This window comes from Spartinivicinus marinus, assembly GCF_026309355.1.
Taxonomy (GTDB): Bacteria; Pseudomonadota; Gammaproteobacteria; order Pseudomonadales; family Zooshikellaceae; genus Spartinivicinus; species Spartinivicinus marinus.
This window is the reverse complement of record NZ_JAPJZK010000001.1, coordinates 5,279,121-6,201,866: the sequence shown is the minus strand read 5'-3', so window position 1 is coordinate 6,201,866 and position 922,746 is coordinate 5,279,121. Positions and strand designations below refer to the sequence as shown.

Below are 922,746 nucleotides of genomic sequence, written 5' to 3'. Positions count from 1 at the left end.
ATATGATAGTACTTGATATAATTACAAGGGCTTTTTAACTGAGTGACTTCTGTCCACCGGGGGTAAGGATTTTCTTCATACTGAGCTTTAACGGCAGAGGAGACAGGATTGTCAATGGCTGTTAGTTGAGGGATGGTCTTTGCCAAAGCGGCTTCCTGATATTGTTGATACAGTATTTTTTCGATGCAAGGCTGCATCTCCTGTGGCCAGTCGACTAATGAGTAATGTAATAGTTGCTCGAAATAGGGTTGTTGAGATATTGGTTCATACAATGATACCAATAAAACCAAGCCGGCAATTTGCTCTATGCTGGTATTAGACTCTTTCAGTAAGTTATGGGTAATTTGTTGAATAGAGTCAATGGTTGAGGCTTCATCATTACTAATAAAACTGACGTATTCATTCATGTAACCTTGCAAGGCAAGAGCGCATAGTAGCTTAGTGAAATGCTGAGGAATTTCGCTCAGTTGGACAATAGTATTGAGCAAGTTGTTGCGTACGGCCAGTAAAAACAACTCAATATCAGGGTCTATAATGATAATTCTTTGTAATGCTTCAATCAGAAATTCATCTTGTGTTATATCGTTTAAGTCAAGTGATATAGTGTCAGTTTGCTTTTCAGTCAGCTGATACTTGAATTGAATGAGTGAAGTAATGAGAGTCGCTATTTCTTTACTATCGAAACGGTCATCTTTTAAATAGTCTATGGCACCTTGAACTAATGGTTCACTGTATTTCGTTGCTTCAATATGCTGCAAACATTGTCTTGCTTTAATAATGAGCTGTTTATTGAAAGTAAAGTTATTGGCTGCTTTAGAAAAATTGTAAAAGGCTTCGGTGAACTTACATTGAATATACTGCGCCTCTGCTACCAAAACAGCAAGCAGTGGATTAGGGGGAGACATTTTATCAAGTATTATCACTGTATTGATTATGTCATCAGTTTTTCGATTACATAAATACATGCAGGCATCACGTAAATTGATAAGATAACTGGATTTAATGTGAGTACTTTTTGCTAATATTTGACTAAGCCCCTTAACGTTACCTTTTAGCAAATGGAAGGTGATATTTGCTAAAAAGATAGCAGGGTCATTACAATTTTTTGATTTTATAATAAGGGATAACAGAGATTTTTCACTTAGTTGAGCGGTCTGGTTAATCGTCGTTGTTATTAACTGTTCTGTACTTTCTATGTGTGGTTTTGAATTAACCAGATTATTCATTTTGGCTTTACTCTGAATTTAGTTAATCATTACCCCAATTTGAATAAGGCTATTGAGCAGTGTGGCTAAGATAGTGTTTGCTACTTCATTGTTATTTTTGGCTGTTTTTTGTAATTGTTGGGTGAGAGAAAAGTCTAACTTGCCTTCTTGAAGCAGTTTATCGACAACGTTTGCTAGTTCATGTTGAGTATAGGTTCCGTTAAGATAGGGAATAAACTGCTTTAGGTTATCATCGAGTGATAGAGATTCATGATGCTGGGTCGTAAAGACTTCTTGATTATCGCGAAGCTGCTGGCTTATTAATGGACTAACCAGTGGCTTATCACTTATTTGATTGATACATAATGGTGGATTCACTCTGAATAACCTGAGTGAACCTGCCTGAAAGGCTGTGGTAATATCATCGCACAACTGTTGAATATCTTTTTCTAATAAATCAGGCTGTTGTTTATCAATAGATAGACCTAACTTTTGATAACTCTGTTGGAATAGTTCATTAAAACTTAAACTGCATGGCCAGCTTTCTTCTAAGCTTCTTAATGCTGCTTTGGTAATGGGAATGGAGGCGGTGAGTTCGGGAGACACTTTACTGCTTGAAATAAACGGTACATCAGACTTATCGGTTAAGTTAAACTGCTTATCTTTTACTTTAAGGTCGCTCACTAAGCTTAGTAATCTTATTCGTTGCGTTTCTACAATAGGGTTGATCAGGTGTTGATCATGAACCAATAGACTAGAGCGAAAGGTTCGGGCTACCGTAAAGTCATAATACTGCTCTACCATGACACGGTCTTCAGAATAATCCAGAATTTTCTGTTGATGCTCTTCAGGTAGGTTGCTAATAAAATTATCACTAAAGCAGGCGTCACATAAGTAAGTTAATTGATGTTGTTTTGCCAGCGTCATAAAGTCATAAAAGTAGTAGGGGATATTAAAGTCAGCTAAATGCTCATGCAAAATGTAATGATCAGGCACGCTATTTAAATGTTCCAATTGTTGCTCGAGAATGCTTTTAAAAGGATAACTGGCATTATCTACCGCATATTTTGCATACAACTCTACAATGGCTTTGGCATCTTTAACTTTGTTTTCTAAAGGTGACTTTTGTGTTCTGAGGCGCATCAGGTCTTTTACAATGTTTTTGATATGCCAACCTGGATGTACGTTATAGCTAATGTAAGCGATACCAAATTCACTTAAATGTTTTTTGCAGACTTCAAGAATTTTCTGTTGAACCTGCGCGGGTACCCACGAAAAGACCCCATGACAGATAATAAAATCAAACTGACCAAAGTGTTCATCGACTTGCTCTATGCTTAAACTGAGCAGTTTTATATTATTCAGTCTGAGGTTGGCTGCTTGATTGGTGGCAATATCAATCTGATTCTTTGAAATATCAATACCTATAAATTCACTGTCAGGGTAATTCATTGCCATCGGAATAAGGTTGCCGCCCATTGCACAACCGATTTCCAATACCCGACATTGCAGTGGGTTAACCGGTGTAAAACCAAATAATACCCCTAAACTGGCCAAATGTTCTGGATGGGTTTTTACGAAGGGATCACTGCGATACAAGGTTTCATTGTACGCTTGGGCAATGGTTTGAGAGGCATGATCCCCTTCAACTAAGTTACTCATGGTTGAAATTCCATTACATTACAGAAGCAGTCTAGCTTTGTTATTGTTTATTGTTATAAAGCATAGCGCTTTTAGCCACAATGGGTAGTCAAATTTTGCGCCAGTAGAAAAATAAAAAAAACTAGTCGTATATTTTTTGTAAAAGTGAAATATAGGCGTTATTTATTGGCTATTAGGCAGTAAAAAAATCTGACTGACATTGCTTAATAAAGGCAATGTCAGTCAGGGGTCGAGTGTGATACGCTAGCCTTGTAATAATTGTAATACTTGCTGTGGCTGCGCATTGGCTTGGGCAAGTATCGAAATACCCGCCTGTTGTAGTACTTGAGTTCGTGATAGCTCTGCAGTCTCAGCTGCAAAATCAGCATCTTTTATTCTTGAATTGGCTGCTGATAAGTTTTCAGCAGCAATGGCTTGATTCGAAACGGTTGACTCAAAGCGATTTTGAATCGCACCTAAGTTAGCCCGCTGGATATTAATAGACTGCAAGGCATTATCCACCGAATCTAGCGCTTTTAATGCACCTTCTACTGAGGATACATCGATATCCTTAATAAACTGCCCTGACGATGCCCCACCAAAAGTGCCTGCCTGTAAGCCATGGTTGGTTAAGCCATTGGCATTATTGGTGGTTAATACAATAGGGCTGGCGGACGATAAGCGTAATGAAGACTCATAAGTTGCCTGGGGTTCGGCACCACCAGGGTCGGTATCGACGAGTCCGGTGACAGCGGGCGTTAGTGTAGTATAACTAATGGTAATATTTCGTCCATCTTCCGCCAGTAGTTGTACACCGCCTGTATTACTGCCGGTATCAATTGCCATTACGCCAGTTTGTCCTGCAATAGCATTAATAGCATTGACGACAGTAATCCGGCTTTCTTCGGCATCGGTTGTCGTGGTAATACCAGTAGTAATTACCCCATTAATAGTTATAGTGCCAGTTTTGGCTGCCGGTGTCATAGCAGAACCATTAACTAAATTAGGATTAGGGGTAGCAGTAACCCCGGTACGCTCACTGACTTTATTAATTGCTGCTGCTTTGGTGATAGCACTGCCAGCTTTATTCATATTAGACGCTGTGTCATCCAGGGTATTACCGGCAGGCACAGGAACATCGTTTATTACAATATCGCCATTCATCAAGGCTGGCGCATCATCTTTTGCCGTTGTTGCAGTGTTACCATCAATCGCAGCAAGTGATGATAAAAAGGCCCCTGTACCAGCATAAGTGCCTTCTGCTAATCCTACATTTTGGTTAAGTTGTCCGTCTGGCCCTTGCTCAATTTTGATGGGTGAACCATCTCGGGAAATTAAAGTAAAGCCACCTGCTGCAGTACCATTAAGTTCTTCAGTGGCTGTTGGTGGTGAGCCTGCTGCAATGATACCGCCCCCAATGGCAGGTAAACCGGTTGCAGCTGGAGTTACCCCTGCATTGCCATAAACAAGGGTGATATTACGTCCATCTTCAGCTTCTAAAATAATACCGGATTGATCAGCTCCTGTATTGACTGCCACCACACCTGTTTCTGCAGAGCGCGCGTTAATTGCAGTTATCACGGCATCACGATTAGCGTTACTTGATAAACTGGTGTTAGTTGCTAACGCAATAGTGACGCCATTTAAGAAAATATCCCCTGCTAGAGTTGCGACAACCTGACTAGTGCCTTCAACGGTATTGGTTAATACTTCTGCAGTAACCCCTGTTTCGTCAGATTTAGAGTTGATAGTAGCGATTTTGGCAATGGCACTGGCACTCTTGTTTGCAATCGATGCAGTATCTGCTGTGGTTTTAGAACTGGGGATAGAAATACCATTAATTAATAAATCCCCTTGGGCAATGCTGGAATTAGTGCCTCGGGCACTGACACCAACAGACTGAGAAGCACCTAATTCATCAACCCGTGCACCATCTATACTAAAGGTGACGTTTTCACCTTCATTGGCACCAATTTGAAAGGTGACTTCAGTGAAAGTGCCGTCTAATAACAAGGTACCGTTAAAAGCAGTTTGTTCTGATACCCGTTGAATTTCTTTTTTCAACTGTTGAACTTCGGCATTGAGTGCTTCACGGTCTTGGCCACTGTTAGTGGCATTTGCAGATTGCAGGGAAAGGTCACGAATGCGAAGTAAATTCTCTTTCATGGCTCCCAAGGCACCTTCAGCGGTCTGGGAAAGAGAAACTCCATCGTTGGCATTGCGGATAGCCACATTCAAGCCGCGAATTTGAGCATCAAATCGAGTGGATATAGCAAGCCCTGCTGCATCGTCTTTAGCACTATTAATGCGTAAACCTGATGACAAGCGCTGCAAGGCAACAGCGCTTTCTGCTTGTGAGGTATTTAAATTACGCTGTGCATTTAATGACGGAATGTTGGTATTAATGACTTGAGGCATAACCTCCCTCCTACTAACTGCTTACCCGTGGTGATTACGCCATTTGTTTAACGTAAGCTGTATCTTTGAACGGGTAATTTACTACCGGAGTACCAAGCGTACTTTGGCTGAGGAATTGGGATTCAAAGGCTATGCCAATATAATTGCCAATAAGTTATTGAAATAAATCTTTTATTAAAATCAAATAATTAGATTATTGCTAGGATATTAATAGCTAATCATAACAGGGATGTCAGCATCACTGTCAGTCAAAAGAGGCAGTTTTTTGCCACTTAAGCAAAAAACTGGAGTGATTATTAAATGGCTAAACTGAAAAAAGATAGTTGCTGCTGGCTTTAATCACATAAACTGGTACAAATGTTGTTAGAGGTGCCCTTAATAACGATTTTTAAATAACCCATCAAAGGTACGTCACATTATGTCTGTCGTCAATGATCCACAGGACTTGGAACAATTTGAAACTGCTGTACATTTAATGCAACAAAATCAATTAAATGAAGCCAAAAGACTATTAGTCCAGTTATTGGAAAAAAATCCAGCGAATGCCGCTGTACAACATAAACTGGCAGAAATTTACTTGGCGATAGAACAATATGATACCGCATTGCCCTATCTTTTAGAGGCTGTTCAGTATGATCCAAATAATGCCTATTATTTATATCGACTTGGTTATCTGATGTTAAAAATGGGGCATATTGATCAATCGATAAAATCGCTAACCCTGGCAACTAAAATAGATCCAACCTTGGCAGAGCCTTACCCACTATTGGGTACGCTTTATCAGAACCAGGGTAAAGACCAGGAGGCGTTGAAATGTTATCTAGCCAAAGCTGAGGAAGTGAAAATTCCTGAGATATTTGAAGCAATCGGTCAACTTTATCAAAAGCAAGAGCAATTTAGTCAAGCCCAAACCTATTACACTAAAGCACTTGAGTTGCGTCCAGATATGGCAACTGCTCAAGCAAGTCTGGCCAGTGCGCTAGTTGATCAGTTGCTTCAAGAATGCCGCTATGATCCAGCAACAGCAGCAACAGTTCGTTCGCTTTGTCAGCAACAGGCAAATACGCCTTTGGTTAAACGAACTTTGGCCAACCTTGAAGGGCTAGAAGGAAATTCAGCCAGTGCAATTAAGTATTATCGGGAGGCACTTGAGCTAAAACCAGATGATAAAGCGGTGCGGGCTAACCTGGCAATTACATTATTGCGTAGTGGCCATTATCAAGAAGGCTGGCCATATTTACGTTGGCGGCAAGATTTATCCTCTCATGATCATGGATTTATTAGTAAAACCATTGCAGGGGTTTTAGCACCTCAATGGCAAGGCGAACAAAAACCAGGCATGACATTGTTAGTGACTTCTGAGCAGGGAGTGGGTGATCAAGTACTGCATGTACAACACTTGGTACCTTTACTGAAAGCCGGTATTAATATAGTACTGACTTGCAATGTAAAGCTGGTGAGTTTGTTTCGACGTTCTTTTCCTGAAATAACCGTGTTACCTGATAACGAGCCAGTGCCCACTGATTTACAAAGCCGCATTGATGCCCAAGTTTTTTTATTGGATGTGCCTTATTTGGTTAAGTTGGATCTGCCTAATTATCAAGCGCCTAAGCACTATATAAAAGCACACCCAAAACTAACCCAACAGTTTCGTCAGGATATGATTAAAAATAATAGCCAAGCGCAATATCATATAGGTGTTGCCTGGCAAAGTAGCAGTGGTTCTTCAGGGGCTGGCAAGTCAATTGCACTGCAAAAGCTCATGTCACTATTAACCGTACCAAACTGTCATTTTGTCAGTATTCAGTATGGTGAAGCGGTACAAGAAGCGTTGGATTTAGAAACTAGCTTGATATCTGTGGATACGTCATTTAATCCGTTTGATGACCTAGAAAAGGCTGCGGCTCAAATTGCAGCACTGGATAGAGTGATTTCTGTATCAAATGCAGCAGTGCACTTGGCAGGAGCTTTAGGTATTCCTACTTGGGTAATGACTCAGCATGTGCCGTTATGGCACTGGTTTGAAAAGCGTGAGGATAGCCCTTGGTACTCCTGCGTGCGGTTGTTTCGACAGCCTAGCCATGGTGACTGGGAAAGTGTCATTCAGCAGGTTTGCTATGAGTTGCAACAGTTAACTACAGATTAGCGCTGACTGGCCGATACCAAAATAAATAGCATTAACTAATGGGGAGGCGGTGATATGATCCGGGTATTTATTGGTTATGATCGTGCCGAAGCGGCTGCATTTAATGTTCTTGCTCATAGTATTCATGCTCATGCTTCACAGCCTGTGTCAATTACGCCATTAATGTTGAGTCAGTTGCATAATATCTTTACCCGTGAACGAGATCCTTTGCAATCCACGGACTTTTCTTTTTCCCGCTTTTTAGTGCCTTATTTATGTAACTACCAGGGATGGGCCATTTTTGTTGATTGCGATATGATAGTGAAGGAAGATATTAATGCGTTGTGGTCACTTCGTGACAGTCGCTTTGCTGTACAAGTAGTGAAACATAACCATGAACCAGCAAGCCAGCGAAAATTTTTAAATCATGTGCAGACTCGCTATCAAAAGAAAAACTGGTCCAGTGTCATGCTGTTTAATTGTGAGCGCTGCAAAGCATTGACTCCAGACTATGTTAATCAAGCCTCAGGGCTAGAGCTGCACCAGTTTAAGTGGTTAGGAACTGACGATTTAATTGGTGAATTACCTCGTCGCTGGAATCATTTAGTTGGCTATGATGCCCCTAAGGACGATATTGCGCTGTTGCATTATACGGAAGGTGGCCCCTATTTTGATGAGTATCAGCAATGTGAGTATGCCGAGGACTGGTTTGCTGCCCGTGATCGTATGCTATTTGTGGCCCAGGGGGTTCGAGCAGCAAAATTAAAAAAACATAAAACAGATAAGCATCATGGGGTACATGCAACGACAGCAGCTTACACCCAAAAAGGATAATAAAACGTAGAGGATGTCGAAAAAAATTCTGTTATTAGCCAGCAAACCACTAGGATTGCTGGCATGTAAACAGTTATATCAGTGCAGAACATCCGACCAATTGGTCGTTATCACTTTTACTGATCAACATGATCCCCGCTCATGTTTTGCCAATTTTCAACAATTTACCAAAGACCATGGAATTGAGTTAATCGTTGTTGCCAATCAGCAGGAAACCAATGAGCGGATTACAGCATTGCAGCCTGATTTATGCTTTGTTGTGGGATGGTACTGGTTGATACCTGAGTCGGTATTAAACTTGGTACCCATGGGGTTTATAGGTTTACATAATTCACTACTGCCCAAATACCGTGGCGGCTCGCCCTTGGTATGGACACTGATTAATGGTGACGCTTATGCGGGTTTTTCGTTTTTTGCTTTAACGGCTGGAGTTGATGATGGGCCGATTTGGGCGCAAGCTAAAGTAGCAATTGGTGAAAGTGATACCATTGCAGATTGTTTAGATAAATTAGCTGAAAAATCAATTAACCTACTCGCAGACATATATCCGCAAATAATCTCAGGGCAGTTGCAACCACAACCACAAAACCATGAGCAAGCCAGTTATTGTGCGTTGCGCCGAGCGGAAGATGGACTTATAAACTGGCACTGGCCTGCTACCCGTATGATTAATTTTATTAAAGCCCAAAGTCAGCCTTATCCGGGGGCATTTACTGAAATAGATGGCAAGCAGGTTATTATTTGGCAGGCACAACCATTTCCTTACCCATATTACTCGGTACCAGGGCAAGTACTATTGATTGAAGGTGATCGAGTGACGATTGGTTGCGGTGATGATACTGCAATTGTTGTTGATCAAGTAGAGACTAATGGTCAGTTGTTGCCTGCAAGTGATATTTTTAAGTCAATTAAACAGCGGCTTTAATGTACTCATAGGTTGTTTCTTATGAAAAACTTATTGGAACAAGTCGTTTATTGCTTCTGTTAATCGTTGATCTTTGAACACTTGCTCGAACGACTTGTCGTAATCATCAACGATTTTTTTTATGCCTGGCATTTTTTTCGACCAACATACATAGATATAACCATTTTTGAAATCAGGGCCTGCACTTGAAAGTGCGTATTTTAGTTTAGGGAACTTTTGTCTGTATTGATATTTCAGTACTAATGGGTTTTCAAGGATAAGATCTACTCTTTTATACTCAATTAATTCAAAAAGTTGTTCTATTGAATCGACCTCAACTAAAAAGGTCTTTTTTTCTTTAATAGAATTTATCAGTGTATCACTTAAAGCGAAATTGCGAATTACTCCTACTTTAAGGTTTTCTAAGTCTGATGGAGTTCTTACAAGCAGCTTTTCGGATTGTTTTTTTATAAAGTGGGGACCTGCGTCCAACATTTTCTTGGTAAAATAATAATAGTCTTCTCGTGCTTTAGTATGCCAACAGCCTAATAAAGCATGGTATTTACCCACTTTGGTAAGCGCTAAAGCCCTAGCCCATGGTAAAAAGTCTACGGTGAGTGAATGCCCTAGCGGCTTAAGTGTTTCCTTGACTATATAAGTGAGTATTCCATCATTTTCAACTGTAGGAGAGTAAAAGGGAGGCCAGTCTGAAGTGGCTACTCTAATTTTTTCAGCACATATGCTATAAGATAGCAGCAAACAAATTAATAGTGTTATAACAGGCTTCATACTCTTTCTCCTTATATACTCTTCGCGAATGATTTTTAGGCTTTGTTACCGTCGCTTTTCCCCCCAGTCATTTAGGTTATCTAAACTCCTGGGGCTTCATCGTTCAGTGGTATCGCCTAAATAATCCTTCGCTGTGAGTCTATACCGCTTTCTCTTTACACCAAAAAATGACTCGCAAGTGGTATATTTTAAACTTAAGTAGAAAAAGTAAATATTTGAAAGGCTAAAGTGCGATTTGATTAGGCTAATGCAGTTAGAGGTACTCTTTAATTGCATCCACTACTTGATCAACCGGTACGTCTTTAAAGCAGGGGAGAGTAATGGTTTGTGTTTGTAATCGCCTAGCATTAGGCTGGATACTTTGGTATTTCTGCTGATAATAAGGAGTTGCGCTTAAACAATAGGTACCTAACGTCGTTTCTATCTGCTTTTCCCTTAATGTAAGCACTAATTGATCACGGTTGATGGTTGTAGGCACTTTAAATACGACAGATTGACAGTTAAAGGTGACATTATCAGCGATTGCCTGGGGAATAAAACCAAGTGAAGCGAGTTCATGGATATACTGCTGTCTTACTTTATTACGCTGGATAATAATGTCATTCAGTTTGGGCAGTTGAGCTAAAATCATCGCGGCTTGTAATTCAGACAGCCGATAATTATAACCGGCCACAATAAAATCCAAGGCTATGTTATTTTGACTACCACTAGCACCATGGTTAAGTAGAACTTTTAGCTGTTTAGCCAAATGTTCATTATTGGTTGTAATGGCGCCTCCCTCGCCAGCGGTAATTAGTTTACGGGGGTGGAAGCTAAAACAGCTAAGATCAGCAATCGACCCACAAGGCTGATTATTTTCATCGCTGCCAATGGCGCAGGCGGCATCTTCTATTAACCATAAGCGTTGTTGTTGACACCACTGTTTAATAGAGCATAACCCAGTGGGGTTTCCAAAGCAGCTAACAAAAATCACGGCCTTGGTTCTGGCAGTATATTTATTTTCCAGGTCGCTGAGTTGCAAATTATATGTGTGTAAATCAACATCGGCAAAAACCGGGGTGGCACCACAGTTTTCTACTACATTCGCTGTCGCCGGAAAAGAAAAATCAGCAATAATGACTTCATCACCATGACCTACCCCTAATACAGCCAGTGCAGTACTGAGTGCGGTGGTAGCAGAAGAGGTAGTAAATGCATATTGACAGTTAAGCCGGTGAGTCAGCGTTGCTTCCAGTTGGGCAATATAGTGACCTTTACTGAACTGGCCTGATTGAAAAATCTCAGCAAACGACGTTTCTACATCAGAGAAAGTAACATAAGGTTTAATTAGTCTGATCATTGTGTCTTGTAATCATTTGAGATGGGTATACCATTCGATGGTTCTTGCCAGCCCTTCTTTAAACGGCGTCACCGATGGAGTAATTAAACAATGGAGTTTTTTATTACTGGCCTGATGGGTCATCACATCAGCAGGCCTGGCCGATTTTTTGATAATGTCACCGGTATAATCCATTTGGGTACATAACTCGGTAATGAGCGTTTTGATTGACAGTTGATTGTGACTGGCAATATTCACACTGTCACCGGCAGGTAACACCGAATAGAGTTTAATAATTGCATCGACAGTATCTTGTACATAAATAAAATCCCTGGTTTGTTCACCACTGCCATGTATTTCAGGCGCTTGACCAGCTAAAATACGGTTAATGGTTAAGGGAATAATACTGGCTAACTGTCCTTGGTGGTTTTGTCTCGGACCATAATTATTAAATGGCCTAACAATAAAAGCATCCAAATCAAACATGCGAACATAAGCCTCTACCGCCAGATCTGCAGCGGCTTTACCTGCTGCATAGGTAGTGGTAGGGTTACGAGGGTGTTTCTCATCCATTGGGGTATATACTGCAGTACCATATACTTCTGAGGTTGAAAAATGACAAAGGGTTTTAAACTGTTTCTGGCGTAACAGCTCTAATAAGTTAATAATGCCATGGGTATTGGTGCTAAATGCATCGGCTGGATTAATAAAAGAATAATTTAATGCTTTAGTCGCACAGTTAAACACGGTATCTATTGTATATTCATTAAAGAGAAAGGATAGGGTGGCAGGTATTTCAATATCACCTTGTAAAAATAGTCCGCCTTGATTAATGGCTTTATTCAGATTGGCTGTATTACCTAAAAATAGATTATCAATGGCAATCACTTGTTTTGCACCGGCAGTTAACAATTGGTCAACTAAGTGGCTACCAATAAACCCTGCACCACCGGTGACTAAGATGGTTTGATTAACTAGAGCGTTTCGCATATTTACTTAGCTTTTAGTGATTGTTGTGGAAATAATGGTTGAATGGATTTGCTCACATATTATTGCTGCTGTGAGAGCTTGCTCAACGCCAGGAAATGGGACATAGCTACCCTGACAATTAGCAATAAATGTTTTTAATTCTTTTAATAGTGCTTCTTGTGGTGGTACGGCAACAGACTCCACTGTCGCTGAAATAGTATAAGGTTGGTGTTCATTTTGAAATACTTGAGATTGGCGATTAATGACAATTTCTTTCCTTAATAAATCACAATCAATAAAACGGTCGATACAAGTTGCTTGAATCAGTCTATTTTTTTTCTCAGTTAAACGACTGGCTAGAACTCTTGAAAAAGCGCCATTCTTATGAATAAAGGTAGCGGAAGCGAAACCAACTTTGCCACAGGGCTCAATCAAACCGTTAGCACGAATTTCTGCTACTGGTCCGTTCAGTAACAGTGCGAGATCAATATCATGAACCATTAAGTCAGAAATGACATCAACATCACTGATTCGTGAACTTAATTTATTGGTACGAAAAAAATCGATATTGATTACTTGGCCACTGTTTTGAAGAATATTGTTTAACTCAACAATGGCAGGACTAAATCGCTCAATAAAACCCACTTGAATGGTTAGCTGGTTTTTTTTAGCTAGGTAAGCAATGGATTGGATAGACTTAATACTATCTGTTAAGGGTTTTTCTACAAATAACTGATTCACATACTGACTGCATAACTCAATGTAATAGGCATGGGTCGAGGTGGGGGTGGCAATGACTACTGCATCGACCAGTGGGAGCAGTGCATGGAGGTCAGTTCCACAACGAGTTTGGTATTGGTGGGCTAGTGTCTCCATTCGCTGCTGATGGGTATCAAACACAAATATCAAGTCTACTGCACGCAGCATAGCTAAAATGCGCAAATGATTTTGGCCCATTTTGCCCAGGCCAAGCAGCCCAATACGAATAGGGGGCATTGACTGATTCAACACGTTACTACCTTTTATCATTACTACAGGGTTGACAGTTAACTCGATGGCCAGCTTTATTGACATAACCTATATGACGAGCAGGATTACCTATTACCAGTGAAAAAGGAGCAACATCATGTGTAACCACTGAACCTGCAGCAATCATGGCATATTCACCAATGGTGATCCCACAAATAATAGTGGTATTGGCACCAATACTGGCACCGGTTAATACAACTGTTGGGCTTATTTGCCACTCCTGGTTGAATGCGCGAGGCACTTTGTCATTGGTAAAACATACATGGGGGCCAATAAATACTTCATCATGAATAGTGACGCCATAAAAGATTGAAGCGCTATTTTGAATTTTGCAGCCGTTGCCAATCGTAACATCGTGATCAATATAGACATCTTTACCAATCGTACAATGGTTACCAATTCGGGCATTTTCACGCACTTGGGTATTGATCCAAATGTTGCAGTTTTTACCAATAATTGCGTTTTCATCAATGGTTGCGGTTTTATCAATCATTTGATTATCGGTTATGTTGTTACTATGCACGCGTTTATCTGCAAAATCCTCGGCAATAGTTGGGCCAAAAACAGTCAAGGATTGGGTTGGTTCAGTCTCTTTCAAATTACTCGCGGCTAATAATCTCTATCGGCCAGTGGAACTAATCACTTTAACGATTTGATTAATGGTTGTTTTATCTAAATAAGGATGCATAGGCAGGCTGAACAGGGTTTGAGCTAGCCTTTCAGCCACCGGCATATCCCCTGGTTGATAACCTAAATATTGCAGGGCAGGCTGTAAGTGCAGGGGAATAGGGTAGTAAAGTTGATAAGGTATTTCATGGCTCTTCAGGGCTGCACAAATAGTTGATCGTTGATCCAGGCTGTTGGTTTTTACCGTAAATTGTGCCCAAGCACTTTGTTTTTGATCTGTAGTAAAAGAGTCATTGATACATTGAGTGGCTAAGCCCATTTCTTTAAAAGCCGTGTGATAGTGATCGGCAACGGCTTGCCGCTGTTGCAGTTCATCGGGAAAAATAGCCAGTTTCTCAATTAAGATAGCTGCTTGTAGTGTATCCAAACGACTATTGAGGCCTATTTGGATATGCTTGTTGCTTGTTGATCCTTGCCCATGGCTGCGAATAGAACGTAATGCTGAATCAAGCCTGTCACTGTTGGTAAACAAGGCACCACCATCACCATAGCACCCTAAAGGTTTGGCTGGGAAAAATGAGGTTGTTGTTATGTCATTGGCAAGCGTACCGACTTTTTGTCTATTTAAACTGCCGCCGAAGCTTTGGGCTGCATCTGCAATCACAAATAAATTGTATTGGTCTGCCAGTTGGTTTATGGGTAAATAATTACAAGGTAAGCCGAATAGATCTACTGTAATAATGCCGGCAATACGAGGATTATTTGGCAGCAGGTGCTGGAGTGGCTTTGGCAGTAGTTGTTGATGATGATAAAAGTCACTAATAACTGCCTCTAGCTGAGTATCATCTATAGTAAAGTCATCTGGATTTACATCACAAAACAGTGGAATTGCACCCACTAAAGCAATGGCCTCTGCCGTCGCAAAAAAGCTAAAAGGGGTAGTGATAATGACATCCCCTGGTTTAACTTGTAGTGCATACAGTGCCATGATGAGTGCATCGGTACCTGATGCACAACTAATGGTGTGTTTTACCTTGCAATATGCAGCCAATTGCTGCTCTAGTTCGCTGACTTCTGGTCCTAAAATATATTGACTATGATTGAGTACCTGATTAATACGTTGGGTAATTTTCTTTTTGAGAATGGCTTGCTGCGCTATTAGGTCAATAAAAGGGATCATGTTTGTTGGCTGATTGATAGGAAATGTTGGCAGTAAATCTGAGCACAGCGCTGCTGGTTGGCAAATAACTCATTAATTATATGCTGGTTAAGCCGACTGGCTTGTTGATATTGGTTTGGGTCAGTAGCCAGGTGTAATGCAATATCCCGATATTCATTAACACTGGTTGCTATTGACTGATAAAAGGATTCTGTTGCAATATCTGTAGGAAAATAGGTATTAATTAATGCATCAATTGTAGGGTAATAACTAACATAATTTGGCTGATTAAGCATCACCACCGGTTTGGCTGCCGCCATACTTTCTAGGAGTGAATAGCCACTTCCGCAGGGAAATGAATCGAGAAATATATCAATAACCTGGCAATATAATTTCGAGTTTATCCACCCCACATAATGGCAGCGGGGAGCAACTCCGCGTTCAGTAAAAACCTGTTCAATGGTTGGGTCCAACTCTCGACCCGTAAATAAATAACCAGCGTCTGGGTTAGCCGTTAAAATATCGGCAATACAATTTAGAAACAGTGGGTCATTGAGTTTTTCTTCTCGGGCAATAGTGCCGTATAAACAAGCATAGGGATACTGATGACGTAGTTGTTTTGCAGCAGCTGTTTGGGTTTCATCAAACCAATTAACTGAGGATAGTGTGCCGCCATGCCATTGGATGCCATTGTGCTCGAAGGTCTCTTCTACATGCATACTCGATACATAACCATCAATACTGGGCAGCGAAAAACCATGGAACTTCATCGTCCACCAAATTTGGGTTTTGGCTAGGCGTAAACCAAACGCAAATGACATCTCAGGCACAGACGTTACCCAAACTAGAGTTTGATAGCCTTGAGTATATAAATAAGATTTTACAAATGCATAACGGGCAGAGCGAGGCATTTGCGGGTGCTCAGTTTCAATTTCTATTATTGGTACCTTGAGCGCTTGAAATTGATTGACCATATTGGCGTTGTGGTCGGCGATAGTAATTACCATTGGGCTAATTAATGGTGTAGTTAATTGCTGATGGCCAGCGAGAAAACTAATCAGTGCTTCCACATGGGCGAGGGTGCTGCTGGTATGCAAGATAAAGGCAATTTTAGGCAAGTTATTTTCGGTTAGTGGATTGCCTGCTGACCAGTTTTCACCAGCAATCATTTCGTCAACGATTTTTCGATTACGTTGACCGGCTTCATGTAACTGGTTTTTCCAGCGGATAAATGCCTGCTCAAAATGTGTTTCTGACTCTTCCCGCTTAACATAATGTTGATAAATATAGCCTTCCAGAAAAAAAGCTAAGTCATAATGGTCATATTGAGCTGCTGTCAATAGGATAGGTAGCGCATAATTTTCAAAGACTGCTGTTAGCCACTCCATTGGCTCAGTTTTATTAAAGCTGAGTTTATCAAAGGTAAGCTGGATGATCTTACCCGTTTCAGGTCTTAATTGAGGAATTATCCATTGAGTTAAGGCGTTGGCTAATAAGATTAAATATTGATCGCATTGATTGCGTGTTTTCCCAATAATTGCACACAGGTTATTAATGGCATCGGTATTGGTTGGATTAGCCTGAATTGCTTTAGCAAAATAATCCATTGCCTCGTTAGTATGGCCCTGTAATATTGCCACTACTGCTGCAATATTAAGAGCTTGGTCATTATTGGGCTGCTCAAGCAATACTGGTTGGATGATAGCCAGTGCATCAATATATTGCTGCTGACGGACTAGTTGTTCGGCTTGTTGAATAATATGATCCATATATCCTTGAAGCGCCCAATTGTTTGTATAAAGCATTTATTGTAGTTAGCATTATGCTCCTTTTATATGACCTTTTTGTTATGCGTCATTAGCCTTGTAATAATTGTAATACCTGTTGTGGTAGTGCATTGGCCTGTGACAACATGGCAATACCCGCCTGTTGTAGTACTTGAGTTCTGGCGAGTTCAGCGGTTTCTGCTGCAAAATCTGCATCTTTAATCCGTGAGTTGGCTGCTGATAAGTTTTCAGAGGCCAATGCTTGGTTGGAAACGGTAGATTCAAATCTATTTTGAATGGCACCTAAATTTGAGCGCTGTAGATTAATCGATTGTAAAGCATGATCCACCGACTCTAGTGCACTTAATGCTCCCTCCACCGTAGAAATATCAATGTCTTGCACAAATTGACCAGTTTCAGCTCCCCCAAAAGTACCTGCTTGTAAGCCATGGTTGGTCAATCCATTGGCGTTATTGGTTGTTAGGGTTATTGGTGCGGCAGAATTAAGCCGGATGGATGATTCATAGGTTCCCGCGGTACCTGCAGCGAGTCCTGTATTAACTAAGCCTGTTGATGCAGCTGTTAATGGTGTGCCAGCCGTTGGATAAGTAATGGTAATATTCCTGCCGTCTTCAGCAAATAATTGTACTCCACCTGTATCACTGCCTGTATCAATAGCGATGACGCCAGTTTGACCTGAAATCGCATTGATAGCATTGACCACCGCGAACCGACTGGCTTCGGAGTCAGTTGTGGTATTGATAGTGGATGTTTGAACACCATTAATCGTCAGTACCCCACTGGTTGCAGCAGCCGTCATGGAGCTACCATTCACTAAATTGGGGTTCGGAGTTGCGGTTACCCCGGTTCGTTCGCTGACCTTATTGATTGCGGCAGCTTTAGTGATAGCACTGCTTAATTTATCTTGACTGGAAGCTGTATCATCAAGCGCATTGCCAGCGGGAACAGGCACACCATTAATCACAATGTCGCCATCGCCAAGGGATGGAGAAGCCTGTTTACCTGGGGTTGCGTCTGTATCCACGGCAGCCAAAGAAGATAGAAAAGCGCCCGTACCCGGATAAGTCCCTTCTGCTAGCCCCACGTTCAGGTTAAGTTGGCCACTGGTGCCTTGCTCAATTTTAATGGGGGTACCATCCTTGGAAATTAAGGTAAAACCACCTGACGCGGAAGCGCCTGGTGATGCGGCGGTGATAGCGACTGCACTGGTAATATCAGCCGTCGTACCCACTCCCGCAGTTCCACCGATAGTAGGTAATCCAGTAGCGGCGGAAGTAACATTATCGCCACCACTATTGTTGTATATCAGGGTGATATTTCTGCCGTCTTTGGCTTCAAGTACAATACCAGAAGCATCTTGCCCTGTATTAATCGCCACAACCCCGGTTTGATTGGAAAAAGCATTAATAGCAGATACCACGGCTTCTCGGTTAGCATCGGTTGATAAATTGGCACTTGTTGCCAATGTTATCGTGACACCATTAAGGAGAACATTACCTGCTTTAGTGGCATTGACTTGACTGGTTCCTTCCACTGAGTTTGTTAGTATTTCTGCGGTTACACCGGTTTCATCAGATTTAGAATTTATTGCAGCCACTTTAGAAATTGCGCTGGCACTTTTGTTAGCGACTGAAGCCGTATCAGAGGTGGATTTTGAGCTGGGAATTGGTACACCATTAATTAATAAATCCCCTTGGGCAATGCCGGTGGTAGTGCCGCGGGCGCTGACGCCGACTTCTTCGGAAGCCCCTAATCCATCAACCCGAGCTCCTTCAATATTAAAAGCAATGTTTTCGCCTTCATTAGCGCCAATCTGAAAAGTCACCTCAGTAAAAGTGCCATCCAATAATTGTGTACCGTTATAGTTGGTTTGCTCAGAAACCCGTTGAATTTCTTTTTTTAGTTGCTGCACCTCTGCATTAAGTGCTTCTCGATCTTCTGCACTATTAGTGGCATTAGCAGCTTGTAAAGCGAGATCACGAATCCGAAGAAAGTTATCTTTCATCGCACTTAATGCTCCTTCTGCGACTTGAGCTAAGGAAATACCATCATTGGCATTACGAATTGCTACATTTAGCCCTCGCACTTGGGTATCAAAACGGGTGGAAATAGAAAGGCCTGCAGCGTCATCTCTGGCGCTGTTAATGCGTAAGCCTGAAGATAGCCGTTGCAAAGCAGTGGCATTGGCCGACTGTGATGAATTTAGGTGGCGCTGGGCATTTAACGACGCAATATTGGTATTAATGACTTGTGGCATCACTGCTCTCCTTGTCTATACCCTTCATCAATCGCTTTTAACGCTTGTGTGGCTAAAAACAGTATTTCGGGTATATTTTTCAACCTTGACGGGTTGTTTCGTTAACCTGTAAAAGTGTTAGTGGACAACTGTCTTCGGTTTAATCTCTGGTCTTCGTGGACAATATTTGACTCTCTAATGGCTTAACAAGGACTATGCCAAAGGACTATTTATGCAACTTATTAGGTATAATAAGCTTTGTAAATCAAGTATCTGCTTTTATTTTACGTGAAATAGCTTAAAAAATAGAACCCTGTTGGAGGCAGAAATTTGCCACTAATAAATTGAGTTTTAAGAACTAAAAAATGTAATAAAAAATTAAACTTTTTATTAATTAAGCCGTTAAGGGAATTGTCAATAATGTTGATGTTAGGTGAAATAAATAGAAAGAATAATAACAAGCTAATAATAAAAACTTAATATTAAAAAAGTGACTTATTCTGTCGCGATTAAGTTACGGTTTTATTTCGCTCCACTAACCTTATTAGTAAGGCTGGTGGTGCATTTATTTGTTTACTCATTGTGAAAGCCGTTAATAGACGGTTATAAATAGACGATTATAGATGTGCCACAAATTACCCAATAATATACTCACAGCGAAGGCGAAGAGTATTGGGTAAAGCCTCTCGATCAGCAGGGTAGTATGATCAGAGGTGACTTATGGTTCAGGTTATTAACACCAATATTGCGTCGTTGATTGCACAACGCAATTTAGATCGTGCGGACCGTTTACAAAGCACCGCTCTGGAGCGGTTATCGTCAGGGTTACGGATTAATGGTGCCAAGGATGATGCGGCGGGTTTTGCCATTGCCATTCGCTTTGATAGCAAAATCCGCAGTACGTCTGTCGCCATTCAAAATGCCAACAATGGTATTTCCCTTTCTCAAACCGCCGAAGGCGCGCTCGGCTCTATTACTGAAAGCTTGCAGCGTATTCGTGAGTTGGCGTTGCAGTCAGCAAATACAAGTAATACAGAAGTGGACCGCGGTGCTTTAAATGAAGAAGCCAAGCAGTTGATTGCTGAAATCCAAAGTGTTGCTGTTAATACGGACTTCAATGGTAAAAAACTATTAGACGGTTCTTTTTCCACCACTTTATTTCAAACCGGGCCTGATATTGGTGAAACCATACCCATCGATATTGTTAAAGCAACCACCGACAGTTTAGGCAGTGCCTTAACGGATGGTATTTCATCGACCCGGCCTGCCATAGTTACAGCCTCTTTATCGGGTGATTTACTGATTAATGGCATTTCAGTCGGTGCATCCAGCTCGGTGGATGATAACTTGTCTAGTGTGTCTAAAGATGCCAGTGCAGTTGCCAAGGCGGCTGCCATTAATAAAGTGTCTAGCCAAACTAATGTCAGTGCAACCGTCAATGCCAATAGCGTAGGTTATACCGGGGCGACAGCAACCAATGCCACCGTCAATGGTGGCATCAAAATTAATGGCGTATCTATATCAGTCTCAACCAATACTGCATTATCAGCTGATGTTAATCGGGCGGCCATTGTCACAGTGATTAATAATGTCAGTGGCCAAACTGGAGTTAAGGCTATTGATACAGGCAATACCACTACCGGCATTACTTTGGAGGCCAGTGATGGGCGCAATATTCAATATGATGATAATGCATCTGGACTTGCTGCGGCTGTCGGGGTAGGGCAGGCAGGTGCAGCCACTACCTATGTAGGGACCTTTAGTTTGGTACCAACCAATGGTAAGGAATTTACTGTTGATTTTGGCCGCTCCGAAATTGGCAATAATATTTTTGGTCTTAATGTAGGGACTTTTAGTGGTGGGAACAGCGGAGCAGTGAGCCGACGACTAGTGAGCAGTACTTTAAATGTAGGGGATTTGGTGATTAATGGAACGGCTGTGGGGCAGTCGTTAGCCAGTTCTGATACCGCATCGTCAAGCACAAATGCAGGCAGTGCGATTGCTAAAGCAGCGGCAATTAATGCGGTCAGCACTCAAACCGGCGTGACTGCTCAAGCACTGTCTACCATTGTTTATGGCGGCGCAATTACTACGGGTAATACTCGGAATGAGTCTATCCAAATAAATGGTGTCACTATTAATATTTCATTTAATGCCGCCGATAGTGCCAGTACTATTGTGAATAATGTCATTACAGCGGTTAATAACAGTCAGGGCTCAACGGGGGTGACCGCAGAAACCTTTGGTACTTCATTTCGCTTGGTGGCAAAAGATGGCCGCAATATTATTTTGGAAAATGAATCGGCTAATATTGGCGAAGCAGGTTTTGGTGCTGCAACACTATTTTTTAATAATGCACAAGCAGCCCCCATATTATTACTATCTGCCGGAAAGATTGCCCTAACCACTAATACAGGGTCCATCGCTAATGCTGGTTTTAGGGTGGGTAATTTCGGTAATGTACTATCGGGGCAACTAGTCCAAGATATTGATTTAACCAGCACTACCGGGGCGAACGATGCGATAACTGCAATCGATAATGCGCTTGATCAAATTGCTCTCCAGCAATCCCGGTTAGGGGCTTTTCAAAACCGATTTCAATCGGCTATTGATAATTTATCTATTTTTAATGAAACCCAAACCACTGCATTATCACGTATTCGTGATGCCGACTTTGCTGCTGAAACGGCTAACTTGTCTAAGGCACTGGTATTACAGCAAGCGGGGATTTCCGTGCTGGCCCAAGCCAATGCCAGGCCACAACAGGTTTTAGAGTTATTGCAAGCGGCTGAGTAAACAAACCCTTTCGCACTCCCACCACACCCAGGCATTAACCCTATATGGCATTTTGTTATCAAAAAACATGAACTAATTTTGTATTTTTTGTTAAAGAAATCACATTGATCGCCGTTAACTCAATCAGACAGGTGAGTCGCGATCCATTCAGCAAGCTGCTGGGACCTCGCGTCGACCCTCTGACCATAACCAAGTGATTGGTGATGTAACGGGAGATCAAGCATGCCCCAGATAATAAATACCAATATTGCTTCGCTGAATGCCCAGCGGAACTTAGACTCCTCTCAAGCGGCTACAGACCGAGCTTTGCAACGGCTGTCTTCCGGTTTGAGAATTAACAGTGCTCGGGATGATGCAGCAGGTTTAGCTATTTCGAGTCGTTTTGAATCACAAATTCGTGGTACTTCAGTTGCCATTAGGAACTCCAACGATGGGATTTCACTCGCCCAAACAGCAGAGGGTGCCTTAGCATCAATTACCTCAAACCTGCAGCGGATACGTGAGCTGGCGTTGCAATCAGCCAACGGTAGCAACACTGATATTGACCGCGGCGCACTGAACGAAGAGGTGCAGCAGCTAATTGCTGAAATTGAAAATGTGGCGGTAAAAACCAACTTTAATGGTAAAAAATTACTCGATGGTTCTTTCACTGATACCCGCTTTCAAACCGGTGCCAACTTGGGTGATACCATCGATGTCAGTGTCACTAAAGTCACCACAGATAGCTTAGGTAGTTCTCAAGAGGCAGGTATTTCATCTAACCGGATTGCCGCCAATGCGCTAGCGGCAGGTGATTTGGTGATTAATGGTATTGCGGTGGGCGCTTCATCGGGTGTCGATGACCAGTTTTCAACTGCATCAGAAGAGCAAAGTGCCATTGCCAAAGCCGCTGCTGTTAATAAGGTATCTGACCAATCGGGTATCATTGCAACAGTGGATGGTACTACGGTACAGGGAACTACCTTTGCGTCAGCGGATAAAAACGGTAATGTGAAAATCAATGGCGTCACCATTGAAGTGGCGACAGATGCTGACTTAACCGCACAAGCGAACTTACAAAGTGTTGTCAACTCCATTAATGAAAAATCAGGTCAAACTGGAGTGGTTGCTTCTTTTGATGGTAATGCCACAACGGGGATAACCCTGACTGCAGAAGATGGGCGAAACGTTGTTCTGGCGGATGGAACGGTGGCAGCCAACGCTATAGGGCTTGGGGCTGCAGGCACATTTATCGGTACTTACTCCCTTATTTCTCGTGATGGCTCTGATTTTAGTTTGGATACAACGACCGGCAATATTGACAATGCAGGGTTTGAAGTGGGTACTTTTAGTGGCGTCAATGGTGGTGCGGTAGGCGATGTAGTAGATGCCAACGCGTTAGTGACAGGTGATATTGTCATCAATGGGATTGCCGTTGGACCAACTCAGGCATCGTTTGATACGGCATCTAGTGTGCAGAACAATGCCAGTGCAATCGCCAAGGCTGCGGCAATTAACTTAGTGAGTGATCAAACAGGAGTAACAGCTAAGGCAAATGCAACCTTTGTAGTCAGTGCGGCTATTACAGCGGGTACGGCTGAGAGTGGAGCTGCAACCATTAATGGGACCAGCATCAGTATCTCTTACTCAGATACTGACTCTGTCAGTGATATCCAAAATATTATTGTAACGGCGGTTAACAATGCTTCTGGACAAACTGGTGTTAGGGCAGAAGCGTTTGGTGCAACCCAGTTTAGGCTGATTGCTGATGATGGCCGTAACATTGATGTGACTTCTTTATCTGGCATTACTGCTGGTAACTCAGGTTTTGCAGTGGCAACCACACAAAGCTCTATCTCCTTACTCTCAGCAGGTAAGTTTGAGCTTTCCACTAATACGGGCAGCATTGTTAGGGCAGGCTTCCAAATTGGTACTTTTGGTGGGGGGCAAGATGGGCAGCTGGTTAAGGACATTGATGTTTCAAACGTTGAGGGAGCTAATGAAGCCATTATCTCTGTGGAAAATGCCTTAGCTCAAATCTCAGCACAGCAAGCGGAGCTGGGTGCTGTTCAAAACCGGTTCTTATCAACCATCAATAATTTATCGATCAGTAGTGAGAACCTGTCGGCTGCCAACTCTCGAATCAGAGATGCGGACTTTGCAGCCGAAACCGCTGAGTTATCAAGGGCGCAGGTACTACAACAAGCGGGTATCTCAGTGTTAGCTCAAGCCAACGCAAGACCTCAACAGGTGTTATCACTCCTACAGTAATAACTCAATAATAAAAAAAACAGCCGGACTTGATTAATCAAGTCCGGCTTTAAGCTAAAGGAAAAAAGTTAAATTTATTCAATAATAATTTTTAAAACGTTAACAACAGTAGTCGTACTTAATTAATGATTAATCACTGTAAGTCAATAAAAGGAGATAGAGCAGAGCCAGTAATGCTGTAAATCATTGAGAAGTAAATATAAAAATTGATGATGTATGCTAATTAATATTGATGATGTTTTTGATAACGAAAACATCTAAAATGTTTTTTCCTTATGGCCGCTAACCAACTCAGGAAGGTTAGCCGCGACACTTCAGTCACCTGCTGAGACATCGCGTAGGCCCTCTGACCTGGAATTGTTAGAGGTTAATAAGGAGAACACAGCATGCCTCAGATCATCAACACCAATATTGCTTCTATCATGGCACGTCGTAACTTGGATACCTCTCAAGCTGCTCAAGACCAAGCGCTACAGAGGTTATCATCAGGTTTACGAATAAACAGTGCTAGAGACGATGCAGCGGGTTTAGCCATTTCTTCTCGACTAGATGCACAAATACGAGGAACCTCAGTGGCCATACGTAATGCAAATGATGGGATTTCTTTAGCCCAAACTGCAGAAGGGGCATTGGGATCTATTAGCTCAAATTTGCAACGAATTCGTGACTTAGCATTGCAATCGGCTAATGGCAGTAATACCAGCATTGACCGGGAAGCCTTAAATGCTGAGGTAAAACAGCTGGTCACTGAAATACAAAATGTGGCAGAAAAAACCAATTTTAATGGTAAGAAACTACTGGATGGAACATTTGCAGGCTCTATTTTCCAAACAGGAGCTAACCTAGGGGATACCATCGGGGTAAGTATTACTAAAGCTACTACTGATAGCTTAGGCAGCGCAATAGAGGCGGGTATCTCGTCTAACAGAATAGCTGCAGCTGCACTTACTGCGGGAGATTTAGTGATTAATGGAGTTGCTGTTGGTGCATCTTCTGGTGTAGATGACTCCTTCTCAACGGGTTCTCAAGCACAAAGTGCGATTGCAAAAGCTGCTGCTGTCAACAAAGTATCTGAGCAAACAGGAGTTGTTGCGAAGGTAGATGGTACATCTGTAGCGGGTAACACATATGCGACATCAACTGATAATCAGGGAAAAGGTATTTCAATCAATGGTGTTTCAATCAGTGTTTCGACTGATGCGGCATTATCGACAGAAGCCAACTTGCTGAATGTTGCGGCAGCAATAAATGAAAAGTCAGGGCAGACAGGAGTAGTAGCTTCTTTTGATGGTAATGCAACTACTGGCATTACATTAACAGCTTCTGATGGACGTAATATTGTTTTGGCGGATGGCACAGTGAATACGAGTGCTATTGGCTTGGGAGCTGCTGGTACATTTATTGGGACTTATTCACTTATATCCCAGGATGGCAAGGATATTACCTTAGATACCACAACAGGTGCTATTGATAATGCAGGCTTTGAAGTAGGTAGCTACAGTGGTGTAAATAGTGGTGTAGCTGGTGATAATGTAACAAATGCTGCCTTAGCTACGGGGGATTTGGTAATAAATGGTGTAGCAGTAGGACCAACTCAAGCATCATTTGATACGTCATCGATTGTAGATAGCTCATTTAGTGCAATTGCTAAAGCAGCAGCAATCAACTTAGTTAGTGGACAAACAGGTGTGACAGCTAAGGCCAATACAACTTTTGTGATTAGTGGGGCAATTACTGCTGGCACTGCACAATCGGGAGGGGTTGAAATCAATGGTGTCTCAATTAATGTTTCATATGGGGCTACTAGCTCTGTCAGTGATATACAAAATTTGGTAGTAAATGCCATAAATAATGCCTCAGGGCAAACGGGGGTCAGGGCTGAAGCATTTGGTGCAAACCAGTTTAGACTGGTTGCTGAAGATGGGCGGAATATTCGTGTAGGTGCAGTAACAAACATTACCAATGCTGGTTTTACTGCAACTACAACCACATATAGCTCTGTTTCTTTATTTGCTGGAGATAAAGTTGAGCTTTCGACGAATACAGGACAGATAGGTAGAGCTGGCTTTCAAATAGGTACTTTCGGCGGTGGTCAGGATGGCCAGCTATTGAAAAACTTAGATATCACAACGGTTGCTGGTGCTAATAAAGCTATTCAGTCTGTAGATAATGCCCTTGAACAAATTTCCAAGCAACAAGCAGATTTAGGTGCGATTCAAAACCGATTCCAGTCTGCTATCAGTAACTTAACCATTAATAGTGAAAATTTATCTGCTGCCAATTCGCGGATTAAGGATGCGGACTTTGCGGCAGAAACTGCTGAGCTGTCACGGGCTCAGGTATTACAACAGGCTGGTATTTCGATACTGGCTCAGGCTAATGCCAGGCCGCAGCAGGTTTTATCTCTACTCCAGTAGTGACGTTGCTACAGTAATAGAGGTTGACTTGGCTGTGGGCCGACACCAGGGAACTGGTGTCGGCTTTGGTGTTTGAGAGGTGATGAGGTGAGATATGAAAGAGGTTGATCTGACATCGCCTACCTTGAGAATGGAGGCTGTAACAACGAAGCCTAGTTCACTGCCACCCCAGGTGGTAGCGAGTACCAAGGAAGTGAGTGAAACAAGGAAGGCTGCAAATGTGAGGCAGGATGTAAGCCCCAGCCATGCTGAACGTGCTGTTAATGTTAATACGGGTGATGCAAAGGCGTTGCAATCATCACAACAGCAAAAGCGGCAGCAAGTTGAACTGGCAGTTACCAAGCTGAATGAGTTTGTTCAGGCTCAGCAGCGAGACCTTCGTTTTGATATGGATTCTGCTTCTGGCAGGACTGTGATCACGGTAGTCGATAGAAAATCAGAAGAGGTCGTCAGGCAAATACCTGATGAGTTGGCATTAAAGTTGGCGCAAAGCTTGAATGTTGAAGATGATATTCACTTGTTGAATATACAAGCTTGAAGCATTCATAGCTGATAAAGGCATTCTGCAAAGTGTCTGCAGTAAGTAGCTTGCTTATAGGCTTATTACAAATAGCTTGATAAGAAGGGTAAAGTTTTGCCGCTAATTGCCGCTTTAATGAGTATGCTTAGTAAGTTCCTTCTGATAGAACGTGGGTTTAAATAGGTAGCAGCCATGGCAGGTATTTCATCCATCGGTATAGGATCGGGGGTATTAACCAGTGACTTGATTGATAAGCTGGTTGCTGTTGAAAAAGAGCCCGCTGATAAGCGTTTGACCAGCCGGGAAAACACCCTGAATACTCAACTATCAGAGTTTGGACGAGTGCAAAGTGCACTGGTTGATTTGCGCCTGGCCTCACGTTCACTAGACTCTATGGCCGATGTACTTGCTGTTAAGGCCTCGACTACATCCTCAGCATTTTCAGCAACAGCTTCTTCTGATGCGCCCTTGGGGCAGTTTTCAATAGAAGTCACTCAACTAGCTCAAGCCCACTCACTTGCTTCTAGTGTTTTCACCAATAAAACTGATACCGTTGGCACGGGTACCCTCAGTATTACCGTGGGCACTACCACAAAAAATATTACTATCAATAGCAGTAATAACACTTTAGAAGGTATTCGGGATGCAGTAAATGCAGAGACAGGGCTGGATGTTTCGGCCAGTGTGTTGGATACCGGTTCAGGCTTTCAGTTGGTATTTAATGCGACTAAAACCGGGCTAGCGAATGACATTACCATTAATGTCACCGATGACGACAGCAACAATACCGATATCAATGGCTTGTCTCAGCTGGTGTTTAATGGCACCACCAATAATTTAACCGAAACTGTCCAAGCCAAGGATGCCAATTTAAAAGTGAATGGCATCAGCATCACCCGCTCATCCAATACCGTATCCGATGCGATTGAAGGGGTGACATTAAACCTGACTGGCACCAATACAGGTGCTGCTTCCAGCTTATCAATTACCCGCGATGAAGCGACTATCGTTGATCGGGTTCAGGAATTTGTCGACAAGTTCAACGCTTATCAATCCCTGGTCAACGAATTGACGGCGTTTAACCCTGATACCCTGGAAGCCGGGGTGCTAATTGGTGACTCCACTTTACGAAGTATTACTGCTCAAACCCGAGAAATTCTCAGTGGGGTGGTGAAAGGTTTAGAAACTGCGAGTATTCGAAGCCTGGCGGATATTGGTATCAGCACTCAAGTGTCTGCTTCCGCAGGCTCAAATGATGGTGGAACCTTAATTTTTGATAGTGTTAAATTTAAAACAAAATTAGCAGAGTCACCTGATGATGTGGTTGGTCTGTTTGCTAGCCAAGGTCGTACCTCTGATAATCAGGTGAAATTCTTATCCAATACCGATGCCACCAAAAAAGGCACTTACGCTATTAATATTACGACGGCGGCTACGCAAGGAAATTTAAATGGCGCGGTAGCATTGGGTGGTTCAACGACCATTGATGGCAATAACGATACCCTTAAAATCAAAATTGATGGCACGGAAACCGCTGAGTTAACCCTTGCCCCAGGCAGTTATTCGCCAACGCAGTTAGCGGCGGAAATTCAAAGTAAAATTAATGCCGATAATAATTTAATTAATGCAGGTAAAACGGTTTCAGTCTCGGTGGATGGCTCTAATCAGTTGGTGATTTCCTCTAATACTTTTGGTACTACATCGACCGTTGAAATTACCCAAGTTGATACCAATACTGCGGCCCAGCTGGGACTATCAGTGAGCACTGGCACGGCAGGGGTGAATGTAGCCGGTACGATTAATGGTAAAGCCGCTACGGGTTCTGGCAAAGTGCTAACAGCGGCAGTGGGAGATGATTCGGAAGGCATTCGTTTGGAAGTCAGTGGTACCACCACTGGTGCCCGGGGCACAATCACGTTTATTTCCGGTGTGGCAGATCAATTAATTGATAAAGTAACTTCATTTTTAGCCTCAGACGGTGCCGTGACCACCAAAACCAATTCATTAACAGAAAGTTTGGATGATATTGCCGGTGAAAGGGTCAAACTAGATGAGCGGGTTAATGCCTTTAGAAAACAGCTGGAAACCCAGTTTACCGCAGCGGATATTCAAATTGCTAAGCTTAAAAATACCCAAGACTTTATCAAATCCCAATTGGATGCGTTAGTGGCAAGTAGTAAGAGTGATTGATAACGAGAGAATGAGGTGATCGATGAATGCGTATAATCAACTGAAGCAATATCAGGCAGTGAATCGGGAGACGGGCATTATCGATGCAGACCCACATAAACTGATTCAATTATTAATTGATGGAGCCTTAGAGCGTTTGTTGATCGCCAAAGGTCATATTGAACGCAAGGAAATTGAAGAAAAAAACCGCTTTATTAATAAAGCGATTGAGATTATCGGTGGGCTAAGAAGCTTTCTAGATAAAGAGCAAGGTGGTGACGTCGCTGAAAGCCTATTTAGCCTTTATGAGTACATGGAATTTCGCTTATTTGAAGCGAATGCTTCTAATAGCCCGGAGCTGGTCGAAGAAGTAATTAAATTATTAAGGGAAGTGAAAACTGGTTGGGATGGTATTCGTGAGCAAGTGGCTCAGCCAACGGCTGTCGGCTAATCACAGACAAAGCAATACGATTATTATGCATAACATGTAAGCTATTGCGGTTGATCGATAAGCATTTTTTGTTTGCTTATAGATAAATATAGGTAACACTCACAAACTGTATTTAATGATGAAAAATAATCACTCGATATCTGTTGTGTTACAACTCAGTCAATTACATGACCAGTTACAGGCTATTGTTAAGCAACAATCCTGGGAACAGTTTGAGGTGTTTGATCAGCAATGCCGGGCGCTTTTATCTCAGCTGCAGAATAAGGCTCATCAACCGATTGAAGTGATTACTGTGCTTCACCAGCTGTATGATGGCTATCAACAAGCAATTAGTCAGTATGAGCAATATAAACAACAATTAGCTAGCCAGTTACAACGGTGTCAACAAGGTATTGCGGGAGTGACTGCTTACCGTCAAATTCAAAATTAACCTGTCGTTAGCTTTTCATCGCTGCCTTTCAATCTGTTTAAATCTATTTTCTTTATTTTTATTGATAAGCTTTTTAGTCCTAGCGATGACTTTTAGCTCGTGCAAACCTGCCTGGTTGTTATGCTGGCAATCAGCAGGGCACTGTCAAGAATTAGCCTCAATAACATTATTGTAATATGTCAATTAGATGAAGGTTGCTAGCACAAAGCCGTTAAATCGATTATAAATGTGAATCATGTCACTTTAGCGGGAATGCCTGTCATAAATTTGACCAATCTCACATTTCTGACTTTACTGAGGTAAGCATCGCTTGGTCATCCGACGATGATATTACCAAGTGGTCTTTCAAGAGAGTTTGGTATTTTCTGCAATAATAAAGCTGTTGCAAAAGGTAATGATCACAGCCGTTTTGCACCAGCCTCTAATAATGAAAGTCGAGCGGAAGTGGGTATGTGGCGAGAAATCAAAGTCTTGCTAATTGATGATAATGCTAATCGTCGGCACGAAATGAAGGTCATCCTGGAATTTTTAGGGGAAGACTTTATTGCTTTGGATTCCAGTCATTGGTTACAGGCATTAAAAGAACAGGACGTTAACCCTGAAGGTATCGCCGGATTATTATTGGGTGATTGCCATAGCCCTTTGGAGTCGATGATTGCTGATATCCAAAAATGGTATGGTGGTATTGCCGTATTATTGATTGGCGAGCAATTGGTACCCGAAGCTTGTGACCCTGACTTGAAACGGCAAATTATCGCGTCAATTGATTACCCTCCTAGCTATAACAAACTATTAGATAGCCTGCATCGTTCTCAGGTTTTTCACGAGCAATATCAGCTTAGTCGTCATCATGGTCGTAGTCAGCAGCGTGAAATTCAGTTGTTCCGCAGTTTAGTCGGCACTAGCCGTAAGGTACAACAGGTACGGGAAATGATGGCTCAGGTGGCTGATAAAGATGTCAGTGTATTGATAACTGGAGAGTCTGGAACAGGTAAAGAGGTTGTTGCACGAAACCTGCATTATAACTCTCATCGTCGTAATGGCCCTTTTGTACCCGTTAACTGTGGTGCCATCCCAGGTGAATTACTAGAAAGTGAATTATTTGGTCATGAAAAGGGTGCATTTACTGGGGCAATTTCCACCCGGATTGGACGGTTTGAACTGGCACAGGGGGGAACGCTGTTTCTCGATGAAATTGGGGATATGCCCCTGCATATGCAAGTGAAAATACTACGGGTACTGCAGGAAAAATATTTTGAGCGTGTGGGGGGCAATAAAACCATTACCACGGATGTGCGTATTATTGCAGCCACTCATAAAAATCTTGAAGACATGATTCAGGATGGTGGGTTTCGAGAAGACTTATATTATCGATTAAATGTTTTTCCCATTGATATGCCACCCCTTCGAGAGCGTGTGGAAGATATACCGCTGTTGTTGAATGAGTTAATTGCTCGGCTGGAAAACGAAAAGCGCGGTTCAATCCGGTTTAATTCTGCCGCCATTATGTCACTGTGTCGTCATGAATGGCACGGTAATGTGCGAGAATTAGCCAATTTGGTCGAGCGCTTAGCCATCATGCATCCCTATGGTGTTATTGGCGTACAGGAGTTACCCAAAAAATACCGGCATATTGATGAGCATGACGAAAATACTAAAGATGTGGTAGAAATGTTTCCCCAACAGATCGAAACCGTGGGGTTAGTTGGCCTGGATACCCCGGCTTTATTACCTGTGAATGGGTTGGACTTAAAAGACTACCTCACTAACCTGGAAAAAAGCCTTATTAAACAAGCCCTGGATGATAGCAATGGGGTTGTTGCCCGGGCTGCTGAGCGGCTACATATTCGCCGGACCACCTTAGTGGAAAAGATGCGAAAATATGGTTTGCAACGCCGTGAGTCTATGTCAGGGAATTGACTTCAATTTATTTTGGTTAGCTAACCAGTTGATTTAATAAGTAAAAAATATTGGGCATTGATATTGCACACACCGGTTAAGTCCAATGAATTGGCACCACTGAGTGTCTTCAGGGAGCTTACCGATGTCGAATTATATAAAAACGCTCACGGCGGAGCCCACGTCTACCGCTAAAAGCCAAGCAGAATTACCTGATGTAACTACTGAGGAAATGATTCAGCTGCGGCCTGATAGTAACGTAACCGTGCCTTATTCCACACTATTTAGTTCAGCACTTAAATGGGAAAGTCAATCGCTTGAGAGTCAAGTGAATTGTTTAGCTCAACAGTTAGCTGCAACTAAAACCCAATATCAACAAGAAATTGCAGCAAAAGCACAGTTATCTCAGCGGCTAAAAAGTTTACTGCATATTTTGCCTGCAGGTGTCGTGGTCATTGATGCTCAGGGAATAGTCGTAGAGTGTAACCAAACGGCAGTTGATTTATTAGGTGAGCCACTATTGGGAGAGCTATGGCGGAATATTATAACACGCTGTTTTGCCCCTCGTGATGATGATGGCCACGAAATATCGCTAAAAGACGGGCGTCGAGTGAGTATTGCGACTCGCTCACTAGAGTCTGAACCAGGTCAAATCATCCTGTTAAACGATTTAACTGAAACACGACGTTTGCAGCAAGCATTGAGTCATCATCAACGGCTATCAGCCTTGGGTAAAATGGTGGCGTCATTAGCTCATCAAATTCGCACGCCACTTTCCGCAGCTATGTTATATGCGGGGCACTTAATGAAAGGATCGCTGCCGCCGACCCAACAAGTGAAATTTGCTGAAAAGCTCATGGCTAGGTTAAGCCACCTGGATCGACAGGTAAGAGACATGCTGGTGTTTGCCCGTGGGGAACTGCCCATGGCAAATCAGTTGTCAGTTAAAGCATTTTTTACCAGCTTGCAGCAAGCGGTAGAAGGGGTAGCGGTTTTTCAACGGGTGAAGATTGAATGGCAGTGTCCTGCAAATAAAGATACGTCTAATCAAGAGGCGGTTTATCAGCAGGCAATTTTGCAGTGTAATCAGGATGCGTTGGTTGGGGCTTGTTTAAATTTAATGGCTAATGCAGTTGAAGCGGCTAGTCAACAGGCTGTTTGGTTGCGGGTAACGGCCAGGGTAACCCGTAGTCGATTACTTATCACCATTAAAGATAACGGGCCTGGTATGAGTCAAGCGCAAATAAAGCAAGCGAAAGAACCTTTTTTCACGACTAAAGCTCAGGGAACAGGGTTAGGTATCGCTGTGGTACAAGCTGTGGTACGTGCCCACCAAGGAGATTTTCACTTGCACTCGATACCGGATCAGGGCACTTGCGCTCAGATCAGTATTCCCTTATCAAATCAGCCGATAGCCGCCAATGTATCTGAAAAAATAGTAAATATTTAGCGAAAAATATTGGCAAAGGAATAATGGAGGTAGTAAGTATAATGAGTCAATACACCGTATTAGTTGTAGAAGATGACTTGGCTTTGCAGGAAGCTATTTGTGATACCTTGTCATTAGCTGGCTATTCATGTCGAGCGGCCCCTCATGGTAAAGAAGCGATTCAGCAACTGAGTCAACAGCGAGTAGATATGGTGGTAACCGATGTCAATATGCCAGAAATGAATGGTCACGATCTACTGTTGTATATTAAACAGCACTACCCGCAAATTCCGGTGTTATTAGCTACGGCTTATGGCAGCATTAATCAAGCCGTGCAAGCAATGAAGATGGGGGCTATTGATTATCTGGTAAAGCCATTTGCGCCAGAGGCGTTATTGGATATTGTTGGCAGGGTCATTACTGGCTGCTCTAATATCAAAGAAGCCGATAGCCCTGTAGCAGTAGCAGAAACCAGTCGACAGTTGTTGGCTTTAGCAAAGCGGGTAGCTGCTTCAGATTCTACTGTATTAATTTCAGGGGAAAGTGGCTCTGGTAAAGAAGTATTAGCCCGCTATATCCATCAACAATCAGCGAGGGTTAAACAACCTTTTATTGCAATTAATTGTGCTGCAATCCCTGAAAATATGCTGGAAGCCACTTTATTTGGCCATGAAAAAGGGGCGTTTACGGGTGCCTATCAAAGTATGCCAGGTAAATTTGAGCAAGCAGAGGGCGGCACATTATTGCTGGATGAAATTTCAGAAATGGCTTTGGGGCTGCAAGCTAAGTTATTACGGGTATTACAAGAAAGAGAAGTTGAGCGAGTCGGGGGCCGAAAAACGATTTCGCTAGATGTTCGAGTGCTAGCAACCACAAATAGAGACATGTTGGAGCAAGTGAAAGCGGGTAGTTTTCGTGAAGATTTATACTACCGGCTGTGTGTATTTCCACTGCAGTTGTTGCCATTACGGGAGCGACCAGCAGATATTGTGCCGATTGCCGAGCGATTATTTAGCCAGCATTGTCAAAAAATGCAGCGGGTGCCCGTGCACTTAGATGCATCAGCTAAACAACAATTGTTGCATTATCACTGGCCTGGCAATGTCAGGGAGCTGGATAATGCCATACAACGGGCATTAATTTTACAACCGGGCGATATCATTTATGCCAGTGACTTATGTGTTGACCTATCACCAGAGCAGCTGATGAGTGATATTCAGGTTAACTCACCTGTCTTTCATACAACTGTTCCCGTCGCCACTATGGTTGATTCGCCGCCATCAGAGATGTCGCTGTCAGAGTGTAGTCATCAGGCTCAGTTATGTGATGGCGTTCGACAACGAGAATTTCAGTTAATTATTGATGCGTTACGACAAGAGCAAGGTAAACGCAAAGAAGCAGCAGTGAAACTAGGCATTAGCCCGCGTACCTTACGTTATAAACTAGCGAAAATGCGGGAAGCTGGGATTAATGTGGAAGCTGCGATCGGGGGTTAGTCGATTTCATCATTCCTTTAAATATTGGTAAGCTTAGATGGTTTTATTTATTTGTTTAGAACCTTATGAGCGACTCAACTGATTTGTTACCTTCATGTGCGGAACATAAAATAACTGGCATTATTTTGGCCGGTGGCCAGGCAAGCCGAATGGGCTACCAGGACAAAGGCTTAATTGAATTAGCGGGTAAACCGCTGGTTAGTTGGGTTAAGCAGGCAATGGAGGGGGTGGCTACGGATGTCTACATTAGTTGCAATCGTCACTTCAATCAGTATCAGCAAATTACCAGGCAATTAGTAAAAGATGCTGAGCCAAACCAATATGAAGGCCCGTTAGCGGGTATTTTAGCAACGGCAAAACAAGTCGATACCCCTTGGTTATTGTGTGTACCCACTGACACCCCATTAATCACCGCAAGCTTGTTGGTCACTTGGATCAATGAAGTTAACTTAACTGCTAACCCAACCAGTTACTTACAAACGGAAAAGCAAGGACATTTTCTCCACTGCTTAGTTAAAAGGGCAGATGCATTGCGTATTGAACAGCAGTTACAACAAGGTAATCGCAAAGTGTTTGATTGGCTAACTGGTATAGAAGCTAAACCTTGGCAAGTACCCGCTTTATTTCATTCACAACTGATGAATATCAATACTCCCCAAGAACTGACAGCTGCTGGTGAATTGCTGAAAAAAAATACTTCAATTAGTGTTAAATAAAGAATGGTTATGAGCAGTTTATCCGTACTAGTGGTTGAAGATCAGCAAAATATTGGTTGCGCAGCTAGTTACAGCATATCAAAGTTATATTACGAACGGCTTGTTTAGATAACAACTGATATTATGATTTTTGTCAGTGATTATTATTGGGTATGCGGCAGGACTGGTGGGTGCTGAAAGAGTTCAATTACTCCATAGTCTATCTTGGAGGCAATTGGTCGTGGGAGGGGGGCTTTTTTATTACCTGGTACTGATTGGTTTAACCGAAGAAATTTTATTCCGAGGGTTGCCATTTTTTAACAATAATCATCATCCAGGCTTAATTATATTAATGAGCAGTGTGCTGTTTGCATTGTATCATTTTCATAATGGTTTACATACCTTGCCTTATTATTTCGCGTTAGGGGTGTTGTTGGCTGTATTGCGCTATTTTTCAGTATCTATATTGGCACTGGCGATAGGACATGGCCTATTTGATTTTATGGTTATCCTGGTTTGGCCCAGTACAGGCTTTCGATTTGGTGTGGCTGTTTTTTATGTGGTTTCGCCCATTGTGGTATTGGGTATTGCGGCGTTGGCCGGTTGGATGCTAAAGCAGCTGGATACCTGATGAGTCTTTTATGGTGCTTGCTTTTCATTAGCGGTATTTACTGACGGAAGTTAGATGAAATACCTTCCGTAAAATTGCATTTATACCTTCTATTAAGAGTTAAGCCATCTATACTTAACTATAAGCATTCTTTCGAAGTCAAAAAGCCAGTTGATGTTTAAGTATGTATACCCTCAGTTTTTCTCAGAAAGCTTACCTATTTCAAATCAAGTATTTTCAGAACAGTGTTGTAATGGCTAAGTGTTGGGCTTGCGTAGTATGTTGAATAATATTAGTAATTACAGCCTACTTAAAGCTTTTTTTGATAAGTATGCTTTTGTTCGCATCATTGCTATTACGCTTGTTTCCATCATTTTTATTCCAATGTTTCAGCAGGCCCTATTGTTAGATGATTTTCCTGCTTTTAGCTTAAAAAAATCAAGTAGTTATAGCAATAATCCATTAAGCAACCCGGTTTATACTGAGCAATTTGCCTCATCGGGTATTACACCCGAAGTGCATAGTGTATCAGTCGTTTTTACAGGTAATAACAATATGCATGCTTTTTGGTATGGAGGTGAGCGTGAGGGTGCTAAAGATGTAGCTATTTATACTGCACAACTCGACGTTAAGCGTAATCAGTGGCATAGCGAGAAATTGCTATTTAACCGGGCGAATCTAAGTAGTCAATTAAATATTTATCTAAAAAAACTAGGTAATGTGGTTTCGATTCGAGACAATGAAGGAAAAATATGGTTATTTTTCGTTAGTGTATCTATAGGTGGTTGGGCTGTTAGCAGTATTAACTTTGTTGTTTCCGATGATGATGCTCGCAGCTGGTCGAAACCCAGGCGGTTAATCACTTCCCCAATGTTTAATTTAAGTACGCTGGTTAAAGGCGAGCCTTTTTTATATGAGAACGGCAGTATAGGGCTGCCTGTCTATCATGAAATGATAGGTAAGTTTGGCGAACTGTTACGCTTAAGCCCAACTGGTGATGTATTGGATAAAGCGCGTCTTAGTTATGGACGAAGTGGCTTACAACCTATTTTATTGTCCTTTGACAGCAGTACGGCTAGCGTTTATTTACGGAATGGTACCGATGCCGCTGATAGCACATTATTAGAAACCAAAACAATCGACTCAGGAAAAAGCTGGCAAAAACCATATGTTACTGATTTGCCCAACCCTAATGCAGCTGTATCAGGAATGACGATTGACTCAGGTGGATCATTATTAGTTATTAATAACTTGCATGATAAAAGAAATAATTTATCTTTGTTTTATAAAGCCAAAAACTCACAACGATGGCGGCTAGTACATCAATTTGAGCATAAAAAAAATACCGATGATAACGAGTATGAGTATTCTTACCCAACAATAAAGCAATCTCATGATGGTAACTTTCATGTACTATACACTTGGAATAAAACCCATATCAAGCATATCCGTTTTAACCAAGCCTGGCTTAAGGACAGAATAAAAAAATGACAGCGATCGCTTTTTATTCGATAGTGCTTTTGCTGATGGCTATTAGTATAAAACTATTTAAACGCTGGTTGTCTACAAATAGCTTGATTAGTCTGACTGTTTTTATAGTACTTATCTCGTTTGTTCAAATCAGCCAATTGAATGTAAGTGCTTATATATTTTCTGTTACTAGCTATTTGAGTATATCAACGCTCTTATTACTAACAGCTTATGTGTTTGTTAATTATGTTGAATCATTCTATCCAACAGTCAATCTATTTTGGCGTAATTCTCGGCAATGGTTACCGGTATATGTTTTTTTTGTAGTAAATGGAATCATTTTATACCCAATGGCAAATGGATTGACGATGTTAGACCCTTACCGGTGGGGGTTCGCTAACTCACCTGATGCCATTTACTATTTATTATACTTGATGGCATCTATGCTTGTCTGTGTTGTATACAACTGGTATTTGCTATTTGCTTTACTGCTAAGCGCTGTATTGTGTTTTAAAATGAAAATCATGGTGTCATTAAATCTATGGGATTATCTCATGGATCCCTTTATTGTTTTTTATTCAGCCACAAAATTAATTTATTTTTATCTAATGCAAAGGTTTTCTAGGAACGGCCATCGATTTGTGAAGTTCCAACAGCATATAAATAAAAGGTAATTATAAATGTTATCAATCACTGAAAAAATAATTTTATCATTGGTGCTAATCTTGGTGCTAGTGGGTATGGGCTTATCTCATTATGATGAGTTACTATTTCGCCACTCCTATGTTGTAGAGGATGGCCTTATCGAGTGGCTTACCGTACTTGGATTATTGTTATGCGCAGGTATATGTATATACCGTATTTCTATATTATGGCGGCAAAAAGCCCCCCTATTTTTAGTCACGCTATCTATTCTGATGTGTGCTTTTATTTTTGGGGCTGGAGAAGAGATTTCATGGGGGCAGCGTATTTTTAATGTGGAAAGTAATGCCTTTTTTAAGCAGTATAATGCACAAGGTGAAATTAATATACACAACCTTCGTGTCAATGGTGTAAAAATAAATAAAATCATTTTCGCTAAAGGTATAGCGTTGCTGTTTATTATTTACTTGGCTGTATTAACACCGCTCTATATTAAGAAAGCAGAAGTACGCTCTTTTTTAGATAAATTTGCATTTCCCCTTCCCCAAAACTATCAAATAATTGCCTACATAGCAGTGTTGCTCATTGTGGAAGGGCTAATCAGCTCCTCTAAACGTGGTGAAATGACAGAGTTTGCGATAAGTTTTATTGTCTTCTTAAATTTAATGTATCCAAGGAATAAGGAGGCATTTATCACTAGTCAGTTTGCAATTGATGAAAATACTACCTAATAATTAGTTACCGGAATTTAGACGGTATTTTAAGGCACCGCTAATAAATATAAAAATTACTTACCGACCGGAAAACCTTACCTCTGCTCAAATGCCAATTCATTTACGGGCACCGCTAAAAGTGCCCTTACTACTATAATGGTTGATCATTACTCAAACTTATAAGCTGCTGTGTAAACAGGGGATTATAGGTATTTCTCCTTATCAATGTGACCTGTTTTTGAATGGTTATGCAACATTGTCTGCTTTATAATTGAGCAGTCAATACCATTTATATTTTTAAAAGTATAGTCAAAGAGAATGGTTTTTAGAGAAGGCCGCCAAGTGACGAAGTCTCATGAGCCTATAAATAATAGGTGATTGGGGAGAGGAATGAAGGCAACAAACTCTAAGAATCATTCACGAAGAGTATAAATATGGATACCAATAACGAAACCCCCCGTATCAAACCCAGTAATGAGTTAGTCAACCCAGTTGATGGCATAGTGAACTGGTCATTTTCTAAATCAGTATGGTTAACTGCCCATGGGCTTATTGCACTGATCGGTGGACTATTCACCTTATCCTTGGAAGCCATTCTGGTTTTTTTTACAACCACAGCAATTACCTTATGTTTAGGTCATTCCCTGGGAATGCATCGGCGGCTTATCCATAACAGTTACGAATGTCCCAAATGGTTGGAGTATTTTTTTGTCCATTTAGGGACCTTAGTAGGAATGGCGGGGCCATTAGGGATGGTATATAGCCATGACTTACGAGACTGGGCACAACGACAACCCAATTGCCATGATTATTTACGCCATGGCCAAGGTTTTTTAAAAGATGGTTGGTGGCAACTGCATTGTGATATTCACTTAACCCATCCCCCTGAATTTCAACCCGAGCCTGCCCTTGCTAACGATAAAGTCTATCAATGGATGGAACGTACCTGGATGTGGCAACAACTACCTTGGGCCATTTTATTTTTCTGTATTGGCGGACTACCTTGGGTAATCTGGGGGATTAGTGCCCGCATCGTGGTATCCGTAACCGGCCATTGGTTAATTGGTTATTTTGCCCATAATCAAGGAGGCCGAGATTGGCATCTAAAAGGCGCTGCTGTTCAGGGACACAACGTAAAATTCGCTGGGTTAATAACCATGGGCGAATCCTGGCACAACAACCACCATGCCTATCCAGGTTCTGCCATCTTAGGTATTTATAAAGGCCAAACCGATCCCGGTTGGTGGGTATTAAATCGCTTAATGAATATTGGCTTAGTTTGGAATGTAAAACTACCTGAAGACATGCCTTATCGCCCTGAATTAAATGCCATCAGTGAGAAAGGGTTACAAGCTGATTTGGTGAAATCGCCTAAACCTTGTGCGTTGATGAGCCGGTTGAGTTTGGGGTGAGGAATATGTGAGACATAAGTAGTAGGATATTTTTCCGCCGCACTTGAAGGGCCTTCCATGGCCCATCAAGCACTAATAAGGCATCCATGCCTTAGCTACAAAAGATCCCACTACTTTATACCGCAGGTTTACGTCAGATCGAAACGATGAACATGGTTAATAATCACAATGTTTCTAGTTGGATATGGTAGTGAATAATTTGGTTTGAGTAATGAATTATATTCGAGAAAAATTGACAGCTGATGATTGCTTGAAAGTTTATCCAATAAATACTGTTTTTTCTGATGATTCTACATTAGAGGGTCTTTCTTATATGTCGAATATGGAAGAAAGGCATAAAGTAGAAGAAATGGTTATCGACTGTGTCAGCGAGCTTGGGTATACGATGAAGTTTGGTGAGAATAATTAACGAACCCTGAAATTAAATAATTTTTAATTTCCTTTTTGTGGTATTGTTTGATTATTTTTTGAAGCGAGTTCACGTGTTGTTAATGCTAATTTCTAGAAGGTGAGTTTTTCTTGAAGCCATAAACACAGCTCCAATACACCAATGACTAACAGCTTGTGTGCCTCTGATAAATTCGACTGCTCTCAATTGGATGAAAGCAGCGTACTAGAGTGGATGTCATATTGGGTAGTCGTTATTAGCGGTATAATATGTGGGATTTTTACTATTTAAGCTTTTTACCACTGTAATTGAATTCATAGCTTTACTTGAGCTTACTCCAAACCTCAACGATTTATATAAATAATAGTTTATGCCACCTGCTATTCATATTATCAATTTTATATTATTAGAAACTACGCCAACTGAGCTAGGGTAATAGTAGTTAGTGTCCCATTAAAAGCCAGTCTATTATCTATAGTGATGGTTATAAAAGAAAGCAATCTATTCAGCTTATAACACAACGACTTTGATGGGCTGATAGGTATTTATCCCTATAGTTTTGCTTTATTTTTGAATGGCTGTACAAAGTAGTTTGATTTATAATCAGTCACAATTGAGAATTGTTTATATTGGCTATTCACTTCCTAGCTAAAGCACGGAGATAATATGACGTTTATTAACGAACTAATTCCTGAAGAGGAAAAAGCAAAAATAGACTTTCAGCAGTTCACTTCTATTGATGTAAGGAATATTGATAGTGAATTTCTGGATACTTGGACAGTAAATAAAGAATTTAATGCATATTTAATTTATTTGACAGGGTCAGCACCTAACGGGCCAGATTATTTTGGCCTCTATTATAATGATAATTACTTTCAATTTAGTGCTTTTTCTGATATTAAAATAAGCTCCGATGAGAAAAAAATTAACTGGAAGTTACAAGGAATGAGAGTACCTGTAGAGCTTTTGCATAAAAAAAATAATGATAATTTAGCTGACTTGAAAAAATCTATAGAGAGCTTAATTCAATCAGCACTAAAAGCTTATGGGTATCTTTATAAACTAGATAAAGATGAATCGGTAACCGTAGAAGGTGAACTTGCGATAATTGGCCCAATGCGTATTAGCCCAAGAAAATAAATAGCATTTATAAATATCCTGTCTGATAAATTTAAACTCGTTATCCACAAATTTAAGTAGTATTGGGGTGGACTGTGACCATTAGTGCAAATGATGCCAAGAAATTATTAAATGGATTAAATAATCCTACTAAAGAAGATGTATTAAATATACTCAATCAGGTAAGTTATAATTCTCCTGGTCAGGCTGAGAATAATGTTATTACATTTTTCTTTTCAGGTAACGTTGGTAACTTAAGCAATTCTGAAGATTTTACTAGAAGTGCTCAGTCGATTTTAAATGAGATGTATGGACATGCAACTGACTCTGCTAGAGCAAGAATGAATTACTCTGGCTCTTCAGAAATATTTGATGTTGCAAATAGTCCAGTGTTTCAAAACAAATTAATTGAAGCTTTTGGTGGTGATAAAGAGGCTGCCATTAACTTTATGAATGGCATACCAGATAATAATGGCATTAGAAGTAATGGTTACTTTGACACTTTATCTGAAAATCTGGCAAAACATGCTTATGGAGATGTAGTCTCTATCACACCAACTGCTAATGAGTCTTACAGTGTGTGGAATCGCTCTGAATTACCTGCATTACTTGATAATCCTAATGTTACATCGATAAATGGTGTAAACCGTGAAGTTTTATTAGCTCAGTATAATTCTGGTGGTAGAACACTTGATGCACTAATGTCTATTTCTAGCCAGGTTAATGCTGCATCTTTTGGTAATGTACTTAGTTCAGGTATGCGATGGTATAGGCCTGATGGTTACATAGAAGGGTTTGATCCTGGTAACTTTTTATCAAGCCTAGGCATAGATAGCGAAACCGCTGAGTTTATACCAAGTGGACAAGGTGAATTGCTTTCTAATGCCATAGGGAAAAATATTGCTGAAAACCCAGAGTTGCTCTCACACTTGAGAGAGGGATATAACTCATTAAAAGAAACTGCAGCTAATATAGCAGACTCTTCAATAGGCCGATTTTTGACCAAGTCATTACCATTCCTGGGCCTCTTCTTTGCGTCTATTGATGCCCATGCCGCCTATAAACAAGGTGACACAGGTGGAGCCATACGTACTCTGGCTAAAGCAGGAGTTGAAGAGTTTGGCAGCTTGGGGATGGAGCTTGTTGTTGGTACTGTCGTAGCTGCTGGGCTTGCCGCTGCATCAGCTCCAGCTTCTGTAGTCGCTGTTGCCGGTATTACCACCGCATTGATTGCAGGATATGCAGGTAGTGAACTAGCTAACAAAACATTTGATGAAGCATTAGATGCGTTGTCTAATAATTCAAGTGCTTTAAATCTACCTCAGATAGATATTACTCAGTCTTTTACACTTTCTTTTGACCAAGCGTCTAAAACATTAGCTGGTGGTCAAAAACGTCCTAATGGAAAGCTTGCTTCTGAGTCAACGCTCAAACCAGAAACAACAGAAAATGGAAGCGATTCAGTTGAAGAAAAGTCTGAGCCAGAAGTGTCTGAGTCAAATGGAGCTGGAAGCCGACTTACTCTTCCAACTGATGGAGAATCAACCTCAAGTAAAGATGGAGAGAGTATTATAGAGCATGATAATGGCACAATTGATATAAAATTACCTGATGGACAGATATATAGGAACAAAAAAGCCAAAGATTACAAAGAACATTCTGACGGTAGAGTTGAATTTACAGACTTGAAGGGCAATAAAAATATCTTTTACCCAAAAGAAAAGAAAAGGGAAATTTACCAGGAAGGTGGTTCTAAAACGACAATATATAACGATGGTACAACTGAGATAATAACTGCTAATGGAATTAAAGGTGTTTATTATCCAAATAACAGAAAAGAGTTTTACCTTAAAGATGGTAGTGTAGTTATTATTGAGCCGGATGGTCAAACGTCTAAAGTTAATCATGATGGGGCTAAAACCAGCAATGTAGATATCACATCATCCAAAGAGGGTATTTCTATCAATGGAAATACGTTTAAGTTACCGCCTAATATAAGAAGAGATGGCCCTAATAGCTTTACAGGTGGAACGCCAATAAAACCAGGTGGCCACAGTACCGATTTAACAGGGAGTGCCTTACCCGAAAACACTCGTGTAAACCCCGATGGAAATAGCTTTACAGGAAGCACGCCTATTAAGCTGGGGGGTAAGAGTACTGATGTAACCGGCAGCCCTTTACCCGAAAATACCCGTGTGAACCCCGATGGAAACAGCTTTACTGGTAGTACACCGATTAAACCTGGTGGTAAGAGTACTGATGTAACTGGGAGTCCTTTACCTGAGAATACCCGTGTAAACCCTGATGGGAACAGCTTTACAGGTAGTATACCGATTAAACCAGGCGGGAAAAGTACTGATGTGACAGGAAGTCCTCTACCTGAAAATACCCGAGTAAACCCTGATGGGAACAGCTTTACAGGTAGTACACCGATTAAACCTGGTGGTAAAAGTACTGATTTAACGGGGAGCCCTTTACCCGAAAATACCCGTGTGAACCCCGATGGAAACAGCTTTACAGGTAGTACACCAATTAAACCAGGAGGCAAAAATACTGATGTAACTGGTGGGCCTTTACCTGAAGGCACCAAGGTTAATCCAGATGGAAATAGCTTTTCTGGGCCTGGTGATGATTTACTAAATGTTGACCCCAGTCCGTCTGGCGAAACCCAGGGGGAAACTAGTGAGCCTGCTGAAGCTCCGGTGAAAAAAGGCGGTGAGGGTGGTAAAGCGGCTAAACCTGCGGGTAATGGAAGCCAAGGTTCAAATCAAATAATTCCAAAAGATCCTTTAGTGCTTGACTTGGATGGTGATGGGGTCGAGCTTTCTAGTCTAAATGAAAGTAATGCTTATTTTGATTTAAATGGTGATGGTTTTGCTACTCATACATCTTGGTTGAAAGGTGATGATGGGTTTTTAGCGCTTGATAGAAATTTAGATGGTTCGATAAATAATATTAGTGAATTATTTGGTAGCCCTGAACGTACTGGATATGAAGAACTAAAAGAACTAGACAGCAACAACGACCAACAAATTAACAAGTATGATAAGCAGTTTAATCAGTTAAAAATTTGGCAAGATAAAAATGGCGATGGTGTTAGTCAGCATAATGAGTTAAAGACACTTGATCAAATAGGAATAGCTAGCATTAGTTTGGAGTACGAAAATGTATCAGATCAAGTTAATGCAGATGCCCAAATTGCTCGTCAAGGTAAATTTCAATGGAAAAATGGCTCTGAAGGGTTAACCGCTGAAACATCAGGTATTGCAGCTGATGTACTTTTCGCTTCTAACCCAACATTTACTCGTTATACGGGTACTGTAGATTTAGACCCTGATGTGAGAACTGTGAGCAATATTAAGGGATATGGTCAAATGCCAGATCTACACATAGCCATGAGTTTAAATCCAGAGCTCAAGGATTATGTACTTAATATTTTTAGTTCTTCAGCAACTGATAAGCTAATGACTGAGTTTGAAACTCTCTTAGTGAAATGGGCGGGTGTAGAAAATATTCAGATTAGCGATATAGATCCTAATCATCGTCTTAATGTAAATCCTAATACAGGTCGAGTAGACTTTAGATTAGCAGGTGAAAATTTTACGTTGCCTCAATTAGGTTTAATCAAAGCTTACACGGGCATGGGTGAACTATTGCTAGGTGATGGCCAGTGGCGTGAAAATGGTGAAATTGTTACTACTGGTGGTTATTATCGCCAAGCGTATAATCAAATTGTTCGCAATTTATTAACTAAGGTGGCCGTAGCAAATGGATTATTGACAGATATAATGCCTGAATTGAGTTATAATCCTTCTAGTGATTTGCTTACCCTAAATACTAACATTGATGCTCAGCTATTTGACAGAGCCTTAGCAAATATGGGTGCATCTTTGGATAATTCAATTGCTATCAGTACTCAGTGGGTAATCATTACAGCATTACTAGAATTAGATCCATTATCAGTTGACTTATTAAAAGATCCAATTCAACAGCTAATACTATCATTTGAAAATAAAAACTCAGATAAGTTAGAATCTTTATTTAATAATCCAGTTTTTAAGTATCTTGAAGTAGACTTAAATATTGGGACTTCAGGTGCTGACTATCTTGAAGGTGGGATAGGAAAAAATAATATACTTGGATTTAGTGGGAATGACGAAATTCATGGTAATAGGGATAATGACCTGCTGATAGGTAATCAAGGAAATGATTATTTGTATGGAAAAGAAGGTAATGACAAGCTTTATGGTGGTAAGGGTCATGATAATCTCTTTGGTCAAGCCGGTAATGACAAGCTTGTTGGAGAGGAAGGTGATGATAAGCTTGATGGGGGCGAGGGTGATGACAGGCTATTCGGTGGAGAGGGTGATGATAGGCTAAATGGTGGCCAGGGTGATGACAGACTATATGGAGGAAAAGGTGATGACGTTATAAATACTGGAACTGGCAATGACTTTATTTCAGCAGGTGCAGGCGACGATATTTTAGGTGTTGGGAAATACGTAACAATTGAGTTTGGTGCTGGTGATGGAATAGACGAAATTGTTAATTTAGCTAATGGAACAGAGAAAAATATCACTATTAAAATAAAAGAAAATATTACGAGTGATAAGTTAAGGTTTCTTAAGTTTGGTAATGCATTAGTCATTGGATTTGTAGATAACTATCAGGATTTCTTTATTCTTGATCAGTATTTGAATGCAGATGAAAAAGTAAGCATTAAAATTGAGCTGCCTAATGGTGATAAAGTTTCAGAGTTTCCTGCCACTGGCTTTTTTATGGATGTGAATAAATACAAACAATCAAGGCAAATTAATTATTATATCCAAGGAGCAACCTCTGCATCGATTGGGTATCGCCTTAGAGGGACTGAATGGGCAAGTCGGATTGATGGATTTGGCATTCAGGGAACTAGGGAAAGTGATATTATTTTCGGGTCAGCAAAAAATGACCATATTAGTGATAAAGGATTACATGGTGGAGACGACTATGTCGATGCACGAGGCGGTGATGATATAATTGAAATAGCAGGAGGGAGTGCTGAAGTTCATGGTGGTGATGGTAATGACGATATCTTGATTAGTCGTGGCCAAGTCACAGGCGGACGTGGTGACGATAAAATAAAATTCAATGCTGCAACGGCCTTCTTCCGCAAAGGAGATGGAAAGGATGCGCTAACAATTGGTAATAATAGTCGATTACAGTTTGAATCACCTATTACTGCTGACGGTTTGAGTTTCTCAATGGATCAACAGGATTTAATCATCGACTTCCCTTGGGAAGGGGATCAAATTCGATTAACGGACTTTGTTATTCGTGAAGGTTTGCGGCTAGATAGAGTAGTTCTGGCGTTTTCTGATGGCAAGGAGGTTACAACAGAAGCCATTTATAATGAGCTTGGTAAAACAGTTGAAAAGCCCATTGCAAATCCAGATAGCTTTGTAACTAAAGAAGACAGTAGCTTTTTAATAGATCCACAAAAACTATTTGTAAATGATTTTATTGGTGAAAATTTAAGTCCACTGATTATTGAGTTTTTTGATGTAAAGAGTGGGTATATAGAAGAACGATGGGTAACAATAGGACAAATTCCCTGGGTATTTTATCCAGATGAAAATTTTGATGGTATTGCATCATTTAAATATCGGTTGTCAAACGGCTTTAAAGAAGCTGAAGGTGAGGTGACAATTACTGTTGAATCAGTGAACGATGCCCCTATCATCGAACGCCGATTAAACAATATCCGCTGGCAAGCCGGTGATGAATTTAGTTATCGCCTTCCTGCTAATAGCTTTTATGATCCTGATGCTGACGATACCTTAACCCTGGCGGCGACATTAGCTGATGGTGAAGCCTTACCTGATTGGTTGCAGTTTGATGCGGAACAACAACGGTTTATTGGTGAGCCGCCAGCAGATTTTTCAGGTGACTTAGCCATTAAGCTAACTGCTACAGATAATGCTGGAGAGTCAGTATCCCAATCGTTTACGTTAACCATTTTACCTGCTGAAGACACTAGTAGTACAACAGGTGAAGAAACGACACCTGAATTAAGTGATTTTGCCCAGGTCAAAACCGGCACTAATGATGATGAACAACTGTTGGGCAGTCAGGAAGCCGATTTAATTAAAGGCTTAGGTGGCAATGACCGTGTTTTTGCGTTCAATGGCGATGACTACTTGCAAGGTGGCGCTGGCGATGATCGCTTAAATGGCGGTAATGGTTCGGGTAAAACCAACGATGGTAACGATACCTTAGAAGGTGGAGCCGGTAATGATGTGTTGTATGGTGAAGCCGGCGATGATCACCTTGTAGGTGGTATCGGTGATGACCATTATTATTATGGGGTAAACGGTGGGGTTGATACCATAGACAACACCGGTGGTGGAAACGACTGGTTATTCTTTATTAATGGTATTACCCGTGAACAGTTAAGTTACCATCGTGAAGACGATGATTTAATTGTGCGGGTTGATGGTGATGAAAGCCAGCAAGTACGGGTTTTAAACCATTTTAAAGGCGGTGATTTTGCGATTAAATACATTCAGCCTTCAGGTGGTTATGCAATCCCCACATCCAGTATCGAGCGTGAATTAGCGGCACAGTCTGGTGCAGAAACTGAAACTGCTGAAAATACTGGTACCGATAACAATCAATCCACGACTACTGATAATAGTGAAAATACCACCGACAATACTTCAACCACGGAGTCAGGAACCAATAACAGTCAGGAAACCACTGGCGAGAATACAGGTTCAACAGATACGACACCGATTGATACCCAAGTGGATAGCTATGTTCATCTCGGTGGGCATGGTAATAATAGCTTCACTGGCACGAGTAACGCTGAGACTTTCTTGGGTGGTGCTGGCGATGATACCTATGTATTTAAGCTCGGTGGTGGTCAGGACACGATTATTGATACCCAAGGGAAAAACCGCTTGGTATTTGAAGGAATTCAGTTTAATCAGGTGGGTTCAAACTTATTTAAATCGGGTAATGATTTACAACTGAGTGTTACCGGTACCCAAGATAAAGTCATTATTAAAGACTTTTTTACTACGGCCAATATCGACACCATTGCCTTTAAAACAGGCGGCGAAATTAAAGCCAGTCAATTATTCGGTATTTTTGGTTTAACTATGCCTGCTGCCTCAGCAGAAAGTCAGCCAGACATATTGGGTGATAATACCGCTAATACGCTAACCGGTACGGATGCCGCTGAAATTATCAAAGGCTATGATGACAATGACACGCTCACCGGTGGCAAAGGCAACGATACGCTTATTGGTGGTCGTGGTAATGATCGCTATGTGTTTAAACAAGGTGATGGTGTAGATACCATTATTGGAGAGGGAGGAGGTACTGATACTATCCACTTTGAAGGGTTTAGTTATCGGGATATTGCCCAGAACCTGTTTAAAATGGGGAGTGATTTAGAACTGTCGAAGAAGGGCACCAGTGATAAGTTGATTGTTAAAGACTTTTTCTTGGGTGGTGATAATATCGTAGACAACATAACTTTTTCAGGAGGTGGGCAATTAGCAGGTGCGCAAATATTCCAAATATTTGGCATTACTAATCCTAACCCTGTTCAATCGCCTAATTATACCGGACTGCCTAATGAAACTGACTATGCGGTTGTATTTAAAGGGGATGGTAGTAGTCAGGCGATTACCGGATCAACAGGCGCTGATTGGTTAGAAGCTGGTGCAGGTAATGACGTACTAGCTGGTGGAATAGGCAACGATTTATTGCTGGGTGGGCAAGGGCATGATACTTATCAGTTTGCCGTCGGTGATGGGCAGGATACTATTAATAACCTCACTACTACACCAGATCAGGATACTGATGTACTTAGTCTGTCGGGCATTTCCACAGATAAATTATGGTTGACTCAGGAAGGTGATGATCTAAAAGTGGATGTACTTGGCTCTGCTGACCAAGTCACCGTCCAAAATTGGTTTGCTGATGAAGGCTACCAACTAGATACGATCGAAACTGACAATGCTGTGTTATCAGCTGAAAAAGTGGATACGTTGGTGCAAGCCATGGCGGCTTTTAATAACTATGAGACCACTGATGGAAATTTAACCCCAGAGGTTCAAACAGCGATTAATCCAGTATTAGCTGCTGCTTGGCAAAGTAAATAAACCTGCTTAATCAGTCATTGATAAAAAAGGCTTACCATGTTGTGGTAAGCCTTTTTTAATAGAGTGGAAGAAGACGAGTCATGTCTATTGGGCTTCATATTATAGTGGTTTTTGAAGTAATATTCTTGTTATTACCTACTAGTTTAGTGTATGCCTATGGTTTTGGGTTGTATATTAATTATTTTGATAATGAGTTAGGAGGGTATATATATCTTTTGGTTATGCTTTGTGCTGGTTATGCACTTATAAGTCTGTGGTGGCTAGTGTTTTCTTATTGGAGAAAATATAGATATGAAATACCTCGTATATGGAGAATAGGTTTATACGTTGGCACAGTCATTTCAATTTGTTTTATTTGTGAAGGTATAATATCTTCTAAAAGTGGAGGGGGAGTAGGTATTTGGGTTTTTGGTGGCCCTGTTTTTCTAATGCTACATCTTTTGTCTTTAATGAAAGAGGACAATAACTGTAGTTCTGAAATTAATTATGAGAGATGAAAAGACAAAGAATCTTCAAAGAATAGTTAGCTTTAAATTTAAATCATAAATCATGGGCAATATTATTCAATAACATTGTTCAATACAACCAGCAAAATCTTCAAGCATACCATTTAGTGACTATTAAACTGACCCTTAAGTTAAAATCGACGTTCGTTCCAATAATGCTCCGTTTATACTGATATACATCAAAAGATGTATGACATATACTGATCCAGATCAATCATTGTAGTGATTTGACAAGTTATACCCAATGCGAAGGATTTTTAGGTGAGGCCATCGAGCGACGAAGCCTCATGAGCCTATATAAATAGGTGATTGGGGTGAGGAACGATGATAACAAAACCTAGAAACGATTCGCGACGGGTATATACCCTTGAGTTTGGGTATATTAATACGGGAATTAACAGTAAGTTATAGACATATTATTATGAAAAAAACTGTAAAACTATCATTACCACTTTTACTGATGATGGGTTGTGCTAGCCTGTCGGCTGAAGAAACAGTGGAAGAAAATGCTGAGCTAGAAGCAATTCAAACTTTTTGTAGTAGCAAACTAGCTGAAAATAGACGTTTGTATAATCAATTGAAAGCCATTGAAGGCGAAAAAACAATTAGCAGTTTTTTAGTACCATATAATCAGCTTGAAGTAAAAATGACGGATAGCTATGCACATGCTCAACTGTATGGTGCTACTCACCCCAATGCTGATGTAAGAAACTATGCAAATAATTGTGTAAAAGATTTTACCAGCCTATCAAATGAAATATCATTATCCCAAGCGGTTTATAATGCTTTATTAGCGGTAGATATTTCTGAAGCCGATGAGGAAACTAAACGTTATCATGCTATTTTAGTGAATAGATTTAAGTTGTCAGGGGTTGATAAGGATGCAGAGACGAGGGCAAGCATAAAAAATATATTAAAAGAAATCGCTGCGACAGGTTTACAATTTAATAAAAATATTCGCGAAGATGTAAAGGTTTTATTACTGGATTCTGTTGAGCAGTTGCAAGGACTACCTCAGGACTATATTGATAGCCATCAACCGGGTGATGATGGAAAAATTAGAGTCACAACCCAGTACACTGACTATAAGCCATTTATGAGGTATGCAGAAAGTGATGACTTACGTAAACAGCTATTTCTAAAATATAATCAGCGAGGATACCCTGCTAATGTTGCGGTATTAACTCAGTTAGTGCAAAAGCGCCATGAGCTGGCCCAACTGCTTGGTTATGAGAGTTTTGCTGAATATATCATCTCTGACAAGATGGCAGGCAACCCAGCTCGGGTAACTAAGCTATTTGATGATGTTGCTAAATTAGCTAAACCAGGTAAGGAGAAAGACTATCGGAAAATGCTGGCATTTCTGCAAAAAATGGATAGTGATGCAGAGAAAGTTAATGCATGGCAAGATAGTTACTTAGCAGATAAAATAAAAACGACAGAGTTTAATTTAGACTCCAAACAGGTTCGTGAATACTTTAGTTACCCTAAAGTGCGTGATGGCTTGTTTAAAATAGTACAAGATTTATTCCAAGTGCGAATCCAGCGTAGAGAAGAGGTGGCTACTTGGCATGAGTCTGTCGAAGCCTATGAAATGTATGATGGAGAAACGTTAATTGGTCGTTTTTTCCTCGATATGCATCCGCGTGATGGTAAGTATAAACATGCCGCACAATTTCCCTATAAAACGGGGATAGCCGGTCAGCAAGTGCCAGAGGCTGTTTTAGTTTGTAACTTCTCAAAAGATGGCAAAGCATTAATGCTACATAGCCAGGTGAGAACATTTTTCCACGAATTTGGTCACTTAATTCATACGCTATTTAGTGGTGAGCATCAATGGTCGGGTATTTCAGGTATCAAAACAGAAATGGATTTTGCTGAAGCACCATCACAAATGCTGGAAGAGTGGATTTGGAATAAAGAAGTACTACAAACGTTTGCTACAAATGAGCATGGTGAAGTCATTCCAGATACGCTTGTTGCTAAAATGAACCAGGCCAGAAGCTTTAAGCTCGGTATGGATACAATGCAACAACTATATTATGGGGCTTTATCGTTAAATTTATACAATCAAAACCCAGCAGACTATAATATTGCGCAACTTAATCAGACGCTTGCGAATAAATATTCTCCTTACGGGTATATTGATGGTACTCACTTGTATACCTGGTTTGGCCATTTAAATGGGTATTCTGCAATGTATTACACCTACCAATGGTCTAAAGCAATCGCTGCTGATATGTTAACCAAGTTTAAGGCTGAGGGTTTGACTAACACGCAAGTGGCGGCAGAGTATAGAGAAAAAGTACTAAGTCAAGGTGGCGCTAAGCCAGCAGCAAGGTTGGTTCAAGATTTCTTAGGAAGAGAATATAACTTTGAAGCTTATGCTAACCAATTAAATGCATCACAAGACTAATATCGACTAATTTTCTTGTCTAGATACTATTCAAGTATGCCTTTCGTAAAGGACTTTTAGTGTTAGTGCTAAAAGTCCTACGCTATCAATCAACATCATCTCTTAACACCACTCACTATATCTTTATCAATTAAATGTAAGTAAGGATGGGAAAGAATTTCATTATGCAACAATTGCAGAAGTACATCACCCAACGTATTTAACGTCTGAAGATTTACAGGCAATTTATCAAGACCAATATCAACAATTACAAAAGCAGAATAATACAATCAATGCAATCCTTAATGCTGTAAAAGAAAAATTAGCAAGTCTATAGTTTTGGTATATACCCGTCGCGAATCATTTTTAAGTTTTGTTATCGTCGCTCCTCATCTAAAAACCCTTCGCATTGGTTATAGAGCTGTACTCAATGCGAAGGGTTTTTATTTTATTAATTCATGTTCAGGACAGTCGATCCTTAAGTCTTTAATTGCTAAGGGGCTTTTTAATAGATGGCAGTAAGCGCCTTGTTTATTTTTTTCAAAGTGCTGGCAGGTCATACACATTCGGGTAGGGATCATCCCTTGTGCTTGAAAGCGAGCAATTAATTGAATAAGTACCTGCCAGGTGGTTTGCTGCTCAGCCTGGGTTAAATTTGCTAAAACGGGCTCAAACAGCTGAGTCAGTTGCTGTAGCTGAATGATGGTATCCTTTCCTTTAGGAGTTACCATTAATGAAAACGTACGTGGATCTGCTTTTGCTTGTTTGGCCAGGTAGCCTTTTTCGACTAAGACGCGGATTGAATCACTGACAGTGGCTTTAGTAACGACAAACTCTTCAGCTAAACGGGTTACTGTACATAAGTGTTCCCGATGGCTGGCTATAAACAACAATAGTTGTGTTTGTAATGGGGTTAGCTGATTAGCTTTGGCCTGCTGTTGAATAACTGCCCGAAACACAGTAGACAAGCGCTCAAGCCCCGCGATAATTTTGGCATTGAGGTCAGCGGCTTGTTCATGTGGATCAAAGGCATTATTCATTTAACGGCATCCTTCAGGTGTACAAACAGTTGGATGATCAGTCGTTGTGCTGTTACCCACTATTGTACTGGTTTCTTGTTTCACTAGCGCCATAATTTCAGCACCCAATGGCATATCGGGGGCTTGCCCAAAAAACTGGCGTCGTAAGTTACCATCCCGATCTATCAGTAATAAGGTGGGTGTGCCTTGCATTTGATAAGTAGCCATGGTTTGAGGAATTGGGCTAGGAATACCAGGCTGATCAATGGCCACGGGAAATTTAATGCGGTATTCATGTAAAAACGCTTTTAAGCTCTCTTTTCCCATGGCTTCATGATGCTCAAAAACAGTATGTAAGCCAATGACTTCCACATCTTCTGTGGTAAATGTTTCTCGAACCCGCTTAGCCTGAGGCAGTGAGTGTTCAACACAGCCAGGGCAGAGCATTTGGAAAGCAAATACAACTACCACTTTACCTTTTAACTTGGCTAAAGAGAGTGGATGTTGGGTGTTTAACCATTGGTCTACGATTAATTCAGGGGCTTTTCGATAGTGAGTCATGTGGAAAATCTCTACACATAAGGGCACTTTTTTGAAGGTGCCCTATATTAATGAATAATAACACTGCTACTGACTTATACCTGGCAGGCTTAAATTACCCGATGCCACATCAAATACATTGTTCACGCATAATAGGGGAGCATGAACTTGTTGATTGACTTTCAGCCCAGCGGTTACCCCATCAAAGTTAAAGGCTTTAGGAAAACCTAGATCTTTGAGTGGAACACGCACAAGCACTTCACTATTATCTAGATCAAAATCATAGCCAGGGCTATCAATAAATATAGGCAGTTCTGGCCAAGTCGCTGGCATTTTGGGTTGAGTTCCTTTGGCAATATCTTTCACTTTTAACGCGCCTTTACCGCAAGCATTATCAGGTACTAATACTACCCAGTGGCTATGCCATTTATCACCATCATTGGTTTTATTGCCATCCCCATCTTCATCATATAAAGGGGTGTCATCAAAATCAGGGTGAACTGTTAAGGCCAATGCCAACATGCCCTGATCAGCCTCAAAACCAACGGTTGAACTATTTAATTTTGTGGGCCAAACATAGCTATACACTTCAGAGCCAGCGAGTTTCCCCACTGTTTGGGGGGATTTTACGCCAGCTTTACCACGCACTTCTTGTTGAAAAACTAAATGGGCACCATCCGTTACCACTTTTGCATGGAGAATATCAAACTCAGCAGGAGTCGTTTTATTTTTACCAGCCAAAATATGCCCATGGTGCTGTTGGTCAGCCGTGGCAGGGTTATTTAATAAAGCTAAAAATAAAGGGGCTACGCTAAAATAGTGAGAGAGTTTCATTGTAATTACCTTATTAATTTAATCGCTGAGCAAGTAGTTCCAGCACCTGTGCTTCTGCAGAGACACAGACAGAACAACCCGCGTGATAGAAAGTAACTTTTTTCAGAAAGGATGACCTTTAATTGACTATGTTAGGAATCCTAACAATAAGGATGGTAAGGAATTCTTGCAAGTACACTTTTAGATCATTGTGATCTAAAGGCACCGCTAATAATTATTAGTGATGCCTTTAATGACCTGGTATGTATATCTGATTAATTATGAAAGTTTGAGATAGCAATTAGAGCCATCTAAGCTGTTGGGAGCAACTGCAGTTCATTGAGAGCAATGAATGACTCTACTCAGGCCATTGAGAAAACTTCGTTTTGGCATGTCAAAGCCCATTGTGGCTTGTCTATTTTTAATAAGCATCAACGGTTTAGCTGAAACAATCAGTGTGGCTGTTGCTGATTGGCCGCCCCATTACTATAAAGAAAAACCCACCTTTTTTTACTATACAGCCCCGAATCTTTATGACCCATATGTCTTCTTTCATCTTGTTGATACCCCATTTTCATGGGAATCGTTGGATCAGTTAAAAGAGTGGGAACCGATAGGGGTGACAGCAGGTTATGATTATGGAAAAAATTTTAATAAAGAACCAAGATAATCTTAGGGTAGTGAAGAAAATTAACCAGCAAATAAAAAAGAACTCAACAATGTTCGAACCAGGTTTGCAGGAAATTCAGAATAACTGGCAAGGTTGTATAAAAGGTGCTCTGAATTTACACTGATGAAAATTTCTTTGCTTCGCGATAAGTTACCATGTGTTGTAGTTCTTCATCCCACAAACTGGATTTAAAACAATTAATAACATCTCGTAATGCAAGTGTAGTGGTTACTGGTGATTGTAGTTCAGGAATTGCAGCCATTGCTTCAGGTAATCGATAAAATGGGATGTGCACATTAAGGTGATGAATATGGTGATAGCCAATATTTCCTGTAAACCATTGCATGACCCTGTTAAGTCGCATATAACTTGATGACTCCAAAGCAGCCCGGTAAAACGTCCAAGATTCTGGTGAAATAATATTCATACGTTTAAAGCTATGCTGTGCAAAAAAAAGATATGATCCCAGTGCACAAGCAATAGTCATCGGTAATAAAACAACAAAAAATGCCATATCAGCACCGCCAAACACCCATAACACAGTAATCAGGCCACCATGAGCAATAATCGATAACAGGGAATCCCAATGTTTTAATGGGTTAAGAAATAATGGCAATAAACAAATGCTAAATGCAAAAATCGTCAAGTAGCCAAACATAACCGTGAAAGGGTGGCGTTCTATACGGTAACGAGCACGTTCAATAAATGAAGCGGCATGCCACATTTTTGTCGTGATCACTGGAAACGTGCCAATGCTTACAGCACTAAACTTACCCACATGGCCATGATGAAAATTGTGGCTTTCTTTCCAGGAACTGGGAGGTGTCAGTGCAAAAGCCGCATATATGTGAAATATTATCCAAGCAGCTCGTGAGTTTTGAAGGATTGAACCATGCATGTAGTCATGATAGGTAATGAAGGTTCGCACCATTAACATGGCGCCCAATATTGACAGCATTAATTGCAGTGGCCACCAAGGAGCTGCACCAGCGAAAGCTAATACAATAATCATCAAGCTTAATGTCACCCCTACATGCCACCAGCTTTTCACTCTTGACTCTTTAGCAAAAGGCACGGTTGCTGCTATTAAATCACGTCCTACACGAATGTCTGCACTGTGTTCAGGTAGCTCGAAGGTGTCACTTGAATTGGTGATATTTGACGACGTTTGAATCATTATTATCCCCTCCATTCAGCGGTGTAATCATCCTTTATTAACTTTTTTCGCTAGGATTGTTTCTAATTAAAGTGCATACACTATTCTATTAAGATAGAAAGTAGTTGAGTTTGTTGAAAGTGTTCAGAGTCACTACAAAAAGATTCCTTCCTCAACAAGTAGGTCAATACAGCGATGGCATCAAACAATGGCGGAAGCGACACAGGTGACCCTTGGCAAAATAAAGGCCACACTCATACTAATAAACTCATCCAACATAGGCAGAACTGGACCCGGCAGCTGATAGCAAATGGTGTTCCCTATGGCGCTATCATCTTAGCTGTCATTGGGCTTGTAGGACTGGTTATTTGGACAGCCTATTATACCGTGCCAAGCGACTCTGTTGCTGTTGTCCAGCGGTTTGGCCAGTATTTAAAAAATGTACCGCCTGGATTGCATTTTAAACTACCGATGGGTATCGACAAGGCAACAATTGTTCCCGTTAAACGGCAGTTGAAGCAGGAATTTGGTTTTACAACGCCTGGTGCTAATGACCCATACCAGAGCCCTCGTCCTAATGAGGAAAAGCGAGAAACGCAGATGGTAACAGGTGATCTGAACGCTGCGTTAGTGGAATGGGTTGTTCAGTATCGCATCTCTGATCCAGTTAAATTCTTATTTGAAGTGCGTGAGCCAAGTGAAACGCTTCGATATGTTTCTGAGTCGGTTATGCGCGAAGTGGTTGGTGATCGCACCGTCGATGAAGTTATTACTATTGGTCGACAGGAAATCGAAATAGAAGCATTAACTAAGATGCAAGCATTATCAACTAAGTATGTCATGGGCATTAGTATTGACCAAGTTCAGTTGAAAAATATCAATCCTCCCCAAGCGGTACAGGAGTCATTTAATGAGGTCAATCAGGCTCAACAAGAAAAAGAAAAACTTATTAACGAAGCACGACGAGATTACAATAAGGTCATTCCTCTAGCTGAGGGGGAGAAAGACCAACGAATTCGTGAGGCTGATGGATATCGACTTAAACGGATTAATGAGGCTAAAGGTGATGTAGCTCGATTCAATGCGTTGTTAGCGGAATACCTTAAAGCGCCGGAAGTGACGCAACGTCGTATCTATATTGAAACCATGCAGGAAATCATGCCAAGTATCCGCTCTAAAATTATTATGGATGAGCAAGCAAAGAATATTTTGCCCCTATTAAATCTTAATGCTTATAAGAGAAGTCAACCATGAATGGTTTTAAGCAGCTTGTATTTTTAGCGATCTTTTTTATTGTTATTTATGTGGTAAAGAGTTCTATTTACACTGTGAGCGAAGTTGAGCAAGTGATTATCACCCAGTTTGGCAAACCAGTAGGCTCACCTGTAACCGATGCTGGACTCAAGTTTAAGCTTCCTTTTATTCAAGATGTCAATCCGATTGATAAGCGAGTACTGGAGTGGGACGGAACACCATCAGATATGCCAACCAAAGACAAGCTTTATATTTCAGTTGACCTATACGCTCGATGGCGAATTACTGCGCCCTTACAATATTTTTTGCGATTACGCGATGAACGCAGTGCCCAATCCCGTTTGGACGATATATTAGGCAGTGAAACACGAAACGCTGTGGCAAAGCATGAATTAATTGAGATTATTCGTACTACCAAAAATCGCGAACCACTACGTGATGAATTACTGACAGAAACAGAGCGGGAACAGAAATTAGGTGCGCTGGTACCAATCCACAAAGGACGCAAATTAGTTGAACAGGAAATTTTTAAAGCTGCTGCTGAAAAAGTACATGTATTTGGTATTGAACTGCTCGATATACGGTTTAAACGAATTAATTATAATGCCAGTGTACGCCCCAAAATTTATGACCGAATGATAAGTGAGCGCCGTCAAATTGCTGAACGCTTTCTATCAGAAGGCAATGGTGAGGCAGCTAGAATCCGTGGCAATCGCGTACGTGATCTGAACAAAATCCAATCTGAAGCCTATCACCAAGTTGAACAAATTCGTGGATTAGCTGATGCCAAAGCAACTGAAATTTATTCAAGTGCGTATAACCAGAGCCCTGAAGCGATTGCTTTTTATGAATTTACGCGCACGATGCAATCCTATAAGTCTATTATTGCCAAAAATACAACCCTCGTTTTATCCACTGACAGTGATCTATTCAAGTTTCTAAAAGGTATGAGTCCTGATAATAACGTAAGTACAAACATTGAAGAATAATACTGTACCGGATAAAAGTATTAGAGGTGCCCTTAAGAGCATCTTTTAATTTACTTGCGTTTTGAAGTTATCTTTTCGAATGATTGTCTGATATAAAAAATATGAAAAGCGATAACCAGCTTAATGATAGAGGGCATCCAACTCAACTTCCCAAAGAGCTCATTGACTGGTTAGCCAGGCCCGTAAAGCGGTTTTTGCGCATTGAAGCAGCTGTGGGCTGGATACTTTTATTATTTACCATTGTGGCACTCGTACTCTCCAATTCTCCTTGGAGCCATATTTTTATGGCTATATGGGAAATTCCGATAGGTATTCATATTGGTTCGCTAGAATTCAGTCGCTCACTACGTGAATGGATCAATGAAGCATTAATGACCTTGTTTTTTTTCCTTATTGCCCTAGAACTCAAACGGGAGATGGTGCTTGGTGAGCTACGTAACCCACGTATGGCAGCCTTACCAATTGCGGCGGCACTGGGAGGTATGCTAGTACCAGCTACCATTTATTTAATGCTGCAACTGGGTCAGCCAGGACAGAATGGTTGGGGTACCGTGATGGCAACGGATACTGCGTTTGTTATTGGGTGTCTGGCATTACTAGGGTCTCGCATTCCCCAGAGTTTACGAATATTTATGCTATCAGTAGCCATTGTTGATGATATTGGCGCTATCTTAGTTGTAAGCATTGGTTATGGTAGTCGCATTCATTGGGAAATCCTTGCCTTATCTGCTATCGGCGTTGTTATTGTAAGAGTCATGGCATTGCTTGGTATTCGAAGTATAACTCTCTATTTTCTAATAGGGGGGATAATTTGGCTCATAATTGACGCATCCGGAGTGCATGCAACAATTACTGGTATCATCCTTGGCTTGATGACACCAACCGTTAAATGGATAACTGACAAACATCTACATACCATATTAGACAGTGTGGGAGTGATGCCAGAAGCTAATCACAAAAAAAACGCTACGACTCATCGAATGGCATTACGAACAGCTGAGGCTGCAGCACGTGAAGCACTGTCACCAGTCGAGCGATTGGAAACGTTGTTACACCCATGGGTTGGATTCGTTATTATGCCTCTTTTTGCTTTTGCTAATGCTGGAGTATTAATCAATATCACAGATTTTGGAAACTCTATTACCATAGCTGTTTTTTTGGGGTTTACACTAGGTAAACCGATTGGAGTATTTATCTTCAGTTGGATAGCAGTATTAACAGGTATAGCTTTACGCCCAGCAAACTTAAGTTGGTTATTGTTACTGGCGGGAGGTTTTTTGGCAGGCATTGGCTTTACAATGGCGCTATTTATTGCCAATTTAGCTTTTAGCCCAACCCTAATTAATTCTGCCAAACTAGGGATTTTTTCAGCCTCATTATTTTCTGCAATATTAGGAATCTCACTGTTGAGCTTATGGGCTGTTTTTGGAAAAAATAAACTAAATAATTCAATGGATTACTAATTTAGTAAGGTTTTAACTTAGCATAGTACCATGCCCACCTGCCTTAATTACCCATTCATTAAATCGATTAGGTGCTACCTGCATGTTCTTTACAACCTCCAGCCGTCCACAATCTCAAGGAGAAGAAATTGCAAACAGCATCAGTCATGGAATCGGTTTGATTGCAGCATTGATTGGAACCCCATTTCTTATTTTCCATTCAGTAGAATATGGCGATGCTGGTATTATTGTTGGTGTCAGTATCTTTCTTGCGGCAGTTATACTACTTTACCTTTCATCTACACTTTATCATTCACTGCCCATGGGTAAGGCTAAGCGGGTTTTTCGGCTTATCGAACACTCAGCCATCTTTCTTCTTATTGCAGGTACATACACGCCTTTTGTCCTTGGACTACGTGGCACATGGGGGTGGACGCTATTCGGCGTCATTTGGGGGCTTGCTGTAGTAGGAGTAGTCCTTAAGATATTGGAGAAAGCTCCTCATCCTATTATTTTTACAAGTCTTTATTTATTGATGGGGTGGATTATTGTTGTCGCACTTGACCCTTTGCTTGATACAATGACAGCTACTGGTTTATTTTGGCTGATTGCTGGAGGTTTTTGTTATACAGTAGGAGTCATTTTTTTTGCCACAGACTCGCGCCTAAAGTATGGCCACTTCATCTGGCATTTGTTTGTTTTAGCAGGTACCACATGCCATTATTTCTCAGTACTTGGATATGTCATCTAATAAGCCAATTTATGTTTGTTCAACTGTTTTCAATCAGGTGGAATAGCAAATAGGAGTAACTTGGTTAAAAAGCTATAAACTTTAACAACTAATTACAAAGAATATATTGCGAGATAATAGCTCTATTTGTCATTGTCCAATTTTTCCATTTCTTCTTTAATCCAGTGGGAAACCTTTGATTGAGATATATTGTTAGCATGAAAATGTCTATTGATTAGTTTTTCAATCACTAAAGCATCATCTTTTGAGTAGTTTTCTGATTTGGCAATCTTATTGATCAGGCTTAAGACTTCATAACCTTCATGTTTATTAAATAAATTTGCACCTAAATTTCCTTTTAGTCTAGAGTCGTTGGATTTTGTTTTCCAATGATATATATACTTTAACGCTCTTTTATTGATTACTGACATGAGAATTCCTTTTTTATTGCTTTAAAAGCCAAAAATTGGCAGGAAAAAAGCCAATCCATTTAATTAAGTATATACTAATAAATGAACTTCTACCCATTAATTTAGACTAATGTACATAGTCTAACCAGAATGAATTATGTAAAGCTGTCCCAAGTGTAAATGTAGATAAATACAATTATGGAGAGGTACCCTTTAGTTAAGAGCTTTCAATCGCCTGGTGAGAATTATATATGGAGCGACAGCTAATGAAAAAACTACAAGATAATGATGTGAAAGCTGTTCTTGATTTTTTAGATAGTTACTTTGTTACTCAAATAGAAGAAAAAAGAGTAGGAACGTTGAATAGTGCAGAAAGTATGGCATGTGCGAGTATTTTGTTGGATATGAGTATGTACTTACTTGAGGTATCTGAAGATACCAAAAATAACCACGCGTTATATTGGCTAAACAGGAAACTCTTGGCTGAAATTAGCGAACATATACAATACCAAGATCACTATCCTAATCGTTTATTAATAAATAATATCAAGTCGTTACAAATGGGGATTGATGGGAGTAAGTAAATAGATAAAAGGCTGTTCTTTAATAGGTTCGACATACTTATAGACTCTTTACATAAGGTTTCTAATACGTTGAGTGACTTTAGGATAAATTATTATGCTTTCCATACTTAAAACGATTATATTATCAGCTGGATTATTTCTCAGTGTAACAACATTTTCTGAAACCATTGAGTTGGTAGATGGAACTATCATTTTTGGAGATGTCAATTCACTCAATGGTGGGGTTTATTTAATCAATACGCCTAGCTTAGGGCAAGTGCGGATAGAACAAAGTAAGGTGCACTCAATCCACAAAGGAAAAGTGATCCCTAGTACAGGAAATGATTTATCCAATTCTATTGTTAATATCCCTAAAGCAGTTAATATCCCTAAAGCAATGACCGCTATTCAAACATTACAGAATGACCCACAGATAAAAGCTATTCTTGCTGATCCGGAGCTTATGCGTCTTATTAGCAGCGGTGATCTTAATGCACTGCAAAGCAACCCTAAGATACAAGAGTTAATGGCTAATCCTAATGTTAGATCTATTACAACAGAAATAATTGGAAAGTAATTTAATACTACTTAAACAAGCACGGGTTTAAGCCATCATCATGTAGTTTATCTAAACCCCTAAGAGCAAGTCTGCAACGGCAAGACTTGCGGTAGTCACCTTATTTTTACACCTAAAAATATTTAACCTTCCTGATAGGCTTTTTTCACTTCTTCCGCAATAATGTTCAAGCCTTTAGCGACTTTTTCATCATCTTGTGAATAAGTAATGCGAATACACTCCTGTTGATGGCGCCAGTCATTATCATTGATACCGGGGAAAAAGTAATGACCAGATACCACAATAACCCCTTTATTTTTTAACCGTTCATAAAGCTCTAGACTGGTGATAGGGAGGCCTTTAAACCATAACCATAAAAACATGGCGCCTTCGGGTTTATGGATATAGTAGTCGTAACCATCAAGGGCCTGGTGGATTGTATTCACCGCTTTTTCAACTTTAGTTTGGTAAAATGGTTTAATAATTTCATTACTCATGGTCAAAATGCTGCTGTCTTTGACCATATCTAAGGTTAATAAACTACCTGCACTGTTGGTGGCCAGGCTCAAAATAGCATTGATTTTAGTGACTGATTCAATCACGGCTTCATTGGCAATTACGATACCGGTTCGACAAGCGGGTAAGCCAAGTTTGGACAGGCTTAGGCACAAAATAATATTGTCATTCCAATAAGGGGTTGCTTCCGTAAATATCAGGTTAGGGAAGGGGGTACCGTAAGCGCCATCAATAAATAAGGGTATGTCGTGTTGTTTGGCTAGTTTGTCCAGGTGTTCTATTTCTTGATCAGTTAATACATTACCTGTCGGGTTGGTTGGACGTGATACACAAATAGCACCGGTATTGTCAGTCACCTGTAAATTTGTAAAGTCGACATGGTATTTGAAGGTGTGTTGGTCGATTAACTCAATGGAAGGGCGGTTAGCCGTAAAAAAATGCTCGCTTAAACCCGCATCAGCATAACCAATATACTCTGGTGCTAAAGGAAACAGAATTTGCTTTTGGCTGCCGTCTTGATACTGACCAGCAAACATATTAAATAACATAAAAAAGGCAGATTGACTGCCGTTGGTCAAGGCAATGTTGCGCGTGGTTAAGCCCCAGCCAAATTGGCTGTTTAATAATTTCACCAACGCATCAATAAATTCTTTTTCGCCTTGAGGGGGATCATAGGTACCGATGAATCGGACAAATTCACTATGATTATCAACAATCCGGCGTAGTCGGGCTTTGAACGTTTCCTCTACCTCAGGGATGTGGGCAGGGTTACCGCCCCCCATCATTATCAAGGGCTGATCACTGGCAAGGGCATTGCCTAAGTCGCTCATTAAAGATTGAATGCCCGTTTGGTCAGTAAATTTTTCTCCAAAATTGGATAGTTTCATTGCTTCCTCGAATAGTAGAGTTGTCTATCCTGCTATGTCGCTAATATACACGAGATGACTTTGGTTTATACTGCTGTTTATACCACTGTTTATACCACCTATGTCGTCACCTATGCTTACCAGGGACTAGAATTAGCCTAGTGTAGTCAGTATATCAGAAGTATTAACAAGTGGAATATCAGGCGTAGAGCAGTTAAAAAATGAAAACTACGCTATAGTCAGCTATGTGTAAGGTGGGCGACTAGTGGTTTTAATAGTATGCAACAGTTAATGGGCCATTTGCTTGCTTTTTTGAGTGTAATCATAAGTACCTTGCTAATAGCCAGTCGACCTGGGCTAGCTGAAACAATTCGTTTATCGGTAGCTGATTGGCCTCCTTACTATTATAAGACGAATCCTGCCGATGGTGAGCATGCCAAGATAATTAACCAATTATTCAAGCAGGTTGGATTAGAGGTTGAATATGTTTGGTATGATGACTGGAAGGCGGCTTTTAATACAGCAAAAGCAGGAAGACATCATGGTACACCTTCCTGGCGATGTAACCCTGAACGGGCAAAATATTTTAATTTTACATTGCCTATTTTTAATGACCCTTATGTTTTTTTTCATTTAACTGATACGCCCTTTCATTGGAACAGTTATTCCCAATTGAAAGCTTGGGAGCCGATAGGGGTGACGGCCAGCTATTTTTATGGTGAAGATTTTCATCAGGCAGTGGCTCAAGACCGAATTTACCTTCATCAAGTCAGAATTGATGTATTGATGTTCAGACTGCTGCTCAGGGGACGAATTCAGCTAGCATTAATGACCCGAGATAATGGTCAGTCATTGATGAGACGGACCTTAACTCAGCAGCAACAAGCAAAAATCACTTATCATCCTACGCCTGTAACATACTCAATCAGTCATATTTTATTTTCAAAACAGTGGCCGGGTTACCAGAAGCTAGTGAAATCAATTAATCAACAGATTATTCAAAGTAAAGACTTATTTCCTGAAGAGATTCAGGCGATTCAGCAACAATGGCAAGGGTGCAAATAGCACCCGGGCCTGAGTAGTTGCTGGGGATTAGTTTGATAAGCTGGGGTACAACGGCATTAAACTATGCTTTGCTGGTTTTACCTGTTTAGTCGGCTTTAATTGCTTGATTTGTTGTTTAAAGGCTGCACAGTCAAACGGTAGGGTTTGGTTGCCATATAACTGATTATCCAGCGCTTGCAAAAAGGTGCTGAGAGCAGGGGTCTGCCAGCATTCATCGGCTTTTTGTAAATTTTGGATTTGGGTATTATCCAGTGCTTGTTGGCTCCATTGAACAAACAGTCGTCTAATTTCGGTTAGATTTTTCTGGTCACAGCTATTCAGTAAACCATTAAACAGTTTTTGGGCTGAAGTATTTTCTATTTTTGATGGAGTAGAGCGTTTATTAACTGTTGCTGGTTGCCGCTGTCGCCACCATAGGCCAAGGGTAATTAGCCAAAGTACTGCAAATAATAATGTTAGCCATGGCCATACACCAGTAGATGATGGCGATGACTCGGTTAAATCTGCCTTTATTTGTGGTTGAGCGGCCACGACAGGCGGTGTGGGTGCAGTAGTTGGCACTGCAGGTGATGCAGGTTGGTCCTGGCTGGTTGTGACAGGGGCGATGGTAATTTGTTTAGCTGGTAAAACCGCTTCTTCCATTGTTTGGCTAGTGGTATTGAACCAACGATAACGAATTTCAGGTAATTTAATAGTACCTGCTTGGGTAGGTACCAACGCAATCGATTCTATTCGTTGGCCAATAATCCCCTGATCAGTAGCGATATCCTTGGTTTGTGATTTATCAGGATACAGTTTTACCCCATTTAATTCAGGGGTTGTTAGTGGTGGTAATTGTGCTGCCGTTAATCCCTCGGCTTTAATTTCGATGGTTCGAGTTACTGAATCTCCCACTTTTAGTTGGCTGGTATCCGTACTCCAGTTTTCAGTTAGCGTCAGTTTTTGGGCCGGTAGCCAATTGCCTTTAGCTGAGGCTGGCGGGGTTTTTACAGTTAATTTGATTTCTGGTGAATACTCTTCAACCGGTGTGCCTATCTGGCGAGGAAACATATTAAATGGTGAATTTCTTCGGCTTTGGGATGCAACGGTACTGGTAAATTTAAGGGCTGGAATTAATATTTCACCACTTTGTTGAGGAAAAATAGCATATTTTAGCTCAAATACTCCATAACGCTGGCCATTGATAATGGTTTCATAATTTTTGACATCCCCTAATTGCTGACTAATAACATTGGGAGTGGTCAAGGGCGTTATCCGGCTGTCGTCGTATAATGGAACAGAGTGATATATAAGGATAGTAAGCACTGCTTGTTCCTGAACAAAAACACTTTCTTTATCCAAGCTGGCTTCGATAAAAACAGGTGAAACATTTTTACCTGATGATTGCTGGTTTGATCCTGCTGGCTTCACATCTAAGGTAATAGGTTTGGTTTTTTCCCCTCGCAAGCTGATTGGGGGAATCACCACATAGCCACTTTGCTTGGGTCTTAGGGTAATAATCCAGTCAGTCCAGGACTGGGTTTTGCCATTCACCGATTGATATTGGCTGCGTTGACTACGTCCTAACACAGAGAATAATTCATGCAAAGGCGACAGGTCGGGTTCAGCACCAAACTCTTGTCTATCACTGCGAAGGGTAAGCTCAACCGTTTCATTTTGATTGATAATGGTTCTGTCCACAGAGGCGGTAAACTTTGCATGGCAGATTACTGACCAACCCATCAGTAACGTTGTCAGCCAGATTAACGCTGATCTTTTTCGAGTTACCATTTGATTTCACTATCCGATTGTTGCTGTTGAAATTGTTTTAAGCGCTGTTGATAGAGCAGTTTTCTTCTTAATAGACCACTGGGGTCATCAGGGATTCGCCTTAACCAGCCTTCTACCTGCTGTTGTTCCAAACTATTAGCATCACCTTCCACCAACTGCTGGGCTTGTTGTTGGGTATCCTGTTGCTCTGTCTCATCAGCTGATTGCTGGCTGAGTTGACTTGCTTTTTCTGACTGCTCGTCTAAGTCTTTTGCATCCTTTTCAGCGTCTTGGCTACTGGACTCTGTCACCTGGTCATCCTGATCTTGCTGACTGCCCTGAGTCGCTTGGTTATTTTGTGCCTGTTGGTTTTGCTGATCTTGGGGGTGTTCGCTAGATTGTGAATCCGACTGACTTTGATCTTGCTGGTTTTTACCTGGCTGGTCATTGTTTTGAGCACGGCTTTGCTGCTGGTTGTTGTCCTGTTGTTGACTATCCTGGTTAGACTGATTCTGGTCATTTTGATCTGGGCTGTTTTGATTCTGGCTTGATTGCTGTTGATTTTGTTGCTGCTGTTGTTGTTTTTTCAGATCTTCCAGAATTTTTTTGTTTTGTTGGGCTTTTTCAAAATCAGGGTTGAGCTTGAGGGCTTGTTCATAGGCATTAATGGCTTCATCCATTTTGCCAGCATAAGCGAACGCATTGCCTTGGTTGTAAAAGCCTTCAGCATTGCCTGTCTGGGCAAAGGACTGGGCTGCTTGCTCATATTGTTGGCTTTGGAATTGGCTGGTGCCTTTCCAGCTGGGGTCAGTAAATAACTCGGCGGCACTGGCCGTATCGCCATTGGCTAATGCCTTAGCTCCTTGTTGGTCACGGGTTTGCCAAAGATCTTGCCACCAACCAGCAGAAGCGGGTTCGGGGAGGGCAAGGGGCACTAACAACACGGCCATTAGCCAGCCCCGCCGGAATCCGGCTAATGCCAGTGGCACTACCAGTAGTAGTAGCCAATAGCCTTGGTCATGCCACTCATCGAAGGTTTGTTCCACCTCCATGGTGTCAGCCAAGTCATCGGTTTCAGGTAATAAACGCTCGATATCCTGGTCAGTTAAGGTGATATCACTGTAGCGACCACCAAACTGCTGGGCTAGATTCGCCAGTTGGCTCCGGTTCAGTTTAGCGATAACAATGGCACCCCGCTGGTCTTTTAATAACGTATTATTCACGCGAATGGGAGCACCTTCTTTGGTGCCGATTCCCAAAATAGACAGCTGATAGGGGGTGTTTTTCAGTTGTTGCTTAATGGTTTGCAGGGTTTCTTTTTCTATGCCATCGGTCATTAACAGAATATCGCCACCACCAGCTTCACTGTTATTGAGCAGCTCAAGCGCCTGGTTAATACCTCGATCGGCACGGCTACCAGTCACTGGCATAATTTCTGGGCTGAGGGCTTTCACTAAGTTAGCAATGGTTTGGCCATCATCTGTTAAAGGAGCAATGGTGTAAGCTTCTCCCGCATAAGCGACCAAGCCGGTTAAGCCTTCCTGCCGTTGTTTCAGTAAGTCGCGTAATTTACGTTTAGCACGGGTTAGTCGGTTGGGTTTTAAATCATCAGCATAAAGTGACAGCGACATATCTAGCACAATCACTAGGGGTTGGGCTGATTTCTGGACGGGTAAGGTGACTTTTTGCCAGCTGGGGCCTGCCAATGCCAAGGTGGCTAGTAACCATGCCAGCAGCAATAAGGCTAATGGCCAGCGCTTAATGGCAGAGCCGGATTCAACCATTAAATGTTTCAGCAAGTGGGTGGGAATCACCTGTTCCCACAGCCCTTGCTTCGGTTGGTAATACCAAAGCCCCCAAACCAGTAGGCAGCCTGGAATTAGAAGTAACAGCCAGAAGGGGCGAATAAAGTGAAAGTCAGCAAGCTCCATCATTAACACCTTCATTTATTGCCGAGTAAATTTGCCACATCAGCATGAGCTTGTTGTTTTGCTGAAGTGGCTGTCAAACGATTGGAAAGACTGGGCCAGAGACGACTGAGGGCCAGACTAAAACTAAGCAACAGCGCAGTTGCCAAAGGCCAGTGGTAATAGCTTTTGCTAGGGCGAAAGGTTTGATCCTGCTGGGAAACCGGCTCTAGTTCATCTAGTAGCGCATAGATTTTATTGAGCTCTTCGCTGTTTCTGGCTCGAAAATACTGGCCTTGGGTTTTAGCCGCCATGGCTTTAAGGGTTTTTTCATCCAAGTCGATGGAAGGATTCACCCGTCTTGCCCCAAAGCTGGTGCCAAAAACACCAGGTAAGATCATTTCATCAGCACCCACGCCAATGGTGTAAATTTTAATACCTTCTTTGGCTGCTAGCTCAGCTGCTTGAATGGGGGTGACTTCACCAGCGGTATTGGCTCCATCGGTTAGTAAAATCAATACTCGGCTATCTGTTGGGCGTTTACGTAATTGCTTAACGCCTAATCCCACTGCATCGCCGATAGCGGTATTTTTACCTGCCATACCAATTAATGCCTCATCAAGCAGGGTGGTGACTGTGTTTAAGTCATAGGTCATGGGGGCTTGTAAATAGGCTTGGCTACCAAACAGAATCAGCCCCAGTCGATCCCCTTTGCGGCGGGCGATGAAATCTTGTAACACACCTTTGACTACTGTGAGTCGGTCAACCTGCTTACCTTTCAGCTTTAAATCTTGATGTTCCATACTGCCGGACAAGTCCACAGCTAACATGAGTTCCCGGCTACTGGTAGGTAAGGAAATAGGCTTACCCACCCAACGGGGTTGGGCCAGTGCAGTTAACAGTAATAACCAGATTAAGATAACCAACAGTTGTTGTAGCCAGTTAGTTTGGGGGTTTTGCTGGTGAGCATCAGTAGCACTAGCCAAACTTTGATAAAAAGGCACGCGAATCGCTGCCTGTTGCTGCTTGGCAGGCGGTGTTAGCCAATAAACGAAAGCGGGTAGGGGCACTAATAACAATACCCAGGGCCAGTTAAACTCAAACATGATGATTGATCCAACGATAAGTAAAGTCTTTGAGTTTGTCTGCTGCAATAGACGGCTGAGGTTGATATTGACCAATGCCAAAAAAACCATCGGGCAGTTGTACTGGGTGGTTGGGTTGATGACTGATTAAAAACCGGTGCCATAGATCACCGGTTAATCCGGCAACCCGGTTGCGACCATAGGCAGTCATTGCCACTTGTTTTAATAGCTGACTACAGGCAGTGACAAATGCCGTTAAGTTTTGTTGGTGTTGATAGTGTTGCCAATAATTATCCAACAACTGAAGGGCTTGTTTACGGTAGCGGCGTTGGATGGCACGTCGATACAGCCAGTAACTAATGCAACCGATAGCAAGGAAAATGAGACCGGCTAAAATCCACCAGCCCGGTGCTAAAGGCCACAGGCTAACAGGCTCGGGTTGTACAATGGGCGCCAACTGCTTTAATACGGCTTCCGGGATGGCTGATGGTTTATCCATGTCGCCTCCTGTGCCCAGCTAGCTTTTCAACTAACTGCGAAATTGCTGGCTGGGTCGTTGAAAGTTGCAATAAAGGCATCCGATAACGTTGGCACATGGTCTCTAATTGCTGCTGCTGGGTTTGCCACTGTTGTTGATAGCGTTGCCGACTAGGCGCATGACGGCTATTAACCGTTAACCGGTGCTGGCCATCCGTGACGGCATAAACGCCGGGTTTGGGTAGTTGCGCTTCTAGTGGATCAGTAATATTGACAATAAATACATCGTTATGTTGAGACAGTTTATAAAGGTGCTGTTCTGCCAACGGGGGTAATTGATAAAAATTGCCCACTAAAATTACCGCACTACCGGGTTTAACCAATTGGCGGCTATGAGCTAAGGCATGACAAAAATAGTCTGAAGAGGGCAGGTTGGCTGTTTGTTGCCAGGATAACGCTTGATTCATTTCTGCTATCCAATGCAACAGTTGCAGGACGGACTTTTTACTGCGCCTGGGTTTTATTTCGTGATGTTGCTGCTGATGGTTAAAGACTAAACCACCGACCCGATCACCATGTTGCAAAGAGGCCCAGGCGAAGGCTGCGGCTGCTTGAGCTGCCGTAACAGACTTAAAATCCTGACGACTGCCAAAAAAGAGTGGCAGACTTTGCTCCACCAGTAAAAAAACGGGGCGCTCTCGTTCTTCTTGAAATAATTTGGTGTGAGGTACCTGGGTGCGGGCAGTGACTCGCCAGTCGATGGTGCGAACATCATCACCTGGCTGATAAACCCGCACTTCAGCAAAGTCGACCCCGCGGCCTTTGAGTTTGGATTGGTATTGGCCTGCCAGACTGCTCCGTACTTTATTGGGGTTATACAGCTGGATATCTTTTGCTGCCAGCCGCAACTGAATTAATTCCTTAATAGATGTATAAGCACCACTCATAATCCTTTAGCCCACCATTAGCTGACTGGTACTACTTGAATTAGGCGGTCAATCACTTGATCAGCATTAACCCCTTCGGCTTCGGCTTCAAAGGTCAGGATTAAACGGTGACGGAATACATCATGAGCAATAGCTTGAACATCATCGGGTGTCACAAAGTCACGACCTTGTAACCAAGCATAGGCACGGGCACAGCGATCCAAGGCTATGGTCCCTCTGGGGCTGGCGCCATATTCCAGCCAGCTGGCCAGTTGATCATCATAAGCTCGGGCATCACGGCTAGCTAACACCAGTTGGACAATATACTCTTCAACTGGCTCAGCCATGTGTAGCGCCAAAATAGCCTGGCGAGCGGTAAAGATATCCGCTTGTGTTACGGCTTGGGCTGGGGGCTTAGCTGCTTCAATGGCTTCACCACGGGCTAGCTGCAATATTTTTCGTTCAGCATCCGCAGTGGGATAGCTAATCATCACATGCATTAAAAAACGGTCCAATTGTGCTTCGGGCAAAGGGTAAGTACCTTCTTGCTCAATCGGGTTTTGGGTTGCCATTACCAAAAATAAATCAGGTAGGGGATAACTGGTTTTACCCACACTGACTTGTCGTTCTGCCATGGCCTCTAATAGAGCCGACTGTACTTTTGCGGGAGCACGGTTAATTTCATCCGCTAACACCAGGTTATTGAAAACCGGGCCTGGCTGAAATTCGAAACTGCCGTTTTCTGGGCGATAGATATCTGTGCCAGTGATATCAGCAGGCAACAAGTCAGGGGTAAATTGAATACGGTGAAACTCAGCTTCTAAACCATCAGACAAGGCTTTAATCGCTTTGGTCTTGGCTAGGCCGGGAGCGCCCTCGACTAATAAATGACCGTCGGCTAACAAGGCAATCAACAGTCGTTCAACTAACCGCTGCTGGCCAATAATCTGGCTAGATAAATACTCTTGTAGGGCAATAATTGCTTGTTTTGCTGTTGTCATATTCCTTCTCTACCACCATGCGTCAAGTGACGAACACTCTCTTTAATAAAAGGTTTAGTCAACAAGTAGGCTAATTAGTTTTATTTATCGCGCAAGGATAAAGAGAATTTTCTGATTTGCAACTTTCTGTTTTGTTGCCTTCTGTTTTCCTGCTCCCTGTTTTTACTACCTGCTCCCTGTTTTACTAATAGGGGAAAGCCATGGAGGTATACTTTCAGTTAACCAATAAACAAGCTGAGGATTTATACCAAAATACACCATCAGGATGAGTTGATTAAAAACTGTATGAATTTTGGCTGGATGAATAAACTTTATTCATCTTGGTTTTTGGGTAAGCAATTCCTATCGCTAGGCTGTTAGACTTATTCGGAAAATACGACTTAAGTTGCTTGCTGACGTTTATCTATAATCCGTCAGTTTATTTACAGCCTATTTGCAAGTGCATAATAAGTGCTCAGCTGGCCTGGGTTGATGAAGTCATGGCTAAGCTCTTGGTCTACGCTTGTAAAGTGTGTGGGTCAGACTGGGCAATACTGCGGAGTTTAAGGTATGGGCTATATTTCAGCCGACAACAAAACTGATTATTTAAAAAAACTAGTGGCCGACGTGGTAACCCATGTGCCGGCCAATCAGGTAGATGCAGTCACAGCATTTACGTACCAGTTCTTTTCAATTGCTGGATTTGAAGATTTATTAAAGTTTCGTAAAAGTGATATTGTCGGCAGCACACTGTCATTTTGGAAATTTATCCAACAGCACAACCCTGAGCAGCCCAAAATTACCATTATTAACCCCGACTATGAGCATTTTGGCTGGCACTCTACTCATACGGTTATACAAATCATTCATCAAGATTTGCCTTTTTTGGTGGATTCTATCCGAATGCGTCTGAATCAGCGTGGTACGACCATTCATTACCTGCAAAATACCGTACTTAACTCTGTACGTGATGATAGCTTTAAGCTGATTCTGCAGTCGGACCAGCAGGGCTCAACAGCTAAAGAAGCGGTTATGTATTTGGAAATTGACCGGCTTGAGCATCAACGCGAGCTAGAGGAGTTAACTGACGAGCTGAATGGGGTGCTCTCTGATGTCAGGCTAGCGGTGGCTGATCATCATGCAATCTGTGATAAAGTAGCTGCACTGACTGATCAATTGGCAAGCTCTCATCCTGCTGATCAAATAGAAGAAGAACAGGCCTTTTTAAGCTGGCTGTTAAGCAATAATTTCACTTTCCTTGGTTATGAGGAAATTGAAGTAAAAGGTAAGGGTAAAAGTAAAAAACCGGTTGCTATCACTAGCTCCGCACTGGGCTTGCTTAAGTCAAAGCGTGTAGCAGCACATATCGATTGTGACTTTTTATCGAATAAAGACATTATCAGTTTTTCTAAGTCGGGCTTACGTTCCAGTGTGCATCGGCCAGCTTACCCTGACTATATTGCAGTTAAACAATTTGATAAGGCCGGCGAGGTAGTGGGTGAAGCCCGTATTATGGGGTTATATACATCTCCTGTCTATTCTGAAAGCCCCAGGCTTATTCCTATTTTGCGACAAAAAGTCCAGGCGGTGATTGATCGTAGTGGTGTAGAGCCTTCCAGTCACCATGGCAAAGAATTAGCCCAGATTTTAGAAGTGTTTCCGCGGGAAGAGCTGTTTCAAATGCAGTTTGACCAGCTGTTTGAAACGGCTATGGGTATTTTACAAATTCAAGAAAGACGGCAGATTCGGGTATTTATTCGCCAGGATAAAAACTGCCTCTTTTACTCTTGCTTGGTTTATGTGCCAAGGGATGTCTACAGTACCCAATTGCGGATGAAAATGCAGGCTATTTTAGAGCAGCGTTTGGGTACGGTTGACTCTGAATTTACTACCTATTTTTCAGAATCTGTGCTGGCACGGGTGCATTTTACGCTTCGATTGAACCCTGAAAATGTGCTGGATTACAACCTGCAAACGATTACCAATGAAATTATCCAAGCGGCATACTCTTGGGAAGATGAGTTTAAAGATACCTTATTGGAAGCCAAAGGTGAGGTAGCAGGTAACCACTTGGCGAACCTGTATTGCAGTGGTTTTCAAGCAGGCTATCGGGAAACATTTTCACCAAGAACCGCTGTTGTGGATGTGGAGCACTGTGAGTCGTTGTCAGAGAGTCATCCACTCACCATGAGTTTCTATCAGTCGATTGATGATGTGGATAATCGGCTGCGTTTTAAGGTCTTTCATCAGCACCAGCCATTGCCATTATCTGACTTGATACCGATTATTGAAAACCTGGGCTTGCGAGTGATTGGAGAGTATCCTTACACCGTTCGTAAGTCGACAGGTGAGTCAATCTGGATTCATGATTTCACCTTGCTCTACGGCAAGCACCAGCCAATTAATGTACAACAGGTGAATACTATTTTTCAGGATGCCTTCCAGCATATCTGGTTTGGTCAGGCTGAAAATGATGGTTTTAACCGGCTGATTCTGGGTGCACAATTAAGCTGGCGACAAGTGTCGGTATTAAGAGCCTATGCACGTTATTTAAAACAAATTCGGTTTGGTTTAAGCCAACCCTATATCGAACAGACCCTAACTGAAAATATAGAAATTGCTAGGCTATTGGTTGAATTGTTTGAAGTTCGCTTTAACCCTGAATTGCCATTGGGCAATGGGCAGCGTAAAGAACATCAGCAAGCCCTGGAGCATAGCATTTATGCTGCCCTCGATCAGGTCAGTGTGCTTAACCAGGACCGAACCATTCGTCGCTATGTGGATGTTATTAATGCCACTTTACGAACTAACTTTTTCCAGCCTGACGCTCATGGCCAATTAAAAGATTATATTTCACTTAAATTTTCACCTACTCAAATTCCACAAATTCCACTGCCTTGCCCCATGTTTGAAATATTTGTGTATTCACCTCGGGTGGAAGGGGTGCATTTACGGGGTGGTAAGGTTGCCCGTGGTGGTTTGCGTTGGTCTGATCGGTTAGAAGATTTCCGTACGGAAGTATTAGGCCTGGTCAAAGCCCAGCAGGTGAAAAATGCGGTGATTGTGCCAGTAGGCGCTAAAGGTGGCTTTGCCCCTAAACGACTACCGACGGATAGTCGAGAAGCCATGTGGGAGGAAGGGATCGCCTGCTACAAAACCTTTATTCGTGCGTTACTGGATGTGACGGATAATTTACAGGAAGGTAAGGTGATTCCACCTCAATCGGTAGTACGTTATGACGGAGATGACCCTTATTTGGTGGTGGCGGCTGATAAAGGCACAGCCACCTTCTCTGATATTGCTAACCAGCTGGCAGATGAATACGGCTTCTGGTTAGGTGATGCTTTTGCGTCTGGTGGCAGTGTGGGCTATGACCATAAGAAAATGGGAATTACCGCGCGTGGTGCCTGGGTGTCTGTACAACGGCACTTCCGGGAAAAAGGCATTGATATCCAAAAAGATACCATATCTGTCGTGGGTATTGGAGATATGGCAGGTGATGTGTTTGGTAATGGTATGCTGCTGTCAGAAAGCCTGGCGGTAGTGGCTGCCTTTAACCACATGCATATTTTTATTGATCCCAACCCATTAATTTCACAATCATTTAAAGAGCGGCAGCGGCTGTTTAATTTACCTCGCTCCAGCTGGATGGATTACGATCAGTCATTAATTTCTGCTGGGGGGGGCGTTTTCTCTCGAGATGCCAAATCAATTACGATTACACCTGAAATGAAGGAGCGGTTTGCGATTGATGCCGATCAATTACCTCCCAGTGAGCTGATTACTGCCCTGTTAAAATCGCCCGTTGATTTAATTTGGAATGGGGGTATTGGTACTTATGTGAAAGCAGCTACTGAATCTCATGCGGATGTAGGCGATCGGGCTAATGATTCATTACGGATCAATGGTAAAGAATTACGTTGCCAAGTCGTCGGTGAAGGCGGCAACTTAGGCCTTACTCAGCTAGGTCGAGTTGAATATTGCTTAAATCAGGGCGCTTCCAATACTGACTTTATTGATAATGCCGGAGGTGTCGATTGCTCGGACCATGAAGTCAACATTAAGATCTTGTTGAATGAAGTGGTAAGCAATGGCGATATGACCCTTAAGCAACGTAACCAGCTGCTTGAGGCGATGACTGATGATGTTGCTGACCTGGTGCTAATGAATAATTACCGACAGGTGCAGGCTATTTCTCTAGCTCAGCAAGAAGCCACCCAGGTCATGGATGAAAGTAAACGCTTTATTCACTACCTGGAAGCACAGGGCAAACTAAACCGCGCTATTGAATTTTTACCTGATGATGAAGGGTTGGCAGAACGGGTGGCGAACAACCAAGGGCTTACCCGGCCAGAGCTGTCATTATTGATTTCTTACAGTAAAGCAGACCTGAAAGAAGCCTTGCTGGCTTCCGATGTGCTGGCTGATGCTTATTTGGCTAGGGAAGTAAATACAGCATTTCCACCGGTATTGGTAGAAAAATTTGGTCAAGCGATTGAAAGTCATCGACTCAGAAAAGAAATTGCGGCTACCCAAATTGCCAATAATTTAATTAATATGATGGGCATTACCTTTGTTCATCGTTTGCAATTATCAACAGGGGCAGAGCCGGCAGATATTGCTAAAGCCTTTGTGGTCGCTAGAGACATTTTTGCAATTAATGATTACTGGCAGCAAATTGAATCATTAGATCATAAAGTACCTTCTAGTATTCAGCAGGAAATGATGGCTGATTTAATTCGACTGACCCGTCGAGCGACACGCTGGTTAATTCGCATGAAGCGTAAAGAGCTTAATGCGGAAGAGTGTGTTGCGCATTATGGTCAGCAAATTCGTGAGTTTAGTCAGTTACTGCCTGATTTATTGGGCGATGAAATGCGTCAGGTATGGCAGGCTAAAACTCAGGAATTAGTCGAAAAAGGTGTACCCGAAGACTTAGCTGGTTTTGTCAGTGGCTATAAATATCTGTCTTATGGTTTATCAATCGTGAAAGCGGCAGATCAAACTGGGCAGCCATTAACCAAGGTAGCGCAAACTTATTTTGCGATTGGCGAGCGTTTGCATTTACACTGGTTTGCGCAAGAGCTGGGTAACTTGGAAGTGTTTAACCATTGGCAATCCATGGCCAGAGAAAGTATTCGAGATGAACTTACCTGGCAGCAGCGGGCATTAACAGTAGCGGTATTAAATATGGAAACGGCTGTTGAAAATATCGCTGAACGGATTGAGCAGTGGATTAATCAGCACCAGATATTGGTCGGGCGTTGGGATGCCATGCTGGCAGATCTACGTGGCCAAACCAACTGTGAGCTAGCGATGTTTACCGTTGCAAACCGAGAGTTAATGGATTTAGCCCAGAGCGGCTCACGGTAGTATTTAACACTAGATAGTTTTGTGCTCCCTCTCCCTCTGGGAGAGGGTGTTGAGAATAACGCTAGTGTCCGATATGGAGTAAAAGGGGATTCTTCGCCGCTCTTGAAAGACCATCCCTGGTCTATCAAGAGCTAAAAAGGCATCCTTGCCTTAGCTACAAAACACCCTGTTACTCCATATCCGCTAACTTTTACGATAACCTCTAATGGAGGAGAGGTAAAAAAACACCAAACATGCCCACCATTACTGTTGAATTAATGATTCCAGCAGACGAATTTCTAGCCTTATATCGCGGCACAGCTCGCGATGTAGTGGCGACCTCCATTGACGGTCGAACAGTTCGATTCCCAGCCAAAGTCTTACAGCCCTTTGTCACTCAAGCAGGTATTCATGGCCGCTTTAGTATTGAGTTTGACCAACACTTTAAGTTTAAAAAAATAACTCAGTTGTCGTAACCTAATCTTTTTGTAAAAAGACAGCGACGGGTAAGATTTGTTACTATAGCTCCCGACAGAAGCCTTGTTTTAGGTTAGTCTGTTTATTAAGCAGTTGTTTTATTGGGGATGTTAAGGGCGGTAGCGCTCCGTTCATATTAAACTAACTGTTCAATATTTCAACTCTTGATGCTTTTGTTTTTATTATTAGTTAACTGGAAAAAGAATGAAACACATAAATAAGTTGATTGTTGTTGGTTTGTTATCACTTTCTAGCAATGTGTTTGCAATACCTACAAGTGATAAACTAATTGATCAAATAGGTATTCAAGGTTTGTCACCAGATGAAATTGTCATTACTAACTTGGCTGGTTGGGGTGCTGCAGGATGTGAAAAAGCAAGACATGTCATTTTAGGTGCATCTGTTAATAATCGACAAGAAATGCTTTCTGTAGCGTTGGCTGCAAAAATGGCCCAAAAAGTTGTTCGCTTCTATGGTAATTGTGATACCTCAAATGGGGATGATCGATTTAATGCCACTTACATTATAGTTAAGTGAATTACGAATAGGTACAACTATACGCAACACGAATGATGTCTAGGCTCATCGGGCCTCGTCATTTGATGGCCGCACCTAAAAACCATTCGTATTGGGTATAAATAGGGTGTTATTGAAAATTATCTTAAATAAATCTGGAAGTTAAGCATTTTAAATTCTACTAACTGAATAAAAGCAGGTAAAAAATCAGAGTGTAATTGTTTAGTCACGCAATTTGACCAAGAAAATTAAGTTGTAACAGCAGTCCCAACCTTTGGGGAAACCTACAACTTGCTTTGGTTTCCCTAGGTTGCGGTGTTAAAAAAGAGCGTGTAGAAACTTGAAAATTAGAAGCACAGAAGAATTAGCAAACTATGTAAATCGTGGTAATAAAGTGAAGTACATATTTTTTTGGGGGCATCAAAAACATAAAGATGCTGTCTCAAAATCATGCTTTAGCCAGTGGTATGACTCGCCTTTCGAAAAAGAAGGCAACTATTTTCTAACAGCTGAGCACTACATGATGTATCGCAAGGCGCTGTTGTTTAATGACGCTAAGGCCGCAGAAATACTGTTAGCTGCTAGTAATCCAGGAGAAGCTAAAGCAATAGGGCGTGAAGTTAAAGGTTTTGAGCAATCACTGTGGGATGCCCATCGGTTTGAAATAGTTGTATCTGGTAACTTGGCAAAATTTAGTAGTAACAGCGATCTTAAAGAATTCTTGCTCAACACAGGTAAACGAGTGCTCGTAGAAGCTAGCCCAGTAGATAAAATATGGGGTATAGGGTTGGCGGAAGAAAATCCAGCTTGTAAAAACCCTAACTTATGGAAAGGGCTTAATTTATTGGGATTTGCGTTAATGGAGGTTCGAGATCAACTGTTGATAAAATGAATTGTAGCTAATAAACCGTAAGTAAAGTTTGTGCTGTTATGGAGTAATATGGAAAACATATTTATTGAAGAAAAGGCTGTTAGTCTTAAAGGTAAGGAATTATTAGAGGTAAAGAAAGCGTTGGTAAGTTCCTTATCTGACTTTCTTTCTATTGAGTTTGAAATTATTAACTCTAAGGATGTTTGCTCTATACATAGTACGGCAATAATGACTAATCAAGGAAGTTCAGCTTATGAACTAGCTTGGCAAGGATTTATCAGTACCACCAATTATAGATCGGATGGTAGACTAGAATATGGTGCTTTTTTATTAGTCACCTGAAAGGTTAAAACCACCGGCTTTTAGCCAGTCAGCTTTAGCTATGATACTCTGAGTCTACTTATATAATGCTGTAGGGGTATTGCGATGGACTATAGATATGGTAGCCATACAGTTTTCAAAATTCAGTATCATTTTGTATTTGTAACGAAATATCGTTATCAAGTGCTAAAAGGTGATGTTGGTTTAAAGGCTCGAGAGTTAATACGACAGACATGCCATACTTTTGAAATTGATATATTAAAGGGTGTCATTAGTAAGGATCATGTACATCTGCTAGTTTCAGCGCCACCCAATATGGCTCCTAGCGAAATAATGCGAAGAGTAAAAGGTCGAACGTCGGCAAAACTGTTTGAAAGCTATCCTGATTTAAGGAAAAGATACTGGGGTCGACATTTTTGGGCTAGAGGTTATTTTTGTGTGACTTCAGGAGATGTAACAGAAGAAATGATAAAAGAATATTTAGAACATCACTTTGAGCCGAGGATTGATGATAATTTTAGGACTGAAGACTGATAAAAAAAACGGGTCTTCGACCCGTATCCGGACTTTCAGTCCATATTACTAACCCACCTACTTTAGTAGGTGGTTGTTTAGTTCCTATTATCGGTAATACAAGAGTCAGTGCTTTGAGACTTGATAACCTGCAACAATAGTATGACTATGCTTATCGATATATACGGTTAAAAAATGATAGTAATTGGTATGATATAGGGTGGCAAGTTGATGAATTTGAAGAGTTTGAAAATTGGTATGTATAGCCAAAGCGAATGGTTTTTAGGGGCGGCCGTCGAGCGATGAGTTCCAGTAGCACTCTTTTATTAATTTAGGTTGCTACCGCAAGTCATACCGTAGCAGACTTGCCCCCATGAGTTTATGTTTTAATAAATGATTGGGGTGAAGAGAGACAACAACAAACCCTAAAAATCATTCGAGACGGGTATAGAGAGGTTACTTTGAACCTAGAACTTAAAATTCCCCCCTTGCTATTAATGATCATATTTGCAGTGTTGATGTATTTTGTTGATACGCTTTTTCCAAGTGCTGGTGTGGCTGGCCATTATCTAATGACGCTTGTATTAGCTATTACTGGTGTTATCTTTATTTTTGCTGGTGTATTACATTTCCTTCAAGCAAAAACCACGGTTAACCCGACTGCACCAGAAGAAAGTTCTAGTCTGGTTACTCATGGCATCTACAGCATTACCCGAAACCCGATGTATGTAGGGTTTGCAATACTGCTAATGGGGTGGTCTGTTTTGCTCTCTAATGTCTATTCACTATTATTAGTCTTCGGATTTATTTGCTATTTAAATCGGTATCAGATTAAGGCAGAAGAGCAGGCATTGGAAAACTTATTTGGTGAAAAATACCTTACATATAAAAAGAGGGTTAGTAGGTGGCTTTAGGCAATATTTTATTGTTTAAAACTGATTAAAGAATAGCTGTATTCTATTACCATAGAATGAGCTGATGACGCTTACACTGTATTTTAATAGACAGTATTATTATTTGACTAAGTTATGGCCTACCATATTCAATAAATATATCTAGTTAAAAAAAGTCTAAGACAGCCGATAAGGGATAATCCTATTATTGCTAGCACATCGTAAAAATTTTATCAACAAATATTTCATTTTTAGGCTTTAAAATACCGAGAATATGGATAATCCACAGTGTTATTTAGTTAAATTAAAAGTTACAATATATTGATTTTATTAAGAGTGTAGAGGTAACGAATGTACACAGATGAAGATCTTAATTATGCAATAGATAAGGGTATTTTTACTGAAGCTTCTGTCACTGCATTTCGAGAGCAGTTATCTAGATTAAGAAGTGGCCCTGCTGTTGATGAAGAAAACTTTAGGTTAGTAACTAGTTTTAATGACATATTTGTTGTAATCGCTTGTTCTTTATTGTTGTTCTCTTCATGGTGGGTGATACAAACAGTAAATGATACTCTCGGTATGCTGGTATTTACAGTGTTATCTTGGGGGCTAGCAGAGTTTTTTGTGCTTAAAAAAAGAATGGCATTACCTGCAATTTTATTACTGCTGTCATTTGTTCCTGGTATTTTTTTGTTTAGCGTTAGTGTATTGCCTTTATCAGATGGGGTTTCTTTTATGACTGCTGCTGGAATAACGGTGATAGCTACTTATATACATTGGCGGCGATTTAATGTACCTATTACGATTGCTACCGGAACTGCTGTGGCTGTTGGCTTTCTTGTAACAATGATTTTGGCAATTTTCCCTGGAATGAAAGAGTGGTACTTAAGTATATTTTTTGTTTTTGGTATTTTAGTTTTTGTTTATGCAATGTACTGGGACGCTTCTGATCGGTCTAGGACTTCTCGTCGTTCTGATGTTGCTTTTTGGCTTCACCTCTTATCTGCGCCACTTATTATTCATCCTGCTTTTTCAGGTTTAGGTATTTTGTCAGGTAGTGAGAGCTTAGTAAGCATGGCTATTGTTATATGCCTATATTTGTTATTAACATTTATTTCTATTGTTATTGATAGAAGAGCATTTATGGTTTCTTCTCTAATTTATGTGGTTTATGCATTATCAAGTTTACTAAAAACATATGGGATTGTTAGCTATAGCTTTGCATTTACTGGTGTTGTTATTGGTGCAGCCCTTTTGCTGTTATCTGCTTTTTGGCATCCAACTAGAGTTGTAGTGATTAGTTTTTTACCAAGCAGGCTGAAAAACTACTGTCCTGAAGTTAATGTAATTAATTAATAAATGTGAGCGCAGATAGTAAGGTTATACTCAGTATTTGTAGAGTATCAGTATTTGATAGTAAATTAATTAAATTCGTTTAGTTGTATATAAGTAGTTGTTAGATAGTTAAATGGATAAGCTAAGAAAATATTCATCAATTGAAAACTCATATCAAGATGAATTTATTAATAAAATTATTGCTCATAAGTTAGGTGTTAGTGAGTATTTTGTTCAAGAAAAAGTGCATGGTGCTAACCTTAGCTTTTGGACAGATGGTGTATCAATCAAGTCTGCTAAACGAATAGGTTTTATTGAGGAGGATGAAAATTTTTACTCTAATACGAATCTTGATGTCAAAAATAAGTATGAGAGTCTAGTATACAAAATATTTAAAGCTGTTTTTTCAATACATCAGAATATTAAAACAATAGCAATCTTTGGGAAGCTTTTTGGAGGGGGATATCCACACCCTGATGTTGTTAAAGATAAAAAAGCAGTCACGATTCAAATATGGTGGATTTCATGAAAGAATATGGTTCAGCATTTAAAACTCTTGAAAAGAAAGAGCAAAAAGTTATCACAAAGTCACTTGGTTGCACCACTAGTGAAAAATTATATGAACAAAGAGCTTGGCAATTAGAAAAGAAAGTACTCGTAGTGGATTGGCAGGGCAGTTTTGTCATGCCAATGGCTTTCCTATGGTGTTATAATAACACCAACTAACCTATCGCCAATTATCACTCAGTATCCGCACTTCACGCTGGGGAAAGGGTATTTCAATACCGTTTTTTTGGAGGGTTTCGAGAATAATTAGCAGTAGATCGCCGCCTACTCGATTACGACCGTCATCAATGCCTTCCATCCAGAACTCAACAAACATATTGATACCAGAGTCACCAAAACTATCGATTTCACAATCAGGACGTTCTTCAAAGGGGATATTATCCCCGCTGATGACTTGAGGGTGTTCTGCTACAGCAGTTTTAACCAGCTCGACCATATGACGGACATCGGTTTTATAGGCAACTGAAAAATCTACACGATAACGCTGCTTAGTATTTTTGTGAGTCCAGTTGGTAAATGAACTAGTAATAAATTTTTCATTGGGCACAACGATGTCTTTTCCATCGAAGGTTTCCAGTGTAGTTGAGCGCATGTTCAATTGGGTCACGACACCGGTTCGGCCATCCTCTAGCTCTACATAGTCACCAACTGAGACTGAGCGATCCAGCAGAATAATCACTCCAGAGATAAAATTGGACGCAATGGCTTGCAGCCCAAACCCCAAACCAACCCCTACGGCGCCACCAAATACTGCCAGAGCCGTAAGGTTAATACCCATCACCTGTAGCATTAGCAGGAAGATGATGAAGAAAAGAGCAATTTCAAACAGTTTGGCCAGCACTTCACGCGTGCGAAAATCTAACGATTGTTGTTTACGGATCAGGGTTTGACCCGTGGAGTTAGATACTCGCCCCAGCCAAAATAATAGTGAGCCAAAAAGAATAACTCTTACCAACCCATAAGCTGACAGGTTGATGTTTCCGACTTTAATAGCGATGGACTCAAGCACCAGGATAATATCATCCAAAATGCCAACCAAATGTAAGAATAAAATAGGTAGACCAATCCAGCGGAATACCTGTGCCACGAGTTTGTGGGTAATAACCAAACTGACGAATGAGTTGAATAATAATAATATGGCTGCTACTAAGGCGAATTGCATTACCCAGCCATCCTCCAGAACCAATTGACTGAACTCTAAGGTCAATCGTAATAGTAAGATGGCAAATAACGGAAATAGTAACTTCCCAAAGCGGAAAAATAGATCATGAATCGGGAAGCTTTCGGGAGGTGACGGTCTTTGTTTAAAAATAGGGATATGTTTACGAAGTCGGCTGGCAAGCATATAAGCCAGTGTATAAATCAGAATAATAACGGCAATTTCGCTATAGGTTTCAATCCGTGAGACCGTATCAATAACTTTACTCAGAGTGCTATTGATTAGGTCCAATAAGGCTTCCTTGCGCATATTTCCCTACCTTTTATGGCACCCTCATTGGACCAAACCCTATATGAAATAACGATTATCCTGCTTGCTGATGATGAACCTCTTCGGCAATTTCCAAGGCCTCCTTGGGTAACTTCTTGGGTTTGGCCTTTTGTTTGCGTTGGTTTTTTATCGGGATCATTGAGCGCATCGATTCCAATTTACCGAAACACAACAGCTTGTCGTCTGCCTCAAGTTGACGACTGGATTTGGGGTTGGGAATCACTTTATTGCCCCGATATAAAGTTAGTACATTAATATCCTGGTCGGGTAAACCAGACTCAGATATGGTCTGGCCGATATATTGTGAGCCCTCCGGAATATAAAGCTCAGTTACACCGTAGCCTTTGCTTACGGTTAGGCGTTGGCGAATGTCTATCTCGGGGAAGTCTACCTGGGCAGAGATATAGTCAATAATCGCACCTGCAATATCCAGTTTGGTGCAGGTTTCAATGCCTTCCAAACCAGGGGAAGAATTTACCTCCATTATTTGAGGCCCATCGGCACCTTCAAGCATATCAACACCAGCCACCTGTAATCCCATTATCTGGGCAGCACGAACGGCTACTTCTTTGTATTGGTCATTCAATTCGACCGCTTCGGTAATACCACCACGATGGACGTTACTGCGGAATTCCTGCCCTTGGGCTACCCGGCGCATGGCTGCCACAACCTGGTTACCGACAACGAAGGCGCGAATATCCTTACCTTTACTTTCCGCAACAAACTTTTGTACCAGTACGTTTTGCTTTTGGCTTTGTAGCAATTCGATTAGTGCTTCAGCAGACTTAGTGCTCTCCGCTAACAAAACTCCAATACCCTGAGTACCCTCAATCAGCTTAATAATGACCGGTGCATTGCCCACCCGTGCAATGGCGGGCAACACATCCTTTTTATCGCGCACGTAATTGGTTTTTGGAATACCAATGTGATGTCGACTCAACAGTTGAAGGCTGCGCAGCTTATCGCGTGAATTAAGAATACCATGTGCTGTATTTGCACAGAAAACATTCATCTCCTGAAACTGTCGTACAACAGCGGTACCGAAATAGGTAATAGAAGCACCAATGCGTGGTAGTACAGCATCAATTTCTTTTAACTCCCGTTGCCTGTAGTAGAGACTGGGAGAACCTCTTTCTAGATCAATCGCAAATTTCAACGTGTTCATCACTTTTACATGATGTCCACGGTCCAACGCTGATTCTTTCAGCCGGCGGGTGCTATAACATTTGGGTCCACAAGAGAGGATGGCAAGATTCATCAAAATATCCAAGGTAGTTGTTTTCCTTTAAGCCTTGTATATTCTGATTAAAAAGCAAGTAAAACCCCTTAAGAATGGGTGTTGTCATTTAATTGTCAACGGATTGCAGTTTTAATACCTATTGAAGATGTCATGTAGACTCCATCTGTTTCCCTCCTTAATAGGCTGGGACTAGACGCTGTTTGCAGATTATACAGCTAATATTGTCCGGTTCTGGTTTTAAATAAATCAATCTTAATGTAATCTGGCGTCATAAAAATAATGACGGTAGGCTGACTGCCCGATGTGTGGTGTATAAGTACGAAATATAAATGAATATTATGAACAATCAGTTGTCAAGCATTTCTAGCTTATTGTAAGCAGTTTAGAGGATATAAACGTTTTGATGATGAAATGTTTAGTTTGTTGGCTAAATACGGTGTCACTGAAACACACGATGGCGAATACCAACTCAGTTTTCCAAAAATATGGGAAGCCCATAATTATACTCAACCGCCTAACCTCATGACGAGTCTTGAAAAACTTAAAATGCCTTGTATTGCAATACGAGGGAAACCCTCTGTTTTTTTGACTGAGTCAACCTGGCAAGACTGGCAAACTCGCTGCCCGCATTTTTTATTCAAAGAAAACCTTGAGTATGGCCATTTGTTCCCACTTGAAAACCCCTCAACTTGTTATGAAATTATTTCAGAATCTTTAACTGAGCTGTCATTAATTGATTGAAAAGTCCTTACTTAATAGACTAGGGCTATTCGTCTTATAGGCTAACTGTACCTTGTCATTTGATGCCGCAGTGAAAAACTATGCGGATTGGGTATAACCAGTGCTCTATCAAATGTTTCATAAAGCTGTCACATAAATTAAAAAATTTGTGTCTGGTGGAATATTCAGATTAAGCTGCTAACTTTAAAAAGTTGACTGAAATAGACTAGGCATGACTCAGCTGTACTTTCAGAGTGTATAGGATAGTGTATAGACTGAATAGGGGCTGGTTCCCAGGGATAGAATATGGATCATGATGGACTAGTGGCATTTTTACAATCAGCAAAAAGTACCGGTTACCAATGGATTGGAGGTAATGAAGGTCAGCCCTGCCGGGATCAAAGTCGACAGTTCCTGTATACCGAAGGTGATTACCATTATCGTGACCATTATTTTGGTTACCGTCAGTTTGGTGGAGAAGAAGTCGTTTGGTTAAATCAGCAACCTATATGGCAAATGTTGTATTTTGGCCACATCATTCAGTCCCAGCCCTGTGAGCCTGTTTTTACCTTTTTGCAGGAAGCCTTGCAACAACCAGATGCTAATCTTCCTTTACGTGGTCCCGAACAACTCAATCAAGCGCAGTGGCAGTATCATTTAATAGTGGAAGGAAAATTGCAACAGTTCCAAGGTGTTGAAGAGGTATCCTTGGACGGCCAATTGGTTTATCAGCTACGACTCATAGGAGGCTATCTTAAGTAACAAAGTCGTAGTAAAGGGTATACCGCTAAAATTATGTCAGTTTTGTTGTCAGATCATAAAACCAGGTCTAACTTGTTCATAATATAACTGATTATTTTGGTTACCCTTATGAGGTGGAAAGCACTATTCATTGGGATTTTGTCTTTACAACTGGGCTTACTGAACTCAGTGGGTTTTGCGGGCGCTAACACATTATTAGTGGTGACTGAAGACTTTCCTCCGTTTCAATTTCCAACCCCTGAAGGCGAGGTATCAGGCATGGCCACAGAAGTGGTCAGAGAAGTACTGGATCAAGCAGGTATCAAAGCAGAAATACGCTTATATCCCTGGGCTAGGGCTTATAAGCTAGCCCTCAAAGAAACGAATGTATTAATCTACTCCATTGCCAGAACCCGAGATCGTGAGCATCATTTTAAATGGATTGGGACTATTACCCCTTATAGTGTTTATTTATGGAAGTTGGCATCACGCGACGATATTCAGCTAAAAACATTAGAAGATGCCAAACAGTTCATCATCGGTGGGGTAACTAATGATGTTAAGCAAGACTATCTGGTTAACCATGGGTTTGATGTAGGGGAGCAAGTCATGTTAACCAACAGTGACACCCTGAACTTGAAAAAGTTAACGAAAGGGAGAATCGATTTAACACCGTTTGATGAAGTTGCATTTGCCCATACTGCCAGGCAGTTAGGATTCAAGATGGAAAATTATAAGCGAGCATTTTATATAGAGGAGCTATCTTCTGAACTCTATATGGCAATGAGTATCTTAACGCCAGATGATTTGGTATATAACTTAAGACGAGCCTTAGACAAAGTGAAAGACTCTGGCCGTTATGACAAAATTAAAGAAAAATATCTAAAATAGCCTGTCATTTTTCTTTGGGTATCATACTCTCATTGTGAATTATTAGTCTGATTAGTTGCTGAGCTATATCGTATTTTTTATAAGATAAAACCAGTTTTTTACAAAGGATATGACTAATCGAGAGGTTGTTATTCAACGATATATCACTATAAGAAACATAAAAAAACAGTTAACTATAAAAAAATATAAATAAAGGCTGAATAACTTTTACACTGTTATTAATGATTTTCGATAAATGAGAGGAGTATTATCAAATGCTTATCAGTCGCTTAAAAACGATGTTGTTGATGGGGTTGCTGTTATTGGGCAATCACGTTAATAGTGAAGGGTTAGATAAGCTGACTTTTATCACCGAGTCATATCCTCCCTATAATTTTGAAAATTCAGGTATATTAAGAGGCATTTCAGTTGATTTATTAGTTGCTGCTGCCCAAAAAGTGAGTCAGCCTGTGACACGTAATAAAATAAAGCTTTATCCTTGGGCCAGAGGATATCGTAATGCTGTCGATGGCCCAAATATTGTGCTGTTTGCGACTACCCGTACGGAAGAGAGAGAGCCTCTCTTTAAGTGGGCGGGCCCTATTACAGCCACTCGCATCGTATTATTGGCTCCCAAAGCAAGTAATATTTCAATCAAGTCGCCTGAAGACCTAAAAAAATATAAAATTGCAGCGATTCGCGATGATGTGGGAGAGCAGTTGGTTGTTGCGTTAGGTATTGAAAAAGGAAAGATCAAGTCTTCTGCAAATGCTGATTCAGTAGTCAAAAAATTAGCCAACAATAAAGTGGATATGTGGGCTTATGAAGAAAACGTAGCCCGTTGGTTTATTAAGAAAAATAACTTAAATAACGATGATTATGCTACTGTTTACGTCTTGAAAGAGGCTGAACTCTATTATGCCTTTAGTAAAGATGTGTCTGATACGGTAGTGGCTTCTGTTCAGGAAGGAATTGATAAAGTCAAAGCAGCCCCTGGTAAAGTAGGGAAAACCTTATATGATGATATTATGAGTGAATATATGTAGTTTTACTCCATTGAGGTAATAACGAGGGGGGTAGACAATGAGACTACCCCTTTTTAATGCTATAATGAAAAGCTTGGTTTTATTGCTACTTTTGCTAGGCAGTTACGTGGGGGGGAATGTCGTAGCTGCTGAAGAAATGACGGATCTCATAAAGAAAAGATTTGCCAAGTTAACTTTTATTACTGAAACTTATCCACCCTATAACTTTGTCGAAAAGGGTATTTTGAGAGGGATAGCGGTGGACTTGCTGATTTCAGCCATTCAACGACACACTATCACCTTAAAGCGACAAAGTATTAAAGTTTACCCATGGGCCCGTGGGTATCAAAAACTACTGAAAGGCCCGAATATTGTGTTGTTTAGTACCACACGAACTGATGCGAGAGAAAGTCTATTCAAGTGGGCAGGTCCAATTTCAGCGACTCGTATTGTATTAATTGCTGCTAAGTCCAGACAAATTAAGATAACGTCAAAACTAGACACACATAATTATATTATTGGTGGTATTCGTGATGATGTGGGTGAGCAGTTAGTGTTGGCAACGGGTTATCCAAGTAATAAATTTATATCGCAAGCCAACGCTAGTTCCATTGTTCGGATGTTAGCCAAGCAAAGAATAGACCTGTGGGCATATGAAGAGTATGTCGGTAGCTGGTTTATCAAACAGAATCAATTGAGAGTTGATGATTTTGAAACGGTATTTTTACTGAAAGAGGCACAACTCTATTTTGCTTTTAGTAAAGATGTCGATAATAATTTAGTTAATCTATTGCAACAAGGTATTGATAAAGTAAAAAAAATACCCGGTACTGTGGGAGACACTTTGTATCAAGATATATTGGGCCGTTATATGTAGGTCTGGTCGATTTCTTTTGATTATATAACTAAAGACGTGTGCCCAATTTGAGGCGAGTTAGAATGAGTGATTTTATCAAGAAGCTGTCAATTAAGGCGAAGATTAATGGTAATTCATTAATTATACTAGCCGTTCTGGTAATCAATGCGGCTTTTGCCATTTACTCTATGAGACAAATAGGGAATGAACTGCACACTATCGTAGTAGAAGACTTGCCGTTAAATGAACACTTAACTCTAGCGACTGAAAGTCAGCTGGAGCAGACTATTCACTTAGAGCGAGGTATACGTTATGGGCAGCAGAATAAACAGAGTGAAGCCAATGGTGAGTTAACTAAATTCAATAAGTATGGCAGTCAGTTTAAACAAGAGATGCAAGCCAGTCATAAGATTATTGACACCGCTATCGCACAAGCACATGATCCAGCGCATGTAAAAAAATTCAATGAAACCAAACAGCAGCTATTAAAAATTGAGAAAGAGTATGTTGAATATGAAAAGCATAGCCATGAGGTATTTAGCAAGTTAACTTCAGGTAAAGCCAGTGAGATTGCATCGTTAACTGAAAAACTTGAAAAGGAAAGTGATCAGCTAGCCAAAGAGTTAACCACGTTATTAGGCAGTATTGAGCACTTTATTCTTGAAGCAGGGCAACGGGCTGAAGCGCATGAACAAACAGCCTTAAAAGTACTATTAGCTTTAACTGTACTATCAATCATTATATGTGGCTTCACCAGTATGACGGTTTCAAACTTTGTGTCGAAACGGTTAAAAAATGCAACACAAGGATTGGAGTTTATTTCGCAAGGTGATCTTACACAAACGGGTGATACTGATAGCCAGGATGAGTTACAACAGTCAATACAAAAAATGCGTAATAACTTGTTAGATATTATAAGCCAAATTAATAATACATCAGCAACGCTGTCAACAAATACAGACAAAATGTCTTCCCTTTCTAGTGAAGCCAGCAATAATACCCAACAACAACAGCTTGAGATTGATCAAATCACAACAGCGATGAATGAAATCAATGCGACTTTACAAGAAGTGGCTGAAAATATAAATAGCACTTCGGTGGCTGCCAATAGTGCTAACATAGAAACGAAAAAAGGCCGTGAGGTTGTTGAAAATACGGTACAAGGTATCCAGCAACTAGCTGATCAAGTTGATAATGCAGCCAGTGTCATTACTCAAGTTGAGCAGGACAGTGAGAATATCAATACAGTACTTGAAGTGATTAAAGCCATTGCAGAACAAACCAACTTATTGGCATTAAACGCAGCGATTGAAGCGGCCCGTGCGGGTGAACAGGGGCGGGGGTTTGCGGTGGTGGCGGATGAAGTCCGTTCATTGGCAGGTCGAACCCAAGAGTCTACAAAAGAAATTAATCAAATCATTGAGAAGCTACAAATAGGTTCTAGAGATGCTGTGACAGTGATTAAGCAAGGTCATCAACAGGTAGAGTCAGTTGTAGAACAGGCAAGAGTGGCGGGATTATCTTTACAAACCATTGAAGAGTCAGTATCTAATATTGACCAAATGTGTAGCCAATTTGCTACAGCAACAGAAGAGCAACTGGCAGTGATGAATGAAATTAATGTCAACATTACTCGGGTTAATGACTCGGCCGTTAGTAATTCTGATAATGCCAAACAAATAACCTCATTTGCTTCAGATTTGGTTGATATAACCGCGAATTTAAAGAGTATTGTCAGTAAATTCAAAGTTTGAGATTAACAAGTGTTTAGGTCTCACCTCAGAAGTATGTCTATAGTCTGATTTGTATAGCTTTGTTCAACACAGGTGTTTCCAAAATAGAGAGCACTTGTTGTATAGTCATCGTGCCTAATCACCAAGGATGGGGTGAATACAGTTAATGCTGTTATTGCTAGCCTAACCGCTGTAGAGGCTAGCCTTAAAAACCCTTCGCATGGGGTATACATGATATTGTTATTGGTCTTTTGGTTAATGGTTATAAGCTTTGCTTTCAAATATAAGTAAATACACTTTCGAATCACTACCAGGTTAGCAAGCCACTGATAATTCAGGGTTAATATATTCTACCAGCATTTGTCGTAACCACTGGTGTCCTGGATCTTCGTCAAATCGCTCGTGCCAGGTAAGTAGGTAGGTAATGGTTGGTAATTCAAGCGGTAATGGCAGCTCAACCAACGGATAGTGTTGTTTAGCATAGGTGGCAAATTGTTTGGGGCCAGTAAAAATGAGATCGCTATGTTGAATAATAGTCAGTGCTGCTTGAAACTCTGGCACTTTGGCAGCAATGATTCGCTCATACCCTTGATCAGCCAAAATAAAATCCAGCATCCATTTATATTTCCCTTCACAGTAAGCTTGGACATGGCCGGATTTAAGATATGTTTTCAGATTCCAGCGAGATTTTTTAGCCAGGGCTGGGTGATCGCGTCGTACCAAACAAACCATATAATCATCTTTTAACGGTTGGCTGTGTAAATTGGTTGGAAGTTCGACGGTGCTTTTCCACGGCACATTACTGACATTTTCTTTCACGGTTATACCCAGCTCAATTTGGCCTTGGGTTAACATATGGGCTGATTGAGCATTCCATGGCCGATAATCCAATTCAATATTGGGTGCTTTTGATAAAAGTGGCCCAAAGTAGCTGGGTAAAAATAATTGGTAAGCACTATCAATACTGGTCAAGGTAAAGTGACGCCTGCTTACATTAGGGTTAAAACTGGGTGGGTCAAGCAACTTGGAAACATGCTGCAAAGCGATCTGTAACGGATCTCTCAGCTGTTCAGCATGAGGGGTAGGCAGCATTCCATGGGCATTGCGCACCAATAAAGGGTCTTGAAACACATCTCTTAACCGAGCCAGGGTTTTACTCATTGCAGACTGGGATAAATGCAGTCGTTCAGCCGCTCGGGTACAGCTTTGTTCCTCTAGCAAAACCTGTAAGCTGACAAGCAGGTTAAGGTCAATTCGGGCTAGGCTTTCAACTTTCATTATGATATTCCATTGGGTCATTATAGTTCTGAATATGTTTCTCTTGAGTCCATATCATAAATTAGCTAAGTTGCTTTTATCAATTATGGGTCTATCTCTTCATTACAGGGGGAGTTAGCATTTCAACTTTGTGGTCCCCCCTGATTTTTTCATTATTCAATATTGGTAGTGTTGTAGTGAGGTATTACTTTGAATAATGCCAGGCAAAGTACTTCTAGTGCTTTATTTTTAGTGTTGATTGCATTGGTACTATTTTCTCCAGTGGGCATTGATATTTATTTACCTGCAGTGCCTGACTTGATTGATTACTTTAATGCAGAACAATATCAAGTACAAAATACAATTACAGTATTTTTATTATCAATGGGGTTAGGCCAATTAATTATAGGTCCTTTAGCTGACCATTGGGGACGTCGCAATATTGCATTAATAGGTATTGTACTTTATGGCATGAGTAGTTGGTTAACTGTATTTGCTGAGTCAATAACAGAGCTTATGTGGGTGCGCGCGATTCAGGGCGTTGCCGCCTGTTGTACCTCAGTTGCTGCCTTTGCGGTAGTAAGGGACTGTTTTTCAGGGCAGCAAAGTGCAATAGTTTATAGTTATATGTTAGGAGCAATTAATTTAGCACCTGCTTTGGCGCCAATATTAGGCAGTGTGTTAATTGCTCTGTGGGGTTGGCAAGCCTGTTTTTATGCACTTGCTATTTACGCACTGGCTGTGGTGATGTTGGTAAATCATGGTTTAGTAGAAACTAAACCGGTGTTTTCAGAGCCTATCAAACATGTATTGACTAATTACTGGCGGATTATTAGCCATAATGGTTTTCAATACTACAGTTGCTGTTGTTTGGCTGCTATGACGATGATTATCGCTTATGTCACTTGGTCTCCGGTTGTGTTAATTAAAGAGGCTGGCTTTTCTCAGTTGGCTTATGCTGCATTGTTTGCTTTGAATGCGTTGTGGATTTTGATCACCAGTGTTGTTGCACCAAGACTTATTCAAAAAATAGGGCCGCATCGTTGTACTCAACTAGGGCTTTTATGGATGGCAATTGCCGGAGGGCTAATGTTAGCGAGTTATTTCTTTGGGTGGCCACTAGCTGTCAGCTTAATGCTGCCGGTTGGTATTGCCAGCGTAGGGTTTGCGTTAATTTTAGGTTCTGCTACCAGCCTGGCACTTAATCCTTTTGCTGAATGTGCAGGAACCGCTGCTGCTATGTTGGGGTGTGTACAGATGGTAGGAGCCTCGCTACTGGTAACAGCAATGACTCAGTTGGCGATACCTCCACTGGTATTACTGGCTGCGGTCATGTTGTTGGGAGGGGTTCCATTATTGTGCTACCGCTATAGAAACCCAACAGCAATGGATGCGGTTGTTAGTTCAGCTGGATAAAGTAAAGTGATTAACTATTTTTAGACCATCCTATCATTAAGCTCTATACATATTAAGCGCTATGCTGTCTACAATTAAATAATTAGGGCAATCTAACGACGTAGCGAGCTGATGATTAAAAGCTTTATTTTTAGGCTGTCTTTAACCTCTTTATTGACAAGCACCGTTTTGCGGCAGCAGGTATGGGGAGTAGGACTACTACTCATAAGCCTCCAAGCCGTGAGCGGAGGGTGTCCTAAACCCTCTTATGTTATGGCCTGGTCTGAAATGCCTCCTTATATGTTAATTAATGCAGAAGGGGAGGTAACTGGACTGGATATTCAATTTATTCAAGCGGTCTTTAAACAGCTGGGTTGTCCATTAAAGTTGGTACGGTTACCTTGGAAACGTTCGCTTTATGAAGTGCAAAAAGGCCGTGTGGATTTTTTAGGGCTGGCTTCCTTAGTTGCAGAACGACAACAATTTGCTTATTACTCAACCCCATACCGGCTTGAGCAGGTACGCATAGCCATTCGTAAAGGCGAAGCAGAACGTTGGCAAGTTAGCTCACTTGAACAACTCGCTGAGCTGAACATGCGACTCAATGTTCAACTGGGCGCATGGTATGGGCCTGCTTATGCACAGGCAATCCAACAAGAGGGGTTTAAGCAGTTAGTGCGTGAAGATACGGAGAACGATAAGCAGGTGCTACGGTTGATTAATAATCGAGCGGATGGTGTATTTAATGATGTATTATATTTTGACCACTTTGTCATGAAGTATCAACAAGAGGGGAAAATTGAGTTATTGCCTTTTGTAGTACATGATAACCCGGTACATTTTATTTTTAGTAAAGCCAGTATTAGTCAAGAAAATTTTAATAAAATTAATGAAGTAATAAAAACAGTTAAAAAAACACCTTTTTATCATCAGTTGTATAAACAGTCTGTGGTACCTGACGCAGTGGTCGATTAACGCTATCTCTCATGTAAATTATGATATACAGCAAATGTTGTTTGGTTTTACTTTAATTAATCTTGTCATTGTCATTTTTCACTTGTTATTATTGGTACTGTTCTGAACGGTGATGGCGCTAGGAAACGACTATGATGGATGGGGTTGCTTTGGCCCAGGAAAGGGCACCACTACCTAGAGCACGATGGGAGCCTGGCAGTAAGCCTGATCCTTATTGCTCAGATAATCGACGGGTATCGCATAAATCATTTAATACGCTAGTAGCAGAATATGCGATTGAACAATTAGTCCCACAATTAAGTACTCAAGGCTTGCCTATGCCAGCAAGTCTGCAGGTTGCAATGCAGCTAGAAACGGTAGGGTTAGATCAACAGCCGCTGACAACCCCTGTCGAACAATTAAATTATCTTGCGAAATTACATAATGCTAAAGTAACGCTGGATTATAACAAACTTGCTCGGCACCAGTGGTTACCTGAATATAATCCGATGTTGCTTGGTTATTTTAACCCTGCTAAACGACGTTTGCTGGCAGCCATGTTAGATAGCCTTTGTTATGACTTCCAGCATCTATTCAGGCCTATCAGTTTAATTGCAGGTGTTTCTGAGATTACTCATTGGGGGCGCATGCCAACCGGGGAACTGATGTTAGCTAATTTACAGCGAATTAGTTTGGGAAATCCTGCCTTGGATCTTGCTGGTACATTTGTCCATTTACCCACTGTAGATAATTGCTATCAAATGGCACAAGCTTATTTACAGATTAATTCTCAGTTTAAACGGAATATAAATCAGTTGACGGTTGATATTTTAGCTGCAGCTGTTTGGTTAAAGGTAGACAAGTGTCGTCTAGTATGTCTGGGGCTTGATGAATTTTCAGTAACAGAAGAAAACTTTTATTTTGAGCAAGTGTCACAATGGTTGGTTGCACTAATGAATAAATAATATTGTTGCTTGTTGAGAGGCAATTTATTTAACTATGGTCCCGTATTAGGGGGTAGTTCCACAATTAATGCTGAGCTGGGCGTTTCAACACTAAAGTTGCCAGTTAACTTTAAATAGTAGTCGTCAGCTGGGGTATAGTGGCTACGAGGGACGAGGGCAAATTGCGGGCCAAGGTTGTAATTGGGTTTAACAGACCGTTGTTGAAACCGTTGCCAAGCAGTAAAGGCGCCCGCATTGTCAGATTCAGCGGCTACAGCCAAAGCAATTTGTAAATTGGAAGGAAAGCCTTCTGTGGAATAGCTATAGCCGAGCATTTGGCCAAACGTTAAGTTTTCTTTTTGTTTTTCTACGTTTTCATTAAATGCGTTAGCCAAAGGGACCATGGCGGGTGAATCACATGCAGTTTGATTGAGATCAATTTGAGTTGTATTGAAAAAGGCCTCATGATAGTTGTTGTATACTTGATATTTAATGATTGGGCCTCCTGTATTGACAGGGTCCATTAATTTCAGGCCATTGGCTAATGCTGCAAATAGCCAGCAGTAATTAGGGTTTAGCATCCGTTGTAAGCTAAATCGGCTACGTTGATTTAAAATAGGTGCGGCCTGCTGAAACCCTAATTCTTTTAAATAACCTACTGCCCAGGTATGGAAGTCATCCATCCAGGTTGAAAGGCCAGTACGTCCTTTATAAACCAGTGCATAATAACCTGTGCGCACTCCAAACCGATCAATGAGTTCTGCGGGAATATAACCAAGATGACTAATAATTTTGCTGCTATCTCGGTCAGATTCCTGTTTTGCAACATAAAGGTTGTATAAATAGGTTAAATTATTGTGCAGAAGCTGGTTAAAATATGCTTTTAATGCATGACTGTCTGGTGTGATGTAAGCGACTTGGGCCAGCGTCCTTAATGACCAGGCTTCTGCTCGTACTTGGGTTTCACGAAAAATACCTTGTTCAAGGCGACGATAGTGGGGGTTAGTATTTAATAAATTATAGGTTGCCCAGAATTGTAGTTCTTCTAAGAAAAAATAGTCCCCCGAAGTTAAATAAGATAGGTAGCTAAACCCAGGCTGGTGGGCGGAGTCTGGATGTAACGGGGTGTCGCACTGATGACAGACAGGAAATGCTTCACTTTTATTTGTATTTGGGTTGGTAAAGTCGCCAGGGGTGCCATAAAGGCCTGCATAGGGCCAGTCATCAATCCGTAAAGGCAAACCGGTTCGTTTGTCTCGATAGTGGATAGGCCAGCTGCCTGCTAAATAAGCTGTACCATCGGTGGTCACTTTTGCACGTTTATCCATGCTTAATAAATAAGCTGTTGCCCAACCCGGTAATGGGCCAATATCTGGGCGTCCACCACCAAGCCCCATATAGGGTTCTGCTACACCACTTTGCATTAATTGCTGATTATTTTGATATTGCTTATAGAATCGTTGCAGCAGTGTCTCACTGACAGTGATTGTTGGGTCATATAAAGGTATGGCTTTGCTGTTCATCAAGTAGTTGGGGTTAAAAACCAGATGAGAGTCTTCACCACCAACTAGAATAACTTTTTTATGCCAGCGAGCATGATGGTTGTGATTGACGGTTTGTTGAAATAGCGTTTTATTTTTATTTTTAATTGATACTTGATATTGAAGGTTTTTAGGGTTGGGCTGGTAAGCCCAATTATTTTCTAAGGTAATGCCTAACACGACTTTTTTAAACTGTTGATAAACCCGTAATTGAAAATAAGCATTTAAATGAGGGTGTGGTGATCCATTCACGATGATTGGAAGTCGATAATGCCACTCCATAACCAGGGGGCCTGCTAACCAACGACGAAGCAACTCTCCTTGACTAAAAATCTGTGTGATTGGAATCGATACATTCAAGTTGTCTCCTATAAGCTGAATACTGGCATCACTGGTTAATTGATGTGGTAAGGGAGAGCGTTGACGAGAATTAATAAGGGTTGGAGAACTCACTAACACCGCAGGTAATTGCTGTTGATTGTTGAAGGGTAGTTTTACCGAAATAATGCCATGGCGTAGGCTACCATCAGAATGAAAGGCTTTTTGATCCAATTGACTGGTCAGTAATTGATTATTGACCTGTACATAGACTTGATCAAGCCTGCCTACATCACCAGGCTTAAAAATATGGCCAAAGCTTATATAATCGGTGTCAGTTACCCGTTCGGAGCGAATAAATAATACTTCACTGATTGGTTTTAAGGGGGCAGCTGCATAGGCGTTGTCAGAAACAACTGTAAAGAGAATGGTTAAACCATTAACTAATAAACTGCACAAGCAGGCTAAGGGGAGTGAGTTAAGTAACCATCCGTAGTATTTCATCACTTAAAAACTTTTATAATTATATTATTTGTTATGGGTATGGTAAGCGTTACATTTATATGTACATATAAATATACAGCCAACCCTTAGTAAGGGTCGACTGTTTTCGTAGTGAGCACAAAATAAATTATTGTTGCAATTTTATGGTGGTTTTATTAATGACGAATCAGTCCAGCAAGGGTATTATCCATTTCAATAAGCTTTTGATAGTGTCCTTGCTCAATAATTTGCCCTTTGTCAACAACCAGAGTCTGATCAAAATGAATTGCTTGTTCAGCGCGGTTTAATACCCAAATGATTCCTTGATTGGCCATTTCCTGTTTTACTTGGCTTATTATTTCACTTTCGGTGGCTAAGTCTAATACACTGGTTGCCTGGTTAATGATTAATAAATCGGGCTTTTTCAATAGTGCTCTAGCTAATGCTAGTTTTTGTCGCATTGCTAAGGATAAACGTGTACCTGCAGTGCCTACCTCATAATCTAAGCCATAGCTCATGATCGGTCGAATTAAATCATGTGATGCAATCAGTTTGTCAATGCAAGCCGTTATTTTTGCTTGGGCTCGTGCCTGGCCATAAACCGCTTTACCAAATAAAATATTTTCTTGAATGCTTAGGGCTTCGTTGTATTCTTCCGAGTCATAAAAAATAATGGTGGTGTGACGGACTTTTAATGCCTTGGCCAGCTGTTTACGCACATTTAGCAGTTTGTTGCATATTTCATCGGATAACAACCCTAACCGGTGGCGGGCAGGGGTGAGCTGAAAGACCAGTGAAAGCAGCATTTCAATTTGTTGGCGGGGGAGTTTGTAAAGTTGTTTTTTGTTGGCTTTGGCTAACAGTGCTTTATAATCACTAATTTCTTCAGCTTGAATAAAACTGAAGCGTTCAAACAGATCACTGCCAGGCTCAACATCGGCAAATAACTCCAGCATCATGCCGGCTACCTCGTAGCCTACTGCAAGAGTCGTATCCATCAGGCCTTCATCATCCAGTAACTGATGGATTAAGGGGTTTTTATGCAACATATTTAGGTCTAACATCATCTCACGGCTAGAGCCGAACAAGATATTTTCAGCAACCGTTAAGTTGTTGTTGTATTTACCCCAATCAAAGAACTCAACAATATCAGTCATGTCAGAGGTTTGCACTGCTTCTCTAAATGCTCGTCTTAATTCAATCACCTGCTTCATCAGGGCTTGATCCGTGGCAGGATTTAAATAGCCTTGCAAACCATAATGATAAATATCATCTTCAAGCTTGAGTGTGCTCAGGGTATTTATCAAAAAGTGATCAACAGCCTGGTCACTATCAAAACCCAGTTGGCTGGGCTGAAACCAACTGTCTACAAATGTGGGGTCCTCTATTTGTAATGAAGGCACTTGATTCATAGTGGCTGGGGGCTGGGTGTTTAAGCCATACAACAAGTTTTGTCGAATGGTGCCTGAAAAAAAGTGAGGGGAATTATCCAGGTAGCAGATATGCTGGCTTAATGTAGCGCTGGTTAATGTTTGTAAGTTTTCAGCTGCCAGGTTAATTCGGCCATTATGGGGTATTAATAAACGGGCTAACAATAGCACCAGTTCATTTTTACCACTGTTATCATTACCGACAATTGCTGTATGTTGGTTAAGTGGCAGGGTCAGGTTGAGATCATCTATCGTGTTAACGTTTTCATGCTCACCATAATATAGGTGCTCCATGGTTAGGTGTTGGCCTTGTAATTTAAGTGGCGTGGCAGGTCCATCCTGGATATGGCTGGGAAGCAAATTTTCAGGGTGAAACTGATAAACAATCTGCTCGTATTTTATGCGAATATCTTCTTTGGTCTGATAGTATTTTAATAATTCCTTCCAAGGGGCATCTAAGTCCTGATAGGCTGCCAGGGCAGCAATTAATGCCCCTAGTGAGAGTTCACCTTTGATGACATAATAACCGCCCACTGAATAGAAAAAGAAAGGTGTGACTTTACCCAGGAAGTTGTTTAAAAACTTTATAAAAAACTTCAGTTTGTATATTTTATAGCGAATTTCAAAGATGTGCTGAAGACGATCTGAGATTTTTGAGCGTTCAAATTGAAAGGTACCAAAGCTATGAATCTCTTTAATACCGCCAATACTATCCCCAATTTTATCACCCAACCGGCGGGCCGCTAACACTCGCTGCTTGCCCAATTGGTTTACGATCCGTTGGAGCTTGGGAATGATGTATAACTGCAATGGATATAAGGCAGTTGCTGCGATACCTAAAATCACGTCCTGGTTATAAATAAAAAACAAATAAGTCAGTAGTAATCCACCTTGAAAGGCAGGCAAAGCAAAAGCCTCGCCAATAAAGCCACCTAATGGTTCTGTTTCAGCCGTAATGATGGGAATGATTTCCCCTTGTGATACTTTTTTAAAGTGGGGGATAGGAAAACGTAGAATGCGGCTATAAAGTTCAAAGCGAAGCTTTTTCAACATTCGCTCACCCACCACACCACGGTAGACGTTTAATAGGTATTTGAGGACACCATTAATCACCACCAGGCCTAGAAAGATAAAGCAGAGAACTAACAAGTAATCAATTTGGTCAACCGGGTAGCCCCAAACCGCTTCAGGTACGTTTTCCTTATTTAAGGCATCATTGATAATATGTTTAGGTACTTCTAAAGTGGCGTACACCAAAGGGAATGAGAAGACGGTTAAAAAGAGGATCAATACCTGGTCTTTGAGGGTGTACTTCAGAATAAAACGATAGATTGATGATTCCATTAGCCTCACTAAATGTCGTTGGATGGCCTGTTTGAGGATAGCCTGAACCCGCTTTTAGACTAGCAAAAAAGTGAACTGCTGACTGCCTTAGTGGAAAGCAAGTTAGCATGTTACAATGTTTTGAATGCTTCATAAATAATACATGCTTTCGTGTATACTCTTCGCTTTGACTCTATAAAGTTTGACTCTATAAAGAAAGTCGTAATCATTCTGCGTTGCATGTTATCGGTACCTGAAGTGTAAAAGTGATTGGCGAAGGGTATATGAAAGTAGTTTTAACTCGTCTTGAAATTGGGGCAACAACTTGATAACAAAAGTCGCACTTGTTTTAAAAGGTTATCCTCGTTTATCAGAAACGTTTATTGCACAAGAAATCAAAGCATTGGAACAGCGGGGTTTACAGATTCAGCTTGTTTCATTACGACATCCCACCGACTCACATGTTCACCCTATTCACCAAGAAATTAAAGCCCCAGTAAATTACTTGCCTGAATATTTACACCAAGAGCCTTGGCGGGTAATAAAGGCCTTAGTGAAGGTTATCCCTAAAAGCACTTTTTGGCGGCTGTTAGCGGTTTGGTGGCAGGATTTTAAACGAGATCGTACCCGTAATCGGCTCCGTCGATTGGGGCAAGCGTTGGTATTAGCTGTCGAGCTACCTGCTGCAACCCAGTGGTTATATGCGCACTTTATTCATACACCAGGTTCTGTTACTCGCTATACCAGCTTGTTAACTGGGCTACCCTGGTCGTGTTCTGCTCATGCAAAAGATATTTGGACTACCCCTCAATGGGAACTAGCTGAAAAGTTAAATGAGCTGACCTGGCTGGCAACCTGTACCCAGGCAAACCAACAGTATTTACAGTCGCTTTCAGCGACCCCAGAAAAAGTGATGTTGGTTTACCATGGGCTAGACTTTAACCGGTTTAACGCTAAGACGCCCTCTAACATCAGTGCGCCTTCTAACATCAGTGATAGTGTCGTTTCAGTAGACGACAAGTTCAGTAATGAAACAAATGAAGAAACAAACTCACCAGTGGTGCAATTAATTTCAGTAGGGCGTGCAGTAGCTAAGAAAGGCTATGATGTGTTGTTACAGGCATTGGCTCAGTTACCCAATGAATTAAATTGGCGGTTTGTCCATATTGGCGGTGGCCCATTACTAGCCGGTTTAAAACAACAAGCCATCAGGTTAGGTATTGCTAATCAAGTGGTGTGGTTAGGGGCACAACCTCAAGCGGAGGTGTTGGCCCAATACCGGCAATCGGCTATTTTTGTTTTGGCTTCAAAAATAACCGAGGATGGAGATCGGGATGGCCTGCCTAATGTGTTAATGGAAGCACAAAGCCAAGGGGTCGCCTGTATTGCTTCGAATATTTCCGGTATTCCAGAACTGATTATTGATGAGAAAACAGGCTTATTAGTGCCTCAGGATGATGTCACTGCTTTGACTCATGCTATTGCTAAGCTGATCAGTGATAGTGAGTTTCGCCATCAGTTGGCGGCTGCCGGTCAGCAGCGTGTAACCACAGAGTTTTCATTAAATACAACTATTGAGCGTTTAGCCCAGCAGTTTGGCCTAGCTTCCTCTGAACAGATAGGTGTCGAAAAGAGGGGAAAATAACCTTAATGTCTGATATATAGATCTGATATAGAGTAACAGGCTATCATATTAATGAAGCAAACCATTGCCTTTTATGCGCCTTTAAAATCCCCTTTTCATACAGTGCCTTCTGGGGAGCAACGGATTGCCCAGCTATTTTGGTTGGCCTGTGAAAAAGCGGGATTTAAGCCCGTGTGGGCTGATAGCTTACGAAGCTATGATCGTGGTGATATTACACGCCAGCAACGACTGGCCAAAGTGGGTGAGCGTAAAGCCCATCGGTTAATTCAACGCTGGCAACAGCTCCCCCCTAGTCAGCAACCTGTCTTATGGTTGACATACCACCTTTATCATAAAGCACCTGATTACATTGGCCCTATGGTCAGTCAAGCGCTTAATATCCCTTATGTATTAGTGGAAGCTTCCTACGCTGCTAAGCAACAATATGGTCCTTGGGCACCAGGTTTAGCGGCTTCTGTACAGGCGATCCAACAGGCCAGTAGTATTTTATCCCTCAACCCAGGTGATATTCCAGGCTTACAACAGGTATTGGGGGATAATGATCGAATACACCTGATTAAACCTTTTATTAACCCTGTAGTTATTAATGAAAATAAAAGCCAACTAAGACAGCAGTTGTCGAAACAATGGCAACTACCGGTTACCAGTAACTGGTTGTTAACTGTAGCCATGCTACGCCCCCGAGATAAGCAGCAGTCTTATCAATATCTCAGTCAGATTTTACCCCAGTTAACTGACTTGGATTGGCACTGGGTTGTGGTGGGGGATGGTAAAGTTCGCACGGAAATACAAGGCTATTTCGGTGGTTTAACGGAACGGACTCGTTGGGTCGGTGGTTTAGCTGAACAAGAGGTCACAAGCTGGTTAACGGCCGCTGATCTATTGATTTGGCCTGCGATTAATGAAGCATTAGGTATGGTGTTTTTAGAAGCACAAGCTGCCGGCTTGCCTAGTGTAGCAGGTGCAGAAGTAGGAGTGGCCAGTTTGTTTGATCAAAAGCATCCCGCTGGTGTTTTATTAGCGACTGAACCGCCCAGCGATTTTGCCAATGCTATTCGACAGTTACTGCTAGATAAAACCGCTCGCGAGCAATTAGGCCAACGAGGTGTACAACATGTGGCACAATATCACTCGCTTCAAAGTACCAGTATTTGGTTGAAAAATCATTTTAGCTCATTAATAAACAAATAAAAAAACGATGCTATAAAATATTGACGAAGAGTATAAACCAGCCATGCAGTCAGTCTACTTGTTACGCCACTGGCCAACAGCCTGGAACCAGCAAGGTTTAATTCAAGGGCGGTGTGATATACCCTTAACCAAGGCCAGTATGGCAGCACTAAAAACCCTGCAAGTACCGCCTAACTTACAAATTAGTCATTGGTATGTTAGTCCTTTACAGCGGGCTAAACAGACGTTAGCTAATTTAGGCTTAACAGGAGAGATAGCAGAATCACTGACTGAAATGGACTGGGGAGAATGGGAGGGCAAAAGCTTAGCAGAGCTAAGGCAAACTGATCCTCGATTGACGATAGAAGAGCCCAAAGGGATTCATTTACAGTGCCCTAAAGGAGAGTCACCGAAAAACGTACAACAACGGTTGCTAGGTTGGTTACAGCAGTTTTCTGATAAGGGCGAGCCAATTGGCATTGTCACCCATAAAGGCGTTATTCGTACGGCATTGGCTGCGGCCTGTCAGTGGGATATGACCACTAAACCACCCGTTAAATTAAACTGGCAATGTATTCATCATTTTCATTGGGACGGTCGTCAGTTGCATTTAATGGAAGCTAATATTCCTTTATGCAAACAGGGTTAGTCATTATTATTTTTTTTACTTGTTTAAGCCCGAGAGCGTTTTTATTAGGTTGACTCATTGTTTAGTACTGTTGTACTGTCAAAAATAGTGTATAAACTTCTTTAACCCTCCTCAATATACTACAAAACATGTACAATTATTGTCGTCATGTAATTCTTATTGTTAATGGAATACTTATAAATAATGAAAAATATAAAATCGATCGTGCCATTATTTTGTTGTGCCAATTTATTATTTGGTTTATCTGCTTCTGTTGGCGCTTCAGCTGATACCTTGTCGATAGACAGTGCTAAACGCATAGCGTTGCAAGCTTATCGTAGTAAAGTATTAAAAAATAATGATCAAGCAAAACTAGAAATTACGGATATTAAAATTAAAAATAATGACTCAGGGGACAGTTTATTTTATCTCGTTCAGCTGAATCATAAAGGCTTTGTGATCGTTGCGGCGACTGATAAACAAAAGCCTGTGATTGCTTATGGTAAAGACGATGGTGGTAGTATAAGTTTTGATCAAAATAATGTGGCTTTTAATCGTTGGCTTGAACAATATGCCCTTCAATTACAAGTTAGAGATAGTGAGCGACAAGAAGCTATTAAGTCAGCTGAGCGGTTAGGTTCTCGAAACCGAGTTGCAAGAAGTATCTATCGAGAAGAACGGGATGCTGAGACAGCTATTGCACCTTTAACCACAACGGCTTGGTCACAAAATGGCTTTTACAATGATTGGGTACCCAATGACTATTTAACAGGGTGTGTAGCCACTGCTCTAGGGCAGTTTTTAAAATACCATGAGTATCCGACAGTGGGTACTGGAAGCCACACTTATAGCTACCCAGATCAGGATGAAATTACGGTGGACTTTGCTTCAACGACTTATCATTGGGAGAGTATGGTTAATAGTTTAACTGAGGAAAATGATGAGGTAGCAAAATTATTGTTTCATGCAGGGGCCGCTGTGCGCACTTTATATGGAAATAAAGTATCACTTGCTGGTATGCGCTATATCCCTAACGCGCTGGAAAAGCACTTTGGTTATGTGACTAATGGTTTTGAGTATGTATCAAACTACGCTGAAGCTGAGTGGCAACAATTAATTCTTGATGAGTTAAAGGCTGAGCGGGTGGTTATCTTAACTGGGTTGAGCGATCAAGGGGCGGGTCATGCATGGGTTGTTGATGGGTATGATGGTAATGATTATTTTCATATGAACTGGGGGTGGGGAGGAAGTATGAATGGCTATTTTTTACTTAACCAACCTAACCCTAGAACTAACTATAATTTTAATCAGCGCATGGCTTTTGTCAGGGCTGCCCCTAAACCATCATTAGCTAATATTCCTTTTTGTCAGGGAACTCAATATCTAACAGACAACCAAGGTACTATAACTGATGGTAGTGGTAGCTGGAATTATCCAGTAAAAAGTGACTGTCAATTTGTTATCCAACCCACTCAACCAGGTGATATCAGGTTAAGTTTCAATGAGTTTGCGACAGAACGCTCCTACGACCTTGTGAAAGTGTATGATGGAACAACAACGAGCTCCCCTTTAATTGGTCAATATTCAGGTAGTAGTATTCCTCCCGTTATAACAGCTACCAGTGGCAGTATGTTGATTCACTTTACCAGTGATGAAGTGGTGACCAAAAAAGGTTGGGCTGCTAGTTATAGGGTTCAATAGCCACTTTCCACTTTCCTTAAGCCTTGGAGCCACCAGGGCTTGTTAGAAACTGAAGTAAACTGTTTATTTATACCCAATGCGAAGGGTATAACCAAAATGCCCAGCATTGTTGATACCTGACGAAATATCCAAGTTAGCAGCTTTGGCGTTATTGTTATCATTCCTCTATAAGACCAAAATTGTATGAAGTGTTGTCCTGAGTAGCATATTTAACTGCCAATTGATATTCTGTACAGCTTATTAGAGGTACCCTCAAGAAATATACCCAAAGCGTAGGGTTTTTTAGGAGCGGCTGTCGAGCAACGAAGCCTCATGAGCCTATAAGTAATAGGTGATTGGGGTGAGGTGACAACACACCCTAAAAAGCATTCGCGAAGGGTATAATTAGCCTGGAGTGATAATGGACTACATACTAACGAAGTATATTCATTTGCTAGCAATCTTGTTGTTGTTTTCTACCTGTGTCGCTGAACATTTACTACTATCTGATCGAATGCCACGAGCGGAAGTTAAAAGACTAGCAAAAGTTGATGCAGTTTTTGGTGTGTCTGCGCTTATTGTTTTGTTGTCAGGTTTAGTAATGATGTTGTGGGTAGGTAAACCAACAGAGTATTATTTAGCTAACTGGATGTTTCATTTAAAAACTACGGGATTTATTTTAGTCGCTTTGTTATCTATCTATCCGACAATATATTTTATTAAAACCAGAAAAGCCGGTGAGCTAACGGATATGGTAGAGACTCCTAAAGCAATTAAAATGATTATTCGGTTAGAATTGTTGGGAATTATTATTTTGCCACTACTTGGTGTGATGATGGCCAATGGCTTTGGTATATCAGATTAACTATTTTGGAATAGTTTAGCCTATTTCTTTGATTTGATTATGGCTGATATTTGCTCAAACCCAGGTTTGGGTTATTACTATTGACTTGATGGCATTTATGCTCATACCAACTTTGCCATACGATAGGCAGGATATCGACAAAGACCGCAAATAAATTGCCGATGATTAATGCTAAAAACGCATAAATAATTAGAAGGCTTGAGTGGTTCACTGATGAATTAACCTTTTGCAGCGGCTCGTTCCATACCGATATGGGGAATGCCATCTTCCAAGTAACCTTCACCAACAGCGTAGTAGTCATGCTGATTATAAAAGCTTTGTAAATGGGTTTGTGCCGATATGTGACAAGTATTATTTGGCCACTGTTCATCAATGACTGCTAAGGCACGTTTAAGCAACTCATGACCTAAACCCATGCCACGAGCATCCGGATGAATCACAACGCGGCCAAGAGATGACATAGCAGGATAACTGACTTCTGGTGGTAATAAGCGTAAATAAGCTTTAATTTGTCCCTGTTCTTCAGCAAACAAATGCAATATACCCTCTTGACGGTCTTTGTTATCCAAGTCGCTGTAGATAGACGCTTGCTCAACGACAAAAATATCGATTCTTAGTTTAAGAATTTGGTAGAGTTCATCGATATTGAGCTCGTTAAATGATTTTAAATACCAATTCATAATCTATCCTGGAACAAGGTTTTGGGTACTTTACGATATTTCCATTATGCGATCATTAACAATTGTTAATCATTGGGTCAACACGCTCTAGTCATAAGCCTAAGCGTTTTTTTATTCGGCTAACACTCACCGGGCTTAGCCCTAGATAAGAAGCAATGAGTGTAGCAGGAACGCGACATACAAAATGAGGAAACAGCTCATAGACTTTCTCCACTTTTTGTTCATTAGAGTGTAGTAACAAAAGTTCTTCTTTGATTTCTTTAGACAACAACTGGTGTTCAATATGCTTTTGGTGATAGCGTAACCATACCGCTTTGCTATCAATGAGTTTTTGATAAATATCGATAGGCATTTGATACAGGGTGCAAGGCTCAATGGTCTCTATGGAATAAGGCAGAGGCTTTTTGGTCATCAAATAACGCATAACAAAAATAATGTCGTTTTCCCAATAAAACTCTTTGCTATATTCTTTTCCATCTTGGGTAACAAAAACAGCTCTCAATAAACCCTGTTCAATAGCATATAAATACTGCGGTTTTGAATTGCAACTAATTAATACTTGATTCGCTTCAACCTGAAGATGTTTACTACGACTAATTAGTACGTCTAGTCCCTGCTCTGGGGCAGGCGTTAGTTGATTGAGTATGTTTATAAGTCTTGCTGACATTTGTTGGCAGCCTTAAATATTATGAGATACCAAGCCGCAATCATCACATTAGACATCAAAAATACCCTGGATGGCGGCTCAAACTTGTGTTTTATCATACATTTAGTCCAAACGTGTCCCCTCGCCAATCAAGGGGGACAGTAAATAACTTATACATAATATCACTGGCTCAATCAACAGGCCTGTCTAGTTCGCTCTTTGCAGCTAACACTATTAATAACTGATAAACCTAAACAGCCTGAGCATGTTCGTTTAGCAGCTAGTGCTTATTTTGCTGCTGATGACTAAGCAGGTAGGTTTTCTACCTGTTTGGCTTCTTATATTGCATTACACTTAGTATAGAGACTGCTTGTTGACGTTTTTTGTAGAAGTTATGTCATGATTTGCTAGTGTATCACTTTGAGTGAAAAGTTATATTAGCTTGCACTTAATACTGTAGTGCTATTTGTTGTAAGGAGATGTAGTATGAGCCAATTTAAGGTCAGTTGTCGTTTGCCTGCAATGCTCAGTACATTATTCCACAGCAAAGGTATTAACTTCGATAACTTGTTACAGGCGATAAATTACGATCAGCAAGTCAACTTCCGGGATGAATTTTTCCTCTCTGTAGATGAGTACTTTCAGTTTTGGAGAGTCTTAGAAAGCGTTTCTGAAAACCCATTGATTGGCTTAGAAATTGGTATGGAAATTAAGCCAGAAACTTTTGATCCTGTTTTTTTAGCAGCTCTGGCTAGTAATAGCTATCAAGATGCGTTATCAAGATTTGCTCGATATAAGCAATTACTCTATCCAGCCAATATAGAAATTATTCAAAAAAACAAGGAGGTTTTAATTTATCATCAATGGCCTATTCAGTATGGTATTGAGCCAACAATACTTGCAGATGCAGAAATGGCTTTTGTTCTTCGTTTAGGGCGTTTGGGTACCCAAAAAAAAGTGCAACCAGTGAGAATAGAACTTACTAGAGACGCTCTTCCTGCAGGGTATAGGAACAAAGTAGGCTGTAAGGTTAAGTTAAAAGCTAAGAATAATGTATTAGTCATTGATGAGGAAACCTACCAAAAACCATTTTTAACCGCTAATCAAGGTCTACTTGATTTATTAGACGACCCCTTGATAAAAAAACTGGATATCCAAAGTGGTCAGGTTTCTATATCTCAGCAGGTAAAACAAGTATTAGTCAATATTATTACAGGGCAAAAACCAAGTCTAGAACGAGTGGCAGGTGAGCTTGCAATGAGCCCTCGTAGTTTGCAACGAAAGTTAAAAGAAGAAGGGAATACCTTTAATAATTTACTTATTGATGTGCGCAAAGAATTAGCTTCATACTATATGAAGCATAAAAAACTACAAAAAAGTGAAGTGGCTTATTTATTGGGTTTTGATAGTGTAAATTCTTTTTATAGAGCTTACCAAAAATGGTAATGGACTCCTCTAATAGTTATTAATTGAGATGATACTGGAGAGATAGGGTATGGGTAGATTAAATGGAAAGGTTGCAATAATTACTGGAGGAAATTCAGGGATTGGCTTTGCTACTGCAAGAAAATTTCATGAGGAAGGCGCTTCAGTCGTGATTTCTGCTAGAAATAAACAGCTGCTAGACTCTGCAGCAAAAGAGTTAGGAGAAGACATACTTGCCATTCAAGGTGACATTACACAAGTAAATGATGTACAGAATGTGGTCAATCAAGTTGTCGCCCAATTTGGCAGGATTGATATTGTTTTTGCCAATGCGGGTTTAGGTGAGTTTACTGATTTTCCAACGGCAGATGGAAACCATTATGATGAAATATTTGATGTCAATGTTAAAGGGGTTGTTTCTGTCATTCAAACAGCAATGCCCTATTTAAAATCGGGCGCCTCAATCGTTATCAATGGATCAATTTCAGGCTTAACTGGCTTTCAACGCTTACATGCTTACTCTGCTTCAAAAGGCGCCGTTTGTGCTTTAACAAGGTCTCTAGCCGCCGAACTGGCAGGTAGTAATATTCGTGTTAACGCTATTTCTCCTGGGTTAATTGATACTCCTATTCATGTAAAAATGGGGGTATTTGGTAAAGATATTCGTGAAAATGCTGAAAAATCTATTCCTTTAAAGCGTATAGGCACATCACAAGAGGTTGCTAATGTCGTATCGTTTCTAGCTTCTGATGAAGCATCATATATGACTGGCACTAATATAGTCGTTGATGGGGGGCTGACTGAAATACAATGATTTTTTAATATGTAGCGCTCGAACGCAAAGATTGAAACCTGGAGTTTACAAGGAATTGAGCTAAGTTTGGTAAACGAAGCTTTAAACAGTTGACTTGAAGTATTTTAATATGCTCCATTTCTTGTATTTTCAGTAAAGCACTACATATACTAGATGTAAATGGTATAGACAAATAGTGTGGGGTGGCATGATAGTGAGAAATACTTATTTATATAAATTAAATACTATGAAATACTCCGTCATGAGAAGGCCAACATTATATACCAGTCTCGAATCATTTCTAGGCTTTGTCATCCGATGGGCCCATCTAAAAACTCTTCGCATTGGGTATAGTATAATAATCCTCTAGATTATTAGTCATCGCTAAAGCATGTAGATTCTTTTAATAGATGTATTTCGAATCCAAACAACCTGAAATCAAGGCCCTGAAATAGTACAATTTTTTATAACTTTTCAAGAATAAGGTGTAGTTTTTTATGTCTCATGTAAGGCTGTTCGCGCTTAAAAAATTAAATAAATATCTATGTTTATCGGTAGTCAGTGGTTTATTTTCAACAGGCGCATTGGCAACACCAAAAAATCAGCTTAATTCTATTGATCTAATGGTTTTATATACAGATGGTGCTGAATTAACTGAGCAATCTTATGGTCAAGGGACTGGAATTGATAAGCGTGTTTCAGACTTGGTGAAGCAGTTAAATAAATTGTACAAAAATAACTCGGTTAATGTGCAGCTGAATCTTGTTTACTCGGCTTTGACGAAAGAATCAGATATCAACAGGCTGGATACAATTACGGTAGGTAATCACTCTGTTTCAATCACAGCAGCCAATCGACAGATACGAGATCTTCGAGCACAGTATGGCGCTGACTTTGTTCTGATATTAACCTCAGTGCCTAAGCAAATTTATGATGGTACCTGTGGAGTTGCCTCGACAAGTGGTAGTTTAGTGCAAAAAGGGCGCTTTTCCTTGCAAGATAGGGATCAAGCATATGCAGTGGTTTCTATCGACAAGGAAACATGTGATACATTTTCACGGCAACAGCATGAAACACTATTTGATGAGGTGGAGTTAGTTGCAGCTCACGAGTTGGGGCATTTAATGGGATTAAACCATGACCATAAAACAGAACGTCAAGACTTCAATGAGCTAATTAAAGATAATGAGTTAAAGAGTTACATAAAGGAAGTCTTGGCTGTTGTAAAAAAGGATGAATATGTAAAAAATAATAATAAACTACCTCCTAAAGGAACTATGATAGTCAATGATCCAACATTTGATGACTTTAAACAGATTAGTGGTGGATTGTATGATTATAGCTTTGGGTATGGAGTTGATGATCGGTTTACCACTATTATGGGGTATACACACAATTATGATGCTGAGAACCAAAACTGGCTGCCTTATTTTTCTACATCTAAATCAGTTGATTATACCGTTCCTATTTTTAGAATTGATAAAGCTAATTTAGTTAAAAATCTTGAGCAAGTTGATTCGATGGGTGAACCAGATTCCAACAACCTGCAGGCGATTAACCAAGCAGCTAAACAGCTTACTGGATTTTGTCCAAGTGCAGACGCTAGTACTGAGCTGTCTAATACAAATCCAAAAGCAGTCAAGTTAAAAGGTATGCAACTTAATGAGTTTAGCCTCATTCATGCTTACTCAATAGACTTTGATAAAACTCCATTATGGAGTCCAGATGATCCAAACAATACCAAGGGCTTTTATCCTTGGCAAGATTCTGAGTTACTGACAATTGTTGACTTAGGTGCGAACAAGCGTCTGTTAACGGTTACAACAACTAACAATACAATTCCTGCTATTGGCTTGGATTTAACCTGCTCTCTGCAACAAAACGAAACATACCGTTTTTCTGCTGAAGTGCAGGGGGGAGATCAAGGTATTGCCGCTCTTTGGTTGTATTATGAAACAGCACAGGGTACACAAGATTGGATACTGATCGATTATAAAACAGTTGATCAATTAAAGTGGACAACATTAACTGGTGATATTAAGTTGCCTAGTCAGTTATCAAATGTTAGATTGCTTATTGCAGGTGCAGCTGATGGCATTGGCTTTTCCTTAAAATCACTCAATATACTGACTAAACGCAAAGATTAGGTGGAAATACAGTTAGTCATTATGACATGGATGTCATGTATTAGGGTAATGCAGGATCAATTTAAATAAATCAATGTTGGAAGCTGCTGAAACTTTAAATAAATATCATACATATAGTATGATATTTATTTAAAGTACTTACCCTCACGAGAGTCTTTTAAAAATTTTGCATACTTTCCGTCTTCTTTTAGTTTGCGAAGGCCATAGTTAAAAATATTTAATAGCTGTTTACTTTTTTCACTTTTTTTCGAAAACATAAGAACTAATGGCCCTTGATCAACAGGTTTAGGGTGATAGGTGATCTGATCAAACTGTTCAGTTGAAAAATTTGTTTTAAGTATGTAAATGCCAACATCTAAATTTGAAGGGAACAGCTCAATTCTATGTTTAAGTAGCATCTTGAAATTTAATTCATCTTTAGGGGTTTGGTTAATTGTAAGGTTTAACTTTTTTTTTGCGGCTTCAAACCGGCTGCCATAAAAGTAGCCAATAGTTGTCCCAATTCTAATTTTTTGTAAATCATTCCATTGCTTCCAATCGAAATCGATACTTTTTAAATGAAAGAAAACTATTGTTTCATCAAGTAAAATATCTGAGAAGTAAAAATATTTTGCTCTCTCGTCGCTAGGTGTCCAGCCACCTGTTGCATCCCATCTGCCACGTTTGACGAGATCAAGAGCTCTAGCGCCAGTAAAGTAGCCATACTCAACTTCTATATTGCTTAAAGAAAATGCCTCAGTAATAATGCGATGCATCACTCCTTCAAATTTTAGGTTTTTAGAGCTGTATGGAGGCCACTCATCTGCGGCTATTCGTATTTTATCTTCACTAAAGCCAAAAGGAATAAATAAAAGGATTACTATTGTAATAAGTAGTTTCAAATTATTCCTCCTCAGGCATGCTAAGTTTAAATATAGCAATACAATGTGATTTGTTCTACAGCTATACTAAAATAGTGAATATTTTTCATGTTTAAATTAAGGTCTGACAATATAAAACCATTTTTTTTTAATGTTTTTTGCCATTCATTATCATCAGCTGTCTTATCTAAAAAAGGTGATATATCATCAAATACCTTTTTAAGGGAATGTGGCATCATAGTGTGACGAGTAAATGCGTCAATAGGCTTTTTTGAAACATGAAGTTGTTTATTTCAGCCGTGGATATTTGTAGTGTAGTAATAAGTTGCTTGACTAATAATGATAAAATCAATACGATTTAATTTAAGCATTTTAAGGAGGGCTTCTTCGCTATTAGATCTTCTGTACTAGGATATGTACAACGGCTGACGCCACCTATTAATAGTTAAGCTGGTTGATTTTTAATTTTTCTGGTTATGCTATCAGGCCCTATAGTACCCTGTAGCGTTGTAGTCGAAACTAACATGTTATCAACATAAAAGCTAAATTTATTTCCTATATGCTTCTCAGTGAACTCGCCAATTTTTAATGAGGAAGCCAAGTCAAAGCTTAGATTCAACAGTAATGTGCTGTTTTTAGAGGGTTCTATATTTGCATTCGTTAAATTATTAGTAGATATTTTTAGTGTTGCTTTGTCGGGGCTGTCAACTTTAAATGTAATGTCAGCCTGTACATTAATAGATGTGAATAAATAAATGGCTAATAAATATTTTAGTGCTTTCATGGTTGAGTCCTATATGTAAAGTTATGGCTATTATGGATTGAGTCTTGTTATATCTTAAATGTTTTTTGTTAATTAAATATGTTGTGTCATCTGTGGCTAGAAACTTGTCGTGTTATGCCAGTTTAAGCTTGTTATGAGCTATGTAAATTTATAACTGCCGACAGTATTGTATTGTTGGGCGTAGGTGGTATTTGTAAATAAAAATTTTATGTGGGAAAGTAGTAATGAAAAATAGAGTTATTGCAGTATCTGTTTTTGCTGTGGTTTCAGTCCCGGTTGTCGCTAGTGATAGTATTAACCCCTTCGCTGATGAGAAAAGTGGTTTTTACCTAGGTGGAGGTATTGGCGCTGCTCAATATTCAGATGCATATAGTAGGATTGAAGATTATTATAACCAATCAATATCAGAAACTAAATCATATAAACATACGGAAAGGAATGCTGTTGGTAAGTTGTTTAGTGGCTATCGAATTAATAAATATTTTGCTATAGAGCTTGATTACTTGAAAATGGATGACCTAGAAGGAGAGCAACGTAACTGGCCAACAGGAGGTATTGGTGAGTTTGGTGTTGAATCGTCTGCAAAAGTTGATGCATTAGGTATAAAAACTATTGCAATTTACCCAATAAACAATCGCATTGATGTATATGCGAGTCTGGGTGCTAAAAACTGGAGAGTAAAAGAAACTACTAAATATTATTATCCTATAAGATCTGATAAAGAAAACAAGAAAGAAAAAGGAGTGAGTGCTTCTTATGGTTTAGGAGCGAACTACAATATTTCAAAAAATTTGGCTGTAGGGATGCAATGGGAAAGAATTAATGATGTTGGTGATAAAAAGCTAAATTTTGGACAGACTGATATTGATGTTATAACAGCCTCTTTTCAATATAATTTTTAGTATATTGCGTTCATATAACTAACGCCAAGGATGGCATAGAGATTACTGAATAATGTTTGTGTGATTGGTCTTTAATTTATAGTCTTTATCTATCCAACTAAACCACTATACTATGATGTTCCCCTTCGTCTGTTGTATTGAGTATTCACTAATGAAAAAGAAAGTGGCTGCAGCTTTGACTGTTTTAACCGTTGTTGGCACTGGTTCTGTTTATGCAGAAGATATTCTCGTTAGACAATAGTGTCTTATCGTTGGTCTTCCACTGTAATAAGTGAAAACATCATACTTTGTGTGATGTCTTTCTTATTTTGAGTTAATAGAAGGATAGTGATTTATAGTAACTTCCTGCATACTTGTTTTAAGTGAAAATAATATAAATCACTCATAGCGTTTTAATATACTTTAAAAAACCTCACAAGGAATGAGAGTTCTTATAAGAAAGCTTGTACTTATATTTAGTACGTATAACTGTCAATAAATGATTATAATCAAATAAATAATAGCTGCTAAATAATTATAAGCTGCTTATATAGCCATTTTGGAAGTCTATAACTATAACAAATAGGTAATGATAATGGCTAACTCAATCCAATATACAGGCGTTAGTCCGTCTACTCAACCGACTGTGCGATATGCATCACCCCATGGCAGTGCTTCGGTGAGTAATCAAAATCCACCATTTTCCTCTGTTATTAATAAAACAGTTGTGCCTAATATCATTCGGTCACTGTCAAATGAACAGCAAAGTGGCTCTGAACATTCGAGAGCAGCTAGAACAAAACGTGCTGCTGAAGCTGATAGTCGTACATTAACTGGGGTTGTGTCTGGTTCTAATATTGAACGGGGTGCTCAATTGACGGTCAGTGATCGTAATGGGACCCGAGTGGTTCATGACCGCGATGATGGCCATATTGATGGTGTCATCCATATTAGGGTAAATCCTAATCAAAATGGCGATTACAGTATTAAAGTCGATAATGATCAGGCACCGGATTTTAGTTTTACTGCTAATGCAGGTAATACCCAAGTGCAGGGACTTAAGCCTGGTATACAAGACACATTAAGTCATGCACCTGCGGTATCAATAACAAATAATGGAAGTGGGCTACAGATAAAAGCTAATTTTTCGACAGAGCAAATTGCGCTATTTAAAACGATTACCAATGGCAATTTAATTGGTAATTTAGGAAGCAGTGCTTCTGACCCTCGTAATCAGCAATTTGAACAGCAACTGTTAGCAGGAACGGCTGACCCTTATAAGGTAAGTCAACTACTGAACAGAGTGGATAGTGCTCGGCGGTCAGCCATTATGAATGTCAATGAGCGACTATTTGATGTAGTCAATAACCTGCGAGGGTTAGAGGGGGTAAATTTAAAGAAACCACTCCCTACAGATAGTTCAACGGTAGCCTCTCAAAAATTATTTGAGGGGATGCAACAATTAAGTACTTTAGGCACAGCGCTGCAATCGACGTATGGTGATTTACAACAAGCATTAAAACAAGCAAAGGACTATGGCGTATCTGACGACTATTTAGCCTCTGGATTAACAGCACTTGAGTTTAATGGTAAAACCGGCGAAGCGGCACTCCAAGCAATGGAGACAAGAATTAAAGCCGCTGCTGATAATTTTTTTGATAAGGCAACTGATCTTGTTAAATCGGGTGACCAACTGATTGGCCGAATCAAAGATCATGAAGCGAAAAAGCAAATGATCGATACTCTGCAAACGGTGTTAGGCTTTGTAACCTTGAGCTTTTCTTTTGCTGGTGCAGCACGTAGCTTATTTAAAGGCGCGGCAGGTTTGCTTAAGGCATCTAAAAACACCAAGCTATTAAAGGAAGGGGCGGAAAGTGCTAAAAAAGCAGCTGATGAAGCCCAAACCAAGCTGGCAGAGGCGATTAAAAATACTCGGCCTAGAGTGCCGGGTAGTGCCCGTTATCGGCCTGATTTAATTGCCTTGGATAGGCAACGGGAGAAAACGCTGGGGTTACAGAAAATTGCAGGAGACGCCCAAAAAGCCTTCAATGATGGAGTGAAAGCAGTCAGTAAAAAACGTAATGCATTAGTAGACTCAGTCAAAACTGGGCTGGATAGCGCTACCAGCACGGCATCAACCATTAATCTAACGATTGCACGACACAGGCCAGGTGTTAAACAAGTTGATGATAGTGCCTTGGTTAGACAGGCTGATCAATTTATGAGTACTGGTGATAGCGCAGGGCTGCGCGAATCGGCCAGTTATCAACGGTTTCATAACACCTTTGTAGATATGTATCTGAAGTATGCCGTTGCGCTGGATATGGGGCAGAAAGTTGAGCATCATCATGCCTATGGGGAATATGATGATGGTGGTTACGATATGGTGCATATGCCACCACCTGAAGCCCACAAACGAAAGCGTAAGGAGATGGAAGCTCGGGTTGTTGAGTTGAATAACCAGGCTAATCCTGGCGAGTTTTACTATTTAGTCGATCAGCGAAAATCTCGGGGATTCTGGCGACAGTCATCCTGGTCATTGGATATTATTAAAATTGATACCGGGGCTTATATGAAAGTACCCGCCAGGGCTTACCTGCATGGCAACAATGTTACCCGTGATTTTTCAGAGTTTATTCCTGACTTTGATAGCGCCGATTTTGTGGGTATTATCAGTTAGTGAATAAGTTTTAAATAAAAATTGCTATTTATGAAACCTTTCACCTAAAGGCCCGTATAAGGGCCTTTTCAATATCTATCCTTTCATATTCATAAAAAATTGTTCAAAAATAAAGTGATAGCCAATAAAAATGATCTTTCGTTAAATAATTGCTAGAGGTTACCATTAAAGTGGTTGTCATGTTTAATAAAGCAACTGTTTGCTATTCAATATATTTATAAATAATCAATCAACTACTTAGTGATAATAATTAAATTATTACACCTGGCTGATAATTCTTTTGTATTTGCTTCAAACTTTTAAGAGTAGGCAGTTCCTGTTAACTCTGAAAGCTTGTTTAATTATGTCAATTGGTTATCTGTATCAAGGAATGTCCAAAAGTTCCCATTATTTTGGATATCTTCCTAAGCCTCTAAATTTTTCACATCATTCTTGAAGAAGGGTAAATTAAAGTGAAATACCGTTGGCAACCTTTAATAAAAGGGGCTCTGCTTTATTTGTTATTAACTGGGAGTGTGTGCGCTGCAACAATTGATGTGTTAGTTGTGCACCCCTATAACGTAGGTCGAGATGTTAAAGCTCGTGCTTCCTCAATGGTTGCCTGGGCAAACCAGGCATACGCTAATAGCGGAGTTAATATACGTTTAAACTTAGTTCATGTTCAGTCCATTAGAGGCTATGGTACTGTGAGTGAATATGCGCTCAATCAGGTTTCTAGGGACAGACAAATTGCTCAATTAAGAGAGCGCTACGGCGCTGACCTTGTTAGCTACTTAGCCCCTAGAACAGGTGGTTTATGTGGAATTGCCTGGGTACCTAATGGTGATGGAAGAAGTGGTCGTTTTTATCGTGGTGCCAAGGGTTATGGTTTTAGTGTAGTGGCTACTGATTGTACTTATAGTACCTTTGCCCATGAATTAGGCCATAATATGGGGCTGGGCCATTCTGCGGGGCAGGGCAGTAATGGGGGGATTTGGTATTGGGCCCGTGGTCATGCTGAATATAATAAATTTGCCACGGTTATGGCTTACCCCTGGTTCTACCGGGCAAAAGGTTTACAGTATTTTTCTAACCCTAATATGCGTGGTCACTGCATGGGGATGACCTGTGGTGTTAACAACTATGCGGATAGTGTGCGGAACATGAATAAAGTGGCTACACAGATGGCTAACTTCATGCCTACGAAAGTAACTACCCGGCCACCCACTAATCAGCCTAAACCACCCACTAATCAACCACCAAAAACCCCAACGACACCGACGACCAACTGTTTAAAAAATAAATCATACAGCTATCGTTCAGATGAATTATTAAGTTGTGTACCTAAACGAAATTTGGCAAGTAGCGGTAAGTCACGTTATTACTTTATTTATTTCCCTAAAGGTGCTAAACATCTAGACCTATCATTGTCTGGTGGCAGAGGTAATGCTGATTTATATATTCGCCTGCCAGGGTGGCCATCGCGAAATCGTTATGGTTATCGCTCAGTGTCCTCTGGTAATAATGAAAGAATCCGCTTAAGCAACCTACCACAAAATAGGTATTATCACATTATGGTTGATGCGGTAAGTTCATACAGTGGAGTAACATTGCAAGCTAAAATAACCAAATAAATCAGATAAGCTGCCAGAAAATGTAAACTCCCAAAAAATAAAGTGGGTTAACCGTTTCTCAACAAAAACCCACTTTATTACTGAAAACCTTCCTTCTATCTATAGGGCACCTCTAATAATTGTTCAAGACCCCCGTCAGCTTGTGCAGAGGCTATAAACAATTATTAGAGGTGCCGATACCCATTATTAATGCCTCACGAGTGATTCATCCCTTAGGTAATAAGCGCTTCTACCACAAAAATCTTGGATTGTTATCAGCTTTAGAGAAAGGGCATATTGAGTATGTTGTTTAAGTACCTATACTTTAGAGAGTATTGCCATTGTAGTTGAGTAGGATGTTTGTATGTTAAAGCATTACAAAAAAGCAGTTATTGGCCTATTCATGATGGTATTTAGTCACGCTACCATTGCAGGTGAAGTGGAGGTATTGCATTGGTGGACTTCTGCAGGTGAAGTACGGGCTTTAAACGCACTGAAATTATTGCTAATAGAGCAGGGCCATAGCTGGAAAGACTTTTCTGTAGAAGGTGGTGGCGGTGACAAAGCAATGGCAGTACTGAGATCGAGGTTATTATCGGGTGCTCCACCAACGGCTGCTCATGGTAAGGGTGGGCATATGCAAGAGTGGGGAAAACTAGGCCTATTGGCTAATTTAGGTCAGATTGCTGATGAGCAAAACTGGCCAGAAATACTACCCACCTTTGTCAATGAATTAATGAAATATAATGGTCAGTATGTCGCTGTGCCAGTGAATATCCATCGAATTAATTGGTTATGGGTGAATGCAGCGCTTTTGCAGCAAGCGAATGTAGCGGCGCCGACAACAATAGAGGCATTCTGGCAGGTAGCAGATAAGCTTAAAAAGGCTGGGATTATCCCTTTAGCTCATGGTGATCAGCCTTGGCAAAACTCAATACTATTTGAAATGTTACTGCTAGGGATAACTGATTCCCATTTTTTTAAAAAAGCATTTATTGATTTTGAGGAAGAGAGTCTTTCCAGTAAAAAAATAATAAAGGTATTTGCTGCATTAAGGAAACTAAAACAGTATATGGATCCTAATATTGCCAATCGAGATTGGGATAAAGCCACTGATATGGTGATTCAAGGGAAGGCGGCAATGCAAATAATGGGAGATTGGGCAAAAGGAGAATTTACTGCGGTCAATAAACAATTAGGTAGAGATATTTTATGTTTGCCAGTGCCTTCTACCGATAAGCTTTATTCTTATGTCGTTGATAGTTTTATTATGTTTAACATTGTTGATCAAGAGAATAAAAAAGCACAAATAGCTCTTGCAAAGCAAATGTTAAATAAAAATTTTCAGCAAGTATTTAATATCAATAAAGGCTCAATACCTGCCCGTCAAGATATGAGTATGAATGCATTTGATATATGTGCAAAAACAAGTAAAGAAGCGGTTCAAACCGTTGGTAATGAAAACGTGTTGCCAAATATATCTATAGGCATGGCGACATCGATATATACGCAAGCAGCTATATCGGAGGTAGTCACTCACTTTTTCCGTAACGATAAAGTCACGCCTGAACAAGCCGCTGAACAATTAGCTAATGCTATTAAAGTGAGTTTGTAGGGGGACTTTATTGCCTTGCTTCCCACCCTTAAAAGTGATATTCGAAAACTAAGTGTGAGCTATTTATCTGTTTTGAGGTAAATAGCGATATTTCCTAATTGATTATTTAGGCATAATGAATTTGTGTTTCATAAAAATGTAAAAAAAATGCGTAGCTGAACTATATTAGGTGTTATTTATATAAATAGGTGTGCGAATAATTATAAAAATAAGCATGAAAATAAGTGTAAAAGTAAATATATACCCATCATGAATCATTTTTAGGTGTAAAAATAAAGTGGTATATACTCACAGCGAAGGATTATTTAGGCGAGGCCCCCGAGCGATGAAGCCCAAGGAGTTTAGATAAACTAAATGACTGGGGTGAGGAGCGATGGTAAAAAGCCTAAAAATCATTCGCGCAGAGTATAGAATAAATACATAAGGTAAATATAAGATTAATCCAAAAATTGATCGGCTAAATTATTTTAAATTGGCTTGACTAAAAAATAATTGATGGAAAAAGCTAATGACCGGACCAATTTCACCTCAATCGACGACTAATTCGATCAGCCAGACTACTGTTAATAATAATGACGATGATATGCTGCATACTGATGTTTATCGGTCAAAAACATCCCAAAGAAAGCCAATAGCAAGGAAGGGGAAAGAAAAAAATGCGGCAGCGAAATCGGCTGTTCCATCAAAGCTAACACAAGCTATTGCGTTGGGAGTTAATCAGTCAGTAACAAATGATGAGCAAGAAAACAGTTTAGATAATTCTGACTTACGACAGCAGCATACAGGGGTAAATACTAAACATCTAGGGGTAAATAAAAAACATCAAAATAAGCAGCCTGGTTCAAACAAGGCCAATAATACTGATATTAATCAATGGTTAATAACGCAAGGCATTCAAATAGAGCCTTCTCATACTAAGGCGGCCAAGCGAGTGGCTAAGCTGTTACACCAGTTGTATTTAGTTGAAACTAAATCAGGCAGTGGTTTACCTAAGGTTATTGCTAATTTACAAGGAATCACAATTCGACTGGGAGCTGTGCAAGAAAAAGGCTATGAAAACTCCCAGGCTGTGTATAATGATAAAACCAATACGATGACGCTTAACCTTAAAAAAATTAAAGCGTCTGGTATGTCATTATTGCAGGTATTAGTACATGAAAGCTTGCATGCTGTAGAAGACTTACAGCGTACCTCTTCTGCTTCTTTAGGTGATACAGAAGCCGCGACCCATAAAAAAGAAATAGAGTATGGTAAGCGGCTGCACGAGTTGGGGTTAATCAGTAAGCCTTTTGTTCGTAAATTATCGACTGATCACAATAAAACCGATCACATTCATCCAGATAACGTTCAAACGGTCACCGAAAATCAGCAATACCAGCCAGTAGCCGCTGAGCCAAAAATATCCCCAGATCAACTAGCAAAATGGTTATTGCCCGCTAGTCAACCACAGTTGTATTCAGAAAATGGTAAATTGTATTTAAGTGCGCGCGCTGACAATGGACAGCGAGTAACGCATTATTTAGGTAGTCAGCACAGTGATTTTTTAACAGCAGTACCTATTGGCTCGCCTGTTACTCAGTTTACTTATAATGACGTCGATAAAAGCTACCATTTTACGATTCGTCAAGGTGATGTGACATTACCTTTGCGGTTATCAAAAAATGGCGAGTTATTTTTGGTTGCTGATGCAGAAGGGGAATTACCAACGCCGCCCCCCCGGCCAAGACTGAAACAAACCCAGCAATGGCATAATTATTGGGATAACTGGAATCAGGCGCAATCGACCTTACAAGCCCTGCTTTATGGAAAAGCAACCGGTGATCAACAAGCGGTTGATGGTGCGAACCAAGCAGGACAAAATCATGAAACCCGCACCAAAGAAAAAACGCCCTGGGAAGCTGCCTGGGAGAGGATGTACAAAACCGGTAGTTTAAAAAATCTAACGCTTACTACAGGACCACAAGACCGTAGCCGTACAGGGTCACATTCGACAGGGCATAGGGGATTTGTGCCAACGGTTGTGGGGTGGTTTAAAGGGATTGGGAATGGTATTGGACAAGTTTTAAAAAATTTATTTGGCTCAACCAACCCAAATGCACAACAAACGTTAGAACGAACGATCAGTGGTAGTGCAGGGGCATTTAGTCAACATGGTGTCCAAGATCAATTGCAGCGGTTATTAGCTATTGGGCCTCCCCCTCGTGCGCCGCTGCCAACTGCCAGTGAGCAGCAAAAGCAGCAATATGCTCAACAAAAGCAACAATACAATCAAGTATTGATTACTAAGTTATTTGCCTTTATCCAGTCAATGCCTAAAGGGGCTTCGTTTTCCCTAGGTGCTGAAGGAGGGATTGGCATCAAATGGCCTACCACCGCAGTGGATGGGATCCCCAGTTTTTTAGGTTTTGCAGCAAAAACGGGGGTAACAGGGGAAAACAGTATTCAGTTTATCCGAGATAATGAGGGTAAATTAAAAGCCACCTTTGGTGCTGGTGCAGGTTTTAATGGAGTCACGCTTGAGATTGGTGTTTATGGTGACTGGAATTATGTCAAAACCCCGTTTGTTGAAGGCGATGCCAATCTGCTAAAAGTGAATCAGCAGTTAAGTACCTCTATGCATTTAAGTGAAGGTAGCTTACAAACGCTGCTAACGAAACTGGTAAACCAAGATACAGGTTTAAATCTGGATTGGGTCGTGCAAAATTCAGAAAATAGCCCGCAAGTGGGTAAAAAGCGTCAGTTTAAGCCTATCGACTGGGAAGTTTTAGGTAACTTCTCCATGGGGGCTTTTGGCCCAGGGCTGATTGACACCGGTACCACGCCAGGGGTTGGTAAGTCAGCAGGGATTATTCCAGGTATTGATTTACATTATGAGCAAGGTGTTGTACTTCACTGGTCTGCCAATAAACCATTTGACCCAGATAATCCTGATTTTGGTTTAACATTCCAGCAAGGGAAAGCAGCCACTTATTTTACCGATGCGGATCTTGACTTAGGCGCTTCTGTTTGGGGGCGTCCTGCCAAGCTGATGTTAACAGATGATGTATCCTCCACTATTGGTCAGGCGAACCAATTATTTAAAATAGCGGATGTTGCTAGTCATTTGCGGGATAGGCTTGGCTCAGCAAAACAGCCTGAAACCGAGCCTACAACCAATAAATACATCAATATTATAGGGATAAAAGTCTCGGCTGATAACCTTGATCGAGTGATAAAAAAATACCCAGAACTGACGCGTTTTTTTGAAAATGACCCAGATGCTAAATGGCGTTTAGAGAGCACCTTAAGGCATAAAGCACAAGGCAATACAACATTAAATATTGAATTGCGCTTGAAAAAAGATAAGTTTGATGAAGCTGAAAAGCTACAACAGGCTTTAAATAAGCTAGAAGGGGTTCCAGCTAATAATGGCATGCCGCGTAAAGAAGGTGAAATTGATAAACTAGAAAAACAGCTAGCAGGTTTAGAGCGAAAGCATGAAACACTGTTAAATAAACAGATTGATCAATCTTCACAGGGAGGTGGACTTGACACAATAAAAGAAAAAGTAGCACTGGAAAAGCAAATAAAAGATGTAAAGCGCCAAATTAGCAATAAGTATCAAGAAGTAAAAGAAAAGAAAGAAGCACTTAATAATATCCTTAAGCACAGAGGTAACTTTGAACTATCAGGTTATAGCTTGGTAGAAAGTCGCAATATTCAAAATAAACGAGGGCTCAATTTAGTTTTTGTCAGTGTTAATAGCACTAATGAAATGAAGTTTGAAGGGGCTATTTTAAGAGAGTCAACCGTACCTGGGGTAGGTGTTTCTGAAACTACAAATAATACCCGGGGTGTCAGTTCTATCGAACAGAATCGTGGCCGTGCGTTACAGCTGATGAGAAATGCAGTTGCTGATAATGCCGGACAACGACAACAAGATTTCGCTACTAATTCAGCAGAAGTTGAGCGGCTTCGTCGGCTGGTGGCTACAGGACAAGCATCTGCACAAGAAGTTGAGTCGTTAAATCATTACGATGAATACTTGGCACGTTTGGCTCAACCAGAAAATATGGAGCAAACGTTAGAAAAAGGGACTTTATCACATCATCATCCTGATGGTGTTTCTGCTAGTCAGGCAGCAGGTGATGCCGGTGAAAAAGTCGCTGGCTGGGCGGCTGGCCCGGGTGGGGCAGTGATTATGAGCAAATATGGCTCTGGTGATGCCCCTAACTGGATACCAGCTTATACGGTTACCCGCAATAAAGAAGGTGTCGTATCGGTTTATACGGCACAAGGGAAACTACTCAAACGGTTTAATAACGAAAATGGCCAAAATCAACAACAAATTAATAATTATTTACAAAAGCTAACCAACGCTGAAGGTGATAAGGCTAAATTTCAGGTATTAGTGACCAAGGCTGATTTCAAAGCAAAATTTGACCAGGTGAAAGCAACACCAACGGGTGAAGGTAATACCTTACCTGATAACTATGATCCAGCGAATTTGGCAACAACAAAAGTGCAAACAGAATTTGAACGGATCAAGGCACAGGAAAAAAATAACCCGAGTGAGAGCAAGCTTACGTTAAATAAAGTTACTCATACCCAAAATACCAATGAGCCCATCACGAAGTTATTGGATTATGGCCGGGTTGCTGTGGTGCATGGTGATCAAATTACCATAAAAACCAAGCAGCCTGATGGCGACTTTGTATTAACGATTTATGCAATTCAAGGGAGTGAATTTGAATCCTTAGCCAAAGATATACGTCAGGAGCATCAACAAAAAACCACAGGTACGTTTGAACTTAAAAAATCTCAGGCTTATGCTCTTGGTTTAAAAGTCAATGGCCAGTCCATTACCGCAGACACGCAGTTTTCAGGTCAATCTAGCTTAAGCTGGGATTTTGATCAGGCGTTGTTAGCCTTATTCCATGATCCGGAAAATTTTGAGCGAAACCGTCGCCTGTTTTTACAAGCAACCATTACGGCAGGTAATGAAGGGCCTCTGAGTGAAGCGGAAACCGTATTTGTTAATAAAGCGAAACAGCTACTGCAGTCTACCAGTGATTTTGATGAATTTCTGGGTAAAGCCAAACGATGGGGCAATAAACAAAACCAGGCAATTTTAGCTCAAATTAATGACCAGCTTGCAACAGCCGGTAATAGCCAACCAATCGAGTCTATTACGCTTAATGAGGCGGGAGAGTACGTTGTTAAATACCGTGCTGGTAATCAGCAGGGCTCTGATCAGGCCAGTAGTGGACAGGCTGGCAGTGAACAGACAGAAGGTAATGATAAAAAATTCACATCAATTAATGAGTTATTAACCAACCTGCAATCTGAACTTCCCGACACCACCAAACAAAAAATACGATCTTTGCAAGAGCAGGGTGGATTGACTGATTTTGTTCAAAAACGCTTTGAAAGCCGCGATAAAGTGTTAAAAAGTGGCTGGGGACAGCGGGTAATGTCTTTATATTCTGGGTTTGGAACCTGGAATGGCATTCGGGTACTTGGGGAGTATGGTATTGAAAATGATCCCCTCGCTAAATTGCAAGCGGCATCCACAATTTTAGGTGCCGTTGAAGAAGTATTGTCGGGGGTGGCTGACGCAGCCGATTTAGCCAAACGGTTCAATTTAGTCTTACCCAATAGTGGCACTAAGGCATTATCCAAACTGGGTAAATTAGGGAAAGCGGCTGGGCCGCTAGGCATTATCACTAGTGCTTTTGATTTAGTCAGTGGTGCATTTGGTTTAGATGCGGCGATCCGCAATGGCGATAACTATGAAATTGCGGCATCAAGCTTTGATATTGTAGGAGGTGGCTTGGGTATGGCGGCTGGATTTTTAGCCCTGAACCCAGTGACTGCTCCAGCGGCACCTTTTGTGGCAGTCGCTGCTTTATTAATGTCTGCCATTAGCCAAGGAGTACGTGCGGCAAAAGCCGTTAATGACTTTGAAAAAGAGGTGCGTCCGCTCTCATTTTGGGAAAAGCTAGAATATGGCGCAGCTACTTTCTTTGGTTTGGGCGATAAAACCCGTTATCCAGAGGAGCTGCGAATTACCCGGATGAATAAAGCCATTAAGGAGCGGAAAGAGTTAGTGGCTGATCAAGAAAAACTTGTGCAGCTGGTATTTAGAATGACTGGGGATGACGAAACCAGCTCATCCTCTCGCTACCCTGAAGGTTCAACCTTTTTATATGGCCAGCATCCCCGGGTTAAGCAAATGACTGAGGAGCAACTCAAGCATGCCAATGAAAGGCTCCGCAGTTTAGGGGTTAGTGACGCCGATATAAAACGACTTACACCGTTAATGCTGGATACAGGGCCAAAAGATATTCTGACTGAACAGCGGGGTTATGGACCAAGCCAGCGAGCGGTATTTTATAACGTGAATGATGGATTTAACCCAAATGAAACCGGTTATCAAGCAAAACAACAGGAGACAGATTCGTCGTCAGTGATTAATACGGGTAATCGAGTGCTGGCTTTTACATATCAAGGCCGCTCCAGTGACCGAGTCGTGTATGGGTTTCAGGATAAAGGTAATACGTTTATTACCACTGAGCCGACTGGCCAACGTTATGTAGGCGCTGATAAAGAAGATACTGTGCACTATATGATGCCTTCGGTTCGACCTGAGATTGCAACTATTAAAAATGAAACGGTAAGAAAAGCCGTTTTAAATATGCCTCTTAATAACCAAGAAGCATTTGCCAGTATGAATGCAAATGCTAGAGAGGCTTTAGTGAATGCAATGACAGCCATTGCAGAAAAAGATAACTCAGCACAATCATCTGGATTTAACTGGTTTGATGCGTTAGATAAACACTTCTCACAACAAAGCTCTGATATTGCCAAACATTTCCAAGTGGTCTTTCGTGGCAGTAAACGAATGACAACCGATCGGGTGATTCCTGGGAATAATTGGCTGGAAAAGATTACCAATGGCATTGCGTCATTAAGGCAGGCAACTGGGCCTGATGAAGCAAGCATGTATGTTTATTCAACCTATATTATTCCCCAAGGTTTCAGCGGTACCATTACTGATGATCATGGCTGGAAAGGTGGTGATGGATTTGTCGTGTATGGTGAAGACAGCTCGCAAAACCGAGTAAAAGTGAATGATCGCAATGGTCCCTGGGATTGGGCATACCCTGACTATTTCGGGGTTATTGTACGCCGGAGTGATAAGCAGATTTATGCACCTGCTTCAGCAAAGGCAAAACCTGAAGTCTTCTTTCTAGGTGAGGAAGGTAATGATACCTTAGTGTTTGGCTTTAATCAGGCAGCAGATAACCATCAAGTTAACCAAAATACAATCACCGTACGTGCCACCCGTGGCGATCAAGCCTTTGGTAGTGCAACCGCCGATGGACCTTTTATTAAATTTGCCGAGGATGCCCATGGTTCTAGTGTGATTGCCGCTGAAACAGAAACCTTTGTCGTACGTGGTAATGATAAAACAGGCAAAATTGATATTAATTTAACGACAGAAGCCGGGCAAGAAACGATTACTGAGAAACTGTTTATTATCGAAGGGGCTGAAGGGCAAAATGGAGAAAAAGGCTTAATCCTCAATACTGGCCAAGGACAAAATAATACCTTCCAGGTGGGGGAGGTGAAGGGGGCGGATATTAGAGTGGGTAATAGCACCACCAGTCTTATTTTTACTAATAAAACCTCCGGTGAAGTACATATTAATAATGACAATATGCAGGGGAATGATTCACCTGTCGTGGATATCACAGCATGGGGTTCTGTTGAAAACCTTACCTTTATTGCCAATGGTAAAGCGTTGGAAATACATGATGGTATGACTGGCCGATCTATTACTGTTGAAGATGGTTCTAAAGTCTCTGTTCATGTTGAAGATAAGGAAGGCCGTCAATTGTTGCTTGATAGTGATAAGCTGAAAACCTTTATTAGTGGTAGCGAAACGGTAGCCAATGGGGTTGATTTTGCTCCCAATGGTATTGTTTATTTACCAGTTACCGGCTCGATTCAGCAAAGTGACAGTGGCCCTGAGCTGCAGTTACGTGGTCAAGGACAGGTGGTTAATATCACAAGAGATGAGCCCAATAAACCACTAGCCTTAACCGTAGACCAAGGAATTAAAGTAATAATGGATACTCACCAACACGGTGATATGTTTACCCTTAAAGACGTGAATTTGAGTGATGTCAAAATTGAACGGCAAGGGCGGTCATTTGTCTTAAAAAATGAGGCTGGAGCCGTCCTATTAAAAATAGATAATTTAAAGGGATATGCTGGGTTTAAAGTACAATTGGATGATCACTTGCTTTATTTCCGCACAACCGATCAAGGCAACAGTTTTGTTTACACCATCCTGAATAAACAAACCGGACAAGCTTCGGCACCGGTTGCACCAGCTGAATCAGAGGAATATGCAAAACCTGAATCCGCTACCTTGGTGGATAAAAATGACCCCAGTTTGCCGGCGAAAGTCAGGTTGATTCCTCATCAATTATGGCAATTTGATAATGGTTTATATGTTTCGCCTAAAACAGGAGAAGTATTTGATTTACAAGGCTATCGATATGACCATGCCCGTTATGATCGAGCAACCAATAAAATAATTTACAATACCCGTTATGATCAAAATATTGAAATAGCCCTTGATGATGTTGATACCACGGCTCGCATTGCTCCCTATGAAGTGGATATTGTGCTTGGTGAAAATAATAAGCAGAAATGGCGTTTTCCACCTTCATTGGTAGGTGATGCTGAGCAAGCAGGCTTTCTTGTTGACCCAGCAACTTGGTTTATTTATGAAAAACCAGAAGATGAAAGTCCAATGAAGTTTATGTATTTTCATTATGATGGTGCCAGAGGACGACACTTAGTTGTAGATAGTGGTACTGTGCCAGGTAATATGCTGTCCAACGGTAAAACGTTGGGACTATCCATCGGTGATTTTCATGAGGTGCTTGCCAAGTCGAATGAACAAAATCTAGAACGAGGCAACTTGCATATTCCGAAAGAGAAAAGAGGTCATTATGAAAACCGTAAGATTCATGATGGCTATATGCAATGGGGGCGGGTGATGTCTAATTGGGTGCCTGCTAAATATGACAATGTGTGGGTACCCCATGAAGATAAAGCCCCAGATACTTACTTAACTGAACACGGCTATGCAGCAGGCGTAACTGATGAGGCTGCCTATCGCAAAGCACAGATTCTTAAACAGTTTCACCAGGATTTGCTCACCAGTGGCAAAGTGGTTAGTCAGTATGTGGTCAATAAGGTAGCTTAAATCGTGGGTTAGATGACAGAGAGGTTAATGGATTAAAAATAATTTACGAAGAATATAATAGGCGCTTCAGTTCATACTACACTTTATGTCAGGTACTTAACGATTGGTTATTAAGTGCTGGCATGAGGGTGTACTATGACTGTCTTATACAAACAATGGCCAAAACTTCCTTGTTATCTGTTATTGGATGCTGGAAAATACCCAGTGATTAATAATTGGATTGACGACAGTTATAATAGTTATGCTATTTATTTAAATACGCCTTATGCTGCTTTAGAGTCACTTTCTCCGCAGTTGGTTGAATGTTCTTTCGACTCTAAACTCTGGAGCATGTTCCAGCGACAGGGTATTTATAACCAGTGGGGTATCCTGTTATTCTCAAACGCTGGCTTTTCAGAGATAGTTCGTCACTGTCAGTGGTGGATTCAAGTAGAAACTCAAAATAAAATGACAGGGATATTTCGTTTATATGACCCTGATCTCTGTTACAAATTATTTACTTGTTCTTCAGATATACAGCGGCAAAAGCTACTAGGTATTATCAACAGTATATGTTGTTTTAATGATGGCTGGCATCAGTTTGATAATGCTGTGCTGCAATCGGTTGATTACCAATACCTGTTATCATTGGAATCAAGTCAGTGGCGTGCTATCAAAGAGGACAAATCCACTGCACTTAAAAAAAGAATTCATCAGCATGTACAACACTTATTTCCCCACTTATTAAGAAAGAAAGATAGTGACCAACAGCTTGAATGGATTAATATGTTGCTGGATGAAGCAAATACACTGCATTTTACGACCATTCAAGATATTTACCAGTTTATCAATATTATTGGCATTTTAGGTATGGATGCTTTAAACCCTAAAATGCATCCAGAAATATATCAGCTATTAACTGATCAGGATGATACTTCACCCGCTGTTAGATTAAGAGAAGCTACCATGCTTGCACAACAAGCTGTAAAACAGGTGGTTATTGATTAAGCCACAAATACTTTATTAGCCTAAAAATGATAATACCTTACAATGAGTGAGGTGTGAAATAAGGGGCAATCTATGAGAGGTGCTGGGGGAACATCCGGTGGAGTAGGACTGTTTCTTATTGGACTGATTATGATGTGTGGTGGCTTTTACCTGTTGTTTAACGCAATTTCAGTTCGATCAACATTTGGTATGGGGGTGGGGTTATATAATTTTTCAGGATGGGGTGCTAACTTTACCATTACCAATGGTATGGTGATGATTCCTTTTATGTTTGGAATAGGGCTGGTTTTCTATGAGGGTAAAAATATTATCGGTTGGATTTTATTTGTTGGCTCTTTAGTGGCGTTAATTTTTGGAGTTATTACCTCTATTCATTTTAGTCTTAAGGCGATGTCTGCTTTTGATTTGATTACTATCTTGGTATTAGCAATTGGAGGTTTAGGATTATTTTTTCGCTCACTAAAATCGTTTTAATGTGCTCTTAAGCGATTAAACCAGTGAAATAACGGATGCTTTACTGAATAATCGGTTGGGCTGTTGCCATTGAACATGAGAATAAGGCTTTAAAAACTCACATAATTGTTGGCAAAATTGCCAGCAATCTGCATCGTGGTCTATCTAAATGATGCATCATCAGCCCATGTAATACATGTTGGCCAATTCATACACGTTCTTCAGTTATTTTATTACTCGATTTAAAGTTAATGATTCAACAATTGTAGGGTCAGCTAATGTGGATATATCTCCCAAATCATCGAACTCTCCAGAGGCCACTTTACGGAGAATTCGGCGCATGATTTTACCAGAGCGGGTCTTCGGTAGTCCAGGAGTAAACTGAATAATGTCGGGAACGGCTATTGGGCCGATTTCCTGTCTAGCCATCAGTTTAAGCTCTTCACAAAGCGCTTTACTGCCTTCTTTTCCAACAACCAAGATGACAAAAGCATAAATACCTTGCCCCTTAATGTCATGGGGAAAGCCAACTACGGCTGCTTCTGCAACTATTTCATGTTTGACTAAGGCGCTTTCAATTTCTGCTGTCCCTAAACGGTGACCAGAGACGTTAATCACATCATCTACACGTCCAGTAATCCAATAATATCCATCTTCATCTCGTCGTGCACGATCACCTGTCATAAACATGTTTTTGAAGTTGGAGAAGTAAGTATTGCGAAACCGCTCATGGTGTTGATAAACAGTACGCATTTGACCTGGCCAGCTATTTAAAAAAACCAAATTTCCCTCAGCGGTGTCCTGTAAAATACTACCCTTGTCATCTACCAATGCAGGTTCAATACCAAAAAATGGAAGTGTAGCTGAGCCTGGTTTTAGGTTTGTAGCTCCAGGTAAAGGCGTTAGAAGAATACCGCCAGTTTCGGTTTGCCACCAAGTATCAACGATTGGACACTGCTGTTTTCCAACTATGTTATAATACCACTCCCAAGCATTTGGATTAATGGGCTCACCCACTGTTCCTAGTAATTTAAGAGACTGTCTTGAGGTTTTCTTAACGGGTTCGTCACCAAACCGCATTAAGGCTCTAATTGCAGTAGGTGCTGTGTAGAAAATATTTACTTTATATTTATCGACTATTTGCCAACACCGAGAAGCATCTGGATAGGTAGGGGTACCCTCAAACATTAATGTTGTTGCTCCATTAGCCAATGGACCAAAAACTACATAGCTATGGCCAGTAATCCAGCCAACATCTGCCGTACACCAATAAATATCTCCTTCATGATAATCAAACACATAGCGATATGTTAATGATGCATACACCATATAACCACCTGTCGTATGTAGCACACCTTTAGGTTTACCTGTAGAACCTGATGTATATAAGATGAAAAGTGGATCTTCTGCATCCATTTCTTCACAAGGGCAGTCAAGCGAGGCATTGTTAACTAGATCATCATACCAATAATCCCTACCTTCTTCCCAGTGTATGTCCCCTCCAGTTCGTTTTACAACTATAACTGAATCTAAAGTTGTTTCTTTTAATAGCTTAGCTGCCGTATTAACGTTTTCTTTCAGAGGAGTACGTTTACCTCCGCGGACGCTTTCATCAGCAGTAATTACCACTCTAGACAAGCCATTATCAATTCGATTAGCTAATGCCTCTGACGAAAAGCCGCCGAATACTACTGAGTGAATTGCTCCAATACGGGCGCAGGCCAGCATTGCATAAGCAGCTTCAGGAATCATAGGCATGTAGATTGTTACCACATCAGATTTTTTTACCCCCAACTTTTTAAGTGCATTAGCAAACTGACACACTTTTTCATAAAGCACTTGATAAGTAATATAAGCTTCATCTGAGGGATTATCCCCTTCCCAGATTATGGCTGTTTGATGTGCCCGTGTAGGTAAATGTCTATCTATACAGTTAGCACAGGCATTCAGTGTTCCATCATAATACCAGCGAATATGTAGATTATCGTAGTTAAAATCAACATCTCGAATTTGTGTATAAGGTTTAATCCAGTTTATACATTTTCCTTGTTCTCTCCAAAATGCTTCAGGATTATCAATTGATTGCTGGTAAAGGGTGAGATATCTTTCGTGGTCAACCCAAGCGTTGCTAGCAACATTTTCATCAACATTATAAATTTGAAGAGTATTCATCAGTTTTTTCCATTATGTGAATAAGGCATGTTTCATATTCTAGCCTAAATTTTTACTTTATTAGTTTTAAGAAAAGCTATAGTTAATACTTATATAATCAAAGTGAATGGTTTTAGATGCAGCCATCGAGTGACGAAACCCAATGAGCCTTCAATTAATAGATGGGTGGGGTATAACAAGCCCTAAAAATCATTCAAGAAGAATATGCTAGGGTCACTTTTGTTTTTAGATAACTAATATCAAGAAACTTATTAATCAAGATAAATATAGTCGGAATAAAGCTATAATTTTATATGAATCAATAGCGTGAGTGCAGTGGAGTTTTATGGTTTCTTAACTTTCTTTGTGTATATTAAAAAGACTGACTGTTAAAAAATAGCTTTTGAAAAAATAGGTTATTAGTTGGTGATTATGGTATTTAGCTGTGATGCTCAATGAATGCTTATGATTCGATAAGTATTTCAAACACTAGGAACCACTTATGATGGAAATATAAAATAGTATTTTTAGATGTATCTGTTATGGCTAAGTTAGCTTGTTTTGTTGCTACAGTATTGTCTGTATTGCCAATAACTCTATTTGCGAGTGGAGGTGTTCGTGCTGGTCTTGGCCTATTAGTACTGGTAGTTTTGGTGTTATTTTTTTTGTTGACACCTTTGGTTGTTTCTATATTTTTTACTGGAAAAGTAAACAAGCTAAGAAACTATTTTTCAGCTATAGTGATAATCTATACTACGGGGTTTGCTCAGCTTGTAATAGTTCTTCTAGTCAAGAATGATTTCTTAACTAACCTCTATTCATCAGAATTTATACCATGGGCTTTTGCTATGTTGTTTTGGCTTATTCCAATTGCATGTTGTGTTATATGGCTAATATGGAAGAAAATAAATGGAAAAGCATAATAGTGAAATTGTTATCGAAGCTCATTTAAAAAGCTAAAACTAGGGTAAATACACAACGACCTCCTGATATAAGCGACCGAAGTGGTAACAAATGTTGACATGGGCGAGAGGTTGTTGTTTTGGTAGAAACCGGATAAGAGGTTGTTTCCAGAGACTCAATGCATATGGCTCCAGTAACCGGAGAACAGGCATTAGCACCCATTTGCAGGGATGCCAATTAACAGGCTTATGGTAGTCAATAATAATCAGTTTGCCTCCTGGTTTCAGTACCCTACAGGCTTCAGCCAAAGTTGCTGATTTAACTAAGTCTGGCTGCTCATGTAACAGGAAGAACAATAGCACAGTGTCAAAACTGTTACTTGGGAAACCAAGATCAGTAGAATCTCTATGATATAAATAAAAGTTCTCGTAATAAGCCATTTTGGTTTGTAAATTGGCTAATTGAATTGGAGCCACATCAATAATATGTAGAGAGCCGTTCGGTTGAATTTTCCTCGCTATTTCCTGGGATATATCTCCATATACTGCAGCTATTTGCAAAACATCACTATTTCTGGAATCAATAGCTGAGACAACCTTACTTTTCAAGTGATTGTAATTGCCAAACAATATACTTCGTACCACCCAGGCCTGATCAAAAAAGCGCACGCCGGCAGGATGTAAATAGGCCCACCAATATTTCCGATCTAAATACTCAGGAATATCTACTGATTGACACGAATTACTTAGTCCAGTTTTCAATTGATCATTTCTAGTTCTATCATACATAGCGAGACTTATGCTTTCTTCCAGAAATTGTATTAGCTAATAAATCTAGAAATAGGTTACCAAAGTATTTGAAAACGTGCTTTATGAGCTTATATTGAGTATAGCAAAGTGTACAGGAAGAATAAGTGCCAACTTTGCAATGACTTATTTTCTCTCATGTGAAAATGTTTTTTTCTAAATTAGCGCTAAACTTTAGTCAAAAGTAAAGTTTTCATATTATTCATCAATAACCGCATGTGTAGAGAAGATATTAGTCAACATTATTCACGACTCATGACAGTAATTACAGGGGCTTATTTCGATGGTTTGGAGAAGGAAAAGTATATTTAAGGTATTTAAATATATATTTTCTATATCTGTCATAATGGGTGTGCTGGTTGGTATGTTATTTATACTAGCTTTAGAGAAAGTCGATCAATTAACATCAACTGATAATTTTTGCAGCAACAGTTGTCACCCTATGACGCGTTTTGTTGCTAATGAATCCATCTTTATACAGTCGAGTCATCGTGCTACCAGCTCCGGTGTTCAAGCAAGCTGTGCTGATTGTCATATTCCCAAAGGACTGCTGCCAGCAACATGGGCTCATATTACAGATGGTACTCGTGACTTATGGTCTCTTCTCGTTAATGATTTCTCATCAGAAGAGCAATGGAATGCGGCACGGCCAGAAATGGCTTACCGGGTACGAGATTGGCTATTGGATAATGACAGTCACACCTGTCGTAATTGTCATGTTGCAGTTAAGCCATCCCGAGAACGAGGTCAGCGCCAACATGAACTTGCTGAGCGCAATAGCGTTACCTGCATAGGTTGTCATTTTAACTTAGTCCATGATGAGGTTGAGCCGAGAGAAAGCTTTCTTAAACGAGTAGAGATAAATAACAAGCTATAAATGAATAATGGTTTTTAAAATGAAAACAAAAAAATATAAGACGATTTTGCTATGAGTTTGAGTCGAAGAGTGTTTTTAAAGAATAGCAGCTTATTGTCATTGTTTGCTGGTTTTGGTGTGCCATGGTCTGTTATTGCCACGGAAATTGAAAAGGTGAAAACAGGAGCATCAGCAGCTAATGAGTCAGTGATTCGTTATGTTAAGTCTACTTGTGCTCATTGTGTGAATTTCTGTGGTATTAATATTAAATTAGAGAACAATATTATTCGTAGTATTTATCCTGATGAAGCACGAGCTGAGTTTTATAATCATGGTATTTGCCCAAAAGGGGTATCAGGTAGCTTTAATACCTATAATCCTTACCGTATCAAAACACCATTGAAACGGACCAACCCTAAAAAAGGCTTAGACCAAGACCCAGGTTGGGTAGAAATTTCTTGGGATGAAGCCTTTGACACCATTACCAAAAAACTCCAACGCATACGCGAAGATGATCCACGAAAATTTGTTTGGCAACACGGCCATGGAAAATACTTAATAGGAGATAAGTTCCCCAAAGCTTTTACTGCCGCTTTTGGTACGCCAAACTTGGTACATCGAACAACTTCCTGTGAAGCTGCACGTCATGTGGCCGATGAAATTACCTGGGGATATCATGGGTTTTTACCGGATATTAATGAGTGTAACTACTTACTTAATTTTGGCGCTAACTATTTTGAAGGTGAGCAGTTTGCTCGCTGGCTGGATCATACCGTAACTGACGCAAAAGAACGGGGCATGAAAGTGGTAGTGGTAGAACCACGTTTGTCTAATAGCGCAGCAAAAGCCAATGAATGGATACCGGTAAGGCCAGGCAAGGATATTTTACTGTTACTGGGAATGGCACGTATTTTAATTCAAGAGAACTGGATTGATAGGGAGTTTCTTACCCAATACACTAATGCGCCCAATTTGGTGGATACCAATGGGGAGTTTTTACGGGATAAGGATGGTCAAGCACTGGTATGGGACCAGGTAACGCAGCAGGCAGTGGCATTTAGCTCAGGTAGAATCAAACCAGAATTAGCAGGACGGTTTACCCATAATCAAAAAGAATATTCCACAGCATTTCAGGTATTCGCAGATAGTTTAAATACGCTGAATGATAAGGATATAGCAGAAGAAGCAGGGGTGCCTGCTGCAACTATTAGACGGTTGACAGAGGAACTGGCGAAACAGGCCCAAATTGGTGCGACGGTTGTACGTAATGGGCAGACTTTACGTTATCGCCCCGTAGCTATTCATACTTTTCGTGGTCTTGCGGCTAAACAATATGGTGTACAGAATTGGCGTGCCGGTTTAATTGTACAAATGCTATTGGGCAGCATTGATGCGGTGGGTGGCCTTAACCTACATAGTGTGCACAAAAAGCCTGGTTATATGGAGCCTGCTGAAGCAGAGTATCCACCTACACGAGTGGATTTACAGGAAAGTATTTTTTTTCCTCATGCCACTCATAATGTTGCTCAGCAGGTGGCAAAAACTATTTTGGAACCTAAAAAATACGGTTTACCTTATACCCCCGAAATGCAAATCTTCTATGCCACCAATCGACCATTTTCAACTACGGATAGTAAGGAACAATTTAAATCATTGGAAAAAACCTATAACGTGGTGATTGACATTGTTATGTCAGAAACAGCGGAGATGGCAGATATTGTGCTGCCCGATTTAACTTATCTAGAATCCTGGCATTTATCACCAACACGTTATACGCCAGCCACTAAACATACGGCTATACGTCAACCAGTAACTAATGTGTTTAATTTGCCCCATGATGGATTTTCCATTATCTGGGAGCTAGCTAGTCGTTTAGGATTACGAGATCAATACATTGAACAAATTAATAAAAAGTGGGGGTTAAAGAAGAATCCGCTAAAAACAGGGCGGGATTATAGCGCAAAAGAAGTAGTAGAAAATTTATGGCTGGAAAAAACCAAAGGTAAGGAATTTAGTTATGCCGTAGAGCATGGCTTTAGCGGTAAGCATTTATCCGAAAATGATACTTACTTAAAAGGGGTAGAGGCTAAATTTAAGGGGGCAGGTAAGCCAAAAATGCAGTTCTACGCAGAAAGCATGCTGGGTACACTATTTAATATTAAAGAAACTGTTAAGCAACATGATATAAAAAATATTGATCTGGATGATTACCAAGTTTCCTTATCACCGTTGCCATTAAGGGTACATAGTATGCCTGTGCCCCATCGTAATAAGGATAAATACCCTTTTTATATCATTACATACAAACGGATGAATCGAACTCAGTCTGGTAATACCGCAATGAATCCCTTATTAAATGCCTTAGGCCCAGAAGCTGATGAGAATTTTGTATTAATTAATGAACAAACGGCCATTGAATTAAAACTTAAAGAAAAGGATAAAGTGCAGATTGAAACCCGTGTGGGCAGCGTGGAAGGCCGCGTTAAGTTAACTCAATGCATCAGGCCTGACACCCTGGCAGTATCTTATCACTATGGTCAGCAAAGCCTAGGTATGCCGGATTATGCGCGAAAGGGAATTTGGATTAATTCAATATTGGAATCACACTCTGATTTAGTGTCTGGAATGGATAGTTTTAATGACTCGGTATGTCGTTTGAAAAAAGTGTAGAAATACACGAGTGAGTATAATTCTATGACCAAGTTTGTACGGCTAATCGATATGGATCGCTGCATGGGGTGTCAGGCTTGTGTAGCGGCGTGTTATCAGGAAAATCATTACACTCCCGGCTCACCTTGGAATGAAATGATTGAATATGAGATTGGCACTTACCCTCATGTTGGCAAAGTATTTGGCACCATGGGTTGTATGCACTGTGAGGATGCGCCGTGCCAAACGGTGTGTGATGCTATTGATGTACATGCCATTAGCAAAAATGAATATGGTGTGGTGCTGGTTGATTATGACAAATGTATAGGCTGTGGTTATTGCGATACTGTTTGCCCCTATAATGTGCCTCAGCTCAATAAAGAAGTAACATCACTTTATGGCGAAGATAAGTTGAGTCCTTTAGAGACTATTCCCCAGGAGCAACGCCATCCTACCCACCATAAAAAAAACAATGTGATGGAAAAATGCACCTTTTGTTGGCACAAATTGGAACAAGCCATAAACAGCAATCAAATTGATAAAATTGGTGTGGATCCACAGTTTACCCCTAGCTGTGATTTAGTATGCCCCGTTGAAGCACGCTTTTTTGGTGATCTGGATGATCCTGACAGCGAAGTATCACGTCAGATAGGTACCAAGAAAGCGACGCAATTGAAAAAAGAATACGGCACTAAGCCCCAAGTCTATTACAAACTGAGTGGGGGTGATTTTTGATGATAAAACTATGGTGCTTATTTTTATTGATAGTAGGCTTGGGTTCTTCTTCACTCATAGCGGATGATAATAAAACAGAGTCAAATAATATTCCTCTAGCTTTGATTGCGGAAAAAATTCGTAGCGGTGAAATAAATGTAGGGGCAGAATATTCACTAAACACAAAAAACGGGCGATTTCATATTATTCATGCGGATAAAATGTTGATGGATTGTAGCAGCTGTCACTATGGTCATAGCTATAAAAACGATTACTTGATTATGGGAAAATCTAAACCCTACCCATATTTAGCCAAAGGTCAGTATGAGCGCAGTGTTTGTTTAGGTTGTCATCAGCAGGGGGGCATTGCAACGCAATGGTATCATGGCAGCACCAACCCATAAGCGTAGATCAAGTTAATGTTAATAAGGCCTGGAGTAAGCTGTACTGGTTTTGCAGCGACTTTTTTTTAACTCAACCTACACCCACCTTTCTTATTCACTTGCAACAACAAATTAAGGCAGTTGACATCACAGCATTAATGCCATTAATGGGTGAATTGTCAGGCTTGTGTGAGTGTAACGAGGAATTACTAATAGACTACACCCGGTTGTTTGCAGGTATAAAGGCAGGTTATGGTCCGCCTCCACCCTATGAATCGCTCTATCGTTCGCATTACCGAAGTGAAGAAGTTATTGCAGCTGTTTCCTCTGCCTATGTTGCGGCTGGCTTTGGCAGCTTGCAGTATCCTGGCTGTCCACCCGATCATATCGGTACTGAACTCCGTTTTATGGCTATGTTATCTGGCATGCTTACCAGTAATGACCAGCAATACGATCAGTTATTGAAAATAGCTGAGGATTTTAAACAACAGCATATATTATCGTGGATACCGTCCTATTGTGATCAGCTTAAGCAGTTAGCACTAACACCATTTTATCAGTTGGTGGCGCGTATGGTGAAGCAGTTGCTAAGTAATATGATGGGTGATAGGTAGTGCATCTTATTGGTCTTTGAAAAACAAATAGCTTTCTTGTAAAACGTTTACGTTTAATGCGGATTGTTAAAGTAAAGTAATTGCGCTCTATTTACATCTATTCATTTTAGTCTTAAGGCGATGTCTGCTTTTGATTTGATTACTATCTTGGTATTAGCGATTGGAGGTTTAGGATTATTTTTTCGCTCACTAAAATCGTTTTAATGTGCCATTAAGCGATTAAACCAGTGAAATAACGGATGCTTTACTGAATAATCGGTTGGGCTGTTGCCATTGAACATGAGAATAAGGCTTTAAAAACTCACATAATTGTTGGCAAAATTGCCAGCAATCTGCATCGTGATCTAAATGATGCGTCATCAGCCCAGTGGCTTCTTGGCTATCAATCTGGTTTAAGCGTCGTGCTTGTAAGTGTTGAATTAATTGCATCAAGCAATGTTTTTCTCCAGCAAATTGGCGCTGTTTCCAATTAATAATATCCACATGAACATTTTGTATCACTAGGTCTTTTCTTGATTGGCGTGGGCCTAGGGTAGATAAGCCCATGTAATGCATGTTGGCTAATTCATTCACTAATGAGTGGGCAAGTCGATTCCAGGGAGGTACTAACACCGGAAAAAATTGTTTAGCAAATGCTTGCTTCAGGATATTTTGACCAGTTAATAATTCACTGGCAATGACTTCAAAGAGTCGGTCTGCGCCTAATTCACATTTACGCTGGCTGGCAGGTGCGTGATTTTGATGGCTATATCCATGCTGGCTTATCCAGACTAAAGGATGTTGTTCTACTAGCTCAATTAATGATATTTCCAGTTGATTAGGAATCACCGCTAGGCAAAGAGGGATTTGATAATTATGAGTTAAATTAATCAACTGAGTCAGCGCAGCGCTGCTGGTATGGGCATCATCATCTCGCCACCAGAGGGCAATGGTTTTTTGCTCGGCTGCCCAGGTTTCAATTTCTGTTGCTAAGTGTTGCCAGCTCATGAAATTATTCTTTTAAAGAGTATCTATTAACAAGCATCTGTTAACAATCGTCCGCTAAAAAGCACTCAAGTTGCTGAATGGTTTGTGCTGCACCATCCATTTGTATTGAGTAGTGAGGTTTTATCGGCTGTGATAACAGGCGACAAATGGTGTCTGCTAACTGTTGTACAGAAAGTGTCGCCTGGTCTAAACAGGGAAAACTCGTGATTTGGCTAAATCGTTGGGCTCGGAACCGCTGCTCTGTTTCCGTTTCATTAGCAAAAGGAACCCAAATAGTCTGGCAGCCTGCTTGCAGTGTATCCAACAGAGTATTATATCCTGCTTGAGAAATGGATAATTGAGAATGGCGTAAACACTGAAAAAAATCCGCTCTCATGGACTCAATATCCATATTAGCGGGGCAGTTCTTCTTTAGCTGATCATATTGTTGCTGCGGTATATTAGGGCCTGTAATCATTCGCCAGCGCCACTGGCTGTGCTCAGGTTGCTGGTTTAACTGATGACAGGCCGCTTGAGCTAGCTGAAGTAATTCAAAGCCAACAGCTCCTCCACCAGCAGAGACTAAGATATCTTGTTGTGGTGTTGTAGCTGATGGTGATGGATCAACAGCTTCCCCTTGCATTTCAGTTACCGGTGCAATATAGCCAGTATAAGCAATTTTATTCACAATTTGGCTGGTGAGTGGAAAGGTTTGATCTAGGGTGATCAGCTGCGGGTCTCCATGCACCAGGACATGATCAACATAATCTTGCAACTGTTGTACAACCCATTGATGTCGATTCATGTCATGTTTTTCAACTAACACATCACGAATGGATGTTACCACTAATGGTGTTGGCTTAGCCTGGCGGCAAGCATCTAGCAAAGGTATCAATTCAAAGCGAAACTGACGACGACCAAAGGGGTACATTTCCAGTAATACAACATCAGGTTGAATTTGCTGAAAGTAATGCAATAGTTGTGTTGTTCGCTGCTGTTTAATGGAGTCATCAATAGCACGGCCATCTACTTGGACCAGCTGGCTAAAATTGGCATCAGCAGAAGTTAAAACCGGTAGTTGTAGGTAGTGGACAGCACCAAAATTAATTTCTGCGATGGGTTTTCCACCTGCGACAACAAATACATCCCAGCCTGCTTTAATGGCGGCCTGACAAATGTGAGCAGCCCGTTGCAGATGGCCAATGCCTAACAGGTGTTGGACATAAAAAAGTAAGCGACGTGGCCTGGTTAATGACTGAGCTTGGCTCATGCAAGATTAGGCTCCAAATTAATACCGCGCTTGACCATAATTTTATTAAATCGCTGTCCAATCGTTGCGACGCCACTTAAGTAAGTGTCTGCCTGCATAGTATAGGGGCGAGCTTGATTGGGTAATGCTTTCAGTGCGTTGACCATTTTAAGGGGAGCATCTGACCCTGTTAGTTGATCAGGATCTAGCATGGTGGCCCAGCCTAATTCTGTAGCTTTTTTAACGCGAATAAATTGTTCCAGACGGGGCTCTTTTCTGGGAATAAACAGGGCGCGCTGATTAAAGGAGAGTATTTCACAAAAAGTATTGTAGCCCCCCATGGCGACTACTGCTTGGGCATTGGCCATAACATGTTCAAGTTGACTGATAAAGGTCAGTAGAGTGACCCGAGATAATTTTTTGACTCGATTTTCAAAGGCTTGCCGGTCTTTACTATTCATAAAGGGGCCGGCGATAATCACGGCAGGCCAGGGCAGTTCGGCTTCTGCCTGTTCATAAGCACTGATTACCCAATCCACCATTTCGACACCATCGCCACCACCGCCAGGTGTAACCAATAGATACTGCTCGGGTAAATCATTTAACGGCTCTGTTTTGGCTTGAGGTAAGTGTCGATGTAAGAATCCTGTATACAGCCCGCGTTGTTCAATTACATCAGCAAAGGGTAATCCTTTTAGGGGATTACCCATCAGTTGTGGACCATATATCCAAATATCATCGTACTGCTGTAGCACCTCTCGGGTAATGCCTTTATGTTGCCATTCTTTTTTTAGCAACTCGGGTGTATCTAGTACGTCTCTTAAGCCAAGCACTGTATGTACACCTTGTTGGTGTAGGTGTTGTAGCGTACGCTTTACCTCGCCTTTTAAGCCTAACGGTTCTTTATCGACAATCAATACATCGGGTTGAAAACTATTCGCAGTATTAAAAATAATAGACTCACGAATCGAAAGGGTTTCTTCTAGATCAATATGTAGCCCCATCGACGTATAGTCGCCGTTATACAGTTTAATCACTCCAGGGATTCTGACAAAATCGACGCGGGCTTTGAATTCAAACCGACCAATCAGTGCAGAGCCACTTAGTATCAGGACAGAAATCCCTTTATATTGTCTTACCAAGCTATGGGCAATAGTACGACAGCGGCGTAAGTGGCCTAAACCGTAGGTGTCATGACTGTAAATTAAAACTTTGGCATGGTGAGGGGGTGATTGGGGCATGGGTAGTAATTGATAGTGGAAACGCCAGACTATAAAGCAACTTCTAAATGATTGGTAGTAAAATCTGTCGTACTTTGCTCTAACCGATATACGGCCAGTGGCTCAGCAACACCTTTTACAGGATACTTGCCAACAAAGTGCACTGGGTGATTAATCAGACTGGCAAATTCATCAGACATTAATAGGTTGGTGCCCACCATTTTGGTTAGCTCTTCAATCCGAGCAGTACGATTAACGGCAGGCCCCATTACAGTAAAGTCTAGTCGTGATGATGAACCAACATTGCCATAAATCACTTCACCTTGATGCAGCCCAACCCCAAATTCAATAATCGGTTGGCCTTTCTTTACCAGTTCGGTATTGAGGGTTTGAATTTGCTCATAGGCTAAAATGGCCGCGTCTAGTGCTGCTTCACAAGCAGCGTTAATTGTGCTGGCGGCTTCTTTGGTAAATAAAATCAGCATCGCATCACCAATAAATCGGAGTACTTCACCGCCGCGATGGGTCACTGCGTTGGTAATAATTTCAAAATAAGCATTAATGAGTTCCAACATATGCTCATTTTCTAATGATTCGGTCAGGGCAGTAAAATTACGTAAATCACTGTACCAAAGGGCTGCTTCAATCACTTCACTATCACCCCGTTTGATGCTGCCTTTTAATATTTTTTGACCAGTTTTAGGACCGACATAAGTATTGAGTAATGAGCGGATAATATCGCGAGTGGTATATACCTCAAGGATGGGGGTTAAATAGTCCAGCAGCAGTGACAGTTTTTGTATATCCTGATCGGTAAAACCACCAGGATGGTCTGTGGCAATCGTAAAGGTATTAATATAACCATCAGTAAATTGTAGTGGGAAAACGATATAATCACTTACCTGGGTGGCTGCGAGTTCTTGCAGTACAATATGGGCATTGCTGATATCAATTTCAGACAGCTTATAACGGACTATTTGATTGGTTTGGCGGACTTTTTCAATAGGACTGCCTCGATATGAATTGGTAACTTCAATACCATGTTCTGGGGTAAACACATCGATTTGTTCACGGCCTCGCCACCAGGTAAACGCTTTGCCCGTAATTTCCGGGTGAATGGTATGTAAGGTGAAGCGAATACGGATAATAGGTAGTCCTGCTGCTAGTAACTGATTAGACAATGCTCTTAGCAGCTTACAACGATCATTTAATTTACGACCATCAGTAATTAGCCAGACTAACAAAGAAGCCAGTGGCCACCCTCCAGTATTACCCAATAAGGACTGAATGGCTTGAAACTGTTGATGGTTTGTTGAGTTCACTATTGTACTGTCATTACTTAAATCACTCTATCTCTAACAGTGTAGACGAGTGTGAGGGTATTACAGAGGTAGTGCCAAGAGGATGTTCATTATTAAAGTATCTGGTTGATGAGGTAGGGGTAAATTGATTAGCTTATCTTGTGATATATACCTTGTGATATAAAGTGGCAGGTAAATGGCATCCTGTATTAACAGCGCTTATGGAGCGGGCGTCCTGTTCTATAGTTTATAGGCAAGTCAGGCTTGTTACCCAATGTTATGCATACACGACAAGTATTATAAATTAAGGCTGCACTTTATGGTGTGGAAAAAATTAACCACATGGCTTTCCTTTAGCCATTTAGCATTGCCAACTAGCAAGCTACCTGATCGCTTTCAGCAGGCTGTGCAACGCCAGCAAACCATTGGTGAGCAATTAATTGCTGGCATTGAGTTTGTTATTGTGGTGCTTTTCTGGCTACTGTATTCACTGTCACCCAAAACGTTTAGCAAAAATACTGACGATTTGGTTAGTCCCATTTGGAGCTATGAGGGCTTGTTGCACATGGTTCAGGCTGAGCCTGTACCCTGGGCATTATCTGCTTATTTAGGGTTTGCTATTAGCCGGTTATGGCTGGTTTATTATCGGCCCAAGGATAATTGGCATGCCTATCTATCCATTATAATGGATTTTGCACTGTTATATGCTTTAATCTGGTGCTTTCATATCCAATACCAACAACCCCCTTCCTTTTACTTAAAAGCACCGACTTTGTTGTATGTATTTATTTTTATTGCCATTCGTAGCCTACGGTTTGAGGCGCGTTTTGTAATAATGGCTGGGTTAGTTGCAGTAATTGGCTGGCTGATGATGGTGGCTTATGTGGTATTTAGTCAGCCAGGGATGCCTATGATTACGCGAGATTATGTGGCGTATTTGACGTCAAACTCGGTCTTATTAGGGGCTGAATTTGATAAAATGATCACTATGGTTTTTGTCACCTTAATTTTGGCGTTGGCAATTACCCGGGCTCGTTTTTTGTTAATTGAGGCAGTGGTAGAGTCACAAGCTGTAGAAGATTTAGCGCGGTTTGTACCAACGTCTGTGGCAAAAAATATAACCCAGTCTGAGCAGCGGGTGGCTGCAGGCTTTGGAGAAGTAAGGGAAGCCACCATGCTATTTACTGATATTGCTGGGTTTACCAGTTTGAGTGAAGAGTTATCACCCGAAACCCTGATTCAAGTATTAAATCATTACTTTAGTGTGGTAGCGGAGCCCATTGAGGCTTTCGGCGGTACAATTAACCAGTTTCAAGGGGATGCAATTTTAGCCACTTTTAATTTGCCAACCGCTGATGATGATCATGCCAGACATGCGATTGAAGCTGCCTTGGCGATTCAGCAAGCCCTGGCTAAGGAACAAATTGAGCTAACGACCCGAATTGGCATTAATACTGGATTGGTTGTAGGAGGGCTGGTTGGCACTAAAGACCGGTTGACCTATACGGTACATGGCGATGCCGTTAATTTAGCTGCGCGACTAGAAGCACTAAATAAACAATACAACACATTAATTCTATTGTCGGAACGTACAAGAGCATTAGCGAAAGGCGCGTTTGATTTTCGGCTGGTGGGGGAGGTGCAGGTGAGAGGTCGCACCCAACCCACCTCAATCTATACTCTGCGTGAATGACTTTTATGGTTTGTTGTCATCGCAATTCACCCTAATCGTTTATTAGCACACAAACTCATAGGGGTAAGTCTGCTACCGTAAGATTTACGACAGCAACTTTAATTTATATAAAAGTGCTGGCTGGAACTCATTGCTCGACGGCCCAGCTAGCACTTTTTATTTCCGTTAGTGCTGCTATCGCTAGCTTCACAGTAGTAAGCTAGCCCCCTATAAGCCCTTCACGTTGAGTAATACCCTTCGCGAATGATGTTTATGCTTTGGCCTTGTTATTTTCGACTGACTGTTATTTTTTGCAGCTATGAAAACCTTGTTGGTTCAGTTGCTTGATTAAGCGCTGTAGGTTGTCTTGGGCTTGATCGCCAAAACGCTGCTGAAAAAAGTCGGTGAAGAAAAACCGTTCTCGTTGTAGTAGTGACTCTAAAAATGCGAGCTGTTTAGGGTAAAACTCGTTATCACATAAATGACTACACTCAGCGCGTACGTTGGTGCTGTCACGTAAAAACTCCTGCCAGGGTAGGGCCATACTAGATAAATCAATATCGGCTAAATATTGGCCATCCAGGGTGGGTGGGGTGTGTTTGTGAGTAGTGTCTAGAATGAGATTGTATATTTGGTCTGCAAGCTCTGGATTCAATTTTTCAGCGACATAGTCTTTAAAAAATTGTGCACTTTGAATTTCGTTGTCACAGGCCCCTCGTTCATAGATTACATCGTGAAACCAGATAGCCATTTCTACTGCATCTGGTGCTGTTAACAACTCACTGACAAGATCAAATTGTTTCAGACAAAACTGAATGTGGTCTGTCGAGTGATAATAACGCTCATCTGAATTGTAGTAAGAATAAACGCGATGAAAAACTTCGCCTGCGTCCTGGTCGCTACTACCAGCAACAGTTCTATTCCATAACTGACAAAACCGCCGTTGCATCATAGGGTCTAAATACCGTCTTAGCATCTATTTTTATTTTAGTGTAGTTTCTTATGCCACTCATTCGGGTATTTGAAGAAAGCGCTACACTTGTAACTGCTCATGCAGTTGCTCGTACTGCCGTTGGGCTTCGGCAATTTTAGCACTAAGTTGATGCATCACATCAAGAGCAACACTGGGGTTTTCTGAAAGGAGTGTGAGGAAAACATCAGCATTGATTTTCAATACGTGCACTTCTCCTTTAGCACGAATGGTTGCCGAGCGAGGAGACTTCATGATGACGGCCATTTCACCAATCAATGCATTGCGTCCACGAGTAGCAGCGACCACTTCACCAGCAGAGGTATGGGCAACGACCTCAACTTCGCCGCTCATGATGACATAGGCACTGTCAGGAGGATCATTTTGCTCAAATAATAGCTCTTGGTCTTTATAACAAAGTGCTTCACTGGTAAAAGCCAACAGCCGTAATTTTGATGGCTCCATTTTAGAAAACATGGGAACCTGGCTTAGCTGTTCGACTTCTTCTTTAATATCCAAAATCAAGCCTCTTTTAGCAAGGGATTACCCCTGAGAATAACAAAATTCGCTGTTAACGGGTAATCTACTTAATACACTTTAGTTATACATCATTCAACCATATTGAGTGAACAGTTATATAATGCTGTTATAGTCTTCCTTCTAGTTAGATAGCTCGTTTATTAATGATAGCGTTTATTCAGACATAAATATTGACGTGTATTATTATTAGCTCTCATACCCCGGTTTTAAAGATATATACAGCACCCGTCTTCAGTGATATGGTAGCATAGCGACGTCTGTTTAATGAGGCATAATAAGTGATTACTAAGTATGGCTTATTATTGCACAAGTGAATGTCACTGTCGGTTAAAAAGTCATTCAGCAATTGGTTTCTATAGCCAAAAGTATAAAATAAAAAATAATAAACCCTTGGCAAACGATTTTTTTCAGGTTGTTCTATTTGTTAAAGTGCTCAAAAAGCCCTTAAATTAGCGGTGTAATAGAGGTTTTAGGCCTAATAATAAAAACAAGGAATGTTATGGCGGAAAGCAACACTTCTTCAGTAATTAGTTATGAAACAGTTTCTACTGACTATTTTTCAAAGCGTCAGTTAAAGCAAGGTGCTGCTGGTTGGGTGCTGCTTGCCAGTCTGGGTGTGTCTTATGTGATATCTGGCGATTTTTCCGGGTGGAATTTTGGTTTGGCTCAAGCAGGCTTTGGTGGCATGTTGATCGCTACTGTGGTCATGGCGGTCATGTATTGCTGTTTAGTCTTTTCATTAGCGGAATTATCCGCAGCCATTCCGACTGCTGGTGGAGGCTATGGCTTTGCCAGGCGTGCGATGGGGCCGTGGGGTGGCTTTATTACTGGCAGTGCAATTTTATTAGAGTATTCGATTGCTCCTGCAGCGATAGCTGTTTTTATTGGTCATTATATGAATGCATTGCTAGGGATTAATGGGCCATGGGTTTATTTAGCTTTTTATAGTGTCTTTATTGGTATTCACCTGGTGGGGGTAGGGGAAGCACTGAAATTGATGTTTGTGATCACCGCTTTGGCATTACTAGCCATTCTGGTATTTGTGCTAGGGATGTTACCCCATTTTCAGTGGGCAAATTTACTGGATATCCCCATTAACCCTGATGCGTTGGGTGCCAGTGCTTGGTTGCCCAACGGCTGGATAGGGATTTGGGGTGCCTTGCCTTTTGCTATGTGGCTGTTTTTAGCCGTAGAAGGGGTTCCTCTTGCAGCAGAAGAAGCACAACAACCAACCAAAGATATGCCGAAAGGGATTATTTGGGCAATGATGGTGTTATTAATATTAGCTGGTTTAGTGCTATTTTTAGCACCCGGTGGTGCAGGCGCGGCATTAATGCAAACCCATGGTGCTCCACTGGTAGGCGCATTAGAAGCCGTTTATGGTAAAGGCTCAAGTGCTGCAATATTCGTCAATATAGTGGGGCTGGCCGGTTTAATTGCGAGCTTTTTCTCGATTATTTTTGCATATTCCCGACAGGTGTTTGCTCTTTCCAGAGCTGGATATTTGCCGAGATTCTTATCATTAACTAACCAACGCAAAGCCCCAGCAGTGGCACTGATTGTACCTGGTGTATTGGGGTTTGGTCTGTCGCTGACAGGGGAGGGTGACTTACTGATTACCATGGCTGTTTTTGGCGCTACCATCTCCTATGCCATGATGATGCTTTCCCATATTTTGTTGAGAAAAAATGCGCCTGAGTTAAACCGTCCCTACTATACACCAGGGGGAGTGTATACCTCCACAGTTGCTCTGTTATTGGCCATTATTGCGTTAATCAGTACATTTGTGGTTAATTTAGCCGCTGCCGCTTGGTCAGCATTATTTTTTGTGGTGCTACTGGCTTATTTTACCCTGTACAGTCGTCACCATTTAGTGGCCCAGGCACCAGAGGAAGAGTTGGCAGCTATTACTCAGGCAGAAGCTGAATTAACCTAAGGACACGTCTAAAAATAGCTACTTTTAGATATGTCCTAAAATAAAAATGATTTCAAATAGATAAAAATCATTCACGAAGAGTATACAGGTTGTATTGAATAAGGAAGTTATATGACAGACCCAATAACTGCACGGCAAGTGGCTACTCAGCAGGACTTAGCGCAGCTGATCCAACAACGACAGTTGTCCCATATCAAAGTGGGGTTATTTGATTTGGATGGGGTGATGCTCGGTAAATATATGAGCCGGGATAAACTAATCAAGTCAGTAGAGTCAGGCTTTTCATTTTGCGATGTCATTTTAGGGTGGGATATAAAAGATCAATTATATGATAATGTGTCTTTCACTGGTTGGCATACGGGTTATCCCGATGCTCCGGTTGAACTATTACCCAATACCTGCCGTGAACTGCCGTTAGAAGACAATATGCTGCTGATTTTAGGTCAGCTGAAAGGTAATGCAGAAGCCTTATGTCCCCGTGGGTTATTGCGTAAGGTACTGCAAGCGGCTGATGATATGGGCTATCAGGTTAATGCGGCTTTTGAATATGAGTTTTTTTTATTTGATGAAACCCCTGACAGTGCTCGTGAAAAAGGGTTTCGTCAATTAAAGCCAGTGACACCGGATTATTTCGGTTATTCAATTTTACGAAATAGTGTGCATGCTGAGTGGTATCATGAAATTTTAGCCTTAGCTGAAGCGATGGATTTTCCTATTGAGGGGTTACATACTGAAACCGGGCCTGGTGTATTGGAAGCGGCATTGACAGTGGATAATGCCTTAAATGCAGCAGATAAAGCTGCATTATTTAAAACCTTTATTAAAGTCTGGGCACAAAAAAATCAGCGAATGGCCACGTTTATGGCGAAGTGGTCTAACGAATACCCAGGTCAAAGTGGTCACATTCACCTTTCTCTGGTCGATAAAAATACGGGACAACCTGTGTTTTATGCGGCGAATCAAAAACATACCATGAGTGCAGTACAGCGATATTTTATTGGAGGTCTGCAACAACAGTTGCCAGAGTTTTTACCTTTATTAGCACCCACTATTAATAGCTATCGGCGGTTGGTTCCTGGCTTTTGGGCTCCAACCCATGCGACATGGGGGGTAGAAAATCGTACGACAGCAATTAGGGTGATATCAGGTAGTGAACAAAGCCAGCGGTTGGAAATGCGTTTAGGTGCTGCTGATGCAAACCCTTATTTAGCACTGGCAGCCACTATCGCTGCTGGCTTGCAGGGTATTTGCTCATCGACTGAACCTTCACCGGCGATTGTTGGTAATGCTTATGATAAAGCTATTCCTGAAGAGCAAGCGTTGCCCGCAACACTATGGGATGCAGCGCAGCGACTTCGGCAATCCAGTATTGCCCGAGACTATTTTGGTAGTGCTTTTGTTGAGCATTTTGCTGCATCCCGAGAGTGGGAAGAGCGAGAGTTCCGCAAGCATATTACCGACTGGGAGCTGGATCGGTATTTTGAAATTATTTAATAAATGAGGAAAGTGGATGTCCACCACCGCAGTATTTCAAACAATTTCTCCCATTAATAATCAAGTATGGTTAGAGAGACCTTATGCCAGTGACAAGCAAATAGCGGTTGCATTGGAGCAAGCAACAAAAGCTCAACAGTTGTGGTGTAAGCTACCATTGAATGAGCGCATTGCATATTGTCAACAAGCAATGGATTATTGTCTTAGTCAGCAGCAGGCTATTGGGCGAGATATTTGTTGGCAAATGGGGCGCCCGTTATTACAAGCCGAGCGTGAAGTGACTGTGATGGTTGAGCGAGCCAGCTATATGCTGGAGGTGGCTGAGTCGGCCTTGGCGCCTGCTCAGCTACATGCAAAGGCAGGCTTTAATAATCGATTAGTGCGTGAACCTCTGGGGCTGGTGATGGTGATTGCCCCTTGGAATTACCCATTACTAACGGCGATTAATTCCATTATTCCGGCATTAGTGGCAGGTAATGGGGTTATATTAAAGCATTCTTCGCAAACGCCACGTTGTGCTGAATGGTTAGCAGAAGCATTTAAGCAGGCACAATTACCAGAAGGGGTGTTTCAGTATTTACACTTGGATCATCAAACGACAGGTGAATTACTAATCGCTAATGAAATTAACCATGTGGTATTAACCGGTTCGGTATCAGCAGGTAAACAGGTTGAGCAACAGCTGGCAGGGCACTTTAAAACGCTTGGTTTAGAGCTGGGTGGCAAAGATGCTGCCTATATCCGCCCTGATGCAGACCTTAAAGCCAGTGTCGCCAGTATTATCGACGGCGCTTTTTATAATAGTGGTCAATCTTGCTGCGGAATCGAGCGACTGTATATCCATCAGGACGTGTACAACCAGTGTTTACCGATGATTATTGATGCAGTTAAACAATATCGGTTAGGTCATCCAGAGCATCAACAGACAACCCTTGGGCCAATGGTAAGAGCCAGTGCTGCCAGTCAGGTGCAAGCACAAATTCAACAAGCAATTGAGCAAGGAGCTGAAGCACAGCTTGACTCACAGCTGTTTATAAATGAAGTCTTCGGTCAGCCACCGCTCAGGATTAATACGGCAAATAGTGCCTATTTGGCACCCCAAGTATTAACGGGGGTCAATCATCAAATGGACGTTATGATGGAAGAAACCTTTGGCCCTTTATTGCCAGTGATGAAGGTGAGTGACGACCAACAGGCGATTACATTAATTAATGATTCTGATTATGGCTTAACAGCAGCGATTTATAGTCAAGACAATGAAACAACCCGAAATATTGGCAATCAGCTAGCAGTGGGGACGGTATTTTTAAATCGCTGTGATTATTTAGACCCTGCATTGGCATGGACCGGTGTAAAAGCCTCTGGTAAAGGCTATTGCTTATCCGCTTGGGGCTATGAAACAGTGACACGACCTAAGTCGTATCATTTTAAGGAGCAGGCATAATGGAGCATACTTCAGTGATTGAACAAATGCCTTGCCATTGGCATTTTCCTACCGCCATTTTATTAGGCATTGGTGAACGACAACAGTTACCTAAGCTCTGTTTGCAAAATAGTATTCAGTCACCCCTGGTAGTAATTGACCCCATATTGGCCCAGCTACCTATTTTTACCGCATTAATTGGGAAAATAGCCAGGGGAGGGTTGAAGCTGACTGTGTTTACCAAAATAAGCGGCAATCCTACTGGTCAGCAGGTTATGGCGGGAGTGACACAATTTCGATATCACCAGCATGATGGCGTCATTGCTATTGGTGGTGGTAGTGCACTGGATGCAGGAAAAGCGATTGCATTAATGGCAGGGCAAACACAGTCACTCTGGGATTTTGAAGATATCGGTGATAACTGGGAACAGGCTGATGCAGAAAAAATTGTGCCTGTGGTGGCCGTGCCCACTACAGCAGGTACAGGATCTGAGGTAGGTAGAGCGGCGGTCATTACTGATGAAAAAGTGCGGTTAAAAAAAATTATTTTTCACCCAAAAATGCTGCCCTGTCAGGTGTTATTAGACCCGGAATTAACCTTGTGTTTACCTGCTAATTTAACCGCTGCTACTGGTATGGATGCATTAGCCCATAATTTAGAGGCATTTTGCGCGCCAGGCTATCACCCCATGGCTGCCGGCATTGCCGTTGAAGCGACCCGGTTGATTCGTCATTATTTACCCAGGGCCTATGAAAATAGTGATGATATTGAAGCAAGAACCCATATGTTAGTGGCGTCTTGTATGGGAGCAACTGCATTTCAGCGAGGGCTGGGTGCTATGCATGCATTAGCACACCCAATGGGGGCTAGGTATAATGCCCATCATGGCTTATTAAACGCAATACTGATGCCGTATGTATTAGTAGCCAATCGCACTAAAATTGCTTGTCGTATTGAGCAGTTGGCTAAATACATCAATTTACCGCAAGCGGATTTTGCTGGCTTTATTGAGTGGGTTTTAAGTTTACGAGACCGACTGGGAATTCCCCATACGTTGGATGCAGTTGGCGTGACATTAAGTGATGTGGATGCATTAGCGGAGTTAGCCTTTAAAGACCCTTCTGCGGTAACCAACCCTATTTTATTTTCAGTTGAGGACTATGCGACACTTTGTACCAATGCCGTTACTGGCACATTGAAATTTTCTGGGCGGTGATAATGTGAAGTTGGGTTTACTTCAGTGCGATCATGTTGTAACAGAATTACAGTCTGCCCATGGTGACTACCCAGAGCAATTTAAAGCGGTGTTTGAGCGGGCGGGGGTGAGTGTAGACTGGCAATGCTTTGATGCCACCCAAAAAATACTACCTGACGATATTGATTGCTGTGATGCCTATATAACCACAGGCAGTCGCTTTGGTGCTTATGAATCACTGCCTTGGTTGACTGCATTGCAAGGTTTTTTACGCCAGTTGTATCAAGTGGATAAACCTTTTGTAGGGATTTGTTTTGGTCATCAGTTAATGGCTCAGGTATTGGGTGGTAAGGTTGAAAAGTCAGCAAAAGGCTGGGGCATTGGGGTTTCTTTTAATCAAGTCAAACAGCCTAAAAGTTGGATGCGGCCCTTTAAACCCGAAGTCGATTTATGGGTGAGCCATCAAGATCAAGTGGTGGAACTGCCAGCTGAAATAGAAGTATTAGGCGGCAGCCAGTTTTGTCCTAATTACATTATCCAGCGAGGTAAATGGCTGGGTATTCAAGGACATCCCGAATTTACTAAAGCCTATAGTCGTGACCTGATTAAATTGCGGAGTGAAAAATATTCACCAGAACGGGTGCGTGAAGCAGAATATTCAATGGCAGCATCAGTGGATAGTGAACGGATTATTCAGTGGATAGCTGCTTTTATTCAGGAATCTTTACAAAATCCATAAAAAAGGAAAAACAAGAATGGATAACACCTCTCAATTGAGGCCGTGGAGTCAACTACTAATGACGGGGCTAGCCGTGAGCTTAGTCTCTGGCTGTGTAACGCAACAAACGGAACAAAAGCGCCAATGGATCAGGGCTGCTGAAGCTAATCTCACCCATGAATATGCTAAGCAGCGTTATCAACAAGTACAAGATGTGTCGTATCAACTCGCTTTATCATTATCAAAAAATAAACCCGATTATACAGGTGAAGTGAAAGTTGATTTTACCTGGCAGCCTGGCAAGCAACCCCTGACCCTGGATTTTGTAGGAGGGCAGGTCAACAGTATGCAGGTTAATGGTAAGCCAGTAAAAGCAGCATACAACAATTGGTTTATTAAATTACCTGCTAATCAGTTAAAGACGGGTCGTAACCAAGTGATTGTTCAATACAGTCACCCATATAGTAAGGATGGCGCTGGGTTACATCGATTTATTGATCCAAAAGATGGTAAGGCTTACTTGCATACGCAACTACAGCCTTATGATGGCAATAAGTTGTTCCCTCAATTTGATCAACCAAACTTAAAAGCTACTTATCAGTTAACGGTTGATGCCCCTGTTGAATGGCAGGTTGTGACGGCGGAGCGGGAGTCAGCTATTGAGCGATTATCTTCTGCTCAGCAGCGTTGGCATTTCCCTCGGTCAGCTCGGTTTAGTACCTATATTATTTCTCTGCATGCAGGTCCCTATCAAATTTGGGAAGACAACAGTGATACGCCACCGTTACGCTTAATGGCTAGACCTTCAATGGCCAATTATGTGGATGCTGAGGAATGGTTTAAATTAACCCGTCATGGTATGACTTTTTTCCAGGACTATTTTGGCTTGGATTATCCATACGCTAAATACGACCAGCTAATTGTGCCGGAGTTTAATGCTGGTGGTATGGAAAATGTGGCGGCAGTGACTTATTCCGAGCGGTATTTAACCCGTGGAAAAGTGACCCGGGAGTTACGCCAGAGTCGTGCGAATGTGATTTTACACGAGCTGGCCCATATGTGGTTCGGCGATTTAGTGACAGCGGACTGGTGGAATGGTTTATGGTTGAATGAAAGCTTTGCCACTTATATGGCCCATTTAGCTATGAATCAGTATCCTGAGTATCAGGATAGCTGGTTGCGGTTTTATTCACGGATAAAATTATGGGCGTATGAAGAAGATGAATTAGTTACTACCCATCCTATTGAGGTGAAGGTCGTCGATACCAATAATGCTTTTACTCATTTTGATGGTATTACATACGGTAAAGGGGCTGCTGTCTTAAAACAATTAGCCCATTACTTAGGACCTGATAATTTCCAGCAAGGGGTACACAATTATTTAAAGCAGTACGCAGGTAGAAATACTCAGCTTGAAGACTTTTTTAATAGCCTGGCTGCGGCCTCAAAACAGAACTTAACCCCTTGGGTAAGACAGTGGTTGCGTACTGCTGGGGTAAACACGATTAGCGCTCGCTATCAGTGCAAAAATAACAAAATCAGTGAGTTTGATATTGTTCAGCAAGCCTCCAATAAATACCCTGTTTATCGTACACAGCGGGTACTAGTTGGACTGTATTATGATAAAGGCAAACAATTAAAGTCAGCTAAACAGATTCCTGTGACTTATTTAGGTGAGGTAACACCTGTTTCTACAGTAGTAGGACGCCCTTGCCCAGCATTTACTTTTGTGAATGTTGAAGACTGGGGATACAGTAAAGTGGCACTGGATGCTCACTCAGAAAATTATATCAAACGGCACTTGTCGAGGATTACTGATCCACTGTTACGTTCAATGGTATGGCAAAGTCAATGGGACCAAGTCATGGCGGCTAAATTGTCATTAACAGATTACTTACCATGGGCATTAAAGCAACTACCTTTAGAAAACAATGAAATGATTGTACGGCAGGTGGTGACTAATTTGCAGGAAAGCTATGACTATTTAGCCGTATTGCATGAAAAAGAGCTGGCTATTTTTGGCCCTCAACTGGAAAATCTTGCTTGGCAACAGCTTACGAAAGCAAGGCCTGGGTCTGACTGGCAAGCACTTTGGTTTGAGGCCTTTATTCACTTTACTCATACACCTGCTGGCCTAGCAAAAGTAGAAGATATTCTGGCATTAAAACGACGAATAGCAGGGTTAGCTATTGACCAAGATTTACGCTGGCAGTTGGTGGTGAAGCTGAATGAGTATGCTATTCCCAGTGCTGCACAGTGGATTAATCAGGAGCTAAGCCGAGATAGTTCCGATCGTGCAGAGCGTCAGGCTTTATTGGCTAAAGCGATTCAGCCACAGACTAAAACTAAACAATACTGGCTAGAACAGTTGTGGGGTAACAGTAATTTAACCCTGCAAGAACAACGTTCTTTAGTTGAAGGGCTATTTCCTACCAGTCAGTTTACCTTATCTGCTAATTATGCAGACCAAATTGTTGGGCAACTTAATCTGCTGAAAGAAAAAGACAGCCGGTTTAAATCAACATACTCTCGATTATTGCCTAAACTGTGTCAGCCAGAAAATGTTGTACGATTACGAACAGCGTTAACTAACCTTGAATTTAACAGCCCAGTAGTCCAAAAGCGTTTAAAAATCGCTATCCAACAGGAAGAACGCTGTGTTGCTATTAGTCAACGTATAAAGGAAAAAAACAGACAACAGTTGTAGGAGTAGTTGTCACGAAGCTGCTTTCGTTCTTTATGGAGGGGGGCGCGAAAGAGTATTGATGAAAAAATATGAAGTAATAGGGTATTCTTCCACCGCTCTATAAGGCCATCCATGGCCTTTAGAGCTTTAGCTGTTCCCGACAGCTGCTCCAGAACACCCCATTACTCCATATTTACCAGCTTTTGCGACAATCAAGAGGAGGAGTCAACTTTCGCGACAATCCAGTAGGGGAAATGTTAGCAAGCTAGCCCTTGTAACAATTGCTTGAGGTTTAATCACTATCGGTTATGTAATATACTACACTACACGCCTGACTTAACCGAGAACTTAAATGACTGCTACTTCTATCACTTCAACCAACGAGTTTATTCAAACTGTACAACAGTTGCTCAAACCTTTGGGGGATATTGGAGGGAAGCAGATATTTGGTGGGTATGGTTTACAGATTGCAGCTAAACAGTTCGCTATTATTAGAGGAACAACGATCTATTTTCGGGTAGATGATATCACGCGTCAGAAGTATTTGGATAAAGGTATGCAACCTTTTTCTTACGCTTCAACCAAAGGGATTGTCAAAGTTAAACAATATTATGAGGCGCCAGAAGAGTTGATCAAATATCCTACACTATTGGTCAAATGGGCCAAAGAAGCGGTAGATATTGTTGTAAATAAGACCTGATTTGGACACACCCACTCTTAATGGTAGGAGATGATGCAATCAGTGATGTGGCAGGGGGCTATGGATGCTGGACTGCAGGGTTGCTTGGTGAGAACGGGTAAATATCAACCAAATGACGAAACAAAGCTACCAGCTGGTGCGGGGGTTATTGACTCAGTTATTGATTTGTTACTAACTATTTGGTGCCCGGGGCCGGAGTCGAACCGGCACGGAGTATTCCTCCGAGGGATTTTAAGTCCCTTGCGTCTACCAATTTCGCCACCCGGGCGGCTAACAGCGACTTACTTGCTGTCGAAAGTGGGGCTCATTATACATAGCTTTTCTTGTAGTGCAATAGTTAGAAGTTATTGTTTTTGAAATCGAGTTTCAGTAAATATTTTTTGTAGTTTAAAATCTAACCTCTTTATTGTGGCGGGTCTTCTTATTGGTTAGAGATTTATTGGTTAGAGATGGTTCATCAACTTGCCTGTGTTGTTTCATAATGCTCATTTTTTATTCGAAAAAGAAAAACATTATGGGTAAATAGGATAGTAAGAAGATCAGCGAGAAAATTGATTGAGTGGCACGCTGCACCTGCAGCCTTCTATTGCCATGTCAGGCTGTAACTATTTTGTTTTCTAAAACCAATTAATTATTTAAAGTAACTACACCCCTAAGCGCAAGTCTAGGGGTGAACGACAACCTTTATTTGTTTTGACAGGCTTATTTTTGCAAAATAGGTTCGATAGCTCGTTGCCATTGACTATAACCAGCTCCATTTAGATGGATAGCATCTATAGTATATTTTGCGTCAAGTACTCCATTAGGTGCGAGTTTTGCGTTTAGGTCAATGTATTGAATGTCTAAACGCTTTGCAAGACTGACCAGTTGTTCATTGAGTTTTACAACGATTTGATTGAAAGGTTTAAATGGCTCACCAAAAAATAAGGTTGATTGAATAATAGGAGTGATACCTTTAGTTTGTAACCTGGTTACTATTTGCTGATAATTTTTTATCATTTCGTCAAATGGGGTTTTACGAATAATATCATTAGTCCCTAACATCAGAAAAACTTGCTTAGTATCACTTGGAATGAGTTCTAAACGATTTAATACGCCTGCTATTGTATCTCCTCCAATTCCTCGATTAACAATGGAGTAATCAGGAAATAACTCATGCCACTCCGCATCATCAGTTATCGAGTCACCTAACATAACATTTCTGGCATTGGCTACATGAATATTAAAAAAAGAGACTCTACGATTATAATAATGGGAATATCCTCTGCTTAACGGTTGTATTTTTTTATTAGGGGATAAGCTGTTTTTTATCCATATTATCTGACTATAAGGAAAAAGCTGATATTGAATACTAGCCATACCATAAGAGAATCCTACTAGCAGGCACAAAGTAGCGATAAATAGTGTTTTATAGTTTGATAAATATCTAGTTGCCATAATATATCACTTTTGAAATATTCTTCACATCACCAGTAATGAAGTTATCCATATTACTCAGCCAAGCATCGAGGTCAAAAGAAGACTTTGTTGCTATTTTATGTTCACTTCTCTTCTTTGTACTTAGCAGTATGCTAGTTTTAGCGTTTCTCCATCCAATTCAATTATTTCTGACACTACCATTTAAAAAGTGGTTTTGAGCGGCTGTCTAACGTTGTATTTTTTAGAGACTATTGGTTGAAAATTAAACATTGTTTCCCCTTATTGTAGAGTAGAGGTAGCTATGCCACAAATATTTCAGTAATTAAACAAAATAATAAAGTTCAGTAAAAAATTAAAATGGGATAAGGTATAGTCAAAGCGAATGGTTTTTAGGAATGGCCGTCAAGTAACAAAGCCCCATAAGCCTATAAATAATGGGAGATTGGGGTGAGTAGCGTAGACAACAAACCGTAAAAATCATTCGCGAAAAGTATATATCCAATGAGATTGGGCAAATAAATTTACGACTTTGGATAAGGTTACATTTTTCGTTAAGTGGGACTAGCTCTAAGCCGCGTTACTAGTACATGCGCATACTTTTTGCTTGGTTGCTTATAGTCGCAAACATATTAATAAAAAGAAGAAATAGGGTTGTTGATATGCTTTGAAAATTGTATGGAGGGTTGGTTGTGGTGACTATCTATGTAGTCAATTTATAGATGGGCAATAAAGAGTCAAAATATGATTAACAAAGACTTATCATGGTACTGTGAGTAATGTGTTTGTAGTTTAATAGCAATAATGTATACCTAGTATGAGTCATTTTACGATGTAAAGACAGCGTGGTATAGGCTTACCGTGAAGTGACTTTTAAATAATTTAATGTAGCTGCCGCATGCCTTGCTGTAATTTATAGGTAATCTAAGGGGAATGCCTTGACTAATCGACTAGCCGAGTTAGATGTATTTCGTGGTTTGGCAGCAATTGCTGTTGTTTTATTTCACCTTACAACGCGTTATGATCAGCTTTATGAACACCCTTCACTGGTGTTTGATTTTCCTTTAGGTCACTATGGTGTCACATGGTTTTTTATGATTAGTGGCTTTGTTATTTTTCTTACGTTAAGTCGTACGCAACATGCTAGTGACTTTATTGTTTCAAGATTCTCTCGGTTGTTCCCTGCATTTTGGATTGCAGTAATTGTTACTACTCTCGCTGTAATGTTGATTGGATTATCAGGAACAACTTTTACTGCGACAACGGTTGTTTTGAATTTAACTATGATTCCTGAATTATTAGGTGCACAGACAGTAGATGGTGTTTACTGGACGTTACAGTACGAAATCATGTTTTATTTTTTTATGATGGTGGTATGGCAAATAAAATGGTTAGATAAAATTGAGTGGGTATGCTTGGGGTGGCTATTGCTACAGGGAGTGTTTCTTTTTAGTGAGTATATTTATGGTTATTTTCCCTGGAAACTAAGACTGTTTTTAATTTTGGATTATGGTCATTTATTTGTTGCTGGTATTTTGTTTTATCGACTTAAATATCAGTCCCAACCTGGAATGATAAATATATCTAGACACTTGTTGATTGTTATTAGTGTATTACTCCAATGCATAATGGATGATAGTCCAGAAAGTGTATGGGTTGCAGCAGGGCTATACGCAAGTTTTTACTTATTTATTTATAACTATTTGACGTTTATAGTATGCAAGCCACTTGTTTTTTTAGGTACAATTTCATATACCCTGTATTTATTCCATCATAACTTGGGGTTTGTAATCTTAAATCAGTTTTATCAATTAGGAGTATCACCTTTATTCGCGATTCCCTCTGTTGTTGCTATTTGTATGATAATAGCTACTGCTGTGACATATTTCATTGAAAAGCCTGCTCTAAGGTTGATTAGGGCAAAATACCCGCTCAGAGGGTTTGTCAGAATTCAACCTCAAACATCTGGCAATATTTAAGGTTGTTGCTCTGAAATATTGATGACTTTTTAGTATGACCGCATCCAATAAGAAAAAATACGGAAAGTTATCAATATTAATAAAGCAGAAGTGCCGAGAAAAAGTAAACCAATAACCCAATACCAGGTGCGTTTTAGCTTATATTGGATTTTTTTCAGAAAGCTCAGTTTTGCCTTGGTTGCCTCTGGTGCTGAACAAAAAGTAACAATAAAACCATGGCTGCTTATAGCCCAGAGTAGACCAATTAGGCTTGGAATAAGCAAAACATCACTGTCATGCGACCGAGATGTTAAAAAAATATATGTGACGGATAGAAAGCAGATGCATCCTATGACTATGGATGGAAAACGAAGGAATTGGATGGCGTAAGCGGCACGCTTTAGTTTATCAATCATAATGTTTGCTATAGCTGGATTATTGGCAAAGCACTTTACCCTGTGTGAGGCAACCAAACAAGCAAAATCATTTGGAGGTGATCTATGACCTTTAACCAAGGGAAGACACTTAAAGCCTAATGATGATAGGCAATTCAGAGGTGTGTAATGATAATTAAAAATGGCTGTCAGGGGGAGGATGTTAAAAGTGTTCAGGAAATCCTCAAAAAACTTGGTTATAACCCAGGCCTGATAGATGGCATTTTTGGTGAAAAAACTGACAATGCTGTTATACAATTTCAAGAGGATTACTGCCTATATGCCGACGGCATTGTAGGGCAAAATACATGGGGTGCATTGCATAATGAGTTAGCAATTAATATGGATGAACAGGTGCACCCATTAACATCACATAATATGCAAAAAGAGTTGCTGGCGTGGGTGAGGGTGCCAGCAGATAAATACAGAGATGGCTATGATCGGTTTTTCTTGCGAGAGGATGTTGCTACAGCCTATATGAAAATACGGCAGCAGGTGGTTGAAGCAGGAGGGAAACTTACCAGCTCTGGCGCAAGGCGTGCGTTAAATGCCCATGTAGGAGCATCTCGCAGTGCAACCTCGTTTCACTATATTGGTAGAGCGCTGGACTTGTTTGTTGGTAGTGGTATGGAAAATAGAGCAAGAGATCCTTTTGTTGTGACACCGGAAGGAGACCGTTATTGGAGAGTATTTGCCAGGGCTGAAGGTGGCGAGAAAATGGAATTAAATGCGGTCACCTATGGAGCTAGGAGACAAGGTAAATGGATAACAGGTAAGTTTATTGATATTACTACATTATTTGAAAAAGAAGGTTTTAAACGGATTCGGGCCCGTCGTTCTTTTTTTAGTGGTGGCAGTTGGTTGGGCGCTGAGTGGTGGCATTTCCAGTATGAAAAAGGCCTAGAAAAAGATATTTCTACTTTTGGTGGTGAATTATTAAAAGTTTACACTGAAGGGCAGTTACAAGAAACACCACCTTGGCAGTATAGAAACAGAATATATAGCGTTGACTGGTTTTAAAATATATTTTTAACCATTAATTGACTTTATGCCATAGAGCTTGATTATCTAATGGTGTCTTAGGGGGTAACAGTGGATTAGTAAAATGAAAAATAATTCGGTTTTCCATGTTGGCTGATTTAAAAATCTCGGCATGTGCTGGGTGGTTATAGAAAAGTTTGTCAAAGCTACCATCCTTAATCGCTATCCATAATCCTCTTTCCAGTCTATCGGCAAGGGCAGTATTTGCTTTATTTACAAAGAAATAAAAAGGGGCTGGATAAACAAGCATAAGAGTTTGGTTCACTATAAAGCGTTCCTTTTGGTGTGAGGCTACTTCTCCCCAAATCTCAGTCACGCCACGGGGAAAATAGTCAAACCGACCGTGTTTTAACATAGCAAATAGCCCCTCATAGTCAGGGCTGGTAACTGTGGGTATACCATTTGCCTTGAGAATAGCTGTATCGGGCCAATCGTGCCCTTGACCCGCACGATATTGCTTTAAAGCTTCAAGGTTGTTAATTGACTCAAATTTAGCTTTATCTGCTTCTCGAATAATAAAAATACGATGGCCAAGTAATCCTTTTAACAAAGGGATTCGAATGGGTAACAATAGTTCCTCTCGGCGACGGGATGTCATCGTCCATAATACGTTGATAAATTTGTTTTCTTGAAGGCTGGCAATAGCTCTATCTTGACTTAAAGGCGACTCGGCCATTTTTACTGTGAAGTTTCCATCCATCGCTTTGGTTTTATTAAGAACTACATGTAATAGTTCGATGTAATATAAATCTCTATTGTCAGTATCACTGTACCTTGAAACATGGGTAATAGTAAGATCGCATAACGCTAAGCGACTAGTCAGAATCAAATAAATCAAACAGGTTGGCAGTGCTACTTTCATTTTTCGTTGCCACATTACTGTTATTTAATAGTTCAGTATACCAGTATAACCAGTGGTATACCCATTATGAATCATTTAATGACCAAGCTATCTATTAAATAAGCAAACACTAAAGCCCGAGACGGCGATAATTAACTATAGTGATGGCCTAAGCGTTAGCTGGAAGAGTAAAGATTAACCTGCTTTTTCCGTATTTGTATTGTTATCTTGGCTATTGATTGGCTTGGGTGGCTTTTCGGGTAAGTCCAGTTGATTAAAGTCAGGGTTAACCAGTTCCTGCTGGATGCGTTGAAATTCTTGCATTAAGTTATCAGGTAGCTGACTTTGTGATGATAACTTGTGTTGCAGGTTGGTTAATTTCGATGAAATTTGCATCCGCTCAGATAATAGTTGCTCGTTAATACGACTTTTAGCGGCATTCTCTTGCAGTGTGATACTTTCTTTCACATCACTTTGAATAATAGATTCCACTGCACTGGCCAGGCGATAAAGAACTCGATACACAACAGAAGCGGAAAAACCACCTAACAGTGCTAACACAGGTTTACCTAAACCATGTAAGGAGGCAGAAAGTTTGCCTTCATTCTCACTGATAGTTTCGATCGGAATAAGCGAGGCTACAATAATGCCAGATAATAGCCCTAAAACAAAACGAATCCAGTAGGATGAGCCGTGTATTTCATCAAAGGTTCTATTTTTAATATAGTAATTAGCCTGAAATAAACCAGCAAATGAAGCCCCAATGGCGGCTGCAGCTAACAAAAATAACTCATTTACCAGTAGGGATATGCCAGAGTTTTCCAATAAGCTAAAATTACTTGGCATACCATTAACATAACTGGATAAACTTAGGGTGATAAAACTAATCAATGCAGCGATAGCCACTAAAATCATATGGCGAATTAATGGTACTGGCCCTAAAAACGTTATCCATTTTGATTTTTGACTTTCACTTGCTAACAGTAATAGGGTTTTTGGTCTGGCGGGGGCAATTAAATCAGCTAAATGATTATGAATTAATGACAATTGATGGGCATTGTTTTTAGGGAGATTATTGTTAGGCGTATTACCTGTTGTATTATCAATTAACTCCATTTGTGGAGAATCAGTGGTTTGGTCATTAAATTGTAAACTTTCTAACTCATAAGCTTCCAAAGAGGCGGCTAAATTGGCTGGCACCTTTAACCCCGAAGCAAATGCATACTGCATCATGGCTTTGCATTCAATAAGAATATCCTGTTGTAAAGTACTATCCGTTGGCATTGGTGCTTATCCCTAAGTTTGGTTATCAAAATGAGTATAGCTACAAAAACGAACACAAGCCTATCCTAAACGCCCTCAGGTGAATGTTCATCATAAAGACAGAAAAACCAAGATAACCGATGACCCAGGTGGAACAGGGGTTGAAATTGTCAAAGAAATAGCCGTGTGTCGCGCTTGCTATGATACACTCCAAGAATAGTTTATGAGCTAAACGGCTACTGTAAACACTACAGTAGCCGTTTATATTGATTATCCAAGGGCAATTATTTCTCCGTATTTTCCAGGCGCATAATAATTTTCACCGTTGGGTTTATAGACTCTAAAGCGTTGCCAGTCTGATAGTTTATTATCAGCAGGTTGCGCTACATAACCTTCGCGGCACTGGCGATTAACCGTTAAGTAATCTTCCTCAGATACACTCATATATTTAAAATATTTACCCCATACAATATGGCTTTCATGCCACTGACCGGAAATAGTGACATAATTGTCGTAGTTTCCTTTTAACCAGTACCAGTCTTCACCATCAGGTGTTGCACAAAAGACATAGGTCCAGGCAGCATGGGCATTTGTTTGAATCAGAAGTGATAGTACCAGCGTGGTCGCTAACCGAATTTTATTCATTGAAATATTTCCAATAACAGTTAAAAATTTATAATTTTATTGTCGTATAGTTGGTTGGCATATAGATTTTATGTAGTGAAATGTGTCTGAATTGTAATTATGCTTCTAATATCTAACGATTGTTAGCGGTGTCTATGGTGATCGGAGAGCTTAATGCGAAGAATATATTTCTTAACAAGATGCTGTCAGGAGGTAGCGTTGTACCTTAGTCACTACAGGTAATGGTACGCATGTTGGTTTTTTAGCATAAATAGCTATAGACCTTGATATTGAGGATGGCTACAATCTCTGGCCTCAGTCGCTGCCCCTCTTGGGAGAGTTTATGTCATTGGACCCTAAAATTCTTTTTACTGTATTTAGTGCGGTATTTATTGCTGAATTAGGCGATAAAACCCAATTAGCAACCATGTTATTTGCTGCAGATAAGCAGGTGAGTAAATGGACTGTTTTTATTGGTGCGTCATTAGCGTTAATTGTGGCGTCAGCCATTGGCGTATTAATGGGGAGTTTGTTAGCGAATTATATTAATGAAAAATATCTCTCTTACATGGCAGGTTGTGCGTTTATCGTTATTGGTAGCTACACCCTCTATCAAGCCTAAAGCTAATATAAAGTCATAAATAAAAGCCACAGTGAAGAATTGTTTAGGCAAGGCCATCGAGTGATGAAACCCCAGGAGCTTATTGGTCATAAGTGACTGGGGTGAAGAACGAAGGCAGCTAATTGCTCCTGTATGAACTGCATTTTCACCATCCTTGGTGGTCATAACACAGTCTAAAAATTTTTCACGAAGGATTTATTACATATTAGGGTAGTTTGGTCCTCCTGCCCCCTCTGGTGTCACCCAAGTTATATTCTGTGCCGGGTCTTTAATGTCACAGGTTTTACAGTGCACACAGTTTTGGGCGTTAATTTGGAACTGCTTGCCACCTTCATCCGCTTCGACTACCTCATAAACCCCAGCAGGGCAGTAGCGCTGTGCCGGCTCGTCATATTTAGGCAGGTTTTCCCGAATCGGTAGGTCAGGGTCGGTTAGCTGTAAATGACAAGGTTGGTCTTCTTCGTGGTTGGTATTAGAAATAAATACTGAGCTGAGCTTATCAAAGCTAATTTGATTATCAGGCTTGGGATAATCAATTTTTTTGCACTCAGCTGCTGGTTTCATTTGTGCGTAATCGGGCTTTAAATCATGCATGGTGAAGGGCAGTTTGCCATTGAATAAATTTAAATCAATATAAGCAAAAGCTGCACCTAAAATATTGCCAAACTTGTGCATCGCTGGGCCAAAATTACGTTGCTGATACAGCTCTTTATAAGCCCAGCTGGCTTCATACGCTGCTGTAAATTCAGTAAGCTCCGGCTTCGCTTCAGCCCCCGATGATAAAGCGTTAAAAATAGTTTCGGCGGCGACCATACCTGACTTCATTGCGGTATGTGAGCCCTTAATTTTGGCAAAGTTCAGAGTGCCTGCATCACAGCCAATTAATAACCCGCCAGGAAAAGTCATTTTAGGTAATGACTGGATGCCCCCTTTGCTAATGGCCCGGGCCCCATAAGATACACGTTTTCCACCGGCTAAATATTGCTTAATGACAGGGTGTTGCTTATGTCGTTGAAATTCATCAAAGGGACTGACATGAGGATTTTCATAACCTAAGTCAGTGATTAGACCCACGACAACTTGATTGTTTTCTATATGATAAAGAAATGAACCACCATGGCTGCCACTTTCTTTTAGTGGCCAGCCGGTAGTGTGTACGACTAAACCAGGCTGATGTTTTTCTGGGGGAATATCCCATAATTCTTTGATACCAATACCATAGTGCTGTGGCTCTTTGCCTTCATCAAGCTTGAATTTGGCAATTAACTGTTTACCTAAGTGGCCTCGACAACCTTCGGCAAATACGGTGTATTTAGCATGTAGCTCCATGCCAGGCATATAACTGTCTTTGGGCTGGCCATCATGACCAATTCCCATATCTCCGGTAATAATACCTTTAACGGTACCCTTATCGTCGTACAGTACTTCAGCTGCAGCAAACCCTGGGAAGACTTCCACACCCAGGCTTTCTGCCTGTTCAGCTAACCAGCGACAGAGGTTACCTAAGCTGATAATGTAGTTGCCTTCATTGTGCATGGTTTTTGGTATTAACAGCTGAGGAACCTTAATCGATTTCTCAGCATTATTAAGCACATAGATATCATCCTGAGTGACAGGGGTATTGAGGGGCGCTCCTTTGTCTTTCCAGTCAGGAAATAATTCGGTGAGTGCGGTTGGCTCTAAAATAGCACCGGATAAAATATGAGCGCCCACTTCGGAGCCTTTTTCAACAACACATACAGTTAGTTCTTGGTTTGCCTCTGTTGCTAATTGCATTAGCCGACAGGCGGTGGCTAAGCCTGCAGGGCCCGCCCCGACGATGACTACGTCAAACTCCATCGATTCACGTTGCACTATGAAATCTCCTACCCAGGCTAAGAGCTATCTTTACGGGTAACCACTAAGTAGCTTGAAGATAGCTGTATTGTTATGTCAGACTACGGTCGATTTTAAACGCTTGTTTTAATTTTGTCTAATGGGCACAATATACTACTGTAGTGTCACTAAATGTATGGTGGCATTAAATAATGAAGATACCCAGTCGATGGTACTCAATTATAATGGCACTCAAATTAGGATGACACCTAATGGTAGTGGCTTTTATTCATACGACAGTCAAAACAGTGTCAATGGTAAAACAGGCTTGGTGAACCATAAGGTTACCAAATTATGTATGCAGCAAGACAGGTATTTTTATTGCTGTTTAAGCGAGTAGCGACTATTTAAAGTGGCTAAATCGTTTTCAACGGGTGGTATCTTGACCTGCTATAGCAATCAGTTCAAGATACTTCCGAATTTTGTCGCACAAGGATTGTCGTATTTTTTGTGCCGATTATTAGTTACCTGTTGATAACAGGTTTTTCACCCACGAACATGATACGAGGAATCCATGAAGATTCTTGTAGCGGTCAAGCGCGTTATCGATTACAACGTGAAAGTTCGAGTCAAGCCGGATAATAGTGATGTTGATTTAACCAATGTCAAAATGGCGATGAACCCATTTTGTGAAATAGCGGTTGAAGAAGCTGTTCGCTTAAAAGAAAAACATAAGGATGCGGCGGTTGAAATTGTTGCGGTTTCGTTAGGGCCTAAAGAAGCGCAGGAGCAAATTCGCACAGCATTAGCACTCGGTGCCGATCGCGGTATTTTAGTGCAATCTGATGAAGCCTTAACCTCATTAACCGTGGCTAAGATTTTGAAAGCCATTGTTGATGAAGAAAAACCCGATCTGGTTATTTTGGGTAAACAGTCCATTGATACCGATAATAACCAAACAGGTCAGATGCTGGCAGCGCTGGCTGGTTTGCCTCAGGGTACTTTTGCTTCAAAAGTTGAATTGACGGATGGCAAGGTGGCTGTAACCCGTGAGGTGGATGGCGGTTTGGAAACTGTCGCATTGCAACTGCCAGCTATCGTTACCACTGATTTACGCTTGAATGAACCTCGCTATGCCTCATTACCGAATATTATGAAAGCCAAGCGGAAGCCATTGGATACTAAGTCACCTGCTGACTATGGTGTTGAGGTGGAGTCAACCATTAAAACCTTAAAAGTCGAGCCGCCAACTGAGCGACAAGCAGGCATTAAGGTGGCAAGTGTAGAAGAGCTGGTTGATAAGCTAAAAAATGAAGCAAAGGTGATTTAAATGAGTGTACTGGTTATTGCAGAGCACCATCAGGGCAAACTACATGGCGCTACCCTAAATGTTGTCTCTGCGGCGAAAGCGATTGGTGGGGAAGTTGATATCCTGGTAGCGGGGCATCAGTGTGGTGCGGTAGCTGAAGAAGTAGCTAAAGTTGCTGGTGTTAATAAAGTATTGGTTGCAGACCAAGCGGCATATGCCCATCAGCTGGCAGAAAATATTAGCTTATTAGTGGCTGAGTTAGGCAAAAACTATGGGCATGTATTAGCAGCGGCTACAACAACCGGCAAAAACTTTATGCCACGGGTAGCTGCTTTACTCGATGTTGATCAGATATCCGATATTATACGTGTTGACAGTGTTGATACCTTTGCTCGACCCATCTTTGCAGGTAATGCAATTGCCACTGTACAGTCTAGTGCGGTCACGAAAGTGATTACCGTCCGCACGACAGGGTTTGATGCAGCAGAAGCCGAAGGTGGTAACGCAACGATTGAACCTTTAAGCACCAGCCATGATGCAGGCACCTCTAGCTTTGTTAGTGAAGAGATGGTTGAGTCAGATCGCCCAGAGCTGACGGCTGCGGATATCGTGATATCCGGTGGTCGCGGTATGGCAAATGGAGAAAACTTCGCCATGCTATACAGCCTGGCTGATAAATTGGGCGCTGCAGTAGGCGCCTCCCGTGCAGCAGTCGATGCAGGCTTTGTCCCCAACGATATGCAAGTAGGGCAAACGGGTAAAATTGTAGCGCCTAATTTATACATCGCTGTGGGGATTTCTGGAGCTATCCAACACTTGGCGGGTATGAAAGACAGTAAAGTGATCGTGGCCATTAACAAAGATGAAGAGGCACCTATTTTTCAGGTAGCTGATTATGGTTTGGTGGCTGACTTGTTTGAGGTTGTTCCTGCCTTGGAAAAGCTGCTATAGGAAGATGATTACACCTCTATCTCGTTTGGCTATTGCCGTTAGTGAAATACCAAACGAGAGACTAGTGGTCCATGTACCGCTAGTAATTATCTTATTAAATGAATATTTAACCAAAAGAATCGGAAAATTAGCCAAATTTTTGTTCTTATAACAAAAAGACGCTATTCAGTTAATTTTCATTCTGATATGTTTACTGCTTTGTAAACCAGAGTCTGTTTTGTTATTTAAACTGTTAAGTGAACAAGAATTTTCCAATCTAGAAAAAAACGCTAGATTTATTAGGTATATGTTGAGTTGGTTAATGCCGAGGTGTCTCTTTTGATCAATATTCTTGTGGCGGATGACCATGACTTGGTAAGAACCGGTATTACCCGGATGTTGGCAGATGTTGATGGCATTGAAGTGGTTGGCGAAGCTTCTAGTGGTGAAGAAGCCGTAGAGCTGGCCAGAAAACTAAAGCCTAATGTTGTGCTGATGGATGTCAAAATGCCAGGCATTGGTGGCTTAGAAGCAACTAAAAAAATCAATCGCCTTGGACTTGATATAAAAGTGATTGCGGTGACTGTCTGTCAGGATGAGCCATTTCCTTCCCGTTTGTTACAAGCCGGTGCAGCAGGGTATGTGACCAAAGGTGCAGACCTGTCTGATATGATTGATGCCATTCATAAGGCTTACCAAGGCAAACGTTATATTAGCCCTGATATTGCCCAGCAGTTGGCACTTAAGCCTTTCCAGCAAGATAATGCTTCCCCTTTTGATAGTTTGTCTGAGCGTGAAATTCAAATCGCAATGATGATTGTTAACTGCCACAAGGTACAGGCCATTTCCGATAAGCTATGTTTAAGCCCAAAAACAGTGAACAGTTATCGCTATCGTATTTTCGATAAGTTGAATATCAGTAGTGATGTAGAGCTAACGCTGTTAGCAGTGAAGCATGGTATGCTTGATGCGGAGGCGATGAACTAGCAATTTGCAAATGAATAAACAACCTACCTGTTAGCTTTCTTAGCTGCGCTTAATATTCATTGATGACCAATGTCAGCTACCTTCGGGTGGCTTCTCATTTCCTACTGTTATCGTTACACTGGTATCAGTGCACGTATTTTCTATTTCTTGACAAGCCCATTAAGCCATCGCTGTGAATGCAGAAACCTCATTAGACTTTGATTACAAAACATTTCTAGCCCGTTTAACCCAAAAGCCTGGTATTTATCAGATGTATGATAAAACAGATCAGGTGTTGTATGTGGGTAAAGCGAAAAACTTAAAAAAGCGGGTCAGCAGTTATTTTCGTGCCTCGGGATTAACGACTAAAACTATGGCACTGGTGAGTAAAATTGCTCGCATTGACGTGATGGTCACCAACAGTGAAGCTGAAGCACTTATTTTAGAGCAAAATTTAATTAAGCAATTTAAACCACCTTATAATATCTTGCTGCGAGATGATAAATCTTATCCTTATATTTACTTATCCAGTCAGGATACTTTTCCACGACTAACGTTTCATCGGGGTAAAAAATCGTCACCAGGGGATTACTTTGGACCATTTCCCAGTTCTGGTGCTGTGCGTGAAAGCCTTAATTTACTGCAAAAGGTGTTTAAAGTTCGTCAGTGTGAAGACAGCTTTTTTAAAAATCGCTCTCGCCCTTGTTTGCAATACCAGATTAATCGTTGCAAAGCTCCTTGTGTTGGTTTGGTATCTGAGGAAGAGTACTTGCAAGATGTTGCGCACTCCCAATTGTTTCTAGCAGGTAAAAATCAGCAATTAATTGCCATGCTAATAGAAGAAATGGAAGCGGCTTCCCAACAATTATACTTTGAACAAGCCGCGCAGTTGCGTGACCAAATTCAGTACTTACAACAAGTGCAGGCCCATCAGGCAGTCAGTGGTGAATCAGGGGATGTTGATGTCATTGGTTATGCAAGCAATGGTGAGCTAGGCTGCTTAGTGGTGATGTTTGTGCGGGGAGGGCGGGTGTTAGGGCAGCGTAGTTTTTTCCATTCTCTCGGGGCAGAGCAGAGTCAGCTGGAACAAATTTCTGCTTTTCTATCACAGTTTTATTTATCAGTGAATCAAGTGGGTTACCCGAAAGAAGTGGTATTACCCACTGCCTTACCCGATAGCCAGTGTTTGTCAGATGCTATCAACCGACAGGCCGAGCACCGACTGTTGTTTAAGCATCAGGTGAGAGGCGAGCGACGACAATGGCTACAGCTGGCAGAAAAAAATGCAGCCCAGCAATTAGCTAGTCGGTTAGCAGATAAACAGCAAGTGGCTGATCGTGTAAACTTACTACAGCAAGGATTAGGTATAGACACCATTAGTCGTATTGAGTGTTTTGATATTAGTCATTCCAGTGGCGAGGCGACAGTTGCTTCTTGTGTTGTATTTGGCTTGCAAGGAGCCATCACTAGTGATTACCGACGTTATAATATCAAGCAAGCCGTCGCGGGTGATGATTATGGAGCAATGGCAGAAGTCCTTCAACGGCGCTATCAAAAAGCCCTGGTTGATGCTGAGGCAGCACTGCCTGACCTGGTGCTGATTGATGGTGGCAAAGGGCAGTTAGCAAAGGCTCAGGAAATTTTCACTGAACTACAGTTAAGCCACATTCAACTAGTAGGGGTCGCCAAAGGGGTTACTCGAAAGCCGGGCCTGGAAACCCTGTGGCTGTTAGATGAGCAAGGTCAGTTTAAAGAAATACAGCTTAGGGAGCCTGGTGCTTTACTACTGATTCAGCAAGTTCGAGATGAGGCCCACCGGTTTGCGATCACGGGGCATCGCCAGCGACGCAGTAAAGCCCGGCAACGTTCACAGCTTGAAGATATCCCTGGTATTGGTGCTAAACGTAGGCAACAACTGTTGAAGTTTTTTGGAGGGCTTAGTGGGGTCAAGCAAGCTTCTGTTCAAGAGTTAAGTAAGGTACCTGGACTGAGTCTAAAGCTAGCTGAGGTTGTTTATAATACTTTACATCCAGAATAATCCCTCTAATATCATGCACGTTCCTTGAAAAGTAACAAAGATAAACAAGCTATTAAGCAAGCTAAGCTTTTAGTAAAACAAGAATACTCGCTGTTATATGAATATCCCAAATATTTTAACCTCCTTACGAATTATCCTGATTCCCATTATTGTGGTTGTTTACTATGTACCAATGCCTTGGAGTTACCATGTTAGTGCCATTATTTTTGCTGTGGCGGCCGTTACTGACTGGTTTGATGGTTATTTAGCTAGGAAGCTCAATCAAACAACACCTTTTGGTGCATTCTTAGATCCTGTTGCCGACAAGCTAATGGTAGTCGCTGCCTTAGTGTTGTTGGTGGAAGAGCATGCCAATTTTTGGTTGACCTTGCCTGCATTAATCATAGTGGGTCGTGAAATTGTCATCTCTGCCTTGCGGGAGTGGATGGCAGAGTTAGGTAAACGCACCAGTGTGGCGGTATCTTTTGTAGGCAAGTTGAAAACAACAGCACAAATGTTGGCTATCTTTGTCTTGTTAACGGCACCAGCTGGTATTGAGAGTACTGGTTACTTTATTGGTTTTGGGTTGTTGTATTTGGCAGCAATTCTTACCTTGTGGTCGATGGTGGTGTATTTAAAAGCTGCCTGGCCTGACTTGGACCCTTTTAAAAATATTCATCAGGCGCCTACAGACACTGATGAGTGACACAAGTAGGGAAAAATGTGTTTAATAAAGCTGCAATCTGTTGTGTTTTTGAGCGATTAAAAGAAAGAAAAAATTATTTGCAAACAATAGCTTGACATAAAAACCTAGTTGCCTAAAATACGCAGCACTTGAAGCGGGAATAGCTCAGTTGGTAGAGCACAACCTTGCCAAGGTTGGGGTCGCGAGTTCGAGTCTCGTTTCCCGCTCCAAAAAATATGGCTGGGTGGCAGAGTGGTCATGCAGCGGACTGCAACTCCGTGTACGCCGGTTCGATTCCGACCCCAGCCTCCATATTTTTTAGTAATAAGCAGTAAAGATAGAAAGTTTCAAGTAAAGCCCGGGTGGCGAAATTGGTAGACGCAAGGGACTTAAAATCCCTCGGAGGAATACTCCGTGCCGGTTCGACTCCGGCCCCGGGCACCACTTCTAAAGAGTTATAGCGTTATTGAACGCCAACTAAATCTTGATTCATAATATTTTTCATAATATCCAGTAGTCGCAAGCAAATGTTTGTTTGATCAACTGTCGTGTTTTTTGTCCTTACGATTCACTGTCGGAACTACCCGAATTTTCCTGTCATATATTTCAGTCTGGGTGATGGTTTTGTGACCACTAAACTCCTGCTTGTCTGAAAGGTTGCCCTCAAAGTGAGATATACCTTTTGCTTTAATATCATGAAACGTAAAATCTAAGGCAATGCTCAATCCCTTATTATCAACTTCCTGTTGAGCTTTATTTTTAGCTAAATTCCAGTGATAACGAAATCCATCGTAGCTGTATCGAGTACCATCAGCTTTATGGATAACATTAAATGAAGAAAGTCCTGGTAGTTTTCTGGCTAGTTTAATTGCTCTTCGCAAATCATCAGACCATGCTTTAATCTGTTTTTTGCCAGTTTTTCCTTGTTTAATAAATATACCATCTTCTTACACCAAAACAAATCTGAATCAGTTTTCTCATAGCAGCACCTAAAGCTTGCATTTTAGTTTTACCAGCTTTTAGCAATCGGTTACGTTGAGCTCTAATATCTGGATTAAATTGGCCAGCAGCTACCGCTGCCATATATATTTTTGTTCGTAATCTAGATGGTTCTGATTTACTTAGCGTCGTACGGCCTTTTAAATACCCTGATGCTGAAGTGGTTGGGCATTGTGATTTAGATTCAGGTAAAACCTGTCCTAACTTTGACGTGGGGAAGTGATGGAAGAGTAACTAAGGAATATGGAGTTACTTGGGATCAAAATAACTAAAATGGCATGTGCCTTCTTTACTGAAAAACATGAATCCAGTAATGGTGTGTCCTATTATGTATGGAATAAACGAAAGAGCAAAATTGATCGTATCCAGCTCAGAAATAATAGTGGCTATAACTAAAGCAGTAACAATGAGTCCCCAACCAAATACAAGCTGTACACCACTAGGCTTATAGCCTTCTCTCCAGCCAGCTATTATGCACCCAATATAACCAAGGAGCATAGTTTTTGTCCCAATGGCTGTGATCATAATAAGAACACCAATAAAATTTATCCAAGTAAAATTATCATGATGCATTCGGAATAACTCATCAGACTACTAAGATACTTTCAGAGTAGCATTCAAAAAATCCAAATGAAAAAAATTAAACACTCGATTATTGCCAAAAAGCCGTTTTTGCAACTTAGCAAGGGTATGCCTTGTTATCTGCCAGCTGAGCTAATGATGCCGCCATGCAAACAAATGCTACTGGCAAGTGCTATCGATACATAATCTACAGTATTTAACCAGTAACTTTGACGAAGCACTACTAGCGAGTAATTTACATTGATGTGGTCTACAATACTTACCTCTGTCACTAGTCTTTTTCAATCCTATCTAACCAACAAACAACACAAAGCTGAACTCAAGCAAACCATCCACCAAAAGCAATTAGACGAAATTCAGCAAGGTAATATCAGTGCCTCAGAGCTTGATTCGCTTAGCATTCAGTCGTGAGGTTGGAAAGATGACTTTTTATTGATACCTTTGGATTTAGAAGAATACTGCGTAGTGTGTTAGTTCGGTATTTAATGAATAAATTTGGTAAGTAACTGACTAACAAGGGCAAAGAAATGCGGCGTGAGTTTCGTGCTGATATTGAGAATACTGATAGTAAGTTGGACCGAGTTTTAGAAAGACTTCCCAAAAAGTAGCCTTATTAAGAGTGGTGAAGGTAGGCTATACTCTTTCACGCTACTTACGAAGTGTTTCCTCACCTGGTCTATACCAAAGCTTTGAATAGTTAACAATAATTTTTGTTTTCTCGGTTAAAAGAGGATTATTCAAATCAATGACAGTTCTATCTGCAATATTAGCAAGTTCAAATATTTTTTTTGTGGTTGGGTGAGTATAAAAAAGCTTATTAAAAGATCCATCTTCAACTGCTTTTTGAAGGCCGGCTTGCACTCTCGTTGCTAACTCAGTATGTTCATTGCTAGTGAAGTAAAATATTGGTGCAGGGTAACGTATTAATAAATGAGGCTCTACTGCTAGATCAAACTCTGGCCTGGTTGCCAGCTCTTCAAATGGCTCGTTCACCCCTCTTGGAAAGTAGTCAAATCGACCTTTCTTCAGCATCATAAATAGGCTTTCATATGAAGTTGAAATCTGCACTTTTAACCCATTTGACCTAAGAATCTGAGTATCTGGCCAATCATGTCCTTGGCCGGCAACGAATTCTCTTAGTTGTTCAAGAGTGTTGATACCCTGTGAGCTTCCGAGAGCGTAGCTCAACTTAACTTTTTAAATCTGATTAACTGACTACCTCACTTATTAAGAGGTAAGCCTATGTCAGTTTCCCCCACATTAGAAAGCGTTGCAGCGGCGTTTAAAACTTGGCGAAATAACCCTCAGCTGGGTCGCAAGCAAGTTCCACTGACCCTTCGCCAACAAGCCATTGCATTGCTGGCGAATTACCCCATATCCCAGGTGATTAATACCTTGGGGTTAAGTCACTCAGCATTAAAGCGCTGGCAACAGTCAACACCCGAAGTCGATGAGGCTCCTGAGGCTAATCAGTTTATACCTTTACCCGAGTCACCAGAAACACCCTCCTTGTTGTGTGTGACCGTGTGTATTGGCGACGATACTCAACTGGTGGTTGAAGGTGAATTAACCAGCCATCAGCTCAGTGCTGTCGTGCGAGAATTACAGGCGGTGCGAAGGAGGTAAGCATGATTGCATTAACAGCCACCTCACGTATTTTATTGTCTACCCAACCGGCGGATTTTCGCAAAGGCATTGATGGGTTTGTTGCCTTATGCCAGCAGGTTTTAAATCAAGATCCTCGTTCAGGCGTGGTATTTGTTTTCATTAATCGGAGTAAGACCATGGTTCGAGCGCTCCACTATGATGGCACCGGTTTTTGGCTAATGACAAAACGGTTATCAAAAGGGCGTTTTTTAGGCTGGCCTTCAGGAACAGCCCCTATCAACCCGTTGGCGGCTAAACAACTCAGTCTTTTATTACGAGGGCAAGCGTTAACACGAATAGTGCCTTTGAGCTAAATAGTGCAGCATGATTTTCATTATACGACTTGCGTGTTATGTATAAAGGCGTATGCTACTGGGTGAATAATAAAAAGGGATTGCAGTGACTCAAACCACTACAATTAATCGCACAGAACTTCAAGCACTGAAGCAGCGGATTAGTGAAGCCCAAGCTTATGGTTTATCGCTGAGCCAAGAGGATAATCAGTATATTTTAGATGCGCTGATGACCCTTGAGCATTTACAGCAACAACTGCATACCCACTCAATTACCCTCCATAAGCTGCGTAAATCACTGGGTATTGAAATGAGCTCTGAAAAGCTACGTGATTTATGTGGGGAAAATACCACAGCAGGTGAGAGCAAGGACAAGCTGGCTAAGCCACCCCGTCAGCGTCCCCCTAAACCGAAAAGCACCACACCACCGGTGACCATCAATCATGCGCTAACTCAATACCAAAGTGGTGAGGTGTGCCCTGCCTGTGAAATAGGAAAACTGTATTCTACTAAACCCGCCCGTTTGTTGCGTATTACCGGTCAGAGCCCCTATGCCCGAGAACTACACTTAGCAGAACAACGCCGCTGTAATGCGTGCGGAGCCTATTTCACTGCCCCTTTACCTGAAGCGGTCACCGTGGATGGTGAACCACAGCAGCAATATGGTTACTCAGCGCGCTCATTAATGGTGTTAAGCAAATATTTTGCAGGCTCACCTTTTTATCGGCAAGAATGTTTACAAGGGTTGTTAGGAGTCGCCATCAGTAGCTCTACCTTTTATGATCAAAGCAGCTATGTGGCAAATGATGTGACGCCACTGTTTGATCGGCTAAAAGAGTTAGCGGCTAATGCCGTCGATTATTTATTAGATGATACGGGGCACCGCATATTAAAACAGGGCCCGGTGATGAAAAAGCGGCTTAAACAGAAAAAAGCCAAACGACGAACAGGCATTTATGCCTCAGGTGTGATTGCGAATTTAAGCAATCAGCACCAAATCGTGTTGTTCCAAACCAATGTGGGTCATGCCGGTGAGCTCATTGACGAACTGCTGGAAAAGCGTTCACCTGATCAACCCCCGCCCATTTTAATGAGCGATGCCTTAGCCAATAATAACCCGCAAAGCTGTTGCGAAACCATTCGCTCGCTCTGTAATACCCATGGGCGCCGCCAATTTGCGGATGTGTTTAATCATTTCCCCACACAGGTGGAGTATGTGCTTAAGCAATACCAAACGATCTGGCTTAATGAGACAACAGTTGTCCAGGAACAGTTGTCACCTGAACAACGGCTAGCCTATCACCAGACTCACTCTTTACCTGTGATGGCAGCGCTACGAGAATGGGGTAATCAATTAATCCAAAGTGGCAAAATTGAAGAAAATAGTGGGCTAGGAAAAGCTATCTGTTACTTTGATCGACACTATGAGGGACTTACCCGGTTTTGTACCCATGTAGGCGCACGACTAGATAATAACTTAATGGAGGCGATGTTAAAACTCATCGTTCGAGGTCGAAAAAATAGTTTATTTTATAAAACACAAACCGGTGCCAATGTAGCGGATGTATTGACTTCAGTGATTGCTACCGCTGCCAGTGCAGGAATTAACGTGTTTGATTATTTAAATGCCATTCAACGTAATAAAGCTGCTGTTAAAGCCAATCCTGATCAATGGTTGCCATGGAATTTTAAGGCAGAAAAATAAATTAATTTACACTAAGTCAGCCATTTTAATTGTTTACACTATCCGCTCGGAAGCTCACGATACCCTCAAAACGTTGTTCTTCTCCATTACGGATAATAAAAATACGATGTCCTAACAATCCCTTAAGCAAAGGAATTCGAACAGGAGTAAATAAAGTTTCCCTTTCAATAGATGTCATTGACCACACAACATCTAACTGCCTACCCAATGAAAGAAAAGCTCTACTTTGTGTCATCTTAGATAAGGCTGGTACAAGACTGTATGGACCATGAGAATCCACCGTTTTTGATAATGCAAGATTAAGGAGTTCTATGAAGTATTGATTTCTTGTGTCTCTAGCGCTTACGGGTTGAATATGCCTGATTTCTTGAGAGCTTACTTGTACGCAATAAGAATAAAATCCTAGAAAACATATAATAATTACTGAATATATAAATCTCATTATTTTATCTTTACTTGATTGTAGCTATCTTTATCAAAATTTTAGCTTTTAATAAAGATAGCTAAAGCATTTGAAATGATACTAGTTGATAAATAAATTTTGGCTCTATATGGATTCCTAGGGGGTTATATCAATAGCTCTATTTCAGTAGCTGGTGATGACCAGAAAAAATGGTGGGTGTTAGGTCATCAAATCCCCGATGACACGCTAGGCAGCGATAACGTTTTCAGGCAATTTGCTTTTGATGATTGCCATTGCCTTCTACTTGTTGAGACTGGCAGTGAGTGCAGCTGACGCAATCAGGCCGAATAAACTGGTAACATTGCTCATCATTTACCAGTTGTTTGATATTGATCATTCTTTGCTTATTACTGACTTAATTCACACAAATAGACGTGCATAATACATTTTTGGTTGTATTATATGCTACCCTCTAGGAATCCATATAGAGCCAATTTTTTTAGAAACCAGGAAGTCCAGACACCGGGGCTCTGCATTCAACAACTCCTTGGGCGCATTTTACTCGTGTCCAATACCTTACCATTGATCGTTGGAACCTTAATTCATATTTTGGTATAGAAAATAGTCTGGATTCTACATCAGTGGATGGATAAATTGATTTATCGTTAACTATTTCTTCTTCAATTAACGAAGTTGAAGATGGAATATTATTTGCGTACCACACAAAATTAGAAATTTTAGCAATAACTTCTGGTACCATTAAATAGTTTAAAAATGCGTGAGCAATTTTAGGGTTATTGCTATTGCTTGGTATGGCAATAGCGTCTATCCAGCGAGTTGAACCTTCCTCTGGGATTATATATTTTAGCTCATAACCTTTTTTTTCTTCCTCAGCATCAGAGATAGCCTGAAAAATATCACCCGAATAGCCGATAGCAATACATATTTCTCCATCTTTTAGTCGTTCAATATATTCTTCAGAGTCGAAATACTTTATCTTTGGGGCAAGTTCTCTTAAATATTTAGATGCTGACACTATATCTGAACGCTCCATTGATTGCCCTGATTTTCCTAGGTAATTTAGAACTAAAGGAAAAATTTCAACTTCACTATCTAAATATGAAATACCGCATGATGATAGCTTTCCAGCAAGTACTGGATCAAATGCCAGCTTCCAGGAACTAGGAATATTTTCTTGTTTAAGAGCTTTCTTTACCTTATCAACATTGATGCCTAGCCCAACTGTTCCCCAGAGGTAAGGCAGTATATATTCATTGGTTGAGTCATATTTTTTTAAATCAGCCATGGAGGTATTAGAGAGCTTATCAAGATTAGAGAGAAGACTTTTATCCAGTTTGTACAATACTTTTCTTTCTATAAGGGCTGGTACATAGTCAACTGGAGGAAAAATTATATCATAAGCATCTTCCTTAGATTTAACTAAAAATTTCTGCCTAAAACCATCAAGGTCATCAAAAGTATCATACTTTATATCAACATTATGTTTTTTCCCAAAATCTTCTAGCACTGATTTGTCAATATATGCAGTCCAATTTAAAATTCTGAAAGTCTTTGCAAAGGAGACTTCTGTGAAAATAAGAATAAGAAAAGCAAGTAAATAGTACATCTACAACCTACTAATATATGATAACTTTATTACCATACTAGCATAAGGGTTTTGGGAGTTATAGCTGACTTACCATTAAATTTGTTTAAAGTACAATGTTGCACCTAAATGCCCTGTATATACCCTTTCATAATTAACATACTTTTTAAATTTGTAAAAAAATCTAATTTAAACTTGGGGTAAATACTTTACTTACATGCAACTAACCTAAAGCGGGTGATAAAGTTGTTAACAATGAAGAGTTACGCGGAGAGGTGTACCTAGACATGATACAGCGATACTTACAAGCAATAAACTTATCATCGACATCTCTGTTAGTTGTGGCTATACCTGATAGAACAATGTCTAATGTTGGGAAGTTGGATTAATGTCAAAAGATATAAAAAATATGCTGAATCAAGTGCTGGAAGTAATGAGTAACCGAACGTTATTGGATGGTGCTCTTGGTGCTGGACTTGGCTTACTTGGTAGTTTTTTCTGTTCTGGGGTAGGTTTAAGTGGATTAGGGCTAATTGGACGTTTTTTTATGATGGTAATTGGCGGGGGATTAGTTGGCATTGCTGTTGGTTTAATTGCAGACTTTAAGGAGAACAATAACTCCAATTTTGATGATGAAGAAGGTTAATCAGTTTATAGGCAATGATCACACCACCTCTTGCCTAGCTGTTGGCCCGAAGTCAGCTAGGAAGGTCGCAGGTCACTTCAAACGGGTAAACGATTCATATATACCCTTCATGAATGATTTCTAGGTTTTGTTATCTTCATTTCTCGTCACTCGATGGCTGAACCTAAAAACCATTCGTATTGGGCATACCATGTTGTTACCTACCCATGCTCAATTAATTAAACGCCTAATTCAATCCCAGTTTTTGGAATGTTAATTGCTTGATTACGATTATCTAGCTGCATCGGATTTAATACCAGCTTTATCCTGAATGCTGAGCTTAATTATTCCGTCTGTAATTAACTAGTATTTTAATTAAAAATGATTAATTTGTGATGGTTGGGTAACAATATGATTTTCCGAGAAATAGAAAAAACTGAAGCTAAAGCAAGGGTAGATGACAATAAGTTTGCATTCTTTATTACTTTTATCTGCTCCGTTTTTGCTGTTGCAGCGTTATCGTCAGGTGCTACTATTGGGAAAGCAGCAGAGTTTTACACTTTTACTTTGATTACTCTTGGTGCAATACATTTTTTTATGCTGATTAACATAGTGTTTATGTCAAGGGTTTTTCTGGTTTTTCGAACTATCTCAATTGTGATGATAGTGTTTTATATATTGACACTCAGAGCCATTATTTAACCTAATAATATACCTATCATGAATCATCTTTAGGGGTAGAAATAAAGTGATCTTCCCCCTAATGGACACCTGTCATTAGGAATTTAGGCGCATAACTGCTTAAATCTGGCTGGTGTTGATTAAACACCAACCAAGTTAACAGAGATATTAACAGTCCTTCCCGTCAGGTATAACGTCATCTACCAATCCGCTCAGCAATAGACACAGAAAAAATTCCATCATCATCAATGCGCTGGGTTATTTTTGTAAATCCCGCTGATTCTACCAGTTGGTCCATTTCTAATTGAGTGCGGCGGCGCATCACCCAGGCTTGTCCTTCTCGGTGGCTGGTTAATGCTCGGGCAATCATTTCCAATTGGGGGTGCCAAGGTTGGTTAGTGTAAATAAGGTAACCACCTTCGGGAATAACGCTGGCGAGCCCAGCCAATGACTGAGTAATTAATGGATTGTCAGCAAATAGTTCATACAAGCCAGAAACGATAGCAATAGAAGGTGTGGGAGTAATTTCCGCTAAGCTGGTTTTGTTAAACGCATCACCTGTCGTAAAGGTAGCAATATCGGTAAGCCCTTTCTCTTTGATTAATTGTTGGCCTTGCTCAACATTAAGCTCACTGTAATCACGAAGTAGAATTGAGTCTGGTTTGATATTACTGGTTACAATAGTCTCTAAAACATAACGACCATGACCAGCTGCAATATCTACAATATTAATTGACATGTTTTTGTTATGAAGCCATTGTATTGCCAGGCGTAGGCATTCCTCTAAATGGGTTTTACGCTGACGAATGCCACGCCAGCCAATACTGTTAAGGTAGTATTGATCTATCCATTGGCCTACAGGTGAAGTACCCCTTGGTTCATTGCGATACACATAATCAAGGGTGCTTCCAGAGTCAAACCCTGTTTGGTGGCCTAAGCGAATACCTGTAGATAACATGCCTGCCAGGTGAAGTGAGTAACGATATAGCTGCCAATATATCCCTTGCCAGGAGTTGATGGGGTAGGGGACGGCTAGCTCATCCGCCTCAGTTTTGGTGTAACCTTGCTGGTGTGCATTTAGCAATGATAACTGCTGTTGTTTGGAGGCAAACAGACGAGTAATGAAGTCACGAATTTTGTTAGTTGCAAGTTCGCGGTGCATTTCACCTAATGTGTCGTGATAAAAACCTGGCAACACATGTTTTTCTTTAATAAACGAGCTTAGTCTAGCGAAAAAAGCGTGTTGGGGTTGATGGTGTACGACAAAATCGGCTCCAGAAATTAACAATTGGGTGGGAACGGTTATTGCTGCTGCATCGGCAACTACTCGCTCTGCAGTGTCATATAACCCTAATAATACATTGGCTGCAATGGGGCGAGTAACCAATGGGTCAGTGTTATAGCTGGCAATGCGTTTTGGATCGTGGGTGAGAAATTTGGCGTTGACATAGCTATTAACAAAAAACAAACCTTTAAATTTATACCATAGCTTAATGGCAAGTCTGGCAAACGGGATATAGAGCTTTATTTTAAAAGCAGGTGAAGCAAGTACTAGGCAGCGAATATTGGGAGCATAGTCATGTACCCAGGTAGCAGCTACCACTGCACCGACACTTTGGCCGATAATGGCAATATTATTGATATTTATCTGGTAAGTAGATGAAATATGCTCAATGAATGTTTGTAGGTCACGTACTATTGTACCGAAGCTAGGGCTGAAACCTCGTTGCCCAGGGGATTGACCATGGCCTCGGGCATCCCAGGCAAAAAAATCAAACTCATTTAAGCCCAGTTCCTCTACCAGGTGAGCCATTCTGCCAGAGTGTTCATGGCCACGGTGTAACAGAACAATAGCCTGTTTTTCTGGTGTCTCTTTGGCGGGCCAATATCGATAAAATAGCTCTACGCCATCGTGGGTAATAAAGTGTTTTTCCATAGATTTTATTCTGCGTAAATAATATTATTCAGGGTACAACAGTAATCATTTCTATGCCACCTATTTTACCCTACATGATTGGTACAATTACAAATCACTAGTAGTCATAGTTCCTGTCAATTGTTGGGTCACTTCTATTTAATCAAGTATGAGTATATACCTAAAACGATAAATTAGGGGGTAGATAATGGATGATGATTTATTATGGGATTTTTCGGGTGATCTTGATCTTTTTATTGAGTCTGAAAAGGAAGTAAATCGTCTATTAACTGATTTTGATGAGCTGATTGATTGTAGTGGCTTGGATGAGTTAATGGATTTTGAAGGCGAGGAATATTATGAAGAGGATATGCCTTAATAAGAAAGCAGGTAAAACTAGCCAAATCTGTAGGGAGAAATAATAATGAAACTGTCAGAGTTACTCCAACTACTAGCTGTTAGCATCACCTTAATTACTCTTATCTTGACGACGATTAGATTCAGTATTAACCGGCAATTTCAACAGTTAAAGCAACAAGCTGATACGAATTTGAATAATGTCAGTAAAAAACTAGATAACCTTGATAAGGACTTTAAGCAGGTATTTCATCGACAAGATCAACACTTGCATGAGGTTGAAAAAAAATTCTTAGGTTATCAAAAGCAGGTGGCAGAAACTTATTTACGTAAGGATGAGAGTTTTTCTAAAATACAGTTATTGGAAGAAAAACTGGATAAACTCATTCAAGACCGACCAAATTAATCTATTTTGTACATAAAGCTGTTCATATCAATGGTATACTCAAAATAGTGTAGGGTATAAACTGAATTATCTAGCTGATAGACAACAGGATTGTTTGAGAGTTTAAATTGTGTTGGTACCATTCCTGACCGCCATGGAGGGTGAGAAATACACTTAATGTTTAATGTTTAATGTATAGTGGTATGGATACCACTAATAGAGCAATGCAGAAACAATAGCTATAGCACAATGAACTGTCACCCCAATCATTTATAAACATATAAACTCATGGGGCCAAATAGCTTGTGGGTCATGCTTAACAAACATTCGCTTTGGTTATAAAAGCATTACCTATAAAATGATTATCAGACGTATTTTATTGGGATTTATTGTTATTTTGGTTGCGGTATGTTTTTGCTTACTTATCCGCGATTATTAGCTCCTCCCTTAAAGCAATCATTGATTGCTGATTAGCTAGTGATTAGTTTCTTGTTCAGGTCCTTCATCAATCAATATAAACTTAAATTCTAAGGCCATTGAAAGGTCGTATAGGGTTTTAAGTGATGGTTTATTGATTCCTCGCTCTATCCGGCTGACATATTCCGGGCTAATATTAGCGGCTTCTGCTAGTGCTTCTTGGGTCATGCCACGTTGTTTTCTTATTTTTCTTAAGTGAGCAGCCATTCCTTTGCAGTATGTTTCGAACGCTTCCATTGCTTTTCCTCCTAAAGTTAAAAAATAACTGGAGTGTTCCTTAGCTGTAAGGAAGTGTGACTACGATTTTACAAAAAACATACAATAATAAAAATTAAACGCGACGAAATAATGCTATTTAAAATATAAGCTATTCGCAATTTGTGTGTACTTACTCTTTAAATTTGATGCTTTTATGCACTGTTTGTGTTGTCTTGTTTATGCTGATGAAATTTATTTGTAATTGTTAGAAAGTTAATAATGTTAAGCAAAAATTTCAGCAAGAAATCATGGGTGAGGTTTGCCTGGTGTTTTCTTATTGTCGAGTTGGTTTGATAATGACTTAATAGTCATCTATTGCTAATGGTGCTCTTATAATGATTCGTTTTTAACTATAAAAATAAGCTGTGATATGGTCTTCATAAATGATATGGAAATTGAAAAAATTATAGGGGTGATAAATAAAATATAACAAGTTTATTAGATGGGATGGGATGTTGGTTAGTATTGATTTCCCTTTTATTAGTATGATCAGTCAAACAAAATGCTGAGTAATGTCGGTGTTTTTTGAATTATAAAAAAGCTTTAAATTTAAAGGAATTATTTGGATATTATGAAAAGTAATAAGCTTAGTGTTTTAGCTGCGTCGGTTTCTATTGCGCTTGCAACCCAGGTTGTTTCTGCTTCTCAAATTATTTTTCCCGATGGTAATATAAAGAGTAGTTTTTGAGAAGAGTGGTGTTTGCCTGCGTTCATCAGGTGTTTCTACCCGTATTGGTTTACCTAACCCGGTCTGGAAGTGACTGTTCCTGTTTTTGCGCCAAGTTTACCGACGGATAGTAAATTGTACCATTTATCGAACGAAAATAAAATTGATAAAAATGTGCGTGTCAGTGTAAAAATAAAATAAAAGAATTTAAATAAAAAAGCCTAAATAAAAATAGAAATTAAATAACGCTCAATTAAAATGAAGTGAGGGCTTTGGCTTTACCCTCACTTCATTTTAGTTTGTCAATATTAGTTGGCAGTTGAATGATAATTTCTAGCCCGCCTAATTGACCTTGGCCAATAAATTCGATATTGCCTTGATAATGTTGAATAATATTGGCCACAATATTGAGCCCTAAACCATGTCCATCCACTTGTTCATCTAGTCGCTTACCTCGTTGAGTCAGCAGGGTTTGATTTTCTTTTGCTACACCAGGGCCATCATCAGCAATAATCAATTGTTGTTGGGTATCAGTGTGGGAGAAGCTAAGACTAACCTGCTGATTAGCCCATTTGCAGGCATTATCCAGTAAATTACCCAGCAGTTCTAATGCATCTTCTCGATTCATTGCGATGCGTTCTGGCCAACGATGTGGTTGCCAATCAATAGTGATAGATTTCGCTTGATAAATCGTATGCAAGGTTTGAATAAGGTCCATTAAATCTTTATGGGGTTCAAATTGTGCTCCGGGTAAAATATCACCAGCCAGTCGTGCAGAGGTTAATTTTTGCTCGCTATATTGGCGAATAGAGGTTAACTGTCGTAAGAGTTTTTTACTTAGCTCTGGCTGATTAGTGACTTCGCTGATAATAGTATGCTGCATCAGTGCTATAGGGGTTTTTAACGCATGACTTAAATCGCCTACAGCGTTACGACTTCGCTTGAGTAATTCAGCCGTATTTTCAAGTAACTGGTTAAGTGCAGCCACCAGAGGTTGTATTTCTTTGGGCATTTTGTGCGTACTGATAACGGTTAACTCCCCTGTTTGTAGTGCATGGAGTGATTTTTTTAACCGGGTGAGTGGTTTTAAACCTCGATGTAATAACCATTGCTGGATGATTAAAAGTAATAATATGGTTACCAATAACCCCCATAATAATCCACCTGACATCGTACGAAAACTAGTGTATAAACCACCGACATCTTCGGCAACAGTGACTGTGACAGGAATATCACCAATGCTGAACCCTTGACTTAACACCATTAATTGTTGTTCATCAGGGCCTGGTAATTCACTGATCAGTTTCTCTCCTACTGTCAGGGAGGGTGGATTAAAACTAAAATCCCATAGTGAGCGTGAGCGAAATGTCTGCTTGGTGCCTTGAATAATATAATAGTGGCCAGAATAGGTGCGGTAATGTAATTGGCTAATACCTTTATCATCCAGCATTAGTTGCTGGTTATGGGAGGAAAGTAAGGAAAGTAAGGTTTTTGCATCATCGTCCAACTTGCTGCTAAAAAAGGATTTAAAGCTTTCGCCCATCGCAGCATAGGTAATCAAACCAATCAGTAAACTTAAAAAACAAACCGAGCTGGCAAGCCCCAGCCCTAATGTACGGCTGATTGACTTCATGCTGTAGATCCATGGAAGATATAACCTTGTCCACGCCGGGTTTCAATAGAGGCTTTACCAAGCTTCCGGCGTAAGTGAGCGATGTAAACTTCCAGTACATTGCTGTCTTTATCAGCATCATACTCATAAAGCTGCTCAGTAAGGCGCTGCTTACTTAACACTTTGCCTGGGTTGAGCATAAAATAACGTAGCAAGCGAAACTCCATTGCAGTTAGCTTATAATGCTTGCCTTGATAGTCCAGCTGTTGTTTTTCTTCATCCAAGCTGATGTCGCCTAACTGTAAGGCCGCATTATTGTGGCCATGATAGCGACAGATAACGGCTCGTAAGCGGGCGATCAGCTCTTCATGGTAAAATGGCTTACTCACATAATCATCTGCACCGGCTTGAAGGCCTTCCACTCGCTCATACCATTCTCCACGGGCTGTTAGAATGATAACAGGCACTGTATTTTGGCGGCTGCGCCACTCCCTTAAAATCGTTAAACCATCAATGTCGGGCAGGCCTAAATCTAAAACAATTGCGGCATAGTTTTCTTCTTGACCTTGATGTAATGCATCAACCCCATTATCACAGGTATCTACTGCAAAACCGGCTTGGCGTAGTTCGTTAGCCGTGTTTTCCAATAATTCATGATTGTCATCTACAACGAGTAACCGCATTCAGTACTACATCCTATCAATAATTGGCATTTAGAGTATTATCAAGCTTGCTCTGATATGTTTCTGGCAGGGTCAGTCATCTCTTTCTACTTCGAGAATGGCTCCTGTTTGGGCATTCACTTCAATTTCCCACACCTGGCCTTGTGGGTTTAGAATTTTCAGTTCATATTCATAAATACCATCGTCTCTTTCCAGCTCAGCATTCAGTAGTTCACCAGGGTAGCGCTGTCGAACCTGCCTTAACAATTGACTCATAGGCAGAATAACGCCCTGTTGCTGTAACTTTAATGCCTGGGAAGGAGAAATATCTTGACCAGCCACTCCTGTTGCTGCACCCCAGCAAAGCAGTATGAGTAAAAGTAATCGCTGTTTCATCGCATTTCCTTGTCAGCTCAAAAGGCTTGGTAAATAGTAGCAACTGTACCTGAAATCAAGCTTAATAGGTATTGCTCACATTGATTTAGTCAAACTCCGCAGGCCACCCACTCGATTAAAAATTTATTAAAGCAGGCTGTGATAATGATCATTAAATAATCTGTACGGTGATTATTTAGTTTGATTAAAATTTGAAAAATTAATTAAGTTAAATATTACCAAAGGATAACGTATAATGGTTCAGCCATTTGATCGGCATAACCCTGCCAGTTTTGACAATTTATTTAACCGACAGTCTCAGACTAATCAAGGTTCCCAATCATCAAAAACAGGCCCAACAACCCGTCCGGGTTCAACGGCCAGTGCTCAATCCTCCCAAAAGTCGGGTGTTCCAAAACCAGTACTTCAGCATACAGTCAATAGCATTATTGGCTCTTTAAACAGTGATGCAGTTGAAGACGTCAATTATTCAGTATCCTTAAATGGTGATTTGTCATTACAGGCGGGTTCTATTCTTGAAGCTAGAATATTGGCTGTTAAAGCATTATTAGGTAGTGAAGGAATTCAGTATGAAGATGAACAGTTATTAAACGTAGCTAATCAAATTCACGCTAATGGGGCTAAACCTAATGCAACGGATGAGGCAAAAGCACTATCAAAAGCATTATTAAATCAAGAAGCTATCTTATGGGGGAGGCAAAGCTCTGAAAGTGGTTTGTCAAATGGTGTAAATCAAGAGCGACGGTTGGCAAATTATTTAGGATTATGGGAGCTTTCACTTAACCCACCAGAAGCGCCTCAGTTTAAGACTCGTCAGCAAATGGCTGAAGAAAAGGTAAGACGTGATTACCCAGATGGTAATTATGGTGCTCGCCCAGTAGGAAAGCTAGGTGTACATGATGTTACTTTTAATGAAAAAGTTAACGATGTTTTGCGCTTTGGTGCGAGTAATGGACTAGATAAAGCCTATTATGGTCAATTTGCTGAGTATATAAATAATAATATTGAAAAGCTGTCCTCAGCTAGGGCTGCAGTGATAGCACAGAATGTTGGAATAGGAGGGGGGCAGTTAATTTCTGAGCCAAAACGGGTATGGCAGGTAAATGGATTTAAAGAGGTCGTTAATAAAGGTTCTTATTCTACCAGTGGTGGTGGTTACTTAGGCACCAGTACCCGATGGGAACTAGAAAGAGAATCGAGTAATGTAGGAGGGATTACAAGCAATAAACCCGCTTATATATTTGAGTTGAAAAATGGCAAATTTGGCATGGTTAAACCTGATGGCAGTATCTATCAATTCCAGGGAAATCCTATTGGGAAAGACCAGTTGCCAAACTGGGGAGCAATTGCAGAAGGTCTAGAGGTCTCACCTAGTGAAACTCGCTATCATGTCTATTCACATAAAATTACCAACCAGCATGTTGGCTGGGAGCGAACAACTCAGCAAGTCGCTAATAACCGCTCGTTACAAAATTTAATTGAAAGTAATGTTCGTCAAACTACTACTGAACAAATAGATCAATGGAAAGACAGCAATTATGGAGCGACTGGTTTTCAAAAGTTTATTCGAGCAGTGGTGCCTTTTTATGAAAATATTGCCAATGCAGTGAATGATCCACGCTCAAAACTGGATGTTGCCAGTTTAGTGCTGGATTCACTGGATGTGGGAGTTACCCTACTGACAATGGGGGCTGGCGCTGTAGGCAAAGCTGGCTTTAGCGCAGCAAAATTAGCCTTTAAAGGCGCTTCTGGTTTATCAAAAGCCACTAATGCTGTGAAGGCAGCATTGCAATCTGTGCGAACAGGCAATGCTCTAAAAAAAGCCGGTAAAGAGCTAGCAGACTTTGTTATACCTGTCTTTACAGCTAAGGATATTGTTGTGTCTGCGAGTAAAGCTGGAGCAAAAGGGGTTTTAAAACTAACCGATGTTATTAGACAACAGTTGCGCAATAGTGATGAGTTGATAAAGACATTTGAACCTACTAGCACGGTGAGGCAGTTTAAATTAGGCAATAAACAGTTTCAGGGAACCCTGTTTGAAGGCCAGCTATGGTATAAGCCTGCGAATGCTGCAAATAATTGGCAGCCAATGAATAAAGTAAGTGAACTTGCTTATCGTTTACAAAATGCTGGAGGTCTATCTAAAGGACTGGTTAAAGGGCCTTCTGAAACTGTACGGGAAAGAATCAATAATATAGTTTTTAACGACCCCATTAGAAATGGTTCGCAAGCCATTGAAAAACAGTCGGGTAATTTTGTATTTAGCCATTATAGTTATGATCTCGTTCAGAGTGGTAGTAACCGAGGAGTTTTAAAGGATAACGATCATCTTACTATTGAAAATACGTTAGCTGCTTTTATTACTGAGAAAGTTAATAAAGATAACCCTTATGCAGTAGATGGTTGGATTGACAACACCCACAATTTAACCAAACGAGACTTTAATGAAAAACTTCAAGCTAATGGCTACGGAGAAGTTGACAACTTTAATTTTCGACCCAAATCGGATCATCAAAAAGCTAACCCTCAAGTACAATATACCGGCGAAAATGTAGGTGAAACTAAACAGACACCTTCGGCAATAGTTGAAGTAGACGAAGAAGTTAGCTTACAGCAATTTGCAGACTGGCTGAGACCAAAGCTTGAAAAGTTAAATGTAGACGAAGGTAATATTAATACAATTATTGAGTCTATGGAAAATATGGCTGGTAGAATGGGGTATGCTGCAGATGAAGTATTTATTAATGCTGGTCAGAAAAAGGATTTCACTAAATTTGTATTAACGGTTCTAAGTGCAACTGATGATAGTAGTGACATACCAGCAATGCTAAAGGGTTTAGCAAAAGTACCTAATGCTACTGCGAAAAACCCAACGCCAAGACCTACAATTTTTTTGCAACCTGCTCACAGCAGTAAAATTGATGAAAGCTTTGGTAGTAACGCTGAACTTATTAAACAAAGACTTGAGTCAGGGAAGCAACAAGCAATTCCTGAAGGCTCTAATGCTTGGAGTGCAGCACTAAAACTAGCAATAAGCGAGAATTGGGATTGGGTTAAAGGGCAAGTTTTGGGTTAGCAAACAGTATGATGTTGCCTATCTCTAGTCATTGTTTTTATTCCCAACAGCACTATAAAGGTTTCTAATGACACTGATTAACCTTATTTATTTAACCTAAGTCTCCTAACCCTTTAGGCTATGCCTACAAACTCAAGATTGCTTAGGGAATTGTAATGAAAAAAATCATTCTAATGACGACACTAGTCGCATCAACTGCATTACCTGTTCAGGCTGCTTGGCAAGTGCAAAGTGAACATTCAAAAGTCAATTTTGTCACGGAAAAAATCTTTACCAATGGTAAGTCGGTTAAAGAAACCCAGTTAATCAGTGGAGTATCTGGCCAGGTAAATGACCAAAAACAAGCCGAAATTAAAATTGATTTAGCTACGATTGATACTAAAATTCCCATCCGTAATGATCGGATTAAACAGTGGGTGCTTGATACCACAAATTACCGCTATGCCACAGTAAAAGCAGATTTGTCAGGTATTGATGAGCAAAAATTAACCGTAGGCGCTGTCAAACAAATGGAGGTTGATGGTAAGTTAACCATTCGTGAGACAACGTTACCGATCAAGTTATTTGTTAAGGTTATCAAAAGCTCTGCTACTGACTACTTGGTGGAGTCATATCAAGATACTTCAATCAATATTAGTCAGTACGGTGGCGAAGCCGGTGTGCAACAGATGACTAAGGTAATGGGGTTAAAGTCAATTACCTCTGTGGTGCCTGTTAAATGGGCATTAACACTCAAGCAAACAAACCCACTGAATTAAGACTTAAGGCTAACACTAACAAAGGCGACTTTTGCTAAATTACCTGTACAATCACAGCTGCTTATTCACTAACTCTAGTTGAGCAGCCAATTATGGGTATTAAAGATGTCGTGTTGGGGTTGGTTATTGTATTGGTGTGGGGGTTTAATTTTGTGGTTATTGCATGGGGGCTGCAAACTATGCCCCCATTATTAATGGGTAGCCTTCGTTTCCTGTTAATTGCGGTGATTGGTTCGCTATTTGTCGTAAGGCCACAGATACCACTCAAGTGGTTATTTGGCTATGGCATTACCCTTGGATTTGGACAATTTGCCTTTTTATTTTCAGCAATGGCAAATGGTATGCCGGCAGGGCTTGCTTCATTAGTGCTTCAGTCTCAGGCGTTGTTTACTTTGTTGCTGGGTGGGTTGCTGTTAGCGGAAGCGATCAAAACCTATCAATTAGTGGCGATAATGGTTGCTGGGGGTGGCCTGGCTTTGATTGGTTGGTCTGGCAATGGTGAAGCAATGACTGCTGTTGGCTTTGGCTTGACCTTGGCGGGTGCCGCTTGTTGGGCCTTGGGCAATATTGTAAATCGCTCGATATCTCAACAAGGTTATAAAGCCGGTGTAGGACTAGTTGTATGGTCTGCGTGGATACCACCCGTGCCGTTTTTTATTTGCTCTTATCTAGTGGAAGGCCCAGTTTCCATTATTGAAAGCTTTCAACAGATTTCCTGGCTGGCTGTTGGTGCATTATTGTATCTCGCTTTTGTTGCCAGTATTTTAGGATACAGCCTGTGGAGTTATCTCATTAGTCGTTATCCTGCCGGTCAAATAGCCCCATTAACGTTGGGGGTGCCTGCGGTAGGTTTGACTTCTGCAGCATTATTTTTGGGTGAAACAGTTTCCTTAGTGCAATGGACAGGTATTGCTTTAGTGGTGTTTGGTCTGGTAATCAATATGCGCGGGGAGCAGTGGCTAAAAAGGCTTTGGGCATCGAAGCGAGTTGAGCTGGACTTATAATCGATGAATAATGCAGCTCTCAAATAAATGAAAAAGGAGGCAATTGCCTCCTTTTTCATTGGAGGCTATGAAACAATATTGCTAAGACTTGTTCCAGACATATAAATAATTTTTTTCCTTGGGTGTGACGACAGTGGTTTTACTTTTCCCTAGTTTATTACTGTATATTACCTGGTAGGCCAGCACATTTTGCACATATTTACGGGTTTCGTTAAAGGGAATTGACTCAATCCAAATATCATAGGGTAAATTATCGCTGCGTTTTAGCCACTGTTTTACCCGATGTGGGCCTGCATTGTAGGCAGCAGTTGCTAAAATGCGGTTGCCATTAAAGGTTTTCATTAATTCAACTAAATAGGCGGTGCCCAGTTGAATATTTTTTCTAGGGTTTAATAATTCTTTAGTGCCTCGGTAGCGAAAACCATTTTTGCGTGCAACATGCCTGGCCGTTGCTGGCATTAATTGCATTAACCCCATAGCGCCGGCATGTGATCGAGCATCATACATAAATGCACTTTCCTGACGAGCAATGGCATAAACCCAACTGCTGGATAACTGATTTTTTTCGCTGATTGATAGAATAGGGCGCTTAAATGCCAGTGGAAAACGTAATTGCAAGTCATCCCAATATTTTGCACGAGCTGAGTTAAAGATAGATTGGTCATACCGCTTCCAGTTGTATGCAATCTCAGCTGCTGCAATTAACTCTTCACTTGACAGTATTTTGGACAGGTGATGCCACTCTCTTCTTGCAGACATGACATGATTTAGCCGATAAAACTCAGCCGCACGTTTGATGCCACCCAGTGACTTTATTTTATTTTTGGTTTGAGTACTGACAGGGTAAGGTTGGTGATTGAGCCGATAAGGTACCTGAACTCGGTCAGCTGCTAAAAAGGCATAAAAGTCACGCTCTTTTGCTAGTTCAGCATATTGTTTAATGACTTGTTTTTTGGCCTTGCTGGTTTTTGCTAGTGCTTCTTGAGCGCGGATATTCCAGTAGCGCCAGCGGGGCTCTTGTTGTTGTTCAGTGGGCAACAGTTTATAAGCCCGTTTAACGGAAGGCCAGTCCTGGGTTTTTAAGGCAATGCGTAACCGCCACTCCACTAGTTCCTGGTCAGGTTGTTTAGAGGCCACTTGATCAACCCACTGAATTTCATCGGCGGCAAAATGTTTGAGTAAATAAAGTGAGATATATTGATTGATGTCACGGCTTTGGGAAGCTGAAAAACTGTGGCTACGACTATATTGTTTCCAAAGATTAAGCGCTTCTTGAGGGTTGCGCCTAGCCATTTGCATTAAGCCTGTTTTAATAATATCACGCATAAACGGCGTGTTACGTTGATAGCGACTGGATTTAAATAATTTTTGTGGATTGCGATAGGTGCTATAAAATAATTTGCCTGATGGCTTATTGGCTTTATTTAGAAAACGACTGAGGTATTTGCCTAGGCCAGGGTTACGCTCCTCATAAGCTAGGCTCATTCGTTGCCAAGCTAAATTTTGGGTAAGCTGGCCTGCACTGCGCCAACGAGCAAATAAAGGATCACAGGCTTCAGGTTGTGATTTTCCTGATAACCAGAGTTGCTTGGCCCCTTGAAAAGCTTGTTTGGTTTGGCCTGTGGCCAGCTGGGCACGATGATACCAGCATTGTAAATCAACTGTAGCCTTTTTAGGGTCGTAATTAGCCTTAAAGGTTTTCCATTGTTTGTTCTTTGCTAAATAACGTAGCCAGTTTTGTTGTAGCCGTGCAGTAACCGGTAAGTCATTATAGGTTTTGATAAAAGCATTTATTTCCTTGGAAGGTGAAACGGATAGCTTACGTTGTAGCTCGTAATACTCCAGATAAGGGTAAAGAGGGTAATGGGTCAGTTTATTTTGATACTGATTAAACTGCTTCCAGTCATGCTTGTTTAGTGCTTTGAGGGCTTTTTGGTACAGCTGCCGTTCTTGCTCATATTGGTTGGGTACATTTGCTGAAACGGTAGGCCACCAGGTAGCCCCCAGTAAACTGATACATAAGGTTAGTGCTTTAGGGGCGATGGTTTGCATTTTCATTTAACCAATTACTCATTATTGTCTGAACTTCTGGGTCAATGCGCTGTTACTTTAACTTTAATACGTTGTCGCTTCGATGTTAGGAATAATAGTTATTGATAAGTATTGTTGCTGAACAGTTCCAAACATCGTTGTTAATGTAAGTGAAGCATAGACATGCCTCATGTAAATATAGAGGACTACACTGCTAGTTAGATTACAATTACGCGTTTCACATAATCTGGTTATTTGTTAACAATTGTTCGCTTTGAAGGCTATCTAGTTTTATTTCCTATGGTTAGCATAGGTTTTCTCTTGGGACTTAACACATTATGATAGCCGGCTACTTTTTCTCAATTAATTTTGGTTGGTTATGCCATTAATTCGATTATCAGAAATTTCCCTGGCTTATGGGGCAATGCCTTTATTAGAGAATGCCAACTTGCAACTGGATGCTGGCGAGCGGGTGTGTGTGATTGGCCGTAATGGGGCAGGTAAGTCCAGTTTGCTCAAAATAGTCGCTGGTGAGACACCCCCTGATAGTGGTGAAGCTTGGTATCAACCTGGGGTCAATATTGGTTTTGTAGCGCAGGCACTGCCGGATGCAGATCAGCTGACTGTTTTTGAAGTCGTCGCTGCAGGCTTAGCAGAAGTAGGTGACTTGTTGACAGAGTATCACCAGTTATCCATGCAAACTGATGAGTCATTGGACTTGAAGCGTCTGGAACAGGTACAGGAAGCTATTGAGGCTAAACATGGCTGGCAATTACACCAGCGAGTCGAGCAGGTAATCAAGCGGTTGGATTTGCCTGCCGACAAGAAAATGGCTGAATTATCAGGGGGGTGGCGACGCAGGGTAATATTGGGGCAGGCGCTGGTCAGTGAGCCAGATATCTTGTTATTAGATGAGCCAACTAACCACTTAGATATTCTCACCATAGAGTGGCTGGAGCAGCAACTGAAACAGTTTCGGGGGGCAGTATTATTTATTACTCACGATCGCTCATTTTTACAAAGTCTGGCAACCCGTATAGTCGAGCTTGACCGAGGGCAATTGACTTATTGGCAAGGTGATTATCAGAGCTTTCTTGATCATAAAGCCCATCTATTAGAGGTCGAAGCTAGAAAGCAAGCTGAGTTTGATAAAAAGCTGGCCCAGGAAGAAGCCTGGATTCGGCAGGGAATTAAGGCCCGGCGAACCCGTAATGAAGGCCGGGTGAGAGCGCTGCAGGCGTTGCGTGAAGAACGGGCTCAGCGCCGTAATGTGCAGGGTAAAGCCAAAATTCAGGTAGACAGCGGTGAAAGCTCTGGCAAGCTAGTGCTGGAAGCTAAAGACATTACTCATGGCTATACAGACAAACCATTGATCAAGGACTTTTCCCTTCGATTACTTCGTGGTGACAAAATAGGTTTGATTGGTCCTAATGGGGTTGGTAAAAGCACTTTGCTAAAGTTGCTATTGGAACAAGAAGCCCCGCAGCAAGGCTCAATAAAAGTGGGTACTAAGCTGGAGGTAGCCTACTTTGACCAGTTACGTGATCAACTGGATTTGGAAAAATCCGTTATTGATAATATTGCTGATGGCCGTGAAACCATCGAAATTGGAGGCCAACAGAAACATGTGATTGGTTATCTGGGGGACTTTCTATTTACGCCTGAGCGCTGTCGTACCCCAGTGAAGGCATTGTCGGGTGGTGAGCGGAACCGTCTGTTGCTCGCTCGACTATTTAGTAAGCCCGCCAATGTATTGGTACTTGACGAACCCACTAATGATTTGGATGTGGAAACCCTTGAGCTGCTGGAAGAGCTATTAATTAACTTTACTGGCACCTTGCTGTTAGTTAGCCATGACCGGACCTTTATCGACAATGTGGTAACCAGCACCTTAGTGTTTGAGGGGAGTGGGGTCGTCAGTGAGTATGTAGGTGGTTATCAAGATTGGCTGCGTCAAGGTGGTAACTTTAGTGCTCTAGTGGAAGCCGCCTCGGAGCGTAAACAAGCCCCGTCAGCCAAGGGTACAGCGACATCTTCATCCAAGGAGGCCCCAGCCAAGCTGGCTTCTAAGAAGAAGCTTAGTTATAACTTGCAGCGCGAGCTTGATGCCTTACCTGCTGAAATTGATGTGTTAGAAGCTGAGCAGCAGGCACTGATTGAGCAAACCAACCGGCCTGATTTTTATCAGCAACCCCATGATCAAGTACAGCCGGTGCTTAATCGGCTAACTGAACTGGAGCAGCTGCTAGAAGCTAAGCTGGAGCGTTGGGCGGAGCTAGAAGCCATGCAGTAAAGTTTTACTTATTGCCGACACGTACAGCTAGCACATCGCACTTGGCCCCATGCAAAATACCGGTGGAGGTAGAGCCAAGAATCAACGCTAGGCCGTGGCGCCCATGACTACCCACTACAATGAGGTCCACCCCTGTTTCTTCGGCAAGGCGGTGGATTTCTTTTTCGGGGCGCCCATAGACAACTACCTGGTCCTGGCTATCTAAGTCAATTCTGTCGGCAAGCTCAGAAATTCGGTGATGAGCCTGGTCCGTGATCTCTTGTTGTAAGGTGGTTAAATCTAATGGGATATCACTGCCATAGGCCACACTTAACGGTTCTATTACATGAACCATGGTTAGTCTCGCTTGGTTATCGGCAGCAATGTCTTTGGCGCGTGCTAAGACAGTATTCGCTTCTTCGGTCAGGTCAACGGCTACCAAAATATGGTGATATGGGCTCATAGAGGTGACTCCGCTGATCAAGGGCGTTGCAAAACCGGACATTAGTCACTTGTTTGTAACACACTCTAAAATGTCGCTGCTCCTGGCGACGCTTTTGGTCAACTGTAGGTCTGCTGTAATCAACAGACTTTATAATCTTAATCCAAAATAAGGACGATGATGACCACTCTCATTATTGTTATAGTCATAGTTGCTACTTTAGGCTCGATTTTCTGGGTATTACCTTCTCCACATGAGCGCAAGCGGATGCGGTTTCGCCAAGCAGCGATCAGCCAGGGGATGTCAGTGCAGTTTGTTAAACCAGACATTCCTCCTGCTCTAACAAATAAAGTTGCTAGCCAAGCGTACTGTATTGGCTATCGGTTAACCTTTCATGACAGTAACCCCCTTACCTCAATACGCTTTTATCGCAGTGAGGCTGAAGCAACTGATTGGTGGCAGGACAGCCGAGGCAGTCAGCAAACTGTTGCTGAAGAGCATCTGATGGCGACCCTGAATGCTTTGCCTGACGATGTGAGAGCTGTGATGGTTGGTGGCCCCTGCGTTACTGCAGTATGGCAGGAACGTGGTGAAGAAGCAGATATCGAGCAAATTAAACGGCAGTTAGTGTCTCTCACTGATCAACTCATGGTGGTAGGCTAACAAACCACCACTTTACACTTATTGCAGATGCAGACCACGTAAGTTTTATTGACAAAAGCAAAAAAATTCCCCATGTTTGTATCTTAAATCAAACAAACGTATGAATAATTTGTATCGCTAATAATGATAAACTGATGGGCTTATCCCTCTGGTTTTCCCAAATATAGTGATTACTTGGATGAGTAATGGCTGGGATACCCTTTGGAATAGTCAATAAATACTTGCTTGATGAAAAACGTAACATTTGTTGTCTATCCCTTGAAGAAGACATAACAGGTCTACAATAAATGTGCTGCAAGACAGGTGAGGTTTATACTGCTTGACTGTGTTCATGCGGCAGGGGGGATAACTCGAGCTGATGAATTATCACACGGCAACGAGTTGTCACCAACAATCAGTACCATTAGCGAAGCAAAATAAAAAAACGTGGAGATCATTTGATGATTTACGAAGGTCAGGCCATAACGGTTAAACCGCTTGAAGAAGGTATCGCTGAGCTGCAATTTAATTTGCAGGGTGAGTCTGTAAACAAGTTCAATCGGGCCACTTTAGAAGAACTACGTGAGGCTGTTGACGCTATTCGGGGGAATGATCAAATCAAAGGCCTGATCGTTACCAGTGGCAAGGAAGTATTTATTGTCGGTGCCGATATTGGTGAGTTTCTGGCTAACTTTACGCTGCCTGAAGATGAGTTAATTACTGCCAACTTACAAATTAATCAAATTTTTAGTGACTTTGAAGACTTGCCTATGCCCACGGTAGTCGCCATCAATGGTATAGCGCTAGGTGGTGGGTTTGAAATGTGTTTGGCTGCAGACTATCGAGTGATGGCAGACACTGCAAAGGTTGGTTTACCGGAAGTGAAGCTAGGAATCTATCCTGGGTTTGGCGGCACTGTACGGTTACCCCGGATTGTTGGTGCAGATAATGCCATTGAGTGGATTTGTGCGGGTAAAGAACATAAAGCGGAAGCTGCCCTAAAAACCAAGGCAGTTGATGTGGTAGTACCTCTTGATGAATTGAAAACTGCAGCAATTACCTTGGCAAAACGAGCCGCTGCAGGTGAGCTTGATTATCAAGCGCGACGCCAGCCAAAACTGGAAAAACTGAAGCTGAATAATATCGAAAGCATGATGGTGTTTGAAACAGCTAAAGGGTATGTTGCTAGTCAGGCTGGTCCTCACTACCCAGCACCTGTAGAAGCAATAAAAACTATCCAAAAAGCAGCCACTAAAGGCCGGGATGATGCACTGAAAATAGAGGCAAAAGGCTTTGTGAAAATGGCGAAAACGCCAGTGGCTGAAAATTTGATTGGACTGTTTCTTAAAGATCAATTACTGAAGAAAAAAGCCAAGCATTATGAAGAAATAGCCTTATCAGCTAATAAGGCAGCAGTATTAGGGGCGGGTATTATGGGAGGTGGAATTGCCTATCAGTCTTCCTATAAAAATGTGCCCATTTTAATGAAAGATATAAACCAAGATGGGATTGACCTTGGTTTAAGTGAAGCAGCCAAGTTACTGGTAAAGCGGGTTGATAGAAAGCGAATGGAACCTGCTGCGATGGCTGAGGTGCTTAATCGAATTATACCCACTCTATCGTATGGTGATTTTAATACGGTTGATGTCGTTGTTGAGGCAGTGGTTGAAAATATTGATGTGAAAAAGAAAGTGCTGGCTGAGGTGGAAGGGCAGATCAAACCTGAAGCTGTACTTACAACGAATACCTCTACTATCTCCATTAATAAGCTGGCTGAAGCAGTAAAAAGGCCTGAAAAGTTTTGTGGGATGCACTTCTTTAATCCGGTCCATATGATGCCACTGGTTGAGGTTATCAAAGGTGAGCAGACCAGTGAAGAAACCGTTGCTACGGTAGTGGCCTATGCTAAGACAATTGGAAAAACACCTATTGTTGTGAATGACTGCCCTGGCTTTTTAGTCAACCGGATTTTATTTCCCTACTTTGGTGCCTTTTCCATGTTACTCCGTGATGGAGCCGACTTTGCCCAAGTGGATAAAGTGATGGAGCGGTTTGGGTGGCCAATGGGACCTGCCTATTTAATGGATGTGGTAGGTTTAGATACAGGCTTACATGCTGAAGGGGTGATGGCTGAAGGTTTCCCTGACCGTATGAAACGAGAATTCAAAACAGCGCTGGATGTATTGTACGAAGCCAAGCGTTATGGGCAGAAGAGCAATGCTGGGTTTTATCAATATAAGCAAGATAAAAAAGGCAAACCCAAAAAAGTCCTGGATGAAACGGTATACGACATGATTAAGCCGGTTTGCCAGGCTAGTCAAACATTTAGTGAGGAAGACATCATTGCTCGAATGATGGTCCCTCTATGCCTGGAAACCGTTCGTTGCTTGGAAGATGGTATTGTGGAAAGTCCCGCAGAAGCGGATATGGGGCTGGTTTATGGCATTGGCTTTCCTCCATTCCGAGGCGGGGCCTTAAAATATATTGATGATATGGGGGTGGCAGAATTTGTGGCACTAACGGAAAAGTTTGCCGAGCTGGGGCCATTGTATAAGCCTACTGCCAAGCTAATTGACATGGCGAAGTCTGGTGCTCGCTTTTTTACTGAGTAAAACCCTCTAAGCACTACTTTTAACAGTTACCTATGAGTGTGCCGCACGTAAAATGAAAATTATGGTTTTATGCGGGGCACTCAGTATAGATGAGAACCCATCGTTATGAGTTTAAATCCTAGAGATGCCGTCATTATTGACTATGCCCGGACCCCAATGGGGCGTTCTAAAAATGGTATGTATCGCCATGTGCGAGCTGAAACCTTATCAGCCAAACTGATTACGGGGTTGCTAGCAAGAAACCCTGATGTCGACCCAGCGGAGGTCGAAGATGTGATTTGGGGGTGTGTTAACCAAACCCTGGAACAAGGCTGGAATATTGCACGAATGGCTTCGCTAATGACGCCGATTCCCCATACCTCCAGTGCTCAAACCGTTAGCCGATTATGTGGCTCATCAATGTCTGCATTGCATACCGCAGCCCAAGCGATTATGACGAATAATGGCGATGTATTTGTGGTGGGTGGTGTTGAACATATGGGACATGTGGGCATGATGCACGGAGTGGACCCTAACCCACAGTTGAGTCTATATGCAGCAAAAGCTTCGGGCATGATGGGGCTAACGGCTGAAATGCTGGGCAAGCTACACGGCATTGGTCGTAAACAGCAGGATGAGTTTGGTGCTCGCTCCCATCAGCTGGCTCATCAGGCGACAGTTGAAGGCCGGTTTAGCGATGAGATTATGCCAATGGAAGGGCATGATGAAAGTGGTAATGTGAAGGTGTTTACTGAAGATGAAACCATTCGCCCAGATACCACTGCTGAAAAGCTGGCTGAATTAAGACCAGTTTTTGACCCTAAAAATGGGACTGTTACAGCGGGTACTTCTTCCCAAATCACTGATGGGGCTTCTTGCATGATTGTCATGTCAGCTGAGCGTGCACAAGCGCTAGGGTTAACACCAATGGCAAAAATCAGATCAATGGCCATTGCCGGTGTCGATCCCGCCATTATGGGCTATGGCCCAGTACCGGCGACTAAAAAAGCGTTGAAAAAAGCTGGTTTAACCATTGATGACATTGATCAGCTGGAGCTTAACGAAGCATTCGCTGCTCAGGCACTACCTGTGTTAAAAGATTTAAAAATACTGGACAAAATGAATGAGAAAGTTAATCTCAATGGAGGTGCCATTGCATTGGGCCACCCGTTTGGTTGTTCCGGTGCCCGAATCTCTGGTACATTGTTAAATGTCATGAAACAGAAAGGTGGCACATTGGGTATAGCTACAATGTGTATCGGGCTGGGGCAAGGTATTACGACGATTTTTGAGCGTGTGTAGCAGCAATGATATTTTTTAACAAACGATAACTGTTGACTAAAATATTGCTGTTAACGAAAAAACAACTGTTAACTATTGCGTATTCATTTAACAGTGGTACCTTGTTCTGTAAAGCCGGAGTATAACTCCGGCTTTTTTAATGGGGTAGAGTAGAGGCTGTGAAAACAGAAGTAAAAGCTGGTCGTTATCGGCACTTTAAGGGCCAGTACTATGAAGTAATTGGGGTAGTGACTCATAGTGAAACAGAAGAAAAGATGGTGTTGTATAAAGCGCTATATGGTAAACAAGGCTTATGGGTAAGACCATTGGTATTGTTTTTTTCGTCGGTGATGGTGGATGGTGAACAAATTCCCCGGTTTGAATATTTAGGCGATAAATAAGATAGCTGCTATGTTGAGATTATTGTTACTGACAACACACTGCAATTGTCTTTAAGTCTAATTTACTTGCAGAAAGACAGAATACGTCTTATAAAGGCGCAAATTTTTGTAATTGAATTATCTTTTATGGATAAGTTTTGTACGTTTTGGATATAACAGGTCACCATGGGTAAATCACTAGTCATTGTTGAGTCACCAGCAAAAGCCAAAACGATTAACAAGTATTTGGGTAGTGACTTCATTGTTAAGTCATCTGTTGGGCATATTCGAGATCTTCCTACTAGCGGAAGCAAGAAGCCGGTTGATGCGAAAGCGCGAGCAAAAGCAGCGGCAGAAACCCGTAAGCTGTCACCTGAGCAGAAGGCAGTTTATAAAAAGCGCAAGGCTCGTGAGCAACTAGTCGCGCGGATGGGGGTTGACCCAGAAAATAATTGGCAGGCTAATTATGAAATATTGCCTGGCAAGGAAAAAGTCGTTGATGAGCTGAAACGGTTAGCTAAGAATGCTGACAAAATCTACCTAGCAACGGACCTTGACCGAGAGGGAGAGGCCATTGCTTGGCATTTGCGTGAAGCGATAGGGGGTGATAACGAACGCTACCGACGGGTTGTGTTTAATGAAATCACTAAAAATGCTATCAAAGAGGCATTTGAACACCCAGGCCAGCTTAATATGAGTCGGGTCCAAGCCCAGCAAGCCCGTCGCTTTTTGGACCGGGTGGTGGGCTATATGGTGTCACCGTTGCTGTGGAGCAAAATTGCCAGAGGCTTGTCAGCCGGTCGAGTACAATCAGTCGCTGTGCGACTGATTGTTGAGCGTGAGAACGAAATTCGCCAGTTTGTTCCAGAAGAGTTTTGGGAAATTCACGCTGACTTGAACACACCACGGCAAGAGGCGGTTCGCTTTCAAGTCACCAAACAGGCTGGCAAAAGCTTTCGACCTACCAATAAAGCGCAGGCAGATCAGGCGCTGGCTGTCTTAAATCAGGCTACGTATCAGGTTGCTAACGTTGATACGAAGCCAACGAGTACCAAGCCTAATGCGCCTTTTATTACGTCTACTTTACAGCAGGCAGCAAGTACTCGGTTAGGGTTTAGTGTAAAGAAAACCATGACCATGGCTCAGCGGCTTTATGAGGCTGGTTATATTACGTACATGCGTACGGATAGTACCAACTTAAGTGCAGATGCTGTTGCCGCTTGTCGTGATTATATTGTTGATAGTTATGGGAAGCAGTATTTACCTGAGCAGGCTAATTCTTATAGCAGTAAAGAAGGGGCACAAGAAGCTCACGAAGCAATCAGGCCATCTGATGTCAATAGCAAACCAGGCTCAATTAAAGGGCTAGAGCGCGATGCTGAGCGGTTATATGAATTAATTTGGCGACAGTTTGTGGCCTGTCAGATGCCGCCAGCTGAGTATTTAAGTACTAGTGTGGTAGTGGCAGCAGCTGATTTTGAATTACGAACTCGTGGCCGGGTACTGAAATTTGATGGTTTCACCAAAGTGCTGCCTCCTGTCAGTAAAAAGGGCGAAGAAGCTACTTTACCGATTATTAACGTGAATGAGGTGCTGGACTTGCTTAAGCTGGACCCCAGCCAACACTATACCAAGCCACCGGCTCGATTTACTGAAGCTGCATTAGTAAAAGAATTGGAAAAACGGGGGATTGGTAGGCCCTCTACTTACGCATCCATTATTTCAACTATCCAAGATCGAGGCTATGTCAAGCTGGAAACACGCCGCTTTTACGCTGAAAAAATGGGCGACATTGTAACTGAGCGGTTAGTGGAAAGCTTTCATGACCTAATGGATTATAGTTTCACTGCCAATATGGAAGGAGATTTGGACCATATTGCTGAGGGTGAGCTGGAATGGCATAAGCTGCTGGATAAATTTTATGCAAACTTCAGTAAAAAGCTAGCACTGGCTGAGTCTGACTCCAGTACTGGAGGGATGAGGGCGAATGAGCCTACCATGACAGATATTGACTGCCCCACTTGTGAACGCAAAATGCAAGTGCGTACGGCTAGTACAGGCGTATTTTTAGGCTGCTCAGGTTATGCATTACCCCCTAAAGAACGTTGTAAAACCACCATTAATCTGGTGCCTGGTGATGAAGCCATCCATGCTGATGATGATGAGGGTGAAGCTAAAGCCCTTCGAGCTAAGCACCGTTGTGATAAATGTGGTACTGCAATGGACTCTTATCTGATAGATGAAAAACGCAAACTGCACATTTGTGGTAATAACCCAGACTGCTTTGGCTATGAAATAGAGTTAGGGCAGTTTAAGTTGAAGGGCTATGAAGGGCCTGTGCTGGAGTGTGACAAGTGTAGTGCTGAAATGCAGCTGAAAACAGGGCGGTTTGGTAAATATTTTGACTGTACTAATGAGGCATGTAGTAACACTCGTAAACTGCTGAAAAGTGGCGAACCAGCCCCTCCTAAAATGGAACCTGTACCGATGCCAGAGCTGCGTTGCCAGAAAGTTGATGATACTTACATTTTAAGGGACGGAGCGTCAGGGCTGTTTTTAGCGGCCAGTCAGTTTCCCAAGAACCGAGAAACTCGGGCACCGCTAGTGAGTGAGTTGGTTCCTCATCGCAATGAAATTGACCCCAAATACCACTTTTTGATGGAAGCACCGCAACAAGACCCGGATGGTAATCCAACCATTGTGCGGTTTAGTCGTAAAACCAAGGAGCAGTATGTAATGACTGAAGTAGAGGGTAAAGCGACGGGGTGGCGTGCTTTCTTTAAGGATGGCAAGTGGGAAGAGCAGGTCGCTAAAAGTAGAGCTAAAACCAAAGTAGAGGCGGCAAGTTGAGGGGGAAGCTGCTGCTAGGTGAAAAAGTCATTCCTGACAAGGGAGATTTGCAAGCCTTAGTCAAGCAAAAACTTTATTTTGCTGCTGCTTTGTTGCGGCAATATCAGCAACTGTCTGATCCACTGCCTGGTGATCAAGAGGGATTATTACAAGCAGTTGCCTGGCATTTGGTAGCTGCTGTTAATGCCTTTAGTCATGAGCTAGGAGCAGAATATCAGATTCCCTTAGCTGCTCATTACCACTCGTTTGCTGAGCTAAATGATGAGCAACGCCAATCTGCACCAGGGCTAAATAGCTTGCAGCAGCTATTGCAGGAAGGTGATAGCTGGTTAAGCCGTTTGTATGATTATTTCAGTCGTGTAGAGGCCTTGCAGCCAACAACCTTTAGCCAACAAGGCCAGCCAGTAGGAGAACTGGCGCTGATTGCATCCAGCCAAGTGTCCTCTTTTCAAATGTTATCAGATTGCTATCAGGCGTTAGCTGATTTTATTCAGCATTGGCGAGAACAGTTAGTTGAGTATTAATCGCTGGCAGTTGTTATTTCGACAACTGTTGTATGGTATAGCTATATCGTTTTAATGACTGTTATTGGAAATGGAGGCCCAGTTTATGACCCGCTCACTTATTTTGTTTTTGTTTTTTATGAGTATGACCAACTCATTAATGGCTAAAGAACTGCCTTATGATCCTAAGGCTAATGCTAAGCAACAGTTAGCCCAAGCCCAGCTAGCAGCCAAGCAGCAAGATAAACTGCTATTGATTGCTTTTGGGGCTAACTGGTGTCCGGACTGTATTGCTTTGGACAAGGCAATCAGCAGAGGACAGCTCGCTGAACTGATTAAAACTCACTTTGTAACCGTTAAAGTGGATATTGGCCGCTGGGATAATAATATGGATATTGTGAAGGAATACGGCAACCCTGTTAAAAAAGGTATTCCTTCGATTGTCGTGACATCCGCAGATAATAAAGTGTTATTTGCAACGAAAGGTGGCCAACTGGCAACTGCGAGAAGAATGGGGTCTGAAAACTTCTATAGCTTTTTTACTTCGCTCAGTAAGTTGAAAACCCAAACCACAACGGGAGCAGAGGCTCAGTCAAAGGCCGTTCAGGAATTATAAATGTTTAAAACATGTAACGGTGTAAGCGTTGTAGTTTGATGACAGCCTTAGATGGAGTGGTCATCATAAACAACCAGCATGTGGTTATCTTCTTCTACATAAAAGCGCCCTTTACCCAGCCCTTCAGCATACTGCTTGAGGTAATGGGTAAGGGAAGAGGCTAACAGCTCTCGCTGAGCGATTTCATAGCAGTGTTCAAAAACCTGTCCAACAGTTCCTTGGTTGGTAGGGTTAAGGTCAACGAAAACGATGTTAAAACCTGGGTCACCCCCAATGGGAATCCACAGCGGGTCATAATTAAGCGGTTTGACTTCTGGACAGTGGGCTTGATAAACCGTAGCCATTTTTTGAAAGTCTTTACTGTTGTTAAGTGCTATATCATGCTCTAAATGATACTGGCGTTGATTCAGTATCTCCGATACAGAAAATAAATCACCATGGAAAGGTAAAATGCCGCAGGTACATAGGTGATGAAAAAAATTATCCGTTTTCTCACCGCTGACAGCTAACAGAAACGCCCGTAGGTCATTGGGCAGGCTAGTCCCTAGTTCAGCTTCCAATTGTTCAATTTGTTTTTGCGAGGCACCAGCATTTAAAGCATCTAAAAAGACGGGTTGGTTTACTTTAAACCACTTAAGGATTTGCTGCCAGTAACGTAATATAAGGTCCGCCATAATCTGCTACTACTGCTTTTGTTAATCCTAATTATTACGTTTTAGCTAGCAATTAGCTAGTTGTAGGGCTCTCCATTAGTTTTTATGGTTCACAAATTTATTGCAAACTTATAAATAACGGGTTTTACAAACGGCCTGCTTGTTTTAAAAGTATTTAAAAATCAGCCGATTACTGAAATCTCAGGTGTTAGCTGGGATCAGGGTCATTACGGTATTTTATTGAATCACTTCGCGAGCATGCCGCATTCGGCCTACCATGATGAGTTGTGATTTTAAGTTTCTCATTCGATCATTCAGGCGAAATGCTAGTGCTTTTTGTGCAGATTTAAAATTGGGAAAAACAACGAGCTCATCAACTGGGTCAGTGGTCAAGACAATATCGTAACTGTCTTCACTATCACAGGTGATTTTATAGTGATACATAACTGAACTCTGAACTGGCTGAAGTGCTAAGAAGGAAAGATTGTCATCAGACTAGGTTTAAATATAGGTCAGCCATGAGTCGATGCAAGTAATAAATAAAGAGTAGAAATGCCTGGAAAGTCATGTGGACTAGAGGAGATACCCTAGACTATAGAAATCTAGAACTTGTTATGCGGACACTAATTTATTTTTGCCATAACGTTATAAGGTTATTATTGCTGTTTGTTATCAAGATTTATAATGTCGTCATCCAGTTAAGCATAAACTCAATTGAATTAAGGACATTTCATGATAATTCCAGTGATTCTCTCTGGAGGAACCGGTTCTCGACTCTGGCCACTATCCCGTGAGCTTTATCCTAAACAGTTGCTTAATCTGGTTAATCCAGATGCCAGTTTGTTACAAGAAACGGTTAAACGATTGGTAGGATTTAAGGAAGTAGAGGCACCTGTTGTGGTGTGTAATGAAGAGCATCGTTTCATGGTAGCAGAGCAGCTCAGGCAAATAGCCCAGCCGGCAGAAAGTATTATCTTAGAGCCTATAGGTAGAAACACTGCACCCGCTATTGCAGTAGCTGCACATAAAGCGATGCAGCTTAGCAGCGAAGCAATATTATTAGTACTACCAGCAGATCACGCTATTCAAAAATTAGAAGCCTTTTATAAGGCAATTCTCTATGGTCAGCAACATGCCCAACAGGATCGACTCGTTACCTTTGGGATTGTTCCAGACCGTCCAGAAACTGGCTATGGCTACATTAAAGCGTCTGAATCACTTGGCTTTTCAGGCCATAAAATTGATTGTTTTGTTGAAAAGCCTGATCAGACAACAGCTGCAGGTTATGTGGCAGAAGGGGGCTACTTTTGGAATAGCGGGATGTTTATGTTTAAAGCAGCGACTTATCTAGCAGAGTTACAGGCCTATGCGGTAGATATTTATAATGCAGCGAAGCAAGCATTTGATGACGCTAAAACAGACTTGGATTTTTTACGTTTGGATAAAGCCAGCTTTACTGCTTGTCCGGAGGACTCAATTGACTATGCAGTAATGGAAAAAACTAATAAAGGCGTAGTCATTCCTACTGATATTGGCTGGAGTGATGTGGGGTCTTGGCGAGCACTGGCCGAGTTGCACGCTTCTGATGCACATGGAAACAGCCAATTGGGCGATGTGATATTAAGGGATACTGAAAACTGTTATTTGCGTAGTGAAAAACGTTTGCTAGCTGCTGTTGGAGTAAAAAATCTGGTAGTGGTGGAAACTGATGATGCCGTGTTAGTTGCTCATAAAGATAAAGTACAAGATGTCAAAAAAATTGTTGAAGAGTTAAAAAGCCATCAGCGCCCTGAGTATATGCTGCATAAAAAAGTGTATCGTCCTTGGGGGAGCTATGAGGGCATTGATGAAGCAGAACGCTTTCAAGTTAAGCGGATCACTGTTAAACCGGGAGCGAGTTTATCATTACAGATGCACCATCATCGGGCAGAACATTGGATAGTCGTTAAGGGTACAGCAAAGGTGACGTGCGGAGAAAAAGAGTATCTGGTAGCTGAAAATGAGTCCACTTATATACCGCTGGGTGAGCAGCACCGGCTGGAAAACCCAGGAAAAATTTCTTTGGAGTTAATTGAGGTGCAGTCTGGTAGCTATTTGGGAGAAGATGATATAGTTAGGTTTGATGACGTTTATGGACGATCCCAATAAAGGATTTGTCTTTGTGAGCAGTATTTGTCAAATAGTGAAGTCAATAAACTAATGATCAAAAAGTGTCTTTTTCCTGCTGCGGGTTATGGAACCCGCTTTTTACCGGCAACTAAGTCAATGCCAAAAGAGATGATGCCAGTTGTGAATAAACCGCTGATCGAATACGGGGTAGAAGAAGCGCTGGCAGCAGGTTTAAATGAAATTAGTATTGTTACTGGTCGAGGGAAGCGAGCACTTGCTGATCACTTTGACACCAACTATGAGCTTGAGCATCAAATAAAAGGCACTGACAAAGAGCCAATGCTAAACGATATTCGTCGTTTAATTGATGAGTGTAGTTTTTCTTATACCCGACAACAGGAAATGAAAGGGTTGGGTCATGCCATTTTGACTGGTCAAACCTTAATCGGTGATGAGCCTTTTGCAGTTTTGCTGGCGGATGACTTATGCATTAACCAAGGTGATGGTGTTCTTTCTCAAATGGTACGTTTATTCAAGCAATTTCGCTGTAGTATAGTAGCCATTCAGGAAGTGCCTGCAGATGAAACCGGAAAATACGGCATTATTGCAGGCGATATGATTCGAGAGGATCTATACAGAATTACCGATATGGTAGAAAAACCTGCACCTGAAGATGCGCCCTCCAGTTTAGCCATAATCGGTCGGTATATTTTAACCCCTGATATCTTTGACATTATTCGTAATACCTCTCCTGGTAAAAATGGTGAAGTTCAAATTACAGATGCATTATTACAGCAAGCTAAAGATGGCTGTGTATTAGCCTATCGATTCAAAGGTAAACGCTTTGATTGTGGTAGTGTTGATGGTTATATTGCTGCAACTAATTATTGTTATGATCAGTTTTACCAAAAAAATAATGGTGGTTAGTGATTATTTCCTATCATTAAAATGTAATTAGAGAAGCTTAATTAGTCTACCCTAACACTGTATGGTTTTTCAGCAAATATACGGTAACTGACAGATTATTCTGATAATGGCTTTGTCAAGTGCTCGTGAGATGGTAGAATCAAATACTTGTCCCTAACGATAATGGTGAGAGTCTGTAGATGCCTTCTTATTTAGAGATAGTTGAACTGCCAGATGGTAATATTGCACTACAGCGTTCTGATGCTGATGAAAAGCCATTAGTGACAATATCATTTTCTGAAGAGGCTAAAGCCTTTTTACAGGATAATTATATTGAGGTGGCCAAAGCAATGTTGAGTGCTGGTATCCATATGGTGGGTATTATGGCTGAGACAACAACAGAAGAAGATGAAAGCAACCGGGTCATTCATTAAGGCCTGGTTATCACTTTATGAATATGCCGACGTTTGATAGTTTTGCGTTATCTGTTTAGTTTTTCAAAGCGTTGGTATTTGTTTTTGACTCGTTAGCGGGTCAACTCCCTTATCCCTCCTTGTTTCAATTCATGCCAATAACATAGTCATTACTAAATGACACACGGCAAACATGCTTTTGATAATGTAATAAGTTAGGCACTAATAAATTAGCTTTTTATTGTTTTATAATTCAGTGTGTTATTGCTTATTAGAGTGGATGGGTTGTGATATAATTCACAGTTATTTACCTGTTGTTGAGTGTTGGTTTGTGTGAATAAAGGGCATAATTGGTTTAATAGTCAAATTAAATAAAATATAAGTGAGTAAATAATAAGCTGTGTTTTGGATCTCAAAGGCAGCCTTAAAATGATACATTAATCAAAATAAATATGAGAAGTTGTTAAGTAAATTATAAAATAGCTTAATACTAAAAAAATTAATAAAGAAAAATTTAATATAAACAGAATATAGTTAAAGTGAATGGTTTGTCATTCGCTAAGAATATATACCCAAAGCGTAGGGTTTTAAGCATTCGCTAAGGGCATAATGAGATAAGAGTATAAAAAAGGAAATAGTGCACAGGAAGGTGGCCGTTAAAAAAATATAGTGACCATTAGGGGAAATATATGCGAATACCTTCTTCGAGTCATTCGTCTGTTGATTTGTCAAAAAATGTTGATAGTCAGGTAAGTAATACTGACCTTCAGAAAAAAAGCGACGATTTAGCGACTAATAAGTCACCCTTCAATATATCAGATAACCCTCAATTAGAGTCAATTAATTCATCTTTAAAAAGACTGCCTGTTTACGGTAATACAGGCATATTAGATGCTTATAATCAGGAAGGGCATCGAACTCATTTTCGAGTGAATAATAAAGGCCAGTTAGAGTATTGGCGCTCAGATGCTAAAAAGCATACTCCTTTTGGCCTAATTAAATTAAAAGCCAAATTTAAACCAGTGCAACAAGTATTTGCTGATGGTAAATGGCCAGTAAAAGGTAAGGTTGATGCGTTAATCCCTGGTGTAAATGGAGGCGCTTTGGCGCTCATTGAAGGCAAGTTATATCAGCTGTCTACGGATGGTTTTGCTAAGCCTTGGGATAAAGCCAATGTGTATGGTGACATTACTAATGCTTTTGTCCGTAATGACGCTGTTATTTTTGTGCTCAAAAACGGTACTATAGGACGGGGAGCCCCTGGTTCTGATAACCAGATCAGTCGTGTTGCATCTCCCAGCTTAGAACAACCATTACAAGCGGGTGACCAATTATTTATTGATAATAAAGGTGTCTGGTGGAAGTTTCAGGCAGGTGAGCTGGCCCGCCATAATCCCACCTCTCTGCAATGGCAAGCCGTTTCTCCTCAAACAGAAAGCATTAATCGTTACGATAGTGTTGTCATTTCTGAGTCTGGCCAGGTATTTGGCTTTTTTCAGGAAAATAATCAACCAGTACAAGAAGATGTAATTACTGGAAAACGTTTAGACCCTGCAATTAGCACTCAAACCGTTGATGGCACACTGCGTGATGCATTTACCTTTCATGCCACTGCGGACAATGGTCAGCAAATAACCTTAGGTGCTGGCTTAGATAAAAATGGTCAGCTGACGGGCTATATTGAAGCGCCAGGTAATGGCCAGGATAAACCTGCACAGCGATTGGCCGTTTTATTTCCAGATGGTAACCCCATAACAGGCATTCAACATCTGCGAGCTGGTAAGGATGGAACGCTTTATTTCGTGCGGGCTGGCAACGTATACAGTACATCAGTTGCTGAAGGCCAATGGACCCAGCCGCAAGAGGTATATAAACATACCAGCAATACCCAAGCATTAGATGTAGCCGTGGCACGTGACGGAAAAACAGCCATCTTATTGTCTAATGGCACTTTACTGGGCGCTGGTTTACCTGAGCCTTTAGCGGGTAATTATCCTGAAGGCCAATTATCACAACTTGCTTACGACAGTTCAGGTAGTTTATGGGCGATTACAGACCAAGGTGGTCTATTAAAGTTTGATCAGACCGGTAAAGTAGTGCTCTCTTCAAAGGTCGCAGCTGAGGCCTCTGGCACTGAAATTCCTGTATTTAAGCAATTATCCACGGCTGCAAAAGATGGCTTAATACGACTGATTGATAGCAATGGTAAAGGTTATTTTATTGGGTCAACGGTTCAAAGTGGTGAGTTGGCAAATGCCTTGGCAACGTCACAAAGACCCAATTTGCCAGGTAAAGGACAAGTGGTCCGAGTGCCAGGCGGAAAATGGACAGAAACCTTTTTAGGCTTATTACCCGGTGGACATACCGTATCAGGAAAAACGGATAAATTTGCCACTGTGCTATTTAAAGAAAAACTTAACCGAAGAATATTAAGCAGTATTCGTGAATATATGGCAGCCCATATCAAAACACCCGTGCAAAAAGGTGTAAAAGGGTTGTGGCGAAAAATTCAAAATGCTGTTCAAGCAGATGGACCTATGTTCAAGGAAGGTGGGTCAGGCAGTGTTTATCAGGAAATAAAACGAATTGTTGCCAACAATGCTAGCTTTCAAGGCAATAAAGTCACCTTACGTAATACGGATACGAGTTTTAAAACAGTTATTGATGAAAATGCAAAAATTGTTGCCGAAATTAAGCAACTTATTAATTACGACGAACTAACACGTCCTGAAAATGGCTCATTTTTAAATAAAGTAAAAGGAGAAGTTCAGCGGGTTAGAAAAGCGGAAGGTTTTGATGCCAATAACCTAATTTTTCAATTAGCTGAATCACCTGTTTTAGATCAGCAAACTCGTCAGTTTATGTATGAACTCCTGGATTTAGGGGTATTTGTTGACCGATCTGCACCTGGTGGCGTTTTACAAGCTAAATTATTGCAAAATGCAGATACTTTACGTCAACTGCATCAAGGGGAGACAGTCGATATTGCTGCTGCTCGCAATAGTGCTATCAGTAAAGCCTATGCGCAAGGTTTCCGTAGTTTGCCTGAAATGTATAACCTGGAAAAAGCAGTCAAAGGGTTAAGTGGCGACTTACAAAACCCTGATAGTGAATTATCAAAAGCCTGGCGAGAAGTGACTGGTGTAGCTAAATCGGCTGGCCAAGAGGCGTTAGTCGCGGCGATTAAAAATAAAATTGCGGCGCTACCAGTGGGTGAAAGTCTGACATTATCAAGGAGTCGTGGGGTAGAAGTCAGTTTAACTGGGAAAAGGGCAATTAGTAGAGATCTAAACCCTGCTTCTTTAACCCTTTATGCAGGGCCTAAAGGTCACTGGAAAATAGCGCCAAGCTTAACCATTAATAAAAAAGCAGACGGCAGCATAGGTATATCTATTTCGTATAGCCGCGATGCTGGAGCGGGGATTGGCGCTGAATTTATTGCGGGTACAGGTGTTGCCGGTGGTGTATCTGTTTCCGCGGTATTAGGTGCAGGCATTGTGGGCAATCAGGTTCGCTCTGCCACCTTTGGTACCACCGTTGGGAATCAAGATGATTTTATTACGAAATTAACCGGTGGCGATTTATCGTTAACGGATGTCCGCGCTATGTCCAATAGTGCAGGTACTGTTGCGAGAAAAAGTGTTGTAGGGGTATCTGCCAGTGCTTATGTCAATGGGGGTGTTAATGCACCAGCTTTAGCGGTACTTGAGGACACACCTGGAAGAACACAGTTTCTTTTTTCTGTAAAACCCGTGAGAGCTGAAGGAGCCGTTAATGGGAATTGGGCTTCAGGAGCTACCACTGGCGCTAATGGGGTAGAGGGTGCTCATAGCAGCAGTAGTCGTAGTGCTACCGTTGGCTATGGCATTATGCCTTTTTACTCCGGTGTGGTGTTTGGTCAGGAAGATGCTGACAAAGTCAGGCCATTAGAGCCTTATTATAAGAAAATACGTACCCTCACTGTATTATCCGATAGCTTGGCAATTAATTTGTCATTTGAGGCAGATACCGCATTAGGCAATGCCGCTCAGCGGGTGAAAGGGATAACGGTTTCAGAGTCTCTGGACCCTGGCGCATTGGCGGGTGGAAAATTACAAGAAGCAAAAACACGTTTAACTGGCTTAATTAATCGTAACCCTCAGGATAGTGAACTTCAAGCCTCTGTTGAAACCGTTTTAGAGGCAGCCAAACAAGGCAGTAGTCTTTCTATTAGTTATGAACTGACGACAGAAGGTGTACGTCAGTTTAACCAGGAAGGTAATGGCCAGCAGTGGTTAAAACGGCTTCATAATGAGTCGTTAACCAACCCAGCAGCTCATGGGGATTTAATCCGAATTAAATCGGTAAGTTTAAGTAAGTCTGCAAGCCATGGCACTTCGGGTGGTGCGGTGATTCTAGCGGGAGCCGTATCATCTGGTACGATCAACGAAAGTGTGTCACTAGGGACGGTGTCGTTTAAATACGACACTAGTCATAATCAGCCTTCATTAGATAAGCGTTCAGGTGCTTTATTTGTGGACTCTGTCAGTGGAGTCACACCGGGTGTTAATCCTGGTGGAAAAATCCCTGCCCATGTTGAGGCATTTGCTAACCAAATCAGTCAGTCAGGTCGCTGGAATTATGCCGGTGCAGATGTAGCTCCCTTAGCGATTGCTAAGGCATTGGGGGTGACCTTTGATCTTGAGCATACACGCAATGTAGTAGATACGCTGCACGGTGGTCGTAACCTGCGTGGCAAGTTGATTCATTCAAGACCTACCAATATGATAGATAGTGACCATTACTTGGTGCGAGGTCGAAATGGTCGGGTTTATTCGATGCCCGCAGATGGTGACTGTTTATTCCATGCCATTAATTTTCTGCAAAATCCAGGTGATTACCAGATTAGTGCAGATAAACCCTTAATTGGCCAGATTCAGCTGGTTGCAAAGCCTGAAGCAACTGAGCGTATTCAATTGATGCGTAATCAAGTGGCCGATTGGGTCAGAGCGAACCCTGGGGCATTAAGTGACCTGATTCAATCTGATATTGTTGCTTCATTAGGTGATTTGAGAGGCAGTGGCAGTTCGCCAACGGCCCAGCAATACGACAGATTTAGTCAAAGTTTAGAGGTGGCTGATCAAACGATAAAAGCTGATGACAGTGCTGCTAATAATCAAAAAGTACGGGATATTGATAATGCTCGATTAATTCAATATACCTTTGACCAGTCAAAAAGGATGCTTTCCGTGGGAAAGCAGCATGGCTTAAGTGTTGAGCTATCCCCAGCTGTTAATAAAAAGCAAAACACTTTGCTGGCTGATGTATTATCTATGGCCAATGCTTTACATCAAGAGGGAGATGTTAAAGGGTTGTTAGCCAGCAAAAGCCAAAGTCGATTTGTTAGTGAATTAATCAAACAAAATAAGAACAGTGCCGTCGAAACGGCGGCTTATCAACGTTACAGCGAAGCACAATCAGACATTGTTCAGGCAGCTAAGATCAACAAGGACTATCGTGTCAATCTGGGTGAGTTTGGTGTAGCCGCTATTGCAGAAAAAGCCACGGCAGGTGGTGATCAGTCTTTGATTTTTCGTTCTGGCCGGCATCGGTATTTAGTAGCAAATAATAAGGGGAAATTATCCTTTTACGATCCAGCGGTGGGTTGGGTCAGTGGTTTTAAAAATAAAGCGGATGTAGTGAGCTTTTTAAACCAGTACTTTTCTGATTCGGCACAATTGAACTTGGGAATTAATCCTAATCAGTTTCAAGTGCAGTTGATTCAAGATAATTTTTATCAAGATGCCAGGATTGCTCAGGCAACCCAGCAATTACAGCAGTCACTTCCCGTTGAACTAGAAAGACTCTCTAATCAAGACCTCCAGCAAGGGCTACTCAAAGTAAATGGTCAGCAAGTGAGCCGTACTCAGCTTTGGTTATTAGGTGCCCAAATTAATGGCCAACCTATCGCTGCTGATCGGTTGGTGAATGGGGGGGTAGCTAATCTTAAATTTAACAGTGAGGTATTACAGCAGTTTCTAAGTACTGCCCCTCAAGCTGACTTTGCAGAAGGAGCGAAAATCCTCAAAACATTGGCTCAGCTACAGGATCGGCCGGTTGCTGCATTAATTGATGGAGATCTCTCAAGCCGGCTACAAACGGTCGTTGATAACATTGATAAAGCACCATCAGCATTAACCGATAGCCAGGTCCAAACACTGCAAAATAAGCTAAACGGTAATACGACGCGGGTTAGTGTAAAAGGGATTGCGTCTCAGGTACCAGGTGTCGGGTTGCAAGCGTGGGGGATTTATTCTGGTATTAAGGCCGCAGATGCAGCATTTGAAAAAGGTGATATTCAAGAAGGAGTCATTCAAACTGGTAGTGTATTAGCCAATATTGCCTCTATTCCTGCCGAAATAGCCTTAAATCGTAGTCTTCCTAAATTAAGTCAACGATTAATTGCCCGCTCGGTTAGCAGTAGCAGCCGACTGGCAACCTCATCGGCCAGTCGCTTAGGCCAGGCTTTGGGTCGTAGTGGTGGTGCATTGGCAGCCTTAATTACATTGCCATTTGATATTTATACTGCAGCTAAAGCCTTTTCTGATGCTCAAGGGGAAGGGTTAACTGATAAGCAACGACAGGATTTGTATGTGCAGGGGGGCTTTGCTGTCGCGGGAGCTGTGACTGCATTAAGTCTGGGAGTTGCCGCTATTTTTACAGGTAGTGCTGCGTTGGGCCCTATTGGTTTAGGTATTAGTGTAGGGCTGATAGTCGGTGCACAAATTTATTCGGCTGTACGACAGGTGGAAGATGCTTGGGAATATGTACCGGAGCTAGATGATTGGCGCCATCGTTTACGTCAAGGCTGGCTGGCTTTTTGGGGCCAGGATATGGATGAATGGGTGACCGATGCCTTTAAAGCTAATAAAACCCAGCATGATGTGATTGAACAAACTCGCCAGCGTTCCGCAGAATTACTCCAAGGTGAACTAGGTAATGTTGTAGACACTATAGTTTATGGAGATATTGATGTAGCGATTGAAGATGTGAAGGTATATCACTACGAAGGTGGCTATGAAACGGTTCGAGAACCAAAAGTGAATGGCGCTGATGATGTTATTTTTGCACAAAATGGTTTGCAAGGTATAAAAAATGCAGTTTCTGCCAATATAGATCCTGAAAAAGCCGTTTTGTTTAATATTGGTGGTGGTAGTGACACGGTTTTTGGTGTAACAAATAAAAAGAATGAGTTTATTTTTGGTAAAGGAGCGAAAAACCTGAAAGGTGGAAATTTGAATGATAACTTTATGTTTTCAGTCGATTTCTCCGATATGGAAAACTTTTATAATAATTTGGATAATTATAAGGATAGAATTTTCTTCGAAATTGATGGGCAAGGAGGTGATAATACTTTAACCATTAATGCCCAAACCTACCGAAAATACACTCACACAGAACAGGCTTACTCAGGTTTTATTATTGATTTGGAGCAAGGTAAAGTTTGGTTAAAAAACACTGGAAAAACCGGTGATGAGGCCAAAGGTCCACAAATAGGAGAGTTGAAAAATATTCAGCATACACTGGGCTCTGGATCAGATGGAGATGCGACCAGCTCAGGTTCTGATTATATTATTGGTACAAACGACAGTAACCGTATTTTAGCCAACAAAGGTGACCAGGTATTTGCCAAGGGTGGTAATGATGTCATTACCTTGTCTGATTATGCAAAAGTCGATGGGGGTGATGGTCAGGATATTTACCTGATAAAACGAGATGCCCGTGATGTTCACATTACTGAAAATGGCCAAGATGCTTCTGTTGTACGGTTAGAATTTGCGTTGGACGAAATTGCTGATTGGCAGTTGGTTAATAAAAATATTGTTATTCGACTAAAAGAGGCTGGCACAGTGACAGTCCATGATATTTATACTGAATACAATAATCAGTGGCAGCTAAAAAATAATCAAATCAGCTTCCAATCCCATGATGGCTTCATGTTGATGCCTAACTTACCAGCACAACGTCAAGCATTAGCCGTTGATCAAGCAGAATCTATTCAGCTACATACCCGCTACTTGAAAGCAGGGGATAGAACCTATTTCAATCAGCAAACCGGGGTGACGATAGACCTTAATGACAATCGGATTGATGGCAACAATCAAGGGGGTGTCTATCAGCAGGATGAGTTTGAAAAGTTGGATAAAACGCAGTTAATTGTTTTACAAGGAGATGATGATCACCAAAATGCACCAGCAGGCGCTCGATATTTTATTGAACGTGGTGCTGGAGAAAACGTTATTAAGCCACAAGCCCAAGATCGCAAGAACCCCGTAACTAATAAGGTATTCTTAGACTATGATGCTACTGAAATAACGGCTATTGAAACTCGCTATCGTAATGAAACCTATAGTGCAGGTTATCGCCGCAAAGATTACAGTTTGGTTGTTTCATTGAGTGATGGGCGTCAAGTTATCTTGGAAAATATTATTGATACGACACTTCATGTGTATGATGCGCTTGCTAGAGGTGGGGAAACGCTTCGGGACTTTGTACTGGTGACACGTGATGGTATTGAGTATTCATTGAAGGATTATGGTGGATCAAAAACGCTTGCAACTGAAAGTCATTATCATGGTAAAAATAATAATGGTACTTTCTTAGTTGATACACATAAAACGCTCAACCAAAAAGACTATAAATTATCAGACTGGCAGTGGGGTGAGGGTAAAAAGTTAGACGCCCGTTATCAATTATCCGCAGAAGGAACGGCTTATGCTGATACCCTGATTGGCAATGAACAAGCTAATGTTCTACGAGGCTACGGTGGTGATGACTTGATGCAAGGCAATGATGGTCATGATACCTATGTGATTGGTGCCTTCGAGGGAACAGTGACGATTAATAACCAGGCAACGGATAATAAAATCGATAACCTGGTCATCGGGGCTGGGTTTAATGATATTACCAGCCGTCGTGATGGTATGAATCTAGTATTAAATGCACGGCTGCCTAGACCCACTGAAGTGGGAGGCGTGGATTATATTAATCGGCAAGTAGTGATTGAAAACTACTTTGTCAGTGATACTTTCCGTCATCTGAGTATTGTATCTAATGAAGGATTACAACAAGAACTGGTAGTTGATGAGCTAGGTAATATTAGTCGTATTATTGGAGCTAAAGCATTAACACCTCAGCAACAACAGTTGTTGGAAACAGACGCCATTGATGAAAGGTTACTAAATCGTCAAGCCTCCGAGTTAAGTGTAGCTGAAAAAATAGATTACAGTAGCCATCAACAAGCACTGAATGTTTTATTAGACAGCAATGGTTTTGTATCAGATCGCTTTAGAGGCACTGCATTTGATGATGTGGTGAGTTTGACCAGTGTAGGTAAATTTGGTGAGCTGATTTTGGAGTATAACCCGTTTAAAGTGATACCTAATATTGATTTAGGCGCGGGCAATAATACCCTTGATTTAAGCCAACTAGCTGCTAGCCATATTGATGCGCAATTGATCTATGGTTCTAGTATTTATGTTTATGATGACAGCCAGGATCAGCCACAGGAAATTCGGATTAACAATATTGCCAATATCATAGGTACAGCAGGGAATGATAAGTTAACAGGCTATAATGGTGGTAATAAGCTGTTAGGTGGTGCTGGTGACGACATCATTGATGGGAAGGAAGGCGCAAATACCCTAGTCGGTGGCAAAGGTAACGACCAGATATATAGTGGCTCTGATCAAGATAAAATTATTTACCGGAAAGGAGATGGCCGTGACACTATCAATGGGAATACTGTCAATGATGTGTTGTTACTAAAAGACATCAGCTTATATGACCTGCATTTTTCGTTAACGGATAAAAATACCTTATTAATTTCTTTTAAAGGTCAGCCTAATGATCAAATTGAAATTGTCCGCTGGCAAGCAAGTTATCATTTTAATTTGGTGGCTCAAGATGGGATAATCGATAAACGCAGTATTGATCAATTAATACCTGCTTTAGCTTCCATTAATCCTAATGATTGGGCAAATGGCTCGGCTAGCTTAAATCATTCTCAACAAACCCAACTAGCGAATAGCTGGACAGTCACTGCAGCGGAATTAAAGGGTGACGATAATCAACTATCAGTACTTATTGGGCGTCAAGGAGATGACCAGTTAACGGCTGGATTGGCCGGTAGCATTGTTCGAGGAGGAGACGGCAATGATACGTTAATAGATAATATGGGTAATGATTTATTAAATGGTGAGAAAGGTAATGACATTATTAAATTTATCGCAGCAGGTGAGGATATAGCCAGCGGTGGTGAGGGTAGTGACACTTATCAAGTAAGTACTAGTAGTCGTGGTTTAAAAATTATTGATAATCAGGCCAATAGTGGTGATGACATTTTGGTGCTCGATCAGGTTGATTCCTTTGAAAATCTGCAGTTAGCTCGGCAAGGACAGGACTTACATTTACTGGTAAAAAGCAAAGAAGGACAACTGGAGTTAACCAATACAACAGAAGTTGTGGTTAAGAATTTTTATCTGTCTGATGCTTATCAACACTTATCGTTGATTTTAGCGGATGGTAATGAAGTTTTGGCTACTGATTTAGCTGGTATGGCTAATCTGGCACCGCCCAGAAGCGAACTGACTTCCATTCATTTGACTGCTGAAAGTAACAGTCTTAAAACTGACTACCGTCATCATCAAGGCCTTGTATCAACGATGTTAGATAATCAACTGTCAGATCAAACGGCTTTCTATGGCAGTGATTATAGTGATACCCTCAAGGTACAACGGTTTGGAGAAATTAGTACCATCGACTTAGGTAAAGGGGTTAACACAATCGATTTAAGCCAACAAACAGCACCAGTTTCTGTTGATTTAAATGGACAAGCCGGTAGGACAGCAGCAACCTTACATACCGAAGAATCAGGCAAGCAAGCCAATATAACCCTTAAAGGTGTACAACATGTAGTCGGTAGTGCGACGGCAACAAATGCCTTGGTTGGCAATAGCCAGCGCAATATTTTAATTGGTGGTCACCAAGCAGATCAGCTGTTTGCCGTGGCGGGTGAAAACACTCTGGAGGCAGGTAAGGGCAATGATACCATTGTGAGTGGTAGTGGCAAGGATACCATTATTTTTAACTCAGGAGATGGGCGAGATAGCCTTTCAGGCAATACTACGGGCGATGCGTTAGTGTTGAAAAACATTAGCCTGCATGACGTTCACTTTAGTTTACAAGATAATAATCAATTGAATATTAGTTTCAAAGGTTCAACACAGGATAAAGTGATCGTAAAACAATGGAACAATAACCAAGCATTTAATGTGGTGACCGATAATGGAGTGATTGATAAGTCAGGAATTGAACAGTTGATCCAGGCGCTGTCAGGCTTTACAGAAACCCAATGGTCTCAAGGAGGAGGGGTGTTGAATAATATTAAAGAGCAAATAACCAGTAGTTGGGTGATTACCCAATCGTAAACAACAAAATTCATACTCAATCAGAACCTGATATACCCTTCATAACGGATATATCAGGTTTTTTTTTTTGCCTTTTCTATAGCGATACTATTTTATAGGGTAATTCTATACATTAGTCGTAAGGGTAGAGAATCCTAGTTGTTAAATGAGTTTTCCTATTGTTAAATGATGACTTACTTGATAAGGGTTGTGAATTTACTAACAATAATATTGAAATAAAAATAACTAGAATTTGTCACTTTGTTATTGATTGAATATTATTGGATACGTCTTTGGCTTAAAAAATAAGCTTGGTCATTGAGCAAAAAAAGAAGAGCCTATTAATAAACAATAATATAAGGATGCGTAAATGAGGGATCAGCGATTATTTGTTTTGACTCTTCTATTGTTCACGTTGAACAGTTGGTCTGTGGAGCTTGTTAAGCCACTCGATGCTAGCCAAATAAAGGTTGCCAATAACCAGTTACACTTTGTCCATCAATCATTCTCAAAACCAGAAAATGATGAGCAGTCCGATTATTTACTAGAAAATACCATAATATTAAAACAAGTTGAAAAAGCAGCTAAAATAGAAGATAAAGGATATGAAAAATATCAACAGCTATATCAGGGCGTGGAAGTTGAAGGGGCTGGCTTAATATTGACACGAGATTCTCAAAGTCAGCTGGATAAAATTTTTTATCAGAATTTATACCAGGGAATTGTCAGTGATATTAATAGTGTTACGCCACCTGTAGCGTTTTCTATAGCAAAGGTAAAACCTTGGTTGATCGATAATTTTTTGAATGGCAAACAAGCCTTGAGTGACTGGCAGTTAAGTGACTATGCTGTTAAGCCCGCTATTTATATTGATCAACAATTTTGCGTTGACCACTTATGATAATTATTTTATCAACTAAATACTCTTCGCGAATGATTAGAAATAATTCATGATGGGTATATGAAGTAGTTGGCTATTTTCTGACTACTTCATATTTCTGGCTGAAATATGATAAAAACAAAAAACGGCGAGTGCTGTGTAGAATATGCTTTAACCCGTTGGCTTGTTGTGCTGCTATGTTTTTCGTCAGTGAATGCATTGGGCGCTGAATATATAGCAGATAATGCTCAGCTAAGCTGGCTAGGTCTGGGGTTGGATAGCCGCAGTGGCTTTAACAAGCAAGCATGTGTTAAAGGTTCCTGGAAAAAAACTGGAGATACTCGTGTTGAATTGCAATATTTAGGCTCTCGTCATACTAGAGATGCTATGGAGCAGGTATTTGGTAAGATTAAAGGAGGCGTCAATGTGGTGATATTTTCAGGCTCTGTCAGTGTCTCAATGACATCACGTATTTCGGAAAACCAAACTACTGCAGCATCAACAATTAAATTGACCTATAACGGACCTAATTATACCCTGGAAAATCGAACGTTAACCCCGCTAGGGCAAACCATGACCAAGGCTGATCCTGCGACTGTACTAGGTCATTGCGGTGATGAGTTTATCTATCATATGGACACTGGGGGAGAAGTGTATGTCACTGCAAAGCTGCACTTTAGATCGAAAGAAGCTTATAAGAAGTTTGTGACTAAAGTAAAAGTCAGGGTGTTATTTGTTAAAAAAACGAAGACCTATACCAAAGAGTGGTATCACTATGCAGAAGATGCCGTATATAGTATTAATGTAGTCACTAACGGTGGGGAAACACCTAAGTTAAAACGTATACTTAAAGAAAATCCTCGCTATTGTAAAACCGCCGATATTGATGATTGCTTCAATACAGCCAGTTTACTGTTTGAGTACTTATTTGGTGATAATGGTTACCATCAGGACTTAACCGCAACTGCATTGAAAGTGTTGTCGTTTGATACACAACGTTACGATGACTCAGGCCATTTTGCCCTTAACCCTAAAGTCGCGCCTTATATTGATCCAGGCTTTAAAATCCAGGAAGAAAAAATAAAAATCAAGTTAATTGAAAATAATGGTTATCAGCAATCGCTTCAGGCATTTTATGCCGTAGCGGACGGTAGCGAACATAAACAGTACTATGAAAATGAATTAACAAAAGTTCAACATAATTTGACAACGTTAAATAAAGCCGCTACGGCGTGTCAGGTCGAAGCTCACTTTGTCGAATGTAAGGGGGTAGTTGATCAAGCGATGAATAGTTTATATAACATATCTATTAAAAACGCTTCGCTGTGAGTATATACCATTTTATATTGGGTGATGCAGTATAATAGCAATTGGTATTGCTATTTTTTATCTACCACATTAATTTAACTGGATAAATGAACTGAATAATATCAATGGAGTTGTTTGTTAATAGCAATTTTTATTTTCAATAACCCTTCATTACGACCATACTGTTATTTATTGCACGGATTTGTTGTTTACAAGCACTGTCCTTAAATAATTAAGCCGGTCAGCTTACCGTTTAAGCAGAAAGTGCGTGTTTCTGATGGAGGGGATGATGTTCCATAGGAAACCTTACCAATATCAGTATGTAAAGCAGCCAGTGCTTATACTGGTAGGTACTATTATTACCTTTCCTTTGAGTAGTTACAGTGGTCCTTTAAACCTGGCACAAGACGCACTAGAAATTGCACCGGGTGCCGAACCTAATATCGTTATTTTGTTTGATGACTCAGGCAGTATGGACTGGGAAGCGACGATGGCCTCCGGGGTGTTAGTGGCTAACCAACCAGACGGCAAAAATATAGGGTCTGCAGGTGGCATTACCCATCAGTCTGGTTGTGGTACACCTTACTATTATGGCGTACATTTCAAGTCAAATACTTATAACCGGTGGTGGGGGAAATGTGCTGTTGCGGCAACTAATACCTGGCGTTTTAGAAACAGTCAGTTTAATAAACTGTATTATGATCCGACTAAAATCTATAAACCCTGGCCAGGGGTAGATAAAAATGGCAAGGTTTTTGGTGATATTGATGTCAGAAATGCACCTGATAATCCTTACAGCCCTGCTGAATTTGTTGATTTAACCCGTGGGGACGAGATTTTAAGAAGCACTTGGGGCTCTCGAGATAATAATAAAGAAGGATTTGCCTACTATACCTGGAAAGATGATGGCGATGGTATTTTTGAAAATGGTGAACAAACAAAAGTCAGGGTAAAGAACCTCAGTAAAAAAGAACAAACGAATTTTGCTAATTGGTTTGCTTACTATCGTTCCAGGGATTTAGTCGCTAAAGGGGCATTAGGTTTTGTTATTGAAGGGTTATCTAATGCTCGTGTCGGTTTTACTTCTATTAATACGACAGCGAATAACTTTCCTGTTGCCTCGTTAAATGCGTCTGTATTATCGGGTAATAAAAAGAAATTGCTGGATAAAATCTATGGTACACCGATTCCCGCAAATGGAACTCCATTGAGACGTAATTTAAGGGATGTCGGAAGATATTTTGAATGTGTATCGGGTAATCGCTTTAATGCAAGTGGATCAAGTTGTCCAATCCAACCAATGCCCATAGGTACCTGCCAGCAGAATTATGCCATGTTGATGACTGATGGTTATTATAATGGCGGCTCTCCTGGGGTAGGGAATCAGGATAGAGACACTACCAATAACCTCTTTGATGGTGGTGCTTTTGCTGATAGTCAGCATAATACCCTGGCTGATGTGGCCATGTACTATTACAAGCGAGATCTCTCTAGACTGCCCAATAGTGTCCCCATTACGAAATACGATAAACAGCGTTCGCTAACGTTGTTAAGTGATGAAGATAGCCTGCATCAACATATGGCTACTTTTACCATTGGTTTTGGCTTAAAAGGAACGGTGGCAACATTCCCAACTGATCCCAAAGTGGCATTTAATTGGCCAAATCCATTTGCCAGTGATTTTGCTAAGGTTGATGACTTGCTACATGCCGCTTATAACGGTCGTGGGGAATATTTAAGTGCAGAAGACCCCGAACGTCTGGTAGATGGATTACAGGAAATTTTTCGGCGAATTAAATCCGATTCAGGTGCAGCCAGTGCCGTAGCGTTTAATACCCAAAGCATTAAAGCTAATGCATTTGCTTTTAGAGCATTATTTAATCCCAAGCAAAATAATGGCGATGTGCTTGCGCATCCTGTGGATGCTAAAACCGGTGAGGTAGATACAGCAACCGTCGTCTGGTCGGCTACGAAAAAGCTGGATGAAAAACTGGCCGGTAATAATGTTAATAATCGTAATATTATTACTTACCGGATTAATACTGATGGTACTAAAGTAGGTGTTCCCTTTAACTATGATAGTAACCTGAATCAAACTCAGCGGACCAGTTTAGATAATCCAGTTCCATTTGCCTTACCCAATAATTATGGGGACAACGACGGCAAGATAGGCGATGAACGACTTTTCTACTTAAGAGGGGATCAGACCCACGAAGGCATTAATTATGATAAGGGACAGTTTCGTGAACGGTTATCCAGTCAAGGTCGCTTTGGGGATATTATTCATTCAACACCTACCTATGTAGGAGCCCCGGCTTTTTCTGGACGCGATAATAGCCCTTATCCAACCGCTTCACCTTATTCAAGCTTTGCTAAAGCGAACTCTTCTAGGCGACCCATGTTGTATGTGGGGGCTAATGATGGGATGTTACATGGGCTTAATGCATCAACCGGCGAAGAGGTGTTTGCTTATGTGCCGAATATTTTATTTCCAGAATTATATAAACTCACTTCCCCAGACTATGTGCATCAAATGTATGTTGATGAAAAAGCCAGTGTGAATGATGCTTTTTATGGAGGAAGCTGGCATACCATTTTAATCGGTGCGTTAGGTGCGGGTGGCAGGGGGTATTTTGCTTTGGATGTAACCACCCCCACAGCATTTGATACGGAAGCTGGTGCTGCAACCAAAGTATTATGGGAGTTTACGGCAACTGATGATAATGACTTAGGTTTTACTTATAGCCGGCCCATTATCACCATGACTAACGCTACATCTGGTGGTGAGCAATTGTGGTTGGCTATTTTTGGTAATGGCTACAATAGTACCAGTGCTAATGGTAATGCTATCTTGTTTCTCAATAAATTAACTGGGCATGGCACCGATGGCCAATGGAACTTAGGGACTGATTATTACAAAATAGACACCGGCAAAGGAAAAGCATCCAGCGTTGATCGTCTTACCCCTAATGGCATTGGTTTACCTCGGGCGGTAGATCTTGATGGTAATGGTACGGTTGATTATGTATATGCTGGCGATTTACAAGGGAATCTGTGGCGCTTTGATTTAACTGGAAGCAGTATTAGCTCATGGAAAGGAACCATTATCTTTACCGCTAAGGATAAACAAGGTAATCCTCAGCCTATTGTTAACCAGCCGATTGCGGTGCGAAATACAAGTCAAACGGGTATTGTCGTTGTGATTGGCACCGGCACCTGGATGACTCGCGATGATATTGGCTCAACCGAAATTCAAAGCATGTACGGCATTTGGGATGACTTTGAGAAAAAAGGTTATCCTGTCAGTGAAAATGATCTGATTGAGCAGAAGTTTACCAATACCACTGAAAAAATCAGTGGTTTTACAACACGTAGTTTAAGTGATAACCCCGTTAATTATTCAAGAGATAATAAAGTGAGAGGTTGGAAACTGCACTTTAATGCTAATTCAGCTGCAACGGGGACAATTGAATTTCCTGGTGAGCGTGCAGTAAGAAAATTATTTTTAATTGGCAATAGCCTGATAACGACGACAGTTATTCCTAATCCAGCATTGGCCTGTGCCACATTACCGGGTGGTTTTCTGATAGGACTTGATCCATTAACGGGAGGTCGTTCTAAAACAGCTCCTTTATTTGATTTAAATAATGATGGAGAGTTTGATGAGAAGGATAAACTGGCGAATGGTACCGCTGTTTCAGGTATACGGCTAGCGGGTATTCCGACGGATCCTGCTTTTATTGGTAACCGTATCGTGATTCAGGAGCATACAGGTAATGTCACTGATTTTGGTACAAATCTGGAGGGCTTGAATACTGGCCGGCTATCTTGGCAACAGTTAACGTCTGATTAATTGCTAGTGGCGCATGTGTCAATCGATTCGCATGCGCCAGAACTCTGCTTTGCTTGGTTATATTTACCAATTATGTGTTTCGTTTGAGGCGTTATGATCACTGCGCATTTTGTCAAACACATAAATTTCCTTACCATGCTCATCTATCTCAACCTGGCCGGCACCCTTGGCACATAGGTATTGCAAAATGACAGTGACTTCTTCAATGGTCATAGTATGGCTGGAGGCCAGTTCAAACGCTGTTACTCGATAGTTGCGCTCCTTAATCATATTAAGGATTATCCGTTCATTATGCTCTTGTTGTGCCGCTTTGGTTTTAGTGTGCGTTTTCCAACTGAATGCGGCACCACCTGCAATCATACCACTGCCCAATAACAGCATGGGGATACTGGTATAGCCTAGTAATGAAATAAGCCCCCCCATAGAAGCAACCCCATAGCCTAAGTAAGGATGCTTCGGGAGAGGGGTAGGGGTATTGTCAACGACTGTCGTAGGTATGGGCGTTTGAGTGGATGGTGTGGTTGATCGATTACTCGTTGGCTGTTGGGCGACAGAAGCTGTACTTCTTTGTTTTGGGGCTGCAAAACCGTACTTTTCACCAATTTTCTTAATCCCTTCGGCATAACCCTGGCCCATACCCCGTACTCGCCATTCGCCCTGGTGACGATAAATCTCAAACAAAATAGCACTGTTATAATTTTTAGCGGCGGTTTCAAAGATAAACTTACAGACAGGCTGGCCAGTGACTGCACTGACTAAGCGAGTTTCTACATAATCGACACTGGAAAAGCGCTTGGTTTCTGGGCTGCGGGTAACCAGTAATTCTAGCTTGGCAATGTCATTAGGTATTTGCTCTAGATGAATTTCCCCTTTGGCTTTAGTAAGAATTACCCCATCACCACGAAGAACAGGGTTAGCTGTGTATAGAAAGTCTTTAATATTTTTAACCTGACTTTCAACATTGACAGCTACTACGTTTAACTCAATATCATCTAACCCAGGCACACTGCGTGCCTGCCATAACAAGTGTTTACAATGGGAAAAGTGCTCAGAAAGGGATAGGTTTTCACCTGGTGCAAGCTCAGCTCCCTCAGCAAGAGAAATTCCATCATCGGCTTGGAGCGGTTGGGGAAGGCTAAATTGATACTGCTCAGCTACTGCACTTAGGTCGCTCGGTGACTCAAAGCCAATAAAGCGAAGCTTCCATTGGCCCTTATGGCGATAGACTTCTAATAAAGTTAACGACTTTGTTTCGGGGGAGCAGCTAGGAATATTAATACGAGCCGCCTGACCACTATTTACCCTGACCTGGATATTGCTGACCTGAGAAAAGTTATAGCGACTATTAACAGGCAGAGCTAACACAATATAAAACCGCTCGTAGGGGGTGGCGAGCACAGGTAGGGTTAACTCAAACAGTTTACCTTGTGTGTGCCGGGTAATCAGGTCGGTGATGACAGCATTGTCCCCCCATAAAAAGTGGCCAGGTGTCGTAAGCTGTTTATTTTCGTCTACTGCTAAACCATAGGCTTCTAAACCCAGATCGGCTGTTAAACTGCGCCAGCCAATATCAATCCGTAATGGTTGTTTTGAATCTAACGAAATATTTTGGCCCCTAATTAACTCCATAGTGCTTATTTATACCCCGAGTGCTGTATCCTAACAATAAGTGACATGTAGAGTGTTCTCAGAGTTTACTTCGCTAGTGGAGGTGTCGCAAACCTAAAACCACATGCGCACACCAACAACCAAGTTTACATCATCCGTTTCCTCCCCTTCTTCTCTGGCAAAGTCAGCCGTTTTGCCATATTTTCTCCACCAATTAATACCAATATAAGGGGCAAACTCTCGCCTGATTTCATAGCGTAATCTCAGGCTAAATTCTGCTTCCGATAGACCAGATCCTACCCCAACGGCTTCATCATTTTTACTAAATGCACTTATCTCAATTTCTGGGGTAAGCACTAAGTGCTGGGTAAATAACACTTCATATTCAGCTTCCAGTCGCAGTTCGATTTGGCCATGCTCACCTAAAAATAAAAAAGGCTCCGTTTCAAAATAGTAGGGTGCTAACCCTTGAAAACCAAGCGCTAACCAATGGCGCTCGGGGCCAGATTCTAAATCACTACGCCAGCCCGCTTGAAAATCCCAGAATGGCGCCACTGCTCGGCTGTATAATAATTGCAGTTCAGACTCTTCAGTGTTGCCATCGGTATATTCACCTTCTGATTTTAACCAGAGTTTATGTAAGTCTTTGCCTACCCAGGCTTGAGTATCCCAAGCGATCGGATTATCACCTTCAGCTTCACGCCATTCCAGTTGGTTGACCATAATTTTGGTTAATAATGGGTCATCTTCAGCGGCTGCTAAAACCTGTTCACTAATAAATAAACCGAAGCCTATACTTATTAATAAGCCGTATTTAATTGCTGTATTCATAACGTCTAGCTCACTCGCACTTCTCGCATCATACCGGGCATGTGGTACAGTAAATGACAATGGTATGCCCAGCGGCCTTTGGCATCCGCAGTGACCAAATAACTGATTTTAGAACCAGGCTGAACTAATACGGTATGTTTACGAGGGATATTGTTGGCATCGCCTGTTTCTAGCTCACTCCACATGCCGTGTAAGTGAATCGGGTGAGTCATCATGGTGTCATTAACCAAGGTGATGCGTAGGCGTTCACCATATGTCAGTCGTAATGGTTCAGCATCGGCAAACTTAATCCCATTCACTGACCACATATAACGGTTCATATTGCCAGTTAAATGGAGTTCAACTTCTCGGCTTGGCTCACGATGATCATAAGTAGGATACAGATTATGTATGTCTGCATAGGTGAGCACTTTACGCCCATACAAGCGTTGATGATCTCTTAACCCAATACCAGGATCATTAAGTCCACTTTGTGGCATTTCTGCACGCATATCCACATGGGGGCCAAATTCAGTAGGTGCGTGTTTGATTTCATTATTACTGCCAAGTCCTGCTTTACCTAGTGGTTGTTGATGACCTTGATGCTGGCTGTGATCCATACCACCTGTGTTGTGTTTCATCATCTGATGTTGGCTATGGTCTATTTCACCAGTATGCGATGGTGTTATTTGGTGTTGACTATGATCCATGCTATTAGTGCCATGATCCATACCATGCCCGCCATGTGCCATACCCATCTCTTGGTGGCCTAACAAAGGGGCTGGTTCCATCGCTGGAATAATCGCTGGTAAGGCTGGGTTGGGGGTGAGAGTACCGCTGGCATAACCGGTTCTATCAATGCTTTGGGCAAACAGTGTGTAAGCGCTATTAGCATTTGGCTCAACAACGACATCGTAGGTTTCTGCGACACCTATTCGAAATTCGTCGACTGTAATAGGCTCGATATTTTGCCCGTCAGCCGCGACTATTTTCATTTTTAAGCCAGGAATACGCACATCAAAAATGGTCATGGCTGCGCCATTAATAAAGCGCAGCCGTACTTTTTCGCCTTTTTTAAATAAAGCAAACCAATTATCTTCGGGAGTAAAACCATTCATTAAAAAGGTATAGGTATAACCGGTTACGTCGGAAAGATCGGTTTCACTCATGCGCATCTGGTTCCACATGGCCCGTTCATTCCAGGTTTGAGTCACTCCTTTGGTTTTAATATCTCGCCATAAATCACTTACCGTACGTTCACGAAAATTATAGTAATGACTCATTTTTTTTAATTTGGCGTAAATAGTTTCAGGGGCCTCATCTGACCAGTCTGAAAGCATCACAACATAATCACGGTCAGCGTTTACTGGATCTGGCTCCTTTGGCTCAATCACAATAGCGCCATACATCCCGGTTTGCTCTTGAAAACCAGAGTGACTGTGATACCAGTAAGTACCACTTTGGTTAACGGTAAATTGATAAGTAAAGGTTTCACCTGGTTTAATACCGGCAAAACTTAAGCCGGGTACTCCATCCATATCGGTGGGCAAAATAATTCCATGCCAATGAATAGAACTATCATGAGCCAACTGGTTAGTCACATTTAAGGTAATTCGATCACCTTCTCGCCATCGCAATATAGGAGCTGGAATGGTGCCATTAATCGTGGTTGCCTGGCGTTCCCTACCGGTAAAATTCATCGGTTGATAACTAATATTCAAGGTAAACTGTTTGCCTGAAAGTACTTGTGGTACCTGTCGTTTAACCGTATGGGATGCAGTCAAAATGGGTGATGCACCTAAACTACAAAGTAAACTACCCGCTGTAATGCCAGTGACAAACTGTCGGCGAGAGATGAGTGGATGAGTGAGCTTGTAAGTTGTCATTCGATATTTCCCTCACCAATTTTGTTCTTTCACTATTTATTATTTTGAGCTTGTTATTATTGTAATTGTTCACATACAAAAGTAGTGCAATTTCTTTCATTCAAGGTAGCCTACCTCATTTGACTAGCATTTATATAGGGTTATTATAAAACAGCATTAAAAATAACTATTTTTCCTCTACACTAAAAATACTATTAATTAATTTATTGGACGACTTGACCTTCTAGTAGGGGGAAGGTCTATGATAGGCAACTATTCTGGAAGCAGGGCTATAGACTAGCCCGTTTTTTCAGCCTAAATGCTTAGTAAAGCAGTGCATAATGATGTTAAACAAACTACGACAACAGAGAAGTCATATAGCCTTAGCTTTATTAGCGATGTGGGTTATGTTGCATCTTGTTGGCTGTTTAACGGTATGGGTTTCTGCTGCTGATACTCATGCAATGGCCAGTATGGATCGCACAATAACCCAGCACCATATGGCATCAATATTAAGTGATGATATATCACATGCTGGTGATATGGCTTGCAGTGACACGAATAACGCCTGTCAGTTTATGAATAAATGGCAGTCATTATTACAATTACCATTACAGCCCCTATTTGCGCTTTTCCTTATCATTCCTTTCCTTCAACTGCTGATTGGCCCATCAATTGGCTTAGCCATACGTCAACAACAGTTGCGGTATGTTCAAGCTAGCCCGCCCATTAACCTTCGCCATTGCTGTTGGCTGAAATAGCCTTTCCCTAAAAGCGGTTCCACTACTGTTGCATCTGGTAACACTGCGTTTGCGAGTTGTGAAGCCGCGTCCAAGTAATATCTCATTTTCTTTTAAATTTTTATTTAATCGATTACTAATTTATTTCGTTATAGCTTAAAACGCATTCATGAAGGGTATAGGAGGGATTATGCCTACGCGGTTATTGTGGTGTACTTTTTTTACCATTTATGTACCCATGTTGCAGGCTCACTCAGGTCTAATGCTTGATCAGGCAGTCAAGACAGCGTTAACCAATGAACCAGGGCTTGCAAGTCGTCAACTAGAAGCCAGTGCCCTAAAAGAAGAGCAAGTGGCAGCTAATACATTGCCTGATCCGATGGTCAGTGTTGGCGCAATCAATGTACCTGATGATACTTTTGACTTTGATCAGGAAAATATGACCCAATTGCGCTTTGGGGTGCGTCAGCAATTCCCTCGGGGTAATACACTTGCCTTACAAGGAGATGGCTTAGGGATTCAATCAGCTAATCAGCAAGTCAGTGCTGCGTTACGGAAGCTGGAAATTAAACGTGCAGTCCGGCTCGCCTGGTTTAGCAGTTGGGGAAGTCAACAAGCCGTTCAATTACTGAAAAATGACCGCTATTTGTTTAGTCAGTTAATTGAGCTATCTGAGTCGCTTTATTCGGTTGGTAGAAAAACCCAGCAGGATATTTATCAGGCAAAACTCGCCTTAAGTCGGCATGATAATCGGATTATTGAGCTAAAAAAACAGCAACATTCCTCATTGGCGATGCTCGCTCGCTGGTTACCTGATCAACAGATAAATCGGGTTGCCAATAAATTACCTCACTGGTCTTCTATAACAAACTCAATCGACTCTCTATTACTCAAACATCCCATGGTTGAAATGCGCAATAAACAAGTTGATTTAGCTGACAATAAAATTGCGTTGGCAAAAGAAGCCTACAAACCGCAATGGGGTGTTGAGTTGGGTTATGGCTTAAGACAAGGTGACGATGCGATGGGCAATGATAGAGCCAATTTTGTTTCTGCCATGGTGACCTTTGATTTACCGTTATTTACGGAAAATAAACAGGATAGAACCCTGGCCGCTAATCAAATACGGCGTGAGTCGGCTACTTATCAACGGGAAGTGTTATTACGCAAGATGCGCTCACAATACCTGTCGCTCCAGTCACAGATAACAGGCATTAATGACAGTATTGCATTGTATCAACATCGATTAATTCCTGAGGCTAATTTACAAGCAAAAGCGGCGTTGGAGTCTTATCAAGCAGATCGCATTGATTTTGCCACGGTGATTCAAGCGTATATCAGTCGGCTTAATGTCAAATTAGAGTGGCTGAAATTAAACGAAAACAAATTTAAGACACTAACTCAATTACGATTTTTTACAGAAATATAGATCATAAATCTGATGTTTGATATGGAATAACAGCGCATTCTTCCTCCGTTCTTGAAGTGCCATCCATGGCCCATCAAGAACTAAAGCGACATCCATGTCGCAGCTCCAGAATACCCTGTTACCCCATATCCGCTAGCTTTTGTGTTGGACTGTTATTCTGAAGAGATTATTACTGGTAAATAAATAATGAAAAAAACTTTTTTAGTTATTGTGCTGGTTGGTTTGGGCTTTACTGGTGGTTATTTTGCTCAACAATGGTTGCCTGGTTTGATGGGGGCGAGTGGAGTGAATAATAGTGAGATGAGTGAATCATCGGCTGAGCGTAAGCCTTTATACTGGGTGGCACCAATGGACCCTAATTATAAACGGGATAAGCCTGGCTTGTCGCCAATGGGCATGGACTTAGTGCCTGTTTATCCTGAAGACGCCGCAGGTAAGGATGAGCCTGGGTTGGTTAAAATTGATGCGACGGTAGAAAATAATTTAGGGGTTAAAACAGCCAAAGTAATGAGGCAAAAGGTGGCTAGTAGCATCAATACCGTCGGCTATATCAGTCACAATGAAGACAAGCTGCATCATATGCATACCCGGGTTGAAGGCTGGATTGAAAAATTAAATCGTAAAGCGGTTGGAGATCCTGTAGAACAAGGTGACATTGTTTTCGAACTATATTCTCCCACTTTAGTTAATGCCCAATATGAATTTTTAAGCTTATTAAAAACCAATAATAAAGGGCTAATTGCAGCCTCGAAAGAACGGTTAATGGCATTAGGGTTAGATGGTCAAGCCATTAAGCAACTCGTTAATACCCAACAAGTGCGCCAACGTATCCAAATTCGGGCCCCTATGTCTGGTTATGTGACCAAGTTGGGTGTGAGGGAAGGGATGTACGTTAAGCCGATGACGCAAATTATGGAAATAGGTGATTTATCAGAGGTTTGGGTAATTGCTGAAGTATTCGCTCGTCAAGCCAGTTTAATTCAGCCGGGGCAACCTGCCACAATGCGTACTGATTTTTTACCCGGAAGAAACTGGCAAGGTAAAGTGGATTATATTTACCCAGATTTAGACAGCACTACCCGTACGTTTAAAGTCCGGCTACGTTTCCCCAATCAAGCATTATCGCTGAAGCCTAATATGTTTGTGCATTTGGCCATTGATGCCAAAAGTACTCAACCCACATTATTGATACCTAACGCCGCATTAATTCGCAGTGGCACCATGAATCGAGTAGTGAAAGCGTTAGGCGATGGTAAGTATCAATCTATAACTGTCACCACAGGAAAAGAAACCGGTCAACAGGTGGAAATTCTGTCTGGGTTAAAAGAAGGTGATCGCATAGTGACTTCAGCACAATTTTTAATTGATTCGGAGTCAAGTATTACCGCTGATTTTAATCGAATGGAAACAGCAGAAAAAATGCCAGAAACAGCCAGTGTGGTATTAGCCAAAGGGGTTTGGAATAAATCAATTGCTGCTGATCAAGTTAATATCACCCATGATCCAATCGAAGCCTGGAACTGGCCTGCGATGACCATGAACTTTCAGTTAGATAAAAGTGTATCCACTGAAGCGGTAAAAAATAAGCAAGCGATTGATTTTTGTATTCAGAAACTAAATAACCAATACCTGATTACTGATCTTTCAACCAAGGGGGATTTAACAGAGGCTGCCTGTGAAAAAACAGCAAAAGCCATATCAGTGAGTACTGATATGGAAGGCATGGATCACTCAAAAATGGATCATTCGAAAATGGACCACAGTCAGCATCAAATGCTAGAGGCTAAAGATGAAAAGCCAGTAGATCATTCAACCATGGACCATTCGCAGATGGATCACAGCCAGCATCAAACGCCAAAGACTGAAAGTGAAAAATCTGTCGACCACTCAACGATGGACCATTCCAACATGAATCACACCAATCAATGATGTAGTAGGCCTCTGAATATGATTAATAACATTATCTATTGGTCGCTACACAATCGATTTTTGATTCTCATTGCGACGTTATTTTTAATTGCTGCTGGGCTTTGGTCGGTGCGGCAAACTCCCATTGATGCAATACCTGACTTGTCGGATGTTCAGGTGATTATTAAAACCAGCTATCCAGGCCAAGCCCCCCAGGTCGTAGAAGACCAAATTACTTACCCATTAACAACAGCTATGTTAGCTGTGCCGGGGGCTGAAACGGTAAGGGGATATTCTTTTTTTGGTGATTCCTATGTCTATGTGATTTTTGACGACGATACCGATTTATATTGGGCACGCTCTAGAGTATTGGAATATTTAAATCAGGTAACCGCCAGTTTGCCTGAAGGCGCAAAACCTTCACTAGGGCCAGATGCCACAGGGGTTGGTTGGACTTATATGTATGCCTTGGTTGATAAAACCGGTAACCATGATTTAGCAGAGCTGACTAGCTTACAAAACTGGTTTTTAAAATATGAATTACAAACTGTACCTGGAGTGTCTGAAATAGCGACGATTGGTGGCATGATCAAGCAATATCAGGTGGTGGTTGACCCTAATAAATTAAGAGCCTATCAAATTCCATTGCACTTAATTCGAGTCGCCATTCAGCAAGCCAATCAGGAAACTGGTGCCTCGGTTGTTGAGTTAGCGGAAGCCGAATATATGGTGCGTTCAAATGGCTATTTAAGTAATCAACAGGATTTAGCCAGTGTGCCGTTAGGGTTAAATGTTAATGGTACCCCTTTATTGCTTAAGGATGTGGCGGATATTCGCTTAGGCCCACAAATGCGCCGTGGTATTGGTGAGCTTAATGGTGAAGGTGAAGCGGTTGGCGGTGTAGTGGTAATGCGGTTTGGTGAGAATGCTAAATCGGTCATTGAAGGGGTGAAGCAAAAGCTTAAAGAGTTAGCAATTAGCCTGCCAGAGGGAGTGGAAGTGGTAACCACCTATGATCGTTCCCTATTAATTGATCGTGCGGTGGATAATTTATATGAAAAACTCATTGAAGAATTTTTAGTGGTGACAATTATTTGTGCCATTTTTCTATTTCATTTCCGCTCGGCATTAGTCGTTGTGATTAGTTTACCGGTGGGGATTTTAGGGGCTTATGTAATCATGCATTTGCAGGGATTGAATGCCAATATTATGTCCCTGGGTGGTATTGCGATTGCGATTGGGGCAATGGTGGATGGTGCCATTGTCATGATTGAAAATGTTCATAAGCACATGGAAAAAACACCACTCACAGATGAGAATCGCTGGGATGTTATTTATCAAGCGTCAAAAGACGTGGGTGCACCATTATTTTTCTCATTATTAATTATTACTTTAAGCTTCTTACCTGTTTTTACCTTGGAAGCCCAGGAGGGGAAATTATTTTCGCCATTGGCTTACACTAAAACCTATGCGATGGCAGTGTCTGCGGGCTTGGCTATTACGCTAGTGCCGGTATTAATGGGGTGCTTTATTCGCGGTAAAGTGATTGCTGAGCATAAAAATCCGATAAACAGAGGCTTAATCGCCATTTACCAACCTTTGCTAAAGGGCGTTCTGCAATTTCCTAAAACCACGCTCTTAATGACGGTGATTGTATTAGTGGCCGGTTTATGGCCTGCCACTAAATTAGGTAGTGAGTTTATGCCCCCACTGGATGAAGGGGATTTAATGTATATGCCGACGACCTACCCAGGGGTATCCATTGGTAAAGCCAGAGAATTATTACAACAGACGGATAAACTCATTCGTACGATTCCTGAAGTAAAAACCGTTTACGGTAAAATTGGTCGGGCTGATACAGCCACTGACCCGGCACCATTAACCATGATCGAAACGGTCATCCAACTTAAACCACGCTCAGAGTGGCGGCCAGGTATGACTACCGATACGCTGAAAAAAGAAATGGATGCTTTAGTGCAAATTCCTGGTTTAACCAATGCCTGGGTCATGCCGATTAAAACTCGTATCGATATGTTGGCCACCGGGATTAAAACGCCGGTAGGGATTAAAGTGGCAGGACCACAACTGGCGGAAATTGAAAAAATTGGTAAACAGTTAGAAAAGGTGCTCAAAAACGTTAACGGTACGGCTTCGGTTTATTCAGAGCGAGTGGCAGGTGGTCGCTATATTAAAGTGGATATTGACCGGCTAAAAGCTGCTCGTTATGGGTTAAATATTGCTGATATTCAAATGGTAATTCGTACCGCGATAGGGGGGATGAATATTACCCAAACCATTGAAGGCTTAGAGCGTTATCCGGTTAATATTCGTTACCCACAGGATTATCGTAATTCACTGGAGCAACTTAAACAGCTCGCCATTGTTACCCCACGTAAAGAGCGGTTAGCGCTATCCGATGTGGCGAATGTGTTTATTGAAGATGGGCCTCCCGCGATTAAAAGTGAAAATGCCAGAATTAATGGCTGGACTTTTGTGGACATTGAAGGGCGTGACTTAGGCTCTTATGTGGCAGAAGCACAACAAGTGGTAGCCGATAAACTCACCTTGCCAGCGGGTTATTCCATTACCTGGTCTGGTCAGTATGAATATATGGAGCGGGCTAAACAACGATTAATGGTCGTGGTGCCATTAACCTTGGTGATTATTGCACTACTGTTATATTTAAATTTCCGCAATTTAACTGAAGTGCTGATTATTATGGGCACCGTCCCTTTTGCGCTGATTGGTGGCTTATGGTTGATGTATTTAAGTGGCTATGTCATGTCCGTTGCTGTGGGTGTTGGGTTTATTGCCTTAGCCGGGGTTACTGTAGAAATTGGGGTGTTAATGCTGGTTTATTTGAACCAAGCCTGGCAACAACGATTGGCAGAAAACAATCAAACCTTAACCTTATCTGAATTACAGCAAGTGGTCATGGAGGGTGCTGCACAACGGGTGCGGCCTATTACCATGACGGTTGCCGCTATTATTGCAGGCCTTGTGCCCATCATGTACGGCTCAGGTACTGGATCGGAAGTGATGCAACGAATAGCAGGTCCAATGATTGGCGGGATGGTGAGTTCTGTCGTATTAACGCTATTGGTTATCCCCGTTATTTATTTTATCTGGAAGTCGCGAGGACTATCGGAAGCAAAAGAGTGAGGTGTCATTGAAACTATTCGTTCTTTCTCAAAAGAAGGCGTCGCAAATGCTAATGGATATGGAGTAACAGGGTGTTCTGTAGCTGTGACACGATGTCACTTTAGCTCTTGAGGACCATGGAAGGTCCTTCAAGAGCGGAGGAAGAATGCCCTGTTATTCCGTATCGGACACTAAATTTATTTCCAATACTTTTTTGAGTCACTATCTAAAAACAATACTGTAGACAGTTTTTGGTCTTAAAATGGTAGGATTGAACCAAAAATAGAAACTGTGAGAATGCGGTTGTCGAAATCGAATTGTCACAGGAATCTATCTTTGGAAAGCATAGTAGAAACGGTTTTACGCTCAATGTCCAATGTTAATAAACCTCAACGAATATTTATTGTTGCTTTATTGACGACGCTGGTAGTCTTTCAAGGCAAAGCGACCTTTAGAAACATGAGCCGTTATAGCCAAATGAGTGAAAAACGTTTTAGCCGTTGGTATAGGCGTCAGTTTGATTTTACCCAGTTCAATAGGGATACATTAACACTTGCTCTTCCTAAAAATGGCCGTATCGCGGCTATCGATGCCAGCTTTATTAACGAAGACTGAGGGCTTAGGGTGGTTTTATAATGGCTCTGTTAGCCAAGCCCAGCAAGGCTTGGAAGCTTCACTCCTCGCATTGGTTGACCTTAAATTGAATACAGCTTTTGCTTACGATGTGCGTCAAACTATTGATCAAGAAAATAAAACGCGTATTGAAGTCTATGCAGAGCAAGTAGTGGAATTGGCTCCCCAGCTTCTAGAGCAAGGCATTCAGTACTTAGTCGCCGATGCTTACTACAGTAAAGAAAAGTTTATCACTCCCGTGGTGAAAGCAAAATTAAAGCTTGTCGGCAAACTGAGGGCCGATGCTGATTTACTGTGGCTTTATGAGGGTGAATACAGTGGGGTTGGACGCCCCAAAAAGTATGATGGAAAAGTGTATTTCGAAAAAGAACTACATCGTTTTGAGCAAGTAGGCTGCCTGCAAGAAGGCTTAGACATTTACAGCAAAACGGTTTATTCAAAGAAATTCAAACGTGCTATTAAAGTTGTAATGCTAAGGCAAACCTCAGATAAACAGGTTAGTAGAGTATTGCTTTATTCAACTGACACAGAACTGGATGCAATGACAATCATTGAATATTATAAAGCACGGTTCCAAATTGAGTTTTTATTTCGTGATGCTAAACAGCACACAGGATTGACCCATTGCCAGTCACGCAAAAAAGAAGCCATTCATACCCATTTAAATGCTTCATTGTCAGCACTGAATTTATTGAAACTAGAAGATCAGCAGTTAAAGGGAGACAATGACGAGACCGTTATTTCAATAGCCTCATGGAAACGTAAGAAATTTAACCAGCATTTAATGGAAAAACTTTTTGATAAGTTAAGGTTGAGTAAAAGTAATAAAAAAGTCGCTCAAGTATATGAACAGTTAAGCAACTATGGGGCTATTGCTGCATAAAAGTGTCTACAGTATTGTAAAAAAGCAGGTAGGAGAAAAACATGAAAAAACATAATCAATTAGCAGTCAGTGTTATAGTCAGCACCTTGAGTTTTAGCACCTGGGTCAATGCTGGTGCAGGTGAACCAGGGCATGGCCATGTTGAACATAAAGCGCAAAAAACAGGTCATCACGATGAAGGTGGTCATCATGGCGAAGGAATGGATCATGGTTCAGTCACAGGCAGCCCAGGTAAGGCTGACCAAGTGGATCGTACCGTTAAGGTAGTTGCTGGTGATGATATGCGATTTGCCTTTTCACCCAACCAGTTTAAGGCGGGTGAAACAGTACAATTTTTAATTACCAATACCGGTAAGTTGGCTCATGAGTTTTCAATTGGCACCCAGAAAGAGCATAAAGCTCATGGCAAAATGATGCGAGAAAACCCTGGCATGGTGCATGCGGGTGGTGGTAATTCCATTACAGTTGAACCTGGAAAAACGGGCGAATTAATCTGGCAGTTTTCTAAAGCAGCCAATATTCAAGCTGCTTGTAATATTCCTGGTCACTATGAGGCAGGCATGCATAAATCGATAAAAATTACCCCGTAAAATGAGAGTAAGATGAATACCTTTAAACAAATCTATTGGCGCCAATGGCTATATAGTGCCTGACAGAAAAGTAGTCTAGTTTGCCAGTTGAAGGGGCAACTATTTTGGTCTTATAAGTTAATATTACTCATTTATGACTGTTTTTGACTTGGGTATATAAAATAAGGTTGTTTTTTGATCAAGCTTCTTTAGAATCGTCTTTTCACAGACAGCCAAACCTAGCCAGTTAGGCAAAGGCTCACTGGAAAATTATTTTAAATCTCAGTTAAGGACTATTAAGCTGCTTTTTTACGTATTCTTTTGGCTTGACGGTATTGCTCCTCTTTTTCTTGTTTATACAATAAGGCACCTAACTTTTGGATATTTCGTGCTAATACAGCAAATGAAACGTAACGCCTGAAGCCATTAATACCGCTATCTGGACATCGGTCAAGGCCATGTACTTCAAGCGCATTAATAGCAGACTCAACCGCTGAGTGCTGCTTTCTTGCTTTTTTGAAAGCCTCATCGTTTTCACGTTCTGTTTCCTTTTTTGATAAACGTCCTTTTTTAGGCAGCACTACCCGATTTAATTCTTCGGCCAACTTCAACTGATTCTCAGGTGAATGAAACCCTTTATCAAAACTGCACTGGTTGAGCTCAGGGAATTTAGCTTTGGTTGCTCTGATCATGACGATGGCAACATCAACATCTTGCTCTTTTTCCATCACACGATGGTGAAGAATAAAGCCATGCTGACATTCCATAACACACACTTTAATACCTAATTCCACTGGTACCCCTGCTTTCCCTTTGCTCACCCACTCAGTGTGAGGTTGAAATATTGAGTAAACTTTTTCATCAGCTGGGACTTTTTCATCTTCGACTACTCGCCTGTGAATTTGCGACACCTGCCGTTTAGCATGAGAAAGATTGTTGGCAATATTTCGTAATAACCAAATCGGGGCTGCTATGGCTTTAAGCTTATCCAATGTGAGTTCAGCTTTATCAATAAACCATTGCGCTTTATTCAGATAGTTGATATGTGTCTCACGTTTCTTGTCATCGGCATTTTTTGCTTTTGATTGGTTGCTTTGCCTTGCCTGATTAAAGCATTTTTTAAGTGACTTCAGATTGTGCCTATGTTGTCGCCAATCACTTAAATGGTAGTTTTCGCCCATATCAGCTAGTTGATTAATCACTTTTCTCATTGCATCCCATAATAAACTGATATCAGTGGGATAATGAACAGCTGTTTCTACCACAAATGAGTCACAACGCCCTTCAAGGCTTGCTTCTTCGTTTTTTTTTAACAGTTTATGCCCTGTCTCGACGACAACTGTGTTAATTTTGTCCAGAATTTCTGGGGTCAAAAGAGAGACGTTATCTTTTATGGTCTGCAAGTGATATTCTGTCAGATCTTCCCAATTGACACCATGCCCTAACATCGCTCGAATAGTTCGATGCTGATTCACTAATTCATGCAAACGATCATAGTCACAATTTAAGTTGATGCGCAAAACCCCCATCACCAGTATTTTCCAAAGTTCCATGCCTGGCCTTCCAAGTCTTGGATTCGTTTTACCCACTATAGACTCCTCTAAAATAGTGAATACCTGCTCTCTAACTTCGGGTGTAATATAAATGTACTGTAATCCCTTTAACAATTGAGGCACATCATCTCTAGACTTCGGGTCAAACTTGATCTCGGTAATATCTGTTTGGCCGAATTGAAGTTGTGGGTTTTGGACTTGCCTCATATCGTATTCTCCGCGAAGTTTGGCTGGTTTTAACTAAAAACCTAGGCCGATTCATTTTTATGAGGACTTAATATAGCAATCTTCGATGACGGATTTATGATGAATTATCTTATTTATCAATCAGTTATGATTTTTCGGTCAAGCACTATATACCTGCTTATTTGGAGCTGTATTTGGCATACTATCGGCGGGTTTTGGAAAGGCTATAGGTGGGGGCTGATTCTAAGAGCCTGTTGGTTGAATAGCAACCAGTCAGTAATTAAAGGATATCGGTAAAAAATAATTATTAAATAGCTTTAAAATTAATAAATAAATTCACTGGATTATTTTTTCAATTAATAGGTGAATTTTATCCAAATTATTATCATGAATGGTGCAACAGCTAATATTGGTATTAGCCTAGCTTCAATAGTGTGAATTGGTTAAAATATACCAATTAGTTAGACGTCAATGCGACGTAACACTTTGCGTCAGAGTGACGTAGTTAGGCAACTAGAGCAAGTAATGAATGAAGTCGATAAACAGCTGAAAATAATGCATGCCTGTGAAAAAGGAGCTACAGGCGTCTATTATGGACATCGACTTGTGGCTTGGGTGTTTTATAGGGACATCATTCCAGATCTCAATGAAATGCACCGCCACGAAGTAGAGCACTTCCATATATTTGGAGATTACATATCGAAGAGAAAATCTTCCTCTGTATTTCTGCCAACTTTGTGGTGTGGAGCAGGAATTGTTTATGGGATCTTCATAGGCCTTCTTGGAAAAAATGCTATCTGGGTGAGCACTTCAACAATTGAATCAATCGTAGATGAAGAAATGACAGAGGCTATTGAAATATTAAGCGAAGTCAGCCCGGAGCTCGCGGTAGAAGTGTCCAGAATACAACAGGAAGAAAGGGAGCACCAAAGCTTGGCTGCGCGCAATGCGACACATGATACCGCCGTTGCTCGAGCAGTCAGCCGTGTATCATACTTTTGTTCATATGCAGCGAAGAGCCTCTCCGTATGGGTATAATTTGCCTAATCGGGTAAGAAGCTATCCAAACCATTAGCTTCAGAGTGACGTTCATTAGTAGTTATATTTTTGGAGGATCACGTAATTGTATGACGAGTTTGGGTTTTTATCATAAAACATTGGCATGGAGCTACTTCGCGCTATCGATAATTCTAGTGACCTTATCGGTATTCACCTACGTGGTCGATCCATATACATTGGAGGGCGGTGGTAAAGGGGGATTCTACGTTACTATAGTTGCTGCATTTGGAATATTGATTGAGCCATTGCTTGGCAGGTTCTCTACACCAATCTTGTTTATGATTCTTGCTTTAATTCCTTTGTATGGTTGGTTTAGAATAATTTTTAGTAAAAATAGTGGAACCAATAAACGTCAAATATAACCGGGGAAGAGCTGGTATCTAGCCAGTCTTGCCTATAGCAATAGCGTCAGAGTGACGTTTATTAATAGTTTTTTTCAATATGAAGTTCTATAGAGTAGAAAGTAAAGTTTACCCTGTTAGCCTTTTCCAGCTTACTGATGGACGCTATCAAATGATCCAGAAAGGACAGTTGTCATCTTTTATGGATGGTTATGTTTTGGTCTATCCAGAAATTGCTGACACAGTTTCAGTCGCTGGCGCCTTGCCTTTTTGGGAACAATTCCATACCAATAGACAAGTACAAGCAGCGCTGGCTGGTATTAACGCAGGTGTTACCTGGGCCGTCATTTACTTTTTTGTCGCTGTTTTAATAACGTTGCGATTTCTTGCTGGCCAAATTGATTAGCAAACGTCAGACTTCGGTTATCCAAGTGCTCGTCATCACAATCGATCGAAAATAGTTTGCGAGATATACTCAATTCCCCTGAGACAATAGCACCCATAAGGGCGGTATTACCCCGCTCATCGACTAAACAGGCAGACGCGCCTGCGGCTAATAATTGGTCAACAATTTCAGGTTGTCCCCGAAAGGCGGCTACCATCAAACCAGTATAACCTTGGTTGTTTTGGTAGTTGATATTAACGCCAGAATCGATAAATAACTTCATTAGCTCAGTATCACCGGTGCGAGCAGCATGAAAGAAAGCTAACTCAACTTCTTGAACAGCGGAAAGGGCTTGTTCATTTTTTTGTGTGGCTTCTTGCTTAGCTTGTACAGTCGTATTATTTGGTTGATTTGGATTAGGTAGTGTACATGAGGCTAATAGGGTAAATAACAATATAAGAAAATACCCAATATATTTTTGCATCTTCGAATTCCTATTGCTGTTTGAATAACTACTATCTACTAGTAGGTTGTCGCAAAAGGGTGTTGAAAATAACTCTAGTGTCCGATATGGAGTAACAGGCTATTCTTCCGCCGCGCTTGAAGTGCTATCCCTGGCCCATCAAGCGCTAAAAAGGCATCCATGCCCTTAGCTACAGAGCAGCCTGTCACTCCATATCCGCTGGTTTTGCGACACTTTCCACGCGGAGAGAGCCTAAAGTCTCCTTTCGCAACAGCTGTTAAGTGATTAGTTAGGTTATTTATAATGATTAGGTTTTAGGCCTAACTTGTCGCCTAAACGCTGACCATATTCATGATCTGCCTTGTAAAAGTAGCTGACCATTTTGGCTTGAATGCCTTTATCTGTCACTTGGGCAAGGGCACCAGACAGGTTACTAATCAAGTTGGTTCTTTCTTGAGGGCTAAACTTGCGATAAAGAATGCCTGCTTGGTAAAAGTTTTTGGGTTTGCTGATTTCCTCTCTCACCATATAACCTTGTAATTGTGCAGAGTTGTCTTTTTCTGGTGTCACCTGGTCATTGACATGGTGACTAGGGTAGTAGTTAACATCCCCTTGTTGATCAGAAAAGTTCATTGTGCCATCAATATTATAATTATTGACTTTAATCAGCGGACGGTTGGCTGGCAGCAACTGATAATTGGTACCTAGTCGATAAATTTGTGCATCGGCATAAGAGAACAACCGACCTTGCAACATTTTATCAGGAGAAGGAGCAATACCCGGAATCATCCGAGAAGGGGCGTAAGCAGCCATTTCGGTAAACTGGAAGAAGTTGGATGGTATTTTATCTAATACCAGGGTACCCACTTTCACCTCAGGCACATCGAACCATTGTTTAGTATCATCGAAAATATTAAAATCGTATTTATCCAGATCTTTTGGATCAATCAATTTTACCATTAAATCCCACTTAGGATAATTACCTTGTTTAATATTGTCGTAAAGGTCGCGGGTCATGTGGCTAAAGTCTTTGCCTTGAATTTTTTCTGCTTCTGCACTGGTTAGGTTTTTAATCCCTTGGTGTGATTTCCAGTGAAATTTAGCCCATTTAATATCGCCATTTTTATTAATCAACTTAAAGGCATGTACCCCAAAGCCATCCATTGTACGGTAGGAGGCGGGTATGCCATGGTCAGAGAATAACCAGGTAAGGGTTTGGGTGGCTTCTGGCGTTTTAGCAAAAAAATCAAAAAAGCGGCTTGGGTCTTGTAAATTGGTAACCGGAGAAGGCTTATTCGCATGGGTAAAATCGGGGAATTTAATCGCATCACGAATAAAGAACGTTGGCAGATGATTGCCCACTAAATCCCAGTTGCCGGTTTTAGTATAAAACTTAACAGCAAACCCTCTTGGGTCGCGAGCTGTTTCTGGTGAACCTTTAGAATGAATAACGCTTGAAAAACGAACTAGTACAGGGGTTTTTTGCCCTTTTTTAAATAGTGATGCAGTTGTGTATTTTGAAAAGTCTTTCGACGCTAGGAAATAACCTTGAGCACCGGTTCCGCGAGGATGCATCACCCGTTCAGGTATTCGTTCGCGGCTAAAACGTTGTAGTTTTTCGATTAAATGAACATCTTGTAATAGCACAGAGCCATTGTTACCAACAGTTAGTGAATTTTTAGTATCGGCAATGGGGGCGCCGTTATCATCAGTCAGCACTTGAGCATTGACCATAGAGGCCAATACGACACTGACTGCTGTCGTGATTAATTTGGTTGGAAATTTTTTCATTTAGTAGCTCCTAAGTGACTAATCACACCTTCTGGTCTGAGTTTTTGATCATAAGAGCTGTTATTTAGGGAATAAAATGGAATGAATATATGACAGTTATAGACTATTTCTATTTATACTCTTCGTGAATGATTTTTATGGTTTTAATTTTAATGTTAGCCGACAATTAATCGATGATAAATGCTATTGCAGGGGTATAGAAGTATAGGTTGTATGTAATATGATGGGTAATTATTCTTTATTCTGCTAACTTTATTTTTCTTCTAATAATTGAATATATTTTCCAAGGATGGCTTTATCTAAGTTTGATTTTTTCAAATTATAAATACCTTCATCCAAAATGCCTTTCAGCTCATAAGCGTATTTGAATTTTCGAGATATCAGCATATAAAAAGGCTCTGCTGCCAGATTTGGAATAATTCTGAAGACTAGCTGGTTAAAGTTTAAGCTGGAGTTGATTAGGCCAAGTCAAGTTTGAGTGGCTTGTTTACGTTCAAGCAGGCTGTTTGTCTTGTATGGGCGTTGGTGTTTGAGTAGCGAAAACTAGCATGGGTTGAACAGAATAGTAGGTGGTTGTGAGTAAATAGTCTTTGTCCCGTTGAGGGTTGGTTGAAGCGCTAAACACCACATGTACTTTGCCTTTAAGCGCATCACTTAGGCAGCGTTTCCAGGGTAAAATGATAATTTGATAGTCTATCTGATGTTTGCTCAGAATAGCTTTTACCATATCTATGTCATAACCCAGGCTATTTGTGGTCTTGACTCCTTCTTTACGTTCTAAAAAATTGAACGGAGGCCATTCACCCGTTTCGCCGCAAAAGCGGATTTGTTCGTTATGCTGATGGGTTGTTTGTTAATTAGGTGATCGAGTACACTGTGGCTAGTGATAGTAGAATGATTGTAAACACGTGAATTATCTGGCCCATTTATACTTATCTCAGCATGATCAAGGGTTGTCCTTATTAGGTAATCTGATGGGGGACTTTTGTAAAGGTGTTGACCTGGAGCAATTACCGGAAGCGGTTCAGCTTGGCATTTATAATCATCGTGCCGTAGACCGGTTTACTGATAATCATGTTGTTGTACAAAGATTAAAAATACTATTTTCCCAACGATTCCGGCGTTTTTCAGGCATTATTACCGATGTTATATTTGACCACTTTTTAATAAAACATTGGTCAATGTTTTCTGATACCCCACTGAGCACATTTATTGATCAATCCTATAATGCACTTTGGCTGCATCGCCAATGGATGCCAACATCAATGACTGATACTGTAGAGCGTATTATTGAGCACAACGGGTTAATGACTTATGGGTCGTTGGATGGAGTGAGAATGACACTGCAGCGTCTGTCGCAGCGAATCCGTTTTGATAACCCCCTAGCTGAATCACAAACAGAAGTTCTTAAAAACTATACAAAACTTGATGACGGCTTTTTGCAATTTTTTCCAGAATTAATAGCGTATATTGATCACTTGGCCATTGAAGTCGAGAATACCCAGTTAAACTAAGGAACGCTAGTAATTGTTAATGGCCTCTGTGCAATCTGACGAGCTCTTCCACAAGAGGGCTTGCGAAAAGTAAGTGTAGAGACTGCAAACAATTAGTTGAGAAGCTTTAAAGAAAAGAGTAGATGTAAATAATAATGCTAAAAACACCAAGGATAACTTTCAACCCCATTACTGCAGCAGACTTTGATTTTTTGTTTGAGCATCTTTCAGATGAAGAACAGACACGTTATTTACCATTAGGTAAACCTTATCCAAAAAACAAAGTAAAAGCCTACCTAAGTAATCGTTTAAGCCATTGGCAACAGTACGGGTTTGGTACATTTATCTTGAGTTTGACAGAAACAGGGGAGCCGATCGGCTACTGTGGCCTTGAATATGTACTGGAAACTGATTTTATCGATATCCGTTATGGCCTAGTTAAACCGGTATGGGGGCAAGGTTTGGCGTTTGAGGCTGCATTTGCGAGTGTGACCTATGGCTTTGAGTCGCTGCAACTGGATGAAATTTATGGTGCTGCAGTACCAGAAAATAAAGCCTCCATTACCGTATTGAAAAAGTTAGGAATGACCCCATCCCCACATTTTGATATCTATGGAGACGCAGTAGATAGTTTCTCAGTTAAAAAAGCGCAATTCCTTGAAATTAGACCATCCTAACATTAGTGTTAACGTTAAAAGTGCAATTATCTGCTAAATTAAATAAGGTGATTGGGTAGTAATAAAACCAATATGGATTCTCGAAAGGGAGTAATGATTATTCAAAGGGGTGAAACTGAACAGTATTTCTGCCTGTATCTTTAGCGGAGTAAAGAGCCAGGTCTGCTATTTTGATCAACTGATCAGGTTTCATTTGTTCAGTAGGAGTGGTTGAGGCGATCCCCATACTGACTGTAATTTGATCACTACAGAGAGAGTCTGGGTGTTTAATGGCTAATCGATTAATATTTTGGTTGATATGATTGGCAACTGACTTTGCTCCTTTGTCGTTAGTATTGGCCAAAATAACAATGAATTCTTCACCGCCATAGCGAGCGGCTAGATCACTGGGTCGAGTAACGGATTGCTCTATTGCCCGAGCGACTTCTTGCAAACAGGCATCACCCGCTTGATGCCCTTGGTTATCGTTGTATCGTTTAAAATAGTCAATATCAATCATGATTAATGATATAGGCGACTGGTCATGTATGGCTTGCAGCCACTCGCGTTGATAAACCACATCAAATCGACGTCGATTGGCTATATTGGTTAAGCGGTCTAAGTTTGATACTCGTTGTAGCTCATTAATAATATTCTTTTGCATCGATAAGTCATGCATCAAGCAGACATAAAGTGATTGGGTAATACTTAAACGTTTGATGGAAAGGTCAAGGGGAATCGTTGATTTATCATGTCGTATACCGATGACTTCAACTTGTAAGCTGGTTTGAGTACTGGTATGGGTTAAGAATTGGTTGATTAAAGGAGTACACTCTGGCAACAAAAAATCAGTCAATGGACGACCAAGTAACTCACTGATCGTGTAATGAAACAAGTGTAAAGCAGCGGGGTTTACTGATTCAATCAAACCATTTTGAAAAATAGTAATAATGGGGTCAGACACTTCGTTAATAATACATCGATTTCGGCTTTCATAATCATGCAGCATCGTTAGCATTTCTCTGCGCTGCTTTGCTAATAGTTGATTAGTAACATGGGTTTTTATGCGTGCACAGACCTCTTCTCTCTGAATCGGTTTACTAATATAATCAATGGCACCCATTTGAAAGCCTTGAACAATATCTGCAGTTTCATTTTTAGCAGTGATAAAAATAATGGGAATATCTTTCGTTTGTTGCAACTCCTTCAGCTTTTGACAAGTGGTAAAGCCATCAATATCTGGCATCATGACATCCAATAAAATCAAATCAGGCTGAATTTGCGGTGCAATATTAAGAGCAACCATTCCACCTGGCGCTGCTGCAACTTGATAGCCTTCGTGTGTTAAAATATTGTAGAGTAAATCAAGATTAGCTGGTGTGTCGTCAACAATTAAAATTTCTGCCAGTGATAGATCAATTTCAGCGCGGTCAATCATGATGGACTCTCTGTAATAATTGTACAAGGCCTTTCATATCGTATTGGCTGATATAATTATTTATCGCTGTAATTAGGGGTTGGTATGTATCATCTTGGCGTTGGTGGACTATTTCTGCTACACATAATTTAACTTCTGAAATGCGGTATAACTCTGCAGCTTTTATTAGGCGTTGGTATAGGTGGGTAGGTAATGTCACATTTGATAAGTCAGCATGAATAGGTTTATTAGCTGCGATATCCTCCGGTTGAGGTTGATCATTTGTACCATACTCAAACTCTATGCCCAGTAATTCATGTAAGCATTGATAGATTTCTGATACATGGAATGGCTTGGCAATGTATCGATGAAATCCTTTGCCAAGGTAAAAGTTTGGCTCATGGGCCAAGCTTGCAGCAGAGACAGCAACCACTTTAATGTCTTGGTAAGCCTCTGTTGTTTGAATACGATTAAGGGCTTCAATACCATTCATGACAGGCATATTAATATCTAAAAAAATAATATCAGGTTGATAATGTTGCAATGTATCCAGTGCTTCTAAACCATTGGTTGCTTCCAGAGTTTGGACACCAATTTTAGTCAATAATTTAACCAGTAATATACGGTTATCAGCAACATCATCTACTACTAAAGCATTAACAGTGTAGCCTGGTTTCAAACATATAACTTGTTTAATAGTGGTTTGAGTGACCTGTTGATGAGTTGCTTTAGGCAGTTGTAGCGTAAAAAAGAATCGAGTTGACAGGTGAGGAGTCGATGTGAATTCCAGCTGACCTCCCATGATTTCCACTTGTTTTTTAGCAAGCGTAAGCCCCAGACCGGTTCCCCCTTTTTCATGTCCGGCAGTTCCTTGCTGAAAGAGCTCAAAAATAGCCTCTTGAGAGTCACTTGCTATGCCAGGCCCGGTATCATTTACCTCGAAATAAACAAAGTGATTTTCCTGACAAATCACTTTAAGGGACACTTCTCCTTGATCAGTGAATTTTACTGCATTACCAATTAAATTAATGAGTACCTGACGTATTTTTCCTTCATCTCCCATAACGACAAGATCATTATCACCTTGAAAATCTAGTCGCCAGTAAAGCCCTTTATTTTGGCATCTTAGTTTGAACATGATGGCTATAGTATTAATCAAATTCTTCAATGAAAAAGAACTAGTATTCAACTCTATGGCATTAGCTTCAATTTTAGATAAATCTAAAATGTCATTTATAATTTCCATTAAATGATTGCCTGCTTTTAAAATACAAGCAATGGCTTCATGATGGGCTTGGGTTAGTTGGTCATCTTGATCCAGAATTTGGGCATAACCTAATACTGCATTCATTGGTGTTCTGATTTCATGAGACATATTAGCAACAAATAAGCTTTTTGCCCGACTGGCGTCTAGTGCTTGATCTCTTGCAGTGGCTAATTCAGCTGTTCTTTCTTCAACTAATTTTTTTAAATGAAGAGAGTTTGTTCTCAGTTTATTAATGACAAAGCCAATAGCTAAAATACCTAAGATGCCAATGATGCTTAATAACAGGGTGATGCCTTTTAGGTTTTGAATAGAGGTCTCAATGGCTTTATCCACTGGTAATGTAATTTCAAGAACGCCTCTGACGTCACCTAATTTCCAATCCTGTTTCGGTGAGTCGGGGTGAGTATTATGGCAGCTGAGGCAGCCAGCATGCATCACATCAGCTGTAGCGTAGCGTAAAACTTCTCGGCTGTTTACTTGTTCAAAACGATAAAATGGCTGTTCAGGGTTTTGAGTTAAAAACTGCCAGGCTAATTGGCTAAAATGACTGGATGTTTGTATATTTTTTTTTCGCCATGGAAAAGGGAAAGGGCTATACAAACTAACTTTAGCGCCATTTTCATGCCTGCCAATACGTTGGCCGAGTAAGATACTTAAGGTAGCTGGTAGCGGTATTGCGTCTTTTTCTTCTATATAATTATGAGTGATTTTTAAGCCACTTTGTTGGGCAATGGTAACCACTTCTGAAGTATAGAGCGAGCGGAATTCTATTAGTGCTTGTGAGTATAAAGATGCACTGTTAATAGCTGATGATTTTACTAATTGGGACTGTAAGCTGGAAATATACCATGTAATAAGAATAACAGTTGCGATAAAAGCAATGATGAGCACAAAAACAAATTGCCAGTTTTTTAACTGAGACCAAGCATAATAATAGGGTGACTCATTCGCAGAGTTAAGCATGCCAGACTTGTAATACAATCGATGACAGGCATTGGTGCCACTAGCTTACATATTAGCTTATTGTAGCACCTGTGTAAGGAGTTAGTGGAAGGGAACCGGCAATCGTTTAGGAAAAGGTATTTAGACCATCCTAACATTAATTCAGCATACAATTTTTACATGCAAACCCACTGACATTACTTGGTGCATGTGCTAAAACTGTTGTGCTCATAAGGACAGGAAATGAATCAACAATAGCAGTTGAGCTAGAATGGAGTAACACTAAGGAAAGGTTTATCAATGGATACATTAGCCAATTACATTAATGGTCAGCTAACCAATGAAAATACGGATAACTATTTAGAAAATATTAATCCTGCAACTGGTGAAGTCTATAGTTTATTACCAAATAGTAACCTCAACCAGTTAAATACCGCTATTGCCGCCGCAACTAGTGCTCAGCCAGCGTGGGAAGCTTTAGGTACTGAAGGCCGAAGCTACTATTTAAACCGGCTAGCGGATAAAATTGCAGCTAATCTAGATCAGTTAGCAGCTGCTGAAACAGAAGACACTGGAAAACCAATTGCGCTTGCTACATCATTAGATATTCCCCGCGCAGCTAGTAATTTTCGTTTTTTTGCTCAAGCCATTTCCCAATTTGCCTCTGAGTCCCATAATATGGGCAACCAAGCAATTAATTACACATTACGAGATCCATTAGGGGTCGTGGGCTGTATTTCTCCTTGGAATTTACCACTTTATTTACTAACTTGGAAAATAGCACCTGCACTGGCTGCCGGTAACAGTGTTATTGCCAAACCATCAGAGCTAGCACCTAAAACAGCTTATTTACTCAGCCAGTTGTGCATTGATATTGGTTTGCCTGATGGGGTATTAAATATACTTCATGGACAGGGTAATAAAATTGGTCAAGCCATAATAGAACATCCACAGATTAAAGCGATTTCATTTACTGGAGGCACTAAAACAGGCCAAATTATAGCCGCTTCGGCGGCGCCTCAATTTAAAAAACTGTCTTTAGAGCTAGGAGGTAAAAATCCTGCATTAGTGTTTGCTGATTGTGACTTTGATAAAACAATAGACGGTATTATTCGTGCGAGTTTTACCAATCAAGGTCAAGTCTGTATGTGTAGCTCCAGGATTTATATTGAGCAATCAATTTATCCATCATTTAAACAAGCATTGCTTAAGAAAATACAAACATTAGCGGTCGGTGATCCACTCACAGACGTAATCCTTGGTGCATTAATTTCGAAGGATCATCAAGAAAAAGTACTTGCTTATATCCGGTTAGCTCAACAAGAAGGGGGGACCATCGTTTGTGGTGGCACTCAATATGTGCCTACTGGACGTTGTGAAGGAGGCTTTTTTATTACCCCTACGGTAATTGAAGGGTTATCTATTGACGCTAGGGTTAATCAAGAAGAAATTTTTGGACCTGTCATCACGCTTCAACCATTTAATTCTGAGCAGGAGGCCCTGGCCTTAGCGAATGGCACTAATTATGGCTTAGCTGCTACGGTTTGGACTGAAAATTTAACCCGAATGCATCGACTAGCCAAACAGTTAGATGTGGGTGTCGTTTGGGCTAATAGCTGGATGCTGAGAGATTTAAGGACACCGCTGGGTGGTGTGAAAAACTCTGGATTAGGGCGAGAAGGGGGTTGGGAAGCCCTCCGTTTTTTCACTGAGCCTAAAAATGTCTGCATCCCTTATTAATTAAGAATCATATTCTTTCAGTTGCCGTATATATCTTTAGGTAATCGTCAAAATACTCACACAGCGAAGGGTATAATTTTATGTCAGTGATTATTCGAGCTGAACAAGCACCAGAGCCTGTAGGTCTTTATCCTCATGCACGCCGAGTGGGTACTCTATTGTTTTTATCTGGTATTGGGCCTCGTCAAAAAGGTAGTCAAACGATTCCAGGTGTGACATTAGATGAACATCAGAATGTGGTGAGCTACGATATAGCAATGCAATGCCATAGTGTGTTTGAAAATGTACAGACTATTTTAGAAGTAGCTGGATCATCTTGGGAAAAGTTGGTTGATGTCACAGTGTTTCTAACCAATATGAAAAGTGATTTTAACACATTTAATCGGATTTATGGTGACTACTTTAAAACCAACCAACCTTGCCGCACTACCTGTGAAGTCAACTGTTTACCCACACCTATTGCCATTGAGTTAAAATGTATTGCTACCATTGATTAAACAGTTAAATAATACTAAAAAAGGAATAATATCGTGAGCTTGCTAACCCCTCCGATTAACTTACAACAATGGATTGAAGAGCATCGAGCGTATTTAAAACCTCCTGTCTGTAATAAACTGGTATTCGAAGAGCAAGGTTTTTTTATTATGGTGGTGGGAGGACCTAATAGTCGCAAAGATTATCATGTTGATGAAGGACCTGAGTTTTTTTATCAGGTTGAAGGCAATATGCTATTGAAAACTATTCAGCAGGGAAAGGTGGTTGATATCCCTATTAAGCAAGGTGAAATTTTTTTACTGCCACCTAAGGTCCCCCATTCCCCTCATCGCTTTGCTGATACCGTTGGCCTTGTTATTGAGCGACGACGTACCCAAGAAGAAAAAGACGGCTTGCAGTGGTATTGTGATCACTGTAATCACTTGTTGTATGAAGAGTTTTTTATTTTAAAAAATATAGAAGAAGATTTTCCGCCTGTTTTTGATCGATTCTTTGGTTCTAAACAACACCGGACCTGTCGTCACTGTGGTGAAGTCATGCCAGCTCCAGCATAAAAGGATAATCTAATGCTCACTATTGATATCCACACGCATATTTTGCCAAAAAGCTGGCCTGACTTAAAAGAGCGCTATGGATATGGTGGTTTTATTCATTTAGATCACCATAAATGTGGCTGTGCGCGGATGATGCAAGAGGATAAATTTTTTCGAGAAATCACCAGTAACTGTTGGGATCCAGTTATACGGCAAGACGAATGTGATCGATATGAAGTCCATGTTCAAGTGCTATCGACGGTACCCGTTATGTTCAGCTATTGGGCAAAACCGCAAGACACATTGGACTTGTCCATGTTACTCAATGATCATTTGGCTGCAGTAGTGGCAGCTTACCCCCAGCGATTTGTTGGTTTAGCCACAGTGCCCATGCAAGCACCTGATTTAGCTGTAAAAGAGCTAGAAAGGGCAGTTAAACAGTTAGGCTTGGCAGGTATCCAAATTGGCTCGCACATTAATGACTGGAATTTAAATGCAAGGCAGCTTGATCCTGTTTGGGAGGCCGCTGAAGCATTAAATGCAGCTGTTTTTGTTCACCCTTGGGATATGCTGGGTAAAGAAAAAATGCCCGATTATTGGTTGCCCTGGTTGGTAGGCATGCCTGCAGAAACCTCATTGGCTATTTGCTCAATGTTAATGGGAGGGGTATTTGAACGTTATCCTGGCTTACGCGTAGCATTTGCCCATGGTGGTGGTGCTTTTCCTGCTACCATTGGGCGGATTGAGCATGGTTTTAAGGTAAGGCCAGATTTATGTGCTGTAGATAATGCTGTTAATCCACGACAATACTTGGATAAAATTTACATCGACTCATTAGTGCATGACCCTTTGATGCTGCAGTATTTACTCAAATTAATAGGGCCAGAACAAATCGCCTTAGGGTCTGATTATCCCTTTCCGCTAGGGGAGTTAGAACCAGGCCAATTAATTAGGCAAATGGATCTACCTGAAGAAACCCAAGCAAGACTGCTGCATGGTACGGCTTTAGAATGGTTAAATATTCCAGCAGCGAGGTTTATTGGATGAAGCTCAGTTTAACGCTGTCCAATAAAACCTATCAGGTGTTGTATGATCAAGCGGTGAGTATTGCTATTCCTTTAGACTTTAATGGCCCTCAGCCTAATCATTTTAATGTGCCTTTAGCAAGCAGCCAGACAGTTGAAACTACAGGATTCATCGGTGATACCCGGCGTGGTGGTAGTTGTAATGTCGAACAGTTGAGCCTCACCCCCCACTGTAATGGCACACATACGGAATGTGTTGGACATATCTTGGATAAAAGGATATCAGTGGCTAACACTATAAAGGAGTGTTTTATTCCCGCTGTGGTTATTTCACTTACACCCCAAAAAGCGGGTTTGTGCCCGGATCATTACCGTCCACCTCTAGAGGCTACTGACTCTATAATTGATCTGGCCAGTGTTGTTGACAGGTTAGCTCATATTCCCGATGAGCAATTAGCGGCCTTGATTATTCGAACATTGCCCAACCCAATCGAAAAGCAAACTTGGATGTATGGGCACAACGATCAGCCGCCTTTTTTTTCTATTGATGCCATGGCCTATTTGCTGAAACGACAAGTACGACACTTGTTGGTTGACTTTCCTAGTGTTGACAAAATGTATGATGAAGGCAAACTCACCTGTCACCACAGGTTTTGGCAAATACCAGAAGGGAAGCACGAATCATCGTCAGTCAGTCACGTTCACCACAGTATTAGTGAATTAGTGTTTGTGCCAGACGAGGTAGTGGATGGTTTTTATTTATTGAATCTTCAGATACCTGCTTTTAAGTCTGATGCAGCACCAAGCCGACCGGTATTAATACCGTTGGAGTCAGTATAAAGCTAATGACTAGGAAAAAAATGATTACGGAGGATCACGTGGGTGAAGTTCAGCAGCAATACCAGCTAGGTGAAGCATTTGCTCACCAATTAGATCATCAGGACCCTTTACGGGAGCTGCGCCATCAATTCAATATGCCCACCACTGCAGAGGGCAATGAAGAGTACTACTTCTGTGGTAATTCACTTGGTCTACAACCCAAGCTTGCCCAGCAGTACTTGGATGAGGTTTTAACCAACTGGGCGCAGCGAGGCGTAAAAGGACACTTTAAAGGGAATTATCCGTGGCTGCCTTATCATGAATTTCTGACTGAGCAAATGGCTTCATTAGTAGGTGCTCAGCCTTGTGAAGTGGTAATGATGAATTCACTGACAGTGAATTTACACTTAATGATGGTCAGTTTTTTTAACCCCACGGCGGAGCGGTTTAAAATAGTCATTGAAGAACATGCATTTCCCTCTGACCATTATGCTGTTATCAGCCAGCTAGCCCATCATGGTATTTCAGAGGCAGAAGGTGTACAACTGCTGTCACCAAAGCCAGGCGAGGAGTTGCTTGATGAGGTGGATATACTCAATTTGATTGAGTCAGAAGGTGACAAGATTGCGCTCATATTGTTACCTGGAGTGCAATATTATACCGGGCAGGTACTTGATATAAAGGTAATTACTCAACATGCTCATCGTAAAGGAATTATAGTAGGCGTCGATTTAGCTCATGCGGCAGGCAACATTGAATTACAGCTGCATGACTGGAATGTGGACTTTGCCTGCTGGTGCTCATATAAATATCTAAATAGTGGTCCCGGCTCTGTAGCGGGATGCTTTATTCATCAACGACATGTGACGAATACTCAATTAAAGCGATTTGCTGGTTGGTGGGGACATGATAAAACCAGTCGATTTGAGATGGTTAACCAATTTCAGCCTATTCCAACAGCCGAAGGCTGGCAGTTATCGAATCCTCCTATTTTATCATTAGCGGCCATTCGAGCTTCTCTGGATACGTTTGCCATGGCTGGGGGAATCAAACCTTTACGTGAAAAATCGGTAAAACTAACAGGCTACTTAGCTTTTTTACTCGCAAATGAACTCTCCGGTGCTATTAGTATCATTACACCTAAACACCCAATAAGAAGGGGTTGTCAGTTATCACTAAAGTGCCACACTCAACAATTAACAGGCAAACAGCTTTTTGAGCAGCTTGAAGCAAAAGGCGTCACAACGGACTGGCGGGAACCTGATGTTATAAGAGTGGCACCTGTACCTTTATACAACAGTTTTGCTGATGTCTATCAGTTTGTTCACATATTAAAAGCTATCATGCAAGGTAACGCTAATCCCAGTATTAACCACAACTTGCTCGTAGCAAAATAGTGTGTAGAAAACATCGGGGTATAGGCCAATTTAAGGACAGCAGGCCATGAAGAATAGTGATCAGGAAACAGTTGTTGTGATAGGTGGTGGGCCAGTTGGAGCTATGATGGCCACATTTCTAGCCAAGCAGGGTTTTAAGGTGACACTTTATGAAAAGCGAGCTGATTTACGTCAGCATAACCTATCAGCTGGTCGCTCGATAAACTTGGCCCTTGCTAACCGGGGTATTGATGCTTTGGCCAAGCTAGGCCTGATGAATCAAATACGACAATTGATGATTCCAATGGCTGGGCGGATGGTTCATCACCCAAATGGTGATACACAGTTCCAAGCCTATGGTCAACAACCCCATGAGGTGATTTATTCTATTTCTCGGACTGGATTAAACCAGTTGCTATTAAATGCAGCAGAAGCAACAGGTAAGGTTGGTATGCATTTTAATTATCAATGCCAACAGGTTGACTGGGATAACAATCAGCTAGTTATTCAATCGATGCAAACCAAAGCTGACCAGTGTATTAGGTTTGATCGTCTAATTGGGGCTGATGGAGCAGGCTCTATTGTACGACAGGCGTTGATTGATCGTTGTACGGGACATGATGAATATCAACCGTTAGGACATAGTTATAAAGAGCTAACCATTCCAGCAGGTCCTGATGGTCAGTTCCAGCTGACAGCAGAGGCACTCCATATCTGGCCTAGAGGCGGCTATATGATGATAGCTTTACCTAATCAAGAGGGTAGCTTTACTGTCACACTATTTTTACCTAATAAAGGCCCAAATAGTTTTGCTATATTAAACAGTCCAGAAAAAGTACAGCGTTTTTTTGCTGAGCAATTTCCTGATGCATTGCCCCTGCTGCCTTCTTTATGTGATGAGTTTTTTTCTAACCCAACTGGACACTTAGGCACTGTTCGTTGTGCACCTTGGCATTTTCAAGATAAAGGCATACTGATTGGTGATGCGGCACATGCTATTGTTCCTTTTCATGGGCAGGGAATGAACTGTGGTTTTGAAGATTGTGCTGCGCTGGCTAGTTGTGTCAGTCAATTCCATAATTGGTCAGACTGTTTTATAGAATACAATGCTCGACGCTTTTTAAATGGTAATGCAATTGCTGATATGGCCATTGAAAACTATGTTGAAATGCGTGACTCCGTATTAGATCCACACTTTTTGCTAAAGAAAACCATTGGATTTCGGCTAGAGCAGGAGTATCCGAATCATTTCATTCCACGTTATTCTATGGTGATGTTTCATCGGATACCTTATGTGGAAGCTCAACGGCGAGGAAGAATTAACGAAGCAATTCTTGAGCAATTGGCGCAAGGTATCAGTCATATTAATGAATTGGATTGGGAGTTAGCTGATCACTTGGTGCGTAGTCAGCTTAATAAGATAGGCGATATAAATAGGACAACTGATGGATAAATTAGTTAGCAGTGGTTAACAAAATAGGATTTTTAATGACACTTTTCTGCCTATTATATATCTTAATGGCCCAATCAATGCCGATAAACTAGAATTACCGTTTTAAGGGTACCGCTAAAGTGGAGCTATCTTATACTAATTGATGGTATTCACAGAGTTGCTGTTTTGGTTAATCAGCACTTAAAGCGGAGGCCTCAACACCAGGGGGAAATACATGGCCATATCAAGTGCTCTTGTCGTTGATGATTCCAAGTCTGCTCGCTATTCGCTGCGCAAAATGTTAGAGAAAATGGATGTATCCGTTGCGTTTGCAGAGTCTGGTGAGCAAGCCCTTGAGTCATTAGGTGACAGTCAACCCGATGTCATCTTTATGGATCACATGATGCCAGGTATGGATGGCTTAGAGGCGACTCAGGCAATTAAAAATAACCCCGCCTGGGCCGGTATACCTGTCGTGATGTGCACTTCGAAAGATGGTGATGAATATGCGGCAGAAGCAAAGTCTCATGGGGCTATTGGAGTGCTGCCTAAGCCAGCAACACTGAAACAAATAACCGAAATTCTGGATTCTCTTGAGCAGTTGGCGGCATTAATGCCTGAAACCTCAGTAGCAGAGGAAGAGCCTGCCGCTGTACTGTCGGGTGAGCCTACGCCAGTGGATCAAATCGAGACATTGGTACAAAATGCAGTAGAAGCCGCTGTAGCAAAAGCGGTCCAATCCACTGTAACCCCTTTGGTTCAAGAGCAGGTTCAGTCACAACTGGAATCTCAGCTAACGGCTCAATTATCAAGCCAACTAGAAAAACAGCTGCCAGACTACATAAGCCGTGCAGGCTCAGAGCTATTAAGCTCAGCACTGGCAGAAACCAAAGTGGCTTGTCAGCAATTAATTGATGAAGCACTTGTGGCTGAGCGATCAAACATCATGGCTGAGGTGCAAGCATCAGTGCAGGCTCAATTGCAAGGTCTTGCTAGTCAGGATGCTGAGACTGAAGCCAAGTTTCAAGAACTGCTTGCACCTGTTTCAGCAGAGCTCACCCAACTGCAAGAAAAAATGGCAACACCAACTTCTGCGACAATAACCTCTGAACAATTACACGAAATTAAACAAGCAGCTAAAGCGGAAGCTACCCAGGAAGCCAATAGAATTGCTGAGGAAACTACCAGTTCAACACAAAAGTTAGCAAAAATAGCAAAAGAACAAGCAACCCAAGTGACTCAACAGTTACTGGATAACCGCTCAGCTTCTCAGGAAAACCAACGGGAGCAAGTCTCTGATGAGATCAATGCAAGTATGCAATCCCTTTCTAGCCGCCTGTATTTATTGTTCGGGTTAGCGGCTGGGATTGGCATTGCTGCCGCAGCTGTCGTGTTTGCTATCAAGTAAATCGTTGACATAAGAGTCAAATGAGAAATAAGAGCCAAATGCTGATACCTAATTGCTTTTTAGTTGCGGCCTCGTTATATTGGAAAACACGTTTTAAGTCATCATCATTTTTTGTCATATGCTTTTTGTCATGGAACAATGTCAACTTATTTTCCGCCAGTTAGGGCACTTTCAATTGGAGCTTACTCCAAAAGGTGCCTTAATTGTTGAGCAAAAGGCGCTCTGGCGACTCGGTTTCTGCTAGCAGCCGAGTAAATTAAAAACTCCTCATATATTATTCTCGGCTGCGGTTCATCGCGGCCTTGCTGTTGATCTCATTTTAGCCCGATACGCCGTAGCCAAAACCTACCTGAGTAAGGGGACGCGCGTGGGTGTAGTAAAACAGGTGCAACCAAAAAAATTAGACAATCGCTTCATTGCCAGTCATCAATTGATTGGTGTTGGCCTGGCCACTTTGGCTACTGTACTATTTTCTATTAAGCCTATTTTTGTAAAACTAGCTTATCAATATGGTGTAGATAGTGTTGTATTAATGACATTAAGGATGTTGTTTTCTCTACCTTTTTATTTAGCGATCGGCTGCTGGTTGCTAATGTCTAAACGAACGCCGTTAGCACCATTAAAAACAGAGTTAGGGCCGTGCATATTAGTTGGCTTACTGGGATATTATCTAGCCAGTTATTTAGATTTAGTGGGTTTAACGATGGTTTCAGCACAGTTGGAGCGCATCATTTTATTTATATTTCCAACCATTGTTGTTATCTTGGGTCGAATTATTTATAAAACACCGATTAATGGTAAAACTAAAGGGATACTATTCATTACTTATTTAGGTGTACTATTGATATTTAGCCATGATTTTAAGGTATCCAAACATGATACGCTAACTGGTGGGGGGTACATTGTTGCCAGTGCAATTGCTTTTGCCTGTTACATGTTGTTTAGCAAACAGCGGGTGCTGAATATTGGTAGCCGAATGTTTACCTGTATTGCGATGGGTGCTGCGAGCTTGGCAATAGTCGTTCATTTTTTATTGACTCATCAACTTGCCGATTTTTTGGTCAGTGTGCCAGTACTCGGTATTGCAGCGATGATTGCTTTTGTATGCACTGTATTGCCTTCATTTTTCATTAGCGAAGCAATAGCGCGCCTAGGGGCTGAGCAAACTTCATTAGTGGCTACTTTGGGCCCAGTGATTACAGCATTTTTAGCAATCGTTGTATTAAACGAGCCCTTTACGTTTTATCATGCTGTCGGTATGGCATTAGTGATGAGTGGTATCGCTTGGTTAGGTTTACAAAAAAGTAAAAATTGATGAATTATCCCGATTAGTTTGAGTTTTTTATCTATATGTCAAAAAATAGAATTAGGGCATCATTTATAACAACTAAACAATTGTAAATACCACTGATTTTAATGGGCTACATAGAAGTTTTCTGTGGTATCCAGGCTAGACTATAACAATAGCATAAGTGTCATTAGCTGTTGTCACTGTTGTAGCGAGGGTTTCCTTAATGAACTATTCAATTTCTGTGAGTTTAACTCATTATTTTTATTATTTACTTTGCCTGGCTATATTAGCCTCCACGGTTAGTACTAATATTCAGGCCAGTGAAGAAGAGGTCATGGTCAGTGGTGAACTAACTACCTTATTTCGTTCTGCTCGGAAAGTAATTTCTGTTAATCAAGCCTTAATTAATGATGCAGCAAAAGGTGATAAAGGACTATCCGGTGCAGTGGTGATTGAAAAAGCCAAAGAAAACTATCAAGCAGCAGCTGGAAAAGCACTTGATTTAAACGAAGATAAAAACGGTGCCAAACAAGCAATGTTAGATGCCGTCAATGAGGTGATGACAGAGTCTCAAGATTGGATCAATGAGAAAGGTGTTGGTTTTAAAGGGTTTTTGCCTGCTATTTTTGCTCGTCAGGTTGCAGAAAAATTCAGCCATAAGATGGAAGGAAAATTAAAGATCAAGTTGACTGCACCAAAAAACTATGTACGTAATCGTGCTAATCGTCCTGATAAATGGGAGCATCAGATCATTGAGAAAAAATTTCGCAGTGCCGACTATGAAAAAGGCAAACCTTTTTTTGAAAAAGCTTCAGTAAAAGGTAAATCTGCCTTTCGCTATATTTTACCTGAATATTATTCAGAATCTTGCTTAGGCTGCCATGGTGAGCCTAAAGGTGAAAAAGACATTACTGGTGGGAAAAAAGAAGGAGGAAAGCTTGGAGAGCTTGGCGGAGCAATCAGTTTAATTATTTATGAATAACTGAAATGATAGGTAGCTACAAAAAAGCTAAATGGCTTAAACGATGAGAGGGTTTACTTTAACCATAGCCACTAAGATCATGCTGACCAGTGTTATTTTTGCGGTAATGGTGGCATTTGCAATCGCTTATTTGTCGATAGTGATTGGCCATGATGCAGACATTATTTCGAAACAAAGCGAAGGTGTTGATGAACAATTTCAATTTGTTGCAGAACAAAATAATTTGCTGGCTCAGCAGAAAACCAATATTGATGAGCTTAAGCTAGTTAATGAAGCAATGAAAAGTTTTGCTGATATGCGGTTTTGGCTTTATGACCTGTCAGTGAGTTGGTTGAATGAATCAGAGAGTAGTGCCGAAGAAGCAAAGGAAAAACTGGCTGGACAGCTTCAACAGATGGCTATCAAACACCCTAATGTCGTCAAAAATATCAGCGCAGAAGTAGATAAACTATATGAGCAGATGATTGAGGCTGTAGACGCCTATGTTGATAATAACCGGGTATTAGGTAATTCCTTTGTGACTAAGGTGCGAGAAAGCAGCGGCAAAGTAGATCAAATGCTGATTGGTTTACGCCAGCAGGTTCAACAAGAAACCAATGCAATTGGTGAAAAAGTTGAACAAGCGGGTGCGGCTGTCACTAAATCGGGAGAAGGTGTCAGAAAAGCAGCAAATGAGGTGGTGAGCAGTAACGAGCAGTTGCAGAAGGTGTCAATAGGGATACTCGTGGGTGTCGTCATACTCTGTGCTATTTTTAGCGTGACTTTACGCCGCGCAATTTGTACGCCCATTGAGTCATTGCGTGGTGCAGTTGAGCATGTGGAAAGTAAGTCTGATCTGACTCATCGAGTCAATGTTAGCAGCAAAGATGAGTTGGGGTTAACAGGCCAAGCATTTAATAAAATGATGGCTCAATTTCAAAGTATTGTTTCGAAAGTCAGTACAGCTTGTTTAGATTTAAATAAAGCTATTGAGAAGACTACTAAAATTATGCAAGAAACCAACACCAGTGTTTCTCAACAGCAGTTGGCCACTGATCAAGTAGCAACAGCAATTAACCAAATGTCTATTACTGTGCAACAGGTTGCTTCTAATGCTGCTCATGCTGCTGATGCAGCTTCCAACGCGAGTGATGCCGCTGCCAGTGGCCATGACGTCGTAGAGCAAACCATTAAAGTGATCGAGTCTTTATCGGAAAAAGTGGATAACGCAGGTGAAGCGATTAATCATGTGTCAAAAGAAAGTGCCAGCATTGGAACAGTATTAGATGTTATTCGTGGCGTATCGGAGCAAACTAATTTATTAGCCTTAAATGCTGCTATTGAGGCTGCTCGTGCAGGTGAGGCTGGCCGGGGCTTTGCTGTAGTCGCCGACGAGGTAAGAACTTTAGCCCAGCGAACTCAAGAATCCACTCAGGAAATCAGAACAACGATTGAACGATTACAAGATGGTATTGAAAAAGCCGTGCTTGTTATGCAAGAAGGAAAAGATAGAGCGACTGATGGAGTAGCTCAGGCGATGAAAGCAGGTGATTCACTGGAAGTCATCACCCAAGCGGTAGAACAAATTAATGACCTCAACTCACAAATTGCTACCGCAGCAGAAGAACAGGCGGCCGTAACAGACGAAATTAATAAAAATATTACTAATATTCGTGATGTTTCAGCCCAAACCTCACAAAATGCTCAACAGACAACAGATGCATGTAATAAGCAACAAACGTTGTCTAATCAATTGGCAAAATTAGTGAACCAATTTCAGGTATAAGCCTATTTCAGGTATAAACCTAGTGGTTAATGCTCCACTAGGTATTTCAAAAGCGTATTTTATACACCTCATTTTAATTAAAACTGCGCTTCTTCAGTAGACCCCGTTAATGCAGTAACCGAAGACTCTCCCCCTTGGATAATATTTGTCATGTCATCAAAATAGCCTGTGCCAACTTCTTGTTGGTGGGCCACAAAGCTGTAGCCACGTTCAGCGTCGGCAAATTCTTTTTCCTGTAATTTTACATAAGCAGCCATATCATTACGGGCGTAATCGTGGGCTAAATCAAACATGCCATGCCACATGGAGTGAATACCAGCTAAAGTAATAAACTGGAACTTATAGCCCATGGCTGATAATTCCCGCTGGAATTTTGCAATGGTGGCGTCATCTAAATGTTTTTTCCAGTTAAAGCTGGGTGAACAGTTGTAAGCCAATAGTTGATTGGGATATTTATCGCGGATCGCCTCAGCAAACTGTTTGGCTTCTTGCAAGTCTGGAGTGGCCGTTTCACACCATAATAAATCTGCATAAGGCGCGTAGGCTTGCCCTCGGGCAATGGCTTGATCAATTCCCGCTTTGGTTTGATAAAAGCCTTCTTTAGTCCGCTCATTAATAATAAATGGTGCATCATATTCATCAATATTCGAAGTAATGAGATCTGCCGCATTAGCATCTGTTCGGGCAATAATTAAAGTAGGGGTACCGGCTACATCTGCAGCCAACCGAGCAGCCGTCAGCTTTTGAATGGCTTCCCGGGTGGGCACTAATACTTTTCCTCCCATGTGACCACATTTTTTAACAGCAGCCAGCTGATCCTCAAAATGTACGCCAGATGCACCAGCTTTAATCATGGCCATTGTCAATTCATAGGCATTTAACACACCACCAAAACCCGCTTCGGCATCTGCAACAATTGGTGCAAAATAATCAATATATTTAGGATCGTCTGGGTTAATATTTTTTTGCCATTGAATTTGGTCAGCACGTAAAAAAGCATTGTTAATCCGTTCAACGACGTGGGGGACAGAATTGACAGGATATAAGGATTGATCCGGATACATGGTCAGTGCCGTATTGTTGTCAGCAGCCACTTGCCAGCCGGATAAATAAATGGCTTTCACCCCCGCTTTTACCTGCTGTACTGCTTGACCGCCAGTTAAAGCCCCTAAACTGTTGACAAAACCTTTGCCTGATTGATCATGAATTAATTGCCATAATTTTTCAGCCCCTTGTTTAGCAAAGGTGTAGTCTATTTTTATTGAACCTCTTAAGCGCACTACCTCTGTTGCCGTATATTCTCGTTTTACCTGTTGCCAACGGGGGTTATGTTGCCAATCTTGTTCAATATGGGCGATTGCTTCGGTGCGGATGTAGCTAGTCATTACCTTGACTCCTGTGGACTGGTTAGGATGTAGTTGCTACGCCAAGTATGTTTGTCAATCTTGTATTTATTGGGCTGGATTAGCCAAGTGTAGTGCATGCACAAGCTATAGCTTGAATATTTCACTGGATATCAAAGACGATGTGATCTAATGAAATATTCAGGCTAGAACAGATACTAGGAATTGTGAGATGATTTAGGAAGTTTATAGTTTTTATCTTCGGTATTTTTAAAATGAATATAGCGAGAGTGGATTTAAACTTATTAGTTTATCTTGATGTACTACTCAGAGAACGCAATGTCACTAAGGCGGCTGCTCATTTGGGGATCACCCAGCCAGCAATGAGTAATGGATTAAGGCGGTTACGGGAGTTGTTTGATGACCCTTTGTTAATTCGTACCAGTGAGGGTATGACGGCGACTGAAAGAGCCCAGGATTTGCAGCCTATCGTACGAGATGTGTTAGCCAAAATAGAGCAGGCATTACAGCCACAAAAAGCCTTTGATGCAAAACATAGTGACCGGGTTTTCCGGATTATGGCTAGTGACTATGCAGAATCCACCCTGATTCCTGAGGTGTTAAAGCGTTTGCGGCACGAAGCACCCACTGTCATTTTAGATGTACTCACCCCCAGTGATGTCAGTTTTTTAGATGTAGAGCAGGGGCGAGTGGATATGGCCATTAATCGGTTTGATGACATGCCACAGTCTTTTCATCAAACCACCATTTGGCGGGATACTTTCTCTTGCTTGATCAGTGTTGAAAACCCTCTCTTAGCCGACTTTACCTTAGCCAATTATTTACAGGCGCAACATATCTGGGTCAGTAAAACAGGTATGGGCGTTGGAGTCGGTATTACGCCACAAGATGTACAACGACTGGGCTGGGTAGACGAAGCATTGACTAAGCTGGGCAAAAAACGCAATATCAGTGTATTTACTCGACATTATCAAGTGGCTACTTTACTGGCCCAAGAAAAAGATTTAGTAGCAACCTTACCAACCAGAGCCGCATTGCTGCAGCAAAAAAATAATCAACTCGTCATTAAGCAGCCACCGTTTGAAATTCCGCCCTTTGAACTAAAAATGGCCTGGAGCCCATTGTTACAGCACAACTCTGCACATCAGTGGTTACGACGGTTAATTGTCGAAGTGGCGGGTAGGGTGAAGTAACGTAACTGATGGGCTAGATAAACAAGACAGTATCGTTTATCTAGCCCTTACACTTCAATATTTAAGGTAAATAACTATAAGCGGGTAATGTTAAAAACTCGACCAACTCATCACTGGTGGTAATTTTATCCAAAATCGCTTTGGCTTCTTCAAAACGACCTTGTTGCCAGCGTTCTTCACCTACCTCCTGTTGTACAACAGCAGCCTCCTGGTCAAGCATTTCCCTAAATAACGCTTTAGTGACAACCTGGCCATTATCCAAGGCCTTTTCATGTTGAATCCATTGCCAAATCGAAGTCCGGGATATCTCAGCGGTAGCAGCATCTTCCATTAACCCATAAATGGGTACACAACCATTACCGTTAATCCAAGCTTCAATATATTGTAATGAAACGCGAATATTACTTCGCATGCCTTGATCAGTCCGTTCGCCAGGGCAGGGGGCTAGTAAATCAGCAGCAGTAATAGCTGCATCTTGTTCACGCAGAACATGCAACTGGTTAGCTTTGTTGGTTGGAATGTATTGATCAAATACAGCCAATGCAGCCTCTGCTAAGCCTGGGTGGGCTACCCAAGTACCATCATGGCCATTACTAGCCTCCAGGGTTTTATCGGCGTTTACTTTTTCCATCACCTGTGCGTTGATTGCAGGGTCTTTGCTGGGAATAAAGGCTGCCATACCACCCATAGCCATTGCGCCACGTTTATGACACGTTTTAATTAATAATCGCGAGTAAGCACTTAAGAAAGGTTGATTCATGGTGACTTGCTGACGATCAGGTAAAACCCTGTCTGAGTGGTTTTTCAGGGTTTTGATGTAGCTAAAAATATAATCCCAGCGGCCACAGTTTAAACCCGCAATATGCTCTTTTAAGGCATATAAAATTTCGTCCATTTCAAATACAGCAGGCAGGGTTTCAATTAAAACGGTGGCTTTGATGGTGCCGGAGTCGAGCTTGAATTTTTGTTCAGTCAACTTAAAGACTTTTGACCACCAAGCGGCTTCCTGATGGCTTTGCAGCTTGGGAATATAGTAATAAACCCCTGAACCTTTAGCTAAACGTGTCTTATAATTGTGATAGAAATACAAGCCAAAATCTAATAAGCAACCGGGAATTGGCGTACCTTGGTAAGTGATATGCTTTTCAGGTAAATGCAAGCCACGTACCCGGCAAATTAACACTGCGGGGTTATCATTGAGTCGATACTCTTTACCTGTTGTAGGGTGTGTGTATTCAATGGTACCAATATTGGCATCACGTAAGTTAACCTGGCCTTGGGCAACACCTTCCCAACTGGGAGACTGAGAATCTTCAAAGTCTGCCATAAACACTTTAACATTGGCATTGAGAGCATTGATAATCATTTTACGATCAACGGGTCCAGTGATTTCAACCCGACGGTCTTGTAAATCAGCAGGTATGCCAGCAATTTTCCAGTTGCTATTTCGAACCTCAGCCGTATCAACTAAAAAATCAGGAAGAGCGCCTTTATCATAGGCCGCTTGTCGCTGCTTCCGTTCGGCTAACAACTCATTGAGCTGAGGTTGAAATTCTTTGACTAACTCATTAATAAACGCCATTGCTTCATCAGTAAAAATGGTTTTATAAGCAGGTGTTAATTCGGCATGAATAGATAAGTCAGCAATTGAAGTGGGGGTTGTCATGAGTTACACCTTAACTTTTATTAAACTTCCTTAGAAAAATAGATAGTAGGTTTTTTACTGTTATTTGATGCCAAAAAGTGTGCGGTCAACCAACAGTAAAGTCAATGAAAGGTTGGTTAAATCGAAGACTGAAAACAATATATTCGGTATTTTTCTGACTTATGAGTCTATTGTCGTAGATCAATTACTTCTCTTTATGCTATATCACCTACCGAAAATCACTAATGGTTTGATTAATTAGACAACATAGGAGTAAATCTGAAAATGATGGTTGAAAATATAACCATAAGCGAACAAACTGACCAATGGGCCTGAGCATTATACTCTTAATAGTGAATTCTATGAAAAATAAGTCAATTGTTGCCATTATTTTACTCATATCAGTCTTTCTTGCCAGCTGCTCTGCACGGCATAATTATCGTCAACAATGTGCCTCGTTAGTTAATACTACCTGGGAACGAATGGATATAGCTAAAGCGGAAGGATTTGCAGGTACTTTAAGCTATTCTAAAGCAGTGGGGCTGCTTTCTTTAGCAAAAACAGCTCAGGCAGTTGAAAAATTTCAGTCCTGTATCAAGCATGCTAATAAAGCGTTGTATTATGTGGATCAGTCCAGACGAGGACAGTAGTTGTAGCAGGCGTGGCTTGTGATTCCTCCTGATCATCCCATCGATAATCCTAGTCCGGTGGTAAAAGGAACTTGATCAGGGGTTTGGAATTTTTTGTCGTCTTGCACTAGGCTTATTATGAATTTTCGTGACCTTTCATTAAGCAGTAACAAGAAGAGAAGTAAAAATGAAACTCAAGACTATTTTTATCCTTACTCTGGCGTATCTGGTAGGCTCCTCCAGCGTATTTGCTGCAATTGATATTGTCCACCCGATTTTACGCAAAGGTTCTGATTTAGATGCTTATGCCAGCCGGCTAATTGTCTTTTTAGTAGAAAAATCTGGTGAAACTGCCAATATGACAGCCTATCGATCGGTGGTGAATGCCCAAGATAGGAAAGTCGATTTATTACAAAAAGGTGAGTTAAGTGTCGATTGGTTAGGTGCTAGTAAACAATTAGAAGATAAGCTTGTGCCTATCCGTTTTCCAGTATTTCGTGGGTTATTAGGGCACCGTATATTTATCACCAATAAAACGACTGCAGCAACACTAGGAGATATCAAAACCAAGGCTGATTTAGATAAACTGACGATGGTACAAGGCCAAGGCTGGGCTGATGTGGATGTCTTACGCTCAGGTGGTTTTAAAGTAAAAGAAATTTCCAGCTTTGAAAGTATTTTTAAACAAGTGAATGGTGGTCGTGCGCCATTATTTCCCCGAGCCGTTATTGAACCATACAGCGAAGTGGCCAGTAGAGTAGATAAACTACCTGAGTTAGTGGTAGATGATAAATTAATGGTGGTGTACAAGTTCCCTATGTTTCTCTTTGTATCTCCTGCTGATAAGCACAAACCTTTAGCCGATGCTTTAACCAACGGTTTCAAAAAAGCCTATGAAGATGGTTCATTTCTTAAATACTTTGAGAATGACCCGCTGGTTAAAAGTACCTTTGAAAAAGTAAAAATGGATCAGCGCACGGTATTTACTATCGATAATCCTCACTTAAGTGAGGAAACCAAAGCAATTGATGATAAGTACTGGATGAAAACCAAGTAAATTTAATTAGCAGCACTTTTATTAAAAGTGCTGCTAACACAGTTTTGTTGCTTTGTTAAAAAGTAAAAGATTTATTACATTAGTGTACGACTGATGTCAGCAGCAATCCCGACTGAGAATGCACTTCCACCAAAGGTTTCATCTTCTGCATCGTCATCATAGTAGACATATTGAGCAAAAGTAGAAACACCTTTACCTAAAGCATATTCTGCAAGAAAGAAGACTGCATTACCTTCATCATCGTTTCCATCAGGAGCTACTACGCTTCCTTTAAAAATAGTGCTTGCAGGACCATCATTATCAGACTTAAAACCATTAACACCTGTTTTGAAAGTCCAATCATTCATACTTAATCCAACACCTAAACCATAGGTTTGAGTATCATCCTCTTCATCTTGATAAGTACCAAACACACTAAAATCACCAAATGAGACAGAGAAGCCAAGAGAAGTGACGCCTAACTCGGTGGCAGGGTATTCATTATCGGAATCGAAGCGAGATATACCAAAATAGAAAGTATCATCTGAGTAGTTGATTCCAAAAATGGTAGCATCAACCTCACTGTCATTATCAACTGTAGGTTGAGTATCAGTAGCTAGTTGAATGTAGCCATGAAAACCACCCATTGTAGGCGTAACATAACTGATTGCATTACCTACCCGGTCAGGAGTAAATAAGAAGGTACCTGAATCGTTTTTAAAGGTATCAATCTTTTTGGTGTCAGCTAGAATATTATTTTGCCGGCCAAAAATAAACTCTCCAAAGTCTCCTTGTAGACTGACATTGGCTTTTCGTAAACTCACACTGCCAGTGTCTGTTGAGCTAAGAGCATTACTATTGACAGGTAAGTTATATTCAATTTGCCAACGGGCTTTTGTGCCGCTCATATTATTAAGAACATGAGCTCCTTTTAACCCCATTCTCGCTTTATCAACAAAGGTATCTAAATCTTTCGCTTCTCGGTTGACTGAACGAACTTCTATCTCCCCATAAAGTTCAATATCATCATCTTTGCCATGACTGGCGGCTAAAATTGAATTGGAAGCAACGCTTGCGACAACGGCAAAAGATACAAGCGATACTAGCTTGGTGGATTTCATCGATCCCTCCTGATGGTCTAATTCCCTTTATTTATAGCTTTCGCGAATGATTTTTGTGGTTTGTTGTGTTTAGGTTAGCCCCCCTAAAAACCACTCGCTTTGGCTATATTTTTGATTGAAAATCTATTCTGCGAGACTGCCTGACAAAATGTCACTCTATAGAATAGCAATGAAAAGCACAATCATAGTCATTATAGTCGGTAAAAATTAATTTCTTGTTTCACCGACAGTTGCAGTCAGTATAGATTTGGTAATTGAAAGGGTAAAGTATACTTTATCTTGGCTATCACAATTTTTATAAATTTGATGAAAAATTCCTGCTACTCGTTAGTTTAATCATTATCTAATAACGAGTAGCAGTTTTTTGAAGGTTGTTAATTTATTGAAGGTTTTTGAGTGAGCGAGTCATTACTTTTTTGGGTGAGTTTACTCAACAATTGTTGAATATCAACAAAAATGCTATATAAAGCAGGAATTAAAAATAAGGTGATGACAGTAGCAAACAAAATTCCAAAGCCTAAAGCGACAGCCATGGGTATCACAATCTGGGCCTGTAAGCTTTGTTCTAAGATGATAGGCACTAACCCTAAAAAGGTTGTGACAGACGTCAGCATAATTGCCCTGAAGCGAGACTTACCTGATTTTAAAATGGCCTCGGATACAGTTTCTCCCTGCTTGAGGGATTGATTAATAAAGTCCACCAAAATTAAACTGTCATTAACCAATACGCCTGCCAGTGCAATTAATCCATAAATTGACATCATGCTCAGGGATAAATCAAATAGCCAGTGTCCGGCGACTGCGCCAATCAGACCAAAAGGAATAATGGCCATGATTAACAGAGGCTGGCTATACGACTTAAGCGGTATGGCAATTAAGGCATAAATTAACAGTAAAGCAAACAAAGCCGCCGTAATCATCTTTTGTTTGGTTTGCTGCTCTTCCAGACTGGCTCCCTCCAGCTCTGTTGACAGGGAGGGATAACGGGTTTTTAGTTGCGGAATAAAAGTTTCTTCCAACGCTTTAATGACGGTTTGTGGCTCAATTTTGCCAGGGTCAATATCAGCACTGATTGTCACCACATTTTTACCATTAAGGCGACGAATAGATGCGGGAGCCGCTTGCTCAGTCCAGCTAACAGCCTGATTCAACGGCATGCTGTTGCTACCATCCACTCGGGCTTTAAAATTACCTACATCACCTAAATGAGAGCGATCTGCTTTAGGGTAACGTAAAACCACCGTGACTTCTGATGTGTCGCGCTGGAATTTTTGCACTTCTTCTCCATGCACCCCCTGACGAAGTTGGCCACCGATATCTGCTAATTGCAACTGAAAAGCTCTGGCCTCCGGTAGTAGGCTTAACACCTGATCAGGCTGTGGTGAGCTATAGCTGCTTTCAATATCAAATACACCCTCATAACTGGCTAAATGAGCTTTAAATTCGTTGACTGCATTGGTTAATTCAGTCTCATTACGGCTGGAGAGTTGATAAAACACGGGAGCACCGCCACCAGCATTGGTGCTGGAATCAAAATTCAGTTGTTTAACGCCAGGTAATATGCCAACTGCTTCTCGCCATTGTTCGGTGATAGCATTTGCATCTAACTGTCGTGTTTCTGATTTAGTCAGTTCTACAATGACATCACCTTCCTGTTCATCGTCAGTATAGGTCAGCATATGTTTGACCAGGCGTTGATTGGAATTGATTTGTGTATAGTCTTGGTCAATGGTGGCCAGAGCCTGCTCAATCTGTTGTAGTGTTTTATTACGTGCTTCATTGGAGGTGCCTTCGTTCATGGTTAAGGCGACTTCAATAAAATCGGAAGGCACATTGGGGAAAAATATAAAGCGAACAATGCCCCCTTGTAGTACACCTACGGTAATAATTAACATACCGATAAAAATGGCAATGGTTGTATATCGATGTGCTAGGGCTTTAGTTAGCCAGGGCTGATAATAACGTTGGATAAACCCTTGTAGCTTGCTATCAAACCAGTCTTGTAATCGAGTTAGCCAAGTGCGTTGATTAGCGACATATTTCATATGTACTAAATGGGCGGGCAAAATCAGCTTAGACTCAACGAGGGAGAAAAATAAACAAAGCATTACAACGACGGCAATGGACTCAAAAAAAGGTGCAGCTGTACCACCCACGGTTAAAATAGGGGCAAAAGCTGCCATCGTGGTCAGCACCCCAAAAGTGGCAGGCACCACTACCCGATGAACACCTGCCACCACACTTTGATGACTATGGCCACGGTTGACGATTTCGCTGTAAGCGCTTTCGCCAATAATAATGGCATCATCAACTACTACCCCTAATACCAGGATAAATGCAAACAAGCTGACAATATTAATAAAAACGGGAAATGGGCCAATGGGCATCAGCCAGATTGCACCTAAAAAGCTAATGGGGATACCTAACACCACCCAGAAGGCAACACGAATGCGTAAAAACAGGGTAAGCACTAGAAAGACCAGCAGTGCGCCCACCCCCATGTTTTCCAGCATCATATTGAGGCGACCTTGTAGGTAAAATGAGGTATCTCCCCAGTAATCAATACGTAAAGTGTCGGGTAAAGAGGCTTGTTTTTGGGTTATGTATTGTTTAACAGCAGCAGAAGAGGCCATTTCATCATCACCAGCCGCTTCTACAGATAATCCAATAGACATTTTTTGGTTAAACCGAGAAAAAATTCCGGTATCTTCATAACCATCAGTGACAGTTGCAATATCCCCTAAACGAAGTAGTGAGCCATCTTGGTTTGCACGGATAATAATGTCTCGAAATTCTGTTTCCGATTGTGCCTGGCCTTCAGCTCGTAACTGAATTGTGCCATTTTTTGTTTTTATCGTGCCGCCAGCAATATCGACTGAACTATTGCGAATTGCCTCCGCTACTGCGGCAAAGGTTAAACCATAGGTTTGCAGCTGGGTTTCGGTAATTTCAATCGCTATTTCAGCACTGCGTGCTCCAAAAATATTTGCTTTGCTGACTTCCGGTAACGCTTGAATTTCATCTCTTACTTCCAGGCTGATTTGATGCAAAGTGGAATAGCTAACATCCCCAAAGAGAGCCACCCAAATAACCCGGTTTTTGGGAGTCACTTTACGAATAGCCGGTTTTTCAACGGCTTTTGGAAAGCTGGTAATACTATCGACGGCTGTTCGTACCTCATCAAGCTTTTCATTGATATCAAAGCCTTTTTCAATGTCCAAGATAACAACGGTATAACCCTGTTCGACTCGGGCATCCATTTTTTTGATACCTGCAATAGCTCGAACAGCAGACTCCACTCGCAGGGTAACACTTTGGGCAACTTCACTGGGGGATGCGCCAGGGTAATCAACAGACACCACGATAGTGTCGAGTTTTATGTCAGGAAACATCTGCTTTTTGATGGTAAAAGCAGAACCGATTCCCAACGCAATTAAAAACAACATTAACAAATTAGCGGCTACCGAATTTGCAGCAAACCAGCCAATGATTCCTTTCTTATAGGGTGTATTTGACAGCATAATTACCCCTCACTTGGTGTATCATTGGCAGATGAAACGTCTGTGCCTGGTGCTTGATCGGCACGAGTCTGTTGTTGATGGGATAAGTGTTTGTGAGATAGTTGTTTATGGGATAGTTGTTTATGAGATGGCTGTTTAGCACTGGCTTGGATGTTGTTTTTTTCATTCAATTGGGCAACGGCCTGTTTTTTAGCTGCAGATTGCTCAGTATTATTTTGTACAACAACTGCTGCACCGTTTATAGGAGAGGGGATGGCCGTTAGACAAAGCTGGTCACCCGTTTTTAAACCTGACTGCAAGTAGGCCAAAGCCTCACCTTCTCTTACAACAGATACTTTGCGTAGTTGCAAGGTGTTGTTCTTATCAACCACGAGTAACTGCTGGTTTTTACGTAGCAAGTGCCGTGGTATTGGTGTTAGGTTATTCATTGTCACCCCAGTAATCGCGGCTTTCACAAAAGTACCTAGATGCAACGGTGCTTGTTGGTTATTTTTCTGTAGCCCATAGGGGTCTGCAATTCGAGCGACTACATAATGCATCCGGGTTTTTTCATCAATCACGCCTTCTTGGCGGGTGATTTGAGCTTGCCAAGTCGCTGCTGAAGCGGCATTCCAGATACTTAAGGTGGCAGCTGGGCCGGTAGTTTGATTATGACCGAATTCAGGTAATTGTAGAAAAGCTAAATCACTGCGCTTAATGGGTAAGCGAACTTCAGCATAATCAGTGGCAAAAATAACCCCTAAAGGGTTACTGGCGCTGACAAACTGTCCAACATCAACCTGTTTGGTTTTCACCATACCATCATAGGGGGCATGGATAGTGGTTTGTGCCAGATAATGTTTGGCTTTTTTCAAGTCAGCCTGGGCTGCTTTAACCGCTGCTTGAGCTTCTATTATATAAGGCTTGCGTAGTACTAAGTCACTGGCTTGCTTTACGTGTCTTCCTTCTCTTAGCCAGTCCTTTTTAGCGGTGGTGGCTTTGCCTTGCTCTTCTATTAATTTAGCCTTGGCTTGGGCTAGTTGGGCCTTTGCTTGTTCAACAGCAACCTGATAGTCAAGAGGGTCAATCTTTAGCAAAGTATCGCCAGCCTTGAAAGTACCACCACTAACAAACGCCGGAGCGATAGCAGTCACTTTGCCTGAGACTTGTGATACTAAGGTAGTTTCTGTACGGGGTTGAACAGCCCCCTGACTGGTAATAGTAAATTGAATTTGAGTAGGTTTAACCGATTGGGTTTCTACTGGGAGCTTGGCCATGGGTTTAGCCGCATTTGTTGGGGCTTGTTCGGTGTTGCTTAGCTGCCAATTGAGAACAAGGGCGCCTGTTAGTATGCCAATAGGGGCGAGAACCTTCAGCCAATTCATAACAAAGTACTCCTGGTTGAAATTGCTGGATGAAATGACTTGCTTCAAATTCAGGTAGCGTATTGGAAGAGCCTGTCTGTCAATGAAGTTAAATTGTTCTACAGCAATCTCGCTGGATAAAATAGATGAGTAAAAATGGCGACTACAATAACAGGAAATTGGTAAGGTCGGCAAAACCTATTAAGTGTAGCCCCTAGAAAATCATTCGTCTTGACTAAATTAACACGGGGCCTTTTGGGGAAACGCTAACAGAGCTGAAAACACCAGCTATGCTTATATGGTGCATCTCTGTGAATAAATGGTTGATGTTATGTTGGAGTTAAAATGGAGGAAAAGGCTGGTATTAGTAGCACTTGGATTTGTGGTCAGTAATAACAATAGTGCCCGTGATGGCATTCAAGTAGAGCTGCGCACCCACATCGCTCCGCCATATCAAGTGAAAGTCGATGAGGTACTAACCGGTGAGGCGGTTGAGTCTGTTAAGTGTGTCTTTAAAACACTCGATAAGCGCTACAATATTAAGCTAATGCCTTGGAACCGTGCCATTAAAGAAGTTGAAACCGAGCAGGCTCATGGCTATTTTGCGGTTGCTGAAGACAGTAATATTAATTTATTTGCGACATTATCGGCGCCATTGATTTTAGAAAAATGGTCATGGTTTTTTAGTCGAAAATTACACCCTAAACGGCAACGAAATAGTTTTAGGCATGCTTTAATTGGTGTGCTAAGTGACTCCAATGAGGCTATCTGGCTTGAGAGACGTGGTTATAAAATTGCTTCAAAAGCACGCTCATTAGAATTGCTTGTTAATCAATTGGAGCGGGGTAGAGTAGAGGTTGTATTATCTAATAGCCAAATATTTCACCGAGAATTGATTAAGGCAGGGATAGAAAATGATGTCCAATCAATGTTTACTAAATTCACGCCTTTAGGCATGTATTTTTCCAATTCTTTTATAAAGAAAAACCCCTATTTTATAAAACGATTTAATCAAGCGGTAGGGCCTTGCACACTACAACAAATCAAATTAACGAATCAAGATCGCTTATTATTATTGCAATTGGCCAATAGCCGCTTACGGGCGATTGCTAACCAGCCAGTTGTATTAACGGCCTTAGCCGAGCAAAATGCTAAGCATCGGATGTTAACGTTACAGCAAGAACTTACCTTAGACCAGCAGTGGCTGGATGAACTGAAAGAAAAGGAGCAACCTCTCATAAGCTCTGTGCTAGCCAATAAGTTATCTCGTTATTTACAAGAGGTAAAAAAAACATCAAATGGTTTATTTGCTGAAATTTTTGTAATGGATATAAAAGGTCTTAACGTTGGGCAAAGTGATATTACCTCAGACTATTGGCAAGGCGATGAAAGTAAATATAAAAATACAGTACTTATTGGTAAAGATGCTATTTTTATTGATGAAATCCAATTTGATGAGTCTAGTCAACATTTTCAAGCTCAAGTGAGCTTATCAATTGCAGACCCTAAAACTGGCCGGGTGAGTGGTGCCATTACGTTTGGTATTGATGTTGAAAAAGCATTACAACAATACTAATGGGCATCAACATACTTAATTAACATCAGCTGCTGTACATTCTTCTATAATTTAAAGAGGAAAGTATGGCAAAAGGATGGTCACTATCATGCCTTTACTGACTTATAACCACTTAAATGCCCGGGTTTTCAAGGCGCCCCCTAGTATTGACAGCAGTACTATTCATCGTTTAGGCAAGGATATAACAGACAGTGCAGCGGATGTGGTATTAGATTGTCGGTTTACAGACTATATTGATGTGACAGGTTTTCGCTGGTTAATGAATATACAAGAAAAACAGCAGTACAAAGGAAAAGACATGGCATTGGTTAATGTAACTGGTGATTTTTTAAGGTTATTGTCAGTGCTTCATGCCAATCACTTGTTGCAAATATATGATGATATTGAATCATATATAACCCATAAAGAGTATTCATAAAGCCCTCATTATTTAACTGCCCGCCTATAAAAAAGTTGCCATTAGCCAGCAGCACACTAGAATAGACGACCCTGGTTTATTGAAAGGTTAAGGGTGTCGTAGTGTGACAGCATTTGAAACAATTCTTGAAGAAGGCACAAGTAACCGTACCTTGGCAACGGATGTGACCAAGGCGGTACGTTCCAGCCTGATAATGCGACCAATCTATGAATTACCCACCCGTATTTATCGGCAAGTAGGGCAGGATAGCGAGCCTAACTTACTGGAGCACGTCGATTTAATGTGGCTTGCCTTTGCTACTCTGGATATCATTGCAGAGCTTACCGAATATCAGGTGGGTGCCAGCCGCACTGAGATTTTACAACACTTGTTTCCTTTAGCTGAAGCTCAACTCCAGGCGCAACAGATTCAGGTACCACCCAGTGTACTCAAGAACCTGTTAGGAAAAGTGTTTGATCACCTGGTTAATCGAGATAATCGCTATCTGCCGTTTACTTATCGCTTTTACGATGGGGCTCAGCACCAGTTTCACACCCGCAAATTCTGGTTGATCAAGGCTGTTTATACTGGTCAGGGCAAGGAGTCGTTTTTTGCCCTGACTGATGAAGGTTATGTGGCTTACTTTGGGCTTCATGAAAGCAGTGCCTTGGATGCTGCCGCTATTGGCAACTTGCGTATTAAGCTGTTAATTGAACGGGGCAATGTGGATGATGCTTTAACCGCGACAGACCAAAATCGTAAGCAGTGTTTACGTAAATCAAATGAAGTACGCGATGTACGTCGTAGTATTGAGCGTAATATTCAAGCCGTGGATTTTCGACACATTAATCAGCTCGCTGATGAAGGCGCTGATCAAGCCACGCAGATTCAGCAGGAAAGTGGCCGGTTGCATCACCTGGTATTGGATAATCTGGATAAAAACAGTGATGAAGAGGAGCTTCGTTACAAGCTTCAACAACTGGCAGAAAATTTGGAGCAATTAAATATCCAGCAAATGAAGCTGGTCAATCAACTACAAAAACTGCCGGATGACTTCAATGATCATAGTCATAAACTGTTCCGGCGCCGCTCCATTGGGATAATGCCAGCTATGGATACCATTACCCGACGGTTGTTTGCTACCCCGGAAGCACAGGCAGCAGCCGTTGGAGTAGAGTTTATTGCCCGATTTGATCCGCCTCTACGTCAACCTTTATTTGATCCTGGGTCAATGATTGATGCTATTGATCGGGCCCTTGAGCGGCAAAATGCATCAGGTGACATCTATCAGCAAGTGGAAGAAGAAGCGGCTGAGTTAATTGAGTATTTCCAGCCAGAATTAAATGATGAGCTAATGGGTGAAGCACTCAAGCTATTATTTAACGCGGTGGCTGGTGAGCCGGTGTTATTAAGCCAATTACTCACCCAAGCCACTGCACCGCTTACTCCTTTAGCAGATAAGTTACAACCATTATTGCCAGTTGCTATGGCAATGCAGGTTTTTCAGTGTGTTGTTGATCACCGTCTGGCAGAAAAATATCACCTGCAAATAGAACCTCAAGCTGACCAGCATGTAAGACTGCTGTTGCCCGATGGTCGTTTATATCGTGGTCATGAGTTGTTGTTAACCAGCACCCATCCTAGCATCTTTTCAATCGCTACTGACCAGGCTTAAGTTTTTTAGGATAGTTCCATGACATACCTTGACGAAGACAGCTTTCAACAAGCCAATCGACTGATTTATTTAAGCCTGATTTACAGTAACGGTAATAGGCGGGCATTGAGTCAATATATGGAAGAAATGACTGAGTTGCTGCAGAAATTTCGTTCCAGCGAGCCTTTTCAACAGTTGGTGGAAGCCGGCTTAAAAGCGATGGAGTTGCAAATTTTAACCATTACCAGTGATGGCTTACGTTTGTCAGCCCGCCATGCCAATAGCTTTTTTGCTACAACATTAACCGATTACGGTAAAATGCTGGCTCGCAGTGATAATAAAGCCGCTGATTTATTATGTGTGCACTGTGCCATTGCCACTGCATTATTTCCCAATGAAACAGACTTGGATGCCCCTGTTGAAGATTTAGGGGTAGTGATGGTGGAAGACATTATTCAAGTACTCCGCCGGTTTGCCGACCAGGAACAAAAGCTACCTGCTGAAGATGATATTCTCGATCCACAAGTGCGGACGGCTGCCCAGCGGATTCGTGAACTACCTGAAGAAAACCCCGACAGTAAACGTGCAGGAGCAGGGGCTAGCTGGCTGGCATTGATCAATCGAGTGTTAGAACATTTGGTCAGCACTGATTATTTGCTGGCATTTGAGGATCATCAGGAAGACGTGATTGAATATCGACCCACCCCGGCCTATCAAGCGGCATTACGCCAGGCGGCCGTTTATGCATTTCATCATTTTCGAAATGTGGCAACCGGACAAGACCCACAGCTGAAAACACCGGGAACAGGGCCTGATCAAGAGTCTGAATCCCCACAACTAACTGAGCAACCAGAGACAGAGGTGAACTAAGGTGTATCGGCTGTGTAAATTCTTTGTCAGTGATATTGTGGCAGGCAGTAATATTTTAAAAAATGGTTATTTTCCTATTTTTAAGGAAGGAGAGCGGCCTGATCACGGCGTGTTATTTGCCGCCAATGGTACCTGTAAAACGACGTTATTATCCTTTTTATTAGGGGTTTTTTGTCCAGAAAAACGTCGCTTTGTTCAGTATCTGCAGTCCAGTGGTGACAAAACCATGGAGCAGTATTTAATCCCAGGTCGCCCAGCGGTGGTGGCGGTTGATTTGGTGACAACTGGTGAAAGTAATTTATTTGAAGCAGAGCCCGAAGAACACATTGTATTAGGACAATTATTATTTCGCCATAAAAGTGCGACAGATCGCGTCGATCGTTATTTTTTTATTGCCAATCATGCGGATTTATTTGATCAACTTAAACTGCAATGGGATGAACTGCTAGCACAAGATCAGCCTTATACCGCTGTACGGGAATTTTTAAGCCCACGGGTACAACAAACCCAGTCCCAAAAAGAATGGGAAGAAAAACTGGAAAACCTGGGGCTGGACCCTTGGTTAATGAGCCGTCAGGTGGATTTTGCCCGTAGTGAAGGGGGGATAAAGGATGCTTTTAAGTTTAAAACTGAAGCAGAATTTATCAGTTTTTTTCTGGGCTGTGTGGCTGATATGGAAGCCGCCCAAGAGTTACGGGCCAATACAGAACAGTCTATTACCAAAATGCAAGACCGCCCAGTTAAACAACGACAATTAACGGCGGTTAGAAAAATTCAACAACAGTTGCAGGATTTTGATCAAAAAGCAGCAGAGTGGCGTCAGGCTAAAAGTGAAGCAGATACTAATCAAGCCCAGTTAGCAGAAGCGGCCTTTTTACTGAATAAAGCTTATATAAAATCCGATGAAAAATTGCAACAAGCCTCTGAGCAGCTGAATACACTCAAACAAGAACAGCAACAGGCGTTGCTTAAATCTGAAGTAGCAAGCGTGAATAAGCTGGTTGTCCAAGAAGCGCAATTGCAGCAGATATATGATGCAATTGCTCAACAGCTGAAGGATAAAGAACAGCAAAAAACAGCGGTTATTGCAGAAAGGGAAGCAATTAACGCAGCGGATTATATTGCCTCAATTCAGGCGTTAACCAGTAAGGAGCAAACCAAACTCCAAGCATTACGGCAAGCGGATAATCAACTTTCACCGGTGCGAGAAGAAATCAACCGGCGAGCTTGTCAATATCATTTTCGTTTAACCCATGAACGGGCACAATTGCAAACCGGTTTACAAGCATTACATAGCCAACAGCAGCAGTATGCTCAACAGCTTGGAGAGCAAAAGCAACAACAGTACACCATCCGTCAGCAGCAGGATCAAAACAATGCGGCCATTACTCGGCTGACAACTCAGCTAGAAAGTGCTCAAATCAGCCAGCAATCCTTACCACTTGAAAATAATGAAACACCCTCACAGGCGCAAGTTCGCCTGGCAGAGCTGGTCGAACAAACAGAAGAACAATTAGAAAATTATCGTTTAAAGATAGATCAATTAGAGCAAACCCGACGTAAGCAGGATAACGAACAGCTGCCATTACAACAAAAACTGGCTGCAGCCGAGCAACTGCTTGGTCAATTAGAGCAGCAACAGCAGCAAGCAGAACAATTGCGAGAACAATTGTTGGCGAATGAGCAACTTATTACGTTAACGGGTAACCATCACTTTGAACCGACGAGTGCCGAACTGACGGGCAAAGTAGAAGAGGTGATTAATCGACGTCACCAGTCTATAGATGAGCTAAAGGAAGCACGCTGGCGATTGGAAAGTGAGCTTAAACAATGGGAACAGTTAAAGTCGTTAGCGGTTGATTCACAAACGCAACAGCTGTTGCAGTATTTTTATGATGAACATGAATTTACCCCTGTTCAGTTAAAAGCGTATCCGGACTATTTAACCAGTTATTACAAGGATGATCCGGACCAAGTGGCTGCTTTTTTACAGCGGGATCCTGGGCGGTTTACGGGTATTTATGCAGCTAATCAGGCAATTATCGATAAAATACAACAGTTGGATATTCCTGACTGGTTAAACCGGCCAATTATTATTTCACTACCCTGTAGCGGGTTGGCAGAGGTCACGGCTACAGAACACTATGTCGTCACCCCCAATGATCCGAATATTTACAGCGAACAATACATCAACCAGTTAAAAAGCCGCTTAAATGAGCAGTTGCAAACCAATATATCAGAAGCAACAGCCATTAATCAGCAATTAATCCAATGGCAAATAGCCCTGCAACAACTCAACCACTATCGTAGTCTATTTCCTGATACAATCGCTGTGGCTGCCACGGAAGAGCGGGTAGTGAGTCAAAACCAGACTGTTGAGCATTTACGGCAACAGCTGGATTTATTAAAGGAGCAACGAGAAAAAACCCTTGCCAACCAAGAATCAACAGCCCAGCAAGCGCAACGGTATCAACAACAATTGCATAAATACCAGCAGTATTTAAGCACCATTACTCAATGGTTAGGTCAGTATGAGAATTTAGGGCAATGGCAACAGGCGCTACAACAACATCAAGAGCAGCAAATTGTTTTAAATAAAGATTGGGATAAGCTGGTTGAAACGATTGAATCTGTACAACAACAAGTGGTTGAATTAACGGGGCAGCAGTCAGTCAAACAAACAGAACTAAAACGGTTAGACCAGCTCGCAAATGATGTACCTGTTAGTGAAGAGCTGACATTATCCAAGCCTGATCAACAAGAAGCATTACAGCATGATATTAGTGTATTACGCCAACTGCATGAACAAGCTCAAGAAACCCAGCGCCAGCTAGTCACTGAATTAGGTATTACGGCATTAAATAACGAATTAAATGAATTAACCAAAGCGAAGCAGGAAGCGAAAACAGATTTCGCTAACTATCAAGAAAACCATCGGTTTGATCAGACACTAGCAGAGCAGTGGGCTGCACAAAGTAAACTAAACCGTCATGACCAATTAGATCAGTTATCAACACAATTAGAGGCCATTATTGAACAGGCCGCAGAGTTAAAAGCGAATAAGGATAAAAAAGCTGAAGACCTTGTTCGTTGTCAGAAGCAGCTAAAGGCAAAGGCAAAGAATAAAATCATCCCAAGTATTGCTACTGAAGAAATCCTGGCAGAGGATTTAGATGTACTATTACATCGGTTCCGTCATGAAGAAGAAAGTAATCGAGCAAACTACAACACCTTAGGTGAGCAAATTCCTCCATTTGAAAAGCGATTAGCTGAAATACAACAATTATCCAATACCTTATCAGTCGCCAAAGCGACGGTTAGTGCCTATGAACCATTGTGGGATGAAGAATCCCCCAGAATGGAGTGGCCTGACTTACTCTTTGCTGAAACACCAGCAGCCAGTGCTGAAGCAATGGCTGATCAGGTTAAACAACTGGCAAAAAGTCAAAAAAACCGGGAGGATTTTGTCAAACGCTGTCGTGATAAACTGGGTAATGCATTTGAGCAATTGCAAGCAAAACTGCAGGATGAAAAACTCAAACAACAGTTGCCGGCCATTGTTGATGAGTTAGCTCGTCATGACGCAAATTCCCTGGGTAATCAATGCGAAGAGCTGTTAGATAAAGCAGAGCAAATTGCCTTGAATATTGAAGGTGATTTATCCCGTTCAGAACAATTTGTTAAAGCGTTAGTGGGTACCTTACTACAACATACCAAGGAATATCACCAAAAATTACAGGCTGCGGCCAAGGTGATTATTCCTGAAGATGTGTATATTTATGGGGGGAAACCCATATTAAAGTCAGGTTCACGCTTAGATTTCAACAAAAATTACGATGTGTTCCATAGCAGTATTGAGCGTTGGTTTGAAGAGTTAATTGAGCATGGACGCCTACCTGAAGTGAACCCTACGGCGGGTAATGTATTAGGCGCTGAATTACTTTACCGGTTATTACGTGCTTCTATGGCTAAAGATAAATTCGGTATCCATCTATTAAAGTGTGATGATACTGGGCGCCATTATGAGCCAGTGGGTAAGGATTTAGGTTCCGGTGGTGAGGCTTTAACTACAGCAGTACTGTTGTATTCTTTGTTAGCGGCTATGCGGCAAAAGCGGCGTCATCGTGCTGATGAACGAATTCCTGCTTTCTTAATCGCCGATAATCCGCTAGGGGTATGTAACCGCTCGGACTTTTTGGATGCTCAGTTAAAAGTAGCCCGTTCAATGGGGATACAATGTGTGTATTTAACGGGAATTAATGATCGAGAGTCACTGAGTATTTTTGAACACCGGGTTGCTATCAGAAAAACTACCCGACAGTTGCAGGTTGATAATACGCCTTATGTATTGTTGGAAGTGATAGAGCAGCATGTGGAAACAGCTTAAATAAGGAAAAAGGGGTTGCATAAACGATACAGAACACGCAGACAGTTGAATGCTCCTTGCATAAACTGCATTCCCATCATCCTTGATGGTCACTGCTCTAATCGGCATCCATGCCTCATAAGGTTCTGGATCGTTCATCCAACCCCAGTTGAACAGCGTAGGTGGCGAGAAATCCAGTACCTGATATGGGAAACAGAAGATAGAACGCCCTGTTATCCCATATCCACGAACGTTTGCGACGAACTACAAGAGAATTTTTAAAAAAGGAATGCGGTAACCAATGGATCAAGTCGTCGAGCAGGCCATTAAACAACAAGTACTGGCTATTTTCGCTGAATCGAAAAATAAACCCACTTATGTTGAAAAAGCACTTTTTCTAATCACTAGGTGGCGTACTCCTATTTTAAATGTAATTTTTTAATTCAAAATTTACTGTTGTATTAATTAATTTTAAATCGGCCTACTCATTAATATTGTCTCTAATAATTATTCTACTCTAGGCTAAAAATAATAAGGCACTATTTTTATTAAATCAAACAGCATAACACCTATTTAAAACCAATAACAAAGTTAAAAAAATTAGTCCGTATGCAACAAATATCAGAATAGCTTTTCTGATAGCATCAAGTGTGTAAAACCTTACCAAGAGGTATTTAAGTTAATTCTTAAGTATTCTTAATTGTAGAATAATTGAAAATCATTTATTAGCCTGAAGCAAGGTAAGCCAGTGTTCATATGCCCAAAAAGCAGATGTTTCATAAGTGTCATTGACCAATCACCCAGCTTATTTACAGATAATTTACACATATATTCTGCTGATGAAACACAATGAAATATCATGACTAAATTGGTATGCCCTTTGCGCGTGAGTATTAGGTAAATCATGCATTTTAATTTAGAAGAAGTAACACTTGATAGTAATAAAAAATCGCCCCGTAGTTCAGAGAACTCTGACCAGCTGCCTCCTCAATCTGAGTTTTTTCACAATAGCGGCCGTTATATTGATCACTTTTTTGAGAAATTAAAATACGGCTATCAGTGTATTCAAGCAAAAGAAGCGCAAGGGCCGAAATTTCCAGTTAACGCATTTTGTTATGAAGAGAAAATAGAAAAAAACTTGATTTGTGAGACAGGTAAAAATAGTGAACAGGTGTTGGAAGCTTTAGCGAATATTGTTGATGGTAGTATCAGGCCACAATCTCCCCATGCAGTCTTTAATATGGTACCTAACCCCATGTTGGACACCATTGTCGCTGCATCCCTAATGCAACTTTATAATGTGAATGCGATTATGGACACTTACGGTGGGAAAGCATTGTTGTTTGAACAGCAAGTTGCCCGGAGCATAGGGAAGTTGATCGGATGGGATCAGGCAACAGGAATTGCCTGTAATGGTGGCAAAATCACTCTTTTTTATGCGATTAAGTCTGCTATCACTCGCATAGCGTCTGACGCTGATCAAAAGGGTATACCAAATGATTTAGTCATTTTAACCGCAGATGGGGCACATTATTCATTAGAACACACATGCAGTCTATTAGGGCTGGGGACCCAGCAATGTATTCGGGTTCCCATTCATTCATCAAATGGTATGCAGGCCAATGAATTGAAAGCAGCGTTTGAGTCGCAAATTGCTAAAGGGAAACGAGTGGCGGCGATTATTGCTTGTGGAGGGACTACGCTGGATTTTCTTTGTGATAACACGCAAGTGATCCATAATACAGTAACTGAAGTAGTTGATAGCCATCAACTGGATTATTTTCCTTATTTACATCTGGATAGTGTTATTGGCTGGTTGTGGTTCAGCTTTTTACAAGCACCGACGAGTATCTATCAGAAGATGAATATTCATCCTGACATTCAGTTAAAAATTCAATCGGTCTTGGATAAATTACAAGGCATGCATAGATTTGATTCGTTTGGGGTCGACTTTCATAAAAATGCACTTTGCCCCTATGCTTCAAGTTTTTTTATTAGTAAAGCATTGGCTATAACGACTCGTACAGAAAATGATGGTTCTGTAAAAGAACGACAGTATGGTGAACTCAGAGCATTTGATCATACCCTTGAAAACTCTCGGCCTGCATCAGGCATTGCGAGTGCTTGGACCGCTTTACAACGGCTAGGAAAACAAGGGCTTAGAGCTTATTTAGCACAGTTGTTGGCGTCAGCAGAACAAATTAAAGCGAGTATACGACGTTATCAACATGCTGCCGTTTTAAACGACAGTTCCTTAGGTTGGGAAGTGATTTTTACCCTTAACCCCTCAACTACACTGGCTCAACAGTATGAGCCACACCAGCTTCACGAAGATTTTTACCGCTATATCACTGAGCGAACTAACATGGGTGATGATGTGCCAAGCATTAGTATTATTAAAGACTTTCGAAAGAGTTATGGTGAAAATGTAGGCCATGGTTTTATTTGCTATAATATGACGCCCGGCTTAACAACGTTACAAGCAGAGAAATTAACGGGAAAAATAATGACTGTTTTTGCCCAATATGAGCAGGCCATTGAGACGGGTGTCCGCTGTATTACAGATCAAGAGTTGATCGCGCCAATTCGTTAATGTTGTGATCGCCTATCGTAACTCGAAAAATTTTTATAAAGGAAAGCATTATGCCGTTAGGCATTAATCGACAAGCCAGTTTTTCTCCCTTGCTGCCACAGCAAACAGAGATACAGATAACGAATAAAACCAAACAAATTCATCCACAACGGCAAATAAGTACTGAAAATATTAATCAATCAGTTCAAGAGTATAACCCAGCAGTCAAACAACTTGGGGTTGTCGTCACAGGATTAAGTCATCTGGTTGAAAAGCAGGGTAACTCGTTGATGGGCTCAACGAAGGAAGTGGAAATACAGCAGGGAGATGAACTGACAATTGATACCGCAGTTGCCTTGCACTCAAAACGAGGTCCTAATCATGAATTGTATGACCAAGTTGATAAGAAAAGTCAGCCTGATTATTTATGGTTTAAAGTATTGAAATTAAACAGCGATGAGGTTGCATCAAAAGAATTATTTGTTCGAGAGCATACATTTCTAACCCACGACCAAGAAATAGTCGATAGTCCTTCGGTTAAAAAAAGTGATGATTATAGGCTTCGTGGAACGAAGCAGGAGACATACGATTACCCTTGTACGCTAGCTCATGTAAAGCAAGCACCAGAAGCATTGCAGACAATAAAAAATACGATTGCTGAGATCAAAGCACGAGATACGGGTGAAACCCCTGATGTTAAAGGATTAATACAAGAATTTCGTGAAGCACTATCGACCCATTTAGGGGGGACATTTATTTCATGTTTATATGGATCATATGCAACAGGTAGCCAAAAAAAAGGGTCCGATATTGATGTGATGTTCTCATGTGATAATCAAACGTATAAAGTGTATCGAAATGAGTTAGTCCCCATACTGACAGACTTTCTAAAGGTTTTACATGATAAAGTGGGTGCCCGAGTAGATGATGAAGTGCCACCAGAATCTAAACATCTAATCAGTGCCCAAGAGCTGATGGAAGCAGCCAGTGGCAGAATTTACTATCCACAGGGGGAAACACAGCAGCCTAAAATTCACACATTGTCTTATTTTTTGGATAAAGATGTCGCACTAGGAGAGATGAAAAAATCAGAGAGTGGCCGTTTTGGGAAAGATTTTTTAGCCAGTAAATACCTTAGATTGCGTTTAATTTTTAATATTCTTACCACCCCTAATGACATATCAAGCAATAACACAGAAGCTGTTGCGCATATTCAACAGGTAATGCGTGCCAACTTAATTAAGTTGAGTGATGATTTGCAGACAATGAACAACACTTCCAACCACCAGGGAGTCGATCATCTATTACATGATAGTCAAGGTAATGCTGGTGAAATGTTTTTAGGGTACAAAGCTGATCGAAAAGGAGTCATTGAACATTTGCAACGGCTTATTCAACAAACGGAATCAACTGACTTACTCAAAATAGACCAACTATATGACAAGCTTGTTTGATATTGACTGCTAGATTTGACTCCCAAGGCTATCCTACTCCAACTTTTTGAGTGGTTATTAGACCATCAACCGTAGTAAGCCTTATTCTGTTTTATACGCAAGTGAATTCCCGTCTATTCTAAGTATTAGCAGTGTCCTTGAATTTAAATTTCATATTGAGATGGATATTCAATTTTAATGCGAGAAGTGATGTATGACCAAAGTAGTTTGTTAATCTGTAGTATTCTTTTCATCTCTATGGCACTTTGCATAGAGATGGGAGATCGTATTGGGCGATCAAAGCAGGGGCTAGTTAATGAATCATCTAAAGCACAAGTCAATACGATTCAAAACTCGTTACTTGGGTTGCTAGCATTGCTCCTGGGTTTTACCTTTTCATTATCATTGCAACGGTTTGATAGCCGCAGCAACCTGGTTGTAGATGAAGCAAATACGATTAGTACGACGTATCTTCGAACACAACTGCTACCGCCGGCGGTTCGTAAACATATAAACCCTTTACTAATCGATTACTTGAATATTCGTGTACAGGTTAGCAGCATTTCTCTGGTAGATAATGAAAAAAGGAAAGTGTTAAGTACCAAGGCTACCCAGATCCATAATCTACTTTGGTTGCAAGTTAAGCAAGCAGCTGAGCAGGGCAAAAATTACATTAATACTAGATTATTTATTGAGTCACTTAATTTACTGATTGATATTTTTAGTAAGCGTTCAGCTGAGTTAAATCGACACGTCCCTGAACTTGTTCTGTTCATTCTATATGGCACATTTCTGATGACAGGTAGCATCGTTGGCTATGCCTCTGGCGTGACAGGTAATCGAGTCCCTTTTGTCACTTATATTATGGTTGCAATGATAGTGCTACTAGTTTTTATTATCATTGACCTTGATCGACCCAAGCGAGGTATTATCAAAGTCAATCAGAATAGTTTGATTGAATTACAAGCTTCTATGCCTGAGATGAATTAGCACTGTCATTGGTTTGCACTATACTCAGGACAGTAATATCACTGTCATAACCAAGTAGTAGGAAGAACCAATGAAGATGTTTTACTCACTATGTTCTTTTGGTTTAATTTCACTCTTATTAACAGCACCTACTGCAGTGGTTTATGCAAAAGAGGGAGCAGGTGTTTCAGCAGATAAAATTAAACTGGGTAGTGTACTTGCCCTTAGGGGCCGAGCGAGAAGTTTAGGTGTGGGAATGCGGCAGGGCCTGGAAGCCGCTTTTTCGGGTGTTACTGTTAAAGGAAAAACAATCGAGGTTGTTTTTGAAAATGATGGCTATGAGCCTGATCTTGCTGTCAAAGCGACAAACAAGCTGATAAAAGAAAATATATTTTTGATGATTGGTAATGTAGGTACGCCAACAGCCAAGGTTACCTTACCAGTTTTAGCTAAACAACAGGTTCCCGCAGTGGGCTTTTTTACAGGGGCCGGCTTGTTACGGCCAGGTCCTGGTCCTGTTATTAATTATCGAGCCAGCTATGTTCAAGAAACAGAAGCGGTTATTAATGCGGCTCTAGATCATGGATTAAAGCCCACAGAGGTTTGTGCTTATGTACAAAATGATGCTTATGGAATGGCTGGCTTAACGGGAATAAAGTTGGCTTTAGAAAAAGCCAACGCAGATAGTGAGCTATTAAATAAGCTGACCAATATGATTAGTATGACAGGTGATAACCCACCACGAAATAAAGTAGGTCCAGTAGGCGTTTATAAACGTAACACCCGAGAAATTAACCCTGGCTATGAGTCATTAAAAAATTGGGAGCAAACCAATAACAGCAAATGCCGGTTAGTTGTTACAGTCGGGGCTTACGATAATATTTCGCAAATGATTCGTTTGGCTAACAAAACCAATACAGAAAACTGGATTTTCTCAGCCGTATCTTTTACTGGTGCTAATGTACTTAAAGAAAAACTAGTGGGATTTGGCGTTCATGAGCGGGTAATCATGACACAAGTAGTACCATTGCTTAACTCAGATTTGCCGATTGTTCAGGAAGCAAAAACTGCATTAGGTACAAAATTCGGTTTTGTTTCTTTAGAAGGCTATATCGTTGGTAAAATGACAGCAAAATTATTAGAGCAAATGCCAAGCCCTATTACTCGAGACAACTTTGTTAGCTATGCCAAAACAGCAGCATTTGATTTGGGTGGCCTTGCCATCGATTTTACTAAAAACGGTTACCAAGGTTCAGATTTAGTTATCCCCAGTTATTTGACTAAAGAAGGATATGTTCAAATGACAAAAACTATCTGGGAGTCAATAACAAAATAACCAATGTATCCCCCCTTTCAGCTATGCTTGTAACAATTGATTTAAGTGGCAACCAATCAGCTTTTTGCAGAAATCAAACCACTTTATTGCTAATGAAGTCAAAGGGATAGGGTAGGTACATTTTACACTTTTACTGCCACTTGTTGCTCGCGGTTTTCCCAGTGGGTAATAAATGCCACAGCTAAAATGATCATGGCTGCTCCTAGCCATAAGCGTCCTGGTGGCATCCAGCCGAATACCAAGTAACCGGCTAATACATTCACGGGTAGTTTAAAGTGATCCCAAGGTTGCACAAATGCTGCATCAGCAACAGCATAAGCCCTTGCAATCGCCCACTGAGCAAAGGCGGTGAGTAATCCAATACACACTAAAAATAGCCAAGCGTTAAGGTTTGCTGGTTGGGTAAAGTCTGAAAAAGCCAATAAAGCATTAAAAGGGGTCATGAGCAGTAATAAGTACATCACCATTGTACTGGATGTGTCGTCTCGACTTAAACGCTTAACCATTAAGGAGTAGCTTGCCCAAAAAAACGCGGCACCCAGTGGCAGCAATGCAGCCCAATTAAAGGATTCTGACCAGGGCTCTAAAATTAACATTGCTCCACAAAAGCCAACGAGTGTCGCCAACCAGCGGTATAAACCGACCCGCTCTTTCAGAAACAGACCTGCACCTAACGTTGCCATTAAAGGAGAGGTCATTAGCAACGCGATGCCTTGCCAAATGGGGATAGGGTAAGCTAACGCCCAAATCCAAAGCTGTATACCAACAACAGCGAGTACGACCCGTAATACATGAAGAGCAGGATATGACGTACTTAAAGTGGCTTTAATGCCTGTTTTATATACCCAAGGGATGAACACAATTAATGCAATGGCATATTGAATGAATGCTACTGAGGTTGAGTTCATTTTCATCTGAATGCTCAACACTTGAGTTAAGGTATTAATTAACGCAAAGGCCAACCCAGCACTGAGCATCCAGGCGGCACCTTTCAAAGGGTGGTGTGTCACTTCCATCATTATGCTTATAGTGTCTTTTGCTAGAGTCAACCGTTGTTTAGGTGAGCTAGTATGCCATGTTGTGTAGGAATAGCTAGGGACAGTTCATTATAGCCCCAGAAGAAAGTGAAGTGGGGCATGACCAAATATTTTCCTTAATAAAATAAAGCTAGATGACAATACTATATGGGTTTAGCTCATCTTCATTGTAAGCACTATCAAGCCATCCCATTTTAACTGGGACAGTATATAACCTGCCTGGTCCAGTTCTTCGCCAAAAATGCCTTAAGCCTGGTGCAATCGTTTTCACAACCGGCATACCAATATCAGGTTGAGTTAAATCTAACATGAATAAATCAATCTCAGCTTTTGCAAAGTGGTCAGTTATTTTGTTAACAGCTGATGAAATAGTTGTAGGGTGATCATCAGGGTAGTGGTTGAGAGGATTTATTTTATTAGAATTACTAGGGAGTAAATAAGGGTGATCATCAATACTTTGTAAGGTTAACCAGTCATTTAGTTGGTGGTCCAATTGATCAAGCTTTTTATCCAGCAGTATAGGAAGTAGTTGGTTTAGCTCAATAATACTGCGCTCGACTGCAATTAAAGTATTTAAATGACAACCAAAGCCATATATGATTTCTTTGTTATTGGATAGGTTGTATGAAACAGCAACAAAAGCTGGTATACCTAAGTCAGTGGTAATATCGAGGACAAATAAGCTTCGCTCTTTTGATCGATAAAAATCAAGAAGAGTTGCAATGTAATCATTGCCTATATTATGTAAGTCAACTTCTGGTCTGAGTATTTTATTATACCACCAGATTGCAGCAGCATCACGTTCGATGAGTTCTAGTGAGCCTTGTAAGATAGCCTCAGCATAGGTATTTCCGGCAGCACAGCCGTTAGAATCTGGATAGGCGATCAATGCTGATTCATCTTCATGTGGATATTGAGCATAACAGTAGGCAGAGGGTAAGTATTTTATTTCTTTGTTGATTAGAGAGTAAACTGAAGCCCAATCAAGCTGCTGATGAGAGTCAAATTTTATAGGAACTAATGAGTAAAATGATGAGCATTGTTGGTTAATCGATTCTCTGTTTGCAAACTGCTGTTCACTAAAATTCATACAGCTATTGGGATGTATAGCGATATTGCCTAGTTCAACCAAACTGGCAACCTTACAAGGCTGTTGTTCATGGTACATCATTGAATAACGCTCTATAGCTTCGCATAATGCACCAGCTTTGGCTTGTTGAGTACTTTTTCCTTTTCCACCACTACAGGATCGAAGATGATTATTTAACCAAAATAAGTTTTTACTTTGTAAGGCTAAGTTGCGTCCTGATGAATAGTTAAAAAGAGGAGCAGTATTTGCGTTGCTATAATGTCTAAGGGCTGGAATAATACCTGTGATTGGGTCAATTAAATATTGATACTTGTTGTATGTCAATTCTGGAGAAGTGCTACGATAACCTCCGGAACAGTCGCTAATTGTGCTTTCATTATTTATTTGTAGATTGCTATAGTCAATCTTATAAGGCATTCCACATTCTGGGCATTGAGGACGTTTATAAGCATTATGACTCTCTAGTTTTCCTTCTACCAGGTTAAGGCACAATATTGATGATAAATGACTACCATCTTTTAAGTCTATTTCTGCTAGTACTTTTTTAAGTTGTCTGACAGCTATAGTTAATGACTCTTCTGTTGCTAAAGGTTTAGCTCGTTTTATAACCTTACTTGCATTATCAACTAAGTAAGCAAAAGGTTGGTGCATTTTTAGTCGATAAGCAAGGCATTGCCAGCATAGGGTATTATTACCTGGTACAAATAATGGACCTATCCTGACCTGGTTTCCAAAGGGTTTAAATAACAACCAAGGCGATTGATTTTTCAATTGGGTTTGGTTGATTTGAACCAGCTTTGGGTCAAGGTAATCATTAACTACTACAATCGAAAAATCAGTATTATTAGAAAGCTTAAAACCATGTTGTATCAGTAAAGGGTGGATAGTGCAGTTTTTCTCAAGCTCAATTAGTTTCACCTTATCTTTGAGGCTGGTTGGTGTATGATTCACTAAAAAAGTTATATCAGTATGAATAGGAATATTATGCTCCCTATTTAAGGATATAACTAGGCTTGAAGATACAAGTTTATTAAATGCACGTAGTATGAGAGCGGGTGGGTGTATATTTGACAATCGACTTACAATTTCTTCGATATTAAAGCTTACGTTAGCAAATTCAGTAAGTATGTCACAGAAAATTTCTCTCTCTAATAGAAAACTATCTGACTCTGATAAAGCAATTAACTTGTTTGATGTTAGTTTAGCATAGAGGTAGCTAGTGTTGATTTTATATAAATTTGGCATAATCCTCTTTAAGGGGTAGCAGCCCCCACTTGTTCCCTAGGTAGTTGTTAAAACTATATCATTAGTCCCATCGAAATTAATTTCTGTTAGAATATCAAATGCAGGGCATGTATAGGGTAATACCAATAAAGCAGTATCTTTTTGAAACTCGTATTCATTTGCTTTGAATTTTACCTTTACTTTTGTTGCTCCTTGTTGAAGTTGATAAAAAACTTCATCAAATCTTTCCAAACAATTATTATCTATACAATCTTTTGTTTGCCCTGAAATAAAAATCTCATCTTTTTGGGTTAATTTTGTAACTATATCAATTTCTTCATAGCTCCAGTTAATTTGATTTGTTGAGTTGCCAATTTTTATTTTATAAAGCTTGTCAGATGATTTTTGCTTAATTTGAGCTTCAAAAATTGGCCACACAATATCTGGATTAAGTCTAATACGTACTTTTTCAGGTAGAGCCATTCCACACCCAGGCCATTTTTCTACATTTTCAATATAAAGCCCATCTTTAAACTGGTACTGTTTTAGTTTATCTAATTTAGATTCTAAATCCTTATCTTTTACTAGAATTACCCGATCTACTGGCATAGTTTCTTGGTGTTTATACTTATCTAGTATATTTTGTTTCTGGTTATATATATCAAAAATAGCAATCCCTGTTGTTAAAAAATACCTTGTATATTCGGTTGATTTTATCTGCCAAACTTTATTTTTTGCGTCATTTGGATCATCAATTAAGCTGTCTTCTGAGAAAAAGTTTGCTAATCTGCGAGACTCATTCAGCTTTACCATTAATGAAAACCATTGTCGAGAGATTTTAGAAATATCTATAAAGCCATTGTATGAGAATGTTTTTTTATGTGTAAAAAAATCACTAGATAGCATCTCTTTCATCTTTAAATCTCCTTAAAACTAAACTGTTTGCTTGAATAAAGTGGGCATTGTTATTTAGGTGTTTCTCATCATTCGTCCCTTTAAGCAATAGAATGATTTCTTTTAGTCGTAGATATAAACCTCTTCTATCGCTTGTTATCTCAGAGTATTTTAAATATTCATAAATTGCCATAAACTCTTGCCATATACTATGACGCTGCTGTGCTTCACTAATAGCTTTTTGAAAACAGTCCTCACTTTTTTTATTAAGGTAGCCTGCTTGACAATAATAAGCAATTGCAAGGTGGCGATAAAGAATAGATAAAATGCAAATATCGCCAAAACCTTGTGATCTTTTTAATGAACTTTCAAGTATATTAACTGCTTCATTAAACATTCTATGCTCTATGTAAGTTCTTGCCAATAATGGATCGTACCAATGTAAAAAGCCAACTTGACCGGATTCAATACAATCTTTAACTGTCTTTGCTGCCCGCTCATATTGATTTTGAGTCCAATCATAGTTCATATAAAAGTGATCAAGAATCCAGTTGTCTTGAAATTTTTTACCGTAACTTTTTATACCTTCTTCACACCACTGTCTCATACCTTCTCGATCATACATAATAAAATAATAAATAGTGCCCCAGGTGTAACCAGTGGCTATCGTTGATATATTATTGGTTTTAATCGCCTGTGCCAAACAGTTGTCTCGATACTGTAGGGCTTTTGTTATATTACCAGTAAGAGCCTCAATGGCCATGATATTTCCAGAAGAAAAGTGATAGGGATCAAATCCATATTCAATATTTAAGTTGATGTCTTTTTCATGATCATAGTTTTCTATTACCCATGCTAGAGTTTCTTTAGCTAATGAAAAGTCGCAATCAAAAAAGTAAGCCTGGCCTAAAGTCGTCCTAACAATCAACTCTTGTATTCTGTCTTTTTTTTGACGAGCTTTCTTCAGAAGCTCTTCACCTAGTTTTCTGGCTATTTTCCTATTACCTTGATAGTGATGATATATCAGCAGTACCCACTCTGCTTTATATTCCAGCTGACTTAATTCCTTATTAGATAAATTACTTTCATTTGAATCTTTGATATGGTTAATTAGCTGAATATTCTCTTCAGCAAGCTGTTTGATACCTTTTGCCCCCCAACCTTGAATCTTTGTTCTAACAGGTAAAAGTGCTGAGTTTAATTGGAGTTGCAACTCATTTGTTATTCTTTTTTCTACAGATTGATTAGAATTAATTAAGGCAATCCATTGATTGACTTGTTTACTACGTTGTTCAGCTTCTTGATCTAAAGATCTTTGTGACAAGTTACTGACATCTTTAATGCCATATTGACTTGCAAGAATGAAATCATTGGCTTTATGATAGTGATCAGCAACTACACCAGGGTTGTTTTTGATAAAACTCTCGAAATGACTAACCAGTGTATCTGCTACATACTTATGAAAACCTTCAAGCTTGTCAGAGGGGATGCTTTCATAAGCTGCATCCCTAACCAAAGCATGCTTAAAGATATAAGTATCATCACCAATTTTGCGTTGTAAATATACCAGGTCTGCTTCTATTAACTCATTCAGGTCTATTTGAACTTGCTCTTCACTGCGGCTAGAAGCTGATACTAACAACTTATAATTAAACTCACGGCCAATGGTCGCAGCTAATTGAGCGGTTTCCTTGCCATAAACTAAACTATCCAGTTTTTGTTGGAGAGACTCCCTTAAGCTGGAAGGGACTTCATTGATTTTATCAGGACTACTAAAGTCAATAATGCCATTTAAATACTGGACTAATTGCTTTTGCTTAAGCATATTGACCATTTCTTCGATAAATAAGGGGATCCCATCAGTTCGAGTGGCAACAATATCCAACACTTGATCAGAAACATTTTGATGTTCAAAGCGGCTAATAATAAACTCGGCAGTATTATTATAATCTAGCTTTGATAACTCAACGATTGTAAAGGGATGTGCTGATAGGTGCTGGGGTATTACTTCACGTGAGGTGCTGACAAAAATTGCCTGATTTTTAGCAAACGCTTCACTAGCTAGCCAATAAGCAATAAACTCTAAGGTAGTTGGGTCTGCCCAGTGAATATCTTCGAAAATATACAAGTTATGTTGGTTGGAAGTTAAATTACTTTGCTGATTAAGTAGGCAGCTTAACGTGATAAATAAGATTTGTTTCTGGGAATCTGGTGAAAAAGCAACATCCGATAAATAATCTGGTAATGGTAAGCCTAACCAAGAATAAAGTATTGGAATAGATTGTTTTTCGTCTAATTGACCAGAGTTATTAACTTGACTTTTTAGTACTTGAATTGCTTTTTCAGGTGATATTGAATCCAAAGCATACTGATATTTTAATAGGTTAAGTACTGGATATAGTGCATTATTTTTATGTTCTGGTAAACATTGGGCAATATAGTGGTTAAAGCTTGTAGCTTTCCTTCGAAATTCAAAGATAAGTCGGGATTTGCCAATTCCTGCTTCACCCCACACATGTGCAAATTGGGTATGATTCTGATCAGTGGAGTTTTTTATTTGATTGTTATTTAACAACTTAATAAGTTGATTTAGCTCATGCTGACGGGCAATAAAGTTTTGATTGGAGTGATTGGCTCGTAAAAAGCCAAAGGCTTCAACGGCACGTTCAGCCTTTAAGCTGTATAAAAGCAACTCACGTTGCTGATAGCTAGTCACCTTAGCACTGGTTGGCTCGAATTCAATGTAACGCTCTAATTGATTTTTCGTGAACTCAGAGCAAAGTACTTGCATCGGCATAGCAAGGCGGGCTAGCTCCATGGCGAGATTGGGTGTTTCACCTTCTGGTGTAGCATCTGAATAGATAGTGACAGCACCCGTATGAATACCTATTTTAGGGTGTATTTCAACCCCTTGGGTTTTCTTTAATAAGGCATTGGTTTTGGTTAAATTACTGAAAATTTCTAATGCCGTACGGGCAGATAATCGGCAATCATTTTCACTGACTTTAGGGTAACCAAAATAAAACAGTAGGGTGTCACCAAGGGTACCCACATGATAAGCACCAAAGCGTATGGCAGTATCAATACACTGTGCTTTCTGATCACGGTGCAGCGTATCCAGTATTTCGGTGTTAGCTGTTACATCAACCACAGACTTAATCTGTAACGTCAGACATAAAACAGTCAGCTGTTTAACTTCAGTTAGGCTGGTATGATAAAACTGGGTATCATTAACTATTGTTTTGTTGTATTGAGCAGTGACAGCTTGGGTAGTTGTTGGCGGAATCATTGAGGCGTTTTCTTCACTTAAGTCGCCTACAATCGTTGCTAAGTTAATTTGGGTAAATTCATGATACAGTTCAGCGGCATTGGCAGCCCGTTCATTCGCTTTTTTATTCAAGACCCGTCTCAGCAAAACTGTGACAGGATGGCCTGCAATGGCTGGTGGTATTGGAATATTGGAATGACTTAATTGTTTGTGAAAAATAGAGGCTAGGTTTGAGCCTGATACGGCTGGTTTACCCGTTAAGCACTCTAGAAAAACTAATCCCCATACATAAATATCCGTTTGTGGGGTAGGGGGTTCTCCGCGTAATTGTTCTGGCGCACTGTAGGAGGGAGTACCCAGGGTTTCTTGAGTTAAAGTAATGGTTTTATAATCAAGCTGTCGTGCTTCATTCACTAAAGAGCCAATACCAAAATCTAATATTTTAACGTGGGTGGTTGCCCCTACCTGGCTGAGCATAATATTGGCTGGCTTAATATCTCGGTGAACAACGCCTTGTTTATGGGCGTGGGCTAGGGCATCTAAAACCTGTGCCATAGTTTGCGCTGCTTCTGCAGGTAATAATGGGCCTGACCGTGCTAAACGTTCTTTGAGGGATAGACCTTCCACATATTCAAATACAGCATACAGCAGGTCACTCTCTTCTTGTCCTTTATCTAAAAGCCGGACAATATGAGGGTGATGTAAGCGGCTGCATAAAAGAGTTTCACGCGCAAATCGCTCGATATAGCGTCTTTTTTTATCAGCATTAAATGCTGGATTGAGGGTTAAAAACTTGATGGCAACCAGTTGCCCAGTGTTAGTTTGCTTGGCTTTATATACTTGGCCAAAGCCTCCTTCACCTATTTTTTCAATTAAACTGTACTTATCTGAAGGTAAGTGGATATTTTTGTTTAATAACAGTAGCTCTGGCGATTCCATTGCCTACATTTCCTAACCATTTTCCCTAAGGAATGCTATACAACAGATGAGGTTATGGAATGTAAGGTTAGATCATAATTGTATAGTTGTATGCATAACAACCTGAATTAACAAGACTAACCGACAACAGTGAGATTGTCTGTGGACGCCATAGTACCACCCTGAATATCAATATCTTCATAGCCAAAGCGAACTTCCCGTCGTCTTCGTTCTATTACTTGAGGAAAAGACGTTGTCTTCGGCAATAATGCACTGATTAGCTGCTTTCTAAAGCGATAAATTTGGATATTAATATGATTTTCACTGAGTTTAAGTATATCGCTGAGCAGTTCTTTATCTATCCAGCCTTGTTCTGTAGCCTGCAGTCCCGCTACTTTATCTTCCTGCCGTTTGCGGGCCAACAAAAGTAATAAATAATGGTGGGTTCTTTGTCCTAAGTCGATTTCCTGATGTGTAAACTGAATTTTCAAGAAAACATGTTCTTCATTTTGGCTGACATTAAAAGTAAATCTTGGTGAAGTAGGCTGGTTTTCTACGACCATTTGGGTTTGTACACAAGGTGCTGCCTCAATAAACTGCCACACATTATCTGTCACCCCAACCTGGTCACCTGATTTGAGCAGTGTTGTACCTGACTGGCTTTCACATACCCAACTTCCTTGAGCAGTCATATAAATGACAACATCAGGGTTTTGTTCTGAGGGCAGGGCAACAATATCTTCCAGAATAATATCTGAAAGACTTGGACTTATTGCTTTTAGCATACTTTGTGGGGGGACAACATCCAGTAGTTGCCATTGATGTGTCGTATTGTTACCAAAAACGATTTGATCGCCAGTTTTCAAGCAAACTTTCCCTCCGGATTGCATTCTACTGTTGTTAATCAAGGTACCATTGGAACTGGAGTCTTGTAGCCACCAAAACTCACCATCCCATGTAATCACAGCATGCATGCGTGAAGCATCAGGATTGGGCAAAACGGTATGAGTTGACGTGGGATGGCGTCCAAAAATATGTTGGGACTGAAGGTTAACGATCTCTCCTGAATGCTGATCTAATATCCTTGCCATGACTAGCTCCAGCTAAACTTGATGCATGAATAAGCTTATACATAGAAAGTCTAGTACTGCTAGTGTTGTATTGATAGCTAGACAGACAGTCAGTCTCTGTTTTTTATAACTTTGATTATGAAAAGCAGTCAAGTGACTACTACTATTTGGTATTTGGCAAATGACTAGGTGTTGATATATTTATAGCCTCAGCCATGCTAGCTGTAATAACGGGTACTGCTTTACCAGTATATCCGCATGTTTGACAACCAATTATTGCGTAAATTTTCTTCTTAATCACTGACTGACACTTTGGACAAACAGCTTCTAGATATTGATCGATCAGTTCAGCATTCATGCCCCTGTCCTTGGGTGTTGATTGTATTATTTATTAGCTTAACCTGATTCGTTTGATATAGTACTACACCTTATTACAGCATTATTCTAAACGGCCCAACTATTTAGTGGGTGCTGTTACTAGTGATATCAACCCAATTTTTTCTTTTGAATACTAATACATTATCTTTATAGTTATCTTGCTGTGTATTGTAGGAATCACTGATAATACTTTTAAAAACACTTTCTACAAGGTCTCTTGGAATTCTTTTTTGATCACTTTGTTGATACAGTCGTTTGAATAATTCTACTTCATGATGAGTAGAAAAAACTGGCATATTAACTTTATTTTTAATTTTTCCAATTTGATGAGTGATTTTTCTTCTTTGTTCAATAATTTCTAGCAGCATAGAATCTAACTCATCCACTGTGTCCTGTAACTCTGCTAGTTGCCATCTATAGTCTTTCATAGTAATCACCTTGTACTCTTAACCATAGTTTTTTTAACTTTTCTCACCTAAACATGAATTTTGGTAAATAAAAACTTAGTTGAGATGATCAATATAAGTCTGTATTTTTGTTTGTTATCCTGCCTTTCTATCATAATTTCTATTCACCACATACTCAATTACACTAAATTACGCCTTACTTTTTTACTATAGGGGGATGCCAACATTTCAGCCGCTGGCTGGAAAAGACGCTTGTTGCTGTTCTAACCATTACAGAATGACAGCTATATCTTATACTTTGGTATATCAATACGGTTAAAGTTGTGAGTAGGATAAGGTGGATGTCAAGTTAATAAGTTACAAACAGATTATAAGATCAGTACAGGGTTTGTTTCTTGCCTTGGCACCCCCCGCTGGCTGGCTATTGATTCGATGGTTACAAGGGCAAAATGTATGGTTTGAGGTTTATCAGAACATTGGTTTGTACCTTTATATGTTAATTGGCTCAATGGTCGTATTTGGTTGTATTGGCTGGTACGTTGGGTATAACGAAACGGTTGTTGGGCAACTATCTGTAAAAGACCCTACTACCGGGTTATTTAATATCCGTCACTTTCGTAGCCGCTTAGTTGAAGAGGTCTCAACAGCAAAGCGCCATAAAATCTCATTTGCCTTAATTATGTTGGATATTGATAGTTTTAAACTCATAAACCAACAGTATGGCCATACGATAGGTGATGAATTTCTAGTCGCTATCGCTGAAACAATTACCAAAACATTGCGAAGTAATGAAGTGATTGCCAGGATAGGCGGGGAAGAGTTTGCAATAATACTACCTTATTGTTCTGTAGAAGGAGCAAAAGAAATCGCCGAGCGGCTTAGGCAAGCGGTTAGCTTGATAAAACTACCTATAGATGAACATACTTTTATTAGTAGAACCATATCACTGGGTATTGCAGTGTATAATAAACTTGAGACTAGTGATTTACTTTATCTAAGGGCTGAGAGGGCGCTATTGGCGGCGAAACAACAAGGGGAGGGTAAAATAGTGTTGGACGAACAAGATGACATGTATAATGCGTAAGGTTATTTGGACTGTCTGATTAGAATCTCAAAACGGTAGTAAATCGTATCAACGACCTACTACCAGAATATCCGAGATAAGTCATTCTCAGTACAAGTTTACATCCCTTGTGCGAGTTGTAAAAACCTCTTAATGAGTTTTTTTACGATTGAGCGTAAGTCCAGCAAGGCCTAATGCAAACGATAAAATAGAAATGGGCTCTGGTATAGGTGTAGGCTCCTCGTTAATAAAAAACTCATCCATGCCAAACCCTACTGCACTTGCCTCATAAGTAATAGAAAATGCAGAAATATTGTCGAATTCTGCACCTAAGAAAATTTCTGCATTAGGTCCATTAAAACCCCAGTCATCTGAAGGAAGCAACATGGAATAAGAAATATTGACTCCATCAGCAAGTGCATTTAAATAAACTTTCTCATTGCCACTGGCTGGTCCACCCCCATTACTCGTATTGCTGGTAATTTTAAAATAGTTTAAATCAAATGCACTACCATCAAGCATATTGACAAAAATGGATTCCATATCACCATAAGGACCTTCACTCCAGTGTCCATGGATGACATCATTTTCGATACCATAATAGTTGCCTATATTGTAACTAGAGGCAGTTCCTGAAGGACCAATAAAGTCAAACTTAACACCATCTTCTACATAATAATCAACTTCTTGATAGTTGGTTGATTTATCTGTGACAGCCGTCCCTCCATTAAAATGATGAACGGTGCCACCTGTAAAATCAATAAGTGATGCATGAGAAAGGCTAGTAATACTACAAAACGCAACACAAGCAGTCGCTTTAATTAAGTTCATTCAATATCTTCCCTGATTTTATGTTATTTTCACGAGAAGAAAGGCAAGATTCATACCTTAAAAATAAAAAAATCAATATAATTAATAAGTTAAAAACATTTTTTTGTTTTGTATGCGCTATTTGTAAAATAGTTAGACATGCTTAGAAATAGCGTATTTCCATCGTTTTTGACTGTAATGGTAGGTGGAGTCAAATAGACTGCATCTGCTGCTATTTTATCAGCATTTTATCTAATATATGAAGGTTTTTTGATTTTTTTACCGGTTTTTAGTGAATTAAATTTTTCAAGTAGGTCTCATGCTTTTAGTTTTCATTCATGATGTTTGATTATCGTTCAGACTGGGTTGCATAAAAAACTGACAGATTCATGAACTATTTTAAGATGAAAAATATTTATGTCTGCTCTGTATTTATGTCTGCTCTGTAAAGTGGCTATTCAAAAGGCAACCACTTTACATCAAAGTTATTGTAATATTTTTATATATAGCCAAAGCGAATGGCTTTTAGGGGCGACTGTCGAGCGATAATGAACTTTAGCCGCTTTTAGCCCAAACAAGATAGCCTTTTAAATTGACATTAACCTTTGAGAAGTACTGTACGGCACTTTGGTACATATCAGCCTTCACAATACTGACAACAATTTCTGGTTTTGCCTCAGCATATTGGCTCCACTGTACGCCTTGGCTTATAGCATAATCATTCTCTGTTTCATTACCTGTGGTATACAGCTGTGGGGAAAGTATATCAATATTGTTACTGTTAAAAAAACTCTGCATCAGTGTAGACGCATCTGAAATGCCATAGGGTGCGGAGTGACTAACGGTTACTAATACTGAAAGGTTGTTTTTTTTAGCTGCTTGAAACGACTGCTTAAACGATGTTTCTAACCCTGAATCGCCAACCTCAATATCATATACAATGCCATCATATTGGCTGAAGTCTGAATTATTGATTGCGCTGGTTACTTCACTCAAAGATGAATTTGTCCAGCTGCCATTATCATTTCCCCCGCCTAAACTGATGTATTTTTTGCCAGCAAGGTCATTATAAACATTGTTGCTGTCACTGAGCGCTTGTTGTGGATCAACCCAACCACTGAATGCTATGCCCAGATTAGCGTCGGCAGTAGGTGAGGTAGGTGACCAGGTCCAGTCATAATAGCCAACCGTTGATGCCACTGTTTTGGTGCTGGTTGGTTGCTGTGTGCTTGAAGTAGAAGCACCTGTGTTTGTCGCGGGAATATTAATGACTTGACCTACTTGAAGATCGGTAGGAGTAACCCCAGGATTGGCTTGTTCAATTGCTTTTGCTGTGATATTGGCTGTTTCAGCTAGCCGTTGAGAAATATTGTAATAAGTGTCACCGCTTAAAATAGTGTAGTGTAAAACAATGTTGTCACTTGTTGTTGCTGGTATGCTAATGACTTGCCCTGGTGTTAAATACTTAGGTGAAATACCTGGGTTCGCTTGCTCTATTTTTTTCCAGGATACACCTGCACACTCATTGAAACTTTTTGCTAAGAGCTTATAAGTGTTATTGGGTAAAATGGTATACTTCAATGCGATATTCATTTTCCATCTCCTTTGGATATTCAATCCAGCTGATGACTTTACAGCAACTGATTAGTATGCTGCTTGGGTTGGCTAAATAACCCATTAAAGATAGATGATATGCAGGACCTTGTCTCAGCTAAAAAACCTCTCTAATAATTGTTTACTTCTAAAGTGGGGTATTTATTAGAGGCGCCCTATAATGTTGATAATAAAATACAACAACGATAGTGATCTTGATTAACATACGTATCATTGGAGCAGGTAATCCACTGCATGGTGATGATGCTATTGGTTACCATGCAGTAACATTACTGAAACAGTTTCGTTGGCCAGATAGTGTTGAATTAGTTGATGGCAATACTGGTGGCTTAACACTCATACCGCAATTTCGTCACTGCAAAAAAGTAATTTTAATTGACTGTTTTAACAGTCCAAGTCAGGTTGGACAAGTTACTTATTTTTCTAGTGTTGAACTAAAGGCGGATCAAGGGGCTGATTTTTTACAAGCAGCCCAAAGTATTGAACATGGCGGGGGGATTAAAGAGTTATTGTCGTTAGTACCTTTATTAATTTATCCATTACCTGTCATTGATATAGTGGCGATAGGTGGTGCTAATTTTACTCCTTTTAGTGGCAAATTAAATGAGCAGGTTGAGCAAACGTTATCTGATGTCTGTCATCGGTTACATCAAAAAATCATAAAAGAGTTATCGCAGGGGTGAGCTGGAAAATTCAAAAGCGTGCTTCATTACGATTGGGTATTCTTTTATTGGTTAACGGCTGTGTTCAGGGCGTTGGGTTTCGTCCTTTTGTATACCAACTAGCCCAGAAAATGGGGCTATTGGGCAGTGTTAAAAACACCTGCTGTGGTGTTGAAATCAGGCTTTTTACCACAGTTGAAATCGCTGAGCATTTTTGTCACCGATTGAAAACGGAATGTCCTGCGTTAGCTTATATCGATCAGATTCACTGGCAATCTTGTATTTTCCAAGCAAAAACTGGCCGTTTTCAAATACTGGTCAGTGATAACGATGAAAAAGCAATCAGTAGAGTAACAAGCGCACAATGGCAAATAAGACAGGCTGTTGCTATTCCTGCCGATTTAGCACTTTGCCAAGCTTGCTTAGCTGAATTAACTGATTCTACCAACCGACGTTGTGGTTATCCCTTTATCAACTGTACCCAGTGTGGCCCGCGCTTTTCCATTCTTACAGCAATGCCTTACGACAGAAGCCGTACCACCATGACTAGCTTTCCTTTGTGTCAGCAATGCCAAGCAGAATATACAGACCCAACTAACCGGCGCTTTCATGCAGAACCAATTGCTTGTGCGAAATGTGGCCCTAGTCTTTGGCTAAAAGATAATAAAAATAATGTAATAACTGGCCAAGCAAAGGCGTTAATCAACCAGTGTTGTGAGTGGTTAGCCACAGGAAAAATACTGGCAATCAAGGGAGTCGGGGGCTTTCAACTAACCTGTGATGCGACCAATAGCAACGCTATTAATCGTTTAAGACAATGTAAACAGCGACCTGCTAAACCTTTAGCCATTATGATGTGCGACCTTAAGCAAGCGGCACAGTTCTTTAACCTGACTTTATTGGAGCAGCAGCAATTATCCAGTTATTCTGCACCTATTGTATTATTAGCCAAGAAGCATTTAGATCCCAAACAGCCTCTACTAGCAGATCAATTAGCACCTGACCAAGCATTTATTGGAGTAATGCTTGCGTCTTCTCCTTTACATTGGTTGCTACTTAAGCAGTTTAATCAACCTTTAGTCATGACATCCGGTAATGTAAGGGGGGCTCCCATTTGCACTGAAAATGATCAGGCAGAGAGTGCATTAATTGATTTAGCCGATGGTTGGTTGTTTCATAATAGAGATATAGCGCACCGCTGTGATGATTCAGTGATGAAAATCATTGCAGATAAACCTCGGTTAATCCGCCGAGCCAGGGGTTATGTACCTAACTCAATCAAGCTACCCAACAAGTTAAGTACTTATAATGACGTAGTGCTAGCATTAGGCGCAGACTTAAAAAATACCTTTTGCCTGACCACAGCAGGAAAAGCAGTACTGTCTACCCATAACGGCGACTTATCTCATCCTGATTGTTTTCACACATTACATGCAGATATTGCCAATTTGCAAACTTTGCTAGGGGTAAAACCCAAGGCAATTGCTGTTGATTTACATCCAGATTATTTTTCCAGCCGGTTAGGCATACAAATAGCAAAAACAATACAACTGCCGTTGATTAAAATACAACACCATCATGCTCATTTGGCAGCATGTCTGGCTGAAAATAAAGTAATGCCCCAGCAGCCAGTGTTAGGCATTATTTTAGATGGGCTTGGCTATGGTAATAATGGCACATTTTGGGGTGGGGAGTTGTTATTAGGAGATTATCATCAATATCGGCGAGTTGCCCACTTAAAGCCTTTTCCATTATTAGGCGGCGATAAAGCCAGCAGCCAGCCCTGGCGCAACTTGATTGCACTGTTGGCTCAAGCAGGCTATTGGCAAACGTTATCCAAGAGCAACTCAGCGCCTTCCGTATTCAAACAACTGAACACCGCTGAAACTCAATTGTTATTGCAAATGACAGATAAATTTCCCCAAACCAGCTCTGTCGGTCGGCTATTAGATGCAGTGGCTGCATTATTAGCAATCGCCCCTAAGCAACTGAGCTTTGAAGGGGAAGCAGCCATGAAGCTGGAAGCCTTGGCCTTGGCATATCATGCAGATATTACTGATTACTATCCGTTTACTGTCTGTCGTAATCAGGAATACTGGCTACTGGATACCACTACTATCTGGCCAGCAATGATTACAGAATTAAGCCAAGGTATCAGTCATTCTGAGTTGGCTGCTAAGTTTCAGCTAAGCTTGGTGAAAGGGCTAAAGGCGTTGGTGGTCAAATTATTGGAGCAAGATCAGCTGACATTTACAGAAGTGGTGCTAAGTGGTGGGGTATTTCAAAACCAACTGATCCTGAGTGAGCTAATAGCGGAGCTCAGCGCTTTAGGATTAATGGTTTATTCCCATAGCCAGGTACCCAGTAATGATGGTGGCATTGCTTTAGGACAAGCAGCTATAGCATTAGCAAAAATTGGAAAAACAAACCTGTAAAAGCGACTTCAATAAATAAAGAACTATTATGTAATATTAAAGGTTAATCAGAGGTACTCTGTATGAACTTACTACAAATCAACACAATTATTGTGCCTGTTGATTTCTCTGAAGAGTGCACAGATGCAGTGCAGTCAGCGTTAGAACTGGCAGAGTCTCCACAAAAAGTGACAGTAGTACATGTAAAATACCCTGTAAACTATGTTACGGCTGGTACGGCTTTTGTGCAATTGGATGAAGAAAGACACCAAAAAGAAGTAGAAGCTTATTTGCAACAATATATTCAAAAGCATAACTGGCAGGGAATTAACAGCGTTGTATTATCGGGAGACCCTGGTAGTGAAATTGCTGAGTATGCAAGAAAAATCAATGCAGGTTTAGTTGTTATCTCTTCTCATGGTTACCATGGTTTTAAAAGATTTATGCTAGGCTCAGTGGCTGAGCGGGTTATTAGATTTACTACTTGCCCTACTTTAGTATTGAAACGATAACAATGAAATTACAATTTTTAGGAGGCACTGGAACAGTAACAGGCTCAAAGTATCTAATTACTTACCAAGATAAGAAGATACTTGTCGATTGTGGGCTTTATCAGGGGGTTAAAAATGTCAGGTTACGTAACTGGCAGCAATTCCCTGTCAATCCTGCTGCTATAACAGCCATTATATTAACCCATGCCCATTTAGACCATAGTGGCTATATTCCCGCCTTAATTAAACATGGCTTCAGTGGCCCAATATATTGTACTAAAGCAACACTTGCGTTGTGTAATATTTTGCTACCAGACTCAGGCTTTCTCCAAGAAGAAGATGCCCGTTACGCCAATAAATATAAGTTTTCAAAACATCATCCTGCTTTACCTTTATATACAGAAGCAGAGGCTAGAGACTCTCTAAAGTTATTCGTTACAAAACACTACCATGAAACTTTCGAGCTAGTAACAGGCTTGCAGATTACCTTTAATCCTGTTGGACATATTTTGGGGTCTTCAGCACTGTTAATCAAAACGAAAAATTGCAAAATTCTATTTAGTGGGGATGTTGGCAGAAATAATGATATTATTATGCAAGCACCAGAGCCAATAAAAGAGCGGCCCGACTATGTAGTGGTAGAGTCCACTTATGGTGATCGTCGCCACGAAGAAACAGACCCTTATCAACTATTAGAAGTCGTCATTAATCAAACGGTTAAGCATGGTGGTATTATTCTTATACCAGCATTCGCGGTAGGGCGTACTCAAACAGTGTTGTATATTATTCACCAGCTAAAAGCTAAAAAAGCGATTCCAGATATTCCTGTTTATTTAAACAGCCCAATGGCGATCAGTGCTACCGAAGTATTCTGCCAGCATTATAAAGAGCATAAATTATCCAAAGAAGAGTGCCACCTTATTGATAAAGGTACTCATTTTATTCGTACTGCAGAAGAGTCTATTGCCTTAAATAACAAGAAATTTCCTGCCATTATTATTTCTGCAAGTGGGATGGCAAGCGGTGGTAGAGTATTACACCACTTAAAAACGTTAGTCTCTCATCAGAAAAATAGTGTTGTATTTGTTGGCTTTCAAGCACCTGGCACCCGAGGTGATGCGATGACCCACGGGGCAACCCAGATTAAAATTCATGGGCAATACTACCCGATAAAAGCCTCTGTTTATCATCTTGATAGTTTATCAGCCCATGGAGACTATTATGAAATTCTTCACTGGTTAAATCAGCTTACCCAACCGCCCAAAATGACCTTTGTCACCCATGGTGAGCCGGTTGCAGCAGATGCTATGCGATTACATATTCAAGATGACCTTGGGTGGCCAGTTCGAGTACCTGATTATTTAGAATGTGTCAGCTTAAAATAAAATGGATTATTACTGAGCATGTGCCTAGGCATACCTGCAAAAATTATTGCTATTACGGACTTGGCAAACAGCTTGGCGCTAGCGGAAACGGCTGGGGTGCAACGACAGGTAAGTGTGGCGATGTTGACGTTAAAGGGAAAAACGATTGAGTCGTTAGTGGGGGAGTGGGTATTACTTCATGTCGGTTTTGCCATGGCATTAATTAACCAAGAAGAAGCTGATCGAGCTTTGGATTTATTGGCGCAAATGGATCCTGATAGCCAATGATGATGCTTACGAGTGTCTTCCGTGACAGTAGCCAGGTAACCAAACAGGTTAAGCTGATTCAGACTGTCGCGGACCCACTGGCTGATAAATGGGGGCGCCCATTACAGATTATGGAGGTTTGCGGCGGACATACCCATGCTATTTTTAAATTTGGCTTAGATCAGTTAATTCCCAAATCTATCGAGTTTATTCATGGCCCCGGCTGCCCTGTTTGTGTATTACCCATTGAAGCCATTGATCAAGCAGTGACTATTGCTGAACAATCAGATGTGATTTTCACCAGCTTTGGTGACCCATTGCGGGTACCGGGTTCAAAGAAAAGTTTGTTGAAGGCCAAAGCGCAAGGTGCGGATATACAGGTGTTGTATTCTCCGTTAGATGCCATTGCCTTAGCGAAAAATAATCCAGATAAACAGGTGGTTTTTTTCGCCATTGGTTTTGATACCACCATGCCCAGTATTGCTTTTTCTTTGCTTACAGCCGCTCAGCAAGGCATTAATAATTTACGTTTTTTGTGTCATCACATCCGGCTAATGCCAACCCTAATGGCCTTATTAGCAGGGGAAAAAGTCCAGTTAGACGGCTTCGTTGGGCCTGGCCATGTCAGCATGGTTATTGGAGCTCATGCCTACCAGCCCATTGCGAAACGCTACCGAAAGCCACTGGTCATTGCCGGGTTTGAGCCAGTAGATTTTCTCCAGGCACTCTATCAACTCATTTTGCAATTAGCGCAGGGTCGTTGCGAAATCGAAAATGCTTATGCACGAGTAGTCACTGCTGAGGGAAATTTATCAGCGCAACAGGCTATTTCAACAGTGTTTGATGACGGTGTAGATAGTCAGTGGCGAGGACTAGGAGTGGTCCCTGGTTCTAGCGTCAAAATTAAAGAGTGTTATCAGGCGTTTGATGCTAGGCAACTGCTGAACAACACAGTCTTGTCTCAATCTTCTGTTGAAATAAAAGACCCTGGTTACTGTAATGCAGTGTTAATGGGAAAACTCAAGCCTGACCAGTGCCCTTTGTTTCGCAAGCAATGTACACCAGAGAATCCAAAGGGGGCGCTGATGGTGTCGGGAGAAGGGGCATGTGCAGCCTATTATTACTACAAAGGTACATAACAAAACTATTGCGCTTGCAAATACTGCGTTAAAAATCGACTCAAAGTGCTCATTTATTCAAATATAAACTCCGCCTTCTCGTCGATTTTTGCCTTGTCTTTGCTTCGCTCATAACGTTTTGTAAGCACCTCAAGTATCAGAGGAATACTGAGTTTTGTGTCTGATTTGGGATAGCAGGTTATTGGAGAATAAATATTGAGCAACAGGGTATTCTATCGCTGCGACATGGATGTCGCTTTAACTCTTGATGGGCCAAGGATGGCCCTTCAAGAGTGGCAGAAGAATAGTCTGTTATTCCATATCAGACACTAGACTTATTTTCAGCCCCTTTCGAGATAGTTTTCAAAGGGAGAAGGAGCTAAATTGGGTGCCTGATAAGGAGAACTTGGATTTTGGTTAAAACCGATTCCCCCATTATTACTCTGGCCCACGGTGCGGGTGGCAGAGCTATGCAGCAGTTGATTGATGAGATTTTCCTTAGTGTCTTTGATGACACTCCCTTGCAAAGTCAGCTCAAAGAAGATCAAGCGCAACTGCCGTTAGCTGAGTTCACAGCCCATGGGGATCGACTGGCGTTTACCACTGATAGCTTTGTGGTAACACCATTGATTTTCCCCTGCGGTGACATTGGCAAACTAGCGGTCTGTGGCACTGTTAATGACCTGGCTGTAGGGGGCGCTAAGCCTTTGTATCTCAGTGCTGGGTTTATTATCGAAGAAGGGATTGAGTTCAAACTGCTGGAATCCATTGTCAGCTCTATGGCCAAAACGGCTCAACAGGCTGGGGTGAGGATAGTCACTGGGGATACTAAGGTAGTCGAGCGGGGGATGGCCGATCAGCTGTTTATTAATACCTCCGGGGTGGGGGTTATACCCAGTAGAATTCAGGTAAAGGTTAGTGCTGCACAACCAGGAGACAAAATCCTGGTCAATGGTTTTATAGGCGATCATGGTGCCGCAGTGATGTTAGCCAGAGAAAACCTGGGGCTTTACAGTGACCTTCGCAGCGATTGCGCCCCGTTATCTTTATTGATTCACCCCCTATTAGCCCAATGCCCACAAATTCGCTGTATGCGTGATGCCACCCGTGGTGGCTTGGGCGTGGTACTGAATGAAATTGCCAAAGCCTCCCAAGTGACCATTGAGCTGTTTGAGCCTGAACTACCCATTCGTCCCCAAACCCAAGCTATCTGTGAAATTCTTGGCTTAGAGCCACTGTTTCTTGCCAATGAGGGAATGGCTGCCTTTGTAGTGCCAGCTCAGCAGGTGGAGCAAGCCCTCCAGCTCATGCAGTCCCATCCCTTGGGGCAACAAGCCAAAGTGGTTGGCCAAGTTACCGAGACTTCGCAGGGGATGGTTTATTTATCGACTGCCTATGGCGGAAAACGAATGTTGGAAACACCCTATGGCGTGCAGTTACCACGAATTTGTTAACTACTCTTAATCATCACAGGCTATGCACGAACTCTCCATTATTCAGGCACTACTCCAACAGGTCAGGCCCTATACCGATAAAAGCATCCGCAGAATCTGTATTGAGGTAGGTGGGCTGAGTTGCGTGGATCCTGACCGGTTGCAGTTCTGTTTTGAGATGGTGAAAGAAGAAGCCGCTTTAGCCAAAACTGACTTGGTTATCGACAACCCCGGTGGTCAGGCCAGGTGTAATAATTGTCAGAAATTGTTTGAACTAGTCAGGCTGGGCTTACCGTGCCCCTGTGGTAGTTATAACTATACTTTGATCTCAGGACAGCAATTAACTCTCACTGAAATCGAGTTCGCCTAATGTGTAATCACTGTGGATGCTCAAGCGAAAAAGCCCTGTTAACAGCGCCGGGCACGGATAGCCAACACCATCACCTGCATTTTGATGCTCATAGCCTTCAATTACAGCAATCTTTATTGGCAGGAAACGAAGCCATTGCTGAACAAAACCGGCAGTGGCTGGTTAACCAAAATATCACCTGTATTAATCTGATGGGGACGCCAGGCGCTGGCAAAACTCAATTACTAGAAGCTACCTTAGCTGATCTGGCTGAGGGATTACCTGAAGTTGCGGTGTTGGAAGGGGATCAGCAAACCCTCAATGATGCTAGGCGTATCCAAGCGATGGGAGGCAAGGCTCTGCAGATTAACACGGGTACTGGCTGTCATTTGGATGCGGAAATGATCAAAGCAGGGTTAGCAGCCCTGTCACCAGTAGCAGGAAGCCTGGTGTTTATTGAGAATGTCGGTAACTTGGTCTGCCCTGCGTTGTTTGACCTGGGTGAGCAGCGCCGAGTAGCGATGATGGCCGTCACTGATGGTGATGATAAGCCGGAAAAATACCCTCATCTGTTTAGCAGTTGTGAGTTGGTGATTATCAATAAAGCGGATTTACTGCCTTACCTGGAGTTTGACCTGACCAAAGTCAAACAAGCAATTAGCCAGTTAAATCCCCAGGCAGAAATTTTTTTACTATCAGCGAAAACTGGAGAGGGATTCGTTGACTGGGAACACTGGTTAACCACCAGCAAAGCCGTTTCCCAGGCCACAGCGTCAGCCACGCATCAGCCCCATGGATAAAGGCTTTTTACCACGGCAACAATTTCCAGAGCTGTATCAAGCGCTAAGAAAAGCGGGTTATGAGGTCATTGGGCCAACAGTCAAGGATGGTGCCATTGTCTTTTCGCCATTAGCGGGTTTTGAGCAACTGCCATTGGGCTGGCAGGAGCAAGTATCGCCAGGACGCTATCAACTGGAACAGACTGCCGGCCAGCGCTGTTTTTACTGGAACACAGGCCCTCAAGCACTTAAGCCTTGGCTGTTTAAGCCAGAACAGCACCTATGGCAGGCAGAACAAACCACAGAGGGTCTATGTTTTCGCCAAACGCCCGAGCAAGCTCAGCCAAGGGCATTTATTGGCCTGCGTGGTTGTGATCTGGCAGCGCTGAAAATTCATGATCAGCACTTTCTCAACGGGTTATTTCCTGACCCATATTATCAAACACAGCGACAGCAACTATTTATCATTGCTGTTAATTGCGCCCGCAGTGCCAGTACCTGTTTTTGTGTCTCCACCGGTGATGGGCCTGCCGCTACCTTTGGTTTTGATATTTTGCTGGATGAGTTGGAAACCGGCTTTTTAGTGGCGAGTGGCAGTGATCAAGGAGAGGTAATCGTTCAGCAGTTACCGCTGGCCAAAGCCAAAACAAAGCAGCTATCCGAGGCAAAACAACAGCTTCAAGCGGCCACCTACCAGCAGCGAACCATGCCCGATGAACAACAACTACTGAAACTGGTAAACAGGCTAGATCACCCACAATGGCAGGATGTAGCAGAGCGCTGCCTGGCTTGTGGCAATTGCACGCTGGTCTGTCCCACTTGTTTTTGCTCTAAGCAGGAGTCACACAGTGATGTTAAAGGGCAGCAGGCTGAGCAAGTGCGACTATGGGATTCCTGTTTCAGCGAGCAGCATAGTTACATTGTCGGTAAAGTTTTTCGCCCGGAAATCAGTCAGCGTTACCGCCAGTGGTTAACCCACAAGCTGGCTACTTGGCAACAGCAGTTTGAACGCAGTGGCTGCGTGGGCTGTGGTCGCTGTATTAGCTGGTGCCCAGTGGGGATTGATCTGGTAGAAGAAGCTCAGGCTTTGTTAAAGGATGAGGTCGATGATGACTGAATTCTTACCTAAAGGGCTGCAACTACCCATAGTGGCAACATTGGCAGATAAACAGCAGGAGTCACCGGGTATTTACACCTTGCACCTGGCACTGGAGACGAACTCATCGTTTGATTTTGCCTTTGGCCAGTTCAATATGCTGTATTTGTTTGGGCTAGGGGAAGTGCCTATCTCTATTATGGGCTGGCAGCAAGATTTGCTGCTGCACACTATCCGAGCCGTTGGTCGGGTTACCCAGCCACTGGTGGCGTTGGATATTGGTGCCCAACTAGGCTTGCGGGGACCATTTGGTCAGGGCTGGCCATTACACCAACTGGAAGGCCAGGACTTAGTGTTCATTACTGCTGGATTAGGCTGCGCACCAGTGGTTGCAGCAATCAATTATGCCGTTGAGAATCGTAGCAAGTATGGCAGGATCGTGATACTGCAAGGGGTGAAGCACCATAACGATTTGTTGTGGCAGCCCCAGTATGAACGCTGGCGTGACTTGGGTGATTGCCAGGTATTACTGGCAGCCAGTGAAGAGAAAAAACGCAAGTATCACTGGCGGTTAGGCATGGTGACCGAGTTATTAGCACTGGCGCAGTTTGACGCTAACTATTGTGCCGTGCTGATGTGTGGTCCTGAGATTATGATGCTGGCGGCCCTGAAACAATTAGCTAAACATCAGGTTCACGATAAATCAGTTTATTTGAGCCTGGAGCGGAATTTCCAGTGTGGTCATGGTTCTTGTGGTCATTGTCAGTTAGGGCCTTATTTCGTCTGTAAAGATGGTCCTGTGTTTCACTATCCACAGATTAAGTCTTGGTTTGGCCTGGCAGGAGTTTAGGGAATGAACCAGCAAGCGAACCCAACCAAGCTGACCGTGGCCCTTCATAAACTGACATCTTGTTCAGGCTGTCAGCTGGCTTTTCTTAATCAAGGGGCCACTTTGCTAGAACTAGTGGAGCTGGTTGAGTTTAAGCACTTTATCGAAGCAGGCCTGAACCACCCAGATGAAAAAGTGGACCTGGCATTTGTGGAAGGTAGTGTCTCCACTCCCGAAGATTTAAAGCGTGCCCAACAGATTCGTCAGAACAGCAAACTAGTGGTCAGTATCGGTGCCTGTGCTACCAGTGGTGGGGTGCAGGCATTACGGAATATGGCTGATGGCAATGCCTGGATGCAAGCGGTGTATACCCGCCCTGACTTTATCGCCACGTTAGGGACCTCAACCGGGGTGGCTGAGCATATTAAAGTGGATTTTGAGCTGTGGGGTTGCCCCATTACTGTCAGGCAAGTGAATCATTTTATTCGTCAGCTGTTATTTGGCGCTAAACCCCGGCCGGAGGCTGAAAAGCTTTGTATGGCATGTAAGCGCCACCAGCTAGTCTGTGTCATGGTCACCCAACAGGCTCCTTGTTTAGGGCCGGTGGTGCGCACAGGGTGTGGGGCGTTATGTCCGGCTTTTGGGCGAGCCTGTTATGGTTGTTTTGGCCCTTCAGAGCAGCCCAATTGCCATAGCCTGGCCAATCGATTTGCCGGGCTGGGTTTAGTCCCACGAGAAATTGCCCAGCGTTTTGCCTCAATCCACAGCCATAGCAACCCCTTTCGGGAAGAAAGCCACCATTGGCAGGCGATTGAGGTTAAGGAAATTGAGTAATGGCTAAGCAGCGTAAGATTGCTTTAAAAGTCCCTTTTGTCACCCGCCTAGAGGGGGAAGGGGCGTTAGAGCTATCCGCCAAAGGGGATACAATTGATAAGCTACACCTGAAAATTTTTGAGCCCCCCCGGTTATTTGAAAAGTTTCTGGAAGGTAAGTCCTATCAGGATGTGCCTGACCTGAATGCTCGCATCTGTGGGATTTGCCCGATGGCTTATCAGCTCACTTCCATTCAAGCCATTGAAGACTTATTTAATATTCAATTGCCTGATCATTTAATCCAGCTCAGACGACTAATGAATCTGGGAGAATGGATTCAAAGCCACTCCCTGCATATTCACTTTTTAGCTGTTCCTGATTTTTTAGGGTTTGAGAGCGCCTTAAGCATGGCTAAGCAGCATCCGCAGGTCTTGCAACGGGGCATGCAAATCCAGGAAACCGGCAATGCCTTGATGACTTTGTTAGGGGGCCGCTCAGTACACCCAGTGGGTTTACAGGTAGGGGGCTTTGGTCGGTTGCCTGAGCCGGCAAACTGGGATGCAGCCAGGCAACAAGTGGATCAAGCCTTACCAGCTGCAGTAGCGTTATTACGCTGGACAGCCAGCTTACCATTGCTGGACTACAGCCATGACTTTATTTGGGTCAGCTTAAAACATTCTGAGATTTATCCCATTAATGGCGGGGATATTACTACCAGTAATGGTTTAACGTTAAATTATTGGCAATATCCTGATCATTTTAAAGAACATCAGGTGCGGCATTCGACCGCCTTTTATTCATTGCTGGACGGTAAGGATTATTTAGTCGGTCCATTAGCCCGATTAAATAATAATGTTGCTATTTTGCCTGGTCCCATAAAAAAGCTAGTTAATGATATTGGTCTGGTGTTTCCCAACCAAAATATGTTTACCAGCATTCAGGCTCGGGCAGTAGAGATTCTTTTAGCGTTAACTGAAGCACAACAACTATTGGCTGAGCCCTGTCCAACAGGAGATGCCCATCTGCCAGTGACACCACAAGCTGGGGAATGTTGTTATTGTACAGAAGCCCCAAGAGGAATGATCTACCATCACTACCAGCTAGACGACGAGGGGCGAGTAATTAATTGTACAATTATCCCGCCCACTAGTCAGAACCAAGCCCGGATAGAGCAGGATTTAAAATATTCTGTCAAAAAATTTGGCTTACATAACAGTGATGACGCGCTGAAGTTTTTCTGTGAAAGAGTCATCCGCAATTATGATCCTTGTATTTCCTGCTCGACCCATTTTTTGGATTTTAATATCGTGCGTGGATAACGCTAATTTTTTTTAGCAAAATTTCTGTATCCGTCTGCATGAAATTAACAACATTGATCTGGACCAAACCATTATTGCGGTTTCTTGTGCATTCTATGTTGGTGGGCTCCTATGCTTTAAGCTACAGAAGCTGTCTAAGTTAGATAGAATTACTTTATGAGTGGAAATTTTTTAAGTAATGCGCCGGTTTGGCTCAATGCTTTAATTGTATTGGTAACCATGCTGTTGATTGCCAAAGGTGCGCAATGGGTGGTGGTTTCTGCCTCACAATTGGCCAAGTTGCTGGGTTTATCAGAGTTGGTGATTGGTTTAACTGTGGTTGCTATGGGCACTTCTGCACCGGAATTTGCTGTGACACTGATTGCTGGGCTGAAAGGCCATGGCAATATTTCTGTTGGCAATATTGTTGGTTCCAATATTTTTAACTTGGGTTTTATTTTGGGTGGTTGTGCGCTGGTTAAAGCCATTCCCACCAGTAACAAACTGGTGTGGCGGGATGGCATGGTATTATTCGCTGCGACGGTGTTTCTTTCTATAGTTGTGGGGGTTGATCTACACCTGGGGCGCCTTGAAGGGGCTTTGATGTTTACCGGGCTGGTTCTTTACATCATTTATTTATTATATCAACGTGATGACTCATTAGTACCAGAGGCTGTATCATCAGTTGCTAATCACCCTCTCTTTAAGCAATGCCTGATGCTGGGGGGAGGGTTGGTGATGATTCTAGCCAGCTCTCATTTGATGGTGGATGCAGCAGTTTCAATTGCCACTGATTTTGGTGTCAGTCAGTGGGTAATTGCCGTCACCATTGTTGCAGCTGGTACTTCTGCACCGGAAATTGCTACCAGCCTGACAGGTGTTCTCAAAGGGCATTATTCACTCAGTGCCGGCAATCTCATTGGCAGTGATCTGTTCAATCTGCTTGGGGTGTTGGGGCTAGCGGGGATGTTACAGCCAGTGACAACTGATCCAATGGCTCGCATCTCATTATTAGCAGTTACCGCCATGGTGATAGTGACCGTATTCTTTATGCGCACTGGCTGGCGAATCTCCCGTTTGGAAGGCGGCTTATTAGTGGCATTTGGTCTAGTCCGCTGGGGATTTGATTTCACCTCGTGGATGGCTTAAGAAGCTGAGAACAAGTCAAAATATTAAATTTTTGTAATCAATGGTATTTATCGGATTTTAATCTACACTCACTCGCGTATCTTCTTCGAATAAAAAACTTGCAAGGCGAAGTTGATGGAATAACACACTGATAATTTCTAATACCAAATATACAAAAAGGATTTATTATGTCTCAAGTTAATTCTGAAATTGGTTTATTCCCTGTCCATTATTTAGTTCAACCAAAAGTAGATGGCAAACCTTTGCTAGGCGCGCCAGTACTTAACTTAAATTTATTGGTAAATGCACCAGCTGGAACAATATGCGGTGTTGCACATGTTTTTCAAGCGATCAGCCCACCTTTAAACGTTTTTTCTAACGTCCATGGCACTTGGTCATACATGGCCACTATGTCATCGACTCATATTTTGTTGGTAGCAGAAGGCCAGGGCCCAACAGAAATAATCATTCACGGACAACCACAACTAGTAGAAAACCTACGTTTACGAGCATCACTTGAAAAAGACTGGCAATCAGGCGTATGTAACTACGAATTCCTTTATGAAGGTCAGTGGCACAAAGTAGAAGGCGCTAGTGTCAGTATTGAAGAGTTTGACCAAAACACTGTGTTAGATAAGTTACAAACAGCAATCGAAGCGTAGTCGATACAAATAAAGTTGCAAAAAATCCCGCAAAGGAGGGACCTCCCCTTTGCGGGAAGCATAATCAAGCAATATTAGTTATTAAATTAGGGCACTATTGTTAAGGTAAACCTGCGCAATAAATATTTTTCGATTTCAATAATGATAAAAAACAGTAAGGTACTACTAATAATATGCAGCCAACTGATTAATGTCAGCCCACTGGTTTGAAATAAATATTGAAAATAACTGCTGTAAGTAAATGCCATTTGCAGCAGGAATAGAATACCGATGGCATACCATAAATAAATATTGCTAGTTAAACTGCTCCATGACAAGGCATGACGCTGCATCACACGCGTATTAAGCAAATAAAAAATTTCACAAAAGACCAGTACATTAACTGCTATCGTACGGGATTCATTTAAACCATGCCCGGTTTGGTTATACCACAGATACATACCAAAGCTGGTTACTACCATTAATATTGAAACAAAACAGGTTCTCCAAATCAGCAATTTTGATAGCAGAGGAGCATCAGGTTTTCTTGGAGGGCGTTTCATTACATCAGATTCTGCTGGCTCAAAACCTAAGGTCATGGCTAGGGTAACGGCGGTGACCATATTAATCCATAGAATTTGTACTGGCGTAATGGGTAGTACTACACCCAAGGCGATAGCAGCCAAAATACTTAACGCTTCTCCGCCACTGGTAGGTAGTATAAACATAATGGCTTTTTTCAAATTGTCATATACCACCCGGCCTTCTTCGACCGCATCGACAATAGAGGCAAAATTATCATCTGCTAATACCACGCGTGACGCCTGCTTAGCTGCCTCAGTGCCTTTACACCCCATGGCAATGCCCACTTCAGCTCGCTTTAATGCAGGGGCATCATTGACCCCATCACCCGTCATCGCTACCACATGGCCTTGGGCCTGCAACGCTTGCACCAGTTTTAATTTATGCTCCGGACTGGTACGGGCAAATACGTCCCGCTCATGAGCAAGTTGCTGTAATGCCTGGTCAGATAACTGTTCTAAATCGCTGCCAGTCACTGGATCCGTATCAAGCCCAATCTGCATTTGCCGGCCAATTGCAGCAGCAGTGGCAGTATGATCGCCAGTGATCATTTTAACCTGGATTCCCGCTGACTGGGCCATAGCTACAGCACGAATAGCTTCTGGGCGAGGAGGGTCGACCATGCCTACCAGCCCCACCATAGTCAGTCCTTGGCTGATATCATCTAGGGCTAACGCAGAGGGCTTGGTCGTAAAGTTCAAATAGGCGATTGCTAATACACGTTTACCATTACTGGCCAGTTCATTGGCCTGATTTAACCACCAGTCTGGCTCAAAGGGTTGATCCTCACCATTCAAGCGTTGTTGGTTGCACATCTCTATGATCTGTTCTGGAGCCCCTTTGACGATTGCAAAATAGTGCCCGTGATGATCATGGTGAAGAGTGGCCATAAACCGATATTCCGATGCAAAGGGGATTTCATCCAAGCGAGGCTTTTCAGCTTTTTCCGTATCACTGATCAGTCCATATTTATAAGCGAGGGTAATTAAGGCTGCTTCGGTAGGGTCACCACTGATTTGCCAATGCTGGTTGTTCTGCTGCAAAGTGGCATCATTACAAAGCAGGCAGGCGCTCATCATTAAATCTAAGTCAGGGTAAGCCCCCCCATTAACCTGAACACCACTTTGACCAATATTCCCCTTTGGCTCATAACCGACCCCAGACACTGGGTAGGCTTCTTCCCGCAACACTACATCGGTCACAGTCATTTCATTGCGGGTTAAAGTACCGGTTTTATCTGAACAGATAACAGTAACGGAGCCCAGGGTTTCCACTGCGGGCAACTGGCGAATAATGGCATGACGATTGGCCATTCGTTGTACCCCAATCGCCAGAGTTATTGTGAGGATTGCAGGCAGCCCTTCAGGAATTGCCGCGACGGCCAGGCCAACCGCCGCAATGAACATGTCAGTGGCACTGTAATTACGCCCTAACCAACCGAAACAAAAAGTAGCTGCTGCCAATAAAATGGTGATTGCAGAAAGCCAGCCCGCAAACCGGGCTACTTGGCGAAGTAGAGGTGTGGATATTGACTTCACCTCACCAATTAACCCACTGATTCGGCCTATTTCGGTATTTGCACCAGTGCTGGTGACAATGCCTACCCCAGTACCCGAAGTAACCAGGGTCCCCGAATAAGCCATTGAGAACCGTTCAGCTAGTGGAGCTGCCACAGTATCTGGTTGATCAGACTTAACCACTGCCTGGGACTCGCCCGTAAGAATGGCTTCATCGATATGCAGCTCTCGCACTTTAAGCAAGCGTAGATCAGCTGGGATTTTGTCACCAGGTTGCAGCTGCACAATATCTCCAGGCACTAACTCAGCCGCTTCAATAATGTGAGTTTCACTGTTCCTACGGACTAAAGCCTGAGGAGAAAGCAGGGCACGGATGGCATTTAATGCTTTTTCTGCTTTGCCTTCCTGGATGAGCCCAATCACGGCGTTAATAATCACTACGCCAAGAATCACCGTAGTATCCAGCCAGTGTTGAAGCAGAGCAGTGATACTGGCTGAAACGATTAACACATAAATAAGGGCATTGTTGAATTGAGCCAGCAGACGATTTAACCAGCTACGTTGTTTAGCTTCCGGCAGTCGATTAAACCCATAGTTATGCAAGCGTTGTTGGGCTTCTTGTTGCGACAAACCTTCTTCATTGCTGCCCAGGTGTGAAATAACATCAGCTACTGAACAATTCCACCAGTTTTGTCGTGGAGACATCTATATTCCTTTGAATGTAACCTTTCTACCATCAGGACTATTACTCAATGAAAGCATAGTACAGTAGTTGTCGTGGAGTTGTGATTGACCTACCTCAGGAAAACGGTTGGTTTTTTATTGCATAATCAACCATGATAAATAAGGTGTTAAAACGAAAACAATAAGAAGACAGTAAAGCACTAAAAGTATTTACTTACCTTGATAGTTCATGGGAAAATTTGCCAGATTGAAGATATCTTCTAGGGTGCTACCTAGCAATCAGCAGGTAAAGTAAAGCAGCTATATTTGCTTAAGGAATGCCAAAACAAATCCACTAAAAATAGCAATGGCCACAAACCACTTTACTTTTTTGTGGTTTTAAACAGTATAAGATGTCCAATCAATAATGCCAAAGATTGATAAAATAATTAATATTATACCCGTCGCGAATCATTTTTAGGTTTTGTTATCATCATTCCTCACCCCAATCACCTATTAATATAGGCTCATGAGGCTTCGTCACTTGATGGCCTCACCTAAAAATCCTACGCATTGGGTATATACTGGTTGATGTTAGTCGAATTAGATGAGTTGACATGCTATCAGAAGCAAACCTTCCATCAAGTGAAAAACCTGCAAAATAGGTAGCTTTAGACATCTCTAGGAAAAATAAAGCTTGCAAACCTGCCTCTCTTCCGAGCCTAGATAATTCAACTGTTGAAAAATTTTTTTTCAGTAAATTATTTTATTTTAGATATTATTTCCCATCAATTATTCGCTCTAGTGGTGCATACGTAAAGTTGGGTCTAGTCCGCTGGGGTTTTGATTTCTGTACCCGCATGTAAGGCCGTCTCTTCCAGGTGATTTTTTCTCGGTAGTGTATGGATTAACCAATACCCTATACTCATTGCCAAAACAACCACACCCACCGCTAACATATAATAAGGGTCAGATGATTCATGATCCATAATAATCACTTTTCGAGCGATTGCCATTAATGCGGTTGCCATGACGATTTTGACATGAATAACATCTTCTCTTAGATAAATAGTAATATTAATAAATATTTCGATGGCAATCAGAACGGCGAGAAATGCGCCAAATGTCGCCAACATATCTGATATAGTCAGTATATAAAGCGGTGGTGTAACTAACTTCTGATACAAAGTCCAGCCCACATCAATAACACCCATCACAATGACGAACACCATTAAAATAGCCAGCAACCTAACAGACCAATGAATAACAAAGTACAGTTTCTCAATCAGTTTTTCGTTAGTGTCAGTTTTCACAATCATCTCCGAATAATAGGGCTTTTATGCTGTCTGCATTACTGGGGAGTTAAATGTTTCCGGTTTCAACGTAATGACTGGACAAGTGACTGTATCCAAAATACTTTCTGCCCTATTGCCAATTATGAAACCAGCTATACCGGTACGACACAAAGTACCCATGACTAACAAGTCAATTCCATTGTCTTTTATGTAAACAGGCAGTTGAGATTCAGGTTCACCTTCGACTAATGCTATCTCTGGTGATAAATCTTGAACGGCAAGTCGATTGATCAGCCTTTGCATTGCTGTTTCCCTATCCTTAAACTCAACGTCTGCATATTTGTGGATGTCGTTTTCTTGAAACCGCCCCCAACTGCGAAAATAGGATTCACCGGGCAACTGCCAAGCATGAAAAATATGCAGTTTTGCATCAAGCGAGCGCGCAACAAAGGCAGCAAAGCTTAGAACTAGGCTATTCAACTCAGTGCCCTCAGGTGTTGGGGCAGCTAAGTCAACCGCCGCCACTATATGCTTTGCTTGTGGCTCTGCACTTCGTGCAGTGGTCCAAACCGGTACTGGCGATTTACGCATTAAATGCCGGGTTGTGCTACCTGACAGAGCAGCATACTGTTTATGCCCACGATTAGCATCAATGGCAATTAAGTCATACTGATACTTAACCGAGAAAAGGATAATTTCTAGAAAAGCAATGCCTGATTTAACTTTGGCATCAAAGCTAATGTTGGGATAATGAGTTTCTAAGTTAGTAACATAAGCTAATAGTTGTTGCTCTTGCTTTTCTAAAATGCCATCCATTAACTCTTTGGCTAGTTCTAATGGCACATACTTAGCCATTCGAGTAGCAGTTATATCTTCCACAACTGAAAATAAAGTCACAGAAGCACTATTTTGGTTAGCTACGAGTAATATTTGGTGAAACTGCTCATTTAGCACTTGACTAGGCGCTAGTGGTATTAATATTTTATTGATATTCATAGCTAAGTCCTCTTAATTGGCTTTTTCATACTGATTGATGTGTTTGGTATAACCACAGTAAATAACTACTGTAACCCACCACTAAAAAACTTCCTGCAAAATGTCCTAAACTATTTTTTTGCTTAAAAAAAACTAGAATGGCAAACAAAATCATGGTGCTGAGTAATAAGACGAAGTAGTCACGGCTGAAGACTCCAGGTTCAACCCAAGTGGTTGCAATGAGTCCTGGAATAGGCATCACAGCCAGTAAATTAAATAAATTAGAACCAACCACATTGCCTATTGCCATGCCATGGTGTCCTTTTACTGCACTGGCAACAGATGCCGCTAACTCTGGTAAACTGGTGCCAATAGCAACGATAGTGAGACCAATCACTAATTCACTAATCCCTAAACTGGTAGCAATATTGGTTGCACCCCACACGAGTAGTCTGGCGCTCAATAATAAAATAATGAGTCCAACCAAAAACCAACCAATAGTTTTCCCTAAAGGTGTTTTTGTGGCTTCCTCTTGATCAATGACATCATTATCAGCTTGTGAGCTGTCCAGGCTATTTTTGTAACAGACAACATAGAGGGTAATCAGCAAAAACAGTAGCAGAATAATGCTATCAATCACCGTGAGCTTATGATCATATAATAAATACCCAGTTACTAAAGTCACTATTAATAACAAAGGTAATTCCCGCTTGATTAACCCTTTTTCTAATAAAATGGGGGAGATTAGTGCCGTAACACCAAGTACTAGGCCAATATTGGCGATATTAGAACCTAAGGCATTACCAACCGCCAGTGATCCTGCACCACTCAACCCAGCCATAGTTGATACAATAATTTCTGGCGCTGACGTACCAACTGAGACAATAGTAATGCCGATTAATAATGGTGAAACATTAAAGCGATGGGCGATAACGGCTGCGCCAAAAACAAACCGGTCAGCACTCCAAACCAATAATAATAAACCTGCAATAATAGCAATAGTAAACAGTATCATTATTTACCACATTTGAATTATGTCGTTTGTCAGTTAGGTCACCAAGACAGCAGACGTCTACTCTTCGCGATTGATTTTTATACCTAAAAAAATACACTATTCGTATTGGTTAAACTGCTTGATGACCGGTCTATTTTTTCACCTAATCAAAGCGCAATTAATATTGCCGTAACAAGGCTAATGCGGCCTGATTGATTTTTCGAGGTGGTTGAAGCACTTCACTTAATTGATATTGTTTTTCTTGGGCGGGTAGCTGATACACATGGTACGCTTCTGGCCCTAAGGTATCTAATGCGGTGTCAAGGTATACATAGTTTTCAGGTATCGGTTCACCCGTTTTAACAACTTTAAACTGGCAGCTGCATTCAGGCGTTGCAACCGCTAATGGCTCTTCAATCCATAGATAAACGGCTTTTTCAATTAACAGGTATTCTGATCGGACAATGCGAAAACCTTGCTTCAAGGTTAGGGTGTTAATACCCTCTTGCAATGGATATTTATGTATCGTTTTCATTACTCGATCCTCCTATTGGTTACGCTTAAGTTGAGTTTGGTCCAGTATTAGGATCGAGAAAAGCAGTTTAAGCCGTCTTTATTATTCGGTTTTTTCGATGTGTTGTTTGCAAATGGCTTCTACTGCAGGGTGGCTGGAAAATCGGTTGCGGGTAATGGCAAACAATTTTTCTTGGATTGCATCAATATTAGCCACCAGTTCAACTTGGTATTGCCGACACACTTCATCAGTAATCACCGTTGGGGCAGCAAAAGCACCCAAGCCGTTGGCACCAAATACTTTAATTAAAGCACTATCATCCACCTCGGCACGAATGATGGGTTTAACCCCTTGCTGCCCCAGCCATTGCATCAGCTGCTGAAAATAAGGGGAGTTAAAGGTTGCCGCTAAAATGGGTTGTTTATCCAGGCTTAAAGGGAAGTTATCGCGTAACCTTTCAGCCAGTGCTGACGCAGCAAAGATACTGATGGTTGACTGACCTAGCTCATACCAGTGCATTAATCTGTCTGATTTGGCTGGTGGTAATTGATCTCCAAGAACGACATCAAGATGATGGCTTTCAAGTTGTTGCATCAAATAGTCCAGTGAGCCACTCTTACACGTCAGGGCTACTTCTTGGTCAAGCGATAGGGCTGGCTCCAGTAATTGATAAGCCACCAGCTTATGAATAGAGGTGCATATCCCTACCGAAAGCTGAATTGAGCGCCGACTGGTAACCATTGCAGAGACTTGTTTAAGCTCTTCTGCTACCTGAAACATTTGGTCAGCATAACGTAAGACTGTTTTACCCAAATAAGTCAGCGTTAGTTGCCTGCCTTGTCGGTTAAACAGTAACCCTCCTAGTGACTCTTCCAAGGTCGCCAGTTGACCACTCAAGGTTTGGGGCGCTAGATTAAGCGTCTTACTAGCGCTAGCCAGGGATCCTTCACGGGCAATCACCCAAAAATAATACAGGTGTTTATAGTTAAGTGTGTTTGGCATTGCATGGCCTGGATGCAAAGTGTTTGTTATTCAAACTGGCGACAAAACCGCCAATTCCCGCAATAAATATTTTTCAATATCAATAATGATAAAAAATAACAAGGCACTATCTAATAATATGCAGCTTTACGCATGGACTGCTAGCTGTTGCATGGGTAGGCAATGCAATCGTTATAATGACAGCAATACTAATAAACAATGCTGATAACCGTAAACAAGCTGTTAGTCCGGCGGTTTAGTAAATCCAGCCCGATAGTACGGTGCCGATAAGCCGTCCCATTGCGTTTGCCATGTAATAGAAACCCACATCAAGGGATACGCCATCTTCATTGGCATCACTTACAATTAGTGCAGTAATGAATTAATGGTAAACAAACCTCCAACTATCAGTAGCCCCCAATAATCCTGCTAGCGGGTAAATGTTAAAGGTGAGTGACAATTACCCATAACGCTAAAAAGTTTGCTGGTCTGGTTTAGAAAGGGCGGTAGTGGGGAGAGCAAGCTGCCTAATTTATATTAGATATGACTACATTGGCGTCTTTGATGAGTTCGACTGTGCTATTGCTTTTTTTGCATACTATGCTGTCCTCATGTACAGAAATAGGGTTATTAATATCGTGAGGGAAAGCGCTTAATTCTAATTGGTCAAATATTTTATAGGCATCTGGCACATATGCGATAAAGGCATCCAGTCTATTATTTAAAACCATTACAATATTATTTTTAATTGTTGGTAAAAACGTGAAATTAATACCTGAATTTTCTATTTTTTTTCCATAGGGCATACCGCTTCTGGCGCCAACGCGTAATGTTTGTAATTCACTTAAGGTGCTTATGACTTTGGTATTTGGCTTAGTGAAAATATATATTTTAGCTATACTCATGGGTTTGCTTTGGAGATAGTTGTCTCCTGTGTATTGATAAAAATCGGTATTTTGGTTGACCGGAGACACGCAGCAAATTAAGCATTTATCAAATAGGCTAAAAACTCTTTTAGGTGGGTATACTTTCATCTCAAAAGGTATTTCAGTCTTTATTAATGAAATAATCTTATCATATCGCCCCTTACCGTCGGCCTGATGCAAACCATCGATCTGAACAGCAAAAATGGCTACTTTTTCAGCACCTAAGGCACTAAAAGATAATACACAGCAAAGCAGTATCGTTAAGTAAACCTGTTTAGCGTTGTTGGCTATCATGAGCACATTCATTAACCAATTTCTATTCAGCCCAGTTTGAGTTTGTACTTAACAGAGTAGATGACCAATGATAGCTAAAGCCATTCAATCGTAATGATATGGATAAATGTCGTTCTCACCATAACTTGGTAAACGTACCCACTCTCCGAACAAAGTTTTAACTTTTCAATAACTTCCATTATCAAACCAAACATCATATACCCGTCGAGAATCATTTTTAGGTTTTGTAAAAAACCTTCGTATTGGGTATAGTGAGCGGATGGTGAAGTAACAAGTCTAAATTACATGTAATATTATGACTAATAGTTGACCTGTTTGCATTGGTTTGCATTGAAAGTGCTTCAATAATAATAGCCAAAAAATTATACAAACCACTTGCTGTCGAGCTGTTTTTGGTGAAACGAGATATTCTCAAAAAAGGAGAATTATTACTGAATGGGAAAATTCAGTAAATTAATACATGACACCACCTCTCTATTGTTCAGATTCAAGATGGTGTATTTTTATGGTCAAAATATAGAAAATAAAAATAAATCAACTATCATTTAGTAAATTTATACTTGATAACAACATCTCACAATTAAGAATTTTCAAAATATTTACTAATGAATCCAATCGGGGAATAACCTTTTTATTTTCTATTCGCTCAATGGTAGAGATTGCAACACCAATTCCAATGGCTACCTCTTCTTGTGACATGTTCTGCTGCTTTCTTAGTCGCCTACATACATCACCAATATTGTCTATAGTTAACTCAGAGATTATATTCCGTTCCATGTGACCTCCTACTATCCATAAGAAAGCCAACTGTATTGATAGTCAGAAAAAATATTAACAGCATTTATGCTGTAGACATTCGATAGGGTTTTCGAAACAATAAATCCGTTTTTTCTGAAGTGTAAAGATTGTATACCCAATGCAAAGGGTATAAGCAGGCAGCAAATAGGCTGTAGACACAACAAGGCAAAAAGCCTAATAATTAGTCGTATATTAGTTTTGATACCAGTAGTTACGTTTTTTCTTCCTAGTTTTATTCATCACAATATCAGCATGGGACAGATAGGGCGGAGCTTTGCCTGTAAATAGGTGTTTCAATGGATCATAATAATAAGCGCAATTGGTATGCAGTTTACACCCGAGCCAACTGTGAAGCGAAGCTGGCGGTAGGGTTAACGGACAGAAACGTTGAAGCTTTTTACCCAGCTACAGAAGAAACCCGGTTTTGGAGTGACCGCAAAAAAAAGAGTAAAGTGCCTGTTTTTCCGTCCTATATTTTTGTGTACATCAATCATGACGAATTTTACCAAGTAAAAACAACGCCTGGATTCTCTCATTTTGTTAGCTTAAAAAATGAGCCCACGGTTATTCCTGAAAGCCAGATCAGTGCCGTTAAACAACTCATGCACTCAAACTACCAATGGCAGGCAAAGACGAAAACGTTAAGTAAAGGCACACCCATTGAAATTACTGAAGGGCCCTTGCAAGGATATATGGGCGTATTAGTCGCCGATGCAACACAAAATAATGTGGCTATTGAAATTCCTGCTTTATGTAAAGCGATGGTGTTTACCTTAAAACAATACCAATTCAAACCAGTGTGGACAGGCTAACAATGATTTGGGATATCCCTGCACTTTTAAACACAATCGGTCATACTCGTAATCAGCTGTATAACGATAATACTGCGGGGCAGCTAAATTATCATTGGGAAGACATTGCAGCAGCACTAGGTATGGGTAATTTACCCGCCGAATCCTACTACCTTGGTCGTTATTTGATCTTTGATGATCAGGCCGATAAGCAAAAATTAATCGAATTGATTACTATTGAAGCAGAATATTTAGCTGAGACCCACTACTGGAAACTTGGTGATGTCAGTTTAGAGCAACTGGCTTTATTAGCCTGTGAAGAGCTTAAGATTATGTCAGTGTGTGAGCAATGTGATGGGCTAGGGTTCAATCGATCAGGCGACGACTGTAGCCCATGTTCGGGTTATGGTTGGAAAAGTTATAGCGAAAAAGATAAATACCAATTTTTGGGCTTAGACAGTAAAAGCTGGTTTAGACGCTGGCAAGGTCGCTATATGGACATACTCAATTATGTAGGGGATGCCGCTTATCATTTGAGGGAGCACTTAAAACAACAACTCTATTGAAAAAGAAGGGATAAAGATTATGGACAATAACAATCATTCACTCTCTGAACCTTACGATAATATTGATTCCATTTTAGAAAAAAACGAGGAGGATATTAATAAGCTACTACAACAATTGGACGCGCTGAATGATATAGAAGGCTTTGCAAATTTAATGGATTTTGATGAAGAATATGAGTTAGTAGCAAATCAGGCGGATTATGCAGATATACTACCTGCTCAAACAAATGAGGATGACACGAACGATTACCGGTTTAATTAATTCAAAACTATGCAAATAACGACAATCCAGTTCATTGGTTTATTACTCAGTTTTCTAGGTATTACCATGGCGACTATACGCTGGAGTCTAAGCCGCCAATCACAGCTATTACAGCAAGGTGCAGAAGCACGCATACTGGAAGTGAGTAATAAACTGGAAGTACTTCATAATGACTTCAAAACAATCATCCAGCAGCAAGGAAAACACCTTCATGAAATTGACAAACAATTATTAAATTACCAAACCCAGGTAGCTGAAACCTATATGAAAAAACACGACTGTCAAAGCCAATTTCGCGTAGTGGAATCGAAAATTGATAATATTAGTAATGAAGCGAAAAGTTATCATAAAGATGTATTGAGTCGTATTGACCGTCTAGCGAGTTAGCATAAATACACTAGGAATAAATGATGTTGTCAAAGTCAGTTGAATTGTTTACCTCTGTCTTGACAGAGTATCTTAAAGATGAGTTAGGTGGTGTTGCTACACAAGTTGTTACCCATCCAAAAAATGAAAACAATGAACTTAAAATTGAAAATAATGCATTAACTGTTTGCTTGATTAATACGGAGGAAGAAAATGTATTAAGAAACAATAATCGATATAAGCAGGTTGATACGAAGCTAATAAAAAAATATAGGGATGTCCGCTTGCGTATTTATCTGGCAGTTTTGTCAAAGCATGATAATTATTTACAAGCTTTAAAAATGCTATCTCTAGTAATAACATGCTTTCAAAAAAATCATATCATTCAATCTGATGAGAGCAGCTTAGATAAAATAAAACTTGAGCTTGATCTGGTGACAATGGACTTTACAAGGCAGAACGATATCTGGAATGCACTTAGGATAAGCTATATTCCTTCCATTCTTTATCGTGCAACCTTAATTGTATATGAGCAACTCAGTACAGTTGAACTAGATAAACTAGTTAGTGCAGATATCAGTGTAGAAAGAAAATAAATAGAATTTTTATAGAAATATAAAGGATATTTTGATGAGTCAGTATAAAACACCGGGTGTTTATGTAAAAGAAAAAAGTGCGTTTGGGTTAAGTATTGGGCTTGATAGTACAGCCGTGCCAGTATTTATAGGCTACACACAAAAAAATAATGGTGAAATAATCGCTGTTAATAATTTATCTGAGTTTACAGAGATGTTTGGCGGCCCCTTGTTAGTAAGTGGCACCTATGCAGAAAATGATAGTAGTTTTAAAATGAATCAAGACTATAGTAGTAAACATAGTCAGCTACTGCCAAAGTTCTTCCTTTACTATGCCATTGAACATTACTTTAGTAATGGTGGTGGTAAATGTTATATTGCATCTATTAACGAACAAAAAGTACCCTTACCAGAGGATGATATAAATACGGCAGTAATAAACAAAGATCATTTTAATAAAGTGCTAGAAAAGCTTGATACGCTTGAAGAAGCGACTTTGGTATTAGCGCCTGAAGCAATACAATTAGCGCCTTTGGCTACAGATACAGCAGGTTCATGGGATGATTATAAAGGAGTCTGCTCGAAACTATTGCAAGAAGGTCACGATTCTGCTGGTCGAAATGGTACACGAAGTCGATTAGCTGTATTAGATGCAATGCCAGAAGAAAGTGCAACAGGAAGCATTAGTTTTACCAACTTTGAAGCGGCAATTAGCCAAAACGAACATCGTAGTTATGGTACAGCTTATTATCCCTTTTTAAAAACAAATATTCCTTTGGCGCTAGATGAATCAAAAGTTGAAGTTACAGATACTCATACGTTATCTATTGTAGAAAACAATAGTCATGCAAGCCATTTAGAAACAGAGACATTGATTAGTAGTACAGACCCTGTTTATCTTGATAGCCTAAAAACAACTAACCCGGCAAAATATGCCAAAATTAGACAAAGTCTTGGTCAACAGGTACGTATTGTATTACCCCCATCAGCAGCAGTCGTGGGTGTATATGCACGTACTGACGCTTCACGCGGTGTTTGGAAAGCCCCAGCAAATACTCCATTGTTGGATGTATCTGAGCCTGTAAGAGTAGTAACAGACAGTGCTCAAGAAAAATTAAATGCACCGAATAGTGGTAAAGCAATTAATGTAATTCGTAGCTTTACAGGCAAAGGAATATTAGTTTGGGGGGCTCGAACCTTAAATGCAGATAGCTTAGACTGGCGCTATATCAACGTAAGGCGTTTATTTTTAGCTGTGGAAGACACCTGCCGGTCAGCAGCTCATCAGTTTGTATTTGAACCCAATGATCAAGTCACTTGGTTAAAAGTCAAGGCGATGATTGATTCACTGCTAAATAAAATGTGGAAGCAAGGTGCACTTGTAGGATTAACCCAAGATGAAGCCTATCAAATTAGTATAGGGCTAGGGTCTACAATGACTGGAAATGATATCTTAGAAGGAATGATGAAAATTACGGTTAAAATGGCCCCTAGCCGACCTGCAGAGTTTATTGAATTTACTTTTACACAAATGATGCAAACCAGTTAATACATTATATATTTTTATCAAGTGATTATAGAAAGATATAAAATAGGGATTTAGTATGGCAGACACAACCAAAGATGTTAAAGAAAGTTACCCATTACCAGCCTTTCAGTATATTGTCGATATACCTGATATGGATGAAATGTATTTTTCCGAAGCATCAGGAATGAGCGTTGAGTATGAAACCATTACCTATAAACATGGAATGAGTTTTATCACTGGACCTCAGATTTATCCTGGGCAGATTAGCCAACCAACAATATCTCTCAAGAAAGGAGTAATAACTAAGGGTAGTCAGCTGTATGACTGGGTCAATAATAATGCAATTAACGGAGGAATTAGGAAAGATGTTAGGATTTCTTTGGTCGACAGTGAAGGTAATCCAGTGGTTAGTTGGGCAGCTGATAATGCATTACCAACCAAGCTGGAAGCACCGTCTTTAAGTGCTGACTCTTCTGATGCAGCAGTAGAGACCTTAGAGCTTATCTGTAAAAAAATCAGTGTAGAATATCATTAATATAGCCATAGTGAAGGGTTTTTAGGGGAGGCCGCCGAGTGATGAGTTCCAGTAGCATTTTTATGTAAATTAAAGTAGCTACCGCAAGTCATACAGTAGCAGACTTGCCCCCAGGAGTAAATGACTGGGGTGACAGTTAAACGCTCCATGCATTAACTGCATTTCCACCTTCCATGGTGGTCAAGAGAGAAGGTAACAAAGCCTAAAAATCATTCGCGAAGAGTATAACTAGTCCTTCGTATGCGTTGAATCGGATACGAAGGATTACTGTTTAATAAACTTTATAGATAAATATACTGTATGAGTACTAGCTTGGGTATTTCTCAGGAAAATATATTTGGAGCGTTAATACCAGCAGAGTATAAATTCTCTGTTGTATTTATGGATGATCCATTATCTACAATTTTTGTGAAAAAAGTTTCAGGACTATCAGCCAGTATTGAGACAGAGAAAATAGAAGGTGCTGGTTATGCAAAAGAACAGCTTAGCCTTCCAGTAAAAATAAAATATGGTGATATTAAAGTAGAGCAAGCTCTGTTGTCATTATTGCAATTTGAAAAATTGATCAATTGGAGTGATCCTAAAGTAAATAAGTCAATGGATATTTTAATTTCGGCATACAATTTTACTTATTTGCCAATAAAAAATTGGCTGGTATATGGTGCTATGTCGATTGACTGGTCATTATCAGATTTTGATGCTGAAAGTAATAACTTAGTTATGGAAACGATTACGTTTTCATATGCAGATATAGAGCCTATTGGAGTATAGTGAGAAATGGCTTTATCAATTAATAAAATGAATATTAATGTGAGCGTTAATGATACTTCAGAAAGTAGTCATAAGCAAAGTGCTAGAAAACAAGATAGCTTATTATATATAGACAATGTTGAACAACAAGTTAGTGAAAAATTACTGGTTAATAAGTGTGTTTCAGCTGCTTTAGACGCCCTAAATCGACTCAAGGAACCATGAAGTGAGTGAGAATCGCACAGAAAAGCTGACTATTGAAGCGTTTGAGGATATTGATAGGAAAAAAGGACTTAGAAGTTTTGAGTTAAAAATTAACCCCATTAAATTTATCTTTTCGATAAAAAATAATTATACAGTTGATAATGCAATTGGTAGTTCAGGCAGTCAGATGAGATTTCTACATGGTAGAAATAGACAGTTGAGTTTACAATTAAAGCTTGATGGTACAGGAACTAAAGAAGATGAACCAATTGCAAAGCAAGTAGATAGTTTTATAAATATAACTCAAAGTATGGTTGGGAAAATACATCAACCTCCTTTTTTAAATATAAGTTGGGGAGACATAAAGGAGTTCTTTTGTCGATTGGATAATGCTTCTATTGATTATACCGCTTTTGATACAAAAGGGGTTCCTATCGCAGCAAACATTGATTGTAGTTTTACAGAAGATTTATCGGAGGCAAAACGAAGTGCTCAGGATAAGAAAAGTTCCCCTGATCTAACTCACCTTCATGTCGTTGCATCAAAAGAAAATTTACCTATGATAGCCAAAAAATATTATGGAAGTACTCGGTTTTATATGCAACTGGCTAAAGTCAATAAACTAAATAATGCGACCAATCTGACTACAGGTAGTCGAATTGTCATTCCACCCTTATCAGTTGTGGACTAGAGGGTACTATGAGTTCGTCAATCACTTACTTTACAGTATTTGTAGATGGTAAACAGACAGCCAGTAATTTTTCATTGGTACAGTTTGAAGTCTGTAAATCGGTGAATAAAATAGCCAGAGCAGAACTATTATTTAAAAATATTGATTTTAGCAGTTACCAATATAATACATTAGATCAAGATGAATTCAAGGCGGGTAAAACATTAGAAATTAAGGAAATGAATGATGGTAAGGCGGGTGCGATACTATTCAAGGGTAACATTGTTAAGTACCGTTTTAAAAGCGATGAAGAAGGCGGCGCTCATTATATAATCGTCAAAGACCTTGCTTTTTTAATGTGCCATCATGACCGTATTGCAACATACCATCAACTCACAGACCTTGATGTTTTTAATCAATTACTGGCTGACTATCAATCGAAAGGGCTTACAGTTAAAGTAAATGCAACTAGTGCAGACGTTTTTAAGCATCAACAACTAATACACTACCATACCGATGATTGGCAGTTTTTATTAGAACGCTGTGGAGCAACCGGGTTAGCACTTTGGTCTGATAATAATGAATTAACGATTAGTAAATTAAAATGGCCAGCACCTGCGGCTAATGAGGCTGGAAAACTAAAACTTGGGATAAGCTCGATTGTTGCTTTTGATTTAACTTATAACCCCGAATGGGGAGCAGGTCAGTTTCAAACCCAGGCGCTTGATGGCAGTAAACAACGAGCGAATCAAGCGCCATTATTAACACCGCCCTCTCTTGCCCAAGATATTAAGTTAACTGCACAGCAGTCTCCCTTAAGTCAAATAGCCACTGAGTTGGGCTATAGTATACACCAGTCCCTGGGAACAACCTTTGCCGAATTAGGCGAGCCTCAAGTGTGGGCCAATGCTATTGCAACACAACATGCATTAAAACTAATTACAGGTTCTATAACCCTTAAAGGCACTAGTGCTATTAAACTACAAGATAGTATTGAGTTGGATGGGTTTTCAAAGGTATTTAATGGGACACATTGGGTAACAGGGGTCACCCATCGAGTAGACCAACAGGGTTGGGCAACCCAGTTGCAAATTGGCTTACCCAATCCTATGTGGCAAACAACAAATAATAAAGAACAATACAACAACCGTACAGGGCAAGTACCTGGTTTACAACTGGGTATTGTGAAGGCAATAATTGGTCTCGACGTTAAAGTGGCACTGCCTGCCATGGGGGTACCCAATAATGAACAAATTATTACTGCACGCTTATGTCATCCCGAAGCAGGAAAAAACCACGGATTTATTGTACGACCGGAGGTTGATGACGAGGTATTGGTAGGGTTTTTAAACCAAGACCCAAAGCAACCAGTGGTTTTAGGTGGGCTTTTAGCAGACCAGCAAGGGGCAAAACCAGAGGATGTCAGTAAGCAATATCAACAAATGCAAATACAACGGGGACTGTTAGGTACACCCACTGGTGAGTTATCTATCGCAACTAATAAAAATCAAGCATTAAAATTAAACCCACAGGGCATTGCTGTCACAACAGATAAAAAAATCACATTAGATGCCGATGCTAATATTGCTATGAAAGCAAAACAAAATATTACTGTTAATGCAGATAGTAATGTAGCTATAGAGTCTAAAGCTAATCTCAAAGCCAAAGGTAATCCAACTGAAATCGGTGACCAAAGTGTTGTTACTAATGTAAAAGGACAGACTGTTAATATCAACTAAGTAAAATCCCAAATAACATTACTTTAAAAATTATTATGATAAATCATTTAGAAAGCTTTCTCGGTTCCGGCTGGTCAATGCCGCCGTTATTTCAGTTACAGTCCAGTAGCTATAAAACAGGTGAGCAAGAAGTTGCTTTAGCAACTATGTCTGGGGAAGAAAAAATAGCGGAGTCAATTTACACAATAATTAATACCCAACCGGGTACCTTTATTACTCGTCCTGATTTTGGTTGTGATTTAAGCCAGTATGTATTTGAAAAGCTTAATCGGTCTACCTTGAATGCCATTGAAAGAACCGTAGCAGACTCTCTGTTATACTATGAGTCAAGAATAATCGTAGAAGATACTATTTTATCAATTGAAGATGCCATAATAGGTAAATTACAGATTAATGTGGCGTATCAAATTATTCAAACCAACAGCCGCTATAACCAGGTATTTCCATACTACTTAAATGAGGCACTTCAGCCTGCAATATCAATTTAAGCGGTTAATATTATAATAAAAGTTGGTGGATAGTTTATATGTCAGTAATAAAACAATGCAAATTTTCAATTGATTCAAATAGTCCTGGAAACCTTACCAAACTTAGTTTTTTATTAAATAAGAAAAATTTGGAGAGGATGATTTGCCAAGCATACGATAAACAATATCTGCCTAAAATATCTGATCAGACTATTGAAATTAAAGAATTAACCATTAACTTGGGTGAACTCAATATTGCTACGTTAAAAAGCTCATTAGAAACAGCATTGTCAAATGCATTTAAGCAATTCTTTGAAAAATTAGATAGTGAAATAAAAGAAGGTAAGGCTTATAAAGTCAATAACCATGAGAAGTTATCTAATAATGGTAGACAAATTATTGATAAGCGTGGCTATCCAGTTAAAAATCAGAAAAGCCCTATTACGCTGTCTTCCACTTTGCCTAAACCACTATTGAAAAAGCTTCGCTCTCTGCTTCATAGTGTTATTAGTAGAAGTATGACTGAAGAAGTAGATGCTATTGTCGGTGAGTTTGTTGCTAAAACTAGTGAAGTTAAAATGAGATTAAATGCCGATGATTTTCTAGCATTAATTAAGTTGAACTGGCAACAAAACTATCACCAAATACTTCCAGATTCTGTAAACAAACTGTTACAGGAGTGGTCTGAAAGCTATATAATCAGTTTATATAATCAACCTGTTATAGATAAAACCCAAGAATCAGCCACAAAAAAATTATCTGCTAAGGGAGACAAGGGCAAACCAGTTACCAGTGTAAATTTTAAAAACGGCAATAATGAATTTATCAAATGGTTAAGGAAAGCTTACAACGAGAAGCTGGGTAGCCTGATAACAACTGTTCAAAACGATAGTAACAGGTTACTTATTAAGCCCGCAGACTCTCAAGCAATTAATTACAAACCGGCCAAGCAGAAAATTATTAACAATGTAGACTCAACCAATAACAATAGGGTTTACCAACCATTCACAAATACTGTTTACAATAAGTTGATAAAACAACTTGATGAAGTGACATGCTTTATAAATAAGATAATAACAGGGCTTGAAAAGGGTGACTTTAGATCAGATAAGGCGAAAACTTTTAATTTAGTACAAGATGAACTTTGTGAGTTAATTAATCGCTTTACTAGTAGTAACTACAACGAAGCTCTTAGCAAAATAGCACCAATACAATGGCCAAAGCTACGACAAACGTTGAATTGGCTGGTTAAAGATAAGAATGTTATTAATGCTGATGCTTTAAAAAATGGAATACTGAATCTCAATAACCGGCTAAAAGAATTAAAACAACAAGTAGTGATTCATTCAAGTGATTCCCCCGGTTTTAACGACATCGAGCAACCACAAAGTCCACATCCTCAAACTGCTTCAATGGATATTGACAATTACCAGAAACAGTTTGATCAACTAATCAATAGCTTTGATCAATATATACAGGTTTCTATGGCTGATGTGGGTAGTTCAAATATACAAGAAACTAACATAGTAGACCTATATAAAGCATTTTTATACCGTTTCGAAAGACTGTTTGGTTATCCCTTGCCACCTCAATGGCTCCAACACTTACAGTTAATGATAAAAGTAAGTGATCAAAATAATAATGAGTATTATATTGCGAACACCACCGATAGTAAAAATAATCAACAGACTGTAGAGCGTACAGATAAACAATCAGAACAGAATCCAGATAACAATACAGCAATCGTTAATATTTCTAATCAGCTCAGTAATAAGCTAAATACAACAGGTAAGTTAACTAATCAACCCTATCAAGTATTCAAGCAGGCAAGTAAACAATCTTTTTCTAGTCAAAAGCCATCAAACCCTGGGTTACAGATGTTAAAAGATCTCCATCGATCTATCACAGGCGAGTTACAGGCCAATATTAGTGCGGATCAGTCTCATCCAATGATTAGTGAATATCAAATTGAAAATGCTGGCGTCGTGTTATTAACCCCGTGGTTTTCCTCACTTTTTAACAAACTAGGTTGGTTGAAGAATGCTCAGTTTTTTATTAATGATAATGAAGAGTATACGGCATGCCTGGGAGTTAATTTACTCAATAGGCTTAACCTGAATCCTGATGCTAATGGGTTCACTAACCCTCTACACCAAATCTTGTGTGGGCTTGGGGTTGAGGAAACTATAGATATGCTTGAACTACCCGAACAGGCCGAAGCTGAACTGGTTCATTTACAACAAGCAGTGATAGCTCATTGGCAACACTTTAATCAGGCAACCATTACTAGTTTGCAACAGTTGTTTATTCGTCGGCCTGGGGTATTAACCTCTATTGAGTCGGGTTGGGTGTTAACTGTGCCTAGAGAAAATCAAGATGTATTATTACAACATCTCCCTTGGTCATTTAATACGGTTAAACTTCCATGGATGAACTCAGTCTTGACGGTGCATTGGAGTAAAACCCTGTGAATAATGACGTTTCAATACAATATTTAGCTGATGAATTTGATTGGCTATCTGCACTAATAGACTCTGCACTGCGTTTAGACATGAATAACAATCAGTGTAGTACTGATGGATTAAATACGAGTGATGATGTTGAAGGTGACGTTAATCAATGGTATCAAATAATCCCCCCTCCACCATTAAAGCCTCAGTTAATTGGTTATCATCAATGGTTAAACCAACACTATCAAAATAATTCTGAGCTTAATAAGGTGCGACTGATTATGAATTTGGCACTCGCTGCTTATTTATTACCAGCGGTATTACTGCCAATAAAACAGCATCCACAAGCGGGATTAAGGGTCAATAACCAAGGGCATAGTAAGGAGGAGGGCGCTATCGAACCTAGCTGGCAAACTACTGCTTGGCTTCTGACGCGTTGTTGGCCTATGCAACATAACCAACTTGGCCAACCAAATCCGTCTACACTGGCTATTCAGAATGATAGTCAACAACTGTTAGCGACTCGATTACAACTATTGCCTTATATGCAAGGTGAGAGTTCGTTACAGCAACATAAAGTGTTGTTATCATCAAGTAATCACGCTGATCCCTGGTTACAGCCGTTACAAATAAACCCTGTCACTTGTCAGCAATGGCTAGGTTTAGCCGAACAGCAAATCTTGACACCATTGGCGGATTTTCCTGCACAGCACATCACTACGCAGCTTACATGGGATGATTTAGTAGTCGCAGAGTGTGTGACGACCAGTTTAGTGGATATTAAACGTTGGTTGCAGTATAAGCAGCAATTGGAAAAAGATACCGTTCTCAATAAACTCATTAAACCCGGTTATCGTGCCTTGTTTTATGGCCCCCCTGGTACAGGTAAAAGCTTAACAGCAGCTTTATTAGGTAAAATCTGTACCTCATGTCAACACATAAATAAGCATCCTGCTGAATTACCTGTTTATCGGGTTGACTTGTCCCAGGTGGTATCTAAATGGGTAGGTGAAACCAGCAAAAACCTGGCGTTATTATTTGATACGGCAGAACAACACCAATGGATTTTATTTTTTGATGAAGCGGATGCGCTTTTCAGTCAGCGTACCAGCGTACAGACGGCCAATGATCGCTATGCTAACCAAGAAATTGGCTTTTTATTACAGCGTATAGAAGCCTACCCAGGGCTAATTATTTTAGCCAGTAATTTAAAAGATAATATTGATGAAGCCTTTACCCGGCGTTTGCAGTCTATAGTACATTTTCCCTTACCTGATGAACAACAGCGGCTACAACTGTGGCAACAAGCTGTACCAGCAACCATTGCTTTTGCAGATGATATTGATTTTCGTGAAATTGCTAAGCAATACCCAGTCAGTGGTGGGTTAATTACCAATATTATACTTAACCTTGCCCTGGAGGCTATCGATAATCACCTGCCAGATGAACAGCAACCAGTTATTCAAAAGGAAATGTTGCTACAGGGAATTAAGCGGGAATTATTAAAAGAAGGTGTTTATCTGTAAAATGGCAATTTTATGAACTTATCTGACCTTTTCCAGCAGACAGCAATCATTCCACAACAGTTGTATGAATGGTTATTGGCTGATGTTAATTCACATGAGCACACTGCTGAACATCAGCAAATGCTTAAACAGCATATTCAGCAGCTGCAGGTTCAATTGGCGGAATCTCCGCAGTTGCAGCCTTTAAAACGAAGCTTCCAGTTAACCGGGTTGGCGCTAATGATTTTATTATTAGCCGTATTACCTAGTGTTTACCCTCGTTATCGGGTGATTTACCAAAAGCTTCATGGGCAGCCAGAGCCTACTATTGACTTATTAATATCCATGATTTGTGATACTGAGCAGACACATCATACTTATTTATCCCAACTGTGGGATAATTCCCCTTTATTTCATTGGCGGCTATTAACTGTCCAGGGGAGAGGTGCAGCAAAGCTATATCAGCCCTTATGGGTAGCCCATGACCTACTACAATGGTTTTTAGCACGATTAAACCAGTTAAATGAATTACATCAATTGCCCCCCGAAATATTACCACCTGAAATCCAAGAGCTATTAACACCTCTTAAAAAGCCACCCTGGCCAGTGGTGGATACATTTAATAGGGATAGGAAAACTTTTGGTATTCATGAAAAATTAACCACATATCAAACCAGCCAAATTCTAGTGATTAATGGTGGCCAAGGGGCAGGGAAACGTACTAGTGCGATATCGCTTGCTAAACAGTTAGCCCAACCGATTTATGAGTTAAATCAAGCCGTGTTTACTCAATATCAAGAGTTTCATTCGGTACTTATCGATTGCTTACGTTACTTGAACTTAACCAATGGGATCTTATATTGGCCCAATGGGGCGGCTTACTTAGCAGAAAATAAAGCGGCCGTGCCACTTATAGCCAATTGGCTAAACCAAGCACCAAGATTACTCATATTTGGTGAGTTAACCCATAACCCATTAGAGAATACCGCAATAAATTCAATAGCTTTACCAATGGCTTTAACCCCGTATTTTAACGACCAATTAACAGTTGATGTATTTCAACCAGCGGTGCAAGCTCAACTATGGCAAACTTTTGTTAGTTATCAGTATGAACAGCATGGGATCAATCGGGTAGCTATGTCAGAAGATGAATGGCTAACGTTAGCCCATCGTTTTCCCAGTTTGCCTGGGCACATCATGCAGCTGTCACATCGAGTTATGGAGGAGGATTTTACAGAAAACCAGTGTTCGCAAAACAGCCAGAATGATCTTGACCCTGATATAATGCCAGAAAATATAATTGATCGTCTTATGTCCTTGGCCACTCAAAACCAACCAGAACAGTTGGCCGGTGTGGCTACCCGGATGGTTTCTAACATTGGTTTACAAGACTGTTTTGTAGAGAAAGGCATACAACAACAATTACACAGTATTATTCATCAGTTTGAATATAATCTAGCCCAAATAAGAGAGCAGCCAAGCACGAGAATAACAGGGCTAAAAGTATTGCTCTATGGTCCACCGGGTACTGGTAAGACCCACTGTGCCCAAGCGCTAGCTAATGAATTACAAATACCGCTCTACCGGGTGGATTTAGCAAAAATAGCCAGTAAATGGATTGGTGAAACCGAGAAAAACTTAGCTGCAGTGTTTAACCAAGCAGAGCAACAACCCTGTGTGTTGTTTTTTGATGAAGCCGATTCATTATTTACACGTCGCACGGCGGTTCAAGATGCCCAAGATAAAAACACCAACTTAGGGGTTAATTATCTATTACAGCGCATTGAACAGTTCAATGGCTTATTATTATTAGCCACAAATTATCAAGATAATATCGACCCAGCATTTTTTAGGCGCCTAGATTGGGTGATTCAACTCAATTTACCCAATGTAAAAATCCGAGAAAAACTGTGGCAGTATCATTGGCCAAAAGCAATCACAAAAATTAATGCCATTTGTTTAAAAGAGCTAGCTCTACTATTTCCCTTAACTGGTGCGCAAATTAGTAATATTACCCAGGCAGTAAAACGCCAGCTGTTAACTGATAAAATGATGGTTAATCAAACCAACCCACCCATTATTGATAAAGCATTATTAGCCCATCACATTAATATAGAGTTACAAAAACAGACAGAAAATAAAGCAGCAATATATCAATTAAATCATTGGTTAAGGAACGGAGAAAATCATGGGAATGCCAGCAGCAACTGTTGAAGATTTATATACTTGTCCTAAATTAGATCCTGGACCAACACCACACCTTGGCCGCCAATTGAAATTAGCATCCCCGAGCTTAGGTTCACTTAATGTTTTGATTAGTGGTAAACAAGCAGCTCTCGGTGAAACCTTATTTATGTGTGGTAGTCAGGGAGATAATAAAATAGTGAATGGCTCAACAACAGTAAAAATCAATGGTAAGCCAGCAGGGAGAAAGGGTGATGTAACAGCCCATGGGGGCGTTATTGTGCAGGGGGTAGCTACGGTGCTTATAGGTGGATGAATACCCTTCGCGAACCATCTTTAGGGTTTGTTATCTGCTCTCTTCAACTCAGTCACTTATTTTTTATAAGCTCCTTCGTTTCATCGCTTGATGCCTCCCCTAAAAAAGTTTCGCTGTGGGTATTTCTTGCAATTGTGTCATCTTAAAATTGGTAAATAGGCGGATGGTTAAAAAGGTTAGTGGCTAAATGACATTTTTTATTAATGATGTACATGCACTTCAACAATTGCAGCTAATGGAATCGCAACCGCTATTAATGCAGGCAGATGAAAAACAATGGCAAGCAGCCTATGCCCAGCAAATGGAAGAGAAGTTGTTTCATTATGACCCAACGGCCGCAGATTTATTACAGCCCCCAGCTAATTCAGCCTTTGTGGGGGATTATTATGATTTTAGTCAATCCCCTTTGTGGCAAATGCAGCGGGATTATTTTATTGATCAAGGGCCGGCAGCTTGGCAAACGAAACAAGTCCCTCATTATATTACCAGTAACCCCACCCTGGCCGCCTGTTATGCTGAAATTATTATCCATTATCTGTTGGATGGTTTGAGCCAGCAGCTCATCAATGTAAATAGCCCAATCTATATGTTAGAGCTAGGTGCAGGGTCTGGTCGTTTCGCTTATTACTTATTAAAGCAACTGGAAAAAAAGCTACCAAATTACGGATTAGCTGATCTACCGCTAGTGTTGCTTATCAGTGAATTTGCACCAAAAAATTGTGAGTTTTTACAACAACACCCACAATTATTGCCTTATTTAGCATCTGGGCAAGTGCAAGTAATTCAGGTTGATCTGGCGCCAAAAAACACTGTTAAAAAAGCTACTAACAACCCATTTGATAATCCGGCACTAACTCAAATAGTTCAGGCAAGCAGCAACCCTTTAATTGCCATTGCAAATTATGTATTTGATGGTTTACCTCAAACCTTAAGCTATTGTCATTATGGGCAGTTTTATCAGGGTGAAGTTGCCATTGAGTCTATTAATGGAAGTGCTGAAAAAGCAGTTATTCAAAAGCACCAGAAAGGCAAAGGGCTGTTTAAGGACTTGACATTGCATTATCGTTGGCGGCTATGTGATTCCTTATCCTGTGAATCCTTAACAAATGAATCACTGTTAGCAGGCGGTGAAAATTTAGGCATATTCCCATCTACACTAGTACCGAGTCTAGAGCCGAGTTTATTATCGATTGTGCAGTATTATTTAAAACACTTATCCAGTCAGCCATTGTTACTTCCTACCAGTGCGATGCACTGTATACAACAGTTGCAACAATTAGCCCGTGGTCAGTTGTTATTATTAATGGCTGACAGAGGCTATAGTCAATTAAGTCAAGTGCGCCAGCAAGGCTTACCACGCTTAGCTGCCCATGGTTGTTTTTCTTTACCCATTAATTTTCATGGATTGGCGCAATGGTTAGAGGTAATTAAGGCTAAATCTGAAAATTCCCATGATCCTGAAACAAGCTGGTATTTTCAACAACAACACCGTGATCAGGGTTTAGTGTATCAAGTATTAATGATCAATCAGCCAACCTCAAATGATAGACTGAAAGATGAAGTAGCTGCTAGGCAGTTTCCAGCAACGCAACATGTTGTAGAACAGCAGTTGACTGGTTTTAATCCCGATGATTTTTTTATGGTAAAACGTAGTTTACATAATCGGGTAGAGGAACTAACCAGCGAGCAAATGCTCAGCTATTGTCGGCTTAGCAAGTACGATTATATAGTACTCCAGCAGTTTTTACCGGTGTTATTAAAACAAGGGGTACCTATTAATAGTCGGTTAGATTGGCTAGACTGCTTGCAGCAAACCTGGAGTCAGTATTTTATAATCGGTGAGCAAGAAGAGTTTGCTTTCACCCTTGGTTTATTAGCCATTGATTTAAGTGGCTGGGGCCTAGCTAAAACCATCTATTTACATTGCTTACAATGGGTATTGGCATGGGCGGATCAATCTAATCCTAAGTGCACTACAAATAATCTGTCCACGCTTAATCAAACTGCCCTATGGCATAACTTAGCCCTTTGTGGCTACAGTAGTGGTGTTCAGCCCTTAGCTAAACAATGCATTCAACAAGTACTACAGTTATCGCCTAATGACACACAAGCACTTCAATTAGCCAGTGATATTGTAGAATGGCAAGCCTATTGTCAGCAATGTAGTTGGTATGATGCTGACCAAGCCAGGGATAATGAATTAATGCTAGAGCCATTAGGTTTACACCATGCTGCTGAGTTAGCTTTACAATACCGTGATCCCACCATAGCCCAATTAACGCGGCTGCCAGAAATTAGCAATGTGAAACAAGCCCAAGCCTTTATTCAAGATCAGCAATCACAGCGGCATATAATGGCGGTATTACACGATAATTTTGGCCTAGTGGGTGTGGTGAGCATTGAACCGCTAACAGATAGCTTCTCAGGCTTGCCTGGCTTGACACTTTCGGAAACAGATACAGATAGTGCTGGTTATTTTTATTTTTGGATAGGCACCGACTACCAATGCCGGGGCTTTGGTACCCGAGCGGCTAGGTTGGCTTTAACACAAGCACGAAAAATGGGGTTAAAATGTCTTTATACTTCAGTATGGGGGCATAATAGCCATTCGCAGCGGGTGTTAGGCAAGGTTGGGTTTAGTGGGTTTGCTGATGGGGCTGCGGGAGATGTTTTTGATGTGCAGCGGGAGTTGTATTTTGTTGTTAGTTTAATTGAATGATAGGTGGGTATAACGTTGGGAGATAAATACCATTGTCGTTGATTCATCAACTAGCCAGTGATGAGATTATTGATGAAGCCTTTGAATGGTTGTGTAAAAGCCGAAAGAATAGTCATTACAATAATTCCGTATGGCACTGTCGTTTTCATTGGCAAGCGATCAAGCCCATTATTCAAAAACAGTTAATCGCCGGCGACTATCGTTTTTCACCATGTAAAGCCTGCAAAATAGACGGACACAGTATTGGGGTTTGGAATGCTCAAGATGCGTTAGTACAAAAAGCAATGACATTGGTCCTTACAAAGAGGTTAAAGCCGTCTATTAGCCCCTGCTGCTTTCACTTAAAGGGACATGGTGGTGCCAAAGCAGCGGTAATGAAAGTTGCTTTACATTGCAGTCGTTATACCCATGTCATGAAGTCTGATGTGAAGTCTTATTATGCCAGTATTGATCATGCAATATTAATAGAGCAATTACGCAGGGTAATGAATGATGAAGTTGTTTTAGATTTAATCACGCAATTTTTAAATCATTTAGATGATGTTAATGCTGAATTATTTTTCGTTGAAAAAGGGATTACTAAAGGCTCGTCATTATCACCCTTGTTAGGTGCTTTATTTTTAACGGAATTAGATAATCAATTAACCAGCCATGCAAAAAAACATAATTTGGTTTATGTAAGGTTCATGGATGATTGGGTGTTACTTACGAAAACAAAACGTCAATTAAGAACCGGCGTAAAACTCATGAATCAGGTGCTGAGTGTGTTAAAAATGGAAAAAGCACCAGATAAAACATTTATTGGTCGAATTACTAAAGGGTTCAACTGGTTAGGCTATCGCTTGGGTCCATCAGCAGGGCTTGGGGTGTTGTTAGCCGAAAAAACCTTGACAAACCATCGAGATAAACAACTTCGGCTTTATGAGCAAGCAGCTTCTGTTGAAGCGGTGAAAATGTATATCAAACGGTGGTGGCAGTGGGTGAGAAGCGGAGTGAAGTTGGATGGGGCCTTAGAGGGTTGTTTGGTGGCGTTGGAGGCTGCTGGATAATTTTTGGGTGTCCTGTTTTTTACCTTATTTACATTGCTTACAATGGGTATTGGCATGGGCGGATCAATCTAATCCTAAGTGCACTACAAATAATCTGTCCACGCTTAATCAAACTGCCCTATGGCATAACTTAGCCCTTTGTGGCTACAGTAGTGGTGTTCAGCCCTTAGCTAAACAATGCATTCAACAAGTACTACAGTTATCGCCTAATGACACACAAGCACTTCAATTAGCCAGTGATATTGTAGAATGGCAAGCCTATTGTCAGCAATGCAGTTGGTATGATGCTGACCAAGCTAGGGATAATGAATTAATGCTAGAACCATTAGGTTTACACCATGCTGCTGAGTTAGCTTTACAATACCGTGATCCTACCATAGCCCAATTAACGCGGCTGCCAGAAATTAGCAATGTGAAACAAGCCCAAGCCTTTATTCAAGATCAGCAATCACAGCGGCATATAATGGCGGTATTATACCAATCCTGTTTATTAGCTTGTTAAAACAGCCCAGCACCTGGAGCACAAGCTTTTAATGTTATTTTTCTTATTCACAAATACATTCCATGCCTCACAACAAGACTCAACAATATCATTGAAATTTTTAAAACAACGGTTTGCCAGTGAATCTTCTCTAAGTTTTTCCCATATCCGCTCTACTGGGTTAAGTTCTGGGGAAGCAGGTGGTAACTTTAATAGCGTAATATTCGCAGGTATTTCTAGGCAATGAGTCGTATGCCATGCAGCTTGATCAACGATAACCAGTCCGTGTCTTCCCTTGGAAATGGCTTTTGAAATTTCTGTTAAGTGCAACCTCATTGCTTCTGTGTTAGCAACAGGTAATACAAGAGCCACCCCTATATCTTTGGCAGGACAAACAGCGCCAAAGAGATAAGCTGACTCAAACTGTTGTTGCTTCACTACTCGTGGGCGCGTACCTTTCTCTGCCCAAATACGCGTACTGGTATTTTGCTGACCCACTCTCGCTTCATCTTGAAACCAAATATCAACTTTATCTGGAGAAACGGATGAAGGAAGTACTTTTAGGGCCTCTTTCTCAAAGTTTTTTTAAACGCTTGCTGTTTATCTGGACTATGATTAGGGTGTTTAGATCTTGATGTAATCCAAGAAAGTCCTGCTTTATGCAATACCTCATAAATACTACTTAAGCTGTAGTCTATATTAAATTGCTCTAGCAGCAACTGTTGTATATCTTTACCCTGAACTCTACCGCCTTGACGATTGTTTTGTAAGGTAATAACGGCCGCTTTAAATTCATTATATTGTGAAGGACAAAGAAACGGTTTTTTTCCTCTACCGGGTTGTTCATAAAGTCCTTCAAGGCCATCTCGTCTAAAACGGTTGAGCCAGTCCTGAATGGTATTGTTTGACTTTCTTAATGCTCGCGCTATTTCTGTTTGGGACCAACCTGCTTGTAAATGAGCCATCGCTAATAAGCGAAGCCGTGTTCTTGGGTGGGGCTCTCTGTTTAGTAAGGCATCAAAGTCGTAGTCATACAACTCATCTGGAATAGAAGCAATCCTTGCCATTATTAAATTCCTAGTCAAATTAAGTGAAATACTGTGACCAGGTATTTTACAGATTATTTACCATGATTGGTATTACACGATAATTTTGGCCTAGTGGGTGTGGTGAGCATTGAACCGCTAACAGATAGCTTCTCAGGCTTGCCTGGCTTGACACTTTCGGAAACAGATACAGATAGTGCTGGTTATTTTTATTTTTGGATAGGCACCGACTACCAATGCCGGGGCTTTGGTACCCGAGCGGCTAGGTTGGCTTTAACACAAGCACGAAAAATGGGGTTAAAACGTCTTTATACTTCAGTATGGGGGCATAATAGCCATTCGCAGCGGGTGTTAGGCAAGGTTGGGTTTAGTGGGTTTGCTGATGGGGCTGCGGGAGATGTTTTTGATGTGCAGCGGGAGTGGTATTTTGTTGTTTACATGAGAAAATAATGAAATTGATTTTGATAAAATCACACAATTTTTAAATCATTTAGATGATGTTAATGGTGAATTATTTTTCGTTGAAAAAGGGATTACTAAAGGCTCGTCATTATCACCATTGTTAGGTGCTTTATTTTTAACGGAATTAGATAATCAATTAACCAACCATGCCAAACAATATAATTTAGTTTATGAGTAGAGCGCCTGCGGCTTTTTTAAATAAAAAGCGGATGATTGGGTGTTACTTACGAAAACAAAACGTCAATTAAGAACCGGCGTAAAACTCATGAATCAGGTGCTGAGTGTGTTAAAAATGGAAAAAGCACCAGATAAAACATTTATTGGTCGAATTACTAAAGGGTTTATTCCAGGCATCCTGCCTTTTACCCTTCGGGCCAGCTAAAGCTGTTCAAAATTGTTCCTGACAATTTTGTGACTGGTTAGGCTATCGCTTGGGTCCATCCGCAGGGCTTGGGGTGTTGTTAGCCGAAAAAACCTTGACAAACCATCGAGATAAACAACTTCGGCTTTATGAGCAAACAGCTTCTGTTGAAGCGGTGAAAATGTATATCAAACGGTGGTGGCAGTGGGTGAGAAGCGGAGTGAAGTTGGATGGGGCGTTTGAGGGTTGTTTGGTGGCGTTGGAGGCTGCTGGATAATTTTTGGGTGTCCTGTTTTTTAGTTGGTATGATGCTGACCAAGCCAGGGATAATGAATTAATGCTAGAGCCATTAGGTTTACACCATGCTGCTGAGTTAGCTTTACAATACCGTGATCCCACCATAGCCCAATTAACGCGGCTGCCAGAAATTAGCAATGTGAAACAAGCCCAAGCCTTTATTCAAGATCAGCAATCACAGCGGCATATAATGGCGGTATTACACGATAATTTTGGCCTAGTGGGTGTGGTGAGCATTGAACCGCTAACAGATAGCTTCTCAGGCTTGCCTGGCTTGACACTTTCGGAAACAGATACAGATAGTGCTGGTTATTTTTATTTTTGGATAGGCACCGACTACCAATGCCGGGGCTTTGGTACCCGAGCGGCTAGGTTGGCTTTAACACAAGCACGAAAAATGGGGTTAAAATGTCTTTATACTTCAGTATGGGGGCATAATAGCCATTCGCAGCGGGTGTTAGGCAAGGTTGGGTTTAGTGGGTTTGCTGATGGGGCTGCGGGAGATGTTTTTGATGTGCAGCGGGAGTTGTATTTTGTTGTTAGTTTAATTGAATGATAGGTGGGTATAACGTTGGGAGATAAATACCATTGTCGTTGATTCATCAACTAGCCAGTGATGAGATTATTGATGAAGCCTTTGAATGGTTGTGTAAAAGCCGAAAGAATAGTCATTACAATAATTCCGTATGGCACTGTCGTTTTCATTGGCAAGCGATCAAGCCCATTATTCAAAAACAGTTAATCGCCGGCGACTATCGTTTTTCACCATGTAAAGCCTGCAAAATAGACGGACACAGTATTGGGGTTTGGAATGCTCAAGATGCGTTAGTACAAAAAGCAATGACATTGGTCCTTACAAAGAGGTTAAAGCCGTCTATTAGCCCCTGCTGCTTTCACTTAAAGGGACATGGTGGTGCCAAAGCAGCGGTAATGAAAGTTGCTTTACATTGCAGTCGTTATACCCATGTCATGAAGTCTGATGTGAAGTCTTATTATGCCAGTATTGATCATGCAATATTAATAGAGCAATTACGCAGGGTAATGAATGATGAAGTTGTTTTAGATTTAATCACGCAATTTTTAAATCATTTAGATGATGTTAATGCTGAATTATTTTTCGTTGAAAAAGGGATTACTAAAGGCTCGTCATTATCACCCTTGTTAGGTGCTTTATTTTTAACGGAATTAGATAATCAATTAACCAACCATGCCAAACAATATAATTTAGTTTATGAGTAGAGCGCCTGCGGCTTTTTTAAATAAAAAGCGGATGATTGGGTGTTACTTACGAAAACAAAACGTCAATTAAGAACCGGCGTAAAACTTATGAATCAGGTGCTGAGTGTGTTAAAAATGGAAAAAGCACCAGATAAAACATTGATTGGTCGAATTACTAAAGGGTTCAACTGGTTAGGCTATCGCTTGGGTCCATCCGCAGGGCTTGGGGTGTTGTTAGCCGAAAAAACCTTGACAAACCATCGAGATAAACAACTTCGGCTTTATGAGCAAGCAGCTTCTGTTGAAGCGGTGAAAATGTATATCAAACGGTGGTGGCAGTGGGTGAGAAGCGGAGTGAAGTTGGATGGGGCGTTTGAGGGTTGTTTGGTGGCGTTGGAGGCTGCTGGATAATTTTTGGGTGTCCTGTCTTTTACCTAGATAAGGAAAGCTATGCAAGATTCTAATAAAAAACTTGAACAGCGAACGGTAGGATTGGAACTAACATTTTATGACGAGACAAAAACAAACTGGCGACAAAATTATGACAAGCTAGATCAAGACGTCAAGAACGATATAACTAAGAACAACCCAGAAGTGACTAACACGCTAAGCAAAAACATATATTATTGGGACATGATATGCACAGCGTTTACCCAAGAAACCGGAACACTACCACAACCGAATAAAAACAGAAAAGGGATAGCGAACATCGCGAAGGACATCTATAACGATGAAAACGCTCCACAGAATATTCGCACGCGATACGAATGGCTCGACGATGAATTCGCCTATGAACTAACCACTGATGGCGACGTGCTAGAAGTAGTAACAGACCCATTCCATTCTGGAAGACTCGCAGAACAAGACAAAATCAGAGAAATATTTCAAATAACAGATGGGCTCGACTTATACGGAGACGCAAAACATGGTGGGGGCCAGATAAACATAGGAGTGCTCAACCCGGAACAATCCATAAGCGAAGCACGTACACTATTAGCCCAAATCTTGATGGCCAACACGTACGCAAAGGACCCAAATAACGACTACACTATAACGCCCGATGTGATACACAATGCAAGCCCTCTCGAATCACAGGAAAACGCCAACCTGCTACAAGATACGAAAACAAATGACGACAAGAACAACGTAAACGCCTTCCTGAAATTATTGAGCCAGGCAATCAACTTGACAAATCTACAAACAGTAATATCACAGGAACAAACACTACAGGACAAAGACGAACTGAAGAGCAAAATAATGAACCTCGCTAAGGCCATGACACAGAACCCAAGCAGTATCGATTACGCGAAAATAAGCAAGAAACCTGAAGAACACTGGGCGTTAGAATATATTCTCCATTACCAAGAAATAAACTTCGAACATATACTCCCATATGAGTACACAGACCAACACGATGGAAAGGCCAAATTGAAGCAACGAAGCAACACGGCTAAGTACTTCGAGTTCCGATCCATGAGGGCACAGGAAGATAGGAACCACTTACTAGATCAGTTCACATTTATAAAAGCATACCTCGAATGAAGTACTCCATTATGGATAAAAGAACGACATACATTGAATAAATCCCGACATGCAATAAAACTCCTAAAGGATAGGCACGACTACCGGGGATTGACCTCAATAAGCACTCGCGCCTGCAGAGAGCGGTGTAATAAATTTGTAAAGCATAGCTTAAAAGCCAACTGGATATCAGGGTAGATGACCAGAACGTGAAAAACATAACTAACAAGAAGTAACTACTCCTCAAGATAAAAAGGATACAAAGAGCGCAGCACCATTATGTAGCACACCCAAAATTTGACATAAAAGCCGGAAGGGGGTAAACGACCCACCATCTATTAACAAAGACCGCAACAATCCATGACCAAAGCCCGACAAGAAAAAGTCAGCCTAGCTGACACCCCTTACTACCACTGTGTTATGCGGTGTGTCCGGCGTGCGTTCTTGTGTGGGGAGGATCGGGTGACGGGCCTCAGTTATGAGCATAGGAAGTCATGGATAGTTGACCGGATAGCAGTATTATCGGAGGTATTCGCAATTGATGTTTGTGCTTATGCAGTGATGAGCAATCATTTTCATGTGGTGGTGCGAGTCGATGCTGATAGTGCACTGCAGTGGTCGGATAAAACGGTGGCGAAGCGTTGGTGTAGTTTATTTAAAGGTAATTTGTTAGTTAGTCGCTGGTTATCCACCAAGACAAAACCTTTGCACGAGGCGGAACTAAAAGTTGTTAAGGAGATTGTAGCTGAATGGCGTGAGCGATTAATGAATATTAGCTGGTTTATACCCCTAGGGCACAAGTGCGTTGCTTAAACGAACATATCGCCCGCTTAGCCAATAAAGATGACATTTGTAAAGGTCGCTTTTATAAACACCATCATTGGTGTTTACCCCTATGGGGCCAGCTAAAGCTGTTCTAATTTATTCCCGATGAATTAGTGGGAGGGGCGCTTTAAAAGTCAGGCATTATTAGATGAGGCGGCTATTTTAACCTGTATGGCCTATGTGGATTTAAATCCCATCCGTGCTAAATTAGCAACTCACTAGTTTTTGCGTCCTGAAAAACTAGTATACATTACTTCCCTGTAAATAACCCCTGAACAGTCTGACTATACATCCATACAAACCCGCCTTGAACAACGTGCTGAGGTGAATGCAACAAAACAAAATAATTCGAATAAAAATAATTTGAAACAGAGTGCTACTCCATCAACAACAAAAAAAGGGCAGCAATCAACAAGTAAAACAACTATAGCAGAGTCTGAATATAAAATTCCAAGTTTGTTACCATTTACGGGGAATGAAAAGCCTGACTGTTGCTCAACCGCGCGGGGGATACCTTTTAATGAGGTAGATTACTTTACCCTGGTTGACTACACTGGCCGCGCCATACGACAGGATAAAGGTGGCCATATTCCCAATCATCTATTGCCTATTTTAGAGCGACTTAGTATTAACCCTGATGAATGGCTCCCCACTGTTCAACACTTTGGTCGCCGCTTTGCTCGTTGTGCGGGCGCTATTGATCGAATACGCCACTGGTGTCAACAACAAGGGAACACCTGGGGACGGGGTATTGGCACCAGTAAGCGGTTTTACACACAACCCGTTCTATAATCCTATGCACAAACCGTTAATTACCAGTGTTCGTGCCTAATTAGGCATAGTGCTTGCTGACTAATAGGCACTAATAAACCATAACCTTAGCCAAATAGATTGCCTTTTCATAGCGTAACAAAATAATCCAAACCTTAAATTATAAACTACATTTAGTCTGACTCTTTACCAATTCATTATTCGCTTGTCACAACTCCCTTGATTTAACCAAAAAAACAGAGACGGAAACTCGTAGGCCTCCCTATGCCCAATCAATCCCCTTTTAAGGTAGCCATTGAACGCAGTGGCTTGCGCCAAACTGATCGTATAAAAACAGCGTTAAACCCAACGACGGTCGCTATTGAAGAGCGGTCTATGAAGGATTGGTTGGGTTTTTTAAATGCATTTGCCAGCCAATTGCCATTTATAAATCAACAAAATAACCAAACAGGTCATTGGGAAAAATTATTTAGCCTGCCTGCCGAAAAGTTATTAAATTATTTTAATGACCCTGAAGCATTCTTAAGTGGCGCTGATGTTGATCATAATACACAGGAAGCGATGGCAAGTTTTCAAAACCCTGCGTTAGTTTTATTATTAACGTTTTTACATTTATTAAAACAGCCAAAACAAGATTTAGCCGCCATTACTCAACGGCATTTTGATTTTTATTATCGACAGGTGTTGCAGTTGAGCAAGCAACCAGGGGTGGCTGATAAAGTGCATGTGGCATTGGGGTTAAATGACGGTTATCAAGAACAGGCCTTAACGAAAGGCACTTTATTTTTGGCCGGGCAAAAAACCGATGGTTCGCCGCTGCATTATCAATTAATCGATAATACCAATGTTAACCAAGGCAAATTAATGGCCGTGCGCACCCTGCGGCGATACGACAAGTATTTTACGTTAAATGAAATGCGCCGCCATTATCAGCAGGGATTTGTTAAAGTATTACACTGGGTTTTAGGGCAGTATTACCAAGGGGATGAGTTCCCCCCATACCCGACAGGGAAGTTTTGGGATGAAAGTGTGTCGGTGGATTTTTTACTGGAATTACATGAGCAGTATGCCCCTACCCGTGATGGTAAGCCTATTTCCAGTGAAGCAACCCATTATATTCACGATCAGTTGTATTTTAGCCAGGTAGCTGATTTTTTTGCCTGCATGGAATTACTCCGCCGGCAACGGGCCCAGCAGGATTTACCCAGTGAGGAAGAGTGGGCTGCTGGTTGTGCGCTGCTAGAGCAGGTTTGGCTAAACAAACAACAGCAACAAACCATGGTGGGCTACCATCGGGAGCGGGAATCGGGCGGGCTAATGGCCATGTTTCGTCGGGCTTTAGGTCAGCCTAACCCAGGTGATCCACTGCCTGCATTGCCTGGTAATCGCGATAGTTTCGATTCGTTGTATTTAGATTTACTGCAATTACCGGCAACTCACGATCAGTATCTGTTGGCCAGCCGTTATGTGGAACAAGCCCTGGGCATGGGCGTGGATGATTTTATTGCCATTATGGTAGTGAAACAGGCGGATGACTTTGGTACTGCTACCCCAGATCAATGGCAGTCGGTGTATGCCAAGTTAGAGCAAGCGGCACAAACCAGTAGCCAACAAGCCTATACACCGGCCGGGTTTACGGATACCCGCTGTTTGCACCCACAACGCATTGAAACCCCAGAAGGCGGCGGGCAATTATCGGCATTTGCCAGTGTTGGGTTGAGTCAAGATCACCCTAGCCTGACTGCGATTACTGATCCCAGCGCTTTTTATGCCCCTGGGGTTGCTATTAGCTCACCTTTGCTGCAGTTAGAGTCTGGGGTGCGAACCATCGAGCTGACCTTAGCCTGTAAAAGTAAGGGCTTCCCATTAGAGGATTTACAGCAGCTAAACCAGCGCAATCAGTTGCCTTTTGATATTCGCTTAAGTGGGTCAGATGAGTGGCAAGGGTTAGTCGCTAGGGGGGGTAATGCTAATGCCCGGGTTGAGGTAGACCAACTAGGGGATGAACTGATCAAACGCTATGGCAGTGATCGCCTATGGCTGCTAGTTACTTTGCTAGGTGCCAGAGTTAAAAAATACGATGTATTGATATTGGACACTGGCCACCAGCACTATTGGGGTATTTGGCAAGTGATGGCCACAGCGGATGTAGCCTCAACCCAATCCACTGCAGCAAAAGGGGTAACCCAACGCCAGCAGGCCGTGAAATTAAGTTTTCAGGGGCGGCTAGATAACCAGTGGTATAGCGGGCGGCTGCGGATTGATAACAATGCCCAACCACCCGCTTCACTACGGCTGGTGGATGTAGCCAGTAACGATTTAACTCGGGCTACATTGGATGTGGCCAAACAAGAAGTGGTGTTTAGCCAAGGGGCCGACCAGCGTTTTGAAGACAGTGATGTAGGGGAGTTTATTGTTTGGGATGGTGGCCAATTGCTGGTGATTGAATCGGTGGTTAATGGTAAAGCGCAGGTTGTGACTATAGGTGATGCGCCTTTATTAGAAGAAAGATTTTGGTTTCAACAATACCCAGGGCTAACTTGGCAGCAGAGCCAGTCATTGGCAGGGAATTACTCAATCTCCGGCGCTGAATTTGCTCCAGATGACAGTAAAACCGAGGCATTTACAGCGGCTGATGAAGACCGTCTATTGCAGTTTAACGATGGCTTGGTGCTGCTAATTAATCGGCTAGTGCCGAATGATGAGCACGACCCTTCTAATAATGGTGCAGGCAATAATTCAGGCAACAGTAATTCAAATATCGCCGAGCAACGGTTTGCAACGGCCCGCACCAAAACCTTAACCCATCGTCTGCCAGCCCCCTTAGCTTTTGGTGAGCCAGTACCTTTGGAGGTAGAAAAAAAAGCGGCTTACCCTGGGCTACGGTTCACCTTGGTGTTACCTAAGTCAGCCCAGGCGGTGATGGCACCTGGCCCTGACTTTAAAATGGCGGGGCTGGCAAAAGGGTTACCCGTGCTTGAAGTTCGTCTAAAAAATGAGGTGGCATCGAATATGGCTGGGCCACAGGTGGATATCCCTTATGAGTTCTTCCGCCAGGTTCGACTGCATAAAGCCAGCTTAAAAGTAACCGTGGCGGATATTCAGCATTTACGGGTAAAAACTGATATCGCATTAATGGACCCAGCCAGCCCTTTTGAGCCATTTGGTTTTACGCCAGTGGTAGGGGCCAATTGTTATTTTGGTTGTAATGAGTTGTCGCAGAAAAAACTGGATAGCTTATCGCTTACTTTCCATTGGGCAGGGCTGCCAGCAAGCTTTGAGCAGCATTACCAGACTTATACAGAAGCGGGTTTATTAGGCCTGCCCACTAAAGTAGATGAAGACAGTTTTACGGTGCAGTTAAGCCAATACAGCAATAATAGTTGGTTAGCAATAGATAGCCCCAAGCCTTTGTTTAAAGCAGATCGCCAAGGTGTAAAACAGGTGGCGTATTTGCAAGGGTTTAATCGCACTGGTTATTATCACTTATTAGATGGGGAATCCAGTGAGTTAGTGGACCCGTTAGATTTTCGTCGCTATTTTCGGTTGCAATTACAGGGACCTGACTTTTTTCATCATTATTATCCTTCACTCACCAGTATGGTGGCGGCTAAGAATAGCCAGCAAGGTACTACCACGGTGGTATACCCTCCTTATACGCCTAAGTTGAGTCGGTTTTCAGTAGGCTATACGGCCTCTGCCGTGATTGACCCGTATGCTGATCATTATGCCAACGATGTCCATCAGTTAGTGCATTTATACCCCTTTGGTAGTTTGGATATTGTGCATACTTTAAATCAAGAAGCTCGCCTATTAGGCAGTTATTTATTACCCAAACTAGTGGATGAAGGCAGTTTATATTTGGGCCTTAGCGGCACTAAACCTGGGCAAACGCTGAATTTATGGTTGCAAACGGTGAATGGCACAGGCCGGTTTGGTTTGGGCGCGCCCACTTTGCGAATAGCCTGTCGAACCTTGCAAGGGTGGCAAGCATTATCAGCAGAGGAGTTTTTGGGGGATGCCACCCAAGGGTTAACCCAGCCGGGGCTGATTCGGCTGCGGTTGCCGTTAGCAGCCAGTGCAGAAGGGCCATTAATGGATGAAGGTTTATATTGGTTAAAAATCAGTGTTACTGATCGAGCCGATGCGGCCAGCTGGCTTGAGGCTATTTATGCTCAAGGGGCTTTGTTGGTTGCTGTAGATAAACCCGAGAGTATTAACCCGGTTTTAGGAGCTGACTCGATTACCAATTTAGTATCGCCATTGGGGAGTATTGCTGAAATAAAACAGCCTTATCCATCTTTTGGGGGACGCTCCCCCGAAGTGGATGAAGCCTTTGCCACCCGAGTCAGTGAGCGGCTAGGGCATCGGCAACGGGCCGCGATGTTGAGGGATTATGAGCAACTGGTGCTGCAGCAATTTCCCGATATTATATACGCCAAGTGTCTTGGTTATGATGAGCAACGGGCGAATAACCAATTGGATGAAAATAATCAAGGGGAAGTGCGGGTAATGGTGTTGCCGGATGTGACCCACCTTGCCCCTGATGTGCCGTTAGAACCCCAAGTGAGTCAAGTGACTTTAAATAGCATTCAACAGTATTTACAACCGTTAACCTCACCTTTTGCGCGGTTACAAGTGGTTAACCCAACGTTTGAACAAGTGTTATTCCGCTTAGCCGTACGATTTTACGACATGAGCAGTGCAGGTTATTACCGGCGCCAATTAAATCGTGCCATTCAACAATTTTTATCCCCTTGGGGTTATCAATTAGCAGAACGGCCAACAGTGGGGGGCATCATTTATCGGTCGGCATTAATTTATTATTTAGAGGGATTAGAATATGTAGACTATGTGGCTGTGGTTGATGTGTATTTGCAAAACCCGGGGGCGAGTGATCATGAATTAAATTATGGCTATATACCGGATGGTATTGTTCGCGTGCGGGTGCCAGATGGTGTTATTTCATCAGCACCTAATCATATTATTGATACGATCACGACGGCTGTTTTTCAAGCAGAAGATTTTCAGGGTATTGGGCATATGATTGTTGGGTTAGACTTCCAAGTTATTGCACCTGAATATTAACTACTATTTTCCCAAGCTTTGAAATTATTTATGCGAAATGTATGAAATAGTAGGGTATGTCTTCCACCGCTCTTGAAGGGCCATCCATGCCCCATCAAGAGCTAAAGTGACATCCATGTCACAGTTACAGAATACCCCACTACTTCTTACTACAAGTCTGGAACTCCACTAAACTTTATATAAGATTTTATCTGCTGTTTTTAATTTAAAAATCACTTTTAGCTTCTCTATTGTTTATATAATAATTCACAGACTGGAAACTCAAAGCGAATGGCTTTTAGGCGCGGCCGTCGAATGACGAATCCCCATGAGCTTATTGAAATAAGTGATTGGGGTGAGGAATGAAAACAACAAAGCATAAAAGTTATTCGAGAAGAGTATAGAGTATTTAATAATGAAGGAACCCCTAATAATTAAGGATGAACCATTGCCGCCGAGCAGTAATTTGCAATGGTTACATAATGAAGGTATTAAAACCCTTGCTAAGTTAGCGCCCGATACCTGGACGGATCATAATACGAGTGATCCCGGTATTATGCTGTTAGAACAGCTATGTTTTGCTATTACTGAGTTAGGGTTAACATTGTCTTTTCCTATTGAGGATTTATTGGCGGTTAACCAAAAACTCGATAGTTTACAAACCAAACCCAAAAAACAATTTTTTACTGCTAATGAAATTTTAACCTCATCGCCTATCTCTCGTTTGGATTTACGACGGGTGTTGCTTGATCTTGAGGGTGTCAATAATGCTTGGTTAGAGCCAATTGGTCAAACGCAGCCCATCATGTTTTGGTTGCCTCATTTACAGCGCCGTAGTTGGGTGTCGCAACGGGGTGCTAAGCCCATTAATTTACATGGTTTATATCGTGTTATTTTAGAGCCAAAAGATACCACTGTTGATGTGGCTGCCTTAAAAAAACAGGCGATAGCAGTATTAAATGCTAATCGTAATTTAGCTGAAGCCTTTGTTGAGATTATTAGTTTACCGGTAGAAACGCTGAGGTTGCGGGCAGCGGTTGACTTGGCAGAAACGGCTGTGCCTGAACAGGTATTGGCTGAATGTTATTGGCAAATACAACAGTATTTATTGCCATCCCCCCACCATCAATCATTACCGACGTTACAGGCTCAACAGCTTGCACCTGATCAAACCCATCAGGGTCCTATTCTACATAAAGGTTTTATGCTTGCTGAGCAACTGTTGCTTACCGAAAGACGGCAGGATGTACGTACATCAGATTTAATAAAAATAATGATGGAGCAAGGTGGGGTCAATACAATTCGTCAATTGATGGTGACGTTACATGATTATCCATCAGAAAAAGACTGGGAACCCTGGAGTATTCTACTTTCTTCAGGGCGCTCTACCCATTTAATTCCCATAGCAGAATTAATTGACCGGCAAGAGCTAACTTTTTATAAGCGAGGCAATTTACTCAAACTAGATAAACAAAAAGTGCTGGATTATTATGCAACAGTTGTTGCTAAACACCAGCCAGAAAAAGCGGTTTATAGCGATTTACCGATTCCCTATGGGGATAGCCTGGTTTGGCAGGATTACCGTTCAATTCAACATGATTTACCCAGTATTTTTAAATTGGGCAAAGAGCCATTACTGGATCATTCTAATCCAACCCAATTGGCACAACGTAGTCAATTACAAGCTTATTTATGGTTATTTGAGCAAGTGCTGGCTATTTATGGTGAGCAAACAGCTAATGCAGCGAATCAGCTTGCGGTTGAGCCGAATACAGCAAATCCAGTAAAATTAGTCACTATACCAGGGCGTGAATTTTCGGTTGATACAGCAAAACTTGAAGCAAAAATTATCGCAAGTCAACAGGGTGAATATAACGGCAAAAAGGGCCGGCTATTAAGCCATTTATTGGCCAGGTTAGGGGAGCAATTTCCCGATGCCACTTCTTTGCAATTGACTGAAGAAATCTATTGGGAAAAACAACAAAATTATCTAACTGCCTGCGCGCACTTGGTAAGTAAGCGGTGTCAGGCCATTAATTTACAACAACCCAATAGTTCAACCAATAATGGGCTAGGGGCTGTTAAACGATTAAGTGCATTATTGGCATTAGATGAGCAAAACGGTGAGACGCTTACTGTTGTTGAGCCTATATTGCTGCGACCCGCTGGCTTTCCCATTCAGTCCATTGAAGCACAAGGTCAGGACTTGTTGTGTGTTTCAAAAAAACACCAGCTTAATAACCATGCTTCAGTTGAATTAGTCAATGCCATGGGGTTACAAGGCAAGTACCCTATAAAAAAAGTTAATGATGATAGTTTTATTATAAATGACCTGTCATTAGGGGCACGATGGCAGCCTGTGTCACGTCAAGTGATTGAGCAGTTTAGCCAAACGGCGCTGGGCACTACAGCTTGCTTTTCACCTGCCCACGGTTTGAAAAATAATCAATTAATACAGCTAATGATTGCTAATGAAGCGTTTGGCCGTTGGCGAGTCAATAAGATTGATGAAGATAATTTTACGTTGGCTCGTCCGTTTCAGCCTAAGTTTGCATCACTAAGGGGTGAATGGCGTCGTATTACTGAAGGTGCAATTATTAACCCAATTAATAAAGTCAAGCTGAGTGATACCGTTTGGGGGCTACGTTGTTTTAGCAAACAGCATGGGCTGAGTGAGCAGGATGCGATTGATGTATCGTTAACCTTATTGGTTAATGATACACCTGGTGATGTTATTCAGCAGAATAAAGTGGTCGTTGTTAAAGTAGTGGATGAGCATAATTTTGATATTCCCCTATTAACTGGTTTACCAATAACAGCCGATGACAATATAGTTAACATTAGTCAAGGCCATTGGCAGCATTCTGCAAAACTACCTATTACCAAGCTGGAACAAGTAGAGAATGCTGGGCCACAGCAAGATCAGCAAGCGTTACGCTGTTTTGTTCAAGGGCATGGGCTAAATGCTAACGATCGTATCGAGCTGTTTATTGGCGGGCAATTTTTAGGCGTGAACCAAGTGATTGGGAGTGAGGCGTCAGGTAATACGGCATATATAGATATTCAGCGTGAGTTCACTGTGCGCTGGCAACCTATTCAGCAGTTAACCCAAATTGGCTATAATAAAACTAAGATTACCTTGATAGAAAAGGCTCAACATGAATTAGCACCCAATGATTGGGTGGAGTTATTAACGCAGGATAAACCACCTTATTTGTCGTATGGGTATTTTCCTATTACACCGATACCTGAAGATAAACAATCTTTTTATATACCAAAACTATCAGCAATTAAGACAACTGAAAATAACCAGCAACCGACCCTGTGGTGGCGAAGGGTACTTCCATTAAAAGGGTTTTATCCTAAGCAGGAAGTAACAGCCAATAATACTATAAATAATTTAACTATATTATTCGTACCTCAGCGGCCTAGCAGGGAAATGAATCAAATTGAAATATTCATGGCCAGCGAAAGTGTAGGTTTTAGAGCTTTTGCCGGGGATAAGTTTGATAATAAAACCTTGCAATTAAATAATCAGCTCAATTTAGCCGCCAGCTGGGAAATATTTAGAGATAATGAGGTGTCTAGCCCAAATACTCCATTTGAAATAAAAGGATTTTGGCAAGGGGAGGGTTTTACAGTATGCCTGTCAGATCGTATTAAAACCGCGGTGAACCCCAGTGGTGAGTTAGTGACCCCAGGCGATGTTATTAAAGTAAGTCAGCAGGGTGCACCGCTTGGGCTTTATACCGTTACCCCTGTAAGCAAAGATAAATTACCCGATTATGTGTTAAGTGCTTTAGATCAGCAGCAGGAGCTATTGAGTTATTTTCAGTTGGATCGCCCCGTAGATTTTAGAATGCATTGGCGTGATGTGAATGATTTGATAAATAAGAGCAGTTATTTTCCCCGAGCTGGTGTGCATTTTTTTGCTTCCCCTGGCCATGGTTTAACTAAAGGGGAGTGGGTAGCAATTAGTGATCGTGCGAGTAATATTATTTCCGATGTTCAACAGGACACCGATAATCAAGGGGTTTATCATGTGACTGAAATTGAGTTAAAAACAGAGGGGAATAGTCAATACTCGGATAGCTTTGGGGTAGAGCTTATTACAGGACGCTGGGGACGATATGGCAATGTAAGTGGTTTTGAAGGGACTAAAATAGATTCAAATGATAACTTTCAGTATACCCTCTGTTTAGCTGACAAACACAGTTTATTTAAAGGCGATAGAGTACACCTTTTTGATAATACAGCTATCACCGGTGATTATGAAGTCATTGGTTTAACAGCCAAAGGTTTTATTATTGATCGTGAATACAGCGGCTTAAGGCTAACATCCCCAGCGGCAAAATGGGCCGAAATAAAACACCTAGCTAAAATAAGGAAAAATGGCTCGGGTGGGATAACTTGCCAAGCTAGAAATCATCAATTAACCGTAGGTGAAGCTATTGTTATCTATGATTTGGGTGGGAAAACCCAGTTTATGGATGGTGAGTACGCTTTTTATACAGTAATGAATGCCCAAACCAGTCAATTTAACATTGATAAATCACTTTATGCTATTCGTTCTTATCAACCTGATACAGCTGATCCTTTTTCGATGCGCGTAGTTTGGGTATTTCCTGCAGAAAAAGGTCGTTTTCAAACCAGTGAATTCCGTCAATTTGTTCAACAACTAATACGACAGGAAACTCCTGCTCATTTAGCTGCGCAATGTTTGTGGTTGGATCAAGCAGGATTAACTCTTTTTAATGCAGCATACCAACAATGGCTAGATGGCCTTACAAACACAGCTATATCAGTAACTGAAGTGGAACGAAGGAAAGCTAAGCTGTTTGAGATGGTTACTTACATTTAAAGGCACATTTTAGATAGTGTGAAATTAAAAAAGGAATTCTAAATGGCTATGTTAGATAATACTAATCGCTTGACTGAAGCGCCGTTAGGTCAGGTGTTAAAAAGTGCTATTGATGGTATTGCTGAAGCGTATCAAAAACAATTACCGACAGAAAATAATACTCAACATAAATTTTCGTTAGAACAAGCTGAAATAGACCTGGCAGTTGCTTTATCTATACAAGAGCTAGCAGATACAGGAATGTCAAACCCTGATAAGACAGATATTCAGCTATTGGCGGCTCCCCTTAACCCTGATATTTGCCAGCAATATGGTTGTAGCCCAGGTGCGACCAGTCGTATTACGGCAAATTATCAGAAAACAACTTTATCAGGTGAAGAAGTTAATCAATATAAGCAACGTACTCAAAATGAGGTTAAGCAATGGCATGATATGATTCGGGATTTTGCTGCAAACAACAATGCCAGTGAATTAACGATAGCGATGTTACAAGGACTATCAATCAAAAATTTACAGGCTAATTGGTTGGAATATTATCAGCAAACTATAGCAGGGGTAACACCGGCTAATGTGGACACCCTTGAAGGCATTCAACAATTAATCGATAAAACCAATGCCAGACGACAGTTAATTCGTTTTCATCAGCTAGGGGTAGCGAACGGATTACGTTTAGCCATGTTAACCACGGCAGGGGTTAAACATTGTTCTGAGCAAAATCTAGCTGCTTACCAGCACTTAGTCGAAACGAGTAGCGAGTTGGATAATATCAATGACGGTGAGCTGTTTGTTAATAAGCTGCAAGCACTAGTGCTAAAGCGTAATTTTACTATTATACAGCAATTTGAGGCTGAATTTATTGGTAAAAATGCCACCAAACTTACTGCAAGCCAGTTAACAAACAGTGGTATTTTACGGGTTGTTGAAGTTAATTTACTAACTTACCGCATCAGTATTAGCCAAGATCGTCGTTGGGCTGATGATGAGCCTACTGCTCTGCAAAAATTGCAAAACAGAATTGATCGTATTAATTTAAGTATGTTGCGTGAAGCCAGCTTTTATTCACAAAACAGTGGGCAAGAAAGTTTATCTGTGCCTCAACTGGTCAGTACTCAGTTAGAGCGGCTTATTAATGACTTTATCCCCTTTTACAACAATATCCTGAATGAATCGAGCGCTGGCACTGGAGCATATCAACCAAAATCTAAACTATTAATTGAAAAGTTGAAGAATTATCGGGTTTTATTGGCTGGGGATAAGATTGCAGAATATTTTTCAGGTATTGGACAAATGCCCTTAACCCCTCCTATTGAGTTACAACACTTGGTAGATGCATTAAATGGTGAGCTAATTACCACCCAATCGGAAGTAACAATAGCGCAGCTTCAGCAGGCAGGTATCGCTGATGAGTTGTTGATATCGACTTATTTACCGTTTTATCAACAGGCTCTAAATCAAGCATCAGTTTTATTTAACGAGATAATGAGTGATAACACCGTTGAACGGTTTGGCTTATTAATCAGTAGAGAAAATCGATTGGCTGAATTAAGGCAAGCCCGTTCAGAAGGTGATAGGGAGCGCTTACAAGTGTTGCTATTGGCCTTATCTGAGGAACAATTACACTTACCTGCCCAACTATGCTTGCAAAGATTAGAAAAGTTAAATGACCTGCCATTAGCAATTTATCATGAAGTTATTTTCGCTTTTCAGGCTGGCTTTCCTGCTCGCTTAACTGATTTACAAAACTTAGTAGACCGAACGAATGCACTGATTATTGATGGAGCCAAATTAAGTGGTTATTTAGAAACATTGACGGACTATCAAGATACAGCAATTCAAAATTATTGGCAGGCATTATTAGCGAAACCACAGGGACAATTGACCTTGCTTCAAACCTTAGTTAATCAAGTCAATGCATTGAATAACCTGGCAACCATGTGGCGTGCTGGTCGGTTAACGGAGTTGACCATGTTATTACTGCATGAAACCGGTGTTGAAGCACTCAACACTGATCGTCTAGAGCAATATCGCTTTACCTTTGAAAAGTCTGCCTTATGGAGTCAATTGACAGCGGGCTTTAATCAATTGCGTAGTTTATTTAATAATAATACTTATCAAGCTATTCAGGGATTGATTACAATAACCAATGCAGTCATTGAAAAAACAGTTACTCTAGAACAGTTAAAAGCGGTTGGTATTGAGCGATTAATTATCGAAAACAAAGCAGTGTATCTTGCAAAACTTAATACACTGACTGAGGTTGATTTGGCACTTGTGCAAAGCACTATTGATGAAATTAACTTAGCACAGGTATTGACCTATATTGGCATGGATACAAGTGATATTGAGCCTTCGTTACTGGTCAGTCAATTAAACGGTATTGAAAATCTAACCGTTGTAGCGGCGAATAGTACTGATTATGTTTATGGAATAAGTGATCCTACCATTGTGGGTATTGAGCCAGACGATCTTAAGGATAACTTGAGTTTACAACGTTGGCTGCAAGCTGTGAACTCACTGGTAATGATTCGTCACTATCGCCAACAGGGTAATTTAACAGCGTTGACTGCAGATGACCTATACCGTGCTAATATTCAACAAGTTGAACCCAACTATTTACCTCAATATAAAGCAGCTATTGCCCAATCGCTGTCGACTGTACATCGTGATCAGTTACAAGCTCTAATTTATCAAGTAAATAAAAACCAATAATTACTCTTCGTGAATGATTTTTAGGCTTTGTTGTCTTCGTTCTTGACCACCATGGATGGTGGAAATGCAGTTAATGCAGGAGCTATTAACTGTCACCCCAGTCACTTAGTTTTGTCTAAGCTCTTGGGGCTTCATCTCTTGACGGCCTCGCCTAAAGAACCCTTCACTATGAGTATATATTATATTATCTCCGAAAATGAGTAGTGATAGGTGTCGCTATGTCAAAAGTTATTAATTTTTTAGCGGATAGCTTTTTAAAGCTGCCTGCTGAATTAACCTTAACCCAGCAAGGATTTTTTACTTTAGAGTTATGGGCAAAATTAGCTCCAGAACAGGAAAGTGATAAATTATGGCTATTACATAAAGCTAATCAACAAAAAATACAATACGGCTTACAAATTATTCTTGAGAATAATATTGCTAAGTTACAGGGCTATTATGGTGAAAATGGTGTTATCAGCGAGACATTAACTGTTGATAGCCAACAATGGCATCATTATGTACTACAGGTGAGTTATGATGAAGCAACACAACAGTCAATGGCTAACCTGTATGTTGATGGCCTACTAATTGAAACCACCAGTGCTCTAGGGGAACCAGGCAAAACCCCTAATGTGAGCGAACCGTTAGTGATTGGCGAAGATTTTATTGGGCAAATAGCTGAGGTGAGAGTTTGGAATGAAGCTAGGTCCGAAAGTCATATTCGCTCCAATCGTGTACATCCATTGACGGGCTATGAGTCGGGTTTATTAGCCTATTTACCTTTACACCAAGGTCATGAGTACCTTGTAGAAAAAGTAAATAATACCCGAGAAATAGCAGCATTTAATATCAACTCACTCACGGAAGCATTTCCAATTCATTTGGCTACTGAGCCCTGTGTTCAGTTTGACCGGCCAAAGCACTATGGGCTGTTGCCCGAAATAACAAATTTTCCTGATACCCGTTTTACTTTTGAAACATGGGTTAAGACAACTAACAGTAGCGACAGTTGTGTTTTGTTTGAGTACCGTGGAGCAGAAGAGAGTCAGCCTACAGTTACAATGGGAAATGCACATCGTTTAACAGTGACAATCTTAGGAGAATCAATATTTCATTCCGATGGATCTACACAAACGGTTAAAGTCGATGATGGTGTTTGGCATCACCTTACAGTAAGTTGGGATGCTTTAACTGGTTTACTATTGATTTATGTAGATGGTTTAGTTGCGATTAAAAACACAGTCGCTAGAGGTAAATTGTTGCCACAAAAGGGTATGCTTACCATAGGGCAAGCCACTAATATTGTTAACCCGCAATCACCCGATCAAACACCATCAGCCTTTAATGGGCTGTTTGCTGATATTCGGCTTTGGGATACGGTAAGAAACCAACAAGGAATCATCAATGATCGTTTTTACCGTTTAACAGGCAAAGAAGTTGGTTTAATAGCCTATTGGCCTCTGAATGATGGACAGGGTAACCAGGCAAAAGATTCTAATAGTAACAGACCTGCATTATCGTTAATTGGTGCTGATCTATGGATAGCAGCAGATTTATGGATAAAATCTTCTCTAATTAAACAGCTTTATGAGTTGAGAGATAAACAGTTGAATGATGATTGTTATGATTTAAAAGAAAAAATCAAACAATTAGAAGCAGAAATTGCTCGATTGAAACAAACGCAACCCACAGAAATCTCTGTTGAAGCACTTATTAATAATATTTCTGAACAAGTAGCTGAAGCGAGAAAAGCCGCGAAGCAAAATAGAGAATATTATCTAGGTAAAGTCACCATGAATATTAAAGCCGTACCAGTAGTCGGTGATACAGATCAAAAGGTGATTTTACCGAATAAAGAAGATTTAAAAAATATGTGTGATGGGGTGTTGAGTGATATCTCAATCGAGTTAAACCCACAGTATACTCTTCGCTAATAATATTTTAGGTTTGTTGTACCTATAGGGCATCGAGATCTTCATTCCTAATCACCTATTACTTATAGGCTCATGAGGTTCCTCATTTGACGGCCTCGCCTAAAATATCCAGTAACACATTTTTAGAAATTAAAGGCGTTACCGCAAGTTTTACAGTAGTAAACTTGCCCTTCGCTTTTGATAAATAAGGTAATTTTCACTATGTCTGACAACCCTTACGATATTGATTACGATGTGCCGGAAGCCTTAGCAGCACGATTAAAAAATTATCAGCTAACTAATAAAGATATTGAATATATTAGTCACCATTTAATGGTGGCGATTACTAGTCGAGCTAAAAAAAATGGTGGTGAAGAAGATTTTCAAGCCAATCAATTATTATGCAAAATTTTGAAAGTCATTGGTGATACCACAATCCAAGGTGGTTTAGTCCTAGTAAATGGTCATAAAATAACCGCTTTTAGTGATGAATCGTTAGATGTAGATGCTTCTACGGAGAGAGTACCTACTCAGCAAGCAGTTAAAACTTATGTTGATACCCTAGCTAACACCAAAGCTAATAAGGCAGGTGATGCCAGTCAAGACTTTGCTGCTAACCATCTAAATGCTGCAGGCAATATGTCAGCATCTGGTGATATTGCTATAGAAGGTGATGCAAACTTTGCTAAGTCTGTTTTAGTCAATAAAACCTTGACGGTGGAGCAGGAACTAACAGCTAATGATCGGTTGGCCTGTGAAAAAGATGTAAGTATCAAAGGTAACCTAGTGACTACAAATGTGACAGTTGATAGCCATCTACAAGCACAGAGGTTAACTGTTACTGAAGATTTAGTCGTCAAGGGTAATGAAAGTATTGAGGCCAATCTATCAGTGGCGAAGGGGCTTTCAATTGGTGAAACAGTCACTTTGGGTAGTGGGCCAGTTATCAGTAAGATTTCTCTAGATGGAGGCTTATCTACTAATAGTGATACTCATTTACCAACAGAAAAAGCTATAAAAACTTATGTTGATACTATCGCTAATACCAAAGCCAATAAATCTGGTGATATCACCCAAGACTTTATGGTGGGAAAATTAACCATAGGTGACGAACTTTATTGTAAAACTGATGCCAATATACAAAATAATCTAACTGCTGGCAGTGCCAATATTAATCAAAACTTACAAGCTAATAGAATCACTTCAAAAGGCTTAATGGTTAATGGTGATGAGAAAGTAGATGGATATTTACACGTAGGCGACGTTCTACAAGTTGGTAATACATTCAGTTTGAATAGTGGCCCAGCTATTAATAAGATTTCGGAGGATTCTTCATTATCTGGGAATAGTAACAGTACTATTCCCACAGAGCAGGCGATAAAAGCTTATGCAGATACTAAGGCAGCAAAAAAAGGTGATCTACAACAAGATTTTAATGTAAGCAGTCTTTTTGTTGGAAAAAATATTAATGTTGATCAAGATGTTAAAATCACTGGGAAATTATCAGCCGGTGAGTTTGTTGGAATACCATCTAATAGCCTTAAGCTTTTAGCAGAACCAGAGCTAATTAGATTGCAGACTAATTCAGGTAATAAAGTAATAAAAAACATTAAGGTCAATCAAATCACTGAACCAGCAACCGCTATAATGGTTTCAATTACAACCTTCTCAGAAAAAGCTCAAGGTTGGGTTGTTCATGGGTTAGGGCGTCCAACTGCTACTTTAGATGAACGTTCAGATAGCGAATTAATGAATAATAAGCTCCCTTATGATGTGATGATTAGTCATTATGGAACTAAAAATAATAAAAATAGGATGTTTCATGGAACACAAATTATTCCACTAAAAGAAAACAATCAGTTTGATGTGAGTCTAGTCGTACCTATACAAGGTAATGGACGTGCGCCAAATAATGATGAATCGAAGCATACATTAGCCATACAAGTGTATGGGTATTTTTAATATAAAAATCATTAGAGAAGGTATAAAAGGATTAATCATGGCAAAGCGAACTCGATTAGAACTGAAGAAACTATTCAAAACGGGTGCTCGTCCAACTGAGTTAGATTTTATTGATGTGTTTGACTCATTGTTGAATGTGCAAGATGATAAAATAGAAAAACAACCAGATGCTTCGCAACCACTAAAAATTAATGCAAGTGGTGAGCAACAAAATATTTTTGATTTTTACGACCAGCAAGGTTCACATAACTGGCGTATCAACCAATACCCAGATTCCAGTCAAGGGAAGCAAATTGCTGGATTAAATATAGAAGATGGTCAGGCCCAAACACGTTTTTTTATTAAGCAAGACAATGGCCATATAGGATTAGCAACCACCTATCCAAAAGCCAGACTGCATGTGGTCATGGAAAGCAGTAGTGGTGATGCTTTTCGTATAGATGATGCAGGGATTAATGCCGTAGGTGATAATGATGCAACCCCCTTTGTCATTAAAAATAATGGTGATGTAGCGATTGGAGCAGAAGAAAGTCAAGGCTCAAAACTGTATTTAAATGGATCACTGCAGGTTGTTAATGAGGATAAGAAAGCGACCTGGTTTCATATTAATGAGGATGGCGCTATAGCTGTAAATGGAAAAACAACAAAAGCCGAGCCTCATGTGGATATTAATGGAGATGTTGAGGTTAGAGGTAAAATTGTTGGAGATGGTTCTCAGGTTACAAATTTAAATGCTTCAAATCTCGCTGATGGCACAATTCCTTATAACGTATTAGAAAATTCAGGACTAATAACAAAACAAGAAGTGGGTGATTTAGTATTTTGGTATGGGGCAAAATATGGCTTACCCAAACCTGACTATTATTGGCCATGTGATGGCTCAATAATTGATCATGAGAGGGCACACCCTAAACTAAAAGGTAAAAAAGCACCTGATACAAGAGGAAGAGTAATAGCAAATACTGTTGATAATTATAAAAATAATGATAAACGCGGAAATGACAATGTATCTCTCTCCGCAAGTAATTTGCCAAAAGTTGATCGAAGCGTTACAACCGGTACATTTACCCCAAGTGGAAGTATTTCAGTTAAATATAATTATGCTACAACTGAAAATGCACATGTCTGGACAATGAGGGATACTAGTGGTAAATACATTGAAGAAGGTGATGACAAGGGTGGCAGTGGTTACTATTACGCGATGCAAAGTGGGCGACATCCAGGTACTGATAATACAAAACATGATCATAATGCCAGCTTTACAGGAAGTTTGGGAAGTGTTAGTAGTCAGACATGTAATCTGAACCCAGAAAGTCAAACAGCAGTTGACCTATATCAACCTACAGTATATTGCGAAGAGTATATCGTTATTTACTAATAGACTCACGCGATGCTCGACTTTTAATAACTTGAAATGACAAACCCTAACCCCATCCTAAGTTTGCGAAAACAGGGATATCAAGGAAAGGGAATGTCACTGGAAGAGTTTATCATAACTACTTATTGTTGGGTCGATGATGTTTTAACTGATTTATTAAAACAACGGCGATTACGTCAGCGAGGAATTAAGCCCTCACTGTCGGATGCAGAAGTCATTACCATGGAGTTAATTGGTGAATTTCAAGGCCTTGATGCTGATACCGCTATCTGGAAATACTTCAAAGAGCATTGGAAAGCGTATTTTCCAGGCATAGGCTCAAGAAGCCAGTTTGCTAAACAAGCTGCTAATTTATGGGCGATAAAACAACAATTACAAAAGCAAGTAACAGCTGAGCTGGGTACTATTAATGATCCTATACATGTTGTCGATGGTTTTCCTTTGCCTGTTAGCCACTTTAAACGTGCAAGAAATTGCCGCCGCTTTAAAGAAGAGGCTGAGTATGGCTATTGTGCATCCAAGGGGGAAACCTATTATGGCTTTGAAGGGCACCTCATTATTGACTTTCATGGAGCCATAGCAGGATTTACATTAACCCCAGCAAGTGATGGCGAAAGGGAAGCTGTATGGGAGTTAACAGAAGGTATGCCGTCAGGCATGTTGTTAGGGGATAAAGGTTATTTGGGGGCTGAATTTAAAGCTGAATTGTTAGAGTTAAAATCGCTTCAGCTAGAAACCCCGGTTAGAGATAACATGATTGATCCTTTACCCAAGTCCTGGAGGAGCCAGCTTAATCGGTTACGACGACGAGTTGAGACAACCATTGGTCAGCTAGTAGAAAGGTTTAATATTCAGCGGACCAAAGGCAGAACCCTGTGGAGTTTGACTAATCGAATGACCCGCAAGCTGTTATCGCACAGCTTATGTGTATTATTTAATAGGAACCAAGGCAATGCTCCACTACAGTTATCTAAATTAATAGGCTGAAAAGTCGAGCATTGCGTTAGACTCTGTAATTTAAAATAAATTGTTCTCTTATATAACCACCGAAAGGTGGGGTCTTTTTACCAGCCTTAATTGGTTTATCCCTTTTAGGGCCTAGCTTGAGCTGTTCAAATTTTTCCCAGCAAAGTTGGTAAGCATCTGTAGGATGGCCCAAAGGGTGTAAGACAAGACGCCTGGAACAATATTATATTGTCGTATTGATCATTGGTGTCTAGGTATTGGAAATAGTTTAGCCCTCTGATTTGTCTCGCTTTTAGTGAATTGCTCAAATTCCAATCAGCCCTTCTTATTGGTTCTTTTCGCCAGTTTAGGGTGAATATGCCCGAATTGATCCCTCCCGTTGTTCCTATTCCTTAAATAGTCACTTCTTGTATTTAAATACCTCCGATAACGACGGTTATCGGATGTTATTGGTTTTACTTGGTAATATGATATCAAAATAGGTAATACGTATTATGGTAATTGATATTATCGTATTCTGTACAAAACCAACAAAATGATAGATAATTCACAAAATCTATCGGTTATCACTGTTTTAAAGCTTATCTATGCGCGCTAACAGAGCCCTTGAATAAGGGCTGGCTAATGGAGGCAAAATGTGGCAGCTGAGTGATGAATGAGTTAGTAGAAGAGCTGCCCGAATAAATAGGGCTGCTGAAATCTATAGGGTGAAGTCTAAGTAGTGCGCTAAGGTCTGCTCCAGGTAAGGGCTCAATAGACCTTAGGCACAACGTATTGAAATATTCAGGCTAAACTGACTAAAGAAATAAAAGGTAAAAATAAGTGGCCAGTGTTGTAACAAAAGAAGCGGTTTTCGCCGCCTGTCGGCAGCTACAAGCTGAACAAGGGCAAGTGAGGCAAGCGGATGTACAAGCCATCACTGGGGGTTCATTCTCAAAAATTGGCCCGTGGATTCAGGAGTGGCGAGTGCTGGATGGACGCCTTTCAGGTCTTGAGCACTTAGATCACGAGCTATTGGCAGGCCTTAATAACTGGTGTCAGCAGTTAAAGCACAAATATCAACAGGCGGCTGAAAAGAAGGCGGATGGCTACCAGGATGAAATCGAGTCTTTAAAAAACCAGCTACAAACGATAGCTGAGGAAAAGAACACACTGCTGAAGCAAGTGGAACAGCTAACGGGGCAACTCTCTGACTTACGGGAAACAGTCGCGGAGCGCGAGCGCCATATTGATAACAAGCGGACTGAGTTAAGCCAGTTGCGCACTGAGCGATTGGAGCTTAAACAACAACTAGAGCAAGAGCAGGGCAAGCGTAATGAGCTTCGGGAAGAGATGGCCCAGTTGACAGTCAAACATGATGCTGACTTAAAAGCCCAAGAAGCGCGCCTTAAAGGTGAAGTTGACCGGATTAGTCAGATTTATGAAGGAAACGAAAATAAGCTTTATCAGCAACTGGATGATCAGCGCACGGCTTACAAGCAGTTAGAGAAAAAATCTGGTGAAGAACAGGCCAAGCTGCGTAATGAAGTGGGGGAGTTAGCCAAACAATTACAAGAGATGGGCAATCAACTGGTCAGAGCCCAGGCAGAAATGGTGGTGGCGAAAGAAACCTTAGAAAACTCTCAGCACCGTGAAGATCACCTGTTTAATCAACAAGAAAAGCTCAGCCAGCAAGTGGCTAATGAGAGGGCAAAAGCACAACAAGCAGAAATTGCTTATGCCCAGGTTAAAGGTCAACTTCATTTTTTAGAAGAGCGTTGCGAACATCTGGAACAGCGGCTTGAAGAGAATATGCTCAAGCAGCTGGCCAAAGGACATGCAGATTAGCCTTTAACTTAATGCGAGTGGCTTGGTTGTGGCTCACAATCAAACTGCTCGCACGGGTCATATTCCAGCTGAACGGTGGCATGTTGAATACCAAACTGTTGGTAAAGCCAGCTATGGATAGAGGTAAGTAACTTGTCATGAGACTGACTGCCATCAGCATGCACATGCAAGGTAACGACTATTTGCTGGCTACCCAGTTGCCAGGCATGTATGTGGTGGACATTAATGACCCCAGTGAGCGCGTTTGGCATTTGCTGGGCTATCTGCTCTGTATCCACACTATTAGGTACTCCCTCTAGCAGTTCATGACTGGTTTCTTTTAATAATGACCACGCGCCACGCAATACAAGCAAGGAGACTACAACAGATAAGATTGGGTCAATGGGAGTCCAGTCAGTGAGAATGATAATAATGGCAGCAACAATGGCCGCTGCTGAACCCAATAAATCGCCAAGAACATGCAGAGTGGCGGCGCGAATATTGATATTATCTTGCTGTCCACGGTGTAATAGCCAAAAGGCAAAAAGGTTGACAGCAAACCCCACAATAGCGATAACTAGCATAGTGGGGCCCATTACAGGTTCAGGTTCAATAAACCGTTGCACAGCTTCAATGAATATCCAGCCCACAATCAATAACAGGCTGGCTGCATTAATAAAAGCGGCTAACGTTGTAAAACGCTGATAACCAAAGCTTCGTTTATTATCAGGCGTTCGTTTCGCCAAGTGAATTGCAGCTAATGCCAGGGCTAAAGCAAAACTATCTGTTAGCATATGGCCTGCATCAGCAATCAAGGCCAATGAGCCAGAAATGACACCACCAATGATTTCAACGACCATAAAGCTGGTGGTGATTAAAAACGCAACCAGTAATACCCGAAAACCTGACCCGCTAGCATGGTCATGATGACAATGATGACTCATTTCAATACCTACAGACTTATTGACTCATAAATTAACTGATATATTCAGTGTAAACCCTGGAGAGAACTCTAGAGTCAATGGTAAAATAATAAAAACAATGGAAGTTACTTAAGCGATGGAAAGCTCTTATGATTAATCACTTGACTGAACCCATGCTGGTTTCAGGGTTTATTTTAATACTTACCTTTTTTGGAATTTTTACTGAAAACTTTCATGGTATTGAGCGAGCCAAGTTTGCTATGGCTGGAGCCGGTAGCATTATTATTGCCGGACAGTTTTACGGCTTTTATTCGCCGCAATTAGCCGTTCATGCTATTGATTGGAATGTAGTGTTTTTATTAGCCATCATGATGATTATTGTAGCTATCATGATCAGTACTGGTGGCTTTGAGTATTTAGCACACTACTTGGCACAACAAAGCAAAGGTTCCCAGTATCGACTGGTAATCATGCTGGGTACGGCCGTTACTGTAATTTCTCTGCTATTGGATAATGTAACCACCGTTATTATTTTTGGCCCACTGATTATTCTCATCTCTCGTACAATGGGCGTTTCTCCCATTCCTTACCTATTAGCCGCTGCCTTGTTATCCGATACTGGTGGTGTGGCTACATTAGTTGGTGATCCTCCTAATTTAATGATTGGCTCCGCTGCTGGGATTAGCTTTAACACGTTTATTATTCATATGGGGCCTCCTGTACTATTAGCATGGGTAGGCATTTTAATTGCGCTTCGCTATTTATTTGCTAATGAGCTGTCTGCAAACGTTAAGCATCAGTTCGATCATGAAGTGAAATACAAAAATAAATCTCTTTGGCAAAAATGTATTTTTGTCATGGGAGTGATGGTGGTGTTATTTATTCTTCATCATACCATCGGCTGGGAGCCGTGGTTGGTAGCTGCTGCTTGCTTAACGTTGCTCTTGTTTTTAGCTAAACATATTGAGCTGGAGCAAGTAACCAATTATTTAGAAACCCCGTTACTGATCTTTTTTATATCCCTTTTTATAATGATTGGTGGCGTTGAAAAAAGCGGCTTACTGGAAGTGGTTGGACAAACCTTTAAGCCATTAATAATTGAGTCCCCATTAATAGCTGCCTTAGTATTATTGTGGGTGGCTGCTATTTTGTCAGCCTTGATTGATAATATTCCTTTTACCGCAGCAATGATTCCAGTACTAGCAGGGCTGCAAACAGAAGGGGTAAATGTCAGTGTGATGTGGTGGACTTTAGCCATGGGGGTAGGCATGGGAGGGAATGGCTCTCATATAGGCTCAACAGCCAATGTCTATATTGTCACCATTTCAGAACGCTTGGCTCGGGATACAGGAAACCCTCAGCTAGCCATCACGCCAGGACTATGGGTTCGTAAAGGCACTCCAGCCATGATTATCACTCTGTTATTGTGCAGTCTATTTTTAGTAGTAGGTTATGACTTTTTGTATATTGACTTAACCTGAATATGTAAAGTCCAACAAATAATCAGTGCAATAGGCGCTAGTAGTCATGTTAAAAAAAATAAAGCAGCTCATTACTGAGCTATCCGCAACGACGGGCGCTATTGAGCTGTATCGAAATGAAGACAGCCATGGGCGGGTGGTTGTATTAGAGTACGCTGGTAGCCGTATACTCACCTTTGATTCTATCTACGAGCAAAGCTGCATATTAATAACCAGACCATATTCGTTAGTGTATGAGTACCTTCAAGCCATGTTGATGGGCCTGGTCTTTGTAACACCTAAACATGTGACATTGCTGGGATTAGGTGGGGGGAGTCTGGCCAGCTGTCTTCATCATTTTCTACCCTCTGTTGAATTACATATCATCGAGCTAAGGCAAATGGTAATTGATGTAGCCTTTAAATACTTTCAACTACCAACTGATGATAGATTAACCATTATCCAGTCTGATGCTCAAAAATACCTACCCAAAGCAATAAAAGGCAGCACCCATATTATTTTTTCTGATATTTACCAAGCTTGGGGCATGCATAGTTATCAAAAGAGAAAAGCCTTTGTAGAAGATAGCTTTGCACTCCTAAGTGATGATGGCTGGCTAGTGATTAATTATCACCAAGCTCCTAACTTTAACGAACCCTTCTTTTATGAGCTTTGTGCGAAATTCCCTGAAGTTTATTTATGCTTGGTAGATTCCACTGAAAATAGAATTATCCTCTGTGGTAAAAGCAAACTAACACTTGACCTGAAACTCTATGAGGCAAAAGCAAAAGCGTTAGAAAGGCTAATGGACATTCCAATCGCCCGTTATTTTAAGGGACTGATTAAGCTTCAATTACAATCTCCACCCCAATAAAATAAGCAGTAGATGTCAGCCCTGGCGGTCAACGGTCTATAATAAGGTATTAGTTAGATTAATTTTGTTGGTTTAGTAAATCACCCATGAAGCATCCCCCTGGGCCTGAGGGCAGTACAGCACCTGCATTGATTACAAAACTGCTTGGTGCAGCCAAAAAAGAGATTTTTCGCCAATATAATACCGTACTAGATGTTGTGCAGGAGCAACTTGATAAGTTGGGGCAAGACTCTGAAGACTACTTACAACTGGCAGATGAACTCTGTAAAAAACGGCCAACGATGGTCAGTGCCTTTTCAGCCCAGTGGCAAGTATTTGAAAAAGAGCTAATCCAGCCAAAGCAAGCATACAAACAGCAGCTAAAAGGGAATAGCTTCAGTTTAGTCAGTGATGATGATCTTGAAGAGAAGCTAGTTGTGCAAAGGCTGATTGCAAACAGCTTAAGTGCATTTAATTTTGTCATGATACCCATTGCTAGTGGCTTTTCTCAAGCGATGCCAGATGCAGATATTACCCAAGCCAAAATTCCTTTTTTTCCTCAATGCGTTGGCGAGTGCTTGCAAGAAAGCCTGACGAAAGCCAAGTTAAGTAGCACATTGGATCAAATCTTACGAAAACAGTTTCGTGATAAGTTATTACCTAACTTTAAACATTTATATATTGGTATTAGAAAACAGCTAGAAAATAGTGGATTTATTCTTGAGGAAGCCCCAGCAAGAGATCGTGAAGAAGTTCTATCAGGAGAACAGGGCGTATCAACAGGAAGTCGGCTGATAGAGGTACCAGAAGACTTTGACTTGAATATACTAGAGCTACTTCAATCAACGGATATTACCTCATTGCTGGGGAGTGATAGTTTTGAAAAACCCAGCTTATCCAATGTACCAGATGGCATAGGTGAGGATAAATCTATTATCACTATCTCGAATAAAGACGTAGATAACATGTTGGAGGTTATTCAAAACACGACAAAACTCAAAGACAGCGCTGACATGCCAGATATCCATCAAACCTTGGCGGAAAATCTACAGCGCAACTCATCGGACACCCAATACAGTGTGATGAGCCACTCGGGAGAGAATATTATTAATCTGGCAGCATTAATGTTTGATTTTATTCAAAATGATCAAGGCATTCCGCCCATTGTGTCGACGTTATTGATGCAACTGCAAATTCCCTATATGCGTTTAGCTTTATCTGATGCAGACTTATTTATTGACCAAGCGCATCCAGCAAAAGAGCTTTTGAATAATTTAACCGAAATCAGTTATCGGGTAACCTCTACTGATTCCGAAGCATTCCATATTATCAATGACTGCGTTAATGAACTCACTCATAACTTTACTACCAATAAGGAACAGGTGGCATCATTAACAAGTAAAACCTCTAACTTCCTGATGCAATTGGTCGACTCAGCAAATGTGCAAGAGCTATCCCTTACTGAGCAAGCCCGCATTGAAGCGGATCAAGAGGAGCGAGTCAGAGAAGCAGAAGCCGCTGTTAAAGAGTTTGTTGCCTTGCCTATCAGTAAAATGAAAAAGCCAATGTTTTTTCATTTACTGCTAGAAAAAGTATGGTCAAAAGTGTTGTATATTTCATTTATGAAATACTTACCGTTGAGTGATGAAAGAACAGAAGTGGTTGATGTTTTCAATAAAATATTATGGTCGACCGGCGTAGGCAAAAGCAGTTTGCAAAAAAGTGAGCTAATGCGTGAATTGCCAACAATCGTTAAGGGCATTGAAAAAGTCTTTACTGACTGCCAAATTGATGAGTTGATTCAAAGCCACTTTATGGAGCAACTTAAAGATATTCACTTATCATTTATTAAAAAGGCTGATGGGCAGTTTGTTAGTCCTGCTAAGAAAGCAACAAAAGAACCTGATGCATCTGAAAGTAATGTTCAAGCCAAAGAAATTTTTACCCGGTTAGCTGAAGAACAAGCTGCTCAGGAAAAACGTAAGCAGCAACAAGAACAAGCAAAATTAGCTGAGAAAATGCAACAAGCTGTTGGACATGATTACCAGCAGTTCAATCAAACTACGAATGCGGTACAAGCAAAAAATGAAACTTTAGAGACTATAGAAGAGAGCCTCGCTACCCAATCAGCGCTTGATAGTAAAGTGGAACCAATTGTTGCCTCTGAAGAGTCCGAAGCGGATGAAGCAGAGAAAGCAACAACAGAAACAAGTTCTGATGACCCTCTTGAATTTTCATTTCCCCCAACACAGTCAGTCAGTGATCAAAAGCCAGCGGTTGACAAACCATCGTCGATTACTGATGAAGCCCCTGATCGCCTGTCAACAGCAGAAGCTATTAGCCTGGTTAATAAAGTGCGTACTGGCACTCGGATGAATTATATGATTAAAGGCGAGTTTACCCGTTGTAAGGTTGCTTTCCATTCAGCCAGTCTTGAAAAATATATCTTTACGAATAATCACGGGTTTAAGTTATTTGAGCGGTCTAGAGCAGATTTATTGGTGGATATTCAAAATGGCTATGCCAAAGTACTGGATAACCAACCAACATTTGATCGTGCCTTAGAGTCAGTTGTTGCTAATATTCGACAACACCGGAGTAGCTAAAAAATAATCAGCTAAAAATCATTCTCGGAGTCAAGTTAAAGAGGAATATTATACTTCTGTAATATCTCTGTGTAGCGAGGGGTTTGTTTAAATTCAGACAAGGCACGATTAAAATCATCCAACATTTCTTTACCACGATGATCATTTTTATTGATTAACAAATGCAGTTTACGAGAGGATAATGGTTTCTTCAAAGAGGCAAATTGACCAACATCGTTGGGAAATTCGTTTTTAATCAGTTCCCAAGTTACCAGTTCGGCTAAGGGGAGAAAATCGAAATTACCTTTTTTTATTTCACGAACAGCTTCTTTCTCATCTTTTGCCAGTTTCACATTTAGGCCTGCATTACGCAGTGTTTTTTCATCAGCATAGCCATTGGGAATGATAAATGTGTATTGACTCAAGTCAGATAATTTTTGCCACTGGTGAGGGGGCTGATTGTGCTTTTTCTTAAGGTAAAAGAAAACATTTTTAGACTCTGCAACAGGGGCAGAGTAAGTATAGTATCGGTCCCGCTTTTTAGTATGACCATAGGGAAAAATTGCCTTAACTTTACTGTAGCGTAACAACGCTTCGCAACGACGCCAGGGCATAAATTTATAGATTGGCTTAATGCCAATTTTAGATAACGTTTCTGTAATAATTTCAGTCACATAGCCTTTACCTTCTACAGTGTCGGTTACATAGGGCTTCCATTCACCAGTAGCTATTGTGATGGCATTACGATCAATTGCGAAGCTGAAGCAGGAAAACAGAATACAGCTTAGGTAGAGAACGTACTTCAGAGGTGATGGCATTATAATTATCCTCTATCGCTCTAAAATAGGTGATTATGTGATAAATTTTATTGATTTATTAATGAAATTAATGGTTATTGTTTTATCATCATAAAAGTAGAGCTTTTAAATGACCAGTAATCCCTTAGAAATATTTAGCATAATAAAAGTGTAATTATTCGATTGGGTTGTTTGATGACGAAGTAGCAGCTATTAAAGCAAGTAGTGTATTTTGCCGTTGCTGGTAGGGTTGTTGGGCTAATTGCTGACAGGCTGACATAAATGCCCCAAGATCACGTTGGTGCTGTTCATACAATGATAGTAAAGCTGGCACCCAGCGATAATAAGTAGCAACTGTTGCCAGTTTGGCATTATTTAACTGACTGCTTATCCAATGGTCATAATAAGGTTGGTTATGCCATTGTTGCTGCCTTTTTTGCTGGTAGTCTGCTGTTAACTTAGCCAACAGTTGCTGTTTTTGCTGAGCCATTGCTGAAGAAGATAATGGCTGTTGATATAGTTGTTCAAGTTGATCTCGGTATTTCAGCAACCAACGGCTGAATTCAAGATCAAACTGATAACGTTGCCTTAAGCGATCTACAGCCTGAGGCTGACGATCCATAAACCACTTTTCAACACCGATAATGGCCACTGCAGTGGCCAAGCTTTCGTTAAAATCCACATCGTCCTTAACATACAACCAGCGATGGGTAAGTTCATGAAAAATCAGATTAGCCAGCTCCAACTCTGGATAATAAATGAAGGTGTTGAGTAAAGGATCATCAAACCAGCCTAATGTAGAATAAGCTTTAATCCCTGCCACATAGGTATCATACCCTTCAGCATCAAGCTGATTGGCTTCTTGTTGGGCCGCTTGTTCTGCAAAATAGCCGCGATAACTCAGACAACCTAACCAGGGATAACACCATTGATAAGGTGTCGTAGAAAATTGTGGGGCAGCAAATACGTTCCACACCACAAAAGGACGCTTAGTGTCAGTAAAAGTTTGAAAATTACCATTAACCGGGAGCTTCAGGTTATTTTGAGCAAATAAGGTTAATTGCTGCGCTAACTGCAACTGTCGTTTGAGGGCGAGGGGTGTTTGTTCATTATCAACCAGTTCAGTTACTGGCTCACGATGCTTAATGAGTTGCCACTGGCCTTGCCAGGCTTGATGGTAATAGCGAATCTCACTACACCCAGCTAGCAATAAACATAAAGGTAACGATAGACCTGCGATTACAGTTAATAGCCAGCGCTGCTGGCTAAAGCCTGATTTTTTGCCACTTTCGCTGATACCAGATCCAGCCATAAATTGATGAGTTAATCAATCGTTGAAACGCCTGTAAACACCAAATCCCCACTAAACCATAGCCGAGAACAGGTCCGATAATGGCAGCCATTGGCAAAAACAGCAGCCACTGACTGGAGAGGTTGACGGCCATGACGGTTTTATTGGCGCCGGCCCCGATGAGTGCTTGAGATAAAACCAGGGCAGCAGCATCAATTACCATCATCATTCCAGTGATTTGCAATGGCATTACTCCCATTGCAATAACTTCTGGGGCCTTAAGAAAAATGCCCAGAATAAACTCAGGCCAAATAATAAAAGGGGCACCTAATAAAACTAAAATGCCAGCTGACACTTTAACTACATCCCAGCCCCATTGATAGGCATCTTCTTGCTCTTTACGGCCTATTGCTTGACTAACCAATGAAGTGGCAGCCATTCCCAAGCCCACTCCCGGTAAAATTAAAAATAGTGCCAGACTAATAAGCACATGGGCCACAGCCAGCTGATGGGTGCCCACTAAGCTGATAATCCAAAATAAGACAGTTACACCAAAGGCAAACAACACCTGTTGTAGTGAGTGGGGCCAAGATAAGCTCATTATTTGGCGAAGCGAGGCAGAACCTGGCCAGCGCAAGTGCCAGCGATAGCCTTGCCTATCTCGCCAGCATAGCCAAGCATACATGGCACTTCCAATATAAAGAGATAGTGTTGTTCCTAATCCAGCACCCATTGCTCCCATAGCAGGTAAGCCCGCCACCCCAAAAATCAAACAATAGCTGATGACAACATTCAGTACATGCATGATCAATAAGGCCCGCAAATACACCATGGATTGGCTGATACCATTCCAAAAACCACGAAAACAAAAATTCAGGGCAACCCCAAACATCCCCAATACCCTGGCTTGAAAATAGGGCGTAGCCGCTTCCGCTACGGTGGTATCAGCATTCAACCAATGAATAAACAGTGGGCCCAGTAAAAACAGCAGTAAGCTAACGGGAAGGGCGCCAAGCAGTGACAGCCATAAGCCAGCGATGACTGGGCCTGGGGTACTTCTTACTGTCCCTTCTCCAACCCGGCGTGCCACCAACGTTTGCACACCCGACGACAGGCCAATCAAGCAAGCAACACAAATGAAATTAACGTAGCTACCAAAGCCAACACCCGCTAGCGCTACTTCCCCTAGCGAACCCACCATTGCCGCATCCACTAGGTTGAGCAAGCTTTGCGACATCATTGCGCCCATAATGGGCAGACCCAGCGTAAGCAAGGCCTTTAACCGAGTTTGGGTCATAGGCTAAAACCCCTTATTTAGGGTCATAGCCTAGATTGGGGGCTAGCCAGCGTTCCACTTCGGTGATTGTCAACCCTTTACGCTTGGCGTAACTAGCTACTTGGTCTTGGTCGATTTTGCCTACTGCAAAATACTTTGAATCGGGGTGAGAAAAATACCAGCCACTGACGGCAGCGGCTGGGAACATCGCATAATGCTCCGTTAACTTCACATCAATATTAGCTTCTGCATCTAATAGTTTGAATAGCGTAGCTTTTTCTGTGTGATCTGGGCAGGCAGGGTAACCCGGAGCAGGACGAATCCCTTTGTAACGCTCCTTAATTAGTTCTTCATTAGAGTAGCTTTCAGCTGAGCTATAGCCCCAAAATTCTTCCCGCACCCGTTGGTGCATATGCTCAGCAAAGGCCTCTGCCAAGCGATCAGCGAGAATTTTTACCATGATACTGTTGTAGTCATCATGCTTTTCTTCATAGGACTTGGCTAGCTCTTCTGCACCAATCCCTGCCGTAACCACAAAACCACCTACATAGTCAGTGACACCGCTGTCAGCTGGGGCAACATAATCAGCCAAACACATATTGGGTTTGCCAGCGACTTTGTCTACCTGCTGGCGTAAGTGGTGGAGGGTGGCCAGCTGGTCTTGTTTATTGGTATCTGTGTAGAGTGCAACATCATCATGATCAACCTGATTAGCTGGCCAAAAGCCAATAATGGCTCTGGCTTTAATCAGTTTTTGCTCAATGATCTGCTTGAGCATTTTCTGCGCATCATTAAATAAATTGGTGGCCGCTTCTCCAACTACTTTGTCACTGAGGATTTTTGGGTATTTGCCAGCGAGATCCCAACCAATAAAAAATGGGGTCCAATCAATAAAGTCCACCAGCTTTTCCAGTGGATAATCATCAAATAGTTGAGTACCCGTAAATCTAGGGGTAGGGGGCGTATAATTTTGCCAGTCTAGTTTTAATTTGCGCTCAGGTAATTGAGCATAGGGAACAGGGCCAGCTTTCGGTTTGCGGTTAGCATTACGCTCTCTGATGGCAGCATATTCAGTGCGTCGCCCTTCAACAAACACCGGGTTTAGCTCATTGCTTAACAGATGGGTAGCCACATTGACACAGCGAGAAGCATCAGGCACATATACCGTCGCGCCTTTATACTGGGGTTCAATTTTGACTGCGGTATGAGCTTTTGAAGTGGTAGCACCACCAATCAGCAAGGGAATAGTAAATCCTTGGCGCTGCATTTCCTTGGCTACATGAACCATTTCATCTAAAGACGGCGTAATCAAACCACTCAGCCCAATCATATCCACCTGTTCTTGTTTTGCGGTTTGCAGGATTTTTTCGCAGGGAACCATCACCCCTAAGTCGATGACATCATAGTTATTACATTGCAGTACCACACCCACAATATTTTTACCGATATCATGGACATCACCTTTAACCGTGGCCATCAACACTTTACCCTTTGACTGGGCTTCACCACCTTTTTCCGCTTCAATAAACGGCACTAGATGGGCAACGGCCTGCTTCATTACGCGGGCACTTTTCACCACTTGAGGTAGAAACATTTTCCCTTCACCAAACAGGTCTCCAACCACCCCCATACCATCCATTAATGGGCCTTCGATAACTTCAATCGGGCGACTGGCTGCTTGGCGAGCTTCTTCAGTATCTTCCACAATAAACTGGTTAATGCCTTTTACTAAGGCATGTTCTAACCGTTTAGCTACTGGCCAACTGCGCCAGGCCAAGTTTTCTTCTTGCTTAGCAGCCCCATCACCTTTGAATTGCTCAGCAACAGTTAATAATGCTTCAGTGGCATCAGGGTGCTTATTGAGCACCACATCTTCTACTTTTGCTTTTAACTCGGCAGGAATATCTTCATAAATGGCCAGCTGACCGGCATTCACAATCCCCATGGTTAAACCAGCTTTGATAGCATGGTAAAGAAAGACTGCGTGAATAGCTTCTCGCACCGGGTTATTACCCCGGAAGGAGAAAGAAACATTACTGACCCCACCAGAAATCATGGCATGGGGCAAATGTTGTTTGATGTATTGAATTGCTTCAAAAAAATCGACAGCGTAGTTGTTGTGTTCTTCAATGCCAGTCGCGATGGCAAAAATATTCGGGTCAAAAATAATATCCTGGGGAGGGAACCCCACTTTATCCACCAGTACATCGTATGAGCGTTTACAGATTTCTTTTTTTCGCTCAGCCGTATCTGCCTGGCCGGTTTCATCAAAGGCCATGACAACCACGGCAGCCCCATAACGTCGGCAGAGGGTGGCCTTTTCAACAAAGTCAGCTTCACCTTCTTTTAAACTGATAGAGTTAACTACCGGCTTGCCCTGTATACATTTTAAACCGGCCTCAATGACGTCCCACTTAGAGGAATCCACCATGATGGGCACCCGGCTGATATCTGGCTCAGAAGCAATCAAATTCATGAAGGTAATCATCGCTTGCTTAGAGTCCAGCATGCCTTCATCCATGTTGACATCGATGATTTGGGCACCATTTTCTACCTGTTGGCGGGCAACCTCTAATGCTGTTTCATAGTCTTCTTCACGAATTAACCGGGCAAATCGGGCAGAACCGGTAATATTAGTTCGCTCTCCCACATTCACAAAGAGTGATTCAGAGCTAATGGTTAATGGCTCCAAACCACTTAATCGGCAGGCCACTGGTAGGTCGGGAATAGGGCGGGGTGGGTACTTAGCCATCGTTTCAGCAATGGCTTTGATATGGGCAGGAGTGGTACCACAACAGCCACCAATAATATTCAAGAAGCCACTTTGAGCAAACTCCTCGACTATCTGACTCATATCTTCAGGCGTTTCATCATACTCGCCAAACTCATTGGGCAATCCAGCATTGGGATGAGCACTGACATAGGTATTCGCTTTATTGGCTAGCTCTTCGACATAGGGGCGTAACTCTTTAGCCCCAAGCGCACAGTTTAAGCCGACGCTGATTGGATTGGCATGGGCGATGGAGTTCCAGAATGCCTCCGTGGTTTGGCCAGATAATGTTCTGCCAGAAGCATCGGTAATCGTGCCCGAAATCATAATAGGCAACTCAAGGCCTAGCTGATCAAAGGTTTGTTGTACGGCAAAAATAGCTGCTTTACAGTTGAGGGTATCAAATACGGTTTCAATCAATATGATATCAGCCCCACCCCTGATCAACGCTTCAGTGGCTTCACAATAATTTTCGACTAATTGATCAAAGGTGACATTGCGAAAGCCGGGGTTGTTGACGTCAGGAGATAGAGTTGCAGTACGACTGGTAGGGCCTAAAACACCAGCAACAAAGCGAGGCCTGTCAGGTGTTTTGGCTGTCATTTCATCGGCCGCCTGGCGCGCCAGCCTAGCGGAGCTTTCATTAATTTCCTGGACTAAATGTTCCAGCTGATAATCTGCTTGGGAAACCTGGGTGGCATTAAAGGTGTTGGTTTCAACGATATCTGCACCTGCTTCCAGGTATGCCAGATGAATAGATTTGATAATCTCAGGCTGAGTGATAGATAACAGGTCGTTATTACCTTTTACCTCCTGAGTTAAGTCTGCAAACTGATCTCCACGATAGTCAGCTTCTTCCAGTTGGTGAGACTGAATCATAGTGCCCATCGCACCATCAAGAATCAAAATTCGATCATTCAGGGCTTGTTTTAGTTGTGCAATACGTGGATTTTCCGAAGCCATGCAGGTTTCCTGAAGCGATTAGTCAGTAACAAAGTAAGTTGCTGGGCAATCATAGCAGAAATAAGTTGTTGATTGATAACAGCTTAAAATAATAGACCTGGTTTGAAGAAGAGCTGCTATTTGGCAAATGATAATCACGTTGGCAAATGATAGTAGTGCGGCCAATACTTGATTAATTTGGTAGGGATTTATATCAAGTGAGACTTGGCGTACAATCAAAGCAGTTAATATGCAACCTAGGTTCACTCAGCAGAACCTCATAACAAGGTGATAGCCTACCATGAGTTTAACGGTAACTGATGAAGCACAAACGTATTTAGCTGAGCTTTTGGCTAATCAAAGTGTGGATGGAATTGGGATTCGTATTTTTATTACCCAGCCAGGTACTCCTTATGCGGAAACCTGTATTGCCTATTGCAAGCCAGGTGAGTCACAGGATACCGATATAGAAATGCCTTTAAATGGCTTTACCGCTTATATCGAAGCGGCCAGTGAAAGCTTTTTGGAAGATGCCTTAGTCGATTACGCCAAAGATCAGATGGGTGGTCAACTGACCATCAAAGCCCCCAACGCGAAAGTACCGCAGATTGGGGAAGATAGCCCGTTAGATGCCAAGATCAACTATTACCTGCAAGCAGAAATTAACCCAGGTTTAGCATCTCATGGAGGACAGGTGTCGTTAGTTGAAATTGCTGAAGATAATATTGCAATTTTGCAGTTTGGTGGCGGTTGCCAAGGCTGTGGAATGGCTGATGTTACATTAAAAGATGGAATCGAGCGTACGCTGATGGAAAAAATCCCTGAGTTAAAAGGGGTTAGAGATGTGACTGACCATAGTTTCAGAGATAATGCATATTATCGCTAGCATGGTTTGAAAATAATTAAGTGCTTTGAATTTTATTAAGTTAACTATTCATGGCCTATTGCCTGACTTTCTGAGGCAGCCTCCTTACAAAAAGGCCATGAATAATTATTGAGAGTACTTGTTTTCTATAAAAAGCGTCGTTATTAATGAGCGGGCTGCTGTTGATCATCTCCATATAATTGGTGAAGCAAACTTAGCACCTGCCGGGTATTATCACAGGTGAGAGAATAGTAAACAGTTTGTGCCTGCTTGCGGGTTTTAACCAGACCATCTTTGCGTAATACCGCCAGATGTTGGGAAAGGGCAGACTGGCTTAAATCTAGGACATCATTTAACGCTCCTACAGACATCTCGCCATCTGTTACTAAGTGGTACAGAATTAGCAACCGATTTTCATTACTGATGGCTTTGAGTAGCGTGGCTGCTTGGCATACTTTCAGCTTCATTGTTTGTATATTCATAGGAAAGGATTGTAGTTCTGGTGTTATAGACTGCATATTACATATTCTTATTATTGATATGCGCTTATCGTAATCTAAATGAACACCAAATGACAAATAGTAAACAAAACTTTTTTAGAGAATATCTCAAACATCTGTTTTAAGCTGCACTTGCTTACCAACAGAAAAACCATTAAGCCTGCTATGTCAAAGTACCTGAACAGGCAGGCTAAACGGCAGGGAACACTAGACCTGGAAAAATATTCAGGTTAAATTATTATAAACCCTTATGTTTTAAGCGGTTAGCATGTTGACGGAATAGGGTAATAGGGTCAGTTTCCAGCAAATGATGTAAACCAAATAAGTGATTTATCTGGTCAACATGGTTCATTTGATAATTATCGCGAATAACTTGTCCAAAATGGGAGCTGCAACGACTAACTAAACCATCATTTTTTTCCTTAAATGCTTTTGCTAATAATGAAAGTCCCCAATCAGTTGGATCTAAGACATTAGTCGTAACCTGGGTACCTGACCAAGAATAAAACCGCACACCATCAGCAGTATATTGACCTTCACCACAGCTTGAATTTGGCACACCCGCTGGATAATATTGATTAAATTGACGCATTGTAGGTGTACTGGAGGCACTTAAACTACGGGTGAAATTTTGTATATGTTGTTGCGGATTGCTGGAAAATTTTTCAATAAGGCCTGCCAAGCCATTCATGACACTAGTAAAAACCTTGTGTGCCGTATCGCCAACTGGTTTACTGAGCATAACATCTGCGACGGGGCTGCCTTTATGAGGAGAGCCTATGGTCGTTAATGATTTAATTAATGGCTGTTTCCGATCATAATTGAGATGATACATAGCATAGCGACTAGTAGGACCACCTTGTGAATGGGCAATTAAATTAAATCCTTTTTCGTTGTATAATGCTTGCCAATATTCTAACTGTTCAATTAATTGCTCTCCTCTTGCCTCATTACTATCTAAGGCCGTTAGTTTAGCGACATGCACTCTAGCGCCATCTTTACGCAGAGCTGCTGCAACCCCATACCAATAATCGATACCCAAGGTTTTATCAAAACCGAGCATACCGTGTACTAATACAATGGGATAGCGTGTTTCAGTATAACCCGTATTTTTTTTTGCCATTACATTGCCTATTGGGGCAAGTGATAAAATAGCAGCGCAACTCAATAGTGGAATTATTTTTTTCATTATCATTCCTTATTATTATTTTTTCTTAGTATCTTTAAGCCCAAAATACCAATAACTTCACTGCAAAACAGGCTGCAAAAATAACTGGCACAGGGATTTTAGTACACAAAATAAACCGATAGCTTTGCAGGTGTAGCACTTACCCCCTCCCACAAAGATAGGCTTGTTAATACCTATTAATTGTTCAACTAACAACAGTTAATAGTCTATTCAGTTTGACAATGATAAATAGCGCGTCGAAATAAACAAGAAATCGAGCATAATAGGTGAGAAAAGCAGCTGTGATTATTGTTCATAGTTATTATTATATATTTTATACGCATCACCAAAGATTTTTATTTTTAGTGGCGACACAATTGTTAGTGTTAAAATAGCAATTTGATACTAGTCCATCATAAGTTAATTGACTAGCTAAATTTTTAATACTTTTGGATATACCGAATATTTCACCATTTAGTGAAGAAGTACAACCAGCGTTTTATACTCTTCGCGAATAATTTTTAAGATTTGTTTTCATTACTAGGGGCCTCACTACATAGTCCTTCGCTGTGAATATTTTAATGGCTTGGAGCGGAGCTGTTTTATGCCAAACGCTTACTACTTTTTATCGTTTAACAGACTACTTATTGAGTTAGTTGGTGTAGTAAATAGCGTATCAGGTAATTTCTCAAGGGTTTTTATACGCAGCTGTTCTTGAGCTGAAAACTGCTGATTTAATAGTGTTTTGACAGCAAGTTGAAACTCTGCCTGAGAGTGTTGTTGTGTTGCAATTGCTTGGTAAGCTTGTCGAAACTGTTGTAGTCGTTGTTGCCAATGCATTTTTGTTTGATCCAGGTTAGCTAGTCGAGCAGCGGTAGCTTCACCTACTATTTCAACTCTTGCCGTATGAATAACCTCTTCTGTGGCCCCTTGTTGTTGTAATTCGTCAGTTATTGACTGTAGTTGAGTTTCCTGTAGATCTGGAGTAAATATTGCCTGGAAATCAGTTGCAAGTGATGCATTCAGTTGCTCCAGCGCGGCAGCTTTTTCCTGTGTTGACAGCGTAGTATCACTGTTGATAGATAGACGTTGATTAACCCAATCATTATATTGCTGGTCAAAACCAAAAAATGCATCAACTGTTGCAGGCGAGAAAAATTGCTGTCTAAGGGAGTTGAGCATTACTCGATGCTGTTGAAACAATTGCAACATTGGCTGCTGGTCTACCAAACTATTGGTCAATAACTGCTCATAATCTGCCAGAGCCGTTTTATAATCCAGGTAGCGGCTCAGTAAATACAAAGCTTCCTCTTTGGCAGGTGATGTCAGTTGTTGCTTTATATCAGCTTTAATTCTGACAATTACTTGATCAATACCTTCCTCGCCAAGCACTGATAAAAAATAATCAAACCGCTCTTTCACTGCCTGAGCTGTAATCAAATGACCATTTTCATCCACAGGGAAATAGCCATCAACAGCAGTATGTTGCAAAGAACGGGGAAGACTAGCCTCAGTAAGCGAAGTAGGGGTAGACTGATGTTTTAAAACTGACTTAATTTGAGTATTAGTCACAGAAGAATTAATTTGAGCAGGTGATCTCACGTTCTGTGAAGCAAGGAACGGTTGCTGGAAAGCTGTGGTTTGCCAAATGGTAGCCAGTGTAATAGCAATTATTCCCCAGCCATAATAGCGGTTAAATAGAAAACATCTTTTCATTGTTTATTATTTTTATTGAAGACTGTTGTTTAGCCTAGTCAATACAATGGCTGTTTTGTTTGTCCGAAGAATATAGCATCAGCCTTGTCAATAAAACAATATGTAGTAACTAACAACCTCATTGGTTAATCACCTAAATCTCACAAACACAATTTGACCATATGGACAACTTCCGGAGCATCTGTTATATAATGGTCACTGTTTGCATATGGCTAGAACACCAAAACAAGATAGCTGTATACCAAGAACTGTATACCTATAGTTGTATCAATTGTTAGCTGTATCAATTGTTAGTTGTATCAATTTTGTCAGTTACAGAGGTTGAGAATGCCATCATTTATCTTAGAAATAGCTGGCTGGTTACCCGCAATAGTTTTCCCGGTCGCGACTTTTTTACAGCTTTGGGTGGTGTTGAAAAACCGTAGTGGAGCAGGGGTTAGCAAGACCACCTGGCTACTATTTGGCATTGCTAATATTGGACTTTACATTTACGCAGAGAAATACGACTCCATTCAAAGTATTATTGGTATGCTATTCACTGCAGCGCTAGATTTCTTAATTGTTATCTTTGCTTGGTTATTTGGCAAACAACTAACGGCTCAAGAGCAACAGGCACTGACACCGGAGCTAAGTCGCTAATCCTACAGAGCAATTGCTACGCTAGCAGTATCCTTGGTTAATGGTTTATTTAAGCGACATAACGCTGTCTAACGACCACATTAAATGCTTCGACCACTTTAGGATCAAATAACGAGCCGCTGTTACTATTTATTTCTGTCACGGCTCGTAATAAAGTACGCCTGAAGCTTTTATCGTCACGATGCTCATTAATGACTGTTTCGTAAGTATCTACAACAAATATAATTCGAGCACCAGGGCAAATATCTTCCCCTGATAAGCCTACTGGGTGTCCCGTACCATCAAAGTGGCAGTGGTGCTGCTCTACCATATTAGCCGCTTGCTCCCAGTTAGGAACTCGGCTTAGAACTTCTGCACCAATTCTCACATGATCAAGAAATTGTGCTTGTTCCACCTTAGTATATACGCCTTGTTTATGAAGAATTTGTTTAGGCACAAAGGCCATACCCAAGTCATGTAAATACACTGCAGCAGTTAATTGTTTACTATCAACAGGGCTGTTTAATTCCTGGTTTATTTGCTCGCACAATTTAGCAACTTCAGCGACTCGATCCCGATTAAATAAATTTAAAGCATCCAATTTCACTGCCAAACTATAGAAAAAATCAAGATCACTCAATTTAGTTGGTTGTGGTGGAGGAGCTTCGGCTATAGCTGGTGTTTCAGCAGGTTCTTCGCTTGGTCCTTCAACTTGAGCGCCAGCCAGTTTATTCAAAATTGAATTAACTATGTCTATACGCTCAGTGGTTTCTGCCTCTTTCACTTGAACAATGTAGTCTTCCACATTATCCAGTAACTCTTGGTCTGCTTCTCCTTGATTGAGTAACTGCTGAATTAATAGGTCTATTTTTCCAACAATAACAAGAATAAACTCACCAAACAGTGGTTCATAGGGGTAAAGCTCATCACGAATATCAGAAACAATTTCTTCTAGTTTATGGGTAGCATCAACCAGTGGATCCAAAAACACCATCCGGCAATTCCCTTTCAATGAGTGCATAGACCGGAATAAATCATGAACATCGGAAGAGTCATTATCAGTGTCTAAGCGACCACAGCAGGCTTCTATTTCTTCTATAGTTTCACGAAAGCAGGTGTAGAAGTCATCAATAACTTCTTGGTCAAGTGAGGTAAAGCTATCACAAGTAAAACTGCTCATGGTATTAATTTTATTGACGGTTCATTGGCGGTTGTGACTGTTTGACTCTAGCTTAACTGTAGTTACCGAAGCCGCCCTATGCAACCAATCACCTCATAATAAAACAGGTCAGTTTTTCAATATATACCCTTCGCGAATAATGTTTAGGCTTTGTTGTCATCGCATCTCACCCCAATCACCTATTATTTATAGGCTCATGGGGCTTCGCTGCTCGACGGCCGCCCCTAAAAACCCTACGCTTTGGGTATAAAAGCGTCTTTTTTATAAAACATGACAATTTAATTTCCTTTTTCAATTAAAAAAACCACCCGTAGGTGGTTTTTTTAATTGCATTTTTGGTGAATATTAGGTTAGAACTGCTCTAGCCAACCTTTTCCTAACCACTGAAAAGGATCTCGCCCAGCACCTCTAAAGGGAGTGGAAACCAATACCCGACCCACAGTCATATCTTCACTTTGTCCATTCACTTCAATTAATAACCCATGCTTTGGCAGTTTCCGGCCTGCATCGGGAATATCGTCGTGTACATAGTTAAATAAATCAAAGAAAGTACTGACATTATACAGTTGGCTATCGGTAAGTACCCGGTCATCAATTTCAATTTTTAATGGGGTCTGGTACCAGTTCATGCTAAATGCAGCATCTCTGACTTGATAACGCGTTTCAGCAACCTCATTATCATCCCAACGAACAGGGCTTTGATCAGAGTCAACCACGCCCAGGAAGCCTTCACCTGGATGTATACCGACCCAATTATCGGTATAACTATCATCGACATACCAAACGACTAAGCCTGGATCAAATACCATCAGGTTATCTTTACGGTTAATATGCTTCAAACCCACATCGACACCTGCATGGTTACGCCACTCTAATAAGTAATAGTGATCAGCCATAAGATAACCAGGATCGACAGTAAAGCCAGCTAAGGTAAAGGGTACATCACCTTCAGCATTGTCACTGAATAATAATCTACCACCATCTTTGACTTCGATTTGGTCAATATAAAAGCCCGCTTCAGTGGTACCTGCATCAGTTAAATAGTTGAAGCTAAGACTAATGGATTGGCCAGCAAATTCACGTAAGTCAAATTTAGCATTTACCCAACCATCTGAGTGCCCTGTAATTCCATGGCCATGACCAATTTCATTAGGGTCTTCAAATGTAGTTAGATTACCAGGAACTGGCTTACCATTAACCAACACCCGACCATAGTCGTAATCTTCTTCAATTTGATACCAGGTTTTAAATAATAAAACAGGTGCTTTGGTTTTGGTTAGATCCAACTCAACTGTCATTAGGTTATTCAGATCATCAGCCTTACCACCAAAGTATTCATACTGACCTTCAGCAGGCTTGTTCACCAGCACCTTTTTTTGCGGCAGGTTAATTCGCACCACATCATTATTGGAGCCTTTATCGTTGGCCTGATCTAAATAATAGGCATTTCCCCAAACCGATATATCATCCAGATCAACCTTTTTACCATGTAGCCAGTTGCTCATGGGCATGTTAGCTTGTAAAAATTGTTTTGCCCATGCACTGAAACCAGTGGGCTCTGTGCCGGGAATTAAGCCCGCCCAACTGCCACTGGACATGACAGACCAATAAGAAACAGGCTCTCCTTTACCGGTATAGCGCGTGTCGTATTCATCAGGCAAGCCTAAATCATGACCATATTCATGGGCACATACCCCAGCAGCGGCATCAATCGGTTGAATGGTGTAATCATAGGCAGCCATCATGCCTTCAAAACGATCCACGTCACTGGAGGTACCTGGAATTTTAAAAATCTTACCTAAATTCCAACGATGTGACCAAATAGCATCTTCGCCTAAATCACCACCACCTGCTTCTTCACCTACACTGGAATGGAAAATCATTAAATGATCTACGACTCCATCAGGCTCACGAAAATTACCATCATTATCATAATCGTAACGGTCTTCCTGATCGAACTCACTCAGATCGATATTAGGGTCTTTTGCTGCAGCTTCTAATGCTTCTCTCACGAGTTCTCGCACGAGTGGCTCGTTTTCATTATCCCCATAATAGCGAGCAGACTCTTTAGCCATATACCAGCCAGCTACGTTACCTTTAACACTATAACTGCCGCCTGATTGCTGCTCATAAAATTGGCGCATGGAAATTAAGTTTTTACCATTAGGGCCTGTATAACCAGTACCAGAAAACAATAACCGCTGATAATGGTCCCCGGTATAGTCCTCATAATACATATCAGTATCTTCAGGGCCTACGTCATTATGTTTATAGTCAGGAAATTCTACCAAAACCGCTAATACTTTATCGGTGCGAGTGCCCCCTTTATATTGCTCCAATTGAATAGAATGTAAGTTTTTGCTTGGGAAGTGTTGGTGAAAATCCTTAAAGTCAAATACCTGCAGATGATGCTTTTGCTGTTTTTGTAATTGTGCTGCCTGTTGTGCTAGCTCTCCAGATTGAGCAGTATGCTGCGCTTGTCGTTGTTGTAAATAGTTTTTTAAAACAGCTTTTGCTTCTTGGTTAGTGGCTGTTTGATCGATTTTACCCGATTTTTTTAACATGCTAATGAGCTTCTCCTCATTAGCTAGCGGCATATCAAATGGTTGGCCATTGTCAAAGGGCGCGGCAAAACTCAACGAGCTAGCCAATAGCGTGCCTACTGCCGAAGCAGCAAATACTCGCTTATAAGACACGTTAAAACCTCCTAATGTGTTTTTATTGTATATCGGTGGGATCGGGTATACCGCAGATTATTTAGGGCTTGAGTAGTCTCAAGTCAGGATTTTTCTTATGCTGTTATACCCTTTGCGGTTAGTAATACCACAGTTTAAACAGTCGCTTTAACCGACCTGTTAGGTTATAGCAAAATAAAGATATAAAACTCAAGCAAAAAGTAACACGAATTTACATTAGTTAACTATTGTCGGGCAATTGTAATCAATTATTTCTATATATTTATATTATTTGCTCTTACGGTAAGGAGTTACTTGATTTGATTAAAAGTAGCCTTCGTCAATTAACCTAAAGTAGTAAAGCTCTCTACAAAAAAAACTATTTTTTTTAAAAATAGTTTAAAAAGAAAGCTATTGTGACTATTTAGTCGTATTTTTATTTTAGATAATTGAAATTTAGAAAAAAATAAAGCAGCCTCAAAGGATGCTTTATTTTACGACGGTTTTTAAGTACTCAGATTACTATTTATAATGACTGTTGCTGAATCTCTTGCTGATTTTGTTGGGCTGTATTATCGTCTAACCCATAACTGACTCTAATCGCCGCTGCACTCATATCTTCTGCTTGATCAATGACTTCAATCAATAGTCCATACTTTGGTAAAATACGACCAGCATCAGGTATTTCTTTATTCATATAATCAAATAAGTCAAAGAAGGTAGCCGTATTATAAAGCTGATGATCTTGTAATGTATAACCATCACTTGAGGTCAGATTCAGTGGTGACTGCTGCCATGTTAAACTAAGGGCTGCATCTCTCATTTGAAAACGAGTAGAAGCCACTTGTGCATCAGACTCTTTTTCCCAGCGTAATACAGATTGGTCAGCATCCACGACACCTAAAAAGCCTTCACCTGGATGTACGCCTACCCAGTTATTTGTGTATTTATCATTAGCAAACCAAACCACTAACCCAGGGTCGTAAGTCATTAATTCACGATTGAAATTAATATGCTTTAAGCCTTGGTCAACTCCTTCATGATTACGCCATTCAAGTAAATAGTATTGATCAGCCATAAAGTAACCAGGGTCTACTGCAAAACCCTGCATAGTAAAGACACTGTCACCCTCAGCATTGTCCTCCAGTAGCAGCTGGTCATTATCAATGATGGTAATATCGTCCACATAAAAACCAGCTTCAGAAGTGCCTACATCAGTCAAATAGTTAAAGCTTAAGGTTATTTTATGGCCTCTGAATTTGGATAAATCAAAACTAACATCCACCCAGCCATCAGAGTTTCCAGTAATGCCCCAGCCATGGCCAATCTCATGAGGATCTTCATGAGTCGTTAAATTACCAGGAATAGGGGTGCCATTAACCAAGATCCTCGCATAATCATAATCCTGCTCGATTTGATACCAGGCTTTAAACTCCAGCACAGGGGCCTGAGCGGTAGTTAAATCCAGCTCAATACTCATTAGCTGATTTAATTCATCCCCACGACCACTGAAATATTCTTTTTCCCCTTGATAGGGTTGATTAACCACGACTTTTTCAGGAGGGAGATTTACCCTTACTACATCAAGATACTCCGCTTTCTCATTAGCCTGGTCTAATAAAAAGGTTAAACCACGACGGTTGAGTTCATCCATGTTAACACTAGTACCAGATAGCCAATTACCTCCTAAATTCGCTTGTAAATACTGTCGTGCCCAAGGGCTAAACCCAGTAGGCTCTGTACCTCTGATTTTACCGCCATGGCTACCACTGGACATAATTGACCAGTAAGCAATGGGCTCACCTTTGCTATCACGATGGGTGTCGTATTCATCAGGTAAACCTAAGTCATGGGCATATTCATGGGCACATACCCCAGCAGCGGCATCAATGGGTTGAATAGTGTAATCATAGGCAGACATTTCAGAGCCAGGGATTTTATAAACCTGACGTAAATTCGAACGATGTGACCAAATAGCATTTTCCCCTAAATCACCACCGCCACTTTCTTGCCCCACACTGGAGTGAAAGACCATCAAATGATCAATGATGCCATCGGGCTCACGTAAATCACCATCATTGTCATAGTCATAGCGATCTTCTTGGTCAAATTGGGTTAAATCAATGTTAGGGTCTTGAGCAGCAGCGGCAAGCGCTTCTCTAACCAAGTCAGGTACTTTAGGATCAGGGCGGCCTTCACCATAATATTTAGCGGGATTTTTGGCCATATACCAACCAACGACTTGGCCATCAACACTATAACTGTTGCCTGATTGCTGCTCATAATATTGACGCATGGAAATCAGTTTTTCTTGGTTTGGTCCAGAATAACCTGAATCAGAAAATAACAGTCGGGTGTAATGGGGAATATTATAATCAGGATAATAGCGCTCAGTATCCTCAGGACCTACTTCATTATGTTTATAGTCTGGAAACTCAATTAATAATGCCAACACTTTATCTTGAGTTTTTTTACCTTGATATTGTTGGGTTTGTTGTTGGTTATTTAATTGTCCTGGGTAAGTAGGCAATTGCCCGGTTTGTTGATACTGAAATTGCTGAGCTTGTTTTAACCGTTGCTTATGACGTGTTAATGCCTGTCGATCCAATTCACCAGGTATCATTTGCAAGGTTTTTGATTTTGTTTCTTTTAAATAAGCTAGTACAGCTTTTGATGCTTCTGCGGGGCTTGCATCCTGATTTAAACGCCCGGTTTTTTTTAATAGTTTAGTGATACCCACTTCGTCAGCAATCGCTAAGTCGGCAGTGGAGTGAGGCAGTGTAGGGCTAGCAGCACAAGCAGCCCCCACCATTAGACTACTCGCTAATAGTGAAATAGACGACAGTCTGAACATTCAAGCTCCTTATTTATTGTTATTCATTATTAGGAATTTATACCCTTCAATGGGCTTTTTATGGGAAGGGAACAGCACACAACACCCTGTTGCTTACAACGGTTTTGTTATTTCATGACCATAAGCAGCGCTTTGCTGAGAGTGTCATTACGTTGTTTTAAATAAGCTGACGCTAAAAGTAAATAAAAAGGAATCGTTAAATACGACTATATAGTCTGAATGTAAATTTTGAAGTTCAGTTATTTAACGGTGAAGGTTGGGTTATTAGCTTTGGTACTGGGTAAACATTTGGGGCCAGGTCTGCATTACGATACTCCTAAATACGAAAGAATAAGTGGTAAAGTAAGACTTGACCCCACAGGGAAACTACGGTGATTTTTTAGGCGGTTTATTTTTTCTGGCTTGATTTAATTTAGCTCTTTTTTCTAAGTACTGCTGTATCGCTTGTTGTATATCTTCCTTGCTAGCATCGGGTGATATTTTGCCGGATTTTTTTAACATCTCGACTATCCGGTCATCTTGAACCACAACTGGAGAAGACCCTGCAGGACTTGTTTTGGCAGCTGCCGCTGGTACAGGGGGGTCACCTGCATAACTGGTTGCGATGAAACTGATCAAGATAATACTGGTTAAAATAGTTTTCATGCTTCGCTCTTTTTATTATACCCTCACCCCAACCCTCTCCCAGAGGGAGAGGGGGCTAATATGCGACAACTTCCCGCAGGGGATCTCTGCTCTAGAGTTTCGCAAAAAGCTAGCGGATACGGAGTGAAATCACACTTAATGTTTCATTAGACCCAAACAACACTACACAAGTTTCTTACTGGCTAAAAGTTTATTCTGGCACTTGATACCGAACATTAATTATCCAGTAAGTTTGTTCACCTTCGGGTGTGTTTACAACCACTTCATCATCCAATTGTTTTCCCAACAACGCACGAGCTAAAGGGGCATCCATACTAATTAGCCCTTGTTTTAAATCAAACTCATCAGGACCAACTATTCGATAGGTGAATGCTTCACCTGCTTCATTTTCTAATTGTACCCAGGCACCAAAATAGACTTTACTGGTATCGCTGGGTAATTGATCAACAACCACCAGTTTATCGAGCCGTTTTCTTAAATAGCGTACCCGGCGATCAATTTCACGCAGTTGCTTTTTACCATAGATGTATTCCGCATTTTCAGAGCGGTCACCTAAGGCGGCAGCCTCACTTACAGCTTGAGTGACTTGAGGGCGTTTAACTCGCCACAAATAGTCCAACTCCTCCTTTAACCGGGCATGGCCAGCAGGTGTAATATAATGATTGCTTGGCGGCTGAGGAGGGCGATAACGACTCATAATGTATATCCTGTAGCCAAACTTATCTGTTGTATTTATACCCTTTGTGAGTTTATGGGAATTTGACACTCAATAGCCATCCCTAAAAACCCTACACTTTGGGTATTGTATTCGTTTAAAACCGTTGACACTTGTTAAAAAAATGTATTCAACGAAACCTAATTAGTGTATCTTACAGGCCTTTTTTGCAGGATCGAAGTAGCCACTGTGAAACGCTATAAACAATCCATTTTATCCGATTACTTTATAGTGCAGGATTTAAACAATAACGTGAAGCATCTCATGGAGGCTAACTATGATATAGAAGCCTCGATGGATCGCACCCTGTGCACTGAAGTATTACAACATTCACGTTATGTGGATGTGCTCACTGGTGCTCAGATCGGGAAGGTTTGCCCTATTTGTAAGGCCATTTTAGATCGCCGAATTAGTAACATGCCACGCAGTAAGTCAGCCTCTAGTCGAAAAATCGACCAGGAAGAGGCATTAGAGCCACAACAACTGGCATTTGACTTTTAAACTCATTTCCTTTGACCGGCTCACTTTTTATCAACTGAACTAGACAAATCACGCAGCTATCTATAGCCCAGCTATTTAGTCAAATAGATGGGCTAGCGGCTTTGCTATATATTGTTACTCTGCACTGGTTGGTGAAGGACAGCGCTTTTCTAACACACCTTTTAGCTTATTTCTCATTTCAAGAATAATATTTTCGGTGGTTGACCAATCAATGCAGGCATCGGTCACTGAGACACCATATTGCATGTCATCAGAAATTTTCTGATTTCCCCAACCAATATTACTCTCCACCATCAAGCCAATAATGGACTTATTACCTTCAATAATCTGATTGGCCACATTATCCAGTACCAACGGTTGTAATGCTGGGTCCTTATTAGAGTTGGCATGACTACAATCGATCATAATATTGGCCGGTAGTTGATGGCTCAGTAACTCTTGCTCACACAGTGCTACATTGACTGAGTCATAGTTAGGTCGACCATTTCCACCCCGAAGCACGACATGCCCATAAGGGTTACCTTTAGTGTGAATAATAGCCACCTGCCCCTGGCGATTAATTCCTAGAAAACGGTGTGGGCTGGAAACAGATTCCAGCGCATTAATAGCCACTGTTAAACTGCCATCAGTACCATTTTTGAAGCCTACGGCAGACGACAACCCACTCGCCATTTCCCGGTGGGTCTGCGACTCTGTGGTACGCGCACCGATGGCCGACCAGCTAATCAAATCTTGTAAGTACTGTGGTGAAATAGGGTCTAATGCTTCTGTTGCGGTGGGTAAACCTATTTCTGCAATATCTAACAACAGTTGCCGACCAATGCGTAGGCCATCTTGAATTTTAAACGAGTCATTTAAATAAGGGTCGTTAATGAGTCCTTTCCAACCGGTTGTTGTTCTTGGTTTTTCAAAATACACACGCATCACAATATAAAGGGTATCTTGTACAGCTTCTGCCAGTTTTTTTAGGCGAGCAGCATAGTCCTTAGCCGCTTCTACATCATGGATAGAGCAGGGGCCGACAACAATAAACAGTCGGTGGTCCTTCCCATCCAGAATGTTTTGGATAGTTTCACGGCCTTTAGAGACAACATGAGCAGCTTGCTCAGTCAGTGCTATTGACTGCTTGAGCTCTTCCGGGGTAACCAGTAGATCTTGAGACTCTACATTCAGGTTATCAATGATAATGTCCGACATTTTAATTCCTACTAAATACAAACTACCCGCTAAGCGGGTAACAAGAACCTTATTTGTGATTGCGTATGTTGATGTAGCTTTATAATTCACTCCTCAACAGTTTCTATTGTAAGAGAAGTTGCAAGAAAATCAGCTGTTTGACAAAAATAATTTGTTATGAGACAGATAAATTCTGTTTATCAGCACATTTGTTAGTCAATTTTGACAGTGTTTATGATTGTCTACTGCACTTGTTAGTTATTTGATAGGGAGGATCTTAAAAAAAGTTCGCCATCAGTTGTTGAAAACGACTTTCTCAATCACTATGTAAATAAACACAATGGAATGTTGATAGAGAGTTTCATTGCTATTTTGTATCGATTCTTTGTCGCTATTTGGAAAACAGCTTATGAGAATGCTGGCTATTTTAAGTGTAAATATCTTACTCACGATTATCTACTACAGCCCATTAGCCTTGGGAGCCATTCCTAGTGTTGACGCTTCAGGAAAGCCTTATCCCTCTCTAGCGCCGATGCTAAAACAGGTGAATCCAGCAGTAGTCAATATTGCAACTTATTCTACCCTGCAGTATCGGTACAACCCGCTATTAAATGACCCCTTTTTCCGACATTTTTTTGATATTCCTGACCAGAAACAGTATCGTCAACAGCCCAAAAAACAACAGCAGAGCGCTGGCTCCGGGGTGATTGTCAATGCCCAAAAAGGGGTTGTATTAACCAATTACCATGTGGTTAAAGATGCTGATGAAGTACAGGTATCCTTAATTGATGGCCGCAGCTATCAAGCTAAAGTCATTGGCTCAGATCCTGATTTGGATATCGCTGTACTAAAAATAGACGCCCGTAATTTAACTGAAGTAGTCATGACAGACTCCAATAATCTGGAAGTGGGTGATTTTGTTGTTGCGATTGGCAACCCATTTGGTTTGGGTCAAACCGTAACGACAGGTGTGGTCAGTGCATTAGGTCGAAGTGGCTTAGGAATCGAGGGCTATGAAAACTTTATTCAAACCGATGCTTCCATTAATCCTGGCAACTCTGGTGGTGCCCTGGTTAATTTGAAAGGCGAACTAGTCGGGATAAATACCGCTATTATTGCCCCAGCGGGTGGTAATGTAGGTATTGGTTTTGCTATCCCGATTAACATGGCAAAAGCCAGTATGATGCAAATTATCAAACATGGCGAAGTGAGACGAGGCCAAATTGGCGTTGGTATACAGGATATAACTCCAGGCTTGCGGGAAGCCTTTAACTTAGCCAATGGTCAGTTGGGCGTATTAATTACCCATGTGACAAAGGGCTCGCCAGCCGAAACAGCAGGGCTCAAGTCTGGTGATGTTATTTTAGCCGTGGATGGTGAAACTACCTCATCAACGGGGCAACTCCGTAGCCAGCTAGGTATTAAATCCATTGGCGATCAAGTAAAACTCATGATTTTACGCGAAGGTAAGCAAAAAAATGTAGCCGTTACTGTAGCCAGCCCAGAAGGGCTTACTGTCAGCAGTGGCCAACTGCACCCCTTGCTTGCAGGTGCTCAGTTTAAAAACAACCCTGATGGTGAAGGTATTCTTGTGGCATCCTTAATACCTAACTCTGCAGCTGCCTATAGTGGTTTAAGGCCAGGGGATATTATTATTGGGGCTAATAAACAACGAATTTTTAGTCTTGAATCTTTTCATCGGGCACTGCAAAAAAGCCAGTCTTCGGTTTTATTATATATTAACCGGAATGGTGCAGCCCTGTACTTAGTCATTCGGTAACAAACAGGGCGGAGGAACATGAAGCCATTTGCCATCCTAAACGTGCCTCCAGAGTCTGGTAAAACAGTGACTCTGGGGCTTCATTAATGCTCTTCAGTAGCAAGTTAGCGAACCAGACTTTTAACGGCTCATTTGGGCAGCTACATCCTTGTCCAGAGTTAACGTCCTAGAAAATACTGAAAAGCCAACTACATTAATAAGCAGCATGACGCCTGAAATAGAATACAAGAGTGCTATTCCGACTTCTGGGCCAACACCAATAAACTGACCGAAGTTTACAGCAAGCAGTCCATCCTCACTCATCAAAGGGATAAATACATAATCAGCTAGCGGTCCTGCTATCAGTAGTGCTAGCGGGTAAGCTAAATTCACTATGAGCTCTTGAATACCCAACACACGTCCCTGGATATGTTTTGGCACCATGACTTGCCAAATGACTTGATAATCACTACTGATAATAACGACTAAAGCGGTTAAGATAAACACCATGATGCTAATTAACGTCACGGATAAATGAGGGGCGCTAAAAAAACCAATACTCATCATTAGTACTACGCCCAGCATTGAAAAGTTAATAAACATCATTAATACACGTTTGTTGAGACCACCCCAAACTCCCATAATTAAACTGCCCGAAATGGTTCCAATACCTGCGATAGCAAGTATATTGCCTAGATGGGTTAAGTCGGTAAAACTAAGAATTAGCGGTGTAAATAGAGCCTGAATAACCCCTATAAAAAAACTAGCGATAGTGAAAAATGATACTAACTGTAATAGTCGAGTGTTTTGTTTTAGATAGTTTACACCATACAAAAAATGCTGTTTCCAAGTAGCAAACGAATTAATTTTTTGCTCATCATTATTTTGACTTGGTTTTTCTCTTCCATCGGCATCACCTAAAAAATTAGCTAAGACGACAGATAAAACGATCGCAAGAATAAATGTAATAATATCGATAATAAATATGAGCTCTAAATCAAATTTACCTAATAAAAAAGCTGCCGCCGCAGGTACAACAACTTGAATAATACCAAACAAACCACGCACTACACCTTGTGCTCGACCTAAGTGCACTTTGGGTACTAAAACAGGAATAAGCACTTTAAAAACCTGATAAACCAGGCCATTAAATATAGCACCGACTGCAACTAAAATAATTAAGGCCCATAGCCATAGTGTATTAGAAAAGAAAAGTATGAGTAATAGTAATGAGCAAACCCCTGCCACTAAGTGACCAATAATCATTAACTTAACCCGAGGGTATTTATCGATTATTGTTCCAAATAAAGGTGATAGTATGAGTTGTGGCGCTAGGGTGACAAACCCAATTAACCCATAAGTGGTTGCAGACTGGTACTTTTGGTATACCCACTGACCTAAAGCAAAATCTGTCAAATTAGTGCCTAAGATTGATGGTATGGTTGCAACGAGTAACCAAATAAAATATTTACTATTTGATTTTTCTGTTTGCTCATAACTTTCTTCTGCTGAAGAAAAATGCTCATTTACCTGTGACGACAACGTTATTTTCCTTTAAGTCGAAAGCAATGCATTAGCAATAAAAATATGCAAGTGATCTTTGTAGTTGTAAGGCTTAGATAAACCCTACAATTACTGTCAATTAAACAAAATAGAACATTAAATAAGCTCAACTTCTTGTTTTTTCACAGCTAGTTGATTTGCATTTAAACACGTTTGTTCTATAAGATGAGACATTTCATCCAAACAAGCATATTGGTAGATCTCTGAAATGTTGAGCTGTACTTCAAAGGTATGCTTAATCAAAGATAGCAATGGTAATATGAATAATGAGCTTCCGCCTAAATCAAAGAAGTTGCTCTTAGGTCCAATAGTATTTGCCTCATTTAACGATAATAACTCGCACCATAGATTAGCTAACATTTGCTCAATATGGGTTAAACAGCTTTCCATGTTTGACTGAGCAAGTTGATCGGAGCCTACGGTGGATTGATAGTCAGGCTTTAACAATAAGGTCTTAAGTTGATTGATACTCTCTTGATTTACGACAAGTAAGTCGTTAACGCGAGTGGTCTTTTTATCAACAATAACAGATAACAGTTGCTTGATACTCTCAGCTATCGTTTTCATTACCTCTAGTGAAAGCTGTGGCGCAGCATATTTTAGTCTGAACTCTAACGCTTCTTCGGGAAAAACCACTACTGATAACGGATAATGGAAATCATCTGTTCCTGAAGTAGGGCCCATTGCTAATTGTTGCTGTTGCGTTTCGCTATGACTAGCATTGTTGCTAGAAGGGTAGTTTTCAAAGACTAACAGCGTATCAAACAAATCACTGCTTGTTTTTACCTCACTCCAACTGGCGATATCAGACAATGGGGCATAGCAGTATTCATCATGGTTAAGCTGAGAGGTATGCAATGCTTGTAACCACGTTTGAGTGTTAGTGCCTTGAGTGGGCAATTGAATGCGCAAAGGCAGGCTATTTATAAATAAACCAATGATTTGTTCCACATGAGGGATTGCTGCCGGTCTACCTGAACGTGTACTACCAATGACAACATCTGTTTTATTCAAGTATTGTCCCAATATAATTCCAATAACACCTTGAATAAGGGTATTTAACGTAACCTGGCAATCACTGGCAAAGCGATTAAGTGCTAAAGTGAGTGTCTTAGATAAGGTAAACACATGCTCTTTGAATTGAACTGGTAGATCTTTGTTATTAGCAACCAGCAGTGTGGGTTGATTAAAGCCTGAAAAGTACTGTGTCCAATAACCCTTCGCTTGCTCTCGGCTTTGTTGTTGCAACCAGGCAATATAATTACGATAAGGTGTCACTTGAGGACTATTTAAGGCGAGGGCTTTCCCATTAGAAAAATGTTGATAAACATTAAATAATTGATTAAAAATTAAATGCAAGCACCAGCCATCAATCAGTGCGTGATGTTTTGTCCAAATAAACCGGTATTGATTATCGGCTTCCTTTATTAATACAAAACGCATTAAGGGTGCCTGCTCAAACGACAAGTCGGTGATTCGCTCTTGTTTCAATAAATCCTTTAATGCTGCTTGCTGTTCCCGCCCAGAAAGATGGCACCAGTCTAACTCTCGCCATGATAAATCAACGTTTTTTTGAATCAGCTGTAAGGGCGTTGTTGTATTAAGATGAACAAAAGCGGTACGAAAAATAGCCTGTCTTGCCACTACATATTCCCAGCTTTGCTTAAAAAAAGCAGGCGTTAGGTTTGATAATTGAATGCATAACTGCGGCATATAAACGCCAAGCCCAGGTAGCTTTTCACTTTCAAATAGTAAACCTTGTTGCATTTTAGTGCAGTCATATAAGTCCTCAAACTCTCCATAATGCTTGACAAGTTTATCAAGCGATTGTTGACTGATAGTTGCTAAAGGAAAGTCACTAGGCGTATAACTTCGTGTGGCTTGTTGGCAGTGATTAATTATTTGCTGTAAGTATTTAATATATTGTGTTGCTAATTGTTCAATTGCCGTCAGTTCAAACTGATCTTGGTTATAGTCAAAAGACACGGCTAACCGATTATCAATCACCTCACAGGTCACCCCTAGCAGATAAGCTCTCTGTCGGTTAAGGCTAATACAGTCTCCCACGCCGTCAAATGTCCATTGGTGGTTCGCTTGTTCACTGGCTGCTTGATCAAATTGCCCTAAGTAATTAAATACAATGTCAGTATTGGTTGGCGTAGCTGATAGGTGCTGCAAACTCAAATAACGGATGATGCCATAACCAATCCCCCGATTAGGAACAGCACGGAGCTGTTCTTTAACAGCTTTTATTTGGTCGCCTAAATGATTACTCAGTGATTTTGTTAAACAAACGGGATAGATAGAAGTAAACCAACCAACCGTTTCAGTAAGGTCAACATCATTAAATAGTGATTCACGGCCATGTCCTTCAAGGTCTAAGCGTATGCTTTGACCAGCTGTCCATCCAGTGATACTTAACAATAGGGCTGTTAACAATAAGTCATTAATTTGTGTATTATAAGCAAAGTGACTTTTTTTAAGTAAGTCAATTGTCGTACTTTCATCAAGCGCCTCTACAACGACACGAGTGGTCAAATAACGATTATCTTTTACCGCCTTAACGGGTAAAGACGTGACTGCTGTTGAACAGGCTGCTTGCCAATAAGCTTGCTCAGCGGCTAATGCATCTGAGAGGCTATAGTTCACTAGCTGTTGACCCCATGCCTGGTAACTCGTGGTTTTTGCTCCTAAGTTAATTGTTTGGTTTGCATGAGTCATGGTTAATGCTGTTTGGAAATCAGCTAAGAGTATTCGCCAAGATACACCATCAACAATTAAATGATGCATTATCCAGAGTAATTGATCCGGAGTGCCCTTAGGCGTTTTAAACCATACCCAACGGCACAAAGGCGTCTGCGTTATATCAAATATCCGTTGAATATGATTTGCCTGCTGTTGCAGTTCAGCGACATAGTTTTCTTGAGTAAAATGCGTTAAGTCATTCTCTATAATTGATTGAGCAATATCTTCACTGGAAATATCATGATAGCTTGCTTCCCAACTTGCGCCAGACTGTTTAAAGCTTAGTCTAAATACATCATGACGCGCATATAGGGCTGATAGTATAGCCAACAACTGTTGTTTATTGGTGTTATCAGATAACCTAACCATCACAGCTTGATTGAAATGGTGTAAGTCTGTTTGATCACCCGCCAAAAAGTAGTGTTGAATAGGCAGCAAGGGCTGGGTTCCCATGACGGCTTGCTGTTGCGCTTTTTCTACCATGTTTTTGGTGAAACCTACTTGGTTGGCAAGGTTAGCAATACATTGATGCTCAAAAATCTGGCGAGTGGTTAACTTGATACCTGCCTTAAGTGCCATCGATGCTACCTGGATAGCCAAAATAGAGTCTCCACCAATCGTAAAGAAGTTGTCGTATATGCCTATTTGTTTAATATTTAAAACCGTTTGCCATACCTTGACTAGGGTGGTTTCAAGCTCGGTCTTAGGTGGTGTATAATTTTCAGATGGTTGTTGATAACTTGGTTCAGGCAGGGCTTTTCGATCAACTTTGCCATTCACATTCATTGGAAACTGCTCAAGCCTAGAATAGGCTGCTGGCAACATATACTCTGGTAACTGTGCCGCTAAGTGATTATGTAAGCTTATTAACAAAGCGGCTTTATCTAAAGGAACTTGATGCGTTGTAAAGTAAGCCACCAGTCGTTTTGTTAGCTGAGCATCTTCTTTTACAACCACGAGTGCTTCATTGACTTCAGGGTGAGTCGCTAAACGTGATTCAATTTCACCGAGTTCAATGCGGAAACCGCGAATTTTTACTTGATAATCCACACGGTCTACAAACTCAATTCGACCATCAGCTAAACGACGCACTAAATCACCCGTTCGGTAGGCTCGTTTTTCTGCTGAAGGATCAACAGGATCTGGGATAAACTTGTCGTCAGTTAATGCCGGACGGTTTAAATAACCTCGACCAACCCCTTGACCACCAATATATAACTCACCTGTTACGCCAATGGGAGTAGGGTTGAGATCATGATCTACAATATATGCCTTAATACCAGGTAGTGACTCCCCGATCGTTAGCTGACGAGTTGCAGGATGGTAAGAGTCAATGGTTGAACAGATGGTTGTTTCCGTTGGCCCATAAGCATTATAAAAGTAGCGATCAATAGACCACTCATCGGCAAGGGTTTGAGAACAACGGTCACCTCCCACTATTAACGTGGTTACTGATAGCCAGTCTTTTTTATCAAGTGCTGCTAGTAGGGCAGGGGGCAGCAATGCATGGGTAATATGATGATGGCGAACCGCTGCTGATAAGCATTCCGCTGACTGAATCACGGCTTGTGGGAATAAGTAGAGGCCTGCTCCAGACGTCAGAGCCATTGTCCATTCCCACGTAGCAGCATCAAAGCTAAATGATGCAAACTGCAATACACGACTGTTTTCGGTTAACTTAAAAACAACCTGCTGAGCCGCCATTAAATTAAGTAAACCACCATGCTCTAACATTGCCCCTTTGGGTTGGCCAGTGGAGCCGGAGGTATAAATCACATAAGCCAGGTCATTGGGTTGAACATGAACAAAAGGATTATTTTCATGTTGCTGTGAAAGTTGTTCGGCGATATTGTTCAGACAAATAATGTTATCATCGACATTAGGCAATACAGATGTCAGTGAACTTTCAGTTAATAATAGGCGAGGCTGACTATCATTTAACATAAAAGCCAAGCGTGCTTCAGGACTAAATGGGTCTAAAGGAATATAGGCAGCACCTGCTTTTAAAATACCAAGGGTTGCTACAATTAGCTCAATAGAACGGTGCAAACAGAGACCGACTAACTCACCAGGTTTGATACCTTGTTCTAGTAGATAGTAGGCTAACTGATTGGCGCGCTTATTTAACTCAGTATAAGTCAGTTGCTGATTATTAAAAACCACCGCAATATTATTTGGCGTCTTCGTCACTTGATTTTCAAATAACTGATGAATTGACGAATCAGTCAATAATGCTATAGGTGGCTTATTCCACTGATGTAAAAGCTGATGCTCTTGCTGTGGAGTTAATAATTTCAGCTGAGACAAACGGGCATTGGGGCTCGAAACAATGCTCTGTAAAAGTGTTTCATAACTTCTAGCTAAGCGTTTAATTGTTGAGTCAATAAATAGATCGGTGTTGTACTCCCAGGCAAGCTTAAACCCTTGACTACTTTCTTCAATATTTAGTGTTAAATCAAATTTCGCAACGGTTGCAGGGACATTAACTGAAGACACCGTTAAATTTGGTAATTCAATTGGTGGCTCCTCATTATTTTGTAATGCAATGACCACCTGAAATAAAGGGTGATGATTTAATTTGCGAGTCGGTTGTAAAGTCTCGACTAACTGTTCAAAGGGCAGCTGTTGATGAGCATAAGCCCCCAAGGCTCGCTCACGGCATTGGGTTAACAAGTCGGTAAAAATGGGGTTATCGGTTAAATCAGCTCGCAACACTAGGGTATTCACAAAAAAACCTATCAGCGGGGCCACTTCTGGCTGCTCCCGATTAGCCACTGGAGTACCCACCACAATATCGGTTTCACCACTGTAGCGACTGAGTATGATGGCAAAGGCTGCATGCAAGCCCATAAATAAGGTGGCATCTTGCTGTAAACACAAGGCTTTAAAGGGCAGGCTGATATCCGCTGCAATGGTTTGTTGATAAACAGCGCCTTGAAAGGTTTGTACCGCCGGACGTGGTTTATCCAAGGGCAAGCTGTGAACTTCTGGGAGACCTTCTAGTTGTGTTTGCCAATAACCTAGCTGGCGCATCAACTCCTCACCCTGTAAGTAGTTGCGCTGCCACTGAGCATAATCCGCATATTGAATGGCCAGTGCCGGTAATGGATTGGGTAATCCTTGATGGTAAGCGGTATACAGCTGATTTAACTCATTGATCAACAGGGACATGGACCAACCATCGGCGGCTACATGATGCAAGGTGATGAGCAACAAGTGAACCTCTGGCGCAAGCTGAATTAACTGAGCCCGTAGCATCAGGTCTTGGCTTAAATCAAAGGGTTGTTCAGCTTCAGCCTGAATCAACACCTCTAGCCTGTTTGTCTGCTCGGTAGTCGCTATGCCTAAATGACTTAGGTCTGTAACGGGTAAGTTGATTGTGTTAGGGGCCGGTTGAATAGACTGATAAGCCTGGCCATTCTCCGTGTGTAGTTGGGTCCTCAGGCTCTCATGACGAGCTAGGATAGTGGTCAGTGCCTGGGCTAACGCTGCTCGGTTCAACTCCCCTGATAGATGTAGCGCTTCCGGCATATTGTAATGCGCACTGCTTCCCTCCATTTGGTCAATAAACCATAGCCGTTGCTGGGCAAAAGACAGGGGTAGCTGTTCCGTTCGAGGCGCAACAGGAATAGTCAGTGGGCTGGTGCTTTGTGGCATCTGATCAATCAACTGAGCCAGTGCGCTAAGGGTTGGATGGGTAAACAGCTGTTTTATTGTCAAGGTTGTACCTAAGGTTTCTGCCAACAATGCACTCAGCCGAATGGCTAACAACGAGTGCCCGCCAAGTTGGAAGAAATTATCATCAACCCCCACAGGTTCCTCGCGTTGCAATACCTGCTGCCATAAGCTAGCCAGTGTTACCTCTGTGCTAGTTCTGGGTGCAACAAACTTATTTGCTTTGCTACTGTAGCTAGGTGCAGGCAGGGCTTTACGATCTACCTTACCATTACGGGTTAAGGGCAGTGCTGCAACCTCTACCACCGCTGCAGGCACCATATAATCTGGAAGCTTTTGTTTCAGTACTTGCAGCAGACTTTCCTCACTGCACGAGACCTGGTTACCTTCGGCCACCACATAAGCCACCAGCTGCTGAATGCCAGGTTGGTCTTCTCGTAATACCGTTACCCCCTCTTTCACAACAGGGTGAGTGAGCAGTTGAGCGGTAATTTCCCCTAACTCAATACGAAACCCTCGTAGCTTTACTTGTTGATCAACTCTTCCCACAAAGGCTAGGGCGCCGTCTGGCAGCCAGCGGACCAAGTCCCCTGTTCGATAGAGGCGATCAGCACTGTTATTACGAAAAGGGTGAGGGATAAAACGTTCTGTGGTAAGCGCTGGTTGATTTAAATAGCCTCGTGCTAAGCCAGCACCACCCGTGTATAACTCACCCACAACACCTGATGGAACTGGTTGCTGATGTTTATCCAACACGTACACTTCTGTTTGGTTTATCGGAAAGCCAATGGGTACTGGGCGGTCACTGGACCAGTCGGCAGGAATGGGGTAGCAACAGGTAAAAGTGGTGTTTTCAGTAGGGCCATAACCATTGATCAAATTGGCGGCGGGGTATTGCTGATAAAACCGCACGACAGAGGCCGGTGAGACCACATCGCCACCGGTTAACAAGTAGCGTAGTGAAGGCAGAGGGGTGGTGCTTAGGGCCGCAAACTGATCAAAGAGTCCAGCTGTTAGCCAGAGGATATTCACCTGATACTGGTGAATAACCTCCTTCAGCTGGGGGATATCCATCGTATCAAAGGGATATAAAACCAACTGGCCTCCATTGAGTAAAGGCCCCCACACTTCCAGAGTAGTGGCATCAAATACAACCGATGCGGCTTGCAACATGACTGTCGCTTGGCTTAGAGGGACCACCGGGTTATTGCAGACCAGACGCATCACTCCCATATGGGGAACCTGCACCCCTTTGGGTTGACCAGTTGAGCCAGAGGTGTAGTTGATATATGCCAAGTGGCTGGAAGTAAGCGACTGCTGTTTTGGGTTCGTCACTGGATAGTTGCTTAACTGGGCCATTACCGCAGGTGCATCCAGACATAACACGGACTGCCCTGACAATGGCAGCTGGTCTTGCAGCGGTTGCTGAGTGATGAGGTAGGTCACTGCACAGTCAGTCAACATGTACTGTAAACGGGCTTCTGGGTAGTGTGGGTCCAACGGCAGGTAGGCGCCCCCAGCTTTGAGAATAGCTAGCATGGTGATCACCATGTCGATTGAGCGCTCAAGGCAAAAGCCAACGACAGTATCAGGCACAACGCCTTGCTCAATTAAGTAGTGGGCTAGCTGATTGGCCTGCTGATTCAGCATCTCGTAGCTAAGTGAACGGGCCTGATGGTAAACGGCAATGGCGGTGGGGGTACTCGCACACTGTGCTTCAAAGCAGCTGGCAATACAGTCTGTTTGTGCCACCGGGTGGTGAGGCATGGCCCAGGTGTTGGTCAATTGCAGATACTCTGCCTCTGTTAACAGAGTGAGCTGGGAGGTAGGTACTGCTGGAGCCGTCAAAACAGCGTTCAGTAATTGGGTAAAGTGTTGTGCAAGCTGCATAATGGTAGCAGCTGTAAATAAGTCAGTATTGTACTCCCAGTCAAGTGTGAGCCCTGATGCGTTTTCCTCTACCGTTAGGGTTAAATCAAACTTGGCAATATTCCACTCTTCAGGGAGCGAAGTAATGTTTAATCCCGGTAAGTCTAGCGTGCCTTCTTCATGATTTTGCAGGACTAACATTACCTGGAACAACGGGTGATGGCTTATGTCACGAGCAGGCTGAAGTTCCTCTACCAGCTGCTCAAAGGGTACTTGCTGGTGTGCATAGGCATCTAATGCGGTTTTCCGGCACTGAGCTAAGAGCGCTGTGAAACTTGGGTCTGAAGATAAATCAGCTCGAAGCACCACCGTGTTGACAAAGAAGCCAATCAGTGGTGCTAATGCTGAGTTATCTCGATTAGCTACAGGGGTGCCAACAACAATATCAGCTTCTCCACTGTAACGGTTCAGCAACATCGCAAACACAGTATGAAGCCCCATAAACAAAGTCGCTTCATTGTGTTGGCAATAGCCCTTTAGGCCTTCACAAGTAGCCTGGCTAATGTGAGATTGAATGACCTGTCCCTGATAGCGTTGCTCCGCTGGCCGAGAATAGTCCAAGGGCAGTGCATGAAGTGCGGGTAAACGCCTTAGTTGCGCTTTCCAGTAATTAAGTAACTGGGGTAGCCGATCAGATAGGTATTTTCTTTGCCACAACGCATAATCGGCATATTGGATGGGAAGAGGGCTTAACGGGCTGTTACGACCCGAGTAGTACGCTTGGTAAAGTTGACTGACCTCTTCCGTTAACACCCCAAAAGACCAACCATCGGAAGCAATATGGTGCATGGTGAGCAGTAAAATAGCTTTATTTTCGGCGAGCTGCAGCAGCTTACCCCTTAACATCAGATCTTGTTTCAGGTCAAATGGCTGCTCAGCTTCTTGCTGGCGATAATGCGCAATCGCATCCACTTGTTGTGCTTCAGTCATCTCACTGAGATCTACCATAGGCAAGGAAAACTGGGCTGGCGCTGGCTGTATGTGCTGGTAAGCCTGCCCCTGCTGACTCTTGAAAACTGTCCGTAAGCTCTCATGGCGGCAAATCACAGTGGTCAATGCCGCTACCAACCAATCGTAGCTGAGCGCTCCCTCCAGCTGTAAGGCTAAAGGCATGTTGTAATGACTGTTTGAGTCCTCAAGTTGATCGACGAACCACAGTCGTTGCTGGGCAAATGACAACGGAAGTGGCTCATCGGTCTGATTGCGAGGTGTAATAATCTCACTTTTTATTTGTTGCTGTTTTTTCTTTGCCAGCAGCTTTTTCACCAGCGCTTGTTTTTCTGGTGAAAGCTGATCAAGTTTACTTTTTGCAATGGCTGATTTTTTTGTTTGTTTACCTGAGTACATTGAGAAAATACCTTATTCTTCAGCTTCCAACAGGGCTTCAAGTGCTTCGGTGCTAAGTGAATCAACAGAGTCCAAAATATTCAGTAAATAATCAGCCTCTTGCTCATTTTCTGCTTCTTCAATAGCTGCTGATATTGCTTGGATAGTTGGCTTTTCAAATAACAAGCTAATGGCTAATTCAACCTTGAACGTTTGCTGGATCATGTTATTTAGCCGCATCACCAGGATTGAATTTCCCCCTAGCTCGAAAAAGTTAGCGGTGGTGCTGATCGGTGTTTGATTCAACTCAAGCACCGCCTGCCATGCTTCAACTAGGCGTTGCTCCGTTTCAGTGGCTGGCGGTGTATAAACACCCTCGAACTGATGTATCGGTGAAGGAAGGGCTTTACGATCCACTTTGCCATTGGGGGTAGTCGGTAATGCAGGTAATACCGCAAATGCTCCTGGCAACATAAAGTCAGGTAATTGCACCTTTAAATCTTGCCGCAATTGCTGAACCCATTCGCCTTCGTTTTCAACTGTTTTATTCGGTACCACATAAGCCACTAGTCGTTTATCGCCGGGCTGGTCTTCACGAATAATGACTACCCCATCCGCCACTTGAGGTTGTTGAATCAGTGCCGTTTCGATTTCGCCCAGCTCAATCCGAAAACCGCGAATTTTCACCTGATGGTCCACCCGGCCAATAAAGGCCAAGTTACCGTCTGGTAGCCAACGGACTAAGTCACCGGTGCGGTATAAGCGTTCGTTGTTCTCACTGGCAAAAGGGTTCGGGATAAAACGTTCAGCTGTCAGTTCTGGCTGATTCAAATACCCCCGGGCCAAGCCAGCACCGCCGATATAGAGTTCCCCCACACAGCCCATGGGCAACAGCTGTTGCTGTGGATTCAACACATATAACGCCGTATCTGCTGTCCCTTGGCCAATCGACACATGATTACCCAGAGGCTGCTGGTTGACCGTAAATAACGTCGAGGTAATGGTGGTTTCCGTTGGCCCATAGTTATTGATCAGCAGACAGTGATTGACTGCCTCACTTTGTTGCCAAGCCTGGGCAAACGCTACATTCAGTACATCGCCACTGACGACAATGCAGCGTAGTGAGGTCTGTTGCCAGAATGCCTGATCAGCCAGCAGCGGGGTTAACAGCTCTTTGGCATACAACGGGGGGAATTCAGTGATGGTAATGGGGTTGGTTTGCAACCATTCCTTAAACTCAACCGCGCCCCATAACTGATTACTTCTCAAGTACAGCGTGGCACCCGCCGTTAAGCTTTCAAAGACCTGTTCAACAGACGCATCAAAGCCTAGGTTGGAAAACTGCAGAACCCGGTCATGGGAGGTGATGCCATAAGCCGGTTTGATGGTTTCAATATGGCTGACTAAGGTCCGGTGCTCAATCATGACCCCTTTGGGCTTTCCAGTGGAACCGGATGTGTAAATGATATAAGCCAGGTGATCAGGTTGCAGGCCAAGTGTCTTAGGGCAGGGGTTTTCATTGGAAAGGCCATCCAGCCGTGACTGAAAAGCGGGGTCTTTCACATCCACTACGGGTACGGCACTGTCAACAAACTGGGCTTGATGAGGCGCCTGAGACAGAATCACCTGAACCTGACTATCCGCCACCATATAAGCCAAACGAGAAGTGGGGTAGGTCGGGTCTAACGGGACATAGGCACCACCCGCTTTGAGCGTTGCCAGCATCGCAACAATCACCGCCGGAGAGCGATCCAAGCAGATACCAACCAAACTATCGGGTTTTACCCCTTGTTGAATCAAGTAATGGGCAAGCTGATTAGCCTGGCTATTGAGCTGCGCGTAGGTAAGCGACTGGTCTTCAAAAACCAGGGCAACCTGGTCAGGCGTGGTCGCTACTTGTTGTTCAAACAACTCATGGATGCAAGCCTGAGCAACAGCTTGGTGTTGTGCTTGTCCTACCGCAATAATCGAAGCTTGCTCTTCCCTTGAAAGTGGTGTTAATTCGCTTACCGGTTTCTCTAAGCCAGTGAGCATACCCCTCAGCAAATTTTCTAGGTGACCACTCAGCTGTTTAACGGTTGCTTCACTAAATCGTTCAGTTAAATATTCAAACCGAAACAGCATTTGGTTGCCAGGTATTACCGTTAGGCTGAGAGGGTAACTGGTCCGGTCGACCGTATCAGTTTCCTCCACAATAAAGCGGTTATCAGCCGATACAACACTTTCATCAATAGGGTAGTTTTCAAAAATCAGCAGCGACTCAAACAGTGCTTGATCAGCTGGTACCTCGCTCAGTTGCTGAATTTCCACTAGCGGCATATGGCCATATTGTTCATGGGACGGTTGGACTTGATGCAAGCCTTTTAGCCAGTCCATGAGAGAAACCGTTTGCTGATAAGGCACCTGGACTCGCATGGGTAAACTGGTGATAAAGAGCCCTATCATTGCCTCTGAGCTAGGCAAGCTGGTTGGGCGTCCAGACCGGGTATAACCAAACACCACGTCAGTATCACCACTATAGTGGCTAAGCAGCAGAGCCCATGCACCTTGTAATACAGTGTTTAGTGAAACTTGAGCTGTTCTGGCTAGCGCCTGCAGCTGCTGAGAGAATGTTTCATCCAAATACACATCATAAGCATCACTGGCTTCTAGTTCTGATGTTATGACAGGGTTATCAGGCACTAAGTCAGTAGGGGCAGCGAAGCCAGTCAAGTAGGTTTGCCAGTAATCACTGGCTGCTTGCTTATCTTGTGCCTGCAACCAAGCTACATAGCGTTGGTAGGCGATAGGTTCAGCTAAATCACGTGGTATACCATGGTATAGAGACAGCAAATCCTTGAATAATAACTGCACACTCCAACCATCCAGTAATGCATGATGATGGGTCCAAATAAACTGGTACTGATCAGCGGATAACTGAATCAATACCAGTCGCATCAATGGTGGCTGAGCAAAATCAAACGGCGTGGCCCGCTCCTCTACCAATAAGTCAGCCAGCGTCTGTTGTTGCGCTGCATCAGACAGGTGCTGCCAGTCATGGGTGGTCCATGGCAGAGTCACGGCTGCTTGCACCAGCTGGAGTACATCCCCTTCAGGCTGACTGATAAATGCCGTTCTAAACACAGGATGATGGCTGGCCAGTTGCTGCCAGCTTCGTTTAAAACGCTCAGGGTCTAACTGGCTGAGCCGCATTTGCAACTGGGTCATGTAGACCCCTGACGCTGCCGCGAGCTGGCTATGGAAGATCATCCCTTGTTGCATCGGGGTGCTGGCAAACAGCTCAACCATTGTGGGGTATTGCACCATCAGGCTATCCAGTTGCGCCTGACTGAGTGTGGCTAAGGGGAAGTCACTAGGCGTATATCCCCCCCGTGCTTGTAGGCAGTGACCAATAATAGCTTCAAGGGCTTGTCGATAGGCAGTGGCCAGTTGCTGCACGGTTGAAGATGTCAGCTGCTGTTGGTGATAGTCAAACACCACCTGCAATTGGCCTTGGCTGACTTCACTGTTAATGCTTAACACATACCGTCGAGACAGCTGATCACTGACACATTCGCCCACATTATCAAATGACCAGGCGAGCCCTTCTGTTTGCGTGGTGGTCTGATCAAACTGCCCCAGGTAGTTAAAGAGAATCTCCGCTGAGGGCTGATCAGCCTGCTCATCGGCCAATAGTCCATAACCGATGCCATTGTGGGGGATTGCCCGAAGCTGCTCTTTGACACGTTTAATTTGTTCACCCATGTCACCGGCTGTTTGCCTTAGGTGCACAGGGAAGAGGGTGGTGAACCAACCCACAGTACTGTGTAAGTCAATGTCATCAAACAACGCTTCACGCCCATGGCCTTCTAAATCCAGGCGGATGCCATCGCCACCGACCCAATCACTCACCACTTGTAACAGGGCTGTTAGTAACAGGTCATTGATTTGGGTGTGATAACACTGATTAGCCTCTTGTAAGAGGGCTCGGGTCATCTCTGAATCGAGGGATACTGTCAGAGTCTCCGTGTGCTGATAGCGTTGATCCTCAATACCCGGTGTCACTGGTAGCGCGTTCACCGGCTCTGACACCACCTGTTGCCAGTAAGCACGCTCCGCTTGTACAGTGGGTAATTGACGGTAGTTGGCTAAAGCATCGGCCCAGCGTTGATAGCTACTGGTCTTAGGCGCTAATACCACCGGTTGATCCGCCGCTAACTGACTGAGGACTTGAGCAAAGTCTTGCAACAGGATACGCCAAGAGACCCCATCAACAATTAAATGGTGCATGACCCACAGTAGCTGGTTAGGCATGGACTCAGCGGTTTCAAAGAGTGTCCATTGTGCTAATGGTGCTTGAGCCAAGCTCACGGCCTCTTGCGTTTGTTGGGCCAGCTGAGGAATCGCCACCGCCTGTTGCACGGCTGTCAGCTGGCGCATATCGTGATAATGCAACGCCTGCTGAAGGGATGCTGGGGCATGGGTTTCATAACTGGCTTCCCAGCGGCCATCGGCTGTCTGCTGGCATTGCAAGCGGAACACATCGTGCCGTTGGATAATCGCAGCTAAGGCTTGTTCCACCCGCTCAGCAGTGGTGCCCGCTGGCAAGGTGAGCATCACCGCCTGGTTAAAGTGCTGATCAGCTGCGGCAGGGTCGCTCAAGAAAGACTGCTGAATGGGCAGTAGCAGTTGATGACCTGACACAGCCTGTTGCTGGCTCGTGTCCTGCTTGAGTGCGGTGACATGAGGGGCTAAAGCCGCTATGGTCGGATAGTCAAACAGCTGTCGGGTGGTGACTTTGAGCTGGGCCCGTTGCGCTTGCGCAATCACCTGCAATGCCAAAATAGAATCTCCCCCTATGGCAAAGAAGGGGTCATGGATGCCCACTTGAGACAAGCCTAAAACGTTTTCCCAAATCCCGCATAGCGTCACTTCAATGGCCGAAGCCGGGGCCACATAAGTAGGGCTATCCGCTTGTAAGTTCGGTGTTGGCAAGGCGTTTCGATCAATCTTGCCATTCGGGGTCAAGGGAAACTGATCTACACCAACCAAAGCACTGGGCACCATGTAGTCGGGCAACTGTTTGGCCAACGCTTCTCGCAGTTGAGTCTCTGTGACAGTGGTAGCGTGCTGGTCAGCCGCGACCCAGTAAGCCACTAAGCGCTTATCACCAGCAGGCTCTTGTTGGGCGACAACCAAAGCTTCTGCCACTGCCGGCTGGCTCGCCAATAAGGTTTCAATTTCACCTAACTCAATTCGGAAACCGCGAACCTTGACTTGATGATCAATCCGTCCAATAAAGGCTAAATTGCCATCCGGCAACCATCGGACTAAATCACCAGTGCGATAGAGTCGATCACTAGGATCATCACTGAAAGGGTTTTGAATAAATTTTTCAGCCGTTAAATCGGGGCGATTTAAATAACCGCGGGCAACACCAACTCCACCAATATGCAGCTCACCTGGAATACCGATTGGCGCTAAATTTCTATCATGATCCAGTACCAGTAATTGAATATTATCAATAGGCTTACCAATAGGTACTGAAAGGCGACTGTCGTCTAATTGACATTGCCAATAGGTGACATCAATAGCCGCTTCAGTTGGTCCATACAAATTGAATAATGCCGCTTGATGTAATGATATAAACTTATTTTGCGTTTCTATCGGTAAGGCTTCACCACTACAAACCACCAGTCGAAGTGAGTGGGTTTTTTCTGCAAACTGTTGATTAGCAATTAATACATTGAGCATGGGGGGCACAAAATGCATGACTGTTACATTGGCTCGCTCAATAGTATCAAGTAAATAGTCAACATCTTTGTGGCCATCAGGTAATGCCACTACTAGTTTGGCACCATAAGTTAATGGCCAGAAAAGCTCCCAAACTGAGACATCAAATCCAAACGGTGTTTTTTGTAATACGACATCTGCTGTAGATAAATTAAATTGGTTTTGCATCCAATGAATTCGATTAACCAGCGCCTGGTGTTCATTCATCACCCCTTTGGGTTTGCCTGTTGATCCAGAGGTATAAATGACATAAGCCAGATGAGAAGGCATTAGTTGTATGCTTGATACACTGATATTTTCAACTGGATAAGATGCTAATTGATTAGCAATAGTTTGTGCGTCTAAGCACAATAGCTGTTGATTATCCAGCGTAAGTCGTGTTTTTAGTTTATGTTGAGTCAGAATAATCTTGGCTTGACTATTCTCAATCATATAAACCAACCGCTCCTCAGGATAGCTAGTTTCTAAAGGGACATAAGCACCTCCCGCTTTAACCACGGCAAGAATAGCAATAACCATCTCAATAGAGCGCTCTAAATAAACGGCAACTAATGTATCTGGTTTGACTCCCTGTTCTACTAAATAGTGAGCAAGCTGATTAGCTTTTTTGTTTAATTCATCATAGGTCAGTTGTCGCTCTTCAAAAGCCAAGGCAATAGCATTCGGCGTTTTCATCACCTGCATTTCAAACAGTTCATGAATGTTTTTATGACTTGGGAAAGGCGCCGCTGTTTGGTTCCACTCAGCCAGTTGTTTAGCTTCTTTATCAGAGAGCAAGTTAAACTGTGCAATGGGTGCTTGGCTATTTTCTTTAGTCAATTGTAAAAGCAACTGATGAAAATACGTAATCAGCTGTGTAATTGATGCCTTGGCAAACCGAGCTGTTTGGTACAACAGTTTAAGTGTAATAGGCTCACCTGGAATAACTGAAAGCGTCAAAGGATAGTTAGTTTGTTCCGCCCCTAACACTTGATCAATAGTTGGTTGGCCAGGTTGATCGGCTTGATCAGATGCTTCTTCAATCGGGTAGTTATCAAAAACAATTAACGAATTGAATAATGCTTGTCCTTTATCAATATCACTCCAACGTTGTATATCCACCAGAGGTGAGTAGGCATATTGATCATGTGAGACTTGAGCTTGCTGAAGTTGCTGTAAACATTCTGCTAGTGGTATTTCGCCAGTTAATGTTAAGCGCACAGGCACACTGTTAATAAACAGGCCTATCATTTGCTCTACACCAGGTAAACTATCAGGTCTTCCAGAGCGAGTGCTGCCAAACACAACATCTTGTTCACCACTATAGCGACTTAATAAAATACCCCAGGCCGCTTGTAGTAACGTATTAAGCGTCACTCGTAGGCTATTAGCCAGCTGCTGTAGCTGTTTGGTCAAGTCAGGTGATAAATCAACCGTGTACTCCTGTTGAGCGAGTCCTTGTTGAGATGTTACTGATTGCTCGATTCCCAATGAAGTTGGCATAGTAAAACCAGCTAAGTAATGTTTCCAATACTGTTCTGCTTGACTACTATCCTGTTGTTGTAACCAGGCCAGGTAATTGCGATAGGGTGCAACAAAAGGTAGCTCCACTGGACGCTGCTCTATTAATCCCTGGTATTGGGCAAACAATTCTTTAAATAAAATAGGTAAACACCAGCCGTCTAATAAAGCATGGTGGTGCTGCCAAACAAACCAGTATTGATCATCACCACAGTGTGCTAAATGGAACGACATAAGTGGTGCTTGCGCTTGATCATAAGGGGAAGCTTCAGCCAATAATGTATGGATAGCCTTAATCTGTGCTTTAGCATCAAGATGCTGCCAATCCAGAGTTTGCCAAGGCAAGTCCACTTCTGTTTGTACAACTTGTAAGGGAGGCTGATCATCAACATAGACAAAAGCTGTACGTAAAATGCTATGGCGCTTGATCAGTGCTTGCCAACTTTGTTTAAAAATTACCGGATTTAACTGACTCAACTTAACTGCAAGCTGAGTCATATAAATTCCGTTTTCTGCACCAAGCTCACTATGGAGTAGCATCCCTTGTTGCATCAAGGTACTGGGATACAGGTCTTCTAACCCTGGGTAGTTAGCTTGTAGTTGATTTAACTGAGCTTGCGTTAATGAAACCAATGGAAAGTCAGAAGGCGTATAACTGCCCGTTGCATTAACACAGTGAGCAATAATATTTTCCAGTTGTTTGAGGTAAGACTGGCCTAACAGTTTTATTTCATGCTCACTAAATTGCTCTCTATGATAATCAATGGTTAATTGCCACTGCCCATCAAAGACCATGCTATTCATGCCTAAAATATGACTTCTTTGCAGAAGGGGGCTGATACATCCTTCAAGCTCACTGGAAATCAGTGTGACAGAATCGGTATCGTCATCAGTCGATTGCTCATCAAATTGGCCAAGATAATTAAATACCAACTCGGCTGATTGACTACTGGCAAGTTGTTCAGGTGCCCAACGTTGTAATAATCCATAGCCAATACCTTTATTTGGAATTTGCCGTAACTGCTCTTTAACGTGTTTAATCTGTTCACCTAAGCATGGTTTATCACTCGCTATCTTTGTTAAATAAACAGGAAATATAGAGGTAAACCAACCAACAGTCTCCGTAAGATCTATATCATCAAATAATGGCTCTCGGCCGTGACCTTCCAAATCAACACGAATAGACTGTCCTGTTGTCCATTCTGTTATTGTGAGTAATAAGGCTGTTAGCAATAAATCATTAATTTGCGTGTGATAGCAGCCATTTGCCTGCAGCAATAATTGTTGGGTAAGTGACTGGCTTAACTTTACCGTATGAACATCAGTCGCTTGGTCGTTATTGCTTGATGGGTTTGCTAATGGCTTGGCAGGCAACGGGTTGACCGCCTGCTGGCAAGCTTGCTGCCAATAACAGGCTTCTTCCAAGCCTTGAGCCGACTTGCTGTAAGCCGAAAGGCGCTCACCCCAAAGTTGATAGCTGGTGGTCTTGTACCCTAAATCCAGTGCCTGTCCAGTAGCAAGCTGCATTAATCCCTGTTTTAAATCTTGCAGTAGAATTCGCCAAGAAACACCATCAACCACTAGGTGATGAACGATCCATACTAACTCACTGGAAGCTTGATCTTTTAGCCATAACCAATGGCAGAGTGGTGGGCTAGCTAAATCAAAACGGGTTTGTAAACGATGAATCCAATCAGCCTCTTCAATATTTCTCTGGTCAGCAGAAAAACCTGTTACATCAAGCTGAAAGAGGGCTTGCTGAATCAAGGACTCATTGAGTGTTTGGTAATGCGCTTGCCAATTTCCATCGGTCGTATATTCAAAGCCAAGTCGGAAAACATCATGGCGCTCGATAATGGCAGACAACAACTGACGTAGGCTTGCGTCTGAAACATTATTTGGTAAACGGATACGAGTCCCTTGGTTAAAATGCTCAACCCCTTCAGGCTGCGTTGTTAAAAAGTGGTGCTGAATAGGCAACAAGTTTTGTACGCCAACAACAGGTGCATTTGACTTCACGTCATCTAAGGCTTGGGCCGTTACATAAACCGCTAACTCGGCAATGGTCGAGTGAGTAAACAGCTGTCGAGTAGTGAGCTTCAAGCCTTCACGCTGAGCACGAGAGGCAACTTGAATTGCTTTTATGGAATCGCCACCAACAGTAAAAAAGTTAGCATGGATACTTATCTGCTCTAAACCTAATACTGCTTTCCAGATATTCACTAGCTGCTTTTCTATCGCTGATGTGGGAGCAACATAATCAACCTGAGAGCTATAGTTAGGCATTGGGAGTGATTGTCGATCGACTTTACCATTAGACGTCAGCGGCAGTTGTACTAGCTGAATAAAATGGTGAGGGACCATATAGCCCGGTAGTAACTGTTTAACATAGGAACTCAAGGTTTCTGCAACGCTAGAAAATACAGCGGATGTTGTAGATAAAACCACATACGCCACTAAGCGTTTATCACCCGGCTGATCTTCACGGGCAAGTACAACAACGTCTTTAACTTGGTCATGGCGACTTAATACATTTTCAATTTCGCCTAGCTCAATCCGAAAACCACGAATTTTTACTTGGTTATCAGCTCGCCCAATAAATCTTATTTTGCCATCAGGCAACCAACAAACCCAATCTCCCGTTTTATATAAACGCTGCTTAGGATCACGACTAAAAGGATTTTGAACAAACTTTTCTGCGGTTAATTCAGGTTGATTTAAATACCCCCTGGCAACACCATCACCACTCGTATATAGCTCACCAGGAATCCCAATAGGTACTGGCACTAGGTTGTTATTTAGCACATACACTTGCGTATTAGCAATCGGCCGTCCAATTGGAAGGGGTTGATTAAAGTCAATATCTCTCGGTATTGCGTAGCAACAAGTAAAGGTTGTATTTTCAGTGGGGCCATAGCCATTAATAATTATCGCATCGGGATTTTGTTCATAAAATTTGTTGACTGATTTTGGTGAAACAACATCACCACCGGTTAATAAATATTGAAGAGATGGCAGTGGTTGAGTGCTATCAGCGACAAACTGATCAAATAATCCAGCGGTTAACCACAGTGTGTTCACTTGGTATTCATTGATGACGCGGATTAAACGCTGTACATCAACAATACTTTCAGGGTACAGCACTAGCTGACCGCCATTCAGCAGGGGCCCCCAAAGCTCTAACGTCGCCGCATCAAATGTGATAGATGCGCATTGCAACATAACGGTTTGCGCATTCACAGGGACTTGATGATTATTCATCACCAGCCGGGTAACCCCTTGATGAGGGACTAAGACACCTTTTGGCTTACCAGTGGAGCCTGACGTGTATATAACATACGCTAGATGTTGTGGAGTGAGTTGTAACACTTCACTCTCAATATTATTGATAGAGTAGGCTTTAAGTACTTCTTTGGTCGAATGCGTATCTATATAAAGAATGTCTGCTTGTAATGAAGGTAAAACCTTTGCCAGTTTTGCTTGGCTCAAAATTAATTGAACACCACTGTCTTTGATTAACAATGCTAACCGATCTGTTGGATAGCTAGGATCAATCGGTACATAAGAGCCTCCTGCCTTCAAAATAGCAAGTAACCCAACGATCATATCAAAAGAGCGCTCTGCACAAAGTCCCACTAACGCTTCAGGTTTAACGCCTTGTGCTACTAAATAATGTGCTAGTTGGTTAGCTTTTTTATTAAGTTCTGCGTAAGTTAACTGTTGCCCTTCATAGACGATGGCTACAGTATTAGGATTATTTGTTACTTGATTTTCAAATAATTCATGTATGCAGTGTTCTCGTGGATAATCCGTTGTTGTTTGGTTCCACTTGGCCAAAAGCTGCTGTTCTTCAGCAGTGACCAACGCCGTCATATCAGCAACCGTTTGCCCTGATTTTGTTATTAAATTGAGTAATATCCGTTGTAAGTGGTTTAACAATTTTTCAGCGGAACAAACACTAAAACGAGCTTGATCAAAAAGCAGCTTCAGTTCTAGCACTTTACCTGGTGTGACAATTAAATTTAATGGATAGTTAGTTTGCTCACTAACGCCAATATTTTCAATTTGCAAATCAGGTGTTGTTTGAGTGGCTTCATCATCACTACATAACTCATCAATGGGATAATTTTCAAAAACCACTATGGATTCAAATAAAGAGTGGCCTGAAGGAATCTCACTCAACCGCTGAATATCTACAAGCGGGATATAGCTATATTGGTCATGGACGGCTTGTGTTTGATTTAAAGACTGCAACCAACTCTCAACGGCAGTATGGCTTGTTGGCAACTGAACCCGTAAAGGTAGTGTATTAATAAAAAGCCCAACCATGTCTTCGGCATGAGCTAAGGAAGCAGATCGACCAGAGCAGGTGTAACCAAACACAACGTCTTGCTGCCCACTATAAAGACTCAATAATACTCCCCAAGCGGCTTGTACCACTGTATTAATGGTAACATGCGCATTTTGGGTAAAACGCACTAACTGTTGGGTATGAGAGGCACTGAAGTGAAGGTCTTTCTCACAATAGCCTTCTTTCTTTTGCTTAACTTCATGTTCAAGTAAGACAGGCGTGGTATCACTAAAACCCGTTAAGTAGTCTTGCCAATAGGCTTCTGCACTTGCAACGTCTTGGTTATGTAGCCAAGCCATATAAGAGCGGAAGGGAATCGGCTGGGTAAGCTTTACCGGATAACGTTCTTTCAAGCTCTGATAAATATCAAATAGCTCGGTAAATAAAATCGGAATACTCCAACCGTCTAGCAGGGTATGGTGATGTGTCCATACCAGTGCATAACGCTCATCAGTTTTTCTGATTAGCGTAAAGCGCATTAGCGGGGCAGTATCAAAGCGAAACAGTTTAGTTTGTTCTTGATCGACAAATAGCGTCAACTGATGGGTTTGCTCCGATTCAGTTAACCCTCGCCAGTCTATTTCTTGCCAAGGTAATATGACTGAACGTTCGATAACTTGCAGTATTTCTCCTTGTTCATTATCAATAAAAGCTGTACGTAATACATCGTATCGTTCAATAAGCTTTTGCCAGCATTGTTTAAGCAGCCCAGGTTCAACTTGTGAGAAATGTACAGTCAGAATTGATGTATATATATCGCATTCAGACTGCATTTGACTATGAAATAACATACCTTGCTGCATCGGTGTACTAGGATATAAATCATCAAAAGCAGGGTAGCGAGACTCCAGACTGTCTAAATAAGACTGAGTGGTATCAACTAAAGAAAAATCACTTGGTGTATATCCACCAGAAGCCGTACAGCAGTGATCAATAATAGTGGATAAGTGGCTGATATAACTTGATGCGAGTTGTTCAATGACGGAAGCACCAAACTCCAGTTTATTATAGCTAAAAATAATGGTTAATTGTTCTGCTGCGACAACACTATTAATTTCTAAGCGATATTCTCTTTCTTGAGCTGGGCTAACCCAAAGGCCGGTGTCTTCAAAATTACCATTAAAAAACTTGGTATCCGTGTTTGTCTGATCCATTTGTCCAAGATAATTAAAAATAATTTCTGATTTTTTATCATTGTTAACTATTTCTTTTTCTTGCTTTAGGTAGCGCAAAAGACCAAACCCAAGTCCATGATTAGGAATAGCCTTTAATTGCTCTTTGACAGACTTAATGAGTATGCCCAAATCTGAATTAATTGGCTGAGTCAAACACACAGGGAATATACTAGTAAACCAACCCATCGTGTCACTGATATTGATATCATCAAATAAGTTAGCTTGTCGCCCATGTCCCTCTAAGTCGAGGCGAATACTTTCCCCACCAACCCAGTCAGTGATCGTCATCAGTAACGCTGAGAGCAATAAGTCATTTATCTGTGTGCGATAACACTGGTGACTTTGTTTAAGTAAGCGTTGAGTCTGGGCCTTATCTAAAACAACTCTCACGTCGGCTGATACATTATTGGTATTAGCATATTTTTTATGTTTATTGATTATTTTACTCGCTAATGTAACTACCTCTGTATTTAAGGTATTAATCCAATAAGGTTTTTCACGTGTTAATGCTTCAGATTGGCTATAGTCAACCAAACGTTCAGCCCAATATTGGTAGCTTGCCGTCTTATAATCTAAAACAACTGATTTATTTTGTTGTAGCAAATTGATGCTGTTTTCTAGGTCACGCAGTAGTACTCGCCATGAAACACCATCAACAATTAAGTGGTGAATAATCCAAAACAGTTGATCCGATTGCCCCTGATGATTATGTACTAACAGACAATGGCCAAGAATCCCCTTATCTATACTCAATGAGCCATGGATTTGATTAAGTGTGGCTTCGATAGCGCTGTTTGGCGCCTCTGACCCAGCAAGCTCAACAACACTAACGCTGTTGTCTATTAGCTCATCAGTTAGATCAACATACTCTGCCTGCCAGCCGCCATTATTAGACCAATGAAAACGTAATCGAAATACATCATGTCGTTGATAAATAGCTGCAAGTGATTGTTTTAATTGCAGTGCAGTAATGCCGTTAGGCACATCCATCTTAACGGCTTGATTATAATGATCCACATCAGTTGGTGTTGCTTCAAGGTATTGCCGCTGAATAGGAAGCAACGGTTGTTTACCCCGGCTAGGCGTTTGTGGAACCTGCTTATCAGAAGTGTTTACTACTGTTGCTTCACAAGCCAGTTGTACAATTGTTTGCTGCTCAAACAATTGTGCCATCGTCAGCTTTAATCCAGCCGCTAAAGACCGAGTGATGACCTGTAAGGCTAGAATCGAGTCACCGCCAATTTCAAAGAAGTTATCATCAATACTGACTTGCTTAATCCCTAAAACATCCTGCCACACCTGATGAAGCACCCGCTCATTTGCTGTTATAGGCGCTTTATAGTCCTTATTATCAGTGACAGTAAGTGTCGCCTCAGGCAAAGCCTTTCGATCCACTTTACCATTGGGGGTAGTCGGTAATGCAGGTAATACCGCAAATGCTCCTGGCAACATAAAGTCAGGTAATTGCGCCTTTAAATCTTGGCGCAATTGCTGAACCCATTCGCCTTCGTTTTCAACTGTTTTATTCGGTACCACATAAGCCACTAGTCGTTTATCGCCGGGCTGGTCTTCACGAATAATGACCACCCCATCCGCCACTTGGGGTTGTTGAATCAGTGCCGTTTCGATTTCGCCCAGCTCAATCCGAAAACCGCGAATTTTCACCTGATGGTCCACCCGGCCAATAAAGGCCAAGTTACCGTCTGGTAGCCAACGGACTAAGTCACCGGTGCGGTATAAGCGTTCGTTGTTCTCACTGGCAAAAGGGTTCGGGATAAAACGTTCAGCTGTCAGCGCCGGTTGATTCAAATACCCCCGGGCCAAGCCAGCACCGCCGATATAGAGTTCCCCCACACAGCCCATGGGCAACAGCTGTTGCTGTGGATTCAACACATATAACGCCGTATCTGCCGTCCCTTGGCCAATAGACACATGATTACCCAGAGGCTGCTGGTTGACCGTAAATAACGTCGATGTAATGGTGGTTTCCGTTGGTCCATAGTTATTGATCAGCAGGCAGTGATTGACTGCCTCACTTTGTTGCCAAGCCTGGGCAAACGCTACATTCAGCACGTCGCCACTGACAACAATGCAGCGCAGTGAGGTCTGTTGCCAGAATGCCTGATCAGCCAATAGTGGGGTTAACAGCTCTTTGGCGTACAACGGGGGGAATTCAGTGATGGTAACAGGGTTGGCTTGCAACCACTCCTTAAACTCAGCCGCGTCCCATAATTGATTATTTCTCAAGTACAGCGTGGCACCAGCAGTTAAGCTTTCAAAGACCTGTTCAACAGACGCATCAAAGCCTAGGTTGGAAAACTGCAGAACCTGGTCATGGGAGGTGATGCCATAAGCCGGCTTGATGGTTTCAATGTGGCTGACTAAGGCCCGGTGCTCAATCATGACCCCTTTGGGCTTGCCGGTGGAACCAGACGTGTAAATGATATAAGCCAGATGATCAGGCTGCAGGCCAAGTGTCATAGGGCAGGGGTTTTCATTGGAAAGGCCATCCAGCCGTGACTGAAAGGCGGGGTCTTTCACATCCACTACGGGCACGGCGCTGTCAACAAACTGGGCTTGATGAGGCACCTGAGACAGAATCACCTGAACCTGACTATCCGCCACCATATAAGCCAAACGAGAAGTGGGGTAGGTCGGGTCTAGCGGGACATAGGCACCACCCGCTTTGAGCGTTGCCAGCATCGCAATAATCACCGCCGGGGAGCGGTCTAAACAGATACCGACCAAACCATCAGGTTTTACCCCTTGTTGAATCAAGTAATGGGCAAGCTGATTAGCCTGGCTATTGAGCTGCGCGTAGGTAAGCGACTGGTCTTCAAAAACCAGGGCAACCTGGTCAGGCGTGGTCGCTACTTGTTGTTCAAACAACTCATGGATGCAAAACGAATAAGCTTCAGGGATAGGTGAGACCGTGTTAGCAATCAATGTTGTTTGTTCAGACGCTGATAACAATTGCAGGTGCTGAATAGGCTGGCTAGCTCCAGCCGCCATTCCACATAGAATAGTCTCCAGATAGCCCGCTATTTCTCTTATCTGAGTGTCATTTAAATAACTAGGCTGGTAACCAAACTGTAAATGCAGTTGGCTGGCAGGTGTAATCGTTAAACTGAGTGGATAACTGTCTAGGTCAACCATCTCAACCGCTTCTACTGCAAACCCATCGTTAACTTGTGCTGCCTCCATCAGGCTGTCATCGATAGGGTAGTTTTCAAAAACCAGTAACGATTCAAATAGCGGTTTATCTGCCGCTATTTCACTCACTCGCTGAATGTCTACTAGGGGTAAATAACCGTACTGGTCATGGCTAGGTTGCTCCTTATGAAGAGCCTGTAACCACTCATGAAGTAACGCGGATGGATGTTGAGGCACCGAAGCACGCAACGGTAAGCTGGTAATAAACAGCCCCACGATGTTTTCGGCATTGGGTAACGATGCAGGTCGGCCCGAGCGAGTATAACCAAATATGACGTCTGTCTCGCCTGTAAATCGGCTGAGGAGCAGGGACCATGCAGCTTGTAAAACTGTACTCAGAGAAACTTGCGCTGATTGCGTTAGTGCCTGTAGTTGCTGGGTAAACGACTCACTTAACACCCTATTATAGGTTTGACCAGACGCTGATGCAGGCATCAAGAGCGGGGTATCAAGCATGAGTGAGGTCGGTGCAGTGACCCCAGCCAAATAGGCTTGCCAGTAGTCGCTAGCCGTTTGTTTATCCTGGGTTTGTAACCAGCCAACATAGTGTTGATAAGCAACAGGCGTAGGCAAGCAGGCTAAGCTAGCTGTTTGATATAGTGCAAATAAGTCCTGGAATAAGAGAGGTAAACTCCAGCCATCCAACAACGCATGATGATGGGTCCAAATAAACTGGTACTGATCAGCGGATAACTGAATCAATACCAGTCGCATCAATGGTGGCTGAGCAAAATCAAACGGCGTGGCCCGCTCCTCTACCAATAAGTCAGCCAGCGCCTGTTGTTGCGCTGCATCAGATAGATGCTGCCAGTCATGGGTGGTCCATGGCAGGGTCACGGCTGCTTGCACCAGCTGGAGTACATCCCCTTCAGGCTGACTGATAAATGCCGTTCTAAACACAGGATGATGGCTGGCCAGTTGCTGCCAGCTTCGTTTAAAGCGCTCAGGGTCTAACTGGCTGAGCCGCATTTGCAACTGGGTCATGTAGACCCCTGACGCTGCCGCGAGCTGGCTATGGAAGATCATCCCTTGTTGCATCGGGGTGCTGGCAAACAGCTCAACCATTGTGGGGTATTGCACCATCAGGCTATCCAGTTGCGCCTGACTGAGTGTGGCTAAGGGGAAGTCACTAGCCGTATATCCCCCCCGTGCTTGTAGGCAGTGACCAATAATAGCTTCAAGGGCTTGTCGATAGGCAGTGGCCAGTTGCTGTACGGTTGAAGATGTCAGCTGCTGTTGGTGATAGTCAAACACCACCTGCAATTGGCCTTGGCTGACTTCACTGTTAATGCTTAACACATACCGTCGAGACAGCTGATCACTGACACATTCGCCCACATTATCAAATGACCAGGCGAGCCCTTCTGTTTGCGTGGTGGTCTGATCAAACTGCCCCAGGTAGTTAAAGAGAATCTCCGCTGAGGGCTGATCAGCCTGCTCATCGGCCAATAGCCCATAACCGATGCCATTGTGGGGGATTGTCCGAAGCTGCTCTTTGACACGTTTAATTTGTTCTCCAATGTCACCGGCTGTTTGCCTTAGGTGCACAGGGAAGAGGGTGGTGAACCAACCCACAGTACTGTGTAAGTCAATGTCATCAAACAGCGCTTCACGCCCATGGCCTTCTAAATCCAGGCGGATGCCATCGCCACCGACCCAATCACGCACCACTTGTAACAGGGCTGTTAGTAACAGGTCATTGATTTGGGTGTGATAACACTGATTAGCCTCTTGTAAGAGGGCTCGGGTCATCTCTGAATCGAGGGATACTGTCAGAGTCTCCGTGTGCTGATAGCGTTGATCCTCAATACCTGGTGTCACTGGTAGCTCGTTCACCGGCTCTGACACCACCTGTTGCCAGTAAGTACGCTCCGCTTGCACAGCGGGTGATTGACGGTAGTTGGCTAAAGCATCGGCCCAGCGTTGATAGCTACTGGTCTTAGGCGCTAATACCACCGGTTGATCCGCCGCTAACTGACTGAGGGCTTGGGCAAAGTCTTGCAACAGGATACGCCAAGAGACCCCATCAACAATCAAGTGGTGCATGACCCACAGTAGCTGGTTAGGCATGGACTCAGCGGTTTCAAAGAGTGCCCATTGTGCCAGTGGTGCTTGGGCCAAGCTCACGGCCTCTTGCGTTTGTTGGGCCAGCTGAGGAGTCGCCACCGCCTGTTGCACGGCTGTCAGCTGGCGCATATCGTGATAATGCAACGCCTGTTGAAGGGATACTGGGGCACGGGTTTCATAACTGGCTTCCCAGTGGCCATCGGCTGTCTGCTGGCATTGCAAGCGGAACACATCGTGCCGTTGGATAATCGCAGCTAAGGCTTGTTCCACCCGCTCAGCGGTAGTGCCCGCTGGCAAGGTGAGCATCACCGCCTGGTTAAAGTGCTGATCAGCTGCGGCAGGGTCGCTCAAGAAAGACTGCTGAATGGGCAGTAGCAGTTGATGACCTGACACAGCCTGTTGCTGGCTCGTGTCCTGTTTGAGTGCGGTGACATGAGGGGCTAAAGCCGCTATGGTTGGATAGTCAAACAGCTGTCGGGTGGTGACTTTGAGCTGGGCCCGTTGCGCTTGCGCAATCACCTGCAATGCCAAAATGGAATCTCCACCAATGGCAAAGAAGGGGTCATGGACGCCCACTTGAGACAAGCCTAATACGTTTTCCCAAATCCCGCACAGCGTTGCTTCAATGGCCGAAGCCGGGGCCACATAAGTAGGGCTATCCGCTTGTAAGTCCGGTGTTGGCAAGGCGTTTCGATCAATCTTGCCATTCGGGGTCAAGGGAAACTGATCTACACCAACCAAAGCACTGGGCACCATGTAGTCGGGCAACTGTTTGGCCAACGCTTCTCGCAGTTGAGTCTCTGTGACAGTGGCATCCTGTTGGTCAGCCGCGACCCAGTAAGCCACTAAGCGCTTATCACCAGCAGGCTCTTGTTGGGCGACAACCAAAGCTTCTGCCACTGCCGGCTGGCTCGCCAATAAGGTTTCAATTTCACCTAACTCAATTCGGAAACCGCGAACCTTAACTTGATGATCAATCCGCCCAATAAAGGCTAAATTGCCATCCGGCAACCATCGGACTAAATCACCAGTGCGATAGAGTCGATCACTAGAATCATCACTGAAAGGGTTTTGAATAAATTTTTCAGCCGTTAAATCGGGGCGATTTACATAACCGCGGGCAACACCATCGCCACCTAAATACAGTTCGCCTTGAATGCCTATGGGGAGCAACTGTTGAGTTGGTGATAGCACATACGCTTGCGTATTACTGATGGGTTTGCCGATCGAGGGTACTTCGGTAACGGGCTGAGTAAAGACAGCAAATGTTGAGTAAGTGGTATCTTCAGAAGGGCCATATAAATTTACAACCTTTTCGACGTGGGTTTCTGTCAATAAACGGTTAACTAAGTCTTTATGAAGAGGCTCACCCGCGACATTCACCACTTTAACTGTTTGTGGAATTGAATGGGTATCTAACAATCCTTTAACAGCAGAAGGAACGGAATTTAACAAGGTTGAATGGACCGTTTGCGTGGTTAACGCAAGCGCATTTTCCACGATATGCAGACGATGCCCCAAACAAAGTGACGCAAATAATTCAAAGGCTGATAAGTCGAAATTTAAAGAGGTTGAAGCAATAATTTCTTCTAGCTCAGCTGTATTATAAGCTTGTTTTGTCCAAGCAATTAATGCGACAGTATTTCTATGCCTTATTTCTATTCCTTTAGGATTACCCGTTGAACCAGATGTATAAATAACATACGCCAACTGTTCACTGGATATACTTTGAGTACTATTCAAGGGGTTTTCAGTGCTTAGCACTGCTATTGCATTAGCTGTTTCTTGATGGTCAACACATACAGTATTGATTTGTTCGAACTGCCGTTGTTGTGCAATAGACTGCTGGCTGATAATGGTCTTGATACCACTGTTTTCAACCATGTAAGCTAAGCGTTCTTGTGGATAACTAGGGTCTAAAGCAACATATGCGCCGCCTGCTTTTAAAATCGCTAAAACAGCAATCACCATCTCAGCAGAACGGCTCATACTGACACCGACAAGAGAGGAGGGAGTAATGTCTTGTTGTTTTAAATAATGAGCCAGCTGGTTTGCTTTATGGTTAAGCTCAACATAAGTGAGTTGTTGGCCATTGCAAGTAATGGCAACAGCCTCTGGTTTTAGAGTGACCTGATGTTCAAACAGTTGGTGAATAGACTGATCTTTTGCATAAGGTAAACTGTTATTATTCCACTCGATTGCAATTTGATGCTGTTGGTTTTCACTTAATAAAGATAATTGTTGTATATTTTGTTCAGGCTGATTAACTACATTTATTAATAGCTGTTTTAAGTGATGTAATATTTCAACCACTGCTTTTTTGCTAATTAAAGCTTGATTATAAACAAGCTTTAGTTGTAACTGTTTACCTGGCAATACCGTCAAACTCAATGGATAGTTAGTTTGTTCACTGACACTGATGTCATGTATTTTTAAGTCTGTGCTGCCAGGGACTACCTCTTGGTTGGTATAAAGCTCATCAATAGGATAGTTTTCAAAAACAACCAATGACTCAAACAAAGATTGTCCAGTGGGTATTTCACTCAACCGTTGTATATCGACCAAAGGAATATAGCTGTATTGATCATGTGCAGCTTGTGCTTTATGTAAATCTTGCAGCCACTGTTTAGTAATGATGGGAGTATCCGGTATTTTTATACGAAGTGGTAAGGTATTAATAAATAATCCCACCATTTCTTCTGCCTTGTTTAACTCAGCAGCACGTCCTGAACTGGTATAACCAAAAACAATATCCTGCTCACCACTGTGAAAGTTCAGTAATAGTCCCCACGATGCTTGGATAAGTGTATTAAACGTTACATGCGCACTTTTTGCTAATAAGTGTAGCTGTTCAGTTAAAGTATGATTCAAAAATAAAGATTGTTCTGCATAACGACTCTTATCAAGTGTTTCAGGCTTATCCAATAAAATAGTGGTTGGATAAGAAAAGTCCGCCAAATAATTTTGCCAATAAGTATTGGCGCTTGAAAAATTTTGCTGATTTAACCAAGTAATATACGAACGAAATGATGTAGGTTTAGGCAATCTGGGTAATTGGTTTACTTTTAAACCTTGATAAATAACAAACAATTCATCAAATAAAATTGGAATACTCCACCCATCAAGTAGTGCGTGATGATGGGTCCAAACCAGCTCATACGTATCATCGGTATATCGGATTAAGGTAAAGCGCATCAATGGTACACAGTCAAAAACAAAAGGGGTTGACTGCTCTTGCGAAATTAATTCTGTTAACTGTTTTGTTTGTTCAACTTCAGCAAGTGAACGCCAGTCTTCTTCACACCAAGGAAGATCAACCTCTGCTTGAACAAGTTGAAGTAAAGCGCCATCTTCATCATTTATAAAAGCCATACGTAGCACATCGTGGCGCTCAACTAACTGTTGCCAACTTTGTTTGAAAATTGATGGGCTAAGTGGTGAAAGCTTAATAGAGAGGATTGAGGTATAAATATCCTGTTCTGGCTGCATTTGGCTGTGAAACAGCATGCCTTGTTGCATAGGCGTGCTAGGGAATAAGTCAACCAGCGTAGGGTAGTGATGCTCTAATTTTTCTAAATAAGATTGACTGACTTTCACCAGTGGAAAATCGCTTGGGGTATACCCACCAACCGCATTACAACAGTGTTCGATTATTGTCTCTAAGTTTGCTATTAAACTATTTGCAACTTGTTCAATCGTACTTTTTTCAAAGGCCAAACGGTTATAGCTAAACGTAAAATTCAGTCTATCATCGGCAATAAGCCCATTGACTTCTATTGGGTATTCACGGGTTTGTTCTGAGCTTATCCAACTACTTGGGTCGGTAAAACAACTGCTATAAACTGTATCTTGGTTTTTTTGATCAAATTGGCCTAGGTAATTAAATACAATATCGGATGACTGACTTTTTTCAATTATCTCTTGATCTTGACGAAGGTAGCGTAAAACACCATAACCAAGTCCATTATTCGGCACATGATTGAGTTGCTCTTTTACAGATTTTATTAGTGTACCTATATCTTGCTTGGTTGTACGAGTTAAGCAAACAGGAAATAGACTCGTAAACCAACCTACCGTTTCATTAATATTAATATCACCGACCATGGCAGTCTCACGGCCATGACCTTCTAAGTCAAATCGAACAGACGAGTTCTTCATCCAATCAGAGAGAGAAATAAGGAATGCAGTTAAAAGTAAATCATTAATTTTTGTGTGATAACACTGATTAGCTTGGTGTAATAACTGTTCAGTTTGTTGTTGGTTCAGTTTAACAACAAGGACTTCAGACTGACGAATGGTATTTTGAACAGGCTGATTATCGACAGGTAACGGTAAAACGGGTGTTTTTAATGTTTCTAACCAATAATTTTTTTCAGCTATTAGTTGGTCAGACTGGCTGAAACGATCTAATGCATTGGCCCAAGCTTGGTAACTTGTTGTTTTGTAACCTAAGGAACAGGCTTTCTTTTGCTGAAGTTGTTCAAGTCCCCGCTGCAAATCTTGTAATAAAATACGCCAAGATACCCCATCAACAATTAAATGATGAACAATCCATGTTAACTGATCAAATGCAGAACCCTTGGTTTGTTCTAGAACAAAAGAACTGAGCAAACCTGCTTTTAAATTAAGAGAAGCATGGGCCTCATCAATCGCTTTTTTTATGCAAGCTGAAGCCATGTTTTCATAAATACGGATACTGCTGTCAATTAATGGCTCACTTAGTTCTCTATAATTAGCTTGCCAAACACCAGCTTTATTCTGATTAAAAGTCAAACGAAAAACATCATGGCGTTGATATATTGCTTTAACTAGGTGATTAAGTTGAGCACGGGTAAAGCCTTTTGGAATATTGACTCTCATCGCCTGATTGTAATAATGGGCATCTACCGGCTGATTGCTAAAATATTGCTGTTGGACCGGTATTAAAATTTGCTGACCTTGCGAAAGGGACTGGGGTGCCCGATTTTCCTGGATAGTAATACTCACGGCTTGTTCTGCTAATGCAGCAATGGTTTGTAGTTCAAATAACTGTGCCGTTGTTATTTTTAATCCAGACTCCATTGAGCGAGTGGCTACTTGTAACGCTAAAATAGAGTCGCCACCAATTTCAAAGAAATTGTCGTTAATACCTATTGGCTTTAACCCTAAAACGTCTTCCCATATTTGACAGAGTGTATGTTCTCTGGCTGTCATTGGCGCTTGGTACTGCGTAACGTGGGTCAGCTCCAGTGAAGGTTGCGGAAGGGCTTTACGATCCACTTTACCATTGGGGGTAGTCGGTAATGTGGGCAATACAGCAAATGCCCCCGGTAACATAAACTCAGGTAATTGTGCCTTTAAATCTTGGCGCAACTGCTGAACCCATTCGCCTTCGTTTTCAACGGCGTCATGCGGTACCACATAAGCCACTAGTCGTTTATCACCAGGCTGATCTTCGCGAATAATGACTACCCCATCCGCCACTTGGGGCTGTTGAATCAGTGCCGTTTCGATTTCGCCTAGCTCGATCCGGAAGCCACGAATTTTCACCTGATGGTCCACCCGGCCAATAAAGGCCAAGTTACCGTCTGGTAGCCAACGGACTAAGTCGCCGGTGCGGTATAAGCGTTCGTTGTGATCACTGGTAAAAGGGTTCGGAATAAAACGTTCAGCTGTCAGTTCTGGCTGATTCAAATACCCCCGAGCCAAGCCAGCACCACCGATATAGAGTTCCCCCACACAGCCCATGGGCAACAGCTGTTGCTGTGGGTTCAACACATATAACGCCGTATCTGCTGTCCCTTGGCCAATCGACACATGATTACCCAGAGGCTGCTGGTTGACCGTAAACAACGTTGAGGTAATGGTGGTTTCCGTTGGCCCATAGTTATTGATCAGCAGACAGTGATTGACTGCCTCACTTTGTTGCCAAGCCTGGGCAAACGCCACATTCAGCACGTCGCCACTGACAACAATGCAGCGCAGTGAGGTCTGTTGCCAGAATGCCTGATCAGCCAATAGTGGGGTTAACAGCTCTTTGGCATACAGCGGGGGGAATTCAGTGATGGTAATGGGGTTGGCTTGCAACCACTCCTTAAACTCAGCCGCGCCCCATAATTGATTATTTCTCAAGTACAGCGTGGCACCCGCGGTTAAGCTTTCAAAGACCTGTTCAACAGACGCATCAAAGCCTAGGTTGGAAAACTGCAGGACCCGATCATGGGAGGTGATGCCATAAGCCGGCTTGATGGTTTCAATGTGGCTGACTAAGGCCCGGTGCTCAATCATGACCCCTTTGGGCTTGCCGGTGGAGCCAGACGTGTAAATGATATAAGCCAGATGATCAGGCTGCAGGCCAAGTGTCATAGGGCAGGGGTTTTCATTGGAAAGGCCATCCAGCCGTGACTGAAAGGCGGGGTCTTTCACATCCACTACGGGCACGGCGCTGTCAACAAACTGGGCTTGATGAGGCGACTGAGACAGAATCACCTCAACCTGACTATCCTCCACCATATAAGCCAAACGGGAAGTAGGGTAGGTCGGGTCTAACGGGACATAGGCACCACCCGCTTTGAGCGTCGCCAGCATCGCAATAATCACCGCCGGGGAGCGGTCTAAACAGATACCGACCAAACCATCGGGTGTTACCCCTTGTTGAATCAAGTAATGGGCAAGCTGATTAGCCTGGCTATTGAGCTGCGCGTAGGTAAGCGACTGGTCTTCAAAAACCAGGGCAACCTGGTCAGGCGTGGTCGCTACTTGTTGTTCAAACAACTCATGGATGCAACTGTTTGAGCTTGTTGAATAATAAGGAGAAAAGGTTACTAATTGCTTTTGTTCTTGAGAGGTAATGAGTGGTACTTGATTGACTGGTGAGTCGATAACCAGTGGCAACTGGCTCATTATAAAAATTAAACGGTTGGCTAACTGCTGAGCTTCTGTTTCAGTAAAATAATTTAACTGAAACATCAGCTCTAAGGCCATGGGCTGTTGAGTGCCGTAGTCACATAAAATACACTCAAGAGGCTGGGTCCCATCCTCACTTAATATATTAGTAAATTCGGACTTAACTCCCTCAAGCGGTAAATTGACATCAAAAGGCCTATAGTTAACCGTTATGTCAAAAAGCTGTTCTTGGCCTAATTGATGTAAGTGTAAATCTCGATTGAGATGGCTAATGGGGAATCGTTGATGCCGATAGTCATAACGTTGCTGACGTTTTATACTGTTGATTAATTGTTCAACAGTTAAGTCAGCAATCCTTATTTTGCAAGGGATAACACCCGTCATCATTCCCATTAACTGTCGTTGAAGCTTATTTCTTCTATTATGAAGGGGAACGCCAAACACTAATTCAGACTGATTATTGACCTGGTTAAAATAGATAGTAAGGGCTGCTATCAATAGATGTTGAAAACTAAACTGATATGATTCACATAACTTTGATAAGAGCGAATACTGCCCAGACGAAAAATTTGATACAACTTTTCCACCGGAAGTTGTATCTAGATAATTTTTTTGTAAAATCGACTGGGGCTTTTCAGAAAACTTTGACAGCCAATAGGCTTTGTCTTTCAAATATTGGCTAGAATTGACATACTCCAAAGAAAGTGTTATCTCGTCTTTGAAGTGGGGGATAGTTTTTAACCACTCCAGACTTATGTTGCTTTGTAGTTGAGAATAAACTTTGGCAACAGTTTGATAAAAAATCAAAAGGCCATAGCCATCTGTAATAAGATGGTGGTAACGACTAAACCAGCAAAACTCGTCCTCGCTAATCTGTATTAGTGCGTGCTCAAAGAGACTTTCGCTATTTAGCTCAAAAGGAGTACTATACTGCTCATGCATCCATTTAATTGCTACTTCCTTTGGATTTGACTCACCTTTGAAGTCCAAAAATGCAACGTGAATTGAATCAATATTACTTTGGAAATGCTGTTTATGGTGCATTAGATCAAAGGTTAATTGGTGAACATCAAATGCCTCTACTGTTTTCTTAATTGCCAACTCAAATTGCTTTATATTTAAGCTGCCTTTTAGTAAGAAAAAACCACCTATGTTATAATGACCATGTTCAGGATGCTTTATTTGATCAAAGTAGACATCCTCTTGAGCTGTATGTAGGTCAAAACTCAAGCGCATAACTGATCCTTTAAAAATCAAAAAAATAATCTTTCAGTGCTACCTTATTACTTACTAAGAAATAGCTTAAACTAAAGTATAAGGTAGTGGAGTATTTGTATATTATTTGGCCCAGATATTTTCTGGTGATAGGCGAACTTATAGGGCAAATTCTTTACAATAGTGTAATTTTGGTTTTATTTTAAACAATTGAAACGGGCCGATAAGTAAACCTTAGATTTTAGTTGAGACTACACACCCAGATTAAATATATCAATATATTTACATAAAAATAAGAAAAAAACACACTCAAGTTACGCATAGTTTATTTATTATTCGTTATTTTTTAAAGATTATACTAAAGTAGTAGAAGAAAAAATTTGCTTACCATGCATAAAAGTTTTACTTAATAAACTACTATAAGCCATTAACATCCGTCGCAGTTAATAACCACTAGCATTTTTTAAAAATGTAAATTTATTGAAACAGTGTTAACTTTGTAGTACCGTATGTAACAGTAGGTATATCCCCTTTAGGTAATGATTTTTATCGTTAGTCTACAGATGTGAAACTAACGATAAAAATATTAATCGGTTAAAAAGCCTATAGCAGATGAAAAGTTATTTATGTAGACAAGGTGCGAACAGCATTTTTAGCTAGTCTAGCTTAAACATAGAACTTGCGAGCTGCCTACTAACTATCTTAGTGAGTAACTTCAGGATTTGATATTATTAAACTTTAGTCTCTATCTATAATGTTTTTAAACTTAACTTGGGTTTAATTAAAAGAAAATTTAATGTCTAATAATCAAATTATTTTCCTGAATGGTGTCTCCAGCTCAGGAAAATCGTCCATAGCCAAGCAACTACAGAAAAAATTAATCAACCCTTACTTTCATTTAAGTATTGATAGTTTCTTACATGCATTTCCTGATCAATTTCTTGAATCCTGTAGTTATATGAAAACTCAACAAAAACAAATTATGAGTGGTTTTCATTCATCGGTTGCTGCAGTTACTGGCGCAGGAAACAGGGTGATCGTTGATCATATTATGAAATATCCAGAGTGGCTAATAGAGTGCGCAGACTTATTTCATGATTTTAATGCAATACTGGTTAAAGTATATTGTCCTTTAGACGAGCTAGAAAAAAGAGAAAAGCTCAGGGGAGATAGAGAAATAGGTACCGCTAAAGATCAATTTAATCCTGTTTACAACTTTAGTCTATTTGATATTGAAATAGACACTTCCAAAAACTCTATAGAAGAATCTACTAATACAATTATAGATTATATTGAGTCTGATAATAAATCTTTAGCTTTCGATAAATTGAGAGAACAAATCTAATACAGAGAAAACTTATGGACGTTATTGATCAGCTTGAGTCTCAAGTAAGAAGTTATGTACGCTCGTTCCCTACGACTTTCGACATCGCTGAAAATGCAATAATTTACGATGAGCATGGCAATAAATACATAGATTTTTTTGCAGGCGCAGGCACAATTAACTATGGCCATAACCCAAACAATGTTACTCAAGCATTAACTAACTATCTGCAAAAGAAAGGCATTTTGCATAGCTTGGATAAAGCAACAACAGCTAAAAAGGCTTTTATTACCAAATTCAATGACACTATATTAAGGCCTAGAAAATTAGACTATAAACTTCAGTTTACTGGGCCAACAGGTACTAATGCAGTAGAAGCCGCAATAAAGTTGGCTCGCAAAGTAACAAAACGAACCAACATTATTGCTTTTACTAATGGGTATCATGGTTTAACGCTGGGGGCATTATCACTGACAGCTAACGATTATTATCAAGATGAGAGTTATGGTGGGCGACATAATGTATACCATGCTCCTTATGATGGCTATTTAGGTCCAAACGTTAACACAATTAATTATTTAAGCCAGCTAATAGAAGATCCAAGTAGTGGAGTACCACTACCTGCCGCTATTATTTTAGAAGTTGTTCAAGGTGAAGGTGGAATTAATGTGGCCAGCCGCGAATGGCTAAGCGCATTGTCAGCCTTATGCAAAAAACACAGCATTTTGCTCATTATTGATGATATTCAAGTAGGCAATGGTCGAACTGGAGAATTTTTCAGCTTTGAATTTGCTGACATCACTCCTGATATTGTGTGTTTATCAAAAGCAATTGGTGGTGGGTTACCGCTAGCTCTATTACTAATCAAACCTGAAATTGATCAATGGCTAGCAGGGGAGCATACGGGTACTTTTCGAGGCAACAATTTAGCTTTTGTTGCCGCGACTGAACTACTTTCTTATTGGGATAATGATAGTTTTTCAAAAAGCATTCATCAAAAAGGTCAAATTATCCAATCTTCGTTAAACCAGCTGGCAATTGATAATCCTGAACTATCTATCTCAGTTCGAGGTAGAGGTATGGTATGGGGGTTAGAAATTCCTGAACAAGGAATGGCTCAGCGTTTATCAAAAGCTTTATTTAACAAGCAGCTACTGGCTGAAACCTGTGGTAATCGGGATCAAGTATTAAAGCTGCTGCCGCCTTTAACAATTAGCGAAGCAGAATTAAATGTAGGGCTAGCTATTATAGCAACTACTTTAACTGAGTTAACCTATAAAAAGGTAGCCACCCCACAAGAATTAGAGGCTGTGATATAAACTGTTACCCTTGGCAATGGGAATCCCAGAGCAAAGGGTCTAACAATCAACCTCTGCTAAATGCTGGATATCCGTAAAATAAAGGGCTGCGCGAATGGGCTCATTACCCAGCACTTGGAAGGTTTGCACATACCCTTTTAATTGAGCACGATACTGTTGTACTTCTGCTGCAATCTTGTGATCAATAGATTCAGCTGCTGCTTGAGCGAGCTGTACTGTTTTATAATCAATAATCCAGCGGATGTTGGTATCAGGATCAATAAAGGTTCGGTCTACCACATAGTGAATGGTTTTATCACGCATTTGCAGCGTTAACGGATACTCGCACTGGCTGGCTGGGTGCTGATGATTTAAAAACCATTGCGCTTTAGGGTCAGCTAAAGTGTTTTCTATAGCATGTTTTACCTGATGGCAGGCACTGGTGAGTTCATCTTGAGCAATTCCCAGCTGACGTAGTTGGTTGCGCCAAATAGTATAGCGCTGCTGACAATATTGCTGAGGCTGGCTGGCAATCTGCTCAATACCTAATAAGGTAATATGATAAAGCGCTCGATGTACAACCGTACCCACATGGCGAGGCACTTCATCCCACACCATTTCAGGTAAATTTTCTTCATCATTAAACTCTTCCCCCCGATACGCTTTTAGTAACTGTTCATAGGGTTGTGTGGGTGGTTGATAATGGCTGGGTAATCGCCAGCCAGTCGATAAATCAATACCAGGCGCTGTCGACTGTGAGGGAAGTGGAGTGGGTGCCATTTGCCAGCTGACCTGATCTTTAATTGCCGGCCAGATGGTGGCTAACAATGATGAAGCCACAGGTGCTTTAACCTCCCCAGACGTTTCCTGCTGCTTGCCATTAAATAATAAATATAATTTTTTGATCGCCCGGGTAGCTGCTACATATAATAGACGGGTATTTTCCAGGCGCTGTTTTTGCTGTTGTTGGTGACGAATAAAATCATAAATCGCATCACTTTGTGCTTCGTAAGCATGCACGGGACTTAACAATAAATGGTCATCACCGGTTGTGCTTAGAAACTGCTGCCATACTAGCAGGGGTTTATCATCTGCTCTTGGCTGCTTATCCAAACCGGGCAAAATTACCACATCAAACTCTAACCCTTTGGCTTTATGAATCGTCATGATTTGTACCCGCGGGTTAGCATCCGGATCAGGCTGGGCATATAGTCGATTCAGCTTATTTTCAAAAGCGGCTAAATCTAATCCAGCAAAAGATGTGGCATACTCACAAAGGGTGGCGAAAAATACTTCCGCTTCTTGGCGGCTTTGTTCATGGTCAAGAGATGCCTCACCCCCTATTTGCTGCCAGCAACCCGCTAAGACTTGAGCAAAGGGCTTTCGCTGCCGTTGATTAGCCACTTGCTGTAAAATAGGCACGACCGTAGCCAGCCGTTGCTGACCATGGCGAGATAATTTTGCTAAGACAGTCTCATCTTGTAAGCGGCTTAGCACTGTGGTGACCCCTTGGGTTTGTGCCAACACTTCCAGATCATCATTACTCAATCCACACCAAGGGGCGCGCAAAGTAGCCAGCCAAGCCAACTTATCTGCAGAATTAAGCAGTGCTCTGGTCAGGGATAATAAATCTTGAATCACCGCTCGACTGGCTAATGGATCAATTTCAGTCGCCTGCCACTTAATGCCAGCAGCCTGTAACGCAGCAATAATGTCACGTAAATGGCCACGGCTGCGCACTAAAATAGCAATGGTATCAGTGGCCGATGCAGCTAAATACTGGCTCACTACATCAACGGTTTTTGCAGCCTCCAACTGTCGACCGGCTTCATCATGAAAGCCAATACACTCAACTGCAGTACCAGCCAGTGCTGAATTAAAGGCCGTTGATTGAGCATAACTGACCGCACCTAACGGAATATTTTCTTGCTGGGGAAAACTCTGTTGAAAGGTATTATTCACCCAGTCAATCACCTTGGCTTGGGAGCGAAAATTAACGGTTAATGAAAGCGGTGTCAGTGCCACTGAGCCTATTCCATGCTGGCGAGCATTCAGGAAAATTCCTACATTAGCATCCCGAAATCCATAACAGGATTGCATACCATCCCCAACAATAAACAAGCTGCGACCATCACCTGTTTGCCAGCCAGCAGTCAACTTTTCTAATAAAGTTAATTGGGGCTTGGAGGTATCCTGAAACTCATCTACTAAAATATGGTTAATCCGATAATCCAAGACCAATGCCAAATCCGTAGGGGCATCCTCTGAGCCAAGTGCAGCCAATGCTGCTCGGTTAATGTCGGTATGGTCCACCTTACCTTGCTCAGTAAAGGTCACCATTAGTTGGGCCACTAACAATGGCAGTAGCTGACAAAGAGCAATCAGCAGCTCTCCTTGCTTTGGTTGATAGTGGACTGGTGGCAGCAACCGTAAATTAGCCAATTGCTGGGCTAAACCAGGCTGGGTTGCCAGGGCATCAATTAACCCCAACAGCCGTTGCTTCATCTCTTTAAAATAGGGCTTTTCGGCTTTGGTTTTACCGGTTGGAAAACCAATGGTTTTTGTGACTGATTTACGCCAGCTGCCGTCTTTCGTGATCAGTAATTCAACCAGCGCTAACCATTGGGGGAGGGCATCAGGTGTAGTATTGGGTAAGCCAGTTAAGCCAACACATTGATTTAAGGGGTGATCAGGTTTTTCTTCAGCGAGCTGTTGTCCAGCAAAGTCTGCCAGCTGCGCTAGTTCACTACCATGATAGCTAATAGCACTAGCAGCAACCGTTAAATTATCTGTTATTACTGCAACCAACCCCTGTTCAATATACTGTAAAAGCTGCTTGGTATCCGCCATCACCACATAAGGTAGCCATTGATCACGACGACTCAGTAGTGCTTCGAGTAACAATGATAATTTATTGAGGTCATTATCCAGGTGCAGCAACAATTTACTTAATAAATCTGTTTCTGGTGACGACTGGCGAAGTAAGCCAAGAAATTTTCTTACCGCTTGCTGATAACATTCACTGGCATCATCTAGGATATCAGGCATCCCACCGAAGCCGGTTTGCAACGGGAAGTGGCGCACTAGGTATGCACATAAACTGTCGATGGTTTGAATTCGCAACCGATTAGGATTTACCAATAACTGCCAATCATATTGCGTATCTTGAGCTAACACCTGTTTTGCTAATAACCAGGTTTGCCGATCATACTCATTGGCAGGCTCGCTTTCCGTTTGAGCACGACGAATGGCATTTAAAATTCGGCTATGCATTTCTGCCGCTGCTTTACGGGTAAAGGTAATGCAGAGGATTTCCTCTGGCCGCTTTACTTTTGCTAATAATGTCAACACACGCTGGGTTAATAACCCTGTTTTTCCAGAGCCAGCCGGGGCCGTTACAGCAAACGACTGGGTAGGATCCAGTGCCTGCTGGCGAGCTTGCCAATCAGCTGGCCGCTTAATCTCACTCATAACGGCCACCTTGATGGTTGATTCGACATAAGCTGGCTAAATCACAATAGCGGCAGCTTTGCGCTGACTTAGGATCAATACGACTGTCGCCTTGTAAAAATGCAGTAGCTAACTGGCCTAGCTGCTGTTGCCATTGGGCTAAAGTCGCTTTCCACTCATTGGGTAATTCCCGCTTATTTTTTTCAATCGGTATAATTTGTGGAATGCCCGTATCCACCTCACTTAAACCACGAAAACCACGACCTTTGGGTGATAAATTGGCAAAGCTGATCGCACCAATATGGCTATTTGCCACCGTGCAATACAACGGTAGTTGTGGGTCATCCAATCGCTCCGAAGCCCAAGCAGCATCTGTTACGGGGGTCATTTTGTAATCAATTAATAAATAGGAGCCATCAGCAAGCTGATCGATTCGGTCAACCCGCAAACTTAAGGGTAACCCGGCAATTGTACAGCGCTTGCCTTGCTCAATGGCCACCACTTGGAAAGGTGGCCGCTCCTTTTCAATGGCTAACCAGGCAGTTAACCACTGATTTAATCGAAGTTGTTCCAGTTGCTGGTAGCGGATCGATAACACATTAGGAAATTGTGGCAGCAGGCGTTTCAACCCGAGAGTTGTAGCACGCTGAATTAATGTTTGTAAGGCATCATCGGATGTATTAATCAGCGTGGTATGATTTTTTAATTCACGCCAAATGACTTCTAAACTATGGTGTAAACACTGGCCCCGCGCCCAAGCAGGTAAACCAATCAGTGGTAAGGGGAGGGCACTGACCTCCAGGCGATGTTTTGCAAAAGCTTGAAATGGGCAGTTAGCCTGACTTTTTAAAATCTGACTGCCGCCTTTGATCGCAGCAGACTCTGCGTTCATTGGCTGGGACTGCTGGGTTGAGTACGCTTCGAGGCTGATAGCAGATGATGACAACTGGGTTTGTGAAGCTAACCACGGGCTGGCATCAACCGAGGGTAAGTCAGCTAATAATGGGCATAAATGCTGCTCTTTATCCCCACTCATCCGAGCATAACTAAAAATAATTTGCTCAGCATTATGTTTATAAGTGTCGATAATTTCTTTGGTAAAAGCCAGCTCCCGCTCAACTGAAGCATGGGGCATCATATTGGCTACTTGAATATCAATGGGAATAAACGGGTTAGGCTTGGGAATGGCTGGCCAAGTGCTATCATCAAAGCCCATCAACCAGCAATGGGAAAACCGCAATCCCGCCCCTTCTAATGAGCCCAGAATCTGAATGGGGGAGTCTTTAGTTTGCGCCTGAAACGTCACCTGTTGAAACTGTTTATGGAGCAACCGGCTGGCTTCAGTTAACGGAATTTGTCCAACAATTTCATCCAACCCAGCAAAGGCTTTAATTTCTTCATAAAACCGGGTCACCTGCTGGTATTCCACACTATCCAACCGACGCTCACCAGGCCAGCCTAAACACTGCCACTGCTGATAAAACAGTTTTATCCAATGGCTTGGATAATGACGACGATTTTGGTAACCAGCCTGCGCTTTGATTTTTAGCTGTTCAATCGATTGCAATGCCTGAGTAAAAGGGCAGCTGGCCTGACTAAATAAATCCTGCTGCAAATCAGTAGACAACTCTTGTTGCTGCTTATCAAATAGCTGCTGGCTCATCTGTCGTAGTCGGCCAGGCGAAATCATCAACTGCTGACTACGAATGACCTGCTCACTAAGTAGCGCAGGAAAATCTTGAGGCAGTGTATCAAGGTGATAAAAGGGAGACGTCAGCCATTGGCAAAGTTGCCCAGTTTCCACCTCAAGCTTGTTTAGCTCAATCATCGCCAGGGCAGTGGCGATGATGGGTTGTTGTGACAGGGGCTGCCCAGCTGAAAAGTTAAAGGGCAGGGTATAACGCGGGCATTCTGGCAAAGTTACCTGGGGCTCAAATACTTGCTGAAAAGTAGTTTCGACTTGCTGTCGATGTAAGTGCAAGTCAGGCACGATAATCCCTACCATAGCCTCAGCGTTGCTAGCTAAAACACCATGGGCCCAGTTAGCCGCTGCTTGCAGCTCATCTGCAAAACGGTTGAGTTCTGTACGCTGACAATAAGGTTGGTCGACTCGCTGTCGATAATGATGGGCTTGTTCTGCTAGCCCTTCAATAATGGCTTGATGTAAGGGACTCAAATTATCAAACCCAACTAAATGAATGTGAGGGTATTGGGTGAGCCAGTTTTTTTCACAAGCTTTTAAAATAAAGTGAGCGGTGTGGGTTTTGGTTAAATAATGTTTAACCTGACAGGTGGCTAAAAACTGCTTTAGCCACTGCTGAAAACATTCACTGTCATGGGTTGTCGCTAAAGCCACATCTCGCCAATCCAGTTGCCATAGTAACAATAAATCAAATGCCTTCTTGGCAGTTTGTGCTGCTGAAGCAATTTTAACCAAGTGATCGCCACTATGCTGTTGGATAATTTGCTCCCACAACAGTTGTTCTCTTAACTCCGATAACACAATATGATCAGCGGCTGGTTGAAAATTGCTGTCAGCCAATCGCTGCCACAAGCTTTGCAGCCAATGCTCAATGGCCATTACCCTGGGAGTAGGCCAGGCCTGGTGATGAGCAGCCGTTTGCTGCGCAGCATAAGCCGCCTGAATTTTCGCCGTCATCCGCCGGTTAGGGGTAAGAATCAACTCCCCTTGTTTTAAGGCGCTTTCTAAACCAGAAATATCAAACAGTGTTTTTGTCACAGGACAGTCATTGGCTAATTAAATTAAGGGGTATTGTAAGAGGATGAAATGCATTTGCCTACATTTGCCATAATCAACCCCGCTGATTGCCACCGTTCTATGGCTAAATCAGTAACAAACCAAACTACACTTAAGAGGTTGTTACTGATTTATGTTTATTGCCCACCTACCAGCGGGTTATCTAATTACCCAGCTATACCTCAAACGCCAATGTTTCTCCTTTGCTGAGCAACACAGAGCCTGGTTAGTTGGGGTAGGGCTGTTTGCCAGTGTATTACCAGATGTTGATCTGTTGTACTTCTATTGGTTTGATCAGCGACAGCATAACCACCATAGCTATTGGACCCACACCCCAGTTTTTTGGCTAGCCATTTTTCTCTTGCCTTGTGTTGTCGTTTGGATTACTAAACAGAAGCTATTGTTGACAACAATAGTCGTGTTATTAATGAATGTTATGCTACACCTGTTACTGGACAGTATCGCCGCTGAAATATTGTGGCTATATCCTGTTGTTAAACAAAGCTTCGGTTTAGTAGAAGTGCCTGCTCAATTTGCCTGGTGGCCACTTAATTTTCTTTTGCATTGGAGCTTTATGCTTGAAGTGTTGATCGTCGGGACAGCACTTTATCAGCTTAAAAGGCAGTATTCACTTAAATATCAAACAGTTAACATACAATCTTAAACTTATTTATTAGTTATATCGTGGAGCATTTTTTACTTAGCATGAATTCTAATTTTTTAAGATTTTTCGATAACAATCAACTAGTTATAGTGCTTAGTTAAAGTAAATTTCTAATAACAGTAAGCATCGTATGAGAATAAAGGAATGGAGGTTTTATGCCAGCGCAGTTAACTGACAAATTAGTCATTGCCATTTCATCGAGAGCGTTATTTGACCTGGCAGAAAGCCACCGTATTTATGAAGAAGAGGGCTTAGATGCTTACCAGGAGTACCAGATTGCCCATGAAAACGAAATTTTAGCGCCTGGTGATGCCTTTCCTTTAGTTGCTAAATTGTTGAAACTAAATGAACGGCTAGGGCAAGATCGGGTTGAAGTGATTTTATTATCACGCAACTCAGCAGACACTGGGTTGCGTATTTTTAATTCCATTGAGCATTATGGCTTAAATATTGTTCGAGCGGCTTTTTGCGGGGGCCAAAGCCCTTACCGCTATATTGCTTCATTTAATTGTCACTTATTTTTATCTACCCATATAGAAGATGTAACCAATGCTCTCAGTTCAGGTTTTGCTGCTGCCATGATTATGCCTTCAGTCAAGTCAGCTGATGAACCCAGTGATGATACATTACGGTTTGCGTTTGATGGGGATGCAGTGGTGTTTTCTGATGAAGCAGAACAGATTTACCAAGCTGAAGGACTAGAAGCATTTGCTGCCAGTGAGCGTGCTTCGGCCAAATTACCCTTATCAGGTGGTCCATTTAAACCGTTTTTAGCTGCATTACATAAGCTGCAAAGTGAGCTCCCAGCCAAGCAGAGTCCAATTCGAACAGCATTAGTGACTGCTCGATCAGCGCCGGCCCATGAACGAGTGATTCGCACCTTAAGAGAGTGGGGGATTCGACTAGATGAGTCACTTTTCTTAGGTGGGTTAGCCAAAGGACCTTTTTTAAAGTCCTTTGGTGCAGATGTGTTTTTTGATGATCAGGTTGGGCATTGTGATTCAGCTAGAGAGCATGTGGCGACAGGGCATGTCCCTCATGGTGTTACCAATACTCCCAAAGAACTCAAAAACTAAAAGAAGGCATACTTAACGCCCAGTGCAAAGAGGGTACTGGCAAGTACTGGGTGCATGACCTTTTCTGGAAGCCGAGCCCCTAGCCGAGAACCAATATAAATAGCAGGTAGTGAACCAACTAATAGGCTAGCTAGCAGCCCAAAATCCACATTACCTAGCCAGATATGCCCTAAACCAGCAATAAAGGTGAGCGGCACTGCATGAGCCAGGTCAGTGCCTACCACTCTCACACCTGTCAGCTGAGGATATAACACCATAAGCAGTGCTGTACCAATTGCCCCAGCTCCCACAGATGACAGCGTTACTAGAGCACCAAGTAGCGCCCCCATAGTAAGCGTAATAGCCGCGAGGTGTCGGGTAATAAACTGTTGTATAACTGAAGGCTGAGCACTGTCTAATGCAAGGCGAGACCTTGCTAACAATACAACAGCTGTCATGATCAGCATAAAACCTAAACTGCTTGTTAGTAGGTGGCTATATTCTGAACTATCTTTGAAGTAGTAGTTAAGCAGCAACACCGTTAAGCCCGCCGCAGGTAAGCTACCGGCCCCGAGCAGTCCTACTAAACGCCAGTTAATTGTCCGACGCTTGTGGTGTAACGAAACACCACTGGCTTTGGTAATGGATGCGTACATCAGGTCAGTGCCAATGGCAATATGCGGGGGAAAACCAAACAACAACAATAGAGGAGTCATCAGTGACCCTCCACCTACCCCTGTTAACCCGACGGCAAGTCCAACGGTGGCACCTGCCAAAATATAAAGCAAAACTTCCATCAAATATGGTCTAAAGTTATAAATGGTGATAGAAAAGCTATGAATTAGAGAATATAACCATAATGCTTGGAAATTTAGCGGTTTCCATCTATTCTTGAAAAGAATATTTATTTATATTTTTATGCTTTATGCATATAAATGCCGAATGGAGGGGTTATGAAGTTGCAACAGTTGCGCTATATCTGGGAAGTAGCGCATCACGATTTAAATGTTTCGGCTACCGCACAAAGCCTTTATACATCACAGCCTGGTATAAGCAAGCAAATCCGTTTATTAGAGGATGAGCTTGGGGTTGAAGTTTTTGCTCGCAGTGGCAAACATTTAACTCGGGTAACGCCAGCTGGTGAAGCGATTATTAAGACCGCTGGAGAAATTCTGCGTAAAGTAGAAAGTATCAAGCAGGTAGCACAAGAGTTCAGTAATGAACAAAAAGGCAGCTTATCTATTGCTACCACCCATACCCAAGCGCGCTATGCGCTGCCTACAGTCATCAAAAAATTTATCCAACAGTACCCAGAAGTGTCGTTACATATGCATCAGGGCACTCCCATGCAAATTGCTGAAATGGCTGCTGATGGTACGGTTGATTTTGCTATCGCCACAGAAGCAATGGAACATTTCAACGATTTGATTATGATGCCCTGCTATCGCTGGAATCGTTGTGTGTTAGTGCCTAAAGATCATGTATTAGCACAAAATAGCCGGCTAGAGCTGGAAGATGTTGCTAAATACCCAATCGTCACTTATGTATTTGGCTTTACAGGCCGCTCAAAATTGGATGAGTCTTTTATGAGTAAAGGACTGACGCCAAAAGTGGTATTTACTGCTGCTGATGCTGATGTCATTAAAACCTATGTCAGACTTGGCCTGGGGGTAGGTATTGTGGCTAAAATGGCTTATAACCAAGAGCTAGATCAAGATTTGGTCGCATTAGATGCAAGCCACTTGTTTGAGTCCAGCATTACGAAAATCGGCTTCAGGAAGGGTACATTCTTACGTGGTTTTATGTATGAATTTATTGAGCAATTTGCACCTCACCTCAATAAAGATATCGTAAATGATGCCTCGCAACGACATAACCGAGCTGAGTTAGAAGAGCTTTTTGATTCAGTACAACTACCCGTCTACTGAAGTGTATAATCAAGGCTGACTTAAAGCGTCATTAAGCCAGCCTGGTTCACTTTAGCTACTCACTGCGAAACCGTTTACAGTGCTTAAACTTGCTTTTTAATGAGCGTCTTCTTACGAGAGGTGTTTAAGTACTTCCTGCACCAACTTGAAGTAAACGGTATACACTACCTGCTGGCCATCAGGATGATCGACAATAAAGAAGGGGGCTTTATCCACCTGTAAGCTTTGTGCTAACTGCATACCTTCGCTGTTTGGGTCGTTCTCATGGGCTTCAACAATACGCTCAATGTGCTTTATATGCCCCGACTTTTCCAGCCGCTGCAACACATCGATACACTTTTTACAAGGTGAGCCATCAGCCAATACTTTCTTTACCAACGTTATTTTTACAGTCATGATTTCTTCTTTAAGTCATTGATGAGCAACTCTAAAAATAGTAATTTTTAAGTGCCCTTATTTAGAGTGATTTGGAGTTGCTTGCATGTAGTCCACACTCTTTCTGCGTAGCTTCTTCCCACCACCAACGTCCTGCCCGTTCATGTTGATTAGGTAACACAGGTCGGGTACAAGGCTCACAGCCAATACTGACAAAGCCTTTTTGATGTAGCTCATTAAAAGGCACATCATATTCATGGATGGTTTCCCATACTTGTGCTGAGCGCCAGTTGGCTAATGGGTTAAATTTATAAAGCAGGTTTTCCTGGCTGCCAAAGCTGAGATCTTGCTCAATCACAGGAATATGGGCGCGGGTATTAGGGCTTTGATCTTTTCGTTGCCCTGTAATCCAAGCATCGAGTTGGCTCAGCTTACGCCGTAAAGGGGCTACTTTACGAATACCACAGCATTCCTGATGACCATCTTGATAGAAGCTAAAAAATCCTTTGGTTGTTACAAAAGGTTCAAGCTCTGCAGGATCTGGGGATAGTACCTCAATGTCAATGCCATAATGTTCCCGTACCTGATCTATAAAACGATAGGTTTCAGGGTGCAGGCGCCCAGTATCCAGAGTAAATACAGAAATATTATCAGTGACACGGGTGGCCAACTCGATAAGCACTACATCTTCTGCACCACTAAATGAAATAGCAATATTATCAAAGGTGTTGAAGGCCAGTTCGAGAATCGCTTCAGGATCCCGCTCACTGTATTCCAGTTGCAATTGGAGGGTGTTGAGCGGCTTAGTCACAATAGTTACCTATCCTCACACAGTCAGGTTGCCAGCAAACGGGTTGCGACAGCCTGTTTTCACTTATTTATCGCGGTTAGGGCTTGTTGTGTTAACAAGTCCTGGTATTAAAATTATCAGTTATAAAACTTACTTATAATAACAAGCGATAGCTATAAGGGATAAATAAAATCTTTATCTAATTATATGTAGAGAGGGTATAACAACTTTCTGCTGATGAGTGAGCTAATGCTAGGCGGTTATCTATACTAATGTCTATGCTAAAGCATTATTTCTTACTGTTACTTGGCGTGTGGAGCATATCAATTTACCCATTGATGGCCAAGGAAATTAAAATAGCCTACAACAGCGACTGGCCTCCCTACTCATATATCGATAAAAAGGATGGTGTGGTTAAAGGCATTTTGGTTGATCTACTCAATAGTTTATTTGTTGAGCAGTTAAGTATTAAAACAATCAATTATGGCTTTCCTTGGAAGCGGGTGCAGTCAGAAGCCAAATCAGGGTTGATGGATGCCTTTATTACTGTCCCCACCGAACCACGTCTGGCCTATGCACTACGTTCTCGCAATATTGTTTACACCCTTAAAATGCAGGCTATCACCCGACAAGATAAAGCACTCATCGACCAGATAAGCCGAGTAAAAACGGTTTATGGATTAAATACATTTAATGTTTGCGAAATTATTGGCAATGGCTGGGGGTATCGGTTTTGGCAACAGCATAATGTTAAGTTTCAGGCAGTACCCAAGGTCAGCAATTGCTTATTGTTGATTGCCAAAGGGCGTGCTGACTTGATGATTCACCCATTAGCCGTGGGCTCTGCAGAGCTGTCTCGGTTAAAGCTAACGAAAAAACTGATCATTTTGCCTAAAGTGTATGGGGAAATGAAATTCACTTTGTTACTGTCAAAACAGTCCAATCTTTATAGCCAGGCACTAGTAGATGAGTTTGACCAGGTTATCGATAAGTTGAAACGCGAACAAGCTTACCAGCCCTTATTAGATGCCATTATGGCCAAAGTCACCGCAGCCACGTGGTAGCCCAGTTAGGCAAGACCTATATCCCTATATATCGTTATTTTCAATAAGACTGTTGATGCCTACTTTAATTGGTTGAGCGCATTCATTAAGTTGCTGACTTTGGCCCATGCTTCTTGATACTCATCTTCACACTGAGAATCAGCGACAATACCGCCGCCGCCCCAGCAATAAAGCCCTTGATCTTTAGCAACCAGGGTGCGAATCGCAATATTGGTATCCATTTGTTGATTAAAGCTGATATAGCCTATTGCTCCACAATAAACACTGCGAGAGACAGGCTCCAGTTGTTGAATAATTTCCATCGCTCGAATTTTAGGTGCACCAGTAATAGAGCCCCCGGGAAATGCCCCGGTTAATAAATCAAAATAATTAGCACGGCTGTTTAACTGGCCTGTCACTGTAGTCACCAGGTGATGCACATTGGCAAAACTTTCCAGCTTAAACAGATGTGGTACTTTTACCTGGCTACAGTGCTTGCTCAAGTCATTCCGTAATAAATCCACGATCATTAAGTTTTCTGCCTGGTCTTTTTCACTATTTAACAGGGCTTCTGCTTGTAAGCGATCCATTTCAGGATCAGCACTGCGTGCCCGAGTCCCCTTAATAGGCTTCGTTTCGATGACGCATTGATCTGCTTTAATAAAGCGCTCTGGCGAATGGCTTAATACAGTGATATCCCCAAATGCTAGATAGGCAGAGAAAGGAGCAGGGCTGGCCTTACGCAAATGGGTATAGGCTGTCAGCAAATCCCCGCTAAACTGGCTATCAAACCGTTGGGTAAAATTAACCTGATAACAATCACCTGCTTGAATATAGTGCTGTATTTGATTAAACGCTGATTGATATTCAGCTGGGGAAAGTACTGGTTGAAATGGTTCGGTCAGTTTAAATGATTGAGGTGGCTGAACGGCCTCCAACTTAGTTAAGCATGCTTGTAGCTGTTGATATTCCTCACGGGAAAGCGATGGGTGAGCGACTAAAACCGCCTGTTGTTGCTGATGATCAACCACAACCGCCCAGAGGTAGAGCCCTGCCATTAAGCAAGGCCACTCATCATCCTGATGCTTGAAGCGCTGAGGCTCTGTAACCGCTTTTAAGTCGTACCCCCAATAGCCAAGCCAACCACCCACAAAAGGCCAAGTACAGGCAACCGGCTCAAACTGCTCAAACAATTGCTGCTGTAAAACTAAGGGGTGCTCCTGAAGCTGTTTAGACTCACCTGAAAGCAGGTTTTGAAGGGTACAGCTCCCTTTCTGGTAGTGTAAAAAATAGTGGGGGTTGGCGGTAATAATATCAAAGCGACCATCAGTGTGCTTTCCATCAGTACTATCCAGCCAGGCGGGGAAAGGCATATGGCGCAATGCAAGAAAATAATCCAGGCTGTTAGGCGAGTAACGAACTGCTGTGACGGTAGCTTGCTTCATAACATCTAATACTATGGGGCTATCAACGTTTCCAATAAGGCCGCGGCATTGTAACGGGCTAGCCCAAATATTTCATCAAACCACATGAAATTTCCATGAGGTCTAGCGAAATCAGGCACCATCAAGCTTTTATCGCTGTTACAGGTACCTAAGTTCGCTGTAAAAAAGCACAACAGTTGCTCTTTTACAGCATTGTTGCAGTGTTTGAAATATAACCCAGCATGGCAATAAGTCTACTGTTGTTTAGCGCTTGCAGTTACAACAGCCTGCGCATATACGCTTTTTATCGCCCTTCTTTATAGATGTTCTCACGCAATTATTACTTCTCATAATAAACATCACTTGTAGGGTAGTGGCTTACTAATTGCTTTGATAGCTCTTAACCACACTTCACCTATCACAACTCCACCTATAAAACGGCAGGAATAATATAAAGGAGAATCTAATGGAATCTAGCACTTTATTGATGAGTCAGCTCACTGGTGAGTGGGGGACAATCAAATGGCTATTAGTGACTCTCATTTTCTTATGGCTCGCTAGTGCAACTGTGCTAGTAATGTTGGTCATCAAAGCTAAACGCTGGCTAATCCATATTGATGCTGTCCAAAAGCGCAAGTTGTTTAGAGAGCAAGCTGATGAGTTTCTAGAACAAAATAAGCTGGATCAACTACAAAAAATCAGTGAGCAGCGCGTAGAAAGTTACCCTAACGACACGTGGTGCCATTGGTATTTAGCCTTAGCGTTTTATCACAAAGGGCGCTGGCATGATGCTAAACGTACCTTCCAAACCATTCTGCAGTTAAATCCCAGCTGGCGTGAAACCGTTAATCCTTATGTTGAAGATTTAATGAACAAGATATCCAATAGTCGGCCTGGCTTGGTGAAATGAATACTTGCTGATTGGCTACTCTTTAACTATGTTTTTTGGCACAGTCCGTTATTAGCCTGCCTGGACAGGCTAATATAATTATCCTAAAAACTGACTGTATTTATGATGGTGCAGCTATCTTACCCTGTACCAGACCCTACTCTATAAGAAAACACTCAAGGAAGAAAAACTATGGCAATCGACACTGGACTGATAGGCTCAGTCATTAATGCCTTACCCTTGGATCGGATGATCTCTGCACCTTTAAATGCAATGATCAAAGCCCAAGTACAAGCAAGTAAAGCTTATGCAGACTTCTTGTTAACCGTCTGTATTAAAGATGGTAAAGCCATTGCGGTTGAGTTTGAATACGATGAAACCTTGGTAAACTCTGAAGGTAGATATCAAGGTACTTTATCCAAAACCATGCGAATTCCTTTATTAGCGGCGATTAGTCACCCTAATATTACCGTTGATGAAGGTAAAATTGATTTTGAACTAGAAGTGAGTCAGTCTGAAGAAAGCCAGTCTTCAACTGAAGCGGAAGCTTCTTTGGAAGCGAAAGTAGGCTGGGGTCCCTTCAGTGTCACTATCAATGGTCGTGTTTCTCATAAGTCAGAACAAACCCGCAAAACAGACACTCGGGCTAAGTACAGTATTTCTACCACCGTTAAACGTCAAAACCCTCCAGAAGCATTAATGCGGGTGATTGACTATCTTACTGATGCAGCCACCAAACCGGTTGTATTACCAAATGCTAAGCCAGAAAACACTGACGCATTACCTAAAAATAATGTATTGCCTGCGCCTAAGGCTGATGACAAGAAAACTGGCTCTTAATGCTTAAGCAGTGACGACTTGCCCCTATCCCCTGAATAAAGCGGGTAGGGGTGTTTCTTTATGGGTGATAACAGTCACAAAAGCGTCTTATGTCTTACTTGTTCGTGACTGTCATTGAGGGGGAATAATAATGGTATTCAAAAAAAATAAAGAACCCATTAATAGTGTTTCATTAACTAATATAACTCGCGGTATGCACCATGCGGCCATGACCACAACCAGCATGGTGGCACAGCAGTATGTCAGATTATTTGAACAGTTTTTTGATCGGGAAGACCCTAAAGATCCTGACTCTCCCCTGAAAGCGAAAATGGTTGAAATAAAGCTAGGGGATAACCACTCGATGTATGTGCCATTAATTTCAATGGTAGCCCCTAAAGGCATTGTGATGGATCGAATGAAAGTCTCAATGTCAGTCAAAATGGAAGAAATTGAGCTGAAAAAGGCCACGACTGCCGACAATGCAGAACAAATGCGACGAGGTGGGTTCACAGTCTCTTTTCAATCCAATAAGCGGAGCAAAGGAGGCGATGGGCGTTATGCTGATGAAATTGCAATTGATATGGAGTTTCAGGCCATCGAACCACCTGAAGGCATTATGCGGGTGATTGAAGAGTATACCAATCTAATTGGTCCTGTATCAGCCGCTACCCCCGAACCACCCAAACAGGATGAGAAAAAAGCGGAAACCTCTATCGATGATTAATTAACAAAATAAAATAGCTAGGATTAAATAATTATAAATATGAATGCGTATTATTTATTTACAGGTCCTCAATAATTTATTTTCCCCGCCGTCACTGGACAGCTTATATTAGCGCCAGAATATAAAAGCTGCTAGCAGGATTAGCAGCTTTACCAACCAAACTGCTTTTTATCAATCTTTCTAAATGGCTGATGGTTTTTAATATTACCCCTCAATAAAATTGCATCTTAGCCCTCAACTAGTATAACTCCTCAATAAATATTAATTTAACTGCGATCAATAATTAATTATAAGTAATCACGTCACTCCTGAACTCACTTAACTCATAAGTCGTGAAAAAAATTTCATCTATAAGAAAAAGTAATATTTGAACGATTGAATGTGCAATATATCGCTTTATTTTATTATCAAAGACATTAACTTAATCGCAGCACTTGTTTTTACTGGATTTTTATTTGAGCTGGCGAGCAATCGATTAGTCAGCATTAAACGTTATTTAAAATTATTTCTTAGGTGAAACACTTTCAATATTTAGTGGAAGGTTTACCTAATAATATTTTTCACAAAACCCTTTATTTAACAAATAACCATTATTAAAGCAATCAAGAGCTGAATTTATGCGCAGTCATTTTTTAAAGATTTCTAGCTTAAGCTTGGCAATTGCCGCTTACAGCACCTCAGCACTTGCCAATACGATGTTGGATGTATTGGTGGTTTACCCCCAAGGTAAGAGTGGTGCTCAAGATGTTAAAGCGTTAGCCGCCTCTTACGTTAACTGGGCTAACCAGGCTTATAAAAATAGCCGGGCCAATGTGCAGTTAAGATTGGTAGGGGTTGTGCCACTCAATACTTTTCATGGCAATACCAATGGTAACGCATTAGACCGAGTGACCAACGATAGGGCGATAGCCAGACTTAGACAACAATATGGAGCAGATTTCGTCAGCTACTTTGCGCCTCGCTCTGGCGGCACCTGTGGTGTGGCTTGGGTCCCTCAAGGCCGCGTCCAAAGCAGTCAAGCATACAGCGTGGTTGCAACCAATTGTGGCAATGTGGCATTTGCTCACGAGTTAGGCCATAACATGGCCCTGGGACACTCGGCTGCCCAAAATAGCAAAGGGGGTATCTGGTCTTGGGCACGAGGTCATGGTGAACGAGGAATGTTTGCAACGGTAATGGCTTATGGATCTGCTTATAATGCACGCAATGTACAGTATTTTTCAAACCCGAATGTAAACCAGTGTAAAAACCGTCCTTGTGGTAAAGCTAATTACACCGATAGTGTTAAAAATATCAATGCGGTGGCATCCCAGTTAGAAGCATTTATGCCTTCAAAACAGCCAGATAATCCAAAACCGAATCCGAACCCAAATCCGAATCCGAATCCGAATCCTGACCCAGGTGATGATGGTCCTGACTGGCCCGATAAGCCAAATCCCAACCCGAATCCAAATCCCGATCCTGGTGATGATGGCCCAGACTGGCCAGATAAACCCAATCCAAACCCGGATGACCCTGATGATGGCGGTCCAAAACCACCAGATGATGGGGATAATGATGGTCCCGGTTGGCCAGATGATGACGATGATAAGCCAGGTCCAAATCCGAACCCGAATCCAGACCCAGGTGATGACGATGGTCCAGACTGGCCAGATAAGCCAAATCCGAATCCGAATCCAAACCCAGATCCGGATGATGTCTGTAAAAAACCACACATGTCGAAGAATATGGTTGAGTCTGGCGATTTTAACAGCTTAAGTGGTTGGAATAGTTTTTATAATAACGTGGTGACTATCAATACAGAATCAAAAACAACCAAGTGTGGTCGAGATAATATTTTAAAAGTCACTAATCGAATGGCCTATTATGATGGGGTAGCGCAAGATATCACTAATAAAGTGATTAATATCGCTGACCTCAAAAATACTGAGCTTGAAGTCAGTGCTAAAATGCAGCTGGCGACTAAAGAGCAAAAGCGGGATAACGCGCGAATTGCCCTACAAATTACCGATGATTTAGGCGTACATTATCAGTATGTCGCGCATAGCTCGATTACTAATAATGAAATGTCAACGGTAACAGGCCAGTTTAAAATTGACCATTTTGGTAAAATTCGCAAAGTGCAATTATTAATCTTTGGTCCTGAAAAGAATGCTGCTTTCTATGCGGATGAAGTGACCTTAAGAAAAGCTGGCGAAAAACCTGACCTTGGCCCATTAATTGATCACGGTTTTGAGGGAGACAACCACGGCTGGATACCATTCTTTGGTATTGATAAAGTCGAACGCACCAATAAAATGGCAAAAGACGGCAAATATAGTCTAATGGCCATGGGGCGTGATCACTGGTACTCTGGCCCAGCACTAGATGTAAAAGGGCTGGTAGAAAGCGGTAAAAATTACCAGTTTAGTTTTGACGCTCGCTTAGCCGATAAAGTCAGCAAACCACAATATATTGACATGCAACTGTTTTATGTGGATGACGAGGGTTATCACTGGAAGCGAATAAAAACAGAAACAGTGCCAGCCAATAAACAATGGATGTCAATTAGCGGTGAGTTTAACTACCAAGCCAAAGGCAACGTAAAGTTTGCACAACTTTACATCTTCGGCCCAGAACCTGGCAATGATTTTTATCTGGATAATATCAAGCTAGATAAAAAGAAATAGACTGTTAAAATCCAGACCACTCAAAAAAGCCCGCTAGTTTCTTAAACGCTAGCGGGCTTTTTTATTATTTACTCTTCACTTCGCTTAATTCATCTTTACACAAATAGTGTAAGCTAAGTTATTGCCACTATTGCAAATGCCCCCAATCTCACGTTTACTATTTAGTAAGCTGCAAAAATCCCAGTGAATTTTTAATAATAACGGTTGCAGTTTTCAGCTACACAGCGCGTGTAATAACGGCGCTTCATAGTTTGCTAAAACCCCCAATCAGTAGTTAACTATTTAGTAAGCTGGCAAGCTTTAGATTTTATTAAAGATTAGCTAATAGTCGTATATAAATTCTGACTAAATAATAATCGAAATACTCTCCATATTTCAGCTAAACACAGTGCAACAGTAATCTACCTCATCGTGGGTACGCCCAAATGAAGGGTAATCAGTGAGTTTTTTAATGGTTAGAGAGATTGGTATATAAACTATTATCTTGATCTAAACACCAACTAATTACCAATACTTTCTTGGTCTTACTCACAGACACTTCATTTAATAGCGATTTTTTAAGGAAGAAAAATGCAATTTTCTGTTTTTATACAAAAACATGGGGATGATGAAGTTGCCGCTATGTTAGGGGTAAAAAAACGCACTGTGAGTTCATGGCGACGAATGGAGCGAGCACCCACACCTGAACAAGCATATAATATTATCGAAAAAACTCAGCAAGTTGTTGATTGGCAGGGGATTTACCAGCCCTATGTAACCTATCGAAAACGTCAAAAATCAAAAAAACAAAGCATGTTGACCCAACACAATACACAACAAACAACTAATAAGCACTAGCTTTCAATTCACTTAGGACGAATAAATTTATGAGTGCAGCTCGTATGATTTTATTGCTAAATCCAAAGCAATGTTCTCTTGACCATATTCCAGGAGGTTTCAATCGAATAAGTTGGGAAGATGTTGCTGCAGCATTAGCCATGGGCAATTTAGACTCAATCGCTTACTACCTTGGTCGTACTAAATATTGTCATGATGAACAAGCAAAAGCAGCTTTAATAGCGTTAATTAAAGAGCAAGCTCAGCGACTTGCTAGCAAAAGCCAATGGCGTGCAACTAATGAGCGATTAGAACGATTATCCCAACTAGCTTGTCTGGAATTAGTCGAAAGCCCCATTTGTAGAAAATGTAAAGGAATTGGAAAAATATTGACTATATCCTGCCAACAGTGTAGTGGCATTGGCTATTTAAGACAAAGTGAACGCAGTAAATACCTTTACGCGGGTATTGATAAACGCTGTTGGGCACGACGATGGAAAGACCGCTATGAACAACTATATACTGATTTATGTGATGCCGAGCACCGATTAATACGGCACTTGTATCATCAATTATTTGATAGTGAAGAGGAAAAACAAGCTAGTTAATTAACTACGTTATAAACATATTTAAAAGTTAAGATGCACACGGGTCAAAATGTAGTAGTCAATAAATGGCATGTTTAAACTGTAGTTTTTGTAATTACTGACAAGTGTGCTCTTTTAGGGGAAAAGCGGCTACTCTCCCTTCCTTGGAATATATGTAAGCACTCCTTGATTCCCTCCCATGATATGAATACTAAACTGGTAGACTCCATTGGTTTAGTACTCAATGCAATTACATAGACTTCCTTGGGTAGCGTTGTACTGCCCCTGCAACAGCCTTTGTTCTTATGTACTGATTGTTTATGCAACCTACATTAAAAGTGTATCTTAATTAATGTTTTGACTTGTTATCAGTCAGTGAAATAGGGCAGTAGGCTGTTTTTTATTAACATTTCCAAATCTATTAATAGGATATGAAAGTTACGGCTAAAATTTAGTTGGCTAATGAGAGTCTTTTAATATCTGAACTGGCTGTTAAAAGACCATAAACGATAAAAATGTCAAGGAAATAAACCCATTGTCTTTTAGCACTATGTTATAGGAAATTAAGAAATCCTATAACATTAGTTAAAATTAAAGGAAAATTAAAGATGACCAAAGTTGCTGATATGAAAAAAGATGTATTGAAAATTATGAAAGCTGCTTATGAGAAAGCTTCTTATAATAAGATAGAAGATAAAGAAATATATGAAAAAGGTTTTTTGTTGGAAAACCATGCAACATCTGTTAGAGAGGCATGTGAAAAATACAACCTTCAGGTTTCGTTTAGAGCTGCAGGAATGGACACATTGGAACGTATTTCAAAAGGCAATCCATGTAAAGGTCACACTATAATGGATAAGTCTATCAAAAAGAAGAATGGTTTATGGACATATAGCGCAGATGAAAAACTGCTTAACAGATACAAAGGACTGGTGGGCTATCCAGAAAAGAACACAGCAGTGAATGGCCCAAAACTTGGCGGTATATGGAAGTTGAATAGCAAGGGGCAAGAACAGATTCCAGTAGGTGATCTAAACAAATATGAAGAGACCCAGTTTTTCACTGGTGATTACGATATGCATGACCTTCTTAAAGAGAATAAAAGGATCCTTGCAGGTACACCAGATGAATCATCGACGATCAATAGCCTCCTTGTTAAGATGAATGAGGGTAGCAAAACTAAAATTAAGGATACTGAAGCAGTGCGCGGACGCTGGTTTAATTCCCAATATGCATGGATCAGGCATGGTGCCCAAACATCATTTATCAGTTATTTGCTAGATCAAAATAGTATTGAAGAAATGAAGGAAATATTAAAAAAAACTATGCTGTTCCGCAATTACCTCTGCAAGGTGTAGTCACCACAATCGATAACAATATCATAATGTTTAACAAAGAAAAAGAGGTATATTTATTAGACAGTGCTGCAAAAGTTTATAAATACTACGAAGAGCATGAGTTACTCGAACAAATACCATTTTACTTTTTCTTTGATGATTTAACCAAAAACGACATCGTAAACAAAAAAAAAATACAAGTCCAGGATTACGCTAAAGAAATAAACCGATTACTAACTAGTGTTTATTCATGAAACGCAGTTGGGCACGACGCTGGAAAGACCGCTATGAACAATTATATACTGATTTATGTGATACCGAGCACCGATTAATACGGCACTTGTCTCATCAATTATTTGATAATGAAGAGGAAAAACAAGTTAGTTAATTAACTACGTTATAAACGTATTTAAAGGTTAAGATGCACACTGGCCAAAATGTAGTAGTCAATAAATGGCATGTTTAAACTGTAGTTTTTGTAATTACTGACAAGTGATCTCTTTTAGGAGAAAAGCGGCTACTCTCCCTTCCTTGGAATATATGTAAGCACTCCTTGATTCCTTCCCGCGATATTGAATACCAAACTGGTAGACAGCATTAGTTTAGTACTCAATGCAATTACATAGACTTTCTTGGGTAGTGTTGTATTGCCCCTGCAACAGCCGCTGTTTTGCTGTTCTTGGTGATTACTTAGATTAAACATAGTTCTATATGAGTATGATTAGTTTGAAATTATTAACCAAAGTAGGGCAGCGGCTGTTTTTCAATAGAAAATGATAGGCAACAACTATTGCAAATTATTTTAGTTTATAAAACAAAGCATTCTATATCTATAGAAAATGATGATACTATTTCTGGTCATAAAAATAATATCAAGCATTCTTATGTTTTACTAATTACCAACAAAAAACAACCACCCAAAAAAATTTCGATTATTTTTTATGATACATCGCATATTAAAGTATCTCCAGAAAAAACATTCAAACACATACTGCTTTCTTTTCATATTTATAAATACAGAAATAATTAATCAACCACAAGTTAGCAACTTATTATCAAACAAAGGAAATAAGTAATGGATGTGCAAAATAAAGAAAAGAATGAGTGTTTAGCTTCGCCAATTCATAAACTACAAACCTTTGGTAAGCATGGAGATGGTATTAAAATAGCTATTATCGATGGAGGAATAGATCCACTTCATCCAGAACTGCATAATGTCCAGATAACCAGCGAACTAAACAAAAAAAGTCAATGTACAACCCATGGAACTGCTGTCTGTAGTTTGATATGTGGGCATAATATAGGTATTGCAAAGTCTGTCAATATTTTAAGTTTACCAGTTTTTTACGAAGATACTGAAGGTCAAATTCACGGGTGCTCTGAAAGGAAAATTGCTAATGCAATTAGACAAGCAGTTAAGTTTGGTAGTGATGTTATAAATATAAGTGGTGCAGGGCTTTCAGTAAATGGCAGAGGTACGGATGAACTACGAAAGGCTGTGAGTTTATGTGAAAAAGCAGGAATAATAATTATCGCAGCAGTTGGTAATGAAGGTGTAAACAGTGAATCATTACCTGGATCTTTGCCATATGTTATTGCTGTAGGTGCTTGTGATCGTAATGGAATTCCAGCAGCTTTTAATAATTATGGAATTAAATTAAGAAAAAAAATGTTACTTGCATCTGGAGTAGGACTTCCAGTAGCAGCAAATTTAAATCAATATAATCTTGCATCTGGTAGCAGCTTTTCGGCACCCGTTGTATCAGCAGTGAGTGCACTTATTTTAAACTCCTTTCATCAAATTCCCAAGCCTCAAAGAGGTTATGCTGTAAAGAAGGCTTTGTTTGAATCAGCAAGTTTACTTGTACAACCTCAAAAAACTATTTCTCCTATACACCGACTCAATCTAGCAGCATTAGCTGCATATGTTGAGCAATTCACTAACCACCAACCCAAAAGAGGAAAACCATCAATGGATGAAAAAATAGATATTCATCATAATGATGAAAATGAAGTCATTTCGGACACAATAGATACTGGACAAGAAGTATTAAGCAGTGATGATATAGATGCTTCATCAAAATCAGTACTAGCTTTACCTAAAATAGAAGATTCTGCTTCTAATAATCATGTCCATAATCCAGCGACTATTGTTAGTCAATCCAATTCTGATCCACGTACAGCAAAACACAAAGAAAAGGTGTTTTTAATCGGTACTATTGGCTATGATTTTGGTACCGAAGCTCGATTAGATTATTTCTCACAAGTGATGGGAAACCAAGGGATGCCTTTTGATCCTGTTGAAATGGCAACACACCTAAATAAAGAAGGCAATACAGAACAATCCAATGCTTTAATTTGGACGTTAAAAATTGATGGCATACCTGTATATGCTATTGAACCCGACAATCAGTTTGCTGTTTTACAATATGCTAGACTTGTTGAGTTTATACATGATCAAGAGACTGAAGGAGTTGAACGTGTTTCCATTGCTGGAACAATTACAGGAGAAGTGAGGCTATTTAATGGCCATGTTGTTCCTACCATTTCACCAGTATTAAGAGGTATGTTCAATTGGAAATCAAAAGACTTATCTCATCTTGTCATTGGGAATGAATCAAAAGATGAGCCACAACGAAAAGCTCTAACAAACTTTCTCCATAGGATTTATTATGAGTTAAGAAATCGTGGCTCAGAGCCTAATGAACGTGCCATTAATTATGCAGCTACAAATGCCTATCAAATGAAAGAAATATTTGATGATGCATTTAGTGAAAATTTGTTCCTAAACAAGATTTCTGCAGAAGAGAGTCCCGTCAGTCGTCCTGACTCTGACTGTTGGGATGTTATTCTTGAATTCTTCAACCCTAAAGAACGTTTGACAGCAGCACGTAAACTCTTTAGATACACTGTCGATGTCAGTGACATTATTCCAGTTACCATTGGCCATCTGCGTAGCTGGCATGCTTATTAAAAAACTAGTTTAGTAAAAAAGAATTGAGTAACTTTGCTAAAAAGCAAGTTATTCATGCTAAGGCAATATTGCCTTTAAAACACAAAACCTCAGGAGAAAAATCATGAAACTACCTACACAAGCTAAAAACATTGACCGTTCAAATCGTGTTGCAGAAGCTAAAGCAGCTGGCGTTAATCCAGCTTTTTGGGGAAGTGCATTTAAAAATATTCTCAAAAAAGCTGGTCAAGGAGCACTGCAAGGGATTATGAGCTAATTAAATAACTTAGAAAACAAACTAAACAAATGGAGAAAAATCATGAAACTACCTACACAAGCTAAAAGTATTGACCGTTCAAACCGGGCTGCAGAAGCTAAAGCAGCTGGCGTTAATCCAGCTTTTTGGGGCAGCGTATTAAATGTTCTAAAAAAAGCTGGAACAGGAGCATTACAAGGTGTATTGAGTTAATACTTAATCGATGGTGGTGAGCTTTTGCTCTCCACCATTTTAAATAGAAGCTGGCTGTAATAAATATACTATAATAATTTTAACATAAAAGCTCTGGTTCTCAAACCTTTAAGTTTTGGCTCAAGGTATTCACTGTTATCAAATAGAAGTTTGTTGATTTATTCAACCTTCTCAAGATTTACTGGAGCGGTTGGGGGACGGCGGGTAAATCAGTAGGAAATATTAAAGTATATCCTTACCGAAGTCTACTAAATTAAGGGAATAAAGTTTATTATTATGATGCTATCCATTAAAAAACTATTAAGTATTAAACTACTAAAGTTTCACCAAAATATTTTTTTAAAGCCTCTGACCTCTAATTCTGCGACTTCCTTTTTGAGAAAAATAAATGGTAATGAAAAACCCAAATTCAACCAGTTATTATGACTGTTACTTTAGTAGTGGGCTTTATAAAAAACGTTACCCAAAAGCTAATCCATGGGTTTTACAATGGATAAGATCCGAGCTGAAAAAATATCCCAAAAGTAAAGAGGCAACCATTATTGACTATGGTTGTGGTAACGGGCGTTATTTATTCCCTTTACTCGATAGTTCTATTGCTAGGTTTATTGGCTTTGACACCAGTAAAGCAGCAATTGCTCAATTGAAAAAAAATATAGAGCCAATTGTACAATACCGAGTGAGAACCCAGTTATTTGATAATGAAGCCACATTTTATAAGACAGTTATTCACCAAAAGCCTATTATATTGGTCATGTTATTGTTTGGGGTTCTATCACATATTGAAGGTAAAAATAACCGTATTCAATTATTAGAAAAATTAGCTAAACTTCTAACAGACAATAATGGTTGTATTGTTATTTCTGTACCCAATCGCTGGCGGCGATTTCCTGTACGCCAGTTAAAGCAGTATTTTGGTAGTTATCTAGATTCTTTTCGACACAGTGATATTTTCTATCAAAGGCACTATAAATCACACAAAATGACGTTCTTTTATCACTTATATACATTAAAAGATCTTGAAAATGAACTGCGTTGTGCAGGCTTAATAATTGAGTCAGTAGCGCCTGAAAGTATATTCCCTGAAAAATGGATTACATCTTGTCAGCTAGTTTACCAACTCAATCATTGGTTATTAACAAAACTTCCTCCAACGGTTGGCTATGGATTACTCGTTACGGCTAAAAGAGCAACGTCACATGTGGTGTAGGTTGATTGCTTGGAACGCATTTTTCATATTCAGCTCATTACCAGTAATGGCAAGTGATGCGCTAAGCACTATCCAAAACCGGGGAAAGCTAACCGTTGGAGTAAAAACGGACTATCCTCCCTGGGGAATGCTTAATGCTAATGGGCAAATTGTTGGTTTTGAGCCTGATCTTGCTAAAGCCGTAGCAGAAAAAGTAGGGGTAGATTTAGAATTACTGGTCGTTAATAGTAGTAATCGTTTACATAAATTAAATGAAGGTGATGTGGACTTATTGATTGCCACGTTAGGGGATACAGTATCTCGCCGTGCTTTGGTGACTATGATTGAGCCACATTATTTTAATAGCGGTGTTTCTCTTGTATCACATAAATCATATCAGTTAAGAAATTGGGAGTCACTTAAGGATAAACCTGTTTGTCTTACCAATGGGGCTTACTTTAATAAGCCACTGATTCAACAGTATCTGATTAAGCCGGTGATAATGCACAACACCCGAGATGCTCAGTTAGCATTGATTACTAAAAAGTGTATAGGCTGGGCTTATGATAATGGAATCTTAGCTCACTTGCTTACACAGTCAACATGGCAAGCCTATGAAACTGAATTACCGGTTATCTTACCTGTGAATTGGGGGATGGCTGTGAGTAAAAATCAAGACACGGCTTCATTGGAAACCGTACTTAGTCAACTTATTGTGGAGTGGCTTGCCAATGGTTTCCTACTAGAAAAAGCTGTTTATTGGAAATTACCTGATTATCAATATTTAGTCACACGAAAAAAACTATGGTCTTATAAAAATATTGATGGAAAACCATTGTGCAGCCGCCTACCTAATGGGAACTGGCCTGTCCCTTGAGTGACTCTACCTAAAAATCAATCATTTATTAAAAAACAGGGGTGGCCACTCGACTCGTTTGATACCAACAGGCTAATTGAGTCTTTTGTCTACACCCTATGGCTTACTGGTTTGGCCTTAGTTAGTGCAGTCATTGCCATGTTGCTATTTGCCTTTCTCGTGCAAAATTTACCCCCTCGGTGCAGTCTATTCATTCGCTTTGTTATCAATTTACAACGTATGACACCGCCTATCGTTTTACTCTATTTAATTTATTTTGGCGTATTTCATGCGTTATCATCACACATCACCTTAAAACCTGGGGCTGCACTCATTTCTGTCATGGTGCTTTCGCTTTATACCGGTGCAGGCGCAAGCACAGTTCTCTCTGATGCCCTCATAAAAACGCTAGATAAGTCCAACACGTCATTTGAGCATTGGGTTAGTGCTCTACTACTTTGCCAGCAGAGTATTAAAGCTAATTTGGTAAACCTTGTTAAAGCAGCAGGGATGGCAAGTGTTTTAGCTGTACCGAATGCCATCCTAATTGTGACCAGTATTGCCTCATCACAAGGAAATGTATTAATGCTAATGAATTTTTTGATGATTTTTTATTATTTAACCGTACTATTATGTATTAAGTTATGTGATTTTATTACTCATTATCTGAGTTATAAATTACTTAAATAATATAAGTTTCATAGTTTCTATAAACTCACATAATAAAGCTCACTATGTTTTCAATTATAGGCCAACTATTGCAATGGACACCACTGCTGGCCAGTGGTTATATACTTAATTTGGTTATTGCAATTGCTGCGATTACTCTTGGTATCCCTATTGGTTGGATGCTGGCCAAAATTCGCAATAAAAAAATATTGCTAAATTGGGCGATATAGCAACAAGTTTTTTTCGTAATATCCCTAGCTTTGTATTTTTATTTTACTTAGCGCTAATGCTACCTAATGAGTTTATTATATTGGGTAAAATTTACACACTTCCTTCTTTAGCTAAATCAATTTTTGCTCTCACTATTCCTGTCATAGGTTTCTCATCGGACCAGCTATTGAAGTTTTTTCAAGACCAACAGTTACCTTATAAGGAAAAGGTTGATGGTTTAGTAAAAGCATCATGGCAGTATTTTTTAGTTATACTGATGGCGTCTACTACCGCCTCTGTTATTGGGGTTAATGAAATCATGGCAAGTGCTAATACATTGATTGCAACAAGTGGCGATCCACGATTAACATTACCTGTTTATGCTTATGTTGCACTATGGTTTATCACTTCCAGCCTTCTATTTAGTTATATATTTCATCGTGCATGTGGATTCTTTATCATTAATCACAAAAAAAACATTTAATTCAACTTAAACTATATACTTATTTAAAATGCAATTTCTTTCAAAAAAGATAGTTAAAAGTTTTATAGTGATAGCTATTCTAAGTGAACTAATGGTTAGCCTGTTAATTGCATATCAATACACTGAGAAAAAAACAGTTGATAAGAATTTACGTCATCATGTAAAGCAACAAGGCAACTCGGTCAAAAATCAAATAAAGAAACAGATGGAGCTATTGGTGTTAGCTGCTAATTATCTGAAAGATCAAATACAACAGACAAAGCACAATGACCAAGAGATTAGGCAGTTAATTAAAAATATGGTTCAATCGACCTCTGATACATTTAGAGGAGGTGTCGTATTCAAGCGCTATCGATTTAATAAAACAGTGCCTCTGTCCAGAAAGGAGCTGACAATTCTGCAAAACAGCAGCTTTCTGATCGCTATGATTATACACTACCAGACCAGCCAGATACGGATAAACCGCGTACTTTTTGGTTCCATGAACCTTTGAAATACGGTGCAATGTGGATGGAGCCTTATTTTGGTGATTCAGCTCAGAGTTGGCTAGCTGAATATATTTTACCATTTAAGTCCGATTACGATACCTCTTTAGATAATGGTTATGATGGTATTATATTTATCAATTTTTCACTTGAAGGCCTTAGAAGGATTGTGTCTACTTTAAAATTAGGTAAAACAGGCTTCAGTTTTATTATTACAAATCAAGGTAATATCGTCTCTTATCCTAGCTCAGGTGTCATGGGTAAAAACATCCATAACCTAACAGGCAGTCACCAGCTATTAAGTATAATAAGCAAACATATGGATACTAATAAGCTCATCAAGTTTAAACATCCCATTCATGGCCGTGAGTGTTGGTTAACTTTAGAGAGAATTGCTGGTACAAATGCTATTTTAGGTGCTGTAATCCTGGCAGATGAGTTAAGAGATTACTCATTTTCACAAGATAAAGTAGAAAAACTCATACTATTTTTCTTGTTAGTTTTTCTGGTCACTCTGTTTGCTTTAATCGTAAGACAAAACAGTCTTATTCACTATTGGGTGCAGCTTTCAACAGTTATTGCAATATTTCTGTTTGGTTATCTAATATACCTTTGGTACAGTGAACTTACTCAACATATTGCTACTGAGCATGACTCCATACAGGTGGTTGATACGGAAGGGCTTAATACTATTTTGCGTAATCGAAAGCTAATAACGCAGCAAAAAAATAGGAGATCATTAAAGCTAAATGCCTTTTCTAACAAAGACGTACGTGTGGGCATTTATATTCAAGCAATGCAATTTCTTGATGCAAACAATATAGAAGTAACAGGTAAAATATGGCAGCAAAGTGACATAACACAAATAAAGGAAACACCTGACTTTATCATTGCCAATGCTCAGACAATTACTTGGAAAAAAATACACGAATATCAAGGCTATAGTTTATGGTACTTTAATGCCACCTTGCGACAACCTTTTAGTCATACTACCTTTCCATTTGATACAGAAAACGTTCGCATAAAATTTTTACCTAAGCTTCATCAAAAGTCTCTTCGACTGATTCCAGATTTTACTGGCTATTCTGAATTGAGTCCTGATACGCTACCAGGTGTGAGCCATGACTTAATTGTAAATGGCTGGCAACTAACAAAATCTTATTTTAGTTATCGAGAGCCTGAACCTCAGGTTACATTAGGCAGGCCCGAACAACTGTCAATTTTAGATGAGCCACAATTACAATTCAACTTACAAGTACAAAGAGAGATTACTGGGCCAATCATCACTCATATTTTTCCAATTTTAGTTGTTTCATTACTGATATTTTGTATTTTAATGTTATGGAGTAAGTGTGAACAACAAGTAAGCTTGTGGGGCTTTAGCACCTCCATGGTGTTGGAGTACTGTGCAGCCTTGTTTTTTATTTTAGTGATTTCCCATGTATCCTTACGGGAGGCACTCCAAGCGAAAGGCATGATATACTTAGAATTTTTTTACTTTATTACTTATGTAATGATTATTATCACCGCAACCTGTGCTGTTCTTTATACATCTGTAATAAGTATCCATTTTTTAGATTATCAAGAAAGTTTTATACCTAAGCTTATTTACTGGCCTTCCTTTTTTGGCTCATGTGTATTGGTTACTCTAATCCAGTTCTGGTAAAACACACCTACCTATCAATTAAGATTAGTCACTATCATAAAAACCAGAACATTTGTGCCTTATATTCACTAAACCCTATTATACCTACGCCATATTTTTAATATACTGCATTAGAAATAATTATCCTGCCACCATATCCTTCTTGATGATTTCTATGATCCTCTATTTCTAGATAGGAGAAAACACGCCCATTAAACCTTCAATTAAAATAAAACATAACTGGGTGATTTCACTTTGCTATTTGCAACATCAATTCCTATTTGGAAAATATAATGATGTACACCTTGAACTTGAATCTATTAGGCAAGATCTGATAGATTTAAAGTATCACTCGATACCGATGAATTATTATTAGAGCCTTCTAATCAAATTTTGAACTTCAGTATACCCATCACGAATCATTTATAGGTCGTGATGGGTATATACACACGTATTACCTGTCCCGGTGCCAAGTAGGTTTGTTCTGGAAATAGATAATCTTGACCTTCTGCTCCTGCATTGACATGCCATCCAGAGAGATTGGTCCTAAGTGGACCTATGTTTTTTATTTCTAAATATTCTTCATGCTTATGACATAATGCACCTTCATATTTAATATCTGAAATAATAATTTGATACTTTTCTATCACTAGGCAAGCAGCGGTCCACCAATTATTGATATACTGCTTATCCAGTCCTAAAGGCTGTTGTTTACTATAAAGCTTTCCTGCTTTATGTGTTAGTTCTTGATTGATATTACCACATATTCGAGTGATTTCAGCTGGATTTTTCTTGATTGTTCTTTATCACTATTAGCTCCTTGTATAATTAAAGGCTTCTTTAGCCTTTGTTAAATACTTCATACGATCTTTCAAACCATGGTAACCACCATTTATTTTTTTGGTGACTATTTTGATATCATCTATGTCTGCATACCGGTTTAAAAATCGTGAACGCCAAAACCAACAGGCAGCCTTTACAGCACAAGCAGGGTCACTGGCTATACGTTCTGGCTCTCTAATAAAGTCAATACCACAGTATTCTGAAGCAGCTTGATAGTTGTTTTTTCCTGTTAATTGAATTAACCCTCGTCCTCGATAGCGCCAACCATCACCACTGGCTTCATCACCATTGCCCATTCTGTTGGCATATACAATATTGGCAATGGCTTCAGGTTTTCGCTGATACTGCTCAGCTAGTGCTGGAGTAGGAAAATATTTTCCAAACACCCGTTCTAGGGCTGTTTTACTGTAGTTGAGATTTTCCTCTAGCCGGCGGAAACTACTACTCTCATGAGCTAACTGAGAAATAAAATGGGCTTGTCTTAGTCTTGTGATAATTTCTACCAGTGGCATCTCCTGGTTAAGAACAGGTAAAAAATCTCTTACATCTTGTTCTCGAATCTGCGGCATAATTTCCCGTAACTGGTCTGCTGTAATAGCCACTGAAAATACATGTTCTGTTGCAGACTGTTCTGCAGTTTGCGGCTGGCCAGTTTTATCTGTACTTTTTCCAGGAAGAATTAAAGTCGAGCCTGCTTGTATATTATCTATTTGTTTGATTCCATTAGCATCAGCAATAAACTGATACAGGTTGGCATCACCATAAAATGTTAATGCAATACTCGCTAACGTATCTCCCGGTTTAACTGTATATTTCATGAATTGCTCTCGTTATTTCAAGACTGGGTTGTTCACACTACTAAATTAACTTGCTAATTTAATCTGCTCCCTTCTCATAACATAAGCTATTATTGAGACGATACAATGCAGCACTAGTTTATTTCTACACGCATTGTGTAGAGAAGTGTTTATGGCAATTAAATTAAAAATGAACAAAAAAAAAGGAATGATTATGTTGAAAAAATCACAGCTAATTTATCTCACCACACTTTGGCTTTTAACAGTATTATTATTTGACAACCATATATTAGCCAACCCTATGGTTGATGCTGAAAACACCTACAACGACAGCCGTTGCAATTTCGACTATTCAGTTTTAAACGAGATCAGGGCTGTGAGTTGTAGTTATCACTCGCTGTATATTGAAGCCAATGCAGGTATTAAACGAGAAGTGAAGTATCAACTGCCAGTGGGGGAGCCACCTGCTCAAGGCTGGCCAGTGGTGATCATTTATCAGGGGAGCTTTTTTCCTGTGGAGTTTCGTCGGCATAAAACTGATCCGTTTGGTGGTTTTTATGAAGCGATGCTAATCAAGCAGCTGTTAGATGCAGGGTTTGCGGTTATTGCTCCCAGAGCAGCCATTAATCTGGCATGGCAAACTAATCTATTAGCCAGTGCTACACCTTATCGGTTGACGACTGACTATCAGTTTATTGGTAGAGTGTTAGAGGGCATTAAACAAGGTTTATTTGGGCCATTAGATGATCAACGTAAATTTGCTACCGGCATTTCCAGTGGGGGATACAACACCAGTCGGATGGCGGTGTCATTTCCAGGTGAATTTCGCGCGCTAGCCATTCAGTCAGCTTCTTATGCCACCTGTCTTGGTCCTGTTTGTCATGTACCCTTAGATTTACCAATTGATCATCCACCCACTTTATTTCTCCATGGGCTTTTAGATGTCACCGTACCTGCGTGGACCATGAAGCGTTATTATCGCCGCTTAATAAATCAAGGAATTGAGGTGGAGCAATGGACTAACCTAACAAAAGGGCATAGCTGGTTTGAGGAGTCTCCCTCTAAAATTGTGGCGTGGTTTAATAAATATTAACTTCTCGGGCGGGTGATGCAATAAGCTGCGCTACTCGCCTTGGTGCTATATTCATTATATAAGTCGTTAATCACCCCAGAGTGTTGACCACCGATAACCCATGCCAAAGTTTATTTTGTTATTACTAATTGCAATGACCTATTGTAATGCTATTGACGTTCATGCCAACAGTCCGGTAATTATCTGGACCTATTATAGCTCGCCGCCATTTTCTATTGATAACAGCAAACGCATAGGGCTTACCTATGACTTTGTCGACCTTCTGAATAAACTTGCTCCAGAGCACTTACACTTTTTAACCCATTTTATTCCACGCAAACGTTTAGATGTATTACTCAAAAATAGTAATGATGGCATCGTTATTTGGGTTAATCCGGCTTGGTTTAATGATAAACAACAGCAAAAATATTTATGGACATCACCTTTAATGCAAGACACTAACGAAGTCATTTCTTTACTGAAAAGAGGGGTGCTCTACAAAGGGAAAGAATCACTAAGAGGGCTTCAATTAGGCGGTGTATTAGGTCATGTCTATGATGGGCTTGAAGAAAGTATCCAGCAAGGTGCTATTAAACGATTTGATGTGGCTTCCTTTCATCAATCATTAATTGTGTTAATCGCTGGGCGAGTGGATTTTACTATTGTTCCAAATAACGCTGTTCGTTATTTAGCTGTTGATATGGGGGTCAGCCATTTAATTTGCCATTCACCCAAGCCTCATAGCCGCTATAGCCGCCATATGCTTGTGCAGTCAGGACAAGCAGCAGCTTATCAGTTTTTAGAAAACATCATTAAAACCTTACCTAGTAATAAGCAATGGCAAGCGATTCTGGACAAGTATCATTTAACGAACAACCCACTACAGCCTTGTAATCCCTACCAATAACTAGTCATCGTGGTGGTATCAGTGTATCCAATCCATATTTAGCCAATAGTTTCTTATAACTACCGTTTTGAACTGCATGATGCAACCAATGGTTGACCCTATCGATGTGTGACGATTGATTTTTTGACGCTAAAAAATGTCTGGAGTAGCGGTTAAGTGGTTGTTTAGAAAAATAGAGTTTATTGCCTACTTGAAATAGATTTTCATAGTATTTAGCACTGGAGTGAGCCATAGTAATAACATCAAGCCGTTGCGCTAATAGTAACCTGATGTTTTTAGCTTCTTTACTGCTATTTATACGAATGATTTTTCCACTGTCAATGTCATCCTGCAAACCAAAATAAGTATGTCCCTGCACCCCTCCTAGGGCCAGCCCATATAATGATGTAGGCCCCATATATTCGACTGGTTTATTAATTCTTGAAATAAAACCTTGCTGGTCATATAGCAAAGCTTTTCCCCAAATAAAACCATGTTGTTTAGCATTTTCAATACCACCAAAGGTAAGAGAAACCGCCCAAATCATCACAGCGCCTTGCTTACCAGTCAGCATTTTTTTCAGGCGCATTTTAGGTAATATACGAATGTGATAGGACGTATTCATTGTGTTATTGACAGCATTAATCACTTCATAAGAGAGTCCCTTTTCTGATTTTCTATCAATAATGTAGGGTGGTTGGTCATGATAGGTGAGTATGTCCATATCGGCTGCTTTCCCATGAGCCGCATAGAAAGAAGCAAAATAATAGAACCAACATGCAAAACAAGACTTCGTCATAATATAGGCACACGCATTATTAGAAGAAGTATAGTGGATATCGCTGTAACCAGCGCTATTACTGAAAGTGACTATCTAAGTTGAAATGGACACGCTGGAGTAAAGTGTGTTAAGCACACTAGGTGCCAATAACCTGTAAATAACAACCTCGCCTGATAAGTCAAAGTTTAGCCTTTTACTTCTCTGTTATATCCTTTTACTCTTGAGTATACACTAGTTACCGTTCATTTTTATGTGTTAAAAATAAACAAAAATACTCACAGTAAAAAATAATTACTGTACAACCACTAGAAGGATCTTATGACACAACAGGCTTATATTTTCGATGCCATTCGCACTCCTCGGGGCAAAGGCAAGTCCAATGGTGCTTTATATTGCATTAAGCCCGTACGATTAGTTAGCAATCTACTTTCAGCACTACAACAGCGACATAATTTAGATACAGCTCAGGTTGACGATGTGGTTTTAGGTTGTGTCACTCCCATTGGTGACCAAGGAGGCAATATTGCAAAAACAGCGACCAGCCTAGCTGACTGGGATATTACCGTTGCTGGTGTACAAATTAATCGGTTTTGTGCCTCTGGGCTGGAAGCGGTCAATATGGCAGCGATGAAAGTGGCTTCTGGCTGGGAACAATTAGTGGTTTGTGGTGGTGTAGAGTCTATGTCTCGGGTACCCATGGGGTCTGATGGTGGTGCTTGGGCACTAGACCCAGAAACCAATATTCATACGGCTTTTGTTCCCCAGGGGATCAGCGCTGATTTAATTGCCTCTTTAGAAGGGTTTAGCCGCACCCAGCTTGATGAATATGCAGTCAGCTCTCAACAAAAAGCAAGCTACGCCTGGGAACAAGGTTATTTTCAGCAATCGGTTATTCCTGTCACAGATCAAAATGGTTTACTGTTGCTAGAGAAAGATGAAAATATTAAACCAGATACAACACTTGATGTATTAGCGGGACTTAAACCGGCCTTTTTTCAAATTGGTGAACTGGGCTTTGATGAGGTAGCGTTAAATGTATATTCCCACCTTGAAAAAATTCATCACCTGCACACCGCAGGAAGTGCATCGGGTATTGTAGATGGAGCCGCTGTCGTATTAATTGGCAATGAGGCCATTGCCAACCAAATCGGCTTAACCCCCAGAGGACGTATTGTTGCCACAGCGGTGACCAGCACTGACCCAACGTTAATGTTAACAGGACCAGCGCCTGCTACTCAGAAAGCCCTGGCTAAAGCTGGCTTAACCATTGACGATATCGATTTATTTGAGGTGAATGAAGCCTTTGCTGCCGTGGTATTAACGTTTGCAAAAACCCTGGCTATTCCACTGGAAAAAATCAATGTTAATGGTGGAGCCATTGCCATGGGGCACCCCTTGGGAGCAACGGGAGCAATGTTATTAGGGACTTTACTTGATGAACTGGAACGCCAACAGTTGCGGTATGGTGTTATCACATTATGTGTGGGTGGTGGAATGGGAATAGCAACTGTTATTGAAAGAGTTCAGGGGTAGTCGTCATATGAATCATATTATTCACTACCATCACGATGCAGATAAGATTGTCACACTCACGCTTGATATTCCTGGTCAAGCCACCAATACCATGAACGTCGCCTATCGAGAGGCAATGAAAAATACGATTATTCGGCTGGAAAATGACCTTGATAATATTGCAGGCATTATTATTACCTCAGCAAAAGAGACTTTTTGTGCAGGAGGTGATCTTAACGAACTGAGTGAACAGGTAACAGCTAGCATTGTTTATCAAATGGTTAATGATATCAAACAACCCTTGCGACAACTGGAAACCCTAGGAAAACCAGTGGTAGCGGCGATTAATGGTGCAGCACTGGGTGGCGGATTTGAGCTAGCGTTAAGCACTCATTATCGAATATGTCTCAATCAACCCAGCATCCAACTAGGGCTACCTGAGGTGACTTTGGGGTTATTACCCGCCGCTGGTGGTATTACCAGAATGGTAAGGCTTTTAGGTATTGAAGCTGCACTGCCTTATATCCAGCAGGGGAAAAAGTTTAATCCGCAGCAAGGCAAGCAAATAGGGTTAATTCATGAATTAGCTGATTCACAAGTAGCACTCATCAACCAAGCTAAATCCTGGATAAAAGCGAACCCGGATGCAGTTCAACCATGGGATAAACCAGGTTATAAAATGCCAAGGGGTAATCCCAGTTCACCACAACTAGCCCAAAAGTTGATGATTGCTCCCGCAATGCTCATTAAAAAAACCAAAGGCTGTTTGCCTGCACCAGAAAAAATCCTCTGTGCTGCTGTGGAAGGCGCACAAGTAGACTTTGAAACGGCGTATGATATTGAAAGTCGCTATTTTGTCTCTTTAACGACAGGGCCAGTGGCTAAAAATATGATGACTTCACTATGGCATCAGCTTAACAAAATTAATAGTGGTGACAGTCGGCCACCAGCAGTTTCTACAGTAAAAACTGAAAAAGTAGGTGTTATTGGTGCAGGCATGATGGGTGCTGGCATTGCTTATGTCACCGCCAAAGCGGGTATTCCTGTCGTATTAAAAGATATTTCCATTGATAAAGCAGAGCAGGGTAAAGACTACAGCCGTCGACTATTACAAAAGCAAGTCCAACAAGGGAGACTAACTACGGATAATGCCGCAGATATCCTTGAAAAAATTCAGTGTACAACCATTGACACTGATTTTCACGGTTGTGATTTAATCATTGAAGCCGTGTTTGAAGATCGACAGTTAAAAACCCATGTTACCCAGACAGCTGCCCAGCAGCTTACGACAACAGCCGTGATTGCCTCCAACACGTCAACCCTGCCAATCACTGGACTTGCTCAAGCAATTGAGCAGCAACAGCAGTTTATTGGCTTACACTTTTTCTCTCCAGTAGACAAAATGCCATTAGTCGAAATTATTCGTGGCAAGCAAACCAGTCAAACGACTCTGGCTAAAGCATTTGATTTTGTGCGGCAAATTCGTAAAACGCCCATTGTTGTTAATGATAGTCGTGGTTTTTTTACCTCCCGGGTATTTGGTCGATACTGTTTAGAAGGGCTTGCATTACTCAAAGAAGGGGTTGCGCCTGCGTTGCTTGAAAGAGAAGCAGTTAAAGCAGGAATGCCTGTGGGGCCATTGGCAGTGATTGATGAGGTGAGTTTAAGTTTATTAGCCCGTATTCGTGACCAAGAAAAAGTTGACTGTGAGCAGGCTGGTATCCCATTTACTCCCGCACCAGGCTATGATGTGTTAGATAAACTGCTTGTTGAATATAACCGAAAAGGTCGAGCAGCAGGGAGAGGTTTTTACGACTATCCCAAACAAGACAAAAAACAGTTGTGGCCAAACTTAGTCCAATTATTTCCAGTCACATCTACTGTTCCTAAAGCCGATATTGCAGAAAGATTATTATTTATCCAATCAATCGAGTCGCTTCACTGTCTAAAAGAAGGCGTGCTTAACAGTGTGGCTGATGCCAATATTGGTTCTTTATTTGGTATTGGTTTTCCAGTTTGGACGGGTGGAGTACTACAGTATATTAATTATTATGGTCTACAGGCATTTATTAATAGAGCAACAGAATTAGCAGAAAAATACGGAAGAAGGTTCCAACCACCAGCACTATTGTTAGAGCAATACAAAACAGGAGACTTCTTCTTTTGAGATTGCCTTTGAAGCAGAATGCAGTTCAACGTATGTATTACGAGGTTTAGCGATTGAAAAAGCTTTTTTCGTAATACATAGACAGCTCTTCAATCGCAAGCATCAATTTAACATATGGGATAGACTATTTTGCCATACCAGCCGGAATAATTCCATATTGCTCCAATAGTTGTTCTGCTTGATAAGCAAGCAGACGATGTACGGCTGCCGTTGGGTGTAAGCCATCCCAGAAAATATATTGATTGGGCTTTTCTACCACCTCATTTGTTACCCAATTCCAAGCTGAGTCACTTACATTACTCAAACGAATAGCTGTTGGCTGATGATAAAACTCGCCTTGAGTTTGAATTTGCTTAACAACCTTAGTCAAGAAAACATCAGCATCCATTAAATAAATATTTGCGGATGTCTGCAGTTGTATTAGGTGATCTAGCTCTTTGGCTAACGATTGGTTAAATTCATCAACAAATGCCTTGGCCTGGTCATAGAAAGGGTTTAACCAAGCACCAAGATATAATGGAGGTATATTCATTACTAAAATATGCTTAGCACCATGCCGTTGCAACTGTTTTATATGCTCAACCAGTTTTAGCGCCGTTGAGGTACCTGTATCACCTTGGTTAGCAAACAAAGTAAACCACAAGTTGTTGGTGCCTCCTTGAATAAGGACTAAATCGGTGGGAGCAAACTTTTTATGCTGTGCCAAGTAATCACTTATCTGCTGGCCAATATTGGGCAAAACCGTTGTGCCTGATCTAACAGTTGAACCATCAGCAACTGTTTCATCAGCTAAGTAGCCATCCCCCGTCATGGCTCCCCCCACTGACCAATTATTACCCGTTAAAGAATTAACCTTTAATGGATAAGCGTGATTTTCACCCGCAGTCTCTATAACCATAGTTGAGTTGATGACTTTTAATGCAGGAAAAGAGGGCTGCCGCCAAAAACTTATATGCAACTGATCAACCCAGGTAAACCCATTACTAAAACGTCCACTGACATTAGGTGGTAATGCCCGTACACTAATTAAATTATTTGACGCTTGGTTCATATATAAACTAATGAGATGTTTATTACTCGCATCAGATAAACTGTCGCCAAAACTGATTATATTGTGAATATTCACTTGCTTTCCTGCTAAAGCAAATATAGGAAATATACTCAAAATAAATACGATGGTTCTTATCATTATTTTTCACTACCTTGATAAATGTTTATATTGACACACAAGACTCTAAGACAATATTCGCCTGTTTACAAGAACCAGTCTTTTTAGTATTACAATTAGCGACAGCATTAAATAGCGAACATGGAAGATTGTTATTCGATAGACCAAAAGGGATAACCCAAATGCCAGATACTTCACCTGTTTTACCATTGCAATCATTGAAAATATTGGATTTTTCGACTTTATTACCAGGCCCATATGGGTCAATGTTACTGGCTGATTTAGGGGCAAACGTACTGCATATAGAATCACCAAATCGACCAGATTTAGCACGAGTCACTCCGCCGTTTGTTGGTAAAATAACAGCGTTACATGCCTATATTAATCGCAATAAAAAATCAGTTACCTTAGATTTAAAACAACCTGATGCAGTCAAAACAGTTAAGCAATTAATTATGGAGTACGATATTATTATTGAGCAGTTTCGACCAGGGGTAATGACTCGGTTAGGGCTTGATTATGAGCAATTAAAAATTGTTAACCCTCAACTGATTTATTGTTCTATTACTGGATATGGCCAGTCCAGTCCTTACCAGCAAAGGGCAGGGCATGATATTAATTATTTAGCGCTAACGGGTATTGCAGATGCTTCTCGCCGCAAAGATCAGCCACCAACACCAGCTAGTGTGCAAATTGCTGATGTTGCAGGAGGCTCATTACACAGCGTAATTGGTATTTTAGCCGCGGTAGTGGCACGACAAACCACAGGGTTGGGTCAACATATTGATATCAGTATGGCTGATTGTGCTTTTGCTTTGAACGCTTTAGCCGGCTCTGGCTTTTTAGGGGCAGGTATTGAACCTAAACCTGAGCAACAAATACTTAATGGTGGAAGTTTTTACGACTATTACCAAACCCGTGATGGCCGGTATTTGGCATTAGGTTGCTTAGAACCTAAGTTCTTACAGTCGTTTTGTCAGCTCATTGACAAACCAGAGTTAATGACTCTTGCCAATAACCCTCAACCTGCTGCACAACAGCAAATGAAAGCAATCTTGACAGGATTGTTTTTAACAGAGGATTTAGCGTATTGGCAACAGCGATTTGCGACCGAAGATGTTTGTATTGATCCGGTTTTAACGGTTGCTGAAGCCTGTGAGCATCCACACTTTAAGTCTCGACAAATGGTTGTGGAAGTAGATACAAACGAAGGTAAGCAACGTCAAATGGCTTGTCCTATTAAGTTCTCTAATGCAAAAGCGCATTATCAACATATTGGTCGTACACTGGGGGCAGATAACCAGTGGTTAACTGATAAACTCAACTCATCCATTCATGAGTAACTGTGACCCTCTATCGTTTTAGCTCTGCGTCTCTATAATGAGGGTCAACCCAACAACGGGGAAGGGTTTCACCTGATTGAAAAATTAAATTTTGTTTACTGAATTTTTCAGGGTCTTGCACTTCTTCGCCATAGTGATAGCGGCCAACCACCTCTTGTTGATATAAATCAAATAATTCAGTTATGCTCAAAATTTCAACCAGGTGACCATTATTTTTTTCTTTTAAGAACATGCTAAACTGCCCCCAATTTTGTGTTTTGCTTTGAACTAGATTTCCTTTAGCATAGTCGTATCTAGTAGTCCATGTGTACAATTTACACATACATCACTCGTCTTTTCGTGAGTTTCTTTAGTGATATAATTTATATTGCTATTTCAGGTCAAAAAACTGTAAGAGAAATACATGAGAGAAAAGTATTATAATAAAGGCGTGTTACAGTAGTTAATGAGGATTACTTATTATGGTAAAAGCAACCGTTTATTTAATGCTTGAACAAAAGGATGTGTGCATTCCTTATAGCTTTACCCACTTACCTGCAATAGGTGACGTTATTCCAGCCAGACAAGCTAACAATAGTAATAATGTTGCTTCCATCACTGACTCTCTCAATGAGAAATGGCTAGTTAAGAATGTCGACCCAGAAACAGGTTATGTTATTTGTGAGCCCTGTTAAATAGCCATTTTCTCCGACGATGCGCCTTGTTATTGAGAAGGGATCTTACTGCTAGGCGCACACTTCACTGTGAGTATATTCACACCATCCTTGGTGTTTAAGAGCGACGATAACAAAGCCTAAAAATCATTCGCGAAGAGTATACATTTGAGTTTTATAATTCTCTCTTTTTTCAGCTAATAAATATTAGCTGCTACAGTTAACTAATGCCTTCTACTAAAAGTTACTTATCGGCCGAACAAATGCAATACCAATTTACAAGTCAGCTTTTCTCTTAATTATTTGTGAAGGGTATAAAAGGGCACCTTTAAAGTTATCATAAGGAGATGATGATGAAAACACGCCTCTTTTTTTCCTTATACTGCATTCCATTTAGTTCATCGCTTGCCATCAGTGCTCCTACAATACCTGATCAGCAAGGGATGTGGAGTTCAGTTTACCAATATAACCAGTCTTACACCATTCCACTTAGCCAACTTAAAAAGGCTGAAGCAGAACTCACCAACTCCGAACTTATGCGGCAGGTCAGGCATTCAATTACCACTTTGAATAACCAAATTGTTGAGAATATTGCTCCACATCGTAAAACCAACCCAGCTAATGTTAAAAGAGTAGAGTCTATTATTGCTAATAAAGACTGGGAGTATTTATTCCCTAAACGCAACCCAATGTATACTTATAATAATTTTTTAAAAGCCATTGGAAAATTTCCAGCTTTTTGTGGAAATTACTCAGACAAACGCAATGCCGACGCTATTTGTCGCAAATCACTAGCCACCATGTTTGCTCACTTTACTCAGGAAACAGGGGGACATAACCCTTATGACGAAGTACCTGAATGGCGCCAAGGATTATTTTGGGTAAGGGAAATGGGTTGGACTGAAACCATGCGAGGAGGGTATAACAGTGAATGCAATCCAGATACCTGGCAAGGTCAAACCTGGCCTTGTGGCAAGTTTAAAGATGGCGCATTCAAGAGTTATTTTGGCCGTGGGGCAAAACAGTTAAGTTATAATTATAATTATGGCCCATTTTCGGACGCCATGTTTGGTACTATACGTACGTTGTTAGATCAGCCAGAAAAGGTGGCTGATACTTGGTTAAATCTCGCTAGTGCTGTGTTTTTCTTTGTCTATCCTCAGCCCCCTAAGCCCAGTATGCTACATGTGGTGGAAGGCACATGGCAGCCTAACCAACATGATCAAGCTAAAGGGTTATTACCTGGCTTTGGTGTCACCACCCATATTATTAATGGAGGGGTAGAGTGTGGAGCAGAAAATGAGCATAAACAGTCATTAAATCGAATCAGTTATTATAGGCATTTTACCCAGCACTTAAACGTATCAATCACTGATAGTGAAGTATTAGGCTGTGCCAATATGCAACGATTTGATAACCAGGGCAGTGGAGCACTCGCTATTTATTGGGAACAAGACTGGCGCTGGGACCCAAATACCCCCACAGGAAAAAGCTATGCATGTAAACTCGTTAATTATCAAACCCCATACACTGCTTTAAAGTCAGGGGACTATATTAATTGTGTGGTTCATCATTTTAAGGATGTTATTATTGATCCTGACAACTAAGAAATACTTGATAATTAAAATCAAGCTACTTTTATGTAGCCTGTTTTTAATAGGGACTCAAATTCATTAGCGGGGAGTGGCCGGCTGTAGTAAAAGCCTTGAACAGCATCACAATGATGGGCACGCAAAAAGTCAATGTGATGAACATTCTCTGCGCCTTCTGCAATGACTTCCAGATTAAGCCCTTGCGATAAACCAATAATTGCTTTGGCTACTTCTGCCGTATTTTCATTTACTTCAATATCATGAATAAACGCACGATCAATTTTTAAAGCAGTGATCGGATAGCGAGTAAGATAACTTAAACTGGAATACCCTGTGCCAAAATCATCAATTGATAAATAGCACCCGAGTTCTCGAATCTTCTCTAATTTGTTAATAGTTTGCTCAATATTATGCGCCAGCATGCTCTCAGTGATTTCCAGTTCTAAAAATTCTGGGTTGATATGAACACGATTAATTACATCTTGTACATGCTGAACAAAATCAGGGTTATTCAATTGTCGGCCAGATACATTAATTGAAAACTTAACGGGTCCTAAGCCTTGTTGTTGCCACAGTTTATTTTGTCGGCAGGCTTCCTCCAATACCCACATGCCTATTGGTTCAATTAACCCTGTTTCTTCTGCAACGGGAATAAACTCACCAGGCGATATCATAGAGGTTCCATTTTCAAACCAACGAATTAAGCCTTCCATACCGACGATACGTCCATCATCTGCTCGGACTTTTGGTTGATAAAACAGTTGAAATTCATTTTTTGCGATACCATGGCGTAAACGAGCTTCCATTTCAATACGCGCTTTAGCCCGACGATTCATTTCGGTAGAAAAATAGTCGTAACAATTTCCACCCTCTTGCCTAGCATGATTAAGTGCACTAAAGGCCAACTCAATCAACCCTTCCGGTGTTTCACTATCACTTGGGTACAAACTAATACCCACAGATGCACGAATATGCACTGTTTGTTGGTCAATAGCAAAGGCCGCCTCTGTTGAGTGAAGTAATTTTCGTGAAACAATTGCGCTGTCATCTGAAGCGGTAACTTGTAAAACAAAAGCAAAAGTATCTTCCATTAATCGGGCAATAGTGTCACTTTTTCGGATACAGCTATGCAGGCGATCAGTCACTTGGCATATAAGCTCATCACTAAACCGTTGACCAAAACCTGCTTTTATATCGGAGAAACGATCAATCGCAAAAAGTAGCACAGCGACAGATTTACCTGCTCGTTTTGCATTGATCATGCTTTGTTGAATCCGATCCTTCAATAGAACCTGATTTGGTAATCCAGTGAGCTCATCAATATTAGTTTTGTTATTCTCTTTAGTAGTTGTCGTATATTGATCATCGGAAACAATTCTTAACAACCACAATTTGGGTTGATGTTTGTTAGTGAAAATAGGAGATATCTCCACCGACTTGGGTACCCGATGACCGCTGGCTCCCACTAAGAGTCGGCCATTCCAGGAGGTACTGTCTTTAAAGACCTGTTTCAAAGGGCCAATATTATTTTCTAACTCTGACTGTGAAATAAACTGGGATAATGGGTGGTTAATAACTGCATGTTCATTTTCACCGCACTGCTTGCAAAATGCACGACTTGCAGAGTGAATACAGGATTTAGCATCACAAATGATTAATGAATCATCAATAGAAACTAAAAGTTGACCTAATATTGACTGCTTTGGTTTCATGAATATAACTTTAATGACTAAATAACAATTGACTTCAAAAAACCGAAACTCACTAAGTTTAGCCTAGGTCAGAAATAGCCAATCAGCAATTGTAATGTCACACTACTCACTTCAATTTATAGTTAAGAAGAAGTAGGGGGGTCATCATCAGCGCTGGCAGGTACTGAAGCGGGTTGCTCCTCCTTTATAGGAAACAGAATACTGGCAATCACACCCGCTAAGATAAGCCCCAATACCACATACAGGCTGACATCATGAGGAATATGAAACGTTTCCACACCAAAGGTTTTCTCCACTGCAGAAGCACCTAGCTTAATCGCAATAAATACTAAAACAAACGCCACGGCTCGCTCTAAGTGGCAGAGATACTTTGCGGCGACAGCTAGCAGAAAATACAAATTACGCAAACCTAAAATAGCAAATATAACCGCCGCATAAACCAGCAAGGGTTCTTGTGTAACCGCAATAATTGCTGGCACTGAATCAAAACTAAAGACAATATCAGACACCTCAATACAAATCAGGCATAAAAACATAGGTGTCGCAAACCAAGCACCATGCCTGGCTGTGTCACTAAACGTGAGAGTAGGGTCATCTTGTTTCATTTGTTCTACTTGCTCGCGCCGAACAAAAAATGCTTTGCCTACCAGGCGCGGAAGTACAGGCATGTATTTTTTCGTGAGGTTAACACTCCAATGTTCGGAATAGTCATCAATGTCGTCATCATCACCACTACCATGCCAAAGAGCCCATCCAGACCAAGCGACTATCAACGCAAACACTAACTCTACCCAGGATGTAAGCCCAAACAGTGTCGTGCCTGCCGCTACAAATATGGCTCTAAAAATTAACGCACCAGCAATGCCATAATACAAAATGCGGTGCTGTAAAATACCTTTAATCCCAAAACTGGAAAAAATCGCTACAAATACCATCATATTATCGATACTAAGTGCTTTTTCTAACGCATAGCCAGCCAAAAATAAACTGGCGTATTCGGGACTAAACCGCACTTTCAGGTAGTAATAAAAAGCAATTGATAATGCAATCCAAAATACCGACCAACCAGCCGCATCCTTGAAAGTCACTTCTTCCTTATTACGATGACTAAATAAATCCATTGATACAGACACAAAAACAACAGTAAAGAGGATCACGATTGTCTCAATGGGAAAACCAAAATGTTCCATTTGGGCATACCTTCCTATTCAGGTTGCGATGTATATATAAGAGTCGCGAGTTTAAGCCTAGCTTGTTAGCCACAGTAAGTCGAAGAAATCTTATTAGAAATAAGTAGAGTGACTTAAAAGGGTAATACAGAACAGCTACAGACGTCACACGTCGTATTTTATACGACAATAGTTGTGAATGGTTTGAGCTGGATCCAAGCGACTCTATTACTTACATAATTTAACATAATATACATTATGCGAAGTTTTATATACCTGAACCTTACAGCTACCTTCTGAATGCTGTTAAGCAACCCGCTCCTTTTAAACTCCTCGCGTCTCCTTTTATTTGGTTGTACTATAACTTGTGTATAAAACCCTTTAATTAGGACAACCACATTGACAAGCAACAAACGCAAATCAGCCTGCTTGGCTATGAGCTTCTTAGCTACGATGCTAGTGCTAGTCGGCTGTGACACTGATAATCAGACAAGTGAGATAACTTCAGAAAAAGTAACTACTAGCATAGCAAAACCATCAGAAACTAAACTGCCTGCTAAGCCTAAGCCAGCAGCAAAAGCGACTAACCCACCTAAAAATACCTTAGCAAGTCAGTCGACTAGCAATAACGCTGCTGCAACGTCAACAACCAGAAAACCTCTTGTCCTTAAGGTTGACCAAACAATGTTGACCAGTGGTGATACTAACAACAAACCGCAGCCAATAGCGAACACCCAAGTTCTCCCTAACCTGTTCAAAGATGATGGGACAAAAGAGAAAAAAGTTATCTCTGGTGGCTTATTAGTCAATAAAGAAAGTGGCCAGCTAGACAAAGCAATAGATGGTGCTGAAATTTCATTTGAACTACAAACAAATTAAAACTGCAGTAGCTCCAATACTTGCTGAGGCTTAGCATTAGCCTGAGCTAAAACTGAGATACCTGCCTGTTGAAGGACCTGGATACGGGAAAAAGTCGCTGTTTCCGCAGCAAAGTCAGCATCAACAATACGAGACTTTGCTGATGCCAGATTTTCATTGTTGACTTGCAGGTTATTGATGGCCGATAAAAATCGATTTTGGATCGCTCCTAGCTTTGCTTGTTGAAATGCAATTTGCTCTATAGCATTATCAACAGCCTTAATGGCTAAATTAGCCCCTTCGACACTAGTCACATCAATATGTTGCAACAGCTGTCCTTGCTCTAGATTACCGTAAGTACCTACTCTAAAACCCACTCGATCAATGGATAAAAATGGATTATTAGTGCTGATTTCAATTTTTCCAGCGGATAGTAATTGAATTGAAGCAGCTGTATTAGCGCCAATAGAAGGTACATTAAAGCCAGCATCATTCGCATTGGCTGTTTCATTTGCCAAATTGACATTGCGACCATCTGGAGCAATTAAACGAAAAGAGTCACCAAATACTTCAGCTGTTATGCCCGTTCGACCGGACTTTCTATTAACAGCAGTGACTACTTTATCAATAATTTGGCTTTCAGAATCTGCCGCTGTAAACACCAGGCCAATGGTTACACCATTAATTTCAACCGACTCATTACGATCATTACCTGGGTTCACCGAGCGGGCATAGACGACCGTTGGTAATACTGTGGCGGTAACCCCCGTTTGCGCTTTAACCAAGTTAATAGCAAATGCTTTGGCAATAGCCGAACCACCATTATTAACGGAAGAAGCTGTATCATAAGCAGTTAATGACGGCCCTACTGCAATCCCATTAATAACCAAGTCACCCGTGCTAAGTGCAGAGGTGCTTACTCTCCTCCCCACCACTCCACTATTGCCGCCGCTATAGGTACCAAATGCTAAACCCGTAAAGCGGCCAATATCTGACTGGCCAAAATCGATGGTAATTGGCTGCTGGTTTTTAGCAACTAAAGTATAACTACCCACATAGGTTTGAGTCGCTGCAGCAGCAATAGCGACTGCGGCTGATAAACCCGATCCGTTATCGTCATAACGAATATTGCGCCCATCATCAGCAATTAAGGTAATACCTGTATTGATGTTACCAGTATTAACAGCGCGGACACCTGTTTGGCCAGTGGCATTATTAATAGTTGAAATAACCGACTCACGGTTAACATTCGCATCTAAATTGACATTGGTTGATACGTTTATTGATATATTGTTAATAACAATTGCACCATTTACTGTCGCATTGGTAGCGGCTAAAAAACCCGAATAGCCAACCACATTTGGATTGGCCCTGGCCGTTACCTCAGTTAAATCTGCAGATTTATTTATAGCCGCTGCGATGGCAATAGCACTTCGCTCATTTTCATGGGTTGAAGCATTATCATCAATACCTGTTGGTGCTGCGATAGGAATCCGATTAATAACTAAATCACCACTCCCAAGTGTTGTTAATGCCCCTGGACGTGTTGAAGAAATACCATCAGCTAAAGCACTCCCTAAGCTATCAGTTGTCACTTTGGCAATTGAAAGAGGTATAGCCTCACCTAGATTGCCTCCCGTTTGAAATAACGTATTAGTTAAGGAACCATCTAACAGATTTTTGCTATTAAAGTTGGTATTTTTTGCTACCGTCTGAATTTCATCTATCAGTTGAATTATTTCTTCATTGAGGGCAATTCTATCTACTTCTGTATTACTGCTATTCGCTGACTGTAATGCAAGCTCTCTCACTCGCTGTAAGTTATTAATGACGGAGGTAAAAGCACCTTCTGCTGTTTGTGCTAGTGATATACCGTCATTAGCATTACGAATGGCAATAGCAGATCCTCTAATATGTGAGTCAAACCGAATGGAGATAGCAAAGCCTGCTGCGTCATCTTTAGTACTATTGACTCGTAAGCCGGATGCCAACCTCGATAACGTATTGTCTTCCGCCTGCTGAGTGCTATTCAACGTACGTTGTGCAATGAGTGCAGTCACATTGGTATTGATGACTTGTGGCATAATGTCACTAACTCTATTAGATTAAGCAATAACTGATATCACTAATATTGGAAATTATTTTAAAAAACCCTTTTTATACGTTTAATATTATCTCAAACTTGCCGTTAACTGTTCATACTACTGAAATTAGATTTTAATAATATTGTAGCAGCTAACATGGCTGTTAGCAGATTTGCCTATACACCTCACCAAAAGTGATTTTTACTGCCATTTAAATGCCTTTCGTTCTGACACATCTTTGCTATTTTGAATGCTGAAGCTTACAAAATAAGCCCCTATTGATAAACAAGTGCAGTATTGAGAGAGATACAATGAAAAGGGTTATCGCTTGGTGCTGGGCAGTTTTAGCTGCCACTAGCGCCCATGCTGAACAACCTGTGACTGTCTTTGCTGACGATGCATACCCACCCTATTCTTATGTTCATGAAGGCAAAATGACGGGCATCTATACTGAAGTCTTGCAAGAAGCATTTAAGCAGATGACAGATTATAAGGTACAAATTCGTCCAACCCCCTGGAAACGGGGTCTAAAGTTTCTTGAACAGGGGGTGGGTTTTGCTTTATACCCGCCCTATCTAAGGAAAAAAGCTCGCCCATATATTGGCCCCTACTCCGTTCCTATCTTAGCAGAGCAGTTAGTGGTAGTTTGTCGTGAAGAAGTATTTGCCGAAGGCCCCCGCACCGACTGGCCCTATGATTATATAGGCTTAACCATTGGCAGAAACAGTGGGTTTGAAACGTTCAGTGTTGATTTTTGGCGTTTAGTTGCCAGCGATAAAATTAAAGTAGAAAGTGCAGGTGGTACTAGAATCAACTTACTTAAAGTCGCTAAAAACCGTATTCCTTGTTATGCCAATGATAAGCTATCGATTTTCTGGGAGCTAAAGCAAATGGAAAAAGATGGTGAGTATAAACCTTCTGAACATGGCCGCATTGTAGAAGGTGTGGTAATTAGTGCTGAATGGGGCCACGTGGGTTACACTAATCAAGGGGGTGGACGCTTCCCATTTAAAAACGACTTTGTTGAGCAACTTGATATCATTATAGAAAAAATGAAGTCTTCTGGTCGAGTTAATAAAATTGTTGAACGTTATGCCGGTTCCCAAGCTAATTAATGAAGATTATAGTTACAAGGGTGGTTCTATATGAAATACATCCATTGTAGTAGTTACTTTATTTTAGCTTTTTTTTTAATATTTATTGGAAATGGCGTTTTATCAATAGAAGCAATCGCTGAAGAAAAGACAGAAAAGGCGAAAAAAACAAGTTGTAAGCAAATCAATATCTTACTTTACAATGAATACCCTCCCCTTTATTGGAAGTCTGGCAATGGTTATAAAGGTGCTGCCATTAAAATAGCATCACAGTTTTTCAATGCAATGTCTATCAAAATTAACTTTATTGTACTGCACTCTTATTTTAAAGTAATCAAATCCATCAAGAGTGAACAGGCCCATCTAATACCTATCTCTAATATTAACGCACCCAAGTTATTGTCCCTGGTTGAGCCAAACTATTATAGCTCAGATATTGGTATTTATGCACTTAATACAAATATGCTTCCACTTGATCAATTCCTAAAAGACTCTTTTTATAAAGTCAGTGCAATTAACCTAGATATTAATCAAATTGAATTAACCAATATACCAGCTCATCACTTTAACTACCGCTACGGAGACATCAATACTTATTTTCGGCGCCTCAAAAAAGGTATTTTCCGTTATTTAATAGCAGATAAAACCTATTTTGGCATACTTAACAATCATCCAGATCTAAAAAACATTAAGCTTTCCAAATATTCACTTGGTAAAATGAATATTCATTATGCCTTCTCAAATTTATATCCTTGTAAAAAAATCCGTCAGGACTTTACCGCCTTTCTTGGTTCATTAGTTAATAGCAAAGAAGCTGAAGAAATAATTAATAATGCTTATTTAGAATATTATTATTAATACATAGTTGTTACTTCCCTCCCTACTCGAGTGTCAGTAGCTTTACTTTGATAGCAAACAATACCAACGTCAGTGAGAACAGCCCTACACTGATCAAAAACCGCACAGACCAGAAAACTAACAACAGAAGCTAAGCTTTACACAATATTAATAAACGATTGCTCATTCAGCTAGTTTGTCATATAGCAACAAACCAATTTCTAAATAAAAAATCAATTCAATTACACTGTTATTGCATACCTGCTAAATATTATTCTTAATAAAAGCCCAGTTTATAAAAAAAATAGTTGTCGCGACCTTTATACTTTGTTTGGTATGAAAAGCCACACACAAACATGACTTATTTAATGACAATATTCACTACCAATAGCCCTATACCTTTCGCGAATATTTTTTGATTCATGGAACATCATCACTTGTTACCCTTAAAAAGCATTCGTGTTGGATATAGTTAAAATCACAGCGAAGAGAACAGAAAACTGTACAGACTTATTTATGAATAAGCTTGTCAGCCTTCCTTCATTATTCATTGTAATTAAGTGTTTCAGTTATCATGAAAAACAAATCGAAATTCACGCTCAATTCACTATCAAAGCGAATTCTCTCACTAAGTGCATTATGCTTAACCGGTAGTGTATTATCAAGTTACCCAGCCTTTGCTAGTAATAGTGATACAGATGCTAGTAATAGTGATACAGATAGCACTATAGCAGCTCAAACCACACAGTTTGAAGAAAATCATCTTATTTACACACCAGATGAGATGTTAACGTTTGATGTTTATGAATATATCAATCAGCATGCGCCTCATTTAAAAAAGTTTTCTGAAGTCATATCTCACTGGAGTGGCTACTCAAGTATCAATCCCAAAATACTGATTGCTTTAATAGAACACCAAACGGGTATTATTAGTACACCGCCTAACTCCAAAGTACTACTTCGAAAACCTTTTGGTGACTTATCGAGTAAAATTGGCTTTTCCAATCAGGTAAAAGATATTGCTAAGCAACTTGCCCGTGATCACTATCAATTTATTGATCAAGCGATAAAACAGGCAAAAGCTTCAGCTAATATAGAACAAAGTATCAATCAAACGAGTAATCAGTCATTATTTGAAGCCAATTCAACTATAGGCAAATTGCTGTCTAAGAATAATCAAGCCAATAGTCAACAGCCTTCTGCTAATACAGCAAGCCAATTAGTTAATACTGATAAAAAACTAGATGATTTTTATCAAACTTATTACCAGCTGTTCCCAAAAAAAAAGCACACGCAAACCAATATCAGTGAAAACGATTTCTCTGCTAACTATTATGATGCAACCCCACCAGACAATATGCTTCAAATGCCGTTCCCTGTTGGTGAAAACTGGTGGATAGGTGGTAGCCATGTTACCACTGGCCAAGGTAAATACCCACAATCTTCCTTAGACTTAAATAATGGTGGTCGCTGGGGCTCTAATACCTCCAATAAATGGGTTGTTGCTTCTGCTGCAGGTAAAGTTAAAGTCCATTCATCCTGTAATATTGAAGTTATTCATGACAGTGGCTGGTCAACCACCTATTACCATTTAAGTAACCCTCAAGTAAAAACTGGACAGCAAGTCAAACAAAATCAGCGACTGTCCAACTACGCCAGTAATAAAAGCCAAGCGCTTTGCCAAGGAGGAATGTCAACGGGTCCTCACCAGCATTTTAGTTTGAAGAGAAATGGTCAATATATCCACTTGAATAATGTTAAATTATCAGGGTATGCAGTGCATACAGGTCGATACAGTTATGACAATAATTGTAGCTATTTCTGGTTTATACGCAATGGAGATAAACACTGCTCTGGACGTATTTATAATCATGGGGTAGATAATAAGCCGGACCCAAAACCTGATCCTAAGCCGGATCCAAAACCCGATCCTAAGCCGGATCCAAAACCCGATCCTAAGCCGGATCCAAAACCCGATCCTAAGCCGGACCCAAAACCCGATCCTAAGCCGGACCCAAAACCCGATCCTAAGCCGGACCCAAAACCCGATCCTAAGCCGGATCCAAAACCCGATCCTAAGCCGGATCCAAAACCCGATCCTAAGCCGGACCCAAAACCCGACCCAATATGTAAAAAACCTGATTTGGTGAAAGATAATTTGATCAGAGAACCTGATTTTAATGATCTAAAACCGTGGAAGCGTTTTTATAGCAAAGATATAAAGCATGCGATCGAAAAAATGCAGCGGGATTGTGGTCAAGATAATTGGCTGAAAGTGACTGAACGGAAGCAGTATTACGATGGTGTATTACAAAAATTAGCTAAACCATTGGAGGAAAATAAAGAGTATCAATTTACAGCTAAAGTCAAATTACCCAAAGGCGCGAAAAAAGATTTGGCAATGGCCACCCTATTGTTAAAAAATGATTTGGGTGCCTATTACTACCAATATTTAGCAATCAACCAGGTAGATGAAAATGTTAAGGAGCTGAAAAAGCAATTTAAAGTCAATGCTCTTGGCAAAGTCACGGCAGCTTATATTGTGTTGTTTGGGCCTAAAGCTGATAAAGCGCTGTTAATCGATGAAGTGAAAGTTGTGCCTGTTAATGATAAACCAGGCCCTAATCCAAAGCCTGATGATAAGGTGATCTTCGATCACGGGTTTGAAAATGATCTTCAAGGTTGGAAAGCATCATTTAAAATGGGCAAACTTGAACATACCAATAAAATGAGTCACAAAGGACAGTGGAGTGTTAAGTCTACTGAACGAAATCATTGGTATGCGGGTCTCTCCCTACCGGTTAAAGATCAACTGAAAGTTGATCAAGCCTATCAACTGTCTTTAGCTGCTAGCTTAGGTGAAGCGGCGAAATCAAACCAGATGCTGGATGTTCAACTGTTTTATGTTGACGATGATGGATATCACTGGCAGCGAATTCACTCTATGAAATTACCTAAAGGTAACAAATGGTATGACTTAGCTGCTGAGTTTAAACTAAAGCCTAAAGGTAAAATTAAATCGGCTGATATTTATATCATTGGCCCAGAACCTAAGGTGGATTTCTATGTTGACAGTGTTAAGTTAGAGAAGAAATAGTATAAGTCCCTTCTGTTCTTAATGAGTCATACAAGCGGTCAGTTGTTGTTATACAGCTGACCGCTTTTTAGTTTCTACTTCTTTGGCCAACTTATATTCTTGAAAACATGAAAATAACGTTAGTTATGAAGTAACCGTGAAATTTAAGCACTAGATTTATTGTTAGGATGGTCTAAAAATGTAGGCGCTTATCAGCTAATGAGCAAGAAGGTTTACGTTGAGCTTTATATAGTGAGCTATGCTAAACAACAGCAAGCCTCAAATATTTATTTGCAAACGGCTGTAGTTAGAAGTGAATAGTTGCCACCAGATTCTATTTTTATATGCTTTAGCTTTATTCAGTTTAAAAACTGTATCAGCCGCCCCTATTCAGGTCACTATTCTAGCGGATGATAGCTACTACCCTTATAGTTTTGTTGATAAAGAGAGTGGTTTTCTAACAGGTGCTTATACCAAAATAGTAATGCGAGTCATCAAGGATATGTCGCGTTATCAGGTAAATCTACTACCCGTTCCATGGAAACGGGGTTTAAAACTACTCAAAGAAGGAAAAGCGTTTGCTTTATATCCTCCTTATCTAAAAAGAGATGTTCGTCCCTATATCTGGCCTGTATCCAAACCAATGTTAGATGAAGTGACCTCTGTATTTTGTCGAAAAGAAATATTAATTGAGCCCCGCCCTAAATGGCCTGATGATTATATTGGGTTAACCATTGGTAACAACCATGGTTTTCAAATAGGTGGGCTTCGATTCTGGAAGTTGGTTAAAAATGGGGACATCGTAGTTAGAGAGTACAAAAATAACCATATTAACTTAACCAAAATGCTTATTGCACAAGAAATCGATTGCTACATGAATGATCGCCAAGCGGTGTTACTGTCATGGCACAATTTAATTAACCAGTCGAAATGGAAAACAGCTGTTACTGCAATGGTAGAAGGTACTGTTATTTCTAAAGAACAAGGACACCTTGGTTTTACAAACCAAGATAACGGTATCTATTACTATAAACAAGATTTTTTGAAAAGCTTTAATACAATTTTGGAAAAAATTAAGCGCTCAGGGGAGCTTAGTAAGCTTGTTAATCAATATTGGAACTCATTAAAAGAAGTCTCGTCTAGAAATTTAAATTAAATAGCTCGCATTGTTAGGATGGTCTAACTTATTTGCGAGTGTTGACTCTTTAGTAGAGTAACAACTATTTCAGTCCGGTGTTTGCCACCATTGATCAGCCTGACCTAAATCACCAGTCAATGATGTCAAAAACTGTTTGATCTGTTGTATTTCCTCTGGGGTTAAACCCAACGGCAAAATATCGAAGTGAGGTCGAAATGGATGTTGGTTACGATCATAATAAGGAGGGACGGGCTTATTGTAATGGGCTAATACTTCTTCTAGGGTGGCAAATTGGCCACTTTGCATATAAGGGGCTGTTGCTGCTATATTCCGTAGCGAAGGCGTTTTAAAAGCCCCTACTAACTCCTGGCCTTGTTTTTTTAAATACAGCATTTCCTGACAATACTGTTTATTCGCATCACTCCACTTAGATAAACAGGTAAACTCATCTCGTAATAAATCCCCTACTCCTTGATAACGCCCCATATCAACTTGAGTAATATCAGGTTCCGGTGCGCCTATATTATGAAACTCAAAATTGGTAAATAATGGGCCGTTATGACAGCTGGCACAATTGGCTTTTCCCATAAATAGCCTCAGTCCACTCACCTCTTCTGCCGTTAACTGGGTTTTCAGTTGGTTGATATTGGCCGGATCTTGCTGTAACTGCGCTACAAATCGATCAAAACGGCTAGGTAATGGCTGAAGTTGACGTTGATAAGCCATCAATAACTTACCCACATCTGAAAAAATCCTATTGACTAATATTTGCTCATCACTCGTCAATTGCTGCCAATTCGCTTTGGCTGTTTCGCTACCGATAGGGCTAGCAGGCCCTTTTAATTCAAATAGGCGGTTAGCATTGACTTTATTGGCCGTGATACTCTGATAGTCTTTTTGGTAAAAGCACATCAATAGTTGAACAACCTCTAATCGACTCAAGCCATGCTCAACAACCGACTCTAATGGGCCTAATGCTTGAGACCAGAGGCTGTCCTTACGTCCATCCCAAAATTGCCAAGGGCTATAAGCAGCACCCAGAATGGAAGGCGCATTCCGTCGTGTTGCAGCAATCCCTTTAGAGGTTACTAAACCATCAGTAAAATATTGGGACGGATCGTGGCAGCTAGCGCAGGCTACCTGTTTATTCACGCTAAAACGCTTATCAAAAAAAATCGTTTTACCCAATGTAGCCGCTGTAATGGAATCTGCATATTGATTATCTTTTGCCGCTGGCAATGGCGGTAGACTACCCAGCCGAAACTGGGCTAAAAATTGAATATCATCATCAGTAAAATGATAGGGTGAAATATTGGCCAGAATTGGGCTGGCACCTATGCCTAAAAGACAAGAGAATAATAGTTTATACAAGCACTGATTTATACATGAAAGCATGCTGAAGTATCTACTACAAGACCACATTAAATTTAATCGTATCTACTCCCCCATGATAAGGGATATCAAACTCAATCACCCACCAACCAATCATTTGAAATTTCATCCCTTCAATTAAATACACCCCTGGCTCTATTTCCTTAGTCACTCTTGGTTGAGTGGGCAAACCATGAACATGACCTGGCATATGGCCACGCACATTAATCGCTTTGCCAGAAACAGGCTGTGCGGCTAAATCTGACAACATTAATCGCCATTGATGTATTTGATTTAGCGGCACCATTGGCTGTTGCTGGCTAACATCAACTATTGGCTCCACATGAGAGAAAAAATTAATGTCTCTGGAGAGTTGAAAACTAGCCGTATCTAATGGACTAGGAATTGACTGAGCACTCAAAGAGGGTACCGAAAGCGTCATACCACTAACAGCTGAACCGGTGTCCTGCATGGCTTTTGGCATATTAGGATGAACGCTACGAATTTGCGTATTATGGGCGATTAACGGTTGAGTTGACGGTATTAAAGCTATTTCCCCATCCAGCTTAATCTTAGCTTGCCACTGTTCCTTGAATGCTTTAGTGAGTAACTGTCGTCCATAGCTAAAATAGTCACTACTTTTTTGACGGTTATCTGCACCCTGTTGTTGCCATAGCGTGACTTGCTCAGCCAGAAGGTCAGCGGCAACCGTTAACTGTTGTGTAAGACTTTTGTCTGTCAATGTCCGGGCAGTTGCTCTTAAGCTATTCACCTCCTTACGAATTTGATTCGCACGACTAATAATCTCCATAGATGCCATTTCTTGCTTTCTCGCATCTAAGATTAACTCATTCGCTATTTTTATGATGTCACTGTTGTTTATCAGTTCGCTTGCTTTGCTTTCAACCGCGAAGCAAAACAAGCTATAACTGACCAATAAAACCGCTAATTTATTGAAATTGGATATCTTCTTTATTATTTTTTTATCCATAACACCTGTTCTAAAGAGTAAACTCAAAGCGTAGGGTTATTTAGGCAAGGCCTCCGAGCGATGAAACCCCAGGAGTTTAGAAAAACTAAATGACTGGGGTGAAGAGAGACGGAAACAGAGCCTAAAAATCATTCGCGAAGAGTATAACGAATTTTACCGTTTATTGGGCACTCCGAGGGTAGCAAAATACTGTTGTTGCAACTGTTCGATGACATTTATCGTCTGTTCATTTTTATCGCTTGTAACAGAGCCTCTTATATTGTTAGCCACTGTCATACCTGCCGTGATATTGACGGTATAATCCTCTACTTCACCATAATTAAACGAGCCACATGACTCAGGAACCGCGTTATAACGCATCACTACTCGTAATCGGGTTTTACCCAGTGAGGCACTTGAAGGAATTGATAAATTCCCATTAACAGTGGATGACTTTGCATAATTAGAACTAAAGACTTCTTCGCCACTGTCTTCAAAATCACCATCTTTATTTAAATCTATCCAAATTTTCCAATATTCATTATATTTTATACCACTAAACGCGGGTTTTAACTGAACTTTAGCCTTTCCTTTGGCGAGATTAACCACTTTAGTTGTGAAATCAGAGTATCGCTTAGCACCAGAGCTATTCTTAAAATCAGCTATGCGTACCATACCAACCCACTCATCACTGGCATTATTACTGCTCGCCTCACAATACTCTACTGTTGGATCTGGGTTACTGATGGCATCCCAGTCAGGTTTAACAACAAACAGGCCATAACCAATATCACTCATGATAATATTGCCACTGGCAAAATAAATATAATTACTCCAGGTACCCGAAAACTGTGCGCTATTTGAACCAGGGATAGTATCAAAATAGGCTACTTCTGACAGCTTGCCGGCTGTAATATCCTGTGCACTAAGAATACGGAGCCCTGCGCGATAATTGGTTTCAAAGACATAGTTATTATGGGTATAAAGGTTATGATCAATAGCCGCCGTAGGCCCTACATAACGACCAATTTCTATGGGGTTATCCAAAACACTTACATCATAAATATACGAAGTGGTATTAATTCCATTACGCTTTTCATCTAGCTCATCATTCATTATCAAAATATTATGGCTATCATTCAAAAACCAGCCCTGATGAGTATATTGAGCGCCTTGATAAGGGGTTCTCGACAACTGTTTTGGGTTCGACTTACTGGTTACATCTACAATGGTAATGGTATCTTCATTATACCCTACACAAATTTCTCTGCCAAAATACCGTGCATCCTGTCCCTTATAAATCACACACTGGGTATCATGAGTATAGCCATCCGCGGAAAAACAGCCCGCATAGCGTGGTTTAACTGGGTTAGAAATATTAACCATATATAAACCACCACTACACTGGTTACTACCTACAATATAGGCGTAACCAGTATCTTCATTAATAGCAATATTATGGGCATTACCAAAGCCACCTAAGTGGGCTGTTTCTTTAAGAGTTTGGCCTGGGGACGGCAAGTGTCGTAAGGTACTTAAATCAAACACTTGCAAACCATGGGTTTTATTGCCACTACCATCTGCAACAATAAAAGCATGATCATTGTAAGTTTTAATATCACGCCAAGAATCAGAACCATTATCATGGGAAGGTAAAAACCCAAGAAAAACTGGATTAACCGGGTCAGTAATATCTACAAATGAGGTGCCATTGGTTCTCCCCACAATCGCGATTTCAGCCCCTGTTACGGGGTCAGTATAGCCCCATATATCATTTAAATTGGCCGTTCCACCACCCATATTTTCCTTTGCTAAAAAGGAGTGTAAATCAATATTTTTACAGGGGTATCCGCTAGCACTACCATCGACACAGCGAGTAGTTGCTTGATCTAGCAATAGCTGGGGTTGTTCTCCTTCATTGCTATCATCAAATTTAAATCCATCTGGAAACATTGCACTATGGCCAAAACCAAGCAAAGGAAAACTTAGTCCAGTCAGCAGTAATGCAAATCTACCGGTATATATCACTCTTTTCATCGCAACTCTCCTTGTCGCTTTAATATACATAAAAACTGCAAAAACTCGCTTGTAAATTAGAGCTTTCAAATAGACTAAGAGATAGTTTCCTCTCCTGCATTAGCAATGACCTTCCATAGCCACTTATAAAAAACAACTCAATCTTATATTATACCCTTTCCGCTGGGTATAATATAAACCAAAAGGAACTAACAATATGATACTAGCAAATTAAAATAGGAAAGTCCTCATAACATTTGTCAATTAATCTTTCAGCGACAATCGCCAATTTCAGGGTAAAATGATGAAACAGTAGAGTTAGATGCTATTGAATCTATAGGTAATCTTGGCGAGGCTTTATTATAACAAAAATAAGTTATATTATTTAAACTAATATGTCATCAAGCATTAATAAAATCTAATATAATTAGTTATTTATCGTTGTATATTGTTTCAACTCAAGGCGATTGAACAACCTGACAGTCATCTGTGATTGTCTTATTACTTTGTACATTTTTAGAGATATAGTAGTCTATGTTTTTTTTAACCAGCTTTTCGACTACACCCTTTGCTTTTAGTTTTTCGAGAGCACTTTCCAACATAGGCATAATATCTTTATATTTTGATTTTTTTGAAATAGCCATATAAAGATACTCTGTATTTAGTGGTTTTTCCAAAGGCACTATTTTTCCTAAAAAACCATACTTGGCTAGCTGAATAGGCGCTGTATATAGCCCAGATGCAAAAAAATCAATCCTTCCTTTACAAAGTTTCATATAGTTATAATGCGACTCCCTAACTCTTTCAGTGATCAGATACTGGTCAAAATAGCTGTCTATTTTCTCTCCTAGGCTGCCTCCAATCACTCGTCCCACAGTTTTTCCTTTTAAGTTATCAATAGACTCAAATTCAAACTCTTTGCCTTTCCAAACAAAGATAGCATTGGCATCCTTTGCTAACGGTACCTTAGAATATACAGCATACTCTTCTCTGGCTGTTGTTTTATATGCAGCAACCAGCAAATCTGTCTTTCCAAGTTTAATATTGGCTAAACAGCGCTTCCATGGACCTCTATAATCATTATTAATTGTTATACCATGCTCCTTGAAAATAACTTTCGCAACATCAGTTCCTACTCCTACAATCTTGTTTTGCTCCAGCCACATAAAGGGAGCATAACTTTGGTGACCACACACATATAAGGTTTCCGTGATAGCCTGGTGGCTATACAAAAGAAAAGCAAGTATGGCTGCGGATTTTTTCATGTTGTTTATGATCAACTCAGCTTGTACTGCTGCTCTTTCCTTTACGATGTTGACTATATTATAGACAAATAGCTGTTACTGGCTTTTTATTGCTTTAAGGGCACCACTAGTGGTGCGTCTTAAAGTGGTACCTTCACTTACCGATGACGCATTCGTTAGCTTCTATCAGGCTTAGGTGTTTTAACCGTTTCAGGTGGTAAGACTGGATAGATAATTTGGGGTTGTTTACCCGTTAACGTTTTCAAAAAAGCCACTATTTTTTCTGTTTCAGGTACTGAAAGTTTGAGTCCTAACTGGTATTCAGCCATCACATTCACCGCTTCTCTTAAACTCCAGACACTACCATCATGAAAGTAAGGGGCTGTTAGCTCAATATTTCGTAGTAATGGCACTTTAAAAACATATTTATCTGCTTCTTGTTTAGTAACATTATATCTTCCCAAATTTTCTTCATCCTTTGAATAAGTCTTGACTAGACCAAATTTCTGATAGGTATTCCCCCCTACCCCAACGCCATTATGGCAACTGACACAGCCTTTTACTTTAAATAACGCATACCCTTCTTTTTCCACTTGGGTAATTGCTTTTTCATTTCCCAGTAGCCATTGATCAAAACGAGAGTTAGGTGTAACCAATGTTTCTTCAAATGTAGCAATGGCATCCGTCACTTCATTAATGGTTATTTTCTTTACACCATACACTTGCTCAAACAGGCTCTGATAACTTGGAATAGACTGTAATGTCGCTACCGCTAACTGATGACTAGAAGCCATCTCACCAGGATTGGCAATAGGGCCAGCCGCCTGTTCTTGTAAGTCTTTTGCACGCCCATCCCAAAACTGAGCAAGATTAAACTTCGCATTAAGTACCGTGGGCGAATTAATAGGACCAAGTTGCCATTGATGACCAATGGAACTAGGTAAGTTGTCATCACCTCCCATCGCTAAATTGTGACATGAATTACAGCTCAACCAACCCGATTTCGAAAGCCTTGGATCAAAGAATAACTTCTTCCCCAACTCAACTTTCTGTTTGTCGTACTTCATATCAGCTGGTATAGGCTTAATTGGCTCATTATATCGCTTAGAGGCTGATACAGGGACTGTATTGGCCAATGTTAAAACGACGGATATTATTGTTAAAAAACCAGTTTTTATCATCAGGCAATTCCTTTTTTAATAAGACTGTTTTACACAGCTTTGTTATTATTTATTTTACATACTGACAGAGTCAGTTTTTCAGTGAGCTTGTACCCCTCCTGCCCCCTTGGGAAAACGAATACTTTCAACCATATCTTGAACATGTTGTGGTGAATCAAGAGTCAATCGATTAACAATTAAAGCCACGGAAAAATTCAGCAACATCCCTAAGGTACCTATTCCTTCAGGTGAAATACCCAATAACCAATGGTCAGCCGTATTCGCGGATGGGTTTAAAAACTTAAAATAAACTATATAAGCGGCCGTAAATATTATCCCCGTTAACATACCACAGATAGCACCTTCTTTATTCATTTTCTTAAAAAAGATGCCCATGACAATAGCTGGAAAAAAAGAGGAGGCAGCCAAACCAAACGCAAACGCAACAACTTGAGCAACAAACCCCGGGGGGTTAATACCTAAATAACCCGCGATTCCTATAGCTACAGCGGCTGCAATTCTCGCGTAGCGTAATTCTTGTTTATCACTAATACCTGGCATTAAGTTTCTTTTCAATAAATCATGGGAAACTGACGTTGATATTACCAATAACAAACCTGCTGAAGTCGATAATGCCGCTGCAATTGCACCCGCAGCCACTAACGCAATTACCCATGCTGGTAAGTTAGCAATTTCAGGGTTTGCCAAAACCATAATATCACGGTCGATAGACATTTCATTACGCTCATCACCGGAATAGAACATACGACCATCTTCGTTCTTATCAGTCCAAGTGATTAAGCCTGTTTGCTGCCAATTTTCAACCCAGCTTGGAGTATCTTCATATAAAGTACCCTGCCCGTCAGGTCCATTAATGGTACTAATCATATTCACTCTGGCAAAGGTCGCAACCGCAGGTGCAGTGGTATACAAAAGTGCTATAAATAATAAAGCCCAACCAGCAGACTTTCTTGCATCACGTACTTTAGGAACAGTAAAAAAGCGGACGATAACATGAGGTAAGCCCGCGGTACCCACCATTAGCGCAGCTGTAATAAAAAACACATCAATCATGCTTTTATTACCCTGGGTATATTCTGAAAATCCAAGCTCAGTAGATAACCCATCGAGCTTATCAAGTAAATAAATACCCGAGCCGTCAGCTAACATATCACCAAAACCAAGTTGAGGAATAGGGTTATTGGTCATTAAAATCGATATAAAAACAGCGGGCACCAAATAAGCAAATATCAGTACACAATATTGGGCTACTTGCGTATAGGTAATACCTTTCATGCCACCTAAAATGGCATAAAAAAACACCACAGCCATACCAATAAACACACCACTGATAATGTCTACTTCTAAAAAGCGAGAGAATACAACGCCTACCCCACGCATTTGTCCTGCAATATAGGTAAAGGAAATAAATATTGCACAAACAACCGCAACTGTCCGTGCGGCCTGAGAATAGTAACGATCACCAATAAAGTCGGGAACCGTAAATTTACTGAATTTGCGTAAGTACGGCGCTAAACACAAGGCTAACAGTACATAGCCACCCGTCCACCCCATCAAATAAACGGTACCATCATATCCCATAAACGAAATGAGCCCTGCCATCGAAATAAATGAAGCAGCTGACATCCAGTCAGCTGCAGTCGCCATTCCATTGGCAACAGGATGAACACCACCACCAGCAATATAAAAGTCACTTGTTGATCCAGCCTTGGCCCAAATAGCAATGCCTATATAAAGCGCAAAGGAAGTACCCACAAACAAAAAAGTTAACGTTTGAATATCCATAACAATCTCTAGTCTTCTTGTACGTTATATTTACGATCAAGCTTGTTCATTTTTCCTACATAGACAAAAATTAACCCAATGAAGACGTAAATAGCACCCTGCTGAGAAAACCAAAAGCCCAATTTAAATCCACCTATTTGAATTGCGTTCAACACCTCTACAAATAAAATACCGCAACCAAAAGACACCACAAACCATATCGTCAACAATTTCAGCATTAAGTGAATATTCTCTTTCCAATATGCCTTGGCTTTTTCTTTATTTTCAAAGGCCATTATTTTATCTCCTTAGCCATTAAATACAGTTAGTTATCACTTATTATTTTTAATATAAAGGGTAAGCCTAATAATGCCTGGTAAAATCACTAAGGTATAGACTGCTAATGTATATTAGAAAACACAAAAATTTATCGTACAAGAACTCAATATAGGCAAGCCTTATCGACTCTTTTTCAGGTGTAAAATTAAGGAAGATAAGAAACCTAAATGGTCATCCATTTTAGGTTTCTGGGGAATGATGACTGACCTATAGCCAAAGCGAATGGCTTTTAGGGGCAGCCGTCGAGCGACGAGGCCCCATGAGCCTATAAATAATAGGTGATTGGGGTGAGGAGTGATGACAACAAACCCTAAAAGTCATTCGTGAAGGGTATAGCCCTTATATACTCTTAAGATATTCAATTAGCTGCCACCGCTGCTCCTCAGTTAATGGTGGCAGTTTCGTACCGTCCATCTGCGGCGTTTTCCCAGCTGCATATTCATGGCCACTATTCTTATTGCCTGCTATAAAAGTTTTAAACTCTGTACCTTGATATCCAGTGTATTTAAAGCCGACTTTTTTCGGATCAAATTCTCGACTGCCCACCATAAAGCTATCAGGCCGATATTTTCCATCCTCAGGATCGTTCGGTTGTTTTTTTGGTAATAATAAATCATATAGGCTAGGTACTGAGCCATTGTGCAAATAAGGTGCCGTTGCCCAAATGCCATTCAGTGATCGAGCTTTATAAGATAACAGTGATTGATAAGGCTTTGCTGTAGTATCTGGCTGATAGTTTCCTGCTTTAACACTTGCTTTTATAGTATTATCAAAAAATGACATACCTAATGTATATACCCAGTCTAACCAGCGCCGTAAGAAAATCTTATCAGGATCTGGTGTTGCAACCACACCCGTGGTGACGGCTGTTAGAATTTGCACAACAGGTGCTGTTTGGGCAACAATCACATCCCCAACATCTGTCCCTTGATAGATGTGTTTAAAATTACCTGCATTACCAATATAATTTACGCTGTTACTCGCCATCGCAATGTCAGTACCCACCAAATCAATACTGGACATTTTAGCCACCATTAAACGATCCCAAGCCGCACGATCTATGAGTTCATGGCAGCTTTGACAATACTGCGCATAAATCAACCGTCCTTTTTCCACTTGTTGTGGATCAAGTTTGCCGAATATATGTTCTGGCCACTTTGGAGACTGCAAACTTCTTAACTGGTTTTCTAAGCGTTTCAAATTAGTTAAATTAATTGATGATTTAAAATCGACTTGCTTCTTTTTATTACTTTGTCCTGAAAGCCATGCCGCCAGACTGAAACTAGGCTCTTTTTCCTCCCAGTCTAAAATCCCAAATACCCCTATCACTTCACCCGTATTACGACCCAATGGACCAAGCCCCGCATTGCTTGCCAAACCATTCCACTGAACAAAATCTGATTGAGGGATATCCCATAAAAAAGGATAACTCACTGGCGCATTTGGCTCATTAAAGAGTGCATTTCGTACACGCAATAAATCTCTGAAACTTAAAGCAGGATAGCCTGGCTCTTTTGACGCTAATCGACGAATAATGGTTGCAAACTGTTCATCATCAATAATGGTTTCGTTAATACCATCTAATACTTTATCTATTTCTTCTTTGGCCAGAAATTGCCGATGAGAAGGCCTTTTTAACAGGGTTAGTACATCCCTAACCTGGGATTTATTCTGTACATGCTGCAACACCCGGTTATAAATGCGTCCGAAAGCATCTAACCGAGCATAACCATAGTTAACATGACTATAGTTTAAAATATTATATAGTGTGATATTGTCATTCCACCTGAGTAAATCTTGCTTAACCTGTTGCCTATCAGTGTAGTTATTATCCAGGGCAATCACATTGTTGGCAAAACGTTCAAATTTATTCGGATCATCCAGCGTTGCTTCCATTGCTTTTTGCAGTGAAGTAAGCAGCCCCACCATATCAGCCATGGAAGGACCACCATCAATCCGAATGGCCTTACCCTGATAATTCACCTGACCGGTATGACAAGCAGCACATGTAAACCCCATATAGTCATGGCCTTGATAAGTATCTTTAACAAAACCAACAGGCAGTCCATCTGGGTTAAAAAAGGTAGGTTTTTGTGGTAAATAACGAAACTTGTCAATATTGCTGGTTGCCCGGAATAATGCTTGTGAATCAACCTGTTCTAAAACCAAGAAAAAATCATAGGGTAATAACCCTGAACCTTGAGTTGTATTATAAAACCATAAACTGTCTGCTTCTGACCATCCTTGCTCAAGGTAAATAGGTGTTTTATAACTTTCGCCAAATGCGCCATTGTCAACAGCAACTGCTCCCCGCTCAGGATCATCATCCCAGTGCTGATATGCTTTTCCAATAATTAAAGCTACCACCATAGTAACAGCAATTACGGCTATCACTTTACTAGCAAGATGTAGCTTTTTTTTAATAAATTTCCACAGAGTCAATAGAAAGTGATGTATGAGCATTTTTATTATTTTCCAGACATCAGGCTAAATTAACAGACTTAACAGCAGTGACTGAAAAACCAGCCGCTGCTGTCATTTGATATAAAGCTTAAGCAACCACACCGATGGTAGAGCGGACATCTTCAAGCTGCCCAATGTATTCTCTCAATGCATTGATATTTTCGTCATACGCACTTTCTTGGCCAATTTCAACCCCTTTATTTCTTACAAAAGGTTTAAACTGAATATTACGATCGGCAAAGAAGTTATTAAAATTATCTGGCTGGAGGCTATCACCATTTAAGCCAATAGCCCAAAAATTATTTTTATAGTTTTCCAGTTCAGAAATTGTTTTATTAGTAGCAGAAACTTCTGACTCTACGATAGCAAGCGCATATTTTTTAACTTCATTAATATTATTAGTATACGCAGTTGAGTTGCCAATACTTACTCCTTTATTTTGTACATAGTAATTAAAAGCTAAATCACGATTATCAAAGTATGTTAAAAAATTGTCAGGCTGAAAAGTGTCACCATTTAAACCTATAGCCCAATTTTTAGATTGATACTCTTGAAGTCTATTGATAGTGCTTTTTGCTTCTTGTAACTCCTGAACAACATTCGTATTGACTTTAGGTAATGACATGTTACTAACTCCTTTTAGTTTCTTGGTCAATTGTGGTGTTTTAACATTACAAAGACCCTACTTATTTATCGTCTCAATAATGCCACTATTACCATAGACGAGTTCCATATACTTTGCCTCATTGCTAACTGACAGGGTCTAGCCATTAAAGAATTAAACGCTGTCAATAGATGTTTACAAGTTAACTGGCAAAAACGGTCAATTTAAGCATCCACCAAAAGGTTGTCATTAAACCTTCAAAATCAGACTTGATTAGCACCATAATAAAGCATTATATTACCTAAAAACTACGGAAAGCAGTGTGCCAAATGTTATATGGCCCAGTTTGTTGATTGAAACAGACTACTGAAAGCGAGTGCTGCAATAAGAAACAGGGAAGTAATAATAAACTAATAATATGCCCAAGATAATAAAGTTTCTGCTTGATGACACCGTGCAGACAGTCGAAAACATAAACCCTAATACCACGGTACTTAACTATTTGCGTCACTATTTAAACCGTTGCGGAACCAAAGAAGGCTGTGGCTCTGGGGACTGCGGAGCCTGTACCGTTGTGGTAGGTGAACTAGTCGGTGAAACACTTCATTATAAGTCTATTAATGCTTGCATTACTTTTCTTGCCAGCTTACATGGTAAACAATTAGTTACCGTTGAAAGTTTACAAGCGACCAACCAGCTTCATCCCGTACAGCAGGCTATAGTTGACTTTCACGGCTCCCAATGTGGTTTTTGCACCCCCGGTTTTGTAATGTCCTTGTATGCACTGGCAAAAAATTATCCTGTACCTTCCAAAACGCAAATATTCACTGCGTTATCAGGCAATCTATGCCGATGTACGGGCTATCGGGCCATTGTGAATGCAGCAGCCCATGTGGCTAAGTTCCCTCCACCTCAAGCCAGTGACCAACAATCCGCTTCTATTGTTGCCCAATTAAAATCAATAAACACAGATCAAATCACGAGTTTAACGGATGGGCACAATCAGTATTTTGCTCCTCGCTCCATTCGACAACTGATAGATCTTCTACAACATTACCCTGATGCCCGATTACTAGTAGGAGGTACAGACCTAGCGTTGTTAGTTACTCAACAACAGCAGCAGTTTAATACGCTTATTAACCTTGGAAATGTTGCTGAACTCACCACTATCAAAGAAACCGTCGATACTGTAATCATTGGCTCAGCTGTCACTTACAACCATTGTTTTCAACTATTGGAAAAACAATACCCAGAAATAACTAAAATGTTGGAACGGCTTGGCTCACAGCAAATTCGTAATCAAGGAAGCATTGGCGGTAATATTGGCAATGCCTCTCCCATTGGTGATATGCCACCCGTGCTCATTGCCGTTGGTGCTTGCCTGACCTTACGCCAGGCAAATAGTAGTCGCCAGATTGCGATTGCTGATTACTTCCTCGATTATAAGGTGACTGATTTACAACCCGGTGAATTTATTCAAGCTATTCACATCCCAAAGGCCAAGCCTGGCTATCAATTAAAAATATATAAAATATCGAAGCGCTTCGATGATGACATTTCAGCGATATTGGGTGCTTTTTATATAAAATTGAAAGACAACCAGATAAAAGATATTCATATTGCTTTTGGAGGAATGGCTGCAATTCCCAAGCGGGCCAGCCATTGTGAAACTGCATTGCTTCATCAACCATGGACGGCTCAAACCATTACCGCAGCAACAGCAACATTAACCCAGGATTTTAAACCTCTAAGTGATGTTAGAGCATCAGCAAACTATCGCATGCAAGTCGCTCAAAATCTGTTATGGAAGTGCTTTTTAGAAGTGAGTAACCCTTCTTCTATTATCAGGATAACAGATTATGCGTAAACTAACTGAACTTGATATGACTCAAGTAACTTCTCCTATTAAAGGAGCAGTTGGGCAAGCGGAAAAACATGAAAGTGCCCATAAGCATGTCACTGGTGAAGCGATATATGTTGATGACCAAATCAGTGCAGCAAATCAACTTCATGCAGCGGTTGGTAAAAGTCAAATTGCTCACGGCAAAATAAAGTCAATGGATTTAACGGCTGTCTATGCAGCCGAGGGAGTGGTTGCAGTGGCAACTGCCAGTGATGTACCCGGCCAATTAGATATTGGCCCCGTATATCCAGGTGATAAACTGTTGGTTGATGACACTATCGAGTTTTATGGACAACCCCTGTTTGCCGTAGCCGCCCTCTCCCATCAACAAGCCTTACAAGCTGCTCAATTAGCCCTGGTTGAATACGAACCGCTACCAGCCATTCTCGATATTACCGATGCATTAAAACAACAAAGCTTCGTCCGCCCGCCCCACATCATGAAAAGAAATAATGCTACCGAAGCTATTGCCAATGCTCCACATAACATAACTGGTCGTATAGTGATTGGAGGACAAGAACACTTTTATTTAGAGGGCCAAGTCGCTAACGCTATCCCTACAGAAGATGACGGAATGCTAATACTGACGTCTAGTCAACATCCATCAGAAGTGCAAAAACTGGTGGCTGAAATATTGGGGATTCCTTTTAACTTAGTCACCGTGGATATGCGCAGAATGGGGGGAGGCTTTGGAGGCAAAGAAACTCAAGCGGCCCCTTGGGCTTGTTTAGCTGCTTTGTTAGCCAAAATAACTCAACAGCCTGTAAAACTTCGTTTAAATCGGGGCGATGATATGATTATGACAGGCAAACGCCACCCCTTTGACAATAATTATCATATAGGCTTTGACCACCAAGGACGCATTTTAGGTGCTGAAATTACCATAAATGGTGACTGTGGTTACTCCCCCGATTTATCCGATGCTATTGTCGACCGTGCGATGTTCCATGCAGATAATGCTTATTATCTTGATCAAGTCAAAATTATTGGTAACCGCTGTAAGACACATAAAGTATCTAATACCGCCTTTCGTGGGTTTGGCGGCCCTCAAGGCATGATCACCATTGAAGCGGCAATTGACGATATTGCCCGCTACTTAGGTAAAGACCCATTAAGCATTCGTAAAATGAATTTTTATGACGGCTATTGCAAAACAAGGACTTCATCTACGGAAGGCTTTCATAAAACATCACTTACTGAGGGCGCTAATTATATAAAACCTGCTGAAGGCTTTCATATAAAACAACCCGCTGAAGGCTCTCGACACACCACCCCCTATTATCAGGTGGTGGAGCAGAATGTTATTCCTGAGCTGGTTAATCAGCTAGAACAAAGTGCCGATTACCAGCAGCGTCGTAAGCAAATCGTTGCTTTTAACCAACAAAATGAAGTTCTAAAAAAAGGGCTATCATTAACCCCCGTCAAGTTTGGTATTTCCTTTACTGTACAACACCTGAATCAAGCAGGAGCCTTAGTACATGTGTATACCGATGGCAGCATTCATTTAAACCATGGTGGTACCGAAATGGGGCAAGGTCTGTTGACCAAAGTGGCTCAAATTGTTGCAGAAGAGTTCCAGGTGGACATTGATACCATTTGCGTGTCAGCCACCCGAACAGATAAAGTCCCAAATACTTCGCCAACTGCCGCTTCTTCTAGCACTGACCTTAACGGTAAAGCAGCACAAAATGCAGCACAAATTATTAAAAAGCGTTTAATTGAATTTGTCGCTCAACATTTTACAATTGAACCAACAGAGGTTGTTTTTATCAATAACCACGTCAGATTTGGTGAAAACACCCTCAATTTTGCTGAGCTAGTACAGCTTGCTTATCGTAATCGAGTTTCACTGTCAGCCACGGGTTATTATCGCACCCCAAAAATTCATTACGACCGCAATAAAGCTGCGGGTCGACCTTTTTTTTACTTCGCCAGTGGTGCAGCCGTCTCAGAGGTGTTGATTGATACCCTCACAGGTGAATATAAAGTATTGAGAGTGGATATTTTGCATGATGTGGGTAAGTCCCTTAATCCAGCTATTGATATTGGCCAAATTGAAGGTGGCTTTATCCAAGGAATGGGCTGGCTGACAACAGAAGAACTGGTATGGAATAGCCAAGGACAATTAATGACTACCGGCCCTGCCACATACAAAATTCCAGCCATTAGTGATTCACCCCTCGACTTTCGTGTAAAACTGTTTGAAAGCACTAATCAAGAAGCCACAATTTACCACTCTAAAGCGGTAGGAGAACCGCCTTTTATGCTGGCTATTTCTGTTTGGTCAGCTATTCGAGATGCCATTTCCAGTTTATCTGGTTACACCATTAGCCCCCAACTACACACACCTGCAACACCAGAGCGTGTCTTACAAGCTGTTGAGTTAATCCAAACCGCAAGCAAAGCAGGTCGTTAATGAGCATGAACTGGGTAGAGGCCGTTAATCAACTTAATACATCAGGTGATGCTTTTGTGTTAGTAACACTATTAGCGACCCGCGGTTCTACACCAAGAGATTCTGGCACAAAAATGGTAGTCAGTGTCAATACAACATACGATACGATTGGTGGTGGTCATTTGGAATATCAGATTATTGCCACTGCACAAAAAATGTTGGCAGAACAACAACCTCAGCAACACCTAGCGTATTTTCCTTTAGGCCCTTCCCTGGGACAATGTTGCGGAGGCAGCACTATCGTATTGTTTGAACAATTCAGTGCCCGCCAAGTGAGTATTATGTTATTTGGTGCTGGTCATGTGGGAAAGGCTTTAATTTCAATTTTAGGTGAACTACCTTGTCAGGTTAGCTGGGTGGATAGTCGGCCTGATCAATTTCCGTTAGCTACTCCTAATAATGTTAAAACAATTACTAGCAAATATCCGGCAGATGAAGTCCACCTTATGCCTGCAAACAGTTATTTTTTGGTGATGACTCACAGCCATCAATTAGACTACGACATTTGTGAGACCATTTTAAAGCGTAACCATTTTAGTTATTTAGGCCTGATTGGTTCAACATCAAAATGGCGACGCTTTAAACAGCGCTTAACCCACAAAAAATTTGATGACAACATCATCAGTCGTATTCAGTGCCCAGTGGGACTGAATGAAGTGCCGGGTAAACGCCCCATGGAAGTGGCGGTTTCCATTGCAGGTGAAATTATCAACCATTATCAACAACACCAATCGAACAATGATAAACAGCAAGAAAAGCAACAAGGAATCCAGTGGCAGCAATTAAAGTCATTAGTAACAGAAGTTACAGCTAAAGGTTAGATGAAGAATACAGAACCTTATGAGGCATGGATGCCGATTAGAGCATCCAGGGATGGACTTGCTGCGTGTTCTGTATCCTTCATCTAGCCCTATACAAATAACTCATAAAATAAAACCTTATGTTTAACTTTATATGCATTCAGGGGTATTGATTATTGAATCATTTTGCTATTCGTAGCCAACAGGTGGTCACTCCAAATGGTATTCAGCCAGCAACGGTGATTATTCATCATGGGTTAATCCAGGCAGTAACGGAGTATACAACTAGTGTCGAATGTCCTATTGAAGATTTAGGGCAGTTAGTATTAATGCCTGGCCTGGTTGATACTCATGTGCATATTAATGAGCCCGGCCGCACTGATTGGGAAGGTTTTAACACCGCCACCCAAGCGGCGGCGGCAGGTGGTATTACTACACTGGTGGATATGCCACTTAACTGTATTCCTGTGACTACGACGGAAACGGCCTTCAACGAAAAACTGCACGCCATTAAAAACAAACTATGGGTAGATTGTGGCTTTTGGGGGGGTGTTGTACCCAGCAATATTGAAGACTTAGAAGCGTTATTAGCAGCAGGGGTATTAGGGGTTAAATCTTTTTTAATCGACTCAGGTATTGAAGAATTCCCTCCTGTTTCAGCAGCCGACATGCGTAAAGCTATTCCCATCCTGGCAAAATATCATGTGCCTTATTTAATCCATGCGGAGTTGGACCTACATAAAGAGTTGGATCAGCATAACCAGCCACCCCCTACTATCGGTAACAGTTACCAAAGCTTTTTAGCTTCCCGCCCCAAGCACTGGGAAAATGAAGCCATTAATTTATTGGTACAACTCTGTGCTGATGCAAAAGCAAAAGGACTCAACAGTCGTATTCATATTGTGCATTTGTCGTCTGCTGAAGCGTTGCCCACTATTGCCCAGGCCCGTCGAGATGGACTGGATATTACCGCAGAAACCTGTCCTCACTATTTAACGTTGGATGCAGAATCAATCCCCGATGGGAAAACGTTGTTTAAATGCTGCCCCCCCATTCGAGAGCATGGTAATCAACAACTGTTGTGGGATGGTTTAAAAGCAGGACTAATTGATTTTATCGTATCGGACCACTCCCCTTGTACCCCACAACTGAAGCATATTGACAGTGGTGATCTTGAGCAAGCCTGGGGTGGCATTTCTGCCTTACAGTTTGGTTTACCCTTGATTTGGTCAGCAGCCAACAAACAGGGCTTTACCTTGGTTGATATCGCCCATTGGATGGCCTCAGCCCCAGCAGATTTTATTGGTCTAGGACACACTAAAGGCCGGATTGCCCCTGGTTATCAAGCAGACTTATTCGTATTCGATCCAGCCGTTCATTACCCAATCACCCAGAAGCTGATTAAACACCGTCATAAAATAACCCCTTATGCTGGCAAACGAGTGACAGGTGAAGTACTAACCACTTACTTACGAGGTGAAATCATTTATGCAAAGAATAAAGACAATAATGGTTTATTTATAAATGGCCCATTTGGCAGGCCTTTATTAAAAGAAAATGAATAGTTCAAAATATTACTTACTACTTAATTGGCATTTAGTGTTTCTAAGCTGTAATGGGCTAGATAGAGGAACCTGAACCTTATGAGGCATGGATGCCGATTAGAGCATCCATGGATGGATTTACTGCGTGTTCTGGATCCTCTATCTGGCCCTAATTTAATGGAAAAACAATGATAACTGATAACCCATTACATACTGAGTTTACCCGGTCGCTGATTGACCTTGCTGCTGAACGGGTGGGTGGAGAAACCCTTACTTGCAGTGACGATTTTTTTGCCCCAATGGAAAATTTAATTAAGCCTGGTCGTGGCGTGTTTATTGCTGATAAATATACGGATCGGGGTAAATGGATGGATGGTTGGGAATCCCGGCGCAGTTTTGGCCGAGATAATGGCCGAGACCATGATTGGTGTATTTTACGGTTAGGTATTCCAGGTATTATTAAAGGTATTGATGTAGATACCAACCATTTCCGTGGCAATGCGCCGTTAGCGTTTTCGTTAGACGCTGCCTGTCTTAATGATGACGGTTTTGCTGGCAAAAATCATCCTGAATGGGTTGAAATACTCCCTCAAAGACTGGTAGAAGCCCATAGCCAAAACCTGTTTCGTATTCCCAGTTTAACCCCATGGAGCCATGTGCGGTTGAATATATATCCTGATGGCGGAGTTGCTCGATTACGTGTTTATGGTCAACCACACATCACCTGGAGTTCTGTGTTAACTGGTGAATTAGTCGATCTAGCAGCCATCACCAATGGAGGCCAGGCTATTCAGTGTAGTGACATGTTTTTTAGCGATAAAAATAACTTACTGATGCCTGGGCGTGCTACCAATATGAGCGATGGCTGGGAAACCAAACGACGACGAGATAATCAATACGACTGGGTGATTATTAAATTAGGAGCTGAAGGGAGTATTAATAAAGTCATTGTTGATACCAACCATTTTAAAGGTAACTACCCCGACCGATTCTCACTGGAAGCAATCACTGCACACAACGATGACTTTTATCAGAATAAAAACTGGCAAACCATTATTCCTGACACCAAACTCATGGCTCACCATGAACATTTATTGATTAGCGAAATTATAGCGGATCCCAGGCAAACCTTTACTCATGTTCGCCTGAATATTTTTCCCGACGGAGGTATTAGCCGGCTGCGAGTATTTGGCTACCGTAAAGAGGATCTTTTATGAGTACTATTCCTGCCTCTAAGGAAACACTACAAACAGCCTCGACCCTAGAAGCAGATTCAAATAAGATAGCGGCCATAAATCAATTAGCCGAAACTGATGCTCTCCGCTTATTCAGTCAGTGTTGTACATCAACTATCTGGGTAACAAAAATGGTGGCAAGTCGCCCTTTTGCTAACCACAACCAGCTTTTCCAACAAGCTGAATATCACTGGCAAAACCTAACAGAAGCCGATTACTTGGAAGCCTTTTCAGGCCATCCCCAAATTGGTGATATTCACAGCTTACGCGCTAAATATGCACATACTCAGTCATTCGCCAACCATGAACAAGCCAGTATCCACGAAGCAGCAGAATACACATTGCAAGCATTAGCCGCTAACAATCAAGCCTATGAGCAAAAATTTGGGTTTATCTTTCTTGTGTGTGCTACCGGAAAGTCTGCAGAGCAAATGCTGCAACTATTACAACAACGTCTATTAAATGACCGTCAAACAGAATTAAACAATGCAGCGACTGAACAACAGAAAATTACTCGTCTTCGCTTGGAGAAATTAATATGAGCCAAATTACCACCCATGTATTGGACACCACTCATGGTCGCCCCGCCCCTAATCTATCGATTCATTTGAGTTGGCAAACTGAACATGGCTGGGAAATGTTAGCTCAGGGGAAAACGGATCATGATGGTCGCATTCTAGACTTACTTCCCCCAGATCAACGTTTACCTGCAGGCACTTACCGAGTGCACTTTGACACCCAAAACTATTTTGAGTACCAAGGAACAACTGTCTTTTATCCCTATGTAGACATTGTGTTTCGTATTAATGGGGATCGTGATCACTATCATATTCCCTTATTGCTGTCTGCCCATGGTTACACGACTTATCGTGGTAGCTAATGATTCATACGTAAAATGCCACCTTATGCACAACCCAACCATTCAACCTAAGCCTTTAACCAAGGCTGGCTTTGCTCCTTTTGGCGACCTAATTGAAGTCAACGAGGAAACACCTTTTTTAATGATTAATCAGGGTTACACTCAACGCTTTCACGACTTAGCGACCATTGATGCATCTGCCTGTAATGGGACACCATTACTGAGTATTTTTCGTTCCAAGCCTTTGTCTGTACCAGTCAAGCTCACGGTAATGGAACACCACCCCCTATCAAGCCAGACTTTTTATCCCCTTAGCCAATACCCCTATTTAGTGGCAGTCGCTCCCAAAGGCCCATTTGATATGACTGCAATTGAAGTCTTTTTAGCACAACCCTGGCAAGGCGTTAATTATCATCCTGGTACCTGGCATCACTTCTGTTTAGCATTACAGCATACCAGTGATTTTTTAGTCATCGATCGAGGAGGTAAAGGTAATAATTGTGAAGAGGTCTATTTACCCACAGACCAACAGATAATCATTGAACTCTCTTAAGGGCACCGCTAATAATTCAACACACTAATTTCACAATGGACGAGTGGTAGCTAAAAATGGACCCGTATCTGACCGAATGGCTCAACCTATTATTGCGATTTTTACATGTTATCACGGGTATCGCCTGGATAGGCGCATCTTTCTATTTTATCTGGTTAGATAATCATTTAGAAAAACCGCCTCAATGGAAAATCGATCAAGGCATTAAAGGGGATTTATGGGCTATTCATGGGGGAGGCTTTTATGAAGTAGCTAAATATCAGCTGGCACCACGCACCATGCCATCCACTTTACATTGGTTTAAGTGGGAAGCCTACACTACTTGGATAACTGGCTTTTTTTTATTAGCCCTTATGTATTACGTTGGTGCTGAGGTCTATTTAATTGATAAGCGAATCGCTGATCTGACCCAATGGCAGGCTATTGGCGTTGGCCTAACAGTCATTATTGGTGGTTGGTTTTGTTATGATTTATTATGTAATTCCAAGCTAGCCAAACAGGGTGGAATATTAGGTATTGTCCTTCTCACCTTAGCCACTGCCCTTGCTTACTTTTTGACCCATACATTCAGCGCCCGAGGAGCTTATATTCATATGGGTGCTGTTATTGGCACCATTATGGTAGGCAATGTATTCCGCATTATTATTCCGTCTCAACAAGCACTCGTTACGGCAGTAAAAACCGGTAAAATGCCTGATCCTCAATGGGGGGCTAAAGCAAAATTACGCTCAACTCATAATACATACACCACACTACCGTTGGTTTTTATTATGATCAGCAACCATTATCCAATAACCTATAGCCATGCCTATAATTGGGCCATTTTAATTGCCATTATTGTAATCACTGCTATTAGCAGGCAATATTTTGTATTACGTCACAAAGGAATCCACAAGCCAGGCATTTTAATTGGGGCTGGAATTGCAACCGTTGTATTAGCGATTAGTATGGCTCCTTTTGCCTTATTTACATCTAAACCCACTAGCCCTGCTCAAGCACACACCACCATGGTTGAAAAACACCATCAACCCGCTATTGTTGACGTTGTTCAAATTGAACAAGTATTGAAGAATCGCTGCGCAAGTTGTCACTCAATAAAACCGACTGATAATACTTTTCGGATAGCGCCAGGTGGTGTGTTATTAGACGACATTTTAGCAATGCAACAATGGGCTCCTCGAATAAAAGCCAGAGTTATTGACGCTACAGACATGCCTTTTATGAATAAAACTGGAATGACTCAACCAGAGAGGGAGTTAATCGCTCGCTGGATTGCTCAGGGAGCGCCAGCTAGTTAGCAACGCAACAGCAACTATTCCTCAATAGGTCAACGCTGAGGAATAGTTTTTTCGCTAGTGGTAGTTAAGATGGCTTCACTTTACCTGTTTTTAGTTGCCACTTTTCAGTTTGATGTGATCGCACCGTTTTCGCAAACGACTTAAAGTGCTGCCGCTGGGCTGCAATACCCTGAGCCTGCCTTAAATGATGCGCTTCTTCTTTTTGCAGTTTTAAATAATGCTGCCAACGATCTAGACTTAGCAAGCCAGTCTCAAGCGCAGACTGTATTTTACAACCCGGTTCTTCTCCATGTTGGCAGTTTCTGAAATAACACTGTTTAGCCAGTTGTAAAATATCGTCAAACACTTCAGCCAGCTGCCCTTCCTCCAACCATAACTGAACCTCCCGCATTCCAGGCGTATCAATAATATTCACGTCAGTTTCAGTATGTAGTAAATATCGGCCTGTTGTCGTATGACGTCCTTTATCATCATTCTTACGAATACCTCCCGTATCCAGCACCTGTTGACCCAGAATTGCATTAATCAGGGTGGATTTACCAACCCCTGAAGAACCTATTAATACCAACGTTTCACCAGGCACTAGCCATGGGGCCAGTTGACGGCTTACGTCTTGTGAGTCCAAACCATTCACTGCAACCGCATTTAAGTTCAGCTCATGGCCAACTTCAGCTACCCAGTTTTCAGGGTTTTCAACCAAGTCTGCCTTAGTAAATACCACCACAGGCTCAAGTCCTGCATCATGAGCAACCATAATATACCGTTGCAAACGATGCAGGTTATAATCTTGATTTAGCGAAGTCACTACCAGCATAGTGTCAACATTAGCTGCTAATAATTGTTCCCTAGTTTGTTGCCCTGCGGCTTGTCGACGCAATAAGCTGCTCCTATCCAATAAACGCGTCAGCCAAAGGCAGTCCTCTTTTTCTTCAGCCATCACCCAGTCACCAACCGCTAGCCAAGCACTGATTGGACAGTCCTGTTTGCCTATTCGCAACAGCTGCTTGCCTTGTTCAGTTTCAACGAAAATACGATCACGTTGGATATTGCATATCCGTGCAGGAATAAAGTTATCCCACTCTACCAGTGATAACTGCTGCATAAAAAATGCTTTCCAACCAAAACGACGTAATCTGTCCAATTGCACGACACTTTCTCCTGTCGTAAGAAAACACTGCATCTATGCCATTAACAGCATAAAATGCCACGAAATTAAGAAGCCGTTTTTGAACAGGAAAAACACCAGAATAGCGAAGCACTTGTATAAGAGCTATATAACTAAAGAGCTATACAAGTAAAGAAGGGAATCAGAAAAGTATTACTGCTTGCTTACCGTCAGATTAAACGGTAATCATCTACACACTATGAAGACCAATACCCTTGCGCGCTAGTGTTTTTCCTTGTTAACACAATATCAGTAATCAAATTCATAACCATCATGTTATCTTCTCCTATTTATACTGTTCTCATTTATACTGTTCTCGAATGAATATTACTCATAGGCTCAAGGAACCTCATTACTCGACAGCCGCTCCTAAAAACTCGACGCTTTGAGTATAGATGTACATGTTTGTTTAGTGTGCAACTGTTTTGCTTTGCTGTAAAGCGTTAGTTTACACATTAATTTGTTTAGCCGGTGGAGGTGTATCAAAATCAACACTACCACAACATTGCTCCATCCAACGTTCAAAGTCTTGAACACTCATGGGCTTTGCAATGTAAAACCCTTGCACAATATCGCAACCTTCCTGTTCAAGAAACCGATATTGCGCTTCTGTTTCAACTCCTTCCGCAATCACCTCAAACCCTAAACTATGTGCCAGATGAATTATAGCCGATGAGAGTGCTGCACCTTTTCTATCATGAGGTACTTTCTTCAAAAAAGAGCGATCCAACTTTAAAGTACTAAACGGATATTTTTGTAAGTAACTTAAAGATGAATAGCCCGTGCCAAAATCATCTAACGATAACCTAAGACCAAGCAATGATAGCTTTAATAAATTTTCTACCGACTTATCGCTTTTATCCAATAACAAGCGCTCAGTTACTTCTATTTCAATTGATGACTTCCTTATATTATATTTTTTTATTTGCCTGGAAATACGGTCTACAAAATTAGCTTCTCGTAATTCCCGTGCAGAGATATTGATTGCCATCCGAAATGAGCTGCCCCAGGTCATTTCCCACTTAACCGCTGTAGCCAATACCAACTCCGCTACTTGATCACCAATAGCTACTATGAGGCCATTTTCCTCTGATATCGGTATAAAGTTATCGGGAGGTGTTACTCCCTCTTCTTTATTAAACCATCTGATAAGAGCCTCAGCCCCAACCACCTTTCCGGTTTTAATATTTAATAACGGCTGACAGTAAATGGTGAATTCATTTTCAGATATGGCTTTACGTAACCTGGAACTAATCTCCAAGCGTTTTTCAGCCCACTTGTTCATTTGTGGTTCAAAATACCGGTGGCAATTTCTGCCTGCTTTTTTCGCACTGTATAAAGCAGTATCCGCATTCTTTATGAGCTCGTTCATCGTTTTTCCATCAGAAGGGAAAATGGAAATACCAATACTGAGGGTTACATAAAGACTGTGTTTTAATATATGCATCTCCTGTGAAAAGCTGTTTTCTAACTTTTCAATAACAATTTCCACTGCATTCGGTGAATGCAGATTCGTTAAAATAAGTAGAAACTCATCTCCCCCCAATCGACAAGCAATATCACCTTTTCTCACTGTGTTACATAGGCGTTCTGCAGAAACCTTTAATAATTCATCACCTGCATCATGACCAAGTGAATCATTAATATCCTTAAAGTGGTCTATGTCTAAGTAAATGACAGCTAACGATTGGTCATATCGTTTGGCATGTATTAGTAACAACTCCAATCGATCGAAAGCACACTTGCGATTCACCAGTTTGGTTAATGAATCGTAATTAGCCTGCTCAAACAGCTTTTGTTGATCTCCTTCTCTTTTCATTATTTCTTCCTTGAGCTGTTTTTTCATCTTTTCCATGGCTCTAAGCAGTTGAGACAGTTCATCATTACTTTTGATATCGTTACTATCAAATTCAGGCTCTTCATCCGTGTCCAGGTTATCTAATGAAAAAGCATCGGCAAAATCTTTTGCTTTATTTATTCTCGATACGATTAACCTATAAATAAAATACAAAATAAACACAGACACTAGAAAGGTTTTTATTGCTTGAGAAAAGGCAATAAGGATAGACTTATCAATTAGCCGTTCATACACATTGGCTAACTCAACCACTACCGTTAACTGACCAACACTCACAGGACGATCACCCGCCATATAATTAATAGGATAAATTCGTTCCCGAGGGTATTTTACATCTTCCAGTTTATTTGCAATAAATGCTTTATTTTCAATATTAACAAAGCTAACAAATGCTACATCTGGCAACTGGCCAATGCCATCAATGGTCACGGAGAGAGCTTCGAAATTATAATCCCATGCTTGTTTGGCAATAGGGGTTAAATAGCTTCTTTCTATATTATTCAATCGTTCATCAATTACACTCAAATCAGCATGATAATCAGAGTAAATTTGTGCGCAAACAATAACCAGGGTAATCATTGAGCTTATTAATAATATGTGAGCCAATGTGCTTTTTGCTAACGACTGATGCGAGTTTTTATGCTTAGATGCCAACATAATGCTATCTGACTTATTAATAACTGGCTGACTTTATACCTGGTTATCTAACCATTAGTTATCCTTAAATGGATCATAAAAATACTGACGATACTCATCTGACTCTAAGCCTTTTAAGTTAGGATTCTCAATCCAGTAAATTTGCCGCTTACCCAGCGCAACGAAATCAATACTTTGTTTATAGGACTTTAACCAAAGCTGTTTTAAAGAACCATCTTTATAGGCAATCTTCAACCCTTTATAGACACGCTCAATAGCAGCTGTATTTGACTTATGAGTATAGAAGAAGCGCGGTAGCGGATAAGCAATCGACATAGAGGTATCATAGGTAAGATCTTTGATATGTTTGTATGCATTATATTCTTCATATAGTTCATTGGCTCCGCGGCAAAATAGATCAAATCGATTAGCGGCTACAAGATAAAAAAGACTTTCATAGGTAGGACTCGTCACCACCTTAAGTCCGCTCGCTTCTAAAACATGAATATCAGACCACCCTAACCCCTGGCCATGGGTAAATTGGCTTAATTCTGCAAAGGACTTTGCACTCGCCACTTTATCTTTTATTGTTTTAGAGAGGAAGCAGACTCGGTAACCAACAATACCTAAATCAATGGGGAAAGGTGCAAAAGAGAGGTCCTGTTGATTGAACTTATTTTCATATGCTAATTTTAAAAAAAAATTTTCATACTGATTGAGCTGTGCAGAGCGGATAGCCCGAGTGAAGTTCATGGCGGGGCTCGGTTTCAACTCAAAGTCACCATATTCTTTACGGGTTTTTATCAGTGCCAGCTCCAGTACAGACGTATCATAGTTATATCGTGCATCTTTACCACTTTCTGGAGCTCTGTAAGTAAATGTGGTAGCTGCCATCACTTGCACAGATATTAGGCATAGCAATAACACCGAAAGCATACAGTTCATTGGAAAAATTCCTGTCTGATAACGTCATATGTATAGCAAGTATAACCACTTAACGCTGTTCTCGCTGGTATTTTCCAGATGATACCGAGTGAAGTCTGGCCCAGCTGAATGAAGGCTTGTTTGTCTTATGCATCCCCATACTTAGAGAGTTTATTTCTTAACAACAAATTTGATATTAGTCTGGACCATTCATGTATCGTTTCAGGCGTTTTGTTTTTTGAAGGCTTAGTTTATTTAAAAGGTTAAAATGTTTTTCCTAATTAATTTCGGAAAATACCCTTCACCAATAACACTCATCAACTGCAAGTCAATTATAAATATTCCTCTCACTTCTCAAAGTGAATAACATTATTTAATAAAGCCTGGCACATGAGCAGAATTCTATGGATAATAGGCTTTCGTAGTATTAAGCAACAACTATAGTGTTTAGTACTAGTAGTGTTTAATGCTAATAATGCTTACTACTAATAAACAAAAGCAAAAAAAGAAAAGAGAATGTCGCATTCAGCAATGCAAGGTGATAAGCAAGGTAAAACTATATTAAATGGATTTTCAACTTGCACAATGACAAGGTATTAATAAATACGTTATTCATTCGATAGCTTTGGCGAGAATGATTAAAATTTGTGCTAGGCAGATTTATGCGTATGTCACATCGTTTTTTTGCCTGCAATACCACCAAAAAAAACTGTATTTGCCACTAAAATAATTGTGTGACAGCCTCGACTTAACATGGCGAACAAAGACTATTTTCCAGCATATACTAAACAGGTAAGAGGAGCGGGATTTTATTCTTTGAGTTCAAAATGTTAGAGTTGTAAAGGTTTGTACTCAAATCGGGGAGCTGTATGGAAAAACATCACGATAAATATAGTATTGAAAATACTGACTACACCGTTGGTCAGGACAATGTTCAGAAGTGGGGATTTGATGTCCACAATCCGGTTTTTGGTATCAGTGCCGGGTTGATTCTGGTCTTCCTGATTGCAGTATTACTCGTAGACCCAGCCACTGCTAAGTCCACACTGGATGGTCTGAAGTGGGACATCATTGGAACCTTTGACTCTCTCTTTATCTGGTCTGGCAATATTTTTGTTATTTTCTGCCTGGCCTTGCTTTTATCACCTTATGGCAAAATCCGAATAGGTGGTACCAATGCCAAACCCCAATACTCTACGTTGTCCTGGCTAGCAATGCTGTTTGCTGCAGGGATGGGCATTGGCCTGATGTTCTGGAGTGTTGCAGAGCCAGTCGCGTACTACACAGGCTGGTATAAGACTCCGCTTGGTGTCGAAGCCAACACCCCTGCAGCAGCTGAGCTTGCAATGGGTGCCACCATGTACCACTGGGGCTTACATCCCTGGGCAATTTATGGTGTTGTTGCCTTGTCGCTAGCCTTCTTTGCCTACAATAAAGGCTTACCCCTTTCTATTCGTTCAATCTTTTATCCGCTATTGGGTGATCGTGCTTGGGGCTGGCCAGGCCATATCATCGATATCCTGGCAGTTTTGGCCACCTTATTTGGTTTAGCCACCTCGTTAGGGTTAGGCGCCCAACAGGCTGCCAGTGGAATCAATCATGTATTTGGTATCGACGGCGGTATCGGCATGCAAATTCTAGTGATTGTCGTAGTCACTGCATTAGCCATACTCTCCGTTGTCCGTGGTATTGAAGGTGGGGTTAAGCTACTCAGTAACATCAATATGATCATTGCTTTTGCCCTGTTGATCTTGGTTACTTTTTTAGCACTTGCTGTTGCCATGGGCAATATCCCAACCACCATTGCTGCTTACCTGAAAAATATTATCCCTCTAAGTAACCCTCATGGGCGTGAAGATGAAGCTTGGTTCCAAGGTTGGACCGTATTTTATTGGGCTTGGTGGATTTCCTGGTCACCATTTGTAGGGATGTTTATTGCTCGTATATCAAAAGGTCGTACTATTCGTGAGTTCATCGCAGCGGTATTACTCGTGCCAACCGCTGTTACAGTGCTTTGGATGTCAGTGTACGGAGGTATTGCGCTTGACCAAGTAATTGCGGGTGTTGGTGCACTGGGCGAAAAAGGCTTGACTGATGTACCTCTGGCCATGTTCCAAATGTTTGAGCAGCTGCCAATGGGAACGCTGCTTTCGGTAACGGCTATCATACTGGTGCTAGTGTTTTTTATTACCTCTTCCGACTCAGGCTCATTGGTAATTGATAGCATCACAGCAGGTGGCAAAATTGATGCACCTGTACCACAGCGAGTTTTCTGGGCGTCTATTGAAGGGGCAATCGCTGCCGCCTTACTCTGGATTGGTGGTACTGAAGCCATTCAAGCCTTACAAGCTGGAGCCATATCCACTGGCTTACCTTTCACTATTGTATTACTACTGATGTGTGTCAGCTTAGTGATAGGATTGCGAACGGAAAAACATTAACGTTTATTACCAACAAATAAAAAAACCGGCAAATGCCGGTTTTTTTATTGCTAACGCCTACTCAAACTAGTTCCAAAGCTGCGCTACCGGTGTATCAGGTCGATAGTGATGCGCTACTTGCGCCTGCAATAACTCCGCCGTTGCTAAAGCATCCGTCATCGCATGGTGAGGATGATAGTATGGTAAAGAATAACGTTTCCGGCAGTCAGCTAGCCTGACAGATCCCATTGGTTTTTGTAGCAATCGCCCAACTAACCCTTGTCGCGCCCTTAGTGCTCGTTGCTCTAACTCCAGTGTATCAATGGCTGGAAACTGGATACTTTCTCCAATACGTCGTAACAACGCCTGGGAAAAAAAATTACACTCTATCTGGCGATAGTGCACTACCACAACTTTACCAGCCAATGCCAGCAACACTTGTTCAAGAAAGTGCTGAAAATCAGGCGCGGAATTGACTTCAGAATGGGTAATGCCATGGATGATGACAGACTCCTCTGCCAAAGGCTGTACCGGTTTAACAATCCACTCGGCAGCATCCCGACAAAAAATCCGCTGCAAGGTAAAAGGTACCAACCCAATACTAACAATATCATCCTGCTCAGCATCCAGCCCGGTGGTTTCAAAGTCTAGTGCCACCAGTGGCACACTATTAATGGGTGTATTACCAGCAACTATGCCCGCCCCATAAAAACGCTGCAACCGCCCATCCTGACTGCTGGCCTGTAGCTGAGCATATCGTTCCTGCCAAGCAGATGTTAAATCAGCCACTCACCCCCCACTACCGCAATGCTTTTGATGCATGATAGCGATATTTCAAAAAGCTTTGGGATTTATCCAGCACCTGAAAGGCTTCTTTAAGGTTACGTCGCTCAAAGGTAGACAACATCTCGGGCTCAATATTGTTATCTGGCTCATCCCCCCGCTCAATATCCGCGGCTTGATGGCGTATCCTAACCATAGCGATGTATTCCAACGCATCGCTTAAATCCTGACCTTTCCCAGGGGGAAGAATACTGGCCTCGATAATATCCTCAAGCCGCTCAAACGAGTTTTGAGCTCGGGAGCCGACGGCTAGGGCATGAACACGGATCACATCTGACAAGGGGGCAGTTCCTCGGCGCTTTAGATTAATTGACTTTTTATGCTGACCATCCTGCTCCATTACAAACCCTTTAAAAAAACCTAAGGGTGGCGTTCTATTCAGCGCATTTCGGGCCAGACAAGCAAGAAACTTCTGATTCTGACGAGCTTTCCGAGCAATAAAGGTTTGCAATTGCTTGGCCCAGCTAGTTTTTCCCCATACCCCATCCAAATCAAAAAAAATCGAGCTATGTAACAACGCTTCAGGTACAGGGTTTTCAATCCAGTTAGCAAACTGTTCTTTCCACTGGCTCAGAGTCATTCGCCATTGAGCATTAGATGCCATGATTTCGCCGCTGCAGTAAGCATAGCCACAAGCCGCCAACCCATCACAAACAAAATTAGCCAACGGCTCAAAGTAACTATTATGCTGTGCTGGGTCATAGCCGTTATCCAAAATAATCGCATTGTCCTGATCAGTCACTATCAGCTGCTCATCACGAGCCATTGAGCCCAACGCCAAAAAACAATAAGGCACTGGGGGTGAACCCAGCTTTTCTTCTGCAAGCTCCAGCAACCGCTGCTTAAAACTACGGCCAATCCAGGCCATGGCACTACCAATCATATGGGAGTTGGCATCTTCATTAACCATCCGAACAAAGACTGATGGCAGCTGCTGTGCATAGCTTTTTAAATCATCTACGGTTTGCTGGGCGAAAATCCCCCGTACTAATAACAAGCTGCTTTGAGATTCGTGACGCACAATATCTGACATCGCCACTACTCCAATGGGGTGATGGCGGCGCATCACTGGCAAGTGATGGACATTACCTCGCAACATCGCCAGCATGGCTTCAAATACATAGGCATTATCATCAATGACTGCCACATCAGTGGTCATTACGTCTCCCACCGGTGTATCACGGGAAATATCAGCGGCCAATACTCGCTCTCGTAAATCCCGGTCGGTGACAATTCCTATCAGCTGGCCACTGTATTCATCTTCATTAACCGTCATTTCAGGATCAGTAATTAATAACGATGACACTCCCTCTTCCGTCATGGTCAATGCCGCTTCACGAACAGAGGTTTGTTGAGGTACAGTCACCGCTTCTCGGGTCAACAACGATTTTATTTTTACGGTGGTCAGGTCATTGTTATCAGCCTGACTGGATAGGGTGCGACGTAGTAGTTCGCCACCTTCTGCCTCAAAAAAATCAGCAAAAGTGTCAAAACGGTCGTTATATTCACTGAACTGATCAGCAGGAATGCAATAAACCAAGGTATCTTCAAGGGCTTTGGCAGGAAGACGGACTCGACGATTCATCATTAACCCCATCTGGCCAAACACATCTCCCTCTGCCAAACGGTTATAAAGCTCTCCAGTGCGCCGATAAATTTCCACTGATCCACTACGAATAACAAATAAATCCTGGATCGAGTCACCATAAACTAGAATATCAGTGCCCCCTCGGTAATAGGCAATTTCCGTTTGTTGAGCCAGCAGCTTGAGCGCATCATTAGGCAGCTCATCAAACGGTGGATGCTTGGCCAAAAAATTAACGATTTCCAGTTGTTCTACTTGCATGAGAAGCCCTCTCAACAGCGCGACCCTGTTCGTAACAAGGCAATAACCTAAAACATAAGCAGATTTGTCAGGCTAGCACTCAAGTCTATACGAGAAAACACCTCTTGCCTTGATTTGCTGAATTAGGATGACTACTGTCGTTTATGGCCAGTGAGCAACTGCTCAAATAACTCGGGTGGCAGCGGCTTACTGAACAAATAACCCTGAGCTGCATCACAATTCGCCTGCTGTAAATACTCACGCTGCGCTTTGGTTTCTACACCTTCTGCCAGGATTTTTACTTTTAAGGTTTTTGCCATGCTGATAATTGCATCAACAATGGCATTGTCATCTGGCGAACCTAGCCCTTTAATAAAACTTCTGTCTACTTTAATCACATCTAAATGTAAGGCTCTGATTCGCTCAAAAGATGAGTAGCCAGTACCAAAGTCATCAATAGAAATAGCAACACCTATATCCCTCAATTGCTTCAAAATTACATTAGTCGCAGGGGTATCATTCATTAAAATCGATTCAGTTAGTTCCAACTCTAACTGTTGTGGGTTTAGCTGAGTAGCGGTTAACACCTCGTTTACATGCTCCACAAAGCGCTGATCAATTTGATAACCTGATACATTCACTGACACCTGCAAGCTGGTAATTCCTTGTTGATGCCAGTGGTTGGTTTGACGACATGCCTCTGCAAGCACCCAAGCCCCCAGCTCAATAATTTGCCCAGTATGTTCAGCAATTTCGATAAATTCCGAAGGGGGTAATAAGCCTCGCTCAGGGTGCTGCCAGCGAACCAGTGCTTCCATGCCAAAGATTTCATCCGTTTGTAAATTAATTTTTGGTTGGTAATACACTCTGAGTTCATTTTGTTGAATTGCCTGATGCAACTCAGCCTCAATTTTTTGATGGTGTAGCACCCGCTCATGCATTGCAGGAGTAAAGAACCGATAACAATTCCCTCCACCACTATGTTTTGCCTGATACATCGCCATATCAGCAAAATGAATTAGTTTATCCTGACTTTTAGCATCAGCAGGATAGCAAGCAATGCCGATGCTACCACCCGCCCGTAAACAATGACCATCGAGACAAGCTTTAGCCAGCAGTTTTTTCAATAGTCGCTCTGCAACTTCCACTAGCACATCATGGCTGGCGACTCCCCCTGCAATGACGGCAAATTCATCCCCTCCAAGCCGAGCTACGGTATCCCCTTCTCGCACAGCACTTTCTAAACAGCGGGCGACATGTTTCAGTAATAAATCACCGACTTCGTGTCCTAATGAATCATTCACTTCTTTAAAGCCATCTAAATCAATAAATAATAAAGCTAACGCTTCATTAGTCACTGACGACATTTGTATAGCTTGCTTTAAACGCTCTCCAAACAGCACCCGATTAGCCAAGCCAGTCAGGTGATCATAACGGGCTAAATGCTCAATTTGTCGTTGCGCTTTTTGTCGCTCTTTATTTTCTTTTTTCAGTTGTTCATTACTCATTCGAAGCTCTAAGGTCCGCTCTTCAACCCGATGCTCCAGCTCATTCTTTGCTTGTGCCAGCTTGGTTTCAGCGGTTTTACGCTGATGGATTTCAGCATTTAAACTCGTTACATTTTGCTCAATGGTATTCGCCAGTTCATTAAAAGTATCAATCAACTCACCTACCTCATCTTCAGTAGTTGTGGCCAGTCGATGGGTCAAATCACCTGAAGTAAAGGTTTGCATTCCAGTGATAATATCTTTCAGTCGATTGGTGAGATAAGAAGCTATCCAAATAGCAATTAAAATGACCAACAACACCATCACAGCCGTTGAAGCCGTTAACTGCACAGTAATTTTCTGCAGCCTGGTGTTAATCCCAGCAATTAAAGAGTTACGTTTATTTTCCAGTTGTTGGTTAGCTTGTTGAATCATCCCCATCATTTCATCTTTTGAGGACATTGCCGCCGCATGAAACTGATCAATATTAGCGCCAATGGTGACAAAGCCAAAACCACGAGCACTGTTTGCATAGCGCCCGGTATAATAAGGAATTACTGCAGCTGTCGAAATTTTCCAGAGCCCACTCCAAAAAATTACAAACGAGCCTGCCCCACCTTCTTCAGTAAGATTCCACCAACCTGAACATTGAGGCGCAAAATGTAAGTAGCGACAATCCAAGGCTATTTGTCCTTTACCTACTTGCGTCAAAGCAGGTTTTCGCTTTAATGACTGCGCTTTATACGGTGATTGCTGGGTAATAAATTGCTGAAAAGATAAACCGCTATCTTGCCACTGTTGCCAAGTGTGTTGATCCAACCAGGTAGGCACCTGCTCACCGGTGGTTGGATCGTATCCCACAATAAAATAATCGCGCGGATGAGAAATATTCCGCCCTAAATAGTCCCACATAAATGCATAATTTCCTGAGCTGGCATCAGAAATAGGCGTAAAACGCTGTTGAGTCGGCACCAAGTGGTCAGTAAACTCCATAATATGGGTATGATCTAATGCCAATGATAAATACCCAATTTTTTCACCCGCCTGAAAAACAGGGGTTATCCACCGTACAATTCCCTCAAATCGTTTCCCTACTGGGTTTTCTTTACCTGCATACCCGGCATTTTCGGGTAAAAAAGAAATGCCTTTTTGCTTTGCCTTTGCCCGAGTAAAAGGACCAATAATAGGCGATGGCACATAAGCACCAATCACATCGGATACATAAATATCGCCTTTTTGTAATGAGTTCAGCTTGGCAAAATAACGCTCTGCCTTATACCAAGTATTTTCAGCGCGAGAGACATCCAATAACGGAGCAGCTTGGTTTGGGTCTGACAAAATGCGAATCTGTTGCTGACCATTTACGTCAAAAAAACTGATCTCCCGATAAAGCGGCCTGTTTTCTTTAATACCTAGATGATCCGGTGGACGATAATGAAAGGCGGTACGATTGTCTTCTACACGAGGAGTTACTTGCTGGTATTTAATACTCACTGGCCGAACAGGCTGCCATTGCTTCCCCTCATCATCCATTTGCCAGGGCTGATGTAGCGTCACTACGGCTGTTCGATGCGCAATGAACTGTTGATAAGTATCAGGATCAGGCGGCTGCCCAGCTAACAATAGTAAATCTTTATCCCGCTCATAAAGAAACTGTGCCACCTGCTCAGCAGTATCTACCGTTAAGCGCTCAATCGCTGCCTGCGCTTGTGCATCCAAGGCTTTCACTGACTGAGCGGTGGTCACTTCCCCTACCGTGGCTACTGTATGCAACATTCTGTCAGCCATTTGCTGGCTTTCATCAACCACCTTATGACCAAGATTAACGCTATGGTCCCAGGCAATCCAAGCCAGTAACAACAGCGGAAGGACTTTAATCAGGCTGAAAATCGAAATAAGTTTTCCGCGAATTCCCAGGTGCAAACGGCTTTTTGGCATACTGGTATCACTTGAAGGTGATGCTATTTTTCTTGTGACTACTGTAATGACAGTGTAGGTGATTTAAAGTTACTTATAATCACAAGATACCCAACTGATCAACATGAACACAGTATTAACGGGGTTATCGATGTGAAACACCATATACTGCCCATGTTAACAGCCCAGTGCTTAACTTCCTTTTTAGCAGTCTGGACTGTTCATCACCACTGCGAAGAACAGGGCTTGGTCGCACGAACCATTCGTAACCGGGTATTGATGCCTAAGAGACTAACTTTCCTTTGTTACTCCAGTTCTATTGATTAGTTGGCTTTTAACATAGAGAAACAACGCCATCAGTCTTATCACTATTATTGAGTAAGCCAATCTGTAAATTACAACTATGACAATATTGGCATTAATCATTAATACTAATAAAGTATCCTCTATTAGCGAGTGTGATAAATTCATAAAGTATATTGCTTTTTTGATACTTTCACTATAAATAACAGATAGCTCTCCTAGTGACTCTTTTAATAATACTCCGCCATAAGATATACCCAGTAATATACCAATCAATAAAGGGTGTGATAGTTTTATATCAAGCCGAAGCAGACTAACCAAAGGCAACAGCAGCTTTTCTATTAAGTTAATCAGTGATAACTTTTTAAGCAGCTCAATTAATAAAAACAATAAAACAATAATCACACACATTTTCACCGTTATCGCAATTGACTGCCAAATCACATCAAAATAACTAGCAAAGGACTTCGGTGTAATTAATGCACTACTAAAGCTTACATTACTTTGAAGAAGCTCAAAGTAATTACAAAATAGCATCAATAACAATGCACATACAATTGAGTTAACAATTCGAAAAATAGTTGCCTTAACAAATCCTACCCCCACTAACGAACTCACCCGAGATTCTACCGGAAGTGCATGAGCCAAAAGTATTAATATTGATAATACATTTATGTCTATTAGCCGATAACCATAGGATTCAGAGGCAATGGTAAAAAATGTAGCTACTCCTCCATACACACCAGTCAATATTGCAGCCAACCAAACAATACTAAACTCTTCTGGCAAGTCTAAGATAGACATAATTGGTTGTACAGCTGTTATCAGTAAACGATCAAAGCCATGAAATACAGCAATATTAACAATAAGCAATACAGGAAAGACTACAATAACCATTGATATAATAGATTTAGTTATTAATTTAATCATCATATGTTCCATCATTATAAATCGTATCAATGTATTTCAACCCAGAATCTGGTAAAACACCAACCACATTACTTCCCTCGACTATCCCCCCTTTGTTTATCAATGATGAGATAACTGACAACACACTACCAGAAGACCCACCCAAGAGAATTCCTTCGTGTTTGGCAATATATCGGCACATCGAGAATGCATTGTGGTCACTACACTTTAACTCCATATCCACGTACTCTGAGAAATAGTTTTTAGGGACAAAACTTAAGCCTGCACCATTTATTTTAAAAGGCTTCGGCTTGCCACCAAAAATGACTGATCCAACAGGCTCAACAGCAACTATTAAAGGCTTCTTTGTTAAATGCTCTATCAAAAATTTCGCAATTCCTGATAAGTGTCCTCCAGTACTTACACATGCGACCAGCACATCTATTTTTCCATTTAAATCTTGATATATTTCTTTTCCTGTATGTTCATAATTAGCCATCCAACACCCAGGGTTGGAATATTGATCTAAATTAATCCATCCATTTTTTTTACTTAACTCTTTTGCTGTTTTAATTCTGACTTTTTGATAAGAGCCATTTTCATCCATTTCTTCTACCACTAATACATTTGCGCCAAATGCTTTATAAATCAAAATATTTTGTTTTGGTGTTTTAGGGTCTACAATACATACCAAATTATATCCTTTTTTTGCACATATCATTGCTAACGCATGGCCAGTATTACCAGAGGTTGACTCAACAATCGTGTCACCTGGTTTAATATCATGTGTTTTTTCAAGAGATTCTATCATTTTCAGCGCAGCTCTATCCTTAATACTGAAGCCCGGATTGAAATACTCAATCTTACCATACACGTTTATCTTACGACTTGTTGATGATAGCACTGGAAGCTGAACAAGATGAGTATTGCCAATAGTATCTAAAATGGAATCAAGCATTTTTTTCTCCTAAATAAAATCTACAATTAAAAACCAAGAAAATACAGGCTGTTATGAAGCAACTTTTATTTCATTTTGTAAAAAATCAATAACACCTTCTAGAGGCTTAAATAGAAAACATGTGGACTTCTTAGGAAGCAAATGGCCTTGTAAGGCACTTTGGTAAATCGATTCAACACTGGGTGAACGGGTTTGTATGAATAAGTAATGAGAGCTTAGGTTGATATCAGATAAGTGGTTTTTATGCTGAAAGGCTAATGCCTCGCTTGAAATAGTCTCTACCCCATTTAAACTACTGAGATTTTCTAATATGAAGTTATGATGATAACCTGGCTGGTTAAACCCTTTTCTACCAATTAGCAAATCAAAAGCAACCACCAGCTTTTGATTTTGGTAGTGAATCAAGAAATCAGCCTGTTCTTCTTTACAGGTCTTTAATCCTAGCTGTCTACAATGATCAACAAGCTGTTGCCAGTTAAAGTGTTCATTAAGCCAACCGACTAGGCCAAAACTCTTAACTTTGGTTTCAGATGTCTGTGTAATAAATACGGGGAGTGACACAATGCTACTAGTATCAATACTGGTTTGTTGTTGATAGGCTGCAAATCGGTGGTGGCCATCAGCAATAAGAAAATGTTCGATGCGATTGATTGCTAACATAACCTCTATACAGTCGATAGCTTCATGAATATAAAAAATTGAGTGAGTGAATGATTTATCTTTGAAACTAATGATTGGCTGTGCTGACTGTATTAATCTTGATAATGTAAACCGAGGATAAAATTTGCTATTTGTCACTAAGTAACAGGGGGTGCTCATGCCCTGCTGTTGTACTATTTCCTGCTGAAGAGCGGCCAGCCGTTGAGAATCAATCTCTTCATGAGGATAAACCATTGATTTCCCTTTATTTCTATATTGGCTTAAAACACCAATAACTTCATGAGGTTCATCATTAAACAAACCACTAATATGGTATATAAAAAGGCCCTCATTACAATCTTGAAATAGAAGACTATTAAATGCATTACAATCAATCACTTTAGTTTTTTGTTCTATAAGACTCATTTGACTATTCCTTTGCAGCCAGACAATAGATATCCTCTGCATTTACATTTGATAAAGGCAGGTTTTTCCTTTCGCTATTAGACGTAAAGGATATGTTTTTTCGAAAGATTAATTGCCAGCAATAAAATATACACAGTCTAAACTAATGGCATTAGCGATAGCGCTTGTAAACCATTACTTGGTTATAATGTTTTAAACAAAATAGGCTGACAACGTATGAGTATTAGACTATAGGAGGGCGAAAATGAGGGTCAATAAACAGCTTTAACTCAGCTAGTTTTATAGCAGGATAATGAATAGTGAATGGTGTTAATAGTAAGTGATTGCAGGATGAATTAGCTAGTGAAGAACAGTTCCCAAAGCAGCAATGGCAGTCTCCACCTGCACTTTCGGTTAAGCTATGTTCCAGAGAAGTATGAACAGATTGATCATGGATATAGTGAAGTTTGATTTTACATTCAGATGTTACTTTACTGGTTTTATCGTTAAAAAGTACTACATTGGTAATCAATTTACTAGCCGTATGAATGTTACTGACGCCTACAGGATTTTCAACGGCTGAAAATCCTGTAGATCCAGCCAATAGAAAGATTATACAAAACAAGTGTTTTATAAGTTTATTAATCATTTCTATATAGTTCCATAACGTTCTCTTAAATAGATTATTATTCTTTACCCGCTTTACCCTCAGTTAACATTCTCAACCCACGCGTTTTCATTTATTCCTCTAGCAACTACCTACAATGACAGACAGTCAAGTGGAATCTATTTTAGTGGCTTGAATAAATACTATATGAGTCGAATACTATTTGCTAGTGACAAATGAGACTAGATCAGTAATGAATAGTTCCCTATTTATTTTAAGTCTTACCGGTATTGTAATAGACTACAAAACCACTCACAACACAAACTACTTGCTATACTCTCAAAGAGTTCAACTAGCGCACTTCAATTATGACAATTTAATGACCAGTCAGGTATTTGCAATGGAATGGCTTGATTACCTTCGCTATTTTGCTGAACAAGATGGTTCAGACCTGTTCTTAACAACAGGTGCACCACCTAGTGCTAAAATTCATGGTCACTTACAACCAATTGCAGATAGACCATTACCTCCCGGTAGAGTAGAAGAAATTGCTTATACCATTATGGATGAAGAGCAACGGGTTGCTTTTGAACATAAGCCTGAAATGAACCTCGCAATAGCAGAGCAAGGCATCGGTCGTTTTAGAGTGAACATCTTTAAACAAAGAAACCAAGTATCCATGGTTGTTCGCGCGATTAAAACAGAAATCCCTCATTATAAGGATTTAGGCCTGCCCGATATTCTCCCTAAGCTTATAATGCAAAAACGAGGGTTGATTTTATTTGTTGGCGGTACAGGATCTGGCAAATCAACATCACTTGCTGCCCTCATCGATTATCGAAATAGTCACTCAGCTGGCCATATCATAACCATTGAAGATCCAGTTGAATTTGTTCACCGACACAAACAGTCTATCGTAAACCAGCGGGAAGTAGGTGTCGACACTAACTGCTATGACGATGCACTGGAAAACACCTTAAGACAGGCGCCTGATGTTATTTTAATTGGTGAAATACGCAGCCAAGAACAAATGGAACAAGCCATAACCTTTGCTGAAACGGGTCACTTATGTATTTCCACTTTGCATGCAAATAATGCAAACCAAGCCTTAGATCGAATCATTAATTTTTTTCCGGAAGAGCGCCATAAACAGCTTTTTTTAGATTTGTCCTTAAATTTACGAGGTATCATCTCTCAGCGGTTAATACCCACTATTGATAACAAACGTTGCGCGGCTATTGAAATCCTGTTAGGCACACCACGCTTATGCGATTTAATCAAACAAGGTAAAGTCGATGAAATTAAAGAAGTGATGATGAAGTCTGAAGCACAAGGAATGCAAACCTTTGACACCGCACTATATAATCTTTACAAAGAAAACAAGATATCATTAGAAGAAGCATTAAAAAACGCTGACTCAAAAAATAACCTTAGATTACGTGTTAATTTAGAATCTAAGTCAACAGAAAGTGTCGATCAAACGATATTGAAGCGAGTGCAGTCTAACAAGGCTAAATCAACCCCGACAGAAGAAAAACAAGAGGCTTCCTCAATAATCTCCAACCTGACACTGGAGCCATTGGAAGAAGCAAAAGAAGATGATGATGAGGTCTGAGTCGCTACTGCTCAACTATTAACTGCCTTGTCAACTGCTTTCGACATTGCTAATGGTAACGTAAAATAAAAAGTACTACCGGTGCCTGATTTTGATTTAACCCATATAGAGCCACGATAGCCTTCTATTATTTTTTTAACAATACTCAATCCAGCACCTGTTCCACCGCCATATTCATCTTCTGTATGCAAACGTTGAAAAATTTTAAATACTTTATGTTGTAAATGCTCAGGAATACCAATACCATTATCCTCAACATAAAAAACAGCAGGTATTTTGCTAAAATCACATCCAATTCCTATCTTTATCTGTTCACTATTATTATATTTAATCGCATTGGTAATTAAGTTAGTAAATAACTCTTCAATTTTGGTTTTATTACAGTATATAATAGGTAGAGGCTCTCTTATTGATATATCTGCATTAAACTTTTGAATTAAGTGAAATAAGCCTTCTTTGACTTCAGATAACAGCTCCATTAAGTTAGTTTCAATTCGCACCCCTTCAATATGATCTACTCTTGAATACTTGAGCAAATCATTAATAAAACACTCCATTTTTCTGGTTAATTTGCGAATATTATCCAGCATTTCACCACCTTGTCGATCCAGCTTATCTTTATAATCATCATTAATAAACTGACAATAATTACTGACTCCTCGTAATGGCTCCTTTAAGTCATGCGATGCAATATAAGCAAATTCTTCTAATGCCTGATTTGATTTAGATAGTGCTTGCGCTTGTTCACTGAGTGCCTGTTTACTAGCCTCCAGTTCAACTGTACGCCGTTGAATTTTTCGTTCAGTAGACTCTGCTTGCCCCGTAATAATTAATAGGACATAACTCAACATACCGATAATAAAAAATCCGCCGACAATAAGTAGCCATATTGACCAGAATCTATGTTCTAAATTAATATTAGCTTTAAATTGAATATCTAAGCGCCACTCTCTATCAGCTATTGACAGTATTTGACTTAAATTAAATAAATTTATCAGCGGTTTAAGCTTCTCTTGTTGTTTTAGCATTGGTCCTGATTCATATATCACCTCATTATTTTTATCATAAACACTAAAAACAGCGTTTAAATTACCCAGATGAGACTGGAGTTTTTCCATTAGTGGTTTGATTTTAAATACGCCTAAGACAAAGCCAAACACTGTATTATTTTTATTGACTGGCATTAATACCAAAAAAGCCGACTCAGGCTCAGCAGTCTGAACCAGCGTAATCTTTTCAGTAGCAACCGGCTGAAGTGTTGTTAGTGCTTTTTCGATAGCTTTTAAACGACGGTGATTTGATCCTATATCATAACCTAAAGCTGCCTCATTGGTAGCCATAGGTTCAATATAAAAAACCGGATAGTAAGTATCACGGGGCTTTGCTTTTTCCATTTTTTTTAAGCGTGGATTATATTCAACAATATCAAATTTTTTCAATCCTCCAGCATGGGCAGATTTAATAAGTTGCTCTCTTTGACTTGCTGGCACGATGGGCACCCATTCCAATGCTTGAATGCCTGGGTATTTATTGATGAAGCCTTCTGCAAAACGTTTAAAATTATCACGACTAATCACCTGAGATGACTGAAAGAAACGCTCTAACGCAAATAACGATATCAGATAGCCATCAAGGTAGTCTTGCATATATTCTACTGATCGCTCCATTTCTTTAATGGCTTGACTATTTTGTTGTTCCTGTTCCCAACGTTGAGCAGAGAAGAATAAATAAATGACTGTGATTAAAAGGGCCATTAATGGTGTAGCCACAATAGTTTTTCGTACGACCGTAATAGAGCCGGTAAATAATGCTAACAATACTGGAGCACAAGCCATAACACCGATACTATCGCCTATCCACCAGGTTAACCAGGCCGGTAACCAAGCGTCAGATGGGATTACCCCATTCAGCAATAACACCGTGTTTCCAACAGTTGCAGAAATAATACAACAAATAGGCCCACCAACTACGACAATCGCTGTTATTTGTTTGACTTCTTCTAGCTCCCAGGGTGGCTGGGTGACTTTTTCAATCAACCACTTCGATATAACCGCTTGCAGTGATGCACCTAGCGCTATACCAAGACCATTGGCTAAAGCAATGATATTGGTGTATGCCTCTTGAGAAACCCAAATATTGATTGTCATCGAACCTAGCAATATACCAGGCCAATATCGATAGCCCCATAACAACACTAACCCAAGTGCCACACCAGCAGGTGGCCAGACAGGGGAAGCAAATCCTGGGGGGATAGCTAATAAGAGTGATAATTTACCTATAACCGCATAACTAACAGCCAATACAAATATTTTTAAGAAGTATTCTTTTATTGTTTGTAGATACATTATAAGGTCAATATATTTGACAGTTATTTAATTCGCTTTATAACAACTATTGCTTAAGGTAAATAAACCGTTTTCAACCAATACTCCGATATTGTAGCAATAGCATGATTGAATGCGGCTAAGTCCATAGGCTTGGTTACATAGGAGTTTACTCCTGACTGATAACAGATTTTTATATCTTGAGGGTTCTGAGAAGTGGTAAAAACGATGATAGGTATCTGCTTGAGCGTATTATCTGTTTTTATTGATTGCAAGACTTGGATACCATCAATACCTGGTAAGTTTAAATCCAACAAAATAAAACAAGGTAGGCTGCTATTTTTTGTTTCTTTTTCTGCCTTTGCTTGCTCCAAGTAATCCAGAGCCGTTTCCCCTTTTTGACAATGCTCAACATGCCCCTCAAACCCTACCTTCCTAAAGGCTCGTTGAATAGCCGCAAAGTCATGCATACTATCTTCAATCAAAAGCACTAGTGGTTGCTGTCTAAATGGTATTTTCACAACTGACTGCTCTATAGCTACTTCGCTTTAATAATAATGCGTATTTCCAACAATCACCTGTACTTATCAGCTCAATCGGCTTAGGTTTTAAAAGAAGTATAGCTAGGCTTCACCGTAGTAGGCTTATCCTCTAAAACCATTCGAGATTTAGTCATTCTTTATTATGTATTTTTTTAATAACAGCCTTTTTGGCTGACCACCAGCCTGCTTTCAAATCAACACCTTGATTGCGAATTTACCACAAGGCCAAAGGCAGCAAACAATTATTAGAGGTGCCCATAAGTGACTTTTATGAAATATTTATAGCAATATTATGACACGGCAGTACATCATCCAACACGACGACTTTAGCTATACTTGGTCGAGAGAGGTTTAAATATCAAAAGTGCTAAAAGTAATGATGGATAAATAGAGCGCTTGTCAAAGCAATGGACGTTTTTAACAGCATACAGTATACAAGCTCAAATGTGTTTAACATCTTTAGTAAGAAAAAAGTTCTTATTGTTGATGATTTTGAAAATTTTCGGCTATCGTTAAAAAAGATGTTACAGGAACTTGGCATTAGTTCTATTGACATGGTCCAAAATGCTAAACTTGCCTTAACAGCCTGTGGGCAACAAAGTTACGACATTATTATCTGTGACCTTAACTTAGGTGAAGGCAAGAATGGTCAACAACTTTTAGAAGAGCTACAACAGCTTAATCTATTAAGTCCAACTTGTATTTTCATTATTATTACTGCCGAAACAGCTAAAGATTTTGTCATGAGTGCACTTGAGTGCCAACCAGATGCTTATCTCTCAAAGCCTATTAATCAGGCTTTACTGAGAAAACGCTTAGAAAAACTGGTTAAACAAGGTAATACACTATCTCCCATTAAAAAGCTGATCAATAAAAAACAATTTTCTCAGGCAATTGACAGCTGTCATCAAGCATTAATGAATGAAAGCCGGCTCACTCCTTGGTATCAGAAACAGTTATGTGAGTTATTGATTATAACTAAACAGTATGACGAAGCGGTAGAGCTATGTAATTCTATTTTATCTGAACGCAATGTAGATTGGCCTCACCAAATGCTAGGTAAAATTGCCTTTCAACAAGGAGATAAACATCAAGCAATAAAACACTACGAACAATTATTAAAAGTTAACCCAAATTCAATGGCAGGATATGATGAAATGGCCCAAGTATTTCTTGCCCATGGTAGTACTGAAGAAGCACAAAAATTATTGCAACAGGCTGTTGACATCTCTCCTCATGCTATTTTACGTCAGCAGAAGCTTGGCCAGGTTAGCCGTGAAGCTGGTAGTCTAAACGTAGCGACCAAAGCATTTAAACGTACGTTAGAGCTTGGTGAAAATTCTTGTTATGATGATCCTGACAACTATATTGAGCTAGCTATTTGTCTCATTGATCAGTCTCAAGAAGATAAAGGCATAAATTCAGAAAAGGCTATTCAGGAATCTGATCAGCTGCTCAAACAAGTAGGCAAACGTTTCAGTATTGATTTAAATACATCAACTAAAATTGACCTAGTGAAAGCAAAAGCAGCTTTTCATAAAAATGATTTAGCAACAATGAACGAGTTATTCGAAAAAGTGCAGAATAACTACGAGACCCAACCGAATGAGCTATTACCTAATACTAAGTTTGAAATAGCGAAAACATTATTTTTATGCAGTCACAAAGATACAGCTGAAACCATTTTTTATCAGTTAGTAGAAGATTATGCAGATGATAAAGCCTTTGTAAATAAAGTCATTGCTTTTCTTGATGAACCTGTTAGCCAAAAAGTCAGACAAGAAGCCGCTATTGCTAATAAGGAAGGGATTATTCTTTATGAGCAAAAAGATTACTTACAAGCTGTAGAGAAATTTGAGCAAGCATTAGAGCTTTCACCAAGGCATCCGGGTCTCAACCTTAATTTGATCCAAACTTGCTTATACCTATTACAAGACGAATTCTCTCCAAAATGGCTGACGTTATGCGACCAATCACTAATCAATGTTAAACACCTGAGAGAAAACCACCCCCAATTCAACCGATATCAAAAACTACTTAAGCCTGTAAAGCAGTGGCATGAAAAAGCAAAAAAATATACAGCCTAAAACTAGCATAGATATGTCAATGGTATTAGCCACTTGTGCCCATGATATTAAAAACTCTCTATCCATGCTTATTCAATCACTAGATGAGTTAAGCGTTCACATACCAGAAGATAATAAAGAAGCTATTGATAATTATGCCCTCCTTTACTATGAGTCATCTAGAATAAATAATGACTTAACTCAGTTATTAAGCTTTTATCGTTTGCAGGATCAGCAATTAATTGTAAATAAACAACAACTATTTTTAATCGATCTTATTGAAGAACAAATAGCAAGAAACCAATATTTATTTCACTATAAAGGTGTTCAAGTAGGTATTCAGTGTGATGATAACCTTTCCTGGTATTTTGATGAGTATTTGATAGGGTGTTTGATAAATAATGTGTTAGTTAATGCCGCTCGATATACCAAAGACAAGGTGTTAGTACTTGCTCAACAACAAAATAATCAGCTAATACTTCAAGTCCATGATAATGGCAATGGTTTTCCCAATGAAATGATAGCTTGTCAAAAGGCACCAGCAACACTTGCAGCCCCCCATACTGGCAGCACCTACCTAGGGTTATATTTTGCTCAGGAGATTGCTCAAATTCACCAACAAGCAGAACAACAAGGATCAATTAAACTCAGTAATGATAGCTTAATTAATGGTACAGGTGGTTGTTTCACCTTATATTTACCTTAACAACCTAACGTAGCCCCTCCATCTATTCGCAAATCATGCATAGTAATTTGACTAGCCTGGTCAGATAATAAAAACAATACAGCATCTGCAATCATTTCAGGCGTTGCAATTTTCTGTAAAGGAATACCTAACCGATAATGTTCTAAAGAACCAGCAATTACATGGTCGACCCCACTGTCAGCCGTCCATAAAGCTCGCTGCATTGCCGTATCAGTAGAACCTGGCGAAACGACATTGCAGCGAACATTAAATGCCGCTAATTCTAAAGCTAAGCATTTAGCATACATGGTCACAGCTGCTTTTGATGCGGCATAAGCCCCCATCTGCATTCTTGGTACTGATGCAGCATTAGAGCTAACCAACACAATTGATCCAGACCGTCTCTCCTTCATATAACAACCAACAGTACGGGATATATTAAAAGCACCTGTTGTATTCACCGAAAAAGTCGCCTGCCAATCATCATCTGATAATGAAAGTAAACTCCCCATTCGTAAAATACCTGCTACATTCACCAAATATTCAATAGGACCAAGCTTTTTTTCAATTTGCTCTACAGATCGACTTACCTGCTCACTGTTGCTGATATCAACGGCAAAAGGTAAAACTGGCCTGCAATTATTGTTGAAGCTATCTGCATACTGCTTGACGGCAGTTTCATTGATATCTAATGCAGCTACTGTCGCGCCATATTGACACAGTTTACGGACTACAGCCGCACCAATACCTTGTGCCGCTCCAGTGACGAGAACAATTTTATCTTTAAAATCCATAGCTAATTGAAAACATGTAAAAATTACTTAAAAATAATAAGGTCATCCTTGACCTGGGTCACTAAGGTGATTATTTAAAAAGATGCTGTAAACCCTGCATAGAAAGTACGTCCTCTTTCTACAAAATCAAAGTTATCATCTTTTTTATCCAGTCGAGTATCAGCTAAATTAGTAATACCAGAACGTAAACTGACCTGCTCAGTTAATTGGTAAGTAACGCCCATATCTACCAGGCTATATCCTGGCAAATCTTCATTACCTCTAGTTTTTTGATCACCTATATAACGGGCTTGGGTAAATGCACCTAATTTGTTGTCTACTTCCCAATCCAACCGAACATTGACATTTTCCCGAGGGGTGGTTGCTAAACGATTATCAGTGTCACGATCCCTTGCATCAGTATAGGAATAATTAGCCGTTAAAAATACAGCATCAGTTAAATCAATACTGCCAGTTAGTTCAATGCCATCAATTCTGGCTTTATTAATATTTTCGTAAGTAATAAAATCTCTTTTTTTATTATTCTCATCCTTTTCACTTTGCCTGGCAATCATGTCCTTTATATCAGTACGGAAAATCGTCGCACCCAGATCCCAACTGTTGCCTTGATAGGTAAACCCAAGCTCATAGCTTGTCGACTTTTCAGGCTGTAGATCGGGGTTTCCAATAAGAGTACACCTACCACGACAACTTGGAATGTTATATTCCTTGGTAAGCTGGGTTAAAGTAGGCGCTTTAAATGCGGTTCCTACCCCCCCTTTAATGGTTAATGCATCTGTTGGAGTATAAACCAGATAACCACGGGGGCTAAATTCCCGGCCAAAAAATTCATGATCATCCAGCCTGCCCCCACCAGTCAATGCCCAATCTTGGCTTAATTTCCATTCATCCTGAATATACAGCGCTTTTTGCGACACGTCGGCGCTACCGGTTGTTTTTAAGTTAACATCATTATCCAGTTCTGACTGTCTGTATTCAGCCCCGGTGGTGATCGCATGATCACCAAACTGGGTAGTAATAAAACCATCCACTACTTGGTTAGTTTGAGTAGCCACACCATTAGGGACCGTCGTACTTCGTTCTTTAAACTCCGTTCCTTCTTGGTAATAACGTATTTGGCTATTGCCCCAATCCCAATCCCCTTTATGAGTTAATGAATAAGTATCACGTCGTGTTTCGTGGTCGGTAATTCCATTGCTACCTTTAAAAGCAAAATTTGCCTTGCGATCATCATGGCCATAGCCATATTCAAAATCAATCATCTGATTATCAGCCAACTTCCAGGTTAAGCCTAGGTTAGCATTGATACTATTATGGTCTTCTAACCCTGTCTCATCACGCTCATTAATTGTGGTTGTGGTATAATCTTCTTGAAAAGGAGTCCAGGCATCTCGATTGTATTTGTTACCATGAAATGATAGAAATAACTTGTCTTCAATCAATGCTCCACTGGTACTGATACTAGTACGGGTTTCATTACCATCATCACTACCACTGCCTTCAGGTGTTGCATAATCAACACTGACCTGACCACCCCACTGATTATCTGCCTGCTTGGTAATAATATTTACCACCCCACCTAATGCCTCAGAGCCATACAAGGATGACATTGGTCCACGAACAACTTCAATGCGCTCTATCTGATTCAAAGGAATGGTTGATAGATCAAAGTCATTACCACGAATTAACGTATTCACCGAGTTAACCCGTCGGCCATTCACCAAAATCAATGTGTATGCACTACCTAGCCCTCGAATACCAATGCCTTGTCGGCCATTACCATTCTTTACTTGAAATACCCCCACTGAATGCCGAATGGCATCACTGATATCTGACACTGGCATTTCTTTTAATTGTTCACTGGTAATTACTGATATGGATGCTGGTGCGGTAGAAATATCATGCTCAGTTTTTGTAGCAGTCACTACCACAGAATCAAGGGTAGTATAATTATCTTGCTTTTTCTCATTAGCGGTTAACACAGCAGGCACAGTTGCTATTATAGCTAAGCTGAGTGGCGATAAAACATGTTTTGAAATACTACTACTGGTTTTCAAAATACTCTCCAAGTATGTACTGTTGTAGACATAAAATACTAAAATGGCTTTAGTAACATCTTCCAGGCTTTATCACTGGCTATTCATTAATTGACTAGTTTATTTTTTTAGATTTTGGGCTAGGCTACTGATTTAGCGACCACTATTGGCTTGGCATCTTCTGGAGACTGTAAAATATCAGCCTCTATATCATATAATTGTTTTACTAGCTGCCTGGTAATAATATCCTCAGGCTTGCCTGATGCTATAATATTTCCATTTCTCATGGCAATTAAATAGTCTGCATATTTAGCTGCAGCAACTAAATCATGTAAAATTAATACAAAAGTTTTTCCTTTATTCGCTAACTGTCGTACTAATTGTAATACCTCTAGCTGATGACCAGGATCAAGCATACTCGTAGGTTCATCCAGTAATATTAATGGGGTTTCTTGAGCTAATACCATAGCAAGCCAGCAGCGCTGTCGTTGCCCCCCCGATAACTGAGATAGTCTCCGATCTGTTAACTCTGTTACGCCTGTTACATCCAACACCTGATTTATTACTTGTTCATCTTTTGCCGACCACTGACGAAATAATCCTTGATGAGGATGCCGACCAAACTGCACCAATCCCCTTACTGTAATATCATCTGGTGCCTGAGGCACTTGAGGTAACAAAGCAATTTGTTTTGCTGCCTGACTGGTTGTTAGTTGCCAAATATCCTGTTGATTGACGACAACCGTTCCAGTATCTGGTTTATGCAAACGTGCAATACTTCGAAATAAAGTGGATTTGCCACAACCATTAGGTCCAACAATAACGGCAACCTCTCCCGTTTTGACCGTAAGATTGACATTACTGACGACTAACAGTTGGTCATAACTGGCTGTTAATTGGTTTACCACTAAACTCACAAATTACCTCAAGTAGTTAAGTATTTTTTTCGCTAAGTAATACCCATAGCAAAAAGGGCCCACCTAAAATACTGGTTAATACACCTACAGGAATTTCCAGTGGTGCAACTAATAATCGTCCTAATGTATCCGCCACTACAACTAAAATACCACCTAATAACCCAGTATTAATGATGGCTAATTGAGTACCACCTATAATTTTATTAATAACGACTGGCGCCGCAATTGCCACAAAACCAATAGGCCCACCAATACCCACAGCTAAACCAGCCAATATAATAGCCAAACAAATTGCCATAAACTGGACACGTCTAATATGAGTACCGAGCGTGCAAGCAATATCTTCCCCTAACTGAAAAACCCGCAACTGTCTTGAAATCAACAACACAAATGGCATCAATATGGCTAAAATAAGCACAACCGGTTCAGCCACTTCATAGCCTCGTCCATTTAAATTACCCACTGACCAACTATAGGTTGCACTGGCATGTAAAGAATTAATATGAGCAAGCATTAACTCGCTAAGTGATCGCACTAAATAGGTCAGCGCTAACCCAACCAATATCACCCGATAGCCATGAGTACCGAGTCTTTTTGCAATAAACAATAGTAAAATACCTGAAACCAATGCTCCTACTGGAGCAACCCACCAAGGCCCCATTAACCCAACATTACTACTGATTAAGACAATTAACATTAATAATGCAGCCCCTTCATTAATTCCCAATACATCAGGTGTTGCTAAACGATTACGGACTACATGCTGAATAAGGCTACCAGCAATAGCTAATGCAAAACCGGCTACTATACCTGCTATTATTCTTGGTAATCGGAATTCATTGACCAACAATTGCTGGCTTTGAGATGCTTGACCTAATAAAACATCAATAACCGTTTCAATACTTAAAATAGTAGCGCCTAATGCTAATGCCCCTAATACAGTTAAAGCGAGTAAAACGGTTAACACAACGCTGAGTAAAACAATTTTCTGATCAAATAATAACGAATAGTTTCCATTATTTAGTCTGACCACTAAGGCATGATCTGTATTATATTTAATTGATACCAGTTTAATCATGAATAAGCCACTGATTAGTTGCCTGCTTTACTTAAAAGCAGTTGATTAAAGTGGTTACTATGGGTTAATCCAATTAGTAATGGCGCTCCCACTATCGCTAAGATCACTCCTACTGGGGCTTCAAAAGGTTGGACAATCAAACGTGCACTAATATCAGCAACTAATACAATTAATGCCCCCAATAAAGCTGACAAAATCAGCTGATGAAATAAAACAGGACCTGTCATTGCCCTTGCTAAAAAAGGAGCAATCAAACCTAAAAAGCTAACTGGGCCAGCAAGTGCTACTGAACCACCCGCTAATAAAGTCACTGTGATAGTGACAATAAAACGGATTAGCCCCGGTTTATGCCCTAATGATTTAGCAACATCATCCCCTAACATTAAACAGGCAAGTGGCCGAGATAATACCAGTGATAAGACTATCCCAATAACTAAAAATGGCAAAATCTGACTTATAATTGTTAAGTTAATACCTGCTAACGAACCTAAAACCCAGTAACGGTATTGATCATAAGTGGCCTGATTATTAATTAATAGAAATGAAGTAACCCCCTGAAACGTAGCACTAATCGCAATGCCTGCTAATATTAATTTTATCGGGGTAACTACAGCTCCCTGATTAGCAACCCAAAGAATGACCCCATTTCCTATCAGTGCACCCATAAATGCCCAAGCCAAATAAGCCTGACCAGTCTCGGCAGCTGCAAAACTAATTCCAACAACGACCCCTAGTGCAGCACCAGCATTAACCCCTAACAGCCCAGGTTCTGCTATTGGATTACGTGTGACTGACTGCATTAAAGCACCCGCAATGCCTAAGCAACCACCCACAATAATCGCAGCAACAGATCGAGGCATACGTAAGGTTTCTATCACAACCGTTAGTTTATTATTTGCAATTGCTTCCGGCTTCCCAAGTAAATAATTTAGGCTTTCTCCAACAGAGATATACCCAGCTCCAGTCATCAGTGAGATAAATAAAAATACAGCCAATACAGCTAACAATGAATAACAAATGAGACAGATATTAGGCTCATTGTGTCTTTTTAATAATTTTACTGCAAACAACTCTATGAACCCTCAAATGCTGTTGCCAAATCATTCAGCACTGCCATAGCGGCTAATGGCCCACCGACACTGGTCCACAGTGAACCATCAACATTAACGACATGATTATTTTGTACCGCTTTTAACTGCTGAAAAACTTGTGTTGCTTTGATATGCTCTAATGCTTGTGTTGCTTTACTTTTTTCAACAAGCGTACCGACAAATAACCAATCCCCATCTATTTTTTCCAATGCTTCTAAGCTTAGTGGCGGCGAGTGTCCTGCTCCAGGCTGATTTTGAGTCTCAGGTCGTTTTAATTGTATATCGTTAAGCACCGAACTAATAAATGAATCACCTAGCATATAGCTGGGACCTTTAGGGTTCCAGCGTACCACACTGATTTTGGCATTAGCATTTTCACCCAAAGCTGATTTTAACTGACTAACACGCTTGTTATACGTTTCCCAGTAAATTTCTGCTGCCTGTTCTTGACCTAGCAAGCTTGCAGTGCGTTGAAAAGCTTGTTTCCAGTTTTCTCCAATGGAATGGGTGACTAATGTGGGTGCTATTTTTTTCACTTGTTTTAATGCTACAGGGTCAATAAAGCCTCCTGCTAAAATCAAGTCTGGTTTTAGTTCAATTAATTTATCTATACTGGGCAAACCTAGTCGACCAACAATGGTAACATCTGTAGTATGATCAGCTAAATAACTAGGTGTTGTAATTTGCCCTCTCCCTGCCGTAGCGCCGACTGGCTGCATACCCAGTGCAATTAAGCTATCTAAATCAACTTCGCTGAGTGCAATGACTCGCTTTGGCTGACGGGGAATAATGACTTCTGCTCCAGTCATATCCCTCACCTGACGAGTATCATTATAAGTCTCTTGTTGTTTACTTGAAGTACTTTGATTTAATACACCCTGTGATTGTTGTTTCTGTTGCAGTTGCTGTGTTTCATTAGATACATCAGCGGGTTGGCATCCTACCAGGATTACTATGGTTACCAACCAAATATACTGAACTAATTTATTACTCATATCCATTACTCTGCTATTAATAGCGCGCTCCATCCAGCTATAGTAGGGTTTTCAGCTAATTCAATCAAGCTAGTGTGTTTACCAACAGTTTTAAATTGATCTAGCAATGATAACACTCGAATAGAATCTAACCCACACTCAATTAGATTGTCATCGTCTTCTAATTCATCACTTGTAACTCCCAACCACCCTGCTATTAATTGTTTTAATTGCTGCTTATTACTAGGTAAATCAGTTTCAGTTATTGTCGTCAACTCCGTAGCATCAGCCAACAGTTGTTGTGTTGTTATTGTTCTAGCACAGCGTTGAGCAGCATAATTAATTGCCATAAGATGGTCTTGTTGAGTGAAATCAGCTACGGCATCGCTGATAAAAAAAGCTTTAATATCATTCATAAAGGCGTCAGCAGCCGTTAACAAACAGCCAATATGTGCATATATCCCACAGATAATTAGTTGGTCTCGTTGCTGTGCTTGCATGATTTGCAATAGTTCAGTGCGTTGAAAAGCACTATAACGCCATTTGGTAATCACTTGATCATCCTGTTCTGGCTTTAGCTTATCTATAATACCGGTTTGGGATATATCAGCCGTTAGCCCCTTACCCCAAAAATCCTGTAACAATGCTCGCTGCTCAGGAGTTTGATCACCTGGTTGAGCAGAATAAATAACCGGTACGCCTAACGGCTTTAGTTGACTTTTGATTCTTTGTATATTCGCCAATACAGTTGGAATCGGTTCCGCGTTGGTATCATAATAATTGAGAAAGTATTGCTGCATATCATGAATCAATAATACTGCTCTTGAGGGATCAAGCTGCCAATTCACACGATTTTCTAGCATGAGCTCAACTGAAGGTAATTGATATGCTACAATTTTAGGAATAGTCATAACTTCACGTTTTCCACTGATTAAATATTTTTTATCGTATTTGTTAAACAACGTAATGCTTTTTTATTAACTTTACCCACAGCCGTTTTAGGGAAACTATCAACAAACTCAATTCGGTCAGGAATTTTATAACTCGCTAATCCTCGCTCCCGTAAAAAACGCTTTAATACCATGACTTTTGTTGGTTGGTCAGCATGGCAAATAACAAACGCACAACTGGCTTCACCTAATATGTCATCGGGCATAGCAACTAAAGCCACATCATGAACCGCAGGATGAGCCAACAGCTGATTTTCGACTTCTTCTGCCGCAATTTTCTCACCACCACGATTAATTTGATCTTTAATGCGCCCCACAACCATTAAATACCCTGACTCTGTTAGCTTAACTTCATCACCAGTACAATAAAAACCATCAGTAGTAAATGCCTTAGTATTATGTTGCGGTGCTTTATAATAACCACAAATTGTGTAAGGTCCACGGGTTTGTAGCTGACCTACCTCGCCAGGAAGAACAGGGTTACCTTCTTCATCTACCACGCGAATTTCATCTGCTGGCGACATCGGTTTACCTTGAGTATGGTTACAAATTTCTTCGTTATCAGTTAACCGAGTGTAATTCACCAACCCTTCTGCCATACCAAACACTTGTTGTAGTTGACACCCTAAAACAGGCTTAACCTGCTTGGCTGCTTCAGCGCTGAATTTAGCCCCTCCAACTTGCAATATTTGTAAACTGGATAAGTCATATGTGGTTTTTTTAGCTGCTTCTAACCATAATAATGTCGTAGGTGGAACTAATGCAGCAATCGTGATTTGCTCTTGCTCAATAAGGGAAAAAGCTGCTTCAGGCGTTGTATCTTGCATTAATACTACTTTACCACCGGCATAAAACACGCCTAAGGTTCCTGGTGAGCTTAATGGAAAATTATGTGCAACAGGCAAGCTACATAAATAAATACTATGTGAATTGACTCCACAAATTTCTGCGCTTACTTTTACACTATATAAGTAATCATCATGAGTACGTGGAATTAATTTTGGTAGCCCTGTTGTGCCACCAGAGACTTGTAATAATGCCGTATGACTAGCATTTGGATTAGTCAACGTTGCTAAGATATCATTTGCTTCTGCTTCCAGGTAAAGATCGCTTAGCGCCGTAAACTCTTGTGGTTCTCCAACCACTATAACTTGTTTAAGAGAAGAAACCTCTGCTTTAATTTCTCTGGCTAACTGGCAATAGTCAAATCCAAAATACTTATCAGCGATAATATAAGCTTTTGCCTGAGTAAACTGACAAAAATAGCGGATCTCAATACGACGATGAGCGGGTAACGCCATCACTGGAATTGCACCCAATCGAAATAGTGCAAAACAGACGGCAAAAAACTCATTAATATTAGGCAATTGAACTACCACCACATCTCGGTCTTGAATCCCTAATTGATGAAAACCTCTTACTAATTGATCTACTTTTTGATCAAATAACTGATAGGTCCAACGCTCCTTGCCTGCAACCAAAGCCTCATGATGAGGCAGTTGCCGTGCTTGGTTTTTTAGCATTTCACCAAAGGTTATTCCCTGCCAATAACCCGCTTGACGATAATAGTCTGCTTGCGCTTGAGGCCATTTAGGACAATCCCTTTCATCAAACTTAGTTAGCCATGTTTGCTCTACCACCGTCATTGACTTGCCTCGCATGGCTCCTGTTTGACTTCTTCTTTATTCACTTCTGAAAGCGGCGCAATGCCAATAGCATTTAACATGGTACGAAACTTTGCTCCCGTTTCATTCCATTCACTTTCCGGACAAGACCCTTCAACTACACCAGCACCAGCAAATAATGTCATTTCATTATCAGCCACTTCTGCACAACGAATCGTTACAATCCATTCACCATCACCATGGCTATCACACCAGCCTAACATTCCAGTAAAAAAGCCCCGATCAAATGGCTCAATATCCTTTATTGCCTTTTTAGCCATTAATGGTGGGTAACCACATACAGCCGGTGTCGGATGTAAGGCATGGGCCAGAGTTAACGAAGAAGTAGTAGGATCAAGCAGTTCTCCTTGAATAAAAGTAGAAAGATGCCACATGGTTGCTGTACTGATAACAGACGGTTTAGCCGGTACATCCAGGATTTTGCAATAGGGCCGTAACGCAGTAGCAACTGCATCAACCACCACAGCATGCTCATGAAGATCTTTTTCTGATTGCAATAAACGGGCTGCTCGCTGTTGATCTTCTTTTAGATTACTACTACGGGGAATCGAGCCTGCTAAAGGATTAGATTGCACCACTGTACCTGAACGAGACACTAATAACTCAGGGCTAGCACCTAACAACATACGCCCATTAAAAAGTTGTTGATCATTAGCTGTAGGCAAATTAACCGCAAAGGTATAACCAGTCGTATTATCAGCGGCAAGTTGAGCCAACAACTGTTGTACATCAATAGCAACAGGTGTAGTAACCTGCAGCGAACGAGATAATACAACTTTACTCAATTCAGAATTCTGAAATTGCTTTAATGCCTGAGCGACCCCCGCTTTATACTCTGCTGCCGCTGGTATTTGGGTAATTGTTACCGCTTGATTAACATGGTTATGAGTAGGTTTATTGGGTACAGCATATTTAACATGCCGAGTTCTTTCCAAGTATTCTGGTATCACCAGTTGTGCATTTCGCTGAGTGTCAAAGGGTATTGCACCCACTACTACAGGGTTAAAGTAACCTTTTTCTCGAGCTTTCGCCTGCATTGCCTGAATAGCTTCAGGTAAACCACTATCAGCCTTTGTAGAAGCTGACATTTGTTGCACACCACGAGCTAGTAACGCATGTTTAGGTGACCCAAAGAAAAAGGAAAAGTCATTTGGGTCATAGTGGCTGATTAGTTCAGAGCCTGTAGGAATCAACTCTGAGCAGTTGACTTTCATGGGAACCTCTTCTCATTATTGTGACAATTTACTAACTGGCCCACCAATAAAAACAGAGTGTGAGATGAAACAGGCAAGATATTATTGCAAATGATAACAATTATCAATAAGATTTTAAATTAACTTGTACCGACTTTAGTTGCAGATGCTTGGTTTTAGTTAACTTTGTTTACTGAATGAAGGATTGATGACAAACGCAAACCACTAAGCCCTACAATTAATTGATAAACAATCTATTGCCAAACATGCATTAAGATTAATAACCCAACTAAAAAAGAGAATATGACTGTAAAACCATAATCGAGCCACTATCTAAGCGAAGCTTTTTAGCAAAGAGAGATGTGTTATTTAAATATATTCTTTGCCAATGAATGTTGCACCAGTCAATTATTAGAGGTGCCCTACAGATTATATTCAAACCCATGACGACTGGTTATCTGTTCAATGGTACCATCTTGCAACATTTTTTTTAGCACTTGATCAAATCGTTTAATAATATCAGGGGGAATTTGCGCTGGCTTAGAAAACCATAAATAAGAAGCTTTCGGCTTAGAGACTGGTATTGGCAAGTCAATGATTGTATCGATATTCTGTTCTTTCAAGGCTATTTTCATAGGGGAATTAACATCAATGACCGCATCAAGCCTGTGTGTGTATAGCATTGTCAGTAACTGATGTCGCTTATTTGCTTCACTTAGGTAAATATTGCCCTGTACCACAGCCTGATCAAATTCAGTACTAAAATGATTGCCGCTTAACCTACCAATCCTTTTTCCATACAGGTCTTTTATTGTTGTAAAACGGAAGCTGGTGTTATTTAAAATAAAAATACTAAAATAGCTGTAGTGTAAAGGCACTTCTGTATAAATTCCAAAGGATAGCCTTTCTGTATTTTTATAGCCCCCAATAGACCCATGCAAATTACCATTTTTAATCAGTAGCAAAACCCGTTTCCAAGGCATAGTCAGGATTTTAATATGAATATTTATTCGTTTTGCAGCCTCTTTGACAACATCAGGGTTAGCCCCTTTTACTATACCTTTCTCTACCCAGCGATAGGGTTTCAGTTTACTATTGGATATGCCTAGAGTCAGCTCTTGGGCAACGGCCTGAGCTAAGTTAGCTAAACAGGTACAAAGCGTAATAGCCACAAAAAAACTCAATCGTTGTTTTAGCTCCATTACTGACTTACCTTCATGATGCCATCAGCTTTAGCATAGAACGAACAACTCATAATAGGCAATCGCAAAGTCAGTCAGATTTTTATACAAACCATGGCTTTGCTACTCAGCAAAGCAGTTAAAATCACCTTTTAAGCAGCTGGTATATAAATTGCCTAACCAATATGGCGAATGCAGTTATTTGAGGGTACCTCTAATAATTGTTTGCAGTCTCTGGCCTTCTGGTAAATTCGCAATCAAGGCGTTACTTTGAAGGCATGCAGGTGGCTTATTGAAAAGTAGCATTACCAAGAATAGGTTTACTAGAAAGCCCGTCAGGTTGCACTGAGACCATAAACAATTATTCGTAGCGCTCTATTAAGTAGTTATTTTTGCAAATAATAAGTGATTCATGTGTAACACCAAGTAACAACTTGACGCATGAGCCTACAGTGATTTTTTTATGAATAATACCCCTGATATTTGGATATATTTTTATCCAGTCCCTTATTCATAAAATCAGGTAGCCTATGGATGATAATATGCAAAAACTAACTATTTTATTATTAAAGACACTAGTCATTATATTAATGATGCCCGTTAAAACCTTGGCTAAAATTGATGAGCTAACATTTTCCCTTGCTAACCAGTCGGTTAAAACCGTTAGTCTCGATGAACTTAAAGACAAATTGAAAGTCCATGAAATAAAATTTGAAGACCCTCATTATGGAAAAACAAAGCGGTTTTTAGCATTTGAAATACATGATGTACTGCAACTGGGCTTTGGTGACAAGTGGCACAGCCGTGATTATTCCGATGCTGCTTTTACTGCCTCAGATGGTTACAGTGCTATTAGTAAAGTATCCATGCTTAATGAGCAAGGAGGTTACTTGACCTTTTTTGATGTCGATGCCAATGGCTGGGAACCTGTGGGCCATGCAAAAGTATCACCTGGGCCATTCTACTTAGTATGGACAGGCAAACAACAGACGACAGAGTACGCATACCCCTGGACCTGGCAGCTAGCCTCAATCAAGCTTATCCAGTTTAAAAGTCAATACCCTGCTGTGTACCCTACAGGTATAAGCAATAACTCCACTATTTATCAAGGGTATCAGATTTTTAAAGGCAGGTGTTTGCATTGTCATTCCATTAATCAACAAGGTGGAAAGATTGGTCCTGACCTGAACGCCCCACAAAGTATAGTGAAATACCGTTCAAAAGCGATGATAAAAGCTTTTATTCAACAACCATCAAAGTTTCGTTATTCAAATATGCCAGACCATTTAGACCTTTCAGAACAGCAGTTAAATGCACTTATTGATTATTTTCAGCATAAAAGCCAACTAAACTAAAACGACAGCTGCAGCTTACTAAACGCTAACATTACATGGTATTTTGCTATTAGCTTAAAATATAGTCAAATACCATTTTTTTATTGCTTATAGTTTTTTGCTAGAGAATCCTTTCGCTAGCAGAGGGACTCAATTTTTGTACAAAAGCCTGAAACTACTGACAAATATCATCATTATCAAACCGGCATTTTTTTCTCAATGCAGTTGCTATTGGTTTACCTAATTTTTTCCACTCTTTTTTATTCACTATAATGCCTGGTCGTTCAATACGTTCTACAGGCAAAGTTTCGGGTGCTGCGCCATTTAAAATCGCAATGGCTTTGTCAGCGGCAAGCTCCCCTAAATGGGTTAAGTTAGGAGCAACTGAGGCCAAGGCACCTAGCTGTATACCACTGGCAGATGCAGTAAATACAGGCATTTTATACTTACCCGCCAATCTTTTAATGGTATCTGTTTTACTGACAAGAAATGAGCTTTGCGGAATCAATACCGCGTCTGTTTGCCACTCACCCTTGACTAATTTCTTTAAAAACCCTTGCCACCGACTCTCATTATCTGAAACACGCACAATTTCCAGCTTAATATTTAAGCGTCGAGCAATCGGTTTTAACTGTTTAATATACAAAGCAGCATTACGCTCTTTTGGGTTGTATGGTACCAGCAACGATTTAAATGGCAGCAATTGTTGTAACAAATGTACTTGGTATGCAACGGCCACCCCATCACTAACACCCGTTAGCCCCTTGGGAGGCTCTGCAAAATTCTCAACAATATCTGACCCGATGGGGTCTGACACCATATTGAATAACAAGGGGACCTTGTCATGAGCGTAATGCCTTACCGTACGTGTGGCTGAGGTACCAAATACATAAACAAGATCATATTGATCAAACTGAGAAACCTGCTCACGTAAGGCTTTAGTCAGCTGTTTACGATCTTGATTAACATCAATCTGGGTAAATTGAACACCGCCAATAGTGCTTTCCAATTTAGCTTTAAAAGCTTGATCCGCCTGGGTTTCACCACGCCATAACAGCATCAGTATTTTTTTTGCTTGCTGGTCTGCTTGCTTGTTTTCACTAGCAGCGCTGACACTACTCATCAATAGTGCCATTAGCAATGTCAACCCAGCTAACCAACATTGCCCAAACACTGAGCTGCCACTTTTTCTACTCATTATCATACCATCCCGCACATCTATGACGAGCTTTTGGACATTAGTAACGTACTAGGAGCACAATCATCACCCCCAGCTACAAATAAAATGTCAGCAAACTCTGAGAATTATAAAATCAGATCAATCTTTGAAATATGGGCGGCAATGTACCTTTTGAAACGCTTTACTGAAATAAGCATATGCCGAACTATAATAGCCACCTATAGTGTAATACCAGTCATGGCGATCAAGTAGCTAAAAGGTTCTTGGTTAATGACAAGGCCCTATATCACAGGGCAAACTGTCACAGGGTAGCTCTGGTTTACAGTCAAAAAAATCGAATAAATCGCAGCTATCACACCCTTTATTATCTTCTTTATCTTTACGCCTTCTACGTCGACGCCGGTTATTGGGTTCTGCACACTCTGTTGTTAGCCCTTTTATTATTAGCTGTTCATACGCATAACGACAGTCTTCAAAACGTTGTGACAGCTTTCTGCACCCTACTACCACACCATATTGCTCTAACAAATAAATAGCCTCTGCCGAACAACTGCGACTTTTGTGATGATAGGTTGCATAGGCACAACAGAATCCTTTATATGGAGAAACCCAACGTTGATATCCACGAATTAACCAAATTATTAACCACTTCATTGCTACCCTTCCGTCACTTAGCACAAAAACAGCAAATACAGTCAGTCAAACTATAGCCGTTCATCACCTCATATGAATTACTTTCTAACCCATAATTAATAACTACTATATTACCAGTCAATTTTCATTACCCCGCAGATAGTGTCTACACTGGTTGATACCCTTCATAAATACAAAGTGCTAGCAGAAGGGTTGACAATAAGGGTGCCCATAATAACTAAAATAGAAATAAGGAGATTTCAATGCAGTTCAGATCATTAGTAATAAGTGGTTCTTTCGCTGTCATTTTAAGCATTTCAAGTGCGTCCGCTACAGATTTTCAAAAAGCTGAAGGTGACAGTCCCTGTCCTTCGGGTTACTCCCTGGTTAATCCAAATGAAGTTAAAGCTAACTATACCGACATTTGTAGTATGTTAGATAGCTGGGATATTGTCCGGCTTGCGAATGGCGCCTCTCTGGATGGACCAGGTTATGGTTGTAAAATGCGCGCAAATGACTCACGTAAACTTGGCCACAGCTTATGCAAACAACCCACCCAGTTTACTGCTCGTGCGCGAGACTATTATTGTGAAGCAGGTGAAACCATGGTCAGCTCCTTGGTTGCTAATGCTCATTCAGAAGCAGCCTGCGATGCGTTAGGCGACTGGTATATTGCCCGGTTATTAGATGGGGGGGCGATGGATGGGCCTGGTTACGGCTGCAACTTAAAACCCAGAGAAGAACAATTACTTGGCCATACGCTTTGCGCTACCTATAGCCATATGAAAGTATCTGGCGATGTTGGCTGCCCTTCTGGTACCCGTTTAGCCACACCAGCAGAAGCCAAGCAAGACTTGATTAAAGCTTGTCTATCTTTGGAGTTTTGGGACGTAGCACGATTAGCCGGTGGCGGCTCTATGGATGGATTAGGTTACGGCTGCCAGATACGAGCTAACGACAGCCGTGCATTAGGCCATTCTCTCTGTGTAGCTGAATAAATACTAACAATACCCCGCTCATGTTATACTTCACTAGTGGGGTATTTTATTTACTTTTCCATACCTTAATCAGCATCCAAACACCCACTACCACCGAAATGGCCAACCAGATTATTCCCCAAAAGATGGTGGCCCCTCCAAATTCTTCGGCTAACATAGCAGCATCTGAGCGCAAGTGACTTCGCACAATTGTGTCACTAATGATGTCTAATGGCACATACATCATACAACTGATGCCGATTAGTCTTAACACTAAATCATTTAACCAGTGACTGCCTTTAATGGCCAATAAGGCTAAAACTGCCCCCACAACTAAACAAAAAATAAGTGCAAACTGGTTGGGCGAAAACAACAAAATAACCACTAACATCAACAACGCCAACGCACCCGTGGCATATCGATCTAAGCGAGTACGGTCAGCAAACCAAAACAGCACTACCCCCCACAGTAATGAGCCTAAGTACCCTGCCGTTAAAGTCCAAAATCGACTGCCTCCAGCTGACATCACCGCCCCCCCCTGACGGGGGTCTAATTCAAAGCTCACTACTTTTCCTCCCGTAGCAACTGTCATCAGAGCATGGGATAACTCATGGAAAAATACAGTCAGCATTTTCAGCGGATACAACCAACTGGAGTGCCAACCAACAATAATGGCTAATATAACTGCAAAGGTAATCAGCCGGGTGGCCTGCTTTGATTTTGCTGTTGCTTGCTGAGTGTCTAATTTTACTTCGTTCATAATTTGACTTTGCTAAGGCCTTCTGTTGAACATCTCTAGTCATTGTATATTTTTTTACATTCTACCATAGCCAAACTAATGCCTTTGCATTACCTTTTAAGTGAGTAAAAAATACTATAATAATAATGCCAAAGGAGTGAGCATGAACAACTTAAGTAGACTATTCACTATCTGCTGGCTATTGTTAGCTGGCTTTAGCCTATCATCCACTCATTATCTTTACGCAGCCAATGTACCGCCAGGTACTCAGCTAGCAAAACAGCAGGTGTTTATTCGAGGCATTGGTGCTGAGCCCAGTTCCCTTGATCCACAACTGGTTGAGGGTAGTCCCGGCGGATTTGTGGTTAGAGACCTGTTTGAAGGGTTAGTGACAGAAGATGATACTGGTAAAATAGTACCAGGACAGGCAATATCATGGACAATCAGCCAAGACAAAACCATTTATACCTTTACACTACGTGATAACGCGCGCTGGTCAAATGGTGAGCCAGTAACCGCAGATGATTTTGTCTTTACGTTTAGACGAGCCGTTGATCCCCAACTAGGCTCTAGCTATGGCTGGTATATGGATTTAATCGGTATTAAACATGCTGATGCCATTATCAAAGGCAAACAAAAACCTACGACATTAGGTGTTCGTGCTATTGATCAGAAAACCCTTGAAATTACTTTAAAACACCCACTGTCTTATTTTATCAAGACATTAGCGCATTACACGACATTCCCAGTACACCCAGCCACAGTCAAAAAACATGGCGAGAAATGGACTCAGCCCGAACATATTGTTACCAATGGGCCTTATAAGCTGACTAAATGGGTGGTTAATGAACGAATGGAAGCTAAACGCAACCCTTATTATTGGGACAATAGTAACACGGTTATCGAACAGGTAACCTTTCTGCCTATTGAATCGGCAAATACCGAACTAAACCGCTATAAAGCAGGAGAATTACATTGGACCCGGGAAATCCCAGAAGACCACTATAACAACCTTAAAAAAACCATCACTGCTGAAGTAAAATCCCATGGTATTGCATCTACCTACTTTTATTCTTTTAATACTCAAAAAAAACCTTTTAACGATGTCAGAGTAAGAAAAGCCTTATACTTAGCCATGGACCGGGATATCCTCGCTAACAAAGTGCTGGGCATGGGTGAAATACCAGCTTATAGTTTAACCCCACCTTATATTGATGGTTATGTGGCAGTGGATAACCCTTTTGCTAACATGACTCAACAACAGCGTAATGCTGAAGCCCGTAAACTATTAGCTGAAGCAGGCTACCATAAAAACAATCCTCTTACCTTTGAATTGCTTTATAACACTAACGAGTCACATAAGCGCATTGCACTTGCCGCATCCGCTATGTGGAAACAAAACCTCAAACATATTAAAGTCAATTTAATAAACCAAGAATGGAAAACATTTTTAAGCACTAAACGGCAAGGCCAATTTGAGCTGGCTCGCTATGGCTGGAATGGTGATTACAATGAGCCCTCTACTATGCTCAGTGTGATGGCTTCTACCAGTGGGGCCAATGATGGTAAGTACAACAACCCTAAATACGACGAGTTGCTAACAAAAGCCGCTACAGCCAAAGACCCTTCCCCTTATTATCAACAAGCCGAAAGACTACTGATCACGGATTTCCCTATTATCCCGTTTTATTATTATGTGAGTCGTAATTTATTAAAGCCCTATGTAAAAGGCTATTTAAATACAAACCCATTAAACAATATGTATACTAAAAATCTATATATAGTTGCTCAATAGTTTATTGTTCCCCAACACCTAGCAATTGAGTGCAATATGGGAGTAGTTTTTTATTTTTTACTTTTCTAATAGCACAATTAACCTTAGGCACCAAGCTTTGATGTTTTTTGTGAAGATAGTGGTAAATAATAATTTTTTGTAACGGGGGTTGTAATACGTTAACCCCCTTTACACCTGACAATGACAAATTGCCACTCTCATGCAAAACAGCAACATCAATTCTACCAGCATCTAATGCTTGAAAAAGTTGAGTGCCATAAGACACTATCAATGTATCCATGCCTTTAGATCCAATCTCAGCATACTTAGCACCTCGTAAAACACCAATCCGGTAAGGACGTAAGCTCTCCCAACCATCAACTTTAAAATTATGGTGCTTACTGTAAACGAGTACATTGAGGCTATAGAGAAACTCAGGCACCATTATTAAGTTAGGATATTCTTTTTCCATTCCTGCAATTCGACCTGCTTCTCCATCCACTCTTCCGCTGTTAGAAGCAAGCAAAGAGCGTTTATTAGGCATAATTTTCAATTCAATTGGAATATTCAGCAACCCATACGCATCTGTTAAGATTTTCTCCATTACTCTTACATGGGTTAAATCCTTATCTGCTAAAGTTGCAATAGTCAATTGAGCAGAAGTACACCAGGACATGCTGGTTAGAAATAAAAAGCTTACTAAACAATAACTGAAGCGCTGGCCATACATCTTCCATACCAAAGGAATGGCTTAAAACTTAGTTAAATAATAGCCTACTGCTCGTGAACCATACGGCATCGTACTAATCACTAGGGAGTCAACAACCACTCACAGATATTTTACATTATTGCTCGCTCTAAAATACGGTAGTGCATTGACCGGGTAACGAGCAAACCCCGGTATATCAGAAAAATCAGTGCTTTGGTTCATCCTAATACCCTCCTCCCTGGATATTAAGATGATGATCCAAACCTTTGATTACATAAAGTCGATGATTACTTGACGATAAACGACAAATTTATACCTATCATGTTTAGGTGTAGGGTATAAAATTCATTCGCGAAGAGTATGTTTAATGCTGCCAAAATGGCTTGCTCACTTCTCTCTGCTGCTCAAGCTCAGTAACACCAATATCTTTCAGCAGATAATGTGGCAACTTCGCCAACTGCCGTCGTTGTTGGCTATTCATTTTCCAGCGCACCAAAGTAAATTTGATCAGGTTAACTAAATCTAATAGGCTTTTAAATTGATAACGCCTTAAATGATCGTTGCTTATAAAAATAGGGAGCTTTGTACAGTTTTTAATGGTACCGAGTAATCGTCTCCAGCTAAAGAGCCTGCCAACTCCTTCTGCTCATATTTATTACGATAGCAGGATTGCCGATGCAAATGATAATATCAAAAAAATATCTGGACATATGTGCAGTCAAGCAGCCATTCAATTTATCGTATTAACATCATTATTAAAAAGCAGGCTAATTAAATAATTTAAAATACCTGATTAACTTTTCCTTATCACCAATGTTTATTCCTAAAGCATTTTAATAGCAGCTTTTTAGATCATTTTGGCACTGGCTAGCATTCTCATAGGGCTCTATTACTAAACTATGAGCCTAATCCTATGAGGGTTGATAATGAATACGATGACCTTAGATGCCTGGTGTAAGCCAGAAGGTGCTGATCACTCCACGCCCTTAGGAAAAATGACCTTTCGTATCAGCGAGCAAGATCACCTAAAAATGGAAGATGCTGAAGAAAAGCTAGCAAATAGTGATGAAAAAGAAACCATGATCCCAGCGGATATGACCAGTATGGAAATGGAAATGCCCGAAAACTGCGAAGCGTTATCTGATTGTTCACTGCGTGTGTATCTACGAGCTGAAGATCAACGTGGATTTTTCCATTTGGTTGGACACCGAGCTGAAGACCATGCCCTGGTTTACACAAACTCCGTTATGGTCGAACAGCTGGGTTAGTCGCGACAGGAACCACCAAACCGCGTTATTCGATAAGGGGTTAAATTGATACTGGGCTTAACCCCTTGAATCATCTCCTTAATTAATTGCCCTGTTATTGCTGCCTGGGTCAACCCTAGATGTTGATGACCAAATGCAAAATAAATGGGGCCAATCTGGTCAATAACCGGTAATGAGTCGGGTAATGAAGGCCTAAACCCCATCCAACGTTCTCCAGGCTGGTTCGGTAACTCAGGGATCAATGCTTTTGCATGCTGCAATAACATATCCGCTCGCTTCATATTGGCTGGCCGCTGAAGTCCGGCAAATTCTACAGTACCTGCTAAGCGTAAGCCTGCTTCCATTGGCGTCATAATAAATTTTCGCTCACCGGAAGAAACTGCCATCTTTAACATTTGGTTAGCACCTGGCACCATCAAGTGATAACCACGCTCAGTATCTAATGGCACTTTAATCCCCGTCAGTTGTTGTACCCACTGTTTAGACCATGCCCCTGTCGTTAATACCAACCTTCGTACTTGATACTGACTGTTTTCCTTTTGACTATGCAGGTAATCACGAGGTTGTACATGAATAACACAGCCATCTGCTGTTTTATATAATGCAGTCACATTAGCACACTGGAAATGCCCCCCTATTTTCCGATAATAATCATACAAGTCTATGGCAAGCCGATAAGGATTAATGGTATGCCCAGTATTTGGAAATAAGACACCTGCTGTCACCTGTTTGCTCAGCAAGGGTTCTAGCGCCCTTACTTCCTCAGCTGTTAAATAATTAACTATAACGCCATGAGCAGCCATCAATTGATATTGTGCTTGATTGGCGGCAAAAGCAGCTTGCGACTCAAACACCACCATTGAACCATGAATGTTTACTAAGTGCTCGATCTTGGCCGCTTTTAGTAAGGGACGATAAGCCGTTAATGCCTCTTCATTTAAAGCCTGTAATGCCAACATATTTTGCTTAAAAGTATGCATTCGACTTTGCCAAATAAACCGCATTAACCAAGGTAAAATCTGTGGTAAATATTGCCACTGAATAGCCACAGGCCCTAATGGATTCAATAACATGGCAGGAATTTTGGTCAAAATATGGGGAGAGGCCAGCGGTAATACCTGCTCTGTGGCAAAGTGCCCAGCATTACCTTTTGACGCACCTTCAGCCGGTGGTTGGCGATCTAACAATAAAACATTTAATCCAGCCTGCTTTAAATAGCAGGCACAGCAAATCCCGACAATACCTGCACCCACCACAGCCACATCAATTGTTGTCTGCTGTTCCATTTTATTAATCCTTACCTTACCATCCATGTCATATCAGGTTTATATCGTATACACTATACGCAACCTGTCTATTAAATAAACCAGTACAACTACCAAAGCAAACGATAACACGCTATGCGAAAAGGAACTTTCTTTTGTATTGATGCCCACACCTGTGGCAACCCAGTACGATTAATTGCCAGTGGTGCTCCTGCATTAAAAGGCAATACTATGAGCGAAAAACGCCAGGATTTTTTGCAGCACCATGATTGGATTCGTCAAGCACTGATGTTTGAGCCCCGCGGCCATTCGATGATGTCAGGCACTATCGTATACCCTTCTTGTAGTGAATCAGCTGATGCAGCCATTTTATTCATTGAAACCAGTGGCTGTTTGCCCATGTGTGGACATGGAACCATCGGTACTGTGACGGCTGCATTGGAACATGCCATGATTCAACCCAACACTCCTGGTCAATTAATTTTAGATGTCCCTGCAGGCCAAGTGCGTGTTGAATATCAGCAAACAAATAATAAAATCACCGCCGTCAAAATTTTTAATGTGCCTGCTTACCTTGCGCATTCAGAAGTAGTCATCAACTGTCCTGAATTAGGTGAATTAGTCGTCGATATTGCGTATGGAGGTAATTATTACGCCATTATTGATCCTCAGCCTAATTATGCAGGACTTTCGTCAATGACTGTCGATAAATTGCTTTTTTATAGCCCACTGATTAGACAAAAGCTAAATGAAGTCGTTGATTGCATCCACCCCTTAGACAATACGGTTAAAGGTGTAAGTCATGTATTATGGACGGGCAACCCAACCCAACCTACCGCTACTGCTCGCAATGCAGTATTTTACGGTGACCGGGCTATTGATCGCTCTCCTTGTGGCACAGGTACCAGTGCTCGTATGGCCCAATGGACAGCAAAAGGCAAGTTAAATGTAGGGGATCAATTTATTCATGAAAGTATTATTGGGAGCTTATTTGAAGGACGAGTAGAAGCCATCACGGAAGTAGGCAGTTACCCTGCGATTTTACCAAGTGTTCAAGGATGGGCAAAAGTCTATGGCCACAATACCATTTGGGTAGACTCTGATGATCCTTACTGTTATGGCTTTGAAGTTAAGTAAAACATAGTTTTGTAACATTTAGGAAAGCTTTCATAAGACTTGTTAGTAAACTATTAGCTAGGTTAGGTGTTGGTGCTTTTCGACAGACCACCAGCCTGCCTTCAAGCCAACGCCTTGATTGTGAATTTACCAGATGTAAACAATTATTAGCGGTGCCCTATAATGTACTCATTAGCTGATTGATTTCTGGCAGGTTGTTGAATGAGATTCCCTACCCTAGCACTTTATATTCTGCTATCAGTCAAAGCTTTGAGCGTATTTGCGGCAGAGCCAATTACACTAGCGACGGGAGAATACCCTCCTTACAACTCTGTAACCTTTCAACATTATGGTTTAATGCCAAAAATCATAACTGAAGCATTTGCAACAGTTGGTTATCAAGTTAATTTTGTTTTTTTACCATGGTCAAAAGCTTATTACCTCTCTAAAATTGGCAATGTTGATGGTACCGCCCAATGGTTCAACTCAGAAGAGCGAAAAATTGATCATATTTACAGTCACCCCATTCTGTCTGAAAAAGTGGTTTGGTTTTATTTGAGAGAATACCAATTTGATTGGAAAACCCTGGATGATCTCACAGGCATTAGAATTTGTGCCTTAAGGGGCTTTACTTACACCCATGAATTTCATCGTGCCATCAGAGCTGGCAACTTACATGTTAGTTTTGTCAACTACATTGATCAGTGTTTCAAGATGATACTGGCTGGACGCACTGACATCACTTTAGAGAATATAGAAGTCGCCTATTATAAACTACGTTCACTATTTAAGCCTGAGTTAGTCAGTCAATTTGTCTACCACCAAAAACCTTTTCAAGTCAGTTATAACCACCTGCTTATTTCGAAAAAAACTCTTGACGCCCAAAAAATCATTAATGATTTTAATCGAGGCCTAAAGCAATTAAAAACTAGCGGAAAAATCAATCAAATTCTGAAAAACTCAAGAATGGGATTGTATGAACCAAAGCAATAACTGCCTCTACGGTAAACGTCATGTATATACCCAATAATCATTCATGAAAGGTCTACTCGTGCAACAACTGATTACTTTCATTTTACTGATTAATCTGTCACTTCAAGCCTACTGTCAAGAAGTACAGATAGTCACTGAAAACTTCCCTCCCTATAACTTTGAAAAAGCAGGAAAAATAGAGGGAATGTCAACTGAAATTCTCTTAGCAGCTTTAGAAGAGGCAAAACTTAAGCCCAAAATCAGTATTTATCCTTGGGCCAGAGCTTATGATATTGCTCTAAATACTAAAAACTATATGATCTACTCCATTGCCAAAATACCTGAGCGCGAAAATTTGTTTCAATGGGTAGGAGCCATTGCCCCCTATAAAACTTCTTTATATAAACTTAAAGAACGAACTGATATTAATATACAATCATTAGACGATGCTAAACAATATTCTATTGGCTGCTCGATTTCCGATGTCATCACTACTTATTTAAAAAAACAGGGATTTTCTCAGTTAAGGGCCGTATCCAATGATACGCAAAACTTACGCAAACTCCTATTAGGCCGTATTGACCTGATTGCATTTGATGAAGCATCATTTGTTCACAATATTAAAAAGGAAGGATTAGCAATTAACAAATATTCACGGGTTTATAGGCTAGAAGACTTATCTGATGAGCTCTATATAGCTTTTAATAAAAACTCAGATGCAGCATTAGTAGAAAAGGTTAGAAATGCACTAGCCACTATTCAAAAAAAGGGAGTCATTCAGTCAATCCATAAAAAATACTTTTTTTAACCAAGCCTTCGATTCATTTTTTATCTATCTCCACACAATTTCGGCCACCATTTTTAGCCTGATATAAAGCCATGTCAGCTCGATGAATAGCCTGTTCTATAGCAGTGTCCTCTTGTCGTACTTGAGATACGCCAATGCTAACTGTAATCTGTAATTGTTTGCCATCAAACTCAACAGATAGTTGCGCTACGCCCTCTCGAATTCTTTCTGCAAGACTATAGCTGGTTTGTAGGTCTGTCTGGGGTAGAGTGATACAAAACTCCTCTCCCCCCATTCGACCTACAATATCATGCACACGAATGGACTCGCTAAGGAAATCAGCAAACTCCATCAGTACCTTATCACCTGCAATATGACCATGAATGTCATTGATTTGTTTAAAAAAATCAATATCTAAAACCAATACAGACAGTGTCTGTTTATACCGTTGAGATCGCGAAAACTCTTTATCTGATAACTCTAGAAAATGCCTTCTATTAGGAAGCCCAGTTAATGCATCAGTGGTAGCTAGATAAGACAGCTGCTCGTTTACCGCTTGCAGCTCCTTTGTTTGAGCAAGAATTTTTTCATTGAGTCTTTCCTGTTTTTCTAATGCTCGCTGTAACTCTTTAGTCCGCTCTTCAACTTTCAGTTCCAGCTCAGTATTAGTTTTTTTTAATTGATGAAAAAGCTCCATATTTTCTTTTTCAAGTTCAAATGCCTCCAATGCACGACGAACGGTTATGATCATATCCTCTCTATCATAAGGCTTTAATATAAACTTATATACATGCCCTTTATTGACTGCATCAATAATAGCATTGGCATCCGCATAAGCAGTGAGAATCATCCGAACAGTCAGTGGACACATTGCAATCGTTTTAGACAGAAAGTCTACCCCGCTTAGTTTTGGCATCCGTTGGTCAGAGATAATCAGATCAAACTGTTCACTCCCATTACTACTTTCAATTAAATTTAATGCTTCTTCGCCATCCTGAGCTTTAGTGACATTATATTCTTGGTTTAAGGCACTTTCTAACGCTTCCAGATTGTCAATCTCATCATCAACAATCAGAATATTATGCTTCTTATATTTATAATTTTGTTTCTGAATATCCTTAAGCTTTTTATCACTAAAAATGCTCATGTCAATCCCCATAATGGTCATGTAACGGAAGCGATATCGTTATTGTAGTTCCTATTTGTTCCTCCGTATTCACTGCTATACGGCCATGATGCCTTTCAACAATTTCATGAGACAATGATAAACCCAAGCCTGTTCCCTCTCCTACTTTTTTGGTGGTAAAAAAAGGGTCAAATATTTTTTGCTGTACGGATTTGGGCATACCAACGCCATCATCTTCAAAACTGATATACAAATATTTAGCTGTTTGAAATGACCGAACAAATAAGTGCCCCACTTCTGGCTCTGTCGACTGATGATATTTAGCTTGAATTGCCTGACAGGCATTGATCAATAAATTGAGAAACACTTGATTAAGTTTAGCTGGCCAGCAAGTCATTAATGGTGCTGATTTAAAGTCGCAGTAAAAATCCACACTACGTTTAAATTTAGTTTTCACTAATTTAATAGTTGATTTTAATTCATCAATGATATCCACATCATCCCGACTATCTTCGTCAAACCGGGAAAATGACTTCAATTCATGAACAATGTTTTTTATTCGGGTACTGCCATTTAATATATTATTATTGTGTTTAAATAGCTTAGCAAAACGTGTATTGAACTCATCTTTTATTGACTGGCTCACTTCTTCACCTGCCAGTTCAAAAATAAATGATTTAAATGTTTCTAACTCATGCTCAAGGTTTTGCCCTCCCACATGTACAAAGTTAACCGGGTTGTTAATTTCATGGGCAACCCCCGCAACCAATACCCCCAAACCGGCCATTTTTTCGGAATGAACCAACTTAGACTGCGTCTCTTTTAATCGGACATGCTCTTTTTGCAGTTGATCCAGTGTATCCTTGAGTACTTTGGTCCGCGTTTTAACTTGTTGTTCTAGACCTTGCCTAATATAAATATTATCTAAAGTAATCGATAAAGACTCTATCAACATACTGATCGCATTTTTATCCTCTATAGAAAGCGATTGTTCAAGCTTACCATTGACTTCTATGAACCCTAATAATTCATTTTTACGTTTAACTAATAAAATCAATTTATTATTGTATTCACTATATAAATTTTCATTATCTTTAAAATCGTTAACTGTTTCAGGTAAAATCTCATGTACATCATAACAACTAAGGCTCATCAACTTTTGTTGGTTAATATCATTCACAGCATTACTTATCAACTTATATTGATAAGTAAGAAAACCTTCTTTCGATTTGTTATTATATTCATAGTGACCAAATTGAATCAGTTGAACAATATCATGGTAAATAAGCTCAATGATATTATGTGTCGCCAGCGCCATGGCACTAAATTGATCGTTAGCACTGGATAAATCTCTAACACCATTCAATAAAATAGTTAATCGACGATGGCTGTTCTGCAGGTGCCTCCTGGTTTCCAACAGGCTACTAATCATCTGGTTAAACCCGGCTTCCAGCACGGTTAATTCATTATATTTTTTTACTTTAAGATCAACAGCTAAATTATCGATATTATCTGACTTCACTTTTTCCATCGCTCGGGATAATATCGCTAATGGTTTAGCCAGCATATGATGTGAAAATAACAGAAACAATATCCATAAGGCTGCTGTTTTTAATACTGCATTGACGACAATTAATGCAAATCCAAGTTTAACGCTATCAAATACGACACTATCACTGGAGTATAGTGTTAACATTCCAATTTTCTCAACCTTATGCTTTTTTACTTTCCCCTTAGTATAAACATTCAACAACTTAATTGGCGTTATAATTGTTGAGTATTCAAATACTTCATAATCAGAAATTATATCTATTGTATTTTTTTTACTAGAAAAAGACACCTCAATTTTTTTATCAAAAATTGGTCCTAAAGCCCCAATGACATTATTATCATTATCTCTGATAAGCACACCAAGTACATGAGATGATTTATTCATTCCTTCAAGAGCACTTTTTGTCGATTCTGGGTTGAGATCCCAGATAGACCTCCGCAATACCGGCGCAAATGCCTCACTGATATTAATTAACTCATTGTATATACTCTGCTTTGTTTCAGTAAAATCGACTACCATATGGGTAAGGGTTAGGACTATAGTAATTAATAGGTAGATTGAAAAAACCGCTTTTAGTAGCTGGGTCGCGATGGAGTTGCGGGTGCCAACTAAAGCCACAGCCTCACTTGCAGATACGCCTCGGTCAGACATAACAACATCAATACCTATTGATTCGACATGTCAATAGATTAGATAGAATTAGTAGATTCAACCATTCAGTCACAACATATCTTCTACTTTGACACACTTACCTCCAGCTGAAAGCTTTGCTAGCTACGCACTGGGTATATCACATTATCCTTTACTATACTGGTGAGTGTCTCGACAGATAAAAGTAAACATATCCAAAACGCCTTCAACTGGTGACAAGCCATTATGTAATGAACAGTACTACCAATAGATGCTTAGCAGCGCTTTTATTCACATTTTTTCTCAAACCCATCATTACAATGAGTGATGTTATTATTGCGGCTGGCAATGGCTGGTGTCCTTATATTTGTGTAGATCCATCAACCGAAGCGGGATTTGCCGAAAAACCTGGCATTTTTTCTGAGGTGGTCATACGCATTTTAGCTGACCATGGACACTCATTGAAGCTGGCCAGCATGCCATGGTCAAGAGCTATTCTTGAAACAAGAAATGGAAAATATAACGCCGTATTTGGATCCTCAAAGAGCATTACACCCGACTTTATTTTCCCAGCTATACCACAAGTCACCTATAATATGTGTTTCCACACACGAGATCACTTCACTTGGCAATACACAGGCATAAATAGTTTAGAAAGCGTTCGGTTAGGGATCGTACAGGATTACCCTTACGATGATGGTGGTGAAGTGGACCAATATATAAAACAAAATACCAACAACCACTTTATTCAAGTACTAAAAGGCGATGACCGTGGGGCATTACTAAGAAATATTCAAAAACTAGCGACAAAGCGTGTTGATGCTATTATCGATAGTCCCTATGTGATTAACCATACGCTACAAACACATCAGTTAACACATAAGCTTAAAATAGCAGGCTGTCTAAAAACAGGCGAAATGTCTATTGCTTTTTCCCCAGCGCTTTCTTCTTCCAAACAATATGCCCGATTAATAACTGAAGGTATGATCAAGTTACAAGCAAGCGGAGATTTAGAGAGAATTCAAAATAAATACCGCTTTAGCCACTGAGGGAAATAACTTGCCTTCCCTCAGCAGAGTCGCTCTAAAGGGTATAAGGATTTATGATTGATTTAACCATTGCTTAACGACAGCCGGGTTATTGTTAATCCATTCTTCAGCGACATCTTCAGGCGCTTCTTTTTCTTGAGCAATCTGATATATCCACTGACTGATGTCATCCGTTGTGAAGGACACATTATTTAAAAACTCGGCTACTTGAGCATTTCGGCTCAGTAATGATTTTGAATAAGCTAAATACACTTTCGTTTCTGGCCAATCACAGGTAATGGAGCTTTTTTCTAACCATTCATCCCCTTGTACCATATTCCAACAGCCATCTGGGTTATAGTGAGGATCTTGTTGTTTGTCTTGACTGGCATAACCGGTAAATGTTGGCTCTTCTAATTTTCGTAAATCATACGCCTTATGAATCCAGTCAGGTGTCCAGGAATAAAATAAAATCCCTGTTTTCTTACGAAAGGCTGTTTTAAGTTGTGCCCTTAGAATAGCATCAGACACATGAAAGGCTTTAAAATATTGGTCAAACCCATAGCTTTTCGCTTTGACTTGGTTGACTTTCACAATGCCCCAGCCAGGGGCTCCCGGCCAAAAGTCACCTTTACCATCTCCATCCTGATCAAATAATTTAGCGATTTCAGGCTTGGCTAGGTCATAAACGGATTTTACCCCATACTTTTCTTGGATATAGCCAGGAATAAATAAGCCTTCTGTCCCCATATAAGGTTTTTGATTAGCCAATACCGACTCTTTGCCTCCTTTCACTACAAACTTTGCCCAAGGCTCAGCCTGAGAGGAAGTCCACACATCAGGGTGAACGTCAATACTCCCCTTACCTTTATCCATCGAGGCCCAAATTGCTGACTGATCTGTAGCGACTATCTTTACATTAACATCCAAATGTTTTTCCATTACCTGTTTCAATACCTGTTCGATAGCCAAAGAAGCATCCCAGCTCACTTCACCAATCACAATGGTATCTTTAGCTGCAGCAACGTGGGTTACCCCCAAGGTTAACACAGTGGCTAACCCTAGTTTTTTTATTATTTTACTCATTATTATTACTACCTCTTTTTATTTTCTTTTTCCTTGAACAATCCTGTCCAGTATCATCGCACATAGCACAATGGCAATACCGGCTAATAAACCTTTACCTGCCTCTAAATGCTGCAATGAAAACAGTACATCATACCCTAACCCTCCCGCACCAATCAGGGCTGCCACCACCACCATTGACAAGCTCATCATGATGCTTTGATTGATACCGGTCATAATGGAAGGAATGGCTAATGGTAATTCTGCTTTAAATAAAATTTGTCGCGAGGTGGCACCAAACGCTAACATGGTTTCAATCACTGAATCCGGCACCTGTTTTATGCCTAACGTGGTTAATCGAATCATGGGGGGCATGGCAAAAATAACCGTTGCTAATACGGCAGGGGGTTTACCGATGGAAAAAAATGCAATAGCCGGTATTAAATAAACAAAGCTTGGCATGGTTTGCATTAAATCTAGAATGGGTGTTAACACTGCATTAAAACGAGGCTTTCTTGCCGCTAATATACCCAAGGGCGTACCCACAATAAAACAGATAAATACCGATGCAGCCACTAACGCCATGGTACTCATGGCTTTATTCCAAAACCCAAAAAAACCTAAATACGCTAATGCAGCAGCAGTAAATGCAACCACTTTCCAACCCGCTGCCCGCCATGCCAATAACAGCAATAGTAATGCCATGACTGGCCATGGGGTACCAATAAAAATCAGCTCAAGAAAGTTTAAAACTTCTCTGATAGCCGCTGTAATATTATCAAACATGCCCTCAAATTGGCTTATCATCCAATCGACACTATGGTCAATGGCTAATGCGGTTTTTGCCGCAATTTTTCGCGAGGTGGGAAAGGTTTCAAGAAAACTGGCAATATGCGTGGCAGTAAACTGATAAATGGTCAGCGGATAGGTGGCTAATATTAGCAGGCAACCGATGCCAATCCGCTTACGACTAACGCCACACTGCAAGCCGGTGTTCACACGCCACCGCTTAAAATAAGCATAATACAGTTGATTAGCGACAAGTCCACCCAACAAACGAAACATCACCAATAGTGATATTCCCATCATCAAGTTGGCTTCTGGGTATTTTTCACTCCCCCATAAACTGCGACCGATGATAACCAAGCCAATCACATCGGTGATAGATAAAAGCCAAAATAATACCCAAATGTTGCGATAAGCAGCCCATAGCGGTCCAAATAATACAGCTGCCGTATTAAAACTGAGTTTTTTGCCATGAACAAGCTGGTTAAATTGTTGTGAATAATAACTGGAAGAATGCACTAAAAACTGTTTTAACTGTGCCAGTTCTTTTGTCTTATTAGGCAGGCTATTTATACCTGCATCTATACTTGCCATGCTTAATCACCTCCTTGTATACCACGCAACAACTGTTTTCTTGTTACGACACCCACTGGTGTTGCCCCATCACAAATAAGTGTTGGATGATCATGGGCAATGGCTAAGTCGATTAGTTGATTTAAGTTCGCATCTTGGGCGGCTGTTGGAAAATGATTAATTTGTTCAAGACAAGTGTTGCATTCGTTTAAATAATCAGCAAGCGGCTGCATAACCGATTGCGCAAATACCAGTTTAAGTCGAGAAATACCTTTAACAAAATCCGCCACATAATCATCAACCGGTGCTGTCACTATGGCTTCTGGTGTACCGACTTGAACAATTTTGCCATCCTTCATAATCGCAATACGATGGCCAATACGAATGGCTTCATCTAAATCATGGGTAATAAACAAAGTGGTTTTTTTCATAACCTCGGCCAGGGCTAAAAATTGATCCTGCAACTGACGTCTAATTAAAGGATCTAACGCACTGAAAGGTTCATCCATTAATAAAATGCGTGGGTCCGCTGCCATGGCTCGGGCCAACCCTACTCGCTGCTGCATCCCCCCAGACAGTTCAGCAGGCATCCGATCTTCCCAACCTGTCAGCTGCACTAATGCCAACTTTTCTTCAGCAATTCGTAACCGGGTTTGTTCATCCACATGGCGCAACTCTAAACCCAACGCCACATTTTCTCTTACCGTGCGATGGGGCAATAATGCGGTATGCTGAAATACCATGCCGATTTTGTCTGCACGCACTGCCCGCAGCGAGTCATCATCTAGTTCACTGATATTTTCATCATCAATCAGGATATTGCCGGCGGTGGGTTCAATCAGGCGATTGATATGGCGAACCAAGGTAGATTTTCCGCTACCAGATAGCCCCATAATGCAGAAAACTTCACCTTCTGATACGGTAAAACTGGCTCCAGCAACCCCTACCACACAGTCAAATTCGGCGTGGACCTGTTCTTTAGTTAACCCACGGGTTTGGATGGCAGTTAAGGCTTCTTCAGCTCGATCACCAAAGATTTTCCAGACATTCTGGCACTCAATCGTGGTCGCTTCACTACTGGTACTCCTCATGGATAAACCTCTTTTTTTATCGTTATTATGGTTTCAACTCCTTATGGAGAGTGTCGCGAAAAAGTCTTGGAGTAAAAATATGAAGCAACAAGATATTCTTCCACCACTCTACAAGTCCACCCCTGGCCTTTAGAGCTTTGGCTGTTCCCGACAGCCGTTCCAGAACACCCTATCACTCCCTATTTCTCAGCTTTAACGACAGCCTCTACGCGTAGAGTTAAAAACGGTATTGTTTAGTATTCCGTATTACCGCTGAATACCGTGGCTTGCTTTATATTCTTTTAACGTATTGATAATACGTATTAAACAGTCATCCCTTTCTTTAACCAGTTCATTAATTGAACGACCTTCTGTCTGGTTTAGGCAGCCTTGTACCATGGCATCACGCAATTCAGGGGTGAGTTCAGGTGCTTCTAACCGAGTCCAGGGCTCCTTCAAAGCAGGGGCAAAATGATCTAATAAATGAGCCATTCCCCCTTGGCCACCCCCCAAATGATAAGTTAAGCAGTGACCCATAATGGCCCAGCGCAACCCCATCCCATAGGCAATGGACTTATCGATATCTTCGACACTGCATTCGTTATTCGCCACCATATGCAGCGCTTCGCGCCAAAGGGCCTCTTGCAGCCGATTACCAATAAAACCTGGTAGCTCCTTATCCATCTTGGCGACTTGCTTTTCGATGGACTCATAAAAAGCCGCGGTCCAATCAACTGCTTCTGGGCTGGTTTGTTTTCCCCCCACCACTTCACAGAAAGGAATCAGATAAGGGGGATTAAACGGATGCCCTACTACAAAGCGCTCCGGATGATGCAGGCAATCTACCTGCATATCCGTCATAGCAAAACCAGAGGTACTGGAAATAATCACGACATCTGCGGGGGTTATCGAATCCAGTTCAGCAAATAACTTTCGCTTGGCTGTTAAATTTTCTGGGGTGCTTTCTTGAATCACCTGAACACATTGAGTCAACGCTTCCATGCTATTGGCAAAGCTCAGTCGCTGAGGGCTGGCGCCTTCACGCAATCCCAGCTCTTTCATGGTGGGCCAAATGGCTTCGACCATATTCAACAGATTTTGTTGGGCATCAGGGCCTGGATCATAAGCGACTACATCCATTCCCATTCTTAGAAAATGTAAAGCCCAGGCGCCACCAATGGTACCAGTACCAATCACTCCTGCCCGACTGACTTGAGTAGGCTCCAATCGGCTCACTATGGGTTGTTCCATTGGTTTATCCATGTTGCTTCAGCCCTAGCTTGGTTCTTGCTTCGGCAGGGGATAACAACCGCCCTCCCAGGTTGGTAACGATATTGGCTGCTCGCTCTACCAACTGACCATTACTGGCAAATACTCCTTTATCCAAATACAGGTTGTCTTCCAAACCAACCCTTACATTGCCACCTAACAGCATTGACTGCGCCACCCAAGGCATTTGATTACGCCCCAAGGCAAAGGCTGTCCAGTTAGCATTATCTGGCAACAGATTAACCATTCCGGTCATGACGCCAATGTCTGGGGGCGCCCCCCAGGGAATCCCATGACAAAGCTGAAACAAAGGTGGCGAATCAACCAACTCCTCTTTTAATAGTTGCAAGGCAAACCAGAGATTACCGGTATCAAAAATTTCCAGCTCAGGCTTCACCCCCAAGGCTTGGATGCGTTTAGCGCCGATCCGAAGCATTTCAGGCGTTGCCACATACACTAAATTGCTGTCACCAAAATTGAGAGAGCCACAATCCAATGTGCAGATTTCTGGCAGTAACGCTTCTACATGGGGCAGCCTGGCCATTCCCCCTACCAGATCAGTGCTTTCGGAAAAATCCGTGGGTGCTTTATCAGGCCCAAGGTAAAGATCGCCCCCCATGCCTGCTGTTAAGTTGATAACAATATCGGTGCTTTGCTCTCTAATCCGCTCTACGACTTCCCGATAAAGGGCGACATCACGGGATGCCTTGCCGGTAGCTGGGTCGCGAACATGGATATGGGCAATCGCCGCACCGGCTTTAGCAGCTTCAATGGCAGCGTTAGCGATTTGGGCTGGGGTAATCGGAATAGCAGGATGTTTTCCTACAGTATCTCCAGAGCCTGTGACTGCACAGGTGATAATGACATCGTGATTCATGCTCAGGCGAATTCCTTCTAATGGTTTTTGTCTGTTTTTTGTTTTTGTTTTGACTTGTTATTGTTGTTGCACTGCTGTTGTGACTGCCTATCAAGCTACCCTGCCTGCTCTAAGAATAATTGATATTAATCGAAGATAACTTATCTAAAATCGACAAATATGACAGTTTTAAGCCATGTTTATCAAAAAAGGTCAGCTTATGACTGACGATCTTTGCTTGGCGCTATCCCATATCGGCTGAGGTAACTGCGGGAAAAGTGAGCGGATGAACTAAAGCCACAGGCAACCGCAATATTAGTGACACTGCGGCTGGTTTGTTGTAGCAAACACCTGGCCTGCTCTAGCCTGAGATTTCGATAGTAGCTACCTGGTGTGGTCTGCAAATGCTTGCGAAATAGCCGTTCCAGCTCTCGATCAGAAATATGCACTTCAGCCGCCAGCGCAGGAATACTCAATGGCTCTTCTAGATTTCTGCGCATAATTTTAATGGCAGCAATTAACTTAGGGTTGGTTGTACCCAATCGGGCCTGAAGAGATAACAGCTGGGGGTGCTCAGCACTGCGTCGCTGACTGTAAATAAGCTGTTCAGCAATGGCGGAGGCCAAGTCTTGACCATGTTGGCATTGCACCAAATGCAGCATCATATCTAAACCAGATAGCCCGCCAGAGCAAGAAAACCGATTTCGATCAATTTCAAAAATATCATTGACCACTTTTACTTGAGGAAACATCTCAGCAAAGCTTTGCAGGTTTTCCCAGTGAATGGTGGCACGATAGTTATTTAATAATCCGGCACTGGCCAGAATATAGCTGCCTGTATCTTGGGCACCAATAAGGGCGCCATGGGAGGCTTGTCGCCTAAGCCAACCCATTAGGGCCGGATTCACCTGATGCTGGGGATCATAACCGGCACAGACAATCAGCATTTGGCAATGATCAATTTCATTAATTGTGCCATCCACCTGCACCGCAATCCGGTCGCTGGACTCGACCGATGTGCCTGTTACTGCAAGATTGTTCCAACCATATAGTTCTTTGCCACTAATGGTATTGGCCCAGCGTAAAGGATCAACCAATGAAGAAAAGCCAATCAGGGAAAAGCGTGGCAACAGCAAATAGCTGATCTGTTGGGGCAGCTTATGAGGAGGGTCACCAAACATTCATTTTTCCTAAAAATTTGACGGTTTATATCAAATTAAAATCGGAAAAGAGCAAAATCAAGTGAATTCCTCCTCCTATAGTGATTTTCAAATAAATACAAATAGCCAATTGGATAAGCTGTCATGTGCATAACCACCACTCTCAATCCCTTACTCACCCCCCAATCTATCGGCTTAATTGGCGCCTCCAATAAACCTGGGCTAGGCCATGATATGGTTGCCATGATTCAACAATCTAGCTTCAAGGGTGACATTTACCCCATTAACCCCCGTTATACAGAAGTCTGTGGCTTGCCTTGTTATGAAAGCCTGCAAGCTATCAACAAACCGGTGGATTTAGCCGTATTATGTATTGCCGCCCATCGAGCAGAAGCGCAAGTGGCAGCCGCCATTGAGGGGGGAGTTAAAGCGATTGTGCTATTTGCAAACGCCATATTACCTGATGATATCGAGCCACCATTGGCCTCACGGATTGCCGCCCAGTGCGAAGCCGCTGGAATACCCTTATTAGGCCACAATGCGATGGGCTTTTATAACCACGACATTCAGCTACGGGTTTGTGGGTTTAAAGCGCCCAATGATGCCACCCCTGGTCATATTACCTTAATCACTCAGTCTGGCTCAGTATTTAGCACCCTGACCCATAACGACCCACAGCTGACATTCAATTTGGCCATTGCCACCGGTGCAGAAACCACGACTTGTGCGGCTGACTTTATCCTTTACGCCTTAAGCCAACCCACCACCCGAGTGATTGGTTTGTATGTTGAAACAATCCGTAAACCCGCTTTATTTATTCAGGCATTGCAGCAAGCAATCCGTCAGGGTGTTCCAGTTGTTGCAATGAAAGTGGGTCGCAGTGAACTGGGGGCTCAGTTTGCATTAAGCCATTCAGGGGGTATGGCTGGCGATGATGATGCCTTGCAAGCAGTGTTTGATCATTATGGGGTGATTCGCGTATCGAGCTTGGATGAACTGGCCAATAGCTTACTGTTGTTCAGCCAATTTCCGTCTATTACTGGCGGGGGGGTAATGGCCGTGGCTGACTCAGGGGGTGAACGCAACCTGCTAGCCGATGAAGCTGAAGCCATCTCCCTCCCCTTCGCGACCATGGATGACACCACCCAAACCCAGTTGCAAGCGATTCAAGAGTTTGGCCAAACCGCTGATAACCCGTTAGACCCATGGGGAACCGGTTTAGATTTTGAGCGTATTTTTGGTGAGTCCTTGGCAATAATGATGCAAGACTCCAATGCAGCCATTGGTTTATTCAGCCAAGATATTCGTGACGATTACTTTCTCACTGATGGCTTGGTGGAAGCCATAAAAATCGCCCAAAAAACCACTGAAAAACCCATGGTATTTATGACCAACTTCAGTGGCTCTCGCCGCAGTAAAACCACTAAACGATTAAACCAATTAAATGTACCTGTATTAACCGGCACTCGCCCTGCCCTATTAGCCATTAAACATTTATTCGATTTTAGAGATTTCCAATATTCATCCGTTAGCCAGCAAAAAACTGCAACACCTCAAAAAAATACGTTCCCTCAAACAAATACAACTATTGATGTATTAACCAAACAAAATGTTATTCAAGAACATGATGCCCTGCTGTTATTAAAAGAATATGGTTTTCCAACCAATATCAGTTATGCCATCAATAATGTTCAAGCAATACGAAATTTACAACACCAGCTACCCTTTCCCGTGGTATTAAAAACCGCTAAGCCTGGCGTTCTGCATAAAGCTGATGTTGGCGGAGTTATCCTTAACTTAAAGGATATGGATGCATTACTTACTGCCTATCAGCAGTTATCAACCCAATTAGGACCTGAAGCACTGATTCAGCCTATGCAGTCTTTTGATCACGAGCTGATTTTTGGTATGAAAACTGATGACACCTTTGGCCCTATCATCATTATTGGTGCTGGGGGCATTTTGGCTGAATATTTAAATGATAAAATGTTCTTATTACCTTCTGCCTCACCAGCCGAGATAAAACATAAATTAACCCAGCTGAAAAGCTATCGCATATTAACCGGTGTTCGCGGCAATCCATCCGCTAATATTGACGCTTTAATAGACGCTATTTACCAATTCTGTCAATTAGTCAACCAACTCGCAGGACAAGTCAAAGAAATTGATATCAACCCGGTCGTGGTTAATGAACAAGGAGTACTGGCATTAGATGCTTTAATCGTTGCATGAAATTTAGGCTAGCAAGCCAAATTGTTGGGAAAACGGCTTAACGAATATCAACTAAAATCAGTAAGCTCAGCCGATATATTCCTTACCCATGGTGCTTTGCTCGGTACAGTAGCCGATAGACGAGAATTACCGAGTTAATTGATCGACATCAATAGGGTACCCCTATTGCTGAAATGACGGTGATTGGCCCTGGCCAAGGCAAACTTATTATTAACCAAAAAACCACTACTTTGTTACAGCTTAAGCTGTCACCTCAAACAGTACCTGAAGCAGAGTTTATTGAATAAAAATTTGCATATTGTTTAAACTATATATACGCTTATCCATATATACAGATAAATAGACCCTTAACTAGAAATGATAAAACAGCGGTTCGGTAACCAATGACTAACAAACCTTCGCTTTTTTTTAAATGTTTATCTGATGATACGCGACTGCAGTGCCTGATGTTGTTGTGCAACCATGAATCACTCTGTGTATGTGATTTAGCTGCAGCAATCAACATTTCTCAGCCTAAGGTCAGCCGTCACCTTGCCCAATTACGAAGTTGTGGCTTGGTCGTGGATGAGCGGCGTGGGCAGTGGGTCTATTATGCACTTAACCCCTTAATGCCTGGCTGGATGAGTAATATCATTGCAGGCTTAAAACCTGTGTTTAATAAAGACCCAGGTTTTAAACAGGTTGCGCTAAGGGCTAAATGCTGCAAAAAGCTAGTGGATATGGGGTAACAGGGTATTCAATCTCTGCTGTCGGGAACAGCTTTAGCTCTAAAGGCCAGGGATGGGCTTTTAGAGCGGCGAGGAATAGCCTGCTACTCCATATCGGACACTAGACTTATTTTCGCGACAGTCTCAAAAAGAAAAGGAGTAAGTAGATCGCCCTCCAGGAGGGTCATATAGCGTATTTGTGAATAAATACGGAGTAACTGTTATATAGAAGAACTTTGAATATTTGCGGTTTTAAATATATGGAATTCCATATATCCATATTAAATAAAAAAAGAGAATAAATCATGAAACGATTACATATTCACCTCAATGTAAAAAACCTACAGCAAAGTGTTCAATTCTACAGTCAGTTGTTTGAGTCTGAGCCGACAGTACTAAAAGCAGACTATGCTAAGTGGCAATTGGATGATCCATTTGTTAATTTTGCCCTATCGAATCACAGCCAACAGTTCGGTGTAGATCATTTAGGCCTTCAGGTTACAAACAATGAAGGACTGGAAAAGATAAAAACGGCAATGGAGTTAGCCAACCAACCCATTGCTGCCCAACAAGATACTCACTGCTGTTATGCACGATCCAATAAATACTGGACAACGGACCCCGACGGTATTGCCTGGGAAGCATTCCATTCGATGGAAACGGTAGCGACCTACCATGATCAATCAAATAGCGATCAACCAGACAACCCTAGTAAAAAACAGTCCAGTTGTTGTATATCTACAACCGGTAGCTGTTGTTAATAATATGGATTTATTTGCCATCTGAATAACTGAATATGAAAACATACTCCGTTATTCAGTTGGTGTATTTTTCCATGAATCAATAAAGGACAGGTTTTCGACAGGCCACCAGCATACCTTCAAACCAACGCCTTGATTGCGAATTTACCAGAAAGCTAGAGACAGTAAACTATTTTAAAGGTGCCCTAAATAAGCTCAGCAGCATAATCAAATAAAGCCGGCGCACCACCTGTATGCCAAAATAAGACGGTTTCTTGTTGATCAAATTGTTTATTTCGAATCATATCAATTAATGCGCCCATTGCTCGCCCCGTATAAACAGGGTCTAATAAAATACCTTCCGTTTGGGCTACTAGCTGAATAACTTCTCTTTCTAAATCACCCACTACGCCATAACCTGCTCCCTGATAATGGGTATTCAGAATAAAATCTGACTCTGTGTAGTGACCTTGCTCTTGCGAAACAAGGGCATGAGTTTCATTGCTGAGTTGGGTTAAATAAGTTGTATAAGGCAGATCACCTACCTCACCTTTATCAATACCAATACCGATAATTTGTGTATTCAGTTGCAACAACGACTTCCCTACCGTTAGGCCTGCATGAGTTCCCCCTGAACTGGAAGCAAATACAATATGGTCAAACTCAATATCAAGGTGACGCTGTTGCAGGTATAGTTCTTCTCCAGCAAAAACAAAGGCCGCAGCCCCAATAGCATTCGACCCACCATAGGGGATAACATATGGCTTTTTCCCCTGTTCCGTTAATGCGTTAATTATTTGAGGAATTTGCTCGCCTTTGCGTTGCTCTCCAGACCAGTGGATATTGGCACCCAACAATTGGTCCAACAATAAGTTTCCATTTATCTTGTTAGTCGCCTCTCCTCCCAGCACCAAGTAGCAATCTAGCCCCATTAATGCCGCTGCAGCTGCCGTTTGGCGACAGTGATTGGACTGAGGAGCACCTGCAGTGACCAGGGTATCACAGCCTTGTTGTAATGCATCCGCAACGAGATACTCCAGTTTTCGGGTTTTATTACCCCCCAGCGCTAACCCAGTCTGATCATCTCGTTTAACAAAAATTCGAGGCCCCTTTAACTGGTTACTGAGCCGTTTTAGTTCGACAACAGGCGTTGGGAAAAAACCCAATGATGTGCGAGGCAGTGAATGAGATAACATATGACACCTTAGTACTTTATTAACGATAATAGATAGCCTACGTTTTGGGTATAAATTGAACTTTTTTATCGGCTTTTTTAACAGGGTGTAAGAACGGTATCATTACAACAAATACCTATTCATGATCACAAGCGAGAAATTTCAATCTACGGATTAATATGATTAATGAGAAAGTAAGCCCTCTAAATGCCACTATACTTGCTAATCTTCACTGCTTTGCCTGTACTGCTAAACATATGAGTTTTACCCTAGCAGCCAAAGAGCTTCACTTGACCCAGAGTGCTGTTAGCCACCGGATCAAAAACTTAGAAAAGCAGTTAGGCTTTAATTTATTCTTAAGGTTTAATCGAAATATTGAATTGACTACAGAAGGGAAACAACTGCTTTCATCTATAGGGCACTTTTTGCACACACTAAATGTCACCATTCAGGATATCCGACATCAAGATATCAGCGGTCATTTAACCTTATCAGCTCCTGCTTCATTTTCTATCAATTGGTTAGCCCCTCGCTTGGGACAACTTAAAGCCATCCATCCTAAGTTATCAATTGCTGTTGAAACACCCAATAACCTACGGGACTTTTTAACTGAAAATGTGGATGCAGCAATCTACTACGGAGCAGGAAAATACCCAGGGCTTTACGCTAAAAATTAATGGCAGAAGCACTTCAGCCTATCTGTAGTCCTGAATATGCAGTAGAACATGACTTATATGGAAAGCCAGAAAATATTAATAATTGCCTTATTTTCCATGATTCACAAGCTTGCCCAGAAACAGAACATTATGACGAGTGGGATTATTGGTTACAACAGTCAGATAATGCAGCCATAACAGCCCGTTATCAGTATACTTTCGATATCAGTGAAGCCGCTATTCAAGCAGCAATTAATAGCCAAGGTATTGCCTTAGGTAGGCTCAACTTAATCAATAGCACTGTGAAAGCCGGCCAGTTGGTTACTCCTTTTGGTCAGCCTATCATAGCTAAACACAGCTACTACTTCGTTTGTCACCCTGACCGAGTTAACCAGCCAGCTATCAACGCTTTAATCAGGTGGCTATCACATGCAGTGGAAGCTGCTCCTATTGAACAATAATGCACAGAGCCTTTAATACTCAATGAAATGCTTGGGCAAGCTTTCAATTAAGAAATAATAATATTACCTGAATATGAAAATTTTATATAAAACATATATACGATTTTCTACTGGCAAGTATGCTAAATTGCTATCTTACATAAGGGTTCCCTAAGCAGTCATCTGTTAAGGGAAGCAATTCTAAGTATCAAAATGCAGGAGTTTAGTAAATGACTAAAAAAGCTAAAGAACTTAAAAAAGAGCTTAAGCAAAGAAAAGCTAAAATGGAAAAGCATGCCAGTAAGATCAAAAAATTAAAGAGAAATCTTAAAAAAGCAGCTTAATTTCATAATGCTTTAATTTTAGTAATGGTGTTTGTTTAACGTGAAATGTTTAAGCAAACACCAAATAACAAAACCTGGAGCTAAGGTTCAAGTGGTGAGCGTGCAGTTGCTTTATCACTTGCTTGAGCAAATCCAGTAAACTGATAAACCAGCTTACCGCCATCAGTTACTTGCAACTCTCCCATCCCTTTCTCACATAGCTGATCTAATTGAGCGGTTGCCTGCTCTAAGGTACACCCCGCCAAAACAGCCACTTCTGCGGCAGTGACCTGACCTGCATTCGCTTGAATGGCAGTTAGAATGCGTTTTTCGAGGCCTTCCTGCTCTATTTGCCTTAACTGCTTTCTATTCCGAATCACCATCCAGGTACCAATGATGATCATCAATAAAAAGGTAATCACAAAAGGTAAAGAAAACCCTTCTGAGTAGGGATTATCAAAATAAAACCAAATAAAAAATGAAATGGCGAAAAAAAGACCACCAACCAAACTACAACACACACCTAGGGCAATAAAAATCCACTGTTTCATCTTTACCTACTAAATTCTCGGCTTGGTAGTAAACCATTCATCTCCACGGCAGTTGTTTTCAAACCAATTAGCCAGTACTGGAAACGCCTGTTGCCAGTGTAATTCACTATGACGAAATGATAAATAGTCACAACAACAGCCTAAAAACACATGAGCAATGGTTGGAGAGTCAGGTAATACATGAATAGTATGCTCTAGCTCTGTTTAACTCACTGTCCATCAGTGCAGGTGAATCATCAATGACTAAACAAGGTACTTTCCCTAATGGATTGGCTTGTAACAAAGCAGGCTCATTGTTAAAGGGATGGCTGACCGTTTCCTTTATATTATCTATTGCTAACTGACGTATCACTATTCGTACTGCTCGCGCAAAAGGTGAAGCATCACTATAAAGTAGTTCCATAGGCTACCCCCTTAGGGCACCTCTACTAATTGTCAAGAATGGCCCTTAGAAGCTAGAGCCTGGTTTAGTTAAAAATATTTGCTCTTCAGATGTCGACTGACGACCTACTAGTTGATTACGATGGGGGTAACGACCAAATTGTTCAATAATGACTTTATGTTTTAGCTCAAATGATAAATTGCTTTCTAAGCCTGGCTGGCTAAAGAGCTTAACCGCTTGTTCATGAATCACTAATGACTCACTGTGCATATAAGGCATATACAAAAATGCACGTTGTTGAGTGGAGAGCTGTGCATCCAACTGTAATGCAACTGCCTCCTGAGCTAACACAAGAGCCATCGAATCCCAACGGAAAGCCTCAGGCTTATTTCGAAAAATATTACGTGAAAACTGATCAATAATTATGACCTCAGCTAAACGCCCTTCTGTTTGCTTACGCCAATGGTATAGCTCCCCTGTGACTGCTTGAGTATGTATTGATAAAAAACGGTCTTTAATTAATTGATCAAAATTGTCATCTTTTGCCCACCACTGTTGTGGTGTGATTTCGTTGAACCAGAAGTCAAGAATAGCTGTGAATGTTGTATTTGTCATAGTGATAGGATGGTCTAATTTAAGCGCTTTGCCAACACCAGTGGATTTGAGGTAAGGTAAACCTTTGGTTCATTATACCCCAATGAAAGCTTTACCCCACTATAGCCGTCTGATTTTTTATTTTTAATTTACAGGACAGTAACTCTTTGATTAATCGAACAACAGCCTTAATACCATAACAAAATCAGCCATCCTAACCCTATTTTGCTAAAAACACTGATTTTATAGACTGTCCTTATCTATTTACAGCTAAAATAATAAGCAACTGCAAAAATATCATTCCAACCCTAAGGCAAGATAGCAACTGTCGTACATGGTTTATCCAACTTTGAGCTATGCTAGTAAGAAGTACTAAAACAAAGCAATAACTCCCCGCCCAGGAGACCAGGAAAAATAAAGTCAGTTACCATTAACTCCTTACTAAAAAAACTGAAAGGGATGCTTTGATGGATTTTTCAATTTATAAAAAAGAACAAAATGTTATCATTTCCTTAAAAGAACATTTTGATGCAAAAGTGTCACGAAAACTGAAATACATTTTTGACCAATTAGCAAATAAAATTACCGATGATGTTTTAGTCAACCTAAGACCTGTACTATTTATGGACTCAACAGGAATTGGCACCATTATCCACATGCACAAAATTTTAAAAGCAAAACAAAAACGTATCTTTATTATAGGGGCTGAGGGGCAACCTCTAGGCTTACTGACTATGCTGAAGGTTAACCGCGTTATCCCCTGCTTACAAACGATGGATGACTACCAAATTCATTACGCTAGCACCCCACCTCAACTTAAGCCCTCCGGGTCTATAACAAAATCACAAAAGCCCAAGCAAGCACAAGAGTCCACATCTCAAGACCAACAACAAGCAACGTCGACTGATGAAGAAGAAACGCAAAATAAAGAAAGCAAAAAAGTAACCGACCAGCGAGAAGATAATATTGAAGATTTAATTTAAACCAGAAACAGCTATCAATATAATCAAAATCAAGTGTTGTTTAGTTTACATATTTTTGGTGAATTTTTTGTAAAATGCCTTTATTTTTTATAGCCATTAACCCTTGCTGGAGTTTATTGACTAACGTATCATCTGTATCCTTATTAAAGGCCATATAGTAACCCTCTGGTGATAATTCAGCAAAAAAATAAGCTTGGCTTAATAGTTTATCTGGAACATACCCCATATTTTTACATATATAATAAGCCACCATTTCATTCATTGCCCATAAATCAATGCGTTTATTCACCAACATAGTCAAACCACGTTTATAATCGTAATAACTAATTATGTTGACATTTTTTTTAAAACCCTTTTGTAATAAATACTGCTCTCGAACACTTTCGCGAAAGGTCCCCACCAAAAACTGTTTCGCTTCTTCTAGCTTATTAACTTTAATATCAGCTCGCTGTTTTAAAGCAAACAAATAAAACTTTGCTGGTGCAACCACCCCTACCCATTTAAAAAGATTTTCTCGCTTTTCATTGCGACCTATGGAGTAAATTAAAACATTAGGCTTAGTCAACGCCGTTTTATATGCCCTTACCCAAGGATATGAACGAAAATCGGCATTAATCTTTAATTCAGCTAACACAGCTTTGACTACTTCTGTACTCATACCTGTAATTTCATGATTTTCTGTATAGTTATAGGGGGGGAACTCTTCTGTTACAACTTGCAAAATAGCCTCGTCAGCCCAGCTGCTTACAGCGCAAGCACATATCACTGCTCCTAAAAACCTGGCTAGAGGCCTTTTCATTTGGTTACCATTATGGTTTCGCAATACTACCAGTCAGTAAAGCACAGCCTCCAACGATGGTAAAACCAGACTCTCTTTATCATATTAACTATAGCGGGGGACCAGATAGCGAAACGCATACGGGTTTTCAGTCACAGGCACATCAGCTAATTGCTTTCCATCCCTGCTTATATCACGAGGGGTAAGATTAGAAAGCGGTTTAATAGAAAAAGGCATCGTTTGATGAATAAAAATGGGCATCACTGCTACAGGCGTCAATGGATTTGTTAAGACTTGGCCCTGCTCATCAGCAAAAAATATATTGGCCCTTGGATGAGGTCGAATCAGTCGATAGTCGGCAAACAGTACTTCATTATCAGGTAACTCCGTTAATGCTTCGATATTCATTCGATAGTGAGTTAACCTGCTGTTGTCTGAGCTGAATTCAGTATAGGGCTTTTGACAGCTGCCCTCACCAAACAAGCTATTGGCTTCTGCTATCAACCGGCCACGTAGCTCTGCAACTGTCGTCTGTTTCCCACCGACTCCTTTACGACGCCAATGTAGTTGAATTTTCGCTACAACACCGGGCTGCTCTGTTAGCAATTCCTTGGAATATAAAGGTACTTGTCGATAAGCTTGTAGTAAAACAACTGTTGGCTGGCCAGGTGATGACAAATACTTATGCATATGTCGCCTTATTTTGAAAGGAAGTTTCAACATCGCTTCTTTAAGTGACATTTTCAACTGATTAAACTGTTTCAGTTGCTGAAAGCTATCTGCATCAATACTCACTACTCCACTTAAACGTTTAGTTGAAACAATATTTTGTTCATCAGCTTTATAAAAATCAGTCAACAAATTTACCAAAGCCCGCTTTGTTGTCTCATGAGTAGAGTCTAAGCGTTTAACCTCTAGGCTCTCAGGCACTTCACTGGCTTCTCGAATAGGAATTTCACAGGCTGTATGGATTGTGAATTCAACACTAGTCAGCAACTGCTGCTTCAGCTGATTACCAAAGCGCTCCAAAGTGTGGAACCTTTCTCTTACAATTTCCCGTTGCAGCGCTTCCTTCTCAGTAAATGTGGGAGTTCTCATCTTTGCTCTTTAGTTATCCTGATTGTATTGGAGTTTTTTGGCATTGAGCATGTTAGGATGGTCTAAAGGCGCTTATCTGTCAATAATCCCGACACACATATAGCCTTTCATGTCGTACTTCTTTTAAAATAAATTTGTTTACTAGTTATTCAAAATATACCTAATAAGCAGTGCTTCCCTCTCACTTAAAACACACGTTAGTTAACATTATTTATTTTATCTTTTATAACACTTGATTAAAAAATAGACTAAAAATGAGCTATAAAAGTCATCTCACTGTCTAAAATTGTTTAGCTATTTACAATAAAATATGCAAAATATTTCACTTAATTGATTAAAATTACCCTACTGTGTTTGCATATTTCCAACTACGTCAGCTTCTGACCTCTTTAATTTGGTATATTCACTAAACCTACTCCCTCTGATGAGTAATTAACGGACTTAATTTGAACTGCTGGTGTGAAGAGGTCTTTTTAGCAGTGGATACTACAGTAAAACGGAAGCAAGGCAGGCCGCCTAAATCACCTGAAGAACAGGCTGCCATCAGAAGTAAAATCATTGGCGTTGCCAAAGAACTTTTTATTAATGAGGGCGTAGATCAAGTCTCGGTCAGAAAAATCGCCGCTCGTGTTGGGTGCACGCCTAGAACCCTTTATTATTACTTTGAAAACAAACGGTCATTATTGCATTTTATCTGGGTAGATATTTTTTCTCAGTTAAGTGATTTTGCAGTGGATCAGCAAGAAAATGCAGACTCCATCAATAAAATCAAATCATTGCTAATGGCTTATGCTCAATATTGGCTAAAACACCCTGACCATTTTCGCGTTGTATTTTCTATTGAAGAGCTAAATTCAACACCTGATCAGGATGAACAAGCTAACGAGATCATAATGCAATCGCAATATTTCACAGCACTTTTCAACGAAATCAAAAAATGCTGTGACTCACAAACATTTGCAGAGTCTGATCACACATTAATTGGCCAAACCCTACTATGTGGTGTTCAAGGCATTGTAAGTAACTTACTTACTATCAAACAAATGAAATGGGCACCAGCAGAGCAGCTCTTAGAGCTACAAATTCACTGCATGCTGACAGGGCTAAAGTTCAACCACTAAAATGATCATACCGCTTAATCTGGCAAATAACCCATACAACAGCTTTAATTAAGTCCTTGTTTGTTATGGGTTCACTTTGCTAGACACGAGTGGGAACGCTGGCTCGGTTGACTGAAAGACAGATTGAAGACGCCAATCATTCCGGCGCCAAGATCTGCTAACTACAAGATCTGCTAACTAATTGTCAAAAGCTCACATCACTAAATACAAAATACCTGACAAGCCACCTATGTTTCATCAAGCTGCGGCTCTTGGTTTGGTCTGAACAACACGGTCTCAGCCACACTACCTACCGTCACTTTTCCTAACTCTTGGTAACCAAGAGAGCTGTAAAACGACAAATAGCGACTATTTCCTGTATCCAATACAACCCCTTCAGAGTCCTGATCAGTTTCACATAGACTGTCCACTGCCTCCATTAATAAACGTCCATATCCCTGATGCTGCCACTTCGGATTAATGCCCACTAATGGCACTCGATAAAAACGTTTATCCGCTAAGAGTGCAGCCACTTCTTTTCGATAATTAATGAACCGCTCTGCAGCCTGTAAACCAACAGACAGCATTAACCGCCAACGCCAGCGTAATGACTCAAATAGCTCTACTTGATGATCAGGAGTTGAGACAAAAGCAAAACCCGCTAGCCGCTCTCCTCTCATCACTCCAATAACTGGCTGGTTTTCAGCAAAATGTACTTTGATGAGCTCTCTAATCAGCGCGCGTACTCGCTGCGCATAGTTAGGCTTGGAATCATCCATCAAATAACGAATTGAAGGTTCTTCAAGATAGGCATGGTAAAGCATCGAGCGCGCTTCACGACTAAAATTTTCATCAATGTATACAATCCTTGTCAGTTGGTCTTCCACATTCAGTTGAAGGGCGTACTCTGTCATTGACTCCTCCATTGACTTTAAACAGTCAACATCATTCTTATTATCTTTCCAGTGCAAATATACCTTCTTGGCTATCATTGCACTGGTTATATTGTGACAACTGCATCCTTAGCAGGTGAAAGCCATAAAGCACTTATTGTTAACCTTCTTATTACAAATGTATTGTGATCTTTTATTTTTCTCATTATTGACTCAATTATTTGCACCATATCACGGCAATCAACCAATGCCAACCACTTCACAATCAGCAAGCTTCATCACCTTTTAAACAATTCAATGACCTCTATTTGTTGACAGCTAAAGACTATTTACAGGGTTAGGTTAAGTTGCTATTAAGGTAACGTTTTTTATCTGAAATCGTATTTAAAAGGTCTCCAATGAAAGTCATATCATTTAATGTCAATGGTATCCGTGCCCGGCTTCACCAGTTACAAGCTATTATTGAGACTCATCAACCGGATGTGATTGGCTTGCAAGAAATAAAAGTAAGTGACGAACAATTTCCTTTATCAAGCATTCAAGAATTTGGTTATGAAGTGAGTTACTATGGTGAAAAATCCCATTATGGTGTTGCTTTACTCAGCAAAACACCCTTAACCAATGTTGTTAAAGGCTTTCCTTATTATCCTTCAGATGAGCAACAAAGACGATTTATTGCAGCAGACTACTCTCATCCTGAAAAAGGCAAAATTACAATTATTAATGGCTATTTTCCCCAAGGGGAAAGCCGCTCTCATCCAGCTAAATTTCCCGCCAAACAGCAGTTTTATGCAGACCTACTAAAATACCTGACCGAATACCATACGCCCAATGATGACTTAATTATCATGGGGGATATGAATATTTCACACACTGATCTTGATATTGGCATCGGCGCCGACAATGCCAAACGCTGGCTGAGAACAGGAAAGTGTAGTTTTTTACCTGAAGAACGGGAGTGGCTACAAACGATTTTAGACTGGGGATTACAGGACAGCTTTCGCCAATTTAATCCTTCTGATAGCAGCCTTTTTAGCTGGTTTGATTACCGTAGCCGAGGCTTTGAACGAGAGCCAAAGCGAGGTTTGCGTATCGACCTTATTTTGGCCTCTGCTTCACTGATGAGCCACTGCCAAGAAGTAGGTATCGATTACAACATTCGAGGTATGGACAAACCTTCTGACCACTGCCCAATTTGGGCTATTTTTTAAGCAGCCAAACTGTCGCCTATTGCAATTGAACTCCAGGCTTAGGCGGCTTATGTGGTTTTCTTTATACGACTACTGCAAAGTCACATTAGTCCCCATGACACCAAAATGACCAACTCATGATAATTAGTTAACGCTTTACAACAGCTTTTGCTACTCTGGAAAAAGCGTAAGGAAAAATACAACACTTATTTCAAGGATGTCGAGCCAGGTGGTTTGTAGTAACTGAGGCATTCTATGAATTTGAGCAAGATAGACTTGAACCTTTTTGTCGTTTTTGATGCTATCTATTCTGAAGCAAACTTGACTCGAGCAGGCCATATCCTGGGAATTACTCAACCCGCCGTCAGTAACGCGCTTGCCCGACTTCGTGAAACCTTTGATGACCCTCTGTTCATTCGCACTTCTCAGGGCATGGTGCCTACACCAATGGCACAAAATATCATCGCACAAGTGCGCCAAGCCCTGAGCTTATTACGTACCAGTATTCAGCACTGTGATTCTTTTGAGCCAGCAGAAGCAGATAAGCTTTTTCGATTGAGTATCGGCGACTTGAACGAAGCTATCTTACTGCCTCGCTTATTTACCAAACTTCAGGAAATAGCCCCTCACCTGAATATAGAAACACAACCGATCTCCCCCAGAGAGACAACTAAAGAACTGGCCTCTGGCCGATTAGACTTCGCCATTGATGCGCCACTTAACTTTGACCCCCAGGTAAAACATCAAAAGCTATTTGAAGATAACTATGTTTGCGTAGTAAGGGATGGGCACCCCGTCTTGAATAATGGAGGGCTATCACTAGATCACTACCTGGAGCTTAACCACATACAAATCTTGCCCCGTTTTGGCCAGGCTGATGAGGTTGATACCGTGCTAGGTCGTTTAGGTATCCAGCGAAACGTAGTATTCACAGCCCAACATTATTTAGTCGCACCTTTAGTCATTCGTAAGTCAGATTTGGCAATGACGGTTCCTGAACGCTTTGCCCGTGCCCAGCAAAACATTCGTATTTTGCCTTTACCCTTTGAAGAGTTCCCCACCATGGAGGTACACCTCTACTGGCATGAGAGTACTGATGAAGACTCTGCAAATGTCTGGATGCGCCGCTGTATTCTAGATTTATGTGAAGCAATTGAGCACCAATCCGCTATCTAAAAAATACATCGTTCAGTCAGTTTTTTTATGAGCCAACACTTTACGTTAACGTAAAGGTAATCTATATTCTAATTTAATATAGTTATGTGTTAAACACTGCCTGCTGTATAGGTGCTGGAATAGCCTTCATGTCTGCTACTTATAGTATTTCTGAGCTTGCTAAGGAGTTTGCGATAACCACCCGCACTATTCGTTTTTATGAGGATAAGGGGTTACTAACGCCTATGCGGCAAGGACAGGTCCGGGTTTATAGCCATAAAGATCGCGTCCATTTGAAGCTGATTCTGCGAGGCAAGCGGTTGGGTTTCAGTCTGGATGAGTGCCAGGAACTGATTGAGATGTACACACCTGGTACCAGTAACATCAAACAAATTCAAGCCTTACTGGACAAAATTGCCGTCAAACGCCAACAGCTTAATCAGCAGCTAAAGGATATTGCGGCATTACAACAAGAATTAGATACAGCGGAGCAACGCTGCCTGGATGTATTAAAAAGTACTGATTTTTCACAGTAGCGATTAAAACTATTCAGAGTAAGCGTTTAGGTTAGATATAGGAGAAAGTCGGGCATTCTTCCACCGCACAAGGAAGGCCATCCCTGGCCTCTTGTGCTAAAGCGGTTATCCAGCCAGCTCTCTTTTTAGCAGTTAGAGTTGCTGTCGTTAACCATGCAGTAGCTGGTTAACCCATATCGCAGTTACAGAACCCCCGACTCTCCTATCCCCCTTAGCACAATGATGTGCTCTAGATAAAAAACAAAAAGTATTCGAACTTTCTTGAAATGTAAGGACATGTAAACATGAGCATCGTGTACCACAGCCTGAATTTTAATCTGGGTGAAACCCTGGATATTCTCCGCCAGCAAATCCATCAATTTGCTCAAACTAAAATTGCTCCTCTCGCCGCGGATATCGATCGCGATAATGCCTTCCCTAACAGTCTTTGGCCCAAACTTGGTGAGCTGGGTCTGCTGGGTATTACTGTTGATGAGTCCCTAGGTGGCAGTGGCATGGGGTATTTAGCCCATGCTTTGGCAATGGAGGAAATTTCCCGAGCGTCTGCTTCAGTGGGACTCAGCTACGGCGCTCACTCCAACCTTTGCGTTAACCAAATTCGACGTAATGGTACGGAAGAGCAAAAAGCGAAATACCTGCCTAAATTAATTTCCGGTGAGCATATTGGCGCCCTAGCCATGAGTGAGCCTGGTGCTGGCTCCGACGTAGTGAGTATGCAGCTCAAAGCCAAGCAGGAAGGTGATCACTTTATTTTAAATGGCACCAAAATGTGGATCACCAACGGCCCTGATGCTCACACCTATGTGATTTACGCAAAAACTGCTCCGGACAAAGGCTCAAAAGGCATCACTGCTTTTATTGTCGAACGAAGCACCCCCGGATTCAGCCAGGCTCAAAAGCTAGATAAGTTAGGGATGCGCGGCTCTAACACCTGTGAGCTGGTATTTGATAATTGCAAAGTGCCTGCTGTTAATATTCTTGGCAAGCTTAACGAAGGCGTTAAGGTATTGATGAGTGGCTTAGACTATGAGCGGGTCGTTTTAGCCGCAGGCCCTGTAGGCATTATGCAGGCTTGCCTGGATATCGTGGTGCCCTATGTTCATGAGCGTAAGCAGTTTGGCCAAGCCATCGGTGAATTTCAGCTGATCCAAGGCAAACTGGCGGATATGTATACCACCCTTAATGCCTGCCGTGCCTATCTTTACGCAGTGGCTGCCGCCTGTGACCGAGGTGAAACCACTCGTAAGGATGCAGCAGGTGTCATTCTTTATTGTGCAGAAAAAGCCACCCAAATGGCTTTAGATGCCATCCAGATTCTCGGTGGCAATGGTTATATCAACGAATACCCCACTGGCCGACTATTACGAGATGCCAAGCTTTATGAGATCGGCGCCGGCACTTCCGAAATCCGGCGGATGCTGATTGGTCGTGAACTGTTTGAAGAAACCCATTAAGCGAGGCAGTTATGGCACGACTAAAGTCCTTGCTGAATACCGATTCAGACGACTATCGAGCAAACTACGATGCAATGCATCAACAGGTGGTGGAGCTACGCCACCTGGTCGCCATCATCAAGCAAGGCGGTGGTGAGGCTGCTCAGGCCAAACAAAAGGCTAAAGGTAAGCTGTTGGTACGAGAGCGAATTGATTTGCTGCTAGACCACGACAGCCCCTTTCTAGAAATAAGCCAACTGGCCGGCTATCAAGTGTATGACGAGCCCGTTCCCGCAGCTGGGGTGGTTGCTGGCATCGGCAAGGTTCAGCAGCAGCTATGTATGATTATTGCCAATGATCCAACGGTAAAAGGCGGTACCTACTATCCACTCACCGTTAAAAAGCATTTGCGAGCCCAAACCATTGCCGCAGAAAACCGGCTGCCTTGTATTTATCTGGTGGATTCCGGTGGTGCCAACCTGCCCCGTCAGGCTGAGGTATTTCCTGATCGCGAACACTTTGGCCGAATCTTTTTTAATCAGGCAAGGATGTCTGCTGCCGGTATTCCCCAATTAGCCGTAGTAATGGGCTCTTGCACCGCAGGTGGCGCTTATGTTCCCGCAATGGCCGATGAAAGCATCATCGTTAAACAGCAAGGGACTATTTTCCTGGCTGGTCCACCACTGGTTAAAGCCGCAACAGGTGAAGCGGTATCCGCAGAAGACCTGGGCGGTGCGGATGTTCATTGCCGTACCTCTGGGGTGACGGACCATTATGCTGAAAATGATGATCATGCGCTGGCTTTAGCCAGGCAATCGGTTGCTTCATTCAATCAGTCAAAATTGACCAACCCTCCCCACCCAATAAAGCCACCTCAATACAGTGCCGAAGAGCTATATGGGGTGATTCCCACCGACACTCGCAAACCCTTTGATATCAAAGAGGTCATTTGCCGGATCATTGATGACTCAGATTTCACTGAGTTCAAGTCCCTGTATGGGAGTACTCTGGTCTGCGGCTTTGCTCGCATTATGGGTTACCCAGTGGGGATTGTTGCAAATAACGGTGTGCTGTTTTCTGAAAGTGCTCTAAAAGGCACTCACTTTATTCAGCTTTGCCAGCAACGGCAGATTCCACTGCTGTTCTTGCAAAACATCACGGGATTTATGGTGGGCCAAAAATATGAGTCAGAAGGCATTGCCAAGCACGGGGCAAAAATGGTCAATGCAGTAGCCTGCGCCAGCGTACCTAAGCTAACCGTCATTATTGGAGGGAGTTACGGTGCAGGAAACTACGGCATGTGCGGCCGTGCTTATGACCCTCGCTTGCTATGGATGTGGCCCAATGCCCGAATTGGCGTAATGGGTGGCGAGCAAGCAGCTGGTGTACTTACTCAGGTGAAAGCGGCTGCCATGGCAAAACGGCAACAGGACTGGCCTGAAACTGAGCAAGCGGCCTTTAAAACAGAAGTCAGCACCGAATATGACAAACAAGCCCACGCTTATTATGCCAGTGCACGCTTATGGGATGACGGCGTCATTGATCCAAAAGACACGCGAACAGTGGTAGGGCTTGGCCTGGCCGCCGCCTACCAGACTAACTCAGCGGTACCTGTTTCAACCTCTAATCCAGCCACAACCAGCAATGCTTTCGGTATTTTCAGAATGTAAATAAGGTCAGAAGATAAAAAGGATAGTGACTATGAATTCCGTTGACCTCAGTGCCACTCGCTTTCTTCAAGTCAACCCACTGGCTCAAGGAGCCACTGAGCTAGTACTTAATCGACCAGAAGTGCACAACGCCTTTAATGACGAAATGATTGCAGAGCTGCAGGCGGTATTTAATCAATTAGCCCACGATGACCAAGTACGCTCGCTCATTCTCAAAGCCAATGGCCGCCATTTCAGTGCCGGGGCAGACCTCGGCTGGATGCGCCGAATGGCCAACCACAGCTACCAGGACAACCTGCAAGATGCCAGTGAACTGGCTAAAATGCTGCAAGCCCTCAATGAGTTTCCCAAACCCACAATCGCAATCGTTCAGGGAGCTGCCTATGGTGGTGCAGTTGGCCTAGTCGCTTGCTGCGATATGGTCATTGCCACCCCCAAAGCCCAGTTTTGCTTAAGTGAAGTCAAGTTAGGCCTGGTACCTGCGGTCATCAGTCCTTATGTGATTCAAGCGATGGGGGCACGGGCTGCCCGCCGCTATTTTTTAAGTGCTGAAACTATCGATGTAGAAACTGCAGAGCAACTTGGGTTGGTTCATTTAGTTGCTCAACCGGAAGAGCTGCCAGCTATCACTGACCGGCTCTGCCAACGTTACTCCAGCAATGGCCCTGAAGCCATGAAAGCGGCTAAGCAGCTGATCCATCAAGTGGTTAACATGCCCATAGGGCCTGCCTTAACTGAATACACTCAACAGCTGATTGCGGATATTCGAGCCTCAGCTGAAGGCAAAGAAGGCTTGAGCGCTTTTTTAGAAAAGCGTAAGCCGGCTTGGCAGGAGGAAAGCCAGCATGTTTAAGCGAGTTCTGATTGCCAACCGAGGAGAAATCGCTTGCCGGATTATTCATACCGCTCAAGCCATGGGTATCCAGTGCGTGGCTGTCTACTCAGAAGCAGACCGTTATAGCCGCCATGTTCAACTCGCGGATCAAGCCATTTGGATTGGCCCAGCCCCCAGCCGAGACAGCTACCTCAATCAACAAGCTATCCTTCAGGCCGCCCAGCAAACCAATGCTGAAGCGATTCACCCTGGCTATGGCTTTCTCGCTGAAAATGCTGAATTTGCGGCTGCTTGTGAGCAAACGGGCATTCGGTTTATTGGTCCACCAGCCAATGCCATTCGCTTAATGGGTTCTAAACAACAAGCCAAGCAGCTGATGGAAAAAGCTGGTGTCCCTGTTATGCCAGGCTACCACCAAGCCGACCAGCAGCAAGCTACCCTACTCAATGCCGCCAAACAAATTGGCTTTCCAGTATTACTGAAAGCAGCGGCTGGTGGTGGTGGCAAAGGGATGCGTGTGGTTAGTGCAGAAAAGGAATTTGCCAGTGCTTATCAGAGTGCTAAGCGAGAAGCCAAAGCCAGCTTTAGCGATGACACCCTGATTGTTGAAAAGTATCTGGCTGAGGCACGCCATGTGGAAATACAAGTATTTTGTGATAGCCAAGGCGGCGGGGTGTATCTATTTGAACGGGATTGCTCTATCCAACGTCGTCACCAAAAAATTATTGAAGAAGCCCCTGCTCCAGGGTTAGGCCCATCGCTCCGACAACAAATGGGCCAGGCAGCATTAGCCGCTGCTCAAGCAATTGACTATGTTGGGGCAGGTACAGTTGAGTTTTTGCTGGCTGCTGATGGTCAATTTTACTTTATGGAAATGAACACCCGGCTCCAGGTAGAACACCCAGTGACCGAAATGATCACCAGCACTGATCTGGTTGCCTGGCAATTAGCAGTGGCTAGTGGCGAGCCTTTACCTGTTACCCAAAGTGAATTAGCTATTGATGGTCATGCCATTGAAGTCAGACTGTACGCTGAGGACCCGCAAAACAATTTTTTACCCGCTACTGGCCCAATACTTCACCTGGAATGGCCAGCGCCTCAGCCCTATTTGCGAGTTGAGCATGGCCTCACTCAAGGGGACAGGATTGGCGTTCACTATGACCCCATGTTAGCCAAACTGGTTACTTGGGGAGAAACCCGGCTTCAAGCCATCCAGCGTATGGAACAGGCCCTGGACCACACGACTCTACTGGGGCTTACCCATAATCGCGCATTTTTGCTGGCAGTCCTAAATAGTCAATGGTTTGTTGAAGGGCTATACCATACTCACCTTCTCAACCAGCAATTGCCTCACTTGCTCGAAGCTAACACGGATTCGCTGCAGCAAGCATTAGTACTGGTCACCCTATTTCAGCTAACCCCCGAAGCCAGTCAACAAACCTCTCCTACCTGCAATCCGTGGGTTAACCAAGCACCCTGGCGTTGTAACTATCAGGCAGAGTCTACTTTTCACTGGCTGGTGGACCAGCAGCCTATGGCCGTTCATGTGAAATGGCTAAGTGATAGTCAACGGGAAGATAGTCAGTGGGAATTAACCATTGGCGCTGACAAATACCATTGCCAGGGTAAACGGCAACAGCATCAACTCATCGCTCAGCTGAATTCAAAAATGGTGAGTGCCACCATTACCTCCACAGACAGCCAATATTGGCTTCATATCGAGCAGCAAGATTGGTGCATAGAGCATCCACCCAGCCTCCTCAATAACCCCACAGCTGCCAGCCCCCATGACCAGGCATTAGTCGCCCCGATGCCAGGCTCGGTTGTTTCGGTACTGGTAACCCCAGGTCAACAGGTGGAGCAAGGACAACCCCTGATGGTGCTGGAAGCGATGAAAATGGAGCACACCATTCATGCCCCTTCTGCGGGATCAGTAGATGCCATTTACTTCAAGGCTGGTGACTTAGTGAGTGAAGGCACCGACTTGCTGGCTTTACATGTGGAAAAAGCCAGCCAAGAGGAGCCTGCTAATGCCTAAAGAAACTGTCCGTATCGTTGAAGTAGGCCCTCGGGATGGTTTGCAGAACGAGCCAACCCCGGTCTCAGTAGCCACGCGTGTCGCTTTGATTGAAGATCTGGTTGCAGCAGGCATTCGTCACATTGAATGCGGCAGTTTTGTTTCGCCCAAATGGGTGCCTCAGATGGCAAATACTGCTGAGATATGTCAGCAACTTAAGCGCCAACCTAACACGATTTACAGCACCCTCACGCCCAATATGAAAGGTTTGGAGCAAGCCATTGAAGCCAAAGTTAACGAAATTGCCGTGTTTGGCGCAGCCTCAGAAACCTTCTCCCAAAAAAACATCAACTGCTCGATTGCCGACAGTCTGCAGCGCTTTGCTTCGGTGGTTACACAGGCCAAACAACAAGGACTACGAGTGAGAGGCTATGTTTCTTGTGTGGTGGGCTGTCCCTATGAAGGGAGTATCTCACCAGCCCAAGTAGCCCCAGTTGTCGAGCAGCTGCTGAACCTCGGGTGTGATGAAATATCACTGGGTGACACCATCGGTATTGGCACACCAGCATCAATAAAACCATTACTGGATTTGGTAATACCCATTACCGGAACGGGTAAATTAGCGGTTCATTTTCACAATACGTATGGTCAGGCATTGGTCAATATTTACCAAGCCCTGAATCAAGGAATACGAATTGTGGATAGTGCTATCGCCGGGTTAGGAGGCTGTCCCTATGCGAAAGGTGCTAGTGGTAATGTCGCAACTGAAGATGTGACTTATCTGGTTGAGTCATTAGGCTTTGCTACAGGCCTACAGCTGCCTAAGCTGATTGACATTAGTCAGCGGTTATGCCATCAACTAGGGCGCGATAATCGCTCCAATGTGGCCCAAGCGATGAGCACTACTCTTTGACAATCATTACTCTGAGATTGTTACCAAAGGCAGCTGTGTGGCCCGACATGAAATAAACAGGGTATTCTTCCTCCGCTCTTGAAGTGCCATCCCTGGCCCATCAAGAGCTAAAGCGACATCCCTGTCGCAGATACAGAACACCCTGTTATCCCATGTCCATTAGCTTTTGCGACCGCCACTTGCCAGGCAATAAGAATAAGAACCCATACTACGCCCGTAGTAGACCAGTTGAGAAAGTAAAATGAAGGACAATCCGATTTGGCAGCCCTCTGCTGAACGTATCCAGCAAGCGAGAATCACCCAGTTTCGTCAATACCTTGAACAACAGCAACAATGCTCCTTACCTGATTACTCTGCCCTATATCAGTGGTCCATTGAAAATATTGCGACCTTTTGGAGGAGTATCGCTGAGTTCTGCCAGATGAAGTTTCATCGCCCCCCTCAGCAAACCTTAACCAATGAACAACCCATGCAGGATGCCCAATTATTTACCAAAGTACGGTGGTTTCAGGGTAGTACCCTTAACTACGCTGAGCATCTACTCAGTCGCCGTGATAACCATCCTGCCATCATTAGCTATGATGAGTCAGGCTGCCGCCAGCAACTCAGCTATGCCCAGCTGTTTGAGCAAGTCACGGCTGTCAGTTATCAGCTCAAAGCCATGGGGGTAGCAAAGGGTGACCGGGTGGCGGGGATGCTACCTAACTGTTCTGAAGCCATTATTGCCATGTTAGCGACAACGAGCTTGGGTGCAGTCTGGTCTTCCTGCTCACCTGACTTTGGTACCCATGGGGTAGTCGATCGGTTTGGCCAGATTGAACCTAAAGTGTTTATTGCCTGCAGCGGTTACTACTACAACGGCAAAGTGATTGACTGCCGCCCCAAGTTGAAGGAAATTCAGCAACAATTACCCAATGTCCAGCACACGATTATTCTTCAATTTTTGGAGCAGCCTCTGGATGTTAGTGAGCATTCTAAGAGCACTGACTGGGCAGAGCTACTGGCAACACCACCGGCCGATTATCAATTATGCTTCGAGTCATGCGCCTTTGATGACCCGCTCTTTATTTTGTATTCATCTGGCACCACGGGAAAACCGAAGTGTATTGTTCACGGTGTAGGTGGCACCCTCCTTCAGCATTTGAAAGAGCATCAATTGCATACTGACATCACTGACCAGGATGTGCTTTTTTATTTCACCACCTGTGGCTGGATGATGTGGAACTGGCTGGTTAGTGGGTTAGCCTCTGGTGCTACCTTGGTGCTTTATGATGGTTCCCCTTTCCACCCTAAGCCCTCTGTGCTGTGGGATATGGCTGAAAGAGAGCAAATTTCTGTGTTTGGTACCAGCGCTAAATATATTGCAGCCCTGGAAAAAGCAGAAGTGAAGCCCGCTCAGTCACATCAACTAGCTGCGCTGAAAGCCATCTTATCCACCGGCTCTCCCCTCAGCCACGAAAGCTTTGATTATGTGTATCGAGATATCAAGCAGGATGTTTGCTTATCTTCTATTTCTGGTGGTACCGATATTATTTCCTGCTTTGCCTTGGGCAATCCTACCCTGCCAGTCTATCGTGGTCAGTTACAATGCCGTGGATTAGGTATGGCTGTGGAGTTTTACAATGAAGCTGGCGAGGCAACCACTGGTGAGAAAGGCGAGCTGGTTTGTAAACAGCCTTTCCCTTCTATGCCTATCGGTTTCTGGCAAGACCCAGATGGCAGCAAATATCACAAAGCCTATTTCAGCAAGTTTCCAGGCATTTGGTGCCATGGGGATTATGGCGAATTAACAGAGCAAGGTGGCGTCATTATCCATGGTCGTGCGGATGCGGTACTGAACCCAGGCGGTGTCCGAATTGGTACTGCCGAAATTTACCGTCAAGTGGAACAAGTGCCAGAAGTATTGGAAAGTATTGCAGTAGGTCAGCAATGGCAGGATGATGTGCGGGTAGTGTTGTTTGTGAAACTCAAACCCGGTGTACACCTCACTGCACAGCTGATCACCACCATAAAAAAAACCATTCGTGAGCACACCTCGCCTCGCCATGTGCCAGCCAAAGTATTGGAGGTCGCTGACATCCCCCGTACTATTAGTGGCAAAATAGTCGAGCTAGCAGTACGAAAGGTGATTCATAGCGAAGCCGTGGATAACACTGATGCTTTAGCTAACCCTGAGGCTTTGGAGTATTTTAAGGATCGGAAAGAGTTGTTAGAAGAGTAATTTGATCACTTTAGTGTAAGGGCTAGGGAAGCGATCCAGAACACGCAGCAAGTCCGTCCCTGGATGCTCTAATCGGCATCCATGCCTCATAAGGTTCTGTATCACTTCCCTACCCCTCCCTTAAGAACATCAGCTGCACTACCTTGCTCCAGTAAACAGCCTGAAAAAATTCTTCGTCGTTTGCTGAGCTAGCTCCTCAAATGATTCACCCCGTAATTCAGCCAAACACTTCGCTACTTCCACTACATACTGCGGCTCATTGGTCTTACCACGATAAGGCACTGGTGCCAGATAAGGCGAATCGGTTTCCACTAATAGGCGATCTAGAGGGACTTTTTTAGCGACTTCATGGACATTAGTCGCTTTCTTAAAAGTCACAATCCCAGAAATTGAAATGTAAAAGCCCAAATCCATGGCTTGCTTGGCCATATCCCAGTCTTCGGTAAAGCAATGTAAAACACCACCTGCTTGCTCAGCCCCTTCTGAACGCAGAAGTGCTAGCGTGTCTGCTTTGGCTTGGCGAGTATGAATGACCAGCGGCTTGTTCAGCTGTTTTGCAACCGCTATATGGTCCACAAATGATTGGAGCTGCTCAGCCTGGGAGTGTTGATCATAGTAATAATCCAGCCCAGTTTCTCCAATTGCCACTACCTTTTCTTGGATGGCATGGCTGATTAGCTCCTCAGCAGGCAGTGACCCTTCAGCGGCTGATAATGGATGAATACCTACACTGGCCCAGACATTGTCATATAACTGCGCTATCTCAACCACTGGGTTGATATTGTCCTTATCTACAGCAATTGCTAAAAAGCCAGCAACCCCACGACTGCTCGCTTGTTGCAAAGCAGCTGATAAATCACCTTGATAAGGCGCTAAATCAATACGATCTAAATGACAATGTGAGTCAATTAACATAACAACAGAACCTAACCTGTAATACGTACTGGGTATTACCCATTTTAATCAATAAAGTGAATTTGTAATGTTTGGTATTACTGGATACTGTAAAATACCACTTAAAGTAATTTCTTAAAATAAAGAAAAAACCCGTGTAAAAACACGGGCTTAGGAGAACTTTTTAACAATGAGTTTTACATAGTATGGGTCGGTCTATCAGACTGTAGCGCTCCGGCCAGGTAGGTTTCAATTTTATTTCGAGCCATATCATCCTGACCGTTAAATTGCACCCCTATACCTGCAGCACGGTTACCTTGAGCGCCCTTTGGAGTGATCCATACCACCTTACCTGCAACAGGAATCTTTTCTGGCTCATCCATCAAATTAAGCAGCAAGAACACTTCATCGCCTAACTGATAAGTCTTATTAGTTGGAATAAACAGCCCACCATTCCCCACAAAGGGCATATAAGCCGCATAGAGCACTGCTTTATCCTTAATGGTTAATGACAAGATTCCGTTTCGTGGACCAAACTTAGGAGGTTTCATGACAACAGCCTAACTGTATTCAATCAATCTAATGGATTGTTAGATGAAGCCAGCCAATAAACAGGTTTTCTAACATTAACTGCTTATTCTGGTTTGCCGCACCCAACAACCGCTGACGCTGTTCAGACAGCCACATATAATAACCATAGAGTCGAGTTACACCTGCTTTAGTTGAAACATAACTCAACATTTTAAGCATATCCTGATTTTTGATGAATGTCGCATCTTTTGCCATCGCCCACTTAATCATCTCTGCCAACCAGTCTACCAGCCAGTCAAATAGGCAGAGTAAATCTTCATCGAGCCATTCTTGAGCAGCAGCCACAGGGGTTTTCTGTCCTTTGGTAATCGCGGCCAAGCAAGCCTGCAATGCCTGACGTTGCTTCAGCCGCTGCTCCTTGTGGAAAGTTAAGGCTGTCAGGGGCTGGTAATGAGCGGCTACTAATAATTTTCCTAAGTCGTTGTCAGGCAACGACTGCTGTAGCAGCCAGTCTTTCGCTAACGCTAATCCTGGAAGTGGAAATGCCAGTACCTGACAACGGCTTTTGATGGTTGCCAGCAGCGCACTGGTTTGTTCACTCAGTAACAATAGAATCGTATTGCTGCCAGGCTCTTCCAGACACTTCAGCAAAGCATTGCTAGCATTGATGTTCATGGCATCCGCGGGGTCAATAATAATCACCCGATAGCCACCCTGCTGGGCGGTTTTGGCTGCAAAATCAATCAGCTGCCGGATTTGATCAACTTTAATAGGCTTGCCAGTTCCTTCCGGTGCAATCTGCAACATATCCGGATGAAAACCTGCATTAAACAACAGGCATGATTTGCATTGCTGACAAGGTGCAGCAGTGTTTACATTTGGCTGCAAACACAGCAGCAACTGACCAAATAGTTGGGCAAAATGCAGTTTCCCTACCCCAGGCATACCATGCAGTAAATAAGCATGAGCCAGCTTTTGTTGCTGACGCTGGGACATTAGCTGCTGCCATTGCGATAGCTGCCAGGGTAACGGCTTAGCCTCAAAGCTAAGCATGTTGTTTTACAACCTTGGCCAATACCTGTTCAACCTGCTGCTGAACCTGTTCCAGGGGCTGACTTGCATCAATAAGGTAGAATTGTTCAGGATATTGCCTGGCTCTTTCCAAGTAGGCCTGCCTGACCCTCTCAAAAAAATCGATGGTCTGGCTCTCAATACGATCTAGTGCTCCTCGCTTAGCCGCTCGCTGTAACGCATCTGCCACAGACATGTCTAGCAGCAGTGTAGCGTGAGGTCTAAGTGAGCCCTGCACAAGTTGCTCAAGCTGACTGATTTGAAGGACATCGCCCCCTCGCCCACCGCCTTGATAGGCATATGTAGCATCTGTAAAACGATCACAAACCACCACCTTTTGCTCAGCCATAGCAGGCTTGATTACCTGCTCAATATGTTGCGCACGGGCCGCAAACATCAACAATAACTCAGTGATATCAGCAACAGGCTCCTGCTGAGGGGTCAACAATAAGTTACGGATTGCTTCTGCAAAGGGGGTTCCCCCTGGCTCTCTGGTGGCTATATTAGGCAGACCATTCGTCTGTAACCAGTTTTTAATAAATGCTATACAGGTAGACTTGCCTACCCCTTCAGAGCCTTCCACGGTAATGAATAGACCTGATTTCAGTTTTGACATGGTATTTTGCTTAAAATTACTTAATTATTAACTGGTTGAGAGCGATAGTTATCGCGCCGGTTTAACTGATATTTACGCACAGCCCGGTTATGCTCTTTAAGCGTTGCAGAAAAGTAGTGACTACCATCCCCTTTAGCTACAAAGTACAAAGACTTACCCGGTGCAGGATTTAATACTGCATCAATTGCTGCTTTTCCAGGTAATGCAATCGGCGTAGGAGGCAGGCCCTTGATGGTATAAGTATTATAAGGGGTCGGTTGACGCAAGTGCTTACGGGTCAAGTTGCCCTGGTACTTATCCCCCAACCCATAAATAACCGTAGGGTCAGTCTGTAACCGCATCCCTTTTTCCAAACGGCGAGTAAACACACCAGCAATTTGCGGCCTTTCACCAGCAGCGCCTGTCTCTTTTTCCACAATTGAGGCCATGATGAGCACTTCATAAGGCGATTGATAAGGGAGCCCTTCTTTGCGTTGCTGCCACTCTGTTGTAAGCACCTTATCCATCTTGCGATATGCACGCAGTAGCAAGTCTTTATCACTCATACCTGCAGTAAAAAAATAGGTATCAGGAAAAAACAAGCCCTCTGCATGTTTACTCGTTTGTCCTAGCGCCTCCAGTAAGCTTTCTTGATCTACTGATACTGGTAAGGTATGGGTAATTTGAGGGTGCTTGGTTATAGCTCTCAGCATTTGCCTGACATTCCAGCCTTCAACCAACGTTATGCTGTACTGCCGTTGTTTACCATTAACAAGTGTATTTAATAAATCCTGGTGATTAGCACTTGCTTGTAGCTCAAACTCTCCGGCTTTAAGCTGTTGTGCTTTACCTTTGGCTCTTATGTAAAGTGCAAATAGCCAGTCATATTCAACCAGCCCTTGTGATTTCAACTGTTGAGCAATCTGCTTGACAGAAGAGCCACTAGCAATGGTAAGAGTGGTTTGCTGTTGGGCCTTCAAGGGCTGCTGACCATACATATCAACCCCATAAATTAGCGCCCAGGCAGCAGCGACTAAAGCGATACCGGCAAGAAAAAGCAACAATGTTATTGTTTTGAAAATAAACGTTCGCATGGCATTACAGCATTTATCAGCGCCTGCAACTGCTGAGTCAAGGAGCCTAGAGGCCAAGACCATTGGCGGTAAGCTCTGACTGGCCAGATTCCTATCACACTATTACAGACAAATACTTCTTTGGCCTTGGCAAGGTCAGCAACAGTATAACGCTCCTGCGTCGTTGCAATACCCCGTTGTTGCGCTTGTTGAAGCACAAACTGGCGACAAACGCCAGCCACTCCACAATCATTTAGGTTTGGCGTGTGCAACTCACCATTATCGGCCACCCAAAAAACATTGGTCATTGTGCCTTCTACAATATGCTGGTTCAAATCCAGCATTAGCCCTTCTGCAAACTGGTTATCATTCCACTCTTGCCGAGCCAGCACTTGTTCAAGTCGGTTCAGGTGTTTTAAGCCTGCCAGTAAAGGTTGATGCCCCAATAAGCTTTGGCAGTCAAATAGCTGAATACCTTGTTGAAAATTTTTCGCAGGATAGTTGGGCAATGGGTACCATAACAGCAGCCGAGCTGGCTGATTGGCACCTGAGGGGCTATAACCACGACCACCTGAGCCACGGGTAATCATAAGCTTTACGATGCCATGATCCTTTTGCTCAGCGATAAAACCCTGTAGTTCTTGCTCAACAATACCTGGCTCAATGGTTATGCCTAGGCGCTGACAGCCAAGCCTAAGCCGCTCTAAATGCTGCTGCCACCAAATAGGCTGCTTGTTATCCACTCGAATCGTTTCAAACAAGCCATCACCATAGTGCAACCCTCGATCTGTTGCTGGCAAGCCAGTAACTGCCTCACCATTTAGCCAACAGCTATTCAATCGACATTGTTCAGCCAACCTATCTACCTCTTTACAGGGTGTCGCAAAAGTCATTTTTAGCACCCTCTCTCTTTGAAGTTATCGCTAAAACAGGGATAAGAAGTAATAGGGTGTTTCTCCAGTACCTTTTCGCAACACCGCCACAGGGGAAAAGGAACTTGATTTAAAGCACTTTTGCAACACTCTTTTTATCAATAACAGCTTACTTGAGCCAGAGGTTAGACTTTGGCAAATACTAGTGAAGCATTCGTACCACCAAATCCAAAAGAGTTTGATAGTGCATACTCTATCGCCAGCGATCGTGCTTCATGTGGCACATAGTCGAGCGTGCACTCAGGATCGGGGTTATCTAAATTGATGGTAGGCGGTGCGATCTGATCACGAATAGCCAACGCAGTAAATGCCGCCTCAATTGCGCCTGCAGCACCCAATAAGTGCCCCGTCATTGATTTAGTTGAGCTCATTGCCAATACAGTCGCGTGGGAACCCATTAGCTGTTCAACTGCTCGTGACTCTGCCACATCACCTACTGGTGTAGAAGTGCCGTGAGCATTGATGTAATTAATTTGCTCAGGAGACAATCTGGCATCTTTTAAGGCATTCTCCATTGCTTTGAGTGCTCCGCGGCCATCTTCAGGCGGTGCTGTGACATGAAAGGCATCGGCGCTCATACCAAAGCCTGTCAGCTCTGCATAAATAGTGGCGCCTCGACGCTTAGCATGCTCGTACTCTTCTAGCACCAATACTCCTGCCCCATCACTCAAGACAAAACCATCACGATCTTTATCCCAAGGGCGGCTGGCCTTTTCTGGGTCATCATTGCGAGTCGATAATGCCCTTGCAGCACTAAAGCCTGCCATACCGATAGCAGCTGAAGCTTTTTCAGCTCCTCCAGCCACCATGATATCAGCTTCATCATAAGCAATATTGCGTGCTGCCAACCCTATACAGTGAGTACCTGTGGTACAGGCAGTACTAATGGCATAATTTGGGCCCCGAAGGTTATACATCATGGATAACTGGCCGCTAGCCATATTGACAATCGAGGCTGGAACAAAGAAAGGAGAAATTCGCCTCGGCCCTGATTGATTGAGAATCTGCACATTCTGCTCAATGGTTGAGATTCCTCCTATGCCGGAGCCAATCACCGTACCAATCCGGTCTGCATTGGCATCAGAAACTTCAAAGCCAGCATCTTTTATGGCTTGAATGGCTGCAACCAAACCGTACTGAATAAACATATCCATTTTGCGGGCCTGTTTTGCAGGCATATATTCAGTAATATCCAAGTCCTTGATGGCACCTGTAAACTTTGTCGGCAGGTTTGCTACATCCATAAAATCAATAGTGCTGATGCCACTTTGACCAGCTAGTATTTTTTGCCAGGTAGCTGAAACCGTATTTCCTAATGGAGTCACAAGCCCTAAACCGGTAATCACCACTCGTCTGCGAGACACTAATGCTCTCCCCAAATAAATAGCTAGCTATCAACGAAGAATATAAAGCAGCAATAATAAACGATATTGATGCAGATATTTCTTCCACAATTACAAATCAATTAGTTGTTTAATTAAACGCCGCTTGTTTTACGACAAACGAGCAAAAAAAAATATTAAGGAATTTCTACGGTTTTATGAAACTCCAAACACCACACATTGGGTATACACTGATAATTTTAGCTTGAAACAGGATTCAACGTTTTTTAAACAACACTACCAAAAGACAAGGTCAGCCCCTATGAGGCGTAAATCGCTGAGCAATATTTTATTAAACGCATATCAAAATTGAAACAAGCCTTTGTCGAATCACTATAAATAGCTGTACTGCCAAAAATACAGCGTATAGCACTGTCTTCAAGCTCAACAAAAATAAGCCACAAATAAAAAGCCGTTCAGAATATGAACGGCTTTTTATTTAAACGAACGAGAAGCAAATAAAATTACTGGTGATTAATAACGTAATCAATCGCTTCTTGAACAGTTGTAATTTTTTCTGCTTCTTCGTCAGGAATCTCGGTTTCGAACTCTTCTTCTAAAGCCATGACCAGCTCAACAGTGTCTAGAGAATCAGCGCCAAGATCGTCAACAAAAGATGCGCCATTTGTCACTTCTTCTTCTTTAACGCCCAATTGTTCGCAAACGATTTTTTTGACGCGTTCATCAATGGTACTCATACCTTGTTCTGCTCCTATCTAGTTATGCAGTCTCGCTGCAGAGGTAAGTGTATAAAAACGTGTGTGATGAATGCAAGTTTCACCACCCCCAAAAATTACCGGGTATTCTAGCAGCACTTTTGGGGAGTACAATGGGAATTATCAATTATCCCATGTACATACCCCCATTTACATGGAGAGTCTCGCCCGTAATGTAGCCTGCAGGCTCACTGGCAAGGAATTTAACTGCTGCTGCAATTTCCTCTGGTTGCCCCAACCGAGTTAGCGGAATTTGCCCTAGTAATGTTTCTTTATGCGCTTCTGGCAGCTCACGAGTCATATCCGTATCAATAAAGCCAGGGGCTACTGCATTCACTGTAATATTACGTGCGCCCAGTTCCCTTGCTAATGAACGGGTAAACCCTTCAAGCCCAGCTTTCGCCGCTGCATAGTTAGTTTGCCCTGCATTGCCCATGGAGCCTACCACAGAGCTAACATTAATAATGCGCCCCCAACGGGCTTTTGTCATTGCTCTCAAGCAAGCTTTGCTCACCCGGTACAGAGAAGTAAGATTGGTGTTAATCACTGAATCCCACTCATCTGCCTTCATACGCATTAATATATTGTCACGCGTAATACCCGCATTATTAACGACTACTAACGGGTTACCACCCAGTGTATCAGCAATGTTTTTCAAGCTTTGCTCAACAGAGGCATCGTCACTTACATCTAAAACGAAGCCCTGCCCACCATTACCCAGCTCTTTTAAATAGGCAGTAATAGCCTCAGCACCTTTTTCAGAGGTTGCTGTCCCAGCAACGGTAGCGCCTGCCTCAGCTAACGCTTTAGCAATAGCTTGACCAATACCCCGGCTTGCCCCTGTAACCAGGGCGACTTTTCCAGTTAAATCCATTGTTTCTCTCAGTTATCAAATGAGTTCAACTAACTATTAATTCATTGGCATTTAGCTAACTAAAGTTAGCATTTAGCGCAGCGAGCGCCGCTTCAAGTGCTTCAAACTGCTCCAATGAAGCTACTGTTAAACGACGATTAATGCGCTTATTTAAGCCAGATAACACTTTACCAGGACCACACTCATAAATAGTGTCAACACCCGCATCAGCGATCGCCTGAACAGTATTTACCCATAATACAGGGCTATATAATTGCTTCACTAAATTTTCTCGAAGCTGCTCTATAGTATCTGCTGTTGAAGCAGTCACATTCTGCAACACAGGTATCTTGGGCTGATTTACATCAATTTCGGCTAGTGCTTCAGCTAACTTCTCTGCAGCCGGTTTCATTAACAAACAATGAGAAGGCACACTAACCGGTAAAGGCATGACTTTTTTAGCGCCTTTATCCTTTACCAAAACCATGGCACGCTCAACAGCCTCACGGTGTCCAGCAATCACAACTTGGCCAGGAGAGTTATAGTTAACAGGGGCTACTACTTGCTGCTCAGCTGCTTCGGTACAAGCCTCTGCTACCGCCCCATCATCAAGACCAATTACTGCAGCCATCGCTCCTTCACCTTCAGCAACAGCTTCTTGCATTAAGCGCCCTCTCAGCCTGACCAGCTTAACCGCATCAGCTAATGGCAGGGACTCTGCACAAACCAGGGCCGAATACTCTCCCAAGCTATGCCCAGCCACCAGCACAGGAGTAGCTGCCGTTTTGGCTTGCCATAAACGCCATAGAGCCACACTAGCAGTGAGTATTGCTGGTTGGGTCTGCTCAGTTTGATTCAGTGATTCAGCCGGTCCTTGCTGAACCAGCTGCCACAAATCATAGCCAAGTGCAGCAGATGCCTCAGCAAATGTTTCCTGAATCACTGACTGCTCAGCAGCAATTGCTGACAGCATACCTACTTGTTGTGATCCCTGGCCGGGAAAAACAAAGGCAAATTGTGTCGTCATTTAAATTGCAATCCTCTGACTTATCAGTCAATAAAAAGTCGCCATTATAAGCGAAATATTCAAAAAAGTATCTGAGAAATTATTAATCTAAACAATGTGTCTTATTTAACAGTAAAATTACTACTTATTTTTTATTTAACAGCTAAGCAATGACAAAAGCAGAAAGCAAAAAAATAACACACAACACGCTTATCTGTTTTATCAGGCAACAGATGCGGTAAAAAAATTTCAAACATCAACTGAGCAGCTGCATATGCTTTGTTTACAAGACACTGCACTAGTCTATTTCGAGCCAAGCTTCTAGGGCTTCATTCAACACTTGAGGTAGCTTAAGCTGTGCTTGCTGATAAGCCTGCTCAATTGCCGAGCTAAAACCTACACTATCTGCATGGCCATGGCTTTTTACCACAGTTCCTTGCAAGCCTAGCAAGCAGGCGCCGTTGTATATCCTAGGATCAATTTGTTGGTGCAGCTTATGAAAAAAACGCTTAGTCAACCAGCGAGTTAATGGGCTTTTTAGCCAGGGTTCTGCCATTTCCTGTAGTGAAGCTAAAATAAACTCTGCCAACCCTTCACTGGTTTTTAAAGCCACATTTCCAACAAAACCATCACAAACAACAACCGAAGTATGACCTTGAAATAGCTGATTACCTTCAACATAACCTGTAAAGTTAAGCTTTGGATTACTTTCAATCAGCTGCCTTGCCAGCCGAACTTGCTCATTACCCTTTATTGCTTCACTACCTACATTCAATAAGCCAACAGTTGGAGAGTCTATGCTATGTAAGCATTTGACCAGTAATGCTGCCAGCACAGCAAACTGATATAAATGCTCTGAATGACAATCAACATTGGCCCCCAAATCCAGTAAATAGCTTACCCCCTTCTGAGTAGGTAACCGACTGACTATCGCAGGCCGATCAATACCGGGCAGTGTTTTCAGCACATACCGACCAATCACCATCAGAGCCCCCGTATTACCCGCACTCACACAGGCATCAGCCTGACCCGATGCCACTAACTCAATTGCTTGACGCATAGAGGCCTTTGGTTTCGCACGCAATGCCCAGGTTGGCTTATCTGCCATTCCAATAACATCTGGGGCATGAACAATATCAAACTGAGTAGAATAATCAGGAAAGGTGTTTAAGTGACGTTGAATGAGGGCACGGTCACCCACGAGAATTAATTGGCAAGAATGTTGAGGCTGAAGCTTTAACCACTGAACGGCAGCAGCTATGGTGCTGCGGGGACCCAGGTCCCCACCCATTACGTCAAGCGCAATGGTCGTTAACTGGGTCAAGGATTACTCGTCGTCTTTGCTAGCTACGACTTTACGACCACGGTAAAAGCCATCTGGCGAAACATGATGACGACGATGGGTTTCACCCGTGGAGGCATCCACAGTTAACGCAGCACTCGTCAAGCTATCGTGTGCACGACGCATACCACGCTTAGACCGAGTTTTACGGTTTTGTTGAACAGCCATGAAAAGCTCCTTAAGTCTTCGACTTTTTCAAGGAAGCCAACACAGCGAATGGGTTCTTGGGTTGCTCTGATACCGTTGAATCATCTTCAGCATCAGGATCCAACCACTCCATTTGCGGCTGGCAAACTGGGTCCTCGTGAGCAGGTACAATGGGTAGATTTAGAATAAGCTCTTCATCTATCAACCTGGCTAATGAAAGATGCTCATCAGCAACCACGATTGGATCCAGGTCATCAGGCAATTGCTTGCCGGATTCATCACTCCAGACAACAGCCAGCTGGATATCGCTCGTTACACTAAGTGAAACAGGCTCCAAACAGCGCTGGCAAGTCATCTGCACTTGGGCAGTTAACTGCCCAGAAATATTAAAGTGGCCTTCTGCATCCTGAAAAAAATTCAAGTCAACCTCAACCTCACCTTCAGTACTAGTAAGGTAATTAGTTAACTGCTCAAGAGTAACAACAGACCAACACCCCTTGAAACTGACATTTTGTTTAGCCAGCCGTCGGGGATCAACTGTTTTGGGTAAATGACCTTCTGACATAAGCGCGCAATGATAGGCATAGTAGTGGTAGCTGTCAAAGGGTTTATTGCCGATTCTGGTGCAAACAGCTAATGCGCATTATTATCTAACATCACTAAAGTTAAGCTGCTAACTATTAATACTGCAAATGACTGATTTTCAACTAATCCTAGCGTCCAGTTCACCCTACCGCAAAGCATTACTAAACAAGCTACAACTACCTTTCCTATGCAGATCACCAGATATTGATGAAAAACCGCTAAATAATGAACCACCAGAGCAAATGACAAAACGCCTGACCATTGCTAAAGCCGCTGCAGTTGCCCAAAGTTATGGAGGCACCAATCACCTAATAATCAGCTCTGATCAGGTAGCCAGCCTTAAAGGCCAACTCTTAGGCAAGCCAGGTAACTTTCAAAACGCCCAGCAACAGCTAAGAGCCAGCAGTGGTAATACCGTTGTTTTTTATACAGGGTTATGCGTCTGGAATTGCAAGACTAAAGAGCATCTTTATGAAGCATCACAAACTAAAGTGACATTCAAAACACTAACAGACCAGACTATTAGTCGATATTTACAAATAGACCAACCTTTCGATTGTGCAGGTAGTTTTAAATGCGAGTCGCTAGGTATTGCCTTATTTTCCAAACTGGAAACCGACGACCCAAACAGTTTAATTGGACTGCCACTGATTAGGCTAGTGGACATGCTGGAAAGGATGGAGGTAAAAGTACTTTAAAGGCCCTGTAGCCATAGAAGAAACAGGAAGGCTCATCAGCCTTCCTAATCTAAACACGTCGCTTTTGCTTGTGCTATTGCAGTTTTATGGTGTTGTTAACACCAAGTGACTGGCTAAGACCTGAACCAATACTTGTCCCTAATTGCTTAGCAAAGCGCTCCAGGGGATTTTCCTGCGGTGTAAAATCAATCAGTTCCTCAACACCAATTACTTCTCTGGCTACATAGCTGGTACTTCCCAAGCCATCAACCAGCCCTAACGTCACGGCTTGTTCTCCTGACCAAACTAAACCACTGAAAAGCTTGGGATCATCTTTCAGGCGTTCACCTCGACCTTTTTTTACACTACCAATAAACTGCTGATGAGTGGTATTAAGTACATCCTGCCAGAACTCCGTTTCATCCTCTTTAGGTGGCAAGAACGGATCAAGAAAGCCTTTATGCTGACCTGCAGTATAAACACGGCGGGTAACACCCACCTTATCAATAGCCTCAACAAAACCAAAACCTGAAGCTACCACCCCAATCGAGCCGACTAAGCTGGCTTTATCAGCATAGATTTCATCTGCTGCAGAAGCGATATAATAGGCACCTGATGCTCCTAAATCAGCAATGACTGCATACACTTTCTTTTCAGGGTGCAGCTCACGTAGTCGCTTGATCTCATCATAAACATAACCGGATTGCACTGGGCTGCCACCAGGGCTATTGATTCGCAATACGACCGCTTTAGCCTTTTTATCTTCAAATGCAGCGCGTAGCCCTGTCACAATATTGTCTGCACTGGCTTGCTCATCAGCTGCAATCACACCATTCACATTGATAACTGCTGTATATTCACTTCCCTTCGCTGCCTTACTGATATTCATATTGGCAGCCATAGCAATGACATAAACCAGAAACAAAAATAAATAAAAGAAGGTCAGCAGTTTAAAGAAAATTCCCCAACGCCGAGAACGACGCTGCTCAACCAGGATTCCACCCACCAGATTTTCAATTAATAACCACTGCCGATCTTTTTCTGGTGGTATATTAAGATTCTCTCCACTCATTCCAAACAAAGCTCCAATATGACTACTTTATGTCCACCAGCCAGTTTACCAGCTCTTGAAATTGATCAACACACTTTATTGGCGAATGATCCAATAAACGCTGTTTAGCGTGAACTCCATAGGTAACTGCCACACGGTCAATATTGATTGCCGCTGCCATTGCCACATCATACTCTGAATCACCCACCATCAATACCTGCTCTGCCGTTAACTGAGTTTCATCCAGAATTTCTGTTAGCATGAGAGGATCAGGTTTAGAGCGGGTTTCATCTGCACAGCGAGTCACTTCAAATAAATCATGCCACGCTCGCTGATTTAGCATACGATTCAAACCACGACGGCTTTTTCCTGTGGCAACAGCTAACCGATAGCCTGCTTGCTTCAATAGTATCAACCCTTGCTCAACACCAGAGTACAAAGGAGCTGGTTTGGCCTCCGCTATTAAATAAGACTCACGATATTGATTACGAAATTGCTCATGGCTATTAGCATGCTCTGGATACAACTTCATAGTGGCTTCTGGCATACCCAATCCAATAACATCCTCGTAAGCCTCTTCAGTTAATATGGGCAGCTGGCTTGCCTCTGCCGCCGCTTTCAGGCTATGGACTATACGGCTAATTGAGTTAACCAAAGTACCATCCCAGTCGAATACAATTAATGAATAATGCTTAGCTTTTGCATTGGCAGGTAAATCACCTTGGAACAACGATATCTCCATTAAGGCTCCTAACAAGTTCAGCTGTTTGACTTCAATTGCGTAAGTGGTTGTAAAATTGACTCAGGCAGTGGTGCTTCAACATAAAATGGCGTGCCATCAGGCAAGTCGAAAGATAGCTGGGCTGCATGCAGGCACAATCGGTTGAAGCCTACTGCTTTTAGTTGGCGGTTAATAGCGAAGTCACCATATTTCTCATCCCCTACAATAGGGTGGCCTGCGTACTGAGCATGAACCCTGATTTGGTGGGTTCGCCCCGTAATAGGTTTAGCTTGAACAAGAGTCACCTCTGGATAATATTCTAATACAGTAAACTCTGTTAAAGCCTGTTTACCTTGGGGATCCACTTTAACTATCCGCTCTCCAGCCCGTGGCTCGTTTTTTCGTAAAGGTGCCGCTATCTGCTGTCGCCGCTTTGGCCATCGACCTAACACAACCGTGCGATAAATCTTATCAATGTTGCCCTGACGAATAATCTCATGAAGATAACGCAACATACTACGCCGCTTAGCAACCAGTAAACAGCCAGAGGTATCCCTATCTAACCGATGGACTAGCTCTAGTCCCTTACAATCAGGACGTAGCTTTCTTAACCCTTCAATCACACCATAGCTAATCCCACTTCCGCCATGAACAGCCAGCCCTGCTGGTTTATTCAACACCAAAAGCTGGTTATCCTCATATAAAATTGACTGCTCTAGCTCTTTTAGCACCTTCTGATGGGGCTGTACCACCGGTGTTGTTTGGCTAACACGAATGGGTGGAACTCGTACTATATCTCCTGCCAAAACACGATACTCAGGTTTTACTCGCGCCTTATTTACACGCACTTCCCCTTTGCGAATAATGCGATAAATTTTGCTTTTAGGAACACCTTTTAGGCGAGCCATTAGCCAGTTATCCAGCCTCTGGCCTACTTGTTCGGCATCAATAGTTAAATATTGGACAGTTTGATTAAGGTTCACGTACAACTCTTGGAGGGCTAACCAATAATAAGAGCGCTAGTTTAGCATTTTTTGTATTAATTGAAGCACTTATAAATTACTGATATATTTGGCCCCTGCTATAATTAGGTCACTGGTTAAACGTTATGGCAATCACTCAAGATTTAAGACCATAGTAACCAGTTGCAGCCGTCAATTGCATTGGCTTATTTCTATAGTGCAACTGGCTAAAAGCATATAAGTAATTGAAATTATTAAGATTAGGGCATACACACCACACAATTTCACTATATTAGAGGTGTGTATAATAAATATGCTACTAATCAATAGAAGCACCATATCAGATTCTGTGTAAGTGTGGAGATAAATTGTCGTTAGCATGCAGATAGAACGACCAGCAACCTTAACAACCTATGTTGCCAAACTTGCAAAAACTCCGCACAGGTGATTAAACCCGACATGAAAGGGTCGCTTGGTAAAAGCAGCAAAGCTAGGTCGTTACAACGTTAAATACAGTACTTACTCGTAACCCTGAAGCTAACCTGACAACCAATCATAGAAGGAAGAGTGACAAGCAGCGGTATAGCGCCTACACAATAAAATGATAGGTGGTGCCTGACCTATTGAGTTAGTCAGCATTCAATTAATAAACAGGTACTACAAAACTCTATGAAGAGAATGTTAATCAACGCAACTCAGCAGGAAGAGCTAAGAGTTGCCCTTGTTGATGGTCAACGGTTATATGATTTAGATATTGAGTCTGGTTCAAGAGAACAAAAAAAAGCCAATATATACAAAGGAAAAATAACCCGTATTGAGCCCAGCCTGGAAGCAGCGTTTGTTGATTTTGGCGCTGAACGCCACGGCTTTCTTCCTCTTAAAGAAATTGCCAGAGAATACTTTGTTAACTCACCTCAAGGTCCTGGCCGCCTCAACATCAAAGATGTTGTCTCTGAAGGTCAGGAGATCATTGTTCAAGTTGATAAAGAAGAGCGCGGTAACAAAGGTGCTGCTTTAACCACTCTGGTCAGTCTGGCGGGTCGCTATTTGGTGCTTATGCCAAACAACCCCCGTGCTGGTGGTATTTCAAGACGGATTGAAGGGGATGAACGCGCTGAGCTGAGAGAAGCCAAAAGCAAGCTGGAGATTCCACCTGAGATGGGTGTTATCATCAGAACCGCTGGCTTAGGCCGTACTCATGAAGAGCTTCAATGGGATCTGAACTACCTACTCAGAATTTGGCAATCAATCAAAGAGGCATCAGCGGAGCAACCTGCTCCCTTCCTAGTCTTCCAGGAAAGCAATGTTATCATTCGTGCCATCCGTGACTATTTGCGCCAGGATATTGGTGAAGTACTGATTGATGACGCTACCGTTCATCAAGAGGCTCTTAAATTTGTCCAACAGGTGATCCCACAATATCAAAACCGGATCAAACTGTATGATGACAGCACACCTCTATTTAATCGCTTCCAAATTGAAAGCCAGATTGAAACCGCCTTTCAGCGTGAAGTAAAGTTACCTTCTGGTGGCTCCATTGTCATTGACCCTACTGAAGCCCTGGTGTCTATTGATATTAACTCTGCTCGGGCAACCCGTGGTGGTGATATTGAAGAAACAGCGCTACAAACCAATTTAGAAGCAGCTGAGGAAATTACTCGCCAGCTTCGGTTAAGAGACATTGGCGGCTTGGTTGTTATCGACTTTATCGATATGGGCCCTATCCGCAATCAAAGAGAAGTCGAAAACCGGATGCGTGAACTACTTCAAGTCGACCGCGCCCGAGTGCAAGTCAGCCGGATTTCTCGCTTTGGTTTAATGGAAATGTCCCGCCAGCGACTAAGGCCTTCCTTAGGTGAAACCAGTGGCGTAGTTTGCCCTCGCTGTAATGGTCAGGGCTCTATCCGTGATGTTGGCTCACTGTCACTATCAATCCTGCGCGTAGTTGAAGAAGAAGCACAAAAAGAACGCACCTCTGAAATTCGCACCCAGGTTCCTATCACCATTGCCGCCTTTTTACTAAATGAAAAGCGCTCATTGATTACAGATATTGAGCAGCGCTATGGCATTCGTGTGGTTGTGATTCCCAATCCAAATTTAGACACACCTCATTTTGAAGTGCAGCGTCTAAGGGAAGATCACTTACAAACTCAAACAACTGAAAGCAGCTATGAGATTGTCAGCGACTTAGAACCAGTAGATGTTGAATTTTCAACTGTTCGCAATACACCTAAACCTGAAGCAGCTGTTAAAAACATTGAGCCAACTGAGCCTGCGCCAGTACCAGCTAAGCCAAGTCTGTTTAAGTCTATTGTCAGTTCTTTATCTGGCATTTTTAGCCCGGAAGAAACTAAAGTAGCACCTCCACCAGCCGCTAAGGAGCAGCGTAGCTACAACCAATCGCGGCCACAACAGCAACGCCAACAGCAAAAGCCTCGCTCCGAGCGCTCTACTGAGCGCCCAGCAGGTCGCCGCAGTCGCTCTGACTATGAGAATAAACCAAACCGAGGCCGTGACTACGACAACAAGCCCAGTCGGGATAACAAGCAAGAGTTCACTGAAGAGACAGGCTATAAAAAAGAACGCCCCTCTCGTCGCTCAAACTCTCGCTATGAAGACAAAGCGCAGCCAACCACCAGCCAAGACCGCCAGGAAAGCGCTGCGACACCAACACAGACTGTTGAAAGCGACTCTCCAAAGCGTCGCCCTAGAAACGGCTCACCCAACAAGCGTCGTAGCAATCGCCCATCACAGCGAGGACGTGACTACAATGACAGTTCACAGGTAACTGAGACAGTCTCCGAGACTCAACCTACGACAACCACCACACAAATTCCAGCAACAGCTGAAGCACAACCCAAGTCTGCCCCCAAAGCAGTTGAGGGTAAAGCTCACAACACTACACCTGTTGAACCACAACAACCTGTAGTTACAGAAAAGCAGCCTTTACCAGTTACTGAAACTGGCTTCGAGCAAAAAGCTAGTGCTGAACCACAAAAGCAGTCAGAACCAGCAGACAAGCAAAAATTGGCGACGACTACTGAGTCATCAGAGCAGCCTAGTGAGAACCAACCTTCAGAGGTAGCTGCTGCTCCTCAAAGACGCCAGAGACGTCGAGCTTTAAATGATCCAAGAGAAGCGCGCCGTCAACAGGCAAAGCAGGCTGCTGACAAGAAACAGTCTGAGCCAGCTGCTCAGGAATCTGTCGCTGTGACTTTCAAGCCAGAGATTACTGAAGACGTGAAGTCTACCAAAGCTGAGTCAGAAACCCAGACCAGCTTTACAACTTCTTTGGTCACTGAAATTAAAGCGCCCAGCGAAGCAGAAGCAAAACCTGCTAAAACTGAAGCTGCTGCTGACAAAGGCAAGGGACAAGATACTAAGCAGTCCACAATCAACTCAGAGGAAGCCAGCTGATTCTACTTGGCTAAGCACTTCAAGCTAAAACCAAACTAGGAGGGCATGCCCTCCTAGTTTGGTTTTTTAAGCTGGAAAAACTATTGAAGAAACTATCTGAAACTAACCTAGTAAACTCTTGGTTCTACTTCCAACTCAATTCCAAATTGCTCACTTACTTTTTCAGCAATCTGACTGGCAAGCGCCATCACTTCACTACCTGTACCCATTCCTTTATTAACAATCACTAACGCTTGCTTATCATGCACCCCTACTTCTCCTAGGTATTGGCCCTTGAAGTTACACCGTTCTATCAACCAGCCAGCCGCCAGTTTTACCTGATCATTAGCTGCTGGATAGTGGGGTACTTCTGGGTAAGACTGAAGAATTGCCTTAAGCTGCGCTTGGGAAATAACTGGGTTTTTAAAAAAGCTGCCGGCATTACCCAGTACTGAGGGGTCTGGTAGTTTACTAGAACGAATATAGCACACAGTATCACTGACTAGCTCAGGCGTTACTGGTTTATCAGCTAGTAGCTGGCTCAATGGATAATAATGAAGCTTTGGCTGAAACTCAGTATTTAGCCTAAAGGCGACCTTAGCAATAATCCAGGGGGAGTCCGGCTGCTTAAAAATACTTTCTCGATAGCCAAACTGACATTCATCAACAGAAAATTGCTTAATTTCTTCTGTTTCCTGGTTAAATGCCCATAGGCTTTCCATAACATCTTTTAACTCAACTCCATAAGCTCCAATATTCTGAATGGGGGCAGCCCCGACTGTACCAGGAATCAACGAGAGATTTTCTAGACCTGATAATCCTTGCTGAAGCGCCCAACACACAAACTGATGCCAGCTTTCACCAGCACCTGCTTCTACAATCACCTGACCATTTTGCTGAGCTACAATCTGTTTGCCTTGTATAGCTATTTTGACGATCAGCCCCTCAAAGTGTTGAGTAAACACCACATTACTACCACCCCCTAAAGGAAGCAGCGTTAATTGGTGGGATTTTGCGTATTGAACCGCTTTGGTCAGCTCACTAAGTGAACGCACTTCAACCCAGTACTCTGTCGAGGCAGGGCAGCCTAAAGTATGATGAGATTGCAGGGCTACCTGGCGCTTTACTGATAAAGTCATTACAACGGATGTTCCTGCTTAATTTGCTGCAACAACCCTTGTGCAGCCATTTCCACTAAATCCAGCACCTGGGCAAAGCCATTTGCTCCACCATAGTAGGGGTCTGGAACTTCCATTTCGCTCTGCTGTTGAGCAAAGCTCATAAAAAGCTTTAGTTTATTATGGTGATTAACTGGAGCCAGCTGCTTTAATGCGGATAGATTATTTTTATCCATAGCCAGAATGTAGTCATAAGCCTCAAGATCATCGAGAGTGACTTGTTGTGCGCGTATCCAGCTGAGATCGTAGCCTCGCTGACTGGCCGCCTGCTGAGACCGCCCATCAGGCGGCTCACCAATATGATAAGCTGAGGTACCTGATGAAGCGACTTGAATTCGGTCAGCCAGCCCATCATCTACAACCATCTGCTGAAATATGCCATGGGCTGTCGGCGAGCGACAGATATTGCCTAGGCACACAAACATCACATTAATCATTATCTGCATTTCCCTCTACCAACAGCCGCACCTTAGCTAGATCCTGCTCAGTATCAACACCAATAGGTGGCACCTCAACTGCCTGTGCCACGGCTATTTTGACACCCTGCCATAAAGCTCTCAGCTGCTCCAAACACTCCAGTTGCTCAGTTGGCGCCACAGGCCAGTTAACATAACGATGTAACAACCCTACCCGATAACCATAAATACCAATATGCCGATAAAATGGGCCCGAAGGTAACTGAGTAGGTAGCTGTGCTAAATTGAACTGCTCCCGGCTCCAAGGTATTGGCGCACGGCTAAAGTAACTGGCTTCCCCTTGGGCATTTAATACCACTTTCACAACATTCTGGTTGAACAAGTCATCAACTTCAGTAATTGACTCAATTAATGTGGCCATTTCGCACTCAAGTTGCGAGCCAAGCAAACCAGCTACTTGATTAATCACTGAAGGAGGAATCAATGGTTCATCCCCCTGAATGTTCACCACCACCTCATCATCAGCCAAAGCCAATTTCCTAGCCACTTCTTCCACCCGATCAGTGCCTGAAGGATGATTAGCCGCAGTTAGACAAACTTCTCCACCAAAAGATTGAACCACCTCAGCAATTCCTTGATGGTCCGTGGCTACCACTACCCGAGCAGCCTGGCTTTGCAATGCTTGCTGATATACATGCTGAATCATTGGCTTATCGCCAATTAGCAATAGTGGCTTACCTGGTAGCCGGGTTGATGCATAACGAGCAGGTATGACAACTGTGAATTTCATAAGAGAAATAGCTTCAGTAGTATAAGATAAGTGATTGAATTACTTATTTAATCTTTCATCCGTTGTTAAAGTGCGCGCTTCTTGTTCAAGCATAACTGGAATCCCATCACGGATTGGATAAGCCAAAGCATCATGACGACAAATCAACTCTTGATGTTCTTGGTCATACTTTAACTCCCCTTTACACAAAGGGCAGGCGAGAATTTCTAGCAGTTTTTTATCCAACATATTCTTTATTGGTTAACCTTTTTTGATTGTGCTTGTTTAACCTTCTCTTTTAACTGCCGCCAAAAGCTTTCAGGCAGCTTAGCAGCCACCAGCAAACTCCAGTGCTTGGCAGTGGCAAATGATCGACACTTCACTGCATCCTTTGATGTCATCAACACGGGTAGCTGATCATCAAACTGAACGTCTTTTGCTGTTAGCTGTGCATGATCATCCTTTGGATGAGGAATCACCTGCATCCCCAAAGATTCGCAAGTAGCAAAGAAGCGCGCGGGGTTGCCAATACCTGCGACGCCATGCACTTGCTTAAAGTCATCAAGACTGCCCCTAGTCAATGGCCGTTTTTCTCCACTACTGACTTGTACTAAACACTCGGGAACCAGTGCCATTAACTGCTGAGGCTCTGTAATAGCCACTAACGGTGCATCTCCATTCACTACGACAAAGTCAACTGTTTTCAGCCGCCCTGGTGGCTCTCTTAACGGTCCTTGGGGCAAACAATAGCCATTTCCTAAACCACGAGCACCATCAATGACCACCAACTCGATATCACGACCTAGTGGGTAATGCTGCAAGCCATCATCAGCAACAATGATATCAGTCTCAGGAAATTGATTCAGCAGCCCTTTTGCTGCTGCCACTCGCTGAGGGGCTACCATTACAGGCACACCTGTAAGCTGAGCCAGCATTACCGGCTCATCACCCGCCACACTTGGATCACTATCAGGGGTAACAGCTAACGGGTAATAAGATGACTTTCCCCCATAGCCACGGCTAATAATCCCAGGGGTACATCCCCAGCCTTTCAGTTGCTCAATCATTGCTGTGACTAAAGGTGTTTTCCCTGTACCTCCTACTGTAATATTACCCACTACAATCACAGGTACTGGTGCTTGCCAAGCAGGCTCTGCCCCACTAAGAAAGCGCTGTCGTTTATGCCTAATAACCTGCTGATACAACAGCCTTAAAGGCATTAGCCAACGCAGCTGACGATCTGGTTGATACCAGGCATTTACCAGCCAGTTCATGGACTCACCAATTTAAATACGAAGCAGTAAACAAAATTAGGCCAGCAACAGGCTGGCCTAATTAAATTAAGTAGTAAAGAGTATCAAGGTCTGATTATTCTACTCTTCTTTTGACTTTTCTTGGGTAGTAATACTTAAGTGGACAAACCCCAATTGACCTGCTGCATCCATTGCTGTCACTACCGCCTGATAAGGTGCATTGGCGTCAGAGGTGATCACCAACGGCAGTTTATTATTGCCTTTTGACTCTTTTTGTAATGCGGTTTTGAGCGTTTTAATTGACGTATTGACCAGCGACTTGGCATTCACTGCATATTCACCGGTTTTACTGATCAGAATTTCAATTTGATCAGGCTTATTATCAACCGGCTCACCTGTAGCTTCTGGTAAATCAACACTTAAATGGGTTTCTTTAGTAAATGTGGTGGTTACCATAAAGAAGATCAGCAGCAAAAACACCACATCAATCAATGGGGTGAGGTTAACGGAAACCTCTTCCGTTAGTTGCCTGCGAAACTTCACTTGCCTACCTCACTGTAATCCACTTCACGCTCACCATGGAGCACTTCTACCAGTTTCGTGGCCTCTTGTTCCATGGCAATCACCAGCTCATCCACTCGGCGCACATAAAACCGGTGCATAATCAATGCAGGGATGGCAATTGTCAGACCTGCAGCTGTTGTAATCAGCGCCTCGGAAATACCACCCGCTAATGCATCCGCATTACCTGTACCGGAAATCTGAATTTCGGCAAACACTTTTATCATCCCAATGACTGTACCCAATAGACCTAATAGTGGGGTGATCGCAGCAATGGTGCCCAAACTATTTAAAAAGCGCTCCAAATCATGAACAACGCCAGAAGCCGCTTCTTCAATCCCCTCTTTCATGATTTCGCGACCATGTTTGGAGTTGCTTAAGCCTGCAGCCAAAATTTGCCCTAATGGGGAGCTGCCTTTTAGCTCTTTAAGTCGTTTACTATCAAGCTGTTTATTTTTAATCCATTTCCAAACCAAGGCTAGCGTATGTTTAGGTGCAATTTTTGAGGGCCTTAATGTCCAGGCACGCTCGATAATAATAGCCAAGGCAAGAATAGAACAAATAAGAATTGGCAGCATTAGCCAGCCACCGGCTACAATGAGTTCTTTCACGACATCTCCCCTTATGAATGTTGGGCCAACTCTAACATAAAGTTATAAGCGACCGAATAGCCTAGTGCTAACTTTTTGTGACCAATATCTAGGATAATCAAGGCGGTAGCGCATTGTTAAGGCTGGTTCTGCTGCTTTATCAAACAGCCACTGAATTGACCCTTCATCTGCTGTATTGTAGGTAAGGATTCCCGACTGTTGCAGTCGCTTGACTAATTTTTTATTCGGGTGGCCATAACGGTTTTGATAGCCTGCGGAAAACAATACAACTGATGGCTTTACCTGCTTAATAAAAGATACACTTGTAGCATAATAACTGCCATGGTGAGCCGCAACCAAGACAGACGACTTAAGCTGTTGCCTCCACTGTGTAACCAATTGACGCTCCTGTTTTGCTGATATATCCCCCGTTAGCAGGAGCTGATGATTACCTGTCATCACTTGCAGAACACAAGAGCGCTCATTTCGATCCTTACCCTGCGTACCCGCCAAATAGCGAAATACCACACCATCCCATTGCCAGCTTTGTCCTGCCTGACAGGGTTGTACCGGTTGAGCCAGTCTGATTTCTGTAGCTGTACCAGACTCTAACCCATCGATAAAGACGGCTGTACTTAGTTCCTTTAGCCCACCACTATGATCTTGATCAGCATGACTAATAATCAGCTTATCTAAATGGTTAATTTGCTGCTGTTTTAAAAATGGAATGATTACCGCACCCACCGCACTAAAACGTGGATTCCACTGTGGCCCTGTATCATAAATCAAGCGGTGATTTTTAGTCTCAATCAATGCGCCCAACCCCTGCCCAACATCAAACAACGTCAAACGAAACTGGCCAGCCTCAAGTGATGGAGGCTCAGGTTTAAAATAACCAACTAATACTCCCACCATGATTAGCCCGCTCCGTCCAGGCAATCCTGCTGGTAATAGCCAAGCTAAGGCAAACAGTAATACTCCCAAAGGTGTCAAGGCAAATGTTGTCTGTTCACCCGCTGATAATTGGGCAAGCAACTCAACACCAGCTGCCAGCCCTTGATTGAGCATTTTTAAGCAAGTCCAACCAAACGCTGAAAAGCTTGCTAGCAATACCGCAACCAACAAAGCTGGCATTATAACAAAACCCAATAGCGGTATTACCAGCAAGTTAATCAGTGGGGAATACCAAACGCTCACTTGCTGCCAGTGAATAAACAGTGGAAGCAAGGCAATCCAAACAATCCACTGGGGCTTAATCCATAGAGAAGTAACACCAGTGACAGCCCGACGATGACTAAAAGCCACTAACAGTGCTGCAACGGCAACAAATGAGTACCAAAACCCAGCACTGACAACGGCTAGTGGCTGCCACAACAATACAAAAGCCAATGCCACCCACCAGTAGCTTAGCGGTTGAAACTGCCAGCGCCCTGCGAAGGCTACAGCACCAATGGTGAGCATTACCCAAGCACGCTGAACAGGGAGTTGAAAGCCACTTAACAGCGCATATCCTGTCGCCAATATCCAGCCTGCGCCAATGGCCCATTCCCTAGCTGTAACAATTAATGGTAACAGCTGCAATTTTACCAATACTGAAGCTAGTAGCGCTCCCAATACGGCACACAAACCTATATGCAGCCCCGACACAACAACCAAATGAGTCGTACCAGTTTTATTCAACGCATCCCACTGGTTTGGTGTAATAGCGGTTTGATCTCCCAACAACAGCGCTAACAGCAAGCCGAGTGATTCACCTGATAGTTGTTGCGTGTAATGTTGCTTTAGCTTCCAGCGCCATTGATCAAATAGCGTTAGCCATTGGCAGCACCCTAACAACTGATTTTGCTGACTTTCTCTGACATACCCCGTTGCATCAATCCCTAGCTGTAATAAGTAACCTTCATAATCAAAAGCACCAGGGGATGCAAAACCATGGGGGCGCTTGAGCTTAACCAACAGCTGCCAGTATTGGCCAGGTGCCAGGCTTGGCTGCTGTTGATACCAATAAAGCCTAACTTTATCAGGCATAAAAATGTCATTAGTCCCAGGAGGCTGTTTTGGAACTTCAATATGAGTCACTTTAAAGTCAAAACGATAGCCATGGTCCCGGTGCTGAGGCAACCCAACAATATAGCCACTGATTAGCAAAGGCTGCCGTTCAAGTGGCTTTGGTAGCAACTCTGCCAATCCTATCAAGCCATAAGATACCCCCCAGCAACAACCCAAAGTTAAACCAAATAAGCCAACTAGCCAGCCATAAGCCAATCGCCAACGCAAAACGACTACAGCAGCTAAAATGGTTAAACCAACTACCAAATACCAAAAAGTAAGCTGAGGTAAATAAGCCACGAGTACGCAGCCAAAAGAAAAAGCTATTAGACTGCTACGCATCTATAGAGAACCATTTAAAATAAATGCATAATACGCCTGTTTAAGAAGGCCACTAAGTTAACATTTTTTAACAGGCTGCTTAATTGGTAGTTATCTAGCAGAGCCCATCAATGCCCAAAAAACTATTTAAGCGCTATCTGCCCCATCCAGATACGATTAAACAGAATAAATCTCTCCAGCGATTTTTAGGCCATCGAATACACGACCCTAATCTTTGGCATTTAAACCGTCGTTCAGTGTCATCCGCTTTTTTTGTGGGAGTATTCTGTGCGTTCATTCCTATTCCCTTCCAAATGGTAGTCTCCGCTTTTCTGGCTTTTATTTTTCGCTGTAATTTACCAATATCTGTCGCACTAGTATGGATTACCAACCCAGTCACCATGCCCGCCATTTTTTACTTTACCTATAAAGTAGGCTGTTTCTTACTCAATACGCCAGTACTACATATTGAAATGGAACTGACCACCGAATGGGTTAGCAGCCAGCTAGCTAACATCTGGCAACCTTTGTATTTCGGCTCTATCATTAGTGGCGTTGTCTTGGGGTTAGTCAGTTATTTTCTAATCCGTGTATATTGGCGATGGCATGTTGCTAAAGCTTGGCAACACCGAAAAAAAAAGCGGAAAAGTCAGCCTCATGACAGACACTGACGACTCAAGCACTACACTTTTCTTAACCCTTGAAGTAAATGCCCTATGAATAAACGTTTTAACTCGAGACGTAAAAACCCCAAACAGCAAGGCCGTGGCACACTGGAAAATATTGTGACCGATGGGCCTCATAACGAATGGTTAGGCATGCCGGATTACTACATCCATACCTTAACCGTCGATGGAGAAGAGTATAATTATTTAAGCCCAGACGAAGTGCTTGATGTTAAGGTCGGTGATAAGGTCGTTTTCCGATACCAATTGGCTGGTAAAATCAAGCGTATTGATAAACGCTCCTTAGGCATTGCAATTGACCCAAGTACTTATTTAAATCAAACGACAGATGATGATGACTAAGCACCTGTTGTTTTGCATAAAAAGCACTCACTAAAAAAGCAAAAGGCCGTGAGTCTGATCTCAAACGGCCTTTTTATTTTAAAAATACGACTGATGTTATTGCTGGAACTTGTTAACCGAGACCAGTTGTCCATCCTCCAGCTTCAATACTCGATCCATTTGTTGAGCTAACCCCAGATCATGGGTAACTACCACAAATGCGGTATTCACCGTCTGGCTAAGCTCATGCATCAATCGATGGATACTATGTGCTGTATGCTGATCCAAATTACCTGTTGGTTCGTCCAGTAAGACACACTTTGGTTGAGTAACCAAAGCACGAGCAATAGCGACCCGCTGCCGCTCACCACCGGATAACTCACCTGGTTTATGCTGTAGCCGGTGACCCAAACCTACTTGTTCTAACAGTTTAATCGAGCGAGCCTTCGCCTCCTTGACTGACACTTCTTTACGCATTAACAGTGGCATGGAGACATTTTCAACCGCCGAGAACTCAGGCAGTAAATGGTGAAACTGATACACAAAACCTAAACTACGATTTCGAACCAGCCCCCGTTGGTTCTCATTCAGCAGGGTTATATCCTGGTTATCTAACAGTACAGTGCCATGCGAAGGGGTATCCAACCCGCCCAATAAGTTAAGTAATGTAGTTTTGCCCGAGCCAGAGCTACCCACAATACTGACTCGCTCCCCGACTTCCAGCTGAAAGTTGATTTTTTTAATGACCTCAACTGTCGCAGGACCTTCTTGGTAGTATTTGGCTAAATCCTGGCATACTAAGACTGGATGACTACTCATAACGTAAGGCCTCTGCAGGTTGAGTGTTAGCAGCACGGAAAGCAGGATAAACAGTCGCTAAAAAGCTTAGTAACAGCGTAGCAACGGCTATTAGGCCAACATCCTGCCATTGCAACTGGGAAGGTAAGTAGCTGATAAAATAAACGTTAGAATCCAAAAACTGTATGTTAAGCAAATGTTCTATAGCTTTGATCCAAGCAGGCAAGTTCAATGCAGTAACAACTCCAGCAATCACTCCAAGTAATGTACCCAGCACGCCGATAACAGCCCCTTGCACCATAAAAATGGCCATTACCGTACGAGTAGTTGCCCCAAGAGTACGTAAAATCGCAATATCAGATTGCTTATCATTTACCACCATGACTAGCGTAGCGACAATATTAAAAGAAGCCACTGCAATGATCAGGGTTAGCAGTAAACCAACAATGGTTTTTTCCATTTGAATGGCTTGGAATAAGCTACCATGGGTACGAGTCCAGTCTCTCACGTAATAGCGTCCAGGCAAGTTGCTGGCTACTTGCCAAGCAACTTCTCGAGACTTAAACAAGTCTTTGAGTTGTAAGCGAATACCTAGCACGCCTTGGTTAATTCGCATCAGCTTAGCGGCATCTTTATAGTGGATATAGGCTAAGCTGGCATCCAGCTCAGCACCCACTCGAAAAATACCCACGACATTAAAACGCTTCAGTCTAGGGAAAACTCCAGCAGGGTTAATCGATGCCTCAGGTAAAACCAGCGTGACTTTATCACCGACGTTCACCCCTAATTGACGAGACAATATATCGCCTAAAATAATACCGAACTTGCCTGGTACCAGGTCAGTCAGTTTACCTGCATCCAAGTGCTCATCAATAATTGAGACTTTACTTTCATAGTCAGGGTTAATCCCTTGAATATAGGCACCTTTTACATGACCACTTTGAGTAAGCATGGCTTGAGTGCTGATGAAGGGAGCTGCCCCAATCACTTCTGGTGACTCTTCAACCTGCTTGATCAGCTCAGGCCAGTTCTCAATGGTGCCTTGAGCCGTGGTAATAGTGGCATGGGGAACCATACCTAAAATGCGCTGTTTCAGTTCTCGGTCAAATCCATTCATCACTGACAACACAACAATCAATACCCAAACCCCTAACGCCAAACCAAGAAAGGAGATCAGCGAGGTGAAGGAAATAAAGCGATTACGTCGTTTGGCTGCGGTATAACGCAAGCCAATAAAAAACGGTAATGGTTTGAACATGAAGTTTTTTGCCTTACAGACCAGATGTTTCCCAGTGAATTCTCAAGGATTGAGCATAACCTTATGAAATATTCGGGCTAAAATGTTAATGGAGTTACTAAATAATTAACAGGGCGGTTATTATGCCAGAAGAACTGGCTGATCGGCGCGATTTTTATCGAATCGATGACACTGTAGCAATCAGTTACCAGGTGATGGATGCCTGCCACCAGCCAGACTCCAAGTACTTTCCTTTTAATAATGAAGCTGAAATCTTCCACTTATCCAGCAACCTGCAAACATTAGAAAGTGAAGCTCATCACTTATTGAGAGTTATTAATGATAAGAACCGCGCGATTGCCCAATACTTAAAGAATATTGATCGACGCCTTCAACTGATGGGCAATGCCATAGCATCTTGTAGTAGCGAATTGCTTAACCTTCCTAAACAGAAAGTCAGCCTGAGTGAAGGCGGCTTGAGCCTTAACCAAGCTGATCCGCTTCCCGTCGATCAATACCTAGCCATTAAGCTGGTATTGCAGCCAAGCCATGCCGGCTTGTTGATTACCGGGAAGATAGTAAAATGTGACAAAATTAAAACTGGTTATCACAACCGAATCACGTTTGAACATATACTTGAGCCCGATCGCCAGTTGTTGGCCAAGCACATTATTCAGTATCAGGCCAAGCAAAGGCGACAGCAATTGGAACAGTCGAAGCAGGAGTCGTCATCATGAAAACACTCATTCAGGCTACCCTTACCAGTGGGCTTATCTGCCTAGCGTGTTTAACTAATGCTCAAGAGCTAACCGTTGGCCAACATGCTCAGGCCAGTCAACAATCAGCCCAGCCAGGCCATGGCATGAAACAACAAGCAGTAGTTGCGAAATACGGTCAACCCAGCGAGAAAACCTCCGTCGGTCAACCGGTCATTTCAACCTGGCGCTACGCCGATTTTACCGTCTATTTTGAAAATGATACGGTGCTATACAGTGTCGCGAATCGTTCATCACAAGAGTAGCTAGCATTTATGAAGTTAATTGGCCATCGCGGGGCCCGAGATGAGGCTCCAGAAAACACTATTGCAGGTTTTCGACATGCAATTAGCCTAGGTATATTTGACTTTGAGCTAGACCTTCGGCTAAGCAAAGATGGCCAACTGGTGGTAATCCATGACGCTACGGTTGACCGCACCACCAATGGTAGTGGCAAAGTAGCACGCTTAACAGCCAAAGAATTCAGCCAACTCAATGCTCAGTTTGCCCACCCCCTTTGGGATCAGCCCTGCTCTGTACCACTACTCAGTGATTTATTGGCTGCATGCCCTGAAGTCAACAGTGTTCAGTTGGAAATGAAAGCGGATAACCGCGCCGAAGCTTACGCTGTAGCTGAGGCTACCCATGAGTTCTGCCAGCAGTATAAGGGCAGTGCTACCTTAATCCTGACTTCAATTAATCGCCACTGCCTGACTACATTGGCTCGTCTAAAAAGCCCGCAACCCAGAGGGTTAGTTGCAGAATACCCCTTCCCTTCGCCCGTTCATACAGCGAAAAAGCTCGGCTGCCAATACTTGTGCTTAGATCAGGCTCTTTGCTCCCCTGCTCGGGTCAAAGCGGCCACAGAAGCTGGCTTAACCGTATCCGTCTGGACTGTCAATGATCTGGATGTAGCAAGAAAGCTAGCGGCAATTAGTGGTGTCAGCAGTTTAATTACCGACCGCCCTAGTGAGTTAATGACGCTATTTAAAGATGCAGCTTAAATCACTCCTACTTCCAGGCCAGGTGTCAGACTTAAAACAACCGATTTAATCCATTCAGTGCTGCAACCCGATAGGCTTCCGCCATGGTGGGATAGTTAAAGGTAGTATTGACAAAGTAATTCAGTGTATTGGCCTCACCTTTTTGACTCATGATGGCTTGCCCGATATGGACAATTTCAGATGCTTGATCACCAAAACAGTGAATGCCCAGCACTTCTAACGTTTCCCGGTGAAACAGGATTTTCAACATCCCCACTGGCTCATTACTGATCTGCGCTCTGGCCATAGCTCTGAAATGGGCCTGGCCAACCTCATAAGGAACTTTTTCTGCGGTTAATTCCTGTTCGTTTTTTCCTACTGAGCTGATTTCTGGAATAGTGTAAATACCAGTAGGTACATCATTAACAAAGCGCCAGTCATTATTCGCCGCAATATTACCAGCTGCTGAGCGCCCTTGGTCAAATGCGGCGCTGGCTAGGCTAGGCCAACCAATCACATCACCTGCCGCATAAATATTTTCAACGGAAGTTTGGTAATGCTGGTTAACTTCCAGTTGACCACGGCTGTTTGGCTCAATTCCCACATGTTCTAGCCCCATCCCTTGAGTGTTCCCGGTACGACCATTTGCCCATAACAAAGCATCTGACTTTACTTTTTTACCTGACTTCAGATACAGCACCACGCCATCTTCAGTACCTTCTATTTTGTCATATTCTTCACGATGACGAATTAACACGCCCTGATGGCGCAAGTGGTAACTTAGTGCATCAGAAATTTCATCATCTAAGAAAGACAACAAGTGTTCACGGGTGTTAATTAAATCAACCTTCACCCCTAACCCACTGAAAATAGAAGCATATTCACAGCCAATGACACCAGCGCCATAAATAATAATACGACGCGGGGTATGCTTCAGTTGCAAAATAGTGTCACTATCGTAGATTCGCTCATGACTAAAATCCACATTGGCAGGACGGTAAGGACGAGAGCCAGTAGCAATGACAATATCTTTGGTTACCAGCTGTTCAATCGAGCCATTATGCTGGACTACTTCAACGGTGTTTTGATCAATAAGACGCCCATGTCCAAATAAAATATTTATCCGGTTGCGAGCATAATATTGGGTGCGAGACTTTACTTGCTTACTGATAACGTTTTCAGCTTTTTTCAGCACATTAGGAAAACTAAACCAACGGGGCTCTCCAATAGCCCGAAACATGGGGTCTGTGTTAAATGAAATAATTTCTTTAACCGAGTGTCGCAACGCTTTTGAAGGTATTGTGCCTAAATGGGTGCAGTTACCCCCCACCAATGCAGACTGCTCTACCACCGCCACTCGCTTGCCAAGCTTGACAGCATTCATGGCTGCCCCTTCACCAGCAGGGCCAGAGCCTAGCACTACCACATCATAGTTTGTTACACCCATGATAAAAAATACTCCAACATCAATTAATTATTACTGATTTATATTTACTTATTGGTTGTACCAGCGTCATAGAAAAGCGCATCACCTTGATCTGCTGGGGTGAGCTGTTGTTGTTTTTCTTTATCACACTTAGCCTGATCACCACCGCAAATATCACAGGCGGTATCCATGCCCAGCGCACTGATTCCACCGCATGAGCCTTTGATTGGTTTCTTTGCCAAAATGACCCCGATTGCCATAGCAACCACAATGAGCAACATCAAACAAAACGCCAGGAAAATAGTCATCTTTAATACCTCAATTAATTACTGCACCCTTCTTGAATACGTTTTAAGCTTTGTTATCTTCACGCTTCACCCCAGTCACTGATTATTTACACGCTCCTGGGGCTTCATCACTCGATGGCCTCGTCTAAAAACCATTCACTTTGGCTGTATTAGTGGCAAGATACGTTTTGAACGCTTCACTTGCCACCGATTTAAAGCCTTGTCCTGTTTTGACAATAAAATAGGCTGCAATATTTTCTTGATTAGCAATCGCCAGCCCTTGCTCTGGACCCAGCACCATAAACATAGTGGATAAACCATCCGCTCTTGCAACATTTTCATCAATCACTGTCACTGAAGCCAGCCGGTGAGTAATAGGATAACCAGTGCGTGGATCAATGGTATGAGAGTAACGTTTACCCTCAATTTCAAAATAGTTGCGATAATCTCCTGAAGTAGCCACCCCTTTACCATCGACCTGAACCACTAAATTAGGTTCTTGTTGCACCATGAGTTCTGGCTGTTCAATACCAATTCGCCAATGTTCACCTGTTGGTTTAAGTCCTTTGGCTTTCAGCTCACCACCTACTTCCACCATATAGCTGTTAATTGCCAAGCCTTCCAGCGCTTTAGCTACCTGATCAACCGCATAACCTTTAGCTATTGAAGACAGATCCACAAACACCGGCTTACGCTTAGTCAACTGGTTTTGTTGCTTATTGACCTCAACACTGCCATAGCCCACTTTAGCAAAAGCGGCTTTAATCTGAGCCTCTTCCGGTACCTGGTCTGGCCGGTGATCAGGACCAAACCCCCACAAGTTAACCAATGGCCCCACTGTGACATCATAAGCCCCTGATGATAGTCTGGAGAGTTGCTGGCTCAATGCTACTAGCTCAATAATATCGGCAGACAGAGTATAAGGCTGATTGATGGCTGCTACATTGAACTGCATTAATTCCGAATCATTAATGTAAGTAGACATTCGGGCATTAATATCATCTAACACCTGTTGTACAACTTGTTTAACCTGTTGCTGGGATACTGTGTCAGATTTTACGATATACTTCACATGATACCGGGTCCCCATAGTAGGACCCGTTACCTTTTCTACTTTGGCTGAGTCACAACCGACTAATACAAACAACAAACAACAAACGACTAGTGAAAACTTTCCTGCTATCTTCACTATCCACCTCATAATCAAAGCCTAAAAAACAAAAGGGTTCAGAAGCCTACCCTCTGAACCCTTTTTGAGTGCTTTCAGTGACGGTTAGCCACCAAAATCATCTAGCAGAATATTATCCCGCTCAACACCAAGATCTTCTAGCATCTTGATGACTGCAGCATTCATCATGGGTGGTCCACACATGTAGAACTCACAGTCTTCAGGTGCAGGATGATCCTTCAGGTAGTTCTCATATAACACCTGATGGATAAAGCCTTGATAGCCTTCCCAGTTATCTTCAGGTAATGGGTCAGATAACGCCAAGTGCCATTTGAAATTTTCGTTCTCTTCCTGCAGCTGATCATATTCTTCTGTATAAAAAGCTTCACGAAGCGAACGCGCACCATACCAGAAAGAAATTTTCCGTTTAGAGCTTAGACGCTTCAACTGGTCAAAGATATGTGAGCGCATCGGTGCCATGCCCGCACCACCACCCACAAAGACCATTTCTGCATCAGTCTCTTTGGCAAAGAACTCACCAAATGGGCCATACACAGAAATTTTGTCACCCGGCTTCAGGTTAAATACATAAGAAGACATTTGCCCTGGTGGATGCTTAGTGCCAGGAGGTGGAGAAGCAATCCGAATATTGAATTTCAGGATCCCCTTCTCTTCCGGGTAGTTCGCCATGGAGTAAGCACGAATCACTGTTTCATCAACCTTTGACTCATACTTAAACTGATCAAACCGATCCCAATCACCCCGATACTCATCTGGAATTTCAAAGTCTTTGTAATAAACATGATGGGGTGGCGCTTCTAACTGCACATAACCACCTGCACGGAAATCTACGTTTTCCCCTTCAGGCAGTTTCAGCGTCAGCTCTTTAATGAAAGTGGCTACGTTGTCATTGGAAACAACCTCACACTCCCATTTTTTAACCCCAAAAAACTCTTCCGGCACTTCAATTTTCATATCGTGCTTAACAGCAACCTGACAAGCTAAGCGCCAGCCCTCTTTAGCATCACGGCGAGTAAAATGTGGCTCTTCGGTAGGCAGCATTGAGCCACCACCATCAAGCACTTTACATTTACACTGAGCACAGGTACCACCGCCACCACAGGCAGAAGAAAGGAAGATATTTTGTGCTGACAGGGTTTGCAGCAGTTTACTGCCCGCAGGCACTTTAACGGACTTGTCAGGGTCATCATTAATACTAATAGTGACATCACCTGAGCTAACCAGTTTAGAACGAGCAACCAAAATTACCGCGACCAATAACAATACGATCACAGTGAACATGGTTACTCCGGTAAGAATTACACCCGTTTCACTCATCGTTCAAACCTTCTTGTTGTGTCTTAAAGCTGCACGCCTGAGAAAGACATAAACCCAAGTGACATCAAACCGACAGTTATGAAAGTCACCCCCAGACCACGCAAGCCAGCTGGTACATCGCTATATTTAAGCTTTTCACGAATACCGGCTAATGCCGCAATTGCTAGTGCCCAACCTAAACCAGCACCCACACCATATACAGCACTTTCACCAAAGGTGTAGTCACGCTGTACCATAAACAATGAAGCACCCATGATGGCGCAGTTTACTGTGATCAATGGCAAGAATACGCCTAGCGCGTTATACAACGCAGGCACATAGCGGTCTAAGAACATTTCTAGGATTTGCACGATGGCGGCAATTACGCCAATGTAACTCAGTAAGCCTAAGAAGCTTAAATCCACATCAGGTAGCCCTGCCCAAGCTAGTGCTCCATCTTTCAGCACATGCTGATAAATCAAGTTATTAACTGGGACAGTAATCGCTAGGACCACAATGACGGCAATACCAAGACCAATTGCCGTTTGAATTTTCTTGGAAATCGCCAGGAAGGTACACATCCCCAAGAAAAAGGCCAATGCCATATTTTCAATAAAAACAGCTTTAACAAACAGGCTTAAATAATGCTCTAACATTACATCGCCTCCTTAAACTGACTTTGAGGCGCCATTTTAAAATCAGGTTCTTCCACTTGGTCTTTTTTCCAGGTCCGTAAGGCCCAGATAAATAAGCCGATCAAGAAGAAAGCACTCGGTGGTAATAGCAATAAGCCATTAGGTTGATACCAGCCACCCTCATTCACCACAGGCAGGATTTCAATGCCTAATAGTTTACCGGCACCAAATAACTCACGAATCGTACCCACAATAATCAGGATAACGCTGTAGCCTAAACCATTACCAACCCCATCCAAAAAACTGGGTAATGGCGGGTTTTTCATGGCAAAAGCTTCTGCACGTCCCATTACAATACAGTTGGTAATAATCAAACCAACGAATACGGACAGCTGCTTACTGATACTGTAGGCATAAGCTTTCAGTAACTGATCAACCACTATTACCAGCGAGGCAATAATAGTCATCTGCACAATAATCCGAATATTGTTTGGAATCTGGGTACGAATTAAGGAGATAAACAGATTCGAAAAAGCCGTTACCGAGGTAAGGGCTATACACATTACCAACGTCACTTGCAGACTAGTGGTAACGGCTAACGCCGAACAAATACCCAATATTTGCAGGGCAATTGGGTTATTATTGAAAATCGGCGTTAGCAAAATTTCTTTTGCTTTGACAGTCATTGTTATGCCTCCCCTTTTCTAACATTGGTCAGGAAAGGACCAAAACCATTTTCACCAAGCCAGAAGTGCAATAAGTTTTGCAGGCCCCGGCTTGTCAGTGTTGCACCGGCTAAACCATCCACTTGATGCTTAAAGCTTGGGTTGCCTGGGTTAGCTCCCCCTTTTACCACGGATATATCCACACCAAACTGGTCATTAAAGACTTGCTTACCTGGCCACTGTGCTTTCCACTTAGGGTTATCTACCTCACCACCTAAGCCTGGGGTTTCACCATGATCATAAAACCCTAAGCCCACCACAGTTTTGGTATCACCTTCCAAGGCAAGAAAGCCGTACATAGTTGACCATAGCCCATAACCATGTACTGGCAGAATTAACTTCTCCACTTTTCCTTGATTTTCAACCAAATAAACTGTGGCATAGTGAGCACGACGCTTAATACTGGCTATATCGTCTTCACCACTGAGTACCGCAGATAATTTAGGGTTCTTAGCTGCTGAGCGCTGCTCGTAAGCTTGGGCATCAACCGCATCAGTGAATTTACCTGTACGCAGATCAACAATTTTGGTTTTGATTTGCTTGAACTGTTCTTTAACAGTGGCTCCTTCCTCCATTAGCCCAGCAATCTCAAGAATACTGCGCTGCATTGACAGCTTCTTGTTTTCAGTTTGAGCTGGTTTCAAGAAAACCGCTGCACTGGATACAACAATTGAGCAAACCAAGCAGAGCAATACGGTAACAATGACCGTTCTTTGAATAGTATCGTTATTAGCTGACATTGGCTCTTGCCTCCCGACGCTTGATATTGGCTTGAACCACAAAATGGTCAATCAAGGGTGCAAATAAGTTGGCAAATAAAATGGCTAACATCATACCCTCTGGGAAAGCAGGGTTTATGACACGAATCAGCACTACCATTACGCCAACCAGGCCACCAAAGTACCATTTACCTTTATCAGTCATCGATGCAGAGACTGGGTCAGTCGCCATAAAGAACATACCAAAGGCAAACCCACCTAATACTAAGTGCCAATACCAAGGCATAGAGAACATGGGGTTGGTATCAGAGCCCACCAGGTTAAAGAGTAAGGAGGTGGCAATCATGCCAATCATCACCCCAGCGACGATCCGCCAAGAAGCAATGCCCATTACCAGTAATACAATTCCACCCAGAGCAATGGCAAAGGTTGAAGTCTCACCAATAGAGCCTTGCATAAAGCCAAAGAAAGCATTTGACCAGTTCAACTGTTGTTGTAAAGCGTTTACACCATCAGTAGCTGCCACGCTCAAGGCAGTCGCACCACTAAAACCATCAACCGCTGTCCATACCGTATCACCTGACATTTCAGCAGGATAAGCAAAGAACAAGAAGGCCCGACCGGTCAGCGCTGGGTTTAAGAAGTTTTTCCCAGTACCACCAAATACCTCTTTACCAATGACCACACCAAAGCTAATCCCTAAGGCTGCTTGCCATAAGGGCACATCGGGTGGCACGATCAAGGCAAACAGTACAGAGGTAACAAAGAAGCCTTCATTGACTTCATGACCTCTAACCATTGCAAACAGGACTTCCCAGAAGCCACCTACCACAAATACTACAAAGTAAATGGGAATAAAGTAGGCTGCCCCATGAATGAAACAGTCCCAAATACTATCGGCAGAGTAGCCAGCAAACATTTCAATAAAACCAGCACGCCAGCCTTCAACTGCAGCAATGCCTAAGTCAGCCATGGCTGTGTTGGCTTGTAGCCCCACGTTGTACATACCAAAGAACATGGCTGGGAAAGTACAGAGCCAGACGGTAATCATCATCCGTTTCAGGTCCAGCCCATCCCGCACATGAGAAGTCGTAGCAGTCACTTTACCTGGGGTATAAAAAATGGTGTCAGCAGCCTCATATAAGGCATACCACTTTTCGTACTTACCCCCTTTATGGAAGTTGGGTTCAATTTTGTCTAAAAGCTGTCTTAGTGCCTTCATGATTAGCCCTCCACTTCAATACGCGTCAGGTTATCACGCAGGATGGGACCATATTCGTACTTACCTGCACACACATAACTGCACAGGGCAAGGTCCTCTTCATCCAGCTCTAAACAACCCAGTTGTTGAGCTACCACGGTATCACCCACAATCAGTGCCCGTAACAGTTGGGTAGGCAGAATATCCAGCGGCATAACTTTTTCGTAATTGCCCACAGGTACCATGGCCCGCGCACTACCGTTGGTAGTAGTGGTAAAATTAAACAGCCGACTCGGTGACAACTTCGACAGGTATATGCCTAGTACAGAGTGCTTGTCTTTACCTGGGGAAAGCCAACCTATAAATTCCCGCTCGCTGCCTTCTAACAAAATAGAAACTTGCACATGATAACGGCCTAGATACGCAAACGGCCCTTTACCACTGCGCCCACCAAACACAGAGCCTGAGATCAGCCGGTTTTCTCCCTTTTTCTGCTCACCCGCACAAAGTGCTTCTAAGCTTGCACCCACTTGGGCTCGAACTAAACGCGGTTTTTCTGCTTGAGGGCCACCTAGCGCCACGACCCTATCTGTATACAATTTACCTGTAGTAAACAGCTTGCCAATAGCAATCACATCTTGATAACCAATATGCCAAACCGATTTATGGGCATGTACAGGGTCTAAATGATGAATATGCGTGCCTGGTAAACCAGCAGGATGTGGGCCAGCAAAAGACTCAGTTACCACTTTGGCTTGCCCTGTTGGGATCTGCTTATCAGGTGCCTGACACACAAATACCTTGCCTTCTGTCAGTCGACCAATAACTTCCAGCCCTTGGCCAAAGGCTTCAGCTTGCTCTGTAATAATGACAGCAGGGTCAGCAGCTAATGGATGAGTATCAATAGCAGTAACAAAAATAGAATGGGGTATCGCATCTACTGCCGGTACTTTACTAAAAGGCCGAGAGCGAAAAGCCGTCCACTGTCCTGATTTAATCAGGTTATCAGTGACTTGCTCGCGACTTAGCGTAGCGAGTTGCCCTGCCTCATATTGTGCAAAAGCTTCTTCTTCATCCCCTTCAATGTCGATGACAAGCGACTGAAATACCCGCTTTTCACCACGATTAATCGCAGCAACTACGCCTGCTGCAGGTGCAGTATAAAAAATACCGGGGGATTTTTTATCTTCGAATAGAATTTGGCCTTTTTTGACACGATCTCCCTCCGCCACTTGCATGGTCGGTTTCATGCCAGGATAGTCAAAGCCAACCACCGCCACAGACTTCACTTGGCGGGCATCGTCGGCAATCACCTGTTCTGGTGAACCAGTTATGGGAAGATCCAGGCCCCGTTTGATATTGATCATACGTCGATGCCTAATCACTAGTTAACGATGAAGGTCAGCTCTAAATAGCCCTCCTTCACCAAACTGACGTTTATTTGTTATTAGTTCAGTCTAGTGAAAATAAGGAATGTTGTATTAACTAAATATAAGACCAGTGTTTCCATCCCGTTTCTGGGGATTGGTGTCTTACATCTTATTGACACAACAAGCTAATTTTTTGCCCATCAAGCTATTTTAGAGTGTTAACCCAGGAAAAAAACGGCCATATTATAATGAGCGGCTCTCAAAGATGCCACCTATCATCATGGTTTGGTTGGTTTTTTTTATTTAAGATAGAGCATTCAAGACTATTTTTTATCCAAACATAAAAAAACGCTCCATAAAGGAGCGTTTTTTTAGCCAATCCGTTTAAACATTATTCGCTTTTTGGTAATACGGGTTGGTTAACTCCCGCCAGCATTTGTAAGACACGGTTAACCTGGCAGCTATAACCAAACTCATTGTCATACCACACATACAGTACACAACGATCTTCATCAACAATGGTGGCTTCTGCATCAACAATACCCGCATAACGAGAGCCAACAAAATCAGAAGACACCACTTCAGGCGAGTTTACAAAATCAATTTGGCGTCTTAAGTCAGAGTGAAGCGATATATGTCGCAGATAGTCATTAAGCCCGTCAACAGAGGTATTTTCTGCTAGGTTTAAGTTCAAAATAGCCAACGACACATTGGGTGTAGGCACTCGAATAGCGTTACCTGTCAGCTTGCCTTTCAGTTCTGGTAATGCCTTAGCCACGGCTTTAGCAGCACCTGTTTCAGTGATCACCATATTAAGCGCAGCACTGCGACCACGGCGATCGCCTTTATGGTAATTATCAATCAGGTTCTGGTCGTTAGTATAAGAGTGGACAGTTTCAACATGACCATTTTTGATCCCAAACTTATCATTAATAGCTTTCAGTACCGGCGTAATGGCATTAGTCGTACAAGAAGCGGCTGAAAGGATCTTGTCATCATCATTGACCAAATGATGGTTCACCCCATAAACAATGTTTTTAATTTCACCCTTGCCTGGTGCAGTCAACAGTACGCGACCAACGCCAGGGCACTTCAAGTGCATACCCAAACCAGCTTCATCACGCCACATCCCAGTGTTATCCACTACAATGGCGTTTTGAATGCCATATTCAGAATAATCGATCGCGTCAGGCGAATTAGAGTAAATCACTTGTACATAATTACCATTGATAATTAAAGCCGTGTTTTCCTCATCAATGGTAATGGTTCCTGCAAAAGAGCCATGAATAGAATCACGACGCAACAGACTGGCCCGCTTTAGCAAGTCGTTTTTAGCTCCACCTTTACGCACAACAATAGCGCGTAAGTTTAAGCCTTCACCACCACCAGCACGCTCAATAAGAATTCGCGCCATCAGTCGACCAATCCGACCAAAGCCGTAAAGCACAACATCTTGCCCTTGCTCTTCATCAGAGCCTTTCTTACCCACCACATCCGCCACTTCATTACGGACAAAGGCTTCCAAGTCTTGCCCCTGACCTTGGGTTTTGTATTTGATGGCCAGCTTACCAATATCAATCCGAGCGGGTCCCAAGTCTAATTCTGTTAACAGTTTTAAAATAGGGTAACTGTCTTCTACCGATAATTCTTCTTTCTCTAGCTGGCGGACAAAACGGTGGGCTTTGATGATGTCAATAACAGAGCGGTTAATGACTGGGCGGCTGTAAACGGAAGTAATAACATGGTTTTCCCGATACAGTTTTCCAATCAGTGGAATCATTGACTCCGCAATGGCTTCTCGGTTTTTCCACTGACGAAAGTGATCGTTTTGCTGTTGCTTCACGGGTTAATACCTTTATATACCTAAATTACTTAAGCTCAAACTGACGGACACATCTAAAAATGCGCTTTTTAGAGATTCCGCAATGTTTATTGATCATCAGGAAGCTTTTATTTCCTAGGGCTGATCAGGCCTTAGGGCTTCTTTCGTGCAAGGGCCCCTATTATCCTGTTAGTGACCGGCTTTCGCAACTGATCTAAAAAATGCTCACCCTAGTTATCCTCAACTAAACTCTGATCAAAATCACAATAAATCCTGTTATCGAGTTTATCACCATCATGGGCCTACGAATTATAGAACTCCTCCTACCTGAAGGGTGTGAAGATAAAATAACAAACATTACTGAAACCCTTCCTATTATTGATAACTGGCAAGGCCCTCCCCAAACTAAACGGCAATGCTTTCGCTTTTTAGTCACCACAGAACAAACAGAAGCTATTTGTGATGCCATCCATAAACATTTTGCGGGATTTGAGCGATTTCGCATGATCATTTTACGAGCCGATGCCTCTCTCCCATTAGCAGAAACCCATCAGCCAAAGTCACCAGGCCCCAAAAGTTTTTGGCATTACTTCAAGCCAGAAGGCAAAGAGCGGGTTAGTCGCGAAGAGATTTATCACGATATTGCCAAAGGCTGTCAGCTTAATTGGATGTTTATTGCTAATGTGGTTTTATCTGCATTGGTTGCCGCTATCGGATTAATGCGAAATGACGTAGCGATTATTATTGGCGCAATGGTGATTGCCCCTCTATTAAAGCCCAATGTGGCCATTGCCCTGGGTGTCATTTTACATGAGGGTGGCTTAGCCCTTAGAGCTTTGCTCACTAATTTAACCGGTATGATCATTGGTTTGGCGATGGCTATTTTTATTGGATTGACCATGGAAATTGACCCCGCTATTCCTGAAATCAGCGCCCGCACTCATGTGGCATTAGCCAATGTTTTGCTCGCATTAGCTGCCGGCATGGCAGGCGCGCTTTCTTTTACCAGCGGTGCGGCCAGCACTTTAATCGGAGTAATGGTCGCCGTGGCATTAATGCCACCACTTGTAACCATTGGGTTAATGATAGGCAGTGCCCATTGGCTGGAAGCGATGGGGGCGGCGGTATTATTTTTAGCCAATATTATTGCCGTTAACCTTTCTGCATTATTAGCCTTCAAGTGGCAGGGGCTCCATCCCCGGCACTGGTGGCATCATGAAGCCGCTTGGAAAAATCTGAAGGCCAGTGTTGTCTTTTGGATGATGATGCTATTCACTATTTGTGCACTGATTGGTTTATGGTTTGGGAAGATGAATTAACACATGCCAATGATGCTGCTTTATCAGCCAGTAAACGGGCTTTACGGTTTTGTGAACCATCCCGCTGCGGGGGAATCTTTCCTACCACACAGGCTTGCTTTGCCGAAATTTTACTAACCACTAAATAGGAGGTATTTTTTTCTGGCTGCTCAGGGTTTTCGGCAACATTCAAGCGCACAATCATACTCATCACTTGATCAGGCTTATCGTTCGGAAATCGCCACTCAATTTTTGAGCCCAGCTCACTAAAGTTTGAGCTGACAGTTTCACTGAAATGCAAAGGAAATTCTTGGTTGTTTCTTATCAGGGTAATACTCTGCCGCAAGTCAAAATCAGTCACATTGACCATTATATTGGTGAAGCCAGGACAGGATTGAACACTACTGTGATCATCACTTTCCAAGGTTTTACAATGTTGCTCGTCAATTGAGGTATAACGACTGCTAAACTGGCTCGCTTGAGTTTTCTCTTTAACTATAGCTTTGGTTTGAATCAGGCTATCCAATATTTTTGGGCTTAATCCTGATTTGAGAGCTGCATGCGTACCATTTTGCTTAGCATCGTTAATCGTAGGCGTTTTACAATGATAAGAAATATTGGGTATAGCAACATCCAATGTGCACATAAAATCACCGGGTTTATAAGCAACCCCTTTTGCAGTCAGTACTTTAAACCAGTGATAGCCACCCCCTTCTGCTTGCTGAAATACCCCTGTATCTTGCAACAAATAAACGGGTACTATTTTGTTAAGCGCGAACGGCTGATTATAAGAAGTACCAGGCCCCGCTCGAAACCGCCCACCATAGGAAATCGCTTTAATTGGCCTGCCAGATACAGCAGAATAGGTAATAAAATCCAGGTAATCACAAGGATATTCTTGTTGTGTATTTAAGTAACGCAACAACCCTTTTTGACCTGAGGATTCTATTTCAAGGGAGTTATCCGCAGAAACATAAGTATTATTTTTTTGCCAGCGAGCAAAACCAATGTGCTTTCCATTCGCCGTTAACGAAAATGAACCACCTTCGCCCAAGTAGGCTACTACTGTTGCTTTATCGGTTACACAGCGATAAGCAACATGGTCAAACCCACCCTCTTCTGAGTAAGCGAATGTAGATGAAAGAGCAGTGAGAGCGAAACAAGTAACTACAACCTTTCTCATAAATTATCCAGCTTATTAGGAAATAAGCCATCATTATTACAAATTGCTTATGTCAATTAAACGTCAATTTTCTCTCGTCAGCCGTTTGAAATAGTATAGTTTAATGTATCGCGTCACAAATCCAACGCTGAAAAGTATACATGTTATAGCAAAACCGCTATTGTCTTAGCCAATCATGTCAGCCTTCATTGATGAAGCCGTGATTAATCAGAGGAAGTAGCCCTGTTTTACAGGGCTCATTCTTTACCTTTCTAAATAATTACCCCTCACGATACATTACATCCGTTCGCATCACATATTTAGTCCCAATAATCGTATTCACTGCTCGATGGTTTAGAAAATTTGTACTAATTGGTTTGACTATTTAAGGCAATCAAACCAAACTCGACTTGTTTTATTTGGGGAGATATTAGCTCAATTTTATCTGTCCATATCCCACCAGTATAACCTTCTGGTAATTCTTTTATATATTCAATAGTATTAAACCCGGGAATACCATTAGTTGGCGTATCTGGATTGTATGGTCCAACTAAATAATAATCTGTTCCAACGCTATCCATTCTCTCTTTAAATCTGTTAGGCCACCCCCATAAATAGTTGGCATAATTAATCGGTACAAGTAATGTTGTATTTTTACATTGCTCTGTAATAATGCCAGCCCAACCAACCAATATATATTCTTTCAAACATCGCTTTACACGCTTCTTAGTAAAAGTTTTAAGCCAAGGATAATCACGTGCTAATTTATCAACTGCCTTTTCTCCGCCATAAATACTTAGATTATTCGCTCTTTTCTTATCATCAAGCTTAAGATACTGTGCTAATAACTCTGCTTCTTGAGGGTCATTACTTTTTATATTGATAAGAAATTTTTTATTGGGAAATGCTTCAATTACTTGTTTTAGTGTTGGCATCAACCCTACTCCCACTCCTCTAAAAGGATAGTTTTTTCCACCATCATAGGTATAGTTATAACCAACATCTAATGTTTTTAAGTATTTGAGAGTCTGTTCTCTGGTAACACCACTCCCATTTGTTCGACAGTTAAGCGTCCAGTCGTGAAATACAACAAACTCACCATCTTTTGTAGGATGTATATCTATTTCTACAGTATCCGCTTTATACTCAAATGCTTTCGATATAGCCAATATTGTATTTTCTATATAGTGATGGGTTGGTTTACTGATGCGGTTAACAGTGCACTCATCCTTTGCTAAATTGGTTCTATCATAATTTTGGTATACTCCCCGATGCGCAAGCAGGTAAAAACCGCCATTACCTTTATCAGCTAGCCATGAAGCATTCATAATATACAAAATACTGCCTATCAGTAGTGTTATTATGAAAATTATCTTAGTCATAATAATTCATCAGTCTCTTTTTTATTTATATTGTTTTTATGGCCGCCACTCATTATTTTTTTCACCTACACTTCTTATACTTCATAAGTCATAAGTTTCTGTTGCCTCACCATTATTCGCTCGCTCAAAGCTATGTATGTTAGCCCTAAACCAGCCATCAATACAAAGTGCCCCCCTACGTTTCATCATTGTCAGAGGTTTCATCTCCCCCCCATCCAAGCTAAAATCTGCCCAATTGGATTTTTTGCTAGCAGATGCGTTTCATGAACGATACAAGACAATTATTGGCTATTGACTTACCCCGCAAGGCAGGTGATCGGCGGGTGTGGGGGTCGCTTTCTGGTGCAGGTATGGGGCTGGCATTAAGCCAAGCTTGCTTGCAACATGACTCCCTCAGTTTAATGATTACTCCCAACTCGGCGGCGGCTGATCAATTAGAACAAGAGTTGCGGTTCTTTCTCAAGCACCGGGATGATATCGATATCCTAAACTTCCCCGACTGGGAGACCCTTCCCTACGACAGTTTTTCTCCCCACCAGGATATTATCTCTCAGCGGTTACTGACCCTTTATCGACTACCTACCATCAGTCGTGGGGTGTTAATTGTGCCCATTACCACCCTGATGCATCGCCTCACCCCTCAGCATTATTTACACGGCAATAGTCTGGTCATCAGTAAAGGAGACCGAATGGACTTGGACCAGCAGCGTCAAGTGCTGGAACAGGCAGGCTACCGTTGTGTTGATACCGTCTATGAACATGGTGAATTTGCCATTCGTGGCGCGTTGATTGATATCTTCCCAATGGGGAGTCAAGTGCCTTATCGGATAGACTTATTTGATGACGAGGTAGATACTCTTCGAACTTTCGATCCTGAAACCCAGCGCTCTCACCAGACAGTTGACAAAATACAACTGCTGCCGGCTAAAGAGTTTCCACTCACCAAAGAAGCCATTGCAACATTTATGCAACGGTTTCGGGATACATTTGATGTGGATTTTCGTCAATGCCCTATTTATAAAGATGTGAAACAAGGGCTTAGCCCAGCAGGGATTGAATACTACTTGGCACTGTTTTTTGAACAATGCGCCTTATTATTTGATTACTTACCCAAAGATACCTTGGTCATTACCACTGACCAGATTGAACCCGCTATCCAACGATTTTGGCAAGATGCCAACGAACGATTTGAAAACCGTCGTTATGATCCAGAAAGGCCTATTCTACCTCCCCATCAAGTATTTGTACCTGTTGAAGAATTAAATCATAAATTAAAAAGCTTTCCTCGAGTGGTACTGGCAGATACGACAGCGGCTGATAAAGCGGGTCATCTCAACTTACCTATTAATCCAGTCCCTAGCCTGCCCGTGGATGCCCGTGCTGAACAACCATTAGCCAGCTTGCAAACCTTTATGCTGGAGCAGCAAACCAGCAAAATTTTATTTTGTGCTGAATCAGCCGGACGCCGAGAAACCTTACTAGAGCTGTTAACCAAAATTAACTGTCGCCCTGAACAATACGACAATTTACACCAGTTTATGGTGAGTGAGCAGGCTGTTGGAATTACCATTGCTCCTATTGAAAATAGCCTTTGGCTCAACCAACCCGGTTTAGTGGTGATTGCTGAAACCACCCTGTTTGGCCAACGGGTAATGCAACGGCGACGCCGGAAGAAAACCCAGGATCAGTCTGATCAAATTATTAAAAACCTGACAGAGCTTCGCATTGGTGCACCTGTCGTGCATATTGACCATGGTGTTGGACGCTATCGAGGCCTAGAAAAGCTTAACATTGACAACCAAGACGCTGAGTTTTTAATGCTGGAATATGCCAGTGAAGCAAAATTGTATGTGCCAGTTTCCTCATTACACCTAATCAGTCGTTATACCGGTGCCGATGATGCATTAGCCCCTCTTCATAAACTCGGTACGGATAAGTGGAGCCAAGCCAAACGTAAAGCTGCCGAAAAAGCGCGAGATGTAGCAGCTGAGTTATTGGATATTTACGCCCGCCGTGCGGCACGAAAAGGTTTTACTTTTAGTAACCCCGATGATAACTATGATATGTTCTGTGCTGGCTTCCCATTTGAAGAAACCCCTGACCAACAAGCAGCTATTGAAGCGGTTGTAAAAGATATGACCGCCAAACAGCCTATGGATCGTTTAGTGTGTGGTGATGTGGGATTTGGTAAAACAGAAGTAGCCATGCGCGCGGCTTTTTTAGCCGTACAAAGCCAAAAACAAGTCGCGGTTTTGGTCCCTACTACCCTACTAGCCCAACAGCATTATGAGAGTTTTAAAGACCGCTTTGCTGACTGGCCAGTGAATGTAGAAGTGATTTCTCGCTTTAAAACCAGCAAAGAAACTCAAGTGGTTCAGCAGCATGTAGCAGAAGGTAAAGTAGATATTCTCATCGGCACCCACAAACTACTGCAAAGTGACCTTAATTTTAAAGCCCTTGGGTTATTAATTATTGACGAGGAACACCGGTTTGGGGTGCGACAAAAAGATAAGTTAAAAGCCCTCCGCTCAGAAGTGGACATTTTAACTTTAACCGCCACCCCCATTCCCCGAACCTTAAATATGTCTATTGCTGGTATGCGCGATCTGTCGATTATTGCGACGCCCCCCGCCCGCCGTTTATCTGTTAAAACCTTTGTACGCCCTGCTGATAAAACCGTGACTAAAGAAGCGATTTTGCGGGAGTTATTACGTGGTGGACAGGTGTATTATCTGCATAATGAAGTCAAAACTATCGAAAAAACTGCTGCCGAGCTTGCAGAATTAGTACCAGAGGCCCGAATATCCATTGGTCATGGTCAAATGCGCGAGCGCGAATTAGAGCAAGTCATGTCAGACTTTTACCATAAACGCTACAATGTATTAGTCTGCACTACGATTATTGAAACCGGTATTGATATTCCCAATGCCAATACGATTATCATCGACCGGGCTGATAAATTCGGCTTAGCGCAGTTGCATCAATTAAGGGGACGAGTAGGACGCTCCCATCACCAAGCCTATGCTTATTTACTTACCCCATCCTCCAAGAAAAATATGACGGCAGATGCCACCAAACGGTTAGAAGCCATTGCCAATGCCCAAGAGTTAGGTGCTGGATTTACCCTGGCTACCCATGACTTAGAAATACGGGGGGCGGGTGAATTATTAGGTGAAGAGCAAAGTGGACAAATTCAGTCTATAGGCTTTTCCCTTTATATGGAAATGCTCAACCGTGCCGTTAAGGCGATTCAGCAAGGTAAAACTCCTAATTTAGATAAACCATTAGACCAGGGCCCAGAAGTTAATCTCCGGTTACCAGCATTAATTCCCGATGAATATATTCATGATGTCCATACCCGACTGATAATGTATAAGCGGATTGCTAATGCCACATCCGAATCAGAACTGGATGAACTACAAGTGGAGTTGATTGACCGTTTTGGTTTATTACCTGACGCTACCAAGCATTTATTCCGTATTACTCAACTTAAATTACAAGCCTCAGAAATAGGTGTTGAAAAAATCGATGTAGGGGCTGAAGTGGGTAGACTGGAATTCTCTGCCGAGGCGAGAATCGACCCATTAACCATTGTTAAAATGGTGCAAAATCAACCACAACGCTACCGTTTGGAAGGCGCCACTATCCTGAAATACTTTGAAACCATGGATGAGCCTGACCAACGATTGAAATACACAGAAAGATTATTAAATGAATTAAAACCTGCGGCATGAGGGCTATAATTAAATAAGTGTAAGTGTAGTTAGCGTTGGGCTAGAAAGTAAGTCTAGTGTCTGATATGGAAGAATGCCCTGTTATTCCATATCCGCTAGCATTTGTGGTAACCCTGTAGAAAAGTTCCAAGGCTTCAATACCCTATTCAGCAAGGAATGCTAAATGGTTAATAAAACCCGACTGGTGATTCATTTAGTAAGCACAGTTTTTATCCTGTTGAGCGCCTGCTACTCAATTGCCCAGGAAAATCATTTTACAAAGCAACCTTTTCAAGTGGAAATGATCGTTTTTCAGCATGAAACTCTATCTGATGATCGTTGGTGGCCTCCTGTTCGACTGAACCCTTTTGCTAAACTTATCAACCCACCCACCATTACCGTTAATGATATTGAGCGATTAAGTACTACACACACCAACCAATTGAAGGATAGCTTGCAAAAGCTTCAGCAAAGTAATAAATATAATGTTTTATTTTATTCCAGTTGGCAGCAGCCCATTCAAACCTCACCCGCTCCATCTCCTACCCTGTTAAAAGCCGGAGGACAATATGGTGAACACCACGAGCTAGTTGGCAGTGTTGGCCTATTGGCAGATAAAGAGCTGCGCCTCACGCTTGATTTTTGGTGGCGAGAATTCGACCCTGTGCAACCTCACCAGCGGACATATATTAATCCAAACCACTTAGTAAAAGCCGGACCGGAACAAACGGAATACCAAATTAGCCGAAATTTTCATTTACGCCAGCAACAGCTACTCAAGCCCAACCAAATTTATTATGTCGATAGCCCAGTATTAGGAATGTTAGTGCTACTTACCCCTAGCCAACCATAAAAAGTTGCTAAACTTATTGAAACGCCAGTTATTGAGAAGTAGGAGTAGCAACCATGTTCCGCTCATTTATCCAGTGCATGCTATTAATCACTTGCTTAACAGGAGCAACGGTGTCGGCTGCCGATACCCTAAAATTAACCAACGGTGAGTGGCCACCTTATTTATCGAAAGAATATAAACACCATGGGCTTATTTCTCATATTGTTACCGAAGCCTTTAAACAATCTGGGGTAACCGTTGAATATGGCTTTTTTCCCTGGAAACGAGCATTTAAAGAGGCACAAGAAGGTAAAAAGTGGGCAGGGTCAGTGGTTTGGACTAAAAACCCAGACAGGGAAGCAGAGTTTGTATTTAGCGATACCGTTATCGAACTTAAAGAAGTGTTTTTTCATCGGAAAGACCTTCAGTTTGACTGGAGCACAATGAAAGACTTAAGCAAATACAAAATTGGCGCATCGATTGGATACAGTTATGGCGATGCATTTGCTAAGGCTGAAGCGGATAAACTCATCAACGTTGCACGGACAGCCAAAGATGAGACTAGCTTAAAAAAATTAGCCGCAGGCCGTATTGATTTATTCCCTGCCACCTTAGAAGTAGGCTATGCATTAATCGCTGATAAATTAGACGAAGCTTCAGGTAAACTTTTAACCAATCACCCTAAACCATTACGAGAAACCAGCTACCATTTAATTCTCAGCAAAAAAGTAGCCAATAGTGAAGAGCTTATCAAAAAATTTAATGAAGGCTTGGCAAAAATCAAAAGCTCTGGTGCTTACGATAAAATGCTAACAGATAGTATTGATGGTAAGTATCGTCCATGACACAACCCTTCATTGAAAGTTGCTGACGTTCAATGCTAGAAGCCGTTTGGTTTGATAGCTCTCAATGTCTATGTAGACTAGTACAAACTGCTTCTAGAAAAGTTGGCGCCTCCTCAACAACCTGTTAGCATACTGTATGGAATCACAGTAGCAAGAATACAGTATGCGTTTGTTTATTGCCGAAAAACCCAGTTTAGGCAGAGCCATTGCCGATGTACTCCCCAAGCCCCACCAAAAAGGGGATGGTTATATTCAGGTCGGCAATGGTGATTACGTCAGTTGGTGTATTGGTCACTTACTTGAACAAGCACAACCTGATGTCTATGACCCTGCCTATAAACATTGGAAGCTGGAGCACTTACCAATTATTCCAGAACAGTGGCAACTAACTCCCAAAGCAAAAACTAAAAAGCAGCTGGGTGTCTTACGCAAATTAATAAAACAAGCAGACCAACTCATCCATGCTGGCGATCCCGATCGAGAAGGTCAGATTTTGGTCGATGAAGTCATTAACTTTATTGGTGTTTCAGCAGCAAAACGAGCTAGCATCCAACGCTGTCTAATCAGTGACTTAAACCCAAATTCAGTTCGAAGAGCCCTGGCCAATTTACGGGATAACCGTGACTTTATCCCCCTTGCGACGTCTGCTCTAGCCCGTGCCAGGGCCGACTGGCTTTATGGTATTAATATGAGTCGGGTGTGCTCTATCCAAGGCAGAAAAGCGGGCTATCAAGGGGTACTTTCAGTTGGCCGAGTACAAACCCCCTTATTAGGTTTAGTGGTTCGGCGCGATCAAACCATCGAAAACTTTGAGCCAAAGCCCTACTACGAAGTATTTGCACTACTAAAAACAGAAAAAGGTGAACAATTTAGAGCCAAATGGCAACCCAGCGAAGCCTGCCAGCCTTATCAAGATGAAGAAGGACGAGTTCTATCCAAAAAGCTGGCTGAAACTGTCGTCAAGCGGATTACTGGCCAACCAGGGCTGATTACCGCTGCAACCAAAAAACGTAAACAACAAGCGGCTCCCCTCCCCTATAATTTATCGGCTTTACAAATTGATGCAGCCAATCGTTTCGGCTTAAATGCCCAACAGGTGTTGAGTACCTGTCAGGACTTATACGAAAAACATAAACTGATTACCTACCCGCGTTCAGACTGTCGTTATTTACCTAGAGAACACTTCAACCAAATACATACTGTCACTGCCGCTATTAATCAAGTATGCGTTCCACTACGAAAAGCAGTCGCTGAGGCTGATTTATCCTTAAAAAGCAAAGCGTGGAACGATAAAAAGGTAGAGGCACATCATGCCATCATCCCCACAGAACGAAAGCTCGACCCCAGTCGTTTATCTAAAATCGAGTTACAAATCTATGAGTTAATCGCCAAACAGTACCTCGCGCAGTTTTACCCTGCTTGGCAATACGATGATCGAAGAATAGAAATAGAAATCAGTGGTGGACAGTTTATTGCTACAGCAAGACAAACGGTAGATTTAGGCTGGAAAAAGCTATTTACTAAAAATAATGGCAAAGCAAACGATAAACTAAACAATCAAAATAACCTCAAGGAACAAAGTAGTGAAATTAAAGGCGATGACAACAACCACGATCAAGAAGCACAGCAGAAATTACCTAACTTAAAAAAAGGCGATGTGGTCCAGTGTATTAAAGGCGAGTTAGCCGAACGAATGACCCAGCCCCCCAAACCATTTTCTGATGCGACTTTATTATCCGCCATGACAGGCATCGCCCGATTTGTTAAAGCCCCTGAAATCAAAAAAATCTTAAGAGAAACCGATGGCCTCGGTACCGAAGCCACCCGCGCGGGTATCATTGAATTATTATTTAAACGACAATTTTTGATTAGACAAGGCAAGCAAATTCGTTCAACTGAAACCGGCCGCCAGCTTATTGAAAGCCTACCAGACGTGGCTACCACACCCGATATGACCGCCCAATGGGAATCACAACTAACATCCATCAGTAACAAAGAAACCAGTTATAACAGTTTTATGGGAGCCCTCTCCCATGCTTTGCCAACATTAATTACCCAAGTTAAACCTGAATCCTTTCGAGGCTTAAAAGGACAAGGCCAGAACCAAATAAAGCGTAAATATACTCGAAAAAAACAGATGAAATAATGAGTCACAACCCTCTATATTAGTTAAACTGCAAAGTACATTAGGGAACAAAACACTGACCGAAAGGATATAAAAATAATGAACAGTCAAAATAATAGAGCAATAGCTATTTCAATTTCAGAACAAGTAAAAGAAATAGTACAAACGCTTTATACTCCGCCCAATGACTGGCCTCAGATATTTCAAATGTTTCAAGGATTACACCAAACACCACCCACAGCCTGGCAACTCAATGATCATTATTATGTGGTGGCTGACTACCCAACGGTACAGCATGTGTTAAGGTCAGATGACTTTTCATCTAACCGGGTAAGAGGTATTTTTAAGCAATCAAACACTGATCCAGCTGCCTACGAGCAGTTAATCCAAGGCTTCGAAAACTGGATACTGTTTAAGGATGGTGAGTCTCATACCCTACTAAGGCGCTGCACTAACCAAGCATTTAGCCGCCAAATGCTAGATATTATGCTACCGATGATGGAAGAATGTGTTGATTTCTTATTAAGCCCTTTTTTAGCTCAACCAAAGCCTGTCACCTTTGATCTAATCAAGGAAGTGGCCTTTCCCTTACCCATGCTAGTCATTGCTAAAGCACTTGGCGCCAAAGCGGAAGATGCCTTATACCTAAAACAACTCTCTGATCGTCTGACTCGGGTTTTTTTCGCCAATATTACCTCTGCTATTCTAACTGATGCCGAGCAAGCCCTGTTTGCATCCCGAGATTATTTTCTGCATTTAATCAATCAACATCGACAACAACCCCAAGATAATTTACTGGGGGCATTGCTAAGTTTACAAGCTACTCATCCAACAATAACTGACCAGTGTATGGCAGATAATTGTTCAATGTTATTACTGGCTGGGCATGAAACAACCACTAGTACAATAGGCAACCTGTTTTATTTTCTTGACGAGCAAAAGTTACTATGTGCTGTTTTACAAAACTCAGCTTTATTTAACCCAGCAATAGAAGAGACGCTTCGTTACTCCTGTCCGGTACAATCAATCCGTCGTATTGCAATAAAGTCTGTTACTTTGCACCAGTATCATTTACAGCCGGGTGATTGTATTGAAGTACTGTTAGGCGCTGCTTGCCGAGATCCTAATATGTTTGAACAACCTAATCAGTTTAAACTAGACCGCCAACATAATAAGCACTTAGCTTTTGGTTATGGGCGTCATCTTTGCTCCGGTGCCCAGCTCTCTCGCCTGGAAATGCACGTTGTATTAAATCATCTAGACAGCCACTCCATTTCAGTTGATCGCCAACAGGCAAAATGGCGCCAACAAGATACTTTGGTAGGCTTAGAAAGCTTACCCATAACAATTCAATAGCTGACCTAGTTTTATTCTACAGTCTACGCCTTGCTTCTAACAAGGCGTACATATGTTTAACTACAAACTGTCTTAAAAACACCAAATAAATCAGGATGATCAAATATATAACAGGTAGAGTAACCAGGTACTTTCACAGTAATATGCTCTGCTTTCGCTGGTAAATTTTCTGGTATATCACCACCTTTTTGCCAACCTTTAGTAATAATACAATTATCATTGGCAAAAGCTTTTCTCACTTGCTCGTCCTCAGAACCCTCTACTGCTTTTTGTACCATATGTGTAGATAGGGTAAAAGAACCTTGATCAACTTTACATTCACCAAACGAAGCAAAAGACATACTACAACCAACTAATGTTAAAAGTATCATTCTTGATTTCATTATTATTACCCATCCTTTGATTTACTATCCCAGGTTTTCAGTTACATTGATAGCTGAAAAAATTATAGAACTTGGTAATAGTATACACAAAACCTATGGTGATATACCTTTCACCTTCTAATTTTACACACGGGTTTTACCTGACTGAAAGTTTTTTATCACTATGACGTAACATGAATAAAGCCAAGCAGGCTGCCAACATAGGCCAGGCAGCAAAAAAGAGGAGATTAGCTCCTTCAAAGGGATTTACATACTGCTTAAACGAGGACAGTGTAGAAATAGCATGAAAAAATAATACAGCACCGTAGCTATACTTTTTCATATAACCTACTACAAATAGCAATAGCACTACCAACTCAACACTCCCGATAACATACATAACTGGATTATCCAAATCAGCAATAAAATAAAATTTTTCATATACCCTTGCTGCATGTTCAGGATTTATAAATTTATCTAAGGTCCACATAAACATAACCAAAAAAACCGTTAGTCTAATTAGCAACAGAGACATTTGTAGTTTATTTTCTTGTCGTGTCATTATTCCCTCTCACAGAATCACTTCATGATCAGCAGTGCCAAGTAAGGTATAAAAACAAATATAATAAAAAACAGCTTATACAAACCAACGAATGCATAAATAGCAACATTAAAGATTTCTCTTGATATTGGAAACCACTTACTTTGCAACTGATAAACCCAATTAGGAAAGAGGACACATATGAGCACAATGTAAACCAGAAACCCCATATTAAAAATAGTACACCACATAAAGAAATCAGTTAGTCTATTAATATCCATAAGCTCACCTTGGTATGCCTATAGTTTTTCTGCACCACTTAATCAAGTAACACTATTTCATCCATAAAACTTTTATCCACAGACAAGTTCCATTTTTTCAGTTGCTGTTTGCTAAAAATAAGCTGCCCTTGAGTTAAGGTTTTATATGGAATGCCTTTTGGTTTTTTCTTATCATCTAGAATTTCATGGGCAATTTTTGCTGCAGCTTCTCCAAATAAAACGCCATATAAAACCATCCCTCCCACCAGTTTATCGTGCCCAATCACATCAGTATGAACTGTAAAGACAGGCACTGATGAGTTAGCTGACATCCATTTTACAAGCTCTTCAGTGTTTTCCTTGACGCCCTCGACAGTTGTTAACCCTAAAAAAGTAGTTGCTAAAATAAAATCATACCCATCACTTTTACTAGATTTTATCCACTTTTTCCACTGCTCTACCTCACCAGAGGTTTTTACATCCACCTCGAAAGACACCAGCTTAAACTTTTTTTGATTATTCAACTCAATCTTTAAAAAAGCTTTACCTGTTTGATTTATCCCTAATAGCAATAGTACTTTTTTAGGCTTTAAGTTAAGTGATTCTTTCATTAAAAAAATTGTTCTTTTAATTAGTGGTCTTTCTAAAATACCTGTTACATTTGGATACTCAAGTAACCAAGGGTAATCTAACCTAATATTGGCATTGACCCCCATAAAAACTATAGGTATTTTTTTGCCAAGCTTTGGTACCATGAGTTTCAGTGCATTATCATCAGTGATAAAGATTAAGGATGGATCAATTGTCTTCGTTTGCTCAAGAATTTCTGTTGCTTTAGCCTCAAACTGATCAACTGGTAGCTTTTTCGTTCCCATTTCCAGCTCATGAAATATATAGTCACTATTAGCGAATCCTGATCTGATCCCCTGACTTTGTTCACTTACCCACTTATTCGACTCTGCTCGACTGTAACTGTGAATGATGAGCAAGTCCTTAGGACCTGCTACTAGTTTGCTCGATAGGATTACACATAACAAAACGGTTGCTAGCTTTAGCACATACCAGAAGTAGGTTGATAACTTATTCATCAGGCTTCACCAGAGACTCGACTTAGTCATTCACTTGCACAGGGGTCAGGTGACCTCTAATAATTGCTTACAAGTTTAGTCCAAATGACAGGTAAGTGGAGTGACAGTTGATGGCTTACCAGCTAACGCTTTTATAACCTATTAATGCAGTTATCGCTAGCCTCACCGTTGTAGGCTAGCCCTAAAAACCCTTCGCATTGGGTATATAAGCACCATGAATGAAAATGATGAAGATTAACAACTAATTTTTACTATAAAACTTTAATGAGTATAACTTTGAGTTAATCTACCATCACTACTTCATCTATAAATCTTTTATCTACAGTTAAATTCCATTTAGTTAGTTGGTGTTTACTAAAAATAAGCTGTCCTCTATCCAGCGTTTTATAAAAAATAGCGCTTGATTTTTTATTTATCAAAATATCTAATGCCAGCTTACCAGCGGCTTCACCCATATGAACACCACTTATTACCATACCACCAATTAGTTTATTTTTACCTACTACACCTGTATGTACACTGAATGCAGGCAATGGAGAATTATTTGATATCCAGTTTGCTACTATTTCAACATCGATTTTATTGCCATTAGAATCAGTTAGTGCATAAAAATTAGTGACCAGCAATAGGTTATATCCTTCTTCTTTACTTTCACTAATCCATTTATACCATTCTTCTATTTTACCTGATCGCCTTACATCAACATCGATGGTTACCAGCCTAAACTTATCTTCTCCATTTAAGTCATTTTTAAAAAATGCTTTACCAGTAGGGCTGGTCCCCATAATGACAAGTACTTTTTTTAAGTTTAGATTCAACGCATCTTTCATTTGAAAGATTGTTCTTTTCATTAAAGGCCTTTCTAAAATACCCGTTACATTGGCATATTTTAGTAACCATGGATAATCAGTTCGAATATTTCCATTGACTCCTGCAAAAACTATTGGAATATTTTTCCCTATTTTAGGCACCATTAGCTTGAGTGCATTATCATCAGTTAAAAAAATCAGTCCTGGATTGACCTGCTTAACCACTTTATATGCAGCACTTGCTTTTTCTTCAAATTGGCTTTCCGGAATAGTTTTAGTACTCAGCTCAAACTCATGAAACTGATAGCCTCTTTTTCCAAAAATAGATTTGATACCATTGGTTTGGTCATCAACCCATGTGAAAGAACCTGAGCGACTATAGCTATGGATAATTAACAGATCCTTAGGGCCAGCGACTAGTTTGCTCGATAGGATTACACATAACAAAACGGCTGCTAGCTTTAGCACATACCAGAAGTAGGTTGATAACTTATTCATCAGGCTTCACCAGTAACTTGATTTAGTCACTAACTTGTTCAGAGCTTGTATCAATTTGCTTACAAGTTTAGCTCAAATGGTAAGGAATGCTATCTACCCAAAATCACTCGTATTGGATATAACTATGACCAGCTAATTATTTTTTTGAGTCTCAACTAAATAAATATCTATTCAAAAAATGTCATGCAATTTTACATAAACATCATTCGCCGCATAAACAACATTGCTCAACAAACAACCACAAACTTTCACTTTATTAGAAGTAGCTAACAATACAAAAGTCTTATATTTCAAAAAAAATATTTTTATACAAGAGTAAAAAATCAATTTTAAACAATACAGCTTATTATATTCGATTTATAAATTTCTTTAAAATCATCTAGTTACCTTGCAAGATTATAATGGCATACTATTTGCTTAACAATATTAGCAAGTAACGCTTGTAACAAAATAACTTAATTAATAAATTAATTGAAGTAGGTTATAACCATGATAAAATCATTAGGCAAATTTCTAATAGGTGTTGTTTCATTAACCGCTATTTATTCAAGCAACGTAGCTGCGGCTCCTATTTATGAGTTTGAAGTTAACAACCCAGCTAATAACCCTGCTGGAGGAAAAATAACCAATATTAAAACTCGTTATGATTCAGATAATCAAACTTTTAGTTGGCAATCTACAACTGAAAAAGCAAATGGCCAGTATACTGATGGTTTTTGGCTAGTCGTGAGTGATGGTCCAGATCCTAAAGGCCATGTTAATGAATATGCCATTATGTACGGAGATCTAGCAACAGGTACACTCACCTCCTATATCTACAATGGTAATAGTACCTACAATACCTGGAGGCACAACCAAAACTATATTGCATCAACGGGTGCCAACTTTATTAATGTTTCAGATAATGGCACTGCAAGAACATTCAATTTTGAGTTAGATACAACCCAAATCAACTCATTATTTACTACTACAGACTGGGATGGTGTTGCATTTGGTGAAAAAATAGGCATTTGGTACCACCCAAGTATCGGCAGTACTTTTGCTTACAATGCTGATGGTTCGTTAAAAAACTTCTCCGTTACTCAGTCGGGCTGGTATGATGCGGCCCATCAAACAACTACCCCCATTAGCACTCCAGCGACTATTTCATTATTTTTAATGAGTGTTGCTTTAGTACCCTTTATTCGAAATCGCCGCCGCTCTTTTAAAACTGCGACTGCCTAATAAAATCAAGTAGTATAAAAAAGGTCTTTTTAAAGGCCTTTTTTATTTTCCGGCTTTGTTATCGTCGCTCTTGACCCCAAGGATAATGGAAATACAGTTAATTCAGGCGCAATTAATTGTCACCCTAATCATTTATAAAAACATAAACTCATAGGGTTTCATCACTCAACGGCCTCCCCTAAAAATCATTCACTCTGGCTATATTACTACTAATGCCTGGAAAGTATTAACTCAATATTTTTTAGCAATGTCAGAATAAACTCCTGTTTTATGTGCTATATGGATTTCATCCCAAATAGCAGCAGCAAGCTTTTTATTAGTCTGATAAAACTTATGAGAAAAAATAAGATAGTAATCTTTGGTAGAAACAAGTGGTAACACCTTGACTACTTGAGAAAACTGGCTTTTATTTTCAGACAAAATAGGATCCATTTTATTTTCTAAGTCAACTATTCCTACTATACGACGCGCAACCAGCTTTCGCAGATGTGTTAACGAGTCATAAGCCTTATCAATCTTCACTCCCATCGATTCTAACTGATTGGCTATCGCATATTTATGAGTGACTCCAATTAAGCCCTTTAAGTTCACAAACTGTTTTCCATCCCATTTCAAATCAAACCCATTAATTGTGTATAAAGCATAAGCTTTACGATGAACTCGTTTAAGGCTATCAGGCAGGTCCCTGCTCATGGGATAAACCCCCAGCTTCATTCGATCTTGTTTGAAACTAGCATGAAAAATAGCATCAACTCGATTGTCTCCCAGTGTGGCTAGGCAACGAGACCAGGGGTAACGTACATAGTTAATTTTAAAATTTAAACGCTTCGCAATGTGATTTAACAGCTCAACTGTAATGCCAGGCCTCTGTTTAGGTACTATCGAACCTACCCCTAAGTAATAAGGTACTTGTGCTGTATCTTCATAAGCAATGGTAACAATAGGGCTTGCTTGAACAACCGTTATGCCGGATAAACAAATGGTAGTGAATATTCTTTTAAACCAAACATAGGCCATGTAAATCTCCTGCTAAGTCATTCTAGCTCCCTATAAAAATAGCTTATCACGCTTAAACCGCTTTAAGATCAACAACGCTGTTAAATAAGTCTAGTATATGTCAACAGCGCGTTATCAGAGGTGCCCTTTATTCATGTTGCCAATACTGATCGCCCAATCATACCACTGGAGTATATAACGCGGGATAGGCCAAACAATCGAGCAGGTGTCCACATTGGACTTTTGGTGATAGCGGTCGATGCATTAATAATGCTAGGCACACTGCTGGCTCTTCTCGATTGTGGGATAGCAGCGCTGCCTCGGCGGGCAAGCTCAATAACCTGTTTTCCTGTTTGGTTAGATAATTGTTGGGCATATGAGTTTGCTAAAAAGTTAGTCCCTCTAAATAAAGCTGGGGCTTTATCGCCGGTAATAGCAATCCGCTGAAAGGGCTCACTGCCATGAAATACGCGGTGTAACGATTTTGCAACAAACCTTGGATTATAGTGAGCAATGCTGTCCGTTAACTTTAAAGTAACTTGTCCAGATTTAGGGGAAGCAATTAAACTGGGGTTTAATGGGCTTCGAATTAATTGGCTGCTAGCATTTGCGGTCACTCTAGCCCCCGCAATCAATGAACCAATGCCAGTAGCAGCGGAGGTAATACCAAATGCTAAAGCAGCATAGCCTAATTGTGTAGAAGCAGTAGGATTTATTTCTTCAATTGCTCCAGAAGCAATGCCTAATCCACCACTAATGATGCCTGTTACGCCTGAGGTAACAGCTAAGCCAGCTTTTAATGCGGCAGCTGTTGAAATTGCAGCGGCTCCAGTCATTAAGCCTGCAGATGCGGCTATACCAGCGCCAAGAGTCACTACCCCAATGACCAAGGCTAATACGCCTAGACCGATAGAGACACCTGCTTGCCAACTGATATGTCCAGTTGGATCGACTAAATTAATGGGATCATTGAGGCAGTATGAATAACCGTTAAATCCTCCTTCATTAAATGGACTTAAGGAGTCAATGGAATGAAATCGCATTAACCGAGGATTATATAGACGGTAGCCATTGCCTAAATGGTAAACTTGGGCAATGGAATCATATTGTTCGCCAGTAAAACCAATGGGGTTTTGCAAAATAATCAGCGTTGGTCGTTCATGGTTACTAGACAAAGTCAGTGCACCATGTACAGGAATACTGGTAGTCAATAATGAAGCCGAAGTGACAAATAAGGAGGATTTAATTAAAAATCCCCGCCTAGATAAATTGGGTAATTTTTCCGGTGATGTACTTGGCAAAGTCTGGTTAAAAAATGGGTTAGGTAACTTCACAATTATGACTCATCATCCATAATTTGATAATTATCCCAGCCTAAATTTTCAATGGTATTGCTATCCACCAATTTTAGGTGAGCAGCGTTACCAAACTGATCAAATACGTTGAATTTAGGACGAAGATCGTAATGATAAGCATCATTACTAGTCATATTGACATAATGTCCATTTTTTCGTGTATGGCTGCAATGATTGCGCGTGATATAAATGCAGGTTTTATAGTCATCATAACTGCCTTTTCCTTGTACGAACTTTACATTGTTAGTCGAGAGCGGCAGTTCGAAGTGGTAGTCTTCTCGTTTTTTGCCTTCAATATTCCAGATACGAACATAGTCACTCATCGTTTGGGGTTCAATAGAAGGTTTGTAGGGATAAAGAATTAACGAATAAGCAGTTGTATTAGTGTTGTATCTTAATAAACTACCACCAGGCCGAAAGTAGTTCATTGCTCTGAAAAATTGGTTTCCTTCCTGCAAAGGATTTTCCCATTCTAAACCATAAATCTTAATTTGTTTATTATTAGGTGTAAGCTGCCAATAGCCAACATACCAAGAGTCGGTTTTTTTTAAGTAATGAAAATCAAAGCTAAAGTCTGTCGCACGGTATTGCAAGGGGTCTATTGCACTGATAGTAGCATACTCATCATACAATGTTGTATCACAGCTGTTAATTGTTTCACCATTACTCATAGCAATTTCAGCACATACATGTTTACTGTAGTGTGTTTGATTTGTTGATACCCAATAGGTTAATTGCGACCAACCATTAGCTAACCTGGGATTATTACGAACAGTCGTTTCAGAAGGACTAACGGAACGACGAACAATACCTGCTGAACGAGGCACCGTATGTTGGTATTGGTTTTCTGTTACAGTATAAAACCAATGTTGATCAGAAGAGGTTGAAAAATATTGATTGTAGGTAAAATTGAGTCCTGATTGTTTCCCAAATAAGTAGCTAGCTGAAATCAATTCATCCACTGGAATGGTAACTGCTTGCCGAGTTGTAGGATTAATAGCTTTAACTTTAATATAAACAGGTGCTTGCATTTTTCTATTGGCATAAATTTGATATGCCTGGCCATGGGCAAGGTCTGTCTCTACTCGAATATCTTGTATTTCATACCGATTGGCGTCTAATGACCCAGCAAGTGCTGTTCCAACGATTATATTGCTAACCGCTAACGTCAGGATTTTAATCGTTTTTAGTTTTATATAAGCCATAAATTTACCTTTTTGAAATACTACTTAACTTTTAAATTATTGATAATATTTGTTTTTATTAATGACTATTACCAAATGGGTGAAAACTCATATTTCTAACAAGCTTTCCTTGAATTGAATAAATAGGACTTTTTTGGTAGTCAGTGATCATAATGTCTGTAAACTCACCTGTTTGGCCTTGAAGCGTTCTTTGCAGCGTGCCATGATATCCATTTAATCTGCGACTAATCCAGTCACCTTGAGATTCATTAATCTGTTGATGTTGGCTAAAGAAACGCTGATGTGGTGGCTGTTCTGGTATAAGACAAGTAATTTGTTGTCCTAAGCCATCATATAAATAATTTGCAATTTGTTCACCACTAGTATTCAACAAGCGTGTAACTTGATTCAGTGCATTATATTGAAATTGCAAACCTTGCTCATCCTGAGTTAAATTGCCATTCGCATCATAGTTAACAGCCAAAGTTTCTTGATAACGGTTAGATCGCACACTATTATCAACTCCATTAGCAAGGCTTGTTATTGTTGTATTATTGGTAATGGACTGCAATTGCCCTAAATACTCTTCATGGTAAGAAAACTGTTGAGTCTTGATATAGGTACAGCCATGCTTTTGGTATTCCACAACAACTCGATCAATATCGCCTAAATGGTTATAGTGATAAAGCTGCTTTTGAATAACACCCTCTTTAGCGTCATTGGGATCATTACTGTCTTTATATCGAGGACCATTTGGCCCATCTACATGGTATGCACTTAACCGACCCAGTAAATCGTAGCGATATTGTTCAGTTGTTGTCGTACCATATTCGTCAGTTAGTTGTTGTTTAATTAGCTTACTATGTGAGTTATAGCTGTATGACTGACGACACATGATGGCATGATCAATAAGCGATATTTTTTGAGTAAGTCGAGCATTGTTATCGTAAAAATATTGGTGAATAATTGACTGACCGGATGGCGTGATCAGCACTTCCTTATTAACTTGGTCAAACTCATCATAGTGGAGTTCAACGGTCCCTTGGTCTTGAATGATTTTGAATAATCTCCCACTATTATCATATATTCGTTGCTCAATATTATTAAAAAAATCTGTGGTTGATAGAATATTTCCTTGCCGAGAATACTGATAGTGTATTTGATGGTCTCCCTGGGTTTCTGTTTTGATCAGTCCATCTGCCTGATATTCCATACGCCTTTGTGAATGGGGTGTTGTTACTGAAACCAACTCGCCAGCTGGCTCTGTATAACCAAATATATTATTAATGGTTTGATCGGAGCTGATTTCTTTTAACGGGAGTCCTAAGGTAACATCCAATGCTTTTTCAATGATCACTTGATTAGGGTATTCAATTCGCGTTGGTTCTGGCCATTGGTCTGTGTATGTAAAATGAGTAGGTGATAATCCCTGCTTTGTTTCTGTACTCACTCTTCCTAACTTGTCGTAAGTGCGCTCACCTACGGTCATTTTATTCACTCGTACTTGGGTTAACCACTCATCTAGGGAGTTTGGATCATAGTGTTTTTCAATCGTTAACCTGTCACTAATTGACTCTTTTATGAGTCGCCCTTGCACGTCATATTGGTAATATACTGGCACATCATATCGACCTTGTTCTTCCCTTAATTGTCCAAATCCATCATAAAACTGCTTGATCGTTTGGCCATTGATATTAGTGTCAGTAGGTTGTTGTAACTCATTTAGTCGAGTTATTTGTAATTGTGATTTTTTACCCGTGGTTGATTCTAGGTATTGAGTTAACGTATTTGTTGCTTTATCAATTTTTTTTACTTGTGATAACCCTGAGGGTAGGGTTTCTTTAGATATATCCCCCCACATATTATATTCAAAATAAGTGGTGTATTGCTGCTCCTGCTGTTTATAATTGGTATCATGTAAAGTGACTGAAGATAACTGACCTTGTGAATTGTAGGTTCTGCTTTCATACGTTTGTAGAGTACCCGAAGCATCTGTCTTCATCACTTTTTTGATTCGGCCAAGCCCATCGACAAAATATTTCTCCATGTGGGTTGCAGTGTTTGTAACTGCATAATACATTTCATCTACTTGTAATTGGTAAGTATAATTACACTCTTCCTGGTAGGGGCTATTAACATGAGTAATTTCTTTGTTAAGCCTTATTAAAGCGTCGTATTCAAGCTTTGTGAATACCCCATATTTATCAACTGTCGCTATTTTTTTTTCATGACAGATATTGTGGGTAAGCGTTTCTTGATACTGTGTGTCTCCATCAATAATACAGTGTAAAACGGTTTGAATGTTATCTTCAGTTTGATGATAGGTATATTGATCGACTGTATTACGCTGTCCAACTAATAATGTTTCTTTAGCTATACGACCATGGAGTAAATGATTATCAGGCTGGTTATAATAAATTATGCTACGTTGAGAAACCTGCTGCCCTTTACTGGTAGCAACTAGTTCAGAGGTTAATAATGCAAATGATGGAGTGATTAGCGAAGAATTAGCTGTCATATTGTTCTGACTAAAGGCAATACAAGGAAAGGTTCTATATCGGTATTGATGAATTAATGGTTCTTCGGTTCCTATTGCATATTTCTCTGATGGAAAAGTTTGCTTTTGTTTTAAATAAATAGGTGTTTGCGTGGGAGATGCTGGGCAACCATCTTCTCCTTTTGCTGAATAATACTCATAGCGTTGAGTAATACCAAAAGGATCCATTGAAGAGATTAGGTTACCATACTCGTCATATTCGTAATGAAAAGCCTCTGTCCTCTCCTCACCATTGCGACTAAAATAAGTAGTAATATCACTAGTCGGTAGCGCGTAGATTGCCAGTTGTTTGTCAAAAGGTTGTGTACAATCTGCTCTATACCCAAGCTGACGTCTGGCTACCATAATATTTTTATTGTTGTCATGTATTTCTTCTGTAATAAGCAAATGAAATCGATTATAAACTCTCTTGATTAGTTGATTATCACGCTGTTCTGTGGACTGATAACAATAATCGTGAGTACGGTCGTATAAATTATCTTTATTTCTTACAAATTTTGCCCCAGAGGCAAAGCCGAGGTAATTGTGGCGACTATATGTATATGTTGCATTTATAGTGGTAATATCATTTCCAAAAACACGATGGTGAGTTACGGCTGGGAATGTTGATAGTGGACTGCCTTGAGGTGCTCTAAGTCCTTCTGAGTCATAAGTTAATGACTCAATAGCACCTAGCGGGTGAGTGAGTTGCTTGATAACTCGGCAGTTATTAATAGTTGCATACTCAACCTGATAACTGGCACCATCTGCAAGCACAACACGTGTTAATTCATTGTGATGTATGTGTAATGAAATGACGGTATGATTATTTTTCGTGATTCTAACGCCGCTTTCGTCATAAATAAAACCAAGTGACTGATCATGATCATCAGTGATTGATTTTATTCTTCCTCTTCTGCTAGGTGTATAATAGTTAATGAAAAGTCTTCTGCCATCCAGTTGCTGAATACATTCCAAGAAACCTTCTGGATTTAAATATTCACATACTCCAGATTTATATTGAACTCTGATACCAGTATTAGCCAGTGCATAGGCTTTAAATTCATGAGGGTTGGCATAGCGTAGCTCTAATTCAACTTCATTATTATCTAACGTATGAAAGGATGAAACATGATAACTTTGTCCTTGTCCTAAATGAAGTTGACGACGTTTACGATCGTATCGAGTTAAATTATGTAACCAACCTTGGCCAAAGCCTCGATTTTCATTAGCTAAAAAGTGGTATTGAATATAAAAACCCAGCTCAGGCCCCATAAGTAAACCGCCTAGCAATTGGGATAGCTGTATTTGTAGGCGATACGTACCCGTTCGCGGGTCTACCACTCCACTTAAGTGATTAGAGTATTGAAATGCATTTGTTTTAATAGTGTGCTCAGCTGCTGACATATCCCTTCCCCAGTAATTTCCTACTAACTAATTCACAAAACAATTATTAGAGGCACCCTTAATATTAATTCATTGAAATTGATTTTCTGGGGGAGCACATTAATAAAAAAACGTTATAAATCTGTAAAAAGTATTGTTTCAATGTAGTTCGTTCGTCCGTACTTAATTTATGTACTTATTTCCCCAAGTATCAAACTACACATCACTAAAAGTATATATTAATTATGAAACAGAATGTAACAAAATTTTAACCAACAAATTCAGAACAACCGTACAAAAAATTTTACTGCGAAAAGTTAAGTAAACTTTGACACTTTATATCAAAAAATATAATCAGCTTCTTTTAATACACTTTCTTTTTAGTGTTTGGGTATGCTTGATCATTGGATAAGCTTCAGTATGTCCTTAATTGAGTTTTCTTGACTCTCTAAAAATGCTTTTAACTCTTCACCGCTTTTCAAGTAATCTGCCCACCCATACTTACTTCGCACTTCTTGCCACTTGTCAGTTTGATTAAGTGATTTCAGTAACTCAGCATATGTACTTTTATATGTAGAGTTACTTGGAACAACCAACACTTGATATTCAGCTATAAGCAAGCTAACGGGTGTTATATCGCGATAGCAATGAGGAATGATGCCAGATAAATTCCGTAAAATTAATGGTGTCGATTGCACCATGAGTGTATTTTTGTATTTATCAGTTTCTGTTATTAACGATATAATTGCTCTACCGCCTCCTCCACCAGATAAATTTTTATAGCTTGTCGATTTAATGAGCTTAGTATCAATTAGTGCCTGACCAGTCTGACGTGCAGTTGTATCCCACCCCCCTCCTTCACCACCAGGAATCAAGAAATCAATATGAGTAATATCAGCAATGGTACTATTAATAGTAAAAGTTATGATTAATGAAAATATCATTTTACCTAAGTTAGTCGCTCTCATATTATGAACCCTCACCAATAACCATGGATGGCGGTAATTAATTACAAAAGCATAGCCTAGATTGTTCTGAAATGTTAATTTTGTGAGCGGTGCTTTGATCAGATAAGATATTGATAAAGGTAGGATAATAAATACAAGTAAGCCGATAATTCTAACAATTTTCGAAAACTACTTAAGTTCCCACCATCAAGTATTAAGCTCAAGATTTTTCAAAAAATGGAATTAATTTTTCATAAATTTATTAAGATAAGGGTATAAAAATAAATTAACCAACATTCCCTAACTTCAGTATTTCACTGTAACTAAAGTATTCTTTAAAGCAAGTAATAATATTGGTAAGCTAGCAGCCAGATACTGGTGGCTACAGCTCTTGCAGCAATGATTACCACTATTAAACTACACTATGCAACGCGCGTTTGATTCTAAAAAAAATACTCATCATTAATAAGCTATTTACTATTAAAAATATCCAAAATCCATAACTCGCTACTGGCCAACCTAAAAATAATGCTAATCCACAGGCACCCACCACAAATGCCCGGTCACTCTTGCCCATCGGTCCATCATAACGACGCTCATCAGCAATGACCTTGCCCAATAAACCAGCAAACTCACTTAATATGCTTAAACACAGAAATGCGACTACCAGATAGAGCTGCTCAGGAAAAAATTTTAACAGAGGAAAAAAAATAACCCAGTCAGAAATAATATCCCCTACCTCATTCAGTACCTCTCCAAGCGTGGACTGTTGGTTATAAGTGCGCGCCATCATACCATCAAGGGCATTCAAAGCCATTCGAATAAACAAACCAATGGGCAAGACTAAAAATAACCAATGGTTAGAATCAGCATGCCAAAAGGTAAAACCAATAATTAAAGAAAAAACAATTGCTGTCAGGGTGATTTGATTGGCGGTTATATGGGTACGATGTAATAAATGCAAAACCGGCAACAAGAGTTGTTGAAATTTCGGCTTAATATCATAAATTGAAACCATAATGGGTATTTTAAAACCTTAGCTATCTATAAAAACTTATCTACAAAAACTATCTACAACAACCATATACAAAATGATCAAGTAATGACCAAAAAGTGATACCTCTATATCTTCTAGCATACTGATTACTGGCAGATACAGCTACTTTTAATAGATAGGGCACCTCTATAGGGTTTTTACGCATAGTAAGACGATCTCGAAATAGGCATCATCCACCTCTTTTTTTCATGATGCTGCTATCGACTTGCTCAAAAAGCAACCAAACCATCAGCAATCATAAAAGCCACAGGCGAATAGGCTAGGACCCTAGCACAAGGGTAGCCGTAAAGAGGATGTATAATGGTGTATCGTCATTTTAGTCGTCGTCCTAACATCATGCTATTAATTTTGGTGTTTTGCACCGCACTTGGCCCCCTGTCAATTGACTTATTTGTCCCCTCATTACCAACCATCAGTACTAGTTTTGCAACGTCGCCAGCCACCGCGCAATGGACGATCAGCATTTTTATGCTGGGTTTTGCCGTATCAATGTTGATTGTTGGCCCATTAGCTGACCGATTTGGTCGAAAAAACGTCCTTATTACAGGTTACATTGTGTATTTACTGGCAACAGCTGCCATTTTAGTAACAGAGCATATTTGGGCTTTTATTACTGCTCGTTTTTTTCAAGCAGTGTTTGGCTGCTTTGGTACTGCATTGTCTCGCACCATTGTGAGAGACCTTTATGATGGAAAGCAAGAAGTCAGGATGATTGCACTGATTGGTGGTTGTATGGCCATTGCACCCGCTATTGCACCTATTATTGGGGGTACCCTGGCAGAGTTGTTTGGCTGGCAAGCTAATTTTATATTAATGCTGATTATTGGCACATTGCTAATGGCCATTGTGTGGCTGTTTGTACCTGAAACCTACACAGCCCAGCCAGAAACACCTGTAAAAACTAACCTATGCCAACGGTTTTTAGCCGTTTTAGCAGACCGTCACTACTGCTTTTATACATTAATGGCAGCAGTAGCCTTTTCAGGTGTATTTGTGTTTATTGCCGCTGCCCCTTTTGTATTTATTGACCACCTTGGGTTTAGCACTCGACAGTTCAGCTATTGTGTAGCCATTATGATCACAGGCTATGTGCTGGGTAGCTTATTCGCATCCCGAGCTATTGAACGCTTAGGCATACAACGAGTATTGTACATCACCTTTGGTATGATGGCTGCTGGAGCAAGCCTGGCTTTTATTACAGGGCTGGGATTTGTGACGGATACATTACAAGGCAACCAAGCAGTAGCAGGCTATGTACTTGGTATGTTTCTATATGAGTTGGGTATGGGGATTTTTATTCCAGCCTGTCAAACCACGGCATTACGAAACATCAAAAACAATATAGGCACAGCCTCTGGGCTGATTTTTTTCGTTGAAATGGCCTTAGCTGCTCCGGTCTGTTACCTGGCAGGTCAACTTCCTCACACCAGCACCTTTCCACTAAGTTCTGTGTCAGTCGCTGCTGTACTGATTATTGGGTTGATGCTGTTGGGCTATCGTAATAAAGGATTTGCTCAAGCTTCTGCTCCAGTGGCTACAACTGTATAAGAGTATTTTTAGTCCCCCTTTTTCAAAGGGGGAATGGCCTTCGCGACATCCTGTAAATATCGAGATAGGAACTAAAAACACCTTACCTAAATTGATTAATTAAGTCCCGAAGTTTAATCACTTCATTTCGTGCCGCTTCGACAAAGTCAGGTCCATTGCTAGCATATAAGACACCTCTTGACGAATTCACAATCAGCCCTGTGCCATCTGCTGTTTTGCCTGCTTTTACCAATTGCTCAACATCACCACCTTGAGCACCCGCCCCAGGGACTAAAAAGGGCATATCTCCTACAATATTTCTGATTTTTGCCATTTGCTCAGGCCAGGTCGCCCCAACAACCAGTAAACAGTTATTGTGTTTATTCCACTGATTAGCGACTAAATCAGCCACTCTTTCATAAAGTGGCACACCATCAACGATTAAGTCCTGAATATCACCCGCGCCACGGTTAGAGGTTCTACACAATAAAATTACACCCCGATCCTGGTAGTTTAAAAATGGCTCAGCAGAGTCAAACCCCATATAAGGGTTAATTGTTACAGCATCTGCCTGATAGCGTTCAAATGCTTCAACTGCATACTTCTGCGCGGTGCTGCCGATATCCCCTCTTTTTGAATCAAGAATTACAGGGATATCAGGATAATGGGTCTTAATATATTGGATGGTCTGCTCTAACTGCTCTTCAGCAGAATATGCAGAAAAATAGGCGATTTGTGGTTTATAAGCACAAACTACATCATGAGTAGCATCAATAATGGTTTTATTAAACTCAAAAATAGACTCTCGTTGTTGCGCCATACCTGCAGGCAACCTTGATAAGTCAGGGTCAAGCCCCACACACACTAAAGAATTGTTTTTCTTCCAGGCAAGCCTAAGTTTGTCATTAAAGCGCATTAACAGTACCTTTTGATGAGTTCCAATGTAATCATTTTAGCTATCAAGAAAGCCGATACATCAGGTGCAATATAGTACGCCAATGGCACACCGACAGCCAATACGCATTTTTCCCTTCCTTTTCATCCGCCCACTCAGCACCATAAAAACCAGCATGATGGGGTAATAGGGTGTTTTGGAGCTGCGGTCAGCCCCCCCCTACACACTAAGGTCTTATACTGGCATAGCGTTGCTTATTATAAAATACATGAGGTATAGTAATGCCTATAGCCACACAACATATTGTGTGCTATGGCTTACATGACATTAGGATATTCATGGATCATGATTTAAACAATACCTCACTTCTACAACAATATAACAAACACACTTTTTACAGACTACATAGAAAATTACGTCTTGTTCTCAACCTATTGCTGTTGCAGGGATTCTATACATGTTTAAACGCTTAGCCATAATGGTCTTGTTACTGACCATCATTTTTGGAGGTATTTTCGGTTATAAATTGTTCGAAAAACAAATGGTCGGAGAGTATTTTGCTAACTTTACCCCCCCTCCTGTTACCATATCAGCCACTAAAAGCCAAGCCGAAATCTGGCAACCAGAAATCCATGCTATTGGTACCTTACAAGCAGTCAACGGTGTAGAGCTGGCGACTGAGGTAAGCGGCATGGTGCAATCAATTCACTTTGAATCAGGCCAGCTTATTGAGAAAGGCCAATTACTGGTACAAATTGATGATGAAGTTGAGCAAGCAACCCTTAAAAGCCAACAAGCCCAGCTCAAACTCGCCAAACTCAATTATGCTCGGGATAAACAACTACTGACAAAAAAGGCTATACCACAAACCCAGTTCGACTTAAGCAGTGCTGAACTGGAAGAAGCCATTGCCAACATGGAAAAAACCAAAGCTATTATTGCCCAAAAGAAAATTCGGGCACCATTCTCTGGCAAAATAGGGATTCGCTTAATTAATTTAGGGGAATACATCAATGCAGGGGCAAGTATTGCCACCTTGCAAAATATTGACTCACTATTTGTTGACTTTAACTTGCCTGAACAGTTTTACCCTAAGCTTTATGTAGGACAAAAGGTAAGGTTTGATATTGATGCCTATCCAGATAAACACTTTATTGGCAAAGTGTCTGCATTAAATGCAAAAGTCGACCCCAATACCCGGAATATTTTAATCAGAGCTAGTGTCGATAACGCTGATCATAAACTGATTCCTGGCATGTTTGCTGATTTGGCTGTTTTAGAAAAAGCATCTATTCAAGTAGTGACAGTCCCCATCACAGCAGTAACATACAGCTTATATGGTGATTCTGTATTTATTATTACAGAACAAACTGACAATAATACAAGTAGTAAGTCAGCTAACAATGTTCCACCAAAGGCAACTACAGATGCAGAGAAAAATGTAGCACCTACTTTGGTTGTTAACCGCAAATATATAAAAACGGGGCCTCAACAAAATGGCAGCGTAGCGGTACTAGAAGGGTTAAAAGCAGGTGATCAAATAGTCACCTCAGGTCAACTTAAATTAAGTAATGGCGCCCGCATTGTTATTAATAATGATGTAAAAATTTAATTGCAGGGAAATGCTATGCAATTTACTGACATATTTATCAAGCGGCCCGTGCTTGCAACAGTGGTCAGTTTACTGATCATATTGCTGGGTGCCAAGGCCTTTGAAAATTTATCAATACGACAATACCCTGAACTTGAAAATTCTGTTATTAGCATTAAAACCACCTATGCTGGTGCCAATGCTGATGTCATTCAGGGGTTTATTACCACACCTATTCAACAGGCTATCGCTAGTGCGGAAGGGATTGACTACATTACCTCTTCCAGTATGCAAAGTGCTTCCAGTGTAAAAGCGTATTTACGCTTAGGTTACGATACTAACAGTGCACTAACAGAAATTATGGCCAAAGTGGCAGAGGTGCAAAATGAACTGCCAGATGCTGCTGATAGACCAGTGATTGCTAAAGAAACCAGTGGTGGTACAGCGCTGTTGTATATGAGCTTTTATAGTGAACAGATGTCTAATGAACAGGTCACCGACTATCTGACACGAGTTGTACAACCTAAACTATCTACAATTGATGGTGTAGGTAGTGCCGATATACTAGGCAAAAAAACCTTTGCCATGCGGCTATGGTTAGACCCAGTCAAAATGGCTGCATTTCAAGTGTCTGCCCAGGATGTTAACCAAGCAATTCTCAGCAACAACTTTTTATCCGCCGCAGGGCAAACTAAAGGGGAATGGGTGGTTACCAATGTCAATGCCAAAACAGACTTAAGTGATGTAGAAGCATTTAAAGACATGGTTATTAAAAGCCAAGCAGATTCTCTGGTACGATTAAAAGATGTCGCAGAAGTGACATTAAGTGCAGAAAACTTCGATAGTTTTGTAGCATTTAATGGCATTCAGTCTGTCTATGTAGCGATTAGCCCTACCCCTTCAGCCAACCCACTTGATGTCATTAAACGGGTCAGAGCTGCAATGCCAGCAATTGAAAAACAATTACCAGATGCATTAAAAGCCAAAGTGGTTTATGACGCAACTGAATTTATTAATGCCTCTATTGATGAAGTAGTAAAAACCTTAGCTGAAGCCACCTTAATTGTTATTATAGTGGTATTAATGTTTTTGGGGGCTTTTCGTTCAGTCATCATTCCAGTGGTAACTATTCCCCTCTCAATGATTGGGGTACTGTTTTTCATGTTAGTCATGGGCTACTCCATCAACCTGCTGACCTTATTGGCAATGGTATTAGCCATCGGGCTGGTAGTAGACGATGCCATTGTGGTCGTGGAAAATATTCACCGCCATATTGAAGAAGGCTTATCACCTTATAATGCGGCACTCGTCGGTGCTCGGGAAATTGCTTTACCTGTAGTTGCCATGACAATTACCTTGGCTGCAGTCTATGCCCCTATCGGTTTTATGGGCGGCTTAACCGGTACATTATTTACCGAGTTTGCCTTCACCTTAGCAGGCGCAGTTATTATTTCAGGGGTTATCGCCCTAACCTTATCGCCAATGATGTGTTCTAAACTGCTACTGGATAAAAGCCATGAAAGTAAAGTAGCACAAAAACTAGACCATTTATTCGATCGTCTCAAACAACGGTTTCAACGCTCATTAACGGGTGCACTTAATTATCGCCCGGTCACTGTATTATTTGCGATTACCGTACTGGTTAGCATTCCTTTCTTGTTTTTGATGACGAAAAGTGAGCTAGCCCCAACCGACGATCAAGGGATTGTCTTTATTTCTTCATCATCCCCCCAATATGCCAACCTGGAGTATATGAATAAATATACATCTCATTATGAAGATATATTCAATTCATTTTCTGAATACGACAGTTCATTTATGATAAATGGTATGGGTACCGTCAATAATTCGATTGCCGGTATGCTATTAAAACCTTGGGATCAGCGTGAACGTAGTCAGCAACAAATACAACCCTTGGTGCAACAAAAACTGGATCAAATAGCTGGGCTGCAAATTTTTTCATTTAACTTACCGCCCTTACCTGGCGCTGGTGATGGTTTACCCATTCAGTTTATTATCAATAGTACAACTGATTACCAAACTATTCATCAAGTCAGTGAAAAACTGGTTACTGCAGCAATGCACAGTGGCTTATTTATGTTTATCTCCAGTGACTTAAAGTTCAATAAGCCAGAACTGCAAATCAATATTAACCGTGATAAAGCGGCACAATTGAATATTGATATGAGACAAGTGGGTGAAACCCTATCCACCTTTTTAAGTGAAGGACGTTTAAATCGCTTCACCTTAGATGGTCGCAGTTACAAGGTGATCCCCCAGGCTAATTTAACCAGCCGTAATGCGGCTGATTGGTTAAACCGTTATTATATTAAAAATCGACAAGGGGATATGATTCCACTCGCCAGTATTATCGAGCTAACTTCCGTCAGCAAGCCTAATCAGCTGAATCAATTCCAGCAGCTGAATGCAGCTAAATTACAAGGGGTTATGTTCCCAGGGGTTTCCTTAGGTCAGGCGTTAGACTTTTTAAATCAAAAAGCCAATGAATTAATGCCCCAAGGGTTTGGCAAAGACTATTCAGGCCAGTCGCGCCAATTTATGCAGGAAGGTAATGCCCTACTCTATACATTCCTGTTTTCACTGATCGTGATTTTCCTGGTACTTGCAGCCCAGTTTGAAAGTTTTCGGGACCCAATTGTGGTATTAATTAGTGTGCCAATGTCTATCTGTGGAGCCTTAATTCCCCTCACTTTAGGCGTCAGTACTATTAATATTTATACCCAAATCGGTTTGGTCACCTTAATTGGCTTAATCAGTAAACATGGCATTTTAATTGTAGAGTTTGCCAACCAACTACAAACGGAAAAAGGCCTAAGTAAACATCAAGCGGTTATCGAAGCGACTTCTATTCGCTTGCGCCCAGTATTAATGACCACCGCTGCTATGGTATTAGGCGTTGTACCTTTAGTCCTAGCATCTGGCGCTGGCGCGGCCAGCCGCTTTGATATTGGCCTGGTAATCGCCACCGGTATGACCATTGGTACGTTATTTACGTTATATGTAGTACCCACCATGTATACTTTATTTGCGAAAGATCATGGTAAACAACCTGTGGTTAATGGGAAATTAGCTATCAGTTAGCTTATTTATTAAGGGCACCTCTAATTCTCATATTGTTATCTTTGATAGCTAAGGCCAGCATTGCTGGCCTTTTTTGTTGCTTTCAATGAAAAACAAATGTGGTAAGTTTTGTGATAAAAAAGGTGCCCACTCACCATTTGCTAGCTCAATTAAATTTTGGGCTTTGGTTGATAGTGAACAATAAAGAAGGATAAAGATAAAAAAATAGCTTTTCATTATATTATGAGATAGCCAAACCTACCCATTTACTAAAGCATAGCAGACAGTTACATCAACTATACTTGTCATGAAAAATGCTGTTGTTACATTTCTTATCATCAATGTAACAACATACAACCACCCCTCTATTTATATAGGAGGAAGTGTGAAATCACCAAAAAACTATTAGCCTTATTGGTAATATACCCAATGCGAAGCATTTTTAGGGGCGGCCGCCGAGAGATGAAGTCCCATGAGCCTATAAATAATAGGTGATTGGGATGAAGAACGATGGCAACAAACCCTAAAAATGATTCGCGACGGGTATAGTAGGAGGTTTTTATAACTGTGTTGCAACAGAAGTGATTCGCCTAACCAGCGGGAAATGACCACCCTACTTGGTAAACTCGGTTGGTTTTTCTAACTCATATAATGATTCAGAAATTTCATCTACTTTGTTAGCAATCAGCGCCTGAGCATCGTAGAGGCCTCGATTATAAAAATATGCACCTATTTCTTGCGAAAAAAAATCAATAAGAAACTCAGCATCAAAACCACCTATTTCCTGATCTAACTCTTCAAAAAAATACATCTTGACCTTTTGTATCAAAATGTCCTTTTCATTTTTACTAAATTTTATATCTGACAACATCTATCTCCTTATTTAGGTTCAAATAATAATCCAACCGTTAGCCTAGTGATCCATGCCCCACTAGTGATGAGATTACATTTTTAATCAATACTGAAAATTTTTCAGGGTTCTCTTGTGGCAGCATATGTCCTTCCCCTACTATTTCCTTGACTTTAAAAGCCTCCGATAATTTTGCAGTATTTGTTGCAACCAGCCTGAAAATATCACGCGTTTGCGAGCCATATCCAATAACCAATGGGTTTCGTATATTTGATACGTTAGTACAGGTTATATCAGGCTGCTCCTGTTGGTTAAGTTGATATGCTAATGTATATGCCTTCGACAGTTGCAGCTCTCTTATCGCCAGATGTTGATTTTTAAAATACCCTTGTTTATTCCCCGAAGCATCAATAAGCACTTCAACTGCCAGCTCAAGCTTTCCTTCAGAAAAGTATTTACAAACCCTACCAAACATGGCATTTGCGTCTGATAACCACATTTCTATTTCTTGCTCTGGTAAACACCCAGGAAAGCCTGGTTCATATAGGAAAATACCTGAAACATTTTCTACCTTATATCGTAGAAGCATATTAAGTACCACATCGGCTCCATACGACCAACCAACAATATTAATTGGCTTTTCAGTAAAAAGCTTAGCTAATAATTCTGCCAAATCACTTGCATGGGTATTTAGCCCAAAGCTCCCTTTATCCTCACCATTAAAATAACGCAGCGTAACTGAGATGACTTCGTAATCAGACTTAAGGTGGTTAATGTGCGGCAACCACATAGTTGCATCTGTGAGAGCACCATGTACCAATATTAAATACTCTCCAGAACCTTCCGTTATATACTTCATTTTCTCTTTTTCCAATTTTGTGCACAGACACTTGCATAAGTCATACTACTCATAATTAGTAAATGCACGCTACAGCCCTAGCAAAACTACCGAGAAACTCTCTGAGCTACAAACAATGCTTATTTTTTCAGAACGAATAATATAACTCCGCACAATTGTGGTAAAGCTGGCAGCCTTTCCAAATTACCTTATTACAGGGCAAGGGGCCAAAATAACCATTACTGTGATATATCATTTGACAGCAACGTAACATTTAGTTAGGTTAACTAACAAACTAGTGAGAAGTGATGATCGATCATGAAGTTAGATGAGTCTCTGGATTGCTTTCACCGATATTTGGCTCGGCTATGGAACCAAGACCAACGGCAAGCTGAACTAAGCTTTAATGAATATGAGTACTTAACCTGTTTAGCTGCTATTGAAGGTGTTTGTGATGCCCACCAAGACACAGTGTTTGATGGGCCACACCTGACAGATTTAGCGGCAAAAATGCAGGTAAAGCGGGCATCTGCCAGTACCATGGTCAATAAACTGGAAAAACGTGGTCTTATCCAACGGGTACAATGTCGTTACGATGCCAGGGCCCAGCATGTGCTAGTGACTAAAGCTGGGATGGCGTTGGTACGCAAAGAACAGGCAATTTATAAAAACATGGCTACCACCATTAAACAACAGTTAACCAAGGAGGAATATCGACTGTTTGAGAAGGTGATGAATAAGGTGTGTAAACACCTGTAGAGGCCCCCTCTTCTTCATGAGTATATTGTTAAAGCTAGCAGATATGGATTAAAACCCAATCCCTCCTTTGAAAAAGGAAGATTGAGGGGGCTAAAAATGTCTTTTGCATAACCCTCAAAGAAAAGGTGTAAATAACACCACTTGATATATATTTTAAGATTTATCTTTTTAACCAAATAGTTAGTTAGCCTAACAAAATAAAAATTAATTTTTGCCAAAACATAAAATGGAGATAAAAAATGAACTCTGAATTTTGGAATAACTATTATCAAGAACAATCTACAATTTGGATCCAGCCTGATGAGGTATTTGCCACAGAAGTAGCTGAGTTAACTTCAGGTAATGCATTGGAGTTAGGTGCTGGAGAAGGCGCAGATTGTTTATTTTTAGCAAAGTCCGGTTGGCAAGTGACTGCCATTGATTTTTCTCAAAAAGCCATCGATAGAATTAATCGACAGGCAGATAAACAGGAGATAACAATTAATACAGAGGTAAACGATATTTTAACTTATCAGCCAGAGCAACAGTTTGACTTGGTGTATATGGTGTTTATCCACTTACCTCTGGCAGAAAGAAAACAGATGCTGGCTAATGCCGTTAACGCTTTGGCGCTTGGTGGTACTCTACTCTTTATCGGCATTGCTAACAGCGACATGGACTGTGACCAGGAAGTTTCCCACCTGTTTTCTCCAGCCAAGGATATTGCTGCACTGCTATTAGAGGTAGCACCCGACCTACACATAGAAAAACAAGGTCACCTTAACCGAACAATCCCAATGCCAGACAAACAATCATTTAAAGCTGAAACGATTATTGTGAAGGCCAAGAAGTTAAGCAACAAATAGCCCAATATCTATACCCAATACAAAAGGTATTTGTTTAGCCCCTCATCCTAACCTTCTCCCCCGCAGGGGAGAAAGGATTTGATTTGAAGTACTTTTGCGACAGCCTTAATGCGAAAGACTTGCAACATGTTTATTACCAGTCATAATTATTATTTAACACCATAGTACCAATATATTCTATTTTCTTTTACTAAGTTCTCCTACACTTACAAGCTACCAACGCAATACCTTTATATCCAAATGGTAGATAACAAACAGGGAGGTGTTATGAAAGCCATGACTAAAGGACTAGTCACTCTACTACTGTTTTATTGTACAACTCTAGCTAGTCACGCAAAACTGTTGGAGTTTGTTTTAACTAACCAGGAATTTTTAATGGATAGGGAAAGTCAACGTTATGGTGACTTTCTTAGCCAATTAAATAAACAACTGGGTCAACCGCAGTCCATAAATACGCTAGCTGTTATTCAGTTAAACAGTCACAATAAAATAGTGAAGATAGAGCAGTTAACTAGCCCATTAATGTTAAGAGGCGAAGCATTTAATTCACAAACCGGGTTTATTGAATCGGTGATTAACCAGCCGTTGGACACAGGTAATCTTTACCTGAATGTTGATGAAAACGAGGCCATAAATAAAATATTGATTTTTTCACCTAAAATTAACCCTGAAAAGGGCTTAGCTTGGCAGTTTTCTACTGAGCGTCATGTAGCGTTAAGTAATTATGGCGTTAAAGAAAAAACCGGAGAGTCCGTTTTTAAACTAGTTGATAATGGCCCCTCCAGTAATCGGGTCGACTTGGTATTTGTAGCAGAAGGCTATACTCAAAATGAAATTGCTCGCTTTAAAGAGGACTTAACGACTGTCGTTAATGGCTTTTTTGAAGAGCATCCACTAAGCCTATATAAAAGCTATTTTAATGTGTGGGGAGTAGAATCAATCAGTAATCAGTCTGGTGCTGGCTATAGCTATCCCAAAGACACCCGCTTCAAGTCGTATTTTAATTGTTATAATATCGACCGACTGTTATGTGTTGATATTAATGAAGTGCAAAAATACGTCTCTCAGCGTTTAAGCAGTCATTCTCGGGATATTATTGTGGTAGTGGTCAATACCGATAAATATGGCGGCTCTGGCGGTGCTGTTGCTACCATGTCACTCCACTCATCAGCTGTTGATTTAGCCTTACATGAAGTGGCACATACCTTTGGTTTACTGGCGGATGAATACGACTACGGCAGTTGCCGGGTGGCTGCAGCGTCAGAAGCCAATGTCACCAATAACCGTTCAGGCAGCAAGTGGGCCCACTGGGTTGATGTTGCTAATAATGTGAGTGTGTTTGAAGGCGCAAAATATTGCCGCTATGGGATGTATCGCCCAACAAATAATTCACTCATGCGAGTGTTAGGTCAGCCATTTTATGCCGTCAACAGTGAACAACTGATACGACGAATTTACAGCTTTACTACACCACTCTCGTCACAAACGCCTAACACTAAAACCATTAGTCTTAGCACACAACAACAACAAGGCTTTGCGGCTTCACTACTGCAGCCTACTACCAATACAGTCACTGCTAGATGGAAGCTGAATGGTAAACCAGTTAGCTCAGCAACTCACTTTACCTTTATGGGGAATAATTACCCCCCTGGTCGTTATCAGTTAACGGTAGAAGCACGGGATAATACCAGTCATGTTATTATCGATAGTAAAAACCGACTTAAAGATACCTTTACCTGGGATATTAAATTAACAACCGTTAGCAATCACTGTAATACGCCCGCCCCACCCTCTCATTTAACTGCTCAAATTCTTGATAACAATAGTTTTCAATTATCCTGGTTAGCACCTACACACGCCCAACACTATACGGTCCAACGGTTAATTGAAGGAACTTGGCAAGATGAAGTAAACACAGCAGCTACAGTGGTAAAAATAACTAATCTTGCTGCTGAAAGTGAGCAGTTAGTTCGAGTAATTGGTACCAATGGTTGTGATGAAATGGGTAAAGCATCAGAGCCACTTGAAGTTTCACTGAAGGGCACCCTTAATAGTTAATATATCCTAAGTAGTTAATATGAACTGAAAGGTACCTTTAAAAATATTCTTTTAGAGGTACCCTTAAATAGTCATATTATTTCCCGTCAACCAGTTAACGCTATTCCAAGTCGATCTAGTCACATTACTTATCATCTCATCTTTCGCCTATTATTTATAGGTTTATGGCGCATCGTCGCTTGATAGCCTTACCTCTATTCAAGTTATTTCAGACAAATGTTATATGTATCGCAATATTAACCATCATTCGGTTAAAAACAACGCTTCGTTTGTTGATCACATTGAGATATTCAGGTTAATTTCTGCAACAAGAAATCAACCATTAACATGAAGAGATGTGTATTTATGTTAGGTACTATGGGTTTAGTGTTTATTTGGCTACTACGCAAAACATTTGAATGGACATTAGTAACTGCAGCAGTATTAACCTACGCTGAGATTGGCCCTGGCGGAGAGGCTGTTGCTGAATTAATTAACACTTTTCAAGAAGTGTTACGCAATATTGATTGGCAAAATATCTTTCAGCAATTAACCAGCACGGTAAAAACACTGATGCAATCGTTATCTGAAACGGTTGTCAACTGAATTAGCTTACATTTTCCAGCAACGCTGGCCAGTAAAGCGTGATCGCAAATACTCCATCTGGTCACCGCGAATTTGCCGGTTAGCTAGATACATAAACTCAAACACATTAGGCTCAAACGGTACTGCTAATAACTCCATCCCTGCTTGTTCCGGCGTTCTACCACCTTTATGGTGGTTGCAACGCTGACAAGCAGCGACTACGTTTTTCCACACATCCTTGCCACCTTGCACTTTAGGCACAATATGATCCCGAGTTAAGTCCGTTTCTTTAAACACATTGCCACAATACATACACAAGTAGTCGTCACGACGAAATAACAGTGCATTATTTAAACCAGGCACAAAGTTTTGTCTACGATGATCCCCCATACAGGCAATGATGGGGTCCATGTTAATTTCAGAGCGAACACCAAACTTATTGATTCCTCCAACAATACGCAGTGGTTGCTCTCCAATACTCCATAATACTTGCTGTTTAACATACAAGGTGGCTGCTTCTTCTCGGCTTATCCATGCGGTTGGCAACCCAGATTTATTCAACCTTAATACACGAATCATATTTACCCACCATTCCACCAGTCTGCTTCACACCTATTACCCACAACTATTTTGACATAAAGGGCTGCGACAAATGGCTTTAGGGTAGTGTCTAACAGCCCCTGTTTGGCCCAGCCAGGCTAAAAATGCGTGGTTTTCTAATTCAGACACCTCATCGTAACTGGCAACAGGCATAGGCCAACGAAATGATGCTATCTATTGGATGCTATCTATTGATAGTTTCTCCCATCATTATTACATTTTCACCATTCATTTTGGTTAATGCTAAAAGTGTACTCATCTTGTCATATGACTGATTTGCACATCGACTATGACTAATTCACTTTCTTATTTATAAACATAGCCTTACTCTTATATTCTGTCTTGCTGAATACCTGGGTTTAGAGAAACTCGAACATTCAAACAACATGTTGATCAATTAGAGATATGCACTAAACTAGTGAATAGAAGTAATATAAAACCAAACACTATTTCATTCATGTTAGTGACTTAATATCAAGCAAACCTTAAACAGTCTAACTCTTCCTAGTAATCTGCTGCCCCATCAGTTCTTGTTTACCAAGAGCATCAAGTAGTAGGTTTAACCATTTAGGAAAATACCAGCATGTGATGAGAACAATTCAGGTGTTAGTTAACAATGCAGGTGTTATAGATGCTTTTTGTAAATAGCGATTTTAGAGGAGCTCATGCAGCAAAATAAGCTTTATGTAGGTAATTTACCCTACTGCATCAACGAGTCACAGTTAGATGATCTGTTCTCTCAATATGGCGAAATTGACGACATTAAATTAATTTTAGACCGCGAAACCGGGCGATCTAAAGGCTTTGCCTTCATTACCTTTGCCTCCGAGCAGGCCGCTAAGCAAGCACTGCAACATAATGGTATAGAAGTAGAAGGACGTACAATTAAGGTAAATAAAGCCATTGATAATAACCGTCAACGAAGCCGACGTAATTATACTGTACAGCGAACCACTTAATTAGCCTGAAAAATACGGCAACCTACGAAACGATTTAGGTTAGTGGTTCACATGCAAAGTTATATAATTGTGTTCAAAGCCATTTACTCTCTGGCAAAGCACTTTTTTGCAGGTGCTTTTTCTCTAAAATAGCAGAAAGACCAACACCCAAAAAAGCAATTCCACCAGTAGGTAAATGATTGAAAAAAATGCCTTATTTTTCGTTTAGTCCACTAGGCAGCATCTACTGTAACACCTAATAATGCGTCAATTTTTTTCAATATGGCATCAGATTGACCAAACAGCTCCTGCTGTCTATGTAATAGTTTTTTTATAATAGGGTCATCTTGATCAGCAGAACCTTGTAAACTGATTACATTATTAATAGTATCCGTAATAATATGGAGCTGATCGTTAATATTACTTAGTGTTTCATTTAATTGGCCTAAGTGTTGGTCTACATTATTCATTGAGTTATCCTTACATATTCTTGTGGTTCATCCATTATAGCCAATACCCAAAAACAATAGATATAAAAGAGATAGGTCGTCAATGGCTGTCATCGAACTAAAACAGGTGAGTCATTATATTCCTGTCAGTAACCAGTCTACCCCCTTGTTTACTAATATTAACCTAACGCTTCAGGCTGGTGAAATCGTGGTTTTGTTAGGGCAAAGTGGCTCTGGCAAAACAACTTTGCTTAATTTAATCGCAGGCCTGGATTTACCTTATCAAGGCGAAATTTACCTTCACCAACAACCTATGCATAATCGCTCAGCAACGGCTCGGGCCACGATTAGACGACAGCATATTGGTTTTGTGTATCAGCAGTACAACTTATTGCCCTCACTCACTGTGCTGGAAAATGTCATGCTTCCAGGGCTACTTAACAAACAACGGCAGGTAACTGAACGAGCCAGATACTTATTACAAACGGTTGATATGGGAGAGCAGCTCAATCGATTTCCCCACCAACTATCAGGTGGAGAGCAACAACGGGTAGCCATTTGTCGTAGTTTAATTCATCAACCCAGTGTGCTGTTAGCAGATGAACCTACCGGTAGTTTAGATAATACAACCGCTGCCAGGGTAATTGAGCTTTTTTTTTCACAAGTCAATGCCAACCAGCAAACGGTACTACTTGCCACTCATAATGAGCAACTCTGTCAATGGGCTAACCGGGTTGCAGTTATTCATTATGGACAGCTTTCACTCAAGTCATGAACTATTTGCTGTTTGTTGCCTTGCTTAGGCATTATCGTTTTCATCCTTGGCAATTATTTTTTATTTTAATCGGTATTAGCTCTGCTACTTGTTTACTGACAACCATTGACTTACTGATCAAAAATAGCCAGGAAAATTTTTCAATAGCAGCCAAACAACTAAGTGGCCCTGCTACCCACCATATTACCTCTACAACAGGCTGGCTGCCAGAGCAGCTTTATACAGAACTCACCCAGCATTTTTCGATAACTGCCAGCCCGGTTATTCAAGCTTCCGTCAAATTAACAAAAAACGGCGAGTTATATACATTATTAGGTGTAGACTTATTTAAAGCTGTGCACTTTCAAGCCTATGCCACGAGCCCGCAAACCCATAGTGCAACCGCTTTTCTATTAGATTTTATTCAGTCATCTCCCCCTGCTGTCATAATTGCGCAACAACATATTAACCAACACCAATGGCAAATAGGTGATCAACTTGCATTGTATACCGAAAATAATCAGTTTCCCGTGACATTAATGGCCACTTTTAACCAAGAGTTTAGTGAGTTATTCGACCATTTATTGGTAATGGATATTGGCCAGGCACAACAGCGGTTAAATGTGCCAGGCAAACTGAGTCGAATTGATTTAACTATTCATCAAACTGAACAGCTTAATGCTATTCGACAGTGGCTTCCCTCGGCTTACCCGTTAGCGGCAAGCAGTGAAATAACCTCTCAATTAGGGCAAATGAGTGACGCATTAAGTATTAATTTATCAGCTTTAGCTTTATTAGTCGTGGCCACTGGTTTTTTTATTGTGTTTAATACCATGCGCTTTGCACTACTTCAACGCCATCAATTACTCATCCAACTCACACAACTGGGTATTACCACTCAGCAAAAAACCCTCTTACTACTATTAGAGGTAGTCTGCATTGCCATCACTGCAACCCTGTTAGGCATCCTGTTAGGTATTTTGATCAGTATTGAAATACAACAAGTCGCACAACAAACCACCAGTAATCTTTATGGCATGACCCCTGTTACGTTATTTCATGTGCCAGCATCCACCTTATTAAAAGCAATCACGATTGGTATATTTGGGCCATTAGCTGTCGTTAGTATTGACTGTTGGCAAGCCAGTCGCTATTCCACCCAACATCCCCCCCCATTACAATGGCAACCAAGACAGTTACTGGGTTTTGCCTTGCTAGGGGTAATTACTTTAAGTGCTAGTATTTTCGTGTTTTATTTCACCACTGGGCTCACTCATTGTTTTATTGCCATTGGTGGTTTACTGCTTGGTTACGCAACTTGGCTACCGGCGATTAATTGGCTAACGGCCCTATTAGCCAGCAAAATAAAACCCTGGCCTGCTCAATTAAAAGGCATTTTATGGCAATATTTTTGGCAGGATAATCAACGACACAGTATTACCACTAGCATAGCCATGATGGCGCTGGTCATTGCACTGGCCACAGCGATTGGCATTGGCATTATGATTGACAGTTTTCGACTAACCGTCACTCACTGGCTAGAGCATCGCCTATCTGCACATATTTACTTAAAGCAAGAAACATGGGGGCAGCAGCAGATCAAACCGTTACCTGACAAATTATTACAGCGAATGACGAAGCATCCTGCTATTGCACACATTGCGCACTTCCAATCCAAGCAAGTCAGCAGTCAAGGACTGCTCTTTCGCTTAACCAGTAGTAATGCCCCTCCCCCCATGCAACAGGGGTATTTATTTACAGGCGGCAACCCCAACCAAATTTGGCAGAATTGGCAACAACCCAACCAACTGCTGATTAGCGAGCCACTAGCTAATCGATTAAACCTAAAGCAGCATAGTCAGCTGGCAATGAATACACCTAAAGGTATCCAACTATTTCAAGTGGCAGGTATTTATTATGACTACGCCAGTGAGTATGGCCGAGCTTTAATCAGTAAAACAAATTATCAACGTTACTGGCCTGTTTTACCTATCACCTCAATTGCCATCTATTTAATTAACCCCACCCAGCAACAGGCTGTTATTCAGTTAATTAACCAGCTTGCAATCGATGAAAATAATAATTCTCTCAATTTAGCAATAACCACTCCAGAACAACTTAAACAACGCTCGCTGGCTATTTTTGATCAAACTTTTTTAGTCACCAATGGCCTGCGAACCATTGCTATTATCATTGCAGCCATCGGCATGGCCAGCACCTTAATGGCATTACAGCTCAGCCGAACCTATGAAGTGACTCTGCTACATCAGTTAGGTTTTACCCGCTGGCAGATTAATTGTTTCCAAATCTGCCAAATGCTGTGGTTTGGTTGCTTATGTTGTTTACTTGCCTTACCGGTGGGTTATTGGTTATCCCATTGGTTAATTACAGGGGTTAATATACGAGCCTTTGGTTGGAGTATGCCCCTGTTATTTCGCTGGGCAACCTCACTGTCTACACTGGGTTTTACATTAGCAGCAATAGGTGTTGCCTGCCTTTACCCACTCCTTCGCCCACCACAAGCAATTATAAAATCATGAGCCAGCGAACTCTAATCACTCTAGGTATAATTATTACTGGCACTTGCCTGTTAGGCGGGCTGTTTACTGGGGGGGTATTCGACTTGACCAAACCCATCACAGCGCTACAGACTACTAAAAACGATCCCGTTACTTTACAACAGTTGCTGGGTACTCAAAAAAACAGCTCATTTAAACAAGCAACCCAACCTATTTCCTTTCTTTTTCCCCTCGACCATGGCCCCCACTTTTCCTATCGTACTGAGTGGTGGTATTTGACTGGTCACTTATTTGATCGCAATCAACAGCATTATGGCTTCCAATTCACCTTGTTTCGTTTTGCCAGCCAACCCACTTCAACTGCTGCCAACCCCTGGTTGGTACCCCAGTTTTATATGGCCCACCTGGCTTTGAGCAATACTCAACAACAAACCTATCGTAGTGCTGCCAAACTCAGCCGCCAAGGCCCTGGGCTGGCGGGTGTAAAATCCTCCCCCTTACAAGCCTGGTTAGAAAACTGGCAATTACAATCAACCACAGCAGAATCACTCTTTCCCGCCAAATTAACCGCTCAGGCACCAATACAACAAATCGGTTTACAGTTAACCATCGACAAGCTCAAGTCCTGGGTTTTACAAGGCAACCAAGGGCTAAGCCAAAAAAGTCCTGCACAGGGTAATGCCTCTTACTATTACTCTTACCCTCGCTTAAATGTTGTTGGTTCAATTCAATGGAATCAACAGCAAATACCCGTTACTGGACAGGCTTGGTTTGATCATGAGTGGGCTACTAGTGCCCTTGATCGCTACCAAACCGGTTGGGACTGGTTTTCCTTACAACTGGAAAACCAACAAGAGTTGATGATTTATCGTATTCGCAGCCAACCTGGCTACCCCGAAACCCTGTTTGCCAGCTTAATTCAAGCTGACCAGACCATTATTCAACTAAATCCCAGCCAGCTGACAATCAAGGCCACTCAATATCAACAAGCAGCTGGCCATAAACAGTGGCCAGTAGAATGGCAAATTATCCTTCCTGATTATAATTTGTCGTTGAATCTAACACCTACACAGCCTAACCAATTCATAAAGCATTTATTTACTTACTGGGAAGGTGCAGTAAAAATAACCGGCAGTCATCAGGGTTGGGGGTTTGTTGAGCTCACTGGTTATTAACCCTGTAGTAATATACACAAGGTTACGTATAGACATTTGTATAATATACAACTAGTGCAGCATGAGGCAATTTAACTAGTTTTTTTTTAACAAACAAGGTAGTATTTTTGTGCTTATTAAACAAGGATGGCAGTGTTCAAAAAATCGCCATGACGAAAACAACGCTTGCACAAAATATAAAGTTTTTACTAAAAGAAAATGGTTTATCAGAACAAGATATTCAACAACAAACCGGGGTAAAACAAACCACCATCTACCAACTTGTTAATGGTGATGTTACCAGCACAAAGAAGTCAACGGTTAGTATTCTATCTGATTTTTTTGGTGTTGAAGTATGGGAACTCACAGAAGTCAACTTAAGCCAAAAAAAACACCATAGCAACGAAATAGAATATATAGAAGGTAAAGCACTTTATGCAGTTCCAGTGCTGGAGTGGCAAGATATTACTCATTTTAAGCGCTTTCCTATTGGTTACTGGTATCAGCACCGCCCCACCACTTGTGCCTCACGAAAAGTTGGCCAAGGCTTTGCCTTAACAGTCGACTCTAAAGATTACCTGCCTTATTTTAACCCTGGGGTCACCCTGATTTTTAGTGGTAACCGCGCCCCTGAACAAGACAATATTGTGCTAGCTATGACGGATAAGCCACAACCCACGCTAGTTAAATGTAAAAATTTTTCTGATGGGCTGATTTATCTGCAATCGCTTAGCGATGCAAATAACACCATGCTTTACTCAAAAACCTACAGCATCCAAGGAGTGCTCATTGAAGAAAGGTATTCGTGACGAGGATAAAACTGCTCATAAATATGCTTTACATGGGTTTGACAGTATTGAAGGTAAGGTAATTCTCACTGTAACAGGCATAGGTAAACGCTTAGCTATTCCTATTGAGCTATTTTTTACTGATGAAATGATGGACAGTGTGTCAGAGCGAGACTTCAAACTCATCTGCATGCATTACTACAAAAAAACCAACACCTCGATTTTATTTGATAAAAAAGAACGCAGCGAGCGCTCTTGGACCGCTTATGCGATCATGATCAGCATTTTAAGTGCTATCCTGATCAGCAGTAACTTTTCAGGCCTTAAACCTATTAACTTACTAGGTACTGAACTGGTTATTCCTATCGCCCTACTGTTTTATCCTATTACCTATATTATTAATGATGTGATTAATGAATTTTACGGCCTGCGGATGGCGCGTAAAGGTATTCAAATTGCTTTTTTATCTAATATCTTCTTTTGTGCCGTCATTTTTGCAGCCTTACAAATCGCCCCCATCAACCATTGGCAACTAGATGATAGCTTTAACCTGATCGGCACTGAGTTACTTAGTGTGTTTTTTGCCTCCATGATCGCTTACTTAGTTAGTGAGAACCTGAATGCAGTGATCCTGTCAAAAATCCGTAGTCTTACCAACAGCCGCTGGTTATACTTACGGGTATTGGGAAGTACACTGCCGAGCACCATCATTGATAGCTTGTTATTTTGTACTATCGCTTTCTGGCACATTCTTGGGCCAGAGATTGTGCTAATTATGATCACCTCACAAATCATCGTGAAGTCAATATATGCCTTAATCAGCGTTCCCATGACTTATGCTGCCCATGCATTGATGAAACAATTCATTGTAACTGAAGACAGTAAACTAAAGGATCAGAATGAATACACCACTAGACAACACACCCTTAGGGAAGTCAGTTAAATACGAATTCAGCTATAACCCTGAATTACTGGAAGGTGTGCCCCGCAGTCTCAACCGGGAGCCTATTGGTCTTTACCCAGAAAACCTGCCTTTTTCAGGGGTAGATGTATGGAATTTATATGAATTATCCTGGCTCACCCCTTCTGGCAAACCTGCCATCGCCGTTGGTGAAGCTTTTGTTGATGCAACAACGACCAATATTATTGAGTCAAAATCATTCAAACTGTATTTAAACAGTTTTAATCAAACTCATTTTGACAATATTGAAACCGTTCAGGCCACGCTTATCAAAGATTTAAGCCTCATTGCTAACGGTGAAGTCAAAGTGAATTTATGGCACCAGCATAATGCCACCATTGGCAATTTACCTGGCGAATGTATTGATGAAGAAGACATCACTACCGAATGCTATGAAATTGACTCAACCTTATTAACCGGTGCTGCCGACCCTCAACAGCCGGTTGAAGAAACCTTACACTCTCATTTATTAAAGTCCAACTGTTTGGTGACTGGCCAACCAGATTGGGGCAGTGTAATGGTAAAATATGCTGGGGCTAAAATTAATCGAGCCGCCTTGTTAAAATATATTATTTCTTTCCGCCAACACAATGAATTTCATGAGCAATGTGTCGAGCGGATTTTTACCGATATTCAACACTATTGCCAACCCGAAAAACTGACTGTATATGCCCGTTATACCCGCCGTGGTGGCCTAGACATCAACCCCTTCCGCAGTAATTTTGAAAGTGCACCATCTGCGAACGAGCGGATGCTGCGACAGTAGAGTTTTCATTTACTCCACGCTTGAAGGGCAAGTCTGCTAGTGCATGATTTGCCCTTAGCTACCGAATCCCCTGTTATCCTATATCCGTTAGCTTTTTCTATTTAATGCACCTTCGAGAACGTATAAAACAAGCTTGGTTCACTGATAATATAAATATTATCCTGGCCATCTAATACTTGGTTTATTTGGATATCTTTATCTTTATCAAGCTAACCACTTCAATCCCACTCACTTTGACTATATTAAAATTAGTCTTTTAGACAAGTCTAAGTGAGAAAAGCGCAACTCATGAATCAGCTTTTAACTTCTCTACTCATACTATTATCTACTTACTGTATTAGTGCCGAGAAAAAGAAAGCGGGTATTATCTGTTAAAGCAAGTTTTATCCACTAAAAACGCTGCTAGATTTACCCACCATCCAACACCACTAACAGAACAACCACTTCATTTATTGTTAACAAAAAGGCATAAAGATAGCCAACGGTTATTGGAAGCGTTTAACCGCGGTTTGAAAAAATATAAAAGCCGTTTACACAATTAGTTTTTATGAGTCATTTTTCGGTATAAACATCAAGTCATATACATTCACAATGCAGGTTTATTTACACTAAGCCAGCTCTATCATCTCAAAATCAGCCTTGGCTGCGCCACAATCAGGGCAAAGCCAATCCTCCGGAATATCCTCCCACTGAGTACCTGCTGGTATCCCCTCTTCAGGTAAACCTAAGGCTTCATCATAAATAAAGCCGCAAATAACACATTGCCACTTACGCATACCTTCTCCAACGTATTTTATTCCTACCCCCTTTTATGACACCAGACTTACAGTCATAGCCTATTGTCTCATCAGACAGTGTAGCAGTGCCCTGAATAGCATAATGCCTACCTCACTATTGCAAATGATAATAATTCTCGACCGTTTTTAGCATACTTTCTCATTTAGTCGGCTTATTTTATGGTGTATTTGTTACCAACTCACCTATTTATACGACAACTAATGGGGTATTTGCTGACCATGCCAGCTACAGCAGTAAACGCGACTCAACCCAGCACACTTAACAACCCATCCTTATCTCAAGCCACTGCTCCACCACTTATACAAGGTGATATTGGTGGACATACTGTGCAGCTGGCTGAAGCTAACCCTGCCCCGATTACACTACAGTTAGCACTGAAAGATAAACTCAATGAAATATCACCAGGCAATCAGCAAATTTTTCAGCTCACGGGTCAGCATGAGATTAAAATTAATCGGCCAGGCACCTATTGCTGGAAATTAGCCAGTGATTTATATACAAAGCCCAGAACATTTGAAACCAGTAAAGAGTTAGAAATATTTCTAGAAGAAAACTACCCAAAAGAGCTTGATCAAGCCAAAACTATAGAAAAACAATGGGGCGTTGAAATCAGTCGCTCAGCAAATACAAAATACCCCTGGAAAGCCACTGGCGATAAGCTTGAGCAAACCTTCCGTTTTAAGTCACTTGATGACATGACGCAGGCTTTAGAACAAGGCTACTTACGTCGTACTGCCAAGCATATGGCGGCAGCAGAAAGGTTTATACGTGGTCGAGATATTCATAATGTCACTTCAATCACTAAAATGGACACTGGCCCAGTATTAGTGATTGATGGTGGTGATGATTTGGCCGTCAGTCTAGAAAACTCTGGCCTGCCTCGCTCGTTAGTGCTGGCAGTACAAAGTACAGCGCTTTACCCAGCTTTTATAGGTGTGGTGCATAAAGGCTGGCAAGGTGCTAATGACGAATATAACGAAGCACGTGAAGAGTATCAGGAGCTGATTGAATCTCAACAAGCATTAAAAAATGAAGTTCGTAGCCTCGTCACCCAAGAATTGGCGATAAAAGAACAGTTACTCAACTCCACTGACAATGATGATACACAACAGCAGTTACTTAACCTACTAAACCAACATAATGGGTTTAAAACTAATCTATTAGCCTGTGTTGGCCCCTTATTAAGCGCAAAAAATAATGGCGATCAAGCTCAGTTAAAAGACACAATTAACCAACTGAATGCGTTAAAAACTCAGCTGGCTGATCATAATCAACAAGTCAATGAACAATTAACCGATAAACAAACCTCACCAGAGCTACAACAGTTGCTGACTAAATTATCAAGCAGCCAGCTGTTTGATCCTACTTCGCCGGACTGTCATGCTCTTATCCAACAACTGGCGGATTATAAAGCCAATCAAGATGATAAACTGGCAAAATTTGCTGATACACACATTGCTGCCGCCTTTACCGAATCAGGCTTAAGTGGTATGTATTGGGGAATGGTGTCGTTTGAAGCGCGCGCCACCAGCGAATTATTAGTCGGCGAGGCTGCTCAGTCCTTTAGCAGCATTCTCAGTCAGATGGGTGATACCTTTAATGTCATTGGCCAAGCACAAATGGTTATTGCAGGGCTAACCAAAGCCGGATTAGGCATTCATGAAATCAAATCGCTTAATGAATGGTTAGATCAAATTAATACCACGCAAGCACTAGAAAAACCAAATAGCCCAGAATTAACTAAGGTCAAGGCGATGATTGACCAGTTTTATCGTCATCAACGGAATGTCACCGTTGCAGAAACCCTGGGTAACAGTGTGCTTACGCTAGGTCAATTAGGCATGATTCTAGGTGGACCATTTGGAGTGGGTGTGAGCAGTGTGTTGTATGCAGGTGTCGGGGCGACTATTGGTGGCGTTGCGATGAGCCAGGCAGCAGCTCAATATTCCAACAAAATATTTAATGTATCGGAAAAAAAGTCTGCCGCAGAAGAAGCCATTAGCCAACAAACCGATCCCGATGCCAAACCACTGGATATTATTCAACAACGCATCCAGGATCTATACCAATTCAGTCAGGAACAAGCTACCCCTAAAGTATGGCTTAATATTTATCAAACCATTATTAACAACCCCAAAGCAGATGCATTTGAAATATTGGCAAAGGCGGGTAAACCTTATCAAAAATACGACACCGAGCACTCTGGTCATTACCGTCAATTGTACAGAGAGGCACTAGACAATGTTAAAGCAGATAGCCAAAATACAGTCAATATTATTAATCAAGCAAAATCACTGTTACAACAACAAGGGCCTAATACCGCCTTTTCAGCATTTATTAGCCAACATATTCAGCAGCTACAAAAAGTACCTTGGGTAGCAGAGCGATCTGATACTGCAGCGGGTCAAATCAAGCAGCTATTTCAGTTTGCTGAGCAACAAGGGTTTCTTAAAGAGTTTGAACGGCGAATTGTCAAACGTTTGGTTAACAAGAACGGCTATCCGCTGTTTAAAGAACCAAAACTCGAACATGGTCCTTATATCAAGAAAATTACTGCTAATAAATCCAAACGTCCATGGCAAATCCCTAATCCAGTTGCACCTGTAATCAACTTAGGTCGCTTGGTTAAACAATTAATTAAGCCCATTGCTCATCCCAAGCTGCTATCTAACACCCTGTCTATACCGATGAATTGGGGTAAAAAAGACACTAGCGTCTATGTATTTAATCGTGAGCGTTTTTTGCAGGACTTAACTGAATTAAAACCAGATACCCCCGAAGCAAGTTATCTTCATAAAACCTGCCAAATACTATTTACTGAACAATTAGCTAATGATGCTAAACAGTGGTTAGGCAAAGATAATCGGCATGTATTCGAAGAAACTATACGTCATGTTGGTAAGCAGGTACTCAGAGATAATGTACTTCGGCCAATTGTGCATGGCGTTTCTGAGCAAGTAAAATTAGCCGATTTAATTGCAGAACTGTCTTCAGCAAATAACGCTAGCGCTTAATAAAAGCTAACACTGGTACCTCTTTTGATGCAGTGTATCAGTGTTAGTCCAAAACGGTGTTATCATTTTAGCTTATCAAGCGCCACTCCCAGCGTGATTGCTCCAATTGGTTTTTGATCCGCTGGATTGGTTACTGTAAAACTGAGTTGAGTGGTATAAGTGAGGGTTGATTTATCAAACTCTGTTTCGGCAATATGAATAGCTCCATTTCCTTTTAAGTAAGTCTCTTGCCACTTAGCCTCATCTCCTTGCCAATAATCGGATGTAATATCACTTACACCCACATTAGTCCCTTTATTATTCATGACAATCACTTCTTTATACAATCCATTACTATTTTCCTGAACCTCTCGCACAAACCCCGACGCTCGACCATTAACAACGTCATTAATCAGTTCATACTTCCCACTGATTTTTTCTAATCGCCATTTATCATCAAGTACTTTAATTTTAGCCTCATCCCAATCAGCCGCCTTGCTATTGGACTCAATAATTGCATCGATCAGCGCTTTATCTGCTAACCATTTATTTTGAATGGATTGATAATGTTGCTTTAACTTGGCTTCAGTACTTGCAAAAAAGTACCAATAAGCACCACCGCCACCACCAACAATGATTACTAATAAAACAATCGAAACAATGAGCTTTTTCATAATACTCTCGAGTCGAGTTGGCAAGTTTCTCTCAAGTATAGCCACCATTTAACAGAATGGTAGCAATAGTGTCATTGGCTATTTACTGACAATCACTATAGCATGCACATGACAGCTAACCATTACACCTTATATGTTACCAAGCAGATGTTAGTCACCCATAAAAATAACTATTTTAAAGGTAAAAACTATACCAAATAATAAATCGCCACTATTTCATTTTTTAACTGCTATATTTTTTACATCAAGTGTATGACCAAGTGGGACTGAATAATTAAAGTCTCATCATATGATTCCTTTCTCGTTAAGAATATGATTAGAACTCACATTAATTCAATACTAATTAGTTTTTTTGATATTTAGCCTTTAAAGTAACGGAATACCTTCGCAAATTTAATTTGAACTCTAAACAATTATCTGCTATCTTTTTTTGGATTACTTACCAATCAAAAGGTTAATTATGTGCGGCATTTGTGGAGAGTTTCGCTTCGACCAAACATCACCATCCATTAAAACATTACAAAAAATGAATGCCCGACAGACATCACGCGGGCCTGATCACTCCGGGTTATTTATCCAAGATAATATAGGGCTTGGACATACTCGATTAAAAATTATGGATTTAAGTGCCGCATCGGCCCAACCTATGCATGACTACCAACTGGGCTTAACCTTAGTATTTAATGGTGCTATTTATAATTACCCAGAAATTCGTCAGCAACTTGAGCAATTGGGGTATCAGTTTTACTCCTCAGGTGATACAGAAGTCGTATTAAAAGCATTCCATGCATGGGGCCCTGAGTGTTTACAACGATTTAATGGTATGTTTGCTTTTGTTATTTGGCTTCGAGATCAAAATAAATTATTTATGGCCCGTGATCGCTTGGGGATTAAACCACTTTATTACTCACTCCAACCCAATGCTTGCTTATTTGCCTCGACATTACCCGCGTTATTAACAGCCCCCACTATCAGCAAACAGTTAAATCCAAAAGCGTTACATTTTTATATGCACTTCCATTCTGTAGTACCAGCACCTGATACTATATTTAGCAATATTCATAAACTGGAGCCTGGTCATTATCAGTGGCTTGATGGTGATGGCCAGCTAACTAAGCATCAATATTGGCAATTAACTTATGATTCTATTTCAAAGCCCATTAATGCTGATACCTTGGCAGAGTGGCAAAGCCAATTAACAGAGCAACTATTAACAGCCGTAAAGCGCAGAAATGTCGCTGCAGTTGATGTTGGCGTACTATTATCCGGTGGTGTTGACTCTAGCTTACTAGTCGGACTACTGACTGAAGTAAAATCAACACCGATTCAAACATTTTCTATTGGCTTTGATACCGTTGAAGATGAAGCAGGCGACGAATTTACATACTCTGACCTAATTGCCGAACAATTTGCAACTGACCACCATAAGTTATTTGTCTCTCCTACCCAGCTCATGGACAACTTACCCAGTGCTATCGCATCAATGTCCGAACCGATGATGAGCCATGACTGTATTGCCTTTTATTTATTAGCCGCCGAAGTCAGTAAACACTGTAAGGCCGTTCAAAGTGGTCAAGGAGCTGACGAGGTGTTTGGTGGATATCACTGGTACCCACCTTTATTAACATCAAATACGCCTGTCCAAACGTATAAGCAACATTTTTTTGATCGCAATTACTCTGAATATCAACAAATTTTTCAAACTGACTGGGTAACTCAAGACTATGCCAGTGAGTTTGTTGCTGGGCATTTTTCACAACCAGGAGCTAATGACCCAATTACTAAGGCATTACGTCTTGATACAACCGTAATGCTGATTGAAGACCCAGTAAAACGCGTAGACAACATGACAATGGCCCATGGCTTAGAGGCAAGAGTACCTTTTCTAGATCATGAGCTGGTTGAGTTTAGTGCAACCTTGCCCACCGCCGTTAAAGTAAAGGCCAACGATGGTAAGTGGATACTGAAATCCGTCGCCAGACAGTTTGTCACTGATAAAGTCATTGATCGCCCTAAGGGCTATTTTCCCGTTCCTGCTCTAAAGTATTTACAAGGGCCAACCTTAAAGTGGGTTGCTGCTGCATTGACTAGCCACACAGCAAAGCAGCGAAAACTCTATAACCAAGCGTATATTGATACTTTGTTAAGCAACCCTAAAAACCATTTATCACCATTAAATGGTTCTAAGCTGTGGCAAATGGGCCTGCTTGAACTCTGGCTTCAAACCCAAGGAATTTAGTCATGCAACTAGATCAGCCAGCCTCTAATGAGCGACTTTTAAGAAAACAGTTACCTTCATTTAATAATCTGAAAGCCGTCGCTAACCATCATGAAGATAAGCAACTGCCAGAAAATATTATCATCCCTTGTGGCTGGGGACGTTTAATCATCGGCAATACATTTCCAGACCCCCAACAACTGGCAAGCACCTTAGCCGAAGAATCAGAAGGCCAACGGGACATTGCCCTTTATGTATCAAACCCCCATGTCGTATTGAGCTACTCTCCCCAGCATCTATTTCTAGACCCTTCAGATACTTTGCGCATTTGGATGGATAATTACCGGGCCGCTAAAAAGCCTTTTTCTCATTTACAAATTCGCCGAGCCTGCTCTATTGACGATGCAACCGCTATCAATGCACTCTATCAACAACGTAAAATGGTCTCGGTTGATCCTCAACAAGTTGAGTTTTATAAAAATTCTCGAAAAGTTATTTTTTTTGTAGCAGAACATGTTGCCAGCAAAGAAATTATTGGCACTGTTATTGCCGTTAATCACCGAGAGTCTTATGGCGACCCAACCCATGGCAGCAGTTTATGGTCATTGGCTGTATCCCCAAATACCCAGGTCGCGGGTGTTGGTGAGGCACTCGTTCGGCATATTATTGAATATTGTGCAGCTCGGGGTTGTCATTACCTGGACTTATCTGTCTTACATAGTAATAACATGGCCAAAGAGCTATATAAAAAAATTGGTTTCAAACCAATTAATACCTTTGCTATCAAAAACAAAAATGCCATTAATGAAAAATTATTTTTAGGGGATAACCAACCCGAAAAATTAAACCCTTATGCCCAAATTATTGCTGATGAGGCTATGCGGAGAGGGATTGATGTCATAGTGCAGGACTATGCCGAAAATTTATTTACGTTATCTTTAGGGGGGCGAAAAATCCGCTGTCACGAATCGCTATCGGATGTAACACCGGCTGTATCCATGCACCTGTGTCAACAAAAAGCGCTCACGCATAAAATCTTGCAAAGCGCTGGTTTAAATACCCCAGAACATTGTATTTATCAATCAGAATTACAAGCCAATGCCTTTTTAGCCAAGCATCAAGCCATCGTGGTCAAACCAGCCAATAGCGAGCAAGGCAGAGGTATTACTGTCAACATACAAAATCATACGACACTAATGAGCGCTATCGAACGCGCACAGCACGAGTCTGCAGATATTTTATTAGAAAAGTTTTATCAAGGCCTGGATTTACGTATCGTGGTTATTGGTTATCAAGTAGTGGCTGCCGCTATTCGAAAACCCGCTGAGATTATTGGCGATGGCGTCCACTCCATCAAATGCTTAGTTACCTACCAAAGCCGTCGGCGCCAGGCTGCAACAGGCGGTGAAAGCCGTATACCCATTGATAGCGAAACTGAGCGATGTATTACTGAACAAGGTTACTCATGGAGCACTATACTGCCAAAAGGTAAACAGTTATTTGTTTGCAAAACGGCAAATTTACATACGGGTGGCACTTTGCAGGATGTGACGACTAATTTATCAGACACATTACGAACTGTTGCTGAGCAAGCTGCTCAAGCCTTAGCTATCCCGGTCGTAGGCTTAGACTTTATTGTACCAAGCCCCAATGCTACTGAGTACATTATCATTGAAGCAAATGAACGCCCTGGTTTGGAAAATCACGCCCCCCAACCGACGGCTGAAAAATTTATTGATTTATTATTTCCATTAAGTAACAAACAAATAATATGAAAAATATTCCTTTTACGATTGATCAAGATTATTTACTTAACCAACTACAGTCTTTATTGACCATTCCCTGTCCAACAGGTTTTACAGATCAAGCTGTGTGTTATGTATGCCATGAGCTTGATAAGCTGAAAATAGATTATTCTCTCACTAGACGAGGAACAATCATCGGTAACCTGGTGGGCAAACAGCAATCGCCCGATCGCGCGGTTGTTACCCACCTGGATACCATTGGCGCAATGGTCAGAGAGATTAAGGCCAATGGGCGCTTGGCCATCACCCCCGTCGGCCATTGGTCAAGCCGCTTTGCTGAGGGAGGCCGAGTCAGTGTCTTTACCGATGTAGGTGAGCTGCGGGGAACTGTGCTACCTATTTTTGCTGCTGGCCATGTATTTAATCAAGAAATTGATACCCAACCTGTTACTTGGGACCATGTTGAAGTACGAGTCGACTTGGAAATCCATTCTCAGGCAGATGCTCTTAATCATGGTATAGGCGTCGGTGACTTTGTTGCTTTTGACCCCAATTCTGAGGTGATGGAAAATGGTTATTTAGTATCTCGCCACCTCGACAACAAAGCAGGCACAGCCAGTTTATTAGCAGCGATTAAAGCAGTTAAAGACTACAACATTCCAGTAACAATTGATTGCCACCCTATTTTCACCTTATCTGAAGAAACCGGAATGGGATTAGGGCACGCCCTGGATTGCCATGTAACAGAATGTGTGGGTATTGACATTGGCCCTATTGCTGAAGGGCAAAATGCCATCGAGCGGGGTGTTACGATTGCCATGAAGGATTCCAGTGGCCCTTACGATTATTACTTAACCCATCACTTAATCGACTTGTGTTGTACCAATAATATTCCCCATAGCCGGGACGTTTTTCGTTATTATTACAGTGATGCTGTGTCTGCAATCAATGCCGGACATGATGTACGTCATGGCTTAATTACCTTTGGCACTGATGCTACTCATGGTTATGAAAGAACCCATCTTGAAGCGTTAATTCATTGTGCAAGGTTGATCGTCCATTATATACAGAGCCCACCTGCCATTAAAACAGACGCAAAGGCCAAACCTACAACAGAGGAATTTACCGATCAGGCTGCTAGCTATCCCACCAATAATGCTCCCCCATTTAATTGAGGGTGTTGCAAAAGGGTACAGAAAGTAAATTTAGTGCCCGATATGAAATAACAGGATATTCTTCCGCCGCTTTTGGAGTGCCGTCCCTGGCCCATCAAGCGCTAAAAAGGCATCCATGCCTTAGCTACAGAACACCCTGTCACCCCATATCCGCTAGCTTTTTGCAACAACCTGAATTCCAGTGATTAGCTTCATGCAGCACTAGTCACTTTCTATGTGGTTTATTCAGCCCGATTATTTAGATAAACAGGTTATTCAGGTAAGTCTTTTTTGCTCGCAGACGTGATAGCTCCCACCTCTAACAAAGGCGCTGCATCCAAATCCTGAGCATCCATCATACTGGCAATACGCTGCATTGATGAAAGCAATAAAGACTGTTCCCATTCTTTGAGCCCACAAAACTTTTTAATAAAGTGGTCTTGTAAAGGCTGGGGGGCCGATTGTAATGCCGCTTGCCCCAGCTCAGTCAAGTAAAGCCCAACCCGTCGTTTATCTTGTTGACTACGCTGCCTAACTAGCAAGCTACGCGCTTCCAACCGATCCGTAATATTGGTGATGGTTGCAGGACTTAAATTAATATTTTTAGCAACTGCACTAATGGTAATGCCTTCCTGGCGCCCTACTTCCTGTAAAATCAACAACTGGGGGCCAGTCAAACCTAAGTTTTTGTTTAACTGTTTAGAGTGCAAGTCAATTGCCCGGATAACTTTCCGCAAGGCAACCAACAGTTCTTCATATTTTTCCATGCTCAAATATACCACAATAAATTCTACCAGCTAATGCTGATACTAGCCCCATTGTACAACACATTTTCTTTAGTAAAGAACTACTAAGCTCAAGTATTTATTTAAGGGCTCCTCTAATAATTGTTTATGGTCTCTGCGCAAGCTGACGGGTCTTGAACAAGACGGCTTCCGAAGTGTAAGACTGGTTGCCTTTCCAAGCAAACCAAGAACTCGTCAGGCAGCGCCTTTCAGGGGTTTCTGGTAAAAAAAACCACATTCGGTGTTGTTGCTTGTCGACAGGCGCTTTATCCAATCCAAACAGAGCCGTTTGGCCCACTATCCTCACAAGTAGAACGAAGTCAAAACATTACACATCTAAACAATAGAACTCAAACAAATAAGCATTACAACAACTACAATTCACCAACTTAATCACAATCAAAACCATGACATATAACCAAAAATCGTTAAAGATAACGGATTTTAAAGGAAGTTATAGTCGAGCCCATCCAGTTTGTGTTGTAATATTAGCTGGATAGTTTCAGGGTGAACAACCATATTTTAGTTTGAATACTAACAATACTAAGTTAGTATGCAACAACAATAAAACATCCAGTCTGAATATTTCATCAGACATAAAAGATTCCAGGCACCCTGGTTAAGATCCATTTATCTCAAATGAAAAAAAATAAATTAGGTTTACATTAATGAAAAAATTACTGTTTTTTTTATGTTTAACAATGACGCTGGCGAGCACTACACATGCAAAAGAATGTGAAATTGATAGAAAGATTCGTTTCGCAGGCATGAACTGGCTGTCCAACCAAATTACGGTAGAAATTGAACGCTTTATTTTAGAAAAGGGTTACGGTTGTACAACCACTGTTGAAACTGGTGACACCTTACCCATGCTGGCAGCCATCACTCGGGGTGATGTAGATATTATGGCAGAAGTTTGGATCAACAGCGTCTCAAAAGCCTGGAATAAAGGCGTTAAAGAAGGCCAAGTAAAAAGCCTCGGCGATGTTTATACTGGCGGTATTGAAGGTTGGTTTATTCCCAAATACTTGGCGAAAAAATACCCTAATTTAAAATCTGTCAGTGATTTACCCAAATACAAACATTTATTTAAAGATCGCGAAGCACCCGGTAAAGGCCGTTTTTATTCTTGCCCCATTGGCTGGGCCTGCGAAGTGATTAACCAAAACTTGATAAAAGCTTTTCAACTAGAAGACCAATATAATGTTTTTTCTCCAGGAACAGGGGCTGCACTAAAAGCATCAATTACCTCACACTACAAGCGTCGTAAGCCTATTTTATTTTACTACTGGGCACCAACTGCTGTTTTAGGCAAATATGACATGGTAAAACTCACAATGCCCCCCTACGATAAAACCGGCCACCTTTGCAATACTAACCCTGAATGTACTAAACCTTATCCTGGTAATTATCCTGTTGCAGCAATTAAAACCGGCGTTCATACCGACTTCGCTGAAGCGGCACCACAGTTGGTGGACTTTATTAGTAAAGTAAAAATCCCCACCCAGGAAGTCAACAAATTATTAGCCTGGGCCGATGAAGAAGGCGCTGAGTCAACTGAAGTGGCCCATTATTTCTTAAAAAATTATGAGCCTTTATGGACCCAATGGGTACCAGGTGACGTCGCCAAGCAAGTTAAAGCTGCACTGTGAGGTAACCCGATGTTTCCTGAGTTGATTCCTGCTCGCAAACTGCGCAAAACCATTGATAATGCCGTTGAAAATCTGGTGGCAGAGTACGGGGATATCCTTGAACAAGCCACCCAACCCTTTATTGATCTACTGGTATGGCTTGAGCAAGGGTTACGGCAATCGCCTTGGTGGTTAGTACTGCTAGTAGTTGCAGGATTAACCTGGCTAGGCAGTCGCCGCTGGCAACTAACATTTGCAATGCCTGCCTTACTGGCTTTTATCGGTGCCATTGGCCTTTGGGACCAGGGAATGCAAACTCTGGCCTTAATGATTGTAGCCACTGGGCTATCAATTCTGATTGGTATTCCTACTGGTATCTTAATGTCACGATCAACCTGGCTGCGGAAAATCATCTTACCTATTCTGGATATTATGCAAACTATGCCCAGCTTTGTTTACTTGATTCCCGTGGTAATGTTATTTGGCTTAGGAAAAATCCCTGCCATTATTGCCACGGTTATTTATGCTGTGCCACCGTTAATCCGGTTGACTGATCTTGGTATCCGCCTGGTTGATAAAGAAGTTCTGGAAGCTTCCCAGGCTTTTGGAGCCAACACCAGACAACAGTTACTAGGCATTCAATTACCCCTGGCGTTACCCAATATTATGGCTGGCATTAACCAAACCACGATGATGGCATTAGCCATGGTGGTCATTGCTTCCATGATTGGCGCCAAAGGGTTAGGCCAGGAAGTATTAATGGGGATCAACCGCCTGGAAGTAGGCCGAGGTTTATTAGCTGGTTTAGCCATCGTCGCCTTAGCCATTTTATTTGATCGTATTACCCAGTCCTTTGGCCAGCGCCGACAGCAACAGGAGCAGTCTGCATGAAAATTGAAGTTCGCAATATTTATAAGCTGTTTGGTCCCCGCCCGAACAAATGGCTAAAGGAAACAAAGGCCGGTTTAAGCAAGCCGGCACTATTGGAAAAAAGCGGCCACACCATTGGACTACGCAATATTAATTTGAATATTGAAGCAGGCCAGATATACGTCATTATGGGTCTATCGGGCTCTGGAAAATCCACGTTGATTCGTCACTTTAATCGGCTGATTGAGCCCACTGATGGACAAATTATTGTTGATGGTATCGACGTTATGGCGATGTCTAAACGCGAATTAGAAGACTTCCGTCGCCATAAAGTGAGTATGGTTTTCCAGCGATTTGGTTTATTACCCCATAAAACCATTATCGATAATGTTGCATACGGACTCGCTATTCAAGGCGTTAGCAAACAAGCTCGCGAAGAAAAAGCCCTTTATTGGCTTGACCAAGTAGGCTTAACTGGATTTGAAAATCAATATCCCAATCAATTATCCGGTGGTATGCAACAGCGGGTTGGTCTGGCCCGTGCATTAGCGACAGATCCGGATATTTTATTAATGGACGAAGCTTTTAGCGCTCTTGACCCATTAATTCGCCGAGAAATGCAAGATCAGTTAATGGCGTTACAGGAGAAGCTCAATAAAACCATTATTTTTATTACCCATGATTTGGACGAAGCCCTGCGTTTGGGCAATCGAATTGCCATTTTACGGGATGGAGAGTTGATTCAGGAAGGCACCCCAGAAGATATTTTACTCAACCCAGAAAATGATTATGTGCAGGCCTTTCTCCAAGACGTCAACAGAGGCAAAGTGCTTACCGCAGGCCACGCTACCAAGCAACCAGGCATTACCTTAACTACCCGCACCACCCCACAAAAAGCCCTAGAAAAATTAAAGCAACAAGGGCTTGATTATGCCTGCGTACTGGAGGGAAAAACCTTAAAAGGCATTGTTACCCATTTGGATATCACCAAAGCCAGTCAGGCACAAGCGAAAGAAATTGGTCGTTATGTGCAAGAGGCCATTACTATCCCCGATGATGCCGAATTACAAGAAGTGTTACCTCAGTTGCTCACCTCAAAGCTACCGGTTGCAGTCACCAATAAGCAGGGGGAATTTAAGGGCTGGCTGTCTAAAACCAAAGTGATCGATTTAGTGGCTTAACAAGCCATTAAATCCTTGTAGGACACTTTAAAAAAACCAATTGCTATGGAAAAAAGTGAAGGTAAATTTCAGGCAAAAAAAAGCTCTGGCAGATTAGGAGGGATGCCAGAGCGTGAAAGTTTACCAATTAGGAGTCAAGCGAGTAACTTAACTGCGGTCTAGTTTAGCAGCTGACCAGAATAGCAACATTCGTAGATATACCGGCGTCAATACGGGAATTACTTACTAACTGGCTAAGTGCTAATATCCCCAATAACTTAATGAATATTTCTACAGTTTGATAAAATATTCCGGCTAATAAACAACCGCAAGCTTACCCACCATTTTTCCACTTTCACTTTTTTGATGTGCTATTTTTAAAGTCTCAGCATTCAATCCAGTAAGCGTTTCAGTTAAGGTTGATCGAATTATGCCTTGATCGACCAACGATTTAATTTGCTCCAATATATAGTGTTGTTGAATCATATCATCTGTTTTGTACAGAGAGCGGGTAAACATAACTTCCCAGTGAAATGCCACCGATTTAAACTGTAATTGGCTAAGGTCTACAGGCTGGCCACTTTCAACAATACCCACTATTGCTCCTTGTGGCTTGATTAACTCAACCATTGCATCCCAGTGCCCGTAAGTATCAGCGGTATTGAAGATATAATCGACATATTCAATACCCAACGCCCTAACACTTTCCACTAAGCTATGATGATTCGCTACCTGATCAGCCCCCAATTCAGTCACCCATTGACTTGTTTCTGGACGTGATGCTGTAGCAATCACATTAAACTTGCCAACCTGTTTAGCTAGCTGAATCGCTATAGAACCCACGCCCCCTGCTCCACCAATAATAAGTAACGTTTTTCCAGCACCCTCCCCTGGTTTCATTACCAGCCGATCAAATAGGGCTTCCCAAGCAGTCAATGCGGTTAAAGGTAATACCGCCGCCTCGGCGGCAGATAACTGATTGGGTTTATGGCCGACTATTCTCTCATCCACTAACTGATATTCAGCATTACTACCTGAACGAGAAATATCTCCAGCATAAAACACGGTATCCCCTTCTTTAAATAAGGTCACTTGATCACCCACTGAGACAACTGTTCCCACGGCATCAAAGCCTAAAATCCGTGGCTTATCGAGCTGATCCTGGCTAGCAGCTTTTTTTCGCACTTTAGTATCAACAGGATTAATAGACACCGCTTCTACCTTAACAAGTAAATCCCTTGCTTCAGGCTTTGGCTGCTCAGTCGTAAACGCAAATAAACTTTGTTCATCTGTAATGGGTAATGATTGAGTAAAACCTATCGCTTTCATTCACTTATCCTCATCTGTATTGCTTTGCTTGGGTCATTTCCATGACGAAAAATGCGCTACTGCACCTGCGGTTGCTTCTAGGTAACGTTGAATATGACCAAAGCAGTGAGTGCTCATCTTTTGCCGTCATTAAAGAATGCAATCATTGTAGGCTAGCGCAATTGTTCTTATAAGATAGATTTTTTGTATACTTTGTTCATATATACGAACAATAGTGAGCAGTTTATGTTAGGTTTTGATGAAATGGCTATCTTTGCCTCAGTGGTAGAAATGGGTAGTTTTACTGCCGCAGGTCAGAAGCTCAATATACCCAAGTCAACAGTCAGCCAAAAAGTAGCACAGTTAGAAGCAGCAGTAGGGGTCAGGCTACTTAATCGGTCTACCCGTAAAATACACTTAACTGGCGCTGGAGAGATATTTTTTAACTATTGTCAACAAATGGTACAACAAGCCAACCAAGGGCGACGCGCGATTACCAGCCTGCAAGAGCATCCTACAGGCAACTTACGCATTACTTGTCCTGAAGTATCGTCACATTCCCTAATGCCTCTATTATTTAATACTTTCCGTCAACGCTACTCACAAATTACGCTTGAGCTTTTTATCACTGATGAATATGTTGACTTAATAGATCAAGGGTTCGATTTTGCTTTTCGAGCAGGAAAGCTGGATGACTCTAATTTAATTAGCCGTCATTTAGGTAACATCAGTCGTGTATTAGTTGCCGCTCCAGATTACCTAAATCAATATGGTCGTCCCAAGTCCCCTGAGTTGTTGATTAATCATCGCTGCTTAAAACATCAGTCATTACCAATATGGCAGTTACAGAAAGGCAATAATAAAAGAATTCACAAACCGACATCAGAATGGATGAGCAACAGCATCTCATTTCTATTTAACTCTGCAATATTAGGCGATGGTATTGCCTTATTACCCTCTTATATTTGCATTGATAAAATTAATAACAACCAACTGGAAGTGGTGTTACCTGACTGGGAAATCCCTGACAACCATTATTATTTGCTTTACCCTAGTCGTACTCATTTGCCAAAAGCACAACGCACTTTTATTGATTTTATTTTGGAATATAATCTAGAAAAATACATCAATATTAAATTCCAGCCTATTTGATACTCGCTAACGCACCAGAAAACCATTCATATTATTAGATAGCTATTAGCTTTTCGACAAGCCACCAGCATGCCTTCAAAGCTTTATAAGTAATATTTAACTAAAGTCTTAATTTCTACTATGGCTTAAGGTTTGTAAGTACCTGGCAAACTTCTATCACTCAATTTATGCAAACTAAATCACACTAACTTCTCTATCAGTGCGTTGACAAACAGTCACTGATAATTGGTTCACGTTACAAAAAGATCACTATCCGTACAATCCCGATCACTTTATCAACATAAAAAAAACAACATAAACCGGCGCTATCTAAGCCCTATTCAAAGCAACACGACCGTTAAGAGAAATAAGTTAGCTTGCTGAGAACCACTCAGCAGCTTGAAGTTTTTATTGTTTGACGAGGACCTAAACGGTTATGAAGAAGTCTTCCTTAATTTCAGCCATTAATTTATATACAGTATTTGCACTAAATTTAGTTGCAATGGAGGTAGCTGCTGCTGGTAACGCGAAGTATCAACAGCTTAACGTTGGTCACTCTGGTCAGTGCTTAACAGTAAAGCAACTACCTGTAAGAAATGGCAGTGCTGTTACGCTAGCCGAGTGTGAAAACTTAACATCACAGTTATGGCACCAAGACCTTCGTGGCCGAATTCGCCCTCAAGTAGCAACAAACTTTTGTTTAGAAGCTGGTCGCTACCCTCAAAATGGTAGTGAAACCTTTGTATGGCAGTGCCACCAAGGCACCCACCAAAAATGGTCAGCTGTAAGCGGGGTTTACCAAAATAAGGCAAATCCTCGTATGGTCCTTGATGCATCAGGCTCAGAGCCAGGTAAAGTCATCACCTATACTTACCACGGCGGTTCTAATCAACGCTGGCAGTCAATAGTTTCTACAACTGAGCCAACCGGTTCTACGGGTGGCAACCAAACAATTGAGCAGTCCAGCCAAGTCTCTATCTATAAGCACTGCGGATTTAATGGCTATCAAGTTAACCTAGCGCCAGGCCGTTATACGCTTAGCCAGTTGCGTAGGTTAGGTATGCGAAATGATGATATTTCGTCAATTAAAGTACCTAAAGGCATGTCAGCAGAATTATATGAACATGATAACTTTAAAGGCCGTCGTTGGAATTTTACTGGTAAAAACCGTTGTTTCGTTGCTAATGGCCTGAATGATATTGTTTCATCCCTCATTATTACAACAGATCAAACGAATAAGCCTACCGTACCAACCGTTGATACCACCGCGCTAAAAAATAAAGTTAAACAAGCTAAAAAAGTGATTAAGCAAGCTAACACTGGTGTTGCAAATGGTCAGTTTTATCCAAATGATGTAGCCACTTTAACAAGTATATTAAATTCAGCAGAAAGCCTGTTAAATAAAACCAAGCTTACTCAAACTACAGTAGATGAAGCTGTAAGCAGTTTAAATGAAGCATCAAAACTTTTATCAACACAACAAATTTCTCACCTAGCTGACCTAGCCACACTTTATAAAAATATTGATAAAATTGAGTATGCCGGTTCTGGGATCAGCCAGTTAAGTGCTTATAATTTTAATGGTTTTTTAGTCCATGCAAAAAGTCCTGATCAAGGAAAAGGAACCATTGCTGCTGGCCGTTATGGTGAAGGCCGAATGATGGTGTTTGGCCGTGAATTGCATAGTTATCTGAGCAGTTTAAAAAATTCGTCAACGAATGCTGATATGACACAATTCGTACGGAACTCACTACATTGGTTAACGGAGCGCAATCAAAATAATTATGCTAAGGTTGTTGCTTCCAGCAATGAGAAATTAAATGTACTAGTTCAATGGTGGTATGGTGATTTTGATGAAAATTTTCAAATAAACTCTCATCGAATTAATAATATTATCAGTAACAAAGTGCTATTTAATCCAGCTGTATATCCAGTTGCTATTGTTAACCCAAGAATTGAAGACCCGAAGGAAGCAGAAATTCTTGCAAACTATGTTAAGCAAGGTGGTAGCCTAATGATGGGGCACCAAGTATGGAACTGGGATATCAACTTTAAAGCCGCTGAAGGTCAAGACTTAATTGCAAAAGCCGGAATTATATGGAAAGGCACTTGGCATTGGACAGACTCCATCAGCAGTAAGCCAGATTTTCAACAACTGCTTGAAGCAAACTTAAGCAACCGCTTTAAATGGTTTAAAGCCATTGAAGAAGGAAAAGAACCCCTGCCCTATAGCAAGCAACAATCAAAAGAAGCAGAAACTTTTGATAAAACCGTTATCAGCGCAGCTAGCGCACTAGCTAACTTGCCAAACAGCGCAATGAATAACCTTGGTCTATCGGAAGACAGCCAAACTAAAGCGATTAAATATAAGCTCTATAACATAAACAGTAAGCCATATACAAAAATAATGGCCTACCTTGATTCAGCTACAAAAAGCTTAAAACCAAATCAAAAACCTGCTAATGGTTATGAGCAACTAGGAACTGTTCAAGCTGATGCAGCTAAAGTGACTGAAACCATTAATTTTGACTTTAATCAGCAACACAGTAGCTGGGTAAAAACCAGTGTAACCAACCCTTATTGGTTAAGTACTGGGTTATATGCCAAAGCCGGCGATAATATTGTTATCACAGTGAATTCTCCATCTGATAGCCATATAAAAGCTGGTCAACCAAGCCAGATCGAAGTTCGCGTCAATGGCCATACGGATAATATTGCTACGACTAAAAACAAAGATAGTTGGCCACGTCCGCCACAAGTCAGTTTCACTCAAAAATTGAACGTTGGTAAAAATGTTATCAATAATCCTTATGGTGGACTGATTTACTTCACAACTGAGTCTAAACACTATCGCAATGCTCAGGCACAGCTAATAGTCCAAGGTGCAGTTAAAGCCCCTTATTTTAAACTAGGGAAACATAGCAATAGCGACTGGAACAGTACAATTAAGCATTATCCAGCACCATGGGGTGAAATCCATAGTGGTAATATGATCGTGCTTTTACCTAAAGACCAGCTACAAGAGATTTCTGATGTAGAAACGTATGCGAAAACTTGGCAGCAAATTACCAATAACACCTATAAATTAATGGGCTTAACAACAGACGGTGCTATTCCACACCGTACTCCAAGCTTACCTAACCGTTATCATGTTGATTTAACTATTAGTGCTGGCTGGATGCATTCGGGTTATCCCATCATGGCTTACCTGCCCGCTAAATTACAGAAGTTAGATAACGTAAAAAGCTGGGGACCTTATCATGAAGTTGGTCATAACTATCAACAGCGTGACTGGATGCTACCAGGTACAGTTGAAGTTACTAATAATTTATTTTCTCTCTATCAACAAGAGCAATTTGGTCAAGCTAACCGAATTGCACAGACGTATAAAAAAGTAGCGGGTCTGTTAGAGGAAGGCCAAGGTTGGGATGATATTACCGGACCGTTTGAGCGTTTAGTATTTTACCATCAATTGACACTTGCTTATGGATGGGATTTTTACACTCAGCTATATACCAAAACCCGTGAATATTATCATCAGCGTGGTTATGCTAAAGCAAAAAACCAGTCTGCAGCTGATTACTTGCTAATAACAGGCTCAGCCATAGCGAAAGAAGACTTACGTGGTTTCTTTGAAAAGTGGAAAATTGAAGTCTCTGAAAATGCTAAACAACAAGTAGCACACATGGAACTACCCAAGCCGAAAAAGCCTTTATGGCAATACGGCATTTAATTAAAAATGCCCCTCATATAAAGTCAAAGCCCTGTATTTACAGGGCTTTTTTTATTCTAGCGACGAGTATAAATCAAAATAAATTCGTGAAGTACATACTGAAAAGCCTGCTAATTAGCAGGCAATAATAAATGCAGTAGATTAGAAAGTACGCTAGACATACATACCAGAGCCTGTTGATCCATATTTGAAAGGTTGCCATTCAAGCGAATGGCAACAGGCTCTGTTAAGCGTAAAGCTTATTGCGTAATTACTTATTTTTTCTTCTTTTTGAGTAAGCCAGCGCCCGCTAAGCCTAAACCCATTAGTAAAATTGAAGCAGGTGCAGGAACAGGTACAGGAGGCTTAGGTGTTGGAACATAAGTTACTTTAGAGTGAAGGTCTACGCCAGGTAAACTTCTTGTCCAGTTATGAATGGTATTATTATTACCAAATAAATAAAGCGCATTTTGACCAGCTCTACCATATTGATGCCTTCCAACAGTATGGCTATAGCCATTATTGTAAGTAATCCTACCAGTTGAAGCGATCAACCAATCAACATTGTTGGTATGCTTAAAAACCCTAACGTTGTGGTATTGAATCGTATAACCTAAGTTGTTATGACGCCCACTAATAGTTGCAGTATTACCACCATCCCACTTAAAGGTTTGAGCACCTTGACGGTTAGCATTAATGTTATAATCCCCACTTAAAATAGCAGCTAAACCGCTTTGTGATGCAAGTAAAGCTGTTACAGCAGCAGCGATTGTTAATGCTTTTTTACTTTTTTGAAAAATTGTTTTGCTCATTATATGACCTTCCATATATAGGTTTTATTGCACTTCCTAATCATGGATGCCTTTAGAGCAAGACCAATGCCAACAATTATAACCCGTTATTTTATATAGGCTTTTTTATAAAACAAGCATAAAAGAGTACTTTTATACCCATTAACCAATACGACTTTTAAATAGCTGTAAAATTTAGAGTAACCCAACATTTTTTAAACATTGATTAAACTTATATACTGATAACTAAGTGTTCAAATCACATTCAATAGAGTGGAGTTTTGTACAAGCCATCACATAAAAGCTGTAAATTTTTTGAATATATTACTTGTGATATAAAATAAAGGTAGCCCTGATAATGATTAACCCCATATTTTCAGTGTTACCTCTATCACAAAAAGAGTAAACGTGACTTAGTTTACTCTTTTTATGTTATTTATTTGGCTATTTAATATATTTGTTGAATCCGCCGTTGATAGTTAAGTAGGGGTATAGGTCTTCATCATACCCTTCATTTTGTTCATCAAGGGTTTCTATTTTGATGGGGTTAACACCAGTCCAACGCTTCAACATCTGATCAGCATGTTTGCGATCTTGTGAATTTAAGGTTGTAATATTAGCCCCATGATTACCGTTGGCTACCATAAATTTATAAGTGCTTCGGTAGGTTGAGTCAGGTAAGAAAAATGCTGCCGCTGTCCAAGGATCAATTTCACCATAAATCAACATAACATGGCGGCTGTTAAAAGCCACCCATTGAGCAACATCCCACATCGCATGCCAATCAAAAGGCTCTGGCCACTCAGACACATACACTCGATAATCATTAGGGTCATACAACAGTAAGTCTTTTAAATGACGGGTTAATAATTTAGGATAACCAAATTGGGAAATAGCCTGATAAAAATAGGGTTCAAATGTTTTAATGCCAACATCAGTCATAAATGACAGTGGTCCCCACTCTTTCATAAATTCAAATAATGCCTCATCAGTGGCCTGAGCATCTGGAATGTCATGACAATTGTCAAAGGAACCATATTGGTAAAACTGAAAATATAATTCTGCCACAGTGTAATCTAATACCTGATCTAAACCACCAGGTACACTGAACTGCCAGTTCTGCTCTTTGGCATAATCACTGATTAATGCTTTCATCGATTCACGGCGTTCCAATAAATGCCGCTGATAGCGCTTTAGCGCCTGCCGACAACTGCGCTCCCCCACTCGATTTTGAAAGGTCACATAACGATGATCCAGCCGACCAAAGCTGAGCGGTGCAACGTTTGCTACTGTGCCATCTACATCATTAGGGTAAAAACGACGATGATACAACGCTGTCATGCCCCCTTTACTGCTGCCTCGAGATACCCACTTCCCCTGATAGAAAGGGCGAATGGCTGCCACAATACGATGGTGGTCAGCTGCAGCCTGTCTGATCGTTAAATGTTGCCAATCCAACGGCTCTGGCCTCGACTCAGCAAAATAACGGTGTTCCACTTTTAATTGGTTGGCACCTAAAATCCGTGTCAGATTATAACGGTAGGTACTCACTGATGAATAATAGCCATTTGTCGCTAATACAGTGGGCGCAGCTGAAGAGCGATGGAGCAATATCATTCGCTGTTTAAAACTTCCCTCCCAGGGCCGCAAATGATTAATGGGCTGTTCATAGTTAAGCAAAAAATAACGATACCCCTCAGGCGGGTCTGTTAGTTCTTCCGCTTCCATTCCTTGCAGTGATTGTAAATAAGCCAGTATATCCTGGCTGTCTGCTTGAGAGGTGCTAATAAAAAGCAAGCTGGAAAATAACACAGCTAATAATGTACTTATGCTGATGTCCATCCTTGACATTATTATTCCTTATTTAAAAAGTTAATTATTATTTTTATCCATAACAACAGGACATATTATTTTAAAGCATAAGCATACCTCATCTTACTCTTTAGGGCACCTCTAATAATTGTTTGCTGTTTATTAGTACTTACAAAGTATTTTCGTCCAATAATAATTAGTTATTTTATCACTGCTATTCGGTAATATAAAAACCCTTACCTACAAATTTTAGAAACTTGTTCTACAATCTATTATCTAACAGGGTAATAAGTCATCAAGGTAGCAAATGACTTAAGGGGGAAGTTCAACACCAACAAATGTTGGTTTGACAATACCCTGGTTAGCAATTCAGCAAGATGCAGAGTAGTAGCGATGTGGATTAAAATTGCTTCTTTAATGCTGACTCCCCTTACCTTGCTGGTGGCAATCACCGCATCAGCGAATGGCGCGTATTACGGTCAACGTTTTTGTCAATATGACCATGTAAAATGTGTGCTTACTAAAAAAGGGGATAGTTGGTACAGCTTATTTCCTGAAACGGAAAAACGAGATATTATTCGCCGCCTTAATCGGATGAATACGCCATTGCGACCAGGCGTCACTATTGCGATTCCCCATGATATTGACTCAATGCAATTAATGGATGTTTCTCCTTTCCAATACCGTATAGAAGCACCCCAACAAAAACTATTATTGGTTAATTTAGATCGGCTCGCCTGGGGGGCTTATAGCCCTGATGGCAATTTAATTCGCTGGGGGCCTCTCTCTGGTGGTAAATCCTGGTGTCCAGATGTAAAACGTCCCTGCCGTACGGCTGCCGGTAATTTTTCTATCATTCGAAAAAAAGGCGCTGGCTGTGTTTCCTCTAAATACCCGCTACCTAGAGGAGGCGCCGCCATGCCCTATTGTATGTTTTTCTTCCGCGGCTTCGCCTTACACGGGTCTGATACCGTACCCGGCTACCATGCCAGTCATGGCTGCGTCCGGCTCTTCCACGAAGATGCTAAATGGCTTAACGAAGACTTCATCGAGTTACCAGGCAATGGGTTAAAAGGCACTAAAGTGATTGTGATGCGTACTTAGAAACCCTCGATAATGAACTTAAACTTTTTATTAATCATCATTATTTATCACCAAGCTGCGGCATGGCTCTCTCAATTATCGCAACGGCATTAATAGATGCTGGTAGCGTACCGTATTGGTAATGTGGCTCTGCCAGTCGGCCAGCAATAAATGCATCAGCAATGATGGATTCACCCTCATTAATTAAAATACTGGCCTGTAAGGCTAATGCCAGTTTTTCTACAAATTGGCGTGCTTGCCATTGAGCATCATCTACACTGATTTGAGGTAACTTAACGGCCATTTGTTTTAATTGCTGAATGACATTATCCAAGTATTTATCACTGCCTTTACTAACCATTATTTCCTGAAAAAAGACTTCAAGTGTCGTTGACTGCTTATGAATGGCTCTCAACACATCCAAACACTGAATATTACCAGAGCCTTCCCAGATAGCATTAATCGGTGCTTCTCGATACAAACGGGGTAATATATTATCTTCTACCACGGCGACTCCCCCGATGGTTTCCATTGACTCATAACTATGCTGAACAACGCGTTTACATACCCAATATTTACCCACCGCTGTGGCCAGTCGAACAAACGACTGGTGATGTTCTTGCCCCTGTTGATCAAGAGAAAAAGCCACCCGCATGCCTAAGGCAATTGCTGCTTCCGATTCAATGGCCAGATCAGCCAGAACATTTTGCATTAATGGCTGTTGCTGAAGGGAGCGACCAAATGCCTGTCGTCCGGCGGTATGGTGCAAGACTTGAGCAACGGCCTGTCTCATTAATGCCGCTGAGCCAATAATGCAGTCGAACCGGGTTAATGCCACCATTTCAATAATAGTCGGTACCCCCTGTCCTTCTTCACCTACCAACCAGGCCAAGGCACCACGGAATTCTACCTCTGAGGAAGCATTAGACACATTACCCATTTTATTTTTCAAACGTTGGATAAAAATTTGATTTTTACAACCATCGGGACGCCACCTTGGCATTAAAAAACAAGACAAACCACCTTTCGCTTGAGCTAATACTACAAAAGCGTCACACATTGGGGCTGAACAAAACCATTTATGACCCACCAGTTCATAAGCCAACCCAGAGTTTTGCTTTTTAATTGGGGTTGCAATTGTCGTATTTGCCCGCACATCAGAACCACCTTGTTTTTCTGTCATCGCCATCCCAATGGTTACTCCTGCTTTTTGAAAAAAAGGCTTATTATCAGGCTCATACTGCCTTGAAAATATTTTAGGTAACCAAACGTTAGCCAGCTCAGGCTGCTGCCGAATCGTTGGTACGGCGGCAAATGTCATAGTAAGAGGGCAACCTGTGCCAGGGTCTGCTTGGGCATGTAAATAACCCAAAGCCGCCCTGACCACATTTGCTCCTTCACTGGGCTGCTGCCAAGGCAATTGGTGATAACCGCTTTCGATGGCGGTCTCCATCAATTGGTGATAAGCCGGATGATAGTCCACTTGATCAATACGGTGTCCAAACCGGTCATGGCTGTTAAACTCAGGTTTATATTTATTAGCTAAAAAACCCGCTTGCAATAATTCATGTCCAACGGCTTTACCATAAGCCAGACAACGGCTATGCCCCCAACCACCAGCAAATACCTGCATCCAGTGTTGTAGCGTTAAATCACTGCTAAATGCATTGTAGTTTTCTAATGGGGTCGGCTGATTGAATACTTGGTGAGTTTCTGCCCATTGACTAGGACAGGCTTGATCCGTCATTTGAGACATCCGCAGGTTATCCTTTACCAAACAGGTCTTTTAATTCATATATTCCAACATAAATATCACGAATAGATTTCAATTTAAAACGAATATTGCTTTTTTTACTTTTCTTTAATTTGATTCGATCATGTAGGTTTCACACTATTTTAGTAATGGGCTTATTCAAAACGATTCTACATACAGCCAGATTTCTGCTTGGTAGTTCACACTTTTTCTGGCAATAATAATCGCGAGACATTCATGCCAAGCACAGATTAAATCAATTTATACTACTTGTATAACTCAGTGCCTGGAAAATGACTTTTAAAATAGGGCGCGGCTAATGGCAACTCAAACTAAACTTATTTTTGGCGGTGTTGGCGTAGTATTACTGGGTGCAGCCCTTACCGTTGCTTTTAACTACTGGCAACAGCCCACCACCGCCCCACACACCAATCAACCCAAGCCCACACCGTCTCACCAACAACCTTCACCTTCACTGCCTCAAACCGATGAAAAGCTTCCAGAACAACTAAACGAGCAGCAGTGGCTCGCCCAACTAAAATCAGATGACATACTAGATGACCAACTGTTACAAGAAACAGCGGCAGAATTTCAACTGGATGCCTCGCCTGCAGATTTATCATCAGCCTGGGTAGCCAACTTTACCGCTGATGCCGAATCAATATCCTTAGATGAACGAATTACCGAGAAGCAATCTGTACAAGTTGATAAAGAGCAACTGGATAACAAACAAGCTGGCGACAAGCTGTCATTTGACTTACCAGGAGGTTACCAGGTAGCGGCCACTATTAGTCAAGTGACCCACAGCCAAACAGGTGCTACGGTGCTTTCTGGTCATCTGGATGGCCATGGCGACCGCTACCCCGTGGTTGTAACATCAGGCACCAATAGCAGTTTTGCAACGATCACCACCCCCCAAGGCAGCTATTCACTCGAAGCCGTCGGTGGAAAAGGCATTGTTTATAAAAATATTCCTGTTGAACAGTTAAATGGACCTGGTAGTGTGGATAATATTAAACCTGGTGAATTAGCTGTCCGCCACTTGGAAGGATAATTAATTATTTCAGGTTTTTATCAGTCATTGCTTTTTTGATTAATTTAAAAAATATAGGAGGCTTAATCACCAATAACGGGTAATTGCAAAAATACTGCGTGGGTTTAACAACCTTCGTCTTTAACGGATGCGAACTGGATACAAGGAGGTTTGTTATGTAAAGACTGAAGATGAGACTCAATCATGCCAAATAAACTTTTTCTCTCTACTCTGGCAACATTGCAAGCAGGGCTACTCACTTTTGCAAGTCATGCGACAGCAAATCAAACGGAAATTGATGTATTAGTTTTATATACACCTGGTGCTGCCAGTTTATATGGTGGCAGTCCTAATGCTCGAATTGACCACCTAATGGCCGTGACCAACCAGGTTTATCAAGATAGCGGCTTAAATCTCAAACTACGGGCAGTTCATACCCACCAAGTTAATTATCCTGACACGGGTAATGCCGGTACAGCTTTAAGAGATCTGACCAACAAATCTGACCCCGCTTTTAATCAGGTTGATCAGTTACGGGAAAAGTATGGGGCCGATATGGTCATGCTTTATCGACCCTACCACTCAAGCCATGCCAGCTGTGGTGTTGCTTGGATTGGTGGCTATAACTCTAATGGTAACTTATCCAACAGTTACTATAAAAACTACATGTATAGCCATATCGCTATTTCTACCTGCGGGGAATACGTCACATCCCATGAGCTTGGCCATAATATGGGGCTGCTTCACTCCCGCAAACAAAACGGTAGTGGTGGAACCTACCCATTCGCCTTAGGCCATGGGGAGCAAGGTAAATTTGTAACTATTATGGCCTACCAATCGGCCTACAATGTCAATTACTGGACAGGTAAGGTTTATAAATTCTCCAGTCCAAAACTCCAATGCCAAGGTAGTCCTTGTGGTGTTGATCGGCATGATACTTATTGGGGAGCAGATGCCGCTTATACGCTAGGGGTAACTACACCACAAATTGCCAACTATTTCCCCACCAAAGTTGAAAATAATAATCCTCTACTAGAGGAGCTAAAAAAAGCCAAAGCGAAGTTAGATGAAGTCAATCAGCAAATTAAAGAAAATAAAACCAAATTAAGATCATTACGTCAGCAGCTTCGGCAAGCTCGCTATGCTTTATGGCAACGGTGGCGTGAATTCCGTCAAGCCTGGTGGAGTCGCCAGAATATCTGGGGAGCTTGGCGTACCCTCATCGATGCTTACAAACAGCGCTATACCATTCGTAAAGAATACTATGCGGCTGTACAAGAGTTAAGAAGCCTTTATAAAGAAAAACGGGTTGCCTGGCAGCATTACCAAAAAATTAAACAACAAATGAAGTAGTTGCTCGACGTCACTATTCGAAGTCACTATTCAAAGCCCCTTTTAGGGGCTTTTTATCTTCTATTTCCAAAAATACCGGTACGTGACTTTTGATTAAATTTCACTATGCTAGTGAAGCATCAAGCAAATAATCTATATGTATAGTCTATGTGGCAAGCCAAACTACGTATAATTTCTGGCCTTACGTTATTCGCCTTTGTGTTAACCCACTTACTCAATCATGCTGCCGGTATCATTAGTTTCCAAACTCAAAACCAGTGGCAACAGTGGTTACTTGGTCCATGGCAAACAGATATTGGAAAAGTTATTTTACTGTCAGCATTCGTCATTCATGCCCTCAATGCGGTTTACAGCATTTACCAACACAACAGTTTGAAGCTTGCTAAATGGCAACTGGCTCAACTGATCACTGGATTAGCCATACCATTCCTATTAATTGAGCATATCGCCGGTACATTTGTTGCCGAAGAATTGTTACGTGTTAATCATGAATATATGTCGGTGCTTGCTATTTTCTGGCATGTCGATACAACCAAAGCAGTGACTCAAGTCATCACGCTGTTAGTCGTTTGGACTCACGGCTGTTTAGGAGTTCACTACTGGCTAAGAGTTCATGCTAGCTATCGAAAATACCAGACATCATTGCTGGGCATAGCAGTGTTAATTCCTACCCTAGCGTTGGCTGGATTTATTTCAGCAGGCCAGCAATTACTCAGGGATTTTTCAGAAGAGATACTGTTAATGCACCTTGCCGAGGCCAATATTACGGCTGACACCACTGCTACGATCAGCAGCTGGGTATCTCAAGGTCGATGGTTACTCGCCGCTATTATCCTTTTCCCCTTTGTATTGCGATGGCTGAAACGGTGGCTTCAGCAGCAAGCTACCGCTACTATCACCCTGGCAAATGGTCAGCACATTCCATTGAATCGAGAGGTTACCCTGTTAGACAACTTGCGTCAGTACAACATTAGCCATGCAGCCGTTTGTGGCGGTCGAGCTCGCTGTACCACCTGTCGCGTTCGGGTTCTGGAAGGTATTGACTATATCCCCCCCCCTTCACCACTTGAACAACAGGCATTAACTAAAATTAAGGCGCCTCGAGATGTCCGCCTGGCCTGCCAAAGTCGCCCCAAAGGCGCCATCACTATTCAACCCTTATTAGCTCCCAAAGCCTCCCCCGAAGAAAGCTTGAAACCAGGGGGATTGGAAGGTCAGGAACAGGAAGTCGCCATTTTATTTTTAGACTTGCGTGAGTCCACCCGCCTGGCAGAGCAGCGCTTGCCCTATGATGTGCTGTTTATTCTTAACCAGTTCTTTTCAGAAATGACTGAAGCCCTCACCCAGACACAAGGCCATTATGCTCAATTTGCGGGTGATGGGCTGATGGCATTGTACGGCATTCATGGTGACAACCCTCAGCGGGCATGTCGGCAGGCCTTAAAAGGTGCTAAAACCATGTTAGAAAAGCTCGACCGGCTTAATCGGCGGGTGGCATCAGAACTAGATAAACCACTACAAATTGGCATTGGCCTGCATTTTGGTCGAGCCATTGTTGGCAGTATGGGTCCACCCACTGCCGAAATGGTGAGTGCAATTGGTGATGACGTAAATGTCGCCGCTCGCCTGGAAGGCTTATCTAAACAATATCAGGCACCCGTGATTATATCAGCAGCCCTGGCCCAGCAAGCCGGTATCAAGCCACCCGTAACCGCTTTACACCAAGCCAGCCTTAAAGGGCGACAAGATCTGGTATCCTGCTATGCACTCACTAAAGAGGATTTGTAATTTATACCAGCCTATCACTCTGCTGTTTCGTGCCACAGTCTCATCACACTGTCCACTTTGTCTGACATGGTTTGCTCTTTGTCAGTACGAGTACCTACTTTCAAGGTAGTGGTAATTCGTGGTGCTCCCATTTCATGGACTTTTTGATGACAAGCCTTGATGGCCGTAAACACATCGTCCCAGTCACCCTCAATGAGCGTACCATAAGCATGAAGTTCCCAACTCACGGCTGCCTGATCCAGGATGGGCTTACACGCCGCTATATATTTGGCTAAAGAAACACCGACTCCTAAAGGAATCAAGCAAAAATCAACTGATACTTGCATAGTGCCAAACTCCGCTGTTGCGCTAATTACAGCTTAACCAAATCCCGATAACAGTCCAGACCAGATAACAATCCATAACTATCCAGCCCAGATAGCTATCCTGCTTCACGGGACTATCTCTATTTGACTCATGAGTGACCGTTAATTTCCAAACAAAGTGTGATTGCGGTAGTCGACAAGGTTTCAGGGATCTGTAACGATCCGCCTCAACAACATGGAAATAAGGCGAGTTAAATATGTTTTTAAAAAAGCTGGTTTTGTGCTTATTATGCGTTTCTCCCCTCGTCACTGCTCAAAATATCCCCCTCACTCCTTTTGAAAGCAGTAAAGATTACCAATTACCTTCTGCGACACAAGTCGCACAATACTTACAACAGTTGGCTGATAGCTCTCCCACTGCTCGCTTAAAACAGCTAGGGATTTCAGCAGGCAAGCGCCCCGTTTATGCGCTACTGGTTTCTAATGATCCTGCCTTTTTAACCAAGAGTGAGAGCAAAGCAGAAAAGCTTACGGTAATGCTAGTTGGCTCTCAACACGGCAATGAGCCTTCTGGTGCAGAGGCCTTGCAAATTCTGGCAAAAGAGCTCATTGCCGGTAACCACCCTGCGTTATTAAAGCAATTAAACCTGGTCATTGTCGCCTTGGCTAACCCCGATGGGCGTGACCTCAGGTCTCGCTACAATGCGGCCAGAACCAACCCTAATGTAGACTACATTGCCGCCTCAGCTGATGAAACTCAAATGTATATTGATGCATTAAATCAATATCAACCACATGTAGTGTATGATGTTCATGAATCTGGGGTATTTAAGCGCATTCTAACGAAAGAACAAGGTTATATGACCGATGTGCAAGCCCAGTTTGAGGTAGGCAATAATCCCAACATTTACCCACCACTTCGCCAATATGCAGAAAAACAATTTCTCCCGCAGTTAATCAATAATGTGAACCAAGCAGGTTTAACCGCCGCTCGTTACCGTGGAGAAATTACCCGGTTACAACAGTCAGTGGCCCGTGGAGGAATTGGCATTTCTAATTTTAGAAATTATGCTGCTATGCGAGGTACGTTATCGGTGTTGGTTGAAAACCGCTTAGACAGCAAGCAAGGCCAATACCCCACACCACGCAACATCAAGCAACGGGTTGAAAAACAGCAATTAAGTGCCATTAATTTCTTAAAACTTGTAGCAAAGGATAAAGATCAAATCCTTAAACTCACCGAACAAGCGAGAAACCAACATAAAATAGCCAGCCAAGTCGCAGGCAATGTATATTTAGATATTGCCTTTACCAATAATGATCAACAAAAACAAATTAAAGTACCCTTAACAGAAGTCAAAACCGGTAAACAAGTATTTAAAACCTTTAATAACCATGACTCGATTGCTGCTCAGCTACCGATCACTCCACCTTCTGCCTATGTCATAACAGCTGAAACCCAAAAAATTGCCACACTCTTGAAAGCCCATCATATACAGTACCAAGTGGTTGATAAGCCTGCCATTGCTCAAGTCGAGCGTTGGCGCATACAGTCTGTGAACATAGATGAAATTCATAAGCCTGGTGTTCGTGACTGGTTGGATGTAAAACTTGAACAAAATACCACCAATCTTCGGTTAAAGTCAGGCGATCTTATCATTCCTACCAATCAACTAATGGGGCGATTTGTCACTTTATTATTTGATCCACGATCATCTACCTCTATCTACCAGGAACAAGCATACCGTGGACTATTAATTAAATATCCTTACTTATTTGTTGCTCCAATAACAACAAAACAAACAGCCATTGCGACCAGAGGGTAAATATACAACTAAAAAAGCCACAATAAATTGTGGCTTCTCTTTCGACAACAAACTTAACCCACTAAATGACATCAAGTCCGCCTTATACGCAAAATATAATTAGTGCTTGACCGAAAAATCATAACTGATTGATAAATAAGATAATTCATCATAAATCCGTCATCGAAGATTGCTATATTAAGTCCTCATAAAAATGAATCGGCCTAGGTTTTTAGTTAAAACCAGCCAAACTTCGCGGAGAATACGATATGAGGCAAGTCCAAAACCCACAACTTCAATTCGGCCAAACAGATATTACCGAGATCAAGTTTGACCCGAAGTCTAGAGATGATGTGCCTCAATTGTTAAAGGGATTACAGTACATTTATATTACACCCGAAGTTAGAGAGCAGGTATTCACTATTTTAGAGGAGTCTATAGTGGGTAAAACGAATCCAAGACTTGGAAGGCCAGGCATGGAACTTTGGAAAATACTGGTGATGGGGGTTTTGCGCATCAACTTAAATTGTGACTATGATCGTTTGCATGAATTAGTGAATCAGCATCGAACTATTCGAGCGATGTTAGGGCATGGTGTCAATTGGGAAGATCTGACAGAATATCACTTGCAGACCATAAAAGATAACGTCTCTCTTTTGACCCCAGAAATTCTGGACAAAATTAACACAGTTGTCGTCGAGACAGGGCATAAACTGTTAAAAAAAAACGAAGAAGCAAGCCTTGAAGGGCGTTGTGACTCATTTGTGGTAGAAACAGCTGTTCATTATCCCACTGATATCAGTTTATTATGGGATGCAATGAGAAAAGTGATTAATCAACTAGCTGATATGGGCGAAAACTACCATTTAAGTGATTGGCGACAACATAGGCACAATCTGAAGTCACTTAAAAAATGCTTTAATCAGGCAAGGCAAAGCAACCAATCAAAAGCAAAAAATGCCGATGACAAGAAACGTGAGACACATATCAACTATCTGAATAAAGCGCAATGGTTTATTGATAAAGCTGAACTCACATTGGATAAGCTTAAAGCCATAGCAGCCCCGATTTGGTTATTACGAAATATTGCCAACAATCTTTCTCATGCTAAACGGCAGGTGTCGCAAATTCACAGGCGAGTAGTCGAAGATGAAAAAGTCCCAGCTGATGAAAAAGTTTACTCAATATTTCAACCTCACACTGAGTGGGTGAGCAAAGGGAAAGCAGGGGTACCAGTGGAATTAGGTATTAAAGTGTGTGTTATGGAATGTCAGCATGGCTTTATTCTTCACCATCGTGTGATGGAAAAAGAGCAAGATGTTGATGTTGCCATCGTCATGATCAGAGCAACCAAAGCTAAATTCCCTGAGCTCAACCAGTGCAGTTTTGATAAAGGGTTTCATTCACCTGAGAATCAGTTGAAGTTGGCCGAAGAATTAAATCGGGTAGTGCTGCCTAAAAAAGGACGTTTATCAAAAAAGGAAACAGAACGTGAAAACGATGAGGCTTTCAAAAAAGCAAGAAAGCAGCACTCAGCGGTTGAGTCTGCTATTAATGCGCTTGAAGTACATGGCCTTGACCGATGTCCAGATAGCGGTATTAATGGCTTCAGGCGTTACGTTTCATTTGCTGTATTAGCACGAAATATCCAAAAGTTAGGTGCCTTATTGTATAAACAAGAAAAAGAGGAGCAATACCGTCAAGCCAAAAGAATACGTAAAAAAGCAGCTTAATAGTCCTTAACTGAGATTTAAAATAATTTTCCAGTGAGCCTTTGCCTAACTGGCTAGGTTTGGCTGTCTGTGAAAAGACGATTCTAAAGAAGCTTGATCAAAAAACAACCTTATTTTATATACCCAAGTCAAAAACAGTCATAAATGAGTAATATTAACTTATAAGACCAAAATAGTTGCCCCTTCAACTGGCAAACTAGACTACTTTTCTGTCAGGCACTAATTAATCAATAGCAGACAGAAGTGAATCACTTCTACCCACCTTTACTTTATATACCCTTCACGCATGATTTTTAGGGTGTGTTGTCATCGCTCTTGAACAACTGCCTCTAAAAACCATTCGTATGGCTTACATCTGATTCATATGGGTTACATCTGATAGTATTTAACGCGAACATAGAACAAAAAACAACCTAATATTGAGTGTACTTTATTACAACAATTGCTATTCCTTTTGTTTGGTAATTGAAAGCTCTCTTTAAATATTCCTTACTAACCAGAGTCATGAAAAAAACCTAGGCTAGCAATTTACTGAGAATAACTGTAGTATTTTAAATAAAAATTATTTATTAAAATAAATTTTGAGAGTTATTACTTATTAACCTCAAGCACTAAAAATAACTTATTTATTTTTGGGTTGAATATTTTCAGCTCAGCATAGTCAACACGAATGTTTTTTAGGAAGTAGAAATGAAGACAACGCTCCCTATAAATCACTCGTGAAGAGTATATTAAGGATTAACAGTGAAAAAATACGCTTTACTCTTTACCGCAGGTTTTGTCAGCGCAACAACCTGTGCAAACCCTATTGTTCAGCAGAATAACCCTGCACAGCAAACCAGCCCCATTCAACAAGGCACCTTCTCTGATGCCAGACTGTTTCTAGCAGAAACCCAAACCAAACTCGAAAAAATAAACCGCCTAAATAGTAAAGCTGCCTGGGTGTATAACAATTTTATTACAGATGATTCAGCCGAAATTGCCGCACACTTTAATGAACTATCAACAGCCGCTTATGTAAAAGCCGCCACTGACGCAGCTCAATATAATGATTACCCGCTGGATCCAGCCACTCGTCGCAAACTCGATTTATTACGGATGAGCTTAACCCTACCCGCCCCACAAAATGAACAGGAAAATACTGAGCTAGCCACTATTCAAACAAAGCTAGAAGGGATGTACGGCAAGGGAAAATATTGCACAAGCGAAGACAAATGCCTTGACCTGACAGCAATGAGTAAAATCATGGCCACGTCAAGAGACGCCGATGAATTACTTGATATCTGGCAAGGTTGGCGTCAAGTGTCCCCACCCATGCGTCCACTTTATGAACGAGAAGTAGAGCTGGCCAACAAAGGTGCCCAGGAATTAGGCTTTGCTAATTTAAGCCAAATGTGGCGTTCAAAATATGATATGCCAGCAGAAGATTTTCCCAAAGAACTGGATCGTCTTTGGGGACAGGTAAAACCCCTTTATGACTCTTTGCAATGCCATGTCAAAGCCAAGCTGGGCGAGCATTATGGAGAAAAAGTTGTTCCTCAAGATAAACCTATACCGGCTCATTTACTAGGCAATATGTGGGCTCAAACCTGGGGTAATATTTATGACCTGGTTAAACCAGAAGGGCCTGACAATAGTATCGACCTGACGAAGCAGCTTGAGATACATAATTATGATGAGCTGAAAATGGTCAAAACAGCCGAAAACTTTTTTTCATCCTTAGGTTTTGCTCCATTACCAGAGACATTTTATCAGCGCTCTTTATTTATAAAGCCTGTCGATCATAATGTCGTCTGTCATGCCTCCGCATGGGACTTGGATGATAAAGACGACATTCGTATTAAAATGTGTATCCAAAAAACTGGAGAAGACTTTTCCACCATTCATCATGAGTTAGGGCATAATTACTACCAGCGCGCTTATAAAGATCAACCCCTGTTATTTAGAGGCAGCGCTAACGATGGTTTCCATGAAGCCGTTGGTGACACCATTGCCCTGTCAATCACCCCCCAATATTTAAAACAAATTGGCTTAATTGATAAAATTCCTGACCCAACCAACGACTTGGGTATGCTAATGCGCCAGGCACTGGATAAGATTGCTTTCTTACCCTTTGGCTTACTGGTTGACCAATGGCGCTGGAAGGTATTTGCTGGCGACGTCGCCCCTGAGGATTACAACAAACTGTGGTGGGAGTTACGGGAAAAATACCAGGGTGTTCGGGCACCAATAGCAAGGGATGTTAATGCCTTTGATCCAGGTGCCAAATATCATATTCCAGGCAATGTGCCTTACACCCGTTATTTCCTAGCCTTTATTCAACAGTTCCAATTCCATAAAGCACTATGTGAAATAGCAGATAACAAAGGCCCTATTCATCGTTGCTCAATTTATGGCAGCAAGGCAGCAGGAAAGCGTCTTAAAGAAACGCTGGCAATGGGCCTGAGCCGCCCCTGGCAAGAAGCAATGGAAAAAATGACTGGCCAGCAGGAAATGGATGCCTCAGCAATCTTAGATTATTTTGCGCCATTGAAAGTTTGGCTTGATCAGCAGAATAAAGACCGCAACTGTGGCTGACCATAACCCGGTTTTTGAGTCCCAATAAAGGACTCAAAAACATTTAGATAAAGTTAGTCATAAACTTTGTGCCAAATCGACAGATTTTTGTCAAAAACCCACTCTAGTCTATTGACATAGTGACGTTATCTGTTTGTCATGTACCACTTATTTATCATACCTAACAGCAAAGAAATTGCAGTCACTCAGCAGTGATTAACCAGAAGGAAGGAGCCTTCATGTTTTATACTTTTACTCACAAACCTGTTTTAGCAACTTTTCATGCTATCCATAAACAGTTACTCATATTACCCCTGTTTCTACTACTATTGATGTGTTTTGTAGGTAACGCTGTTGGGGATGAAGCAAATCCACCAGGTAAAGGCTACACCAATCGAATTATTGTTAAGTTTCATGCCAGCAAAAATACACTAATAGTGGAGGACTACTTTTTACAGTGGAGTTATCAACAAGGGTTTCCTTTAACTTATGTGAAAACATTAGGTACAGGTGCCAATGTATACCGGCTTAATGAATACAAATCAGCCGCTGATTTAGAGCAGATTATTGACTTAGTATTAACCCATTACTATATCGAGTATGCCGAGCCTGATTGGATCATGACCCCCGTTTATAGCGAGCCTGATACCACTTCACAACAGCTCAAACTCAATCAGCAATGGCATTTAAACCAACAACTCAATCAATCTACGACGATTGCCCTGCTTGCTCAAGGCTACCCACAGCAGACTTCACCTGACTTATTGGCAGGCCTACAAATTAGTCATCAGCAGGAAGGTGGCTACTGTCGTACCACTCGCTATCATCACAATATTGTTGCTACAGCACTTACCAGCTTGCTGCTCAACCAAACTGATAGTAGCCGTTCTATTAATTTACTACCGATTAAGTTAGGCAATACCTGTCAAATATTAGCCTCTGAGCTGGTAGAAGGCATTATCTGGGCATCGGGTGTTTCCCTACCGGGTTACCCTAAAAACCAGCATCCTGCCCAAGCCATTGTATTACCGATTGCACTACAAGGAAGGTGTTCACGACAACTCCAGTGGGCCATTGATATTGCCAACAGCAATGGCAGTGTTGTGATTTCAGCCCAACCTAAACATCACTCAGCCAAGCCTAGCCGACTATTAACCGACTGTCGTGGCCTAGTGCCTATTGAGTTATTTACTTATTAATGAGCTGTTGGGTATCTGAGCTTTTAGATACCCAACATCTGTCGTTAAGGTATCGCCTTTTAGATCGGCTAACCCCGCATATTTCATTATTAACTGTCTGCTTAGTTCATCCTGCTGCTCATTATCATAGGCATTAGCAATACCTAAAATAACTGTTGGTTCCATCCCAATCCCATATAAGAACATTGCTGCTGGAGACTCTTTTAAGACGGTCAGTTGTTGCTCATCAATCGCCTTTAACTGTTGTTTAAATTGCTTTAACTGCAACTTAGTTAATGGCTCACCAGGATTGACTGCAGCAGCATATTGCTTTAGCAAAGCGACTGTTGCTGATGCTACAGTACTTTTAACACTATGAGCCAACTCCTGTTTTAATTGAAACAATAATTGCTCAGCGGCCAGGTGAGGAAACCGCTTTAGTAATGCATGGGTTAACTGGACTTGCTGATCTTTGGTTAAATTTACAGTGTTTTTTGCTGGTTTTTTATTGAGTAATTGACTCACCTTCAATTGGGTTTTATCACTGGCAATATTAACTAAAGCTTCAGCCAAACTACCAATATTACGTTGTTTTACCCACTGCCTTCCCTGGTGATACGCCACAGCCCCTAATGCAGTCGTCGCAGCTACTGCAGCCGCTGCGGCCCCTGCCACTGTTGCAGAAGCCACCCCAACACCCACCGTCCCCGCTGTCGCCAGTGCAGCTACTCCAACGCCAGTTGATGTAGCATAAGCCGCTGCCGAAACCGTTTCTTTAGCCAAATCGACTGCTTTAGGCATTACCTTACGCTGTTTTGCCATCCCATAGGCAAAGTCTTCAATCGCCTCAGTCGGGTTAAACCCATTGCGTTGACTGGCTTGTAACTGTGAGCTGGCTACAGCATCATCCAACTGTCTAGCGTTTGTTTGCTGCTGATGTAAATTAATACCTGCTTTTACCGCTTTTGCGGTTGATAAACCTAATGCCACACTGGATGAAGCAACTGACGCGCTAGCCAATGCCGAGGCTGCTGATGCAGTAACGCTGGCACCCGTTGCAGATGCGACTGTTGTATCCACAATACGCGTGCCATTGACTGCTGTATTAGTTAAATAACGTAACGCACCAAACAGAGCATCGCTGCTATCAACCACCAAACCATAAAACCCGGCTTTTCCCAGTTTCCCCTTGTTCAGGTCTAGCAGACCAGCAACCAATTGAGGAAATGAGTTTTGCTGTCTACCCACAGGCTGTTGTAAAAATTGTGCGATCTTATCTTTAGCCGCTAGTTGTGCTTGTTGATTAGACTGCAACTGCCTTATCTTACTTAAGACTTCCTGGGTTTTTATCACCGAGCTTGTCACTCCGGCCACCGCTTCAGTTAGCCCAAGGGCATTAGGGGCTAAGCTCGCAGCTAATGGTAACTGACTTGCCTCCCCTGCAGCAGCCATTTGATCAAGCTGGGTACTGGTATTGTGTGCCCGTTGTAAGCCCCCTCCTAGCTTGGCTTTTTCTTTAAGTAAATCTGCTTTTTTCACGCTGGGTTTTGCCTGCCTCAACTCCTGAGCCAGGTTATTTTGCAGAATTTTATGGCGAAATTTTACTGGCCGAAATAATTGGCCAATGCGTGACTGTTGTTTTTCCTGAATATTAGCCTTAAAGCGCTCTCCCACTTGAGCAGCATTATTGATTAGCCCTTTAGCTGTTCCACGTTTTGCTGGAGATACACTTAAACTCTGTTGATGTAAGGTCAGCAACAATTTAATTTCTGATAGGGCGGGATGATCGTCAACCCGCCCATTGAAGGCTGCTGTATCATCAATAGTTAAAGGAATAGCAAACTCAGCCAGCTGTTTTTGCATTAAAGCGATACGATGACTGCCATACTGCTGTTGAAAGCCTTCTACTCCAACCGTTAGCAATTGTGCTAATTGGTTTTTGAGTTGAATTAATGTGCCTAGCGTTGTTTGCTGAACAACAGGCAGGGATATGGCTGCTTCTTTGTTATACTTCCCTGTCAATGGCGCTAGTGCATGGCGTGCCTTTTTTGACATCATGGTGGAAGTCATGCTAACCCAATCAAGCAATTCCTGACTTGCGTGCGGTTGACTATAACGCACCTGACGCCAACCCTGCTTCACATCATTCAACTGAGCCGCTGCATTGGCTAATTTTTCAGTAGTCTGTTCTTGGTTAGCTAATGTCGATAAGCCATGCTCAGCCTGTATTATAATTTGATCAACCAAGTCTCTTACTACATAATCTGGGCGTCGGTTCTGCCATTGGCTAATAATATCCTGCAACTGCCCAATAAAGGCTGATGTTCGATCAGCAGTTAACGGTTGTTGTCCATTGTCCATGGCTAGCGATTGCTCGTAACAGCTGACAGCCTGGGCCAACAGTTTACTTGGAGGCCAAGGCTGGGTTTGCTGAGCAACCAATGTCTCCTTAGCTGACTCCGGCGCAGATTTTATTGGTGTTAGCGGTTGCCCTGTATTGACATTAATTGGAGTTATTTTACTAGTATGAATGGTTTGGTTTACTGCTGCTGCAGGCAGGGGGATAGCTTGTTGACTCAAACGCGATTTAGCCAATCCTGGCACTGCCACCAATAATCCTAGTTTTACTGTGGAAGCAGGCTGTTGAAAAAAACCATTCAACACCTGTCGTGATACGTTTGTTAACTGGTTAATCAACATCATACTACCCAAAAATATTGTTACACTTTAATGGCTAAAGGTTCTGTAGCTTGAACGGGCCGTTTCATATGTGCTAGAGAAGCACCAGAATAAGCTTGCAACTGATGCCACCACCGATCAGCTACCGCGACAAAATGAAACAAGCTATCTTGAAAAGCCATCGCATTCGTTATTTCTTTTGCTGTTACCCTGTGCCATAGAATGACATGATCATCATCATCCAAAGCAAAGCTATACCCATCGGTCGCCTGACCTAGCAAATTTTGCTTCAACAAATACTCAGCCAGTTGCTGTCTACCAGCGTCCGTCAAACGCGTTAATACTCCGTAAAAATAAAGCTGATCTGAAGACGTCTCTGGTTCAATATTTAACAGCCAGCGTTGATCATAATTAAAACAGTAAACCATTTGATCACACCTGTTGGCTGCATCAGCAAAACCAGCTGAAATAAGCCATTGCGTTAATTGTGCGGTTACATTCTGCACAGCAACTCTCGATTTCTCTGTCACATGAATTGCTGTTAATTGTAAGGATTTATATGACAAACAAATGACAAAAAGAAACCAAAGCAGCCACCTTTAGTTCCTTTGTAAAAAATTAATAAAAATTCATGCGAAAATATAAAATTACTGTGGTGCAGTGTTCTGGTCTGGCGACTCAAGGGTGTTACTCGCTAAAACCGGTTCAACATTAACTATTTGACTGACATGCTGACGCAAGTCTTTTTCAAAGTAGTGCTGTAATGTCTTAGCGAGCGTCGTTAGATCATGACTGATCATCGTTTTGGGTAATGGGTCAATTCCCAGCGAATTCAGCACCATACCATACTCGCTTTGCACCTCTGCATATTGGTAATACTGATCAAGTTTCGCTAGTAATAAATCCCCTTGAGACTGAATTAGCTCTAGTCGTTCACCCACACCACTGGTACTGGCTGCCTGGTATTGTCGATAACGTTGTTTTTCAATGTCTGTTGCCCAAATGGAATATTCCAAGTCTTGTTTAGCCGCGAGATAGCTGCGTAATGATAACTCCACCTGAGATAAAACCGCCGACGTTAATGCTTGACGTTGCATATTGACTAGCTTGTCTCGCGTTTCGTGGAGTAAATTAATATCGGGAATACGGGCTAATTTCATCAAATCATACGACACTTGGATACCCGCTTCTGCCCAACTTTGGTTAAGCAAAAAACTATTATCATCATAGTAAGAACCTAGGTTAAATGATAAACCAGGCAATAAATCCAATTTAGCTATCTTACCCTCTTTTTTGACTATGCGTGATTTATAGTCCATTTCCATTAATTCTGGTCGATAGCTTAAGGCTGCCAACTGTAGCTTTTGCAATTGATGGGCACTAAATGCAACGGCTGTATTTGTTGCCAGGGGGGGCTGAGCAACCTGATAGCGACTACCAAGCGGAACATTCATTAACCGCGATAAGTCCGCTTTAGCCAAGGAAAGTTGTTCCTTCTTTTTCATTAAATTACGCAGAGTTTTCAACAAATCACGGCGATATTTCAAGGTCAGCAATGGCTTTTGTAGCGCTCCATGCTGCATCCTTTTGGCGGTATTTAATGCATACTCAATTTCACGCATGACCCGTTTAAGTTTAGCTTCAACCTGTTCTGCAGCTACCACTCGCCAATACGCGTGTCGTACTTCTTGAACAATATTTTGCACCACTTTTCGGCGCTGCTCTTCTGCAATCAGTACTTTGTTTGCCTGTTGTTTCTGGCGTAAATAACTCACTCCAAAATCTAATACATTCCAAACAATACGGGCCTGAGCATTCCATAACTCTTGGTCTTGAGAAGTAGACGTTTCCAAGGATTCAGTATCGCGAGAAACAGAGAAGCTGCTGGAAGCATTCACATTATCTCGGTGTTTATAACCAGCAGAAGCGGCTAATTGAGGCAATAAATCATAGCGAGAAACATCCAGTTCGCGGTTTTTAACCACTTGATCCAGCATTTTTAAGCGATGGGCTAAGTTGTATTTTAAAGCACGCGCCATCGCCTCATAAAGTGAGATTTCTCCCCTAACAGGCTCCTGATCTTTAAACATTTGTTCAAGATCAGAAGTGACCCGTTGATTAATCGTTTCTTTATCAATTGGCTTTGGCGTAACGACACAACCAGTCACACATAGAGCCAACACCCCTATAGAAACCTTGATATACCCTACCCGTCCTTGGGCTTTTATCATAGGAAATCCTTCTTTAATATACCCTATTTTATTATGCTGCTTATGTAGGGTATATTATAGCCAAGGTTTCCGGGCTATCTACCTATTACTACCCATTAACGACATCAGGCTCCTCCAGCATATCCTCCAGAGCCTCTAATAGCAGCAGCTGTTCAATTTCAAAACGATGGCTCACCAGTTGTAACTGCTCATTAAAGTTAAGCCCGTTTTGCATTAATTGTAGCTGTGCTTCGGTTTTTTTCTGCTTATTTGGATCATTAGGTTGACTATTTGTGTCATTTGTTGCGGGTTCACCTGTGGTGTTATCACCTTGTTTAGCTGGCTCATTATTAGGATTTGCGACTGTATTATTTGCCTGCTGGCTATGGTTATTTATATTGAGGCCACCATTACCTAATGCGGGTGCAGCAGCAGGATTGGCTTGATTTTTATTACCTGGCTGATCGCCACTATTCGTTCCTTGGTCATTCCCCATTGGTTGATTATCAATGGGAGAAACGAGTGTTATGGGGGCCACTCCTGGGATAGGTGATGTTACAGGGGATGGTGTGACTGAAGGAGCATTGGTTGGCAACGCCTGAGAGCCAAAGCTCACTCGAACCCCTGGCTCTCCTCCACCTGAAATGGCTGAATCACTTCCACTGGGTACTAGGACAGCGGCACCGCTATCACCGCTTGTACTAAAACCAACGCCATTTGCAGTGGAAAAACCAAAGGCTGGATTAATACCTAAACCGACAGCAGCTCTTTGTGGTAAGCCTACTGCAATTCCTGTACTGGTAGTAATAACATCAGCTGTCGTATTAATAGTAGGAATTGAGGTACTCACAACAGGTCTCACAGTGAAGGTAGGGGTAGTGGTTTCGACAGTATCAGATAAAACCGTTTCTGAACCTATGGGCTCAAGCACAAAAGTGGCTAGGGGAGCTGGGTCAGATACACTAAGTGTCGTATCAGCTGCACTATTACCACTGAGCTGGGATATATTCAGATTGGTGGCTACATCATCAATAATGCTAATCGTAAATGTTCGTTCAAAACGCCCGCCATTCCCATCATTGACGGCCACTCGAATACTATAAGCGCCCCCATCTATCGTCGATAAATCTTTAGGTTTGAGTAAGTTACCCGTAATGGAAAATAAACCATTATGTTGACTACCGACACCAGTCACCAAACTGTAACTATGGGTATCATCCGTATCTACATCCGTTGTGGCAAAGGTTCCAATTAAACCAGTGGTATTGGATTTTCGAATGACATCACTAGATAGGCTAATTGCCGTTGGTGCATCATTGACCTGTACCACACTCACCGTAGAATGAATAGTAAATGCACTTGCATCCTGACCACCATTAGCTACACCACCGCTGTCGGATAATTTGGTTAATGTCACTACCCGTTCACTGGTATCAGGGAATTGGCTGTTATTTTGATAGCTCATGCCATTGACCAAGGCTTGCATGGCTACCACAGATAACGAACCTCCCGTTAAATTAACCTGTGCTGTCGACCCTACAACACTCACGGTATAGCTTAAATTATTAATCGAGGTAATACCGCTACGACCATCCACTAGCCTGATCTGAGTTCCATCAACATTAATGATTTCGTTAATTCCATCGTTAATGTTGCTCACATTAAAACTCAACCCCGTTAGGGTTTGACCTGTTTCTACTGTATCAATGGTGGTGCCACTGAATAAGTTCACTGCAGCACCATCTTCAACATAGGTAGGATTACTGGCCGTACTACTCAACGTAGGTGCATCATTGTTAGCCACTACAGTCACTGTGGAAGCAATGGCTAACGACCCCGTATTGTCGCCACCATTAGCCGTACCGCCACTGTCCTGAATACTGGTTAACGTAACAACCCGACTCGCTGTCGTAGGCATTTGGTTGTTATTCTGATAAGCCATGTTATCAATCACTGACTGAGCCGCTGCAGCAGATAAGTTACCGCCTGTCAGTGATACGGTTGCCGTTGTACCCACCATTGTCACGTTATAGTTCAGGCCATTGGTCGCCGTGGTACCACTATTTCCCTGAGTCAGTACCACCGCAACCCCATCCACAACAATGACTTCGCTGCTACCATCGCTAACATTACTGACAGTAAAGGTCAGTCCAGTAATCGTTTGTCCGGCTTCTACCGTGCTAATGCTAGTGCCAGTAAACAGGCTCGCCGCCGCGCCCCCTTCTGTATAGGTCGGGTTGCTGGCATTGGCAGTTAAGGTGGGCTCATCATTGACGCCAACGATGGTCACCGTCGAGGCCACCGAGATCGACGCCGTATCATCCCCACCATTGGCGGTACCGCCACTGTCCTGAATGCTAGTCAACGTCACCACCCGGTTGCTAGTGCTGGGGGTATTGCTGTTGTTCTGATAACTCATGTTATCAATCAGGGTTTGCGCGGTGGCGGTAAACATCGTGCCACCGGCCAACGAAACTGTGGCTGTGGTTCCTACGACAGAGACACTGTAATTCAAGCTATTCCCTGCGGTACTGCCACTGGTGCCATGGGTGAGTACAATCGCCGTGCCATCAATGTTGATGACTTCATTGATGCCGTTGGCCACATTGGACACGCTAAAGGTGAAGCCCTTGATGGTTTGGCCCGCTTCCACGGTACTGATACTGGTGCCATTAAACAGGCTGCCAGCAGCGCCCCCTTCGGTAAAGGTGGGGTTGCTGCCATTGGAAGTTAAGGTCGGCTCATCGTTGTTTTGTACCACGGTCACCGTGGAAGCTACTGCGAGTGAGCCGGTATTATCGCCACCATTGGCGGTGCCACCACTGTCCTGAATGCTGGTTAAGGTCACGACTCGATTGCTGGTGCTGGGAGAATTACTGTTGTTCTGGTAACTCATGTTGTCGATCATGGTTTCCGCCGCTGCAACCGATAGGTTACCCCCGGTCATAGTCACCGTGGCCGTGGTGCCGATCACCATCACACTGTAATTCAGGCTATTCCCTGCCGTGCTGCCATTGGTGCCATGAGTGAGCACAATGGTGGTGCCATCAATATTGATCCGCTCATTACTGCCATTGGTCACATTAGTGATGGTAAAGCTCAGCCCAGTGATATTTTGCCCAGACTCCACCGTATTAATATCGGTGCCGGTAAACAGGCTCGCCGCTGCGCCCCCTTCGGTATAGGTCGGGTTGCTGGCATTGGCGGTTAAGGTGGGTTCATCATTGACTCCAACGATAGTCACCGTCGAGGCCACCGAGATCGACGCCGTATCATCCCCACCATTGGCGGTACCGCCACTGTCCTGAATGCTAGTCAACGTCACCACCCGGTTGCTGGTGCTGGGGGTATTGCTGTTGTTCTGATAACTCATGTTATCAATCAGGGTTTGCGCGGTGGCGGTAGACATCGTGCCACCGGCCAACGAAACCGTCGCGGTGGTTCCTACGACAGAGACACTGTAACTCAAGCTATTCCCTGCGGTACTGCCACTGGTGCCATGGGTGAGTACAATCGCCGTGCCATCAATGTTGATCACTTCATTGATGCCGTTAGCCACATTGGACACGCTGAAGGTAAAGCCCTTGATGGTTTGCCCGGCTTCCACCGTACTGATACTGGTGCCATTAAATAAACTGCCAGCTGCCCCGCCTTCGGTAAAGGTTGGGTTACTGCCATTGGCGGTTAACGTCGGCTCATCGTTGTTTTGTACCACCGTCACCGTGGAAGCCACCGCCAGGGAGCCGGTATTATCGCCACCATTGGCGGTGCCACCACTGTCCTGAATGCTGGTTAAGGTCACGACTCGGTTGCTAGTGCTGGGAGAATTACTGTTGTTCTGGTAACTCATGTTGTCGATCATGGTTTCCGCCGCTGCAACCGATAGGTTACCCCCGGTCATAGTCACCGTGGCCGTGGTACCAATCACCATCACACTGTAATTCAGGCTATTGCCTGCAGTGCTGCCATTGGTGCCGTGAGTGAGCACAATGGTGGTGCCATCAATATTAATCCGCTCATTACTGCCATTGGTCACATTAGTGATGGTAAAGCTCAGCCCGGTAATGTTTTGCCCAGACTCCACCGTATTAATATCGGTGCCGGTAAACAGGCTCGCCGCTGCGCCTCCTTCGGTATAGGTCGGGTTGCTGGCATTGGCGGTTAAGGTGGGTTCATCATTGACTCCAACGATAGTCACCGTCGAGGCCACCGAGATCGACGCCGTATCATCCCCACCATTGGCGGTACCGCCACTGTCTTGAATACTGGTTAAGGTGACCACCCGGTTGCTGGTGCTGGGGGTATTGCTGTTGTTCTGATAACTCATGTTATCAATCAGGGTTTGCGCGGTGGCGGTAGACATCGTGCCACCGGCCAACGAAACCGTGGCTGTGGTTCCTACGACAGAGACACTGTAACTCAAGCTATTCCCTGCGGTACTGCCACTGGAGCCATGGGTGAGTACAATCGCCGTGCCATCAATGTTGATGACTTCATTGATGCCGTTGGCCACATTGGAGACGCTAAAGGTAAAGCCCTTGATGGTTTGCCCGGCTTCCACCGTACTGATACTGGTGCCATTAAATAAACTGCCAGCTGCCCCGCCTTCGGTAAAGGTTGGGTTACTGCCATTGGCGGTTAACGTCGGCTCATCGTTGTTTTGTACCACCGTCACCGTGGAAGCCACCGCCAGGGAGCCGGTATTATCGCCACCATTGGCGGTGCCACCACTGTCCTGAATGCTGGTTAAGGTCACGACTCGGTTGCTAGTGCTGGGAGAATTACTGTTGTTCTGGTAACTCATGTTGTCGATCATGGTTTCCGCCGCTGCAACCGATAGGTTACCCCCGGTCATAGTCACCGTGGCCGTGGTACCAATCACCATCACACTGTAATTCAGGCTATTGCCTGCAGTGCTGCCATTGGTGCCGTGAGTGAGCACAATGGTGGTGCCATCAATATTAATCCGCTCATTACTGCCATTGGTCACATTAGTGATGGTAAAGCTCAGCCCGGTAATGTTTTGCCCAGACTCCACCGTATTAATATCGGTGCCGGTAAACAGGCTCGCCGCTGCGCCTCCTTCGGTATAGGTCGGGTTGCTGGCATTGGCGGTTAAGGTGGGTTCATCATTGACTCCAACGATAGTCACCGTCGAGGCCACCGAGATCGACGCCGTATCATCCCCACCATTGGCGGTACCGCCACTGTCTTGAATACTGGTTAAGGTGACCACCCGGTTGCTGGTGCTGGGGGTATTGCTGTTGTTCTGATAACTCATGTTATCAATCAGGGTTTGCGCGGTGGCGGTAGACATCGTGCCACCGGCCAACGAAACCGTGGCTGTGGTTCCTACGACAGAGACACTGTAACTCAAGCTATTCCCTGCGGTACTGCCACTGGTACCATGGGTGAGTACAATCGCCGTGCCATCAATGTTGATCACTTCATTGATGCCGTTAGCCACATTGGACACGCTGAAGGTAAAGCCCTTAATGGTTTGCCCGGCTTCCACCGTACTGATACTGGTGCCATTAAATAAACTGCCCGCTGCCCCGCCTTCGGTAAAGGTCGGGTTACTGCCATTGGCGGTTAACGTCGGCTCATCGTTGTTTTGTACCACCGTCACCGTGGAAGCTACTGCGAGGGAGCCGGTATTATCGCCACCATTGGCGGTGCCACCACTGTCCTGAATGCTGGTTAAGGTCACGACTCGGTTGCTAGTGCTGGGGGAGTTACTGTTGTTCTGGTAACTCATGTTATCAATCATGGTCTCCGCTGCAGCTACTGAGAGGTTACCCCCGGTCATAGTCACCGTGGCCGTGGTACCAATCACCATCACACTGTAATTCAGGCTATTCCCTGCCGTGCTGCCATTGGTGCCGTGAGTGAGCACAATGGTGGTGCCATCGATATTGATCCGCTCATTACTGCCATTGGTCACATTAGTGATGGTAAAGCTCAGCCCGGTAATGTTTTGCCCAGACTCCACCGTATTAATATCGGTGCCGGTAAACAGGCTCGCCGCTGCGCCTCCTTCGGTATAGGTCGGGTTGCTGGCATTGGCGGTTAAGGTGGGTTCATCATTGACTCCAACGATAGTCACCGTCGAGGCCACCGAGATCGACGCCGTATCATCCCCACCATTGGCGGTACCGCCACTGTCTTGAATACTGGTTAAGGTGACCACCCGGTTGCTGGTGCTGGGGGTATTGCTGTTGTTCTGATAACTCATGTTATCAATCAGGGTTTGCGCGGTGGCGGTAGACATCGTGCCACCGGCCAACGAAACCGTGGCTGTGGTTCCTACGACAGAGACACTGTAACTCAAGCTATTCCCTGCGGTACTGCCACTGGTACCATGGGTGAGTACAATCGCCGTGCCATCAATGTTGATCACTTCATTGATGCCGTTAGCCACATTGGACACGCTGAAGGTAAAGCCCTTAATGGTTTGCCCGGCTTCCACCGTACTGATACTGGTGCCATTAAATAAACTGCCCGCTGCCCCGCCTTCGGTAAAGGTCGGGTTACTGCCATTGGCGGTTAACGTCGGCTCATCGTTGTTTTGTACCACGGTCACCGTGGAAGCCACCGCCAGGGAGCCGGTATTATCACCACCATTGGCGGTACCACCACTGTCCTGAATGCTGGTTAACGTCACGACTCGGTTGCTAGTGCTGGGGGAGTTACTGTTGTTCTGGTAACTCATGTTATCAATCATGGTCTGAGCCGCGGCGGTAGACATATTGCCTCCGGTCATTGTCACCGTGGCGGTGGTACCAATCACCATCACACTGTAGTTCAAGCTATTCCCTGCCGTGCTGCCATTGGTGCCGTGAGTGAGCACAATAGTGGTACCATCCACATTGATCCGCTCATTACTGCCATTGGTCACATTAGTGATGGTAAAGCTCAGCCCGGTGATATTTTGCCCGGCTTCCACCGTACTAATACTCGTACCAGTAAACAGGCTGGCCGCCGCCCCGCCTTCGGTATAGGTCGGGTTGCTGGCATTGGCAGTTAAGGTAGGCTCGTCATTAACGCCCACGACAGTCACGGTTGAGGCAATCGCCAATGAAGCGGTGTCATCCCCGCCATTAGCGGTGCCTCCATTATCTTGCAGGCTGGTGATGGTCACTACCCGATTACTGGTATTAGGGGTATTGCTATTATTTTGGTAGCTCATCCCATCCACTAAGGTTTGGGCCGCTGCCGTTGACATGGTGCCGCCCGTCAAGGATACCGTGGCGGTAGTACCCACCACACTGACACTGTAACTCAAACTATTACTGGCGGTGGTGCCACTGGTACCGTGAGTCAGGATAATCGCGGTGCCATCGATATTGAGCCGCTCACTACTGCCATTGGTGACATTGGTAATGGTGAACGTTAGCCCTTTGATTAACTGCCCCGCCTCCACCGTGCTGATACTACTACCACTGAACAGGCTGGCCGCCGCACCGCCTTCGGTAAAGGTCGGGTTGCTGGCATTAGCAGTTAACGTCGGTTCATCGTTGTTTTGTACCACCGTCACCGTTGAGGCTATCGCTAATGAACCCGTGTTATCACCACCATTGGCAGTACCGCCACTGTCTTGAATACTGGTTAACGTCACCACCCGATTACTGGTGCTAGGTGAGTTACTGTTATTTTGGTAACTCATATTATCCACTAGGGTTTGTGCAGCAGCGGCTGACAAACTACCCCCTGTCAGCGACAGGGTAGCCGTGGTACCAATGACACTGACACTGTAATTTAAGCTGTTGCTGGCAGTAGAACCATTAGTACCATGGGTGAGCACAATGGTGGTGCCATCCACATTAATGCGCTCATTACTGCCATTGGTGACATTAGTGACAGTGAAGGTTAAGCCATTCACCGTTTGTCCTGACTCCACAGTGCTAACACTCGTTCCGCTAAACAAGCTAGCCGCGCTTCCCCCTTCTGTATAAGTGGGGTTGCTAGCATTGGCGGTTAAGGTTGGCTCATCGTTCACCGCTGTCATCGCAATCGTTCGTGTATCAGAACCACTGGCTGCATTTTTATCCGTGGCAGTAAACGTAATGGTGCGGTTCGAGGTGCCTGGGTCTTGAGTTGTGGAGTCATAACGAATGGACTGCAATACTTCCTGCACGTTGGCATTGGTGGCGTCGCTATCAAAGGTAATGGTCAATTTAGTCCCACCGGTCACGATACCGCCACTGGCACTGAGATCGCCAATATCGACGCCATTAGCAAAAATATTGGTGCCACTAATGGTTATCGCTGTACCATCACCATCACTGTCGACAATACTGATACGATCGCCTGCTTCTGCATTACCAGTAATTTGCACTGATAAAGAGCCACCGTTCCACTCTGCATCACCATCAGAATCACTGACAGTGGCAGCGCTATCAATCTGGGTCGCTGCATTGCCTTCTGTATAGGCTAAGTTGGTATTATTAATTGAAATAGCTGGCGTAGCATTAGCAGGAATTTCTGCCCCTACCTTTAAATTATCCATGAAGATCCAGTTAGTATTTGCAGTAACCTTCACCTCATCAACTGACCCCCAGTTTAATGTCCAGGTACCAGAACTGTTATCAGCCGCATTAAACCCTTGAGACTCCACTTGCACCCCATTACGAAAACCATAAAAGGTAATAGTGGCATTAGCGGGATTACCCTGTGTATCGATATTGTAATCAACACTGGTGAATTTGAAGTTGGAGCTGTCACTGGTATAAAAGCGTGTACCAGTGGTATTCACATCATTAGTTAAACTACCTTCATGGGCATAAACTCCCGTTTCGCCTCCAAAACCATTAAACCGCCAACCATCATAAGAAATATCATCAATCACTGTGCCATTAGCGATTACCGCCGTATCAGACAGTCCCAACCCATCATAATTAGTGGTCTGATCACTGGAAATAGGTAAGGCAAATAAATAATCATAGGCGGCCAGAGCTGTCTCTGAAAACGGTGTATCTGTGGTGATATTGCCCGTGTTGTATTCCAAATCCCAATCGCCACTTAAATCACTGTTACCCGTATCATCCGTTGAAGCCGCAATATCCGCATTAGTTAAACCCGCTAAGGCTTGAACAAACGCTTCTCCAGCAGCACCACGACCCACATCACAGCCATATAAAAGAATATCGCCTCGATCATTTCCTACACTGTTAAGTGATTGACCGATAGCTGTTAAATAACTGGCATAATTATTCAAGCTATTAACGTCAAGAGTGGTATTACCTAAAAATAACTTTCCATCATCGCCATGGGAGACAATATGAATCGCGTCCACCTGCCGACCACTCAAGCTATTAGCAATTTGCGCGACGCCATTTTGATCAGTATTTAATACCACCACTTCCAGGTTATCACCTAACCCATCGACTAATGACTCATAATCAATGACACGGCTATCAATAAAAACCACTTCCTTACGCGTATCATTGGTGCTTTCTACTTCATTCGCCGTATTTAATGCCTGTAACAAATCTTGAGCAGCGGCGTCATCATTTTCCTGTTGTGGCTCTACAGGTTGTTGAGTCGCATCAACTGCAGTGGCCACCGCCGCTCCATCAAATAAGTAGCGTTTTTCTAAGGGTAATAACAAAGAAGCATTCATGGTTGGCAATGCAGAAACATTGGTATTTTTTAATGAAGAAATGTTCTTTACCTGTTGACTTAAAATATTTAAACGTCCATTAAAAAATTTAAATGGAGCGGAGCTTAACAGGCTTTTAACATAGTGACGCATAATATTGCCTCCAGCACATCGCTTCTTTGCAACGGCTATAAAATGACCTTAACCTAACTTTTAATCATTAATTATGTAAATACAGCTTCATATAAATAGGCTCCTTCCTTGAGATGGCTCGATTGATGCTCCCTACCAATCGGCACTAAAAAAAGCGATAATTCACCCATTATCTTATGGTTTAATTGATAAATTTGTTGAGGTAAAAATCTCTGAGGGTCTCCTTTAAATAATAAAGAAAACTGGTCTCGCTGGTTCTCTTCCTGCGCTTTCCTAAGCACTTTAACTTCAGTTAACTCAAGCGCCAAGTCATCTTTATTTGTTTTAATAATAAATGGGGTGTTTACTTGTTTATTAAAATCTTCTTGCGTTAACGTTGCTAGCATTCCCTTTGATTCCAATTAGTAAAAATCCTTTTCTTATTTTAAAAGCAGGCACAAGTAGTCCATGCACCCACTTTTCTAACATACTTATACGCTTAACTTCGACTAGGATAAATACCCATTAGTGCCATACAAAAATTCACCGTCAAAAAAGGCTGCCTATTTTCATGGGCTTGCCCAAGTCCTGTCTCAGATAAAGACGATGATGACAATGGCATTAAATTTTCTGGATTATTGTATGTATCAATGGGATAAAAACGCCCACCTCGCCCAGGTGTGCCTCCTCTTGCTAAATAATCAGCCGTTGATTCCGTTTCTGCTGCATCAGCATCTTCAGCATACAGCTGATGAGTGTGGCTAGGTATCGTTGCTTGGGTTAATGAAACAAACTCGCTTCCTCCTCTTTCAGCCAATAACCGAGGCGTCAGTCCTGGGCCATTACCGGAATGCATGGGGGCTCGCCCTTGAAGATTAGGAATGCCCATCGTAGTACGACCATCACCACCATAAGTAGTACCAATCAAAGAAAAGAGCGCCGTATTTTCGCCTATTGAGAGCAATCCACCATCACAATATGCCCAACCACGAGGTGCATAATTACAACCCCACATTTGAACTTGTGCAATAAAGGGTTCTGACATAATTTAAAGCTCCTACCTATAAAGTTAAGGTGATTCTAAAAAAGTGCTTTTTTAGAGTTGCCTTTAATTTCGTTGGGGGTAAATACCTTGCAGTGCAATAATAAAATTGACACATAAAAACGGCATGACATTATTATGCGGTTGATCTCCTCCAGTATTACCCACCTGACTTGGTGACATAGCAACTAAGTTCGCGTTTGATGATGAATAAATCGGTTGTCCATTTGCCAAGACTCGGCTTTGGGGCTCTATACTATCCGCCGGATTATTACTTGCCTGTAATTGATGAGAATGATTCGGCATTTGAGGAATCGTTAGTGTGACTTCCTCTACTCCCATCCGCTCACCCATACTGCGTGGGGTTAAACCTGGCCCCGTGCCTTGATTGACCGGCAGCCGACCACGCATATCTGGTAATGCAAACGTGCTTCTACCATCTCCGCCATAGCGGCTTCCCAACAGCGAAAATAACGCGCCATTTTCAGTCACAGGAATCAAATTATTATCACAAAATGCCCAATGTACCGGCGCAAAATTACCAGCAAAGATTCTGATTTCACCAATATAGGGTTCAGCCATTATTCCATTCCTTTCATATCTATTGAGTATTTTGCCACTGATTGTGAATGCCTCAAAAAACGTAATTATGAGAAGTTTCCATTAGTTTCTTGGAGGGAATAAACCTGTCAAGGCAATGCAAAAATTGATTACTTGTGATGGCTGCATATTAAAGTGGGCTTCACCACCACCAGTAGCCATTAATGCATTTCCCATCTCCACCAAATTAGTGGCTGGACCATAGATATTTTTTCCACTGGGCTCCATGGCTAACACTTGATTACTCGGTTCATTGGTTTCTGCTGGTTGACTATTGGCCTGCATCTGATGGGTATGACGAGGCAGGTTTTCAACGGTTAATCGAACTGTTTCACTACCACCTTTATCACCAATTCGATAACCATTACCCATATGAACGGGTGCCCGGCCTTGTAAATTAGGTAAGCCAAATGTAGTACGACCATCACCACCGTATGCTATCCCTAATAATGAAAATAAACTGGGGTTATTCGCAATCGGTAAATTTTGGCCATCACATTTAGCCCAGGTTCTAGGGGCAAAATCAAACCCAAACATAGTAATTTGGCTAATAAACGGTTCAGACATACTTGACCCTTCCTTTGTTTTGCTTATTTTATGATATAGTCACAAGCAATGTATTACTTACATAATAATTTCTTTGCTTATGCACTCATTTCCTTGATCGTGGGATACCAAATCATTCGCTCATAAGGAGGAATAGACTGCTCAATCTGAAAACCCAACTTTAAATAAAGATTTTTAGCAGTCCAATTATTAGCATAAACACTGAGTAATAAGGGTGCACAGGTTTTTCCTGCGGCAACTTGTAGTGCTTGAATAGCCCCTTTTCCATAGCCTTTTCCCTGGGCTTCAGGAATAAAGGCAATATCTATGATATGGATAATTTCATTGGTAAAATCCAGGGTAATCCTACCAATAGCTTGCTGTTGTTTTTCAATAATAAAATAGCAAGCATTGGGAAACATATTGCCATAGCCAGCCTTTTGCGCCTGAAACTGCTGATCGATCAATTCGCTGATAAATTCCCCATCAGCATTAATATATTGCAAATCGTTTCGAGTTGAATGATAAAGTGATTGAAGAAAAGGTTTATCTGATGCAACTGCGGGGCGAATAGCAAGCCCTTGTGGTAATTTCAGATTATCCGTTGAAGCGTTCATTTCAATTCCGTGACATGTTAAAAATAAAAAGTGGCTACTTCTGCTTCCCTCCTTTAATTATATACGCCAGTATGACTATTTTCCCTAGAATAAAAAATGATAGGCAACCGTTATTAGAGGTGCTTTTAATTAAAACTGGGTTTCTCGGATTAACACCTGTAATACAGTGCTAAATAAAGAGTAAATAATGCTATAAGATTTTGTTTCTATTACTACAGTACCACGGACAACTTGGCGAAATTCGGGAATATCTTCATCAACTTGTAAACGAATCTTAAACAATGCCTGTTCGCTATTTAGTTTTCCATCATTTCCTTTTCGTACTGCAATATCGCCACCATAAATAGAAGCTAAGTAAGGTTGCTGTAACTGAGCACTATGGATTAACTCAATTTCAGAGACTCTACACTTAAAACTTGGCCAATTAGGATCTTCGGGATAAAAATGCCCCATACTATTCACCTTAACCAAAGGTAAATCTTCTTCTTTCATATAAGCTTCAACAAATCGACTACCATTATTAACGAGTAAGGCAAGCTGTTGTTTTGGGTTAACCCAGCGATTTTTAGTTAACCCTGTAGTAACCGACATAACTTCTCCAGAAAATGTACTTTTAATGACTAAATTTGCCAGCTCTGCCTCTACCCCAGTGATTTTATTTTTTATTTCAGCAAGCTGTTTTGCAATGATTGGCACGGTATCAATCATTTCCACTGTGGTAGCACGTCGGTCCAATGCCAGGTGAAACGCTTGATATCGTGCTTCTGCTAATGCCAATTGATAGCTTAGTGAGGGAGAATGAAACTCAAATAAAGTATCACCCGCTTCAACTTGGTCTCCTACCTGAACATTTACACTTGCTATTTGAGCAGCCGAAGAGGGATATAAATATTGATATTGTTTAGCACGAATGATTGCCGGTACATCAATATGGGCCTGCCAGGGAATCGTTAAAAAAACAACAATAGCCATAAAAAACAGTAACCAAAGACATTTTCGCCACACAGACATATCAGCCTTATATTTCCACCACACAGCTACCTCCCGAAAAATAGGGATAAGAATCAAATAATAAATTTCAATAATAAACAAGATGATACCCAGCGCTTTAAATGCCAGGTTATAAACCAGCACTGCAATCCCCAGAAACAATACTAACCGGTAAAGCCAGGTACCAAAGGCATATAATATTAACCAGAATTGTTTTCTTGATGAAAACCATTCTGGTGGTTCAAAGCCGATGCCTAATAATTTTTCCCGTAACCACCAGCGTGCTAAGGCAAATGCGCGGGGTTGGAGATTGGGAATATCAAAATAATCTGCCACCAAATAATAGCCATCAAATCGCATAAAAGGGTTGAGGTTGACCACTAGGCTAAATACCCATGAAGTGGTAGCAATAATAAAGGTGACTGTTTTAAAAACCCCAGGGGGTAAAAAACTCCAACAAAAGGCAGCAATGCCTGCAATGGCCAACTCCGTCATCACACCAGCAATTGCAATAGTTGCCCGAGACTGTTTGTTAGTCAGCCTCCATGCTTCAGTTGCATCAGTATAGAGCACAGGCCAAAATACCATAAAAGCCACCCCCATCGTCGGCACCCTGACACCATAATGTTTACAGGCATAAGCATGGCCAAACTCATGGGCAATTTTCACTATACACAAGCTGATAATAAATATAACAGCACCTTGAAAAGTAAATAAATAACTAAAGGTATGTAAGAAACTATCCAGTTGCCGTGTAATCAAAAATAAGCCACAACCACTGACAAGTAACACACACCAAAGCCACACTTTACTGAATAGGAAGCAAATATAAGGGTAAGTTTTAGTTAAAAACCGATCTGGGCGTAAGAGTGGGATACGTAAAAACAAATAATGTTGAGCTAACCAACTGTGCCAGGATTTTTTGATTCGTTGATAACGTTCATCAAATAGTTGAAAAGCCCCTTGATGGGTTATTTTCAATAACTCATTTTGCTGTAAAAAAGTAAATAGCTTTTCTACATCAGCAATGCTTACTTTGCCTGGCAAAACTTGATTAGTGCTTGCTACGATATCGGCTACAAGACTTTTATACCAGTTGGCTAACAACTGAAATTCACGCCAACCCAACCGAAAAAAACGATTGCTGGCAGGGTCGTGTAACGTCCAGGTTGGTGCTCCCTGCTGATCTCGTGGGCCTGGAACTAACTGAATTTCCTGTCTTAATGGCGGCAGTATTGAGTGCAATTGCAAGCTTACAGTGGATTCCATTCCCTATCCTTTACAACTGTCGGCCTATTAATCCACTATAAGCCTAGCCATCGTCGAGCTTCAGCCAGTGGGCGACGAAAAATATAATAAAACAGCGGCACGCTTTCTGAGTAGACTTTTGCAACCCCTTTTAAACCAAGTCTTGGTGGCTGTTGATCGGCAGCAAACGTTGCTTTTAATCGATAAGCCAAAATATCCTGTGGAGATATGGTGGCTTCATAACTGGTTTGTTGAATAACACCTTTTATTGATCGGACAGGATCAATATTTAAAAATAGTCGTAACTCCGCGCCTTGATCCAAAGCGATAGCATCATCTACTGGCAACCATATTTCCAACCAGGTGTCATGGATATCCGCCAATGTCATGACTTTTTCACCCACAACCACAGGTTTTCCCAGCCAGTCATTGATGTCATCAAAAATCACTACCCCTGACTGCTCAGCAATTACCTGAGTGCGCTTTAACATCTCAGCATAATAATCCACTTCAGCCTGTTTCTCTGCTAACACCGCTTTTAAAATAGCTAGCTCACTTTTACTGCGTGCGTCAGCAAATGCCTGCTGGGTGGCTCTTAAATAGTTTGCATCAGCTACTTCCAGTGCTTTGTTGGCCACCGCATGTTTATTACGGATATTAGTGTCATCCAAGGTAAATAATACATCTCCCTTTGTCACCTCTTGATTAGGCGTTATATTGATCTCATGAATCACACCATCCATTGGCGCACTGATTACAATAGGATTTCGCGCCACGACCTGGGCATTAGCCAATACACTCATTCGTACTGGAATAAAACCCAATAAAATGAACAATAACAGGAACCACTTGATACGCCCGCTTAAATGGGCATAAAGCACTTGTCGCCAGCTTTGTTGAGGAGCCAGCGCTTCCCAGCTATAGGTATAAGCGTCAGCCAAATAATCTAAAATCGTGATGTCACTTTTTAACCACGTTTTTTTTCTTAACAACCACAAACCACCCTGTATGATTCCGCTCGTTGAAATCAATGGACACCACAAGGCTTGACCAGGACACCAGCTGAACCATTCCTTACGCAATATTAACGGTATGCTATCTGGCTTTATTTCACTGATATTTCTAGCATCTCCTGTCTTGATTAGGTGTTTAATCACTGATTTCAGCCAAGCTACCAGAGGGGCATCATTATCCACCTGTGACATTGAAGAAATTGCTTCTACCTTCACTGACTGTAAATCGTGCTGTGAACTATCAGAGACAGGAAAAACGACAAAAATAGCTTGATCATACGGCACTAGTCGGTGAGTTTCATTACAGATCATAAACTTTAGCTGGTCACGATTATGCAACTGACGGATATCCCGTTCCATTTGCAATAATCCCGCTAAACTTTTTAACCGAGGGTCAAGGTTTTGCTCTGCTGTGTCTTGAACCAGAGCGTCTTCCATTACAGAGTCCTTTCTTATTTAAAAATTAGCTGTACCACTCATGCCGGCTAATAATTCTTTTTGCTTACCCGTCAGCGATGCTTTGACAGCGACTGTTTGACTGGCCGAATCCACTTTAGCGCCAATAGTTTGCACCAATGCACTATAATGTTTGCCTGTTTCATCAATCTTCAAGGTAAAACCATGACCAACATTCAACCAGCTTAACCAATGAGAGGGCACAAATAAGTCTAACTGCAAAGGAGTATTGTCGATAATCGTTAATAATGGCGCTCCAAATGCCACATTTTCATAGGGATTTGCTAGCCTTTGTACAACCCAACCATCGTATGGTGCCTCAACCACACACCGCTGAACAACCACTTGGTTCAAGTCATTGGTCGCTTTTGCTTTTTCCACTTCTGCAGCCGCTATCGCGACATCCAATTTACTGGCCGCTGACATTTTAGCAAGTTTTAACTGTGCCTGATAAGTTTTCTTGGCAATTGTTAGTTCTGCCTCACTCATTTGCAAATTAGCCTGCTGCTCTTTACAGTCAAATGCTAGTAAGACCTCCCCTTTCTTAAATAAATCACCCTCATCAACATTAAATTGAGTAATACGACCATTCATTTGACTTGAAAGCTGTGCTTCATTTTGTGCTACTAATAATACCCGTATATCGCCTTCTAGCTCAGCACGCTTCTGGTTTGAGGGTTCTGCTTGCACTTCTGTGATAAGCGTAAAAACAATACCAACAATAATATTCCCACGTTTTTTTAATATCCCTATCATTTTGTTTGCATCACCCTGACACTGATTTGTCATATTAATCACTGTAAAGACTAATTCTCCTTCTATTTACTTTATACTCGAAATGTCTCTTTTAAAAATAATTACTTCAAAAATAGTTAGGATGGCCACAAGATGTTACTGGCAGCCAAGGAGTAAAACAGTGGAAAGAACGATAGAAGTGTAACACTTATTTTTTTAAGTCATCTTATTTTTTTTTGCGTTTTTTGACTTTCTTTTTTGCTACTGTTTTTTTCTTCATAGGCAGGCAGGCCTCAAACCGCTGTTGTAAGTTTTTGACTTTTTGTTCTTTGCGTGCATGGAGATGGGGCTCCTTAGCAGACACAAAATCGATTACTTTATCATCACTCATAACTTGCCTATCTTGCTTCACTTGTGGCTTGCATATTAAAGCTGCCCTTAACTACCCTGGCGATTGCGTTCCACCAAGTTCGCCCCCGCCTTTCTCTTCAGCCATAAGTCGATGGGCTTAAATCACTTATCTAAGTATAACCAGATGCACCTTCATTATGAACCTTCTTCATTGCTGAAATAGCGTACAACTTACAGATGTCTATACATTGAATAACATAATTTACTTGCCAAAAGCGTGCCTTTGCTTTTAACTGGCTATTTTCTAATCGCAAAAAAGTAGTTAGTCCAAACAGGACACTGGCGGGATAGTGGTAAAGGGGGAGTTGTGACAGAAGTGTTAAGCCTATCTCTGATTGCTGTTTTTATACCCACTTTTTTCTTTATATCCGTAACACCAGGCATGTGTATGATGCTTGCCATGACCATGGGCATGACAATTGGCGTAAAACGCACGTTGTGGATGATGTGGGGGGAGTTACTGGGTGTCGGCATTGTGGCCACCGCATCGGTTTTTGGGGTGGCCACCTTAATGCTGCAATACCCTAATATTTTTGAAATATTTAAATTTGTAGGCGGTGCCTACTTGGGCTATTTAGGCCTACAGATGTGGTTGTCAAAAGGCAAAATGGCTTTTAACCTTGACCAACCCAACCAGCAAGAGGCGGGTGCGTTAAGTTTGGCTTGTCAGGGGTTTGTTACTGCAATTGCCAACCCCAAAGGTTGGGCATTTTTTATCTCTTTGTTGCCTCCTTTTATTAATCAAGCCTTGCCGCTAACTCCTCAGCTGATAATGTTGCTCACAATGATTTTATCTATTGAGTTGTTATGTCTAATACTTTATGCCGCAGGTGGCAGCTCTTTAAGCAAGCTTTTGCAACAAAGTGGTAAGGTACAATTTCTTAATCGAGTCTCCGGCTCATTGATGATAGCTGTTGGTTTATGGCTTGCCTTTGGTTAGCACTGCATAACGAAAACAGTCAGTGGTATGGTCATTAACCATGCCTATTGCCTGCATAAAAGCATAGCAAATCGTCGACCCTACAAATTTAAAGCCTCTTTTTTTCAAGTCTTTACTCATTAAGTCTGACTCCTGAGTACTGGTGGGTACATCTTGGATTGAAGCCCATTTATTTTGAATGGGCTTACCATTTACAAATGACCAGATATAACTATCAAAGCTACCAAACTCAGCTTGCATTTGTAAAAATACTTTAGCATTGACCACTGCAGCATTTACTTTCAGCTTATTCCTGACAATATCAGGGTTTTCCAATAACTTAGCTACCTTTTTATCTGAATAATTGGCAATTTTCTTAGCATTGAACTCATCAAATGCCTTTCGATAGCCTTCTCGTTTGGCTAAAATAGTTGACCAGCTCAAACCAGCCTGAGCCCCTTCAAGAATTAAAAACTCAAATAGTAGTCGATCATCATGTACAGGTACTCCCCATTCATTATCATGGTAATCTATTTCCAGGGGTGTTGATTTAACCCAGCCACACCGATTCATTAAACCTCCTAATCAGTCTATCAATAGTCTAGGACAACGCTAATAACTGTTTGCGGCCATATGTTATAGAATAAAATGGGGATGGAAAAGCACTTTTCTAACGCCCCTTACAACACTGGTAAATATTTACTCTAATTTAAACTAGTAGAGGAAATGATATAATCCACGATATTCCAGTATCATCATTCACCTCGTACGAAAAGCTACCTTTCAGTTCTTGTTGTACAAATAGTTCTATTACATACAACTCAAAGGCTAGCTTTGTATATGGGCTACTACGGTCAGTTTTATTTTGAATGGTACTCATTGCATACGATACCACAATGACAACATCCATATTTTTTTTATAAGCACTGGTTTTTAAAGAGCTAGGGTTGTCTAGTTGATAAATCAAGTAGAAAACCACCCATAACAGTCTGCTAAGTACCGTCGACTCGGCACTAAAAATAATGTCTTCCTCTATTACTAAGTGGTTCCTTTTCAAAAAGGAAGAAGTCTCTTTAAAAATATCAATTAAATCATTTTTATAAAAAAATACTAACTCTTCCTTACCTTCCAGCCGAAACATATCACTCACATTATCAGAAAATACCATTGACGATGTAATTATTTGTTTAGTTTTATTCACAACAACTTTTAGTTCTTTTAACAACTCATCAACAGCAATATTCATTTCTTTTATATCGCCAATGGCACCATAAATCATACTTATTTCATTGATGTTGTTTTCACAGTCATTCAAAATATTTGCCAGCTCATTATTTACCCGAAAAACTACACTTCGAGCAAAGTTTTTTTCATGTTTTGCCTGCAATAATCCATAATCTGCTATATATTCATCTTTTAGCAGCTTTGGCTTATCTTCCTGCGCTTGCTTTTGCTCTTCTTCTACCGTTTTAACATCTATAACATAGTTACACAATTTATTAATACTATTGATCAGCGTATTTATTTCTCCTAAATTTTCTTGATCCGTTAATACTACTAATTCTTTATTAAGTAAAATCTCTTTATGCCTGTCGAGCTGATCAGAGATATTAACAATATGATTAGTTACTAACTTCCAAAAAACGAACAGTATGACAAATGAAACTGCAAGGGTCTTTAGACAATTTAGTAAAAATATAAATACAAGCTTTTCAAGTAATCCTATATAGATGTTTTCAAAATCATAAAAAACCCTTAGCACACCTAGGCTAATTTCTGTAGAATCATCTCTTGTATACAAAAGCTCGAAATCATACTTTTTTAGAAAAAAATCTTCACTTGCTTCTTCGCCATAAACAACAGATTTTTTATTAGGTATATTAACTTCTACTCGGATAACTTCAGAAACTTTCAATAGTGATTGAAGCTGAACCTTAACCTGTTCATCATCAAGGTTCCACAGCGATACTACAATGCTTGGCACACTGGCAATTTTTATTTGCTGAAGGGTTCTTTCTATACGCTGGATGTCTTGATAGTAGTCGTATACTAGTTGAGATATAGTAATGATAAAAGCAATGAGCGTACTAACTCCAATAGTAATAAAAAGCAACTTTCTTGCTATTGGGCTACGGCCATACTTTTTAAAAAACATACTCTTACTTATACCCAATGCGAATGACTTTTAGGGCAACTGTCGAATGATGAACCTCCATAAACCGATAGATGAGCTAATAGGTGATTGAGGTGACAGTTAAACACGCTATTCATTAACTGCATTTCCACCACCCTTACCCTCCAACCCAGATATGTTTTCTATTGTAGCATATATGAATTAAGCTTAATTAAATTATTTCGAATTTGAATAGCCTCTTCCTCCTTATTACAAGCTTATCTGAGGTGTCAGGTTTTTTTTACTATGTGAATCTCAATATAGTAGCTAACAACCAATAAGCTACAACTGCCAGAAAACAAAAATAAAGCTAAATAACCCGCTGTCCATATACCAAAGGACTTTCACCCATAAGCTCACTTTAGCTTATTACATGTAACAGTATAATCAGGGCAATTGATTCAAAGCAGTTAGTTTGACAATAAGTCCTGATAACAACCTTTAAGCATGATTCACGAGACGTATAGATTACAAAAAAATAGCTATCCTAAGACAATATGCCTATTTAAAAGAGCAATAAAATGATCGATCTCTATTGTGAGCGGCTGGGGCCAGGTTTGCTTGCTGAGCCCATCAATGCACTAACTAATATTGCTTTTTTTATCGCTGCTTGGGCAAGCTGGAAAATAACCCAATCGTTACAGGGCATACATTATGCCAGCTATTTACTGATCAGCTTAATCATCATGATTGGGACTGGTAGTAGCTTGTTTCATACCTTTGCTACTCCCTGGGCAGCACAGGCAGATATTATTCCCATTCTCTTATTTCAATTGTGCTTTGTTTGGTTTTATAGCCTCAAGGTTATGCGACTGAATTACAGCAAATCTGCTGTTCTTGTAATTGCTTTATTTTTAGCTAGTCATTTCAGCAGACAATACCCTAACCTCCTTAACGGTTCACTCATGTATGCTCCAACATTATTTGCCATCGCAATGCTTGCTGTGTTTCACTTTCGTCAGCAAAACAACAGCCCTCTTATTCTCATCTGGGCAACCGCGGTCTTTATAGCATCTCTCTTTTTCCGCACAATAGACAACGCTATTTGCCCTTATGTAGTCATTGGCAGTCATTTTCTTTGGCACCTTTGTAATGGTTTCCTGATTTATCTAACCATGAAAGCCTTGTTTACAAACTGGCCAGACCAGTGACTGGCACTGGATAGATGATATCCCCTCCTCCTTATACCACTACCCTCTGCCTTATAGCTCACCCCCCAGGACCCACATAACTATCTGAAATATATATAATTTCTCATACTTATTACTAATTAGACAGACACTACAACTAAAGCTTTTGACATAAAATGACATTACATGTAACATGCACACCAACAAAAGACATTTTATGTCAAACATACCTAAGGAAGGGTGCCGGTATAGAGAGGTAATCCATTATGCCATTTCTTGATAACGCTTATGTAAAAGCTGGATTGTTCTTTTTTGTACTTTATCTAGCCATACAAGGTATTAACGACGTTAATTTACTCGGCCTGTAAGTAAAAGATTCGACAAGGAGATTGATAGCATGATGATTTATAACCCCACCACTGATGAAACATTAGTAGCCACATGCCCTAAATGTAACTCAACAGTTAAGCGGTTTTATTTCGATATATTGGGCTGTCCTACTTGTGGTCACCCTCAAAAAGAGAAAGAAACCAACGAAAGCTAGTTCTTTAAATAATTAAAGGTTTCAGAGGATTTAGCCACATAGTCTGCTGTACTTTTTAAGCAAATAGTAGCAAAGAATATGACCAGCCTCATAATATCTATACCCATCATAATTGATGGGTAATTATTTCCAGGCTGGATTTTTACACCTAAAAATGATGCATTATGGGTATACCATTCGTTTTGATAGGCTCAGTCCAAAAGCTTTTATATGGCCATCAATATTTGCAGAAATTATCAGTTTAAACCTACACTTAATAATACGGTTACCCGGAAGTGCCAGGCTGACATGTTCATGAGATATTCATACCACTTATTATTAGTCCTTCTTAGTATTTCAATATTATCCAGCCAAGCCAAGTCAAATTACAAAATTGCAGTTATCCCCAAAAGCACTAATCATGTTTACTGGAATTATTTTTATATAGGTACTCGGCAAGCGGCTCAAGAATTAAATATTAAAATTATCTGGACAGGTCCTAGAAAGGAAGGCCAATCTCAAGTCGGTTATATTCGACGGTTGCAAAAAAGTAATATAGATGCTCTTATTATTGCTCCTGGCCATCACTCTAAGCTGGTGCCAACTATAAACAAGTTGATAAGCTCCGGAATAAAATTCATTATTATCGACTCCGAAATGGATAACAGTAATTATACTCATTTAATAGCAACAGATAACTATCAAGCGGGCTCCCAAGCAGGTGAGTACCTTTCCAGTTTATTAAACAAGAAAGGTCGTATTATGTTGCTGCGCTACAAACAAGGTAATCGCTCAACCCAGCAAAGAGAACAAGGCTTTTTAGATACCTTAAAAAAATACCCCTCAATGGAAATAGTATACGATGATTATGTTGGTACATCAGCAGGCTCAGCCTATCACGCCTTATTTCCTATCTTTAAGAGAGCATCAATAATCGATGGGGTTTTTGCCTCCAATGAGTCATCAACCATTGGTTTATTGCGTGCCTTAAAGAAAACAGGGTTTAGCGGTAAAGTGAAAACCGTTGGGTTTGATATCAATGATGAACTGGTAGCGGCGCTAAAAACAGGTGAATTACATGGGACAATGCTTCAGCAACCCATTAAAATTGGTTACCTCAGTGTTAAGCAGGCTTATGAAGCTCTTGAAAAAAAATTAACAAAAAGCAAAACACTGGTTAAGACAGTATTGGTTACCCACGAAAATATCAATAGTAAAAAGATACAGTCACTATTATACATCAACACTAAAAAAGTAATGGCTAATTACTCTAATACAGAGGATCTGTTAACCAAATTTTTTGTTTTACTGCGGCTAATATACCAGCAGTCTGGTCAATAATTAGATTACCAGGCTAAAAAAAACCTTTATCTAACTGCTTATACAGTTCAGCCAACTGATGCAGTTGATCTTCTTCGTATACGTCTTGTTCTGTTAACGGCTCCCAAGTCAAATAAGGATCAATTGCTTGAGTAAAACCAGCGACTCTAGCCAGCTGTAAATCATACCTATTAGCCGATAAATCCGACCAGTTATAGTTAAAATTCCAGTGAGCTAATTGTTCTGAGCCATGTGCTTGTGCGGCTTCGGTTGGTGTCAGTTGCCGGTTAAGAATTTTTACATCCCCCAAACTACCTTGGAAATACTGCTTTTTATCAAATCCCCCATTTAATTGGTCCTGCTCTTGACCAATGATAAAACGACCCACTGAATCCAATTTACCATGATGCTCCGTGGTAACAGAGTCCCGTAGCTGGCCATCAACATAAATAGCTAACTTGCCCGTGTTGTTATTCCAGCTAGTCGTCACATCATGATATTGGCCATCCAGTAGCTCATTGGCTTTAACAGCGGTTGTATATTGCTTACCCTTTATCCATACATTCAAGCCACCGGGGTAAACGCCTAATAAAAACTCATTAGCAGTACGACTGCCAGCATAAGACATTAAGGGTACATAATCACGACCACTTAGCTGTTGGCGATCAGACTTAAATGACATTTGTACGGTAAATTCATCTAACCCCGCAAGCGGTGAGTTTTCTAGAGTCAAATATTGGTCATTACCCCCTTGGTTTAAGGTAACCGCGCCATGAGCCATGGCAGAATATTGATTTGGCATTTCCCCCTCTACCTGGCTACCATCATAGCTCTTCAAAATTAACTTGGGTTTATGTTGTAAATAGTCAGGTAAAATAATAGTCAGGGTTTTATTGTCTTCACTATGAGGGGCTTTGCCTTCGATAATAAAACTATTTTGTTCATAGCGATATGTTGCTTCCTTCAAGGCAAAAGGTACCCACAAAGTTGTTTGCTCACTATTATTAGCATTAACCACCTTAACTCCCTGAGCATTCGAAGCAAAGCGAACCTGATTACGACCAGTGCCGGTGTCAATTTGGTCATCCCCCCAGGAACTGATAATAATGTCGTCGTCTTCTCCGCCAATCAGCACATCATCAGCCAAACTATCTCTTAATGTGTCATTCCCTGCTCCGCCTATCAAAATGTCGCCATCAGTTAATGTATAACTATCTGCGTGAGAAACAACCGTATGTTTTGCCTGTAGCCGATCATCACCTGCCTCACCCGTTAGCGTATAACTGCCTTGCTCTCGCTCAGTTGTGTATAAATCATCGGCACTGTTTGTACCAGTGATCACCGTACTCTTTGATAAAACAGCATTTCCTCGCTTATCCAACTCAATAGCAGACTGACCACCTTTTTCATCAACGATAGAAATATGTTGATAGGCTTCTCCTTTAAAAAACTGTTTTATTCTTACAGTTTCCTGATGGCCATTATCTTTCAGCCCTTTAACTAATAAGTCATCATTATGACGAGTTAACAGAATATTATCGCGTCGCACCCCTGCCAATACCAAATAATCTTGTTCATAGCTTGCTTGGCTATTAACATCAGATGCCTGAACGGGTATAGCAATATTATTAATTACCTTTTCAGCAGGGTTAGCGGTTGTATCACCATTTCTGCCAATAATATAAGTATCTTGCCCTTGATTACCTGTCGCTTGGTCATTCCCTTGATCCAGCATAAAGACATCATCTTTATTACCTCCCACCATCACATCATCACCCTGCCAGCCAGTGGGAATTAAGCGAGTAAACTCCGGTATTGTGTAGGTTTTGGTTGTGCCATCGTTGGCTGTCACCTGAACCTTTGCTTGATTACCCGACAAGTCTTGGGTAATTTTTTGAATATTATCTGGGTTTTGTCGAGCGGCAACAAAGCTTGCTGCCATAGTCGGATTAAATGGACGCTGACTAGAAATGGTTGCCGCCCACTCTGGTACCACTAAAAAGCCATCCCGTGTAACCATACTGAACTGATTTTGTAATTGTTTGGTACCATTAGGTAAGGTTTTATAAGCATCTTTAAAACGCAGGGTTAATTTTTCATTATTGTCCCCAGTAAAATCCATTAGTATGTCATTACCTTCTAATCGAGCCGCCCCCATTTCATTAATATCATAATCCAAGTAGAGGGCATTCACTTCGGTTAAACCCGCTTCTTCTTTTACTGTCACTTCACCTTTGCTTCGAGTGACATAGTAGGTATCAATACCTTGACCACCCTCAGCATGATCACCGCCATGGAGGAATAAAATATCATTACCCCCTCCCGCTTTTAAGGTGTCACCCCCACCATTACCATTCAGAGTATTGGTTTGATCATTACCAATTAGCTCATCAGCCGTTTTTGCCTGCCCTATCGCATTTTCAAAGCCACTAATAGTAGCCACTTTCTTATTGGAGCCTCGGTAATGTACTTCACCTTGCTGGAGATCAATTTTATATCCCGTATCTTCCGTTCGATCAGTTAAATCGCCCTGAGCAATAACCGTGTCATTACCCTCACCTGCCGTTAATTGACTAGCTTTATTGGGCGCTGCACCGCCAGATAAAATAAAGGCGTCATCTTTTTTACCACCAGTAAATGATTTTTCACCCTCACCCACTACAAAAATATTCCGTTTATTGGTAAATCCTTTAGCTGTATCCTTCCCGGTACCAAGATTGATAAATGCTGCTTTATTGTCACTTTGTTGGGTTGCTTGTACAGCAGCCGTATTACTGCCAGCATTTTCAAAGCTTTTCACTTTTACATCATGATTAGGCGTTACCTCCCGGGTTCTGGTTTCATAAACGGGTGCCATGCCCAATTTTCCTACTGGCCGAGAGCCAACTTTCACTCGATAGCTTTCTTTTCTAGGTGCAACTTCTTTTTTGGTTTGGTCACCTTGCTCATCCGTTTGATTCTGGTAGTAACGAATTTGCGCATGGCCTGTTACACCATTGGATAAATCCACATTGTCATCGCTTTCTTCTAGCGTAGGTTCATGCTTATAACGTGCGACATTTTCATACCAAACTCTGCCAATCCCTGCATAACCGCCACTACTTTCTCGCCTGACTCTTTCATAATATTTGGTTTCTTTAACTTCAGCCTTACCTTTTGAATAAACCACTGTATCAACGGTATCCTGCATATTATCCAACTGCCCGACAGAACCCTCCCTTAGCCCCTTATCGAATAACTTACGTCCTTCTACTTTCGCTTTTGCTAGCCCATAACGCCTCACTACATCCTCGTCTAGCTCTTTACCCCAAAAAGCATACCAGCCATTTCGTAAGCGTTCTCCTGCCGTTAAACTGATATAGTCGTCTATTTCATCAATTTGTCTGACTGCACTATATATTTGTCCACCAATCGCTAATATGGCAGCCGCAGCAACACCAATAGGGCCTGCAACGGCAGCGGCAGTGCCACCAATGCCAATTGCTATGGCAGTAGCAATCCCCACCACTGCACCACTTACCGATAAAGAGCCATTCACAATTAAATCCTGACGCTTTTTTGGATCAGTTTCTGAAGCCAGCTTTTTAAAGGAGTCAACTGCCGAATAAATATCAAACCCCGAGGTTAATACCCCCAATACAGCACCACCCGCTCGCATTAATCCAGTGCCTAGTTTACTGGCGAACTTCCCTGCCGTAGAAGCCGACGGCCCAAAGCGATTGACCAGTGACAAACCGGCTTTTTGCAGCCCTTTTTCTGCTAGAGGCTCTAATAAGTCTGCCGCTAAACCACCCGCAGCCAAGCCAATTTCTTTATTAATTTCACTTTGATCAACACCTGGCTGATTACTTCTACGTAAGGCATTAAATATCCCCATGATATTTTGATAATAACCATATCCCTGTAAACCTTTGCCTACTTTATTCGATACAGCATTCGCAGTTGCCAAATGGCTAGTTGCTTTTAATTTAGTGGTTAATGATTGCCAAAAGTCTGGAGCAACATTTAATTGACTATTAATATGTCGGTCGACAGCATTAATAAAATCATCCGCAATAGTGGTCTCTTGTCCTTCTGTTAAATGGGTTAATAAAGCCTGAGTGGAATCACTTCCCCGTTGCTGGATGACAGTTTTTAACCATTGGGCTGCAGGGGTTAGCGTATTATCAAGCGTCTGTACCCGCTGAGTCACAAACTCACCTAACTGACTACGATCAAACTGCAATTGGTTAACATTGCCTGCTTGCTGCAGAGTTTGTACATCAACTGCCGTTAGTCTCCGCCCCGCCACGCTGGCGCCCATATCATACAAGGTTGTCCATTTAATTTTTTGTCCGTTAAATTCAGCTTCACCCAATTGTGCGAGTCTATCGCGCTCTGTCATGAGTTGTTCAGTATTAACAAACTGATTCAATTTAGCGGCCTGCTGGGCTAAAGCCGTATTATCTGAATTTAACTGAAACACACTAAACGTTGGTTTATTGTGAGTTTGCTTCGTCTGATACAGCTGTGCTAGCGACTGGTTAGCCTGGCTACTCAAAGATAGATTTAAGTGTTTAGTTAACACCTGTTGTAAGTTGGTTGTGGAGGCTACTTCTACATCAGCAAAGTTAGGATCATAAAAAAAGAACTGCTCTCCCTTCTTCGCTACTGCAAGACTGTGATTACCGGTATTTAATACTAAATATTGATCCCCTTTAGCAGCAAGCCGACTGACAAGATCACGAACCGTTAAATCACCCACTGCCTGGAGCGGATTATTGTTACCACCGGTTTGACTGGTTGCATGTAATTGATCAATTAATGCGGCAAATTGATTAGCATCCGCCACTTCCTTATTGCTAATCCCTTCATCCATTGATTGTTGATAAATCGCTGAATGAATGACCAAGGTTTCAAACAGCTTATTTTTCTTGGCTACCCCATTGTCCTGGCTCAGCAGTTGTAGATAAGCCATTGCCAGTCCAGTACAACGGCCTTTAGGTTGATTAGACTGACTGAGCTGAACATACAACGATTGTGGTGCAAAATTCACCTTTGCATTAGGCGCTACCTGTTGTTTGAACTTAGTTGCACCTTCCAGAACAAACTGATCCCATGACAACAAATATGCTAACCCTCGTTGCCCTGTTGGCCCAGTTAAACGATCACTGGCGACTAACTCGGCCGGGCTGAACTGATTCGCTTGGTGGATAATGGCAGCTAATTTAGCTGGATTATCAGCCAGCGTTTGCAGTTGGTGTTGTTGGCTGGTTCGATCACCTGGGAAATATTCATTAATTAACAATCGCTGGGCAGGATTCAGTCGATTTAAGGTTAATTCACCTGATATTAACAGATGAATTAAATCGCCTACTTTTAAGGTACACAAGCGAGGGCTTTGGCCTATACGAGGCTGAATTGAATGAGCATTTTCTTGCCGCTGAACAATCCGTTGCACCGCTTCACCATTAAAGGGTGATTCACCAGCGAAAGTAGCAAATCCACTATACCCGGATTGCATTTTTTGTAGTATTTGATCCCCAAAATGTCGTACTACCTGCATAGCTTCTGTTTGGGTTAATAATCGATTTTGATAAGCCAGTCGACCACGCACAAATTGTAAAATAGTGCCAGGGGCCTGACTTTCTGTCGAAGCGACTTGATTAGTCGTTTGAGTTAATAAACGAGTAACATCAGCATGCCGTTGACTGGCTAAATGGGCCCGCTGATAAAGTTGCTGCTGGTATGGGTTGAGTTTTGGTTGCTGCTGTTTTAGCTCAGCTAATATACCCGTTACCTGCTTTAAAGCAGTGGCTCTATTATCAACAGGATCATTAATCAACTGGGTTAGTGATGCTTGTTGATCAGCAGATAATTGTTGTGAAAACAGTTCTTGCGTTCTCTGCGCCATACCTTTAACTTCCGTTGGCGTCACTTGATTAATACCTAATACTGACAACTGCCCCAATAATGCTGCTCTGGCAGCTTGAACGGGATCCGCAACCAGCGCATTCATATTATGCTGATTGACACTATCAGCCACATTCAACAAGCGTTGTTGATGGGTTTGCTCAAAGTTATTCAACACCGTTTGTAATTGCTGTGGGGTTTTCGTTAATAATTCACCATCTAATTGATAGCCGTTAGGTGTTGTACGATTGTTATCATAATTAAAACTGATTTTACCGAGCTTTTTCTTAATACTGGTAGCGGCGGCACTTTTGAAGTTAGCTAACCCAATGGATTGGCCAAACGCACTGTTATTTTTAGCACTGGCACTGACTTCAATGGACTTAATCCGAAACTGGGTTCGGTCATTCAGCAGCGTTGATAACTGAATAGACGCCTCAGGGTCATTGCTGGCCATTAACCGAGCCACTTGTAATTTTGCATGCTCTGTTAACTCCATAGTGATTTTAGCTTCTGTAGCATCACTCTGTTTTAAGGTATTCACCAAGGTTTTCAGCTCAGGATGCTGTTCCATCCACTCATGCAATGTACGGGAACTGCTTGGTTGTTGCTGGTTAGGATAAAACTGAGCCCCCGCCCAGCCAAGCAAACTACGCTCATCTAAGCGCGACAAATTGCTCATTGTTTTGCCAAAAGAAACATCACTGATCGTATACTTACCCTGATCAGCCAACTGTTGTTGTATTGTCAGTGATTCAAGCTGCTGAAGGGTTTGCCGGGCTGATCTAGAATCACCGTCAGCAGCATCCAGCTTTATTAAAGCCTGGCTTAAGTCAAGCCCTTGCAGCTGTTTAATCGCTTCCGCTGCTCCCGCTTCATTCTCACTTTTACTATTGGCAACTCGATTTAATACCTGCTGTTGTTGTGAGGTTAAATCATCTTTAAACTGTGTTTGTAATTGCCCAACAATTGCTTGCCATTCCGTTAGTTTAACCTGCTCTGCCGGCTTGGCTGTGACATCATAACTTTTGCTGGTTTTTGACTCGACGGAGCCACTCCATTTAGCACCCGCAGAATAGCTCAGTGCATTGGTGCTAAATTCGTCATGATCAACACCCAATTTAAAGTGACTGGTCGCCTCAACATCTAAGCCAGCTTTAGTAAAAAAGCGTGGACGATTACTTGAGTGGGACTGGGTTTGCTCGCCATTATCTTTTGTAGTTGTTGACCAATCTTTATTCGCGCTCAGTACATTTAAAGTAAATTTAATACCACCTTTGGCCCTCGCCCAACCATTAACATCAGTAACACCGTCAGTACCCGTGTTTTCACCACTGGCAGTACTGCCACTTCCGGTTAAGCGTGCTTCTGCAACAGCTTGCAAATCTAAATCAAAGCCCCATTTATGACCGCGTTTAACTGCATAGTCATGTCCTTGTGCTAGCAGCTGGGTTGGTTTGAGCTTACCCTGGGTTAAATCATTAAGAAACTGTTCAACTTTTCCGTTATCAATTTCAAAGGCCAGTTGATTATTTTTATCGTGTTTTAAGGTTGGGTTTAATATGCCACCTACCCGAGCAGAAGCAACACCTGGCGTACCAAAATACCCACCAGCGGTTACATTAGCAGGTATGCTCATATCTCGGACAAAAGCCACCTTAATGCCTTTATCCGTTTTTTCAAACGAAAGTCCATAATGCCTTTCTGCTTTAACCCCAGGTTCCAACTCAATCCCGATTGGGCTCACCAACTGTTGCAATTTATTAATAATAAAAAAAGGCGAACTACCACCAGAATAATTACGGTCAAATGTTAAGGTTTCACCTTTTTTTAAATGGGTAATGGCGTCATATAAATTATTTTTCAATTGCTCAGGGGTTTCACTGCCAAAGGTATTGAGTGCATTTTGATAAACAGGGTGGTGGGTCTTACTGAAGGCTTTACTGAAAAAGCGCACGGCATCATAGCTGGACTCCAGTCGATCCAGGTTACTAAAGCCCATATCACTGAACTTTTTAATTGAGCTACTATCATAGCTATCCTGAAGCTCAGTGATCAGCTGTTTTACCTCGTCACGTTTAAAGTGAGTCTCCTGAGTACCATTAATTACTTTAATTAAAGTATCCAAGTCAGCCAAGGTATTACTATTGTGCACAACACGCGCAGTCAATAAACCCACATTATCGTCATAATCACGCCGAGTAAACCCATTATTTTGTCCAGGATGTCTTAAATACAGCCCCTTTTCCTGCATCAACGTTAGTTGTTGTTTTATTATTGATAAAGCCGAATTACTTTCATCACCCTGATAACTTTCCCATAATTGATTGAGTTCTTTGGTTAAATCATGTGAAGTAATTCGGGGGTTTAAGAAGCGACCGATTTTAGCTTTTGTATTACCCGTAAATTGTTGATTGACCTCACCTGACTCAGTGAGTAATCCTTTCTTTTTACCTAGCCGCGTTAAATAAGAGAGCGTGTCAGCTTCTAGCTGTTGCTTTAAGCCCAATAGCTGATCTTTTTGTTCCTGAGTAATACGCCCAACGTTAAATGCCTGCTCAATACGTGCCGACAACGTTGGCTGTTGTTCTGACGGATTAACCGACAAGTGCTGTATTAATTGATTAAAGCTATTCCCTATTTCACTATATAAAGGTGTTAGCCCCTCTCTTCCTCTAGCCCGATGCTGAAAATGATAGCCAATGGCTTTTAATGGCCTCGGCCAGTGTAACCAATTGGTTTTCTTATGATATAAATGAGCAGTTAAATAATCTTTTTTATTGATTCCTTCACTGCTAGGATTACCACTCTCTACACCCACAAAAGCAAAATTACCTTTGGCAGTCAGCCCCGTACCTGGTAACCTGACCTGATCAGCATCCTGCTGTTTTAAACGCTGAAATAATTTGTCAACGATTGCTTCCTGAGGAATATCAACCAGTTGACCTTGGCTGCTCAAAGTTTTATGAATAACAAGCTGACTATCACCAGACGCTTGATTTTCTAGCACAACGGCTAGTTCACCGGTCGAGGTCTGGTTTAGCCCAAGTACTTTTTGGTCTGAAGAAGTAAAGACATGACGCCAGTGATTGTCTGTTTGTTTGAGAATTTCTCCATCTCCAGTTAACCCTATCAAATGTCCCTGCTTATTACTGCTGATTGCTGTTAATCGAGGCGCTGGTGTTATTATATTTGCCTGCTGATTATTTTTATTATATTCATATAATTGCCCTTGATGATCCAGAAAATGAATTTGTCCATCACGCCCCACCGTAAAATCACTGACAACATGATTCGCAATAGTCAAACTATCAGGGGTAAATTGCGTTTGCTGGCGATCATTACCCCAATGTTTAGCTGCCGGTAACCCATACTGAACGGACTTGGTTTGTTGATTAATAGTGACTAATTCATTAATACCTCGCAAGGCGTATAGTTGACCATCTCCCCCTAACCTTAACTGACTTAGATTATGTACACCCGTACTATGCCAACGATCATCACCTCCTGCCCGTTGATAGTGTAATTCTCCATTATGAATGGCATATCTTTCACCTTCTCGGGTTTGAACAAACCCACTATGCCCAATGGTAGCTTTACTTAAACCATCAGAGTTAACAAATAAAGCCGCACTATCTAGTGCAGTACCCACCTGCCACTTATCATTCACATATACATACTGTTGTAGACGCCCGTCTTTTTTAGCCGCTATCTGTAATTGAGGACCTGCATCGGTCATCACTCGCTCAAAACGAATAACCCCATCCACCCCATCAGGCAATCCCACTACTTGAGGTTGTGCACTTCCCGATGTAACCCGATATAATTGCTGATTTTCACCTAATAGCCAGCGCTCATTATTATTGTTAATTAATGCTGTCGCTTTAACCTTGTCAGGTAATACTACAGGTGTCGTCACCAAACGGTCTGCTGTTGAGGTAAAGCTATAATTTTGGTCTGTATCGATAAACGCAATTTGCTGGTTCTGTTGTACGGTAAAGTCTTGAATTAATTTATTTGCTGTCGTTAATCGATAAACAGATGCGGTTGAATTATTATTTAATCGCAAAATTTCATGCCATTCACTTAACGCATAAAGCTGACCATCGCCACCCACTCGTAGTTGCGACACAGCCTTATCATGGCCAGACTCCCACTGCTGTTGACTAGCATTCCACTTGAACAACTGATTGTTTTCCAACAACCAACGCTGTCCATCCGCTGCTGTATAAATACCAGCTGCTTGCCTAACAAACTGTGGTAACAACGTTTGAACCGTTTGACTTCCCTGCTCAACACCATTACTAAGGACTTTTAAATGACCTTGTACTAATGCTAAATCTAATTTAGGTTTGATTTGTTGATAATGTCTACCTTTAGCACTGACTTTATCCTGCAATATCAATTTCGCAAAACTGGCTTCACTTGAACGGGAAATACTTGTAACGCCCTTATCATGCTTGGCTTGATATAAATAACCCACATTATCTACCGAATATAAGGTTCCATCCTGGGCAGCTTCAATAGCTTGATAACGGTTATTACCTTGATTTAATAAAGCAGAGAATGCTTGATTATATTGAAATTTTTCCTTCCCCTCAGCACCTCGGTTAAATTGATAAAGAGTTCCTTTTTTACTTAATATCCAGAGTTGCTCACCATTTCCCGACACTTTAACCTGTTTAATATCGATATTTTTTGGTAATTGGATATTAAGCTTATCGCCACTGACTAAAGAAACCACCAGTTTTAATCGTGATAGTAATGGCTTTTTAAATTGGGTAACTTGCTGATCAGAAGGACTTGTTGAGGTTGAGTATTGATGCCCAGAAAACTGTTGTTGAGAATCAGCTATGACTGTAGACGCTCGACGAGAGGCTCGATGACTAGTGGCCTCCTGACTGGCACCCGCTGCCACCATCGGTCCCAAGCGCTTAGCCAGTTTTCGAAAACCTTGCCGGCCTGGACTATTTCTTCTCAGTGGCCGCTGGTCGGGGGTATCTTCAACACCTAAATCATTAGTCTGATTAATAGCATTGGGGTGATCAACAGTAGGGGTAGGCATCGTTTAACTCCTAACAGCACATATTTAATGTGATATTTAATACACATTAAATATTAATAGCCATTTCGACCCATTATTTTTATACGATATCCAAAGTAGATTTTGTACACTTTGGATATCTTGGGCCTGCTAAATGGCCTTTGTTTTTTTATCGTTAAATCCATTATGCAGGGAAACGTTAAACATCAATACTGGTGGGAGGAACTATAAAAGCCAACTATATCACAGTTGAGTTTGGGTAATCGCTTTTTAGGGTGGGTCTATCTAGACACAAAGATAATACAAAAAATAGCATGGATCACTAGCCCCTGCTATCAAAAAGACAGATTACAACCTCATCACAAACCACTCAGGCTGCTTAATCGCTTTTAAATAACGACGAGACACCTTATCTTTCATTAAAAACTCTGGTGTTTCTGTTGTTTGTTTAAAGCCAAACTGTTTCGGTAGTTTTGTGTACATTGACCGAGGTGGGCTTGAACCTATATCTTTAATTTTTTTCCCCGTGTCATAGGTGTGATAGTAGATAGTGGTAATACCTAACTCTTCTCGAATCAATTGAATCACAGCAGCTAATGCAACTTCTGACCATACTTGTTGATAAGGTTTTAATGCTGTCTGTACATATTCGGCAAGTTCATTATGACTTCCACCAATGCCATACCATACTTGACTGGGTTTAGTATTAGGATTGTTTTTTCTTTTTTCCTCTAGCTGCTTTAAAGCACTATTTGCTTCCCGTAACCAGTCATTTTGTATTTCTTCAATTAACGCTTCATTGGTGGCTAAATCAAAGTCCAGTCTTACCCATGCCATGGTATGACGGCCTTTATTATTAATAGGGTGTCCACTGTTTTCAAATGGGCCATAAGTCATATTTTCAGGCTTAATTAAGCGTTTATATTCATCCAAGTGTTCACCAGTAAAATTAACCTGAAGTACGAGATTAGACTGATTACGAGACGTTTGATCCCAGCCTCTATCACTCTCACCCCAGCAATCCAAGGTTAAAGTAAACATTAGTGGTTTATCATGCCAGCAACTGGCTAGCTGATCGGCGCTAATCTCGCCATTACCATAACCTGCCAAAGCATTTTTTACCGTATTTTTATTAAAAAACTGACTAAATTGGCTTTGCTTTAATTGACTCAGTTTACCCGTTGATCGATTATTTCTTTGTAATTCATAACGCAATAAATCAAAGCAATAGCGATCTTTATGATAGTAAAATATGCGCCTTTCGTCGCCTAAACAGGCGATAAACTCTTGTATTTCTTTCTTGTCCATAATATTGAAAACTAACAATATAAAATAGCAAATACATAAGGATTAAGTTTCCTATTGACGTTAGAGCACCTCTAATAATTCTCTGCAAAACCTGACGGGTTCTTATCCAAGACGACCAGAGGCAGCAAAACAGCAAATTAGAAAATAAGTTATTAGAAGTGCCATAGCTACATAACCGACACGCCCATAACCAGCACGTTCATCACTAGTCACCAGTCAAATAGCCCATGCAAACAGATACTGTCAGCTGAAATGACAGACAGGCAAGCAGTATTCCTCAGTAACAAATATTACTGTCGAAAGGACTAGTTAATTGTATCGGTTGTAGCTATAAGCCTAACGTAAGTGTTAGCTAAAGGGGCGATCAGCAAAGAAGCCCAATGCTATTACAATCAAGCGAACTATCATCATTTGAGCCTCCTACTGTCTATCAGTGTGTCTATCAGTGAAATAAATAGTTATCAATGAAATGAAAGGTATAAGATATTTGGTATAGGGCGGGGACTATATAAGGTTTATACTTGAAATGCAACTATACTCTTTGCGAATCGACTCCCCCATGCACCTTAGTGACCCTATCCGGATTGCGATTGATTTCCAATGAGTCATGGCCCACTGACTGAAATCGAAAAGCTAAACAGCCAGGTTGTCGCCTAATTATATTTTTTCTGAATATTAATAACCACTAAAAAATGCTGTTTATATTTTCAAGTTTTTCTTCACTGTTTTGTTAAAGCAAATATCCTGTGATTTACATCCTATATATTTCTAGCTAATTAGAATAATGTAAATCTCACCTATTGTTGACTACATATTTCGTATAATTTTCTGACAACCATCAATAGAAAATGAATTAATAGCTCTGTAAACAATGTAAAGGGTTTAACTACATCAATAATGGACTATAAGAGAAATGACTAACCAATACTAACACTATAATACTTATCACTGTCTCCAACATTTGATCCAATTTAACTTGTTACTATAACTACACCCGTAGCAACTACACATGATCATGCCAAATAATAGGACCTAGTTGATTTTTATCTTCATTAAATAGCCCAAGGAAATCCTAGCACCATGCGTAATCAATCAAAAATGGCTTTTAAACAATTCACAGTTAGCTCACTGCTTGTCTTTAGTTTGGCAAGCGTTACGATTAATTCTCACGCGGAGTCCAGCTTATCCGCTTTTCAATTTAATGAGGATCACTTAATTTATACAACAGATGAAATGCTCTCATTTGATGTAACAACTTATCTTCAGCAGAACGCTCCTCACTTGACAGAATATGCTGAAGTGATTTCACATTGGAGTGGATACAGCAGTATCAGCCCTCGCTTGCTAATTGCATTAATTGAGTACAATACTGGCTTGATCAGTCATCCTGAGCGTTTAGCAAAGACTCAAAATAAACCGATGGGAGCACTTTCGAAGCAAACCGGATTTGCTGAACAAGTCAAAGATGTTGCTATCAGGCTAGCAACAGGCTACTACCAGAATTTAGCCAAACAGTTAACGGCTGGCTCCAAACAATCTGCCAATAAGGGTGATAACCTGAATGCGTTAGTCAAACTGTTATCTACAACACCCATAGTGACAACGACTATCGGTAATGGCACCATAACCCCATCAACACTTGATCAATTTCTTGAAGTATATTTACGATTATTTCCTGATAATAACCAGGACAATAAGCGACCTAGTATAGATAATAAAACACCATTAACCACTCAGTTAGCTTCGGTTCCACCTGCAAACTATTTTCAACTACCCTTTCCAATTGGTGAGTATTGGTGGATGAGTGGCAGCCATAGCAACGGTACTTCAACCAACTACCCACAAACCTCGGTTAATTTTCATCAAGACGATTCACTAACAACTACCCTAACCAATAACCCAGTGGTTGCTGCTGCACCCGGTAAAGTTATTCAGCATTCAGACTGTACAATAGAAGTTATTCATGCCAACGGCTGGTCGACGGTCTATACCAATATCAATAATATTCAAGTAGCCACGGGAGATCAGGTAAAACGTAATCAGCAACTGGCTGAGTACGGCAACAACCCAGACCAAACTAGCTTATGTCAACTGGACCAAAATACGCCTGCCCACCAACAGTTCAGTATGAAACAAAGTGGCCGTTATATTCATTTAAATAATGTGCAATTATCGGGCTACACCATTAATATTAATCCCAATAAAAAGAGTTATGATAGTAACTGTAGCCAATTTTGGTTAATTCGAGATGAGACCAAACACTGTGCTGGCCGTATTTATAACCATGGTATTGACCAATACGACAATAGCCTACCAACAAACAGTCAACAACCCACTACTGAGCCCACCAACCCTTTACCCGGTGCAGGCAAGCTACCTGTGACTGATCCACAAACGGCCAACTTCCTAACTCCCTCGTTATTCCCTGGTTTACCAGGCCTGCCCGATATCATTCCGATGTCAAAACTCGCCTGTCAAATAGCCAGAGCGGTTTGTAATGCAATACCTGGTGGCGTTATTAGCAGTGGTTCTCAGGTAAACTATATTACTCAACCTTTACCTATCAGCGCTCAGAATGAACAAAACCCACATGCCCAAGGTGCAATGCCAAATATGCAAGACATTTGCCCTATTATAGAAACAGTATGCGGGATTGTTGATACATTACCAGGGATGACTCTTGAAGCAGCTAGTAACCGCCAATAAATATGTAAAGGAGAAAAACTCTTACCGGTTTTGAATAAACTCTATTAGTAATAAACACTACATTTATTAAATACCAACAGCCCATACCACTTATCCATAAGTGCTATGGGCTAGACGTTATTAATAAGAAGTCTTTTTTGGTCAGGTTATACTCCATTATTTTTATAACTTTTCCTTTGACTCACTGCTACTATTTAATAGGTGCAATTTAAGGTGGGATTGCCAGCATTCTTGCCAATAGTCAACATTTGGTTGAGTAATAATATTAAATGCAGCAAAACTTGGTAGCCTTTGCATTCCTATATACTGCTGAGTAAAGTGTACCGATGCTAACAGATCGTCAGGTGTAGTATGCTCAAACAACCCATTAATATATGAAAAAGCTTCGACAGGTGCGTTCCAGGTTGTAGACAACAAATAACGCTTATCTGTTAAAAAGCCCCCTTCTCCATACCGCTTGGCATTGCCAAAAAAAAGGCCATGGGCGTAAACATCATCAAAGTATTTTTTCAAACTGGATGGCACACTAAACCAATAAACAGGAAATTGAAAAATAATCGTATCTGCCCATAAAATTTTATTTTGCTCTTCAGTTACCTGATAATGATCCCTCACCCGCGTGATTTTTACCTCTGCTTTGGAGGATAATAGCGATTGAGCCACCATCAACATACTTTCGTTAAATTTACCAGGCGCAATCGTGCGCTCTTCAGCCCCATTAATAATCAGTACTTTCTGCATAATAACAGCTCCCAGGGTTATCCTCTTAACACTTGACGGAGCCATACTACTTGTTCCACACTCTATTATTAATCAGTTATTTTCAATTTTATTATTCGAAAAATTGCAACAATGATCCGCTCTCTAGACTCCTTACGGGCATTCCTCTGTGTCGCCCATCATGCCAGCTTTGCTAAAGCAGCTTCCCAGTTACACCTGTCTAGCTCCTCTGTCTCACGCCATATTGCCGAGTTAGAAAAAGATATAGGTGTTACGTTATTAACCCGCAGCACCCGTAAAGTAGCAATGACAGCGGCTGGTCGAACCCTATTTGAACAAGCTTCTGTTTTACTCACTGCTCTTGATGAACTGGGTAATCGCTTGAAAGAAAAAAGCCAACAAGTCAGTGGCAATGTCAGCCTTTCTGCACCTTGGTGGTTTAGTACACACTTTATTGCCCCAATTTTGACAGAGTTACACCAGTATCACCCAGAGTTAACAATTAGTCTGGATAGTAATGATCAATTATTAGATCCTAATGAAGGCAAATATGATATTTACTTGCGATTTGGTGGCTTATCAGATTCTGGCCTTATTGCCAAAGAAATTACCAAGACTGAATACTGGTTGGTAGCAGCACCTGACTATCTGGAAAAACATCAGCCACCCAACCACCCCCAAAACTTACTCAACCATCAATTGTTAGCTTATCGATTTACCCAACCTCACTCTAGCTGGTTATTTAAAGACCAAAATAAACACCATCGTATTAATCTTCAACAAGCCTGGTTACACACCAATAATCCTGCAGCTATTTATACTTGTGCATTAAGCAGTGGCGGTATTGCCTTATTACCCCAGTTAGGCGTTGCTCAAGCGGTATTAGAAGGGAAACTCATTCGTTTATTTAGCCGCTTTGCAATCACACCTAACCGCTTAGACAATCGTCTTTACTTAATTTACTCCAAAGATAAAGTCCAGATAAAACGCATCAAGTTGGTTATTGATTTTTTAACCTCATACCTAAGAGAGCAACTGACAATTATGTCTAACAGACAAACCCGCTAACTTTCATGTTATGCTGAATTCATCAATTTAACAGATACATGACGATAATCTACGCTAACTGAACTTAAAATGGCTAAATATTCAGCAAAAAATAAAGTTTCCCAAGCGACTCAAGACGAGGCCATGAAGATTGCGCGCGGCACTCAAAAGCCAGGGCAAACAAAAGAACAGACTAAGTTAATCGCCCAAGGTATTCAGAAAGGGATAGACCAGTATAAAAAGCAGCAAAAAGCTAAATCAAGAGAGTTGGATAAAAAGCTAAAAAAAACCACAGCCAAATTGCATGAAAGTACCGAGCCAGCAGTTGAAGTTAAAGAGGTTGTTTTGTATAAACAACACTGGTTACCATGGCTATTATTAGTGCTTTCTTGGATAGGGTTTGGTACTTACTTATTTATCATAAGTGAAGGGATTTAAGAATGAAAAAGCTCAAAAATGAAGCGGGTTTGGTTAAAGAAGCCCTGAGGGTTGGGGCTATCTACGCAGAAAAAAGAGGGGTTGGCCAAGTTGATGAATCTGACCCACAAAAAGTGAAGGTTACTTTTGTTTACCGCTTATTGGTACACGATAACTTGATCCAGCCCTTGGCAAAAGGCCAGGAAAACGAACCTAACATGCGTCATAAGTTAGCATTATGGATTTCCCGGCAATTGCCAAAAGATCATCCCCTGCTGAAAGACGAATAACAATAAACGTCTCAGCAACAGAAAATAAAACAGATCATGTTATTGCATGGGTTAAGATTGTTAACACCTTTCCCATACCGTCTTCCAGGGCTTGCTCAATATCATCCATTGTAATAACCCCTTGCGAACGCCCTGCTGCCATATTCACCACTAAAGCGAGTGAGGCATATTCAATCCCTACTTCTCTAGCCAAGGCTGCTTCGGGCATTCCAGTCATACCGACTATATCGACGCCATCCCGCTCTAGCTTATCAATTTCTGCTTTGGTTTCCAGCCGAGGCCCCTGAGTACAACCATAGACACCACCATCTGTACATTGAACACCGGCTTTATCTGCGGCAACCAGCAATGCTTGTCGCAAGGTGTCTGAATAAGGATAAGTAAAGTCTATATGTTCAACCGCTCTCTCATCAGCAAAAAACGTGTGCTCTCGCCCATAGCTATAATCAATAATTTGATCTGGTATAACTACATGGGCAGGAGGCATGGTGGTTTTTATTGCACCTACGGCATTAACCGCATAAATAGCCTTTACTCCCAGTGTTTTTAAAGCAAACACATTTGCTCGATAATTAACCTGATGAGGTGCTAGTTGGTGAGGGTCACCATGGCGGGCTAAAAAGGCCAATTGCTGACCAGCCAGCTGACCTATTTTAATTGGCGCGGATGGTTCTCCATAAGGGGTTTCAACTAATTTTTGTTCAGTGAGGGTTAACCCAGCTAACTGGGTTAACCCTGTTCCTCCGATGATAGCAATATTTGGCATATTATGAATGAGTGACTGCTGATTGATTAATATTAACCGGCTCTACATGTAAGGTGCGGGTTGGAAAGGCTATTTCAGCTCCATGCTTAGTAATAATCGCCATGATATCAAGCAACACCTCTTCTTTAATTTCATGAAAGCGAATCCAATTAATTGTTTTGGTAAAACAGTAAATAAAGAAATCTAAAGAAGAGGCCCCAAAGCTATTAAAATTCACAATTAGGGTTTGCTTAGTATCAATTTCCGGGTGATTAACTAAATAATCTTTTACCTCACTGATAATCGGCTTGATTTTTTCTGCATCATCATAACGTAAGCCAATCGTTTCATACATACGTCGATTAAGCATACGGGAGGGGTTTTCTACCGAAATACTGGCGAATGTTGCATTTGGAATATAAAGCGGTCGTTTATCAAAAGTTCGTATGTGAGTTAGGCGCCAACCAATATATTCCACTGTGCCTTCTATTTCTTTATCTGGTGAACGAACCCAGTCCCCCACTTTAAAAGGTTGATCTAAATAAATCATTAGCCCACCAAAGAAATTGGCCAGTAAATCTTTTGCTGCAAAGCCCACAGCAATACCACCAATACCACCAAAGGCTAATACTCCAGAAATACTGTAACCCAATGACTGCAATATAACCAATACCCCAGTAATAATAACTGCTGCTCGCAGCAATTTACCAATGGCATGGACTGTGGTTGGGTCTGCCTCCTTTTTACCTTCTCTGGGAGTAATAAGCTGTTCTTCTACTGCTTTGATCAAACGAATTAAAAACCAAATAATCAACGCGATAATCAATGTTTCACGAATAGGGTCGATCGCTTGAAAAATGACTGCATCAGACACTTTATGTGCAATTTCAGCAGCCCAACTAAATCCAATTACCCAAATTAACGCCGCTAAAGGTTTTTGCGCAGAATCAACGATGGTTTCATCCCAAATCGTCCGAGTCTTGGTCAGTTGCTGGTGTAAACGGGTTAGTAAACGACGGGCAATAAAATTGGCAATCAAGGTCAAAAAAACAACAATAAAAACCTGATATACCCAAGCATCTTGACCTTTGGCAAAATTCAAAAAATCCAACCACTTTTCCATGAACAAATAGCCTTGTTTTCTTTCTCTTTCTATAGGTTTTCTAGTTGAGAGTGTATTGTTAACCGACGGGGATGCTCTAATAACTCAGCCCAACTAAGTTTCCTTTGCCCCTTCAATTGCTCAATATTAACCTCTGCTTCAGAGTGGGTATTTAATGCAGAGACAACGGCCTGCGCCCCTTCGGGATTATTACAAACCAATAATAACTGACATCCTGCGTTTAGTGCTTGTACCGCACGTGAGGGATAATCACCTGCCTGACTAGCAGCGTGCATCGTTAAGTCATCACTAAAAATGACTCCCGAAAAACCTAATGATTCTCTCAACACCGCTTGCAACCAATAACGAGAAAACCCAGCGGGCTCTGCCGCTACTTGTGGGTATAAAACATGTGCTGGCATCATACCATCTAACAACTGCTGTTTAATTAAGCTATTAAAAGGCAGCAGATCCGCCTGTTTAATCGCAGCAAAAGGGCGATCGTCACAAGCAATCGAATGATGAGTATCAGCAGCCACACTGCCATGCCCTGGAAAATGTTTACCAACGGTCGCCATACCCGCTTGCTTCATACCTAAGCAATAACGATGAGCTAAAGTCGCAACAATTTCGGGCTGCTCTGCAAAGGCACGAGAGCCTATCACTTGACTAATGGGCAAGCCTAAATCCAATACAGGTGCAAAACTTAAATCAATACCTGATGCAATCACCTCACTGGCCATTAACCATCCTAAGTCTTCTGCTAACTGGCTGGCTTGCTCAGGTTCATATTGATACAGTTCACCTAACCGACAGGGGGCGGGTAACTGAGTGTAGCCCGTTACTAGACGCTGCACCCTTCCACCTTCTTGATCAACGGTAATTAATAAATCTTGCCGTACCGCTCTAATCGACTGCACCAGTTGTATCACTTGCTGGCGATCAACAACATTACGGGCAAATAAAATCACTCCCGCAACAGCAGGCTGCGCTAATAGCCGACTCTCGTCGTCTGTTATTGTCGTTCCTGCTAAATCTACAATGACATTACCTGACATAGGATTAACCAATAGATTGCGACTACTCGTTTTCAATGATTACCTGGGTATAGACGGGCACGCTACTGAACAGCTCCACAACCTCATCATTTCGCATACGAATACACCCGTGAGAGGCTGGAATTCCCATTGGCTCACTATCAGGCGTGCCGTGAATATAAATATAACGTCGCATGGAGTCGACTTCTCCTAACCGGTTAACACCAGGTTCCTGGCCACTTAACCATAAAATGCGAGTCAAGATCCAATCACGATTAGGAAATTGCCTGGCCAGTGTCTCGTTATATATTTCACCAGTAAAACGTCGCCCTACAAAGACAGCATTTAGAGGGCAATTGCCCCCTACTTTGGCTCGAATGATATGTCGCCCCAAGGGTGTTTGATAACTCCCTTGACACTGACCAGCCCCTTTGGCAGCAGTAGACACTGAGTACCGAGTAATTAACCGATCGCCATCGCATACTCTAAGTGTTTGCTCAGCAATAGAGACATAAATAACAGGCTTACGCATATTCACTAGCTACCCATTAACGCGTCATACCTTAGCTAGCCACATATTAACTAATCTATGCGCAGTTAACTAAACCTCTAGATTGGCTGCAGGCAACTCAGCCTTCATGCCATGCGCTAAAAAGGGCACTAGCCGCTTCATGACTGCAGGAACTGATGTATGCTCATGATACTCACTTTCAGCAATGTCTCTTAACGCATCTAAACCAGACATGGTAAATGCGACAGATCCCACCATAAAGTTCACCCGCCAGAAAATTTCTACTGGCGGTAAATCAGGTGACGCCTGCACCACTAAACTCACAAAGCGCCGAAATACATCACCATAGACTTGTTCAAGGTATTTTCGCAAATGCCCTTGAGACTGGCTAAATGCTAATCCCAACAATCGCATAAATACGGAAAGATCATTCTTTCCTCGTGCTTCAACAGATAATATCTGTTGAAATAGCAAATTGAGTAGCTGCTCAGGTGTCGGTTTCTGGGCTGCTAATGATGCTTCAAATTCGTTGAGCCTAATGGTAAGTTTTTTGCAAAATGGTTCTAGGAACCGGGCAAACACGGCCTGAATCAATGCTTTTTTAGAACCAAAATGGTAATTAACTGCTGCCAAGTTAACACCTGCTTTACTGGTAATCGTCCGCAGAGATGTTTCAGCAAAGCCCTTTTCTGCAAATAACGCTTCTGCAGCATCTAGTATTCGTTCAACAGTTTCTGATTGCGCCATAGCCAATTAACATTTCTTAAAAAAGCCTTGATTCTCTGGGCCATTTTGAGTGCCCATGGAAGCTAAGGACCAATTGAGTTTAGATACAAGCAGCAAGCCAACTAATAAAATGTTCGCTTTATATTAGCCGCCTGTTGTAATCTTCAAACGTTTTGAACATACGTTTAATACGTATACAAGTCAAGCAGGCTTTACTTTTTCCTGCAAGTAAAATTAACGTCTGCTAAGTAAGGAAACACCACGTAAAAAAGACTGAAATAGTTGAAAACAGTTGAAGGTCAGTCCAAACTGGATATAATCACAGTAACTGTATAAAACCACAGCCGCTATAAAAAGCCGTTATTTTATTAAAATAGCAAGTATTCAAATAGGTATAAGGAGCCATCTCAATGGCTAAATTAACTGCTCGCCAGGCGGAAATTTTTCAATTTATTAAAGACCATATTGAAGAAACCGGCTTTCCTCCCACTCGAGCCGAAATTGCTCGACAACTAGGATTTCGTTCTGTCAATGCTGCCGAAGAACACCTCAAAGCCCTTGCTCGTAAAGGTGCTATCGAAATTATTGCCGGTACCTCCCGAGGTATTCGCATTCCCCCTGACGCCCAACAAGGTATTCCTGTAGTAGGCCAGGTAGCAGCTGGTTTCCCCATTTTAGCCGAACAAAACATAGACAACTACTGCCAGATACCAGGTAGTTTTTTTAAACCTCGTGCTGATTACTTTTTAACAGTTAAAGGCATGAGCATGAAGGATTGTGGCATTCTCGATGGTGATTTACTAGCCGTTCACAAAACAACTGATGTACATAATGGTCAAATCGTCGTTGCTAGAATTGATGATGAAGTAACCGTTAAGCGATTTGAGCGAAAAGGAGAAGTTGTTTTATTGCATCCAGAAAATAGTAATTTCAATACTATCGAAGTGAACTTACATAGCGAGAATTTTACTATCGAAGGAATCAGTGTCGGGGTGATTAGACACTAACCTTTACACGAAAGCTGAAATTTTAACTTAGTCCCCTGGGTAGCCATCTATATATGCCCCAAATTACCCAAGGGGAAATTAATTATCTAATAGCTACTACCTTTTCTTAAAAAAGCGACTTAATTTGCAGTTTTACATCTTTTTATCAACTCTGATCCACTATCTACCCTCAAGATGGTAAATACAGTGAATTAGGCCAAAGATATGGATTTTTTGTCAGTGATACACTGCAGCTGTAACTAACGAACATGACAATATTCTTTTCGAATGACTTTTTAGACGTTGTTATCGTCGCTAACTACCATCAAAGACGAGACAAGTCTGTTACTGTATGACTTGCAGTAACAATCTTTATTTATTTTATAAAGAATGCTGCTGTCGCTCATCACTTGACGCCCTTCTTTTAAAGTCATTCGTTTAACAATAAAATAGGAAATATACCCATGGAGTTTAATGGCAGTGACAATGATTCAAAACCCAACCATAGCACGCCAAATCAACCCCATCACTTCCCTTTATCGACAGACCACAATGGCTTTACGCATATTACAGAAATTATTTTATCCTCAGCCCGTATTCCACTGACATCATTTATTCCACCCATGCTGGCACAGTTGAGCCATCATGAAAAACAACGCTGGTTAACCGTCGTGTGTTCCAAACAATATCGCAACATGACCTTAAAGTGGCTTCAAGATGCCTATATTAATAATAAACAGGTCTTATTTCTTACTGCCAGCAATGAAAGCTCTATAAAAGATTTGACGTTACAGGCACTCACTCTTGGTAAAAGTCATACTGTCGTCAGTTGGCTACCAGAGCTAGATGAGACAACCTTAGCGGCTTTAGATATTGCAGCACAAGAAGGTAACTGTCATGTAATTAATATAAGACAACGCTAGTAAAACAGTTGCTTTGCACTGTCAAAAATACCCTCTGGCAATAGTAGTAAAGTAAACCTGACATTTTATTTATTGTGTGAGATAAACTTTTCCTTTAATTTATTGAAACGAGTTTCAATATTTTTATTCCCCTTCTCTTACCTAAATTTCATTTGATAATCGCACAAACGCAGGTTAATTTTTGAGTCATATCAATCTGTCATGGTTTCTTAATGTGAACTCCTTAGTAATCAAGCCTATAAATACAGTAGCTGTAATAAAGGTAGACAAAACCCAACCAACAATAGGCTTAGTGGTCAATAACAATTCATCATGACCCTGTATAAGCCAATACTACTTGTGTTGCGATGGTTTGCTATAAAAACTATGGAGAGAGATAAATGATTTCAGTTAAACATCGACTTCTTTTATCATTATTGATGAGTGTTAGCAGCTCCCCTGCGGTAGCAAGCAGTGATTCTAATGGTCCAGCCTGTGAAGGGTTTGGCCCACAAGCGCCAAGAGATATTGACCAGCTTGCAGGCGACAATAAAAGTATTTTTAGCTTAGCCCCCCACTACACAAGCATGAACCTATGCAACATTCATTTTCACCATAATGCTGAACATAAAGCCAAGGACTTTTCCAAATATGCAGGAGAAGGCGATCATGGTCATGGTGGCGGTTATCAGTGTAATACTAGTCAATCACTTTCCTCAGCAGAATTAACGCTATCTAAAAATGAAGTATGCAAAGGGTTAAAACCCGGTAATACCATTGAAGTCCATTGGGTACATACTTCCTGTGACGTCAAACCAGGCAAAGGATTAACTTCGTGCTTATCTGATGGGTGCTCAAATCCAAATCTTCGTGTCGAAGCTCAGGTATTTACTGTCGTCAATGATTCTTCTGTTCTCAATTTTAATGACTTGGCTTATGGCGGTAATATAGAGGATGGCTATCACCAAGCTAAGGCCTTACCCGACAATACAGGTAAACCTGTAGAGTTTCTAGGTTCTACCACCGGTCCTCAGTTTACCGAACAAGTCTGCTCACCCTTTCAGGTTACTTGGAGTGTCAGACCATTGTGTACAAAAATTGACATCAATAGTTTAGGTGAATGGTGTAAGGATAACGTTTTCAAAGAAGACCACGCCCATGGTGTTAGAAAACTGGTCACTAATCCTAAACTGTTGTCCGATATGAAGTAACCTAGACCACAGCTCTTGCAGCAGTGGATATGCCCTTCTCTAGTTATCATTAGGCATAATACCCATCTGATAACCAGAGAAGCAACGCTGGCTTATTGATAAGAAATCATTTTGTGAAATGTTGACAGGCTTTTTACTTCCGTTTGGTTTTTAAAGCTGGCAAATGGTTGATCAGCAAACTTTTTACCCCTCATCTGAATATTCAAACGTGGCGCATTTGGATTACCCATAGTCTCTGCGTAAAAACGTTTGATATCACCTAAGGTTACCTTTTCTATCTCAGCAATCAGTTGAGCTTTAGTGTTAAACTGATAATTTTCATCATACCAGTCACTGATAAATGGGCTAACTTCATCGCTCAAGTTTTTTGGTTTTTCTTTCAGTGCCACTAACACACTGGTTTTAAGCTGCTTAAAAGTCGCCTCGGGTAACTTATTCAACACTTGCTGATACTCAAGCTTTAACTGATCAAGCCTTGACTGAATGGCTTTTGGTCCCTTGACGGGTGTTTGAATATACAACCCCACACTTGCATATTCATCAATAGTGGGGGCAATGGCTCCCACAGCATAGGCAAGTTGTTCCTCAGTACGTAATTTATCAAAAACATAGTTTGCAAAATGATCAATTAGTACTTTCGCTCTGGCTTGCTGTTTCAACCCTGGTTCAGAATGTGACTGTAAATCAACGATTGCAACATCATTAACTTCAATGTCTTTTTTCACAACAAATAGTTGCCCTTCCTTAGGTTCCCAGGATTTGTTACGCGTATATTCTGTAACCTTATGGTTATCAGGTAATAGGCGCTCCAACTTTGCAGCCATCTCGTTAATATCTTGACTATCGTAGTTACCAAAAGCAAACACTCTTACCTGGTTTTGACTGAGTAACTGTTTAATGAAGCTTCGTAAATCCTTACTTGTCAGCTTCGATGCAACCTGAAGATACTCTTGTTTATCCCAGGAATCTTTTGTAATCAGTTGGCTAAATGCATTAAAGGCCTGGCTGACGGAAAGTTGTTTTTTCTCATTTTCAACTTCTCGAGTAAGTCGATCAACTGCTTGTAAAAAGCGTTGTTCATCAACCTCAACCTGAATATTTTCTAGTGCTTTACTCAACAGGTCTTTTTGTTTATCTGTAAAACCACTGATTGATAATAGTAGGCCACCCGCTTCAGGGTGTACAAACACTTGCATTCCTGCCTTGTTCGCTTCTTCAATAAGCTCTCCTTGCTGAAGCTGAAACAAATCAGACCAGATAGATAAAAGGATAGTAGACTTGATATTATTGTGAGCTAGCGAACTATTAAAATAAATATCAATTGATCCTTTAGGCTGTTCCTTAAAGGCTTGGCTTGGAAGATACCAAACTTTAATACCTTGATTATCAACTACTAGTTCTGGCTTATCATTTTTGCTGACTGTTTTAATAGCAAATGTTTCAGGCAGCATTCGATTAACGGAAGATAAGCTGAGCTTCATATAAGTAGAATCGTACCAACTCGCTATAGTTTCAGCAGATATATTTTCAATTCTATACTTACCATTATAAAAATGTAGCTGCTTATCCGTTTTTTCATTTTTACTGATATACCACACATTCAATGCTTCAGGTGTTAACTGATTTAAAACAGACTTAATAGCATTTTCATCAAATTCTTTATAATAGTACGGCGCATTAATCACATTTTGTAGAGGGTAGTTTTGCATATCTTCTGCAAGAAACGCCGCATACATGAAATCATCAAACTTTTCTAGAAACCTAAACTTATTATCTAACGATGTTTTAATTTCCTGAAAATACTTTTCATTGACTCCTTGTTGCTTGACTAAGTCAATATACTGCATAACGATAGCAACAATTTTATCCCGATTTTTCATCCCTGCTTGAGTTAACTCAATGTTGATGGATAAGCTTCCATAATTACCATAATTACTGGGGTACGAGCCTGCATAAAAAGATGAAACCCATCCTTTTGACTTCAACAACTGACCTGGGGTACCAGGCATTTCTGAGCCCAACAAATAAGTCACAAACTTATTCGGTTTACTGGCAAAATCAGCTTGATTATTACGTATTGTAAAATCAAGCATCAGTTGTCGCACATCCTCATTGGTTTGATAGTAAATTTGCTTACCACCCGCCTGTTGCAAATTAACTGTTTTGGTTACCTTTGGCTTCTCAATATGCTTGTTTTTAATGCCACTAAAATGTTGTTTGGCTAAACGAGCCATCTCGGCTAATGGTAAGTTAGAAACCATAGCCACTTTCATAATATTAGAAGAATAGTATTTGTTATAAAAATCGACCATTTCCTGATGAAGCTTGCTCCCTGACTTATTAGAAAGTGTTTCTAAATTACCCGTGGAAAAACGATTAGCTGGGTGGTCTCCCAAAATATTGCGTGATAACTTAAATTGACCAGCATAGTCATTTTCGCGAGACATTGACCATTCAGCATTCACTGCATTCTTTTCTTTCTCTACATATTCAGGGTATAGCTTAGGATTTTTAAAAAAGTCTGAAAAGCGATCCAACGCTTGGTCGTAAACATCATTATTTATTTGAAACATATAGTTGGTGATATCAAGCCCTGTATAGGCATTGTGTGCACCACCATGTTTGGTCATGAATTCCGAATAGCCTTTGGTATCAGGATAGCGTTCTGTCCCCAGAAATAACATATGCTCTAGAAAATGGGCCAGCCCTTGTTGAGACATAGGATCTTGAATTGACCCAACTCCAACACTTAAGGCAGTCGCCGACTTTTTTAATTGAGGGTCAGATACCAAAATAACCTCAATTCCATTTGCTAATGTTAAAACTTGATAGGCTCGATCATCACTAGGGCTGACAATGATCGGCGTAGAGTCCTGCTCTGTAAAAAATGATAAGTTGGAGCAACCTGATGCTCCTAATATTGCTAGAGCACTAAGCAGCACAAATTTATTCATATTGCATGAATCCTTAAGTAAAAAGAGTAGACAAACAAAACGATTGTTTTACACATTACTAAATAGACTATACAAGTCCGATAAAACAAATGATGAAGACAATGGAGGGAAAACGCTTTCTTTAGCTCATTAATAACAACCTTTAAAACAGTTTAGACCATTCATGTTATACCAACGAAACATTTTAGATCAATATATAAAATGCATATATTATAAAACTTTCAGTCTCTATAACACATCACTAACATCACATGTAAGAACAACTATCTTATACCACAGTTGTACCTTATTTAGTTAAATAACAAACAATGGGTAAACTACGGTTAATACTTATAGCTGCGCCAATGATTTTTAGGCTTTGTTACCATCGCTGAAGTTTATTTTTAGAGGTGCCCTAAAATAAGCCATTGAGCAATCAAACTTATCTGAGGCACATAAAATGTTACTTAATTATGGGTGTCACATTGGGTATAAAAGGACCATATTTTGCTTTCTCTAGCGCCTCAATATCACCACCAAAATAAGCAGGAACGGGGTAATCTTTGGGTCTGAATCTTGGGTTAGGGAAGTCATTTTCACGATTAGCTCGTTCGGGTCTAGCGAGCGAGTTAATATAACCTGCTACATCATAGGCTTGCTCTACTGATAAAATAGGCGATTGCGCAGTGGCACCAAATGGCATATTGGCATAAATAAAACGGCTGGCTTTTATCACTCGACTCATGCCTGCACCATTATTATAAGAATCATTACCCGCAACAGGCGGAAACAAGTAACCACCGCTATTTGGACCAGCAGCCTTTGTTCCTAGCCCATCCGGACCATGGCAAACAGCACATTGGCTCTGATAAACACGTTGACCCGATTTTAAGTTTACTTTTCTATTGGGTAGTTTTAAATGCGGTAGCCCCACCCCCGCCATTGCTTGATTCGGTTTTGTTCCTTCCGCTAACCAATTAAAATAAGCCAGAATGCCACGCATTTCCAAAGAATTTTCTGGCAGCTTTTTGCCTTCTCCCATACTACGACTCATACAACCATTAACACGGCCTGCCGCAGTACCAATTGTCATGCTGCGGGCCCGAAAATTAGGGTAGTCATTCATTACATTAACAAATGGAATACCATAATATTTTGTGCCCGGTAATCCTGATGGCCCTTTTAGATGACAATTTGAGCAGTTTAGATTATTGCCCGAAAATCGTTTCTCAATAGTAGACACATTAGGACCAATTGTTTCTGCGGTTTTATCTAGGACTTTAATACCATAACGAATAAGCTGGCTATTACTATGGGAATCAATCGTATTAGGGTCATTAACATACCAAGATTGAATTAGTCTATTTTTATAACGTTTTTTCAAGTCGATTGCTTGGGCATCGGTTAATTGCTGATTATATTGATAAGGACTTACATCAATTGCCAGCGCTGTTTTTGATAATACAGTGGCTGTCACTAGCACTAGAATAGGTTTAACTATCACGTCGATTTCATTTATTAAGTTTATATTAGACAATCAACTATATTACAATTTCCTACACTATACTTTGCTATTGACGACAACTAGCAATTTTTAGTTTTAATATTAAGATAAGTAGTGATTCAAGACGAAAATAGAAGACTACCGTACAATTTTCATCCTAAATCATTTTCAGGTTTAAAAATAAAGTAGTATATACTTTCGGTGAAGGATATATTTATTATTGTTTAGCTGCATTAACCCATGATGCCATGACGTTTGCATCACATTGCTCTTGACCTAATAAGCCATTAATCACACCATTTCGGTTTTTTTCAGATTGATTTTGGCTTAATTTCCATTTCCCAATAATAGAAAAAATCTCAACGTTCACTCCAATAATCGCTTGTAACATCCTTTCAATATAGCCCTCTGGTGCATCATTGAGTGTCCAAGGCGTTTTCTGCGCAGCTTCATGCTCAACTGTTAAACGGTCTATCATTGCCCTATTCCAATCAGCATCATGAATAAATGACAAACGACCGCTTACATGCACAGTCACATAATTCCAGGTGGGTACCGCTTTTCCTGTTTCTTGTTTAGTTGGATAATAATTGGGAGAGATGTAACCGTTAGGGCCATTAAATACTACTAAGACTTCCGATCCATTATTGACGCTTTTCCATAACGAGTTTGCTTTCGCAATATGACCCTGTAAATATTGTTTATCTTCATCTTGTATAAAAGATAGAGGCATTGGATTCGCCTCAATTCCTTCAGCCTCAGAAACGGTAATTAATGTTGCAAAAGGATATTCACGCATTAAACCAATTAAACTTTCAGTGTCATTTTGTTCAAACGCTTTAGGAATAAACATCACGCAATGCTCGACTTTTCAGCCTATTAATTTAGATAACTGTAGTGGAGCATTGCCTTGGTTCCTATTAAATAATACACATAAGCTGTGCGATAACAGCTTGCGGGTCATTCGATTAGTCAAACTCCACAGGGTTCTGCCTTTGGTCCGCTGAATATTAAACCTTTCTACTAGCTGACCAATGGTTGTCTCAACTCGTCGTCGTAACCGATTAAGCTGGCTCCTCCAGGACTTGGGTAAAGGATCAATCATGTTATCTCTAACCGGGGTTTCTAGCTGAAGCGATTTTAACTCTAACAATTCAGCTTTAAATTCAGCCCCCAAATAACCTTTATCCCCTAACAACATGCCTGACGGCATACCTTCTGTTAACTCCCATACAGCTTCCCTTTCGCCATCACTTGCTGGGGTTAATGTAAATCCTGCTATGGCTCCATGAAAGTCAATAATGAGGTGCCCTTCAAAGCCATAATAGGTTTCCCCCTTGGATGCACAATAGCCATACTCAGCCTCTTCTTTAAAGCGGCGGCAATTTCTTGCACGTTTAAAGTGGCTAACAGGCAAAGGAAAACCATCGACAACATGTATAGGATCATTAATAGTACCCAGCTCAGCTGTTACTTGCTTTTGTAATTGTTGTTTTATCGCCCATAAATTAGCAGCTTGTTTAGCAAACTGGCTTCTTGAGCCTATGCCTGGAAAATACGCTTTCCAATGCTCTTTGAAGTATTTCCAGATAGCGGTATCAGCATCAAGGCCTTGAAATTCACCAATTAACTCCATGGTAATGACTTCTGCATCCGACAGTGAGGGCTTAATTCCTCGCTGACGTAATCGCCGTTGTTTTAATAAATCAGTTAAAACATCATCGACCCAACAATAAGTAGTTATGATAAACTCTTCCAGTGACATTCCCTTTCCTTGATATCCCTGTTTTCGCAAACTTAGGATGGGGTTAGGGTTTGTCATTTCAAGTTATTAAAAGTCGAGCATCGCGTAAACATCGAATATATACCTATCATAAATCATTTCGCGAAGAGTATACCTCGCCTAAAACTTTATTTTCGAAAGATAATCTGGTTGAGCAATTGATGCTAAACCGTCAGGTGCACTGATAAATTGATACTGAGAAGGCATCCGTTGTACAACCCCTGCCCATACAGGTAAATCCATATCTTTTTCATCATCATTGGGTGGCCCTTGACGAACTTTCGCACTGGCTTCAGTAATATCCATCATCAATACAGCTGTAGCATTGAGCTCTTTTTCAGAGGCTGGACGAATATTGTCGTCTATACGTCCTGGGCTACAGCCCTCCATCAGATGATCCAAAGCAATGCGTTTTGCATTAAGCTCAGTCAACGCTTTAAAACGACCAAATAACATGACACAGCGATAATTAACTGAATGATGAAAAGCAGAGCGTGCTAATACAATACCATCTAGATGCGATACCGTTACACAACATAATGCCCCTTCAGCCAAGCATTTAAAAAACCGGCCATTAGCAGCCCCGTGAATAATCAGTTGCTGTTGAGATCTCACATAAGCGGTGGGTAACACCACTGGGTGGCCATTATCTTCAAAGCCAACATGACAAAGAATCCCCGCATCTAAAATTTGGTTAATCACCGCTTTATCATAACTGGCACGTTTACGAAGCCTGGAAAAACGAGTGTTATCGGTTATTGGTAGCGTTTCAGCCATTACCACCTCTCACGACCTTAGGGCTGTTAATAGACCCTGGTTGCTCTTTATTGATTGAATAGTGATATGCTATGACAATATTGGATCTTAAAAAACATCCAATTTTTTGATTTTTTTAGGTACCAATTTTGAGCTATCGCTACCAAAAACTCTACCAATACTTACGAGATGCCATTAACGAAGGGCATTATAAACCTGGGCAGCGCCTGCCTGCTTCCCGTACCCTGGCAAAGGAACAAGGGTTGTCCCGTAATACGGTGGTTCGTGTCTATGAGATGCTGATCAGTGAAGGCTATTTGACCAGTCATATTGGCGATGGCATGCGAGTAAGCCACAACCTTCCTGACACACCTTGGCTAACCGATCAACATTCACAGCGCGCATCAGTAGAACCAAACTGGTCTTGTTGGGGGCAACGCCTGTTAACACTGCCCCATAGCTATGATCAGTATCGTGAAAAAACCACCCCTTCAGATGCCTCATTAATGATTGACTTCCAATATGGGCATATTGAAATGAGTGAGTCTATACGCCTTCAGTGGCGACGCCTCGCTAGCAAGTGGTCGTATTTACAAACACAAGCCTATGGTGACCCGCAAGGACTACTTGAACTAAGAAAAGCGTTAGCTACCCACTTGACCACTTACCGGGGCTGCCACACCAATGAAGAACAACTGGTAATTGGCTCTAGTGCACAACATCTGTTTGCGTTAATTATTCAGCTCATCACCGAGCCAGGCGATACCGTTGTCATTGAAGAGCCTTGGTATAAACGCTTTAGAGACTTATTATTACTCGCCAATATCAATGTGATTAGCGTACCCGTGGATGACCAAGGCCTTTGCCTTGACCAGCTCCAACAAAAAACCATTAATCAAGGTATTATTCCCAAATTAATTTATGTGACTCCCTCTCACCAGTTCCCAGCTGGCGTCGTCATGTCCCTACACCGACGTTTAGCCCTGTTGGATTGGTGCAACAAACAGCAGTGCTGGATAATTGAAGATGATTACGATAGTGAATTTCGATACAGCGGACCGCCAATCGATGCTTTACAATCGTTAGATAAAGAAGGACGAGTGATGTATGTTGGCACTACATCTAAAGTTATTTGCCCTTCTCTTCGGATAGCCTACGGCATTTTTCCACCCCCTTGGATAAAGCCAATGTGCAGGGCCATTAATCTTGGATTTCGTCATTCAAGTTGGATGGAGCAGCATATGTTAGCAGAGTGTATTAATAATGGCAGTTATGTTAGCCATATTCGTCGACAGCGACGCCTCTACGACAGTAACCGTATGATATTAGTCAATGCATTAACAACGCATTTTGGAGAAAGCATACAAATCCAAGGCGAGAGTGCGGGCCTGCATCTCTTGCTTTGGTTAAAAAATTTTAGTGGTCAGCATCAACAAATGGTTGTGCAAAGTTTAAAAAAAGCCGGTATCGCTGTTTACCCAATTGATCACCTTTACTCAACGCCTCAACAACATTTGGGCCTAATGATGGGCTATGCAACCCTTTCTCATCCACAAATAGAACAAGGGGTACTCAAGATGAAAAAGGTTTTAGGCAAGTTACCAAGAAGAAATAATAGCGTTTAAATGTCAGTCTATGTAGTTACAACATTTTTAATAATAAGCAAAGTAATTAAAATTAACCAATTACTTTGCTTTGTTTCATAGTTTAAAGACAATTAACAGTTTAATCATTTAAACTGATACTGCTAGTTCAGTACTTCTAGAAGTATGAGCTGGCCCTACAGCAGTAACCGTATTTCCACTCATTGCCGTTTCACTATTAAACCCATTGATACTTTGAATTAATTGATTGATGCTATTGTCCTCAGTTGAAACAAGCTGTTTTTCAAGTGAAGTAGGGTTAACGCTAAATAGTTTTCCATCACGAGACTTGAATACAAGGTTTCGATGGGCATTATCTCGTTGAAAATGCTGAATCACTAGCCCCCCTCGTTGCCCTTCTACATATAAACCAATACTTTCCCCTAAATAAATACTTGCCTCTCTTCTTGAAGCATTAACCGTAGTCACCTTGATATCAGCGAAATTGGCATTAAATAATGCTAGATCCGTGGCTGTATCAGTGGAGTTAGTATCTAACACAACCAAGCCATCTTTGTTGGGCGTATAGATATACACATCATGACCCTTTCCACCAATTAAGGTATCATAGCTATAAATACTGCCATTATTCCCCCCTCCTTGCATCACATTATGCTTATCATTGCCAGTCAAACGATCACCAGACCGGCTACCCGTAAACTTGACCAACTCCGGTAGTGGATGTCGCTGGGTCAATTGATTGCGATCAAGCACAACATTACTTGCCGACATCGATGCATCAAAACCAGTCACCGTAAACTGGTAGTTATTCCCTTTTTTTTCAACTTTTAACGTTAGATTATCCTTAGTCAAAATAGTTAAATGCTGATAATCGCTACTCTTTGACCAGTTTTTCAATGTGACACTCATTGATCCCAGGTTAGCGTTGTTTTTATAGTTAACGGCTTCTGTTAATTGCTGTTGATATTCAGCCGCAATTTTGGCATACCTTTCTTTTTGTTGTTTTAGCGAATTATTAAAAGGTTGGGCTGGCGGTAAATTAAGGGCAAATCGACGCAAACGACCCGCCATGTTTTCACCTAGCGCCCGCTCAACTGCAGTACCTCTTTCAGACTCAGATACCTGAACAACTTCCCCATTAATTAACAATGATTTCTGATTGAGCTGGTCTACAAATTCTCCCTTAGATAACGAAGGCTTATCTTCAAGCAATTTATTTAAATACCCCACGACTTTATTATATTCATTATAAACGGTTGATAGTTGATTAATTCGTTGCTGCTTTAGCTGGCTATCAGCTGCAGCTTGAAATCGTAAGTCATTGCCAGTTTGGGTAATAGCAGATAATTGACTATAGTTAGCGCCTAATACCAAAAAGTCGGCAACCTTATCTGACGCTTGATTATCAATTTCAACGTTATTACGTCTATCTAAATACGCCTGCAGCATATAAAAGTCACTGCCATTACCTCCCTTTAATTGATCAACACCTGTCTCAGCACCATAACCATTTAATATATTTCCCAGTTTATTACCCACCAAATGATCAACTCTACGAGTACCCGTTACTTGTTGAACCTGGCTAAAGGCTAATAATTGGCCATTAAAGTTGGCACCCGTTAAGGTGTCAGCTGGCTGCGAAGATAAATCAAAGCTTATTGGGGTAAGCATCACTTTGCCACTGGTGGTGACAAGTTCCGTTTGCCCATTGAGTACGCTTGGATTTAGCTGTTTTTTATCATGATCAGCCAAACCCAGTGAAGTTGACTGAGTTTGCTGTTTAATGTTTAGAATGTGCCCATCTTTCGTTTTGATTTGCAAGTGCTGATAGGCTTTGCCTTTAAAGAAGTCACTGACTCGAACGTTACGTTCTTTTCCAGCACTATCTTTATAAATAACAATCAGATCATCTGTGTATCGCCCACCTAACCACTGATTGCCTTGTTTGGTAGCAAGCCCTGCACGAAATGCTTGGATAGTGTCTCGCCCCGTATCAAGTACCAACGTATCAAATTCAGGCGCATTCGTTTGATCCTGATTATTAATAATCAACCAATTCGCGGCGTTCTTTCCGGCAATATATGTATCAGCCCCTTGGCCACCTGAAGCCGTTATTTTTTGTGGGCCTAACACAAATAAATCATCCCCACCCTTACCCATTATTTGATACTGGTATTCACTGATCGATGCACCAATAGGCTCACCTTCAGCATTGGTTGGTTGGCGTTGGATGACTTGAAAAACATTATTTTTATCATTTCCTTCATAACGACCTTGCCTTGAAGCGCTGTCAGTATCAATCCCTCCCTGCTCATTGCGTTTAATGACACTTTTACTATTAATAGGGATTGTCCACAGCATTTTGACCGTTTTAGTTTCCATCTCAAACTTAGGTGACTGGCCCAGACCTAAAATAATATTTTGTACACCTTCGGTTTTAATATGGAAGGTTCGGTCTTGCTGCTGCCCCGTTACATCCGACATATTACCAATGGTTAGGGATGAATCTGCACCTCCATTGGCTAATTTAAAGCGCAGATTTCCACCATAATAAGAAGCGGGGGCATTGGCAAAATCAATTGTAGCAGCCCCCCCCTCTTCTGCTTCGATAATACTATAGTAATTTCGATAGTCTGCTAACAGCGACAATAGTTGTGTATCTTCTCGATACTGATTTTCCAGCGATTCACTACGTTGAATGGCATTTAAGATATTACCAATTGGGTGAAATTCATAAAACAGCTTTTCAATACCATCACCTAAGCCAACAAAAAAAGCCTCTGCCCGTTCTTGCCAGGAGGCATCATCGGGCACCTCACTCATTTTTTGTTTTATACTGTCGTATAGTGTACCAAACCCGATTCTTACTAACGTAAAACCTATCGACATCGCTTCAAACAGTGGTGATAACGGGGAAGGAATTGAAGCAAGCACCCCCGTTGCAGTCGCTAAAAAGTCTAGAGCAAAATTGACGACACCTCTGACTTTGTCTGGGTCTTTTAAATCCTCAATCATGCCATGAACCCCCAACCCTATACCAATCAGCGGGGTGGCTCTACCCAATAATTTGCTAAAACTCCTAATACCTGCTGCACCGGATTGACTGACACTGGTGAACAGTTTAGCGAGTTCGGGGGCTGCTTTTCTTGCGGCAATATCGGATAAGCCACTTGCTGTATAAGTCGTCGCTTTTGCTAATAACTTTCCTGCACCCGTGACTATTTTTTGTGGCGCATTTGCCAACTCCCCAAAACCATACAGTGTTAATGCTGAGTTAGCCGCAATTGCAGCAGCATCCCCTTTTTCTAATGCATTGGATAAGCTTTCCAGCCCTTTTAAGCTCATAAAAATGCCTAAGGCACGTGAGGTATGTGCAGTCCTCCTGGCTAGTTCTTGGCGAAAACGACTGATGGTTTTAAAGGTACGAAATTGATTGGCATCAACATCAATAGTCTGGGTTAACAACTGTTGGCCATCTTGATATTGAACAACTAGTCGACCAGACTTGAAATCTGTTCCATCGGCAAAATCAACAAAGTCATTAGGCTGCTTGCCTATCGCAGTTAGTTTTGACTCAACAAACTGCTTGGCCAGCTTAAGGTCATACAGCTTAGCTGCTTTTAACTCATTAGCAGGCTCAAAAAAAGCGTCACTGTTTACGCCCGCTAAATCAGATGCTGAATGCTTAACCTTAGCTAAAGCATCTTCCAATTTTACATCGGCTAATTGTGCCTGACTGACCCGATCAATACTGATTTCACCCTCACCATATCCACGCACAACATGATCATCAACACCGCCCGCACCATTGGTATTAATAATGACTTTATGCTGATGATCACCTGCTTTCCATGTCACCCTACCATCTTCCAAAAAGCGTAGCGTTTCCCGCTGCCCAGCTGTATTAATTCTTACCAGGGTGTCTTGTGCCGAAATTTTCACTTTTGCATTAGGAGCCAGGTCAGCTATTTTGTTAGCCACCTCTGAGACAAATCGAGCACCATTATTTGAATCGGTTGCCCCTAGACCACAGGCGATCAAACTGATTTTTTGTGGTAACCCTTGCTTCAATCCTTGCTCAAATATAGCTGAGGTCAAGTGGTTTGCGTCCATTCCAGCTAACGTGGTTCCACGATTTAATATAGCCCCTGAAAATGAGGCATCAGAATGGCCGATTAATAGCAACTGATCTTGCTGACCTGCTGTTAACTGGGCCGTTTGGCCTGAAACCGCGTCGATAATAGCGCCTTTAGTTGGGTTCCACTGCAACCATTGTACTTTTCCTGTAGGGTATTTTTGATAAAGATTGAGTGCCGCCTGAAAACTAACAGGGTCACCGTCCACCTGAACAATAATATTTTTGTTATAGCTATTTTCCGTTACCTTGCTTCCTGCAGGACGAGCAAGACTCTCTTGTGAAGGTCGACGCCAACGATTGACCGCCAACGAGCGATATTCATTCATCAGTTGACCACGGCCAAATTCAACTTCATGAATAATCTTTACCTCACCACTTTCCGTTTGAATACTTTCAGGTGCAAGCCAGTTTTTAGGGTTGGTATTTTTTCCTTCACCCGTGTCGCTGCCATTACGGTATTGTATTTCATACTCTGTTAGCTTTGTCTCACAGGAAACACAAGCCGGCTTTGAAATACCAAAGGAGAGTCCATTGATCGGTTTATTTTGCTTTTGCAGAAAAGAGATAAGCTGCATTTCAGCATGAGGTTTTGCAGCTTCAGCAGCCGATTGAGGCGTAGCACCAATACCAATAAAGACTACCTTGTCAAAATCAGCAATGCCTTGGAACTCCTGCTGTAACTGCTCAACCACAGCAATTCGGTTTGCGGCTTGGTTGCCTTCAATACCCACTACAGGGGTTTCGCTATCATTAAAAAGCGAATAAGACAGATAAGTATTTTGCTCTCCCAACCCATTAACAGTAGTCGGTGCCCCCCCTGGCGTCACGCCTTTACGGGTTTTGGTATTAGAGGCAATATACAGGGTACGATCAATGACCGTCACTGCAACGGTATCATAATGAATTTCACTGGCCCCACCCGGCGCCAAGCCTTTTTTCATTTCCTTTGGCAGTATCTTTTTAATTTTTTCTACTGATGCCTCATCAATTCCTGGAATAGTTTCAGGATGGTTCATATAGTCAGCTAATTGCTGAGCACTTAAGACATTAATATCTAACTTACCTTCTACCGCTGCCTTAAATTGTGCTTCAAATGACGTGTTTTCAACATATGCCCTAACATTGAGTTGCTGCCCATCTTGTAAATAGGGTTGCCAGGCTTCCACATATTTAGCCACTTTTTCGGTAAATTTTTGTTTGGCAATATTAAGCAACTCTCTTTTCTTATTTTCACTTAATTTTTTATTGGGTGGCTCTTCTGACCCTACATTTTCTACCCAACCCTCAACATGCTCATTCGAGTAGGCAGTTGCTAAAATAAAGTTAGCCAGTTTATCTTCAAAACTAAGGCGACTAAGATCGACTATTGGTGCTGACGTACCAGCATTTTTATCAGTTGGCATAATTAATAACCTCTTTTTTACAACAAAGCACTACCGGTTACCCACAGCAAATGACTTTTTAAGCCTGACGCTTGTTAACACCAGGAGGGAAATGAAGATGACGAATAATTTTGGCTATACAACACTTGAATTATCACCAAAATAAGTTAGCAAAAGTCATTTACGAATATGATAACTACTAGTGGTACATACGTAAAAATGGTAATAACTTTACATACAAACCATATACGCACCACTCCACATACACACCACTAGCATTATTTTATTGAGAAGAAGATATTATAAAGAAGTAACTACTAGCAAATTAATTTTAAATCAGTTGTTTTATTTGAAAGTGCTTAACATTAATCAAATTATTTTTTTATAAATATTAGCAACAGTTTTGTTGAGACTAAGGTGCCTAAGTATTCCTTAACATCCACACAAGCCGCGTAAAGTTTGTAAAAACACTTGTATTTTTCAAATAATCGCTAACAACTCTTTAAAACACAGCTTGTGTGATTCCTATGTAATTGGTATAAACTTGTTCGATTATCCCTTCTAAGACATCTCTAATATTTATAAGACTCTAATATTTATAAGAGCAGTGCCTTTGATTGTGGGGTACAAATCCAGTAGAGACCTCTGCTTCACCATTGACAATTATCTCAGCCATATCAACTTAGCTTGTTACAGGGCTAAATGGTTCAAACATCACCTCATGTCAGGTATAGTAAAAAAAACTCACATTAGCCGTACCATGAATGACTCATCTACCCTAGTCCTAGAGCAAAGACGATACCAAGCAGGTGCACTTACCCACCATCATGACTTTCATCAACTAATTTTACCGGTTGCGGGGCAATTGTATTTAAAGCTAAATCGGAATGAACAATGGGTGAATCAACAGCATTGTGCGATTATCCCTGCGGGTGCTGACCATACCTTTGAAGGTCAGGCAGGCAATCTATTTTTAGTCGCTGACGTTCCAAGTAGCTTTTCATATTTGATTGAACAACTGCCTTCTGTGATTCCAATGAATAACAGCATTGCTAATTATGCTCAATTTTTAAACCAGGAACTGGCTATTCATCAAATGAGTCCAAATACACCGATATTAAGCTCAATGATACAGCTGCTGATACAGTTACTACACGAGCAAGGAAATAACGGCTTATTAAAAGCAGACTCAAGAGCCACTTTGGTGAAGCAATACATTGACTCCCACTATACTGAAAACCTCACCCTTGGGCAACTCGCTGCACTGGTTCACCTCAGCCCTAGACAGTTATCAACCGTATTCAAAAAGGCTTATGGCTTACCCCCGCTTCATTACCAGCTTCAACTCCGGATGGAACAAGCACAACACCTATTGAGAACTTCTAATTTGCCCATCCAAAAAATAGCAGAGTCCGTGGGTTATAGTAATTTATCAGCTTTCAGTGATCGTTTTCGTCGGTACTTTGGTCATGCTCCTCGTTACTACCGCTAGCCCAAATATATTGTTATCTCACCACCATATCAGCAAAGTAAAACACCTTTTCGGCAAAGACAAACCCTGCCTGCTTGGAATAATCTAAAGGGCATCTCTACACCTTCAAGCGAATCAGGTAGTTTTTATATGCAACTCACTCAATGGCAATCCACCATTGTTGGCTCGATATCAATCATTTTATGGGGAACCTTAGCATTATTGTCGCAATTAGCCGGCCCTATTCCTCCTTTTCAATTATTGGCGCTAACCTTTGGTATTGCATTTTTACTCATGCTCACTAAGTGGGCTATTTTCAAACAGTCTTTAATAACTATTGCTAAACAGCCTCCGTTAGCCTGGTTTATAGGGATTGGAGGGTTATTTGGTTTTCATTTATGTTATTTTTTTGCGATTAAAAACGCACCGATCGTCGATGTCAGTTTAATAAGCTATTTATGGCCTTTGTTTATCGTATTATTTTCCTCACTATTACCCAATGAAACATTATTAAAACGCTATATTGTTGGGGCAATTGTTGCCTTTTTTGGCTGCTGGCTGTTAATTAGCAATAATAACGCCAGCCTAAATTTACAATATAGTATTGGCTATATTGCTGCATTTGGGTGTGCCTTAATATGGTCTGGCTATTCAGTTGCCAGTCGATTTATTAAAAATGTGCCAACGGACACGGTGGGGTTATTTTGTGGCTGTGTCGCATTGCTAGCAACCATTTTTCACTTATTGTTAGAAGAGGCAAACTGGCAACTGAATTTATTTCAATGGTTGAGTATTATTGGTTTAGGTATTGGCCCGATTGGAATCGCCTTTTTTACTTGGGATCACGGAGTAAAACACGGTAATTTGCAATTATTAAGTGTACTTGCCTATAGCACCCCATTGATATCAACTATTATTTTAATTCTATTTAATCAAGCAACAGCCACTATCAACGTATTATTTGCCTGTATAGCAATTGTTGTCGGTGCACTCATTGCCATGCCAACTCGTAAAGGCCACCTAAAAAATAGTTGTCGAAATGATGATTTAATAGATGCTGCTGATTGATCCGCTCTCGCCCTAGCGATTAAAAGTATCTCTAGTGGTCCATGCGTAAAGTTGTTACCTTCTTTTGCGCATGGCCCACTAACTATTAATACTAATACCGATAATACCGGCGTTTTTCGATCACGGTACCATTAGGTAAATAGCGAATGGTTTTGCCTTTATAGACCCCACCACCATGATACTGCTTTACGGGATATCGACCTTGATTATTTGACCGATAATAAATAACCCCACTTGGCTCACGATAATAGCGTCTGGGCTGGTGGTAACGTCGTTGTTCATAATAGCCATGCCGTTGGCGGTAATGGCGATTGCGATGGTTGCGATAATGGTGTCTTGGCTTGAAGTGACCACAATGGGCACTATGGCGGTGAACATGGCGTACCCGATCAACATAATAGGGCCTGCTATGATGACTGCTTGCAAAAATCCGGGCATTACCCACACCAACACTGACACTAATATCAATGGCGTAGCTCGAACCTGACATTAACAGGCTAGCAAGAGCTGCACCGATAATAATGCTTTTCTTCATAATCCCCTCCATTAGGAGGCTGTCGCAAAACTACTGGACTTGCAACACCCTCTTCGCCCATGTTTCATGTTTAAACATGGTATTACTACAATTAGCCATCCATGGGGAGACAGTAATCTGCTCATGTATAGATCATTCGAGTAACAAGACTACCTGAAGGTTCATACCATTAGCTTATATAAGCAGCTGAAATAAGGGGTAAATCTCAGAAAACAGAGGTTAATAAATCAACTGACTTAAATTATTCGCGCAGGGTAAATATAGACCAAAAAACCATCAACTCAAATTAAATATAACCAATGAGAATGTTTTTTAGGGAATTTAAAAGTATTTATCTGTCGTTTTGTTACTAACTTACCGTTCCTACCCTTGCGCTTTTAACCTTTGCCTTTTAATGTAGCCACCAGTCTTTCTTTATTAATTATGAGGGTGACGCAAAAGGCGGCATAAAATAAGTCTAGTGGTTCATATCCATTAGCTTTTGCAACACCTATTGATTAAAGGTCAGCCATGGATCTAGGAAACCAAAGTCGTTTTACCTTTACCATCAAAGGGGTTGAAGACACACTTCGGGTAGTCCAGTTTGATGGACAAGAAGGCATCTCCCGCCCTTATGTGTTTACTATCGACACTGTCTGCGAAAATTTTGATCTGGACCTTGATGAAATTCTCCAGCGGCCTGCCCAGTTAGTTATCCATACGGCTGACGAACCCCGTTACATTAACGGTATTATTCATGCCAATGAAGTGTCGGACCCTATTGGTCGTTTCTGCAGCTATCGGTTTGAGCTGACGCCAAAAGTGTCTTTGCTCCACTACCGAGTCAATTTAAAGATTTTCCAACAGCTCACGGCTGATGCCATTATCCGACAAGTACTGTTAAATGCAGGGCTGACAACCGACGATTTCAAGTTTCAAATCACTGGCCAGCTACCCACCCGTATCTACTGCACCCAGTATCAGGAATCTGACTTAGCTTTTATTCACCGATTGATGGCCGAAGACGGGCTGCACTATTTTCTTGAGCAAACGAACGACAACTGTGTGATGGTAATCAGCGACAGCCATTACAGCTTTAAACCCGTTCCGGTAACCCCAGAGCTGGAGTATCAATATCAGGCCGGTATGGCAACCACCCATTATTTTATTAACCAGTTTTATGTCACCACCAAAGCCAGCCCAAACACGGTTATTTATCGTGATTATAACTTTGAGCGCCCCCGCCTGGACCTGGAAACAAAAGACACGGCAGAAGCCACCCAGTCAAGGCTCAGCGGTTTAACGGTTTATCAGCATAACTCATCCTATCAAACCCCTGAGGCGGGTAAACAAAAAGCGCAAAATACCCTCAAAGCCTATCAGGCCATCAAAAGAACCGGCGATGGTTTTAGCGATTGCCCCCATGTAGCCGCCGGGCATTTCTTCATGCTGAAAAATTACGATGACAGCCGCTACGATCATTATTGGTTGCTGACAGGTGTCGTGCATGAGGGCAGCCAAACCCAAGTGTTGGAAGAATACGACACCGGTAAAGGCTTCAGCTATCGCAATCAAATCCTGACCACCCCCAGAGACCACCAATTTAAAACCCAGCCCTTAGTGGCTAAACCCAAAATTCGGGGTAGTCAAACAGCCTTTGTTACTGGCCCTAAAGGCGAAGAAATTTATTGCGATAAATACGGCCGCATCAAAATTCAATTCCACTGGGACCGAGATGGAAAACACGACGAGAATAGTTCTTGTTGGGTACGGGTTAAACAAAACTGGGCTGGTAAAAACTGGGGGGACTTACAAGTACCTCGGATTGGCACCGAAGTATTAGTCAAGTTTATCAACGGCGACCCAGACCAACCCATTGTAATGGGCTGTTTATATAACGGCCGAGATAAACCGCCCTATCAACTACCGGATCATAAAACCCGCACCACCATTAAAACCAACAGTACCCCAGGCGGTGAGGGTTTTAACGAAATTCGTTTTGAAGACAAAAAAGGCAACGAACAAGTATTTATCCATGCCGAAAAAGACCTGGATATCCAAGTCAGAAATGATAAACGAGAAACCGTGGAAAACGAGCGCCACTTAATTGTGGACAATAACAGCTATGAACAAGTCAAAGGCCATTATCATCAAAAAATTGATGGCAACCAATACATCAGCATCAAACAAGACAGCCATACCACAATAGGCGACAGTTTACACAATAAATCTGGTAGCAAAACCCTGATCCAGGCCGGTAACGAAATCCATATTAAAGCGGGTGATAAAGTCGTCATTGATGCTGGAGTGGAACTCACTTTAAAAGGCGGCGGTAGTTTTGCCAAATTAGACCCATCTGGTGTCGCCTTTCAAGGTGCCACCATTAAAATCAATGAAGGCGGCAGCCCAGGGAGTGGCAGCGGGGTAAGTATTCAGGAACCTGCTCAGGCTACTGAAGCGGATAAAGATAAAGCGGGTCAGAAACCCTTAGCTATACCGGCACAAAAGCAAAACAGTAAAAAAGCCTTCAACTGGGAGCAACTCATATGTGAAGAGTGTGAGCAGGAACAACAGGATAAATCATGACAACATTAGACTTTTCCTGGCCTGACCTGCCCTGTTATTTATTGCTGGATACTGTCAGAGAACCCTCAATAAAACGCTGGATTTATCAACACGATGACAACCCGACTCGCTTTTCTTTGTATTTGATGACCAAATATAAAGGCATGATGGAGCAGTCGCCAGAGCTGGTAAAAGTCGAGCGCAATTCTGAACTCTGGTATAGCTACTTGGAAAATGGCGTTAAACAACATTGGGGGGTTGTGTTATTTAGCGATGCATCATTTGATGAAATAGTGAAGCACTGCCAGTGGTGGTTGCAGGTGCAAATCCATTCCGGTAAACCAGGCTTATTCAGGCTATATGCCCCTAATTTGTGTGAACCCATTTTATCGCAATCCACTCCTCAGCAGCTCAGTTATTTACTAGGCATTGTGCAAGAATTCCGTTGTTATGCAGATAAATGGTACCAATTTAAAAACCCAAATCCAGTGCCTACTGACACCCGTCGTATTTTGGTGTTAGGCGATAACCAGTGGCAAGGAATTGCTGAGGGACAAACCGCGGCATACCATAAACGCTTACAAAACCATATCAATAAAAACTTCCCCCATTTATTTAAAGGGAAAGATAACCAGCAACAACTGGCTTGGACCCTGCAGTTGGTAAAAAAAGCTCAGGAAATGAAGTTCACAACCGTAAAGGACACCTTTTTCTTTGCCAATGTCGTCGGTTTTCTTGGGGCAGATGCAATGAATTCAAGCTTATACCCAGAAATACACCAGTTGCTGACAAAAAGCTGCCCCAAAACACCCTCACAACGAATTAGAGAAGCCGCGATTTTAGCCGAATCTTTCGCCACACAGCAGTAACAGAATTATGGCCAAGTATGTAGTAAAAAAAGGGGATACCCTTTGGTGGATTGCAATACGATACAATGTTGATGTAAAAGAGCTTCAAACACTAAATAACGTTACAGAGCCTCGTTTACTTCAGATTGGTACGGTATTAACTATTCCTGGTACGGAAACCAAACCAGAGCCAATGGCAGAACCAGGTAAAGACCGGAGTGCCAACGATAGTGCTATGTTTGAGTCAGAACAAGAGCCAGGCGGGCTTGTTTCTCAATGTCCATATAAGAAGAAAAAAATCAAACTATGGCCAGTTCGTTATGCTGTTACTGATGTAGATGCTAAATACGACACGTTAAAACCCAACATTAAAGTTCAGAGCCACCAGGTAGGGCTTCGAATCATGCGTGAGGGTTATTTGTACCTTTGGGAGCTTGAAACAGAGCAGCTAACACGCTATCGGATTAATGACCAGGGGCTGATGACGGAAGAAGACTTGTTTGCTCCACATAGCAAAGAACCACCTAAAGGTGGGGTAAGCTACTTTGAGGTATCACGCTGTCATAACATATCAGTCACGTTTACTGACTTCCCCATTGCGAGAGATGCTATCACCAAACTGTTTCAGGATATCAGTTTTAGAAGTAGGCACTTTCAAACAATTATGGTTAGCGGTTTGGGTATTCAGGAGCATATATCACACTGTATCCCAGTAGATATAGCCGACGAGCTTGTGACTGAGCTACACCCTCATATCAAGAAAATTGAGCGGATGATCGAAACTAAAAAGAATGAACAAAGTTTCTATCGCGACTATTATCAAGCACTTGATTCACTTTGGGAAAAATACAAGGATGACCCTGTTACCCATACACGCATGTTGTTGTGGTTTAAACGACTTCGTTATGAATATGAAAGCTTCCCCGATAAGTTAAAGGATGGCCCTTTACCTTGCGCTTGGAGTTATACGCCACTGGACACAAAGTCAGCTACAAAGGCCTGGCGTGATGTAGCTGAAGATCCTAATAATGCACAGGTGATAGCGATATACGACCCTATGGGGGTAACTCTGGATTTAGGAAGTAGTCAAAATACTCAGGTTAAAAATCACCAGCTGTGGCTTGAAGCAACAGAGCATAAAACCACATTAGCTCAATTTATTCGTTCGCTATACCGACTTGACCGAAAAGAAATGCAGACCATGCTGCAAGATCAAGTGGTAAGAAATGAAAAGCTGATCGTCTCTGAGCAGGATGTTGAAGACTTTTTAACACTATTTCATTTGCTTGAGCAGCAAACCAAGGTTGGAACAGGCAAAGGGGGATACAACGAAAAACAACGGGCCGGTGAAATCCTGCAAGCACAGTACGCCAGAACGCAAAAAAAGCTGCAACAAAATCTGGGAGACCTTTATCGACCAGCCTGGGATTTATGTTGGCGCTATTACCAGGATAAAAAACAAGCTTTAACTGCTCATAACGATGGTTTAAATATTCAAGAACGGGTCAGAAAAGAAGAAATGGAGGCCTGGATTGATCACGCAGCCAGGGTGAAAGTACAAAACAAAGAAACCCATGAATTGCTTGTGCAAGACCGTCAGCCTTTTATAGAAAACCTCTGTAAATACTTCTGGTATTTACCCAAAAAGGACTTTCATCAACACCATGAAGGCCTGACCAAAAAGTTATATGGTTGTTTAACTTGTATCTGCTCCCATGAGATAGGCGAAAAATTCGCAGAAAAGTTAATACTGGCCGAACAGAACAACCAAACTCAGGAAAATAAGTATTTAGCTGGGGGGCAAACCTCTTTATTAGTGCAGAGCATTTTTACTGAATTTGATTTCAATTTAGCCGAATACCTAAACGCAACAGAGCGCACTAACGAAATATTCACAGCACTGACCCAAGGTAATGAAGGCGTTTTAAGAAACCTTCTGCTGAAGCTGGGTATTTCGGAAGAAGTGCTAGACACGATGGCTAAGTGGGCTGCTGATATCAAGCAAGAGGTTATTAAGTTATACACTGAGTTGCAAGGGCCTATTCTCAAAGGCATTGTAGAAAAAGCGAGTAAAGGCAAACCAGCAGTTCGTGGTGCCTTTTTAGCTGTGCTGATATCGCTGCGGCTATCGGGAATTGCCACACTTATTGTCAAAGACGCTGAACAGCTACAAAAGCTACTCGATAAAAAAAATCAACAGAATCAGCTGCTACGACAACAAAAGGTGCTTATCCGACAGTTGAAAATAGCAAGTGTCGTACAGAAGCCAACGCTACAATTAAAGCTGAAAGAAGTCCAACAACGTTTAGATGACCTTCGCCCTTTTGTTAGCCGGAAAGATCTACAGTTGTTTGAGCTACGAGGTATCGGCAACGCGCCTCAACAGATGATCAACGTCGTCACTGGTCCAGTGCAAAAAGTCCAGACCAAATTACAGCCAGTAGGTGGCTTATTACCAGCGGCTGTATTTACCCTAAATTTTTTAAATTTACTAAATGTAATCGCAGCTATTAAAGATAAACCCTATTGGAACAGGTTGGATACAGCTGATTTTGTAGCGGCCAGTTTTTATACATCAGCAGCTACTTTGGCTCTGGTTGATGAGGCTTTACGATATAAGGGGATTAGAGCAATTGGCCCAAAATCATTAGGATTCTTTTCAGCTCGTATATCATTTGGCATGTTTATAGGAGCTGTTAGTGCAGGAGCTACTTACTATGAAATGAAGGTATTGCTTGATAAACTATATGAAGCTGAACAATCAGAGGACTATGATGCCCATTACTGGATGAAATGGACAGTAACAGGGCAAACAATTCGAACCATTGGTTATGCTACTCAGGCAGGCATGGGTTTTTATACCCTTTTCCTAGATAAAAAAGCAGCGGCTTTATCCATTATTGAGCAAGAAGCCTTATTTACTGCCAGAATGCGACCGGTTAACTGGGTTATTTTTGTGGGTGGGCTTTTATATTTAGTAGGCTATATTGCGTACGCCTTTACCAAAGACTCCCCTATGGAAAACTGGTTAAACAACAGTTGTTGGTCAGTACGCCACCCGCCCAGTTCACCTGAAATCAATGCCAAACATATCGCAGAATTGTTTAAAATTTTATATATGCCGCATATTGATGGCTATGTATTAGGTACTGAAAATCCCAATCATATTGGTTCTGATCATTCCATTCGCGCTGACTTTACGGCATGGACTTTAAACCTGACAGTTAAAATACCAGGGTTAATTATTACCCAGCCTAATGTATCCCTATGTTTAAATGCAGTTGGCCGTTATGGGGAATGTGTTAATTTATCTAATCAGTGGGCTGAGCATGTACAAATTGACCAGCGAGATCAATTCCCTGGTACTGTATTTCGGTGCGGGGGTATCAATATTAGCAAGCAAGCTATTGGTGTACTAGACCATTTTGAGCTTCAGCTCTGGTACCAGCCCCAGTCTGCACCAGAAATATTGGGGGGCAAAGAAGGCTTACGTTTTTATATCACCAATAGTGGCTCTGCTGGTTTATTAAGTGGCCGGGATCGCTGGGATAGTCCCTACCCCAGCAATGAAGAAATAATCGTTGTCGATAAAGCGTTTATGGAGATTTTAGATGACACTAAAGCAATCTGAACAAAGACAACGAGGCTGGAAAAATAAAGGGTTTTTGGAAAGTAAATATTATATTGCGCCACCTCCTTTACCCACAGAGCAAAAACCCTGTGATTTTAGGGGTATGGTATTACAAAAAAATGATGTATTTATGGACCTTAGCACTCATTCGATAAGGTCAGGTGCAGGACCATTATCATTATTTATTTTTTTTAGTTTATTTGTTATTTGGATTGATAATGAATTTGGTATAGAAATTTTACTACTCCTCATTATGTTACCTTCACTTATTTATATTATTAAGTGGTGCTTTAGACCCGTAACTACCCCTATTCGCCTTAATCGCCAAAAACGGGAAGCTTATATTGTGCTGGAAGATGGCAGGCACTGGATTGTGCCCTGGGAAAAAGTTAGGGCTTTAGTGTCTGAAAGCCACTCCTATGGCTCTGCAGGTAAACAAGGGATGGCAGCCCTGACAATTTCTTTTCCAAACCCTGATGACAATGTAGATGAAGGGGTTCCCATGATGGCTGCATGTGGAGATGAGAAAGACTGTGAAGCTCAGTGGGAGTGTATACGTATTTTTATGGAAGGAGATTTAGCAGACGTTCCAGATGGGCTAATTGAAGGAAGGTTTAGTAAATCCACTTTTCAGGTTTTTAAAGAGTTACGCAAAGAAGATAACGCTTTTGGAGCCTATTTAGTATTTATATTTTTTGGTATTTGGTGGATCCACCCATTAGAACGCTGGAAATTTAAAAACAGGTTAAGTATTCCCCCTGAAATGGAAGAATGGTCCAAGCCAATCCCCAAAGAACAATGGGCTAAACGCTCACCAGAACTACAGCAGGCGTTTGATCAGTATTATTTGGAGCAGGAAAAAAAGGGTGGACACAAAACAGTCTAAACAAAGACAACGAGGCTGGAAAAGAAAAGGCTTTTTGGAAAGTAAATATTATATTGCACCACCACCTTTACCCACAGACCAAAAACCCTGTGATTTTAGGGGGATAGTTTTACAAAAAAACGAAGTATTTATGGACCTAAGTACCCATAGTATTAGCTCTGGTGCTGGACCATTAACTTTCTTTATTTTTCTAAGTATATTCATAAGTTGGATTGATAATGAATTTGGTATAGAAATTTTACTATTCCTCATTATGTTGCCTTCACTTATTTATATTATTAAGTGGTGCTTCAGACCTGTCCCACCACCATTTCGACTTAATCGCCAAAAACGGGAAGCTTATATTGTACTGGAAGATGGCAGGCACTGGATTGTACCCTGGGAAAAGGTTAGGGCTTTAGTGTCTGAAAGTCACTCTTATGGTTCTGCAGGTAAACAAGGGATGGCCGGCTTGACTATTTCTTTTCCAAACCCTGATGAGGCAGTTGATGAAGGTGTGCCGATGGTGGCAGCTTGTGGTGATGAAAAAGACTGTGAAGCCCAGTGGGAGTGTATTCGTCTTTTTATGGAGGATGACCCTAATAAAGCACCAGAGGGTTATATGGAAAGAGTAATAAATAAGTCTTTCTTAGTGCTAGTAATAGATATTTTTCGGGAGAATTCCTTTGGTAAAGCATTGTGGGAGCTTTTTTTAAGTATTTTGATTGGTGAATGGTGGTCTCACCCTCTTGAACATTGGAAGTTTAAAAACAAGTTTAGCGTTCCACCCGAAATGGAAGAGTGGTCCAAGCCGATCCCCGAACACCAATGGGAAAAACGCTCACCAGAACTACAGCAGGCGTTTGATCAGTATTATGCAGAGCAGAGGCGGCTAAGCTGGATTATTATGAGTGAATTACTACCTCTCGATAATGTAAGTGCAAAACAAATTGTACTTGATTATGAACGGGAAGTTTTTTAATAAATTATGCTAAATAATTCCTATTATTCTGAAACAGCTTACCTAGGTCATCGAATCCCCCAGCAAAGACCTTATAGTAAAAAAAATGGCATATTGTATAAAATGCAAGATATGCATACAAAAATGGCCTTACGCTTACCCTGGGGAAACTATGCTAATATCAATAGTACTCAAATTATCGATATTGGTTTTGACATTGCCCAGGATTCAAGACGAAAAAAACCTGAAAATTTCGCTGAAAAAGTCTATTGGAACCATGAATGCTTAAAGCTTGACAATGGCCATTGGTTGCTTGAAGCTTTAACATTTTTCACTGCATTGTTTGGGTCAAGATTTATAATAACCGCAGTAATAGCTTGTTGTATTATATCTTATTTAACCTTGTGGATTACAAAAGGGAAAAGCGATCCAAGTTTTTTTGGTTATTTTATTTGTGTGTTAATTTTTTTACACATATTATTCTATTATTTAGCCCCCACCTTACTTAATAAGCTTCAAGATAAACTTGTTGTTGATCGAGGGTGTGGTTTTTTTAGAAAAACTGGCATGGTTCGCAAACACATTACTGGAAAAGAATATTTCGAAGCACCTTTTACTGAATTTGATGCAACTTTGATCAATATGCCGGATATTAATGGCCTGCCCCGCTATCAACTTACCTTAGTTCACCGTTACCAACCTATTTCCTTTAATGTGCCCATTGGTTTAGAAGGAGTATTGGATGGCCGTTTCCGGTTGGCTGATTGGGATACCTTACAGCGTTTTATGGATATTTCTCAGCCCTTACCTGATATCCCACAGTTGGAGCCCTTCAGAGCATTAGACCCAGTAACCGCTGAATATGACAAAGCAGGTAAACGAGGCCGACCAGATGATTACTGGGCGAACCTAAGCCATGATGACTGGTTTAAAAATCACGAACCTGAGTTACGAAAGGCTATCACCAGTTTCCATTGGCAAGGCTTAAAAGATTATATGGCAGGTAAAGTGCCTGGCCGAGAAGAAGAAGACCAAATTGCCAGAAGACGTTGGTGCTCGATGAAGTGGAAGGGATAAGGCCACAAAGAAAGAGTGGGTGTCAGGGTTTCTGATAAAAGATAGCTTGTGTAGCAGATGGTTAAGCTATTGACTTTATTAGCACAAACCGGTTGTTTTTTACGCAAAAAATTAGCCGGTTTTTTTGGGAGGCCAATTTTGGAAGGGCTAAACTAGCTGTTAATTACATAAGTTCCAGATTTTACCTCTATCATTTTGTTTCCATCTTTTGCATCACGCCATTTTTCTCGGTTTTTATAACCCCGCTCACACATAAGCCTGTAATTGTAATCATCGGGAGTTGAATTAAGGCACTGTATTTTAGCTTTTGAACTAAAAATTTTCGTTCCAGAAAGTAATTCAAGTCTATTTATGGCTAATTCTAGTTCGCTAATTAAGCCATGAGATATAACGTCTTTTGGGTTTAACCTCACTTTATCTTCTAAAACTAGTTTCCATTCAGATAAGTGATTAATTATATTTTTCGTTTTACTATAAGCCTCAAAACTTTCGTCAACTTTATTAATTTTTCTATTTTTATTCATTATTTAAATACTATTACCTGTGTAACACACCAAACTTAATGTAAGTGCTAGCTATATACTAGTACTTATCTGACTACACTTTAATTTTAACCTTTATACCGAGATTCTCAGCCTCTCTTTTTATCTGCCATGGTTTGGTATAACTCTGCCATAAGCTGCCATGACCTTGTTAACTATTTTTAGCTTGAATTTCACACTTAATTCCTAACTTGGTTAATTCTGCTTCTAGTTTCATTGCATGCTGTTCATCAATATCTTCAACTTTACCTTGCTTCATATTGAATTGCTGGCTGGCTTCAAAAAGGGAGCTACTCGGTAATATAGCATCTCTTAGCGCATACAATTTTTTCCCAGAAATTTTCTGCTTATGAATAAAAAGTGAATATTCTACATAAGGTATTCCTTCAGGCCTTCCTAACATTACATATTCCATTTCAATAGCTACACATTCCCCCTTTGCCGCGTATTCATCCAGTTCTTTTTGGTCATTTGCCATAAATACGTGACTTTTACAATGACTACAAAACCGTACCCCATCTTTATCGGTAACAACTAACTCATCCCATTTCTTAGGGCATTCAAACTTAAACTTGCAACTAATTTCTGTCATTATTTCTACTAAGTTGACTATTAACGAGTATCACTTTAGTAAGGGTGGTGTGGAAAGCCAGCTAGATTCCCTCTCTTACCCTACTAAGTCTTCATCCCATTAATTTTATTGCTTGCTATTTTTCGCATTTTCTCAGAGTTCACATACGCCTCATGCCGCTTAATTATAGCAACTATTTTGTTACTAAGCAGATAGCGTGCTACAAAAAATTCCAGGCACAATATGCATTAATATGACAAATAAAAAGCCATTAACACTGAAGTAAGAATTAGCTAATAGCACTAAATACTCTCAATTACCAAACCCAATTCCTACTTTTTCCAGGTTTAGTAATCATTCTCTGTGATTTAGCGAGTGCTTCAGACATAACCTCTGTTTCGTTTTTTGCTGTGGGCTTTAGAAGCCACTCCCATATAGAAACCCTTGTATAGAGTTCTATGTTGTGTCGATATTCGGCTCTTGATGACTGTGTTTCTATTGTGTATGTGAATTCAATGAAAGATGGCAAACTGACAGGCACTAAACCAAAGGTTACAAATGATGCTATTAAAGGATTACCACACATAGCATTTCTGGAGCTTGGCTTTAAAGTAAGCTTATTTGAATTCTCCCTATCATTTGTAATTTCGTATATACCTGATCCAACTAAGATGTCATAAGGTTTTCCAATTTCAGGGTTAGTAATAAATACTTTAATTTTTTCAATAGCTGGAGACTGTACTTTTTCACTTTCATACACATACAAATTGGATGCACAACCCGACAAAAACAGTGTAAATACAATTGAAATTATATGCTTCATTCTTAAAGGTTTAGCTATTAATCAACAGTGGTAAGACACGCTAAATGATCTGCATTCTGACAGAAACTACCCGATAGGTCCAACCCTTCTGACATGTATAAAAAATAGCCTCCAGGTTCTCAAAGCTACTCGCTGCTCCATTTACAGCCTACCCCTCCTATAGCTTTTCCATAAACTGTCGATTATAACTTCACCTCCGCCTATAAACCCCACCACCTTCATCAACGAAAGGTGGTGGCGGCTCAATTGGCCAGTTTAATAATACTAATTATATTTACATATTCTGGACAGTTATTTTGAGTTGAAAATGATCCATCAGCTTGCGCATTGACTATCGCTACCTGTAACCAAGGAAGATGATTTTCTACTTCGAAACTATCAGGTCCTTTCTGTAATAAATGAAGCTCATTGGTAAGAAAGTCTATCAGTCGACTAGATTTAATAACTTCACTATAGTGATCATCTGATTGGATCAAAAAATAATAATATTGAGAACTCCACATAATTAATTAGCCATTAGACTTAATTCTTAGGTTACATGATAGCCAAAATTTGGCTTTGTCAGATCTGAACATCTTTTATCTTATTTTTTCAAGTGGCCTAATGGCACTATGAAGTTAGTTAGACACCAGCTCTTACTAGATTAAACATTTCTCCACCTTCTCATTATTTTCCGGAGCTCGTCTTCATCAATATTTGCCGGCTGATTGTGTAGTATATGGCCTAAAAAATCCAAGACTACAGTCTTTTGCCCACTATTGAGCATAAACCAAAGGCCTAAATTAGAGTCACAGTAATTTTTACACTTACTATATTCATTCAAGGTAAAAAGAAATTGGTAAGCGCCAAATAACCCGCGTACTTTGATAAATATTCTAGTGGTTCATAATGGGCTCATTGTTCAGAGGAGTCAATTATGGCAACACATACAGCCCTTCAAAATAAGTGGTATAAACATATTCAAGCATGGAAGCAATCCAACCTCACTCAAAAAGCGTATTGTGAGCAACACAATTTAAAAACTAACCAATTAAGTTATTGGTATCGTAAGTTTGAACACGCCGACGTTCCACAAGCCGCTACACTAGCTCCCTCTAACTTTGTCCCTGTGACAATGAGCGAAGAGAGCCAAATAAAAGACAATAACACTCCCCCCAACCTAACACTTCAGTTTCCCAATGGAGTTTGTTTGACGGGTATACAGCTGTCGAATATAGAAATTGTCCAAGCGCTATTGAAGGTACTGTGATGACATTGATTATGCGTCCTTCAGCGTCATTAACAGCCGTTTACCTTTATCGTCCTCCTATCGATTTTCGTAAGTCCTACCAAGGGTTAGCCGCGATTGTTGAGCTAGAGTTAGGGCATAACCCTTATGAAGGACACCTCTATGCTTTTACCAATAAAAAGCGTAATAAAATTAAATGTTTGTTTTGGGAAAACAATGGGTTTGTTCTGTATTATAAAAGTTTAGTTGAGGAAAAATTTAAATGGCCTAAGCGGACAGAGTCACTGATTACCCTATCAGGTGAGCAAATAAATTGGCTACTGGATGGGTACGATATCAATAAAATGGTACCCCATAAAAAACTGCATTATGAGTCGTGTTTTTAATCTTTAAGGCGTGAGTTTCAGGCGTTAATTGGGTATAATTTATCTACGATGAAATTACCCAAAAATATCGCCTCTACTAGTCAGCAATTCTCCTCTTCTTATGTAGAAGAACTCAGTAGTTTGCTCCAAGAAAAAGAAGCCATTATCGCTGATAATAAACGGCTTATTGATCAAAAATGCCATATTATTGAAGAGCAGCAAAAGCGCATTGCCATATTAGAGGAGTATTTACGTTTAGAACGTCACCGCCGATTTGGACCCAGCAGTGAAAAAAATACTGCTCAAGGAGAGTTGTTTAATGAAGCAGAGCAGCTTGAGCAACAGGCTAACACGGCTGATGGAGAAGAGAGTAAGCCACAACCGCCCAAGAAAAAGGGTGGCCGGAAAGGGTTGTCACCTGCTATTCCAAGAGAGCAAATCTACCTCACACTCAGTGAAGAAGATAAAGCGGGGGCACTTGATACTTTTTTTGTCAAAGTGAAAGAGGAGCTGGATATTATCCCAGCCAAAGTGCGTGTCCTGGAATACTTGCAAGAAAAAGCCGTATTTGAAGATGATAACGCGCAACGCACAATCAAGTCAGCCCTACAACCTCAGCATCCCTTACCCAAATCGGTAGCAAGTACTGGTATGCTTGCTTATATCATTGTTGCCAAATACATGGATGCGCTTCCTTTACATCGTTTAGAAGGTATCTTTAACCGCTACGGAGGAAGCGTTACCCGAACGACGATGGCGAACTGGTTAATTAAGCTCGCTCGGCCATTGCAGCCATTAATCAATCTACTGCGAGACCACCAACTGGTATATGAACTTATTCAAGCCGATGAGACCCGCATCCAGGTATTAAAAGAGCCTGGTCGTTCACCTACATCCAATAAATATATGTGGGTGACACTCGGTGGTCCACCAGAACAACCAGCCGTATTATTTACTTATGATGCCTCTCGCGAAAAGGAGGTGCCCCTGCGACTGTTTGAAGGCTATCAAGGCTACTTACAGACAGATGGTTATGCGGCTTACGATGCGGTATGTCAAGAGAATAGTATTACGCGACTTGGGTTCCGAGTAGATGAGGACGTTACCGCCCTCACCCCTCACAGACCCGGACGAGCGCAATTAACGCATCCGGTTCCTCATCGTTATTGCCTCGCTAGTTGATGGCCTTGAATATACTGATGATAAATATGTGGCTGTTCTAATGGGAAACGGTTGAGGAGGGCCGTAAATCGTTGCCAGGGAATATAGCTTTTCCTGGACCGCCGCCCCAACCACTTACGCCACAAGTGTTGTACTTTATGGTGGATGTTTCTTAGCGATTTACCATTACCCGTGACACCAAAATAGGCATAATGTCCCCGTAATTTACGATTGAGCATTGTATGCTGTACATCCAATGGCTTGTGACGATATCGCCGACAAAACTCATTAAATGCTTTCAGTGTCCTGGCAAGCCGGTCTTTAGCCGTCTTCTGTCTTACAACAAAATGGCCTCGTCTGGATTTACCCCAGTAATGTGTAAACCCAAGAAAGTCAAAATTAACGGCCTTTCCTCGTTGCTGATTTTCTTTCCTAAATCGAAAGCGAAAATCGACACGCCGGGTTTTCTCTGGGTGTAGGTTAAGTCCATATCGCTCAAAGCGTTTACCCAGCACTTGTTGTACACGATAACAATCATCATAACGCTCAAATACCATGACAAAGTCATCGGCAAATCGCGTTAAACTACAATTGCCTCGCATACGTGGTTTTACTTCTTGGGTAAACCATTCATCCAACACATAGTGTAAATACACATTAGCTAATAGGGGGGATGCTACCCCACCCTGCGGCGTACCTCTGCCGGAGTATTTCAATACCCCAGCATCTAGAACGCCAGCTTTTAGCCACTTATCAATCAGTTTACGGACAACACCATCAACTACTCGTCTGGCCAGAAAATTTCGCAGGTGTTGATGATCAATCATGTCAAAATATCGTTGAATATCAACATCCAGCACCCAACGGCCTTTCTCATCCATAATATGATTACGTAGACTTTGCAGAGCTTGATGAGCTGATCGGTGTTTACGGAAACCAAATGAACAATCATAAAAGTCTTGTTCATAAATAGGCTCCAGCAACATCACAACCGCTCGCTGAACAATCTTATCCTCAAAGGTAGGAATACCTAATGGCCGTTGTTGGCCATTACCCTTAGGGATATAACTGCGACGTATGGCGGGAGCTTTATATTGCCCCGATTTAATTCGGTCCAATAAGTCTTGGAGGTTAGACTCCAGTTGGCTCTCATACATTGCTGCTGTTTGACCATCCACACCAACCGCCCCGTCTTTACGGGTAAGTTGGTAGGCTCTAAGAAGCCATGCATAATCAATATAGTGATTTAGAGAAGTAAAGGCCATCGCTGGGTTATTACGGGCCAGCATGGCTATTCGTTGTTGTTTCGTTGACACAAATATAGGTTTCTGTGCACCCATTATGTTTCCCAATAACGATTCAATAACAATGGTGCTCCCTTTCCTCGTTAGGGTCCTCCCGAGCAGAGTTCCCCTAAGTCAGCAGTACTATGGAGCACTAAGACTTCCAGTATTTACTACCCGGTCACTTATGGATTCGCTCACGGGCTCCTGAGATTGCTTCCTGTTTGCTCCATCAAGTTGGAAGCAGTTGCTTGATGGCCTGGCCCTGTTCAACCATAGAGCCTATGGTGGTTACTACCCAGGTCAACACTGGACCTCACAGGTTCCTGAGAAATCCATCCTATACCTTTGCCCTGGTCATAGATCCCGGTCGGACTGCAATACCTCACCTGTAGTGGTATTGGCAGTGCTGACCCCACACCCAACACAATGAGGTCTCCGACTGGTACATGATATCGAGACTCAATCCCACGGCTTCAGTACCCGCTGTCTACGCTTCACGAATAACGTTGCCGTTACCCATGCAAGACTCACTTCCGGCTGGTGGTTAACCTTTACCGGGAGGGAGTTGAACCCTCTGGATTTCAATGAATGATTTCAGCTCATTTAATACCTCCTTCATTCTCAGGCTTAGCCTGTCGCAAGTTGGGATCATGCTCGCCGTAAATTTGTAGAGGCCAAAAAAGCTGAGCCTCAACATACAAGTCAAACGGGCAACGTCAGCAAAGCGACCATTGCTCTCAATATGATTGCCAAGCTATATCGCATAGAAAAAGATATAAAAGGGCTGGATATTCAACAAAAATATCAAATCAGACAAAAGCACGCTAAACCACAATTAGACAATATCCGGAAATGGTTAGATAAACATAAAGACAAAGTACCCAAGGACGGCAAAATTGGTCAGGCCTTTACTTACCTTGATAATCAATGGGATAAACTGGTCGTCTATTGTGAATCAGGAATACTCCCCATCAGCAATATCAAAGCAGAAAATGCTATCCGCCCCTTTGCTGTTGGTCGAAAAAATTGGATGTTTGCAGATACACCACAAGGTGCCTATGCCAGCGCCACTTATTACAGCCTCATTGAAACCGCTAAAGCCAATGATTTAGAGCCTTATGATTATCTTAGAATCGTCCTAAAAGCACTACCCTATGCAGATAGTGTCGAAAAGCTTGAGGCATTACTTCCTTGGAATGTTGATAAAAGCCTGCTGAGTTAACCGTAAATTATTGACTAGCTTAGCTCAATAACGCTAAAGAATTGGCGCTTACAGAAATTGTATATAAACCATTGACTGTGGATCACTACGAAATGTCCTTAATACATAAATCATGAATGAAGGAAGATATTTGACTGCTTCATTCAATGACACACCTTCAAAGGCATAAATATTCGACTCTATCCACTCATCAGTCATCTTATTATCTACAGTAAACTCAGATAATATTTTTTTAGTGATTATTTCTTCAGCCTTCATATGTAAGTATAGCTATAAATAAACGCACTTTAATTTAGTAGAACTAGCTATATACCAGCTTTTACCTGATTAGCTTATTTTAAGAAGCATGATTAGTATGCTCCATATCGCGAACGCAGGTTTGTACGGTTCTGGGCATACTATTTTTTCTTCTCCAGTATTCAACCTAATAACCAAGTGGGTAAGATCTGCTTTTTCTTCACCTACTTCCATTGGCACATCATAGATACCTTTCATATCAGTGTATTTCACAACAGACTTTTTATCATTGTAATTTATTATGACTCCAAAGGTGCAGACAACGATAAAATTTGTACCATTTCCTAAACTAACTAAAACAGGCTTACCCAATTCGGATTGTAGATCAATATCTGGTTTTTTAATGATACTATCCCAGAAACAAGTTCTCATTGTCGGTAAACCAAAGTTTTGAGACCGCCAACGAATTCTATCTTCTATGAAACTTTCTGATTTCTTCATTTTTAAGAAGCTAACTATTAATGAAATCACTATGGTTCAGCATACTATGCTGTCTTAGTTATTATTTAGCACCTTATTGAGCGCATTTTCTACCTTCGCGTCAAAGCAAGCAAAAGTAATTTTTTTAATATTGCTATCTTTCTGCATAAATTTTTGTATTTCAGTTACCGCTATTTCACAAGCACTTGGGATTGGAAACCGATAAGCACCACAACTTATAGAGGGAAAGGCAATACTTTCTACTTGGTTTTTCTTAGCGATTTTCATGCATTCTCTATAACAAGATGCAAGCAGCTTTGCCTCGTCTTTGTGGCCGCCATACCAAACAGGTCCGACAGTATGGATAACCAATTTTGCGGGTAGATTATACGCTTTCGTAATTTTCGCATACCCAGTTTTACACCCACCAAGAACACGACACTCTTCCAGAAGCTCTTTTCCTGCTGCCTTGTGAATTGCACCGTCAACACCACCTCCACCACAAAGAGCAGCATTTGCTGCATTAACAATTGCATCGACATGGAGTTTAGTTATATCTGTTTGGATGATTTCGATTTCACTCATTTTCTTACATAACTTATTATTAATTAACGACACAATGGCGTGTTGATTGGTACCACATTTTGACTGAAACTGTCCGATAGGTCCAACCCTTCTGACGTGTATAAAAATCATCCACAAGGCTACTTAGGTTTACTGAGTATTTGATTACCTCTCCTCTCAAGCCTCTTAAACAAACCATCCAATAACGACAATTAGTGACAGTTATTTAGCTATTTGGTTGTAGATTGATCAAATCTTATAAAAAGGACTCCCGCACTAGGAGTCGTTCAGGTGTATGGAGAACAGAGGGTTAGATATCGCTCTGATTAACCATAAATACAGTAACTAATATCATCCTTTGTGACGATTACAACAACTTCAGCCAGAGGTTTTCCCTTAGAAACTAATTCTGTGAGCAATGTTTTTTTGTTACTCATAATTGTCTAATTATTTAATGAACATTAGAACTACAACTTACTTGATTATATGCCTAAAGGTTAGGCTAATACAAAGGCTCTAAATCTGAATGCATAGCTGCTTGAGGATATGTAATTCCTGAGTAGTCATAAGACAAACCAAAGCTAGCGGTTTTACGCGCTTTCATCCGTTCATCCCACTTGATGCTATCACGAAGGCATTCAAACAGTTTTTCAGGTTTTTTTACGAAGCTTTCAATAATTTTAATACTTGGCTCTTTCATATTTCCTTACTTAATAAAGTATAAATATTAATCGGACAATCCATAGTCACTTCGTTTATATTCAATGGTATTTTCATAAGTAGCAAAACAACAGTTTTTACCGTAGTTACTGAGCGAAAGAAAAGCAATTGCTTGTAAGTCTTGTGGAAAACCCATGGGAAGTGGATGCGGAACAATTTTTCCTAGCAGGTGGTGCTTAATAAGATAGTCAACTTGCTGTTGCAGATATAGCTCACCATCCTCAATAGCTGATTTTGGCACATAAAGTTTTGATACATTAATAATGTTATTTTTTAATTCAAAATCAATAACAAAGAATAATTCACCAGTCCAACTTCTACAAAAATATATTTTACTACCATACAAATAAATATCCCATTTGTCTTCCATCTGCGAGGCTTTGAAAAGCACTCCATCTTGTACTTCACCAGAATAATCATATTTCAGATTAGCTTCAATTGTCACCGCTTCTTTTGGTGATGAGTTAATATATTGCCTTCCATCATTACTACGTTGCGCAACGAACTGAGCAACCACATCTCTATCACCAGTTGTTGACATCATGATTTGAGTGAATTTAAAGCAGTCAACTCCTTCAACTCCAAACGGGCTGTCAGCCTTTTCGAGCCACCTTATTTCAAAATCGTTTGGTGAAGGTGTTTGAGCTTTCTCTTTAACCACTGATTTTTCTTTTATGAAAAATGATAATAGTTTTTTAATCATAATATCTATTTACACTATCTAATGCCTGCTGTACGCATGGTTTAGAAAAAGCTGGCTAGATAGCAACTCTTACCTGATCATTTCAATACAGCCATCCGGTTTTAAATGAAACACCCACAACAATAAATAAAATTGAAAATATTGTAACCGGAATAATATGCCATGCCATATCAACTAATGAATCACTATTGAGAGAAGGAATAACTCTAAACCTTGCATCTAATGCAAAACCTACTGTTAACCCCAGTAGGATTAGTTTTGCCAGAATGACCTTTGATACCGGATTAGATAAATCGAACCAAAGACTAAACCCTGGTACTAAATTGAATGCTAACCATATACCTGTTGCCACTTGGATTATTAAGGCAGGCATTCCTATTTTTTCATATACCGATTCAAAGTCCAATAGTTGCTCTGGCGATCGATTTTTCAATACTTTAGGTAACACAACGACTGCAAGCACTATGTGTCCACCCGTCCATATAGTTGCCGCAAGGATATGTAGTAGTAACACTATGCCATACAAATTAACATCCACCATTTATAAGCGCTAACTATTTATGATCGTCTTATGATCGTCATTCTAACGTATCTACTTATGCAGTATTTTGACTGAACCTTCATGATAGGTCCAATCCTTTTGATGTGTATGAAGCATTTCTGAATACTGGCTTTGTGAGTTAACTGGGACTGAGCTAATGCTACCAATAGGTGGTGTGACCTTAACCATCAAGGCATAGTTGCTTAAAACCTTCAACGGTTAATGTCTCCACCTTGGGGTGATTTCATGGCAACAATAAACTGCCGCTAATTGGAGGAAATCAGCGTACTTAAGCAGTTGAATGACTAAATAGGCGATATTAGGGGTATAAGTGTGTAAGTTATTTACTGTATCGCATCTTTGCCAAGGTGACATTGTTGGGTGCAAAAAATTCATAATCGCTGCACCAGTTTAAGTCTGCTTCATTACTATACTTTGATGTGCATTGATTCAGAGAATTGCTGTAGAGATTATCTCTCATAATCTTTTTTTTAAAACCATTGAAACGCCATTCCTAAAATTTAGTAATGGCGAGAATTTATAACAACTATGGAGAGTGTTATGTCTAATATTGTAACAAAACCCTTCGGTGGTAACGGCGGTAGTGAATTTACGAAACAAGCCGTTAGGGAGTTGGGCTTGCGTACCGGTTCACGTGTTGATCAAATTCGTATAAATGGCGTTGCACATGGTGGTAATGGGGGAAGTGACCAAGGCTCAATCACCTTAGGATTTGACGAATATATTAATAAATTACGCATACGTTCAGGGGCTGAGGTCGACTATGTGCAATTTTTTACCAACCTCGATCGTCAAATTGGTGGAGGCGGTGATGGTGGTGGCCCCAGTGAACTTGAAAATATTCGGGTGTTGTCCATTGGGGGTCGTTCAGGCTCTCGGGTCGATAAGCTGAATATCGAGTTGGTTGAGAATTATGTGCCATCAACGGTAGAAGCAAAAAATATCGGCTTTATTCTTAGTTACACCTCGCCTTTTCAAGAACTGTATGAGTACCAGGACAGTTACCAAAAAACTGTCGATAGTTATGAAAAGGTGACTGAGAGTATGCTCAGTCAAACGTATAGTGCTAGTATTGAAGGTGAGTATTACGTTAAAGTTTCAGCTTCCACGAAAATCGAATTGAAAAGCACCTCAATGGAAAGTATTAAAAAAGAGTTGCAAGAGGAGCTAAAATCAGGTTCGTATGGAAAAATCACCATTAAAGAAGGTTATGTAGGTGTGTTGTTGGTCAATGGTACCTTGATGAAATCTGGTGAAGGTGACCAGTTTTGGATGTATCCTACCTCTGAATTGTCCTATTCAGTCATAAAAATATCGGATTATAAAAATGTGTTAGGTCACTACGACCTTACTGGCGAGTTGTACACACAAATGCCGGGCTTGCTAGATTATAAAGAAATCAAGAACGGTTATACTTATTATAGACGTTAACCTTTAATTAATCTTTAATAGCCCAGACATTTTGTCTAAAAATTAAGCCCGTATTTTGATCATTTTAAGGGTATGGGCTTTTTGTCTCCTCTTGGCAGCTGCATGATCTAAAATATGGTGTCGTAAGGTACACACAATATATGGAAAGAAGCCTAATAGATAATCTTTGTTTATCCTTTAGGTTGATCAGTTCATTCTCTTTCCTTGCAACGTATGGGAAAAGCTTTATAGCACAGTTGCAGAGATTAGTATTTACGTTTGGGTCGGAGTAAATGAGAAGCAAATACATAACTATTAGTTTTTTACTGATTTTTATATCTCAAGTAGTAGGTGCTGATTCCTTTATGTAAAAACAACAATAAAAGCAGAATTCCTAATACAGTTATTCTAAACAATGGTCAATTTTGGTTAAAAATGAATAAAGGAGTAACTCCTAACGCAATTACACTCAACCTCGGTTACTAGATATTAATATCATTTTTCACTTTTATTGGTAGCCATCTACTGGACTTTTGTATGTATACAAGATACGGTTTTCCTAGCCGTTCCATTAGGCTTTTTTCTTCATATTTAGCAATTTGGTTATAGAATAGAAATATAGGTAGGGTCAAGAAGAATGCAATTAATGATACTGTAGATAGTGAAAGACCTATGTATAAAACTATACACGAAAAATACATTGGGTGTCTCAGATACTTGAATACACCATCTGAAATGACATTATCTACATCTTTATTTTCTGGAAACGAAAGAATTGCAGCTCTAATTATCAACACTACCGATAAAATAGTCAATATAAAAATGATAATACGAAACCATACAGGAATATACTGTGAGTAGAACGTTGTATATTTAAGTACAAATGAGTCAGCTATCCAAACAGCTAAAAATATAGTTAAACATATAAACTGCCCCTTGTGATTAAAAGAGTGCTCGTCGAGAGGTTTATTCATCATGCTATCTGCTGAGTGCTCAAACTAAAGTTAAAAAAATATTTTTATAATTAAATGCTAGTAACTATCCATAGACCAATGTTACATGTACGTAACACACAAATTCAATATCAATATAACAACTTAGGTATAAATACTTACAAACAAATGGTTTACTTTGATGTTACATGTAATAAAGATAGCAGGTTCAACTATCAAGCACCCAGGACTCTCAAAGCTACTGAGCACTTTATCCCCCTTTGTCCATCTTCAACATACACTGATAATCTCTACTGACTGGCAGTGATCAGGGAATATATGACAGTTTGGTTGTAGTTTGAAGGCACTAGAGTACAAAAGTACTCTTTCAGCAAAAAACTAAGCACTCAGAACAAAATCAACTGGTCAAGCCAATAAAGATAGCGATATTAGTTTACTACCAGTTAAATACATCCCAATAGATCAAACTTATTAGTTCGTTTAAATACGGCTATTAATACTAATGTAGAAAGTCTGCCAAGCGCTTCATCTTCAAAGTCAACGTTAGGGAAGTGGTCAGCGACAACAGCATGAACACTCATTAACTGCTCTTGACTGCGGGGACCTTTGGATAGGGAATCAAAGACATCCATAAACAGCTGTTCAAAAATTGGCCCACCAAGTAGTGTAGACAGATGTTGTGCATGGCGTTCACATTCATCAGCTTTCATTAACTCTACAGCTGTGGTGAACTCGTCATCTGAAAGCTTTAATAAGTCTTGCGTCTTCATGTTTCTGCCCACACCTTGCAAAAGCCTGATTGTACCAGGCTTTAGAGGCACTTTGTAAACAGCAATGTGACAGAAATATAAGCAAGCCCATTGATGTGTAGCAAAAACTAAGTAAATTTGTGGCTAGCGCAACTGACTTAAAAAAAATAATGTCATAATTATAAAATTCTTAAAATATTTTGCGTAAATACTCATATATAACATTTTATAGATTAGCTCGCTTGCAGATGAATTTGGTTATTGAAGTTATTTGGAATTCCTGCCTCTTTTTCCAAAATTACAGCAACTATTCTGGGCTCAGAATACCATTGAGACTTAGGTGGGCCTATTCAATACCAACAATTCACATTTTTTCTAAACCAAGTCACATTATAACAGCTTGCTTGTTGATTATTTGTTCAATTTATAGCATCATGTAATCGTTATTGGGGTTTTCGGCGAGAGCCTTTCTTTGGCCGGAAGCCCTTTTAACCTTCACTACACAACCTTCCCTTACCAATAGCCGCTTTCTCAATAAATCAACTACTCCTAAATAGTCAATTGCCCCCTGCATTCTACCAAGTAGCTTTTCTAACTCCTCCCTAGTCAACATGTTATTGCTTAAACCCATACTGTTTTTGAATTTTATGATAAGTGCCATCAAGAAATAACTGTTTCATACCTCGGTTAAAATCTCTTAATTTCTTTTTATAATCAGGTGCTTTTTTTGAAATTCCAACTAATAAATCATTCACCTGAAGAGCCGGTTTTATAAAAATAATTTTTTGGCTAATCCCTTTATAAGCTGGCTCCAGTTTATTAAGCAAAATTTCAGCGGTTGGCCTGTTAGCAGCAACAAAATCTAGTCGTTTTACAAACAACATTTTTAAGCCATTTTCGGTATTTTTCTGAGTTACTTTATTTAAGTAATCAACCTCATCAAACTCATCAGCAATGGCACAGCCTCGGCAAACACCAATTTCATAAGGTTTTAATGCTTTAAGGTCACCGTTAAAAGCAAGATCCTTTCTTTCTTTCAGTTTAAATAACCCTGACTCAATTTGTGCAATAGGCACTGTATACTCATACCACTGCAGTCTTTCTTCTGTCCAAAACGCTAAAAACAAAGCGTCCGTTAAACCTTGTTTAGAATCTTCAAGTGCTCTGGCCCAGGATTCAATTCGCAGCGCTGCAGTATAACCTTGAGATTCAACAGCCGTTTTAGCTACAACCCACGCCCAACCCAAATCTTTCATATTTGAGCCAGCATATGGGGGCTGCTCTTCAGTAATAAAGGTAAATGTTTTTGCTCCGAACGCTGTCGTGGCGAATAGGCCTAGCCAACAGCTAAATATTATCAATAGAAGGTTGGTTGCTACCAAACAAGGATGCCAGAGACATGTTAAATTAATCAAGGCTAAATCCACCTTACCTCATCGATTCATCCTTATTGTATAGTTCATAAACCCAGCTATCTCAAAATATCCCTTCGCGAGTGATTGTAGGAACGGTGCGCTATGAACACACCAACTCCCAGTGTTTCCTTAACCGTTTGGCTGAAATGGGCACCTTGGTCTTTAATACTTGAGCAAACAGCGATACTCGGTACTCTTCTAACAACCAACGATACTCTTCTAACTCAGGGTTAATGATTTTCTGGCTAGACAGATCATCTGATTTTTGCAGGTACTGATCCCAAAGATTTTGTAACTCTTCAGTGCTGGCTCTATCTTTAGCCTGCTGCTGGCCTAGTTTATCCAGGCGGATCAGTATGGCTTGTAGATAGCGAGGATACTCCAACAGCCTGACAAGTGGTGTATCTTTGATAAAGCCTTTATACACTAGCTGTTGTAGTTGTGCCTTCACATCCGCTAATGAACGTGCCATTGATAATTGAATGGTGCCTTTTAAGCGGCGTTGAATTTGCTGATATAAATCTAAAACAGTGGTAACACAATCAGTAATTTGCTTAAAACACCCTTCCAACTCCTGCTTAACCTGTTGAACCCATTGCTCAAATGCCACAGCATCCCTTGGCCAGTTTTTACTGTCCTCTGGCAAACAGGCTTTAACTGCCGCATACTGTAACTCTGTTTGCAGCTCCTGTTTATTTAGTAAGTTCACTGCATACATGGCCAGTTGCCGCCAATCAGGTGTGCTTTTAGCAAAATAATTCAGTTGACCTGCTAGCCTTAATACTGCCAATCGAGTTAAACCTTGCTGAAACATATGGCTAGCCCAGCTGGCCGAACTAAACAAAGTTAAACCAACGGTTTTTCCTTCATCGATTAATGCAGGATAAGCTTTGATCACCACACTACCCCGCTGTTGCTCCAACAGCGGCGGTATTTCTGCAAAGTCCCACTCAATCAAGCCTGTTCGTTCAAAGTTGCTATCCGCCACTTGTTGTACACCAGATTCCAATTGGTCAGCAAAGCGTTGTTGCAATTCAATTAAATCACGCCCCTCTCCCAGCAACTTACCATCATCAGTCAGCACCTTAATATTCATTAAAAAATGGGGGTCAAGATTAGCAAGTTGCCAACTTTCTGCAGCTATACGGCTACCTGCCATGCGAAATAATCGTTCACCCAATAGTTGGGTTAACGGCTCATCACTTGGCGTCATCTGTTCCAGCGCCGCTTTGACATAGTCTGGTACCGGGACAAAATTCTTACGAACCGCTTTTGGCAAGGCTCTGACTAGTGCTACACACTTGTCGTATAGTAACCCTGGCACTAGCCACTCCAGTCGATACTTAGGCAACTGCCGTAACAGTGACACAGGCACTGCTATACTCACACCATCATCTTCTCTGGCGGGGTCAAATTGATAGCTGAGCGGCAAACTAATGCCTTGCCATTCAAACTGGTCAGGAAATGCTTCTTCTGTAATATGTGCAGCATCATGCTGCATTAAATATTCTTTAGTTAACCACAACAGTTGCGGATTATTCTTCTCGGCTTTTTGACGCCACTGCTCAAACTGTCGGCCACTATGCACCCAGAGAGGGATTCGCTCTCGATAAAACGCTGCCAGCACTTCTGGCTCCACTAAAATATCTCGTCGCCGCGCTTTAGCTTCCAACTCATCAACCGCTTCCAGCAATTGTAAATTATGCTGAAAAAACTGGCCTTTGGTGTGTAACTCACCTTCTACTAATGCACTTTGAATAAAAATTTCCCGTGCTGCATCTGGGTCAATTTTGCCAAAATCCACTTTCCGTTTTGGTACAATCACCAAACCAAACAAAGACACCTGCTCAAAACCAACCACTTGTTGGCGACGTTTTTCCCAATGGGGTTCAAAGTGTTGTATTTTGACTAAATGCTTAGCAAATGGCTCAACCCAGACAGGATCAATTTTGGCATTCATTCGCGCATAAAGCTTCGAGGTTTCTACTAATTCAGCCGTTATTAACCATTTTGGCTGTTTTTTAAAGAGTGCCGAGCCCGGGAAAATATGAAATTTTTTATTGCGTGCACCTAAATATTCACTTTGCTCGGTTTTATTACCTAAATGACTCAATAAACCAGCCAATAACGACTGATGAATAGAGGCATACGCCGCCGGTTCTTGATTAAATGGCAAATTGAGTTGCTTACAAGCTAACATTAATTGCCGGTGTAAATCTCGCCACTCCCGCATTCGCATAAAGGATAAAAAGCGCTTTTTACAGAGTTTTCTTAATTGACTTTGACTTAACTCCTGGCGCTGTTCTTCATAAAACTGCCATAAATTTAATACACTCATAAAGTCTGAATCATCATCTTTGAATTCATTATGAGCTTGATCAGCAGCCTGCTGTTTTTCGACAGGGCGCTCCCGTGGGTCTTGAACCCCCAACGCACTGACAACCACCAATACTTCATTTAAGGCTCGAATTTCTCCCGCAGCTAGTAACATTCGACCTAAGCGGGGATCAATTGGCAGCTGGCTAAGCTGATGACCGACCGGGGTTAGCTTATTTTGCTGAGTAACCGCCCCTAATTCATGGAGTAATCGAAAACCATCTTTAATAAAACGAGAGTCAGGCGGGTCAACAAAAGGAAAATCCGTAATTTCTCCCAGCCGCAGTTTCAGCATTTGTAAAATAACAGCGGCTAGGTTAGTCCGTAAAATTTCTGCATCGGTAAATTCAGGCCGCCCTAAAAAATCTTCTTCAGAATATAAGCGGAAACACACACCATCACTGACCCGCCCACAACGCCCTTTCCGCTGGTTAGCACTGGCTTGGGAAACAGCCTCAATTGGCAGCCGTTGCACTTTCGACCGATAGCTGTAACGGCTAATGCGGGCAAACCCCGGATCAATCACATACTTAATACCAGGTACGGTTAAAGACGTTTCCGCCACATTGGTGGCTAAAATAACCCGCCGGCCACGATGGGATTGGAAAATCCGTTGTTGTTCCGCAGCACTTAATCGTGCATATAAGGGCAATATTTCAGTGTCTCGAAACTGGCATTTACGTAAAAAATGGGCTGTCTCGCGGATTTCCCATTCACCACTTAAAAACACCAGCACATCATTACTGCCAACGTACTTCTCTTGCCGCTCTTGATGCTCAATTTCAGTTAAGACATTAGCAATGCCCTGCTGAATGCTAATATCCTGCTCTTTACTGGCCTCTTCGTCATCTTCATTTAGTTCGGTCAGCGGGCGATAATAGACTTCGACGGGATAAGTACGGCCAGAAACCTCAATGACAGGTGCATTATCAAAATGACGGGAAAACCGTTCAACATCAATGGTCGCCGAGGTAATAATCAGCTTTAAATCAGGTCGTTTGGGTAAGATATGCTTTAAGTAACCTAATAAAAAATCGATATTTAAGCTGCGTTCATGGGCTTCATCAATAATTAACGTGTCGTACTGATTTAAAAAACGATCCTGTTGTATTTCTGCCAGTAAAATACCATCGGTCATTAATTTAATTAAGGTGTTATCACTGACTTGATCAGTAAAACGCACCTGATAGCCCACCTGCTGGCCTAGTTCACTGTTAAGCTCTTCGCTAATCCGACTGGCCACTGAGCGCGCTGCCAAACGACGAGGCTGGGTATGACCAATAGTGCCGTATACTCCCCGCCCTAGTTCCAAACATATTTTCGGCAACTGCGTGGTTTTCCCTGAGCCTGTTTCACCCGCTATCACTACCACCTGATTCGCTTCAATTGCCTTGGCAATTTCTTCCCGCTTTTGGGCAATAGGCAAGGCATCATCGTACTCAGGCTTTGGCAGGCCCGCTTGTCGAGTGGCTACCTGTTGACAGGATACTGCTACTTTTTCGGCCAGTTGAGCCAGTTTGGCTGAGTCTTTGTGTTTGAATTGTTGTTGCAATGCCCGCCGCAATGGGAAGCGATCCTTCAGCATACAGCGGTTGATTTGTTTTTTTAATTCACCAATAGAGACCACACACTTCACCTTCAAACACAAAAGAGGCGTATTCTAAAAGGAAAGGGTAATACATGGCAAAAGACTTTGGAGCACAACCTAGCTTCCCTCTTCGGAGGGTGTTGAGAATAAATATGAAGTAACAGGGTATTCTTCCACCGCTCTACAAGGCTATCCATGGCCTTTAGCGCTTTAGCTGTTCCCGACAGCTACTCCAGAACACCCTATCACTCCATATTTTCCAGCTTTTGCGACAGCTTCTTTGTAAGAAGGAATTTGATTTGAAGTACTTTTTAACTCGCCTTTTTCAACTTCAATAATTCCTGATCTCGCAATTCACGGCGTAATATTTTCCCTACATTTGTCGTAGGTAATTCATCCCGAAACTCAAACACTCTTGGTACTTTATAGCCAGTGACTCGCTCTTTTAAATAATTAACCAATTCTTCCTGGGTTAAGTTGGGGTTTTTGCTAACCACAAACATTTTTATGGCTTCGCCGGTTTTTTCACTGGGCACACCAATCGCCGCACATTGCAACACATCGGGGTGAGTAGCTAATTCGTCCTCTAATTCATTGGGGTACACATTAAACCCTGAGACGACAATCATATCCTTTTTACGATCCACAATTTTGATATAACCCTGTTCATCGACAGTGGCAATATCACCGGTTTTTAACCAGCCATCTTCTGACAACACTTTGGCTGTTTCTTCCTCTCGATTCCAATAGCCCTTCATTACCTGTGGGCCACGCACGCACAGCTCCCCCGTTTCATGAAATGGAAGATCATTACCTTCATCATCACACAACTTAATCTCTGTTGAAGGAATCGGCATACCAATCGATCCTAGTTTGACATCAGGCAATGGATTGGTACTGACCACAGGTGATGTTTCAGTCATGCCATATCCTTCACACACTTTACAACCTGTTAGTTGCTCCCAACGATTAGCGGTATCTAACTGTAAAGCCATTCCGCCAGACAGTGTCAGCTTTAACGGTTTAAAGTTCAGTTGGCGAAACCGCTCATTATTCATCAAACCCACAAATAATGTGTTTAAACCAACAAATACGGTAAACGGCTGTTTTTCCAAGGTATCAATAAAACCAGGTAAGTCACGAGGGTTGGTAATTAATACATTGTGCAACCCTAAAAATAACCCCACCATACAGTGAAAGGTAAACGCATAAATATGGTAAAGCGGTAAAGGCGCTATGACAGTTTCTTTCCCTTCTTCCAAGATATGGCAAGTAATCGCCTTACACTGAAACATATTGGCTACAATATTACGGTGAGTCAGCATGGCTCCTTTAGCAACACCTGTCGTACCACCGGTGTATTGCAAAATAGCCACATCGTCAAAACTCGCTTGATGGGGCTGTAAGCTGTGATGTTTCCCTTTGCTTAACACGTCAAGAAACCCTACCGCCTGAGGAAGGTAATAGCTGGGCACCATTTTTTTAAGGTATTTGACCGCACAGTTCACCACAACTCGTTTTAACAAGGGCAGCATATCGCCTACCTGAGTCACGATAACATGCTTAATTTGAGTTTTGGGTACCACATCTTCCGCTAGGTGAGCCATATTGGCTAATACAACAAGTGCCTTCGCACCAGAATCATTAAACTGATGCTCCATTTCCCGCTCGGTATACAGCGGATTCGTATTCACTACAATCAACCCTGCACGCAACGCACCAAATGTAGCGATGGGAAACTGCAATATATTCGGCATTTGGATAGCAATGCGATCACCTGGCTTTAAATCTGTTTCATTTTGCAAGTAAGCTGCAAATTGGCTACTGAGCTGATCCAGCTGTCGATAGGTTAATACTTGTCCTAGATTAGAAAAGGCGGGTAAATCACCGAACTTCTTACAGGATGCTTCAAATACATCCAGAATGGAAGTGAACTCTCCCGTTGAAATTTCACGGGGAATCCCTGTTGGGTATTTGTCCTTCCAGAAGTCCACAGTCATTGAATAAGCTCCTAAAAAGTTTTACTAATTCAACAGTGGTTTAACTGCTGAACACTATTTTTGTTATTGCCAAGCTACCCAGTTGTTTTTAAGTGTAGTGGTTTGACAACCTCAAAACTGCCTCTGCTTGGCTTGTTTTTTACTCAGTAAAGGCTTAAGCTGAACCCAGTTTCAAACGAGCGTTTTTTTTAACATCTCAATTTAATGAAGTCCAACGAATTAGCTTAAAACCATAGCGTAAATTAACAAGTATTATCTTTTAAAACGCCAAGGCTTGCAGGATGACCCCCACTGTTGCACCGCTTATGGAAAACACAACCGATGTAAAACCCAAGCAACCAGCCAATAGTCACTGGTTACCAGTGACAGGCTGTCGTTTATATATCCGCTACTGGCAACCCAATTACCCTGCAAAAGGTATTGTTCATATTCTTCATGGGCTAGCGGAACACAGCGGCCGCTACCAACGGCTGGCAGAATGGCTCAACCAGCAACACTTTATTGTTATAGCCCATGACCAACGGGGGCATGGCAAAACGGGTCAGCAAACCCAACTCGGCCACTTCAGTGACCATAATGGCTGGGATTACCTCATCAGCGATGTACTCTCTGTTCAGGCCTGGGCCACTGACATGTTTGGCGAACTGCCTGTTACACTTATAGGGCATAGTATGGGCTCCTATCTTGCCCAAGACTTTTTATTAACCCATAGTCGGGCTATTCACGCCGTGATTTTATCTGGCTCTAATCATGACTTAGCCCTAAAATTTACTGCGAGTCGCTGGATTGCCCAACTTGAGCGTTGGCGTTTAGGAGCAAACACCCCTAGTCGTCTAATTGACCAACTGGTATTTGGTCGCTTCAACCGTCGTATTTCTCCGCATCATACAAACCATGACTGGCTCAGTCGAGATAGCCAACAAGTAGCTGCTTATGTCGCAGATCCATTGTGTGGCTTTATTAGTACACCACAACTGTGGGTCGATTTATTTCAAGCACTCCAACGCATTAACCAAGTGAGTAACCTAAAATCGATACGTTCAGACTTACCCATCTATGTGCTTGGAGGCCGAGATGACCCCATCAGTGCCGGCAAGCGCTTGAAATATCTAGCAAGTGCTTTACGAGCCGCCGGTATAAAGCAGGTCGCCGAAGCCATTTATGTGGGTGGCCGTCATGAAATGTTTAATGAAATTAACTACCAACAAGTGTATACCGATATGACGGACTGGTTAAACAGCACTTTTAATTCAACACCATGCAACTCTTTACATGTTGCATGAACTAACCTATTACCAGGGCATGTTTGCTTGCGTTAAAAGCTACCGCTAATAATTGTGCATAACCCTGGCCCAGGATCTTCATTGGCAACTAACGCCTTGAAAGTCTTGTCTTTATTAGCTCATAAGTGCAGTTTTTCTGGCCTTTTATAATATTTAGGCTGGTCTTAAGGATCAATTTTGCTAGAATTGCGCTGTTTTCTTAGGTTGCTTGGAATGGATAGTATGATTAATCGCTGGGTCTTATTGGTGGCGTCAATGTTTGTATTGGTTAGCCCAACCCAGGCATCGGAACAATTTGCCAACGAAGTACGTTATCTAAAACAACAAGTGAAGGATACTCACTGCCGTTTTTTGTATAACGGCAAACAATATCAACCAGCCGCTATGCTCGACTATATCGAACGCAAGCAAACGGTTTTTAAAGACGATATTAGCAATGCTGAAGAGTTTATTGTGTTAACTGCCAGCAGAAGCGCAAAAACAGGGCAGCCCTTAAAAATCCAATGCCCTGGTAAACCCGCTATGAAAACCAAAGGCTGGTTATTGGATAAACTACAAACGTATCGGTTAATGAGCCAATCAGTCGCTAATTAGTCATCAGCTGGCGTGTACTCAACTATCTGATTACGCCCTTGTTGCTTAGCCTGATAAAGTGCTTGATCAGCTTGATCAATTAAATCTGCTGGTTGTAATTCCCGGCTGGGGATACAAGCAGCAATCCCCATGCTTAGTGTCACATACCCCGTAGCAGATTTTGGATGAGCAATGACTAGAGCTTTTATTTGCTCTTGAATCTTATTAGCCACCAGGTGCGCATGAGCACTATCGGTGTTTGGCAGCAGTACAACAAACTCCTCACCACCATAGCGAGCCGTCAGATCCCCTGGACGCTGACAAGTGCTTTCAATTTCTTTTGCAATTTGTTTTAAACACTGATCACCCGCTAAATGACCAAGCATGTCATTGTAGTTTTTAAATAGATCAACATCTAACAAAATCAAAGCCAGCCTTTTTTCTTCACGCTGGCAGCGACTCCACTCTTGCGCTAATACCTGGTCAAAGGCGCGTCGATTAGCAATTTCAGTCAAACCATCTAATCGAGAAATACGTTCTAACTGGCTATTTGCCAGAAGCAGTTTTTCATTCGTTTCCGCTAAATCTCGTGTTTTATTTCTGACTCGTTCTTCAAGCAATTCATTTGCAGCAATTAACTTATCTGCCATTTGATTAAATGCTCTAGCTAATACTCCTAGTTCATCATTGGTAAAGCTATGAATACGTTGACTTAAATCCCCATTGGCAATCATGACAGCCACGTGGGTTAAGCTGTTAATGGGGCGAGTAATGCTGGTTGCCAGAAAAACCGCAAATAAAATGGTGACAAAAGCTGAAACTAATAAAGCAATTATCATGAAATGACGCTGCCTAGCCAAAGGAGCTAACGCTTCATCTTGATCAATTTTCAAGGTCATTCCCCAACCAGTTTTGGAAAATGTAGTGACATAAGCAAATACTTGATGCCCTTGATAGTCAGTTAATTCCAATAGTTCTGGGGCTTGACCGGCCGTTATCAACTTAAACGGATTAATCTTAAGCTGAAACGGCTGCAATTGATTGGCAAAACGCACAGGTAAAATAGACTCAACCTGTCCCTCTGCAGTTTGATAACTAATAATCGTCTCTTCAGACAGCCCTAGCCCTATCAAGCCAGTCACAATAGCCTGAATACTTTCCAAACCGGCTATCACCACCAACTGACCTAGCTCTTTATTTTCCAATACAAGAGGGCTAACAATGTGCAATTGCTTTTGATTTTGTGGGGTAACAACCACTCTTACCCACATTTGTGGCGTAGGCGTCGGCAAGTGTAAGTCAGTAAAGTCACTATCTAGTAGAGCAGGCTCTGTTGCAGCGAGTACGTCTCCCTGCAATGAAAGCACCATAATCCCTCTAAAATCTGGAATGGCTTTTTTTGCGTCAATTAAAATTTTAGTGACTTTAGCTAAGGCAGCAGGGTTTGGCACTTCCAAATGGTCACGTAAAGACAGTCTCAGCTGAGTTCGACTGGTAAGCAATGCCAGGCGCTCTTGATGCTGCTGAATAACCTGATTCAACCTGGCAGCCTGGATAGTGAGAGTGGTCGCCAGGTGATGTTTAATTGCTTGAGTGAGTGCCTGCTGGCTATTGATATAATACAAAGATCCACTAATCAACAGCAGCACAACGGTTACCACTAAAATGGTAGTTGCTATTTTTTGTCTAAGACCCAAATTCAAGCGCAATACCCAGTACTATAATTCTAGAGGGCTGATAGCAGGCTTATTAGCGATGCCCTTTTAGAGGATAGCTTGAAAAAACTGCATTAGCAGCAGTCTTTATTGATACAGTTTATTGGTATAACTGACTAGCTTGAATTGTTTGGTCGATTTGCTTTACCAACTGCTGATAGTCTTTACTGTCGGGGTTTTGATACCTTTGCTTAAACTGGCTCTCTGTCATCCCTTCAGGTAATCGGCTTAAACGAGGAATTAATGCATCAGCTGTTGTATTGACTATTTTTTGTTGTACGGCTTTGGCTGTTTGCTCATCTTTAGTTGCATAAGCAGCAAACTGAATACCCGCACGATCAGCAGCCAAGTCATAAAAACTGAAACCCGAACCATTTTTTGCATCATCCAGCTCTTTCCACAACCCTAGTGTGTCTGATACTTCATTGCCTGCATACAAGGCTATGGCTGCTGAAAAGCTGAAGTGCCTGGCCAAATCTTTACGTCGGTGTACATAAAAAATCCGACGTCGCTCATTACGCAGTGCTTTATTGGCCAAGTAATCCGCTGTAGGAAATGATGATTGATATAAGGCTAACGCTGTCAACATGGCCTGATTTTGCACCACAGCAGACGCCCCTTGTTGTACTTGTTGCCGTGCTTGCTCCGCTAGGTATTGGAATAATTTCCAAAAATCGGGTAAACGAACCTCTTGCTGTTGAGAGGCAAACACATAAATAGCGGTTAAGTAATAACCTATTTGTTGCTGCTGCTGGGCGCTAAAAAGCAATTCTCGGCTTTGCTGGTTAATGCTTGATACCACTTTACTTGACTGATATTTCACGACAATTTGTGTGGGTGATACGCTAACCTGCTCGATCGTTTGATAAATCGACAATAACTGCTGTGTACGGGGAAGCTGTTGTGCTTGCTCAATCCCCCAGTCTGTTATCACCTGAGGAATAGGAATAGGCCCTACTTTCAGTGCGGTTAGCTTTGGCACTTCGGGTGTTGGCTCAACTGCAAATGATAAGGTCAAGTAGCGACCAAGTACTTTTATTACCCCTTGTAGCTGTACCTTATCTTTCAAATAATCTGCTTTGATTCCCGTTAAAAATGGCAATGAGCGCTGTACCTTGGTTACACCATGATTGAGTACAGCAGAAGCTTCGGTAGGCAATAAAGTTACTTGATAGCGTTTTTCATTAGCTAAATAAACAGGTGCATTTGCCTTAGTTAACTGTTTAATGGTTAATGTGCTGTTTTGGGCTGCTGCAAACGGCGGTGTAGCCTCAGTAATGAAAAAGCCTGCCACAGCTAAGCACACTACTAATAATGTAAGTCTAAAAAACCAGCGCTTCATTCACACTCTCTTTTCAACCTGCTTACTTTCTAAGCCAATCTCTATGCCACTTTAACGTTTAAACAAATTTACTTTTCAAACAAATTAGTGACGTTCTAGTTGGGCTGTGTGCCAACGGGCTCAATCTGTTTTATTCAACGGGGCTGCTTGCTTTACTGTATTGCTCACTTACCCGCGGATGTTTGCTCAGTTACTTGTAGGGGTTATACCCTAATCTTCCATCTCTGGGTAGCCATGCCAGCCGCTGATCGGCAAAATTTATCACAAAGATAGATCAATACAATTAGCTGAAGTTCAACCATTAATAGAGACTATAAATATCCACTTGCTTACAAATTTCGGAATCAAACACAGTTTTGGAGTTAAAGACTATGCAGCGTATTACTATTTTTGGTCGACCTGGTTGCGGTTACTGTCGTCGTGCTAAAGAGCTATGTGAGATCAAAGCCCTTAACTACAAATACATTGATATACACGAAGCGGGTATTAGCCAGGCAGACTTAGAAAAAACAATTGGCAAGCCTGTTGTCACGGTACCCCAGGTATTTATTGGCCAGCAACATATTGGTGGCTTTACTGAACTTGATGCTCATCTGAAACACCAAGCATCTTCTTCTATAGTTAGCTAACAGCATCTAGCTTACAACTATTATTTAGCTAACTATGGTTGAGGACCTAGCTCATGCAGGTAGGACACGATAGCCTAAACACGCGCCGCGAGCTTGTCGTGGGTGATCATAAATACCTTTACTATGACCTTCATGCACTCCATAAAGAAGGGGTTGGCGATGTTAGTCAATTACCCTTCTCACTCAAAATACTGCTGGAAAACTTGCTCCGCTTTGAAGATGGCCAGTCAGTCACCATAGCCGATATCCAAGCCTTACTCGGCTGGCTCAGTCAACGCCGAGCCAACCAAGAGATAGCTTTTCGCCCTGCTAGAGTGTTAATGCAGGACTTTACCGGGGTACCTGCCGTGGTTGACCTAGCTACCATGCGCCAGGCGATGCAGGCTAAGCAAGGTACCTCCCAAGCTATTAACCCATTGATCCCCGTCGATCTGGTGATTGACCATTCAGTAATGGTCGACCACTTTGGCGATACTGCTGCTTTTCGTGACAACGTTATGTTCGAAATGGAAAGAAACCAGGAGCGCTACCAGTTCTTAAAGTGGGGACAACAGGCTTTCAGTAACTTTCGTGTTGTTCCTCCTGGCACCGGCATTTGCCACCAAGTCAACTTAGAGTACCTGGCCCAAACCGTATGGCAATGCAAGGTGGGTCAAGCGCATTATCTTTACCCAGATACATTAGTCGGCACTGACAGCCATACCACCATGATTAATGGACTGGGCGTATTGGGTTGGGGCGTTGGAGGCATTGAAGCTGAAGCCGCTATGTTAGGGCAACCCATTTCGATGTTGATTCCTGAGGTAGTGGGATTTGAGCTGACTGGAAAACTTCAGGAAGGGATAACTGCCACCGACTTAGTACTAACTGTCACGCAATTACTTCGTCAGGAAGGGGTTGTCGGTAAGTTTGTAGAGTTTTATGGTGCTGGGCTTAATCACCTGCCCTTAGCTGATCGCGCTACCATTGCTAATATGGCCCCTGAATACGGTGCTACTTGCGGATTTTTTCCTATCGATCAAGAAACCCTAACTTACCTCCAGCTCAGTGGTCGCTCTGCAGAAACCATTGCTTTGGTGGAAGCCTATGCAAAAACCCAAGGGCTGTGGCGAGCAGATGATGCAACTGCACCTTTATATAGCCGCCAATTATCTCTGGATTTAGCCACTGTTGAGCCCTGTCTCGCAGGCCCCAAACGCCCTCAAGACAAAGTGGCATTAAAACAAGCAGCCCAAACCATGCAAGCAACCCTGGAGCTGGCTGGGCAAGCCTCCGCCCGAACAGTTAAAGTCGAGGACTATGAGCTAACCGATGGTGATGTTGTGATTGCCGCGATTACCTCCTGTACTAACACTTCTAATCCTGCTGTTATGCTAGGCGCTGGGTTGGTCGCGAAAAAGGCCCTGGAAAAAGGCATGACAGTCAAGCCTTGGGTAAAAACCTCCCTGGCGCCTGGATCGAAAGTTGTCAGTGAGTATCTTGCTGCCTCTGGCTTACAAACTGCACTCGATCAGTTAGGGTTTAACTTAGTGGGCTATGGCTGCACCACCTGCATTGGTAACTCAGGCCCCCTACCCGCGCCTATTAGCCAAGCGATTCAGCAGGCCGATTTACATGTTTGTTCGGTATTATCTGGTAATCGCAATTTTGAAGGCCGCGTACACCCTCAGGTAAAAGCTAACTGGCTAGCCTCACCACCACTCGTCGTTGCTTATGCCCTGGCAGGCACCTTGCGTATTAATTTAACCACCGACCCAATTGGTGAGGACAATCAAGGCAAGCCGGTCTATCTAAAAGATATCTGGCCAACCCAGCACGAAATACAACAATTGCAGGTGCATGTGTTACAAAGCCAGTTTCATCAGGAGTACCAGGCTGTATTTGATGGCACTAAAGAATGGCAACAGTTGAGTGTGCCCACAGGAGAAATTTTTAGTTGGGATGATGACTCCACTTATATTCGCCACCCCCCTTTTTTTGAAGGTCAGTATGCTATACCTCAGCAGTCGGATATAGAGGGGGCACGTGTTCTTGCCCTGCTGGGAGACTCAGTCACCACCGACCATATTTCACCGGCTGGGGTCATTAAACCCGATAGTCCAGCTGGAGAATATTTACAAAGCCAAGGCATTGAACCTAAAAACTTTAATTCCTACGGCTCTCGTCGGGGTAATCATGAAGTGATGATGCGTGGTACCTTTGCCAATATTCGGATTCGTAATGAAATGGTTCCTGGCATTGAAGGCGGCTATACCCTGGATGTAATTACAGGAGAACAACAACCCATATACGATGCAGCCATGCGTTATCAATCTCGTGGCATTCCCTTAGTGATCATTGCCGGTAAAGAGTATGGAACAGGTTCAAGCCGTGACTGGGCCGCCAAAGGCACCCGTTTATTAGGCGTTAAAGCCGTCATTGCAGAAAGCTTTGAGCGGATTCATCGATCAAACTTAATTGGGATGGGCGTATTACCACTACAGTTTGAGCAAGGTGTCAGCCGAACCAGCCTGCAACTAACGGGGGAAGAAACTATCAGTATTACTGGAATTAAAGCTGGACTTAGCCCCCAACAAATATTAGCTGTTGTAATTTCGAGCCCAGACCAGTCGATTGAAACCATTAATGTCCGCTCTCGCATTGATACCCTGGATGAACTGCACTATTACCAGCAGGGTGGTATTTTACATTATGTATTGGCTAACCTAACCGACGATCTATAGCTAGCTGATAGCCTGGATGCTTCCCAGGCTAATGCACTCTTGTTGAATGAATAGAAAAAAATGATCCATTAGAAGACAGTAAAAAAACCAAAACAAGCCGTCTTACTCCCCCTATCGATTATTAGTTAACTTCGTGATAAGTTAATAACCGGTAACTATAAGCAACTAATTTTGCCTTTCCTCTTACCCTTGTTTACAAATAATGCCAATACCTGGAAACTGTGAAACAGTGGCATTTTATTACCGCTGTCAAGCAGAATTATTTGTACTTCAAGCGATTTATAAAAAACACATAAATGGAAGTCACTTTCCAGAGGAATAACAACAATGATCCAAAAATTTTTATCCATTCCAAGCAAACGACAACTGACTCGTTGTCGCTGGGGGCTTGTCACCTTAACCTTATCTATTACCGCCTGTGCAGCAACACCCCCTGCCAAACAAGCCATAATAGAAGGTGAGCGTAGTGTACCGATTGAAGCTAAAAAAGGCATGGTAGTCACCAGCCATACATTAGCCACCAAAGTTGCTCAGCAGGTACTGGCTGAAGGGGGGAATGCTATAGACGCGGCTGTTACAGCTGGTTTTGCTTTAGCGGTTACCCAACCCCGGTCGGGTAACATTGGCGGTGGTGGTTTTATGTTGATTTCCAACGACAAGAAAAAAATGGTGGAAGCCATCGACTACCGGGAAACCGCGCCTTCTGGTGCTAGTGAAAAGATGTTCCAAGACAGTAAAGGTAATGTGGTCACTGACCGTAGTCGCTTTACGCACTTAGCCGCCGGTGTGCCTGGAACAGTGGCTGGTTTATTAATGGCCCTGGAGCGTCATGGTTCTATTTCAAGGGAGCGCGCACTGGCGCCAGCCATTAGGCTAGCAGAAGAAGGGTTTATTGTGCCAGCTCGCTTTACCAAAGGCACCATTGAAGCCGCTGCCATGTTAAAAAAATGGCCTGCTACGAAAAAAGCTTTTTATAAAGCCAATGGATCGCCTTACCAACCTGGCGAACGTTTAGTCCAAAAAGATTTAGCCGAAACCTTAAAGCGCATTGCTAAAGAAGGTCGTAAAGGGTTCTATCAAGGCAAAACTGCCGACTTAATTGTGGCAGAAATGAAACGCCATAACGGGCTAATCACCCATAACGACCTAAAAGGTTATCAACCCGAAGTTCGTAAGCCGGTACACGGCACCTATCGTGGTTATGATATTTATTCCATGCCAAGTCCCAGCTCAGGAGGTACTCATGTCGTACAAATCCTGAATATTTTAGAAGGATACCCTATTGGCAAATATGGCCATAATTCTGCTAAAACTATCCACTTAATGGCCGAGGCCATGAAGCGGGCTTATGCGGATCGTTCTAAATATTTAGGCGACACTGACTTTGTAAAAGTGCCAGTGGCCGGCTTAACGGATAAAAACTACGCAAAAACGCTGCGTGACCAAATTAATCTGAATAAAGCCACCCCTAGTAAAACTATCAGCCCAGGTACGCCTCCTGGCTATGAAAGTAACGAAACCACTCACTTCTCTATTGTAGATCGATTCGGTAATGCAGTAGCCAATACCTATACCATCAACTTCAGTTATGGCTCAGGAATTGTAGTAGACGGTGCCGGTTTCTTACTGAATAACGAAATGGACGATTTCAGTGCCAAGCCTGGGGTACCCAATGCTTATGGCTTAATTGGTGGAGAAGCCAATAAAATTGAGCCGAGAAAACGGATGCTGAGCTCAATGTCACCCACTATTGTGAAAAAAGACGGCAAGAACTTTATGGTGACTGGTAGCCCTGGTGGTTCAAGAATTATCACAACCACATTACAAGTGATTATGAATGTTATTGACCATAATCTAAATATATTGGCTGCAGTGAGTGCACCACGAATTCATCATCAGTGGTTACCCGATGAAATTCGTATTGAACAAGGTATCAGCCCAGATACCATTCGGTTACTGGAAGGCATGGAACACAAAGTGAGCCAGCAGTCTGCAATGGGTGCCATTCAAAGTATCATGATTACAAACGGTACTTTCTACGGGGCTCCCGACCCACGTCGAAGTACCTCTAGCGCCATGGGTATTTAATCTATACCCTACGCTTTGGGTATATATCTTTGCGTTGATAAATTAATATTGACAGCCGCTACTCTCAGTTAGCGGCTGTCTATATTTAAGGGGTGCTCTATAAGGGTATTCTTAAGAGTGCGTCTAAAAATAGCAATTTTTTTGTGAGAGCAAGACAGCACCGCACGGAAGGCCACAGTGTATAATTAATACATGAGGACCTGAGTACGGAGCTAACGCAGCTATCGCGAAAAAAGGGCATTTTTAGGGGTGCTCGTAATTATAAGCTCCTAAAATAATGATTAATATCTCTCATCCTTTGCGAGTTATAATGTCTAGGCTCAAAGCCATACCCCCCATTTGAGTAATTTACCTTAAAAAAGCCCAAATTATTTTGCGAATAAACAGGTAATGGCTCTGCGTTAGCCAACTGTGCCTGACATTGGCTTTTCAGTAAATCATGATCAGCTTGAGAGAGGCTAAAATAATGAATCGCTCTGCCCATCAAATTAGTGTCTGTCACCCACTGACCAGAAGCAGTCACCTGGCTTCCGTCTTCATTAACTAATGCTTCCAAACTGCCTGCCCCCGAACAAAGGATTGTCGTCCACTCGGCATGAGCCCCCGCTATACCGACACAGGCTAACATTGTTGCTATTGTTTTTTTCATTGGCTAGATACTTTCTATTTGATTAGATGTTTTAACATAAGGCCGCTCATTATAAGTCTTATGAAGTATAGTTAAAGATAACAAGTTAAACACCAACTGTATTATATGGAAAGCCTTTCCCTATATAGCTGTTGTCTTTGATAAAGGGCTTGGATCTACTCGACAGCTTCCAAAATAGCCAATAAATACTAAAATGAACTCAATTACCTTAAAGCAGTATTAGAGGCACAAGAATGGTTTCTAAGCCCAACCGTTTGAAACTCTTGGTTACTTTTAGTTTGTCATTATTTCTCATCATGAACGCCTATGCAGTCTTTTCATTTGAGTTAAACACTGGCGCTCAGGATAGTGCACCGAAATACTTTATGAAAGATGGAGAAATGACAGGGCTATGTGTCGAAATAATACATGCTCTTGAAAAGGAAAACCCAAACATTAGGATTGCCGGCTATAATAAATTTTTCCCATTCAAACGAATAAAGCTCAATTTGGAAAAATGAACATTTGATGTATTTCTTGGTTTTTCTAGAAACCCGGAACGAGAAAAAGCTTATCATTTTGTCGATACACCTTTGTACTCAGTAAAATACATTATGGCTGTGCGAAGCAACGACAACATTAATTTAGATAAAATATATAATCGCTATACATCTAACTAGTTAGTCTGGCCAACTACCGAAAGAATAATACTTATCTTTTATCTTTGCTAGCTTTTCTGAGTTTCTTATCTTTTCAACTGTATCCCATATTTTTTCAGAGAAGTCAGGATATTTATCATAAAACTGATGCGATATTATTAAAAAATAAGGTTTTGTCTTTAGTGGCGGAGACAATTGTTTAATATTGTCATGCTTTCTCACATACACTTGTCCAACATTCTCATGAACAGCTAAAGCCGATAGTCGACTATTTAGCAGCATAATAAATCCTGACCCTGGGTCATCAACTTCTGTCGTTTTTATACCAAGGTTATTTAAATCTGCCACTATTGAAAAACCTCGTTGAGCACCTACTGATAAGTTACTTTTATTTTCTAAAATATTTCCATCCCAACGTACTGATGCTCCTTCTATCGAATAAAGAAAATAACTCGAAGTATTAAACCTTCTCCCAATATCCAAGTGACCGGATTTTTTAGGATAACGACCACTTTTTTCTCGTTCTGGTTTATAACTTGCTGACGTCACAGCATTTACACGTCCTTCTTGCAAGCTGACTAAACAGCGCTTCCATGGCATTCTAACAATATTAATATTGACTTCTAAATCAGCTTCTATCTCTCGAACAAATTCAATAAAAAAACCTGGGTGCTTCCCTGTGTAATGGCTTGCAGCCTTCCTATAAATGGGAAAGCTGCCTGAGTCTTCTATAGCAAGAACAACCGTTTCAGGCGTTCCAGCTGTAGCAAAAGATAATTGAGTAAAAAATATAAAAGTTATTACAAATAGCAATAAGTGCATAATTACCTCTAACACCCAGCAGTAATTACATAATAGTCGCCTGAAAGGTATATAACATAAGAATGAGACTATCTGGCAATAAAAGCAAAAATAACAGCCTCGCAAGCGGTTTTATCAATTATCATAAGGTGTTGACTATAGTTATAATCAATCGGTTTAGGCACACATACCCACTGCGTAAGGGTATAACATGATAAGAGCAATAATATTTCTACTATTGTATAGCTATCTTATTCCCATCACAGCCAGCAACAATGCCTTAATAATTACACAAATCACCGATGACAGCCCTCTTACCAATACAGCAAAAGATATCATTCGAATGGCTTATCAAAAACTAGGTATTAACATCCATTTCTTAAGGCTGCCTGCTGAAAGGTCTTTGGTATTGACTAACCAAGCAGTCACCGATGGCGAGCTGTTTCGCATTGACAATATCAATTTAGCATACCCCAACTTGATTAAAGTACCGACACCCTATCTTGTTGCTGAGCACATGGCATTTAGTAAAACAAAACAGTTTACTGTCAAAGGCTGGGAAAGTGTAAAGCCTTACCGTATTTGCTTTAGAATAGGTTATAAAGTAGCAGAACATAATACTCGAGGCTTTAATATTGTCCTGGTAAACACTAATCAGCAAGCACTTCATATGTTGAATTCTAATCGAGTCGAAGTTGTAATTCTCGATCGATTAATAGGCTTAAATTCTATCCAATCACTAGGATTCAAAGATATAAAAATGCTTACCCCACCACTTCAAACAACTCCCTTATTCCACTATTTGCATAAAAAACACAAAAAACTAGTTCCTAAGTTAAACACCATTATCCAAGAACATCGCCAAGGCAAAGTCTTAAACTATTAACCTATTTATTGAGTTTACTAAAATGACTTCTCGCATGATTGATATTAATCAATTGAATTTTAAATTTTGACTGCCAAAGACAATTTTTCACATCATCACCCAACTCAGCTAGAATAGATGTGGACAAATAAGGCGTTAATGGATAAAAAGCAATCGCGAGTTGCCTTATAAGGTTTGAGGTAACTAAACAAGTCTCTGCTACCTCATCCCGATCTTTTCCTTTATTTATTTCCCAAGGTGTACGCTTATGGAAGTAATTATTACAACTATCAAGAAGACCTAAAAGTGTTCTAGCAAGAACTGCCAAACGACTTGAGCGGCTTTAGTACGTTGCCCCAAACAGACTAAATTTATCGGGCTGGTATCAGGATGCCCCCATTCAGGTAAGACTGGGGTTAGCTTGCCAATTTTTATTTCCTCACTAATAAATGCAGGATCAATCATTATAATTCCAAGGCCTTCACACGCCATGTCTACTAAAGCCCTGCTGTTATCAGTTTTAATCGCTGGTGTGACTTCAATTGTTTCCGTATGCCCATACTTATCTTGAAATGGCCAACAGTTGAATGTATTAGTAATATTCCCAAACGCTAGACAGTCATATTGTTTCAATTCGTGAGGGTATTTAGGGTATCCACGTTCTAATAAGTATCTTTCTGAGGCAAACCAGCCCCACTGTTTTGTACCAATTTGTCTTGCTATGAGTGATGAATCAGGCAAGCACCCAATACGAATAGCAATATCAACTTTTTCGGTAAGAAAATCAACATTCTCATCTTTAAAACTTATTTCCAAAGCAATCTCAGGATACCTTTTACGAAACTTACTCAACAGCGGGATAAGAAATCGTTGGCCCATTAACATGCTAGCACTGATTTTAACCTTGCCCTTTGGAATAGCTTGTGTTTCCTCAATTACATCATGCATATTAGAGAGTATTCTTGTTAAGTCATCTGTACCCGCCAGTAAATTGAGGCCCACTTCGGTTAAATGAAGTTGCCGTGTGGAGCGCTTAATCAATGGTTGTCCAACAAAATCCTCAAGCTGTCGTATTTTTTTACTGATTGAAGATCTGGGTAAGCTTAATTCATTTGCGACAGCCTGAAAGCTTCCTCGCTCAGCCACTAAGTGAAAAATATGGAGTAACGGCAGGTTTAGGTATGACACGTTAAATCCTTGTCTTTGTTTCTCAAATAGAATCAGTGTGTGTTCATATTGGAGCCTTATGAACATCTGATCAAGCTGATAGTCTCTCAAATATCGCAAAGCATCGACTATAAACGAGGAGATCAGTATGAAAGATAAAACGGTTTTAATAACCGGCGGGACATCTGGAATTGGGTTAGCATTAGCAGAACACCTAGTCAAATCAGCCCATCATGTGATCATCACAGGTCGTGATCAAACCAAAGTTGATCGAGTCAGTCAGGCGCTTGGCTGTTTAGGGCTAGTGGCTGATAGTGCTAACACTCATCAGCTAGTACAACTATCAAAGTCGCTACAGAAAGATAATATTCGATTAGACGGTCTGGTCCTAAACGCTGGAGTGTTCTATCCTGAGTCTTTTGTTACCACAACAGAAGAAGTGTATGATTTAACAATGACGATAAACACAAAAGGCCCATTGTTTACGTTACAATCACTCCTGCCCACTCTCAACAACCCATCCAGTGTGGTATTTGTTTCCAGTATTGTTGTCAATAAAGCTTTTGCCAATGCCGCTTCCTACTCTGCAAGCAAAGCAGCCTTTGAAGCAATCGCACGCGTAGCCAATCTTGAGCTTGCACCACGAGGTATTCGCATTAATTCCGTTCGCCCAGGCGTCACTGCTACCGAGATTCAAAGCAAAGCTGGCATGACATCTGAACAACAGAGTGGCTTGTTTAAATCGATGCAAAGTACAGCGTTAGGTCGAGTTATGCAGCCTGATGACCAAGTTGGTGCTATTGAATTTTTATTGTCTAATCAGTCGTTAGCTATGCGTAATGCAGTTTTGGACGTTGATGGAGGTTACTTACTTTAGGGCACCTCTAATGTTAATCGGTTTTACCACGCCATTTCTTAAGTGTTTTTTTAGCCTTTTCTACATGCTCATCTTTTATATGAGCAGCAACTGTCGCTAATGCGGCTGCTAAAACGCCCACATCGTCTGTAAAACCCAATGCCGGTATTATATCTGGAATAGAATCCAGGGGAGAAATAAAATACCCTAAAGCACCGATGATTACCGCCCTTGCCCAGGCTGGCGTGTCTGAATCCATTAAGGCATAGTACATTTTTAAAGCAGGCTCCAAAACAGACTCACCAGCCTTTTTTGCATACTTTTTTACCTTACTCCAAAACTTTTCTTCAGAATATTTATTTTCATACTTTTTGGGTAAACGTTTAATTTCGTACATTATTATACCCTTCTGCTTTGGCTATACCCGTCGCGAATCATTTTTAGGTTTTGTTATCATCGTTCCTCACCCCAATTACCTATTAATATAGGCTCATGAGACTTCGTCACTTGATGGCCTCACCTAAAAACCCTACGCATTGGGTATATATCCCCTACTAAATGAAGCTTTCTTTGATCACAACAAGATCAACAAACGTTGCTTTATGTCACTCACCCGTTTTCTATTTTGGCCAAGATCACTATGCCCAACCCGTGAGGCGGAGCGGATATGGATCAGTTTGCTTGTTTCATCTAACCGAACCTCTAAATCATCGACAAAACCAAAAATGGTTGATGTAAAAGTTGCTGCAACATAATGCGCCTGACGGTTAACAATTGTACCGCCAGCATTTTCAATGACTGACGTGATCGCCGCCATAATTTCTTTAGACTGCCATTTTGGCAAGGTTAGCGGTTCAATAAAATGAGTGGTATCTTCTTTAAAGTCGCTGTTGACACAATTAGGCTTAGCGGGACATTGAGCCAGCACACCATTGATAAGACCACTCGGCTGCCCAGATTGGGATTGATACCCCAAATAGGCAAAATAGAAAAGCACAATACCTGTCAGAATGATTAATAGCAAAAAGCCAACTAACAGACTCTTTTTTAGCATTTTACCTTCAGGGTTTTTGAATCGCTTCTATAAACTTATAACAATGCCGACAGTAATGTGGCAATACCCAAAAATGACATAAAACCAGCAATATCCGTAATGGTGGTTAGGATAATCGACGATGACTGGGCTGGGTCTTGACCCAGTTTGGTTAATACAATGGGGACAACGGCTCCTGCCATACCCGCCATTACCATAGAAATGATCATCGCAATGGTAATCACTAACGATAGACCAATACTACCACTCCAAATATATACACCTATTGCTGTGGTCAACGCAATGGCAATACCATTCACCACACCGATCTTGATTTCTTTGAGTAAAACCCTTAACCAATTTCTAACGGTAATTTCTTTTAAGGCTAAACCTCGAATAGTGACAGCTTGTGCCTGGGCACCTGCATTACCCGACTGTCCAGCCACAACAGGCAGTAATACGGCCAACGCTGTAAATTTGGCAATAGTATCTTCAAATAAAGCGACTACCGAAGCTGCAGCAAATGCAGTGACTAAATTAATTTCCATCCAAGGCAAGCGCTTTTTAATCGCAAACCACGCTTTGGATAAAGCACGCTCTTCTCTGCTCACCCCCACCATGGCCTGTATATCAGTTAATGAATTATCTTGTAAAGTTCGTAATAGAGAGGGGTGTTGAATGGCACCTAATAATTTCCCATTAATATCGATGACAGGTAAAATATCCAGCTTAAACTGAGTCAATTTATCAGCGACTTCATCAAGGGAGTCAAAGGGCGAAATTAATGCCCTGGGTGGCAACGCTAGTTGTTGTAATTTTTCATCGCCTTCACTGAGAGCCAAGGCGGTAATATCAACAATGCCTTGCAACTGCTGATCAGCATCCACAATAAACACTTTTCGAATAGGCTTGTGTTTTTGTTTCCGTAATAAACGTAGTGCATCATCTGCCGTATTATCGGGCAACAACCGAATAACTCTTGGGTCTAACATTTGCCCAGCAGTACGCTCTGGATATTCAAGCAGCTTTTGCAAGTCGTTTGCGTAATCTTCCGGTAAATTTTCCAGGCACCGCTGCTTATCTTCTTTCGATAAGCGATTTAACGTTTGTGCACAATCAGGCGTATCCATTACCAATAATAGATTTTTTTGAGCACGGCTTTCCAGCAAAGGCAACAATTGATCAGCAATATGAGGCGGGAAAAAACTCCAGATACGAACTAGCGTAGCCGTTGACTGCTCAGCTAACAACAAAGCCATTTCTTCAAGTGGGTAAGCTTCTAAAACATTTGCAGCGTCTTTAGGATACTCTAATAGAAACTGTTGGCTTAATCGATTAATTGCTATGTTATCAACATTACTGGTTTCTGAAAGGCTAGCGCTTGTCATTTTGTCCTCCTCTCGAATTTAAATCCCATGCATCACGCAACGTTTGCCAAACACCAGTGATACTATCTGAAAGTAATTGCCCAAGACTGTCACTTAATTGAGGAGCTTCCATCATTTTTTCAGGTAGATTTTTTAATTGCTCAATTGCTTGGTTCAAGGCACCATAATTTAATACACCAATAAACTCATCATGTCGATTAACCACAGGCATTACGATTGAGTGGCTCCAGTCAGGATGTTTTTGTGCCTGATTCAACTGCATCCGAGAGCGTAACGCTTCAGGCTTTGAATCCATTAACTCACTTAACTTTTTAGCTTCATCAACCTTACCCATCACATCCGTTGCAGCGATAACCCCCACTAGCTTTTGCCGACGATCTAGAATAAATAACCGATGCTGGATTGTGCCTTGAAACGATTTTAGCTGTTGGTATGCTTCTGCTACGGTAATATTATTTCTTAATGTTAATGCCTGAGGAGTAATCCAAGCTCCTACCACACTAGCCGGATAAGCCAATAATACTTGAATAGCCTGGGCTTTTAACTTAGGCACTTGATGCAAAATGGCTTTGGTTTTAGTTTGAGAAAGCCCTTTTAACAAAGTCGCAGCATGAGTAGCTGATATTTGCGTCAGTAGCTTCGCGGCGGTGTTATGATCTAACTGGTCTATGCAAACAATGCCTTTGGCACTGGTCAGCTGCACCAGTGTAGCAGCCCCTACCGGGACAGACACAAGTTTAAGTAAATCCACAATGGCTGCTTCTGGCATTGTTTCTAAAATTTTTGCTGCAGCTTCTGGCGCCCTTTCCAGATAAGTTAATGCTAGCTTTTGTTTACTCTCCATTAACAGCCTCCTCACTCTCATCTTTACTGCTTTGCACTTCTTTAATACGTTTTAAGCAAGGCTCTTCGGTAAAAAATTTAGCAGGAATATGCAGCTCCCCCTGATCAGTTTCGATAACAACTGCATGGGGGGTAATTTCAACAATTCGGCCACCATAATCTCCTACCTGGATGGTTTCACCTTCGTGGTAATGCCGTTGTACATAGCGCGCACTAATAAAGTTACTGACATGCCGTGGCGTAGCCAGACCAAACCCCAGGGCAAAAGCCCCTAAAACTGCGGCTAAAGCAACAGTAGCCATATTCACCACAAAGGTAACATCAATCCCTACCTGGCCCGCACCAATTAAAATGGCACTACCCGCTAAAAACACTTGGGCAATTCGACCAAGTAGTTCACTGTGGCGAAGGTTCGCTGCAATAGCGGCGCTGGTGGCTAAATCCTTGGCCATTTCTCCAAAAATAAAGCCACCCAGTATAATGACAATACCTGCGACTAATGTAGGTAAGTAAGCTAAAAAGGCATCGATCCATTTAGTGAAAATTTCTATCCCCAACACATTGGTTGCCAAACCTATAAACACTATTAGGGTGACCCAATACACTAGAAGTGGTACAAAGCGACTGCTGGCAGGCTGCAATTGTTGAATATAGCCTGCCCCCTGTTTTGAAAAGCGATGTAACAACCGATGAGTACTGTCAATTAAACGGCTGCTGAAGTCCTTCAAAAAACGAGCAACAAAAAATCCAAATAGCAGCAGTAAAAGTGCAGCAATAAACCGAGTAATTGATTGACTCACTTGGGTGAGAAATTCTGGTGTAATAAAAAAGTTAGAAAGCCAAGGGGATGAGTCCATTAGTTGTCCTTATAAAAATTTTATAATACATAGCAAGCTGCCACAACAACGCCCCTAACCAGACCACTACTCCCACTAAAGGTTGTCGCAAAGGCGAGCAAACATGGGGAACAGGGTCTTCTGTTACTAAGGCGAAAGCCCTTCAAGAATGGAGAAAGGGTGCGCTGTTATCCCATATCAGTCACTACAAGTAGTAGAATAATCATAGTGTACGATATAAGACAGGAAGTTTATTCAAGAAAACATGTTTGGGCGACAAAGTGCCATTTTTATCGCCCAATACAAGAGAGCACTCACTCTGATACGGTGCACCAAAAAGCGTTAACTTTTTGAGGAGTCATCCTTTTGACCCGTAGCCTCCTCTTCATCTGACTGGGAAGTTTCCACTTTTTCAGATGGTTGATCAGTAGCTAACGGAACTTGTCCTTCAGTTGTCATTTGGGTATCAGCAGCCAGCTGTGACAAACCAATCTGGGCTATGCGCTCGTAGTCGTATTTACTGATGGTAAAGGTCTGATCAATATCACTACGCTTAGCGAAGTATTTATCTTTAACTGTAGTGAGTTGGTAAGAAAAACTACCTTTTTCAGTAACAACCTCAATTGTGACTTGCTTATTGTCAGTGTTATCCGCTTTAGGTGGACTCTTTGCCACTCCTTGCACCTGAAAGTTAGTGAAAGTCTTGGCTAATTGCTTAGCTTTTTCTACATCCAGTTTAGTATCAATGGTTTCACTCGATAATAATGGTTGTTTATTGATAGCAAAAGTCCAACTATCGCCTGATTTTTCCAAGTAATAATCAGCACCTTTGATAGACTTAATTTTATCCACCCCTCCAGCCGCTAATAATGACTTATCCAACCAGTCATCGCCTTTGGCTGGCAATTCATAACTGTTTAGCTTTGCCGTATAAACGACATCTTCTTCCGGTTTACGAATATGCACCTTACGAAAACCAGGTGAAGTACCAACCAATAGTTCTCCAACCAGCTTATCACCCTGATAAAGCTGTACTTGCCGCTGAAATTTATCTTCAGATACTTCAAAGCGTTCGTGACTGGAAGTAGTCGTTGCTACTGGCCAACCCGTTTGAATGCTTTTTAGTTTAGCTAATACATCCGTTAATTTATCAACATTAGCTGGTAAGTTAGCTACATCTGGTAACAACCACTGGCCATTAACCTTACTGATACTCACACTGTTATCGCTATCACTAATGACTACCTTGTTTACATCTGCCTGTTTAAAGCTAAACAACCGTTGTTGTATGTTTTGTTGCTGCTGGTATTCATTGCTCCAAAATAACCCTGCAACCAAAACCAGCTGGATAGCTAACAGGCCAGTTAACCAGGTTTTTAATTTTGCCATTTTAACCTCCCCTTAATTGGCCAACAAAGCTAAGTAGCGATTATCTCGAGCGCGTTTTCGTTGCCGCTGCACAATGGCAATAATCCCCAGAGCAAAAATCGCCATGCCATAATTGAGGTATTCCCAAAATAATTGCACATCATGCTCCATGGGTGGCAAGGTACGGTTAAAGTGACCACGGGATCGAATGCTGAGTAAACCGGCGTCCTCTAATGACCAATCCACCGTATTTGCCAACAATTGTAGGTTATTGAGATACTCACTACCCGTTGATGAACCTGCCATGCGAATCACTTGATCCCGCAAGAAATCATTAGAGCTAAATAAAACAATCCGAGCTGATTCAGGTGACCGCGAAATAACACTAGATACTGTCGTTTGTTTTGGTTCAGAGGCTTGGTCATCCTTGGCGTTTTCTGCTTCTTCACCAGTAGCCTCTTCTGCCTTATCGTCTTTGGTTAATAAGGGCGACTCTTTATCTGCGAAGTAAGAGCTAAAGCGTCCCGCACTAATAATACCTAACAGGTGTGAGCCTTGTTTACCTTCTGGTGTAAAGGCACTTAAACCATCACGGGTAATTTTGGGCATAATATCCATGGATGAAGAAAGCCAAGCCCCTGCAGAACTCCGCAATAATTCAGTCACTTTACGACCATCTTGTTTTTCTTCGTCAATTTTGATCGGTGAAGCCCAAGCAACTGTCGTTTGTGGTAAATCAGCTGTAATAGCAATGTCCTGGTTCAGTCCCTTACCTCTCACATCAATAAAATAGGGGTAATCCAGCATGCGCATTTCCTGAAATTGAAAACCACCCACATTACGCGTCACTGGTACTGGGAAAGCGGCATTTTGTGGGTCCATCACGATTTTATCTTCAATGGATAAACCATGATGGGCAAGCCAATCCTGTAATCCACTGTTTTGTTTTTGCAAACTTAAACTACGATTACTGAGGCTAGCACTATAAGGTGAGGTAGCAGCAATAACAGTCCCCCCTTGCATCAGGAATTGATCGATAGCAAACAGTTGTTTTTCATCCAGATCTTTGGGCGACGCTAGCAGTAGAATATCTGCATCACCTGATACCCGGCCATCACTGAGATCTTCCCGCTTGATATTTAACTCATCACCTAAAAATTGCTCTAGCTGAGTAAATTTAGCACCACCGCCCATACCATAGGGGTTATAACCAGGCATTTGTGGTGCCACTAAAGCCACTGTTTTAGTAAAACCACTGGCAAAACGTTTTATTCCGGCTTCCAAATTACGTTCAAAACTCCCCTCGCTCATATCCCCCAGAGGAATTTGCACCGTTTGTTCCTCTTGGTTTGCCAGAGTCATATAAAAATAAAAGCGATCCTTACTCAGTAAGCTGGTAGCCATCGGTTTAAAACCAAAATCCTGAGCAATTTGCTGACCGACTTTACCGCCATCAGCATCTGGGTCAATAAAGTTGACGGTGAAACGGCCATGAGCATCTGCTTTTAGTTTATCTAACACCTTATTAATGGTCTTTTTAAAGTCCACCAGTTTTTCAGGCAAGGCCGACTCATTAGATATATAACCATTAAATACTAACTCGCTTTTAACCGTATCAAACAGGTTTCCTCCTGCCTGATAGCTATTTAACACCTTTTTAATAGCACGGGTTAAGTCATGCTCAGGATTGCGCAGTTGCACATCAATATCTGCTTCGCTCCGCGCTTTTACTTCAATTAAGTCACGGAAGCCCAACACCTGATGTTCATCGCCATACTGCACCAACACATTAAAATAAGAGCTAACAATTGATGCCTGATAGCGGTCTGCTACTTGAAAAGGTACCGGCTGAATACCGTATTTCTGGTTCGCTTCTTCTTCCAATTCTGGGTTAGCTACCGGGTCTACAAACTCCACCCGCACTTTACCGTTACCCGCTACTTCATACTCTTCAATTAAATCCCGCAACTGTGGTACTAAAGGGGCTAATAAAGGGTGTGTTTTACTGCTGAAATAACCGCGCACCAGCAATGGCTCTTGCAGTTGGTTTAGATAACCGGTAGTTGCTTCAGAAATAGAATATTGATCACCTTCAGTGGCATCCAGACGAATGCTATTGATTTGCCCTAACCATAAATTGGCTCCAATCGCATTAGCTAACAGTAGTCCTGTTACTGCCCGCCAGGCTTGGTGGTGTGGGGTCACCTGCTGAGTTGCCCAGCGCTCTTTTTCTAAAACAAAAGTATTAAGCGCTAAGAAAACTGCAATCATGCTGAGATAATAATATAAATCGCGAAAATCAATAACCCCACGGGTAATAGCATCAAACCGCGAGCCAGTTCCCAGTGCACGTAACCACTCCCCCGCTTGATTACCAAAGAAGTCAGTAATGGTATTGGTACCCACTAAATAAAATAAACCACTAAGGGCAACCGCACTGATTAAACTGACAATTTGGTTATCACTGCGAGCAGAAACAAATAAACCAATACTTAAATAAGCCGCTCCCAATAAAAATGTAGCTAAATAACCAGCCCATACTGGTCCCCAATCCAAATCCCCCATTAATGAAACACTCATGGGTAAAGGGAGCGTAATGGTTAAGGCAATGGCTAATAATAATAAACAGCCAACAAACTTACCGACCACAAAATGCCATAGTGGTACTGGCTGAGTCAGCACATGCTCCAACGTACCGGTACGCCGCTCCTCACTCCACAACCGCATGGTTAACGTGCTAGTCAGGAATATTAATAATAACGGCATCCATTCAAACATCGGCCGTACATCGGCAATATTGCGGGAAAAAAAGGCTTCTCCCCAAAAGAAAATAAATAAGGTGACGGCAACAAATGTGGCTAAAAATAAATACGCTATTGGCGAAGCAAAAAATAGCGCGACCTCTTTAGCCGCAATCCGACGAATCAATGGCAGGGGTTGTCCGTTAGGCTGCATTTTTAACCTCCTGAGACTGAACGGTAACAGATGACTCATTGACTTCTCTAAATAACGTTTCTAAATCACGATGCTCTGCTGTGATAGCATATAATTGAGCTTTGGCTGCGACGACTTGTTGAGCAATGACCGCACTCACTTCTAATGGGCTGTGACCTTCAGCTAACTTTAAACGGTAGTGAATAACAGGCGTTTTGACTGCTTTTGAAGGTTCTTGTTCAAGGGCCTCGACACTTTCTAAACCCGGTAAGGTTTCCAATAGGGTTTTCACTTGCTTACTGTTCATGGACGTCACAAGTCGTAGAAAATGACTGAAGCGGAGGGTTTCTAGTTTGGCATCAACCGCTAACTGACCATGACGGATGATTAATGCTCGGTCACAAATCGCGTTCACTTCCTGCATAATATGGGTGGATAAAATCACCGTCGCATTTTTAGCAATTTCTCGGATCAACTGTCGCATATGATCCGTTTGGGTGGGGTCTAAACCATTGGTGGGCTCGTCAAGAATCAATAATTTAGGCTGCCCCAAAATGGCTTGTGCCACTCCAACCCGCTGCTTATAACCCCGCGATAAGTTGGCAATCGGCTCAAGCAATTTAGCACCAATATCCGTCGCTTGAATTGCCCGCTTGATCTCGGCAATTTTATGGTTATTGGTTAACCCTTTAATTTCGGCTGCGTAGTCAAGGTAATCAGCCACAGACATTTCGGGGTAAACTGGCAGATTTTCTGGCAAATACCCCAAGCTTTGCTGGACCCGCTTGGGGTCAAGCTGTAGATCTACTCCATCAATCTTGATGGTGCCTTGATTAGGCTCCAAGTAACCACTCAGCATTTTCATTATGGTGGTTTTACCTGCGCCGTTATGACCTAGCAAGCCGACAATTTCACCTTTCCCGATGGTAAAACTGACATTATCAACCGCTTTGAAACTGCCATAACAACGGGTTAACTGGCTAACTTCCAGCATCATTACTCTCCTGTTATGAGTTGGTTTTCTGCAATAACAATGCAACTGATTGAGTATTTGGCGTTAAGATGGGGATTCTTAAAAAAAGTTCAAGATATCTTGGAACAGGTTTTTCAAATCAAGGCTGACTATTTTTAGTCCAGCCAACCCTGTTTAAATGTCAGACAATATTTATAAGTAAATATACCTATCGATTAGCAGTTGAGATCAGTAATAAATCATATAACCAACATATACGGCATATATACCAATGATTAAGGCTATAAAAAAGTAACTTTTAAACAATCAATTAATTAATTAATTAATCAGTTCACATCACCCACTCTATAAAAAATATCCTTACATACAGTGTGAAAGGCTTCATACGCTCCTCTTGTAAATAATCAGTTACTCACTTTTAATTATTAACCAACCCACTTTATTTTTATTTTCATTTCGTCAACCAGACAGTTTATTTAAAAAGGTCTTCATTCTAATGGCTATTTCCCATACCAGTGCTCATCAGCAGGATACTTATCAGACCAAAGCTGATAAGGCCTCCAATTCATTTTCTGAAGAAAACACCCAATACCTTAAACAATATAAAACCTCAAAAGGCTCACCTATTCAGCAAGCCATACGGGCAGTTGCTCCAAAGATTGCCCAACAAACTACGCATAATAAGCAATCCCAACCACACTTGAGCAACTTACATCATAAAGTGGTGGATATTTTTAGTAGTGCACTTGCTGATCCGCGATTTAAAAACCATCAGGAATATCAACAATCAGGACGTAATTTAAATAAATTAGTGGAGGATGTATTGTCAACTTCCATTGACTTCCCTGACAATACTCCAACCTATTGGTTAAAACTGAATAAACACGTTTTTGCGTTTAAATATTACATCGCTATTCATCCAAATGCCTCTAAGCAACAAGCTAAAACAGCAGCCATTGATATTTTAAATGGCAAAGTCGATGTCAATGCGCTTAACGAATATGGTATGAGAGGATTACTCTCAGAAGCCAGTCAACAGAGCTCTCTATTTGCCACCGATGCTTGGCAAAAAGGCTGGGTAAGTGATCGTTTTCGTAATACCCAGCAACGCTTGGACAGCTGGGTGAACTGGAGTCAAAAATCAACGATTGATACCCCACAAAAAGCACTAAATGCCGTATTACACCGCTATGGATTATCCATACCAGAGTCGTTTTATAATAACCTGACTAATCAGCCAGCAGCTGCTTTGGCCACATTAAATTTTACCCAACGCAAAGCACTTGATGAAGCCGCCTTACTATTTAATAACGCCAACTTTAATGAAACCATTAATCCTGACCAGACAACCCTTGATAGTTTAAAAAACCTTCGTGCTAATTTTATTAATGCATTAAAAAACGAACATGGTTTTTATCCTGTCAATCATGGAGTTGAACATCAATGGGAAGAAGTGGGACAGCCTTTTGATCTCCACCGAACAGCCTTACTTTCAGTAGCTCGACAGCTTTATAAAGAGCAGTATGGGGAAGCAGAAACACTTAAGTTAGATAAGAGTAACTTTACAAGTAATGCACTTGCTGAAACAGGCAAGGTATTAGAAAGCCTGTCTCCTTTCAGTGTTTTCATGGGCCACCCATTCAAAAAAATTGCAGATAAAATTGAATATCATCCCAATGAGCAATACGAAAAAATACTCAATAACTTTAACCAAGCAGTGGCTGAGTGGAAGCCTTCCTTTAATGCTGAAGGAGCAATTACTAGCAAACCACACCCTTACGCAAGAGTAGCTAGCTATTATAAACAGCTACTTCACCAAACAGCTCAAAAACTCGAGAATGGCAAATTTGACTTCTTACAATCTTTACCCAACGGTCAGGCTCATATTAATGAACTAAAAGCTGAAATTAACAACCACATAACCGCTCTTGATAGTTCGTCAAATAATGCAAAGAGCTTAACCTTACTTGGAGAAACACTAGTAAAACTATCAAAAGCAAAAAATACAGCAGAAGCTGAACAAATTCTGCAAGAAGCAAGATCAGATGATGACTTTGGCATTAAAAACACAGCAGGCCGAATTGCAGCAAACTTCGGTATAAACCTCATTACCCTGGGAGGTTATAATTTAGGACAGAGTATACAGGATTTTAATCAAGTAAAACCTTTTTTAAATCATTGGAAAAATGAATTATCCGAACGTAATAGAGATACTTTCTGGCCACAGTTTTACTTAAACAATCAAATTGGCAATATTGTTGATGCGGCCGCTAGTGTGGCTGCAATAATTGCTTCCTTAGGCGTAGGTGCTGTTGCAGCCCCAGAAATCGCCGCTGGTGAAGCAGCTGGGTCAGCGGCATTTGAAAGTATCGCTTTAGAGTCAGCAGAATTTGGCAGTAGTGAACTGTTAACAGAAGGAGAAACTATTGGTGAAGGGCTTGCAACAGAAGCAGAAACCGCTTTTACCCACTCCCCTGAAACTGCTACAGCGGAAATCCATGAGCTGCCTGTAAATACGGCTACTGAAGAAACGACTTCAGCTTCCCGATTTGATAGTGGCTCACAAACAATAAACAGCCGTGGTGAAGTTGCTTCTGAAACCACCCCATCAGGCACAAACCAGCCTGTTAATCAGCCAGCAACTACCAATGAAGCATCAACCCAATTAGGCGTTAAAGACGCCGCGCGAATTGCTGACCGCCACAATTTAATTCATCCAGTAGAGCAACCAGAATTATGGGCTAAATCGGTTACTCGACAGCGCGTCAGTGACTTATTTAGATTTAACCCTAACAGAGCTGATAACCTAACACCTTTTACCAAACACTGGCAACAAATCCAACAGGAAGTTAATAGAGCTGTCAATGGGTATTCAAATATAGCAACAGAGGAAGGTAAGTCAGCCTTTCGTGACATTGCAACTGCCATTGTAAAAGCAGCGAGACATGCTCAATTTGATTTTCCAGAGCATACCTTAAAGTTTACCAATGATATGCCCTGGTTAAAAATTGCGAGAGTTAATGGCAATTTGGTCATTCGATCAGGTCAACAGTTAATTAAGCCTTAAAACAAGCAATAAGCCTCCCTATTAATAATAGGGAGGCTTATTGAAACTTATGCAAATTACAACGATATAGGTCTACAGTCTTTTAGGGGCATGCCCCTTTTTAAATACATCCACTATGGGCAGCGTAACTGGTTTTTGTCTTTATGATCCATTGAATAAATTAAAACTTGTTTAAAGCGTTTATTTTGAGGCTCAGGCGTGCTGCATAACACCCCCTTAATGCCATAAAAATCTCCCGTGCCACCTATAATTGTAAGCTCTGACAAACCTTTATCAGACTCTCGCCCCGCAACCTGTATACTCCCTTTTTGTCCTTTTCCAGCGTGACTAAAAACAAGGCTCCATTGACACTGGCCATAGTTATTGTTGGGGTCATCTGGTAGTAAAGGATGATCAGTGCCACTAAAATCAGGCATGCCTGGGTCTGTTCGAATACAGAAGCCTGCATTACGACCTACAATGTCTTTGCCATTTTCTCCCAGCAAAATTTGGTCAAAAACAAAAATGTCACCAGGAGAGTCTAGCCGGTCCTCTGTATCGGCATTTTGTCGGATATTGCCTGGCGTAAGTCCGGTGCTCTCACGAATATCCGCATAAGTCTTCATTCGATTAACGTCAGCATAACTGTGAACAGATAACCCTAAAATACAAGCAGAAAACAGGTATTTTTTTATCATTGCATCAACCTCCTGGCCATAACAAGCATCTTCTTAAGCAGCGAGTGGATCATGCGTAAAATTACTTAGTATTGCTTGGAAAGGAACCAGCCTTAACTTCATAAGCCGTATTTTAAAGGCCCCAGCCTTACCATTTAATACACTGATAGGTTCAACCTCCCACTGAGTCAAACATACAACGGTAATGTTGTACAACAATTGGGGCATTTACCCTCAATTGGCAGCTACTTGAGTAACTATCTATACTCTTGGCAATTGATTTTTAGGCATCAAGAAGCATGCACCTAAATTGATATTGTATGGATTGGCAAAAAATCTCTAGGGAAGGAACCTATTATGACATTATCTATACACCCTTCGGTGGGTGTTGCTCGCCTGGGTAACAGCGAGGCAAATGATTTTTGTGTTGGCCCCACCGCTATTGGTGGTTTGCCTTATGATGTAGATACTAATTATCAACCCACCGGTCCGGTGACTTCTTTTAAAGATGAATGCGGTAGAATTCGTCGCCAAGGCCAAGTGTTTAAGTTATATGATCATGGGATAGAAATTACCCTAGATTCGCCCAATGTGGCTAACATTGAGTGGACAGTCCATTTGGCCAACAAAAAAGCCGCCTGGTACCAATACAGTGAGTTAAAAGGTAATTTATTATATGGCGCTGATAACAGCTATAGCAACCAACATGTTCCCTTCCGTAACCCCAATGTTGCTGATGCCGATCGCCAGTCGTTAATTATCGACCCCGGCCCTCGGACTGTCTCTGGTCGGTTGCAAAGCATTGAGTTTGATGAAGCATCGGTCCCCCCTTCTTATCTTCACCCTTCATTTCCAACATATGCCAATGGCAGTGGCCCAGAAAATGGCACCGCAGTCACCAGTTTAGGCACTTTAAAAACGGATAACCAAGGGCGCTTAATTGTATTAGGCGGCTATGGAAATGCGGGTGGCGATGAACCATTAACTAGCTACGGCGGATCAGATAGCTGGCATGATGATATCGCTGATGGCAGTGTATTTTGTACCATTACATACAATGACTCGACACCGAGTCAAACCTTAAGTGCTTGGGTAATTGTTGGCTCACCAGATTTCGCGCCAGAGATTGTTAATATTTCCACATTAAACGATACGATGTTTGATGTGGGGGTTAGAGAAAAAAATCTACTGCCAGATATGTACAGCAATGGTGGTTATAACAGTAGCTATCAAGCCAATTATCAACGAGATATTGAGCCAATTATTAAGCGTATTCGTGCCTATCAATGGGTAGCCAATGTTCAGTCAATGACCGGCTTTTTTGCAAACGATTTTGATTTTGCCGATAACAGTGAGGCAAATAAACCCAATCGCGAAAAATATTACAACTACTTCCGCCAGTTGGACCCTAAAGTGGGCAATACTGAAAGGCCTCAAGAACAGCTGTATAGCGAGGCAAATGGCGGGCAAATTCCCATGATGCCGCTTAACTCAGGCAGTAATTCGGTGAGCAATGACACCATCGAAAAATTCTTAGCACTGGATGCCACCCAAATGTTCCTGCTTGGACAGTGGGCCGACGGTAAATTTGATGACGACCCTAGCTTTACTCCTTACCCAGTGAATCCTTTGGATGAAGCCAGCATTGGTAATTGTGTTGGCTTGCCCATGTGCCCAGGTATTGAGGTTACCTGGAGCTTACAAAACCCAACTATTTATGCTGCGCCCTATACCATTGCTCAGGAACAAGGTTTAAATGGTTACGATAATACCGGCCTTACTCCCTCACGAGATGAGTGTGAAGGTGGCGGTTGCCAGCCCGGTGATCTGACCAAACGAATGGCCTGTCCATGGCAAGCAGACTTCTTCCAGTGTACAATTCAATACGTTAATTTCACTGACACTACAGTCAATAAAGCCGATAAAGAAGTACAAATAGTGACGGTTAAAAAAGAATCCTGGTCACTGGATGGCAGGCCCTTAGGCGAAACACAACAGTTAAACTTAACCGAAACTGAGCAAACCTCCCAACCCCTAGCTCCAAGCTATTACAGCTATTGGTGGCCACCACAAAGCCCATGGGATGTGCTGAGCGGTGAAAATACCCAACAAGGGCAGTCAGCCAATCATTTACCTGCTGGACAACAGATTAATTACGCTCGGGGGATTAATAGTTTTACCCAAATGGTGGAGCATTGGTCAGCATTAGCATTTATTCGCGACAATAATGCGGCGAACCCAGGTTATGCCTACTTCACCGAAACAGAGCGCAATAACGAGCTATTCAGTTACAAAGAAGTGGGTATAGGTCAACTGACGGGTAACAGTGCAGATAATGAAACCACTATTCCGATATTTTTCATTGATGATGACAGTGTTAGCTTAAGTCAAAAAGGCACTAAAGGTAAGCGTATGGCCCGTTACTTTGAAGAGCGTGCATTTAAGCGCGTTAAAATTGCTGATGGTGGTTTGGGGTCGCCTCGTAGTGGTACAAGAGCACGGCGCTAGATGTATATGACCACATTTTATGTTGATGTTGTTATTGTAGGTGCCGGGCCAGCCGGCGCCACCTGTGGTATAAGCTATTTGCACCATGGTGGTGACAGAGTATTAGTCATCGATAGTAGTGACCTGCAGCAGGTTAGGGTGGGTGAACATGTGTCCCCTAGCCTGCTGGATATACTGGGTTATTTGCATATGGATACTGATGCCCTTAAGCAAGAATGCTTTCACCCAAACTATGGTAAAACTAGCTATTGGGGTAGCCATTTAGCTAGCCTGCATGACAGCCTTTTTACGACAGTAGGTACCACGTTTAATGTGGATCGGGATGCTTTTGACCTAGCCTTATTAAAAACGCTGATTGATCGAGGTGGTAATGTGTTACCCCGCTGCTCAAAATTGAGTGTGAATCAAACCGAAAATAACGGCTGGCACCTTATTGCACATCATGCGTCACAGGGAAAAATTCATGTGATGGCAAACTACTTAATAGACGCCACTGGTCGTAGTGCAGTTATCAGTCGTCAGCTAGGTATTGAGCGGAAAAAACTAGATCGGCTCGTGGCAGTTGGGTGCTTTTTAGAAACGGATCAAACAACCCAGCCTATGGAACAGGTGTTGGAAACCTGTGAGCAAGGCTGGTGGTATAGCGCCGCATTAACACCCCAACAAACAGTACTCACTTGGTTTTCTGATGCTGATCTTGTTAGCCAATATCAGTGGCAAAAACCAAACAACTGGTGTCGGCTATTGGGCCAGGCACCACAATTATGTAAACGCTTGAAGGATGCAACAGCCAAACGGCTGTGGGTGCGTCCAGCTAATAGCCAAATAAGCATTAATCGGCAACCAGAGTATTTTATAGCGGTTGGCGATGCAGCCGCCGCTTTTGATCCAGTATCATCTATGGGGCTTGGATTTGCAGTCAGCTCTGGCTGTTTTGCCGGCAAAGCCTTAATGGCCAGTCAACAAAATACAAATAGCCTAGCGTTCGACACCTACCGGGACGATGTGCAACGCAATTTTATCCATTACTGTCATTTAAAATCTGAAGTATACAAACGTGAAAAACGCTGGCCAACATCGGCGTTTTGGTCACGACGACACACGCTTAAGGACACCTCTACTAATTATTTATAGCGTCTTAATTTAAATGTAATTAAGCAACCTGTTGAAAGAGTTATTATTTACATGACAATTAACTTTGAAAAAGTATTAGGTATTGTCTTGACCATAGTAGGGCTTGTCTGCGTTGCAGGTTGCTTCTACGTTTACCAATACTCAACCTGGTTGTATTTTAGTGGCAAAAAAACCATGGGTATCGTAGTAGACTACGATAAATTAAATCGTGGGCATCGTTATGAAGAATCTGACATCTATTACCCGATAATTGAATACACCACTAATAGAGGGGTAGCCATCAAGGCGATCAATAAAACAGGATCCAGTGAAACACCCTACCGAGTAGGGTCTAAGGTAGAAATTTACTATGCCCCCTATAACCCTCAGGAAGTTGTTATTTATTCATTTATAGACCTATTTTTACCGATCATCGGTTTGGCAATCGGTGCGTTCTTAGGAGGAGGTTTTGGCCTACTTTATCTATTAGCACGTGATAAGCCTTCTAAATAAAAAAGATGTATTTACCCTGGAACTTAGCAATAGACACTTCCATGTTAAATCGTTGGCTACCCCCTTCTGGCCGGCTGACTAAGAAGTCTCTGGGTTGGTCAGATGGCGTAAGATGCTTATTGATGTCTAGTGTGTAGTCTGGAACTATAAATATACTGTAAACCTTGTTATTAAAGTAAGGTTTTACCACAAATTCTTTATCCTCAAAGACCGACTTTTCTAGGCCATTCTTAATAAAAGTTTCTTGAATGGTACGTGCAAGTCGGCCAAAGTCTTTTTCAAATTCTTGACTATATGCTTGGGCGTAGATCTTTCCCCTCACATAGAACACATTCATTAAGGCATCGTGATTTTTATCATTAATTATTTGCACAACCTGCTTTGCAAAGCTGATGGCCTCTTGTTCAGTGAGTGGACTGAGTTGGGCGAGCCAAGGCGATAGATCAAAACCGTCGTATTTAAAATTAAGCCGGAAATGGTATGTATCTTTACCTGAAGCCTTTTCTAAGTCTTTAATAGAAACTACTTTTTCAGTATGGTTTTTTACTTGCCCCTGATGCTTGCTAAATATTTTAATACTAAGGTTATTTGCTAAAAAAGTAGGTAAAGGGCCATTAGGGACTAGTAAGAAATCGATTTGGTTTTCCCCTTTCACCAAGAACTCATTGAATGACAAACGCATACCAAATCCAGTGTCTTCTATTGTAGCTAGTCGGGTAAAAAACAAGCCATTGACTATAACGTCAACTACTGAGTATCCAGAAGAAAGTTGTAAGAATAAGTGATGATTCATTGTAGATGTTGAGTCCTCTATGTCACTCAAGTTGAAAGGTGGTAGCAATTTTATATAAGCCTGATAGCCAACATACGCTATTCCCAGAACTAAACATACCGAAAATAAACCTAGTGCTATTGAACGACGAATTCTATAGTGTAAACTCATACTATCATTGCCAGCCTAAACAGCTTGTAGATAGAACCTAAATTCAGCTCCGCTTGATACCAAGGTTAGCAAGTTATTCTATAATTAAAATGTTTAGTATGTAGTCCATCATTAATCAACAAAGCAACATTAACAGCTTATGCGTAATTCAATAGTTCCTTTTCTGTTGTTGTGTATTATTTTGTTGAATATTTCTGGTTGCTCAGATGACTTATCCCCAGAAGAACTGGAAAAACGTACTAACGAGCTGTTAGCTAGAACTAAGGAGAATATGCTGCTGGTTCAAGGGGGCTCCTTTATTATGGGCAACCAACCTGCTAACTATAAAAAAGAAAACCCCCATAAAACCCATAATGCCTTAGAGCATAAAGTAACATTGAGTGATTACTATATCAGTAAATATGAAACCACACTGGAAGATTATCAGTTTTTCGCTAAGGTAACCAATCATTTCATAGACGAGGCCATTGATGGTGAGTTTGTGGGACTTTCACCTAAATCTCCTGTTAATTACGTGACATGGGAAGATGCTAATGCCTATTGCCAATGGTTAGCCAACATGAGTGGTGAGCCCTACCGGCTGCCGACGGAAGCTGAATGGGAATATGCGGCACGTAGTCGGGGACAAGATGTACAATATGCTACTGATGATAATACATTACAGCCTGGGATGAATACGGCACCTAATGAATACCAACAATATGCTGCACCTATAGACACTTACCCACCCAACCCACTGGGGGTATATGGTATGGAAACAGGATATGCTGAATGGGTCAGCGATTGGTATAGCACTGATTATTTTTTTAACTCACCAGAAAAAGACCCAAAAGGCCCTCAGTCTGGTGAAGAAAAAGTATTTAGGGGGGCTCGTGTCAATAGAAATATAAGTTTTAAATATCTGTATACGAGAAAAGGTATGAACCCTTCCACCCGCGAACAGAGTTTTATTGGATTTCGTTGTGCTAAAGATGTTAAATAGTCTTTTACTTCTTACGTTCTATATAACCAGCCCGTGGATATCTCCCTGCTACTCTATCAGAGTTTTTTAAAGCCTGGTCTTCATAGTTTACTAATATGTCTAAGTACTTGCCTCTTACATATTTATCAAAATCTTTTTTAGCCACATAATCCCACTCCCAATCTCGTTCACCCATTACCTCTAAATCCTCATTTACTTTCATGGCTAATAATTTAATGGTTTCTTCGTCAGGCTTCATATAAGGATTTTTAATTATTGGATCTACTAAAGCATCAATAATATTCTCCATTTTCATATCAGTCACAATTTCCTTATCAAATATACCATACCACCCACCTTTTTTAATTTGTACTTTTGAGACCTCAATATTAAAACCATCAGTTAATGCATCCTCAAATATTTTACGTATTTTATGCTCTTCAACAAAAGGTGGAATATATTTTTGCTCTTTCCCAGGAAAATAAAAATCAAATACTTGATAGGGTTTTACAAAATTTTGTTCCCAGTCATACTCAAATGAGCCACCACCTTTGCCGGATGAAAGCATAATCTTCATCTTGCCTGTAATACCTTTCCACTTCAAATCCCCTTTCACACTAAACCAAGGATCACCAGTAGGCGCAATACTGACTGTGGCTGGTAGCTCAAAACCTGAGTTTAATATAGCTTCAAACTTAACATTATCGCCTGCTTCAGCTCTGACTCCTAAATCAAATTCCAGTTTACCTATAAGAATAATGTCTTTTTTTACTGCACCAAGCGTTTCTGATGGTGCATCACACAGTACTTTACTACTACCTCCAATCTCACCTGTGACTTTAAAGAATATTTGTGCGCCTACATCATTGGTCACCCAAACCCCAATCCCAATTTCTAAAGCTATAGTAATAATTTTTACCGAGAAGGAAAATTCAAAGTAGGTATAAGCACGATGATCAGGGAGATACTCTTTTTCATGCCATTTGACAAGAAACCCACCCTCCATAAACCCATAAGTTAATGTAAAATAAACTCCCCATTTGGGTTTGCAATGAGCAAGCACAGCTTGAAATAATTCGGATATATTTTTCCCTGCTTCGAAGACTTTATAAAAAGCCATTACATCATCTAGCTTTAGTTGTTTATTATTGCACTTTAATGCAACGCCAACCGGGTAGCTCACACCAGGTTCAGCCTCGTGAGCTAATACTTCACCTGTCGTTAGGTTACGGTGTTGATTAATGCTATGAGTTGTACTGCCCTCCCGCTCATTAACATGGATAACCTCTTCTCTTGCTGTTGAAGCACGAGCACCACCATATCGACGTCTACCCATATCAAGAGACTCCCAAGCAGGGAAACCAATTGTCATCTCCCATACATCTGGGCAGTGTACTTTAATAATCACTTCCCCTAAACAAGCACCAGTCAACTTAAATTCTTTAATGGGACGGGTAAACTTTTCTGACAGGCCTTTCAGGGTTATTTGGTCTTCTGTTTTTAAGTCATCAGCGTAAGGCACTTCAATTTTAAAATGTTTGCCTCCATAACCAGCACTTTGCTTTTTTTGAGGTATTCCATCAAGATAAATAACATCTGGCGCATTGTCACCTTCTAGCCAAACGTGCACAACATCAAAATGATACTGTAAAGCATTTTCTTTTTTAGTGTCTGGCACAACAGAATAAGTCTTAGGCATTTTATCATACACCCTTGAGTTATGCTGACAGCCAATTCTTACCCTGCATTTTTTCTTACAAGGCATACAGTCTTCTTTAATGTTATTCGGAATTGACTCCTCCGACTTGACCAAATCAGGGTGGGTGTTTTTAATTTTCTGATTGGGCTCAGCTTTTGAAAGCTCAGGTGACTGGGGCGTTGAGGGTATCTGCTCGGGTACTTCATTGACTTTGGCAATTTTAGGTAATCCACCATCATCTGAGGGCTCAAAAACAACAGGCTTATCTGGAATAAGGATAGGCCTCCCCATGGGAAGAAAATCAGGTTTTTCTATGTGCGGGTTGGCCGTCAGAATATCATCAACAGTCGTATCATATTTGGCCGCTATAGCATCCAGTGTATCCCCAAATCGAATGGTGTAAAATTGTGGTGGTGTCGTCATGATGAATTAATCCCTTTCAGGAGTAGACGCTTGTTCTGTTGGACTGGTGAGCTCATTATAAAAATGGCGCAAGGTTTGCCGATAAACAGCATGGTCTGGTGAAAAATAATTAATCGTCATATAAAGCCGCTGTTGGTCAATCAGTTGATTCCCATAATATTGATAGGTTGCCCACATTGCCTGAAAAGCAGCCAGTTGTTGTACTTTAATTTGCCGATAAGCTTGCATGAATATAAGTTTGGCTGTTTGGTGTTCTTCCTTGAATGGGTCAATAGGGTGTCGTTGGTCAGGCATATGCTGGTAGACAACATCATAGGCTAAACAGCGTATTGGGTTGATAGGGTTATTAGGATGCTCATAAACCAGAGCCGCGTAGCTTTCCAGATTAGTAATTTTTTCAATTTCTGACCATTCAGAATTAAGCAAGATATAACTTTCCATCTGAGCGAAGTCTTCTTCTGGCAGCTGGTCGCCAAATTCTGTCATGACCTGGATCAGTTTAATAACATTCTCAGTTTCATCAATTTGGTAGATATTAGCTTTGTTTAGCCAATGTTCGATAAAGGCAGTTAATTGAGGGGCACTGGTTAAAGCAAAAGATTCGTTGTCTTCAATAAGACGCGCTGATATGGCTTTAACTAATTTAGCATGATGAATAGACTGCAAATATTGCCACTGTTGATCACTTAAGTGATACCAAGCCAGCTGATCAGGCATTGGGCCTTGCCAAAGACTTTCATTAACCCACAGACATCTGTCACTCAGCGCTTTAAAATCCTCACTGGGGTTTTCAATAATGAGCAATTGTTCGATAGGTCCTAATAGGCGCCGCCTTTCTGTTACATCACTGCCTTGCATCAAACGCAGCATCACTAATGACCGGTAATACAACAGGAGTAGTTCTCGGCCATCTGGTACCTGAGTATAAAGCAAGGTTTGGCAATAAGTACCTAACGTCTCCAGATTCTGCTGGGTAATAACCAAATACCAGCTATTTGTCGATTGCTCTTGTAGTAAATAACTCAAAAATTTTGACTGACTATTAACAGCCACTAAACAGGGTGTTAGTTTTAACACCCCTTCTAGCAGTGTATTTTTATAAATGGGGAAATAATCAGGGTCTCCTTCAATATCATAGATTTTACCAAGTAGGTTATCTATACTGGCCCCATCAGCCATCACGAAGCAATTTTTTCCCGCCTCAATTTGTTGGTCTATATACTCATAAATATTCATATGAATATTATAGATCACAATCGTCGTAAGCTTCAGTTTCATCAGCGTTATTTAATAAGTCGCTTTCTCCTCTCTTGTTGAATGTTTTTGGCAAACTAGTTGCACTATGGCATCAAGATTGTCCATAAGAAGTTATCCTGCACCATAAAATATAAACTATCCCCTCAAGGACAATTGGAATATCACCAAAGTCACAAGAATTTATTATGTGGGTGGAGACAACCGTTGAAGATTAAAGGCCATTTACTACTACTCAGCTATGGTTCTCATAGCTGAGTTTTCTGAGGCTTAAGTACTTATCGTGGTTTAACATTTATAAAGGGTTACAATCTTTTGGCGTATGCATCCCTATATAAAACCGGTTTCTAGCTGCCTCTAAATCGCTGATGGCTTTTTCAACATTGCCGTCTTCAATAAATTGACTAAAAATTCGAATGCCTTTATCCGCCATATTTTGTGGTGTATCTCGATCATAAAACTGAGCATACCCAACTGCCTGATCTAGTAGTTTTTTACCCTCTTTTAAAAAGTAGGTGTTTTTCGGTTTGGCCTTTCTATTAATAAGAATCATTGACAGTCCATCAGTCAGCGATTCTTGTACTTTTTTTGTTGCTAAAAAAGCCATGAATTTTTTCGCATATTTTTTATGTGCTGCCGCTTTGCTTAAGAAAAATATATCAGTTGGTGCATCTTCATAAATAGGCATATTTTTCGTCATCTCAGGAAACTTTATGAATCGAATATTTTTTTTAATATTGGGAGGAATTTTTCCAAACAAACTTTCAGCAAAGTTACCTATCAAGGTAAACGCTGTTTTCCACGCCCCCTGCTCTCGCTTTGCCTGAAGCAGTAATTAACCCCACACCTACTCTCAGTATTTCTGAAGCAAACAACAGACGGGGCTGACCACTACCAACCAATAGCAGTAAAGCCAAAGTAAATTGTAACAAGATAACTACACCATGCTTACTTACATTCATGGGTAACATTAGGTAATTGTTTGCAAAACGCTTATGTAAGCATAGCTTGTGTCATTAAAGCACAGCCTTTGCTTTAAACTTTATTATTGCATTATTCGAAATAATTTATAAAAAATCCATACACATAAACAATCATTCATTGCTATTGCAGATGGACCCACTTACTCTCTAAGAAACCTTCTCTTTTTTGGCTACTTCCATGAACATTGACCGCCGCATAAGCCCCCGCTATCCCCTTCAACAGCTGAACTGTGTAGGTATTCTCAAAAGCCATCGAGATACCAGCTATATCAAAATGTTGAATATTTCCCAAGAAGGCATATTAGTCCAGTCGTGCAAAAAAATGCTACCAGGGGAGATCTGCATTCTCTGTTTGTACACGATGAACTATGAAAATAAAGGCATGAGCATTTATGTACATGCTCAAGTGTGTCATACAGAATTAAAAGAGAATAACTATTTAATTGGTTTAGAGTTTACTTATATCCACTCTCCCAGTGAAAACTTCATATCCTACTTTCTTGATGATATCTGTTAGTATGCTTGCTTTAGGGTAACTTTAGTGCTTATAAGGATCAGCTGCATCTCTAATTCCATCACCAAAGAAATTAAATGCCAAGATAACTAGTATGACAGGGATAACTGGGATTAATAACCAAGGATATATCGCAACCACATTAACATTCTGCGCTTCACTTAACAGCACCCCCCAGCTGGTAATCGGAGGGCGTAAGCCCAAGCCTAAAAAGCTTAATGCAGTTTCCCCTAGAATCATGGTAGGTATGGATAACGTTGCAGAGGCAATTAAGTGACTAAAGAAAGCCGGCAATAAATGCCTTCTAACAATGCGCTGGGTTTTTGCTCCCATTAATTGGGCTGCCACTGTATAATCTTCTTCACGCAAGGCCAGAAGTTTAGAGCGCACGGCCCTGGCAAGCCCAGTCCAATCCATTAGCGCCAAAATTAAGGTAATCCCAAAAAACACCCACAGAGGACTCCAGGTAACGGGTAAAATGGCAGATAATGCCATCCATAACGGCAACTCCGGAAATGAGCGGATTATTTCAATACTCCGTTGCACCAGGTGGTCAATCCAGCCACCGTAATAGCCAGCCAAACTCCCAATCACAATCCCCATCAGCATACTTAACGTAATGCCCACCAAGCCAATGGTCATGGAAATTCTGGCACCATACACAATGCGAGAAAACATATCGCGACCGAGTCGGTCTGTCCCAAATAAAAATAAGGTCCCTTGCTCGGGGGCACAAAATAGATGGAAGTTGCTTTTAACAGCTCCCCAAAACTCATATTCATCCCCACTACAAAAAAAACGAATCGGCAATACCTGGGTTTTGTCTTCATGGTAGTCACGTTGCAGCAACTCCATATTCAACGTGTTATACCAGCGATAGACAAATGGGCCAACAAACTTGCCTTCATGAAAAAAATGCACTGGCTGAGGGGGCGAGTAAATATGGTCTGTATTCCTACTATGTAAATTGTAAGGGGCTAAAAACTCACAAATTAAAATGGAGGCATAAACAAAAATAATAAAAACCCCACTCACCATGGCCAACCGGTGTCTTTTAAACTTCCACCAGATCAACGCCCACTGTGATGCTAAGTAAAACTTCTCTTGCTCAGCCGCCACTTTGGTAATGGCATCAGGGTCATAGGGTTCAATCGAAACATAATGGGGATTGGCAGGATGCTCTGGTTGATGCCTCATTTAGTGGCCCCTCCCGTTAAGCGAATGCGGGGATCTAACGCAGCCAACGCTAAATCAGAGACGAGTACGCCAATGACGGTTAATACGGCTAAAAACATCAGAAACGAGCCAGCCAAATACATATCCTGGCTTTGTAATGCGCCTAATAACATTGGACCTGTGGTGGGCAATGACAGCACCAGCGCAACAATCTCTGCACCCGAGATAATACTTGGCAACATGCTACCGATATCAGCAATAAAAAAATTCAGTGATACCCGCAATGGGTATTTAATCAGCAGTTTTTTCTCTCCAAGTCCTTTGGCACGGCCTGTGACGACATAAGGCTTATTTAATTCATCCAGCAGATTGGCCCGCAAGCGTCGAATCATCCCCGCAGTCCCTGAAGTCCCAATCACAATCACAGGAATCCATAAATGCTCCAAAATGGATTTAAACTTATCCCAAGTCCAAGGTTTATTGACATACTGCTCATCCATTAAACCGCCTATAGAGACTCCAAAATAAACATTAGCCAAATATAACAATACCAACGCCAATAAAAAGTTAGGGGTCGCCAAACCAATAAAGCCAATTAACGTCAGGCCATAATCCCCCCAACTGTATTGATGGGTGGCTGAGTACATGCCTATAGGAAAAGCGATAATCCAGGTAAAAATAATGGTTAGCATTGATACCATGATGGTTAAATACATTCGATCCCCTACCACCTCCCTCACTGGCAGGTTATATTCAAAGGAATAACCTAAATCTCCCTCCAATAATCCTGTTACCCAGGTCCAGTATTGTTCAGGCATCGACTTATCAAGACCATACTCTTGCCTTAAATAAGCAATTTTTTGTTTATCAATCGACTCACCCTGGCTTTGCAACTCCGCCATGTAGCTTTCTAAAAAATCCCCTGGAGGTAATTGGATAATTGTGAATACAATAATACTGATGACAACGAGGGTTGGGATCATCATCAACATACGGTGAGCAATATAATTAAACATATTTACTCCCCTGCTTTAGTCTTTAACCAAAAAGTATCCATACGATACACGCCAAAATAAGCCCCAGGCTCCCAGCTAAACCAACCCTCCTTCGGCACATTCATTAGATTATTACTCACCACAAGTGGCTGTAATATTCCTGTGACGGTACCAATGGTATAAACCTGATCAGCATAAATAGACAGCATCTGCCGCCAGATATCAGACTTTTGTTGTATATTAGGCGCATGCATCCAGTTTCTATGTAAGTTAACCAGCTCTAACACTTCTGGCTGTTGAGGAGGCTTGCCTTGGCCTGTTTCATAATATTTACCCCACTGCGACCACTGATATTGTTCTTGTACACTGGGCGCTAATTGTTTGGGGTTCATTTCAGCGGTTGGTAGGGCATTATCCAGTCCTTCCCAGACAGCCATGATGGCTTCTCCAGAAAAAACCCGGTTGCGAAATACCTCCCGTTGAGAAGGACGGGTGAGTAATTTAATACCTATCGCTCGCCAATGATCGCGAATTAATTCCAAAATATCCGTTTGCTCAGTTGACTCACCAGGGGATTGCACAATAATTTCCATAGGTCGGCCATCAGGTAATAGGCGAATACCTAAATTATTGCGCTTAGTTAACCCCAATTCGTCCAACAGCTGATTGGCTAATTTAGGGTCATACTGGCACCAATTCTTAGTGAATTTTTTATCATAAAGAGGGCTTGCAGGTAATACCGTATTACCCCCTTCTATCGCTAGCCCATAATACACCACCTGATTTATTTCATGCCGGTTAATTGCCAAAGATAAGGCACGCCGAAACGGGGCTGATTGCATTAACTTACGCCACTCGGGGTCGTTCGCATTTAAATTAGGGTAAAGGGCAACCTGCGAGCCTCGTGCATTTTTCCAAAGAAAGACTTTATAGTTTCCTTGCTTTTCACCTGCTTTTAAAAAAGTGTAGTTATCTAGTCGAATATAACGGGCTTGTAATGTGGCATCACCTGCCCGGGCTTTGGCTGGAATCAAACTACTAGAAGCAATATTAATCACTACCTGATCAATATAAGGCAACTGCTGACCTTTTTCATCGACTCGGTGATAATTCGGATTCCGTTTAAAAACAAAGCGTTCTGAAGGTGGCTTGGTTGTATTCACCCATGGTTGTAATACCGGTAATTTCGGGTTGGTTAATTTATACTGTCTGGCTCGGGAGTGATGCAGTCCTGCCCAGTTTCGCTTACTGTATTTATCAACCAATAAAGCCAGCGTTTCTGCTTGCGTATAAGAAGCATGAAATTGCTTTAAATAGTGGGCCGGCACATAAATGAATAATGGTCTGGCACCTGCCAATGCGGGCAAAAAATAGGGGTTCGGCTCATCCCACCGATAACGCACGGTATGCTCATCAATTAAGGTAAATGTTGGCGGCTTCCCTTTTACCATTAATTGCTGTGGTGGACCAAAAGGGGACAGTTTTTTATTATTGGCAATATCCTCCCAATAATAGCGAAAATCTTCCGCAGTAAATAAGTGCCCGTCAGACCAACGATGGCCTTTACGAATAATTAACGTAAAACTGCGCCCGCCCTCTTCAACAATAATATCTTTCAATAAATCTGGTTTCAGCTCGAAATTACGGGTAAACCCAACTAATCTGGCATAGCCAAATACCGTCATCATTCGAATATCTTTGCTCTTTGCCATCAGTGTATAGAGCGTGCCCCCTTGTTTTCCAATGGTCTGATCAGGGGCCATCTTGGTCACTAATGGTTCTTCAGGTAAATCTGCCATTACTGCCTGAACACTGATTCCTCCCAGCAACCATACAACAAGGGCTAACGCAGTAAAAAAAGTATTAAGATTAATACTCATGGGGACACATCCTGACAAAATGGTCTTCTTCAATTTCAACCAGCTCATTAGGAATATGAGGTGATAAGGTGTAAGGGGCCGGCCAGAATTCTGGCTGAGACAACGCTGGCCCCAGCTTCTCAAACTCTCGTCGAGAACTTAAATCAGGTGCTAACACAGCTTCCATTAAGGTTTTGGTATAGGGATGATTAGGGTTGGCAAATAGCTTTTCGGTAGGTGCCTGCTCGACAATCTGGCCACGACACATCACCACAATGCGGTCAGCAATATAGTCTACAACAGCCAAATTATGGCTAATGAATAAATAGGTTAACCCTAATTCGTGCTGTAAGTCTTTTAATAAATTAAGAATTTGCGCTTGTACTGATACATCCAGAGCGGAAACAGGCTCATCTAAAATTAAGAAATCAGGGGCTAATGCTAAAGCCCGAGCAATGCTGATCCGCTGTCGCTGCCCACCGGAAAAACTATGAGGATAACGATTTAAAAAAGCAGGATCTAACCCTACTAACTTCATCAGTTCTTTTGCACAGTCGCGACGAGATCCTGGGTCACCAATATTATGAATAACTAAAGGTTCAGTTAATACATCTAAAATAGTCATACGCGGGCTTAGCGCACTGAATGGGTCTTGAAAAACCAATTGAATTTTAGTGCGAAATGCCCGCAAGGTTTCCTCATCCAAATTCAACAGAGAAATCATTTTACCTCGGTCATTGTAGCGAATGTCTCCATTGCTTGGAGATAAGGCGCGCATAATCATCTTACTGAGCGTGCTTTTACCACAGCCACTCTCACCGACCAGCCCTAAGCACTCCCCCACTTCAATTTTAAACGACACTTTGTGTACAGCTTGAATAATCTCTTGCTCAGACTGGCGTTTAAACCACTTACCTTTGTTTCGTTGTGAGAAGTTTTTACTCAACCGAACGACTTCTAGATGAGGGCCAATCAGCTTTTCTTCCGGCTGCCAGTGGGTAAAGTTTTTCTCAATATTTTCAGTGGATACCTGAATATCACGAATGGGGGTTAAACGTTCTTCCTTCGCTAACCCAAAACGAGGAATAGAGTGAAATAATGCTTTTAAGTAGGGATGCTGAGGGTCACTATAAATCGCTTCTACTGGTCCTCGTTCAACAACATGGCCGTGATACATCACCACCACTTCATCCGCCATATGAGCGACCACACCTAAATCATGGGTAATCAGTAATATTCCCATGTTTAATTCCCGCTGCAACCGTTGCATTAGCTTCAATATTTGCAACTGCACGGTAACATCTAACGCTGTAGTAGGCTCGTCAGCGATTAAAATAGCAGGGTGGCAAATTAATGCCATTGCAATCATGGCCCGCTGCCGTAAGCCACCCGATAACTCAAAGGGGTATAGGTGAAATGCCTGGTCAGCATTCCGAAACCCTACTAATGACAGCATATCTTTGGTCAGCTTCAGTCCTTGTTGCTTACTGATACGACGATGTAAAAACAAGGCTTCACTGACTTGATCGCCAATAGTATGCATGTTGGACATGGACACCATCGGTTCCTGAAAAATAATTGAAATTTGACTACCGCGCATATCCCTCATCATTTGCGAGTCTGGCGATAGTTTAGCGATATTGGTGGTGCTGACTAAAATACCAGGCTCGCGAAAAATAATGTCTCCTTTAGCAATTCGCGCATTTTTGGGCAAAATACCCAGGATGGCTTGAGCCGTAACCGATTTACCTGATCCCGACTCTCCCACCAATGCAACCGTACTGCCATGGCGCAAACTAAATGAGACACTTTTGACGGCTGTAAACACCCCACCTGGTAACTGAAATTCAACAGCCAGTTCTCTCACATCCAGTAATGGCAACTCTTCTAGCTGGTGATCTACTGCTTCAGTGTATGCACTTTCCAAGCTTTATTACCTTAATTCTTCTTATTGGGCCGTTTATAAGTTATGAATTATATTGTAGTTCACCATGAAACGAGTTCATGACAATTATTTAATGGATCTTAAGAGGCTAAGCCTAAACTAAAAAACTGGCCATGACTCCATAGACCTAAGTGGCAATTCCCCTCAATTTCATTGACGACAGCCTTAGCAACTAACTCATAAAATACATTACGATTAATCAGTGCTTCCAACTGGTCTCTCACCAAAATATAAGGCTTGGATTGTTCTGCTACGAAACGAACTTGTAATGGATGATCAGCACCTAACAACACTTTATCCCCTACATTGGTGGTAAATACCAGTTGCTGATGACGATTTTCCTCTGTTATCTCAACAGCAACAGCAATGAACGGAGCATCTTCTACAATGACTTTTAGCTTTTCCACTGGTGTGACCAAATAATAGTCTGCTTGTTCTTTTCGCAGCACAGTCGAAAACAGTCGTACTAGTTGTGGGCGATTAATTGGTGTACCATGAAAAAACCACTGTCCATTGCTTTTAATCACAATATCAATATCATCACAATGATTAGGTTGCCATTGGCTGACCGGAGGCAATGAAGGATGATTAATGGCTTGCTCAATACTTGCTGCAATGGCTGCAGGGTTAATATGTGCTTGACTCATATGAAGGCCAGTTTTTTTAGACAGCTTTTTGTACCGCTCTTGTTGCCTATTTAACCACAAAGCCTGTTTCTAAGTCATTGCAATCATGGTTTCTCAGTTAAAAATGCAACATCGATGGCTATTGAGGGGTTAAGCTATTGGCATAATCTTCAATCGGTTCTCGAAACAGTTGGTCGGGCTTGTCATTATAAAAGCTTAGCCAACCACTGTTACTTTGCAGCAGAATGGAGTCAACAATATATTCGGAGCTAATTTCTACTAATGTCAGCCTGGCAGAAACACGATCAGGCCCTACTCGTCGGATATCTTCAGAGTATTCAAACTCTACCCAATTGCCCACTTTATCATCAAAGAATAACAGTTGCGTATATAAAACAAACTGATAACGCTGATTTCGCGCGGTATTAAGTGCAGTTAATAGAGAAGGCTGTACACTAGGATAACGTTGTGTATAAGGAAAACGAGCAGTGAATACCTGGTAAACTTCATTAGTTAACGCCGCCTGATAGTTGACTTCGTCCGTCTTTAAACCGGGCCCAGAAACAACCAAGATGCGTGAATGACGAGGTAATACCCAATTGTTGTTATACCCTAGCTGACTGTTATCTACTAAACGCAAGTCAACAGCATAGCGATGCAATTCTTTGCCGATATCACTTGGCATGCAGGCAGTTAAATTTATCGTTAACAGCAACAAACAAAACGTGAGCCACTGTTGCCTCAAGGCTTTGATAAAGCTTAAAACGCTAATCAATCGTAGAATCATTGCTTGTATCTGTTTTTTTAATTCAACCAGATACAAGCAACAACCATACCCTACTAACCTGCGACTAGCACTTCATCTGCTTCGGTGACTTCAAGTTCGTTATTGTCGCTTGCTGTACTCGCTTGCTCCTCTTCCCTGGTCGCATAAGATTGCGGGCTTTCTTCTGGACGACTGTTTTTACTGTGCCCCCGTTTACCCATGCGCATACCAATATCCATCATAAACTGAAAAAAGCCATCCTTATCTTCTATTACATCTTGCCAAAACGCAGAGTGATACACAGCAACTGCCCCATGTACCAGCGCCCAAGCAGCACAATAATGAAAATAAGGTGGAACATTTTCCAGCAAATTATCATCAATTCGCGCTTTGATCAGCTCCGTTAAGCGAGCAATATTCGACGCACGAATTCGATGCAACTCACGAAATAGCTCTGGGTGTGGGTTACGACGCGTGAGCTTTTGCTCTAGACGATCAAATAAATAGTACTTTTCTGGATGCTTCATCCGATATTCGAAGTAGGCACGCGGCAAAGCTCCTCGGTCTGAAGACACTTCATCAGACTGAATTAGGCTAGCCAGCTCCTCTTCATAAATCAGCATCAGTCGTAAAAATATTTCCGCCTTTGAGCGAAAGTGACTGTACACTGTACCTTTACCAATACCAACGGTTTCAGCAATCATCTCAACAGTAACATTGTCTTCCCCCTTTTCTAAAAATAAAGCTAATGCAGTTTCCAGGATCTCATTTTCGCGACGTTTAAATTCGCGCTGTTTTCTTGTTATATCCGCCATACACCTGCACCGTAGGCAAATTTTTGATTGTAGTTAGACCCCTTATTCATACCATGTTGAATATTTTTGGCAAGCAATATCGCTTTGTCGCTACAGTAAATAATGAAAACTGGCGCAATAAGCGTGTCATATAACTCGTTAAAATATGTCACTTTCAAGCATCACTGCCTTCCCTTTAATGCCCATGAGTACTGAAAAAGCAGCCAGGATAACTACTTTCTCACACAGTTAATTCAACTTGTATCCTGTATTTGATTTAACTGTTGTATTAACATAAATTGACTGAAGTATATCGCTAATAACAGGTGGCTTATGAGTCAATGGCACGCTGAATTTCCCCTTAACCCTGAAATTTATTACCTTAATCATGCGGCTGTTGCACCCTGGCCAGCCCGAACAGCTCAAGCAGTCGAAGCATTTGCTCAAGAAAATATCCAGCAAGGTGCTAGTCAATACCCTAATTGGCTAGCAACTGAGCAACAATTAAAAAGCCGCTTGGCCACGCTCATTAATGCCACCGACTGGCAAGATATTGCGCTACTAAAAAATACCTCCGAAGCGTTATCAGTGGTGGCTTACGGTATCGCCTGGCAACCTGGCGATAATGTGGTGATTTCTGATCAAGAGTTTCCTTCCAACCGGATTGTCTGGGAGTCTCTGGCCAATCAAGGTGTTACTGTCAAACAAGTCGATATCTCCGGGAACCATCCAGAACAAGCATTGATTGAAGCTTGTGATCAGCATACCCGTTTGCTCTCCATTAGCTCAGTGCAATATGCCTCTGGCTTAAAGCTTGATTTGACCCAATTGGGCAATCACTGTCAGCAAGCAGGGATTTTATATTGTGTCGATGCTATTCAAAGTATTGGAGCAGTGCAGTTTGATGCCACTGCTATTAAAGCTGATTTTGTCATGGCTGATGGCCATAAATGGATGCTTGGACCTGAAGGGTTGGCCTTGTTTTACAGTACTCCCCAAGCCAGAGCTAAACTATCACTTAAACAATTTGGTTGGCATATGGTGGAAGATCAAGGCAACTACGACACCCTAGACTGGGAAATTGCTCAGTCAGCACGTCGATTTGAATGTGGCAGCCCCAATATGCTCGGTGCTTATGCATTGAATGCCAGTATCGGTTTATTGCTTGAGGTGGGGATGGCTAATGTGGAACAGCAACTGCTTGATAATATTATCTGGTTGCAACAACAACTTGCTCAACTCAATAACGTCCAAGTTATTAGTACCACTGAAACTAACCGCTACGCAGGTATTGTTACCTTTAGAGTGAACAGCCAGGAAATGGCTGCGCTGCATCGGCATCTAATGGATAAAGGAGTGATATGTGCTTACCGAGGTGGTGGTATTCGTCTCTCCCCTCACTTTTATACCAGCAAGCCGGTTTTAGAGGAGAGTTTACAAATCATTAAAGAAGCTATTGGCTAGATACTTGTTTAATTGCTAGAAGTCAGGTTGTTACAAAACACACATGCTAGGCAAAACCACTCGCCTTATCACTAAAGGGTTAACCCTCCAGCGTAAACAGCGCCGAGCGCCCATGTGTGATTTTGAGCGTATCCGTTATGAGCTTAAGCCTTGCGATATTATCCTGGTTGAAGGTCGTTCCCGTGTGAGTGAAGTGATTAAAGTCATCACCCAAAGCCCATGGTCTCACGCGGCTTTATATATTGGTCGCCTGCATGATATTGAAGATTCTGAGATTCGGGAGCAAGTAAAGCAACACTGTGATTGCAGCCCTGACAGTCAACTACTGGTAGAAAGTGAGTTGGGTATGGGCACCGTGATCAGACCCATCACTGTCTATGAGAAAGAACACCTGCGAATTTGTCGCCCGCGAGGGCTTAAGTACCAAGATGCCCAGCAAATTATCAACTATGCAATAAGTCGAGTTGGCGTAGAATATGATGTTAGACAAATTTTCGACCTAGCACGCTTTCTGTTCCCTTGGCGACTTCTCCCCCGCCGCTGGCGATCCTCCTTGTTTGCTAAGGGGGCTGGCCCCACCACCAAAACCGTTTGTTCTACAATGATTGCTGAAGCATTCAATAACGTGCAGTTTCCTATCTTACCATTAGTGAAAACCAATACAGCTGATGGCAGGGTTCAGTTATTCAGACGCAACCCCAAACTCTGCGCCCCCCGAGATTTCGACTATTCACCCTATTTCAAAATAATTAAATATCCCTTTATTGATTACAGCCACCACGCGAGTTATCGCTTATTACCCTGGCATGGCAACATACCATTGGATAATGAAGAAGCTGATTTATATTTAACACCAGGAGAGTCAGAAAATAGTCTCGTTGCCATTGCTGACAATGAAATTGCTCTGCCTCCTAAAAAACCCAAGGGAAATCCCCATTAAATCGCTAATGTGACAAAATAATGGCAGCAGCCCCTACATACTTAGCTCTCTGCTTATGCTAAATGAATTTAAAAATGCCTCAGTTTTCGCTGGAGGATTTACCAGCATCATCAATACTTAAAATTACTGATTGAGACTTAATCCCCCTAAAGTCACAATCAGTCTAGGTCAATCTGACCTCGGTACGTAGGATTGTGTACCTTTGTTTCACTCCTAATGGTCTTAACCCGAATTCATCCCCCAGGATTCGGGTTTTTTTTGCTTGTTATTTACAGACAAAAAAATTTAACAATTCAAGCTAAAATCACTCAAGCTATTTCAAACCATTGCAGTTATTCAGTGTGATAGCACATTTATTGCGGTTGTCCACACTCAGTCAGTAATTTCAATAATCCATAATTTTGCAACCATTGCCTTTGCTCATCATTTTTTAATAAAAAGCGCCCGGTATAATTTAAGCCATTTACTAATATCTGATTTATATGGGCCTGCGTACGTGGCACAATTAATAGCCATTCTTGAGTTAACACAATATTATGCGGTAGGCATTGGTCAGCATTTATTAATGCTAATTGATACATTGCTTGTTGATATGCGGCAAACAGCTCCTTAGCATTTAAGGCCGTAAAACAATACAGTTGATGTTTACATCCCAGACCACCACAATGAATAATAGCTGCTATGGGAACCGCTGCTCTTACTAGCTGCATATGACGATGCATTTGACTCGCACCCGCTATCTCCCCGCCGTTATAAAATCCCACGACATCCGGTTCAGTAAAACCCAATAACCAAGCCTCAAAGTCTGCCAAGGTGAGTAGCTGAGTTTGTGGAACAAATTCGCGGGTACAGATTAATAAATGAGGAGATAACACCGGAAATTTATTTAATAAACATACGTGAAATTCACCTGCATCTCCGACATACATATCTGGCTCGTAAGGTAAAAAAGGGTTGCTGGATTTATTTCCTATTTTTGGTTTTTTCTGATAATTATCCAGCTTGGTATGCAACAAAAATGGTATCCCGTCCTGTACAACCACACTGGGCTTTGTCGCAATCGGGAATAAACGGCCCTTTGCTAGTGCTTGCTTGGTTACCTGTTCGGCTTGATCCCAAAACATAAACATACCTCAACCGGGTAAAAATATAATGATAAACTCGTAAAAATAACAGTATATCAAAACCAATAGTAGACATCCGTCCAGTATGCTGAACAAGAAGAAAAATTTGACGTGCATTATGATGGGTGGGCAGTGGAATAACTAATTATTAGAGATAGTCATAATACAAAGTCTCTGAACAATATACTTTTATTGTTCAGAGACTTTGTTATTTTACAATAGTTAGGATATTGCTAAAAAAGCATTTTTTAGCGGTGACTTTTAAATTGCAGTTGATAAACGGATGTAGTGCCACTCACCTCATTACCCACCGCTAAATAATGCTTACCTTGTCGCTGAAAGTATTCTATTGACTCTGGCCCCAAATCCCCTGCGTTAGGATTATAAACACCATTTTTGCAATCACCATCATCTACTTCTGTGCATACATCCTGATCATAATGACGATTATTTACATAGGTGATGAAGCGTCCCTTGGTTGGGTCGGTAATGTCGTATACCATGATTCCCCCCTGACGCTCTAAGCCAATAAAAGCATAATGGCGATCATTAATTGAGGCGACTTCTACCACTTCAGGCTCTCCTCCCCGATCATCACTGCGATTATCACCACTTTGATTATTATTATGGGTACTATTTAGCTGGCGTGGCTCCAGCGCAAACACAGTTTGGCTAAACTGATCACCGCTATCAAAGGTGAGATTACCCTTATCATCCCAAATGGAAAAAGAACGTGAACCAAAGGCATAAACGGGTTTATTAGCATCAACTTTTGATTCGGGTTGAACCACTTTAAGTCGAGCCAGCTGTTTCTTGTCTTGCAATGCTTCTACTAAAGGGTGTTGATTATCAATTTTCAGTTTTTTGCCACGAACCTCATCAGTGTGCGCAATACAAAAGCCTACTTTTGTTGTGTAATCTGGCGTGTCCGTATAATCATTTTCATCCCAAGTATAGCCTGATTCATCACATACTTGCTGAGTCGTATCAACCCCATACTCACGGCTATCACCTTCATTCGCCGTGACAAGATAGGTGTTGCCATTGACGGTATAACTGGCAATACCATCTGGCATGTACAAACTTTCCAACTGAGAGTAGCTTTTAAAATTACCGATTTTTTTATCCTTATTAGATGCATCTAGAGCCACGTTAGCCCATGATTTAGTTCCCAACCCTACAATGGCATCTACCCTGGCGGTAGCCACATCAATGACGGCAAGTGCATTATTTTCTTGCAGAGCCACATACAGTTTACCGTTATCAGCAAAACTTAAATACTCAGGCTCTAAATCCTGAGCCACTGTGGCATTGGGTCCAGAAATTCGCACAGAAATCGGCAGCTCATTATGCCGTACGCCCCCTTTATTAAATGCTTTAAAGTTTATTTGCTGGACATTAGCATTCGCTGGACCGTTCGCTAGGTCAACCAAGGTAATACTGCCTTCTGGGTCTACTTGATAATTTGCATTTGGCTCACCTTCATTGGCCGTGGCAATATATCGACCGTCTTTCGAAAAACTGACCATATCAGGCAAAGCACCAGTAGGATAAGTAGCAATCAGCTTTAAGTTATCAGAGCGATATAAAGCAATTAAACCATTGGCTTGTTTATTAGCATTTTCAATGGCTACTGCAACCACCCCCTCATAAGCAGAGACACTATTTGCTGCACCAATCTCGATACCTGCTGTTTTTGCTGCCGATTGCAGATTAATGGCACCTATTGCCGTTGGTTTACCCTGCTCATCCATCGTCAATATATCCACTTGCTTTGCTTGTGCATTCACCACATAAAGCAAATCGGTACAGCTATCGTAGCTAACAATTTCAGCAGCTGAGGTAGCAAAGGGGGCATCCGCCACTGACGTACCAATCAGAGTCAAATCACTAAGCTCACCTATTACTGGCGTTGTGTGTGAAGAAGGCTGACAACGAATGTCTAAGCCATTTTGCTGCTGTAAATCACATGCCGCATAAGGGCTTAATAAAATACCTGCTAAACTAAAAGCCAAAATGGGTTTTTGTTTTATCAGCATAATTTTCATTCCTTGAGTTAATACAGGACTACGATTTCTAAATCTAAGATAGAAAAACGTAAGATATTAGTCGTATATTAATTTAAGGGCAATTATCGATTAGTCTAAAAATGCAAGCCGTTTTTTAAGCATTTCTAAATAAAAAAACCCCGGCACACGATGGCACCAGGGCTAGGAGGGGAGTCATGGAATCAATCTAGTCACCATGCCTTCCTAAAAGGCATGATTAGGGTATTTTACTCAGTACGATAAGTGTCAGTAGCCGGACAAGAACATACCAGGTTCCGATCGCCATAAACATTATCGATACGGTTAGTGGTCGGCCACACTTTTTGCTGTTTTAACCAGTTTAATGGAAATACTGCTTCTTCACGGCTATACGGACGGTTCCATTCAGCGTCAGTAATATCAGCAAGTGTATGAGGTGCATTCACTAACGGGTTATTATCAGCTTGCCATTCACCAGCGGCGACTTTATTAATTTCCTGGCGAATAGTAATCATGGCATCAATAAAACGATCTAGCTCAGCTTTTGATTCACTTTCCGTCGGCTCAATCATTAAAGTACCCGGTACTGGGAATGACATGGTTGGCGCATGGAATCCAAAGTCCATTAAACGCTTAGCCACATCTTCTTCTGAGATACCAATTTCGGCTTTTATCGGGCGTAAATCAATAATACACTCGTGAGCGACTCGACCATTACTACCTCGATATAGTACCGGGTAATGGGCGCTGAGCTGCTCAGTAATATAGTTTGCATTAAGAATAGCCACTTCCGTTGCCTGGCACATACCCTCAGTTCCCATTAAAGCAATATATACCCAAGAAATAGGCAAAATACTGGCACTACCAAAGGGAGCGGCTGAAACGGCGCCGTTATTACCTAGCGCTTCGTCTACAGGGTTCACAGCATGGTTAGGCAAATATGGAGCTAAGTGGGCTTTAACGCCAATCGGTCCCATACCCGGGCCACCTCCACCATGAGGAATACAGAAGGTTTTGTGTAAATTTAAATGAGAGACATCAGCGCCAATAAATCCTGGACTGGTTAAACCTACCTGAGCATTCAAGTTAGCACCATCCAGATAAACCTGGCCACCATACTGATGCACAATACGACAGATTTCTTGTACACCTTCTTCATAAACACCATGTGTAGAAGGATAGGTAATCATAATACACGACAGTTTATCTGCGTATTTTTCAGCTTTTGCGGCCAAATCCGCTAAATCCACATTGCCATTATCATCACAGTCCACAATTACCACATCCATACCTAACATGCTGGCACTGGCTGGGTTGGTTCCATGAGCGGAGCTAGGGATTAAACACACATTACGATGAGCATTGCCATTTGCTTTGTGATAAGCACTAATAGCCAACAAGCCTGCATATTCCCCTTGGGCACCGGAATTAGGCTGATGAGATAATGCATCATAACCTGTCATTTCAATTAACCAATCAGCTAACTGTTGTAGCATTTCCTGGTAACCGACTGTTTGGTCTTTCGGTGCAAATGGGTGAATTTGTGAAAACTCTGGCCAAGTAACAGGTATCATCTCCGCAGTCGCATTCAGCTTCATCGTACATGAGCCAAGCGGAATCATCGAATGGGTTAGAGAAATATCTTTGTTTTCCAGCTGTTTGAGATAACGCAGCATCTCTGTTTCAGAGTGGTGCTGATTAAATACTGGATGGGTTAAAATGGCATCACTACGTTGATAAGCGGAGGTAATACCTGCCAACCCTTGATCAGCAAGCTGTTGATCCCAAACGGTTAGTTGCTGACCATGGTCTGTTCCTAAAATAATAGACCATAACTGTTGCACATCTTCCGCCGTAGTTGTTTCATCTAAGGCAATGCTAATTTTGTCCTCACCTACTTTTCTTAAATTAACCTGTTCTGCCAACGCACGCTGATAAATAGCTTCGGTTTGATCAGCAGTTTTTAAGGTGATGGTGTCAAAATATTGTTTATTAACCCGCTCAACCCCTTTAGCTTCTAAACCAGCCGCTAAAATACCCGTTAATCGATGGATTCGGGTAGCAATGGTTTTCAAGCCAACAGGGCCATGATAAACTGCATAAAAACCAGCCATGTTAGCTAATAAAGCTTGTGCCGTACAAATATTGGATGTTGCCTTTTCTCGACGAATATGCTGCTCACGGGTTTGCATTGCCATCCGCAATGCTAATTGGCCACGAGTATCTTTTGATACCCCAATAATACGCCCCGGCGTTGAGCGCTTAAGTTTATCTCGGGTAGCAAAGAAGGCCGCATGAGGACCACCATATCCCATCGGTACCCCAAACCGTTGAGCACTTCCAATCACTACATCCGCACCAAGTTCACCAGGTGACTTAAGTAGTACTAAGCTCATAATATCAGCCGCCACTACAGTCATGGCTTTTTGTTGCTGGGCTGCTTGTATGACTGTACTGATATCACCAATATCCCCTTCAGTTGTCGGATATTGCAACAGTACGCCAAACACTTCATGTTTAGCTAGGTCTTGATAAGGATTACCTACAACAATATCAAAACCAAAATACTCAGCTCGGGTTTTAATAACATCAATGGTTTGTGGATGAACATCTTCAGCTACAAAAAAACTATTGGTTTTTTTCCGGTTGGATCGCTTACACAAAGTCATTGCTTCAGCGGCAGCAGTAGCTTCATCTAGTAATGAAGCATTAGCTAAATCCATTCCGGTTAAGTCCATGATCATTTGCTGGAAGTTTAATAAGCCTTCCAGTCGGCCTTGGGAAATTTCAGGCTGATAAGGGGTATAAGCGGTATACCAACCTGGGTTTTCCAATACATTACGTAAAATGACATTAGGTGTAATGGTATTGTGATAGCCCATGCCAAGATAAGATTTAAATACCTTATTTTTAGCAGCCATTTTCTTTAGCGTGGCTAATGCATCCTGTTCAGTCATACTGTCGCCCAGCGTTAATGGCTGCTTTAAACGAATCGACTGAGGTACGGTTTGGTCAATCAGCTGCGCTAAGGTATCAACCCCTAGGGCGGCTAACATTGCCTGTTTATCGATTTGATCAGGCCCGATATGACGCTGAATAAAAGCATCGTTTTGTTCAAGCTGCTGCAAAGGCTGTTTATCAACTGTCATCTGCATTAACCTTCTAAATAGTAAGGGATACCACACCCCTTTTATGAATCATTTTTTACACAGTTAATGACAGCCGCATTATTTTATTGAATAACAAACTGACTGCATTAAATTAAAAAATCATTCTTGCAAGATAGAATTAAACTTCTGTTTCCACTACGGCTTGGTAAGCATCAGCATTCAGTAGTTGGTCTAGCTCTGATTTATCAGATAGCTTGACTTTAATCAACCAACCATCTGCAAAAGGGCCTTCATTCACTTGCTCAGGGTTATCAACCAACGCTTCATTGACTGCAACCACTTCACCAGAAATAGGGCTGTATACATCAGATGCTGCCTTAACAGACTCAACTACTGCAAACTCTTCACCGGCTTCTAAGCTCGCCCCTACTTCAGGCAGCTCAACAAAAACCAAATCACCTAATAATTCTTGAGCATGGGCAGTAATCCCGACAGTAACCGTATTGTCGCCATTTTCCTGCACCCATTCATGAGACTTACTATAATACAGCTCAGCTGGAATTTGACTCATATGCTTTACCCTATTGTTAAATCCTAACCAGTTAATCAATAATTAGCTATAAATTGGAAAACGCTCACACAGTTTTGCCACTTCAACCCGGACTGCTTGCTCCGCCACTTCATTGTTGTCTGGGTGATTGACCAAGCCATCTAATACATCCGCAATTAAATGACCGATCTGACGAAATTCTTCATTACCAAATCCACGGCTGGTACCTGCCGGTGTGCCTAATCGTATACCTGAAGTAATCGTTGGTTTTTCAGTATCAAATGGAATGCCGTTTTTATTACAAGTAATACTTGCACTTTCCAAACTGACTTCAGCCTTGTTGCCTTTTAATCCTTTTGGCCTTAAATCAACCAATACCAGGTGAGTATCCGTACCACCAGATACTACCGCATAGCCTCTTTCTACAATGACATCAGCCAACACTCTGGCATTACTTACGACTTGGTCAATATAGGTTGTAAATGCTGGCGTTAATGCCTCACCAAACGCTACCGCTTTTGCTGCAATCACATGCATTAAAGGACCACCTTGCAAACCAGGAAAAACAGCAGAATTTATTTTTTTCCCAAGCGCTTCATCATTGCTTAAAATCATTCCCCCTCTTGGTCCACGCAAAGTTTTGTGGGTAGTAGTGGTAATAATATGCGCATGAGGTAAAGGGCTTGGATGAGCACCGGTGGCAACTAAGCCTGCAATATGAGCCATATCCACCATTAAATACGCACCAACGCTATCTGCAATTTCGCGGAATTTTGCAAAATCAATTTCTCGGGGAATAGCGGAGCCACCAGCAATAACCAGTTTTGGCTGATGTTCTTTAGCAAGACGTGCTATGTCATCATAGTCAATGGTTAAGGTTTCTGGGTTCACCCCATACTGCACAGCATTAAACCATTTGCCTGATAAGGCGGGTCTTGCTCCATGGGTTAAATGGCCACCCGCATCTAAAGACATACCTAAAATAGTATCGCCAGGCTGGGTAAGTGCTAGCATGACAGCACCATTGGCTTGAGCACCCGAGTGGGGCTGCACGTTGACAAACTGGCAATTAAATAAAGCCTTGGCACGGTCAATGGCTAGTTGCTCAACCACATCAACATACTCACAACCACCGTAATAGCGTTTAGCAGGATAACCTTCAGCATATTTATTAGTTAATACTGAGCCTTGCGCGTTTAATACAGCTTTAGATACGATATTTTCTGAAGCAATTAATTCTATTTGATCTTGTTGACGATTAAATTCATGATTAAGTGCCTGTTGCACCTCGGCATCAGCAGTAGCCAATCCCTCTGCAAAAAACTGTTCAAGCGCTGTATTGAGATATTCAAGTTGGCTCATCGTTAACCCCTAATTTATTTATCAACAATTTTTTATTAATAACGATTTAATTAATATGCTAATTAACATGCAACTACGTTCACGGCTAACCCACCCTGCGATGTCTCTTTATACTTCTCCTGCATGTCGAGACCTGTTTGTCGCATGGTTTCAATAACACTATCCAGCGACACATGGTGATCACCATTACCTCGAATAGCCAACCGTGCTGCATTAATGGCTTTTACAGCTCCCATGGTATTCCGTTCAATACAAGGCACTTGTACTAACCCAGCAATAGGGTCACAAGTTAAACCCAGGTTATGCTCCATACCGATTTCTGCGGCATTTTCCACTTGCTCATTGGTGCCACCTAATACGGCAGTTAATGCACCTGCAGCCATCGAACAAGCCACTCCTATTTCACCCTGGCAACCCACTTCTGCAGCAGAAATAGAGGCATTTTGCTTATATAACATGCCAATTGCAGCAGCTGTAGCAATAAACTTCACGATACCTTCACGACTGGCCCCATGCACAAACCGGTCGTAATAAGCTAACACCGCAGGAATTACCCCGGCAGCGCCATTGGTAGGCGCAGTCACCACCCGACCACCCGCGGCATTTTCTTCATTAACCGCCATAGCAAACAAATTAACCCAGTCCATTACGGTTAACTGATCTTTTAAAGCGGCTTCAGGTTTACTAGTTAATTCTCGATAAAATTCGGCAGCACGGCGTTTGATTTTTAAGCCGCCAGGTAATTCTCCAGACTGCTGACAACCTCGTCTAATACAGTTATCCATGACCTCCCAAATTGTATAGATTTGGTCATACAACTGCTGTTGGGTTAAATCAGGTTGCAATGCTTGCTCATTTTTTAAAACCAGCTCAGCAATCGATAGTTGATGCTGTTTGCAAATCGCTAACAACTCTTTTCCTGAGTTAAATGCCAATGGCACAGCCACATCTTGGTCGCTGGCAGTTTGCTCACCCTTAGTGACAACAAAACCACCCCCTACCGAAAAATAAGTTCCTTCAAATAACAACATCCCATGCTGATCATAAGCCAATATTTGCATGCCGTTAGGATGCTCAGGCAGGCTTGCTTGATAGTGAAAGTGAATATCTTCAGCGGGGTTAAAAGTAACCGGATACTCTCCTGCCAGTTTTAACTGATGATGGGTATTAATTGCTTGAATATATTCTTGCACACAATCCGGATTTACTGTTGCTGGTGCTTCCCCTAATAACCCCAATAAGACAGCGATATCTGTTGCATGGCCTTTACCTGTCAGAGCCAATGAGCCATATAAAGCGACTTTTACCTTAGTGACCTGGCTAAGTTGCTGCCGTTTGGCTAACTCAACCAAGAAACGATTGGCCGCCACCATTGGCCCAACTGTGTGTGAGCTGGACGGTCCAACTCCCACTTTAAATAGGTCAAAAATACTCAGCGCCATGTTTTAGGTACTCTTTGTTAGGTACTCTGTTTTAATAAACTGCTTGTTGTTTCAAGTACAGTTATGCAGATTCATTCTTCCTGCATTTATTCAAATACTTGAGCAAGCTTTTCATTGTCACTGGCTAACCTTTAAAATCGGGTTGTAACTACCCAACTTGGTGAAAACCCTTTGTTAGCAACTCGCTTAACCACTAATTGAACACAATATAGAGATGATGAAGGGAAGACTAACAATCTTTTCTCGTTAAATCAACTTTGTTTCCTATTGGAAACATAATTCATTACGACGAATCTTTTGCTACTTTAACTAACAAGAAAATCCTCGCCTTTTCATTAAGTTATCCTTTCTGTACTATGCTGATGCTTAAATAGCGGTTAGTGTTAAGGAAATTTTATGGCGGATGAAACCCCCGGTTTGCCTAAACTGGACATATCTTTTTTATCCAGTGAAGCTTACGTGGAACCCTTACAACTAGGTAAACGGTTAAAAGAAATCCGCTTAAGTAACAACTGGACCCTGGAAGAAGTCAGCCAACGTACAGGCTTGGCCCGCTCAACCCTATCAAAAATTGAAAATGATCAAATTTCACCAACGTTTACCGCGGTACAAAAGCTAATTCAAGGTCTGGGTATCGACTTGCCACAACTGTTTACCCAGCCTAAAACCTCCCATGCAACAGGGCGGCGTGACATTACTCGGGTTAATGAAGGCAAACCTCACCCTACCCCTACATACGAGCATGAGCTGCTGGCAACCCAACTGGTTCACAAAAAAATGTTGCCTTTTAAGTCCTATGTACGAGCTCGTTCATTTAGTGAATACCAGGAATGGGTACGACATGAGGGTGAAGAATTTTTACTCATTCTTTCTGGCTCATTACTGTTTTATTCAGAGTTTTATGAGCCTGTAGAGCTACAGGCAGGTGATAGTGTCTACTATGATGCTAATATGGGCCACGCCTTAGTCTCAACCAGTAAAGGAGATGCTCATATTCTGTGGGTAACAGCTAACTAAAACTTGTATTAACTAATACTCAGTATCAAACGTAGTTATCCAGTTATCTACCAGCAGCAGTAATCACCGACTGCTGCCCTGCCCCGATTTGTATCACTCGCTAGCGATAGCCATCAGCATGTTTGCCTAGCCTACCTACTGACCTTCAATGCCCAACACTATTGATGCCTAGCTGAACACTTGAGCTAACCAAAAGTAACCATTAACATTTTGTTGCGCGCATTCGAGACATTTTTCCATTTCCAACACTTGCATCGATTTAGCAAATAAGATAGGTTGTTTCCAATAAGAAACAAATTTAATTGCCTTGAGTACGTTTGCCCTTGAGTGAAACAGACTTAAATAAATAGCTAATTTCACTGAATAAGCTGGCTAACATAGATAATGACAAGCGAGATATCAGATAAATAAAAAGCTGGAAAGAATGCGACTATACCCAATGCGTAGGATTTTTAGGTGAGGCCATCAAGTGACGAAGCCTCATGAGCCTATATTAATAGGTGATTGGGGTGAGGAACGATGATAACAAAACCTAAAAATGATTCGCGACGAGTATATTTAAAAGAACACTAGTTATTAGTCAGCACAGTAGCGGCTAAATTAATTACCACAACAAAAATACAACAATAAATAAGGTAATTTTACAGAATTAAAACAAGCATAGGCTCACTTACACAACAGCCTGCTTGACACTAAGCAAGCCCAATTGCAAAAAACAGTGTGTCGGCTACCAACAAATAATTAACAAAACAACTAAAACACAACTTATGATGATTGAAATAAATCATTTGCTGTATAAAATGCACGGTGGGGGCAATATTATTGTCATACTAACCAACTGCTAGCAATAGCTTGCTTCCTATCGTTCGGCATTTGAGACTAATAAATAAACAAAAAAAGCGACATTATTACAACAACAGAGTAACTTAAATAAAGGTGATCAAAAGAACAACATATAAAAATCAAACTACCACTAAATGCAAAACCAATGTAGGATCGTAATCTTTTAATTATCTCGTGCTGTATTAACTGCATGATTTATAACAACAATTGGGCCGACTGGCACAACCCAATGGCACTCCTCACCTTGGTGTTGAAGTGCTTGTAGCCACAACAGTGCTTATTTCGGCAAGTGTCAACAAGCCCAAATCAACTGCTAGATAAAATAATAGAGATGGTGCTTATGGAAATACTTAACTCAATTAGCGGGTTTGTCTGGGGACCTGCAATGCTATTTCTTATCCTGGGTGTTGGCTTCTTTTTAAGCTTTCGACTGGGGTTTATGCCTATACGCAAACTAGGCTTAGCCTTCAAGTTATTATGGGGTGGTCGCAAAGAATCCAAAGAAGCAGGTGAAATCTCTCCCTTTAATGCCTTAATGACTTCATTATCTGCCACTATTGGTACTGGTAACATCGCCGGGGTAGCGACGGCTATTACCCTAGGTGGCCCAGGTGCTTTATTTTGGATGTGGTGTACGGCTCTGGTGGGAATGGCAACTAAATATGGAGAAGCCGTTTGTGCCGTTAAATACCGTGAAAAAGATAAAAACGGTAACCACGTAGGCGGCCCGATGTATTATATAAAAAATGGCCTACCAAAATCCTGGTTATGGCTAGGCACTACTTTCGCTGTATTGGGGTCAATTACTGGATTTGGTATGGGGAATACCGTTCAAGCTAATTCGGTCGCTAATGCCCTCCAAGAAAACTTCAGTATTTCACCAGCTGTCACTGGCATCGTCATGATGGTCTTAGTCGGTGCAGTATTAATTGGTGGAATTAAATCTATCGCTAAAGTAGCAGGAAAACTTGTACCATTTATGGCCATTGCTTATTTATTAGCAGGCTTAGTTGTTCTAGCATTGAATTTAGGTCAAATTCCTGCCGCATTAGAGCTGATCTTTACTAGCGCATTTTCTGGTACTGCAGCAACAGGTGGTTTTGTCGGTGCAGGTGTTGCCGCCGCTATTCGCTTTGGTGTTGCTCGTGGTGTATTTTCTAACGAAGCAGGTATTGGTAGTGCACCAATTGCTCACGCTTCTGCTCAAACCAATAGCCCAGTAAGACAAGGCTTAATTGCTATGCTGGGTACCTTTATTGACACTATTATCGTTTGTTCAATTACTGGCCTAGCAATTGTTTCCTCTGGTGCTTGGCAAACAACCTCTGGTGTTAAAGGGGCCGCGATGACGTCCCTTGCTTTTGAAACAACCTTACCTGGCATAGGCAGCTCTATTGTAACGATAGGCCTTGCTATTTTTGCTTTCACTACTATTTTAGGCTGGAGTGTATACGGCGAGCGTTGTGTGCAATACCTATTAGGTGAAAAAGCCATCGTTCCTTTCCGTTTAATCTGGGTAATTGCTGTACCTGTTGGTGCTATCGCCAGCCTGGATTTGGTATGGATTATTGCTGACATTCTAAATGCCTTAATGGCTATTCCTAACCTAATTGCATTAGCAGCATTGAGTCCTGTCATTATCAAATTGACTCGAGAGTACTTTGCGAAGAGTCAAGAGGAAATCGAAGGCCAAGCTGTGCCATCTAATGACTAAGTAAACAGGTGTAGCCTATGCTACACCGCTTTTTATGGGAGATAATTATGACCACAGATGATGCATTATTGAAAACCCCTTTATATGACTTGCATCTTGAGTTAGGGGCGAAAATGGTGCCTTTTGCCGGTTATCAAATGCCAGTGCAGTATCCACTAGGCGTTAAAAACGAGCATTTACATACCCGAGCAAAAGCAGGTCTTTTTGATGTCTCCCATATGGGGCAGGTTCAGCTGATTGGTCGCCAAGCTGCACAGGCTTTAGAAAAGCTGGTGCCGGTAGATATTATTGACCTACCTGTGGGTAAACAACGCTATGCCCTATTTACAGATGAATCAGGTGGCATCTTAGATGATTTAATGATCAGCAATATGGGTGACTTTTTGCTTGTTGTCGTTAATGCAGCCTGTAAAGAACAAGATATTGCTCATTTACAACAACATCTGCCAGAAGACATAACAATTAACATTTTAGCCGATCGAGCCTTACTTGCTTTACAAGGCCCTGAAGCCGCTAATATATTGGCCAGATTGGCACCTGCTGTCAGTGACATGGTCTTCATGGATACTAAGGCGCTGACCATCAAAGATATTGATTGTTTTGTAAGCCGTTCAGGTTATACCGGTGAAGATGGTTATGAGATTTCTGTCCCAGCCGATCAAGCCGAAGCGCTCGCCCGCTTACTACTTGCAGAGCCCGAAGTCGAAGCCATTGGCTTAGGTGCTCGTGACTCATTAAGACTGGAAGCGGGTTTGTGTTTATATGGTCATGACCTTGACTCTACCACTACCCCACTGGAAGGTAGTTTGATTTGGGCTATTAGTAAGTCCAGAAGACCAGGTGGCAGCCGCGCCGGCGGTTTTATCGGCGAAGCAAAAATCCTTGATCAAATTACTGAAAAAAACTGGCAAACCAAACGTGTCGGTTTATTACCACAAGGTAAAGCCCCTATCCGTGAAGGTGTGGTGCTAACCAATAGCGAAGGCAAAGAAATAGGCAAAGTGACCAGCGGCGGTTTTGGACCAAGCTTTGGCGGCCCAATTGCCATGGGCTATGTAGAAACGGCCTATAGCGCCCTAGATACGGAAGTGTATGCTCAGGTTAGAGGTAAATCACTGCCCATTAAAGTCGCTAAAACGCCATTTGTAGAGCAGCGTTATTACAGAGGCTAATCAGAGCTTTTAATAGTCGATAAAAAAATGAGTTAAAATATTTTTCTATTTTAAAAAGCGCCTAAAGGCGCTTTTTTATTGCTTTTTTTTAACTCTATCATTCTTTTAATAGCAAAAACAATAAATCAAACAATAATAAAAATGCTTATACATAAATAAGCATTATATTTACATTCTTTACAAATTCATAAGTTAGCCAACCTGATCACAAAACAAACTCCCTCACACTATTGACGATATATTGATCAGAACAATTTTTGAACAATGTCACGCCACGCGTTCCATTTATTCTCATAATTCACGTCACTATTTAAACATTCAATTGATCGAGGTGTGAAAGTGAGAAAGCCAAACGGAGCAATCATTAACCTGGCTGCAGTTTCTTGCGTAGCAACACTGCTGGCGTCATCCCCAGCTTTTGCAAACCAAGCCCCCACCACCATGAGTCAAAGCCATCAAGCGACTCTTGGTAAGTCAGTTACATCGAAAGTTTGGGGACAAGACCCAGAAAAACAGCCCCTTTATTATCAGCTAATGTCTTCTCCTAAATATGGCACCCTTTCTTTCGATAACTACAAAGGCACTTTTACTTATACTGCCCATAGTCCTATTGCCGACTATGACGAATTTCGTTTTAAAGTCTGGGATGGTTACCAATATTCCAATGAGTCTGTTGTACAATTCTTATTTGATAGCAAGCAAGTAACCCAAAAACCTACCACACCTACAACAACCAAACCAAAGGCTCGTAACCACGCTCCAACGACTATGGGGCAAACAAATTATGTTGAAAAGGGAAAACTGCTAAAAAGTAGAGCTTATGGGGTTGATAAAGATAAAGACACCCTTACTTTCACTGTAGTAAAGCAGCCAAAGTATGGGAGCTTAAATTTAGATTCTAAAACAGGAAAGTTTACTTATTACTCTACAGCCAATGTAAAACAAGATATTTTTTCATTCCAAGTATTTGATGGTGAAGCGTCTTCAAATGTTTCCTCTGTCTATTTATCGTTTAATAACGCCTCTATAACGACCAATCCAACTCAACCTGTAACACCAGTCACAACGACTAAGATCACCAAGCCAACTAAACCTGTAACACCAACACCAACCACAACGACTAAGATCACCAAGCCAACTAAACCCGTAACACCAACGACAACTATTGCAAATTTGTACCCTTCATATTGGACAAGCAAAGAGAGTTTTCCCAATCATGTAAGATCTATTTTGTCTGCTTCATACTCCCAGCAAAACAGTATGACAATGGGGGTTTACACGAAGTCTGAAGTTCTTGATATTTTTAGTTCATTAGCATTTTTAGTCGATCAAAAGAATCCAAGCGATCAAGCATTTGAAGGATTAATTGTTTACCTAAAAGCTTGGTTTGCCTCAAACTCTGCCAGTGAATTCTCAACCGCTGATGCAACATTAATAAACAATGTTCTTTCACAACTAATTAATATGCCTGAAATAGCCAATATAGATCCTGATATCTGGGCTGATATTAATTATAGATCCTCAATTATTGTAGATGGCTATGCCACTATTTTAGACCACGCTATTCGCAATAAATCTATACGTACGGTATTTACAAAACAGCTGACTAACCTGGAAGGTTTCTTTAATAGACTTTATCAGCAACAAGAGGCTGTTAATGGTGCAAGAGGCTATACTAAAGCCATTTTCACTGTATTTAAAACGCTTAAGTTATACACATATTATGCGAATAATGATGGAGAACTATTTAAGCAAGCCATCATTTCGCAAACCTCCTTACCTAGTACTATGAATAAACTGGGTAAAAGCTCCCTATCTCTTTTTAAAGACCGATATGGTAAACGAAAGGATGATGGATTCATCTTACTTAATACTCTGTGGATATTGGGTAGTTTAAACTTTGCTGGAGAGGAAGTATGGAACCAACAGGTTGAGCAAAATATAATTGATATTGTAAAAGCTCAGTCAGGTTACCCAGACCAGCGCGAATTAAAGTCCTCATTCTATAAATATTATGTTAGTCAAGTATATCCAAAAAATGCTGAAGAAACCTGTAACAGCAAGTTTTCTGGACTTTGCTATAAATTACAAGTAGCTGAAATATTGCCTTATACTCATCAATGCAGTAACTCATTAAAGCTGCGGTACCAGCAACTCTCTCAGTCAGAAGTTAACGGTGTATGTGCAAGGCTCAGTCGCCAAGAATATGACTTCCATGCTCAAATGGGGACAAACTGGCAGCCTGTTAAAGATGATTTTAATGAAGCTTTAGAGCTAGTGGTTTTTGACTCTAGAGAAGACTACCAACGCTATGGGTCAGCTCTATATAAATACTTAGATACAAACAATGGTGGATATTATCTGGAAGGTATTCCTTCTAAACAAGGTAATCAGGCTAGGTTGTTTGTTTATGAAGAAAATAGGTTTGGTAAGTGGGACATCAGAAACTTACAACACGAGTATGTCCACTATCTTGATGGTCGATTTAACAAGTATGGTGATTTTGGAAATTACAATACATCTGTAAAAGGAAATAATATTGTCTGGTCTACTGAGGGATTAGCAGAGTTCTTTGCATGGAATAAAGACTATCGTCAAGATGGTGTTAATAGCCTATTAAATTCAGCTAAAAAAGGAATACCTTCACTCGATAAAATTATTAGTGTCATTTATGGAGAGTCACAAACGCTGATATATGACTGGTCATATACAGTAAACCGATTCTTTTATGAAAAACATAGAGCAGAGTATTTAAGCCTAATTCAGCATTTACGCAACAACCAATTTGATGCATATAAAGCTGAACTTAACTCAATGAAACAACGTTACAGTAATGAGTATTACAATTGGGTGAATAATCTCATCAATGATTTAAGAAGTAAGCAACATTCAACGGGCCATACTATGGCAGGTGATAGTCTACACTCTAGAAGCAATCATCACGTTAACCATATGCCAACTGTTGTTGATCAGGCAACTGCCCTACGTCCTCCATTATTTGAATAATAAATCTTCTATCCCTCCTTAAGTTTAAGGGGGGAATTTTTATTGAATTCCTTAGAACGTGTTATAAAAAGCGCCAATAGGCGCTTTTTTTTATTCCTTTTCTTTAATTCATGAAATTTTTTAATAACTAAAAAAATAGACTGCTAAAAAATATAAATGTTTATACATAAATAAAAATTATTTTTACAAAGTTTACATTTTCATAAGTTAGCCAACCACCTCACAAAACAAACACAATCACATTATTGACGAGACGTTAGTACTATATTTTTTTGAACCACATCACACCACACGTTCCATTAATGATCATAATTCGCACAATTATTCAAACATTCAATTGATAGAGGTGTGAAAGTGAGAAAGCCAAACAGAGCAATCATTAACTTGGCTGCTGTTTCTTGCGTAGCAACATTGCTGGCATCATCCCCAGCCTTTGCCAATCAAGCCCCCACCACCATGAGCCAAAGCCATCAAGCGACTCTTGGTAAATCAGTTAAATCCCAAGTTTGGGGACAAGACCCAGAAAAGCAGTCCCTTTATTATCAGCTAATGTCTTCCCCTAAATATGGCACCCTTTCTTTTGATAACTATAAAGGCACTTTTACTTATACTGCCCATAGCCCTAAAGCTGACTATGACGAGTTTCGCTTTAAAGTCTGGGATGGTTACCAGTATTCTAACGAGTCGGTAGTCCAGTTTTTATTTGATAAAAACACCATCACCCATAAGCCAACCAACAATACTAATAACCAAGCCCCTGCCACATTAGGCCACAGCAATACGGTAGAAAAAGGCAAATTACTCAATAGCTGGGTATGGGCAGAAGATAAAGATAATGACCCATTAACCTATCAAGTGGTTAGCCAACCCAAGCATGGTGAATTAAAACTAAATACAACAACCGGTAAATTTATCTATTACTCGACAGCCAATATTGATCAAGATATTTTCTCCTATCGAGTATTTGATGGCAAAACCTACTCAAATACGTCTTCTGTTTATCTACTATTTGATAACATTACATCCCCAACCAAACCAACGACAACCACTACAAATACAACTAACAAACCAACTAAACCAGTCACAACAAAGCCGGTAAAACCGACTAAACCCGTTAAGCCGACCCAGCCAGTTAAACCAACTACGCCTACAGTAATCACTGAGTTATTCCCTTCTCATTGGAATAGTAAAAGTGACTTCCCTACGACTGTTCACAATATTTTAAACACTAAAGAAACCAGCAACTTTTATAATGCTAATTACCAACATTTATCAGCAGCACAATTAAAAGATGTGTTTCAAGCCATTGCTTTTTTAGCCAAGCAAAATAATATTAAAGATGAAGCGTTACATCAGCTATTTACTTATTTACGTGGCTGGAATTATGTAAAAGAAACCAACGGTATTCCTGTTAGCGTATCGATACTTGCTTCTCAAGCACTGACCAATGTCACTAAAATGAGTGATTTTTATGGCGTGAGTTACAATGCTGCTCGTGCTTTAGAAGGTTATGTAGTAGCGCTTAATGGTTATGTGAGAATTCCAACCGCACAAACTATTTACGCCAGCCATATCCCTACACTTACCAAAATTACCCAGCACTTAGCCGTTAACGCCGCTGAAATTAATGGTCAGGCAGGCTATAGCACAGCAATATTTGAGTACCTGACATTAATCGATATTTTAGGTTTCCAGGTAGATCAACCTAGTTTAACAGATACGTCTCTTCGTGATGCTCTACTTACAGAAACCCAATTGCCTGTCGCTTTAGGCCAGTTAGGCAAGAGCGGTTTAGCCATTTGGGAAAGCCGTTATCATGGTAAGGACCCCTTTATTTTATTTAACATTATTGAAGCATTGGGTAACCTCCACTTAACTGAGCAAACGCAGTGGAATAAACAACTAGAAAGCAATGCTGTTGCGATTATGCAGCACCATCGCAACTATGCGGAGATTAAAGACCTGCAATCCAGTTTCTACACTTATTATGTGAAGAAAACTCGCCGAGATAACGCCAAGGAAAGCTGTCAAAATGAGTTCTCTGGGATGTGTTATATCTACACGATTGCTGAAGCATTGCCTTATACTCATCAGTGTAGTGCTTCCTTAAAGCTGCGGTATCAAGAATTAACAACGCAGCAAAAAAATGAAATTTGCTCTACCTTAAACAGCCAGGAAGGTGAGTTCCACTCCATTATGAGTACCCAATGGCAACCTGTATCCAAAGATAATAACCAAGCACTAGAATTAGTTATCTTTAATGATAAAAAACAATACGGCAAGTTTGGTTCACTACTCTATGGAGTCTCAACTAATAACGGCGGTATTTACATTGAAGGAAGCCCAGAACGAAATGACAACCAAGCCCGCTTATTTGTTTATGAAGACAAACGCTGGGGTAAATGGCAGGTTTGGAATTTACGGCATGAATATGTGCACTATTTAGATGGTCGCTTTAACATGTTCGGTAACTTTGGTTACTATCCCTTAAATAAAACTACTTGGTGGACTGAAGGCTTAGCTGAATATATTGCCTGGAAAGACGACTACTACAGCATGGGTGAAATTAGTCGCGCGGCCCAATCAGGTATGCCTTCAATGCACCAGATTGCCAATATTGATTATTCATCTGGTAACACTATGGTTTACAACTGGTCTTATACCTTGCATCGTTTCTTGCAGTCACAGTACCCCAGTCAGCACAAAAAACTGGCTGAATATTTAAGAAATGATGACTTAGAAAGTTACCAGCGCCATATGCAAACTTTAGTAAGTGCTTACAGCAACCACTACTATGACTGGTTAAATAATCTCGTTAGCAACTGGCGAAAAACTCAGTCTGGGGATCAACTCGCTGCAGCAGCAGAAAAACAGCCAGTGCCTGGTACCCATCAACACAGTCAGCGCCACCACTCACATAAGCAGCCTACTGCTGCCGACCGAGCCAGTATTGCGCCGGCACCCTTCTCGATGTAGTAGTTAGTTGCTAATTTCGAGAACTTACCTCAAAAGCTCCCTCCGGTAGGGGGCTTTTGAATGTTACGAAAAAAACTGCACCCGACACTTACCTGTATGATTAGGGTAAATCCGACTAATATAGTCTTTTACCGCCGCTTGTAATGATTGCTGATCATTAAATAGTAACTCACCATAATTAGGATCAAATAATCGATATTCCATTTTCTCCAACTCAGTCTGTTTAATAGCAACGCCTATTGCATGTCCGCCACCGCCTTCCGAAAAATAAAGACCAATATCATAATAACCAGGTTGATTTAAACAGGTAGCCAGTTTATCTGTATTTAATTGATCTTCCCGCAGCAAATAGCCCTTATCGATTATCCCATAATCAGCTAAATAATCTGCCAATACCTGTTTGTCTGTGGCTTGCCTTGCATTCCAGCTCGCATCTGCATGACCAGGGTCACCCCCATAAATATCGGTATAATAATTTATTGCCAACTGAAAAACTTCTTCCCGACCATCAGCTGCTGTTTTTTTTAATTCAGTGTAATAGGGTCCAATATCAGAGAAAAAGTCAATATTATGAGCTAACGAACCAAACCATTTCATCACTAGCGCCGCACAAATACCCCCTTTACCAAATGGCGCATCACCTATATATCCACCTTGGGAAAACCGTTTAAAAGTAGCATTATCGTACTTTTTTATTAGCCGCTTGATAATAAACATCGGGCTTAATAGCCCTTGACGGCAATAAAGTTTTTTAGCCTTCCCATTGGCAGGGGTTAGTTTGCTATTGCTTAACTCGCTATTTTTAATATCTTGTTTATAATGAGTGTTTGCCTTTGCCACTTCACTGCAAGAACCATTAATGAGCTTATCTGCCACTTGAGAAGCAGTTAATTGTAGCTGTCTACCAGACCAGTTAACTGCGTTTGATTGTTTTGAAGAAAGCTTACTGACTATTAACTGCTGAGGCAGAGAAACAACCTGCTGAGAAATCCCTTGTATATAACTCACAAAACATCCTTATCCATTTTTTAATTTTAAAATATACTCTTTAAGTGCTTTTAGTTAATCCTGCAAAATTTGTGCTCTCTGCTCTACTGAAGGTATAAAACAACGTTGCCGTTTACCAAACCAACGATAGCGCCGGCTGGCTACAAAACAGTAGAGCTTATCCTGATAACGTCGTGGAATACGCTTTAATATTAACAAGACTCGCCATGGCCAGGCAAAGTGCTGGATAATTTTCAAAAAGGCTTCAAGGTGGGTGTAACACTGGCCTTTCTCCAAATAAATCATGGTTTCAAATTCATCTAAAGGCATTTCCAACCAACTCAGTAAACGTTGCCCCACAGGTGATTGCACCGTGGCCATCACAAACTGCTGCTGAGTATCTCGTTTTAAAACAAATTTTGACCAGCCTGTGCACAACACACAAACACCATCAAATAAGATAATTTTGGGATATTGTTGTATTTCTGGCGGTGTCATTTTACTAAATGCTGCATTGCACGTTCTAAACCGTCAATTGTCATGGGAAACATATTATTTTCTAACTGCTCCTGGATCATTTGACAGGATTGATAATAGCCCCAACTGGATTCTGGCAACGGGTTCAACCAAGCAATATGCGTGAACTTGTCTTTAAAACGCTCCATCCAGGTTGACCCTGCCTCTTCGTTCCAATGTTCAACACTGCCTCCAGGCATGGCAATTTCATAGGGAGACATGGCCGCATCGCCAACGAAAATCACTTTATAATCTGCTCCATAAGTGCGTAATAACTCCCAACTGGATAAGCGATCATCATGACGACGCAAATTATCTTGCCAGACCGCCTCATAAATAAAATTATGAAAATAAAAAAATTCCAGGTGTTTAAACTCAGATTTTGCGGCAGCAAAAAGCTCCTCACACTGCTGGACATAATCATCCATGGTGCCACCAATATCCATCAGTAGTAGCACTTTAACTGTATTATGTCGCTCCGGCACCATTTTAATATCCAATAACCCACCTTTTTCAGCAGTGGCTCGGATAGTATCATTTAACGCAAGTTCTTCAGCTGCGCCTTGCCTGGCAAACTGGCGAAGCCGCCGTAAAGCCATTTTTATATTGCGGGTGCCTAACTCAACCTCACCATCTAAGTTTTTAAACTGGCGCTGATCCCACACTTTAACCGCCCGTCGATGTCGTGAACCTGGTTGACCGATTCTAATACCTTCAGGGTTATAGCCAAACGCACCAAATGGTGAGGTACCACCAGTGCCAATCCACCGGTTTCCTCCTTGATGCCGTTCTTGTTGCTCTTCTAGACGCTTTTTAAAGGTTTCCAGTAGTTTTTCCAAACCACCTAAAGACTGTATTTGTCGTTTTTCTTCCTCAGACAAATGCCGTTCAAAGGCTTTCCGTAACCATTCATCAGGGATAAGCGTTTCTAACGCTTTAGTTAAGTCATCAAGCCCATTGAAGTAATGGGCAAACGCTTGGTCAAAACGGTCATAATAACGCTCATCTTTAATCAAACAAGTACGCGCCAAATAATAAAACTGATCAATATCAGCAAAGACTACCTGCTTTTCCAGCGCAGCCAGCAAATCTAGCCATTCCCGAATAGTTACGGGAATTTTCTCTGCTCTAATCGCCTCAAAAAACTGGATTAACATAGCCGTTTACCGCTTTCTACGTGCCATAAAAGCTAGTCGCTCCAGCAGATGCACATCCTGCTCATTTTTTACCAATGCCCCATACAAGGGTGGAATAGCCTTACTGGCATCACGATCACGTAAAATATCAACGGATATTTCATCCGCCATTAGTAGCTTAATCCAATCAATCAGCTCTGATGTTGACGGCTTCTTTTTCAAGCCTGGCACTTCTCTTAACGAGAAAAAGATTTCCATGGCTTCTGTCACCAGTTTTGCCGCAATACCAGGATAGTGAACCTCAACAATCTGGCGCATGGTGGACTGATCAGGGAAGTTAATGTAGTGAAAAAAACAACGCCTTAAAAATGCATCAGGTAATTCTTTTTCATTATTGCTGGTAATGATAATGATAGGCCGGTGTTTTGCTGCAATGCGCTGTTGAGTTTCGTACACATAAAACTCCATTTTATCCAGCTCCAATAATAGGTCATTGGGAAACTCTATATCCGCCTTATCAATTTCATCAATGAGTAACACTGTTGGCTGGTCTGACTCAAAGGCCTGCCATAGCTTACCTTTGACAATGTAATTGCTAATGTCATGTACCCGTTCATCACCCAGCTGAGAGTCTCTTAAACGAGAGACTGCATCATACTCATACAGCCCTTGCTGTGCTTTAGTGGTAGACTTGATATGCCACTGAATCAACGGTAGTTCTAATGACTTAGCCACCTGTTCTGCCAGCATAGTTTTTCCGGTGCCGGGCTCCCCTTTAATCAACAGCGGGCGCTGGAGAGCAATGGCTGCATTCACTGCCATCGTTAACTCATCCGCCGCTACATATTCCTTGGTACTTGAAAATTTCATTGTGTTTATACCAGCTATCTTTTTAATCTAAAGCCTTTTAAGCCTGTCACTTTTCTATCAAGCTACTGTAGCGAATGGTCAGATTGAACGCAATGGCAGTAAAATAGGCCGCCACAAAAACTAATTGATATGGCGTAACAGAACATTCCATATCAGACACTCGCTTTATTTGTAGCAACCTTGCACGAAGAGTATAGAGAGGTAGTTGAAAAGGTCCTGGATTAAGAAAGTGCTGCAAATTATTCTTTTGCTTTAATTGTAGATACCAACTCCCCCAACTGAAATACTGCTAACTCTCCCGGCTCTAAGGTATTCCAGGTTTCATTCGTGGTGAGCGGTTCCGTTGCTATCACAGTAACAACATCATTAGGGGTGGTTTCTTTTTGAAAGTCAATTTTCAGCTCAGCATCCTTTAATATCGCTTCTGCAAAAGGTGCTCGCCGTGTTAACCAAGATAATTTCGTCGAGCAAAATGCATATAGATAATTAGCCTCGCTTAATAATAAATTAAACACACCATATTCATTGAGTTGACAACACAATTGATGAATAGCCTGCCATATAGGCTCTGGCTGCTCAGGCATTACAGGAAACTGTTGTCTTATTTGAGCTAACATCCAACAAAAGGCATGTTCACTATCAGTGGTCCCCACGGGTAAATAAAATGATAAGGGAAGCGCTTGTTTTGCTTTTTTTAGCTGACCATTATGGGCAAAAGTCCACTTTCTTCCCCATAACTCTCGAATAAAAGGATGTGTATTTTCCAAACAAACTCGCCCAGAGTTAGCTTGTCGAATATGACTAATTACAATACAGCTTTTAATAGGATATTGTTTTACCAGCTCTGCTACTGCGGACTGGTAACTTGGCTGGCTATCACGAAACTCCCGAATCGCTTTTCCTTCATATAACACAATGCCCCAACCATCCTTATGGGGACCAGTGCGCCCTCCTCGCTGCATAAGACCAGTAAAACTAAAGCAAATGTCCGTTGGAACATTGGCACTCATACCTAATAATTCGCACATAACCCTAAAAATTCACGTATAACGCCAGTAATTCGCCTATAGCAGCGATGGATAAGTAAACACTTTTACCTACTATACCATGATACACCCCACGCTTTGAGTATAATGAGTAGGAAAGGGAGCTGTTAATAAACGACGGTTGATTTATTCAGGTTTATCTTTTTTTTCATCCGACTCATCTCCACCTGATAAGTCAAAATCTTCATTCAGTAAATCTTCAGGATCTTCGGTAGGAATATCATCTTCATCTAACTGATCCTTGGCTTCAGCTTGCTCCTCATCCATGGTTTCTGGTGGAGCAGGAGGCGGCTCTTCCTCCCCAGCCACTGGTTCACTGGCCGTTAAGTCTTCAAGGTCATCGGCAGGTAGTTCAATTTCCATATCATCATCTTCTGCCATAGGATCTTTTTCTGGTTCTGGTTCTGGTTCTGGTTCTGGTTCCGGCTCTAGCTCATCAGGTTCTTCTAATTCAACTATTGGCTTTTCATCAACCGCAGGCTTTTCTTCATTTTCTTTCCCTTCCTTACCAGACTCAGCCTCCTCATCTTCAAGTTTTTCATCACCGCTCTTTATGAGTTTTTTATAGGCAAAAAATAACCCACCCAACACCAATATATTGCCCAAAGCTATCCCTGCATAAGTAATCCAGCCTAACTCATCTTCTGCTGTTTCAGCCTCCTCCTCTGGCTCTTCTGCAGTGTCCAACTGTTCTTCAGTCTCAGGCGCTTGTTCCGCTTCAGTGCTCGTATCCACTTCTGGCTCTATTTTTTGTTCAGCTTTTTCTGGTTCTGGCTTAGGAGTAACCCCAGCTTCTGCTGTCGCTGTTTGTGTTTCTGGATAATTCAATATAATTGGGGCTGTTTCAATTTTCAGCGACTGACCATCTTTCGCTTGTGCATTAATATTAAAAAAAACCTTGTGTTGACCTTGCTGTAAACGCTCAATGGAAAATCGCCAACTCCGGCCATCTTTATAAAGGGGAACGGGACGAAGCTGTTTTGTGCCATCTGGATAACGCACTTGGGCGACTACTTTCGATGATTTTCTATCAATCGACTGACTACGGGGTTTCACTACCACTAGGTACTTATCTTGACCATCGTCAGTGAGCAGCTCACTCTCAATCTTAAATGGTTGACGTACCGATACGAGCTTCGCATAACGGCGATTAAACGTATTAGCATCAATAACCAGCTCAATCCGGTAATCCCCTAATTCTGGAAATGGCTTAAGCAGGTCAGTAAAGTGCCCCTCTTTGACAGAGTCTTCTCCTTTTACCGGTTGTTCACTGATCAGTTTTGCAGTTTGATATACTCGCCAACTGCCTTGAATAACCTGTAAAAAATCCTGTTTAAGAATCGTTTTGCCTTGTTCCTCAAACCAAAAGTCCAGCTCTACTTCCTGCCCTAAAAATAAGTTACTGGGGATTTCTTTTACTTTTAATTTCAGGTCACTAACAATGGTAACCCGGTTATCAGGGTCAGGTTCTGCTTGTAACAACCACTCACCTTCATACGGCTTTTGTACAGTGACTAAGTCATACTGATCAGTACTATGCCATTTAATATCATCAGTGGTATTGTCTTTGGAATAGCGTGTTTGATCAGGTGACAGTAGTTGGGTAACCGCTTCAGGGCGGGGTTTAAAGACCAGTAAAGTAAATTCTTCAACACTGGAGTCCACCAAGAATTTATTATCTTTTAATGGCACTTGCTCCGCTGGAGCGGTTTGCTCCAAGGCTTTTAAAAACAGTTTGGTTAATGCTTCAGCATCATTGGCTTCTGAAGAAAATCCACCTGTCTCTATGGCCAGAGTATCCATTAACTCTCGATCAGAATTACTGGATAAAGCAATAGTATGAATCGTGTAACCAGCCTGACTGAGTATTGGAATTTGTTCAGTAATAATTCGCTCACGTTCGGCCTTGTTTTTATCTGGGTCTTTTGCAATATCCACCATGCCGTCAGTTAGCAGGATGATATGACGAGGCTGTTTAGCCTGAGTATTACGATCAAATGCAGCTGCATTGAGGGCTTCTCCAATATTAGTAAATAGCCCTGTTGAATTAATTTTCTCTACTTGCTGTCTTGCTTGTTGTCGCCATTGGTCATTAACGTCTGCATAAGGGACCAGTGGTTTGATATGCTGACCAAAATTCCATACTCCCGCCTTACTGCCTTTTGGTAATAATTCAACCATTAACTCTATTGCAGGCACTCGTAAGTTTTGTGGATCATTAATTTTCATACTACCTGAAATATCCACAAGCATGCGTACATCTGCAGCAGCCACTTTAGCGGCAGACGATTGATCAGATTCTTCTGCAAATACAGCATTAACAGCTACAAAGTGAAAGAGTAGTAAGAATAAAAATGGAATAAATGCCCAGCCACCTTGCCTTAGCGTGCAAATGATAAACTTCACAACCTCTAGGCGTGAATTAAATACGCTTGCCAGGATGATAGACCCAGCCCTTTGAGTCATTGCCAGCTCCTTGCAATAGTGACTAATGACCAGTCTGTGCCAACGCTTCAGATTCATAGAGTCTTATACATATCGCCGCTCAAATGAACATCCAAACCTTCAAGGCTTTTATGCCTGTTACAATTTGTTGTATTCAGGCCAGCAGTAAGTAGCTGCTGTATATAACCGATCAGCACAGGAAAATATCTGGTACCACCATTAAGTTATAGCAGTTTTATTGTAAATGGCACGATTAAGCGGATAGTGAGGCTTAAGAGTTAGGCGGTCTCGCTAAAAAGCTTTGGAGAATAAGTGTGAAATAGTAGGGTATTCCTCTTCTGCTCCAGAATACCCTCCCTCCCATATTTCTCAGCTTCTGCGAAAAACAAGAGATAGCGAAATGATTAGATGCCCTAAATCGTTGGGGTAATCCGCTCTTTAGATTGTTGAGGGGTGCTTTTTGTACGTTTTTTCTGCTTAGTTTGTTGTTGACGAGTAGCAGGCTTACGCTTGTCTTGTGCCTCTGTTTTCGATTTAGTTCGCTTGGCTTTAGGAGATGGCAGAATAATGAACAGCCCTAACAGCAAAACAAACATCAGTAGCTCTGCCACAGCAACCACATGCCCTGCTCGGTAGGCTGACTCCGCCCCTTTGGTTAAGGCATCATATAAGGCCACCAGGCCAGCAGGTGCTAAGTAGTCTTGGTTGTTATCAACATACCATGGAGTAAATAAGGCAACTGCCACAATTCCACGTAACAACCCTTTTAGAAAGCGGCTTAATGATCTTGTCATTCGCACCCAGACTAAAAAACAGCCAAAGGCACTCGCTAAATAAATCATCCAACCGTAAAAATAATGATTTGGATCCATACCGATAATAAATTATACAGCTTAGTTTAAGAAAAGTTTGCTCATCATAATCAAAGAGGCCCGTCAGGTCATTATAAACAAATTAAATAATATTTTAGGGGATTAGTTTTGATTACTGTTGGTTAGGCTTACGACTTCGGTCACACTCTACTTTAGGGCATTGCTTAAGCAGCCTTTTTACTGTTAGTGCTTGAATCTCTTGCTGGGTAGCCAGCAGTTGTGAATTCTTAGGTTGTACAGTCAACCCACAGGTTAACGCTTGCTGTGCTGCTTTTTGACAGCCACTCGTCGCCAAGGCATAACCTAGATTATTCCAGCCCACCGTGTGCAGAGGGTGCTCCTTTACCAAAGTCATGAGAGTATCTATCGATTGTTGTCTCTGTTGATTAGCATAATAGATATTGCCTAACCCTAACAAAGCAATGGGTTGATGAGGCCAGGTTTTTAATGCGGCTTGATAGGCCATAATCGCCGCTTTACGCTGACTGACCTGCTCTAGGGATTGCGCAGCCTTAAGGTATGTAAGAGGATTAGCTGTTGCCGGCAGCCTGTCAGGAGGTAATGCAACTAACCCCCAATAGCTGGCCCTACTCCAAGTTTTCCCAAATAAGGCTAATGGCATTTTATAGCGCTTATGTTGTTCTGACCTCAACACTACCTGCTTTTCCGACCATTCAAACCCTACAACGACCGCGTAATGCCACTGTGGATACCAGCTATAACCCAAGTTCAGCATCACTAACACAGGATGCCCTGCGGTAATTTCAGCCAACAACTGTTGTAAAGAACCTTTCATTTCATAAGCCAATAAACCACGCTGACGCGTAGCGGCCACCAGCTCAATCTGAAAACTACCTTGTTTGGCTGGCGTGTAGACCTCATCCACTAAATCATCTGGCACCACTGGCACATCCCAATAGTTCAAAACGGTTGCCAGAGCAGCAGGTCCACAGTGATATTCGGTTTGAGGAAAAAAGGGGACCTGCTCAAGTTCTACTTGATAAAAGCTGTCAGCATCAAAACGATCAGCAGATAACTCATCCATTTGTTTTATAAAATTATTACTGGCACAACCCGTTAATACCAATAAAATAAAAATGCCCAGCAAGTGCCGGGCATAAGAGATGAGCAGTAAGGATCGAAAAAAATTTGCCACTATTTTCTTATTTAATTAATACAGCGTACAAAGGTAAATATATCCGTCGCACACAGCATATCGGTTACAATAAAGACCACTAAAAACAAGACAATCACACCGGCAACGCCACTACCCGCAGGCAGCTCAGTTAATTTTTCATTGAATTGTGCAAGCTCTTCAGGCGTCATTGCATCAATTCGTGATTTCACTTGTTCTTCTGGTACTCCTAGCGCTTGAAGCTTTTCCTTTACTTCGTCCTCTTCAAGCATACTCAACAGGGCTTCTTTATCTACCTGGTGCTGCTCTTCTGCGATGACCTGATCAGTACCTACCATACCCGCTCGCACCATCGTGCTTTGAATTGAGAGCAGTGCTATACAACAAGTTAAAATAAGCGCCACTAAACGACGCCCACCGAATGTCAGTGCCATTATTTTTTTCCTACTTAAGAAGATGAATTCTGCTCAAGTCTAGAAGTAATATTCCCATAGGGTCAAACAGGCTTTGTTATTCCGTGAGAGTCGTCATTACTGAAGTGAGGATTGGGTATACAACAACTTGTTTACAGATAAACCCTACTATTATTGAATAAATATATTATTTACTCTATTTTTTTCGGCACTGGTCTACTTTAAATAGTGTAATTTACATGCTATTTATTTTCTCAACATCACTGCTAGCAACAAGCCATTGATTAGCCTATTGCAATAATATAGTCAGGCCAATCCTCTTCTTTAACCTGATGCTCGGCCACCATTTGCCCGCGTAACGAAATTCCTGCTTGATGCACTGAATCAGGATTGCCACTGACCAATGGATGCCAGACGGGTAAAGGCTCCCCTTCAGCCAATAACCGATAAGCACAACTAGGAGGCAACCAGTCGTATACTTGTGGTTGGGCTGCCCGAACATCCAAACAACCGGGTACCTGCTGTCGTCGATGTTGATAATCCTGACAGCGACAACTTTGATGGTCTAACCAACGACAACTGATTTGAGTATAATAAACCGCTCCATCATCTTCATCTTCCAGTTTATGCAAACAACATAGTCCACAACCATCACACAAGGACTCCCACTCTGTCTGGCTCATTGCCGACAGAGGTTTAGACTGCCAAAAAGGTAATGGCCTAGCCATTACACAGGGTCTCCTTTAGATAAAAACTCTTCAGGTAACTCAATCAGATAATCTTCTTTAGCAGGTGGCATCTGTAGATAAAACCCCTTTTCATCAATTGCTTTCATCACCTGAGTAACATCAGCTCTTGATAGTGATTTTTCTGGAGTCAGCAACAAGTCCAGCACATGTTCTGGCTTACCAAATAATTGCAATAAAGCCTCAGGCACTTCAGATAATTTCGCCTGTTTTGCCACATATAAATACATTTCATCTTTATTAGGGCTTTTATATATAGAAACAATTTGTTTGTTCATAACAGTAATACATTGCTGTTGTTTTGCTAGTTGTCTTAATTCTACCAGTAGCGACTCGCCCAGCAGCTCACGACGCCAAGGTTGTAAGTTTTCAGGCCAGTTAAAATAACCATCGGATAAACCACTTCTGATTAATGCGTCTAGCTGTTTTTTTCTAATTACCAATTCCGGTGGCAGGCTAAGTGTTGTTGCCACCGTTGCTGCTAGCTTTTTAACTTGAGTAATTAACGATTTACTCGATTTTGGCAAAGGCTTAGGCAACCGCTTAGGCCAGCGGTCTGCGGGCTCTGCCGATGACTTAGCGATAATGCCACAAATCGTACGCCCTTCGCGGGCTACCTGATCTTTACGAATCCCACGCACTTTATCCAGTTGCACCAATTTGCGGGGCTTAATTCTGGCAAGCCACCATAACTGATCATCCGTCAAAAAACGATGACGAGGTATATCCCGCTTTCTCACTTCCTTTTCCCGCCAGGCTGCCAGCTTCCGCAAAATAGCCAGCTCGCTACGTCGCAGCTTCCAGGCTAGTTTAACCTGTTGATAAGCCTGCTCTGGTGGTTGCGGATTAGCCGCCTGCTCAATAAGCTGCTGACACTCTTGTTGTAACCAATCAAGCCGTTGCAGCTTATTCAGTTGGCTCACCAGGGGCTGGTACAGTTGCCACAAGTAGTGTACATCTAGTGCAGCATATGTGATTTGCGCGTCTGATAGCGGACGCTGCAACCAGTCTGAGCGTGTTTCATCTTTCGCAAGCTGAATACCCAACAGCTCAGTAACCAGGCGTTGATAGCCCACCGATGGCCCCAATCCTGAAAATGCTGCGGCCAGCTGAGTATCGAACAAGGGCACCGGGAGTGTCCCTGTTAGTTGTTGAAATATTTCCAGGTCCTCACTGCAAGCATGTAGCACTTTGATGACGTGTGAGGCTGCAAGCACCTTAGCTAAAGGTTCGAAATCAGTGACTTGTAATGGATCAATAAAAAATACCTGCTCAGCCGTTGCTAGCTGAATCAGGCCAGGCTTAGCATAAAACGTCTGGCAACGAAAAAACTCAGTATCCAACGCTAAATGAGACTGCTCTAACCAGGCAAATGCATGTTGGGCTAAGGCCTCATTGGTCGTAATCCAAAGAGGAGAAATGGTTGAGTGGAATCTATCAGTCATTGACTAGCCAGGGCTTACGTCCAGCTAATGCATGAGCCAACGTTCCACCATCAACATATTCCAGTTCACCACCCAGCGGAATCCCATGCGCAATTCTTGATATGCTAACCGGTAGTCCCTGAAGCTGGTCAGCAATATAATGAGCGGTGGTCTCTCCCTCTACAGTAGGGTTAGTGGCTAAGATCAACTCTTCAACCTGGTCTTGCTTTACCCGTTGAATCAACTGATCCAAGCCCAGCTGCTCCGGACCAATCCCTTCAAGTGGAGACAAGTGTCCCATCAGCACAAAATATAAACCGCTAAACCCCCCTGCTTGCTCAATAGCCAATACATCAGCAGGAGTTTCAACGACACAGATAGTTTCTCGCTGCCGACGACTACTGCTACAAATGGGACAAAGAGTTGTCTCACATAAGGTTCGGCATTGCTGGCAATTGCCTACCTGATTGGCTGCCTGCTGCAAGCTATAGGATAGTTGCAATGCGCCATGCCGATCACGCTCTAATAAATGCAATGCCATCCGTTGAGCTGACTTGGGGCCTACCCCGGGTAAACAGCGAAATGCAGCGATTAATTCAGAAATTAAAGGACTAAAAGACATAGGTGTGCTGTAACTGTCGACTAATGCACGAGAGGGGCACCACAAGTGTGTGTTACCCCCTAACTCATTGACGGCTTAAAATGGAAACTTAAAACCTTCAGGTAATTTCATACCACCTGTTAGGTTGGCCATTTTATCTTGATTATTTTTTTCTACTTTACGTACTGCATCATTAACCGCCGCTGCAATTAAATCTTCGAGCATTTCTTTATCTTCTTGCAGCAAGCTAGGATCAATACTCACTCGCTTAACATCATGGCGGCCTGTCATCACAATGCTAACCAACCCTGCACCAGACTCACCCGTCACCTCAGCATTAGCCAGTTCTTCTTGCACTTTTTGCATTTGCTCTTGCATCTGCTGGGCTTGTTTCATTAGGTTGCCCATACCACCTTTAAACATATAAAAACCTCATGTAAGTCAATCTCAATACCAGTAATGCTTAAGAGTCGATAGGCATTACTGAGTTTTCGACGATTGTAGCAGAAAAGTGCTGCATTAATGCCTGCACATTTGGGTCGCTAATAATACTTTGTTCTGCGGCAGTTTGTCGCTCCTGACGCTTCCGGGCACGATAAGCCGCTGGCGTTTCCGCTTTAGTTGCTACCACT

706 protein-coding genes, 4 tRNA genes and 5 pseudogenes (2 of these 715 running past the window's edge) are annotated in these 922,746 nt (G+C 41.4%); 376 read left to right on the top strand and 339 right to left on the bottom strand.

Annotation, left to right across the window (positions count from 1 at the left end):
* The 3 genes from OQE68_RS27270 to OQE68_RS27260 all read right to left on the bottom strand — a co-directional run.
* Positions 1-1,226 carry the 5' portion of a class I SAM-dependent methyltransferase gene (locus OQE68_RS27270; protein ID WP_180566880.1) on the bottom strand. It extends 763 nt beyond the left edge of the window, so the window shows 1,226 of its 1,989 coding nt (coding positions 1-1,226); its start codon is at positions 1,224-1,226; its stop codon lies off the left edge, out of view.
* A gap of 18 nt (positions 1,227-1,244) precedes the next feature.
* Positions 1,245-2,867 (bottom strand): methyltransferase regulatory domain-containing protein, encoded by a 1,623-nt coding sequence (locus OQE68_RS27265; protein ID WP_180566881.1) that lies wholly within the window; start codon positions 2,865-2,867, stop codon positions 1,245-1,247.
* A gap of 243 nt (positions 2,868-3,110) precedes the next feature.
* Entirely contained in the window at positions 3,111-5,264 is a 2,154-nt protein-coding gene (locus OQE68_RS27260; RefSeq protein ID WP_180566882.1) for a flagellin N-terminal helical domain-containing protein, read from the bottom strand.
* 418 nt (positions 5,265-5,682) lie between these two features.
* Between OQE68_RS27260 and OQE68_RS27255 the strand changes: the two genes are divergently transcribed.
* From OQE68_RS27255 to OQE68_RS27245, 3 genes are read left to right on the top strand one after another with little or no spacing between them, the layout of a single operon-like run.
* Positions 5,683-7,410 (top strand): tetratricopeptide repeat protein, encoded by a 1,728-nt coding sequence (locus OQE68_RS27255; protein ID WP_180566883.1) that lies wholly within the window; start codon positions 5,683-5,685, stop codon positions 7,408-7,410.
* 54 nt (positions 7,411-7,464) lie between these two features.
* Complete coding sequence (locus OQE68_RS27250; RefSeq protein ID WP_180566884.1) at positions 7,465-8,223, top strand: glycosyltransferase; 759 nt, start codon at positions 7,465-7,467, stop codon at positions 8,221-8,223.
* 13 nt (positions 8,224-8,236) lie between these two features.
* Positions 8,237-9,148, top strand: coding sequence for a methionyl-tRNA formyltransferase (locus OQE68_RS27245; protein WP_180566885.1), 912 nt, complete (start codon positions 8,237-8,239; stop codon positions 9,146-9,148).
* A gap of 30 nt (positions 9,149-9,178) precedes the next feature.
* Here OQE68_RS27245 and OQE68_RS27240 read toward each other — a convergent pair whose 3' ends face one another.
* From OQE68_RS27240 to OQE68_RS27205, 8 genes are all read right to left on the bottom strand, one after another.
* The gene (locus tag OQE68_RS27240) at positions 9,179-9,916 is read right to left on the bottom strand and encodes a substrate-binding periplasmic protein (protein WP_180566886.1); all 738 of its coding nucleotides are present in this window, start codon (positions 9,914-9,916) and stop codon (positions 9,179-9,181) included.
* A gap of 253 nt (positions 9,917-10,169) precedes the next feature.
* Entirely contained in the window at positions 10,170-11,255 is a 1,086-nt protein-coding gene (locus OQE68_RS27235; RefSeq protein ID WP_180566887.1) for a DegT/DnrJ/EryC1/StrS family aminotransferase, read from the bottom strand.
* A gap of 12 nt (positions 11,256-11,267) precedes the next feature.
* Positions 11,268-12,224 carry a dTDP-glucose 4,6-dehydratase gene (locus tag OQE68_RS27230; protein WP_180566888.1) on the bottom strand — a complete coding sequence of 319 codons (957 nt, stop codon included), beginning with the start codon at positions 12,222-12,224 and terminating at the stop codon, positions 11,268-11,270.
* A 6-nt stretch (positions 12,225-12,230) separates the two neighbouring features.
* Positions 12,231-13,214: a Gfo/Idh/MocA family protein gene (locus OQE68_RS27225; protein ID WP_180566889.1), complete on the bottom strand. Its 984-nt coding sequence runs from the start codon at positions 13,212-13,214 to the stop codon at positions 12,231-12,233.
* A gap of 4 nt (positions 13,215-13,218) precedes the next feature.
* On the bottom strand, positions 13,219-13,830 hold the full coding sequence (locus OQE68_RS27220) for an acyltransferase (RefSeq protein WP_219339911.1): 612 nt from the start codon (positions 13,828-13,830) through the stop codon (positions 13,219-13,221).
* Positions 13,831-13,851: 21 nt separating this feature from the next.
* The gene (locus OQE68_RS27215; RefSeq protein WP_219339912.1) at positions 13,852-15,039 is read right to left on the bottom strand and encodes a DegT/DnrJ/EryC1/StrS family aminotransferase; all 1,188 of its coding nucleotides are present in this window, start codon (positions 15,037-15,039) and stop codon (positions 13,852-13,854) included.
* Positions 15,036-16,787: a tetratricopeptide repeat protein gene (locus OQE68_RS27210; RefSeq protein ID WP_180566890.1), complete on the bottom strand. Its 1,752-nt coding sequence runs from the start codon at positions 16,785-16,787 to the stop codon at positions 15,036-15,038. Before OQE68_RS27210 ends, OQE68_RS27215 begins: the two co-directional genes overlap by 4 nt.
* 88 nt (positions 16,788-16,875) lie before the next feature.
* Positions 16,876-19,062: a flagellin N-terminal helical domain-containing protein gene (locus tag OQE68_RS27205; RefSeq protein WP_180566891.1), complete on the bottom strand. Its 2,187-nt coding sequence runs from the start codon at positions 19,060-19,062 to the stop codon at positions 16,876-16,878.
* 699 nt (positions 19,063-19,761) lie between these two features.
* On the opposite strand from OQE68_RS27205, the gene OQE68_RS27195 reads away from it, so the two are divergent.
* The 21 genes and pseudogenes from OQE68_RS27195 (at position 19,762) to OQE68_RS27095 (ending at position 53,022) form a co-directional block, all read left to right on the top strand.
* Positions 19,762-21,837, top strand: a complete 2,076-nt coding sequence (locus tag OQE68_RS27195; protein WP_180566892.1) for a flagellin N-terminal helical domain-containing protein — start codon at positions 19,762-19,764, stop codon at positions 21,835-21,837.
* 222 nt (positions 21,838-22,059) lie between these two features.
* A pseudogene (locus tag OQE68_RS31135) lies at positions 22,060-22,977 on the top strand (flagellin N-terminal helical domain-containing protein); the annotation flags it as partial.
* A gap of 48 nt (positions 22,978-23,025) precedes the next feature.
* A complete protein-coding gene (locus tag OQE68_RS31130; RefSeq protein ID WP_434801532.1) occupies positions 23,026-24,087 on the top strand; it encodes a flagellin in 1,062 nt (353 codons plus the stop codon).
* Positions 24,088-24,473: 386 nt separating this feature from the next.
* On the top strand, positions 24,474-26,504 hold the full coding sequence (locus tag OQE68_RS27180; protein ID WP_180566894.1) for a flagellin N-terminal helical domain-containing protein: 2,031 nt from the start codon (positions 24,474-24,476) through the stop codon (positions 26,502-26,504).
* 94 nt (positions 26,505-26,598) lie between these two features.
* Positions 26,599-27,042: a flagellar protein FlaG gene (locus tag OQE68_RS27175; RefSeq protein ID WP_180566895.1), complete on the top strand. Its 444-nt coding sequence runs from the start codon at positions 26,599-26,601 to the stop codon at positions 27,040-27,042.
* A gap of 174 nt (positions 27,043-27,216) precedes the next feature.
* The gene (fliD, locus tag OQE68_RS27170) at positions 27,217-29,214 is read left to right on the top strand and encodes a flagellar filament capping protein FliD (protein ID WP_180566896.1); all 1,998 of its coding nucleotides are present in this window, start codon (positions 27,217-27,219) and stop codon (positions 29,212-29,214) included.
* A gap of 22 nt (positions 29,215-29,236) precedes the next feature.
* Positions 29,237-29,644 carry a flagellar export chaperone FliS gene (fliS, locus tag OQE68_RS27165; protein WP_180566897.1) on the top strand — a complete coding sequence of 136 codons (408 nt, stop codon included), beginning with the start codon at positions 29,237-29,239 and terminating at the stop codon, positions 29,642-29,644.
* Between the two features lie 115 nt (positions 29,645-29,759).
* Positions 29,760-30,074, top strand: a complete 315-nt coding sequence (locus OQE68_RS27160; RefSeq protein WP_180566898.1) for a hypothetical protein — start codon at positions 29,760-29,762, stop codon at positions 30,072-30,074.
* A gap of 450 nt (positions 30,075-30,524) precedes the next feature.
* Positions 30,525-31,994 (top strand): sigma-54 dependent transcriptional regulator, encoded by a 1,470-nt coding sequence (locus OQE68_RS27155; protein WP_180566954.1) that lies wholly within the window; start codon positions 30,525-30,527, stop codon positions 31,992-31,994.
* A 124-nt stretch (positions 31,995-32,118) separates the two neighbouring features.
* A complete protein-coding gene (locus tag OQE68_RS27150) occupies positions 32,119-33,423 on the top strand; it encodes a sensor histidine kinase (protein WP_180566899.1) in 1,305 nt (434 codons plus the stop codon).
* Between the two features lie 41 nt (positions 33,424-33,464).
* Positions 33,465-34,898 (top strand): sigma-54-dependent transcriptional regulator, encoded by a 1,434-nt coding sequence (locus tag OQE68_RS27145; RefSeq protein WP_180566900.1) that lies wholly within the window; start codon positions 33,465-33,467, stop codon positions 34,896-34,898.
* A 65-nt stretch (positions 34,899-34,963) separates the two neighbouring features.
* A complete protein-coding gene (gene mobA / locus OQE68_RS27140; RefSeq protein ID WP_180566901.1) occupies positions 34,964-35,614 on the top strand; it encodes a molybdenum cofactor guanylyltransferase in 651 nt (216 codons plus the stop codon).
* A gap of 136 nt (positions 35,615-35,750) precedes the next feature.
* Positions 35,751-36,224 carry a CPBP family intramembrane glutamic endopeptidase gene (locus OQE68_RS27135; RefSeq protein WP_180566902.1) on the top strand — a complete coding sequence of 158 codons (474 nt, stop codon included), beginning with the start codon at positions 35,751-35,753 and terminating at the stop codon, positions 36,222-36,224.
* A gap of 258 nt (positions 36,225-36,482) precedes the next feature.
* Positions 36,483-37,694, top strand: coding sequence for a sialidase family protein (locus OQE68_RS27130; RefSeq protein WP_180566903.1), 1,212 nt, complete (start codon positions 36,483-36,485; stop codon positions 37,692-37,694).
* 659 nt (positions 37,695-38,353) lie between these two features.
* Entirely contained in the window at positions 38,354-39,046 is a 693-nt protein-coding gene (locus OQE68_RS27125) for a hypothetical protein (protein WP_180566904.1), read from the top strand.
* A 416-nt stretch (positions 39,047-39,462) separates the two neighbouring features.
* Entirely contained in the window at positions 39,463-40,440 is a 978-nt protein-coding gene (locus OQE68_RS27120) for an acyl-CoA desaturase (RefSeq protein ID WP_180566905.1), read from the top strand.
* Between the two features lie 211 nt (positions 40,441-40,651).
* Positions 40,652-40,849: a hypothetical protein gene (locus OQE68_RS27115; RefSeq protein ID WP_180566906.1), complete on the top strand. Its 198-nt coding sequence runs from the start codon at positions 40,652-40,654 to the stop codon at positions 40,847-40,849.
* A gap of 645 nt (positions 40,850-41,494) precedes the next feature.
* Positions 41,495-41,968 carry a hypothetical protein gene (locus OQE68_RS27110; protein ID WP_180566907.1) on the top strand — a complete coding sequence of 158 codons (474 nt, stop codon included), beginning with the start codon at positions 41,495-41,497 and terminating at the stop codon, positions 41,966-41,968.
* A gap of 74 nt (positions 41,969-42,042) precedes the next feature.
* Positions 42,043-50,100 carry an SPM autocatalytic domain-containing protein gene (locus OQE68_RS31045; protein ID WP_180566908.1) on the top strand — a complete coding sequence of 2,686 codons (8,058 nt, stop codon included), beginning with the start codon at positions 42,043-42,045 and terminating at the stop codon, positions 50,098-50,100.
* An 80-nt stretch (positions 50,101-50,180) separates the two neighbouring features.
* Entirely contained in the window at positions 50,181-50,597 is a 417-nt protein-coding gene (locus OQE68_RS27100; protein WP_180566909.1) for a hypothetical protein, read from the top strand.
* 430 nt (positions 50,598-51,027) lie between these two features.
* A complete protein-coding gene (locus tag OQE68_RS27095) occupies positions 51,028-53,022 on the top strand; it encodes a M3 family metallopeptidase (RefSeq protein ID WP_180566910.1) in 1,995 nt (664 codons plus the stop codon).
* Between the two features lie 422 nt (positions 53,023-53,444).
* On the opposite strand, the gene OQE68_RS27090 is transcribed toward OQE68_RS27095, so the two are convergent.
* From OQE68_RS27090 to OQE68_RS27080, 3 genes are all read right to left on the bottom strand, one after another.
* Positions 53,445-54,041, bottom strand: coding sequence for a MarR family winged helix-turn-helix transcriptional regulator (locus tag OQE68_RS27090; RefSeq protein ID WP_180566911.1), 597 nt, complete (start codon positions 54,039-54,041; stop codon positions 53,445-53,447).
* Entirely contained in the window at positions 54,042-54,581 is a 540-nt protein-coding gene (locus OQE68_RS27085) for a redoxin domain-containing protein (protein WP_180566912.1), read from the bottom strand.
* Positions 54,582-54,647: 66 nt separating this feature from the next.
* Positions 54,648-55,394, bottom strand: coding sequence for a hypothetical protein (locus OQE68_RS27080; RefSeq protein WP_180566913.1), 747 nt, complete (start codon positions 55,392-55,394; stop codon positions 54,648-54,650).
* 331 nt (positions 55,395-55,725) lie between these two features.
* On the opposite strand from OQE68_RS27080, the gene OQE68_RS27075 reads away from it, so the two are divergent.
* Positions 55,726-56,043 carry a hypothetical protein gene (locus OQE68_RS27075; RefSeq protein ID WP_180566914.1) on the top strand — a complete coding sequence of 106 codons (318 nt, stop codon included), beginning with the start codon at positions 55,726-55,728 and terminating at the stop codon, positions 56,041-56,043.
* Between the two features lie 115 nt (positions 56,044-56,158).
* On the opposite strand, the gene OQE68_RS27070 is transcribed toward OQE68_RS27075, so the two are convergent.
* On the bottom strand, positions 56,159-57,220 hold the full coding sequence (locus OQE68_RS27070; RefSeq protein WP_180566915.1) for a fatty acid desaturase family protein: 1,062 nt from the start codon (positions 57,218-57,220) through the stop codon (positions 56,159-56,161).
* A 174-nt stretch (positions 57,221-57,394) separates the two neighbouring features.
* Here OQE68_RS27070 and hflK point away from each other — a divergent pair, with 174 nt between their 5' ends.
* The 4 genes from hflK to trhA all read left to right on the top strand — a co-directional run bounded on the left by hflK (position 57,395) and on the right by trhA (position 61,635).
* Complete coding sequence (gene hflK, locus OQE68_RS27065; protein WP_180566916.1) at positions 57,395-58,453, top strand: FtsH protease activity modulator HflK; 1,059 nt, start codon at positions 57,395-57,397, stop codon at positions 58,451-58,453.
* Positions 58,450-59,442 (top strand): protease modulator HflC, encoded by a 993-nt coding sequence (gene hflC, locus OQE68_RS27060; protein WP_180566917.1) that lies wholly within the window; start codon positions 58,450-58,452, stop codon positions 59,440-59,442. Before hflK ends, hflC begins: the two co-directional genes overlap by 4 nt.
* Positions 59,443-59,543: 101 nt before the next feature.
* Positions 59,544-60,905, top strand: coding sequence for a Na+/H+ antiporter NhaA (nhaA, locus tag OQE68_RS27055; RefSeq protein WP_180566918.1), 1,362 nt, complete (start codon positions 59,544-59,546; stop codon positions 60,903-60,905).
* Between the two features lie 82 nt (positions 60,906-60,987).
* Positions 60,988-61,635, top strand: a complete 648-nt coding sequence (gene trhA, locus OQE68_RS27050) for a PAQR family membrane homeostasis protein TrhA (protein ID WP_180566919.1) — start codon at positions 60,988-60,990, stop codon at positions 61,633-61,635.
* Positions 61,636-61,757: 122 nt separating this feature from the next.
* On the opposite strand, the gene OQE68_RS27045 is transcribed toward trhA, so the two are convergent.
* Positions 61,758-62,045: a hypothetical protein gene (locus tag OQE68_RS27045; protein WP_180566920.1), complete on the bottom strand. Its 288-nt coding sequence runs from the start codon at positions 62,043-62,045 to the stop codon at positions 61,758-61,760.
* A 245-nt stretch (positions 62,046-62,290) separates the two neighbouring features.
* Between OQE68_RS27045 and OQE68_RS27040 the strand changes: the two genes are divergently transcribed.
* Both OQE68_RS27040 and OQE68_RS27035 read left to right on the top strand, forming a co-directional pair.
* Positions 62,291-62,608: a hypothetical protein gene (locus tag OQE68_RS27040; RefSeq protein ID WP_266195841.1), complete on the top strand. Its 318-nt coding sequence runs from the start codon at positions 62,291-62,293 to the stop codon at positions 62,606-62,608.
* A 94-nt stretch (positions 62,609-62,702) separates the two neighbouring features.
* Complete coding sequence (locus OQE68_RS27035; protein WP_180566922.1) at positions 62,703-63,164, top strand: hypothetical protein; 462 nt, start codon at positions 62,703-62,705, stop codon at positions 63,162-63,164.
* Positions 63,165-63,286: 122 nt separating this feature from the next.
* Here the strand turns inward: OQE68_RS27035 and OQE68_RS27030 are convergent, their stop codons facing one another.
* Positions 63,287-64,546: a valine--pyruvate transaminase gene (locus OQE68_RS27030; protein ID WP_180566923.1), complete on the bottom strand. Its 1,260-nt coding sequence runs from the start codon at positions 64,544-64,546 to the stop codon at positions 63,287-63,289.
* Positions 64,547-64,804: 258 nt separating this feature from the next.
* On the opposite strand from OQE68_RS27030, the gene OQE68_RS27025 reads away from it, so the two are divergent.
* Positions 64,805-65,590 (top strand): substrate-binding periplasmic protein, encoded by a 786-nt coding sequence (locus OQE68_RS27025; protein ID WP_180566924.1) that lies wholly within the window; start codon positions 64,805-64,807, stop codon positions 65,588-65,590.
* Positions 65,591-65,617: 27 nt separating this feature from the next.
* On the opposite strand, the gene OQE68_RS27020 is transcribed toward OQE68_RS27025, so the two are convergent.
* Genes OQE68_RS27020 through OQE68_RS26995 form a run of 6 tightly spaced genes read right to left on the bottom strand, consistent with a single transcriptional unit; the run spans position 65,618 to position 72,735 of the window.
* Positions 65,618-67,360, bottom strand: coding sequence for a BatD family protein (locus OQE68_RS27020; RefSeq protein WP_180566925.1), 1,743 nt, complete (start codon positions 67,358-67,360; stop codon positions 65,618-65,620).
* Positions 67,354-69,273 carry a VWA domain-containing protein gene (locus tag OQE68_RS27015; protein ID WP_266195840.1) on the bottom strand — a complete coding sequence of 640 codons (1,920 nt, stop codon included), beginning with the start codon at positions 69,271-69,273 and terminating at the stop codon, positions 67,354-67,356. Before OQE68_RS27015 ends, OQE68_RS27020 begins: the two co-directional genes overlap by 7 nt.
* Before the next feature lie 8 nt (positions 69,274-69,281).
* Positions 69,282-70,352 (bottom strand): vWA domain-containing protein, encoded by a 1,071-nt coding sequence (locus OQE68_RS27010; RefSeq protein ID WP_180566927.1) that lies wholly within the window; start codon positions 70,350-70,352, stop codon positions 69,282-69,284.
* A complete protein-coding gene (locus OQE68_RS27005) occupies positions 70,345-70,830 on the bottom strand; it encodes a DUF4381 domain-containing protein (RefSeq protein ID WP_180566928.1) in 486 nt (161 codons plus the stop codon). The genes OQE68_RS27010 and OQE68_RS27005 overlap by 8 nt, the downstream gene beginning before the upstream one ends.
* The gene (locus OQE68_RS27000; protein ID WP_180566929.1) at positions 70,823-71,755 is read right to left on the bottom strand and encodes a DUF58 domain-containing protein; all 933 of its coding nucleotides are present in this window, start codon (positions 71,753-71,755) and stop codon (positions 70,823-70,825) included. Before OQE68_RS27000 ends, OQE68_RS27005 begins: the two co-directional genes overlap by 8 nt.
* A 17-nt stretch (positions 71,756-71,772) precedes the next feature.
* Positions 71,773-72,735 (bottom strand): AAA family ATPase, encoded by a 963-nt coding sequence (locus tag OQE68_RS26995; RefSeq protein WP_180566930.1) that lies wholly within the window; start codon positions 72,733-72,735, stop codon positions 71,773-71,775.
* 549 nt (positions 72,736-73,284) lie between these two features.
* Here OQE68_RS26995 and OQE68_RS26990 point away from each other — a divergent pair.
* The 10 genes from OQE68_RS26990 to OQE68_RS26945 all read left to right on the top strand — a co-directional run bounded on the left by OQE68_RS26990 (position 73,285) and on the right by OQE68_RS26945 (position 83,718).
* On the top strand, positions 73,285-78,087 hold the full coding sequence (locus OQE68_RS26990) for an NAD-glutamate dehydrogenase (protein ID WP_180566931.1): 4,803 nt from the start codon (positions 73,285-73,287) through the stop codon (positions 78,085-78,087).
* A gap of 233 nt (positions 78,088-78,320) precedes the next feature.
* Positions 78,321-78,542, top strand: coding sequence for a DUF2835 domain-containing protein (locus OQE68_RS26985; protein WP_180566932.1), 222 nt, complete (start codon positions 78,321-78,323; stop codon positions 78,540-78,542).
* A 205-nt stretch (positions 78,543-78,747) separates the two neighbouring features.
* Positions 78,748-79,080: a hypothetical protein gene (locus OQE68_RS26980; RefSeq protein WP_180566933.1), complete on the top strand. Its 333-nt coding sequence runs from the start codon at positions 78,748-78,750 to the stop codon at positions 79,078-79,080.
* A gap of 319 nt (positions 79,081-79,399) precedes the next feature.
* Positions 79,400-79,951, top strand: a complete 552-nt coding sequence (gene ybiA, locus OQE68_RS26975) for a riboflavin biosynthesis intermediates N-glycosidase (RefSeq protein WP_219339913.1) — start codon at positions 79,400-79,402, stop codon at positions 79,949-79,951.
* Positions 79,952-79,999: 48 nt separating this feature from the next.
* Positions 80,000-80,272 (top strand): hypothetical protein, encoded by a 273-nt coding sequence (locus OQE68_RS26970; protein ID WP_180566934.1) that lies wholly within the window; start codon positions 80,000-80,002, stop codon positions 80,270-80,272.
* Positions 80,273-80,356: 84 nt separating this feature from the next.
* Positions 80,357-80,785 carry an IS200/IS605 family transposase gene (tnpA, locus tag OQE68_RS26965; RefSeq protein ID WP_180572236.1) on the top strand — a complete coding sequence of 143 codons (429 nt, stop codon included), beginning with the start codon at positions 80,357-80,359 and terminating at the stop codon, positions 80,783-80,785.
* Between the two features lie 440 nt (positions 80,786-81,225).
* Positions 81,226-81,678, top strand: a complete 453-nt coding sequence (locus OQE68_RS26960) for a methyltransferase family protein (protein WP_255490938.1) — start codon at positions 81,226-81,228, stop codon at positions 81,676-81,678.
* Between the two features lie 330 nt (positions 81,679-82,008).
* On the top strand, positions 82,009-83,013 hold the full coding sequence (locus tag OQE68_RS26955) for a hypothetical protein (RefSeq protein ID WP_180569513.1): 1,005 nt from the start codon (positions 82,009-82,011) through the stop codon (positions 83,011-83,013).
* A 112-nt stretch (positions 83,014-83,125) separates the two neighbouring features.
* Positions 83,126-83,521, top strand: coding sequence for a DNA ligase-like domain-containing protein (locus tag OQE68_RS26950; protein ID WP_180569514.1), 396 nt, complete (start codon positions 83,126-83,128; stop codon positions 83,519-83,521).
* Positions 83,518-83,718, top strand: a complete 201-nt coding sequence (locus tag OQE68_RS26945) for a hypothetical protein (RefSeq protein ID WP_180569515.1) — start codon at positions 83,518-83,520, stop codon at positions 83,716-83,718. Before OQE68_RS26950 ends, OQE68_RS26945 begins: the two co-directional genes overlap by 4 nt.
* A gap of 1 nt (position 83,719) precedes the next feature.
* Here the strand turns inward: OQE68_RS26945 and OQE68_RS26940 are convergent, their stop codons facing one another.
* The 3 genes and pseudogenes from OQE68_RS26940 to OQE68_RS26930 form a co-directional block, all read right to left on the bottom strand.
* Positions 83,720-85,027, bottom strand: coding sequence for a mechanosensitive ion channel family protein (locus tag OQE68_RS26940; RefSeq protein WP_180569516.1), 1,308 nt, complete (start codon positions 85,025-85,027; stop codon positions 83,720-83,722).
* A 55-nt stretch (positions 85,028-85,082) separates the two neighbouring features.
* Positions 85,083-85,418, bottom strand: a complete 336-nt coding sequence (locus OQE68_RS26935) for a cation:proton antiporter regulatory subunit (RefSeq protein WP_266195906.1) — start codon at positions 85,416-85,418, stop codon at positions 85,083-85,085.
* 30 nt (positions 85,419-85,448) lie between these two features.
* Positions 85,449-86,306: pseudogene (locus OQE68_RS26930) on the bottom strand (ATP-grasp domain-containing protein); the annotation flags it as partial.
* 393 nt (positions 86,307-86,699) lie between these two features.
* Between OQE68_RS26930 and OQE68_RS26925 the strand changes: the two are divergent.
* From OQE68_RS26925 to OQE68_RS26900, 6 genes are all read left to right on the top strand, one after another.
* Positions 86,700-87,029, top strand: a complete 330-nt coding sequence (locus tag OQE68_RS26925; protein ID WP_180569517.1) for a hypothetical protein — start codon at positions 86,700-86,702, stop codon at positions 87,027-87,029.
* A gap of 285 nt (positions 87,030-87,314) precedes the next feature.
* On the top strand, positions 87,315-87,770 hold the full coding sequence (locus tag OQE68_RS26920; protein WP_180569518.1) for a DUF5680 domain-containing protein: 456 nt from the start codon (positions 87,315-87,317) through the stop codon (positions 87,768-87,770).
* Between the two features lie 108 nt (positions 87,771-87,878).
* Entirely contained in the window at positions 87,879-88,640 is a 762-nt protein-coding gene (locus OQE68_RS26915) for a substrate-binding periplasmic protein (protein ID WP_180569519.1), read from the top strand.
* Positions 88,641-88,894: 254 nt separating this feature from the next.
* A complete protein-coding gene (locus tag OQE68_RS26910; RefSeq protein WP_180569520.1) occupies positions 88,895-89,665 on the top strand; it encodes a substrate-binding periplasmic protein in 771 nt (256 codons plus the stop codon).
* A gap of 37 nt (positions 89,666-89,702) precedes the next feature.
* Positions 89,703-90,521: a substrate-binding periplasmic protein gene (locus tag OQE68_RS26905; RefSeq protein WP_180569521.1), complete on the top strand. Its 819-nt coding sequence runs from the start codon at positions 89,703-89,705 to the stop codon at positions 90,519-90,521.
* A 62-nt stretch (positions 90,522-90,583) separates the two neighbouring features.
* Positions 90,584-92,254: a methyl-accepting chemotaxis protein gene (locus OQE68_RS26900; protein WP_180569522.1), complete on the top strand. Its 1,671-nt coding sequence runs from the start codon at positions 90,584-90,586 to the stop codon at positions 92,252-92,254.
* Between the two features lie 294 nt (positions 92,255-92,548).
* On the opposite strand, the gene OQE68_RS26895 is transcribed toward OQE68_RS26900, so the two are convergent.
* Positions 92,549-93,511 (bottom strand): LysR family transcriptional regulator, encoded by a 963-nt coding sequence (locus OQE68_RS26895; protein ID WP_180569523.1) that lies wholly within the window; start codon positions 93,509-93,511, stop codon positions 92,549-92,551.
* Positions 93,512-93,700: 189 nt separating this feature from the next.
* Between OQE68_RS26895 and OQE68_RS26890 the strand changes: the two genes are divergently transcribed.
* The 3 genes from OQE68_RS26890 to OQE68_RS26880 all read left to right on the top strand — a co-directional run bounded on the left by OQE68_RS26890 (position 93,701) and on the right by OQE68_RS26880 (position 96,804).
* Positions 93,701-94,906 carry a multidrug effflux MFS transporter gene (locus tag OQE68_RS26890; RefSeq protein ID WP_180569524.1) on the top strand — a complete coding sequence of 402 codons (1,206 nt, stop codon included), beginning with the start codon at positions 93,701-93,703 and terminating at the stop codon, positions 94,904-94,906.
* Between the two features lie 111 nt (positions 94,907-95,017).
* Positions 95,018-95,860 carry a substrate-binding periplasmic protein gene (locus tag OQE68_RS26885; protein ID WP_180569525.1) on the top strand — a complete coding sequence of 281 codons (843 nt, stop codon included), beginning with the start codon at positions 95,018-95,020 and terminating at the stop codon, positions 95,858-95,860.
* 131 nt (positions 95,861-95,991) lie between these two features.
* Positions 95,992-96,804: a hypothetical protein gene (locus OQE68_RS26880; protein WP_180569526.1), complete on the top strand. Its 813-nt coding sequence runs from the start codon at positions 95,992-95,994 to the stop codon at positions 96,802-96,804.
* A gap of 32 nt (positions 96,805-96,836) precedes the next feature.
* Here OQE68_RS26880 and OQE68_RS26875 read toward each other — a convergent pair whose 3' ends face one another.
* A complete protein-coding gene (locus OQE68_RS26875) occupies positions 96,837-99,146 on the bottom strand; it encodes a hypothetical protein (RefSeq protein ID WP_180569527.1) in 2,310 nt (769 codons plus the stop codon).
* A gap of 155 nt (positions 99,147-99,301) precedes the next feature.
* The gene (locus OQE68_RS26870) at positions 99,302-101,899 is read right to left on the bottom strand and encodes an ABC transporter ATP-binding protein/permease (RefSeq protein WP_180569528.1); all 2,598 of its coding nucleotides are present in this window, start codon (positions 101,897-101,899) and stop codon (positions 99,302-99,304) included.
* Positions 101,900-102,203: 304 nt separating this feature from the next.
* On the opposite strand from OQE68_RS26870, the gene OQE68_RS26865 reads away from it, so the two are divergent.
* From OQE68_RS26865 to OQE68_RS26845, 5 genes are all read left to right on the top strand, one after another.
* Positions 102,204-103,523, top strand: a complete 1,320-nt coding sequence (locus tag OQE68_RS26865) for a glycosyltransferase family 4 protein (protein ID WP_219340087.1) — start codon at positions 102,204-102,206, stop codon at positions 103,521-103,523.
* A gap of 51 nt (positions 103,524-103,574) precedes the next feature.
* Positions 103,575-104,714 (top strand): glycosyltransferase family 4 protein, encoded by a 1,140-nt coding sequence (locus OQE68_RS26860; protein WP_180569529.1) that lies wholly within the window; start codon positions 103,575-103,577, stop codon positions 104,712-104,714.
* Between the two features lie 43 nt (positions 104,715-104,757).
* Entirely contained in the window at positions 104,758-105,342 is a 585-nt protein-coding gene (locus OQE68_RS26855; RefSeq protein ID WP_180569530.1) for a histidine phosphatase family protein, read from the top strand.
* Between the two features lie 183 nt (positions 105,343-105,525).
* Complete coding sequence (locus OQE68_RS26850) at positions 105,526-107,022, top strand: C10 family peptidase (RefSeq protein ID WP_180569531.1); 1,497 nt, start codon at positions 105,526-105,528, stop codon at positions 107,020-107,022.
* A gap of 400 nt (positions 107,023-107,422) precedes the next feature.
* Positions 107,423-107,866, top strand: a complete 444-nt coding sequence (locus OQE68_RS26845; protein ID WP_180569532.1) for a DUF2214 family protein — start codon at positions 107,423-107,425, stop codon at positions 107,864-107,866.
* A gap of 218 nt (positions 107,867-108,084) precedes the next feature.
* On the opposite strand, the gene OQE68_RS26840 is transcribed toward OQE68_RS26845, so the two are convergent.
* Both OQE68_RS26840 and OQE68_RS26835 read right to left on the bottom strand, forming a co-directional pair.
* Positions 108,085-108,546 carry a GNAT family N-acetyltransferase gene (locus OQE68_RS26840; protein ID WP_180569533.1) on the bottom strand — a complete coding sequence of 154 codons (462 nt, stop codon included), beginning with the start codon at positions 108,544-108,546 and terminating at the stop codon, positions 108,085-108,087.
* Between the two features lie 91 nt (positions 108,547-108,637).
* Positions 108,638-109,213 carry a Crp/Fnr family transcriptional regulator gene (locus OQE68_RS26835; protein WP_180569534.1) on the bottom strand — a complete coding sequence of 192 codons (576 nt, stop codon included), beginning with the start codon at positions 109,211-109,213 and terminating at the stop codon, positions 108,638-108,640.
* Positions 109,214-109,678: 465 nt separating this feature from the next.
* Between OQE68_RS26835 and OQE68_RS26830 the strand changes: the two genes are divergently transcribed.
* The 3 genes from OQE68_RS26830 to OQE68_RS26820 all read left to right on the top strand — a co-directional run bounded on the left by OQE68_RS26830 (position 109,679) and on the right by OQE68_RS26820 (position 113,557).
* The gene (locus OQE68_RS26830) at positions 109,679-110,638 is read left to right on the top strand and encodes an AraC family transcriptional regulator (RefSeq protein ID WP_180569535.1); all 960 of its coding nucleotides are present in this window, start codon (positions 109,679-109,681) and stop codon (positions 110,636-110,638) included.
* Between the two features lie 49 nt (positions 110,639-110,687).
* Entirely contained in the window at positions 110,688-111,431 is a 744-nt protein-coding gene (locus OQE68_RS26825; protein WP_180569536.1) for an SDR family NAD(P)-dependent oxidoreductase, read from the top strand.
* A 476-nt stretch (positions 111,432-111,907) separates the two neighbouring features.
* Complete coding sequence (locus OQE68_RS26820) at positions 111,908-113,557, top strand: zinc-dependent metalloprotease family protein (protein WP_180569537.1); 1,650 nt, start codon at positions 111,908-111,910, stop codon at positions 113,555-113,557.
* A 125-nt stretch (positions 113,558-113,682) separates the two neighbouring features.
* On the opposite strand, the gene OQE68_RS26815 is transcribed toward OQE68_RS26820, so the two are convergent.
* Together OQE68_RS26815 and OQE68_RS26810 are read right to left on the bottom strand one after the other, a co-directional pair.
* The gene (locus tag OQE68_RS26815; RefSeq protein ID WP_180569538.1) at positions 113,683-114,438 is read right to left on the bottom strand and encodes a substrate-binding periplasmic protein; all 756 of its coding nucleotides are present in this window, start codon (positions 114,436-114,438) and stop codon (positions 113,683-113,685) included.
* A 424-nt stretch (positions 114,439-114,862) separates the two neighbouring features.
* On the bottom strand, positions 114,863-115,201 hold the full coding sequence (locus tag OQE68_RS26810; protein ID WP_180569539.1) for a hypothetical protein: 339 nt from the start codon (positions 115,199-115,201) through the stop codon (positions 114,863-114,865).
* Between the two features lie 224 nt (positions 115,202-115,425).
* Between OQE68_RS26810 and OQE68_RS26805 the strand changes: the two genes are divergently transcribed.
* From OQE68_RS26805 to OQE68_RS26775, 7 genes are all read left to right on the top strand, one after another.
* On the top strand, positions 115,426-116,103 hold the full coding sequence (locus OQE68_RS26805; RefSeq protein ID WP_180569540.1) for an outer membrane beta-barrel protein: 678 nt from the start codon (positions 115,426-115,428) through the stop codon (positions 116,101-116,103).
* A gap of 574 nt (positions 116,104-116,677) precedes the next feature.
* Positions 116,678-118,762 (top strand): hypothetical protein, encoded by a 2,085-nt coding sequence (locus tag OQE68_RS26800; RefSeq protein ID WP_180569541.1) that lies wholly within the window; start codon positions 116,678-116,680, stop codon positions 118,760-118,762.
* Between the two features lie 452 nt (positions 118,763-119,214).
* Positions 119,215-120,375: a zinc-dependent metalloprotease family protein gene (locus OQE68_RS26795; RefSeq protein ID WP_180569542.1), complete on the top strand. Its 1,161-nt coding sequence runs from the start codon at positions 119,215-119,217 to the stop codon at positions 120,373-120,375.
* Between the two features lie 343 nt (positions 120,376-120,718).
* Complete coding sequence (locus OQE68_RS26790; protein WP_180569543.1) at positions 120,719-121,969, top strand: ABC transporter substrate-binding protein; 1,251 nt, start codon at positions 120,719-120,721, stop codon at positions 121,967-121,969.
* A gap of 508 nt (positions 121,970-122,477) precedes the next feature.
* Positions 122,478-131,234, top strand: a complete 8,757-nt coding sequence (locus OQE68_RS26785; protein WP_180569544.1) for a hypothetical protein — start codon at positions 122,478-122,480, stop codon at positions 131,232-131,234.
* A gap of 135 nt (positions 131,235-131,369) precedes the next feature.
* Positions 131,370-132,221 (top strand): DUF4123 domain-containing protein, encoded by an 852-nt coding sequence (locus OQE68_RS26780; RefSeq protein WP_180569545.1) that lies wholly within the window; start codon positions 131,370-131,372, stop codon positions 132,219-132,221.
* A 72-nt stretch (positions 132,222-132,293) separates the two neighbouring features.
* Positions 132,294-132,695 (top strand): hypothetical protein, encoded by a 402-nt coding sequence (locus OQE68_RS26775; protein WP_180569546.1) that lies wholly within the window; start codon positions 132,294-132,296, stop codon positions 132,693-132,695.
* 204 nt (positions 132,696-132,899) lie between these two features.
* On the opposite strand, the gene acs is transcribed toward OQE68_RS26775, so the two are convergent.
* Positions 132,900-134,846, bottom strand: coding sequence for an acetate--CoA ligase (gene acs / locus OQE68_RS26770; protein WP_180569547.1), 1,947 nt, complete (start codon positions 134,844-134,846; stop codon positions 132,900-132,902).
* 521 nt (positions 134,847-135,367) lie between these two features.
* Here acs and OQE68_RS26765 point away from each other — a divergent pair.
* Positions 135,368-135,748, top strand: a complete 381-nt coding sequence (locus OQE68_RS26765; protein ID WP_180569548.1) for a hypothetical protein — start codon at positions 135,368-135,370, stop codon at positions 135,746-135,748.
* Positions 135,749-135,787: 39 nt separating this feature from the next.
* Here the strand turns inward: OQE68_RS26765 and rquA are convergent, their stop codons facing one another.
* Positions 135,788-136,516, bottom strand: a complete 729-nt coding sequence (gene rquA / locus OQE68_RS26760; protein WP_180569549.1) for a rhodoquinone biosynthesis methyltransferase RquA — start codon at positions 136,514-136,516, stop codon at positions 135,788-135,790.
* 301 nt (positions 136,517-136,817) lie between these two features.
* Between rquA and OQE68_RS26755 the strand changes: the two genes are divergently transcribed.
* Genes OQE68_RS26755 through OQE68_RS26735 form a run of 5 tightly spaced genes read left to right on the top strand, consistent with a single transcriptional unit; the run spans position 136,818 to position 141,750 of the window.
* On the top strand, positions 136,818-137,411 hold the full coding sequence (locus tag OQE68_RS26755) for a NapC/NirT family cytochrome c (RefSeq protein ID WP_180569550.1): 594 nt from the start codon (positions 136,818-136,820) through the stop codon (positions 137,409-137,411).
* Positions 137,412-137,462: 51 nt separating this feature from the next.
* Positions 137,463-140,060 carry a molybdopterin-containing oxidoreductase family protein gene (locus OQE68_RS26750; RefSeq protein WP_180569551.1) on the top strand — a complete coding sequence of 866 codons (2,598 nt, stop codon included), beginning with the start codon at positions 137,463-137,465 and terminating at the stop codon, positions 140,058-140,060.
* 24 nt (positions 140,061-140,084) lie between these two features.
* Positions 140,085-140,774, top strand: coding sequence for a 4Fe-4S dicluster domain-containing protein (locus OQE68_RS26745; RefSeq protein ID WP_180569552.1), 690 nt, complete (start codon positions 140,085-140,087; stop codon positions 140,772-140,774).
* Complete coding sequence (locus tag OQE68_RS26740; protein WP_180569553.1) at positions 140,774-141,157, top strand: cytochrome c3 family protein; 384 nt, start codon at positions 140,774-140,776, stop codon at positions 141,155-141,157. Before OQE68_RS26745 ends, OQE68_RS26740 begins: the two co-directional genes overlap by 1 nt.
* The gene (locus OQE68_RS26735; protein ID WP_180569554.1) at positions 141,130-141,750 is read left to right on the top strand and encodes a TorD/DmsD family molecular chaperone; all 621 of its coding nucleotides are present in this window, start codon (positions 141,130-141,132) and stop codon (positions 141,748-141,750) included. The genes OQE68_RS26740 and OQE68_RS26735 overlap by 28 nt, the downstream gene beginning before the upstream one ends.
* 219 nt (positions 141,751-141,969) lie before the next feature.
* Here OQE68_RS26735 and OQE68_RS26730 read toward each other — a convergent pair whose 3' ends face one another.
* The 4 genes from OQE68_RS26730 to OQE68_RS26715 are packed head-to-tail and all read right to left on the bottom strand — an operon-like array spanning position 141,970 to position 146,507.
* On the bottom strand, positions 141,970-142,737 hold the full coding sequence (locus OQE68_RS26730) for a polysaccharide deacetylase family protein (protein WP_180569555.1): 768 nt from the start codon (positions 142,735-142,737) through the stop codon (positions 141,970-141,972).
* Between the two features lie 40 nt (positions 142,738-142,777).
* Positions 142,778-143,986, bottom strand: a complete 1,209-nt coding sequence (locus tag OQE68_RS26725; protein WP_180569556.1) for a glycosyltransferase family protein — start codon at positions 143,984-143,986, stop codon at positions 142,778-142,780.
* Entirely contained in the window at positions 143,983-145,206 is a 1,224-nt protein-coding gene (locus tag OQE68_RS26720) for a glycosyltransferase family protein (RefSeq protein WP_180569557.1), read from the bottom strand. Before OQE68_RS26720 ends, OQE68_RS26725 begins: the two co-directional genes overlap by 4 nt.
* Before the next feature lie 29 nt (positions 145,207-145,235).
* The gene (locus tag OQE68_RS26715) at positions 145,236-146,507 is read right to left on the bottom strand and encodes an adenylate/guanylate cyclase domain-containing protein (protein WP_180569558.1); all 1,272 of its coding nucleotides are present in this window, start codon (positions 146,505-146,507) and stop codon (positions 145,236-145,238) included.
* 298 nt (positions 146,508-146,805) lie between these two features.
* Here OQE68_RS26715 and OQE68_RS26710 point away from each other — a divergent pair, with 298 nt between their 5' ends.
* Entirely contained in the window at positions 146,806-148,179 is a 1,374-nt protein-coding gene (locus OQE68_RS26710) for an adenylate/guanylate cyclase domain-containing protein (RefSeq protein WP_180569559.1), read from the top strand.
* Between the two features lie 283 nt (positions 148,180-148,462).
* On the opposite strand, the gene OQE68_RS26705 is transcribed toward OQE68_RS26710, so the two are convergent.
* Both OQE68_RS26705 and OQE68_RS26700 read right to left on the bottom strand, forming a co-directional pair.
* The gene (locus OQE68_RS26705) at positions 148,463-149,134 is read right to left on the bottom strand and encodes an HD domain-containing protein (RefSeq protein ID WP_180569560.1); all 672 of its coding nucleotides are present in this window, start codon (positions 149,132-149,134) and stop codon (positions 148,463-148,465) included.
* 57 nt (positions 149,135-149,191) lie between these two features.
* Complete coding sequence (locus tag OQE68_RS26700) at positions 149,192-149,647, bottom strand: cyclic nucleotide-binding domain-containing protein (RefSeq protein ID WP_180569561.1); 456 nt, start codon at positions 149,645-149,647, stop codon at positions 149,192-149,194.
* 520 nt (positions 149,648-150,167) lie between these two features.
* Between OQE68_RS26700 and eat the strand changes: the two genes are divergently transcribed.
* From eat to OQE68_RS31040, 8 genes and pseudogenes are all read left to right on the top strand, one after another.
* Positions 150,168-151,604, top strand: a complete 1,437-nt coding sequence (gene eat, locus OQE68_RS26695) for an ethanolamine permease (protein ID WP_180569562.1) — start codon at positions 150,168-150,170, stop codon at positions 151,602-151,604.
* A 111-nt stretch (positions 151,605-151,715) separates the two neighbouring features.
* The gene (locus tag OQE68_RS26690) at positions 151,716-153,098 is read left to right on the top strand and encodes a glutamine synthetase family protein (RefSeq protein ID WP_180569563.1); all 1,383 of its coding nucleotides are present in this window, start codon (positions 151,716-151,718) and stop codon (positions 153,096-153,098) included.
* Positions 153,099-153,114: 16 nt separating this feature from the next.
* Positions 153,115-154,542, top strand: coding sequence for an aldehyde dehydrogenase family protein (locus OQE68_RS26685; protein ID WP_180569564.1), 1,428 nt, complete (start codon positions 153,115-153,117; stop codon positions 154,540-154,542).
* Positions 154,542-155,738: an iron-containing alcohol dehydrogenase gene (locus OQE68_RS26680; protein WP_255490942.1), complete on the top strand. Its 1,197-nt coding sequence runs from the start codon at positions 154,542-154,544 to the stop codon at positions 155,736-155,738. The genes OQE68_RS26685 and OQE68_RS26680 overlap by 1 nt, the downstream gene beginning before the upstream one ends.
* A 4-nt stretch (positions 155,739-155,742) precedes the next feature.
* Entirely contained in the window at positions 155,743-156,456 is a 714-nt protein-coding gene (locus OQE68_RS26675; RefSeq protein ID WP_180569565.1) for a type 1 glutamine amidotransferase, read from the top strand.
* 16 nt (positions 156,457-156,472) lie between these two features.
* Positions 156,473-159,142: an aminopeptidase N gene (gene pepN, locus OQE68_RS26670; protein ID WP_180569566.1), complete on the top strand. Its 2,670-nt coding sequence runs from the start codon at positions 156,473-156,475 to the stop codon at positions 159,140-159,142.
* A 331-nt stretch (positions 159,143-159,473) separates the two neighbouring features.
* On the top strand, positions 159,474-159,821 hold the full coding sequence (locus OQE68_RS26665; RefSeq protein ID WP_180569567.1) for a TfoX/Sxy family protein: 348 nt from the start codon (positions 159,474-159,476) through the stop codon (positions 159,819-159,821).
* Positions 159,822-159,851: 30 nt separating this feature from the next.
* Positions 159,852-159,935, top strand: a pseudogene (locus OQE68_RS31040) (hypothetical protein); the annotation flags it as partial.
* 66 nt (positions 159,936-160,001) lie between these two features.
* Here OQE68_RS31040 and OQE68_RS26655 read toward each other — a convergent pair.
* Positions 160,002-160,089, bottom strand: a tRNA-Leu gene (locus tag OQE68_RS26655).
* 434 nt (positions 160,090-160,523) lie between these two features.
* Complete coding sequence (locus OQE68_RS26650) at positions 160,524-161,258, bottom strand: GDSL-type esterase/lipase family protein (RefSeq protein ID WP_266195836.1); 735 nt, start codon at positions 161,256-161,258, stop codon at positions 160,524-160,526.
* A 917-nt stretch (positions 161,259-162,175) separates the two neighbouring features.
* Here OQE68_RS26650 and OQE68_RS26645 point away from each other — a divergent pair.
* Together OQE68_RS26645 and OQE68_RS26640 are read left to right on the top strand one after the other, a co-directional pair.
* Positions 162,176-163,216, top strand: coding sequence for an acyltransferase family protein (locus tag OQE68_RS26645; protein WP_180569569.1), 1,041 nt, complete (start codon positions 162,176-162,178; stop codon positions 163,214-163,216).
* A 542-nt stretch (positions 163,217-163,758) separates the two neighbouring features.
* Positions 163,759-164,649, top strand: coding sequence for a peptidoglycan-binding domain-containing protein (locus OQE68_RS26640; protein ID WP_180569570.1), 891 nt, complete (start codon positions 163,759-163,761; stop codon positions 164,647-164,649).
* Positions 164,650-164,665: 16 nt separating this feature from the next.
* Here OQE68_RS26640 and OQE68_RS26635 read toward each other — a convergent pair whose 3' ends face one another.
* The 3 genes from OQE68_RS26635 to OQE68_RS26625 all read right to left on the bottom strand — a co-directional run bounded on the left by OQE68_RS26635 (position 164,666) and on the right by OQE68_RS26625 (position 167,419).
* Complete coding sequence (locus OQE68_RS26635) at positions 164,666-165,532, bottom strand: type 2 periplasmic-binding domain-containing protein (RefSeq protein WP_180569571.1); 867 nt, start codon at positions 165,530-165,532, stop codon at positions 164,666-164,668.
* 174 nt (positions 165,533-165,706) lie between these two features.
* A complete protein-coding gene (locus OQE68_RS26630) occupies positions 165,707-166,795 on the bottom strand; it encodes a hypothetical protein (RefSeq protein WP_180569572.1) in 1,089 nt (362 codons plus the stop codon).
* A gap of 249 nt (positions 166,796-167,044) precedes the next feature.
* Positions 167,045-167,419, bottom strand: coding sequence for a hypothetical protein (locus OQE68_RS26625; protein ID WP_180569573.1), 375 nt, complete (start codon positions 167,417-167,419; stop codon positions 167,045-167,047).
* Positions 167,420-167,741: 322 nt separating this feature from the next.
* Between OQE68_RS26625 and OQE68_RS26620 the strand changes: the two genes are divergently transcribed.
* Positions 167,742-168,020, top strand: coding sequence for a TMEM165/GDT1 family protein (locus OQE68_RS26620; protein ID WP_219340088.1), 279 nt, complete (start codon positions 167,742-167,744; stop codon positions 168,018-168,020).
* 198 nt (positions 168,021-168,218) lie between these two features.
* On the opposite strand, the gene OQE68_RS26615 is transcribed toward OQE68_RS26620, so the two are convergent.
* Entirely contained in the window at positions 168,219-169,874 is a 1,656-nt protein-coding gene (locus tag OQE68_RS26615) for an electron transfer flavoprotein-ubiquinone oxidoreductase (RefSeq protein WP_180569574.1), read from the bottom strand.
* 535 nt (positions 169,875-170,409) lie between these two features.
* Between OQE68_RS26615 and OQE68_RS26610 the strand changes: the two genes are divergently transcribed.
* From OQE68_RS26610 to OQE68_RS26575, 8 genes are all read left to right on the top strand, one after another.
* The gene (locus OQE68_RS26610; protein WP_180569575.1) at positions 170,410-171,165 is read left to right on the top strand and encodes an electron transfer flavoprotein subunit beta/FixA family protein; all 756 of its coding nucleotides are present in this window, start codon (positions 170,410-170,412) and stop codon (positions 171,163-171,165) included.
* Entirely contained in the window at positions 171,166-172,095 is a 930-nt protein-coding gene (locus tag OQE68_RS26605) for an electron transfer flavoprotein subunit alpha/FixB family protein (RefSeq protein ID WP_180569576.1), read from the top strand.
* Positions 172,096-172,413: 318 nt separating this feature from the next.
* Positions 172,414-173,061, top strand: a complete 648-nt coding sequence (gene uvrY / locus OQE68_RS26600) for a UvrY/SirA/GacA family response regulator transcription factor (protein ID WP_180569577.1) — start codon at positions 172,414-172,416, stop codon at positions 173,059-173,061.
* A 172-nt stretch (positions 173,062-173,233) separates the two neighbouring features.
* The gene (uvrC, locus tag OQE68_RS26595; protein WP_266195835.1) at positions 173,234-175,078 is read left to right on the top strand and encodes an excinuclease ABC subunit UvrC; all 1,845 of its coding nucleotides are present in this window, start codon (positions 173,234-173,236) and stop codon (positions 175,076-175,078) included.
* A gap of 97 nt (positions 175,079-175,175) precedes the next feature.
* A complete protein-coding gene (gene pgsA / locus OQE68_RS26590) occupies positions 175,176-175,763 on the top strand; it encodes a CDP-diacylglycerol--glycerol-3-phosphate 3-phosphatidyltransferase (protein WP_180569578.1) in 588 nt (195 codons plus the stop codon).
* 133 nt (positions 175,764-175,896) lie between these two features.
* Positions 175,897-175,972: transfer RNA gene (locus OQE68_RS26585), tRNA-Gly, on the top strand.
* 8 nt (positions 175,973-175,980) lie between these two features.
* Positions 175,981-176,054, top strand: a tRNA-Cys gene (locus OQE68_RS26580).
* A gap of 44 nt (positions 176,055-176,098) precedes the next feature.
* A tRNA-Leu gene (locus OQE68_RS26575) sits at positions 176,099-176,186 on the top strand.
* A gap of 95 nt (positions 176,187-176,281) precedes the next feature.
* Here the strand turns inward: OQE68_RS26575 and OQE68_RS26570 are convergent.
* The 3 genes and pseudogenes from OQE68_RS26570 to OQE68_RS26560 form a co-directional block, all read right to left on the bottom strand.
* Entirely contained in the window at positions 176,282-176,623 is a 342-nt protein-coding gene (locus OQE68_RS26570) for a site-specific integrase (RefSeq protein ID WP_180569579.1), read from the bottom strand.
* A gap of 46 nt (positions 176,624-176,669) precedes the next feature.
* A pseudogene (locus OQE68_RS26565) lies at positions 176,670-176,867 on the bottom strand (IS110 family RNA-guided transposase); the annotation flags it as partial.
* Between the two features lie 123 nt (positions 176,868-176,990).
* Positions 176,991-177,314 carry a hypothetical protein gene (locus tag OQE68_RS26560; protein WP_180569580.1) on the bottom strand — a complete coding sequence of 108 codons (324 nt, stop codon included), beginning with the start codon at positions 177,312-177,314 and terminating at the stop codon, positions 176,991-176,993.
* Positions 177,315-177,566: 252 nt separating this feature from the next.
* Between OQE68_RS26560 and OQE68_RS26555 the strand changes: the two genes are divergently transcribed.
* A complete protein-coding gene (locus OQE68_RS26555; RefSeq protein ID WP_180569582.1) occupies positions 177,567-177,734 on the top strand; it encodes a hypothetical protein in 168 nt (55 codons plus the stop codon).
* A 237-nt stretch (positions 177,735-177,971) separates the two neighbouring features.
* On the opposite strand, the gene OQE68_RS26550 is transcribed toward OQE68_RS26555, so the two are convergent.
* Positions 177,972-178,358: a hypothetical protein gene (locus OQE68_RS26550; RefSeq protein ID WP_180572081.1), complete on the bottom strand. Its 387-nt coding sequence runs from the start codon at positions 178,356-178,358 to the stop codon at positions 177,972-177,974.
* Positions 178,359-178,565: 207 nt separating this feature from the next.
* On the opposite strand from OQE68_RS26550, the gene OQE68_RS26545 reads away from it, so the two are divergent.
* The 3 genes from OQE68_RS26545 (at position 178,566) to tnpC (ending at position 180,968) form a co-directional block, all read left to right on the top strand.
* Positions 178,566-178,949, top strand: coding sequence for a hypothetical protein (locus tag OQE68_RS26545; protein ID WP_180571848.1), 384 nt, complete (start codon positions 178,566-178,568; stop codon positions 178,947-178,949).
* A gap of 2 nt (positions 178,950-178,951) precedes the next feature.
* The gene (gene tnpB, locus OQE68_RS26540) at positions 178,952-179,284 is read left to right on the top strand and encodes an IS66 family insertion sequence element accessory protein TnpB (protein WP_180571849.1); all 333 of its coding nucleotides are present in this window, start codon (positions 178,952-178,954) and stop codon (positions 179,282-179,284) included.
* An 85-nt stretch (positions 179,285-179,369) separates the two neighbouring features.
* Positions 179,370-180,968 carry an IS66 family transposase gene (gene tnpC / locus OQE68_RS26535; RefSeq protein WP_266195834.1) on the top strand — a complete coding sequence of 533 codons (1,599 nt, stop codon included), beginning with the start codon at positions 179,370-179,372 and terminating at the stop codon, positions 180,966-180,968.
* Between the two features lie 25 nt (positions 180,969-180,993).
* Here the strand turns inward: tnpC and OQE68_RS26530 are convergent, their stop codons facing one another.
* The 3 genes from OQE68_RS26530 to OQE68_RS26520 all read right to left on the bottom strand — a co-directional run bounded on the left by OQE68_RS26530 (position 180,994) and on the right by OQE68_RS26520 (position 182,998).
* Entirely contained in the window at positions 180,994-181,203 is a 210-nt protein-coding gene (locus OQE68_RS26530; protein ID WP_180570111.1) for a hypothetical protein, read from the bottom strand.
* A gap of 433 nt (positions 181,204-181,636) precedes the next feature.
* A complete protein-coding gene (locus OQE68_RS26525; protein WP_255490979.1) occupies positions 181,637-181,768 on the bottom strand; it encodes a hypothetical protein in 132 nt (43 codons plus the stop codon).
* Positions 181,769-181,870: 102 nt separating this feature from the next.
* Positions 181,871-182,998: an extracellular solute-binding protein gene (locus tag OQE68_RS26520; protein ID WP_180570110.1), complete on the bottom strand. Its 1,128-nt coding sequence runs from the start codon at positions 182,996-182,998 to the stop codon at positions 181,871-181,873.
* A 367-nt stretch (positions 182,999-183,365) separates the two neighbouring features.
* On the opposite strand from OQE68_RS26520, the gene OQE68_RS26515 reads away from it, so the two are divergent.
* Positions 183,366-183,623 (top strand): hypothetical protein, encoded by a 258-nt coding sequence (locus OQE68_RS26515; protein WP_180570109.1) that lies wholly within the window; start codon positions 183,366-183,368, stop codon positions 183,621-183,623.
* An 856-nt stretch (positions 183,624-184,479) separates the two neighbouring features.
* Here the strand turns inward: OQE68_RS26515 and OQE68_RS26510 are convergent.
* The gene (locus OQE68_RS26510) at positions 184,480-186,219 is read right to left on the bottom strand and encodes a bifunctional alpha/beta hydrolase/class I SAM-dependent methyltransferase (RefSeq protein WP_180570108.1); all 1,740 of its coding nucleotides are present in this window, start codon (positions 186,217-186,219) and stop codon (positions 184,480-184,482) included.
* A gap of 187 nt (positions 186,220-186,406) precedes the next feature.
* Between OQE68_RS26510 and OQE68_RS26505 the strand changes: the two genes are divergently transcribed.
* Together OQE68_RS26505 and OQE68_RS26500 are read left to right on the top strand one after the other, a co-directional pair.
* Positions 186,407-186,577: a hypothetical protein gene (locus OQE68_RS26505; protein ID WP_180570107.1), complete on the top strand. Its 171-nt coding sequence runs from the start codon at positions 186,407-186,409 to the stop codon at positions 186,575-186,577.
* Between the two features lie 45 nt (positions 186,578-186,622).
* Positions 186,623-186,961 (top strand): hypothetical protein, encoded by a 339-nt coding sequence (locus OQE68_RS26500; protein WP_180570106.1) that lies wholly within the window; start codon positions 186,623-186,625, stop codon positions 186,959-186,961.
* A 453-nt stretch (positions 186,962-187,414) separates the two neighbouring features.
* Here the strand turns inward: OQE68_RS26500 and OQE68_RS26495 are convergent, their stop codons facing one another.
* From OQE68_RS26495 to OQE68_RS26480, 4 genes are all read right to left on the bottom strand, one after another.
* A complete protein-coding gene (locus tag OQE68_RS26495) occupies positions 187,415-187,654 on the bottom strand; it encodes a helix-turn-helix domain-containing protein (RefSeq protein WP_180570105.1) in 240 nt (79 codons plus the stop codon).
* 977 nt (positions 187,655-188,631) lie between these two features.
* On the bottom strand, positions 188,632-189,975 hold the full coding sequence (locus OQE68_RS26490) for a sensor histidine kinase (protein ID WP_180570104.1): 1,344 nt from the start codon (positions 189,973-189,975) through the stop codon (positions 188,632-188,634).
* Positions 189,972-190,637, bottom strand: coding sequence for a response regulator transcription factor (locus OQE68_RS26485; RefSeq protein WP_180570103.1), 666 nt, complete (start codon positions 190,635-190,637; stop codon positions 189,972-189,974). Before OQE68_RS26485 ends, OQE68_RS26490 begins: the two co-directional genes overlap by 4 nt.
* Positions 190,638-190,709: 72 nt before the next feature.
* On the bottom strand, positions 190,710-191,012 hold the full coding sequence (locus OQE68_RS26480) for a PepSY domain-containing protein (protein ID WP_180570102.1): 303 nt from the start codon (positions 191,010-191,012) through the stop codon (positions 190,710-190,712).
* Between the two features lie 235 nt (positions 191,013-191,247).
* Between OQE68_RS26480 and OQE68_RS26475 the strand changes: the two genes are divergently transcribed.
* From OQE68_RS26475 to OQE68_RS26465, 3 genes are all read left to right on the top strand, one after another.
* Entirely contained in the window at positions 191,248-194,088 is a 2,841-nt protein-coding gene (locus tag OQE68_RS26475; RefSeq protein WP_180570101.1) for a hypothetical protein, read from the top strand.
* A 155-nt stretch (positions 194,089-194,243) separates the two neighbouring features.
* The gene (locus OQE68_RS26470) at positions 194,244-194,846 is read left to right on the top strand and encodes a YceI family protein (RefSeq protein WP_180570100.1); all 603 of its coding nucleotides are present in this window, start codon (positions 194,244-194,246) and stop codon (positions 194,844-194,846) included.
* A gap of 92 nt (positions 194,847-194,938) precedes the next feature.
* Positions 194,939-195,850 carry an EamA family transporter gene (locus OQE68_RS26465; protein ID WP_180570099.1) on the top strand — a complete coding sequence of 304 codons (912 nt, stop codon included), beginning with the start codon at positions 194,939-194,941 and terminating at the stop codon, positions 195,848-195,850.
* An 81-nt stretch (positions 195,851-195,931) separates the two neighbouring features.
* Here the strand turns inward: OQE68_RS26465 and OQE68_RS26460 are convergent, their stop codons facing one another.
* Positions 195,932-197,908 (bottom strand): transglycosylase SLT domain-containing protein, encoded by a 1,977-nt coding sequence (locus OQE68_RS26460; protein ID WP_180570098.1) that lies wholly within the window; start codon positions 197,906-197,908, stop codon positions 195,932-195,934.
* A 352-nt stretch (positions 197,909-198,260) separates the two neighbouring features.
* Here OQE68_RS26460 and uup point away from each other — a divergent pair, with 352 nt between their 5' ends.
* Entirely contained in the window at positions 198,261-200,174 is a 1,914-nt protein-coding gene (gene uup / locus OQE68_RS26455; protein WP_180570097.1) for an ATP-binding cassette ATPase Uup, read from the top strand.
* A 4-nt stretch (positions 200,175-200,178) separates the two neighbouring features.
* Here the strand turns inward: uup and OQE68_RS26450 are convergent, their stop codons facing one another.
* Positions 200,179-200,616, bottom strand: coding sequence for a universal stress protein (locus OQE68_RS26450; protein ID WP_180570096.1), 438 nt, complete (start codon positions 200,614-200,616; stop codon positions 200,179-200,181).
* Between the two features lie 156 nt (positions 200,617-200,772).
* On the opposite strand from OQE68_RS26450, the gene OQE68_RS26445 reads away from it, so the two are divergent.
* On the top strand, positions 200,773-201,258 hold the full coding sequence (locus OQE68_RS26445) for a hypothetical protein (protein ID WP_180570095.1): 486 nt from the start codon (positions 200,773-200,775) through the stop codon (positions 201,256-201,258).
* 88 nt (positions 201,259-201,346) lie between these two features.
* Here OQE68_RS26445 and OQE68_RS26440 read toward each other — a convergent pair whose 3' ends face one another.
* The gene (locus OQE68_RS26440; protein WP_180570094.1) at positions 201,347-201,529 is read right to left on the bottom strand and encodes a hypothetical protein; all 183 of its coding nucleotides are present in this window, start codon (positions 201,527-201,529) and stop codon (positions 201,347-201,349) included.
* Between the two features lie 169 nt (positions 201,530-201,698).
* Between OQE68_RS26440 and fadB the strand changes: the two genes are divergently transcribed.
* From fadB to OQE68_RS26410, 6 genes are all read left to right on the top strand, one after another.
* Entirely contained in the window at positions 201,699-203,849 is a 2,151-nt protein-coding gene (gene fadB / locus OQE68_RS26435; RefSeq protein WP_180570093.1) for a fatty acid oxidation complex subunit alpha FadB, read from the top strand.
* Positions 203,850-203,954: 105 nt separating this feature from the next.
* The gene (gene fadA / locus OQE68_RS26430; RefSeq protein WP_180570092.1) at positions 203,955-205,130 is read left to right on the top strand and encodes an acetyl-CoA C-acyltransferase FadA; all 1,176 of its coding nucleotides are present in this window, start codon (positions 203,955-203,957) and stop codon (positions 205,128-205,130) included.
* Positions 205,131-205,288: 158 nt separating this feature from the next.
* On the top strand, positions 205,289-205,510 hold the full coding sequence (locus tag OQE68_RS26425; RefSeq protein ID WP_180570091.1) for a DUF1653 domain-containing protein: 222 nt from the start codon (positions 205,289-205,291) through the stop codon (positions 205,508-205,510).
* Between the two features lie 165 nt (positions 205,511-205,675).
* On the top strand, positions 205,676-208,339 hold the full coding sequence (gene topA / locus OQE68_RS26420) for a type I DNA topoisomerase (RefSeq protein ID WP_180570090.1): 2,664 nt from the start codon (positions 205,676-205,678) through the stop codon (positions 208,337-208,339).
* On the top strand, positions 208,336-208,863 hold the full coding sequence (locus tag OQE68_RS26415) for a DUF6586 family protein (protein WP_180570089.1): 528 nt from the start codon (positions 208,336-208,338) through the stop codon (positions 208,861-208,863). The genes topA and OQE68_RS26415 overlap by 4 nt, the downstream gene beginning before the upstream one ends.
* Before the next feature lie 85 nt (positions 208,864-208,948).
* Positions 208,949-209,458 (top strand): thioredoxin family protein, encoded by a 510-nt coding sequence (locus tag OQE68_RS26410; RefSeq protein ID WP_180570088.1) that lies wholly within the window; start codon positions 208,949-208,951, stop codon positions 209,456-209,458.
* 47 nt (positions 209,459-209,505) lie between these two features.
* Here OQE68_RS26410 and OQE68_RS26405 read toward each other — a convergent pair whose 3' ends face one another.
* Together OQE68_RS26405 and OQE68_RS26400 are read right to left on the bottom strand one after the other, a co-directional pair.
* Positions 209,506-210,132, bottom strand: coding sequence for an SMI1/KNR4 family protein (locus OQE68_RS26405; protein ID WP_180570087.1), 627 nt, complete (start codon positions 210,130-210,132; stop codon positions 209,506-209,508).
* 216 nt (positions 210,133-210,348) lie between these two features.
* Positions 210,349-210,555, bottom strand: coding sequence for a hypothetical protein (locus OQE68_RS26400; protein ID WP_180570086.1), 207 nt, complete (start codon positions 210,553-210,555; stop codon positions 210,349-210,351).
* A 288-nt stretch (positions 210,556-210,843) separates the two neighbouring features.
* Between OQE68_RS26400 and OQE68_RS26395 the strand changes: the two genes are divergently transcribed.
* The 7 genes from OQE68_RS26395 to OQE68_RS26365 all read left to right on the top strand — a co-directional run bounded on the left by OQE68_RS26395 (position 210,844) and on the right by OQE68_RS26365 (position 231,027).
* A complete protein-coding gene (locus tag OQE68_RS26395) occupies positions 210,844-212,259 on the top strand; it encodes a mannose-1-phosphate guanylyltransferase/mannose-6-phosphate isomerase (RefSeq protein WP_180570085.1) in 1,416 nt (471 codons plus the stop codon).
* 51 nt (positions 212,260-212,310) lie between these two features.
* A complete protein-coding gene (gene galU, locus OQE68_RS26390) occupies positions 212,311-213,147 on the top strand; it encodes a UTP--glucose-1-phosphate uridylyltransferase GalU (RefSeq protein WP_180570084.1) in 837 nt (278 codons plus the stop codon).
* A gap of 179 nt (positions 213,148-213,326) precedes the next feature.
* Positions 213,327-213,560, top strand: a complete 234-nt coding sequence (locus OQE68_RS26385) for a hypothetical protein (protein WP_180570083.1) — start codon at positions 213,327-213,329, stop codon at positions 213,558-213,560.
* Positions 213,561-214,228: 668 nt separating this feature from the next.
* Positions 214,229-225,007 carry a hypothetical protein gene (locus OQE68_RS26380; protein ID WP_180570082.1) on the top strand — a complete coding sequence of 3,593 codons (10,779 nt, stop codon included), beginning with the start codon at positions 214,229-214,231 and terminating at the stop codon, positions 225,005-225,007.
* Positions 225,008-225,356: 349 nt separating this feature from the next.
* Entirely contained in the window at positions 225,357-225,887 is a 531-nt protein-coding gene (locus OQE68_RS26375; protein ID WP_180570081.1) for a hypothetical protein, read from the top strand.
* Between the two features lie 108 nt (positions 225,888-225,995).
* Complete coding sequence (locus tag OQE68_RS26370) at positions 225,996-227,195, top strand: hypothetical protein (protein WP_180570080.1); 1,200 nt, start codon at positions 225,996-225,998, stop codon at positions 227,193-227,195.
* A 256-nt stretch (positions 227,196-227,451) separates the two neighbouring features.
* Positions 227,452-231,027, top strand: a complete 3,576-nt coding sequence (locus OQE68_RS26365) for a pilus assembly protein (RefSeq protein ID WP_255490980.1) — start codon at positions 227,452-227,454, stop codon at positions 231,025-231,027.
* Positions 231,028-231,090: 63 nt separating this feature from the next.
* Here OQE68_RS26365 and OQE68_RS26360 read toward each other — a convergent pair whose 3' ends face one another.
* From OQE68_RS26360 to OQE68_RS26350, 3 genes are all read right to left on the bottom strand, one after another.
* Positions 231,091-232,656: a TerD family protein gene (locus OQE68_RS26360; RefSeq protein WP_180570078.1), complete on the bottom strand. Its 1,566-nt coding sequence runs from the start codon at positions 232,654-232,656 to the stop codon at positions 231,091-231,093.
* Between the two features lie 93 nt (positions 232,657-232,749).
* Positions 232,750-233,466: a copper resistance protein B gene (locus OQE68_RS26355; protein WP_180570077.1), complete on the bottom strand. Its 717-nt coding sequence runs from the start codon at positions 233,464-233,466 to the stop codon at positions 232,750-232,752.
* A 5-nt stretch (positions 233,467-233,471) separates the two neighbouring features.
* On the bottom strand, positions 233,472-235,331 hold the full coding sequence (locus tag OQE68_RS26350) for a copper resistance system multicopper oxidase (protein WP_180570076.1): 1,860 nt from the start codon (positions 235,329-235,331) through the stop codon (positions 233,472-233,474).
* A gap of 320 nt (positions 235,332-235,651) precedes the next feature.
* Between OQE68_RS26350 and OQE68_RS26345 the strand changes: the two genes are divergently transcribed.
* The 7 genes from OQE68_RS26345 to OQE68_RS26315 all read left to right on the top strand — a co-directional run bounded on the left by OQE68_RS26345 (position 235,652) and on the right by OQE68_RS26315 (position 244,634).
* A complete protein-coding gene (locus tag OQE68_RS26345; protein ID WP_180570075.1) occupies positions 235,652-236,071 on the top strand; it encodes a hypothetical protein in 420 nt (139 codons plus the stop codon).
* Between the two features lie 169 nt (positions 236,072-236,240).
* Positions 236,241-237,479, top strand: coding sequence for a TolC family protein (locus tag OQE68_RS26340; RefSeq protein WP_180570074.1), 1,239 nt, complete (start codon positions 236,241-236,243; stop codon positions 237,477-237,479).
* Between the two features lie 186 nt (positions 237,480-237,665).
* Positions 237,666-239,408, top strand: coding sequence for an efflux RND transporter periplasmic adaptor subunit (locus OQE68_RS26335; protein WP_180570073.1), 1,743 nt, complete (start codon positions 237,666-237,668; stop codon positions 239,406-239,408).
* Between the two features lie 18 nt (positions 239,409-239,426).
* Positions 239,427-242,549 carry an efflux RND transporter permease subunit gene (locus tag OQE68_RS26330; protein WP_180570072.1) on the top strand — a complete coding sequence of 1,041 codons (3,123 nt, stop codon included), beginning with the start codon at positions 239,427-239,429 and terminating at the stop codon, positions 242,547-242,549.
* 315 nt (positions 242,550-242,864) lie between these two features.
* Positions 242,865-243,143, top strand: a complete 279-nt coding sequence (locus tag OQE68_RS26325; protein ID WP_266195440.1) for a hypothetical protein — start codon at positions 242,865-242,867, stop codon at positions 243,141-243,143.
* Positions 243,118-244,044, top strand: a complete 927-nt coding sequence (locus tag OQE68_RS26320) for a transposase (protein ID WP_266195832.1) — start codon at positions 243,118-243,120, stop codon at positions 244,042-244,044. The genes OQE68_RS26325 and OQE68_RS26320 overlap by 26 nt, the downstream gene beginning before the upstream one ends.
* Before the next feature lie 41 nt (positions 244,045-244,085).
* Positions 244,086-244,634 (top strand): cupredoxin domain-containing protein, encoded by a 549-nt coding sequence (locus tag OQE68_RS26315; RefSeq protein ID WP_180572086.1) that lies wholly within the window; start codon positions 244,086-244,088, stop codon positions 244,632-244,634.
* A 275-nt stretch (positions 244,635-244,909) separates the two neighbouring features.
* On the opposite strand, the gene OQE68_RS26310 is transcribed toward OQE68_RS26315, so the two are convergent.
* Positions 244,910-246,373: an ISNCY family transposase gene (locus OQE68_RS26310; protein ID WP_266195432.1), complete on the bottom strand. Its 1,464-nt coding sequence runs from the start codon at positions 246,371-246,373 to the stop codon at positions 244,910-244,912.
* 504 nt (positions 246,374-246,877) lie between these two features.
* Between OQE68_RS26310 and OQE68_RS26305 the strand changes: the two genes are divergently transcribed.
* Together OQE68_RS26305 and OQE68_RS26300 are read left to right on the top strand one after the other, a co-directional pair.
* Positions 246,878-247,390, top strand: a complete 513-nt coding sequence (locus OQE68_RS26305) for a demethoxyubiquinone hydroxylase family protein (protein ID WP_180568929.1) — start codon at positions 246,878-246,880, stop codon at positions 247,388-247,390.
* A gap of 462 nt (positions 247,391-247,852) precedes the next feature.
* Positions 247,853-248,158: a hypothetical protein gene (locus OQE68_RS26300; protein ID WP_180568930.1), complete on the top strand. Its 306-nt coding sequence runs from the start codon at positions 247,853-247,855 to the stop codon at positions 248,156-248,158.
* Here the strand turns inward: OQE68_RS26300 and OQE68_RS26295 are convergent.
* The 4 genes from OQE68_RS26295 to OQE68_RS26280 form a co-directional block, all read right to left on the bottom strand.
* Positions 248,097-248,621, bottom strand: coding sequence for an ankyrin repeat domain-containing protein (locus tag OQE68_RS26295; RefSeq protein WP_180568931.1), 525 nt, complete (start codon positions 248,619-248,621; stop codon positions 248,097-248,099). The genes OQE68_RS26300 and OQE68_RS26295 overlap by 62 nt on opposite strands.
* 273 nt (positions 248,622-248,894) lie before the next feature.
* The gene (locus OQE68_RS26290; protein ID WP_180568932.1) at positions 248,895-250,391 is read right to left on the bottom strand and encodes a catalase; all 1,497 of its coding nucleotides are present in this window, start codon (positions 250,389-250,391) and stop codon (positions 248,895-248,897) included.
* 252 nt (positions 250,392-250,643) lie between these two features.
* Positions 250,644-250,778, bottom strand: coding sequence for a hypothetical protein (locus OQE68_RS26285; RefSeq protein ID WP_255490885.1), 135 nt, complete (start codon positions 250,776-250,778; stop codon positions 250,644-250,646).
* A 106-nt stretch (positions 250,779-250,884) separates the two neighbouring features.
* Positions 250,885-251,217 carry a substrate-binding periplasmic protein gene (locus OQE68_RS26280; RefSeq protein ID WP_180569011.1) on the bottom strand — a complete coding sequence of 111 codons (333 nt, stop codon included), beginning with the start codon at positions 251,215-251,217 and terminating at the stop codon, positions 250,885-250,887.
* An 82-nt stretch (positions 251,218-251,299) separates the two neighbouring features.
* On the opposite strand from OQE68_RS26280, the gene OQE68_RS26275 reads away from it, so the two are divergent.
* Positions 251,300-251,905, top strand: coding sequence for an acyl carrier protein phosphodiesterase (locus tag OQE68_RS26275; protein ID WP_434801429.1), 606 nt, complete (start codon positions 251,300-251,302; stop codon positions 251,903-251,905).
* 134 nt (positions 251,906-252,039) lie between these two features.
* Positions 252,040-252,561, top strand: coding sequence for a GNAT family N-acetyltransferase (locus tag OQE68_RS26270; protein WP_180568934.1), 522 nt, complete (start codon positions 252,040-252,042; stop codon positions 252,559-252,561).
* A gap of 97 nt (positions 252,562-252,658) precedes the next feature.
* Here OQE68_RS26270 and OQE68_RS26265 read toward each other — a convergent pair whose 3' ends face one another.
* Positions 252,659-253,978, bottom strand: coding sequence for a diguanylate cyclase domain-containing protein (locus OQE68_RS26265; protein WP_180568935.1), 1,320 nt, complete (start codon positions 253,976-253,978; stop codon positions 252,659-252,661).
* Positions 253,971-256,187: an ATP-binding protein gene (locus OQE68_RS26260; protein WP_180568936.1), complete on the bottom strand. Its 2,217-nt coding sequence runs from the start codon at positions 256,185-256,187 to the stop codon at positions 253,971-253,973. Before OQE68_RS26260 ends, OQE68_RS26265 begins: the two co-directional genes overlap by 8 nt.
* Before the next feature lie 279 nt (positions 256,188-256,466).
* On the opposite strand from OQE68_RS26260, the gene OQE68_RS26255 reads away from it, so the two are divergent.
* The 11 genes from OQE68_RS26255 (at position 256,467) to OQE68_RS26205 (ending at position 269,032) form a co-directional block, all read left to right on the top strand.
* A complete protein-coding gene (locus OQE68_RS26255) occupies positions 256,467-257,906 on the top strand; it encodes an aldehyde dehydrogenase (protein WP_180568937.1) in 1,440 nt (479 codons plus the stop codon).
* 80 nt (positions 257,907-257,986) lie between these two features.
* Complete coding sequence (locus OQE68_RS26250) at positions 257,987-258,403, top strand: RidA family protein (RefSeq protein ID WP_180568938.1); 417 nt, start codon at positions 257,987-257,989, stop codon at positions 258,401-258,403.
* 33 nt (positions 258,404-258,436) lie between these two features.
* Positions 258,437-258,955, top strand: coding sequence for a 3-hydroxyanthranilate 3,4-dioxygenase (locus OQE68_RS26245; protein ID WP_266195830.1), 519 nt, complete (start codon positions 258,437-258,439; stop codon positions 258,953-258,955).
* Between the two features lie 12 nt (positions 258,956-258,967).
* A complete protein-coding gene (locus OQE68_RS26240) occupies positions 258,968-259,981 on the top strand; it encodes an amidohydrolase family protein (RefSeq protein WP_180568939.1) in 1,014 nt (337 codons plus the stop codon).
* Entirely contained in the window at positions 259,978-260,799 is an 822-nt protein-coding gene (locus tag OQE68_RS26235) for a cyclase family protein (protein WP_180568940.1), read from the top strand. Before OQE68_RS26240 ends, OQE68_RS26235 begins: the two co-directional genes overlap by 4 nt.
* A gap of 20 nt (positions 260,800-260,819) precedes the next feature.
* Positions 260,820-262,175: a kynureninase gene (gene kynU, locus OQE68_RS26230; RefSeq protein WP_180568941.1), complete on the top strand. Its 1,356-nt coding sequence runs from the start codon at positions 260,820-260,822 to the stop codon at positions 262,173-262,175.
* Between the two features lie 46 nt (positions 262,176-262,221).
* Positions 262,222-263,607, top strand: coding sequence for an FAD-dependent oxidoreductase (locus tag OQE68_RS26225; RefSeq protein ID WP_180568942.1), 1,386 nt, complete (start codon positions 262,222-262,224; stop codon positions 263,605-263,607).
* A 214-nt stretch (positions 263,608-263,821) separates the two neighbouring features.
* Positions 263,822-264,994, top strand: a complete 1,173-nt coding sequence (locus tag OQE68_RS26220) for a response regulator (RefSeq protein WP_180568943.1) — start codon at positions 263,822-263,824, stop codon at positions 264,992-264,994.
* Positions 264,995-265,361: 367 nt separating this feature from the next.
* Positions 265,362-266,309 carry a DMT family transporter gene (locus OQE68_RS26215; RefSeq protein WP_180568944.1) on the top strand — a complete coding sequence of 316 codons (948 nt, stop codon included), beginning with the start codon at positions 265,362-265,364 and terminating at the stop codon, positions 266,307-266,309.
* A 199-nt stretch (positions 266,310-266,508) separates the two neighbouring features.
* Positions 266,509-267,267, top strand: a complete 759-nt coding sequence (locus OQE68_RS26210; protein ID WP_180568945.1) for a c-type heme family protein — start codon at positions 266,509-266,511, stop codon at positions 267,265-267,267.
* Between the two features lie 43 nt (positions 267,268-267,310).
* Positions 267,311-269,032: a methyl-accepting chemotaxis protein gene (locus tag OQE68_RS26205; protein ID WP_180568946.1), complete on the top strand. Its 1,722-nt coding sequence runs from the start codon at positions 267,311-267,313 to the stop codon at positions 269,030-269,032.
* A gap of 77 nt (positions 269,033-269,109) precedes the next feature.
* Here OQE68_RS26205 and aceA read toward each other — a convergent pair whose 3' ends face one another.
* Entirely contained in the window at positions 269,110-270,417 is a 1,308-nt protein-coding gene (aceA, locus tag OQE68_RS26200; protein ID WP_180568947.1) for an isocitrate lyase, read from the bottom strand.
* Between the two features lie 233 nt (positions 270,418-270,650).
* Between aceA and OQE68_RS26195 the strand changes: the two genes are divergently transcribed.
* Complete coding sequence (locus OQE68_RS26195; RefSeq protein ID WP_180568948.1) at positions 270,651-271,589, top strand: LysR family transcriptional regulator; 939 nt, start codon at positions 270,651-270,653, stop codon at positions 271,587-271,589.
* A gap of 61 nt (positions 271,590-271,650) precedes the next feature.
* Here OQE68_RS26195 and aceB read toward each other — a convergent pair whose 3' ends face one another.
* A complete protein-coding gene (aceB, locus tag OQE68_RS26190) occupies positions 271,651-273,255 on the bottom strand; it encodes a malate synthase A (RefSeq protein ID WP_180568949.1) in 1,605 nt (534 codons plus the stop codon).
* Positions 273,256-273,596: 341 nt separating this feature from the next.
* Here aceB and OQE68_RS26185 point away from each other — a divergent pair, with 341 nt between their 5' ends.
* Together OQE68_RS26185 and OQE68_RS26180 are read left to right on the top strand one after the other, a co-directional pair.
* Positions 273,597-273,884 (top strand): hypothetical protein, encoded by a 288-nt coding sequence (locus tag OQE68_RS26185; protein WP_180568950.1) that lies wholly within the window; start codon positions 273,597-273,599, stop codon positions 273,882-273,884.
* A 166-nt stretch (positions 273,885-274,050) separates the two neighbouring features.
* Positions 274,051-274,920: a hypothetical protein gene (locus tag OQE68_RS26180; protein WP_180568951.1), complete on the top strand. Its 870-nt coding sequence runs from the start codon at positions 274,051-274,053 to the stop codon at positions 274,918-274,920.
* 74 nt (positions 274,921-274,994) lie between these two features.
* On the opposite strand, the gene OQE68_RS26175 is transcribed toward OQE68_RS26180, so the two are convergent.
* The 3 genes from OQE68_RS26175 to OQE68_RS26165 all read right to left on the bottom strand — a co-directional run bounded on the left by OQE68_RS26175 (position 274,995) and on the right by OQE68_RS26165 (position 280,905).
* Positions 274,995-276,020 (bottom strand): porin, encoded by a 1,026-nt coding sequence (locus tag OQE68_RS26175; protein ID WP_180568952.1) that lies wholly within the window; start codon positions 276,018-276,020, stop codon positions 274,995-274,997.
* A gap of 374 nt (positions 276,021-276,394) precedes the next feature.
* The gene (locus OQE68_RS26170; protein WP_180568953.1) at positions 276,395-279,541 is read right to left on the bottom strand and encodes an efflux RND transporter permease subunit; all 3,147 of its coding nucleotides are present in this window, start codon (positions 279,539-279,541) and stop codon (positions 276,395-276,397) included.
* Positions 279,542-279,543: 2 nt separating this feature from the next.
* Complete coding sequence (locus OQE68_RS26165; RefSeq protein WP_180568954.1) at positions 279,544-280,905, bottom strand: efflux RND transporter periplasmic adaptor subunit; 1,362 nt, start codon at positions 280,903-280,905, stop codon at positions 279,544-279,546.
* Between the two features lie 310 nt (positions 280,906-281,215).
* On the opposite strand from OQE68_RS26165, the gene OQE68_RS26160 reads away from it, so the two are divergent.
* The 10 genes from OQE68_RS26160 (at position 281,216) to OQE68_RS26115 (ending at position 296,057) form a co-directional block, all read left to right on the top strand.
* Positions 281,216-282,460, top strand: a complete 1,245-nt coding sequence (locus OQE68_RS26160) for a hypothetical protein (RefSeq protein ID WP_180568955.1) — start codon at positions 281,216-281,218, stop codon at positions 282,458-282,460.
* A gap of 88 nt (positions 282,461-282,548) precedes the next feature.
* Entirely contained in the window at positions 282,549-282,878 is a 330-nt protein-coding gene (locus OQE68_RS26155) for an STAS domain-containing protein (protein ID WP_180568956.1), read from the top strand.
* Between the two features lie 103 nt (positions 282,879-282,981).
* Entirely contained in the window at positions 282,982-284,532 is a 1,551-nt protein-coding gene (locus OQE68_RS26150) for a hypothetical protein (RefSeq protein WP_180568957.1), read from the top strand.
* A gap of 18 nt (positions 284,533-284,550) precedes the next feature.
* Positions 284,551-285,381, top strand: coding sequence for a hypothetical protein (locus OQE68_RS26145; protein ID WP_180568958.1), 831 nt, complete (start codon positions 284,551-284,553; stop codon positions 285,379-285,381).
* A gap of 1 nt (position 285,382) precedes the next feature.
* Entirely contained in the window at positions 285,383-289,768 is a 4,386-nt protein-coding gene (locus tag OQE68_RS26140) for a coiled-coil domain-containing protein (protein WP_180568959.1), read from the top strand.
* A 280-nt stretch (positions 289,769-290,048) separates the two neighbouring features.
* Complete coding sequence (locus OQE68_RS26135) at positions 290,049-290,189, top strand: hypothetical protein (RefSeq protein ID WP_180568960.1); 141 nt, start codon at positions 290,049-290,051, stop codon at positions 290,187-290,189.
* A gap of 462 nt (positions 290,190-290,651) precedes the next feature.
* The gene (locus OQE68_RS26130; RefSeq protein WP_180568961.1) at positions 290,652-292,340 is read left to right on the top strand and encodes a pyridoxal phosphate-dependent decarboxylase family protein; all 1,689 of its coding nucleotides are present in this window, start codon (positions 290,652-290,654) and stop codon (positions 292,338-292,340) included.
* A gap of 50 nt (positions 292,341-292,390) precedes the next feature.
* Positions 292,391-293,773, top strand: coding sequence for a nucleotidyltransferase domain-containing protein (locus tag OQE68_RS26125; protein WP_180568962.1), 1,383 nt, complete (start codon positions 292,391-292,393; stop codon positions 293,771-293,773).
* 177 nt (positions 293,774-293,950) lie between these two features.
* Positions 293,951-294,742, top strand: coding sequence for a bestrophin-like domain (locus OQE68_RS26120; protein ID WP_180568963.1), 792 nt, complete (start codon positions 293,951-293,953; stop codon positions 294,740-294,742).
* A gap of 70 nt (positions 294,743-294,812) precedes the next feature.
* A complete protein-coding gene (locus OQE68_RS26115; RefSeq protein ID WP_180568964.1) occupies positions 294,813-296,057 on the top strand; it encodes an ABC transporter substrate-binding protein in 1,245 nt (414 codons plus the stop codon).
* A gap of 122 nt (positions 296,058-296,179) precedes the next feature.
* On the opposite strand, the gene OQE68_RS26110 is transcribed toward OQE68_RS26115, so the two are convergent.
* From OQE68_RS26110 to OQE68_RS26080, 7 genes are all read right to left on the bottom strand, one after another.
* Positions 296,180-297,076: a DMT family transporter gene (locus OQE68_RS26110; RefSeq protein ID WP_255490887.1), complete on the bottom strand. Its 897-nt coding sequence runs from the start codon at positions 297,074-297,076 to the stop codon at positions 296,180-296,182.
* A 148-nt stretch (positions 297,077-297,224) separates the two neighbouring features.
* Complete coding sequence (locus OQE68_RS26105) at positions 297,225-299,429, bottom strand: TOMM precursor leader peptide-binding protein (RefSeq protein WP_180568965.1); 2,205 nt, start codon at positions 299,427-299,429, stop codon at positions 297,225-297,227.
* Between the two features lie 36 nt (positions 299,430-299,465).
* Positions 299,466-300,323 carry a hypothetical protein gene (locus tag OQE68_RS26100; RefSeq protein ID WP_180568966.1) on the bottom strand — a complete coding sequence of 286 codons (858 nt, stop codon included), beginning with the start codon at positions 300,321-300,323 and terminating at the stop codon, positions 299,466-299,468.
* Positions 300,304-304,509 carry a TOMM system kinase/cyclase fusion protein gene (locus OQE68_RS26095; RefSeq protein ID WP_180568967.1) on the bottom strand — a complete coding sequence of 1,402 codons (4,206 nt, stop codon included), beginning with the start codon at positions 304,507-304,509 and terminating at the stop codon, positions 300,304-300,306. Before OQE68_RS26095 ends, OQE68_RS26100 begins: the two co-directional genes overlap by 20 nt.
* A gap of 116 nt (positions 304,510-304,625) precedes the next feature.
* Positions 304,626-305,579, bottom strand: coding sequence for an FHA domain-containing protein (locus OQE68_RS26090; RefSeq protein ID WP_180568968.1), 954 nt, complete (start codon positions 305,577-305,579; stop codon positions 304,626-304,628).
* A gap of 142 nt (positions 305,580-305,721) precedes the next feature.
* Positions 305,722-305,916 (bottom strand): hypothetical protein, encoded by a 195-nt coding sequence (locus OQE68_RS26085; protein WP_180568969.1) that lies wholly within the window; start codon positions 305,914-305,916, stop codon positions 305,722-305,724.
* A 103-nt stretch (positions 305,917-306,019) separates the two neighbouring features.
* Positions 306,020-306,364 (bottom strand): chorismate mutase, encoded by a 345-nt coding sequence (locus OQE68_RS26080; protein WP_180568970.1) that lies wholly within the window; start codon positions 306,362-306,364, stop codon positions 306,020-306,022.
* A 379-nt stretch (positions 306,365-306,743) separates the two neighbouring features.
* Here OQE68_RS26080 and OQE68_RS26075 point away from each other — a divergent pair, with 379 nt between their 5' ends.
* Complete coding sequence (locus tag OQE68_RS26075; RefSeq protein WP_180568971.1) at positions 306,744-307,427, top strand: GGDEF domain-containing protein; 684 nt, start codon at positions 306,744-306,746, stop codon at positions 307,425-307,427.
* A gap of 129 nt (positions 307,428-307,556) precedes the next feature.
* On the opposite strand, the gene OQE68_RS26070 is transcribed toward OQE68_RS26075, so the two are convergent.
* A complete protein-coding gene (locus OQE68_RS26070) occupies positions 307,557-308,237 on the bottom strand; it encodes a PEP-CTERM sorting domain-containing protein (protein ID WP_180568972.1) in 681 nt (226 codons plus the stop codon).
* A 534-nt stretch (positions 308,238-308,771) separates the two neighbouring features.
* Positions 308,772-309,809: a LysM peptidoglycan-binding domain-containing protein gene (locus tag OQE68_RS26065; RefSeq protein WP_180568973.1), complete on the bottom strand. Its 1,038-nt coding sequence runs from the start codon at positions 309,807-309,809 to the stop codon at positions 308,772-308,774.
* Between the two features lie 215 nt (positions 309,810-310,024).
* Here OQE68_RS26065 and OQE68_RS26060 point away from each other — a divergent pair, with 215 nt between their 5' ends.
* The 15 genes from OQE68_RS26060 to OQE68_RS25990 all read left to right on the top strand — a co-directional run bounded on the left by OQE68_RS26060 (position 310,025) and on the right by OQE68_RS25990 (position 324,533).
* Positions 310,025-310,513, top strand: a complete 489-nt coding sequence (locus tag OQE68_RS26060; protein ID WP_180568974.1) for a hydrogenase maturation protease — start codon at positions 310,025-310,027, stop codon at positions 310,511-310,513.
* Positions 310,510-312,927: a carbamoyltransferase HypF gene (gene hypF / locus OQE68_RS26055; RefSeq protein WP_180568975.1), complete on the top strand. Its 2,418-nt coding sequence runs from the start codon at positions 310,510-310,512 to the stop codon at positions 312,925-312,927. Before OQE68_RS26060 ends, hypF begins: the two co-directional genes overlap by 4 nt.
* Before the next feature lie 62 nt (positions 312,928-312,989).
* On the top strand, positions 312,990-313,418 hold the full coding sequence (locus OQE68_RS26050; RefSeq protein WP_180568976.1) for a universal stress protein: 429 nt from the start codon (positions 312,990-312,992) through the stop codon (positions 313,416-313,418).
* A 2-nt stretch (positions 313,419-313,420) separates the two neighbouring features.
* Positions 313,421-314,782: an MBL fold metallo-hydrolase RNA specificity domain-containing protein gene (locus tag OQE68_RS26045; RefSeq protein ID WP_180568977.1), complete on the top strand. Its 1,362-nt coding sequence runs from the start codon at positions 313,421-313,423 to the stop codon at positions 314,780-314,782.
* Positions 314,783-314,800: 18 nt separating this feature from the next.
* Positions 314,801-315,049: a HypC/HybG/HupF family hydrogenase formation chaperone gene (locus OQE68_RS26040; protein ID WP_180568978.1), complete on the top strand. Its 249-nt coding sequence runs from the start codon at positions 314,801-314,803 to the stop codon at positions 315,047-315,049.
* Positions 315,046-316,167, top strand: a complete 1,122-nt coding sequence (gene hypD, locus OQE68_RS26035; RefSeq protein WP_255490888.1) for a hydrogenase formation protein HypD — start codon at positions 315,046-315,048, stop codon at positions 316,165-316,167. The genes OQE68_RS26040 and hypD overlap by 4 nt, the downstream gene beginning before the upstream one ends.
* Positions 316,168-316,559: 392 nt before the next feature.
* Entirely contained in the window at positions 316,560-317,600 is a 1,041-nt protein-coding gene (hypE, locus tag OQE68_RS26030; protein WP_255490889.1) for a hydrogenase expression/formation protein HypE, read from the top strand.
* Between the two features lie 22 nt (positions 317,601-317,622).
* Positions 317,623-317,949: a hydrogenase maturation nickel metallochaperone HypA/HybF gene (locus OQE68_RS26025; protein WP_180568979.1), complete on the top strand. Its 327-nt coding sequence runs from the start codon at positions 317,623-317,625 to the stop codon at positions 317,947-317,949.
* Complete coding sequence (hypB, locus tag OQE68_RS26020; protein WP_180568980.1) at positions 317,949-318,728, top strand: hydrogenase nickel incorporation protein HypB; 780 nt, start codon at positions 317,949-317,951, stop codon at positions 318,726-318,728. The genes OQE68_RS26025 and hypB overlap by 1 nt, the downstream gene beginning before the upstream one ends.
* Positions 318,721-319,824 (top strand): 4Fe-4S dicluster domain-containing protein, encoded by a 1,104-nt coding sequence (locus tag OQE68_RS26015; protein WP_180568981.1) that lies wholly within the window; start codon positions 318,721-318,723, stop codon positions 319,822-319,824. Before hypB ends, OQE68_RS26015 begins: the two co-directional genes overlap by 8 nt.
* On the top strand, positions 319,814-320,653 hold the full coding sequence (locus OQE68_RS26010) for an FAD/NAD(P)-binding protein (RefSeq protein ID WP_255490890.1): 840 nt from the start codon (positions 319,814-319,816) through the stop codon (positions 320,651-320,653). Before OQE68_RS26015 ends, OQE68_RS26010 begins: the two co-directional genes overlap by 11 nt.
* A gap of 3 nt (positions 320,654-320,656) precedes the next feature.
* Positions 320,657-321,466, top strand: coding sequence for an NADH-quinone oxidoreductase subunit B family protein (locus OQE68_RS26005; protein WP_180568982.1), 810 nt, complete (start codon positions 320,657-320,659; stop codon positions 321,464-321,466).
* On the top strand, positions 321,466-322,764 hold the full coding sequence (locus OQE68_RS26000; protein WP_180568983.1) for a Ni/Fe hydrogenase subunit alpha: 1,299 nt from the start codon (positions 321,466-321,468) through the stop codon (positions 322,762-322,764). The genes OQE68_RS26005 and OQE68_RS26000 overlap by 1 nt, the downstream gene beginning before the upstream one ends.
* Positions 322,765-322,920: 156 nt before the next feature.
* Positions 322,921-323,892, top strand: coding sequence for a calcium/sodium antiporter (locus OQE68_RS25995; RefSeq protein WP_180568984.1), 972 nt, complete (start codon positions 322,921-322,923; stop codon positions 323,890-323,892).
* Positions 323,893-324,059: 167 nt separating this feature from the next.
* Positions 324,060-324,533 carry a DUF1842 domain-containing protein gene (locus tag OQE68_RS25990; RefSeq protein ID WP_180568985.1) on the top strand — a complete coding sequence of 158 codons (474 nt, stop codon included), beginning with the start codon at positions 324,060-324,062 and terminating at the stop codon, positions 324,531-324,533.
* 86 nt (positions 324,534-324,619) lie between these two features.
* On the opposite strand, the gene OQE68_RS25985 is transcribed toward OQE68_RS25990, so the two are convergent.
* The 8 genes from OQE68_RS25985 to OQE68_RS25945 all read right to left on the bottom strand — a co-directional run bounded on the left by OQE68_RS25985 (position 324,620) and on the right by OQE68_RS25945 (position 334,030).
* Positions 324,620-327,316: a cation-transporting P-type ATPase gene (locus OQE68_RS25985; protein WP_180568986.1), complete on the bottom strand. Its 2,697-nt coding sequence runs from the start codon at positions 327,314-327,316 to the stop codon at positions 324,620-324,622.
* Between the two features lie 785 nt (positions 327,317-328,101).
* Positions 328,102-328,587, bottom strand: a complete 486-nt coding sequence (locus OQE68_RS25980; protein ID WP_180568987.1) for a phosphate-starvation-inducible PsiE family protein — start codon at positions 328,585-328,587, stop codon at positions 328,102-328,104.
* A 24-nt stretch (positions 328,588-328,611) separates the two neighbouring features.
* A complete protein-coding gene (locus OQE68_RS25975; protein ID WP_180568988.1) occupies positions 328,612-329,565 on the bottom strand; it encodes a universal stress protein in 954 nt (317 codons plus the stop codon).
* A gap of 25 nt (positions 329,566-329,590) precedes the next feature.
* Positions 329,591-330,559 carry a calcium/sodium antiporter gene (locus OQE68_RS25970; RefSeq protein ID WP_180568989.1) on the bottom strand — a complete coding sequence of 323 codons (969 nt, stop codon included), beginning with the start codon at positions 330,557-330,559 and terminating at the stop codon, positions 329,591-329,593.
* Between the two features lie 157 nt (positions 330,560-330,716).
* A complete protein-coding gene (locus OQE68_RS25965; RefSeq protein ID WP_180568990.1) occupies positions 330,717-331,073 on the bottom strand; it encodes a DUF7352 domain-containing protein in 357 nt (118 codons plus the stop codon).
* Between the two features lie 81 nt (positions 331,074-331,154).
* Positions 331,155-332,054 (bottom strand): transcriptional activator NhaR, encoded by a 900-nt coding sequence (gene nhaR, locus OQE68_RS25960; RefSeq protein ID WP_180568991.1) that lies wholly within the window; start codon positions 332,052-332,054, stop codon positions 331,155-331,157.
* 506 nt (positions 332,055-332,560) lie between these two features.
* Positions 332,561-333,265: a type 2 periplasmic-binding domain-containing protein gene (locus OQE68_RS25950; RefSeq protein WP_180568992.1), complete on the bottom strand. Its 705-nt coding sequence runs from the start codon at positions 333,263-333,265 to the stop codon at positions 332,561-332,563.
* Between the two features lie 522 nt (positions 333,266-333,787).
* Entirely contained in the window at positions 333,788-334,030 is a 243-nt protein-coding gene (locus OQE68_RS25945) for a helix-turn-helix domain-containing protein (RefSeq protein WP_180568993.1), read from the bottom strand.
* 317 nt (positions 334,031-334,347) lie between these two features.
* Here OQE68_RS25945 and OQE68_RS25940 point away from each other — a divergent pair, with 317 nt between their 5' ends.
* The 19 genes from OQE68_RS25940 to OQE68_RS25850 all read left to right on the top strand — a co-directional run bounded on the left by OQE68_RS25940 (position 334,348) and on the right by OQE68_RS25850 (position 353,229).
* Positions 334,348-334,863 (top strand): UpxY family transcription antiterminator, encoded by a 516-nt coding sequence (locus OQE68_RS25940; RefSeq protein ID WP_180568994.1) that lies wholly within the window; start codon positions 334,348-334,350, stop codon positions 334,861-334,863.
* Positions 334,864-334,865: 2 nt separating this feature from the next.
* Positions 334,866-335,408 (top strand): hypothetical protein, encoded by a 543-nt coding sequence (locus OQE68_RS25935; protein WP_180568995.1) that lies wholly within the window; start codon positions 334,866-334,868, stop codon positions 335,406-335,408.
* Between the two features lie 19 nt (positions 335,409-335,427).
* Positions 335,428-335,670, top strand: coding sequence for a hypothetical protein (locus tag OQE68_RS25930; RefSeq protein ID WP_180568996.1), 243 nt, complete (start codon positions 335,428-335,430; stop codon positions 335,668-335,670).
* A gap of 66 nt (positions 335,671-335,736) precedes the next feature.
* Positions 335,737-336,057 carry a hypothetical protein gene (locus tag OQE68_RS25925; protein ID WP_180568997.1) on the top strand — a complete coding sequence of 107 codons (321 nt, stop codon included), beginning with the start codon at positions 335,737-335,739 and terminating at the stop codon, positions 336,055-336,057.
* Positions 336,058-336,077: 20 nt separating this feature from the next.
* Positions 336,078-336,632 carry a Pvc16 family protein gene (locus OQE68_RS25920; RefSeq protein WP_180568998.1) on the top strand — a complete coding sequence of 185 codons (555 nt, stop codon included), beginning with the start codon at positions 336,078-336,080 and terminating at the stop codon, positions 336,630-336,632.
* A gap of 34 nt (positions 336,633-336,666) precedes the next feature.
* Positions 336,667-338,160, top strand: coding sequence for a phage tail sheath family protein (locus tag OQE68_RS25915; protein ID WP_180568999.1), 1,494 nt, complete (start codon positions 336,667-336,669; stop codon positions 338,158-338,160).
* A 55-nt stretch (positions 338,161-338,215) separates the two neighbouring features.
* Complete coding sequence (locus OQE68_RS25910) at positions 338,216-338,674, top strand: phage tail protein (protein WP_180569000.1); 459 nt, start codon at positions 338,216-338,218, stop codon at positions 338,672-338,674.
* A 300-nt stretch (positions 338,675-338,974) separates the two neighbouring features.
* Positions 338,975-339,445, top strand: coding sequence for a phage tail protein (locus OQE68_RS25905; protein ID WP_180569001.1), 471 nt, complete (start codon positions 338,975-338,977; stop codon positions 339,443-339,445).
* Positions 339,446-339,451: 6 nt separating this feature from the next.
* Positions 339,452-339,649, top strand: a complete 198-nt coding sequence (locus tag OQE68_RS25900; RefSeq protein WP_180569002.1) for a hypothetical protein — start codon at positions 339,452-339,454, stop codon at positions 339,647-339,649.
* A gap of 1 nt (position 339,650) precedes the next feature.
* Positions 339,651-340,319, top strand: a complete 669-nt coding sequence (locus OQE68_RS25895; protein WP_180569003.1) for a CIS tube protein — start codon at positions 339,651-339,653, stop codon at positions 340,317-340,319.
* Positions 340,320-340,327: 8 nt separating this feature from the next.
* A complete protein-coding gene (locus tag OQE68_RS25890; RefSeq protein ID WP_180569004.1) occupies positions 340,328-342,037 on the top strand; it encodes a phage baseplate assembly protein V in 1,710 nt (569 codons plus the stop codon).
* Positions 342,038-342,072: 35 nt separating this feature from the next.
* Positions 342,073-342,525, top strand: a complete 453-nt coding sequence (locus OQE68_RS25885) for a GPW/gp25 family protein (protein ID WP_180569005.1) — start codon at positions 342,073-342,075, stop codon at positions 342,523-342,525.
* Positions 342,526-342,662: 137 nt separating this feature from the next.
* On the top strand, positions 342,663-344,975 hold the full coding sequence (locus tag OQE68_RS25880; protein ID WP_434801531.1) for a contractile injection system tape measure protein: 2,313 nt from the start codon (positions 342,663-342,665) through the stop codon (positions 344,973-344,975).
* Positions 344,972-346,480, top strand: a complete 1,509-nt coding sequence (locus OQE68_RS25875; protein ID WP_180569007.1) for an ATP-binding protein — start codon at positions 344,972-344,974, stop codon at positions 346,478-346,480. The genes OQE68_RS25880 and OQE68_RS25875 overlap by 4 nt, the downstream gene beginning before the upstream one ends.
* 12 nt (positions 346,481-346,492) lie before the next feature.
* Positions 346,493-348,673, top strand: a complete 2,181-nt coding sequence (locus OQE68_RS25870; RefSeq protein WP_180569008.1) for an ATP-binding protein — start codon at positions 346,493-346,495, stop codon at positions 348,671-348,673.
* Positions 348,648-348,959 (top strand): PAAR domain-containing protein, encoded by a 312-nt coding sequence (locus tag OQE68_RS25865; RefSeq protein ID WP_180569009.1) that lies wholly within the window; start codon positions 348,648-348,650, stop codon positions 348,957-348,959. Before OQE68_RS25870 ends, OQE68_RS25865 begins: the two co-directional genes overlap by 26 nt.
* A 187-nt stretch (positions 348,960-349,146) precedes the next feature.
* Complete coding sequence (locus OQE68_RS25860) at positions 349,147-351,678, top strand: GNAT family N-acetyltransferase (RefSeq protein ID WP_266195827.1); 2,532 nt, start codon at positions 349,147-349,149, stop codon at positions 351,676-351,678.
* A gap of 32 nt (positions 351,679-351,710) precedes the next feature.
* Positions 351,711-352,727, top strand: a complete 1,017-nt coding sequence (locus OQE68_RS25855; protein WP_266195826.1) for a reverse transcriptase/maturase family protein — start codon at positions 351,711-351,713, stop codon at positions 352,725-352,727.
* A 7-nt stretch (positions 352,728-352,734) separates the two neighbouring features.
* The gene (locus tag OQE68_RS25850; protein WP_266195825.1) at positions 352,735-353,229 is read left to right on the top strand and encodes a hypothetical protein; all 495 of its coding nucleotides are present in this window, start codon (positions 352,735-352,737) and stop codon (positions 353,227-353,229) included.
* Here OQE68_RS25850 and OQE68_RS25845 read toward each other — a convergent pair.
* Together OQE68_RS25845 and OQE68_RS25840 are read right to left on the bottom strand one after the other, a co-directional pair.
* A complete protein-coding gene (locus tag OQE68_RS25845; RefSeq protein WP_266195905.1) occupies positions 353,218-353,730 on the bottom strand; it encodes an IS630 family transposase in 513 nt (170 codons plus the stop codon). The two genes, OQE68_RS25850 and OQE68_RS25845, sit on opposite strands and share 12 nt — an antisense overlap.
* 38 nt (positions 353,731-353,768) lie before the next feature.
* Positions 353,769-354,275 carry an IS630 family transposase gene (locus OQE68_RS25840; protein ID WP_180572012.1) on the bottom strand — a complete coding sequence of 169 codons (507 nt, stop codon included), beginning with the start codon at positions 354,273-354,275 and terminating at the stop codon, positions 353,769-353,771.
* A gap of 102 nt (positions 354,276-354,377) precedes the next feature.
* On the opposite strand from OQE68_RS25840, the gene OQE68_RS25835 reads away from it, so the two are divergent.
* The 17 genes from OQE68_RS25835 to OQE68_RS25755 all read left to right on the top strand — a co-directional run bounded on the left by OQE68_RS25835 (position 354,378) and on the right by OQE68_RS25755 (position 380,374).
* Positions 354,378-354,704: a GNAT family N-acetyltransferase gene (locus OQE68_RS25835; RefSeq protein WP_266195824.1), complete on the top strand. Its 327-nt coding sequence runs from the start codon at positions 354,378-354,380 to the stop codon at positions 354,702-354,704.
* A 229-nt stretch (positions 354,705-354,933) separates the two neighbouring features.
* Positions 354,934-355,098 carry a hypothetical protein gene (locus OQE68_RS25830; RefSeq protein WP_212717457.1) on the top strand — a complete coding sequence of 55 codons (165 nt, stop codon included), beginning with the start codon at positions 354,934-354,936 and terminating at the stop codon, positions 355,096-355,098.
* Positions 355,099-355,147: 49 nt separating this feature from the next.
* A complete protein-coding gene (locus OQE68_RS25825; protein WP_266195823.1) occupies positions 355,148-355,354 on the top strand; it encodes a hypothetical protein in 207 nt (68 codons plus the stop codon).
* Between the two features lie 3 nt (positions 355,355-355,357).
* Entirely contained in the window at positions 355,358-355,930 is a 573-nt protein-coding gene (locus OQE68_RS25820) for a GNAT family N-acetyltransferase (protein WP_266195822.1), read from the top strand.
* Between the two features lie 32 nt (positions 355,931-355,962).
* Entirely contained in the window at positions 355,963-356,613 is a 651-nt protein-coding gene (locus tag OQE68_RS25815; protein ID WP_266195821.1) for a reverse transcriptase domain-containing protein, read from the top strand.
* A gap of 87 nt (positions 356,614-356,700) precedes the next feature.
* A complete protein-coding gene (locus tag OQE68_RS25810; RefSeq protein WP_266195820.1) occupies positions 356,701-357,003 on the top strand; it encodes a hypothetical protein in 303 nt (100 codons plus the stop codon).
* A 39-nt stretch (positions 357,004-357,042) separates the two neighbouring features.
* Entirely contained in the window at positions 357,043-358,134 is a 1,092-nt protein-coding gene (locus OQE68_RS25805) for a hypothetical protein (RefSeq protein WP_180571173.1), read from the top strand.
* Between the two features lie 339 nt (positions 358,135-358,473).
* Positions 358,474-358,926 carry a transposase gene (locus OQE68_RS25800; RefSeq protein ID WP_255491059.1) on the top strand — a complete coding sequence of 151 codons (453 nt, stop codon included), beginning with the start codon at positions 358,474-358,476 and terminating at the stop codon, positions 358,924-358,926.
* A 336-nt stretch (positions 358,927-359,262) separates the two neighbouring features.
* Entirely contained in the window at positions 359,263-359,730 is a 468-nt protein-coding gene (locus OQE68_RS25795; protein WP_219340206.1) for a hypothetical protein, read from the top strand.
* A gap of 243 nt (positions 359,731-359,973) precedes the next feature.
* On the top strand, positions 359,974-364,797 hold the full coding sequence (locus OQE68_RS25790) for a baseplate J/gp47 family protein (protein ID WP_180571172.1): 4,824 nt from the start codon (positions 359,974-359,976) through the stop codon (positions 364,795-364,797).
* Between the two features lie 394 nt (positions 364,798-365,191).
* Positions 365,192-369,637: a baseplate wedge protein gene (locus OQE68_RS25785; RefSeq protein ID WP_180571171.1), complete on the top strand. Its 4,446-nt coding sequence runs from the start codon at positions 365,192-365,194 to the stop codon at positions 369,635-369,637.
* A gap of 42 nt (positions 369,638-369,679) precedes the next feature.
* Entirely contained in the window at positions 369,680-372,346 is a 2,667-nt protein-coding gene (locus tag OQE68_RS25780; protein ID WP_180571170.1) for a hypothetical protein, read from the top strand.
* A 218-nt stretch (positions 372,347-372,564) separates the two neighbouring features.
* Entirely contained in the window at positions 372,565-374,262 is a 1,698-nt protein-coding gene (locus OQE68_RS25775; protein WP_180571169.1) for a LamG domain-containing protein, read from the top strand.
* 201 nt (positions 374,263-374,463) lie between these two features.
* Entirely contained in the window at positions 374,464-376,203 is a 1,740-nt protein-coding gene (locus tag OQE68_RS25770; protein ID WP_180571168.1) for a hypothetical protein, read from the top strand.
* A 37-nt stretch (positions 376,204-376,240) separates the two neighbouring features.
* Complete coding sequence (locus OQE68_RS25765; protein WP_180571167.1) at positions 376,241-377,581, top strand: hypothetical protein; 1,341 nt, start codon at positions 376,241-376,243, stop codon at positions 377,579-377,581.
* Positions 377,582-377,674: 93 nt separating this feature from the next.
* A complete protein-coding gene (locus OQE68_RS25760; protein ID WP_266195400.1) occupies positions 377,675-378,568 on the top strand; it encodes an IS982 family transposase in 894 nt (297 codons plus the stop codon).
* 801 nt (positions 378,569-379,369) lie between these two features.
* Entirely contained in the window at positions 379,370-380,374 is a 1,005-nt protein-coding gene (locus tag OQE68_RS25755; RefSeq protein WP_180570819.1) for a coiled-coil domain-containing protein, read from the top strand.
* Positions 380,375-380,382: 8 nt separating this feature from the next.
* Here the strand turns inward: OQE68_RS25755 and OQE68_RS25750 are convergent, their stop codons facing one another.
* Positions 380,383-381,297, bottom strand: a complete 915-nt coding sequence (locus OQE68_RS25750; RefSeq protein ID WP_180570818.1) for a cation diffusion facilitator family transporter — start codon at positions 381,295-381,297, stop codon at positions 380,383-380,385.
* Between the two features lie 128 nt (positions 381,298-381,425).
* On the opposite strand from OQE68_RS25750, the gene OQE68_RS25745 reads away from it, so the two are divergent.
* The 3 genes from OQE68_RS25745 (at position 381,426) to OQE68_RS25735 (ending at position 386,195) form a co-directional block, all read left to right on the top strand.
* On the top strand, positions 381,426-382,757 hold the full coding sequence (locus OQE68_RS25745) for an ArsB/NhaD family transporter (RefSeq protein ID WP_180570817.1): 1,332 nt from the start codon (positions 381,426-381,428) through the stop codon (positions 382,755-382,757).
* A 46-nt stretch (positions 382,758-382,803) separates the two neighbouring features.
* Positions 382,804-383,610, top strand: coding sequence for a class I SAM-dependent methyltransferase (locus OQE68_RS25740; protein ID WP_180570816.1), 807 nt, complete (start codon positions 382,804-382,806; stop codon positions 383,608-383,610).
* 86 nt (positions 383,611-383,696) lie between these two features.
* Positions 383,697-386,195: a DUF1631 family protein gene (locus tag OQE68_RS25735; RefSeq protein ID WP_180570815.1), complete on the top strand. Its 2,499-nt coding sequence runs from the start codon at positions 383,697-383,699 to the stop codon at positions 386,193-386,195.
* A gap of 35 nt (positions 386,196-386,230) precedes the next feature.
* Here the strand turns inward: OQE68_RS25735 and OQE68_RS25730 are convergent, their stop codons facing one another.
* The 4 genes from OQE68_RS25730 to metH all read right to left on the bottom strand — a co-directional run bounded on the left by OQE68_RS25730 (position 386,231) and on the right by metH (position 393,271).
* Positions 386,231-386,992, bottom strand: coding sequence for a substrate-binding periplasmic protein (locus tag OQE68_RS25730; RefSeq protein WP_180570814.1), 762 nt, complete (start codon positions 386,990-386,992; stop codon positions 386,231-386,233).
* A 154-nt stretch (positions 386,993-387,146) separates the two neighbouring features.
* Complete coding sequence (locus tag OQE68_RS25725) at positions 387,147-388,283, bottom strand: aminopeptidase (RefSeq protein WP_180570813.1); 1,137 nt, start codon at positions 388,281-388,283, stop codon at positions 387,147-387,149.
* Entirely contained in the window at positions 388,237-389,559 is a 1,323-nt protein-coding gene (locus OQE68_RS25720) for an MATE family efflux transporter (protein WP_180570812.1), read from the bottom strand. The genes OQE68_RS25725 and OQE68_RS25720 overlap by 47 nt, the downstream gene beginning before the upstream one ends.
* Positions 389,560-389,572: 13 nt before the next feature.
* Positions 389,573-393,271, bottom strand: a complete 3,699-nt coding sequence (metH, locus tag OQE68_RS25715; protein WP_180570811.1) for a methionine synthase — start codon at positions 393,269-393,271, stop codon at positions 389,573-389,575.
* Positions 393,272-393,551: 280 nt separating this feature from the next.
* Between metH and nfuA the strand changes: the two genes are divergently transcribed.
* A complete protein-coding gene (gene nfuA, locus OQE68_RS25710) occupies positions 393,552-394,136 on the top strand; it encodes a Fe-S biogenesis protein NfuA (protein ID WP_180570810.1) in 585 nt (194 codons plus the stop codon).
* Positions 394,137-394,279: 143 nt separating this feature from the next.
* Here nfuA and OQE68_RS25705 read toward each other — a convergent pair whose 3' ends face one another.
* The 3 genes from OQE68_RS25705 to OQE68_RS25695 form a co-directional block, all read right to left on the bottom strand.
* Entirely contained in the window at positions 394,280-394,633 is a 354-nt protein-coding gene (locus tag OQE68_RS25705; protein WP_353618582.1) for an ArsR/SmtB family transcription factor, read from the bottom strand.
* A gap of 220 nt (positions 394,634-394,853) precedes the next feature.
* Entirely contained in the window at positions 394,854-395,804 is a 951-nt protein-coding gene (locus tag OQE68_RS25700) for an esterase/lipase family protein (RefSeq protein ID WP_180570809.1), read from the bottom strand.
* Between the two features lie 597 nt (positions 395,805-396,401).
* The gene (locus tag OQE68_RS25695; protein ID WP_180570808.1) at positions 396,402-397,499 is read right to left on the bottom strand and encodes a lipase secretion chaperone; all 1,098 of its coding nucleotides are present in this window, start codon (positions 397,497-397,499) and stop codon (positions 396,402-396,404) included.
* A 327-nt stretch (positions 397,500-397,826) separates the two neighbouring features.
* Here OQE68_RS25695 and OQE68_RS25690 point away from each other — a divergent pair, with 327 nt between their 5' ends.
* Positions 397,827-398,138, top strand: coding sequence for a hypothetical protein (locus OQE68_RS25690; RefSeq protein WP_180570807.1), 312 nt, complete (start codon positions 397,827-397,829; stop codon positions 398,136-398,138).
* 49 nt (positions 398,139-398,187) lie between these two features.
* Here OQE68_RS25690 and OQE68_RS25685 read toward each other — a convergent pair whose 3' ends face one another.
* From OQE68_RS25685 to greB, 5 genes are all read right to left on the bottom strand, one after another.
* The gene (locus OQE68_RS25685) at positions 398,188-399,297 is read right to left on the bottom strand and encodes an HD domain-containing phosphohydrolase (protein ID WP_180570806.1); all 1,110 of its coding nucleotides are present in this window, start codon (positions 399,295-399,297) and stop codon (positions 398,188-398,190) included.
* 350 nt (positions 399,298-399,647) lie between these two features.
* Entirely contained in the window at positions 399,648-401,993 is a 2,346-nt protein-coding gene (locus OQE68_RS25680; protein WP_266195819.1) for an immune inhibitor A domain-containing protein, read from the bottom strand.
* A gap of 505 nt (positions 401,994-402,498) precedes the next feature.
* Positions 402,499-404,826, bottom strand: a complete 2,328-nt coding sequence (locus tag OQE68_RS25675) for an immune inhibitor A domain-containing protein (RefSeq protein WP_180570805.1) — start codon at positions 404,824-404,826, stop codon at positions 402,499-402,501.
* 366 nt (positions 404,827-405,192) lie between these two features.
* The gene (locus tag OQE68_RS25670) at positions 405,193-405,471 is read right to left on the bottom strand and encodes a hypothetical protein (RefSeq protein WP_180570804.1); all 279 of its coding nucleotides are present in this window, start codon (positions 405,469-405,471) and stop codon (positions 405,193-405,195) included.
* 190 nt (positions 405,472-405,661) lie between these two features.
* The gene (gene greB, locus OQE68_RS25665; protein WP_180570803.1) at positions 405,662-406,168 is read right to left on the bottom strand and encodes a transcription elongation factor GreB; all 507 of its coding nucleotides are present in this window, start codon (positions 406,166-406,168) and stop codon (positions 405,662-405,664) included.
* 207 nt (positions 406,169-406,375) lie between these two features.
* Here greB and OQE68_RS25660 point away from each other — a divergent pair, with 207 nt between their 5' ends.
* On the top strand, positions 406,376-406,687 hold the full coding sequence (locus tag OQE68_RS25660; protein WP_180570802.1) for a hypothetical protein: 312 nt from the start codon (positions 406,376-406,378) through the stop codon (positions 406,685-406,687).
* A 114-nt stretch (positions 406,688-406,801) separates the two neighbouring features.
* Here the strand turns inward: OQE68_RS25660 and OQE68_RS25655 are convergent, their stop codons facing one another.
* Positions 406,802-407,884 carry a 3-deoxy-7-phosphoheptulonate synthase gene (locus OQE68_RS25655; protein ID WP_180570801.1) on the bottom strand — a complete coding sequence of 361 codons (1,083 nt, stop codon included), beginning with the start codon at positions 407,882-407,884 and terminating at the stop codon, positions 406,802-406,804.
* Between the two features lie 388 nt (positions 407,885-408,272).
* Between OQE68_RS25655 and OQE68_RS25650 the strand changes: the two genes are divergently transcribed.
* A complete protein-coding gene (locus OQE68_RS25650) occupies positions 408,273-409,643 on the top strand; it encodes a DegQ family serine endoprotease (RefSeq protein ID WP_219340183.1) in 1,371 nt (456 codons plus the stop codon).
* Positions 409,644-409,763: 120 nt separating this feature from the next.
* Here OQE68_RS25650 and OQE68_RS25645 read toward each other — a convergent pair whose 3' ends face one another.
* The 3 genes from OQE68_RS25645 to OQE68_RS25635 all read right to left on the bottom strand — a co-directional run bounded on the left by OQE68_RS25645 (position 409,764) and on the right by OQE68_RS25635 (position 447,059).
* Complete coding sequence (locus OQE68_RS25645) at positions 409,764-411,164, bottom strand: MFS transporter (protein WP_180570800.1); 1,401 nt, start codon at positions 411,162-411,164, stop codon at positions 409,764-409,766.
* Positions 411,165-411,281: 117 nt separating this feature from the next.
* Positions 411,282-420,881, bottom strand: coding sequence for a non-ribosomal peptide synthetase (locus OQE68_RS25640; protein ID WP_180570799.1), 9,600 nt, complete (start codon positions 420,879-420,881; stop codon positions 411,282-411,284).
* Between the two features lie 12 nt (positions 420,882-420,893).
* Positions 420,894-447,059, bottom strand: a complete 26,166-nt coding sequence (locus OQE68_RS25635; protein ID WP_266195818.1) for a non-ribosomal peptide synthase/polyketide synthase — start codon at positions 447,057-447,059, stop codon at positions 420,894-420,896.
* Between the two features lie 775 nt (positions 447,060-447,834).
* On the opposite strand from OQE68_RS25635, the gene OQE68_RS25630 reads away from it, so the two are divergent.
* Both OQE68_RS25630 and ectB read left to right on the top strand, forming a co-directional pair.
* Positions 447,835-448,383, top strand: coding sequence for a chloramphenicol phosphotransferase CPT family protein (locus tag OQE68_RS25630; RefSeq protein ID WP_180567178.1), 549 nt, complete (start codon positions 447,835-447,837; stop codon positions 448,381-448,383).
* Positions 448,384-448,397: 14 nt separating this feature from the next.
* Positions 448,398-449,681, top strand: a complete 1,284-nt coding sequence (gene ectB, locus OQE68_RS25625; RefSeq protein WP_180567177.1) for a diaminobutyrate--2-oxoglutarate transaminase — start codon at positions 448,398-448,400, stop codon at positions 449,679-449,681.
* A gap of 39 nt (positions 449,682-449,720) precedes the next feature.
* Here the strand turns inward: ectB and OQE68_RS25620 are convergent, their stop codons facing one another.
* Positions 449,721-453,131 (bottom strand): UvrD-helicase domain-containing protein, encoded by a 3,411-nt coding sequence (locus tag OQE68_RS25620; protein ID WP_180567176.1) that lies wholly within the window; start codon positions 453,129-453,131, stop codon positions 449,721-449,723.
* Entirely contained in the window at positions 453,124-455,850 is a 2,727-nt protein-coding gene (locus OQE68_RS25615) for a PD-(D/E)XK nuclease family protein (RefSeq protein ID WP_180567175.1), read from the bottom strand. The genes OQE68_RS25620 and OQE68_RS25615 overlap by 8 nt, the downstream gene beginning before the upstream one ends.
* 151 nt (positions 455,851-456,001) lie before the next feature.
* Between OQE68_RS25615 and OQE68_RS25610 the strand changes: the two genes are divergently transcribed.
* Both OQE68_RS25610 and OQE68_RS25605 read left to right on the top strand, forming a co-directional pair.
* Entirely contained in the window at positions 456,002-456,532 is a 531-nt protein-coding gene (locus OQE68_RS25610) for a metal-dependent hydrolase (protein ID WP_180567174.1), read from the top strand.
* A 155-nt stretch (positions 456,533-456,687) separates the two neighbouring features.
* Entirely contained in the window at positions 456,688-457,608 is a 921-nt protein-coding gene (locus OQE68_RS25605) for a 5'-nucleotidase (protein ID WP_180567173.1), read from the top strand.
* On the opposite strand, the gene OQE68_RS25600 is transcribed toward OQE68_RS25605, so the two are convergent.
* A complete protein-coding gene (locus OQE68_RS25600; protein ID WP_180567172.1) occupies positions 457,605-458,384 on the bottom strand; it encodes a sulfite exporter TauE/SafE family protein in 780 nt (259 codons plus the stop codon). The two genes, OQE68_RS25605 and OQE68_RS25600, sit on opposite strands and share 4 nt — an antisense overlap.
* A gap of 156 nt (positions 458,385-458,540) precedes the next feature.
* Between OQE68_RS25600 and cysB the strand changes: the two genes are divergently transcribed.
* Positions 458,541-459,515 (top strand): HTH-type transcriptional regulator CysB, encoded by a 975-nt coding sequence (gene cysB, locus OQE68_RS25595; RefSeq protein WP_180567171.1) that lies wholly within the window; start codon positions 458,541-458,543, stop codon positions 459,513-459,515.
* Positions 459,516-459,626: 111 nt separating this feature from the next.
* Here cysB and OQE68_RS25590 read toward each other — a convergent pair whose 3' ends face one another.
* A complete protein-coding gene (locus tag OQE68_RS25590; protein ID WP_180567170.1) occupies positions 459,627-459,911 on the bottom strand; it encodes a hypothetical protein in 285 nt (94 codons plus the stop codon).
* A gap of 61 nt (positions 459,912-459,972) precedes the next feature.
* On the bottom strand, positions 459,973-460,701 hold the full coding sequence (locus tag OQE68_RS25585; RefSeq protein WP_353618522.1) for a phosphoadenylyl-sulfate reductase: 729 nt from the start codon (positions 460,699-460,701) through the stop codon (positions 459,973-459,975).
* Between the two features lie 251 nt (positions 460,702-460,952).
* Here OQE68_RS25585 and OQE68_RS25580 point away from each other — a divergent pair, with 251 nt between their 5' ends.
* Positions 460,953-461,744 carry a substrate-binding periplasmic protein gene (locus tag OQE68_RS25580; protein WP_180567169.1) on the top strand — a complete coding sequence of 264 codons (792 nt, stop codon included), beginning with the start codon at positions 460,953-460,955 and terminating at the stop codon, positions 461,742-461,744.
* Between the two features lie 59 nt (positions 461,745-461,803).
* Here OQE68_RS25580 and pabB read toward each other — a convergent pair whose 3' ends face one another.
* Positions 461,804-463,168 (bottom strand): aminodeoxychorismate synthase component I, encoded by a 1,365-nt coding sequence (gene pabB, locus OQE68_RS25575; RefSeq protein ID WP_180567168.1) that lies wholly within the window; start codon positions 463,166-463,168, stop codon positions 461,804-461,806.
* Between the two features lie 445 nt (positions 463,169-463,613).
* Between pabB and OQE68_RS25570 the strand changes: the two genes are divergently transcribed.
* The 18 genes from OQE68_RS25570 to OQE68_RS25485 all read left to right on the top strand — a co-directional run bounded on the left by OQE68_RS25570 (position 463,614) and on the right by OQE68_RS25485 (position 479,972).
* A complete protein-coding gene (locus tag OQE68_RS25570) occupies positions 463,614-464,057 on the top strand; it encodes a hypothetical protein (protein ID WP_180567167.1) in 444 nt (147 codons plus the stop codon).
* 171 nt (positions 464,058-464,228) lie between these two features.
* Positions 464,229-464,876 (top strand): DUF2589 domain-containing protein, encoded by a 648-nt coding sequence (locus OQE68_RS25565; RefSeq protein WP_219339931.1) that lies wholly within the window; start codon positions 464,229-464,231, stop codon positions 464,874-464,876.
* Positions 464,877-465,006: 130 nt separating this feature from the next.
* Positions 465,007-465,582: a DUF2589 domain-containing protein gene (locus OQE68_RS25560; protein ID WP_180567166.1), complete on the top strand. Its 576-nt coding sequence runs from the start codon at positions 465,007-465,009 to the stop codon at positions 465,580-465,582.
* 617 nt (positions 465,583-466,199) lie between these two features.
* Positions 466,200-468,251 (top strand): carbohydrate binding domain-containing protein, encoded by a 2,052-nt coding sequence (locus OQE68_RS25555; protein WP_180567165.1) that lies wholly within the window; start codon positions 466,200-466,202, stop codon positions 468,249-468,251.
* Between the two features lie 570 nt (positions 468,252-468,821).
* Complete coding sequence (locus tag OQE68_RS25550; protein WP_180567164.1) at positions 468,822-469,088, top strand: helix-turn-helix domain-containing protein; 267 nt, start codon at positions 468,822-468,824, stop codon at positions 469,086-469,088.
* A 29-nt stretch (positions 469,089-469,117) separates the two neighbouring features.
* Positions 469,118-469,675 carry a hypothetical protein gene (locus tag OQE68_RS25545; RefSeq protein ID WP_180567163.1) on the top strand — a complete coding sequence of 186 codons (558 nt, stop codon included), beginning with the start codon at positions 469,118-469,120 and terminating at the stop codon, positions 469,673-469,675.
* Positions 469,676-470,262: 587 nt separating this feature from the next.
* The gene (locus tag OQE68_RS25540) at positions 470,263-471,012 is read left to right on the top strand and encodes a hypothetical protein (RefSeq protein WP_180567162.1); all 750 of its coding nucleotides are present in this window, start codon (positions 470,263-470,265) and stop codon (positions 471,010-471,012) included.
* Between the two features lie 229 nt (positions 471,013-471,241).
* Complete coding sequence (locus OQE68_RS25535; RefSeq protein ID WP_266195817.1) at positions 471,242-471,379, top strand: hypothetical protein; 138 nt, start codon at positions 471,242-471,244, stop codon at positions 471,377-471,379.
* A gap of 687 nt (positions 471,380-472,066) precedes the next feature.
* Positions 472,067-473,965, top strand: a complete 1,899-nt coding sequence (locus OQE68_RS25530; protein ID WP_180567160.1) for a PatA/PatG family cyanobactin maturation protease — start codon at positions 472,067-472,069, stop codon at positions 473,963-473,965.
* 103 nt (positions 473,966-474,068) lie between these two features.
* Positions 474,069-474,221, top strand: coding sequence for a hypothetical protein (locus tag OQE68_RS25525; RefSeq protein ID WP_180567159.1), 153 nt, complete (start codon positions 474,069-474,071; stop codon positions 474,219-474,221).
* Positions 474,222-474,263: 42 nt separating this feature from the next.
* Entirely contained in the window at positions 474,264-474,413 is a 150-nt protein-coding gene (locus OQE68_RS25520; RefSeq protein WP_180567158.1) for a hypothetical protein, read from the top strand.
* Positions 474,414-474,807: 394 nt separating this feature from the next.
* Complete coding sequence (locus OQE68_RS25515) at positions 474,808-475,623, top strand: class I SAM-dependent methyltransferase (RefSeq protein ID WP_180567157.1); 816 nt, start codon at positions 474,808-474,810, stop codon at positions 475,621-475,623.
* The gene (locus OQE68_RS25510; RefSeq protein WP_180567156.1) at positions 475,577-476,479 is read left to right on the top strand and encodes a transporter substrate-binding domain-containing protein; all 903 of its coding nucleotides are present in this window, start codon (positions 475,577-475,579) and stop codon (positions 476,477-476,479) included. The genes OQE68_RS25515 and OQE68_RS25510 overlap by 47 nt, the downstream gene beginning before the upstream one ends.
* Positions 476,480-477,148, top strand: a complete 669-nt coding sequence (locus OQE68_RS25505; protein ID WP_180567155.1) for an ABC transporter permease — start codon at positions 476,480-476,482, stop codon at positions 477,146-477,148. It begins immediately after the preceding gene.
* 44 nt (positions 477,149-477,192) lie between these two features.
* Complete coding sequence (locus tag OQE68_RS25500; RefSeq protein ID WP_180567154.1) at positions 477,193-477,357, top strand: hypothetical protein; 165 nt, start codon at positions 477,193-477,195, stop codon at positions 477,355-477,357.
* An 80-nt stretch (positions 477,358-477,437) separates the two neighbouring features.
* Positions 477,438-477,821, top strand: a complete 384-nt coding sequence (locus OQE68_RS25495; protein WP_180567153.1) for a hypothetical protein — start codon at positions 477,438-477,440, stop codon at positions 477,819-477,821.
* 91 nt (positions 477,822-477,912) lie between these two features.
* Positions 477,913-478,314 carry a hypothetical protein gene (locus OQE68_RS25490; RefSeq protein ID WP_180567152.1) on the top strand — a complete coding sequence of 134 codons (402 nt, stop codon included), beginning with the start codon at positions 477,913-477,915 and terminating at the stop codon, positions 478,312-478,314.
* A complete protein-coding gene (locus OQE68_RS25485; protein ID WP_180567151.1) occupies positions 478,311-479,972 on the top strand; it encodes a hypothetical protein in 1,662 nt (553 codons plus the stop codon). The genes OQE68_RS25490 and OQE68_RS25485 overlap by 4 nt, the downstream gene beginning before the upstream one ends.
* Before the next feature lie 398 nt (positions 479,973-480,370).
* Here OQE68_RS25485 and OQE68_RS31035 read toward each other — a convergent pair whose 3' ends face one another.
* Both OQE68_RS31035 and OQE68_RS30675 read right to left on the bottom strand, forming a co-directional pair.
* Positions 480,371-480,601 (bottom strand): lamin tail domain-containing protein, encoded by a 231-nt coding sequence (locus OQE68_RS31035; RefSeq protein WP_180567150.1) that lies wholly within the window; start codon positions 480,599-480,601, stop codon positions 480,371-480,373.
* Between the two features lie 162 nt (positions 480,602-480,763).
* Positions 480,764-481,612 carry a glycoside hydrolase family 19 protein gene (locus OQE68_RS30675; RefSeq protein WP_219339930.1) on the bottom strand — a complete coding sequence of 283 codons (849 nt, stop codon included), beginning with the start codon at positions 481,610-481,612 and terminating at the stop codon, positions 480,764-480,766.
* A 193-nt stretch (positions 481,613-481,805) separates the two neighbouring features.
* On the opposite strand from OQE68_RS30675, the gene OQE68_RS25470 reads away from it, so the two are divergent.
* On the top strand, positions 481,806-482,684 hold the full coding sequence (locus OQE68_RS25470; RefSeq protein WP_219339929.1) for an extracellular medium-chain-length polyhydroxyalkanoate depolymerase: 879 nt from the start codon (positions 481,806-481,808) through the stop codon (positions 482,682-482,684).
* Positions 482,685-482,784: 100 nt separating this feature from the next.
* Entirely contained in the window at positions 482,785-483,570 is a 786-nt protein-coding gene (locus OQE68_RS25465; RefSeq protein ID WP_180567149.1) for a substrate-binding periplasmic protein, read from the top strand.
* Positions 483,571-483,574: 4 nt separating this feature from the next.
* Here OQE68_RS25465 and OQE68_RS25460 read toward each other — a convergent pair whose 3' ends face one another.
* Positions 483,575-484,273 carry a substrate-binding periplasmic protein gene (locus OQE68_RS25460; protein WP_180567148.1) on the bottom strand — a complete coding sequence of 233 codons (699 nt, stop codon included), beginning with the start codon at positions 484,271-484,273 and terminating at the stop codon, positions 483,575-483,577.
* Between the two features lie 375 nt (positions 484,274-484,648).
* Between OQE68_RS25460 and OQE68_RS25455 the strand changes: the two genes are divergently transcribed.
* Together OQE68_RS25455 and OQE68_RS25450 are read left to right on the top strand one after the other, a co-directional pair.
* On the top strand, positions 484,649-485,863 hold the full coding sequence (locus OQE68_RS25455; protein WP_180567147.1) for an acetyl-CoA C-acetyltransferase: 1,215 nt from the start codon (positions 484,649-484,651) through the stop codon (positions 485,861-485,863).
* A 7-nt stretch (positions 485,864-485,870) separates the two neighbouring features.
* Complete coding sequence (locus OQE68_RS25450; RefSeq protein ID WP_180567146.1) at positions 485,871-488,009, top strand: 3-hydroxyacyl-CoA dehydrogenase NAD-binding domain-containing protein; 2,139 nt, start codon at positions 485,871-485,873, stop codon at positions 488,007-488,009.
* 124 nt (positions 488,010-488,133) lie between these two features.
* Here OQE68_RS25450 and OQE68_RS25445 read toward each other — a convergent pair whose 3' ends face one another.
* Positions 488,134-489,198 (bottom strand): SGNH/GDSL hydrolase family protein, encoded by a 1,065-nt coding sequence (locus OQE68_RS25445; protein WP_180567145.1) that lies wholly within the window; start codon positions 489,196-489,198, stop codon positions 488,134-488,136.
* Between the two features lie 161 nt (positions 489,199-489,359).
* On the opposite strand from OQE68_RS25445, the gene OQE68_RS25440 reads away from it, so the two are divergent.
* A complete protein-coding gene (locus OQE68_RS25440) occupies positions 489,360-490,520 on the top strand; it encodes a CaiB/BaiF CoA transferase family protein (protein WP_180567144.1) in 1,161 nt (386 codons plus the stop codon).
* A 10-nt stretch (positions 490,521-490,530) separates the two neighbouring features.
* On the opposite strand, the gene OQE68_RS25435 is transcribed toward OQE68_RS25440, so the two are convergent.
* Entirely contained in the window at positions 490,531-490,752 is a 222-nt protein-coding gene (locus OQE68_RS25435) for an acetyltransferase (RefSeq protein WP_180567143.1), read from the bottom strand.
* A 229-nt stretch (positions 490,753-490,981) separates the two neighbouring features.
* On the opposite strand from OQE68_RS25435, the gene OQE68_RS25430 reads away from it, so the two are divergent.
* Entirely contained in the window at positions 490,982-491,194 is a 213-nt protein-coding gene (locus OQE68_RS25430; RefSeq protein WP_180567142.1) for a hypothetical protein, read from the top strand.
* Between the two features lie 332 nt (positions 491,195-491,526).
* Entirely contained in the window at positions 491,527-492,780 is a 1,254-nt protein-coding gene (locus tag OQE68_RS25425) for a chitinase (RefSeq protein ID WP_255490771.1), read from the top strand.
* 20 nt (positions 492,781-492,800) lie between these two features.
* Here OQE68_RS25425 and OQE68_RS25420 read toward each other — a convergent pair whose 3' ends face one another.
* Both OQE68_RS25420 and OQE68_RS25415 read right to left on the bottom strand, forming a co-directional pair.
* Positions 492,801-494,477: a bifunctional diguanylate cyclase/phosphodiesterase gene (locus OQE68_RS25420; protein WP_180567141.1), complete on the bottom strand. Its 1,677-nt coding sequence runs from the start codon at positions 494,475-494,477 to the stop codon at positions 492,801-492,803.
* A 122-nt stretch (positions 494,478-494,599) separates the two neighbouring features.
* Positions 494,600-495,667: a TerC/Alx family metal homeostasis membrane protein gene (locus OQE68_RS25415; RefSeq protein ID WP_180567140.1), complete on the bottom strand. Its 1,068-nt coding sequence runs from the start codon at positions 495,665-495,667 to the stop codon at positions 494,600-494,602.
* A gap of 378 nt (positions 495,668-496,045) precedes the next feature.
* On the opposite strand from OQE68_RS25415, the gene OQE68_RS25410 reads away from it, so the two are divergent.
* Positions 496,046-496,525, top strand: a complete 480-nt coding sequence (locus OQE68_RS25410) for a hypothetical protein (protein ID WP_180567139.1) — start codon at positions 496,046-496,048, stop codon at positions 496,523-496,525.
* On the opposite strand, the gene OQE68_RS25405 is transcribed toward OQE68_RS25410, so the two are convergent.
* Positions 496,522-498,588, bottom strand: coding sequence for a flagellin N-terminal helical domain-containing protein (locus OQE68_RS25405; protein ID WP_180567138.1), 2,067 nt, complete (start codon positions 498,586-498,588; stop codon positions 496,522-496,524). The genes OQE68_RS25410 and OQE68_RS25405 overlap by 4 nt on opposite strands.
* A 311-nt stretch (positions 498,589-498,899) precedes the next feature.
* Between OQE68_RS25405 and OQE68_RS25400 the strand changes: the two genes are divergently transcribed.
* The 4 genes from OQE68_RS25400 to OQE68_RS25385 all read left to right on the top strand — a co-directional run bounded on the left by OQE68_RS25400 (position 498,900) and on the right by OQE68_RS25385 (position 504,751).
* Positions 498,900-499,703 (top strand): substrate-binding periplasmic protein, encoded by an 804-nt coding sequence (locus OQE68_RS25400; protein ID WP_180567137.1) that lies wholly within the window; start codon positions 498,900-498,902, stop codon positions 499,701-499,703.
* A gap of 30 nt (positions 499,704-499,733) precedes the next feature.
* Entirely contained in the window at positions 499,734-500,540 is an 807-nt protein-coding gene (locus OQE68_RS25395) for a hypothetical protein (protein WP_180567136.1), read from the top strand.
* Positions 500,541-501,093: 553 nt separating this feature from the next.
* Positions 501,094-503,616, top strand: a complete 2,523-nt coding sequence (locus tag OQE68_RS25390; RefSeq protein ID WP_180567135.1) for a LasA N-terminal domain-containing protein — start codon at positions 501,094-501,096, stop codon at positions 503,614-503,616.
* 292 nt (positions 503,617-503,908) lie between these two features.
* The gene (locus OQE68_RS25385; protein WP_180567134.1) at positions 503,909-504,751 is read left to right on the top strand and encodes a substrate-binding periplasmic protein; all 843 of its coding nucleotides are present in this window, start codon (positions 503,909-503,911) and stop codon (positions 504,749-504,751) included.
* Between the two features lie 69 nt (positions 504,752-504,820).
* On the opposite strand, the gene OQE68_RS25380 is transcribed toward OQE68_RS25385, so the two are convergent.
* From OQE68_RS25380 to OQE68_RS25340, 9 genes are all read right to left on the bottom strand, one after another.
* Positions 504,821-506,128: a cytochrome-c peroxidase gene (locus tag OQE68_RS25380; protein ID WP_180567133.1), complete on the bottom strand. Its 1,308-nt coding sequence runs from the start codon at positions 506,126-506,128 to the stop codon at positions 504,821-504,823.
* 13 nt (positions 506,129-506,141) lie between these two features.
* Positions 506,142-507,095 carry a FixH family protein gene (locus OQE68_RS25375; protein ID WP_180567132.1) on the bottom strand — a complete coding sequence of 318 codons (954 nt, stop codon included), beginning with the start codon at positions 507,093-507,095 and terminating at the stop codon, positions 506,142-506,144.
* Between the two features lie 153 nt (positions 507,096-507,248).
* The gene (locus tag OQE68_RS25370) at positions 507,249-509,111 is read right to left on the bottom strand and encodes a choice-of-anchor B family protein (RefSeq protein ID WP_180567131.1); all 1,863 of its coding nucleotides are present in this window, start codon (positions 509,109-509,111) and stop codon (positions 507,249-507,251) included.
* 437 nt (positions 509,112-509,548) lie between these two features.
* On the bottom strand, positions 509,549-510,355 hold the full coding sequence (locus OQE68_RS25365) for a substrate-binding periplasmic protein (RefSeq protein WP_180567130.1): 807 nt from the start codon (positions 510,353-510,355) through the stop codon (positions 509,549-509,551).
* Between the two features lie 155 nt (positions 510,356-510,510).
* Complete coding sequence (locus OQE68_RS25360) at positions 510,511-511,515, bottom strand: cytochrome-c peroxidase (RefSeq protein WP_180567129.1); 1,005 nt, start codon at positions 511,513-511,515, stop codon at positions 510,511-510,513.
* Between the two features lie 78 nt (positions 511,516-511,593).
* Positions 511,594-513,300 (bottom strand): sodium:solute symporter family protein, encoded by a 1,707-nt coding sequence (locus tag OQE68_RS25355; protein ID WP_180567128.1) that lies wholly within the window; start codon positions 513,298-513,300, stop codon positions 511,594-511,596.
* 8 nt (positions 513,301-513,308) lie between these two features.
* Entirely contained in the window at positions 513,309-513,575 is a 267-nt protein-coding gene (locus OQE68_RS25350; protein ID WP_180567127.1) for a DUF4212 domain-containing protein, read from the bottom strand.
* A gap of 382 nt (positions 513,576-513,957) precedes the next feature.
* A complete protein-coding gene (locus OQE68_RS25345; protein WP_219339927.1) occupies positions 513,958-516,081 on the bottom strand; it encodes a di-heme-cytochrome C peroxidase in 2,124 nt (707 codons plus the stop codon).
* Positions 516,082-516,169: 88 nt separating this feature from the next.
* Positions 516,170-516,706, bottom strand: coding sequence for a hypothetical protein (locus tag OQE68_RS25340; protein WP_180567126.1), 537 nt, complete (start codon positions 516,704-516,706; stop codon positions 516,170-516,172).
* A gap of 397 nt (positions 516,707-517,103) precedes the next feature.
* On the opposite strand from OQE68_RS25340, the gene xdhA reads away from it, so the two are divergent.
* From xdhA to OQE68_RS25295, 9 genes are all read left to right on the top strand, one after another.
* The gene (gene xdhA / locus OQE68_RS25335; RefSeq protein WP_219339926.1) at positions 517,104-518,552 is read left to right on the top strand and encodes a xanthine dehydrogenase small subunit; all 1,449 of its coding nucleotides are present in this window, start codon (positions 517,104-517,106) and stop codon (positions 518,550-518,552) included.
* Positions 518,545-521,004, top strand: a complete 2,460-nt coding sequence (xdhB, locus tag OQE68_RS25330) for a xanthine dehydrogenase molybdopterin binding subunit (RefSeq protein WP_180567125.1) — start codon at positions 518,545-518,547, stop codon at positions 521,002-521,004. Before xdhA ends, xdhB begins: the two co-directional genes overlap by 8 nt.
* Positions 521,004-521,864 carry a xanthine dehydrogenase accessory protein XdhC gene (xdhC, locus tag OQE68_RS25325; RefSeq protein ID WP_180567124.1) on the top strand — a complete coding sequence of 287 codons (861 nt, stop codon included), beginning with the start codon at positions 521,004-521,006 and terminating at the stop codon, positions 521,862-521,864. Before xdhB ends, xdhC begins: the two co-directional genes overlap by 1 nt.
* A gap of 155 nt (positions 521,865-522,019) precedes the next feature.
* A complete protein-coding gene (gene allB / locus OQE68_RS25320; protein WP_180567123.1) occupies positions 522,020-523,408 on the top strand; it encodes an allantoinase AllB in 1,389 nt (462 codons plus the stop codon).
* Between the two features lie 167 nt (positions 523,409-523,575).
* Complete coding sequence (alc, locus tag OQE68_RS25315; RefSeq protein ID WP_180567122.1) at positions 523,576-524,604, top strand: allantoicase; 1,029 nt, start codon at positions 523,576-523,578, stop codon at positions 524,602-524,604.
* Positions 524,601-525,164, top strand: coding sequence for a 2-oxo-4-hydroxy-4-carboxy-5-ureidoimidazoline decarboxylase (uraD, locus tag OQE68_RS25310; RefSeq protein ID WP_180567121.1), 564 nt, complete (start codon positions 524,601-524,603; stop codon positions 525,162-525,164). The genes alc and uraD overlap by 4 nt, the downstream gene beginning before the upstream one ends.
* Positions 525,161-525,502, top strand: coding sequence for a hydroxyisourate hydrolase (gene uraH / locus OQE68_RS25305; protein ID WP_180567120.1), 342 nt, complete (start codon positions 525,161-525,163; stop codon positions 525,500-525,502). The genes uraD and uraH overlap by 4 nt, the downstream gene beginning before the upstream one ends.
* A 25-nt stretch (positions 525,503-525,527) precedes the next feature.
* Positions 525,528-526,034, top strand: a complete 507-nt coding sequence (locus OQE68_RS25300; RefSeq protein WP_180567119.1) for an ureidoglycolate lyase — start codon at positions 525,528-525,530, stop codon at positions 526,032-526,034.
* 56 nt (positions 526,035-526,090) lie between these two features.
* Positions 526,091-527,332 (top strand): urate hydroxylase PuuD, encoded by a 1,242-nt coding sequence (locus OQE68_RS25295; protein WP_180567118.1) that lies wholly within the window; start codon positions 526,091-526,093, stop codon positions 527,330-527,332.
* A 64-nt stretch (positions 527,333-527,396) separates the two neighbouring features.
* Here OQE68_RS25295 and rsgA read toward each other — a convergent pair whose 3' ends face one another.
* The 3 genes from rsgA to OQE68_RS25280 all read right to left on the bottom strand — a co-directional run bounded on the left by rsgA (position 527,397) and on the right by OQE68_RS25280 (position 531,936).
* Positions 527,397-528,479: a ribosome small subunit-dependent GTPase A gene (gene rsgA, locus OQE68_RS25290; protein WP_180567117.1), complete on the bottom strand. Its 1,083-nt coding sequence runs from the start codon at positions 528,477-528,479 to the stop codon at positions 527,397-527,399.
* Positions 528,480-528,945: 466 nt separating this feature from the next.
* On the bottom strand, positions 528,946-531,012 hold the full coding sequence (locus OQE68_RS25285) for a bifunctional diguanylate cyclase/phosphodiesterase (RefSeq protein ID WP_180567116.1): 2,067 nt from the start codon (positions 531,010-531,012) through the stop codon (positions 528,946-528,948).
* A gap of 54 nt (positions 531,013-531,066) precedes the next feature.
* Complete coding sequence (locus tag OQE68_RS25280; protein ID WP_180567115.1) at positions 531,067-531,936, bottom strand: hypothetical protein; 870 nt, start codon at positions 531,934-531,936, stop codon at positions 531,067-531,069.
* A gap of 848 nt (positions 531,937-532,784) precedes the next feature.
* Here OQE68_RS25280 and OQE68_RS25275 point away from each other — a divergent pair.
* The gene (locus OQE68_RS25275; protein ID WP_180567114.1) at positions 532,785-534,356 is read left to right on the top strand and encodes a BCCT family transporter; all 1,572 of its coding nucleotides are present in this window, start codon (positions 532,785-532,787) and stop codon (positions 534,354-534,356) included.
* A 66-nt stretch (positions 534,357-534,422) separates the two neighbouring features.
* Here the strand turns inward: OQE68_RS25275 and OQE68_RS25270 are convergent, their stop codons facing one another.
* The 7 genes from OQE68_RS25270 to OQE68_RS25240 form a co-directional block, all read right to left on the bottom strand.
* A complete protein-coding gene (locus OQE68_RS25270; protein ID WP_180567113.1) occupies positions 534,423-535,124 on the bottom strand; it encodes a 3'-5' exonuclease in 702 nt (233 codons plus the stop codon).
* A 10-nt stretch (positions 535,125-535,134) separates the two neighbouring features.
* Complete coding sequence (locus OQE68_RS25265) at positions 535,135-537,024, bottom strand: DUF294 nucleotidyltransferase-like domain-containing protein (RefSeq protein WP_180567112.1); 1,890 nt, start codon at positions 537,022-537,024, stop codon at positions 535,135-535,137.
* A 131-nt stretch (positions 537,025-537,155) separates the two neighbouring features.
* A complete protein-coding gene (locus tag OQE68_RS25260; protein WP_180567111.1) occupies positions 537,156-540,428 on the bottom strand; it encodes a putative bifunctional diguanylate cyclase/phosphodiesterase in 3,273 nt (1,090 codons plus the stop codon).
* A 270-nt stretch (positions 540,429-540,698) separates the two neighbouring features.
* A complete protein-coding gene (locus OQE68_RS25255; RefSeq protein WP_180567110.1) occupies positions 540,699-541,643 on the bottom strand; it encodes a hypothetical protein in 945 nt (314 codons plus the stop codon).
* Positions 541,633-542,577 (bottom strand): PLP-dependent cysteine synthase family protein, encoded by a 945-nt coding sequence (locus OQE68_RS25250; RefSeq protein WP_180567109.1) that lies wholly within the window; start codon positions 542,575-542,577, stop codon positions 541,633-541,635. Before OQE68_RS25250 ends, OQE68_RS25255 begins: the two co-directional genes overlap by 11 nt.
* A 51-nt stretch (positions 542,578-542,628) precedes the next feature.
* Positions 542,629-543,642, bottom strand: coding sequence for a DUF1015 family protein (locus tag OQE68_RS25245; RefSeq protein ID WP_180567108.1), 1,014 nt, complete (start codon positions 543,640-543,642; stop codon positions 542,629-542,631).
* A 223-nt stretch (positions 543,643-543,865) separates the two neighbouring features.
* Positions 543,866-544,270 carry a hypothetical protein gene (locus tag OQE68_RS25240; RefSeq protein ID WP_180567107.1) on the bottom strand — a complete coding sequence of 135 codons (405 nt, stop codon included), beginning with the start codon at positions 544,268-544,270 and terminating at the stop codon, positions 543,866-543,868.
* Between the two features lie 358 nt (positions 544,271-544,628).
* Between OQE68_RS25240 and OQE68_RS25235 the strand changes: the two genes are divergently transcribed.
* Positions 544,629-545,843 carry a PilT/PilU family type 4a pilus ATPase gene (locus OQE68_RS25235; protein ID WP_180567106.1) on the top strand — a complete coding sequence of 405 codons (1,215 nt, stop codon included), beginning with the start codon at positions 544,629-544,631 and terminating at the stop codon, positions 545,841-545,843.
* Between the two features lie 11 nt (positions 545,844-545,854).
* Here the strand turns inward: OQE68_RS25235 and OQE68_RS25230 are convergent, their stop codons facing one another.
* On the bottom strand, positions 545,855-548,188 hold the full coding sequence (locus tag OQE68_RS25230; RefSeq protein WP_180567105.1) for a CHASE domain-containing protein: 2,334 nt from the start codon (positions 548,186-548,188) through the stop codon (positions 545,855-545,857).
* Positions 548,189-548,241: 53 nt separating this feature from the next.
* Complete coding sequence (locus OQE68_RS25225; protein WP_266195816.1) at positions 548,242-548,688, bottom strand: response regulator; 447 nt, start codon at positions 548,686-548,688, stop codon at positions 548,242-548,244.
* A 467-nt stretch (positions 548,689-549,155) separates the two neighbouring features.
* On the opposite strand from OQE68_RS25225, the gene OQE68_RS25220 reads away from it, so the two are divergent.
* Both OQE68_RS25220 and OQE68_RS25215 read left to right on the top strand, forming a co-directional pair.
* Positions 549,156-550,796 (top strand): tetratricopeptide repeat protein, encoded by a 1,641-nt coding sequence (locus tag OQE68_RS25220; RefSeq protein ID WP_180567104.1) that lies wholly within the window; start codon positions 549,156-549,158, stop codon positions 550,794-550,796.
* Positions 550,768-551,481 carry a sensor histidine kinase gene (locus tag OQE68_RS25215; protein ID WP_180567103.1) on the top strand — a complete coding sequence of 238 codons (714 nt, stop codon included), beginning with the start codon at positions 550,768-550,770 and terminating at the stop codon, positions 551,479-551,481. The genes OQE68_RS25220 and OQE68_RS25215 overlap by 29 nt, the downstream gene beginning before the upstream one ends.
* On the opposite strand, the gene OQE68_RS25210 is transcribed toward OQE68_RS25215, so the two are convergent.
* From OQE68_RS25210 to OQE68_RS25165, 10 genes are all read right to left on the bottom strand, one after another.
* Entirely contained in the window at positions 551,478-552,254 is a 777-nt protein-coding gene (locus OQE68_RS25210) for a 2,3-dihydro-2,3-dihydroxybenzoate dehydrogenase (protein WP_180567102.1), read from the bottom strand. The genes OQE68_RS25215 and OQE68_RS25210 overlap by 4 nt on opposite strands.
* Positions 552,255-552,328: 74 nt before the next feature.
* The gene (locus tag OQE68_RS25205; protein ID WP_180567101.1) at positions 552,329-554,311 is read right to left on the bottom strand and encodes a TonB-dependent receptor domain-containing protein; all 1,983 of its coding nucleotides are present in this window, start codon (positions 554,309-554,311) and stop codon (positions 552,329-552,331) included.
* Positions 554,312-554,430: 119 nt separating this feature from the next.
* A complete protein-coding gene (locus OQE68_RS25200) occupies positions 554,431-555,207 on the bottom strand; it encodes an ABC transporter ATP-binding protein (RefSeq protein WP_180567100.1) in 777 nt (258 codons plus the stop codon).
* Between the two features lie 16 nt (positions 555,208-555,223).
* The gene (locus OQE68_RS25195; RefSeq protein WP_180567099.1) at positions 555,224-556,285 is read right to left on the bottom strand and encodes a FecCD family ABC transporter permease; all 1,062 of its coding nucleotides are present in this window, start codon (positions 556,283-556,285) and stop codon (positions 555,224-555,226) included.
* Between the two features lie 14 nt (positions 556,286-556,299).
* A complete protein-coding gene (locus tag OQE68_RS25190) occupies positions 556,300-557,355 on the bottom strand; it encodes a FecCD family ABC transporter permease (RefSeq protein WP_180567098.1) in 1,056 nt (351 codons plus the stop codon).
* A gap of 2 nt (positions 557,356-557,357) precedes the next feature.
* The gene (locus tag OQE68_RS25185; protein ID WP_180567097.1) at positions 557,358-558,371 is read right to left on the bottom strand and encodes an ABC transporter substrate-binding protein; all 1,014 of its coding nucleotides are present in this window, start codon (positions 558,369-558,371) and stop codon (positions 557,358-557,360) included.
* Positions 558,372-558,376: 5 nt separating this feature from the next.
* Positions 558,377-559,261, bottom strand: coding sequence for an isochorismatase (locus tag OQE68_RS25180; protein ID WP_180567096.1), 885 nt, complete (start codon positions 559,259-559,261; stop codon positions 558,377-558,379).
* Between the two features lie 20 nt (positions 559,262-559,281).
* Positions 559,282-560,946: a (2,3-dihydroxybenzoyl)adenylate synthase gene (locus tag OQE68_RS25175; protein WP_180567095.1), complete on the bottom strand. Its 1,665-nt coding sequence runs from the start codon at positions 560,944-560,946 to the stop codon at positions 559,282-559,284.
* Positions 560,943-562,199: an isochorismate synthase DhbC gene (gene dhbC, locus OQE68_RS25170; RefSeq protein WP_180567094.1), complete on the bottom strand. Its 1,257-nt coding sequence runs from the start codon at positions 562,197-562,199 to the stop codon at positions 560,943-560,945. The genes OQE68_RS25175 and dhbC overlap by 4 nt, the downstream gene beginning before the upstream one ends.
* A 401-nt stretch (positions 562,200-562,600) precedes the next feature.
* Complete coding sequence (locus tag OQE68_RS25165) at positions 562,601-563,380, bottom strand: substrate-binding periplasmic protein (RefSeq protein WP_180567093.1); 780 nt, start codon at positions 563,378-563,380, stop codon at positions 562,601-562,603.
* A 521-nt stretch (positions 563,381-563,901) separates the two neighbouring features.
* On the opposite strand from OQE68_RS25165, the gene OQE68_RS25160 reads away from it, so the two are divergent.
* Positions 563,902-564,714, top strand: a complete 813-nt coding sequence (locus OQE68_RS25160; RefSeq protein ID WP_219339925.1) for a c-type cytochrome — start codon at positions 563,902-563,904, stop codon at positions 564,712-564,714.
* 154 nt (positions 564,715-564,868) lie between these two features.
* Here OQE68_RS25160 and OQE68_RS25155 read toward each other — a convergent pair whose 3' ends face one another.
* Both OQE68_RS25155 and yidD read right to left on the bottom strand, forming a co-directional pair.
* Positions 564,869-565,891, bottom strand: coding sequence for an ABC transporter substrate-binding protein (locus OQE68_RS25155; protein ID WP_180567092.1), 1,023 nt, complete (start codon positions 565,889-565,891; stop codon positions 564,869-564,871).
* Between the two features lie 249 nt (positions 565,892-566,140).
* Positions 566,141-566,527, bottom strand: coding sequence for a membrane protein insertion efficiency factor YidD (yidD, locus tag OQE68_RS25150; RefSeq protein ID WP_180567091.1), 387 nt, complete (start codon positions 566,525-566,527; stop codon positions 566,141-566,143).
* A 242-nt stretch (positions 566,528-566,769) separates the two neighbouring features.
* Between yidD and OQE68_RS25145 the strand changes: the two genes are divergently transcribed.
* Complete coding sequence (locus OQE68_RS25145; protein WP_180567090.1) at positions 566,770-567,504, top strand: hypothetical protein; 735 nt, start codon at positions 566,770-566,772, stop codon at positions 567,502-567,504.
* A 46-nt stretch (positions 567,505-567,550) separates the two neighbouring features.
* On the opposite strand, the gene OQE68_RS25140 is transcribed toward OQE68_RS25145, so the two are convergent.
* Positions 567,551-568,243, bottom strand: a complete 693-nt coding sequence (locus tag OQE68_RS25140; protein WP_180567089.1) for a M50 family metallopeptidase — start codon at positions 568,241-568,243, stop codon at positions 567,551-567,553.
* Positions 568,244-568,385: 142 nt separating this feature from the next.
* Here OQE68_RS25140 and OQE68_RS25135 point away from each other — a divergent pair, with 142 nt between their 5' ends.
* On the top strand, positions 568,386-570,017 hold the full coding sequence (locus tag OQE68_RS25135) for a peptide ABC transporter substrate-binding protein (RefSeq protein WP_180567088.1): 1,632 nt from the start codon (positions 568,386-568,388) through the stop codon (positions 570,015-570,017).
* 1 nt (position 570,018) lies between these two features.
* On the opposite strand, the gene OQE68_RS25130 is transcribed toward OQE68_RS25135, so the two are convergent.
* Together OQE68_RS25130 and OQE68_RS25125 are read right to left on the bottom strand one after the other, a co-directional pair.
* Positions 570,019-570,726 (bottom strand): substrate-binding periplasmic protein, encoded by a 708-nt coding sequence (locus OQE68_RS25130; RefSeq protein WP_180567087.1) that lies wholly within the window; start codon positions 570,724-570,726, stop codon positions 570,019-570,021.
* Between the two features lie 343 nt (positions 570,727-571,069).
* A complete protein-coding gene (locus OQE68_RS25125) occupies positions 571,070-571,198 on the bottom strand; it encodes a DUF1127 domain-containing protein (RefSeq protein ID WP_266195815.1) in 129 nt (42 codons plus the stop codon).
* Positions 571,199-571,631: 433 nt separating this feature from the next.
* Here OQE68_RS25125 and OQE68_RS25120 point away from each other — a divergent pair, with 433 nt between their 5' ends.
* A complete protein-coding gene (locus OQE68_RS25120; protein ID WP_180567086.1) occupies positions 571,632-571,973 on the top strand; it encodes a hypothetical protein in 342 nt (113 codons plus the stop codon).
* Here OQE68_RS25120 and OQE68_RS25115 read toward each other — a convergent pair.
* Positions 571,970-573,259 (bottom strand): NAD(P)/FAD-dependent oxidoreductase, encoded by a 1,290-nt coding sequence (locus OQE68_RS25115; RefSeq protein ID WP_180567085.1) that lies wholly within the window; start codon positions 573,257-573,259, stop codon positions 571,970-571,972. The genes OQE68_RS25120 and OQE68_RS25115 overlap by 4 nt on opposite strands.
* Before the next feature lie 114 nt (positions 573,260-573,373).
* Here OQE68_RS25115 and OQE68_RS25110 point away from each other — a divergent pair, with 114 nt between their 5' ends.
* The 3 genes from OQE68_RS25110 (at position 573,374) to OQE68_RS25100 (ending at position 576,134) form a co-directional block, all read left to right on the top strand.
* The gene (locus OQE68_RS25110) at positions 573,374-574,375 is read left to right on the top strand and encodes a 4-hydroxyproline epimerase (RefSeq protein ID WP_180567084.1); all 1,002 of its coding nucleotides are present in this window, start codon (positions 573,374-573,376) and stop codon (positions 574,373-574,375) included.
* A gap of 201 nt (positions 574,376-574,576) precedes the next feature.
* The gene (locus tag OQE68_RS25105) at positions 574,577-575,347 is read left to right on the top strand and encodes a substrate-binding periplasmic protein (RefSeq protein ID WP_180567083.1); all 771 of its coding nucleotides are present in this window, start codon (positions 574,577-574,579) and stop codon (positions 575,345-575,347) included.
* A gap of 43 nt (positions 575,348-575,390) precedes the next feature.
* Complete coding sequence (locus tag OQE68_RS25100) at positions 575,391-576,134, top strand: substrate-binding periplasmic protein (protein WP_180567082.1); 744 nt, start codon at positions 575,391-575,393, stop codon at positions 576,132-576,134.
* A gap of 13 nt (positions 576,135-576,147) precedes the next feature.
* Here the strand turns inward: OQE68_RS25100 and OQE68_RS25095 are convergent, their stop codons facing one another.
* A complete protein-coding gene (locus OQE68_RS25095; protein WP_180567081.1) occupies positions 576,148-577,260 on the bottom strand; it encodes a GGDEF domain-containing response regulator in 1,113 nt (370 codons plus the stop codon).
* 1 nt (position 577,261) lies between these two features.
* Entirely contained in the window at positions 577,262-579,442 is a 2,181-nt protein-coding gene (locus OQE68_RS25090) for a HAMP domain-containing sensor histidine kinase (RefSeq protein WP_180567080.1), read from the bottom strand.
* Between the two features lie 230 nt (positions 579,443-579,672).
* Here OQE68_RS25090 and OQE68_RS25085 point away from each other — a divergent pair, with 230 nt between their 5' ends.
* Positions 579,673-580,470: a substrate-binding periplasmic protein gene (locus OQE68_RS25085; RefSeq protein ID WP_180567079.1), complete on the top strand. Its 798-nt coding sequence runs from the start codon at positions 579,673-579,675 to the stop codon at positions 580,468-580,470.
* 51 nt (positions 580,471-580,521) lie between these two features.
* On the opposite strand, the gene OQE68_RS25080 is transcribed toward OQE68_RS25085, so the two are convergent.
* From OQE68_RS25080 to OQE68_RS25055, 6 genes are all read right to left on the bottom strand, one after another.
* Positions 580,522-581,535 carry an ABC transporter substrate-binding protein gene (locus OQE68_RS25080; RefSeq protein WP_180567078.1) on the bottom strand — a complete coding sequence of 338 codons (1,014 nt, stop codon included), beginning with the start codon at positions 581,533-581,535 and terminating at the stop codon, positions 580,522-580,524.
* 18 nt (positions 581,536-581,553) lie between these two features.
* A complete protein-coding gene (locus OQE68_RS25075) occupies positions 581,554-582,894 on the bottom strand; it encodes an ABC transporter permease (protein WP_180567077.1) in 1,341 nt (446 codons plus the stop codon).
* Positions 582,895-582,896: 2 nt separating this feature from the next.
* The gene (locus OQE68_RS25070; RefSeq protein WP_180567076.1) at positions 582,897-583,964 is read right to left on the bottom strand and encodes a quaternary amine ABC transporter ATP-binding protein; all 1,068 of its coding nucleotides are present in this window, start codon (positions 583,962-583,964) and stop codon (positions 582,897-582,899) included.
* 246 nt (positions 583,965-584,210) lie between these two features.
* Entirely contained in the window at positions 584,211-585,194 is a 984-nt protein-coding gene (locus OQE68_RS25065; RefSeq protein WP_180567188.1) for a 3-hydroxyacyl-CoA dehydrogenase NAD-binding domain-containing protein, read from the bottom strand.
* Positions 585,195-585,198: 4 nt separating this feature from the next.
* Positions 585,199-586,089: a beta-keto acid cleavage family enzyme gene (locus OQE68_RS25060; protein ID WP_180567075.1), complete on the bottom strand. Its 891-nt coding sequence runs from the start codon at positions 586,087-586,089 to the stop codon at positions 585,199-585,201.
* A 197-nt stretch (positions 586,090-586,286) separates the two neighbouring features.
* Positions 586,287-587,249: a GlxA family transcriptional regulator gene (locus OQE68_RS25055; RefSeq protein ID WP_180567074.1), complete on the bottom strand. Its 963-nt coding sequence runs from the start codon at positions 587,247-587,249 to the stop codon at positions 586,287-586,289.
* A 123-nt stretch (positions 587,250-587,372) separates the two neighbouring features.
* Here OQE68_RS25055 and OQE68_RS25050 point away from each other — a divergent pair, with 123 nt between their 5' ends.
* The 3 genes from OQE68_RS25050 (at position 587,373) to OQE68_RS25040 (ending at position 590,928) form a co-directional block, all read left to right on the top strand.
* Complete coding sequence (locus OQE68_RS25050) at positions 587,373-589,460, top strand: acetate--CoA ligase family protein (protein ID WP_180567073.1); 2,088 nt, start codon at positions 587,373-587,375, stop codon at positions 589,458-589,460.
* 383 nt (positions 589,461-589,843) lie between these two features.
* The gene (locus tag OQE68_RS25045) at positions 589,844-590,188 is read left to right on the top strand and encodes an ArsR/SmtB family transcription factor (protein ID WP_180567072.1); all 345 of its coding nucleotides are present in this window, start codon (positions 589,844-589,846) and stop codon (positions 590,186-590,188) included.
* Between the two features lie 284 nt (positions 590,189-590,472).
* Positions 590,473-590,928, top strand: coding sequence for an ArsI/CadI family heavy metal resistance metalloenzyme (locus OQE68_RS25040; RefSeq protein WP_180567071.1), 456 nt, complete (start codon positions 590,473-590,475; stop codon positions 590,926-590,928).
* 185 nt (positions 590,929-591,113) lie between these two features.
* On the opposite strand, the gene OQE68_RS25035 is transcribed toward OQE68_RS25040, so the two are convergent.
* Positions 591,114-592,103, bottom strand: a complete 990-nt coding sequence (locus OQE68_RS25035; protein WP_180567070.1) for a D-cysteine desulfhydrase family protein — start codon at positions 592,101-592,103, stop codon at positions 591,114-591,116.
* A gap of 158 nt (positions 592,104-592,261) precedes the next feature.
* Between OQE68_RS25035 and OQE68_RS25030 the strand changes: the two genes are divergently transcribed.
* Both OQE68_RS25030 and OQE68_RS25025 read left to right on the top strand, forming a co-directional pair.
* Entirely contained in the window at positions 592,262-592,759 is a 498-nt protein-coding gene (locus tag OQE68_RS25030) for a LysR family transcriptional regulator (protein ID WP_255490766.1), read from the top strand.
* A complete protein-coding gene (locus tag OQE68_RS25025) occupies positions 592,759-593,199 on the top strand; it encodes a LysR substrate-binding domain-containing protein (protein ID WP_180567068.1) in 441 nt (146 codons plus the stop codon). The genes OQE68_RS25030 and OQE68_RS25025 overlap by 1 nt, the downstream gene beginning before the upstream one ends.
* Before the next feature lie 403 nt (positions 593,200-593,602).
* On the opposite strand, the gene OQE68_RS25020 is transcribed toward OQE68_RS25025, so the two are convergent.
* The 4 genes from OQE68_RS25020 to OQE68_RS25010 are packed head-to-tail and all read right to left on the bottom strand — an operon-like array spanning position 593,603 to position 595,049.
* A complete protein-coding gene (locus OQE68_RS25020; RefSeq protein WP_180567067.1) occupies positions 593,603-594,052 on the bottom strand; it encodes a hypothetical protein in 450 nt (149 codons plus the stop codon).
* A 9-nt stretch (positions 594,053-594,061) separates the two neighbouring features.
* Complete coding sequence (locus OQE68_RS31030) at positions 594,062-594,202, bottom strand: glutathione S-transferase family protein (RefSeq protein WP_353618520.1); 141 nt, start codon at positions 594,200-594,202, stop codon at positions 594,062-594,064.
* Positions 594,203-594,221: 19 nt separating this feature from the next.
* Positions 594,222-594,455 carry a glutathione S-transferase N-terminal domain-containing protein gene (locus OQE68_RS25015; protein ID WP_180567066.1) on the bottom strand — a complete coding sequence of 78 codons (234 nt, stop codon included), beginning with the start codon at positions 594,453-594,455 and terminating at the stop codon, positions 594,222-594,224.
* A 45-nt stretch (positions 594,456-594,500) separates the two neighbouring features.
* Positions 594,501-595,049, bottom strand: coding sequence for a DUF924 family protein (locus tag OQE68_RS25010; protein WP_180567065.1), 549 nt, complete (start codon positions 595,047-595,049; stop codon positions 594,501-594,503).
* 446 nt (positions 595,050-595,495) lie between these two features.
* Here OQE68_RS25010 and OQE68_RS25005 point away from each other — a divergent pair, with 446 nt between their 5' ends.
* Positions 595,496-596,011 (top strand): STAS domain-containing protein, encoded by a 516-nt coding sequence (locus OQE68_RS25005; protein WP_180567064.1) that lies wholly within the window; start codon positions 595,496-595,498, stop codon positions 596,009-596,011.
* Between the two features lie 40 nt (positions 596,012-596,051).
* On the opposite strand, the gene OQE68_RS25000 is transcribed toward OQE68_RS25005, so the two are convergent.
* Complete coding sequence (locus tag OQE68_RS25000) at positions 596,052-596,810, bottom strand: substrate-binding periplasmic protein (protein ID WP_180567063.1); 759 nt, start codon at positions 596,808-596,810, stop codon at positions 596,052-596,054.
* Positions 596,811-596,894: 84 nt separating this feature from the next.
* Positions 596,895-597,887, bottom strand: a complete 993-nt coding sequence (locus tag OQE68_RS24995; RefSeq protein WP_180567062.1) for a DNA replication terminus site-binding protein — start codon at positions 597,885-597,887, stop codon at positions 596,895-596,897.
* 479 nt (positions 597,888-598,366) lie between these two features.
* Between OQE68_RS24995 and OQE68_RS24990 the strand changes: the two genes are divergently transcribed.
* The gene (locus OQE68_RS24990; RefSeq protein ID WP_180567061.1) at positions 598,367-599,008 is read left to right on the top strand and encodes a TetR/AcrR family transcriptional regulator; all 642 of its coding nucleotides are present in this window, start codon (positions 598,367-598,369) and stop codon (positions 599,006-599,008) included.
* Between the two features lie 227 nt (positions 599,009-599,235).
* Here OQE68_RS24990 and OQE68_RS24985 read toward each other — a convergent pair whose 3' ends face one another.
* Complete coding sequence (locus OQE68_RS24985; RefSeq protein WP_180567060.1) at positions 599,236-599,901, bottom strand: GNAT family N-acetyltransferase; 666 nt, start codon at positions 599,899-599,901, stop codon at positions 599,236-599,238.
* A gap of 377 nt (positions 599,902-600,278) precedes the next feature.
* Here OQE68_RS24985 and xthA point away from each other — a divergent pair, with 377 nt between their 5' ends.
* The 9 genes from xthA to OQE68_RS24940 all read left to right on the top strand — a co-directional run bounded on the left by xthA (position 600,279) and on the right by OQE68_RS24940 (position 611,850).
* On the top strand, positions 600,279-601,091 hold the full coding sequence (gene xthA, locus OQE68_RS24980) for an exodeoxyribonuclease III (protein WP_180567059.1): 813 nt from the start codon (positions 600,279-600,281) through the stop codon (positions 601,089-601,091).
* Positions 601,092-601,325: 234 nt separating this feature from the next.
* Entirely contained in the window at positions 601,326-602,246 is a 921-nt protein-coding gene (locus tag OQE68_RS24975) for a LysR family transcriptional regulator (RefSeq protein WP_180567058.1), read from the top strand.
* A 128-nt stretch (positions 602,247-602,374) separates the two neighbouring features.
* Positions 602,375-602,761 (top strand): MerR family transcriptional regulator, encoded by a 387-nt coding sequence (locus OQE68_RS24970; RefSeq protein ID WP_180567057.1) that lies wholly within the window; start codon positions 602,375-602,377, stop codon positions 602,759-602,761.
* A 284-nt stretch (positions 602,762-603,045) separates the two neighbouring features.
* Positions 603,046-604,215, top strand: a complete 1,170-nt coding sequence (locus tag OQE68_RS24965; RefSeq protein WP_180567056.1) for an isovaleryl-CoA dehydrogenase — start codon at positions 603,046-603,048, stop codon at positions 604,213-604,215.
* Between the two features lie 11 nt (positions 604,216-604,226).
* Positions 604,227-605,864 carry a carboxyl transferase domain-containing protein gene (locus tag OQE68_RS24960; protein ID WP_180567055.1) on the top strand — a complete coding sequence of 546 codons (1,638 nt, stop codon included), beginning with the start codon at positions 604,227-604,229 and terminating at the stop codon, positions 605,862-605,864.
* Positions 605,865-605,895: 31 nt separating this feature from the next.
* Entirely contained in the window at positions 605,896-606,717 is an 822-nt protein-coding gene (locus OQE68_RS24955) for an enoyl-CoA hydratase/isomerase family protein (RefSeq protein WP_180567054.1), read from the top strand.
* Positions 606,710-608,737 (top strand): acetyl/propionyl/methylcrotonyl-CoA carboxylase subunit alpha, encoded by a 2,028-nt coding sequence (locus tag OQE68_RS24950; protein WP_180567053.1) that lies wholly within the window; start codon positions 606,710-606,712, stop codon positions 608,735-608,737. The genes OQE68_RS24955 and OQE68_RS24950 overlap by 8 nt, the downstream gene beginning before the upstream one ends.
* Positions 608,724-609,629 (top strand): hydroxymethylglutaryl-CoA lyase, encoded by a 906-nt coding sequence (locus OQE68_RS24945; protein ID WP_180567187.1) that lies wholly within the window; start codon positions 608,724-608,726, stop codon positions 609,627-609,629. The genes OQE68_RS24950 and OQE68_RS24945 overlap by 14 nt, the downstream gene beginning before the upstream one ends.
* A gap of 241 nt (positions 609,630-609,870) precedes the next feature.
* Positions 609,871-611,850: an acetoacetate--CoA ligase gene (locus tag OQE68_RS24940; protein WP_180567052.1), complete on the top strand. Its 1,980-nt coding sequence runs from the start codon at positions 609,871-609,873 to the stop codon at positions 611,848-611,850.
* A gap of 138 nt (positions 611,851-611,988) precedes the next feature.
* Here the strand turns inward: OQE68_RS24940 and OQE68_RS24935 are convergent, their stop codons facing one another.
* The 13 genes from OQE68_RS24935 to OQE68_RS24875 form a co-directional block, all read right to left on the bottom strand.
* Positions 611,989-612,765, bottom strand: coding sequence for a TatD family hydrolase (locus OQE68_RS24935; protein WP_180567051.1), 777 nt, complete (start codon positions 612,763-612,765; stop codon positions 611,989-611,991).
* A 176-nt stretch (positions 612,766-612,941) separates the two neighbouring features.
* Positions 612,942-613,295 carry a PilZ domain-containing protein gene (locus tag OQE68_RS24930; protein WP_180567050.1) on the bottom strand — a complete coding sequence of 118 codons (354 nt, stop codon included), beginning with the start codon at positions 613,293-613,295 and terminating at the stop codon, positions 612,942-612,944.
* 28 nt (positions 613,296-613,323) lie between these two features.
* The gene (locus tag OQE68_RS24925; RefSeq protein WP_180567049.1) at positions 613,324-614,328 is read right to left on the bottom strand and encodes a DNA polymerase III subunit delta'; all 1,005 of its coding nucleotides are present in this window, start codon (positions 614,326-614,328) and stop codon (positions 613,324-613,326) included.
* Positions 614,321-614,962 carry a dTMP kinase gene (gene tmk, locus OQE68_RS24920; RefSeq protein ID WP_180567048.1) on the bottom strand — a complete coding sequence of 214 codons (642 nt, stop codon included), beginning with the start codon at positions 614,960-614,962 and terminating at the stop codon, positions 614,321-614,323. The genes OQE68_RS24925 and tmk overlap by 8 nt, the downstream gene beginning before the upstream one ends.
* 20 nt (positions 614,963-614,982) lie before the next feature.
* A complete protein-coding gene (gene mltG / locus OQE68_RS24915) occupies positions 614,983-616,035 on the bottom strand; it encodes an endolytic transglycosylase MltG (protein WP_180567047.1) in 1,053 nt (350 codons plus the stop codon).
* The gene (pabC, locus tag OQE68_RS24910) at positions 616,008-616,907 is read right to left on the bottom strand and encodes an aminodeoxychorismate lyase (RefSeq protein WP_180567046.1); all 900 of its coding nucleotides are present in this window, start codon (positions 616,905-616,907) and stop codon (positions 616,008-616,010) included. Before pabC ends, mltG begins: the two co-directional genes overlap by 28 nt.
* Positions 616,908-617,071: 164 nt before the next feature.
* Complete coding sequence (fabF, locus tag OQE68_RS24905; RefSeq protein WP_180567045.1) at positions 617,072-618,310, bottom strand: beta-ketoacyl-ACP synthase II; 1,239 nt, start codon at positions 618,308-618,310, stop codon at positions 617,072-617,074.
* A 482-nt stretch (positions 618,311-618,792) separates the two neighbouring features.
* The gene (gene acpP, locus OQE68_RS24900; RefSeq protein WP_163833906.1) at positions 618,793-619,026 is read right to left on the bottom strand and encodes an acyl carrier protein; all 234 of its coding nucleotides are present in this window, start codon (positions 619,024-619,026) and stop codon (positions 618,793-618,795) included.
* A gap of 145 nt (positions 619,027-619,171) precedes the next feature.
* Positions 619,172-619,918, bottom strand: coding sequence for a 3-oxoacyl-ACP reductase FabG (gene fabG, locus OQE68_RS24895; protein ID WP_180567044.1), 747 nt, complete (start codon positions 619,916-619,918; stop codon positions 619,172-619,174).
* Between the two features lie 55 nt (positions 619,919-619,973).
* A complete protein-coding gene (gene fabD / locus OQE68_RS24890; RefSeq protein WP_180567043.1) occupies positions 619,974-620,924 on the bottom strand; it encodes an ACP S-malonyltransferase in 951 nt (316 codons plus the stop codon).
* 277 nt (positions 620,925-621,201) lie between these two features.
* On the bottom strand, positions 621,202-622,227 hold the full coding sequence (gene plsX / locus OQE68_RS24885; RefSeq protein WP_180567042.1) for a phosphate acyltransferase PlsX: 1,026 nt from the start codon (positions 622,225-622,227) through the stop codon (positions 621,202-621,204).
* 3 nt (positions 622,228-622,230) lie between these two features.
* Positions 622,231-622,413 (bottom strand): 50S ribosomal protein L32, encoded by a 183-nt coding sequence (gene rpmF, locus OQE68_RS24880; protein WP_180567041.1) that lies wholly within the window; start codon positions 622,411-622,413, stop codon positions 622,231-622,233.
* 10 nt (positions 622,414-622,423) lie between these two features.
* Positions 622,424-622,957 (bottom strand): YceD family protein, encoded by a 534-nt coding sequence (locus OQE68_RS24875; protein WP_180567040.1) that lies wholly within the window; start codon positions 622,955-622,957, stop codon positions 622,424-622,426.
* A gap of 127 nt (positions 622,958-623,084) precedes the next feature.
* Here OQE68_RS24875 and OQE68_RS24870 point away from each other — a divergent pair, with 127 nt between their 5' ends.
* Positions 623,085-623,675 carry a Maf family protein gene (locus OQE68_RS24870; protein WP_180567039.1) on the top strand — a complete coding sequence of 197 codons (591 nt, stop codon included), beginning with the start codon at positions 623,085-623,087 and terminating at the stop codon, positions 623,673-623,675.
* Positions 623,676-623,748: 73 nt separating this feature from the next.
* On the opposite strand, the gene sppA is transcribed toward OQE68_RS24870, so the two are convergent.
* Genes sppA through rluC form a run of 3 tightly spaced genes read right to left on the bottom strand, consistent with a single transcriptional unit; the run spans position 623,749 to position 626,409 of the window.
* Positions 623,749-624,726 (bottom strand): signal peptide peptidase SppA, encoded by a 978-nt coding sequence (gene sppA / locus OQE68_RS24865; RefSeq protein WP_180567038.1) that lies wholly within the window; start codon positions 624,724-624,726, stop codon positions 623,749-623,751.
* A gap of 22 nt (positions 624,727-624,748) precedes the next feature.
* Positions 624,749-625,447 carry an HAD family hydrolase gene (locus OQE68_RS24860; RefSeq protein WP_180567037.1) on the bottom strand — a complete coding sequence of 233 codons (699 nt, stop codon included), beginning with the start codon at positions 625,445-625,447 and terminating at the stop codon, positions 624,749-624,751.
* A gap of 17 nt (positions 625,448-625,464) precedes the next feature.
* Positions 625,465-626,409: a 23S rRNA pseudouridine(955/2504/2580) synthase RluC gene (gene rluC / locus OQE68_RS24855; protein WP_180567036.1), complete on the bottom strand. Its 945-nt coding sequence runs from the start codon at positions 626,407-626,409 to the stop codon at positions 625,465-625,467.
* A 648-nt stretch (positions 626,410-627,057) separates the two neighbouring features.
* Between rluC and OQE68_RS24850 the strand changes: the two genes are divergently transcribed.
* On the top strand, positions 627,058-629,805 hold the full coding sequence (locus OQE68_RS24850) for an Rne/Rng family ribonuclease (protein WP_180567035.1): 2,748 nt from the start codon (positions 627,058-627,060) through the stop codon (positions 629,803-629,805).
* A gap of 107 nt (positions 629,806-629,912) precedes the next feature.
* Here the strand turns inward: OQE68_RS24850 and murB are convergent, their stop codons facing one another.
* The 8 genes from murB to OQE68_RS24810 all read right to left on the bottom strand — a co-directional run bounded on the left by murB (position 629,913) and on the right by OQE68_RS24810 (position 636,942).
* Positions 629,913-630,923 (bottom strand): UDP-N-acetylmuramate dehydrogenase, encoded by a 1,011-nt coding sequence (murB, locus tag OQE68_RS24845; protein WP_180567034.1) that lies wholly within the window; start codon positions 630,921-630,923, stop codon positions 629,913-629,915.
* On the bottom strand, positions 630,923-631,408 hold the full coding sequence (locus OQE68_RS24840; RefSeq protein WP_353618519.1) for a low molecular weight protein-tyrosine-phosphatase: 486 nt from the start codon (positions 631,406-631,408) through the stop codon (positions 630,923-630,925). Before OQE68_RS24840 ends, murB begins: the two co-directional genes overlap by 1 nt.
* On the bottom strand, positions 631,392-632,168 hold the full coding sequence (gene kdsB / locus OQE68_RS24835) for a 3-deoxy-manno-octulosonate cytidylyltransferase (protein WP_180567033.1): 777 nt from the start codon (positions 632,166-632,168) through the stop codon (positions 631,392-631,394). The genes OQE68_RS24840 and kdsB overlap by 17 nt, the downstream gene beginning before the upstream one ends.
* Before the next feature lie 39 nt (positions 632,169-632,207).
* A complete protein-coding gene (locus OQE68_RS24830; protein WP_180567185.1) occupies positions 632,208-632,393 on the bottom strand; it encodes a Trm112 family protein in 186 nt (61 codons plus the stop codon).
* An 8-nt stretch (positions 632,394-632,401) separates the two neighbouring features.
* Positions 632,402-633,421, bottom strand: a complete 1,020-nt coding sequence (gene lpxK / locus OQE68_RS24825; RefSeq protein ID WP_180567032.1) for a tetraacyldisaccharide 4'-kinase — start codon at positions 633,419-633,421, stop codon at positions 632,402-632,404.
* Between the two features lie 99 nt (positions 633,422-633,520).
* Positions 633,521-633,943: an ExbD/TolR family protein gene (locus OQE68_RS24820; protein ID WP_180567031.1), complete on the bottom strand. Its 423-nt coding sequence runs from the start codon at positions 633,941-633,943 to the stop codon at positions 633,521-633,523.
* On the bottom strand, positions 633,940-634,572 hold the full coding sequence (locus OQE68_RS24815) for a MotA/TolQ/ExbB proton channel family protein (RefSeq protein ID WP_180567030.1): 633 nt from the start codon (positions 634,570-634,572) through the stop codon (positions 633,940-633,942). Before OQE68_RS24815 ends, OQE68_RS24820 begins: the two co-directional genes overlap by 4 nt.
* 42 nt (positions 634,573-634,614) lie before the next feature.
* Positions 634,615-636,942, bottom strand: coding sequence for a DNA internalization-related competence protein ComEC/Rec2 (locus OQE68_RS24810; protein WP_180567029.1), 2,328 nt, complete (start codon positions 636,940-636,942; stop codon positions 634,615-634,617).
* A 110-nt stretch (positions 636,943-637,052) separates the two neighbouring features.
* Here OQE68_RS24810 and OQE68_RS24805 point away from each other — a divergent pair, with 110 nt between their 5' ends.
* Together OQE68_RS24805 and OQE68_RS24800 are read left to right on the top strand one after the other, a co-directional pair.
* A complete protein-coding gene (locus OQE68_RS24805) occupies positions 637,053-637,592 on the top strand; it encodes a DUF2062 domain-containing protein (protein ID WP_180567028.1) in 540 nt (179 codons plus the stop codon).
* Positions 637,593-637,637: 45 nt separating this feature from the next.
* Positions 637,638-637,949, top strand: coding sequence for a hypothetical protein (locus tag OQE68_RS24800; protein WP_180567027.1), 312 nt, complete (start codon positions 637,638-637,640; stop codon positions 637,947-637,949).
* Between the two features lie 96 nt (positions 637,950-638,045).
* On the opposite strand, the gene lolD is transcribed toward OQE68_RS24800, so the two are convergent.
* On the bottom strand, positions 638,046-638,747 hold the full coding sequence (gene lolD, locus OQE68_RS24795; protein ID WP_180567026.1) for a lipoprotein-releasing ABC transporter ATP-binding protein LolD: 702 nt from the start codon (positions 638,745-638,747) through the stop codon (positions 638,046-638,048).
* On the bottom strand, positions 638,740-639,984 hold the full coding sequence (locus OQE68_RS24790) for a lipoprotein-releasing ABC transporter permease subunit (RefSeq protein ID WP_180567025.1): 1,245 nt from the start codon (positions 639,982-639,984) through the stop codon (positions 638,740-638,742). The genes lolD and OQE68_RS24790 overlap by 8 nt, the downstream gene beginning before the upstream one ends.
* A 122-nt stretch (positions 639,985-640,106) precedes the next feature.
* Between OQE68_RS24790 and OQE68_RS24785 the strand changes: the two genes are divergently transcribed.
* From OQE68_RS24785 to OQE68_RS24775, 3 genes are read left to right on the top strand one after another with little or no spacing between them, the layout of a single operon-like run.
* The gene (locus OQE68_RS24785) at positions 640,107-640,700 is read left to right on the top strand and encodes a PilZ domain-containing protein (protein ID WP_180567024.1); all 594 of its coding nucleotides are present in this window, start codon (positions 640,107-640,109) and stop codon (positions 640,698-640,700) included.
* Positions 640,697-640,984, top strand: coding sequence for a hypothetical protein (locus OQE68_RS24780; protein ID WP_180567023.1), 288 nt, complete (start codon positions 640,697-640,699; stop codon positions 640,982-640,984). The genes OQE68_RS24785 and OQE68_RS24780 overlap by 4 nt, the downstream gene beginning before the upstream one ends.
* Before the next feature lie 9 nt (positions 640,985-640,993).
* Positions 640,994-641,722: a glycerophosphodiester phosphodiesterase gene (locus tag OQE68_RS24775; protein ID WP_180567022.1), complete on the top strand. Its 729-nt coding sequence runs from the start codon at positions 640,994-640,996 to the stop codon at positions 641,720-641,722.
* 31 nt (positions 641,723-641,753) lie between these two features.
* Here OQE68_RS24775 and sthA read toward each other — a convergent pair whose 3' ends face one another.
* From sthA to OQE68_RS24725, 10 genes are all read right to left on the bottom strand, one after another.
* Positions 641,754-643,148 (bottom strand): Si-specific NAD(P)(+) transhydrogenase, encoded by a 1,395-nt coding sequence (sthA, locus tag OQE68_RS24770; protein ID WP_180567021.1) that lies wholly within the window; start codon positions 643,146-643,148, stop codon positions 641,754-641,756.
* A gap of 44 nt (positions 643,149-643,192) precedes the next feature.
* Complete coding sequence (gene nqrM / locus OQE68_RS24765) at positions 643,193-643,435, bottom strand: (Na+)-NQR maturation NqrM (protein ID WP_180567020.1); 243 nt, start codon at positions 643,433-643,435, stop codon at positions 643,193-643,195.
* Positions 643,436-643,559: 124 nt separating this feature from the next.
* Entirely contained in the window at positions 643,560-644,615 is a 1,056-nt protein-coding gene (locus OQE68_RS24760; protein WP_180567019.1) for an FAD:protein FMN transferase, read from the bottom strand.
* Between the two features lie 72 nt (positions 644,616-644,687).
* On the bottom strand, positions 644,688-645,920 hold the full coding sequence (gene nqrF / locus OQE68_RS24755) for an NADH:ubiquinone reductase (Na(+)-transporting) subunit F (RefSeq protein WP_180567018.1): 1,233 nt from the start codon (positions 645,918-645,920) through the stop codon (positions 644,688-644,690).
* 23 nt (positions 645,921-645,943) lie between these two features.
* Positions 645,944-646,555, bottom strand: a complete 612-nt coding sequence (gene nqrE / locus OQE68_RS24750) for an NADH:ubiquinone reductase (Na(+)-transporting) subunit E (protein ID WP_180567017.1) — start codon at positions 646,553-646,555, stop codon at positions 645,944-645,946.
* Entirely contained in the window at positions 646,555-647,220 is a 666-nt protein-coding gene (locus OQE68_RS24745) for an NADH:ubiquinone reductase (Na(+)-transporting) subunit D (RefSeq protein WP_180567016.1), read from the bottom strand. The genes nqrE and OQE68_RS24745 overlap by 1 nt, the downstream gene beginning before the upstream one ends.
* A 2-nt stretch (positions 647,221-647,222) precedes the next feature.
* Positions 647,223-647,999, bottom strand: a complete 777-nt coding sequence (locus OQE68_RS24740) for a Na(+)-translocating NADH-quinone reductase subunit C (RefSeq protein ID WP_180567015.1) — start codon at positions 647,997-647,999, stop codon at positions 647,223-647,225.
* Positions 647,989-649,200: an NADH:ubiquinone reductase (Na(+)-transporting) subunit B gene (locus tag OQE68_RS24735; protein WP_180567014.1), complete on the bottom strand. Its 1,212-nt coding sequence runs from the start codon at positions 649,198-649,200 to the stop codon at positions 647,989-647,991. Before OQE68_RS24735 ends, OQE68_RS24740 begins: the two co-directional genes overlap by 11 nt.
* A 2-nt stretch (positions 649,201-649,202) precedes the next feature.
* Positions 649,203-650,546, bottom strand: coding sequence for a Na(+)-translocating NADH-quinone reductase subunit A (locus OQE68_RS24730; RefSeq protein ID WP_180567013.1), 1,344 nt, complete (start codon positions 650,544-650,546; stop codon positions 649,203-649,205).
* Between the two features lie 394 nt (positions 650,547-650,940).
* The gene (locus tag OQE68_RS24725; RefSeq protein ID WP_434801418.1) at positions 650,941-652,329 is read right to left on the bottom strand and encodes a glyceraldehyde-3-phosphate dehydrogenase; all 1,389 of its coding nucleotides are present in this window, start codon (positions 652,327-652,329) and stop codon (positions 650,941-650,943) included.
* 338 nt (positions 652,330-652,667) lie between these two features.
* Between OQE68_RS24725 and OQE68_RS24720 the strand changes: the two genes are divergently transcribed.
* Positions 652,668-653,690, top strand: a complete 1,023-nt coding sequence (locus OQE68_RS24720) for a TIGR00341 family protein (protein ID WP_180567011.1) — start codon at positions 652,668-652,670, stop codon at positions 653,688-653,690.
* Here OQE68_RS24720 and OQE68_RS24715 read toward each other — a convergent pair.
* The 3 genes from OQE68_RS24715 to OQE68_RS24705 all read right to left on the bottom strand — a co-directional run bounded on the left by OQE68_RS24715 (position 653,647) and on the right by OQE68_RS24705 (position 656,417).
* Positions 653,647-654,852, bottom strand: coding sequence for a hypothetical protein (locus OQE68_RS24715; RefSeq protein WP_180567010.1), 1,206 nt, complete (start codon positions 654,850-654,852; stop codon positions 653,647-653,649). The two genes, OQE68_RS24720 and OQE68_RS24715, sit on opposite strands and share 44 nt — an antisense overlap.
* Positions 654,853-655,199: 347 nt before the next feature.
* On the bottom strand, positions 655,200-656,213 hold the full coding sequence (locus OQE68_RS24710) for a glycerophosphodiester phosphodiesterase family protein (RefSeq protein ID WP_180567009.1): 1,014 nt from the start codon (positions 656,211-656,213) through the stop codon (positions 655,200-655,202).
* Between the two features lie 81 nt (positions 656,214-656,294).
* Complete coding sequence (locus OQE68_RS24705; protein ID WP_255490764.1) at positions 656,295-656,417, bottom strand: hypothetical protein; 123 nt, start codon at positions 656,415-656,417, stop codon at positions 656,295-656,297.
* Positions 656,418-656,476: 59 nt separating this feature from the next.
* Here OQE68_RS24705 and mfd point away from each other — a divergent pair, with 59 nt between their 5' ends.
* The 5 genes from mfd to OQE68_RS24680 all read left to right on the top strand — a co-directional run bounded on the left by mfd (position 656,477) and on the right by OQE68_RS24680 (position 665,084).
* Positions 656,477-659,947 carry a transcription-repair coupling factor gene (gene mfd / locus OQE68_RS24700; RefSeq protein ID WP_180567008.1) on the top strand — a complete coding sequence of 1,157 codons (3,471 nt, stop codon included), beginning with the start codon at positions 656,477-656,479 and terminating at the stop codon, positions 659,945-659,947.
* Between the two features lie 163 nt (positions 659,948-660,110).
* Entirely contained in the window at positions 660,111-660,779 is a 669-nt protein-coding gene (locus OQE68_RS24695) for a CsiV family protein (RefSeq protein ID WP_180567007.1), read from the top strand.
* Between the two features lie 53 nt (positions 660,780-660,832).
* Positions 660,833-661,603: a substrate-binding periplasmic protein gene (locus OQE68_RS24690; RefSeq protein WP_180567006.1), complete on the top strand. Its 771-nt coding sequence runs from the start codon at positions 660,833-660,835 to the stop codon at positions 661,601-661,603.
* A gap of 163 nt (positions 661,604-661,766) precedes the next feature.
* Positions 661,767-663,749, top strand: a complete 1,983-nt coding sequence (locus OQE68_RS24685; RefSeq protein ID WP_180567005.1) for a DNA topoisomerase III — start codon at positions 661,767-661,769, stop codon at positions 663,747-663,749.
* A 78-nt stretch (positions 663,750-663,827) separates the two neighbouring features.
* Positions 663,828-665,084: a cytochrome P450 gene (locus OQE68_RS24680; protein WP_180567004.1), complete on the top strand. Its 1,257-nt coding sequence runs from the start codon at positions 663,828-663,830 to the stop codon at positions 665,082-665,084.
* A 56-nt stretch (positions 665,085-665,140) separates the two neighbouring features.
* On the opposite strand, the gene OQE68_RS24675 is transcribed toward OQE68_RS24680, so the two are convergent.
* From OQE68_RS24675 to OQE68_RS24660, 5 genes are all read right to left on the bottom strand, one after another.
* Positions 665,141-665,467 carry a hypothetical protein gene (locus OQE68_RS24675; protein WP_180567003.1) on the bottom strand — a complete coding sequence of 109 codons (327 nt, stop codon included), beginning with the start codon at positions 665,465-665,467 and terminating at the stop codon, positions 665,141-665,143.
* 136 nt (positions 665,468-665,603) lie between these two features.
* Entirely contained in the window at positions 665,604-665,936 is a 333-nt protein-coding gene (locus tag OQE68_RS24670) for a hypothetical protein (protein ID WP_255490763.1), read from the bottom strand.
* 89 nt (positions 665,937-666,025) lie between these two features.
* Positions 666,026-666,268 (bottom strand): DUF6868 family protein, encoded by a 243-nt coding sequence (locus tag OQE68_RS31025; protein ID WP_353618518.1) that lies wholly within the window; start codon positions 666,266-666,268, stop codon positions 666,026-666,028.
* Positions 666,269-666,306: 38 nt separating this feature from the next.
* A complete protein-coding gene (locus OQE68_RS24665; protein ID WP_180567001.1) occupies positions 666,307-667,335 on the bottom strand; it encodes an ABC transporter substrate-binding protein in 1,029 nt (342 codons plus the stop codon).
* A gap of 281 nt (positions 667,336-667,616) precedes the next feature.
* A complete protein-coding gene (locus OQE68_RS24660; RefSeq protein ID WP_180567000.1) occupies positions 667,617-668,642 on the bottom strand; it encodes an ABC transporter substrate-binding protein in 1,026 nt (341 codons plus the stop codon).
* 489 nt (positions 668,643-669,131) lie between these two features.
* Between OQE68_RS24660 and OQE68_RS24655 the strand changes: the two genes are divergently transcribed.
* Positions 669,132-669,866, top strand: a complete 735-nt coding sequence (locus OQE68_RS24655) for a hypothetical protein (protein ID WP_180566999.1) — start codon at positions 669,132-669,134, stop codon at positions 669,864-669,866.
* A 231-nt stretch (positions 669,867-670,097) separates the two neighbouring features.
* On the opposite strand, the gene OQE68_RS24650 is transcribed toward OQE68_RS24655, so the two are convergent.
* The 6 genes from OQE68_RS24650 to OQE68_RS24625 all read right to left on the bottom strand — a co-directional run bounded on the left by OQE68_RS24650 (position 670,098) and on the right by OQE68_RS24625 (position 679,288).
* Positions 670,098-670,883, bottom strand: a complete 786-nt coding sequence (locus OQE68_RS24650; protein WP_180566998.1) for a substrate-binding periplasmic protein — start codon at positions 670,881-670,883, stop codon at positions 670,098-670,100.
* A 131-nt stretch (positions 670,884-671,014) separates the two neighbouring features.
* Positions 671,015-672,196: an RHS repeat-associated core domain-containing protein gene (locus OQE68_RS24645; protein WP_219339919.1), complete on the bottom strand. Its 1,182-nt coding sequence runs from the start codon at positions 672,194-672,196 to the stop codon at positions 671,015-671,017.
* Between the two features lie 2 nt (positions 672,197-672,198).
* The gene (locus tag OQE68_RS24640) at positions 672,199-673,422 is read right to left on the bottom strand and encodes a hypothetical protein (protein ID WP_180566997.1); all 1,224 of its coding nucleotides are present in this window, start codon (positions 673,420-673,422) and stop codon (positions 672,199-672,201) included.
* 58 nt (positions 673,423-673,480) lie between these two features.
* On the bottom strand, positions 673,481-677,344 hold the full coding sequence (locus tag OQE68_RS24635) for an RHS repeat domain-containing protein (RefSeq protein ID WP_180566996.1): 3,864 nt from the start codon (positions 677,342-677,344) through the stop codon (positions 673,481-673,483).
* Positions 677,345-677,724: 380 nt separating this feature from the next.
* Positions 677,725-678,291, bottom strand: a complete 567-nt coding sequence (locus OQE68_RS24630; RefSeq protein WP_180566995.1) for a type 2 periplasmic-binding domain-containing protein — start codon at positions 678,289-678,291, stop codon at positions 677,725-677,727.
* Between the two features lie 391 nt (positions 678,292-678,682).
* Entirely contained in the window at positions 678,683-679,288 is a 606-nt protein-coding gene (locus OQE68_RS24625) for a CDP-alcohol phosphatidyltransferase family protein (protein WP_180566994.1), read from the bottom strand.
* 339 nt (positions 679,289-679,627) lie between these two features.
* Between OQE68_RS24625 and OQE68_RS24620 the strand changes: the two genes are divergently transcribed.
* Positions 679,628-680,875 carry a multidrug effflux MFS transporter gene (locus OQE68_RS24620; RefSeq protein ID WP_180566993.1) on the top strand — a complete coding sequence of 416 codons (1,248 nt, stop codon included), beginning with the start codon at positions 679,628-679,630 and terminating at the stop codon, positions 680,873-680,875.
* Positions 680,876-680,957: 82 nt separating this feature from the next.
* Here the strand turns inward: OQE68_RS24620 and pyrF are convergent, their stop codons facing one another.
* The gene (gene pyrF / locus OQE68_RS24615; RefSeq protein WP_180566992.1) at positions 680,958-681,770 is read right to left on the bottom strand and encodes an orotidine-5'-phosphate decarboxylase; all 813 of its coding nucleotides are present in this window, start codon (positions 681,768-681,770) and stop codon (positions 680,958-680,960) included.
* A gap of 436 nt (positions 681,771-682,206) precedes the next feature.
* On the opposite strand from pyrF, the gene OQE68_RS24610 reads away from it, so the two are divergent.
* Together OQE68_RS24610 and OQE68_RS24605 are read left to right on the top strand one after the other, a co-directional pair.
* Positions 682,207-683,361 carry an efflux RND transporter periplasmic adaptor subunit gene (locus OQE68_RS24610; protein WP_180566991.1) on the top strand — a complete coding sequence of 385 codons (1,155 nt, stop codon included), beginning with the start codon at positions 682,207-682,209 and terminating at the stop codon, positions 683,359-683,361.
* 15 nt (positions 683,362-683,376) lie between these two features.
* On the top strand, positions 683,377-686,442 hold the full coding sequence (locus OQE68_RS24605; protein ID WP_180566990.1) for a MexW/MexI family multidrug efflux RND transporter permease subunit: 3,066 nt from the start codon (positions 683,377-683,379) through the stop codon (positions 686,440-686,442).
* 592 nt (positions 686,443-687,034) lie between these two features.
* Here the strand turns inward: OQE68_RS24605 and OQE68_RS24600 are convergent.
* Together OQE68_RS24600 and OQE68_RS24595 are read right to left on the bottom strand one after the other, a co-directional pair.
* Positions 687,035-687,292 carry a DUF2164 domain-containing protein gene (locus OQE68_RS24600; protein ID WP_353618517.1) on the bottom strand — a complete coding sequence of 86 codons (258 nt, stop codon included), beginning with the start codon at positions 687,290-687,292 and terminating at the stop codon, positions 687,035-687,037.
* Positions 687,293-687,329: 37 nt separating this feature from the next.
* Positions 687,330-688,130: an alpha/beta fold hydrolase gene (locus OQE68_RS24595; protein WP_180566989.1), complete on the bottom strand. Its 801-nt coding sequence runs from the start codon at positions 688,128-688,130 to the stop codon at positions 687,330-687,332.
* Between the two features lie 297 nt (positions 688,131-688,427).
* Here OQE68_RS24595 and OQE68_RS24590 point away from each other — a divergent pair, with 297 nt between their 5' ends.
* From OQE68_RS24590 to OQE68_RS24575, 4 genes are all read left to right on the top strand, one after another.
* Positions 688,428-688,868 (top strand): MarR family winged helix-turn-helix transcriptional regulator, encoded by a 441-nt coding sequence (locus OQE68_RS24590; protein ID WP_180566988.1) that lies wholly within the window; start codon positions 688,428-688,430, stop codon positions 688,866-688,868.
* Between the two features lie 239 nt (positions 688,869-689,107).
* Entirely contained in the window at positions 689,108-689,713 is a 606-nt protein-coding gene (locus OQE68_RS24585) for a class I SAM-dependent methyltransferase (RefSeq protein ID WP_180566987.1), read from the top strand.
* Positions 689,714-689,980: 267 nt separating this feature from the next.
* The gene (locus OQE68_RS24580; RefSeq protein WP_180566986.1) at positions 689,981-691,771 is read left to right on the top strand and encodes a M64 family metallopeptidase; all 1,791 of its coding nucleotides are present in this window, start codon (positions 689,981-689,983) and stop codon (positions 691,769-691,771) included.
* A gap of 345 nt (positions 691,772-692,116) precedes the next feature.
* Positions 692,117-692,356 carry a hypothetical protein gene (locus tag OQE68_RS24575; RefSeq protein ID WP_180566985.1) on the top strand — a complete coding sequence of 80 codons (240 nt, stop codon included), beginning with the start codon at positions 692,117-692,119 and terminating at the stop codon, positions 692,354-692,356.
* 6 nt (positions 692,357-692,362) lie between these two features.
* Here OQE68_RS24575 and OQE68_RS24570 read toward each other — a convergent pair whose 3' ends face one another.
* On the bottom strand, positions 692,363-692,914 hold the full coding sequence (locus tag OQE68_RS24570) for an HNH endonuclease (RefSeq protein ID WP_219339918.1): 552 nt from the start codon (positions 692,912-692,914) through the stop codon (positions 692,363-692,365).
* Positions 692,915-693,600: 686 nt separating this feature from the next.
* Here OQE68_RS24570 and OQE68_RS24565 point away from each other — a divergent pair.
* Positions 693,601-693,894, top strand: a complete 294-nt coding sequence (locus OQE68_RS24565; RefSeq protein ID WP_180566984.1) for an RNA recognition motif domain-containing protein — start codon at positions 693,601-693,603, stop codon at positions 693,892-693,894.
* Between the two features lie 212 nt (positions 693,895-694,106).
* Here OQE68_RS24565 and OQE68_RS24560 read toward each other — a convergent pair whose 3' ends face one another.
* The gene (locus tag OQE68_RS24560; protein ID WP_180566983.1) at positions 694,107-694,343 is read right to left on the bottom strand and encodes a hypothetical protein; all 237 of its coding nucleotides are present in this window, start codon (positions 694,341-694,343) and stop codon (positions 694,107-694,109) included.
* A gap of 82 nt (positions 694,344-694,425) precedes the next feature.
* Between OQE68_RS24560 and OQE68_RS24555 the strand changes: the two genes are divergently transcribed.
* The 6 genes from OQE68_RS24555 (at position 694,426) to queF (ending at position 701,264) form a co-directional block, all read left to right on the top strand.
* Entirely contained in the window at positions 694,426-695,097 is a 672-nt protein-coding gene (locus tag OQE68_RS24555) for an ABC transporter ATP-binding protein (RefSeq protein ID WP_180566982.1), read from the top strand.
* Positions 695,094-697,616, top strand: a complete 2,523-nt coding sequence (locus OQE68_RS24550; RefSeq protein ID WP_180566981.1) for an ABC transporter permease — start codon at positions 695,094-695,096, stop codon at positions 697,614-697,616. Before OQE68_RS24555 ends, OQE68_RS24550 begins: the two co-directional genes overlap by 4 nt.
* On the top strand, positions 697,613-698,770 hold the full coding sequence (locus OQE68_RS24545; protein ID WP_180566980.1) for a lipocalin-like domain-containing protein: 1,158 nt from the start codon (positions 697,613-697,615) through the stop codon (positions 698,768-698,770). Before OQE68_RS24550 ends, OQE68_RS24545 begins: the two co-directional genes overlap by 4 nt.
* A gap of 107 nt (positions 698,771-698,877) precedes the next feature.
* The gene (locus OQE68_RS24540; RefSeq protein ID WP_180566979.1) at positions 698,878-699,558 is read left to right on the top strand and encodes a helix-turn-helix domain-containing protein; all 681 of its coding nucleotides are present in this window, start codon (positions 698,878-698,880) and stop codon (positions 699,556-699,558) included.
* Positions 699,539-700,480 (top strand): queuosine precursor transporter, encoded by a 942-nt coding sequence (locus OQE68_RS24535; protein WP_180566978.1) that lies wholly within the window; start codon positions 699,539-699,541, stop codon positions 700,478-700,480. The genes OQE68_RS24540 and OQE68_RS24535 overlap by 20 nt, the downstream gene beginning before the upstream one ends.
* Positions 700,437-701,264: an NADPH-dependent 7-cyano-7-deazaguanine reductase QueF gene (queF, locus tag OQE68_RS24530; RefSeq protein WP_180566977.1), complete on the top strand. Its 828-nt coding sequence runs from the start codon at positions 700,437-700,439 to the stop codon at positions 701,262-701,264. Before OQE68_RS24535 ends, queF begins: the two co-directional genes overlap by 44 nt.
* Before the next feature lie 101 nt (positions 701,265-701,365).
* Here the strand turns inward: queF and OQE68_RS31020 are convergent, their stop codons facing one another.
* On the bottom strand, positions 701,366-701,449 hold the full coding sequence (locus OQE68_RS31020) for an SdiA-regulated domain-containing protein (RefSeq protein ID WP_353618523.1): 84 nt from the start codon (positions 701,447-701,449) through the stop codon (positions 701,366-701,368).
* A gap of 423 nt (positions 701,450-701,872) precedes the next feature.
* A complete protein-coding gene (locus OQE68_RS24525; RefSeq protein ID WP_180566976.1) occupies positions 701,873-702,040 on the bottom strand; it encodes a rubredoxin in 168 nt (55 codons plus the stop codon).
* A 240-nt stretch (positions 702,041-702,280) separates the two neighbouring features.
* Between OQE68_RS24525 and OQE68_RS24520 the strand changes: the two genes are divergently transcribed.
* Positions 702,281-705,076 (top strand): hypothetical protein, encoded by a 2,796-nt coding sequence (locus OQE68_RS24520; protein WP_266195814.1) that lies wholly within the window; start codon positions 702,281-702,283, stop codon positions 705,074-705,076.
* Positions 705,077-705,138: 62 nt separating this feature from the next.
* On the opposite strand, the gene OQE68_RS24515 is transcribed toward OQE68_RS24520, so the two are convergent.
* The gene (locus OQE68_RS24515) at positions 705,139-705,729 is read right to left on the bottom strand and encodes a hypothetical protein (RefSeq protein WP_180566974.1); all 591 of its coding nucleotides are present in this window, start codon (positions 705,727-705,729) and stop codon (positions 705,139-705,141) included.
* A gap of 460 nt (positions 705,730-706,189) precedes the next feature.
* On the opposite strand from OQE68_RS24515, the gene OQE68_RS24510 reads away from it, so the two are divergent.
* Genes OQE68_RS24510 through OQE68_RS24500 form a run of 3 tightly spaced genes read left to right on the top strand, consistent with a single transcriptional unit; the run spans position 706,190 to position 710,867 of the window.
* Positions 706,190-707,968 (top strand): N-acetylglutaminylglutamine amidotransferase, encoded by a 1,779-nt coding sequence (locus OQE68_RS24510; protein WP_180566973.1) that lies wholly within the window; start codon positions 706,190-706,192, stop codon positions 707,966-707,968.
* 2 nt (positions 707,969-707,970) lie between these two features.
* Complete coding sequence (gene ngg / locus OQE68_RS24505; RefSeq protein WP_180566972.1) at positions 707,971-709,722, top strand: N-acetylglutaminylglutamine synthetase; 1,752 nt, start codon at positions 707,971-707,973, stop codon at positions 709,720-709,722.
* Positions 709,719-710,867, top strand: coding sequence for an osmoprotectant NAGGN system M42 family peptidase (locus OQE68_RS24500; RefSeq protein WP_180566971.1), 1,149 nt, complete (start codon positions 709,719-709,721; stop codon positions 710,865-710,867). The genes ngg and OQE68_RS24500 overlap by 4 nt, the downstream gene beginning before the upstream one ends.
* Before the next feature lie 251 nt (positions 710,868-711,118).
* On the opposite strand, the gene OQE68_RS24495 is transcribed toward OQE68_RS24500, so the two are convergent.
* Positions 711,119-711,613 carry a MarR family winged helix-turn-helix transcriptional regulator gene (locus OQE68_RS24495; RefSeq protein ID WP_180566970.1) on the bottom strand — a complete coding sequence of 165 codons (495 nt, stop codon included), beginning with the start codon at positions 711,611-711,613 and terminating at the stop codon, positions 711,119-711,121.
* 686 nt (positions 711,614-712,299) lie between these two features.
* Between OQE68_RS24495 and OQE68_RS24490 the strand changes: the two genes are divergently transcribed.
* Genes OQE68_RS24490 through OQE68_RS24480 form a run of 3 tightly spaced genes read left to right on the top strand, consistent with a single transcriptional unit; the run spans position 712,300 to position 715,313 of the window.
* Positions 712,300-713,283: an ABC transporter substrate-binding protein gene (locus tag OQE68_RS24490; RefSeq protein ID WP_180566969.1), complete on the top strand. Its 984-nt coding sequence runs from the start codon at positions 712,300-712,302 to the stop codon at positions 713,281-713,283.
* Between the two features lie 9 nt (positions 713,284-713,292).
* Positions 713,293-714,153: an ABC transporter permease gene (locus OQE68_RS24485; protein WP_180566968.1), complete on the top strand. Its 861-nt coding sequence runs from the start codon at positions 713,293-713,295 to the stop codon at positions 714,151-714,153.
* Positions 714,150-715,313 (top strand): quaternary amine ABC transporter ATP-binding protein, encoded by a 1,164-nt coding sequence (locus OQE68_RS24480; RefSeq protein ID WP_180566967.1) that lies wholly within the window; start codon positions 714,150-714,152, stop codon positions 715,311-715,313. The genes OQE68_RS24485 and OQE68_RS24480 overlap by 4 nt, the downstream gene beginning before the upstream one ends.
* A 294-nt stretch (positions 715,314-715,607) precedes the next feature.
* On the opposite strand, the gene OQE68_RS24475 is transcribed toward OQE68_RS24480, so the two are convergent.
* A complete protein-coding gene (locus tag OQE68_RS24475) occupies positions 715,608-716,621 on the bottom strand; it encodes a zinc-binding alcohol dehydrogenase family protein (RefSeq protein ID WP_180566966.1) in 1,014 nt (337 codons plus the stop codon).
* A 225-nt stretch (positions 716,622-716,846) separates the two neighbouring features.
* Here OQE68_RS24475 and OQE68_RS24470 point away from each other — a divergent pair, with 225 nt between their 5' ends.
* Both OQE68_RS24470 and OQE68_RS24465 read left to right on the top strand, forming a co-directional pair.
* Positions 716,847-717,752 (top strand): LysR family transcriptional regulator, encoded by a 906-nt coding sequence (locus OQE68_RS24470; protein WP_266195813.1) that lies wholly within the window; start codon positions 716,847-716,849, stop codon positions 717,750-717,752.
* Positions 717,753-718,167: 415 nt separating this feature from the next.
* Positions 718,168-721,464: a M60 family metallopeptidase gene (locus OQE68_RS24465; RefSeq protein ID WP_180566964.1), complete on the top strand. Its 3,297-nt coding sequence runs from the start codon at positions 718,168-718,170 to the stop codon at positions 721,462-721,464.
* 254 nt (positions 721,465-721,718) lie between these two features.
* Here the strand turns inward: OQE68_RS24465 and OQE68_RS24460 are convergent, their stop codons facing one another.
* Positions 721,719-722,255, bottom strand: coding sequence for a PEP-CTERM sorting domain-containing protein (locus OQE68_RS24460; RefSeq protein ID WP_180566963.1), 537 nt, complete (start codon positions 722,253-722,255; stop codon positions 721,719-721,721).
* Between the two features lie 423 nt (positions 722,256-722,678).
* A complete protein-coding gene (locus OQE68_RS24455; RefSeq protein ID WP_255490762.1) occupies positions 722,679-724,085 on the bottom strand; it encodes a S28 family serine protease in 1,407 nt (468 codons plus the stop codon).
* Between the two features lie 354 nt (positions 724,086-724,439).
* Here OQE68_RS24455 and OQE68_RS24450 point away from each other — a divergent pair, with 354 nt between their 5' ends.
* Complete coding sequence (locus OQE68_RS24450) at positions 724,440-725,150, top strand: L,D-transpeptidase (RefSeq protein WP_180566962.1); 711 nt, start codon at positions 724,440-724,442, stop codon at positions 725,148-725,150.
* 40 nt (positions 725,151-725,190) lie between these two features.
* On the opposite strand, the gene OQE68_RS24445 is transcribed toward OQE68_RS24450, so the two are convergent.
* Positions 725,191-726,885, bottom strand: a complete 1,695-nt coding sequence (locus OQE68_RS24445; RefSeq protein ID WP_180566961.1) for an acyl-CoA dehydrogenase family protein — start codon at positions 726,883-726,885, stop codon at positions 725,191-725,193.
* Positions 726,886-727,201: 316 nt separating this feature from the next.
* Here OQE68_RS24445 and OQE68_RS24440 point away from each other — a divergent pair, with 316 nt between their 5' ends.
* The 3 genes from OQE68_RS24440 (at position 727,202) to OQE68_RS24430 (ending at position 731,056) form a co-directional block, all read left to right on the top strand.
* Positions 727,202-727,936 (top strand): protease inhibitor BamI-like protein, encoded by a 735-nt coding sequence (locus tag OQE68_RS24440; RefSeq protein ID WP_180566960.1) that lies wholly within the window; start codon positions 727,202-727,204, stop codon positions 727,934-727,936.
* A 183-nt stretch (positions 727,937-728,119) separates the two neighbouring features.
* A complete protein-coding gene (locus tag OQE68_RS24435) occupies positions 728,120-729,268 on the top strand; it encodes a zinc-dependent metalloprotease (protein ID WP_180566959.1) in 1,149 nt (382 codons plus the stop codon).
* A 147-nt stretch (positions 729,269-729,415) separates the two neighbouring features.
* Positions 729,416-731,056, top strand: a complete 1,641-nt coding sequence (locus OQE68_RS24430) for an adenylate/guanylate cyclase domain-containing protein (RefSeq protein WP_180566958.1) — start codon at positions 729,416-729,418, stop codon at positions 731,054-731,056.
* A gap of 14 nt (positions 731,057-731,070) precedes the next feature.
* Here the strand turns inward: OQE68_RS24430 and OQE68_RS24425 are convergent, their stop codons facing one another.
* Entirely contained in the window at positions 731,071-731,382 is a 312-nt protein-coding gene (locus OQE68_RS24425; RefSeq protein WP_180566957.1) for an MTH1187 family thiamine-binding protein, read from the bottom strand.
* A gap of 236 nt (positions 731,383-731,618) precedes the next feature.
* Here OQE68_RS24425 and OQE68_RS24420 point away from each other — a divergent pair, with 236 nt between their 5' ends.
* The 4 genes from OQE68_RS24420 to OQE68_RS24405 all read left to right on the top strand — a co-directional run bounded on the left by OQE68_RS24420 (position 731,619) and on the right by OQE68_RS24405 (position 738,654).
* Positions 731,619-733,187 carry a M14 family zinc carboxypeptidase gene (locus OQE68_RS24420; RefSeq protein WP_180566956.1) on the top strand — a complete coding sequence of 523 codons (1,569 nt, stop codon included), beginning with the start codon at positions 731,619-731,621 and terminating at the stop codon, positions 733,185-733,187.
* Positions 733,188-733,435: 248 nt separating this feature from the next.
* Complete coding sequence (locus OQE68_RS24415; RefSeq protein ID WP_266195432.1) at positions 733,436-734,899, top strand: ISNCY family transposase; 1,464 nt, start codon at positions 733,436-733,438, stop codon at positions 734,897-734,899.
* A 744-nt stretch (positions 734,900-735,643) separates the two neighbouring features.
* Positions 735,644-737,476, top strand: coding sequence for a M2 family metallopeptidase (locus tag OQE68_RS24410; protein ID WP_266195812.1), 1,833 nt, complete (start codon positions 735,644-735,646; stop codon positions 737,474-737,476).
* A 218-nt stretch (positions 737,477-737,694) separates the two neighbouring features.
* Complete coding sequence (locus OQE68_RS24405) at positions 737,695-738,654, top strand: S8/S53 family peptidase (protein ID WP_180570195.1); 960 nt, start codon at positions 737,695-737,697, stop codon at positions 738,652-738,654.
* On the opposite strand, the gene OQE68_RS24400 is transcribed toward OQE68_RS24405, so the two are convergent.
* From OQE68_RS24400 to OQE68_RS24340, 13 genes are all read right to left on the bottom strand, one after another.
* Positions 738,640-741,336, bottom strand: a complete 2,697-nt coding sequence (locus OQE68_RS24400; protein ID WP_180570194.1) for a hypothetical protein — start codon at positions 741,334-741,336, stop codon at positions 738,640-738,642. The genes OQE68_RS24405 and OQE68_RS24400 overlap by 15 nt on opposite strands.
* A 17-nt stretch (positions 741,337-741,353) precedes the next feature.
* A complete protein-coding gene (locus tag OQE68_RS24395) occupies positions 741,354-741,842 on the bottom strand; it encodes a type III secretion system chaperone (RefSeq protein ID WP_180570193.1) in 489 nt (162 codons plus the stop codon).
* Between the two features lie 117 nt (positions 741,843-741,959).
* Positions 741,960-743,543 carry a TolC family protein gene (locus tag OQE68_RS24390; RefSeq protein ID WP_180570192.1) on the bottom strand — a complete coding sequence of 528 codons (1,584 nt, stop codon included), beginning with the start codon at positions 743,541-743,543 and terminating at the stop codon, positions 741,960-741,962.
* 88 nt (positions 743,544-743,631) lie between these two features.
* Positions 743,632-753,276 carry a DUF4347 domain-containing protein gene (locus OQE68_RS24385; RefSeq protein WP_266195811.1) on the bottom strand — a complete coding sequence of 3,215 codons (9,645 nt, stop codon included), beginning with the start codon at positions 753,274-753,276 and terminating at the stop codon, positions 743,632-743,634.
* A gap of 71 nt (positions 753,277-753,347) precedes the next feature.
* Entirely contained in the window at positions 753,348-753,662 is a 315-nt protein-coding gene (locus OQE68_RS24380) for a DUF6916 family protein (protein WP_180570189.1), read from the bottom strand.
* Between the two features lie 92 nt (positions 753,663-753,754).
* Positions 753,755-754,300, bottom strand: coding sequence for a phage tail protein (locus tag OQE68_RS24375; RefSeq protein WP_180570188.1), 546 nt, complete (start codon positions 754,298-754,300; stop codon positions 753,755-753,757).
* A gap of 63 nt (positions 754,301-754,363) precedes the next feature.
* On the bottom strand, positions 754,364-754,879 hold the full coding sequence (locus OQE68_RS24370; RefSeq protein WP_180570187.1) for a phage tail protein: 516 nt from the start codon (positions 754,877-754,879) through the stop codon (positions 754,364-754,366).
* Positions 754,880-754,960: 81 nt separating this feature from the next.
* Positions 754,961-755,464 (bottom strand): phage tail protein, encoded by a 504-nt coding sequence (locus OQE68_RS24365; protein ID WP_180570186.1) that lies wholly within the window; start codon positions 755,462-755,464, stop codon positions 754,961-754,963.
* Positions 755,465-755,541: 77 nt separating this feature from the next.
* Positions 755,542-756,060, bottom strand: a complete 519-nt coding sequence (locus tag OQE68_RS24360; protein WP_180570185.1) for a GNAT family N-acetyltransferase — start codon at positions 756,058-756,060, stop codon at positions 755,542-755,544.
* 129 nt (positions 756,061-756,189) lie between these two features.
* Positions 756,190-758,319, bottom strand: a complete 2,130-nt coding sequence (locus tag OQE68_RS24355) for a site-2 protease family protein (RefSeq protein ID WP_180570184.1) — start codon at positions 758,317-758,319, stop codon at positions 756,190-756,192.
* 35 nt (positions 758,320-758,354) lie between these two features.
* Positions 758,355-759,749 (bottom strand): efflux RND transporter periplasmic adaptor subunit, encoded by a 1,395-nt coding sequence (locus OQE68_RS24350; protein WP_180570183.1) that lies wholly within the window; start codon positions 759,747-759,749, stop codon positions 758,355-758,357.
* Between the two features lie 18 nt (positions 759,750-759,767).
* Positions 759,768-760,556 carry an efflux RND transporter periplasmic adaptor subunit gene (locus tag OQE68_RS24345; RefSeq protein WP_180570182.1) on the bottom strand — a complete coding sequence of 263 codons (789 nt, stop codon included), beginning with the start codon at positions 760,554-760,556 and terminating at the stop codon, positions 759,768-759,770.
* 172 nt (positions 760,557-760,728) lie between these two features.
* Complete coding sequence (locus OQE68_RS24340) at positions 760,729-760,893, bottom strand: hypothetical protein (RefSeq protein WP_180570181.1); 165 nt, start codon at positions 760,891-760,893, stop codon at positions 760,729-760,731.
* A 327-nt stretch (positions 760,894-761,220) separates the two neighbouring features.
* Here OQE68_RS24340 and OQE68_RS24335 point away from each other — a divergent pair, with 327 nt between their 5' ends.
* The gene (locus OQE68_RS24335) at positions 761,221-761,853 is read left to right on the top strand and encodes a LysE family translocator (RefSeq protein WP_353618574.1); all 633 of its coding nucleotides are present in this window, start codon (positions 761,221-761,223) and stop codon (positions 761,851-761,853) included.
* Here OQE68_RS24335 and OQE68_RS24330 read toward each other — a convergent pair.
* Both OQE68_RS24330 and OQE68_RS24325 read right to left on the bottom strand, forming a co-directional pair.
* Entirely contained in the window at positions 761,833-762,405 is a 573-nt protein-coding gene (locus tag OQE68_RS24330) for a DNA-3-methyladenine glycosylase I (protein WP_180570180.1), read from the bottom strand. The genes OQE68_RS24335 and OQE68_RS24330 overlap by 21 nt on opposite strands.
* Before the next feature lie 136 nt (positions 762,406-762,541).
* A complete protein-coding gene (locus OQE68_RS24325; protein ID WP_180570179.1) occupies positions 762,542-763,987 on the bottom strand; it encodes a hypothetical protein in 1,446 nt (481 codons plus the stop codon).
* Between the two features lie 539 nt (positions 763,988-764,526).
* Here OQE68_RS24325 and OQE68_RS24320 point away from each other — a divergent pair.
* The 3 genes from OQE68_RS24320 (at position 764,527) to OQE68_RS24310 (ending at position 766,999) form a co-directional block, all read left to right on the top strand.
* Positions 764,527-765,156 (top strand): ceramidase domain-containing protein, encoded by a 630-nt coding sequence (locus OQE68_RS24320; RefSeq protein ID WP_180570178.1) that lies wholly within the window; start codon positions 764,527-764,529, stop codon positions 765,154-765,156.
* A gap of 376 nt (positions 765,157-765,532) precedes the next feature.
* Positions 765,533-765,679 carry a hypothetical protein gene (locus tag OQE68_RS24315; protein ID WP_180570177.1) on the top strand — a complete coding sequence of 49 codons (147 nt, stop codon included), beginning with the start codon at positions 765,533-765,535 and terminating at the stop codon, positions 765,677-765,679.
* Between the two features lie 294 nt (positions 765,680-765,973).
* Positions 765,974-766,999: a substrate-binding domain-containing protein gene (locus OQE68_RS24310; RefSeq protein ID WP_180570176.1), complete on the top strand. Its 1,026-nt coding sequence runs from the start codon at positions 765,974-765,976 to the stop codon at positions 766,997-766,999.
* A gap of 13 nt (positions 767,000-767,012) precedes the next feature.
* On the opposite strand, the gene OQE68_RS24305 is transcribed toward OQE68_RS24310, so the two are convergent.
* Both OQE68_RS24305 and OQE68_RS24300 read right to left on the bottom strand, forming a co-directional pair.
* A complete protein-coding gene (locus OQE68_RS24305) occupies positions 767,013-777,935 on the bottom strand; it encodes an AvrE-family type 3 secretion system effector (RefSeq protein ID WP_180570175.1) in 10,923 nt (3,640 codons plus the stop codon).
* A 327-nt stretch (positions 777,936-778,262) separates the two neighbouring features.
* On the bottom strand, positions 778,263-779,222 hold the full coding sequence (locus OQE68_RS24300; RefSeq protein WP_180570174.1) for a hypothetical protein: 960 nt from the start codon (positions 779,220-779,222) through the stop codon (positions 778,263-778,265).
* 1,080 nt (positions 779,223-780,302) lie between these two features.
* Between OQE68_RS24300 and OQE68_RS24295 the strand changes: the two genes are divergently transcribed.
* Positions 780,303-781,928, top strand: a complete 1,626-nt coding sequence (locus tag OQE68_RS24295; protein ID WP_180570173.1) for a M23 family metallopeptidase — start codon at positions 780,303-780,305, stop codon at positions 781,926-781,928.
* Positions 781,929-782,090: 162 nt separating this feature from the next.
* Here the strand turns inward: OQE68_RS24295 and OQE68_RS24290 are convergent, their stop codons facing one another.
* Positions 782,091-782,669: an NAD(P)H-dependent oxidoreductase gene (locus tag OQE68_RS24290; RefSeq protein ID WP_180570172.1), complete on the bottom strand. Its 579-nt coding sequence runs from the start codon at positions 782,667-782,669 to the stop codon at positions 782,091-782,093.
* Positions 782,670-782,780: 111 nt separating this feature from the next.
* On the opposite strand from OQE68_RS24290, the gene OQE68_RS24285 reads away from it, so the two are divergent.
* The 3 genes from OQE68_RS24285 (at position 782,781) to OQE68_RS24275 (ending at position 784,402) form a co-directional block, all read left to right on the top strand.
* On the top strand, positions 782,781-783,716 hold the full coding sequence (locus tag OQE68_RS24285) for a LysR family transcriptional regulator (protein ID WP_180570171.1): 936 nt from the start codon (positions 782,781-782,783) through the stop codon (positions 783,714-783,716).
* A gap of 69 nt (positions 783,717-783,785) precedes the next feature.
* Entirely contained in the window at positions 783,786-784,133 is a 348-nt protein-coding gene (locus OQE68_RS24280) for a DUF2956 domain-containing protein (RefSeq protein WP_180570170.1), read from the top strand.
* Between the two features lie 2 nt (positions 784,134-784,135).
* Entirely contained in the window at positions 784,136-784,402 is a 267-nt protein-coding gene (locus tag OQE68_RS24275) for a DUF5062 family protein (protein WP_180570169.1), read from the top strand.
* A gap of 34 nt (positions 784,403-784,436) precedes the next feature.
* Here OQE68_RS24275 and OQE68_RS24270 read toward each other — a convergent pair whose 3' ends face one another.
* The 5 genes from OQE68_RS24270 to OQE68_RS24250 all read right to left on the bottom strand — a co-directional run bounded on the left by OQE68_RS24270 (position 784,437) and on the right by OQE68_RS24250 (position 788,544).
* Positions 784,437-785,168, bottom strand: coding sequence for an S-methyl-5'-thioinosine phosphorylase (locus tag OQE68_RS24270; RefSeq protein ID WP_180570168.1), 732 nt, complete (start codon positions 785,166-785,168; stop codon positions 784,437-784,439).
* 1 nt (position 785,169) lies between these two features.
* Positions 785,170-786,270 carry a mechanosensitive ion channel family protein gene (locus OQE68_RS24265; protein ID WP_180570167.1) on the bottom strand — a complete coding sequence of 367 codons (1,101 nt, stop codon included), beginning with the start codon at positions 786,268-786,270 and terminating at the stop codon, positions 785,170-785,172.
* A gap of 29 nt (positions 786,271-786,299) precedes the next feature.
* On the bottom strand, positions 786,300-787,343 hold the full coding sequence (gene nagZ, locus OQE68_RS24260) for a beta-N-acetylhexosaminidase (protein WP_255490985.1): 1,044 nt from the start codon (positions 787,341-787,343) through the stop codon (positions 786,300-786,302).
* The gene (locus tag OQE68_RS24255) at positions 787,330-787,818 is read right to left on the bottom strand and encodes a L,D-transpeptidase (protein WP_180570166.1); all 489 of its coding nucleotides are present in this window, start codon (positions 787,816-787,818) and stop codon (positions 787,330-787,332) included. The genes nagZ and OQE68_RS24255 overlap by 14 nt, the downstream gene beginning before the upstream one ends.
* A gap of 69 nt (positions 787,819-787,887) precedes the next feature.
* Entirely contained in the window at positions 787,888-788,544 is a 657-nt protein-coding gene (locus tag OQE68_RS24250) for a TetR/AcrR family transcriptional regulator (protein ID WP_180570165.1), read from the bottom strand.
* Positions 788,545-788,933: 389 nt separating this feature from the next.
* On the opposite strand from OQE68_RS24250, the gene lexA reads away from it, so the two are divergent.
* The 3 genes from lexA (at position 788,934) to OQE68_RS24235 (ending at position 791,622) form a co-directional block, all read left to right on the top strand.
* A complete protein-coding gene (gene lexA, locus OQE68_RS24245; protein ID WP_180570164.1) occupies positions 788,934-789,530 on the top strand; it encodes a transcriptional repressor LexA in 597 nt (198 codons plus the stop codon).
* A gap of 443 nt (positions 789,531-789,973) precedes the next feature.
* Positions 789,974-790,432 (top strand): SulA-like leucine-rich domain-containing protein, encoded by a 459-nt coding sequence (locus OQE68_RS24240; protein WP_180570163.1) that lies wholly within the window; start codon positions 789,974-789,976, stop codon positions 790,430-790,432.
* A gap of 380 nt (positions 790,433-790,812) precedes the next feature.
* On the top strand, positions 790,813-791,622 hold the full coding sequence (locus OQE68_RS24235; protein ID WP_219340137.1) for a delta-class carbonic anhydrase: 810 nt from the start codon (positions 790,813-790,815) through the stop codon (positions 791,620-791,622).
* A gap of 92 nt (positions 791,623-791,714) precedes the next feature.
* Here OQE68_RS24235 and OQE68_RS24230 read toward each other — a convergent pair whose 3' ends face one another.
* From OQE68_RS24230 to OQE68_RS24210, 5 genes are all read right to left on the bottom strand, one after another.
* Positions 791,715-794,576, bottom strand: coding sequence for an insulinase family protein (locus tag OQE68_RS24230; RefSeq protein WP_180570162.1), 2,862 nt, complete (start codon positions 794,574-794,576; stop codon positions 791,715-791,717).
* 442 nt (positions 794,577-795,018) lie between these two features.
* Positions 795,019-796,059, bottom strand: a complete 1,041-nt coding sequence (locus OQE68_RS31015) for a c-type cytochrome (protein WP_180570161.1) — start codon at positions 796,057-796,059, stop codon at positions 795,019-795,021.
* Between the two features lie 217 nt (positions 796,060-796,276).
* Entirely contained in the window at positions 796,277-796,912 is a 636-nt protein-coding gene (locus OQE68_RS24220) for an FMN-binding negative transcriptional regulator (RefSeq protein WP_180570160.1), read from the bottom strand.
* 18 nt (positions 796,913-796,930) lie between these two features.
* Positions 796,931-797,824: an IS982 family transposase gene (locus OQE68_RS24215; protein WP_266195400.1), complete on the bottom strand. Its 894-nt coding sequence runs from the start codon at positions 797,822-797,824 to the stop codon at positions 796,931-796,933.
* A 138-nt stretch (positions 797,825-797,962) separates the two neighbouring features.
* Positions 797,963-798,619, bottom strand: a complete 657-nt coding sequence (locus tag OQE68_RS24210) for a pyridoxamine 5'-phosphate oxidase family protein (protein WP_180571148.1) — start codon at positions 798,617-798,619, stop codon at positions 797,963-797,965.
* A 128-nt stretch (positions 798,620-798,747) separates the two neighbouring features.
* On the opposite strand from OQE68_RS24210, the gene pdxR reads away from it, so the two are divergent.
* Positions 798,748-800,223 (top strand): MocR-like pyridoxine biosynthesis transcription factor PdxR, encoded by a 1,476-nt coding sequence (gene pdxR, locus OQE68_RS24205; RefSeq protein WP_180571147.1) that lies wholly within the window; start codon positions 798,748-798,750, stop codon positions 800,221-800,223.
* 108 nt (positions 800,224-800,331) lie between these two features.
* Here pdxR and OQE68_RS24200 read toward each other — a convergent pair whose 3' ends face one another.
* Positions 800,332-805,743: a C80 family cysteine peptidase gene (locus tag OQE68_RS24200; RefSeq protein WP_180571146.1), complete on the bottom strand. Its 5,412-nt coding sequence runs from the start codon at positions 805,741-805,743 to the stop codon at positions 800,332-800,334.
* A 739-nt stretch (positions 805,744-806,482) separates the two neighbouring features.
* Here OQE68_RS24200 and OQE68_RS24195 point away from each other — a divergent pair.
* Positions 806,483-807,214 (top strand): AraC family transcriptional regulator, encoded by a 732-nt coding sequence (locus tag OQE68_RS24195; protein ID WP_180571145.1) that lies wholly within the window; start codon positions 806,483-806,485, stop codon positions 807,212-807,214.
* A gap of 129 nt (positions 807,215-807,343) precedes the next feature.
* On the top strand, positions 807,344-808,261 hold the full coding sequence (gene yddG, locus OQE68_RS24190; RefSeq protein WP_180571144.1) for an aromatic amino acid exporter YddG: 918 nt from the start codon (positions 807,344-807,346) through the stop codon (positions 808,259-808,261).
* Positions 808,262-808,352: 91 nt separating this feature from the next.
* Here yddG and OQE68_RS24185 read toward each other — a convergent pair whose 3' ends face one another.
* Positions 808,353-808,796, bottom strand: a complete 444-nt coding sequence (locus OQE68_RS24185; RefSeq protein WP_180571143.1) for a hypothetical protein — start codon at positions 808,794-808,796, stop codon at positions 808,353-808,355.
* 510 nt (positions 808,797-809,306) lie between these two features.
* Here OQE68_RS24185 and OQE68_RS24180 point away from each other — a divergent pair.
* From OQE68_RS24180 to OQE68_RS24155, 6 genes are all read left to right on the top strand, one after another.
* Entirely contained in the window at positions 809,307-811,361 is a 2,055-nt protein-coding gene (locus tag OQE68_RS24180; RefSeq protein ID WP_180571142.1) for a type VI secretion system Vgr family protein, read from the top strand.
* Positions 811,358-812,209 carry a DUF4123 domain-containing protein gene (locus tag OQE68_RS24175; RefSeq protein ID WP_180571141.1) on the top strand — a complete coding sequence of 284 codons (852 nt, stop codon included), beginning with the start codon at positions 811,358-811,360 and terminating at the stop codon, positions 812,207-812,209. Before OQE68_RS24180 ends, OQE68_RS24175 begins: the two co-directional genes overlap by 4 nt.
* A gap of 7 nt (positions 812,210-812,216) precedes the next feature.
* Positions 812,217-815,819, top strand: a complete 3,603-nt coding sequence (locus tag OQE68_RS24170) for a toxin VasX (RefSeq protein WP_180571140.1) — start codon at positions 812,217-812,219, stop codon at positions 815,817-815,819.
* Positions 815,800-816,705 (top strand): DUF6708 domain-containing protein, encoded by a 906-nt coding sequence (locus OQE68_RS24165; RefSeq protein ID WP_180571139.1) that lies wholly within the window; start codon positions 815,800-815,802, stop codon positions 816,703-816,705. The genes OQE68_RS24170 and OQE68_RS24165 overlap by 20 nt, the downstream gene beginning before the upstream one ends.
* A complete protein-coding gene (locus OQE68_RS24160; protein WP_266195810.1) occupies positions 816,686-817,666 on the top strand; it encodes a DUF6708 domain-containing protein in 981 nt (326 codons plus the stop codon). Before OQE68_RS24165 ends, OQE68_RS24160 begins: the two co-directional genes overlap by 20 nt.
* Before the next feature lie 102 nt (positions 817,667-817,768).
* On the top strand, positions 817,769-818,722 hold the full coding sequence (locus tag OQE68_RS24155; RefSeq protein WP_266195809.1) for a hypothetical protein: 954 nt from the start codon (positions 817,769-817,771) through the stop codon (positions 818,720-818,722).
* A gap of 152 nt (positions 818,723-818,874) precedes the next feature.
* Here OQE68_RS24155 and OQE68_RS24150 read toward each other — a convergent pair whose 3' ends face one another.
* The 4 genes from OQE68_RS24150 to OQE68_RS24135 all read right to left on the bottom strand — a co-directional run bounded on the left by OQE68_RS24150 (position 818,875) and on the right by OQE68_RS24135 (position 821,161).
* Complete coding sequence (locus tag OQE68_RS24150; protein ID WP_180571136.1) at positions 818,875-819,246, bottom strand: hypothetical protein; 372 nt, start codon at positions 819,244-819,246, stop codon at positions 818,875-818,877.
* Positions 819,247-819,415: 169 nt separating this feature from the next.
* Positions 819,416-819,856: a hypothetical protein gene (locus tag OQE68_RS24145; protein ID WP_180571135.1), complete on the bottom strand. Its 441-nt coding sequence runs from the start codon at positions 819,854-819,856 to the stop codon at positions 819,416-819,418.
* A 295-nt stretch (positions 819,857-820,151) separates the two neighbouring features.
* Positions 820,152-820,658, bottom strand: coding sequence for a hypothetical protein (locus OQE68_RS24140; protein ID WP_180571134.1), 507 nt, complete (start codon positions 820,656-820,658; stop codon positions 820,152-820,154).
* Positions 820,659-820,900: 242 nt separating this feature from the next.
* The gene (locus OQE68_RS24135) at positions 820,901-821,161 is read right to left on the bottom strand and encodes a hypothetical protein (RefSeq protein WP_180571133.1); all 261 of its coding nucleotides are present in this window, start codon (positions 821,159-821,161) and stop codon (positions 820,901-820,903) included.
* Positions 821,162-821,574: 413 nt separating this feature from the next.
* Between OQE68_RS24135 and tnpA (OQE68_RS24130) the strand changes: the two genes are divergently transcribed.
* Genes tnpA (OQE68_RS24130) through OQE68_RS24120 form a run of 3 tightly spaced genes read left to right on the top strand, consistent with a single transcriptional unit; the run spans position 821,575 to position 823,433 of the window.
* Entirely contained in the window at positions 821,575-821,907 is a 333-nt protein-coding gene (gene tnpA / locus OQE68_RS24130) for an IS66 family insertion sequence element accessory protein TnpA (RefSeq protein WP_266195399.1), read from the top strand.
* Positions 821,907-822,272, top strand: coding sequence for an IS66 family insertion sequence element accessory protein TnpB (gene tnpB, locus OQE68_RS24125; protein WP_180571953.1), 366 nt, complete (start codon positions 821,907-821,909; stop codon positions 822,270-822,272). Before tnpA (OQE68_RS24130) ends, tnpB (OQE68_RS24125) begins: the two co-directional genes overlap by 1 nt.
* Before the next feature lie 48 nt (positions 822,273-822,320).
* Positions 822,321-823,433, top strand: a complete 1,113-nt coding sequence (locus OQE68_RS24120; protein WP_266195519.1) for an IS66 family transposase — start codon at positions 822,321-822,323, stop codon at positions 823,431-823,433.
* Here the strand turns inward: OQE68_RS24120 and ltrA are convergent.
* The gene (ltrA, locus tag OQE68_RS24115; RefSeq protein ID WP_219340275.1) at positions 823,415-824,752 is read right to left on the bottom strand and encodes a group II intron reverse transcriptase/maturase; all 1,338 of its coding nucleotides are present in this window, start codon (positions 824,750-824,752) and stop codon (positions 823,415-823,417) included. The genes OQE68_RS24120 and ltrA overlap by 19 nt on opposite strands.
* Positions 824,753-825,353: 601 nt before the next feature.
* On the opposite strand from ltrA, the pseudogene OQE68_RS24110 reads away from it, so the two are divergent.
* Positions 825,354-825,743: pseudogene (locus tag OQE68_RS24110) on the top strand (IS66 family transposase); the annotation flags it as partial.
* The gene (locus OQE68_RS24105) at positions 825,729-825,920 is read left to right on the top strand and encodes a transposase domain-containing protein (protein ID WP_266195865.1); all 192 of its coding nucleotides are present in this window, start codon (positions 825,729-825,731) and stop codon (positions 825,918-825,920) included. The pseudogene OQE68_RS24110 and the gene OQE68_RS24105, both read left to right, overlap by 15 nt.
* A 327-nt stretch (positions 825,921-826,247) precedes the next feature.
* Here OQE68_RS24105 and OQE68_RS24100 read toward each other — a convergent pair whose 3' ends face one another.
* The 5 genes from OQE68_RS24100 to OQE68_RS24080 all read right to left on the bottom strand — a co-directional run bounded on the left by OQE68_RS24100 (position 826,248) and on the right by OQE68_RS24080 (position 829,087).
* Positions 826,248-826,658 carry a hypothetical protein gene (locus tag OQE68_RS24100; RefSeq protein WP_180567844.1) on the bottom strand — a complete coding sequence of 137 codons (411 nt, stop codon included), beginning with the start codon at positions 826,656-826,658 and terminating at the stop codon, positions 826,248-826,250.
* Positions 826,659-826,712: 54 nt separating this feature from the next.
* Positions 826,713-827,222 carry an O-acetyl-ADP-ribose deacetylase gene (locus OQE68_RS24095; protein WP_180567845.1) on the bottom strand — a complete coding sequence of 170 codons (510 nt, stop codon included), beginning with the start codon at positions 827,220-827,222 and terminating at the stop codon, positions 826,713-826,715.
* 481 nt (positions 827,223-827,703) lie between these two features.
* Positions 827,704-827,901, bottom strand: coding sequence for a hypothetical protein (locus tag OQE68_RS24090; protein ID WP_180567846.1), 198 nt, complete (start codon positions 827,899-827,901; stop codon positions 827,704-827,706).
* Positions 827,902-827,928: 27 nt separating this feature from the next.
* A complete protein-coding gene (locus OQE68_RS24085) occupies positions 827,929-828,624 on the bottom strand; it encodes a hypothetical protein (protein ID WP_180567847.1) in 696 nt (231 codons plus the stop codon).
* A gap of 82 nt (positions 828,625-828,706) precedes the next feature.
* Positions 828,707-829,087, bottom strand: coding sequence for a CopD family protein (locus OQE68_RS24080; RefSeq protein WP_266195808.1), 381 nt, complete (start codon positions 829,085-829,087; stop codon positions 828,707-828,709).
* A gap of 639 nt (positions 829,088-829,726) precedes the next feature.
* Here OQE68_RS24080 and OQE68_RS24075 point away from each other — a divergent pair.
* Positions 829,727-830,617 carry a jacalin family lectin gene (locus OQE68_RS24075; protein ID WP_180567848.1) on the top strand — a complete coding sequence of 297 codons (891 nt, stop codon included), beginning with the start codon at positions 829,727-829,729 and terminating at the stop codon, positions 830,615-830,617.
* Positions 830,618-831,078: 461 nt separating this feature from the next.
* Here OQE68_RS24075 and OQE68_RS31010 read toward each other — a convergent pair whose 3' ends face one another.
* The 6 genes from OQE68_RS31010 to OQE68_RS24050 form a co-directional block, all read right to left on the bottom strand.
* Positions 831,079-831,570, bottom strand: coding sequence for a methyltransferase family protein (locus tag OQE68_RS31010; RefSeq protein ID WP_353620498.1), 492 nt, complete (start codon positions 831,568-831,570; stop codon positions 831,079-831,081).
* A 422-nt stretch (positions 831,571-831,992) separates the two neighbouring features.
* Entirely contained in the window at positions 831,993-832,319 is a 327-nt protein-coding gene (locus OQE68_RS24070) for a hypothetical protein (RefSeq protein ID WP_180567850.1), read from the bottom strand.
* A 403-nt stretch (positions 832,320-832,722) separates the two neighbouring features.
* A complete protein-coding gene (locus tag OQE68_RS24065) occupies positions 832,723-832,911 on the bottom strand; it encodes a hypothetical protein (RefSeq protein WP_180567851.1) in 189 nt (62 codons plus the stop codon).
* A gap of 1 nt (position 832,912) precedes the next feature.
* Complete coding sequence (locus OQE68_RS24060; protein WP_434801423.1) at positions 832,913-833,725, bottom strand: substrate-binding periplasmic protein; 813 nt, start codon at positions 833,723-833,725, stop codon at positions 832,913-832,915.
* Between the two features lie 88 nt (positions 833,726-833,813).
* Positions 833,814-837,716, bottom strand: coding sequence for an ATP-dependent RNA helicase HrpA (gene hrpA / locus OQE68_RS24055; RefSeq protein WP_266195807.1), 3,903 nt, complete (start codon positions 837,714-837,716; stop codon positions 833,814-833,816).
* Positions 837,717-837,988: 272 nt separating this feature from the next.
* Complete coding sequence (locus OQE68_RS24050) at positions 837,989-839,677, bottom strand: AMP-binding protein (protein WP_180567853.1); 1,689 nt, start codon at positions 839,675-839,677, stop codon at positions 837,989-837,991.
* Positions 839,678-839,958: 281 nt separating this feature from the next.
* On the opposite strand from OQE68_RS24050, the gene OQE68_RS24045 reads away from it, so the two are divergent.
* Both OQE68_RS24045 and OQE68_RS24040 read left to right on the top strand, forming a co-directional pair.
* The gene (locus OQE68_RS24045; protein ID WP_180567854.1) at positions 839,959-840,960 is read left to right on the top strand and encodes an alpha/beta hydrolase; all 1,002 of its coding nucleotides are present in this window, start codon (positions 839,959-839,961) and stop codon (positions 840,958-840,960) included.
* A gap of 213 nt (positions 840,961-841,173) precedes the next feature.
* Positions 841,174-841,554: a DUF5329 family protein gene (locus tag OQE68_RS24040; protein ID WP_180567855.1), complete on the top strand. Its 381-nt coding sequence runs from the start codon at positions 841,174-841,176 to the stop codon at positions 841,552-841,554.
* Here the strand turns inward: OQE68_RS24040 and OQE68_RS24035 are convergent.
* Together OQE68_RS24035 and OQE68_RS24030 are read right to left on the bottom strand one after the other, a co-directional pair.
* The gene (locus OQE68_RS24035; protein ID WP_180567856.1) at positions 841,551-843,236 is read right to left on the bottom strand and encodes a diguanylate cyclase domain-containing protein; all 1,686 of its coding nucleotides are present in this window, start codon (positions 843,234-843,236) and stop codon (positions 841,551-841,553) included. The two genes, OQE68_RS24040 and OQE68_RS24035, sit on opposite strands and share 4 nt — an antisense overlap.
* A gap of 112 nt (positions 843,237-843,348) precedes the next feature.
* A complete protein-coding gene (locus tag OQE68_RS24030; protein WP_180567857.1) occupies positions 843,349-844,590 on the bottom strand; it encodes a YfiM family lipoprotein in 1,242 nt (413 codons plus the stop codon).
* Positions 844,591-844,961: 371 nt separating this feature from the next.
* On the opposite strand from OQE68_RS24030, the gene OQE68_RS24025 reads away from it, so the two are divergent.
* The 3 genes from OQE68_RS24025 (at position 844,962) to ggt (ending at position 850,030) form a co-directional block, all read left to right on the top strand.
* On the top strand, positions 844,962-845,219 hold the full coding sequence (locus tag OQE68_RS24025) for a GrxA family glutaredoxin (protein WP_180567858.1): 258 nt from the start codon (positions 844,962-844,964) through the stop codon (positions 845,217-845,219).
* Between the two features lie 53 nt (positions 845,220-845,272).
* The gene (acnA, locus tag OQE68_RS24020; protein ID WP_180567859.1) at positions 845,273-847,942 is read left to right on the top strand and encodes an aconitate hydratase AcnA; all 2,670 of its coding nucleotides are present in this window, start codon (positions 845,273-845,275) and stop codon (positions 847,940-847,942) included.
* A gap of 327 nt (positions 847,943-848,269) precedes the next feature.
* Positions 848,270-850,030, top strand: coding sequence for a gamma-glutamyltransferase (ggt, locus tag OQE68_RS24015; protein ID WP_180567860.1), 1,761 nt, complete (start codon positions 848,270-848,272; stop codon positions 850,028-850,030).
* Between the two features lie 259 nt (positions 850,031-850,289).
* On the opposite strand, the gene OQE68_RS24010 is transcribed toward ggt, so the two are convergent.
* The gene (locus OQE68_RS24010; protein ID WP_180567861.1) at positions 850,290-850,679 is read right to left on the bottom strand and encodes a hypothetical protein; all 390 of its coding nucleotides are present in this window, start codon (positions 850,677-850,679) and stop codon (positions 850,290-850,292) included.
* 233 nt (positions 850,680-850,912) lie between these two features.
* Between OQE68_RS24010 and OQE68_RS24005 the strand changes: the two genes are divergently transcribed.
* Positions 850,913-851,179: a hypothetical protein gene (locus tag OQE68_RS24005; RefSeq protein WP_180567862.1), complete on the top strand. Its 267-nt coding sequence runs from the start codon at positions 850,913-850,915 to the stop codon at positions 851,177-851,179.
* Positions 851,180-851,338: 159 nt separating this feature from the next.
* Here the strand turns inward: OQE68_RS24005 and OQE68_RS24000 are convergent, their stop codons facing one another.
* Complete coding sequence (locus OQE68_RS24000; protein ID WP_180567863.1) at positions 851,339-852,139, bottom strand: substrate-binding periplasmic protein; 801 nt, start codon at positions 852,137-852,139, stop codon at positions 851,339-851,341.
* Between the two features lie 190 nt (positions 852,140-852,329).
* Between OQE68_RS24000 and OQE68_RS23995 the strand changes: the two genes are divergently transcribed.
* The gene (locus tag OQE68_RS23995; RefSeq protein ID WP_180567864.1) at positions 852,330-853,004 is read left to right on the top strand and encodes a substrate-binding periplasmic protein; all 675 of its coding nucleotides are present in this window, start codon (positions 852,330-852,332) and stop codon (positions 853,002-853,004) included.
* A 1-nt stretch (position 853,005) separates the two neighbouring features.
* Here the strand turns inward: OQE68_RS23995 and OQE68_RS31005 are convergent, their stop codons facing one another.
* Together OQE68_RS31005 and OQE68_RS23990 are read right to left on the bottom strand one after the other, a co-directional pair.
* The gene (locus OQE68_RS31005) at positions 853,006-853,311 is read right to left on the bottom strand and encodes a hypothetical protein (RefSeq protein ID WP_219339979.1); all 306 of its coding nucleotides are present in this window, start codon (positions 853,309-853,311) and stop codon (positions 853,006-853,008) included.
* On the bottom strand, positions 853,284-854,171 hold the full coding sequence (locus OQE68_RS23990; protein WP_180567865.1) for a LysR family transcriptional regulator: 888 nt from the start codon (positions 854,169-854,171) through the stop codon (positions 853,284-853,286). The genes OQE68_RS31005 and OQE68_RS23990 overlap by 28 nt, the downstream gene beginning before the upstream one ends.
* A gap of 127 nt (positions 854,172-854,298) precedes the next feature.
* Here OQE68_RS23990 and OQE68_RS23985 point away from each other — a divergent pair, with 127 nt between their 5' ends.
* Positions 854,299-855,027, top strand: a complete 729-nt coding sequence (locus tag OQE68_RS23985; RefSeq protein ID WP_180567866.1) for an SDR family oxidoreductase — start codon at positions 854,299-854,301, stop codon at positions 855,025-855,027.
* 13 nt (positions 855,028-855,040) lie between these two features.
* Here the strand turns inward: OQE68_RS23985 and OQE68_RS23980 are convergent, their stop codons facing one another.
* The 8 genes from OQE68_RS23980 to OQE68_RS23945 form a co-directional block, all read right to left on the bottom strand.
* A complete protein-coding gene (locus OQE68_RS23980; protein WP_180567867.1) occupies positions 855,041-855,403 on the bottom strand; it encodes a YkvA family protein in 363 nt (120 codons plus the stop codon).
* 177 nt (positions 855,404-855,580) lie between these two features.
* Positions 855,581-856,060, bottom strand: coding sequence for a DUF1499 domain-containing protein (locus tag OQE68_RS23975; protein ID WP_180567868.1), 480 nt, complete (start codon positions 856,058-856,060; stop codon positions 855,581-855,583).
* Between the two features lie 35 nt (positions 856,061-856,095).
* On the bottom strand, positions 856,096-857,427 hold the full coding sequence (mgtE, locus tag OQE68_RS23970) for a magnesium transporter (protein ID WP_180567869.1): 1,332 nt from the start codon (positions 857,425-857,427) through the stop codon (positions 856,096-856,098).
* Positions 857,414-858,271 (bottom strand): magnesium transporter MgtE N-terminal domain-containing protein, encoded by an 858-nt coding sequence (locus OQE68_RS23965; RefSeq protein ID WP_180567870.1) that lies wholly within the window; start codon positions 858,269-858,271, stop codon positions 857,414-857,416. Before OQE68_RS23965 ends, mgtE begins: the two co-directional genes overlap by 14 nt.
* A complete protein-coding gene (locus OQE68_RS23960) occupies positions 858,261-859,127 on the bottom strand; it encodes a mechanosensitive ion channel family protein (protein WP_180567871.1) in 867 nt (288 codons plus the stop codon). The genes OQE68_RS23965 and OQE68_RS23960 overlap by 11 nt, the downstream gene beginning before the upstream one ends.
* Before the next feature lie 321 nt (positions 859,128-859,448).
* Complete coding sequence (locus OQE68_RS23955; RefSeq protein ID WP_180567872.1) at positions 859,449-860,495, bottom strand: DUF4340 domain-containing protein; 1,047 nt, start codon at positions 860,493-860,495, stop codon at positions 859,449-859,451.
* Positions 860,496-860,507: 12 nt separating this feature from the next.
* Positions 860,508-863,429: a Gldg family protein gene (locus tag OQE68_RS23950; RefSeq protein ID WP_180567873.1), complete on the bottom strand. Its 2,922-nt coding sequence runs from the start codon at positions 863,427-863,429 to the stop codon at positions 860,508-860,510.
* Complete coding sequence (locus tag OQE68_RS23945; RefSeq protein ID WP_255490819.1) at positions 863,419-864,405, bottom strand: ABC transporter ATP-binding protein; 987 nt, start codon at positions 864,403-864,405, stop codon at positions 863,419-863,421. The genes OQE68_RS23950 and OQE68_RS23945 overlap by 11 nt, the downstream gene beginning before the upstream one ends.
* A 472-nt stretch (positions 864,406-864,877) precedes the next feature.
* On the opposite strand from OQE68_RS23945, the gene OQE68_RS23940 reads away from it, so the two are divergent.
* Positions 864,878-867,448, top strand: a complete 2,571-nt coding sequence (locus tag OQE68_RS23940; RefSeq protein ID WP_219339980.1) for a hypothetical protein — start codon at positions 864,878-864,880, stop codon at positions 867,446-867,448.
* A gap of 113 nt (positions 867,449-867,561) precedes the next feature.
* On the opposite strand, the gene OQE68_RS23935 is transcribed toward OQE68_RS23940, so the two are convergent.
* Positions 867,562-868,125: a dirigent protein gene (locus OQE68_RS23935; protein WP_180567874.1), complete on the bottom strand. Its 564-nt coding sequence runs from the start codon at positions 868,123-868,125 to the stop codon at positions 867,562-867,564.
* Between the two features lie 336 nt (positions 868,126-868,461).
* Here OQE68_RS23935 and lodA point away from each other — a divergent pair, with 336 nt between their 5' ends.
* The 3 genes from lodA to OQE68_RS23920 are packed head-to-tail and all read left to right on the top strand — an operon-like array spanning position 868,462 to position 872,238.
* Complete coding sequence (gene lodA / locus OQE68_RS23930) at positions 868,462-870,612, top strand: CTQ-dependent lysine 6-oxidase LodA (RefSeq protein WP_180567875.1); 2,151 nt, start codon at positions 868,462-868,464, stop codon at positions 870,610-870,612.
* A 6-nt stretch (positions 870,613-870,618) separates the two neighbouring features.
* The gene (gene lodB, locus OQE68_RS23925) at positions 870,619-871,746 is read left to right on the top strand and encodes a lysine-epsilon-oxidase maturase LodB (RefSeq protein ID WP_180567876.1); all 1,128 of its coding nucleotides are present in this window, start codon (positions 870,619-870,621) and stop codon (positions 871,744-871,746) included.
* A gap of 51 nt (positions 871,747-871,797) precedes the next feature.
* Positions 871,798-872,238: a DUF3592 domain-containing protein gene (locus OQE68_RS23920; protein WP_180567877.1), complete on the top strand. Its 441-nt coding sequence runs from the start codon at positions 871,798-871,800 to the stop codon at positions 872,236-872,238.
* Here the strand turns inward: OQE68_RS23920 and OQE68_RS23915 are convergent.
* Complete coding sequence (locus OQE68_RS23915; RefSeq protein ID WP_180567878.1) at positions 872,231-873,181, bottom strand: hypothetical protein; 951 nt, start codon at positions 873,179-873,181, stop codon at positions 872,231-872,233. The two genes, OQE68_RS23920 and OQE68_RS23915, sit on opposite strands and share 8 nt — an antisense overlap.
* 139 nt (positions 873,182-873,320) lie before the next feature.
* Here OQE68_RS23915 and OQE68_RS23910 point away from each other — a divergent pair, with 139 nt between their 5' ends.
* Positions 873,321-874,163, top strand: coding sequence for a formylglycine-generating enzyme family protein (locus tag OQE68_RS23910; RefSeq protein ID WP_180567879.1), 843 nt, complete (start codon positions 873,321-873,323; stop codon positions 874,161-874,163).
* A 4-nt stretch (positions 874,164-874,167) separates the two neighbouring features.
* Here OQE68_RS23910 and OQE68_RS23905 read toward each other — a convergent pair whose 3' ends face one another.
* From OQE68_RS23905 to OQE68_RS23890, 4 genes are all read right to left on the bottom strand, one after another.
* Positions 874,168-876,264, bottom strand: a complete 2,097-nt coding sequence (locus tag OQE68_RS23905) for a LysM peptidoglycan-binding domain-containing protein (RefSeq protein ID WP_180567880.1) — start codon at positions 876,262-876,264, stop codon at positions 874,168-874,170.
* 6 nt (positions 876,265-876,270) lie between these two features.
* On the bottom strand, positions 876,271-877,542 hold the full coding sequence (locus OQE68_RS23900; protein WP_180567881.1) for a DUF4123 domain-containing protein: 1,272 nt from the start codon (positions 877,540-877,542) through the stop codon (positions 876,271-876,273).
* A gap of 271 nt (positions 877,543-877,813) precedes the next feature.
* Complete coding sequence (locus OQE68_RS23895; protein ID WP_180567882.1) at positions 877,814-878,302, bottom strand: hypothetical protein; 489 nt, start codon at positions 878,300-878,302, stop codon at positions 877,814-877,816.
* The gene (locus tag OQE68_RS23890; protein ID WP_180567883.1) at positions 878,292-878,480 is read right to left on the bottom strand and encodes a hypothetical protein; all 189 of its coding nucleotides are present in this window, start codon (positions 878,478-878,480) and stop codon (positions 878,292-878,294) included. The genes OQE68_RS23895 and OQE68_RS23890 overlap by 11 nt, the downstream gene beginning before the upstream one ends.
* 199 nt (positions 878,481-878,679) lie before the next feature.
* Here OQE68_RS23890 and OQE68_RS23885 point away from each other — a divergent pair, with 199 nt between their 5' ends.
* On the top strand, positions 878,680-879,018 hold the full coding sequence (locus OQE68_RS23885) for a PilZ domain-containing protein (protein ID WP_180567884.1): 339 nt from the start codon (positions 878,680-878,682) through the stop codon (positions 879,016-879,018).
* A 21-nt stretch (positions 879,019-879,039) separates the two neighbouring features.
* On the opposite strand, the gene OQE68_RS23880 is transcribed toward OQE68_RS23885, so the two are convergent.
* From OQE68_RS23880 to OQE68_RS23850, 7 genes are all read right to left on the bottom strand, one after another.
* Positions 879,040-880,212 carry an ABC transporter permease gene (locus OQE68_RS23880; protein ID WP_180567885.1) on the bottom strand — a complete coding sequence of 391 codons (1,173 nt, stop codon included), beginning with the start codon at positions 880,210-880,212 and terminating at the stop codon, positions 879,040-879,042.
* Complete coding sequence (locus tag OQE68_RS23875) at positions 880,209-881,207, bottom strand: ABC transporter permease (RefSeq protein ID WP_180567886.1); 999 nt, start codon at positions 881,205-881,207, stop codon at positions 880,209-880,211. The genes OQE68_RS23880 and OQE68_RS23875 overlap by 4 nt, the downstream gene beginning before the upstream one ends.
* A 2-nt stretch (positions 881,208-881,209) precedes the next feature.
* The gene (locus OQE68_RS23870; protein ID WP_255490820.1) at positions 881,210-883,066 is read right to left on the bottom strand and encodes an ABC transporter substrate-binding protein; all 1,857 of its coding nucleotides are present in this window, start codon (positions 883,064-883,066) and stop codon (positions 881,210-881,212) included.
* A complete protein-coding gene (locus OQE68_RS23865; RefSeq protein WP_255490821.1) occupies positions 883,056-884,972 on the bottom strand; it encodes an ABC transporter ATP-binding protein in 1,917 nt (638 codons plus the stop codon). The genes OQE68_RS23870 and OQE68_RS23865 overlap by 11 nt, the downstream gene beginning before the upstream one ends.
* Positions 884,973-885,070: 98 nt before the next feature.
* Complete coding sequence (locus tag OQE68_RS23860) at positions 885,071-885,637, bottom strand: DUF1285 domain-containing protein (RefSeq protein ID WP_180567888.1); 567 nt, start codon at positions 885,635-885,637, stop codon at positions 885,071-885,073.
* A 118-nt stretch (positions 885,638-885,755) separates the two neighbouring features.
* Positions 885,756-886,301, bottom strand: coding sequence for a DUF4823 domain-containing protein (locus tag OQE68_RS23855; RefSeq protein WP_180567889.1), 546 nt, complete (start codon positions 886,299-886,301; stop codon positions 885,756-885,758).
* Positions 886,302-886,456: 155 nt separating this feature from the next.
* On the bottom strand, positions 886,457-887,197 hold the full coding sequence (locus tag OQE68_RS23850) for a TetR/AcrR family transcriptional regulator (RefSeq protein ID WP_180567890.1): 741 nt from the start codon (positions 887,195-887,197) through the stop codon (positions 886,457-886,459).
* Positions 887,198-887,509: 312 nt separating this feature from the next.
* Between OQE68_RS23850 and OQE68_RS23845 the strand changes: the two genes are divergently transcribed.
* Both OQE68_RS23845 and OQE68_RS23840 read left to right on the top strand, forming a co-directional pair.
* Positions 887,510-888,640: an aminotransferase class V-fold PLP-dependent enzyme gene (locus tag OQE68_RS23845; protein ID WP_180567891.1), complete on the top strand. Its 1,131-nt coding sequence runs from the start codon at positions 887,510-887,512 to the stop codon at positions 888,638-888,640.
* Positions 888,641-888,683: 43 nt separating this feature from the next.
* The gene (locus OQE68_RS23840; RefSeq protein ID WP_180567892.1) at positions 888,684-889,580 is read left to right on the top strand and encodes a C40 family peptidase; all 897 of its coding nucleotides are present in this window, start codon (positions 888,684-888,686) and stop codon (positions 889,578-889,580) included.
* Between the two features lie 353 nt (positions 889,581-889,933).
* On the opposite strand, the gene OQE68_RS23835 is transcribed toward OQE68_RS23840, so the two are convergent.
* The 6 genes from OQE68_RS23835 to OQE68_RS23810 form a co-directional block, all read right to left on the bottom strand.
* On the bottom strand, positions 889,934-890,704 hold the full coding sequence (locus tag OQE68_RS23835; RefSeq protein WP_180567893.1) for an ATP adenylyltransferase family protein: 771 nt from the start codon (positions 890,702-890,704) through the stop codon (positions 889,934-889,936).
* A gap of 248 nt (positions 890,705-890,952) precedes the next feature.
* On the bottom strand, positions 890,953-892,743 hold the full coding sequence (locus OQE68_RS23830) for a choice-of-anchor I family protein (protein ID WP_219339981.1): 1,791 nt from the start codon (positions 892,741-892,743) through the stop codon (positions 890,953-890,955).
* 236 nt (positions 892,744-892,979) lie between these two features.
* A complete protein-coding gene (gene gcvP, locus OQE68_RS23825) occupies positions 892,980-895,880 on the bottom strand; it encodes an aminomethyl-transferring glycine dehydrogenase (protein WP_180567895.1) in 2,901 nt (966 codons plus the stop codon).
* Positions 895,881-896,019: 139 nt separating this feature from the next.
* Complete coding sequence (gene gcvH, locus OQE68_RS23820; RefSeq protein ID WP_180567896.1) at positions 896,020-896,412, bottom strand: glycine cleavage system protein GcvH; 393 nt, start codon at positions 896,410-896,412, stop codon at positions 896,020-896,022.
* Between the two features lie 42 nt (positions 896,413-896,454).
* Positions 896,455-897,753: a serine hydroxymethyltransferase gene (glyA, locus tag OQE68_RS23815; RefSeq protein WP_180567897.1), complete on the bottom strand. Its 1,299-nt coding sequence runs from the start codon at positions 897,751-897,753 to the stop codon at positions 896,455-896,457.
* Between the two features lie 62 nt (positions 897,754-897,815).
* Positions 897,816-899,195, bottom strand: coding sequence for an L-serine ammonia-lyase (locus OQE68_RS23810; RefSeq protein WP_180567898.1), 1,380 nt, complete (start codon positions 899,193-899,195; stop codon positions 897,816-897,818).
* Between the two features lie 396 nt (positions 899,196-899,591).
* Here OQE68_RS23810 and OQE68_RS23805 point away from each other — a divergent pair, with 396 nt between their 5' ends.
* From OQE68_RS23805 to OQE68_RS23785, 5 genes are all read left to right on the top strand, one after another.
* Positions 899,592-900,212 (top strand): helix-turn-helix domain-containing protein, encoded by a 621-nt coding sequence (locus tag OQE68_RS23805; protein WP_180567899.1) that lies wholly within the window; start codon positions 899,592-899,594, stop codon positions 900,210-900,212.
* Between the two features lie 1,183 nt (positions 900,213-901,395).
* Positions 901,396-902,769, top strand: coding sequence for an alanine/glycine:cation symporter family protein (locus OQE68_RS23800; protein ID WP_180567900.1), 1,374 nt, complete (start codon positions 901,396-901,398; stop codon positions 902,767-902,769).
* Positions 902,770-902,816: 47 nt separating this feature from the next.
* Complete coding sequence (gcvT, locus tag OQE68_RS23795; protein WP_180567901.1) at positions 902,817-903,941, top strand: glycine cleavage system aminomethyltransferase GcvT; 1,125 nt, start codon at positions 902,817-902,819, stop codon at positions 903,939-903,941.
* 339 nt (positions 903,942-904,280) lie between these two features.
* The gene (locus tag OQE68_RS31000) at positions 904,281-906,947 is read left to right on the top strand and encodes a collagenase (protein WP_180567902.1); all 2,667 of its coding nucleotides are present in this window, start codon (positions 904,281-904,283) and stop codon (positions 906,945-906,947) included.
* Between the two features lie 354 nt (positions 906,948-907,301).
* Positions 907,302-909,923 carry a collagenase gene (locus OQE68_RS23785; protein WP_180567903.1) on the top strand — a complete coding sequence of 874 codons (2,622 nt, stop codon included), beginning with the start codon at positions 907,302-907,304 and terminating at the stop codon, positions 909,921-909,923.
* A gap of 63 nt (positions 909,924-909,986) precedes the next feature.
* Here the strand turns inward: OQE68_RS23785 and OQE68_RS23780 are convergent, their stop codons facing one another.
* The 14 genes from OQE68_RS23780 to dnaX form a co-directional block, all read right to left on the bottom strand.
* A complete protein-coding gene (locus OQE68_RS23780) occupies positions 909,987-910,931 on the bottom strand; it encodes a YopT-type cysteine protease domain-containing protein (RefSeq protein ID WP_180567904.1) in 945 nt (314 codons plus the stop codon).
* Positions 910,932-910,985: 54 nt separating this feature from the next.
* On the bottom strand, positions 910,986-911,408 hold the full coding sequence (locus OQE68_RS23775) for a thiol-disulfide oxidoreductase DCC family protein (protein WP_180567905.1): 423 nt from the start codon (positions 911,406-911,408) through the stop codon (positions 910,986-910,988).
* Positions 911,405-912,583 carry a vWA domain-containing protein gene (locus OQE68_RS23770; protein ID WP_180567906.1) on the bottom strand — a complete coding sequence of 393 codons (1,179 nt, stop codon included), beginning with the start codon at positions 912,581-912,583 and terminating at the stop codon, positions 911,405-911,407. The genes OQE68_RS23775 and OQE68_RS23770 overlap by 4 nt, the downstream gene beginning before the upstream one ends.
* A gap of 6 nt (positions 912,584-912,589) precedes the next feature.
* Positions 912,590-913,432, bottom strand: a complete 843-nt coding sequence (locus OQE68_RS23765) for an AAA family ATPase (protein WP_180567907.1) — start codon at positions 913,430-913,432, stop codon at positions 912,590-912,592.
* A gap of 239 nt (positions 913,433-913,671) precedes the next feature.
* Positions 913,672-914,460, bottom strand: a complete 789-nt coding sequence (locus OQE68_RS23760) for a class II glutamine amidotransferase (RefSeq protein WP_180567908.1) — start codon at positions 914,458-914,460, stop codon at positions 913,672-913,674.
* A gap of 144 nt (positions 914,461-914,604) precedes the next feature.
* Positions 914,605-916,944: a VWA domain-containing protein gene (locus OQE68_RS23755; RefSeq protein ID WP_180567909.1), complete on the bottom strand. Its 2,340-nt coding sequence runs from the start codon at positions 916,942-916,944 to the stop codon at positions 914,605-914,607.
* Between the two features lie 392 nt (positions 916,945-917,336).
* Positions 917,337-917,717, bottom strand: coding sequence for a hypothetical protein (locus tag OQE68_RS23750; protein WP_180567910.1), 381 nt, complete (start codon positions 917,715-917,717; stop codon positions 917,337-917,339).
* Positions 917,718-917,907: 190 nt separating this feature from the next.
* On the bottom strand, positions 917,908-918,951 hold the full coding sequence (locus OQE68_RS23745; RefSeq protein WP_180567911.1) for a PA2778 family cysteine peptidase: 1,044 nt from the start codon (positions 918,949-918,951) through the stop codon (positions 917,908-917,910).
* A gap of 11 nt (positions 918,952-918,962) precedes the next feature.
* Entirely contained in the window at positions 918,963-919,364 is a 402-nt protein-coding gene (locus OQE68_RS23740; protein ID WP_180567912.1) for a PA2779 family protein, read from the bottom strand.
* Between the two features lie 263 nt (positions 919,365-919,627).
* Positions 919,628-920,071, bottom strand: a complete 444-nt coding sequence (locus OQE68_RS23735; protein ID WP_180567913.1) for a YcgN family cysteine cluster protein — start codon at positions 920,069-920,071, stop codon at positions 919,628-919,630.
* Positions 920,071-921,534 (bottom strand): ribonuclease D, encoded by a 1,464-nt coding sequence (gene rnd / locus OQE68_RS23725; protein WP_180567914.1) that lies wholly within the window; start codon positions 921,532-921,534, stop codon positions 920,071-920,073. Before rnd ends, OQE68_RS23735 begins: the two co-directional genes overlap by 1 nt.
* Complete coding sequence (gene recR / locus OQE68_RS23720) at positions 921,527-922,135, bottom strand: recombination mediator RecR (RefSeq protein ID WP_180567955.1); 609 nt, start codon at positions 922,133-922,135, stop codon at positions 921,527-921,529. The genes rnd and recR overlap by 8 nt, the downstream gene beginning before the upstream one ends.
* A gap of 75 nt (positions 922,136-922,210) precedes the next feature.
* Positions 922,211-922,537 carry a YbaB/EbfC family nucleoid-associated protein gene (locus OQE68_RS23715; protein ID WP_180567915.1) on the bottom strand — a complete coding sequence of 109 codons (327 nt, stop codon included), beginning with the start codon at positions 922,535-922,537 and terminating at the stop codon, positions 922,211-922,213.
* Between the two features lie 40 nt (positions 922,538-922,577).
* Positions 922,578-922,746, bottom strand: partial view of a DNA polymerase III subunit gamma/tau gene (gene dnaX / locus OQE68_RS23710; RefSeq protein ID WP_180567916.1) — the 3' end only. 2,066 nt of this gene lie beyond the right edge of the window; only the last 169 of its 2,235 coding nucleotides appear in the window; its start codon lies beyond the right edge, outside the window; the stop codon is at positions 922,578-922,580.

Excerpts from the sequence above, each read along its gene's own strand:
- OQE68_RS27265 (WP_180566881.1), bottom strand. The coding sequence starts at position 2,867 with ATGAGTAACTTAGTTGAAGGGGATCATGCCTCTCAAACCATTGCCCAA.
- OQE68_RS27260 (WP_180566882.1), bottom strand. The coding sequence starts at position 5,264 with ATGCCTCAAGTCATTAATACCAACATTCCGTCATTAAATGCACAGCGT.
- OQE68_RS27255 (WP_180566883.1), top strand. The coding sequence starts at position 5,683 with ATGTCTGTCGTCAATGATCCACAGGACTTGGAACAATTTGAAACTGCT.
- OQE68_RS27250 (WP_180566884.1), top strand. The coding sequence starts at position 7,465 with ATGATCCGGGTATTTATTGGTTATGATCGTGCCGAAGCGGCTGCATTT.
- OQE68_RS27245 (WP_180566885.1), top strand. The coding sequence starts at position 8,237 with ATGTCGAAAAAAATTCTGTTATTAGCCAGCAAACCACTAGGATTGCTG.
- OQE68_RS27240 (WP_180566886.1), bottom strand. The coding sequence starts at position 9,916 with ATGAAGCCTGTTATAACACTATTAATTTGTTTGCTGCTATCTTATAGC.
- OQE68_RS27235 (WP_180566887.1), bottom strand. The coding sequence starts at position 11,255 with ATGATCAGACTAATTAAACCTTATGTTACTTTCTCTGATGTAGAAACG.
- OQE68_RS27230 (WP_180566888.1), bottom strand. The coding sequence starts at position 12,224 with ATGCGAAACGCTCTAGTTAATCAAACCATCTTAGTCACCGGTGGTGCA.
- OQE68_RS27215 (WP_219339912.1), bottom strand. The coding sequence starts at position 15,039 with ATGATCCCTTTTATTGACCTAATAGCGCAGCAAGCCATTCTCAAAAAG.
- OQE68_RS27210 (WP_180566890.1), bottom strand. The coding sequence starts at position 16,787 with ATGGATCATATTATTCAACAAGCCGAACAACTAGTCCGTCAGCAGCAA.
- OQE68_RS27205 (WP_180566891.1), bottom strand. The coding sequence starts at position 19,062 with ATGCCACAAGTCATTAATACCAATATTGCGTCGTTAAATGCCCAGCGC.
- OQE68_RS27195 (WP_180566892.1), top strand. The coding sequence starts at position 19,762 with ATGGTTCAGGTTATTAACACCAATATTGCGTCGTTGATTGCACAACGC.
- OQE68_RS27180 (WP_180566894.1), top strand. The coding sequence starts at position 24,474 with ATGCCTCAGATCATCAACACCAATATTGCTTCTATCATGGCACGTCGT.
- OQE68_RS27175 (WP_180566895.1), top strand. The coding sequence starts at position 26,599 with ATGAAAGAGGTTGATCTGACATCGCCTACCTTGAGAATGGAGGCTGTA.
- fliD (WP_180566896.1), top strand. The coding sequence starts at position 27,217 with ATGGCAGGTATTTCATCCATCGGTATAGGATCGGGGGTATTAACCAGT.
- fliS (WP_180566897.1), top strand. The coding sequence starts at position 29,237 with ATGAATGCGTATAATCAACTGAAGCAATATCAGGCAGTGAATCGGGAG.
- OQE68_RS27160 (WP_180566898.1), top strand. The coding sequence starts at position 29,760 with ATGATGAAAAATAATCACTCGATATCTGTTGTGTTACAACTCAGTCAA.
- OQE68_RS27155 (WP_180566954.1), top strand. The coding sequence starts at position 30,525 with ATGTGGCGAGAAATCAAAGTCTTGCTAATTGATGATAATGCTAATCGT.
- OQE68_RS27150 (WP_180566899.1), top strand. The coding sequence starts at position 32,119 with ATGTCGAATTATATAAAAACGCTCACGGCGGAGCCCACGTCTACCGCT.
- OQE68_RS27145 (WP_180566900.1), top strand. The coding sequence starts at position 33,465 with ATGAGTCAATACACCGTATTAGTTGTAGAAGATGACTTGGCTTTGCAG.
- mobA (WP_180566901.1), top strand. The coding sequence starts at position 34,964 with ATGAGCGACTCAACTGATTTGTTACCTTCATGTGCGGAACATAAAATA.
- OQE68_RS27130 (WP_180566903.1), top strand. The coding sequence starts at position 36,483 with ATGTTGAATAATATTAGTAATTACAGCCTACTTAAAGCTTTTTTTGAT.
- OQE68_RS27125 (WP_180566904.1), top strand. The coding sequence starts at position 38,354 with ATGTTATCAATCACTGAAAAAATAATTTTATCATTGGTGCTAATCTTG.
- OQE68_RS27120 (WP_180566905.1), top strand. The coding sequence starts at position 39,463 with ATGGATACCAATAACGAAACCCCCCGTATCAAACCCAGTAATGAGTTA.
- OQE68_RS27115 (WP_180566906.1), top strand. The coding sequence starts at position 40,652 with ATGAATTATATTCGAGAAAAATTGACAGCTGATGATTGCTTGAAAGTT.
- OQE68_RS27110 (WP_180566907.1), top strand. The coding sequence starts at position 41,495 with ATGACGTTTATTAACGAACTAATTCCTGAAGAGGAAAAAGCAAAAATA.
- OQE68_RS27100 (WP_180566909.1), top strand. The coding sequence starts at position 50,181 with ATGTCTATTGGGCTTCATATTATAGTGGTTTTTGAAGTAATATTCTTG.
- OQE68_RS27095 (WP_180566910.1), top strand. The coding sequence starts at position 51,028 with ATGAAAAAAACTGTAAAACTATCATTACCACTTTTACTGATGATGGGT.
- OQE68_RS27090 (WP_180566911.1), bottom strand. The coding sequence starts at position 54,041 with ATGAATAATGCCTTTGATCCACATGAACAAGCCGCTGACCTCAATGCC.
- OQE68_RS27085 (WP_180566912.1), bottom strand. The coding sequence starts at position 54,581 with ATGACTCACTATCGAAAAGCCCCTGAATTAATCGTAGACCAATGGTTA.
- OQE68_RS27080 (WP_180566913.1), bottom strand. The coding sequence starts at position 55,394 with ATGAAACTCTCTCACTATTTTAGCGTAGCCCCTTTATTTTTAGCTTTA.
- OQE68_RS27075 (WP_180566914.1), top strand. The coding sequence starts at position 55,726 with ATGACTCTACTCAGGCCATTGAGAAAACTTCGTTTTGGCATGTCAAAG.
- OQE68_RS27070 (WP_180566915.1), bottom strand. The coding sequence starts at position 57,220 with ATGATTCAAACGTCGTCAAATATCACCAATTCAAGTGACACCTTCGAG.
- hflK (WP_180566916.1), top strand. The coding sequence starts at position 57,395 with ATGGCATCAAACAATGGCGGAAGCGACACAGGTGACCCTTGGCAAAAT.
- hflC (WP_180566917.1), top strand. The coding sequence starts at position 58,450 with ATGAATGGTTTTAAGCAGCTTGTATTTTTAGCGATCTTTTTTATTGTT.
- nhaA (WP_180566918.1), top strand. The coding sequence starts at position 59,544 with ATGAAAAGCGATAACCAGCTTAATGATAGAGGGCATCCAACTCAACTT.
- trhA (WP_180566919.1), top strand. The coding sequence starts at position 60,988 with ATGTTCTTTACAACCTCCAGCCGTCCACAATCTCAAGGAGAAGAAATT.
- OQE68_RS27045 (WP_180566920.1), bottom strand. The coding sequence starts at position 62,045 with ATGTCAGTAATCAATAAAAGAGCGTTAAAGTATATATATCATTGGAAA.
- OQE68_RS27040 (WP_266195841.1), top strand. The coding sequence starts at position 62,291 with ATGAAAAAACTACAAGATAATGATGTGAAAGCTGTTCTTGATTTTTTA.
- OQE68_RS27035 (WP_180566922.1), top strand. The coding sequence starts at position 62,703 with ATGCTTTCCATACTTAAAACGATTATATTATCAGCTGGATTATTTCTC.
- OQE68_RS27030 (WP_180566923.1), bottom strand. The coding sequence starts at position 64,546 with ATGAAACTATCCAATTTTGGAGAAAAATTTACTGACCAAACGGGCATT.
- OQE68_RS27025 (WP_180566924.1), top strand. The coding sequence starts at position 64,805 with ATGCAACAGTTAATGGGCCATTTGCTTGCTTTTTTGAGTGTAATCATA.
- OQE68_RS27020 (WP_180566925.1), bottom strand. The coding sequence starts at position 67,360 with ATGGTAACTCGAAAAAGATCAGCGTTAATCTGGCTGACAACGTTACTG.
- OQE68_RS27015 (WP_266195840.1), bottom strand. The coding sequence starts at position 69,273 with ATGATGGAGCTTGCTGACTTTCACTTTATTCGCCCCTTCTGGCTGTTA.
- OQE68_RS27010 (WP_180566927.1), bottom strand. The coding sequence starts at position 70,352 with ATGTTTGAGTTTAACTGGCCCTGGGTATTGTTATTAGTGCCCCTACCC.
- OQE68_RS27005 (WP_180566928.1), bottom strand. The coding sequence starts at position 70,830 with ATGGATAAACCATCAGCCATCCCGGAAGCCGTATTAAAGCAGTTGGCG.
- OQE68_RS27000 (WP_180566929.1), bottom strand. The coding sequence starts at position 71,755 with ATGAGTGGTGCTTATACATCTATTAAGGAATTAATTCAGTTGCGGCTG.
- OQE68_RS26995 (WP_180566930.1), bottom strand. The coding sequence starts at position 72,735 with ATGACAACAGCAAAACAAGCAATTATTGCCCTACAAGAGTATTTATCT.
- OQE68_RS26990 (WP_180566931.1), top strand. The coding sequence starts at position 73,285 with ATGGGCTATATTTCAGCCGACAACAAAACTGATTATTTAAAAAAACTA.
- OQE68_RS26985 (WP_180566932.1), top strand. The coding sequence starts at position 78,321 with ATGCCCACCATTACTGTTGAATTAATGATTCCAGCAGACGAATTTCTA.
- OQE68_RS26980 (WP_180566933.1), top strand. The coding sequence starts at position 78,748 with ATGAAACACATAAATAAGTTGATTGTTGTTGGTTTGTTATCACTTTCT.
- OQE68_RS26970 (WP_180566934.1), top strand. The coding sequence starts at position 80,000 with ATGGAAAACATATTTATTGAAGAAAAGGCTGTTAGTCTTAAAGGTAAG.
- tnpA (WP_180572236.1), top strand. The coding sequence starts at position 80,357 with ATGGACTATAGATATGGTAGCCATACAGTTTTCAAAATTCAGTATCAT.
- OQE68_RS26955 (WP_180569513.1), top strand. The coding sequence starts at position 82,009 with ATGTACACAGATGAAGATCTTAATTATGCAATAGATAAGGGTATTTTT.
- OQE68_RS26950 (WP_180569514.1), top strand. The coding sequence starts at position 83,126 with ATGGATAAGCTAAGAAAATATTCATCAATTGAAAACTCATATCAAGAT.
- OQE68_RS26945 (WP_180569515.1), top strand. The coding sequence starts at position 83,518 with ATGAAAGAATATGGTTCAGCATTTAAAACTCTTGAAAAGAAAGAGCAA.
- OQE68_RS26940 (WP_180569516.1), bottom strand. The coding sequence starts at position 85,027 with ATGCGCAAGGAAGCCTTATTGGACCTAATCAATAGCACTCTGAGTAAA.
- OQE68_RS26925 (WP_180569517.1), top strand. The coding sequence starts at position 86,700 with ATGTTTAGTTTGTTGGCTAAATACGGTGTCACTGAAACACACGATGGC.
- OQE68_RS26920 (WP_180569518.1), top strand. The coding sequence starts at position 87,315 with ATGGATCATGATGGACTAGTGGCATTTTTACAATCAGCAAAAAGTACC.
- OQE68_RS26915 (WP_180569519.1), top strand. The coding sequence starts at position 87,879 with ATGAGGTGGAAAGCACTATTCATTGGGATTTTGTCTTTACAACTGGGC.
- OQE68_RS26910 (WP_180569520.1), top strand. The coding sequence starts at position 88,895 with ATGCTTATCAGTCGCTTAAAAACGATGTTGTTGATGGGGTTGCTGTTA.
- OQE68_RS26905 (WP_180569521.1), top strand. The coding sequence starts at position 89,703 with ATGAGACTACCCCTTTTTAATGCTATAATGAAAAGCTTGGTTTTATTG.
- OQE68_RS26900 (WP_180569522.1), top strand. The coding sequence starts at position 90,584 with ATGAGTGATTTTATCAAGAAGCTGTCAATTAAGGCGAAGATTAATGGT.
- OQE68_RS26895 (WP_180569523.1), bottom strand. The coding sequence starts at position 93,511 with ATGAAAGTTGAAAGCCTAGCCCGAATTGACCTTAACCTGCTTGTCAGC.
- OQE68_RS26885 (WP_180569525.1), top strand. The coding sequence starts at position 95,018 with ATGATTAAAAGCTTTATTTTTAGGCTGTCTTTAACCTCTTTATTGACA.
- OQE68_RS26880 (WP_180569526.1), top strand. The coding sequence starts at position 95,992 with ATGATGGATGGGGTTGCTTTGGCCCAGGAAAGGGCACCACTACCTAGA.
- OQE68_RS26875 (WP_180569527.1), bottom strand. The coding sequence starts at position 99,146 with ATGAAATACTACGGATGGTTACTTAACTCACTCCCCTTAGCCTGCTTG.
- OQE68_RS26870 (WP_180569528.1), bottom strand. The coding sequence starts at position 101,899 with ATGGAATCATCAATCTATCGTTTTATTCTGAAGTACACCCTCAAAGAC.
- OQE68_RS26860 (WP_180569529.1), top strand. The coding sequence starts at position 103,575 with ATGAAGCAAACCATTGCCTTTTATGCGCCTTTAAAATCCCCTTTTCAT.
- OQE68_RS26855 (WP_180569530.1), top strand. The coding sequence starts at position 104,758 with ATGCAGTCAGTCTACTTGTTACGCCACTGGCCAACAGCCTGGAACCAG.
- OQE68_RS26850 (WP_180569531.1), top strand. The coding sequence starts at position 105,526 with ATGAAAAATATAAAATCGATCGTGCCATTATTTTGTTGTGCCAATTTA.
- OQE68_RS26845 (WP_180569532.1), top strand. The coding sequence starts at position 107,423 with ATGGACTACATACTAACGAAGTATATTCATTTGCTAGCAATCTTGTTG.
- OQE68_RS26840 (WP_180569533.1), bottom strand. The coding sequence starts at position 108,546 with ATGAATTGGTATTTAAAATCATTTAACGAGCTCAATATCGATGAACTC.
- OQE68_RS26835 (WP_180569534.1), bottom strand. The coding sequence starts at position 109,213 with ATGTCAGCAAGACTTATAAACATACTCAATCAACTAACGCCTGCCCCA.
- OQE68_RS26830 (WP_180569535.1), top strand. The coding sequence starts at position 109,679 with ATGAGCCAATTTAAGGTCAGTTGTCGTTTGCCTGCAATGCTCAGTACA.
- OQE68_RS26825 (WP_180569536.1), top strand. The coding sequence starts at position 110,688 with ATGGGTAGATTAAATGGAAAGGTTGCAATAATTACTGGAGGAAATTCA.
- OQE68_RS26820 (WP_180569537.1), top strand. The coding sequence starts at position 111,908 with ATGTCTCATGTAAGGCTGTTCGCGCTTAAAAAATTAAATAAATATCTA.
- OQE68_RS26810 (WP_180569539.1), bottom strand. The coding sequence starts at position 115,201 with ATGAAAGCACTAAAATATTTATTAGCCATTTATTTATTCACATCTATT.
- OQE68_RS26805 (WP_180569540.1), top strand. The coding sequence starts at position 115,426 with ATGAAAAATAGAGTTATTGCAGTATCTGTTTTTGCTGTGGTTTCAGTC.
- OQE68_RS26800 (WP_180569541.1), top strand. The coding sequence starts at position 116,678 with ATGGCTAACTCAATCCAATATACAGGCGTTAGTCCGTCTACTCAACCG.
- OQE68_RS26790 (WP_180569543.1), top strand. The coding sequence starts at position 120,719 with ATGTTAAAGCATTACAAAAAAGCAGTTATTGGCCTATTCATGATGGTA.
- OQE68_RS26785 (WP_180569544.1), top strand. The coding sequence starts at position 122,478 with ATGACCGGACCAATTTCACCTCAATCGACGACTAATTCGATCAGCCAG.
- OQE68_RS26780 (WP_180569545.1), top strand. The coding sequence starts at position 131,370 with ATGACTGTCTTATACAAACAATGGCCAAAACTTCCTTGTTATCTGTTA.
- OQE68_RS26775 (WP_180569546.1), top strand. The coding sequence starts at position 132,294 with ATGAGAGGTGCTGGGGGAACATCCGGTGGAGTAGGACTGTTTCTTATT.
- acs (WP_180569547.1), bottom strand. The coding sequence starts at position 134,846 with ATGAATACTCTTCAAATTTATAATGTTGATGAAAATGTTGCTAGCAAC.
- OQE68_RS26765 (WP_180569548.1), top strand. The coding sequence starts at position 135,368 with ATGGCTAAGTTAGCTTGTTTTGTTGCTACAGTATTGTCTGTATTGCCA.
- rquA (WP_180569549.1), bottom strand. The coding sequence starts at position 136,516 with ATGTATGATAGAACTAGAAATGATCAATTGAAAACTGGACTAAGTAAT.
- OQE68_RS26755 (WP_180569550.1), top strand. The coding sequence starts at position 136,818 with ATGGTTTGGAGAAGGAAAAGTATATTTAAGGTATTTAAATATATATTT.
- OQE68_RS26750 (WP_180569551.1), top strand. The coding sequence starts at position 137,463 with ATGAGTTTGAGTCGAAGAGTGTTTTTAAAGAATAGCAGCTTATTGTCA.
- OQE68_RS26745 (WP_180569552.1), top strand. The coding sequence starts at position 140,085 with ATGACCAAGTTTGTACGGCTAATCGATATGGATCGCTGCATGGGGTGT.
- OQE68_RS26740 (WP_180569553.1), top strand. The coding sequence starts at position 140,774 with ATGATAAAACTATGGTGCTTATTTTTATTGATAGTAGGCTTGGGTTCT.
- OQE68_RS26735 (WP_180569554.1), top strand. The coding sequence starts at position 141,130 with ATGGTATCATGGCAGCACCAACCCATAAGCGTAGATCAAGTTAATGTT.
- OQE68_RS26730 (WP_180569555.1), bottom strand. The coding sequence starts at position 142,737 with ATGAGCTGGCAACACTTAGCAACAGAAATTGAAACCTGGGCAGCCGAG.
- OQE68_RS26725 (WP_180569556.1), bottom strand. The coding sequence starts at position 143,986 with ATGAGCCAAGCTCAGTCATTAACCAGGCCACGTCGCTTACTTTTTTAT.
- OQE68_RS26720 (WP_180569557.1), bottom strand. The coding sequence starts at position 145,206 with ATGCCCCAATCACCCCCTCACCATGCCAAAGTTTTAATTTACAGTCAT.
- OQE68_RS26710 (WP_180569559.1), top strand. The coding sequence starts at position 146,806 with ATGGTGTGGAAAAAATTAACCACATGGCTTTCCTTTAGCCATTTAGCA.
- OQE68_RS26705 (WP_180569560.1), bottom strand. The coding sequence starts at position 149,134 with ATGCTAAGACGGTATTTAGACCCTATGATGCAACGGCGGTTTTGTCAG.
- eat (WP_180569562.1), top strand. The coding sequence starts at position 150,168 with ATGGCGGAAAGCAACACTTCTTCAGTAATTAGTTATGAAACAGTTTCT.
- OQE68_RS26690 (WP_180569563.1), top strand. The coding sequence starts at position 151,716 with ATGACAGACCCAATAACTGCACGGCAAGTGGCTACTCAGCAGGACTTA.
- OQE68_RS26685 (WP_180569564.1), top strand. The coding sequence starts at position 153,115 with ATGTCCACCACCGCAGTATTTCAAACAATTTCTCCCATTAATAATCAA.
- OQE68_RS26680 (WP_255490942.1), top strand. The coding sequence starts at position 154,542 with ATGGAGCATACTTCAGTGATTGAACAAATGCCTTGCCATTGGCATTTT.
- pepN (WP_180569566.1), top strand. The coding sequence starts at position 156,473 with ATGGATAACACCTCTCAATTGAGGCCGTGGAGTCAACTACTAATGACG.
- OQE68_RS26665 (WP_180569567.1), top strand. The coding sequence starts at position 159,474 with ATGACTGCTACTTCTATCACTTCAACCAACGAGTTTATTCAAACTGTA.
- OQE68_RS26650 (WP_266195836.1), bottom strand. The coding sequence starts at position 161,258 with ATGGCAACTAGATATTTATCAAACTATAAAACACTATTTATCGCTACT.
- OQE68_RS26640 (WP_180569570.1), top strand. The coding sequence starts at position 163,759 with ATGATAATTAAAAATGGCTGTCAGGGGGAGGATGTTAAAAGTGTTCAG.
- OQE68_RS26635 (WP_180569571.1), bottom strand. The coding sequence starts at position 165,532 with ATGAAAGTAGCACTGCCAACCTGTTTGATTTATTTGATTCTGACTAGT.
- OQE68_RS26630 (WP_180569572.1), bottom strand. The coding sequence starts at position 166,795 with ATGCCAACGGATAGTACTTTACAACAGGATATTCTTATTGAATGCAAA.
- OQE68_RS26625 (WP_180569573.1), bottom strand. The coding sequence starts at position 167,419 with ATGAATAAAATTCGGTTAGCGACCACGCTGGTACTATCACTTCTGATT.
- OQE68_RS26620 (WP_219340088.1), top strand. The coding sequence starts at position 167,742 with ATGTCATTGGACCCTAAAATTCTTTTTACTGTATTTAGTGCGGTATTT.
- OQE68_RS26610 (WP_180569575.1), top strand. The coding sequence starts at position 170,410 with ATGAAGATTCTTGTAGCGGTCAAGCGCGTTATCGATTACAACGTGAAA.
- OQE68_RS26605 (WP_180569576.1), top strand. The coding sequence starts at position 171,166 with ATGAGTGTACTGGTTATTGCAGAGCACCATCAGGGCAAACTACATGGC.
- pgsA (WP_180569578.1), top strand. The coding sequence starts at position 175,176 with ATGAATATCCCAAATATTTTAACCTCCTTACGAATTATCCTGATTCCC.
- OQE68_RS26560 (WP_180569580.1), bottom strand. The coding sequence starts at position 177,314 with ATGCATCATGATAATTTTACTTGGATAAATTTTATTGGTGTTCTTATT.
- OQE68_RS26555 (WP_180569582.1), top strand. The coding sequence starts at position 177,567 with ATGTGGTCTACAATACTTACCTCTGTCACTAGTCTTTTTCAATCCTAT.
- OQE68_RS26550 (WP_180572081.1), bottom strand. The coding sequence starts at position 178,358 with ATGATGCTGAAGAAAGGTCGATTTGACTACTTTCCAAGAGGGGTGAAC.
- OQE68_RS26545 (WP_180571848.1), top strand. The coding sequence starts at position 178,566 with ATGTCAGTTTCCCCCACATTAGAAAGCGTTGCAGCGGCGTTTAAAACT.
- tnpB (WP_180571849.1), top strand. The coding sequence starts at position 178,952 with ATGATTGCATTAACAGCCACCTCACGTATTTTATTGTCTACCCAACCG.
- OQE68_RS26530 (WP_180570111.1), bottom strand. The coding sequence starts at position 181,203 with ATGACACAAAGTAGAGCTTTTCTTTCATTGGGTAGGCAGTTAGATGTT.
- OQE68_RS26525 (WP_255490979.1), bottom strand. The coding sequence starts at position 181,768 with ATGATCAATATCAAACAACTGGTAAATGATGAGCAATGTTACCAGTTT.
- OQE68_RS26520 (WP_180570110.1), bottom strand. The coding sequence starts at position 182,998 with ATGTACTATTTACTTGCTTTTCTTATTCTTATTTTCACAGAAGTCTCC.
- OQE68_RS26515 (WP_180570109.1), top strand. The coding sequence starts at position 183,366 with ATGTCAAAAGATATAAAAAATATGCTGAATCAAGTGCTGGAAGTAATG.
- OQE68_RS26510 (WP_180570108.1), bottom strand. The coding sequence starts at position 186,219 with ATGGAAAAACACTTTATTACCCACGATGGCGTAGAGCTATTTTATCGA.
- OQE68_RS26505 (WP_180570107.1), top strand. The coding sequence starts at position 186,407 with ATGGATGATGATTTATTATGGGATTTTTCGGGTGATCTTGATCTTTTT.
- OQE68_RS26500 (WP_180570106.1), top strand. The coding sequence starts at position 186,623 with ATGAAACTGTCAGAGTTACTCCAACTACTAGCTGTTAGCATCACCTTA.
- OQE68_RS26495 (WP_180570105.1), bottom strand. The coding sequence starts at position 187,654 with ATGGAAGCGTTCGAAACATACTGCAAAGGAATGGCTGCTCACTTAAGA.
- OQE68_RS26490 (WP_180570104.1), bottom strand. The coding sequence starts at position 189,975 with ATGAAGTCAATCAGCCGTACATTAGGGCTGGGGCTTGCCAGCTCGGTT.
- OQE68_RS26485 (WP_180570103.1), bottom strand. The coding sequence starts at position 190,637 with ATGCGGTTACTCGTTGTAGATGACAATCATGAATTATTGGAAAACACG.
- OQE68_RS26480 (WP_180570102.1), bottom strand. The coding sequence starts at position 191,012 with ATGAAACAGCGATTACTTTTACTCATACTGCTTTGCTGGGGTGCAGCA.
- OQE68_RS26475 (WP_180570101.1), top strand. The coding sequence starts at position 191,248 with ATGGTTCAGCCATTTGATCGGCATAACCCTGCCAGTTTTGACAATTTA.
- OQE68_RS26470 (WP_180570100.1), top strand. The coding sequence starts at position 194,244 with ATGAAAAAAATCATTCTAATGACGACACTAGTCGCATCAACTGCATTA.
- OQE68_RS26465 (WP_180570099.1), top strand. The coding sequence starts at position 194,939 with ATGGGTATTAAAGATGTCGTGTTGGGGTTGGTTATTGTATTGGTGTGG.
- OQE68_RS26460 (WP_180570098.1), bottom strand. The coding sequence starts at position 197,908 with ATGAAAATGCAAACCATCGCCCCTAAAGCACTAACCTTATGTATCAGT.
- uup (WP_180570097.1), top strand. The coding sequence starts at position 198,261 with ATGCCATTAATTCGATTATCAGAAATTTCCCTGGCTTATGGGGCAATG.
- OQE68_RS26450 (WP_180570096.1), bottom strand. The coding sequence starts at position 200,616 with ATGAGCCCATATCACCATATTTTGGTAGCCGTTGACCTGACCGAAGAA.
- OQE68_RS26445 (WP_180570095.1), top strand. The coding sequence starts at position 200,773 with ATGATGACCACTCTCATTATTGTTATAGTCATAGTTGCTACTTTAGGC.
- OQE68_RS26440 (WP_180570094.1), bottom strand. The coding sequence starts at position 201,529 with ATGTCTTCTTCAAGGGATAGACAACAAATGTTACGTTTTTCATCAAGC.
- fadB (WP_180570093.1), top strand. The coding sequence starts at position 201,699 with ATGATTTACGAAGGTCAGGCCATAACGGTTAAACCGCTTGAAGAAGGT.
- fadA (WP_180570092.1), top strand. The coding sequence starts at position 203,955 with ATGAGTTTAAATCCTAGAGATGCCGTCATTATTGACTATGCCCGGACC.
- topA (WP_180570090.1), top strand. The coding sequence starts at position 205,676 with ATGGGTAAATCACTAGTCATTGTTGAGTCACCAGCAAAAGCCAAAACG.
- OQE68_RS26410 (WP_180570088.1), top strand. The coding sequence starts at position 208,949 with ATGACCCGCTCACTTATTTTGTTTTTGTTTTTTATGAGTATGACCAAC.
- OQE68_RS26405 (WP_180570087.1), bottom strand. The coding sequence starts at position 210,132 with ATGGCGGACCTTATATTACGTTACTGGCAGCAAATCCTTAAGTGGTTT.
- OQE68_RS26400 (WP_180570086.1), bottom strand. The coding sequence starts at position 210,555 with ATGTATCACTATAAAATCACCTGTGATAGTGAAGACAGTTACGATATT.
- OQE68_RS26395 (WP_180570085.1), top strand. The coding sequence starts at position 210,844 with ATGATAATTCCAGTGATTCTCTCTGGAGGAACCGGTTCTCGACTCTGG.
- galU (WP_180570084.1), top strand. The coding sequence starts at position 212,311 with ATGATCAAAAAGTGTCTTTTTCCTGCTGCGGGTTATGGAACCCGCTTT.
- OQE68_RS26385 (WP_180570083.1), top strand. The coding sequence starts at position 213,327 with ATGCCTTCTTATTTAGAGATAGTTGAACTGCCAGATGGTAATATTGCA.
- OQE68_RS26380 (WP_180570082.1), top strand. The coding sequence starts at position 214,229 with ATGCGAATACCTTCTTCGAGTCATTCGTCTGTTGATTTGTCAAAAAAT.
- OQE68_RS26375 (WP_180570081.1), top strand. The coding sequence starts at position 225,357 with ATGAGGGATCAGCGATTATTTGTTTTGACTCTTCTATTGTTCACGTTG.
- OQE68_RS26370 (WP_180570080.1), top strand. The coding sequence starts at position 225,996 with ATGATAAAAACAAAAAACGGCGAGTGCTGTGTAGAATATGCTTTAACC.
- OQE68_RS26365 (WP_255490980.1), top strand. The coding sequence starts at position 227,452 with ATGGAGGGGATGATGTTCCATAGGAAACCTTACCAATATCAGTATGTA.
- OQE68_RS26360 (WP_180570078.1), bottom strand. The coding sequence starts at position 232,656 with ATGGAGTTAATTAGGGGCCAAAATATTTCGTTAGATTCAAAACAACCA.
- OQE68_RS26355 (WP_180570077.1), bottom strand. The coding sequence starts at position 233,466 with ATGAATACAGCAATTAAATACGGCTTATTAATAAGTATAGGCTTCGGT.
- OQE68_RS26350 (WP_180570076.1), bottom strand. The coding sequence starts at position 235,331 with ATGACAACTTACAAGCTCACTCATCCACTCATCTCTCGCCGACAGTTT.
- OQE68_RS26345 (WP_180570075.1), top strand. The coding sequence starts at position 235,652 with ATGATGTTAAACAAACTACGACAACAGAGAAGTCATATAGCCTTAGCT.
- OQE68_RS26340 (WP_180570074.1), top strand. The coding sequence starts at position 236,241 with ATGCCTACGCGGTTATTGTGGTGTACTTTTTTTACCATTTATGTACCC.
- OQE68_RS26335 (WP_180570073.1), top strand. The coding sequence starts at position 237,666 with ATGAAAAAAACTTTTTTAGTTATTGTGCTGGTTGGTTTGGGCTTTACT.
- OQE68_RS26330 (WP_180570072.1), top strand. The coding sequence starts at position 239,427 with ATGATTAATAACATTATCTATTGGTCGCTACACAATCGATTTTTGATT.
- OQE68_RS26320 (WP_266195832.1), top strand. The coding sequence starts at position 243,118 with ATGCCAGCTTTATTAACGAAGACTGAGGGCTTAGGGTGGTTTTATAAT.
- OQE68_RS26315 (WP_180572086.1), top strand. The coding sequence starts at position 244,086 with ATGAAAAAACATAATCAATTAGCAGTCAGTGTTATAGTCAGCACCTTG.
- OQE68_RS26310 (WP_266195432.1), bottom strand. The coding sequence starts at position 246,373 with ATGAGGCAAGTCCAAAACCCACAACTTCAATTCGGCCAAACAGATATT.
- OQE68_RS26305 (WP_180568929.1), top strand. The coding sequence starts at position 246,878 with ATGAATGAAGTCGATAAACAGCTGAAAATAATGCATGCCTGTGAAAAA.
- OQE68_RS26300 (WP_180568930.1), top strand. The coding sequence starts at position 247,853 with ATGAAGTTCTATAGAGTAGAAAGTAAAGTTTACCCTGTTAGCCTTTTC.
- OQE68_RS26295 (WP_180568931.1), bottom strand. The coding sequence starts at position 248,621 with ATGCAAAAATATATTGGGTATTTTCTTATATTGTTATTTACCCTATTA.
- OQE68_RS26290 (WP_180568932.1), bottom strand. The coding sequence starts at position 250,391 with ATGAAAAAATTTCCAACCAAATTAATCACGACAGCAGTCAGTGTCGTA.
- OQE68_RS26285 (WP_255490885.1), bottom strand. The coding sequence starts at position 250,778 with ATGCTGATATCTCGAAAATTCAAATACGCTTATGAGCTGAAAGGCATT.
- OQE68_RS26270 (WP_180568934.1), top strand. The coding sequence starts at position 252,040 with ATGCTAAAAACACCAAGGATAACTTTCAACCCCATTACTGCAGCAGAC.
- OQE68_RS26265 (WP_180568935.1), bottom strand. The coding sequence starts at position 253,978 with ATGATTGACCGCGCTGAAATTGATCTATCACTGGCAGAAATTTTAATT.
- OQE68_RS26260 (WP_180568936.1), bottom strand. The coding sequence starts at position 256,187 with ATGCTTAACTCTGCGAATGAGTCACCCTATTATTATGCTTGGTCTCAG.
- OQE68_RS26255 (WP_180568937.1), top strand. The coding sequence starts at position 256,467 with ATGGATACATTAGCCAATTACATTAATGGTCAGCTAACCAATGAAAAT.
- OQE68_RS26250 (WP_180568938.1), top strand. The coding sequence starts at position 257,987 with ATGTCAGTGATTATTCGAGCTGAACAAGCACCAGAGCCTGTAGGTCTT.
- OQE68_RS26240 (WP_180568939.1), top strand. The coding sequence starts at position 258,968 with ATGCTCACTATTGATATCCACACGCATATTTTGCCAAAAAGCTGGCCT.
- OQE68_RS26235 (WP_180568940.1), top strand. The coding sequence starts at position 259,978 with ATGAAGCTCAGTTTAACGCTGTCCAATAAAACCTATCAGGTGTTGTAT.
- kynU (WP_180568941.1), top strand. The coding sequence starts at position 260,820 with ATGATTACGGAGGATCACGTGGGTGAAGTTCAGCAGCAATACCAGCTA.
- OQE68_RS26225 (WP_180568942.1), top strand. The coding sequence starts at position 262,222 with ATGAAGAATAGTGATCAGGAAACAGTTGTTGTGATAGGTGGTGGGCCA.
- OQE68_RS26220 (WP_180568943.1), top strand. The coding sequence starts at position 263,822 with ATGGCCATATCAAGTGCTCTTGTCGTTGATGATTCCAAGTCTGCTCGC.
- OQE68_RS26210 (WP_180568945.1), top strand. The coding sequence starts at position 266,509 with ATGAACTATTCAATTTCTGTGAGTTTAACTCATTATTTTTATTATTTA.
- OQE68_RS26205 (WP_180568946.1), top strand. The coding sequence starts at position 267,311 with ATGAGAGGGTTTACTTTAACCATAGCCACTAAGATCATGCTGACCAGT.
- aceA (WP_180568947.1), bottom strand. The coding sequence starts at position 270,417 with ATGACTAGCTACATCCGCACCGAAGCAATCGCCCATATTGAACAAGAT.
- OQE68_RS26195 (WP_180568948.1), top strand. The coding sequence starts at position 270,651 with ATGAATATAGCGAGAGTGGATTTAAACTTATTAGTTTATCTTGATGTA.
- aceB (WP_180568949.1), bottom strand. The coding sequence starts at position 273,255 with ATGACAACCCCCACTTCAATTGCTGACTTATCTATTCATGCCGAATTA.
- OQE68_RS26185 (WP_180568950.1), top strand. The coding sequence starts at position 273,597 with ATGAAAAATAAGTCAATTGTTGCCATTATTTTACTCATATCAGTCTTT.
- OQE68_RS26180 (WP_180568951.1), top strand. The coding sequence starts at position 274,051 with ATGAAACTCAAGACTATTTTTATCCTTACTCTGGCGTATCTGGTAGGC.
- OQE68_RS26175 (WP_180568952.1), bottom strand. The coding sequence starts at position 276,020 with ATGAAATCCACCAAGCTAGTATCGCTTGTATCTTTTGCCGTTGTCGCA.
- OQE68_RS26170 (WP_180568953.1), bottom strand. The coding sequence starts at position 279,541 with ATGCTGTCAAATACACCCTATAAGAAAGGAATCATTGGCTGGTTTGCT.
- OQE68_RS26165 (WP_180568954.1), bottom strand. The coding sequence starts at position 280,905 with ATGAATTGGCTGAAGGTTCTCGCCCCTATTGGCATACTAACAGGCGCC.
- OQE68_RS26160 (WP_180568955.1), top strand. The coding sequence starts at position 281,216 with ATGTTGGAGTTAAAATGGAGGAAAAGGCTGGTATTAGTAGCACTTGGA.
- OQE68_RS26155 (WP_180568956.1), top strand. The coding sequence starts at position 282,549 with ATGCCTTTACTGACTTATAACCACTTAAATGCCCGGGTTTTCAAGGCG.
- OQE68_RS26145 (WP_180568958.1), top strand. The coding sequence starts at position 284,551 with ATGACATACCTTGACGAAGACAGCTTTCAACAAGCCAATCGACTGATT.
- OQE68_RS26135 (WP_180568960.1), top strand. The coding sequence starts at position 290,049 with ATGGATCAAGTCGTCGAGCAGGCCATTAAACAACAAGTACTGGCTATT.
- OQE68_RS26130 (WP_180568961.1), top strand. The coding sequence starts at position 290,652 with ATGCATTTTAATTTAGAAGAAGTAACACTTGATAGTAATAAAAAATCG.
- OQE68_RS26125 (WP_180568962.1), top strand. The coding sequence starts at position 292,391 with ATGCCGTTAGGCATTAATCGACAAGCCAGTTTTTCTCCCTTGCTGCCA.
- OQE68_RS26120 (WP_180568963.1), top strand. The coding sequence starts at position 293,951 with ATGCGAGAAGTGATGTATGACCAAAGTAGTTTGTTAATCTGTAGTATT.
- OQE68_RS26115 (WP_180568964.1), top strand. The coding sequence starts at position 294,813 with ATGAAGATGTTTTACTCACTATGTTCTTTTGGTTTAATTTCACTCTTA.
- OQE68_RS26110 (WP_255490887.1), bottom strand. The coding sequence starts at position 297,076 with ATGATGGAAGTGACACACCACCCTTTGAAAGGTGCCGCCTGGATGCTC.
- OQE68_RS26105 (WP_180568965.1), bottom strand. The coding sequence starts at position 299,429 with ATGCCAAATTTATATAAAATCAACACTAGCTACCTCTATGCTAAACTA.
- OQE68_RS26100 (WP_180568966.1), bottom strand. The coding sequence starts at position 300,323 with ATGAAAGAGATGCTATCTAGTGATTTTTTTACACATAAAAAAACATTC.
- OQE68_RS26095 (WP_180568967.1), bottom strand. The coding sequence starts at position 304,509 with ATGGAATCGCCAGAGCTACTGTTATTAAACAAAAATATCCACTTACCT.
- OQE68_RS26090 (WP_180568968.1), bottom strand. The coding sequence starts at position 305,579 with ATGGCAAGGATATTAGATCAGCATTCAGGAGAGATCGTTAACCTTCAG.
- OQE68_RS26085 (WP_180568969.1), bottom strand. The coding sequence starts at position 305,916 with ATGAATGCTGAACTGATCGATCAATATCTAGAAGCTGTTTGTCCAAAG.
- OQE68_RS26080 (WP_180568970.1), bottom strand. The coding sequence starts at position 306,364 with ATGAAAGACTATAGATGGCAACTAGCAGAGTTACAGGACACAGTGGAT.
- OQE68_RS26070 (WP_180568972.1), bottom strand. The coding sequence starts at position 308,237 with ATGAACTTAATTAAAGCGACTGCTTGTGTTGCGTTTTGTAGTATTACT.
- OQE68_RS26065 (WP_180568973.1), bottom strand. The coding sequence starts at position 309,809 with ATGAATATCGCATTGAAGTATACCATTTTACCCAATAACACTTATAAG.
- OQE68_RS26050 (WP_180568976.1), top strand. The coding sequence starts at position 312,990 with ATGAACTTACTACAAATCAACACAATTATTGTGCCTGTTGATTTCTCT.
- OQE68_RS26045 (WP_180568977.1), top strand. The coding sequence starts at position 313,421 with ATGAAATTACAATTTTTAGGAGGCACTGGAACAGTAACAGGCTCAAAG.
- OQE68_RS26040 (WP_180568978.1), top strand. The coding sequence starts at position 314,801 with ATGTGCCTAGGCATACCTGCAAAAATTATTGCTATTACGGACTTGGCA.
- hypD (WP_255490888.1), top strand. The coding sequence starts at position 315,046 with ATGATGATGCTTACGAGTGTCTTCCGTGACAGTAGCCAGGTAACCAAA.
- OQE68_RS26025 (WP_180568979.1), top strand. The coding sequence starts at position 317,623 with ATGCACGAACTCTCCATTATTCAGGCACTACTCCAACAGGTCAGGCCC.
- hypB (WP_180568980.1), top strand. The coding sequence starts at position 317,949 with ATGTGTAATCACTGTGGATGCTCAAGCGAAAAAGCCCTGTTAACAGCG.
- OQE68_RS26015 (WP_180568981.1), top strand. The coding sequence starts at position 318,721 with ATGGATAAAGGCTTTTTACCACGGCAACAATTTCCAGAGCTGTATCAA.
- OQE68_RS26010 (WP_255490890.1), top strand. The coding sequence starts at position 319,814 with ATGATGACTGAATTCTTACCTAAAGGGCTGCAACTACCCATAGTGGCA.
- OQE68_RS26005 (WP_180568982.1), top strand. The coding sequence starts at position 320,657 with ATGAACCAGCAAGCGAACCCAACCAAGCTGACCGTGGCCCTTCATAAA.
- OQE68_RS26000 (WP_180568983.1), top strand. The coding sequence starts at position 321,466 with ATGGCTAAGCAGCGTAAGATTGCTTTAAAAGTCCCTTTTGTCACCCGC.
- OQE68_RS25995 (WP_180568984.1), top strand. The coding sequence starts at position 322,921 with ATGAGTGGAAATTTTTTAAGTAATGCGCCGGTTTGGCTCAATGCTTTA.
- OQE68_RS25990 (WP_180568985.1), top strand. The coding sequence starts at position 324,060 with ATGTCTCAAGTTAATTCTGAAATTGGTTTATTCCCTGTCCATTATTTA.
- OQE68_RS25985 (WP_180568986.1), bottom strand. The coding sequence starts at position 327,316 with ATGTCTCCACGACAAAACTGGTGGAATTGTTCAGTAGCTGATGTTATT.
- OQE68_RS25975 (WP_180568988.1), bottom strand. The coding sequence starts at position 329,565 with ATGAATATCAATAAAATATTAATACCACTAGCGCCTAGTCAAGTGCTA.
- OQE68_RS25970 (WP_180568989.1), bottom strand. The coding sequence starts at position 330,559 with ATGATACTGTTTACTATTGCTATTATTGCAGGTTTATTATTATTGGTT.
- OQE68_RS25965 (WP_180568990.1), bottom strand. The coding sequence starts at position 331,073 with ATGAAAACGATACATAAATATCCATTGCAAGAGGGTATTAACACCCTA.
- nhaR (WP_180568991.1), bottom strand. The coding sequence starts at position 332,054 with ATGCCAAACACACTTAACTATAAACACCTGTATTATTTTTGGGTGATT.
- OQE68_RS25950 (WP_180568992.1), bottom strand. The coding sequence starts at position 333,265 with ATGAATGTGCTCATGATAGCCAACAACGCTAAACAGGTTTACTTAACG.
- OQE68_RS25945 (WP_180568993.1), bottom strand. The coding sequence starts at position 334,030 with ATGGAACGGAATATAATCTCTGAGTTAACTATAGACAATATTGGTGAT.
- OQE68_RS25940 (WP_180568994.1), top strand. The coding sequence starts at position 334,348 with ATGGATCATAATAATAAGCGCAATTGGTATGCAGTTTACACCCGAGCC.
- OQE68_RS25935 (WP_180568995.1), top strand. The coding sequence starts at position 334,866 with ATGATTTGGGATATCCCTGCACTTTTAAACACAATCGGTCATACTCGT.
- OQE68_RS25930 (WP_180568996.1), top strand. The coding sequence starts at position 335,428 with ATGGACAATAACAATCATTCACTCTCTGAACCTTACGATAATATTGAT.
- OQE68_RS25925 (WP_180568997.1), top strand. The coding sequence starts at position 335,737 with ATGGCGACTATACGCTGGAGTCTAAGCCGCCAATCACAGCTATTACAG.
- OQE68_RS25920 (WP_180568998.1), top strand. The coding sequence starts at position 336,078 with ATGATGTTGTCAAAGTCAGTTGAATTGTTTACCTCTGTCTTGACAGAG.
- OQE68_RS25915 (WP_180568999.1), top strand. The coding sequence starts at position 336,667 with ATGAGTCAGTATAAAACACCGGGTGTTTATGTAAAAGAAAAAAGTGCG.
- OQE68_RS25910 (WP_180569000.1), top strand. The coding sequence starts at position 338,216 with ATGGCAGACACAACCAAAGATGTTAAAGAAAGTTACCCATTACCAGCC.
- OQE68_RS25905 (WP_180569001.1), top strand. The coding sequence starts at position 338,975 with ATGAGTACTAGCTTGGGTATTTCTCAGGAAAATATATTTGGAGCGTTA.
- OQE68_RS25900 (WP_180569002.1), top strand. The coding sequence starts at position 339,452 with ATGGCTTTATCAATTAATAAAATGAATATTAATGTGAGCGTTAATGAT.
- OQE68_RS25890 (WP_180569004.1), top strand. The coding sequence starts at position 340,328 with ATGAGTTCGTCAATCACTTACTTTACAGTATTTGTAGATGGTAAACAG.
- OQE68_RS25885 (WP_180569005.1), top strand. The coding sequence starts at position 342,073 with ATGATAAATCATTTAGAAAGCTTTCTCGGTTCCGGCTGGTCAATGCCG.
- OQE68_RS25880 (WP_434801531.1), top strand. The coding sequence starts at position 342,663 with ATGATTTGCCAAGCATACGATAAACAATATCTGCCTAAAATATCTGAT.
- OQE68_RS25870 (WP_180569008.1), top strand. The coding sequence starts at position 346,493 with ATGAACTTATCTGACCTTTTCCAGCAGACAGCAATCATTCCACAACAG.
- OQE68_RS25865 (WP_180569009.1), top strand. The coding sequence starts at position 348,648 with ATGGGAATGCCAGCAGCAACTGTTGAAGATTTATATACTTGTCCTAAA.
- OQE68_RS25860 (WP_266195827.1), top strand. The coding sequence starts at position 349,147 with ATGACATTTTTTATTAATGATGTACATGCACTTCAACAATTGCAGCTA.
- OQE68_RS25840 (WP_180572012.1), bottom strand. The coding sequence starts at position 354,275 with ATGGCAAGGATTGCTTCTATTCCAGATGAGTTGTATGACTACGACTTT.
- OQE68_RS25810 (WP_266195820.1), top strand. The coding sequence starts at position 356,701 with ATGAATCAGGTGCTGAGTGTGTTAAAAATGGAAAAAGCACCAGATAAA.
- OQE68_RS25805 (WP_180571173.1), top strand. The coding sequence starts at position 357,043 with ATGCAAGATTCTAATAAAAAACTTGAACAGCGAACGGTAGGATTGGAA.
- OQE68_RS25800 (WP_255491059.1), top strand. The coding sequence starts at position 358,474 with ATGACCAAAGCCCGACAAGAAAAAGTCAGCCTAGCTGACACCCCTTAC.
- OQE68_RS25790 (WP_180571172.1), top strand. The coding sequence starts at position 359,974 with ATGCCCAATCAATCCCCTTTTAAGGTAGCCATTGAACGCAGTGGCTTG.
- OQE68_RS25785 (WP_180571171.1), top strand. The coding sequence starts at position 365,192 with ATGAAGGAACCCCTAATAATTAAGGATGAACCATTGCCGCCGAGCAGT.
- OQE68_RS25780 (WP_180571170.1), top strand. The coding sequence starts at position 369,680 with ATGGCTATGTTAGATAATACTAATCGCTTGACTGAAGCGCCGTTAGGT.
- OQE68_RS25775 (WP_180571169.1), top strand. The coding sequence starts at position 372,565 with ATGTCAAAAGTTATTAATTTTTTAGCGGATAGCTTTTTAAAGCTGCCT.
- OQE68_RS25770 (WP_180571168.1), top strand. The coding sequence starts at position 374,464 with ATGTCTGACAACCCTTACGATATTGATTACGATGTGCCGGAAGCCTTA.
- OQE68_RS25765 (WP_180571167.1), top strand. The coding sequence starts at position 376,241 with ATGGCAAAGCGAACTCGATTAGAACTGAAGAAACTATTCAAAACGGGT.
- OQE68_RS25760 (WP_266195400.1), top strand. The coding sequence starts at position 377,675 with ATGTCACTGGAAGAGTTTATCATAACTACTTATTGTTGGGTCGATGAT.
- OQE68_RS25750 (WP_180570818.1), bottom strand. The coding sequence starts at position 381,297 with ATGAGTCATCATTGTCATCATGACCATGCTAGCGGGTCAGGTTTTCGG.
- OQE68_RS25745 (WP_180570817.1), top strand. The coding sequence starts at position 381,426 with ATGATTAATCACTTGACTGAACCCATGCTGGTTTCAGGGTTTATTTTA.
- OQE68_RS25740 (WP_180570816.1), top strand. The coding sequence starts at position 382,804 with ATGTTAAAAAAAATAAAGCAGCTCATTACTGAGCTATCCGCAACGACG.
- OQE68_RS25735 (WP_180570815.1), top strand. The coding sequence starts at position 383,697 with ATGAAGCATCCCCCTGGGCCTGAGGGCAGTACAGCACCTGCATTGATT.
- OQE68_RS25730 (WP_180570814.1), bottom strand. The coding sequence starts at position 386,992 with ATGCCATCACCTCTGAAGTACGTTCTCTACCTAAGCTGTATTCTGTTT.
- OQE68_RS25725 (WP_180570813.1), bottom strand. The coding sequence starts at position 388,283 with ATGGCTGGATCTGGTATCAGCGAAAGTGGCAAAAAATCAGGCTTTAGC.
- OQE68_RS25720 (WP_180570812.1), bottom strand. The coding sequence starts at position 389,559 with ATGACCCAAACTCGGTTAAAGGCCTTGCTTACGCTGGGTCTGCCCATT.
- metH (WP_180570811.1), bottom strand. The coding sequence starts at position 393,271 with ATGGCTTCGGAAAATCCACGTATTGCACAACTAAAACAAGCCCTGAAT.
- nfuA (WP_180570810.1), top strand. The coding sequence starts at position 393,552 with ATGAGTTTAACGGTAACTGATGAAGCACAAACGTATTTAGCTGAGCTT.
- OQE68_RS25705 (WP_353618582.1), bottom strand. The coding sequence starts at position 394,633 with ATGCAGTCTATAACACCAGAACTACAATCCTTTCCTATGAATATACAA.
- OQE68_RS25700 (WP_180570809.1), bottom strand. The coding sequence starts at position 395,804 with ATGAAAAAAATAATTCCACTATTGAGTTGCGCTGCTATTTTATCACTT.
- OQE68_RS25695 (WP_180570808.1), bottom strand. The coding sequence starts at position 397,499 with ATGAAAAGATGTTTTCTATTTAACCGCTATTATGGCTGGGGAATAATT.
- OQE68_RS25690 (WP_180570807.1), top strand. The coding sequence starts at position 397,827 with ATGCCATCATTTATCTTAGAAATAGCTGGCTGGTTACCCGCAATAGTT.
- OQE68_RS25685 (WP_180570806.1), bottom strand. The coding sequence starts at position 399,297 with ATGAGCAGTTTTACTTGTGATAGCTTTACCTCACTTGACCAAGAAGTT.
- OQE68_RS25675 (WP_180570805.1), bottom strand. The coding sequence starts at position 404,826 with ATGTTCAGACTGTCGTCTATTTCACTATTAGCGAGTAGTCTAATGGTG.
- OQE68_RS25670 (WP_180570804.1), bottom strand. The coding sequence starts at position 405,471 with ATGAAAACTATTTTAACCAGTATTATCTTGATCAGTTTCATCGCAACC.
- greB (WP_180570803.1), bottom strand. The coding sequence starts at position 406,168 with ATGAGTCGTTATCGCCCTCCTCAGCCGCCAAGCAATCATTATATTACA.
- OQE68_RS25655 (WP_180570801.1), bottom strand. The coding sequence starts at position 407,884 with ATGTCGGACATTATCATTGATAACCTGAATGTAGAGTCTCAAGATCTA.
- OQE68_RS25650 (WP_219340183.1), top strand. The coding sequence starts at position 408,273 with ATGAGAATGCTGGCTATTTTAAGTGTAAATATCTTACTCACGATTATC.
- OQE68_RS25640 (WP_180570799.1), bottom strand. The coding sequence starts at position 420,881 with ATGTACTCAGGTAAACAAACAAAAAAATCAGCCATTGCAAAAAGTAAA.
- OQE68_RS25635 (WP_266195818.1), bottom strand. The coding sequence starts at position 447,059 with ATGCGCTTGAGTTTTGACCTACATACAGCTCAAGAGGATGTCTACTTT.
- OQE68_RS25630 (WP_180567178.1), top strand. The coding sequence starts at position 447,835 with ATGTCTAATAATCAAATTATTTTCCTGAATGGTGTCTCCAGCTCAGGA.
- ectB (WP_180567177.1), top strand. The coding sequence starts at position 448,398 with ATGGACGTTATTGATCAGCTTGAGTCTCAAGTAAGAAGTTATGTACGC.
- OQE68_RS25620 (WP_180567176.1), bottom strand. The coding sequence starts at position 453,131 with ATGAGTGAGATTAAGCGGCCAGCTGATTGGCAAGCTCGCCAGCAGGCA.
- OQE68_RS25610 (WP_180567174.1), top strand. The coding sequence starts at position 456,002 with ATGTTTATTGCCCACCTACCAGCGGGTTATCTAATTACCCAGCTATAC.
- OQE68_RS25605 (WP_180567173.1), top strand. The coding sequence starts at position 456,688 with ATGCCAGCGCAGTTAACTGACAAATTAGTCATTGCCATTTCATCGAGA.
- OQE68_RS25600 (WP_180567172.1), bottom strand. The coding sequence starts at position 458,384 with ATGGAAGTTTTGCTTTATATTTTGGCAGGTGCCACCGTTGGACTTGCC.
- cysB (WP_180567171.1), top strand. The coding sequence starts at position 458,541 with ATGAAGTTGCAACAGTTGCGCTATATCTGGGAAGTAGCGCATCACGAT.
- OQE68_RS25590 (WP_180567170.1), bottom strand. The coding sequence starts at position 459,911 with ATGACTGTAAAAATAACGTTGGTAAAGAAAGTATTGGCTGATGGCTCA.
- OQE68_RS25580 (WP_180567169.1), top strand. The coding sequence starts at position 460,953 with ATGTCTATGCTAAAGCATTATTTCTTACTGTTACTTGGCGTGTGGAGC.
- pabB (WP_180567168.1), bottom strand. The coding sequence starts at position 463,168 with ATGAAGCAAGCTACCGTCACAGCAGTTCGTTACTCGCCTAACAGCCTG.
- OQE68_RS25570 (WP_180567167.1), top strand. The coding sequence starts at position 463,614 with ATGGAATCTAGCACTTTATTGATGAGTCAGCTCACTGGTGAGTGGGGG.
- OQE68_RS25565 (WP_219339931.1), top strand. The coding sequence starts at position 464,229 with ATGGCAATCGACACTGGACTGATAGGCTCAGTCATTAATGCCTTACCC.
- OQE68_RS25560 (WP_180567166.1), top strand. The coding sequence starts at position 465,007 with ATGGTATTCAAAAAAAATAAAGAACCCATTAATAGTGTTTCATTAACT.
- OQE68_RS25555 (WP_180567165.1), top strand. The coding sequence starts at position 466,200 with ATGCGCAGTCATTTTTTAAAGATTTCTAGCTTAAGCTTGGCAATTGCC.
- OQE68_RS25550 (WP_180567164.1), top strand. The coding sequence starts at position 468,822 with ATGCAATTTTCTGTTTTTATACAAAAACATGGGGATGATGAAGTTGCC.
- OQE68_RS25545 (WP_180567163.1), top strand. The coding sequence starts at position 469,118 with ATGAGTGCAGCTCGTATGATTTTATTGCTAAATCCAAAGCAATGTTCT.
- OQE68_RS25540 (WP_180567162.1), top strand. The coding sequence starts at position 470,263 with ATGACCAAAGTTGCTGATATGAAAAAAGATGTATTGAAAATTATGAAA.
- OQE68_RS25535 (WP_266195817.1), top strand. The coding sequence starts at position 471,242 with ATGAAACGCAGTTGGGCACGACGCTGGAAAGACCGCTATGAACAATTA.
- OQE68_RS25530 (WP_180567160.1), top strand. The coding sequence starts at position 472,067 with ATGGATGTGCAAAATAAAGAAAAGAATGAGTGTTTAGCTTCGCCAATT.
- OQE68_RS25525 (WP_180567159.1), top strand. The coding sequence starts at position 474,069 with ATGAAACTACCTACACAAGCTAAAAACATTGACCGTTCAAATCGTGTT.
- OQE68_RS25520 (WP_180567158.1), top strand. The coding sequence starts at position 474,264 with ATGAAACTACCTACACAAGCTAAAAGTATTGACCGTTCAAACCGGGCT.
- OQE68_RS25515 (WP_180567157.1), top strand. The coding sequence starts at position 474,808 with ATGAAAAACCCAAATTCAACCAGTTATTATGACTGTTACTTTAGTAGT.
- OQE68_RS25510 (WP_180567156.1), top strand. The coding sequence starts at position 475,577 with ATGGATTACTCGTTACGGCTAAAAGAGCAACGTCACATGTGGTGTAGG.
- OQE68_RS25500 (WP_180567154.1), top strand. The coding sequence starts at position 477,193 with ATGTTTTCAATTATAGGCCAACTATTGCAATGGACACCACTGCTGGCC.
- OQE68_RS25490 (WP_180567152.1), top strand. The coding sequence starts at position 477,913 with ATGGTTAGCCTGTTAATTGCATATCAATACACTGAGAAAAAAACAGTT.
- OQE68_RS30675 (WP_219339930.1), bottom strand. The coding sequence starts at position 481,612 with ATGAAATATACAGTTAAACCGGGAGATACGTTAGCGAGTATTGCATTA.
- OQE68_RS25470 (WP_219339929.1), top strand. The coding sequence starts at position 481,806 with ATGTTGAAAAAATCACAGCTAATTTATCTCACCACACTTTGGCTTTTA.
- OQE68_RS25465 (WP_180567149.1), top strand. The coding sequence starts at position 482,785 with ATGCCAAAGTTTATTTTGTTATTACTAATTGCAATGACCTATTGTAAT.
- OQE68_RS25460 (WP_180567148.1), bottom strand. The coding sequence starts at position 484,273 with ATGGACATACTCACCTATCATGACCAACCACCCTACATTATTGATAGA.
- OQE68_RS25455 (WP_180567147.1), top strand. The coding sequence starts at position 484,649 with ATGACACAACAGGCTTATATTTTCGATGCCATTCGCACTCCTCGGGGC.
- OQE68_RS25450 (WP_180567146.1), top strand. The coding sequence starts at position 485,871 with ATGAATCATATTATTCACTACCATCACGATGCAGATAAGATTGTCACA.
- OQE68_RS25445 (WP_180567145.1), bottom strand. The coding sequence starts at position 489,198 with ATGATAAGAACCATCGTATTTATTTTGAGTATATTTCCTATATTTGCT.
- OQE68_RS25440 (WP_180567144.1), top strand. The coding sequence starts at position 489,360 with ATGCCAGATACTTCACCTGTTTTACCATTGCAATCATTGAAAATATTG.
- OQE68_RS25435 (WP_180567143.1), bottom strand. The coding sequence starts at position 490,752 with ATGTTCTTAAAAGAAAAAAATAATGGTCACCTGGTTGAAATTTTGAGC.
- OQE68_RS25430 (WP_180567142.1), top strand. The coding sequence starts at position 490,982 with ATGGTAAAAGCAACCGTTTATTTAATGCTTGAACAAAAGGATGTGTGC.
- OQE68_RS25425 (WP_255490771.1), top strand. The coding sequence starts at position 491,527 with ATGAAAACACGCCTCTTTTTTTCCTTATACTGCATTCCATTTAGTTCA.
- OQE68_RS25420 (WP_180567141.1), bottom strand. The coding sequence starts at position 494,477 with ATGAAACCAAAGCAGTCAATATTAGGTCAACTTTTAGTTTCTATTGAT.
- OQE68_RS25415 (WP_180567140.1), bottom strand. The coding sequence starts at position 495,667 with ATGGAACATTTTGGTTTTCCCATTGAGACAATCGTGATCCTCTTTACT.
- OQE68_RS25405 (WP_180567138.1), bottom strand. The coding sequence starts at position 498,588 with ATGCCACAAGTCATCAATACCAATGTGACTGCACTCATTGCACAACGT.
- OQE68_RS25400 (WP_180567137.1), top strand. The coding sequence starts at position 498,900 with ATGAAAAGGGTTATCGCTTGGTGCTGGGCAGTTTTAGCTGCCACTAGC.
- OQE68_RS25395 (WP_180567136.1), top strand. The coding sequence starts at position 499,734 with ATGAAATACATCCATTGTAGTAGTTACTTTATTTTAGCTTTTTTTTTA.
- OQE68_RS25390 (WP_180567135.1), top strand. The coding sequence starts at position 501,094 with ATGAAAAACAAATCGAAATTCACGCTCAATTCACTATCAAAGCGAATT.
- OQE68_RS25380 (WP_180567133.1), bottom strand. The coding sequence starts at position 506,128 with ATGCTTTCATGTATAAATCAGTGCTTGTATAAACTATTATTCTCTTGT.
- OQE68_RS25375 (WP_180567132.1), bottom strand. The coding sequence starts at position 507,095 with ATGGATAAAAAAATAATAAAGAAGATATCCAATTTCAATAAATTAGCG.
- OQE68_RS25370 (WP_180567131.1), bottom strand. The coding sequence starts at position 509,111 with ATGAAAAGAGTGATATATACCGGTAGATTTGCATTACTGCTGACTGGA.
- OQE68_RS25365 (WP_180567130.1), bottom strand. The coding sequence starts at position 510,355 with ATGAAAAAATCCGCAGCCATACTTGCTTTTCTTTTGTATAGCCACCAG.
- OQE68_RS25360 (WP_180567129.1), bottom strand. The coding sequence starts at position 511,515 with ATGATAAAAACTGGTTTTTTAACAATAATATCCGTCGTTTTAACATTG.
- OQE68_RS25355 (WP_180567128.1), bottom strand. The coding sequence starts at position 513,300 with ATGGATATTCAAACGTTAACTTTTTTGTTTGTGGGTACTTCCTTTGCG.
- OQE68_RS25350 (WP_180567127.1), bottom strand. The coding sequence starts at position 513,575 with ATGGCCTTTGAAAATAAAGAAAAAGCCAAGGCATATTGGAAAGAGAAT.
- OQE68_RS25345 (WP_219339927.1), bottom strand. The coding sequence starts at position 516,081 with ATGCTCATACATCACTTTCTATTGACTCTGTGGAAATTTATTAAAAAA.
- OQE68_RS25340 (WP_180567126.1), bottom strand. The coding sequence starts at position 516,706 with ATGTCATTACCTAAAGTCAATACGAATGTTGTTCAGGAGTTACAAGAA.
- xdhA (WP_219339926.1), top strand. The coding sequence starts at position 517,104 with ATGCCCAAGATAATAAAGTTTCTGCTTGATGACACCGTGCAGACAGTC.
- xdhB (WP_180567125.1), top strand. The coding sequence starts at position 518,545 with ATGCGTAAACTAACTGAACTTGATATGACTCAAGTAACTTCTCCTATT.
- xdhC (WP_180567124.1), top strand. The coding sequence starts at position 521,004 with ATGAGCATGAACTGGGTAGAGGCCGTTAATCAACTTAATACATCAGGT.
- alc (WP_180567122.1), top strand. The coding sequence starts at position 523,576 with ATGATAACTGATAACCCATTACATACTGAGTTTACCCGGTCGCTGATT.
- uraD (WP_180567121.1), top strand. The coding sequence starts at position 524,601 with ATGAGTACTATTCCTGCCTCTAAGGAAACACTACAAACAGCCTCGACC.
- uraH (WP_180567120.1), top strand. The coding sequence starts at position 525,161 with ATGAGCCAAATTACCACCCATGTATTGGACACCACTCATGGTCGCCCC.
- OQE68_RS25300 (WP_180567119.1), top strand. The coding sequence starts at position 525,528 with ATGCACAACCCAACCATTCAACCTAAGCCTTTAACCAAGGCTGGCTTT.
- OQE68_RS25295 (WP_180567118.1), top strand. The coding sequence starts at position 526,091 with ATGGACCCGTATCTGACCGAATGGCTCAACCTATTATTGCGATTTTTA.
- OQE68_RS25285 (WP_180567116.1), bottom strand. The coding sequence starts at position 531,012 with ATGTTGGCATCTAAGCATAAAAACTCGCATCAGTCGTTAGCAAAAAGC.
- OQE68_RS25280 (WP_180567115.1), bottom strand. The coding sequence starts at position 531,936 with ATGAACTGTATGCTTTCGGTGTTATTGCTATGCCTAATATCTGTGCAA.
- OQE68_RS25275 (WP_180567114.1), top strand. The coding sequence starts at position 532,785 with ATGGAAAAACATCACGATAAATATAGTATTGAAAATACTGACTACACC.
- OQE68_RS25265 (WP_180567112.1), bottom strand. The coding sequence starts at position 537,024 with ATGCAAGTAGAACAACTGGAAATCGTTAATTTTTTGGCCAAGCATCCA.
- OQE68_RS25260 (WP_180567111.1), bottom strand. The coding sequence starts at position 540,428 with ATGCCAAAAAGCCGTTTGCACCTGGGAATTCGCGGAAAACTTATTTCG.
- OQE68_RS25255 (WP_180567110.1), bottom strand. The coding sequence starts at position 541,643 with ATGATGATTAAATTAATAACTAAATCTATTATATCAATGGTTATTGTA.
- OQE68_RS25250 (WP_180567109.1), bottom strand. The coding sequence starts at position 542,577 with ATGCTTGATTCCATTTTAGATACTATTGGCAATACTCATCTTGTTCAG.
- OQE68_RS25245 (WP_180567108.1), bottom strand. The coding sequence starts at position 543,642 with ATGAGTCTTATAGAACAAAAAACTAAAGTGATTGATTGTAATGCATTT.
- OQE68_RS25240 (WP_180567107.1), bottom strand. The coding sequence starts at position 544,270 with ATGATTAATAAACTTATAAAACACTTGTTTTGTATAATCTTTCTATTG.
- OQE68_RS25235 (WP_180567106.1), top strand. The coding sequence starts at position 544,629 with ATGGAATGGCTTGATTACCTTCGCTATTTTGCTGAACAAGATGGTTCA.
- OQE68_RS25230 (WP_180567105.1), bottom strand. The coding sequence starts at position 548,188 with ATGTATCTACAAACAATAAAAGAATACTTCTTAAAAATATTTGTATTG.
- OQE68_RS25215 (WP_180567103.1), top strand. The coding sequence starts at position 550,768 with ATGAAAAAGCAAAAAAATATACAGCCTAAAACTAGCATAGATATGTCA.
- OQE68_RS25210 (WP_180567102.1), bottom strand. The coding sequence starts at position 552,254 with ATGGATTTTAAAGATAAAATTGTTCTCGTCACTGGAGCGGCACAAGGT.
- OQE68_RS25195 (WP_180567099.1), bottom strand. The coding sequence starts at position 556,285 with ATGATTAAACTGGTATCAATTAAATATAATACAGATCATGCCTTAGTG.
- OQE68_RS25185 (WP_180567097.1), bottom strand. The coding sequence starts at position 558,371 with ATGAGTAATAAATTAGTTCAGTATATTTGGTTGGTAACCATAGTAATC.
- OQE68_RS25180 (WP_180567096.1), bottom strand. The coding sequence starts at position 559,261 with ATGACTATTCCTAAAATTGTAGCATATCAATTACCTTCAGTTGAGCTC.
- OQE68_RS25175 (WP_180567095.1), bottom strand. The coding sequence starts at position 560,946 with ATGACGGTGGTAGAGCAAACATGGCTAACTAAGTTTGATGAAAGGGAT.
- dhbC (WP_180567094.1), bottom strand. The coding sequence starts at position 562,199 with ATGAAAGTCAACTGCTCAGAGTTGATTCCTACAGGCTCTGAACTAATC.
- OQE68_RS25165 (WP_180567093.1), bottom strand. The coding sequence starts at position 563,380 with ATGGAGCTAAAACAACGATTGAGTTTTTTTGTGGCTATTACGCTTTGT.
- OQE68_RS25160 (WP_219339925.1), top strand. The coding sequence starts at position 563,902 with ATGCAAAAACTAACTATTTTATTATTAAAGACACTAGTCATTATATTA.
- OQE68_RS25155 (WP_180567092.1), bottom strand. The coding sequence starts at position 565,891 with ATGAGTAGAAAAAGTGGCAGCTCAGTGTTTGGGCAATGTTGGTTAGCT.
- yidD (WP_180567091.1), bottom strand. The coding sequence starts at position 566,527 with ATGAAGTGGTTAATAATTTGGTTAATTCGTGGATATCAACGTTGGGTT.
- OQE68_RS25145 (WP_180567090.1), top strand. The coding sequence starts at position 566,770 with ATGCAGTTCAGATCATTAGTAATAAGTGGTTCTTTCGCTGTCATTTTA.
- OQE68_RS25140 (WP_180567089.1), bottom strand. The coding sequence starts at position 568,243 with ATGAACGAAGTAAAATTAGACACTCAGCAAGCAACAGCAAAATCAAAG.
- OQE68_RS25135 (WP_180567088.1), top strand. The coding sequence starts at position 568,386 with ATGAACAACTTAAGTAGACTATTCACTATCTGCTGGCTATTGTTAGCT.
- OQE68_RS25130 (WP_180567087.1), bottom strand. The coding sequence starts at position 570,726 with ATGTATGGCCAGCGCTTCAGTTATTGTTTAGTAAGCTTTTTATTTCTA.
- OQE68_RS25120 (WP_180567086.1), top strand. The coding sequence starts at position 571,632 with ATGAATACGATGACCTTAGATGCCTGGTGTAAGCCAGAAGGTGCTGAT.
- OQE68_RS25115 (WP_180567085.1), bottom strand. The coding sequence starts at position 573,259 with ATGGAACAGCAGACAACAATTGATGTGGCTGTGGTGGGTGCAGGTATT.
- OQE68_RS25110 (WP_180567084.1), top strand. The coding sequence starts at position 573,374 with ATGCGAAAAGGAACTTTCTTTTGTATTGATGCCCACACCTGTGGCAAC.
- OQE68_RS25105 (WP_180567083.1), top strand. The coding sequence starts at position 574,577 with ATGAGATTCCCTACCCTAGCACTTTATATTCTGCTATCAGTCAAAGCT.
- OQE68_RS25100 (WP_180567082.1), top strand. The coding sequence starts at position 575,391 with ATGAAAGGTCTACTCGTGCAACAACTGATTACTTTCATTTTACTGATT.
- OQE68_RS25095 (WP_180567081.1), bottom strand. The coding sequence starts at position 577,260 with ATGAGCATTTTTAGTGATAAAAAGCTTAAGGATATTCAGAAACAAAAT.
- OQE68_RS25090 (WP_180567080.1), bottom strand. The coding sequence starts at position 579,442 with ATGTCTGACCGAGGCGTATCTGCAAGTGAGGCTGTGGCTTTAGTTGGC.
- OQE68_RS25085 (WP_180567079.1), top strand. The coding sequence starts at position 579,673 with ATGAACAGTACTACCAATAGATGCTTAGCAGCGCTTTTATTCACATTT.
- OQE68_RS25080 (WP_180567078.1), bottom strand. The coding sequence starts at position 581,535 with ATGAGTAAAATAATAAAAAAACTAGGGTTAGCCACTGTGTTAACCTTG.
- OQE68_RS25075 (WP_180567077.1), bottom strand. The coding sequence starts at position 582,894 with ATGGCAAGTATAGATGCAGGTATAAATAGCCTGCCTAATAAGACAAAA.
- OQE68_RS25070 (WP_180567076.1), bottom strand. The coding sequence starts at position 583,964 with ATGAGGAGTACCAGTAGTGAAGCGACCACGATTGAGTGCCAGAATGTC.
- OQE68_RS25065 (WP_180567188.1), bottom strand. The coding sequence starts at position 585,194 with ATGGAACAACCCATAGTGAGCCGATTGGAGCCTACTCAAGTCAGTCGG.
- OQE68_RS25060 (WP_180567075.1), bottom strand. The coding sequence starts at position 586,089 with ATGAATCACGATGTCATTATCACCTGTGCAGTCACAGGCTCTGGAGAT.
- OQE68_RS25055 (WP_180567074.1), bottom strand. The coding sequence starts at position 587,249 with ATGTTTGGTGACCCTCCTCATAAGCTGCCCCAACAGATCAGCTATTTG.
- OQE68_RS25050 (WP_180567073.1), top strand. The coding sequence starts at position 587,373 with ATGTGCATAACCACCACTCTCAATCCCTTACTCACCCCCCAATCTATC.
- OQE68_RS25045 (WP_180567072.1), top strand. The coding sequence starts at position 589,844 with ATGACTAACAAACCTTCGCTTTTTTTTAAATGTTTATCTGATGATACG.
- OQE68_RS25040 (WP_180567071.1), top strand. The coding sequence starts at position 590,473 with ATGAAACGATTACATATTCACCTCAATGTAAAAAACCTACAGCAAAGT.
- OQE68_RS25035 (WP_180567070.1), bottom strand. The coding sequence starts at position 592,103 with ATGTTATCTCATTCACTGCCTCGCACATCATTGGGTTTTTTCCCAACG.
- OQE68_RS25030 (WP_255490766.1), top strand. The coding sequence starts at position 592,262 with ATGATTAATGAGAAAGTAAGCCCTCTAAATGCCACTATACTTGCTAAT.
- OQE68_RS25025 (WP_180567068.1), top strand. The coding sequence starts at position 592,759 with ATGGCAGAAGCACTTCAGCCTATCTGTAGTCCTGAATATGCAGTAGAA.
- OQE68_RS25020 (WP_180567067.1), bottom strand. The coding sequence starts at position 594,052 with ATGAAACAGTGGATTTTTATTGCCCTAGGTGTGTGTTGTAGTTTGGTT.
- OQE68_RS25015 (WP_180567066.1), bottom strand. The coding sequence starts at position 594,455 with ATGGAACTACTTTATAGTGATGCTTCACCTTTTGCGCGAGCAGTACGA.
- OQE68_RS25010 (WP_180567065.1), bottom strand. The coding sequence starts at position 595,049 with ATGACAAATACAACATTCACAGCTATTCTTGACTTCTGGTTCAACGAA.
- OQE68_RS25005 (WP_180567064.1), top strand. The coding sequence starts at position 595,496 with ATGGATTTTTCAATTTATAAAAAAGAACAAAATGTTATCATTTCCTTA.
- OQE68_RS25000 (WP_180567063.1), bottom strand. The coding sequence starts at position 596,810 with ATGAAAAGGCCTCTAGCCAGGTTTTTAGGAGCAGTGATATGTGCTTGC.
- OQE68_RS24995 (WP_180567062.1), bottom strand. The coding sequence starts at position 597,887 with ATGAGAACTCCCACATTTACTGAGAAGGAAGCGCTGCAACGGGAAATT.
- OQE68_RS24985 (WP_180567060.1), bottom strand. The coding sequence starts at position 599,901 with ATGACAGAGTACGCCCTTCAACTGAATGTGGAAGACCAACTGACAAGG.
- xthA (WP_180567059.1), top strand. The coding sequence starts at position 600,279 with ATGAAAGTCATATCATTTAATGTCAATGGTATCCGTGCCCGGCTTCAC.
- OQE68_RS24975 (WP_180567058.1), top strand. The coding sequence starts at position 601,326 with ATGAATTTGAGCAAGATAGACTTGAACCTTTTTGTCGTTTTTGATGCT.
- OQE68_RS24970 (WP_180567057.1), top strand. The coding sequence starts at position 602,375 with ATGTCTGCTACTTATAGTATTTCTGAGCTTGCTAAGGAGTTTGCGATA.
- OQE68_RS24965 (WP_180567056.1), top strand. The coding sequence starts at position 603,046 with ATGAGCATCGTGTACCACAGCCTGAATTTTAATCTGGGTGAAACCCTG.
- OQE68_RS24960 (WP_180567055.1), top strand. The coding sequence starts at position 604,227 with ATGGCACGACTAAAGTCCTTGCTGAATACCGATTCAGACGACTATCGA.
- OQE68_RS24955 (WP_180567054.1), top strand. The coding sequence starts at position 605,896 with ATGAATTCCGTTGACCTCAGTGCCACTCGCTTTCTTCAAGTCAACCCA.
- OQE68_RS24950 (WP_180567053.1), top strand. The coding sequence starts at position 606,710 with ATGTTTAAGCGAGTTCTGATTGCCAACCGAGGAGAAATCGCTTGCCGG.
- OQE68_RS24940 (WP_180567052.1), top strand. The coding sequence starts at position 609,871 with ATGAAGGACAATCCGATTTGGCAGCCCTCTGCTGAACGTATCCAGCAA.
- OQE68_RS24935 (WP_180567051.1), bottom strand. The coding sequence starts at position 612,765 with ATGTTAATTGACTCACATTGTCATTTAGATCGTATTGATTTAGCGCCT.
- OQE68_RS24930 (WP_180567050.1), bottom strand. The coding sequence starts at position 613,295 with ATGAAACCTCCTAAGTTTGGTCCACGAAACGGAATCTTGTCATTAACC.
- OQE68_RS24925 (WP_180567049.1), bottom strand. The coding sequence starts at position 614,328 with ATGCTTAGCTTTGAGGCTAAGCCGTTACCCTGGCAGCTATCGCAATGG.
- tmk (WP_180567048.1), bottom strand. The coding sequence starts at position 614,962 with ATGTCAAAACTGAAATCAGGTCTATTCATTACCGTGGAAGGCTCTGAA.
- mltG (WP_180567047.1), bottom strand. The coding sequence starts at position 616,035 with ATGCGAACGTTTATTTTCAAAACAATAACATTGTTGCTTTTTCTTGCC.
- pabC (WP_180567046.1), bottom strand. The coding sequence starts at position 616,907 with ATGACTTTTGCGACACCCTGTAAAGAGGTAGATAGGTTGGCTGAACAA.
- acpP (WP_163833906.1), bottom strand. The coding sequence starts at position 619,026 with ATGAGTACCATTGATGAACGCGTCAAAAAAATCGTTTGCGAACAATTG.
- fabG (WP_180567044.1), bottom strand. The coding sequence starts at position 619,918 with ATGGATTTAACTGGAAAAGTCGCCCTGGTTACAGGGGCAAGCCGGGGT.
- fabD (WP_180567043.1), bottom strand. The coding sequence starts at position 620,924 with ATGACGACACAATTTGCCTTTGTTTTTCCCGGCCAGGGATCACAACAA.
- rpmF (WP_180567041.1), bottom strand. The coding sequence starts at position 622,413 with ATGGCTGTTCAACAAAACCGTAAAACTCGGTCTAAGCGTGGTATGCGT.
- OQE68_RS24875 (WP_180567040.1), bottom strand. The coding sequence starts at position 622,957 with ATGTCAGAAGGTCATTTACCCAAAACAGTTGATCCCCGACGGCTGGCT.
- OQE68_RS24870 (WP_180567039.1), top strand. The coding sequence starts at position 623,085 with ATGACTGATTTTCAACTAATCCTAGCGTCCAGTTCACCCTACCGCAAA.
- sppA (WP_180567038.1), bottom strand. The coding sequence starts at position 624,726 with ATGAGTGGAGAGAATCTTAATATACCACCAGAAAAAGATCGGCAGTGG.
- OQE68_RS24860 (WP_180567037.1), bottom strand. The coding sequence starts at position 625,447 with ATGGAGATATCGTTGTTCCAAGGTGATTTACCTGCCAATGCAAAAGCT.
- OQE68_RS24850 (WP_180567035.1), top strand. The coding sequence starts at position 627,058 with ATGAAGAGAATGTTAATCAACGCAACTCAGCAGGAAGAGCTAAGAGTT.
- murB (WP_180567034.1), bottom strand. The coding sequence starts at position 630,923 with ATGACTTTATCAGTAAAGCGCCAGGTAGCCCTGCAATCTCATCATACT.
- OQE68_RS24840 (WP_353618519.1), bottom strand. The coding sequence starts at position 631,408 with ATGCAGATAATGATTAATGTGATGTTTGTGTGCCTAGGCAATATCTGT.
- kdsB (WP_180567033.1), bottom strand. The coding sequence starts at position 632,168 with ATGAAATTCACAGTTGTCATACCTGCTCGTTATGCATCAACCCGGCTA.
- lpxK (WP_180567032.1), bottom strand. The coding sequence starts at position 633,421 with ATGAACTGGCTGGTAAATGCCTGGTATCAACCAGATCGTCAGCTGCGT.
- OQE68_RS24810 (WP_180567029.1), bottom strand. The coding sequence starts at position 636,942 with ATGCGTAGCAGTCTAATAGCTTTTTCTTTTGGCTGCGTACTCGTGGCT.
- OQE68_RS24805 (WP_180567028.1), top strand. The coding sequence starts at position 637,053 with ATGCCCAAAAAACTATTTAAGCGCTATCTGCCCCATCCAGATACGATT.
- OQE68_RS24800 (WP_180567027.1), top strand. The coding sequence starts at position 637,638 with ATGAATAAACGTTTTAACTCGAGACGTAAAAACCCCAAACAGCAAGGC.
- lolD (WP_180567026.1), bottom strand. The coding sequence starts at position 638,747 with ATGAGTAGTCATCCAGTCTTAGTATGCCAGGATTTAGCCAAATACTAC.
- OQE68_RS24790 (WP_180567025.1), bottom strand. The coding sequence starts at position 639,984 with ATGTTCAAACCATTACCGTTTTTTATTGGCTTGCGTTATACCGCAGCC.
- OQE68_RS24785 (WP_180567024.1), top strand. The coding sequence starts at position 640,107 with ATGCCAGAAGAACTGGCTGATCGGCGCGATTTTTATCGAATCGATGAC.
- OQE68_RS24780 (WP_180567023.1), top strand. The coding sequence starts at position 640,697 with ATGAAAACACTCATTCAGGCTACCCTTACCAGTGGGCTTATCTGCCTA.
- OQE68_RS24775 (WP_180567022.1), top strand. The coding sequence starts at position 640,994 with ATGAAGTTAATTGGCCATCGCGGGGCCCGAGATGAGGCTCCAGAAAAC.
- sthA (WP_180567021.1), bottom strand. The coding sequence starts at position 643,148 with ATGGGTGTAACAAACTATGATGTGGTAGTGCTAGGCTCTGGCCCTGCT.
- nqrM (WP_180567020.1), bottom strand. The coding sequence starts at position 643,435 with ATGACTATTTTCCTGGCGTTTTGTTTGATGTTGCTCATTGTGGTTGCT.
- OQE68_RS24760 (WP_180567019.1), bottom strand. The coding sequence starts at position 644,615 with ATGAGGTGGATAGTGAAGATAGCAGGAAAGTTTTCACTAGTCGTTTGT.
- nqrF (WP_180567018.1), bottom strand. The coding sequence starts at position 645,920 with ATGAGTGAAACGGGTGTAATTCTTACCGGAGTAACCATGTTCACTGTG.
- nqrE (WP_180567017.1), bottom strand. The coding sequence starts at position 646,555 with ATGTTAGAGCATTATTTAAGCCTGTTTGTTAAAGCTGTTTTTATTGAA.
- OQE68_RS24745 (WP_180567016.1), bottom strand. The coding sequence starts at position 647,220 with ATGACTGTCAAAGCAAAAGAAATTTTGCTAACGCCGATTTTCAATAAT.
- OQE68_RS24740 (WP_180567015.1), bottom strand. The coding sequence starts at position 647,999 with ATGTCAGCTAATAACGATACTATTCAAAGAACGGTCATTGTTACCGTA.
- OQE68_RS24735 (WP_180567014.1), bottom strand. The coding sequence starts at position 649,200 with ATGAAGGCACTAAGACAGCTTTTAGACAAAATTGAACCCAACTTCCAT.
- OQE68_RS24730 (WP_180567013.1), bottom strand. The coding sequence starts at position 650,546 with ATGATCAATATCAAACGGGGCCTGGATCTTCCCATAACTGGTTCACCA.
- OQE68_RS24725 (WP_434801418.1), bottom strand. The coding sequence starts at position 652,329 with ATGATTCCACTGATTGGAAAACTGTATCGGGAAAACCATGTTATTACT.
- OQE68_RS24720 (WP_180567011.1), top strand. The coding sequence starts at position 652,668 with ATGGGCCTACGAATTATAGAACTCCTCCTACCTGAAGGGTGTGAAGAT.
- OQE68_RS24715 (WP_180567010.1), bottom strand. The coding sequence starts at position 654,852 with ATGAGAAAGGTTGTAGTTACTTGTTTCGCTCTCACTGCTCTTTCATCT.
- OQE68_RS24710 (WP_180567009.1), bottom strand. The coding sequence starts at position 656,213 with ATGACTAAGATAATTTTCATAATAACACTACTGATAGGCAGTATTTTG.
- OQE68_RS24705 (WP_255490764.1), bottom strand. The coding sequence starts at position 656,417 with ATGAAACCTCTGACAATGATGAAACGTAGGGGGGCACTTTGTATTGAT.
- mfd (WP_180567008.1), top strand. The coding sequence starts at position 656,477 with ATGAACGATACAAGACAATTATTGGCTATTGACTTACCCCGCAAGGCA.
- OQE68_RS24695 (WP_180567007.1), top strand. The coding sequence starts at position 660,111 with ATGGTTAATAAAACCCGACTGGTGATTCATTTAGTAAGCACAGTTTTT.
- OQE68_RS24690 (WP_180567006.1), top strand. The coding sequence starts at position 660,833 with ATGTTCCGCTCATTTATCCAGTGCATGCTATTAATCACTTGCTTAACA.
- OQE68_RS24685 (WP_180567005.1), top strand. The coding sequence starts at position 661,767 with ATGCGTTTGTTTATTGCCGAAAAACCCAGTTTAGGCAGAGCCATTGCC.
- OQE68_RS24680 (WP_180567004.1), top strand. The coding sequence starts at position 663,828 with ATGAACAGTCAAAATAATAGAGCAATAGCTATTTCAATTTCAGAACAA.
- OQE68_RS24675 (WP_180567003.1), bottom strand. The coding sequence starts at position 665,467 with ATGAAATCAAGAATGATACTTTTAACATTAGTTGGTTGTAGTATGTCT.
- OQE68_RS24670 (WP_255490763.1), bottom strand. The coding sequence starts at position 665,936 with ATGTGGACCTTAGATAAATTTATAAATCCTGAACATGCAGCAAGGGTA.
- OQE68_RS31025 (WP_353618518.1), bottom strand. The coding sequence starts at position 666,268 with ATGGATATTAATAGACTAACTGATTTCTTTATGTGGTGTACTATTTTT.
- OQE68_RS24665 (WP_180567001.1), bottom strand. The coding sequence starts at position 667,335 with ATGAATAAGTTATCAACCTACTTCTGGTATGTGCTAAAGCTAGCAACC.
- OQE68_RS24660 (WP_180567000.1), bottom strand. The coding sequence starts at position 668,642 with ATGAATAAGTTATCAACCTACTTCTGGTATGTGCTAAAGCTAGCAGCC.
- OQE68_RS24655 (WP_180566999.1), top strand. The coding sequence starts at position 669,132 with ATGATAAAATCATTAGGCAAATTTCTAATAGGTGTTGTTTCATTAACC.
- OQE68_RS24650 (WP_180566998.1), bottom strand. The coding sequence starts at position 670,883 with ATGGCCTATGTTTGGTTTAAAAGAATATTCACTACCATTTGTTTATCC.
- OQE68_RS24640 (WP_180566997.1), bottom strand. The coding sequence starts at position 673,422 with ATGGCTTATATAAAACTAAAAACGATTAAAATCCTGACGTTAGCGGTT.
- OQE68_RS24635 (WP_180566996.1), bottom strand. The coding sequence starts at position 677,344 with ATGTCAGCAGCTGAGCACACTATTAAAACAAATGCATTTCAATACTCT.
- OQE68_RS24630 (WP_180566995.1), bottom strand. The coding sequence starts at position 678,291 with ATGAGAGCGACTAACTTAGGTAAAATGATATTTTCATTAATCATAACT.
- OQE68_RS24625 (WP_180566994.1), bottom strand. The coding sequence starts at position 679,288 with ATGGTTTCAATTTATGATATTAAGCCGAAATTTCAACAACTCTTGTTG.
- OQE68_RS24620 (WP_180566993.1), top strand. The coding sequence starts at position 679,628 with ATGGTGTATCGTCATTTTAGTCGTCGTCCTAACATCATGCTATTAATT.
- pyrF (WP_180566992.1), bottom strand. The coding sequence starts at position 681,770 with ATGCGCTTTAATGACAAACTTAGGCTTGCCTGGAAGAAAAACAATTCT.
- OQE68_RS24610 (WP_180566991.1), top strand. The coding sequence starts at position 682,207 with ATGTTTAAACGCTTAGCCATAATGGTCTTGTTACTGACCATCATTTTT.
- OQE68_RS24605 (WP_180566990.1), top strand. The coding sequence starts at position 683,377 with ATGCAATTTACTGACATATTTATCAAGCGGCCCGTGCTTGCAACAGTG.
- OQE68_RS24600 (WP_353618517.1), bottom strand. The coding sequence starts at position 687,292 with ATGTTGTCAGATATAAAATTTAGTAAAAATGAAAAGGACATTTTGATA.
- OQE68_RS24595 (WP_180566989.1), bottom strand. The coding sequence starts at position 688,130 with ATGAAGTATATAACGGAAGGTTCTGGAGAGTATTTAATATTGGTACAT.
- OQE68_RS24590 (WP_180566988.1), top strand. The coding sequence starts at position 688,428 with ATGAAGTTAGATGAGTCTCTGGATTGCTTTCACCGATATTTGGCTCGG.
- OQE68_RS24585 (WP_180566987.1), top strand. The coding sequence starts at position 689,108 with ATGAACTCTGAATTTTGGAATAACTATTATCAAGAACAATCTACAATT.
- OQE68_RS24580 (WP_180566986.1), top strand. The coding sequence starts at position 689,981 with ATGAAAGCCATGACTAAAGGACTAGTCACTCTACTACTGTTTTATTGT.
- OQE68_RS24575 (WP_180566985.1), top strand. The coding sequence starts at position 692,117 with ATGTTAGGTACTATGGGTTTAGTGTTTATTTGGCTACTACGCAAAACA.
- OQE68_RS24570 (WP_219339918.1), bottom strand. The coding sequence starts at position 692,914 with ATGATTCGTGTATTAAGGTTGAATAAATCTGGGTTGCCAACCGCATGG.
- OQE68_RS24565 (WP_180566984.1), top strand. The coding sequence starts at position 693,601 with ATGCAGCAAAATAAGCTTTATGTAGGTAATTTACCCTACTGCATCAAC.
- OQE68_RS24560 (WP_180566983.1), bottom strand. The coding sequence starts at position 694,343 with ATGAATAATGTAGACCAACACTTAGGCCAATTAAATGAAACACTAAGT.
- OQE68_RS24555 (WP_180566982.1), top strand. The coding sequence starts at position 694,426 with ATGGCTGTCATCGAACTAAAACAGGTGAGTCATTATATTCCTGTCAGT.
- OQE68_RS24550 (WP_180566981.1), top strand. The coding sequence starts at position 695,094 with ATGAACTATTTGCTGTTTGTTGCCTTGCTTAGGCATTATCGTTTTCAT.
- OQE68_RS24545 (WP_180566980.1), top strand. The coding sequence starts at position 697,613 with ATGAGCCAGCGAACTCTAATCACTCTAGGTATAATTATTACTGGCACT.
- queF (WP_180566977.1), top strand. The coding sequence starts at position 700,437 with ATGAATACACCACTAGACAACACACCCTTAGGGAAGTCAGTTAAATAC.
- OQE68_RS24525 (WP_180566976.1), bottom strand. The coding sequence starts at position 702,040 with ATGCGTAAGTGGCAATGTGTTATTTGCGGCTTTATTTATGATGAAGCC.
- OQE68_RS24520 (WP_266195814.1), top strand. The coding sequence starts at position 702,281 with ATGCCAGCTACAGCAGTAAACGCGACTCAACCCAGCACACTTAACAAC.
- OQE68_RS24515 (WP_180566974.1), bottom strand. The coding sequence starts at position 705,729 with ATGAAAAAGCTCATTGTTTCGATTGTTTTATTAGTAATCATTGTTGGT.
- OQE68_RS24510 (WP_180566973.1), top strand. The coding sequence starts at position 706,190 with ATGTGCGGCATTTGTGGAGAGTTTCGCTTCGACCAAACATCACCATCC.
- ngg (WP_180566972.1), top strand. The coding sequence starts at position 707,971 with ATGCAACTAGATCAGCCAGCCTCTAATGAGCGACTTTTAAGAAAACAG.
- OQE68_RS24500 (WP_180566971.1), top strand. The coding sequence starts at position 709,719 with ATGAAAAATATTCCTTTTACGATTGATCAAGATTATTTACTTAACCAA.
- OQE68_RS24495 (WP_180566970.1), bottom strand. The coding sequence starts at position 711,613 with ATGGAAAAATATGAAGAACTGTTGGTTGCCTTGCGGAAAGTTATCCGG.
- OQE68_RS24490 (WP_180566969.1), top strand. The coding sequence starts at position 712,300 with ATGAAAAAATTACTGTTTTTTTTATGTTTAACAATGACGCTGGCGAGC.
- OQE68_RS24485 (WP_180566968.1), top strand. The coding sequence starts at position 713,293 with ATGTTTCCTGAGTTGATTCCTGCTCGCAAACTGCGCAAAACCATTGAT.
- OQE68_RS24480 (WP_180566967.1), top strand. The coding sequence starts at position 714,150 with ATGAAAATTGAAGTTCGCAATATTTATAAGCTGTTTGGTCCCCGCCCG.
- OQE68_RS24475 (WP_180566966.1), bottom strand. The coding sequence starts at position 716,621 with ATGAAAGCGATAGGTTTTACTCAATCATTACCCATTACAGATGAACAA.
- OQE68_RS24470 (WP_266195813.1), top strand. The coding sequence starts at position 716,847 with ATGTTAGGTTTTGATGAAATGGCTATCTTTGCCTCAGTGGTAGAAATG.
- OQE68_RS24465 (WP_180566964.1), top strand. The coding sequence starts at position 718,168 with ATGAAGAAGTCTTCCTTAATTTCAGCCATTAATTTATATACAGTATTT.
- OQE68_RS24460 (WP_180566963.1), bottom strand. The coding sequence starts at position 722,255 with ATGAGCAAAACAATTTTTCAAAAAAGTAAAAAAGCATTAACAATCGCT.
- OQE68_RS24455 (WP_255490762.1), bottom strand. The coding sequence starts at position 724,085 with ATGTCAAGGATGGACATCAGCATAAGTACATTATTAGCTGTGTTATTT.
- OQE68_RS24450 (WP_180566962.1), top strand. The coding sequence starts at position 724,440 with ATGTGGATTAAAATTGCTTCTTTAATGCTGACTCCCCTTACCTTGCTG.
- OQE68_RS24445 (WP_180566961.1), bottom strand. The coding sequence starts at position 726,885 with ATGTCTCAAATGACGGATCAAGCCTGTCCTAGTCAATGGGCAGAAACT.
- OQE68_RS24440 (WP_180566960.1), top strand. The coding sequence starts at position 727,202 with ATGGCAACTCAAACTAAACTTATTTTTGGCGGTGTTGGCGTAGTATTA.
- OQE68_RS24435 (WP_180566959.1), top strand. The coding sequence starts at position 728,120 with ATGCCAAATAAACTTTTTCTCTCTACTCTGGCAACATTGCAAGCAGGG.
- OQE68_RS24430 (WP_180566958.1), top strand. The coding sequence starts at position 729,416 with ATGTGGCAAGCCAAACTACGTATAATTTCTGGCCTTACGTTATTCGCC.
- OQE68_RS24425 (WP_180566957.1), bottom strand. The coding sequence starts at position 731,382 with ATGCAAGTATCAGTTGATTTTTGCTTGATTCCTTTAGGAGTCGGTGTT.
- OQE68_RS24420 (WP_180566956.1), top strand. The coding sequence starts at position 731,619 with ATGTTTTTAAAAAAGCTGGTTTTGTGCTTATTATGCGTTTCTCCCCTC.
- OQE68_RS24415 (WP_266195432.1), top strand. The coding sequence starts at position 733,436 with ATGAGGCAAGTCCAAAACCCACAACTTCAATTCGGCCAAACAGATATT.
- OQE68_RS24405 (WP_180570195.1), top strand. The coding sequence starts at position 737,695 with ATGTTTTATACTTTTACTCACAAACCTGTTTTAGCAACTTTTCATGCT.
- OQE68_RS24400 (WP_180570194.1), bottom strand. The coding sequence starts at position 741,336 with ATGATGTTGATTAACCAGTTAACAAACGTATCACGACAGGTGTTGAAT.
- OQE68_RS24390 (WP_180570192.1), bottom strand. The coding sequence starts at position 743,543 with ATGATAAAAGCCCAAGGACGGGTAGGGTATATCAAGGTTTCTATAGGG.
- OQE68_RS24385 (WP_266195811.1), bottom strand. The coding sequence starts at position 753,276 with ATGCGTCACTATGTTAAAAGCCTGTTAAGCTCCGCTCCATTTAAATTT.
- OQE68_RS24380 (WP_180570189.1), bottom strand. The coding sequence starts at position 753,662 with ATGCTAGCAACGTTAACGCAAGAAGATTTTAATAAACAAGTAAACACC.
- OQE68_RS24375 (WP_180570188.1), bottom strand. The coding sequence starts at position 754,300 with ATGTCAGAACCCTTTATTGCACAAGTTCAAATGTGGGGTTGTAATTAT.
- OQE68_RS24370 (WP_180570187.1), bottom strand. The coding sequence starts at position 754,879 with ATGGCTGAACCCTATATTGGTGAAATCAGAATCTTTGCTGGTAATTTT.
- OQE68_RS24365 (WP_180570186.1), bottom strand. The coding sequence starts at position 755,464 with ATGTCTGAACCGTTTATTAGCCAAATTACTATGTTTGGGTTTGATTTT.
- OQE68_RS24360 (WP_180570185.1), bottom strand. The coding sequence starts at position 756,060 with ATGAACGCTTCAACGGATAATCTGAAATTACCACAAGGGCTTGCTATT.
- OQE68_RS24355 (WP_180570184.1), bottom strand. The coding sequence starts at position 758,319 with ATGGAATCCACTGTAAGCTTGCAATTGCACTCAATACTGCCGCCATTA.
- OQE68_RS24350 (WP_180570183.1), bottom strand. The coding sequence starts at position 759,749 with ATGGAAGACGCTCTGGTTCAAGACACAGCAGAGCAAAACCTTGACCCT.
- OQE68_RS24345 (WP_180570182.1), bottom strand. The coding sequence starts at position 760,556 with ATGACAAATCAGTGTCAGGGTGATGCAAACAAAATGATAGGGATATTA.
- OQE68_RS24340 (WP_180570181.1), bottom strand. The coding sequence starts at position 760,893 with ATGAGTGATGATAAAGTAATCGATTTTGTGTCTGCTAAGGAGCCCCAT.
- OQE68_RS24330 (WP_180570180.1), bottom strand. The coding sequence starts at position 762,405 with ATGAATCGGTGTGGCTGGGTTAAATCAACACCCCTGGAAATAGATTAC.
- OQE68_RS24325 (WP_180570179.1), bottom strand. The coding sequence starts at position 763,987 with ATGTTTTTTAAAAAGTATGGCCGTAGCCCAATAGCAAGAAAGTTGCTT.
- OQE68_RS24320 (WP_180570178.1), top strand. The coding sequence starts at position 764,527 with ATGATCGATCTCTATTGTGAGCGGCTGGGGCCAGGTTTGCTTGCTGAG.
- OQE68_RS24315 (WP_180570177.1), top strand. The coding sequence starts at position 765,533 with ATGATGATTTATAACCCCACCACTGATGAAACATTAGTAGCCACATGC.
- OQE68_RS24310 (WP_180570176.1), top strand. The coding sequence starts at position 765,974 with ATGAGATATTCATACCACTTATTATTAGTCCTTCTTAGTATTTCAATA.
- OQE68_RS24305 (WP_180570175.1), bottom strand. The coding sequence starts at position 777,935 with ATGCCTACCCCTACTGTTGATCACCCCAATGCTATTAATCAGACTAAT.
- OQE68_RS24300 (WP_180570174.1), bottom strand. The coding sequence starts at position 779,222 with ATGGACAAGAAAGAAATACAAGAGTTTATCGCCTGTTTAGGCGACGAA.
- OQE68_RS24295 (WP_180570173.1), top strand. The coding sequence starts at position 780,303 with ATGCGTAATCAATCAAAAATGGCTTTTAAACAATTCACAGTTAGCTCA.
- OQE68_RS24290 (WP_180570172.1), bottom strand. The coding sequence starts at position 782,669 with ATGCAGAAAGTACTGATTATTAATGGGGCTGAAGAGCGCACGATTGCG.
- OQE68_RS24285 (WP_180570171.1), top strand. The coding sequence starts at position 782,781 with ATGATCCGCTCTCTAGACTCCTTACGGGCATTCCTCTGTGTCGCCCAT.
- OQE68_RS24280 (WP_180570170.1), top strand. The coding sequence starts at position 783,786 with ATGGCTAAATATTCAGCAAAAAATAAAGTTTCCCAAGCGACTCAAGAC.
- OQE68_RS24275 (WP_180570169.1), top strand. The coding sequence starts at position 784,136 with ATGAAAAAGCTCAAAAATGAAGCGGGTTTGGTTAAAGAAGCCCTGAGG.
- OQE68_RS24270 (WP_180570168.1), bottom strand. The coding sequence starts at position 785,168 with ATGCCAAATATTGCTATCATCGGAGGAACAGGGTTAACCCAGTTAGCT.
- OQE68_RS24265 (WP_180570167.1), bottom strand. The coding sequence starts at position 786,270 with ATGGAAAAGTGGTTGGATTTTTTGAATTTTGCCAAAGGTCAAGATGCT.
- OQE68_RS24255 (WP_180570166.1), bottom strand. The coding sequence starts at position 787,818 with ATGCGTAAGCCTGTTATTTATGTCTCTATTGCTGAGCAAACACTTAGA.
- OQE68_RS24250 (WP_180570165.1), bottom strand. The coding sequence starts at position 788,544 with ATGGCGCAATCAGAAACTGTTGAACGAATACTAGATGCTGCAGAAGCG.
- lexA (WP_180570164.1), top strand. The coding sequence starts at position 788,934 with ATGGCTAAATTAACTGCTCGCCAGGCGGAAATTTTTCAATTTATTAAA.
- OQE68_RS24240 (WP_180570163.1), top strand. The coding sequence starts at position 789,974 with ATGGAGTTTAATGGCAGTGACAATGATTCAAAACCCAACCATAGCACG.
- OQE68_RS24235 (WP_219340137.1), top strand. The coding sequence starts at position 790,813 with ATGATTTCAGTTAAACATCGACTTCTTTTATCATTATTGATGAGTGTT.
- OQE68_RS24230 (WP_180570162.1), bottom strand. The coding sequence starts at position 794,576 with ATGAATAAATTTGTGCTGCTTAGTGCTCTAGCAATATTAGGAGCATCA.
- OQE68_RS24220 (WP_180570160.1), bottom strand. The coding sequence starts at position 796,912 with ATGTTTATTCCTAAAGCGTTTGAACAAAATGACACTGAAAGTTTAATT.
- OQE68_RS24215 (WP_266195400.1), bottom strand. The coding sequence starts at position 797,824 with ATGTCACTGGAAGAGTTTATCATAACTACTTATTGTTGGGTCGATGAT.
- OQE68_RS24210 (WP_180571148.1), bottom strand. The coding sequence starts at position 798,619 with ATGGCTGAAACGCTACCAATAACCGATAACACTCGTTTTTCCAGGCTT.
- OQE68_RS24200 (WP_180571146.1), bottom strand. The coding sequence starts at position 805,743 with ATGCCAACTGATAAAAATGCTGGTACGTCAGCACCAATAGTCGATCTT.
- OQE68_RS24195 (WP_180571145.1), top strand. The coding sequence starts at position 806,483 with ATGAATGACTCATCTACCCTAGTCCTAGAGCAAAGACGATACCAAGCA.
- yddG (WP_180571144.1), top strand. The coding sequence starts at position 807,344 with ATGCAACTCACTCAATGGCAATCCACCATTGTTGGCTCGATATCAATC.
- OQE68_RS24185 (WP_180571143.1), bottom strand. The coding sequence starts at position 808,796 with ATGAAGAAAAGCATTATTATCGGTGCAGCTCTTGCTAGCCTGTTAATG.
- OQE68_RS24180 (WP_180571142.1), top strand. The coding sequence starts at position 809,307 with ATGGATCTAGGAAACCAAAGTCGTTTTACCTTTACCATCAAAGGGGTT.
- OQE68_RS24175 (WP_180571141.1), top strand. The coding sequence starts at position 811,358 with ATGACAACATTAGACTTTTCCTGGCCTGACCTGCCCTGTTATTTATTG.
- OQE68_RS24170 (WP_180571140.1), top strand. The coding sequence starts at position 812,217 with ATGGCCAAGTATGTAGTAAAAAAAGGGGATACCCTTTGGTGGATTGCA.
- OQE68_RS24165 (WP_180571139.1), top strand. The coding sequence starts at position 815,800 with ATGACACTAAAGCAATCTGAACAAAGACAACGAGGCTGGAAAAATAAA.
- OQE68_RS24155 (WP_266195809.1), top strand. The coding sequence starts at position 817,769 with ATGCAAGATATGCATACAAAAATGGCCTTACGCTTACCCTGGGGAAAC.
- OQE68_RS24150 (WP_180571136.1), bottom strand. The coding sequence starts at position 819,246 with ATGAATAAAAATAGAAAAATTAATAAAGTTGACGAAAGTTTTGAGGCT.
- OQE68_RS24145 (WP_180571135.1), bottom strand. The coding sequence starts at position 819,856 with ATGACAGAAATTAGTTGCAAGTTTAAGTTTGAATGCCCTAAGAAATGG.
- OQE68_RS24140 (WP_180571134.1), bottom strand. The coding sequence starts at position 820,658 with ATGAAGCATATAATTTCAATTGTATTTACACTGTTTTTGTCGGGTTGT.
- OQE68_RS24135 (WP_180571133.1), bottom strand. The coding sequence starts at position 821,161 with ATGTGGAGTTCTCAATATTATTATTTTTTGATCCAATCAGATGATCAC.
- tnpA (WP_266195399.1), top strand. The coding sequence starts at position 821,575 with ATGGCAACACATACAGCCCTTCAAAATAAGTGGTATAAACATATTCAA.
- tnpB (WP_180571953.1), top strand. The coding sequence starts at position 821,907 with ATGACATTGATTATGCGTCCTTCAGCGTCATTAACAGCCGTTTACCTT.
- OQE68_RS24120 (WP_266195519.1), top strand. The coding sequence starts at position 822,321 with ATGAAATTACCCAAAAATATCGCCTCTACTAGTCAGCAATTCTCCTCT.
- ltrA (WP_219340275.1), bottom strand. The coding sequence starts at position 824,752 with ATGGGTGCACAGAAACCTATATTTGTGTCAACGAAACAACAACGAATA.
- OQE68_RS24105 (WP_266195865.1), top strand. The coding sequence starts at position 825,729 with ATGTTTGCAGATACACCACAAGGTGCCTATGCCAGCGCCACTTATTAC.
- OQE68_RS24100 (WP_180567844.1), bottom strand. The coding sequence starts at position 826,658 with ATGAAGAAATCAGAAAGTTTCATAGAAGATAGAATTCGTTGGCGGTCT.
- OQE68_RS24095 (WP_180567845.1), bottom strand. The coding sequence starts at position 827,222 with ATGAGTGAAATCGAAATCATCCAAACAGATATAACTAAACTCCATGTC.
- OQE68_RS24090 (WP_180567846.1), bottom strand. The coding sequence starts at position 827,901 with ATGAAAGAGCCAAGTATTAAAATTATTGAAAGCTTCGTAAAAAAACCT.
- OQE68_RS24085 (WP_180567847.1), bottom strand. The coding sequence starts at position 828,624 with ATGATTAAAAAACTATTATCATTTTTCATAAAAGAAAAATCAGTGGTT.
- OQE68_RS24075 (WP_180567848.1), top strand. The coding sequence starts at position 829,727 with ATGTCTAATATTGTAACAAAACCCTTCGGTGGTAACGGCGGTAGTGAA.
- OQE68_RS31010 (WP_353620498.1), bottom strand. The coding sequence starts at position 831,570 with ATGAATAAACCTCTCGACGAGCACTCTTTTAATCACAAGGGGCAGTTT.
- OQE68_RS24070 (WP_180567850.1), bottom strand. The coding sequence starts at position 832,319 with ATGAAGACGCAAGACTTATTAAAGCTTTCAGATGACGAGTTCACCACA.
- OQE68_RS24065 (WP_180567851.1), bottom strand. The coding sequence starts at position 832,911 with ATGTTGACTAGGGAGGAGTTAGAAAAGCTACTTGGTAGAATGCAGGGG.
- OQE68_RS24050 (WP_180567853.1), bottom strand. The coding sequence starts at position 839,677 with ATGACTGTGGACTTCTGGAAGGACAAATACCCAACAGGGATTCCCCGT.
- OQE68_RS24045 (WP_180567854.1), top strand. The coding sequence starts at position 839,959 with ATGACCCCCACTGTTGCACCGCTTATGGAAAACACAACCGATGTAAAA.
- OQE68_RS24040 (WP_180567855.1), top strand. The coding sequence starts at position 841,174 with ATGGATAGTATGATTAATCGCTGGGTCTTATTGGTGGCGTCAATGTTT.
- OQE68_RS24030 (WP_180567857.1), bottom strand. The coding sequence starts at position 844,590 with ATGAAGCGCTGGTTTTTTAGACTTACATTATTAGTAGTGTGCTTAGCT.
- OQE68_RS24025 (WP_180567858.1), top strand. The coding sequence starts at position 844,962 with ATGCAGCGTATTACTATTTTTGGTCGACCTGGTTGCGGTTACTGTCGT.
- acnA (WP_180567859.1), top strand. The coding sequence starts at position 845,273 with ATGCAGGTAGGACACGATAGCCTAAACACGCGCCGCGAGCTTGTCGTG.
- ggt (WP_180567860.1), top strand. The coding sequence starts at position 848,270 with ATGATCCAAAAATTTTTATCCATTCCAAGCAAACGACAACTGACTCGT.
- OQE68_RS24010 (WP_180567861.1), bottom strand. The coding sequence starts at position 850,679 with ATGAAAAAAACAATAGCAACAATGTTAGCCTGTGTCGGTATAGCGGGG.
- OQE68_RS24005 (WP_180567862.1), top strand. The coding sequence starts at position 850,913 with ATGGTTTCTAAGCCCAACCGTTTGAAACTCTTGGTTACTTTTAGTTTG.
- OQE68_RS24000 (WP_180567863.1), bottom strand. The coding sequence starts at position 852,139 with ATGCACTTATTGCTATTTGTAATAACTTTTATATTTTTTACTCAATTA.
- OQE68_RS23995 (WP_180567864.1), top strand. The coding sequence starts at position 852,330 with ATGATAAGAGCAATAATATTTCTACTATTGTATAGCTATCTTATTCCC.
- OQE68_RS23985 (WP_180567866.1), top strand. The coding sequence starts at position 854,299 with ATGAAAGATAAAACGGTTTTAATAACCGGCGGGACATCTGGAATTGGG.
- OQE68_RS23980 (WP_180567867.1), bottom strand. The coding sequence starts at position 855,403 with ATGTACGAAATTAAACGTTTACCCAAAAAGTATGAAAATAAATATTCT.
- OQE68_RS23975 (WP_180567868.1), bottom strand. The coding sequence starts at position 856,060 with ATGCTAAAAAAGAGTCTGTTAGTTGGCTTTTTGCTATTAATCATTCTG.
- mgtE (WP_180567869.1), bottom strand. The coding sequence starts at position 857,427 with ATGACAAGCGCTAGCCTTTCAGAAACCAGTAATGTTGATAACATAGCA.
- OQE68_RS23965 (WP_180567870.1), bottom strand. The coding sequence starts at position 858,271 with ATGGAGAGTAAACAAAAGCTAGCATTAACTTATCTGGAAAGGGCGCCA.
- OQE68_RS23960 (WP_180567871.1), bottom strand. The coding sequence starts at position 859,127 with ATGGACTCATCCCCTTGGCTTTCTAACTTTTTTATTACACCAGAATTT.
- OQE68_RS23955 (WP_180567872.1), bottom strand. The coding sequence starts at position 860,495 with ATGGCAAAATTAAAAACCTGGTTAACTGGCCTGTTAGCTATCCAGCTG.
- OQE68_RS23950 (WP_180567873.1), bottom strand. The coding sequence starts at position 863,429 with ATGCAGCCTAACGGACAACCCCTGCCATTGATTCGTCGGATTGCGGCT.
- OQE68_RS23945 (WP_255490819.1), bottom strand. The coding sequence starts at position 864,405 with ATGATGCTGGAAGTTAGCCAGTTAACCCGTTGTTATGGCAGTTTCAAA.
- OQE68_RS23940 (WP_219339980.1), top strand. The coding sequence starts at position 864,878 with ATGGCTATTTCCCATACCAGTGCTCATCAGCAGGATACTTATCAGACC.
- OQE68_RS23935 (WP_180567874.1), bottom strand. The coding sequence starts at position 868,125 with ATGATAAAAAAATACCTGTTTTCTGCTTGTATTTTAGGGTTATCTGTT.
- lodA (WP_180567875.1), top strand. The coding sequence starts at position 868,462 with ATGACATTATCTATACACCCTTCGGTGGGTGTTGCTCGCCTGGGTAAC.
- lodB (WP_180567876.1), top strand. The coding sequence starts at position 870,619 with ATGACCACATTTTATGTTGATGTTGTTATTGTAGGTGCCGGGCCAGCC.
- OQE68_RS23920 (WP_180567877.1), top strand. The coding sequence starts at position 871,798 with ATGACAATTAACTTTGAAAAAGTATTAGGTATTGTCTTGACCATAGTA.
- OQE68_RS23915 (WP_180567878.1), bottom strand. The coding sequence starts at position 873,181 with ATGAGTTTACACTATAGAATTCGTCGTTCAATAGCACTAGGTTTATTT.
- OQE68_RS23910 (WP_180567879.1), top strand. The coding sequence starts at position 873,321 with ATGCGTAATTCAATAGTTCCTTTTCTGTTGTTGTGTATTATTTTGTTG.
- OQE68_RS23905 (WP_180567880.1), bottom strand. The coding sequence starts at position 876,264 with ATGACGACACCACCACAATTTTACACCATTCGATTTGGGGATACACTG.
- OQE68_RS23900 (WP_180567881.1), bottom strand. The coding sequence starts at position 877,542 with ATGAAACTGAAGCTTACGACGATTGTGATCTATAATATTCATATGAAT.
- OQE68_RS23890 (WP_180567883.1), bottom strand. The coding sequence starts at position 878,480 with ATGAATGTAAGTAAGCATGGTGTAGTTATCTTGTTACAATTTACTTTG.
- OQE68_RS23885 (WP_180567884.1), top strand. The coding sequence starts at position 878,680 with ATGAACATTGACCGCCGCATAAGCCCCCGCTATCCCCTTCAACAGCTG.
- OQE68_RS23880 (WP_180567885.1), bottom strand. The coding sequence starts at position 880,212 with ATGAGGCATCAACCAGAGCATCCTGCCAATCCCCATTATGTTTCGATT.
- OQE68_RS23875 (WP_180567886.1), bottom strand. The coding sequence starts at position 881,207 with ATGTTTAATTATATTGCTCACCGTATGTTGATGATGATCCCAACCCTC.
- OQE68_RS23870 (WP_255490820.1), bottom strand. The coding sequence starts at position 883,066 with ATGAGTATTAATCTTAATACTTTTTTTACTGCGTTAGCCCTTGTTGTA.
- OQE68_RS23860 (WP_180567888.1), bottom strand. The coding sequence starts at position 885,637 with ATGAGTCAAGCACATATTAACCCTGCAGCCATTGCAGCAAGTATTGAG.
- OQE68_RS23855 (WP_180567889.1), bottom strand. The coding sequence starts at position 886,301 with ATGCCAAGTGATATCGGCAAAGAATTGCATCGCTATGCTGTTGACTTG.
- OQE68_RS23850 (WP_180567890.1), bottom strand. The coding sequence starts at position 887,197 with ATGGCGGATATAACAAGAAAACAGCGCGAATTTAAACGTCGCGAAAAT.
- OQE68_RS23845 (WP_180567891.1), top strand. The coding sequence starts at position 887,510 with ATGAGTCAATGGCACGCTGAATTTCCCCTTAACCCTGAAATTTATTAC.
- OQE68_RS23840 (WP_180567892.1), top strand. The coding sequence starts at position 888,684 with ATGCTAGGCAAAACCACTCGCCTTATCACTAAAGGGTTAACCCTCCAG.
- OQE68_RS23835 (WP_180567893.1), bottom strand. The coding sequence starts at position 890,704 with ATGTTTTGGGATCAAGCCGAACAGGTAACCAAGCAAGCACTAGCAAAG.
- OQE68_RS23830 (WP_219339981.1), bottom strand. The coding sequence starts at position 892,743 with ATGCTGATAAAACAAAAACCCATTTTGGCTTTTAGTTTAGCAGGTATT.
- gcvP (WP_180567895.1), bottom strand. The coding sequence starts at position 895,880 with ATGACAGTTGATAAACAGCCTTTGCAGCAGCTTGAACAAAACGATGCT.
- gcvH (WP_180567896.1), bottom strand. The coding sequence starts at position 896,412 with ATGAGTCAAATTCCAGCTGAGCTGTATTATAGTAAGTCTCATGAATGG.
- glyA (WP_180567897.1), bottom strand. The coding sequence starts at position 897,753 with ATGAGCCAACTTGAATATCTCAATACAGCGCTTGAACAGTTTTTTGCA.
- OQE68_RS23810 (WP_180567898.1), bottom strand. The coding sequence starts at position 899,195 with ATGGCGCTGAGTATTTTTGACCTATTTAAAGTGGGAGTTGGACCGTCC.
- OQE68_RS23805 (WP_180567899.1), top strand. The coding sequence starts at position 899,592 with ATGGCGGATGAAACCCCCGGTTTGCCTAAACTGGACATATCTTTTTTA.
- OQE68_RS23800 (WP_180567900.1), top strand. The coding sequence starts at position 901,396 with ATGGAAATACTTAACTCAATTAGCGGGTTTGTCTGGGGACCTGCAATG.
- gcvT (WP_180567901.1), top strand. The coding sequence starts at position 902,817 with ATGACCACAGATGATGCATTATTGAAAACCCCTTTATATGACTTGCAT.
- OQE68_RS23775 (WP_180567905.1), bottom strand. The coding sequence starts at position 911,408 with ATGACACCGCCAGAAATACAACAATATCCCAAAATTATCTTATTTGAT.
- OQE68_RS23770 (WP_180567906.1), bottom strand. The coding sequence starts at position 912,583 with ATGTTAATCCAGTTTTTTGAGGCGATTAGAGCAGAGAAAATTCCCGTA.
- OQE68_RS23765 (WP_180567907.1), bottom strand. The coding sequence starts at position 913,432 with ATGAAATTTTCAAGTACCAAGGAATATGTAGCGGCGGATGAGTTAACG.
- OQE68_RS23760 (WP_180567908.1), bottom strand. The coding sequence starts at position 914,460 with ATGTGCGAATTATTAGGTATGAGTGCCAATGTTCCAACGGACATTTGC.
- OQE68_RS23755 (WP_180567909.1), bottom strand. The coding sequence starts at position 916,944 with ATGACTCAAAGGGCTGGGTCTATCATCCTGGCAAGCGTATTTAATTCA.
- OQE68_RS23750 (WP_180567910.1), bottom strand. The coding sequence starts at position 917,717 with ATGACAAGATCATTAAGCCGCTTTCTAAAAGGGTTGTTACGTGGAATT.
- OQE68_RS23740 (WP_180567912.1), bottom strand. The coding sequence starts at position 919,364 with ATGGCACTGACATTCGGTGGGCGTCGTTTAGTGGCGCTTATTTTAACT.
- OQE68_RS23735 (WP_180567913.1), bottom strand. The coding sequence starts at position 920,071 with ATGGCTAGGCCATTACCTTTTTGGCAGTCTAAACCTCTGTCGGCAATG.
- rnd (WP_180567914.1), bottom strand. The coding sequence starts at position 921,534 with ATGACTGATAGATTCCACTCAACCATTTCTCCTCTTTGGATTACGACC.
- recR (WP_180567955.1), bottom strand. The coding sequence starts at position 922,135 with ATGTCTTTTAGTCCTTTAATTTCTGAATTAATCGCTGCATTTCGCTGT.
- OQE68_RS23715 (WP_180567915.1), bottom strand. The coding sequence starts at position 922,537 with ATGTTTAAAGGTGGTATGGGCAACCTAATGAAACAAGCCCAGCAGATG.